We start from the raw sequence: 922,746 nt of genomic DNA, 5'->3' as shown, positions 1-922,746 counted from the left end.
CGTGCCTTCTACGATCCGGAAAACGAACTGACCGCCAGCATGCTGATCGATCTGCAGTCTGGGAATGAAGAGCGTGGGATCTGCGCCCTGCCGTTCACCCGTCAGTCTGACGAGCAGACCGTCTATATCCCGATGAACATCGTCGGCAACCTGTATGTGTCTAACGGTATGTCCGCCGGTAACACCCGCAATGAAGCGCGCGTGCAGGGTCTCTCTGAAGTCTTCGAGCGTCATATCAAAAACCGCATTATTGCCGAATCCATCAGCCTGCCTGAAATTCCGGCAGACGTGCTGGCGCGCTACCCGGGCGTGGTGGAATCCATCGCCAAACTGGAAGCGGAAGGTTTCCCAATCTTTGCGTATGACGGCTCGCTGGGCGGTAAATATCCGGTTATCTGCGTCGTGCTGTTTAACCCGACTAACGGAACCTGCTTCGCCTCCTTCGGCGCGCATCCTGACTTCGGCGTGGCGCTGGAGCGTACCGTGACCGAGCTGCTGCAGGGCCGTAGCCTGAAAGATCTCGACGTATTCACCCCGCCAACGTTTGACGATGAAGAAGTGGCCGAGCACACCAACCTCGAAACCCACTTCATCGACTCCAGCGGTTTGATCTCCTGGGATATGTTCAAGCAGGACGCGGACTATCCGTTCGTGGACTGGAGCTTTGCCGGTACCACCGAAGAAGAGTTCGCTATATTGATGGCAATCTTCGACGCCGAAGATCAGGAAGTCTACATTGCCGACTACGAACACCTGGGCGTTTACGCGTGCCGCATCATCGTACCTGGCATGTCCGATATCTACCCGGCGGAAGATCTGTGGCTCGCAAACAACAGCATGGGCGCGCACCTGCGTGAAACCCTACTCTCCCTGCCGGGCAGCGAGTGGGAAAAAGAAGATTATCTCAACCTGATAGCCCAGCTGGACGATGAAGGCCACGATGACTTTACCCGCGTGCGCGAGCTGCTGGGTCTGGCGACCGGGAAAGACAACGGCTGGTACACGCTGCGCATCGGTGAACTGAAAGCGATGCTGGCCCTCGCGGGCGGCGATCTGGATCAGGCTCTGGCCTGGACAGAATGGACCATGGAGTTTAACCAGTCGGTCTTCTCCGCCGAGCGCACCAACTATTACCGCTGCCTGCAAACCCTGCTATTACTTGCACAGGAAGACGATCGCGAGCCACTGCAGTACCTGAACGCTTTCGTACGTATGTACGGTGCTGAAGCGGTTGAAGCCGCCAGCGCGGCGCTGAGCGGTGAAGAGCCGTTCTACGGTCTGCAGGCGGTTGACAGCGATCTGAAAGCCTTCCCGGCGCATCAGTCTCTGCTGAAGGCCTATGAAAAGCTGCAGAAAGCAAAAGCCGCTTACTGGTCAAAATAAGCGCATATAACATTAACGGCAGTAGGCGTATTCAATCGTCTGGGCTATATTACGGGGCAATTTCATTGCCCCTTTTTTTATTCTCTTCGGCAATGATTGTTGATTGTAATAATAAAGTTAAACACGGGTAAATATAATAATATTTGCCTGGGCTTTATTGTTACTTTTTATGGTAAATACTCCATATTAATTAACTGTTTCGAAGGGGGCCGAACGAAAAAATTCAACTCTTTTCATAACTTTTAAAATTTATTTTTATACGGATAATCAAATACTTACTCCGCATTTGTTGTAAAACCATACATACTGCGGGCCTATAAGCCAGGCGAGATATGATCTATATCAATTTCTCTTCTATAATGCTTTGTTAGTATCTCGTCGCCGACTTAATAAAGAGAGAGTTAGTGTGAAAGCTGACAACCCTTTTGATCTTTTACTCCCCGCCGCGATGGCAAAAGTTGCCGAAGAAGCGGGTGTCTATAAAGCAACGAAACACCCGATGAAGACGTTCTATCTGGCGATCACCGCTGGTGTGTTCATCTCTATCGCTTTCGTCTTCTACATCACCGCCACCACCGGTACTGCCGGAATGCCTTTCGGCATGGCCAAACTGATTGGCGGCATTTGCTTCTCACTGGGTCTGATTCTCTGCGTCATTTGCGGCGCCGACCTCTTCACCTCAACGGTGCTGATTGTTGTGGCGAAAGCCAGCGGAAGAATTACCTGGGGTCAACTGGCGCGCAACTGGCTTAACGTCTACGTTGGTAACCTGATTGGCTGTCTGCTCTTTGTTCTGTTGATGTGGCTCTCTGGCGAGTATATGACCGCCAACGGTGGCTGGGGGCTTAATGTCCTGCAAACCGCTGACCACAAAATGCATCACACATTTATCGAAGCCGTTGCTCTCGGCATCCTCGCAAACCTGATGGTCTGCCTGGCGGTCTGGATGAGCTACTCTGGCCGTAGCCTGATGGATAAAGCCATGATTATGGTTCTGCCGGTTGCGATGTTTGTTGCCAGCGGCTTCGAGCACAGTATTGCGAATATGTTCATGATCCCGATGGGGATTGTTATCCGCAACTTTGCAAGCCCGGAGTTCTGGACCGCAGTTGGTTCATCCCCGGAAAGTTTCTCTCACCTGACTATTATGAATTTCATTACTGATAACCTGATCCCCGTCACTATCGGGAACATTATCGGTGGGGGTCTGTTAGTTGGGTTGACATACTGGGTCATTTACCTGCGTGGCGGCGACCATCATTAATGGTTGTCTCAGGCAGTAAATAAAAAATCCACTTAAGAAGGTAGGTGTTACATGTCCGAGCTTAATGAAAAGTTAGCCACAGCCTGGGAAGGTTTTGCGAAAGGTGACTGGCAGAATGAAGTCAACGTCCGTGACTTCATCCAGAAAAACTATACCCCGTATGAAGGTGACGAATCCTTCCTGGCTGGCGCAACTGACGCGACCACCAAGCTGTGGGACAGCGTAATGGAAGGCGTTAAACTGGAAAACCGCACTCACGCGCCAGTTGATTTTGACACCTCCGTTGCATCCACCATCACTTCTCACGATGCTGGCTACATCAACAAAGCCCTTGAGAAAATTGTTGGTCTGCAGACTGAAGCACCACTGAAACGCGCCATCATCCCGTTCGGTGGTATCAAAATGGTTGAAGGTTCCTGCAAAGCGTATAACCGCGAGCTGGACCCAATGCTGAAAAAAATCTTCACCGAATACCGCAAAACCCATAACCAGGGCGTATTCGATGTTTATACCAAAGACATTCTGAACTGCCGTAAATCTGGCGTTCTGACTGGTCTGCCAGATGCCTATGGCCGTGGCCGTATCATCGGTGACTACCGTCGCGTTGCGCTGTACGGTATCGACTTCCTGATGAAAGACAAATACGCGCAGTTCGTTTCCCTGCAGACTGACCTGGAAAACGGCGTAAACCTGGAAGCGACTATCCGTCTGCGTGAAGAAATTGCTGAACAGCACCGCGCGCTGGGTCAGATCAAAGAGATGGCGGCTAAATACGGCTGCGATATCTCTGGTCCTGCGACCAACGCTCAGGAAGCTATCCAGTGGACCTACTTCGGCTACCTGGCCGCTGTTAAGTCTCAGAACGGTGCAGCAATGTCCTTCGGCCGCGTATCCACCTTCCTGGATGCGTACATCGAACGTGACCTGAAAACAGGTAAAATCACCGAGCAAGACGCTCAGGAAATGATTGACCACCTGGTCATGAAACTGCGTATGGTTCGCTTCCTGCGTACCCCAGAATATGATGAACTGTTCTCTGGTGACCCAATCTGGGCAACCGAATCTATCGGCGGTATGGGCGTTGACGGCCGTACGCTGGTAACCAAAAACAGCTTCCGCTTCCTGAACACCCTGTACACCATGGGTCCTTCTCCGGAGCCAAACATCACCGTTCTGTGGTCTGAAAAACTGCCTCTGAACTTCAAGAAATTCGCCGCTAAAGTGTCCATCGACACCTCTTCTCTGCAGTACGAAAACGATGACCTGATGCGTCCGGACTTCAACAACGACGACTACGCTATCGCTTGCTGCGTAAGCCCAATGGTTGTTGGTAAACAAATGCAGTTCTTCGGTGCGCGTGCAAACCTGGCGAAAACCATGCTGTACGCTATCAACGGCGGCGTTGATGAAAAACTGAAAATGCAGGTTGGTCCTAAGTCTGAGCCAATCAAAGGCGACGTGCTGAACTATGACGAAGTCATGGAGCGCATGGACCACTTCATGGACTGGCTGGCTAAGCAGTACGTGACCGCGCTGAACGTTATCCACTACATGCACGACAAGTACAGCTACGAAGCCTCTCTGATGGCGCTGCACGACCGTGACGTTATCCGCACCATGGCGTGTGGTATCGCAGGTCTGTCCGTTGCGGCTGACTCCCTGTCTGCAATCAAATACGCGAAAGTTAAACCAATTCGTGACGAAGACGGCCTGGCCGTAGACTTCGAAATCGAAGGCGAATACCCGCAGTTTGGTAACAACGACGCTCGCGTTGATGACATGGCGGTTGACCTGGTAGAACGTTTCATGAAGAAAATTCAGAAACTCACTACCTACCGTAACGCTATCCCGACTCAGTCTGTTCTGACCATCACCTCTAACGTTGTGTATGGTAAGAAAACCGGTAACACCCCAGACGGTCGTCGTGCTGGCGCGCCATTTGGCCCAGGTGCTAACCCAATGCACGGTCGTGACCAGAAAGGTGCTGTAGCTTCTCTGACCTCCGTTGCTAAACTGCCGTTTGCTTACGCGAAAGATGGTATCTCTTACACCTTCTCTATCGTGCCAAACGCGCTGGGTAAAGACGACGAAGTGCGTAAAACTAACCTCGCGGGTCTGATGGATGGTTACTTCCACCACGAAGCGTCCATCGAAGGTGGTCAGCACCTGAACGTGAACGTAATGAACCGTGAAATGCTGCTCGACGCGATGGAACATCCTGAGAAATATCCTCAGCTGACCATCCGCGTATCTGGCTACGCAGTACGTTTTAACTCCCTGACGAAAGAACAGCAGCAGGACGTTATTACCCGTACTTTCACTCAGTCCATGTAAGTGGAATTGACTGAAATCACGCGTTAAAAAGCGTACAATAAAGGCTCCACGCAAGTGGGGCCTTTTTAACACCCTCGCTTCACCAGTCTCTTTTGTCCGCTATCTATACTTTATGGATAACAGCCAAAACAGACTCGACATAGCCTTTGAGCTGTGCAACTACACAGGCCCCCGGATGGGCCAAATTCGGAGATATCACCGCAATGTCAACTATTGGTCGCATTCACTCCTTTGAATCCTGTGGCACCGTCGATGGCCCGGGGATCCGCTTTATTACCTTTTTCCAGGGCTGCCTGATGCGCTGCCTGTACTGCCATAACCGCGACACCTGGGACACGCACGGCGGTAAAGAAGTCACCGTGGAAGATCTGATGAAAGAGGTGGTGACCTACCGCCACTTTATGAACGCATCCGGCGGTGGCGTGACCGCGTCCGGCGGTGAAGCTATTCTTCAGGCTGAGTTTGTCCGCGACTGGTTCCGCGCCTGCCATAAAGAAGGCATTCATACCTGTCTCGACACCAACGGCTTTGTGCGCCGCTACGATCCGGTCATTGATGAACTGCTCGACGTGACCGATCTGGTGATGCTCGATCTCAAACAGATGAACGATGAGATCCACCAGAATCTGGTTGGCGTTTCTAACCACCGTACGCTGGAGTTTGCCAAATACATCGCCGATAAAGGCATCAAAACCTGGATCCGCTACGTTGTTGTTCCCGGCTGGTCAGATGACGATGACTCCGCGCATCGCCTGGGTGAATTTACCCGCGACATGGGCAACGTCGAGAAAATTGAGCTTCTGCCCTATCACGAACTGGGTAAACATAAATGGGTGGCGATGGGCGAAGAGTACAAGCTTGATGGCGTGAAGCCGCCGAAAAAAGAGACGATGGAACGCGTGAAAGGTATTCTTGAGCAGTACGGCCACAAGGTCATGTATTAAAGAGAAGGCCCGGTAAGAACCGGGCCTTTTTATATTCTATTTAAAGACGCCGTTAATTACGGAGGTCACAATCGCCGTACTCAGCGCAATTAAGACCAGGTCGTCCCCGACCACGCGCCATTCATAGCCCGGGTAGGAAGGAAGCTGGCCGAGCATAGAGGCTGGTACGGTCTTCTTCGCAATGCCCGGAGGAAGCGGTTTACCGCGTGCGAGGTTTTTCGCAATCCCCGGAGGCAGAGACTCATAGCCCGTTAAGCCATAATTCAGTGCCAGGTGGCGGGCATGATCGAAGCTCACGCGAGCGTCGACGTCATTACCGACATCTTTGCTGTTTTTGAAGCTCTTATCCGATTTTCCAGGGTTTTCCTTTCCGCTATTTTGCTTATTACCATGGTTACCGGAATTACCAGAATTCCCGTTACCATGATTGCCGCCATTACCTTGTCCGCCACTGTTTCCATGACCACCGCCATTCCCGTTTCCAGGATTAGCCATGACCGGAGCCGTTGCAAACGTTAAAGACAACACTACGGCAAGTGCGGTAGTGGAAAAACGACGTATAGACATGATTGTTGCCTTTTGTGGTAGAACTCATTTGAATTATCGCCAGGCGGGGAAAACAAACAATGCGTAAAAGTCTTATATGTGACAGGGACAAAAAAGCCTGTCATCGACAGGCTTTTATTTAATCAGGCGTGCGCCACAGGGGTTGGATGCTCGCCCGCTTTGCGCAGCAGCATCAGGAGATAAATAAACGACACGCTGGCAATCATGATAAACAGCAAATTGTCGGAATAATTCTGCATCAGCATCGCGGTAAATGTCGGTCCCAGCAAGCTACCGATGGTATAGCTTAATAATAGCGCCTGGTTCATTGCCACGAGCTGGTGATGTTCTACTTTCTCACAGGCCCACGCCATCGCGACGGGGTAAAGCGTGAATCCTGCGGCCCCGAGAATAAACAGTGCAGGCGCCATCGCGGCGTTGCTGAGCATCGCAAGGCATCCCATGATCACCACGAAGACCTGAACGCGCAGCACCAGCAGACGACCAAAACGGTCCGCCAGGCGGCCAATCGGCCATTGCCCCACAATACCCGCACTGACCATCACCGCCATCCAGAAACCAATTCCGGAATCGCTGACGCCCTGATGATTCAGGTAGAGCGGCATCAGGCCATAGAGCGAGCCCAGTACAATTCCCGAGATAATACAGCCATTTACGCCCAGACGCGCCTGACGGAGTCTCAACATCGGCCAGACGTGGGTCGCTTCCTGATGTTCGCTGTTCTGGTTCACAATGCGCGTAAAGAGCAGCGGCAGGATCGCGGCCAGCACCATGCCGGTTACCCACGGCAGCACGCTCATCAGGTCGGTTGGCAGTTTGCTGACCATCAGTTGACCCAGAACGGTACCGACGTAGTAAACCATCATATAGGCCGCCAGCAGACGTCCGCGGTTGCGGGAGGTACCGCTACACATCAGCGCGCTTTCAACCACCACCCAAATCATCGCGCAGCCGACGCCGGCGATAAAGCGCCATGCCATCCAGCTCCAGAAGCCCACCATCAGACCCAGACCGGCGCACCCGGCAGCGAAAATCAGCGAGGCCAGATAATAGCTGCGATTAAAGCCAAAACGCTTAATCAGGCTACCGGTTAATAATGTGCCCAACAGGTTCCCGGTGAAAAAGGACGAGCTCACCATACCCACCTGCCAGGTCGGTAAGTTTTCATGGGCGAGCCACAGCGGGACGAGCGTGTTTAACACGGCGATCGCCAGGGTCAACAGAAGCAGGCCACAGAGCAACAGGAGCACTGGCCGGGTATAGGTGGTCATGGATTAAAAACCGTGAGGAAGTTCAGATTTCGTGCGCATCATGCCACTGGCAAAAACAAAGTCAATCCACAGATTTAGCCGGCTCGCACAATATGTTCCCTGTCGATTTAAAAAACTTATCCTGCTAATACAGCGCCTGCTATAGATATTAATTATGTATCTGTTTTTATTTATTAATGACCGAAATTAAAACAAAACGACAGTCGAAAAATTTCATGAATGAAAAAAAGAAAAGCCGGGCGCTATGTCCCGGCTTTTTATAACGAAAAATGAAATTAGCTGGCGATAGCCATACCGACCGTCATATGCAGGCCGTAAAACACACCGCGACCAATTAACTCCCCTACCAGCACCAGCACAAAAGCCAGTGACAGGAGCGGCAGTGCAGGCTGATAACCTTTAAGCTGAGGGGCGATCCAGCACACCAGCGCAGCTGCCAGCAACACCACGCGCCAGGCCATCAGCGAACCGTAGTCCGGCACCAGCGCAGAAGCCTGCTGGATAGAGCTGTGAATGGTTGCCAGCTCGGCCCCCTGCATCAGGGCGACCATCGCGCTCACCACCAGCGCCAGCAGCGAAACGGCTGGCAGCAGACGCATTGCCCAACCGTTTACCCCCGCCACGCGCAGCAGCAGGTAGCCCAGCAGCGGCCCGCCGATAAACATCGTCAGGAAGAAGCTCATCGGCGTCCAGACGCTGTACCAGGTTGGAACGGTATCGATGGTGTTATAGACGCGCACCATCATCCACACGAACACCACGCCCAGTACCATGGTGACGATCAGCCACAGGCTGCGCAGGCCCGCAGGCAATTTCTTCAACGCAGCCAGCAGCCACCCCAGCCCGCCGACGGCAAAGAAGATTGCCCCGCTGGCAATTTCGTTACTGAGCGACGACGCCCCCACGCGGTTCAGGGAGTTAAACGCGCGCATCGGTGAGCCCAGGTGCAGCGTAGAGGCGATAAATCCAATCCCCATCAGCACCCACAGGCCAAACATGCTCAACACCAAACGCTGCTGCTGTTCGGCATTGAGGTTCCCTTTTAACAGCGCCAGCGCCAGAACAATGAAGCCGCCCACTACGCACTGCCCAAAGACCGTGAAGATCATCAGCGGCCATTCATGCCATCCACTTCCCATCTCACACCTCCTTCGGATTTGCCAGGTAGCCGGTGGTGTCACCCGTCGGACGGCTGTTGGCGTTAGGTTTAATGACAATACTCGGCTTGGTGAAGTGCGCTGACGGCAGCGGTGCCACAGCGGCAAGCTGACCGTGTTTCTGACGCAGCTCTTCTATCGGACCAAAATCCAGCGCGCGCAGCGGGCAGGACTCGACGCAGATTGGCTTTTTGCCGTCCGCTACGCGGCTGTGGCAGCCGTCGCACTTGGTCATATGTCCTTTGGCGGCGTTGTACTGCGGCGCGCCGTACGGGCACGCCATATGGCAGTAGCGACAGCCGATGCAGACATCTTCATCCACCACCACAAAACCGTCCTCCCGCTTGTGCATCGCCCCGCTCGGGCACACCTTGGTGCAGGCCGGATCTTCACAGTGGTTACAGGCAATCGACAGGTAATAGGCAAAGACGTTCTGATGCCAGACGCCGTTATCTTCCTGCCAGTCGCCCCCGGCGTATTCGTAAATGCGGCGGAAACTCACGTCCGGGGTGAGATCTTTATAATCTTTACAGGCCAGCTCGCAGGTTTTGCACCCGGTGCAACGGCTGGAATCAATGAAAAATCCATACTGGGTTGTCATCGGTTACTCCTTAAACCTTTTCAACCTGGACAAGGTTTGTGTGAGACGGGTTGCCTTTCGCCAGCGGCGACGGACGCTGCGTGGTCAGGACGTTAATACTGCCTGCCTGGTCGATGCGGTTGGCATCCGGGCTGTACCAGGCCCCTTCCCCCAGTGCCACTACGCCAGGCATCATGCGCGGTGTCACTTTGGCTTCAATGTGTACCTCGCCGCGACCGTTAAAGATACGCACGCGATCCCCGTTACGGATACCACGTGCTTTGGCATCCATCGGGTTGATCCACATCTCCTGGCGGCAGGCGGCCTTCAGTACGTCAACGTTACCGTAGGTGGAGTGCACGCGCGCCTTGTAGTGGAAACCGGTCAGCTGCAGCGGGAATTTCGCCGTCAGCGGATCGTTATAGTTTTCGAACCCCGGCGTGTAGATCGGCAGCGGATCGATAACATCTCCTTCCGGCAGCTCCCAGGTAGACGCGATTTTTGCCAGCGCTTCGGAGTAGATTTCGATTTTGCCCGACGGCGTGGTCAGCGGATTCGCCTGCGGATCTTCACGGAACGCTTTATACGCCACGTGATGCCCTTCCGGGTCACGCTGCTTGTACATGCCCTGCTTGCGGAAGGTGTCGAAGTCCGGCAGGTCTGGAATGGCTTTACGAGAGAGCTCGTGCAGATGGCGCATCCACCCTTCCTGAGTACGCCCTTCGGTAAACTGCTGTTCGACGCCCAATCGCTTCGCCAGTTCGGAGGTCATCTCATAGATGGTTTTGCACTCGAAGCGCGGCTTGATGGCCTGGTCGGTAAAGATCACGTAGGACATGTTGCCGCAGGAAGCGTCCAGCGCGAAATCCATCTGCTCAGACGCGGTGCAGTCCGGCAGCAGAATATCGGCATATTTTGCCGAGGAGGTCATGTGGCAGTCGATCACCACAATCATCTCGCACTTCTTGTCGTCCTGCAGAATTTCATGGGTGCGGTTGATTTCCGAGTGCTGGTTGATAAGGCAGTTGCCGGCGTAGTTCCAGATCATCTTGATCGGCACATCCAGCTTGTCTTTGCCCCGAACGCCGTCGCGCAGCGCGGTCATTTCCGGACCGCGCTCGATTGCGTCAGTCCACATAAACATGGAGATACTGGTCTGTACCGGGTTATCCAGCGTCGGCATCCGCTCAAACGGCACTTCATAAGAACCTTCGCGCGCGCCGGTGTTACCGCCATGAACGCCGACGTTGCCGGTCAGAATTGAAAGCATTGAGATAGCGCGGGTGGCGATTTCACCGTTCGCATGACGCTGCGGTCCCCAGCCCTGGCTGATGTAGGCCGGTTTAGCTGAACCAATCTCACGCGCCAGCTGAACAATGCGCTCGACCGGAATACCGGTGATGGTGGAGGCCCACTCCGGCGTTTTCGCTACGCCGTCGCTGCCCTGGCCGAGAATATATGCCTTGTAGTGACCATTGGCAGGGGCACTGGCTGGCAGCGTTTTCTCGTCATAACCGACGCAGTATTTATCTAGGAACGGCTGATCGACGAGGTTTTCAGTAATCATCACCCACGCCAGCGCGGAAACCAGTGCCGCATCGGTACCGGGACGAATGGGGATCCACTCATCTTCGCGCCCGGCACCGGTGTCGGTATAGCGCGGATCGATAATGATCATGCGGGCATTAGATTTGGCGCGGGCCTGTTCGAGGTAGTACGTCACCCCGCCGCCGCTCATGCGGGTTTCGCCCGGGTTGTTACCGAACAGGACGACCAGCTTACTGTTTTCGATATCGGACGGGCTGTTGCCGTCGGCCCAGCCGCCGTAGGTGTAGTTCAGACCTGCGGCAATCTGTGCGGAAGAGTAGTCGCCGTAGTGGTTGAGATAACCGCCGCAGCAGTTCATCAGACGCGCGACCAGCGTTTTACCCGGTGGCCAGGAGCGGGTCAGCGTGCCGCCCAGCGTCCCGGTGCCATAGTTCAGGTAGATGGACTCGTTGCCGTACTCTTTGATCAGGCGCTGCAGGTTGGTGGCGATAATGTCGTAGGCTTCGTCCCAGCTAATGCGCTCAAACTTCCCTTCCCCACGCTTACCGACACGCTTCATTGGGTATTTCAGACGATCCGGGTTGTAGACGCGGCGACGCATGGAGCGACCGCGCAGGCAGGCGCGAACCTGGTGTAACCCTTCGTAGTTATCGTCCCCGGTGTTGTCGGTTTCGACATACTTAATTTCGCCATCCACCACATGCATACGCAGCGGACAACGGCTACCGCAGTTTACGGTACACGCACTCCACACCACTTTTTCCGGAGCTGCGGCTGCGGATAGTGCGTCCGCCGCCGACGCCAGCCGGGTAAAAGGGAGCGTGAAGGCGCTGCTGGCTACAGCCAGGCCGCCTATTGCCGTGGTTTTCATCAACCCACGGCGAGTGACCTCGGCAGCCATTAACGCTTCAGGCGCTTTGATTTTCATAGAGACTCACTTTGGTTGCTCACAAAGAAAAAAGAGGCGGCACGAACCGCTATATAGTTTTGTAAATAACGAATTTCTTCGTTATCAGCGTCTTATGCTGACTTTCATTCGGAGGAGTATTACTACTTTAGAGGGAGGGGGTATTGCGTCGTGTCAATTCAGAGGCATAAAAAAAGCGCCCGAAGGCGCTTTTTTGTTGTGAGGCAAAGAATTAGCCGATGTACTGCTGGCCTTTCATGTATGGACGCAGCACTTCAGGGATCTCGATGCGGCCATCTGCCTGCTGGTAGTTTTCCAGCACGGCAACCAGCGTACGGCCAACAGCCAGACCAGAACCGTTCAGGGTATGCACCAGACGGGTTTTCTTGTCAGATTTGCTGCGGCAGCGTGCCTGCATGCGGCGCGCCTGGAAATCCCAGACGTTAGAACAGGAGGAGATTTCACGGTAGGTATTCTGTGCAGGCACCCAGACTTCCAGGTCGAAGGTTTTGCAGGCACCAAAGCCCATGTCACCGGTGCACAGCGCCATGCGGCGATACGGCAGGCCCAGCAGCTCCAGCACTTTTTCCGCATGGCCAGTCATCTCTTCCAGCGCGTCCATGGATTCTTCCGGACGGACAATCTGCACCATCTCGACTTTGTCGAACTGGTGCATACGGATCAGACCACGGGTGTCGCGACCGTAAGAACCGGCTTCTGAACGGAAGCACGGAGAGTGTGCCGTCAGCTTGATTGGCAGATCGTCTTCGTCAATGATCTCATCACGCACGAGGTTGGTCAGCGGCACTTCCGCGGTTGGGATCAGCGCATAGTTGCTGCTGTCTGCTTCTTCATCCAGCGGACGAGTATGGAACAGATCGCCGGCAAATTTCGGCAGCTGGCCCGTACCGTACAGCGTATCGTGGTTAACCAGATACGGAACATAGGTTTCGCTGTAGCCGTGCTGCTCGGTGTGCAGATCCAGCATGAATTGCGCCAGGGCGCGGTGCAGATGGGCAATCTGACCTTTCATTACTACGAAGCGAGAGCCGGTCAGCTTAACCGCAGCGGCAAAGTCCAGGCCCGCGTGCATTTCGCCCAGCGTCACGTGATCGCGCACTTCGAAGTCAAACTCGCGAGGCGTACCCCAGCGCTTCACTTCAACGTTGTCGTTCTCGTCTTTGCCGACAGGCACGCTGTCGTCAGGAATGTTCGGGATAGCCAGAGCGATGTCACGAATTTCGGCCTGAAGAACGTCCAGCTCCGCTTTCGCCTGATCCAGCTCTTCACCCAGCTTGTTCACTTCCAGGCGTAATGGCTCAATATCTTCCCCGCGCGCTTTCGCCTGGCCAATGGATTTCGATCGAGAGTTACGCTCTGCCTGCAGATTTTCAGTTTGTACCTGCAGTACTTTACGACGCTCTTCAAGAGCGCGCAGCTTATCTACATCCAGCTTAAAGCCCCGGCGTGCCAGTTTTTCAGCGACTGCGTCTGGCTCATTACGCAGCAGATTGGGATCGAGCATGCTTATCCTGTGCTTATCGAATTAAAATAGGAAATGTGACCACAGCCTGCGGTCACAAGGATACAATTGCCAACATTACCGCAACGATTGAACTAACGGTAGCGTTTTATAGGGCTATTTTGATCCTGTCCGGCGAGCCAGGTGAGCTTTTCACCAATCTTGCCTTCAAGACCTCTGTTTGTGGGATGATAATAGCGCGTTTGTGCCATCTCCTGCGGGAAATATTCCTCTCCAGCGGCGTAGGCGTTAGGCTCATCATGGGCGTAGCGATACTCCTGCCCGTAACCCATCTCTTTCATCAGTTTGGTTGGCGCATTGCGCAGATGAACCGGCACATCATAGTCCGGGCGCTCGCGCGCATCCGACATCGCCGCTTTGAACGCGGTATAGACCGCATTGCTTTTCGGCGCGCAGGCCAGATAGACAATCGCCTGCGCAATGGCGCGTTCGCCTTCCGCCGGGCCTACGCGGGTGAAGCAGTCCCAGGCTGAAAGCGCAACCTGCATGGCGCGCGGGTCAGCATTGCCAACATCTTCTGACGCAATCGCCAGACAGCGGCGCGCAACGTATAGCGGATCGCCACCTGCGGTAATGATACGTGCGTACCAGTAGAGCGCCGCATCCGGCGCACTGCCGCGCACCGACTTATGCAGCGCCGAGATCAGGTCGTAGAAACGGTCGCCTTTATTATCGAAACGCGCGCTGCGCTCGCCGGCAATTTCGGTGAGCAGTTCAGGCTTCAATACGCGCTTGCCCGCATCGTCCACTTCGGCCATATCGGCCATCATTTCGAGCGTGTTCAGCGCGCGGCGCGCATCGCCGTTGACCAGCTCCGCAATCGCACGTCGCGTGTCGTCAGGCAGAACGATATCCTGCCCGCCGTAACCCCGCGCTTTGTCGTCCATTGCCTGGGTCAGAACCTTTTCGATATCTTCCGTGGTCAGGGATTTAAGCAGGTAGACGCGGGCGCGGGACAGCAGCGCCGAGTTGAGTTCAAACGACGGGTTTTCGGTGGTCGCACCAATGAAGAAGATCGTCCCGTCCTCAATGTGCGGCAGGAAAGCATCCTGCTGGCTCTTGTTGAAGCGGTGGACTTCATCGACAAAGAGAATGGTGCGGCGTCCGGCATTGCGGTTTTGACGCGCGCGCTCGATCGCCTCGCGGATCTCCTTCACGCCAGACGTTACCGCCGAGATACGCTCAACGTCCGCGTTGGCATAGCGGGCGATCACTTCAGCTAGCGTGGTTTTTCCGGTGCCGGGCGGCCCCCAGAGGATCATGGAGTGCAGATGCCCCGCCTCAATAGCGCGCGGCAAGGGTTTCCCCGCAGCCAGCAGATGCTGCTGACCGATGTACTGCGCTAAATTTTCTGGCCGCATACGGGCGGCCAGAGGTTGAAACGCATTATCTGAAAAATCGAGCGACAGGTTGCTCACTCACGCCTCTTACTTATTGCGTTGGTCGTCCACCGTTACGCCCTGCGGCGGGGTAAAGGTGAATTTCGATGCGTCAACGGCGCCGTTTTGCTGAGACTTAAGCTGGTAGCTGCTGCGCTGATCGTCCTGCTCAACCGCGCCGAACTGATTAATGGTACCGTTGGTGCTGACGTTTATGGTGAACTGCTTCAGATTGCCGTTGCTGCCTTTCGGCGTCAGGACAAATTCATCACCGTTCTGTTTAATGTTGTACTGCTGCCAGTCGCTGGTCTGGTTGCGGGCGATCAGCATAAACGGTGTATTGCTGGTAGCGTCTTTCAGCCAGGTCGCAGTGGCCTGCTCAACAAACGGGTTGAAGAACCACAGGGTTTTACCGTCAGAAACCAGGATGCTCTCATCCGGCTGGGTCATATGCCAGTTAAACAGATTGGGGCGTTTCACCCACAAATCACCCTGTCCTTCCTGCACCGCATTGCCGCTGCCGTCCGTCACTTTTTGCGTGAAGCTGGCGTGGAAGCTGCTTACTTTATCCAGTCGGCTTTTAAGGTCGCTGGCTGCATCAGCCCAGACGCTGCTGGCTACAAAACTGGTGAGTAATGCACAGGCGATGGCGATTTTTTTCATTGTTATTCCTTAAAATACGTCTTCCCGAAATGGGGTTTCCGTTTCTATTCTGGACCTGCCCGAAGGCAGGCGACAGAAGAATATGCTTAATTTTTGCTGATTTACCCTTCTTTGCAATCGCTGAAGGTTAATCAAACGGCGGCGGAGCCAGCACTTCACGGTTACCGTTGTGCCCCTGCTCGCTCACAATGCCCTGCGCTTCCATCTGCTCGATGATGCGCGCCGCGCGGTTATAGCCGATGCGGAACTGACGCTGCACGCCAGAGATGGACGCTTTGCGTTTTTCAGTAACGAAATTAACCGCCTGGTCGAATAACGGATCCAGCTCTTCGCCGCCGTCAAAGCCACCACCGCCGCCTTCGCTTTCGCTGTCGGAGGTAATGCCGTCAACGTACTGCGGACGTCCGCGCGCCTTCCAGTCCTGCACCACGGCGTGTACTTCCTGGTCGCGAACAAACGCGCCGTGTACGCGCACCGGAGAGGTGGAGTTCGGGCCGGAGTACAGCATGTCACCCATTCCCAGCAGCGACTCAGCGCCGCCCTGGTCGAGAATGGTACGGGAGTCGATTTTGCTCGAAACGGTAAACGCAATACGGGTCGGAATATTCGCCTTAATCAGACCGGTGATAACGTCCACGGACGGACGCTGGGTCGCCAGCACCAGGTGAATACCTGCCGCACGCGCTTTCTGTGCCAGACGCGCGATCAGCTCTTCCACTTTCTTCCCGACGGTCATCATCAGGTCGGCGAATTCATCCACCAGCACGACGATATAAGGCTGTTTCTCCAGCACAGGATGCTGGGCATCCATGCTGTCACCCGGCTTCCAGTATGGGTCCGGAATTGGACGACCCATGCGCGCCGCCTCGGCGATCTTCTCGTTATAACCGGCCAGGTTACGCACGCCCAGCGCAGACATCAGCTTGTAGCGACGCTCCATTTCATTGACGCTCCAGCGCAGGGCGTTGGCGGCGTCCTTCATGTCGGTGACCACTTCCGTCAGCAGGTGCGGAATGCCTTCGTAGACCGACAGTTCGAGCATTTTCGGGTCGATCATGATGAAACGCACGTCTTCAGGCTGCGCTTTGTAGAGCATGCTCAGGATCATGGCGTTCACGCCGACCGATTTACCGGAACCGGTGGTACCCGCTACCAGCAGGTGAGGCATTTTCGCGAGGTCTGCCACTACCGGGTCGCCGGCGATATCTTTACCCAACACCACGGTCAGCGGAGATGGGTTATCGCGGAACTTGGTGTTATCCAGCACTTCACGCAGGTAAACGGTCTGACGTTTCTTGTTCGGCAGCTCAAGGCCAACGTACGGTTTGCCCGGAATCACTTCCACCACACGTACCGCCACGGTCGACAGAGAACGCGCCAGGTCGCGGGAGAGGTTAGAAATACGCGCGGCTTTGACGCCCGGCGCCAGGTTCAGCTCGAAGCGGGTGATCACCGGGCCCGGTGAGTAGTTCACCACGTCCGCCTTGATGCGGAAGTCTGCCAGACGGGCTTCCACCAGACGGGCCATCTGCTCCAGGGCAAACGTATCAACCGGTTCGACTTCAGCCGGTGGCGGCGTCAGCAGATCCAGCGACGGCAGCGGCGTGCTCGGACGCTGCAGCGGACGGCTATCACCGTTACGCATCAGCAGCGGGTGAATCAGACTCTCCTGCGGCTGCGGTGCTGGCTGCTGGTACTGCGGCGGCTGCTGTTGTGGCTGCTGCGGTTGCGCATACGGCTGCTGAACAGGTTGCTGCGGCTGCGCGTAAGTCTGTGCCTGCGGCGCTGGCTGCTGGCGCACAGGCTCTGCTTCAGGCATCACGCTTGGGGTGAACAGAGGCTCGCTCGGGCCATCATCCACCAGATCTTTCATCGGCGAAAACTCGAAATCCGATAATGAGAACGGGTTCGCACCAGCTGGCTGTTCACCTGAGTAACGCTGCTGCTGGGTTGCCGCAAACTGACGCGCTAATTCGGCTTCAGCCGCGTCATCTTCGTCTTCCAGCATCGGTTCATCATGCTGATAGTCTTCACCGTAGCGCTGATTCTGCTGCGCGGCGAACTGGCGCGCCAGCTCGTCCTGCTGCATTTCATCAGCATCATCTTCGTAGTCCGTCCCACGCGCTTTCTCTTCGGCCATCCGCTGGGAAGGCAGCTTGATCCCATAGGAGGCAAGCTCACGACGGGTTGGAACGCGGACGCGGTTAGGGCGAGGCAGTTGCGGACCAATTCCCTCTTTCACCTGCGGACGCGGCGCACCGCCCGTTGCCAGGCTAAAGACAGGTGCCGCCGCCGCTGCGGCTGCGGTAGCCTGCTTCACGCTTTCCGCTATGGGGGCAACAGCAGGCGTCGGGTCGACCGGTGGAACCGAAACCGACGGGGCTTTTGGCGCAGGTTCCTGCACCGGTTCAGGCACAGGCTGATACCATGCCGCCAGCTGTTCGCGCTCACGAGCACGGCGTTCTTCAACTTCTTCAAAATAGTACATTGGCGGACGAGACGGTTTCACCTCTTCCACCACCTCAGGTTCAGGCTGAGGCTCGACATAAGGCTGCACAGGTTCAACCGGTTCAGGCACGTACTCCTGATAAGGCTGGGCCACAGGCTGCTCATAGTGCGGCTGTTCATACTCAGGTTGCGGCGGCTGATAAGGCTGCTGCCACTGCTCCTGCTGCACGGGGATATAGCTCTCTGGTTCCGGCGCGATAACAGGCTCCGGCGTGTGGACACCCGGCGCGGTCTGCCAGGCAACCTGAGGCTGCTGAATAGCGGATTCCGGAGGCGGAACCGGCGCGGATGGCATCACGGCTTCGACAGGCGCGGCATACGCCTGTGATGCTGTCGTTGCGGCTGCGGCCGCGGCAACCGGCGCGGTAACGGTATGGCCGTTAAGCAGCGGATCGTATTCATCGAAATCACCCGGCATCGCACGGTTGCCGGAGAAAAGCACATCATCAGGATCGACTGTACTACCCGCAGCGCGGTACTCCACCTGCTCGTCTTCATCCATACGCTTACCGGAGAAGAGCGCCGCGTCGGTTTTACGTCCAAGCGGGTTGGCAAATTTTTCAGCAACGCGCTGGCGACGCGCCAGGGCACCGCGCAGAATACGAGCACGACGAGATTCACGACGTTGCACCGGCGCATCGTCTTCCTCTTCGTATTCATCTTCATATTCTTCTTCATCGACCCACGTGTCGTCGCGGCGGGTACGGTTGCTCGCAAAGGTCAGGATCGTCAGAATAAAGCTGCCGATCTTTTCGGCAATGCTCACCCATGACCAGCCGGTAAACAGCGTCAGACCGGCCGCCCAGATGCAGAGCAGCGCCAGCGTACCGCCGCTGCTGTGAAGCATCGGCTGTAGCGCAGAGCTCAGCAAGCTACCAATCACCCCACCGGAGGCGAAGTACCAGATATCATCGGCATTAATCGCCGCCAGCCCGCAGGAGGTGAGGATCAGCGCCAGGGCGCCAATCAGGCGCAGGGAAACCGCAAAATAGTCGATGTAATCATCGTTCTGACGATGACGCCATGCAAACCAGCATCCGCCAATGATTATGACGGGAATGGTGTAGGCCATCACACCGAAAATGAAAAAGAGCGTGTCCGCAAGCCAGGCTCCGGGTACGCCACCTAAATTATGGATAGGCTCATGCCACGCGGTTTGCGACCAGCTGGGATCGGAGGGGTTGAAACTGAGTAAGGCTGCCATCAGCCAGACGGCAAAAAGGGCAATAACGATCAGCAAAGCCTCGAGGAGACGACGTCCGCTGCTTAGCTTCGATAGTGTGACTTCTTTGTCTTCAGTGTATTCCTGGCTCAAGAAAGGCTCTCCAGGTATCAGGCATATCCTGCCTGTTTGCTAAAACGGACAACAGCGCCGGGGCTCCCCGGCACTGTTGCTGTATGGATTAACAGGAGTGTAATCAAACTACGCTGATTTTGCACCTGTTCCGTGTTAGCGCGTCTTAATAACCAGACGATTGCTCTGTTTGACCTCTTCCATCACCACATAGGTACGGGTGTCGTTCACGCCTGGCAGACGCAGCAGGGTTTCCCCCAGCAGCTTACGGTAGGCGGACATATCAGGCACACGGGTTTTCAACAGGTAGTCGAAATCACCGGACACCAGATGACACTCTTGAATTTCTTCAAGTTTTTGTACAGCGGCGTTAAATTGCTCAAACACATCCGGCGCACCACGATTCAGAGTAATCTCAACAAATACCAGAAGTGAGGCATCCAGATAATGCGGGTTCAGCAGAGCCGTATAGCCCTGAATAAAACCCTGTCTTTCCAGTCGGCGCACACGCTCAAGGCACGGCGTCGGGGAAAGTCCCACACGTTTTGAAAGCTCGACGTTGGAAATACGCCCATCCTTTTGCAATTCATTAAGAATGTTACGATCGATACGGTCGAGATCTTTGCCAGGGCGCTTCTTGCTATCTACCATTATTATTGTCTCTCTGTATTCCTTCCCTACTCCTGCCTGGACCCTGTGCACATCACTGTTCAGAGCCTGTACCCGTTAGTCATCACATCGCCTGGTTATGTATTAGACGCGATGCGGATTCGGGTTCTGTTGGTAAGAAGACCGCTGCCCGAAGGCTGTCACCGACATCACGTATGGCGTCTGTCCACGCCATGCGTAGATTTCACTGACACGGTAAAAATGGCATTTACGTGCATGCCTATGCGGCATACGGTTAACGCGGTTTTTTTTCTTCCTTGAATGTTTTCGCAAATGCGCAGGGGATTGTCAAAGCAAAACATCGTTTTTTAGTACAAGATGCCGGATATTCATTACGGGGGGGTATTAATCCTCATTTTACTGCTTTATAAACGAGCGGTTTTCAGTAGAAAACGTGACGTAACGGCACGGGATTCATCGGGCGCAGCTATTGCATATATCGAAAGCAAAATCCCAGTGCTCTTTTTTTACGGCAACAAATTCCCTACAATCCAGCCCATTGCCTGCCAACAACAATGGGGATCTCATGGGCACGACCAAACACAGTAAGTTGTTAATCCTTGGTTCTGGACCTGCGGGATATACCGCGGCGGTCTATGCTGCACGCGCAAACCTGCAGCCGGTACTGATCACCGGCATGGAAAAAGGCGGTCAGTTGACCACCACCACGGAAGTGGAAAACTGGCCGGGCGACCCGAACGATCTGACCGGGCCGCTGCTGATGGAACGCATGCACGAGCATGCCGCCAAATTCGAAACCGAAATCCTGTTCGACCACATTAATAAAGTGGATTTGCAGAACCGTCCGTTCCGCCTGACGGGTGACAGCGGTGAATACACCTGCGATGCGCTAATCATTGCCACCGGCGCCTCTGCCCGTTATCTCGGCCTGCCATCTGAAGAAGCGTTCAAAGGCCGCGGCGTTTCTGCCTGTGCGACCTGCGACGGTTTCTTCTACCGTAACCAGAAAGTCGCGGTTATCGGCGGCGGTAACACCGCGGTGGAAGAAGCGCTGTACCTGGCGAACATTGCCTCTGAGGTGCATCTGATCCACCGTCGTGACACCTTCCGCGCCGAGAAGATCCTCATTAAGCGCCTGATGGATAAAGTGGCGAGCGGCAACATCGTGCTGCACACCAACCGTACCCTGGAAGAAGTCACCGGCGATCAGATGGGCGTTGCGGGTCTGCGCATTCGTGATACCCAGAACACCGATAACGTCGAAACGCTGGAAGTGGCGGGCCTGTTTGTGGCAATCGGCCACAGCCCGAACACCGCGATCTTCGAAGGCCAGCTGGAGCTGGAAAACGGCTATATCAAAGTGCAGTCCGGCATTCACGGTAACGCGACCCAGACCAGCATCCCGGGCGTATTCGCTGCCGGTGACGTGATGGACCATATTTATCGTCAGGCGATCACCTCTGCGGGCACCGGCTGTATGGCCGCGCTGGACGCTGAACGCTACCTCGACGGACTGGCTGAACAAGGTAAATAATCTTTACAAGTCAGTAACAAACGTAAATAAAGGCGGCCACAGGTCGCCTTTATTTTTGCTCGCGTGTAACATGCAGATGTCTAATTTCTTATAACGTCACCTGCAAAATACGCAATGGAAAAAACCCGTCAACAAGAGTTAACACGCTGGCTGAAACAGCAAAGCGTTATTTCCCGCCGCTGGCTTACGATCTCCCGTCTTCTGGGGTTCGTTAGCGGTCTGTTGATTGTTGCCCAGGCATGGCTGCTGGCCCGCATTCTTAATCACATGATCATGGAGAACATTCCCCGCGAAGCGCTCCTGCTGCCCTTTATTGTTCTGATCCTGGTTTTTGTCCTGCGCGCCTGGGTGGTGTGGCTGCGTGAACGTGTCGGCTTCCACGCCGGACAGCATATCCGCTACGAGATCCGTCGTCAGGTGCTCGACCGCCTGCAGGAAGCCGGGCCCGCATGGATCCAGGGTAAACCGGCCGGAAGCTGGGCGACGCTGATCCTTGAGCAGATCGACGATATGCACGATTACTACGCGCGCTATCTTCCGCAGATGGCGCTGGCGGTTTTTGTGCCGCTGTTGATTGTTATTGCCATCTTCCCGGTTAACTGGGTGGCGGCGCTGATCCTGCTGGGGACCGCCCCGCTGATCCCGCTGTTTATGGCGATGGTCGGCATGGGGGCGGCTGATGCCAACCGCCGCAACTTCCTGGCGCTGGGCCGGCTGAGCGGACATTTCCTCGATCGTCTGCGCGGGATGGAAACCCTGCGTATTTTTGGTCGCGGTGAAGCGGAAACCGAGAATATTCGCCTGGCATCACAGGACTTCCGCCAGCGCACGATGGAAGTGTTACGCCTGGCGTTCCTCTCGTCCGGCGTGCTGGAATTCTTTACCTCGCTGTCGATTGCCCTCGTGGCGGTTTATTTCGGTTTCTCCTATCTCGGCGCGCTGGATTTCGGCCACTACGGCACGGCGGTGACCCTCTCTGCCGGTTTCCTCGCGCTCATCCTGGCTCCGGAGTTTTTCCAGCCGCTTCGCGACCTGGGGACCTTCTATCATGCCAAAGCGCAGGCCGTTGGCGCGGCCGACAGCCTGAAAACCTTCCTGGAGACGCCGCTGGCGCACCCGGAGCGCGGTGACGTGGCGCTGAACGCTAAAGAGCCGGTAACCGTCGACGCGAGCGATTTCTGCATTCTCTCGCCGGAAGGAAAAGTGCTGGCTGGCCCGCTGAACTTTAGCCTGCCCGCTGGGAAACGCGTGGTGCTGGTCGGCACCAGCGGTTCAGGGAAGAGTTCTCTGCTGAATGCGTTATCCGGTTTTATGGCCTACACCGGTTCGCTGCGGATAAACAAAACTGAACTGCGTAATCTCGATCCCGACGCCTGGCGTAAGCAGCTCAGTTGGGTCGGACAAAACCCGCAGCTTCCTGCTTCCACGCTGCGCGAAAACGTGCTCCTGGCACGCCCGGATGCTCGTGAAGATGAACTCCAGTCCGTTCTCGACCGCGCGTGGGTCAGTGAATTTCTGCCGCTGCTCCCGCAGGGTGTCGATACCGTGGTAGGCGATCAGTCTGCCGGGCTGTCTGTCGGCCAGGCACAGCGCGTGGCCGTCGCCCGTGCGCTGCTTAACCCGTGCCAGCTGATGCTGCTGGATGAGCCTGCTGCCAGCCTGGATTCACACAGCGAGCAGCGCGTCATGGCGGCCCTGAGCGCCGCTTCCCTGCAGCAAACCACCCTTATGGTTACCCATCAGTTGGAAGGCATTGCTGACTGGGATGAGATCTGGGTGATGGAAAACGGTCATATTGTTGAGCAAGGCAATTACGCCGCTCTTGTTGCCGCGCAGGGGCCGTTCGCCGCTCTGCTGGCGAACCGTCAGGAGGACATCTGATGCGTGCTCTGCTGCCTTATCTTGCGCTCTATAAACGCCACAAGTGGATGCTGACGCTGGGGATCGTGCTGGCGATTGTCACGCTGCTTGCCAGCATCGGCCTGCTCACGCTTTCCGGCTGGTTCCTGTCGGCCTCCGCCGTAGCCGGGTTCGCCGGATTATACAGCTTCAACTATATGCTGCCGGCGGCAGGCGTGCGGGGTACCGCCATTACCCGTACTGCCGGACGCTATTTCGAGCGGCTGGTCAGCCACGACGCGACGTTCCGCGTCCTGCAGCATCTGCGCATTTACACCTTCAGCAAACTGCTTCCACTCTCCCCTGCCGGGCTGGCGCGTTTTCGCCAGGGCGAATTACTGAACCGTGTCGTTGCGGATGTCGACACGCTGGACCACCTTTACCTGCGGGTGATCTCCCCGATAGTGGGCGCGTTTGTGGTGATTGTGGTAGTTACGCTGGGGCTGTCCGTTCTGGATGTTCCCGTTGCGCTGACGCTGGGTGGAATTATGCTGCTGACGCTCATTATTCTGCCGCCGCTGTTTTATCGCGCCGGGAAATCCACCGGGGAAAACCTGACGCGGCTGCGCGGGGATTACCGCCAGCAGCTGACCTCCTGGCTTCAGGGCCAGGCGGAGCTGACCATTTTTGGTGCCAGCAAGCGCTACCGTGCCCGAATGGAAAGTACGGAGCTGAACTGGCATGAAGCCCAGCGCCGCCAGTCGGAACTGACGGCCTTCTCGCAGGCGCTGATGGTGTTAATCGGCGGCGTGGCGGTGATCGCCATGCTGTGGCTGGCTTCCGGCGGCATTGGCGGTAATACCCAGCCAGGCCCTCTTATTGCCCTCTTTGTTTTCTGCGCGCTGGCCGCATTTGAGGCACTGGCCCCGGTGACGGGCGCTTTCCAGCATCTTGGACAGGTGATCGCCTCTGCCCTGCGCATCACCCAGATTGCCGAACAGAAGCCTGAAGTCACGTTCAGTGCCGGGCAAACCACCGTGCCTGAGCAGGTGGCGCTGACGCTTGATAACGTGACCTTCGCCTATGACAAACAGGCGCAGAACGCGCTGGAGGGTATCAACCTTTCCGTTAATGCAGGGCAGCGGATTGCGATCCTCGGCCGTACCGGCTGCGGTAAGTCGACGCTGCTGCAGCTGCTGACGCGCGCCTGGGATCCACAGCACGGTCAGATTCGTTTTAACAACACGTTGCTGACTGATTTCAGCGAGCAGGCCCTGCGCAAGACCGTGAGCGTTGTTCCACAGCGCGTGCATCTGTTTAGCGCCACCCTGCGCGATAACCTGCTGCTGGCCGCGCCAGAGTCTTCGGACGATGATCTTCGCGCCGTACTGGAGCAGGTCGGACTGCAAAAGCTGCTTGAGGACGAAGGACTAAACAGCTGGCTGGGAGAAGGCGGTCGTCAGCTTTCCGGCGGAGAGCTGCGCCGTCTGGCCATTGCGCGCGCGCTGCTGCATGATGCACCTCTGATGCTGCTCGACGAACCTACAGAAGGGCTTGATGCGACAACCGAGAGTCAAATCCTTGATTTACTGGCAAACGTTATGGCAGGAAAAACCGTCCTGATGGTGACACACCGCCTGCGCGGGCTAGCAAGTTTTGATCGGATAATTGTGATGGACAACGGACACATTATTGAGCAAGGTAGTCACGCAGAGCTGTTGGCGAAACAGGGTCGCTACTACCAGTTCAAACAGCGTCTGTAGACTATATTTGTGTAGCGTCCTCACTCGCGTACTGGAGTTTTGCTGTCATGCGCCTGGTCCAGCTTTCTCGTCATAACATCGCGTTTCCTTCGCCGGAGGGAGCGCTGCGTGAGCCCAACGGGCTGCTGGCCCTTGGCGGTGACCTTAGCCCTGCGCGGCTATTAATGGCCTACCAGCGCGGCATCTTCCCGTGGTTTTCTCCCGGCGACCCGATTTTATGGTGGTCTCCCGACCCGCGCGCCGTGCTGTGGCCAGCGCAGTTCCATCTGAGCCGCAGCATGAAGCGTTTCCATGCTAAATCCCCGTATCGCGTCACGCTGAATCACGCCTTTGGGCAGGTGATCGAAGGCTGTGCCGAAGATCGCCATGAAGGGACGTGGATCACCCGCGATATCGTCAACGCCTACCACCAGCTCCATGAGCTTGGCTACGCCCACTCCATTGAGGTCTGGGAAAAGGGGGAACTGGTTGGCGGCATGTACGGCGTGGCGCAAGGGACGCTGTTTTGCGGCGAATCGATGTTCTCCCGTGCGGTCAACGCCTCGAAAACCGCGCTGCTGGTCTTCTGCGAGGCCTTTGCCCAGCGCGGCGGACGCCTGATCGATTGTCAGGTACTCAACGAGCACACGGCCTCTCTCGGTGCAGTTGACATCCCGCGACGACAGTATATCGAGCATCTGGACGCTTGCCGTCAGGAGAAGCTCCCGCGCGACTTCTGGATCCCCAGAACGCTCTTTATGCCCAATGCTTAAATGTTTTCCGCATATTTTTTGTGAGGGTGTTATAATTATGCCGCAGAGTAGCTTCTGCCTGTTGCCCCGCCGCCGTTTGGGACCCTCGCTTCAGATAACGTCCTGACGTTTATCCTGTCGTCTCCCCTTTACGAATGCGCTTCCTGTTCGGTTGTACCGTGACGCTTGGGCAATGCGCCGAAACTGTTTTGCTGCGTTTTAATCGCGCAATTCTTTACTTAATTGATGAATTTCGGCATTATCTTGCCGGTTCAAAACTTGGTAGTGATACCCCAGAGGATTAGATGGCCAAAGAAGACAATATTGAAATGCAGGGTACCGTACTTGATACGTTGCCTAATACCATGTTTCGCGTAGAGCTGGAAAACGGTCACGTGGTAACTGCGCACATCTCCGGTAAAATGCGCAAAAACTACATCCGCATTTTGACGGGCGACAAAGTGACTGTTGAACTGACCCCGTACGACCTGAGCAAAGGCCGCATTGTCTTCCGTAGTCGCTAATTTTTTCGCCTGTAATGGCAGATGAATATTAAATAAGGCCGGGATATTCCCGGCCTTATTTTTTAGTGGTGCTGTTGATTATTTGAACAATTAGTTGGCGGTTCGTTTGAGATTTGGGGCTGTCTGTTCGACAGTGTAGGAAGTAAAGGGTCTGAAGCTTTATTTTCTATTTTTATGAGCTGCATGTGCGACAGTGCACTTCATCCTGTGGTGATGGTTGTCCATTTCCCTTTTCTAAGCTGCCTGTACGGCAGTGCACATTATGCCTCTGCTTCAAAATCATAATGTTTCTTTCTAAGCTGCCTGTACGGCAGTGCACCCAAGAAACTCGGCGATCAGCTTCTCGCCGCGCGTTTCTAAGCTGCCTGTACGGCAGTGTACCTAGTAGAGCGCTGCAACATCCTGCTTGTCCCATTTCTAAGCTGCCTGTACGGCAGTGCACTTTGCTCAGGAAAACGCATTCCCTATAAATTGTTTCTAAGCTGCCTGTACGGCAGTGCACGTCTACTCTCTTGAAGATGCTTTCCAGCTATGTTTCTAAGCTGCCTGTACGGCAGTGCACTGCAGCTCTGCAATGAGTTCGTTTTTCACATTTTTCTAAGCTGCCTGTACGGCAGTGCACCTGCACCTGCACCTGCACCTGCACCTGACATCATCGCCGGTGTCTTTCTAAGCTGCCTGTACGGCAGTGCACGCGAAATGGGAACCCCGTATACGCGTCGACAATTTCTAAGCTGCCTGTACGGCAGTGCACCGTAAACTGCTGCAACCGGTGGGATGGCGTCATTTCTAAGCTGCCTGTACGGCAGTGCACGGTTTATCCCGCATTTCGGCGGGAATGAGGCCTTTCTAAGCTGCCTGTACGGCAGTGCACGGACCTGCATCCAGTAACGCAATAAGCCCAGGATTTCTAAGCTGCCTGTACGGCAGTGCACTCTGACAACCTTGCTGCTTTTAATCTTGCAAATTTCTAAGCTGCCTGTACGGCAGTGCACACCGCCCGGCACGGTCAGCGAGCTGCAGGTTCTTTTCTAAGCTGCCTGTACGGCAGTGCACCTTTTAATCTTGCAAATGCTGCAGCCGGAACTTTTCTAAGCTGCCTGTACGGCAGTGCACAATAGAAGCATCGATGGCGTAGAGCTCTTCCATTTCTAAGCTGCCTGTACGGCAGTGCACGGAAATTATCGGGCAGGGTTCTATCCCTGTAGTTTCTAAGCTGCCTGTACGGCAGTGCACCCGGACTCAAGCGAGACGGGGAGGGATATCCTTTTCTAAGCTGCCTGTACGGCAGTGCACTGGAATAATATCCTCACACAATCATGATTTTCATACAAAAAAAGCTAAAAACCTTTATCTGACCCTCTTTTTCACCCACTCAAAACTTTCATTTAAAATCAACCTATTACAAGAACGATAAAAATTAGGGTCAAAACATCGTTCTTCTCACAAACCACCCTGCACAAAAAATCCCCATTCCACTCCATCGGACAAATGGCTATACTTAACCATGACAAATGACATTAATCAGGAGGTAACATGAGAACCTGGATCCCCGCCAAGAAACCTGCTGATAACGCACTTTGGCGCTATGCCGGTTTACCCGCGAACAGAGGTATGCGGCTGATAGAATTTCTCAACCAGGGATTGCCCGTCAGCGTGCTCGACAATATTCATGAATGGACGGCCATGTCGAAAGCGGACATTTTGCGCGTTACCGGGATTAACGAACGTAACGTGGCCCGCCGCAAAAGCGCGGGACGGACGCTGACGCCGGATGAGAGCGAACGCGTAGCCCGTTTTGTTCGGGTGCTGGATGCGGCCGTCGACTATTTTGGCAGTAAAGAAGAAGCATGGAACTGGCTTCAGTCGCCGGTGCGCGGGCTTGGCAATGTTGCGCCTGTTGACCTGATCGCTACGGAAACCGGTGCACTGGAAGTCACCGATTTGATTGGTCGTCTGGAACACGGAGTGTTTGCATGATTTTTTATCGGCTGGTGACGGGACGCTATGCCAGCGAAGCGTGGAGTGGAAGCGGCGCAAATCAGTACGGCGGTCGCTGGAATCATAAAGGCCACCCAGCCGTGTATGTGTCCACCTCCATCTCGCTGGCCTCACTGGAGATTTTGGTGCACGTCAGAAAAGATACCGTGTTAAATCAGTACCAGCTTTTCAGCATTGATATCCCGGATGACCAGATTGATTACCTGGATAAAGCCTGGCTCCCCGAGGACTGGCAGGAAAATCCGGCACCGGTATCGACGATGGATCTGGGAACCGGGTGGTTGCAGGCTAGCAGTGCCCTCGCGCTTATCCTACCTTCCTGCATCATACCCTATGAAAACAATGCCATCCTTAACCCCTTACACCCGGCATTCCACACGGCGCTCGGTTCTGTTCAGCAACTGCCCTTTATTTTTGATACCCGTCTCGCAGAAAAAACCGCACCCTGAACGCTGATGCGGCTGTGTTTTCTCAGAACCAGGGAACTGTCGCTGTCGCGCTCATCCCGTAGGTTGAAAAGCGTCCATCCACGGGTGCGGGAAGCAACTCACCATGACGAATAAAAAGCCTGAAAGACTGACCTGTTGAGAGGCTACGTAAATTAAGCCAGGGCAAATCAGTCCGCGCCTCTTCCATTTTTAATAGGCGCTGCTGCGCCTCTTCCTCAGTGATCCATCCTTTTTTTACCGAACGGCGCATAAGCCGCTGCGCGCTGCTTTTCACCTGCACACGGGACACGCATCGCCATTGCTTTACCTCTGGAACGGGTTGTATCGCCGTGCACAGGCAGTAATCGCTTAGTCCCTTTCGCCATGCCAGGGAGTCGAGCTCGCTTAACGCCTGTTGCGAACCGTGCAGGCGTAACATCGCGCCGGGCTTTATGCCATGTGCAGGGAAGCTGATACCAATATCCCCCAGCCCCCGCTGTCCCAGCGCACGATGCAGTTTAGCCATCAGCGCGGCCATCAGCATCTCCTCGCTGAACTCCGGGTCGGGCAGGACGCGGATCTCAAGATAGTGATCCATAACCACTCCTTACTCGCCCTTCTCACCGAAGACGCCGCCGCGGATCAGGACGGCCATCACATAATGCTGCTGTTCAACGTCAGGCTTTTGGCCCTTCGTCACCCAGTTGTCCAGCAAGGTATAGAAGTCCATTTTCTCTTTCGGCTGACGACAAGCCACACCGCGACTGGTGACTGAGCCGTACGGCTCAACGGCAATAGCGCCCAGCGCATCTACCTGAGGGTGCCAGGTATCGATAGTTCGAATGGCATTACCGATTTTCTGCGAATGCATGCCCGCAACGCTGTCTACCTGATACAACAGGCGGCTCTTGCTGCTGTTGCTGTCCAGAACCAGCTCCTGCGACGGGAAGATCTCCTGTCCGGCACCGAGTAGCACCTGCGCTTCGACGTTCAACAGCACAAAATCTTCGCCGCTAAGCCCTTTTTCGATTTCCTGGGCCAGTGCGTTTAGGCTCTCGTCGCTGGCAGAAAAATCTCGCAGCGCATAACTGTACGCATCAAACGTCCACGACTTACTGCCCGTCACGGTCACGATAATTTTTTCTGCACCGACGCGGTTACGCCATAAAAAACGTCCGTTCGCCAGGTTAGTTGCGTAGCGGCGCGCCAGTTCGGCAAAACCGTGTTCACTGATATAGCCGTCGATAACCTGCTGAAGTTCATCCTGATAGGCGCGATCGTTACACACTGATGGCGTCGACAGGTTGCCCAGCACGCGTAGGGTAAACTTCACCTTCAGGGTGCCTGCATCGGCAGGAAGCGCCGCCACATCCACACGCTGCAGGTTCGCTTTCTGGATCTCGGCATCCAGTTTAGCCGGATCGTTGGTCAGGGCATTTTTCAGGCGGTTCGAAATCGTACCGCGGACCGCCTTTTCCTGTATACGGATCGGTTGCCACTGCTTGCCCTGCCAGCTTCCGGAATACATCACCGCATCCGAGGTTGCCAGCTTACGTTCAAATGCCAGTACGGATGCCGTTTTAACGGCCGTTGGAGCCTTTGCCATAGATAAGTCCTTTTTAATTAAGATGTTCAGTTGTCACCGGCGCGCCCGCGCCCTGACAGTAATAGCCCGTTTCCGTCGTCCGATAACGCCAGAAAATCTCGTCCAGTGACCGAATACGGTGCAGACCGCACCACTCGCCCACGCCATACACCGCTTCGGTAAATGCAAAGGGCGTTTCCGCATCGCGCGCGTTTGCCACGACGCCAGGGGCGTAGAGTTCAGAGATACGCTGGTAGCCGGTCATTAATGGCACCAGATAACCGGAATTGGGTTTGGGAACAACATGCCAGTTGGCCGGTTCACCTTCGCGTATGTTGCCGTCTTCCGGCGTTTCGGCCTGTATTTTTAGCGCAGCAAAATCCAGCCAGGCGTCAAGCAGCGTGGCGTTAGGATCGTTTTCAAGAAGCATTTGATGATGTTCGCCCAGCCAGCTACTTCGGTCGCGTAAAGCAAAGCCCGGCATCAGTTGCCACTGTAATCGGCCCATCTCCTGAGCGCTGGCAGGCATCGCCATAACGGAAATATTCTGGATATCCACGATGATTCCTCCGGCCAGCCGGAGCGTAGGGCACACCTGAGACAGAAACTCGGCCAGGTCGCGTTGCCCGTATTCACCGTTGGGGATTTCCCCGTGACACTCGAGCAGCAGCGAAACCGTCATGTGCATGCGCCCCTCTTCGTTAAAGGAGGCCGTTTTCGCGTCCCGTGTAAGCGGATTGCGGGTCAGGGCAAACTGATAATCGCGGCCAGACGTGTGAGCATGGATCTGTTGTTCGTGGCTGACCACGGCACAGCCATCAATGCGCAGCCCGTGCGTTTCGGTCAACCTGCGCGACAGCGCATGGGCAAATCCCAGGAAATGGGTAATGGCGGGGAAACCGTAAGTCAGGCCAGCAATCGCGTTGGCGTTTTCGACGCTGATACGGCGAAGCAGGATCAAGGAACTCATTTCAGCGCCTCCCGGATAATTTTTTCCATCTCACGCAGGTTATTGCGTAAACGCTCACGGGTTTGCCATTCACGCTGTTCCACATACCCCAGGTCCTTCAACGCCTTGCTCAGACGCGCGTTAAGCCACAGGGCAAAATCTGTCGCGACGCTAACCTGCCAGTCGTCTTTATCCCGCTCGAGCCGAAAAGCCTCATCGGTTTTGGTGCGCCAGGGATCGAGCCAGAGTTGTTGATGAGTGACTAATCGTTCGCACGAGAGCGTCCAGTTTTGCCACGTATCACGCTGTAGTTCTGACGCCACCACAAACAGCAGGTCGATAAGCGCATCAATGTATTCATCACGCGCTTCGCGAATACGGACGTTGGTGTAATCACCGGTTCTGGTCAGTAAAGACACAAGCAGCTGGACAGTGCTGTTTGCACGTCGATCAAACTGACCACCTGAAGTGAAAATAGAACGTAACGTCGTCGGCGGCTTGTCTGCTCTTTTCCACTGCGGCGGCTGACAGGAAAGCAGCCAGCTACGCCCGCCGCGGACGCTGTTGAGATAGGAAATGTTTTGCGGTTTGGTGCCACCAAAGTGTATTTCCGCTGAATGCGGGAAAAGCGTCAGCGGAGTGGGATGCCAGGTTTTCTCCCGGCGCGCTTTCCAGATGGCTTTAACATCGTCGCCAAAACGGAAGGCAATCATTTTCTGATGCATGGCGTGAACAAGCGAGGTGGCAAATAACGGGCTCAGCAGATGGTAATTTTCACCTACCGGGAAATAGCCCTGTTTAGCCAGCTTGTGTGAAGCGAGCTCTCCGGGCGTTAAGGCACGGGAAAATCCCGCAATCCATTCATCCAGTTGGTTTGCGTCATCGGTAAAAGCTGCCAGCGCAGCGCGATCTCCGCGTTTCAGGCTTGCCAGTAGAGAATCACCACCGTTAACCCGCGTTTGCAGTAATTTCGCGACGTCCAGCGCCGCGGCGTTTCCCACGGCATCCGGTTCCAGACCTGACAACGCAGCGGTGCTGAGATACCCTTCCAGCGCCACTGCCTCGCTGTAGATACTGCTGCTTTTTGAATCCCCGTGGGTAAATTTCGCCGCATGGGTCACGAGGTTAATTTGTCCGGCTCGCTTCGCGGCATCCGTCAGCCAGGCTCTCGGTTCATAGCGAAGCTCCAGTTCCCGGCGTTCTGCCGCAAGCGTTGCGCTATCTGTATCGCTACGCTTTGCGGCCTCTTTATCAAATGCTTCCAGCTTTGTTTGCCGTCGTCCGGCAATGTACTCAGCGATGAAAACGCTTAGTGCTTCAACTGACATACTCGCTCCTGGCTCCTTATCGATATTCCCTGAACACACCCAACACCGGGTGATATAGCCATTGCTCTGTCTCCTCCTCCCTGCTGATCCTCAATGTGATTTCGCCATACCGTAGCGATACCGCAGCCAGCTCCATCTGTCTTGTCTCGGCCAGCGCCTGTAATACCTCGCCATAATCAATCGCCATCCACGGCTCTACGCCGTGAGCCATCGATAAGGTCTTCTCGCAAAACCGTCCCGCAGGCTTTAACACCCCGTTTTCCTGCATCAGGCAAAACTCAGGTTGCTCACCTTCCTCCTCCATACTCAAAAAGAAAGTATCCTGCGGCGACGAGCGGCGAAACGGCGTCCGCCGCTGCAACTCACCGTTCCACGTCAACGGCAGCCGCCACCACGACGCGGCTACCGCATCTGACCGTTCGCCGCCGTCCAACAATGCGGCTCGCAACCGGGCATGCTCCAGCGCCGCCAGCGCATTGCCGGGCAGGTTTTCAACGATGCGCGGGATCGCATTCAGCGTGCGATAGCCCTCTTCGCTGAGTAGCTCATGGAGATCGTGGTGAGGCAGAAGATGATGTTCAGTTTCAAAACCGGGTCGGCAGTAGGCGACCTTTTCTCCGCGAAGCGCACGCACATTGCGTTCCAGAATCACAAGGTTTTCGCTCTCAGGCACGATCTGACGATGCCGCTGAATACGCCCTGCAAACTGAATAAGTGAACGCATCGAACTCGGCTCGATAATCCCCCAGTCGGCATCAAAATCGCGCCCGACTTCCAGAACGGATGTGCCGAGCACGACAAAGAGATGATGCTGTTCCGGTGACGTCAGCGCCTGCTTAACGTCAGGCAACTGCCAGACCTGCTGCGGTTTGTGCCGCGCGAACGCGGCATCGAGTCGTTTTTCAATCGCCGCACGCACAGCCAGCGGGTGCTGGCTGTGGTACACGCAATAATGAATGCGGTAATTCTCCGGAGAAGGTAATGCCATCAGCGCCTGCGCGACGGCAACCAGCGGGTTGATGTTCGCCATCCTCACCAGACCAAACGACACGGTTTTGCCGCTTTTGTGCGTGCTGCGATGATCGTCGTGCAGCGCGATAATTTGCTGGTGTAGCGTCTGTGCCAGCGCGGAGATGACATCTGCCGACCTTGAAGACTGTGTCTCCACGGCAGCCAGTTTCCCCAGACGAAGCCGCGGCTGTTCAGGCAGACGTTTGATTCGCTGGCGAACAAAGTCGTCATGCGCCCGGCGAAAATGCGCATCGTCGGTCACATCCTGCGACTGCGCGCCGTATTCATCAAACCAGGCGCAACAGATAGTCGTCGGTCTGTCCGACTGACCGCACGCCGCCTGCCAGGCTTTGCGCCCTTCCCGATAGGCTTCAAACAGCGCTTCCGTTAATGCAGGGGGCAGCGTTGCGGAGGAGAGCAACACGCGAGAGCCGAGCATGCCCGCCCAGTTCACTAGCCGACAAAGGGCGTGCAAATCATCAACGTCAAAATCATCAGGCTCGTCAAGCACCAGGTCGCTGGTCAGCAGGCGCAGCATGGCGGGGATCTGCCTGCCGCCGCGCACGCCTTCCGTGGCAGGCATCAGGTGATCGATGGTTGTCACCAGCACCGGGGCACTGACCAGACGGTTGAGCGCCGGTTCTTTCGCCAGCCATTGCTGCGCGATCCCGCTACTGGTCGCCCCTTCATAATGCACGTAATGATGGCTGGCGAAGAACGCTTCGTCGCTGGCGCTACTGATATCTTCGGTATCATTGCCCTGATACAACTCCTTCACGGCTGCGGCACCGGTCACCACGGCCAGCGTGTCGTCATCCAGCCCCAGGCGCGTCTGCAAAGCCTGCCCCGTTTGCAGCGTCAGCGTGCGTAACCCCAGCGCCACGCTGAAACGACATCCCGCCTGCTCATCTGCCAGCGCGTACATAATTCTGGCATTGGCGAAAGTTTTACCGCATCCGGTGGAGGCCATACTGATACCGAAGAAGCCCTGTTCTGCGCTCTTCTCACGCAGGGAAGAGGCGACATCCCAGGCCTTGTTCTGCCAGTCAAAACGCTCTTCTTTCGCCCTTTCCCGAAACGTTTTATGCCGGGCGATGGCGGGCAATGAACGGCGCAACGCAGGAAGAGAACGCCCCATCAATAGCGCCTGATGCGCGACACCGACATTGTGCTCATCCAGTTTTTGCTTAAGCTGCCCGGACTGGCGGTCGCTGTTGGCCCAGCACGGGATGGCATCGTCCTGCCATCCTGAATAAGCGGGTTGTGAGGAGTACACGTGATCGGCCAGCATCAGCGACAGGCGGGCAAGATGGAGGGTGAAGAGATTATCCAGCGATCCCGCGTGAAGCAGCGCAGGCAGGTTCCGGATGCGTTTACCAATTTGCCGGGCCTTCTCGCGCCAGGCTTGACTCTTTAGCGGCGTTCCGTGGGGGAATTTCCAAACATTTTTAAAATCACGCGCTTTCCACTGATGTTTTTCGGTAGATTTATGATTAAGCGCGTTCCAGTCCGCATTTAGCTGCCGCTCAAGCCAGCCTTCGCTGTACAGTAACGAGGAATTTGCCGGGTACGGTTGAGGTAAGCGGTGGTGCGATAGCATTAGCCACGCCACCACCCTCGCTAACGGGGGCAATTTTTCGAACGGGCTATTGCTCCACTCTGCGCTGTCCATCTTCAGCGCTTTCAGCATGGCTTTTTCGTCAGCGGCCTTAAGCTGCGTTAACGATGCCAGCCACTGTTCATCGCTACGCTCTCCTACAAACGCCTCGAACAGACGAACCGAAATCCACTCGTGGCGGTACGGCTGACAAACGTGCTGACTTTCCCCCTTGAGCGTCTGCTGGAAGCACATCCCCGCTTTGCCAAAATCATGAAATAGCCCGGCGATCGCCGCCAGCAGGGCGATGCTTTCCGCGCTTTGCCAGCGGTGTTCACCGTCGTTGCGAATAACTTGTAGCGTCGTGCGATTCGTTGGCACCCGCCCCTGCGCGTTAAAGCGACGCAAATTTCCGACTATCCACAGCAGTTCGGTTTGACCGTTTTTTTTCAGCCAGTGGCAGGCCACGGCGGTGTTACGACGGGCCGTTTTACGCAGCAGCTTGCGCAGCGTGACGACGCCTTCCATTGTAATCGTCGTCTGCCAAGCCGCGTCACCCGTGCGCTCAGCAAACTGATCGATAATCCGGCAGCTTTGCTCGCGCGCACGTTTGGTACATCGGGAGATAATCAGCACATTCATTTTTCAACGCCCACCAGAGAGTGCGAGGTTTCCTGCAAGGTAGCGATCATCACATCCAGCGCTTCTGCCTGTTGAAACGCGTTGATGCAGCGCTGACGAAACTGTTGATTATCCTCACCCTCCATCGCCGCAATAAAGGCCTGCGGCATAACGAGGGCGTCTTTGATTAAATCGGCAATATCAAAAACCAGCCCGCCGCGTCGGGTTTTTCCGTGCATGACGGCCAGACCATGAGGAATGCCCGTCACCCAGGCCGCGACGGCCGCCAGCCCGTAGGCCAGATAGTTGCCCTGATCGAGAAAACAGTTGGCCATATCCGTCCCGCCACCGCGTTTGGCGCGGGTAAAGCTGCCATAGCCCACCGTCTGGCTGGTAAGTTTGTAGAGCGATTTTGTGAGCTGCGCTTCCTGGAGCATCAGCGAGGTGTGATCCTGTGCGTTTTCCATACCCGTTCTGGCCCGCTCCAGAGTAGCCTCCAGCACGACCTTATCAGGCTGAAAAGGCGTTTCTCGCTGTATTCGCAGCCTCTCCCACTGTTTTTCAATTTGCTGTAAACGGATAAATTGAAACCGCTTTGCCGCCTGCAGACGTTTTTCTTCATCAAACCAAAATGAGACCCAGTTTTGTAAATATGCGGTCGGACGGTATTCGCTTTGCGGGCTGAGCCAGGAGACGTCAATGTCCACCTCGTTCGCAGAATACAGCGGTGTGCCATCCGTTCCACAGAAACCGACCATCACGCCAGCTCGGGCAAACTCCCGCATTGCCATTTGCGTAACGGATGTTCCCATTCCCAGCATCACTGCCGTGGTATTCGCGATGGGAATATTCCAGTAAAAAGACTCTTTCCCTTCCTGGGTGACATATTCAACACGCCCACCATTCACCTGGATGCGGCATTTCTCCAGGTAATAAATGTTGGCGCGTTTTGAATGCAGGATGGTTTTTAAATCTGTTGGGGTAACGCTGTTTGCAGGCATAGCAACGGCTTTTATTTCAAGGTAATGAATGCGGATATGTTATCGGAGATGAGAGAAATACAAATGTGATATATATCAAATGAATGGAAATTTCTGTGATAACTCAACAAAAATACAACCTTTTTTAAAAGTATTATTTTTACAAATAATATATACACGGAATATAATTAACCCCTGAATGGGATTTTTATTTAATCTGCAAATGGAAAGCGTGTGGATGATGGTATTTCGTTTTAAATAGACGAGATGAATATTTGTGAGGAATGGGTTTACTTGTACTGTCTATGGGACAGTAACGCTATTTCCACGGCATTAAAGCCCAGAGGGGCTTTCAAAGCTGACTGTACGGCAGTGAACAACGCCCCGTTTCCCTGTCCCTCTTCCGACACGTTTCTAAGCTGCCTGTACGGCAGTGAACGCGCCTCAGAAGTTGGTCCCCCCGCTCCGCAGTTTCTAAGCTGCCTGTACGGCAGTGAACACTGACTTGTGCCGGTGACCTGAATCGCGTCGTTTCTAAGCTGCCTGTACGGCAGTGAACACCCTCGATCAAATCCACGCAGAAGCAATGCATTTCTAAGCTGCCTGTACGGCAGTGAACAAATCCAAATCAACCCCAACGATGACGCTCGATTTCTAAGCTGCCTGTACGGCAGTGAACACGATGTCAGCGATATCGAACGCGATATTGAACTTTCTAAGCTGCCTGTACGGCAGTGAACCTGTTAGAAGTGCAGAGCGTCATCATCGGAGATTTCTAAGCTGCCTGTACGGCAGTGAACTAGCTCACCATCCTGGAACCATTGGGCTATCATTTCTAAGCTGCCTGTACGGCAGTGAACTTTTTATGCTCAATGTCGTGACGACACAACCGTTTCTAAGCTGCCTGTACGGCAGTGAACTGAAAGGAAACTACGCCATCTTATTGTTAGAAAAGAAAATAATCAACTTCCTGCATAAAACCCTTTTTTCTGGTACGTAAATTCGCATTATATAAATCAAAAGGTTACGTAATCATCAAAAAAAAAGGGTCTAGCCGGTGGCGTCAGGGGCCTACTTCGGACGTCACAAACTACATTCAGGAAATAATGTGAACTACCGTTTCTGCACGTTGAGGCGCAACGACATCTGCAACCATAGAATGCGTGATGTCATGGAGCAGTCCTGTAAGAAGCGGCAGCATGTCGCGGTCAAAATGCGACACCAGTAGCACATGATTCAACGCCCGGCAGTAATCACACTTCGTTTCTGTATCTTCAAGCAACCACTCTTTTTGTCGCGGTTGTTCCGCTTCTTCCTCAAATTCCACCACCTGAAAATCACGCATTGATTCTGTGAGGCCGGATTTCACCTCTTCCAGGTAGGCTCCGAGACAACGGCAAACGGGCTGCGTTTGCGGAAGTGATTTGCAATCCAGCAGGATTTCGGTGAGCAGTTGGCAGCGCTCTGCAAGGGTTGGGAGATCGGGGTTGAGGGAGAGTTCGGTGTAGAGTTGGGCGAAGCTATTAATATTAGTCATATGTGATCCTTTATGCACGCAAGATTATCTGTGCACACACTTTCAGGACGCCAATCCCGGCACCTGATTTTGCAGGTGCGCCGCCATTTTATTACTGTGGATTTATCCAGCAACTGACTTCGAAAGAAACTGGAAAGCGCCTCGCAAAATTCCTCTGCGGCCTGCTGCCCTCTCCCACGGGGATAGGGAGAAAAGCAGGCATAAAAAAACCGGGCTATAGCCCGGTTTTTAAGACCTACCTTACAACTCAGTGAGCCGCTTCCGGCTTGTGCTTCGCCGCACTCTGGAAATCGTACGTCAATTCGTTCTTCGCCTGGTCCAGCGCCACGGTCACCTGACCGCCGTCTACCAGCGAGCCAAACAGCAGCTCGTTCGCCAGCGGTTTCTTCAGGTTGTCCTGAATCACGCGCGCCATCGGACGGGCCCCCATCGCGCGGTCGTAGCCTTTCTCGGCCAGCCAGTTGCGGGCCTCCTGGCTCACTTCCAGCGAGACGCCTTTCTGATCTAGCTGAACCTGCAGTTCGACGATGAACTTATCCACCACCTGATGGATCACCTCGGTAGACAGGTGATCGAACCAGATAATGTTGTCCAGACGGTTACGGAACTCCGGCGTGAAGATCTTCTTGATCTCCTCCATCGCATCGGTGCTGTTATCCTGGTGGATCAGGCCGATGGATTTGCGCTCGGTTTCACGTACCCCGGCGTTAGTGGTCATCACCAGCACCACGTTGCGGAAGTCCGCCTTGCGCCCGTTGTTATCGGTCAGCGTCCCGTTGTCCATCACCTGCAACAGGATGTTGAACACGTCCGGGTGCGCTTTCTCGATTTCATCGAGCAGCAGGACCGCATGCGGATGCTTGATCACCGCGTCGGTGAGCAGGCCGCCCTGGTCAAAGCCGACGTAGCCCGGAGGTGCACCAATCAAACGGCTGACGGTGTGACGCTCCATATACTCGGACATATCAAAGCGCAGCAGCTCAATGCCCAGCGCTTTGGAGAGCTGAACCGTCACCTCGGTTTTCCCCACGCCGGTCGGGCCGGCAAACAGGAAGGAACCAACGGGCTTGTGGTCATGCCCCAGGCCGGCACGGGCCATCTTGATCGCTTCGGTTAAGGCCTCAATGGCTTTATCCTGACCAAAGACCAGCATTTTCAGGCGATTGCCGAGGGTGCGCAGCGTATCGCGATCGCTCTGAGAAACGCTCTTCTCAGGAATACGCGCGATGCGGGCGACCACGGACTCGATATCCGCCACGTTAACGGTTTTCTTACGCTTGCTGGCCGGCATCAGGCGCGCACGCGCCCCGGCCTCATCAATCACGTCAATCGCCTTATCCGGCAGGTGACGGTCGTTGATGTATTTCACCGCCAGCTCCACCGCCGCACGCACCGCTTTCGCGGTGTAACGCACGTCGTGGTGCGCTTCGTACTTCGTTTTCAGGCCGTTGATGATCTGCACCGTTTCGTCAACCGACGGCTCGGTGACGTCGATTTTCTGGAAACGACGCGCCAGCGCGCGATCTTTCTCAAAAATGTTGCTGAACTCCTGGTACGTCGTGGAGCCCATCACGCGGATCTTGCCGCTTGAAAGCAGCGGTTTGATCAGGTTTGCTGCATCCACCTGGCCACCGGAAGCCGCCCCTGCGCCGATGATGGTGTGGATCTCATCGATAAACAGGATGCTGTTGGTGTCCTGCTCCAGCTGTTTCAGCAGCGCCTTGAAGCGTTTTTCAAAATCACCGCGGTATTTAGTGCCCGCCAGCAGCGAGCCAATATCCAGCGAGTAGATGGTGCAGTCGGCAATCACTTCCGGCACGTCGCCCTGCACAATGCGCCAGGCAAGACCTTCGGCAATCGCCGTTTTACCCACGCCTGACTCGCCCACCAGCAGCGGGTTGTTCTTGCGGCGACGGCACAGCACCTGAATCGCGCGCTCCAGCTCTTTATCGCGGCCAATCAGCGGGTCGATGCCGCCAACGCGAGCAAGCTGATTAAGGTTGGTGGTGAAGTTTTCCATACGATCCTCCCCGCCTGCTTGCTCTTCATTGTTATTGACCTGATTGCTGGAATCCGATGCCTGGTTAGGCTCGTCTTTGCGCGTTCCGTGAGAAATAAAGTTAACCACGTCGAGGCGGCTGACTTCGTGTTTGCGCAGCAGGTAGGCAGCCTGTGACTCCTGCTCGCTGAAGATGGCGACTAAGACGTTTGCGCCAGTCACTTCGCTACGTCCGGAAGACTGGACGTGGAATACCGCGCGCTGCAGCACGCGCTGGAAGCTGAGCGTCGGCTGCGTGTCGCGCTCCTCTTCACTGGCTGGCAGCACCGGTGTGGTTTGTTCGATGAAGGCTTCGAGTTCCTGACGTAGCGCCACCAGATCCACGGAGCAGGCTTCCAGCGCTTCGCGGGCAGATGGGTTGCTAAGCAGTGCGAGCAGTAAATGCTCGACGGTCATAAACTCATGTCGGTGCTCACGCGCTCTGGCGAAAGCCATGTTTAAACTGAGTTCCAGTTCTTGATTGAGCATAGGCACCTCCCCCAATTTTATGCCTTATCAGGCCTTTTCCAGCGTACACAGCAACGGATGCTCGTTCTCCCTCGCATAGTCGTTCACCATCGCCACTTTGGTTTCCGCCACTTCGGCGGTAAAAATGCCGCAGATAGCTTTGCCACGATAATGAACGGTAAGCATCAGTTGCGTTGCACGTTCTACATCATAAGAAAAGAACTTTTGTAGCACGTCAATAACAAATTCCATCGGCGTGTAATCATCGTTCATTAACATAACTTTATACATAGATGGCGGTTTTAGCGCGTCGCGCACTTTATCTTCCGCCAGCTGGTCAAAATCCAGCCAGTCGTTGGTCTTACCCATTTTGCATAACCACTTTGAATCTACCTCAGATGTTAGATAACAATCATCTATTACTGTCATCCGCGATGTCTGTCACAAACTGTTGCAATAGCGTTAACTGCTTCAAACTTTGGTTGATTATTGTCCCAACTCCAGCGCCAAACGCTTGACGACGTCTTTCGTTTATCTAAATTGTACAAGCGTGAGATGGCGAGGTTTTGAACAGCCCCCACTCCACCACCGGTTCATTCCATCTTAATTTATAAGATTTACGAAGGATGTCGAAGCATGGAAATGGGTACTGTTAAGTGGTTCAACAACGCCAAGGGGTTTGGCTTCATCTGCCCCGAAGGCGGCGGCGAAGATATCTTCGCTCACTATTCCACCATTCAGATGGATGGTTACAGGACGCTCAAAGCCGGGCAGTCCGTCCGGTTCGATGTACACCAGGGACCAAAAGGCAATCATGCAAGCCTAATCGTACCCGTTGAAGCAGAAACGGTTGCATAGCTCTCTGTTTTATTGTGTACATCACGCAGTCAAAATGCCAGCCCGATCGGCTGGCATTTTTATTTTCGGGTTATTCCCGAGCCAGCGCGTCCACCGGATCCAGCCGCGCCGCGTTGCGCGCAGGCAGCCAGCCAAACAAAATCCCGGTAAAGGTGGAACACAAAAACGCGGTGAGTATCGCCATCGGCGAGAAGCCAATCTCCCAGCCGGGTAAAAAGAGCTGGAGCGCAAAGGCAATCATCATCGAGAGCGCAATGCCCATCGCGCCGCCCACCAGGCATACCAGCACCGCTTCAATTAAAAACTGCTGAAGCACGTCGCTGGCCCTGGCCCCAACCGCCATGCGGATGCCAATCTCCCGGGTGCGTTCAGTTACCGACACCAGCATGATATTCATCACCCCGATACCGCCAACGACCAGCGAGATCACCGCCACCAGCGTCAGGAACAACTGAAGAGTACGTGTGGTCTTTTCCGCCGTTTTCAAGAGGCCGTCCATATTCCAGGTGAAGAAATCCTTCTTCCCGTGGCGCAACGTTAACAGCCGTTCCAGCTGCTGTTCCGCCAGCGCGCTGTCGTAGCCCTCCTTCACGCGCACGGTGATGGAGTTAAGCCACGACTGGCCCATAATCCGCCCGGAGATGGTGGTATACGGCAGCCAGACGCGCAGGATCTTGCTGCTGCCGAACATCGACTGCTTCTCTTCCGCCACGCCAATGACCGTGGCAGGCATGTTGCCGACGAGGATCACTTCGCCCACCACGTTCGCTTTATTGGGGAAAAGCTGCCTGCGCGAGTTGGCGTCCAGCACCACCACCTGCGCCCTCCCCGCCAGCTGCTCGGCGTTGAAAGTGGCCCCTTCGCTGAAGGTCATGCCGTAGACGTTGAAGTAGTCGCCGCTCACGCCGTTGGCGCTGGCCGCCACGTCGATGTTGCCGTAGCGCAGACGCAGGTTTTGCGAGACCGCAGGCGTGGCGGAGTTCACCCACGGCTGCTTCTGAATCGCCGCCAGATCGTCATACTTGAGCGCCTGCTGATACTGCGGCTCGTCGTCGCCGAAGTCTTTGCCGGGATAGACGTCAATGGTGTTGGTCCCGATGGCGCGGATATCCGCCAGCACCAGCTGCTTGGCCGCGTCGCCCACCACCACAATCGACACCACCGAGGCAATACCGATAATGATGCCGAGCATGGTCAGCAGGGTGCGCATTTTGTTGGCCGCCATCGCCAGCCAGGCCATGGTCAGCGCTTCACGAAAGCCGCTGGAGAACTGCGCCCAGCCGGTCGACGCAGGCAGCGCTTCCTTCGGTGCCGCCGCGCGGGACTCACGCGGCGGCGGGTTGCTCACCAGCTCGCCGTCGTGGATCTCTATAATGCGTTCGGCCTGCTTTGCCACCTGCGGATCGTGGGTAACGATAATCACCGTGTGGCCCTGATCGCGCAGCTGGTGCAGGATCGCCATCACCTCTTCGCCGGAGTGGCTGTCGAGCGCCCCGGTCGGTTCATCCGCGAGGATCACCTGCCCGCCGTTCATCAGGGCGCGGGCAATACTCACGCGCTGCTGCTGGCCGCCGGACAGCTGCGAGGGCTGGTACTCCACCCGCTCCGCCAGCCCCAGACGCGTTAACAGCGCCTTCGCGCGCTCGAGGCGTTTCTTCCGCTCAACGCCCGCATACACCGCGGGAACCTCCACGTTCTGCGCCGCGCTCAGGTGAGAGAGCAAGTGGTAACGCTGGAAGATAAAGCCAAAGTGTTCCCGGCGCAGCTTCGCCAGCGCGTCGCCGTCCAGCGTGGAGATATCGGTTCCGGCCACGCGATAGGTACCGCTGGTGGGTTTATCCAGACAGCCGAGAATGTTCATCAACGTCGATTTACCGGAGCCCGATGCCCCGACAATCGCCACCATCTCGCCCGCCTCCACGCTCAGGGAGATGCCTTTCAGCACCTCCACCGGGCCGTCGCCGGACGGATAGCTGCGACGAATGTCCTTCAGCTCAAGCAGCGCGGTCATTTAGCGGCTCCGGGCAGGCTTTCACTGACAACAACCTCCTCGCCCTCTTCCAGCCCTTTCTCCACTACCACGTCGGTGTCGTTGCGCGCGCCAATCACCACCTCGCGCTCGCGCGTTTCACCGTTGCGCAGCACTTTCACCTTGTAGCGATTGTCCCCGGCGGATTCACCCAGCGCGGAGAGCGGAACGGTCAGCACGTTCTTCACGCCGGTCAGCTGGATGTGCACCTGCGCGGTCATGTCCAGGCGCAGCACGCCCTTCGGGTTTGGCACTTCAAAACGCGCATAGTAGAAAATGGCGTCGTTAACCTTTTCCGGCGTCGGCAGAATGTCTTTCAGCACGCCTTCGTAGCGGGTCTGAGGATCGCCGAGTACGGTAAACCAGGCATTCTGACCCGGCTTAAGATGGATCACGTCCGCCTCGGAGACCTGGGCCTTCACCAGCATGGTGCTCATGTCCGCCAGCGTCAGAATGTTTGGCGCCTGCTGGGCGGCAATCACCGTCTGGCCCTGCAGCGTGGTAATTTGCGTCACTTCCCCGGCCATCGGCGCGACGATTTTTGTGTAATCAAGATTGGTTTTCGCCGTATCCAGCGAGGCCTGATTACGCTTGATTTGCGCGTCGATCGTGCCAATCTGCGCCTGTTTCACCGCCAGTTCAGTCGCGGCGGTGTCTAAATCCTGTTTCGAGATAGCCTGGGTTTTCGCCAGCGCCTGCTGGCGGGTCAGCGTCACCTGCGCCAGGTTACGCTCTGCCTGCGCCTGCGCACGCTGTGCGCGCAGCTCCATCAGCGTCGCTTCTACTTCGCGGATCTGGTTCTCAGCCTGCTCGGGATCGATAACGCCAAGCAGCTGGCCTTTTTTCACCTTGTCGCCAATCTCTACCGACAGCGTTTTCAGCTGGCCGCTGACCTGAGCGCCGACGTCAACTTTGCGCAGCGCATCAAGTTTGCCCGTCGCAAGGACATTTTGCTGCAGTTCACCCGGACGAACGATCAGCGTCTGGTACTGCGGCACAGGCGCGTTAAGCACCTGCCATAACCAGAATCCACCGGCTACAATCACCAGCGCCAGCAGCAGAAACAGCGTTCTGCGTTTTCCCTTGAGGTTCATAAATATTCCAAATAAATGTTCTGGCAATAATAAACGTTGATTCTATCTAAACGACTCCTTAACGAAACCCCTGTTCTCCGAAATCACCTTAATTTGTTTACAAGACGTTGATATTTCCCCTGCTGAAATAGCGGTATTCCAAAAGACTCAGGATTTATCATGTCTTCTATCGTCGATACACCTCTTCCAAACCTGACGCAGCCGACATCCGGCTGGCAGCTCTTCAAAAATCTGGCGTTCGGCAAGATCGCGCCCGGCCTTGCATGGCAGAACCCCGCCTATCGCCGTAAGTTCATGCTGCGTTCTCTGGCGACGCCCGTGAGCACGTCTCGCCTGTTAACAAACCTCGCTAAGCAGCCGCGTCTGATGCAGATGCTGCAGGTGCAGCCCGGTCTGCCGTGTCGGCTTCATCGTCCCTGGCTGACGGTGAAGATGGATCGCCAGCACGCGCTGGAATCCCTGAACTGGCACTATCAGGCCATGAGCCGCCAGCTCCCGACCACGCTCCTGAAGGGCTATCTTTCGACGCAGGGGACTACGCTGCTGACCTTAACCGGCAAAGATGAACAGCAATTTACCGTCCGCCTGTGTGCCGATGCGTTCCTGGATAAAGAGGGAGAGGCCACCCTCACCTTCTGCGACGTTCAGAATACGGTGCTGGCGGAGCTAACCTTTACGCTCTGCCAGTTTGAAGGAAAATCGACGCTGTTCATCGGCGGTTTGCAGGGCGCGAAAGCGCATGTTCCCCATGAGCTGATCCAGAAAGCGACGAAGGCCTGCCACGGTCTGTTCCCGAAACGCCTGCTGGTTGAAGCCGCCATGACGTTCGGCGCCGCATTCCCGGTCGCGCAGATTGTTGCCGTCAGTAATGCCACCCATATTTATCGCAGCTGGCGCTACCGCAAGAAAAAAGAGGGAAAACTGCTGGCCGATTACGACGGCTTCTGGAGTTCCCTCGGTGGGGAAAAACAGGAGAGCGGCCACTTTATGCTGCCGCTTGCCATGCCGCGTAAACCCGTAGAAGAGATCGCGAGCAAAAAACGCGCCGAATACCGTCGCCGCTACGCGCTGCTGGATAGCCTGATTCAGCAGGTGAAACAGGCGACCGAACGTTAATCCGCCCTTCCGCGTGCCAGCCACAGCACGCGGGAGAACATTTTCCGCAGCAGGGTCGGAACCGCCTCTACGCCCCGCCTTCCCGCTTCCGTCGCCACTTCAATGGCTAAGTCCGGTTTCGACGAACGGTGAATAGCTTTGGCGATCACGCGCCGCATGTTCATCGGGACGTCGACCGGCACCATCGCAATGCGGTGGAATACGTCGTCAAAGCCCTGACGGTACATAAAATGCTCCATGTCCATCGCGGGCAGCATCGTTAAATGATCCCGTTCTTCTTCCCGCTCGTTGTTCAACAGGCTGCGCACGGTTGAGGCATATTTTTTCCCCGCCTCGTCGCCGTCCACCAGCACATGCCATTCAATTCCCATCCGGCGGGCAAATTTGATCAGCGGCTTGAGTCCCGACTGGGCGAATTCAATCACCTTGATGCCTTCCGCATCAAAATGGTGGCCGCACTGGCGCGCCAGTTCGTTGATGACCCAGGTCTCCGTTTCCCCTTCCACCAGCAGCCAGCAGCGGGCGAAGAGCGACGAGGCGCGATTAAAGCGTATATGAAACGCGATTCGCCGCCCGTCTTCGGCGTTCATCCCGCCGGGCCCGAGGCGGTATGCGGATACGCGGGAGGACTCGCGCACCAGACGGCAGATGTGCTCCACCGGCGTCAGCGATAGCAGCTCACCGGAGTTGGTGGTGGTAATCCGCTGGAGCGGCAGCAGATTCAGCAGGTGCCACGCCACGGAGAGCATGATGGGGTGCAGGCGCGTTTCCGGATCTTCCACCAGCAGCAGCGGGCGGGCATCCCGGTCAAGACGCACGGTGCCCTTCGCCTGCAGAAGCGTTGAAAACAGCCCCAGCAAAATCACCCGATGGGTACGCCCGCCGGGCCGGTCGATCATCCGGTTGATGATGTCGAGATAGCGCCAGCTGCGCTGTTCATCATGAGAACGGCGGCGCATCAAACGATGGCGCGACTCCGAGGTGCCCTGCTCGGAAAAATAGTGCTCCAGCAGTTGCACCATCGCCGACAGCCCCTGACGAATTTGACCATCGGTGAGGTTTTGCGGACGCGACACCAGCTCTCGCGCCAGGAAATCCAGCTCGCGGGCGGTGACTTCCACCTCCGGCATATTCGGTACGGTGCCGTTACGAATACGGCGCATAAAGCGCGCATCACGCAGGCGTAACACCGGCGTCAGGCGGATAAGGTGACGCGCCAGATCGTCGATATTCTCCAGCGGAATCGGGTTGGCTTTCTCATCGAGGAATTCACGCAGGGTCAGTACCCCCTCGTTTTCCGCCATCTCACCTTCCAGCCGATAGAAAATCCGGTGGAAACCGTCGTCGCAGGGCACCCAGCAGGGCGACAGCGGGCGGAAGCGACGCACGCGGTGACGGCCGGGTTCGGATTCACGGAACGTCAGGATGATATGCAGGTGCTTCTCGCGGCCCGCGATATCGCCGGGCGGGAACCAGAAATCATCGTGGACGAAGTGATACAGCTTGTCTTCGGGTGAAAGCAGCAGCGTCAGCGCATCCAGCAGGCTGGACTTACCCCACGCGTTCTCACCGATCAGGACGTTGTTCTGCTCCAGCTGCAGCGACAGGCGGTTAATACCGCGAAACCCGACAATTTCCACACGTTCGAGAAGCATAAATCCCCCGCGAAATGATCACTTTTTCCTTTAAGTTATCAGCAGTATAGCGGCAGGAACCCTGGCACGACAGCAGAACATTCCCCCTTGCGGGATTTGAACTATGCTCTATTTACCGCTGATTTGAACAAGGATTAACATCACATTGCCTTAAATCAAATTAACCGAATTTATTTAAGTGGCGAAGGGATGTTGTTGGTTTTTAAAATACGGGCTCTTTGAGTCGTCATCCCTTTATGGCGATATATCCCGCGCGCGGGAAAACGCGTGGAAAATTATTTTGAGGTGGTTATGTTTAGAAAATTGGCAGCAGAATGCTTTGGTACATTCTGGCTGGTATTTGGTGGCTGCGGTAGCGCCGTTCTGGCAGCAGCATTCCCGGAATTAGGTATTGGTTTTGTCGGCGTCGCGCTGGCATTTGGCTTAACCGTATTAACCATGGCTTTCGCCGTGGGGCATATTTCCGGCGGTCATTTTAACCCGGCGGTGACATTAGGCTTATGGGCGGGCGGGTGTTTCCCGGCGAAAGAGGTTATTGGCTACATCGTGGCGCAGGTGGTTGGCGGTATTATTGCGGCGGGCGTGCTGTACGTCATTGCCAGCGGTAAAGCAGGTTTTGACGCGGCGGCCAGCGGCTTCGCCTCTAACGGCTTCGGCGAACACTCTCCGGGCGGTTATTCCATGCTTTCTGCCATTGTAATTGAAATTGTACTGACCGCAGGCTTCCTGCTGGTGATCCACGGTGCAACCGACAAACACGCGCCTGCAGGCTTCGCGCCCATCGCTATTGGTCTGGCGCTGACGCTGATCCACCTGATCTCCATTCCGGTGACCAACACCTCCGTTAACCCGGCGCGCAGCACCGCCGTCGCCATTTTCCAGGGCGGCTGGGCGCTTGAACAGCTGTGGCTGTTCTGGGTGATGCCGATCGTCGGCGGTATTCTGGGCGGCGTGCTGTACCGCACTCTGCTGGAAAAACGCGATTAATCTTTCCCTCCCTCTCCCCGTGGGAGAGGGCCGGGGTGAGGGCAACAGGCCGCACCCCCACATAGACACAAGCCGGGTAAGGCGTAGCCGCCGCCCGGCTTTCTTTTGCCGCTTTACTGAGCAGCCTTTATTGGGTAGTGTCTCTGGCGCTTAACAGAAACTCAAAAGGACCGGCTGTTCATGTTTTCAGGACTCCTCATTATTCTGCTGCCCCTGATTGTGGGCTATCTTATTCCGCTGCGTCATGAATCGGCCTTAAAGCTTATTAACCGTTTTCTCAGCTGGATTGTTTACGTCATTCTGTTCTTTATGGGGATCAGCCTGGCCTTCCTGGATAATCTGGCGACAAATTTACTTTCCATCCTGCATTATTCTGCGGTCACCGTGGTGGTTATTTTGCTGTGCAATATTGCCGCCCTGCTGTGGCTGGAACGCACTATTCCGTGGAAAAATAATCACCACCAGGAAAAGCTTCCCTCCCGAATTGCAATGGCGCTGGAATCATTAAAGCTCTGCGGCGTCGTGGTGCTTGGATTTCTTCTGGGCCTTACCGGATGGACATTTTTGCAGCACGCGACGGACGCCAGCGAATATACCCTGATCTTCCTGCTGTTCCTGATTGGTATTCAGCTGCGAAATAACGGCATGACGCTGAAACAGATTGTCCTGAACCGTCGGGGAATGATCGTTGCCGTTATGGTTGTCGTCAGCTCAATGGTCGCGGGCGTGATTAATGCCTTTATTCTCGATCTGCCGCTAAAAACCGGCCTGGCGATGGCCTCCGGGTTTGGCTGGTACTCCCTCTCCGGTATTCTGCTGACCGAATCCTTCGGCCCGGTGATCGGCAGCGCCGCCTTCTTTAACGATCTGGCTCGAGAGCTGATTGCCATCATGCTGATCCCGGGTCTGGTTCGCCGCAGCCGCTCGACGGCACTGGGCCTGTGCGGCGCCACGTCGATGGACTTTACCCTGCCGGTCCTCCAGCGTTCGGGCGGGCTGGAGATGGTGCCCGCAGCCATCGTTCACGGCTTTATTTTGAGCCTGCTGGTTCCCGTCCTGATGGCGTTTTTCTCTGCCTGATACCTCTGTGGCGGTAGGGCTCCTGCCGCCAAAATTGCGCTAAATCAATCTCCCTCTATTTTGTCGCAGAAAGCTCTTTTCACCGTTCTGGCACAGGCATACCCTTAAAAATGTATATTAAATATAACTTTTACAGGTGTGATTATGTTTTGTGTGCAATGTGAACAAACCATCCGTACCCCGGCAGGCAACGGCTGCTCTTACGCGCAGGGTATGTGCGGTAAAACCGCAGAAACATCAGACCTTCAGGATCTGCTGATAGCCGCCCTGCATGGTCTTTCCGCCTGGGCCTTCAAAGCCCGTGAATACGGCATCGTCGACCATTACGTCGACAGCTTCGCGCCGCGCGCGTTTTTCTCCACGCTGACTAACGTCAACTTCGATTCTCCGCGCATCGTCGGTTATGCCCGCGAAGCGATTGCCCTGCGCGAAGCTTTGAAAGCGCAGTGCCTGAATGCCGATACCAGTGCCCGCGTGGACAACCCAATGGCGGAGCTTCAGCTGGTGAGCGACGACCTCGGCGAGCTACAGCGCCAGGCCGCAGAATTTACCCCTAATAAGGACAAAGCGGCGATTGGCGAGAACATCCTCGGCCTGCGTCTGCTGTGCCTGTACGGCCTGAAAGGTGCAGCGGCCTATATGGAACACGCGCACGTTCTCGGGAAGTCAGATAACGACATTTACGCCCAGTACCACAAAATTATGGCGTGGCTCGGCACCTGGCCTTCCGACATGAACGCCCTGCTCGAGTGCGCAATGGAAATCGGCCAGATGAACTTCAAGGTCATGACCATTCTGGATGCCGGTGAAACCAGCACTTACGGTCATCCGACCCCGACGCAGGTCAACGTCAAAGCGACCGAAGGCAAATGCATCCTGATCTCCGGGCACGACCTGAAAGATCTCTACAACCTGCTGAAGCAGACCGAAGGCACCGGCGTTAACGTCTATACCCACGGCGAAATGCTGCCCGCCCACGGCTACCCGGAACTGCGCAAGTTCAAGCATCTGGTGGGTAACTACGGCAGCGGCTGGCAGAATCAGCAGGTAGAGTTCGCCCGCTTCCCTGGCCCTATCGTGATGACCTCAAACTGCATCATCGACCCTACCGTGGGCGCGTATGACGACCGCATCTGGACCCGCAGCATCGTTGGCTGGCCGGGCGTGAGCCACCTTGAAGGCGACGATTTCGGTCCGGTTATCGAGCAGGCGCAGCAGATGGCGGGCTTCCCGTACAGCGAAATCGAACATCTGATAACCGTTGGCTTCGGTCGCGAAACGCTGCTGGGTGCGGCAGATTCTCTGATTGACCTCGTCAGCCGTGAAAAGCTGCGCCACATCTTCCTCGTTGGCGGATGCGACGGCGCGCGCGGCGAGCGTAACTACTTCACCGATTTCGCCACCAGCGTGCCGGATGATTGCCTGATCCTGACCCTGGCGTGCGGTAAATACCGTTTCAACAAGCTGGACTTCGGCAACATCGAAGGCCTGCCGCGCCTGATTGATGCAGGCCAGTGCAACGATGCTTACTCGGCCATCATTCTGGCGGTCACGCTGGCGGAAAAACTCGGCTGCGGCGTGAACGATCTGCCGCTGTCCCTGGTGCTCTCCTGGTTCGAGCAGAAAGCGATTGTCATCCTGCTCACCCTGCTCTCTCTCGGCGTGACCAACATCGTAACCGGCCCGACCGCGCCAGGCTTCCTGACGCCGGACCTGCTGGCGGTGCTGAACGAGAAATTCGGTCTGCGTTCCGTGACCAACGTTGAAGATGATATGAAGCAACTGCTGAGCGCGTAAGGAGCGATTCATGACCATGCCAACCTCACAATGTCCGTGGCGGATGCAGGTTCATCACATCCATCAGGAGACGCCGGATGTGTGGACGCTGTCGCTGCTCTGCCACGACTACTATCCGTACCGTGCGGGCCAGTATGCGCTGGTCAGCGTTCGCAACTCGGCGGACACGCTTCGCGCCTATACGATCTCCTCCACGCCGGGCGTGAGCGAGTACATTACGCTCACTATCCGCCGCATTGATGACGGTGCAGGCTCCCAGTGGCTGACCCGTGACGTGAAGCGCGGGGATTATATCTGGCTGTCTGACGCGCAGGGGGATTTCACCTGTGACGACAAGGCAGACGATAAATTCCTGCTGCTGGCGGCGGGCTGCGGCGTAACGCCGATCATGTCGATGCGCCGCTGGCTGGCGAAGAACCGCCCGCAGGCCGACGTGCAGACGATCTTCAGCGTGCGCTCTCCGGAAGATGTGATTTTTGCCGAGGAGTGGCGTGATTATCCGGTGACGCTGGTGGCGGAACACAACGCGACCCACGGTTTTGTGCCCGGTCGCCTGAGCCGCGAGCTGCTGCAAAGCGTGCCGGACATTGCGAACCGTACCGTGATGACCTGCGGCCCGGCGCCGTACATGGATATCGTGGAGAAAGAAGTTAGAGCGCTTGGCGTGACCCGCTTCTTCAAAGAGCAGTTCTTCACGCCGGTGGCGGAAGCGGCAACCAGCGGGATTCAGTTCACCAAACTGCAGCCCGCACAGACCTTCTTTGGCCGCGTGGGCACCACGCTGCTGGAAGCGCTGGAAAGCAACAAGGTGCCGGTAGTCGCGGCCTGCCGTGCGGGCGTGTGCGGCTGCTGTAAAACGAAAGTGGTTTCCGGGGAATATACCGTCACCAGCACCATGACGCTGTCCGACGCGGAAATTGCCGAGGGTTACGTGCTGGCGTGCTCGTGCCACCCGCAGGGGGATCTGGTCCTCGCATAAGCAATAAACGTTCGATCGTAGGCCCGGTAAGCGTCAGCGCCACCGGGCTTTTTGGCCGGGTGGCACTGCGTTTACCCGGCCTACGTTGTGCATGCTGCCTGTACGGCAGTGAACCCGAAACAAACAGGCGGGGCTACAGCGTATTGTTTCTAAGCTGCCTGTACGGCAGTAAACTTCCTGGGCAGATGATCGACAACGGGATATAATTTTCTAAGCTGCCTGTACGGCAGTAAACTAATGACTCACGCTCACGACGACATCAGGGTTTTTCTAAGCTGCCTGTACGGCAGTGAACTGGAACAATCTACACCTATCACCTTGTCAGATAAAGAATTCCCCTAAAAAATACCCCTTAAACCCTTTTTCATCACAAATAATTCCGCTTAATAAAATCAAAGACTTAAAAACCACCAATAAAAAAGGGTCCAGAGACCCTTATATTTTTAGCACCCAGCTTTATTGCCACGCAGGCGCTTTCCCTAACGCAAACCGCCCTGCCCCTAAACACGCCACCGCCAGCGAGCCAACAAAGAAGTACACCAGACTTTCAATCGCCCATGCCCCAACCTTATCGAGCGCGAACGTTTCACCCACTCCCACCATCAGCCATGCCACGATCATCGTAAACGCCAGCACCAGCGCGGCCGGGCGCGTAAAAAGCCCGACAATAATCAGGATCGGTGCCACCACTTCGCCAACCAACACGCCGTAGGCAATAAATCCCGGCAGCCCTTTCTCTACCAGCATGCCGCTGATAAATCCCACGCCGCCAAACAGCTTATGTAAACCGTGAAAAAGCATCAGCCCACCGACGGCAAGTCGTAACAAGAGTTTGCCGAGATCGTCGTACGATAGCTTTTCATTAACAGAAATTAACAATGATTTAACCATTTGAAATGATTCCTGTTTTCACTGAGACATCACCAGATTATGCCGAAGCGTGGCGCGTGAAAAGCACCTTTTAAATGGGGGGATTTGACGGGCAATACAGTGACTTTCTTCTAAGCTTGTAAGCGATATCACAAAAAGGAGACGGACAACCATGAAACAAACCGTGGCTGCATATATAGCGAAAACGCTCGAACAGGCTGGCGTAAAACGTATCTGGGGCGTGACCGGCGATTCCCTGAACGGGCTTAGCGACAGCCTGAACAAGATGAAAACCATCGAATGGATGCCGACCCGTCATGAGGAGGTCGCTGCCTTCGCCGCCGGTGCTGAAGCGCAGCTCACAGGAGAACTGGCCGTGTGTGCAGGCTCGTGCGGGCCCGGCAACCTGCATCTGATCAACGGCCTGTTCGACTGCCACCGTAACCACGTGCCGGTGCTGGCGATTGCCGCCCATATCCCCTCTTCCGAAATCGGCAGCGGCTATTTTCAGGAGACGCATCCGCAGGAGCTGTTCCGTGAATGCAGCCACTACTGTGAGCTGGTTTCATCCCCGGAGCAGATCCCGCAGGTGCTGGCGATCGCCATGCGCAAAGCCGTACTAAACCGTGGCGTTTCCGTGGTCGTTATCCCGGGAGACGTGGCGCTCAAGGCTGCGCCTGAAGGGGCCAGCACCCACTGGTATCACGCTCCGCAGCCGGTGGTAACGCCAGCCGAAGAGGAGCTGAAAAAGCTGGCGCAGCTGCTGCGCTACTCCAGCAATATCGCCCTGATGTGCGGCAGCGGCTGTGCGGGCGCGCATAAAGAGCTGCTGGAATTTGCCGGAAAGCTTAAAGCGCCGATCGTCCACGCCCTGCGCGGCAAAGAGCACGTCGAATACGATAACCCGTACGATGTGGGCATGACCGGGCTGATCGGTTTTTCTTCCGGCTTCCACACCATGATGAACGCCGACACGTTGATCCTGCTCGGCACCCAGTTCCCGTACCGCGCGTTCTATCCGACGGATGCCAAAATCATTCAGATTGATATCAACCCGGCCAGCATCGGCGCGCACAGCAAGGTCGATATGGCGCTGGTGGGCGATATTAAATCCACCCTTGCCGCCCTGCTGCCGCTGCTGGAAGAGAAAACCGACCGCAAATTCCTTGATAAGGCGTTGAGCGACTACCGCGACGCGCGCAAGGGGCTGGACGACCTCGCCAAACCGAGCGACAAAGCCATTCATCCGCAGTATCTGGCGCAGCAGATCAGCCATTTTGCGGACGACGACGCTATTTTTACCTGCGATGTCGGCACGCCAACCGTCTGGGCGGCGCGCTACCTGAAGATGAACGGCAAACGTCGCCTGCTCGGCTCGTTCAACCACGGCTCAATGGCCAACGCCATGCCGCAGGCGCTGGGGGCAAAAGCGACGGCACCGGAGCGTCAGGTCGTGGCGATGTGCGGCGACGGCGGGTTCAGTATGCTGATGGGGGATTTCCTGTCGGTGGTGCAGATGAAGCTTCCGCTGAAAATCGTGGTCTTTAACAACAGCGTGCTGGGCTTCGTGGCGATGGAGATGAAGGCCGGAGGCTATCTCACGGATGGCACCGAGTTGCACGACACCAACTTTGCCCGCATCGCCGAAGCGTGCGGCATCACCGGCATCCGCGTGGAGAAAGCCTCAGAGGTGGATGAAGCCCTGCAGCGCGCCTTCTCCATCGACGGTCCGGTACTGGTTGACGTCGTCGTCGCCAAAGAAGAGCTGGCGATCCCGCCGCAGATCAAGCTGGAACAGGCCAAAGGTTTTAGCCTCTACATGCTGCGCGCCATCATCAGCGGGCGCGGTGACGAAGTGATCGAACTGGCAAAAACCAACTGGCTCAGGTAAAACGTTTCGCATGACCTCTTAAAATAAAGGGATGTGAAATGATTGATTTGCGTAGTGATACCGTTACCCGCCCGAGCCGCGCCATGCTCGAAGAGATGATGGCCGCCCCGGTCGGGGACGACGTCTACGGCGATGACCCGACGGTCAACGAACTGCAGCGCTATGCGGCAGAGCTGAGCGGCAAGGAGGCCGCGCTGTTCCTGCCGACCGGCACGCAGGCTAACCTGGTGGCGCTGCTCAGCCATTGCGAGCGCGGCGAAGAGTATATCGTCGGCCAGGGTGCGCATAACTACCTGTACGAAGCTGGCGGCGCGGCGGTGCTCGGTAGCATCCAGCCGCAGCCGATTGACGCCGCGCCGGACGGCTCCCTGCCGCTGGATAAAGTCGCGGCAAAAATCAAAGCTGACGATATTCACTTCGCCCGCACCAGGCTGCTCAGCCTCGAAAACACCCACAACGGTAAAGTGCTGCCGCGCGAATACCTGAAAGCAGCGTGGGAATTCACTCGCGAGCGCAGGCTCGGCCTGCACGTCGATGGCGCACGCATTTTCAATGCCGTGGTGGAGTACGGCTGCGAGCTGAAAGAGATAACGCAATATTGCGACTCGTTCACCATTTGCCTCTCAAAAGGGCTGGGCACGCCGGTGGGTTCGCTGCTGGTCGGCAGCGCAGACTACATCAAGCGCGCCAACCGCTGGCGTAAAATGACCGGCGGCGGCATGCGTCAGGCGGGCATTCTGGCGGCTGCGGGACTGTACGCGTTAAAAAATAACGTGGCACGCCTCAAGGACGATCATGACAACGCCGCGTGGATGGCAACGCAGCTGCGCGAGATCGGCGCGGACGTGATGCGTCACGACACCAACATGCTTTTTGTGCGCGTGGGCGACGAGCACGCCGCTGCGCTGGGTGAATTTATGAAAGCGCGTGGCGTGCTGATCAACGCCTCCCCGGTCGTGCGCCTGGTGATGCATCTCGACGTGAGCCGCGAACAGCTGGCGGACGTGGTAAAACACTGGCAGGCGTTTTTACAGGGTTAAGGAGTATCACGTGCCGCAACGTATTCTGGTGCTTGGCGCCAGCGGATATATCGGTCAGCACCTCACTACTGCATTAAGCCAGCAGGGGCATCAGGTGCGGGCAGCGGCACGCAATACCGAGCGTCTGCAAAAGCTTGGTTTGCCTGGCGTGACCTGTCACAACGTCGATCTCAACTGGCCGAAGGAACTCCCCGCGCTGCTGGAAGGGGTCGACACGCTTTACTACCTGGTCCACAGCATGGGCGAAGGCGGGGATTTTATCGCCCACGAGCGTCAGGTGGCGATGAACGTCCGCGATGCCCTGCTGCAAACCCCGGTTAAGCAGGTGATTTTTTTAAGCTCGCTCCAGGCACCCGAACACGAGCAGTCCGACCATCTGCGCGCCCGCCAGCTGACGGCAGACACGCTGCGCGGGGCGAATATTCCCGTCACCGAACTGCGCGCCGGGATCATCGTCGGCGCGGGTTCCGCCGCCTTCGAAGTAATGCGCGATATGGTCTACAACCTACCGGTGCTGACCCCGCCGCGCTGGGTACGCTCGCGCACCACGCCCATTGCGCTGGAGAATTTGCTCCACTATCTGGTGGCCCTGCTGGATCACCCGGCAGAGCAACACCGCGTGCTGGAGGCGGCAGGCCCGGAAGTGCTGAGCTATCAGGAGCAGTTCGAACATTTCATGCGCGTCAGCGGACGCCGCCGCTGGCTGATCCCCATCCCCTTCCCGACCCGCTGGATTTCAGTGTGGTTTTTGAATGTCATCACCTCCGTGCCGCCAACGACCGCCAAAGCACTGATCCAGGGGCTAAAGCACGATCTGCTGGCGGACGATCGCGCGCTGCGCGCATTGATCCCCCAGGCGTTGATCCGCTTTGACGACGCGGTGCGCCATACGCTGAAAGAAGAAGAGAAGCTGGTGAACTCCAGCGACTGGGGCTACGACGCGCAGGCCTTTGCCCGCTGGCGCCCCGAGTACGGCTATTACCCGAAGCAGGCGGGCTGCACGGTAAAAACCTCTGCCAGCCTTCACGCGCTGTGGGAGGTGGTGAACCAGATCGGCGGCAAAGAGCGCTATTTCTTCGGCAATATCCTCTGGCAGACGCGCGGTGCGATGGATCTGCTGGTCGGTCACCGGCTGGCGAAAGGCCGCCCGGCGCATCCGTATCTTAAGCCAGGCGATGCGGTCGACAGCTGGAAGGTGATCGTCGTCGAGCCGGAAAAACAGCTGGCGCTACTGTTCGGCATGAAGGCGCCGGGGCTGGGGCGGCTCTGCTTTACGCTTAAGGACAAAGGCGAACATCGGGAACTGGACGTTCGCGCCTGGTGGCACCCACACGGGATGCCGGGTCTGTTCTACTGGCTGTTTATGATCCCCGCCCATCTGTTTATCTTCCGGGGAATGGCAAAACGCATTGCGCAACTGGCAGAACAAAAGACGAAAATAAGTTAATAAAACCCTCTTTCTTTCACCTTTCCCATTGCAACACATCGTAATTCACGAAAGAATGCGCACGAAATTCTTTTCAACACAGTGGATTGATATGAAGGTACTGGTTACCGGGGCGACCAGCGGCTTAGGCCGAAATGCGGTCGAATTTCTGCGCAACAAGGGCATCAGCGTCAGGGCCACCGGTCGCAACGAAGCGATGGGGAAACTGCTGCAAAAAATGGGCGCGGAGTTCGTCCATGCCGACCTGACGGAGCTGGTCTCCTCGCAGGCGAAGGTGATGCTCGCCGGTATCGACACGCTGTGGCACTGCTCCAGTTTTACCTCCCCGTGGGGAACCCAGGAAGCCTTCGATCTCGCCAACGTGCGCGCCACGCGTCGTCTGGGCGAATGGGCCGTCGCCTGGGGCGTGCGTAACTTTATCCATATCTCCTCCCCGTCGCTCTATTTTGATTATCACCACCATCGCGACGTGCAGGAAGACTTCCGCCCTGCTCGCTTTGCCTGCGAGTTTGCCCGCAGCAAGGCGGCCAGCGAAGAGGTGATCGACCTGCTGGCGCAGTCAAACCCGCATACCCGTTTTACCGTCCTGCGCCCGCAAAGCCTCTTCGGACCGCACGACAAAGTGTTTATTCCGCGTCTGGCGCAGATGATGCACCACTACGGCAGCGTGCTGCTGCCGCGCGGCGGCGATGCGCTGGTGGACATGACCTATTACGAAAATGCCGTCCACGCCATGTGGCTGGCAAGCCAGCCGGACTGCGATAAGCTTATCTCCGGTCGCGCCTATAACATCACCAACGGTGAACCGTGCACGTTGCGCAGCATCGTGCAGCGGCTGATTGATGAACTGCAGATCGACTGCCGTATCCGTTCCGTGCCCTACCCGATGCTGGACATGATCGCCCGCAGCATGGAGCGTTTTGGCAGTAAATCCGCCAAAGAGCCCGCGCTGACGCACTACGGCGTATCGAAGCTTAACTTTGATTTTACGCTGGATATCACGCGCGCGGAGACTGAGCTGGGGTATAAGCCGATTGTGACGCTGGATGAAGGCATTGTGCGCACGGCGGCGTGGTTACGGGATCACGGGAAGTTGCACCGCTAGCCTTTTTGCCCGGTGGCGGCTTCGCCTTACCGGGCCTACATCCCCTCGCCCCTCCGGGGAGAGGGTTAGGGTGAGGGGAAAGTGCAGATACTAAAACGGCAACCTTTCGGTTGCCGTTTGCTTTTACAGAGCCGTCCAGGCATCAGCCCATGCCAGACCTGCGCCTGGTTCATAGTATGCCGGGGAGTTGTTACACCAGCCGCTGTACGGGAACGGTTTGCACTGGAACAGTTTACCGTGGTTGTTCACGATATCACCTGCGTTGTACTTGCTGTTCGCGCTCCACGCCTGGTAAGCACCTTCGTCACCTGATGGCGTTGCCGCTTTCGCTTTCACGTTCAGCAGGTAAGTGGTGGTATTGCTCAGCTCGCCATCGCTGACGGTCAGGCTGATTTCAATCTGCTGCGCCGTTGCGGACTCAGGCGCCTTGAAGGTCACCACCGCTTTATCTTCGCCGGTCACAGTCTGGCCATCCTGAGAATGCCAGGTGTAGGTCAGCTTGTTGCCGTCCGCGTCGGTAGAGCCTTCCGCGCTCAGAGAAACCTGTGCGCCCGCTTCAACGGCACCGATTGGACCCGCAATCTGCGCAACCGGTGCGTGGTTCACCGCAACAGGTTCAGCCGGGGTTTCATCCGGCGTTGGCGCTGGAGCTGGTGCCGGCGTTTCATCTTCTGAAGGCGTTGGCGTTGGCGCTGGCGTTACCGGGGTTTCGTCCGGCGTTACGGCAGAGCCGTCATCGTTCACGATATTGACGTTATAGAACTTCTGCACGCACTTGGTATAGTCGCCGTCTTTGAACGCGCTGAACGGCGTCTGGTAGCCCACCAGCTGGCACGAGTAGGTCTTACCGTCTGGCGTATCCGCGCTCCATCCCCAGTCCTGCTCCCAGTAGATCTTCAAGGCGCCGGCACCGTATTCGTCGAACTGCTTCATGTTGGCGCAGCCCAGCACTTCATTGGCCGGAACAGGCACTTTCAGGTAGTTCGCGAACTCTTTGTAGTACTTGATACGGTTCTGAGACTGAGCAATTTCAGTCGGGCCGCCGCACTCTACGCCGCCGTTGATGATCTGGGTGGTCACACCGAAGCCAGGGACCAGACCGTTGGCTTTATCATGATCGTTCGGCTGCCACGTGCCGTCGATAACCTGCAGCATGCTTGGTTTTGGCGGCTGCGGGTAGGCGAAGAAGAAGATCGCGCTCGCCAGGTTCAGCCAGGTATCCGCCACCAGCTCAGGTTTATCCAGCAGGGTACGCACGTCGCCGTACATTGCTTCGGAGAACGGACCGTAGTTGTAGTTGTAGGACAGCTGCTTCGCGCCGCGACCGAAGTAGCTCAGGAAGTCGCCGTCTTTATCCTTACCGCACGGCCAGGTCTGGCCCTGCCATACTTTCGGGTCACATTCGCCGTTATAGCCGCCCTTCTGCCCTTCGCTCCAGCCCATTTCACGCACGTGGACCAGCGCCTGACGCCACTCGGCTTCCGGACGCCAGCTTTCGTGGCCGCCGGTTTCCTGGGCAAAGTGGGCAAACATGGTGGCCAGCTCTTTGCGGCAGATCGCATCGCTGTCGCGACCGTCGTTATAGGTCTTACACAGCGCCGGGAATTTACCTACGGCTTTCAGGAAGTTGCTGTAGGTATAGGCCTGAGCGCGCAGCGGGAAGAGATAATCCCAGTCGCTGGCCTTCACGATCCCTTCCACGCGCTTAACGTTGTCCGGGTTCGCCGCACGGCCTGGCTCAATCATTTCGACCTGCGCGTTATCAAGGGTCTGAATCGTCTCTTTAACGGAGGTCATCAGCGGGAAGTTAGTGAGCTCCTGCTCTTTCTTCGCCAGATCGCTGGCTTTCATGGTGTACGGCTCGCCGGTGGTCGCCTGCAAAGAGGCAGCCTGCGCCATAAAAGGTGCAACGCAAGCACCAGCAACAAGTACACTCAGTAACGTCCTTTTGTTCATTTCAATATTCCTGTTTCGTTAAGATTAAAAAAAGAATCCCGGTTTATGTATTAATCCATTAATAAATAAACCACAGACAGCTGTTTTCACTTTTCGAAGAACACCAAAAGGAATTCTTCAAAAATAAAAAACGTTAATAACGCGCTGCTAATTTCAATTCCTGATATTTTTTCCAGACTTTGTGGGCATACATCATACGCTGCGGATAATTCTCTTTTTTCAACCCGGCGTTATAAGCTCCCACCGCTTCCCAGTTATAGCCGTAGACCTTAATCATGTTTGAGAGAATTGACGCTCCCACCATAATTGAGGTACAGGGTTCGGCCATCAACTGATATTCATCAATGCCTTTGCTCTCAAGCTCCGTAAAGTGCGAGCTGTTTATTTGCATTAATCCCACATCGCGAGTGCCATCGTGGTTTTGCCCAACCGCATACGGGTTCATCCCGGATTCAACGTTAGCAATGGCGTAGAGCAAATAAGGATCGACATGATAATAATACGCAGCTCTGTCCCAACAATTTGCCAGTGCGCTTTGGCTTATTATCAATAACAACAATATTAACTTTTTCATTTTTACCTGCTGACATTTGCGGTTATTTCTCCTGGCCAACATCCTGTAAAATGAAGTTTGAATTGCTCCCCCCAATAAGGGGGGAGCATTTATTGGGCTAGATTATTTGCAGTCTGTTGCTGCGCCTTCTTTTACCCATACGTCGCTGTTAGCCGGGTTATCACCACGGGTCCACCATTTGGCACGGTAAACGCTGCCCTGGTAAGTGGTGGTATCACCGCCGTTGTAGACCAGGTCAGAACGCCAGTTCATCTTCACGTTGCTCACCAGTTCCCATGCATCCACACCGAAGCCAGGCTGGTTGCCCTGCGTCCAGTACTTCGCTTTCCACACCAGATGGTCGAAGCTTACGGTATCGCCATTGTTGTAGATTTTGCTGGCATCCCACGCAGCATATTTGCTGGCGTTAGCATCGACAGGCGCGTCGCAGCTACCGGTTGCAGAACCTTCGTCAGATGGCGGAGTCACATCATCAGCCGGAGGGGTCACATCGTCAGCTGGTGGGGTCACATCGTCAGCCGGAGGGGTCACCTCATCAGCCGGTGGCGTTACGTCAGCCGGTTTTGGATTCACAGTCACCTGCACGTTAGACTGCACGCTGGTTTTACCATCCGTCACAACAACGCTCAGCGTGTAAGAAGAGGTATTGTTCACCTCTGGCGCAGTGATGCGAACGTTAGCAGTATCGGTACCCGTTGCGTTCATATCAGCCGGTACGCTCCAGCTGTAGGTCAGCGCATCGCCATCAGGATCGGAGGCTTGTGCATGCAGAGAAATCGCTTCACCGGATTCAACGGTAACGGATTCCATGGCATTGATCACCGGAGCCTGGTTGGCCTTAGGCGCTTTGTTCACTACTTGTACGTCGATAGCGTTGCTCAACCCTTTCGCGTCGGTCACGGTCAGGCGGAACACCAGGTTCTGATCGCTGGTCACGGCCGGTACGCTGAAGCTGGCTTTCGCTTTGGTGCTGTTCGCCAGGGTCACGGTGGCGCCGGAAACCTGCGTCCATTTATAGGTCAGCGCATCGCCGTCCTGGTCGCTGGAGGCTGAGCCGTCGAGCGTGACAGTCGCCGGGCCCGTTACCGTCATGTCGGTTGCAGAAGCGACCGGCGCATGGTTGGTTACAACCGGCTCAACAGGCGTAGAGCTGCCGCCCAGCAGGCTTTCGTTCATGGCATTCAGGATATCGCCGTTATCGGATTCGATAGACCATGCGAACAAACCACCCAGGTTTTTGCTCAGCACGTATTTGCCTTTCGCATTGACGGAACGGGCGTTATCGTATGTCACCAGCTCACCGGTGGATTTGTTGAACACGTACGGCGCTTCTGCTGCTTCGTCGTATTTGTATTCCCAGCCTGGTTTGCCCAGCATCTGGTTTACAATCTGACGGTAGTCAACAATACCGTTTTCCCATGTCCCTTTGATTGGACCCGTCGCGGTACCGGTGAATGGATTGTCACCCGTGTAACCGTGAACGCCGGTCCAGCCGCGGCCATACATGCCCGCACCGACGACGATCTTGCCAGGCTGAACGCCCTGCGCCAGCATCTCTTTCACTGCGTTATCGGTGGTGTAGTTGGTATCTGGTTTCCAGGACGCACCGTACAGCGCGGTCTGGTGACCCAAATCGGTATTACTCCACGCACCGTAGAAGTCGTAGCTCATCAGGAAGATATGGTCGATGTACTGCTGTGCGGTGTTGTAGTCCACGTCTTCGATCTTATCTTTACCTGCACCGATTGCCGTGGTCAGCTCGTAGGTACGGCCAGTTTCCGCAGACAGCTCGTTCAGCATCTGACGCAGGTCATGCATCAGCGCGGTGTAAGTTGCTTTGTCGGTCTGCGGGTTACCCAGCTTGGCGTTCTCACCGCCGCCGCCCGGGAATTCCCAGTCGATATCCACACCGTCGAACACTTTCCAGGTGGTCAGGAAGTCTTTAACGGACGCAACGAAGCGGTCGCGCAGCACTTTGTTATCCATCTGATAGAACGGGTCAGACAGAGTCCAGCCGCCTACGGATGGCAGGATTTTCAGATCAGGATGGGCTTTTTTCATCGCCATCAGCTGGCCGTAGTTGCCTTTGTACGGGTCGTCCCAGTTGCTTACGCCCTGCTGAGGTTTTTGCAGCGCAGCCCACGGGTCGTGGATCGCCACGGTGTAGTCCTGGCGGCCCTGACAGGCGCGTTTCAGAGACTCCAGCGCGCCGGAGGATTTGGCGCTGTCGTTAATGCCGTCGCCGCCACAGATTGGAATGAAGCCGTACAGCAGGTGGTTAATGTTCGCGACAGGAATTTTGTCTGCCGAGAAGTTACGGTCGTACACGCCCCACTCAGGGAAGTAAGCGCCAACCACTTTATCGGTGTGCTGCGCGAACGCTTTGTTGTTTTCCAGCAGCGGGGTGTTCAGAGGAAGCAGGTGGCTACCGTCGGTATCCGCCACGATGATCAGCTTGCTGGCGCTCTTGGTGCAGCCGCTGTCGTTACACAGCTCAACCTGCTCCTGATAGCGTCCGCCTTTCTTCACTTTAAAGGTCGCAGAGCCTGCGGCACTACCCGCACCGGTCCAGACGGTCTTGCCGTCCAGCAAAACTTTTGCAGACGTTGGGGCATCGCCGCTCCAGACGTTCCACTCCACCTTCACGTCAACGCCATCTTTATGCACTTTGATGAGGTTGTTGTAGTCCTGTGCCGCCTGATCTACCTCTACCAGCGCAAACTTATCATTGCCTGATGTAATTGACGGTGTACCCGGCGCCGCTGCAAATACTGAGCTTGTTGCGGCTGCAACAAAAAGCGCCAGATATTTAGGCTTCATAAATTTCATTTTTTATTTCCTGATAAATTTATTCGTAACGTAATAATCCATGTCTTCCTTGAGAGCATGGAGTCTATTTGCGTAATGCGTATTTAACCAACCTGAAAACCGTGACAAAAAACGTCTTGCTGCGTTGTATTCCTCCATAAAAAGATACAAGCCCAAATTCCGTGTAGCTTATATCTTTTACGATACACTGAGCGCAAAGAGACATCCTTCTCTTCCACCGTCAAAAAAACTTATAAAAAAACTTGACCTGTATATTTAAAATATGAAAGCAAACTGCTGCCCAATAAACACGACTATTCCAGCAAATGACAGATAGGGTCCGAAAGAAATAGTGAGGTTATTTTTATTTAAATTATTTAACGCGAAATAGCCCGCGATACCGCTCAACGCTGCGGCAAGTTCAATTGAAGGCAGCGCCTGCCAGCCGCACCAGGCACCTAAGGCCGCCAGCAGCTTAAAATCGCCGTAGCCCAGTCCTTCCCGCCCGGTCAGCAGGCGAAAGGCCCAGTAAAGCAGCCAGAGCGACAGATAGCCCGCTACCGCACCGAACAGCGCGTCCTGCAACGGCAATCTGTGGTCAAATGCATGGAGTAAGAGACCTGCCCACAACAGCGGCTGGGTCAGGCAGTCCGGGAGAAGCTGATGCTGCCAGTCGATCATCGCCAGAGGCAGTAAAAACAGCGCGAGTAACCACAGCGAAAACACCCCCTGAACGTCCGGCATGCACCAGGCCGTAACGCCAAAAAACAGCGCCGAGAAAAATTCGATCAAAAATAACCGCAGCGGGATGGTCGTGCCGCACTGGTGGCAGCGTCCCCGTAACAACAGCCAGCTGACCAGGGGGATATTTTCCCATGCAGCAAGCGTGTGCTGGCACACCGGACAGTGCGAAGCAGGAAAGAGCAGATTGCCGCTTCCCTCTTCATCCATCACGATCCCCGGCAGGCGCTCGGCAACAACGCCAAGAAAACTGCCCATAATCCCGCCCAGGATCGCACTCATTATCGGAAAACTAACCGGGCAGGCCTCCCGGATCAGCGAGAAGGTATTCATGCGTTTTTTGCCCAGGTGAGCTGCACCTGCGCTTTTACATCGCTGAGATGGTCAACCGGCGTAAGGTTTATTTTTTGCAATCTGACGCCGGAGGTCTGATTAATTTCGCGCAGCCAGTTTTTTAATTCATAAACATTTACCCGATTAACCACGAACGATAAAGTTTGTCCTTCCTGGCGCACGTCCGTCAGCGACAGGTTAATTTCATTGGCGCTTTTCTCGACCACCGTGCGTGGATTATCCGTTTTGACTAACTGAACCTGAAGATGATTTTTATCAATTTCATTGCGCATCCAGTTAAGCGTCTCTTTTTGTCTTTTAAGCGTCGATTTACTATTTTGAATCATATTATCCAAAGGGATGACTCCTGCGTAATACACCGCAGCCCCAAGCAGGGCAACGATGCAGAGTTTTAAAATAACTTTCTCCCGGGCGCTGTAGTTCTGGTAGCGTGATTTCAGCTGCGCGATTCGCTCTTTCATTTATGTTTCCCTGCGATCATGGCGGTATAGGGTTCGGTGGTTGAAACAGGCTGTAAGGTAAAATCGAAATTCTCACGGGTCTGGTTAACAAACGCCTGCAACGCGGGCTGGTTTTGCGCGCTGACGCTCAGCGTCAGCGTGTTTTGCTGCGCATCGTATTCCAGCAGATCGATTTCCATCGCAGGCACTGACTGCCGGGCGGCCGCCAGCTCGTCCAGCTGAAGGAAGATCCCCTTACTCTGTTTTTTGACGTTCTGACCAAAGTGATATTTGATATTGGTCTGGTGACGCATGCTGGGGAAATGGTGCTTATACACCTGGAGGATCTCCTCCTGTATCTGGTTTTCCTGCTGCACCAGCATCCAGGCCATCGCAACGCGCGGCCCCAGCAGCAGACCAACGGACAGCAGGCCCGCAATCGCCACTGCGGCTTTCATGCTTTTCGCGACGCGCCCGTTACCGGCCTTAAGGCTGAATTCACCGTGAAGCAGATTCACGCGACACGCCTGCCACTGCGGCTGGATCAGCACCAACGGATGCTGCCAGGGCTGGGCAATGTCGACGTCCACACCAGCAGGCGCTTCGCCGTAACAGCACACCTCCCTCTCTCCGGCCTTCTGCATCAGAAGCGGCAGCAGGCTCGCTTCCATTTCGCTGGCAACATGCGGTGATAAACGTAGCCAGTAGCCGTCGTCCTGAGCGACAAGAGTACTTCCGCCAGCCGTCACGGGCAGCAGCCAGGCATCCGGCAGCACCTGGATCACTTTTAACCCCGCCTCCTGACAGCGGCTTAACCACCCGCGCAGCAGATCGGCGTCTATCGCCACCGCATCAACCTCAGCGCCTTTTTTGTTCAGCACCGTCCAGTGGAGATTATCCACCTCGCCAATCAGCGTCTCTTCCGCCATCCAGGAGAATGCCGTCGCCTGAGAGGCGACTTTCTTCGGCAGCGTAAAATGGCGGAAGATCATGCTGCTGGCGGGCAGCAGCAGACAAACACGGGCCGCCAGTGGGTGGTCCGCCAGCGCGTCCAGGCTCTCCAGCGTCTCAACCTGCTGGCTGCCGGAGACACACCCCATTATTTTCCCGCCCTCGCGGTTATCGGGACGAACAAAAAGTACCTGTTTCATAGCGATCTACTTTTCTTATTCAATCATTCGGTAACGACGTTGCCACGTCACGATCTCACCGGCTTCGTTATTCACCTGAAGCTGGCTAACCACGCGAAGCGTTAATTCATCGGTATTGCCGGTATAATTCACGCGGAAATACCGGCTGCTGATGGAGAGAAACTCAGCCACCTGCGGGAGGTCGTCTTTCAACTGCGGGAAGGTCTGCTCCAGCGCTTTGCTGAAGGTTTCCATATTTTCCCAGCCCGTTTCAGGACGCGAATCAATCAGGCGAACCGCGTCATCTTCCGTCAGTTTTCCCGGGAACAGGGCGGCCAGTAAGGCGGCCTGTTCCGGCTTCAGGGTGTTCACATCCACCTTGCTGGCGGTGTCTGGCAGCGCGCACAGCAGTTTGCTCACCTTCGGGTATGCCGCCGCCGGAAACGCGGGCAGCTGTTTGATCTCCGCAATGGTGCGCATCATCTGGTTCGCGGGCTGTCGGGCGGGCAAGACGCCCGCCCAGGCATCGCTCTCTGCACCGTCTTTGGCCGTCGTCGCGTCGCCATCGAGATAGTCCACCAGCTGTTGATACACCTCTTCTGCCGTAGTGTGGCTGATGCCGCTTTCCGTCAGGATCTGTTCAACAATCTGCTCGTTGCGCGGTTTTTCCGGCACGGCGGGCGCGTTTTGCCCCTGTGGTATTTTCTCTGCGGCCAGCAGGTTATTGACGTTAAAGCAGTCCTGCGCGTCTTCCACCTGGCTGACCACCGTGTAATCTTCGCCCCGCGTCTCCAGCGGCTGGTGCCAGTCGCCGTCAAGGTTCAGAGCCTTGTTTTCACCGGTGGCGTCGGTCTGCAGGCGGTCCTTCACCACCTTCTCCTGCGCCTGCATCGCCCAGCGCAACTGCTGCTGGCTGACCTGATAATGGGTTTTCTGCAGATTGCGACAGAACTGCTGGCTAATTTTGGCGGCCAGCGCCGACATCATGACCAGCAGGATCAGCACAACCAGCAGCGCTACCCCTTTCTGTTTACGTAATGCACTCATGATTTTGCTTCCGGTGCCGGCAACGGCGCAGGCGCGGTCTCTGGCGCAGCGGCGGGCGCTGGCGCCGCCGCTTCAGGCATATCGCCAGGAGTCGTAAAGACCCAGCGCCAGGTATCGCCGTTTTCCATGGTCAGCGTCAGCTCCACGCCGTCCGGCAGATGCGCCGGGTCGCTCCAGCTTTTCTGCCAGCCCTGACGGTAAAAACGCCACTGCAGCGATTTCACCTCACTGACAATCGGCACTTCATCGGGCTTCTCGTCCACCGGGCCATCAATCACCGGCCAGACGTCGCGATACAGACGCCCCTCTTCCAGGCGCCAGCGCACACGCTCCAGTTGGATCGTTCCGCTCACGCCATTCAGCGTGGTCAGCTCAAGCGCATCATCCACCTGACGAAACAGATCCGGCTCGTTACGCGGGGCGCGCGCCTGCAGCTGGTAGAAATCGCGCTCCATCAGATTCCAGGCCCGCTGCAGCTGATTGAGCTTCGCGGCGCTGGCGTCGGTTGCCGAACTGGTGCGCATTGCGCCGTCCAGAATTTGCCAGGCCAGGGTGCTGATCACCGCAAATATCGTCAGGGCAATCATGATCTCCAGCAGGGTAAACCCGCGCTGGCGTCGCGTTTTTTTCACTTGCTCTCTCCCGGCGGAACGATTTGCAAAGCGATAACCGGCTGGCTGTCGTCCCCTTCCGCGTAGACGCGAATGGCGTTCGCCCAGCCGTTGTCGGCGGTTTTCACCCGCTGCTTGCGCCAGTTCCAGCTGCGCCCGCCCATGATTTCCGTCCCCTGCGCCTCGGCGTCCGGGAAGTCGGTTTTCGTGAGCTGCGCTTCCGCCAGCTGATTTTCCGCCACCCAGCTGGCCTGCAGGGTATCGGCCAGGCCGTGAGTGAAACGCACGTTCAGGGAGACGGAGTTCATCAGCGCCAGCGCGGCGGTGGAGAAGATCACCAGCGCGACCATCACCTCCAGCAGCGTCATCCCCTTTTGCTTTTTGCCGTTAGCCATCGTTCTCTACCGATACAGGCGCAGCGCCTTGCGACACCACGCGGAAATGGTGCTGTTTGTCATAGCTTTGCAGCGTCAGCGTGAAGCGGCTGATTTCGCCGTCCGGTAAAAAGAGCACCTGCGGATCGGCGCTTACCGTGGCGGCAAGGCGCTGGGGCGAGAGCGAAACGTGCATCTCTTCCGGGAAATCGCCCTTGGTGGTAATACGCCCGGCGGATAACGGCACCCAGTGACGTTCGCCGTTTTTATCCTCGAGCGTCACCAGCTGATAATTATCCGTCGTGATGACCAGCCCGACGATATTTCCGTCCATCACCGCACGGTCTGAACCATAATCAACGAGGGCTTTTAATTGCTGGCCAAATATATCCGCACCGCTGCGTGAGGGTATGGTTGACACCACCATCATGGCGCAGCTGGCAAATATCACCAGCGCCAGAATAATTTCCAGCAACGTAAAGCCGCGTTGTTTATTCATTATTTCTCTTTCTTATCCAGAGACCAGTTCGTAATATCATCGGCGGTATTGGCTTCACCGTCCGGACCGGCGGAGAAGACGTCGACCGCGCCGTGTTCGCCCGGGCTAACCAGAATATAATCTCCGCCCCACGGGTCCTGCGGCAGGCGACGGATATAGCCATCAGCACGGTAGCCGTTCGGGATTGGCGCGATTTCAGGCTTGGTTACCAGCGCCTGTAAACCCTGCTCGGTTGTCGGGTAGCGGTGGTTATCCAGCTTATACATATCCAGCGAACCTTCGAGCGCGACAATATCGCTGGTTGCTTTTTGCGTATCTGCTTTTTCTTTATTGCCCATTAAGTTTGGCACCACCATGCTCGCCAGTACGCCGAGAATAACAATGACCACCATTAATTCGAGCAAGGTGAAACCCGCCTGACGCGCCAGGTTTTTACGTTTTAAAGCCATGATTTAACCTACCATATTATTAAGTTGCAGAAGCGGTTGTAATATTGACAGCACGATGAATAAAACAATCGTCGCCATGGATACCACCAGCGCCGGTTCAAATACCGACAGCGTTAATGTAATTCGATGCTGCAATGCCGATTCCTGATTTTCCGCCGCGCGGTCCATTAAATTGCCTAATTCTCCGCTCTCTTCGCCGGAGGCAATCATATACAGCATGGTTGGCGGGAATAATTTCGCCTGTTCCAGCGCGGCATAGAGCGATGCCCCCTGGCGCACGGTATCAGCGGCCTGCTCCAGCACCTGCCGGGCATAGAGGTTTTCGATACCGTCCATCGCGATGTACATCCCCTCCAGCAGCGGCACGCTGCTGGCCTGCAAAATGCTCAGGGTGCGGATATAGCGGGCGCTGTTGATGGCGCACACCAGCTTTTTGATCGGCGATCCGTTCACCAGCCAGCTGTGCCAGCGAAAACGGTTTTTGGCGTTTCTCAGCCAGGTCTTAAAGCCGACAAACCCGCCGCCGAGGATCGCCACGATGTAGATCCCATACGCCTGCAGAAAATCACTCACCGCAATCAGCGTGCGGGTGGTGATCGGCAGCTGCTGCTTCATGTGGGTGAACTGCTCGATCACCTGCGGCACCACCGCCACCAGCAGAATGCTGATGACCGCGATGGCGACCACGGTCAGGGTAATCGGGTAGACCATCGCCTGCGTCAGCTTGCTTTTCATCTTCTGGCGCTGCTCGTTGTACTCCGCCAGCTTCTCCAGCACGTCGCCCAGGTGGCCGGTTTTTTCGCTGGCCATCACCAGGGTGCAGTAGAGCTTGTCGAAGGTGCGCGGGAACTGGCTAAACGCGTCGAACAGCGTGTGGCCTTCCACTACTTTCTCGCGGATCTCCACCACCATCGCCGCCAGCTTTTTGTCCTCCGTCTGCTTCGAGATAGCCTTCAGGGCGCTTTCCAGCGGCAGCGCGGCGTTGACCAGCGTCGAAAGCTGGCGGGTAAACATCGACAGCACCGGCGTGGAGAGCTTTGCGCCGGTTTTCGCTTTACCGGACGCCGCCGCCTCGCGGGTTTCGTTGATGCTGACGGGCATCAGCTTTTGCTCGCGAAGCCACTGGCGAACCTGCTTTTGCCCCTCGGCCTGCAGCGTGCCGCGCTGGGTTTTCCCCGCGCCGTCCGTTGCGGTCCAGGCGTAGAAGGCCATTACGCATCCCCCCCACGCTCGGCGGTGACGCGCATCACCTCTTCCAGCGAGGTCACGCCGCTAATCACCTTCAGCAGCCCGTTTTCACGCAGGCTGTAAGCCTGCTTAAAGAGCTGCGTCTCGATGGACATTTCGTCCTTATCTTCATGAATGGCGCGGCGCATGGTGCTGTCCACCACCAGGAACTCATGAATACCGGCCCGGCCCTGATAGCCGCTCTGGCGGCAGTGTTCACAGCCCACCGCGCGGTAAATCGCTTTTGGCGGCGCGTCCATAAAGCTGAACAGCGCTTTTTCATTGGCATCCAGCGGACTGGTGGTCCGGCAGTGCGTACACAGCCGACGCACCAGACGCTGGGCAATGACACCGAGCAACGATGAACCGATTAAAAAGGATTCCAGCCCCATATCCCGCAGGCGGGTTATCGCCCCTGCGGCGCTGTTGGTGTGCAGCGTAGACATGACCAGGTGACCGGTAAGCGACGCCTGCACCGCAATTTGCGCGGTCTCACCGTCACGAATTTCCCCGATCATCACCACGTCCGGGTCCTGACGCAGAATGGCGCGCAGCCCGCGGGCAAAGGTCATGTCCACGCGCGGGTTAACCTGCGTCTGCCCCACCCCTTCCAGCTCGTATTCAATCGGGTCTTCTACGGTCAGAATGTTGCGTTCGTGACCGTTCAGCGCCGAAGAATGGCGTACAGGGTGGTACTTTTACCGGAGCCTGTCGGCCCGGTGACCAGGATAATGCCGTGCGGGCGGTCAATCAGCCCTTTCAGCTTCTCCAGCTCTTCATCAATCAGGCCCAGCTTGTTGATGTCGGGCTTGAGATTGCTTTTATCGAGCAGACGCATCACCACGCGCTCGCCGTACTGGGACGGAATGGTCGAGACGCGCACGTCGATCGCCTTGCGACCAATGCGCAGGGAGATACGGCCATCCTGCGGCAGGCGCTTCTCGGCGATGTCGAGTTTTGACATGACCTTGATGCGCGATACCAGCAGCGGCGCGAGCTTGCGCGCAGGCTGCAGCACCGGGCGCAGCACGCCGTCAACGCGGAAGCGAATGCTCAGCGTGCGCTCGAAGGTTTCGATATGAATATCCGACGCGCCGTCCTTCACCGCCTCGCCGAGAATGGCGTTGATCAGGCGGATTACCGGCGAGTTTTCGTCGTTATCGAGCAGATCTTCGTTATCCGGGATCTCCTCGGTTAACGCCATCAGGTCGATATCGGCGTCCATATCGTCCACCAGCTGCTGCGAGACGCCGCTGCTCTGCTGCCAGATTTTGGCCAGCATCTCGTCAAACGCTTCCGGCGTGAGGGTGACCGGGACGAACGCGCGTCCCAGCACCCGGCGCACTTCCAGCAGTGCAAATGCCGGGGTGTCATCACGGATATAGACGTCATTGTTATAAAATAAAACGCCGTTATCTTTTGCGTAGCTGCTGCTACACAGTGTTTTACTCAGTTCGTCCACGTTGCCCCTCCGCCTTACTCTTTAAACGGATTGCGTGTCGCGCTGGTTTTCACCGGTGCGGCATGGGTGGCCGTCTTAGTGTCGGCAGACGGAAACGCGGGCAGAATGGCGTTATCCGCTGGCTCAATAATGCCGAGCTTTTTCTCCTCCACGCGCTGCATCTGGCGAACGCGGATCTGATCATATTTCTCTTTCGACGCGGCGCTGTAGTTGTCGTCGTCACGCAGGACGGTGGTATGGATAAACACCATCAGGTTGCGTTTCGACGTGTCCTGCGAGGTGTAGCGGAACAGCTGGCCCACCAGCGGGATATCGCCGAGCAGCGGCACTTTGGAAACCGACTGCTTGGTAACGTTTTCCATCAGGCCGCCGAGCACCACCGTCTGGCCACTGTGGACCATCACTTCGTTATTAATGGTGCGAGTGTTGAAGGTTGGGCCGAGGCTGGCGTCTTCCGTCGCGCTGTTGTCAACGCTGGAAACTTCCTGCTCAATCTTCAGGTGGATCATGTCACCGTCGTTAATCTGCGGCACAATTTTCAGCTTGGTACCGACGGTCTTACGCTCAACGGAGTTAAAGACGTTGTCGCCGCTGGTGGTCTGCGAACCGGCAAGGACCGGCACGTCCTGGCCCACGTTAAACGACGCTTCTTTGTTATCCAGCGTGACCACGCTCGGCGTGGAGAGAATGTCGTTTTTACCGTCGGTGGAGAGCGCGGTCATCAGGGCGCCGAAGTCGCCGTTGAAGAAACCGGTCGCCAGGCCGGTGAAGCTTGCCCCCTTCATGGTGCCGTTTTTAATCTGGCTGATAGGCAGGCCGGTTGAGCCGAACTGCACGCCGCCGTGCTTGCTGGTCCACTGCACGCCGAGATCCAGGCCGTTACCGTCCTGCACTTCAGCAATGATCGCTTCCACCAGCACCTGTGGACGGCGAATGTCGAGCTTGTCGATCACCTTCTCCAGGGAGTTCATCACGTTAGGCTGCGCGGTGATCACCAGCGAGTTCGTTGACTCGTCGGCGCTAATATTCAGATCGCTGGCCGCCGTGGCGGTTTTCGACTTCGGCGCACCCGCCTTGTCTTTCAGCTGCTCGCCAATACCGGTCAGCACCGGAACCACTTTGGTGGCGCTGGCGTATTTGAGGTAGAAGACGCGGGTATTCCCCTCGTTGTTCTGCTCGCGATCCAGCTGATGGATCAGGGAACGGGTGCGCATGCGCGCATCTTCCGAACCGCTGATCACCAGGCTGTTGGTCTCGTCATCCGCTACCACCTTGGTGGCGAGCTGCGGCGCGTTCTGCCCCTTCTGCTCTTCGTTGTTGAGGTTGTTCAACATGTCGGAGAGCTCTTTGGCGGACGCAAAGCGCAGCGGCACGATTTCGCGACGCTGAATGCCGTCTCTGTCGACGCGCTGCACCAGATCCACCAGGCGGTTCACCACCGAGGCTTTCCCGGTTAACAGCAGGACGTTCGACGGCTCAAAATGCACCACGTTACCGATACCGGTGGCATCGTTCAGTTGGCGCAGCAGCGGTGCCAGCTCACGCACCGGCACGTTTTCCATGCGCACGACGCGGGTGATGATCTCATCGCCTTTGCCCGGATTTTTGCTGTCGGCCAGCGGGGCCCCGGCGGTGCGGGCTACGCTTGAGCGCACCACTTTCACCATGCCGTTGTCCATCGGGATCACCGACAGACCGTACAGGTCCAGCACGCTCAGGAAGAACTGGTAATACTCATCTTCCGTCAGCACGTTATAGGTTCTGACCGACACCGTGCCCTGAACGGACGGGTCGACGAGAATGGTTTTGTTAAGATTGCGGCCTACCGTATCGATAAACTCGCGGATATCGGTATTTTTAAAGCTCGCGCTAAAGTTGGCTGCAAGCAGCGAACTGGAATATAACGACAATGCGGTCAGCGCCACGCACGCCCAAGGAAATTTCTTCATGTCTGTACACTTGTTAATTGTTTAGAACATTAACCCGAATATTTTCAAGGTGAGCGTGACGTCTGACGACGACCTCCGCTTCTTTCATTTTCGACCAGTTGGCAATAATACTTTTTGCCTTTGCTTCATCGGTCATATCGACAGAGTTGACTTTCACAGCCACGTCGCCCTTTTCCAGCCCGGAATGGCTGAAGAACGCTGAGGCATTCCTTGGATTGATGTTGTAGCCTTCCAGTTGGCCTTTTTCGATTACCGGTTTTAACACCAGATAATCATCCAGATGCACGCTTTCCGCGCCTGCATCTTTCGTCGATTTGGTTACCGGGCCGCTGTCAACGCCGCCCTTAAAATAGTCAGGCTTATTTAACGCCAGTACCTGCGTAGCACCTTCGTAATTAACCACCACATTGTCTTTGTTAATTTCCTGAATAAAGGCATCGTTAAAACCGGTCAGCGGCTCGCCTTCGCGATAGCTGCGCTGGCCTGCCGGGGTTTTAATCACCGCAAAGGAGAGCCAGGCATCGTCACTGCTGACAATTCCTTCAATTTCCGCTGCCAGCGGGGCTTTCGCGGCAGCCGGTAAGTTATCCTGACGCACCGCAGCCGTGAACAGAGTAAATGTCTTTTCTTCACGACGATTTTTCAGCGGCTGTTCATCAGATTTAGCCAACTTATTCGTAACTTTTTTATAATCTTTAAACGTCAGATAGCCTTGCTGGCCGCAAAAAATTAACAGCACAAACATAATACAAGGCGTTATCCACCGTGACAGAAATGAGAACCTCATTTTTCATCTGGCCTTTAGCAAAGCGGAAATAAGCAGCGTCGGGCTGCGCCAATATGTGTGAAAAATAGTAATTAACTGCCGTAAATACGACCATCGACTTCGCCATTAACTTTAATAAAAAAAACTATTGACCAAATAAAATCGGGATGTTAGGTCATTGCAACTGGATATTTTTACCCTGTGCGCAAATTGACCACCCTGTGGCGTTGCTTTACTTTCTCGTCCTGTTGCTATTCCTAATCAGAGACGGTAAGTCGTTATGTATCAGAGCCACTTTAAATTTAAACAACCGCCATTCAGAACAATCACGGGTTTCTCCGGCGATTTTCTGGTGCCTTATCATCAGGACGTATTCAACCTGCTGAAAGAGAAAAGCCAGGTGGCGGGAATTATCGGGCTCTTTTGCAACGACGCACCGCTGCTGGGCCACTTCAGCGATGCGCTGAAGGCCAGCCTTCCTGGCGCCATTGCCATCAACGCGTTTCCTAAGCTGAGTGCCAGTAGCCTGCTGTACAAGCTCAACCCGGGAACGAAAGAGAGCAAGAGCCGCATTCAGGCGGTGGATGCCGTGCTGCATCAGTGGCAGGGCGGAAAAAACCGCAGCAAAACCCTGGTCATCCGTCACGCGGAAGCGATGAAGGAGACCTGCCGTGAGGTGCTGGGGATGTTGCTTACGCGTGCTCAGGAGCTGGAGTTCCGTCTGTCCATCGTGCTGATGGGCAGCGCGGATCAGGAAGCCGCCCTCTTACACCCATCTGAACTTCGCGAATATGCCCATACCCGTCATACATTGCGTCCCCTGACCTGCCGGGAATTTCTCAGCTATGTGCAGGCGCAGTGTGAAGAACACGGGTGCGAGAATTCGCCGCTAACCCCGGCGCGCGTGCGCAAGATGCACGCGCTGACCAAAGGCAACATCAGCAAACTGAATGAACTGGCGCACCTGTCAATGCTCGCGGCCTGGACCGAACGTGCAGCGCAGGTCAGCCCGCGTCATTTACGCCTGGCGGCAGGCGAGATCCTCCCGGCGAAAAAACACGGTAAGCGCCTGGCGACCGTGGGATTGTTCGCCTCGGTTCTGTTCGCCGCCTGCGGATGGTATTTAACCGCCTCAATCAATGCAAAACTGCCGATTCAGCTTCCCGTACCAGCGAGCTGGAAACAACAGAAGTCAAAAGCCGACGCGCCTGTCGTGCCGGTTATCGACAATGAAGTGGTTAATCAGCCGGATGCGATGCACCAGCTGTACCTGATGTGGGGGTATGACGCCTCCGCGGATGATGCGCTGTGTCAGAACGCCGGGAAGGTCAATCTGATGTGTAAACAGGGTAACGCGTCACCGGATACGCTGGCACAGGAGGGTTATCCGTGGGTCAGTGAACTCAAAACCGGTACCCATCTTAACTACGCTGTTGTCGCCCGCGTAGGCGATGACTCGATGGATCTGCTGATGAATAACCGCACCTGGCAGGTGAGCCGCAGCTGGTTTAACCAGCATGCCACCGGTAACTTTACCCAGCTGCATCGCCTGACGCCGGAAGGCAAAGATGCCATCAGCGCCGCCAGCGATGCGAAAGACATGGGCTGGCTGGATCAGGCGCTGAGTCTGGCTCTTGGCCAGCCTGAAACCCATGCTCAGACCTGGACGGCTGAGATGATGAAACGCACCCGCGAGTTCCAGCAAAAAATGCATCTGCATGTGGATGGTATTCCAGGGGAAGATACGCTGATGCAGTTAATGCGTGAAACCCATACCACGCCGAGCGTGTTGATTCAGGCCACGCATGCCACACCGGACGCCAACACGCAGGAGAAGCATTCCTAATGTCTACCATCTGTCTTGCGGCTCAGCGCAGCTACACCACCGGAGAGGCGGTCTGGTTTTCGTACCGCCTCCCCAGCCTGAGAAAAATTTGCGGTCATACTTTTTTATGGGTATTGGGTTTGTGCGCCCTGGTCATGGCGGGGCTGTACGCGCATATTTACTGGAATTTGCGCCACCCGGCCCCTGAACCGGTAAAAGCGAGCGTCGCTAAACCGGAAACGCAGCTTTCCGATATGCATTATGTGTACGTGAGTAAACCGTTCCCGCATCCGCATCCTAAACCGGCGCCGGTACGGGAAGAGATGCCGCCCATGCAGGATCTGCCGATAAGCACCGATGATGCTGACTGGCAACAGGCCCCTGATAGCACCGTGCCGCAGGATGTCGGGCACGATACGTCGCGTGATACCCTGCCGGGAACCGAGGCGCACGAAAACGCCACCGCGTCGTCGGGTAGTGAAGATGCTTCGTTAGCCGAATTGTTTAAGCAGGCGTTGAAAGAACAAGAGCAGGATTATTCTCAAGGCAAAATTCCCGCGCCGCCGGTTGACGAAACGCAGGATCAATCGCAAAGCAGTTTGTTGCATAACGATAACGTCCAGTCTCCTTTGAGTAAAAAAGGAGACCGGCTGGAGTAGTTAATATTTTTCAGGCAGCGTGGTGAGGTTAAGCAGACGACCTTTCTCCACCACAATATATTGACCTTTTTTCAGGTCGGAGAGGATTTTAATAATGGTACTGCGGGCCAGGTTGGTATATTCCTGAATATAGTCATAAATATTAATATCGCGCTGCTGGTGAACAATCAGCTCATTAATTTCGTAGAGGAATTCGCGGACCACAGAATAGGCGCTACGGGCGACCAGAACATCATCGCGTTTGCTCAGCAGGCAGATGTACCAGGAGAGCACTTTGGTCAATTCAGGCCACAGATTTTTCTCGGTCATAAGCTGCGCGAAGGCCTCTTTTTTGATGCTGCGTACCACGGTGTTTGCGCGGACCAGGCCGTACATATGGGCTGACTGATAGAAAATAGCGGACAGGCCAAACACGCACTGTCCGGTGACGGTAAACATGCAGAGTTCGTCTGATTCACGACGGAATTCGACTTCGCCGCTGACGATAATATGAATATACTGAGAGTCAGCCGTGGAAATTTTCTGCCATTTCTTTAAGGTTTTCTCTTCAAAACCTTCCGTGGCAGAAATAATGGCTTCCATTTCAGGTTGTGGACGTAATTTTTTACCGTAAATGCTTAACATTGTTATACCCATTTAAGATTAGATTTATTAGACATAGCATGGCCGCGGCATTAAAACCGAAAACCAACAATCTTTTCCTGATGAAAGGCTCAAGGAGAAAATAAGAACGCCTGCCGCCAGCAATATTTTTTTGATTTACTTAGCAAGCTATGTGTCTATCTTAAATCCGGATAATTTTAAGTCAATTTACTAAAAATGAATTGAGTTTGTACTTAAGATTAATCTCAAGCACAAATAAGGGGAAAACGTGCATTCGGGCGCAAACCGAAGGTTTACCCCTGCCCGTATTTCTCTAAAAGGGCTTCTGCAATGGCCATCGTTTCCACATCCGCGACGCCGTTCCATACCTGCGGGCGATAGTGCATCTGAAAGGCGGTGATAACGCGTTGCTGCTGCTGATCCGTGGCGTTGTCCGGCACCTCATAGCCATAGCGCATCAGCAGATCGAGCAGGGCTGCACGATCTACCTCCTGATAGCGCGGACGACCATTGATATAGAAGTTCACGCGCTCGGCATCGGGCCAGGCCCCAATCCCCTGCTTCGCCAGCGCCTGCCAGGGAAACAGCGGGCCGGGATCGTCCTTACGCTGGGGCGCGATATCAGCATGCGCCACCACGTTCTGCGGTTTAATGTCGTACCGGGCGATAATATCTTTCGCAAGCGGGATAAGCGCCGCGATTTGCGCGGGCTCAAACGGCGCGAAAACTTTCACACCGTCGCGCTTCTGCCAGCCGCGGTTCTCCAGTTCAATGCCGACAGACGTGTCGTTGATGCGGTTGGTGCCGCGCCAGAAGCTGATGCCCGCATGCCAGGCCAGCTCGCTCTCCGGCACCAGCTGCCAGATGCGCGGTTTGCCGTCGGGTGTGGGCGGTTTTGCGGGGATGAGATAATGCGAGCTGACGTTTTTGTCGGTTAAGGTCGCAAGCGAGGTGTCGAAGTCGTCGGCGGTGTAGTGGATCACCAGCACCTTTATGCGCGGGTAGGCCGCCTGCGCCTGATGGCGGGTATCCAGCTCGTAGGCACCTTTATCAACAATGCCTTTTTCCTGGGCGCATCCTGCCAGCAACATCGCCAGCAGGAGCGTTGAAAGCGAGCGCTTCATCGACGGGTTTTCACCGCCGTGCCGCTTACGCTCACCATCAGCATGCTCGAATCTTTGCCGACGGTTTCATAATCAATATCGATTCCTACAACGGCATCTGCGCCCAGCGCTTTGGCCTGCTCGCCCAGCTCCTTAAACGCAATTTCGCGCGCTTTACGCAGCTCTTTTTCGTACGCGCCGGAGCGTCCACCGACGATGTCACGAATCCCGGCAAAGAAATCCCGGAAAATGTTCGCGCCCAGAATCGCTTCGCCGGTGACCACGCCGCAATACTCGGTAATGGTCTGTCCTTCCAGGGTTGGCGTTGTTGAAAACTGCATACTTTCTCTCCTTCTTTAGCGTTCAATGCGTTAGCAACAGCATTATCGGTTCGTTACGCTATGATTGAAAGGATAGTTAATAAATAAGGAAATCAACATGCGCTACTCTGCTTTAACACTTTTAGTGCCCTGCGCGCTGGTGCTCAGCGCCTGTACTACCACGGTCACGCCAGCCTTTAAGGATATCGGTACCCGCAGCGGCCCCTGCATAGACGGCGGCCCGGATACCGTGGCGCAACAGTTCTATGATTACCGCATTCAGCATCGCGGAAATGATCTCACCGCCCTGCGCCCGTACCTGAGCGATAATCTTGCAAAACTGCTCAACGATGCCACTCGCGATCCGCAGCATAACGCCCTGCTGAAATCCGATCCGTTCTCCAGCCGCACCACGCTGCCGGACAGCGCCGAGGTGGCCAGCGCGTCAACCATCCCGAACACCGATGCGCGGAACATTCCGCTGCGCGTGAAGCTGACCCAGGGAACCCAAACCTGGCAGGACGAAGTGCTGATGATCCGTGAAGGCCAGTGCTGGGCGGTGGACGATGTGCGCTATATCGGCGGCAGCGTTCATGCCCCAGCCGGCACGCTGCGCCAGTCGATTGAGAACCGCTAGATCATTAGTGATAAAAATGTTACCCCCGTAAAATGTCCGGCATTTCACGCGGAATGCCGACATTTATACTCGCCGACCTTGCCGTTCGCTATTTTGTGCTATGTTTAAGAGGAAATGCGGGTTATATTTAACTTTTAACGCAGAAATATTGCATAACTATTCTGTCAACGGTACTATCTGCGGCCTCAATTGCTATAGATTGCCTGGATGAGTAAAGACTGCCCCGATGAGTATTAAACTAAACGGCATTAACTGCTTCTACGGCGCACACCAGGCGCTGTTTGACATCACGCTGAACTGCCCGGAAGGCGAAACGCTGGTTTTACTTGGCCCAAGCGGTGCAGGCAAAAGCTCCCTTCTGCGCGTCCTTAATCTGCTTGAAATGCCCCGTTCCGGTACGCTGGCTATCGCCGGTAACCATTTTGATTTCGCGAAAACCCCGTCAGATAAAGCTATACGCGAACTGCGTCAAAACGTCGGCATGGTCTTCCAGCAATACAATCTCTGGCCGCACCTGACGGTGCTGCAAAACCTGATTGAAGCCCCGTGCCGCGTGCTGGGGTTAAGCAAAGATCAGGCCATCGCGCGTGCTGAAAAGCTGCTGGAGCGTCTGCGCCTTAAGCCCTACAGCGACCGCTATCCGCTGCACCTCTCTGGGGGTCAGCAGCAGCGCGTGGCGATTGCCCGCGCGCTGATGATGGAGCCCGCGGTACTGCTGTTTGATGAACCGACCGCGGCGCTGGACCCGGAAATCACCGCTCAGATCGTCAGCATCATTCGCGAGCTGGCGGAAACCAATATTACGCAGGTCATTGTTACCCACGAAGTGGAAGTGGCGCGTAAAACCGCCAGCCGTGTGGTCTACATGGAAAACGGGTATATCGTTGAGCAAGGTGACGCGAGCTGCTTCGCGAACCCGCAAACCGATGCCTTCAAAAACTATTTATCTCATTGATTGTGTCAGGGGAAATATAATGAAAAAAGTATTACTTGCCGTGCTGCTTGCTGGCGTTACCCTTTCCGCTACCGCAGCCCAGACCATTCGTTTCGCCACGGAAGCCTCCTACCCTCCGTTTGAGTCCATTGATGCGAACAACAAAATTGTTGGCTTCGACGTAGACCTGGCAAACGCCCTGTGTAAAGAGATCGACGCAACCTGTACCTTCAGCAACCAGGCGTTCGACAGCCTGATCCCAAGCCTGAAGTTCCGCCGTATTGACGCCGTCATGGCCGGTATGGACATCACTCCTGAGCGCGAAAAGCAGGTGCTGTTCACCACCCCTTACTACGACAACTCCGCCCTGTTTATTGGTCAGAAAGGTAAATTCACCTCTGTCGATCAGCTGAAAGGCAAGAAAGTCGGCGTGCAGAACGGCACCACGCACCAGAAGTTCATCATGGATAAACATCCGGAAATCACCACCGTTCCGTACGACAGCTACCAGAACGCGAAGCTGGATCTGCAGAATGGCCGTATCGACGGCGTATTTGGTGATACCGCTGTCGTGACCGAGTGGCTGAAAGCCAACGACAAACTGGCGCCAGTGGGCGACAAAGTGACCGATAAAGATTACTTCGGTACCGGTCTGGGGATTGCCGTTCGTCAGGGCAACACCGAGCTGCAGCAGAAATTCAACGCTGCGCTGGAAAAAGTGAAGAAAGACGGCACCTACGAAACCATCTACAAAAAATGGTTCCAGAAGTAATTCCTGATGAATGAAATTTTTCCTTTAGCAAGCGCCGCCGGGATGACCGTCGGCCTTGCCGTTTGCGCACTGATTATCGGCCTGGTGCTGGCGATGTTCTTTGCGGTGTGGGAATCAGCAAAATGGTTCCCCGTCGCCTGGGCGGGCTCCGCGCTGGTCACCGTACTGCGTGGGCTACCGGAAATTCTGGTGGTCCTGTTCATCTATTTCGGCTCCTCACAGCTGCTGCTCACGCTGTCGGACGGCTTCACGATCAATCTCGGCTTTGCGCAGATACCGGTGCAGATGCAGATTGACAACTTTGACGTCAGCCCGTTCCTCTGCGGCGTGATTGCCCTCTCCCTGCTCTACTCCGCGTACGCGTCGCAAACCCTGCGCGGTGCGCTGAAAGCGGTACCGCAGGGGCAATGGGAATCCGGTCAGGCGCTGGGCATGTCGAAAGCAGCGATCTTCTTCCGTCTGGTGATGCCGCAGATGTGGCGCCACGCCCTGCCGGGCCTGGGCAACCAGTGGCTGGTATTGCTGAAAGATACCGCGCTGGTGAGTCTGATCAGCGTGAACGATTTGATGCTGCAAACCAAAAGCATCGCCACCCGTACTCAGGAGCCATTTACCTGGTACATCGTGGCGGCGGCTATCTACCTGGTAATCACGCTGCTCAGTCAGTACATCCTCAAGCGTATTGACCTGCGTGCGACGCGCTTTGAACGGAGACCAGGCTGATGCTTGAATATTTCCCGGAGTTGATGAAAGGGCTGCACACCAGCCTGACGCTGACCGTGGCGTCCATCATTGTGGCGCTGATCCTGGCGCTCATCTTCACCATCATCCTGACGCTGAAAACGCCGGTGCTGGTGTGGATCGTGCGCGGCTACATCACCCTGTTTACCGGTACGCCGCTGCTGGTGCAGATCTTCCTGATATACTACGGTCCGGGCCAGTTCCCGTCGCTGCAGGCGTATCCGGTTATCTGGCACCTGCTCTCTGAGCCGTGGCTCTGCGCTCTGATTGCCCTTTCTCTGAACAGCGCGGCCTATACCACCCAGCTGTTTTACGGGGCGATCCGTGCCATCCCGGAAGGACAATGGCAGTCCTGCGGGGCGCTGGGCATGAGCAAAAAAGACACGCTGGCGATCCTGCTGCCGTACGCCTTCAAGCGCGCGCTCTCCTCTTACTCCAACGAAGTGGTGCTGGTGTTTAAGAGTACTTCTCTGGCCTACACCATCACCCTGATGGAAGTGATGGGTCACGGGCAGCTGCTGTACGGGCGCACCTATGACGTGATGGTGTTCGGTGCGGCCGGCGTGGTCTATCTGGTGGTGAACGGTCTGCTGACGCTGATGATGCGACTGATTGAGCGTAAAGCGTTAGCGTTTGAGCGCAGAAATTAATCACGCGAGTGCATAAAACGTAATTACCAGAGCGGATAACCCGATGGCTTATCCGCTTTTTTTTATACCACATACAATATTTAATCATATTTATTGCATATAAATTCATTAACTGGCATTGTACATCCATGCCGCAGACACGGCGCATAATGACAAGATAGACAGACGGGAGCATTACAATGAAAAAGTTAGTTCTGGCCGCACTACTCGCCACCTTCGCCGCTGGCGCATCCGCTGCTGATAAAATCAATTTTGGCGTTTCGGCCACCTATCCGCCGTTTGAATCGCTGGACGCCAGCAATCAGATCGTCGGTTTCGATATCGACCTGGCGAAAGCCCTGTGCAAGCAGATGCAGGCCGACTGCACCTTTACCAACCATGCCTTCGACAGCCTGATCCCGTCGCTGAAATTCAAGAAATACGATGCGGTGATCTCCGGGATGGACATCACGCCGGAGCGCAGCAAGCAGGTGGCGTTCACCGACCCGTACTACGCCAACTCGGCGGTGGTGATTGCGAAGAAAGGGGCTTATAAGTCCTTTGACGAGCTGAAAGGCAAACGCATCGGGATGGAAAATGGCACCACGCACCAGAAATACCTGCAGGACAAACATCCTGAAGTGAAAACCGTGGCCTATGACAGCTACCAGAACGCGATTATCGACCTGAAAAACGGCCGTATCGACGGCGTATTCGGCGACACCGCCGTGGTAAACGAATGGCTGAAAACCAACCCGCAGCTGGGCACCGCAACGGAAAAAGTGACCGATCCGCAGTACTTCGGCACGGGCCTCGGCATCGCGGTACGCCCGGATAACAAAGCCCTGCTGGAAAAACTGAACGGCGCGCTGAAGGCGATTAAAGCAGACGGCACGTACCAGAAAATCAGCGAGCAGTGGTTCCCGCAGTAATCTCTTTTTGCCGGGTGGTCTGGCCTACGGGGGTGGTCTGTAGGCCGGGTAAGCGCAGCGCCACCCGGCAATTTCTCACAGCGGCACAAAGAACCTGAACCGCGCCCCGCTCACGGACTCCATCAGCCTGATCCCGCCGCCGTGCAGCTCCAGCATTCGCTTAACGATTAACAGCCCTAACCCGCCGCGGTTCTCCCGCGATGCCTGGGTATTCAGCGCCGAAGGCCGCTGGAACAGATCGTCGCGCAGCGAGGCATCCACACCCGTTCCGGAGTCTGCCACTTCGACCTGAAGCCGTTCATTCTCCTGCCAGACCGCCAGACGAATTTCCCCGCCAGTGGGCGTATGACGCATCGCGTTATCGAGCAGGTTGGTCACCACGCGCTCGATCATCGACACATCGGCATTGACCAGCGGCAAGGGGCCCGGCACGTCAATATGCAGATTCACCTCGCGCGTGCGGGCGGTAAGCTCAAACTTCTGCGCCACGTCGGAAATCAGCTCTCCCATCGCGAACCGTTCGCGCTGCGGCTTAATGCCGCCGTGCTCAAGGCGCGCCAGCTCGAAAAGCTGCTGGGAAAGATGTCGTACCTTTTGTCCCTGACGCAGCGCGGTGGCGAGATACTGCTGGTGCTCCTGCGGCGTCAGGATGGCGGATTTGAGCGACAGGGTTTCAAGATAGCCCAGCAGCGAGGTCAGCGGCGTGCGAAGATCGTGCGAAATGTTGGCGATAAACTCCCGGCGCTGGCGATCGCTGTCGGCCAGCTGGTCCCACTGGCGGGTAATTTTCCGCGCCAGCTCGATGAAACTGTTGCGCAGGAGCGCCACTTCGTCATTGGCCGCGGCATCCGGCGGCTGTGCTGCGAGCAGCCTGATTGCGCTAATGCTGTCCTGCTCCAGGCCGGTGACCTCTTCCGTCAGGCGCTTAACCGGACGCGTTACCCAGTACCAGACCAGCAGACCCGCCAGCAGGCCAAACAGCGCGACCCACAGCAATGACCAGAGCACCGTGCTCCAGAGCGCCTTATGCCAGGCCATTTCCGCCAGCGCGTTCGACTCCTCGCCCTGCAAAATAATGTACAGGTAGCCCTTAAGCTCGCCGTCCTGCCGCAGCGGCGTGGCGCTGAACACTTTTTTATTTTGACTGCGCGGGTCGTCGCCCAGTACCGGTATGGCGGTACCGCTCAGGAAGGTCTGAACCGGTGCCAGGTCGATTTTTTGCCGCTGAATATGGCCCGGCGGTGCGGCATCGGCCAGGATTTCGCCGTCCGGCGAGATAACGTACAGTTCAACGCTCGGGTTGAAGGTCATCAGCCGGTCGAACAGCGGCTTCAGCGCGGTGCGGTCAACCCTGCCCTGCGCGTCCAGAATCGGTTCCCGCTGGACGATCTGCTGCGCCAGGCCGCCCGACAACCGCTGCACCATCGCGTTGCCGTACTGCATACTGCTGTAGAGCTGTACCGCGCAGGCGACGGTAGCACAGAGCATCATCAGCAGGACAAACAGCAGCGTCAGACGCTGGCTCAGGCTAAAGCGGCGCATCATGGTTTGGCTCCGCAAATTTATAGCCCTTGCCCCAGACGGTGCGAATTATCTCCGGCTCGGCGGCGTCCTTTTCAATCTTGATGCGCAGGCGGTTGATATGGGTGTTGACGGTGTGCTCGTAGCCTTCGTGCTGATAGCCCCACACCTGCTCCAGCAGTGCCAGACGGGAAAACACCTCGCCAGGATGGCGGGCGAAGAAGTACAGCAGTTCGAATTCGCGCGGGGTGAGATCCACCACCTGGCCGTGAAGCAGCAGGCTGCGCGCCAGAGGATCGATCGTCAGGCCGTGGGCCTGAATTTGCCCGTCAGCCTGCGCCTGCCCCATTGCCTGCTGGCGGCGGAACAGCGCTTTGATGCGGGCAATCAGTTCCTGCACTGAAAAGGGTTTTGCCAGATAATCATCGGCGCCGGTTTCCAGCCCGGTGATGCGGTCGGTTTCGCTGCTGCGGGCGCTGATGATGATCACCGGCAGGTAGCGGGTCATCTGGCGGATGCGGCGGCAGATCTCCAGGCCGTCAACGTTGGGCAGCATCAGGTCGAGGATCACCGCATCCCACGGCTGTTTTTCAAGGCGCTGCAGGGCGTTGCCCCCGTCGGGCTCGTGGGTGATGGCGTAGCCTTCGTCTTCTAAGTTGAGCCGCAGAAGCGCCGCGATATCGTGGTCATCTTCCACCAGCAGGATCTGCTTCATGGGTAAGCCTTTATTCATCTCTTATGACGTAAGCTTACCTGATTTTATGGGCGGGCAGAGTTCACATTTTGTTTAAGATTTCACGAGCAACGTCAGGACTTCATAATGCGCGGTATGTGGGAACATATCGAAAAGTTGCACGCGTGCAATGCGGTAGCCCGGCAGATTAGCGATATCTTTCGCCATGGTCTGTGCGTTACAGCTTGAATAGACGATGTATTCCGGCGCCATCTGGCTCAGGTAGTCGCAGAGGGATTTGCCAATCCCACGACGCGGCGGATTAACCAGCACCAGCTCCGGCACGTTGCCCTGACCGGTCGCGAACTGCGTGGAGTCCAGCGCCTGAAAGTGCAGATTGGTTAACCCCAACTCGGCGGCGGACTGCTTTGCGCAGGCAATCGCTTCGGCGGAGATCTCAATGCCGGTGAGCTGCATCTCAGGCGTGGCGCAGTGCAGGCCAAAACCGCCCACGCCGCAGAACAGGTCCCACATATGATGGATGTTTAACGCGCGCACCCAGTCGCGGGCGGTGGCGTACAGGCTGCTTGCCACGGTCGGGTTGGTCTGGAAGAAGCTTTGCGGGCGGATCCACAGCGGCACGCCGTTGAAGCTCTCCGCCAGCGCGTGCTGGTCGGTGAAGAAAACCTCTTTCTCCCCTTCCATGATCGCCATATGCACCGGCTGAATGTTTGCGGTAATCACCTTTAACTGAGGAAGCTGTTCCTGCAGCCACGGCAGCGCCGCGCGCAGCTGCGCCAGCTTGGCTTCCGAGCGCAGCACGAAGCGCAGCATCATGCCGCCGTCGATCTGGCTTTCCGTCAGGAGAAGGTACTTCAGCTCGCCACGCCTGCGGGCAACGTTGTAAGGCGTTAACCCCGCGCGAGCGATAAACGGTTTTAGTGCGGCAAAGACCGGCTCAAACGAGGCGGGATAGAGCGGGCAGTCGGTTAAGTCTTCCGGCGTGCCGTCGCGGTGCAGCATCCCCAGCAGCGGTTTTTCAACGCTGTCGCTGACCACCATTTTGGCTTTGTTGCGAAAGCCCTGCTCCGGGCCGCTGACGGGTGCGCACCACTCGCCCACCGCGCGTGCTGCCAGCAGCTGTTGCAGGTCGGCCATTTTGGCGGTGAGTTGTTGAGAAACCGGCTGTTCTATCCACTGACAGGAGCGGCAGCGTCCGGCGTCATAGAGTGCGCACTGCATATGAAAACCTTAAGGAAAACGAGGGCTGCGATTATACACATTATTGCAGGCGGAAGAACCGCCGACTGGACGCCGGAATGAAAAGCAGGCAGAGCACCAGCATATCCGGCAGTTTTTGCATGACCAGCGCATGGAAAATCTCACGTCGCGACTCACCCGGAATGCTGAACAGCTCAGGATAGCCATAGCCCAGCGAGGCGGCCCACAGATAGCTGGCGGCGGTCACCTGCGTGAGCAGATAGACCCAGCGCGCCCAGTTGCGCCCTTTGACCAGCGAAAACGCGCAGTAGATCTCGATAAACACCAGCACCAGGCTGCTTAAAAAGACCAGCGTCAGATTCCACGTCTGCACGCTGCGGTGAATGAATTCCCCGATGCCGCGCACGCCCAGCGTATTCAAAATCATCAGCACGTCCAGGCAGCGGATCATAATAATGGCGAGCGCCGCCACCTGAACCAGCGCAGGAACGTTAGGACGGGCGTGCGTAATACGTGATTTTTTTACTAATCCCAATGTTTTACTTCCCTGAAAAACAGTGCCGCGTCATGCGCGGCACATCACCGGAAATTTTAAATCCTTCAGCCGCGTCTTGCACGCTGGATATCGCGCACGCGCTGTTTTTCCGCGCGCGCCATCAAATACCAGGCGATAAATCCGACAATTCCGACCACGCCGAGGATGATAGAGGCCAGAGCATTGATCTCCGGGTTCACCCCCATGCGCACGCTGGAGAAGACCAGCATCGGCAGCGTCGTCGCGCCCGGCCCCGAAACAAAGCTGGCGATAACCAGATCGTCGAGGGAGAGCGTGAACGCCAGCAGCCAGCCGGAGATCACCGCCGGCATAATCATCGGCAGGGTAATGATGAAAAAGACCTTTAGCGGCGTGGCGCCGAGATCCATCGCCGCCTCTTCAATGGAGCGGTCCAGCTCGCGCAGGCGCGAGGAGATCACCACCGCCACATACGCGGTACAGAAGGTGACGTGCGCCAGCCAGATGGTGAGCATGCCGCGATCCGCCGGCCAGCCGATGGCGTGCGCCAGGGCCACGAACAGCAGCAGGAGCGACAGGCCGGTAATGACGTCCGGCATCACCAGCGGGGCAGTGATCATAAAGGCGAAACCGTTTGAGCCGCGAAAACGCCCGAAGCGCACCATCACCAGCGCGGCGATGGTGCCCAGAACGCAGGCCATCGTGGCCGCCAGCGCGGCAATGGTCAGGCTCAGCCCCACCGCGCTCATCATTGCGTCGTCGTGGAACAGCTCGCTGTACCAGCGCGTCGACCAGCCCGCCCAGACCGTCACCAGTTTGGAACTGTTGAACGAGTAGATCACCAGCATCAGCATCGGCGCATACAGGAAGGTGAAGCCGATAACGAGGATCAGAATGCGCCACGGGGAGCGTACTACCGGTAAGTTGTTCATCCGCGATCTCCCATCTGTTTCTGCTGATGCTTATGGAACCACATGATCGGGACGATCAGCAGAAGGAGCATGATAATCGCCACCGCCGACGCCACCGGCCAGTCGCGGTTATTGAAGAACTCCTGCCACAGCACGCGGCCAATCATGATGCTGTCCGGCCCGCCGAGCAGTTCCGGGATCACAAACTCCCCGACCGCCGGAATAAACACCAGCATCGACCCGGCAATGATTCCGCCTTTAGTCAGCGGGACAATCACGCTGAAGAAGGTCTTCAGCGGACGCGCGCCGAGATCGAGCGAGGCTTCCACCAGCGAGTAGTCAATCCGCGTCAGGGCGGTGTAAATCGGCAACACCATGAACGGCAGATAGGCATAGACAATGCCGATATAGACCGCAAGGTTGGTGTGCAGGATGGTCAGCGGCTGATCGATAACCCCAAGCCACATCAGAAAATTATTCAGCACCCCGTTGTTTTTCAGGATCCCCATCCACGCGTAAACGCGTATCAGAAACGAGGTCCACGACGGCAGGATCACCAGCAGCAGCAGGATGTTACGCGTTGACGGCTTGCTGTGCGCCACGGCCCACGCCAGCGGGTAGCCCATCACCAGACAGCAGAGCGTCGAGATCGCCGCCACCTGCAGAGACTGCAGATAGGCTTCGAAATAGAGCGGATCCTCGGTGAGCTGGAGGAAGTTGCCCAGATTCAGCGTCAGCGTCAGCTGCCCGTCGGCCCACTCCCACAGATCGGTATATGGCGGGATCGCCCGCGCCATCTCCGCCAGGCTGATCTTAAAGACGATCAGGAACGGCAGCAGGAACAGCAGGATCAGCCACACGTAAGGCATGGCGATTACCAGCTTGCGCCCGTGGTTCATCTTAAGGCGCGTCAGCCAGTGGGCAAAGCCGCCCGGTTTTTTGACGCGGGCTGGAGGTTCAAGTGTGCTCATGATCGCTCCTTATACCGTCAGCACGACGCAGCTGTCCGCGTCCCAGCACAGGCGCACTTCGTCGCCCCAGGTCGGCTGCCCCTTGCGGTAGCGATGTTCGTTCTGTAGCTGCGCGCTGAGCATCTGTCCGCTTTTCAGGCGCACGTGGTAAATGGAGAGATCGCCCAGATAGGCAATGTGCACCACTTCCCCGACGGCAAAGTTATAGCCATCGGCAGGCGGATCGTCACAGAGCATGATCTTCTCCGGGCGCAGCGCCACGTAGACCGGCACGTTATCCACCACCGAGCTGTCAGGATCGACCTTAAGCGGATGCTGCAGCCCCGGCGATTCGATGACCAGACCATCCTCCTGACGATCCTTCAGCAGCCCTTCGAAGACATTAACCGAGCCGATGAACTCCGCGCTGTAGCGGGTGGTCGGATGCTCGTAAATCTCTTCCGGCTCGCCAATCTGCACGAACTTCCCGCGGTTCATGATCGCGATACGCCCGGCCATGGTCATGGCCTCTTCCTGGTCATGGGTGACCATCACGCAGGTCACCCCCACGCGCTCGAGGATATCGACCACTTCGAGCTGCATACGGTCGCGCAGCTTTTTATCCAGCGCGCCCATCGGCTCGTCGAGCAGCAGCAGTTTCGGGCGTTTCGCCAGGCTTCTCGCCAGCGCCACGCGCTGACGCTGACCGCCGGAAAGCTGGTGCGGCTTACGCTTCGCGAACTCCTGCATATGCACCAGGCTCAGCATTTCGGCCACGCGCGCGGTGATTTCGGCTTTCGGCAGCTTGTCCTGCTTCAGGCCAAAGGCGATGTTTTGCTCCACCGTCATGTGCGGAAACAGCGCGTAGGACTGGAACATCATGTTAATCGGGCGCTGATACGGCGGCACGCTGGAGAGATCCACGCCATCGAGCATGATTTGCCCGGCGGTGGGCTGTTCAAAACCGGCCAGCATACGCAGCAGGGTCGATTTACCGCAGCCCGATGCGCCCAGTAGCGCGAATATTTCGCCTTTATAGATAGTCAGGCTGACGTCGTCCACGGCATGCTGGCCATCGAAAGATTTGGTGAGGTTACGAATTTCAAGAAGCGGGGTCAGCGCTTTACGGACTTTCGCCTGCGGGCGGGGGATCGCGTCATTCACGGGGTGCTCTCCGGCATAGATCAATACTGGTGCAAACGCACCGTCTGGGTGCGCATCGCCGGGCGGCGCGAACGCTTGCCCGGCCTACGGGTTGTGTAGGCCCGGTAAGCGATAGCGCCACCGGGCAACATTACCAAACGCCGTTATTTACCGCTTTTCACCTTGGTCCACGCGCGGGTACGCACGCGGTCAATTTTTGGATCCTGAACCTTCAGGGTGAACAGCTTGGCGAACACGTCCGCTGGCGGATAGATTGCCGGATTACTGCGGATCGCTTCGCTCACCAGCGGCACGGAGGCCTTGTTACCGTTGGCGTAGTAAACGTGGTCGCTGATGTGGGCGATCACCTCAGGACGCATCAGGTAATTCAGGAACTGGTAGGCTTCGTCTTTGTTTTTCGCGTCAGCCGGCATGGCGAAGACGTCAAAGAAGGCCAGCGCCCCCTCTTTCGGAATGAAGTAAGACACATTCACGCCGTTTTTCGCCTCTTTCGCGCGGTTCGCCGCCTGCCACACGTCCCCTGCCCAGCCGATCGCCACGCAGATGTCGCCGTTCGCCAGGTCGTTGATGTACTGGGACGAGTGGAAGTAGCGAATGTTTGGACGCAGCTTCAGCAGCAGATCGGTCGCCGGGCCGGTGTAATCATCGGCTTTATTGCTGTTCGGGTCTTTGCCCAGGTAGTTCAGCACGGTGGCGAAGATCTCTTCCGGCGCATCGAGGAAGGAGACGCCGCAGCTTTTCAGCTTCTCAAGATTTTCCGGCTTCAGCACCACGTCCCAGCTGTCCAGCTTAACGTCCGGGCCCAGCGCGGCTTTGACTTTATCCACGTTGTAGCCGATACCGGTGGTCGCCCACAGGTAAGGCATGGCGTATTTGTTGTCCGGGTCGTGCTTCGCCACCAGCTTCAGCACTTCCGGATCGAGGTTTTTCCAGTTCGATAACTTGCTCTTGTCCAGCGGCTGGAAGACGCCCGCCGTCAGCTGACGCTCCAGGAAGCTTGCGGAAGGTACGACCAGGTCAAAACCGGTGCTGCCTGCCATCAGCTTTCCTTCCAGCACTTCGTTGGAATCGAAAACGTCATAGACCACTTTAATGCCGGTCTCTTTTTCAAAATTAGCGACCGTGTCCGGCGCAATATAGTCAGACCAGTTGTATACGTGCAGCGTTTTTTGTTCCGCAGCGAGCGTGCCGGCAGAGACGGCCATCAGAGCACCCGCAACCAGACCCGATAACCATTTTTTATTCAAGGCGATCATAGTGTTATTCCTTCTGAAAGCTCGTTAACAAACGAACTAAACTGTGCAATCTGGATATATGCAAAAATCATGCATAGTTTGTCGCTCTGCTCAAAATAAAAAGAAACCTCTTTACCCGGCAGGATCCGCTCGCTTTTTTAAGCATCGCAAGAATAACTGTAGCCCGTGTCTCCGGCTATAGCCCAGACGAAAAAACGCCTTTTATCAATTTTTTATGCAGGTTAAGTCTACGTGATAAGCCGAAATGGCCTTGAGGGAGGTGAAAAATTCTTTAAAGAAAGGTTAAAGGCAGCAGAAAAAATGGCCTTCTGCAGCCGCTATGGCAGCGACTGCGCAAAAGTCAGACAGGCTTAGTGAAGAAAATTGGGAGATGCATCATTATTCTCAGCATCGTCTTCCGCGCTATACAGCAGATGATGTGCATTGGCTTCCATCATAACCATGGAAATTTGCTCTTCGCTCAGGCGCATAAACCAGGCGAACTGCTTGAACGACAGCCCCGCCCCGGAGAATAAAGACTGGCAAACGACCAGTTTTGGCAGATTATCGTCCTGTATATCGAGAAATGCTTTCACCGTCAAAGAACTGGCGTTGATAGCCGAGAGATCGGAGGCCAGCGCCAGCAGCGCAGAAGGCTTCACTTCGGCCAGCGCGGAAAAAAGGATCACGTCGTTAATCAGATCGATTTTGGCATCGAAAATGCCGTCGAAATTCTGCATATGAGGCAGATGCAGCGCCTGGCAGGAATCACATTCGAAGAAGGTGATCCCGGCATCATCAAGCCATTGACGTAACGTATCCAGTGTAGGTACGACCTGTAAATCCATCGCTGTGCAGCCTCTTTAGTAAAAACTTCGCATAGGGTACTCAAAAAGCGCCCGGTAATCCATTTAACCGCCCGTTTTCAGACAGTAACCCGGCGTGGCATGACGCTCGATCCATGAGATCATTTTACCTGCAATATCGACCCCTGTGGTTTTTTCCACACCTTCCAGCCCCGGGGAGGCGTTCACCTCCATCACCAGCGGCCCGCGCGTCGCGCGCAGAAGGTCCACGCCCGCTACGTCCAGCCCCAGGGTTTGCGCCGCTTTCACGGCTATTTCCCGTTCGCGTTCGCTAATATCGGCTACCCGCGCAACGCCGCCGCGGTGAAGGTTAGAGCGGAAGTCGCCCTCTTTGGCCTGGCGCTCGATGGCCGCCACGACCTCGTTCCCCACCACGAAACAGCGAATGTCGCGCCCTTTCGCCTCTTCAATGTACTCCTGCACCAGAATGTGCGCATTCAGCCCGCGAAAGGCGTCGATCACGCTCTCCGCCGCCTGACGCGTTTCCGCTAACACCACGCCAATACCCTGCGTGCCTTCCACCAGCTTGATCACCAGCGGCGCGCCGCCCACCATATCGATCAGATCGCTGGTGTCGTCCGGTGAATGGGCAATGCCCGTGACGGGGAGATCGATCCCCTGTCGGGCGAGGAGCTGCAGGGAGCGCAGCTTATCGCGGGCGCGGGAAATGGCGACGGATTCGTTGAGCGGATAGCTGCCCAGCATCTCGAACTGGCGCAGCGCGGCGGTGCCGTAGTAGGTAATCTGGGAGCCGATGCGGGGGATCACCGCATCGAAGTGCGGCAGCTTGCGGCCTTTGTAGTGAATCGACGAGGCGGCGGGGTCGATGTTCATATAGCAGGACATCGGGTCGAGGATCTCAACCTGATGCCCGCGTTTCGCCGCCGCTTCTCGCAGGCGCTTACATGAATAGAGCGTTCCGTCCCGGGACAATATGGCAATTTTCACCCTGCACCTCTCTGAAGACATGGAAAAAGCCTGCATATCATATACGCAGGCAGGCGCAGGAGGAATGGACTATCGCGTTGCCCAGCCCTGCTTGTGCAGATACTCAAGAATAAACGGGCGGTTTTCTTTGATGATGGTGCGGCGAATATGGTCCGTCCAGGTGTCGCGACGGTTATTGCTGCCGCGCGTCATGTAGTAGTTCGCCAGCTCTTCGTCGTATTGATTCAGGACATCCTGATCGACCGGCTGGTAATGGTTTTCATGCACCAGCATCGCGGCAGGAATGCGCGGCTTGAGATCCGGGTTGTCCGCCGGCCAGCCGAGGCACAGGCCAAACAGCGGCAGCACGTGTTTTGGCAGCTTCAGCAGGTCGGTCACGCTTTGAATGTTGTTACGCAGCCCGCCGATATAGACACCGCCTAACCCCAGCGATTCCGCGGCCGTAAAGGCGTTTTGCGCCATCAGCGCGGTATCCACCACGCCCAGCAGTAGCTGTTCGGCCAGCCCAAGTTCCGCCTCAGGGCAGATCTGCAGGTGGCGGTTAAAGTCGGCGCAGAACACCCAGAACTCGGCTGCCTGAGCCACATGCTTCTGCCCGCCGGTGAGCGTCACCAGCTGTTCACGCATGGCCTTATCAGTAATACGGATAATCGAGCTGCACTGCAAAAAGCTGGAGCTGGAGGTGGCTCTTGCGCTGTCAATAATCGCATTACGCTGCGCCTCGGTAATCGGCTCATCGGTAAAGTGGCGAATGGAGCGGTGGGACTGGAGCAGGTCTATGGTTGGCGTCATCTTGTCTCTCTTTAGTCTTGCTTAATACGTATGGCAGCCAGTATAGGCAATGATGTGCGCGGTGTAATTGGCGAAACATAGCTCATAGATATTATAACGACAGGCGAAACCTTCTTTAATGACGGCGGGTTATGGGGCACTATACGAGTCATTCGCCGTCAGGCTTGTTTTTTGAGGAGAGAGAAATGTTTGCAGTAATTTTTGGTCGTCCAGGGTGCCCTTACTGTGTGCGCGCGAAAGAGCTGGCTGAGAAACTGACCGAAGAGCGCGATGACTTCAACTTCCGCTATGTGGACATCCACGCGGAAGGCATCACCAAAGCCGACCTGGAAAAAACCGTCGGTAAGCCGGTTGAAACCGTGCCGCAGATCTTCCTCGATCAGAAACACATCGGCGGTTGCACCGACTTTGAGGCCTACGCTAAAGAGCATCTGGGCCTGTTTGCCGAGCAGTAATGAAGAGACGCCCTCACCCTGAGGGCGTTTTTATTTGCGGTGCCGTCGGTGCTGAACCAGGCTGCGCACAAACAGGTAGCACAGCGCGCCAAGCGCGCACCAGAATACGCCGCTCAGCAACCACGCCAGCTCCTGCCAGAAACTCCGCGTTGAAATATACATCAGGCGCATCATCAGCAGACACAGCGGTGCAGCGAGCATGGCGCCCAGCAGCGGCTTCACCACCTCCCCTTGACGGGAGAGAAAACTGGCGGCAGCCCCCGGCAACGTGAAGAAGAGCAACCCTAGCTCAGGATGCCCGGACGCCCTGAACGCGCCCTTTACATTAAATGCGAGCGACATGCACACGACCGTGAACAGCAAAAAACAGCTGATCACCCCCGCCCAGTTTCGTTTCATATTCAAACTATCCTCCTGACTTATCTCTATCAAATACACATTCGTCGGGTAGACGCCCAGTCAGATAAAGCAGTGCGGCAATCCATGCCAAAGTACGCACAGGGTGATGCGATAATCAGTAGCTGTCAGTAGCTAATGCGATTAAACTACACGCCAGCTAATGTTTTAGGGAATAAAGCAGGAAACAGGGAGCGTTAGCGCTTTTCCCTGATCCAGAAAACAGTAGCCCAAAAAGTCCTTTCATTCAACAACTTACTGGTAAACAAGAAGTTAGCCTCCGTGAATATAAACGTCGCAGACTTGTTAAATGGGAATTACATCCTGTTATTATTTGTGGTACTGGCGCTGGGTCTTTGCCTGGGTAAATTGCGCCTGGGGTCGGTTCAACTCGGTAATTCCATTGGCGTTTTAGTCGTCTCCTTATTATTAGGCCAGCAGCACTTCAGCATTAACACGGACGCGCTGAACTTAGGTTTTATGCTGTTTATTTTTTGCGTTGGCGTAGAAGCGGGACCTAACTTTTTTTCAATTTTCTTCCGCGACGGCAAAAATTATCTGATGCTGGCGCTGGTGATGGTCGGCAGCGCGCTGCTGATCGCGTTAGGACTGGGCAAACTGTTTGGCTGGGATATCGGGCTTACGGCCGGTATGCTGGCCGGCTCCATGACCTCCACCCCCGTGCTCGTGGGCGCCGGTGATACGCTGCGGCATTCCGGCATGGCGGGCGCGCAGCTCTCTACCGCCCTCGACCATCTGAGCCTGGGCTATGCCCTGACCTATCTGATTGGTCTGGTGAGCCTGATCGTTGGCGCGCGCTACCTGCCAAAACTGCAGCACCAGGATCTGCAGACCAGCGCCCAGCAAATCGCCCGCGAGCGCGGTCTGGATACCGATTCCAAACGTAAAGTCTATCTCCCGGTTATCCGCGCCTACCGCGTCGGGCCGGAGCTGGTGGCATGGGCAGACGGCAAAAATCTTCGCGAACTGGGGATTTACCGCCAGACAGGTTGCTACATCGAACGTATCCGCCGCAACGGCATTCTGGCGAACCCGGACGGCGACGCGGTGCTGCAGATGGGCGACGACATCGCGCTGGTGGGTTACCCTGACGCCCACGCCCGTCTCGACCCGAGCTTCCGTAACGGCAAAGAGGTGTTCGACCGCGACCTGCTCGACATGCGTATCGTCACCGAAGAGATCGTGGTGAAAAACCATAACGCCGTGGGCCGCCGTCTGGCGCAGCTGAAGCTGACCGACCACGGCTGCTTCCTCAACCGCGTGATCCGCAGCCAGATTGAGATGCCTATCGACGACAACGTTGTGCTCAACAAAGGCGACGTGCTGCAGGTCAGCGGCGACGCGCGACGCGTAAAAACCGTTGCCGACCGCATCGGCTTTATCTCCATTCACAGCCAGGTCACCGACCTGCTGGCCTTCTGCGCCTTCTTCATTGTTGGCCTGATGATCGGGATGATCACCTTCCAGTTCAGCAACTTTAGCTTCGGCATCGGTAACGCCGCCGGTCTGCTGTTCGCCGGGATCATGCTAGGCTTCCTGCGAGCGAACCACCCGACCTTCGGCTACATTCCGCAGGGCGCGCTGAACATGGTGAAAGAGTTCGGTCTGATGGTGTTTATGGCGGGCGTCGGCCTGAGCGCGGGCAGCGGCATCGGCCACAGCCTGGGCGCCGTCGGCTGGCAGATGCTGGTTTCCGGACTTATTGTCAGCCTGGTACCGGTAGTGATCTGCTTCCTGTTCGGCGCCTACGTGCTGCGTATGAACCGCGCCCTGCTGTTCGGGGCAATGATGGGGGCCCGTACCTGCGCGCCGGCGATGGAAATCATCAGCGATACCGCGCGCAGCAACATCCCGGCGCTGGGGTATGCAGGCACCTATGCTATCGCGAACGTACTGCTGACGCTGGCGGGTACGCTGATTATCATCATCTGGCCGGGACTCGGATAACTCCTAAGTTTGCGCGTAATGAAAAAATTTTTGTAACGCGCAGAACTTTTTTAGCAGGGGGCAGTCATAACTAGTGCCACTGCTTTTCTTTGATGTCCCCAATTTGTGGAGCCCATCAACCCCGCCGTTTTGGTTCAAGGTTGATGGGTTTTTTGTTGCCTGAAAATAAAAATCATTAAATTCAAATGCTTGCAATAAAACGGTGATTGAGTTGGCGACAAAATGGCGACAGCGATAGTGCCCAATCATATTTGTTACAAATCTTGCTCGTCAGGTTCATATGCTAATTCCAGCTCCCCAAAATCCATCGACGTCGGACGCTCTATTACTTCCACATCTTCAACGGTCAAATCATCTATAGAACCTGACAAGTCTCCGGAGATTGTTATTAGTATTCTGGATGTATATGTTTCCTCGGCACGCTTGGTGATTGACCCCATGTAGACATGATCCTTATCGAATGAATCGTAAACTGATAGGGAGAAATCACCATCTGCGTAAAGTGAAATTTCTGCAAATGCTTCTAAAACAACCCAGTTTTCATCCTTGTCAATGACAGTGAAGTGATTATCTGTAAACTCAAAATCTTCAAATCCACCTGAGCATCCATCAGCCTCCCAGTACAAATATGAATCTGCCTCTTGTTCTGGTGCAAAACCGTCAAAGGTTGACTCAAGGTGTACAGCAACATCATGCAAGAATTTACCGGCCTGTCCTTCAGCAAGTGCTTTTTGTAAGTTATCAATTAGTTCATAAGGTGCGGTTTCTTCATTGAAGTGTGCTAAAGCCTTTGATAAGTCAGGTTCATAATGCAAATTCTCAGCATCAGCACAAAATCTCTGCCAATCGTCATCTCTTGCTACGGCAAGAACATTTTCACCATTCTCTTCAGCCCAAGCTTGGACGGCCATTAATGTGATCGCATCAGGAAACTCATTTTTTTTCTTCCCTGTATCTGCGAAAGGAGCTTCAGAAGAGAAATATCGTTCAAGTAGTTCAGGTACCGAAACGTAATCCCCAGTAGTCAAAACCTCCGCATCTGTTACGCCAACAAATCTGTCTAATCTACTCTTTCCTAATCCTTCAACTTCTCTGCCTTCAATCAATGTTCTTTTTGCGTCATTTAGTTCGCTTCCATCAAAAAAAAGATGATCGCCAGCCTCTTCGAAAGCTTTCTCAAGAGAGCCACGTGAAGTCCTGATTTTTCTTTCAAGATGATTTTTAACTTCGTTGTAAATTACATCCGGTATCAAAAACGTTGTCGGGGTTCGGCTGAACTGGGAAAGCTTACCCAGTAGTCCTTTCTCAAGCTTTAATCCGTACTGATCGTAGATACTTGTGTCTAACAAAATTGCGGTGAATTTTTCAGTCATATCGAATGCCTTAATGTAAGCTCTGCCAAGTAATCATCGGAAGAAAATCCACAACTAAAAAGCGACTACTAATGTGGCAAAAGTTTTCTTAAGTTCCAAGATTAAAATTAGATTTCGATGCAATTGTTAGTCGCTGGTTTTCATGAAATGCATGCAGTTTTTTTCAGTTTTCTATGTACCGCTCTGTTTTGCCTTGTACCGCCCCAGCTCTGGCTTCAGCTGCATCCCCACAGACCGAAGCGGAAGGCCAAAACGATCCTTTCGACACACAAAATTTAAAATAATTTTATTTTTCAATCACTTAAACCATTACCAAGATCCTTTCCAGATCCATAAATGTGAAAAACACTGAAATTCTTTTCAATCTTTTCAGTTCTGGTTTTCCGCAAAGCCGCCAGCGCTGGCGCGGTCTGGCGGTCTGGTTTGCAGAAAAATAAAACTGAAAAATTTTTATGATCCAAAAACCGCAGGCGGGTGCGGTGTAGTGCGATTTTGGTCTGCGAAAGATTTTTTTGTCCGTGCTGTGACTCGCCAGCGCACCGCTGTGGGCACGATCTGTTTTAAAGGTGGCTATGAGTGTGCGAAAAGGCTGAACGCGCCAGAGCGCCGCTGACAGCGCGTAGCGATAGCCGCTTACGAGATAAGAAAGGAAATATCCCCGCTAGGGGATGAATGGCATAAAAAACCCGCTTTCGCGGGTTATGTTCTGGACAGGTTTACTTGCCAATGACCGGGGAGTATTTGCCGTTCAGCGTGTCCGCTTTCGTTCCGGTGTTCCGGATGGCTCCCGCGTTGGTCGGTGCTCCCGTATTGCTGTGCGTGTGGCTTGCCGTTTGCTCTGCCAGCTCCTTAACCACGTCGAGCGTGTCCAGCATCAGCTGTGCCACGTTGATTGTGCCAGAGCCAATCCACACCACCGGGGCAATAATTTGCTGTTGCACGGCCGCCACGCTTTTACGTATCTGGCCAATTTTCTCGATCAGGTCTTTACCCGTAGTGACTGTCTGGCTCCCGGCTATGTCCGTTTCATCATTGCCGCCGATACTCGCCACGCGGTTATTGACGGCCTGACTGTAATCCCCCGTGCATACCTGCTGAATGGCTCCGGCCATCAGCGTGAACGTACCCAGCACGGTAATTTTATCCGTGGCTTTAACCGTGGTTTCGCGGCTGACCAGATCCCGCTGTTCTGTATCGGCCTTAACCACCCGCGCCATTGAGGTTTCACTGATCGTCTGGTCTGTCTGCCTCACCCAGTCACCCGCCTGGGTGACGCGCTGCGACACTTCTGCACGCTGCTGTTGCAGCTGTTCGCCTGGCTGGATATCCGGGAGGCTGGTTCCGTCCGGCACGGTCTGCCGCACAAAAGGCTTATCCGGCCGTCCGCCAGTAAAAGCGATTTCGACCAGCGTCCCTTCAGGCGGAAACTGGAACATCCCCGAATCATTACCCGCCATAGGAACCGGCAGCGGCACAGCTGAGTAAACAGGCGTGTCCTTATCCGGGTTGCCGTCCGCGTCTAACAGCTGCACGTCAACTGCATACCCTCTTCATCAATCAGATCAAACTTTTTGAAGAACTCCAGATTTCGTTTCTTCTGATCTATCCATTCGCCCAGGGTTTTACGTGATACGTAGGCGCTGGCAGATTTCTGCACCTGGCCAACGGCGATGGCCAGATGTTCACGTTGCAGATCACGGGCACGCTTCAGGCGCTGATACCACCATTCCGGTGCCATGAGACGCAAAATCCCGGACTCCGCTTTTCTGGTTTCCAGGTGGCCTTCATTTGCCTCGTACTCTGCCCAGTAAGGCGGCTGATTGTTCAGCATGAGGGAAAGCGAGCAAAGATTGCGGTAAGCCGCCAGCGTGCGCTGGCGCATTTCCCTCTCGTCTTTTGGCTTGCTCTTCAATGTGTCGGTGAAGTCATAGAACATCTGAGCCATCCAGCCAGAGACCTGGCCAGACAGCTTTTTGAGATCGGTACGGTCAAGCGATGGCAAGCGCTGCAATGATTTGCCGAAAGGGAGATCGCTTACATCAGCAGCCAGCTGGTAACGCGCAGCCACTTTCCGCAGACGTGGCAATACATTCTCACCGATAGTTTTGCGCAGAAATGTATTGGCACGGCGGCGGCCGTCACGGCCAGCAAACAGCTTTTCGTAACGGTTGCCAAAATACCCGGCTAACCAGTCGGGTATCTCGTGAAGAAACTGTGAACGCCATTCGTAGTCCTGTGGGTTAACTGCCCACAATCGGCGCTCTGTGATCGTCGCATTCGCTGGCGTTCCCGGCGCAAAAGTATCGCGCCGCCAGCTATCGACGGCGTGATGTTGGCCAGCAAGAGACATATCAGCCACGATTAACCCACTTTTTCCAGGCGTTAATCATGAAAGCAGCTGCGGTATAAAGCGGACTTTGCTGCCCACCCAATTTGAGAGGGGTTTTTACTGCCATGCTGCGCCGCCTTTGCTGCAAATGGCCGCAGCCTCTTCACGGATCAGTTCTACGATTTCGGCAGCGCTCAAGCCTTCATTGGCGGCAAAAGTGGCCAGCTTATCCAGACGTGTAGAACACAGGTCGGCGGATGCCGCTTTACCTTCCTCGGTAGCTTTGGCCAGCATGGCCAGCAGATCATGACCAGAGTGATTGACGGGTAAAACCATGTTTGTTTTTTGCATTTTGGGTTCCTCAAGGCAAAAGAATCCCCGGCCACCGCAGGGATGGCTAAAAATTCAAGCTGTGAATTAGTGGAAAGAGATGGTAAGGGGTGCGGCTGAGTAGCTCGGCGCTGGCACTTTGTGCAGCTCGTAGGTATTACGCCACCACTCCTGGATCAGCGCTTTGATTTCTCCCGCACCCAATGAACCTGCTACGAAATACATGGAACGAATACCGGCCAGCGCTTCAATCTGCTGCAACTGGCTTTCAGCCTCACGATAAACGCAGCACCAGTAGGCAACATTAACGGCCAGCCAATGACGTTTGTTTGTCATGTGCTCCGTGTCATTAAAGAAAAATGGGTGTAAAGCCACACGGTCATTTTTGATTGTGCTCTTCTCCAGAAACAGAACGGCATAATTATGAGGAACCCCCCATACAGCCAGCTCTTGCCCTAGCTCCTTAGCATTTACAGAGATAGTGGACATTAATGATTCTCCTGCTGTTGCATCTTATGAACGATATGAGGCGCGATAATCATCTGTACGCCATTACTGCTGTGGATCGGATGTGCCTTTTTCACCTGGCGGTTGGCGCTGCGCTTAGAAAAATCGCTATCGCTCAAACTCCCGAACCCTTCAAACGTCAAACGCGCCCTGGATATGCCCTGGCGCAGCTGAATCATTGCCCGGTAATCCAGGCGTTCGAATAACTCAGACCAGCAGCATTTACACAGGTGGGCTTTGAAAACGTCCATCCCGGAAGCAACTGCGGCCGCATGCAAAACAACCCCGCGCCATTCTGGTGTTAATTTGTCCCACCATTCGGCGGCTTCGCTTTTCTCGCTCCAGTATTTGCGGCGGATATTCCCCAGCCACTTAAGGCCGATCTCCTGTTGCTTTGAGCTAATGGCCATAACCCCCCCTGATAATCCCGAAGAAACGAAACCACCGCGGACGACGAGACGAGCGGGCATTAAATTTGTACTGATGCCCAGGGTTCCAGCGCTGGCCATTTGGCAGCTCAAGCCATCCGGTTGACCCGCTGGCGAGCTGCATTGCCGGAGATTCTTTTTTCAGATAGGTGACGAACGCTTTCATACTTATCCCTCACATCATGCTGCTGGCGCTGGTAGTCACGATATCGACGGCAGCAGCAAGAACCGGCGCAGACTGGAGGCGGCTTTCAACGGTGTAAGCCAGGACGGAAAGAGAACGGATAGCATCACGAGCACGATCGAGAATTTGTGTGCGGCGTGCTGCTGTCATGCGCTCAGTTGATACAGCTTCCCCAGCGATTGCCCCCACATTGGCGGTGGCACTCAACGCGCAAAACTGCATGTTGGCTTCACTGGCGTTATTGATAGGAACGGACGGGAGGCAGTTAATCTGCCCTAGCATCCCATCCAGTAAACGTGCATCTTCGGTGTAATCGGTAATAGCCAATAGCTCGTCACAGGTCAGACGATGCGGTTGAACTGGATTCAACTTATTGCGCAGGATCTGCGGACGCATACCAACGGCAGTGGCCACATCTTCAAGATTGTGAGAAAGCGCAAACGCTCGGCAAGCTGCATCAAAATGTGCATGTTTGGAAGTTTGGTAATCAAACATAGTAACCGCCCCCTAAAGATTCCAAAATCGAACTAAGAGATAACTACGTTGCTATTTGAGAGCGCGTCGACAGTCATTGCAGCGATGTTAATCATTACTTTTTCACGCTTTTTATCTTTGCGAAGACGATGTCTTATTAGGCGTCCATCAGCCAGCATGTCATTTATGGTTTCTACAGACAGCCCAGTAAGTTCGCTATAGCGTTCAATGGTCACATGAGGAGTTGCGATTGAGATTGAAATGTGTTGGTTCATGATGCATGATTCCATGTTGGCCAGCTTGTGGTGAGCAAGGTTAACGAGTGTTATCGGGTGAAGATTCCAAATGGAACCATCAAGTGCGAGGTTACGATCGCTTTTGGAATCAGTCAAGAAAAATCAGACTCCAAGGGGAATCAATGGATTTTAATAGTGGCGGGCGTAAAGCCATAGAAAGGTTGGTAGAAGCATATGGTTTTCATACAAGACAGGCTCTAGCTGATCATCTTGGGGTATCAAAAAGCACTTTGGCCACAAGATATATGAGGGATATTTTTCCATCTGACTGGGTGATTACATGTGCCCTGCAAACAGGCGCATCTCTAGCTTGGTTAGTTGAAGGGAAAGGGCCAATGTTCGATATTGGGAAAACGGATATTCTGAGGCTAAAAAAGGAAAAAGTAATTGATGGAAATTTACTAGATTCCGGAACTGTTTATTTTGATAAAACTATATTACCTCTAAACATAACTTCTCCAATTATTTTGGAAGAAGATAATAACTTATATGTTGCTGATAAATCATTCAATGAAATAGCAGATGGACAATGGCTTATTAGCATAGATGGTAAATACAGTATTCGAACTGTTTCTCGCATCCCTAACAATAACATTCGCGTAACAAAAGGCGAAATAACTTTTGACTGTCCAATCGATGATCTGAACTTCACCGCCATCATAAAAAAAACCTTTATATGAAAAAAGGCAATCAATAATGAAACCAGAAACCTATTCGCTTGTAGATACAGCATTGAAATATGCCTTATGGCCTTTCTTGTTAATTTTAATTATTGTTTTATTTCGCAAACAAATAAAAGAATTTATAAACACATTAAATTCCGCAAAAAAAGTTAAGCTAGGTGTTGATGGTTTTTCTTTTGAAACAAACACAGACAATCCACTTATAAACAATGAAGTTAATGATGAGAATGGGAAACTAGATCCGCCTCCCATTACTAAAGAAAAAGAGATAGAGAAAACTTACTGGTACTTATCTGTAAGCGACTTGTTAAAAGACAACAAGATCCAAGAGGCAAAAGCTGAGTTTGAAATATTCGTCCGAGAGCACAAGGACACTATTAATTATGATGCCGAACATGCTTTTTTTTCATATGTTTTATTCCAAACAACAAAAGATGAAAGCATACTGGATGATTTGTTACTGAACATAAAACAGTCCAAAGAGCCAAATATTAAAAAAGAATATGTAAACTCATACATATATTGTCTTAATCTTACGCTTCAATACTCTAAAGCAATTAGTTTTTTAAAAACAATAATATCTGAAACCGATGACTTGAAAATAAATTCAGCGTACATAATTTCACTTTCAAAAATCTACTTATTAAACCTTGATATAGACAAGGGGGAAAGTGAAATTATACAACTAATTAGAACTCTTTCCGGCAATGAAATAGAAAAATTCGAAGATGAACTTTTCCTTGCTTATCTTCAGCTAGCTGAAATTGAGAAAGCGAAAGATGACAAAATTAATTATGCCCTGTGTCTCGATAAGGCACTAGAGTTTAAGCCTTCAAACGAAAGCACTCTCTTTTCTGCAGCCTATGAATCAAGTCAGTTGAACTTTTTGGATTCATTGGCTATTTCTAATTATTCTCACCTTGAAAATCTCGCTCCGAAAAACGATGCTGTAATTAACAATCTAGGAGTTGCAGCCAATAAATTAGAACTAAAAATCATAGCGTGTGATTATTATAGAAAAGCTAAAGATTTAAACAGTTCAATATCATACTCGAACATTGGCTATAAATTATTGGAAGCTGGATGTGCAAAAGAAGCTGAAGAGCTTGCAAGAGTAGCGATCACATTTGCCAATCCCGATAAAAATAACTATGAATTATTAGCTAAAATAAAAAAAGATACTGAAGAAGAGCATATTAAATGGAAAAAACACAAAACAAAATCCAATGAAAAACAAAAATTCATTAGAAACTATGTTGGTAGAAAATATAATTCACCAAATCAATTTCCAACAAATGAATTTTGGATCGATGAAAAAGAAAGACAAGTTAAGATCGCAATTACAGAAACAAGCATAGCCATTACATGGCAAGATCCAATCAAAGATATAAAATTTTACGGCTCAATTAGCAATACAACCTTAAAAGGACTCTACATTTCATCACCGTTGCAATCGCAAACTCTATTAGGTGGTGGCGATAAAACGATAACCGCTCACTGCGTTGGATATTATGATGAGAAACAGTCTCATATAATTATATCAGCAACAGAGTCTGACAGTGACTTAAAAATAATACTCAAGAAAAATGACAATGTTTGAGTTGGTAATTAACATACATTGACACTGTATGCATATCCAGTAAAAATGTCCTACTGATGGAGGAGGACATTTTTATGACTGTGCGGAAACTTATCTCAGGTAAATGGATTTGTGAATGCTACCCCGCAGGGCGTAGCGGGAGACGTGTGCGTAAGCAGTTCTCCACAAAAGGTGAGGCTCTGGCTTTTGAAAGGCATGCTATGGCAGAGGCTGAACTGAAGCCTTGGCTAAGTGAATCGATAGATCGCAGGACTCTAAAAGACATAGTTGAACTCTGGTACAAACTACACGGTAAATCTCTTTCAGCTGGCAAGCATGTTTATGACAAGCTTCTCTTGATAGTTGATGCTCTAGGAAATCCACTCGCTACAGATCTCACTTCTAAAAGGTTCGCTCACTACAGAGATAAGCGCCTAACTGGCGAAATCTACTTTAGCGAGAAGTGGAAAAAAGGAGCCAGCCCGGTAACAATAAACCTCGAGCAGAGCTATCTAAGTGGTGTTTTTAGTGAGCTTACCCGACTCGGTGAATGGGCTGCGCCAAATCCACTTGAGAATATGCGTAAGTTCACAATCGCAGAAAAGGAAATGGCTTGGCTAACTCATGAGCAAATCACTGAACTTTTGCACGACTGTTATCGGCAATGCCCTCTGCTTGCATTGGTTGTTAAAATCTGCTTGAGCACAGGAGCTCGCTGGCGTGAGGCTGTGAACCTGACACGCTCTCAGGTCACCAAATATCGGATCACATTCGTTAGAACCAAAGGCAAAAAAAATCGTAGCATTCCAATAAGCAAAGAGCTGTATAACGAAATCATTGCTCTCGACGGTTTTAAGTTTTTTACAGACTGTTATTTCCAATTTCTGTCAGTCATGGAAAAAACTTCCATTGTTCTCCCTCGAGGGCAGTTAACACACGTTCTACGCCATACTTTTGCTGCACACTTCATGATGTCCGGAGGAAACATACTCGCCCTTCAGAAAATCTTGGGCCACCACGATATAAAGATGACCATGCGCTACGCTCACTTGGCCCCTGACCACCTTGAAACGGCCCTGCGTTTTAATCCCTTGGCTACGCTTCCAAATGGCGACAAAGTGGCGGCAGCTATTGGCATTTCTCCGTAATCACCACTCCTTCTCACTTACCTAACTGATTGATTAAATTACAAGCCCTTGTTTTTACTAACCCATTTACATAAATGGTTTTTTTGTTGCCTGAAATTCCCCCACTAGCAGAATCAATCGCTTACAGCCACGCTTTCTGATGTTGGGCGTAAGCTCCGGACAAAAAACCCTATCCCATTACTTTCTCCTTCCAGGCCTCATAAAACTATCGCTCCCTGACAGCAAAAGAATAAAATCAGGAAAAACGTCAGCAAGGAAAGCCGCATGTTCGATTTTTATCCCGACAAAACCTACAGCAGAACAGAAGTAATGAGCAAGCCATCGCCAGTTCCGCCAGTAAATGGCGTCTACTTCTGGTGGTTTAAGGAGATCCCTCCAGGTGTGCCGACAGAGGGCTGCATCACCTCAGACGGCTACACGCTGCTATACGTTGGTATTTCGCCCGACCAGAGAGGGAAACCTAGCAGCCGTTCGAACTTAAGGAAACGAATCAAAACGCATTACAGCGGCAATGCAGCTGGATCAACACTTAGGCGCACGCTGGGTGTGTTATTGAGTGGTGTAAGTGGCTTTCCCCTGCGGCGTGTGGGTTCTGGGTCCAGAATGACATTTACTCATCCTGGCGAGCAGTGGCTTGACGCCTGGATGGAAAAGAATGCCAAAGTTCACTGGCATCCTGTCGAAGCGCCCTGGGAACTTGAGGATATGCTGATTGCATCGCTTTCCTTACCACTAAACATTCAGGGAAATGCTCATGGCTTTAAAATGACGCTTTCAGGAATGCGTAGTCAGGCTGCTGCGGAGGCAAGATTGATGGAGATTGCTGATGAAAGGGGTTTCAGAAGAAGACTAATAGCGCAGTGATAAAAAACTACGCCTATGGTCTTTGATCAGTAAGCTAGTTGTTCCTGCAATCCTTTCGGATGAGGCGGCGCGGCGCTAATTTTTTGCGGACAGCACACGGATCACACAAATGTCTCATGTGTCACGAAAGTGTGCCCGCACTCAATATTTGTGCACTGGTTGTATCGTTCTTTGGTTTCGCTGGAAACCTGAAAGCTACTGCGGGTATGCGCGGCCTGACCGCACATCGGACAATTCATCATTTCGTTCAGCCCTCACCCTTAACCAGTTCGCAATAATGCGATATCATTATTCTCAGTTTGGAACTAATCATTCAATTTCGAACTCATCTATTTTCACTTCGAGATCCAGACTGGTCGTAAACCCGTTATCCGGGCTGACGGTGTGAGTCAGCGTCGTGATGGTCCACTCCGCATCATCAATCGGCTGCTTAAAGCCGCTAACCTTCACTGGCATTTCGGTGTAGAGATCTGCCCGGCCTTCTGCGAGCTGCAGAGAGAAAGACGCCACACCGCGCTGCAGACGCTCCCACTGCGTTTTTGCGGCACGCTCAGCATTAGCGCGGTTGGCATAGGTCCAGTTGAGAACCAGCACATTTTCATCGGTTCCCACCAGATAATCACCCTGCCTCGCTTCCGGCTCTTTGGGCGCAGCAGTTTTCTTGCGGCGACGCTTCACCTGCGTGGTCTCTTTCTTCTTAGGCTCCCGCGTATGCAACCAGCTGGCAATAACGCCAGTGTAGGCTCCACGATCCGCCAGGGTGAACCGGTGTCCATCTCCAGCTTTACAGCTGATGGTGATAACCGGCAACGGTTTACCGGTGGCCGTTCTCCCCTGCCCCTGGCGGATAAACAGCAGATGCCCGTCCTTCACTTAAGCAATAGCCCCGCACTGGCGCGCCAGTTTCATCAGAAAACTCGCATCGCTCTCGTTGGTCTGGTCCAGGTGATCCAGCGCTTTGTCCGTCAGGTCTTTGCCCACCGCCAGTTTCAGGTTGTGGCGGACGGCAATCTCTTTCACCACCTCGCCCACAGCGGTCTGGTGCTAGGACTTTTCACGCCGGGTGTTCAGGGTTTCCCGAAAATCCGCGCTGCGGGCGCGTATGGTCAGCCGGTCAGGCGCTGCGGAGTGCTCAATCTCATCCACGGTAAAGCCTCCTTTCGGGAACAGCGGCCGTCCTTTCCAGCCCAGCGCGAGGTGGATCACTGCCCCTCGACGCGGCAGCACAATCATCCCGTCCGCGTAATCCAACTCCAGATCGAGCAGGTCCGCTTCAAAGCCCCGGTTATCCGTCAGCGTCAGACTCATCAGGCGCGCGTCCATCACCGTCGTCACGTCTTTGCCTTCGATAGTGTGATGCTGAAGTCCGGGCTTTTGCTTTTCAGGTCCGGCAGAGCGCTGTTCAGATTCATGACAGAAGCCCTCCCGCCATATTTTTCACCTTGCCAATCGCCGAGGCCGCCGTGTCCTGCAGGTTGCTGAGCTGATCGCTCAGGCTGGCGAACATATCAGACAACGACTAATCTATCCGTTTAAGGGTCAGCATGAATTCAATTCGCCGCGGCATCCCACTTTCGAAAAACTCCGTTTTGGTCTGGCTCAGACTCTCGATCACAAACATGCCGTAGATTGAGGAATTTAATGATTGGCTAGGTGAGGATTTAATCACATTCAAAACATATAATTTCGCTTGAAATTAGGAATCAGCCCCGTGAAAATGCAAACCAATTTCAGTGGGGCCATCCTCATTTACTCAACTTCTTCATAATAAATTTCCCATTGGTCATTCATTCCAACAACTTGTTTTTCCTCGTAAGTATATTGAACTCTATCAATTTCAATTACTTTAGACGTCCCCTCTATAAACTCCATATCCGAAGGATTAAAAACAACCAAATTTTTGCCTTCACCGACTGTACTTGAAAACTGAATACCATCGTACCCTTCCTTTCTTATACAATCGGATATGAGTTGTGACACACTATATCTCCCTTCCAATGAAGGTGGGGTTGCAGTATTAAAAATACCCGCCATTTTAGCATATGGAACCATAGCTAACAGACTGTCATCGTCCTCAGTGAACCCTAAGAAATTCGGATGCGAAAAATCGAATACCTTTAATGCCCTTGCAACTCTAAAGGTTCCAATTGAAACAACATCAGTTGGATGCGGTCTAACTTCCGCAATCGCGGTATAGCTATCTGTCGCACAATAAAGATATGACACCCCTACTCTATTGGCCCTGCCAGACGTTGCTTTTAATGGAGGCACCGCTCCTATTTCCTTATCTTTAAATGGAACAAATATTTTCTTTCCTTCACGGCTGAACTCTTGAATGGCGACTTTATAGCCAGCAGTTCCAACTCTTGCCCTATAAACTACTGAGCTACCCTCAATAGTCTTAGCGAAGTTATTATCATAGCTGTTGATAATACTACTTAACTCATCTTCAAAATCGTGATAGTTTCTTTCTGAAAGCTTTTTCGATAACGACTCTAAAAATGGCTGATGTGAATTCTTAATAGACATATATGGCATGTTATACATCCCATCATCTCCATATCCTGCAAAGAGATTAATTTCATTATCTACATAAAAACCCATACCCCACAATTCGCCATCAAGGTCTCCAAAAGCATCATCTTGCGTCTGTATATCCTTAGCAAAGATGAAATCATCAGCCAATAGAAAACCCGTGAAATTATCACCACCAAAATGAGTATTATAATCAACTTCATCATAATTATATCTCACTATAGCCTTCAGCAAGTTATGTACTTCAAGTGATTCAGTATTTAAACAAATATGATCTGAACCACAAAAAGCGCAAGTACCATGAATGTTTTGTAAACGCATTAAGTTTTTAACATTTGATTCGATAATATGACTTTCGCAAATAAACATTGTTATCCCCTTAATCACCTCTTAGATACTCATTATTGCCGTTTAGGACTGCGCGCGCAATCGTATCCCCGCCACGTCTATCCGCTTTATGCAGTGGTTTTCATGCGCCTGCATGACATATGTAAGAGCCCCCCAGTTCCTTCGGGCATCAGCGAAAAAGAACTCCAAACTATCATGCGATCTCATGCGCCATATGAAGTTTTCCTGGCACAGCCTTGGATTGGGATAACACCTAGCTCAGGAAGATTTTTTGTGTGGTTGCAACCCATACCAAGAGTTTACCAATCCATGTTTGCGGCATTGTCCAACTCACGAGTTAAGTAATTAACAAATAAATCCATATCCCTTTCTGATTTCATCGCCTCCGCATAGGTTCCATTAATTACGTAAGATAGTATTAAAGGACATCCAGATTCAATATAAATTTTTGCTGGGGATAGGTCTCCCTGCCACAAACCTTCAAGGAAATCGGTAATTAATTGCATAGCTTCAGGTGCCAAAAAATGCACACCATTTCCAAACTTGAAACGTTCTTTATTTTCTCGATGCGGCAGTAATAGTGGCACAGCCCCTACACTTGAGTGAAATTCCAATGCTTGCCCATCCTTACCAAAGGCACCATGGGCTACAAAATTACGCACCTGTTTTCTGAGTTTAAGTAAACGATCATAGAATGATTTTAGACTGGAAGAGTTAATATCAATGGCTAATTTGAATTTCTCCCCCCATTCTTTTCCAACTTTATCAGCCACATCATTCCCATTTCTTATCTCACCTTTTAAGATTGCAATAAGAATGAAAACATGCTCGGTCCAATTGAAAAATGACTCAATTGCAGACATTGCTAACCACATAGCCTCTCTTCGAAGTTCAATTACCTTATTTGATTGTTCAAAAGAGGATTGTAACAGGGTGAAAAAATTATGAGAATTAAACTCACTATCAACTTCCAGTTTAGACTCTTGGCCAGCAGCAGCTTCATCAAGCTTCAGTTTATACAGACCTAAAAAATAGCAAAACCTATCATATAGGGAATTAGCATTGTTATTAACATTTAGATTTGAAGTCTTTGCAGCATTGTCTGCAAGCGAGTCAAAAAATTTCGTAGCAGCTTTAACCCCTGCGCAAATATGTCTCAAAACAGTTCTAGCTTGCTCTATATCATCCTCACTCTTGATAATTATATCTAAACCAAGTTTACGATGTTCTATAATTACGACAACCCCATCAATCCGGACTGGGATAGAAAAAGAAATCTTCTCATCAATCCCACGATTTTTAAATTTCAGTAAATCTACCAAAAGAAAATAAACGAGATAATAAGGAGGTAATGAGTCTCCCAAACCCGAGCGCTTACCCCAAAAATATTCATCACGCTTGGCAGACTCCATTGTCCCTATGACTCTTCGGACGCGCTCTTCAACTTTAGCCAGATCCATTCCCCACACCACCTTTCAATATCACTACGGGTATAAAGCCAATGAAATTGATTAAATACAGCGTAGATAATAGGCAATTTACTACTGTTTACAAGAGCTTTCTATTTCAATCCCTAGTTGACGTTACTGACGCTAAAATCAAGTTCTCACGCCAGCAACGTTCCTGCTGCTAACCGGGAAGTTCCATCAAGCGGTTGTATTCATGAGCACGAATCTTCGCCATCAGCTCATCCGTTAACTCAGAAACCCACTGGATAGCCAGCCGCTTTTCTTCGTCGTCACACTCACAAGCCACTACAAGCTTGATAAAAAAATCAATGCGCTGGAGCTTCAACGACTCCAAAAATAGTCCTGCATCTTCCCTCCTATCGATACAGCCGGATAAATAAACTGCGTATATATCCACTGTTAATACATACAGCATAGAAGAAATTCCCGGATGTAAAATGCTTTTTTGCTTTCAATGATATACCTCTGAGAGAATGCAATAACCACCTGCCCTGGAAGCTGCTCAGGAATACCAATGCCGCCATTTGTCATCTTCCTGCAGGCGCTGGTTGCGGTAGAAAAGACGTTACCCGCTGAACTCACTATATCTTTCGATCGTGACATGGGGAGTGATGAGATTAATTGAAATCTTAGGTCTCATAATGCAACATTCCTCGTTTAGCAATGATTAGTCAGGATGAATACTGATCGCTTGTATTTTGTGAACACGATAAACACACGATCACATCATGAAATCGTCAAGGTAAAAGTCCCCCTGGAGTGACCATGAATTTGGAAAAAGGCGGCAGTGGAGCCATAGAGCGTATGGTTGAAGCCTATAGTTTCAAGACAAGGCAAGCTTTATGTGATCATTTAGGACTTTCAAAGAGCACACTAGCAACACGCTACATGCGTGATTCATTGCCTGCAGAATGGGGGATTCAATGTGCACTTGAAACGGGTATCTCGCTTGAATGGTTGATGAAGGGGCACGGAATAAAAGAAAGTTCGCAAAATGTCAACCATATGAACATCGAGCTCTCAAGACTTGAGGACGCCGATTTACGCAGCGTCGGCTGGAAGTTATTTGATCCTACAATGTTCTCAAAAGCACTTGTAAATCCCATATTAGTTAAAGGAAAAGAAAATTTATTTTTATGTGATAAAAGCAACTCTGATATTAGGGATCGGCTTTGGCTTATTGAAATCGACCAGCCTGTCTCATTAAAAGAAATCACAATACTTCCTAATCAGCAAGTTCAAGTCCATTCATCGAATGGTGCATTTGAATGCGCCATAGCAGAGCTTAACTTTATTGACCAAGTTAAATTAAAAAATTCATCATACTAGGGTAGACTGATGGAAAACTCATACTTTGATAAACATGAAATAAAAAAAATCATCGGACAAGTTCGACGCAGTAGCATTTTAAGAGATTCAAATCAATATCAGGGAAGTCTTTATCGCGACCTTGTAAAGACATTCGAGAAATATCAAAAATTTATTCTTGAGTGTGAAGGTTACGGCCCTTTATCACAAAACTTAAAAAACAATCGCACTTTAGTATGTGAATTATGCAATGCATTATTAGAGGTTATGCAGGCTTTTTTAACAGGCGATGTACGTAGAGCATACAATATTTTCAGCGATATGCTTGATAGACAAGAAGTAATCGATTGTTTTAACTTTATATCTAAACCTCTTGGTGAATGGGCCAGGCCAGAAAGACCGCTATACCGCGTAAGGGCTAGTAGTAGACCATTAGAATACAGAGAGGATATTTTTCACATCCCCTTTAACATGAGACATTTGGTACAAACCCAGCGCTATTCTGTTGCAGGTTTGCCATGTTTATATTTAGGGACATCATTATATATATGCTGGCAAGAGGTAGGCAAACCTGATTTTGATAAACTATACGTTTCAGCATTATATGCAACCTCTGCAGCTAAAGAGTTAAACATTCTAAACTTTGCTTATAACTTAAATACTTTGGCAGATTATAGATTTCTTAATGCGTTGAATGATGAATATAAAAACGATGATGATATAAATAACATATTATTATCCCATCTAATTCTCTGGCCTTTAGTTGCATCATGTAGTTATATAAAAAACAATGAATCTGGGGCATTCAATCAAGAATATATTATTCCTAACCTACTGATGCAAAAAATTGCCTCAGAAAGATTAAACAACATATCAGGCATAGCATATCTTTCAACAAAATCAGTTAAAAATACGAATGCCAACCTAGGGGTAAACATAATAATACCCCCAAAATCCGACTTTGAAGAAATGCAAAATAATAAATACTGCTCAGTCTTATCTAATGGTTTTTTAATGACTACGCCTATTTCATGGCAACTATTAGAAGCATTAACCTACGATTATAAAGTTAATAATGGCTTATCCCTAACGAAGAAAATTGAAAATATTCATGAAACTTTGATGGATGATTATCATTTCACAACATTTTATAAACTTGAAGAAAAACTTAAGGATAAATTCCAGTTCAGAGCCTTAAATTCTTCTCGCATTGTTTAATGCTTGAAAAACATACATTAACCACTGTTCAAAAATACAGTAAATGTAGTCCTCAGACATGAGGTCTTTTTTATGACAGTACGAAAACTCGACACAGGAAAATGGATTGCGAATGCTACCCCACCGGACGTAGTGGGCGTCATGTGCGTAAGCAATTCTCCACCAAAGCGGAAGCGCTGGCATTTGAGCACCATACGATGAATGAGGCAGAGGCCAAGCCCTGGCTGGAAGAATTGGTAGACCGTCGGACTCTGAAAGATGTGGTTGAACTCTGGTTCAAAGTGCACGGCAAATCCCTGACTGCTGGCGAGCATGTTTACGACAAACTGCTCTTGATGGTCGATGCACTCAGAAACCCTCTCGCTACAGATCTCAGTTCAAAATTGTTCGCGCATTACCGTAATAAACGCTTAACGGGTGAAATTACTTTAGCGACAAGTGGAAGAAGGGTGCCAGCCCGGTAATTATCAACCTTGAGCAAAGCTACCTTAGCGGCGTTTTTAGCGAGCTGGCCCGGCTAGGTGAATGGACAGCGCCGAACCCGCTGGAGAAAATGCGCAAATTCACCATCGCAGAAAAGGAGATGGCCTGGCTCACGCATGAACAAATTACTGAGCTTTTGTACGACTGCAACCGCCAAAGTCCCCTGCTCGCACTGGTCGTTAAAATCTGTCTGAGCACCGGGGTACGCTGGCGTGAAGCTGTAAACCTCACACGATCTCAGGTCACTAAGTACCGAATTACGTTTGTCAGGACAAAAGACAAAAAGAACCATAGCATTCCGATCAGCAAAGAGCTGTATGCGGAAATCATTGCCCTTGACGGCTTCAGGTTCTTTACCGACTGTTATTTCCAGTTTTTACCTGTGATGGATAAGTCCTCTATCATACTGCCGCGCGGACAGCTTACCCACGTTCTACGCCATACGTTCGCAGCACATTTTATGATGTCCGGCGGAAACATACTTGCCCCGCAAAAAATCCTGGGGCACCACGACATAAAAAATGACCATGCGCTATGCTCACCTGTCCCCGGATCACTTGGAAACAGCACTGCGTTTCAACCCAAAAGCTATAATGGTTACATGAATTATTTTGTAGGGTAGTAAATTGTTACCAATAGAATCAGTACGTTAACATACTGAGCCATCTTGTAGATTAGCTGGTCGATTCTCTCGGGGAGGGTACTTCCATCCCAAGTTTGCAAGCTCCAACCGCCTCTTCCGATAGTGACTGTCAGCGCAATGTATGCTGAGGCTGCTTTAATGGTGTTCATCATTGAAAATTCGAACCGCCATAACGACCAAATCACAACCATTGCAGCGGCGAAAAACAAGAAATTAAATTTTGCAGCGGAACGTAGTTTTTTTCTTAAGTGACATGAGGATTCGATGAAGCTAGGGACAAGATACTCATCTGGGAAAAGTTTCCTGACGAACCATTCAAACCCCTTGCGGGAGGAAAATAGCATCAGTATTGAGGCAATAAAGAGTTTCATGGCTCATTCCAGTAGCCCTGTAATAGGAGAGCCATTATAAACTTCACCGAAAGCAATGGCTAAGTAACAAATGCCAAGTGGCGACAAAGTGGCGGCAGAGGTTGGCATTGCCCCGTAATCGCCACCCCTTACAACCAATCTAACTTATTGATTATCATGAAATAATTATTTTCACAAGCCCGTTTATAATTGGTTTTTTTGTTGCCTGAAATTCCCGTACCTCTCACCTCTGCTTCTCTGCTTCTCTGCTTCTCTGCTTCTCTGCTTCTCTGCTTCTCTGCTTCTCTGCTTCTCTGCTTCTCTGCTTCTCTGCTTCTCTGCTTCTCTGCAGCAACCAAAACATATATGATTAAACGCATATAAACTTTTAAACCTCAGGAACTCCCATGCTCCACCCACTCCACCTCTTCAAAACCCTCTCCGACGAAACGCGGCTCGCCATCGTCATGCTGCTCCGTGAAGCGGGCGAGCTGTGTGTCTGCGATCTCTGCTCCGCCACCAGCGAACCGCAGCCGAAAGTCTCCCGCCACATGGCCTTGCTGCGCGAGTCCGGGCTGGTTATCGATCGTCGCGAGGGCAAATGGATCCATTACCGTCTCTCTCCCAACATGCCGGCATGGGCGGCAGCCGTTATCGACACCAGCTGGAACTGCCTGCGGGAAGAGACGCGCATGAAGCTGAAAAACCGACTCCCGGGCTCATGCTAATCAAAACATATTCATAAAATCAGATATAACGGAGTAAGCGATGTTTCTGGCAGGGGCAATTTTTCTGTTTACGCTGGTACTGGTCATCTGGCAGCCCAAAGGGCTCAGTATCGGCTGGAGCGCGACCATTGGCGCCGTGCTGGCGCTGGCCAGCGGGGTAATTCACATTAACGATATACCTGTGGTCTGGAATATCGTCTGGAACGCCACGGCGACGTTTATCGCCGTCATCATTATCAGCCTGCTGCTGGATGAGTCCGGCTTTTTCGAATGGGCGGCGCTGCACGTTGCCCGCTGGGGAAACGGTCGCGGGCGATTGCTGTTTACTTATATCGTGCTGCTGGGTGCGGCCGTGGCGGCGCTGTTTGCCAATGACGGCGCGGCGCTGATCCTGACGCCTATCGTCATCGCCATGCTGCTGGCGCTGGGGTTCAGCAAGCAGGCCACGCTGGCGTTTGTGATGGCGGCAGGTTTTATCGCCGATACCGCCAGCCTGCCGCTGATTGTCTCCAACCTGGTCAACATCGTGTCGGCAGACTTCTTTAAGCTGGGGTTCAGCGAATACGCCTCGGTGATGATCCCCGTTGATATCGCCGCGATTGTCGCAACGCTGGTGATGCTGCATCTTTTCTTCCGCAAGGAGATTCCCCCGGAATATGACCTGGCGAAACTTCAGGAGCCCGCGCGGGCCATTCACGATCTCCCGACGTTCAGAACGGGCTGGATCGTGCTGCTGCTTCTGCTCGTTGGCTTCTTTGTGCTTGAACCTCTCGGCATTCCGGTCAGCGCCATCGCCACCGTCGGCGCGCTGATTTTATTCGCTGTCGCAAAACGGGGACATACAATAAACACCGGAAAAGTGCTGCGCGGCGCTCCGTGGCAAATTGTTATTTTCTCGCTCGGGATGTATCTGGTGGTGTATGGCCTGCGCAATGCCGGGCTGACGGATTATCTTACTGGCGTGCTGAATAGCCTGGCCGGACACGGACTGTGGGCCACCACGCTGGGGACCGGGTTCATCACCGCGTTTCTGTCATCCATAATGAACAATATGCCCACGGTGCTGATTGGCGCGCTCTCCATTGAGGGCAGCATGGCGACGGGATTGCTCAAGGACGCGATGATTTACGCCAACGTGATTGGCTGCGATCTGGGGCCGAAAATCACGCCTATCGGCAGCCTCGCCACCCTGCTCTGGCTCCACGTGCTGGCGCAGAAAAACATGACGATAACCTGGGGCTACTATTTCCGGACGGGCATCATCATGACGCTGCCGGTCCTGTTTGTGACGCTCGCCGCGCTGGCGCTACGTCTCTCCTTCACACTGTAATGAGCCACTGATATGAGCCACATCACCATTTACCACAACCCAGCCTGCGGCACCTCGCGCAATACGCTGGAGATGATCCGCAACAGCGGTACGGAGCCAGAGATTATTCTCTATCTGGAAACCCCGCCGTCGCGCGATAAGCTGACCACCCTGATTGCCGATATGGGGATTTCGGTGCGGGATCTGCTGCGCAAAAACGTGGAGCCCTATGAACAGCTCGGCCTGGCCGAAGGTATCTTCACCGACGACCAGCTTATCGACTTTATGCTGCAATACCCGATTCTGATTAACCGTCCGATTGTGGTCACGCCGCTGGGCACCCGCCTGTGCCGCCCGTCTGAAGTTGTCCTCGACATTCTGCCGAACGCGCAGAAAGGTGCGTTTACGAAAGAGGATGGCGAAGCCGTCGTGGACGCCAGCGGGAAAAAAATCGAACACAGGTAAAACAGGCAGGGCGAGTGATGCCTAAGGGTTCCCCTCGCCCGCAATTCTCCCCACCATCGCCCGAATTTCCTCCCGGCTTAATGGCTCTCGGTCAGTCACATAGTGCAGCGTCATCCCTTCGATAAACGCGTCTAGCGCGCGGGTGGTGACCGGGTCGAACCACTGCTCCAGCGTGGTCTGGCTCATTTTCATCCAGTCCTGCATCACCGTTTTGAGCGCCGCGCTTCGGTGCATAAAGGCGTAAAGCTGATACATCAGCGCCATGTTGTGCGGCGTGGTCACCTGCGAGCTGTGGATCAGGGTGGTAATGGATTCACACGCCATATCCGGCCCGGTGACGCCCGCGAAGAAATCCCGGTACTGCTGCGACATCTGCCGGGTAAACCACGTGAAGGCCTCCTCCAGCAGCGGCTCCATGCCGTCGAAATAGTAGGTCATCGACCCCAGCGGCACGCCCGCGCAGGTGGCGATTTTGCGGTGCGTGACGGCGTGAATACCGTGTTCGGCAATGGTGTCCAGCGTCGCCTGGAGAATTTTTTCACGTCGATGCGGATCGTTCGGTGGTCTGCTCATAAATCCCTCACCTGGTTTGTGTACAAATGTACACAAACTTGCTAGTGTTGTCGCTACTGTTGTACTTCTGGTGCTACCCCAATGACGCTGACCTCTTCCCGCAACGCCCTGCGACTACGCATGTGGGCATTGTTTATGTTCTTCTTTATTCCCGGTCTGCTGATGGCCTCCTGGGCCACACGTACGCCCGCCATTCGCGACATTTTGTCCGTCTCCACCGCGGAGATGGGCATCGTGCTGTTCGGCCTGTCGATAGGCTCCATGAGCGGCATTCTCTGCTCCGCGTGGCTGGTAAAGCGCTTTGGCACGCGGGCGGTGATCCGCACCACCATGTGCTTCGCGGTAATTGGGATGATCGTGCTAAGCGTCGCGCTGTGGTTTGCTTCGCCGGTGCTGTTTGCCCTGGGGCTGACGGTATTTGGCGGCAGCTTCGGCTCGGCAGAGGTTGCGATTAACGTTGAAGGGGCGGCGGTCGAGCGCGAGATGAACAAAACCGTGCTGCCCATGATGCACGGCTTTTATAGCCTCGGTACGCTCGCCGGCGCGGGCGTCGGGATGGCGCTGACGGCCTTTGGCATGAGCGCGAATCTGCATATCCTGCTGGCGGCGCTGGTATGCATCATTCCGATCCTGACCGGCATTCGGGCGATCCCGAACGGTACCGGCAAGAATTCCGCTGAAGAACAGCATTCGACGGAAAAAGGGCTGCCCTTCTACCGCGATTTCCAGCTGATGCTCATCGGCGTGGTGGTGCTGGCGATGGCCTTCGCGGAAGGTTCTGCCAACGACTGGCTGCCGCTGCTGATGGTGGACGGCCACGGCTTTAGTCCGACCTCCGGCTCGCTGATTTACGCCGGGTTTACGCTGGGGATGACCGTCGGGCGCTTCACCGGCGGCTGGTTTATCGACCGCTACAGCCGCGTGGCGGTAGTGCGCGCCAGCGCCCTGCTCGGCGGCCTGGGTATCGCGATGATCGTCTTTGTGGACGTGGACTGGATTGCCGGGGTCTCGGTGATCCTCTGGGGTCTGGGCGCGTCGCTCGGCTTCCCGCTGACTATTTCGGCCGCCAGCGACACCGGCCCGGATGCCCCGACCCGCGTCAGCGTTGTGGCGACCACAGGCTACCTCGCCTTCCTGGTCGGGCCGCCGCTGCTCGGTTTCCTCGGTGAGCACTACGGGTTGCGCAGCGCCATGCTGGTGGTGTTAGGGTTGGTGATTATCGCGGCGCTGGTGGCGCGCGCGGTGGCAAAGCCGGAAACGGAACAAACGTCAATGGAGAAGGGATATGAGCGTTAAACTGATCGCCGTCGACATGGATGGCACATTCCTGAGTGATGCCAAGACCTATAACCGCCCGCGCTTTCTGGCGCAGTATGCGCGCATGAAGGAGCAAGGCATTCGCTTTGTGGTCGCCAGCGGCAACCAGTATTACCAGCTGATCTCCTTCTTCCCGGAGATCGCGCATGAAATTGCCTTTGTTGCCGAAAACGGCGGCTGGGTGGTCGATGCCGGGGAAGATGTGTTCAACGGCGAGCTGACAAAAGCGCATTTCAGCACCGTGGCCACCGTCTTAAACGATGTTCCCGGCATTGAGATTATCGCCTGCGGGAAAGGCAGCGCCTACACGCTTAAAGCCTATGACGATGCCTTCATTGATATCGCGTCAAAATATTATCACCGTCTCGAAAGGGTGCAGGATTTCAACAGCCTGAACGACATCTTCTTCAAGTTCGGGCTCAACGTTTCCGATGACGAAATTCCGCGCATTCAGGCGCTGCTGCATGAAAAGCTAAGTGACATTATGGTGCCCGTCACCACCGGTCACGGCAGCATTGACCTGATTATCCCCGGCGTGCATAAAGCCAACGGCCTGCGGATCCTGCAAACGCGCTGGGGCATCGAGGACAGCGAAGTGGTGGCATTTGGTGACAGCGGCAACGACGTGGAGATGCTGCGTCAGTCCGGGTTCAGCTTTGCGATGGCAAATGCCAAACCGCATATTAAAGCGGAGGCGCGCTTTGAAGCACCGCATAATAACGAGGAAGGCGTTTTAAACGTGATTGAGAAGGTGTTGAACGGGGAGGCACCGTTTAATTGACCGCGTGCGGTCTGGCGGCCTCGCCCCTCACCCAGGCCCTCTCCCCAATGGGGAGAGGGAAAAAAGATTATGGTTGCAGGGCGTTTCCGACGCGTTTGTCCTTCAGGAACACCACCATCAGGCCAACCCACAGCGCGCCGTTGGCGAGGTTAAACAGGCTGAACAACCCGTTGCCGCCCAGCGCGTAAGCGTGCTTGCTCACCTCGATACCGACGGTAAAAATCAGCATCTGCAGCATGCCCATCGCCGCAGAGACCGTACCTTTACTCATCTCGCTCGCAAACAGGGTCAGGCGCACCAGGCCAGCGTTCGCCACGCCAATTCCGAAGGCATAAATGCTCAGCCCCGCCGTCATCCACAGGTAGGCGTGGGATGACGCGACGGTCGCTACCGCAGCCAGAATCAGCCCTGCCGCAATCGGCCAGCCGCCCATGATAATCAGTGAACGCACGGTGCGGCGAGACGTCAGACGGGCCAGCACCAGGTTACCGATAATCAACGCGCCAAAGATCGGCACCTGCAGCAGGCCGTACTCGTAGCTGCTGAGCTTTTCACCGCTGATGATAATAACCGGTGACTGCGCGATCCACGCCAGCAGAGGCAGGCTAACGAATCCGGTCGCCAGCGCCCCCGCCACAAAGCGGCCATTTTGCAACACTGCTTTGTAATCCCGGCCCAGCTCTTTCAACGAGAGTTTTTCGCCCAGACGGGTAGCCGTTTCTGGCATCGCGCGGTGCAGGCCGAAGAACGCGATGGCGGCGAGAACAGCAAAGAGCACAAACATCCCTTCCCACGGCGCAACGTGCACCCACGCGGCCCCCACCAGCGGCCCGAGTAAGGGGGCGATCAGCGCCACGTTAGCCATCAGCGCGGTAATTTTGATACACACCGCCTCCTCAAACGACTCCTGGATGGCGGCATACCCCACGGCACCGATAAAACACAGGCTCACCCCCTGCAGGAAACGCAACAGGGTAAATTGTTCAATGTTTTGCGCCAGCAGCGTGGCGAGGCAGGTAACGATAAACCACACCACGCCCGTCAGCATCACCGGACGGCGGCCAATACGATCCGACAGCGGGCCTAACAGCCACTGCAAAAACATGCCGCCAGCCAGATAGGCGGTCATGGAGGTCGGCACCCACTCGATTCCCGCGTTGTACTGCTCCACAACGGCCAGCATACCGGGCTGGATCATATCGTTGCCGATATAGGTAGAGAATTCGTAGAGCACCAGACACAGAGGGAAAAGCAACGCCTGACGACCCAGACGTGAACCAGAAGAAGAACGGTTTAACATGCAATCTCTTTATAATGACAAAATCGCGACGAGTTTAATGAAATGCCGTAATCCGAGATAGTGATTTATCGAGGAGAAACAGAAATAAAGCACATATCGTCTTCGTTTAAGGTTTCCTTAAGTTGACAGATTTATGATAGCGCGATTACTCGTCACTGATCCCTAATTATGGCACTCACTTCCAGCCGTTCAGAATTGTCTAACTTACAGACTAATAAGACAAAACAACTTTACCGCTTATCGTCCCGCTTTTATGGTTATCAGCTTTTGGTGCTAGTAGCGCTTGCCGTGGTGTTTACGTGGCTATCGCGCCATGAAGCGCTCGACAGATGGATCACCGGTTTTTGGTATGACGCGGCGACACAGACTTTCCCGCTGCAGAAAGACCACCTGCTGGATCTGCTGAACCATCGTCTGGCGAAGTACATTGCGATTGCCTTAGGCGCCGGGGCGCTGCTTTACGGCGCTTACAAACGTAACGCAAGGCTTGTCACAGCCGCGCTGCTGATGGGGCTTGGCGCGCTGGTGGTTGGCGTGCTGAAAAGCATCAGCCACCACAGCTGCCCGTGGGATCTGGTGGAATATGGCGGTAAGGCCGTGTCTTACCCCCTGTTCAGCGCCGTTCCGGCAGACAGCGGCCCGGGCCGCTGCTTCCCGGGTGGCCATTCTTCCAGCGGCTTTATGGTGATGGGGCTGTTTTTTGCCTTCTGGCGCGAGCGTCCGCGTCTCGCCTGGAGCTTTGTGGTCCTTGGCGCGGTTCTGGGTCTGGCGATGGGCTTCGGCCAGGTGATGCGCGGGGCACATTTTTTCTCTCACAACCTGTGGGCCGGGTGGTGGGTCTGGTTTTCCCAGGTGGCGGTCTACGGGCTGGTTTCCACCCGGTTTGCAAAAGAGTGATTACGCTATGCTAGAGAATCTGAATTATCAGCTGTTTTATCTGATCAACGCCACCCCGGCCTCGCCAGAGTGGATGATTGATTTTGCCACCTTTCTGGCGAAAGACCTTATCAGCATCGTGCCTGCGCTGGCTGCCATTCTCTGGCTGTGGGGGCCGCGCAGCCAGGTTAAGGCTCAGCGCCAGCTGGTGATCAAAGTCGCGATGGCGCTCGGGGTAAGCGTGCTGGTCAGCTATCTTCTCGGCCACGCGTTCCCGCACGATCGTCCTTTTGTCGATCACATTGGCTACACCTTCCTGCACCACGCGCCGGATGACTCTTTCCCGAGCGATCACGGTACGGTGATCTTCACCTTCGCGCTGGCTTTCCTGTTCTGGCATCGCCTGTGGTCGGGTGCGGTGCTGATGGTGGCCGCTGTGGCTATCGCCTGGTCGCGCGTCTATCTTGGCGTCCACTGGCCGCTGGATATGGTGGGCGGTTTCCTGGTGGGGCTGATTGGCTGCGTGAGCGCGGCTATCCTGTGGAGCCTCATCGGTGAGGCACTCTATCGTGGTCTCTCCACCCTCTATCGCGCCATTTTTGCCATCCCGATCCGCAAGGGCTGGATACGTGACTAACCCCAACCGGACAGGTTACACTGAGCCCCCGCCCTGCGGGGGCTCACTTTTTTATCCCGAGGAACTATGGAAACACGACGCGATGACCGCATTGCTCAGCTGCTGCAGGCGCTGAAGCGCAGCGATAAGCTGCATCTGAAGGAAGCCGCCAACCTCCTCGGCGTCTCAGAGATGACCATTCGTCGCGATCTGAACAGCGACAGCGCCCCCGTGGTACTGCTGGGCGGGTACATCGTCCTTGAGCCGCGCAGCGCCAGCCATTATCTGATCAGCGACCAGAAGACGCGTCTGGTTGAAGAGAAGCGCAAAGCCGCGCGTCTTGCGGCCACGCTGGTTCAGCCGCACCAGACGCTGTTTTTTGACTGCGGCACCACCACGCCGTGGATTATCGAAGCCATCGACAGCAGCATTCCCTTTACCGCCGTGTGCTACTCCCTGAACACCTTTCTGGCGCTTCAGGAGAAACCCGAGTGCCGGGTGATCCTCTGCGGCGGCGAGTTTCACGCCAGCAACGCCATCTTTAAACCGCTTAACCTGCAGGACACGCTTAGCAATTTATGCCCGGACATCGCGTTTTATTCTGCCGCAGGCGTGAACGTGCGCCAGGGTGCAACCTGCTTTAATCTGGAGGAGCTGCCGGTGAAGAACTGGGCGTTAAATGCCGCGCAGTATCATGTGCTGGTGGTCGATCACAGCAAGTTTGGCAAGGTGCGTTCGGCAAGAATGGGTGAGCTGGCGCAGTTTGACGCCATCGTCAGCGATTGCCGCCCCGATGACGAGATTGTGGCCCATGCAAAGGCACAGCAGGTGAAGTTGATGTATTGAGGTTATGCCGGGTAAGCGCAGCGCCACCCGGCATAAAACTTAACTAAACCAGCTGCCAAACCAGCTATGGAATTTCATCAACACGAAATCCCACATCCGGCTGAAGAAGCCGCCCTCTTCCACCGCTTCCATCACAATCAGCGGACGCTGTTCAATCGACTTACCGTTTAGCTGGAAATCAATCGTCCCGACTACCTGGCCTTTTTTCAGCGGCGCGGTGAGCTGCGGGTCGGTCAGGGTATAGCTTGCTTTCAGGTTTTTCAGCTGACCGCGTGGAATGGTCACGGAACCGGCCTCACCCGCCCCCAGATTCACCTCGCTCTTGTCACCAAACCAGACGCGCTGGCTGACGAACGTGGCATCCGGTTTAATCGGCGTCACGGTTTCATAGAAGCGGAAGCCCCAGGTCAGCAGTTTTTCTGACTCGTTAAAGCGGATGCGGTCAGTTTTGGTGCCCAGCACCACCGAGATCAGGCGCATGTCGCCCTGCGTCGCGGAGGCCACCAGGTTGTAGCCCGCGCCGGCCGTGGTGCCGGTCTTCATTCCGTCCACGTTAACGTTGCTGCTCCACAGCAGGCGGTTGCGGTTCGGCTGGCGAATTTTGTTGAAGGTAAACTCTTTCTCTTTGTGGATGGCGTATTCATCCGGCACGTCGTGGATCAGCGCTTTTCCCAGCAGCGCCATGTCGCGCGCGGTACTGAACTGTCCCGGCGCATCCAGGCCGTGGACCGTTTTGAAGGTGGTGTTGGTTAAGCCGAGCTTTTGCGCATAGCCATTCATCAAACCAATGAAAGAATCCTGACTGCCGGCAACGTAGTCGGCCAGCGCGATACACGCATCATTTCCCGACTGAATGATTACCCCTTTGTTCAGATCGGAGACGGAGACCTGATCGCCTGGCTTCAGGAACATCACCGACGAGCCCCGCAGCGCCGGGTTGCCGGTCGCCCAGGCATCCTTCCCGATGGTGACCATATCGTCCAGCTTGATCTTGCCCGCTTTTAACGCCTGCCCGACCACATAGCTGGTCATGATTTTGGTCAGGCTGGCCGGATCGAGTTTCTCATCCGCATTGCCTTCCGCCAGCACCTTACCGCTGGAATAGTCCATCAGGATCCAGGCGCGCGCGTCCACAGGCGGCGCTTCGGGCGCAGCCTGTTCAGCCGCGTAGAGTGTTGGTGCAAACAGGAAAAGGAGCGCAGAGCCTGCCGCCAGGCTGCGCAGAGAAGTCATTTTTCGCGTCATAAATGCCACCCGAGTGTCCATTCAAAAATTACGTCACATCACCGTGTCGCAAGAAGCGATGAGTAATAGCGCACTAAAACGGTTAAAGAAACCCAACGAGGGTAAAGTTATTAAAGTTTATGCAATAACATTCATTTACGCTTTGATTCAGGCGATTTTTTTGTCTTCTGTTGCGTAATTGTTAGGTTTATCTCACCATGGCAAAAAGCCGACCCGGATTCACACTCATCAGGAGTAAATATGATTACGCTGTGGGGCAGGAATAATTCAACCAACGTGAAGAAAGTGCTCTGGACGCTGGAGGAACTGGATTTACCGTTTAACCAAATCATGGCTGGCATGTCGTTCGGCGTGAACAAAGAGGCCGACTATCTGGCGATGAACCCGAACGGCCTGGTGCCGCTGCTGCGCGATGACGAAACAGACGCAACCCTTTGGGAGTCCAACACCATTGTGCGTTACCTCGCCGCCCAGTACGGTCTTGGCCGCCTGTGGGTCGAAAACCCGGCGCAGCGCGCGCAGGGTGAGAAGTGGATGGACTGGGCAAATCAGACGCTCTCTCCCGTTCACCGCGTGATCCTGATGGGGCTGGTGAGAACTCCTGAAGCCGAGCGCGACTACCCCGCCATTCATGCCGCGCAGGATGCCTGCGAAAACCTGTTTGCGATGATGGACGATGAGCTGGCGAAGCACGCCTGGTTCTCCGGCGATACGTTCGGCGTGGGGGACATTGCCGTAGCGCCGTTCGTCTGGAACCTGACCAACCTCGGTCTGAAATGGACGCCGCGTCCGAACCTTGACCGCTGGCTTAAGCAGCTTAGCGAGCGCCCGGCGTACCGTAACGTGGTGATGATCCCGGTCACCTGATTACGCACCGGACGGGCTGACTTTTAACAGCTGCCCGTCCGTTTCGTCAGTCAGGACATACAGATAGCCATCCGGCCCCACCCGCACGTCGCGAATACGTTGCTCCCGGTCGCCCAGGATCCGCCCGTCCTCCGTCACCTTATTGCCGTCCACGCTCAGCACGATAACGTCCTTTTCCTTCAGCGCCCCGATAAACAGCTTGTTTTTCCACTGCGGGAACACGTCGCTATTATAGAACGCCATGCCGCTGACCGCGGGCGACACTTTCCAGACAAACAGCGGCTTTTCGGCTCCCTCAACGTGCTCGCCTTTGGCTTCCGGGATTTTCAGCCCGCTGTAGTTAATGCCGTGCGTTGCCAGCGGCCAGCCATAATTTTTGCCCTTCTCCGGGATGTTGATTTCATCCCCGCCGCGCGGGCCGTGCTCGTTCAGCCACAGCGTGTCGCTCCACGGGTTCATCGCCATCCCCTGCGGGTTACGAATGCCGTAGGACCAAATTTCCGGCCGCGCGCCGGAGGTGTTCACAAAGGGGTTATCCGGCGGCACTTTACCGTCTTCGGTGAGGCGCACCACTTTACCCTGCAGCTTGTCCAGATCCTGCGCCGTCGGGCGCTGGTTGTTCTCGCCGAGTCCAATAAAGAGATACCCTTTGCCGTCGAACACCAGTCGCCCACCAAAATGGTTACCGGTAGAGAGTTTCGGCATCTGGCGGAACACCACCTGGAATCCCTCGATGCGGGAAAGATCGTCGCTCAGGCGACCATAGCCCACCGCCGTTCCGGCCTTGCCGTCACGCCCGGCTTCGGCGTAGCTCAGCCAGACGCGGCGCGACTTTTCAAAATCAGGCGCCAGCACAACGTCCAGCAGTCCTCCCTGGCCGTTCGCCCACACCTTCGGCACGCCGACAATGGGATCGGAAAGTCCTTTCCCGGCCTGCCAGCGCTTGAGCTGCCCGCCCTTAAGAGTGACCAGTAAACCGTCATTACCCGGCAGGAACGCCATCGACCAGGGGTGATCGAGTCGGTTTTGCAGCACCTCAACCTTTACCGCCTCTGGCGCAGCAAGAAGCGAAAACGGAATAAACAATGCAGGCAGGAAAATCAACGAGGATCGAGGCATAAAGCGCTCCTTTTTCGGCATATGGCATAAAGATTAGCCATTACCTCCGGGCGCGTTACCACTTTTACAAAAGCTTAATCAGAAGGGGGAGTTGCCTCCCCCCGAACTCAGTGCTGTGCAAGCGTCTCGTGCTTGTTAAGACACATGATGCAAAGAGAGAGCGTTGTCAGGCAGTTTTCAAGCTTCTCCGCGTTAACAGCGATAAAAGTCGGGCAGTCGTGGCGTCCGTTCATCAAACATACCCCTGCAATGGAGAGCACCTCAGCGGCGCGACGCAGCGCCATCAGCTCGCATTCATCGTATTCCGCCTTCAGGGTCGGTGCTTTTTCACGCATGAAATTACACAGTTCAAACAGATTATCACGCAGATGTTCGCTTTCGCTGACTGACATATAGCCCTTTGCCTTCCTGAGCTGCAGATAGGCGGCCAGGTCGATTCGGGCGTTGATCAGCTTGTTAAGCAGATCGCGTTTCAGTCTGTCAACGGACATGCTATTTCCTCCTCTGTCAGCCATGTTGCACATTCAGAATAAGGTCATTTTTTGTACAGTTTAATGCCTGAGATCAATTATTCTTAACTGATTAACATTATTTACAATGTTACAACCTCGGCCTGGCGCATCCGCCTTGCAAAGAGTGTATAAATCCCCCGCGATACGCTGTAAAATCCCGCCCTGATAACTCCATAATTGATGAATTTTTAACCTATGAGCAATGTTACGCACCAGCCGAAAATCGGCTTCGTCTCCCTGGGCTGCCCGAAAAACCTGGTGGATTCAGAACGCATCCTGACCGAACTGCGCACCGAGGGCTATGACGTGGTGCCAAGCTACGACAACGCCGATATGGTGATCGTTAACACCTGCGGGTTTATCGACAGCGCGGTCCAGGAGTCACTGGAAGCCATCGGTGAAGCGCTGACCGAAAACGGCAAAGTGATTGTTACCGGCTGCCTGGGCGCGAAAGTGGACCAAATCCGCGAAGTGCACCCAAAGGTGCTGGAGATCACCGGCCCGCACAGCTACGAGCAGGTGCTGGAACATGTTCATCACTACGTGCCAAAACCAAAGCACAACCCGTTCCTGAGCCTGGTGCCGGAACAGGGCGTGAAGCTGACGCCGCGTCACTACGCCTACCTGAAAATTTCTGAAGGCTGCAACCATCGCTGCACCTTCTGCATCATCCCGTCGATGCGAGGCGATCTGGTGAGCCGCCCGATTGGCGAAGTGCTGGCGGAAGCGAAACGTCTGGCCGATGCGGGCGTGAAGGAGCTGCTGGTCATCTCCCAGGACACCTCAGCTTATGGCGTGGACGTCAAACACCGCTCCGGTTTCCACAACGGCGAGCCGGTGAAAACCAGCATGGTGGGCCTGTGCGAGCAGCTGGCTAAGCTCGGTATCTGGACACGTCTGCACTACGTTTACCCGTACCCGCACGTTGACGACGTCATCCCGCTGATGGCGGAAGGCAAAATTCTGCCGTACCTGGACATCCCGCTGCAGCACGCCAGCCCGCGTATCCTGAAGCTGATGAAACGCCCTGGTTCCGTTGACCGCCAGCTGGCGCGCATCAAGCAGTGGCGTGAAATCTGTCCGGATCTGACCCTGCGCTCCACCTTTATCGTCGGCTTCCCGGGTGAAACCGAAGAAGACTTCCAGATGCTGCTCGACTTCCTGAAGGAAGCGCGCCTGGACCGCGTCGGCTGCTTCAAATACAGCCCGGTGGAAGGCGCTACCGCCAACGAGCTGGCGGATCAGGTGCCGGAAGAAGTTAAGGAAGAGCGCTGGAACCGCTTCATGCAGCTGCAGCAGCAGATTTCTGCTGAACGTCTGCAGGAGAAAGTGGGCCGCGAGATCATGGTTATCATCGACGAAGTAGACAAAGAAGGCGCGATTGGCCGCAGCATGGCGGACGCCCCTGAAATCGACGGCGCGGTGTACCTGAACGGCGAAACCAACGTTAAGCCGGGTGATATTATTCGCGTCAAAGTTGAAAACGCGGACGAGTATGACCTGTGGGGTAGCCGGGTTTAATCTACCCTCTGAATAACGACTGATGTCGTTGCGCTTATCGGGCATAACCCGGGCCCGATAAGCTCTTGCGGTCAGGGTAGTACAATGACCGCAAACGCGCTGGGAAAGTAGTGCAACGGCAGGTTGTCTATGCTTTTGTTGAGGCGTTTGCTGTAATAATTAGATTGCGCTTTTTTGGCTCAGCCTGCCAAAAAAGCGAAACAGGTCATAATCATTTCTCAAGCTAAATTTACGCATAATCAAATATTTATGAACTGTAACTGTTTTATAGGTGATATTCATTTTCGTCGCGACCTCCTGAAACGAATATCCCTCATTCAAACTGGTAATTATCTCAAGCTGGGTGAGAGATAACGAAACATGTTTACATCCGAGGCATGATTTATATCCTTGAAATTCCTGAATCTCTATCCATGTTTGCCAGGCAACATAAAGTTTTCGCGTGATTTCACGCAGCGGTTCGCGCCGCAGGATATAGACTATATCGGCAAAGCAGGATGGCGAAATTCTGGAATCATCTTCCTCATCTACTAAACCAATTATTATACCCTTTTGCCGCGCGCGGAGTTCCGGCAGACAGATGTAACGTTCACCCTTGTAAAGCGAAAGAATAATCACATCCGCGGTAGCAATATTATCCGATGTATAGTCGGTGGTAAATTCAACGTGACGATCAAACCGTTTACAGAAAAAATCGCTTAGAAAGTACTTCATACCTCTTCGAAACAGGAGGTCCGGATCATTTATCAAAATCTTTAGCATGTTCAAACCGGTGTATAGCTGATATAGAATTGTTCTTCAGGCCACATAAATCCCTGGAGAAAATGGCTTCCACTCTCCTCGGCTATTTCATAATGCTGGCTATTTTCCACTCCTTCCACGAGCACGAATTGAACGTATCGGGCGCAATCTGCAATCAGCGTGCTTAAGGATGAGGGCTCTTCCAGTACTACGCTTTTATCAATTTTGACGCCGTCGAATCGCGCCAGCTCATCGGCTAAATCGCTGAACTGATCCGGTTTGATATCATCCAGCCAAAGCTCTGCTCCCATTGATTTGATCATCCTGGCATGGGCGTTAAACGCCTGGCGTTCAGAGCAGGACAGCGATATAAATCCGTGCGGATCCTGGACTTCAAGAACAATCCCCTCCCGTAGCCAGGGCAGAAGGCATTGAACAGCCTGTAAAGAGCAAAGCAGTCTGGCAGGAACGTTTAAATAATAACGTTTTTTGTTTTTCATCTTATAAATAATCTGCAACTGCCAGCACAGGATATTCATACAGGTTTGATCCGATTGAGAAGCAAAGTACTGCTCATGATTAATCCCGGGCTGCAATAAACTTAATATCTCCCAGGCTTTAATTGCTTTTTCAGCCACGGAATAAATAGGTTGAAAACGTATTCCGCGTACCGCGTTTTCAAAGGATAAACGATAAGGCATAGTGCACCTTTAAATAAATATCAGAGGTTTATTGCCGGAAAGTGATCTACTGCCAGGTAAAATCGACGTTTATGACCGACTGGAATGTCCCAGCGGTGGCACTGCCCTGCGGGGTAAACATTCTGGCCGACAGGAGGAATGAGGCTGAACGCGTGCTGATGTTAACGTTCTGAGCCAGCGAATCGCCCGGTGCAACTGTCTGGCTACGATCGCGGCTGGCGATCCGAAGCGCCGTGTTGTCACTGGTGCCGCTGTTTTTCCATGCGGTGGCGTCCTGGGTATCGGGCGTGCCGCTAACTATAGCCGTCACTTTGGTCGTTCCGGCCGGACAATTGGTGAGCAGCAGGTCGAAGTCCTGCCACTCCCCGCCTTCTCCTGCGGTTTGCAGATCCCGGCGTTGCAGAGTACCTAAATCCACAGTTTTGTTAACCGTATCGGTATCCACCGTACAGGGGCTGGCAACCACGTTACCGGTCAGCGTCAGCGACGCATCAGCATAGGATAGCCATGGCAACATCATCATGAATGCGCTGGCAAGCCATTTACGTTTAAGCATGTGAAATCTCCGTTGCGCTCCAGCAGGCTGGAGCGCATTCAGGCTATTGATATTCAAAGGTTGCCGTAACCACCGAGCTAATACTGCCTGGCATCACGCCGCCGTTCTGGGTATAAGCACGTGCCCGCAGTTTGTAGGTATAGGCATTACTGGCGATAGTTCCGGAAATCGTTTTGGTATTACCCAGTTGATCCCCTGCCTGACTTTGTACCTGAACGGCCAGGTTGGTTGCGGTGCCGGTATTACGATACATATCAGCCGGATTATTGAGATCGGCGGTGCCATGCATGGTCATAATGGCCTTCGTCGTTCCTGCCGGACAGCTGTTCAGGTTGATATCAAAATTGACCCAATCGGTGGCCGCACCTGCGGTTTGCAGCGATGACGCCTGGATATTTTGTCCAAGATCGACCGATTTCGTAATACTGTCACTGCTTACCTGACAAGGAGAGGCAATGACGTTGCCGGTAATATTCAGGGTGACCGGGTCGCCTGCCTGAGCGGAGGTATTCATCAACAGAACTATTGTTGCAGCGGCTAATACACTTAACTTTTTCATTTTATTTTCTCCTTGCTATCATTGATAAGTGAGATCTAACGTTGCTGATGCATTTGCCTTACCGGTAGTAACGGCTGTTTTGGTCTGATAATAACGAGCGGTAAGAGGGAAGGTTTCCTGACCGCCTGACGATCTTTTCAGCACAATACGGTTATTTAATATAAATGGGCTGCCATTATATAAAAGCTGCACACCAACGCCTTTAGCCACATCAGCACTTCCCTGGTTTGTTAAAGCTAATATACTTGTTGTTCCAACGTCAGGATTTTGCGTTCCATTTAATGCTACGTTAATGTTTGCACCAGCATCACAATTCAAGCCGAGGTTCTGAATATTACTTGCATTAGCAGGTGTAGTCCCTATGCTGCTCCCAAAACTTGATGCAAGCACATCACCTATTGGAAATACTAAGTTTGGTGTTGTAATAGAACATGCCACTTGAGTAATACTACCTGAGCCTGCATAAATAGGTATATTGCTGACTTGAGAGCCACCGCCGTACTGGGCAGTATATGCAATAAAAGCTGCTATCTGCCCTGATAGCGCACCAGAGGTAATATTACCTGTTTTCCATAAACGTATAATTGGCTGGAACTTAAAGTTATCAACTTCGCCAGGGTTACTGGTCCATGAATAAATTTGAGTATCCGTTGTTTGAATATAATTATTCCCTGTGAATCCCGCTCCACCTGCAGTGGTTTGCTCATACCAGCCGAAGGATATACCTACGCCGGGAACATTTGTTTGATAAACCCTGACTCCACTGGAAGAAGTAAATTTATATGGGAGTATTACGCTTTTCATACCTGTACTTGAACCTTCTGAGCCACTAGTTTGACATATATAAGCTTGAGCTAATGTGCCATAAATTTCATTAGATATAGGTTGGCCTATTGCCAGGTCCCGCTGAACAACGATGTTGCCATAGTTAACAGTATAGGGTGAACCAATAAAACTATAGTTACAGCAGTATCCTGATACACCGGAAAACAAACCGATAACCAGCAAAAATAATTTAACAACTTGCATATAGCACCTTACCTTAAAGAGAAGTGACAGATTTTCAACGACATGTTTCATTTATTATTATCACCCCTCCTTCGGATTGGTTTTCGTCATTATAATTCACTTGACACTTGCTCTTTGCGTCATCGCCCCACACAACATTCAAGGTGAATTTCGGGGACAGCCCGGTCAAATAAACCTGCCCTTTATCACCAACGATGAAGGCTTTATTATTTTCTTCTTTTATTGTTGCAATAGCACCAAAGGGAATAGGTTGACCATTACTCAGAGTTAAATTCATGAGTACTCGCATTCCTATGTTTGCGTTATATTCTGCGCGAACAATGGCCCCTCGTGTTGGAATAACAGTTTTATTTGTCAATTCAAGCTCGACATCATCAGGCAGCGTATCGGTCATCAGCGCCACGTCGTTTTTGCGGTACGGCATCAGATTGCTGACAGCGGTGTAGCCACGCCAGTCGGTTTTCGCCCCGCTCTGGTTCTGGATTCCCACCCCTTTCGCCCCTGGCGCTTTCACCAGCACGTTGGTTTCCCCCAGCGGCTGTGAGAAGGTCACGCCATCGGCATGAGCAATGATCCCGCCCTGCAGACCGTAGTTCAGACGATCGCTGTCTTTGTCGTAGCCGTAGCCCGCCGTTACTTCACCATAGGTGCCTTTGTAATCCGCGTTAGCATTGCCGGTATACCCCACGCCGTCGGTGCCGTAACCCTGCTGCACGTTCCAGTTAAGGGCATTGTTCTCCAGTGCCGAACCGTTCAGGCCCACGTTGTGCGTAGTACCGTTGTTCTTGCTGTGGTTCATGCTGTAGTTGGCCCAGGTGCGCGGCAGGAATTTCTCCAGCGGCACGCTGACGTTCAGCGCTATTTGCTGATCCTTGTCATAGCTGTTCGTATGGCCGTAGCTATCGGTACTGCCGTTTTTGCTGTAGGTATAGGTGATCCCGTAGGTCACGCTGTTCCAGGCGTTGTTATACCCGGCGCTGTAGGACTCCATGGTCTTACCGGAATTCCAGTAATCCTCACGCACGGCGCTCAGCATCAGCGATCCGAGGTTCTGGCCGATGTTCTGGCTCATGGTCAGCTCGGCGCGGTTGCGACGGCGGTCCTGCAATGCGCTGTTGTCACCGTAGGAGTCCATCACTTCCTGCATGCCGTAATAGCCGCTGGTGGAGTAACGATAACCGGCGATGGCAAAGTTAGTGCCCGTCTCAACAAAGTTTTTGCTGTAGCGGATCCGCCAGGACTGGCCGCTGCTCTTCGGCATGCCTTCAGGGGTGCCCCACGACTGCGTCACGTCGGTGGAGAACGCGCCGAAGTCACCCATGTTTTTACCAATACCCGCCGCCAGGGACTGATACTTACTCGATTCCTGCACGCCGCCGTACAGCGTCAGACCATACGGCAGGCCATAAATGCCGGTGAGCTGAGCAAACGGGGTTTTCTCCACGTCGCTGTTGTACGAGCGATACTGGCCGCCTGTCACCGCATATTTAAAGCGCCCTTCACGCTGCAACACCGGCAGTGACGCAAAAGCCACGGTGAAGTGCTGCTCGCTGCCGTCGCTCTCTTTCACGGTGACGTCAAGATCCCCTGCGCCGCCGGTCGGGTACATATCGGTAATTTCAAACGCACCCGGCGCCACATAGCTCTGGTAAATCTGATAACCGTTCTGACGAATAACCACCTGCGCGTTGGTGCGCGCAATACCGCGCACTACAGGCGCATAGCCTTTCAGCGAATCCGGCATCATGTCGTCATCGGAGGCTAGCTGCGCCCCGCGGAACGGGATACTGTCGAACACGTCCGCCGGGGAGGAGCTGTCACCGGTGGTGAGTTGCGCCTTCAGAGGAATAATTGCCCGCTGGCCGTAGGTATAAACCGTATCCCACTTGTCGTTGCCCTTGCTGTCGCGGCTCCAGGTGGTGTAGTTACGCAGCCGCCAGGGGCCGATATTAATGCCCGGGCGCAGGTTGGCGTACTGGCTGTTGCTATCGCTGCCGTTGCCGTTACGTGCCCGGTTGTTAGATCCACTGAGGCTGTAGTTCAGCATCGCGGCGGTGATCCCTTCGTCCCACATTTCGGGCGGCACGTAGCCGCGCGCCTGTGGGGAGAGTGCCGCCTGCGGAATGCTGATCACCAGACGCTGGGCGCTGAACAGGAACTCCGCAGAGGCCTGCGGGATCGCGTTTAACTTCGCGCATTCGCCGCCGGAGGCCAGTTCCGGGAACAGCTCGGTCTTCACGCCCCAGCTTTTCAGCTGGGCGACGCTCAGACAGGGTTGCAGTGATGCCTCGCCATCGGCCCCCGTCACCGCGTCAAATTTAATATCTCGGGTATCGACAACCTGTTCGCCAAGAACGATATCGACGCGATAGGTGCCGGGTAACTGAGAACCGGACTCAAACGCTGACAGATCCGCCCCTTTCATGCCCGGGTTATCCAGCTCAATCAGTTCAGGGTTAAAATAATCGCGAGCATGAGCGGTCATTGAGACCGCTCCCAGGGCAAAAGCGATTAAAAACGCGAGACGTGCAGGTCTAAATAATATTTCCTGCTTATTGCTACTCATCGGTTATTTACTCCATCGGTACGAAACAGGTGTCCTTTACCCCAGCGCGAATTACATCGTGGCGTTATGTACGTTTCCGGTGCCGCCGTAATCGTTGATAATTTTGAAGGTCACTGCCCCACCGCTGACCCCTTTAGGCAGATCGAAGCGCGCGGTTGCGCCCGGCAGAACGTACGAAACGTCTTCCAGCTTTTTACCGTTAACGTTTATTTCATTGAAATTCATCACCACATTGGTGGGGTTGGTGACCTGAATCTGGTTACCGCTGCGCTGCCAGGTTAATTTATCCGCCAGTTCTTCCGGAATAACACCTTTTAACGCTGCCGGACGGTAGATGAGTTTAATGCGGGTTTTTACCGCAATTTGCAGAGTATTATCTTTACGTGGCGCGGCGGGAATGGCTTTAATATTCAGCCAGTAAAGCGATTCTTTATCCTGCGGCAGCGCACCGGCTAATACGATACGCTCGACGTTCTGCTGATCTTTATCCAGTCGATACAGCGGCGGGGTAATAATAAAAGGTGCTTTCTCAGCACCCCCATTTAACGTTTCAACCCACGACTGAATTAAATAGGGCGTCGTGTCGGGGTTATTGACGCTAATAGAGGATTCCTTTTTATTGCCGTCATAAATGACACGCGTCCCACCAATTACCACTCCGGCATTGGCCGCTGAAACGCCAGCAGAAAGCAGCGCACAGGCAATTAAAGATTTACTCAGAAAGTGCATTTTATACCTCGATAAAAAAGGGGCCTAGAAGCCGGCCCCTGTTGTTTTCCGACAAAGGAAATTAGTTGTAAACCACAGAGAAGTTGGCTACAGAGTTAGCTGGACCCGCAGTTACTGAAGCAACGGTAGATTCGTACTGAGCGTAGAAATCCAGAGTGTTGTCTGCAGTTGAAGAGAGCGCATAGCTGTAACCGTTAGAACCGTGCAGCGGCAGCTGAGCCTTATCAGCGGTCATCAGGTTGATAGCAACACCGGTCGCAGCGCCAGCTACAGAGCTGTCGATAGCCAGCAGAGTAGAGTCGGTAGCATCAGGCGTACCGTCGAAACGCACAGCAGCTGAAGTTACGGTTGCCGGGCAATCTTTCAGCACGATGCTGAATTTGGTTGCAGCTGTCTTGTCGCCAGCGGAGGTGAATTCAGACTTGTTGTATTTACCCAGCTCAACGGTCTGGTTCTGAGAACCAACGTCAACGGTGCAAGCTGCGTCCAGAATTTCACCGTTGAAGTTTACGGTGCCAGCAGCAGCGAATGCGTTAGACATAGACAGTGCAGCGGTAGCAACGATAGCAGCAGCGATAATATTCTTTTTCATAAATTTATTTCCTTAATAACCCTATAAGTTTCCGAAATTCAGGCAACAACATCCAGACAGTCTGATGACCGCATATTTTTTTGCGCCAGTTCTTTCATTTCTGATATGCAACAGGCGGAAAGCAAAGATATTCATCAAATAACTTTGTTTTCACACTCTCACTTGCTGATGCGAAATTTATAGAACTTAAACGGAGAGCACAAATAAAATTTAGGCCAACCGTAGACTTTAAATTTAACATTTAGCTAACACTGGAAATCGCTTTAAATAGCAAAACAATAATTTTTAAATAATTGTTAAAACTCCAGTCCACAATGGCACTAATACAATATGTATTTATAAGATCATCAGATCAATAATCCTCCATATATCTTTCCCTTTATAAATATCGTCTGGAGTTAAGATAATGAATACCAAAATCATAACCGGTGCCAACCCGGGGATAATATCTGCACTAGGGACGAAACCCGTCGCTGACATTGACAAAATAATTGAACAAATTTCTCCATTTGCGACAAGCTTCCGGGCTAAAAAAGGCGAAATTTTACGTTATTATTCAGGCAATAAAAGAACCTGTTATTTACTCCATCAGGGAAGCGTTACGCTGAACCGCAGAGGTGATGGTATGGTGTTAAATTCAGAGCAGGCCACATTTATTCTGGGCGTGAGCAATCAGTTTTCTCAGTCCGAAAACCTCTATATTCGGGTCAATGAGAATGCTCTAATGAGCCGCTTACCACTTGAGCGTTTCAACCTGTTGATTGAGAGTTTTGCCCTGTGGGAGAGCCTGTGCAAACTGTTGGTGTATACCGCTTCCCGTGTCTACGAGCACTGCACCCTGATTTCGCAGATGTCCTCCTATGAGATCATTCGCTTTCATCTCCAGGAGCTGATGAATGAATCAGAGCGGATCCGCACCAGCATAACGGCGGCCAACTACATCAAAAGCCGAACCTATCTCTCCCGCAGCGGCATCATGCGCATCATCGCCGAGCTTCGTGAGGCTGGTTATATCGAACTCAATCGTGGCATTCTGGTCGCCATTAACCATCTGCCGTTAAAGTATTAACTCCCAGCCAGTCCCTCAGGTGAGCAGGATCAAAAACCGCACTATACTTGCCATAACTACGCAATATGCTTTTGACAGGCAGAGTTATGGCAACTGGAACATCTGAATCAACGATTTTACGCAAATCAGATTATACTCACCTGCTGATTGATTACCTGAAGCGCGATGCCGAAGTAAAACATATTCTCCCCCGCCGCCGTTTAAGTATGCAGGTAGGTCATGAACGCTTTTGCTATTTAGTCCTGAATGGACGCGTAACCGTTCATCGCCGCAGTGACGATCTGGCGATGGCAACCGCAACGTCACCCGCCCTGGTTGGCATTGGCAATTTGCAGCAAATGCAGATGGATGGCTATATCAAAACGCTGGTCGCAAGCGACATTGCGATCCTCAAGATGGCAACAGTTCACGATATTATCAGCGCGAACCAGCTCTGGGAGCCGCTGGCAAAACATATGATGGTTATAGCCGGTAAGCTTTTTGAGTCCAGCGAGCAGCTTTCTGCCCCTTCTGCCTATGACATCGTCCGCGCGCAGCTTAATGAGTTGTTTAATGAGGATCCCAGCGTCAGAAATAATATTACCGTCGAGTCCTATATCCGTGAAAAAACGCATCTGTCCCGCAGCGGCGTGATGCGCATCCTGGCGGGGTTAAAAAAGGGGGGATACATTGAAATGCAGCGCGGCGTGCTTATAAACATCGTTAAACTGCCAGAGAAATACTGAAGCTCCTGGTGATCCCCGTACGCAGTGCCGCCCGGCGCTGTTGAGCAGCAGTAGTCAACTTTTAGACCTATAATGAATTGGTCAAAAATAAACAATCGGTAGTGTTTCCGCATCGAGAGGCGACTCGCAGGGATCTCTTCTCCGTCTGGTAAGAAACCCATTATCAATGGGGCGGCACCACGCACAATGTCGTGGACTGTTTCGCACTGATGCAGTACCTGTTTCGCGATGCAGCGCACCTGACATTACTCCGTACTACCAGAGAACAAATCCACAGAGGGGTGAAGGTTGAAGAATTTAGCCTGAAGACCGGGGATTTAGTGTTCTTCCAGACGGGCGAACACCTTCGCCATGTCGGCGTCTATATCGGTGACAACCAGTTTATCCATGCCTCGTCCAGTCAGGGGGTCACCGTTTCTGATCTGGGCAATGTCTACTGGCAATCGCACTTCATCACTGCCCGTCGGGTGACGGAGAATGTCTGCAGCGGCATGATGTCGATTTTTTGCGAGGCGCCTTCCGGGAATAATTTGCCCTGTTTGTCGACGCATACTCTCCGCAGTATCTTCCTGTTGCGCCTGCAAAATCAGGCGTCGGGATTGACCTCCTGGTATAAGTTACAGGCGACATGGTTTACTATGTCGTACGCACGGATACACTTCAATGGTGGGCCGGGCGGGGGCGTCGCAAGACGCGCCGGTTTCCTGTAACGCCGGTAAGGTCAACCTCGTCTGGTTCCGCCACCCGTGAGATTGACCTCTTCGATGGCGGATTTAAATACCGTTACAGGAGGCTGCCACTTTGGCTACTATCACTACCCATGCTCAGGCATTATTTACAGTTCCCTTCTCTCACAACACCGACTTCAATGATCTGGCGGACCACTGCGAGCATTTTGCCCATAACCTGCTGGAAACTGACGACCCGGCGGAGAAAATGGCACTCTGCGCCCGCCTTTCTGCATGTCTTGTACTTCTACAGCCAACACTCCACGAGCCCATCCCGCCACACCTGGTGGAGCGATTTACCCTGACCGATCTGCCGTCCCGTCTGCCCGTATTCGAACCGGAAAGCGAGCTGCTGGGGCTGTACTGCCAGACGCTTACGCAGCTGCTAATCAGCAACGCAATGCCACGGGATATGGCAAAGGTAATGGAAGGGCTATTGTATGAACTGGTGAGCTTCTACGCCGATACGCTGAACGCCCCGCGCTGGCTGCAAACGCCGGAGGGACGCGTGGCGATTGATGCATTGATTGACTAAACACCCAGGCCGGGCAAATGCAGTGCTGCCCGGCACTTAAAAGCAGGAATGTAGCATTGCTCGACATCGCTTCGCTTGCTCGGGCCTACAGGTTATGAGCCGTGGGTAGGTTTATCCACTACCCCTTTATCCTCGGATCCAGCGCGTCGCGCAGCCCATCCCCCAGCAAATTAAACGCCAGCACGGTCAGGAAAATCGCCAGGCTCGGGAAGATCGCCACGTGAGGCGCAATCACCATATCGGCCCTCGCCTCGTTCAGCATCGCGCCCCACTCCGGCGTCGGCGGCTGTGCCCCTAACCCCAGAAACGACAGGCTGGCCGCCGAAATAATCGACACGCCGATGCGCATGGTGAAATAGACCACGATGGACGACACCGTCCCGGGCAGAATATGGCTGAACAGAATGGTGGTATCGCTGGCTCCCATGCTGCGGGCGGATTCAATAAACGTCTGCTGCTTCAGCACCAGCGTGTTGCCGCGCACCAGGCGGGCAAAGGCCGGAATCGAAAACACCGCGACCGCAATGATGACGTTGGCCATACCGCTGCCCATAATGGCGACAACGGCAATCGCCAGCAGAATGCCGGGGAAAGCAAACAGCACGTCGCAGATGCGCATGATGATGCGGTCCCACCAGCCTTCATAATACCCGGCGACGAGCCCCAGCACGGTACCGATAGCCGCACCGATCAGCACCGCGACTACCCCGGCGGCGAGAGAAATTTGCGCCCCCACCAGCACGCGGCTGAAGATATCGCGGCCAAGCGAGTCCACGCCGAACCAGTGCAGCATTGAGGGGCCGTCGTTCAGGCGGTCGTAGTCAAAGTAGTTTTCCGCATCAAACGGCGCTACCCACGGCGCAACGATCGCCACCGCAATCAGCACCAGCACGAACAGCCCCGCCGCCATTGCGACCGGCTGACGGCGAAAACGTCGCCAGAATTCGGACCATGGGGTGCGGACATGCTCCGGTTTCAGCCCCGGCATCGCGTTCAAAACGGCCTGACGCCGCCAGTTCAACAATCGCATCTTACTTATACCTGATGGCCGGGTTAATGGCGGCGTAGAGCACGTCCACCACTAAGTTGATAAGAATAAACTCCAGCGAGAAAAGCAGGACTTCTGCCTGAATCACCGGGTAGTCGCGCATCTCGACGGAATCGACCAGCAGACGCCCCAGCCCCGGCCAGTTGAAGACCTTTTCCACGACGATAGAGCCACCCAGCAGGAAACCAAACTGCAGCCCCATCATCGTCACCACCGGGATCATCGCATTGCGGAACCCGTGCTTGAGAATGACCCACTTCTCGCTGACTCCTTTCGCCCGCGCGGTGCGAATATAATCTTCGCTCAGCACGTCAACGAACGAGGCACGGGTAAAGCGGGCCATCACCGCCGAAACGGCAGCGCCTAGCGTCATGGAGGGCAGAATGTAATGCTTCCAGGTATCGGCCCCGACGGTCGGCAGCCAGCCCAGTTCAACGGAGAAGATTTGCATCAGCAGCATCCCCAGCGCGAATGCCGGGAAGGAGATGCCGGTCACCGCCAGCGCCATGCCGAGCTTGTCCGGCCAACGGTTACGCCAGACGGCCGCCACAATCCCGGCGCCAAGTCCGAACACCACCGCCCAACTCATGCTGGCAATCGTTAGCCAGAACGTGGGCATAAAGCGGCTGGCAATCTCCTCCGACACCGGACGCCTCGACACCATCGAGATACCAAAGTCGCCCTGCAGAACGTTGCACATATAGTGCAGAAACTGCATATACAGCGGCTGGTCGAGGCCCAGCTGTTTACGCACCAGCTCAATGACGGTGGCATCCGCTTCGGGCCCGGCTACCAGACGCGCCGGATCGCCCGGCAGCATGTGGACAAACAAAAACACCAGCACCGCCACTATCAGCAGCGTCGGGATAAGCCCCAGCAGACGTTTACAAACATAATTCAGCATGAGATTTATTTTAAATCCGCATCGTCAAAGCTAAAGCCGGTGTCCGGCATGATGTAGAACCCGGTCAGCGCTTTGTTATGGGCTGAGACCAGTTTCTCCACCACCAGCGGTACCCACGGCGACTCTTTCCAGATAATGTCCTGCGCGTCCTTGTAGAGGCGGGCTTTCTCTTCCGGTTTGGTGGTTTTCAGGGCATCGGCCAGGTCTTTGTCCACCTGCGGATTGCTGTAAAACGCGGTGTTGAACAGGGTTGGCGGCCAGTTCTGCGAGGCGAACAGCGGCGACAGCGCCCAGTCGGCTTCACCGGTCGAGGCCGTCCAGCCGGTGTAGAACATCCGCACGCCGCTCTCTTTCTGCCCTTTCCCCTCGACCTCTGCCGCACGCTGTCCGGCATCCATCGCGGTCACCTGCGCCTTGATACCCACCTGCGCCAACTGCTGCTGGGTAAACTGCAGCACCTTCTGCGCGGTACTGTGGTTATGCGACGACCACAGCGTGGTGCTGAAGCCGTTCGGGAAACCCGCCTCTTTCAGCAGCTCGCGCGCTTTAGCCGGATCGTACGGCCACGGCTGATAGCTTTGCGCATATGCGATAGCCGGCGGCAGCACGCCGGTGGCCGGGGTGGCATAACCCGCAAAAGCGACCTTCACCAGCGCCTGACGGTTAATGGCATAGTTGATGGCTTCACGCACCTTCGGGTTATCGAACGGCTTCTGCGTGACGTTCATGCTGATGTAGCGCTGCATGATAGACGGGCTGGCAACCAGCTCCAGCTTGCTGTTTTTCTGCAGAATGGCGGCCTGCTCATACGGGATGGGGAAGGCAAACTGCGCCTCGCCGGTTTGCAGCATTGCCGCGCGGGTGTTGTTATCCACCACCGGACGCCAGGTGATGGTGTCCAGCTTCGGCAGACCCTGCTGCCAGTATCCCGCGAATTTTTTCACCTTCACAAAATCGGTCTGGTTCCAGGTGAGCAGCTCGTACGGACCGGTTCCCACCGGGTGGAAGCCGATCTCTTTACCGTACTTTTTCAGCGCGGCGGGCGAGATCATCGCCGTCGCCGGATGCGCCAGGATATTGATAAATGCGGAGAATGGCTCTTTCAGGGTGATTTTTACCGTTGCCGGGTCGACTACCTCGGTGCTGGCGATATTTTTATACAGGTTATAGCGCTTGAGGCTGTTTTCAGGATTGCTGGCACGGTCGAGGTTGACCTTTACCGCCTCCGCATTGAAATCAGTCCCGTCCTGGAACTTCACGCCGGAACGGAGCTTGATGGTATAGACCAGCCCGTCGTCGGATACGGTGTACCCCTCCGCCAGCACATTTTTCAGCTTCATCTCTCTGTCGAGACCAAACAGCCCCTGATAGAACGATTTCGCCACCGCCTGGGAGAGCGTGTCGTTGGCGTCGTACGGATCGAGCGTGGTGAAGTTGGAGCCGACGGCAACCACCACGTCTTTGGCGGCGAACGCGGGGGCAGCGGCCAGGGCTGCCGTCACGCTCGCGGCTAACAACCATTTACGCGCTACAAATGTAACCATTGTGTTCTCCTGCCTGTTGTAAGTTATAACCGTGAGAAGGCGTTGTCCTGGCGCGGCGGAGCCACGAAGTGGCCCGGACCAACCTCACGCAGCGTGACGCGCTCCACGGCTTCGCCGCGTTTACGAATGTTGCTCGGCATCTCATCCTGCAGCAGCACGCGCTGGCCGTGGCGGTGCGCGGGATCGGCAACCGGGACCGCCGCAATAAGCTTGCGGGTGTAGGGGTGCTGCGGATTCTCAAACACCGCCCTTCGCGGGCCAATCTCCACGATCTGCCCCATAAACATCACCGCCACGCGGTGGCTGATACGCTCTACCACCGCCATATCGTGCGAGATAAACAGGAAGGCAATCCCCATATCCCGCTGTAAATCCAGCAGTAAGTTGATAATTTGCGCCCGGATCGAGACATCCAGCGCCGAGACGGACTCATCCGCAATCACCACCTTCGGGTTCAGCGCCAGCGCGCGGGCGATGCAGATACGCTGCCGCTGCCCGCCGGAAAACTCGTGCGGATAACGCCAGGCGTGTTCCGGCTTCAGGCCAACGCGCTCCAGCAGCCAGGCCACGCGACGCTGCGCCGCCTCGCCGTCGAGCAGGTTATGCACCCGCAGCGGCTCCATAATTGAGTACCCTACCGTATGGCGCGGGTCGAGAGAGGCATACGGATCCTGGAAGATAAACTGAATATCTCGCCGTATCGCCTGTAATTTATTATCTGGCAGAGTGTCGATACGTTCACCGTTAAAGGTTATCGTCCCCTCCTGGGTCTCCACAAGCCTGAGCAGCGCCCGCCCGGTGGTGGATTTCCCGCAGCCGGACTCTCCTACCAGCGCCAGCGTTTCACCCGGCCAGAGATCGAAACTGACGTTTTCCACCGCATGCACTTCGCGCTTCAGGCGGTTGAAAATTCCGCTGCGCAGCGGAAAGCGGGTCACCAGATTGCGCACTTCGAGTATCGGTTTGCCCGACACCACGGTGTCCTGCTCGCCTTCATCCTCCTGCAGCTCTGTCGCCTCCAGGGAAATCAGCGGAAAACGGCGCGGCAAATCGCTGCCGTTCATTGCCCCAAGCCGCGGCACCGCCGCCAGCAGCGCTTTGGTGTAAGGATGCTCGGGGGCATGGAAAATCTGCTCGACCGCACCGGTTTCCACAGCATTGCCCTTGTGCATCACCAGCACCCGATCGGCAATGTCAGCCACTACGCCCATATCGTGGGTGATGAAAATCACCCCCATCTCCATCTCCTGCTGCAGCACTTTGATGAGCTGCAGGATCTGCGCCTGAATCGTCACGTCCAGCGCCGTCGTCGGCTCATCGGCGATCAGCACCGCCGGACGGCAGGAGAGCGCCATGGCAATCATCACCCGCTGGCGCATGCCGCCGGAAAGCTGATGCGGGTAGCGCCCCAGAATGGCCTGCGCCTCCGGAATGCGCACCAGCTCCAGCATGCGTCTCGCTTCCCTGAGCGCCTCATCGCCGCTCAGCCCCTGATGCAGCCGGATGGACTCGGCAATTTGCTCCCCGACCGGGAACACCGGGTTGAGCGAGGTCATCGGCTCCTGGAAGATCATCGCGATATCCGCCCCGCGCACGCCCTGCATCTGCGCGCCGCTCAGCTCGTTTAAATCGATGACCTGACGGTTACGGCGGCGCAGGAGCATTTTCTCGCTGCTGATTTGCCCGCCCGTCTTTTCCAGCAGGCGCATCAGCGCCAGCGCGGTGACCGATTTACCGGAGCCGGACTCGCCAACAATCGCCAGCGTCTCGCCGCGCCTGAGCGAGAACGATAAATTCTGTACTGCTGGGATGAACTGCCGCTCTTCCTGAAACGCAATATTCAGCTGATGGACAGCCAGCACCTCGCGGTTGTCCAGTTCTTCAGTGTGCGGCACGCGCTGCCCCCTTATTCACGATAGATGCCCGTGCTCGGCTCATCACCGGCATAACCCCAGGCGCGGTACATGCCTTCGCTGTTGAACGGCAGGGCCACGTTGCCCTCACGATCGACCGCAATCAGCCCGCCGACGCCGCCCAGGGCAGGTAATTTTTCCATCACCACGCGCTCGCAGGCCTCGCTCAGGCTTAAACCGCCGTAATCCATCAGCGCGGTGATGTCGTAGGCCGCGAGGGCGCGAATAAACACTTCCCCGGTGCCGGTACACGACACCGCCGCCGTGGCGTTATTGGCATAGCAGCCCGCGCCGGGCAGCGGGCTGTCGCCGACGCGTCCCGGCAGCTTGTTGGTCATGCCGCCCGTTGACGTCGCCGCCGCGAGGTTACCGGCTTTATCGAGCGCCACCGCGCCGACCGTGCCCATTTTGGTGGTTTCATCCAGCGGCGCAGTATGGTCAAGCTGCGTTATGCCCGCCGTACGGGCTTCCAGCAGCTGCTGATAGCGTTCTTCCGTGGAAAACAGATCCGGCGATACCGGTTCCATTCCGTGCTCAAAGGCAAATTTTTCCGCCCCGGCGCCCGCCAGCAGAACGTGCGGGCTCTCCTCCATCACCAGACGCGCCGCCAGCACCGGATTTCGCAGATGGCTCACGCCCGCCACGGCGCCCGCCTTCAGGGTGACGCCGTCCATCACGCAGGCGTCCAGCTCGTGGGTTTCATCCCGGGTAAAGACCGAACCTATTCCGGCATTAAAGAGCGGACACTCTTCCAGCAGGCGCACCGCCTCGGTGACCACATCCAGCGCGCTCTCGCCCGCTTCCAGCATTTTCTGGCCCGTTTCCACAATGGCGTACAGCGCGTCAATGTAGCGCTTTTCCTGCTCGGGACTGAGCTGTGCACGGGTGATTGCCCCTGCGCCGCCATGAATTGCGATTACCGCATTAACCATTCGCATCACCCGTTAGCCTGATTCGCGGCTTTTTCTATAAATATCATTATCGTCGATGAAACTTCAGATGATTTTTGAATATAGAAAGACGCAACAGTGATGTAAAGCGTACACCCATCGGGTCATACAGTTAGCCGCACTTTTCTGCCATAATGGGCGCTTTCGTTGTTACTCCGCAGGAGCCCACCATGGATTTTACCGCCGGACTGATGCCGCTTGAGACGGCACTCTCGCAGATGCTTGACCGTATTTCTCCGCTGCATGACGTTGAGACGCTGCCGCTTGTGCGCTGTTTTGGTCGTATTGCCGCGCGCGATATCGTCTCGCCGATGAACGTGCCGGGGTTCGATAACTCAGCGATGGACGGTTACGCGGTGCGCCTGGCGGATCTCCAGACGGGTAACGCCCTGCCGGTGGCGGGTAAAGCCTTTGCGGGCCAGCCGTTTAGCGGCGAATGGCCTGCTGGCACCTGCGTGCGCATCATGACCGGCGCGCCGGTTCCGCAGGGCTGCGATGCCGTGGTGATGCAGGAAGAGACCGAGCAGACCGGCGACGGGGTGCGTTTTACCGCGAACGTTAAAGCGGGCCAGAACATCCGCCGCACGGGCGAAGACATCACCCTCGGCGCGACCGTTTTTGCCGCCGGGCAGAAATTGACGGTAGGTGAACTACCGGTGCTGGCCTCGCTCGGCATCGCGGAAGTTGACGTTATCCGCAAGGTGCGCGTAGCGGTATTCTCCACCGGCGACGAGCTGCAGCTTCCGGGCCAGCCGCTGCAGGACGGCCAGATTTATGACACCAACCGCCTGGCGGTACACCTGATGCTGGAGCAGTTGGGCTGCGAGGTGATTAACCTCGGCATCATTCCAGACGACCCGGAAAAACTGCGCGCGGCGTTTATCGAGGCGGACAAATCCGCCGACGTGGTCATCAGCTCCGGCGGCGTCTCCGTGGGCGAAGCGGATTACACCAAAACCCTTCTTGAAGAGCTGGGCGAAATCGCCTTCTGGAAGCTGGCGATTAAGCCGGGCAAACCGTTCGCGTTTGGCAAGCTTCCGCACAGCTGGTTCTGCGGCCTGCCGGGTAACCCGGTCTCTGCGGCACTCACCTTCTACCAGCTGGCGATCCCGCTGCTGGCGAAGCTTTCCGGCAACAAAGCCAGCCCGCTGCCGGAACGCCTGCGCGTGCGTGCCGCTACGCGGCTGAAAAAATCGCCGGGTCGTCTCGATTTCCAGCGCGGCATTCTGGTCCGCGGCGCGGACGGTGAGCTCGAAGTGAGCACCACCGGACATCAGGGCTCGCACATTTTCAGCTCCTTCAGTCTGGGTAACTGCTTCATCGTGCTGGAGCGCGAGCGCGGCAACGTGGAAGCCGGCGAATGGGTTGAGGTTGAGCGCTTTAACCACCTGTTCGGAGGCTGACATGACGGTGGAGCTGAGCGACCAGGAGATGATGCGCTACAACCGCCAGATCGTGCTGCGCGGGTTTGACTTTGAGGGCCAGGAAGCGCTTAAGGCAGCCAATGTGCTGGTCGTCGGTCTCGGCGGGCTGGGCTGCGCCGCCGCGCAGTATCTTGCGGCGGCGGGCGTGGGCAGGATGACGCTGTTGGATTTCGATACCGTCTCGGTGTCCAACCTGCAGCGCCAGACGCTGCACAGCGACGCGACGGTTGGCCAGCCGAAAGTGGACTCTGCCCGCACGGCGCTGGCGCGCATCAACCCCAACGTTCAGTTCACCCTGATTGACGCGATGCTGGATGACGACGCGCTGTTCGCGCAGATTGCGCAGCACGATCTGGTGCTCGACTGCACCGATAACGTCGCCGTCCGTAACCAGCTGAACGCGGGCTGTTTTGCCCACAAAACCCCGCTGGTCTCCGGCGCGGCGATCCGCATGGAGGGGCAAATCAGCGTCTTCACGTACGCGGATGGTGAACCCTGCTACCGCTGCCTGAGCCGTCTGTTTGGCGAGAATGCGCTGACCTGCGTCGAGGCGGGCGTGATGGCGCCGCTCGTCGGCGTGATTGGCTCATTGCAGGCAATGGAAGCGATTAAAGTGCTGGCGCACTACGGCACGCCTGCCGCGGGGAAAATCGTGATGTATGACGCGATGACCTGTCAGTTCCGCGAGATGAAGCTGATGCGTAATCCGGGGTGTGAGGTGTGCGGAGGTTAAAGCAAACGGCAACCTTCAGGTTGCCGTTTTAGTGTTTGCTCCCTCTCCCTGTGGGTGTACAGTCCGGGGACATGGTAGACAGGTGTTCGGGGACATGGTGAACACTTTTTAACATCCTTTACCCATGGTGATCGACTTTTTCTTCAGGTCGATCACCCCCACTTTCGTGCTGTACCACCACACTTCATAGCAGCCGTCATCCTGTGTCTCCCTCAGCCCGACCCGTTCTCCCCTGAACGCCTTGCCTGCGCTCAGACTGACACCCTGTATGCTCAGCTTTCCGCTGACATCCACTTTCCTGACCTTCACCCCTTCATCGTATTCAGGTGGCGTTACGCTGCCGCTGTACTGCCGCGCTGACGGCTGATACCGCGAGGCCGGTACCGCCATATCCAGCGCCTCGTGCGGGCGTTCAAGGTTGTACACCGTGCGCCAGTGATCGAAAGCGCGCTGCAGCTCTCCGCTGTCCGCGAACCATTTTCCCTGCAGCACTTCCGCCTTCAGGCTGCGGTGAAAACGCTCCAGCTTGCCCTGCGTCTGCGGATGATAAGGCCGGGAGTGCCCCACCCGGATACCGTGGCGCATCAGCCACAGCTCCAGCGCCGTCCAGGTGCCGGTGGTGTCGCCCCACGGTGAGCCGTTGTCCATCGTCATCCTGTCCGGCAGGCCGTAGCGTTCAAACGCGCTGACCAGCTGCTGCTGCACGGTCTCGCGCCGTTCATCGGTACAGTGCGCCAGGCACAGGGAAAAACGGGAGTGGTCGTCCAGCAGGGTGAGCGGATGGCAGCGGCCACCGCCAAAGGGAAAGTGGCCCTTAAAATCCATCTGCCAGAGCCGGTTCGGCGCGTCATGTTCGAAGCGTCCCGTAGCCGGAACGCCCGGTGATGCGCCCGGCAGCAGACCGTGACGGGCCATCAGATTATGGACGGTGCTGAAGGCGGGCATACGGTGCCCCTGGTCTTCAAGCCAGCGCTTAATCTTGCGGGCGCCCCAGCGTTGATGACGGTCATGCGCCATGCGCAGCAGGGCCGTGATGTCGTCAGATGAGCGGTTCGGGGAATGATGAGGTGCGCGGGAGCGGTCCTGAAGACCGGAGGCACCTTCCTCAGCCCAGCGCTGAAGCCACTTGTAGCCGGTGGCAGGAGAAATGCCGAACTGACGGCAGAGGAAACGGATGTTCGCCCCGTCCTGCGAGGCGAACAGCACAAACTCGGTACGTAATGACATGGTATCTCTCGCATCCCAGGGCGTAAGCGACTCCATAAACGGGTTCTTATGCCTCAGTTGTAAGTGTCTACCATGTCCCCGAACAAGTGTTCACTATGTCCCCGGACCGTACAGTGGGAGAGGGTTGGGGTGAGGGCATCAGGCCGCACCCGTCAGATAGACGTCCGTCCAAACGCCCCCTGCCAGTCCTGCTCAAACTTCACGATCGCCGCATCCACCGCAGGGGAAGTAATAAACTGCTGCGCCACGTCCAGCGGCAGCGTGATGGACTCGCACCCTGCAAGCAGGCAGTCCAGCGCCTGACGCGGGGTTTTAAAGCTCGCGGCCAGCACCTTTGACTGCGGCGCGTGCAGCGCCAGCAGCTGCTGTAATTCCACAACGGTCTGGATCCCGTCCCCGCCCTGCGCGTCCACGCGGTTAACGTAAGGGGCCACATACTCTGCTCCGGCCAGGGCGGACAGCATCCCCTGCGCGGCGCCGTACACCGCCGTGCCCAGCGTCGGGATCCCTTCCGCTTTCAGCATCTTAATGGCTGCCAGCCCTTCTGCGGTCACCGGCACCTTCACCACCAGGTCGTTAATGATAGCGCGCAGCTTGCGCGCGTCTTCCACCATCCCTTCGGCGGTGGTTGCCATTACCTGCGCAAACAGACGGCCCTTACCGCCCAACGCGTCGTGCAGCGCGGGCAGCAGCTCGTCGAGCGGCGTTTTTCCTGCCGCCACAATGCTTGGGTTGGTGGTCACGCCCGCCAGCGGGAAGATACGCGCCAGCTTTTTGACTGCCGCAACGTCAGATGTGTCGAGATAAAGTTCCATGATGTCACCCTCAAAAATTAGCCTGCACTTACCCTATCACGATAAAACCTGCTCAAGAGTTGACCTGAATCAAGATAACTTTCATTCGAAAGTCATTTAATCTTCATATGCAACTTGAGGGCAAAGATATGATCTTCAATATTCAGCGTTATTCCACCCACGACGGCCCCGGTATTCGAACCGTGGTGTTCCTGAAAGGCTGCTCGCTGGGCTGTCGCTGGTGTCAGAACCCGGAAAGCCGCTCGCGCAGCCGGGACGTGCTGTTTGACGCGCGCCTGTGTCTGGAAGGCTGCGACCTGTGCCAGCTGGCGGCACCGGGCTGTATCGAACGCGCGCTCAATGGTCTGGTCATCCACCGCGAAAAGCTGAGTGGAGAGACGCTTAACGCCCTCACCGACTGCTGCCCGACGCAGGCGCTTACCGTCTGCGGTGAAGAGAAGCAGGTGGACGAGATCATGGCCACCGTGCTGCGCGACAAACCCTTTTATGACCGCAGCGGCGGCGGGATCACCCTCTCCGGCGGCGAGCCGTTTATGAACCCGGAGCTGGCGCACGCCCTGTTCAAGGCCAGCCACGAACAGGGTATCCACACCGCCGTCGAAACCTGCCTTCACGTGCCGTGGCACTATATCGAGCCGTCATTACCGTACGTCGATCTGTTCCTTGCCGACCTTAAGCACGTCGATGGAGCGGTGTTCAAACAGTGGACCGACGGTTCGGCCAAACGGATCCTGGACAACCTGAAGCGCCTCGCCGCTGCCGGGAAAAAGATCACCATCCGCGTGCCGCTGATCCAGGGCTTTAACGCCGATGAAGCGTCCATCACAGCCATTACCAACTTCGCCGCCGACGAACTCGGCGTCGATGATATTCATTTTTTGCCGTATCACACGCTGGGCATGAACAAATACACCCTGCTCGGCCAACCTTACTCTGCCCCTGACAAACCGCTGGATAACCCTGCCCTGCTGGATTTCGCGCAGCAGTACGCCTGCCAGAAAGGGTTAACCGCGACCTTACGAGGATAAACCTATGACCACCCTGAATCTCAACACCCTCAGCGAACGTATTAAAGCGCATAAAATGGCGCTGGTGCATATCGTCAAGCCGCCGGTCTGTACCGAGCGCGCGCAGCATTACACCGAAATGTACCAGCAGCACATGGACAAGCCGATCCCGGTGCGCCGCGCCCTGGCGCTGGCACATCACCTGGCGGAACGCACCATCTGGATCAAGCACGACGAGCTGATTATCGGCAACCAGGCAAGCGAAGTGCGCGCCGCGCCGATCTTCCCAGAATATACCGTCTCCTGGATTGAGAAAGAGATTGACGATCTGGCGGACCGTCCGGGTGCGGGCTTCGCGGTGAGCGAAGAGAACAAGCGTGTGCTGCATGAAATCTGCCCGTGGTGGCGCGGCCAGACGGTGCAGGATCGCTGCTATGGCATGTTCACCGACGAGCAGAAAGGCCTGCTGGAAACCGGCATCATCAAAGCCGAAGGCAACATGACCTCCGGCGACGCGCACCTGGCGGTAAACTTCCCGCTGGTGCTGGAGAAAGGTCTCGACGGCCTGCGCGCCAAAGTGGACGAGCGCCGCTCGCGCATCAACCTGACGGTGCTGGAAGACCTGCACGGCGATCAGTTCCTGAAGGCAATTGATATCGTGCTGGAAGCCGTCAGCCTGCACATCAAACGCTTCGCCGACCTGGCGCGTGAGATGGCGTCTACGGAAACCCGCGAAAGCCGCCGCGACGAGCTGCTGGCGATGGCGGAAAACTGCGACGTGATTGCCCACGAGCCGCCAAAAACCTTCTGGCAGGCGCTGCAGCTGTGCTACTTCATTCAGCTGATCCTGCAGATTGAGTCCAACGGCCACTCCGTCTCCTTCGCGCGTATGGACCAGTATCTCTATCCGTACTACCGCCGCGACGTGGAGCTGGACCAGAGCCTGGACCGCGAGCACGCCATCGAGCTGCTGCACAGCTGCTGGCTGAAGCTGCTGGAAGTGAACAAAATCCGCTCCGGCTCGCACTCCAAGGCCTCTGCCGGCAGCCCGCTGTACCAGAACGTCACCATTGGTGGTCAGAAGCTGGTCAACGGCGAGCCGATGGACGCGGTGAACCCGCTCTCCTACGCGATTCTGGAATCCTGCGGTCGCCTGCGCTCTACCCAACCGAACCTGAGCGTGCGCTATCACGCGGGCATGAGCAACGACTTCCTCGACGCCTGCGTGCAGGTGATCCGCTGCGGCTTCGGGATGCCTGCCTTTAACAACGACGAAATCGTGATCCCGGAATTCATCAAGCTTGGCGTTGAGCGCGATGATGCCTACGACTACGCGGCCATCGGCTGTATCGAAACCGCGGTAGGCGGCAAGTGGGGCTACCGCTGCACCGGCATGAGCTTTATCAACTTTGCCCGCGTGATGCTCGCCGCGCTGGAAGGCGGCCGCGACGCCACCAGCGGTAAGGTGTTCCTGCCGCAGGAGAAAGCGCTCTCTGCCGGCAACTTCGATAACTTCGACGAGGTGATGGCAGCGTGGGACAGCCAGATCCGCTACTACACCCGCAAATCCATTGAGATCGAGTACGTGGTGGATACCATGCTGGAGGAGAACGTCCACGATATTCTCTGCTCGGCGCTGGTGGACGACTGCATCGAACGCGCGAAAAGCATCAAGCAGGGCGGCGCGAAGTATGACTGGGTCTCCGGCCTGCAGGTGGGTATCGCCAACCTCGGCAACAGCCTGGCAGCGGTGAAAAAGCTGGTCTTTGAGCAGGGCGCTATCGGTCAGCAGCAGCTGGCGTCGGCGCTGGCGGATGACTTCGACGGGCTGACCCACGAGCAGTTGCGCCAGCGCCTGATCAACGGCGCGCCGAAGTACGGCAACGACGACGACAGCGTGGACATGTTGCTGACCCGAGCCTATCAGACCTACATTGAAGAGCTGAAGCAGTACCACAACCCGCGCTACGGCCGCGGCCCGATTGGCGGTAACTACTACGCGGGCACGTCGTCTATCTCCGCGAACGTGCCGTTCGGCGCGGCGACGATGGCGACGCCGGACGGACGTAAGGCACATACCCCACTGGCGGAAGGGGCCAGCCCGGCTTCCGGCACCGACCACCTTGGTCCAACGGCGGTCATCGGTTCCGTGGGTAAACTGCCTACCGAGGCGATCCTGGGCGGCGTGCTGCTTAACCAGAAGCTGAACCCGTCGACGCTGGAAAACGACAGCGATCGCCAGAAGCTGATGGTACTGCTGCGTACCTTCTTCGAGGTGCACAAGGGCTGGCATATTCAGTACAACATCGTCTCGCGCGAAACGCTGCTGGAAGCGAAGAAACACCCTGACCAGTATCGTGACCTGGTGGTACGCGTTGCGGGTTACTCGGCGTTCTTCACCGCCCTGTCGCCGGATGCGCAGGACGATATTATCGCCCGTACTGAGCATACGCTGTAGCGAAGTATTCCCTCTCCCCGTGGGAGAGGGAGAAAACACTAAAAACGGCAACCTCGGTTGCCGTTTTGCTTTTACTTTCGAATGAAATTAAATTTGTGCTCCCCGTCACCTTGTTATTAGAATGTTTCAAAACGCAGTGACCCAGGAGCACAGTATGACCGTTAAAGTTATCGTCACCGATATGGACGGAACTTTCCTTGATGATGCCAAGCAGTACGATCGTGACCGCTTCCAGGCACAGTTTGAGCAGCTTAAATCCCGCGATATTGAATTCGTTGTCGCCAGCGGCAACCAGTATTACCAGCTCATCTCCTTCTTCCCCGAGCTGAAAGAGCAGATCTCCTTCGTGGCGGAGAACGGCGCGCTGGTGTTTGACCACGGCGAACAGGTTTTCCACGGCGAGCTGACCCGCCATGAGTCGCAGATCGTTATTGGCGAACTGCTGAAAGACGAAGGGCTGAACTTTGTAGCCTGCGGTCTGGAGAGCGCCTACGTCAGCGACAACGCCCCAGACGCCTTCGTGGCGCTGATGTCAAAGCACTATCACCGCTTAAAACGCATCAGCGATTACCGCGAAATCGACGACGTGCTGTTTAAGTTCTCCCTGAACCTGCCGGACAGCGATATCCCGAACCTGGTCGATAAACTGCACGTCTCCCTGGACGGCATCATGAAGCCGGTCACCAGCGGTTTCGGTTTTGTCGATTTGATTATCCCCGGCCTGCACAAAGCCAACGGCATTAGCCGCCTGCTGAAACGCTGGAAAATCTCCCCGCAGGAGTGCGTCGGCATTGGCGACAGCGGCAACGATGCCGAGATGCTGAAGCTGGTGAAATACTCTTTTGCGATGGGCAACGCGGCGCAGAGCATTAAAGACATTAGCCGCTACAGCACCGACGATAACAACCATCAGGGCGCGCTGAACGTCATTCAGGCCGTGCTCGACAACCACTCTCCTTTCGACGTCTGATCCTTTCCTCGCCGGAGCCCCGCTCCGGCCTCTCACTCTTTTTCCGACCTGTGGCTTGCGTCAAGTTTTTAAACTTGCATTAACCTATTTTTAACTTAAAGTATCACTTGTAGACATTTTTACTTTCGAATGAAAGATACGAGGCAGTTATGACCTTTACCAGTGAAACCTTGCCAGCGGACCACAAAGCGGCAATCCGTCAGTTAAAACGTGAGTTACGCGCGCAGATCGGCGACGTGCAGGCGGTGTTCGACAAGCTCAGCGATAAAATCGCCACCCGCGTGGCGGAGATAAACGCCCTGAAAAATAAAGGCGAATCCGTCTGGCCGGTGATTCCGTTTGCAGATGTGCAAAACGGCACGATTACCGACGCTCAGCGCGAGGCCGTTAAGCGCCGCGGCTGCGCGGTGATTAAAGGTCACTTCCCCCGCGAGCAGGCGCTGGCGTGGGATCGGTCGATGCTCGACTACCTCGATCTGAACAAGTTTGACGAGGTATACAAAGGGCCGGGCGACAACTTCTTCGGCACCTTAACCGCCTCCCGTCCGGAGATTTACCCGATCTACTGGTCCCAGGCGCAAATGCAGGCGCGCCAGAGTGAAGCGATGGCGCAGGTGCAGTCGTTCCTGAACCGTTTATGGACATTCGAGAGCAACGGCAAGCAGTGGTTTAACCCTGACGTGAGCGTGATTTATCCGGACCGCATTCGCCGCCGCCCGCCGGGAACCACTTCAAAAGGGCTGGGGGCGCATACCGATTCCGGCGCGCTGGAGCGCTGGCTGCTGCCGGCTTACCAGCAGGTGTTTGCCCGCGTGTTTGACGGCAACGTTGAGAAATACGATCCGTGGAACGCCGCGCACCGTACTGAAGTGGAAGAATACACCGTGGATAACACCACCAAGTGCTCGGTGTTCCGCACCTTCCAGGGCTGGACGGCGCTGTCGGACATGATCCCCGGCCAGGGGCTGCTGCACGTGGTGCCGATCCCGGAAGCAATGGCCTACATTCTGCTGCGTCCGCTGCTGGACGACGTGCCGGAAGACGAACTCTGCGGCGTGGCGCCGGGGCGCGTGCTGCCGATTTCCGAGAAGTGGCACCCGCTGCTTGTCGAAGCATTGACCAGTATTCCGGCGCTGGAAGCCGGTGATTCCGTGTGGTGGCACTGCGACGTGATCCACTCCGTCGCGCCGGTGGAAAATCAGCAGGGCTGGGGCAATGTGATGTACATCCCCGCCGCGCCAATGTGCGAGAAGAACCTCGCCTACGCGAAGAAGGTCAAGGAAGCGCTGGAGACCGGCGCGTCGCCGGGAGACTTCCCGCGCGAGGATTATGAAAAAAGCTGGCAGGACCGTTTTACCGTGAACGATCTCAATATCCACGGCAAGCGCGCGCTGGGCATGGCTTAACTGTCGTACAGCCCTTCCCGCTCCACGGCGGTGCGTCGTTTCCCCTGACGTATCCGCCGTACCGATTCCCGCACGGCCAGCGTACCGTTCAGCAGCAATGTTCCTACCGGGGCATCCGGGCGCATCAGCCGCTGCTGGAGCATATGCACCGCTTCCGTTCCCAGCTCGTCGCGGGGAACATGCACCGCCGTTAAGGGCACATCCTGAATCGCCGCCAGATTAAAGCCGTCAATGCTCATCACCGAGACGTCCTGCGGCACGCGCAGACCGTGATTTTGCAGCGCGCTGATGGTGCCTGCCGCCATAAAGTCCCCGCCTACCAGGAACGCCGTCGGCAGGTCTTTTCCCTTCTGTTGGTTAAGCCACTCGCTCACCAGTTGCTCCGTCTCTCTGGCGCTGAAGCTTGGCACCACCAGCAGATCGCGCTTGTCCTTGAACGCCAGGTTGTGGGACTGCCACGCGTCGCGGATCCCCGCCAGGCGCAGCTCCATGGTGTAGCGACGCAGGCACAGCACGTTCATCACCTCGCGGTGCCCCATCTCGAACAGGTACTCCGCCGCCCGCTCGCCAATCGCACGGTGATCCGGGGCAACGGCAGGCAGGCGCATGCGGCGGTCCCGGCAGTTAATCAGCATGCAGGGTTTCCCCACATCCACCGCCAGATCGTGGATATGCGGATCGTCGATACCGAGCAGAATGGCCGCCTGGGTATCCGGCTCGTTCATGCGTGCCAGAAAAATCTGGGCGTCGCTGTCGTTCTCCTCCAGCGCGCAGTAGCGCAGCCGAACCTCGTGCGAGGCAAGCCCTTTGCTCACGCTCTGGATCACGCGGTAGTAAAAGATGTCGGACCGCTCGTCGAAGGCACGCTGAGGGGCAAAAACCACCAGGCTGTTAAGCAGCAGACGCCCCGCCGCCATGCCGTCCATTACCCCCAGCTCCCGCGCGCACGCCAGCACCTTAGCCCGCGCCTTTTCGCTGGTATTCGCTTTGCCTGCCAGCACACGGGAAACCGTACTGATGGAGAGCTGGGTACGGGCGGCGATTTCGGTGATTTTTAGCCTTTTGTCCATTTTGTGATCTGGCTCCACTTGCGAAATGAAAAAATTTTCATAGCGTGTTCATCAGGCAATAACTGACATAAAGACCATCATGCCAGAGGGTTTACGTCAGTTATGAGAAATTTTGCACAAAATCCACTTTTGCCCTTTCATTTTCTTCCCTAAGGTGAACTTGTCACACAGCTTCCATACTAGTTGTATAGCAACTTAAGCATTCTAAGCGGATAGAAATCAAAGGCATAACAATCTGTGTGACACCTGAACCTCCGTCCCCTTACCGTCCGTCTTGTGGAGAGTAAAATGAGTCAGGACATCAATAACACCGTTGCGACAAGCAAAAGCCGTCGCGTCATTAAGAATTTGCGCTGGTACGTGCTGGTGCTGTTTTTACTTGGCGTCACCGTTAACTACATCACCCGTAACTCACTGGGGATCCTCGCCCCGGAACTGAAAGAGAGCCTCGGGATCACCACCGAGCAGTACTCCTGGATAGTCGGCGCGTTTCAGATCGCCTACACCATTTTCCAGCCCCTGTGCGGCTGGCTGATCGACGTTATCGGCCTGAAGATTGGCTTTATGGTCTGCGCCGGGATCTGGGCGCTGATGTGTATCTTCCACGCGGGCGCCGGAAGCTGGCTGCACCTGGCGATTCTGCGCTTCTTTATGGGTGCTTCCGAAGCTGCCGCCACGCCAGCGAATGCCAAAACCATCGGCGAATGGTTCCCGAAATCAGAGCGTCCCGTTGCCGCCGGCTGGGCAGGCGTGGGCTTCTCCATCGGCGCGATGCTGGCCCCGCCTATCATCTACTTTGCTCACGCCTCGTTCGGCTGGCAGGGCGCGTTTATGTTTACCGGCGTGCTGGCGCTGCTGTGGGTGATCCTCTGGTGGGCGTTCTACCACAACCCGGAACAGCACCCGAACCTGAGCCGCGACGAGCTGGCGTTTATCAAGCAGGATAACGAACCGCCTGCTGTTAAGCTCCCCTTCCTGACCGCGCTGAAAACCGTCTCAAAAAACAAACGTTTCTACGGTATCGCCATCCCGGCCTTTATGGCAGAACCCGCCTGGGCGGTGCTGAGCTTCTGGGTACCCCTGTACCTCGCCAAAGAGCACGGCATGGATTTGAAGCAGATCGCGATGTTTGCCTGGCTGCCCTTCCTGGCCGCCGACCTCGGCAGCGTGGCAAGCGGCTACCTGACGCGCCTGTACACCCGCTGGTTCGGCTGCTCCCGCGTGAACTCGGTGGTGGCAAGCTCCGTCACCGGCGCGTTTCTGATGATTTCGCTGGCCGTCGTGGCCGTGACTCGCGACCCGTATATCACCATCGTGCTGATCTCCATCGGCGGCTTCGGGCACCAGATTATCTCCTGCATGCTGAGCGCGCTGGTGGTGGAGTCCTTCGACAAAGGCCAGATGGCGACCGTCAACGGCATGCGCGGCTCGGCGGCGTGGATCGCCAGCTTCCTGTTCTCGCTATTAATCGGGGTGACCGCCGACAAAATCGGCTTCAACCCGCTCTTTATTGCCATGGGCTTCTTTGACCTGATTGGCGCTCTCTTCCTGGTGGCATTTATTGCTGAACGTCGCGCCAAGCGCGCCTGATAGTGGATGTATTGCATATGAAAACCCTGAAAAACTGGACCGTTGATAAGCAGTCTGCAAATCATCTGGAGCTGCTGGTCGATAATCAGCACCGCCTGTGCCTGTACGTGCTGGAACAGAACCTGTTCCGCGTGCTGATTAAGCGCAAAGGCGAGCTGGCGCTGGACCGCACCTGGAGCATCGCGCCGGAACAAGACGTGCCATGGGAAGGCCGTCGTCGTGACGACTTGAGCGGTTTCTCCTGCCCGGCCTGGACCCTGACGCAGCAGGATGACGCAGTGACGGTGGCAACCGAGCAGCTGCGCGTCACCGTCCACCAGCCCCTGTGGCTGGAGTGGCACTACCGCAATGATGCGGGCGAATGGCAGCCGCTGGTCCAGGATCGCCCGACCAGCGCCTACCTGCTGAACGCCCACGGCGACGGCGTGGCGCACTATCTGAGCCGTCGCAAGGACGAGCGTTTCTACGGCCTGGGTGAGAAAGCGGGCGATCTGCAGCGCAACGGCAAACGTTACGAGATGCGCAACCTGGACGCCATGGGCTATAACGCCGCCAGCACCGATCCGCTTTATAAGCACATTCCGTTTACCCTCACCCGCCGCGATGACGTGAGCTACGGCCTGTTCTACGACAACCTGAGCAGCTGCTGGCTGGATCTGGGCAACGAGATCGACAACTATCACACCGCCTATCGCCGCTGGCAGGCGGAAGCGGGCGATATTGATTACTACCTCTTTACCGGCGCGCGCGCGCTGGACGTCACCAAAGCCTTCGTGCGCCTGACCGGGAAAACGCTGTTTGGGCCGAAGTGGAGCCTGGGCTACAGCGGCTCGACCATGCACTACACCGACGCACCGGACGCGCAAAACCAGCTGATGAACTTCATCCGCCTGTGCGAAGAGCACGCCATTCCGTGCGATTCGTTCCAGCTCTCGTCCGGCTATACCTCCATCAACGGCAAGCGCTACGTCTTCAACTGGAACTACGACAAAGTGCCGCAGCCGAAGGCGATGAGCCAGGCCTTCCACGACGCGGGATTGAAGCTTGCGGCCAATATCAAGCCGTGCCTGCTGCAGGATCATCCCCGCTATAACGAAGTGGCGGAGAGCGGCCTGTTCATCCGTGATTCAGAAACCGATGCGCCTGAACGTTCCAGCTTCTGGGATGACGAAGGCTCGCACCTCGACTTCACCAACCCGCAGACGGTGCAGTGGTGGCAGAACGGCGTGACCACGCAGCTGCTGGAGATGGGCATCGACTCCACCTGGAACGATAACAACGAGTATGAAGTGTGGGACGGTGAAGCCCGCTGCTTTGGCTTCGGCAAGGAGATCGCCATCAAGCACATTCGCCCGGTGATGCCGCTGCTGATGATGCGCGCCTCGCTGGAAGCGCAGCAGCGCTTTGCGCCGGAAAAACGCCCGTATCTCATCTCCCGCTCCGGCTGCGCCGGGATGCAGCGCTACGTTCAGACCTGGAGCGGCGACAACCGCACTAACTGGGACACCCTGCGCTATAACATCCGCATGGGGCTGGGCATGAGCCTGTCCGGATTATTCAACGTCGGTCACGACGTGGGCGGTTTCTCCGGCGACAAGCCGGACGCCGAGCTGTTCGTGCGCTGGGTGCAGAACGGCGTGATGCATCCGCGCTTTACCATTCACTCGTGGAACGATGACCATACGGTGAACGAGCCGTGGATGTATCCGGGCGTCACGCCTGCCATTCGCGGCGCGATTGAGCTGCGCTACCGCCTGCTGCCGTATCTCTACACCCTGCTCTGGCAGGCGCACGCCGACGACGAGCCGATGCTGCGTCCGACCTTCCTCGACCACGAGCACGACGCGCAGACCTTCGAAGAGTGCGATGACTTCCTGCTGGGCCGCGACCTGCTGGTGGCCAGCGTCGTCGAAGCCGGGCAGCGCGAGCGCCGCGTCTGGCTGCCAGATAACGAAACGGGCTGGTACGATTTTTACACCCATGCGTGGTTCGCCGGCGGCCAGTCGATCGTTCTCGACGCGCCGCTGGAAAAACTGCCGCTGCTGGTGCGCGCCGGAGCCGGTCTGCCGCTTAGCGAGCGCATCACGCATGTTAGTGCTGAAAAAGATACGACCCGCGAGCTGAAGCTGTTCCCGGTTAAAGGCGTCGGCACAACCACGGGGCTGCTATTTGAGGACGACGGTGAAAGCTGGGGCTATCAAAAAGGCAATGCGCTGTGGGTGGAATGGGAAATTGAGTGTGATGGCGCAACCATCAACCTGAAGGTCAACGCGCGCGGAGATTATCGTCCGGCGTGGAAGGCGCTGAAGGTGTCGTTACCGGCGGGGGAAAAACGTACGCTGCGGGTGAATGGGGTTGAAGGGAGCGAGTGGGTGGTGTAGTACGGCCTGATGCCCTCACCTAGCCCTCTCCCACAGGGAGAGGGGATAAAGGCACGACGCCTTTCCCTAAGTATTTCGCGCTGCAGGAAGGCGGCAAACCTGTGAATCCCCGGGAGCTTACATAAGTAAGTGACCGGGGTGAACAGGTGCAGCCAACGCATCTGCAGCGTGAAAGACGACGGGAAATTAGCCGTCGATACCTTTGCTGCGCAGGTAATCTTCGTAGTTACCGCTGAAGTCCACCACGCGCTCTGGCGTAATTTCGATCACGCGGGTCGCCAGGGAGCTGACGAACTCACGGTCGTGAGAGACGAAGATCAGGGTGCCCTGATACATCTCCAGCGCCATGTTCAGCGATTCGATAGATTCCATGTCCAGGTGGTTGGTCGGTTCGTCCATCACCAGAATGTTCGGTTTTTCCATCATCAGCTTGCCAAACAGCATGCGGCCTTTTTCACCACCGGAGAGCACTTTGGCCGGCTTTTTGATGTCGTCCTGGCTGAACAGCAGACGACCCAGAATGCTGCGCACCGCCTGCTCGTCGTCACCTTCCTGCTTCCACTGGCTCATCCAGTCGAAGACGGTCAGGTCATTTTCGAACTCGTACTCATGATCCTGCGCGTAGTAGCCAATCTGCGCGTTCTCGGACCACTTCACGGTGCCGTTGTCCGGCTGCAGTTCACCCACCAGGGTTTTCAGCAGGGTAGATTTACCCACGCCGTTGGCGCCCAGAATGGCAATCTTCTCACCCACTTCCAGCAAAAGGTTGAAGTTTTTAAACAGCGGGCCTTCATCAAAGCCTTTGGTAAGCGCCTCAACTTCCAGCGCGTTACGGAACAGCTTCTTGTCCTGCTCAAAGCGAATGAACGGGTTCTGACGGCTGGAGGCTTTAACCTCTTCCAGCTTGATTTTGTCGATCTGACGGGCACGCGATGTTGCCTGACGGGATTTAGAGGCGTTAGCGCTGAAGCGGCTCACGAAGGATTGCAGGTCCGCAATCTGAGCTTTCTTCTTAGCGTTGTCGGCAAGCAGACGTTCACGCGCCTGGGTGGCTGCCGTCATGTATTCGTCGTAGTTGCCCGGATATACGCGCAGCTCGCCGTAGTCCAGATCCGCCATGTGCGTACAGACCATGTTCAGGAAGTGACGGTCGTGCGAGATGATGATCATGGTGCTGTCGCGGTCGTTCAGCGTCTGCTCCAGCCAGCGGATGGTATCGATGTCCAGGTTGTTCGTTGGTTCGTCGAGCAGCAGGATGTCCGGGTTAGAGAACAGCGCCTGTGCCAGCAGCACGCGCAGCTTCCAGCCTGGCGCGACTTCGCTCATCGGGCCGTAATGCTGTTCAACCGGAATACCCACGCCCAGCAGCAGCTCGCCCGCACGCGCTTCCGCGGAGTAGCCGTCCATTTCGCCGTACTGGGTTTCCAGATCGGCCACTTTATAGCCGTCTTCTTCGCTCATTTCGGCGAGACCGTAGATACGATCGCGCTCCTGCTTCACTTCCCACAGCTCCGCGTGCCCCATGATCACGGTGTCGAGCACGGTGAACTCTTCGAAGGCGAACTGATCCTGACGCAGCTTACCGATACGCTCGTTCGGATCGAGCGACACGTTGCCCAGCGTCGGCTCTAAATCGCCGCCGAGGATCTTCATAAAGGTGGATTTTCCGCTACCGTTGGCACCAATCAGGCCGTAACGGTTGCCGCCGCCAAATTTGACGGAAATGTTTTCGAACAGCGGCTTACTGCCAAACTGCATAGTGACGTTGCTGGTAACTAACACGGAGAGATTCCTGCGAAAAGTGTGATAAACACGGCATTATGCCACAATTCCGAATTGAGATCCCGTGTTGCGGCAATCCACTAAACTTTAACAAAATCGAAAAAAATGTGATTTCGTACACATCTGAATTCCCTGTTAGCGGGAATGCACATATAATGCGCTCCCATCACAGATTCAGACTTATCAACTCATCGCCTGAATGGCTTAGATACCTCGCACAACATGAACATGAAATTAACAACGCTTTTTGCGGCGGCGTTAGCCGTAGTAGGTTTTTGTAAGACCGCGTCTGCGGTGACGTATCCCCTGCCGACAGACGGAAGCCGTCTGGTGGGTCAAAACCAGGTGGTGACGGTGCCTGAGGGTAACTCTCAGCCGCTGGAGTATTTCGCCGCGCAGTACCAGCTGGGCCTGTCCAACATGCTGGAAGCGAACCCGGGCGTTGACCCGTATCTGCCAAAAGCAGGTACCGTGCTGAATATTCCTCAGCAGCTGATCCTGCCGGATACCGTTCATGAAGGCATCGTGATTAACAGCGCCGAAATGCGTCTGTATTACTACCCGAAAGGCACCAACACCGTTATCGTGCTGCCAATCGGTATCGGCCAGCTGGGCAAAGACACCCCTCTGAACTGGACCACCAAAGTAGAGCGTAAGAAAGCGGGCCCAACCTGGACGCCGACGGCCAAAATGCACGCGGAATACATCGCTGCGGGCGAACCGCTGCCCGCCGTTGTGCCAGCCGGCCCGGATAACCCGATGGGCCTGTACGCGCTGTACATTGGTCGTCTGTACGCCATCCACGGCACCAACGCCAACTTCGGTATCGGCCTGCGCGTGAGCCACGGCTGCGTGCGCCTGCGTAACGACGACATCAAGTTCCTGTTCGAAAACGTGCCGGTCGGTACGCGCGTGCAGTTCATCAACGAACCGGTGAAAGCGACGTCTGAGCCAGACGGCAGCCGCTACATCGAAGTGCACAACCCGCTCTCCACCAGCGAAGACCAGATCAACAACAACGAGATCGTGCCGATTACGCTGAACAGCGCGGTGCAGTCAGTGACCTCTCAGCCAGACGTGGAAACCACCATCGTCGACCAGGCGATTCAGAACCGTTCCGGTATGCCGGTGCGTCTGAACTAACCACGCGCATCAAAAAAGCGGGCCTTGAGGCCCGCTTTTTTTTATCCGTTATTTACGATAACGATGCCGCCGTGGTCGTAGCGATAGTGGCAGTGGGCATACTCCAGCGGCGTGCCATCTTCCAGATAAATGACCTGCTCCACCTCCAGCACCGGATCGGTTTCCTCACAGACCAGATGCTCTCTGTCCAGCGCGCTGGGCTTTAGCGCCCGCACGACCCGGTATGACCCCATAATTTTCAGCCCCAGGGTTTCTTGAACGTACTGAAACACTGACCCTTCAAGATGGTTTTTCGTCAGGCCCGGCACCAGATTCATCGGCATCACCGTGGAATCCAGCGACATCGGTTCGCCGTTCAGTAAACGCAGGCGAATGAAGTCGTAGATCGGCGCATCGGCGTTAATCATCAGCGACGCCTGCTCTTTTTCGTTCGGGAAGCGCAGTTCGAAATGCACCACCTGGCTGGTAACCGTGCCCAGATGCGCCCAGGTTTTGGTCGCGCCAAAGTAGTCGCTGCCGGAGAGATCCCACTGCGAGAGCTGGAGGAAGTTTTTGCGGATGAACGTCCCCTGCCCCTGACGGGTGTAGACCAGCCCTTCGACGATCAGCTGGCGCATCGCCTGCTGAATAGTCATCCGGCTGGTGCTGAACTCCGCCGCCAGTGCAAACTGGTCCGGCAGGGGTTCGTTGGCGGCGTACTGCTGGCTGATAATGCGTTTCTTAATTTCCCGCGCTATGGTGATGTACTTCGCCGCCATCGTCCTTCCTTTCTGTTAGTTTTCTATCCCGCTGTTTTTCAAGGCCACTCGCTCGGCAATTTTGAGGAAAGGCAGGTAGAAGAATACACCAAATACGATGATTGCCAACTGGACCACCACGGCGCGCCAGTCCCCCGCCGTCGCCAGCCAGGCGCTGAGGATCGGCGGCGTGGTCCACGGGATCATCACCACGCAGCGGGACATTAACCCCAGCGTGGTGCAGAGCCAGGCGAAGTAAATGCCGATGGCGGGCAGCAGCACAAACGGGATCATCAGCGGCAGGTTAAAGACGATCGGCAGGCCGAAAATCACCGGCTCGTTGATGTTGAACAGGCCCGGCGCCAGCGACAGACGCGCCACCTGCTTCGCCGATTGTTGCCGCGAGAAGATAAAGATGGCGATCAGCAGCGAGATCGTGCTGCCCGTACCGCCCACCATGCCAAACGTCGGCACGAAAATGTTGTTGATGATGTGCGGGATCGGCTGACCGTTGGCGAAGGCCAGCATGTTCTCGTTGGTGTTGATCAGCAGAAACGGCTCCAGCACCACGCTGTTGACCACCGACTGATGAATACCGAGCGTGAACAGGAAGTTGCCGAAGCTGTAGATGAAAATCGTCCCCGGCAGGCTGGTGTTGATCAGCCGCAGCGGCTGCTGGATAAAGGTCGTAATGAGATGGATCAGATCCGTATGCAGCACGTTCGCCAGCAGCGCCGTCAGCACGGCGAACACCGACAAGGTAAGAATGGTTGGGATCAGCGCGGTAAAGGATTTGCTCACCGCCGGGGGCACGTTTTCCCCCAGCGAAATGTGCAGCGCCTTCAGCCGCGAAATGGCGATGAACAGCTCGGTTGAGAGCAGCCCAATCAGCACCCCGGCAAAAATCCCGGTGGAGCCGATATTGGCGAACGTCAGCACCTGCGTCACGCTGACCGCAGCGTCGCTGCCAACGGGCGTAACCTGTAAGCGCATCGGCATCATGATGATAAAGCTGCTGACGGCGATAACCACTGCCGAGACCGGATTGTCGAAATCTTTGTTGCGCGCCAGCGACCAGGCAATCATCGGCGCCAGCAGCAGCGCGGCGATGTTCAGCGTGCCGTTAATAATCGCCTCGCCCCACACCTTAAACTGTGTGAGCGTGTCGCCCTCAAAAATCCACGGGAACACCACGTTGTTCACCAGCACCGCCAGACCGGCGAGGATGAAAATCGGCATCACCGTGGCAAAGGCGTCGCGCAGGGATCGCAGGTGCACCTGGTTTGCCAGGCGCGCCGAGAACTCAACAAATTTGTCGACAAAAGACTGCATGTGCGGTGTTATTTTTGCTTCAGACATAGCGGAGTGTTCCCATCAATCAGTCACAAAAACGGCCCGGCAGCGTACGGCTTACATCTCGCGTCCGTTGGTATGGATAACCTGTTTTAACCACGCGTAGCTCTTCTTCGGCACGCGCTTAAGGTCTTTCAGGTCGTGATTCTCGCGGTTGACATAGACCACACCGTAGCGCTTACGCATGTCCCCCTGCGAGCTGAGAATGTCAATTAACCCCCAGCCGAGATAGCCAATGACCTCTGCGCCATCCTCGAACATGGCTTCCTTCATGGCCTCGATATGCGCCCGGTGGTAGTCGATGCGGTAGGTGTCCTCAATCGGGTTAACCCCGTCCCAGGACTCAATCACCCCAATACCGTTTTCAATCGGGAAGACCGGCATGCGCCAGTCGTTGGCATAACGCGTGATGATGGTGCGAAAACCGAGCGGGTCGATCTGCCAGTTCCACTCGGTGGCTTTCAGGTAGGGGTTATTTTTCTCACCGTGCAGCAGGTAATAGTTGACCGGCGTGCCTTCCGGGATCGCATCGCTGTCCAGCGTTTTGCTGGCGTAGTAGCTGAAGGCCATAAAGTCATTTTTCGTGCGGGCAAACAGAGCGAGATCGTCGGCGCGATAGATATCACCAAAGCCCTCCTGCTCCACCACCGCCATCACCGCCGGGCTGTAGCCCTGACCGGCAAAGACGCGCAGCAGGTTCTGGTTGAGGAATTCGTCATACTGCTGGGCGCAGAAGATATCGCGCGGCTTGCAGGTGGCCGGGTAGATCAGCTGGTGCGCCAGCATGCCGCCCATTAGCTGGCCTGGCTTAGTCTGGTGCAGGTATTCGGTCAGCGACATGTGCGCCACCATCGCATGATGCTGAAGCTCATACAGCTCTCGCAGGGTTTTCTCGCCTTTCATATAGCCGGAAATGCGGAACGCTTCCGGCATATGGAAGATGTTCTGCTCGTTAAAGGTCAGCCAGTACTTTACCCGGTCGCCGAAGCAGTCGATCATCTTTTTGCCATAGCGGATAAAAGCCTCCACCACGCGGCGATCGTTGAAGCCGTTGTACTCCTGCGCCAGCGCCAGCGGCATGTCGAAGTGGTAGAGGCAGACCATCGGCTCGATGCCGCGGGCGATGAGATCGTCAATAAAGCGGTCGTAAAAGGCGATGCCCTCGTCGTTGAACGCGCCGTCGCCCTGCGGGCAGACGCGGCTCCAGGAGATCTGGAAGCGGTAGCAGTTCATGCCCAGATCCTGCATCAGGTCGAAATCTTCCCGGTAGCGGTGGTAGGAGTCGGTCGCCACCTTCCAGTCGGAGACGTTTTCCCCGGCCTCACGAATGTCGTACACCGACATCCCCTTCCCACCCTCGTTCCAGGCCCCTTCCGTCTGCATGCTGGACACCGAGTTGCCCCATAAAAAGTTGGCCGGCAGTGAATTGTTCATGCTCTCTCCCTATATGACTAGTCATTTAAAATCTCATGACTAGTCATATAGGCGAAGATGAAATTTCGATCAAAGGGGAGGATCGTTTTTTGTGAGGAATGTCGGAAAGAAGCGCTGAGCAGGAAAAATGGATAACGAAATCCTGTTATTTAGGCCTGAGCATTAGCCTATGCAGAATCACATTTCCTGCTCGTGCCACTGGCTGGCCTCATAAAATCATTATTAACTTAATGCGCACCAACCACGGCTCCGGCCGGAACATAAAAATCTCAACCCTATCAAATGGAAAATGACGCTCATGAAGATATCTACTCGCCGTATCGCATTCGCTCTTAGCTTAGCGTTGCCCGGCTCAATGACTCACGCGGCAACGGTGTATACGGGTGATAAAGTGCAGGGAGTGCCGGTTATCTCTACGCTGGATGTATCAGACCTGCCAGCCGGACAACATCGCTTCATGTTCGAGGGGGTTGAGACAGGAACGGGACAGCGCTGGTATGTACCCATAATGGTGGCAAAAGGGAAAACGGACGGGAAGAAAGTCCTTTTGCAGGCGGGCGTCCACGGGGATGAGCTAAACGGTGTGCGCATCGTACAAAAAGTGATGGAACAACTGGACCCCGAAAAAATGAACGGCAGCGTTATTGGCATCATTGGCCCAAACCGTTCTGGCCTTGAGAGAGTCTCCCGGACATGGTCTGTTTCAACCGATGGGGGTGAAACGATCGACTACAACCGCGTCCATCCAGGAAAAGAAACGGGTAACCCTGCTGAGCGTCAAGCATGGATGATGTGGAACAAGGTTTACAAGGGGAATGTCGACCTGGCGATTGACTATCACACCCAGTCTACCGGAACGGCTTATCCGCTGTTCATTTATGCCGACTACCGCAATGCGGACGCCCGGACAATTGCGGAACTTTTTCCGGCAGATCAAATTAAGAAAGACCCCGGCGAAGCCGGCTCAATGGAAACCACCTTTATTCAAAATGGTATCCCGGCGATAACGGCCGAGACGGGAGAGCCAAGGATTTACCAGCAGGATATGATTGCCCGGGGTGTAGAGGGTGCCCTCAATGTACTGATCCATTACAAGGTGATTGAAGGCAAAATCGGCGCAACCGCCAGCAGCAATAAAACGTATATTGGTAATGCTATCAGTTCCATACGAGCAACTACGGGTGGGTTTGCGGAAGTTTTCGTTAAACCCGGCGACACGGTAAAAGCAGGACAAGAGGTCGCCCTGCAGCGAAATGCTTTCGGTGATGTTGTCGCGAAGTATTCAGCGGAAAGGGACGGCAAAGTACTGGCAATTGGAACAGATGTGGTCAGAGAGCCCCGAGCCCTGCTGGTAAGAGTCCTTGAGCAAAACCCAGCCGCAACCTGCAAAGACGGCTGCTGATTACCGCCACAGCCCATCGTTGAATCGGCAAAAGCAGCTTATCGCCATTTCTTCGATATCATCCCCGGCAGGCGAAGCGCCGCCGGGGATGAGGAGCGTTATTGTTGCGCAAGCTGATTGCGACGATACTCCCCCTGACGCTCCAGCATCCAGCCCGGATATTCACGCGGCAGCGCGCTGACGGCATCCAGCTGTTTAAGCTCGTCTTCGCTTAAGCGGATCCCGGTGGCAGCAATGTTATCGTCAAGCTGATCGACGCGCTTCGCGCCAATGATGACGCTGGTCACCGCTTTCTGGTGCAGCAGCCACGCCAGCGCGATTTGCGCCACGGAGGCGCCCTTGCTTTCGGCAATCACGCGCATCACGTCCACGCAGTCAAAGGCGCGATCTTTGTCCACCGGCGGGAAGTCGAACGCCAGACGGCGGCTACCGGCTTCGCTCTGCCCGTCGCGACCATATTTTCCGCTCAGCAGGCCGCCCGCCAGCGGGCTCCAGACCATCAGCCCGACACCTTCGCTCTGCATCATCGGCACCAGCTCGCGCTCAAGATCGCGCCCGGCGATGGTGTAATACGCCTGGAGGGATGCGAAACGCGCCAGCCCGAGTCGCTCGGAAATACCCAGCGCTTTGGCTATCTGCCACGCCGCCCAGTTCGAGACGCCGATGTAGCGCACGTGGCCGTGCTGCACCAGGTTATCCAGCGCATACAGCGTCTCCTCAATCGGCGTGGCCGGATCGAAACCGTGAAGCTGATAGAGATCGATATGATCGAGCTGCAGGCGGCGCAGGCTCTCCTTCACGCTGCTGATGATGTGATAGCGCGAGCTGCCGCGCGAGTTCACCCCCGCAGTGCCCGTTTCGCCGAACACCTTGGTGGCAACCACCACATTCTCGCGCGGGACGTTGAGATTTTTCAGCGCCTGCCCGAGGATCACCTCCGAGCGCCCTTCCGAGTAAACGTCCGCGGTATCGATAAAGTTGATCCCGGCATCCAGCGCACGGCCCACCAGCTGTTCTGCTTCGCTCTGCTGGAGCTGACCAATCTTGCCCCACATGCCGCCTTCTCCGCCGAAGGTCATGGTGCCGAGGCACAGTTCAGAAACGAACAGACCGGTGTTGCCCAGTTTTTGATAACGCATAAGATAATCCTCGCATGTCGATTGGGTACCCGATAGTTATACCCGCCCCTCAGCCATCGCGAATGTGGCGTTCCTGTCCGTTTCTTGCCCAATCCTCTGAATATTTATCCGCGCGGGGCGTCGCCAAAGACGCTGTAGTCCGGGAGCTGCACCTGCTGATACGGCTCCCAGCCGCCGCCGAGCGCCTTGTAGAGCGCCACCAGATCGAGAGCGCTTTGTACCTGCGCCTGCGCGCGCTGCTGCTCGGCCTGCGCCAGCTGCCGCTGGGCATCCAGCACGTCGATAAAGCTGGCGATCCCCTGGCGGTAGCTGTCGCTGGCAAGATCAAAGGCGTTTTGCAGTGCGTCGATGGTTTTCGCGAGGCCCGCCTCACGCTGCTGGTCGGTGCGATAGCTCACCAGGGCATTTTCGACATCGCCAAGCGCGGTGAGCACCGTTTGACGATAGTCCAGTACCGCAGCGCCCTGCTGCGCGCGCGCCACCTTGACGCTGGAGACCAGCCGACCGCCCTGGAAAATCGGAATGGAAACCTGCGGGCCGAAGCTGTAGAAGTGGCTGCTCCAGTCGGTCAGCCAGCCGGATTCGCTGTTGCGCAGGCCAAACTGTCCGGAGAGGGTGAAGCTCGGGAACAGTTCAGCCACCGAGACGCCAATCTGCGCCGTGGCGGCGTGGAGGTTGGCCTCCGCTTCGCGCACGTCCGGACGGCGGCGGGCCAGCGTGGACGGTATACCAGTCTGCACGATATCCGGCAGCGCGGGCATTGGCTGCGCGGATTGCAGCTCGCTATCCAGCGCCCCCGGCGGCTTGCCGAGCAGAATAGCCAGCCCGTTCATCGCCTGGCGTTCCTGGGCCTGATACTGCGGCAGCTGCGCTTCAAGATTGCCCAGCTGCGCCCGGGCGTTTTCCACGTCCATCTGCGGTGACAGCCCGCCGCGCTGGCGGCTTTCGGTCAGGTCCAGCGTCTGCTGCGCGCTTTTAATCTGTGTGTTCAGGGTAGCGATAATGCTCTGCGCCCCGCGCAGCTGGAGCCACGCGCGCGCCACTTCCGCTTCCAGCGACACCAGCGCATCGTTACGCTGTTCGATGGCGGCCTTCTGCTGCGCCTCGGCGGCTTCCACCTGACGGCGCACCTTGCCCCAGAGGTCGATTTCCCACTGGGCGTCGAAGCTGCCCTGATAAAGGTTAATCGGCTGCGTCAGCGGCCCCAGCGCGCCTCTGAGTTCAGGGTCGACATTATCCAGCTGGTCGTACACGCCGTGGGATTTTAGCTCCCCTTCCAGCCCGAGCTGCTGGCGCGTCGCCTGCAGATTGCCGTTCACCGACGGGAAAAATGCCCCGCCCGCCTGGTTAATCTGTTCACGCGCCCCGGCAATGCGTAGTACCGTTTGCTGCAGCGTCAGGTTTCCGGCGATGGCGCGTTCAATCAGACTGTCGAGCTGCGGCGAGCCGAAGGTTTTCCACCAGCGCGGATTGGTCGCGGCGGAGGTGGTTTGCGATTTTACCGCGCTGTCGCCCTTATCGTTCCAGTGCGTAACGGCGGGTGGCGCAGGCTGCTGGTAGTCCGGCCCGACGGCGCAGCCCACCAGCAGCATCATTATCATCAGGGGGTGTAAACGTCTGTGTATCATCAGTGTGCTCCTGCACTCCCCTCGCTCTTAACCGGCGAGAGCAACAAACAAAACGGAATCAATAGCAAGGCCACGGCGCTCAGAATGGTGAAGACGTCGATGTAGGCCAGGAAGCGGGACTGCTCGATCATCGTCTGGTACATCCGCCCGGTGGCAATCCCGGTCGGATCGCCCACCTGGGTGGTGAAGTTCTGGATCGCCTGGGCGCTTTCGCGAATCGCCAGCTGGAACTGCTCGTTAAACGGCGAGGCGTGGTAGGCAAGGTGTGCGCTGTGCGCCTGCGCGCGCTCGGTGATGGCCGCCGTCGAGAGAGAAATCCCGATGGATCCCGCCACGTTGCGGAACATGGTAAACAGCGCCGCCGCATCGGCGTTGAGCCGTCTCGGTATCGAGATGAAGGCGATGGTGGTGAGCGGCACAAACAGGAACCCCAGACCAATCGACTGGGCGCTGCGGAACAGCACCAGGGTTTCGAAGTCAATATCCGGCGTCAGCGTGCGCGACCAGAAGAACGACACCGCCAGGCAGGTAAAGCCAAAGGCGATGATCCAGCGCGTCTGCACCACCGGCATCAGCTTCAGCACCAGCGGGATGGTCAGCACGATCAGTACCGCGCCGGGCGAAAGCACCAGCCCGGACCAGGTGGCGGTATAGCCCAGATCCTGCTGCGCCAGCTGCGGGATCACCACCGAGCTGCCGTAGAGGATCATCGCCATCCCCGCCATCAGCAGGCTGGAGATCGCGAAGTTGCGGTCCTTCATGCAGTGCAGATCCACCACCGGCTTTTTGGCATACATCAGCCAGTAGATTGCGCCAATAATGCCAACCAGCGTCAGCACCGCGAAGGTGCGGATAAAGTTCGAGTAGAACCAGTCGTCATCCTCGCCCCGGTCGAGCATCACCTGCAAACAACCCAGACCGAGGGCGATCAGGCCGATCCCCGTCCAGTCGATGGTCAGCTTCTCTTTTGATTTGCTCTCCCACGGCGGATCTTCCAGCAGCTGGTAGATCGCCAGCACCGTCACAATCCCCACCGGGATGTTGATAAAGAACACCCAGCGCCAGGAGTAGTTGTCGGTGATCCAGCCCCCCAGCGTCGGGCCGAGCACCGGCGCGACGATAATCGCAATGGAGGAAAGCCCAAACGCTTTGCCCCTGTCCTCCGGCTTGAAGTAGTCGAGCAGCACCGACTGCTGGGTGGGCTGCAACCCGCCGCCAAAGAAGCCCTGCATCACGCGGAACAGGATGATTTGCCACAGCTCGGTGGCGATGCCGCACAGAAACGAGCAGATGGTGAACATCACGATGCAAATGAGGAAGAACTGCTTGCGGCCAAACAGCCGGCTCAGGAACGCCGAGATGGGCAGCACGATGCCGTTCGCCACCAGGTAGCTTGTCAGTACCCAGGTGGATTCGTCGTAGCTGGCCGAGAGCGACCCCGCCACGTGCGGCAGCGCGACGTTGACGATGGTGGTGTCCAGAATTTCCATGAACACCGCCAGGGTGACGACAATCGCCACCGCCCACGGGTTACTGGCGGGCTTCCAGTTATCGTGGCTATGATCCGTCATTCCACGGTGACCTTCGGTTCAACCGACAGCCCCAGCGGCAGCGGCTTGTTCGGATCCAGACCTTTATCAATGACGATTTTTACCGGCACGCGCTGAACAATCTTCACGAAGTTACCGGTGGCGTTTTCCGACGGGAAGGCGGAGAAGCGCGAGCCGCTGCCCTGCTGGATGCTGTCGATATGGCCTTCAAGCTCCATATCCGGCCAGGCATCCACGGAGACGCTAACCTTATCGCCGGGCTTCATGCGCTCAAGCTGGGACTCTTTAAAGTTCGCCACCACCCATACGTTCGGGGAGACCAGCGAGAACAGCGCGGTGCCCGCCTGAACCAGCGTGCCGGGCTGCACGTTGCGTTTGGTGACAAAGCCGTCGAACGGGGCGCGGACTTCGGTGTAAGAGAGGTTCAGGTTCGCGGTTTCCAGCTGCGCTTTGGCCTGTTCGACCTGACGCTCGCGGGCTTCGACGTTGGTCTCCTGCTGGCGGATTTGCAGCTGTACCTGCTCCGCCACTTCCAGCTGCGCCTGTGCGCTGGCAAGGCCAGCCTGAGCGCTGCGCAGCTGAGCGTTCGCAGAATCAATACTTTGCTGGGTGGTCGCGCGCGGGTCAACGCCGCGCTGGCGCCGGTACTCCGCCTGCGCGTTCGCCAGATCGGCCTGCGCTTTCAGCACCTGCGCTTTGGCTTCGTCACGCTGGGCGGGATACTGCACTTTTGAGAGCGCCAGCTGCGCCTGAGCCTGATGCAGCTGCGCGATAGCCAGCCCAAGCTGAGCCTGAGCCTGATCGCGCTGGGCGGTGGTATCGCGAGGATCGATCACCACCAGCACGTCCCCTTTCTTCACGCGCTGGTTATCCCGCACGCGAAGCTCGGTAACGTAGCCCGCCGTTTTGGGGGCAATGGTCACCACGTCGCCGTCGGTAAAGGCGTCGTCGGTGGTCTCTTCGTTGCGGGTTAAAAACCACCAGACCAGCGCCACGATCACCATCACGATGACCACGATGCCAAGGATAATTAACGGTTTTTTGCCCGGGCGTTTACGCTCGTTATTGTTTTTATCCTGCTCGTCAGCAGGTGGATTTTGTTCTTCTGCCATAATTCAGCAACGGTCCTGTCAGTGAGCGGCATCACACTATGCCGTTCACTAAAGCTAGGACGTTGCTATACATTTGCCAGGAAAAACTGACAAATTGCGCACTATATGAGAAGGAATAGTCCGAAACCGATCGCCGCAGCCCAGAGCAGCATCGGGATCGACCAGAGGTGGAAGCGCCACCAGATGCGACGGTCGTTGGCCATGCGCAGGGCGATCAGGTTTGCCAGGGAGCCGGGCAGCAGCCCAAACCCACCGATGTTCACCGCCCAGGCCAGCAGCGTGTCCGGCGGAACGTAGTTGAGCAGCAGAATGGTGGCAGGCACGTTGCTGATAAACTGCGACAGGCCAATCGCCGTCAGCCACAGCCCCGGCTGCGACAGCGTGCTGACGCTGTGCAGAACGTTTTGCAGCACCGGAAGCTGAATAAGCAGATGCACGTCGATGAACATCGCCATAAAGACCAGCAGCAGCGTCCAGTCCACGCTCACCAGCACGCGCCGCGCCAGCACGACAAAGCCCGCGGCGACGAGCAGGACGCCCGCCAGCTCATACCTCAGCTCCAGGGCGAACAGGAAGACGATATACAGCCCGAGGCAGCTCCAGACCAGCCGCGGCTGCCACTGCGGGCCCGTGGTCCCGCTATGGTATTGCAGCTTTTTATCCGGAAACGCGAACCAGCAGACCGCCAGCAGCGACAGCATCATCACCAGCGCCAGAGGCGCCATCTGCCAGGTAAAGGCGGCGAATGACAGACCGGAACGTCCCCAGAGAAGAATATTTTGCGGGTTGCCGATGGGCGTCAACAGAGAACCGGCGTTAACGGCGAGCGCTTCAAAGATGATCAGTCTGCTGACCGGGATCTCGCAAAGCTTACGCAGGGTGAGCGTGAGGGGCACGATGATAAACAGCGCCACATCGTTGGTCAGAAACGTCGACAGCACCGCGGCGGAGAACACCATAAACAGGGCCAGCCTGCGCTCGGTGGCAAAACGGCGCACCATTTTACGCCCCAGGACGTCAAAATAGCCGCTCAGCTCGACCCCTTTGGTCAGCATCATTAACCCGCTCAGGGTGATGATGGTGCGCCAGTCAATCGCCGCAGACCAGGCCTGTGGCGCAAACGGCACAAACAGGCTTAACCCGGCGCCAATGATTAATAAGAGATGGAAGAAACGATCGCGTGACAGGGCCTGCAGTCCAGGGATTTTCATTCAGCGGAGGGACCATATTTAAGGGTAAATTCGCGAAACTTCACCAGCGTCTCTTCGCTAACGTGGTGCTCCATTCCTTCCGCATCCCGACGGGCAATTTCCGGGCTGACGCCCAGCACCAGCAAAAAGTTCTCAACAAGCTGATGGCGCTCGCGGCTCTCCTGCGCAAGCTTCTCCCCTTCCGGCGTCAGAAACACGCCGCGCCAGGGGATCATTTCGATCAGGCCTACCGAGGCCAGACGTTTTAACATTTTAGCGACCGTCGGCTGCGAAACCCCGAGCCTGGCGGCCATATCGACCTGACGCGCTTCCCCAACCTCGCGGATCAGATCGGAAATCAGTTCAACATAATCATCAATCAGTTCACGCCGGTGCGCTTCACGGACCTGGCGAAAACCTTCGACATGTTCTTCAACATTCACCAGTTGCGTCGTTTTTTTAATGGTTGGCTTACCTGCGCGACGGTTCATTGTACTTCCTCATTGGGGTGACGCTTCCAGCGCCCGGTATCGAGAGCGCACATTGTAAACCATCCCTCCACAAGCACAAAAAATTAACGAAATAGCCATAGCTATACAATATAGCCTGTGCTATATCTGTATGTAATGCAGTCACCCTTCACGGATCGAAGGGATCAAACATCAGGAGGTCTCATGAACGAATTCAAGAGGTGCATGACCGTGTTTACCCACTCTCCTTTTAAAGTGCGCTTAATGCTGTTGAACATGCTGTGCGATATGTTTAACAACAAACCGCATCAGGACGACAAACCTTCCCACTAAGCGGCGTTGCGGTACGCCGCTTCATTTTTCTGTCACACTTCCGCTGTAAACTGACCAATTCCCGATAATTTTTGCGGATTTGTAGCCCCCTTCGCAAAACATCTGTTTAGCAACTGTTGACCTTAATTCACGCTCGCACTATCTTCTTGCAGCCCTGCACAATTTGCGGCTCGCTGAAGCGGACCTCTCATTCCCTTTCCACGCACTGTCCGGCAGGCTTTGACCCTTGGCGCCAGGGTGAGCACATGGCGTTTTTGTGATAGTGACCTATGAATGTAACCCTGATAGATACCATCGTTACCCGCAGCCGGGCCTTAAGCCCGTGGACGGGATTTTACTTTTTGCAGTCGCTGCTGATTAACTTTGCGCTCGGCTATCCCTTCAGCCTGCTTTATGCAGTGGCTTTCACCTGCATCCTGCATGTGCTGTGGCGAGCAGCCCCGCGCGTGCAGAAAGCGTTGGTAGGGGTCTGTTCGCTGATTGCTGCGATGTATTTCCCGTTTGGCCAGGCCTACGGCGCGCCAAACTTCAACACCCTGCTGGCGCTGCACTCCACCAATATGGAAGAGTCGACGGAGATCCTGACGATCTTCCCCTGGTACAGCTACGTCGTCGGCCTCTTTATCTTTGCGCTTGGCGTTATCGCGGTTCGTCGCAAAGCAGACGCGAAGAGATCATGGGGAAAAATGGAGTCTCTGTGCCTGGCGTTTAGCGTGGGGACGTTTTTCGTTGCGCCGGTGCAAAACCTGGCCTGGGGCGGCGTGTTCAAGCTGAAAGATACGGGCTATCCGGTGTTCCGTTTCGTTAAAGACGTCGTCGTGAACAATAAAGAGGTTCTCGACGAGCAGGCGCGCATGGCTGAACTTTCCAATATGAAAGACACCTGGAACGTGCTGGCGGTTAAGCCGAAATACCATACCTATGTGGTGGTGATTGGCGAGAGCGCACGTCGCGACGCGCTGGGCGCATTCGGCGGGCACTGGAATAACACACCGTTTGCCAGCTCTGTCAACGGCACCCTGTTTACCGATTATGTGGCGGCCAGCGGCTCGACGCAGAAATCGCTCGGCCTGACGCTGAACCGCGTGGTGGATGGCAAACCTCAGTTTCAGGATAATTTCGTCACGCTGGCCAACCGCGCCGGTTTTCAGACCTGGTGGTTCTCCAATCAGGGGCAAATTGGCGAATACGACACCGCCATCGCCAGTATTGCTAAGCGTGCTGACGAAGTGCAGTTCCTGAAGAGCGGCGATTTTGAAGCCGATAAAAACACCAAAGACGAGGCGCTGCTGAAGATGACGGCGCAGGTCTTTGCTACCCCGCGCACCCAGCCGCAGCTGATTGTTCTGCATCTGATGGGATCGCACCCGCAGGCCTGCGATCGCACTGGCGGTAAATACGCGGAGTTTGTGCAGTCGAAAGAGACCTCTTGCTATCTCTATACCATGACGCAAACCGACGAGCTGCTCAGCAAGCTTTACGATCAGCTGCGCAATACGGGCGAAAGCTTCTCTGTGGTCTATTTCTCTGATCACGGGCTGGCGTTTAAAGAGCGTGGCAAAGAAGTGCAGTATCTGGCGCACGACGACCAGTTCCAGCAAAATTTCCAGGTGCCGTTTATGGTGCTGTCGAGCGATGATAAAACGCATCGCATTATCAAAGCGCGGCGCTCAGCGAATGATTTCCTGCAGTTCTTCTCGCAGTGGACGGGGATTAAGGCCAAAGAGATAAAAAATGATTACCCGTTTATCTCCAACAAGAAAGCGCCCCCAGTGTTCGTTACCAACTTCAAGTTACAGAAAGTTGACTATAACCATCTGGGTACCGATATTTTTGATATTAAGAGTAAGTAAGCTGTGCGATCTCGTGCGGTCTGATGCCCTCACCCTGACCCTCTCCTTGTGGGAGAGGGAAAAAGCTAAAAAAAATCCGCCACATTGGGCGGATTTTTTATTAGCTCACCGAAGTGATTAGAAGCGGTAACCTACGCCCGCGATCCAGGTGCCAACGTCAACGTTGCGGATACGGCTCTGCTCATAGGAGAAGTCCAGAGCCACGTCCTGGATTGGGTTGAACTGCAGGCCTGCGCCATAGGAGAAGCCGTAGTCGCTGTTGCTTGCAGTGCGGTTCAGACCCTGGTTTTCGGTCTGCTGGAATTTACCGTAGCCAACACCTACAACACCGTAGATGCTCGCCCAGTCGTTCAGACGGTAAGCTGGACCAGCAGTGATACCGTAGTACTGGCCTTTGTTGTATGCGCCGTTTTCAGTACGATCTTTCTCGGTGTAGGTGAAAGAACCGATCACGCCCAGCGGGTTGTTATCCTGCTCGTAACGATACTTCAGGTTGAAACCGTTGGTTTTGTTCATCACGCCCTGCATATCGCTCTGAGCGTAACCACCAGTTACAGTAGAAGTAGCAGCTACAGCGGTACCTGCGGAAACAGCCAGTACAGCGGCCAGTGCTGAAAGACATGCAATTTTTTTCATAACCACCTCAAATGTGCTTCAAGTAAGTCCGTAAGTTTTAAATATATCAAAAAATTTTGCGAAACTCTTTGTGATTCGTGATGTCTAATGAGGCCTTTCCTGTAACAGAACGTTTCCAACCTCAGCTAACTCTTTCAAATCACATGCGATTTTTCCTACTAAACGCCCATATTGCGCGTCTGCGCCGTTACATTCATCCAGATTATTCCTAATCTTTCAGGTGATAAATCCACCAGCGCTTAACCATTTTACGGATTTCATGGGTCTTTTTTTTCAACGTAGTCTCAACCGTAGCTGTATATTTCCTTTACACTGCAACCTTTACTCCACTTGACATTAGCTGACAGGAGAAAGGATGCCTGGGTTATCCCGCACGTCGTCGGTCTGGTTGCCGGTAGCCGTCATACTTATTGCCATGTTGTCCATCCAAAGCGGTGCTTCGCTGGCAAAATCGCTTTTTCCACTGGTGGGTGCGCCCGGGGTAACAGCCCTGCGTATCGTGCTGGGAACGGCGATACTGGTCGTCATCTTCAAACCCTGGCGTCTGCGCTTCAAAAAAGAGCAACGTCTTCCCCTGCTTTTTTATGGTCTGTCCCTCGGGGCAATGAACTATATGTTCTACCTCTCCATCCAGACCATCCCGCTGGGGATTGCCGTCGCGCTGGAGTTTACCGGCCCGCTGGCGGTCGCGCTTTTCTCGTCACGTCGTCCGGTGGATTTTATCTGGGTCGTGCTGGCCGTTCTGGGCTTATGGTTCCTGCTGCCGCTCGGCCAGAATGTCTCTGAGATTGATCTCACGGGCGCAGCGCTGGCGCTGGGAGCAGGAGCCTGCTGGGCTGTCTATATACTCACCGGGCAGCGAGCGGGTGAAGAGCATGGCCCGGCAACGGTCGCCCTGGGTTCCGTGATTGCGGCTATCGTTTTTGTGCCGATCGGTATGGCGCAGGCCACGGAGTCTATCTGGCAATGGTCAGTCATGCCCATCGGGCTGGCGGTCGCTATTCTTTCAACGGCCCTCCCCTATTCTCTGGAGATGATTGCCCTGACGCGTCTGCCGACGCGCATATTTGGCACCCTGATGAGCATGGAGCCCGCCCTTGCGGCGATCTCCGGGATGGTGTTCCTGGGCGAAACGCTGACGTTTACCCAGACGCTGGCGCTCTGCTCAATTATCGCGGCGTCAATGGGGTCAACGCTCACCATGCGCCCTGAACCTAAAGTTGAGAAAATCGACATCGGCTAATGCCATATATTCTGCATGGCTTCACGGCCATGCAGAATAAAGGCCAGAACGCCATCCGTTATAATTTCTTACATAGTTTGTCATATTACCGAAATATCCTCCCCCACCCATTCTCCTCTATGCGAATTAAGATTGATCTGTATCAATTTTAAAATTATCTTTTAATTTCAATAAATTAAATTATCAATCTCCTTCTTGCTATTAAACCGATAGGCACAGCCAGACCGCAGAGAAAAAATCCGGTGCTATACTTAGTTCCGTAATTACCTGGGACATAAACATCAAGAGGATATGAGATTATGAGTACCGCTAAACTGGTGAAAACGAAAGCGTCTAATCTGCTTTATACCCGTAACGATGTATCGGATAGCGACAAAAAAGCGACCATTGAGTTGCTGAATCGCCAGGTGATCCAGTTCATCGATCTTTCGCTGATCACCAAACAGGCCCACTGGAATATGCGCGGTGCAAACTTCATTGCCGTCCATGAAATGCTGGATGGCTTCCGCACAGCACTGGTGACACACCTCGATACGATGGCTGAACGTGCCGTTCAGCTGGGTGGTGTTGCGCTTGGGACCACGCAGGTGATCAACAGCAAAACGCCGCTGAAAAGCTACCCGCTGGATATCCACACCGTTCAGGATCACCTGAAAGAGCTGGCGGACCGCTACGCGATTGTGGCCAATGACGTGCGCAAAGCGATTAGCGAAGCCAAGGATGAAGATACCGCAGACATCTTCACCGCCGCGTCCCGCGACCTGGATCAGTTCCTGTGGTTTATCGAATCTAACATCGAGTAATCCATAAGACTTTCCTGTCAAACCCTCGCCTCTGGTGAGGGTTTTGCACATTTATGGTGCACAGTTTTTGCCTGAGACGGTGCAAAAGTGAATAAATTGTAATAATCACCTCACACAACCGTTAATGGAAGATTGTTTTTTCGTCAGAATTTACGCTTAATATCTCCCCGTCAGTTGACCCAAACGAAGCGCACCAAAATGGTGCTCCATGCTGGTGCAACACGACATCATTGCCACGCTTTTTGTGCAATGGATGATTTCATCCCCTTTGTAAAACAACAGCTTGTAAAGTTGGCACGATTTTTTCATTGTGCCAGTCGTTCTCGCAGGGGATCGCCCCGTGGATATAAAAGGAAATGCTATGAAGTCTGTATTAAAAGTTTCACTGGCTGCACTTACCCTGGCTTTTGCGGTGTCCTCTCAGGCTGCCGACAAACTGGTTGTGGCGACCGACACGGCGTTCGTTCCGTTTGAATTCAAACAGGGTGACAAATACGTTGGTTTTGATGTTGATCTGTGGGCCGCTATCGCCAAAGAACTCAAACTGGACTACACCCTGAAGCCGATGGACTTCAGCGGCATCATCCCGGCGCTGCAAACCAAAAACGTCGATCTGGCGCTGGCGGGCATCACCATTACCGAAGAACGTAAAAAAGCGATCGACTTCTCTGACGGCTACTACAAAAGCGGCCTGCTGGTGATGGTCAAAGCGGATAATAACGACGTAAAAAGCGTGAAAGACCTCGACGGTAAAGTGGTGGCAGTGAAGAGCGGCACCGGTTCCGTGGATTACGCGAAAGCGAACATCAAAACCAAAGACCTGCGCCAGTTCCCGAACATTGACAACGCGTATATGGAACTCGGCACCAACCGTGCTGACGCTGTTCTGCACGACACGCCGAACATCCTGTACTTCATTAAAACGGCTGGTAACGGCAAGTTCAAAGCCGTGGGCGACTCTCTGGAAGCTCAGCAGTACGGTATCGCGTTCCCGAAAGGCAGCGACGATCTGCGCACGAAAGTTAACGGCGCACTGAAAACGCTGAAAGAGAACGGCACCTACAACGAAATCTATAAAAAATGGTTCGGTACTGAGCCTAAATAATTTTACCTGAATTCAGGTTTATAGCGCCCGGCGGCGCTCACGCTAGCCGGGCCTACATTTTTCGTTTTTCACCACGGTATACAGGAATACATCATGCAGTTTGACTGGAGCGCCATCTGGCCTGCCATTCCACTCTTGCTTGAAGGCGCTAAAATGACCCTGTGGATTTCGGTCCTGGGTCTGGTAGGTGGGTTGATTATCGGTCTTGTCGCCGGTTTCGCCCGCACCTACGGTGGCTGGATTGCAAACCACATCGCACTGGTTTTCATCGAAGTGATCCGCGGCACGCCGATTGTCGTGCAGGTCATGTTTATCTACTTCGCCCTGCCAATGGCATTTACCGACCTGCGCATCGATCCGTTCAGCGCGGCCGTCGTGACCATTATGATCAACTCGGGCGCCTACATCGCGGAAATCACCCGCGGGGCGGTGCTGTCGATTCATAAAGGTTTCAGCGAAGCCGGTCTGGCATTAGGTCTTTCTCGTCGCGAAACGATCCGCCACGTTATTCTCCCGCTGGCGCTGCGCCGCATGCTGCCGCCGCTGGGTAACCAGTGGATCATCAGCATTAAAGATACATCGCTGTTCATCGTTATCGGCGTGGCCGAACTGACCCGTCAGGGCCAGGAAATCATTGCGGGCAACTTCCGCGCGCTGGAAATCTGGAGTGCGGTCGCCGTTGTTTATCTGATCATTACGCTGGTACTGAGCTTCGTTCTGCGCCGTCTTGAAAGAAGGATGAAAATCCTGTGATTGAATTTAAAAACGTCTCCAAGCACTTTGGCCCAACCCAGGTGCTGCACAATATTGATCTGAATATCAAGCAGGGTGAAGTGGTGGTGATTATCGGGCCTTCCGGTTCCGGTAAATCGACCCTGCTGCGCTGCATCAACAAGCTGGAAGAAATCACCAGCGGCGATCTGATCGTTGACGGTCTGAAGGTAAACGACCCGAAAGTGGACGAGCGTCTGATTCGTCAGGAAGCGGGCATGGTGTTCCAGCAGTTCTACCTGTTCCCGCACCTGACGGCGCTGGAAAACGTGATGTTTGGCCCACTGCGCGTGCGCGGTGCCAACAAAGCGGCGGCGGAAGCGCTGGCAAAAGATCTGCTGGCGAAGGTTGGCCTGGCGGAGCGTGCGCACCACTACCCTTCCGAGCTCTCCGGTGGCCAGCAGCAGCGCGTGGCGATTGCGCGCGCGCTGGCGGTGAAACCGAAGATGATGCTGTTTGATGAGCCGACGTCTGCACTCGACCCGGAACTGCGCCACGAGGTGCTGAAAGTCATGCAGGATCTGGCGGAAGAAGGGATGACGATGGTGATCGTGACCCACGAAATCGGCTTTGCTGAGAAAGTGGCTTCCCGCCTGATCTTTATTGATAAAGGCCGCATCGCCGAAGACGGTAACCCGCAGGAATTGATCGCGAATCCGCCTAGCCAGCGTCTGCAGGAGTTCCTGCAGCACGTCTCCTGATCCCTCGCTACATACCGAGCCGGGCTTGCCCGGCTTTTTTACGCCAGATTGTTCCCAAAAACTCCCCTCCGCCTCTCGCCCTCTATACTTATCATTTTGCACGATATTTTTGTCGGAGGACGCCGTGCCGTGGATCTTGCTGCTGTTGATAAGCCTGTTTAGTGCGCCATCGCTCGCCGTGGCAATCCCCGGCGTCACCACCGGAGCAACTGCTACTCAGCAAAATACGCCGCCTCCGGAGCCGGATGCAGAACAAAAAAAAGCGGCCTATAGCGCACTTGCCGACGTCCTTGAGAATGACACCTCCCGGCAGGAGCTGATCGATCAGTTGAGGAAGGTGGCCGCCACGCCGCCTCAGGATCCGGTTCCGACCATTACGCCACCGCAGATCGAAGAGGAAAAGACGGTACTGGAAAACGTCACCGACATCAGCCGCCGCTACGGGGAAGCCCTGTCGTCGCGTTTTGCCCAGCTCTATCGAAATCTTGTTGGCACCTCGCATAAACCTTTTAATCCCCACACCTTCACCGCAGCCGCCACGCAGTTTGCAATTCTGGCGGGTGCCGTATTCATTTTTTACTGGCTGCTGCGCCTGTGCGCCTGGCCGCTCTACCGGAAGATGGGCCACTGGGGACGGAAAAAAAATCAGCATAAAAGCAGCTGGCTGCACCTCCCGGCCATGATTACCGGGGCGTTTATCATCGATTTACTGCTGCTGGCCCTGACGCTGTTTGTCGGTCAGGTGCTGGCGGACCGCCTCAATACGGGCAACAAAACCATTGCCTTCCAGCAGGCGCTCTTCCTGAATGCGTTTGCCCTCATCGAATTTTTTAAAGCGGTGCTGCGCGTCATCTTTTGCCCGCGCGTGCCTGAACTTCGCCCTTTCAACATCAACGACGACAGCGCGAAATACTGGGCCGTGCGGCTAAGCGTGCTCAGCGGGCTGATAGGCTATGGCCTGCTGGTTGCCGTGCCGATTATCTCCAACCAGGTCAACGTGCAGTTTGGCGCGCTGGCGAACGTGCTGATTATGCTCTGTATAACCGTCTGGTCTCTGTACCTTATCTTTCACAATAAAAGGGCGATCACCGAGAGTCTGCTGCATCTGGCCGACCGTTCCCTCTCTTTCTTCAGTCTGTTTATCCGCGCCTTCGCGCTGGTGTGGCACTGGCTGGCAAGCGCGTATTTTATTGTGCTGTGCTTCTTCTCGCTGTTCGACCCGGGAAACAGCCTGAAATTTATGATGGGGGCGACGTTTAAAAGCCTGGCGATTATCGGCATCGCGGCGTTTGTGTCCGGGCTGCTGTCCCGCTGGATCTCGAAAACCATCACCCTGTCGCCGCAGGTGCAGCGTAATTACCCGGAACTGCAAAAACGGGTGAACGGCTGGATGTCGGTATCGCTTAAGGTGGCGCGCATTCTGACCGTCTGCGTGGCGATCATGCTGCTGCTGAATGCGTGGAGCCTGTTTGATTTCTGGAACTGGCTGCATAACGGCGCAGGCGAGAAGACCGTCGATATTTTAATTCGTATCGCGCTGATTCTGTTCTTCTCCGCCGTCGGCTGGACGCTGCTGGCGAGCCTTATCGAGAACCGTCTGGTATCGGATATTCACGGCAGGCCCCTGCCCAGCGCACGGGCCCGCACATTGCTGACGCTGTTCCGCAACGCGCTGGCGGTGATCATCAGCACCATCACCATCATGATTGTGCTATCGGAAATCGGCGTGAATATCGCCCCGCTGCTGGCAGGTGCAGGCGCGCTGGGGCTGGCGATCTCTTTCGGCTCGCAAACGCTGGTGAAGGATATTATTACCGGCATCTTTATCCAGTTTGAGAACGGGATGAACACAGGGGATCTGGTGACCATCGGGCCGCTGACCGGTACCGTGGAGCGGATGTCGATTCGTTCGGTAGGCGTGCGTCAGGATACCGGGGCATATCACATCATTCCCTGGTCATCGATCACTACCTTCGCCAACTTTGTGCGCGGCATTGGCTCCGTTGTGGCCAACTACGATGTAGATCGTCATGAAGATGCCGACAAAGCGAAGCAGGCGCTGCGGGATGCGGTCAGTGAACTGATGGAAATGGAGGATATTCGCGGGCTAGTAATTGGCGAGCCATCGTTTGCCGGCATCGTTGGGCTGACCAACACGGCGTTCACCCTGCGCGTGTCGTTCACCACCCAGCCGCTGAAGCAGTGGACGGTGCGCTTTGCCCTCGACAGCATGGTGAAAAAGCACTTCGATCTGGCGAACGTGCGAACGCCGGTGCAGACGTATCAGGTATTGTCGCCGCCCGCCTCGCCGCTCCCTCCGCAGGAGCCGACGCTGTAACCGAGCCGGGTGGCGGCTTTGCCCTACCCGGCCTGGGGCGGGATACTATTTGCGACGTTTGTTATCGTCCATAAACGACCAGGCGATAAAGCGGCTCTGCTTCTGGCCCTGCGCCATTTCTTTTTTCACTACTTTTACGGCACCCGCTTCGCTCAGCGCGCGGTAGAGCGGCGGCAGGTTATCCCCGCGGGAAACCAGCGTCGTGAACCACTTCACCTGACGGCCAAACTGTTGGCTTTCCGCAATCATGCGCAGGATGAAGGCAACTTCACCGCCCTCGCACCACAGCTCCTGCTGCTGCCCGCCGAAGTTCAGCGCGGCGTCTTCCGCCTGACCGAGGTTGCGGCGTTTACGCTCGCTGCCCGCGCGAGCCGCTGCCGCCGAATCATGAAACGGCGGGTTGCACATCGTAGCGTCATAGCTTTCGTTTTTATGAATAATGCCGTTGAAGATGGAAGCCGCCTCTTTCTGACGACGCAGACGAATGGAACGGCTCAGGCCAGGGTTCGCGCTGATAATCGCCTGCGCGCTGGCAAAGGCCTCGGCGCCAATTTCGCTCCCGGTAAAGCGCCAGTGATATTCATGTACGCCAATCAGCGGGTAAATCAGGTTTGCCCCGGTGCCTATATCCAGGATGGAAGCCTGCTGCGGTACAGCGCCGTCACGATCTTCGGCAAGCAGATCGGCAAGGTGATGAACGTAATCAGCACGGCCCGGCACAGGGGGGCAGAGAAAGCCTTCCGGAATATCCCAGTGAGCCACACCGTAAAAATGCGCCAGCAGGGCTTTGTTCAGCGTTTTCACCGCCTGCGGATCGGCAAAGTTGACGGTCGGCTCACCCGCTGGGGTCTGGACAATATAGTCCTGCAGCGCAGGGCAGCTCTGGCACAGGGCGTTCATGTCGTAGCGGCTGCGGTGGCGATTTCGTGGGTGCAATCCCGGCTTTTGGGAAGTCATGGCGTTCTCCTTTAAACAGCGGCGTAAGATACCCTGTGCTGGCCCAGCGGTAAATCTTTCTCTGCGGCGCTTAAAAAAACACCGTAAATCAAACACCTCTACGTCTATGATCTGTCAGCGAATTGTCAGTTTTTATCGTTCAAAAAATAAGCAGATCATCATCAAATATTTGCGCTAAGTCACACTCGTCAGGCTTCTAAACTTAAAGGGAATCACCTGTTGTTTCCTCATGAGGATGTGATTATGAAAAAGTACCTGACCCTTGCTGTTATCGCCGGCGCCCTGGCAACGGCTTCATTTTCTGCGATGGCTGTTCAGTCACTGAATGAAAGTACCGATACTAGCCAGCTGCGTCCGGCGGGCACCGTCTCGGTAAGTCGCGCAAGTAACCTGGACGATCTGCAGAATAAACTGGCCGAAAAAGCCCGCCAGGAAGGTGCGAAAGGCTTTGTCGTGAACTCCGCTGGCGGAGATAACCATATGTACGGCACAGCAACCATCTATAAATAATTTTTTTCCTCCACAACAAGACTGCATCTGCCTGCCGGATGCAGTTCATTTCCGCTTTATCTTGATTGTTCATTTTTTAACCCCATATTAAAAGCAGGGTATAAACCGATTTCAGGAGGATGCCATGGCTTCCGGTTGGGCGAATGACGACGCCGTTAACGAACAGATCAACAGTACCATTGAAGATGCGGTTGCGCGCGCTCGCGGTGAGATTCCGCGCGGCGAAAGTTTGAAGGAGTGCGAAGAATGCGGAGAGCCGATCCCGGAGGCGCGGCGTAAAGCCATTCCAGGCGTAAGGTTATGTATTACCTGCCAGCAGGATAAAGATTCAAAAAATGCGTCACATTCAGGTTATAATCGCAGAGGATCGAAAGATAGCCAGTTACGCTGACTCTCCTTTACCTAAGTTAATCCTGCCTGCACTTACCTTTACGCTCACGGTTTTTAGCGAACCGCGTAGCAAAATGTGCCCTTCATCTTTCTTCTGTAAAGCGCATCCACAAGAAGTGTAAAGCGCTGGTTTGAATTTATTAATATTCAATAAGTTATTTGTCATTCAATTTTTTTGACTGATCACGTCAATTCTCTTCGATTTTATCCCTCAGGAAAAAACGTGATACTTATCACATCGACGGAACATCGTCCCCTTAACAGAAAACACCTGCGAGAGATTAATTATGAAAACCATCAAATATGCTGTAGCTGCTGTTGCCCTGTCCGCTCTGTCTTTCGGCGCATTCGCCGTAGAGCCTGTTTCATCCACTCAGGCCCAGAGCATGAATAAAATCGGTGTGGTAAGTGCAGAAGGCGCGACCACGCTGGACGGCCTGGAAGCCAAGCTGGCTGAGAAAGCCGCTGCTGCCGGTGCAAGCGGATACACCATCACCTCCGCTAACACCAATAACAAGCTGAGCGGTACTGCGGTTATCTACAAATAATCGCCTGAAATGAATGCTGTACCCTCGCCAAACCCTCTGGTGAGCTGCTCCAACCCTCATTGACCCTGTTGTTTGTTACCCTTGCTTGCCCGTCCGCCACTGGACGGGCTTTTTTTTTGCCTAAAACGACTGTGCCACCCGCTGTAACCCCGCTTCCACCGTCTCTACCTCCCCTGTCGCCAGCAAGCAGCAGGCCATTTGCAGCTTGATCGACTGTGGGACCGGCACATTTCCGGCCAGGCACTGCGTAATCCAGTGCGCGGTAACCTGCGGATCTTTTGACTCCGGCAGAATCACATCGCTGTTTTCTTCCCCGCGTTCAAGCACAACGCGCGTACCGACAGAATCGATCAGCATCAGCTGTGGGCAACGCTGCGGGTTGGCGTACACCTCCCCTTCTGTTCCGTGCATCAGCAGTGCGCGTCCACCGATTTCGGCAAAGAACTGACCGACGCGCGTCACGTACTCCGGATGAGAAACACTGGAAAGGCGCAGTGCGGCATCCTCAGCAAACGGCGTTGCCAGCTTCGCCAGGGTGTGCGCACTGTTACGCACGCCCATGCGCCAGCGCATGTCCAGCTGCTTTTCCAAAGGCGGGCAGAGCGCACGAACGGGAATATAGACCGGCTGGTTCCCCTCCAGCTTTGCCTGCGCCTGGCCAGCATGGAGAGTTGGTTCTATGCCCAGCAGTTCAAAGATGGTTTCTGTCAGCACGCGCGTGGGATCTTCGCTGACCCCATGTACCACCACCGGGAACCCCAGCTTATGTAACAATATCGCCAGCAGCGGCGTCAGGTTTGCCTGCTTGCGCGCCCCGTTATAGCTCGGGATCACAATCGGCATCGGTTTTGCCACTGGCGGCGTTAAGCGCAGCGTTTGCGCCTGCATCGCCTCGTAGAAACCACGCATCTCCGCTTCGCCTTCGCCTTTGATACGCAGCGCAATCAGGATGCCGCCCATTTCCAGGTCCGGTACCTCGCCGTTGAGCATACGGGTGTAAAGCGCGCGAGCGGTTTCATGGTCCAGGTCGCGGGCGTGGTTTTTCCCACGACCTACCTCTTTGATAATTTTGCGATAATCCACGACATTCCTCCTGACAGCCTATCTTGTTAACACTATAGCCCTGATGAATGGCTATCCGTTAGTTTTTTATCCCTTAAGACAACCTTCTGTTTTAATAGTAAAAAATAAACACAAGCTTTTTTTCAATTATTTGTGATTTCTATAGCAGATTCGTATTCATACATTTTTTGATTAAATAACAAGCGGAAAGTCATTAAGGGTCAACGGTGAAAACGTCCAGGCAACGCTCTCACCCGAAACATATCAGGATTTGCTATGAACAAGGTTGCTTTAGGTTTAATCATCGCCGCAGCGGTGGGATGTTCTGCATCCACGTTTGCGGCAACGAACGGTGAAGGGCAAATAAACTTCACCGGCGAAATTATCGATTCTGCTTGTCAGGTCGTAAATGGATTAAGTAATCCATTAAATGTACAGCTGGGGAAAGTGTCTAAAACGGTATTTACCGGTGCAGGCTCTACCAGCACCTTAACGAAGTTTGATATTCAGTTAACGAATTGTCCTGACACGGTCACCTCCGCCGCCATTAACTTCGGCGGAACACCGGATGCGAATAACAATTCAACGCTTGCCTTAACGCCAGATACCGATGCGGCGACAGGGGTGGCGATTCAGCTGGTGGATGCCTCGCAGCAGCCTGTCAGCCTGTATACGCCGTCTCAGCAGTATCAGTTAACCTCCGGCACGGCGGTTAACGATCTGGAGTTCGGCGCACGCTATATCCAAACCGGCCCGGCAATTACCGCAGGCCCTGCTAACTCCGTTTCAACCTTCACCGTTATTTATAACTGATCTTATCAATCCGGAGATATTAATGCTTTCGCGAGCATTAATATCTTCTCTATTCATTGAGAAATCTTTATGCGCCACGGTTATTTACTGAGCACGCTTTTACTGGTAGCAACTGCTTCACATGCTGGGGTCATTATTAACGGCACCCGACTGGTCTATCAGGGAGATAAAAAGGAATCTTCTCTTGGTCTTTCAAATCCAGATGCGACGGATTATCTGGTGCAGTCCTGGGTTGATTCCGGCGGTAAAAACCTGGCCAAAGCCCCGTTCCTGATCACCCCGCCGCTTTTCCGTCTGGATGCGCACGAAGATAACGTTCTGCGCGTGGTGCGTACGGGCGGAAATTTACCGGAAGACAGGGAATCCCTGTACTGGTTGAACATTAAAGCAATCCCTTCCTCAAAACACGTTGAGGGGGTAAATACGCTGCAAATCGCCATTAATACTCGAATCAAATTACTGTATCGCCCGTCTGCGGTAAAAGGCAGACCAGAAGATGTGGCGGATAAACTTGAATGGCGCCGCGAAGGGAACGATCTGGTGGTGAATAACCCCACGCCGTTCTATATGAATTTCCAGACCGTTACGCTGAATGGTCATAAAGTCGCGAAAGCCACCTGGGCTGTTCCGAAAACGGAAACGCATTTTGCCTTACCGGGTAATGTTGGGGGCGCGAACGTGACATATTCCATTATTACCGACTACGGCAGCATCAGCCATACCTGGTCGAAATCCGTTCATTAATATTTTTTCCCGGTAATAAAATAATTATGTACAGCCATAAAAAGCCGTTCACCTGCCGATTGTCTTCATTGCTGGTCATTCTCTGTGGCCTGGCAATGGCGATCTTTGCGCAGCAGGTTATGGCTGATGATTATTTTAACCCTGCCCTGCTGGATATTGATAATCCCCAGCAGGGTAAAACCGATCTGTCCATCTATGAAAAAGGGCCAGGTCAGGCACCGGGGAAATATGAGGTCGCGGTATTTATCAATAATAATAAAATTGATACCCGCAACGTGACCTTTACGCTTCAGAAAGATTCGCAGGGCAACAGCACGCTGCAGCCTTGCTTTAGCCTTGAGGAATTAAAAAGCCTCGGCATCAAAACCAAAAAATTTCCGCAGCTGATGGCCAAAGGCCAGTGTGCTGATTTACATGTCATTCCTGCTGCATCCGCCACCTTTCGCGTTCGCAACCAGCAGTTGCTGATGAGCATCCCTCAAACGGCGCTGGGCCAGGTACCTCGCGGTTACATTGACCCGAAAGAGTTTGATGAAGGGATCACTGCGGGCCTGCTTAATTACAGCGCCAATGCCAGCCACAGCCGCGCGCGACAGCACGGTGAGCAGGATAACAGCAGCCAGTACGTAAACCTGCGCCCAGGCCTGAACGTTGGCGCATGGCGCATTCGCAACTATTCCACCTGGAATCGCAGCACCACGGGCCATGAGGAGGAGCAGAAATTCACCTCCGTTTATACCTATGCGCAACGCGATATCGTGGCAATGAAAAGCGACATCACCGTCGGCCAGAGCTCATCCCCTGCCGACGTGTTTGACAGCGTTCCCTACACCGGGGTGGAGCTGAAATCCGACAGCGACATGCTGCCGGACAGCGAGAAAGGCTACGCGCCGATTATCCGCGGCACGGCCCACAGCAACGCGCTGGTAGTGGTTCGCCAGAACGGCTACGTCATTTATCAGAACACGGTCGCGCCGGGCGCCTTCGAAATTAACGATCTCTACCCCACCGGCAGCAGCGGCGACCTGCAGGTTACCGTGAAAGAGACCGACGGCAGCGAAAGCCATTTTGTCGTGCCGTTTGCCTCCGTGCCGGTCTTGCAGCGTGAAAAAAACCTGCGCTACAGCGTGACCGCCGGGCGTTATCGTTCCTATGACAACGATGTCGAAAAGACCCCGTTTGCCCAGGGCAGCGCCATCTACGGTTTACCCTACGGTATCACCGCCTACGGCGGCGTTCAGCAGAGCAGCCATTATCAGTCTCAGGCGGTGGGCGTCGGGAAAAACATGGGCGATTTAGGCGCCTTCTCCATTGACGTCACTCGCGCCAAAGCCCTGCTGAAAAAACAGCAGGCCAGCAAAGGCCAGTCGTGGCGCGTGCGCTACAGCAAAGATATCGCCCAGTCAGGCACCAACTTCTCGCTGGCCGGCTACCGCTATAACAGCAAAGGGTTTTACACCCTGGAAGACACCATGGAGTCGTATACCCGCTCTGACGACTGGTCTGAACCGCAGCAGCGCCGCGCCCGTACCGAAGCCACCGTCGACCAGACGCTGCCGGAAGGCTGGGGTTCCGTAACCCTGAGCCTGGTGAAAGAGACCTACTGGACCCAGAGCCAGGACATGACATCGGTGAGCGTCAGCTACAACAACAGCTGGCACGGCGTGAGCTACAGCCTCAGCTACAGCATGAACAAAAACACCCGCGACAGCGACGAAGACGGCAATGAGGTGACGAACGACAACCAGTTCGCGCTGAGCGTCTCGGTGCCGCTGGACCACTGGATGCATAACACCTGGGCCACCTACAACCTGAACAACACCAAAGATGGCACCACGCAGAATATCGGTCTGAACGGTACGGCGCTGAAAGAAGATAACCTCAACTGGAATATTCAGGAGGGGGTGAGCAGTACCGGCAGCGGCAACTCCACCAGCCTCAACGCCGATTACAAAGCAACGTACGGCGAACTCAGCGGCGGCGTCAGCCAGGACAAATATCAGCAGACCGTGAACGTCGGCCTGCAGGGCGGCGTGGTTGCCCATGCGAACGGCATCACCCTGAGCCAGCCGCTCGGTGAGACCATCGCGCTGGTGAAAGCGCCGGGCACGCACGGGACGCATATCACTAATCAGACCGGCGTTGAAACCGACTTCCGCGGCTACACCGTTGTCCCGTATGTGACCGCGTATCGCCACAACACCATTGCGCTGGATACCGAAACGCTGCCGGACAATGCCGACGTCACCCACGCCGCGCAGGTCGTCACCCCAACTCGCGGGGCCGTGGTGCGCGCCAGCTTTAACACCCGCGTGGGCAACCGCGTGCTGATGACGCTGACGCACAACGGCAAACCGCTGCCGTTCGGCGCGACGGTCACTACAGAGGATAAGGACAGCGAGTTTATTGTGGGTAATGACGGCCAGACCTATCTTTCGGGTCTGCCGCAGCAGGGGCATCTCGCCGTTTCCTGGGGACAGGACGCTAGCGAGCACTGCATCGCTGACTATGCGCTAACGGATGAGAAAGAGAAAACCAGCATCATTAACGCTGCCGCGCAGTGTCATTGATTCACCGTTCAGGCTAACGACTATGCAAATGATAAAACAATGCTTTTTCTTACTGATTCTGGGCACCGCGGCATTATTTATGCCGCATGCGAAGGCTGACTGCACTACGCCCGATATGCCGAAAATGATCAACGTTGCCACCATTTCGGTCCCGACGACGCTGGCAGTAGGCGCGACCATTCCCGGTACGGAGCAGACTGTACACGTCGCGGGTAACTGCAACCATCCTTACGAAAGCGGGATGGAAATCATCTCCTGCTATTACGGAAGTGGTTCGGAGATACCCGGGTTGACCGGCGTTTATGACACAGGCGTGCCTGGAGTCGGCATTGCCTTAAGGAACGACCAGGGCCAGCGCATTTCAGGCGGGGGAAAGGTCGCCTGCGATTCCCGCAGTACGCCCATCGGCTATGTCTCGACCGATGGATATCAGTCCTTTGATTTTAACGTCACACTTGAGCTGGTTAAAACCAGTGATGCAGTACAGTCCGGCACGCTGCTTCAGGCGCAAACAGAGTTCGGTATTGGCGTATATGGCAACGACGGCATTGGTTCACCCAATGTTATCTCCTACGCAGGAAACGTTAACTTCCAGAACGTCACCTGCTCCGTTTCCCCAAAAAACCTGACCATTAATCTGGGCGACTTCCCGGTCAGCGATTTTATTAGCGTGGGGATGTTATCAAGCCCGGCGCAAAACTTTGACGTGACGGTGAACTGCAACAGCAACGTGCAGCCTGAAGTGAAGGTCACCAGTTCAAATGGTTATGAACCGGGGTCAGCAGGGGTGATCAAACTCACCCGGCAGCCCGGCATGGCAACCGGCGTCGGGGTCAGAATGCTGGTTGATAACCAACTCGCCACCTTTGACACCTACGTGAACACCCAAAGCCAGGCAATCGCCAACCAGACGCTGGCGATCCCGTTTGAGGTTCGCTACGAACAAACCAGCAACGTCGTGACGCCTGGCCCCGCCAACACCGTTGCCACCGTTACCCTCGCTTATAAGTGACGATCATGAAAAAAACAGCTTTGATGCTGGCGCTGGGCCTGATAGCCCAGGCCCACGCCGATGATATTCAGATCCAGATGACGGGGAATATTTACGCCAACACCTGCGTCATTGACAGCGCCAGCCGCAACCTGACGGTAGATTTAGGCCAGGCAGTATCAGGCAATTTCAGGGACGTCGGGGATACCGGCGAGTGGAAAGATTTTTCGCTCTCGGTATCGCACTGTCCCGCCACGCTGGCGCTTGCCACGGCCTATTTCTACGGCCAGGCAGACAGCGTGCACCCGACAAAATTCGCCAACACCGGCAGCGCGAAGGGGCTGGCGCTGGAGCTGGCCGACCGACAGGACAAGATCCTGATCGCCCCGCAGGCGGCGTTTAACGTACCGATTAACCCGGCTGACCACACGGCCACGTTTCCGCTCTCCGCCCGCTATTACGCCACGTCTATGCCCGTCTCCGCAGGCACGTTCAGCAGCGTGATTCAGGTGACCTTTACTTACCAGTAGGACCGCGCCCCTTAGCACGGATGCTTTTCCTGCGCCCGGCGGCCAGTTTTGCCGGGCGTTTTTTTACTTCAGGCACCTCCGGCTGCTCAATCGGAAAGATCGGCAGTGCGTTCAGCAGCCGCTGACCGTAGTTTTTGGTGAGCAAACGCTTGTCGTAAATCACTACCTCACCCCAGCAGCCGTGGCTACGAATAAGACGCCCCACCTGCTGAATCAGGTTAAACGACGCCGCAGGCAGGCTCTGCACCTCAAACGGATAGCGGTTGAGGCTTTTCAGCCACTCGCCCTCGGTGATCACCACCGGGCTGTCGATAGGCGGAAAGGCGATCTTATGGATATGCACCTGCGTCAGGTAATCCCCCTTCAAATCCAGCCCTTCGGCAAAGGACTGTAGCCCCACCAGCACGCTGCGCTCGCCGTTATCAATACGTTTGCGGTGCGTTTCCACCAGCCGGTAACGGGGCTGGTCGCCCTGCACCAGCAGGAGTAAACGCAGGTCGGTGACGTGCTCCAGGAAGCGCTGCATCGCCCGCCCGCTGGCAAACAGCACCAGCATGCCGGGATATTTTTTACTTTCGACCTGCTCGCGGAAGTAGGCCGCCATCTCCGCAATGTGCTGCTCTTCGTTGTCGATAAGCGGCTCGTATTTCATGCGTGGAATGACCAGCTTGCCCTGCTCGCAGTGGTTGAACGGCGAGTCCAGCACCACAAAACGATCGCCCGCTTTCTCCTTCAGGCCGCTCATCTCCTGCAACCGTGAAAAGCTGTTCAGAGAGCGCAGCGTCGCAGAGGTAACGACCACGTGCGGCACGCTGCGCCAGATCAGCTTTTCCAGCTGATCGGCCACGCGAATGCCCACGCAGTGGAAAAAGAGATGCACCTGCCCGTCGCGTACTTCGCGGGTGGCCCATTTGGTGACCGGCGCGCCCGACGCCTGCGCCATCGAGGCCAGCCGCCAGAGCTTGCTCTGCGCCTCAAACATCCCCAGCGCGCGGTTCATTTGCAGCAGGATGCGGTGCAGCCGCACCACGTCGTGCGAGCCAGTTTTCTCGCTGAGGTCGTTCAGGAACATCTCCGCCAGCCCGCGCAGCTTTTCGAGATGCTTCGCCAGTTGCTGGCAGATCTCCATCACCTCTTCCGGCAACTCGCCCATCGCGAAGCGGTGTTCTGCCTCCTGGGCTGCCGGAAGATAAAGATTGAGGATGTTGTTCAGAGACGAGATAAGGCTGTAAACCTCTTCGCAGTGGTCGCTCAGACGCTCGGGTACCGCCAGCGGCGGCGTGGTTTTCGGGCGAAACTGCTCCATGCAGGTCGCCACCAGTTTGCAGAACAGATCCAGCTGAAGTCTGAACCACGGAGCGGTGATTTCCGCGCTCATCTCCAGCGCGTCCCGCGCCACGTCAGGCAGGTGGTGGCCTTCGTCGAGCACCAGCAGCAGGTTTTTCGGCTCCGGCAGCACCGCTTCGCTCTCCAGCGCCGCCATCACCAGCGCGTGGTTGGCGACAACCACCTCCGCCTCCTGGATCTCGCGCCGGGCGACGAAGAACGGGCATTCCCGGTAGTAGTGACAGTTGCGGTTCAGGCAGCTTGCTTTATCGGTACTGAGCCTGCGCCACAGGTCGTCGCTAATCGCCAGGCTGGTGTGATCCCGCAGGCCGTCCCACTTATAGCCGTCGAGCTCGGCTTTCAGCTTTGCGCACTGCTCCTGCTCGGCTTTGTTGTTTGGCGTCAGCTCGTCATCCAGAAAGGCGAGCAGATCCTGCTGCGAGGGCTCGCTGCTGGCCAGCGCCGCCAGGTTACGCGGACAGACGTAGCGCCCGCGCCCAAAGGCGGCGGTGAAGCGGAGATCGGGGATGATTTTGCGCAGCAGCGGCAAATCTTTGCTGAAGATCTGATCCTGCAAGGCCACGTTCGCAGTGCTGACCACCAGCGTTTTGTCCTCTTCCCGCGCAATAGCGATGCCGGGAATGAGATACGACAGGGTTTTCCCGACGCCGGTCGGGGCTTCAATCGCCAGATGTCGCCCGTCGTCCCCGGCGAGCGTTTTTGCCACGTCGGCAATCATCTGCCGCTGCGGTGCTCGGGGGATAAAATCGGGGATCTGCTGCTGAAGCGCCTTATACCAGGCGCCTATTTGCGCTTTCAGCGCCGCGGTTAAAGCCATTGGAAAACCTGAAATACTGTATAAACAGCCACTATTGTGGCACTTTCTCTTCGCCGTCGCAAAAAGAAAAGCCCGGCTTTACGACCGGGCTTCCAGATTACTGCGGGTTAGCAGGCTTGCGCGGGCGGCGTCGGCGCTGCCCCTCGCCTGCCGGTTTCCCTTCGCCGCTGCGCCACGGGCTTTCACCGGCCGGCTTGCCGTCGTTATTACGACGCGGCGGTTTGCCGGATGACTTCGGCGCGCCACCTTCAGCACGACGCGGCTGCTGGCCGCGACCACCACCCTGACGACCGTTCTGAATCGGCTCCGCTTTGATGGACGGGTCCACTTCATAGCCCGGGGTTTCGATGCGCGGGATCTCTTTCTTCAGCAGGCGTTCGATGTCGCGCAGCAGCTTGTGCTCGTCCACGCAGACCAGAGAGAGCGCCTCACCTGTTGCTGCCGCACGGCCGGTACGACCGATACGGTGAACGTAATCTTCCGGGACGTTTGGCAGCTCGTAGTTCACCACGTGCGGCAGCTCTTCAATATCGAGGCCACGGGCAGCGATGTCGGTCGCCACCAGTACGCGGATGTCGCCGGCCTTGAAGTCCGCCAGCGCGCGGGTACGCGCGCCCTGGCTCTTGTTACCGTGGATCGCCGCGCTGCGGATGCCGTCTTTATTCAGCTGTTCCGCCAGGTGGTTGGCACCGTGCTTGGTGCGGGTAAAGACCAGCACCTGCTGCCAGTTGCCCTGACCGATCATCTGGGAGAGCAGCTCCCGCTTGCGCTTTTTATCCACAAAGTGAACGTGCTGCGTCACCTGCTCGGAAGCGGTGTTGCGGCGCGCCACTTCCACTTCCAGCGGGTTATGCAGCAGCTTTTCCGCCAGCGCCTTGATCTCATCGGAGAAGGTCGCGGAGAAGAGCAGGTTCTGGCGACGCGGCGGCAGCTTCGCCAGCACGCGACGAATATCATGAATGAAGCCCATATCGAGCATGCGGTCGGCTTCGTCCAGCACCAGAATTTCAATGCTGTCGAGCTTCACCGCGTTCTGGTGTTCCAGATCCAGCAGACGGCCCGGCGTTGCCACCAGCACGTCCACGCCGCCGCGCAGCTTCATCATCTGCGGGTTAATGCTCACGCCACCGAAAACCACCAGCGAGCGAATGTTGAGATAGCGGCTGTACTCACGCACGTTCTCGCCAATCTGGGCTGCCAGCTCGCGGGTTGGGGTGAGGATCAGCGCGCGCACCGGACGACGGCCTTTGGCGTGCGGCTGGTTTTTTACCAGCAGCTCTAACAGCGGCAGGGTAAAGCCCGCGGTTTTACCGGTGCCGGTCTGGGCGCTGGCCATCAGGTCACGGCCCTGAAGCACGGCCGGAATAGCCTGCTGCTGGATAGGGGTTGGCTCAACGTAGCCCTGCTCTGCGATCGCGCGCAGAATTTCCGGGTTCAGGCCAAGGGAATCAAAAGACATAAAAACTCCGAACCGCCCCGACCATCACAGGTGTAGTTTTCAGGGAGATATCACGAATAGAAGGACAAAAACCACAATGTCGCGAAGGTGCGGAGTGTAGCAGCTTTTGTGACGTGGCGCATAAAATATCCCTGTCGTATCCCTCGACGATTTAGCGATTCAGGTATAATTTTAATCAATCGATTGATTAATTTTTAATGCCGACATGAATACGACACCGACGACAACCAAAGGTGAACAGGCCAAAAGCCAGCTTATCGCCGCCGCGCTGGCGCAGTTTGGCGAGTATGGCCTGCATGCCACCACGCGGGATATCGCCGCCCAGGCCGGGCAAAACATTGCGGCCATTACCTACTATTTTGGCTCAAAAGAGGATTTATACCTCGCCTGCGCCCAGTGGATTGCCGATTTTATTGGCAACAATTTTCGCCCGCACGTTGAGGAGGCCACCGCGCTGCTGAGCCAGCCGACGCCGGATCGTACCGCTATCAGGCAACTTATTCTCAATGCCTGCCACAATATGATCCGCCTGCTGACGCACGACGATACGCTCAACCTGAGCAAATTTATCTCCCGCGAGCAGCTCTCCCCCACTGCAGCTTATCAGCTGGTACACGATCAGGTGATTGCCCCGATGCACACCCATCTGACCCGGCTGATTGCCGCCTACACCGGGCGGGACGCCAGCGATACCGACACCATTTTGCATACCCACGCCCTGCTGGGCGAAATTCTCGCCTTCCGTCTGGGACGTGAAACCATCCTGTTACGCACGGGCTGGGCACAATTCGATGAGGATAAAGCCGCGCAGATTAGCCAGGTCATCACCTGTCATCTCGATCTGATCCTGCAAGGCTTAACGCAAAGGAGCCTGAAGTGATGAAAAAACCTGTCGCCATCGTTCTGGTGGTTGTTGTTTTGCTTGCCGCGGGAATCGGTGGCTGGCTGTGGTATCAGAGCCAGCAGGATCGGGGCCTGACGCTGTACGGTAACGTGGATATTCGCACGGTGAATATGAGCTTCCGCGTCGGCGGGCGTCTCGCCTCGCTGAGCGTTGACGAAGGCGACGCCATCAAAGCCGGGCAGACGCTGGGGATGCTGGACAAAGCCCCCTTTGAGAACGCGCTGATGCAGGCAAAAGCCGGCGTCTCCGTCGCCCAGGCGCAGTATGACCTGATGCTGGCGGGCTATCGCGATGAGGAGATTGCCCAGGCCGCTGCCGCCGTTAAGCAGGCCAAAGCCGCCTACGACTACGCGCAGAACTTCTATAACCGCCAGCAGGGGCTGTGGAAAAGCCGCACCATTTCCGCCAACGATCTGGAAAACGCGCGGTCATCCCGCGACCAGGCGCAGGCGACGCTGAAATCCGCGCAGGATAAATTAAGCCAGTACCGCTCCGGTAACCGCGAGCAGGACATCGCCCAGGCGAAGGCCAGCCTCGAGCAGGCGCAGGCGCAGCTGGCTCAGGCGGAGCTGGATCTGCACGACACTATCTTAACCGCCCCGTCTGACGGCACGCTGATGACCCGCGCGGTAGAGCCGGGCAGCATGCTCAGCGCGGGCAGCACCGTCTTGACGCTCTCCCTGACCCGTCCGGTATGGGTGCGGGCCTACATTGATGAGCCGAATCTCGGCCAGATGCAGCCGGGCCGCGAGCTGCTGCTCTATACCGACGGTCGCCCGGACAAGCCGTATCACGGCAAAGTGGGCTTTGTCTCCCCTACCGCCGAATTCACCCCAAAAACCGTTGAAACGCCGGATCTGCGTACCGACCTCGTGTACCGCCTGCGCATCATCGTCACCGACGCGGACGACGCGCTGCGTCAGGGCATGCCTGTTACCGTAACCTTAAACGACGGGGAACGACATGAATGATGCGGTTATCCAGCTCAATAATCTGGTCAAACGCTTCCCCGGAATGGATAAACCGGCGGTCGCGCCGCTGAACTGCACCATTCAGAAAGGCTACGTGACCGGACTGGTGGGCCCGGACGGCGCGGGCAAAACCACGCTGATGCGGATGCTGGCGGGGCTGCTGAAGCCGGATGAAGGCTCGGCCAGCGTGCTTGGCCTTGACCCGATAAAAGACGACGGCGCGCTCCACGCCATGCTCGGCTATATGCCGCAGAAGTTTGGCCTGTACGAAGATCTGACGGTGATGGAGAACCTCAATCTGTACGCCGACCTGCGCAGCGTCACCGGTGAAACCCGGCAGAAAACCTTCGCCCGACTGCTCGAATTTACCTCCCTCGGCCCGTTCACCGACCGGCTGGCGGGCAAGCTTTCCGGCGGGATGAAGCAGAAACTGGGGCTGGCCTGCACGCTGGTGGGCGAGCCGAAGGTGCTGTTGCTCGATGAACCCGGCGTCGGTGTAGACCCGATCTCCCGCCGCGAGCTGTGGCAGATGGTGCACGAGCTGGCGGGCGACGGGATGCTGATCCTCTGGAGCACCTCCTACCTCGACGAAGCGGAGCAGTGCCGTGACGTGCTGCTGATGAACGAGGGCGAACTGCTCTATCAGGGCGAACCGACCGAGCTGACGCACACCATGGCCGGGCGCAGTTTTCTGCTGCACAGCCCGCAGGAGTTCAACCGCAGGCTGCTGCAGCGGGTGCTGAAGCTGCCGCAGGTGAGCGACGGGATGATTCAGGGCCGCTCGGTGCGCGTGATCCTCAAAAAAGAGGCCACCGTCGACGATATTCGCCATGCGCCGGGCATGCCTGAGATTGAAATGGACGAGACCGCCCCGCGCTTTGAAGATGCGTTTATCGACCTGCTGGGCGGTGCAGGCACATCGGAATCGCCCCTTGGCGCGATCCTGCACACGGTGGAAGGCACGCCGGGCGAAACGGTGATCGAAGCAAAATCGCTCACCAAAAAATTCGGGGACTTCGCCGCCACCGACAACGTCAACTTTGCGGTGAAGCGCGGCGAGATATTTGGCCTGCTCGGGCCGAACGGGGCGGGAAAATCCACCACCTTTAAAATGATGTGCGGCCTGCTGGTGCCGACGTCCGGCAAGGCGCTGGTGCTGGACATGGATCTTAAAGTCAGCTCCGGCAAGGCGCGCCAGCATCTCGGCTATATGGCGCAGAAGTTCTCGCTGTACGGCAACCTGACGGTCGAGCAGAATCTGCGCTTTTTCTCCGGCGTGTACGGCCTGCGCGGGCGGGCGCAGAATGAAAAAATCCGCCGCATGAGCGACGCCTTCGGGTTAACGAATATTGCGTCCCACGCCACCGACGAGCTGCCGCTCGGCTTTAAGCAGCGGCTGGCGCTGGCCTGCTCGTTGATGCACGAGCCGGATATCCTGTTTCTTGATGAACCCACGTCAGGCGTGGACCCCCTCACCCGCCGTGAATTCTGGCTGCATATCAACAGCATGGTGGAAAAAGGCGTGACCGTGATGGTCACCACCCACTTTATGGATGAGGCGGAGTACTGCGACCGCATCGGGCTGGTCTATCGCGGCAAGCTGATTGCCCACGGCACGCCGGACGACCTGAAAGCGCAGGCCGCCGACGACGCACAGCCAGACCCGACCATGGAGCAGGCGTTTATCACCCTCATCCACGACTGGGATAAGGAGAATGCTCATGCGCAGTAACGGCCTTTCCTGGCGCCGGGTGCGTGCCCTGTGCATCAAAGAGACGCGGCAGATCGTGCGCGATCCCAGCAGCTGGCTGATTGCGGTGGTGATCCCCCTGCTGCTGCTGTTTATTTTTGGCTACGGCATTAACCTCGACTCCAGCAAGCTGCGGGTCGGTATTTTGCTGGAGCAGCAGAGCGAAGAGGCGCTGGACTTCACCCATGCCATGACCGGCTCACCCTACATAGACGCCACCGTCAGCGACAACCGGCAGGAACTGATCCAGAAAATGCAGGCCGGGAAAATTCGCGGCCTGATCGTCATCCCGGTGGATTTCGCCGCCAACATGGCGCGCCCGGGTGCCGATGCGCCGATTCAGGTGATTACCGACGGCAGCGAGCCGAACACCGCCAACTTCGTGCAGGGCTATGCGGAGGGGATCTGGCAGCTCTGGCAGATGCAGCGCGCCGAAGACCGGGGCGAGACGTTTGAACCGCTCATCGATGTGCAGACGCGCTACTGGTTTAACCCCGCCGCCATCAGCCAGCACTTTATTATTCCGGGGGCGGTGACCATCATTATGACGGTGATTGGCGCGATCCTCACCTCGCTGGTCATCGCCCGCGAGTGGGAGCGCGGCACTATGGAGGCGCTGCTCTCCACCGAGGTGACGCGGGTTGAGCTGCTGCTGTGCAAGCTCATCCCCTACTACTTCCTCGGCATGCTGGCGATGCTGCTCTGCATGCTGGTCGCGGTCTTTATTCTTGGCGTGCCGTACCGCGGCTCGCTGGTGGTACTGTTCTTTATCACCAGCCTGTTTTTGCTCAGCACGCTGGGCATGGGGCTGCTCATCTCCACCATCACCCGCAACCAGTTTAACGCCGCGCAGGTGGCGCTCAACGCCGCCTTCCTGCCATCGATTATGCTCTCCGGTTTTATCTTCCAGATAGACAGCATGCCGGCGGTGATCCGCGCTGTGACCTACATCATTCCGGCGCGCTACTTCGTGAGCACGCTGCAAAGCCTGTTCCTGGCGGGGAATATCCCGGTGGTGCTGATTATCAATACCCTGTTTTTGCTGGCGTCGGCGGTGATGTTTATCGGGTTGACGTGGCTGAAAACCAAACGGCGACTGGATTAAGGAGCGCACATGTTTCACCGCTTATGGACATTGATCCGCAAAGAGCTGCAGTCCCTGCTGCGCGAGCCGCAAACCCGCGCCATTCTGGTGCTGCCGGTGCTGCTTCAGGTTTTATTGTTCCCATTTGCCGCAACCCTTGAGGTAACTAACGCCACCATTGCCATTTATAATGAAGACAACGGCAAACACGCCGTCGAGCTGACGCAGCGTTTTGCCCGGGCGAAGGCCTTTACCCACATCCTGCTGCTGAAAAGCCCGCAGGAGATCCAGCCCACTATCGACACGCAAAAAGCGCTGCTGCTGGTGCGTTTTCCGGCGGATTTCTCCCGCAATCTGGATACCTTCCAGACCGCGCCGATGCAGCTGATCCTCGACGGGCGCAACTCCAACAGCGCCCAGATAGCGGCCAACTACCTGCAGCAGATAGTGAAGGAGTATCAGCAGGAGCTGATGGAGGGCAAACCGAAGCCCAATAACAGCGAACTGGTGGTGCGCAACTGGTACAACCCGAATCTGGACTACAAGTGGTTTGTGGTGCCGTCGCTGATCGCCATGATCACCACCATCGGGGTGATGATCGTGACCTCCCTGTCCGTGGCACGCGAGCGGGAACAGGGCACGCTGGATCAGCTGCTGGTTTCCCCGCTCGCCACCTGGCAGATTTTCGTCGGCAAAGCGGTGCCGGCGCTGATCGTCGCCACCTTCCAGGCCACCATCGTGCTGGGGGTGGGAATTTGGGCCTACGAAATCCCGTTCGCCGGATCGCTGGCGCTGTTTTACTTCACGATGGTGATTTACGGGCTGTCGCTGGTGGGGTTTGGGCTGCTGATTTCAGCGCTCTGCTCCACGCAGCAGCAGGCGTTTATCGGGGTATTCGTCTTTATGATGCCGGCGATTCTGCTCTCCGGGTACGTGTCGCCCGTCGAGAACATGCCGGTGTGGCTGCAGGATTTAACGTGGATAAACCCGATTCGACACTTTACGGATATCACCAAGCAGATCTATCTGAAGGATGCGAGTCTGGACATTGTCTGGGGAAGTTTGTGGCCGCTACTGGTCATAGCGGCCACGACGGGGTCAGTGGCCTATGCGATGTTTAGACGCAACATTGCGTAGCTTTTTCTCTTTAGTGAGCAGCGACACTACCGCTGGCCCTGCAAGGATTGCCAGACCCGCGAGGGCCAGCAGCAGGTTGTTTTGCAGCACGCGTGACAGCAGCCACAGCACGATCATCGCGGCACCAAAGTACCAGGTGGTGGTGAGCTCTTCGAGCACATCACCCACCTCGCGCCAGCGCGCGTCATGGTGGCGCTGTAAGAACAGCATCGACAGTACGGTGACGCCATAGAGGACGCATAGCCCTAAGCCAACACGCACCAGCGTGCCGCTCATCAAGCCCATCACCAGTACGGCCACGACCAGTAAATGCAACATTATCTGCCAGCAACTCAAACCCGTTGCGACACGAACACGTTGTTGCCACTTCATGGCTTCTCTCCTGAAGGATTTTTCTCTGCTTAATCAGACTACCGCACTTTACGGAAAATTCCGTAACGCCGCATCTTTTTGTGACGCCGACTACACTTTATTTTCATCGGGATAGTCACCCAGGAAGGTGTTTATGAGCAAAAAAACGCAGCATTTCTCGCTTAAGGTGCTGACGATAAACATTCATAAGGGCTTCACAGCATTTAACCGCCGCTTCATTTTACCGGAGCTGCGCGACGCGGTACGCACCGTCAGCGCGGACATTGTCTGCCTGCAGGAGGTGATGGGCGCGCACGAGGTACACCCCATGCATTTCGAAAACTGGCCCGATACGCCGCACTATGAATTCCTGGCCGACACCATGTGGAGCGATTACGCCTACGGCCGCAACGCGGTCTATCCGGAAGGCCATCACGGTAATGCGGTGCTGTCGCGTTTTCCTATAGAACATTATGAGAACCGGGACGTTTCCGTCGGGGAGAGCGAAAAACGCGGGCTGCTTTACTGCCGCATCACGCCGCCGGAACTTGACGTTCCGGTTCACGTGGGCTGCGTTCACCTCGGACTGCGTGAAGCCCACCGCCAGGCGCAGCTGCAGATGCTGGCGGACTGGACCAATGCGCTGCCGGAAGGCGAACCCGTGGTGGTCGCCGGGGATTTTAACGACTGGCGGCAGCGCGCCAACCATCCGCTGAAGGTCAAAGCGGGACTGGAGGAAATTTTCACCCGGGCACATGGTCGTCCCGCACGGACGTTTCCGGTGCGCTTCCCCCTGCTGCGCCTGGACCGCATCTACGTGAAAAATGCGCATGCCAGCAGCCCGACGGCGCTGGCGTTACTGAACTGGCGACATCTTTCCGACCATGCCCCGCTGAGCGCGGAGATCCACTTATGAAATGCACATGGCAGGAAGGTAACCGTATTACGCTGCTGGAAAACGGCGATAACTTCTATCCGGCGGTCTTTAAGGCGATTAGCCACGCACAGCAGAAAGTCTACCTTGAAACGTTTATCTGGTTTGAAGACGACGTTGGCAGGCAGCTGCACAGCGTACTGCTGCATGCCGCCCGGCGCGGGATAAAAATCGAGGCCCTGCTCGATGGATATGGCTCGCCGGATCTTAGCGATGAATTTGTTAACGAGCTCACCGCCGCCGGCGTGGTGTTCCGCTATTACGATCCCGGTCCGCGTCTGTTCGGCATGCGCACCAACCTGTTCCGCCGCATGCACCGCAAAATCGTCGTAGTGGACGAAACGGTGGCGTTCGTGGGCGGCATTAACTACTCCGCCGAGCATATGTCGGATTACGGCCCGGAGGCCAAGCAGGACTACGCGATCCGCATTGAGGGTCCGGTGGTTCAGGACATCCAGCTGTTCGTGCTGGAAAACTTGCCCGGTAAAGAGGCCGCTCGCCGCTGGTGGCGACGCCGTCATCGCCCGGAAGAGAACCGCAAGCCCGGCGAAGCGCAGGCGCTGTTTGTCTGGCGGGACAACGAGGAGCATCGGGACGATATTGAACGTCATTACCTGAAGATGCTGGCCAATGCGAAGCGTGAAGTGATTATCGCCAACGCCTATTTCTTCCCCGGCTACCGTATTCTGCACGCCATGCGCAACGCTGCCCGACGCGGCGTGAGCGTTAAACTGATTGTGCAGGGCGAGCCGGATATGCCGATTGTGAAGGTGGGCGCGCGCCTACTCTACCGCTACCTGGTGAAAAGCGGCGTGCAGATATATGAATATCGCCGCCGCCCGCTGCACGGCAAAGTGGCCGTCATGGATGACCACTGGGCAACCGTCGGCTCCAGTAACCTCGATCCGCTGAGCCTGTCGCTTAACCTGGAAGCGAACCTGATCATCCACGACCGTCAGTTTAACCAGACCCTGCGGGATAACCTTCAGGGACTTATCCATAAGGACTGTGTGCGGGTGGATGAGTCCATGGTGCCGAAACGGAGCTGGTGGAACGTTGGCATCGGCGTGGTGGTGTTCCACTTCCTGCGCCACTTCCCGGCGATGGTCGGCTGGCTGCCGGCGCATACGCCAAAGCTGGCGCAGGTTGATCCGCCGGTACAACCTGAAATGGAAACCCAGGACCGCGTTGAAGCGGAAGATGGAGGCAAACCCTGATGTCAAAATCTCATCCTCGCTGGCGGCTGGCGAAAAAAATCCTCACCTGGGTATTCTTTATTGCGGTCGCGGTACTGCTGGTGGTCTACGCGCAGAAAGTGGACTGGGAAGAGGTGTGGAAGGTTATCCGCAACTATAACCGGCTGGTGCTGCTGGGTGCCGTAGGGCTGGTTATCGTCAGCTACCTGATGTACGGCTGCTACGACCTGCTCGGTCGCGCCTACTGCGGCCACAAGCTGGCTAAACGTCAGGTGATGCTGGTGTCGTTTATCTGCTACGCCTTCAACCTGACGCTAAGCACCTGGGTGGGCGGCATCGGCATGCGCTATCGCCTGTACTCGCGTCTCGGATTACCGGGTGGCACCATCACCCGCATTTTCTCGCTGAGTATCACCACCAACTGGCTGGGGTACATTCTGCTGGGCGGGGTGATTTTCACCATCGGCGTGGTGCAGCTGCCCGCGCACTGGTATATCGACGAGGCCACGCTGCGCATTCTCGGCATCGTGCTGCTGCTGATCATCGCCGTGTATCTGTGGGCCTGCGCCTTTGCCAGACGTCGCCATATGACCATTAAAGGGCAGAAACTGGTACTGCCGTCGTGGAAGTTCGCGGTGCTGCAGATGGCGGTATCCAGCGCTAACTGGATGGCGATGGGGGCAATCATCTGGCTGTTGATTGGCGAGGACGTGAACTACTTCTTCGTGCTGGGCGTGCTGCTGGTGAGCAGTATCGCCGGGGTTATCGTGCATATTCCGGCGGGAATTGGGGTGCTGGAGGCGGTGTTTATCGCGCTGCTGGCCGGAGAACATGTTTCACAGGGGACGATTATTGCCGCCCTGCTCGCCTACCGCATGCTCTATTACTTCCTGCCGCTGGCGCTGGCAACGGTCTGTTATCTGGTGCTGGAGAGCCGGGCGAAAAAGTTACGGGCGAAAAATGAGAAGGCAATGGCGAAATAAAAGCAAAACGGCAACCTTGTTGCCGTTTTTAGTGTTTGTTCCCTCTCCCGTGGGAGAGGGTCAGGGTGAGGGCACCAGACCGCACCGCCACCCGGCAAAGCAACCTCAGCGACGGTTGCCGAAAATCCGCAGCAACATCAGGAACAGGTTGATGAAGTCCAGATAGAGCGTCAGCGCGCCCAGAATCGAGTATTTGCGCAGGTTTGAACTGTCGCGCACGTCGATCTGCTCGCCGATGTTTTTCAGCTTCTGAGTGTCATAGGCCGTCAAGCCAACGAAGACCACCACCCCGATATAAGTCACGGCCCACATCAGCGCGTCGCTCTTGAGCCACAGGTTCACCAGCGATGCCAGCACAATCCCGATCAGCCCCATAAACAGCATATTACCTAAGCCGCTCAGGTCACGTTTGGTGGTGTAACCGTAAAGGCTCATCACGCCGAACATCCCGCCGGTCACCACGAAGGTGCTGGCGATGGAGGAGTAGGTGTAGACGATGAAAATGCTGGAGAGCGTCAAACCGGTCAGCGCCGAATAGAGCATAAACAGCGTGGTCGCCATTCCGGCACTGAGTTTCTGCACCAGGCCGGAAAGCACAAACACCAGCGCCAGCTGCGCGATAATCAGCCCAAAGAAGGTGATTTTGCTGGAGAAGATAAACATCATCAGCTCAGGCGTATTCGCCGCATACCACGCGATGAACGCGGTAAGCAGCAGGCCGACCGTCATCCAGCCGTACACCTGCGCCATATACGTCTGCAGGCCGCTACGGGTCTGCTGTACTATTGAATCGGAACGCGGAAATCGGTCCATGATTCACTCCTGATTAAGGTTAAGAAGACACACACGTTAAGAGTAACACATCCACGTAAACCGACTACCAACGGCTGGCGGCCTGTTTATCGCTGTCGCGAGATTCCACCCAGCGATCACCTTCCGGCGTGGCTTCGCGCTTCCAGAACGGCGCTTTGGTTTTGAGGTAATCCATAATGAACTCCCCTGCCGCAAAGGCGCTACCGCGGTGCGCGCTGGTCACGCCGACAAAGACAATCTCTTCGCCGGGCCACATCTCGCCGATGCGGTGGATCACCGTGACCCGCCCGAGCGGCCAGCGGCCTCGCGCTTCATCCACAATTCCCGCCAGCGATTTCTCCGTCATGCCCGGATAGTGCTCCAGCGTCAGCGCTTTTACGCTGTCGCCGAGATTGTGGTTACGCACTTTACCGGTGAACGTAACGACCGCGCCGTCTTCATCGCGCTCCGCCAGCCAGTCATATTCTGTACCGACGTTAAAGCGCTCGGGACCGACCAGAATTCGGGTTTCAGCCATCTTAGCCCCCTGTGACCGGCGGGAAGAAGGCCACTTCATCCCCTTCAGTCAGCGGGTGGGTGAACTCCACCAGCGTCTGGTTAACGGCCGCCAGCAGCTTGCCTTCGTCGAGCGCCAGCGCCCAGCGGTCGCTTTGTGCCGCCAGGTGCGCGCGCAGGGCGGCGACGTTTTCAAAAGAGGCGTCCAGCGTCAGGCTGTCAGTATTGACCAGCTCACGCACCTGGGCGAAAAAGAGCACCTTAATCATGGCTGTCCACCTTAAAATCACCGGATTTGCCGCCGCTTTTTGCCAGCAGACGAACCGGGCCAATCACCATATCTTTCTGCACCGCTTTGCACATGTCGTAGATGGTCAGCGCGGCGACGGAGGCCGCCGTCAGGGCTTCCATCTCCACGCCGGTTTTGCCGGTTAAGCGGCAGAGGGACTCAATACGCACGCGGTTGTGCTCCGGCTGCGCCTGCAGGTTCACTTCCACCTTGCTCAGCATCAGTGGATGGCAGAGCGGGATGAGGTCCCAGGTCCGTTTTGCAGCCTGAATACCGGCGATGCGGGCGGTCGCAAAGACGTCGCCCTTATGGTGACTGCCGTCGATAATCATCGCCAGCGTCTCCGGCAGCATGGTGACGAATGCCTCAGCACGCGCCTCGCGCACCGTTTCGGCCTTGGCGGAGACATCCACCATATGCGCTTCGCCAGCGGCGTTAATGTGGGTCAGTTGTGACATAGTTTACTTCTTCAAATGGGGATGAAAATTACAAGGACGGGTACGGGCATCCAGCTGCGGGGCAATAATATTTTCCCATGCGGTGCGGCAGGCTTTGGTCGAGCCCGGCATGGCGAAAATCAGCGTGTTGTTTGCCACGCCGGCCACCGCGCGCGACTGCAGCGTGGAGGTACCAATCTCTTCAAAGGAGAGCATGCGGAACACTTCGCCGAAGCCTTCCACCTCGCGGTCAAACAGCGGGATCAGCGCCTCGGGGGCCTGATCGCCCGCGGTAAAGCCGGTGCCGCCGGTGATCAGTACCACCTGCACCTCAGCACTGGCGATCCACTGAGAGACCTGCGCGCGAATGGCGTAGCGGTTCTCTTTCACAATCGCTTTATCGACGATGGTATGCCCCGCGTCATGGGCCGCCTCACGCAGCCAGTGGCCGGAGGTATCATCCTCTTCGCCACGGCGGTCGGAAACGGTAAGAATAGCAATGCGTGTCGGGATAAATTCTGCGCTGACCTGACTCATCTTCTGGTTCCTTCTAAAGACTGATTACCCGCCGATATAGGACAGGTTCTGAGTAATGCCGGTGTTGCCCTGATGCAGGAAATGGGTCTGCTTTTTGTGCGTCAGCGCCTCGGAAATACGTGCTTGAAGTGCGCCCTGTTGGGCATCATCTTCCAGCAGATCGCGAAGATCCACGCCACCGTCGCCAAACAGGCAGAGATGGAGTTTGCCGACAGAAGAGACGCGCAGGCGGTTGCAGCTGGCGCAGAAGTCTTTCTCATAGGGCATGATAAGCCCAATCTCGCCTTCGTAATCCGGGTGACAAAAGACCTGTGCCGGGCCGTCGCTGCGCTGGCGGATCTGGTGGATCCAGCCGCGTTTCAGCAGCTCGTCGCGCAACACCATGCCGGAAATATGGTGGCGGCGGAACAGTTCGCTGCCCTCGCCCGTTTCCATCAGCTCGATAAAACGCAGTTGAATGGGACGGGACTTAATCCACGCCAGGAAGGTGTCCAGCTGATGGTGGTTTACGTCGCGCATCAGCACCGTGTTGACTTTGACTTTTTCGAACCCGGCGGTAAACGCCGCATCGATGCCGTCCATCACCTGGCGGAACTTGTCCTGACCGGTAATGGCGTGAAACTGCCGGGCATCAAGGCTGTCCACGCTGACGTTGATCGCGGTTAGGCCAGCGTCGCGCCAGGTGGCCACGTCACGCGCCATGCGGTAACCGTTGGTGGTCACCGCGATCTGGCGGATGCGTTCGTTTTCGCGTACGGCGGCAATGATGTCGGGGAAATCGCGGCGCAGGGAGGGTTCGCCACCGGTCAGACGGACTTTTTCGGTACCGAGCTCAGAGAACGCACGCGTGACGCGGCGCACTTCATCTACGGAGAGAAAGCCATTATTGGTGACGCTGCCCGGCTTGTAGCCATCGGGCAGGCAGTAGGTGCAACGGAAGTTGCACACATCGGTAATCGACAGACGCAAGTAGTAAAACTTACGCGCGAAAGCATCAGTAAGTTGTGAAGCCATGTACACCTTTCCAAATCGGGAGGCACAGTCATTTCTTTCTGTACCCTGGTGGCAAATCCGCCACGGCCAGGGCGCCATATCATTCGACACAGGCGCCAGGGCTAGAGTGTATGTTTTCAGTTTTGAAAACGTGGTTATGGCGATAGTAGCGTGGAAATCGACACTCCGCCATTGTCGCTTTTCGCTATATAATTATGTATATAGCGATTCAGTCCTGCATTTTCGCTACAGAATACCTAAAAACCGCATTTTCGCATTGATATACGTCATTTTGCATTGGGTGAGGCATCGTCTTTTGGGGGTAGTTAGGTTACTGTTACGCGATCGAACGTGATAAGGAATACGTATGCGCAATCGCACTTTTGCGGATCTTGACCGAGTGGTCGCTCTTGGCGGAGGCCACGGCCTGGGCCGCGTCATGTCCTCTTTGTCGTCACTGGGCTCACGGCTGACAGGGATAGTGACAACCACCGACAACGGCGGCTCAACCGGGCGGATCAGGCGGGCTGAAGGCGGCATTGCCTGGGGAGATATGCGCAACTGCCTGAACCAGTTAATTACCGAGCCGAGCGTCGCGTCGGCGATGTTTGAGTACCGTTTTGGCGGCAATGGCGAACTTTCCGGGCATAACCTCGGAAATCTGATGTTAAAGGCGCTGGATCACCTGAGCGTACGGCCTCTGGAAGCCATCAACTTAATCCGTAATCTGCTCAAGGTGGACGCATTCCTGATCCCCATGTCTGAACAACCGGTTGACTTGATGGCAATCGATGCCGAAGGGCATGAAGTTTACGGCGAGGTGAACATTGACCAGCTCCTCCTGCCGCCAACGGAGTTGATGACCTATCCGAGCGTACCCGCCACGCGGGAAGCGGTGGAGGCCATTGGTGAAGCGGATCTTATCCTGATCGGTCCAGGCAGTTTTTATACCAGCCTGATGCCCATTCTGCTGGTAAAAGAGCTGGCGCAGGCGCTGCGTCGCACCCCTGCCCCGATGGTCTATATCGGTAACCTGGGCCGTGAGCTGAGCCCGGCAGCGGCGAGCCTGTCGCTGGCGGACAAGCTGGACCTGATGGAGCAGTACGTCGGTAAGAAAATTATCGACGGTGTCGTGGTTGGGCCAAAAGTGGATGTGACAGGGATTGGCGATCGCGTAGTGGTGCAGGAGCCGCTGGAAGCCAGCGATATTAAATATCGTCACGACCGCCACCTGCTGCGCGAGGCGCTGGAGAAAGCGATTCAGGCGTTGGGTTAGGTTCGCTTTGTGCGGCCTGATGCCCTCACCCCAGCCCTCTCCCACGGGGAGAGGGGGAATACACGCCGCTTTACCTATGATGCCGCGATAAACAGATCCCGCAGCTGATGCAGCTGGTCGCGGATCTGTGCCGCCTCTTCGAACTCCAGGTTCTGGGCGTGCTGCATCATCTGCCCTTCCAGCTCGTGGATTTTCTGCTGCAGCGCCTTCGGCGTCAGTACGACGGTATCTTCTTCCACCACTGAACGTGCCTTGCCGCGGCCTTTCGCTTTGGTCTTCGCAATGTTCTGACCCAGCGCCAGAATATCCACCACCTTCTTGTTCAGCCCCTGCGGCGTAATGCCGTGCTCTTCGTTGTAGCGCTGCTGCTTCTCGCGTCGGCGTTCCGTTTCGCCAATCGCTTTCGCCATCGACGGGGTGATTTTGTCGCCGTACAGAATCGCTTTCCCGTTGACGTTACGCGCGGCGCGGCCAATGGTCTGGATCAGGGAGCGTTCAGAGCGCAGGAAGCCCTCTTTATCGGCGTCCAGAATCGCCACCAGCGAGACTTCCGGCATATCCAGACCTTCTCGCAACAGGTTGATCCCCACCAGCACGTCAAACTCGCCCAGACGCAGATCGCGGATAATCTCCATGCGCTCCACGGTGTCGATATCCGAGTGCAGATAGCGCACCTTCTCACCGTGTTCTTCAAGATACTCGGTCAGGTCTTCCGCCATGCGCTTGGTGAGCGTCGTCACCAGCACGCGCTCGTTGATGGCGGAACGGGCGCGGATCTCAGAGAGCAGATCGTCCACCTGGGTCGCCACCGGGCGCACTTCGATAATCGGATCCAGCAGCCCGGTCGGACGGACCACCTGGTCGATCACCTCATCGCCGGATTTCTCGAGCTCGTAGTTGCCCGGCGTGGCCGACACGTAGATGGTCTGCGGCGCCAGCGCCTCAAACTCTTCAAACTTCATCGGACGGTTATCCAGCGCTGACGGCAGGCGGAAGCCGTACTCCACCAGCGTCTCTTTACGCGCGCGGTCACCGCGGTACATCCCGCCGATCTGCGGGATCGTGACGTGGGATTCGTCGATCACCAGCAGACCGTCGGCCGGAAGGTAGTCAAACAGCGTCGGCGGTGGCTCGCCCGGCCCGCGCCCGGAGAGGAAGCGTGAGTAGTTTTCGATACCCGAGCAGTAGCCCAGCTCGTTCATCATCTCCAGATCGAACTGGGTGCGCTGGCTCAGGCGCTGCTCTTCCAGCAGCTTATTGTTAGCCAGAAGCACCTTACGGCGCTCTGCAAGCTCCTCTTTGATCTCTTCCATCGCCTGCACGATACGCTCTCGTGGCGTCACGTAGTGCGTTTTAGGGTAGATGGTAAAACGCTGTATCACCGACTCAACGTGGCCGGTCAGCGGGTCGAAAAGTGACAAACGCTCAACCTCTTCGTCAAACAGCTCGACGCGCAGCGCCATATCGTCCGATTCCGCCGGGAAGATGTCGATCACCTCACCGCGCACGCGGAACGTCCCGCGCTGGAAGGCCTGGTCATTTCGGGTGTACTGCAGCTCGGCCAGACGGCGCAAAATTGCGCGCTGATCGATGATCATCCCCTGCGTCAGGTGCAGCATCATCTTCAGATAGAGATCCGGATCGCCCAGGCCGTAAATCGCCGAAACAGACGCGACCACAACCACATCGCGTCGCTCAAGCAGCGCCTTGGTCGCCGACAGTCGCATCTGTTCGATGTGTTCGTTCACCGAAGCATCTTTCTCGATGAAGGTATCAGAGCTCGGCACATAGGCTTCCGGCTGGTAGTAATCGTAGTAGGAGACAAAATACTCCACCGCGTTTTCCGGGAAGAACTCTTTCATCTCGCCGTATAGCTGTGCCGCGAGGGTTTTATTGGGTGCAAGCACCATCGTGGGGCGCTGCAGGTCAGCGATCACGTTGGCGACAGTAAACGTTTTGCCCGAGCCGGTTACCCCCAGCAGCGTCTGGTGCGCCAGCCCGTCTTCCAGCCCCTCTTTAAGACGACGGATCGCCTCAGGCTGATCGCCAGAGGGGCGGAAAGCAGAATTCAGTTTGAACGGTTTACTCATGGGCGACGACCTGATGACGTTATAAGCGGCAGGTGAGTAATTTTACTCGTTGTTGCCAGGAATGCCAGTAAAAAACACTGGATGAAAAACCAGTAGCGTGTCAGGATATTTAGCGTAGCGGCGGAGTCATTAGCGCGTTAGCGGACAAAATTTAGGCTCTGACGAGATAAAAAACCAGCCAGGTTGGGTTATCCCCAGAACTTTTTCTTTTTTAACATTTGTCAAGCCAGGTAATGATAGTTTTATGGCAACGAGTGACACTTTCATTACGGTAATTGCTTTTATCTAAGCAATTAAATTTTAAACGATATTTTCTAAAGCCGCGTTTCGCGTCAATTTGGGCGAAAGCCGCGTCTTCTCTCGCTTATCGCGTGTTTTCTAACTCTAATGCACATGGTTATCCACAGGAATAGTGGATAACTGCTTCCAGCCCGTGTAGACCGCCGCTCAGCAAATTCCCGGATTTTCCCACGAGGCGGCAACAAAAAATTTTTATAGCTCTTTTTTGACGATAAACAGTTGAGTCATTCATAACCAACAGATGCGATCCTGCTCACATTTCAGCCATTTTTCGTCCTGCACCACAACTCACCATTCCCGGCACCGTCGATGTGCAAGCCACGCGTTTTTACCCTGCTCTCCTGTGGCTTATTCCTAAAAAAGTCGTTTTTTTAATCGATTTCAGGTTTCTGGCAAGCGTTTTGCAGCTTCACGTCAGGCCTATCCCTACGCATTTTTAAGGAGAGAAAGATGTTGAGTCTGCGTGCAGTGAATCAGTTTTACGGAAGCCAACATACGCTATGGAACGTGGATTTGGATTTTCCGCAAGGGATGTGTACAGGCGTCATAGGCCTGCCGGGGATGGGTAAAACCACCCTGATGAACTGTATTACCGGAAACATCCCCGTCGAAAGCGGCACGATTATCTGGCATGAAGCGGGCGCACCGCCGCGTGATTTGCTCAGCCCGGCACCGGAACAACGTTCAGAGCCGGGAATAGGCTATGTGCCGCAGGACAGGCGTATTTTCTCTCAACTGACGATTGAGGAGAATCTGCATATTGCCATGCGGGCGATGGGGAAACCCGACCCGGCGGCGAAAAGCGACGTATACGATCTGTTCCCGGAACTCTACGCGCGTCGTCAGACGCGGGGCAATGCCCTTTCGCCAGAGGATCAGTATCAGCTCGCTCTGGCGAATGCACTGGTCAACCGCCCACGGATGCTGATTCTGGATGAGCCTACGCATGGGGCAGGACACGGATTTGCCCAGAAGCTGGCGCAGCTGCTGGGGCGCTTAAACCGAGAGTTAGGCATGACGGTGCTGCTGGCGGAGCAACAGCTGTCGTTTATCCGCCGGGTGGCGGATCGGTTTTGCATGCTTTATCGCGGGCGTAACGTGGCTCAGGGCCACGTTAGCGAGCTGAACGATGAGCTCATTGCCCACTGGATGTCGCGGGAAGCAAGACGCTGAGGTCGAGATAACGCCCGGTTTCGGCCTGCTCAGCATCGCCAGCAATCCAGGGGATTTCCCCGAGGAACGGTGCCGGGAGCACGCGCTTGAGGGTCGCCAGATACTCCTGATGCCGCCTGCCCGGCGCAACCACGTCGTTGGCTATCCAGCCTGCCAGCGTCAGCCCTGCCTGCTGAACGGCCTGCGCCGTCAGCATGGCGTGATTGATGCAGCCCAGCTTCACGCCGACGACCAGAATGACCGGAAGCCGCTCGGCCTGCACCCAGTCAGCAAAAGTCTGCGTGTCCGAAAGCGGCGTAAACCAGCCTCCCGCGCCTTCCACCAGCACCCAGTCGGCCTGGCTTTCCAGCGTCCGTAACCCGGCAGACAGCACGGCGAAATCAATCGGACGGCCTTCGTCAGCGCTGATAATGTGCGGCGACGTCGGCTCGGCAAAGGTATAGGGATTCACCGCCGAATAGGCAAGCTCAAGGCTACTGTTATGCTGGAGCGCCAGCGCGTCGGTGTTGCGTAACCCTTCCGCCGTCATCTCGCTGCCGGAAGCCACGGGCTTATATCCGGCGGTGTTTTTTCCGAGCAGTCGTGCCGCCTGCAGCAGCGCAGCGCTGGCAACCGTTTTACCCACTTCCGTATCCGTGCCGGTAACAAAATAACGTTCAGTCACGTTCGATAATCCCATGAAAAAGTTGATAAGAGAGCGGGAAAAGGCCCCGCTGCTGCGGCCAGGCCAGCTCCAGGCGTTGCAACTGCCCCCGGGTCAGCGGTTTTTTCTCCCGCCCGGCGTGCAGGTGCGTGGCGCCGATGCCCTTCAGAGAGCGCATGGCGCTGAACGCGTCGCTAAAATTAAGCGTGATGGTTTGCACCGTGCTGCGACAGCGCCAGCCTGCCAGCGCCTGCGTCACCTGCTCATACGATAAAAAGCGGTTCGCGTGCGGCTGCTCATCCACCGCTTTCCACGCCTGATTCAGCTCCGGCAGCGAACTTTCCAGCAAGGTGGTAAAGGCCACCTTTCCGCCCGGTCGTGCGACGCGATAAAGCTCGCGTAACGCCTGCGGCAGGCTGCTGCACCACTGCACCGCCAGATGGCTCCAGACCAGATCGAACTGCGCGTCCGCCAGCGGGATCGCCTCGATATCCGCCACTACATAGTGGTGCGCCGCCTGCTGCTGGCGCGCCTCGTCCAGCATGGCGGGCGACAGGTCGATGGCCGTCACCTCGCTCCCCGCCTCGCGCCAGTAGCGGCTGTTGCTGCCGGGACCACAGCCGGCGTCCAGCACCTGCGGGAAGCGGTTCTCGCCAAGCGCGGCCAGAAGCCCCTGCGCGCTCTGGCGCTGGAGTTCATCGTGCTGCGAATAGCTCCGCGCGGCCCGGCCAAACGCCGCCGCAACGGCCTGCTTATTCACCGGCATCATGAAGCGCCTCCAGCAGCGTCTGGATATCCTGCGCCTCATGCGCCGCCGTCAGGGTTAAGCGCAGACGCGCGGTGCCCGGCGGAACGGTTGGCGGACGAATGGCCGTTACCCACATCCCCCGCTCGCGCAGCGCCTGGGCCAGCGCCAGAGCGCGGCCGTTTTCGCCGACAATCACGGGCTGGATGGCGCTCTGCGAATCGGGACTCTGGAAGGGAAGCGCCGCCAGTCCCTGACGGAAGCAGGAGATGTGCTCTGCCAGCTGCTGACGGCGTTCATCCCCTTCTGCGCTGCGGATCACCGCCAGCGACGCCGACAGCGCCACGGCCTGCGCCGGGGGCATGCTGGTGCTGTAGATGAGGTGACGGGCAAACTGCAGCAGATAGTCGGCGACAGATTCGCTGCACAGCACGGCGGCGCCGCTGACGCCAAAGCCTTTGCCGAAGGTAACCACCAGCAGTTCCGGCTTCACGTTTTGTTGATGGGCGCTGCCGCGTCCTTCATCGCCCATCACCCCAGCACCGTGAGCATCATCGACCAGTAGCCAGGCGTTTTGCCGCTTTGCGGCCTCGTGAAGCGCGGCAAGCGGCGCACTGTCGCCGTCCATGCTGAACACCCCTTCCGTGACCGCCAGCTGTTGCCCGTCGCAGGGTTTGTCCAGCAGCGAGGCGAGCTGTGACGCATCGTTATGGGCAAAACGCCGCAGCTGGGCGGGACTTAAGTTTGCCGCTTCCAGCAGCGAGGCGTGGCTTAAGCGGTCGGCGACAATGCGGTCCTCTTTCCCCATCATGGCCGTGATGACCGCCTGATTGGCGGCAAAGCCGGAGATAAACAGCAGCGCGCGCGGATAGCCCAGCCAGTCGGCCAGCTCTTCCTCCAGCGCCTGATGCGCCGTGGTGTATCCGCTGACGTGCCCCGAGCCACCGCTGCCCACGCCAAACCGCTCCGCGCCCTGCTGCCAGGCGCGGACGATGGCCGGATGCTGGCTCAGCCCGAGATAGTCATTGCTGGAGAAATTACAAAACTGCCGTCCCTCGCGGGTCAGAAAACGGCCCGCGCCGTTTTCCACCACTCTGCGAACGCGAAACGCCTCTGCCGCCCGGCGTTCTTCCAGCGCGGCATTAATCCGTACCTGCCAGGTCATACGGCTGCCGCGTTGTAGAAGTGGTCGGTATCGGCGTTGAGAATCTGCTGCTCCAGCTGCTGCTGTTGCTCGTTATCGCCCGTCAGCACCCCGGTCTGATGCGGGTTCAGCCCCAGCTTGCGGAACAGCTGAACGTCTTTGTCCTCTTCCGGGTTCGGCGTGGTCAGCAGCTTGCAGCCGTAGAAGATGGAGTTGGCGCCGGCCATAAAGCACATCGCCTGAGTCTGCTCGTTCATCTGCTCGCGGCCCGCAGAGAGGCGAACGTAAGACGTTGGCATCATGATGCGCGCCACCGCGATGGTGCGAATAAAATCAAACGCATCCACGTCCTCGTTATCCGCCAGCGGCGTGCCCTTGACCTTCACCAGCATGTTGATGGGCACGCTTTCCGGCGGGGTCGGCAGGTTCGCCAGCTGCAGCAGCAGGCCCGCGCGGTCTTTCACCGTTTCGCCTAAGCCCACGATGCCGCCGGAGCAGACCTTGATCCCCGCATCACGCACTTTATCCAGCGTGTCCAGGCGCTCCTGATAGGTGCGCGTGGTGATGATGTTGCCGTAAAATTCCGGCGAGGTATCAAGGTTGTGGTTGTAGTAGTCCAGCCCCGCGGCAGAGAGGCGCTGCGCCTGCTCCTCGTTCAGCGTACCGAGCGTCATACAGGCTTCGAGGCCCATCTCCTTCACGCCTTTCACCATCTGCTCCAGATAGGGCATGTCGCGGTCATGTGGATTCTTCCACGCGGCACCCATGCAGAAGCGGGTTGAACCGGCGTTTTTCGCCTTGCGCGCGGAGTCGAGGACCTGCTCGACCTCCATCAGGCGCTCTGACTCCAGGCCGGTTTTGTAGCGCGCGCTCTGCGGGCAGTATTTGCAGTCTTCGGGGCAGGCGCCGGTCTTGATCGACAGCAGCGTGCTGACCTGAACATGGCGAGGATCGAAGTGCTGACGATGCACCTGTTGCGCTTCAAACATCAGCTCAAGGAAAGGTTTATTGAATAATTCAGTAACTTGCGACATCGTCCAGCGTGCGTGGTGAGCCATTGGGCTTCTCCAAAGGGTTTTGTTAATTTTCGGTTCGGTTTATACTCGTAAACCTAAAACTTTTCAAAATGGTTTACAAGTCGATTATGACCCAGGACGATCTCGCCTTCGACAAGCAGCATATCTGGCACCCTTACACCTCCACCACCCGCCCCCTTCCCGTCTATCCGGTGGCCTCTGCCCACAGCTGCGAGCTGCATCTCGCCAGCGGCGAGCGGCTGGTTGACGGAATGTCCTCCTGGTGGGCGGCCATTCACGGATACAACCATCCGCGCCTGAACGCGGCGATGAAGGCCCAGATTGACCAGATGTCGCACGTGATGTTTGGCGGGATCACCCATCAGCCCGCGGTAGATTTATGCCGTCGCCTGGTGGCGATGACGCCTGAATCGCTGGAGTGCGTTTTCCTGGCCGATTCCGGCTCGGTGGCGGTGGAAGTGGCGATGAAGATGGCGCTGCAGTACTGGCATGCGAAGGGCGAAACGCGCCAGCGGTTCCTCACCTTCCGCAACGGCTATCACGGGGATACCTTCGGGGCGATGTCGGTCTGCGATCCGGACAACTCCATGCACAGCCTGTGGAAGGGGTATCTGCCGGAAAACCTGTTTGCCCCTGCGCCGCAAAGCCGATTCGACGGCGAGTGGAACGAGATGGACATGGTGGGCTTCGCGCGGCTGATGGCGGCCCATCGCCATGAGATAGCCGCCGTTATTCTTGAGCCGATCGTGCAGGGCGCAGGCGGAATGCGGATGTATCATCCGGAATGGCTGAGGCGCATTCGCAAGATGTGCGACCGCGAGGGCATTCTGCTGATTGCCGATGAAATTGCCACCGGCTTTGGCCGCACCGGCAAGCTGTTTGCCTGCGAACACGCGGGCATTGCGCCGGATATTCTGTGTCTGGGTAAAGCGCTGACTGGCGGCACCATGACGCTCTCCGCCACCCTCACCACTCGTCAGGTTGCCGACACCATCAGCGACGGCGAGGCGGGCTGCTTTATGCACGGCCCGACGTTTATGGGCAACCCGCTGGCCTGCGCCGTGGCAAGCGAAAGCCTCGCCATTCTGGAGAGCGGCGAGTGGCAGACGCAGGTCGCGGCGATTGAGGCACAGCTGAAAGGAGAGCTGAGCGCCGCCTCGGGGGCGAATTTTGTGGCGGACGTGCGCGTGCTCGGTGCCATCGGGGTAATTGAAACCACCCGCCCGGTGAACATGGCGGCGCTGCAGCGCTTCTTCGTTGAGCAGGGCGTCTGGGTGCGGCCTTTCGGCAAGCTTATCTACCTGATGCCGCCGTACAGCATCACGCCGGAGCAGCTGCGTAAATTAACCGACGCGGTCGTAACAGCCGTTAACATTCCCGCGCATTTCGCGATTTAATCCCATGCGTTACACTTCCTGAACGAGTGAATAACGAGGGTAAACCGTATGAAAATCATCAGTAAAGATCTGCGCGACGGTGAAAAACTCCCCGAACGCCACGTTTTCAACGGCATGGGCTATCAGGGGGATAATATCTCCCCGCACCTGGCGTGGGACGACGTTCCTGCAGGAACCAAAAGCTTTGTCGTGACCTGCTACGACCCGGACGCGCCGACCGGCTCGGGCTGGTGGCACTGGGTTGTGGCGAACCTGCCCGCCGACACGCGCGTGCTGCCGCAGGGTTCCGGTTCAGACCTGGTTGCCCTGCCTGAAGGTGCCATTGAGACGCGCACTGACTTTGGTAAAGCGGGCTACGGCGGCGCAGCGCCACCAAAAGGGGAAACCCACCGCTATATCTTCACGGTGCACGCGCTGGATGTGGAGAAGATTGAGATCGATGAAGGCGCGAGCGGCGCGATGGTCGGGTTTAACGTGCATTTCCATTCCCTGGGGAGCGCGTCGATTACGGCGATGTATTCCTGAAAAAAGCCGGGTGGCGGCTACGCCTTACCCGGCCTGGATTTCGCATTCGTAGGCCCGGTAAGCGCAGCGCCACCGGGCAAAACATCACAGCACCGAAGGTAGCAGTCCTACAAGGCGTCCCTCTTCCAGAAGCTGCATCGCCTTATCAATATCCGGCGCAAAGAAGCGGTCGTCATCGTAATGCGTGACGTGCTCGCGCAGCACATGGCGCGCCTGCTCCAGCAGCGGGCTGGATTTAAGCCCTTCGCGCAGATCGATACCCTGACACGCCGCCAGCCACTCCACCGCCAGCACGCCGCGGGTGTTGGAGGCCATTTCCCAGAGACGACGCCCGGCAGCGGGTGCCATCGAAACGTGATCTTCCTGGTTCGCCGAAGTTGGCAGGCTGTCCACGCTGTGCGGGTGCGACAGGGCTTTGTTCTCGCTTGCCAGCGCTGCGGCCGTCACCTGAGCGATCATAAAGCCTGAGTTAACCCCGCCGTTACGCACCAGGAACGGTGGCAGCTGGGACATGTGTTTATCCATCATCAGCGCGATGCGGCGCTCGGATAACGCCCCGACTTCGGCAATCGCCAGCGCGATATTATCCGCCGCCATCGCCACCGGCTCGGCGTGGAAATTGCCCCCGGAGACCACCTCGTTTTCCTCGGCGAATACCAGCGGGTTGTCGGAGACCGCGTTGGCCTCCACCAGCAGCACCTCTGCTGCCTGGCGCAGCTGCGTCAGGCACGCGCCCATCACCTGCGGCTGACAGCGCAGGGAATACGGATCCTGCACCTTCTCGCAGTTATGGTGTGAATCCGCAATCTCACTCGTGTCGGTGAGCACGTGGCGGTACATGGCGGCGGCATCAATCTGCCCGCGCTGGCCGCGCACCGCGTGAATACGCGCGTCAAACGGACGACGCGAGCCGAGCACCGCCTCGGTGGTCAGCGCACCGCACACCACCGCGGAGGCGAACAGATCTTCCGCTTCAAACAGGCCGCGCAGCGCAAAGGCCGTCGACGCCTGCGTGCCGTTGAGCAGCGCCAGCCCCTCTTTTGCCGCGAGAGTGATTGGCGTTAAGCCGGCTTTTGCCAGCGCTTCTTTCGCAGGGAGCCACTCGCCCTGCCAGCGCGCTTTGCCCTCACCCAGCAGCAGCAGCGACATGTGCGCCAGCGGGGCGAGATCGCCGGAGGCACCGACGGAACCTTTTGCCGGGATCCACGGATAGACTTCTGCATTCACCAGGGCCATCAGCGCCTGGATCACGCTCAGGCGAATGCCCGAGAAACCGCGCGCCAGGCTGTTGATTTTGAGCACCATCATCAAACGGACAATCTCATCATCCAGCGGCTGGCCGACGCCTGCCGCGTGCGACAGCACCAGCGAACGCTGTAAGTTTTCCAGATCGTGCGTGGCGATGCGGGTCTGCGCCAGCAGGCCAAAGCCGGTGTTAATCCCGTAGGCGGTGCGCCCTTCGGCAACAATCGCTTCTACGCAGGCGACGCTGTCGTTTATCGCGGCGTGGGCGCTTTCATCAAGTGAAAGGGTGACCGGCTGGCGCCAGACGTTACGCAGCTGTTTGAGCGTCAGCGAGCCGGGAGTGAGTGTTAACGCGTTCATGCATGCTTTCCTTGTGTGGCAGGGATCATCGGCAGGTTCAGTCCCTGCTCTTTGGCACAGTCAATGGCAATCTCGTAACCCGCATCCGCGTGACGCATCACGCCGGTTGCCGGGTCGTTGTGCAGCACGCGGGCGATGCGCGCGGCCGCTTCATCGGTTCCGTCACAGACAATGACCATACCTGAGTGCTGGGAGAAGCCCATCCCGACGCCGCCGCCGTGGTGCAGAGAGACCCAGGTGGCGCCGCTGGCGGTATTCAGCAAGGCATTAAGCAATGGCCAGTCGGAGACCGCGTCAGATCCGTCGCGCATGGCTTCGGTTTCACGGTTTGGGCTGGCGACGGAGCCGGAGTCCAGATGGTCGCGGCCAATGACGATAGGCGCGGAGACTTCACCGCTGCGCACCATTTCGTTGAAGGCCAGACCCAGCTTTTGCCGCCACTCCAGCCCTACCCAGCAGATGCGCGCCGGCAAGCCCTGGAAGCTGATGCGTTCGCGAGCCATATCCAGCCAGTGGTGCAGGTGTTCGTCGTCTGCGACGATCTCCTTCACTTTGGCGTCGGTTTTGTAGATATCCTGCGGATCGCCGGACAAGGCCACCCAGCGGAACGGGCCGATGCCGCGGCAGAACAGCGGACGGATATAGGCAGGCACGAAGCCGGGGAAGTCGAAGGCGTTATTCACGCCCATCTCTTTCGCCATCTGGCGGATGTTGTTGCCGTAGTCAAAGGTTGGAATACCCAACTGGCTGAAGGCCAGCATCGCGGAGACGTGTTCCGCCATCGAACGCTTAGCCGCCAGTACCGTGCCTTCAGGGTCGGTTTCCGCTTTTTGCTGGTAGTCTTCCCACGTCCAGCCTTTTGGCAGGTAACCGTGCAGCGGGTCATGGGCGCTGGTCTGGTCGGTAACGAGATCCGGACGCACGCCGCGGGCAACCAGCTCCGGCAGAATATCCGCCGCGTTGCCGCACAGGGAAATCGACACCGCTTTGCCTTCAGCGGTGTACTTTTTGATGCGCGCCAGCGCGTCATCAAGATTCTCGGCCTGTTCATCGACGTAACGGGTGCGCAGACGGAAATCAATGCGGCTCTGCTGGCATTCAATGTTCAGCGAGCACGCGCCGGCCAGCGTGGCGGCCAGCGGCTGCGCGCCACCCATCCCGCCCAGACCGGCGGTAAGCACCCAGCGGCCCTTCAGCGAGCCGTTATAGTGCTGACGCCCCGCTTCCACGAAGGTTTCGTAGGTGCCCTGCACAATCCCCTGGCTGCCGATGTAAATCCAGCTCCCGGCGGTCATCTGGCCATACATCGCCAGCCCTTTCGCGTCCAGCTCGTTGAAGTGTTCCCAGGTGGCCCAGTGCGGCACGAGGTTAGAGTTGGCGATCAGCACGCGCGGCGCGTTCTTATGGGTTTTAAATACGCCAACCGGCTTGCCGGACTGCACCAGCAGGGTTTCGTCGTGTTCGAGTTCGGTCAGGGATTTTACAATTGCGTCATAGCATTCCCAGTTGCGTGCGGCGCGGCCTATGCCGCCGTAGACCACCAGTTCGTGGGGGTTTTCCGCCACCTCAGGATCAAGGTTGTTCATCAACATGCGCAGCGGGGCTTCGGTGAGCCAGCTTTTGGCAGTAAGCGTGGTACCGCGCGCGGCGCGGACGTCCTGCTGGCGGTATTTACCTGACGACATTGTGTGCTCCTCATAAGGGACAGATGATGCATTTAGATATACTTGTATAGACAAGCACACACAAGGTCGGATTTAACAAAAAAGATACAATTTTGTTATATTGCGTTAGCGATCACGCTTATAAAACTTATGACATAAAGTGGCCCTGCAGCCGGTAACGGTTCCCCGGGAAAAGCAGTCGGGCATGCGACACGATATGTGACGATGACCAGGTACGACGGCGGATCAGCAGGCACGGATCGTGTTCTTTAATGCGCAACAGCTCGCACTCCTGCGGCGTCGCGCGTACGGCCTCTACAATGTGCTCCCCTTCCGTGAGCGGTGCGACGAGCGAGAGATACGCGTGCGGCGTGGTGTGGGTGTAATCCTGGTTCAGGTATTCCGGTATCCGCTCTGCGTTGACGCAGCGATCTTCAATCTGCACCGGAATGTCGTTTTCAAAATGCACCATCACAGAGTGGAAGATGCGGCTACCCTCTTTGACATTTAGCTCAACGGCCTGCTCGGCGCTGGCCTGGGTCTCTTCCAGCACCAGCACTTCGCAGCGGTGCTGATGATTACGCGAGGTTATCTCATCGGCAATGCTGCGGATTTCAAACAGGGCGGACTGCCCTTTCGGTTCCGCCACGAACGTCCCCACGCCCTGCAGGCGCACCAGAAGTCCTTCGTCGGTGAGCTCGCGCAGCGCCCGGTTGACAGTCATCCGGCTAAAACCGAACTGCGCCACCAGCTCGGCCTCCGACGGAATGCGATCGTGCGGGCGCCAGACGCCGGTAGCAATCTTTTCGCTGATCGCCTGTTTCACCTTTTCATAGAAAGGCGCGGGCGGGCTCGGTTGCGGCAGGGGTGAGCGTGAAAACATCGTGACTCCTTTAATAGTGTTATGCCCACCAGTGAGCAATTTGCCAGGCCAGACGGGCGGCGAGCTTTGCGCCCTGTCCGTCCCGATCGTACTGCGGGTTAAACTCTACCAGATCGGCGGCCTGCAGCTTACCGCTGCGGCAGATTTGTTCAATAACCGGCATTAGATCCATTGCCGGGACGCCTAACGCCGCAGGGGCGGAAACGGCAGGCATTTCGCCCGCGGGCAGGACATCCAGATCGATTGTCAGATAGACACGATCGGCCTGTGCCAGCACCTTTTCCAGCGCCGATAATGCCTCGCGTCTGAAATGAAGATCCTCCACCAGCGTGACGTTCAGGCGTTCGGCCTCATCCCACAGAGCCTGGGTGTTCGCCGCGCGGCTGACGCCAAAGCAGGCGTAGCGAAACTCGCGCCCGCATTCATCACAGTATTGAGCCAGCTGACGAAACGGCGTACCGGACGTCGCCCGGTCGGCCTTGCGCAGGTCGAGATGCGCATCCAGGTTTATCACCGCCACGCGCTCGCCGGGGAATGCATCCAGAACACCCCGTCCATGCGCCCAGGCAGTTTCATGCCCGCCGCCAAACACCAGCGTGCGCATCCCGGACTGCTGGCAGGCCGTCACGGCATCGCTTAACGCCCGCTGCGCGGGTTCAAGCTCATCGCCTTCAACGTACACCGAGCCCATATCCGCCAGCCGTTCGTGTCCCTGATGGCTTGCCATATTCGCCAGCGCTTTGCGCAGAATATCAGGGGCCTGCGCGGCGCCGGGCCTGCCCTGATTACGTTTAACCCCTGCATCGCATTCAAAGCCTATCAGCGCGATGCCGGATGAAAGCGGCGTGAACAGCGCCTGCTGTTGTATCGTCTGGAAAATGCGCGTTGCGTTGCTGGCTTCGGCGCTGTCGTCTCGCCCCTTCCAGACCGTTTCGGCGACGGGCCGCCATAACTTCATACTGCCTCCCCACGGAAAATACGTTGATGCAGCGGATTGCGTCCCGGCTCGTAGACCATCTCCACCGGGTGGTGAGCATCCCAGACGATAAAATCAGCGACAAACCCCGGCTGCAGCTGCCCGTGCGTTGCGCCGCGGCCCAGCGCCTGCGCCGCATGGCGCGTGACGCCAGCCCAGGCCTCTTCAGGGGTGAGGCCAAACTGGACGCAGGCCATATTCATCGCCAGGTGCAGGCTGGCAAACGGGCTGGTGCCGGGGTTATAGTCGGTGGCGACGGCCATCGGCACACCACGTTTTCGGAGCTGATCAACCGGCGGACGCTGGCGCTCCTGCAGAAAATAGAACGCGCCGGGGAGCAGTACCGCAACCGTACCGCTTTGCGCCATCGCCTGAACGCCCGCGTCGTCGAGATATTCGATATGATCGGCCGACAGTCCGTTATATTGGCTGACCAGCGCAGCTCCGCCCTGATTCGACAGCTGTTCAACATGCCCTTTCACCGGGATACCGAGCGCGGCGGCGGCCTGGAAGAGGCGCTCGGTTTGCGACGGGGTAAAGCCGACGTTTTCACAAAACACGTCTACTGCTTCATATAACTCTTTTTGCCACAGCGTGGGCAGGATCTGCTCGCAAACCAGCGTGAGGTACGCATCCGGATCCTGTCGGTATTCCGGCGGAACCGCATGAGCCGCCAGCAGCGTTGGGCTGATATCAACCGGGTTATTGAGGCTCAGCTGGCGGGCAACCTGCAGCATCTTCTCTTCGGCCTCGGCGTTGAGTCCGTATCCCGATTTGATTTCAACGGTCGTTATACCTTCATTCATCAGACGCTGGAGCCGCTGCTGCGCCAGTTTCAGCAGGGTTTCCAGGGAACTGCTGCGCGTTGCCGTCACAGTGGCGTTAATCCCGCCCCCCTGAGCGCTTATGGTCTGGTAAGAGACGCCGTTCAGACGCTGTTCCCACTCCGCCGCGCGGTCGCCGCCAAATACCAGATGGGTATGGCAGTCAATCAGGCCAGGCGTGACCAGACGTCCCTCAAGATCGATGACGTGACGGTGTCCGGAAGGAAGGTCAGATTCAGGGAGCACGCCAAGGATAGTTTGGCCGCGCACGACCAGCGCGTGCTGCTCTTTCAGGCCATAAGGCGCTGATGTATCGGGAACCATTGTTGCCAGGCGCGCATTTCGCCATATAACATCGTCAGGTTGAAGCTGCATGGGCATTCCACTTGTCATGGGTTGTATAGACATTTATTTGCATCCATCGTCTGCTGTCAACCGCCTTGAGGGAAAATGTTATTTATTTGTGATGACTTTCCCGTCACCTCCGGGCAAAAAATGCAACTTTTACCCTTTTTATCTTCCCGTTTCGCTCAACTTAGTATAAAAAAGCAGGCTATTTCGTCTATCCCGTAAAGACTTGCATACCCAGGAGCTTCACCTTGAACATTTCCAGGATTTCCCGTCTGGCGTTAGCGCTCGCCTTTGGCGTGACATTATCCGCATGCAGTTCTACACCACCGGATCAGCGTCCTTCTGAGCAGGTAGCGCCCGGTACCGCCTCCCGCCCGATTTTGTCCGCGGATGAAGCGAAGAATTTCGACCGCGCCCATTACTTCTCGGCGATGGATCCTAACGCCGCGCCGTGGACACCGGCTTCTATTAACCTGCCTAAACAGCCTGACTTCGTTGTTGGCCCGGCTGGCGCGCAGGGCGTAACGCATACCTCTATCCAGGCAGCGGTTGACGCGGCAATCACTAAACACAGCGCGTCTCGCCAGTACATCGCGATCCTGCCGGGTGAATACGAAGGCACCGTGTATGTTCCGGCGGCTCCTGGCAGCATTACGATTTATGGTCTGGGTGAAAAAGCCATCGACGTAAAAATTGGCCTGGCGATTGATTCCGAAATCGACAGCACCGCCTGGCGTCACCTGGTGAACCCGGCAGGCAAATATATGCCGGGCAAACCGGCGTGGTATATGTTTGATAACTGCCAGAGCAAGCGTTCCGCCACCGTTGGCGTGATGTGCTCGGCGGTATTCTGGTCGCAGAATAATGGCCTGCAACTGCAGAACCTGACCATTCAGAATACCCTGGGTGACAGCGTGGATGCCGGTAACCATCAGGCCGTGGCGCTGCGTAGCGACGGCGATAAGGTGCAGATTAACAACGTCAATATTCTGGGCCGTCAGAACACCTTCTTCGTGACCAACAGCGGCGTACAGAACACGCTGCAGAACAACCGTCTGACCCGTACGCTGGTGACCAACAGCTACGTTGAAGGTGACGTTGATCTGGTGTCCGGTCGCGGCGCGGTAGTGTTTGATAACACCGATTTCCGCGTGGTGAATTCCCGTACCCAGCAGGAAGGCTATGTGTTTGCTCCGGCAACCCAGTCTAACCTGTTTTACGGCTTCCTGGCCGTGAACAGCCGCTTTAACGCGGCCGGTGACGGCGTGGCGCAGCTGGGCCGCTCCCTGGACGTGGACTCTGCGACCAACGGCCAGGTCGTTATCCGCGACAGCGTGATCAACGAAGGCTTTAACGTGGCGAAGCCGTGGGCTGATGCGGCTGTCTCCAAACGTCCGTTCTCCGGCAACACCGGTGCGGTGGACGATAAAGGAAACGTGCAGCGCAACCTGAACGACGCGAACTTCAACCGCATGTGGGAATACAACAACCGCGGTCTGGGCAGCAACGTGGTTGCTGAGCCGAAGCAGTAACGAGATGAGAGTAAAAGGGGGAGTTTAATCCCCCTTTTTACTGCGACTGAATGCGTCAGGCTCCAAACTTAAGATACGCATCCAATAGTTGCATAATCGCAACCATGAGTTGCAGGAACAGAATTGCCCATTCCACACCGCTCATACGCCACTCCTTTGGTATAGAGCACTTCTCCTCTGGTTTACCTTTCCGCTGCCTGTCACCAGAGGTGTGTTGGTTATGTTTTGATGTGCTCCGCAGTTTAGGCACCGTCGGCACCACCCGACAGCCAGGACTTAAAAAGGATCCTGAATTGCGGAACTGCAACACATCGAACCAACGCACAGAATGATATCAAATCACTACTGTACATAAAAACAGTTAAAACCAATTTAGGAATTTATAAAGCAAAAGCACTTAAGTGACTGATTATTATTTATATACTATTCACTGATCATTCCGTGTTCTCCTTTGTTCGTTGACGATGAATTTACATCGCCTTGAGTCGACATTATGATGACCCTGTTGGTTACGTTTTGATGTGCTCACCCGGCTACCACCGGGCATAAAAAAACCTCGCATCCGCGAGGTTTTTTTGTTTTAAGCCGCTTAGTGAGCGTTAACCACCACCCACATTGGCCCCTGACCTACCGCATAGCGTCCTTTCTCTTCCAGCAGGCCCTGCTCGCCTGTGATTTCATACAGCGCGATGTGGTGGGATTTCTGCCCCGCCGCAATCAGGTATTTACCGCTGTGATCGATATTAAAGCCGCGCGGCTGGGTTTCCGTTGGCTGGAAGCCCTCAATAGCCAGCACGCTGCCATCTTCGGAGACGCTAAACACGGTAATCAGGCTGGAGGTGCGGTCGCAGGCGTACAGATGGCGACCATCCGGCGTGATGTGAATATCTGCCGCCCAGCGAGTGTCAGAGAAGTCAGACGGCATCATATCCAGTGTCTGCACGCACTCAATCTGGCCGTTTGGATCTTTCAGCTCCCATACGTCCACCGAGCTGTTAAGTTCGTTAACGACGTAGGCATACTGCTGGTTCGTGTGGAATACCATATGTCGAGGACCTGCGCCCTCAACGGTGGTGACTTCAGCAGGATTCTGCGCCACCAGGTGACCATCGTCGCTCAGGGTGAACAGGCAGATTCGATCCTGCTTCAGCGCAGGCACCCACAGCGTGCGGTTGTCCGGGGAGATATTCGCCGAATGGCAGCCTTCCAGCCCTTCCACCACGTCGACAGTTTCTACCGGAATACCATCGTCAAGACGGGTCACGCTGACGCAACCGGCATTGTAAGACCCGCTAAAAATGAAGCGGCCTTTACGATCGGTCGAGATGTGGGTTGGGCTGCCCGGCAGTGGCGCTTCAGCGGTGTAGGTCAGCGCGCCGTCGTCAGGAGAGATGCGGTAGGCCAGCACGCGAAACTCCGGGCGCACACCCACGTATAAGAAACGTTTATCCGGGCTGACGACCATCGGTTGCACCTGGCCCGGCACATCAACAACCTGAACCAGCGTGAGCGAACCTTCTGCATTCAAGCGCCAGACGTGGATCTGCTGACTTTCAGGACTGGCGGTATAAACGGTTTGTTTCATGAATACTCCTTTCCTCACTGCACGTGAAAGTGATTATTTTTAACGGTGAATGCTGAATTTTAGCCAGGAATTTTGCAGCGATTTACTCTCGGTGTAACATCCCCTGAGACCTAAAATTCAACATTAACCCGGAAGAACAAATGACCTCGCGTGTGATTGCACTGGATTTAGACGGAACATTACTTACCCCTCAGAAAACCCTGCTCCCCTCCTCCCTTGAAGCGCTTAAACGCGCGCAGGAAGTGGGATATCAACTCCTTATCGTAACGGGTCGACATCACGTTGCCATTCACCCTTTTTATCAGGCACTGGCGCTGGATACACCTGCAATTTGTTGTAATGGCACTTATTTGTATGATTATCAGGCAAAAAAGGTTTTAGCCTCCGACCCGCTGCCGGTTCCCCAGGCGCTGCAGCTGATCGATCTGCTGGATGAGCATAATGTTCACGGCCTGATGTATGTGGATAACGCGATGGTGTACGAGCGCCCAACCGGCCATGTGGTACGCACCAGCAACTGGGCATTGTCCCTGCCAGAAGCGCAGCGTCCGGTCTTTACCCAGGTTTCCTCTCTGCGTCAGGCGGCCCAGGACGTTGAGGCTATCTGGAAGTTTGCCCTGACGGATGAAGACACCACCAAACTGAATACCTTCGCGAAACACGTCGAGGACACGCTGGGGCTGGAGTGCGAATGGTCCTGGCACGATCAGGTGGATATTGCCCGCAAAGGCAACAGCAAAGGCAAGCGCCTGACGCAGTACGTGGAATCGCAGGGCTGGTCAATGCAGGACGCGATCGCCTTCGGCGACAACTACAACGACATCAGCATGCTGGAAGCCGTCGGTACGGGCGTGGCGATGGGCAATGCCGACGACGCGGTAAAAGCGCGCGCTAACGTGGTGATTGGCGACAACACCACCGACAGCATCGCGCAGTACATTTATACCCACCTGCTGTAATCAGGCGGTGATCGAAACGCTCTTGATTTGCGCGTAAAGCCACAGGCCGGGCTTGATTGCTAACTCATCCCTGGCCCACGGGCTGATGCGCGCCCAGAGCGTCCTGCTACCCACGTCGAGCTTCACCTCTACCTGCCCGTTATCATCAAAACACTCCGCAACTTTGGCGCGCAGAATATTTCGAATACTGGTTTGCAGCGGCGGCTGCAGCACCAGCGAGACGTCCGACGCCTGGATGCGGATCCGCAGCGCGGACTGCAACGGTTTGTCGATCTTATTGACCCAAAGATGCTGGTCGCCCAGCGCCAGGGCGGTCATCGCGTAGTGCGGATGATGCTCCAGAACGCTCACCTTCAGGATGCTGCTCTGCTGTTCCCTGGGTAACCAGGGGTGCATCACGCTACTGCCCCACACCTCTTCCAGGTTGCCGAAGGCCTTCACGCTGCCCTCTTCCAGCACCAGCACTTTATCGGCCAGATGGAGGATCTCATCCAGTGAATGGCTGACGTAGAGCATCGGAATATTAATTTCGCGGGTCAGACGCTGCAGGTACGGCAGGAGCTCACGCTTGCGCGGAATATCCAGCGAGGCCAGCGGCTCGTCGAGCAGCAGCAGTTCGGGGGCGGTCAGCAACGCGCGGCCTATAGCCACACGCTGTTTCTCCCCGCCGGAGAGCGAGGACGGCAGCCTGTCGAGCAGGGGTTCAATGCCTAAAAGCGTCACCAGCTTATCAAACTGCCCGGCCATGCTTTTCGCCATACCGTAGCGCAGGTTGCCGCGCACGCTGTAGTGCGGGAACAAGCGCGCGTCCTGAAAAACATAACCGATGCGGCGTTTATCCGGCGAAAGGAAAATCTTGTTCTCCACGTCATTTAGGACGCGGTTGTTCAGGACAATGCGCCCTGACTGCGGGCGCGTCAGGCCGCTGATGGCGTTAATCAGAGACGTTTTACCCGCGCCCGACACGCCGAAGACGGCGGTGATGCCGCTCGCAGGCAGCGTCTCGTTAAGCGTCAGAGTATGGTTTCCCAGCGTCTGGGTGAAATTCAGTTCCAGCATCGTTATTTCCCCATCCGTTCGCGGCTTAGCCGTGCCAGCCATTCAGAAACCAGCAGCGAAACCAGGGCTAATACGATAGAGATGATGCACAGCCGCGCTGCGGCACTCTCTCCCCCTGGCGTCTGAATCAGGGTATACATGGCCGATGGGATGGTCCGCGTCTCGCCGGGAATGTTCGACACAAAGGTGATGGTCGCACCAAACTCGCCCAGCGAGCGGGCGAACGCCAGCACCGTCCCGACAATGATGCCCGGCAGCGTAAGCGGAAGCGTGATGGTAAAAAAGACGCGCCAGCGCCCGGCACCGAGCGTGCGGGCTGCCTGTTCGAGCTTCATATCCACGCCTTCCAGCGCGAGGCGGATCGCTCTGACCATCAGCGGGAATGACATCACCGCCGCCGCCAGTACCGCACCGCGCCAGCTAAAGGCAAAGGTGATTCCGAACCAGTCGTAGAGCTTTTCGCCGATAAAACCGCGTCGCCCCATCGAAATCAACAGCAGATAACCGACCACCACGGGCGGTAAAACCAGGGGAAGATGAAGGACGCTGTCGAGCAGCGCTTTGCCGGGGAACCGGCAGCGAACCAGTAGCCAGGCAAAAAAGATCCCAAAGGGCAAACTCAGCGCAACCGCCAGGGAAGAGACTTTAAGGCTCAGCAGAACAGCCTGCCATTCAGGATCGGTCAGTATCATCAGTGAGTCGTAAATCCATAACGTTTAAAGATTGCGGACGCCTCCGGCCCCTTCAGATAATCGCGGAAGGCCGTTACGGTCGCATTTTTATGTCCATCAACAATCGCCACAGGATATTCCACTTTCTTGTGGGAGTCCTCCGGGAAGGTTCCAACCACTTTTACGCCCTTGCTGGCAACTGCATCGGAACCATACACAATGCCCAGCGGAGCTTCGTTACGCTCCACCAGCGCCAGCGCGCCGCGCACATCTTCCGCCGGGGCCAGTTTTGGTGACAGGGTCTCCCACGCGCCCAGCTTTTGCAGCGCTTCTTTGGCGTAAATCCCGGCCGGAACGTGTTCCGGGTCACCCACCGCCAGACGGGCACCGTTCAGCAGGCGGGTCCAGTTTGTCTCTTTATTGATGGTGATTTCACCCTGCGTGCTGGCCTTCGGTGCAACCACAACAAGGCTATTGCCCAGCAGCGTTTCGCGGGTCGCCGCATCAATCGATTTCTTCTCCACCGCGTAGTCCATCCACTTCTGGTCAGCAGAGATAAACAGATCTGCCGGAGCGCCCGCTTCTATCTGCCGTGCCAGCGTAGAGGAAGAGGCAAAAGAGGAGACTACCTCGACGTTTTTCTCTTTTTTATACGCCGCCGCAATATCCTGCAGCGCGTTGGTCAACGACGCCGCCGCAAAGACCGTAATTTTACCTTCGTCCGCCAGCGCGTGTCCGGTAAGTGAAAGCGTCAGCGTTGCCCCTGCGAAAAGGCGTACCCATGAACGTGCCATCTGTAACTCCTGTGAGTAGCGTTATATACATATTAATATAACGGTATCGTCAGGGAGATCCCAGCGGTAATTCGTACCGCTCAAGGGGTAACACGGTGTGTTACGTTAAATAATATCGGCGAAAGTAAGAAAAGCTTGAGAGCAAAACGCCCGGGCAAGCCGGGCGTTTTGTGGGAAATTAATGCTGCTTTTTCGCACGGTCTCGGTGACCGATATTCGAAAAGACGTTGAACACTTCACCCAGGCCGTAGATGGCACCGAGGATGATGGCCATCACTACTGGTACCATGATCACGGCGAATACCAGACTTTTCAACAACTCTAACATGGTTTTCTCCAGATTTTGTGAATGGGCTATTCTACCCTGAAAAGTAAGAAAAACATCCCCTTTTGTGCGGTGCACTTTGCGCCCTGCACCATTTGGGTCACAATATTCTTTTTGCCAGGACACTGTTATGCAGGCCGAAATTCTTCTTACTCTCCGACTTCAGCAAAAGCTTTTCGCCGATCCCCGACGTATTGCCCTGCTTAAACAGATAGAACAAACCGGCTCAATTAGCCAGGGCGCTAAGAACGCCGGGATTAGCTATAAAAGCGCCTGGGATGCCATCAATGACATGAACACCCTGAGCGAGCATCCGCTGGTGGACAGAGCCACAGGGGGCAAAGGCGGTGGAGGTGCTGTTGTCACACGCTACGGCCTGCGCCTGATTCAGCTCTACGATCTCCTGGGCCAGATTCAGCAAAAAGCGTTCGATGTATTGAGTGACGACGACAACGTTCCGCTGGACAGCTTGCTGGCCGCCATTTCCCGCTTCTCGTTGCAGACCAGCGCCCGCAACCAGTGGTTTGGTACGGTGACGGCGCGCGATAATCTCCAGGTACAGCAGCATGTTGAGATCCTGCTTGCCGATGGTGTCACCCGTCTGAAAGCGGCGATAACGGCCCAGAGCGCAGAGCGCCTTGACCTGGATGAAGGTAAAGAGGTGCTGGTGTTGCTGAAAGCACCCTGGGTCAATATCACACGCGACCCGGACAAAGCAAAGGCGGCTGATAACCAGCTGCGGGGCACCATCAGCCATATCGAACGCGGCAAGGAGCAGTGCGAAGTGCTGATGCCCCTGGCAGACGGACAGGCGCTTTGCGCCACGGTCCCGCTCAGCGAGGCGAACGATTTAGAAGAAGGTGCTGTCGTCACCGCATATTTCAACGCGGACCGGGTGATTATCGCCACATTGTGCTGAGCGCATTGACAATCGTGACGAAAGTGCGTATCCCTGATATCTATTGCTGCAAAAAATGGGATACATCATGTCATCATTGCATATTTCGCAAGGTACGTTTCGTCTTAGCGATACCCGAACGCTGACGATTGCCGATCTGACAATACGCGCGGGTGAAAGCTGGGCGTTTGTTGGCACTAACGGCAGCGGTAAATCCGCGCTGGCCCGCGCGCTGGCCGGAGAGCTTACCCTTATCAAAGGCGAATGCCGGCGCGATTTCACGCGCCTGACGCGCCTGTCCTTTGAACAGCTGCAGAAGCTGGTCAGCGACGAGTGGCAGCGCAACAATACCGATTTACTCAGTCCTGGCGAAGAAGATACCGGCCGCACGGCGGCGGAAATTATTCAGGATGAGGTGAAAGATCCCGTCCGCTGTCAGCATCTGGCGGAACAGTTTGGCATTTCCGCGCTGCTGAACCGGCGCTTTAAGTACCTTTCTACCGGCGAGACGCGGAAAACGCTGCTGTGCCAGGCGCTCATGAGCCAGCCGGAGCTGCTGATTCTGGATGAGCCCTTTGACGGGCTGGATGTCCACTCCCGCGCCCAGCTGGCTGCCCTGCTGGACTCTCTGAATCAGGAAGGCTATACGATCGTACTGGTGCTGAACCGCTTTGATGAAATTCCTGACTTCGTGCAGAACGCGGGCGTGCTGGCAGACTGTAGCCTGATCGAAACCGGAGAAAAGTCCGCGCTGCTCCGACAGGCGCTGATTGCCCAGCTTGCGCACAGCGAAAAGCTGGCGGGCATTGCGCTGCCGGATCCCGACGCGCCGGCAGCACGCCACGGTCTCGATCCCCGGCAGCCGCTTATCGTCCTGCGCGATGGCGTAGTCTCCTATGACGAACGACCGATCCTGAATCACCTCAGCTGGACGGTCAATCCTGGCGAACACTGGCAGATTGTCGGTCCCAACGGCGCGGGGAAATCCACGCTGCTGAGCCTGATAACCGGCGATCACCCGCAGGGCTACAGTAACGATCTGACGCTGTTTGGCCGCCGTCGCGGCAGCGGCGAAACCATCTGGGATATCAAAAAGCACATTGGCTACGTTAGCAGCAGCCTGCATCTGGATTACCGGGTCAGTACCACGGTACGCAACGTGATCCTTTCCGGCTATTTTGATTCCATCGGCATTTATCAGGCAGTGTCAGATAAACAGCACAAGCTGGCCCAGCAGTGGCTGGATATTTTGGGGATGGATAACCGGGTGGCTGACGCGCCGTTTCATAGCCTGTCGTGGGGGCAGCAGCGCCTGGCACTGATCGTTCGCGCGCTGGTAAAACACCCTACGCTCCTGATCCTCGACGAGCCGCTGCAGGGGCTGGATCCGCTTAACCGACAGCTGGTCCGCCGCTTTGTGGACGTGCTGATTAGCGAAGGTGAAACGCAGCTGCTGTTCGTTTCACACCATACCGAAGATGCCCCCTCCTGCATCACCCACCGCCTCGAGTTTGTCGCGGACGGTGAGGGTTATCGCTACCTTCTCAGCAACGTAGATTAACCGCGGAGGGCACCGCCCTCCTCTTTTCAGATAACTTGCATCAATACATCGCTATCTCTTTGATCTAGAATGCTCTACGTCATCGAAAAAGCGGGTGTGAAAACGAGTGTAAACGATTCCACTATTTTATCCCATGTCACACTTTTCGCGTCTCTGTTATGCTATGTTTATTACATACCATAGGCCCAATGGAGCGAATTATGCGAGTTCTGGTAACAGGTGGTAGCGGTTACATCGGAAGTCATACCTGTGTGCAACTGCTGCAAAATGGTCACGATGTGATCATCCTCGACAACCTGTGCAATAGTAAGCGCAGCGTGCTGCCGGTGATTGAACGTCTTGGCGGTAAACAGCCGACTTTCGTGGAAGGCGACATCCGCAACGAAGCGCTGATGACCGAGATCCTTCACGACCACGCCATCGAAGCGGTCATCCACTTCGCGGGGCTGAAAGCGGTCGGTGAATCCGTTGCGAAACCGCTTGAGTATTACGACAACAACGTCAACGGTACCCTGCGTCTGATCTCCGCCATGCGCGCGGCAAACGTCAAAAACTTTATCTTTAGCTCCTCCGCCACCGTCTATGGCGATCAGCCAAAAATTCCTTACGTTGAAAGCTTCCCGACCGGTACGCCGCAAAGCCCATACGGCAAAAGCAAGCTGATGGTAGAGCAGATCCTGACCGACCTGCAAAAAGCCCAGCCGGAGTGGAGCATCGCATTGCTGCGCTACTTCAACCCGGTCGGTGCCCATCCGTCTGGCGATATGGGTGAAGATCCGCAGGGTATCCCGAACAACCTGATGCCGTACATCGCCCAGGTGGCGGTAGGCCGTCGCGAGTCGCTGGCCATTTTTGGCAATGACTACCCCACCGAAGATGGCACCGGCGTGCGTGACTATATCCACGTGATGGATTTAGCAGACGGCCACGTTGCAGCCATGCAGCAGCTGGCTGACAAACCGGGCGTGCATATTTATAACCTCGGCGCCGGGGTCGGCAGCAGCGTGCTGGACGTGGTTAACGCCTTCAGCAAAGCCTGCGGTAAGCCGGTGAACTACCACTTCGCTCCGCGTCGTGATGGCGACCTGCCTGCTTACTGGGCCGATGCCACCAAAGCCGATAAAGAACTTAACTGGCGTGTCACCCGCACGCTTGATGAAATGGCACAGGATACCTGGCACTGGCAGTCACGCCACCCGCAGGGTTATCCGGACTAAGGATCCGTCATGACTTCGTTTAATCCCGTCGATCATCCGCATCGTCGTTTTAACCCGCTAAGCGGGCAATGGATTTTGGTCTCTCCGCATCGCGCCAAGCGTCCCTGGCAGGGGGCGCAGGAGACGCCTGCAAAACAGACCCTGCCGCAGCACGACCCGGATTGCTTCCTCTGTCCGGGCAACACGCGCGTGACCGGGGATAAAAACCCGGACTACAAAAGCACCTTCGTGTTTACCAACGATTTTGCCGCCCTGATGACCGACACCCCGGATGCCCCCGCGAGCCACGACCCGCTGATGCGCTGCGAAAGCGCGCGCGGTACCAGCCGCGTGATCTGCTTCTCGCCCGATCACAGCAAAACGCTGCCGGAGCTGAGCGTGGACGCGCTGAAAGAGGTGGTCAGCACCTGGCAGGAGCAAACCGCTGAGCTGGGGCAGAGCTATCCGTGGGTGCAGGTGTTCGAAAACAAAGGCGCGGCGATGGGCTGCTCCAACCCGCATCCGCACGGCCAGGTCTGGGCGAACAGCTTCCTGCCTAACGAAGCCGAGCGTGAAGACCGTCTCCAGAAGGACTATTTCGCAGAAAACGGCTCCCCCATGCTGGTGGACTACACCCAGCGCGAGCTGGCTGACGGCAGCCGTACCGTAGTGGAAACCGAACACTGGCTGGCGGTCGTGCCTTACTGGGCCGCCTGGCCGTTTGAGACGCTGCTGCTGCCGAAAGCGCACGTTCAGCGCATTACCGATCTCAGCGACGCGCAGCGCGACGACCTGGCGCTGGCGCTGAAAAAGCTGACCAGCCGTTACGACAACCTGTTCCAGTGCTCCTTCCCGTACTCCATGGGCTGGCACGGCGCGCCGTTTAACGGCGAAGATAATCAGCACTGGCAGCTGCACGCCCATTTCTATCCGCCGCTGCTGCGCTCTGCAACGGTGCGTAAATTTATGGTGGGCTATGAAATGCTGGCGGAAACCCAGCGTGACCTGACGGCGGAACAGGCGGCAGAGCGTCTGCGTGCCGTCAGCGACGTCCACTATCGCGAATCAGGAGTCTAAAAATGAGTCTGAAAGATAAAACACAATCCCTGTTTGCTGAGAAATTTGGCTACCCTGCCACCCACGTAATTCAGGCGCCTGGTCGCGTCAACCTGATCGGCGAGCACACCGACTACAACGACGGCTACGTTCTGCCGTGCGCCATCGATTACCAGACGGTTATCAGCTGTGCGAAGCGCGACGACCGTAAAGTCCGCGTCATTGCGGCGGATTACGGTAATGAGACGGACGAGTTTTCCCTTGATGCCCCGATTGTGACGCACGACAGCCAGCAGTGGTCTAACTACGTGCGCGGCGTAGTGAAGCATCTGCAGAAGCGCAACAAGAATTTCGGCGGTGCCGATTTAGTCATCAGCGGCAACGTGCCGCAGGGTGCGGGCTTAAGCTCGTCGGCCTCGCTCGAAGTGGCCGTGGGAACCGTCTTCCAGCAGCTGTATCATCTGCCGCTGGAGGGGGCGCAAATTGCCCTGAACGGTCAGGAAGCGGAAAACCAGTTCGTGGGCTGCAACTGCGGCATTATGGACCAGCTGATCTCCGCGCTGGGCAAAAAAGAGCATGCTTTACTGATCGACTGCCGCTCGCTTGGTACCAAAGCCGTTCCCCTGCCAAAAGGCGCGGCCGTCGTGATTATCAACAGTAACTTTAAACGCACGCTGGTGGGCAGCGAGTACAACACCCGCCGCGAACAGTGCGAAACCGGCGCGCGCTTCTTCCAGCAGCCTGCCCTGCGCGACGTGACGCTCGATGAATTTAACAAAGTGGCGCACGAGCTGGATCCTGTCGTCGCCAGACGCGTGCGTCACGTGCTGACCGAAAACGCCCGTACCGTTGAAGCCGCCTCCGCGCTGGCGAAAGGCGACCTGAAACGCATGGGTGAACTGATGGCAGAATCTCACGCCTCCATGCGGGATGATTTTGAGATCACCGTGCCGCAAATCGACACCCTGGTGGAAATCGTCAAAGCGGTTATTGGCGATAAAGGCGGCGTGCGCATGACGGGCGGCGGCTTTGGCGGCTGCATCGTCGCGCTGGTGCCGGAAGAGCTGGTCCCTGCCGTCCAGGACGCCGTGGCGAAGCAGTACGAAGCACAAACGGGCATCAAAGAAACGTTCTATGTATGTAAAGCATCACAAGGAGCCGGACAGTGCTAAACGAAACACCTACCCTCGCACCGGATGGTCTGCCGTATCGCCTGTTAACCCTGCGCAACAGCGCGGGGATGGTGGTTACGCTGATGGACTGGGGTGCGACCCTGCTTTCTGCCCGCGTACCGATGCCGGACGGCAGCGTGCGCGAAACCCTGCTGGGCTGCGCCTCACCCGAGCAGTACGTTAATCAGTCTGCCTATCTGGGCGCGTCCGTCGGGCGCTATGCCAACCGCATCGCGAAAAGCCGTTTTGAGCTCGACAGCGTGCAGTACTCCCTGCTGCCAAGCCAGGGCGAGAACCAGCTTCACGGCGGTCCGGACGGGTTTGATAAACGCCGCTGGAAAATTGTTCGTCAAAACGACGGCGAAGTGCTGTTGTCGCTGGATTCGCTTGATGGCGATCAGGGCTTCCCGGGGAACCTTACCGCGTCCGCGCGCTTTACGCTGACGGACGACAACCGTATCGCTATTGAATACCGTGCGACGGTCGACAAGCCGTGTCCGGTTAACCTGACTAACCATGCCTACTTCAATCTCGACGGCAACCAGTGCGACGTGCGTAACCACAAGCTGCAGATCCTGGCGGACGCGTATCTGCCGGTTGACGAGATGGGCATTCCGTATCAGGGCCTGAAAGAGGTGAGCGGGACCAGCTTTGACTTCCGCAGCGCGAAAGTTATCGCCCAGGATTTCCTGAGCGATGACGATCAGCGCAAGGTGAAAGGCTACGATCACGCATTCCTGCTGCACGCCAAAGGTGATGTGAAGCAGCCTGCCGCACAGGTCTGGTCCAGCGATGAGAAACTGCAGATGACGGTGTATACCACCGCCCCTGCCCTGCAATTCTACTCGGGCAACTACCTCGGCGGCACGACGGCGCGCGAACACAATGAGTACAGCGACTGGCAAGGACTTGCGCTTGAGAGCGAGTTCCTGCCGGACAGCCCCAATCATCCTGAATGGCCGCAGCCGGACTGCGTGCTGCGCCCCGGTGAAGAGTACATTAGCGTGACGGAATACCATTTTATTCCGAAATGATTTCCAGCCCTCCCATCGGAGGGCTTTTTTCTGCGCGTCTTGCTGAAAATAGCGCCGATCGCTGACAAAATCCTAACCCTGGATTCACAAGCATCTTACACTCAGAGACTATTTTCGCTATGGTTAGGGTTAAGCGTTGCTGCTGGCACGGCCACAGCAATATAATGAGAATTGTTATCATTCTAAAAATGCTTGAGGAGTAAGAGATGGCTATTACTAAGCTGGTCCTGGTGCGTCACGGCGAAAGCCAGTGGAACAACGAAAACCGCTTTACCGGTTGGTACGACGTTGATCTGTCCGAGAAAGGCGTAAGCGAAGCAAAAGCAGCAGGTAAACTGCTGAAGGAAGAAGGCTTCAGCTTTGATTTTGCTTACACCTCTGTGCTGAAACGTGCCATCCACACCCTGTGGAACGTGCTGGACGAACTGGATCAGGCCTGGCTGCCGGTTGAGAAATCCTGGAAACTGAACGAGCGTCACTACGGTGCGCTGCAGGGTCTGAACAAAGCGGAAACCGCTGAGAAATACGGTGACGAGCAGGTTAAACAGTGGCGTCGCGGCTTCGCGGTGACCCCACCAGAGCTGACCAAAGATGACGAGCGCTATCCGGGCCACGACCCGCGCTACGCGAAACTGACCGATGCTGAGCTGCCAACCACCGAGAGCCTGGCACTGACCATCGACCGCGTTGTGCCTTACTGGAACGAAACCATTCTGCCACGCCTGAAAAGCGGTGAGCGCGTGATCATCGCTGCTCACGGTAACTCCCTGCGCGCGCTGGTGAAATACCTGGACAACATGGGCGAAGACGAGATCCTCGAACTGAACATCCCAACTGGCGTACCGCTGGTATATGAGTTCGACGAAAACTTCAAGCCAATCAAACACTACTACCTGGGTAACGCGGACGAGATCGCAGCGAAAGCAGCGGCTGTCGCGAACCAGGGTAAAGCGAAGTAATTTTCGCCGGACATAAAAAAAGCGCGGAGCCTTCCGCGCTTTTTTATTTGTGCGTGAGGACTCAGCCGCGGCGCGCTTTTACCGCATTCGCCAGCTGACGCAGGATGGCATCGGTATCGTCCCAGCCAATGCAGGCATCGGTGACGCTTTTGCCATACACCAGCGGCTCGCTGCCTTCCAGGTTCTGGTTACCTTCAACCAGATGGCTTTCGATCATCACCCCAATTACCGCCTTCTCACCGTTAGCGATCTGCTGACAGACGTCTGCCCCCACTTCCATCTGCTTTTTGAACTGCTTGCTGGAGTTGGCGTGGCTGAAGTCGATCATTACCTGCGGTGGCAGCCCGGCTTTTTCCAGCCCGGCCTTCACCTCTGCCACGTGTTTTGCACTGTAGTTTGGCTCTTTACCGCCACGCAGAATGATGTGGCAATCACCGTTACCGCTGGTGTTGACGATGGCGGAGTGACCCCATTTGGTCACGGACAGGAAGCAGTGCGGCGCACCCGCGGCGTTGATGGCATCGATAGCCACTTTGATGGTGCCATCAGTACCGTTTTTGAAGCCCACCGGACATGAGAGACCGGAAGCCAGCTCGCGGTGAACCTGAGATTCAGTGGTACGGGCACCAATGGCACCCCAGCTCATCAGGTCTGCCAGGTATTGTGGCGTAATCATATCCAGGAACTCGCCGGCAGCAGGCAGGCCGCTGTCGTTGATCTCCAGCAGCAGCTTGCGCGCAATGCGCAGGCCGTCGTTGATCTGGAAGCTGTTATCCATGTGCGGATCGTTAATCAGCCCTTTCCAGCCCACGGTCGTGCGCGGTTTTTCAAAATAGACGCGCATGACGATTTCCAGCTCATCCTTTAACTCTTCACGCAGGGTGAGCAGACGCGCCGCATACTCTTTCGCAGCGGCAGGATCGTGAATGGAGCACGGGCCAATCACCACCAGAAGACGATCGTCGTTACCTTTCAGGATCTTGTGGATCGCTTTACGAGCATGAGAAACCGTATTTGCGGCATTTTCAGTGGCGGGGAATTTCTCAAGGAGTGCTACAGGAGGTAATAACTCATTGATCTCTTTAATGCGTAAATCGTCGTTCTGATAATTCATCTTCTTTCCAGCTCTGCCATATCTTTAGTAATGAAAGCAATCCTTTCAATCTATCTTGTCGACCAGGAAGTGTAAACACGGTTTTACACTTCACGCAGATAATTCCTGGAATTTGCCTAAAAATCGCCACAAAATAGCGAAAAATGAGATCTAACCTAAGCTTTTTAACTGTAACAACCATTTTTAAACGCTTAAACGCGATTCCCTACTGACGTAAGTCCGTAAGGCGGAATCTTTCGCCTCTAAAAAGATGCACTGTTGGAGAATGTTATCCAGCGTAACGACAAGAACAGGAGCACCATCATGAAAATGACAAAACTGACCACCCTCTTCCTGACTGCCACACTCACCCTTGCCAGCGGCAGCGTCCTGGCCGCAGAAACGGGGGCTTCAGACAGCAACGGTGATGCCAATGCGGCAGCAGCGGCAGGCCAGGTTGCGCCTGATGCGAAACAGAATATCGCCCCGAATAATGTCGATAACAGCCAGATCAATACCGGCAATACCAATACCGGCGGTACCATGCTGCATCCGAACGGTAGTGCTTCCGACACCATGAATCATGACAACATGAGCTCGGATGAGGTTCATAAGAACTCGATGTGCAAGGACGGCAAATGTCCCGATCCGAACGACAAAGTAGGTAACGACGCCAATACCAAAACTGATGGCACAACCCAGTAATTCTTGATGCTTCAAATGTGAAAGGAGAGCCCAGGCTCTCCTTTCTTTTTGGAGTAACCTGTTAAAAACGCTACACTAAAATAATAACGAATCAGGAAAGCAGACATGGCGCACACCCACTCACACCCATCTTCTCCCGGCAACGACAATGCAAAACGACTTATGCTGGCCTTTGGCGTTACGGCCACGTTTATGGTTATCGAGGTCATTGGCGGCCTGGTTTCCGGCTCGCTGGCGCTGCTGGCTGATGCCGGACATATGCTGACCGATGCCGCAGCGCTGCTTTTCGCCCTGCTGGCGGTGCAGTTTGCTCGCCGCCCACCCAACGCGCGTCATACCTTCGGCTGGCTGAGGCTGACCACCCTTGCCGCGTTTGTTAACGCCATCGCGCTGGTGGTTATTACTGTTCTTATCGTCTGGGAAGCCGTACAGCGTTTCAGGCACCCGCAGCCCATCGCCGGGACGACAATGATGGTGATTGCCGTGGCGGGGTTGTTGGCAAATATTCTGGCGTTCTGGATTTTGCATCGCGGCAGCGGGGAAAAGAACCTCAACGTTCGCGCTGCGGCTCTGCATGTGCTGGGGGATTTGCTCGGCTCAGTCGGGGCGATTGTCGCCGCGCTGGTGATCCTCTATACCGGCTGGACGCCTGTCGACCCCATTCTCTCCGTGCTGGTATCGTGTCTGGTCTTGCGCAGCGCCTGGCGGCTACTGAAGGAGAGCGTCAATGAACTGCTGGAAGGGGCGCCGGCATCAATGGACATTGACGAGCTGAAACGAAACCTGCGTCGTACTGTCCCGGAAGTGCGTAACGTTCATCACGTGCACGTCTGGCTGGTAGGCGAGAAGCCGGTCATGACGCTGCACGTCCAGGTCATCCCGCCCCATGACCACGACGCGCTGCTTGAACGCATCCAGCACTTTCTTGAACATCACTATGAGATAGGTCACGCCACCATCCAGATGGAGTATCAGCCCTGTAGCGGGCCGGACTGCCACCTTAACGAGGCGCAGCCCGACCATTCACATCATCACCACTAGCTTGAAAGCGCGTGTGAGCCACGCTCACGCGCGCTCTTGATCCACATCCGGCTGCCGTTCAGGGCAATGAAGGTCAGCAGCAGATACTCCAGCGACATGGCATAGACGCCCTGAAGGGCAAAAATCACCACGCTGATGACGTTGATGATGACCCACAGCAGCCAGTTCTCAACGTATTTACGGGTCATCAGGACCATCGCCGCGATCGACAGCACCATCATGCAGGAATCCCAGAACGGGAAGGCATCCGGCTGAAGCTCCGGCATCGTCACGTTGAGGCCAATCGCGGACATGACCGAAACGGCAACGCGGGTCAGGAACGCAAACACCGGGTTGATGTAGACGGTCATCAAACCAATGGCGACGACGCAGGCGACAAACCAGGCGATGGCTTTCGGTAAGGGCAGCCAGCGGATCTGCAGCTCAGCCTCCTGCTGGCTGTTCTGCCGGGACCAGGCGTACCAGCCGTAAATATTGGCGGCGAAGAAAAACAGCTGTAAAAGCAGGCTGGCGTACAGCTGGATCTGGAAGAAGATAATCGCAAACAGCGTGACGTTAATCAGCCCGAACGCGTAGTTGCTGATCTTCTCCAGGCTTGCCAGCCAGATACACAGCAACCCCGCCAGCGTGCCTACGGCTTCAATCCATGACAGGTCATAGCCACCTGCACCAATCGGTATATGAACCAGAATGTTTTGCGTGCTAAAAAAATCCATCTTTTCCCCAGGGCGTTTTTGAATTAAGTACGTAGTGTAGCCGCAAAATCCAGCATGCGGTTAAGCGGAATTAACGCACCTTCACGCAGAGCGGCATCCACATGAATTTCATGCGCTGCACCGCCTGTCTCGAGCCCTTCGGCAATGGCCTTCAGGCCGTTCATCGCCATCCACGGGCAATGCGCGCAGCTGCGGCACGTCGCGCCCTCACCTGCCGTTGGGGCTTCCAGCAGCTCTTTCTCCGGTACGGCCTGCTGCATCTTATAGAAGATACCGCGATCGGTCGCGACGATGAGCTGCTTGTGCGGCAGCATCCTGGCCGCGTTGATAAGCTGGCTGGTTGAGCCAACCGCATCGGCCATATCAACAATCGACTGCGGTGATTCAGGATGAACAAGAATGGCCGCGTCAGGATAAAGCGCCTTCATGCGCGCCAGCGCCTGGGTTTTGAATTCGTCGTGCACAATGCAGGCGCCCTGCCAGCAGAGGACGTCAGCGCCGGTCTGCTTCTGAACGTAATTGCCAAGATGGCGGTCCGGGGCCCAGATAATTTTCTCACCCAGGCTGTCCAGATGCTCAATCAGCTCAACGGCGATGCTCGACGTGACCACCCAGTCTGCGCGCGCTTTTACCGCCGCAGAGGTGTTGGCGTAAACAACCACGGTCCGGTCAGGATGGGCGTCGCAGAAGGCGTTGAATTCGTCAATCGGGCAGCCGAGATCGAGCGAACACTCCGCATTGAGCGTCGGCATCAGAATGGTTTTTTCCGGGCTGAGGATCTTTGCCGTTTCGCCCATAAAGCGCACGCCTGCAACCAGCAGCGTGGAAGCGGGATGTTTTGCACCGAAGCGGGCCATCTCCAGTGAATCAGAAATACAGCCCCCGGTCTCTTCCGCCAGCTGCTGGATTTCCGGATCGGTGTAGTAATGGGCCACCATCACCGCATCGCGCTCTTTGAGAAGCCGTTTGATCTTCTCGCGGTAGAATTGTTTTTCATCCTGGCTTAATGGCACAGGCTTTGGCGGAAACGGATAGATTGCGGCTTCAGGATCGAACATCACGCTCATTATGGCTTCTCGTTTTACTGGCTTAACAATATTGCCTTTCTTTTGCCTGACAAAGCAAAACGTAGGGCAATTGTGTTTTATATACTAAACAAGATAGCGAATCTGGAGTGAAAAGTCACCGGGAATAGATGGGCGGAGCATTTGTTGTACGGCAGATAGCAAAAAGGCGCCTTTAGGGCGCCTTTCTACACTGGTGGGTCGTGCAGGATGACTCGCTTCGCTCGCCCTTCGGGCCGTCGCCGTAAACGTCTCCGGTGCCTCACTACGTTCGGCTCGAACCTGCTGCAGGTTCGAATCATCCAGATCGCAGATAGCAAAAAAGCGCCTTTAGGGCGCTTTTTTACATTGGTGGGTCGTGCAGGATTCGAACCTGCGACCAATTGATTAAAAGTCAACTGCTCTACCAACTGAGCTAACGACCCCTTGCGGGATGTACTGCTAATTTATTCAGGCTGGTGGGTCGTGCAGGATTCGAACCTGCGACCAATTGATTAAAAGTCAACTGCTCTACCAACTGAGCTAACGACCCATTCGGGTGTTGCCTGAATTATCACTCGGCACCAATAAAATTGGTGGGTCGTGCAGGATTCGAACCTGCGACCAATTGATTAAAAGTCAACTGCTCTACCAACTGAGCTAACGACCCGAGTGGTGGGTGATGACGGGCTCGAACCGCCGACCCCCTCCGTGTAAAGGAGATGCTCTACCAACTGAGCTAATCACCCACTCTGTACTGCCGGAACTGCGTTAAGTGGTGGGTCGTGCAGGATGACTCGGCTTCGCCTCGCCCTACGGGCCGTTGCTGACGCAACGTTATCCTTCACGTTTTACTACTAATTCCACCTGACTTAGTGGTGGGTCGTGCAGGATTCGAACCTGCGACCAATTGATTAAAAGTCAACTGCTCTACCAACTGAGCTAACGACCCACTTTTATGCTGCTTTCACGTTGTTTGATATCCCGTGGCAACGGCGGCATATATTACTGATTTAAGAATTCTGCGCAACAAAAATTTCGATGAAGATCACTTAACTGCTTAGTAATCATGCTGCACGACCAGAAATAACGCGATTTCTGGTCATGCGATAATCATCCCATCGAATTCAGGCGTTTTTGCGCCTGCTTAGCACCTTCGGTGCCCGGGAATTTTGCGACCACCTGCTGATAAACCGCTTTGGCTTTCGCCGTGTCGCCTTTGTCCTGCATGATCACGCCAACCTTAAACATCGCATCTGGCGCTTTCGGCGATTTCGGGTAATTTTTTACCACGGAGGCAAAATAAAACGCCGCATCGTCCTTTTTACCCTTGTTGTAATTCAACTGACCGAGCCAGTAATTCGCATTTGGCTGATAGGTTGAGTCAGGGTATTTCTTGATAAAGTTCTGAAACGCAGCGAGCGCGTCATCCTGACGAGATTTATCCTGCACCAGGGCAATGGCCGCATTGTAATCCGTATTCGCGTCACCGCTCTGTACAGGCGCTCCTGTTGAGGCTGAAGCATCAGCAGACGGCGCAGGCGCTGAGGTTGCCGCGCCGCTTTGATCGCCCGCTGCGGGTTGTGCTGCTGCACCGCCGCTGCTCAGGCTATCTATCTGCAATAAAATTTGCTTCTGACGTTCCACAACCTGGTTAAGCTGATACTGACTTTCCTGAATCTGACCACGGAGAGAGTCAATATCGTTTTGGTTATCGGAAAGTTGCTGCTGGAGTTGGGTTAAAAGCTGACTGTGAGCGTTAGAAATACGCTCGAGCTGAGTGACCCGGTCTTCTACCGAGCCTGAGCCGACACTACTGATTGGTGCCTGAGCAAAAGCGGCCCAGGGGGCCGCTATTCCAACCAGTAACGACAGACTCAACAGATGATGTCTGAAGTTACTGCTCATGCAATTCTCTTAGTAAACCAGTACGGCACGACGGTTTTTGGAGTAAGCCGCTTCGTCGTGACCCAGTACTGCAGGTTTTTCTTTACCGTAAGAAACGATGGAGATCTGGTCAGCAGAAACGCCTTTACCCTGCAGGTACATCTTAACGGCGTTAGCACGACGTTCACCCAGGGAGATGTTGTACTCTGGAGTACCACGTTCGTCCGCGTGACCTTCTACGGTGACTTTGTAAGATGGGTTGCTACGCAGGAAGTTAGCGTGAGCATCCAGCATCGCAGCGAAGTCAGAACGGATGTCGTATTTATCCAGATCGAAGTAAACGATGTTGTTCTGCTGCAGCTGCTGCATCTGAAGACGCGCTTGCTCTTCAGAAGACATGTTGCCATTGCCGTTCGCGTCCATACCGGTACCGGCACCCATCATGCCTTCGCCGCTCTGGTCATTGCTGGCGTTCTTGTTAGAAGAACACGCTGCGATTGCCATTACAGGCAGAGCGATCATCAGCCCCTTCAGCACTTTGTTCAGTTGCATTTCTATGATTCCTTTAGTAATCAATTAATTATTATTTACAGATACGGCGACCAGGCAGGTGATTTTACCTGTCCATCAGTGGCCGGAATACGCGCTTTGAAACGCCCATCTGTAGAAACCAGATTCAGCACAGATCCCATCCCCTGAGAAGAGCTGTAGATTACCATAGTGCCGTTAGGTGCCAGACTTGGCGTTTCATCCAGGAACGTTGACGACAGAACTTGAACGCCACCCGCTACCAGATCTTGTTTGGCAATGTGCTGCTGCCCACCGTTGGAGCTGACCATTACCATGAATTTACCGTCGCTGCTCACGTCTGCGTTCTGGTTCTGAGAGCCTTCCCAGGTGATACGCTGCGGAGCACCGCCGTTAATGTTCACTTTATAGATTTGTGGACGGCCTGCCTGGTCAGAGGTAAATGCCAGGTTTTGGCTGTCCGGGAACCATGATGGTTCAGTATTGTTGCTGCGACCGTCGGTCACCTGACGGATCTGGCCAGAGCCAATGTCCATCACGTACAGATTCAGGCTACCGGTTTTAGAAAGCGCAAACGCCAGTTTAGACCCATCTGGAGAGAAGGAAGGCGCACCGTTGTGACGTGGGAACGACGCTACCTGACGCACCGCACCGTTAGCCAGCGTCTGGATAACCAGCGCAGAACGACCACTTTCGAAGGTCACGTAGGCCAGCTTAGACCCGTCCGGAGACCAGGCTGGAGACATTAGCGGCTGTGAAGAGCGTTTCACCAGGAACTGGTTGTAACCGTCGTAGTCAGAGACGCGCAGCTCGTACGGGAACTGACCGCCGTTGGTCTGTACCACATATGCGATACGGGTACGGAACGCACCTTTAATACCGGTCAGCTTTTCGAATACCGCGTCGCTGGCCGCGTGTGCCGCGTAGCGCAGGTACTGTTTAGTGACCTTGTAAGAGTTCTGTGCCAGAACGGTACCCGGTGCACCGCCGGTATCTACCAGCTGCCAGGCCACGTTGTAAGAACCGTCCGGGTTAGGCGTAACCTGCCCCACCACCACGGCATCGATACCCAGCGCAGACCATGCAGCAGGCTGGACTTCCTGCGCACTGCCCGGCTGCTGCGGCAGACGAGAACGATCTAACGGGTTGAATTTACCGCTGTTACGCAGGTCAGCCGCCACGATGCCACCGGCATCTTCAGGTGCAGCGCCAGGACCGGCCCACTGGAACGGAACAACACCGATTGGGCGTGCCGAGTCCACCCCCTGGGTGATCTCGATACGTACTTCTGCGTGCAGGACTGCTGCCCACAGCATTAAAAAACTAAATGCTACACGTAATGCCTGCTTCATCATATCTCCCTTATCCGGGTAACCTTACCCACGATAATTTAGCAGAATGTTAACAAACTCAAATAGACAAAACTACCCGAACCCTGTGACTAAACCTGGTCTATTTTTCCCCGTTTGCACGGGGAAAATGTAACTTAAGGTTTGAAGTCCAGCGGCGCATTTTTGAAGACTTCGTAGACTGCCTGAGAAGGCGGTTTAGGCATCTTCGCCTGACGCGCTGCAGCCAGAGCCGCAGTACATAAAGCCGGGTCGCCACCTTCAGACTTAATATCAAGCAGCATGCCGTCCGGAGCCAGTTTTATACGCAGCGTACACGTTTTACCGGCATAGGAAGACGCATCGTAGAACCGGCTTTCAATCGCCGATTTAATCTGCGCGGCATAGCCGTTGATTTCAGCCCCTGTCGCACCGTTACTCTTAGTGTTACCACTTCCGGTCGGCGCTGCGTTGTTTCCTTTCGCGCCACCGCCCGTTTTCGGTGCATTCTTACCGGAGCTTAAATCCCCCAGCAGATCGTCAACCCCTGCGGCGGCCGCGGCTTTTTCAGCGGCAGCAGCCTTTTTAGCAGCCGCTTTTTCAGCAGCTGCTTTCTTATCGGCAGCGGCCTTCTCAGCTGCAGCTTTTTTATCAGCAGCGGCTTTTTCAGCGGCGGCAGCTTTTTCTGCAGCAGCCTTCTCAGCCGCAGCGGCTTTCTTCGCAGCCTCGGCAGCCGCTTTCTTCTCTGCGTCCTGAGCGGCTTTCTTCGCGGCTTCGGCTTCAGCTTTCTTCTGTGCGTCAGCAGCGGCTTTCTTCGCAGCTTCCGCTTCGGCTTTCTTCTGGGCATCCGCAGCGGCTTTCTTCGCGGCTTCGGCCTCAGCTTTCTTCTGGGCATCGGCAGCCGCTTTCTTCGCCGCTTCTGCTGCTAATTTTGCCTGGGCATCAGCCTGCGCTTTGGCATCCGCTGCGGCTTTTGCTGCCGCCTCTTCCGCCTGCTTTTGCTGTTCCTGCGCTTTCTTCGCGGCCTCTTCGGCTTGCTTCTGCTGTTCCGCCTGCGCTTTCGCGGCTTCCTGCGCCTGCAAACGTTCTTTCTCAAGCTGCTTCAAACGCTCCTGCTCGGCGGCCTGCTTTTCACGCAGTTCTTCCGCCTGCTGTTGCGCCTGTTTTTCACGCTGCTCTTCAGCCCGTTTGGCACTCGCCTTCTGCTGTTGTTCGCGATTATAGTTTTGCACTACCGCACCGGGATCCACCATTACGGCGTCAATGGAAGACCCTCCACCGCCGCCTGCTGATGCATCAATATGCTCGTCGAACGAACTCCAGATCAGCGCTGCAAAAAGAATAACGTGCAGCACTGCGGAGACGATTATCGCTCGCTTAAGCTTGTCGTTCTGTTCGGTTGCCTTTGACACTATCGGTTCCCAAAAACTACGCGGATGATCAAATAGGTTGAGTCATTAAGCCAACTGACTTAACACCCGCACTATGTAGCAAGTTCAGCGCTTTAATAATTTCATCGTAGGGTACGTCTTTCGCGCCACCGATTAAGAAGACCGTTTTCGGATTTGACTCCAGGCGACGCTGCGCTTCGGCAATAACCTGCTCAGGTGGCAGCTGATCCATACGATCTTTCTCTACCACTACGCTGTACTGCCCTACGCCGGAAACTTCAATGATGACCGGAGGATCGTCATTGGTGCTCACCGCCTGTGATTCTGTCGCATCCGGCAGATCGACTTCCACACTCTGGGTAATGATGGGCGCTGTTGCCATGAAGATCAGCAGCAGTACCAGCAGAACGTCCAGCAGTGGCACGATATTGATTTCGGACTTGAGCTCGCGACGACCTCGTCCACGCGATCTGGCCATGGTTTACCCCTTGTTGCTCTCGGTGCTGGTAAACGCCTGACGGTGCAGAATCGCAGTGAACTCTTCCATAAAGTTGTCGTAGTTCAGTTCCAGTTTGTTCACGCGTTGGTTCAGACGGTTGTAAGCCATAACCGCCGGAATTGCCGCAAACAGACCGATAGCGGTCGCAATCAGTGCTTCAGCGATACCCGGTGCAACCATCTGCAACGTCGCCTGCTTCACCGCGCCCAGCGCGATAAAGGCGTGCATGATCCCCCACACGGTACCAAACAGACCGATATACGGGCTGATAGAACCCACGGTGCCGAGGAAAGGAATGTGCGTTTCAAGATTTTCCAGCTCGCGGTTCATAGAGATACGCATCGCACGCGATGCCCCTTCCACGACGGCTTCCGGCGCATGATTGTTTGCCCGATGCAGACGAGCGAACTCTTTGAATCCGCTATAGAAAATTTGTTCGGAGCCGGTCAGGTTTTCACGGCGTCCCTGGCTCTCCTGATACAGGCGAGAAAGTTCAATACCCGACCAGAACTTATCTTCAAATGCTTCCGCTTCACGGCCAGCTGCATTGAGGATACGCGTTCTCTGGATAATGATGGCCCAGGATGCGATTGAAAAACCAATCAAAATCAACATGATAAGTTTAACCAGAAGGCTTGCCTTCAGGAACAAATCAAGGATATTCATGTCAGTCACTGCTTAAACTCCGCGACAATAGACTTAGGAAGCGCACGAGGCTTCATTATGGTTGGATCAACACAAACAATCAGTACTTCAGCTGAGTTCAGTACGGTGTTCTCTGAGTTGACTATCCGCTGCGTGAAAACCAGTGAGGTCCCGCGCATTGATGTAATTTCTGTTTGGACTTCGAGCATATCGTCGAGTCTGGCAGGCGCAAAATACTCAAGCGTCATCTTGCGTACCACGAAGGCAACTCGCTCAGCCAACAGCACCTGTTGACTAAAGTGATGATGGCGCAGCATCTCTGTGCGTGCCCGTTCATAAAAAGCAACGTAGCTGGCGTGGTAAACCACACCACCGGCATCGGTATCTTCGTAATAGACACGAACCGGCCATCGAAACAGCGTTGTATTCACTTTACATCCCAGTAATGCAACAAAAGTTAGAGCTTTTAAACTTCGCTACTATACGCGCGGGAAAGATGGTTTGGAATGGGGGAAAGTAAACGGAGAGTAAATTTTTATGGGCTCGGGTAAGCCCATAACGTTAACGGACATTTCTTATTCAGAAGAAGAAGAAAATCAAACCGGCGAGAAGCACCAGATCGGCAATCAGCGGGCAAAAAATTCCCTGCCAGTGAACGGCTTTCGGACGAAAGCCCACGCCGTGGATCACCCCGGCACACACTGCCCACATGATGAGGAAGCCGTGCCAGATCTCAAGCTCGCTGGTCTTTGCCGCAAAGCGCGACGGGTCCCAGAAGATACAGCCTGCCAGCAGTAATGCCATCACTAAAGAAAGCGCCCGTAACGGGCGCTTATCCATTACCGCGTAAAGCTTCGCGATAATATTCATCAGTGTTTTTCTTCACCCGCTTTGGTCGCTTCGACGTGCTCAAGCGCCAGGGCAGTGATGACACCAAAAGCACAGGCAAGAAGCGTCCCTAAAATCCATGCGAAATACCACATATTCAGCTCCTTACTTAGTACATAGAGTGGGTGTTGCTTTCGATATGTTCTTTGGTGATACGACCGAACATTTTCCAGTAACACCAGATGGTGTATGCCAGAACAATCGGAACGAACACGCAAGCAACGTAAGTCATTAAGTTCAGCGTCATATGGCTGGAGGTTGCATCCCACATGGTCAGGCTAGCATTCAGCATGGTGCTGGATGGCATGACGAATGGGAACATGGCAATACCCGCCGTCAGGATGATGCATGCCAGCGTCAGTGAAGAGAACACGAATGCCAGAGCACCTTTCTCCAGACGAGACGTCAGCACGGTCAGCAGCGGCAGCAGCACGCCCAGAGCCGGGATCGCCCACAGCGCAGGGGTATTGTTGAAGTTCACCAGCCATGCACCAGCCTGACGCGCCACTTCTTTGGTCAGCGGGTTAGACGGTGCCGAGTGGTTAATCGCAGACGTCACCACGTAGCCATCAATACCGTACACCACCCACACGCCTGCCAGAGCGAAGCAAACCAGCGTCACCAGTGCCGCCACCTGAGCAGTAGCACGGGAACGCAGGTGCAGTTCACCCACAGTACGCATCTGCAGGTAAGTTGCGCCCTGAGTGATGATCATCGCCACGCTCACCACACCGGCCAACAGGCCAAACGGATTCAGCAGCTGGAAGAAGTTGCCGGTGTAGTAAAGACGCATGTATTCATCGAGGTGGAACGGTACGCCCTGCAGCAGGTTACCGAATGCCACGCCAATCACCAGCGGTGGAACGAAGCTACCAATGAAGATGCCCCAGTCCCACATGTTGCGCCAGCGGGTATCTTCAATCTTGGAACGGTAGTCGAAACCGACCGGACGGAAGAATAAAGAGGCCAGCACCAGAATCATCGCCACATAGAAGCCGGAGAACGCAGCCGCGTAGACCATCGGCCAGGCAGCGAACAGCGCGCCGCCTGCGGTGATCAGCCACACCTGGTTACCGTCCCAGTGAGGGGCGATGGAGTTAATCATGATTCGACGCTCGGTGTCATTACGACCGAGGAAACGGGTGAGCATCCCCACCCCCATGTCGAAACCATCCGTGACGGCGAAACCGATCAGCAGAACGCCAACCAGCAGCCACCAGATAAAACGCAATACTTCATAATCGATCATTTGATGACTCCTGTCTTAGCGTGCCGGCTGAGTAGTCGCAGTGGACTGCTCGTAGTGATAGCGACCGGTTTTCAGGCTGCTTGGGCCAAGGCGCGCGAACTTGAACATCAGGAACAGTTCAGCCACCAGGAACAGGGTGTACAGACCACAGATCAGCAGCATGGAGAAGATCAGGTCGCCTGCCGTCAGGGAAGAGTTCGCGACCGCCGTTGGCAGCACCTCACCAATCGCCCATGGCTGGCGGCCATACTCCGCTACAAACCAGCCGGATTCAATCGCGATCCACGGCAGTGGAATACCGTACAGCGCGGTGCGCAGCAGCCATTTTTTCTCGCCGATGCGGTTACGAATCACGGACCAGAAGGACGCCGCAATGATCAGCAGCATGATGATGCCGCAGCCCACCATGATACGGAATGCGAAGTACAGTGGCGCAACGCGTGGAATCGAGTCTTTGGTCGCCATCTGAATCTGTGCTTCCGTCGCATCAGAAACGTTCGGGGTATAACGTTTCAGCAACAAACCGTAGCCCAGGTCTTTCTTCACGTCGTTAAATTGATCGCGAACGGCCTGATCGGTAGAGCCGGCACGCAGCTGTTCCAGCAGCGAGTAAGCCTTCATACCGTTACGGATACGCTCTTCGTGCTGAACCATCAGCTCCTTCAGACCCGTTACCTGCTTATCGACAGAACGGGTTGCGATGATACCCAGCGCGTAAGGAATTTGGATGGCGAAGCGGTTTTCCTGCGCGTCCTGATCGGGAATACCGAACAGCGTAAAGGCAGCAGGCGCCGGTTGGGTTTCCCATTCGGCTTCGATAGCGGCCAGTTTGGTTTTCTGCACGTCACCCATTTCGTAACCGGATTCATCACCCAGAACGATAACGGAGAGGATTGCAGCCATACCGAAGCTTGCAGCGATAGCAAAGGAGCGCTTGGCAAACGCGAAGTCACGACCGCGCAGCATATAGTAGGAGCTGATACCCAACACGAACATCGCGCCGCACACGTAGCCAGATGCAACGGTGTGAACAAATTTAACCTGAGCAACCGGGTTCAGGACCAGCTCGGCAAAGCTGACCATCTCCATACGCATGGTTTCGAAGTTGAAGTCAGACGCGATCGGGTTTTGCATCCAGCCGTTCGCCACCAGGATCCACAGCGCGGACAGGTTCGAACCTAATGCCACCAGCCAGGTTACGGCCATGTGCTGGACTTTACCCAGACGGTCCCAACCGAAGAAGAACAGACCTACAAAGGTGGATTCGAGGAAGAAGGCCATCAGGCCTTCAATGGCCAGCGGCGCACCGAAGATATCCCCAACATAGTGGGAATAGTAAGACCAGTTAGTCCCGAACTGGAACTCCATGGTCAAACCGGTTGCCACGCCCAGCGCGAAGTTGATACCGAACAACTTGCCCCAGAACTTGGTCATATCTTTATAAATCTGTTTGCCGGAGAGGACGTAAACCGTTTCCATAATTGCCAGCAGGAACGCCATACCGAGCGTCAGCGGCACAAACAGGAAATGGTACATCGCGGTCAAGGCAAACTGTAAGCGCGACAGTTCGACTACGTCTAACATTATGACTCCTTGCTCATCGCATGAAGACTCCGAGAGTGAACCCCGTCAGAAAGAGATTCACACGCATGCCCCAATACAAATTATTCGCATCCTGGTCGTCGTTATTACCCTGGAGAAGGATAAAAACGATGACGACAGGTTACAAATAGGTTAATAAAAAACTCAAATTGATCCCGCAAATATAATACGCTGCAAAACCCTTACAATAAACAGGTTTTTATTGAATCACATTTACGTTTTTCGACGGCGATCAATTTATAGCAAAATTACCACTTTTCGGCCATTTTGATCGGGGACAATTTAGCGCTTTTCGGCATCTTTTTCCAAGCATTAAACTTTGATTTAAATCAAAAACCGGTCTTGATGTTAATCATGTTTAGCTGCGGTGAGAATGGTAAAAACCATGTTAATGATATGTGCATGCAAAGATGCGATTGGTTATCGAAGACCAAAAAAAATATAAACAGAAGTGATTTTAATTAACGCGAGAGAAAAATGCCCTATCGAAGCGGGACAAACAATAAGCGTAGCTGGGCCAGTTTATTTTTCCATTCTGTTTTTGCAACTCTTAGAAATTACATTTGATTTACTTTTATTATCCCGGAAGTTAACACCGAAGCGTGACTATCTAATGAAAAAAGGCCGCAAACTCTGCGGCCTTTTGATCGTGTCAGCGGTTTTCAGGCAAGAAGAATGCTGAAGGTTCGTGACTGTCCCGGTCTGAACGCCCCGACGATGCCCTCTTCTTCACGATTGTCTATTATCCTTTCATTCATGTCCGTTTCGCAGCACCGTTTCACGGTCGGACCCACGGATAACGTCGCGTCACATGCGCTGGACTCGGAAGGGTTGAACAGACGAAGAATGAGCTCGTCTCGATCTTCAGCCTTTTTGAGCGTACTGAGCACGCATCCCGTGGGCGAAAGCGCCAGCAGGCTGTAACTTTCCGGCGTGGTAAACGACGAGCGATTGAGCTTCATCGCGTCCCAGGGAATTTTGTTATAGCACTGCACCGGCGTTAACCACGATTTAGCCTGCTGCGCGACGCCCGCGTTTTCCGGCGTTCCACTGAAGCTGAAGAGGCTAAAGCGACTGCTTAACGAACCGCGCACCTGGGAGTCAGGAACAGGCATTTTGATTCCTGAAGGCCTACCGGGGCGCAACAGCAAATCTTCTTTGCCGAGTAACCCCACGCCGCGCAGCAGGGTCAGGGCAAAGGCTTTTTTATCCTCGCCTACTACTTCAAACTCGCGTAGTCCTTCGGTGAACAGCGCAAGCCCGTTTCGTTTTTCCTGCAGGACGGCATAGTTGAGTAAATTCCAGACGGGAACCGGCGCTTCTTTCCACCCCTCCTCCTGCCAGTTTTCCATCGCCGCGTCCTGCACCGGACGAGTGAGGGTGCCAAACTGGGTATCCGCTAACACGTCCTCTGTCATAAACGGCGTAGGAATCAGCACGCGGACGCGGTGGTCGTCAGCCTGATTATCCAGACGCACCGCCACATCAATACGCCTGCTGTGGTGGCTAAGCGTGATTTCAACCTCAGCGCCGAGAGACCCGTTTCGCTGACGCGCCGCGCGTTCGGCCAGATTAGCCGGTACCGCGATCTGATGGCGAATCACCGCCCTGCTCTGCCAGCCTTCGTGTATAACCTCGACCTGATGCTCGCCCTGCGCTGAAGTGAGTCTCCACTCTTCCCGCGAAGGCGAGTAGTCGTACTCATCGCCATCATCCGAACTCTCTTCGATTTCCAGCACCCGGTCATAAATCAGCCCGGTTTCTTTGTCGCGCAGGCGCAGCGTACCGTCGTTATTTAAATCAATCTGCCAGAAGGCGTTTTCGAGCAAGGATTCGGTGTTTATCACCGGAGAGACCACCTTCCCGGCCACGTTTGGCTCGATAAACAGCGTACGGTAGCCCATCGACGGCAGTATCTGGCTGAGCTGAATATCAAACTCCATAAACGGCTCATAATTACCGTAATGGACAATCTGCCGGTCAATGAGACCTGGGTCCAGCTCGCGCGCGCTGCGAATGAAATACGGGATCTCGTTTCCTTTATCATCCAACAGACGGAACTGGCTGGCGCGCAGTCGAATCGTGGTGTTCATCACCTCTTCACGCGGCCAGGGCATCAGGTTGAACATCACCAGTTTGTCGGCGTCGCTTTGCGACATGTTGTCGACAATCTTGCGCATATAGAAACGCACCAGGTTATCTGCCATGTCTTCAGCCAGTTCAAAACGAGAGACAATCTCACGATGCACCTTGTCGCTGCAGCAGCAGCCGATGCTGTCGTGAGCGTGGTTTTTAAGGATCTCTTTCCACATCTTCTCCAGCAGGCCGTGGTGATAATCGAAGCCCAGCGTCCATGCAAGCGTCGCCAACGGTTCGAGGATGTTGACAATTTTGTTCTCAATACGCGCATGGGCAATTTTGATATCCATGCGCGTGGAGCCGATTGTCCGGTGCACGCGCATGTATTTCCCATCGATAAACTCCCCTTTCAGGGTCGCCAGTTCATCGCGGCGTGCCTCAATGTGGTCAAACACCTCTTCAAAGCGGCTCATTACAAATTGACGCTGCGGATAGATTTCACGCAGCTTATCCATCACGGAGAAAATGTTCTGCTGCAGCGGCATCTGATCGTGACCGTTGGGCAGCAAAATCTCTTTGGTGACGGAGGCCTTTTCCAGAACGTCGAAATAGCTGTCGAGCCGTTTTCGCAGCCCGGCTTCGTCCTCCGGTAAGTACTTACCAATCGCGTAGCCCAGCGGCAGCACCTGCGCCGTGACTTCACTGCCGTCCTGGCTCTGCCAGAGAAATTCGGTTTTATCGGTCCCGTGTCGTTCCGAGCAGCCGCGCCAGAACATCGTCCGGGTAATGCCAAATCCGTTATAGATATGCGGAAGCTGGCCGGACATACCAAACGAATCCGGCAGATAGCCGATCTTCATCGGCTCGCCGAACGCCATACAGTCCCGGATGCCGTACATCAGGTTGCGGACAATCGACTCGCCGCTGACAATCGTGGTATCGGTCTGGGTATACCAGGGGCCGATAATCAGTTTTCCGCGCTCCACAAGCGCCTTTACCCGCGCGCGGTTTTCGGGCACGACGGCAAAATAATCTTCCAGCACCGCCGTCTGGCCATCAAGGACGTAATATTTATACTCGTCGTCCTGCTCCAGGCGGGTCAGGATCTCTTCCATATTATTGACCAGAAGAATGCGCGACTCTTCAGTGGTGAAGTACCACTCACGGTCCCAGTGCATATGCGGCGTGATATGAACGCGAGATACAGCTTTCATCTTCGTTTCCTGTTTTGTGAGTTTTTACGGTATGGCGTCTTCTGTGAGGTACTTGCCCTTTTTTACCGCCTGACGTCGCCAGAGCAGCAGAACAAACGTGGAGACAGCGGTCCCCGCCAGCGCCGCGCCAAACCAGCCCGCCGCCGCAACCACACCGCCCAACCCGGCATCGTGAAGTAAAAAGAGAGAGAAAATCCCGGCCCCCGGGGTAGACAACCCGATCCCCATCGCACCGACAGCCGCGCCTGTTACCATGGAGCCGAGCACAAATGAGCCAATGACGCGAAGCGGATCTTCAATCGCCATAGGGATCGCCCCTTCGGTAATGCCCGCCAGGCCGAGCAGCCACGTTGATTTACCGGTTTCAATTTCAAACGGTTTAAACAGCTTCGGCGCCAGCATCGTCGACGCCGTGACGGTGAAGGCTGAGACCATTTTGACGGAGGCAAAGATTGCGTAAGGACCATAAACGCCGTTCGCCATCGCCCCCAGGCAAAACGCGTAAGAGGCTTTGTTGACCGGGCCACCCAAATCGAATGAGCACATAAAACCGAGGATTGCCCCCAGAAGCAGCGCATTCGCGCCGGAGAGACCGTTAAGCCAGACGGTGAGCGTGTTATTGAGCCAGGCCACCGGTTCGCCAATCACAAACAGCATCAGGCTGCCCGCGCCCAGCACGCCAATCACCGGATAGAGATAAAAGGTCAGAAAGCCGTTGTAGCGGCTACTGAGCCGGATGTGGTTTTTCACCCAGCGCATTAGATAGCCCGCGATCAGCCCACCGACGATAGCGCCCAGAAAACCGGAGCCGATCATATTGGCAGCAAGACCGGCCGCAAAGCCCGGCGTCAGCGCGGGTTTATCCGCCAGCGAATACGCGGTATAGGCCGCCAGAACAGGTACCATCAGAATGCCGAGCATGCCGCCGCCAAGCTTGCGGTACATCCACAGCCACGAGTTTTCCTGGTCAAACAGGTGCTGCAGGCCCAGTATTTGCGCCAGCAGTACCGACACGGCCAGCACCGTACCGCCAGCGACGATCAGCGGCACCGCAAAAGAGATACCGCTGAGAAGTGCCTGCTTGAGTTCAGTTTTAACGCTCTTTTTCGTTTCGGTATCGACATGCGCAGGACGCGCATCGGATGCAGGCTGCAGCGCCAGCGCGCGCTCAATAAGCGCTTCAGCATGGCGCAGAGGCTCCGCGACGGGCACGGAGATGGCGGGGATCCCCTGAAAACGCTCGCTCTCTTTGATCGCCACTTCTGCGGCAAAAATGCACGCTTTGGCCTCACGAAGCTGCTGCGCGGTGATGCGCCCCTCAATGCCGTTTGCCCCCTGCTTTTCGACCACCACGTTGACGCCAAGCTTGCGTCCCGCTTTTTCCAGGTACTCTGCGGCCATATAGGTATGCGCGATCCCGGCCGGACAGGCGGTCACGCAGACGATTGTCGGGGCATTCAGCGCGACGGCTGCCTCTTCCGTGTCAGGGGCAGCTTCAAGCGCAGCAAGCACGTCTTCCGCCGTGGTAGCAGCCATCACGCGCGCCCTGAGATCGTCATCCGCCAGGCGAGACGTCAGCTCCGTCAGCACCTGAATATGAGTCGAACCCGCTTCTGCTGGCGGAATGGCGAGCAGAAAAACCAGCTCAACCTCTTCCGGCCCGTCCACGCCTTCCCATGCAAGCGGTTCTCGCAGAGTTGCCACGGCAAAAGCCGCCTCCTTCACGACGGCTGATTTACCGTGAGGAACGGCCAGTCCTTCACCCAGCGCGGTCGGCCCAAGCGATTCCCGATGAAACACCTCCTCCAGAAACGCATCGGCATCAGCGATTTTGCCCAGCGCCACCAGCCGCGCCGTAAGCTGACGGATTGCCTCATCCCGGCGGGTAAACTGCGCCTGAACGCAAACAGCACGCGGATCGGTCAGAGTCGTCAGATTCATAAAGATCCTCACCTATACAAAGTTATTGTCTGGGGAGGATTCTGGCAGACCTGATAATACATTTATGTGATCACTTTCACTAAAAGCCAAATTTGTATTTTAATTGTATTATTTACAAATCATCAGTTGAATGCATAATTCCCTGAAAAGGTATTAAGCAGGCGCGATAAAATGGGCAACAAACCGATGTACCGGCAGATAGCCGATGCGTTCCGCGAGAAAATCAACGCCGGGGAATTAAAACCCGGAGACGCGCTGCCGACGGAGTCCAGTCTTCAGGAGGCGTTTCGCGTCAGCCGCGTCACCGTGCGGCAGGCCCTGAAACTGCTCGCCGATGAGCAGATCATCGAAAGTATTCAGGGCAGCGGCTCTTATGTAAAAAAAGAGGAGCGCGTTAATTACGATATTTATCAGCTCACCGGCTTTTACGAAAAGCTGGCGGATCGTCATGTCGATACGCACAGTGATGTCAAAATCTTTGAAGTGGTGAAAGCCGATGCGCGGCTGGCGGCAACATTAGCGGTTGGCGTGGAAGATAAGGTCTGGCACGTTAAGCGCGTGCGTTTCATCAAGCAGAAGCCGGTGAACCTGGAGGAGACATGGATGCCGCTGGCCATGTTTCCCGACCTCACCTGGGAAGTGATGGAGAATTCGAAATATCACTACGTTGAGCAGATCAAAAAGCTGGTTATCGATCGCAGCGAGCAGGAGCTGATGCCGATCATGCCCTCAGAGGAGGCGATCGCCGCGCTGTCGCTCGATCCGGCAAAGCCGATCCTGGAAAAAGTCTCCCGTGGGTTCCTGAAGGACGGACGGGTGTTTGAATACAGCCGCAACGTGTTCAATACCGACGACTACAAGTTCACTCTCGTCGCCAGACGCAGGCAATAAAAAAGGCCGCTTTACAGCGGCCAACCATGTCGAAACGGACATTTTTATACTTCATCGCTCCCCGTTCGGGGAGCAGAGAGGACTTACTTAATGATGGATTTCAGTGCTTCGCCGATATCCGCCAGGCTGCGAACGGTCTTCACGCCTGCGGCTTCCAGCGCGGCAAACTTCTCATCAGCCGTACCTTTACCACCGGCGATGATCGCGCCCGCGTGACCCATACGCTTGCCTTTCGGCGCGGTCACGCCCGCGATGTAGCCCACGACTGGCTTGGTCACGTGTTCTTTGATATAAGCAGCCGCTTCTTCTTCCGCGCTACCGCCGATCTCACCGATCATCACGATCGCTTCGGTCTGCGGATCTTCCTGGAACAGCTTCAGGATGTCGATGAAGTTAGATCCCGGGATTGGGTCACCGCCGATGCCCACGCAGGTGGACTGGCCGAAGCCGTAGTCGGTGGTCTGCTTAACCGCTTCATAGGTCAGGGTACCGGAACGGGAAACGATGCCCACTTTGCCCGGCTTGTGAATGTGGCCAGGCATGATGCCGATTTTGCATTCGCCCGGAGTGATCACGCCTGGGCAGTTCGGGCCGATCATGCGCACGCCTGCTTCGTCCAGCTTCACCTTCACGGTCAGCATATCCAGGGTCGGGATGCCTTCGGTGATGGTGATGATCAGCTTGATGCCTGCGTCGATCGCTTCCAGAATGGAGTCTTTGCAGAACGGTGCCGGAACGTAGATCACGGTCGCGGTTGCGCCCGTCGCTTCTACCGCTTCACGCACGGTGTTGAACACCGGCAGGCCCAGGTGCGTGGTGCCGCCTTTACCTGGCGTTACGCCGCCAACCATCTGCGTGCCGTAGGCAATCGCCTGTTCGGAGTGGAAAGTCCCCTGGCTACCGGTGAAGCCCTGGCAGATAACCTTGGTATCTTTATTAATTAAAACTGACATTATTTCCCCTCCACTGCGGCAACAACCTGCTGAGCTGCATCCGTCAGACTTTTCGCTGCAATAATATTCAGGCCGCTGTCAGCCAGTTTTTTCGCGCCGAGTTCAGCGTTGTTACCTTCCAGACGCACAACCACCGGAACGTTAACACCCACTTCTTCTACCGCACCGATGATGCCGTCTGCAATCAGGTCGCAACGGACGATGCCGCCGAAGATGTTAACCAGTACCGCTTTAACGTTGTCGTCAGAGAGGATGATTTTGAACGCTTCGGTTACGCGCTCTTTGGTTGCGCCACCGCCCACGTCAAGGAAGTTCGCCGGCTCACCGCCGTGCAGCTTAACGATGTCCATGGTGCCCATCGCCAGGCCCGCACCGTTAACCATGCAGCCGATGTTGCCATCCAGCGCCACGTAGTTCAGCTCCCACTGAGCAGCCTGTGCTTCACGCGGATCTTCCTGAGACTGGTCGCGCATTTCGCGCAGATCCGGCTGGCGGAACAGCGCGTTGCCGTCAGCGCCCAGCTTGCCGTCGAGGCAGATCAGGTCGCCCTGGGTGGTGATCACCAGCGGGTTGATCTCGATCAGCGCCAGATCGCGCTCAAGGAAGATAGTCGCCAGGCCCATGAAGATCTTGGTGAACTGCTGAACCAGTTTGCCTTCCAGACCCAGCTTGAACGCCAGCTCGCGACCCTGATAAGGCATTGGGCCCGCCAGCGGATCGATAGCCACTTTGTGGATCAGGTGTGGGGTCTCTTCCGCCACTTTTTCAATTTCCACGCCGCCTTCGGTAGACGCCATGAACACCACGCGACGGGAGCTACGGTCAACCACCGCGCCCAGGTACAGCTCTTTCGCGATGTCGGTCGCCGCTTCGACCAGGATCTGGTTAACCGGCTGGCCGTTCGCATCTGTCTGGTAAGTCACCAGACGCTTGCCGAGCCAATGTTCAGCAAACGCACGAATCTCTTCTTTGCTCTTAACAACCTTCACACCGCCCGCTTTACCACGGCCACCAGCGTGAACCTGACATTTAACTACCCACGGGCCGGAACCGATTTTAGATGCGGCTTCTTCTGCTTCACGCGGGGTAGTACAGGCATAACCCACCGGAGCCGGTAAGCCATACCGGGCAAACAGCTGTTTGGCCTGATATTCATGTAAGTTCATGTGTTCTATCCATCCTTCAGGGTAATCGTTATCTTCAAACCTGTAGACCGGCGCAGCGTGTGCCGGTCCACGGGGCAGGTGATGCTAAATCGTTACTAGACGTCCAGCAGCAGACGCGTTGGATCTTCCAGCAGCTCTTTAATGGCTACCAGGAAGCCCACGGACTCGCGGCCGTCGATCAGGCGGTGGTCGTAAGAGAGCGCCAGGTACATCATCGGCAGGATCTCAACTTTACCGTCAACCGCCATCGGGCGATCTTTAATGGCATGCATACCCAGGATCGCGCTCTGCGGCGGGTTAATGATCGGGGTAGACATCAGCGAGCCGAATACGCCGCCGTTGGTAATGGTGAAGTTACCGCCGGTCAGGTCGTCTACGGTCAGCTTGCCGTCGCGGCCTTTCACGGCCAGCTCTTTAATGTTCTTCTCGATGTCAGCCATACCCAGGGTATCCACATCACGCAGAACCGGGGTCACCAGGCCGCGTGGGGTAGAAACCGCCATGCTGACGTCGAAGTAGTTGTGGTAAACCACGTCATCGCCATCGATAGACGCGTTCACTTCCGGGTAGCGTTTCAGCGCTTCAACCACCGCCTTCACGTAGAAGGACATGAAGCCCAGACGGATACCGTGACGTTTTTCAAACGCGTCACCGTACTGCTTACGCAGATCCATGATTGGCTTCATGTTCACTTCGTTGAAGGTGGTCAGCATCGCGGTGGAGTTTTTCGCTTCCAGCAGACGCTCGGCCACGCGCTTACGCAGGCGCGTCATCGGTACGCGTTTTTCGCTGCGGGCACCCAGAGCAGGCTGAGCTGCCGGCGCGGCCACAGGGGCTTTCGCTTCCGCCTGAGCAGGCGCTTTCGCCAGGTGCTTGTCGATGTCTTCGCGGGTCAGACGACCGCCCACACCGGTGCCTTTGATGGCTGCCGGGTCAAGGCTGTGTTCAGCCAGCAGGCGACGGATCGCCGGGCTGAGGGCGTCGTTAGACTGTTCTTCCAGAGAAGCCTGCTGGCGCTGAGCCGGCGTAGAAGCTTTCTCTTCAGACTTCGCGCTGGACTCTTTGCCCGCGCTGTTGCCTTCACGCAGGCGCCCCAGGATCTGACGAGAGGTGACGGTGGTGCCTTCATCTTCCAGCACCGCGTCCAGAACGCCATCCGCCGAAGCCGGTACTTCCAGTACCACTTTGTCAGTTTCGATTTCTACCAGCACTTCATCGCGCTTAACGGCATCGCCTGGTTTTTTGTGCCAGGTAGCGACGGTCGCATCTGCTACGGATTCAGGCAGGTCGGGAACAAGAATATCTACGCTACTCATTATGTATCCTTTAATTAATCGACGTTCAGCGCGTCATTGACCAGATCTTGTTGCTGCTTCTGGTGAACGGACATATACCCTACCGCCGGAGAGGCGGAGGCCGGGCGACCTGCATAGCGCAGGGCTGACCCAAATGGAATCACTTCACGGAAATGATGCTGGCTGCAGTACCATGCGCCCTGGTTGAGCGGCTCTTCCTGGCACCAGACAAAATCATGTACGTGAGCGTACTGTTTCAGCACTTCCTGCATCGCCTGATGCGGGAACGGATAAAGCTGTTCGATACGCACGATGGCGACATCTTTCTGATCGTTCTTGCGGCGCTGTTCCAGCAGGTCGTAATAAACCTTACCAGAACACATCACCACACGCTTCACGGCCTGCGGATCTAGCTCGTCAATTTCACCGATGGCCGGCAGGAAGGTACCGTTCGCCAGCTCTTCCAGGCTGGAGACCGCCAGCGGATGACGCAGCAGGGATTTCGGCGACATCACCACCAGCGGACGGCGCATACCGCGCAGCGCCTGACGACGCAGCATGTGGTACACCTGAGCCGGGGTGGACGGCACGCAGACCTGCATGTTCTGCTCGGCGCAGAGCTGCAGATAACGTTCCAGACGCGCGGAGGAGTGCTCCGGACCCTGGCCTTCATAACCGTGCGGCAGGAGCATTACCAGGCCACACATGCGGCCCCACTTCTGCTCGCCGGAGGAGATGAACTGGTCGATAACGACCTGCGCACCGTTGGCGAAGTCGCCGAACTGCGCTTCCCAGATGGTCAGGGTGCGCGGTTCCGCCGTGGCGTAGCCGTATTCGAATGCCAGGACCGCTTCTTCAGACAGCACGGAGTCCCAGACCTTGAACTGGCCCTGACCGTTATGCACGTGCTGCAGCGGAGTGTAGGTTGAACCGTTAGACTGGTTGTGAACCACTGCGTGACGGTGGAAGAAGGTCCCGCGGCCCGCATCTTCACCGGACAGACGAACAGGGATCCCTTCGTCAACCAGCGTTGCGTAGGCCAGCGTTTCCGCCCCGCCCCAGTCGAACAGCTTCTCGCCTGCCGCCATGGACTGACGGTCGGCGTAGATTTTCGCCACGCGAGACTGCATCTCGATAGCGTCCGGCACGGTGCTGATGCGTTTAGCCAGCTCCTGCAGGCGCTTCATCTCAACCTTGTTCGGGTAGCTCTCATCCCACTCGTGGTTGAGGTACGGCGACCAGGTAAAAGAGTGCATGTTCATCGGACGCAGCTCTTTCACCACGCATTCCCCCGCGTCCAGCGCGTCGCGGTAGAGGTTGACCATTTCGGTCGCATCTTCCAGCGTCGCCACCTTGTCGCTTTCCAGCTTGTCAGCATAGATTTTGCGCGGGGTCGGGTGTTTTTTGATTTTCTGGTACATCAGCGGCTGGGTTGCACTTGGCTCATCCGCTTCGTTGTGGCCGTGACGGCGGTAGCAGAAGAGGTCAATGAACACATCGCGCTTAAAGGTATTACGGAAGTCCAGCGCCAGACGGGTCACGAAAGCCACGGCTTCCGGGTCATCCGCATTAACGTGGAAGATCGGCGCCTGTACCATCTTACCGATGTCGGTGCAATATGGAGTAGAACGGGCATCCAGCGGGTTAGAGGTGGTGAAGCCCACCTGGTTGTTGATCACGATGCGAACGGTACCGCCCACTTCATAACCACGCGCTTTTGACATGTTCAGGGTTTCCTGAACCACGCCCTGCCCTGTGACCGCCGCATCACCGTGGATGGTGATTGGCAGCACTTTATTGCTGCTCGGCTCGTCCAGACGATCCAGACGCGCGCGCACGGAACCGATAACCACCGGGCTGACGATTTCCAGGTGTGACGGGTTAAACGCCAGCGCCAGGTGAACCAGACCGCCTTCGGTTTCGATATCTGACGAGAAGCCCATGTGGTACTTCACGTCACCGGTGCCGAGGTGTTCTTTGTGTTTGCCCGCGAATTCGTCGAACAGGTCCTGCGGTTTTTTACCCAGCACGTTGACCAGCACGTTCAGACGACCACGGTGCGCCATGCCGAGCACCACTTCACGGGTGCCGCTCTTGCCTGCGTGGCGAATCAGCTCTTTCAGCATCGGCACCAGCGCGTCACCGCCTTCCAGCGAGAAGCGTTTTGCGCCCGGGAACTTCGCGCCCAGATAGCGCTCAAGCCCTTCCGCTGCGGTCAGTTCGCTGAGGAAGCGTTTCTTCTCGTCGGCCGAGAAGGTCGCGTGGCCCGCTACGGATTCGATGCGCTGCTGGATCCAGCGTTTCTCTTCGGTAGAGGTAATGTGCATATATTCCGCGCCGATGGAGCCGCAGTAGGTTTGCTTGAGCGCGTCAATCAGATCGCCCAGCTTCATCGTGTCTTTGCCGATGGCAAAGGAACCTACGTTAAAGCTTTCCTGGAAATCGGCCTCGGTCAGATCGTGATACGCCGGATCGAGATCGGCCACACGTTCCTGCTGCCACAGTCCCAGCGGATCGAGATTCGCATGCTGGTGACCGCGGAAGCGATAAGCGTTGATAAGCTGCAGGACTTTAACCTGCTTCGCATTGGTGTCAGGGTCGGAAATCGCAGAAGAGTAACGTGAGGCATCCTTCGCCAGACGACGGAAATAATCACGTGTTTTGGAATGGAATTGATCCGGTTTGACCCCTGTACCAGGCAACTGCTGGAACATGGAACGCCAGTTTGCGTCCACTGAGTCAGGATCGGTTAAGAAGTCTTCATAGAGCTGTTCTATCCAGCTCTGGTTGGCACCAGAGAGGTAAGAAGAGTCCAGCCAGGCTTTCATTGCGCCGTTCTGCATCGTGATCCCTTAAGCATTTTTATGCTTACTTTCGCCGTAGAAACTACCACGCACACCGCGTGTACGTGCCGGGGTTCACCTGCGAGCTCTTTTCATTTGGCCCGCGAAGGAACCTTTAGAAACTGTCTAGACTTCAGGGCAGTTTTTAAAGGTTTCTGCAATTTATTCCCTCTCCCTTTGGGAGAGGGTTAGGGTGAGGGGAACAGCGCTCCCCTCTCACTACTTACGCACTGCGCTGCAGCAGCATCGACTTAATATGGCCGATGGCGCGCGTCGGGTTCAGCCCCTTCGGACACACACTGACGCAGTTCATGATGCTATGGCAGCGGAATACGCTGAAAGCGTCACTTAATCCTTCCAGACGGCTGTCGGTTTCGGTGTCGCGGCTGTCGATCAGGAAGCGATAGGCAGCCAGCAGACCCGCAGGGCCGATAAACTTGTCCGGATTCCACCAGAACGACGGGCAGGACGTTGAACAGCATGCGCAGAGAATACACTCGTACAGACCATCGAGTTTTTCACGCTGCTCAGGAGACTGTAAGTGCTCGCGAGCGGGTGGATTTTGCCCATTATTCAATAAGTAAGGCTTAATCTTCTCATATTGTGCATAGAATTGCCCCATGTCTACCACCAAATCACGCACGACCGGCAGGCCTGGCAGAGGACGGATAACAATTTTCTGACCAGGACGCTGCAGCGCTGAAATTGGCGTGATGCAGGCCAGGCCGTTTTTGCCGTTCATGTTCACACCGTCAGAGCCACATACCCCTTCACGGCAGGAGCGGCGGAACGACAGCGTAGGATCTTTTTCTTTCAGCTGGATTAAGGCATCCAGCAGCATCATGTCACGACCTTCTTCCGCTTCGAGGGTATAGTCCTGCATGCGCGGAGCGTCATCAACATCCGGGTTATAACGATAAACTGAGAATTCGAGTTTCATTATCCTGTCTCCGCATTAGTAAGTACGAATCTTCGGCGGGAACGCCGGACGCAGTTTCGGTTCCATGTTGACGTTACGACGCGTCATGGTTTCCGACTCTGGCAGATACAGGGAATGGCACAGCCAGTTTTCATCGTCACGATCCGGGAAGTCGAAGCGGCTATGGGCGCCACGGCTTTCGGTACGGAAGTTTGCCGACATCGCGGTTGCGAATGCGGTTTCCATCAAGTTATCCAGCTCCAGGCACTCAACGCGCTGGGTGTTGAACTCGCTGGAGGTGTCGTCCAGACGGGCATTTTTCAGACGCTCGCGGATCGCCTTCAGCTGCTCAAGGCCTTTGGCCATCGCATCGCCTTCGCGGAATACCGAGAAGTTGTGCTGCATGCACTCCTGCAGCGCTTTACGGATTTCCACCGGATCTTCGCCGTTACGGTTACCGTTCCAGCGGTTGAGGCGTTCAAGAGAGGCGTCGATTTCGTCGTCGGTTGCATCACGCAGCGCGCCCTGCTCGGCAATGGACTCCTGCAGATGCAGACCCACCGCACGACCAAATACCACTAGGTCCAGCAGGGAGTTGCCGCCCAGACGGTTGGCGCCGTGTACGGATACGCAGGCGATTTCGCCTACCGCGAACAGGCCAGGAATGACCACGTCTTCGCCCTGCTCGTTCACGGTCAGCGCCTGACCGGTCACTTTGGTCGGAATACCGCCCATCATGTAGTGGCAGGTTGGGATAACCGGGATCGGCTCTTTCACCGGATCGACGTGCGCGAAAGTACGGGACAGTTCCAGGATGCCCGGCAGACGGGATTCCAGCACTTCTTTACCCAGATGGTCGAGCTTCAGCTTCGCGTGTGGACCCCATGGGCCATCGCAGCCGCGGCCTTCACGGATTTCGATCATGATGGAACGCGCCACCACGTCACGACCCGCCAGGTCTTTCGCATTCGGGGCATAACGCTCCATGAAGCGCTCGCCGTGTTTGTTCAGCAGGTAGCCACCTTCACCGCGGCAGCCTTCGGTGACCAGCACGCCCGCACCGGCGATACCGGTTGGGTGGAACTGCCACATCTCCATGTCCTGCACCGGTACGCCGGCGCGAATAGCCATACCGACACCGTCACCGGTGTTGATGTGGGCGTTGGTGGTGGATTGGTAAATACGGCCTGCACCGCCGGTCGCCAGCACGGTCGCGCGGGCTTTGAAGTAAACCACTTCACCGGTTTCTATGCACAGCGCGGTACAGCCAACAATTGCGCCATCGGCGTTTTTCACCAGATCCAGCGCATACCACTCGGAGAAGATGGTGGTATGGTTTTTCAGGTTCTGCTGATACAGGGTGTGCAGCAGCGCGTGACCAGTACGGTCAGCCGCCGCCGCGGTGCGTGCCGCCTGCTCGCCGCCGAAGTTTTTCGACTGGCCGCCAAACGGACGCTGATAGATGGTGCCATTTTCCAGACGGGAGAACGGCAGACCCATGTGATCCAGCTCCAGAATCGCTTCCGGGCCGGTTTTACACATATACTCGATGGCATCCTGGTCGCCGATGTAATCGGAACCTTTTACCGTGTCGTACATGTGCCATTCCCAGTTATCTTCATGGGAGTTACCCAGCGCAACGGTAATACCGCCCTGCGCGGACACAGTGTGGGAACGGGTCGGGAATACTTTAGAGAGCAGCGCACAGGTCTGGCCGCTCTGGGAAATTTGCAGTGCGGCGCGCATACCTGCGCCACCCGCACCAATCACAACAGCATCAAATTCTCTGACTGGCAGTTTCATTACACACCCCACACCACAACAAATCCATAAATGACGTAAACCAGCAGCGCAACAACAATAATCAGTTGCAGCGGAAGGCGAATCGCCAGCGGTTTAACGTAATCGGTCAACACCTGCCACATGCCGATCCAGGCATGGATAAGGATGGAGAACAGGGCCAGCAGGGTGAACACTTTGGTGAAGGCCGATCCGAAGAAACCACTCCAGATTTCCCACGTCAGCGTGCCGCTGGTCGCGAAGAAACCGATCATATAGATGATGTAAAGCGTGAGGACGATGGCGGTAGCGCGGACCAGAATGAAGTCATGTACGCCGTTGCGTCCTAATGCGGAGGCGTTGCTTACCATACGAGAACTCCTGCGAGAAGTGAAAGCACGACAGTGATCACAAATGAAATGTTCGCGGTACGTTTCCCGGCCTCGAACGTCTCTTCCAGATAGCCAAAGTCCATCAGCATGTGGCGTACGCCGCCAACAACGTGATAGGCCAGCGCGGTGAGAATGCCCCACATGATAAATTTCACGAAGAAGCTATTCATGATGGCCGAGGCCTGGAGGAATCCTTCAGGGGAAGAGAGGCTGGTGCCCAGTAACCACAGCAAAATACCGACCGCCACAAACGTAATCACACCAGAAACACGGTGCAGAATGGACGCTATTGCTGTTACGGGGAACCGGATCGTTTTGAGATCCAGATTGACAGGTCTTTGTTTTTTCACATTTCTTATCATGAATAACGCCCACATGCTGTTCTTATTGTTTCCTTCCTCCGGACTGCGATGCGGGTCAAGCAGCGTTCCTTTTCTATAACTGCGCGTCATGCAAAACATTGCTTCCAAATGCTAAAACGACACGTTACAACGCTGGGTGGCTCGGGATTGCAGGGTGTTCCGGAGACCTGGCGGCAGTATAGGCCGTTCACAAAATCATTACAATTAACCTACATACAGTTTGTTGGGTTTTCTCTGGAACAGTGATCAGGGTCACGATAACAACATCTTTTTAATTTTTAATCATCTGATTTGACAAATGTTAAACAATATTGTTACAAACGTCATCAGAAAAGGCATATAATGCGCAAAAGTTATGAGGTCTCTCTTTCACCTGACAAATAGTTATGTAACAGTGTGATGGTATTGACCGAAGTTATCAGGACAGTTATTAGTGATATACAGGTTTGAATAATTCGGACTGCAAAAACGCTGATTTGCTGTTGTTTCACTGATATTTCATTCGTTTACCTGCAAGGCGCCATAGCTCTGTACCCTGGTTACTCCTCGTGAGCTGAGCGGTAAGCCAAATAACAATCTGGTAACGGTGATTAACAGCTGAAGGCAAATCCGGTAAAAGCAGTCTTAAGCATAAGGCGCTAAGGAGACCGTAAATGGCTGATACAAAGGCAAAACTCACCCTAAATGGTGATGATGCTATTGAACTGGATGTGCTAAAAGGCACGCTCGGTCAGGATGTTATTGATATCCGTACGCTGGGTTCCAAAGGAGTATTTACCTTTGACCCTGGATTTACCTCTACCGCATCTTGCGAATCCAAAATCACCTACATTGACGGTGACGAAGGTATCCTGCTCCATCGCGGCTTCCCCATCGATCAGTTAGCCACCGAATCCAACTACCTGGAAGTGTGCTACATCCTGCTGAACGGCGAAAAGCCGACGCAGGCGCAGTACGATGAATTCAAAACCACCGTAACCCGTCACACCATGATCCATGAGCAGATTACCCGTCTGTTCCATGCGTTCCGTCGTGACTCTCACCCAATGGCGGTGATGTGCGGGATTACCGGTGCGCTGGCGGCGTTCTACCACGACTCACTTGACGTGAATAACCCGCGTCACCGTGATATCGCGGCGTTCCGCCTGCTGTCCAAAATGCCGACCATGGCGGCGATGTGCTACAAATACTCCATCGGCCAGCCGTTTGTGTACCCACGTAACGACCTCTCCTACGCCGGCAACTTCCTGCGCATGATGTTCTCCACACCGTGCGAAGAGTATGAAGTGAATCCGGTGCTGGAACGTGCGATGGACCGTATTCTGATCCTGCACGCTGACCACGAGCAGAACGCCTCTACCTCTACCGTCCGTACCGCAGGCTCTTCAGGCGCGAACCCGTTCGCCTGTATCGCTGCGGGCATCGCCTCCCTGTGGGGACCGGCGCACGGCGGCGCGAACGAAGCGGCGCTGAAGATGCTGGAAGAGATCAGCACCGTTGAGCACATTCCAGAGTTCGTGCGTCGCGCGAAAGACAAGAATGACTCCTTCCGCCTGATGGGCTTCGGTCACCGTGTTTACAAAAACTACGACCCGCGCGCAACCGTTATGCGTGAGACCTGCCACGAAGTGCTGAAAGAGCTGGGCACCAAAGACGATCTGCTGGAAGTGGCGATGGAGCTGGAACACATCGCGCTGAACGACCCGTACTTCATTGAGAAGAAACTCTACCCGAACGTCGATTTCTACTCTGGCATTATTCTGAAAGCGATGGGCATTCCATCTTCCATGTTCACCGTGATCTTCGCCATGGCGCGTACCGTGGGCTGGATTGCGCACTGGAACGAAATGCACAGCGAAGGCATGAAAATCGCCCGTCCTCGTCAGCTGTACACCGGCTACGAGCAGCGTGATTTTAAGTCTGACCTGAAGCGCTAAAAAACGTTGGGTGCGGCCTGATGCCCTCACCCCGGCCCTCTCCCACTGTACAGTCCGGGGACATGGTAGACAGGTGTTCGGGGACATGGTGAACACTTTTTAACATCCTTTACCCATGGTGATCGACTTTTTCTTCAGGTCGATCACCCCCACTTTCGTGCTGTACCACCACACTTCATAGCAGCCGTCATCCTGTGTCTCCCTCAGCCCGACCCGTTCTCCCCTGAACGCCTTGCCTGCGCTCAGACTGACACCCTGTATGCTCAGCTTTCCGCTGACATCCACTTTCCTGACCTTCACCCCTTCATCGTATTCAGGTGGCGTTACGCTGCCGCTGTACTGCCGCGCTGACGGCTGATACCGCGAGGCCGGTACCGCCATATCCAGCGCCTCGTGCGGGCGTTCAAGGTTGTACACCGTGCGCCAGTGATCGAAAGCGCGCTGCAGCTCTCCGCTGTCCGCGAACCATTTTCCCTGCAGCACTTCCGCCTTCAGGCTGCGGTGAAAACGCTCCAGCTTGCCCTGCGTCTGCGGATGATAAGGCCGGGAGTGCCCCACCCGGATACCGTGGCGCATCAGCCACAGCTCCAGCGCCGTCCAGGTGCCGGTGGTGTCGCCCCACGGTGAGCCGTTGTCCATCGTCATCCTGTCCGGCAGGCCGTAGCGTTCAAACGCGCTGACCAGCTGCTGCTGCACGGTCTCGCGCCGTTCATCGGTACAGTGCGCCAGGCACAGGGAAAAACGGGAGTGGTCGTCCAGCAGGGTGAGCGGATGGCAGCGGCCACCGCCAAAGGGAAAGTGGCCCTTAAAATCCATCTGCCAGAGCCGGTTCGGCGCGTCATGTTCGAAGCGTCCCGTAGCCGGAACGCCCGGTGATGCGCCCGGCAGCAGACCGTGACGGGCCATCAGATTATGGACGGTGCTGAAGGCGGGCATACGGTGCCCCTGGTCTTCAAGCCAGCGCTTAATCTTGCGGGCGCCCCAGCGTTGATGACGGTCATGCGCCATGCGCAGCAGGGCCGTGATGTCGTCAGATGAGCGGTTCGGGGAATGATGAGGTGCGCGGGAGCGGTCCTGAAGACCGGAGGCACCTTCCTCAGCCCAGCGCTGAAGCCACTTGTAGCCGGTGGCAGGAGAAATGCCGAACTGACGGCAGAGGAAACGGATGTTCGCCCCGTCCTGCGAGGCGAACAGCACAAACTCGGTACGTAATGACATGGTATCTCTCGCATCCCAGGGCATAAGCGACTCCATAAACGGGTTCTTATGCCTCAGTTGTAAGTGTCTACCATGTCCCCGAACAAGTGTTCACTATGTCCCCGGACCGTACACCCACAGGGAGAGGGTGAAAACATTAAAAACGGCAACTTTCGTTGCCGTTTTGCTTTTACCTCCGCCACCCGGCTTTTTTACATCTGGCACCGGGGGCACCAGTAAAACGGTCTGGAAGAGATCGTAGCCTTCTCAATCCCCCCACCACAACGCTCGCACTTTTTCCCCGCCCGATGGAACACCTTAAACCGGAACAGCGCCCCGTGATGTTTGTTCTCATCCACCAGGCCGCGCGTGTTGTACGACAGCCGTGGAATGTCCAGCAGCGCGTGGGACAGCGCGTCCAGCTGTTCCTCGCTAAGCTGAGAGGCCTTGCGCTGCGGCGCCAGCCCCACTTGCCAAAGGATTTCCACCCGCAGATAGTTGCCTAATCCCGCCAGAAAAGCCTGATCGAGCAACAATCCGGAAAACTGGCGGTTGCGGAATTTGGGCGATAACAGTCGGGCCTTCACATCGCTCGCCGTCAGGCGCATGTCCAGCACGTCCGGCCCGACGCGCTGTAAGAACGGATGCGTCAGCAGCTGCTCCGGCGTTAACATTTCGATATCAGAGGCGCTGTAGAGCAGGATTGCCTTATCCGCCGTTTGTAACAGGACGCGCAGCACGCGCGTCGTTTGCGGCTTCTCGTCCGCATCGACTACGCGCCACACACCGTAGAGCTGGTTATGGCTATATAACGTCAGGTTATGGGAAAAATGCGTGAGCAACGCTTTGCCGCGCGTTTCAATATGGGTCACCGTCTGTCCCACCAGCTCTGTTTCAAACGGCTTAAGTTGAGGAAAGGCAAACCAGACATCGGTCAGCGGTTTGCCCTTTATCGCCGCCTCCAGGCTATCCGCCGCGCGGCGGATCTCCGGACCTTCAGGCATGTCATTGTCCTTTTATAATCAATCTGCGCTGACGAGAATGCCCTCTTCAGAGAACGCCGCCCGCAGGCGTCGCGCAAACTGGAGCGCATGCTCCCCGTCGCCGTGTAAACACACCGTATCGGCCTGAACATTTGCGGATGTTCCATCCACGGCGGTCACCCGCCCGGCGCGCACCATCTCCAGCGTCTGCGCCAGCGCTTTATTTTCGTCAGTAATCAGCGCACCGGCCTGCGTGCGCGGCACCAGGCTGCCGTCCGGCATATATCCCCGATCGGCAAAGACTTCCTGCCGCGTCGTCAGCCCCAGCCGTTCTCCGGCACGAATAAGCTCGCTACCCGCCAGGCCAACCAGAATCAGCTGCGGATTGCAGTCCCGCACCGCGCGGGCAATCGCCTCCGCCAGCGCCGAATCTTTCGCTGCCTGGTTATAGAGCATGCCGTGCGGTTTGACGTGACGCAGCACGCCATGCTCAGCGCGCGCTATCGCCTCCAGCGCGCCGATCTGGTAGAGCACCTGAGCGTAGACCGTCTCAGGGGGCAGATCCATCGCCGTGCGGCCAAAGTTGTCCCGGTCCGGGAAGCTCGGGTGAGCGCCAATCGCCACGCCGTTGTTAATGGCATTACGCACGCTCTCCAGCATGGTTTGCGCATCGCCCGCGTGAAAACCGCAGGCAATATTGACCGAGGAGACCAGGGTCATCAGTTCCGCATCGGCGCTGCTGCCCTCCCCCAGATCGGCGTTTAAATCAATCTTTACCATCAAGCCTCCACGCCAGCTGTTCGAGATAGCGCTGCCGATCCTGCCGCGCCTTTAGCGCCTCCTCCAGCGTACATTGCACAAAATGTATCGGCTGACCGAGAGGGATTTGCGCCAGATGGTAGCGATCCGCTTCGATAATGCAGGCAATACGCGGATAGCCGCCGGTAGTTTGCGCGTCGTTCATCAGTACGATGGGCTGCCCGTTGCCCGGCACCTGAATCACCCCCGGCAGCAGCCCGTGGGAAAGCAGCTCCCGGTCAGTCGTGCGGGTCAGCGGCTGCCCCTGAAGCCGGTAACCCATACGATTACTCTGCGGGCTGATTTTCCACGGCGAACGCCAGAAAGACTCTTTTGAGGCTTCATCAAACTCCTGATATTCCGGTCCCGGCAAGGCGCGGATCACGTTCCCCCAGAGCAGCTGCTTCACGCCCTGCGTGGTGGTGAAATGGCGCGCTGATGGCTTAATCGCAAGACGATCGCCGTCGCGCAGCAGCCGTCCTTCATGGCCGCCCATTCCCGCTTTCTGGTCGGTGCTGGACGACCCCAACACCTCCGGCACGTCGATGCCCCCCGCCACGGCAAGATAGCTGCGCACGCCGTGCAGAGGACGCTTAAGCGTCAGACGCTGCCCGGCTTTCGCCCGCAATCGCCAGCCGGTCCACACCGCTTTGCCGTCCAGCGTCGCGTCACAGCCCGCGCCGGTTAAGGCGAACCAGGTCTCCTCACCAAATTCAATAACGCACTGACCCAGCGTAATTTCTAACGCCGCCGTGCTGCCCGCGTTGCCTACCAGCAGGTTGGCAATCTCCAGCGAAGGACGATCGAGCGCACCGCAGTAGCTCACGCCGGACTGGCGCATGCCAAAGCGTCCGGCATCCTGAACGGAGGTATAAAGCCCCGCGCGAATAAGCGTTAACATACCCCCTCCTTCTGCGGGATAAAGCGCAGGGTATCACCCGGACGCAGGAGTATTGGCGCGTCATGGCCGGGTTCAAATAACGGCGTGGATGTGTGCCCGATAAGCTGCCAGCCGCCCGGTGAAGTAAGCGGATAAATTCCGGTTTGTTCACCGCCAATCGCCACCGTTCCTGCGGGAACGCTCAGGCGCGGCTCAGCCCGACGCGGGGTATGCAGCCGGGGAGATAATCCGCCCAGATACGGAAAGCCCGGCTGAAAACCCAGAAACCAGACGACGTAATCCACCGAGCTGTGCAGCTCCACAACCTGCTTTGCTGTTAATCCACAGTGTTCGGCCACCACGCCAAGGTCAGGGCCACCTTTGCCGCCATAGACAACCGGGATCTCAATCGCCCGCGATTCTGGCTCCAGCGCCTCGCTCTCTTCCCACCAGCGCTGCAGACGCTCAATGGCATCCAGCGCCCCGGTGTGCGGATCGCGTAGCACCACGGTGATATTATTCATACCCGGAATAGCTTCAACCACGCCGGGTAGCTCGGGCAGCCGCTGAGCCAGGCGCCAGATACGCTTTTGCGTGGCAAGCGTCACGGGAGGCTCAAGCTCCAGAACTACCGCGGTTTCACCCAGAAGATAACAACGCGCTCGCTGCACTTAACTACCTCTCATCAGGCCGGATTAGGGATATCAATAAAGGTCACATCCAGATCGGTATTTTCCGTCAGCCACTCGCTGAGGGCGCGAATACCGCCGCGCTCGGTAGCGTGGTGGCCTGCCGCGTAAAAATGCAGCCCCTGCTCGCGGGCAGAGTGAACCGTCTGTTCGGAGACTTCGCCGGTAATAAACGCATCAACACCAAAGCGCGCGGCGCTGTCGATAAAGCCCTGGCCGCCGCCGGTACACCACGCCACGCGCTTCACGGTATCCGGCCCGGTATCTCCGCACCACAGCGGACGACGCCCCAGCCGCGCTTCGATCCACGATGCCAGCTCCAGCCCCGGTACCGGCATCGACAGTTCGCCCCACGGCACCAGCGGCTCGATTTCACCCATCACGGTAATCCCTAACAGCTGCGCCAGCTGGACGTTATTTCCCAGTTCAGGATGCGCATCCAGCGGCAGATGGTAACCGTACAGGTTGATATCATTCGACAGCAGCGTTTTGAGGCGGTTGCGCTTCATGCCGCGGATAATCGGCGATTCGTTTTTCCAGAAGTAACCGTGATGGACAATCACCGCGTCGGCTTCCTGACGCACCGCCTCATCCAGCAGCGCCTGGCTTGCCGTCACGCCGGTGATGATTTTCTGCACCGTTTCGCGCCCTTCGACCTGCAGGCCATTCGGGCCATAGTCGCTAAAGGAGGCGGTATTAAGTTTTTCGTTAATCAGACGTTCCAGTTCACTGTTTTTCATCATCATTCTCTCAAACTTTTCGGGCGGCTTCGTACGCCGCCAGCGTGGCGACGCGCGCCTGTTTATGGTCGACAATCGGGCGGGGATAATCGAGCTTTACGCCCTGTTTATCCGCCCATGCCCACGGGTCATGGATCGCTTTTTCAGGAACGTTCCTGAGCGCGGGCAACCAGCGGCGAATAAAGTCGCCGTTGGCATCAAATTTTTGCCCCTGAGTGGTCGGATTAAAAATCCTGAAATAGGGAGCCGCATCGGTGCCGGTAGAGGCCGCCCACTGCCAGCCACCGTTATTCGCAGCCAGATCGCCATCGATCAGCTGAGAAATAAAATAGCGCTCTCCGATTCGCCAGTCGATAAGCAGATCTTTCACCAGGAAGCTCGCGGTAATCATTCGCAGACGATTGTGCATCCACCCGGTTTCATTTAGCTGGCGCATAGCGGCGTCCACAATCGGATAGCCCGTCTCCCCTTTTTGCCAGGCCTGTAAAAGTGCCTCATCGTGCTGCCATTTTACGCTGTCGGTCCACGGAATGAACGGACGATGCTTGCAGAGATTGGGATGGTACGTCATCAGATGGCGGTAGAATTCACGCCAGATAAGTTCGTTCAGCCACACCGAGCCTGCACCACCGTCCAGCGCCTGCGGCTGTTCGGCCAGAAGACGATGCAAACACTGGCGAGGAGAGAGCACGCCCAGCGCCAGGCAGGCCGATAACCGGCTTGTCCCTTCAATTGCCGGGAAATCCCTGCGCGCGTCATATTCTCCCGCGCCCTGCTTGCAAAACTGGCGCAGCTTCGCAATAGCGGCCTTCTCACTGGCAGGGAACAGAAGTTCATCAAATGCCCGTTGGGGATAGTTGAACGTTAATTCGGGGAGATCGGTTATAGCCTCTCCTCTGGCGGCGGGCGCGGGTACGCACTCCGGCAGCGCCTCTTTCAGGCGCTTAACAAAAGCATTTTTAAACGGCGTAAACACTTTATACATTTCGTGACCGCCGGTCATAACGCTGCCCGGAGCCAGCATCACGCTGTCATCAAATCCCTCACAAACCACCTCTCCCAGCATTTTCTCCAGCTGGCGGTCCCGCTGCTGTTCGTTCAGTTCGTACTGGTAGTTATAAAAAAGATGCGTGACGCCGTTCTGCTGGCATATCTCCTGCAGCATATGAAGCTGCGCGGTAAAATCGCTGACCTCTTTGTGGATCAGCGGAATGCCTTTCTCGGCAAGCGCGTGCTGCAGTTCGTTCAGGTGTGATTTGAGGTAAGCCGCCTGCCGCGGAGCCATATCATGCTGCTGCCACTGCTCAGGCGTGGCGATAAATAGCGCCAGCACGCTGGCGTCATCAGAGCGGCAGGCTGCCGCGAGAGCGATGTTGTCATGTACGCGCAAATCCGCGCGAAACCAAACCAGATGGGTGGGCATAAAACTCCAGGCTATTGTCCATTATGTCCATAAGGGCATGCCGTACAAGGAAAAAGCATGCATTGAACTACTTTGCCATGAAGTGTAGACGGGATGAAATAAAAAAGGCCGCCCGGGGCGGCCTTAACGCTACTTGTCCTGCGCTATCGTGGTTAAAGCGACAAACGCATTAGGTTCATCACTCTTTACAACGAGTACGCTGGCGACAATGAACGCGATGCATATATAGCGTTTCACTATGCGGTCCCTGCTGCTAACCGCTCCACCGTTCACCACCGGTGATAAATCGGTGGACACAAGCCCGGGTAGGCGGGCTGCTTTACGGCTGAAAATACACCTTTCCCAGGACCGATGCCCATTTGCGAGATGGCGGAAAGGGACGCAGCATCATAATTACTATCCGCTGCAAAGGTAAGATACCCGAATAAAATTAGGAATTTATAAAGACTTCGAGGGATTGCCATCTTCTTACAGAAGGGTATGATTAAAATCCCGGGTAGGGGCTGCAAGACCACCCAACGGACCGCGAATCCCGAGGGACAAAAAAACCGCCATATTGCTATTGGCGGTTTTTTTATGGCTACGTGTCCGCGTTGTATCAATAGAAATCGCAGGTCGCTTTCTCTGCCTGATCCATCCACACCGGCTTCTCGCTGGTTTTCGCCCAGACGCGGTGCAGATAGCTGTAAAAACGCGCGCGATCTTTCCAGAACAGCATCACCGGCAGGGCCAGCACGCCAGCCACTACGGCGAAAGTGCGACGCATGAACACGATATGAGCCGGATACTCTTTATAAAGATCCATTTTTTTCTCCCCTGTAGTTGGCCGGAAACCTTCTCCGGAAAATGTGAAATCTGTGACCTGGCTAAAATAATATCGCTTTGTTTGTAATTTTACTACTCATCCGACCACTTATTTTTATCCATTTAGTGAATATTTACATTCGCGCCGTAATTAAGTTACAAAAAAGTTAACAACTTACTTATCAATAGTTAAATTGTGGGCTTTGCCATTTTTATACTTTTTTTACACCCACCCTTCTGATTTTTGCGAAATCTTTGCGCCATAAATCCTACCGTTAGCACAACAACAAAAGTCACCCGGAGGTGGATTGTGAGTGCAGGTCTTATTGCCGGCATCGTGCTGGTGTTCCTGTTATTGGGTTATCTGGTCTATGCCCTGATTAACGCGGAGGCATTCTGATGGCTGCTCAGGCGTTTTTGCTTATTGCCAGCTTCTTAGTGGTATTGTTCGTTTTGGCAAGACCACTGGGCTCGGGACTGGCGCGATTGATCAACAACGTCCCCCTGCCCGGCACGGGAAGCGTTGAAAAAGGGATCTGGCGCGTACTGGGGATAGTCGATCGGGAGATGAACTGGCGTGAATATCTGATCGCCATTCTGCTGCTGAATATCGTTGGACTCATTGCGCTTTTTGCCATGCTGATGCTGCAGGGCATCCTGCCGCTGAATCCGCAACAGTTACCGGGCCTGTCCTGGCATCTTGCGCTGAACACGGCGGTCAGTTTTGTCACTAACACCAACTGGCAGTCCTATGCCGGTGAAACCACGCTGAGCTATTTCAGCCAGATGGCTGGATTAACCGTGCAGAACTTCCTCTCTGCCGCCAGCGGTATCGCGGTAATTTTCGCGCTGACGCGCGCGTTTGCACGTCAGAAAATCGGTACCCTGGGTAACGCCTGGGTGGATTTGACGCGCATTACTCTGTGGATCCTGCTGCCGATTGCGCTGCTTATCGCGCTGTTCTTTATTCAGCAGGGCACTCTGCAAAACCTGCTGCCTTACGCCCCGTATACCTCGCTTGAAGGAGCAAAACAGCTCCTGCCGATGGGGCCAGTGGCGTCGCAGGAAGCCATCAAGATGCTCGGCACCAACGGCGGCGGATTCTTCAACGCCAACTCGTCGCATCCGTTTGAAAACCCTACCGCCCTGACCAATTTTGTGCAGATGCTGGCGATCTTTCTGATCCCCGCCGCGCTCTGTTTCGCCTTTGGTGATGTGGTCAACGATCGCCGTCAGGGCCGCACTCTGCTCTGGACGATGTCGCTTATCTTTGTGGTCTGCGTAGCGCTGGTGATGTGGGCTGAATGGAGCGGCAACCCCCATTTCATGCAGCTTGGGGCGAACAGCACTATTAATATGGAAGGCAAAGAGAGCCGCTTCGGCATTCTTGCCAGTAGCCTTTATGCAGTCGTCACCACAGCAGCCTCGTGCGGGGCGGTAAACGCCATGCATGACTCTTTCACCGCGCTGGGCGGCATGATCCCGATGTGGCTGATGCAGATCGGCGAGGTGGTGTTTGGCGGCGTGGGCTCCGGTCTGTACGGCATGCTGCTGTTCGTACTGCTGGCGGTGTTTATTGCCGGTCTGATGATTGGCCGCACCCCGGAATACCTCGGTAAAAAAATCGACGTTCGCGAGATGAAATTAACCGCGCTGGCGATTCTGGTCACCCCGGCGCTTGTGCTGCTCGGCACCGCGCTGGCGCTGATGACCGAAGCAGGACGCAGCGGCATCTTTAACCCGGGCATTCACGGCTTTAGCGAAGTGCTGTATGCCGTCTCCTCGGCCGCCAACAACAACGGTAGCGCCTTTGCAGGCTTAAGCGCCAACTCTCCGTTCTGGAACTGTCTGCTGGCGTTCTGCATGTTCGTGGGCCGCTTCGGGATCATTGTGCCGGTTATGGCGATTGCCGGATCGCTGGTGAATAAAAAAATCCAACCGACCACCACCGGGACGTTACCGACCCACGGCGCGCTGTTTATCGGCCTGCTGACGGGCACCGTGTTGCTGGTCGGCGCCCTGACCTTTATCCCCGCCCTCGCGTTAGGCCCGGTCGCGGAAACTCTCTCTTTACGCTGATTTTGCGGAGTATTTGTCATGAGTCGTAAACAACTGGCCCTGCTCGAACCGACGTTAGTTCGTCAGGCGCTTATGGATGCGGTCAAAAAGCTGAGCCCGCGCGTGCAATGGCACAACCCGGTGATGTTTATCGTCTGGGCCGGCAGCGTCCTGACCACCGCACTGGCGATTGCCATGGGGACGGGTCACATGCCGGGAAACGCGATGTTTACCGGGGCCATCAGCCTGTGGCTGTGGTTTACCGTGCTATTCGCCAACTTTGCCGAAGCGCTGGCGGAAGGCCGGAGTAAAGCGCAGGCCAACAGCCTGAAAGGGGTGAAAAAAACGGCGTTTGCGCGGAAATTACGTGAACCGAAATACGGCGCGCAGATGGACCACGTTCCGGCGGATGAACTACGTAAAGGTGATGTGGTGCTGGTGGAAGCTGGCGACATCATCCCGTGCGACGGAGAAGTCATTGAAGGTGGCGCATCGGTAGATGAAAGCGCCATTACCGGGGAATCCGCACCTGTGATCCGTGAATCCGGCGGTGATTTTGCCTCCGTAACGGGTGGGACGCGCATTCTTTCCGACTGGCTGGTGATCCAGTGCAGCGTCAACCCGGGCGAAACCTTCCTCGACCGGATGATCGCCATGGTGGAAGGCGCTCAGCGCCGTAAAACACCGAACGAAATTGCCCTGACCATCCTGCTGATAGCTTTGACCATCGTCTTCCTGCTGGCAACCGCGACGCTGTGGCCATTTTCCGCCTATGGTGGCACTCCGGTCACCATCACCGTACTGGTGGCGCTGCTGGTCTGCCTGATCCCCACCACCATCGGCGGCCTGCTGTCGGCCATCGGCGTGGCCGGCATGAGCCGTATGCTCGGTGCTAACGTCATCGCCACCAGCGGGCGCGCGGTTGAAGCCGCCGGTGACGTGGATGTCTTGCTGCTGGATAAAACCGGGACCATTACCCTCGGTAACCGCCAGGCGTCCGAATTCTTACCCGCCCCGGGCGTGGATGAAAAAACGCTGGCGGATGCGGCACAGCTCTCCTCGCTTGCCGATGAAACCCCGGAAGGCCGAAGCATTGTTGTTCTCGCCAAGCAGCGCTTTAACCTGCGCCAGCGCGACGTTCAGAGCCTGCATGCCACCTTCGTGCCGTTTACGGCGCAAACCCGAATGAGCGGGATTAACATTCAGGATCGCATGATCCGTAAAGGCTCTGTTGACGCCATCCGTCGCCACATTGAGGCCAACAATGGCCACTTCCCGCCTGAAGTGGACAACCTGGTCGAAAGCGTAGCCCGTCAGGGGGCCACGCCGCTGGTGGTGGCAGAAGGCGCGAACGTGCTGGGCGTAATTGCCCTGAAAGATATCGTCAAAGGTGGCATTAAAGAGCGCTTTGCCCAGCTGCGTAAAATGGGCATTAAAACGGTGATGATCACCGGGGATAACCGTCTTACCGCCGCGGCGATTGCCGCCGAAGCGGGCGTGGATGATTTCCTTTCCGAAGCCACGCCGGAAGCGAAACTGGCGTTGATTCGTCAGTATCAGGCGGAAGGTCGTCTGGTGGCGATGACGGGCGACGGTACCAACGATGCCCCTGCCCTGGCGCAGGCCGACGTGGCGGTGGCGATGAACTCCGGTACCCAGGCGGCAAAAGAGGCGGGCAACATGGTCGACCTCGACTCTAACCCAACCAAGCTGATTGAGGTGGTGCACATCGGCAAGCAGATGCTGATGACGCGCGGTTCGCTGACCACCTTCAGTATCGCCAACGACGTGGCGAAGTATTTTGCCATTATCCCGGCGGCCTTTGCGGCCACCTATCCGCAGCTCAATGCGCTGAACGTGATGCACCTGCACTCTCCGGCATCAGCCATTCTGAGCGCGGTGATTTTCAACGCCCTGATCATTGTCTTTCTTATTCCGCTGGCGCTGAAGGGCGTGAGCTATAAGCCGCTGACCGCCGCCGCCATGCTGCGCCGCAACCTGTGGATTTACGGCCTGGGCGGGCTGGTGGTGCCTTTCATCGGTATCAAGGCTATCGACCTGCTGTTGACCCTGTTCGGGCTGGTTTAAAAGGTGAATCAAATGACGATGTTACGCCCCGCTATACTTTTGTTTATTCTGCTGTCTCTCATTACTGGCGGGCTGTACCCGCTGGTAACCACCGCGCTGGGCCAGTGGTGGTTTAAGGATCAGGCTAACGGCTCGCTGATTATACAAAACGGCGAAAACCGCGGTTCACGCCTGATTGGTCAGAACTTTACGGATGCTCGCTACTTCCAGGGACGCCCTTCCGCCACTGCCGAAAGCCCGTATAATCCGATGGCATCCGGCGGCAGTAACCTGGCGGGCAGCAACCCGGAGCTGGACAAAGCCGTCGCTGAACGCGTGGCAACCCTGCGTGCCGCCAATCCTCAGGCCAGCCGCGAGGTGCCCGTAGAGCTGGTGACCGCCTCGGCCAGCGGGCTGGACTACAGCCTGACGCCGGCAGCGGTGGCCTGGCAGATCCCGCGCGTCGCCGCCGCCCGTCAGTTGACCGTCGAACAGGTGAGCAAGCTGGTGGCAGAGCACACGCAAAAGCCGCTGGTCAGCTTCATCGGCATGCCCGTGGTAAATATTGTTGAGCTGAATCTGGCGCTGGACGCGCTAAGGAAAAACTAAATGACCGACGAGCCCATGCGCCCGGATCCGGACAGGCTGCTTGAACAGACGGCTGAAGCCCATCGCGGCAAACTGAAAATTTTCTTTGGCGCCTGCGCGGGCGTCGGGAAAACCTTCGCCATGTTGACGGAAGCCCAGCGGCTTCGAGCGCAGGGGCTCGATATTCTGATCGGCGTGGTTGAAACCCACGGACGTAAAGAGACAGCATCGCTGCTGAAGGGGCTGGCTACCCAGCCGCCCCGCCGCATCAGCCACCGTGGTCGGTTAGTTACGGAGTTTGATATTGATGCCGCCCTCGCGCGCCGCCCTGCCCTTATCCTGATGGACGAACTGGCGCACAGCAATGCGCCAGGCTCACGCCATCCCAAACGCTGGCAGGATGTTGAAGAGCTGCTCGAGGCCGGCATTGATGTGTTCACAACGGTTAACGTTCAGCATCTTGAAAGCCTGAACGATGTAGTCAGCGGCGTGACCGGCATTCAGGTGCGCGAGACGGTGCCCGACCCGTTCTTTGATTCTGCCGATGAGGTGGTACTGGTTGACCTGCCTCCTGACGATTTGCGCCAGCGCCTGCACGAAGGCAAGGTTTATATTGCCGGCCAGGCCGAGCGCGCCATCGAACATTTCTTCCGCAAAGGTAACCTGATTGCCCTGCGCGAGCTGGCCCTGCGGCGTACTGCCGACCGCGTTGACGATCAGATGCGCGCCTGGCGTGACCTGCAGGGACAGGAGCGAGTCTGGCATACGCGGGATGCCATTCTGCTGTGCGTGGGGCACGGCAGCGGCAATGAAAAGCTGGTCCGCACCGCTGCGCGCCTGGCGGCCAAATTTGGCAGCGTCTGGCATGCGGTGTATGTCGAAACGCCGCAGCTGCACGCTCTGCCCGAAAATCAGCGCCGCGCGATCCTGAGCTCGCTGCGCCTGGCGCAGGAGCTGGGTGCCGAAACCGCTACCCTTTCCGATCCGCAGGAAGATAAAGCCATTCTGCGCTACGCGCGCGAGCATAACCTGGGGAAAATTGTCATTGGCCGCCGCCAGCATCGCCGCTGGTTTAGCCGCGAATCCTTTGCCGACAAGCTGGCCCGCCGCGCGCCGGATCTGGACCTGGTGATCGTGGCGCTGGATGATAAACCTGCTCCCCTCCCCAGCCGCGCGCCGGACAGTCGGGCCTTCAGCGATAAATGGCGCATTCAACTCCGCGGCTGCCTTGTCGCCGTCGTGCTCTGCGCCCTGATCACTATAATCGCCAGCAAATGGCTGATTGCCTTCGACGCGGCCAACCTGGTGATGATCTACCTGCTGGGCGTGGTAGTGGTGGCGCTCTTTTACGGACGCTGGCCGTCAGTACTGGCGACGGTTATTAACGTCATCAGCTTCGATCTGTTCTTTATTGCCCCCCGCGGGACGCTCGCCGTCTCGGACGTACAGTACATCCTCACCTTCGCCGTGATGCTCACCGTCGGGCTGGTGATAGGTAACTTAACGGCTGGCGTGCGCTACCAGGCGCGTATCGCCCGCTATCGCGAACAGCGCACGCGGCATCTTTATGAGATGTCGAAATCGCTGGCGGTGGGCCGCACGCCGCTGGATATTGTGCAGACCAGCGAGCAGTTTATTCGCTCGACCTTTCACGCCAGCAACCTGATTTTACTCCCGGACGATCACGGCAAGCTGCGCCCGCTGACGTCGGCCTCGGGCATGACGCCCTGGGACGAAGCCATCGCCCGCTGGAGCTTTGATAAAGGGCTACCGGCGGGTGCAGGAACCGACACCCTGCCCGGCGTGCCCTATCAAATTCTGCCCCTGCGCAGCGCCGATAAAAATCTGGGGCTGGTTATCGTGGAGCCCTCTAATCTGCGCCAGCTGATGATCCCCGAACAGCAGCGACTGCTGGAGACCTTTACGCTGCTGGTTGCCAGCGCGCTGGAACGGCTGGCCCTCACCGCCAGCGAAGAGCAGGCCCGGCTGGCAAGCGAGCGCGAAAGCATTCGTAACTCGCTCCTGGCGGCGCTGTCTCACGACCTGCGCACACCTCTTACCGTCCTGTTTGGCCAGTCGGAAATCCTGACGCTGGACCTGGCAGCGGAAGGTTCAAAACACGCCATGCAGGCCAGCGAAATCCGTCAGCACGTGCTCAATACCACGCGCCTGGTGAATAACCTGCTCGATATGGCGCGGATCCAGTCGGGCGGTTTTAACCTCAAAAAAGAGTGGCTCACGCTTGAAGAGGTGGTGGGCAGCGCGCTGAAAATGCTAGAACCCGGCCTCGGTGGGCGGCATATTGCGCTGAACATGCCCGAGCCCCTGACGTTAATTCACGTCGACGGTCCGCTGTTTGAACGAGTGTTAATTAATCTGCTGGAAAACGCCGGCAAATATGCGGGTGCCAGCGCCCGGATTGGAGTGGATGCGACGGTGGTCGACGACACGCTTCGTCTTGACGTCTGGGATACCGGGCCGGGCATTCCTGCCGGACAGGAGATGGCTATTTTCGAAAAATTCGCACGCGGCAATAAAGAGTCTGCCATCCCGGGCGTGGGGCTGGGGCTGGCGATTTGTCAGGCAATAATTGATGTTCATGGCGGAACCATTTTCGCGGAGAATCGTCCGGAAGGCGGCGCGCGTTTTTGTGTTACACTTCCTCTGGAAACCCCGCCGGAACTGAATGAATTACCAGAGGATTTGTGATCAACGTTCTGATTGTTGAAGATGAGATCGCCATTAGCCGGTTTCTGCGCGCAGCGCTGGAAGGTGATGGTCTGCGCGTTCATGATGCGGGTACGCTTCAGCGGGGGCTAATTGAAGCCGCAACCCGCAAGCCGGACCTGGTGATCCTCGATCTTGGCCTGCCGGACGGTGACGGCATCGATTTTATCCGCGAGGTACGTCAGTGGAGCCAGATGCCGATTCTGGTGCTCTCCGCACGTACTGAAGAGACGGATAAAATCGCCGCGTTGGATGCCGGGGCGGACGACTATCTGATAAAACCTTTTGGTATCGGCGAGCTACAGGCTCGCCTGCGCGTGGCCCTGCGCCGCCACAGCGCAACCACGCCTGCTGACCCAACCTACACGTTTGGGGATATCCGGGTTGATCTGGCCGCGCGACGTATTGTGCGCGGTGAAGAAGAAATCCATCTCACGCCAATCGAGTTTCGCCTGCTCGCCGTGCTGCTTAATAATCACGGTAAAGTACTCACCCAGCGCCAGCTGTTAAGTCAGGTGTGGGGACCCAACGCGGTGGAGCATAGTCACTATTTACGCATATATATGGGACATCTTCGCCAGAAACTTGAAGTTGACCCCGCGCGCCCCCGTCATTTATTAACTGAAACCGGTATCGGTTATCGGTTTATGCTTTGAATAACTATTCAATTTATTTTTAAATAAAAACGAAACCCCTCAGAAAATATTTCACAAATATCCCAACCGTTATTTTTTTGATTATTTACGTTCATATCAAACATTCACAACACAATCTATTAACGTGATACTAACAATTCAGAATTTTGATCTGCATTATTCATCAAAAACGACTAATTATTTCTGAAATGATCGGTTAATAGTGATCTGCTTCACGGTTAATCGCCTTTGCCTGGATAAAATGACCATGCTTTCAATTACTGAAAGGAAAATGAAACATGGAAAACAACAATCGCTTAATGCCCCATATAAGGCGGACAACGCATATTATGATGTTTGCCCACCGAAACTGCTTTGACTTTCATCTCTTTAATGCCCGGTAGTCCTTCGACTTCTGGCGCACTCGCTTACAGCTTATCCTGAAACACCTTAACTTACAGGCAATTGCCTGTGAACTCGTGCGCTCATTCATCTTGATTCAGACTCATCCGCACCGGGCGGACTGAATTTCAATCATCAAAAAAGCAATTCACTGATTTTAATCAGCGGCTACCCATTGCTTTTTTTCCGGAAAATTATCGATTTCTTTCTTGCAAGAAATCGAGGGACGCTTATTACCTAAAATAAAGAGAGAAAGATGAAAAATTTAAAAATCGCAGCCAGCCGTGCATGTCCGGACTGCTTTACTACCCAGCGTGAAGTGGTGGATGTCCGCGCTTCTGATTATATTGATGTTGCCGCCATTGTTCTGGCGGTCACGGATATTGCCAGCGGTATCCTGGAAGAAATAGAAGCTACCGGTTTTGGCATTCCCGTATTTGTGGCGACGCACAAAGAAGAGATCATCCCGGCAGATTATTTATCGCGCATTCACGGCGTATTTGAGCATTCAGACACCAGCAAAGACTTTTATGGACGCCAGCTGGAAGCGGCCGCGCAGAAGTATGAAACCCAGCTGCGCCCGCCGTTTTTCCGCGCCCTTGTCGACTACGTGAAGCAGGGCAACAGCGCGTTTGACTGCCCGGGGCATCAGGGCGGGCAGTTTTTCCGCCGTCATCCTGCCGGCAATCAGTTTGTCGATTTCTTTGGCGAGACGTTGTTCCGCTCCGATCTGTGCAACGCCGACGTGGCGATGGGGGATCTGCTGATCCACGAAGGCGCGCCGTGCATTGCCCAGCAGCATGCGGCAAAAGTATTTAACGCCGATAAGACCTACTTCGTGCTGAATGGCACCTCGTCGTCCAACAAAGTGGTGTTGAACGCCCTGCTCACTCCGGGCGACCTGGTGCTGTTCGACCGTAACAACCACAAATCTAACCATCACGGTGCCCTCCTCCAGGCTGGCGCAACGCCGGTCTATCTGGAAACCGCGCGCAACCCGTACGGCTTTATCGGCGGCATTGACGCGCACTGCTTTGAGGAGAGCTACCTGCGTGAACAGGTGGCAGAGGTGGCGCCTGGCCGTGCACGCGATGAGCGTCCGTTCCGCCTGGCGGTGATCCAGCTGGGCACCTACGATGGCACCATCTACAACGCCCGTCAGGTGGTGGATAAGATTGGGCACCTGTGCGACTACATCCTGTTTGACTCGGCCTGGGTGGGTTACGAGCAGTTTATTCCGATGATGGCCGACTGCTCGCCGCTGCTGCTGGAGCTGAACGAAAACGATCCGGGGATTCTGGTCACCCAGTCCGTGCATAAACAGCAGGCTGGCTTCTCGCAGACCTCGCAAATTCACAAGAAGGACAGCCACATCAAAGGCCAGAAGCGCTATGTCCCACATAAGCGGCTCAACAATGCCTTTATGATGCACGCCTCCACCAGCCCGTTTTATCCGCTGTTTGCCGCGCTGGACATTAACGCCCGCATGCATGAGGGGCAAAGCGGCCGCAACATGTGGATGGACTGCGTGGTGACGGGCATTGAGGCGCGCAAGCTGATCCTGGAGAACTGCCGATTTATTCGTCCATTTGTGCCCGAGACGGTGGATGGCCGCGCGTGGGAAAGCTGGGACACGGCAGAGATTGCAACCGATCTGCGCTTCTTCCATTTCGTACCGGGTGAACGCTGGCACGCTTTTGAAGGCTACGCTGAGCATCAGTATTTTATCGACCCGTGCAAGCTACTGCTGACCACGCCGGGCATTAACGCCCGCACCGGGGAGTATGACGACTTCGGTGTGCCCGCCACCATTCTCGCCAACTTCCTGCGTGAAAACGGCATCGTGCCGGAAAAATGCGATCTCAACTCGATCCTGTTCCTGCTCACCCCTGCGGAGGACATGGGCAAGCTGCAGCAGCTGGTCGCCCAGCTGGTGCGCTTCGAAAAACTGCTTGAGAGCGATGTGCCGCTGAAAGACGTCCTGCCCTCCCTCTACAAACAGCATCCGGAACGTTACGCGGGTTACACCCTGCGCCAGATCTGCCAGGAGATGCACGACCTGTACGCCCGCCATAACGTGAAGCAGCTGCAAAAAGAGATGTTCCGCAAGTCTCACTTCCCGCGGGTGATGATGAACCCGCAGGACGCGAACTACGCCTACCTGCGCGGAGAAGTGGAGCTGGTCTCCCTGCGCGACGCGGAAGGCCGCATCGCCGCCGAAGGCGCTCTCCCTTACCCACCGGGGGTACTGTGCGTGGTTCCAGGGGAAGTCTGGGGCGGTTCCGTGCTGCGCTACTTTGCCGCGCTGGAAGAAGGCATCAACCTGCTGCCGGGCTTCGCGCCGGAGCTGCAGGGCGTGTACGTCGAGGAGTGTGACGGTCGCAAACAGGTTCGCTGCTACGTCATCAAACAATCCGCTGCTCAGCCATCGCTGCTGAAAGGAGAAAAATTATGAGCAAGTCCAATAAGATGGGCGTGGTGCAGCTGACTATCCTCACCATGGTGAACATGATGGGCTCCGGGATTATCATGCTGCCCACCAAGCTTGCCGAGGTGGGGACCATCTCTATCATCTCCTGGCTGGTGACGGCTGTCGGATCGATGGCGCTGGCGTGGGCGTTTGCCAAGTGCGGGATGTTCAGCCGCAAGTCAGGCGGCATGGGCGGCTATGCCGAGTACGCCTTCGGCAAGTCCGGCAACTTTATGGCGAACTATACCTATGGGGTGTCGCTGCTGATCGCCAACGTGGCGATTGCCATCTCCGCCGTGGGCTACGGTACGGAGCTGTTTGGCGCGACGCTCAGCCCGGTGCAAATTGGGCTGGCGACGATCGGCGTGCTGTGGATCTGTACCGTCGCCAACTTTGGCGGCGCGCGCATCACCGGACAGCTCAGCAGCATCACCGTCTGGGGCGTGATCATCCCGGTGGTCGGTCTGTGCATTATCGGCTGGTTCTGGTTTAGCCCGACGCTGTACGCCAACTCCTGGAACCCGCACCATGTGCCGTTCTTCACCGCCGTGGGCTCGTCTATCGCCATGACGCTCTGGGCTTTCCTGGGCCTGGAATCCGCCTGCGCAAATGCGGAAGTGGTGGAAAATCCGGAGAAGAACGTGCCGATTGCGGTTCTCGGCGGGACGCTGGGCGCGGCGGTGATCTATATCGTTTCAACCAACGTGATAGCGGGGATCGTGCCAAACATGGATCTGGCTAACTCCACGGCACCGTTCGGACTGGCCTTTGCGCAGATGTTCACCCCGGAAGTCGGGAAAGTGATCATGGGGCTGATGGTGATGTCCTGCTGCGGATCGCTGCTTGGCTGGCAGTTCACTATTGCACAGGTTTTTAAATCTTCGGCAGATGAAGGCTATTTCCCGAAAATCTTCTCCCGCGTGACCAAAGCCGATGCGCCGGTGCAGGGGATGCTGGCAATTGTCATCTTCCAGAGCGGATTATCGCTAATGACCATCAGCCCGTCGCTGAACAGCCAGTTCAACGTGCTGGTCAACCTGGCGGTGGTGACGAACATCATCCCGTATATTCTGTCGATGGCGGCGCTGGCGATCATTCAGAAGGTGGCGAAGGTGGATCCGCACAAAGCGCGAGTAGCGAATATCGTGGCGCTGGTTGGGGCGATATACAGCTTCTATGCGCTCTACTCGTCTGGCCAGGAGGCGATGCTGTACGGGGCGATAGTGACCTTTATGGGCTGGACGCTGTACGGTCTGGTGTCGCCGAGATTTGAATTGAAGAACAAACATAGCTAAAAAAAAGCCCGGTGGCGCTAACGCTTACCGGGCCTATGATCGCTGTTGTAGGCCGGGCAAACGCAGTGCCGCCCGGCAGACAAACCGCAGTTATGCGTTTTTCAGCACTTCGCTGACAATCTCTACCGCTTCTTTCTCAATCTGCTGGCGATGCTCAGCGCCGAGGAAGCTTTCGCAATAGATCTTGTACGCATCTTCCGTACCGGACGGACGCGCGGCGAACCAGCCATTTTCGGTCATCACTTTCAGGCCGCCGATAGAAGCACCGTTACCCGGTGCCGCCGTCAGACGCGCGGTGATCGGATCGCCTGCCAGGGTGCTTGCGCTGACCATCTCCGGAGAGAGTTTGGACAGAGCCGCTTTCTGGGCAGAGGTCGCGCCAGCCTGAATACGGTTATAGCTTGGTGCACCAAAGCGTGCAGCCAGCTCGTTGTAGTGTTCCTGCGGGTTTTTACCGGTGACCGCGGTGATTTCCGCCGCCAGCAGGCACATGATGATGCCGTCTTTATCGGTTGACCACGGGGTGCCGTCGAAACGCAGGAAGGACGCGCCTGCGCTCTCTTCGCCGCCGAAGCCAAAGCTGCCGTCGTGCAGACCGTCAACGAACCACTTGAAGCCTACCGGCACTTCCACCAGCTTGCGGCCCAGCGCGTCCACCACGCGGTCGATCATCGCAGAAGAGACCAGCGTTTTACCGACAGCCACCTCTTTGCCCCACTGCGGACGGTGCTGGAACAGGTAGTTGATCGCAACAGCCAGATAGTGGTTCGGGTTCATCAGCCCGGCAGGGGTGACGATGCCGTGACGGTCATAGTCCGGGTCGTTAGCAAACGCCAGGTCGAATTTATCGCGCAGCGCCAGCAGGCCCGCCATCGCGCATTCGGAGGAGCAGTCCATACGGATCGCGCCGTCTTTATCCAGGTGCATAAAGCGGAAGGTCTGATCGACGTGATCGTTCACGATGGTCAGATCCAGCTTGTAGTGCTCGGCGATGCGCTTCCAGTACTCAATACCGGAGCCGCCCAGCGGATCCACGCCCAGCTTCAGGCCAGCTTTCTGAATCGCCGCCATATCGACGATATCCGCCAGCCCTTCCACAAACGGCTGAACCAGATCCTGCTCTTTCACGTGACCGGAGGCCATCGCCTCATCAAGAGAAATACGTTTAACGCCTTTCAGACCGTCGGCCAGCAGCGCGTTTGCACGATCTTCCACCACTTTGGTGACGTTAGTGTCAGCCGGGCCGCCGTTAGGCGGGTTGTATTTGATACCACCGTCTTCCGGCGGGTTGTGGGATGGCGTAATGACGATACCGTCAGCCTGCGCGCCACCTTTTTTGTTGTGCACAAGGATCGCGTTTGATACCGCCGGTGTTGGAGTAAACCCATTGTTCTCCTGAACAATCACGTCCACACCGTTCGCCGCCAGCACTTCCAGCACGGAAATAAACGCCGGTTCAGACAGCGCATGGGTATCTTTGCCCACGTAGCACGGACCGGTAACGCCGTTTTTAGCGCGCTCTTCCGCAATGGCCTGAGCAATGGCCAGAATGTGCGGTTCGTTAAAGCTGTGGCGCGCCGCGCTGCCGCGGTGACCAGATGTACCAAACTTCACTGCGTGTTCTGCGTTGCCCACGACCGGTTTCAGCACGTAATACTGCGCGGTCAGCTGAGCGACGTTAATCAAATCGCTTTGTTGTGCAGGTTGGCCTGCACGGCTGTGATTTGCCATTACCGGGTCCTTATGATGCAAGGGTTAAATTGTACCGCAAACCTTTTCAATCAATTCCGCCGGGAACTGCATGGACTGCATGATGTGTTCAATCATGCTGCACTTGCGGCCCGTATTGGTATTGGTGATCACCCAGTACGGAGTGCCAGGGACATGTTTAGGTTTGGTTTGATTGCCATTTTGCAGCAGCGTCTGCTCGTCGCCCGCGAAATAGACGCGGGTACGGCCGTGCAGCGACTCGGTCGCTTCAGCAAACGCTTTGTTATCCAGGGAGTAAAGTGTAGACAGCACCAGCATAAAACGGTTAACCGCCTTTTTCTGCTCCGCATATTCGTCGGAGAGCAGCAGTTCGCGCATCGCGCGCACTTTATCTTTTACCGGCGTCACGGCAGGTTTTGCTTGTGCAGCAACGCTCGGCTGAGACACGACATCTTTGGTAACTGGTGTGGCAGGCTGTGAAGCGGCGGAAATTTTAAGCATGCGCCGTAAAATGTCGGACGCGCTCTCCCCGATATGCCGCGTCTGGCTGGCAATATACTGATAGAGTTCGTCATCAACTTCGATTGTTTTCATCTTAATCCAGTGCGATATCTTATCTGAATACAAGTCATTGGGATTATAAGGTCAAATCCCAACAGCGGATAGCGTCAAACCAGGTTGGCGGCAAAAGTCAGATTAAACTGGAACCTTGCAGCCGGGCGGCAGAATGGTCAACATGATACCCTAACCTGACATACGTAAAAAAAGAACTTTGCCATGAAATTGAATACCCGAGCGCAAACTGCACAATCGCCGAACAATTATTCCCCCATCGTGCTGGTTCATGGACTTTTTGGCAGCCTGGATAACCTGGGCGTGCTGGCCCGTGATTTGGTTACCGATCACGATATTTTGCAGGTCGATATGCGCAACCACGGGCTTTCCGGCCGCTCAGACGAGATGACCTATGCGGCAATGGCGCAGGATCTGCTGGATACGCTGGACGCGCACAACCTGCAGAAGGTGACCCTCATCGGGCATTCAATGGGCGGTAAAGCGGTTATGGCGCTCACCGCGCTGGCGCCAGAACGAATTTCCGGGCTTGTCGTGATTGACGTTGCGCCTGTGGATTACGACGTTCGCCGTCACGATGAGATTTTCGCGGCGATCAATGCCGTAACCGAAGCTGGCGTTTCCACTCGTCAGCAGGCTGCAGCGGTTATGCGTGAGCATCTTGATGAAGAAGGCGTGGTGCAGTTCCTTTTGAAGTCGTTTGTTGACGGGCAGTGGCGTTTTAACGTGCCGGTGCTGTGGGACCAGTACAACAATATCGTGGGCTGGGAAACCGTTCCCGCCTGGCCGCATCCTGCCCTCTTTATTCGCGGCGGTAACTCTCCTTATATTACCGACGCGTACCGCGACACGCTGCTGGCACAATTCCCGCAGGCGCGCGCCCACGTCATTGCCGGTGCCGGACACTGGGTGCATGCGGAAAAACCGGATGCTGTACTGCGCGCCATTCGCCGCTATCTCGCTGATACTGCAAATTGATTAAAAAGAGAGCGACTGGAAGATGACGGGCTTCCAGTCGTTGGCGTGCCGTTTTTGGTGATGTATGATGGCGCGCTTATCGCCCGGGCTTTAGCAGGGCGGCGTGTTTCCCCCGAAGTCTCATAATCATGGCCAAAGAACAAACGGACCGTACGACACTAGATCTGTTCGCGAATGAGCGTCGACCGGGACGACCGAAAACGAATCCGCTTTCGCGCGATGAACAGCTGCGTATCAATAAACGCAATCAGCTTAAACGCGATAAAAATCGTGGGCTTAAGCGTGTCGAACTGAAGCTCAACGCCGACGCGGTCGATGCGCTTAACGAGCTGGCAGAGGCGCGTAACATCAGCCGCAGCGAGCTTATTGAAGAGATGCTCATCGCCCAACTTGAGACGCTGCGCAGCCAGGCATAAGTCTGAAAAACCCCTTTATCGCCCTTTTCATGTAGCACAGAGTGCAGTCCTGCGCGATAGCGGTTTCCGCAGGGTTGCCAGTTCTGCTATTATTGCCCTTATCCGTGGCCGAATTGCGCCACCATACCATTAAGTTTCAAGAGGTTATTTTACTCATGGCAATCATCGGCATTTTCTTCGGCAGTGATACCGGCAATACCGAAAATATCGCAAAAAACATTCAGAAACAGCTCGGTAAAGACGTTGCTGATGTGCATGACATCGCCAAGAGCAGCAAAGAAGATCTCGAGGGCTATGACATTCTGCTGCTGGGTATTCCAACCTGGTACTATGGTGAAGCCCAGTGCGACTGGGACGATTTCTTCCCGACGCTGGAAGAGGTGGACTTCAACGGCAAGCTGGTTGCCCTGTTCGGTTGTGGCGATCAGGAAGATTACGCCGAGTACTTCTGTGATGCGCTGGGGACGATTCGCGACATCATTGAGCCTAATGGCGCGGTTATTGTGGGCCACTGGCCGACTGCCGGTTACCACTTCGAAGCTTCTAAAGGCCTGGCCGATGACGATCATTTTGTCGGACTTGCCATTGACGAAGACCGTCAGCCAGAACTGACCGCAGAGCGTGTAGAGAAGTGGGTTAAACAGATCCGCGAAGAACTGCATCTGGACGATATTCTCAACGCCTGATTTTTTACGGCGCAACGCGGGTTGCGCCCCTTTTCCAGGTAAAACCGATTAAATTAATTGCTACAAACTTTTAACTTTTTCGTCCAGACCTGTACAATGTCTCCCTGGCAAAATGTGGTTTCCATTGAGCAAGTTTGTAGGTGATACCACGTTTTTATAAGCATACTTTGCCTGAGACTTGCAGTTTTCATTTAGGCATGGCAGTTCTATAATGAGACGCATTATCCCAGGTGCATTTTCTGTCACTTCCCAGAGAAGTGAATCGTTTAGCAACAGGACAGATTCCGCATGACTGACAACAATACCGCATTAAAGAAGGCTGGCCTGAAAGTAACGCTTCCTCGGTTAAAAATCCTGGAAGTGCTTCAGGGTCCAGACAATCACCATGTCAGTGCGGAAGACCTTTATAAACGTCTTATCGACATGGGTGAAGAGATTGGGCTGGCCACCGTATATCGCGTGCTGAACCAGTTTGATGACGCGGGCATTGTTACCCGTCATAATTTCGAAGGCGGTAAATCTGTATTCGAACTGACCCAGCAGCATCACCACGATCACCTGATCTGCCTCGATTGCGGCAAGGTCATTGAATTTAGCGATGATTCCATCGAAGCGCGTCAGCGTGAAATCGCAGCTCGTCATGGCATTCGCCTGACCAACCACAGCCTGTACCTTTACGGTCACTGCGCTGAAGGGGATTGCCGCGAGAATGAACACGCTCACGACACAAAATAAGTTAGCGTTCATACTCTGAGCCAGCCGTAAGGTTGGCTTTTTTTTGCCTGAAAAAAGCCCGGTCAGCAAAGTGCCACCGGGCGTAGAGCAACTTATTTGTTGTTATTGCGTATCTCGTTCCAGATTTTATCGCAACGCTTCGCCACTTCCTGATCGTTACCGGTTTTACGTGCCTGGATGCAGGCCTGATAATCCATCACGCGAACATTCTCCTGCGTCGCGAACACCTCATGCGCTTTCTCTTTCTTTAACACATTTAGCACACTCTGGCAGGCTTCAATTTTCTCAGGCGATCCTTCCGCGGTATTAATACAGGCGCTATACGCCTCCTTCAGACGGGCGTCCTCTTTCGGCGCCTGAGTCTGAACACACGCCACCAGCCCTGATGCCATCAGCGCGACGATTACGATTTTTTTCATCATGTGCAGTCTCCAGACCGGCGGGACTCAGCCCGCCGGTGTGCTCATCAGAAGATGGTGAATGGGGCGATAACCATGAATTTGACGTCACGTTCATCCTGGAAGATGTTGCCGTAACCGCCCGCATAGCTTGGGATATCGGAGTGGTTGTCATACTGCGTGAAGTGCAGCTTGAACATCGTGCCTTTCGCGCGGCCATCCTGCAGGGTGTAGATAGCATCCAGGCTGTAGGAGGACTCTTTCAGGCGATAGTTTGGATCGTAGTACGCATCCGGCGTCGCCATGTCTGCTGGTTTTGCATCCCAGGCGTAAGCGTAAGAAGCGCCCACCGCCCAGCCCGGCAGGTTCCAGTTTTTCAGGTCATACATGGCGCCGAAGAAGACCGCTTTCTCGCCGTCGGCGTTGAAGTCTGAGCGGTTATCCCACCAGATATCCAGACGACCGTTGGATGAGGCATAGGTCGGCGTCATACGCTGCAGGAAGTAGCCCTGCTGCCCTTCCGCCTTCACCCACGTGCCTTCCAGACGCAAATCAACCTGACCGACCTTATAGCCGAAGGTTAACGCCTGCAGCCACGCGGTACCGTTATAAATGTCATTTACGCTGCCATCGCTGACCTTATCGCGCGTACCGTAGAACTGGTAGCTGGTGCTCAGCGGACTACCGGCGATATCAAATTTGTAGCTGGCTTTAGCAAAATACTGATCGATATAGCCTTCCGCCTGACCAAATGCGGCTTCCAGAACCAGATCGTTTTTGAAGTCGTACTTCGCGCCCAGCGAGTGGAGGTAATCGACTTTGGTTTTCTTATCGTTCTGGTAGAACTTGTCCATCTCAATGTGCCACGGCGCTTTGTACTCGTTGGTCCACATATAGGAGAAGCTCAACGCACCTGCATCACCGTAGTCAAAGTTAGCCCCGGCTTCTGCCCCCTGATAGGTACCAGGCATAAAGCTCCAGTGCGGCGCTAACAGCGTCTGGCCGGTTGGCTGAATATAGCCCCCACGCGCCCATACCGGGCCGTATTTGAATTTCGCTGCGGCCTTATAAAGGCTGATGCCGCTTTTATCCCCTGACCAGTCTTCGTCATAGGCTTTATTGCTGGAGGAGAAAGCAATTTCGTTCGGGTGGCCGCTGTCGCCATTTTCAGCCATTTCAATCGCCGTAAACGCGGCAATATCCAGACCGAATATATCGGCGGCGTAGCCTGACTGGAAGTCCAGGTTGGCGTTCCAGGTGGAGTGTGAGAGGTTGGTTTTGTATTTATCTTCTGTGACATCTTTACGGTCACGTTCACGCTGCCAGTAATAAATACCGCCAGTGAGGGTAGAATCTTCGATGAAACCTGCTGCTTTTGCCTCTGGTGTCACCACCAGGCCTGACATTGCTGTCACACCGGCAATAGCCAGCGCCAGCGCACTACGTTTGCCACTGAACGTACGCATAGATTATTCCTCTTTGACGAATTAAAACGCCTTAAACGGCGAAAATATAAAAGACCAAAAGGCCAGGGGTAGTTATAAATACCCTCGAATTAACTACCGTCTTTAGGTTATTTTTCGCGACGCGAATTATCAATGCTTTTCAGTGGGCAAAAGTCAGGATTATGACGAAGTGCACATAATTGGTAGTGCTTTGTAACATTTGGCCGGATGCAAGGTGTGGCGGGGGTAGAGCAGGTAATTTCGGCGTATTAGATCGTAATAAAACCCGTATTTGTCTTAATTCTCTTTTTTATGAAACAGACAAACTTTTTTTAGAAAAATAAGTAGCACCGCATTGACCAAAAATTTTAGCTGGCCTAATTACGGGCCTACTTTAACGATATGATCATTAAATAAAAAAACGCCGCTATAAGCGGCGTTTGTTTCTCATTGACCAGTGCAGCGTTATTATTCGCCGATCTTGGTCCAGGTATCACGCAGACCTACGGTACGGTTAAATACCGGTTTTTCTGCCGTGCTGTAACGGCTGTCCAGGCAGAAGTAACCTTCACGCTCGAACTGGAACGCTTTGCCCGCTTCAGCGGCTTTCAGCGATGGCTCCGCATAACCTTGCTTGATCACCAGAGATTCCGGGTTGATGGTCGCCAGGAAGTCTTCCGCCGCACCCGGGTTAGGTACGCTGAACAGACGATCGTACAGACGAATTTCTACAGGCAGCGCGTGGGAAGCGCTCACCCAGTGGATCACGCCTTTCACCTTGCGGCCGTCTGCCGGATCTTTGCTCAGCGTCTCAGCATCGTACGAACAGAAGATGGTGGTAATGTTACCTTCAGCATCCTTCTCTACGCGCTCGGCTTTGATGACGTAGGCGTTACGCAGACGAACTTCTTTGCCCAACACCAGACGCTTGTACTGCTTATTGGCTTCTTCACGGAAGTCAGCACGGTCGATCCAGATCTCACCGCTGAACGGCACGTCGCGGCTTCCCATTTCCGGTTTATTCGGATGGTTAGGCATAGAGACCAGCTCGCTTCCACCCTGCGGGTAATTTTCAATAACCAGTTTCACCGGATCGATAACAGCCATCGCGCGCGGGGCGTTTTCGTTAAGATCTTCACGAATGCAGGATTCCAGAGACGCCATTTCGATGGTGTTGTCCTGCTTGGTCACGCCGATACGTTTGCAGAACTCACGAATAGAAGCGGCAGTGTAACCACGACGACGCAGGCCGGAGATGGTCGGCATGCGCGGGTCGTCCCAGCCATCAACGTGCTTGTCGGTCACCAGCAGGTTCAGCTTACGCTTGGACATCACGGTGTATTCCAGATTCAGACGAGAGAACTCGTACTGACGCGGATGCACAGGAATGGTGATGTTATCGAGCACCCAGTCGTACAGACGACGGTTATCCTGGAACTCCAGCGTACACAGCGAGTGGGTAATGCCTTCCAGCGCATCGCTGATGCAGTGGGTGAAGTCGTACATCGGATAAATGCACCACTTGTTGCCGGTCTGGTGGTGTTCTGCGAACTTAATGCGGTACAGCACCGGATCGCGCATCACGATAAACGGCGACGCCATATCGATTTTGGCACGCAGGCACGCTTTACCTTCTTCGAAGCCACCGGCACGCATTTTTTCAAACAGCGCCAGGTTCTCTTCCACGCTGCGATCGCGGAACGGGCTGTTTTTGCCTGGTGCGGTCAGCGTACCGCGATACTCGCGGATTTCGTCCGCAGACAGCTCGTCGACGTAGGCCAGACCTTTGTTGATCAGCTCCACCGCGTAGGCATACAGCTGATCAAAATAGTCAGAGGAGTAGCAGATATCGCCAGACCAGTTGAAGCCCAGCCATTGCACGTCGTTTTTAATGGACTCAACGTATTCGATGTCTTCTTTTACTGGGTTGGTGTCATCGAAACGCAGGTTGCACTGCCCCTGGTAGTCTTGCGCAATGCCAAAGTTCAGGCAGATCGATTTCGCGTGACCAATGTGCAGGTAGCCGTTCGGCTCCGGCGGGAAACGTGTATGTACCGTGGTGTGCTTACCACTGGCCAGATCTTCATCGATGATCTGACGAATAAAGTTACTCGGGCGGGCTTCTGCCTCACTCATCGTGGATTCCTCAAAGCGTAAACAACGTATAACGGCGTATGATCTTATAAGCCGGACGTAGTGACAACCCTTAGTTACGGAAAATACGTATCAGATGAAAATAATGGGGGCGTTTGCTGCAAAAAAAAGCGGCGGAGGATATCCCCCGCCGCTTAAGGCATGACTCTACTCAGGAGCGATTACTTGCCTTTAATCTCATACAGCGGTGTCTGACCCGCAACCACCTGACCTTTAGCCTGGAGTACCAGACCGCTAAAGTCGTCGATGTTGCTGCACACGACCGGACTAATCATCGAGCGCGCGTTAGCGTTCAGGAAGTCCAGATCCATTTCCAGAATCGGCTGACCTGCCACCACTTCGGCCCCCTCTTCCACCAGGCGAGTAAAGCCCTGACCGTTCAGCGCAACGGTATCGATCCCCATATGGACAACGATCTCCGCGCCTTTTTCAGTTTCGAGGCAGAACGCGTGGTTGGTGTTGAAGATTTTCACGATGGTGCCTGCCGCCGGAGACACAACGGTTTTGTCCGTTGGTTTCACCGCCACGCCGTCACCGACCGCTTTGCTGGCGAACGCTTCATCAGGCACCTGCTCAAGGTCAACCACGTCACCCGTTACCGGAGAGACCAGCGCGGCCACCGTCACGGCGTTCGGCACGGCCTGCGGCTTCGCTACCGGGGCAGCCGTCGACGCAGGTGCGCTGTCGGCTGATGCCGCTGCGACCGGGCCACGGGCAACCACTTTCTTCATTTCGTCGCCAATGGATTCCGCTTTGGCGCCTACGATAACCTGGATAGTTTGTTTGTTCAGTTTAACCACGCCCGATGCACCAAGGCGTTTACACATTGCGTCGCTTACGCGCGCCGAGTCACCCACCGTCAGACGCAGACGGGTGATACAGGCATCAATCGCTTTCAGGTTGTCAGTCCCACCGACGGCAGCGATATAGCTGGTCGCCAGCTGAGTCAGACCCTCTTCGGTATTGCTGTTGGCTTCGTTGGTGACCACTTCGTCTTTGGTATCTTCGCGGCCCGGTGTTTTGAGGTTAAACATACGAATAACCGCAGTGAACAGCACGAAGTAGATGACGAAGAAGACCAGACCCATTACCACCAGCATCCAGACGTTCTTGCTTGCCGCCGGCAGGTTGTACATCAACACGTAGTCGATCGCGCCTGCAGAGAAGGAGAAGCCAGCATGGATGCCCAGCAGGGTCGCCACAAACAGGCTGATACCGGTCAGGACCGCATGCATGAGGTACAGCACCGGCGCCAGGAACATGAACAGGAATTCCAGCGGCTCGGTTACACCGGTCAGGAACGCGGTAATCGCAACGGACAGCAGCATGCCGCCAACCATTGGGCGACGCGCTTTTGGCGCAGCCAGGTACATTGCCAGTGCAGCGCCCGGCAGACCAAACATCATGATTGGGAAGAAGCCAGACATGAACATACCCGCGGTGCCGTCACCCGCATAGAAGCGGTTGATGTCGCCGTGGAATACAGTGCCCGCAGCATTGGTGAACTCACCAATCTGGAACCAGGCGATGGTGTTCAGCACCTGATGCAGACCGGTTGGGATCAGCAGACGGTTGATAAAACCAAAGATACCTGAGCCCACTGCACCCGCTGAAACAATCCACTCGCCGCCCGCATGGATAGCATGCTGCACCGGCGGCCAGACGTAGCCAAAGATAGCTGCCAGGATCAGGCAGAAAAAGCCCGTCGCAATTGGCACAAAACGTTTACCGCCGAAGAAGCTCAGGAAGTCAGGCAGTTTGATACCCGCCCAGCGGTTGTACACGGCACCACCGACCAGACCGGTAATGATACCCGCCAGTACACCCATGTTGATTTCCGGGTTGATGGTTACCATCGCTTTCGTGAGGATGAAGTAACCTACCGCCCCTGCCAGTGCTGCAGCACCGGCGCTGTCTTTTGACCAGCTTGACGCCACGCCGATGGCGAAAATCAGCGCAAGGTTGTCAAAAATGGCACCGCCTGCCTGGGCAATAAACGGCACGTTAAGAAGATCGGGTTGCCCGAATCGCAGCAGCAACGCTGCAACCGGTAGCACGGCGATAGGGAGCTGCAAAGCCCTACCGAGGCGCTGGAAAAAACCTAAAATATTCATCCTATTCCCCCTACGAGACCCATTATTAAGACTCGCGCATAAACTATGTTTTTATTGTGTCACGAACGATAGATACAGTTGATGATTCACTGGCAGTCTGAGTGTGTGAAAAATTAATTCGTATCGCAAATTAAACACCTATTTTTTGTGATTATTGTCACCAAATATCGTATTCCCTCCTCCCTTTCACTGGCTAACAGCCAAAACTTATTTTATCATTCAAAAAATCAAGACGGATTGATCCGGCCTGAAAGGTTCCAGGTTACGCTTAAGCATCAGGTTCCGATACCCATCCGCCCACTCTTCTACTTAAACTTTGAGGTGAACAATGAGACTGATTCCCCTGGCAACTGCTGAACAAGTCGGTAAATGGGCCGCTCGCCATATCGTTAACCGTATTAATGCCTTCAAGCCTACTGCCGATCGTCCCTTCGTTCTTGGCCTTCCAACCGGTGGTACCCCACTGACCGCGTACAAAGCGCTGGTTGAAATGCATAAAGCGGGCCAGGTTAGCTTTAAACACGTTGTGACCTTCAACATGGACGAATATGTCGGCCTGCCAAAGGAGCATCCTGAAAGCTACCATAGCTTCATGCACCGCAATTTCTTTGATCACGTTGATATCCCAGCTGAAAATATTAACCTGCTGAATGGAAATGCGCCTGATATTGACGCAGAATGCCGTCAGTACGAAGAAAAAATCCGTTCTTACGGTAAAATCCACCTGTTCATGGGTGGCGTGGGCAACGATGGTCATATCGCGTTCAACGAACCAGCCTCTTCTCTGGCTTCCCGTACCCGTATTAAAACGCTGACCCATGACACCCGCGTGGCAAACTCCCGCTTCTTTGACGGTGATGTGAACCAGGTTCCAAAATACGCCCTGACCGTTGGCGTAGGCACCCTGCTGGATGCCGAAGAGGTGATGATTCTGGTACTGGGCGGCGTGAAAGCGCAGGCGCTCCAGGCAGCCGTTGAAGGCAACGTTAACCACATGTGGACCATCAGCTGCCTGCAGCTGCATCCAAAATCAGTCATCGTCTGCGACGAACCGTCCACGATGGAGCTGAAGGTGAAAACGCTGAAATACTTCAACGAGTTAGAAGCTGAGAACATCAAAGGTCTGTAATTGAATAACCGCCTCTTCTGTCAGAGGCGGTCGCTTTTTTTAACCGGGGGTCGATATGTACGCTTTAACCCACGGTCGGATTTATACCGGCCATGAAATTCTGGATGACCATGCGATTGTTATCGCCAATGGCCTGATTGAACGTGTTTGCCCGCTGGCAGAACTGCCGCCGGAGATAGAACAGCGCTCACTCAATGGAGCAGTAATCTCCCCCGGTTTCATCGACGTACAGCTTAACGGCTGCGGCGGTGTGCAGTTCAATGACACCGCCGAGGCGGTGACGGTTGAAACGCTGGAAATCATGCAGAAAGCTAACGAGAAATCAGGCTGCACCAGCTATCTGCCGACGCTCATCACCAGCAGTGATGACCTGATGAAACAGGGTATCCGCGTGATGCGCGAATACCTCGCCAAACACCCGAACCAGGCGCTGGGTCTGCATCTGGAAGGGCCATGGCTGAACATAGTGAAAAAAGGCACGCATAACCCGGATTACGTGCGCAAGCCGGATGCTGAACTGGTCGACTACATGTGTGCCAATGCTGATGTGATCGCTAAAGTGACGCTGGCGCCTGAAATGACCGGTACTGAGGTCATCAGCAAACTGGCTGCCGCCGGGATTGTGGTTTCAGCAGGCCACTCAAACGCCACACTGAAAGAAGCCAAAGCGGGCTTCCGTGCCGGCATTACCTTTGCGACCCACCTTTACAACGCCATGCCGTATATTACCGGCCGTGAACCGGGTCTGGTCGGGGCGATTCTCGACGAACCAGACGTCTACTGCGGCATTATCGCAGATGGCATGCACGTTGATTACACCAACATTCGCAACGCCAAACGGCTGAAAGGTGACAAGCTCTGCCTGGTCACCGATGCCACCGCGCCAGCAGGTGCAAATATTGAGCAGTTCATTTTTGCTGGTAAAACAATATACTACCGCAATGGACTGTGTGTGGATGAAAACGGTACGCTGAGTGGCTCCTCTTTGACCATGATTGAAGGGGTGCGTAATCTGGTGGAGCATTGTGGGATTGCGCTTGATGAAGTCCTGCGTATGGCCACCCTTTATCCGGCTCGCGCCATCGGCGTGGATAAACAGCTCGGCGGAATTGCACCAGGTATGGTTGCAAACCTGACGGCATTCACACACGATTATAAAATTATTAAGACCATCGTTAATGGTAACGAGGTCGTCACTGAGTAAGTAAAAGTATGACACCAGGCGGACAAGCTCAAATCGGTAATGTCGATCTCGTTAAACAACTTAACAGTGCGGCGGTTTATCGCCTGATTGACCAACATGGTCCAATCTCGCGGATCCAGATAGCCGAACAAAGCCAGCTTGCTCCCGCCAGCGTGACAAAAATTACCCGCCAGCTCATTGAGCGCGGTTTGATCAAAGAAGTCGATCAGCAGGCCTCCACCGGGGGCCGCCGCGCCATCTCCATCATTACCGAAACCCGCAACTTTCAGGCCATTGGCGTCCGGCTTGGTCGTCATGACACCACGCTCACGCTGTACGATTTGAGCAGCAAAGCCATTGCGGAAGAGCACTACCCGCTGCCCGAGCGCACTCAGGAGACGCTGGAACACGCGCTGCTGAATACTATCGCGCACTTTATTGAAAGCTGTCAGCGCAAGATCCGCGAACTGATCGCCATCTCCGTCATTCTGCCGGGCCTGGTCGACCCGGAAAGCGGTGTGATCCGATACATGCCGCATATTCAGGTTGAGAACTGGGCGCTGGTCGACGCGCTGGAAAAACGCTTTAAGGTGACCTGCTTTGTCGGCCACGATATTCGATCTTTAGCGCTGGCTGAGCACTACTTTGGTGCGAGTCAGGACTGTGAAGACTCTATTCTGGTGCGCGTACACCGCGGTACGGGCGCAGGCATTATCTCCAATGGCCGTATTTTTATTGGTCGTAACGGTAACGTTGGCGAGATCGGCCACATCCAGGTTGAACCGCTCGGCGAACGCTGCCACTGCGGCAACTTCGGCTGCCTTGAAACCATCGCCGCCAACACGGCCATCGAGCAGCGCGTTCGCCACCTGCTTGAGCAGGGTTATCAAAGCCGCGTCACGCTGGACGAATGCAAGATAGGCACCATCTGCAAAGCCGCCAATAAAGGCGACGCGCTGGCCTGTGAGGTGATCGAGCAGGTAGGTCGCCATCTGGGGAAAACCATCGCCATCGCCATTAACCTGTTTAACCCGCAGAAAGTGGTGATCGCCGGAGAGATTGTTGAAGCGGAAAAGGTGCTGCTGCCCGCCATCGAAGGCTGTATCAACACCCAGGCGCTGAAAGCATTCCGACAGAACCTCCCGGTGGTTCGTTCGAAGCTTGACCATCGCTCGGCGATTGGCGCGTTTGCGCTGGTCAAGCGCGCCATGCTCAACGGGATCCTGCTCCAGCATTTGCTGGAATCCTGATCGGACCTTATAGTAACGCCTTCTTTTTTTGATGTCGGAATGTCCATGACCATTAAGAATGTAATTTGTGATATCGACGGCGTGCTGATGCACGACAACGTTGCCGTGCCGGGTGCTGCGGAGTTTCTTCACCGCATCATCGACAAAGGAATGCCACTGGTTCTACTCACGAACTACCCTTCCCAAACCGGTCAGGATCTGGCGAATCGCTTTGCCACCGCAGGCGTCGACGTGCCGGACAGCGTGTTTTATACCTCCGCAATGGCAACGGCGGATTTCCTGAAGCGTCAGGAAGGAAAAAAAGCCTACGTGGTCGGTGAAGGCGCGCTAATCCACGAGCTGTATAAAGCAGGTTTTACCATTACCGATGTGAACCCGGACTTTGTGATCGTGGGAGAAACGCGTTCCTTTAACTGGGAGATGATGCATAAAGCAGCCTACTTTGTCGCCAATGGTGCGCGCTTTATCGCCACCAACCCGGATACGCACGGCCGTGGTTTCTATCCGGCCTGCGGCGCGCTGTGCGCCGGTATTGAAAAAATCTCGGGCCGTAAGCCTTTTGTTGTCGGCAAACCGAGCCCGTGGATCATCCGCGCCGCGCTGAATACGATGCAGGCACACTCAGAAGAAACCGTCATTGTTGGCGACAACCTGCGCACCGATATTCTGGCTGGCTTCCAGGCAGGGCTTGAAACCATCCTGGTACTTTCTGGCGTCTCGCAGCTTGATGACATCGATACGATGCCCTTCCGACCAAGCTGGATTTACCCCTCTATCGACGAAATCGACGTTATTTGATTCTGAACCACGTCCCAGGGCGTGGTTTTTCATTTTCAGCTTATACAAACAAAACACCATCTAACAAAAAACCATTTTCATTGCATAATCATCAATAAAAGGATGTGTGTCGTACTCTTTTTTCACTATTCCGCAATCACTATTGCACTTTTTCCGTTTTGGCCCGTAAAACCCTTGCGCCCCTCCCCCCTTTTGCGGCATTTTCATAAGCAAGCAACATCACAATGCAACAGGGTTAACGGAGAAGGTTATGTGTTCAATTTTTGGCGTACTGGATATTAAAACTGACGCGGGCGAACTGCGTAAAAAAGCACTCGAATTGTCCCGCCTGATGCGCCATCGCGGCCCGGACTGGTCAGGCGTTTACGCCAGCGACAAAGCGATTCTGGCTCACGAACGCCTGTCGATTGTTGACGTCAACGCCGGTGCACAGCCGCTGTATAACGAGAAAAAAACGCACGCGCTGGCTGTCAACGGTGAAATTTATAACCATCAGGCGCTGCGCGCCGAGTACGGCGACCGCTACGCCTTCCAGACCGGCTCTGACTGTGAAGTGATCCTGGCGCTGTATCAGGAGAAAGGCCCGGAGTTCCTCGACGAGCTGCAAGGCATGTTTGCCTTCGCGCTGTACGACAGCGAAAAAGACGCTTACCTGATTGGCCGTGACCATATCGGTATTATCCCGCTGTACATGGGGCACGATGAACACGGCAACTTCTATGTCGCGTCCGAAATGAAAGCCCTGGTGCCGGTCTGCCGCACCATCAAAGAGTTCCCGGCGGGCAGCTATCTGTGGAGTAAAGACGGTGAAATCCGTTCGTACTACCAGCGCGACTGGTTTGACTATGACGCGGTGAAAGACAACGTGACGGATAAAGCCGAGCTGCGTCAGGCGCTGGAAGATTCCGTGAAAAGCCACCTGATGTCAGACGTGCCTTACGGCGTACTGCTCTCCGGCGGTCTGGACTCCTCCGTGATCTCCGCGATCACCAAGAAATTCGCGGCTCGTCGCGTGGAAGATCAGGAGCGCTCCGAGGCCTGGTGGCCGCAGCTGCACTCCTTTGCCGTGGGCCTGGAAGGGGCACCGGATCTGAAAGCCGCGCAGGAAGTGGCAAACCACCTCGGCACCGTGCACCATGAAATTCACTTCACCGTGCAGGAAGGTCTGGATGCGATCCGCGATGTGATCTATCACATTGAGACCTATGACGTGACCACCATTCGCGCCTCCACGCCGATGTACCTGATGTCGCGTAAGATCAAGGCGATGGGCATCAAGATGGTGCTCTCCGGTGAAGGTTCTGACGAAGTGTTTGGCGGCTACCTGTACTTCCACAAAGCGCCAAACGCCAAAGAGCTGCATGAAGAGACCGTGCGTAAGCTGCAGGCGCTGCATATGTTCGACTGTGCGCGTGCCAACAAAGCGATGTCGGCCTGGGGCGTGGAAGCGCGCGTGCCGTTCCTGGATAAGAAATTCCTCGACGTGGCGATGCGCATCAACCCGCAGGATAAAATGTGCGGCAACGGCAAAATGGAAAAACATATCCTGCGTGAATGTTTTGAATCTTACCTGCCGGCGAGCGTGGCATGGCGTCAGAAAGAGCAGTTCTCTGATGGCGTTGGCTACAGCTGGATCGACACCCTGAAAGAGGTGGCGGCGAAGCAGGTTTCTGACCAGCAGCTGGAAACCGCAAGCTTCCGCTTCCCGTACAACACGCCGGGCTCGAAAGAAGCGTACCTCTACCGTGAGATCTTTGAAGAACTGTTCCCGGTGCCGAGCGCTGCCGAGTGTGTTCCTGGCGGTCCGTCAGTGGCCTGTTCATCCGCAAAAGCCATTGAATGGGATGAATCTTTCAAGGCGATGAACGATCCATCGGGGCGTGCGGTAGGCGTTCACCAGTCCGCCTACAAATAATCACAACGATTTCAAACAGGCCCCTCAGGGGCCTGTTTTTTTTGCCTCACATTTCACCACCAAAAACCGATTAATAACCAATAATTGCCGAATATTCGGCCACGCTGTTCGCAACCTAACCAAACAGTCACATTCCGGCTATTTTCGTTGAAAAAGGTGTTGACGCTGCAAGGGTCTATACGCATAATGCGCCCCGCAACGCCGATAAGGTAACGCGAAAAAAAGATGGCTACGTAGCTCAGTTGGTTAGAGCACATCACTCATAATGATGGGGTCACAGGTTCGAATCCCGTCGTAGCCACCATCTTTTTGCGGGAGTGGCGAAATTGGTAGACGCACCAGATTTAGGTTCTGGCGCCGCAAGGTGTGCGAGTTCAAGTCTCGCCTCCCGCACCATTCCCGGGTAAGCGTTGCACGGATGGGGTATCGCCAAGCGGTAAGGCACCGGTTTTTGATACCGGCATTCCCTGGTTCGAATCCAGGTACCCCAGCCATATTTCTTCGATTTTGCGGTTCTCCGCGGTATTGGGGTATCGCCAAGCGGTAAGGCACCGGTTTTTGATACCGGCATTCCCTGGTTCGAATCCAGGTACCCCAGCCATCGAAGACTGCAGTACTGGCTACGTAGCTCAGTTGGTTAGAGCACATCACTCATAATGATGGGGTCACAGGTTCGAATCCCGTCGTAGCCACCAAATTAAGATTATCGATTTGTTTCGGTAATAAAAAATTGTTGGGGTATCGCCAAGCGGTAAGGCACCGGATTCTGATTCCGGCATTCCGAGGTTCGAATCCTCGTACCCCAGCCAATTTAAAAGTCGTTAAGCAGTCTGTTTAACGCAATTGGGGTGTCGCCAAGCGGTAAGGCTCTGGTTTCTGATACCAGCATTCCGGGGTTCGAATCCCTGCACCCCAGCCACTTAAAACAAACAAGCCCGCTCTGCGGGCTTTTTTGTTTTTGTTGCTCAGAATAGTGCGGCCTGATGCCCTCCCCCTACCCCTCTCCCACGGGGAGAGGGAATTAAGATTAGAGTCCGAGGGCGTATTTCAGCGCCTGACGCTTCAGCCCACCGGCACGCTCTGCCGCCATTAAGCCAATGTTACGCATAATGCGCACCGGGGCCAGGTCATTGCTGAAACCGGCATAGAACAGATCCATCCCTGACTGCATGATGAAGTTATCCGCCATACGGCGCGTCTGGTATCGCTTCAGTACCTGATGGCTGGCCCAGGCTTCCGCGTGAGCGCGTGCGTTGCCCAGCACGTCCAGTAACGCATCGACGTCACGGTATCCAAGATTGACTCCCTGCCCCGCCAGCGGGTGGATGGTGTGTGCCGCATCACCCACCAGCGCCAGCCCTTCTCGAGCATACTGTAAAGCATGACGGCGCGTGAGCGGGAATGCACCTGCGGTGACTGGCGTCACGTTGCCAAGGCGGCTCGGGAAGTGAAGCAGGATCTCGCGCTGCAGCTGCTCCATCGACAGCCCCTGCAGCTGGCGAATGCGCGCCGGTTTGTCGTACCACACCAGCGAAGCCCAGTTATCAAACAGCGGCAAGAATGCATGCGGGCCGTTCGGCGTAAAGTGCTGCCAAGTGCTTTCACCCGGCGCATTCTCACACTGAACGGTGATTAACATGCAGGATTGCTGATATTGCCAGGCATGAACCCCAATACCCGCCATCTCCCTGACCTGCGAGTTAGCGCCATCGGCCCCGACGACCAGCTTCACGGCCAGTTCATCGCCGCTGTCGAGCGTCAGCAAATAGCCGCTTTCATGAGGATGCAGTGCCTTAAGTGACGCAGGCATACGCAGCGTCACCTTCGGATGTGCCTCCAGCGCCTGCCAGAGCGCCAGCTGGAGCACGTTGTTTTCCACCATATAGCCCAGGCGCGGCAGCTTCAGCTCGGCGGCGTCAAACGACACGTGGGCATTTTCCCACTCCCAGGTTTCAAGACGGCTGTAAGGGTGTGCGCGCATCGCCTGCACCGCCTCCCAGACGCCCAGGCCGCGCAGCAGATCGACGGACGCCGCGCTGATGGCGGAAATGCGCACGTCCGGTTTGCTGGCGGGATCAAATGCCGGGGGAGCTGCCTGTTCAATAACGGTTACATCAAATCCCTGCTGCGCCAGCCCCAGCGCCAGCGCGCCGCCGACCATACCGCCGCCGACAACGGCAACTTCGGTGTGTTGGAGTGTCATGGTCAATTTTCCTTATTGGAGAATCCCTTAAGTTTACCGGATTTTTGCGGTCCTGAGACACACAACCTTCATACTGGTCACAACCCCACCAAAGCATTACAATACGCGGCTTGCAATCCTGAGCTGAGCAAGTCGATGACTAAAAAACTCCATATAAAAACCTGGGGCTGTCAGATGAACGAATACGATTCATCCAAGATGGCCGATCTGCTGGATACCACCCACGGATACCAGCTGACTGAAAATGCGAAAGAAGCCGATGTGCTGCTGCTGAACACCTGTTCAATTCGTGAAAAAGCACAGGAAAAAGTCTTTCATGTGTTAGGCCGCTGGAAGCTTCTCAAACGGAAAAATCCGGACCTGATCATTGGCGTCGGTGGCTGCGTCGCGTCGCAGGAAGGTAAGCTGATCCGTCAGAGAGCCCCGTATGTGGATATCGTCTTTGGTCCTCAGACCCTGCACCGCCTGCCGGAGATGATCAATCAGGTTCGCGGTAACCGTAGCCCGGTCGTTGACGTCAGCTTCCCGGAGATCGAGAAATTTGACCGTCTGCCAGAGCCGCGCGCCGATGGCCCGACCGCCTTCGTCTCGATCATGGAAGGCTGCAACAAATACTGTACCTACTGCGTGGTGCCTTACACCCGCGGTGAAGAGGTCAGCCGCCCGGCGGACGACATTCTGTTTGAAATTGCGCAGCTTGCCGCGCAGGGCGTTCGCGAAGTGAACCTGCTGGGCCAGAACGTTAACGCCTGGCGCGGCGAGAACTACGACGGCACCACCGGCAGCTTTGCCGAACTGCTGCGCCTGGTGGCCGCGATTGACGGCATCGACCGTATTCGCTTTACCACCAGCCATCCGATGGAGTTTACCGACGACATCATTGACGTCTATCGCGATACGCCAGAGCTGGTGAGCTTCCTGCACCTGCCGATTCAGTGCGGCTCTGACCGCGTGCTGAACCTGATGGGCCGCCCGCATACGGTGCTGGAGTACAAATCCACCATCCGCAAGCTGCGCGAAGCGCGCCCGGATATCCAGATTAGCTCTGACTTTATCGTCGGCTTCCCAGGCGAAACCGCTGATGACTTCGAGCGCACCATGAAGCTCATCGGTGAAGTGAACTTTGACGTCAGCTACAGCTTCATCTTCTCAGCGCGTCCTGGCACGCCTGCGGCTGACATGGTTGACGACGTGCCGGAAGAAGAGAAAAAGCAGCGTCTGTATATTCTTCAGGAACGCATCAACCAGCAGGCCAACGCCTGGAGCCGCCGCATGCTCGGCACCGTCCAGCGCATTCTGGTGGAAGGCACCTCCCGCAAGAGCATCATGGAGCTGTCCGGTCGTACCGAGAACAACCGCGTGGTGAACTTCGAAGGCACCCCGGACATGATCGGTAAATTTGTGGACGTCGAAATTGTCGAAGTGCTGACCAACTCGCTGCGCGCGAAGGTGGTACGCACCGAGGACGAAATGGGCCTGCGTATTGCCGAGTCACCGGAATCCGTTATTTCTCGTACCCGCAAAGAAAACGATTCTGGCGTTGGGATTTACCAGCCTTGATCCTTCAGGCCTGCCTCTTCGGCAGGCCTTGTATTTCCTCTCATCACCCCCAATATCTACCGCAACGCTTGCGCCTTTATTCTGTGGCGTGAATAATTTCGGTAATGACCGTTCTATTGCGCCGTGTGGCAGCGGGTCAGTTAACCAATTAAAGAGGAACAGTTTGAACATAGATACGCGTGAAATTAGCCTTGAGCCCGCAGACAACGCTCGCCTGCTGAGCCTGTGCGGGCCGTTTGATGACAACATCAAACAACTGGAGCGACGTCTGGGTATCGAAATCAATCGTCGCGATAACCATTTCAAACTCACCGGACGCCCTATCTGCGTCAACGCGGCAGCAGATATTCTACGCAGCCTGTATGTCGATACCGCCCCGATGCGCGGCGAAATTCAGGATATCGAGCCGGAACAGATCCACCTCGCCATTAAAGAGGCGCGCGTGCTTGAGCAGAGCGCGGAAAGCGTGCCGGACTACGGCAAGGCGATCAATATCAAGACCAAGCGTGGCGTCATCAAGCCGCGTACGCCGAACCAGGCGCAGTACATCGCCAACATTCTTGACCATGACATCACCTTCGGCGTGGGTCCCGCGGGTACAGGTAAAACCTATCTGGCGGTTGCCGCTGCGGTGGATGCGCTGGAGCGTCAGGAGATCCGTCGTATCCTGCTGACCCGTCCTGCCGTTGAAGCGGGTGAAAAACTCGGCTTCCTGCCGGGCGATTTGAGTCAGAAAGTGGACCCCTATTTGCGCCCGCTGTACGACGCGCTGTTTGAAATGCTCGGCTTCGAGAAAGTGGAGAAGCTGATCGAACGTAACGTGATCGAAGTGGCCCCGCTCGCCTACATGCGCGGCCGCACGCTCAACGACGCGTTCATCATTCTCGATGAAAGCCAGAACACCACCATCGAACAGATGAAAATGTTCCTGACGCGTATCGGCTTCAACTCGAAAGCGGTGATCACCGGTGACGTCACCCAGATCGACCTGCCGCGCAGCACTAAATCAGGCCTGCGCCACGCCATTGAGGTGCTGTCAGAGGTAGACGAAATTAGCTTTAACTTCTTCCACAGTGAAGACGTCGTTCGCCACCCGGTGGTCGCGCGCATCGTTAACGCCTATGAAGCCTGGGAAGAGGCGGATCAAAAACGCAGGGCCGAACAGGCCGCGGAACGTAAGCGCGAAGCGCAGGAGCAAGAACAGAAATGAGTCAGGTGATCCTCGATTTACAGCTGGCATGTGAAGACAATTCCGGCATGCCAGAAGAGGCACAGTTTCAGAAATGGCTGGATGCGGTAATCCCCCAGTTTCAGGAAGAATCAGAAGTCACGATTCGCCTGGTGGATGAAGCGGAAAGCCATGAGCTTAACCTGACCTACCGCGGGAAAGATAAGCCAACCAACGTGCTCTCTTTCCCGTTCGAAGCGCCGCCGGGTATTGAGATGCCGCTGCTGGGCGATCTGATCATCTGCCGTCAGGTGGTTGAGCAGGAAGCCAAAGAGCAGCAGAAACCGCTGGAAGCCCACTGGGCGCATATGGTGGTACACGGCAGCCTGCACCTGCTGGGCTACGACCACATTGAAGATGACGAAGCGGAAGAGATGGAGTCCCTTGAGACAGAGATAATGCTTGCTCTGGGCTATGAGGATCCGTACATTGCCGAGAAAGAATAGTCAGTTACTGACTACCATGCCGCCGCGCAGGGACATAGCGCGGCGGTTAACATTGAACTAACAAGAGAACCCTTAACAAACGCCATGAGCGACGACAATTCACACAGTAGCGACACGACAACCAGTAAAAAGGGATTTTTCTCCCTCATTCTGAACCAGCTTTTCCACGGCGAGCCGAAAAACCGTGATGAACTGCTGGAGCTGATTCGTGATTCCGGGCAGAACGACCTTATCGACGAAGATACGCGCGAAATGCTCGAAGGGGTCATGGACATTGCCGACCAGCGCGTCCGCGACATCATGATCCCCCGCTCGCAGATGATCACCCTGAAACGTAACCAGACGCTGGACGAGTGCCTCGATGTGATCATCGAATCCGCCCACTCGCGTTTCCCGGTCATCAGCGAAGATAAAGATCACATCGAAGGGATTTTGATGGCCAAAGATCTGCTGCCGTTTATGCGCAGCGATGCCGAAGCCTTCAGCATGGAAAAAGTGTTACGCCAGGCCGTGGTCGTGCCGGAAAGTAAACGTGTGGATCGGATGCTGAAAGAGTTTCGCTCTCAGCGTTACCACATGGCGATTGTTATTGATGAATTCGGCGGTGTCTCAGGTCTTGTCACGATCGAAGATATTCTTGAGCTGATCGTGGGCGAAATCGAAGACGAGTACGACGAAGAAGAAGATATCGACTTCCGTCAGCTTAGTCGCCACACCTGGACCGTGCGCGCGCTGGCCTCGATTGAAGATTTCAACGACGCCTTCGGTACCCACTTCAGCGATGAAGAGGTCGATACCATTGGCGGGCTGGTGATGCAGGCCTTTGGCCATCTTCCGGCGCGCGGTGAGACCGTTGACATCGACGGTTACCAGTTCAAAGTGGCAATGGCCGACAGCCGACGTATTATACAGGTTCACGTCAGAACGCCGGACGATTCACCGGTGCCAAAACTGGAAGATTAATGTAAATGGCATTTGCCCCATTGCTTGAACGCCAGCGCGTCCGTTTGCTGCTGGCGCTGTTACTCGGAGCCAGCGGTACGCTGGCTTTTTCTCCTTACGATATCTGGCCCGCGGCTATTCTCTCCCTGATGGGGCTTCAGGGGTTAACCCTGAATCGTCGTCCGGTACAGGCCGCTGCGATCGGCTACTTCTGGGGGCTGGGGCTATTTGGCTCCGGCATTAACTGGGTCTACGTCAGCATCGCACAGTTTGGCGGGATGCCGGGGCCGGTTAACGTCTTCCTGGTCGTCCTGCTCGCCGCCTATCTCTCGCTCTATACCGGTCTGTTCGCCGGAATTCTCTCTCGCCTGTGGCCTAAAACCACCTGGCTTCGTGTCGCCATTGCCGCGCCGGTGGTCTGGCAGATTACCGAGTTCCTCCGCGGCTGGGTGCTGACCGGCTTCCCGTGGCTGCAGTTCGGCTACAGCCAGATTGACGGCCCGCTGAAAGGTCTGGCACCGGTAATGGGCGTTGAAGCCATTAACTTCCTGCTGATGGTGGTGAGCGGCCTGCTGGTACTGGCGCTGGTCACGCGCGGCTGGAAGCCGCTGGCTGTGGCGCTGGTGCTGTTCGCCCTGCCCTTCCCGCTGCGCTATATCCAGTGGTTCACGCCCGAGCCCGAGCGCGCCATGCAGGTTTCCATGGTGCAGGGGAATATCCCGCAGTCCATGAAGTGGGACGAAAAAGAGCTGCTGAACACGCTGAAGATCTACGCCAACGCCACCGAAGAGGTGATGGGCAAATCGCAGCTGATTATCTGGCCAGAATCCGCTATTCCCGATCTGGAAATTAACCAGCAGCCGTTCCTCAACATGATGAACGATCTGCTGGTGGCGCGTGGCAGCACCCTGATTACCGGCATTGTTGATGCGCGCCTGAATCAGCAGAACCGCTACGACACCTACAACACCATTATTACGCTCGGCAAAGACAGCGAATACAGCTACCACTCCACCGACCGGTACAACAAGAACCACCTCGTGCCGTTCGGTGAATTTGTGCCGCTGGAGTCTATTTTGCGTCCGCTGGCACCGTTCTTTGACCTGCCGATGTCCTCCTTCAGCCGCGGTCCGTACGTTCAGCCCCAGCTTCACGCGCACGGTCTGGCCCTGACGGCCGCCATCTGCTACGAAATCATCCTCGGCGAGCAGGTGCGCGATAACTTCCGCCCGGACACCGACTATCTGCTGACCATCTCCAATGATGCGTGGTTCGGTAAATCAATCGGCCCGTGGCAGCACTTCCAGATGGCACGCATGCGTTCTTTGGAGCTGGCGCGTCCGCTGCTGCGTAGCACCAATAACGGCATCACCGCCGTGATTGGCCCGCAGGGCGAAATCCAGGCCATGATCCCGCAGTTCACCCGTGAAGTGCTGACAACCAAAGTCACGCCAACCACGGGCCTGACGCCGTACGCCCGCACCGGCAACTGGCCGCTGTGGATCCTGACCGCGCTGTTCGGCTTTGGCGCCGTGCTGATGAGCCTGCGTCAGCGTCATAAATAATCTTGCCTTCTGATGCCGGGTGGCGGCTGCGCCTTACCCGGCAATTTCCTCCCAATCTTCAATTCTGGCACGCCTGTTGCTTTATTTATTCACGTAAACGCTGTCTGGCTTAACGTGCAACCTTGTCGCACCAGTGTAGATCGTCGCTAGCACCGAAACGGTGCAACGGGAGATTATTGCCTCTGAATGGTGCGGCGCGCTTCGCAAAAATAAACAATAACGCAGCAAAATCTTTACATTAAGCCAGACTAAATGTTAACAAGCTTGCATAACACTGCACTCGCATTGCGCGAGATATAACAACATCACAATGGGTATCTATGCGTCACTGGCGCTGATAAGAAAGGAGTTGGGTATGCAATTACGTAAACTGGCCACAGCAATGCTGGTTATGGGAATGTCCGCAGGCGTGGTTCACGCTGAAGACGCTCCGGCAGCAGGCAGCACTCTCGACAAGATTGCCAAAAACGGCGTCATCGTGGTCGGCCACCGTGAATCTTCCGTCCCGTTCTCTTACTACGACAACACGCAAAAAGTCGTAGGCTATTCACAGGATTACTCCAACGCTATCGTTGAAGCTGTGAAGAAAAAGCTGAACAAACCTGACCTGCAGGTGAAGCTGATCCCAATCACTTCACAGAACCGTATTCCGCTGCTGCAAAACGGCACCTTTGACTTCGAGTGTGGTTCCACCACCAACAATCTGGAGCGTCAAAAACAGGCGGCCTTCTCTGACACCATCTTTGTCGTGGGCACCCGTCTGCTGACCAAGAAGGGCGGCGCAATCAAAGATTTTGCGGACCTGAAAGGCAAAGCGGTCGTTGTGACCTCCGGTACCACTTCTGAAGTCCTGCTGCACAAGCTGAACGACGAGAAGAAAATGGATATGCGCATCATCAGCGCGAAAGACCATGGCGACTCCTTCCGTACGCTGGAAAGCGGTCGTGCCGTCGCGTTTATGATGGATGACGCCCTGCTGGCGGGCGAACGTGCGAAGGCGAAGAAACCAGACAACTGGGATATCGTCGGTACCGCGCAGTCCAAAGAAGCCTACGGCTGCATGCTGCGTAAAGACGATCCGCAGTTCAAAAAGCTGATCGATGACACTATCGCCCAGGTGCAGACCTCCGGCGAAGCGGAAAAATGGTTCGACAAGTGGTTTAAGAACCCGATTCCACCAAAAAATCTCAATATGAACTTTGAACTGTCTGACGACATGAAAGCGCTGTTCAAATCTCCAAATGACAAGGCTCTTAACTAATTAGAACAACAGGGGCGGGATCTCCTGCCCTCTCGATTGTCGGGAAGCATGGACAGACATATACGCTGAGTGGTCGTTCCCCACTCAGCGCGAAAAAAGAGCTTCTCACCAATCTTCGAGGGTAGCGCTGCTACCCTCTTTTTTCTGGAGTTTATTATGTCAATAGACTGGAACTGGGGCATCTTCCTGCAACAAGCCCCGTTCGGCAACACCACCTATCTTGGCTGGCTGTGGAGCGGCTTTCAGGTTACCGTGGCATTATCGATAACGGCGTGGATCATCGCGTTTCTTGTCGGTTCGCTGTTCGGTATTCTGCGAACCGTCCCTAACCGTTTTCTTTCAACAATTGGCACACTGTATGTGGAGCTGTTCCGTAACGTTCCGCTCATCGTGCAGTTCTTTACCTGGTATCTGGTCATCCCGGAACTGCTGCCGGAAAATATTGGCATGTGGTTCAAGTCGGAGCTGGATCCGAACGTGCAGTTCTTTGTCTCCTCCATGATGTGTCTGGGGCTGTTTACCGCTGCGCGCGTTTGCGAGCAGGTGCGTGCCGCCATTCAGTCATTGCCACGCGGACAAAAAAATGCGGGCCTGGCGATGGGCCTGACCCTGCCACAAACCTACCGCTACGTGCTGCTGCCTAACGCCTACCGCGTTATCGTTCCACCGATGACCTCTGAGATGATGAACCTGGTGAAAAACTCGGCCATCGCCTCAACCATCGGCCTGGTGGATATGGCTGCACAGGCGGGCAAGCTGCTGGATTACTCCGCTCATGCGTGGGAATCCTTCACCGCGATCACGCTCGCGTATGTTCTGATTAACGCTTTCATCATGCTGGTGATGAACCTGGTTGAACGCAAAGTACGCCTGCCGGGCAATCTGGGAGGCAAATAATGTACGAATTTGACTGGAGTTCTATTGTTCCATCCATGCCTTACCTGCTCGATGGCCTGGTGATTACCCTAAAGATCACCGCGATCGCTATCGTCGTGGGTATCGTCTGGGGTACCCTGCTGGCCGTCATGCGCCTGTCGAGCTTTAAGCCGCTCGCCTGGTTTGCGACTGCCTACGTTAACGTCTTCCGCTCCATCCCGCTGGTGATGGTGCTGCTGTGGTTTTACCTGATTGTTCCAGGCTTCTTACAGAATGTGCTGGGACTGTCGCCGAAAACCGACATCCGCCTGATCTCTGCGATGGTGGCGTTCTCGATGTTTGAGGCCGCTTACTATTCAGAGATTATCCGTGCGGGTATCCAGAGTATCTCCCGTGGGCAGTCCAGCGCCGCGCTGGCGCTGGGAATGACGCACTGGCAGTCCATGCAGCTCATCATTCTGCCTCAGGCGTTTCGCGCCATGGTTCCGCTCCTGCTGACCCAGGGTATCGTGCTGTTCCAGGATACCTCTCTGGTTTACGTTCTGAGTCTGGCGGACTTCTTCCGTACCGCGTCGACCATAGGTGAACGTGATGGTACGCAGGTCGAGATGGTGCTCTTCGCGGGTGCGGTCTATTTTGTGATTAGTTTAAGCGCGTCGCTGCTGGTCAGCTGGCTGAAGAAAAGGACGGTATAATGATTTCCCTGAAAAATGTTTCTAAATGGTATGGGCACTTTCAGGTGCTGACCGACTGCTCCACCGAAGTCAAAAAAGGCGATGTGGTGGTGGTGTGCGGGCCGTCCGGTTCCGGTAAGTCTACGCTGATCAAAACGGTTAATGGTCTGGAGCCTGTGCAGCAGGGCGAAATTGTTGTTAACGGCACGAAAGTGAACGACAAGAAAACCAACCTGGCCCAGCTTCGCTCTCACGTCGGCATGGTGTTCCAGCATTTTGAGCTATTCCCTCATCTGTCCATTATTGAGAACCTGACGCTGGCTCAGGTCAAAGTGCTCAAGCGTGATAAAAAAGCGTCGCGCGAAAAGGGGCTCAAGCTTCTGGAGCGCGTGGGGCTTTCTGCACATGCCGATAAGTTCCCGGCACAGCTTTCCGGCGGCCAGCAGCAGCGTGTGGCGATTGCGCGCGCGCTGTGCATGGATCCGGTGGCGATGCTGTTCGATGAGCCCACATCAGCGCTCGATCCTGAAATGATCAACGAAGTGCTGGACGTGATGGTCGAGCTGGCGCACGAAGGGATGACCATGATGGTGGTGACGCACGAAATGGGCTTCGCCCGTAAAGTGGCCAACCGCGTGATCTTCATGGACGAAGGTAAAATTGTCGAAGACTCACCGAAAGAAGAGTTCTTCGCCAACCCGAAATCCGAACGCGCGAAAGATTTCCTCGCGAAAATCCTGCACTAATCTTCTCGGTGCGCAATCTGCGGATTGCGCACTGCTTCACGCTTTAGATCTCTTTTTCTATTCGGCGTCACATCGCAGCGTTAACCTTGTCACAAAATAATGCTAAGAATGGAGAACGCTATGGCACACCCTATAATTCTCGACTGCGATCCGGGTCATGATGACGCGATCGCGCTCGTCCTCGCGCTTGCCTCCCCTGAACTGGACGTGAAAGCGGTCACCTCGTCCGCCGGAAATCAGACGCCGGACAAAACCCTGCGCAACGTTTTACGAATGCTGACGCTGCTGAAACGCACCGATATTCCTGTCGCAGGCGGCGCCGTTAAGCCGCTGATGCGCGAGCTGATCATTGCCGACAACGTTCACGGTGAAAGCGGGCTGGATGGCCCGGCGCTGCCGGAGCCAGGTTTCACACCGCAAGACTGCACCGCCGTCGAGCTAATGGCGAAGGTGCTGCGTGAAAGCGCAGAGCCCGTGACGCTGGTGGCTACCGGCCCGCAGACCAACGTTGCGCTTCTGCTGAACAGCCATCCGGAACTGCGCAGTAAAATCGCCCGTATTGTGATTATGGGTGGGGCTATGGGGCTAGGGAACTGGACGCCTGCGGCCGAATTCAACATCTTTGTTGATCCGGAGGCTGCGGAGATCGTCTTCCAGTCGGGCCTGCCGATTGTGATGGCGGGGCTGGACGTGACGCATCGGGCACAGATTATGGCAGACGATATTGAGCGCTTCCGCGCCGTGGGCAACCCGGTTGCGACAACCGTAGCCGAGCTGCTCGACTTCTTTATGGAGTATCACAAAGCCGAGAAATGGGGCTTTCACGGCGCGCCGCTGCATGACCCGTGCACCATCGCCTGGCTGCTGAAGCCTGAAATGTTTACCACGGTGGACAGATGGGTTGGCGTGGAGACGCAGGGGAAATATACCCAGGGGATGACGGTGGTGGATTACTATTCGCTGACGGGAAATAAACCGAATACGACGCTGATGGTGGATATCGACCGGGAGGCGTTTGTGGATTTGCTGGCGGAAAGACTTGCTTACTATTGTGCGGCCTGACGCCCTCACCCTGGCCCTCTCCCTGTACAGTCCGGGGACATGGTAGACAGGTGTTCGGGGACATGGTGAACACTTTTTAACATCCTTTACCCATGGTGATCGACTTTTTCTTCAGGTCGATCACCCCCACTTTCGTGCTGTACCACCACACTTCATAGCAGCCGTCATCCTGTGTCTCCCTCAGCCCGACCCGTTCTCCCCTGAACGCCTTGCCTGCGCTCAGACTGACACCCTGTATGCTCAGCTTTCCGCTGACATCCACTTTCCTGACCTTCACCCCTTCATCGTATTCAGGTGGCGTTACGCTGCCGCTGTACTGCCGCGCTGACGGCTGATACCGCGAGGCCGGTACCGCCATATCCAGCGCCTCGTGCGGGCGTTCAAGGTTGTACACCGTGCGCCAGTGATCGAAAGCGCGCTGCAGCTCTCCGCTGTCCGCGAACCATTTTCCCTGCAGCACTTCCGCCTTCAGGCTGCGGTGAAAACGCTCCAGCTTGCCCTGCGTCTGCGGATGATAAGGCCGGGAGTGCCCCACCCGGATACCGTGGCGCATCAGCCACAGCTCCAGCGCCGTCCAGGTGCCGGTGGTGTCGCCCCACGGTGAGCCGTTGTCCATCGTCATCCTGTCCGGCAGGCCGTAGCGTTCAAACGCGCTGACCAGCTGCTGCTGCACGGTCTCGCGCCGTTCATCGGTACAGTGCGCCAGGCACAGGGAAAAACGGGAGTGGTCGTCCAGCAGGGTGAGCGGATGGCAGCGGCCACCGCCAAAGGGAAAGTGGCCCTTAAAATCCATCTGCCAGAGCCGGTTCGGCGCGTCATGTTCGAAGCGTCCCGTAGCCGGAACGCCCGGTGATGCGCCCGGCAGCAGACCGTGACGGGCCATCAGATTATGGACGGTGCTGAAGGCGGGCATACGGTGCCCCTGGTCTTCAAGCCAGCGCTTAATCTTGCGGGCGCCCCAGCGTTGATGACGGTCATGCGCCATGCGCAGCAGGGCCGTGATGTCGTCAGATGAGCGGTTCGGGGAATGATGAGGTGCGCGGGAGCGGTCCTGAAGACCGGAGGCACCTTCCTCAGCCCAGCGCTGAAGCCACTTGTAGCCGGTGGCAGGAGAAATGCCGAACTGACGGCAGAGGAAACGGATGTTCGCCCCGTCCTGCGAGGCGAACAGCACAAACTCGGTACGTAATGACATGGTATCTCTCGCATCCCAGGGCATAAGCGACTCCATAAACGGGTTCTTATGCCTCAGTTGTAAGTGTCTACCATGTCCCCGAACAAGTGTTCACTATGTCCCCGGACTGTACACTCCCACGGGGAGAGGGAACAAAACTACGCTTTTACTTATGGCTCAAACGGGCGACGCTGGAACTGATCGTGCCCGCACTTCGGGCACAGCGGCAACACATCCGGCGTATATACCGCAATATGGTGATGGCACTTCTCGCACACCAGATTCCCCAGCCCCACCACTTCACCGCTCTGGTACACGCCGTGATGATTTAAATCCTGGAACACCTCGCGCCACTCCAGCTGGGTTTTATCGGTAATATCCGCCAGCTCCTGCCACAGGCTCTCTTTGATCACCCGCATAAAGACGCTGTCGGCGATCTCATCCTGGCTCTCTTCGTAGCTGCGCGCGAACTCTTCCAGATCGCGGCGTACGGCGCGCGTCACCTCTTCCACTTCGGTTCGCGTTAACTCACCCGTTTGCGTCACCCGCTCACGCGCCTGTTCGACCAGCGCGTCAATATCGCGCTCGCCGTTACGCAGCCGTTCCGTCAGTGTCGCCACCAGTTCGCGGTAAAATTGAGCAACCTTGTTCATCATTTTGCCTCCCGGGTAAGTAACTATTTCTAATAATAGACCTTATTTCGCCGCCGCTTTGTCAGGTGAAGCACAGACCCGGTAAATTCCTGCAAAGTGCAATTGCGCGAAAGGCTGTTTTGACGCGGGCGTTTGGGCTATGCTATGCGGATCTGAATTACCACATCCATTGGCTACATTTTTGTAGCTGTATTGAACACAGGACCACTGGCTGCCATGCAAGAGCAATACCGCCCGGAAGAGATAGAATCAAAAGTCCAGCAACACTGGGACGAGAAGCGCACCTTTGAAGTAACCGAAGACGAGAGCAAAGAGAAGTATTACTGCCTGTCGATGCTTCCCTATCCTTCTGGTCGACTACACATGGGCCACGTGCGTAACTACACCATCGGTGATGTGATCGCCCGTTACCAGCGCATGCTCGGCAAAAACGTTCTGCAGCCAATCGGCTGGGATGCGTTCGGCCTGCCTGCAGAAGGCGCAGCGGTAAAAAACAATACCGCTCCAGCACCGTGGACGTACGACAACATCGCGTACATGAAAAACCAGCTCAAAATGCTGGGCTTCGGCTATGACTGGAGCCGCGAGCTGGCGACCTGTACCCCGGAATACTACCGCTGGGAGCAGAAGTTCTTCACCGAGCTGTACAAAAAAGGCCTGGTGTACAAGAAGACCTCTGCCGTTAACTGGTGCCCGAATGACCAGACCGTTCTGGCGAACGAGCAGGTTATCGACGGCTGCTGCTGGCGCTGCGACACCAAAGTTGAGCGTAAAGAGATCCCACAGTGGTTTATCAAAATCACCGCTTACGCTGACGAACTGCTGAACGATCTGGATACACTGGATCACTGGCCTGACACCGTTAAGACCATGCAGCGCAACTGGATTGGCCGTTCTGAAGGCGTGGAAATTACCTTCAACGTTGAGAACTACGACCAGACCCTGACCGTCTACACCACCCGTCCGGACACATTCATGGGTGCGACCTATCTGGCCGTGGCCGCAGGTCACCCGCTGGCGCAGAAAGCGGCAGAGAACAACCCGGAACTGGCGACCTTCATCGACGAATGCCGCAACACGAAAGTGGCCGAAGCCGACATGGCGACGATGGAGAAAAAAGGCGTTGCGACGGGCTTCTATGCTAAGCACCCGCTGACGGGCGAAGCGATCCCGGTCTGGGCAGCAAACTTCGTTCTGATGGAGTACGGTACAGGTGCAGTCATGGCCGTTCCGGGTCACGATCAGCGCGACTACGAGTTTGCCACCAAATACAACCTGCCGATTAAAGCCGTTATTCTGGCCGCCGATGGTTCTGAACCTGACCTGTCCGAGCAGGCGTTGACCGAAAAAGGCACCCTGTTTAACTCCGGTGAGTTCAGCGGCCTCAGCTTCGAAGAGGGCTTCAACGCCATCGCCGATAAGCTGGCCTCACTGGGCGTGGGCGAGCGTAAAGTGAACTTCCGTCTGCGCGACTGGGGCGTGTCCCGTCAGCGTTACTGGGGTGCGCCAATTCCAATGGTGACCCTGGAAGACGGCACCGTCATGCCAACGCCTGAAGATCAGCTGCCCGTGATCCTGCCGGAAGACGTGGTCATGGACGGCATCACCAGCCCGATCAAAGCCGATCCTGAGTGGGCCAAAACCACCGTCAACGGCCAGCCTGCGCTGCGTGAAACCGACACCTTCGATACCTTTATGGAGTCCTCCTGGTACTACGCGCGCTACACCTGCCCGCAGTACAAAGAAGGCATGCTGGATTCTGACGCCGCCAACTACTGGCTGCCGGTAGATATCTATATTGGTGGTATCGAACACGCCATCATGCACCTGCTCTACTTCCGCTTTTTCCATAAGCTGATGCGCGATGCCGGCATGGTGAACTCTGACGAGCCTGCTAAACAGCTGCTGTGCCAGGGTATGGTGCTGGCAGACGCCTTCTACTACGTTGGCGCGAACGGAGAGCGTAACTGGGTTTCTCCGGTTGATGCGATCGTTGAGCGCGACGAGAAAGGCCGTATCGTGAAGGCGACAGACGCTGAAGGCCATGAACTGGTTTATACCGGCATGAGCAAGATGTCCAAGTCTAAAAACAACGGTATCGACCCGCAGGTGATGGTTGAGCGTTACGGCGCGGACACCGTACGTCTGTTCATGATGTTTGCTTCTCCGGCTGATATGACCCTTGAGTGGCAGGAATCCGGCGTAGAAGGCGCGAACCGCTTCCTGAAACGCGTCTGGAAGCTGGTGTACGAACATACCGCACAGGGTGATGCTCCGGCACTGAACGCCGCTGCGCTGAGCGAAGATCAGCAGGCGCTGCGTCGTGATGTTCATAAAACGATCGCGAAAGTGACCGATGATATTGGTCGTCGTCAGACCTTCAATACCGCAATTGCGGCTATTATGGAACTGATGAACAAGCTGGCGAAAGCCCCGCAGGACGGCGAGCAGGATCGTGCCATCATGCGTGAAGCGCTGCTGGCCGTGGTTCGCATGCTTAACCCGTTCACGCCACACGTCAGCTTCACCCTGTGGCAGGAGCTGAAAGGCGAAGGCGATATCGACAACGCGCCGTGGCCGGTGGCTGACGAAGCAGCGATGGTGGAAAACACCACGCTGGTGGTGGTCCAGGTCAACGGCAAAGTCCGTGGTAAAATTACCGTGGCGGTCGATGCAACTGAAGATCAGGTTCGCGAGCGCGCGGGCCAGGAACCTCTGGTTGCGAAATATCTTGAGGGCGTTACCTTACGTAAAGCGATCTACGTACCGGGTAAACTGCTCAATCTGGTCGTTGGCTAAGCGCGGGAGGAAACGTGCGACAACTGGCAACAATATTCTTATCTCTGGCGGTGCTTGTCACCGCTGGCTGTGGCTGGCATCTGCGCAATACCACGGCGGTGCCTGCTGAGATGAAAACAATGATCTTTGATTCCGGGGATCCAAACGGACCGCTCAGCCGGGCCATTCGTAATCAGCTGCGCCTGAACGGCGTTGAGCTTATTGAGAAAGGTACGCTGCGCCAGGATGTACCGTCTCTGCGCGTACTGGGAATGACGCTGGGCCAGGATACGGCGTCCATCTTCCAGGACGGCCGCACGGCTGAATATCAGATGGTGCTGTCGGTCAACGCGGCTGTGCTGATCCCGGGTAAAGACATCTATCCGATCAGCGCAAAAGTGTATCGTTCGTTCTTTGATAACCCGCAAACCGCGCTGGCAAAAGATGCCGAACAGCAGATTATCATCAACGAAATGTACGACAAGGCGGCGGAACAGCTGATCCGCAAACTGCCGGGTATTGCAGCGTCTAACCGAGAAGGCTCTGACATTATTGAAAAACCGGATGCCAGTACGCCTCCTGTTTCTACCTCTCTGGGTAAATGATGATCAGGCTGTATCCTGAACAACTCCGCGCGCAGCTCAATGAAGGGCTGCGCGCGGCGTATCTGCTGCTCGGAAACGACCCGTTACTACTTCAGGAAAGCCTGGATGCCGTGCGGCATGCGGCCGCGGCTCAGGGCTTTGATGAACACCATACCTTTCAGGTGGATAACGCCACCGACTGGAACGCCCTCTTCTCACTCTGTCAGGCGATGAGCCTTTTTGCGTCGCGCCAGACAATCCAGATCCTGCTGCCGGAGAACGGCCCTAACGCGGCCATCAATGAGCAACTCGCCACGCTGGTCAGCCTGTTACATAGCGATCTGCTGTTAATTGTGCGCGGCAGCAAGCTCACCAAAGCGCAGGAAAACGCGGCATGGTTCACCCAACTCGCGCCCCACGCGGTGCTGGTCACCTGCCAGACGCCTGAGCAGGCGCACCTGCCTAAATGGGTCGCCGCGAGAGCGAAGCAGCACAACCTTCAACTGGACGATGCGGCGAACCAACTGCTCTGCTACTGCTATGAAGGCAACCTGCTGGCCCTGGCACAGGCGCTGGACAGGCTCTCCCTGCTCTGGCCGGACGGCAAGCTGACCTTACCGCGCGTTGAGCAGGCCGTTAACGATGCCGCACACTTCACGCCGTTCCACTGGGTGGATGCTCTGTTGTCGGCGAAAAGCAAACGCGCCCTGCATATTCTCCAGCAGTTGCGCCTGGAGGGCAGTGAACCCGTCATTCTGCTGCGCACGCTGCAGCGCGAGCTGTTGCTGCTGATAACGCTCAAGCGCCAGTCGGCCCATACGCCGTTACGCTCCCTGTTTGATAAACACCGGGTGTGGCAAAACCGGCGGGCAATGACCACCGAGGCCATCAACCGCCTGAGCCATGAACAGCTGCGCCAGGCGGTGCAGCTTCTGATGCGCGCCGAGCTCACCCTAAAACAAGATTACGGCCAGTCGGTGTGGGCGGAGCTGGAAAGCCTTTCCCTGCTGCTTTGCCACAAGGCGCTGGCTGACGTATTTATTGATGGATAGTATGCACTCTTTACAGGCCCTGTATGGCGGCACCTTTGACCCGGTACACTACGGGCATCTGAAGCCGGTAGAAATTCTGGCAAATCTGATCGGCCTGCAGCGCGTTACCATCATGCCCAATAATGTTCCGCCGCACCGCCCCCAGCCTGAAGCAACCAGCGAGCAGCGCAAAGAGATGCTCGCTCTGGCTATCGCGGATAAGCCGCTCTTCAGGCTGGATGAACGGGAATTGCGTCGCGACACCCCCTCATGGACGTCGCAAACGCTGCAGGAGTGGCGGGCCGAGCAAGGGCCTGACCAGCCGCTCGCCTTTATCATCGGTCAGGATTCCCTGCTCAATTTCCCCACGTGGCACAAGTATGAAACCATTCTGGGGAATAGCCACCTGCTCGTCTGCCGCCGTCCGGGCTACCCGCTGACCATGCGCGAAGCGCAATATCAGCAGTGGCTTGAAGACCATCTCACCGATAACGTTGAAGATCTTCACAACCAGCCCGCCGGGAAGATTTATCTGGCGGAGACGCCGTGGTTCGACATCTCTGCGACCGTTATTCGCGAACGTTTACAGCAGGGTTTAGCCTGTGACGATCTGCTGCCTGCCCCGGTGCTGGCGTATATTCATACGCACGGGTTGTATCAGAAAACCGCAGATAAATAGCCGGAGGGCATAAAAAGCAGCATATTGATTATCCTGCCTTGACAGGTTAAGCCATACTGTTATCCTCCGCTGCCAGACTTTCCCGCCGATCGTTGCTTTACAGAAATTGTTTTACAAAAATGGCGATGCAATCTCAGGCGGAGGGTGGGATGATACCCGCCTTCAAAAGCCCGGACGGTGACATTTGTCCCGACAGGGGCGTCAGTTCAGGTATACTGTCTGGCCACGAATTCATAGTTGTACAATCTCATTCACCCAGGGGGAAAACTTGCAGGGTAAAGCACTCCAGGATTTTGTTATCGACAAAATTGATGACCTGAAAGGTCAGGACATCATTGCTATCGACGTTAAGGGTAAATCCAGTATTACCGACTGCATGATTATCTGCACCGGTACCTCTACGCGTCATGTTGTTTCGATTGCCGACCATGTGGTTCAGGAATCGCGCGCAGCAGGACTCTTACCGCTTGGCGTTGAAGGTGAAGCGACCGCTGACTGGGTGGTTGTTGACCTCGGCGATGTGATTGTCCACGTCATGCAGGAAGAGAGCCGTCGCCTGTATGAGCTGGAAAAACTCTGGGGTTAATGCGTGAAGTTGCAGCTGGTCGCCGTCGGCACCAAAATGCCGGACTGGGTACAAACCGGTTTTACTGAATATCTGCGTCGTTTTCCCAAAGATATGCCGTTCGAACTGGTGGAGATCCCCGCCGGGAAGCGCGGTAAGAACGCGGATATCAAACGTATTCTCGACAAAGAGGGTGAACTGATGCTTGCTGCCGCAGGCAAGAACCGCATCGTCACCCTTGATATTCCAGGTAAACCCTGGGATACGCCGCAGCTGGCGCATGAACTGGAGCGCTGGAAGCAGGATGGCCGCGACGTCAGTCTGTTGATTGGCGGACCTGAAGGGTTATCCCCCGCCTGCAAAGCGGCAGCAGAACAAAGTTGGTCTCTCTCTGCGCTGACGCTGCCCCACCCGCTCGTACGGGTCCTGGTGGCGGAAAGCTTGTATCGCGCGTGGAGCATTACTACCAACCACCCCTATCACCGCGAGTAATGACTGACCAGGGTAGATTAAGCAGCGGATGAAACTACAGAATTCTTTTCGCGACTATACGGCTGAGTCCGCGCTGTTTGTGCGCCGGGCGCTGGTCGCCTTTACGGGGATTTTGCTGCTTACCGGCGTGCTGATCGCCAACCTTTATAATCTGCAAATTGTCCGCTTTACCGATTACCAGACGCGTTCTAACGAAAACCGCATTAAGCTGGTGCCTATCGCACCCAGCCGCGGCATTATCTACGACCGTAACGGCACCCCTCTGGCGTTAAACCGCACCATCTATCAAGTCGAGATGATGCCGGAGAAGGTCGATAACGTGCAGAATACGCTGGAAGCGCTAAGGAGCGTTGTCGATCTTAACGATGATGATATCGCGGCCTTCAAAAAAGAGCGCGCCCGCTCTCACCGTTTCACCTCCATTCCGGTTAAAACCAATCTGACGGAAGTCCAGGTCGCCCGTTTTGCGGTGAACCAGTACCGCTTCCCCGGTGTGGAAGTGAAGGGTTACAAGCGTCGCTACTATCCTTACGGATCCGCGCTGACGCATGTGATTGGCTACGTTTCCAAGATTAACGATAAAGACGTCGAGCGCCTCGATAAAGACGGCAAGCTGGCGAACTACGCCGCGACGCATGATATCGGCAAGCTGGGGATCGAGCGCTACTACGAAGATGTCCTGCACGGGCAGACCGGCTATGAAGAAGTTGAGGTTAACAACCGTGGCCGCGTCATCCGCCAGCTTAAAGAAGTGCCGCCTCAGGCGGGGCACGACGTCTATCTGACGCTCGATCTCAAACTGCAACAGTATATTGAAACCCTGCTGGCGGGCAGCCGCGCCGCCGTGGTGGTCACCGACCCGCGCACCGGCGGCATTCTGGCCATGGTTTCTATGCCAAGCTATGACCCGAACCTCTTTGTTGACGGCATCTCCAGCAAAGACTACTCCGGCCTGCTAAATGACCCTAACACCCCGCTGGTGAACCGCGCCACGCAAGGCGTTTACCCACCGGCATCAACGGTTAAACCGTACGTGGCGGTCTCAGCGCTGAGCGCGGGCGTCATCAACCGCAATACCAGCCTGTTTGACCCGGGCTGGTGGCAGCTACCGGGCTCTGAAAAACGCTATCGCGACTGGAAGAAATGGGGCCACGGCCATCTGAACGTTACGAAATCTCTGGAAGAATCTGCGGATACCTTCTTCTATCAGGTGGCGTATGACATGGGCATTGACCGCCTGTCTGAGTGGATGAGCAAATTCGGCTACGGGCACTACACCGGCGTGGATCTGGCTGAAGAGCGCTCCGGCAACATGCCAACCCGCGAGTGGAAGCTGAAGCGCTTTAAGAAGCCGTGGTATCAGGGTGATACCATACCGGTGGGTATCGGCCAGGGTTACTGGACGGCCACCCCGCTTCAGATGAACAAAGCGATGATGATCCTCATTAACGACGGCGTGGTGAAAGTTCCGCATCTGCTGCAAAGCACCGTTGAAGATGGCAAAAAAGTGCCGTGGGTGCAGCCCCATGAAGCGCCGGTAGGCGACATCCATTCCGGCTTCTGGGAAATAGCGAAAGACGGTATGTACGGTGTGGCAAACCGTCCAAACGGAACCGCGCACAAGTATTTCGCCGGTACGCCATATAAAGTGGCCGCGAAATCCGGTACGGCGCAGGTCTTTGGCCTGAAAGCCAATGAAACCTATAACGCACACCGCATTGCCGAACGTCTGCGTGACCATAAGCTAATGACGGCGTTTGCCCCTTATGATAACCCGCAGGTGGCGGTGGCAATGATTCTGGAGAACGGCGGCGCTGGCCCGGCAGTAGGGACCATCATGCGCCAGATCCTGGACCACATTATGCTGGGTGATAACAACACCGAACTGCCGGCTGAAAATCCGGCCGCCGCTGCGGCGGAGGACCAATAATCATGACGGATAATCCAAATAAAAAATCGCTGTGGGATAAAATTCACATCGACCCAGCCATGCTGCTGATCCTGCTGGCCCTGCTGGTTTACAGCGCCCTGGTTATCTGGAGCGCCAGCGGCCAGGACATCGGCATGATGGAACGCAAGATCGGCCAGATCGCGATGGGTCTGGTCATTATGGTGGTGATGGCGCAGATCCCGCCGCGCGTCTATGAAGGCTGGGCGCCCTATCTCTACATCTTCTGTATTATTTTGCTGGTGGCGGTAGATGCGTTCGGTGCCATCTCAAAAGGGGCACAGCGCTGGCTGGATCTGGGCGTTGTTCGTTTCCAGCCCTCGGAGATTGCCAAAATCGCAGTTCCGCTGATGGTGGCGCGCTTTATTAACCGCGACGTCTGTCCGCCGTCGCTGAAAAATACCGCTATCGCCCTGGTGCTGATATTCCTGCCGACACTGCTGGTTGCGGCGCAGCCTGACCTCGGCACCTCGATCCTTATCGCCCTCTCCGGCCTGTTTGTCCTGTTCCTGTCGGGCTTAAGCTGGCGTCTGATTGGTATAGCGGTAGTGCTGGTTGCAGCGTTTATCCCTATCCTGTGGTTCTTCCTGATGCATGACTACCAGCGCCAGCGCGTCATGATGCTTCTCGATCCGGAAACCGATCCGCTCGGTGCGGGCTATCATATTATTCAGTCCAAGATTGCGATTGGCTCCGGCGGCCTGCGCGGTAAAGGCTGGCTGCACGGTACCCAGTCGCAGCTGGAGTTTTTACCGGAGCGCCACACCGACTTTATCTTTGCGGTACTGGCGGAAGAGCTGGGACTGGTTGGCATCCTGATCCTGCTGGCGCTCTACGTGCTGCTCATCATGCGAGGTTTGTGGATTGCGGCCCGCGCGCAGACCACCTTCGGCCGCGTCATGGCAGGCGGACTGATGTTGATTTTATTCGTTTATGTCTTCGTAAATATTGGTATGGTGAGTGGTATTCTGCCGGTGGTAGGCGTACCGCTGCCGCTGGTGAGTTACGGAGGCTCGGCACTGATCGTGTTGATGGCCGGGTTTGGTATCGTGATGTCGATCCACACCCACAGAAAAATGTTGTCAAAAAGCGTATAAAAATAAGGGGATCGGAATGCGTAAGCAGTGGCTGGGTATCTGCATTGCGGCAAGTTTACTTGCGGCCTGTACAAGTGATGATGGTCAGCAACAGGCAACCGTCGCGCCGCCGCAGCCTGCGGTGTGTAATGGCCCAATCGTTGAAATTAGCGGTGCCGATCCCGTTTATGAACCGCTGAATGCCAGCGCGAATCAGGATTACGAGCGCGACGGCAAAAGCTACAAAATTGTGCAGGATCCGTCCCGCTTTAGCCAGGCTGGCTTTGCCGCCATTTATGATGCTGAGCCGGGCAGTAACCTGACGGCATCGGGTGAAACATTTGACCCAATGCAGCTGACTGCGGCGCACCCGACGCTACCTATCCCTAGCTACGCCCGTATCACCAACCTGGCGAACGGCCGTATGATCGTCGTGCGTATTAACGACCGCGGCCCGTACGGTAATGACCGGGTGATTTCCCTGTCCCGCGCGTCTGCCGATCGCCTGAATACCTCGAACAACACCAAAGTTCGCATTGACCCAATTATCGTAGCGCAGGATGGTTCGCTCTCCGGGCCGGGAACCGCGTGTACCACGGTGGCGAAACAGACCTATGCTCTCCCCGACCGCCCAAATCTGGACGGCGGCATGGGAAGCGTCTCCTCGCCGGCAGAGCCTTCTCAGCCGGCGGGAGAAATACGCCCAATCAGCAATGACACCCTGCAAAGCGATGATGCCACTGGCGCACCGGTAAAAAGCAGCGGCTTCCTTGGCGCACCAACGAACTTAGCCTCGGGCGTGCTGGAGAGCAGTGAGCCGACGCCAGCCCCAGTTGCCGCCCCCGTCGTGCAGCAGCCTGCCCCGGTAACGGCTCCGGTCACGACCCAGAGCGCAGCCGTTGCCGCTCCCGCAGCAGCCAGCGGCGGCTTTGTCGTTCAGGTGGGCGCAGTGAGCGATCGGGCCCGTGCCCAGCAGTATCAGCAGCGTTTAAGCCAGCAGTTTGGCGTGCCAGGACGCGTTGAGCAAAACGGTGCGGTCTGGCGTATTCAGATGGGGCCGTTTGCCAGCAAGTCGCAGGCGGCATCCCTGCAGCAGCGTTTGCAGAGCGAGGCACAGCTGCAGTCCTTTATCGCTGTTACGAAGTAATTAATCGGCGGTATCCGAAATGTCAGTTTGTGTAAAACACATTCACAAACTCATGCTTAAAGTCGGATGCCTGCCTGAATAGCATTTGCTATAGTAAGGCACTTTTTTTAATTCCATCACGGATGTCGTAGTTCTGACCATGAAGACCACTTTTTCTGCTCGTTTTGTGCAGCGCATGGCGCTGACCACGGCCCTTTGCGCGGCTGCACTCTCTGCAGCTCATGCTGATGACCTGAATATCAAGACCATGATCCCTGGCGTTCCGCAAATCGACGCGGAATCCTACATCCTGATCGATTACAACTCTGGCAAAGTGCTGGCAGAACAGAATGCCGATGCCCGCCGTGACCCGGCCAGCCTGACCAAAATGATGACCAGCTATGTCATCGGCCAGGCAATGAAAGCCGGTAAGTTCAAAGAGACGGATCTGGTCACCATCGGCAACGATGCGTGGGCTACCGGGAACCCGGTTTTCAAAGGTTCTTCGCTGATGTTCCTGAAACCAGGAATGCAGGTTCCGGTTTCTCAGTTAATTCGTGGCATTAACCTGCAGTCCGGTAACGATGCCTGCGTGGCCATGGCCGATTTCGCCGCCGGTAGTCAGGACGCGTTCGTGGGCCTGATGAACAGCTACGTAAATGCCCTGGGTCTGAAGAACAGCCACTTCCAGACCGTACACGGTCTCGATGCAGACGGTCAGTACAGCTCCGCGCGTGATATGGCGCTGATTGGTCAGGCGCTGATCCGCGACGTACCTAACGAGTACTCTATCTACAAAGAGAAAGAGTTCACCTTCAACGGCATTCGTCAGACCAACCGTAACGGCCTGCTGTGGGACAACAGCCTGAACGTTGACGGCATCAAAACCGGCCACACCGACAAAGCCGGTTACAACCTGGTAGCCTCTGCCACTGAAGGCCAGATGCGCCTGATCTCTGCCGTGATGGGCGGTCGCACCTTTAAAGGTCGCGAAACCGAAAGTAAGAAGCTGCTGACCTGGGGCTTCCGTTTCTTCGAAACCGTGAACCCGCTGAAAGCAGGCAAAGAATTTGCTTCTGAACCCGTCTGGTTCGGCGATAACGATCGTGCTTCTCTGGGCGTGGATAAAGACCTCTACCTGACCATTCCACGCGGTCGTATGAAGGATCTGAAAGCAAGCTATGTGCTCAACACCACCGAACTGCATGCCCCGCTGCATAAAAACCAGGTGGTGGGTACCATCAACTTCCAGCTGGACGGTAAAACGATCGACCAGCGTCCACTCGTGGTATTGGAAGAAATTCCTGAAGGCAATTTCTTCGGCAAAATCATTGATTACATTAAACTGATGTTCCATCACTGGTTTGGCTAAAAATCGAACACTTGAAAGTGTGATTTTGATCCCCATATACTAAGTATCCTGATAACTCCCACCTGACGTGGGAGTTATTCTTTTTGACGTTACGCCGGAGCTGACATGAAAACCAAACTTAACGAACTGCTTGAATTCCCTACCCCGTTTACCTATAAAGTAATGGGTCTGGCGAAACCTGAGCTGGTTGATCAGGTGGTTGAAGTGGTACAGCGCCATGCGCCGGGTGACTACTCTCCGTCAGTAAAACCAAGCAGCAAGGGCAACTACCACTCGGTTTCTATTACCATCACTGCCACACATATCGAGCAGGTTGAGACGCTGTACGAAGAGCTCGGCAATATCGAAATCGTTCGTATGGTGCTGTAGTCCCTTTGCGGTTACCCGGTTTACCGGGTAACCCCTCTTCCCCGCTGTGATATACTCCCCCTCATCTTTTGTTTCTCGTCTTCGGAGACGCATTTTGTATCAGGATAAAATTCTGGTCCGTCATCTCGGGCTGCAACCTTATGAGCCTGTCTCTCAGGCTATGCACGAGTTCACCGATTCACGCGATGACACAACCCCTGATGAGATTTGGCTGGTCGAACATCTGCCGGTATTTACGCAAGGCCAGGCGGGAAAAGCGGAACACTTATTAATGACGGGCGATATCCCGGTGATCCAGAGCGATCGTGGCGGTCAGGTGACTTACCACGGTCCGGGTCAGCAGGTCATGTACGTCCTGCTTAATCTGAAGCGCAGAAAGCTTGGCGTACGTGAGCTGGTGACGTTACTGGAACAGACCGTCGTCAACACGCTGGCGGAGTATGGGATTGACGCGCATCCGCGTGCCGATGCGCCGGGCGTCTACGTTGGCGAAATGAAGATCTGCTCTCTGGGGCTACGTATTCGTAAAGGTTGTTCCTTCCACGGTCTGGCATTGAATATTAATATGGATCTTACGCCTTTCCAGCGCATAAACCCCTGCGGCTACGCCGGCATGGAAATGACGCAAATGCGCCAGTGGGTCGATACCGCTACGCCAGAAAATATACGTCCCGTGCTTCTGAAGAATGTGTTAGCGCTACTTAACAATCCCCCGCACGAATATATCCCTGCTTAATATATCATCCAGAATGGCTCGATAATTTGACGGGCCACTGTTTATTTACCGCTTTTACGCTTTACAATAATCCGCAGATTCTATATTTTCGAAGCGCCCGAATATTGCCCTTACATATTATTTAGCCTCCGGACAGCACGGCATACACAGGCTAAGTAACTTGAGTGATAATCACACAACTGTTTGTTTTTGATAAACAAGTGGAACAAAAGCAACACTTTACGAATCTCTACAAGCATAATAAATAAATTGAACTATCATTCATGTTGTGAATGTATACGGAGTGAAAGCGTGGAGTATAATAATTTACCAGCCAAACGCCTGAATGACCCTGGTGGCGAAGATAAGCCGCAAATTTTTCGGACTTTACGTAATATTGATCTCAATTTACTGACTATTTTTGAGGCAGTATATGTCCATAAGGGTATCGTTAATGCTGCGAAAATTCTTAATCTCACGCCATCGGCAATAAGTCAGTCAATTCAAAAGCTACGGGCTATATTTCCCGACCCCTTATTTATCCGTAAGGGCCAGGGCGTCACGCCAACGGCCTATGCAACACATCTCCACGAATACATCAGCCAGGGGCTGGAGTCGATTCTGGGTGCGCTGGATTTAACCGGAAGCTATGACAAACAGAGAACCATCACCATCGGCTGCTCCCCTTCTGTCGGCGTACTGGTGATGCCCGCGATCTTCCAGGCCGTGAAAGAGCATGCGCCTCAGCTTCTGCTTCGCAATGTGCCTCTTAACGAACCTGACGTTCAGCTTGCTCAGTTCCAGACGGACCTGGTCATCGAAAGCGGCAGCTTTAGCGCCCGAGCGCTGGGGCAAAATGTGCTTTACGCGGATAACCTGGTGCTGGTTTGCCGCAAGCAGCACCCCGTCCTCAGCGAGCCGTTATCCATTGAAAACCTGCGCAACTACGACCACTCGTCTTTCATGACCGAAGGGCAGTCTAACCACGCTCTGCGTCAGCGTATTGACGAAATTTTCCCGGAACGTCAGATCAGTTTCAGCAGTTACAATATGTTCACCACCGCATCCCTGATTGGCAGCAGCGATATGCTGTGCATCATGCCTTCACGCCTGTATAACCTGCTGCGGAAATGCTGGCCGCTGGAGAGTATTCCGCTAAGCCAGCTCAATGCAGAATCTATCGAGATTTCACTGCATTACAACAAGCTCAGCTTGCGCGATCCGGTACTGGAAAACGTCATCCGCATTATCCGTCAGGCCTTCTGACAGAGCGTACCCGTACACGTCCCTGCCGCTCGCAGGGCAAAAGGCACAAAACAACAACTATTTTACAAATTGGCGACCTGGCAGGCTGCTTTAACGCCCCTATAAATGATATACTGCCTGTCGTTCGTTCAAAAATAGTTGATAAATACAACATTCCCTTGAATTGAAACGCTTTCCTTCGATATTCGCAACTGGAACACGCACGCTATGAGTAAACCCATTGTGATGGAACGCGGTGTTAAATACCGCGATGCCGATAAAATGGCCCTTATCCCGGTTAAAAACGTGGCTACAGAGCGCGAGGCGCTGTTAAGAAAACCGGAATGGATGAAAATCAAACTTCCGGCAGACTCTTCGCGTATCCAGGGGATCAAAGCGGCGATGCGTAAGAATGGCCTTCACTCTGTTTGTGAAGAAGCCTCTTGCCCGAACCTTGCTGAATGTTTCAATCACGGCACCGCGACGTTTATGATTCTGGGTGCCATCTGTACCCGCCGCTGCCCATTCTGCGACGTGGCGCATGGCCGCCCGGTGGCTCCCGATGCCAACGAGCCGCAAAAACTGGCGCAAACCATCGCCGACATGGCGCTGCGTTATGTGGTTATCACCTCCGTTGACCGCGACGATCTGCGTGATGGCGGTGCTCAGCACTTCGCTGACTGCATTACTGCCATTCGCGAAAAAAGCCCGAACATCAAAATCGAGACGCTGGTTCCTGACTTCCGCGGCCGTATGGACCGCGCGCTGGATATCCTGACCGCGACGCCGCCAGATGTGTTTAACCACAACCTGGAGAACGTTCCGCGTCTTTACCGTCAGGTGCGTCCGGGAGCCGACTATAACTGGTCTCTGAAGCTGCTGGAGCGCTTTAAAGAAGCACATCCGCATATCCCGACCAAGTCAGGTCTGATGGTTGGTCTGGGTGAAACCAATGACGAAATCATCGACGTCATGCGCGATCTGCGCCGCCACGGTGTGACCATGTTGACGCTCGGCCAGTATCTGCAGCCAAGCCGTCACCACCTGCCGGTACAGCGCTACGTGAGCCCGGATGAATTTGACGAGATGAAAGCCGAAGCGCTGGCGATGGGCTTTACCCACGCGGCTTGTGGTCCGTTTGTTCGTTCTTCTTACCATGCGGATATGCAGGCGAAAGGCGAAGAAGTCAAATAACACCGTAATATTCATTTACAGTAATGCAAAAAAACCGGCCTCATGAGCCGGTTTTTTTTCGCAAGCCCTCAGGCATTGCCGTTACTCTTTGTGGGAAAGCTTCTCTGCCGGGATGTCGTCAGCGCTTTTCTTCGCGGCTGCGTCATCGTCGTTCATCGCTTTCTTAAAGCCTTTGATGGCAGCCCCCAGGTCACCACCCAGCGTGCGTAACTTCTTGGTACCAAACAGCAGGACGACCAGTGCGGCAACCACCAGCAGTTTGGTAATACTAATCTCACCCATAGATACCTTCTTTACTTAAAACAGGCTGCATTCAGCGCCAAAACCCGATCGTATTAACGGTCATTTGGCGCGTGCACACAATAGCAATCTGTAACAAGGTGAATCAAGCATTGTTGAAAAAAACATCACAATAATTGCGGTGGCGCAAAGCGACGGTTGCGAAGAACAGGTAATTGCTGACGCGCAAGCGCAACTCTTTCTAAAATTATCTCCGCCATCAGCATAACCGGCGCTTCCGCTGCGGCGGCAATCGTCACTCCCAGGGGATCAACCACCCTGCTCTGCCCGATGTTTTTATTGCCGCACTCCCCGGCGGCAACAACATAACAGGTCGTGTCCAGCGCGCGTGCCGCAAGCAGCGTAGCCCAGTGTTGCTCTTTTAGCGGCCCCTTAACCCATGCGGCGGGCAATACCAGCACCTCCGCCCCCTGCAGCGCCAGATGCACCGCCAGCTCAGGGAAACGCAGATCATAGCAGGTCATCAACCCCACCTTAAACCCGTCGATATCAATGAGCGGTGGGACGACATCTCCCGGATCAACGCGTCGCGACTCCTGAATGCTGAACGCATCATAGAGATGAAGCTTGGCGTAGCGCGCAACAATGGCACCGTCACGGATAGCCACCAGCGTATTCACTGCGCGACCCGGCGTTGAGGGAACGTGCACGGTTAAGACGGTGGTCATCGTACTGCCTACGCTCTGGGCGAGCAGCTGTTGTAAAAATTCGCCGTCAAGGGCCTGTGCGGACTTCACGGACAAATCCGGGTCATTATCATCCCTTGCCAGCAACGCCTCAGGAAGCACCAGCAGCGACGCGCCTTTCTGTCGGGCCTGTATCATCAGGTTAACGCACTGCACTGCGTTAACCCGCCAGTCAGGCGTGACCGCAAACTGCCCTACCGCAACATACATATTTGTCCCCTCATTATAAACAGCGTTAAACTCGCTACTCTTACACATCAAATAGCAGGTATTTAGCGTGTTACAACTCCTTTTAGCTGTTTTTATTGGTGGAGGCACGGGGAGCGTTGCGAGGTGGTTACTGAGTATGCGGTTTAATCCCCTGCACCAGGCGATTCCATTAGGAACGCTGGCCGCCAACCTGATTGGTGCTTTTATTATTGGTATGGGGCTGGCCTGGTTTAACCGGATGACGCACATCGATCCTATGTGGAAAGTCTTGATTACCACCGGCTTCTGCGGCGGTTTGACCACCTTTTCAACCTTTTCCGCGGAAACGGTTTTTCTCTTTCAGGAAGGACGTATCGGCTGGGCGCTGGTGAATATCGCGATCAACATGATCGGATCTTTCGCGATGACGGGGATCGCATTTTGGTTTTTTTCCTCTGTAAGCACGCATTAACTGCCGGAGCGTTAATGTTGGCTTAATTTTTCTCTGTCACTCTGAAGGCAATACTGAACGAGGGTGACAAATGAAACAGAGTCTGATGAGCGCAGGCATGGTGTTGTTGAGCGTACTGATCGTGGCCAGCTTCCTGAAAATTTACCTGCTTGGCTGATTCATAACGAAAAAAACCCGCTCAATGAGCGGGTTTTGAAATTCTTGCTGACGCGTCTGAATTACAGAGCGATTACGTTAGCAGCAGAAGGGCCTTTGGCACCGTTAGTGATTTCGAACTCTACACGCTGACCTTCAGCCAGAGTTTTGAAACCATTAGACTGGATTGCAGAGAAGTGTACGAACACGTCTTTGCTGCCATCTTCAGGAGTAATGAAACCGAATCCTTTGGACTCATTAAACCACTTAACGTTACCTTTAATCTTAGACATCAAAATTACCTTTACATTAAAAAACGACACAAATGCTGTGTCGGTTACCAGTACATCAATTGTGGGACCTTTTGTCCAGCGGATCTTTGACAAAAAGTGACTAAAGTCGCGTTAATTTTCACTGACAGATTTTTATCGCTTACGAATCAACGGCTGCACGTTTTTTCACCACCAGGTAATGTTTTGTCAGTTAAAACTGAAAACGCATCCAGGCGAAGTAAACGTTACCGTTGTTATACGTTCCCGGAATGTAGGTCATCTGGAACGTTGCAGGGCCGTAACCAACAGAGGCCAGAGGCAGCAATACGGGGATCGGAATGTACTTCCAGTTGTCGCGCGCGGTCACTCCGGCGGTATAGCCCAGACCAACGTGGAAGTTCTCATCCGCCAGCGGGCGCCAGGTTTTTTCCCAGCCGTAGCCGCCAATCGGTTCCCACTTGTTAAAGGAGTCTTTGAAGGCCATCAGGTAGATGCCATGCCAGTTTCCTTTTTCATCCCAGCGCGACTGACCAAAACCCGCTCCCCAGGGACGCTCGTTGTATTTATCCGTTTTCTCTTTGTCGTAAGCAAAGCGCGCATGCCACGTTATTGCCGGGACATAGAGATCATAATGTTCAGGCGCTGACCAGGTCTGCGAAACATTATCCGTAAAAGTAGAGAACCAACCTTTATCCGTCGCGTTGTTCTCTGCCTGTGCAACAGAAGAAAACGTTAACTGGCCAATAATAAACAATAAAATAGAGAAAAAAGTATTACGTACAATCACAATGCAATTACCATTCTTGATATTCGAGGCAAAGTTTAACATAGAATAATTGAACCAAGCCTTAACGGCATCACCCCTACTCTTAAATATCAGGACGCTTTTCGGGAATATTCTTAAAGCTGCGTTCTCCTTATCACGAATAAACCCACATCATGTACGCCTAATGTCTGTTAACCGTCTCCAGTACTAACAGGCCAGACCACACAAAAGTTTAACATTTTGTTATCATTACATAGACATGTTACGCTGTCTTTGCCGGTCAAGATCCTTATGACATAAATGCCTTAGCCATGGCAAAAACGCTGTTATGCTGTTCGTTAGTCGTCTGTTTATTGATTTTAATCAGCAAGGGCGGGCCATTAATTCGGCACATTTTCATCCTTCATTTTTATATTAATTTTTTATATCTCAGGGCAGAAAGACACAGGGGAAATCATGCTTACGTTTATCGAACTCCTAATTGGGGTCGTCGTCATTGTGGGTGTAGCTCGCTACATCATTAAAGGATACTCAGCCACGGGCGTTTTATTTGTCGGTGGTTTAACGCTGCTGATAATCAGCGCAGTAATGGGTCATCAGGTTTTACCTGCCAGCGCAGCCAGCACGGGCTACACCGCCACGGATATTGTTGAATATATTAAAATCCTGCTCATGAGCCGCGGTGGCGATCTGGGTATGATGATCATGATGCTGTGCGGTTTTGCAGCCTATATGACCCATATCGGCGCGAACGACATGGTTGTGAAGCTTGCCTCGAAACCCCTGCAGTACATTAACTCGCCGTATCTGTTGATGGTTGCCGCCTATTTCCTCGCCTGCCTGATGTCGCTGGCCGTTTCATCGGCAACCGGGCTTGGCGTACTGTTAATGGCCACGCTGTTCCCGGTGATGGTGAACGTGGGCATCAGCCGTGGGGCAGCGGCGGCAATTTGCGCCTCCCCGGCGGCCATTATTCTCTCCCCGACGTCAGGTGACGTTGTGCTGGCGGCGAAAGCAGCCGAAATGTCGCTTATCGACTTCGCCTTTAAAACCACGCTGCCGATCTCGATTGTCGCCATTGTGGGAATGGGTATCGCGCATTTCTTCTGGCAGCGCTATCTTGATAAGAAAGAGAACATCAGCCATGAAATGATGGATGTAAGCGAAATCACCACCACCGCGCCGGCGTTCTATGCCATTTTGCCGTTCACGCCGATTATCGGCGTGCTCATTTTTGACGGGAAATGGGGCCCGCAGCTGCACATTATTACTATCCTGGTTATCTGTATGCTGTTAGCCGCTGTGCTGGAGTTCGTGCGCGGTTTCAACACCCAAAAAGTCTTCTCCGGCCTTGAGGTCGCGTATCGCGGTATGGCAGATGCGTTTGCTGGCGTGGTGATGCTGTTGGTTGCAGCAGGTGTCTTTGCCCAGGGTCTGAGCACGATCGGCTTTATCCAGAGCCTGATCTCCATCGCCACATCGTTTGGCTCGGCCAGTATTATCCTGATGCTGGTCCTGGTGGTACTGACCATGCTGGCGGCAATGACCACCGGTTCCGGGAATGCGCCATTTTACGCCTTCGTTGAGATGATCCCTAAGCTGGCTCACTCGTCCGGTATCAACCCGGCTTATCTTTCCATTCCCATGCTCCAGGCCTCAAACCTGGGTCGTACCATCTCGCCTGTCTCAGGCGTGGTGGTGGCGGTTGCCGGGATGGCCAAAATCTCGCCGTTTGAAGTGGTGAAACGCACGTCAGTGCCGGTGCTGGTTGGGCTAATCATCGTCATTATTGCTACCGAAGTGCTGGTTCCCGGCGCCGCCTAAGTGAAATTCCTGATTACCTAAAAGCGCCTGCGGGCGCTTTTTGTGCTTTAATAACCCACAAAAATGAATTGCGCACAACCAATCAGGAAATCACATGTTCAGGAAGGATATCGTTATCCCGTCTGGCGCAGTAGCGCTTGCACTCAGTCTCTTCTCAGCACAGGCCGAACCCCTCAGGGCCACGCAGTACGGCGATTTCGATCGCTATGTGCTGGCTTTATCCTGGCAAACGGGATTTTGTCAAAGCATGGTCGAGCGTAACCGCAATGAACCGGATGAATGTCGTCTGCAAAAAGAGCGCGACAATAAAACCGATTTTCTGACCGTTCACGGGCTATGGCCCGGCCTGCCGAAATCCATTGCCGCACGCGGCGTGGATGAACGTCGATGGATGCGGTTTGGCTGCGCCACGCGCCCTATCCCGAACATGCCGGAAGTGAAGGCCAGCCGCAAATGCGCAGCAGCCGAAACCGGGCTGTCGCTTTCCGGCGCGGCTAAGCTGAACGAGGTCATGCCGGGCGCGGGTGGAAACTCCTGTCTGGAACGTTACGAATATGCCAAACATGGCGTCTGCTTTGGTTTTGATCCCGATGCCTATTTCGGCACCATGGTGAGAATGAATCAGGAAATGAAAAACAGCGCCGTCGGTCATTTCCTTGCGGAAAATTACGGTAAAACCGTCAGCCGGAGTGATTTTGACAACGCCGTTGCCAAAACCTGGGGCAAGGAAAATATCAAAGCCTTCAAGCTGACCTGCAACGGTAATCCGGCGTATCTGACCGAGATGCAAATTTCACTCAAAGCAGACACCATTAACGCCCCGCTTTCTGCGACATCCTTTGTTCCGCAGCCGCATCCAGGCAACTGCGGAAAACAATTTGTCATTGATAAGGCCGGTTACTGATCGCCCACCACCGGCCGCACCATGTCAAACCGGTGTTCGTCACTGATGCCATAGTAAGCCGTCGGCCCACCCGCACGCAGGATGGGCTGCGCTTTCGCCGTCTGGTATATCCCCTCTTCCAGCAGCGTTTCGGCAATATGGATCCCGACCACTTCTCCCAGCACCAGCCAGGTATCCACCGGCGTACCGTCGGCGCCGGTAAGCTGAATGCACTGAGACAGGCGGCACTCAAAGTTGACCGGGCTTTCCGCCACGCGGGGGGCGCTCACCAGCTGGCTTGCCGCAGGCGTTAATCCGGAAAAGGTAAATTCGTCCTGGTCGTGAGGCAGCATGGCAGAGGTCTGATTCATCGCTTCCGCAAGATCGCGCGTTGCCAGATTCCAGACAAACTCCTTTGTTTCAACAATATTACGCACGCTGTCCTTCCAGCCGTTGCTGGAAAAGCCAATGATCGGCGGGCGATAGTTAAAGCAGTTAAAGAAGCTATACGGCGCAAGGTTGAGCTGACCGGCCTGGTCGCAAGAGGAGATCCAGCCAATCGGACGGGGGCCGACAATAGCGTTCAGCGGGTCATGCGGCAGGCCATGCCCCTGAGACGGTTTGTAGAAGTACATAGCGCTCTCTCGTTGGTAAGGGCTGCGGCGAATGATGTTTCGCGCAGCGCCCGGGTTCAGAGCATACAGCGTAACGCAATCCGCCAGGAATGAAGACTGAATAAATTTCAGTGAAAATTCATATGGCACATGAATGTGACCTTCATCACTTCAAACTTGCGCGTTCAGCCAGTATCATCGGGAGAGTTAAACCCTCGCTGCCAGACGGCGAGGGTTTTCTTTTGGAATGGTTTCTGCGTTAGACGCAGCATTAACGACATGGAGTAAAAAATGTCCAGACCTACAATCATCATCAACGAGCTCGACGCAGAACGTATCGACAGGCTGCTGGAAAAAGCAGAATTCGCCTCACTTCCGGTGGCCGATGCCCTGAATGAGGAACTCGACCGGGCGCAGATGTGCACGCCTGAGACGATGCCGCATAACGTGGTCACCATGAACAGCCAGGTGAAATTCCGCAACCTGACCACCGGTGAAGAGCTGACACGCACGCTGGTTTACCCAGCCCAGATGACTGACAGCAGCGCGCAACTTTCGGTTCTTGCGCCGGTGGGGGCCGCACTGCTGGGGCTGCGCACGGGCGATACCATCCACTGGGAATTGCCGGGCGGTGCCTCCACCCATCTGGAAGTGCTGGAGCTGCTCTACCAGCCAGAAGCCGCGGGCGATTACCTGCGTTAATGTCATTCTGAACAAACGCGACCCGCGTTGCACAGAGGATGCGCCTGCATCCTCTTTCCGCAAATTCACCCGATTTTCCTGTATCGCGCTAAAAGGCCTTAATCCACGCTTAATCTGTTGTGATGCTGCGAGGATGGACATGTGTGAGATACTGGTTATCACACTTATTTTTCTGATTATTGTGGCGATCATCGTCACGGCCGTGCTCTACCTTGAACGCCACAAGTAAGCGCGTATTCTTACACCACTCCGCCCGGGAACGCATTCACCAGGCCCTTAACTTTTTGCTCAGCGGCCTCAGGCGTTTCCGCGCCGGGCACCAGAATCACCTTCCGGCACTCCTCCTCCCGTTTTTCGAAAATCTTATAGGCACGTTCCGCATCCGTCAGGGGGAGATAATGCGTCACAATCTCTTCCGGCGTCAGCAGCCCTTTTTCGATCAGCGGTAACAGTTCGCCCAGCCAGGCGTGGACGTGCGTCTGGCCCATCTTAAACGTCAGCCCTTTGTCGAAGGCATCCCCAAACAGGAAGCCATGAATAAACCCGGCATACACGCCAGGTACGCTGACCACCCCGCCGCGCCGGACGGCAGCAATACACTGACGCAGCGCTTTGCCGCTGCTGCCCTCAATTTTAAGGTTGCTGAGGATCGTCTCCGTGGTGCTACCCTTGGCTTCGAACCCGACGGCATCAATGACGGCATCGACACCCCGCTGCCCGGCGGTTTGCTCGATTATCTTTTCCGCCGCGTCGTTATCATCATCAAAATTGATGGGGATAGCACCGTAGCGCGCCTCGGCAAACCGCAGCCGATAGGGGTGATGGTCGATAACAAAAATCTGCTCAGCCCCTAACAGCCGTGCGCAGGCAATCGTCAACAACCCCACCGGACCGGCACCGAAAACGGCGACGCTGGAGCCTTTTTCAATCTGCGCATTTTTTGCCGCCTGCCAGGCGGTGGGTAAAATATCAGAAAGAAACAGGGCCTTATCATCGGAGAGCAGCTGCGGCACCTTAAACGGTCCGACGTTGCCTTTCGGGACGCGCACATATTCCGCCTGTCCTCCCGGCACGCCGCCGTAGAGATGGCTATAGCCAAACAGCGCTGCCGGCGCGGGAATTTGCTTTTTGTTCAGCGCAGCGCCCTGCCCGGCATTGGTATTCTCACAGGCAGCGTACTGCTGCAGACGGCAAAAGAAGCAGTCACCGCAGGCGATGACAAAGGGGATCACCACGCGATCGCCTTTTTGCAGGTTCTTTACCTCTCGTCCGCACTCGACGATCTCGCCCATAAATTCATGTCCAAAAATGTCGCCGTGCTGCACCTTTGGGATCTTTCCACGATAGAGATGCAGGTCGGAGCCGCAAATCGCCGTGGCCGTGACGCGCAGGATGATATCGTCGGGCTGTTCAATGATGGGATCGGGGACATTCTCAACGCGAACATGGTGCGGACCGTGGTACGTGAGTGCTTTCATGCGACCTCCGAAAGGTTTCAGGTAAGTTTATAAAGGGTAGCTACCCCTGAAAGTCTGCCGGGAAATACGCGCCTTTTGAGATTTATCCTGGCGAGAGAGGAAAAGTGCCGAAGCGCTTACAGAAACCATTCATATTTTGTGGTTGAATGTATCCAGCGTTTATAAACAAGGAGAAACGGTTATGTATAAGACAATCATTATGCCGGTTGATGTTTTCGAAATGGAACTGAGCGACAAAGCTGTTCGCCACGCGGAATTCCTCGCGCAGCAGGACGGAATTATTCATCTTTTACACGTCTTACCGGGCTCTGCCAGCCTGAGCCTGCACCGCTTTGCCGCCGACGTGCGTCGCTTTGAGGAGCACTTACAGCACGAAGCCGAAACGCGGCTGCAGACCATGGTCGGGCATTTCAGCATCGACCCTTCCCGCATCAAAACCCACGTCCGGTTCGGTAGCGTGCGCGATGCCGTCAATGAACTGGCCGCGGAGCTGAATGCAGACGTGGTGGTGATCGGTTCACGTAATCCTTCCATTACCACTCACCTGCTGGGATCGAACGCCTCCAACGTGATCCGCCACACCCATATTCCGGTGATGGTGGTCCGGTAAATACCCACAAAAAACCCCGCTTTCGCGGGGTTTTGTTTATCAGTACAGGTGACCAATATTGACGATGGTGCTGACGGTATCGCCGAAGAAGGTCAGGCGGCTGAGCACCACGCCCACCAGCAGGAGCGCAAACACCGCTTTCTGCATCGGCTGGCGCTTCAGCGATAACGCGCCACCCACAACGCAGCACAGCAGACTGCCCAGATAGAGCGGCGAGCTTAACCAGGCGTGAGCGGTCATTTTCATGATAGTACCGCCGCTGAGCCACATCACCGGCGCGGCAATCAGCAGCGTCATCAGGGCGATAATCCCCTGGCGCAGCGCGGCGTTTGATCCTTTCAGCCCGAGCAGCGGCGTTGCGGCACAGCCCATCACCCAGACCGTCGCAAAGAACAGCATCATGGTGATGCCGTTGGCAATGGCCTGCATCGCCGGTGCCGCGTAGGTCATTCCCTGCACCACCACCAGCAGGATCCCGAACAGGGACGCCAGCAGCGCTGCGCCTTTGTTTCCCTTACTCAGGAAGGCCAGCCCAATCATGGCGCCGTACAGGGTCGCGCCCAGAATTTCGCGGCTCAGCCAGGCATGTTTCAGGTTAATCAACGCGTTGTATGCGTGTTCCGGGTGCGCCAGATGCAGCACCGCGGCAATGGAGGCTACGCCCAGAATCAGCCCGGTAATCAGCCAGTGAAGGCGGGTGCCATGCACTTCACCACGCAGCGTGCGCCAGGTCAGGAGCAGCGTCATCCCGACGGAAATCTGGCTTAGCACGGTAAAGATAACGAGCGGTAATTCGTACTTTTCCATTATTTATCCCTCGGCTGTTTTGGCTGACGGGCCAGAATGAAGCGCGTACCCGGATTAAGCTGAGGCATCTTCGGGAAGCCCGGCGGATACTGCACGGCATTGTTCGGCAGCGGATCGGCATCCAGATCGATAATCGACAGGGCACCGACCGGACACGCGTTCACACAGGCCGGAGCCATACCGATATCCAGACGTTCATAGCACATGCTGCACTTCTCCGCCTTTTGCGTCTCTTCATTGAAGCGCGGCGCGCCGTACGGGCAGTTACGGATGCAGTTTTTACAGCCGATACAGCGTTCAGGGTTATGGACCACCACGCCGTCATCACGTTTGGTGTAGGCTTCCACCGGGCATGCCGCCAGACAGGCCGGGTTTTCACAGTGGTTACAGGCCAGCGAGAAAAACGCACGCTCCTCATGCGGATAAATTTCTTTATCCAGCGGATAGACATAGCGCCAGTAGCGATCCGGCTCAAGCTGGTTAAAGCTCTTGCAGGCCATGGCGCATCCGCGGCAGCCAATACATTTATCACTGTTCACTAAAAATGCGCGTCTCATGCGTCTGCTCCTTCATTCGCGATAAGGGCAATGTCGACAAACTGGCTGTGGATCGCCGCGCCAGGCGCGCCGGTTGCCATCTTGCCCATATCGGCTGGCGTATCTTTCACGACGTTCTGCACGTTGTACTTAAGCTTGTTAAACCAGGACTCATACATCACCAGGAAATCTTCCGGCACGTTGGTGGTGATCTTCGCCCGCAGCTCCACTTCGCCCACGTCGTTAAACACGCGGACTTTCGCCAGCTCGCGAATCCCCTTCTTGTGCGCGGCGGCTGGGTGGATATAGACAAACGGCTCCGGCCAGAAGACCTGCATCCAGTCGAGGTTGACGAACTGAGAGTGGAGGCCGTACTGCAAATGCGGGGTAAACAGATGGAACGGCAGCTTGCCCTCCGCGGCAGGCAGATACTCCGGCAGCGCTTTATGGCCGTTCTTTTCACACAGCTCGGAGAGGAACTCATACTTGCCCGATGGCGTTTTAAACTTGCGGTCGTGCCAGGCCGCCGAGCTGACCATTTTGGCTTTCACCGGCCCATCCAGCAGATCGTCCCAGGAGCGGATACCGAACTGCTTCGCCATGCCCTCATTGAACTCAAGGTCGAGCCATTTTTTCTGGTCAATGTCCTGCGGGAAGGTACAGGAGCCCGGCTCCATTTTGTTGATGGTACGCGAGAGCAGCACGGCAATATCCAAATCGCTCTTGCACTCGTACATCGGTTTAATGGCCGGTTCATTCACCGAAAGCCAGTAATGCCAGTAAGAGGACGAGAGGTTCCAGTGCTCAAAGGTGGTGGTCACCGGCAGCACAATATCGGCATGCTGCACCGTCTCGTTGAAGAACTGATCGACGCAGACCACCATCTCCAGCTTGCTGAAGGCTTTTTCCATTTTGTTGCGGTCAAAGTCCTGCGCGAACGGGTTCTTGCACGCCACCCACAGCATACGAATGGGCGGATCGTTGGCATCAAGAATGCTCTGTGCGGTCTGGTTCAGGTTCAGCGCGCGGTCGGAATAGTGGCTCTTTTCGCCACTGTCGCTGACGAACTCCCCTACCGGGCCGCTTTCTCCCACCATGCCAACAGATCCGACCGGTGGCTTCTGCGTCATCGCATGATAGTTGTAGCCCCAGGTCTGCAGATGGCCGTAGCGGGCACCGCCGCCTTCCACACCGATGTTGCCAGTCATGGCAACAAAAGCGTCAATGGCGCGCACGTTCGCCCCACCGTTGACGTGGCGCTGCATCCCGTAGCCGATCCAGACGGTGGCAGGTTTTACCGCGGTGAACTCTTCCGCCAGCTGGCGAATCACCTCTGCCGACAGGCCACAGATTTCAGATGCCCACTCCACGGTGATATTGCTGCGCAGATACTGTTCAAATTCCGGGAAGCCGTGCGCGAAGTTGTTCACAAACTCCTGGTCGACGCGGCCAATATCCAGCAGGTGCCGCGCCATTCCCAGCGCCAATGCGCCGTCCGATCCCGGGCGCACGCGCAGATACAAATCGGCTTTCGCGGCGGTTTGCGAGAACAGCGGATCAATGACCACCACTTTCGCCCCTTTCTCACGCGCCTGATAGATGTACTTCATGGTATGCATGGAGCACCAGGCCGGGTTTGCGCCCCAGATAATGATGTATTTGGCTTTCACCAAATCTTCCGGGTCGTTACACCACATGTCGCCCATGTCGTAGTGCTGGGCATCGATCCCTGCTGGCCAGCATGGCGTACCGGCGAACCGCGTGGTGTAACCGAGAGAAGACATCATCCCCTCCACGGCATAACTCATCACGCCCAGGTTGCCGGAGTATTTCGACAGCGCCAGGCCGAGCATAGACCCGTCTTTCTTTTTAATCTCCAGCATCTTGCTGGCAATGCGCTGCATGGCCTCATCCCAGGAGATGCGACGCCATTTACCGCTGCCGCGCCCATCCTGGATCATCGGGTATTTAATACGGTCCGGGGAGTAGACCCGGCGCGGGTAGGTCAGCCCTTTCACACACGGGGCACCGTGTGTAAACGTGGACTCGCTTGCCCCGTCAACGAAGGTGATGACGTCATCTTTGACCCAGGTTTTTAAGCTGCAGGTGTCGTAGCAGTTACGCGGGCAAGCGTTACGGAAAATTTTGTAGGTTTTTGGGTTAAACGGAATGGGGGGCTGTGCCATGGCACATCGGGATGATAATAGTCCGCCGGGTAATGCGGCAACGGTACCCAGCGCAATCAGTCCTTTTAAAAAGGAGCGCCGGTTTAGCTGCCCTTTATCAATACTCATAATATTACTCTCGTCTTTAATTCATCAAACCAATTAGTCATCTGCAACGCGAGACATTTAATTGCGGTTGTTTTCGCGCAATCCTTTATTTTTGCGATAAATGCGGGGAGCCATAATTCAAGATGCCCCTTCACAAAGCGGGCGAGTGCGTCATGATATTGCGGCGAATGTCTGGCATGCGCGGAGAGCATCACCACCAGCTCCATTTCATAGCTGACGTGATCGTCGGGAACGCTATTTTCCCCGGTCACAAAAAGCCCGATGCTGCGCAGGAACTCGCGTACGCTCAGCGTTGTAGCGCCCATCAGCAGAGGCTCTTCGTCCAGATACACCGAGGCATAAGGCGGCGCCAATAGCGTTGCAGGGCCGACAAACAGGGCGTTGAAATCATACTCAACCTCTAACGCCTCATCCTGCTGCCAGGTTTCATTTTCCGGGAATAAAGGATGTAACGAAGCGCATCGCGATGCCATGTCCGCCGCGTTAAAGAAATCACGAAACATCAATCCCTTTATTTCAAATGGGGTTAACGCCTCATATATTGAAGAAGTGGATGTATCTTTGTCATTCATACTAAATATAAATATTTATCGCTATAAAAAACGACAAGATATTATCAGCAGGCTTATTATTTTCTTTGATCGAAGCAGGTAATTAACGCATGAAGGGGTTAATAACGAGGATAATTGAGGGTAAAAAAATCTAAAAAAAAGCCACCTCATAAAGAGGTGGCTACTGCAGGTATGTCTTACTTTCTTTTATTATGCGGTTTTGGTGCGGATCAGGTAGTCAAACGCGCTCAGGGACGCTTTTGCACCTTCGCCAGTCGCGATGATGATCTGCTTGTACGGCACGGTGGTGCAGTCGCCCGCGGCAAACACGCCCTTCACGCTGGTTTCACATTTCGCATCGATGATAATCTCGCCCATGCGGTTGCGCTCAATCGCACCTTCCAGCCAGGTGGTGTTCGGCAGCAGGCCAATTTGTACGAAGATCCCCGAAAGCTGAACGCTATGAACGTCGCCGCTTACGCGGTCACGGTACTCCAGACCGGTCACTTTGCTGCCGTCGCCCTTCACTTCCGTGGTCTGCGCGTTCAGCACGATGTCAACGTTTTTCAGGCTGCGAACTTTATCCTGCAGCACCTGGTCGGCCTTCATCTCAGGTGCGAACTCCAGCAGCGTCACGTGTTCAACAATCCCCGCCAGGTCGATAGCCGCTTCCACACCGGAGTTACCACCGCCGATCACCGCCACCCGTTTGCCTTTAAACAGCGGGCCGTCACAGTGCGGGCAATAGGTCACGCCTTTGGTACGGTATTGATCTTCGCCCGGCACATTCATGTTGCGCCATTTTGCCCCGGTGGCAACGATCACGCTGCGAGCTTTCAGCACCGCGCCAGAGGCGGTTTCAATCTGGTGTAAGCCCCCTTCCACCGCCGCCGGAATCAGCTTGCTGGCGCTCTGGCTGTCGATTACATCTACCTCGTAATCGCTGACATGAGCCTTCAGCGCACCGGCCAGCTTCTGACCTTCGGTTTTTGGTACGGAAATGTAGTTTTCAATATCCACGGTATCCAGCACCTGTCCGCCAAAGCGTTCGCCCATAAGACCGGTACGAATACCTTTACGTGCAGAGTAAACCGCTGCCGCCGCGCCCGCAGGGCCAGAACCGACAATCAGCACATCGTACGCATCGCGTTTGTTCAGCTCTTCCGCCGCGCGTTTTTCCGCGCCGGTATCCACTTTCGCGACGATTTCCGTCAGCGTCATGCGGCCCTGGCCGAACTCCTGACCGTTCAGATACACCGCCGGAACGCCCATCACGTTGCGATCGGTGATTTCATTCTGGAACGTACCGCCGTCAATCGCCGTATGCTTGATGCGCGGGTTCAGAACCGACATCAGGTTCAGCGCCTGCACCACGTCCGGACAGTTGTGGCAGGAGAGCGAGTAATAGGTTTCAAACTCAAAATCACCGTCGATATCGCGGATCTGCTCCAGCAGCGCCTGCGCTTCTTTTGACGGATGACCGCCGGTCCACAGCAGCGCCAGCACCAGTGAGGTAAATTCATGCCCCAGCGGAGAGCCGGCAAAACGCGGTCCCTTGTCCGAGCCCGGGTTAGTAATCAGGAAAGAGGGTTTACGAACCGCAAGCGAATTGTCTTCTTTGAAGGTCACTTTCGGCGACAGTTCAGCGATCTCTGCCAGCAGCTCTTTGATTTCTGCCGATTTCGCGCTGTCGTCCAGCGTGGCAATCAGCTCAACGGGTTTAGTCAGTTTCTCAAGGTAGGCCTTGAGCTGGGTTTTCATATTGGTGTCGAGCATAGTTCTTCCCTCTCTTAAGACGTCATCATGCAAGCTGCCTTTGCGGGCGGCCTGAATGCAACTTGCATCATGGTGCTGGAATGAAATGGGCGCGGGGGCGCCCATTGATTGCCGGATGGTGAAAACTTAGATTTTACCGACCAGGTCCAGGGATGGAGCCAGGGTCGCTTCGCCTTCTTTCCATTTAGCCGGGCACACTTCACCTGGGTGAGAAGCCACGTACTGAGCCGCTTTCACTTTACGCAGCAGGTCAGAAGCATCACGGCCGATACCTTCAGCGGTAACTTCGATAGCCTGGATAATGCCCTGCGGGTCAACCACGAAGGTTGCACGGTCGGCCAGGCCTTCATCTTCACGCATGTTGTCGAAGTTACGGGTCAGGGCGCCAGTCGGGTCGCCGATCATCGCGTATTTGATTTTCGCGATGGTTTCAGAGCTGCTGTGCCACGCTTTGTGGGTGAAGTGGGTATCGGTAGACACAGAGTAAACGTCTACGCCCAGCTTCTGCAGTTCGTCGTAATGGTCAGCCACGTCGCCCAGTTCGGTCGGGCAAACGAAGGTGAAGTCAGCCGGATAGAAGAAGAAGACGCTCCAGCGACCTTCGGTATCTTTCTCGGTTACTTCAATGAACTCACCGTTTTTGAACGCCTGGTTTTTGAAAGGTTTAATTTTAGTGTTAATCAAAGACATCTGTACTTCCTCCGTGTTTTCGTTGAGAGCTAAGGTAACCAACTTTGCTCATCGGGGCTAATGCGTATGCTTTATCAAATCAATCAGCCAAACCTTACAACTTCAACAAGACAGCAAGGTGAACCTGCTGCGGTACTCCAGAAAGTATAAAGGCCGCCTCAACGGGCGGCCCTGATACCTGAATTCCCCGCAGGTACATTCAGTGCCAGCCGAGGCTGGCGTTGCGTTGCGCTCTACATACCTTGTATCAAGGTCGTAACAGCAGGTTGATTACACCACCAGCACCCATCGAGAGCAATCCATCAAAAGCGCGTTCCTGCCTATGGCTGTGATAGGTTTTGACTGAGAAATACATTACGCTCGTAAATTAACTTTACGTAATCAATTTACGGCAATATATAAATGTCAACATTTATTAAATTGAACCCAGCCCATTCAAAGATAAAATTATCTTAATCTCACATGTAATTCTATTTCAATAATCCGATGGCGTGATATATTAAGATAACTTAAATAACACTTTAAGTTAGTTAACCACAAGGATTGTAAATGGTTAACTTTAATCTATAGTTATCATCAATATGTTAACAACAGACTCACGGCAAACAGGATGACACATGGCAAATCTTTATGACCTTAAAAAATTCGACCTTAATTTACTGGTCATTTTTGAGTGTATCTATCAACATCTTAGCATCAGCAAGGCCGCTGAAACGCTTTACATCACTCCTTCAGCCGTCAGTCAGTCTTTGCAACGCCTGCGTGGCCAGCTTAACGATCCGCTGTTTATCCGTTCCGGCAAAGGGATCACCCCCACGACCGTCGGAACTAACCTGCACCTGCATCTTGAGCAAAACCTCAATCAGATTGAGCAGACCATCAACCTGATGCACCACACCGACATCAAGAAAAATTTTGTCATTTATTGTTCTCAGATGGTGACGCCAGGCTATCTTCTCGACCCCATTCAACTGTTAATGTCTCAGGAAAATTGTGAGGTAGAACAACGCGATATGCTTGTCTCTGCGGAGTCAGCAGAGGATTTACTGGCCTACCGTAAAGCCGATCTCATTTTTACCGTTGCGCCCGTGAATAACCGGTCCGTTGTCTGCTCGCATTTCACCACCATTCCCACCGTGATGATCTGCCGCGAAGACCATCCGAGAATAGGTACAGAAGTCTCCGTCGAGCAGTTATACAATGAGAAATTCACGATGTATCAAAGCACGAATACGGGCGTGAAGGAGTATCAGGTTCGAGCTAACGAAGCGTTCCCGGAGAGAAACATCGCGTTCCGTTCGGACTCTCTCAGTTCGCTCCTCTCTATGATCAGCATGTCTGATTTAGTCGGCTATATTCCTCTTTCCATTTTTGAAACCTATAAACACGCTTTAAAATTAAAGTCCGTAGCCGCGCCCTTCAAATTGCCCGAAGCGCAAATCTATATGGTCTACAACCGCGCGTCGTTAAACAGCAGTGTATTCGCCAGCTTTATTGAAAAATTGCATAAGTTGGCTCAATAGAATGGACGCGTCATCGCGAAGGTATTTCCAGCAAGAATAGAGTGAAGGCGTAAAATAATTAGTTGAGAATGAAAACATATAATAACATGATGGCAGTTTAATAGCATTAACGGTATTCCATACGCAGGATGCGACTCATCATGTCTATCTATAAATACCCTCTTCAGGAAAACGTTCTGGAGGCTGCTTCAGAACGCATAAACTGGACGCTGCAAAATTTTACCCGCGTGTGCGTCTCTTTTTCTGGCGGAAAAGATTCAACGGTGATGCTTCATCTTGCTGCGCAACGGGCGCGGCAGCTGAACAGAAAAATAGATGTCCTCTTTCTGGACTGGGAAGCACAGTTCTCCTGCACCATTGAGCATATTGAGAACATGAGGACCCAATATCGTGACGTCATCAATCAGTTCTGGTGGGTGGCGCTGCCGATCACCACGCAAAATGCCCTCTCTCAGTACCAGCCGGAATGGCAGTGCTGGGAACCTGGCATAAGCTGGGTCAGACAGCCTCCGCCTGATGCCATCACCAGTACGTGTTATTTTGATTTTTATCAGCAGGGAATGACCTTCGAGGCCTTCGTCAGGGACTTTGCCGAATGGTATGCGCGAAGGCGCCCCGCCGCAGTGATGGTGGGCATCCGCGCCGACGAATCCTATAACCGCTTCCTGGCAATCGCCTGCGCACGCAAGCAGCGCTTTTCCGACGACAAACCCTGGACGACCGTCGCGCCCGGCGGTCATGCCTGGTATATCTATCCTCTCTACGACTGGAAAACCGCCGACATCTGGACCTGGTTTGCCAAAACGGGCTGCGCCTATAACCCCCTCTACAATCTGATGTACCAGGCCGGCGTGCCGCCGCGCTACATGCGCATCTGTGAACCCTTTGGCCCGGAGCAGCGACAGGGTTTATGGCTCTATCATGTCGTTGAACCTGAACGCTGGGCCGCCATGTGCGCACGCGTCAGCGGTGTGCGCAGCGGCGGAATTTACGCGGGGCACGACAACCACTTCTACGGTCACAGAAAGATCCTCAAGCCCGACCACCTCAGCTGGCAAGAGTACGCCATGCTGCTCCTCGACAGCATGCCGCAACAGACGGCTGAACATTATCGCAATAAAGTCGCGGTGTACCTGCACTGGTATCAGAAGCGCGGGATGTCCGATCTTCCCGATACGCAGGAGGGTGATATCGGCTCAAAGGATATCCCGTCCTGGCGGCGAATATGCAAGGTTCTGCTCAACAACGATTACTGGTGTCGGGCCCTCTCCTTTAGCCCGAACAAACCAAAGCACTATCAGCGCTATAGCGAACGGATGAAATCAAAACGCAATGAGTGGGGGATCTTATGCAGCAACGACTGATTACCGAACTGGAAACCTATTTGCAGACGCTCACCGACGAGCAACGTATAGATGCCATCAATGCTTTTCGCCAGGCCATGCATCATCTCAGCCCGTTCAGCGACCAGCCCGTCGACTGCGTGCTGTGGATAAAGCAGGACGCTATCGTTGCCAACGACTACAACCCGAATAACGTGGCGCCGCCGGAAAAGCGTCTGCTGAGTCAATCGCTCGAGCTCGACGGGTTTACGCAGCCCATCGTGGTGACGGAAAGCGAGCCAGCGCATTACGAAATTGTCGACGGCTTCCATCGTCACGAAATCGGTAAAAGCAGGGCCGCGCTGAAGCGCCAGCTTCGGGGCTATTTGCCCGTCACCTGCCTGCGCAAAGATCGCCAGCAAAAGCTTGACCGGATGGCCGCCACCATCCGCCACAACCGTGCGCGGGGACGCCACCAGATCAACGCCATGTCCGACATCGTCCGGGAGCTGGCCCAGCTTGGCTGGAACGATGAGAAAATTGGTAAGGAACTGGGGATGGACAGCGACGAGGTGCTGCGCCTGAAGCAGATCAACGGCCTGCTGGAGCTGTTTGCAGACCGTCGCTATTCCGAAGCCTGGACGGTGAAATAGTCAGAGCGTCGCCAGACGCTCCGCCGCCGCCAGCAGCGTCGATTCCTGTTTCGCAAAGCACAGGCGAATCAGCTTATGCGGGAAGGGATCGGCGCAGAACACCGACAGCGGAATAGCCGCCACGCCCACCTCCTCCGTCAGCCACCGGCAAAAGCTGACGTCGTCCAGATCGGAAATCGCGCTGTAGTCCGCCAGCAGGAAGTATGTCCCTTCACACGGCAGAATTTCCAGACGGCTTTTGCTCAGCGCATTTACAAACATATCCCGACGCGCGCGGTAAAAATCCGGCAGCTCGCGATAGTGCTGCGGTTCGCTGCGCAGCATGTCCGCCAGCGCCAGCTGGGCGGGCGTATTGACCGCAAAGGTCAGGTACTGGTGCACCTTACGCAGCTCCGCGCTGATGGCCGCCGGGGCCACGCAGTACCCTACCTTCCAGCCGGTCATATGGTAGGTCTTGCCAAATGACGACACCGCTACCGCGCGCTCGCGAAGCTGCGGATGGGCCAGCACGCTGGCGTGCCCTTCCTCCGCAAAGCAGATGTGTTCGTAGACTTCATCGCTCAGGACGTAAATTTCCCGCTCGGCGATAGCCTGCCACAGCGCGGCAAAATCGGCCTTTTGCCACACCGTCGCCGACGGGTTGTGCGGGGTATTCAGGATCACCAGGCGCGTTTTATCACTCAGCAGCGCGGCGAACGCCTGCCAGTCCGGGCGGAAATGCGGCGGCTGGAGCGCCACACGCTTCACCACGCCACCGGAGAGTTCAACCGCAGGCGCATAGCTGTCGTAGCTTGGGTCAAAGCAGATGACTTCATCCCCCGCGCGCACCAGCGCGGTGATGGCCGCATACAGCGCTTCGGTCGCCCCTGCCGTCACCGTGATATCGCTGTTCGCATCGGGCTTATGGCCATACAGCGCCGCCGTTTTGTCGGCAATGGCTTCCCGCAGCGCCTGCACGCCGGTCATCGGCGCATACTGATTCGCACCCTGCGCCACGTGGTGCGCCAGACGTTCCTGCAAATATTTCGGACCATCGAAATCGGGGAACCCCTGCGAGAGGTTAATGGCATTGTGCTGCTGCGCCAGGGCGCTCATCTGCGTAAAGATGGTGGTACCGAGATTAGGAAGTTTACTCTGCGGGATCAATACGTTATTGCTCATGTTGTCGTGCCTGCTTGTAATACTTATGTTGCTGCCACTATAACACGATGTTAGTCTTTGGCAATCAAGACGCTTAGACGTCTAAACCATATCAATATTCCTGGCCGAGGGGTAAAAGGAAATGACAGACAACCTGCTGCTCACACACCTGGTCGACGCCTGCCGCTGGATAGGCGCCAAAGGCTGGGCACCCGCCACCGGCGGTAATATGTCGGTGCGTCAGGACGAACACCTCTGCTGGCTCAGCGAATCCGGCAAGGACAAAGGCAGCCTGACCACCGACGATTTTCTACAGGTTGAGATCGCCACTAACCGGGCGCCGTCCGGTCGAAAACCGTCGGCGGAGACCGGGCTACACACCCTTATCTATCGCCTGTTCCCGGAGGCTAACGCCGTCCTGCACGTTCATACCGTTAACGCCACGGTGCTGTCGCGTCTGGTCAAAGAAGCCGAACTGAATATCAGCGGTTTCGAGATGCAGAAATCGCTTACCGGGCAGACTACCCATTTGAATACCGTCGCCATCCCGGTGTTTGATAACGACCAGGACATCGACGCCCTCGCCTCGCGCATCGCCCATTACGCCCAGGAGCGTCCGCTTAATTATGGTTTTCTTCTGCGCGGCCATGGCTTAACCTGCTGGGGACGCGACGTGGCCGAAGCCCGCCGTCATCTGGAAGGATTAGAATTCTTATTTGAATGCGAAATGCGTTTACGACAACTGGAGAGAGTATGATTCGCGCGATTGTGACGGATATTGAAGGAACCACCAGCGATATTCGTTTTGTCCATGACGTTTTGTTCCCCTACGCGCGTGAGCGGCTGGCGGCCTTCGTGACCGCCCAGCAGTACGCCGAGCCGGTCAAATCGATTCTGGAGAACCTGCGCGATGAAATCAGCGATCCGCATGCCGGCGTCGGCGATCTCATCAACGTGCTGTTTAGCTTTATGGATGAAGACCGCAAATCGACGGCGCTCAAAGCCCTGCAAGGCATCATCTGGCAGGAGGGCTACATCAACGGTGACTTTACCGGCCATCTCTACCCTGACGTTCTGCCCGCGCTGGAAAAATGGAAGGCGCAAGGGATTGATCTCTATGTTTATTCCTCTGGCTCCGTTGCTGCGCAGAAACTGTTATTTGGCTACAGCGACGAAGGTGATATTACTCATCTGTTCAGCGGCTATTTTGATACCCACATCGGCGCCAAGCGCGAGGTGCAGTCTTACAAGAACATAGCGGCGCAAACGGGCATCGCCCCGTCGCAGATCCTGTTCCTGTCGGATATTCATCAGGAGCTGGACGCGGCTGAACAGGCGGGTTTTCGCACCCTGCAACTGATTCGCGGTGAAGATGACGGCGCGAGCCATCACCATCAAATCCACCAGTTTGACGAGATTAATCCGGAGCAGATCCCTTCATGAGCGCATTGACCATTTTTTCCGATAAAGACGCCAGCCAGCACCAGTGGCACAGCACCGACGCCGCCGAGATCGCTCAACAGCTGAACGCTAAAGGCGTGCGCTTTGAGCGCTGGGCGGCAGACCGTGATTTAGAGCAGGATCCTGCGCCCGAAGCCGTGATCGAAGCGTATCAACACGCGATCGACAAGCTGGTGGCAGAGAAAGGCTATCAGAGCTGGGATGTCATCAGCCTGCGCGCCGACAATCCGCAGAAAGAGGCGCTGCGCGCGAAGTTCCTGAACGAACACACCCACGGCGAGGACGAAGTACGCTTTTTCGTGGAAGGTGCCGGGCTGTTCTGCCTGCACATTGGCGATGAGGTTTATCAGGTGCTGTGCGAGAAAAACGACCTGATTTCCGTGCCGGCAGGCACGCCGCACTGGTTTGATATGGGTTCAGAGCCGAACTTTACGGCCATTCGTATTTTCGACAATCCGGAAGGCTGGGTTGCCCAGTTTACGGGCGATGCAATCGCGGATGCCTATCCACGCCTGGCCTGATCTTTTCTCCCTCTCCCACAGGGAGAGGGTCGGGGTGAGGACACCAGCGCGCACTAAGCGTTAAGCCCTTTCACATACCCCACCAGCTGATCCAGCACTATCCCCCACCCTTCGTGGAAGCCCATCTGTTCATGCTGCTCGCGGATTTCCTTCGTCGGATGGCGCGCAATCGCCGTGTAGCGGGTTTTGCCCTCTCCTACGTCTTCCAGCAACAAAATTGCCGTCATAAACGGCTTCTCGGCCGGTTTCCAGCCTTCGGTATAGCCGTCGGTAAACACCAGCTTTTTCCCCGGGTCGATTTCCAGGAAGACACCCCGGTTATCCATCCGCTGCCCGTCCACCTCAAACACGGTGTTGAACCGCCCGCCCACGCGCAGGTCGAGGTCACATTCGGTCACCTTGTGCGGAGCAGGAATGAAGAAGTTTTTGATGTGCTCGGGCGTGGTCCAGCAGAGCCAGAGCAGGTCGCGCGGTGCGTCCACCACGCGCTCCAGTTTTAAGTCTGTTTCAGGATCGAGCGTCACGATGTTGTCCTCTCAGGGAACCCACTTAAAGGATAGCCGGACTCAGGCAAATGTCCCTTCCGCCACCTCATCCGGCGTGACCACACCCGTATCCAGCACCCAGCCGCTAATCAGCGAGGCAGGCGTGACGTCAAACGCCGGGTTATAGACCTGCGCGTCTTCCGGCGCCCACTGCACCGCGCCAAAGCTTCCGGCAACGCCCGTCACTTCGCTGGCGGCGCGCTGCTCGATGGGGATCGCATCCCCGTTCGGGCAGGCCGGGTCGAGCGTCGTTTGTGGGGCGGCGACGTAAAATGGAATACCGTGGAATTTCGCCAGCACCGCCAGCGAATAAGTGCCGATCTTGTTCGCCACGTCACCGTTAGCGGCGATGCGATCGGCCCCCACCCACACGGCGTCCACCTGCCCTTTCGCCATCAGGCTGGCAGCCATGGAGTCGGTAATCAGCTGATACGGCACCCCCAGCTCGCCCAGCTCCCATGCGGTCAGCCTGCCGCCCTGCAACAGCGGACGGGTTTCATCCACCCAGACGCTGCTGACGTTACCCTCCTGATGCGCGCGGGCAATCACGCCCAGCGCCGTACCGACGCCCGCGGTTGCCAGCCCGCCGGTGTTGCAGTGGGTCAGCAGACGGCTGCCGGGCTTCACCAGCGCGCTGCCCGCTTTTGCAATCGCGTCGCAAAGCCGTTTGTCTTCGTCAATCAGGCGCAGCGCCTCCGCCACCAGCGCCGGAACGAAATCCTCTTCCCACAGCGCAAGCTTCATGCGGTCGAGGTTGTTCATCAGGTTTACCGCCGTCGGGCGTGCGGCGCGAAGCGTTTCCAGCGCCACCGCCAGCTCATCGCGGCTTTTGCCGTTTTCCGCCAGCAGCGCCAGCAGCAGGCTTGCAGAGAGACCAATCAACGGTGCGCCACGCACGCGCAGAGCGTGGATATGCCCAACCAGCGCCTCCACCGTTGAGGCATCCAGCCAGCGTTTCTCCTGCGGAAGCGCCTGCTGGTCGAGAATAAAGAGCTGATTATCCGCCACCCGCAGGCTGGTCGTCTGTAATGTCTGCATGTCGTTAATTCCCTGTTGCGTTGTTGTAGCACATTGTGTCAGGATGAAATCCAGATGTATAGACGTCTACATGTCTTAATTAGTTAACTCGTGAGGAGCAGGCCATGTCGCAATACCGTACCTTTACCGCTCAGGACGCCGTGGAGTATGCCAGGCAGTTTGGTGGGCTTGACGATCCGTCATCGCTGGTAGAGGCGCAGGAAGTGGGCGACGGCAACCTCAATCTGGTTTTTAAAATTTACGACAGCGCGGGCGTGAGCCGCATTATCGTCAAACAGGCGCTGCCCTACGTGCGCTGCGTCGGCGAGTCCTGGCCGCTGACGCTGGATCGCGCACGCCTCGAGGCGCAAACCCTGGTCGAGCATTACCAGCACAGCCCGCAGCACACCGTGAAAATCCACCACTTTGACCCGGAACTGGCGGTGATGGTGATGGAAGATCTCTCCAGCCATCGCATCTGGCGCGGCGAGCTGATCAAAAACATTTACTACCCGCAGGCGGCGCGCCAGCTGGGTGAATACCTCGCACACGCACTGTTCCACACCAGCGATTTCTACCTGCACCCGCACGAGAAAAAAGCGCAGGTGGCGAAATTCATCAACCCGGAGATGTGTGAGATCACCGAAGATCTGTTCTTCAACGATCCGTACCAGGTTCATGAGCGCAATAACTACCCTGCCGAGCTGGAAAATGACGTCGCCGCGCTGCGCGACGACGCCCAGCTGAAAATTGCCGTGGCCGCCCTGAAGCACCGCTTCTTCTCGCATGCCGAAGCGCTGCTGCACGGGGATATTCACAGCGGCTCGATTTTTGTGGCCGACGGCAGCCTGAAGGCCATCGACGCCGAGTTCGGCTATTTCGGGCCGATTGGCTTTGACGTCGGCACCGCCATCGGCAACCTGCTGCTCAACTTCTGCGGCCTGCCGGGCCATCTGGGCATTCGCGATGCCGCCGCCGCGCGCGAGCAGCGCCTGACCGATATTCAGGAGCTGTGGAACACCTTCGCGGAACGCTTCCAGGCGCTGGCACACGAGAAAACGCGCGACGCCGCGCTCAGCGCGCCAGGCTATGCCTCCGCGTTCCTGAAAAAGGTCTGGCATGACGCCATCGGCTTCTGCGGCACCGAACTCATTCGCCGCAGCGTCGGGCTTTCCCACGTCGCGGATATCGACAGCATCCAGGACGAGGCCATGCGCCACGAGTGCCTGCGCCACGCGATCGCGCTCGGCAAAGCGCTGATTGTCATTGCCGATCGTATCGACAACGCGGAAGATCTGGTGGCGCGGGTGCGGCAGTACAGTTGATTTTCTCCCTCTCCCTGTGGGTGAGGGCATCAAACCGCACTCACCCCAGATACTCAATCACCGACAGCCCGCCGTTATAGTCCGTGCTGTAAATAATTCCCTGCGCATCCACAAACACGTCACAGGACTGGATCACCTGCGGGCGATTCGGGCGCGTGTCCATCATCCTCTCCGGTGCCGCGGGCACCAGCGCACCGGTTTCTACCGGGCGATACGGATTGGAGATGTCATACGCGCGCACGCCAGCATTCTGATAGGTGGCAAAAATCAGCGTTGAGCTGACAAAGCTCCCCGGCCGGTTCTCGTGCAGGTTGTGCGGCCCAAAATGCGCCCCTTTCGCCACGTAGTCGATTTCATTCGGCTGCGGGAAGGTCGAGATGCTCACCGGGTTCGACGGCTCGCGGATATCAAACAGCCAGATCAGCTTCTCGCCGTCTTCCTGGTTATCGAGCACCGCTTCGTCCAGCACCACCAGCAGATCCCGGTCCGGCAGCGGCAGCGCGGTGTGCGTCCCGCCGCCAAACGGCGGACTCCAGTTACGGTGGCTAATAAGCTTAGGCTGGGTACGATCCTTCACGTCCAGCAGCGTCAGGCCGCCGTCGCGCCAGCTGCCGTACGCCGTATCGCCGGCAATAATCGCGTGGTGCAGCGCGTAGCGTTTCCCTTCCGGCCAGTTCGGCTGTTCGCCTTCGGCCTGGTTCATGCCCGGCAGCCACCAGCGCCCTGCCACCTCAGGCTTACGCGGGTCGGCCAGGTCGATCGTCAGAAAGATGTAGTCGGTAAAACCGTCGATCAGCGCCGACACGTACGCCCAGCGGCCACCGACGTACCAGATGCGGTGAATGCCGATGCCGCTCAGCGAGAGAAAGCCAATTTCGCGCGGCGCGTCCGGCGTGGAGATATCAAAAACGCGAAGCCCGGCGCTCCAGCCCCTGTCCTGCACGTCGCTGACGGTCTCTCCTACCTGACGGGTATAGTAGACCTTCTCGTCGGCGAAGCGGGCATCGGCAAACAGATCCCGGGCGTTGATCACCAGCAGCAGGTCGTCATGCGCCTGGAGGTGCACGTTCCAGGTGCCCGGCGGCGCAGGCACATAGCCCGCGGGTTTCGGGTTTTTCGGGTCGCGCACGTCTACTATCGAAAAGCCCTGCGACACCATATGGCCGATATAGGCGAAACCGCGGTGCACCATCAGCTGCACGCCGTCCGGGCGACCGCCCTGATCGCTATGGCCGATCAGCCGCATATTGCGGCTGTATTCTGGCGTGGGGAGGATGCTCATTTATTTTTCGCTTCCAGCGTCGCAAACCACGGCGCGATAAAATCTTCCGTCTGGCCCCAGCCCGGAATGATTTTGCCCAGCGACGCTACGTTCACCGCCCCCGGCTGCGCGGTCAGCAGCGCCTGCGGAATAGCCGCGGCTTTAAAATCGTAGGTGGCCGGGGTCGCTTCTCCGGCTATCTTATTGGCCACCAGACGCACGTTGGTCGCCCCAATCAGCTTCGGATCCACCGCCACGCTCACCTTCCACGGGCTGCCCGGCTCGCGCATCAGCTGCAGATCCTGGTTGGAGATGTCGATGCTGTAGAGTTTAATCTCGGTACGGCCGTTCTCCTTCAGCGCCTTATACGCGCCCTGGCTGAAGGCATCCCAGGTTCCCCAGATGGCGTCGATTTTGCCTTTCGGGTATTTCGCCAGGATCGCACCCACCTTGTTGGCGGTGTCGCCCTGCACGTCAGAAGAGACCGCGCCGATGGACTCCAGCTCTTTAATCTCCGGGTACTGCTTTTGCAATTCTTTATAGGCTGCCTGACGGCGCTCCATCGGCGGGAAGCCCGCTACCCACAGCTTGACGATATTCGCCTTGCCGTTGAAATCTTTCGCCAGTTGGCCGAAGGAGAGATTCGTCAGGGAGGCGTCGTCCTGCTGGGTGACGGTCACGCCCGGGATCTCGCCGTTAACGGCGGTATCAAAAACGGCGACCTTGATCCCAGCATCCACCGCCTTCTTCACCAGCGCGGTGGAGTACGGATCGCGGCCCTGTGACAGGATGATCCCGTCATATTTCTGGCTGATGGCCTGGTTAACGAAGTCCTGGAATTTAGCGTCATCCCCGTTGCTCAAAAAGGTGCTGACCTTAAAGCCGAGCTTTTTCCCTTCCTGAATGGCCCCGGCAACAAACTGCGTGGTGTTGTCGTCCGAGCCGAGGTTACGGATCACCGCGATGCGGATCGGTCCGTCGTGGTTCGCAATGGCGGCCGGAACCGGCGCGGGCGTGGCCGCGAATCCCGGCAGAGAAGTGAGTAACCCCAGTGCCACCAAAGAGAGCGCAATCTTTTTCATTTTTTATCCCGTTGTGTTGTCAGCGTTTTTGTATGTAGGTAATCGCCAGCGCTACCGCGAGCACCAGCCCTTTTATTATGTCCATGGCGTAATACGGCACGGAGAGCATGACCAGCCCGTTCGACAGCACGCCGAGGATCACCGCCCCCACCAGCGTGCCCAGCGCGTTCGGCTTGCCGGACCCGGCCAGCGAGAAGCCGATCCACGCCGCGGCCACCGCATCCATGAGATAGCCGCCACCCGCATTGACCTGCGACGATCCGATGCGGGAGGCCAGCAGAATGCCGCCCAGCCCCGCCAGCAGCGAGGCAATCACATAGGCCGCCACCTTGTAGCGCGTGGTGCGAATGCCCGAGAGGCGCGCCGCTTCCGGGTTGCCGCCAATGGCGTACATCCGGCGTCCGTGAGTGGTCAGCGACAGCCCCAGCTGCGCCAGAAGGGTCACCGCCAGCATGATGATGACGATGGTCGGCACCTGCCCCAGCAGGCTGAACGCCGCCGGAATGGTCCCTTCCGCCATGTCGCCGCTCGGCAGCACCATATTCTCGGTAATCGACCCGCCGTAGCTGTAGGTCATCGCCACGCCCTGGATGACAAACAAGCTGGCGAGCGTCGCGAGCATGTCCGGAATACGCAGGATGACGATCAGGAAAGCGTTAAACAGGCCGACCAGCGTGCAGAGCGCGAGAGTGATTACAATCGACTCGGTGGTGCCGAAGCCGTGCCAGACGAAAAGCGAAATGACCAGCGCGTTCGCCAGCGACGCCGTGGAGCCCACGGAGAGATCGAACCCGCCGACGGTCAATGAAATCGACACGCCAACGGCAATCACCGTCACGATGGCAATCGAGCGCAGAATATTGATGATGTTGTTCGGGTCGAGGAAACTGTCCGACGCCAGGCCAAAGACGGCCACCAGCGCGACGACGGTGAGCAGCATGCCCCATTTATAGAGAAAATCAAAAAGTTGCTGACGGCCTGACGCCGCCGCGGTCACTGAAAGGGCCTTGCTCACGACGCCGTTCCTCCGGTTGAATAATAAAGTAGTGTCTCTTCACGGGCCTCTTCCCCGGCGATTTCCGCCACGATGCGCCCGTCCCACAGGACGCAGATGCGGTCGCACAGTCCCACCAGCTCGGCAAACTCGCCGGAGGCGTAAATCACCCCTTTGCCCTCGCGAGCCAGGCCGTCAATCAGCTGGAACAGATCGGTTTTGGCCTTCACGTCCACGCCTTTGGTCGGCTCGTCGAAGATCAGCACGCTGGCGTCATTACGCAGCCACTTGCCGATGGCTACCTTCTGCTGGTTACCGCCGGAGAGACGTCGCAAAACCTGTCCGGGACCGCGGGCGCGAACGCCGACGCGGGCGATCACCTCCTCCGCCCAGCGCCACGCCTGGCGATGGCCGAACAGGCTCCAGCGCGAGAAGCTGTTATCGGCGCACACGGCAAGGTTCATGCTTACCGGCTCGTCGATAAAAATGCCCTCCTTGCGCCGCTCCTCCGGCACCAGCGCCAGCCCGCGCAGCACCGAGTCCGCCGGGTCGCGCGGCTGCCAGCGCTGTTGATTCAGCTCACCGCGCGCCACGCGGCTTTTGCTGGCGCCAAACAGCGCCTTGCAAAGTTCGGTTTTGCCCGCCCCCGCCAGCCCGGCAATCCCGAGAATTTCGCCTTTGCGCAGGTGCAGGGAGATATCCTTCAGCAGCGCGTCGTCGTGCAGTCCTTCCACGCGCAGCAGCGTTTCGTCGCCGTGCGGCGGTCGCGCGGGCGGGTAGATATCGCTCAGCACGTGGCCGAGCATCTTCTCAACGATCGCTTCACCGCTGAGATCGGCCATCGGGCCAGACTCAATCAGCTTGCCGTCGCGCAGCACCGTCAGGGTGTCGCAGATAGCTTTTAGCTCGTGAATGCGGTGGGAGATAAACACCACGCCGATGCCCTGCTGTTGCAGACGCCTTACCACCGCAAACAGACGCTCGCTCTCGTGCGCGTCCAGCGGCGCGGTGGGCTCGTCAAGAATCAAAAAACGGCAGTGGTGGGACAAAGCGCGTGCCAGCAAAATCTGCTGCTTTTCGGCCAACGAACAGCCGTCGATAGAGCGGCGAACGTCCAGCGTAACGTCGAGCTGCGCCAGCGCCTGCCGCGCCTGCTGACGAACGGTGCGCCAGCGGTAGCGGTGCCCAGGCTGCGCCAGCTGGTCGAGCATGATGTTTTCAGCAATGCTTAACCCCGGGATTAGCGCCACGTCCACCTCCTGCTGCACGAGGTGGATGCCCAGCCGTTTGGCGTCCAGCGGCTCGCGAATGTTTACCGGCTGGTTGTTAATGGAGATTTCGCCCTCATAGTGGTCGTGCGTCCCGCACAGCACCGCCATCAGCGTTGATTTCCCCGCACCGTTGGCGCCCGTCAGCGCATGCACCGACCCGCCGTTCAGCGTGAAGTCCACGCGCGTCAGCGCCTGAAAGCCGGAAAAGGCCAGGCTGATACCGCGCATTTCAAGACGACTGGAAACCATCCGCGTAAATCCTTCATAACTCTTCTGATTTAGCGAATTTTTCACAGCTCCGGTTGACTGACAACGACGGAAAAGGCATAAGATAAAGCGAAATATTATTAGCCATCCGGATGTCCAGACATAACATCGGGTTAGCGCTTGCGAAAAAAGGACAACACCATGAGCAACACCGACATCCGCGTCGTGCCCGGCCCGGCGAACTACTTCTCCCATTCCGGAAGCCTTGCGCATCTGAATGACTTCTTTACCCCGGATCAGCTTTCCCGCGCGGTGTGGATTTACGGCGAGCGCGCAATAGAGGGCGCGCGCCCATTCCTGCCGGAGAGCTTTAACGCGCCGGGGGCGAAGCACCTGCTGTTTAAAGGCCATTGCAGCGAGCGCGACGTCACCCGTCTGGTGAACGAATCCGGCAGCGATGCCAGCGTGGTGATTGGCGTGGGCGGCGGCGCGGTGATGGACACCGTCAAGGCCGTGGCGCGCCGCTTAGGCGTGCCGTTCGTGGGCATTCCCACCATCGCCGCCACCTGCGCAGCGTGGACGCCGCTCTCCGTCTGGTACAACGATGCCGGTCAGGCGCTGCAGTTTGAGATTTTTGACGACGCTAACTTTCTGGTGCTGATGGAGCCGCGGATCGTTCTGAACGCCCCGGCGGAATATTTGCTGGCGGGCATCGGCGATACGCTGGCGAAGTGGTACGAAGCGGTGGTTCTCGCCCCACAGCCGGAAATCCTGCCGCTGACCGTGCGCCTTGGCCTTAACGGCGCGCTGGCGATCCGCGACGTGCTGCTGGAACACAGTGAGCAAGCGCTTGCCGACCAGCAGCGCGGCGAGCTAACGCAGGCGTTTCGGGACGTGGTGGACGCTATTATTGCCGGCGGCGGGATGGTCGGCGGCCTGGGGGAGCGCTACACCCGCGTGGCGGCGGCGCACGCGGTGCACAACGGCTTAACCGTGCTGCCGCAGACGGAAAAATACCTGCACGGCACCAAGGTGGCCTACGGCATTCTGGTGCAGAGCGCCCTGCTCGGCCAGGACGACGTGCTGGCGCAGCTGGTGGCGGCATACCGGCGCTTTAACCTGCCGACCACACTTCGCGAGCTGGACGTCGACATCAATAACCGCGACGATCTCGACAAGGTCATCGCCCACACGCTGCGCCCGGTGGAGTCGATTCACTATCTGCCGGTGACGTTAACGCCTCAGGCTCTGCGCGCCGCGTTTGAGAAAGTAGAATCCTTCCGCCGTTAATTGCGCCGACGGGCTATACCTAATGATGGTTCTCACCACTCTCGTAACGAGGTCATCATGCAGATCGATTTAACAGGTAAAAAGGCGCTGGTTACCGGCGCCAGCCGCGGGCTGGGTCGTGCGATTGCCCTGTCGCTGGCGCGCGCCGGTGCCGATGTGGTCATCACCTATGAAAAATCCGCCGATAAAGCCCAGGCGGTCGCGGATGAAATTAAGGCGCTGGGGCGGCACGGCGAGGCCATTCAGGCGGACAGCGCCAGCGCGCAGGCGATTCAGGATGCCGTCACCCATGCGGCACGCTCTCTCGGCGGGCTGGACATCCTGGTCAATAACGCCGGTATCGCGCGCGGCGGCCCGCTGGAGTCCATGACGCTGGCGGACATCGACGCACTGATCAACGTCAACATCCGCGGCGTGGTGATCGCTATTCAGGAAGCGCTGGTGCATATGTCTGACGGCGGGCGCATCATCAACATCGGCAGCTGTCTGGCGAACCGCGTGGCACAGCCGGGGATTGCCGTCTACTCAATGACCAAATCTGCACTGAACTCCCTCACCCGCGGTCTGGCCCGCGATCTTGGCCCGCGCGGCATTACCGTTAACCTGGTGCACCCCGGACCGACCAACAGCGATATGAATCCGGAGGACGGTGAACAGGCTGACTCACAGCGTCAGCTTATTGCCCTGGGCCATTACGGCCAGCCGGAAGACGTCGCGGCGGCGGTCACCTTCCTCGCCAGCCCGGCAGCCGGGCAGATCTCAGGCACCGGTCTGGACGTGGACGGCGGTTTGAACGCCTGATCGCATTTTTCCTGCAAGCCTCTGTCGCCCGGCAGAGGCCTTTTCGAGCCGCCTCGACGGTTTGCGTTTTGCCTCTTACCTGCGCTTTTTTTCCGCTCTACAGTACCCCATAAGAAATTCGGAATTTATCTAATAGTCTTATTATTTCCTTATATTTTGTGTGGGCGTACAGTGGAGGTACGGATGAAGATCGTGTGGTCAAAAACAGCAGAGAAGCAATTTTCTAAAATCGATACGCGATATCAGAACCGCATTAAATTCAGGCTGGAGAAGATGGATGATAAAACATCACCTGTCGCGGATATCAAGAAATTTTCTTCTCCCGAAAACCACTACAGGTTGCGATTAGGTGATTACAGGGTCATTTACACCTTCGGAGACCCGCCGGGTGATACCTGTTACGTAGTGGCGGTAAAACGCCGGACAACCACCACCTACCTTCATGAGGAGCATACGGAATATGACTATTCAGTTCATCAAGGATGAAGAAGGAAAAAAACAGTATGTTGTCATTCCCTACGATGAATATTTTCGCATGCGTTTAGCCATGCTTGAGTATGATGACGATGATGAAAACGACTGGGAAGACATCCCTTACGAATCAGATATCTACGATAACGTAGGTTTACCGGGTGAAGTGTGCGACATCATGCATAGCGAGAACGTCAGCCTGCAGGCCGCATGGCGCATTCTGCGCGGCATGTCGCAGCAGGAAGTGGCGGAAAAACTCGGCATCAGCCAGTCCGCCGTATCACAGCTGGAAGCGCTGGACTCCCGTCCGCAAAAGCGCACACGCGAAAAGCTGGCGGCAATTTATGGCTGCAAGCAGGAGCAAATCAGCCTCTATTTACCGAAAGAGGGTTAACAGCACTTCGCCCCGCCCTTGCCGCCGTAGCGGGCGTCCTGGCGGTCGCGGAAAAACTCTTCGTAGGTCATCGGCGTCTGGTCCGGGTGGTTGACGCGCATATGCTCGACGTAGTTATCGTAATCCGGCACGCCAATCATCATTTTGGCGGCCTGGCCCAGGTACTTACCTGCTTTAGAGAGGGTGTCGAACATCATTCTGGTCTCACTGGAAATGTAGGCCGGGTAAGCGCTAGCGCCACCCGGCACACAGGTTAATGCGCCCCTTTCGCCTGGGTCACAATCTCGTCCAGGTTTTCAGGCATCGGCTCGTACGGCGTCTCTTTCGCCGTCGGCGTGTCGACCTTCAGCGCCGCCAGCGCGGTTTTCAGAGAATACAACGCCAGCACCACAACCACCACCATAAAGAAGATGGTCAGTCCGGCATCCAGACGGTTGTTGAACACCAACTGCGACAGCTGTGACTCGGTGTACTGCGCCGGGATCTTACCGCTGTCGATCATCGCCTGGAACTTGTTGGCGATGGCCAGGAAGCCCACCTTATTGTCCGGGCTGAAGGCTTTTTGCCAGCCCGCCGTCAGGGTACAGATTAGCAGCCAGGCGGTTGGCACCAGCGCCACCCACGCGTAACGCTGGCGCTTCATCTTGAACAGCACCACCGCGCAGAGCATCAGCGCCATGCCTGCCAGCATCTGGTTGGCGATACCGAACAGCGGCCACAAGGTGTTGATCCCGCCCAGCGGATCGACCACGCCCTGATGCAGGAAGTAGCCCCACGCCAGCACGCACAGCGCCGTCGCCAGCAGGTTAGCCGGGAGCGAATCGGTCCGCTTCAGGTTCGGGGAGATCACCCCCAGCAGATCCTGTAGCATAAAGCGCGCCGCACGCGTACCCGCATCCACCGCCGTCAAAATAAACAGCGCCTCGAACAGGATGGCGAAGTGATACCAGAACGACACGTCCATCAGCCCGCCCAGCGCGCCGTGGAGAATGTAGGCCATGCCCACCGCCAGCGTCGGTGCCCCGCCCGCGCGGGAGATAATTGACTGCTCGCCCACCTCATTAGCGATATGCGTCAGCGTTTCCGGGGTAATGGCAAAGCCCCAGCCGCTCACCACTTGCGCGGCAGAGGCGACCACGTCAACGGTGCCGGCCGGGGCCAGTACCGCCATCGGGCTGTTCATCGCGAAGTAAACGCCCGGGTCAATAATGCAGGCGGAGACCAGCGCCATAATCGCCACGAAGGACTCCATCAGCATGCCGCCGTAGCCAATCAGGCAGGCCTGATTCTCGTTGGCCAGCATCTTCGGCGTCGTCCCGGAGGCAATCAGCGCGTGGAAGCCGGACACCGCACCGCAGGCGATGGTAATAAACAGGAACGGGAACAGGTTACCAGTCCAGACCGGGCCGGTACCGTCGATGAATTTGGTCAGCGCAGGCATGGTCAGGGTCGGGCGCATAATCAGAATGCCGATGGCCAGCCCGACGATGGTGCCGATTTTCAGGAAGGTTGAGAGATAATCGCGCGGGGCCAGCAGCAGCCACACCGGCAGCACCGCCGCCACAAAGCCGTAGCCCACCAGCATCCAGGTCAGCTGCACGCCGGTAAAGTCGAAGAATGGTGCCCAGGTCGGGCTTTCCGCCACCCAGCCGCCGGAGATAATCGCGAATACCAGAAACACCAGGCCAATCACCGACACTTCACCGATGCGCCCCGGGCGCAGGTAGCGAATGTAAATCCCCATAAACAGCGCCAGCGGAATGGTAAAGGCGACCGTGTAGGTTCCCCACGGGCTGTGGGTCAGCGCTTTCACCACGATCATCGCCAGCACCGCGAGGATGATCACCATGATCATAAAGGTCGCCACCAGCGCAATCACCCCGGCGGTTGCCCCCATCTCCTCTTTCACCAGCTCACCCAGAGAACGGCCGTCGCGACGGGTGGAGACGAACAGCACCATAAAGTCCTGCACCGCGCCCGCGAGCACCACCCCCGCGAGGATCCAGATCATCCCCGGCAGGTAGCCCATCTGCGCCGCCAGCACCGGCCCCACCAGCGGGCCTGCACCGGCAATCGCCGCGAAATGGTGACCGAACAGCACTTTTTTGTCGGTCGGCACGTAGTCCAGCCCGTCGTTGTGGCGCACGGCTGGCGTCATGCGTGTGCCGTCTACGCCCAGTACCGTCTTTGCGATATAGCGGCCATAAAAACGGTACGCGATCAGATAAATGCAGACGGAGGCGACGACGATCCAGAGCGCATTGATCTGCTCCCCCCGGTTGAGGGCGATATAGCCCAGGGCAAAGGCTCCCACAACGGAGAGCACCGCCCACGTAAGGTATTTCCCTGAGTTGTTCATAGTTGTTGTCCGTTGTTGTGAAACAGTGAGATGTTACATTTTGTTTCTAGAACAACGGATAAAATTTAACAACTTTGAAACGCAATAATGCGTGGTCAAACCAGAGATTTACACCACAGTGTTAAGCCGATCACTTTCAGCTGAATGGCCTACCCCAGCACCATCGTGCTCAACCGACAGGTACAGCACCGCCGCCCCTGCTCGTCGAATACCACGATCTCCCAGCTCTGGCTCGAACGCCCCAGATGCAGCGGCTGACACACGCCGCGCACCTTGCCGTGAGAGACCGCACGATGGTGCGTGGCGTTCAGCTCTGTGCCGACCACGTTCTGCCCGTCGCGGGTCATCAGAAAACCGGCCATTGAGCCCAGCGTTTCCGCCAGCGCCGCCGAGGCGCCGCCGTGCAGCAGGCCAAACGGCTGATGGGTACGGGCATCCACCGGCATCTCCGCTTCCAGCGTGTCGTCTCCGAGGCGGGTATAGACAATGCCCAGATGCGCCACCAGGGTATTCACGCTGGTGGCGTTCAGTTCTTCAAGCGATAAATGACGTTTCCAGATCATTACGCCCCCAGCGTGGAGCCGCCGTCCACCACGATATCCTGCAGGGTAATATGGCTGGCGGCATCGGACGCAAGGAACAGCACGGTGGCGGCAATTTCCCGCGGGCGGGCGATTTTGCCGAGCGGAATGCCGAGCTTGAACTGCTCGCCAAAGCCGCGAATGCGCTGCTGCTCCGCATCGTCGCTTTTCCACAGGGTGCGCTGCATGTCGGTGTCCGTTGAGCCCGGCGACACCAGGTTACAGCGCACGCCGCTGCCCGCCAGCTCCAGCCCGACGGTCAGCGCCAGGCTTTTCAGCGCTGCCTTCGACGCGCCGTAGGCACTCATGCCGATGCGCGGGGTGTGCGCCGCGTCGGAGGCCACGGTCACTATCGCCCCGCCCTGCTGACGGCGGAACTGGCCCATCGTCTGCTGAAACAGGTTAAACGCACCGCCGACGTTAACTGCAAAGGTCTGCTGCCAGTCTTCCTGCGAAAGCTCGTCCGTCGCGCCCATGCGCAGAATGCCCGCCGCGTTAACCAGCACGTCGAGGCGCTCAAGGGTGCCGAGTAAACGCCCGCAGACGTCGCCCACCTGCGCCGCGTCCGCCACGTCCAGCGTTTCGGTGGCAAACGGATAATCGTCCTGCGGGAAGGCCAGATCGAACCCGGTCACCCGCGCGCCCGCCTCCACAAAGGCCAGCGCGGTCGCATAGCCAATACCTTTACCCGCGCCCGTTACCCAAACCGTTTTACCGGTAAAATCGAACCCCGCCATCACTTCACCTCGCGGGAGAGCAGCGCCCACCAGGCGTCGAGGGTCGGATTTTTCGCCAGCATCACGAAGTCGATGTCGCCGTGCACCTTCCGCCAGCGGGCGGCCAGCGCCATCATGCGCACCGAGTCCAGACCGTAGTCGATCAGGTTTTCGTCATCCATCGGCTCGTCGGACTCGTCCAGCAGCGGCAGGATCAGCGCGCGCAGCGCGGCTTTCGTTGCCGGAACGGACGGCAGCAGCTCGTCGGTCATCACCACGCGGCCCGAACGTCCGGCCACGTATTTCAGCGACATCAGGTGCTCGTCACGGGTGAAGTCCGCCAGCGCGTCGGCGATAAAGAACGGCTTGATGTCGCGCATAAAGGCGTCGGTGGCGGTGGTCATGCAGCCGATGTGGGCATACACGCCGGTAATCAGCAGCTGGTTGCGGCCGGTCTCTTTCAGCATCTGCTCCAGCGGTGAGCGGTGAAACGCACTGTAGCGCCACTTCACCAGCACGGTGTCCGCTTCGTCCGGCGTCAGTTCAGCCACGATGCGCTGCTGCTCCGGCGAGCGGGTCAGGCCCGGCCCCCATATGTCGTTCAGCAGGGCGCGGTCTTCATCGCTCTGCTCTTTCGGCTGCGCGGTGTAGTACACCGGGATATTGTGTTCTTTGCAGTAAGCGCGCAGTTTAGCGATGTTCGCCACCACCTGCTGCATCATGTCGCTATTTTCGCCCCAGAAGTTCAGGAAATACTCCTGCATATCGTGGATCAGCAGCGCGGCGCGCTCCGGCTCAAACGCCCAGTTCACCTTGTTGGTCGGCAGCTCTGCAGCGGTTGGCAGCGCGTAAGCGGTTAATTTTGGAATGGCCATACTCTGTTCCTCAGCCCCGGGCGCGTTCAGCAAGCCACAGGCGCAACTGTTTCTTATCAACTTTGCCGACCGGCGTGAGCGGAAGCGCATCCACGCTCTCCAGGCGGTCCGGCAGCTTAAATTCGGCAACGCCCTGCTCGCGCAGGAAGCGACGCACCTCAACCGCACGCAGGGGCTGTTTCACCACCAGATACGCACAGCTTTTTTCGCCCAGCAGGGTGTCCTCCATGCTCACCAGCGCGGCGTGGATCACCGCCTCGTGGCGCAGCAGCAGGTTTTCGATCTCTTCGGCGGCAATCTTTTCGCCACCGCGGTTGATCTGATCTTTCTCGCGCCCCTGCACGGTGATGTAGCCCTGCTCATCGATGGCGATCAGATCGCCGGAGCAGTAGAAACCGTTGGCATCAAAGGCGCTGGCGTTGTGCTCCGGGCTGTTGAAATAGCCGCGGAAGGTGTATGGGCCGCGCGTCATCAAACGTCCGACTTCCCCGCGCGGGAGCGGGTTGCCGTCCTCGTCCGCCACCCACACCTCGTCGTCCGGACACATTGGGCGGCCCTGGGTGTTGATGATGCGTTCCGGTGCGTCGTCGAGGGCGGTGTAGTTCACCAGCCCTTCCGCCATGCCGAATACCTGTTGCAGCTGGCAGCCGATTTCCGCCGGAATACGCGCCGCGAGCGTGGCGGAGAGACGTGCGCCGCCCACCTGGAGCAGCTTGAGGGATTTCAGCTGCGCGTCCCCCGCGCCGTCGGCAATCGCCTGCAGCCAGAGGCTCACCGCCGGAGGGACCAGCGACGTCACGTTGATCTGATGCTGCTCAATCAGCGGGAAGCAGAGCGTGGCGCTCGGATCGTTCGCCAGCACCACGCAGCCGCCCGCCGTGAACACGCCTAACGATCCCGGCGAGCTCATGGCGTAGTTATGCGCCGCGGGAAGCGCGTTCAGATAGCAGGTCTGGGCAGTGATACCGCAGATTTCATTGCTGCGGCGGATGCTGTAGTCGTAGTCGTTGTGCGTACGCGGGATCAGCTTCGGCGTGCCGGTGCTGCCGCCGGAGAGCTGGAAGAACGCCACCTCGTCTGCGGGCGTCGGGTTCGGGATGAAGTTGTCCGCCGGGCGCGCAATCGCCGCTTCCAGCGCATGTTCACCCTTATCGCCGCGCAGCAGCACGGCGCGAACCGAGCGGTGTTCATTCACAAAGGTATTGAGAAAATCATCCCCCGCGAACAGGGCATGTTGGCGATCGGCGATCAGCACGGCGGGTTTTATCTGCACCGCGTAGGCGTTCAGTTCGCTGCGTTGATGGCTAAAGAGCGCGTTGACCGGCGCGACGCCAATTTGCAGCAGCGCAAAGAAAGTGATGTAAAACTCGGCCACGTTGCCGAGCTGCACCAGCGCGGTCTCACCGCGGTGCAGCCCCTGCGCCTGGAGGGCAGACGCGAGGTTATTCACCGCCTCATTAAACGCGCGGTAGGTGATGTGCCGTTCGCCGTCGATAATCGCGACCGCATCGCTTTGCGCATGGTCCGTCAGGATGTGGGTCAGCGGCAGATCCTGCCAGTAGCCTTTTTCACGGTAGCGGCGGGCAAAATCCTCAGGCCAGCGGGTAAAGGGAATAGTCATAAACGTTCCTTAGTGCAGGCCAAACACGTTAAGCATGGTGGAGAGCTTCACGCCCGTCTCGCGCCACTCGCCCACCGGGGAGGAGGCAGGCACAATGCCCGCGCCGGCAAACAGGCGAACGGTATTTTCGTAAAGACGCGCGCAGCGGATGGTCACCACCCACTCGCCGTTGCCTTCGCTGTCGCACCAGCCGACGATGCCGCCGAACAGCTCGCGGTCGAACGGCTCCAGCTCGGCAATCAGTTCTTTAGCCGCCTGATGCGGGAAGCCGCTCAGGGCCGGGGTCGGATGCAGCAGGCAGGCCAGCGTCAGGGCGTTTTCGTTCTCGCGCGCGTCACCTTCAACCGGCGTCGCCAGATGCCACAGCGTCGGCGTGGTGATGAGCTGCGGGGAAGACGGCATGCTCAGGTGATGGCTGCGCGGCGCCAGAATGGCCTTCATCGCCTGGGTCACCAGGTCGTGTTCGTGGCGGTCCTTTTCGGAGGCCAGCAGCTTATTGCCCGCCTCGCGATCCAGCACGTCGTCCGGCTGGCGGCGCGCGGAGCCTGCCAGCGGCAGCGAGCTAAAGTGCCTGCCCTCTTTGCGCAGCAGCAGTTCCGGGCTGGCGCCGAGCAGCACGCCGCCGTCTTCCAGCGGCACGTGGAAGTTAAAACTCGCCGGGTTCTGAGCGATCAGACGCTCCATCAGCGCGCCGCTGTCCATTTTTTTGTCGGTGGCGATATCAATCAGGCGCGACAGCACTACCTTATTCACCTGCGGCGTGGCGGTGAGCGAAGCGGCGCGCGCGACCATCTCTTCAAAAACGGGCTGAGCGGGGATCTCGGTGCGCTGTTCCACCTTCAGCGCCTGCGCGCCGGAGAAATAGCGTGCGGACTGCTGACGCGCGGGGCGGGAAAACGTCTCCCAGCGTTGCGGAATAAACAGCGAAGACGGCTTGCGGGTATCGAACGGGATGGCCCCTACCATGACGGGATGGGCGATGCCGCTGGCTTTCGCATCCCGGAAAGCCTGGGCTAATTTCTGCTGGAACTGCCCCGCCGGATCGTCGCCGCCGACGGCAGGTTCAGAGAATCGGGCAAAACAGCCTGAGGTGGTAAAACTGCGGTAAGGCGACATAAAGAAAAAGCTGTCTGATTGCAGCGTGGTCGCGGTGTGCTGAACTTCCTCAGCCAGGGACGTGTCCATATCATCCTCCTCAAAATGATAAAAGAAGCAATAATGATTATCATTTATATTTTCGTCGGCTAACCTAATCCCACAGCGCGCCGCTGTCAACCGTCGGGCCATTAACTTCTGCGACAAACGCTTGCATCCCTTCCCGGCAACCATGAAAATGAGAAGCATTATCTTCAATAAAAACAGGATGCCGCTCTGTGAAAATCGCTGCCGTTTGCCGCAATGCCCTTCTTCTGACAGGACTTTTTGTTTTAGGACTAACCTCAGCCACCGCCGCAGACTGGCCACGCCAGGTCAACGACAGCCGCGGCGTGCATACGCTTGAGAGCAAACCGACGCGCATTGTCTCCACCAGCGTGACCTTAACCGGCTCCCTGCTGGCGATTGACGCGCCGGTCATTGCCAGCGGCGCAACCACGCCGAACAATCGCGTGGCGGACGCGCAGGGTTTCCTGCGCCAGTGGGGGGATATTGCAAAACAGCGTAAGGTTGCACGGCTGTACATCGGCGAGCCAAGCGCCGAAGCGGTGGCCGCCCAGATGCCGGATCTGATTTTGATCAGCGCCACCGGCGGGGATTCCGCGCTGGCGCTGTACGATCAGCTCTCCGCCATCGCCCCGACGCTTATCATCAATTACGACGACAAAAGCTGGCAGGAATTGCTGACCCAGCTGGGCACGATGACCGGGCACGAGAAACAGGCCGCTGAACGCATCGCCGCGTTCGATAAACAGCTCGCGCAGGTGAAACAGCAGATGAAACTGCCGCCGCAGCCGGTGAATGCCATCGTCTACACCGCCGCCGCGCACACGGCGAACCTGTGGACGACAGAATCGGCGCAGGGCAAGCTGTTACACCAGCTGGGCTTTACGCTGGCGGCGTTACCCGATGGGCTGCACACCTCAAAAAGCCAGGGCAAGCGTCACGACATTATTCAGCTGGGTGGAGAAAATCTGGCGACGGGGCTGAAAGGCGAAGGGCTGTTCGTGTTTGCCGGCGACAAGAAAGACGTGAATGCGATTTACGCCAACCCGCTGCTGGCGCATTTACCGTCGGTGAAAAACAAGCGCGTCTGGGCGCTGGGAACGGAGACGTTCCGCCTGGATTATTACAGCGCAATGCTGGTGTTAGACAGATTGAATGCGTTGTTTATGTAGGCATTTTCCCTCCCTCTCCCCGTGGGAGAGGGCCGGGGTGAGGGCATCAGGCCGCACCGTCGTTCAACACGACCTCCTGCCTGAACCGCCGCAATTCCACCAGCGTCACCAGTAAGATCGCGCCAACCATTGCTAACACAAACCCGCTGCTGCTCGCCGACGCCACCGGGGTCATTATCGCCCCCAGCCCGCCGAGGATCGCCGCGCCAATTGCATCGCCCGTCACGTTCTGCGCGGTCCACAGGCCGTTGATACGCCCCAGCATCCCTTCCGGCGTCTGGGTCTGGATCAGGGTGTACTGTAAAAGTGAGCTGACCGCACTCAGCCAGCCGAAAATCACCAGACACATCACCCCCAGCGCCCAAACCGGCATCAGGCTGAAGAAGCCTATGGCGATAAACGAGGCCAGCGTCGCCACCAGCATAATCAAGCCCGGACGCGCGCTTTGGGCCAGGTTACCACTGGTCAGCGCCCCGCAGGCCGCACCGAGCGGAATGGCGGCGTACAGCACGCCAATCTCTGAGGCGCTCATCTGCCACTCGCCCGCCAGCGCCGGGTAAAGCACGCGCACGGCGCTCGCCATCGTCAGCAGGCCGCCGAGCAGCGCAATGCCGCCAATCAGCGGGTTGCTGAACAGAAAACGAATAGCGGCCATCAGCGATTTCAGCGGGTGCTCGCGCGGCTGCGGTGGCGGTGGCAGGAGCGGCAGACGCAGCAGCGTCAGGGTGGTGATAAAGGTGCCCGCCGCGGCAAGGCCGTAGTTCCAGGCCACGTTGCCCGTTGCCAGCAGCAGGCCGCCGACCATCGGCGAAATCACCGAGCCGAGGCGCACGGTGAGCATGGTGATCGCCCCCGCCTGCATCAGGTTCTCGCGGCCCACCAGCGCGGGCGTTGCCGCCAGCAGCGCCGTCACGCCGAGCGAGGCGAAAAAACCGTCCCACAGGCCAAGGGCATAAATCGCCATCAGCGACGGCTCCGGCAGCATGGCGTTCAGACACAGCCCGATAAAGCCCACCCCGCAGGTGCCGCGCGCCAGCAGGATCAGCTTCTTACGCTCGTAGCGATCCGCCAGCACGCCGCCGACCATCAGCCCGATAAACATCGCCCCGCCGGTTAAGGTGACGGATAGCCCCACCAGCCAACTGGAGTGCGTCATGGTCTGGATCTGTACCGGCACGGCGACGCCGAGCAGGCCGAGGGACAAAATGGAGATAAAGCGAGCGATAAAAACGGCGCGATACGCCGGATGCGTTTTCAACAGGCTGAGGTTAAGCAGCCAGGATTTTTGATTCATGACAAAGCCTTGAGTCTATTTCTACCCATTCCATGGGCGCACATGCTAACATAGCCAAATAAGATAGATAACGATAATCACTATCATTATCAAATCATGGATGTTGCTATGTCGTTTTCCTCTTCTGCGGTGCGCGCCATTGCCGTGCCCGTATTATTGCTACTGCTAATCCTTGCGATTGCACTCAGCCTGCTGGTCGGCGCGAAGCCGCTACCCGCCTACGTTATCGTTGATGCACTCTCCGGCACCTGTCAGAGCGCCGACTGCACCATCGTGCTCGACGCCCGCCTGCCCCGCACTCTTGCCGGACTGCTGGCCGGTGGCGCGCTTGGCCTTGCGGGTGCCCTGATGCAAACCCTTACCCGTAACCCGCTGGCGGACCCCGGCATTCTCGGCGTCAACTCCGGGGCCAGCTTTGCCATCGTGCTCGGCGCAGCGCTGTTCGGGTTGACGTCACCCTCTGAACAGCTGGTAATGGCCTTCTGCGGCGCGCTGGCCGCCTCGCTGGTGGTCGCGTTTACCGGAAGTCAGGGCGGCGGGCAACTGAGCCCGGTTCGCCTGACGCTTGCGGGCGTAGCGCTCGCGGCAGTGCTGGAAGGCTTGTCCAGCGGTATCGCCCTGCTCAACCCGGACGTCTACGACCAGCTGCGCTTCTGGCAGGCCGGCTCGCTGGATATCCGCACCCTTGAAACTTTAAACGTGGTGGCAATCCCGGTCATTATCGCCGCCGTCGTGGCGCTGTGTTTAAGCCGGTCGCTGAACAGCCTGAGCCTCGGCAGCGACACCGCGACCGCCCTCGGCAACCGCGTGGCGCGCACGCAGCTGACTGGCCTGCTCGCTATCACCGTGCTAAGCGGCAGCGCAACCGCCGTGGTCGGTCCGATCGCCTTTATCGGCCTGATGATGCCGCACATGGCGCGCTGGCTGGTGGGGTCGGACCACCGCTGGTCGCTGCCGGTCACGCTGCTGGCCACCCCTGCCCTGCTGCTGTTTGCCGACGTGCTGGGCCGCCTGCTGGTGCCCGGCGAGCTGCGCGTCTCGGTGGTGAGCGCGTTTATCGGCGCGCCGGTGCTGATCTTCCTGGTACGTCGCAGACGCGGAGGTGGCGCATGATGGCTCCTTCCCGTCGTTTACTCACCAGCGTCTTCCTGCTGGCTATCGCCATTACTCTGCTGGCGGTCTGGAGCCTGCAAAGCGGTGCCGTAACGCTTGATTTCGCGCAGGTCTTTCACGCCCTCACCGGCAGCGCGCCGCGTAACATCATCATGGTGGTCACCGAATGGCGGCTGCCGCGCGTGGCGATGGCGATCCTGGTAGGCGCGGCGCTCGGCGTCAGCGGCGCGATTTTCCAGTCGCTGATGCGTAACCCCCTCGGCAGCCCGGACGTGATGGGCCTGAATACCGGCGCGTGGAGCGGCGTGCTGGTGGCGATGGTGCTGTTCGGGCAACATCTGACGGCCATTACCTTTACGGCGATGGCGGGCGGCATTCTGACCTCGCTGCTTATCTGGGCCCTGGCCTGGCGCAACGGCATCGACACCTTCCGGCTGATCATTATCGGGATCGGCATCCGCGCGATGCTGATGGCGTTTAACACCTGGCTTTTGTTGCAGGCGTCTCTGGAAACCGCGCTCTCCGCCGGGCTGTGGTACGCCGGCTCCCTCAACGGCCTGACGTGGGGCAAAACCTGGCCCGCCGCGCCGCTAATTTTGCTGATGTTTATCGGCGCCCTGCTGCTGGTACGCCGGATGCGCCTGCTGGAGATGGGCGACGACAGCGCCTGCGCGCTGGGCGTGAGCGTTGAGCGCTCGCGTCTGATGCTGATGCTGGTGGCGGTACTGCTGACCGCCGCCTCCACCGCCATCGCCGGGCCGATCTCGTTTATTGCCCTTGTCGCGCCGCATATCGCGCGGCGTCTTAGCGGCACCGCGCGCTGGGGCTTGACCCAGGCTGCCCTGTGCGGTGCGATGCTGCTGCTGGCCGCCGATCTCTGCGCCCAGCGGCTGTTTATGCCTTATCAACTTCCGGTGGGCGTGGTGACCGTCAGCCTCGGCGGGATTTACCTCATCGTCTTGCTCGTTCAGGAGTCACGCAAGAAATGACAGATTCAACAACCCGCTTGCGCGGCGAAAATTTGACCCTCGGCTATGGCAAAAAAATCATTGCCTGTGATTTAACCGTCGCCATTCCGGACGGCCACTTCACCGCGATTATCGGTCCGAACGGCTGCGGCAAATCAACCCTGCTGCGCACCCTGAGCCGCCTGATGTCGCCGACAGAGGGCAGCGTATTCCTCGACGGAGAGCAGATCCAGCGCTTCGCCAGCAAAGAGGTGGCCAGGCGCATCGGGCTGCTGGCGCAAAACGCCACCACGCCGGGAGATATCACGGTGCAGGAGCTGGTCTCGCGCGGACGCTACCCACACCAACCGCTGTTTACCCGCTGGCGCAAAGAGGACGACGAGGCCGTGAAGCGCGCGATGCAGGCAACGGGCATCACCGATCTGGCTCAGCAAAGCGTGGATACCCTCTCTGGCGGACAGCGACAGCGGGCGTGGATCGCGATGGTGCTGGCGCAGGAAACCGCCATTATGCTGCTGGACGAGCCGACGACCTGGCTGGACATCAGCCATCAGATTGACCTGCTGGAGCTGCTGAGCGAGCTGAACCGCACGCAGGGGTATACCCTGGCGGCGGTGCTGCATGATTTAAACCAGGCGTGCCGCTACGCCACGCATCTGATTGCGCTGCGCGACGGCGAGATTGTGGCGCAGGGCGCGCCGAAGGAGATTGTGACGCCAGAGCTGATCGAGCGGATCTACGGCATGCGCTGCATGATTATTGACGATCCGGTGGCGGGTACGCCGCTGGTGGTGCCGTTAGGTCGGCGGTAATTGCCGGACCCGGCCTACAGTCAGCTCCCGTAGGCCGGGTAAGGCGTAGCCGCCACCCGGCGCTGTTGACGTTACTCCAATATTTCCTTCAACACCGGTCCTATCTTCTCGAACGCCTGCGGTGAAATGATATCCACGTGGGCGCAGTCCTGGCTGTAGACCTCCAGCTCGCCCACCCACGGTGCCCAGGCCGTATGCGGATCCATCGTTCGCGTGCGTTCGGCAACAAACAGCGTCGCTTTACCGTCAAAGAATGAACTGTGCGCGGTGGTGAGCAACCGCACCGCGTCCGCGTAGTTGCCTTCAATGGTGTTAAACAATTCGCTGGAGCCCTGTCCCTGCTGGGCGGCGATAAACGCCTGACGCTCGCGCTCGATCTCCGCCAGCACTTCCGGGTCAAGGCCGTTTGCCTCTTTCTCCGCCCAGTTCTGGGTTTCCGGCGGCCAGGTATCCAGCAGGCCGAGGAACGAAACCTCTTCACCCTGCTGGCGCAGGCGGGCCGCAATGCCCTGCGCCAGCGTGCCGCCGAGCGAATAGCCGAACAGATAATACGGTCCGTGCGGCTGCTGCTTACGCAACGTTTTCAGGTGATGTTCGATCACCCCATCGAGATCCTCGCACTGCTGCATCGGGCCGTTTGGCCGCGGCGACTGAATGCCGGTAATCGACCAGCGCGGGCTGAGGTAGCGCGCCAGGACGCTGAACTGCCAGGCAAAGCCGGACGCCGGATGGAAGCAGAACAGCGTCGGGCCGTTGCTTTCACGCAGCGGCAGCAGGGTTTCATACCCCAGACGCTGCGCCTGTTCGTCGCTCATCTGCGAGTCCAGCAGCGCGCTGAGCTTGCCGACCGTCGAGGCGACCATAATCTGCCCCGGCGTGACCTTGCGGCTGAACGCACGACCGAGCTGAGCCGCGAGGCGCATCGCCAGCAGCGAATGACCGCCGAGGGCAAAGAAGTCGGCATCGATATCGTTTACTTCGCAGCCCAGCAGCGCAGAAAACGCCTGCGCCACGGCGGCTTCGGTTTGCGTCTCGGGTGCGCGACCGGAGGTTTTACTGGTCAGCTCCGGCAGCGGCAGCGCCTTGCGATCCAGCTTGCCGTTGGCGCTTAGCGGCAGCGCGCTGATTTGCAGCAGCACCACCGGCACCATATGCGGCGGCAGCTGTGCCCTGAGCGAGTCCAGCAGCGCGTCGCGATCCAGCGGTAAACCGGATTCGGAAACCACATACCCTACCAGCTGGCGGGCATCGCCGCCCGTTGCCGCTGCCTGGTTGAATACACACGCATGCGCCACGGCCTGAGCCACGTCAGGCAATGACAGCATCGCCCGGTCGATTTCGCCCAGCTCAATGCGCTGACCGCGGATTTTCAGCTGGTCATCGCTGCGGCCCAGATATTCCACCGCCCCGTTGTCCAGCCAGCGGGCGACGTCTCCGGTGCGATACATCCGCTCGCCTGGGGCAAACGGATCGGCAATAAAGCGGCTGGCGGTGAGGTCGGGCCGTCCCAGATACCCCTGTGCCAGCTGAATGCCGGTGAGATACAGATCGCCCGCCACGCCGAACGGCACCGGGCGCATCATCGCGTCCAGAATGCGCAGCCCCGTATTCCACACCGGGAAGCCGATCGGCACGCTGTTGCCCTCCACCGCCGCCAGCTCCGGGCCGTACGCCGGATACCAGCTCACGTCCACCGCCGCTTCGGTTGGGCCGTAGAGGTTGTGCAGCGGTACATGAGTGAGCTGCTCCCACTCGCGGCACAGCGCCGTTGGCAGCGCCTCGCCGCTACAGAACACCTGCTTCAGCGTCCTGCAACAGTCGACGTTTTCCGGCGTCAGCGAGGCAACAAATGCCGCCAGCATCGAGGGCACGAAGTGGGTGGTGGTTACGCCATATTCTGCGAAGAAGCTCTGCATCGCCTGCGGATCGCGGTGCGCGTCCGGCTCGGCCATCACCAGCTTTGCCCCGGCGATAAACGGCCACCAGAACTCCCACACCGACACGTCAAAGCTGCACGGCGTTTTCTGCGCCACGACGTCATGCGCCGCCAGTGGATAATGATCCTGCATCCACTTCAGGCGGTTAACGATGGCGGTATGGCCTACCATCACCCCTTTCGGGCGTCCCGTTGAACCCGAGGTAAAGATGATGTACGCGGTCTGCTCCGGCTTCGCCAGACGCAGAGGTTCAGCGCCTGTGGTCGGCAATAGCATGTTGTAACTAAGCGAAGGTATCGGCAGATCGTTAAAGCGCGGAAGCTGCGCGTCGGTGGTAATGAGGAGCGACGGTTTCGCGTCCTCCAGCATCATCCGCAGACGATCGTCCGGGTAGCCGGTATCCAGCGGCAGCCAGGCGGCGCCGGCTTCAACAATGCCGTGCAGCGCCAGGGTGAGGAACACCGAACGCGGAAGCGCCACCGCCACGCTGTCGCCCGGCTTCACGCCGCGCGCGCGCAGCAGGTTTGCCAGCGCGACCACCTGCTCGCGCATCTGGCGGTAGTTCAGCTCAATATGGGCATCCGCCAGCGCGGGGGCGTCCGGCGTTTTGCTCGCCTGCTCCGCCACCAGATCCGCCAGCGTGGTGGAGGGCAGCGCCAGGCCGGTATCGTTGATGCGCGCCAGCCGGGCGTATTCCTGCTCTGATACGGTTTCCACGTCGCCACAGCGCAGGTCCGGGTTCGCGGCAAACTGCGCCAGCATCGCGTTCAGGCGCGAAACGTGGCGCTTCAGCGTCGCGTCGTCGTAACGCTGCCTGTTGGCGAGGATCTCAATGCTTAATCCGCCCTGCTCGTCCGGGAACAGCGCCAGCTCCAGATCGTTCACCGGGCCGGTCGCCAGCGTGTGGGTGATGGCCTCCACGCCGTCAATATCCAGCTGATAATCAAACACCTTCACGTTCAGCACCGGCCCAAACAAGGGTTCGTCCCCTGCGGCCCGCCCGCTGTCGCGCACGATCTGCTCGGCGTCGTAGCGCTGATGGCGGCGCATCTTTTTCAGCTGGTTCGCCAGGCGCAGCGCCAGCTCCGGCAGGCTCTCAAGCGGATTAATATTCACCGCCAGCGGCAGGACGTTAAGCACCGGGCCGGTTGCGGTCAGCGCGGCGGACCCCATGCGGCGCATAAAGATAAACCCGGCGGCGTAGTCCAGCCGTCCGGTGAGGCGGCCCAGCCACAGCGCCACCAGCGCAAGCGCCAGATCGGTACGCTGTGCCTGCCCGGCTGCCTGCGCCAGCTGGCTAAAGGCGCGAGCGTCCATTGCCATTTTCAGATGCAGAATGTCGGTAGTGGCGGCGCGTCCCGGTAGCGGCGCGGAGGAGAGCGAGACCGGAGGAGGAAGCTGTTTGCGCTGCTCCTCCCAGAAGGCACCGTCGCGCTGATACGCCTCGCTGTCTCGGTAGCGCTGATACTCGTCAACGACATCAGCGAACGGGGTAAACGGTGAGGCTGGGGTAGGTTCACCTTTCTTCCAGGCGGCGTAAATCGCGGCGATCTGGCGGGTAATTGCCGGGAAACTGAAGCCATCCACCACCAGATGGTGATAGCGCTGATACCAGTACCAGCGGTTGTCACCGACCTGAATCAGCTGATGAAAAGCGAGCGGCTGACCGCTGTCCACGCGCAGATCCTGGCTGAGATCGGCCTCCATCAGCGCCACGGCGGCGTCGTGAGAATCAACGCGAACGATGGACGGCTCCGGCAGGATCAGGGTCTCATCGACCCACTGCCAGACCTCGCCGTTATCTTCAGCGAAACGCGTGCGCAGAGTATCGGCCTGCATCATGCCCTCAGCGATGGCTTTAGCCAACAGCGGCGCGTCGATATTTCCTTTCAGCTCGGTGTAGTGCGCCACGCTCCAGGCGTTTGACAGCGAGGAAAGCTGCTCTGCCATCCAGATACCCGGCTGGGCGGCGACGAGAGGGAGACGGTTCATGCGCGCTCCCCCGCAAAAGAGGACGGCTTAAGCGTCTGCCAGCGTTGCGCCAGCCACTGCTGGCACGCCTCCTGAGAGTGCGGTTCGCAGACCACGCGCCAGCCCGCGGGCAATTCGCACTGCTGCGGCCACAGGCTGTACTGCCCCTGGTCATTTTGCAAAATGGCGAACTGTCCCTGCGGATTATCGAAAGGATTGCTGAATTCCATACAGACTCCGTTATTGAATGAGCGGCTGCCAGAGGGTCATCAGCCCCTGCGTCAGCCCACCGCGCCAGCAAAGCGCATCGTGTCCGCCGTCAACCTGACGCCAGATAACCGGTTGCTGAGTGTGTAGTTCGGCGAGGATCGCCTGGTTTGCGCGCAAGATAAGCGGCTCATTGCGCCCGGCTTCAAGAAGGATGCGTAACCCGCGAGGGGATATTTCGCCGGTTTTAAGTTGTTCGATTAACAGCCCGTCCTGCTGCCCGCCGCGGTGCGGCCACCAGTAGGAGCCGGACTGGCTGAGCACGCAGCCAAAACGCTGCGGCCAGTGCAGTGCGGCATAAAGGGAGGAGAGACCGCCAAAGCTTTGCCCTGCGACCACCGTACGGTCGGCGCGGTCGCTAAGCGGCGCGCGTTGTTGGACCAGGGGGAGAAGTTCTTCCTGCACCGCCAGCCAGAAGTCGGGATTGCACGGTAGCTCGCGGTTACGGTGCTCCATATTAATAACATCGATTAAGACGTAGACCGCAGGCGGCAGGTTGCGCTCGGCGGTGAGCGACGCCAGCGCAGGCCAGACGGGCATGCTTTCGGCCCAGAACTGTCCGTCAAGCAGCACCGCCAGCGGGCGCTCGGGGCTTTCATCCCCGGTGGTAAAAATCCACACGCGGCGACGGTTCTTCAGGCGCGCGCTGTCCCACGTAATGCAGACGGGCTTTTTGTAAGGCGTATCAGGATGGTTCCAGCCGGGCTGTACGGGCGCCTCCGGCATCTCAAGCGCCGAGACGGCGTGCCCGCGCCCGCCGCGCCAGCTCTGCGCATTCAGCGGGTCAGAAATTGCGTGAGGCAGCAGCTTGCGCCAGCCTTCGCGCAGCGCCATGCGGTCCGGCTGCTCGCCTTCAAATACTGCATCGGCAAAATCGTTTTCGTTATCGGAGGGGATGAAACAGTAGCTGCCGCGCCATTCGGGGCTGAACTCCCCCTGCCACTGCCAGACGTCGGTATCGGGAATGCGTTCAAGCGATTGCGGGCGGGCATTCTGATGGTGGTCGGTCACGCCGGTAACGTAGAGCCAGACGCGTTTAACCGTCGAGGTCTGCTGGGTTCCTGCCGGGTCCCGCCACCAGAATGTGACGCGATAGTTTTCCTCATGACGTTGCCATTCCGGCCCGTTTTTCGACTGCCACCACGCTTCACTTCCGGTTGTTAACGCCGTCACCCTTATAACCCCATGTATAGCAATATTTTTTGTTTCAGAGCAAATTTTATTGATAATATTATTGATAACTATTTGCATTTGCAATAGCGTATTGCCCGCGCTGTGGGAAGCGCGTTCATAAATAACCATAAAAGCGGGACGTACAATGAATAAGAAGATTCACTCTCTGGCCTTGCTGGTCAATTTAGGGATTTATGGCGTCGCGCTGCCCGCCATGGCAGACGACAACGCCGCCTCTGCGCAGCACGAAGACACGATGGTGATCACCGCCGCCGAGCAGAATTTGCAGGCGCCTGGCGTGTCGACCATCACCGCCGATGAGATCCGCAAAAACCCGCCTGCGCGGGACGTGGCGGAAATCATCCGCACCATGCCGGGCGTTAACCTGACCGGGAACTCCACCAGCGGCCAGCGCGGGAACAACCGTCAGATCGACATTCGCGGCATGGGCCCGGAAAACACCCTGATCCTGATCGACGGCAAGCCCGTCACCAGCCGCAACTCCATCCGCCTGGGCTGGCGCGGCGAGCGTGATACCCGCGGCGATACCGGCTGGGTACCGCCGGAGATGATCGAGCGTATTGAAGTGATCCGCGGTCCGGCCGCCGCGCGCTACGGCAACGGCGCGGCGGGCGGCGTGGTGAATATCATCACCAAAAAGTTCGACGACCAGTGGCACGGCTCCTGGAACACCTACCTGAATGCGCCTGAACACAAGGATGAAGGTTCTACCAAGCGCACCAACTTCAGCCTGAGCGGCCCGCTGGGCGGCGACTTCAGCTTCCGCATGTTCGGTAACCTGGATAAGACTCAGGCCGACGCGTGGGACATCAACCAGGGCCACCAGTCTGAGCGTACCGGAGCCTACGCCAACACCCTGCCCGCGGGCCGCGAGGGTGTAGAGAACAAAGACATCAACGGCGTGGTGCGCTGGGACTTCGCGCCGATGCAGTCGCTGGAGTTTGAAGCGGGCTACAGCCGCCAGAACAACCTCTATGCGGGTGACACGCAAAACACCAACAACGACAACGCGCTGGTGAAGAAGAACTACGGCAAAGAGACGAACCGTATTTATCGCCAGAACTTCGCCGTGACCTGGAACGGCGGCTGGGACAACGGCATTACCACCAGCAACTGGGCGCAGTACGAACACACCCGCAACTCCCGCCTGGGCGAAGGGCTGGCGGGCGGTACGGAAGGCCTGTTCAACAGCAATAAATTCACCGACACCGATCTGGCCGACGTGATGCTGCACAGCGAAATCAACCTGCCGATTGATTTCATTGTGAACCAGAACCTGACGCTCGGCACCGAGTGGAACCAGCAGCGCATGAAGGATTCGACCTCCTTCTCGCAAACCCAACAGGGTGGCACCATCCCGGGCATGAGCGAAGACCGTAGCCCGTACACGTCAGCGGAGATCTTCTCCCTGTTCGCTGAGAACAACATGGAGCTGACCGACAGCACCATGCTGACCCCTGCCCTGCGCTTCGACCACCACACCATCGTGGGCAATAACTGGAGCCCGTCCCTGAACCTGTCGCAGGGTCTGGGGGATGACTTCACCCTGAAGATGGGCATCGCGCGCGCCTATAAAGCGCCAAGCCTGTATCAGACCAACCCGAACTACCTGTTGTACAGTAAAGGCCAGGGCTGCTACGCAAGTTCCGACGGCGTGGGCTGCTACATGATGGGTAACGACGATCTGAAAGCGGAAACCAGCATCAACAAAGAGATTGGCCTGGAGTGGAAACGCGATGGCTGGCTGGCGGGCGTGACCTGGTTCCGCAACGACTACCGCAACAAGATTGAAGCGGGCTACGCGCCGATTGGCCAGACCTCCACCGGTAAAGTCACCACCGATATCTACCAGTGGGAAAACGTGCCGAAGGCGGTGGTGGAAGGACTGGAAGGCTCCCTGAACGTGCCGGTCAGCGACACCATCAACTGGACCAACAACATCACCTATATGCTGCAGAGCAAGAACAAGGAGACCGGCGACCGTCTGTCGATCATTCCTGAGTACACGCTGAACTCAACCCTGAGCTGGCAGGTGCACCAGGATGTGTCATTGCAGTCGACCTTCACCTGGTACGGCAAGCAGCAGCCGAAGAAGTACAACTACAAAGGCCAGCCGGTGACCGGGTCTGAGAAAGACGAGGTCAGCCCGTACAGCATCGTTGGCCTGAGCGCCACCTGGGACGTGACGAAAAACGTCAGCCTGACCGGCGGCGTGGACAACGTCTTCGACAAGCGCCAGTGGCGCGCGGGTAATGCCCAGACCACGGGGAACGCGACAACCGGCGCGTATATGTACGGTGCGGGTGCGTATACGTATAATGAACCGGGTCGCACCTGGTACATGAGCGTAAATACAAGATTCTGATACAGGCAGTGACTTCCCCCTCTCCCTGTGGGAGAGGGTTGGGGAGAGGGCATCAGTCCGCACAATTCAGAGGGAAAAACCATGCACACCACCCACAGCACATTTTCTCTCGCCGGCCTCACCCTCCACCGCATCACCTTCGACCCCGCCACCTTCACCGACGCCGATCTCCTCTGGCTCCCCCATCACGCCCAGCTCGCTGACGCCGGACGTAAACGCAAGGCTGACCATCTGGCAGGACGCATCGCGGCCGCGCACGCCTTACCTGACCACACCGTTCCCGCCATCGGCCCCAGCGGGGAACCGCTCTGGCCGGACGGAATTTCCGGCAGCATCACCCACAGCGGCACGGAGGCGATGGCTGCCATCGCGCCATACCCTGCGCTTATCGGTATCGATAGTGAAGCGATCCTCGCCGAAAATGAAGCAAGGGAAATCAAAGATGGCATTATAGATGCCCAGGAAGAGCGTGTGCTTTCCTGCTCGGGTTACCCGTTCGCCCTCGCCCTGACGCTGGTCTTCAGCGCCAAAGAGAGCCTGTTTAAGGCCCTCTTTCCGCGGGTGCAGGCTTACATGGGGTTTGACAGCGCGCGCGTCACCCTGCTCGACGATAACACGCTTACGCTGGCGTTGACCCGTGCGCTGACAGGATACGCCGAGGGCACCGCCTTCCCCCTTCACTGGCAGCAGCAAGGCGAACAGACGATTACCCTGCTGTCACACGCTCCTGCCGACGCGCCTTCACGCTGGTCACCACAAACGTCACGATAAACACCACCGCGAACAGCACCACGATGGTCGGCGCGGGCGCGCTGTCGAGATAAAACGACGCATACACGCCGCTGACCGATACCAGTACTGATACCGCCACTGCCACCAGCAGCGCCATGTGAAAGCGTCGGGCGATCAGCACCGCCACCGCGCCGGGGGCAATCAGCAGCGAAATCGACAGAATAATTCCCACCGCCTTCAGCGTCGCCACGATGGTCAGCGCGACCATGCACAGCAGGCCATAGTGCAGCCAGCGGGCGCGCAGGCCGCTCGCCTGGGCCTGCTGATAGTCAAAGCTGAAGAGCAGGAAGTCGCGCCACTTGAGGCCAATCACCAGCGCAATCAGGCCCGCCACGAGGCCGCTTTGCAGAATATCCATCCCGTTAATGCCCAGCATATCGCCGAACAGAATGTGGTCGAGATGCACCTCGGGTTTGACGGCGATATAGAGGATCAGCCCGGCGGCGAACATCCCGGAAAAGACGATCCCCATCACCGTATCCTGCTTGATCCGGCTATTGTCCTTGAGGTAGCCGGTGGCGACCGCGCAAAACAGACCGGCAACGAACGCGCCCAGCGCCAGCGGCAGGCCCATCACCCACGCCAGCACCACGCCGGGAAACACCGCGTGGCTCATGGCATCGCCCATCAGCGCCCAACCTTTGAGCACCAGAAAAACCGACAGCAGCGCGCAGGGCACGGCTACCAGAAGTGAAATCAGCAGCGCGTTGTTCATGAACGCAAACTGGAAGGGTTCAAGGAGCAGCGCCATCATGGGTGTGCCTCCTTCGCGCGACGACGGCTGGCGAGCAGCCCGTGCTTCGGCGCAAAGACGAACGCCAGCAGGAACAGCAGCGTCTGGGCGACCACAATAATGCCGCCGGTGGCGCCGTCCAGGTAATAGCTAGCCCACGCGCCGAGGAAGCTGGTGAGGCTGCCAATGGCGACGGCAATCATCAGCAGACGCGGGAAACGGTCGGTCAGCAGCCACGCGGTCGCGCCGGGTGTGACCACCAGACAGATCACCAGAAATGCGCCGACGGTTTGCAGCGCCGCCACGGTAGAGACCGCCAGCAGCGTGAAGAACAGGATCTTCAGGCGCTCCGGGCGCAGGCCGATGGCGCGGGCGTGGTTCTCATCAAAAAAGGTCACCATCAGATCTTTCCATTTGAACAGCAGGATAACCATCGACACCACGCCGATAATCGCCAGCTGGACGATATCCTCTGGGGCGATAGCCAGAATATTGCCGAGCACGATGGTCTGAATATTTACCGAGGTCGGGTTAAGCGAGACCATAAACAGCCCCAGCCCGAAAAAGGAGGAGAAGATCAGCCCGATAATGGCATCCTCCTTCAGGCGGCTGCGCTGGTTGAGAAACAGCATGCTGCCCGCCGCCAGCCCGCCCGATAAAAACGCCCCCAGCGAGAACGGCAGCCCGAGCATGTAAGCCCCCGCCACGCCCGGCACGATGGAGTGCGAGAGCGCATCGCCGATCAGCGACCAGCCTTTGAGCATCAGGTAGCAGGAGAGAAACGCGCACAGCCCACCCACCATCGCCGAGACCCACATCGCGTTAAGCATGTACTCATAGCCGAAGGGTTCGAGAAGCGCGTTCATTTAGCCTCCTGCCGGTGCGTCACGAAGGGTCGCTCATCGTCGGTAATGATGCGATCTTCCGAGCCGCTGAGCACCACGTGGCGCAGCACGCCGCTGAAGGCGCGCTCAAGGTTTTCGGCGGTGAAGGTGGTTTCCGTCGGACCGCTCGCCAGCACGGTGCCTTTGACCATCACCGTGTAATCACAAAACTCCGTGACCGAGCCCAAATTGTGGGTCGAGACCAGCATGGTTTTGCCCTCGTCGCGCAACTCGCGCAGCAGGCTGATGATTCTGGCTTCGGTTTTAACGTCCACGCCGGTAAACGGCTCGTCGAGCAGGATCACCTCGCCCTGCTGGGCAATCGCCCGCGCCAGGAAGACGCGCTTCTTTTGCCCGCCGGAGAGCTCGCCAATCTGCCGATGGCGCAGCTCGAGCATATCCACGCGCTTCAGGGCGTCGGTCACGATCTGCCGATCCTGCGCTTTAGGCCGCCGCAGAAACCCCATATGCCCGTAGCGCCCCATCATCACTACGTCCTCGACCAGCACCGGAAACGACCAGTCGACCTCTTCCGACTGCGGAACGTAGGCGACCAGGTTCTGGCGCAGCGCCCGGTGAGGCGGCAGCCCATGGAGGGTGATAGTGCCGCTCGCCGCCCGCACAAAGCCCATCACCGCCTTAAACAGCGTGGACTTGCCGGAGCCGTTCACCCCCACCAGCGCGGCAATCGATCCGCCGGGCACGCTGAACGACGCATTGCGCAGCGCCGTGTGGCCGTTGCGGTAGGTCACGATCACGTCCGTGACGACAATCCCCTTCTGCATGGTCACTCCTTCATGCCGTCGCGAATGCCCTGCACCAGCGTGCGGGTGGTCACGTTCAGCAGGTCGATATAGGTCGGCACGGGGCCGTTTTCCGCACTCAGGGAGTCAACATACAGCACACCGCCGTAGTGGGCGCCGGTTTCCCGCGCCACCTGACGCGCCGGCTTATCGGAGACCGTGCTTTCGCTGAATACCGCCGGGATGCGATATTTCTTCACCAGATCGATCACCTTGCGCACCTGCTGCGGCGTGCCCTGCCGATCGGCGTTGATCGGCCACAGGTAAAGTTCCTTCATGCCCAGATCCCGCGCAAGATAGGAGAAGGCGCCCTCGCTGGTCACCATCCAGCGTTTGTCTTCCGGGATCTCCGCCACCTGCTTGCGCAGCGGTTCGAGGGTCGCGACGATCTTCTGCTTGTAGGCCTCAGCGTTGCGTTGGTAGACCTGCGCGTTGGCCGGGTCGTACTTCACCAGCGCGTCGCGGATGTTATCAACGTAAATCAGCGCGTTGTCCGGCGACATCCACGCGTGCGGGTTAGGCTTGCCGTCGTACGGCCCCTCGCTGATGCCCATCGGGGTGATGCCCTGGGTGACAATCACCTCCGGCACGCCGTTCAGATGCTGATAAAAACGCTGGAACCACAGCTCCAGGTTCATGCCGTTCGCCAGGATCAGCTGCGCCTTTTGCGCGCGCTTGATATCCCCCGGCGTCGGCTGGTACTCGTGGATTTCAGCGCCCGGTTTGGTGATGGAGGTGACTTCTGCGGCATCCCCCGCCACGTTTTTCGCCATATCCGCGATGACGGTAAAGGTGGTGATGACCTGGAACTTTTCAGCCGCCAGCGCGCCCGTGCTGGTCGTAGCCGTGAGCAGCGCGCCGAGCAACAGACGCTTTAATCCTTTCAGTGGGTGCATCGCAGAAGTCTCCTGAGGTGGTGAAATTCAAAGCAAAATTAGCCCGTGCTATAAGGTATAGCACAGGCTATATTTAAATGAAAATAGTTATCATTAAAGTTATGTCAATGAAGGGCGGGCCTGACGGCGCTTCGCTTATCAGGCCTACGGAAAAGCAGTTTTGAAGGCCGGGTAAGCGCAGCGCCACCCGGCATAAGGGCGACTCACAGCCCGGCAAGTGCCTTGTAAAATGCAGGATTCTCCCGAATCACATTAAGTACCTTCGCCGCCAGCCCGGTTGGATTGCGGCGTTTGGACTCCCAGCTCTTTATCGTATCGACGCTCGTGCCAAGCGCCTTCGCCATTTCGCTTTGCGTGATATTGAGCTGCTCTCTGATGGCACGCACATCAGCAACTTCATAGCGGGTTACTCGGGAAGCGGCTTTTCTTCCGTTATGGATCTCAACGGCCTCTTCAAGCGAAGATTTTAATTCATTAAAAATACTCATTATTAGCCTCCACCTGCCTGATTAGGGTACATAGTACACCTCTCATTTACGGCACTGGAAGCAGTATTTTTCAGAATGGAAGTCAGCTTTTTAAGTTCTGCTTTCTCTGCCTCTGTCAGGCTGTCCTTTATGCATTTTGGATAGGCCATAATGAAATAGATCACCTCCTCCGTGGCCAGAAAGTAAATCACTCTGATACCCCCTCTCTTTCCCTTTGAGGCTGCCGCCATCCTTATTTTACGTAAACCACCCGTCTGCTGGATCAGGTCACCTTTATCAGGCCACGCAATAAGTTCCTTTTGCAGATCCTTTAATTCATCATCCGTAGCAATGCTTTTAATCTGTCGGGTAAAGAGTGATGTTTCGATAAACTCTATCGCATGACTCATCCATAGTTCCTTCCCTAAACGCAGCAAAAGCCCGAATGCTTCAACACCAGGCTCATGCTGCATGGTTACTCTTCCTTGAGTAATGCTGCGCCAAATAACTGTATTTATATACAGATTAAAGGTATTTTAAGAATCCGTTTAGACATCCGGGAACATCACGCTATTCCCCGGCGCTTCCCTGTGCAGGTGGATAAAGTTCAGGTGCCGTTCATACTGGTCCAGAATATCCGTAATCACCTGCTCCTTGCTGTAGTCCATCAAATCATTCCCCTGGCTACCCTCCAGTAAGAAGGTTTCCAGCCGGTAGTAGGTTGATTTCCCGCTGCGCGCCCGGTAGGTAAAGCCGGGTACCGAGTACTGCTGCGGCCAGATCTGATAGACAAAGTTCTGCTCGTCGCCCATGTGCACCAGCAGATCCAGATGCCCCAGGGTTTCGCCCTCCTCCGGCGGCAGGTTTTTCAGCTCCACGTAGGCGCCGCGCAGCCTCAGTTCCTGCGCCACCTCTTCCATCGCCGGGTAGCAGACCGTCTCCATCATCTGTTTGGTGTAGCGCGTGCCCGGGTAGTTCATCAGGCGCGACAGGCGTTTCTTCCAGCTCAGCCTGTCCTGAGCGCCCATTGGCCGCGGCGCGGTGTCGCGGCTGGCGCTGACGCGCCGATAGTCTTCCACCTTGAGCGATTTATACAGCCCGGCCATCACGAAGAAGATCACAAAGCTGAACGGCAGGCCCATGATCACCGTGGTGTTCTGCAGCGCCGAAATGCCGTTGGTCATCAGCATGCCGAGCGTCAGCAGGCCGATGGCGACCGACCAGAAGATGCGCAGCCAGTTCGGCGCATCGCTGTTGATGTCCTTCAGCTTTGAGGTGAAGTTCCCCAGCACCAGCGCGCCGGAATCCGCTGAAGTGACGTAAAACAGCAGGCCGGTGATGGTCGCCACGGAGGCGCTAAAGGTGAACGCCGGATACTGCGCCAGCAGGCTGTAGAAGCCGCGCTCCGGGTGCGCCATCGCTTCCTGGGCAAAGGTCGCGTTGCCGTGGATGATCTCGTGCAGCGCGCTGTTGCCGAAAATCGACAGCCACAGCAGGGTAAAGGTGAACGGGATGATCAGGGTGCCCATCACAAACTGACGAATGGTGCGCCCGCGCGAAATACGCGCCAGGAACAGGCCAACAAATGGCGACCATGCGACCCACCACGCCCAGAAGAACAGGGTCCAGTTGTTCATCCACTCCACCGGGCGGTCAAAGGCGAAGCTGTTCAGCGTCATGCCCATGAAGCGGTTCACGTAGTCGCCCACGTTCAGCACCAGGGCGTTGAGCAAGAACGACGTGTCGCCCATAAACAGCACGAACAGTATCAGGCCCAGGGCCAGCGCCACGTTCAGCTCAGAGAGCACGCGGATCCCCTTATCCACGCCGGAGGTCACCGAAATGGTGGCGATAATCACCGAGAGCGCAATCAGCGCCGCTTTCGCCGCCATCGAATCCGGGATATCAAACAGCACGCTCAGCCCGTAGTTGAGCTGCACCACGCCAATGCCGAGCGTCGTCGCGATGCCGAAGATGGTGCCAATTACCGCCGCAATATCGACGCTGTGGCCAATCGGGCCATTAATTCTTTTCCCGAAAATCGGGTACAGCGCGGAGCGGATGGTGAGGGGCAAATTATAACGATAGCTAAAGTATCCGAGCGCCATCCCCATCAGGGCATACATCGACCAGCCTGTCAGGCCGTAGTGGAACAGCGTCCAGACCATCGCCTGGCGCGCGGCCTCCATCGTCTGCCCTGCCCCTTCCGGCGGCTGCATATACTGCGTGACCGGTTCGGCTACCGAGAAGAACATCAGGTCGATGCCGATGCCCGCGGCAAACAGCATCGCCGCCCAGCTCAGCAGGCTGAACTCGGGCTTGGACTGCTCTGGCCCGAGCTTCACCGAGCCGAAGCGCGAGCAGGCAATGCAGACCACGAAGACGATATAGAGCGTCGCCGCCAGCAGGTAGTACCAGCCGAAGGTCTTCGACACCCAGTTCAGGGTGCGGCCAATCCACTCGGCAGAAAAATCGTTAAAGAAAATGGTCGTCAGGGAAAACAACAAAATCAGCCCGGCGGACGTATAAAAAACGACCGGGTTGATTTTGTCTTTTTCTCTGTCTTGTGAAAGGTCTGTCATCCAGTATCCCCACTGTTTTTGTAACTATTGAAATCCAAAATCGCAACAATTAAGACACATTTTATATTGAACGTCCAATCAAAAACCGCTTTAATAGATTACCAACGCTGATGAATGGAGTGGCAAAAATGCCCAAAGTGGGGATGCAGCCGATCCGGCGCAGGCAACTTATCGACGCCACGCTGGAAGCAATTAATGAAGTGGGCATGCATGACGCAACCATTGCGCAGATCGCCCGTCGGGCGGGCGTGTCCACGGGGATCATCAGCCACTATTTCAAAGATAAAAACGGCCTGCTGGAAGCGACCATGCGCGACATCACCGGCCAGCTGCGCGATGCGGTATTAAGCCGCTTACGCGCCCTGCCGAACGGCAGCGCGGAGCAGCGTTTGCAGGCGATTGTCGGCGGCAATTTTGATGAAACCCAGGTCAGCGGCGCGGCGATGAAGGCCTGGCTGGCCTTCTGGGCGAGCAGCATGCATCAGCCGATGCTCTATCGTTTGCAGCAGGTCAGCAGCCGCCGGTTGCTCTCAAACCTGGTGTACGAGTTCCGTCGCGAGCTGCCGCGTGAACAGGCTGAAGAGGCGGGCTACGGGCTCGCCGCGCTGATTGACGGGCTGTGGCTGCGCGCCGCGCTGAGCGGCAAACCGCTGGACAAAACCCTCGCACAATCGCTCACCAGCCACTTTATCAGCCAGCATTTACCGACCGAATAACCGAGGAGGAAGCATGTCCCGAATGGCAGAACAGCAGCTTTATATCAATGGTGGTTATACATCCGCCACCAGCGGTCGCACCTTCGAGACCATCAACCCGGCCAACGGTGAAGTTCTGGCGAGCGTGCAGGCCGCCGGGCGTGAAGACGTGGACCGCGCCGTAGAGAGCGCAAAGCGCGGGCAAAAAATCTGGGCGGCGATGACTGCCATGGAGCGCTCGCGCATCCTGCGTCGCGCCGTCGACATCCTGCGCGAGCGCAACGACGAGCTGGCAAAGCTGGAAACCCTCGACACCGGTAAGGCGTTTTCTGAAACCTCGACCGTCGACATCGTCACCGGCGCGGACGTGCTGGAGTACTACGCGGGGCTGATCCCGGCGCTGGAAGGCAGCCAGATCCCATTGCGCGACACTTCATTCGTCTACACGCGCCGCGAGCCGCTGGGCGTGGTGGCGGGCATCGGCGCGTGGAACTACCCGATCCAGATCGCCCTGTGGAAATCCGCCCCGGCGCTGGCGGCGGGCAACGCGATGATCTTCAAGCCGAGCGAGGTCACCCCGCTCACCGCCCTGAAGCTGGCGGAAATCTACACCGAGGCGGGCCTGCCGGACGGCGTGTTTAACGTCCTGCCGGGCGTGGGCGCGGAGACCGGCCAGTACCTGACCGAGCATCCGGGCATTGCCAAAGTCTCCTTTACCGGCGGCGTCGCCAGCGGCAAAAAGGTGATGGCGAACGCCGCAGCCTCGTCCCTGAAGGAGGTAACGATGGAGCTGGGCGGCAAATCCCCGCTGATTGTGTTTGACGATGCGGATCTGGATCTCGCCGCAGACATCGCCATGATGGCCAACTTCTTCAGTTCCGGACAGGTGTGCACCAACGGCACCCGCGTGTTCGTGCCTGCAAAATCTAAGGCCGCGTTTGAGCAGAAAATCGTTGAGCGCGTGGGCCGCATCCGCGCGGGCGATCTGTTCGATCAAAGCACCAACTTTGGCCCGATGGTCAGCTTCCCGCATCGCGACAGCGTGATGCGCTACATCGCCAAAGGCAAAGAAGAAGGCGCGCGCGTGCTGTGCGGCGGCGACGTGCTGAAGGGCGACGGGTTTGATAACGGCGCGTGGGTGGCCCCGACCGTGTTCACCGACTGCACCGACGAGATGACCATCGTGCGCGAAGAGATCTTCGGCCCGGTGATGTCCATCCTCACCTATGAAAGCGATGAAGAAGCCATTCGCCGCGCCAACGACACCAACTACGGTCTGGCGGCGGGCATCGTCACCGCCGATCTGAACCGCGCGCACGGCGCCATTCATCAGCTCGAAGCGGGCATCTGCTGGATCAACACCTGGGGTGAATCCGCTGCGGAGATGCCGGTTGGCGGCTACAAGCACTCCGGCATTGGTCGCGAGAACGGCGTGATGACGCTTCAGAGCTACACCCAGGTGAAGTCCATCCAGGTTGAGATGGGTAAATTCCAGTCCATATTTTAACCGGGAGGTTTATTTGCAATTTGACTACATCATTATCGGGGCCGGCTCTGCCGGCAACGTACTGGCTACACGACTGACTGAAGATCCGAACACCACCGTCCTGCTGCTTGAAGCGGGCGGGCCGGACTACCGCTTTGATTTCCGCACCCAGATGCCTGCCGCGCTGGCCTTCCCGCTGCAGGGCAAGCGCTACAACTGGGCGTACGAAACCGAGCCAGAGCCCTTCATGAACAACCGCCGCATGGAGTGCGGACGCGGCAAAGGGCTGGGCGGCTCGTCATTGATCAACGGCATGTGCTACATCCGCGGTAACGCGATGGACCTCGACCACTGGGCGAAAGAGCCGGGCCTGGAGCACTGGAGCTACCTCAACTGCCTGCCCTACTACCGCAAGGCAGAGACCCGCGACGTGGGTCCGAACGACTACCACGGCGGCGACGGTCCGGTGAGCGTCACCACCTCTAAGCCGGGCGTAAACCCGCTGTTTGAAGCAATGGTGGAAGCAGGCGTGCAGGCGGGCTATCCGCGCACCGACGATCTCAACGGCTACCAGCAAGAAGGCTTTGGCCCGATGGACCGCACGGTTACGCCGCAGGGCCGACGCGCCAGCACCGCGCGCGGCTATCTGGACCAGGCAAAACCGCGTCCTAACCTGACCATCCGCACCCACGCAATGACCGATCGCATTATTTTTGACGGCAAGCGCGCGGCGGGCGTTGAGTGGCTGGAAGGCGAAAGCACCATTCCGTCAAAAGCGACGGCGAATAAAGAAGTCCTCCTGTGCGCAGGCGCCATTGCGTCACCGCAGATCCTCCAGCGTTCCGGCGTAGGCAATGCTGAATTGCTGAAGCAGTTCGATATCCCGCTGGTGCATGATTTACCCGGCGTGGGAGAAAACTTGCAGGATCATCTGGAGATGTACCTCCAGTATGAATGTAAGGAGCCGGTTTCCCTCTACCCTGCCCTGCAGTGGTGGAACCAGCCGAAGATTGGCGCGGAGTGGCTGTTTGGCGGCACCGGCGTGGGTGCGAGCAACCACTTCGAAGCAGGCGGATTTATCCGCAGCCGCGAGGAGTTCGAATGGCCGAACATTCAGTACCACTTCCTGCCGGTAGCGATTAACTACAATGGCTCAAACGCGGTGAAGGAACACGGCTTCCAGTGCCACGTCGGCTCCATGCGCTCCCCGAGCCGTGGACACGTGCGCATTCAGTCGCGCGATCCGCACCAGCATCCGGCGATCCTGTTCAACTATATGTCCCACGAGCAGGACTGGCAGGAGTTCCGCGACGCGATCCGCATCACCCGCGAGATCATGCACCAGCCCGCGCTGGACAAGTACCGCGGCCGCGAAATCAGTCCGGGTATTGACTGCCAGACCGATGAGCAGCTGGACGAATTCGTGCGCAACCACGCCGAAACCGCCTTCCACCCGTGCGGCACCTGCAAGATGGGCTATGACGAGATGGCGGTGGTCGACGGCGAAGGCCGCGTTCACGGGCTGGAAGGAATACGCGTGGTGGATGCGTCGATTATGCCGCAGATTATTACCGGCAACCTGAACGCCACCACGATTATGATCGGTGAGAAAATTGCTGATGCGATTCGCGGACGCGAGCCGCTGGCAAAAAGTACGGCCGCGTATTATGTGGCCAACGGGGCGCCGGTCAGGCGCTGAGGATATTTCCCCTCCCCCTGGCCCTCTTCCATACGGGAGAGGGCTTCCCACCCAAAATTTATTTTTATTTTCCTGCATCCAGTTCACCCCCTCCCCTCGTATATGCATATGTGAGCAATCCCTTTGCTCCCCAAACCGAGGAAAGATGATGAAAAAGCTAACCCGTGTTGCACTCGTCACCAGCGCTTTACTCTTCTGTGCAGGCACATCAGCCGCCATGACGTCAGGCTCCGTGATGGTAGGCGGAGCCGAAATGTTCCCGAGCAAAAATATCGTTGAAAACGCCGTGAACTCGAAAGATCACACCACGCTGGTGGCCGCCGTCAAAGCGGCTGGACTGGTGGAGACGCTTCAGAGCAAAGGGCCCTTCACCGTATTTGCGCCGACCAATGCGGCGTTTGCGAAATTGCCTGCCGGCACGGTCGAGAACCTGGTCAAACCCGAAAACAAAGCCACGCTCACCAGCATCCTCACCTATCACGTGGTCGCCGGTAATTACGATATGAAGGCGCTGGAGCAGAAAATTAAACAGGGCGGCGGACACGCGGAGCTGAAGACCGTTAACGGTCAGCCGCTGTGGATCATGAGCAACGGCCCGCACAACATTCAGCTTAAGGACGGTAAAGGCAATGTGGCGAACATTAGCACCTATGACGTTCATCAAAAAAACGGCGTGATCGATGTGATTGATACCGTCCTGATGCCTAAGTAGTTGTCTATACTTCGGAAGTGTGACGTTACCTTCCGGGAAAAACATGGATAACGCGCTGACAGAACAGCAGCAGAAATTAATGCAGGCGGTCGCAAACGGCGATCGCCGCGCATTTGAACAACTCTATCGACTCACTTCGCCACACCTGTTTGCCGTCGCGCTGCGCATGCTGCGCGACCGCGCGTGGGCAGAAGAGATCCTTCACGACTGTTTTATCACCGTCTGGAGTAAAGCCGAAACCTACAACGCTGCACTGAGCACCCCGATGACCTGGCTTACGCATATTGTTCGCAATCGCTGTATTGACTGGCTGCGCAGCGGGCAAACCCGCGCTGCCGACCGCGAGTCGCCGTATAACGAAGCGCTTTTGCCCGGCGAGAACGATGAGCAGAATAACTGGCACGACGATGCGCAGGCAGAGCGGCTCAGGCATTGTCTCGAACATTTGAGCAGCGAGCAGCGCCAGAGCATTACGCTCGCCTACTATCAGGGAATGTCTCACAGCGACATTGCCGACTGGCTCCAGCAGCCTGTAGGCTCGGTGAAAAGCTGGATACGTCGGGCAATGGACCATCTTCGGGAGTGCGTGGGGCTATGAATGACGCAGAAAAACGCGACGACATGCTGGCAGCAGAGTATGCCCTCGGCACGCTGCGGGGAGGAGCACGGCTTCAGTTCCAGAAAAGGGTCCTCCGTGAACCGGCTCTGGCCGCCCGCGTGGCGTACTGGCAGGACATGTTCAGCACGCTGGATAGTCATCTTGTGCCCGTCCCTCCACCCGAGACGGTGTGGAAAAGAATCGCCCTCGACCTGCCGCCCAAAAAGCCTTTACGCCAAAGTCGGCCTTATCTCGGCTGGATGGTTGCGGCCTCACTCGCCGCCCTGACGGTCGTTGCCTGGTATGCCACCCGAGCCCCGGAACTCGCTCCGCTGATGGTACTCAACGATGCCCAACAGCACGGGCAGTGGGTCGTCAGCGCGGACGCCAGCCGCCAGCACCTGAGCATTGCCCCGCTTCGACCGACAGCTGTCGCCGCGCAACACAGCCTGCAGCTTTGGCTGATCCCAGGCGGGCAGGCGCCGGTATCCATGGGGCTGCTGCATAACGACATCCCCACACGCGTCACCCTCAGGAACGCAACGCTCCCTGCTGACGCCACGATAGCCATAAGCCTTGAACCAGAGGGCGGATCGCCCACCGGCCTCCCCACAGGCCCGGTGCTTTACAGTGGCAAACTGTAATCCTCAGGCCCTGTTTGCAGGGCCGTCATCGTCCCCCCTTTTATTTATATAATATTCTCGGTTACCTATAAGAATTAAATATTAGGCCTGCAATTAATTTAATTATTAAAAAACGACATTGACAGACGCTTCCGTACTCCATTAAGTTTTAAACGAACATCATTTTATTCCCGATACAGAATATATCAAAAACCGCATTAATGAATTTGTCATTATTCATTAACGCTTCTCTGCCTTTTATTTTTTGCATCACTCAATAGCGAGATAAGATCATGAATATTAGTGCAAACAAGGTGGTTGTCATCACCGGTGCCAGCAGCGGTATTGGTCAGGCCATTGCCCTCCATTTAGCGAATAACGCGTTTTCGCTGGTGCTGGTGGCGCGCCGTCTGGACAGAATTAATGCCCTGGTGGATCAGATTATTCAACAGGGCGGCAAGGCGATTGCCGTAAAGGCTGACGTGACCCGTCAGGAAGAGGTGCAGCGCGCGATTGACGCTGCCGTTGCCGCATACCAGCGCGTGGATGTGGTGATCAATAACGCGGGCTTTATGGCCATCGCCCCCCTCAGCGAGCTGAAAACCGACGAATGGGACAAGATGATTGATACCAATCTGAAGGGCGTGCTGTACGGCATCGCTGCCGCGCTCCCGGTGTTCCAGCGTCAGGGCAGCGGGCATTTTATTAACGTTGCCTCCGTTGCGGGCATCAAGGTGCTGGCCCCTGGCGGCGTGGTGTATAGCGCCACGAAATTCGCCGTCCGCGCGCTGAGCGAAGGCTTACGTCAGGAGGCAGGTAAAACTATCCGCACGACGCTTATTTCGCCCGGTGCCGTCGAAAGCGAACTGCAATTCGGCAGCTCTGACGAAGAGAGTAAAAAATTTCTCCATGAGTTTTATAAGCAGGCTATTCCGGCTGACGCAGTTGCCCGCGCGGTTTTATTTGCCATAGAACAGCCTGGCGACGTTGATATTAATGAAATTGTTGTGCGTCCAACGCAGGAAGAATTTTAGCCTGCGTTAAATAATGCTGAATGAGGTGTCATTATGATTAAATCATTAACGTCCTTATCAGATCTCAATATGCGAACGGGTGCCGATATTCTTCTTGAAGTGCTGGAGAGTGAAGGCGTGGAATATATTTTTGGCAACCCCGGCACCACCGAACTTCCGCTCATTGATGCCCTGCTTCGCCATGAAAATATTCACTATATTCTGGCGCTTCAGGAGAGCACCGTGGTGGCGATTGCCGACGGCTATGCGAAAGCCTCCGGCAAAACGGGCTTTATCAATTTGCATACCGCCAGCGGCCTTGGGCACGGTATGGGGAATCTCATTAATTCGCGGATTATGAAAACCCCGCTGGTGGTGACCGTTGGACAGCAGGATACGCGACACTACGTCCGCGACCCGCTTCTGTATGATGATATTGTTTCCATCGGCTCTCCGATCATGAAGTGGGCGCAGGAGGTCACCAGCGCCGACCAGCTCCCGGTGCTGGTGCGCCGCGCGTTTCACGCTGCCAGCTATCCTCCTGGCGGCCCGGTGCTGCTCTCCCTGCCGATGAACGTGATGGAAGAGCTGAGCGACGCCGGGATACAGACGGCGTCGAGAGTAAACTACCACACCGTTGCGGGCTCGCTGGACGAGCTGGCGGAGGCGCTCAGCGAGATCGCGCCGGGCAGGATCATGATTGTGGCGGGCGACGAGGTGCACTCCAGCGGCTCGACGCAGGAAATTGTCCAGCTGGCGGAAGCGCTCGGCGCCCACGTCTACGGCTCCTCCTGGCCGCTGAATTTGCCATTTCCCACCCAGCACGCGCTCTGGCGGGGCAATATGCCCACCACCGCCAGCGAAATCGCCAGCATCGTCAATGCCTATGACGCCGTGTTTATCATCGGCGGCAGAAGCCTGATCACCATTCTCTACAGCGAAGGGGACGCGATTCCGGGCTCGTGCGCTGTCTACCAGCTCTCCGCCGACATGAACGAGCTGGGTCGCACCTATGCCACCCGACTCTCGGTGATGGGGGATATCAAACTTTCCCTGAAGGCGCTCTTACCGCTGCTTGAGCAACGTCTGGTGGCAGGCAAACTGATCCATCAGCAGTTGCTTAAAACGGCACTCAGCGAACGTGAAAAAGAGTGGCAGCAGCAGGAAGAACGTCTGTCGGCAGAGCGGCTGCGCCCGCATATTTCGCCGATGGTCGCAGCCTTTGAAGTCATTAAATCCATTCCGCCGGGTATCACCATCGTTGATGAGGCGATAGCGACCGCCAGGCATGTCCGCCGGTTCATCTCTGACCAGCAGCATCAGCGCTACTACTTTATGCGCGGCGGCGGACTGGGCTGGGGGATGCCTGCCTCCGTGGGGCATTCGCTGGGACGCGGACAGGAGCCGGTGGTCTGCCTGATCGGCGACGGGGCCTCCCTGTACTCGCCGCAGGCACTCTGGACGGCAGCACACGAAAATCTGCCGGTCACCTTTATCGTCATGAATAACAGGGAGTACAACATCCTGAAAAACTTTATGAAGAGCCAGGCCGACTACAGCTCAACGCGGCTGGGCCGTTTTATCGGGATGGACCTCGTGAACCCGCATATCGATTTTCAGTCGCTGGCCACCGCCATGGGCGTCCACTGCTGCCGGGTGACCGAGGCGGCGGATATCGCCGAAGCGGTAACGCGCGGCCTGCAGTCCGGAAAAACCAACCTGATTGAAATCGCGATTTCCGCGGATTAGCCGCGTGGTTGGGCTGTACCCTACATAAAAACTTATAACCGAAACGCCTCAAGCCGCTTTATTTGCCGTCCTTCCTCGTCAAAATTCGCCGCCGCCAGCCAGGCGCGCAGCTCCGCGTCTCTTTGCGGCCATTCGCCGTCAATAATAGAAAGCATATCGCTGTCACGGTTGCGGCCTTTCCGCACCAGCCGCTGGCGTAAGCGCCCTTCCCAGACGAATCCAAGCCGCTCCGCGGCGCTGCGCGATGCGGTATTCATCGAGTCGCACTTCCACTCCAGCCGTCGGTATTTGTGGTCAAAGGCGTTTTTCAGCAGCAGCCACACCGCCTCGGTGCCGATGCGGGTGCCTTTCATCCTGCGCGACCAGGTGACGTGGCCGATCTCCACCGAGCCCTGAAAGCGCTCGATCGCCATATAGCTCACCAGCCCGACCGCCTTTTCAGTGCGTAAATCCATCACGGCGAAGGGCACCAGATCATCATCCATCACCTTTCCGGACACCCAGTGTGCGGTGGCTTCCACGCTTTCAGGCCGGTTGCTGGCAAGCCACGTCCAGTCGCTGTCGTCGCCCAGCGCGTAGGCTTCAAAGAGATCCGCCGCGTGACGCCCGGCGTCCAGCGGCTCAAGACGGCAATACTGGCCGGTCAGCGCCGTGCGGGTTAATACCTGCGCGCACTTCCAGTCCGGGACAAGATCGTTAACGGTTTGACCATATTGATTGATTTCGGGCACGGGGGTGACTCCCTGAAAGGTAAGGATTTTGTTATAGCAGGTTAAAAGGGCGGCGAAAAGAGAGGCGTTTAATAACCAGGCCGCATGCGATATATCCGCATGGCATAAGCAAAGCAGAATTTCGACTTTGAAGAAATGTGGAGTCGACCTAACGTAGCGGAGCATAAAACAATCACAATATATTCTTCTCAGGGATCGCTATGACAAAAAAACTGTTGCCGTTACTGATGCTGGCTGCGCTCTCAGGCGCGACCCATGCCGCTACGCCGCCGACGACGCTGGTGGTTGCTCAGGGTCTTGATGACATCGTGAGCCTCGACCCGGCCGAAGCCAACGAGCTCTCCAGCATCCAGACCGTGCCGAGCCTGTACCAGCGTCTGGTGCAGCCGGACCGCGATAATCCGGAAAAAATCACGCCGGTTCTGGCAGAAAGCTGGGACGCGGATGCGGCAGCAAAAACCCTGACCATCAAGCTTAAACCCGATGCAAAATTCGCCTCCGGCAACCCGCTGCGCCCGGAAGACGTGATTTTCTCTTATACCCGCGCCGTGACGCTGAACAAATCCCCGGCCTTTATCCTCAACGTGCTGGGCTGGGACGCGAGCAACATCGCCAGCCAGCTGAAAAAGGTGGACGATCATACTCTCCAGCTTCACTGGACGGCGGACGTTAGCCCCTCGGTGGCGCTGAATATCCTCTCCACGCCGATAGCCTCCATCGTCGATGAAAAGCAGGTCGCGGCAAACGTCAAGGATAACGACTTCGGCAACGCCTGGCTGAAAATACACTCGGCGGGCAGCGGCGCGTTCAAAATGCGCGTCTATCAGCCGCATCAGGCCATCGTGCTGGAAGCCAACGATTCCGCTCCCGGCGGCGCGCCGAAGCTCAAAAGCATCATCATTAAAAACGTTCCCGATCCGGCTTCACGCCGCCTGCTGATCCAGCAGGGGGATGCGGATGTCGCGCGCGATCTGGGTGCAGACCAGATTAGCGCTCTGGACGGCAAGCCGGGCGTGAAGGTGCTGAGCATTCCGTCCGCCGAGCAGAATTACCTGGTGTTTAACACCGGCAACAGCGCCAATCCGCTGCTGAACAACCCGGCGTTCTGGGAAGCGTCGCGCTGGCTGGTCGACTATGACGGCATCACTAAAAACCTGCTGAAAGGCCAGTATTTTGTTCACCAGAGCTTCCTGCCGGTCGGCCTGCCGGGCGCGCTGGAAGACAATCCGTTTAAATTTGATCCGGCAAAAGCGAAGGCAATCCTCGCCAAAGCGGGCATTAAGGACGCGCACTTCACGCTGGACGTGGAGAACAAGCCGCCGTTTATCACTATTGCCCAGTCGATGCAGGCGACCTTTGCTCAGGGTGGCGTGAAGGTGGATCTGCTGCCTGCCGCCGGGAGCCAGGTCTATGCCCGCGTGCGTGCTAAGCAGCATCAGGCGGCGATTCGTCTGTGGATCCCGGACTACTTCGATGCGCACTCAAACGCCAGCGCCTTCGCGTGGAACGACGGGAAGTCCAGCACCGTGGCCGGTCTGAACGGCTGGAAAATCCCGGAGCTGAACAAGGCCACGCTGGCGGCGGTTGCCGAACCGGATCCGGCGAAGCGTCTGGATCTGTACAAGAAGATGCAGGAACAGCTGCAGCAGAGCTCGCCGTACGTGTTCGTCGATCAGGGCAAAACCCAGATCGCGGTGCGCGATAACGTGAAGGGATATCAGCAGGGGCTGAACGCGGATATGGTCTGGTACGATCGCGTCACGAAGTAGCCCTTGTCCTTCTCCCTCTCCCGTGGGAGAGGGGTCGTCCGTGCATATTTTCTGGATAACGATTTCCCATGCCGCATCTTTCCACCCGCGTGCTTCAGGGTCTGCTGACCCTGCTGCTGACGCTCTTCGGGCTGCTGCTCATCACGTTTGCGCTTTCGGCGTTTTCCCCGGTCGATCGCGTGCTGCAGATCGTCGGGGATCACGCCAGCCAGTCAACGTACGATCAGGTTCGCCACCAGCTCGGGCTGGATCGTCCCCTGCCCGTACAGTTCTGGCACTACCTGCAAAATCTCGCCCAAGGTGATTTAGGCACCGCCAGCGCCACCGGGCAGCCGGTGCTGCAGGATCTGCTGCACGCCTTTCCCGCGACGCTGGAGCTGGCGACGTTGGCGTTAATCATTGGGTCCGTGCTCGGCGTGACGGCCGGTGTGCTGTGCGCCCGCTACGCCGGTTCGCCGCTCGATGTCGCGATCAGAACGCTCACCCTGCTCGGCAACTCGGTGCCGATTTTCTGGCTTGGCCTGCTGATGCTGGCCCTGTTCTACGCGAAGCTGCAGTGGAGCGTAGGCCCCGGCAGGCTGGACGATATCTGGCAGTTCACCGTCGAGCCGCGCACCGGCTTTGCGCTGATAGACACCTGGCTTTCCGGCGATCGCGAGGCATTCCGCAACGCCATCAGCCACCTGGTGCTGCCGGTGCTGCTGCTGGCCTATTACTCGCTGGCAAGCATTACCCGTCTGACCCGCTCGGCCTGCCTCAGCGAAATGAACAAGGAGTACATCCTGCTTGCCCGCGCCAAGGGTGCCGGGGAGATGGCCATTCTGCTGCGCCACGTGCTGCCGAACATTCGCAGCACCCTGCTGACGGTGATCGCCCTGGCCTATACCAGCATGCTGGAAGGTGCGGTATTAACCGAAACCGTGTTCTCGTGGCCGGGCATCGGACGCTATCTCACCACCGCCCTGTTCGCCGGAGACACGACCGCGGTTATGGGCGGTACGCTGCTGATTGGCGTCTGCTTTGTACTGATCAATAACCTTACCGACCTGCTTGTGCGGGCGACCGATCCCAGGGTGCGCTGATGCCGTTTTATCTCTTCTTACGCCGCCTGCGCCGCTCCCCTGCCGCCGTTTGCGGACTGATTGGCCTCGCGCTGCTGGTGTTTATTGCCCTGTTCGCGCCCTGGCTGGCGCCGGTAGATCCGAACTGGCAGGACGCTGCCGCGCGCCTGGAGGCACCTGGCGCCCAGCACTGGCTGGGCACCGATAGCTACGGGCGCGATCTGCTCTCGCGCCTGATTTACGGCACCCGTCCGGCGCTCGGGCTGGTGGCCCTGGTGACGGTCATTACCCTGCCCGCCGGGCTGCTGGTGGGCATTTTGTCCGGCTACTACGGCGGCTGGGTGGAGCGTATCCTGATGCGCTTTACCGACGTGGTGATGTCGATGCCGCGCCTGATCCTCGCCTTCGCGTTTGTGGCGATGCTTGGCCCGGGGCTGGTCAACGGCGCGCTGGCGCTGGCCTTAACCACCTGGCCTGCCTACGCGCGTCAGGCGCGGAGCGAGATTCAGCGTCTGCGCCACAGCGATTATCTGGCCGCCGCGGAGATGATGGGGATCCGCGGCCTGCGCCTGTTGGTCGGCCATATTCTGCCCCTGTGCCTGCCGTCCGCGATTGTGCGGCTGGCGCTGGATCTGGCGGGGATTATTCTGGCCGCCGCCGGTCTCGGCTTCCTCGGCCTTGGCGCGCGTCCGCCCATGGCCGAATGGGGGGCGATGATTGCCGACGGCATGCAGGTGATTTTCGACCAGTGGTGGATTGCCGCCATTCCGGGCGGCGCCATCCTGTTTGCCAGCCTGGCGTTTAACCTGCTGGGCGATGGCCTGCGCGACGTACTGGAGCCACAGCATGACTGAACACCGCGTTATCGTCGATGCGCTGAATATCGACTACCCCGCCGCGCGCGTGGTCAACAACCTGAGCTTTCGGCTTGGCAACGAGCGGCTGGCGCTGGTGGGAGAATCCGGCTCCGGTAAGTCGATGTCCGCCCGCGCCCTGATGGGTCTGGTGCGTAAACCCGGTATCGTGAGCGCGAACCGGCTTAACGTGCTTGGCAACGATCTGCTGACCCTGAACGCCCGCCGCTGGCAGGCGCTGCGCGGCAACGGGATTGCGATGGTCCTGCAGGACCCGCGCTACGCCCTAAACCCCGTGAAAAGCGTCGCCGCCCAGCTTGATGAGGCGCTCACGCTGCATCAGCGCCTGACGCGCCCGGAGCGTGCGGCGCGCATTCACGACATCATCCGCGCCGTCGGGCTGAACGAGAACGTGCTGTCACGCTATCCCGGCGAGCTTTCCGGGGGCATGGGCCAGCGGGTGATGATTGCGATTGCGCTGATCAACAATCCGCAGGTGCTGATTGCCGACGAACCGACCTCCGCGCTGGACGCCCGCCTGCGCAATCAGATCCTCGAGCTGCTGGTGCAGCAGTGCGAAGAACGCCAGATGGCGATGCTGTTAATCAGCCACGATCTGCCGCTGGTGGCGGAGCACTGCGACCGCGTGCTGGTGATGTATCAGGGTGAAAAGGTCGATGAGATGGCGGCGAACCGGCTCCCGCAGGCGACGCATCCGTACACGCGCACCCTGTGGACCTGTCGTCCAGACGCCCATACTTATGGACAGATGCTGCCGACGCTCGATCGTTCGCAGCCGTGGAAGGAGGCCAGCGATGGCGCTCGTTGAGGTTAACCAGGTGCAGGTCACCTTCGGGGAAAAAACGGCGGTCTCTGCCGCCAGCTTTAGCATAGAGAGAGGCGAGACGTTCAGCCTGATTGGCGAATCCGGCTGCGGCAAATCGACCCTTCTGCGCGTGCTGGCAGGGCTACAGCGCGAGTGGCGCGGCAGTATTGCCCTGCTGGGGGAAACGTTAACGCCAGGGCGCCGCTTTGAAGGCAAGCTTCGCCGCAACGTGCAGATGGTGTTTCAGGATCCGTGGGCCTCGCTGCATCCAAACCACACCATTGCGCGCACCCTGTCGGAGCCGTTAAGCCTACACGGCGAAACGCAGGTTGCGGAAAAGGTGGCGGATGCGCTGCAGCAGGTGGGACTTTCCGCCGACGCGGGCAGGCGCTACCCGCACCAGCTTTCCGGCGGCCAGCGCCAGCGCGTTGCCATTGCCCGGGCGCTGCTGCTGCGCCCGCAGCTTCTGCTGCTGGATGAACCGACCTCGGCGCTGGATATGTCGGTGCAGGCGGAAATCCTGAACCTGCTTAACCGCCTGAAGGCCGAGCATGAGATGACCTATCTGCTGGTGAGCCACGACGCGGACGTGATTGCCCATATGTCCGACCGGGCAGCGTTTATGGCGCACGGGGCGATTCAGAAGGTGTTTGACCGTGAGGCGATGTTACGGGGCGAGCACAGAATGGGTTAAGTTTTGCAGGCCGGGTAAGGCATCGCCGCCACCCGGCAAACCATCACTTCAGCAGCTTCACCGTGGCATCAATGTCGATTTCATCTTCGGTAAAGATCATCGTCGTGTTCTGGAAGGTGGTGATCGCCAGCTTCTTCACCGTGCGCATTTCGCCCGGCTTCTTGTCGGATTTTGGTTTGATGCTGTTCATCAGTAGCCCCACCGACAGCACCGCGTTCTCTTTGTCGATTTTGGTCTCAACGGGCTCTTCTTCGCTGAATACCACGAAGGATTTGATCGAGGTGAGCTTCACGCGCTCGCCCGCGATATAGAGATGCTTGCTCTCCGGGATCACCTTCACCGCGTAGGCGGAGAGGCCTTTGTTGTTGGTGGTTGGCTCGAAGGTCACCGCAGCGTCTTTTTTAATCAGATCGGGGTTCGCGACCTTAATCACATGAAAATAGCGGTTGTCGCCGTTTTCATCTTTGATAAATCCGAAGCCTTTATCTTTAAACCACGTTGTGATTGTACCGTTCATCGCTGTTACCGCCTGTCAGATCGTAATGACTAAAGTTTTGCAGCGCGCAGTGTAATGCACAATGGCGGAGGAGACAAAAAAAAGCCCCTGCTCGGAGGCAGGGGAAAACTCATGTCAGAGCTTATTAGAATTTAGTTGAACACCATCCCACCATCGATGAGCAGAGACTGGCCGGTCATATAGTCAGAGTCTGGCCCGGCAAGATATGAAACGCAGGCGGCAACATCTTCCGGTTCGGACAGGCGGCCAAGCGTAATGCGTTTGGCAAAGGTCTCGGTCCCGTAGCCGAGCGGTTTACCCGCCGCCTCGGAGACCTGACGGTCGATCTCCGCCCACATCGGCGTTTTAACGATGCCCGGGCAGTAGGCGTTAACGGTGATCCCCAGCGGAGCAAGATCCCGTGCGGCGGTCTGGGTTAAGCCGCGCACCGCAAATTTACTGGAACTGTAGACGGCCAGCTCCGGGTTGCCGGTATGCCCCGCCTGTGAGCAGGCGTTGATGATTTTGCCGCCGTGTCCCTCTTTGCGGAACGCGTCAATCGCGGCCTGAATGCCCCAGATCACCCCTTTCACGTTGATGTTGTAGACCTTGTCGACAATCTCCGGCGTGATGGATTCGATCGGCGTGGACGGCGCCACCCCGGCGTTGTTGACGATAACGTTGAAGCCGCCCAGTTCGGTGCGGGCTTTCTCCACGGCCGCAAACACCTGCTCGCGGTCAGAGACGTCCACCTTCACGGCGACAGCCTTCCCGCCGCTGCGGGTGATTTCATCGGCAACCGCTTTCGCCGTCTCTTCGTTGTAATCGGCGATAGCGACGGCAAAACCATCCTTCACCAGACGAAGCGCGATCGCTTTGCCAATCCCCTGGCCGGAGCCGGTTACGAGAGCCACTTTTTGCATTTCTCTGTCCTTATGTTGATTCACAAAATCTGGCTGAGATGGAGCTGGCCCATCAGCAGCGGGTTATCGCTGTAGTCGACGGGAATGGCCACCACTGCCGGGCCATCGACATCCATTGCGGCACGCAGCGTCGGTTCGAGCGCGTCGGCACTCTCGACGGCAAAACCTTTTGCGCCGAACGCGTCGGCATAGGCTTTGAAATCGACCGGGCCGAACTCCACGCCGGAAAGACGCTGGTATTTTTTCTCTTCCTGAATGGCAACCATGTTGTAGGCGTTATCCACCCAGATGATGTGCAGCACGTTGGCGTTGAGGCGTACGGCGGTTTCCAGCTCCATGCTCGACTGCAAAAAGCCGCCGTCCCCGGAGACCGACACCACCTTGCGCCCCGGATTGACCAGCCACGCGCCAATCGCCCACGGCAGCGCCACGCCCATGGTCTGCTGACCGTTGGAGATCATCACCTGACGCGCGCGGAAGCTGTAGAGGTAGCGGGCGATCCAGATGTGGAAGCTGCCCATATCGACGGTAAGCGTCACGTCGTTGTTCACGATGTCCTGCATGGCGCGCACGATGCGCAGCGGATGCAGGGCAAACTGGTTAAGCGATGCGCCGCGACGGTCGAGGAGGTCCCGCTGATGCTGGCGATCGACCAGAATTTCCGAGGCGCGCTGGCTCAGTTCAAGCTTGTGCTCAATGCGGCTGGCGAGCAGGTTCAGCGTGGCGGCGATATCCCCCACCAGCTCCAGATCGGGAACATACTTGCGCTCCTCATAGGCGGGCAGCACGTCAATGTGCACCAGCGTGGCGTCGCCGCTGTTCCACATGGACGGCTCGTATTCCACCGGGCTGTAGCCGATGCAGATAATCAGATCCGCCAGATGCAGCAGCCGGTCGCCCGCCTGGTTGTTAAACAGGCCGACGCGTCCGGCGAAGCGGGTGAAGTGCTCCTGATTGACCGCCCCGGCGGCCTGATAGGTGCTGGTGACCGGAATGCGGCTTTTCTCCAGCAGCTTGCGCAGCGCGGCGCTGTTGGCGGGCTGGCTGGCCATCAGGCCGAGTAAGATGACCGGGTTTTTGGCCTTTTCGATAAGCTTCGCCACGTCGTTAATCGCTGACTCCGGTGCCGGGCCCATCAGCGCAGGACCGCTGGCGGGCAAAATCGCCCCCGTGGTGGGCTGGTCGACAATATCCTGCGGCAGGCTGACAAACGCCCCGCCCGGTCTGCCGTGCTCGGCGGCGCGAAACGCGTTGGACACCACCTCGGCAATCGCGTCCGGGGAGTTCACTTCCACGGCGTATTTCGTCACCGGGCTGAACATTGCGACAGTGTCCATGCTCTGATGCACCAGCTTGGCTTTATCCGCCCGCTTCACCGCCCCGCCCAGCGCTACCACCGGGTCGCCTTCGCTGTTGGCGGTGGCAATACCGGTGATCAGGTTTGAACAGCCCGGTCCGGAGGTCACCAGTGCCACCCCGGCTTTGCCGGTCAGACGCCCCACTGCCGCCGCCATAAATGCCGCGTTGGCCTCGTGGCGTACGGGAATGATCTCGATGGAGGAGTCCAGCAGGGAGTCAAAAACCTTGTCGATTTTTGCGCCCGGGATCCCGAACACCTGCTTCACGCCCTGCGCTTCCAGCTGGCCGACAACCATATCGGCGCCGTGCGCCCACTGACGTGACTGTTTCTCACTGTTCACGGTAGTACTCCTGTTAGTTTTCAACGGCGCGGATAGCCGCATCAAGGTTGCTGGGGTGCAGATTGGCCTCTAAAAACGCGCTGTCGGCGGGCAGGTCGATCATCAGCTTGTGAATTTCACCGAAGGTGAGCACGCCGCTTTCCAGCTGGTAATCGAGCAGATGGCCGCCGCCCTGTCGATCGTCGGTGATGAAGTGTTCGTGATAGCCCGCCACGTTTATCCCCTGCATATGCTGCGGGGTACGGAACCCCACCAGCACGCCCTCGCGCTGGTTAAAGCGGAACACCGGCTGGTCGTCCAGCACGTCGGTCATCGCCCGATACGGCGGCGTCTGGCGCGGAACGGTGCGGGTGTGGGCATGGCGGAAGTTGCCGTCGATGCGCAGCGCGCAGAACAGGTTATCGGAGGGGATCTGCTGGTCGATCACGTCGTGGATCTGCTGACGGCTGACCGGCCCGTCGAAAGTTTTGCGGTACTGGGGCTGGAACCAGGTCATTACCGCGAACGGCGTTTTCTGCTCCGGCTTCGCGGCGCGGGCGCTGCCGTCGGCGCGCAGCTGGTATACCTGGCTGCTGAAGGCAATCATTTCGCCGTCCAGCTCGTTAAAGGTGCCGAGACCAAAATCGCCGTGTGCCAGCAGGTCAGCGATGGTGGTCTCCCCTTCGTAGACGCCGCTTAGCAGGGCGCTCATTAGCGATGTCTGATAGATCACGCTGTCAGGGTGTTGAGCCGAAAACCCGCGCAGGGTCTCGCATAAACTCGCCTCACAGTCGCATGCAGATGAATGCATCATCATGCTCGTCCTCTTCAACTTTATTTATAAAGGTTAAATAAATGTTGACCCGATTCAGCAGAGAGTTCCAATATAGAATCCATGCTGGTTTGAGACGTTTTTGATATGGAACTTCGTTATCTGCGCTATTTTGTCGCGGTAGCACGCGAGCGACACTTCACCAGGGCGGCCAACGCGCTGGGTATTTCACAACCTCCTCTGAGCCAGCAGATCAAACGGCTTGAGGAGGAAGTGGGCACGCCGCTGTTCAGGCGCCTGACGCGGGGCGTGGAGCTGACCGAGGCGGGAGAAGCCTTCTATGAGGACGCCTGTAAAATCCTGGCGCTGAGCGACGCCGCGCTGGAGAAAGCCCGGGGCATCGCGCGCGGGCTGAACGGCAATCTGTCGATTGGCATCACCAGCTCCGACGCTTTCCATCCCAAAATCTTCGCCCTGATTCGCCAGTTTCAGGTGCAGAACATGGCAGTGCAGGTTCACCAGGTGGAAGCCAACATGTCCTCGCTGACCACGATGCTGGCGGAGGGGGAGCTGGATATCGCCTTTGTGCGCCTGCCGTGCGAGAGCAGCAAGGTGTTCGAATTAAAAATCCTCGACCGGGAGCCAATGGTGGTGGCGCTGCATCGCGATCATCCCCTGGCGACGTGCGGCGATCTGGCGCTGGAGGAACTTCGGGATACGCCGGTGGTGCTGTTCCCGCAGGAGGTCGCACCGGGGCTGTACGACCGCGTTTACGGCAGCTGCGAGCGCGCCGGAATCGATATGCAGCACATGCTGCAATCTTCACAACTTTCCTCTTCCCTGAGCATGGTCTCCGCCGGCGGCGGGTTCGCGCTGGTGCCGAAATCCATGGCCGCTATTTCGCCGCCGAATGTCACCTACCATGCACTGCGCTCGCCAGAGCTTTATACCGATATCGCGCTCTGCTGGCGGCGCTTTGAGCGTTCGCGGACGGTGAAGCGGTTTCTGGCGATGATGAGCGAAGGGTAAGCGGGCCTACGGTTCGTGTCGCGGGTGGTTTTTTTTGTAGGCCGGGTCAGGCGTAGCCGCCACCCGGCAATGCCGTTCTGGAAGCCGCCTCGCAAACCTGCAAGCAACCTTATGTAATTCAGGGTTATCCCTTTTCATCCCTTCTTCGCAGTTTTAAAGTGCCTGCGTTGCGGCACATCCGCAGCCGGGCGTAGGAACCCGTTAGCATAAAGCGATATTTTTTGTCGCGGCAGCGCATATCCCGTTAGAATCACGGTGGCGCTGGCGGAGCAGCCGAAAGGCTGGCCGTTTTTCTTTATGCACGGTATTCCTACCTCCGTCAGCGCTACCCCCTCTGAGCGTAGGAACTCATCGGGCGGTTAATATTTTTTGCATAAAGAGGATGCCTTATGGCTACTATCCCTGGATTTTCTTACGCGCTTACTGAAGAAAGCGCTCTTCATCACCTTCTCCACCTGCAACTGCCTGAGTCTGCGGATCTCTTTGAACTCGCTGATGCCTGCACTGCATATGTGAGCGTGCTGGTTGAAACGGACGACGCGGTGACTTTTGCCACCCTTTGCGAGCGACTGCTGGCTGCGCTGAAACGGCTGCGCAAGAGTTGTGACTCAGAACTTCCGCCGTATTTGGTTGAACGGCTCATTGCGGGGGAAAAGATCGCCTCCTGCGTGCCGGAATGCTGGCAAGAAACGGCGCTACAGGTGGATTATGCCGTGGCGTTAACGCTGGCGGTAATGGGCGGGACGTTGTCTGCGAGCGTGGCGAAAGAACTGACCGGGCTGCTGCATGATATGGTCTGGCTGTTGGCGGAGTTTGTGAAAGAGCCTTATATAACGGCGCACTAAGGCGGGTGATGGGAGGCCGGAATACTGCTAGTCAGAAGCAGGATTTCGGCCTTGTGCAAAATACAATTTTGTTTGTTGAATATCCTTTAAGAGCTAAGAGCAGACCTTTCTTTTCAAATATCAAATACGCTATTCGCGTGGGCACGCTTAGTATCGGATTGAAACACTGCGCGATCTTTTTATATGACAAGCCTCCACATGACCAATAGCTGAAACATTTTTATATATTATCTATTAAACAGTGGATGAATGATAAATGTCCTTTTCATATCGGTTATATCTAAGTTTGGCTTATCAAAAGATGAGTATATAATCAGCGAGCTTGTTTTTTTGATTCCGATTACTCCAACAGTGAACCAAACCTTAAGTAGCTCCTCAAAGTTCATTATTATCTTCATATGATGTTCATCTTCTTGATTGTTTGCCAGCCTATCAAAGATATGCTGCGATATTTTCTCTTTATCTACTAGAGGAAGTATGGGTAAGTCAAACTCTGATATTGATAACAACGATAAAGCATCCAAATATTCCTCTATAAACGGATAAATACTTTTCCATTCGGTCACCAAAGCTCTTTTCCTTGAAGAATAATATTTTTCTTCGGCAACCATAATTATGTCCTCATTTAAATTAACTATACCATCGCACTCCGAAAGACATATGTTTACAAAATTTATAGCATCACGTGGCCTCAACATAGTTCTGTCTAGGATATAATCATCCGCTCCTATTCCATTGACGTGAAATCCAAATATATCTTTCATTGTTACAAGCTTCGAAGCTTGATATCTATTTTTTACTAAGTAATTAATTCTAGCGTCAATAATCTCTCTTATTTCTGTTTTATTCCATGAAATGGAATATATTAGAGATTGATCTTTTTCATCTTGCCTCAAACTACTCCTATAAATTCCCATAAGAATATCAGTCCTGATGGAAATAAGAACTTTAACTGACTTTATATCTAATAATTCTCTGAATGCCTCAAGAAGGGCATTGATAAAATCATATCTTATAACACTCGTACTTAACCAAGATTTATCTAAATCATCTATACTTATAACTATTCTAACTTGCTGCGAATCTGCAAACTCTTCCTTGAGGATTTTAATTAATTCTTTTTGTTTAAAGAGCAGCTCTCTACTTACGTAACTTGATGTTTCAGATTGAATTTTCGTTGCATCCGCATTACTGAGCTTACCACCTATATTTAATCCAGAACCTCCAATTTTTAAAGATAAATCGCTTTCCAGCTTATTACTTATTTCAACCAACGATTTGTCATTAAAAAAGTTCTCACGAAACTGTTCAATGTATTCATTAGCCACTTCTGGTTTATAAGGTCTTTTCTTCCCTCCAATTAAAGCTTTTACTTCATCAAAAAAGCTTTGATATGATGACCTATAGACTGCTGGGATAACCTTCATAAGCAAAACATGCAACCAAAGTGATTTATAAAAGCCTCTTAAATCTATCCCTTTTAATATTAAATCGGAAATAAAAACATTATTATTAATATGTTCAAAAATTGTATTTTCCGCTTCAATTGTATCATGAATCTTTATATTCCCTTTACTTAGTATTTTTTTTAGCAATGCAGATTTACCACTTCCCGTACGACCTACAATTATTCTTCTTGTGAAGTCTGGATTTTTTTCTGAAGAATCAAAATTAATTATTCCTTTAAACACATTTGATTCATAAAAGCATGAGTCAAGATAAGAATCTGTTTCAGCTTCTAACTTGCCAATCTCATCATTATTTCTGAATTTGTAGGAGTTCATATTTTGTTAGCTCCAAGTATTTTAGTTAAGGTGTAATTTTTCTTAAAACATTACATAAAGTGCTTTTAGATACTGATCACTATGGTCTAACTAGGTCTAATCATCTAATTTAATCATAAAAAAAATAACGTATGTTTTAGTCCACTTTACTTTATTGGTAGTTTGTCTTTACTTCCCCCATTAACAAACATAGTACAACTTCCGTTTCTAGCACGGTTGCCGCCCCCACCAATCACACTTTTCTATACTGTATTGATAACAATACAATCATCCACCATGCACACTATGTGTGATAGCAATTCCTGAATTCACCACGCAAATCAAACAAATCCCCCAAACCAAGCCATACCAGGCACCTTAATCTCTCACCACCATCACCTAAAAGTTCTGCACTCAATAAACGAGTTTCATTGTGACAAGCATGTAGAGAATTCACTCCCATCTCAGTTTCCAAATCGTCAACACACCATCCACCAACTATAATGTTTCCAGTCTAGAAACAAGGACAGCGATGCACGTAATCTCAAGAGCGCCTTTCGACACGGTCACCGGACAATTTCCTAATCAAGTACTCGCCCTGCACGATCTTTAGTGGGTATTAAAAAAGTAACACTACCCATCACCAGACGACATGCGAAAGCGCTTCCCCAGTCCGGACAGGATGAAATACCGGGAAAAATGGTGGGTCATTAATGTGGGAGGCGGGCATTTAAGAGTGATGTTTTTTGCTGATTTTGAGCGGGGAAAGATCTTCATCAAACACATCAGCACTCACGCAAACTATGACAAGCTCACGGATTACTACCGGAGAACGAAAGAATGAATTATGCAGCAGCCATCAAAGCGGCAAACGCTCTGACAAACGAGCTCCCTTTCCTGGGTTCAAGCCCGTCGCGACAAGACTACGAGGATGCGCTGGCACTGGTGGAGTATCTGATCGAGCACGACCCCGATAATCCGCTGGTAGACATGCTCACCGCCAAAATCGATAAATACGAAAATGAATCCCCGGAGTTTGCCGAATTTAACGCGCGTATTGCCAGCATTCCGTCAGGCGTTGCGTTATTGCGAACGCTGATGGATCAGTACCAACTCACTCAGAGCGATTTCGAGAACGAGATTGGTAAGAAGTCTCTGGTGAGTCGGATCCTGAACGGACAGCGCACGTTGACTCTGGATCATATGCGGGCGCTGGCGAAGCGTTTTGGTTTGCCAGTGAGTGCGTTTGTGGGGAATTGAGCGAGAACAGACTCTTTGTTCCCTATCCGTGATCTGTTTGATATCTGCTATTAAAAAATTTTAACAAATCAACAGGGGCAATATTTGCAGTCCACGGTTGAAAATTCCGGCTTTCATAATCCGCATCAACAAAAATGTATCTATTTCATATACCTGTTGCGACAACATTGACGGGATTTTTTATAAACGATAACGTCCCCCTGTCATTTAACTTTCTGTAATAGAAGAATTTATTAGGATTTTCTTAAATGGAGTTTAAGCAAATGTCTATAACCGTTTATATATGGTGCAAAAACGATGTCGGCGAGCGGGGAATAGCGCGATGAAATACTCAATCGTTCTGTTGCTATCGGCTCTCACCGTCCCAGCCATTGCAGCCAGCACTGACTGGCCATCAGCACTAAATGGAATCGCCTCTGGTGATGTAAACTGGATAGCGCAAGCCCCAACGCTGGCTGCCACGGCAGACGTCAAACAGGCGCAACAGCTGGAGGACGCCTTAGCCGCAGCGCTCATAACAAACACGAACGCAACGCTGAAAGCGCTCCGCACCATTGACGCTGGAAAGTGGCCGCACATGGTAGGCAGCGATATTGTCTGCACGCCGCCTTTAGAGAAATCCCCCGAAGAAATCGACGCGTTCTATCAGCGTACCCGCCAGGCGCTGCTGGAAACGTTTGACGGTGCTCAGTGCCTCTGGATTCTGGAGGCAACCATGGAAGAGGTGAAAGCAGAGAAAGCCCGTCAGGCTAAGTAGAGACGCTACCCGGCGCACAACGGCCGGGTCTTTTCTTCACTCCAGACCCAGGCTCACCCCGGCCCCTCACTCCCCGCCTCCAACAGCGGCACCACTACATCGCTGATGGGCACCGCAATGCCGTGCCTGCGGCCGTAGCGCTGGATGACGCCGTTACGGATATCCCACTCCATCGGGCGATCCGCCTGACGGTCAGCGAGAATCGACGTACCCAAATCCACGGGCGCGCGTTGGAAGTTCGCCAGAATCTCCTGCGCCACGTCATCGTTCAGCTTCGCCCCTTCAGCGCGGGCGACGGTCAGCCCTTCGCGCAGGTAGGCCAGCGCCAGCTCGCTGACATTCTCGCGCCTGAACATCCCGGCGCGGCGGTTGGCCAGCACCATCAGCCCGGCGACCGCGTTTTGCAGCAGCTTGCGCCAGGCGACGGTGGCGAAATCTTCCGAGAGCTCAACCGCGCAGCGCGTATCACGAAGCGCTTCGACCACCCGCTGCGCCTGGTGCACGTCCGGCAGCGTCAGGCGCGGTTTGGCGCGCAGCCAGACGGAGGCATCCGGCTCGCGCTGCGCCGGGAACCAGACCACCGACGGCAGCACCGTTGCGCCATTGACCAAAGGCTCAAGCTGCGCCTTCTGCTCTACGCCGTTTTGCAGCGCGCAGACCACGGTATTTTCATCGCACAGCGCGCGCAGCCACCCGGCGCTGTCGGAATTTTGCGTCGTTTTTACCGCCACAAAAACAAGATCTGCGGGGCGAGTAATGACGGACGGTTCGGTGAATACCGGACCGGGCACAACCGTTTCCCCCTCGTCGTAACGCAGGCGTAATTCCGGATGCGCGGTGCGTCCGCAGAGCAGCGGCGTGCGGCCAGCGTCATGCAACACCGCGGCAATGGTGGTGCCAATCGCACCGGGACCAATCAGCGCAATCACTGGATTCTCAGACATGGTTAACCCCTCTTTTCGCTAAGCCTGCTAACAGTTATACCACCCTGAAAAGTGAGCGCCACGTCGTTGTCTATACTCAACACACAACAGACAACGGAGTGCGCCATGCCTTTACCTGATTTCAAATCCTCTGAACCCTACACCCTCGGCATCGAGCTTGAACTCCAGGTGGTTAATCCGCCTGGATACGACCTGAGTCAGGACTCTTCCGCGCTTATCGCTGCCGTCAAAGACGACATCAAAGGCGGTGAAGTCAAACACGACATCACCGAAAGCATGCTCGAAATCGCCACCGGCGTGTGTGAGACCATCGACCAGGCGGCGGCGCAGTTCTCGGTGATGCAGCAGAGCATCCTGCGCGCGGCGGCAGAGCATCACATCCAGATCTGCGGCGGCGGAACGCACCCCTTCCAGAAGTGGCAGCGTCAGGAAGTTTGCGCCGATGAGCGCTATAACGTCACGCTGGAGCGCTTTGGCTATCTGATTTTACAGGCGACGGTGTTTGGCCAGCACGTGCACGTCGGCTGCCGGACCGGGGATGACGCCATTTACCTGCTGCACGGCCTGTCGCGCTTCGTGCCGCACTTTATCGCCCTGGCGGCCGCCTCGCCCTATATGCAGGGCACCGACACGAAGTTCTCCTCGTCGCGGCTCAATATCTTTTCGGGGTTCCCGGATAACGGCCAGATGCCGTGGGTTAACAGCTGGCAGGAGTTCGAGGGGCTGTTCCGACGCCTGAGCGCTACCAGCATGATCGACAGCATTAAAGATCTGCACTGGGACATTCGCCCCAGCCCGCACTTTGGCACCGTCGAGGTACGGGTGATGGATACCCCGCTGACGCTCGGCCACGCGATTAACATCGCCGGGCTGATCCAGGCGACGTCCCACTGGCTGCTGACCACGCGGCCCTATAAGCATCAGGAACGGGATTTTCTGCTGTACCGCTTTAACCGTTTTCAGGCGTGTCGCTATGGGCTGGAGGGGGTTCTGACGGACGTGCATACCGGCGAGCACAAAACCGTGGCGGACGATATCGCCTGGCTGCTGGAGCAGGTTGCGCCGTCGGCCGAGAAGCTCGGCGCAACGAGCGCCATCAAGGAAATTGCCCTGCTGTTAAAGCAGGGCAAGAGCGAGGCGCAGCGCATGCGGGACTTCATCGCCGACGGCGGCTCGCTTATTTCTCTGGTTCAGAAGCACTGCGAGCTGTGGGCGACGAGTCCGTAAGGCCGTGGCCCCACTCGCGCAGGCGCTGGAACAGCACGAACAGCGCGGGGATAAACACAATCCCTACCACGGTTGCCACCAGCATGCCGCTGAACACCGTGGTGCCAATGATTCGGCGGCTCTGGGCACCCGCCCCGGTCGCCAGCATCATCGGCAGGACGCCGATGATGAACGACACGGCGGTCATCATCACCGCGCGGAAGCGGCGCGATGCCCCTTCCCGCGCGGCATCGACAATCGCCATCCCGTCCATCCGCCGCGCGCGGGCGAACTCCACGATAAGAATCGCGTTTTTCGCCGCTAACGCGATCAGCAAGACCAGACCGATCTGCACGTACACGTCGTTGGCGTAGCCCGCCAGCCACAGCCAGACCAGCGCCCCGCCGATGGCGAACAGCACCGAGAGCATCACGCTCGCCGGGAGCGTCCAGCTCTCGTACTGCGCGACGAGGAACAGCCACGCCATCACCACCGCCGCCAGCACAATCCATACCGCCTGGTTGCCGGTCTGCTGCTCCTGATACGACATGCCGCTCCAGGCGTAGTCGTACCCGGCAGGCAGGCTCTGCGCCAGAATTTCGCCCATCGCCGCCATCGCGGTGCTGCTGCTTACCCCTTCCGCTGCCGAACCGCTTACCGATACCGACGGGAACTGGTTGTACTGCTGAATAAATGGCGCGCCGACGGTCGGCGTGATGGTGACGAGGTTGCTCAGACGCACCCGCTCGCCGCTGTTGCTGCGCACGAACAGCTCGCTGATTTGCTCCGCGCGCTCGCGCCACTGCATCTCGTTCTGCATCACCACGTGGTAAACACGGTTGTTGACGCTGAAATCCCCGGCGCGGGTGCCGCCGAAGGCGGTTTGCAGACTGCTGAAGATGCGCGACACCGGCACGTCGAGGCGGGCCGCACGCTCGCGGTCAACGGTCAGCGTCAGCTGCGGCACGTTGCTGCTCCAGGTGGTGAACACGCGGCTCAGCTGCGGATGCTGGTTGGCTTTCGCCAGCACCTCACGCGTGACGCGCTCCAGCTCCGCCGGGCTCTGCCCCGCCTGCGCCTGAATGCGCAGGTCGAAACCGGAGGCATTACCCAGCCCCGGCAGCGTCGGCGGCGCGAAGGTCATGATGGTCGCTTCCGGCAGGGCCAGCAGCTGGCGCTGAAGGGTGCCCATCACCTCGTCCAGCGGCGGGCGCTCGCTCCAGTCCTTCAGCATGATGGAGATAAACCCGCCGTTGGAGGCGCTGGTGCCGTTAAGGATGTTAAACCCGGAGACCTGAATCACGTCTTCTACCGCCGGGTTTTTAGCGATCAGCGCGCGCGCGGTGGTCATTACCGCTTCGGTGCGCTCCAGCGAGGCCGCTTCCGGCAGCTGGACGCTAGCGAAGAAGTAGCCCTGATCTTCCTGCGGAAGGAAGCCCTTTGGCATCGACATAAAGCTGAACACCACCACCGCCGCCGCGCCTGCGGTGGCCAGCAGCGCCAGCCACGGACGCCGGTTGAATACGCTCACTATCCGGGTGTAAAGCGTGCGCGTGGCGTCCAGCCCACGGTTGAACCCACGGAAAATGGCGGCAGGCTTCGCCGGGCGCGGGCGCAGCAGCATCGCGCAGAGCGCGGGCGTCAGGGTCAGCGCCACCAGGCTTGAGAGCGTGACGGCGGTGGAGAGCGTCACCGCGAACTGGCGGTACAGCTCGCCCACAATTCCCGGCAGGAGCGCAACCGGCACAAACACCGCCAGCAGCACCAGCGTGGTAGCAATCACCGGCCCGGCAATCTGGCGCAGTGCCAGCGCGGTCGCCGCCGTGCGGCTCTGCCCTTCCGCCATCAGGGTTTCGACGCTTTCCACCACCACGATGGCATCATCCACCACCATGGTCAGCGCCAGAATAATGGCGAACAGGCTCAGCGTGTTAGCGGAGTAACCGAGCGCGTAGAGCACCGCAAAGGTGCCCACCAGCGACACCGGAATGGCGAGCGCGACAATCAGCGTCGCGCGCCAGCTTTGCAGGAACAGGGACACCACGACCACAACGGCCAGCATGGTCAGCGCCAGCGAGACGCCAATCTCTTTAATGGTGGCGGCAACGAAGGTGGTGGTGTCGAATTTTACCTCGTAGACCAGGTCGTCCGGGAAGCGCGTCGAGAGACGCTCCAGCTCCGCGCGCACCGCGTCGGCCACGCGCAGGGCGTTGGCGGACGGCGTTGGGTAGATGCCAAGGTAAGCAGAGTCATGCCCGTTCAGCTGGGCGCCCGAGCTGTAGCTGCGCGAACCGAGCTCGATGGTGGCGACGTCCTTCAGGCGCACCAGCTGGCCCATCTCCCCGGCGCGAATAATGATGTCGGCAAAGTCTTCGGCCTGGCTTAAGCGCCCCAGCCCGTTGATGGTCAGCGTCTGCTGCTGGCCGTTGAATACCGGTGGCGTACCGATCTGGCCCGCCGCCCCCTGCACGTTCTGCTCGCGCAGCGCCTGCGCCACGTCATCGGTGGTCACGTTCAGGGCGTTCATGCGGTCCGGACGCAGCCAGATGCGCATGCTGTAGTCGCGCGCGCCGAACATCTGCACCTGCCCCACGCCGGGCAGACGCGACAGCGCCTCGCGCACCTGGGTGCTGGCGTAGTTGCTGACAAACAGCGGCGTGTGGGTGTTGTTCGGTGAGTAAAGACTTACTCCCATCATCAGGTTGGTGGCGCGCTTGCGCACCTGCACGCCGTTTTGCTGTGCTTCGGTCGGCAGCTGCGCCACGGCCTGCGCCACGCGGTTTTGCACGTCGATGGCAGCAAGGTCCGGATCGGTCCCCGCCGCAAAAGTGATGTTCAGGCTGTAGCTACCTTCATCCGAACTGGTGGACTCCATATAGAGCATGTGATCCACCCCGTTAAGCTGCGTCTCCAGCGGCGTGGCGATGGCCTCCGCCACGTCAGCCGAGCTGGCGCCCGGCCAGCTGGCAGAAACATTCACCACCGGCGGGGTGATCTGCGGATACTGCTCCACCGGAATGATCCTCAGCGCGATAGCCCCCAGCAGGGTGATGACCAGCGCAATCACCATCGCGAAGCGCGGGCGTTTGATGAAAAACGTCAGCATGATGGCTCCTTAATTGAGTATCTGGACGGCAGCGCCGGGCTGCACGCGCTGCGCGCCGTCGGTAATCGCTCGCTCACCGGGCTTCACGCCGAAGGCAATCTGAAACTGCTGGCCGATCTGCCCGGCCACGTTCAGCGGGCGCCTTTCGGCTTTGCCGTCGGCGTTAACCACCCAGGCGAAGAACCCGTCGCCGTTCTGCTGGACCGCGGCGGCGGGCAGCGTCAGCACCGGCTGCTCGCTCGCCGGACGCAGATAGACATTCACGTTGCCGCCGGGCAGCAGCTGGTGGCGCGGGTTAGCGAACTCGGCGCGCAGCATCACGCTGGCGGTGCGCGGATCGATGCGGTTGTCCACGGACGTCAGTTCCCCGCCGACGCGCTGACCGTTGCTGTCGATCAGCGCCTGCCAGGCCTGCTTCATGGCGCTGATATCCGCGTGCTGTCCGGCTTTGGTGGCAAACGCCCCCTCTTCCAGCGCAAAGGCGATGCGGATGGGATCGAGCTGGACCACCTCCACCAGCACGCCGCTGGCAGGATTCACCAGGCTGCCCACATGGAACTGGCTGTGGCCCACGCGACCGTCAATCGGTGAGGTGATGCGGGTGTAGTTCAGGGTGACGCTGCGGGTGTCGAGCCGGGCTTTCGCCTGCTCCAGCGCGGCGCTCGCCACGTCGCGCTGCATGCGGGCGTTGTCCACGTCGTGACGGCTGATAGCGTTGCTGCTGCCCAGACTTTCGAAGCGGGAAAGCTGCTGCTGCGCCTGACGCAGCGTGGCTTCGGCGCTTCTCACTTCGGCCTGCGCCAGACGCAGGGCGGCACGCGGCTCGGCGTCGTCCAGCTCGAACAGCACGTCGCCTTTTTTCACGTACTGCCCGTCGCGGAAGTTGATTTTCGTTATCACGCCTTCCGTGCGTGCGCGCAGTTCAACGGTGTGAATGGCTTCGATGCGGCCCGGGATCTGGCGCTCGGCGGCGTGGGCGGTCTGCTCCACGGTGGCGACGCGAACGGGGACCGCGGCGGCGAAGACGGGTTGCAGGGTACTGACAAGAAGTGCGAACAGGAGTGGAAGTTTCATGGGAGTACCTCAGCGTTGTTTCTCCCCTCACCCCGGCCCTCTCCCCAAAGGGGCGAGGGTTAGGGTGAGGAGTAAGATTTTCGTTATGCAGCCTTACGGAAACTGCGGGTCAGTCGCTTCTCGATTTCGACGACGAAGAACATCACCCCAGCCACCGCCAGCGTCACGAACCAGTAGCGCAGCGGCAGCGCTTCGGTGCCGAACAGCATCTGCATAAACGGCAGGTAGATAATGGCCGCCTGGAGCAGGAACAGTACGCCCGTCACCAGCCAGATCCCTTTGTTCGCCAGCAGGCCGCGGTTGAGGGAGAACCCTTCGGTGTTGCGGCAGTTAATCATGTACACCCACTGGGCGCAGACCAGCATCTGCAGCAGCACGGTGCGGATGAACTCCGCGCTGTGCCCGCGCGGGGCCAGCCAGGCTTCAAGCGCAAAGGCGGCGATGGCAATCATGGTGCCGACGAAGGCCACGCGCCATACGGCGTAGGCATCCATCACGTGCTGCCCGGTCTGGCGCGGCGGGCGGCGCATGATGTTGCGCTCGGCGGCCTCAAAGGCCAGGCCGAAGGAGAGCGTGGCGGAGGTCGCCATGTTCATCCACAGAATCAGCACCGGCGTTAGCGGAATGATATTCCCCGCCAGCAGCGCAATCACGATCAGCAGCCCCTGCGCCAGGTTGGTCGGCATAATGAACAGGATGGTTTTCTTCAGGTTGTCGTAAACGCGACGCCCCTCTTTCACCGCGCTGGCGATGGTGGCGAAGTTATCGTCCGTCAGGACCATGTCCGCCGCCTCTTTGGTGACTTCCGTGCCTTTGATGCCCATCGCGATGCCGACGTCCGCCTGGCGCAGCGCCGGGGCATCGTTTACGCCGTCGCCGGTCATGCCGACGATTTCGCCTTTATCCTGCAACGCTTTCACCAGGCGCAGCTTATGCTCCGGGCTGGTACGGGCGAAGATGTCATACTTCACCGCCGCTTCCGCCAGCTCGGCATCGTCCATTTTCTCCAGCTGATAGCCGGTGACCGCCTGCTCGCTGTTGCTGATCCCCAGCATCTGGCCGATGCTCATCGCCGTCTGCGGGTGATCGCCGGTGATCATCTTGACGCGGATCCCCGCCTGCTGGCAGGCGTTAATCGCATCAATCGCTTCCGGGCGCGGCGGATCCATCATTCCGGCGATGCCGAGGAAGATCAGGCCGTGGCTCAGGTCGTCGTGCGTCAGCTCCTGCCCACCGTTCGCCGGCTTGAACGCCGCGGCGACCATGCGCAGCCCCTGACGCGCATAGCGCTCCATCTCCGTTTCCCAGTACGCACGGTTGAACGCTTGCGCACCGTTACGCGTCTGCTGCTGGTTGCACAGGGCGAAAATGACGTCTGGCGCGCCGGTAATCAAAATCTGCTCCTCACCGCCAATCTGGTAGTGGGTGCTCATGTACTTGTACTGAGAATCGAACGGGATCTTGTTAACCAGCGTGGTCGCCACCGGCTCAAGGCTGGCCTTCGCCGCCAGCACCTTCAGCGCGCCCTCGGTCGGCCCACCGGTAATGCCCCACAGGCCGCGCTCGTCCTGAATCAGCTGGCTGTCGTTGCACAGGTCAACGGTGCGCAGGTACTGCTCCAGGACGGTGCCCGGCTGGATCTGCACCGGCTCGTCGCTGCCTTCCAGGTAGATATTGCCTACCGGCTCGTAGCTGTTGCCGTCCACGCGGTAGCAGACGTCGGCGGTGATGATGGCTTTTACCGTCATCTCGTTCATGGTCAGGGTCCCGGTTTTATCCGAGCAGACCACGGTCATCGCGCCCAGGGTTTCAACCGTCGGCAGCTTGCGGATAATCGCCCGCTTGCGCGCCATCGCCTGTACGCCCAGGGAGAGGATGATGGAGATAATCGCCGGCAGACCTTCCGGTACGGAGGCGACCGCCAGGCTAATCAGGGAGAGCAGCAGCTCGCCCATCGGGATCTCGCGGAACATCAGGCTGAAGACGAACAGCGCGGCCATCATCGCCAGAATAATGACGAAGATGGCTTTACCCAGCTTGTCCATCTGCACCAGCAGCGGGGTGCGGTGCTTTTCAATGCCCGCCATCATCTGGTTGATGTGGCCGAGCTCCGTATCCTGGCCGGTGGCAATGACCACGCCCACGCCGCCGCCCGCGCTTACCGTCGTACCGGAAAAGACCATATTGGTGCGGTCGCCCAGCGGTAATTCGCCGCTCAGCGGATTCGTGTGTTTATCCACCACGGTGGACTCACCGGTGAGAATCGCCTCCTCCACGCGTAAATTATGCGCCTCGATTAAACGCATATCCGCCGGAATACGATCCCCCGCGCGCAATACAATAATATCGCCCGGAACTATTTCCGTCGTTGGTATGGTTTCATGGTTGCCGTTGCGAATAACGCGCGCCTCGCTGGAAAGCATATTGCGAATACTCTTCAGCGATTTTTCCGCGTTGCTTTCCTGAATGTGGCCAATTAGCGCATTGATGACCGCCACGCCCAAAATTACCAGCGTATCGACCCAGTGTCCCATTACCGCCGTTAATACCGCGGCGGCCAGCAGAACGTAAATCAGCACATCGTTAAAATGGGCCAAAAAACGCAGCCAGGCGGGTTTGCCTTTTTTCTCCGGCAGCGCGTTCGGACCCTGTTTTTGCAGACGCGCCTGCGCCTCTGCACGATCCAGACCGCTGGCCTGGCTCTGCACGTGGGTAAGCACCTGCTCTGCGGTCTGCTGGTATGCCAGCCCGCCGGAAGGCGGCACGTTTGGGGAGTATTTTTTTTCAGTCATCATATTTTTCCTTCAATTTCCGGTGAACAGAAGCCTGAATTCCTTTCTGGCTTAAATAAATTGATTTTAAAGTCTTGCGGGTAAAATTGATCTACCGCAATATATTTACCACTGGGTTATTCAAAATTGATTAAAATTATTTCGACGAGCTGATTTTTACAAAATATTTCTAAACCAATCCTAAACGAGGGGGAACCATGTTTGGTATTTATCGCGGACGGCGCCTGGCGTTATACATTGTCGCAGCCATTGTTATTGCGACGTTAATTGGATATAGTACCTATATGTTTGTAAAATTATTTTCGTGATGTAGACATTTATTTACATAGCGCGATATTAATTTAATCATCAGGATTAAATTATTCTCCTTCCGCGCATTATTCTTCGGGGGAAGGAATTATTTAATTTAAAAAGGGCCGCCGGGTTGATATTGCTTTACGTTAAAGGATGCCGGACAATGACATTTTTAACTGACGATTAACATTACGATGAAACACCCGTTGGAATCGCTGCTGACTGCGGGGGGCATTTTATTGATGGCCCTGATCTCTTGCTTACTGCTACCCGCGCCGTCGCTGGGTCTGGTGCTGGCGCAGAAGCTGGTTCAAACCTTTCATATGGTCGATCTGAACCAGCTCTACACCATTTTGTTCTGCGTGTGGTTTTTACTGCTCGGCGCTATCGAATTCTTCATCCTGCGTTTCGTCTGGCGCCGCTGGTTTTCACTGGCGTCGTAGGCCAATAAAAAAGCCGGGTAGCAGCGATGCCTTACCCGGCCTTTGTTTCGTCAATTTCAATGCGCCCGACTATGGTTCTCTTTGCGGTAAGCCCCGGGCGGCTGATGGAAGGTGCGGGTAAAGATGCGCGTAAAGGTCTGCTGCGATTCAAAGCCGTAGCGCAGGCAGATTTCGTACACGCGCTCGTCAGATTCACGCAGATCCCGCGCCGCCAGCAGCAGCTTGCGCTCGCGGATGTAGCGCCCCAGGCTTTCGCCTTTGTACTGCATAAACAGCCGCTGTAAATGCCACTTGGAGTAACCCGCGTGGCGGGCGATCTCTTCGATGCGTAGCGGCTGGTGTAGGTTGTCATCGATCCATTCGACAATCGTATCAATGACCTGAGCGGAAATCGTCATGCTGCTCTCCCCCTCTGTTTCTTGGTTCAACATTATTCCCACCACTCACGAAATTGTTGCGTGCTATCGCTCACCCGGACCGGCTCGCCCAGCTCCGGCGTCAGCAGCCGATAATTTTTGTCCTTGCTGGCCCGCGCCAGCTGGATCAGCGGATCGTTCCAGGTGTGTTTCGCCAGCACGAAGCGTCCGTTATGCCCCGGCACCACCGCTTTCGCATTGAGGTCCGCCGAGGCCTGCGCCGTTTCATCCGGCAGCATGTGGATGTACTTCCAGTCCTGGTCGTACTGGCCGTTTTCCATGATGGCTAAATCCACTTCGCCAAACTGCTCGCCGATGGCCTTAAAGTGCGGGCCATAACCGGAATCGCCGCTGTAGTAGACCTTTTGCTCTGGCGTGACAAACATAAAGCTGCCCCACAGGGTCTGGTCACGCTTAATGCCGCGCCCCGAGAAGTGGCGCGCGGGCAGGACATGAACCGTCAGCGCATCGCTGATGTGCACCGACTGGTTCCAGTCCCGTTCGTCGATAATTTCAGGCTTCATTCCCCAGTAGCGCAGGTGGGATCCCACGCCGAGCGGCGTAACGACGCGCTTCACCTTCGGCAGCAGCGCCCGGATGGTGGCGTAGTCCAGATGGTCGTAGTGATCGTGCGAGATGATCAGCAGGTCGATTTCCGGCATGCTCTCCGCGCGCCACGGATACTCTCCCGCAAACGCTTTATTGAGGAACGAGAACGGCGCGGCGTAGTTGCCGAGGACCGGGTCGATCAGAATGCGTTTTCCCGCCAGCTGCATATACCACGAGGAGTGGCCGAGCCACACCAGCGTATCCTGCTCCAGAGGCAGGCTCGCCAGATCGGTTTTCACCAGCGGCAGCGGCTGCGCCGGACGAGCGTTTTCGGTTTTACGGGTCAGGAACTGCCACCACGCCACCAGCATGTTTTGCTGCCCGGTAAAGCCAGGCGTCGGGAGCGCGTTGTGAAACTTCCCGTCGCGATAGTGCGGAGAAGCCTCCACTTCCGTGAGCTGCGCACCCTGCGGCGGCTGGCCAAATCCGGCATTCAGAACAAACGGTAAACTCGCAGCTGAAGCAATAATCATGAGGAACACCACGCAGATGAAGAGAGGCTTTTTCATATCCTGACCCGATAACGCGCGCCATCCGATGGTTTACGCGAGGGAAACTTGATTATGAGTGAGTAAGCACTCATTATAGATATGATGATAAAGTCGTCAAGACGTTTTCGATCTTTGACATTCCGCGTTGCAGCGTGTCAAAGCACGTGTTTCAATCAGGGTTTTTATAATTGAAAGGGGGAAAAATTTAGTGGCACGTCCGAAGAGTGAAGATAAAAAACAGGCCTTACTGGAAGCCGCGACGGTGGCATTTGCACAGTCAGGTATTGCCGCCTCAACGGCGTTAATTGCCCGTAATGCGGGCGTCGCTGAAGGCACGCTGTTTCGCTACTTTGCTACCAAAGACGATCTGCTGAATGCCCTTTACCTGCACCTCAAGCAGGATCTTTGCCAGACCATGCTGGCGAACCTCGATCGCACCCTCACGCTTCCTAAAGAGCATACCCGCAATATCTGGAACAGCTACGTGGACTGGGGGATTCGTAACCCCGTTGCGCATGCGGCGATCCGCCAGATTGGCGTGAGTGAAAAGCTAAGCGCTGAAACGGAACAGGCGGTGAAAGAGATGTTCCCGGAACTTCACGAGCTATGCCGCCGTTCGGTGCGCCCGGTGTTTATGTCCGATGAATTCAAAACGTTTGGCGATGCGCTTTTCTTATCGCTGGCGGAAACCACCATGGAGTTTGCCACCCGCGATCCGTCCCGCGCCACCGATTTTAAAGCGCTGGGTTTCGAAGCCATGTGGCGCGGGCTGGCTCAGGAGGATAACGATGGACAGTAAATCCCTGCAGGCGCACGCAAAACGCGTCGCACTGGAGATGCCTTTCACCGAACACTGCTGGCCGTTTGGCCCCGAGTACGACGTGTTTAAGGTGGGCGGGAAAATTTTTATGCTGATGGCCACCGCGCACGGACGCCCCCACGTTAGCCTGAAATCCGACCCGGAAAAATCCCTGTTAAATCAGCAGATTTACCGTGGCGTTGAGCCGGGCTACCACCTCAATAAAAAACACTGGATTTCGCTCTACGGCACCGAGGACATCACGCCAGAACTGGTCGCCGACCTGATCGAGGATTCGTGGAACCTGGTCGTCGATAAGCTGCCGAAAAAAGACCAGAAATGGATACGCCCTGCCTGATTGTTCGTCTGTGCCGAACAGTATAACCGCTCGAATCGCACTTATCTTTTGCCGCTTCGCGCGGTAATCTGCTCTCCTTTCGCGCCCGCGCACGGGCGAATTTCATTACCAGGAGTAGTTATGGATATCATTTCTGTCGCCCTGAAACGCCACTCTACCAAGGCGTTCGACCCAACCAAAAAACTGACCGCTGAAGAAGCAGAGAAAATCAAAACCCTGCTGCAGTACAGCCCGTCCAGCACCAACTCCCAGCCGTGGCACTTCATTGTGGCCAGCACCGAGGAAGGAAAAGCCCGCGTGGCGAAATCCGCCGCGGGCACTTACGTGTTCAACGAACGCAAAATGCTGGACGCCTCTCACGTGGTGGTGTTCTGCGCGAAAACCGCGATGGACGACGCCTGGCTGGAACGCGTTGTCGACCAGGAAGAGGCCGATGGCCGTTTCAACACGCCGGAAGCTAAAGCCGCGAACCATAAGGGCCGCACCTACTTCGCCGATATGCACCGCGTGGATCTGAAAGATGACGACCAGTGGATGGCGAAACAGGTTTACCTGAACGTCGGTAACTTCCTGCTGGGCGTGGCCGCGATGGGTCTGGACGCGGTGCCGATTGAAGGCTTTGACGCGGCGATTCTGGATGAAGAGTTTGGCCTGAAAGAGAAAGGCTTCACCAGCCTGGTGGTGGTCCCGGTCGGGCACCACAGCGTGGAAGATTTTAACGCCACGCTGCCGAAGTCTCGTCTGCCGCTGAGCACGATTGTGACTGAGTGCTGATCGTTTCGGGCACGCCCGCTTGAGGCGTGCCCGTTTTCAATAAAGCGTAATCTGCGGATGCTTTATCCCGCACACCAGCGCATAACGCGTTAATGTATCGAGACTCGCCCGGGTAATATTCGCTTCCATTCTTGAAACCGTTGGTGCGCTGACGCCCATCCGCTCCGCCACCTGGGCGCGCGTCAGGCCAGCATGATTGCGCCATTGCGCCAGCATCTCCCGCAAACGCTCCTTGCGCTCTTCTGCATCAAAGGAAGCCTGAACCTCTGAATCGCTTAACAGTTCAGCCCTGAGTTCATCCCAGTCAATAATCTTCTTGCTCATCCAACATCTCCTGTTGTCGCTTCAGTGCCAGACGAAGTTCAGCAGAGGGCGTTTTTTGCGTCTTCTTAACAAACACGCGCAAAAGAAAAATCGTCTTTTCCCGCTGGTAAACATAGATACCTCGGGTATGGATCAGCCCAACGGTCCTTATTTCAAACAGGCCATGCGGCAATGGTTTGCTGTCAGGTTCCCGAAGAGCCGTCGGGTTTAAACGCAATTTATCAAGCTGGCGAATCAGCTTCGCCTTCACCCCAGCAGGTAGTAAGAGAATCTCTTCCCTTACCGCCTCATGAACGATAAGTCTGAACACGATATTTCATCCCTGATGATATTAGCATATAAGGCAATTTGCATTAAAGGCTAATTTAGCTTTTCGTGTCCCACCTTACCCATTTTTAACAGGAAGAACCGGAGCCGCTTTGATTACCTGAAAGCGCCTCTCAAAAAACTTACTTCCCCTGCGCCGCCAGCCATTCCATCGCCCTTTCCCCCGCCTCATCCACCGGGAGATACACCAGTAGCCGCGATCCGTTTCGCGGCGCGGAGTACCAGTACATCTGCTGCAGCGTAAAATCTCCCAGTTCTGGATGGGTAAACAGCTTGAGCTGGTTCTCCACGCCGCGCACGTCGTTGCGCTGGTGCCACAGGGTTTTGAACTCTTCGGACACCGCGAAGAAGCGCGCCAGTTTGGCCTCCCACAGCGGGTCGCCCCGGTGTTCGGCCATCGCCGCGCGGAAATAGGAGACGAAAATCGGCAGCACGTCGTCGCGTCTGCCGAGACGAGCGCGCCACGCCGGATGGGTAAGGAACAGGTAAATACAGTTGCGGTCTTCCGGCGGGATGGCGTTGAAATCGACGCCCATGAGATGCCCGAAGCTGTCATTCCACGCGACGATGTCGAAGTTGGGCTTCTGAATGCTGGCGGGTTTAGGCATCAGGGTATCGAGCAGGCGGCGCGTGCCTTCGCTGATGCCCTCGCAGCAGACCGCCTGCGGGGCTTCACCCGGCGGCAAGCCGGCGAGCACGAAAAGATGCCGGGCCTCGGTCGGGGTGCACTGCAGCGCTTTTGCGATGGCGGCCATCACTGCGCTGGAGGGGTTGACGTCCCTGCCCTGCTCAAGCCAGGTGTACCAGGTCACGCCCACGTCAGCGAGCATCGCCACCTCTTCCCGGCGCAGGCCCGGCGTGCGCCGCCGACCGCTGCGCGGCAGGCCGAGACGCTGGGGATCGAGGCTTTCCCGCCGGGCGCGTAAAAATGCCCCCAGCTGTTTTCGGGTGTCATCCTGAAGTGAGGTGACGGGTTCAGACATCAAGGCCATAAATCCCCCTGCATGGTAGTGCCAGTACCAGTATAAGCAAGAACTGGTACCCGTTTATCAGATGGTTGATGCTACGACCATCTGATGAATGACGCAATGGAGTTACCATGAATACGTCAGTTGTTTCACCGGGTCGCGCAGGCCTGATATTGCTGTTAACCGGCCAGATGCTGCCGATGATTGATACCTCAATTACCAACGTGGCGCTGGACGCCATCACCCACTCGCTGCATGCCACCGCCACCGAGCTGGAGCTCATTGTCGCTCTCTACGGCGTGGCCTTTGCCGTCTGCCTTGCGCTCGGCAGCAAGCTGGGGGATAACCTTGGCCGCCGTCGCCTGTTTATGTGGGGCGTGGCAGTTTTTGGGCTGGCCTCGCTGCTGTGCGGGATGGCGGGAAATATTGAACAACTGCTGGCCGCACGCATCGTTCAGGGCGCGGGGGCAGCGCTCATCATGCCGCAGATCCTCGCCACGCTGCACGTCACGCTAAAAGGTAGCGCCCACGCGAAAGCCATTAGCCTGTTTGGCGGCATTGGCGGGATTGCGTTTATCGTCGGGCAGATGGGCGGCGGCTGGCTGGTGTCGGCGGATATCGCCGGGCTGGGCTGGCGTAACGCCTTCTTTATCAACGTGCCGATTTGTCTGGTGGTGCTGGCGTTAAGCCGCCGCTACGTGCCGGAAACCCGTCGTGAAACACCGTCGCGCATCGACTGGACAGGCACCGTGCTGCTGGCCCTCATTCTTTGCTGCCTGCTGTTCCCGATGGCGCTCGGTCCCCAGTGGCACTGGCCGTGGTCGCTGAAGGTTATGCTTCTTGCCATTATTCCGCTGGCCTGGCTGATGGCGCGGAACGCGCGCAAAAAGGAGAGAGAGAATGCCCATCCGCTGATCCCGCCACGCCTGCTTCAGCTTCGCAGCGTTCGCTTTGGCATCGTGATTGCGCTGCTCTTTTCAGCGTCTGGTCCGGGTTTATGTTCTGTATGGCGCTGACCATGCAGACCGGTCTGGGGATGGCGCCGTGGCAGTCCGGGAACAGCTTTATCGCCCTGGGCGTGACCTATTTTATCTCTGCCTGGTTCGCGCCACGGTTGATTGCCCGCTACAGTACCAGCACGATTCTGCTGACGGGTCTGGCAATTCAGATAATCGGCCTGCTGGCGCTCATCGCGACGTTCCGGATTTGGGGCGTAAACAACACCGCGCTGACGCTGGCCCCTGCCACCGGGCTGGTGGGCTACGGCCAGGCGCTGATTGTAAACAGCTTCTACCGCATCGGGATGCGCGACATCCAGCCTGACGACGCAGGGGCCGCAAGCGCCATTCTCAGCACGCTGCAGCAGGCCGCGCTGGGTCTGGGACCGGCCATTTTCGGGGCGATTTTGCTGCACGGGCTGCAGCATTACCACGGGGATTACGCGCAGGCGATTACCCTTTTCCTGGCGGTGGAAACCGGCCTGATGGTTATCCTGGCGCTGGCGACGCTGCGCATGCGTCATCGTCTCTGCCTGCCGGTAGTGAAGGTCTGTGAGGCCGCCAAATAACCCTGTGAATTTGCATAATAGATCCGCAGCCGCCATTATGGGGCTGCAACAATACAGGAGACGTTATGCAGGAATTAATTGCTCAGGTTGAAGAGTTAGGGATTGAAATTAATCACACCACCTCTTTAGTGATTATCTTTGGTATTATTTTTCTCACCGCCATCATTGTTCATTTTATTTTGCACAAACTGGTGCTGCGCGCATTCGAGAAACGCGCGCAGGCCAGTAGCCATTTATGGCTGCAAATCATTACCCAGAATAAATTATTTCACCGTCTGGCCTTTACCCTGCAGGGGATAATCGTCAACGTTCAGGCGGTACTGTGGTTGCAAAAAGGCAGCGAAGCGGCGGAAATACTCACCACCTGCGCGAAGCTGTGGGTGATGGTGTATGCCCTGCTCTCCTTCTTCTCGCTGCTGGACGTGATATTTAATCTGTCGCAAAAGATGGCGACCGCCTCGCAGTTGCCGCTGAAGGGGATCTTCCAGGGCATCAAGCTGGTGAGCGCTATCCTGGTGGGGATATTGATTATCTCCCTGCTGATCGGCCAGTCCCCGGCGATTCTGATCAGCGGTCTGGGTGCGATGGCCGCCGTCCTGATGCTGGTGTTTAAAGACCCGATACTCGGCCTTGTGGCGGGTATTCAGCTTTCCGCCAACGACATGCTCAAGCTCGGCGACTGGCTGGAGATGCCGAAGTACGGCGCTAATGGTACGGTGACGGACATCGGCCTGACGACCGTTAAAGTACGCAACTTCGATAACACCATCACCACCATTCCGACGTGGGCGCTGGTCTCCGACGCCTTTATCAACTGGAGTGGGATGTCCGCCTCCGGCGGGCGACGCATCAAGCGAAGCCTGAATATCGATACCACCAGCATTCATTTTCTCGACGAGCAGGAGCAGCAGAAGCTGATTCAGGCAAAACTGCTGAAGCCTTATCTGGCCGCGCGCCATGAGGAAATTAGCCTGTGGAATCAGCAGAACGGCGAAGGGGAATCGGTATTAAACCTGCGCAAGATGACCAATATCGGCACCTTCCGCGCCTACCTGAATGAATATCTGCGTAACCATCCGCGTATTCGTAAAGATATGACGCTGATGGTGCGCCAGCTGGCGCCGGATGCCAACGGGCTGCCGATTGAAATATATGCCTTTACCAATACGGTAATCTGGGCGGAATACGAAGATATTCAGGCCGATATCTTCGACCATATTTTCGCGGTAGTGGATGAGTTTGGCCTGCGTATTCACCAGTCGCCGACCGGGAACGATATTCGCTCCCTGGCAGGCGTTATTGCCAGATAATCAGGTGCTGGCGCGGGAAATAAAGCGCCAGTCCATCATCACCCTTTCCGTGGGCGCATCCGGGTTGTCGATTTTGTTTAAGAGAAGATTGACCGCCTTGCGCCCGATATCGCGCGACGGCTGTTCGATGGTGGTAAGTGAAATCATGTCCGCCAGCTCCGTACCGTCAAAGCCGACCACGGCAATATCCTCTGGCACCCGCAGACCTGCCTGCTGAATGGCGCGCAGCGCGCCCGCCGCCAGCGTATCGGAAACGGCAAATACCGCATCCGGCGGATTATCTTTTAACAGGTTTTGCATCGCCGCCATGCCCGCCCCGGAGCTGAGATCGCTGGCATACTCCACCGCCTGATAGTCCAGATCCCGCAGGTGGAGCACACTCTTGTAGCCGCGTTCGCGCAGGCGGGCATATTTGTAGCTGAGATCGTGGTTGATCATCGCGATACGCTTGCGGCCGCCGTCGGCCAGCTGGCTGACGGCATGCTGTGAAGCGTCCACATCATTGATGCCGACGCAGGAGACCGCGCCCGCATCGGCGTATTCGGCGCACTGCACCCACGGTGCAGAACCAATCAGCGCGGCAAGTTCCGGCAGCTTCGAGAAGGCGTCCATGGTGATAATGCCGTCGACGATTTTGCCGGAGAGCAGGCTCAAGCCCGAGCGGGAGCGCTCGATGTCCGAGCCGGAGTTACACAGCAGAATGCGGTAGCCGTTTTTCTCCGCCTCGGCTTCGATGCCCTTCACCACTTCGGCGCAGAACGGGTTGGCGATGTTGGACACCATCACCAGGATCATATAGCTGCGAGCGGTGCGCAGCTGACGGGCGAGCAGGTTTGGCTGGTAGTTGCTCTCCTGAATCGCCTGCAGAACGCGCTCGCGGTTTTTCGCCTTCACGGTGTCGCTGTTATTCAGCACGCGAGAGACCGTTGCCACGGAAACCCCGGCCAGCTGAGCGATTTTCTGAATTGACATAGCGACGATACATCCTGCGGTTAGCGTTTTGTGCAGGCTACCATAAATTTGTTGCCCGGCGAACCGGGCAACGCGTTATTGTTCCACGCGCACCCAGCGCTGCAGCTGATGGCTTTTCACAATGGCATCAATGATATACATCACGTTTGCGCCATCGTGAAACGTCGCAAACTGCGGCGTCTCCGACATTGAGCCCGCCTGCACGGCACGGTAAAACTGCGCCATCATATTTTTAAAAGCATCCGGCCAGCCTTCAATGTGCCCGCCGGGGAAGTGGGCGCTGTCAGCCACGTCAGGGTTCATCAGGCCTGGATCGTCGGTGAGCGTCTGGTTTGCCCGGTCGCGATGGCCGATCCACAGCTGCTGCGGGATCTCCTGATCCCATGCCACCGACCGTTCGCTGCCGTTGATCTCAAACGTCAGGCGGTTTTTACGCCCGGCGCTCACCTGCGAGACGCTAAAGCAGCCCTTGCTGCCGTCGTCAAAGCGGAACAGCACCGAGCCGAAGTCTTCGGTCGTGACTGGTTTGTCTTCATACTCCGCCTGTTCGTCATGGGAGAAGGTTTGATTCCCGCCCTTGCTGGCCCTGCGCGTCGGCCAGACGATGGATAAATCAGCCATCACCTCGGTAATGCGCCGCCCGGTGACGAACTGCACCGTGTCGCACCAGTGGGAGCCGATATCCGCCACCGCGCGCGATGCGCCGCCGAGCGCGGCATCCACCCGCCAGTTGTAGTCGGTTTCCAGCAGCATCCAGTCCTGTAGGTAGCTGCCGTGTGAGGCAAAAATCCGCCCGAGGCTGCCCGCGCGCAACATGCTCGCCGCCTGACGCACCATCGCAAACTGGCGATAGACGAAGCTCACGCCATGCACCACGCCCGCCTGCTCCGCCAGCGCCACCAGCTCGCGCGCCTCCTCAGGCGTCATGCACAACGGCTTTTCGGAAAACACGTGTTTGCCCGCGCGCAGGATCTGGCGGTTAATCTGTGCGTGCAGGTGGTTCGGCGTGCAGTTGTGCACCACGTGCAAATCAGGGTGCGCGAGCAGCTCCTCAACGCTGCCGTACGCGTGCGGTACGTTTAGCAGGCGCGCCTTTTCCTGCGCCTTAACGAGCGAGCCGTCGCACAGCGCGACCACCTGAACAAACCCGAGGCGCCTGAGCGCCTCGATATGTGCCGGGCCAATAAACCCGCTGCCGACGATCCCGACGTTAATCATGACTGCCCCCTGCGGCGAAATCATCAAACGCCCGTCCGGAAACGGGAATGATATGGCGGCGGATAAATTCGCTGCCTTCGCGCGCGCCGGTATCGCCGTCCTTCAGGCAGCACTCCCACTCCAGCACCGCCCAGCCGTCGTAGTCGTACTGGGTCAGCTTGCTGAAAATGCCCTTAAAGTCGATCTGCCCGTCGCCGGGCGAACGGAAGCGACCGGCGCGGTTGATCCACGGCTGGTAGCCGCCGTAGACGCCGCTGCGCCCGCCGGGGCGAAACTCGGCATCCTTCACGTGGAACGCTTTAATACGCGCATGGAAGATGTCGATAAAGGCCAGATAGTCCATCTGCTGGAGCAGCATATGGCTCGGATCAAAGAGGATGTTGCAGCGCGGATGGTTATCCACCAGCGCCAGAAAACGCTCGAAGGTCACGCCGTCGTGCAGATCTTCCCCGGGATGCAGCTCAAAGCAGACGTCCACCCCCTGCTCGCCAAAGGTATCCAGTATTGGCCGCCAGCGGGTTGCCAGCTCCTCGAACGCTTCCTGAAAACGCTGCTCGTTATGCGGCGGCCACGGATAGAAAAACGGCCACGCCAGCGAGCCGGAGAAGGTGGCGTGCGCTTTCAGACCTAATCTTGCCGAGGCGACCGCCGCCTGCTTCAGCTTCTCCGTGGCCCACGCCCGACGGGCAGCATCGTTACCGCGCACTGATGCGGGCGCGAAGTGGTCAAACGCGTCGCTGTAGACGGGGTTCACCGCCACGAGCTGCCCTTCCAGATGGGTCGACAGTTCGCTGATAACCAGCCCGTGCGCGGCCAGCTTTGCGGTGATGTCGTCGCAGTAGGCCTGGCTCTCTGCGGCTTTCTCGACGTCAAAGATGTGCGGATGGTTGCAGGGGATCTGTACCGCCTTATAACCTTTACCTGCCGCCCATTCAGCCAGCCCGTCGAGCGAATTAAACGGCGCTTCTGCGCCAATAAACTGAGACAGAAAAATGCCGGGTCCTTTCATCGTCTTCATACCACCTCCTGAACGTTACGCCTTGTCATCGTCATACTTAAACGTGAGAAGGAAAATCAGCGCGATCGCCGCGGCCGCTACCGCCGGGATCCACCAGAATGTCACCCACGCCTGCGGCACGGTCTGCCCTGCCACCAGGCGGTTATAGAGCGCGCCGGAAATCTGCGAGCCAAGCAGCATGCCGATGCCGTAGGTGAACATCACAATCATGCTCTGCGCCTGGCCTTTGACCTTTTCGCCCGCCACCCGGTCGGTGTAGATAAAGCCGACGACAAAGAAGAAATCGTAGCAGACGCCGTGGAGCAGAATGCCGAGATACAGCAGAATGCGCCCCTCCTCGCTGACGCCCAGCGCGAACATGGCGTAGCGCACGAACCACGCCAGCATGCCGATCAGTAGCATGACCTTCACGCCCAGACGGCGGAACAGCAGCGGAATGACCAGCATGAAGAAGATCTCGGACATCTGCCCGAAGGACATGGCGGTGCTGACGTCGGCAATTCCTGCATCCGCCAGATACGAGGCGGTGTAGGCGTAATAGGTGCCGAGCGGGACGGAGATCAGCATCGCGCAGACGGAGAAGACGAAAAAGTGGCGGGTTTTGAGCAACGCAAAGGCATCCGCGCAGAAGAGATCGCGCACCTTCACCGGCAGGCCTTTCGCGGGCGCAGGCGTGTGCGGCAGCGTCAGGCTGTAAAGCGCCAGCAGCACGGAGCTGGCCGCCGCTACCTTAAAGATGGTAACGCTGGACGCCACGCCGGTGACGCCGATGAAAATGCCCGCCACGATCCAGCCGATGGTGCCGAACACGCGCACCACCGGGAAGGTTTTATCCACGTTCGCCAGGCTATGGAACGCAATGTTGTTGGTCAGCGCCAGCGTCGGCATGTAGCAGAGCGTGTAGCCAAACAGCAGGCCAATCAGCAGCGCGCCGTTCTCGGCCATCAGCGCCCCCGGCACGAACCAGAGGATCGCCGCGCCCGCGAGGTGCATCACCGCCATCACCTTCTGCGAGGCGAAGAAGCGGTCCACCAGCATCCCGAGCACGAACGGCGAGAGAATCGAGGCGATGGGCCCGGCGGAGAACGCATCGCCAATCAGCAGAGACATGTTGTGCTGGGTCATCACCAGGCCGAGCGTGACCGACCAGCTACCCCAGATAAAAAATTGCAGAAACATCATCAGCGACAGCCGCGGCACCAGTAGCCGGTGCTGCACTATCGCCTTTTCACTACTTTCAGTTGACACCATGATAAGCCTCACCCGGAAAAAGTAATCGATTACAAAACAGTACAAATGAAAAGTAATCGATTACAAAATAAAGATCCTGTGGATCGTAGAAGATTTGGGAGGGGGGTCACGATAAAGATGAAGCAGTGTTTTGTAGGCCCGGTAAGCGCAGCGCCACCGGGCGTGAAGGCAGGTGCGGTCTGTTGCCCTCACCCCGGCCCTCTCCCACAGGGAGAGGGAGAAAAACGGGTTACTTTTTGCGTGAAAGCTTAAACGCGATAAACAGGAACACCACCCATACCGGCAGCAGCATTGCTGAAAGCCGCATCTCATCCATGGTGCACATCAGCACCAGAATCAACGCCAGGAACGCGATACAGAGGTAGTTCCCCGCCGGATAGAGCAGCGCTTTGAACTGCGTCTCGCGCCCCTTGCGGCGCATCGCCGCGCGGAAACGCAGGTGCGCCAGGCAGATCATGATCCAGTTCAGCAGCAGCGTGGCGACAACCAGCGCCATCAGCAGGCCGAAGGCCTGTTTCGGCAGCAGGTAGTTAATTAGCACTACCAGAGACGTAATCGCGCCGGAAAGGAACAGCGAATTCACCGGCACGCCGCGGCGGCTGACGCGGGTGAGGAACTTCGGTGCGTTACCCTGTACGGAGAGGCCAAACAGCATACGGCTGTTGGAGTAGACCCCGCTGTTGTACACCGACAAAGAGGCCACCAGAATGACGAAGTTCAGTGCCGAAGCCACCACGTTGCTGTTCAGATCGTGGAAAATCATCACGAACGGGCTACTGTCGGACTTCACTTCCACCCACGGGTAAAGCGCCAGCAGCACCACCAGCGAGCCGATATAGAACAGCAGAATACGGTACACCACCTGGTTGACCGCTTTAGGAATGCTTTTGTGCGGATCGCGCGCTTCGGCCGCGGTAATGCCAATCAGCTCCAGACCGCCGAAGGAGAACATAATCACCGCCAGCGAGAGGATGAGCCCTTTCCAGCCGGTCGCCAGGAAGCCGCCGTGCTGCCACAGGTTGTCGATAGTGGCACGCTCGCCGCCGTGGCCGGAGAACAGCAGCCACAGGCCAAAGCCGATCATGCCGATAATCGCCAGCACCTTGATCAGCGCAAACCAGAACTCGGTTTCACCATACAGGCGCACGTTGACGAGGTTAACGGCGTTAATGATGATGAAGAAGGCCGCCGCCCAGATCCACGTGGGCACGTCCGGCAGCCAGTACTGCATGTAGATGCCGGCGGCGGTCAGCTCCGCCATCCCCACCAGCACGAACATCACCCAGTAGTTCCAGCCGGAGAGGAAGCCTGCGAACGGGCCCCAGTATTTATAGGCAAAGTGCGCGAAGGAGCCTGACACCGGCTCTTCAACGACCATCTCGCCGAGCTGGCGCATGATCAGGAAGGCGATAATCCCGGCGATAGCGTAACCCAGCAGAACCGCCGGGCCGGCCATCTGAATGGCGGGGCCGATGCCGAGAAACAGCCCGGTACCGATTGCGCCACCAAGGGCAATTAACTGAATATGTCGATTTTGCAAACCACGTTGCAGCGTCGGATTCTGATCCGACGAGGCTTCAGCGCGACCATGGCCTGAAGCGGATGACGCGTCTTTCACGCCCTACCCCTGTCTCTTTTTTAGAAGGGGCACGTTTTAACACTTCATGCTGGTGGTAGCAAGCTTAACGCCGGGCCAGCGCGTGCGCCCGGCGGATAAACGTCACGACCCGATAATTCCGCCGTCCGCTTTCACGATCACCACCGTGGACGATCGCGGGCGTCCGTTCGGACTGGCGTCCGGCCAGTTAGAGACGGCGCGCGGATTGGCCGGGTCGGTAATATCATCCCCGCCCTCCCCTGGGTGCTGAATGTTGATAAACAGCGTGCGGTTGTCCGGCGTAAACGCAATGCCGGTGATCTCACACCCGCGCGGCCCGGTCAGGAAACGGCGATACTCGTTGGTGCCCGGAATGGTCGCCACCATCTGGTTATTGCCCATCCCCTCATACGCTTTCTTATTGATGGTGCTGGAGGAGACGTCGGTCTGGATCCACAGGACGCCCTGATGATCGAAAGAGAGTCCATCAGGACTGCCGAATGCCGCGCCCTGCATGGAGCCTTTGGCCTTCGGATCGTCGCCGTCGGTGCGTCCGGCCATGACCAGAATATCCCACTTAAAGCGTGCGGCAGCAGGATCGGCCCCGTCTTCGTGCCAGTGCATGATATGCCCAAACACGTTGTTGGCGCGCGGGTTGGCGGCATCCACCGGCGCTTTCCCCGCTTTCCCGCGATCGCTGTTGTTGGTGAGCGTACAGTAGACGCTGCCGCTGGCGTGCGGATCGACGGCTATCCATTCGGGGCGATCCATTTTGGTCGCCCCCACCGCGTCGGCCGCCAGGCGGGTTTTAATCAGCAGATCGCCCTGGCTTTCAAACCCTTTACTCTTATCCAGGCCATTTTGCCCGAAGATCAGCGGCAGCCAGTCTCCGCTCCCGTCCTCGTTGAACCTCGCGACGTACAGCGTGCCGGAGGTCAGCAGCTGCATATTGGCTTCACGGTTCGCGGGATCGTATTTTTTGTCCGAGACAAACTTATAGATGTACTCAAACTTCTGATCGTCCCCCATGTAGACCACCACGCGGTTATCGGCGGCGAGCGTGACGGCTGCCCCCTCATGCTTGAAGCGGCCCAGGGCGGTGTGCTTGCGCGGTGTGGAGGTGGGGTCGTAGGGATCGATCTCCACGACCCAGCCGAAACGGTTGGGTTCGTTAGGAGTTTTATCGACGCTGAACCGCTCGTCCACCTCGTTCCAGCGGTAGGATTCATCGCTGTCGCTGATGCCGTAGCGTTTTTCCAGCGGATTGAGATCGGCTTTTTTGACAAAAATATCCGACCAGTTTTCCTCGCAGGTGAGATAGGTGCCCCACGGCGTGTGGCCGTTAGCGCAGTTTTGCATGGTGCCCAGCACGTGCTCCCCCTGCGGGTCGGCGGCGGTTTTCATTAAGTCCTGATGCCGCGCCGGGCCGGTCAGCTGCATCGGCGTATTGACGGTGATGCGGCGGGCATATGAAGACGGGCGTACCACCTGCCAGTCGCTGCCCGCTTTTTTCACTTCCACCACCGAGACGCCCATCGCGTTCTGCCCCTTGCGGGCCTTGTCGAGGCTCCAGTTCGCCGTACCGTCGGTAAACAGCATCCCGTTGTCGATGTATTCATGGTTCATCGCCAGCAGGCCATGCTCCGGGTTTTGCTCCCCCTGCGGCAGGCTAAACCACGCCATGCCGTCGTGGTGCATGCCCGCCTGCACGGCCTGTTCGTCCGTGGTGTTGCTGGCGTCCGGCTTAAAGGCCGGCATGTTGTTTTTGATCCCCGTCGGGTCACCCCAGCGATAGAACGGGCGGGCAATATAGCCTTCCGGCACCCTGACCGTATCTTCGGTGGAGACGTCGATGCTGGTAAAGCCCAGGGAAACCGCTTTTGCCAGCGCGGAAGGCTTCGATACCGCGGCAATGGCGTTCTCAGGTTTGATCAGAAACGGGAATGATACGGCGGCCCCCGCAACGGCCCCCATCTGGAGAAAACGGCGGCGGGAGAGGAACACCTCCGCCACCTCGGAGAATACCGGGTTTGCGCTGCGGTTAGCGATGTCGTCGCGATGTTCTTTTTTAAAAACGGATTTGAGGGGTCTGCCCATAGCGGCTTCCTGTCATTGGCCAAGAGGTAAAGTGTTGGCGACCAGTGTAAGAAGCTTTTATTACAATTTTATAACACGATGAAGGAAGGATGGGGGCATCCGTGCCCCGGATAACGAGGTGGAACGCTTAGAACTCGTAGCCAACCGAGACCTTAAAGGTTCGCGGTTCGCCCTGAGTGATGTAGGTACCGGAATCGTCCACGCTGGCCCAGTAGTTCTCATTGGTCACGTTGTCGATGCCCGCGCGCACGGTCATCTGGTTTGCGTTGTGGTTCACCGCGAAGCGATAGCGCATGCCCAGATCCAGCGTGGTGTAGCTGTCGAGCTTTTTGGTGTTCGCGAGGTCGGCATACTGCGTGCCGGAGTGGTTCACACGCGCGGTCGCTGTCAGACCGTCAACCGGCTTGATGTCGTACTCCGCGCCCAGCACGGCGTAGAAGTTCGGAATACCGATCGCATCGTTGCCCTGGTTCACGCCGTTTTTGGTTTTGGTTAGCTCCGCCTGCAGCCAGGTGGCACTGGCGTTCAGACGCATCCCGAGCATCGGCTCGCCGAAGACGTTCAGCTCCACGCCACGGTTACGCTGCTCCGCATCCAGGCCGTAGTGATTGTTAGCATCGAGGATCGCCGAGGGCATTTTAATCTCAAACAGCGCCAGAGAGCCGCCCACGCGCCCGAAGTCCGCCTTCACGCCCACTTCGTTCTGCTTAGAGTGAACGATGCCGGTGCTCTGGCCGTAGTTGGTGGCGGTGTTAGGTGCGGTTTTGCCCGGCTGCAGCGCTTCGGTGTGGTTGGCGTAGAGGGAAATTTCTTCCCACGGTTTGTAAACCACGCCGTAGGTTGGCATCCAGCGGCTGCCGTCGAAACCGTCCGCGTCGTTCTCTGCGCCGGTAATTTTGTTATACCCGCGAACGACCACTTTCTGATGGCGCGCGCCTGCGGTGAACAGCAGCTTGTCATCAAGCACGCCCAGGGTATCGCTCAGCAGCCAGCCCTGGGTGCGGGTGCGCCCGCTGGTCAGCGGATCGCTGTATTTACCGCCGGAGCCGTTGAAGTTGGTGCTGTCCGGCATCGCGACGCCGGTGTTGTGGTAAATGTTGGTGGTCGGGTTATCCTTCGTCGCCGACATTTTCCACGCGATCTTTTCATTTTTGGTCATCGCAGAATAGCCAACGTTGACCTTGTGCGAGACGAAGCCGGTGTTGAAGTTGCCGCGAATGCCCGCCATCCCGCTGACGGAATCGCTGATGCGGTTGGTATCCAGTCGGCTGACCGTCGCCTTGCCGCTCTTGTCCACCAGCTTCGGCGCGCTGTAGATCCCCTCTTCATGAGCGTGCTGCGCGCCGAGGCCGGTATAGGCGGTCCAGCTGTCGGTGATGTCATACTCGCTGCGCCACATCCCGAACTCGTTTTCGATATCGCTGTAGGCCCACTTCTGCGAGAAGTTACGATCGTTTTTCGGCGGTTCAGGCACAAAATCCACCGCCGAGATGTTGACGCTGGTCGGGCTGCCGTGGAAGGTTTTTTTCTGATAGCCCAGATCCAGCGAGGTGCGGAAGCGGTCGCCTTTGTAGTCCAGGCCGGTGGAGAGCAGCGTGGTGCGGCGGCGATCGTTCGGTACGCCGGTTTCCCCTTCACGATGCACGAGGTTCACGCGTGCGCCGAACTGGTCGTTATCGCCAAAGCGACGCCCCGCATCCAGCGTGGTGCCAATCTGGGAATCAGAGGTGTAGTCCACGCCCACTTTCGCCTGCGGCGTTTCCCCGGCATGCTTTGGCTCAAGGTTAATCATCCCGCCCACGCCCGAGCTTGCCGCGCCGTTCATCAGGGAGTTGGCCCCTTTGAAGATCTCAATGCGGTCAACCATCTGGGCATCCACCACCTGACGCGGCAGCACGCCGGAGAGGCCACCGAAGGTCATGTCGTCGCCGTCAAACTTCAGGCCGCGAATGCGGAAGGTTTCTGCGCTGTTGCCGTAACCCTGCACAAACTGCACGCCCGCGTCGTTCGCGACTACGTCAGCAATGGTTTTTGCCTGCTGATCTTCCACCAGCTTCGAGGTGTAGCTGATGATGTTGAACGGCACGTCCATGGCGTTCTGCTGGCCGAGCATCCCCATTCGCCCGCCGTTCGCCACCTGTCCGTCAAGGAAGGCCGGCACCAGCTGGTCGCCACCGGGTTTAAAGTCGCCGGCTGGTGCAGACTGCACAACGATGGTGTCTTCTTTTTTATCCTCTGCCGCCCAGGCGGAATGTGTAACCGCGCCAATGGCGAGCGCCAGCAGCGTTTTGTGCATTTTGGTGTTGTTCATCGTTAACTCGTTTGAAAGTGCGCGCAAAAATAGCCCGTGGACGGGCCTTAGAATATATTGGTTGCAATGCAAATGAGAACTATACGCATTATCCATGCTTTGGCAAGCGCAAATCTCTGCAGGATCCTGCTCAAATTAATGCGTGATAAAAGGGGATGCTCACCTTGCGATGAACCCTTTGAGATCACACGCACGGAAAATGAGGCCATTTTGGCAACCATGACGCAAATACGACACAAGGAGAAAATCAGGATGGTTTGAAACTGGCGTAAGTGCCTGTTTCTAAATGGCACGCCCTGTAGGATTCGAACCTACGACCTACGGCTTAGAAGGCCGTTGCTCTATCCAACTGAGCTAAGGGCGCACTGAGAAGAGTGAACTTCGCGGTGGTGAAACGCGAAGAATTATACGGTCAATGTCAGGTGAGTCAATGCCTTTTCCGTTTTCGGGGGCAATTACCGCTAGCCGATTGTAAATACGGCTATTTTCTCAACATTTCTCGCTGTTTCACCGTAAAATTTAGCGCTGCGAAAAGGCTTAGTTGTATTTAAGTAACGCCTGCTGTTTTCCTGCTCGTCGGCTCGTCACACTAGAGCGAGGTTTCCCGGCCGCCTGGAGGCTGACAGACAACAGGACAATGGAGTGACAGCGCAAAACCCGTTCGATACGCCCCCCCGATTACAGTTTATTTCTCAGGACATCGTCGGCATCAAACTGGAGCCTGTCGTCGCCCTCACCTCTCAGCGTCAGGTTGGCGTGGAGGTGCTTAGCATTCTGTCCGAAACGCAGCACAGCGAGGATTTTTTCCGCCATCAGTCGGCAGGCTGGTCAATGACGCTGCTTGAAGCGCAGCTTGCTGCACTAAAAAAGACGCCGCACGGTAATAACCTTTTTATTAATCTGCCGATAACCGTTATGACAGAGCCAGCGTCTTTTCAGCGGCTCATCAATCTGAAAAACACGCCGCTGAATATCGAGATTGTTGACCTCTCTGCCTTTCTGGCGTTCTCTGCCGCACAGAAACAGCGCGTCATTCAAAACCTGTCGAAACTCCGGGAACAGGGGCACAGTATATGGATGGATGACATCGACGAAACGGTCATTCAGCCGTTTTTATTTTGTCGATTACCGTTGAACGGCATCAAAATTGATAAGGGCGCATTCTGGCGTTTACGCGCCACACCCGCGCTGAGGCAGCTGGTTTCACGTTGCTTTCAGCTGGCCGGGAGCGTGCTCATCGAAGGTATTGAGACTGAACGCGATCGCACCTGGGCACTGCAGGCAGGCGCAGATCTCGGCCAGGGATATTACTGGCCGTCCTGGACATGGCCGGAGGATTAAAGAGCCATTTCCAGGAGGGAGACCATGCGAATGACAGTGCGCCGTTACCGGCGGCGGCGTACAGGAAGTGATGCACTGGGATTTACGCGCTCACCTTTTGCTCCCCCCTTTTTCGACCGGCTCGAGTTTTTGAGCCAGTCCATCAGCCAGCCCCGAAAAACCGACGCTCCGTTTATCATTCTGGTCACGGAGGATCATTTTCTGCGCACCGGTTTTCTCAATGGGCAGTTTCCCCTGAGCAGCTGTTGCGACTATATCTCGCTGGATGATGCGCTCGGCGCTCAGGCACAATGGCCTTCAGCGCGTCTGGTGGTGGATGTAGAAAGCCGTTCCACCGGGCTAATTGATCAACTGGATCAGTTAAGAAGGCATAGCCTGTATCCCCCCTTCCTGACGCCGTGGCTACTGGTCCGGGCAGATAATTATGATACCCGCCTCTTCTGCAAAGCGGCGGGGCCTTTTCACGTGCTGGAACGTCAGATGAACGCGGCAGGGCTTCAACACAGCCTGATGGATGCCCGCCCGCCGCAGGGGTCCGATAAAGACTGGTTTTCCCGCAATGAATGGCCCATTTTGCAGGAGCTTGCCCGCGGTAAGACGCTGCGTCAGATTGCCCTTCTGCAGAATCGCCCCTATAGCCGCATTATCTATCGTCTCAGCTGCATCCTGCTTAAGCTGGGGCTGAGCCATCGCCAGGAATTGTTACACCTTCTTAATAACCTCTCTGACTGCACGTTTTAACTTACGCACTAACTTCTTATTTCCTAAAGCGCTTTAGGAATTTACTTACCACGCATGTTATGAAATGGTTAAATTTTAACAATGTATTCGATTTTATAACTATTCCTAATTTATGGTTCGGAACCATGTGAAATGTCACAGAATGAACCAAAGGCAGCACTTTCCTCCATCCGTTAAGTGAATGCAGAAGGCGTTAATAAGATGATAATGATGTAAAAACAAGCAGCTTCGCTTCACTCTCCAGGAGCGGAAAGCAAAGTGAATAGCATGTTCTCCTGCGCGATGATGGCGTGACGTTGATGCGCCTTAAGCACTTTCAGATGAAGGTTTGACACCTTGCGAGGGCACTTTTTCGCCTCTTTGACCCTGGGTCACCCGCCGAATCGACGGTCTTTTTTATTAACAATTACGCAACATAAAGTGACATCTGTTATTTTTTGTTATTACATAAAGATGAAAAGATGCGGTAAATGGGATAACAGGATATTTCCGCTAAATTTAAAAACATAGCCATTAAGATCCAGAAGATAATACAAACCAATAAGCGGAGACTAATTTACAGGGTTTTCGGAAAAAACTTACTCTGTATAATAAGATGCGTACCAAATCTGAATAAGAAAAATCTTTTTGCCAACACCAGCCAAATGAGATGACCGCGCTGAGGCACTGTTCTTTTCATTACGTAAACAAGGATGCTTTCGCTCTTTCCAGGGAAATACTACGGTATAGGGATCTGCACTTTATATCCTTCCGGCATTTCGAGAGTTTTACAAAACTCTGCATAACGCTTTTAACAATCTGAGGCATTAAAAATGAAACCGGCATCCGTTATCATTATGGACGAACATCCTATCGTCAGAATGTCGATAGAGGTCCTGCTACAGAAAAATAAAAATATCACAGTCAAGCTTAAGTCTGGCGATAGCCATGAAGTTCTTGACTGTATTCGTAATCATCCTATCGATTTGGTGATCCTTGACATCGAACTTACGGGCACAGACGCCTTCGCTTTACTGAAGAGAATCAGAAACTTAAACAAAGACATCAAGATTCTGTTCCTCTCCTCTAAATCAGAGTTATTTTACGCGGGTCGTGCGATTCGCGCCGGGGCCAACGGCTTCGTCAGTAAACGAAAAGATTTGGGTGAGATCTACAACGCCGTAGAGATGATTCTGATGGGTTATTCTTTTTTCCCGTCGGAAACGCTGAATTTTATAAACCATATGGGTTCGGGAAAAGGGATGGCAGCGGATATGCCATTATCGAATCGCGAGGTCACGGTATTACGTTATCTGGCGAATGGATTATCCAATAAGGAGATTGCTGAACAGTTACTGTTAAGCAATAAGACCATCAGTGCGCACAAATCCAATATTTATTCCAAGCTTGGCGTACAAAGCATCGTGGAATTAATAGATTACGCCAAAGCACACGAGCTGCTATAACCTGAATTCACTCCCTGCAGTTTATCCGAGCTGCAGGGAGTGCGGTCAGTGCTAATTATAATTAATCATGAAGGTAGCATCCGCATCAGCCCGTCCGGGCTGAGGGTTATCGGCCGTGGCAATATAATTGGCATAAAATGATAGGGTCGCATTCCCCTGTGCATCAACCGTGACCGGCTGGCTGGCCTGCTGAAGCGCCAGACGCGTTTTATCCGCATCCCTGATCTCGACGGCGACGTGGCTCGCTGTACTGGCATCATTCAGCGCCAGCAACCCGCTATTGCTCCCGTCAGCCTTACCCGAGAACGTAATGGACGCCGCCCCGGGCGGACAGCCGGTCAGCTTCAGCGTGAATGGCATAGGCTGCGTGCGGCTCCCCGTGGTGTTGAGCTGCTTCGTGGGCCAGGTGCCCAGCGTGACCGTTTTGTCGCTATCGTTACCCTCTGCCACGCAGGTGAAATCGACAATATTGCCGTAGAGCCGAATATTAATTTCGCCCAATGCGGTTTCCGCCTGAGCCTGGGTGCAAAGCGCAAAGAGCGCCACGGTGATAAAACGGATCCCGTTTCGCATGTCTGCTCCTTAGTCGTAATCCACACGCAAATATCCGCGCGAGGTAAAGCGCCCTTCCGCTGGCTTGTTGCCCGTCACGCTCACCGGCCAGACCCGGATCCCCACCTGCGTCTGCGCGCTGTCGTCCAGGCGGAACGGAATTTTGCTCGTCAGGTTGTTAGGCGTGAGCGGCGCACCGCTCTCGTTGGCAATGATAAACCCCACATCCGGGTTATCCGACACCACCACATTATTGGAGACCTTTTCAGCCTCGACGCGCATCGTCAGCATAGCGTTTGCCTCCACGTTGGTGCATTTAATCGCGATGGTTTTGCTTTGCGATGAGACGCCCTCCGGCTTGTTACCCACGCCCGCCTTGCTGAACAGGGAGGCGCCAATGTCGCCGAAATCAAATTCAACCACATTGCCGGCGTTGATGGCGCAGCTCTGCGGCACCTGAATGGTTCCGCTGTAGCTGATGGTGTAGACCGGCGTGGTCAACGGATCGGAGGAGGTGGTGGTGACGTAAACGCGGAACATGGTGGCACGCGGGATCACCACCATATTGATAAAGCGTCGGGTCACCTTAAGACGGAAAATAAGGCTGGAATCCTGCACGCCAAACGGTTTGTTTTTTGAAACGTTCGGATGGCTCCCCATCTGGATATAGCTTTTGGGTGGATAAAACGCGCCAGCATAGCTGTCCGTGATCTTCATCGCCCCGTCCAGATAGTCGTTAAGCTTCAGATACTGATAGCCATCGCTGGTCCCGGTGATCGGGTAATCCGTCACGTAGCTGCGCTTGGTGGTATTCCCGACGGTGCCCTTCGGGCAGACGGCGTTTACCCCCACCCACTGCGATTTCTCGCTGAGGGTGACAACCTGCCCAACCTGGTTATTCGAGCTGTTGAATTTATCCGTCAGGTCGTAATGCACCTCCGTCGGCACGCCCTTTTCATTGACGCACACGGTGGCTAACGCGTTTGTCGCGGGCAGGAGTGCCAGAAGCGACAAGGCAAAGATATGGATTTTAATCACAGCGGATCCCCTTAAGTGTGATCGCCTGTTGCAGGCTCTTTTCAGGCAAGCTGTAAGGCGCACGGCACTGGGACTGCGCCCCGTTACCCCACTGGACCAGCAGTTCGCCTTCCAGCGGCAGCCCACTCAGGTAAATTTGCCCGTCATCCCCCACCATGCTGGTCACGCCGCTCTGGGTTTCGCGCACCACGGCGCCGAACGGCACCGGCTGGTTGCCGCGCGTTACCGTCAGCAGGGCGCGCACGCCAATGCGGGTATCAAAGCTGGCGCGGACCAGCGCGCCTTTGGTCGGCACCACGCTGCTCACGTTGTTTTCGATGTCGGTATTGTTGCTCATGGTATTGGTATCCAGCGCCACGCGGTTGTAGCGGTAGACGGTGGCATACGGCATGACCGCGTAGCCTCGCCAGTCGGTCTTCACGCCGGTCTGGTTTTCCACGCTGACGCCTGAAGCCCCCGGCGCCTTAATCAGCACGTTGGTATCGCCCAGCGGCTGGCTGAAGGTCACGCCGTCTGAATGGCCAACCACCCCACCGGAGAGCTGCCAGTTGAGATCGTGCTGATCGCGGGAATAGTTGTAGCCCACGCCCAGCGTGCCGTAGGTTGCCTGCCAGTTGGCGCTGGCGCTTCCGCTTGAGCCGTTGGTGCTGGCGTGTCCCTGGGTCACGCTGTAGTTCAGGTTGCGGTCCTCAAGCAGCGTGCCGCTGACGCCGGTTTGCCAGCTCGTGTCGCCATCGCTGTTTCGGCTGGCGGATGCGGTGGCATAGGCGCGATCGATCGCGCTGTCCCGGCGATAGCCCTGGCGGGTAAAGAGGCTAAACGGCACGGAGACGTTAAACGACGCGATCCGGTCGGTACCGTCGATCCCGACGGATTTGTTCCACGACCATGACAGGGAGTAGTTGATCCCCTTCACGCCCCCCGCGTAGCCCAGCTGATACCAGAGGTTCGTTTCGTCCGTCCCCCAGTAGGTTTGCTCACTCCCGGAGATATAGACCGAGCCGTAATCCCCCAGCGACTGGGAAATGTTGAGCTGGAAGCGGCCTTTTTTATTCCACGTCAGGTTGTGATAGCTCTGCACGTCCGGCACATCGTTATCGTCCTGGCTATCGGCATACTGGTAGCCCTCCATTGAGCGCCAGGCCACGTCGTCCAGGGTGTAAAACCCCTTCGTTGAGTAGCGGTAGCCCAGCAGCTGGAAGTTGGTGCCAAACCCGTTCAGCGATTTTGCATACAGAAAACGCAGGGACTGACCTTCATGTTTGCTGTCGTCCGCGAGCTGGCTGCGGGCGTGGGTGATATCGACGGAGACTGCGCCCCAGTCACCGAGGTTTTTCCCGGCACCGACGGCCACTGCGGTATAGCGTGACGCCAGCTGGGTACCGCCATAGAGCGTAAAGCCGTTAGCAAGGCCGGTAATCAGGGTGCCCTGGGCGAAGAACGGTGTATCCTGGTCGCTGTTACCGCTGCGGTAATCCCCCGCCACGAGGTCATATTTCCAGCGCCCTTCACGCTGCAGGAGCGGCACGGTGGAGTACGGCACGGTGTAGCGCTGCTGGCTGCCGTCTTTCTCTTCCACCGTGACGTCAAGGTCACCGCTGGAGGAGGTCGGGTTAAGATCGGTAATGGCGAACGCGCCAGGCTGGACGTAGCTTTGATAGATAACGTAGCCGTTCTGGCGAACCACCACTTTGGCAGGCGTACGGGCAATACCGCGTACGGTCGGCGCATAACCCTGCAGGCTGTCGGGGTACATGCTGTCAGACGAATAGAGCCGCCCGCCGCGAAAACCGACGCTGTCGAAAACGTCATTCCCGGTGTTGCTGTCGCCCAGCACCAGCTCACTTTTCAGTGGGATAACGGTGCGCTGCGCCCAGGTGCCAATATTCTGCCACTCGCTGCGCCGCTTCCCATTATTTTGCGTGTAGCGCCATGCGCCGTTGTTACGTAAACGCCAGGCACCATAGTTCAGCCCGCTCTGCAGGTTCAGGTAATAGCTGTCGTCTTCGCTTCCCCGGTTGCCCGTAAAGCTGTAGTTCACCAGCGCGGCGGGAATGCCTTCATCCCACTGTTCAGGCGGAATATAGCCGCGCGCGCTGTTTTGCATTGCCACCTGCGGCAGGCTGACGTTCAGGCGCTGTGAAGCAAAGTTAAATACCGTTTCGCTGCCGGGAATGGCCGTGGTCAATGGAACGCACGTTTCACCCTGCACCTTCGCCAGCTCGGGAAATGCGGCAACGTTGACGCCAAAGCGATCGAGCATCGCGCGCGTAATGCACGGCGACAGGCCGCCCGCCACCGGCGGCGTGTTCTCGGCCTGTTCAAAACGCACGTCCTGGGTGCCGATAAACTCATCGTTACGCCAGATATCCACGCGATAGATGCCGGGTGCCTGCTGGTGCCCCTGTTCAAAACGCGACAAATCCGCCACGCTGGCGGTGTCGTCGGATAAGAAGGCCGGGTTGAAGTAGCTTTCGCTCCAGCCAGCCTGCGGCCAGAGCGCGGCCATCAGTGCCAGTGCAACCGGGCAGTAACGTCCCTGGTGGTTTTTCATCGCCCTGACTCTGCTCACAGGTTGACGCTGCGCGCCGGTGTAATGGCGCCGTAGTCATTCACGCTCTGCCAGGAGAGCGTACCGCCGGCCCCGGCGGGCAGCACCTGCTGAGCCGAGTTTTTCGGCGCGACCATCAGGTTTTCCAGCGTCTGACCGCCCAGCTTCAGGTTGACCAGAGTGATGTAATACGGCGAGGCGTTGCTGACTTTGAGATGGTTCCCCACGCGCTCAAAGCGCAGCTGGGAAAGCGCCTCATCCGGCTGCATCGCCAGGTTATTCGGGCGCACAAACAGCTTGATGCGCGAAAGGATCGCCAGCTGCAGCACGTTATTGTTTTCTGTTTTCGCTTTGTTCACTGACGGGATCGCCTTCACGTTCATGTAAAAGAGCGATTCGCGATCGGCGGGCAGCGCGGGCCCGGCGTAAATAATACGCAGCGTGTTTTCGCTGTCCGGCTCGCTAACGAACAGCGGCGGCGTGACGGCAAAGGTTTTTTCCTTTTGCCCGCTGGCATTTTCGATCCACGCGTTAATTAAGTAGCGTTCTTGTTTATTGCTGTTGGTGATCGCCAGCGACGTTTGCTTCGCATCCGCCGGATAAATAACGCGCGTGGCCCCCAGCGCAATACCGCCGGAAGCATTCGCGCAAGCAGAAACCATCATTAAAATAAACGATAAAAGCAGTCCTGGTTTAATTAGCATATTCATCAAAACCGTACCTTTAATAATGTGTTCGCAGGTGTTATGGATAAATCAACGTAAACCAGACATCCGACTGAATATTGCCTGGCACGAGGTGTTCGGAAATAGCGCGATAGCGGGCGCTAAAATGAAATGCGAGCTCGCTGGTATTCACGGGCAACCAGCTGACGGCCGTCGCATTCGGGATAATCTGACGCTGCTGCTCATCAAAAAGCGCCAGCCCCACGCCGCTGCTGACAGGCGTTTCACCTGGCCGCGATGTCGCCAGAAAAACCTGCGGATCTTCCGCGGGCGTCACGCCCTGAAACTGGATCCCCACGATGCGGGAGACATCCACGCTGCAGTCCAGCAGCCGCACGGTGAACGGCACATTAACCGTTGAAAAGCTGCCCACACCGGAAAATGAATTGGTTCGGTACTGCCCCATGTCGATGCGCATATTCTGGCTGTCGGGCGCCACGGCACAGCCGCCGTTTACCAGCTCCCCACGAAGATGCACCTTGCCGCCTTCGATCACCACGGTATGCGCCGATGCCGGGCAGGCCATCGCAAGGGTTAACAGCAGTAGTGTTCCAGTCCTTGTCATCCTTCGTTCCTGGCAGTAGCGTATGACGGGCCTCGTCCCTGAGGCCTGAACATCCCTGTGCGAGGGTATTATTCGTATTTCATTACGAAGGTGGCGTCAGCGTTCGCCTGGCCTGGCTCGGTGGTTGCAGCCGTTGATTTGTAGCGCGCGGTGAATTGCAGGGTGTTAGTCCCTTTAATCAGGTCTTTCGCGGCAGAGAAGGTGGCACCGTCCGGGGTCAGCACGCTGGATTTGCTGTCGAGGATCTCGATACCCACGCCTTTCGCGGTGTTGTCGTTGTTACCGGACGTCACGGCCAGCAGGGTTTTGTCGGTCGCGTCGATCTGGCCGGTGAAAGCAACGGCAGCGGTTTTCGCAACCAGCGGATCGCAGTCATTCAGTTCAATGTTGAACGGAATATTAGAGGTGGTGTCGCCCACTTTGGTGAATTTCGCGGTACGATACTGACCGAGATTAACCGTCTGCTCGGAAGAATCGGTATTTACTGAACAAGCAGCATTAACCAGTTCACCTTTAAAATGCACGGTACCGCCATTTACGGTAACCGGCGTAACGGGATCGGCTGCATTAGCGGCACCCGCGACCAGGGCCAGTGTTGCAATAACAGAAGAAGCAATGTTGCTGAGTTTCATGTCTATTCCTTTAAAATGTAAATAACCCTTCCCGCGAAAAATCGGGAATAAGAAATACGTTCAATTGCATAATTGAAAACTTATTTCGGAGGAGACAAAGTAGCTCAGGATGTAATTTTTAAATATGTCAAAACACTGCCATTTCGCCAGGTCACATCCTAATCCCGTCTAAGAAATTGACCATCACTTAAGAAGGGTTTTTGCGCCTCACGGATGAAAACTCGTAAAGGGTGACTGACAGCGGCGCTCGCTTCTGACAAAATACAGGCAATCCCCCCTTTCAAACGTTACAGACGGAATCTTCTCTCTGATGGCAGCAAAGATTATTGACGGTAAAACGATTGCGCAGCAGGTGCGCTCTGAGGTCGCGGAAAAAGTGAAGGCGCGTAAAGCCGCCGGAAAACGCGCTCCCGGGCTGGCCGTTGTGCTGGTTGGCAGCAACCCGGCATCACAGATTTATGTCGGCAGCAAACGCAAAGCGTGTGAAGAGGTGGGGTTCGTCTCCCGCTCTTACGATTTGCCGGAAACCACCAGCGAAGCGGAACTGCTGGAACTTATTGACACCCTGAATGCCGATAAAGAGATCGACGGCATTCTGGTTCAGCTGCCGCTGCCTGCGGGCATCGACAACGTGAAGGTGCTGGAGCGTATCGCGCCGGATAAAGACGTCGACGGTTTCCATCCGTACAACGTGGGCCGCCTGTGCCAGCGCGCGCCGCGTCTGCGCCCGTGCACCCCGCGCGGCATCGTGACGCTGCTGGAGCGTTATAACATCGACACCTACGGTCTGAACGCCGTGGTCATCGGCGCGTCCAATATCGTGGGCCGTCCGATGAGCATGGAGCTGCTGCTGGCCGGCTGCACCACCACCGTGACCCACCGCTTTACCAAAAACTTGCGTCACCACGTTGAAAACGCCGATCTGCTGATCGTCGCGGTCGGCAAGCCGGGCTTTATTCCGGGCGAGTGGATCAAAGAGGGCGCGATTGTCGTGGACGTCGGGATTAACCGTCTGGAAAACGGCAAAGTAGTCGGCGACGTGGTGTACGAAGATGCAGCGGCTCGCGCCTCTTACATTACACCAGTACCGGGCGGCGTTGGCCCGATGACTGTAGCAACGCTGATTCAGAATACTTTGCAGGCATGCGAAGAGTACCACGATGTAGAGGAAGCATAAGATGGCCACATTTTCATTAGGCAAACACCCGCACGTTGAGCTGTGCGATCTGCTCAAGCTGGAAGGCTGGAGCGAAAGCGGCGCGCAGGCGAAAATCGTTATCGCCGACGGGCAGGTGAAAGTAGACGGCGTGGTGGAAACCCGCAAGCGCTGCAAGATTGTCGCCGGCCAGACCGTGAGCTTTGAAGGGCAGAGCGTGACCGTGACGGCCTGAGCCCTCCTCACCCTCTCCCCAAAGGGGAGAGGGGATCAAAAATCCCCCCATACCCATCGCGGTTAATTATCGATCAACTTCAAATAATCACGATTCCCTCTGGGTGAAACGTGAAAATTATGTTGCACGTTTTTCAGACTTTCCCCACGATAAGTAGAACGTTCTACTAAAACGTTCTACTTACAATAACAGCGCTTAAAAAGCGCTACTCGGGGGAAATCAGCATGAGTCTGATATCAGGGTTTGTTAAATCGCTGTCTAAGTTATCGATGATTGGTCGCGCCTTAATGCTGCCAATTTCACTGCTTCCCGCTGCGGGCCTGCTGCTGGCCTTCGGCGATAAGTTCCACCTGCCGCTGATGATGAACGCCGGCGGGGTTATCTTTGATAACCTGCCGATGCTGTTTGCCATCGGCTCTGCTGTCGGTCTGGCCTCGGAATCCGGTATCGCGGCGCTGTCCGCGGCGGTGTCGGTGTTTGTCACTAACATCACCATCAGTACCGTATTAAGCATTACGCCGGAAATGGCCTCACAGGGCGGAAAATATGCCATGGTGGTCGGCATCCCGACGCTGCAGATGGGTGTCTTCGGCGGGCTTATCTGCGGCATTCTCGCAGCCTGGTGCTACAACCGCTTCCACACCATGCAGCTGCCGGAGTTCCTCGGCTTCTTCTCCGGGAAGCGCTTTGTGGCGATCGCCACGGCGTTCCTCTCTTTCCTGATGGGGCTGCTGCTACCGTACGTCTGGCAGCATATTCAGGCCGGTATCGACGCGCTCTCCGTGATCGTAAACGGTGATAACCAGGCGGCATCAACCTTTATCTTCGGGCTGGTGGAGCGCGCGCTGATCCCGCTCGGCCTGCACCACATCTGGTATCCGTCCTTCTGGTATTCGTTCGGGGATTACACCACCCAGGCGGGCCAGGTGATCCACGGTGACCAGACCATCTGGTTCAAGATGCTCGAAGAGGGGGTGAAATCCTTCAGCAGCGACACCTACCAGAACGCCGGTAAGTTCATGCAGGGCGAGTTCCCGCTGATGCTGTTCGCGCTGCCTGCTGCATGCCTGGCGATGTACCACGAAGCGCATACGAAGAATAAGAAAATCGCGGCCGGTATTCTCTTCTCCGCTGCCCTCACCTGCTTCCTGACGGGGATCACCGAGCCGGTAGAGTTCACCTTTATCTTCGTGGCGCCGATTCTGTACGTCTTCAACGCCATCATGGCGGGCCTGGCGTACATGACCATGTACCTGCTGCACGCGCATATCGCCAAATCGTTCTCGGCGGGCTTTATCGACTACCTGTCGTTCGGGATCCTGCCGTCGTTTAACGGCTATCAGACCAACTTCCTGAGTGCCATTATCATCGGCATTCCGATGGCGCTGATTTACTACTTCACGTTCCGCTTCGTGATCCGTCGTTTCGACGTGAAAACGCCGGGCCGTACGGAGGTGACCGCCAGCGCGAATGACAAGTCCGATTCCGAACTTGCCACCGAAATCATCGGCCTGCTGGGCGGCGCTCAGAACATTGACTCCGTCGGCTCCTGCATCACCCGCCTGCGTCTGGAAGTGGCGAAGAGCGATGCGGTAGACAGGGACGGACTGAACGGGCTCGGCGCGCGCGGCGTGGTCTTCGTCGGCGACAACGGGATCCAGGTGATTTTCGGTGCCAGAGCACAGTTTATCGCCCAGACCATGTCCACCATGATCGGCAAATAATAAGATGCCTGAACGACACGTCTCCTGTACGCTGGGAGACGTGTCTTATCCGGCTGATAATCGGTAAATTTCAGGGAGCGGTTTTGAAGAAAGTCAGCATCATTGATGTCGCAAAGCACGCGGGCGTCTCGGTCTCTACCGTGTCGCTGGTGCTACGTCAGAAAGGGAAAATCTCAGAGGCGACGATCGAGAAGGTCAATGCCGCCATCACGACGCTGGGCTATGTTCATAACGTTGCCGCTGCCAACCTCCGCGCCAACACCTCCAATCTTATCGGCCTGATCCTGCGCGACTTCAGCGACAGCTTTTCCATCAAGGTGATGGCGAGCATCGTTCAGGAGCTGGAGAAACAGGGTTATATGGTGTTTCTCGGCCAGCCGCTGAACGACCAGGAACATCTGGAACGGACCCTGCTGTCGTTTAAGCAGCAGGGCGTCGCGGGCGTTATTTATCTGGCGTCTGACACCCGTAACGCCGCTTTACCGGAGCAGATCCGCCAGTGCCCGCTGCCGCTGGTGGCGGTCTCGCAGTCTCTGCTGGACGAAAAATGCAATCTGGTCATGCGCGATAATCGCCAGGCGGCGAACCTGGCCGCACGCTATCTTATCGAACGCGGACACCGCACGATCGCCTACATTGGCGGGCGCGAGGGCTGTCTTATCCGCGAGCAGCGCCTGCTCGGCTTTCGCAGCGCGATGACGCAAAACGGGCTGGTCTGGCGCGATGATTATTCACCGGCCTGCAGCGACGACACCCAGGCCGCCGCGATGGCAACGCGCCAGCTGCTGGAGAAAAACAGCTCCATCACCGCCCTGCTTTGCCACTCCCCGGATGCGATGATCGGCTCCATTTCCGGCATTCATCAGGTGGGCCGCACCGTGGGGAAAGACGTGTTCCTGACCCAGCAGGTGGCGCTGATCGGTTTTGAAGATATGCTCCACGTCAACCTCACCTCCCCTTCCTTCACCTACGTCTCTTCGGCCAGCGATGAAACCGGACGACAGGCGGCGGGGCTGATTATCCGCAAGCTGAAGGAGCCGGATCTGCAAACCCAGCGCATTACGCTGTCCGGGCAGCTTATCGCCCGCGAGTCGGCGTAAAATCAGAATTTGACACAGGTTTGCTGCAGCGGATTCGCTGCTATATTGCTGTGATTTGCCATGGATAATTGCAATGCCTACCGTTATCACTCACGCTGCTGTTCCCCTTTGCCTGGGCTTAGGTCTGGGAACGAAAGTCATCCCTCCCCGCCTGCTGTTTGCCGGGATCGTGCTCGCCATGCTGCCGGACGCCGACGTGCTGGCGTTCAAATTCGGCGTCGCCTACGGGAATATTTTCGGCCACCGCGGCTTTACCCATTCGCTGCTGTTTGCCTTTGCGGTACCGATACTCTGCGTGCTGATTGGCCGACGATGGTTCCGGGCCAGCCTGACGCGCTGCTGGCTGTTCTTAACCGTTTCACTGCTGTCGCACAGCCTGCTGGATTCCGTTACCACCGGCGGAAAAGGCGTCGGCTGGCTGTGGCCGTGGTCAGACGAGCGCTTCTTTGCGCCGTGGCAGGTGATTAAGGTCGCGCCGTTTGCGCTGTCGCGCTACGCCACGCCGTACGGGCATGAGGTCATTATCTCGGAACTGCTGTGGGTGTGGCTGCCGGGGGTGGTGCTGATGGGGATGTTGTGGTGGAAAAGAAGGTAAAAGTAGGCCCGGTAAGCGTTAGCGCCACCGGGCGTTACAGACTTACTTACGACGCCAGGTCGTCCCCTGCGGGCCGTCTTCCAGAATAATGCCCATCTCGGTCAGACGGTTACGCGCCGCATCCGCCGCCGCCCAGTCTTTGGCCTGACGCGCTTCCAGACGCGCCTTGATCAACGCTTCAATCTCCGCCACTTCACCGTCATCCGCCTGCGCGCCGCTCTGCAGGAACGCGTCCGGCTCCTGCTCCAGCAGGCCAAGCACGGAAGAGAGCTTACGCAGATGAGATGCCAGCGCATTCGCCGCTGCCATGTCCTCTGACTTCAGGCGGTTCACTTCGCGCGCCATGTCGAACAGTACGGAGTAGGCTTCCGGGGTGTTGAAGTCATCGTTCATCACCTCAACAAAGCGCGCTTCGAACGCTTCGCCCCCCGCCGCAGGCACAGATTTGTCGGTGCCGCGCAGCGCGGTGTACAGACGCTCCAGCGCCGAGCGCGCCTGCTTCAGGTTCTCTTCGCTGTAGTTCAACTGGCTACGATAGTGGCCAGACATCAGGAAGTAGCGCACGGTTTCCGCGTCGTAATACTTCAGTACGTCGCGCACGGTGAAGAAGTTGCCCAGCGATTTCGACATCTTCTCGCGGTCAACCATCACCATCCCGGAGTGCATCCAGTAGTTAACGTACTCGCCGCCGTGGGCGCAGGTAGACTGTGCGATTTCGTTTTCGTGGTGCGGGAACATCAGATCCGAACCGCCGCCGTGAATGTCGAAGTGGTTGCCCAGCTGCTTGCAGTTCATCGCGGAACATTCAATGTGCCAGCCCGGACGGCCTTCGCCCCACGGGGATGGCCAGCTTGGTTCACCCTCTTTGGACATCTTCCACAGCACGAAGTCCATCGGGTTACGCTTCACGTCAACCACGTCCACGCGCGCGCCGGCCTGCAGCTGGTCCAGGTCCTGACGGGAAAGCGCGCCGTAGGTTGGGTCCGTCGGGACGGAGAACATCACGTCGCCGTTGTCTGCCACATAGGCGTGACCGCGTTCGATCAGCTTTTCGGTGATCTCGATAATTTCGTGGATATGGTGGGTCGCACGCGGCTCGCTGTCCGGACGCAGAATATTGAGGGCATCAAAATCTTTGTGCATCTCAACAATCATGCGATCCACCAGCGCAACAAAGCTTTCGCCGTTTTCATTAGCGCGCTTGATGATTTTGTCGTCGATGTCGGTGATGTTACGCACGTACTTCAGGTTATAGCCCAGGAAGCGCAGGTAGCGAGAGACCACGTCGAACGCGACAAAGGTACGGCCATGGCCGATATGACAGAGATCGTAAACCGTAATACCACACACGTACATGCCGACTTCCCCGGCATGGATAGGTTTAAATTCCTCTTTCTGGCGCGTCATTGTATTAAAGATTTTTAACATCGAAGATTCCATGTAAACACGTGTGTGAGTTGTTTGTTCCATATAATACCCATAATTCGGAATAGGATCAGCACACAATGCAAGGTGATCGCGTCCTGTGGTTATGCTATAACAAGCCCCTATATATGACCCGAAGGCGGGTCGACGTACCACAATAACGGAACAGGATGCAAAAATGGTTACTTTCCACACTAATCATGGCGATATCGTAATCAAGACCTTTGATGACAAAGCGCCTGAAACAGTTAAAAACTTCCTGGACTACTGCCGCGAAGGTTTCTACAACAACACTATTTTCCACCGCGTGATCAACGGCTTTATGATCCAGGGCGGCGGTTTCGAGCCTGGCATGCGCCAGAAAGAGACCAAAGAGGCGATCAAAAACGAAGCGAACAACGGCCTGAAAAACACCCGCGGTACGCTGGCAATGGCCCGTACTCAGGCACCACACTCTGCCACCGCGCAGTTCTTCATCAACGTAGCGGACAACGACTTCCTGAACTTCTCCGGCGAAAGCCTGCAGGGTTGGGGCTACTGCGTGTTCGCAGAAGTGGTTGAAGGTATGGACGTGGTTGACAAGATCAAAGCCGTCTCTACCGGCCGCAGCGGCATGCACCAGGACGTTCCTAAAGAAGACGTTGTGATTACAAGCGTGACCGTCAGCGAGTAATTCGTGGCGACACTCTTTATTGCGGATCTGCATCTGCAAACAGAAGAACCGGCGATAACCGCCGGTTTTCTGCGTTTTTTACGCGGTGAAGCGAAAAGCGCCGATGCGCTGTACATCCTGGGCGATCTGTTTGAAGCCTGGATTGGCGACGACGATCCTAACCCGCTGCATCGTGAAATGGCTGCCGCCATTAAAACGCTGGTAGATTCCGGCGTCCCCTGCTACTTCATTCACGGCAACCGTGATTTCCTGCTCGGCAAGCGCTATGCCCGCGAAAGCGGTATGACGCTGCTGCCGGAAGAGCAGGTGCTCGATCTCTATGGCCGCAAGGTACTGATCATGCACGGCGACACGCTCTGCACTGACGATACCGGCTACCTGGCGTTTCGCGCTAAGGTCCACACCCCGTGGATCCAGAAGGTGTTCCTTGCCCTGCCGCTGTTTATCCGCAACCGCATCGCCGCCAGAATGCGTGCGGGCAGCAAAGCCGCCAATAGCAGCAAATCCCTGACCATCATGGACGTCAACCCGCAAGCTGTGGTGAGCGTGATGGAAAAGCATGGCGTTCAGTGGCTGATCCACGGTCATACTCATCGCCCTGACGTGCATTCTCTGAGCGCCAACGGTGAACCGGCCCATCGCGTGGTATTGGGCGCATGGCACACTGAGGGTTCGATGGTCAAAGTCACCCCGGAAGGTGTCGAACTGATCGCTTTTCCGTTTTAACGTTTTCTCGTCGTTTCGCTTGTTTCTCAGCCACGCAACCGTTTTCCTTGCCCGTATAACATGCTATTCTCTGTGCCCTCGAAAGCAGTGTGTTTCGCACCACAGGAGTTTTAAGACGCATGTCTTCCCGCAATAATCCGGCGCGTGTCGCCATCGTGATGGGGTCCAAAAGCGACTGGGCTACCATGCAGTTCGCCGCCGAAATCTTTGAAATCCTGAATGTTCCGCACCACGTTGAAGTGGTTTCCGCACACCGTACGCCGGACAAACTGTTCAGCTTCGCCGAAAGCGCCGAAGAGAACGGGTATGAGGTGATTATTGCCGGTGCGGGCGGCGCAGCACATCTGCCGGGCATGATTGCCGCCAAAACGCTGGTGCCGGTTCTGGGCGTCCCGGTACAAAGCGCCGCGTTAAGCGGTGTCGATAGCCTCTACTCCATCGTCCAGATGCCGCGCGGTATTCCTGTCGGCACGCTGGCAATTGGCAAAGCGGGCGCGGCGAACGCCGCCCTGCTGGCCGCGCAAATTCTTGCAACGCACGACAAAGATTTACACCAGCGCCTGGCGGAGTGGCGTAAAGCCCAGACCGACGAGGTGCTGGATAACCCGGACCCGCGGGGTGCGGCATGAAGCAGGTTTGCGTCCTCGGCAACGGCCAGCTGGGCCGCATGCTGCGTCAGGCTGGCGAACCGTTGGGGATTGCCGTCTGGCCCGTCGGGCTGGACGCCGAGCCGGAAGCGGTGCCGTTCCATCAGAGCGTAATCACCGCCGAAATTGAACGCTGGCCGGAAACCGCCCTGACCCGCGAGCTGGCGCGCCATAACGCCTTTGTGAACCGCGACGTGTTCCCGATCATTGCCGACCGTCTGACGCAGAAGCAGCTGTTCGACAAGCTGGGCCTCGCAACCGCCCCGTGGCAGCTGTTGTCTGATAAAAGCGAGTGGAATGACGTCTTCGCCATGCTGGGCGAACTGGCGATCGTGAAGCGCCGCGTGGGTGGCTACGACGGCCGCGGCCAGTGGCGCCTGCGCGCAGGCGACACCGCCGAGCTGCCGGACGACTGCTACGGCGAGTGCATCGTTGAGCAGGGCATCAACTTTAGCGGCGAAGTGTCGCTGGTAGGCGCCCGCGGGCACGATGGCCGCACGGTGTTTTACCCGCTGACGCATAACCTGCATCAGGACGGCATTCTGCGCACCAGCGTCGCCTTCCCGCACGCCAATGCCGACCAGCAGGCGCAGGCGGAAGAGATGCTTTCTGCCATCATGCACGAGCTGGACTACGTGGGCGTGATGGCGATGGAGTGCTTCGTCACACCGTCTGGCCTGCTGATCAACGAGCTGGCGCCGCGCGTGCACAACAGCGGCCACTGGACGCAAAACGGCGCCTCTATCAGCCAGTTCGAACTGCACCTGCGCGCCATCACCGACCTGCCGCTGCCACAGCCCGTCGTTAACAGCCCGTCGGTGATGATCAACCTGATCGGGACCGATCTGAACTACGACTGGCTGAAGCTGCCGCTGGTGCATCTGCACTGGTATGACAAAGAGGTTCGCGCGGGTCGTAAAGTGGGTCATCTCAACCTGAACGACAGCGATACCGACCGCCTGAGTGCCACCCTGGAGGCGATCGTTCCTCTCCTGCCGCCAGAATACGCGAGCGGAATTGTCTGGGCACAGTCAAAGCTCAAGTAAGACATCTGCGCCGGGGAGTTGACCTTCCCCTTCCCCGGCGTACAATCCCCGCCCATTGCTGCTGAGTTTTCTTCTGGAATCACCATGAACGATGGAACGGACTATCGCGCGATCCTCGCGTCTGATACCCCTTTAATCGACGTTCGCGCGCCGATCGAATTTGCCCAGGGTGCGATGCCCGCCGCACTCAACCTGCCCTTAATGAACGACGACGAGCGTGCCGCCGTCGGTACCTGCTATAAGCGCCAGGGACCCGACGCCGCGCTGGCGCTCGGCCATAGTCTGGTGAGCGGCGAGACGCGGGAAGCGCGCATTAACGCCTGGCGCGAAGCCAGCCTTGCGCACCCCGAGGGCTATCTCTGCTGCGCCCGCGGCGGGCAGCGCTCGCATATCTCCCAGGCCTGGCTGAAAGAGGCTGGCATCGACTACCCGCTGATCCGCGGCGGCTATAAGGCCCTGCGCCAGACGGCGATTCAGGTCACCATTGAGCAGTCGCAAAAGCCGATGGTGCTTATTGGCGGCTGTACCGGCAACGGTAAAACGCTGCTGGTGAAGCAGCACGCGCAGGGCATCGATCTGGAAGGGCTGGCGCACCATCGCGGCTCGTCGTTTGGCCGCACGCTTACGCCGCAGCTTTCCCAGGCGAGCTTCGAGAATCACCTTGCGGTTGAGCTATTGAAAAAAGACGCCGCGCGCTGGGTGCTGGAGGACGAGGGCCGGATGATTGGCTCCAACCACCTGCCGGAGTGCCTGCGCGACCGCATGGTTGACGCCCCTATCGTTGTCGTCGAAGACCCGTTTGAAACCCGACTTGAGCGCCTGCGCGAAGAGTATTTTGACCACATGTGGGCGGATTTTTCTGCCGCGTACGGTGAGGAGGCGGGCTGGAAGGAGTACAGCGAGTACCTGCACCACGGCCTGTTTGCCATTCGCCGTCGGCTTGGGCTACAGCGTTTTGCGGAATTTACGGCGCTGCTGGACGCGGCCCTTGCCGAACAACAGCGAACGGGCAGCACCGACGCGCACTTCAGCTGGCTTGTACCGCTGCTGAAGGACTATTACGACCCGATGTACGGCTATCAGCTGGAGAAGAAAGCGGAGAAGATTGTCTATCGCGGGACGTTCGCAGAAATTGCCGAGTGGCTTAATCGCTAAAAAAAGCCGGGTGGCGAGGTAAAAGCAAAACGGCAACCTGGGTTGCCGTTTTTAATGTTTTTTCCCTCTCCCCGTGGGAGAGGGTCAGGGTGAGGGCATCAGGCCGCACCCTACATGACATCTTAGAAGTCGTAACGCAGACGCACCAGGTTCATGTCGCCCAGGTTGTCGGTGCTGGAGGTGAACACGTGTTCGTAATCCACGCGGAAACCGTAATCCAGCTGGAAGCTGATACCCACGCCGTTGTCGATGCGCTGGTAGTTACGGCCGTTCACGTACTCGATGCGGTCACCCATGAAGTAAGGCTGGATGGATTTCACCGCGTACTGACCGATTGGGAATTTGTACCCTGCGAAGTATTCAATACCCCACGCGTCGCCCGCAAAGTAGTCGTTAACAGACACTTTTTTGGTGGTCAGGAAGTTCTGGTACCAGCCGCCGCCAGCGGAGAAGGTCCAGTTGTCCGGCGTCCAGCTCAGCGCGGTACCGACAATATTCTGGTCGTAGGATTTGCTGTCGCCGTTGTCCGGGTTACGCATGTCCGCGCGGGTGTAGTTCCACGCAGCGCCCCAGGTCAGATCGGTGGTCAGGTGGTAATCGATACCCAGTGAGCCGCCGCCTTTACGCTTGTAGCGCAGGCCGTTGCCCGGCAGGTATTCGCTGTCTTCAAACAGGTAGGATGCATAGATGTCCGCATCGCCCACGGTTTTCTTATATTTCAGCATCTGGCGTGAACGGTAAGAGCCGTCGTAGTCGCCATTGATCCCGTTACCCGGCGCCTGGCCGATCATGTCGTAGTCCCAGATATCGGTTTTCGCGCCCACCACATCGTAGTACACGCTGTTCTGCTGGCCGAAGGTCAGCGTACCCCAGGTATCGCTCTTCAGGCCGGTGTAGAGCATACGGCGTGAGGTGTCGTGCGCGCCGTCGGCGTAGTGGTTATCCCAGTTAAACTGCGCCGGAATGTTCACCCCAAGCTCGTAGTAGCTGATCCAGCTGATGTCATCGAACAGGTAGTAGTCTGCCGCGAAACGGAAGCGGGTACCGCCGTCAAAGCCGTTACGCTTGTAGCCGTTTTTGCCGTCATCGCCGGTCATGTTCTGGAACTGAGGACGAATGCTGCCGCCAACGGTGAAGTTCAGGCGGCTCAGCGGGTTACCCGCCTGAGGATCCTGCTTAAGTACGGTGATTTCTGCCTGAGATGCAAAAGTAGTCAATGCCACTGCCGCGCCGATCGTTGCCGCCAGCGCTGATTTTTTTATAGTCATTATTTTTCCTTAATAGACACGCTGCTAAATATTTAGCTGGTGAATATTAACCGGAAATTTTCGGGCTGTGTGGGCGGGTTTTTAATGTTTTGTGCTACTAAATGCGTTGGCATTATCACTTTGTGCTATTTAAGCATTACGCACCGGCATAAAAACCGGTACGTAATGATTACCATGCCAAATCAATTCACAAACTGCCGGAACAGGGCCTTGCCCTTTAACAAGCGCGCGCCGAGCGAGGCCCCGCAGAGGGAGAGCAGCACCGCGCCGCAGAGAGGGAGTACTAGCCAGAGACGCCAGTCAGGCTCCCACGGGAAGTCGAAGACCTTTGTCTGCAGCACCGCCAGCGCCGTCTCCGCGCCAATCGCCGCGACCAGACCCGCCACCAGCCCAAGCAGCGCAAACTCGCTCCAGAGCGTCGCCCGCAGCAGCCGCTTACCCGCGCCGAGCGTGCGGTAGACTATCAGTTCCTGATGACGCTGGCGCATGCCCACCTGCACCTGCGCCAGCAGCAGCAATATGCCGCAGATTGTCACCAGCACCACCATCACCTCCAGCGCGCGGCTCACCTGCTCCAGCACCTGCCCGACCTGTTTGAGGATCGCGCCAATATCCAGCAGGCTCACCGTCGGGAACTCCCGGTTAAGCTGCGTCAGCATGCCGTTGCCGTTTTCCCAGCGGAAGCTGGTCAGCCAGCTCTGCGGCTGCCCGTCCAGCGCGCCCGGCGGGAAGATGAAGAAGAAGTTTGGCCGCAGGCTTTCCCAGTCCACTTTACGGAGGCTGGTGACTTTGGCGGTAAAATCCTGGGTATCACCGGTGAAGGTCACGCTGTCCCCGAGCTTCACGTTCAGGCGCGTCGCCAGCCCCTCTTCCATCGACACCTCTCCCGCTTTCGGCGGCCAGGAACCGGCGGTAATGGGGTTATGGTCGGGACGTTTCTCCTGCCAGGTCAGGTTGAGTTCGCGGTTAAGCGACTCGTCCTTGTTCCCCTCGGTTGACTGACCGTTGATCTGCGTCAGACGCGCGCGGACGATGGGATAGAACGACTCGGGAATAATGTGATGCTCCGACAGGAAGCCCTTCAGCGGCGTCACCTGTTCCGGTGCGATGTTGATCAGGAAATAGTTCGGGCTTTCCGGCGGAAGCTGCTGCTGCCAGCGATCCAGCAGATCCCCGCGAAGCACGAGAAGCAGCGCCAGCAGCATAAACGACAGCGAAAAGGCCGACAGCTGGCTGAGCGTTGACCAGGGCTGATGCAGCAGGCGGTTGACCGCCAGCCGCACAGGCAGGGATTTTACCGTCAGCCTTTTCAGGACGTTGAGCAGTATCCAGCCCAGCACGCCGCACAGCAGCGCCAGTACCACCGCGCCAGCCAGCACGGCCCACAGCAGGGTGCTGCCGCCCATCAGCCAGGCCAGCAGCCCGACCGCAACAGCAATAATCGCCGGAAGATAGAACTTCAGCGGCCAGACGTTCGCCACCACATCATTGCGCAGCACCCGCAGCGGCTGCGTCGCGAGCAGCAGGCGGTACGGGCGCAGCCCCACCAGCACCGAGATCACCGTCATCGCGCCCATCGCCCACAGCCACGGCCAGAGGCTTGCCGGGGGCAAGGCGGCCGGCAGCACCGGTTTCAGCATCACCATCAGCAGTTTTTCAAACAGCAGGCCTATTATTCCGCCGGTAAGCGCAGAGAGGGCCAGCAGCATCAGCCACTGGCCGACGATCAGCTTGCGCAGCTGCGCCCGCCCCGCGCCGAGGGTTTTAAGGATCGCCACCAGGTCGTAGCGGCTGCGGCAGTAGTGCCCCATCGCCACGGCAACCGCCGCCACCGCCAGCAGCAGGGTTAACAGCGCCGACAGCAGCAGGAACTGTTGGGAACGTTCGAGGGATTTGCCGAGCGCCCCTTCGTCCTGCTCCAGCCCGTACCAGCGGTGTTCCGGCTTGAGCTGCGGCAGAAGCCATTTTTCATACGCCTCCAGCTGCGCGGGCGTGCCGCCAAACTTGTAGCGCCAGGTGACGCGGCTTCCCGGCTGGACGGCGTTGGTTTTCGCGACATCGGCGGTGTTCATCAGCAGGCGAGGCGCGAGCTGGAACGGGTTAAAGCCGGAGTCGGGCTCCTGCACCACTTCCCCGGCGATTTTCAGCGTGGCATCGCCAACGTCAATACTGTCGCCGGGTTTCAGGTTGAGAAGTGCCATCAGGCGCGATGCCAGCAGCACCGTGCCGGGCGTCGGCTTTAGCCCCGGCGGGCTGGTTTGTAATTCCCCGTACATCGGGTAGATGTCGTCCACGGCCTTCACGCTGGCGAGCTGCGGGGTGTCCCCCGCGAAGGTCATGGTCTGGAAGGTGAGCTGCTCCCCCACCTTTAGCCCTTCCTTGCGCGCTTCCTCAATCCAGCCAGGCGGCACAGGACGCGAGCTTTGCAGCGCCCGGTCCCCGGCCATAAATTCGCGGCTCTGCTGGCTGAGCCCTTTTTCCATACGGTCGCTGACGCTGCCGAGCGCCAGCACACAGGCCACCGCCAGGCTTAACGCCAGCCAGACAATCAGCAGCGAGGGCGAGCGCCATTCGCGCCAGAACCAGCGGGCGATCATGCTTCCTCCTGAAGAATACCGTTCACCAGCCGCAGGCGGCGGTCGCAGCGGGCGGCCAGCTGCGGATCGTGGGTCACGAGGATCAGCGTGGTGCCATGTTCGCGGTTAAGCGAAAACAGCAGGTCAGCAATTTTGTCGCCGGTTTTACGGTCAAGGTTGCCGGTGGGTTCATCGGCAAACAGCACTTCCGGGCGGCCGTTAAACGCCCGCGCCAGTGCCACGCGCTGCTGCTCGCCGCCGGAAAGCTGTGCCGGAAGATGGTCGAGGCGCTTGCCCAGGCCGAGCTGTTCCAGCAGCGCTTTGGCGTGATCGCGGCTTTCGCGACTCTTTTCGCCGCGCAGCAGCGCCGGGAGCTCGACGTTTTCCAGCGCGTTCAGGGTCGGGATCAGCATAAAGGACTGAAAGACAAAACCGATATGCCGCGCGCGCAGCGCGGCTCGCGCCTCTTCATCAAGCTGGTGCAGCGGTTGCCCGACCAGGTGGACTTCGCCGCTGCTGCCGTCGTCCAGACCGGCCAGAATCGCCAGCAGCGTAGACTTGCCGGAACCGGATTCGCCAATCAGCGCGATGGTTTCGGCGCGTTTGACAACGAGTTCAACTCCGGTAAGGATTGAAAGCTCCTGCTCCCCCTGACCGACGGACTTCTTAAGACGATGAACTTCAACACTGTTTTCCGCTGGCATTTGCCCTTCCTGTTTTTGATGCTGATGACCTTCCGCGCGGCGGCAGCGGACACGTTACTGATTCTTGGCGACAGCCTGAGCGCGGGCTACCGCATGGCGGCCAGCGCGGCCTGGCCGGCTCTGCTCAATGACAAATGGCAAAGCAAGACGACCGTTATCAACGGCAGCATCAGCGGCGATACCTCGCAGCAGGGTCTGTCGCGCCTGCCTGCGCTGCTCAAGCAGCATCAGCCGCGCTGGGTGCTGGTTGAGCTTGGCGGTAATGACGGCCTGCGTGGCTTCCAGCCTCAGCAAACCGAGCAAACGCTGCGCACCATTTTACGGGACATCAAGGCGGCAAACGCCCAGCCGCTGCTGATGCAAATTCGCCTGCCCGCCAACTACGGTCGTCGGTATAATGAGGCCTTTAGCGCGATCTACCCTAAGCTTGCCAAAGAGTTTGATATTCCGCTCCTGCCATTTTTCATGGAAGAGGTCTATCTCAAACCTCAGTGGATGCAGGACGACGGTATCCACCCCAATCGCGATGCGCAGCCGTTTATTGCCGACTGGATGGCAACGCGGCTGGCTCCTTTAGTTAAACATGACTCGTAATTCAGCGGAGTTCCTGACAGGTAAAGTTATGCAAAAATCGGTCTTAATTACAGGATGTTCCAGCGGAATCGGCCTTGAAAGCGCGCTTGAACTAAAACGCCAGGGATTTAGGGTGCTGGCAGCGTGCCGCAAGCCTGACGATGTCGAGCGCATGAACGGGCTGGGCTTTACCGGCATACAGCTGGATATGGACTCGCCGGAGAGCGTTGAACGCGCCGCCGACGAGGTGATAGCCCTGACCGAAGGCCGTCTGTACGGTCTCTTTAATAATGCCGGTTACGGCGTGTATGGCCCGCTGGATACGCTCTCGCGCGAAACGCTGGAGAAGCAGTTTTCAACCAATTTCTTTGGCGTCCATCAGCTCACCATGCGTCTGCTCCCGGCCATGCTGCCGCACGGCGAAGGGCGCATCGTGATGACATCGTCAGTGATGGGGCTGATTTCCACCCCGGGCCGCGGCGCCTACGCCGCCAGCAAATATGCGCTGGAAGCCTGGTCCGATGCCCTGCGCATGGAGCTGCGCCACAGCGGCATCAAGGTCAGCCTGATTGAACCCGGCCCGATCCGCACCCGCTTTACCGAAAACGTGAACCAGACCCAGGCGGACAAGCCGGTCGAAAACCCCGGCATCGCCGCACGTTTTACCCTCGGGCCAGAGGCGGTGGTTGCCAAAGTGCGCCATGCTTTTGAGAGCGAGCATCCCAAAATGCGCTATCCGGTGACGCTGGTCACCCATGCCATCGGCTGGTTAAAGCGCCTGCTGCCGGGCAGGATAATGGACAAAATTTTGCACGGCTGAGTTGAAGCGACGACGCTCATCCCCATGTAAAGAGTAAACCGACAAAAGAGAAAGCCGCATGTCCGTACAGAATATCGTCAATATTACAGAAGCAAACCTGCAACAGGTCCTCGAACAGTCGATGGCTAAACCGGTGCTGTTCTACTTCTGGTCTGAGCGCAGCCAGCACTGTCTGCAGCTGACGCCGGTGCTGGAAAGCCTTGCCGCGCAGTACAACGGTCAGTTCATTCTGGCGAAACTGGATTGTGACGCCGAACCGATGGTGGCATCGCAGTTTGGTCTGCGCGCCATTCCAACCGTTTATCTGTTCCAGAACGGCCAGCCTGTCGATGGCTTCCAGGGCCCTCAGCCGGAAGAGGCGATTCGCGCCCTGCTGGATAAAGTGCTGCCGCGCGAAGAAGAGCTGAAAGCGCAGGAAGCGATGGCGCTGATGCAGGAAGGCAAGTACGACGAGGCGCTGCCGCTGCTGAAAGAGGCGTGGCAGCTGTCGAACCAGAACAGCCAGATCGGCCTGCTGCTGGCGGAAACGCAGATCGCCCTGCACCGTTCAGAAGACGCGGAAGCCGTGCTCAAGACGGTTCCAATGCAGGATCAGGACACCCGCTATCAGGGGCTGGTGGCGCAGATTGAGCTGCTGAAGCAGGCGGCGGACACCCCGGAAATTCAGCAGCTGCAACAGCAGGTGGCCGACAACCCGGCGGATGCCGCGCTGGCAAGCCAGCTGGCGCTCCAGCTGCATCAGGTGGGACGTAACGAAGAGGCGCTGGAGTTGCTGTTTAGCCACCTGCAGAAAGATCTGGCTGCCGCAGACGGTCAGGCGCGCAAGATGTTCCAGGAGATCCTGGCCGCGCTGGGCACCGGAGACGCGCTGGCGTCGAAGTATCGTCGTCAGTTGTACGCGCTGCTCTATTAACAAAAAATGCCCGGTGGCGCTAACGCTTACCGGGCCTACAAAAACCGATATTACCCCGTCTTTTTCAACGGCGTCACCACCAGCTGGTGGCGCGGGTTGTAGAACTTCCGATAGGTCAGGTAGCAGGCAATGATGGTGGACAGGCTCGCCGTGGAAAGCAGCATAAACGTCACCATGATCTGATACTTAATCGCTTTTACCGGATCGATACCGGCAAAGATCAGCCCCGACATCATGCCCGGCAGGCTCACCAGCCCCACCGTTTTGGCAGAATCCACGGTCGGGATCAGCGATGAGCGAATGCTCTCACGAATCAGCCGCGCTGAAGCCACTTTTGGCGTCGCCCCCAGGCTTAACTTCTCCTGCAGCTGCTGCTGTTCACTGCTGAAACGCTGGCCGAGGTTGTTGTAGCACAGGCCAACGGCCACCATAGCGTTTCCCGCAATCATCCCGGAGATAGGGATCACCTGCATCGGCGTAAACTCAATCGAGCCAGAGAGCACCAGCACCGCCAGGGTGAGCGCCGTCCCGGTGGTAATCGCGATAAATGACGAGATAAACGCCTTATCAATATATTTACTGCGTTTCTGCGCGTTCCACGCCGCGTTAAAGCAGATGAAGAGCACCATCAGCAGCGTCAGCACCGCGTGGTTGACGTTGAAAATATACTTCAGCACATAGCCGACGATGATGAGCTGAACCACCGCGCGGCAGATACTCCAGACAATATCTTTTTCCAGGCTCAGCTTTTCCCGGTAGCTGACGACGATAGCAATCAGCACCAGCACCATCGAAAACGCCAGAGATTCATTGGTAATGTTATGCTCACCCACGGTTGGCCTCCTGCATTTTCCCGCCGTGCGGCTGGAGCGTAATCACGTCATCCGCATGGGTAATTTCGTTTGAGTCGTGCGTCACCCACAGCACGGCAATATTCTGCTCGCGGGCGTAACGATGAATAATCTCGTTGACGTTGCGTTTGTTGGCATCATCGAGCGCGCTGGTGATCTCATCCAGCAGCAATACCTTCGGTAAGAACTGCAGATTTCGGATCAGCGAGACGCGCTGCTTTTCTCCGCCCGAGAGCTCACTGATGGATTTGGTCAGCGTCTCCTCCGCCAGGCCAAAACGGGCCAGATCGTCGATGAATTTTTCCGGCTCCGGCGTTTTATTGCGGATTTGCCACGGAAAAATCAGGTTATCAAAAACCGTGTCGCCAAAAAGCACGGGCGTTTGGACGCAATAAGAGATCTGCTGGCGATAGCTTTCCGGGGAAAGTGACGCAATATCCTGCCCTTCAAACAGAATGGTTCCCTCCGTTGGGCTCAGCAGTGAGGCCACGATCTTCAGTAAGGTGCTTTTACCGCAGCCTGACGGCCCCGTTATCAGCTTGAACTCTCCGGGAAAAAGGTTAAACCCGACGTGCTGAAGGATCGTGTTATTTGCGACACGAAAGCCGACGTCCTTTATCTGCAAAACTGCATTTTCGTTGTTCATATTTTTTCCAGTAACTCCTGAGCGTTATTAGCATAATCCGTGCCGCACGTTCGTCACAACGCGTTTTAACGCCCCCTTTCGCTGCCAAGACTTCCGATTGTGTTTACTGTGCATTCATTAGACGTGCTTTACACTTTCGCTTTACAGTTTACGCCGTGACCTTAGCGACACTTCCATATCCCTGGTTTAGAACATTCGTTAAAGTGGTGTTAAGCTCTGCCCGCAACACAATAAGGAAGTACAAGAATGTCTAATATTCACACTTTTTATGAGTTTTCTGAACTTGAACCCGGCGTGAAAACCATCGATCAGCTTCTTGCCGCCATTGCTTCAGAATCCGTTACGGCTTATGTGTTCGGGGGAGAGCTTGTCCGGTTCGTTAAGGGCCTGCTGAAGATGAAGCCGGTCATTCAGCTGAAGAATTGCCGCTTTGCGTTTGATAACGGCACTCGCTTCGTTGAAATCGACGGCAGAGGGAATGTCAAAGAGTTCGAGCCGGGCAAGGTTCCGGCCTGGTTCCAGTCTCCCGGTGAGTTTGCCCGCGGCCAGTGGCTGGTCAACCATGACTTTGCGGACCTGATGACGCCGGAATTTATCCGCGCGTTTATTGAGCGCTTCCCGGACGTAAGCAAACGACGCGAACACGCGAACCTGCTGTTCGATCTGCAGCTCAATAAGCTGGCGCCCGCGCAGCCCGCGGCGAAAAAGACAGGCAACGTTCAGGGCAAAACGACCAAACCCAAAGTCACCGATCTGCAGTCTTTCGAACTCTTCAGCCAGTTTTATGCGCGTATGAAAACGGCAGTCTGTTCAGACCAGTTCCCGACGCTGCAAATTCTGACGGGACACGACGCCGTCAACGACGCGCCCACCTCACTGAAGGGCGCGGTTCGCACCTGGTTCAAAGGGATCACCGGTCAGCTTCCGCCGAACAACAAGCGCGTGGGCGCGGGCAATGCGGAACTGTTCTGCGCGCCGATCCGCGAGCAGCTGCGCCAGGTTGAAGAGATTGGGCTGGAGACCTTTTATCACGGCCTGTCGAAAGCCATTGCCGATGCGGGTGACGATGCGCTGATCGCTGACTTTACCTACAGCTACCACTAACGCTCTGCCCCGCCCGTCGGACGGGGCGAATTTTAGCCCATTAGCCGATATACTTACGAATAGCAAACACGCGCTTTTTCTCATCAAAGCATGCAAAACAGGAGGTTTTTATGCTCATCGTTGTTCCCGTCCTTATATTCGTCGCGCTGGTTATCGTGGGCGCAGGTGTCAAAATTGTCCCTCAGGGTTACCAGTGGACCGTAGAGCGCTTCGGCCGCTATACCAACACGCTGCAGCCCGGCCTAAGCCTGATTGTGCCGTTCATGGACCGAATTGGTCGCAAGATCAACATGATGGAGCAGGTGCTGGATATCCCCTCTCAGGAAGTGATCTCCAAAGATAACGCCAACGTTACCATTGATGCCGTCTGCTTTATTCAGGTGATTGATGCGCCGAAAGCGGCCTATGAGGTGAGCAACCTGGAGCTGGCGATCGTCAACCTGACGATGACCAACATCCGTACCGTGCTCGGCTCGATGGAGCTGGACGAAATGCTCTCCCAGCGCGACAGCATCAATACCCGCCTGCTGCACATTGTTGATGAGGCAACGAACCCGTGGGGGATCAAAGTCACCCGTATTGAGATCCGCGACGTGCGCCCACCGGCAGAGCTGATCGCCTCCATGAACGCGCAGATGAAGGCCGAGCGTACCAAGCGTGCCTATATTCTGGAAGCCGAAGGGGTCCGTCAGGCGGAGATCCTCAAAGCGGAAGGGGAAAAACAGTCGCAGATCCTGAAAGCCGAAGGCGACCGTCAGTCCGCGTTCTTACAGGCGGAAGCGCGTGAACGTTCCGCTGAAGCGGAAGCCCGCGCGACACAGATGGTCTCCGAGGCGATTGCCGCCGGTGATATCCAGGCCGTGAACTACTTCGTGGCGCAAAAATATACCGATGCGCTGAAAGAGATCGGCTCCGCGAACAACAGCAAAGTGGTGATGATGCCCCTGGACGCCAGCAGCCTGATGGGCTCTATCGCGGGGATCGCCGAACTGATCAAAGACAGCGGAAACGAGCGTAAAAAATGATTGAGCTCATCGTTGCACATCCTCATGCCTTCTGGCTAAGCCTCGGTGGCTTATTGCTGGCGGCGGAGATGCTTGGCGGCAACGGCTACCTGCTCTGGAGCGGTGTTGCCGCAGTCATTACGGGCCTGCTGGTCTGGATCCTTCCTCTGGGCTGGGCGTGGCAGGGCGCGCTGTTTGCCGTGCTGACGCTGGTTGCCGCCTGGCTGTGGTGGCGCTGGCTTAACCGTCAGGTCAAAGAGCAGAAACCGCTGGACGCGCATCTCAACCAGCGCGGACAGCAGATTGTCGGCAAGCGCTTTACGCTCGACGCCGCGCTGGTGAACGGGCGCGGGCACATGCGCGTGGGCGACAGCTCGTGGCCGGTGGTGGCCGACGACGACCTCAGTGCCGGAACGCAGGTTGAGGTCATTGCGGTGGAAGGGATTACGCTGCGGGTAAAAGCCTGCTAGACGTGGGTTTTGCGATGGCAGCAGCCGGCAAGATTATCAATAATCGGGCAGTCGGCGCTGTCATCACCCGGACAGGATTCCGCCAGCTGCAGCAGCTGTTCGCGCATCGCCTGTAGCTCGATGATGTGGCGCTCGATCTCCGCCACTTTTTCCAGCGTGCGTTTTTTCACGTCCGCGCTGTGGCGCTTCGGATCGTTAAACAGGTTAACCAGCTCGCCGCACTCTTCCAGGTTAAACCCCACCTGTCTTGCCTGGCGCAGCAGCGTCAGCTCATCGAGATGCAGCTGCGTGTAGCTGCGGTAGCCGTTTTCACTGCGCAGCGGTGGCGTTACCAGCCCCTTCTCTTCATAAAAGCGGATCGCCTTGCTGGTTAAGCCGGTTTTTTTTGCCACGTCACTGATATTCACATTTCCCCCTTGACCTTCCCCTTGATGGAAGGTTTAACCTTCATAACAGTTAGCGAAAAGCGTTACTCCGGTCAACAACTGACCAATATATTATACGGGAGTTTTGTTATGTCTCACACTATCGACCTGACGCTGGACGGCCTCTCCTGCGGCCACTGCGTCAAACGCGTTAAAGAAAGCCTGGAACAGCGTCCTGACGTTGAAAGCGCTGAAGTGACTATCGACCATGCCGCCGTGACCGGCAGCGCCAGCGCGGACGCGCTGATTGATACCATTAAACAGGCCGGTTATGGGGCGGAATTAAGCCACCCAAAGGCTAACCCGCTGGCAGAGTCATCATCCCCGTCGGAAGCACTGACAGCGGCCACTCCTGAGCTTCCGGCAGCGGATGATATTGATGACAGCCAACAGCTGCTGATCAACGGCATGAGCTGCGCCAGCTGCGTCTCCCGCGTGCAGAACGCCCTGCAGGCGGTACCGGGCGTCGCACAGGCACGGGTCAACCTTGCGGAGCGTACTGCGCTGGTGATGGGCAGTGCTTCCGCCGCAGATTTAGTGCAGGCCGTGGAAAAAGCGGGCTACGGGGCGGAGGCCATCGAAGATGATGCCGAGCGCCGCGAACGCCAGCAGGAAACGGCTATTGCCACCATGAAGCGCTTCCGCTGGCAGGCGATCGTCGCCCTGCTGGTCGGTATTCCGGTGATGGTGTGGGGCATGATGGGTGACAACATGATGGTCACCGCAGACAACCGCACGCTGTGGCTGGTGATTGGTTTAATTACCCTTGCGGTCATGGTCTTTGCAGGTGGGCATTTTTATACCAGCGCCTGGAAGAGCCTGAAAAACCGCACGGCGACGATGGATACGCTGGTTGCGCTCGGTACCGGCGCGGCGTGGCTGTACTCCATGAGCGTGAACGTCTGGCCCCAGTGGTTCCCGATGGAAGCCCGCCATCTCTATTATGAAGCCAGCGCCATGATTATCGGCCTGATTAACCTGGGCCACATGCTGGAAGCGCGTGCCCGTCAGCGCTCCTCGAAAGCGCTGGAACGCTTGCTCGATTTAACCCCGCCGACGGCCCGCGTGGTCACGGACGATGGGGAAAAAAGCGTCCCGCTGGCGGAGGTACAGCCGGGCATGACGCTGCGCCTGACCACCGGCGACCGGGTGCCCGTCGACGGTGAAATCACCCAGGGCGACGCCTGGCTGGATGAAGCGATGTTGACCGGGGAGCCGATCCCCCAACAAAAATCACAGGGCGATGCGGTTCATGCCGGTACGGTAGTGCAGGACGGCAGCGTGCTGTTCCGCGCCAGTGCCGTCGGTAGCCACACCACGCTGTCGCGTATTATCCGCATGGTCCGCCAGGCCCAGAGCAGCAAGCCGGAGATTGGCCAGCTTGCTGACAAAATCTCGGCCATTTTTGTGCCGGTAGTGGTCGGCATTGCTCTGCTGAGCGCGGCAATCTGGTATTTCTTCGGCCCGGCACCGCAGATTGTCTACACCCTGGTCATCGCCACTACGGTGCTGATCATCGCCTGTCCGTGCGCTCTTGGCCTGGCGACGCCGATGTCAATTATCTCCGGCGTGGGCCGTGCCGCCGAGTTTGGCGTGCTGGTCCGTGATGCGGATGCCCTGCAGCGGGCAAGCATCCTGGATACGATTGTCTTTGATAAAACCGGCACGCTGACCGAGGGCAAACCGCAGGTAGTGGCCGTGAGCACCGCTGGCATTGCGCAAGAGGACGCGCTGCGCCTTGCCGCCGCGCTGGAGCAGGGTTCCAGCCACCCGCTGGCCCGCGCCATTCTCGATAAGGCGAATGCTTCTGCCCTGCCGCAGGTCAGCAATTTCCGTACTCTGCGCGGGCTTGGCGTCAGCGGTGAAGCCGACGGCCACGCGCTGCTGCTGGGTAACCAGGCATTGCTGAATGAAAACGGTGTTGATACGTCCGCGCTGGAAGAAGAGCTGAAAGCACAGGCGTCTCGGGGCGCCACCCCGGTTCTGCTGGCGGTGGATGGCAAAGCCGCCGCGCTGCTGGCCGTGCGCGATCCGCTTCGCCAGGACAGCGTGGATGCCTTACAGCGCCTGCACCGCTCGGGCTATCGCCTGGTGATGCTGACCGGGGATAACCCGACCACCGCCAACGCCATCGCGAAAGAGGCCGGTATTGATGAGGTCATTGCGGGCGTGCTGCCGGACGGCAAAGCGGACGCCATCAAGAACCTGCAAAGTCAGGGTCGCCAGGTGGCGATGGTGGGCGACGGCATCAACGACGCCCCGGCGCTGGCCCAGGCGGACGTAGGGATAGCCATGGGTGGCGGGAGCGATGTCGCCATTGAAACCGCCGCCATCACGCTGATGCGCCACAGCCTGATGGGCGTTGCAGACGCCCTGGCCATTTCGAAAGCTACGTTGCGCAACATGAAGCAGAACCTGCTGGGGGCGTTCGTCTATAACTCGCTCGGTATTCCGGTTGCTGCGGGCATTTTGTGGCCGCTGACCGGTACCCTGCTGAACCCGGTGGTTGCGGGTGCGGCGATGGCACTCTCCTCCATTACCGTGGTGAGCAACGCCAACCGTCTGCTGCGGTTTAAACCGAAGGATTGAACCTTGTTCTCGTACGCGCTAGCATGACCCTTTCCGGTCATGGAGCGCGTATGAGTCTGTTTAATCGTATAAAAGCATCGTTTCGCGCCCTCTTCCCCCGCCGCTATGCCTGGCCCGGCCTGGATATCTCGCTTCCCGGCGGGCAACACCTGCACCTGGTCGGCAGCATCCATATGGGCACGCAGGGAATGTCTCCTCTGCCATCCGGTCTGATAAAACGCCTGAAGCGCGCCGACGCGCTGGTCGTCGAGGCGGACATTTCCGGCCACGAGTCGCCGTTTGCCGGGCTTGAAAGCGATCTCCCGCTGGCGGAGCGCCTGAACGACGACCAGCTCGCGGAGCTGAGGCGCGTGGCGGCAGAAACCGGCGTGTCGCTCTCCATGATTGACAACCTGCCGCTGTGGCAAATTGCGATGGTGCTGCAGGCCACGCAGGCGCAGCGTCTGGGCCTGCGCGGTGACTACGGCATTGATTACCAGCTGCTGAACGTGGCGCGGGCGCGCCGTATGCCCATCATCGAGCTGGAAGGGACGGACAGCCAGATTGCGCTCCTGCGCCAGCTTCCTGACGACGGTCTGATGCTGCTGGATGATACCCTGACCCACTGGCACACCAACGCGCGTCTGCTGCAAACCATGATTGGCTGGTGGCTGGATGCGCCGCCCGCGGACGGTAAGCTGGCGCTACCGTCGACGTTCAGTGAATCGCTTTATGATGTGCTGATGAATGCGCGCAACAAAGCGTGGCGAGATACGCTGCATGCTTTACCTGCGGGGGAGTACGTGGTCGCGGTCGGGGCGCTGCATTTATACGGCGAAGGGAATTTGCCGTCGCTGTTGAAATAAAAAAATGGCCAATATCTCTATTGGCCCGTCAAAGAGGAATTTCATCGTTTTTATTATACCGAAGTGACCTTCGGCTGAGCCGATTGTCGCTCAAAGTGACCATCACTGCCAACACTATTGCGCAAGATGGTGCTATTTTTTAGACAAACGTCAGGCGTATGCTGGCTGCATGAATTGTCTGTCGTAAGAAGGATAGCTATGACTCCCGCCGTTAAATTACTCGAAAAAAACAATATTTCTTTCCGGATCCATACCTACGATCATGATCCGAACGAAACCAACTTTGGTGATGAAGTGGTGCGCAAGCTGGGGCTGAATGCTGACCAGGTCTATAAAACGCTGCTGGTCGCAGTGAATGGCGATATGAAGCACCTCGCCGTGGCGGTAACGCCCGTTGCCGGACAGCTCGATCTCAAAAAGGTAGCGAAAGCGCTGGGGGCGAAAAAGGTCGATATGGCGGACCCGATGGTTGCGCAACGCACCACGGGCTATCTGGTGGGCGGGATCAGCCCGCTCGGACAGAAAAAACGCCTGCCGACGCTGATCGATGCGCCTTCGCAGCAATTTGAGACGATCTATATTTCGGGCGGTAAACGCGGGCTGGATATTGAACTGGCCGCGGGCGATCTGGCGAAAATGCTGGACGCGAAGTTTGCGGATATTGCCCGCCGGGAGTAAAAAAAGCCGGGTGGCGGCTACGAGGTAAAAGCAAAACGGTAACAGGCGTTACCGTTTTTTGTGTTCGCGCCCTCTCCCGGTGGGAGAGGGTTGGAGTGAGGGCATCAGGCCGCACAACACTACTGCCAGCTCACCTCACCTTTCGGCTCATAGGCATTCACGTCAATCGGCGAATTCTGCTCGATGTACTGCTTCAGCACTTCCGCATCAATAAAACCGGTGTTTACGTAGCCCGGTTTATTATCGATGTGCGGATAGCCGTCGCCGCCGGTGGCGTTAAAGCTTAACGTCGCCAGACGGTAGGTTTTCGCAGGGTCTACCGGCTCGCCTTTGATTTTAAGATCGTTGAGCTTGCCGTCCTTCGCCACAAAGCTGACGTTAGCAAACTGCGGATAGGCACCCGAGTCCGGCTTCATCTGCGCTACGGCGGTCAGGTAGTCAACGACCTCTTTCCCGCTCATATCCGCATACACCACCACGTTGCCGAACGGCTGCACCTTCAGCACGTCTTTATAGGTGATGTTTCCGCCTTCGATGGAGTCACGAATGCCGCCGCCGCTCATCACGCCGAAGTCCGCATTCGTGCGCGCCATCTGCGCCGCCAGCACCAGATGGCCCATGTTGGTCTGCACGAAGCGGACTTTACTGCGGTCCCCTTCCAGACGACCGTTCAGCGTGCCGATTTTCACGTCCAGCTGCGCCTTGCCTTTGTTCTGGAACGGCGTCAGCAGGGAGAGCATCTGCTGGTTTTCAGCAATCTCTGGCGTGTAAAGTACGCGCTCGCTTTTCCCGTCCGGGTAGGTGACTTTCTTCTTCAGGTTTACCGGGATGAGCTGATAGCGCACCAGCTTCATCTCACCGTTACGAAACTCAAAGTCCGCCCGCCCCACGTATTTACCCCACTCGTGGGCCTGCACAATCCAGATCCCGTTCTGACGATCTGGCGCACACGGCGTGCCCGGCACGTAGTCCACCTGCTTTTTGTTCTCCGACGCCATGCACACCGGATCCTGCGAGTGACCGCCCACAATCATCGCCAGCGAGCCCGCTGGCAGGCTGCGCGCCATCTCCACGTCGCCGGGCGCATTGGAGCCATGCTCGCCGTTATCGTAGTGTCCCATGTGGGTAGTGGCGATAATCACGTCCGGCTTTTCGTTCTGCTGCAGCTCCTGAATCACCAGCTTCGCTTCGTCTGCCGGTTTGCGGAATTCGATATCGGTGAAGAACTCAGGGTTACCGATTTTTGCCGTATCGTCGGTGGTTAAGCCGATGACCGCGATTTTGAGATCCTGACGCTTAAACAGCGCCCACGGTTTAAACAGACGTTCTCCGGTGCTTTTCTGGTAAATATTGGCGGAGAGGAACGGGAATTTGGACCATTTCTCCTGCTGGCGCAGCACGCTCAGCGGATTGTCAAACTCGTGGTTGCCGACGGCCATCGCGTCGTAACCGATTAAATTCATGCCGCGGAAATCGGGTTCAGCATCCTGTAAATCCGATTCCGGCACGCCGGTATTAATATCCCCGCCCGACAGCAGCAACACGCTACCGCCCTGGGCCGCCACCTCTTTGCGAATGCCGTCCACCAGCGTTTTTTGCGCCGACAGACCATACTCGCCATATTCACTGCGCCAGAAATGACCGTGATGATCGTTGGTATGCAGAATGGTGATTTTATAGGTTTTATCTTTTTCATACGCCTGCGCGGGCAGGCTTGCCAGGCCCCATGCGGCAATAAGCGCCAGCGCGACGCCCCGCTTCATTAACTTCATCTTCTCTCTCCCTGACCAATAGACAAAGGCAAAAATTACAGTGACTAACAAGAATAGACAAATAAGTTTTCAGAATTGCGACTTTCTTCAAATGTCACGGACGAGTATGTTAGTCGGATAATAATTACTCCCTGCATCTCTAATAACAAATTGACGTGGTATTTATGGCAATCAGTGAATCAACCCAGCCCGCTCCGGGCGCGCCGGCGTCGCGCACCTCTTTTAAAGTTTTAGGCGCAATCAGCCTCTCGCATCTGCTCAACGACATGATCCAGTCGTTGATTCTGGCGATCTACCCGCTGCTGCAGTCCGAGTTTTCGTTAACCTTCGTACAGATCGGGATGATCACCCTGACCTTCCAGCTGGCCTCGTCGCTGCTGCAGCCGGTGGTGGGCTACTGGACGGATAAATACCCGATGCCGTGGTCGCTGCCGATAGGCATGTGCTTTACCTTAAGCGGGCTGGTGCTGCTGGCCATGGCAGGCAGTTTTGAAGCGGTTCTGCTCGCCGCCGCGCTGGTGGGAACCGGCTCGTCCGTCTTCCATCCGGAATCGTCCCGCGTGGCGCGTATGGCCTCCGGTGGCCGTCACGGGCTGGCGCAGTCACTCTTCCAGGTAGGGGGCAACTTCGGTAGCTCCCTCGGCCCGCTGCTGGCGGCGGTGATTATCGCCCCGTATGGCAAAGGCAATGTGGCCTGGTTTGTGCTGGCCGCCCTGCTCGCCATTGTCGTGCTGGCACAGATCAGCCGCTGGTACGCCGCCCAGCATCGCGTGAACAAGGGGAAACCTAAAGCGAAGGTTATCAATCCCCTGCCTCGTAATAAGGTCATTCTTGCGGTCTCCGTGCTGCTGGTGCTGATTTTCTCGAAATACTTCTATATGGCGAGCATTAGCAGCTATTACACCTTTTATCTGATGCAAAAATTCGGATTATCGGTACAAAACGCACAGTTCCACCTGTTTGCTTTCCTCTTCGCGGTGGCCGCAGGAACGGTCATTGGCGGGCCGGTGGGGGATAAAATTGGCCGTAAATATGTCATTTGGGGCTCTATCCTCGGGGTGGCACCGTTTACCCTTATTTTGCCGTACGCAAGCCTCGAATGGACCGGGATTTTAACCGTGATAATCGGTTTTATCCTCGCCTCCGCGTTTTCCGCCATCCTGGTCTATGCTCAGGAGCTGCTGCCGGGCCGTATTGGTATGGTTTCCGGGCTCTTTTTCGGTTTCGCCTTTGGGATGGGCGGCCTTGGCGCAGCCGTATTAGGGATGGTTGCGGATCACACCAGCATCTTCCTGGTTTACAAAATCTGCGCTTTCCTGCCGCTTCTTGGGATGTTGACCATATTCCTGCCTGATAATCGTCATAAAGCGTGATTTACGGGTAGCTAAAGTTATGCTTTGGCTACCCTTCCCCCTTATGCGATAAGGGTTTCCTCTTCATCCCCACTCTGAATTTATCAATATGCGCCTTTTTAATCGCATATTGCCGTTTTATTCAAACTTCAACAATTATTCATAAACATAAGGGCAAAAATTGTCATAAACTATTACCTGGCTTTTTGGTATTCACGCCAAAAATGGAACACTCACCACGAAAGGAGACGGAATGCACCACGCCACACCGCTTATTACCACCATTGTTGGTGGACTTGTGCTCGCTTTTATCCTTGGCATGATTGCCAATAAGCTGCGTATTTCTCCTCTTGTCGGCTATTTGTTAGCGGGTGTACTGGCGGGGCCTTTCACGCCAGGCTTCGTGGCGGATACCAAACTGGCGCCAGAACTGGCGGAACTGGGCGTGATCCTGCTGATGTTTGGCGTCGGTCTGCATTTTTCGCTGAAGGACCTGATGGCGGTAAAGTCGATCGCCATACCCGGAGCGATCGCCCAGATAGGGGTGGCGACGCTGCTGGGCATGGCGCTTTCGGCAGTGCTGGGCTGGTCGCTGATGACCGGCATCGTCTTTGGGCTGTGCCTCTCCACCGCCAGTACCGTGGTGCTGCTGCGCGCGCTTGAAGAGAGGCAGCTGATAGACAGCCAGCGCGGGCAAATCGCGATCGGCTGGCTGATTGTAGAAGATCTGGTGATGGTGTTGACGCTGGTGCTGCTGCCCGCCGTCGCCGGGATGATGGAAAAAGAGAACATCGGCTTCGCCTCGCTGGCGCTGGATATGAGCATCACCATCGGTAAGGTGGTGGCCTTTATCGCCATCATGATGCTGGTGGGCCGCCGTCTGGTGCCTTGGATCATGTCCCGCAGCGCGGCAACCGGCTCCCGCGAGCTGTTTACCCTCTCCGTCCTTGCGCTGGCGCTGGGCATCGCCTTCGGTGCCGTTGAGCTGTTTGATGTCTCCTTTGCCCTGGGGGCGTTCTTCGCCGGGATGGTGCTGAACGAATCCGAGCTGAGCCACCGTGCGGCGCACGACACGCTGCCGCTGCGCGATGCGTTTGCCGTGTTGTTCTTCGTCTCCGTCGGGATGCTGTTCGATCCGCTGGTGCTGATCCAGCAGCCGCTGGCCGTGCTGGGCACGCTGGCGATCATTATTTTTGGTAAGTCGCTCGCGGCTTTCTTCCTGGTGCGAATGTTCGGCCACTCCCCGCGCACGGCGCTGACCATTGCCGCCAGCCTGGCGCAGATTGGCGAGTTCGCCTTTATTCTGGCCGGTCTGGGCATGGCCCTGAACCTGCTGCCGCAGGCGGGGCAAAATCTGGTGCTGGCGGGGGCAATCCTCTCCATCATGCTAAACCCGGTATTGTTTGCCCTGCTGGAAAAATACCTCGAGAAGACCGAAACCCTCGAAGAGCAGACGCTGGAAGAGGCAACGGAAGAAGAGAAGCAGATCCCGGTGGATATTTGTAATCACGCCCTGCTGGTGGGCTTTGGCCGCGTGGGTAGCCTGCTCGGCGAGAAGCTGATGGCGCAGGGCATTCCGCTAGTGGTGATTGAGACGTCACGCACCCGCGTGGATGAGCTTCGCGAGCGCGGGATTCGTGCGGTGCTGGGCAATGCGGCAAACGAAGAGATCATGGAGCTGGCGCATCTGGACTGTGCCCGCTGGCTGCTGCTGACCATTCCAAACGGTTATGAAGCGGGTGAGATTGTGGCCTCCGCGCGTGAGAAGTGCCCCGGTATTGAGATCATTGCCCGAGCGCACTATGACGACGAAGTAGAGTACATTACCGAGCGCGGCGCGAATCAGGTGGTGATGGGCGAGCGTGAGATTGCGAACACCATGCTGACGCTGCTGACGAAGCCGCCAGTTGAAGAGGCGGTTACGGGGTAAGTTTGCTGCGGCCTGATGCCCTCACCCTGGCCCTCTCCCACAGGGAGAGGGAACAAATACTAAAAACGGCAACCACAGGTTGCCGTTTTGCTTTTACCTGTCCCAGTACGCCTCTTCGAGGCTGTCTTCTCGTTCCGGCAGACCGCGCGTTAAGCGCGGCGAATGCTGGTTCAGTACCTGGTAGCTCACGCGGTTGGCGTACTTACACACCTGCGCCAGCGAGGAATAGGTCAGCCAGCTGAACTTGTGCTTGCTGGAGTTCGGCACGTTAGTTTTGTGATAGGCGTTCGCGGTAATGTCATGCAGCAGCGCGGCAAGCGCGCCGTCGCCCGCGCCGTTAGTGTTCATGATCTTCTCCGGCCCGCCCATATACGGCGCAATGTGGGAGTAGATACGCAGCGGATTCACGCAGTCTTTGTGGCGCATGCCGCGGCTGAACTCGTACTGGTTGAACTCGGCAATCGCCCCCGGCAGCAGCGGGTGCTGGGTTTTGCGCTTGCTCTCTTCTTCGGTGAAGCCCGCCATATACAGCCCAACCGGACCCGCGGTGCAGAGCACCAGATCCACCCAGTCCAGCGCTTTGTCGGACGCCAGCAGCGGATCGCTTTCACCGGTCAGCGCCTCGGCCTCTTCTTCGTTCATCGCCAGAATCGAGACGTGCTCTTTCAGGAAGGTCTGCCACCACTCCGGGTTATCGGCAATCACGAATTTGGTGCCCAGGGTTAACACTACCGGCACATCGTACTTTTTGGCGTACTCAATCGCCTTCATGGTCGCTTCCGGCATCGGCTCGCCCGGCTTGCAGCGCACCAGGTAGGAGGTCAGCACCAGCGCAGACGCGCCCGCGATCACCTCTTCGGGAATGCTTTCCGCGCGCAGCTTGTTCATGTGGCCCGGGCTGATGGCAAAGGTACGCTCGCCGGATTCGCCGATCAGCGTAAAGCAGCGGCCAATCGGCCCGTCTACGCCCTGGAGATAGTTCAGATCGGTGCGGCTGGAGGTGTTGCACAGGTAGCGGTAGGCGTAGCCACCGATTTCGATATTGCTGCACATCACACCGAGCAGAACCGAGCGGTCATCTGCCAGCACCGAGTAGTTGTGCATGGTGTTGCCGATGGTGCCGCCAGCGAACTGATGGGTAATCAGATTTTCGCGCACCAGCTCCTGGTACAGCGCTTCGGCAACGTCGTCCTCAATCACCAGCGAGTGACCGGCGCTCAGACCGTAACGGGCGACAAACTCATCATCCACTTTCGCTTCAATGTCCACCAGCGTCTGGTCGATACCGACAACCCAGGCCGCGCTGGTTTCATTTTCAGGCTGGATTTGCTGCAGGAGCGGATCGCGGGCATCGACGGGAAAGTAGTGTTTGGATTTGCGTTTACCGGGAAATTTCATGGTCTGAACTGTACGAAGAATATGGGCCGGGAATGGTAGCACAAACCCGGCCCGGAGTGCGATCAGCGGCTGTTCGTCACCAGCGAGACCATCATGTCGATATGCTCAGGTGAGTCGTTAAGCGCCGGAATGTACTCATACTTTTCGCCGCCGGCCTCAAGGAAAAATTCCCGGTTTTGCACCGCGATCTCCTCCAGCGTTTCAAGGCAGTCCGCCGAGAAGCCCGGCGACATCACCTGAATGTGCTTCACGCCCTTCTCGCCGAGCATTTTGAGGGTTTCATCGGTGTACGGCGTCAGCCACGGCTCGCGGCCAAAACGCGACTGGAAGGTCATCATCACCTTCTCCGGCGGCAGGCCAAGGGCGGAGACCAGCTCGCGGGTGGTATCGCGGCAGCGCTGGGGGTAATCATCCCCTTCATTGGCGAAACGCTGCGGAATACCGTGATAGGAGAGCAGCAGCAGATCCGGTTCGCCGTGCTTTTCAAACGATGCTCGGGCGCTGTTGGCAAGCGCCTTAATGTAGAGCTCGTTATCCGCATAATCGCGAATAAAGGTCACGCCCGGAATGCGGCGGCGCGTCTTCAGAATACGCGCCAGCTCGTCCCAGACGGCGGCCACCGTCGAGCAGGAGTACTGCGGATACAAGGCCAGCACGACGATATGATCCACGCCCTGTGCCAGCAGCGCATCGACGGCACTTTCCAGCGAAGGTTTACCGTAGCTCATGCCGAGTGCGACGGGCATATCCGGCAGACGGGCGGCCAGCGCTTTTTCCTGACGACGGCTGTACACCATCAGCGGCGAGCCCTCCTCCATCCAGACGGACTGATAAAGTTTGGCGACGCGCGGAGAGCGAATCGGCAGAATGACGCCACGCAGCAGCGGCCACCACAGCAGTCTCGGAAAATCCACGACGCGCGTGTCGCTTAAAAATTGTCGCAGGTAGCGTTTTACCGCCGCTGGAGTGGGTGCTTCTGGGGTGCCCAGATTGGCAAGCAGGATGCCGGTTTTCGCCTGACTCATTCACGCCTCTTAACCATTTGATAGGTTGTCAATTGTAGCGGAAATGCGTTTAAACGAAACCCATTGCTGTAATAGGTAAGATGAGAATATTTCTCACCCGGAAACCCGGGTGAGAGGAGCGTGATTAGCCGAGGATTTTTTCCAGCTCTGCACGTACGTCAGCCACGGCTTTGGTGCCGTCAACTTTGGCGTATTTGGTGTTACCCGCCTGCGCTTCTTTGGTGTAGTAGCCAATCAGCGGTGCGGTCATCTGATGGTATTCCACCAGGCGTTTACGCACGGTCTCTTCCTGATCGTCTTTACGGGTGGTCAGCTCTTCGCCGGTCACGTCGTCTTTGCCTTCAACCTTAGGCGGGTTGAATTTGATGTGGTAAACGCGGCCAGAGGCAGCGTGCACGCGACGGCCAACGATACGGTCAACGATCAGCTCGTCCGGTACGTCGAACTCCAGAACGTAGTCCACGTTGATGCCCGCTTCTTTCATGGCGTCAGCCTGAGGAATGGTGCGCGGGAAGCCGTCCAGCAGGAAACCGTTACGGCAGTCTTCCTGCGCAATGCGCTCTTTAACCAGCGCGATAACCAGCTCGTCGGTTACCAGCTTGCCTGCGTCCATGATGTCTTTCGCTTGTTTACCCAGCTCGGAGCCAGATTTTACAGCGGCGCGCAGCATGTCACCGGTGGAGATTTGCGGAATACCGTATTTCTCCATGATGAACTGAGCCTGAGTTCCTTTACCCGCGCCCGGAGCGCCAAGCAGAATAATACGCATTGCGAAAATCCCCTCAAATGTCGTTTCAATTTTTCAAAAGCGCTAAACAATACCACCAGAACGGGCGTGGCTCAAGGAAGGCGGGAAGGCTGAAACGGTTAATGGGGGGAGATAATTTGGGAGAGTGCGGTCTGGTGCCCTCACCCCGGCCCTCTCCCACGGGGAGAGGGAGAAGACCAGGGGAGACGTGGTCAGTTACGCCAGCAGCAGCGCATTCACACGTTTAATGAACAGGTTAGGATCTTCCAGGGTGCCGCGCTCGGCCAGCAGAGACTGATCCAGCAGCAGTTCAACCCACTCGGCAAAGCGAGCTTCATCCTGGGTATCCGCCGCGCGTTTCACCAGCGGATGATCCGGATTAAGCTCAAAGATATATTTCACTTCCGGCACGGCCTGGCCCGCCGCGGCGAACAGCTTCGCCATCTGGGTGCTCATTTCGTCCGCATCGGTGGTGACAATCGCCGGAGTATCGGTCAGACGGTGCGTGAAGCGTACCTCTTTCACGCGGTCGCCCAGCAGGGTTTTGACACGCTCAACGAACGGCTCCAGCGCCTTCTCGGCTTCTTTCGCGCTTTCGTCCACTTCATCCGCCAGCTTGTCGATGGACTCGTCGGCTTTGGCAACGGACTGGAACGCCTTACCGTCGAACTCGGTCAGGTAGTTCATCATCCACTCGTCGATGCGGTCAGAAAGCAACAGCACTTCGATGCCTTTCTTACGCAGCAGCTCCAGGTGCGGGCTGCTCTTCGCTGCCGCATAGCTGTCAGCGGTGATGTAGTAGATCTTCTCCTGCCCTTCTTTCATGCGGGAGACGTACTCTTCCAGCGACACGGTCTGGGCGGAGGAGTCGGTGTGCGTAGAGGCGAAGCGCAGCAGTTTAGCGATGGTTTCAACGTTCGCCATGTCTTCCGCCGGACCTTCTTTCAGCACCAGGCCGAACTGTTTCCAGAAGGTCTGGTATTTTTCCGCGTCGTCTTTCGCCAGTTTTTCCAGCATCTGCAACGCACGTTTGGTCAGGGCGTTACGCAGATTACGGGTGACGGTGCTGTCCTGGAGGATTTCACGGGAGACGTTCAGCGGCAGATCGTTGGAGTCTATCAGGCCACGAACAAAGCGTAGGTAGTTCGGCATGAACTGCTCGGCGTCGTCCATGATGAAGACGCGCTGCACGTACAGCTTCAGGCCGTGCTTGTGATCGCGGTTCCACATGTCCCACGGTGCCTGTGCCGGGATATACAGCAGGCTGGTGTACTCCTGCTTACCTTCCACGCGGTTGTGGCTCCAGGTCAGCGGGTCTGTAAAGTCGTGGGCGATGTGCTTATAAAACTCGTTGTACTCGTCGTCTTTGATTTCCGCCTTGTTACGCGTCCACAGCGCCTGCGCCTTGTTGATTTTCTCCCAGGAAACAACGGTTTCACCGTCTTTCTCTTCCTGTTTTTCAATCTCTACCGGCAGCGCGATGTGGTCGGAATATTTGCTGATGATGGAGCGTACGCGCCAGTCGTTCAGGAAATCGTCTTCCCCTTCGCGCAGGTGGAGGGTGATTTCGGTCCCGCGATCCGCTTTGGTGATGTCATCAACGGTGTATTCGCCTTCCCCTTTGGATTCCCACAGCACGCCGTTCTCGGCGCTGTCGCCCGCCGCGCGGGTGCGCACGGTGACTTTGTCCGCCACGATGAACGCCGAGTAGAAGCCTACGCCGAACTGGCCAATCAGCTGGCTGTCTTTCGCCTGGTCAGAGCCCATGGACTCCAGGAACGCTTTGGTGCCGGATTTAGCGATGGTGCCAAGGTGGTCGATCACCTCGTCGCGGTTCATCCCGATGCCGTTATCAGCGATGGTCAGGGTGCGGTTCTCTTTGTTGAAAGAGACGCGCACGCGCAGTTCGCCGTCGCCTTCATACAGATCCGGGTTGGACAGCGCGCGGAAGCGCAGCTTGTCCGCCGCATCGGAGGCGTTGGAAATCAGCTCACGCAGGAAAATTTCTTTGTTGGAATACAGGGAATGGATCATCAGGTGCAGAAGCTGTTTTACTTCTGACTGGAAACCACGGGTTTCTTGTCCTTTCATCTAAGTCGACCTCAACAATGCCATTTAATGGGGTTGTAAAACGTTGAGTGAGAGATGGGGATAAGGGGGGAAATTTTCAAGCGGAGGCCGCGCGCGCAGCCTCCGTTTGGTCAGAAAATAATCTTGTGTCGTCCGGCCAGCGAGTGCGACAGCGTGGTGCCATCGACCATCTCCAGCTCGCCGCCGACCGGCACGCCGTGGGCGATGCGGCTGGCGTCAACGCCGTACTGCGCGCACAGCTCGGCGATATAGTTGGCGGTTGCCTCCCCTTCCACCGTCGGGTTGGTGGCGAGGATCACCTCTTTGATGGTTTCGGACTCAAGACGCTGTTCAAGGCGATCGAGACCGATATCGTCCGGGCCAATGCCGTCCAGCGGGGAGAGATGCCCCATCAGCACAAAATAGCGGCCGGAAAACTGCCCGGTTTGTTCGATGGCGTAGATGTCCGCCGGACTCTCCACCACGCAAATCTGACCGTTTTCCTGACGACGCGGGTTCGTACAGATGTTACACACGTCCTGCTCGGTAAAGGTCCGGCAATCCGCACAGTGACCAATTTCTGACATGGCGCGGGTTAAAGCCTGCGCCAGGCGCATCCCGCCGCTGCGGTCGCGCTGCAATAGCGTAAACGCCATGCGCTGCGCCGACTTCGGGCCAACGCCCGGCAGGCAGCGCAGTGCTTCCATTAACTGCGTGAGCAGCGGACTGGTTTGCATCAGAACGGCATCTTAAAGCCCGGCGGCAGCTGCATACCGCTGGAAACAGAGGCCATTTTCTCTTTCTGGGTTTCGTCGATACGGCGAGCGGCATCGTTAAACGCGGCTGCAACCAGATCTTCCAGCATCTCTTTGTCGTCTTCGAGCAGGCTCGGGTCGATTTCAACGCGACGGCAGTTGTGCGCACCGTTAATGGTCACCTTGACCAGACCGGCACCGGATTCACCCGTGACTTCCAGCTGAGCGATCTCTTCCTGCATCTTCTGCATTTTTTCCTGCATCTGCTGAGCCTGCTTCATCAGGCCACCCAGACCGCCTTTTCCACCAAACATAGGCTTCTCTCTTCTTTCACGTTTAAGGATTACAACCGTAAGTCAGACTCACGATCAAATGGGGCGAATACTCTCTTCATCCAGATCGGCGTCGAAGAACCGGCGCAGGGTCTGGATGTTGTTATCCGCAATAATTGCCTCGCGCGCCTGCGCGAGCTTCTCTTCATAAATGGCCTGGCGCCACTCGAGCGGCGTTTTCACTGCCGGATTATCATCTTCAATGATAGTCAATTCAACCGGTGAACCCTGTAAAGCAGCAAGCGCCTCGGCCAGCGCCTTTTGCGCGCCAGGGGAATTGAGATGCCGCTGGCCCGGACGCAGATGCAGACGCACCTGATTGCCGTCCTGCTCTTTCCAGGCGTTTAGCGCGACCTGCTCCACCAGCTTCGGCAGCTGGAGTTGGCTGACCTCAGCGGCCCAGGCGTCGCGCGCGATGGACTCTTCGGCGAGCTTAGCGGAAAGCTCCGGCGTTTTTTCATGCTCCAGCGCCTTTTTCAGCGCTTTCGGCGTGGCGACCACTTCCTTGACCGTTTCAACAACGGTGGTCGCCTTCCAGCGGTAAGCCTCTTCTTTCACCGGGGCTTTCTGCTCGAGCGCGGACGGTGCCGGACGCGACTGTACACGCTCCGTTACCGAGGCCAGTCGTTCAAGCGCGGCGTTGTTCACCGGCCGCGCTCTTCCTGGCGCTGCCGGTTCACTCTTTTTTGGTTTGGTTACTCCCTGCGCACGCTGCAGCTGGCTGCGTGCGGCAAGCACCGAACTGGTGGCATCCGACAGCGGTACGTTTTGCTGTGGCGGCGGCGTCGGCTGCGGTGGCACCTGCTGCGGTGACATTACCGCCGTAGGGGCGACCGGGGCAAAAGACTGCCGCGGCGCTTCCGGTTCCGGCAACGGCATGCGCGGGTGGAACGCCAGCGCGCGCAGCAGCGTCATTTCGACGCCCATCCTGGGGTCCGGCGCGAACGGTAACTCTTTGCGGCCAATCAGCAGCGTCTGGTAATACAGCTGCACGTCGGCAGGCGGCACGGTGCGGGCAAGTTCACGCATCCGCTGTTCAATAGCGGCCATATCCGCACCGATGGCCGACGGAGACAGCTGCAGCATCGCCACGCGGTGCAGCAGGCTGAGCATCTCGACCAGCAGCGCTTCCCACTCAATACCGCGGGCAGCGGCCGCGTTCACCAGCGACATCACGCGCTCGCCGTTGGCGGCAATCATCGCTTCGATGAGCGACAGCGCCTGATCGTCATCCAGCGTGCCGAGCATGGTGCTGACCGCTTCGGTCGAGAGCTTGCCGTCACCGCTGGCAATCGCCTGGTCGGTCAGGCTTAGCGCATCACGCAGGCTGCCGTCAGCCGCGCGGGCCAGCAACTGCAGGGCGCGCGGCTCGTGAACGATCTTCTCTTCATCAAGGATGTGCTCAAGCTGAGCGCGGATCTGCTCAACGTCCAGCGCCTTCAGGTGGAACTGCAGGCAGCGCGACAGGATGGTGACCGGCAACTTTTGCGGATCGGTGGTCGCCAGCAGGAATTTAACGTGCGCGGGCGGCTCTTCCAGCGTTTTCAGCAGGGCGTTAAAGCTGTGGCGCGACAGCATGTGCACTTCATCGATCAGGTAGACCTTGAAGCGGCCGCGCGCAGGGGCGTACTGGACGTTGTCGAGCAGATCGCGAGTGTCTTCCACCTTGGTACGCGAGGCGGCGTCGATCTCGATCAGATCGACAAAACGCCCCTGCTCGATCTCGCGGCAGTTGTCACACACGCCGCACGGGGTGGCGGTGATCCCGGTTTCGCAGTTCAGACCTTTCGCCAGCAGACGGGCAATAGAAGTCTTACCGACGCCGCGGGTGCCGGAAAAAAGATAGGCGTGATGGATGCGACCTAGCGACAAGCCGTTCGCCAGGGCCGTCAGCACATGTTCCTGACCGACAACGTCAGCAAAGGTTTGTGGTCGCCATTTACGGGCTAACACCTGATAACTCATGGGCAGGCTCTGCAACGCTGGAAGGTGAATTTATGGAGGGGAATGCTATCACAACCTCACCCATTGAGCGAGGTTGTGAAAACCGGGATTAATGACCCGGGAAAGGCACCAGGCTGTAGCTGGTAATGCCCTGTTTTTCCAGGCGCTGTTCACCGCCAAGATCGAACAGGTTGATGATGAAGGCCGCGTCGGTCACTTCACCACCCAGACGGCGGATCAGCTTGACGGTCGCTTCAATGGTGCCGCCGGTTGCCAGCAGATCGTCCACCACCAGCACTTTGTCGCCGGGCTTGATCGCGTCAACGTGGATTTCCAGCTGATCGGTGCCGTACTCCAGCTCGTAGCTCTCCGCGATGGTTTCACGCGGCAGTTTGCGCGGCTTACGCACCGGCACAAAACCCACGCCCATCGCCAGCGCAACCGGTGCGCCAAACAGGAAGCCGCGGGCTTCGGTACCTACTACTTTGGTGATCCCGGCGTTTTTATAACGCTCGACCAGCAGTTCAATGCTGAGCGCGTACGCTTTCGGGTCTTCCAGCAAGCTGGTGACATCACGGAAAAGAATGCCAGGCTTTGGATAGTCCTGGATGCTTTTGATGCTATTTTTCAGATATTCAAGCTGCTGTGCAGTTGCGGTCATCGGTTTGTGCCTAAATGAAACAGTGTTACTCACGGCGCGCGACGAGTCGGTCAAAGTAACAGTTGTTTAACCTTTGACCAGGCGCACCTGTGCTCGAAAACGGTCGAATTTACTGGCTGCGCGCCATAATTGCAACCGCCATGATGAGGCTTCAGTGCTTTTGTTGCTTTTCATCAACCACGGGGATCCGCCACATGAAGATCAGCAGGCAGGCCAGGATCGTCAGCAGCAGAATACGCACCCACATCATGTTCACCAGCCATAACGAAACGGCGAAGGTGATCAGGATAAAGGCAATGGCGCGCGGCTTGGCCCCGGGCGGCATGGCCCGGTGTTTTTGCCAGTACCGCAGGTAGCCGCCAAACCACGAGCGGTACAGGAGCCAGTGGTGAAAACGCGGCGACGAGCGGGCGAAGCACCAGGCGGCCAGCAGGATAAACGGCGTGGTCGGCAGCAAGGGCAAAACCACACCCAGCGTACCCAGCACTACCGCGAGCCAGCCAATGATGATTAAAATAGTACGCTGCATAATGCGAATCGTTATCAAACTGAACGGCTACTTTACCACTGGAGAGCGCATTGAAAACAGCACTGCTTCTTGAGAAGCTGCAAAATCAGCTGATCGCTCTGCGGGCGCAGGCCACGCCGCTGATGGGACACGCCACGCTGAAACCGCGCTTTGACCGGCAGCTTTTCCGCACCCGCAGCACCGTCATTCAGGATTACCTTGCTGAGATGCAGACCAACCTCGATGAGCTTCGCCACGCGGTTGAGAGTGAACAGCAGGAACAGGTGGTGTGGCTTGCGGAGCATCTTACCGAGCAGATCACCGCCCTGCACCGCGAAATCGCCGCCTGGCCGCTACGGGCGTGGGACAGCGCCTCGCCTGGGCTGGGAAAATGGCAGCGCAAGCGGCTGGAGAACCAGGAGTTTGAGCGGCGTCTGTTTGAGATGAAGCGCGAGCGCGAAGCCCGCCTGAACAATAGCGAAACGCTGGAAGAGCAGCAGCTATTGATGCGCGAGATTAGCGCGCTGGAAGGCCGCATCGTCCGCTGCCGTCAGGCGCTGGATGAGATTGAACGCGTGATTGAACGCCTGACCCGTTAACTGGAGCCACATCTATGTCACTGGAAAATGCACCCGACGAGGTCAAGCTGGCCGTCGATTTGATTATGTTGCTGGAGAATCATGAGATCCCGGCCGAGACGGTGCTTAAAGCGCTGGAGATTGTGCGGCGGGATTTTGAGGGGAAACTTCCCCCTCACCCTAACCCTCTCCCTGTGGGAGAGGGAAAATAGATTAAGCCGGAGTCGGGTCGTCGCCCTTAATGTCGCGCTTCACTTCCGTATGCTCATCACCTTTCTCATTATGCAGGTGAACCTCAAGCTGGTTGAAGGCGATGTTAATGTTGTTTTCACGGCACAGGCGGTCGATCGCGCGGTTCAGTTCATCAACGGTGTAGCTGCGATCGCGAAGTTCACGCACGTATAAACGCAGCTCGTGATCCAGCGTGCTTGGCCCGAAGGTGGTGAAGAAGACGTCTGGCGCAGGATCGTGCATGACTTTTGGATGCGATTTAGCGGCTTTAAGCAATACCTCTTTCACTTTATCCAGATCGGAACCGTAGGCCACGCCGAGGCGAATCACCACGCGCGTGGTGGTATCCGAGAGCGACCAGTTGATCAGACGCTCGGTCACGAACGCTTTGTTCGGGATGATCACCTCTTTACGATCGAAGTCAGTGATGGTGGTCGCACGAATTCGGATCTTGCTGACGGTCCCGGAGAACGTACCGATGGTGACGGTATCGCCGATACGCACCGGACGTTCGAAGAGGATAATCAGGCCGGAGACAAAGTTACCGAAGATCTCCTGCAGGCCAAAACCAAGACCAACCGAGAGGGCCGCCGCCAGCCACTGCAGTTTATCCCACGAGACGCCCAGCGAGCCGAATACCGTCATCGCCCCGACGATAATGATGACGTAATTCAGGATGGTGGTGATGGCGTAAGACGCCCCCTGGCGCAGGTTCAGCCTTGAGAGCACCAGCACTTCCAGCAGACCCGGCAGGTTACGAATCAGCGCCCAGGCCACCACCGACGACACCAGCGCAAACAGCAGGCTGCCCATGGTGACGCTTTTCATCACCGCCGCGCCGGCTTCGGTACCGTTGTACTGCCAGAGGGTAATACTGTCGAGATAGGCGAAGACGGTAATTAAATCAGACCAGATCGCCCAGAACATCACCGCAAACAGCGCGATCATCACCAGCATGGTGATACGCAGCGTCTGCTGGTTAACCTGCTCCAGCGCGATGGTCGGCTCTTCCTGCGGCTCCGCGCCTTCAGCCCCCTCTTTCACCTGATGCTGACGACGCGCAATGGCACGACGGTAAGCAATGCGGCGGGCCGCGACGCTTAAGCCGCGCAGCACGGTCTGATAGAGCAGGTTCCAGACGATCACCAGATAGACCGTCTCGATCCAGCGCCCGGACAGGCGCAGCGTGGTGTAGAAGTAGCCCGTTGCCGTAAGCACCATCAGCGCCAGCGGAATGATCGCCAGCACCGTCACGGTGGCCAGACGGATATTGTGGGACTCTTTATCACGCCAGCTGTCGCGGCACATCGGCCACATCAGGATCGCAATCAGCAGCAGGTTGAGCAGAATGACCAGTTGACCCAGCACATCATCCATCAGATGCAGCGGGGAAAGCTCGGAGACTACCGACCAGAAGTGCAGCGGCAGGAGCGCCAGGCTGACGCGCACAATCTGGCGCCGCCAGTGGCTGGTCAGCTGCGCAGGCATGTTGAAGTGACGCACCGCCACGCCGTCTTTTTCGAGCACCTTCCAGCACACGCCAAATACCAGCCAGAACAGCGCCAGTTTTTTACTGAACGCCCAGAGCAGATCGCTGACGTTAAGCTGCATCGTGAGCAGGATCAGGCCCACGGCCAGAATAATCAGGCACACCGGCAGCGCGCGAATGAGATCGATCAGAATCGCTTTTGGCGTATGGAGCTGGCTGTCGTTACGCAGTTGCCCCACTTCCGAGGCCAGCTTCGCCTGGTACTGTTTCAGCCATTTCAAACGCCAGCGGATCAGACCGGCAATCAGCAGCAGCGGTAAGCCCGCCAGGAAAGCAATCATTACCGCAGGCCAGGCTTTCTCCCAGTTCACGGTGATTTTCATGCTCTTAATCTGCGTTTTCAGCGTCTCCGGGAAGGACTTAATCCAGTCCCAGTCCATCGGCTTGTTGCTGTTCACCCAGAAAATCTGCTGCGTCAAAATCTCCTGCAGGCTTTTTGACACGCTGACCAGCTGCTGCTGGTTGATCTGCAGGTTAATTGCCATCATCAACTGGTTGCCCAGCTGTTTATTGAGCTGGTCCAGCAGTTCACGGCGCATATCCACCACCTGGAGCAGCGCGTCATGCACTTCCGGGTTTACGTCACTGGAGTGCCCCTCTTCAATTTTGGCGACGAAAGCATCACTCTGGAAAAGGGCATCGCGCTGCTGGTTGACGTCAAACTGCTCCAGACGTAAATCCGCAATGCGGTTGGTCATGTCCTCCAGCTCGTCGGCAGACGGCAGCGTCTGCTGCTGCTGGTAGAGAATACGCGACAGCAGGAGGCTGCCCTTCAAGACCGCGATCTGCTCTTTGATGTTGCGTTCCGCCTGCAGCGCGCGATCCAGCCAGTTCTTCACTTTGATATTTTGCTGAACCAGCGAGTTGCCGCTTTCCGTCGCCAGTATCAGGCGCTGGCTGAGTTGGTGGTTAGCCTCAAGCTCCTGTTTCACCAGCGGGTTGGCCTGAATGCGGGCAGTTTCGTCCGGCGAGACGGCTTCCTGAGCGGTTTTTTCCGTCAGGGTCAGGCGTTTGCTGTTTACCGCCTCCTGCAACAGCTGAAGCTGATGCTCCAGACGATTAATATTCGCCGTCACGTAATCACGCTGTTTCTGGAGCGTGTCCTGCAGCACCGTATTCCCTTCCAGGCTTTTACGCTGCTGTTCGATTTGCGCATTGAGCAGCGACTGCTGAACCAGCAGCAGGGTTTGCTGGGTCGGGCGCAGCGTGCCCTCCCCTACCGTCGTGCCGTTCAGGCGGTTGCGGATCTGCTGCAGCTGCTGAGACGCGGCGTACATCGCGTTTTGCACGCGCTCGGGCTGGGTTTGCAGGGAGACGAGCTGACTGTTGTAGGTCGCGAGGTCAGACTGTGCGGTTTGCAGATCGTCGAGCAATTGCGCGACGCGCGATTCCAGCTGGCGTAAGGAGAGCGTGGAGAGCGTTTTGCGCGTTTCATCGTCGTTATCGACGTCGCTTAGCGCGCTTAGCGCTTCCGTGGCCTTACGCATGTTCTCCGGCGCCTGCGCCACCTTCTGACGAAGCTGGGTGGTTTCAGCCTTAACGCGTTCAATTTTATCCAGCGTTTCCAGCGTTTCCGTCAGATCCTGCTGCGTCAGTTTTTCCTGAGGAGAGAGTTCTTTTTGTTTATTCAGCGTGTCGAGCTGCGACTGAACATCAGCGCGCGTGGGGATATCGTTACTGTTGTCGGCGCGGGCCCAGGTCAGCGGCGCCGTGGCGAAGAAAAACAGCATAGCAAAGAGCAATGCAAATACAGGATGTTGCGAGCGATTGATGGGCAGCATAGTTGTGAATGATGTCAGCAGATGACCGAAAATAGTCCGGCGTGAAGAATATCACGCTCGTCAGAAGCAGAATAGCGAGAACGTAAGCCTCTGAGATAAATCCTGGAAGGACTCAGGCCGTGAGCGAAAGCGCGTCGCTGCGCAGCGTCGGGCAGAGCTGTAGCATTTCCAGTAAAACCGCCACGTAGCTGCGGGCTTCCTCTTTGAGGTCAAAGGATTGCGGCGCAAAAAGCCAGTTTTCCATCAGACCTGAAATGTAGCTGCGCATCAGGATGGCCGCCCGGCGGGTGAGTAAATTGGCCGGTAACAGCTTTGCCTGCATACACAGGTTCAGGTTCTGTTCGATACGATCGTAGCTCTCCAGGCTGAGGCTGCGCTGCGCTTGTTGCACCACCGCCATCTCGCCCACGAACTCACATTTATGAAAGATAATTTCCATCATTAATCTGCGACGCTCTTCAACTACCGTTGCTTCAAGGATATATACTAATATTTCTCTTAATACTGAGAGTGGATCGTCAGGGAATTTTGCCCGATACTCACTCTCGAGATCGCTAATGCTGGACTCTGAAAGCTCCCAGATTTCACTGAACAGATCTGACTTGTCTTTAAAATGCCAGTAAATCGCTCCCCGCGTCACACCGGCAGCCTGAGCAATTTGCGCCAGCGAGGTAGAAGAAACACCCTGCTGAGAGAACAAACGTATTGCCACATCCAGAATGTGTTGTCGGGTTTCCAGCGCTTGTTGTTTAGTTTTTCGTGCCATAGGTGGGTGAATTTACAGGAGTCAGATTTACATACATTTGTGAATGTATGTACCATAGCATGACGATAATATAAACGCAGCAATGGGTTTTTAGACTCAGGACCCTTGATCAATTTGAAATCGGACACTCGAGGTTTACATATGAACAAAAACAGAGGGTTAACGCCTCTGGCGGTCGTTCTGATGCTCTCAGGCAGCTTAGCGCTTACAGGATGTGACGACAAACCGGCTCAACAAGGAGCTCAGCAGGCGCCAGAAGTCGGCGTTGTGACACTCAAATCTGAACCTCTGCAGATCACCACAGAATTACCAGGCCGTACAAACGCTTACCGCATTGCGGAAGTGCGTCCTCAGGTTAGCGGCATTATCCTGAAACGTAACTTTACCGAAGGCGGCGATGTGAAGGCCGGTGAGTCTCTGTATCAGATTGATCCCGCAACCTATCAGGCTTCTTATGAAAGCGCGAAAGGTGACCTGGCTAAAGCACAAGCGGCGGCAAAAATCGCTCAGCTGACGCTGAACCGCTATCAGAAACTGCTCGGCACGAAGTACATCAGCCAACAGGATTACGATACCGCGCTGGCAGATGCCCAGCAGGCTAACGCGGCCGTGGTAGCAGCCAAAGCGGCTGTCGAAACTGCACGCATTAACCTGGCCTATACCAAAGTGACCTCCCCTATCAGCGGTCGTATTGGTAAATCTGCCGTGACGGAAGGGGCGCTGGTGCAGAACGGGCAGACCACTGCGCTGGCTACCGTGCAGCAGCTTGATCCGATCTACGTTGACGTGACGCAGTCCAGCAACGATTTCCTGCGCCTGAAACAGGAGCTGGCTAACGGCACCCTGAAACAGGAAAACGGCAAAGCCAAAGTGGAGCTGGTTACCAACGACGGTATCAAGTTCCCGCAGGAAGGTACTCTGGAATTCTCTGATGTGACGGTCGACCAGACCACCGGTTCCATCACCTTACGTGCGATTTTCCCGAACCCTGACAAAAATCTGCTGCCAGGTATGTTCGTTCGCGCGCGTCTGGAAGAAGGAACGAATCCAACCGCACTTCTTGTTCCACAGCAGGGTGTGACCCGTACGCCACGCGGCGATGCGAGCGCACTGGTTGTTGGGGCAGATAACAAAGTCGAAACGCGCAATATCACCGCCACGCAGGCGATTGGCGATAAATGGCTGGTGACGGAAGGTCTGAAAGATGGCGATCGCGTGATTGTTACTGGTTTGCAAAAAGTACGTCCTGGCGCGCAGGTAAAAGCACAGGAAGTGACATCTGACGATAAACAACAAGCTTCGGCCGCTGGCCAGTCAGAACAAACCAAGTCTTAACTTAAACAGGAGCCGTTAAGACATGCCTAATTTCTTTATCGATCGCCCCATATTTGCGTGGGTGATCGCCATTATCATCATGCTGGCCGGGGGACTTGCGATCCTGAAGCTGCCTGTCGCGCAATATCCAACGATTGCGCCACCGGCGGTAACGATCTCCGCAACCTACCCGGGGGCTGATGCGAAAACGGTGCAAGATACCGTGACTCAGGTTATCGAACAGAACATGAACGGTATCGATAACCTGATGTACATGTCCTCAAACAGTGACTCCACCGGTACGGTTCAGATCACCCTGACCTTTGAATCCGGTACGGATGCGGACATTGCGCAGGTTCAGGTGCAGAACAAACTGCAGCTGGCAATGCCTCTTCTGCCGCAGGAAGTGCAACAGCAGGGTGTGAGCGTCGAGAAATCGTCCAGCAGCTTCCTGATGGTTGTCGGCGTTATTAACACCAACGGCACCATGACGCAGGAGGATATTTCCGACTACGTGGGCGCCAACATGAAGGACGCCATCAGCCGTACGTCCGGTGTGGGTGACGTTCAGCTGTTCGGTTCCCAGTACGCGATGCGTATCTGGATGGATCCGAACAAACTGAACAACTTCCAGCTGACGCCGGTTGACGTGATTAACGCGATTAAAGCGCAGAACGCCCAGGTGGCAGCCGGTCAGTTAGGCGGTACGCCGCCGGTGAAAGGCCAGCAGCTTAACGCGTCCATTATCGCGCAAACCCGTCTGACCTCCGCCGATGAGTTCAGCAAAATTCTGCTGAAGGTGAACCAGGACGGTTCGCAGGTTCGTCTGCGCGACGTGGCCAGGGTTGAGCTGGGTGGTGAGAACTACGACATCATCGCGAAGTTTAACGGTAAACCGGCGTCCGGTCTGGGTATCAAACTGGCGACAGGCGCGAACGCCCTGGACACCGCGACGGCGATCCGTGCGGAACTGAAGAAGATGGAACCGTTCTTCCCGTCAGGCCTGAAAATCGTTTATCCGTATGACACTACGCCGTTCGTTAAAATTTCGATTCACGAAGTGGTTAAAACGCTGGTAGAAGCGATCATCCTGGTGTTCCTGGTGATGTATCTGTTCCTGCAAAACTTCCGCGCGACGCTGATCCCAACCATCGCCGTGCCGGTCGTTCTGCTGGGGACCTTTGCCATCCTTGCAGCCTTTGGGTTCTCGATAAACACCCTGACGATGTTCGGGATGGTGCTCGCCATCGGCCTGCTGGTGGATGACGCCATCGTGGTGGTAGAGAACGTCGAGCGCGTGATGGCGGAAGAAGGTTTGCCGCCGAAGGAAGCCACCCGTAAATCTATGGGCCAGATCCAGGGCGCGCTGGTCGGTATTGCGATGGTGCTGTCCGCGGTATTTATCCCGATGGCCTTCTTCGGGGGCTCTACGGGTGCGATTTACCGCCAGTTCTCCATTACCATCGTCTCCGCGATGGCGCTGTCGGTACTGGTAGCGTTAATCCTGACGCCAGCGCTGTGTGCCACCATGCTGAAGCCGGTTCAGAAAGGCGGTCACGGCGAGCATAAAGGGTTCTTCGGCTGGTTTAACCGCATGTTTGATAAGAGCGCGCACCACTACACCGACAGCGTGGGCAATATCCTGCGCAGCACCGGTCGTTATCTGCTGCTCTATATCATTATCGTAGTGGGGATGGCGTTCCTGTTCGTTCGTCTGCCAAGCTCGTTCCTGCCAGATGAAGACCAGGGCGTGTTCCTGACGATGGCACAGCTTCCGGCAGGGGCGTCGCAAGAGCGTACCCAGAAGGTGCTGGACGAAGTGACGGACTACTATCTCACCAAAGAGAAAGCGAACGTTGAATCCGTGTTTGCGGTTAACGGCTTTGGCTTTGCGGGTCGTGGTCAGAACACCGGTATCGCCTTCGTTTCTCTGAAAGACTGGGCGGATCGTCCGGGCGATGAGAATAAAGTTGAAGCGATCACGGGCCGTGCCATGGGCACCTTCTCGCAGATTAAAGATGCGATGGTCTTCGCCTTTAACCTGCCAGCGATTGTTGAACTGGGTACGGCGACCGGCTTCGACTTCCAGCTGATCGACCAGGGCGGTCTGGGTCACGAGAAACTGACGCAGGCGCGTAACCAGCTGTTCGGCGAAGTGGCTAAACACCCTGACCTGCTGGTCGGCGTACGTCCAAACGGACTGGAAGATACGCCGCAGTATAAGATCAACATCGATCAGGAAAAAGCGCAGGCGCTGGGCGTGTCCATCAGCGACATCAATACCACGCTGGGCGCGGCCTGGGGCGGTAGCTACGTCAACGACTTCATCGACCGTGGTCGTGTGAAGAAAGTGTACGTCATGTCCGAAGCGCAGTACCGTATGTTGCCGAACGATATTAACAACTGGTACGTTCGCGGCAGCAACGGTCAGATGGTGCCGTTCTCATCCTTCTCAACGTCACACTGGGAATACGGCTCTCCGCGTCTGGAACGTTACAACGGTCTGCCGTCGATGGAAATCCTGGGTCAGGCCGCACCGGGCCGAAGCACCGGTGAAGCCATGAACCTGATGGAAGAGCTGGCCAGCAAACTGCCTGCGGGTATCGGCTATGACTGGACCGGTATGTCCTATCAGGAACGTCTGTCCGGAAACCAGGCCCCTGCCCTGTACGCCATTTCACTGATTGTGGTCTTCCTGTGTCTGGCGGCGCTGTACGAGAGCTGGTCAATTCCGTTCTCCGTTATGCTGGTGGTTCCACTCGGGGTTATTGGTGCGCTGCTTGCGGCAACGTTCCGTGGATTGACCAACGACGTGTACTTCCAGGTAGGCCTGCTGACAACCATTGGCTTGTCGGCGAAGAACGCGATACTTATCGTTGAATTCGCCAAAGATCTGATGGAGAAAGAGGGTAAAGGCCTTATTGAGGCGACGCTGGAAGCGGTGCGTATGCGTCTGCGTCCAATCCTGATGACCTCTCTGGCGTTCATCCTCGGCGTAATGCCGCTGGTTATTAGCTCCGGTGCAGGCTCCGGTGCGCAGAACGCGGTCGGTACAGGTGTAATGGGCGGTATGATCACCGCGACCGTACTGGCTATCTTCTTCGTCCCGGTGTTCTTCGTGGTGGTGCGCCGCCGCTTCAGCCGGAAGAATGAAGATGTTGAGCACAGTCATTCGGTAGAACCTCACTGATACCGGTTTCATATAATAAAAAGGCCGCATTTGCGGCCTTTTTCATTTTCAGAAAAAATCATAAAATAAGCTTATTGAGGTCCTATTTATTTTCTGTCATCTTAAACAGACATATCATATTTAACTGATAACTTAATAGGTGAACTCAGGATTTTTTTAAATCTATTTCCCTGCTTAAGTTGTTAGGAATATTCCTAATTAAAAGTTAAGACAAACGGAACTCCGGATGTGAACTTTTCTTATGGCTGTAAGCTAAGCCAATGAAATGCAAGGAAGCGAAAAAACTATCGTTAATCCTGATAAAAAAGTTCAGTTTCGGATGAACATTTGCGTAGACGCTCGCAGCCTGCGGTTTTATTTGTAATTTTTCGTAATAGCGCGGTGAAATCCAGGAAGGAGTGGCTTATAGTTAGGTTATCAGGAACACAGCGCTCATGTAGCTAAGTCAGATGTATCCATCCCGACAATGATGTTCGGTGAGTAAGAAATCACTCAGAAGGGGATGCGCTATGGACGAGTACTCGCCAAAAAGGCATGATATCGCGCAGTTGAAATTTCTCTGCGAATCCTTGTACCATGACTGCCTTGCCAATCTTGATGAAAGCAACCATGGCTGGGTAAATGACCCAACGTCTGCCATCAATTTACAGTTGAATGAGCTGATAGAGCATATCGCTACCTTCGCACTTAATTATAAAATTAAGTACAATGAAGATAATAAGCTCATTGAGCAAATTGATGAATACCTGGACGACACCTTTATGTTGTTCAGCAGTTACGGCATTAACACTCAGGATTTGCAAAAATGGCGTAAATCGGGAAACCGGCTATTCCGCTGTTTCGTTAACGTGAGCAGAGCTAACCCGGTTAGTCTTTCCTGTTAAAATTATTACAATTACTAAGGTGAATTTATGTCTGATAAACCACTCACAAAAATCGATTATTTGATGCGCTTACGACGTTGTCAGTCAATTGACACCCTTGAACGCGTCATTGAAAAGAATAAATACGAGCTTTCTGATAATGAACTGGCGGTATTTTATTCAGCCGCTGACCATCGCCTTGCAGAGCTAACGATGAATAAGCTGTATGACAAAATCCCTACTTCTGTATGGAAATTTGTCCGTTAATCTTTGAAGTGTGTCTGTAGAGGTTCTACGCCACGTTATAAGCTGTATTCACCTGTCCCGTTATGCTCCCTGCGCGAAAGCCAGGTCTCCGTGTTAAACGCGCTCATCAGCAACAATGTTGTGACTGTGGTCACATCGGCCTTCCGGGAACGTTCCCCTTAACGCCTGTTGCGATTACCCTTCAGGAATAACATCCAGAGAGGTTTCCGATGAGCATAGAAAAACAGAAGATGATTTCAGGTGAACATTACCGCCCTGGTGATGAGACGTTACGCGCCGACCGGCTTCGGGCGCGCCATCTGCTTCACCGCTATAACCACACCGCGCCTGACGAAAAAACAGAACGCCAGAACATTCTGGCGGAACTGCTGGGACAAAGCGAAGGGGCGTATATTGAGCCGAGCTTCCGCTGTGACTATGGATATAACATTTATCTGGGCAAAGACTTTTACGCCAACTTCGATTGCGTAATGCTGGATGTCTGCCCTGTACATATTGGCGACAACTGCATGCTCGCGCCGGGCGTTCATATTTATACGGCCACCCATCCGCTGGATGCGCAAGAACGTAACAGCGGAGTGGAGTTTGGTAAGCCCGTCACCATTGGCAATAATGTCTGGATTGGTGGACGTGCGGTCATTAACCCAGGCGTCACCATCGGGGATAATGTGGTTGTGGCTTCCGGTGCCGTCGTGACGAAAGACGTGCCGGCTAACGTCGTCGTGGGCGGCAACCCGGCGAAAATCATCAAAACGCTGTAACGATCCGGGGAGCCAACTGTTATGGTCTTTTAGCGCCCGACTGTTACTTTTTTCAGCCGGATGGCTCCCCTAAAATTGGCAGATACCCTGTATTGTCAACTCTCAAAAGGCCAAAAATGACCGAGATACAGCGCCTGCTTACCGCCACCATCGACGATCTTAACCACCGCGAAAAGCGAGACAATCGCCCGCGCTTTAGCATTAGCTTTATCCGCAAACATCCCGGGCTGTTTGTTGCCATGTATGCCGCCTGGCTGGCGACGCTGATTGTCATGCTGAAGTCCGAAACGCTGGTGGACTCCGTCTGGCTGCTGGTGGTGCTGTTTGTCGTGTTTAACGCCTTTTTCTTTTTCGACGTGAATCCCCGCTACCGTTACGAAGATATCGACGTCCTCGATTTCCGGGTCTGCTACAACGGCGAATGGTACAACACGCGTTTTGTGCCGAATGAGCTTATCGACAGCATCCTGCACTCTCCGGCTGTCGAAACCGTGCACAAAGAGAAGCTGCAGAAAATGGTCGCAACGAAAGGCCAGCTCTCTTTTTATGATGTTTTTACCCTTTCCCGCCCTGCTGCTGCGTAATTAACGCCTGCAGGCGCCGGATACCCGGCGCAAACTGCGAAGCAGAGGTGTTGCCGTAACCTAAAACCAGGCCGGTTTGCCCCTGCTTCGTCTCCAGGTAATAGCCGCTCAGCGCAGCGGGTGCCAGCTGAAATGCCCTCGCTTTCTCCACCAGCCGCTGGTCGTCGATACCGTCAATCGCCAATGTCAGGTGCATTCCCCCTTCACCGGCAAGAACACGGTGCGGAGTATAAAGCTCTGCGCTCAGCACCTCCCGCAGCTGGCGGTAACGCTTACGATACAGGCGACACATGGCGGCAAGATGACGGGCATAGTGCCCCTCCTCGATAAACAGCGCCAGGGTGCGCTGTTCTGCGCGATGCCCGCCGCGCAGCAGCGAGCCGATAGCAGGACGCGCTGCTTTCGCCAGCGCTGGCGGTAACACCATGAACCCCATTCGGAGCGACGGAAACAGCGTTTTACTGAACGTCCCCAGATACACAACGGGCGCGTTGTTGACCATGCCCAGCATCGCCGGTACGGGCTCGCCGGCATAGCGGAACTCGCTGTCATAATCGTCCTCAATGATCCACGCCTTGTGCTGGCGGGCCAGTTCCAGCAGCGCCAGACGCCGCCGCGCGCTGAGCACGCTCCCGTAAGGAAACTGATGCGACGGCGAAGTGAAAATGAGCGCAGGTGAAGGCGCATGCAGCCCTTCCCAGCACATTCCCTCGTCATCCACCGGTATGCCGATCATCGCAAGGCCGGTTTTGACAAAGGCGCTTTTGGCCCCGCTGTAGCCGGGATTTTCCACCCAGGCGACATCCCCCGGCTCGCTTAACAGCATCGTGCACAGATTGACGCCCTCCAGCGCCCCTTCGGTTATCACAATCTGGCTGGCGTCGCAGTCAATGCCGCGAGAAAGCGCAAGGTGACGGGCGATGGCTGCCCGCAGCGACGACTCACCGGCCGGGTCGCCATAGCCCAGCAGAGCGCTCCCCTCCTCCCGCAGGACACGATCGTACAATCGCCGCCACAGCGGCAAGGGGAAATAGTTGATGGCGGGCGTTCCCGGCGTAAAGGCCATGACCGGGGTGTCGCGCGACACAGGCGCAGGCAGCTGGACGACACGTTTTGCCAGCCTGACCTCAGGATCGGTCAGAACCCGCGGGCTGGCACGATGGGCGAATTGCGCCACCCGCGTCCCCTGACGGTTACGCAGCAAATAGCCTTCGAGCGTGAGCTGGTCCAGCGCCGCATTGACGGTGTTCCGTGAAACGGAAAGCTGCTGCGCCAGCGTTCGCGAGCCGGACAGCTGGCTGCCGGACCGAAGCCTTCCGCCCAGTATGGCCTCCCGCAAAGCGAGATAGAGCGCGCGCTGAAGCGTCTCTTCCCCACGCGTTTTAAGCGCAGCATGGAGCAAGGTATAAAGTTCATCGCCCGGTATGTTCATCTCATCTCCTTGTGGTACCACCAAAACATAGCTGAGTGGTTCTTTTTAAGGAACCAGTAATTTTCTAATCTGGAACTCTTCTCAACGTCACGGAAATAAAGATGAAGACATTCAATGAGTTTGGACAACCTGTGGGCGAAGCCCTTACCGACTGGCAGCCTCGCCCTCATCCGTCCCGGGTAGTACTGCAGGGGCATTATTGTCGGCTTGAACCGCTGCGCGTGGAGCATGCCGGGGCGCTGTTCTCCGCCTATGCTCTGGCCGGAGACACCCGGAGCTGGACGTGGCTACTGCGTGAACCCGATGCCACGGCCGCTGAGTTTGCCGAATGGGTGGCAAGCGTGTGTGAGTTATCTGACCCGATGCACTTTACCGTTATCGATAATCAGACCCAGGCCCCGGTCGGGACGCTGGCCCTGATGCGGATCGATCCTAAAAACGGCGTTGTGGAAGTGGGACACGTTCACTTCTCCGTGCTGTTAAGCCGCACGCCCATGTCAACAGAAGCGCAATATCTGCTGATGCGGTACGCGTTCGATACCCTGGGCTACCGTCGATATGAATGGAAATGCAACAGCCTGAACGAACCATCACGCAAAGCGGCACTGCGTCTGGGCTTTCAGTTTGAAGGCCGTTTTCGCCAGGCGCTGGTCATAAAAGGCCGTAACCGGGATACCGACTGGTTTTCGATTCTCGACAAAGAGTGGCCGGCGCTGGCGAGCGCCTTTGAAGGCTGGCTTGCCACCGACAATTTTACTGCCGATGGCAAACAGAAAAGATCCCTGGAAAGCTGGCGAGAAACGCGCGTCTAGCGTCTTTTTTTACGTCCCTGCACCGCCTTAAAACGCGGATTGGATTTGCAAATCACGTATAAGCGTCCCTTGCGTTTGACTATCTGGCAATCCGGGTGACGCTGTTTTGCGCTGCGCAATGAGTTAAGCACCTGCATGGTTAGCCCCGCTTCGCAATAAGAAAACCGCCAAAACGCTTGCGGAAGCGCGCTGCGCTGCCATCCGTGGAAAACGTTTTTTGCTTACCGGTATAAAACGGATGCGATTTTGAAGAAACCTCGATAGTGATGTACGGATACGTTTCACCGTCGAGCTCAATTTCGCGGTCGGTTTTAATGGTTGAACCCACTTTAAAGTATTCATTGGCACTGGTGTCGTGGAATACCACGGTGCGATACGCTGGATGGATGTTTGGTTTCATCATAAACCCTTTGTGTTTTGTTATAACATAACAAAATAATAGCCAGGCGAGGTTGAAAAAACAACCCTCTCTCTCCTGAGGATATTTTCTAATTTGCTTTAGATAACATGAAAACCCTGCCCCCACGTGCTATAACTATTTCATTTCGCGGTAAAATCTTTCTCTTCAGGCAGGAAACTCAGCGTCCGGATTCGGGCATATGAGAAAGGAAACGACAGCATGAAAACCCGACATCTGGTCAGTCTGGTGACTGGCGTACTTATCTTTTCCGTGCTGGTTCCCATTTGCCTCAGCATCTGGCTTGCCCATCGCCAGGCAGAAGAGAAATTTGTTGATGCGCTGGATAGCTATGCTTCTCGGGTGCTGATGCGCACCGACAGGGTCGTGGATCAGGCTAAAGAAGCGTTAAATCACCTGCAGGGATTTAAGGGCGTTCCCTGTAGTCCGCTGCATTTGAGGGAAATACGTCGGGTCGCGTTCTCGTGGCGCTATATCCAGGAGGTGATCTATATCGACAACCTCAAACCCCTCTGCTCTTCGCTTGAGCAGGCCAGTAAATCCGCCGCTTATCCTCCCCCCATGCGTATCACCGAAGATGGCTACAGCGCGTGGCTTACCGCACAGAACGATCTTGGCTTTCACCGCTATATGGCCGTGCTCGGGAAGGGCCATTACCTTGTTCTGGTCGATCCTGCCTCGCTTGTGGATGTGATCCCTTTCGGGGCGATTGCCATTGATGCCGCTCTGGTGGGAAGCGCAACGCATCTTATTTTCGCCAGCAGTAACACGCTTGATCCGCATATCCGCGATCGGATCAACGATCGAGGCGTCTCCAGCGTTCAGTACAAGGGCTCCATGTACGTCATGAAGCCGGTACCTGAGCTTGGATTTAGTGTCGTCACGTGGGCAGCGCTCACACCCCTGGCTGAAAGCTGGCACCGACAGCTGCTTTTCTGGCTGCCGTTTGGCGTCCTGATAAGCCTGCTGGCGGCACTGTTTGTCCTGCGGATCCTGCGACGTATCCAGTCGCCGCGCAATCGCCTGCTGGACGCCATTAACAGCCGCGATTTTGTGGTTCACTATCAGCCCATCGTGGCGCTGTGCAGTGGAAAAATCGTGGGTGCGGAAGCGCTTGCGCGCTGGCCCCAGCCAGACGGAAGCAGTCTCTCGCCTGATATATTTGTGCCGCTTGCCGAGCAAACCGGCCTCATCTCGCAGCTGACGCAGTTAGTTATGGAAAAAGTGTTTGAAGATATGGGCCACTGGCTGCAGCTCCACCCCGATCAGCATATCTCCATCAACCTCGCCCCGGCCGATTTGACCTCCGGTAATCTGCCGCCTTTACTGAGTCAACTCCTGAATAAGTGGCAGATTCATCCCCGACAAATCGCCCTTGAGTTAACCGAGCGTGGCTTTACCGACCCCAAAATCAGCGCGCCGGCTATCGCCGCGTTTCGCCGTTCGGGCCACCCTGTCTACATTGATGATTTTGGCACGGGCTATTCCAGTCTCAGCTATCTGCAGCATCTCGATGTCGACACGCTAAAAATTGACAAATCGTTCGTGGATGCACTGGAGTACAAAAACGTAACGCCGCACATTATCGAAATGGCGAAGTCGCTGCAGCTGGCAATGGTGGCGGAAGGCGTGGAGACCGAAGGGCAGCTTACCTGGCTGCACCGCCACGGCGTGCAGTATGGGCAGGGGTGGTTCTACAGTAAGGCGCTGCCCAAGACGGAATTTATCCTTTGGGCAGAGAACAACCTCGCCACGCGCTCTACTTAAGATAGGATTTGATCACCTGCAGCACGACGCCAAGATCGGCTTCACGCTGCGCCTCTTCGGGCTCTTTCACGACATGATCGGTAAGATGCCCTTCAATCACCTGCATCATCATGCCATTGACCGCGCCACGGATCGCCGCCAGCTGCTGTAACACCTCGGCACATTCGTGATCGCTGTTGAGCATTTTCTCCAGCGCGGTGCTCTGCCCCTGAATTTTCTTCAGGCGAGTCAATAACATCTTTTTATCGCGAACGGTATGTGACATCTCTGTCTCCCTCATTTTTGGCTTTTAAAGCATATCACGCTCTACTCCCCCTGAGTATTTTTCTACTGGGGGGTAGTATTAAGCTACTGGGGGGGAGTACTATTTGCGCACGCTTTCCATACTGGAAATTTCAATGAACGATTTTGCTTCACTCCTGCAGCAGGGTAATGCCTGGCTGTTTGTTCCCAGCGCTATCCTGCTCGGTGCGCTGCATGGCCTGGAGCCGGGCCACTCAAAAACAATGATGGCTGCCTTTATCGTGGCTATCCGCGGCACGCTGAAGCAGGCGGTGTTGCTTGGTCTGGCGGCTACGCTTTCCCATACGGCGGTAGTCTGGATCATTGCCATGGCAGGACTATGGTTTGGCCGCGGCTGGGACGCACATACGTCCGAACCCTGGTTCCAGCTGATCTCCGGGGTGTTGATCGTTGCAATCGCCCTGTGGATGGCGTGGCGAACCTGGAAAGAGAGCCGGCCACACGATCATCATCACGATTGCCGCCACCATCATGACCATGACCACCACCATGATCATCACCATGATCATCACCATCACCACGAACACCCGCTGGTTGAAGAGGAGTGGCAGGACGCCCACCAGCGCGCGCACGCGCAGGATATCAACCGGCGCTTTAACGGACAAAACGTGACGACAGGACAGATCGCGATGTTTGGCCTGACCGGCGGGCTTATCCCCTGCCCGGCGTCCATCACCGTTCTGCTGATCTGCCTGCAGCTGAAGCATTTTGCGCTCGGCGCGACGCTGGTATTCAGCTTCAGCATCGGTCTGGCGTTAACGCTGGTCGCTTCCGGCGCGATTGCCGCCTTAAGCCTCAAGCACGCGACAAAACGCTGGCCCGGATTTAGCGAACTTTCCCGCAAAGCGCCGTGGATCTCCGCCGCGCTGATTATCGTGGTAGGGATTTACATGAGCCTGCATGGCCTGAGCGGCATTCTGGCGTAAGCAGGCGGCCACGCCCGGTGGCAGCCTCTCTGGTCAGGTAAGAGTCTGCTGCCAGCTAAAGGTATAACGAAGCTGGCGCGTCTGCAGGATAAATTCCGGCGAAACGCTGGGGCTCCAGGAGTCATCGCCGCCCACCCCCATATGAAACGCATCGAGGTTGAGCCAGCACCCCGGCTCTTCCCGCAGCAGATGATGATGGGTTGTCTCACGCAGCTGCTGCTGGCTATAGCGGCCCACTGAGAAATGGAACGCGCCATTCAGCTGATGCGCACCCAGCACAAGTTTGCGGGTATCGCAGCGCAAACCATTTTCCGTCGGGAAGATATACGGCGTGTGCATGTCTGTCAGGGGCAGTGTCCAGCGCCCCTGCTGCGCCGCCAGCTTTCTGTCCGGGTAGTTTTCATGCGGACCCAGCCCCAGCCAGTCAACCTTTTCTGGCGTTTCAGCGAGATGAACGCTCAGGCCAATGCGCGCGGGCTCCGGGATATCAGACGCAATATCGACCTGAATGTCGCCATGCAGAACACCCTGCTCGTCCACCCGCCAGATTTTACGGCTCAGGAACAGCGCCCTGCCGCGATGCTCCAGGACATTAAGCGTGGTAACCACCACCTCACGCGCATGCTGCTCTGCCTCACAGTGCAGCATGCGCGAGGTGAGATCGTACATGCCCGCCGCTTTCCAGCGTTCAACCCACGCATTTGGATCGATGCGCGTCGCTTCGCTCACCCCAATGTCGTTGTCCAGCGGCGCGCGGCTGACGTTATCCGTCACGGGTGAAAGCAGCGTTTCAACGCCATTTCGCCACCATTGAGTCAGGTATCCGGATGCGCGATCGAACTGCCAGCGCTGTTGACGATGCGTGACCTCCAGGATGCGATCGTTTTGCGTTAAAACCGGCGGCTCGCCCGTAGAGGCTGGCGGTGCAATAAAGAGTGGAGCGGGAAGCGTCCACTGCTCCCACGCGCAGCGATGGCCTGCCGGTGACCACGGCGTTGCCAGCGGCTGGCGAACCTCAACGTTCAGCCAGATTTCACCCGGCCCGGCTTTCAATTCCGGCAGAGCGATCTCCAGACGCTGAACGCCTTCAGGGGCTATCGCCAGCGTGACCTCGCCCGAAGCCAGTACCTTCCCATCCCGGGCAACCGTCCAGCTCAGCACTTCGTTATCGGTAGGGCGGAACAGGTAGCCGCTTTGCACCTCAATCACCAGCGGAGAGGTACTGACTAGCGTAAAGGTAAAGAACTGCTGGGCGCGCTGCGCTTCGTACAGCGCCGGGTGCGGCGTGCGATCGGGGAAGACCAGGCCATTGAGGCAGAACTGGCGATCGTTCGGCGTATCGCCAAAGTCCCCGCCGTAGGCCCAGAACGCGTTGCCCTTTTCGTCTTTCTTCGTCAACGCCTGATCGACCCAGTCCCAGACAAACCCACCCTGCAGGCGAGGATGGCTGCGAAACGCCTGCCAGTATTTCGCAAACCCGCCGAAGCTGTTTCCCATCGCGTGGGCGTATTCACAGAGGATCAGCGGACGCGTTTCGTCGGGCATACCGATCCATTTTTTGATTGACCATTTAGGCACCGCCGGGAAAGGCTGATCCCAATCGACCCGGGCGTACATCGGACAAACAATATCGGTCGCCGCCGTATTCGCCCCGCCGCCTTCGTACTGCACCGGGCGCGTGGGATCGGTGGTTTTCAGCCAGCGGTACAGCGCATCATGATTCGCGCCGTGGCCGGACTCGTTACCCAGCGACCAGATGATAATTGAGGGATGATTGCGATCGCGATGCACCATGCGGGTTACGCGCTCGCTCATGGCGGGCAGCCAGCGCGGATCGTCAGCGAGGCGGCTCATTGGCACCATGCCGTGGGTTTCAATATTGGCTTCGTCAACGACGTACAGTCCGTAGCGATCGCAAAGCCGGTACCACAGCGGATGGTTCGGGTAGTGCGAGCAACGAACGGCGTTGAAGTTATGCTGCTTCATGATTTCGATGTCGCGACGCATGGTCGCCTCGTCCATCACCTGACCGTTTTCCGGGTGATGCTCGTGACGGTTAACCCCGCGGATCAGCAGCGGCTTACCGTTAAGCTTCAGCAGGCCGTTGCTGATGTCAACGCGGCGGAAGCCCACATCGCACGCCTCAACCTCCAGCACCTCACCCTGCGGGCCGAGAAGCGCCATCGTCAGACGATACAGTTCCGGCGTTTCAGCACTCCAGAGCGCGGGGCGGTCAATGGGGATCGCCACCGTTAAGCGTTCGTCCCAACTGCCGCGCTCGTCCACAACGGCAGACCCCGGACGCCGGGAAACGCTGGCGCATTTTTCACCCTTGCGCCACAGGGTAAAGACCACCTCGCAGTCTGCAAAGCCCACCCCTGCCAGCGCGACATCTGCCTTAAGCACTGCGCGGTCCAGCTCCGCATTCAGGTCCGTCACCACGCGATAATCGGCAATCTGCGTTTCGGGTTTATGCAGTAGCGTCACATCTCGGAAAATTCCGCTCATGCGCCACATGTCCTGATCTTCCAGATAGCTGCCGTCGCACCAGCGCAACACCATGACCGCCAGGCGGTTCTCACCGGGCCGCAGGACCGTCGAGAGATCGAATTCGGCAGGCAGCCTGCTGTCCTGGGAATAGCCCATCCACCGCCCGTTGCACCACAGATGAAACGCAGAGTTCACGCCGTCAAAGATGATGCGGGTCTGCCCGCTCTGAAGCCACGCGTCATCCACATCAAATGTGAGCGAGTAACAGCCGGTTGGGTTTTCCTGCGGCACAAAAGGCGGATTAACGGGGATAGGATAGGTGACGTTGGTGTAGATGGGCGTGTCAAACCCCTGCATCTGCCAGTTCGACGGCACGGGCATCGCAACGGCATCCGCACAGTCTTCGGTTACCCACGCCTCCGGGATTTGCTCGGGTGCAGGAAAGTAGTTAAATCGCCACACCCCATTGAGAGAGCGTCTGCTGGCGGATGCAGCATCATCCAGGGCAGGCTGTTCAAGACGCCAGCTGTTTAACGGCGCATGTGCCTCCAGACGGTTCCACTGGGTGACACCCGGGTTTTCCCAGTCCCGCCGGGCCAGAATGGCGCTGAGAGTCAGCGATAAAGTATTGGGCATATTAACCTCTTTGCGAAGCGCTCACAATTTTGGTTAACATGCCCTGGCACCCGGCGACGGTAAAGCACGCAATCGCGGGGTAGCGAGTCCGATCACAAAGTTTTATTTGCGGGCAAGCTGCCCGGCAAGGAGGGCCAGGCTTCTGAGCTGCTGCGCCAGATCCTCGCGTTCGGCCTGCTGCGGGGTACGGCGCGCGCTGGAATGGCGGGTCACCAGCGTTACCGGCAGCTGAACCTGCCAGCATTCCTCCCCCCCGCTGGGGGACAGAAGCCACTCCACGCTGCGCTCGCCCGCCTCGCGAAACGCCTGACGAATGGTCGTCAGCGGCGGAGAAAACCAGGCGCTGTCGGCCGTATCGTCAAACCCGACCACCGATATCTGGCCAGGAACAGCTATCCCTTTTTCCGCACAGGCGCGCATTACCCCAAGCGCCATCTGATCGTTCGCCACCAGAATGGCATCCGGCAGTACCGCCCCCGAGAGCAGCACATATCCCTTCTCATAGCCGCTGGCCGCGCTCCAGTCGCCGTAGGCCACCGCAGCCGCGTCAAGACCCGCCTGCGCCAGCGTCGCTTTCCATCCCGCCAGACGCGCGCGCGCAGAGACAGAGCTTTCCGGCCCGCTCAGCAGGGCAATATGCTGATGCCCCAGCGAAAGCAGATGCTCAACGCCCAGGCGTGCCCCCTCCTCGGCGTTAAACACGAGGCTATTTACCTGCGCTGACGGTGACACGTCGAGGAACAGCACCGGGACGGGCGTCGCCAGCGACCTGAGCGCTTCGGCGTGCGGATCGTCAAGCGGCACATTGACCAGCAGCGCGTCTACCCGCTGCGCCAGCAGCGCCTGAAGCGCCGCCTGACACTGCTGCGGCTGCTCCACCATGGAAATCAGGACGCTCGCCCCGTGCCCTGCAGCCCGGGATTTTACCGCCGAGACAATTTGCGAAGGCGCGTGCAGCGCCAGATCGGTGGTGATGAGCCCCAGCGTACGGGTGCGTTTCCCCGCCAGCTGCTGCGCCCGCAGATTGGGAACGTAATGCAGCTCCGCCATTGCCTGCTGCACCTTTTCCCGCGTGCGGGCAGAGACGTGCTCCGCGTCGTTAATCACGCGGGAAACGGTCTGATAAGAAACCCCCGCAAGGAGGGCGACATCATAAAGAGTGATTGCTTTCATGCGTTCTGGCATCGCGATTTTCGAAGTGTCTATTCTGGCACAGCGACGCCATTAAAACATGTGAGCGCTTCGCAAATTAAACAACCCGCTCCGGCTGCGTCATTTTCTCACCGCGCGGCTTCTGGCGGAACCAGGGCAAACAGAGCTGGATAAGCGGGCCAATGGTCAGAGCATACGCCACGGTTCCCACCCCAAACGAGCCACCCAGCACGCACCCAATCAGCAGGACGGACACTTCGATGGAGGTACGCACGCTGCGAATGGACCACCCCAGCCGGGCGTGAATGCCGGTCATCAGGCCGTCGCGCGGACCAGGCCCGAAACCGGCCCCGATGTACATGCTGGTGGCGATCGCGTTCATCACGATGCCCGACACCAGGAAAGCGATGCGCACGGATAACGAACTCAGTTCGGGGATAAGCGCCATGCTGGCGTCCGCCGCCAGACCGATACAAATCACGTTGCTGATCGTGCCAAGACCGGGCATCTGACGCAGCGGGATCCACAGTAAGAGCACCGCAGCCCCGGTCAAAATGATCACCGTTCCGATGCTCATCCCCAGCTGTATTCCCACGCCAAGGTGAAACACATCCCACGGATCGACTCCCAGATCCGCACGAATAAACATCGCGGTGGAAAGCCCATACAGCCCTAAACCGACATAAAGTTGTAGCAGACGACGTACCATTTTTATCTTCTCCAGTGAACCCGACTTTCATCCTGACCCAAAATGGCACTAAGATTAATGTCCAGTTTTTAAATAGTGGACTGCACATGTCATCACGCCGCTTCGGAAGCCAGTCTTTGGTACGCCTTTTAGGGCACTGGCAGCAAACTTCATCCCGCACTCCGCTCTGGCGCCAGCTGGCCGACGCGCTGCGCTTATTAATCCTTGATGGCCGGCTGGCACTGCATACGCGCCTGCCGGGTGAGCGTGAGCTGGCGACGGCGCTGAACGTCAGCCGAACCACCGTCAGTAGCGCCCTCGCCCACCTGCGTGAAGAGGGTTATCTTGAAAGCCGCCACGGCAGCGGGTCGCGCGTCATCCTCCCGGATGCACGCGCCGTTCCCACCCTTTCCGCAGCGAGCGTCGCCCTGGATCTTTCCACTGCCGCCCTCAGCGCCGGGCCGGAGATCCACCAGGCTTACACCCATGCACTTACGGCTATTACTCAACACCTCTCGCTGACGGGCTACGAGCAGCTTGGGCTGCCGTCGCTACGGGAGGCCATCGCTGCGCGCTATACCGCGCGAGGTCTTCCCACCCGGGCAGACGAGGTGATGGTGGTCAACGGTGCCGTCAGCGGGTTCGCGCTGGTGCTGCGGATGATGGCCGGACCGGGGGATCGCGTCGTGGTCGATCACCCCACCTATCCGCTGGCGATTGCCGCTATTCAGGGAGCACAGTGTCGGCCAGTAGGAGTGTCGTTGCCGGAAACGGGCTGGGATACGGATGGCTTTGCGGCTACGCTTGCCCAGACCGCGCCGCGCCTGGCTTACCTGATGCCCGATTTTCACAACCCAACCGGTCGATGCATGGATATCGCCACCCGTCAGGCAATCGCTGATATAGCAGCCCAGACCCGCACGGCGCTGGTCGTGGATGAAACGATGGTCGATCTCTGGTTTGATTCGCCACCGCCGCCACCGCTGGCATCGTTTAACCCGCAGGCCAGCGTGATCACGCTAGGCTCTGCCGGAAAAAGCTTCTGGGGCGGGCTGCGTCTCGGCTGGATCCGCGCCTCCTCGCGGACTATCGCCACGCTCGCCCAGACGCGCGATACGCTGGATTTAGGCTCGCCGCTGCTAGAGCAGCTGGCAACGCTGTGGCTTATCGACAATAGCGAGCGTTTTCTGCCCGCTCGCCGCAAGATGCTGGCGGAACGGCGCGATCGATGCAGTAACCTGCTGCGAGAACATTTCCCGGAGTGGGCGTTTCATGAGGCGGAGGGTGGGCTCTCTTACTGGATCGAACTTCCTGGCATGCTGGCGACACAGCTTGCCGCACGGGCAGAAATCATCGGGATTAACCTGGGAACCGGGACGCGGTTTGGTTTATCGGGGGCGTTTGACCGCTTTTTACGTATGCCCTTTTCGCTGGAGCCAGCGGAGCTGGAAGCGGCATTGCTGCGGATTAAACCGTTATGGCTCGCGCTAAATTCAAATACGCCAGCAGTCAAACGCCGCCTGGTTTAATATTAAAATTTTGAACTGGGTCATAAAATAAAAACTGCTGACTGTAATATATGCAGTCAGCAGTTTTCACTGGTCAGGATTTAGTGCTGAGGAGGAATGGGGAAACCTTTCAGGGAAATAACGAAATTATCACCGTCTTTCTTTATTTTTGCACCGGTATCACACCAGTCAGACGCAATACGAAAGAACTCATCGCTTCCAACATTCCAGCCAAGACGTACATGCTTCACGTAGCCTGAACGCAACAGAGCGCAGGCCTCGTTGTAGTCACTGGCAGTTGACAGTTGTTGTTTCATTTTCTCTTCTTCAGAAGTTTACGTAGAGCCTTGATTTCTTTAGGAGTAAAAGGAGAAACACTCTCTTCTTCCGTATGCTGATTATCAATATCCTCTTCCGATACTCCCGCCTCTTCTACTGCTTCAAACGCCAGCAGCAGCAGTTTCTCTGTGGTCACGCTTAAATTTTCGTTATTTACTTCCGCATAGTGGCGGAGTCTTTCTTTTAGCGCTTCGTCAATTTTAACATTTAAAACTGCAGTAGCCATGTTTGTCACTTCCCTTCGGAATAAGTACTTTATTTAATACACGAAGTTATCACTGTTATCCAGATCTATATTTTTTTGAATTTTGACGAAAATAGACGTCCAATTATAAAATGCCAGTCTATTATTACAGGTTTATGACAGTAATATTTCAGAGCGATGAAATATATATTACACGGTATAGGCATTATATTATTGTGGAATAAAGGCTAAAAAGAGATGGGAACAGGAAAGATGGATGAGGCCACAAATGGGTGGGGGCCCTGCCAGCTACATCCCGGCACCCACGTCGTCTGCCCTGGCTGCTTCCTTCCGGACCTGACCTGGTGAACAGAGTAGCGTTGCGGGAGAACCAACAGAGCCCCCATTGAGAGCGTTGATAACCAACGCGCTGGCGCATTATCCCTGTGCGAAGAGCCAATTGCAAGCGACCAGGAACCGGATGCTGGTTTCTTGCGCAAACAGGCGCAGCAATCAGGGCGATCTTCGTTTACCATGACGGTCCAAACATCCCCACAGGTGAAGGTATGGACGAAAACGACTCCTTTCCCCAGCGCGTATGGCAAATCGTGGCCTCGATTCCGGAAGGCTATGTCACCACCTACGGTGATGTGGCAAGGCTGGCAGGCTCTCCACGCGCGGCGCGACAGGTCGGTGGCGTCCTGAAGCGGCTGCCGGAGGGAAGTACGCTGCCCTGGCATCGGGTGGTAAACCGTCATGGCGCTATCTCGCTGACCGGGCCGGATCTCCAGCGTCAGCGTCAGGCATTGCTTTCAGAGGGTGTGCAGGTGTCGGGCGCAGGACAGATTGATTTGCAGAAATACCGCTGGGTGTACTAAACCCTCCCCCGTGTACGGTCCGGGGACATAGTGAACACTTGTTCGGGGACATGGTAGACACTTACAACTGAGGCATAAGAACCCGTTTATGGAGTCGCTTACGCCCTGGGATGCGAGAGATACCATGTCATTACGTACCGAGTTTGTGCTGTTCGCCTCGCAGGACGGGGCGAACATCCGTTTCCTCTGCCGTCAGTTCGGCATTTCTCCTGCCACCGGCTACAAGTGGCTTCAGCGCTGGGCTGAGGAAGGTGCCTCCGGTCTTCAGGACCGCTCCCGCGCACCTCATCATTCCCCGAACCGCTCATCTGACGACATCACGGCCCTGCTGCGCATGGCGCATGACCGTCATCAACGCTGGGGCGCCCGCAAGATTAAGCGCTGGCTTGAAGACCAGGGGCACCGTATGCCCGCCTTCAGCACCGTCCATAATCTGATGGCCCGTCACGGTCTGCTGCCGGGCGCATCACCGGGCGTTCCGGCTACGGGACGCTTCGAACATGACGCGCCGAACCGGCTCTGGCAGATGGATTTTAAGGGCCACTTTCCCTTTGGCGGTGGCCGCTGCCATCCGCTCACCCTGCTGGACGACCACTCCCGTTTTTCCCTGTGCCTGGCGCACTGTACCGATGAACGGCGCGAGACCGTGCAGCAGCAGCTGGTCAGCGCGTTTGAACGCTACGGCCTGCCGGACAGGATGACGATGGACAACGGCTCACCGTGGGGCGACACCACCGGCACCTGGACGGCGCTGGAGCTGTGGCTGATGCGCCACGGTATCCGGGTGGGGCACTCCCGGCCTTATCATCCGCAGACGCAGGGCAAGCTGGAGCGTTTTCACCGCAGCCTGAAGGCGGAAGTGCTGCAGGGAAAATGGTTCGCGGACAGCGGAGAGCTGCAGCGCGCTTTCGATCACTGGCGCACGGTGTACAACCTTGAACGCCCGCACGAGGCGCTGGATATGGCGGTACCGGCCTCGCGGTATCAGCCGTCAGCGCGGCAGTACAGCGGCAGCGTAACGCCACCTGAATACGATGAAGGGGTGAAGGTCAGGAAAGTGGATGTCAGCGGAAAGCTGAGCATACAGGGTGTCAGTCTGAGCGCAGGCAAGGCGTTCAGGGGAGAACGGGTCGGGCTGAGGGAGACACAGGATGACGGCTGCTATGAAGTGTGGTGGTACAGCACGAAAGTGGGGGTGATCGACCTGAAGAAAAAGTCGATCACCATGGGTAAAGGATGTTAAAAAGTGTTCACCATGTCCCCGAACACCTGTCTACCATGTCCCCGGACTGTACACCCGAAGGAGAGGGTAAGAGCAACAGTTACATCTGGGTCGGTGGGGTTGGCAGGGACGGCTGATTGGTCTGTGGAGCAACCGGGACTTCGGTTTGCTGCACCGGCACCAGATTCAGGTCGATTTTGGTTCCACCGTGGTTAATCGCTTCCTGGACCGTATCGGTGATAAAGACCAGCTTGCCGTTGATGGTTACCGCTGCGCTCAGCAGAATACGGGCATTCGGCTGCACGTCTGACGGGTTATACGGCAACACGAAGCTAAACGGAGCCTGCTTACCTTCAGTACGGACCGCGCGCTGAGCCAGCACCTTCGACGGCGCGTCCGCCAGGGAAGCATCAGACAGCGTGACCGTTAATACCGCATCCGGCGGCAGAGCGACTCTCTGTTTAATCCAGATTGTACCGGAAACGTTAGGCTGCTGAATGGATTGCTGTGAAAGGGTATTAATCCCGTTCGGATCTGCAGCTGGTACCGGCACCTGGGCGCTCTTACCGGCACAGGCGGACAACGCCACCGCAATAGCTACACCACTTAGCATGGGCACGAGTTTCATTGAAGTCTCCTTATCATCAATGCACCAGCGGGATCGATCCCATCCGATGTCGTTTCAATCACATAACGTTTTTAAGTGTGGCACAGATCACCGATTAATGCCTAAAAACGTGCCGACATTCAGATTATTCTACCCATCGGACCACTTTCATTTCTGCGTTATACTCTGCCTATCTTTCGCTACGGCGTTTATTGAGGATAATTATGAGTCAGGCACTGAACAATCTGCTGACATTACTGAATCTGGAAAAAATTGAGGAAGGACTCTATCGCGGGCAGAGCGAAGACCTCGGCTTACGTCAGGTTTTCGGCGGCCAGGTCGTTGGACAAGCGCTCTACGCTGCAAAGGAGACCGTCCCTGCAGACCGCCTGGTGCACTCATTCCACAGCTATTTCTTACGCCCTGGCGACAGCGCAAAACCGATTGTGTATGACGTTGAAGTCCTGAGAGACGGCAACAGCTTCAGCGCACGCCGCGTGGCGGCCGTTCAGAACGGTAAGCCTATCTTTTATATGACCGCCTCTTTCCAGGCGCCGGAACCGGGGTATGAACATCAGAAAGTGATGCCGCCAGCACCGTCGCCGGACGAACTCAAATCAGAGACCGATATCGCCCGCGCGCTGGCGCATCTGCTTCCCCCGCAGGTCAAAGAGAAGTTTCTCTGCGATAAACCGCTGGAGATCCGCCCGGTTGAGTTCCACAACCCCATGAAAGGCCACACCGCCGAGCCGAAACGTCAGGTCTGGATCCGCGCCAATGGCACCGTGCCGGAAGATTTCCGCGTGCATCAGTATCTGCTGGGCTACGCGTCGGACTTTAACTTTCTGCCGGTTGCGCTACAGCCGCACGGCGTTGGTTTCCTTGAAAAAGGGATGCAGGTCGCAACCATCGATCACTCCATGTGGTTCCACCGTCCGTTCAATATGAATGAGTGGCTGCTTTACAGCGTGGAGAGTACGTCAGCGTCGAGCGCTCGCGGGTTTGTGCGTGGAGAGTTTTATACCCAGGACGGCGTGCTGGTCGCTTCTACGGTGCAGGAAGGGGTAATGCGTAATCGCGGGTAATGGTGTGCGGCCTGATGCCCTCACCCTGACCCTCTCGCATGGGAGAGGGAATACACATTAAAAACGGCAACCGAAGTTGCCGTTTTGCTTTTTATTAGGCGTTATACGCATTCTCGCCGTGGCTGTTGACGTCCAGACCTTCGCGCTCCTGCTCTTCCGGTACGCGCAGCCCAACGGTCATATCCGCCAGCTTATAGCCAATGAAGGCGACAACGGCAGACCACACCACGGTGATAGCGATACTTTCCAGCTGCACCAGCACCTGATGAACCATGGTGACACCTTCTGCGTAGCCCACGCCACCCAGTGATTTCGCGGCGAAGATGCCGGTCATGATACAGCCGACGATGCCGCACACGCCGTGGACGCCGAACACATCGCAAGGGTCATCCACGCGCAGCACGCGTTTCAGTGCGGTGACGCCCCACAGACCTGCCAGGCCCGCGACCAGTCCCACCAGCAGCGCACCACCGACACCCACATAGCCACACGCCGGGGTGATACCAACCAGACCGGCAATCGCCCCCGAACAGGCACCCAGCAGAGAAGGTTTACCGCGTACCGCCCACTCGCCGAATACCCAGGAGAGAATTGCACCCGCCGTCGCCACAACGGTGTTTACGAAGGCCAGCGCGGCGATTTCGTTCGCGGCACTTGCGGAGCCGGCGTTGAAGCCGAACCAGCCAAAGTAGAGGATAGCCGTACCGGTAAACACCATCGGCAGGTTATGCGGTTTGAACGCCTCTTTACCGAAGCCCACGCGTTTGCCAATCAGGTATGCGCCCACCAGACCCGCTACCGCGGCGTTGATATGTACAACGGTACCGCCCGCAAAGTCCAGCGCGCCGTGCGTTGCCAGCAGACCACCGCCCCAGACCATGTGCGCAATCGGCACATAGGAGAGGGTCAGCCAGACCACCACGAAGATCAGAACGGCAGAGAAACGGATGCGCTCCGCCAGCGCGCCCACAATCAGCCCGACGGTAATGCAGGCGAACGAGCCCTGGAACGCGACGTGGATGTACTGGTAGAAGCTGCCCATCAGCGCGGTCAGCTCAATATTTTTCAGCATTACCCAGTCGAAGTTACCAAAGAAGGCGTTGCCGGTTCCGAAGGCCAGCGAGTAACCGTAAACCACCCACAGCACGCAGACCAGCGCGAACGTCACGGCAACCTGCGTCAGCATGGAGAGAACGTTTTTGCCGCGGATCAGGCCGCCGTAGAACAGCGCAATGCCCGGGATAGACATGAACAGCACCAGCGCGGTGCTGATCATCATAAAGGCGTTATCGGCTTTGTCTGCCACGGCAGGAGCAGCCAGCGCCAGGCCCGGCAGCAGTGCCAGCGAACCCAGACCCGTTTTAAGTGTTGCTATCTTCATTTTCTCGATCCCTATCACTGTGTGCCAGGCGTTATTTACAGTGCCGCTTCGTCAGATTCGCCGGTACGAATGCGAATGACGCGCTGCAGTTCGGCAACGAAAATTTTGCCGTCGCCAATTTTGCCGGTGTAGGCCGCTTTGCTAATCACATCAATCACTTCATCAAGCTGATCGTCAGCAATCGCGACATCAATTTTTACTTTTGGCAGAAAGTTAACGCTGTATTCCGCCCCGCGATAAAGCTCGGCATGACCCTTCTGACGACCAAAGCCTTTCACTTCGGTGACAGTCAGTCCCTGAATACCCATTGAGGACAATGCTTCACGCACGTCTTCCAGTTTGAATGGTTTGATTACCACCGTAACCAGCTTCATAGATCCCCTCCAGTCAGAATTCGGTAATGGCCGCAGCTCACGCAGAAGGTATTGCAAGGGGTGTGCCAGAAATGAAATGGAGGGAGAAAAGCGGTGCGACGAGCGTTATGCCGTCTTCCTTAATGAACCGGCGAAAAAAAACGCACCATGTCGGTGCACGGTGCGTTTCAGTATTGCACCAACAGGAATGACTGTTAGCGCGTTGCTTTGTTTTGGTGCATCAGGCGCTGAGCGACTCTTCCTCGCGCACGCTGGCCGCGAGCTCTTCGCCCGCCAGCTGAAGCTGATACATCTGCCAGTAACGCCCTTTGGCTTCCAGCAGCTCACGGTGCGTCCCGCGCTCCACGGCTTGTCCACGATGCAGCACCAGAATGGTATCGGCATCGACAATGGTGGAAAGGCGATGGGCAATCACCACCAGCGTCGTATGGTCGCGTACCGCGGCCAGCGCCTGCTGGATAGCCTGCTCGGTGCCGGAGTCAATGCTGGCCGTCGCTTCATCCAGAATCAGCACCTGCGGGGTTTCAATCAGCACCCGCGCCAGCGCGAGAAGCTGCTTTTGCCCAACGGAGAGGTTGTTTCCCTGCTCGCCCAGCCGGGTATTAATCCCGTCGCTAAACCCGCGCGCAAGGTCTGCCAACTGCACTTTTTCCAGCACCTCCCATACCTGCTCCTGAGAGTAGTCTCGCCCCAGGGTCACGTTGGCGTAGAAGGTATCGGCCAGGACGACCGGATCCTGCTGCACCATCGCGACGCCTTTACGCAACACGTTGTGGCTGAGAGACGCGAGCGGGCGTCCGTCGAGGCGGATTTCGCCTTGCGTGACCGGGTAGTAGCCCATCAACAGGCTGGCGAGCGTGCTCTTGCCGCTTCCCGTATGTCCCACCAGCGCCACGAAACCGCGCGAAGGGACATCCAGCGTAATGTCCTGCAACACCAGCCGGTCTTCGCGATAGGCAAACGAGACGTTATCAAAGGCAATGGCGCCGCTTTGCAGAGGTCGCTCGTCATGACCGTAGGCCTGGCGCGGCCTGTCCATCAGCTCAAACACGCGCTCGCCGGCGACGACCGCCTGCTGCAGCATCGATTGCTGGGTCGTGAGCTCGATCAGCGGCTCGTTAAGGCGACCCAGATAGCTAATAAAAGCGTACAGCACGCCCACTTCAATCGTACCGCTTGAGCTCAGGCCAAAGAGCATCAGTAAACCGCAAAGCACCAGCGCAGAGAAAAGGCTGAGCAGCGGACGCAGCAGGAAGCCGTCGAGGCGCAGCGTCTGCATACGCGCCATATAGTGCGATCGGCTGGCTTCGCCCATCCGCTCGCCAAAGCGCGCCTGCTGGCGGAACTGCTGGATGACGCTCATGCCGTTAATCACTTCGTTGAAGCCATCGTTAATGTCGGCCAGATAGGCGCGCACCCGACGCACGATTGGCGTGCTGTAGCGCTGGTAGATGATCATCACGATCAGCACCGCCGGGAAGATGGTAATCGCCACCAGCGCCATGCGCCAGTCGAGGCTGAACATCGCCACCAGCATCGCGCCGATCAGCGCCGCACTGCGTAACACCGTCGCGACCACGGTGACGTACAGGTCGCGGATCACTTCGGTATCGTTGGTCACGCGCGAAATCACCTGCCCGACCGGCTGGATATCAAACTCGCTGAGCGGCTGGCGAAGCGCCGCGTCCATTACATCCGTGCGCAGCTGCTGAACCACGCCCACGGCGGCACGGTTAAACAGCAGCGACTGCGCATAGTGCAGCCCTGCCGCCGCCAGCTGCAACCCAACGTAGGACACGCCTAAGCCCGCCACCAGCCCCAGCGGCAGGTAGCTTTTGGCGACCATATTGTCGATGAAGTAGCTGATGAGCAGCGGCCCGCTCACTTCAGCAATCGCCGCTATCCAGAGTAAAAGCACGGCCACGGAGAGCGGTTTGCGCCACGGCGAGCCGTAGGCCAGCAGACGTTTGAGCGTCGGCCACATCGTTCCGAGCTTACGCATTGGTGGCCTCCTGATCCTGTTCCGGCGCATCGTCCAGCGCCGCCTCAAGCTGTTGATAGCGGTACATATCGCGATACCAGCCCGGCTGCTCGGCAAGCGTTTCATGCTGCCCGCGCTGGGCAATGTGTCCGTGCTGTAAGACCAGAATTTCGCTGGCCTCGGTGAGCGCTGACAAACGGTGGGCGCTGATAATCACCGTGCGTCCGTCGCCCCACTGGCGCAGGTTATGCAGAATCTGATGCTCGGTACGACCATCCACGGCGGAGAGCGCATCATCCAGAATGAGGATTTCAGCATTCAGCAGCAGCGCGCGGGCAATCGAGATTCGCTGTTTCTGCCCGCCGGACAGCATGACGCCACGTTCCCCGACTTCCGTTTCGTAGCCCTGCGGCAGACGCAAAATATCGTCATGTACGCTGGCTAAGCGCGCCACGTGTTCGATCTCTTCCTGCGTCGCCGACGGGTGACCAAGCGCAATGTTATTCGCCACGGTGTCCGAAAATAAAAACGGCGTCTGGCTGACTACCGCCAGTCGGCCACGCCACTCGTCCAGCAGCAGGTTCGCCAGGGGGATATCATGGAAACGGATATCGCCCTCGGTGACGTCAAAGTGGCGCTGAAGCAGAGAGAGCACGGTACTTTTTCCGGACCCCGTCGGGCCGCAGATGCCCAGCATCTGGCCCGGCCGCAGCGTAAAGCTAACGTTCTCCAGCACCGGATGTTCCGTTTGCGGATAGACAAATTTGCGAACGTCGACGTTCATAACGCCGCGCCCTTCCGGCACCGCTTCGCTGCCGTCATTGACCACCGGCGCTTCGGCCAGCATGGCGCGGATGCGGCTGTAGGCGGCGCTGCCGCGCTCTACGATATTAAACATCCAGGCCAGCGCCAGCATCGGCCAGATCATCAGCCCCAGATACATCGCAAAGCTGGTCAATTGCCCCAGGGTCAATGTGCCCTGCACCACCATCCAGCTCCCGCCGCCAATCGCAAGCAGGTTTGCCATGCCGATTGCGACATAAATCGTTGGATCAAATCGCGCATCAATACGCGCGACGCGCATGTTTTTCGCCCCCGTGTCTGCCGCATCGGCCGCAAACAGCACGGACTGCCGATCTTCCAGGCCAAACGCTTTGATCATGCGGATGCTGGTCATGCTCTCCTGGGTGCGATCGTTCAAAGAAGAAAATGCCGCCTGCGCCAGCTTGAAGCGCTCGTGCAGCTGTTCGCCGTAGCGATTGATCGCCAGCGCCATGATAGGCATCGGCAGCAGGGCGAGCAGGGTCAATTGCCAGCTGATCTGCGTGGACATGACGATCAGCACCGCACAGCCCATCACCAGCGAGTCCACCAGCGTCAGCACCCCTTCCCCGGCGGCAAAGACCACGCGATCGACGTCGTTCGTCGCACGGGCAATGAGATCCCCGGTGCGATGACGCAGATAAAATTCGGGATGCTGTCGGCTCAGTTGGCGGTAAAAATCTTCACGCAGCTCAACGGCCAACTGATAGGACGCACCAAACAGCAGCACGCGCCAGACGTAGCGCAGGAGATAAACAATGACCGCCGTCAGCACCAGCGTGCCGACCCACATCAACACCCGTGCGGTGGTGTAATGCTGTTCAGTGACGCCATCCACGACGTAGCCCACCACCTTCGGCGGGATCAGCTGCAAAATGGCAATGATAATAAGCAGGGCGACTGCACCGAGGTAGCGTTGCCACTCCCGACGAAAGTACCAGCTTAATTGGGCAAATAATCGCACGCGGTTTGTTCCTGAAGGTATTTTACGAAGTTATTCAATAGGTAAGGCTGTGGTGTACTTAATCTGTTCCATGGCGAAGCTTGAGGTGACGTCCGACAAGCCCGGGACGCTGTTCACCAGCCGCTTGTAGAAATCATCATAGCGCTTCATGTCAGCCACCTGGACGCGCATCAGGTAGTCGTACTCGCCGGCCATACGCCAGAAGCCGAGCACCTCGGGCATCTCAGACACCTGAGTGACGAAGCGGCAATACCACTCGCTGCTGTGGTGTTGGGTTTTTATCAGCACAAATGCCGTCAGCCCAAGCCCCAGTTTTTCGGGATCGAGTAATGCGACGCGCCCCAGAAGAATGCCGTCATCTTCCAGCTTTTTTAGGCGCTTCCAGCACGGTGTGGTGGTCAGATTAACGGCATCTGCCAGCGCCTGCAAAGAGAGGGTACAGTCACTTTGCAGCAATGAAAGGAGCTTGCGGTCAATTTTATCTAGCATACCCACCTCATAGAGAAAATTTTTCTCCCTTCATTCTATTTTAAAGGCCAGATAGCAACAATTTTTTCTGTGCTTTTCGCTATGCTGGGCACAAAATGACAAACGGATAACTACGATGAATAGCACCTGGGTTAAACATGCCATCAGCGAAATCAATGCCGACTACCAGCGCTCGGCGGATACCCACCTGATTCGCCTCCCCCTGCCGGGATTTGACGGTATTCAGCTCTACCTGAAGGATGAAAGCACCCATCCTACCGGTAGCCTGAAGCATCGCCTGGCGCGCTCTCTGTTTTTATACGGTTTGTGCAACGGCTGGATCAAAGAAGGCACGACCATTATTGAATCCTCATCCGGTTCAACGGCGGTGTCTGAAGCCTATTTCGCTCGTCTGCTGGGCCTGCCGTTTATCGCCGTGATGCCCTCCTGCACCGCAAAACGCAAAATCGAGCAGATCGAATTTTACGGCGGACGCTGCCATTTTGTGGAAAGCGCCTGCGAGATCTACGCCGCCTCTGAAATGCTCGCCCGCGAGCTAAACGGCCACTATATGGACCAGTTCACCTTTGCCGAGCGCGCAACGGACTGGCGCGGCAATAACAACATTGCCGACAGTATTTTCCGCCAGATGACCCACGAACCGCATCCGGTTCCGTCGTACATTGTGATGAGCGCCGGTACGGGCGGCACGTCAGCTACTATCGGACGCTACATTCGCTGTCAGGGCTACGATACCCAACTGATGGTGGTTGACCCCCAGAACTCCGTGTTCCTCGACTACTGGCAAAGCCGCGATGCCGGCCTGCGCAGTCCGGTGGGCAGTAAAATTGAAGGAATTGGCCGCCCGCGCGTGGAACCGTCGTTCATTCCTGACGTTGTCGACGAAATGCTCCGCGTGCCGGACGCCGCCAGCGTCGCCACCGCGCACTGGCTGGAGACGCAGCTCGGCCGCAAGGTGGGCGCATCAACGGGCACCAACATGTGGGGCGCACTGCAGCTTGCGGCACGCATGCGCGAGGAAGGCCGTACCGGCTCTATCGTCACGCTGCTGTGCGACAGCGGCGAGCGCTACCTTGAGACCTACTACAATGCGGAGTGGGTACAGGCCAACATCGGCGACATCACTCCGTGGAAAGCGCAGATTGCGCAGCTGCTGAAATAAAAAAAAGCCAGACCGAAGTCTGGCTTGCTGGAAGGGTCTCACTATTCGGGGGAATATGGGAGGTTGTTGTTGTCCAGCCAATGCGTCAAAAAATGGGACACCGCTTCGTTGCCGCAGTGTCCGATAACCGGCAGATGAGGAAGCTCTGCGATCAGCTGCGGCATCGCATTCCCCATAATCAGGCCGCGCCCCACGCTGCCCAGCATTTCGCGGTCATTCATGGCGTCGCCAAACGCCATACACTCCTGCAGCGTTAAGCCCAGGTGGTCGCTGAGCACCGCCAGAGCTGAACCTTTGTTACAGCCCACCGGCAGGACTTCAAGACAATCCACCGCCGAGAAGGTCAGGTGCGCCCGGTCGCCCAGCGCCTCATTTAACTGAATGCGTAAGCGGCAAAGATCGTCGTGATCGCCACAGAAGCAAATCTTGGTCACCGCGTGGGCGGGGATCCTGCGCAGATCGATAAGCTGGTATTTGAAGCCGCTATAAACATGCGCGTGCAACAATTCGGGGATTTCGCTTCCGGTAAACCAGCCTTGATCGTTGAATACGTGGATACTGGCCTGCGTGTCCCACGTGCTGTGCAGAACAATATCCGCCACTGCCGGGTTGAGATCCTGGCGGTGCAGCACCTCTCCTTCAACGGTGTGAATGCGCGTTCCGTTACCCGTGATTAAAAACGCATCCAGGGAAAACGTGCCCAGCAGATGACGCATCTCCAGCACGTGGCGGCCAGTGGCAAACGTCAGGGTGACATCACGCTCGCGCAGACGCTTCAGGGTACTCAGCGTTTTCTCCCCCAGACGGTGATCCGGCATTAACAACGTACCGTCCATATCAAATGCAGCGAGGCGGGCCATGATTACTCCTGAAATGTGATGCGATTAACTTGTGCATCAGTATCGTGTGAGATATACGGAAGTAATAGTGAATAGATGAAAATTATTGTTCCGGGTTTCTTATGCGCCAGCTTAACCGTCTTAACCAGTATCAACGCCTGTGGCAACCTTCCGCTGGCGCTCCACAGCAGGTCACCATAAGTGAGCTTGCCAGCCGCTGTTTTTGTAGCGAGCGGCATGTCCGCACCCTGCTGCGTCAGGCTCAGGAAGCGGGCTGGCTCAGCTGGCACGCGCGGTCTGGTCGCGGCAAACGCGGTGAGCTGACGTTCCATGCCAGCCCGGAGTCACTGCGCAATGCGATGATGGAAGAGGCGCTGAAGAGCGGGCAGCAGCATAACGCGCTGGAGCTGGCCCAGCTTGCTCCTGAAGCGCTGAGATCGTTGCTGCATCCGTTTTTAGGCGGGCAGTGGCAAAACGACACGCCGACGCTGCGCATCCCCTACTATCGCTCGCTGGAGCCGCTTCAGCCGGGCTTTTTGCCTGGCCGGGCGGAGCAGCATCTGGCAGGACAGGTATTTTCAGGCTTGACGCGTTTTAACGGTAACAGCAGTGAACCCACGGGCGATCTCGCGCATCACTGGGAGGTCTCTGCTGACGGGCTGCGCTGGCATTTCTACATTCGCTCCACCCTGCACTGGCATAACGGCGATAAAATAGAAACGGCGCAGCTCCAGCGAAGCCTGACGGCACTGTTGACGCTTCCCGCCCTGCGCACTCTGTTCAGGAGCGTTTTACGTATCGAAACAACGCATCCACAGTGTCTGACATTTATGCTGCATCAACCGGACTATTGGCTGGCGCACAGGCTGGCAACCTACTGCAGCCGTCTGGCGCATCCCGACTATCCTGAACTTGGCTGCGGCCCCTTCCGGCTGGCCGCCTTTGAGCCCGACCTGGTTCGTCTGGAAAGCCATGAGCAATACCACCTGAGCCATCCGCTGCTCAAAGCCATCGAATACTGGATCACCCCCCAGCTGTTTGATTACAGGCTGGGCACCAGCTGTCGTCACCCGGTGCAAATCGCGATTGGCGAGGCCGATGAGCTTGAAACCCTGAGGCTGGTCAGCAGCAGCACCAGCCTGGGCTTCTGTTACCTCACGCTGAAACAGAGCGCGCGTCTGAGTGAAATCCAGGCGAAGCGGCTTATCAATATCATCCATCTCTCCAGGCTTCTGCACACGCTTCCGCTCAACGAAGGACTCATTACGCCCACCGGGGAACTGCTTCCCGGCTGGACAATCCCCGAATGGCCTGACTTAACGGAAGTTGCCCTGCCTGAGGCGCTGACGCTGGTTTACCATCTTCCCGTTGAGCTTCACACCATGGCCAGCCAGTTAAAGGCGTACCTGGCGCGACAGGGTTGTGACCTGACCGTCATCTTCCACGACGCCAAGACGTGGGACGGATGCCAACAGCTTGCCGATGCAGACATCATGATGGGGGACAGGCTGATAGGCGAAGCGCCAGCGTATACGCTTGAGCAGTGGCTGCGCTGCGATGCCCTGTGGCCGCACGTGTTAAGCGCACCGGCCTACGCCCATCTGCAAGCCACGCTGGATGCGGTGCAGTCTCAGGCCGAAGCTCGGGACCGACACGCCGGTCTGCAAGCCATTTTCAACCGCCTGATGGAGAATGCGGTGCTGACGCCGCTTTTTAACTATCAATATCAAATCAGCGCCCCGCCGGGAGTCAACGGCATACGCCTCAACACCCGCGGCTGGTTTGATTTTACCGAAGCCTGGCTTCCCGCTCCCAAATCGTGAAGAAGCTGGTCGCCGCCGTAGCCAGACGGTAACATAACGTTTTTACCGTAACAGTCGAGATGATTTATGAAACGTGCCGTCGTCGTGTTCAGCGGAGGACAAGACTCTACAACCTGCCTGGTTCAGGCCCTTCATCAGTATGATGAAGTTCACTGTGTGACTTTCGATTATGGCCAGCGTCACCGCGCTGAAATCGACGTTGCCCGTGAACTGGCCCTTAAACTGGGGGCACGCGCGCACAAGGTGCTGGACGTTACGCTGTTAAATGAACTGGCCGTCAGCAGCCTCACCCGGGACAGTATTCCTGTACCGGACTACGAACCCGATGCCAGCGGCATTCCGAACACGTTTGTGCCGGGGCGTAATATTCTGTTCCTGACCCTGACGGCGATTTATGCCTATCAGGTAAAAGCCGAAGCGGTAATTACGGGCGTATGCGAGACTGACTTCTCAGGATACCCGGACTGCCGCGATGAGTTTGTCAAAGCGCTCAACCACACCGTCAATCTGGGGATGGCGAAAGAGACGCGCTTTGAAACCCCGCTCATGTGGCTGGATAAAGCCGAAACCTGGGCGCTGGCCGACTACTGGGGCAAGCTGGATTTGGTTCGCAGCGAAACCCTCACCTGCTATAACGGTATCAAAGGCGACGGTTGCGGCCAGTGCGCCGCCTGTAATCTGCGCGCTAACGGGCTTAACCACTATCTTGCCGATAAAGCCGGCGTGATGGCCGCGATGCAGAAAAAGACCGGGCTTAAATAGGGCTACTTAACCGTGCTGTCGAACAGTTTCACACCGGCAGCACGGGTGACTTTCATCAGCGTTGTCAGCGTTGGGTTGCCGTTGTCTGATAAGGTTCGGTATAGCTGCTGACGAGAGAGGCCTGATTTAGCAGAAATTTCTCCGATGCCACCGCGTGCTTCGATAACCTGGCGGAGTGCAATGAGATAGGCAGGGATCCCCTGGTCTTCATAGATTTCTTCCAGGGCTGTTTGCAAATAACGCTGAGCGTAGGAAGGATTCTCTCGTAGCATTTTCACAACAGCATCATGATGGCTAACAGAACTCGAATATTTTCGTTCAGTGGCGCTCATTCGATTGTCCTTTAATTTGATGATCTTTCCAGTAATCTATTGCCAGTTTGATATCCGCTTTTTGGCTCTTTTTGTCACCACCGATAAGTAACAATAAAACCTGCCGATTCTTTACTGCAAAATAGATTCTGTAGCCGGGGCCACTGTCGACTCGCATCTCCCAAACACCTTCCCTGAGGTATCTGTAATCGCCAAAATTACGTTTTATTGCGCGGTTGATCCGCATAAGGATCCGGAAAACCGTATCCGGATCCCTTCGATTAATTCTGGCTACCCACTCCTCAAACGGCACTTTCCCGTCACGGGTCCGGTAACGTTCAACAACGTAGTCCCTGTCCATTATTCTATCCCTGAAAAATCCTTTTGTCTTTTATAAAAGACAAAATCCTACGCGATCATCAACTCCAGCTTTTCCCGCAATTCCCCTTCCAGCGGCAGCGCTTTCTGAGTTTTCAGATCGATACAGACAAAGGTGATCAGTGCATCAGCCACCACCTGCCCTTCTGGATCGAGCGTCACCACCTGGCTTAACACGCCGCTCTTGCCGTTTAGCTGTTGTACCTGGCTGGTCACGGTGAGCACATCGCCCAGCACGGCCGGACGGCGATAGTTGATGTTGATATTGACGACCACGAACGCGATGTTGTGCGCGGTCAGCCACTGAAAGCTTTCGCTGTTTTCCAGCCCGTCCCAGCGCGCTTCTTCAAGAAACTCGAGATAGCGAGCGTTATTGACGTGCTGATAAACATCAAGATGGAAACCGCGAACTTTGATTTTTGTCTGCATAGCGCAATAGCCTTTCATTGTTATAGGATCAGAGGTCATAACTGGTATGACCTCTTTATCCTGGCAAACTTTTGCCGCAGTGCAAGAAATTGCTTTATTACAGTGTCAGGTGTGAGAGGTTGCGCTCAACCAGCGCGCTGCCCATGCCCGGAACCTGTTTGAGATCGTCGACCGTTTTGAATGGGCCGTACTCTTCACGATAGCTGACGATAGCCTGCGCTTTTTTCAGGCCCACGCCATTCATTGCGCGGGCGAGATCCTCTGCCGAGGCCGAGTTAATGCTGACCCGCGTACCGTCATCATCCGCATTTTTACCGGCGTCAGCCGCTTTGGTCTGCCCTTGTACCGGCGCGGCCGCGTCAGACTTGCTCTGCGTAGCCTGTGGTTTGGCGGCGGGCGTCGCCGCCTGCGCGCCCGCGCTCATCCCGGTGGTGGCAATAGCCAGCGTAATTAACAGTGCTTTGATTCCACATTTCATGCTGTTATCTCCTTGTTTGTTGACAGCCACGCAACGATAGCCGCCTGTGAAAACAGGCACAAACAGCAGATTGCAGAAATGGAAAAGGCCGCGAAAGCGGCCTTTAGTTTTTGCACAGCGTTACGAAAATCTGCGAGCAGACACGTAATTACTGCTGCTGAGTCATGACATCGCCCAGCTTGATTTTGGCGTCTTTACGCAGGTTGCTCATCATGGCTTCGAAAGCAATCTGAGCATTGTTCTGAGTAATGCCCTGAACCATCGCCTTCTTCTGCGCTTCTGGCAGAGTGCCGGCTTTCACGTCGTCCAGCGCCAGCAGAACAACGTTACCCTGCATATCGGTGGTGGTACCGAAGCTTGGCTTGTCTTTTGCCGGCAGCGTCAGGCTAAACGCGGCCTGACTGATTGGGTCCTGACCGGTACGGCTCAGCGTTTTCGCCTCACCGAAGCTCAGACCTGCCGCTTTAAGCGCGTCCTGTTTACCCGCTTTCAGATCGGCCAGAATCTTCTCAGCGTCCAGTTTAGCCTGCTGTTCTGCTTTGTTGTGCTTAACCTGAGCGACGACCTGATCCTTCACTTCCGCCAGCGGTTTGACCGCTTCTGGCTTGTGCTCGCTGACGCGCAGAACAAAGGCGCGATCGCCGTCAACGGTAATGATGTCAGAGTTGCTGCCCGGCGTGCCGTTCTCGCCCACCAGACCACCGTTAAAGATGGCATCAGAAACCGGTTTGAAGTTCAGCTCTTCCGGCAGGTTGTCGCGACCAAACCAGCCGGTCTCAACCGCTTTCACACCCGCCGCCTGCTCTGCACCTGCCAGAGATTCGTTGTCGTTGCTGGCAGCATCGCTCACCTTCTGCTGCAGCGCGTAGTAGGCATCCAGGGCTTTTTCCTGTTTCACTTTCGCGGCAATATCATCACGAACCTCAGCCAGCGGCTTGGTTTTCGCCGGGGTGATGTCGTCCAGACGCACGACCAGGAAACCAACGGATGATTTAATCACACCAGACAGCTGGCCTTTCTCTTTCAGGCCGGCATTTTTCAGCTCATCGGGCGTGGTTGCATCTTCCAGCCAGCCCATATCACCGCCGTTTTTCGCAGAGATAATGTCGGTGGATTTCGCTTTCGCAAGGGTGGCGAAATCAGCGCCTTTGTTCAGCTCATCCAGTACCGCCTTAGCATCTGCTTCAGTTTTGGTCTGAATCACGCTGTAGCGGTTACGCTGCGGCTGAGTGAATTGATCCTGATGCTGGTCGTAGTAAGACTGGATCTCGGCATCAGACGCGCTTTCCTGCAGCGCAGCTGCATCCAGCTTGATGTAGCTGACGCGGAACTGCTCCGGAGAAACAAAGGCGTTTTTATTCTGCTCGTAGTAAGCATTAACGTCTGCGTCGCTCACCTGCTGTTTCGCCGCCAGGGCGTTCACATCAATGGTCGCTTCACGGACCACGCGCTGCTGTGCCACCAGCGCGGCCAGTTCGTCGGTTTCACCTTTAAGCATGAAATCGGTACCCACGACAGCGTTAATGAGCTGCTGGGTTGTCAGCTGGTTACGCAGCGCCTGCGCGTACTGATCCGCCGTCATGCCCATCTGGTTAACGATACTGTTGTAACGCGCGTTGTCGAATTTACCGTTAGACTGGAATGCCTGAGTGGCGAAGATCGCTTTTTTGACCTGCTCGTCGCTGATGCCAAGGCCCAGCTTTTTGGCATACTGATCCAGCAGCGCTTCGTCGATAAGACGGTTCAGTGTCTGTTGGCGCAGGGTTTTCATGTACCCTTCATTCGCCGCCAGTTCAGAGAATTGGTCGCCCAGCTGTTGCTGCATACGGTTACGCTCACCGGCAAAAGCATTCTCGAACTGACCACGGCTGATTTCCTGGCCATTCACTTTTGCGGCATAGTTCGCGCCACCGCCAATAAGGTAACTGCTCACGCCGGTCAATATGAACGACACGATAATGATACCGAAAATAATCTTGAGCACGAGACTGTTAGCAGCCGTGCGTAAGCTGTCCATCATGGTGTAACAACACTCCGCTGTAGGTGACTGGTTACCTGACGCTGACGGAAAATCCTGCCCGTCGCGCGTGAAGGCGTATTGTGACAAGAAAACGGGGCGATTGTCAGCCCACAACTCGCATAAACTCGCACAAATCAGGTCTGGACAAACAAAAAAGGCACATCAAACGATGCGCCCTTGTACTATCCGGCTTCCCTGAAACGGGAAAGCAATCAGTTTACTGCGTCTTTCAGCGCTTTACCTGCACGGAAACCCGGCACTTTAGCAGCAGCAATGGTGATCTCTTTACCGGTCTGAGGGTTGCGGCCAGTACGGGCAGCACGCTCTTTAACAGCAAAAGTACCGAAGCCTACCAGTGCAACGTCGTCCCCAGCCTGCAGAGATTCAGTAACAGAAGCAATTAATGCATCTAACGCACGTCCAGCTGCAGCTTTAGAAATATCAGCACCAGCAGCAATTTTGTCAATCAGTTGAGATTTATTCACTGTTCTCTTCCTCTCTTTATAATTTATATCGCGCCTGAGTCCTTCACAACGCGACCGCGCAGCAGTTATATCAGGCCTGCCATGACCTTACAACACCCGTTGTTGATGGCTGACCTAATCAGCAATCTAAATTAGCTATACAAAAAAAGGCTGGCAAGTGCGAAATGACTTACCAGCCTTGTTTTTATTGACGCTCTTTGCGCGAGGTCACTATTTTGCGGTTACAACCTGCATTCCGGAGGGTTCATTCTGCAGTGCGAGACTGAGAACTTCCTCAATTCGCTTAACAGGATGGATCTGCAGATCGGCAATCACGTTGTCCGGAATCTCTTCCAGATCGCGTTTATTTTCGTAAGGGATCAATACGGTTTTGATCCCACCGCGGTGTGCCGCCAGCAGTTTTTCTTTTAATCCGCCGATTGGCAGGACCTGACCGCGCAGCGTAATTTCACCAGTCATTGCCACATCGGCACGTACCGGGTTGCCCGTCAGACAGGAAACCAGAGCGGTACACATGGCAATACCCGCGCTTGGGCCATCTTTCGGCGTCGCCCCTTCAGGAACGTGAACGTGAATGTCGCGTTTTTCGTAGAAATCAGGGTTGATACCCAGTTTTTCCGCGCGCGCGCGCACCACGGTCAGCGCAGCCTGGATGGACTCCTGCATCACTTCACCCAGCGAGCCGGTGTAGGTCAGCTTGCCTTTGCCCGGCACACAGGCGGTTTCGATGGTCAGCAGATCGCCGCCCACTTCCGTCCATGCCAGACCGGTCACCTGACCCACGCGGTTTTCGTTATCCGCGCGGCCGTAGTCGAAGCGCTGAACGCCCAGGTAGGCATGCAGATTGTCACCGTTAATCACGATGTGCTTCAGACTCTTATCCAGCAGCAGCTGTTTTACCGCCTTACGGCACAGCTTAGATATTTCGCGCTCAAGGCTACGCACGCCCGCTTCACGGGTGTAGTAGCGAATGATGCCGATAATCGCGCTGTCCTCGACGGTCAGCTCGTTGGCTTTCAGCGCGTTACGCTCAATCTGCTTCGGCAGCAGGTGCTGTTTAGCAATGTTCAGCTTTTCGTCTTCGGTATAACCGGAGAGGCGGATCACTTCCATACGGTCCAGCAGCGGTGCCGGTATGTTCATGGAGTTGGACGTTGCCACGAACATTACATCGCTGAGGTCGTAGTCCACTTCCAGGTAGTGATCGCTGAACGCCACGTTCTGTTCTGGATCAAGCACTTCCAGCAGAGCAGACGCCGGGTCGCCGCGCATGTCCGACGACATTTTGTCGATCTCATCAAGCAGGAACAGCGGGTTTTTAACGCCCACTTTCGCCATTTTCTGGATCAGTTTACCCGGCATAGAACCGATGTAGGTACGGCGGTGACCGCGGATTTCTGCTTCATCACGCACGCCGCCCAGCGCCATACGGATGTACTTACGTCCGGTCGCTTTGGCGATGGACTGACCCAGAGAGGTTTTACCCACCCCTGGCGGTCCTACCAGGCACAGAATTGGGCCTTTAATTTTGTTTACTCGGCTTTGTACCGCGAGGTACTCAAGGATGCGGTCTTTCACGCGTTCCAGGCCGTAGTGGTCAGTATCGAGGATCTCCTGGGCCTGACGCAGGTCTTTCTTGACCTTGCTGCGGGCGTTCCACGGAACCTGCACCATCCACTCAATGTAGCCGCGCACGACGGTTGCTTCAGCCGACATCGGAGACATCATTTTCAGCTTCTGCAGTTCTGCTTCGGCTTTCTCTTTCGCCTCTTTCGGCATCTTCGCCGCGTCGATTTTACGCTTCAGCGCTTCGTTTTCGTCCGGTGCGTCGTCCATCTCGCCCAGCTCTTTCTGAATGGCCTTCATTTGCTCATTCAGATAGTACTCACGCTGAGATTTTTCCATCTGCTTTTTCACGCGGTTACGAATGCGCTTCTCAACCTGCAGCAGATCGATTTCAGACTCCATCATCGCCATCAGATATTCCAGACGTTCGTTAACGTCGGACATCTCCAGCACGGACTGTTTGTCAGCCAGCTTCAGCGGCATGTGTGCAGCGATGGTGTCCGCCAGACGCGCAGGATCGTCGATGCTGTTCAGCGACGTCAGCACTTCTGGTGGGATTTTCTTGTTCAGCTTGATATAGCCTTCGAACTGGCTAATCGCGGTACGTACCAGCACTTCCTGCTCGCGCTCATCAAGTTCAGGCGAATCAAGGTACTCTGCCTTGGCAGAGAAGTGTTCGCCATCGTCTGACAGCGTGGTAATACGCGCACGCTGCAGGCCTTCGACCAACACCTTCACGGTGCCGTCCGGCAGCTTCAGCATTTGTAAAATAGAGGCCACGGTCCCGACGGTGAAAAGATCGTTTACACCCGGCTCATCCGTTGATGCTTCTTTCTGGGCCACCAGCATGATTTTTTTATCATGATCCATGGCGGCTTCGAGGCAACGGATAGATTTTTCCCGCCCTACAAATAAGGGTATGACCATGTGCGGATAAACCACCACATCGCGCAACGGCAATACGGGGATTTCAATGCGTTCAGAACGCTCAGGATTCATAGAGCTCTCTCTTAGTTTAGTGTCCGCCAGGTAAGCTGGTCATGTCACAGTGCTTCACATAACCATTAACATGTATCCAGTATATGGGGATGTTTCCCACACATTCAACGCTATGAATACGGAAAAAGTAAAGGGGAGATAAAATCCCCCCTTTTTGATTAACTGCTTGTATGATTTGGTGAATTATTCGCCAGATGCCTGCTGGGCTTCCGGTTTACCGTAAATCAGCAGCGGCTTGGATTGGCCGCCGATCACGGACTCGTCGATAACCACTTTTTCGACGTCTTCCATCGATGGCAGATCGTACATGGTGTCGAGCAATGCCGCTTCAACGATAGAGCGCAAACCACGCGCACCGGTTTTACGGGCCATCGCTTTCTTGGCAATCGCATCCAGCGCTTCGTCACGGAATTCCAGCTCAACGCCTTCCAGATTGAACAGCGCCTGATACTGCTTGGTCAGCGCATTTTTCGGCTCTTTCAGGATCTGAATCAGCGCGTCTTCGCTCAGCTCATTCAGCGTTGCCACAACCGGCAGACGGCCAATGAATTCAGGGATCAGACCAAATTTGATCAGATCTTCGGGCTCAACCTGCGAAAGCAGTTCACCTTCGTTGGCTTTCTCGGACTTCGCCTTCACCGTTGCGCCAAAACCGATGCCGGAGCCGGTTTCAACACGGTGGGAAATGACTTTATCCAGACCAGCAAACGCGCCGCCGCAAATGAACAGGATCTTGGAGGTATCGACCTGCAGGAACTCCTGCTGCGGATGTTTGCGTCCACCCTGCGGCGGAACGGCCGCAACCGTACCTTCGATCAGCTTCAGCAGGGCCTGCTGCACGCCTTCACCCGACACGTCACGGGTGATGGACGGGTTGTCTGATTTACGGGAGATCTTGTCGATCTCATCAATATAAACAATCCCGCGCTGTGCTTTCTGAACGTCGTAATCGCACTTCTGCAGCAGCTTCTGAATGATGTTCTCAACGTCTTCACCCACATAACCGGCTTCGGTCAGGGTGGTGGCATCCGCCATGGTAAACGGAACATCCAGCAGGCGCGCCAGGGTTTCCGCCAGCAGCGTTTTACCGGAGCCGGTTGGCCCGATCAGCAGAATGTTACTTTTGCCCAGTTCTACGCCATTGCTGGTGTCGCCGTTACGCAGACGTTTGTAGTGGTTATATACCGCCACCGCCAGCACTTTCTTGGCCTGCTCCTGACCGATGACATAGTCGTCAAGGTGATGACGAATCTCATGCGGCGTTGGCAATGCGCTACGCTCACGGTGCGGCGCAACTTCTTTAATCTCTTCGCGAATGATGTCGTTACATAAATCGACGCATTCGTCGCAGATATACACGGACGGCCCGGCAATCAGTTTACGCACTTCATGCTGGCTTTTGCCGCAAAAAGAGCAGTACAGCAGTTTGCCCGAACCATCTTTGCGTTTATCTGTCATGAGTCCAAACCTCTTTTTAAGTTCTTTGTGCCGCACATGACGACGCAAATGCCATTCTAAGACGCGTGTGCTTTAAGCAGCGTGCCGCCCTACCTTAGTATAGCGGCACACTCGCGTCGCGGGCATCAATTACGATGGGTCAATACGGAGTCGACTAAGCCGTACTCAACTGCCTCTGGAGCAGAGAGGAAGCGATCGCGCTCGGTATCGCGCTCGATCTGCTCGAGAGGTTGACCCGTATGCTGCGCCATAAGTTCATTCATGCGCGCTTTTACTTTCAGAATTTCGCGGGCGTGGATTTCGATATCCGTCGCCTGCCCCTGGTAACCCCCCAGCGGCTGGTGAATCATCACGCGGGAGTTAGGCAGGCAGAAACGCTTACCTTTCGCCCCTGCGGTTAACAGGAAGGCCCCCATGGATGCAGCCTGCCCCATACAGATAGTGCTGACATCTGGCTTGATGAACTGCATGGTGTCATAAATGGACATGCCCGCCGTAATCACACCGCCAGGCGAGTTGATGTACAGGTAAATGTCTTTTTCCGGGTTTTCCGCTTCCAGGAACAGCATCTGCGCCACGATCAGGTTAGCCATATGGTCTTCTACCTGGCCGGTCAGAAAGATAACGCGTTCCTTGAGCAGACGGGAATAGATATCGAAAGAACGCTCACCGCGTGAGGTCTGTTCAATAACCATTGGCACCAGCGCCATATGGGGTGCAAAGTTATCTCGTTCGCCACTGTATGACATTTCCGTCTCCTGGTTCAAAATTGAAAACACCTGCTGTACTGATTGTAACCTTATGGACGGATTATCAGCCAGTCTCAATCATCGTGATTACATACTTATGGGGTTCGCCACGCCCTATTTCAAGCATAACAACCTTTTGTTGTAACGCTAACACTGAAAGGGCGTTTTAGCACCCTTCCAGAACCCATGCCGCGATAAAAAAAACCCGTCGCCGGAAGGCAACGGGTTTTTTGTTCAAACTTTAAACCGTTAGAGCGAAATTACGCCTGCTGGTTCATCAGTTCGTTGAAAGAGGTCGCTTTTTCGGTCACTTTCGCTTTCGCCAGTACCGCTTCAACAGCCTGCTCTTCCAGTGCGACGTTGCGCATGTTGTCCATCAGCTCTTTGTTCTTACCGTAGAACTCGATCACTTCTGATGGATCTTCGTATGCAGACGCCATCTCTTCGATCAGGCCCTTCACACGCTCTTCGTCAGCTTTCAGCTCGTGGGTACGAATCACTTCGCCCAGCAGCAGGCCAACAACAACGCGGCGTTTCGCTTGCTCTTCGAACAGCTCGCGCGGCAGTTCCATCGCTTGCTGCTGGTTGCCACCGAAGCGCTGTGCAGCCTGACGGCGCAGCACGTCGATTTCGCTGTCGATCAGGGCAGCAGGAACGTCGATTTCGTTCGCTTTTACCAGACCTTCAATCGCCTGAGATTTCACGCGGTTACGCACAGCACCGTTCAGCTCGCGCTCCATGTTCTTACGCACTTCGGTACGCAGGCCTGCAACAGAACCATCTTCCACGCCGAAACGCTTGATGAACTCTTCAGTCAGTTCTGGCAGTTCGCGCTCTTCAACTTTCTTCAGGTTGATGACGAACTTCGCTGCTTTACCTTTCAGGTTTTCAGCGTGGTACTCTTCAGGGAAGGTCACGTCGATGGTGAACTCTTCGCCCGCTTTGTGGCCTTTGATGCCGTCTTCGAAGCCTGGGATCATACGACCCTGGCCCATTGCCAGTACGAAATCAGACGCTTTGCCGCCTTCGAACTCTTCGCCGTCTACAGAACCGGTGAAGTCGATGGTTACGCGGTCTTCCGCGTCAACAGCGCCTTCTTTCTCTTTCCAGTTCGCCTGCTGCTTACGCAGGGTGTCCAGCATGCCGTCAACGTCTTCGTCAGTCACGGAAACGATCGGTTTTTCAACTTCGATAGATTCCAGGCCTTTCAGCTCAACTTCCGGGTACACTTCAAACTCTACGGAGTAGGTGAAGTCTTCGCCCAGTTTGTATTCGCCTGGCACGTAGTTTGGCGCGCCGGCTGGATTGATTTTTTCTTTGATGATCGCGTCGATAAAGTTGCGGCTCATCAGTTCACCCAGCACATCCTGACGCACGGATGCGCCATAACGCTGAGCAACAACATTCATTGGTACTTTGCCCTTACGGAAGCCGTCAATACGTACTTTTTTTGCTACGTTGACCAGCTCGCTTTTCACAGCAGTTTCGATGCTGTCAGCAGCGATAGTAATCGTTACACGGCGGCCAAGGCCTTGAGTGGTTTCAACTGAAACTTGCATCTTGTTACCTCAAAAAAATCACAGTGCTCGGTCAACTCTGAATCTGTCTGTTATACCGGGATGCTCTCTTAGTGCAGATTCACATTCCCTGTCGCCAGAATCATCCCGAAGACATTCAATAAGACGCGGCATTATAGCGGCATCACTTAGGTGAGTCGAGAACGGTTGGAGCATGTTGCTGCGGCTTTTTTCACACTTTAAGGCTATTTTTAGCCTTAAAATCGCACCATCCGCTCAAAACTCAGACAAAACAAAACGGCCCGGAGGCCGTTTTGAGGAAATCTGTAAGCAACATACTGGAAAAGCTCCAGCCGTTGCAAATCCGATTTATCAGGCGATGGTGCCTGCACCGCGACACGGCGGCGACGCAAAAACCGTATCCTGCAAGCCTTCCCATTCCTTAATGGTGTAGGTATGCAGTGCCAGCGCATGCACGGTCGTGGAGAGTTCTTCCGTCAAGGTGCTGTAGATCAGGCGATGTCGGTTCAGGAAACGTTCTCCCGTGAAGCGATCGCTAACCAGAACCACTTTAAAGTGGCTTTCAGAACCTGCCGGCACGTTATGACGATAGCTTTCGTCGACGACTTCGAGGAACACAGGGTTGAACGCTGCCCTTAATTTTTCTTCTATCTGTTCACGTATCATCATGAAATTACTCCTCCGACAACGCTAAGATGTCACCCATCCCTTTAAATGTTAGCCGCTTTTACCGTTTCCATTACACCTTGACAACAAATATTTAGCTTTCGTCTGATTTTCTCATTCAAATGCATGAAGTTCACTGTGACACTCATACCTGTCGTCTCTGGCGGGAGGAGAAAAAGGATGAGCTGGTCAGTTTTCAGACAAGACGATGAATTTACATGCGTTGACCACTTCCCCTGGCCGTAGTCGATGATATGATGGCGGCAATTTTTCTCTCTTTAATGCTTACGATTCGTTGAGAACCTGAAAATGTTTAAAAAACTCTTCTTTCCGTTGGTAGCCCTTTTTATGCTGGCAGGCTGTGCGACTCCGCCTACCACTATTGATGTCTCACCAAAAATCACCCTGCCTCAGCAGGACCCAAGCCTGATGGGCGTCACCGTGAGCATTAACGGTGCCGATCAGCGTCAGGACCAGGCGCTGGCAAAAGTGACCCGCGACAACCAGCAGGTGACGCTGACCGCGTCCCGCGACCTGCGCTTCCTGCTGCAGGAAGTGCTTGAGAAGCAAATGACCGCTCGCGGTTACATGATTGGCCCAAGCGGCGCGGTTGATCTGCAGATTATCGTCAACAACCTGTACGCAGACGTCTCTCAGGGCAACGTGCGCTACAACATTGCAACCAAAGCGGATATCGCCATCATTGCCACCGCGAAGAACGGCAACAAGATGACCAAAAACTACCGCGCCAGCTACTCTGTTGAAGGCGCGTTCCAGGCCTCTAACAAGAATATTGCTAACGCCGTTAACAGCGTGCTGACGGATACCATCGCCGATATGGCGCAGGACACCAGCATTCACGACTTTATCAAGCAGAACGCACGTTAATCCTGCTCACTGACCCGGTGCTTCACCGGGTCAGTTCATAAGAACATGTCCAGTCACTACTTACGCATTTTCCAGCAACCGAAATCAGCGATTCTGCTGATCCTCGGCTTTGCCTCCGGTTTACCCCTCGCGCTCACCTCCGGCACGCTTCAGGCGTGGATGACGGTTGAGAACATCGATCTCAAAACCATTGGTTTCTTCTCGCTTGTCGGTCAGGCGTATGTCTTTAAGTTCCTGTGGTCGCCGGTGATGGATCGCTATACGCCGCCGTTTCTGGGGCGTCGTCGCGGCTGGTTAGTGATGACACAGGTCCTGCTGCTGCTGGCGATTGCGGCGATGGGCTTTCTTGAGCCGACCACACAGCTCCGCTGGATGGCCGCGCTTGCGGTGGTGATAGCCTTCTGTTCCGCCTCTCAGGATATCGTATTCGACGCCTGGAAGACGGACGTGTTACCTGCGGAAGAGCGCGGTGCCGGTGCGGCGATCAGCGTGCTGGGCTATCGCCTCGGAATGCTGGTCTCCGGCGGGCTGGCGTTGTGGCTGGCCGACCGTTATCTCGGCTGGCAGGGTATGTACTGGCTGATGGCTGCCCTGCTCATCCCCTGCATTATCGCTACGCTATTTGCGCCCGAACCGAGCGACGTCATTCCGGTTCCCCGCTCGCTGGAACAGGCCGTGGCCGAACCGCTGCGTGACTTTTTTGGCCGCAACAATGCCTGGCTGATCCTGCTGCTCATCGTCCTTTATAAGCTGGGCGATGCCTTTGCCATGAGCCTGACCACCACCTTCCTGATCCGCGGCGTCGGTTTTGATGCCGGTGAAGTGGGCGTGGTGAATAAAACGCTGGGGCTGTTTGCGACCATCGTCGGTGCGCTTTATGGCGGCGCATTGATGCAGCGCCTGACGCTGTTCCGCGCGCTGCTGATCTTCGGCATCCTGCAGGGCGCATCTAACGCGGGCTACTGGCTCCTGTCGGTGACTGACAAGCATATGTTCAGCATGGCCGCGGCGGTGTTCTTTGAAAATCTCTGTGGCGGCATGGGGACGGCGGCGTTTGTCGCCCTGCTGATGACCCTGTGCAATAAATCGTTTTCCGCCACGCAGTTTGCGCTACTCTCGGCACTCTCGGCCGTTGGCCGCGTGTACGTAGGTCCGATTGCCGGCTGGTTTGTAGAAGCCCACGGCTGGCCAACGTTTTATCTCTTCTCGGTCGCGGCTGCCGTGCCGGGGATTTTATTATTGCTGGTGTGTCGCCAGACCCTGGAATATACCCAGCGGACCGAACACTTTATGCCGCGTACTGAATATCACCGCGCCTACCGATTTGCGTTACGTCTGCTAATGGCGGGCTGCGGCGCGCTGGCGCTATGGCTTGTGGTACTTATCGTTAACGCCAGTACGTCTCTGGCGCTCCCCCTCGAAGCCCTTCTGCTGGACGCAGGAGCCCTGCTGGCCATCGCCGGGATCCTGACGGGCGGTCTGCTCGATTTTATGGCCTTGCGTAAAACGCAGATGACCTGAAGAAAAAGTGAAAGGTTATTTCCCGTTGTAATCACTAACCGAAATTATAACGGTGAAATAGCCAACAGCCGCTAAAAAAATATTTGTTGTTTTGTGCGGGATAGGATTTGGAAATTATTGGAGCCAATCCCAAAACGCTATTTTTCATTAAACGATTCAGCATTGGAAAGTTTGATTTTTCGTTTTTTAGATGTCTTTTTATTGATAATTAATTGTTAATTTTTTGTATATTTTTAACAATGGTTATACCAATTGCCCCTTTTAGGGTATGCTTGGGGGTCCTTTCGTTATAAAGCCCATATCATGCGGCTTCGGTCATAAAAACCGACATAATCTGCAACACTTGTGACACGTGCGGCAGAACCCGGTAACACCTTCCTGACACAGGCCTAATGATGTTTACAGTAATGTAACCTTCCCGTAAAATGCCCGCACACTTTAAACGCCACCAGACTCCCGTGGAATTGAGGTCGTTAAATGAGACTCAGGAAATACAATAAAAGTTTGGGATGGTTGTCATTATTCGCAGGTACTGTATTACTCAGTGGCTGTGATTCTGCACTACTAGACCCCAAAGGACAGATTGGACTGGAACAACGTTCACTGATATTGACGGCTTTTGGCCTGATGTTGATTGTGGTTATTCCTGCCATTTTGATGGCTGTTGGTTTCGCCTGGAAGTATCGTGCGAGCAATAAAGATGCGAAGTATAGCCCGAACTGGTCACACTCCAACAAAGTTGAAGCTGTGGTCTGGACGGTACCTATCCTGATCATCCTGTTCCTTGCCGTACTGACCTGGAAAACCACTCACGCACTTGAGCCAAGCAAGCCGCTGGTTCACGATGAAAAACCTATTACCATTGAAGTGGTCTCCATGGACTGGAAATGGTTCTTCATCTATCCAGAGCAGGGCATTGCTACCGTGAATGAAATCGCCTTCCCGGCGAACACTCCGGTTCAGTTCAAAGTGACCTCCAACTCCGTAATGAACTCCTTCTTCATCCCGCGTCTGGGTAGCCAGATTTACGCGATGGCCGGTATGCAGACGAACCTGCATCTGATCGCGAATGAAGCAGGCACCTACGATGGTATCTCCGCCAGCTATAGCGGCCCGGGCTTCTCAGGTATGAAGTTCAAAGCTATTGCGACGCCGGACCGTGCCGCTTTCGACCAGTGGGTTGAAAAAGCGAAGCAGTCTCCAAACACCATGTCTGACATGGCGGCGTTCGAAAAAGTGGCTGCACCTAGCGAATACAACAAGGTGGAGTACTTCTCTAACGTGAAACCAGATTTGTTCAAAGATGTTATTGGCAAATTTATGGATCACGGCAAGAGCATGGACATGACCCAGCCAGAAGGCGAGCACAGCGCGCACGAAGGTATGGAAGGCATGGACATGAGCCACGCGGAAACCGCTCACTAAGGGGCCGAGGAAGAAAATGTTCGGAAAATTGACACTGGATGCAGTGCCCTACCATGAACCGATTATCATGGTTACGGTGGCTGCAATTATCATTGGTGGCGCGGCCTTAGTTGGCCTGATCACTTACTTCGGTAAGTGGAGCTACCTGTGGAATGAGTGGCTGACTTCGGTTGACCACAAAAAACTCGGTATCATGTACTGCATCGTCGGTATCGTCATGTTAATTCGTGGCTTTGCGGATGCAATCATGATGCGTAGCCAGCAGGCACTCGCGTCTGCGGGCGAAGCCGGCTTCCTGCCACCGCACCACTACGATCAGATCTTTACCGCCCACGGCGTTATCATGATCTTCTTCGTGGCGATGCCGCTGGTAATCGGTCTGATGAACGTTGTCGTTCCGCTGCAGATTGGCGCGCGCGACGTAGCGTTCCCGTTCCTGAACAACCTGAGCTTCTGGTTCACGGTTGTCGGCGTTATCCTGGTTAACCTGTCACTGGGCGTGGGCGAATTTGCACAGACCGGCTGGCTGGCTTACCCACCACTTTCGGGAATTGAGTACAGTCCGGGTGTAGGCGTTGACTACTGGATTTGGGCGCTTCAGCTCTCCGGTGTCGGTACCACCCTGACCGGTATCAACTTCTTCGTGACCATCCTGAAGATGCGTGCACCAGGTATGACGATGTTCAAGATGCCAGTATTTACCTGGGCATCTCTGTGCGCCAACGTACTGATTATCGCGTCGTTCCCAATTCTGACCGTCACCATCGCGCTGCTGACCCTGGACCGCTACCTGGGCACCCATTTCTTCACGAATGATATGGGTGGCAACATGATGATGTACATCAACCTGATTTGGGCCTGGGGTCACCCGGAAGTGTACATTCTGGTTCTGCCTGTCTTCGGTGTGTTCTCCGAAATCGCGGCAACCTTCTCGCGTAAGCGTCTGTTTGGTTACACCTCTCTGGTGTGGGCAACCGTGTGTATTACCGTTCTGTCGTTCATCGTTTGGCTGCACCACTTCTTTACCATGGGTGCGGGCGCGAACGTAAACGCCTTCTTCGGTATCACCACCATGATTATCGCCATCCCTACCGGGGTGAAGATCTTCAACTGGCTGTTCACCATGTACCAGGGCCGTATCGTGTTCCACTCAGCAATGCTGTGGACCATCGGCTTCATCGTGACCTTCTCCGTAGGTGGGATGACCGGCGTACTGCTGGCGGTGCCAGGTGCTGACTTCGTTCTGCACAACAGCCTGTTCCTGATTGCGCACTTCCATAACGTTATCATCGGCGGCGTGGTCTTCGGCTGCTTCGCAGGTGTGACTTACTGGTGGCCTAAGGCGTTTGGCTTCACGCTGAACGAAACCTGGGGTAAACGCGCGTTCTGGTTCTGGATCATTGGCTTCTTCGTGGCGTTTATGCCGCTGTACGTGCTGGGCTTCATGGGTATGACCCGTCGTCTGAGCCAGCAGATCGATCCGCAGTTCCACCCAATGCTGATGGTTGCAGCGGGCGGTGCAGCGCTGATTGCCTGCGGTATTCTGTGCCAGCTGATTCAGTACTACGTGTCCATCCGCGACCGTAACCTGAACCGCGACCTGACCGGTGACCCATGGGGTGGCCGTACGCTGGAGTGGGCAACCTCTTCTCCACCACCGTTCTATAACTTTGCCGTAGTGCCGCACATTCACGAGCGTGACGCATTCTGGGAAATGAAAGAAAAAGGTGAAGCGTACAAGCAACCTGAGCATTACGAAGAGATCCATATGCCGAAAAACAGCGCTGCGGGCATCGTGATTGCCGCTTTCGCAACGGTATTTGGTTTCGCAATGATCTGGCACATCTGGTGGATGGCGATTGTTGGCTTCGCTGGCATCGTAATCAGCTGGATTGTGAAGAGCTTTGACGAGGACGTGGACTACTACGTACCAGTCCGTGAAGTTGAAAAGCTGGAAAATCAGCATTTCGACGAGATTTCTAAAGCGGGGCTGAAAAATGGCAACTGATACTCTGGCGCACTCAACTGCCCACGCGCATGAACATGCGCACCATGATACAGGACCGACCAAAGTCTTCGGTTTCTGGATCTACCTGATGAGCGACTGCATTCTGTTCTGCTGTCTGTTCGCGACCTATGCCGTTCTGGTGAACGGCACAGCGGGCGGCCCGACCGGCAAGGACATTTTTGAACTGCCGTTCGTTCTGGTTGAAACCGCACTGCTGTTATTCAGCTCCATCACCTACGGCATGGCGGCTATCGCCATGTACAAAAACAACAAGAGCCAGGTTGTCTCCTGGCTGGCGTTGACCTGGCTGTTTGGTGCTGGCTTTATCGGGATGGAAATCTATGAATTCCACCACCTGATTATGGAAGGCTTCGGACCGGATCGCAGTGGCTTCCTGTCCGCGTTCTTCGCGCTGGTGGGTACCCACGGTCTGCACGTGACCTCGGGTCTGATCTGGATGGCAGTACTGATGTTCCAGATCTCCCGCCGCGGCCTGACCAGCACTAACCGTACCCGTATCATGTGCCTGAGCCTGTTCTGGCACTTCCTGGACGTGGTATGGATCTGCGTGTTCTCTGTTGTCTATCTGATGGGGGCGATGTAATGAGTCATTCTAACGATCATGGCGCTTCCCACGGCAGCGTAAAAACCTACATGACAGGTTTCATCCTGTCGATCATCCTGACGGTGATCCCGTTCTGGATGGTGATGAGCGGTTCTGCGTCCAAGCCGGTTATCCTGGGAGCAATCCTGGTGACCGCGGTGATTCAGATTCTGGTGCATCTGGTTTGCTTCCTGCACATGAACACCAAGTCCGATGAAGGCTGGAATATGACTGCCTTTATCTTTACCGTGATTATCATCGCTATCCTGGTAGTCGGTTCCATCTGGATTATGTGGAACCTCAACTACAATATGATGGTTCACTAAGAGCGGCGAGTATGTTTAAGCAATACCTGCAAGTCACGAAACCAGGCATCATCTTTGGCAACCTGATCTCCGTAATCGGAGGGTTCCTGCTGGCCTCTAAAGGCAGCATTGATTACACCCTCTTTATTTACACGCTGGTCGGTGTGTCACTGGTGGTTGCGTCCGGTTGTGTATTTAACAACTACATCGACATGGATATCGACAAGAAGATGGAAAGGACCAAGAATCGGGTGCTGGTTAAAGGCCTGATTGCCCCTTCCGTCTCGCTGGTGTACGCCACCTTGCTGGGTATTGCTGGCTTTATGCTGCTGTGGTTTGGTGCTAACCCGCTGGCCTGCTGGCTGGGGGTGATGGGGTTCGTGGTGTATGTAGGCGTCTACAGCCTGTATATGAAGCGTCACTCCGTCTACGGCACGCTGATTGGTTCTCTCTCCGGCGCTGCGCCGCCGGTGATTGGCTACTGCGCCGTCACGAACGAGTTCGACAGCGGTGCGCTCATCCTGCTGGCTATCTTTAGCCTGTGGCAGATGCCGCACTCCTATGCCATCGCGATTTTCCGCTTCAAGGATTATCAGGCGGCGAACATTCCGGTTCTGCCGGTCGTGAAGGGCATTTCAGTTGCCAAGAACCACATCACGCTGTACATCATCGCTTTTGCCGTGGCAACGCTGATGCTTTCTCTGGGCGGTTACGCCGGATATAAATATCTGGTGGTAGCGGCCGCGGTGAGCGTCTGGTGGCTCGGCATGGCCCTGCGCGGCTACAAGGTGGAAGATGACAAAGTCTGGGCACGCAAGCTGTTTGTGTTCTCGATTGTCGCCATCACCTCCCTGTCCGTGATGATGTCCGTAGACTTCATGGTGCCGGACTCGCAAAACCTGCTGACTTACGTCTGGTAAGTTTATGTGATGATGAAAAGGGTGCTTCGGCACCCTTTTTTATTTACGAAATCTATTAATTACGCATGTAATATTTGTTAAATAAGCCTTTATTTACCCCGCCCCTTCCCCGCACTACACTATGGCCTGCTTTTGAACTGAGGTGGTAATGAACGATTATAAAATGACGCCGGGCGAGCTGCGTGCGACCTGGGGTTTAGGGACTGTTTTCTCGCTGCGGATGCTTGGCATGTTTATGGTCCTGCCCGTTCTGACCACGTACGGCATGGCGTTACAGGGTGCCAGCGAAGCGCTGATTGGTCTGGCGATCGGTATCTACGGCCTGGCGCAGGCAATTTTCCAGATCCCCTTTGGCCTGCTCTCTGATCGGGTGGGCCGCAAGCCGCTGATTGTCGGCGGGCTGCTGGTCTTTGTGCTCGGGAGCGTTATTGCCGCCCTCTCCCACTCCATCTGGGGCATTATTCTTGGCCGCGCCCTGCAAGGGTCCGGGGCGATTGCCGCCGCGGTGATGGCGCTGCTTTCTGACCTGACACGCGAGCAAAACCGTACCAAAGCGATGGCGTTCATCGGCGTGAGCTTTGGCGTGACGTTTGCGATTGCGATGGTGCTCGGTCCCATCATTACGCACAAACTGGGTCTGCACGCCCTGTTCTGGATGATTGCGGTGCTGGCGACTATCGGGATCGCACTCACCCTGTGGGTTGTGCCAGACAGTAAAAATCATGTCCTTAACCGTGAATCCGGGATGGTTAAAGGCTGCTTTAGCAAAGTCATCGCCGAGCCGCGTCTGCTAAAACTTAACTTCGGCATTATGTGCCTGCATATTCTGCTGATGTCCACCTTCGTCGCCCTGCCCGGCCAGCTTGCCGCAGCAGGTTTCCCGGCGGCAGAGCACTGGAAAATTTATCTGGTCACGATGCTGATTTCGTTTGTCTCTGTCGTGCCGTTCATCATCTACGCCGAAGTGAAGCGCAAAATGAAGCGCGTCTTCGTGGGCTGCGTGGCGTTACTGCTGATTGCCGAGATTGTGCTCTGGGGTGCCGGCCCGCACTTCTGGGAGCTGATCGCAGGCGTGCAGCTCTTCTTCCTGGCGTTTAATCTGATGGAAGCGCTGCTGCCGTCGCTGATCAGCAAAGAGTCTCCGGCAGGATACAAAGGCACCGCGATGGGCATTTACTCCACCAGCCAGTTCCTCGGCGTGGCAATCGGCGGCTCGCTTGGCGGCTGGGTCGACGGCCTGTTTGATTCACAAACCGTGTTTCTCGCGGGCGCGCTGCTGGCAACAGTCTGGCTGCTGGTCGCCAGCACCATGAAAGAGCCACGCTACGTGAGCAGCCTGCGGGTAGAAATCCCGGATGACGTGGAGATTAGCGACGCGCTGAAGCAGCGTCTGGAAGGAAAAGAAGGGGTCACAGAGGTGCTGATTGTTCCCGAAGAGCGCAGCGCTTATGTCAAAATTGACAGCAAAGTGACGAACCGCTTTGAGGTGGAGCAGGCGCTTAGAGCGTGAAAAAAGCCCGGTTGAACCGGGCTTTTTTGTCTTAATCGCGGAAGTTTTTAAACTGGAACGGCTGTCCCAAATCCCCACCGCGCACCAGCGCCATCACGGACTGCAGGTCGTCGCGAGATTTTCCGGTTACGCGAATTTCTTCGCCCTGGATCTGCGCCTGCACCTTCAGCTTGCTGTCTTTGATAAGCTTAACGATCTTCTTCTGCACCGCGCTCTCGATGCCCTGCTTCAGTTTGGCTTCTACAAACCAGTTCTTACCGCTGTGGACAAACTCGTCCGGCACGTCCAGAGACGTTCCTTCGATGCCACGTTTTAACAGCTTGGCGCGCAGAATGTCGAGCAGCTGATTCACCTGGAAATCAGACTCGCTCAGCACCTTAATAGTCTTATTTGCGTCGTTCAGCTCAAACGACGCCTCAACGCCGCGAAAATCGAAACGTGACTCAACTTCGCGGGTTGCGTTCTCAACGCCGTTGCGAACTTCCTGGATATCAACTTCGGAAACAATATCGAAAGATGGCATCTTTTCTTCTCCCTTCACTTTTGTTGCGTTGAATAATACCCGCTACGAGGCATAACTCAACAGAAGCTTAGCTGTATAATTAAGCTGTAACACCTGGCGCAGTTGCAGGTGAGGAGGAACAATGAAAATTACGGTGCTCGGATGCGGAGCGCTCGGCCAGCTGTGGCTGACCGCGCTGTGCAAGCACGGACATGAGGTTCAGGGCTGGCTGCGCGTGCCCCAGCCCTATTGCAGTGTCAACCTGATTGGTGAAGACGGAAGCATTTTTAACGAATCCCTCACCGCGAACGATCCTGATTTCCTGGCGCAAAGCGACCTGTTGCTGGTGACGCTCAAGGCGTGGCAGGTCTCAGATGCGGTTAAGACTCTGGCCGCGCAGCTCCCCTCCACGTCCCCCATTCTGCTGCTGCATAACGGTATGGGAACCCTTGATGAGCTGAAAAGCGTCCCGCAGCCTCTGCTAATGGCGACCACCACCCACGCTGCGCGTCGCGACGGGACTATTATCGTGCATGTCGCCAGCGGCGTGACGCACATCGGCCCGGCCAGAACACAGGATGGCGACTACAGCTATCTGGCCGATGTTCTGCAAAAGGTCTTGCCGGACGTCGCCTGGCACAACAACATCCGCCCTCAGCTGTGGCGCAAGCTGGCCGTAAACTGCGTGATCAATCCGCTGACGGCGCTGTGGAACTGCCCGAACGGGGAGCTGAAAAACCATCCGCAGGAGGTGGCGTCCCTGTGTGCAGAAGTCGCGTCGGTCATTGAGCGAGAAGGCCTGCACACCTCAGCAGAGGATTTACGCTGTTATGTCGAGCAGGTTATTGAGAGTACGGCTGATAACATCTCCTCGATGCTGCAGGACGTTCGGGCATTACGCCATACGGAGATAGATTACATTACCGGCTATCTGCTAAAGCGCGCCCGCTCACACGGCATCGCCGTGCCGGAAAACGCCCGTCTGTATGACCTAGTTAAACGTAAGGAGAGTGAATATGAGCGCGTCGGCACTGATTTGCCTCGCCCCTGGTAGCGAAGAGATGGAAGCGGTCACCACCATTGATTTACTGGTACGTGGCGGCATTAAGGTAACAACCGCCAGCGTAGCCAGCGACGGCAATCTGGCAATCACCTGTTCACGAGGGGTGAAAATCCTGGCAGACGCACCGCTTGTCCAGGTTGCTGACGGCGATTACGACATCATCGTCCTACCCGGCGGCTTAAAAGGCGCGGAATGTTTCCGCGACAGCCCGCTGTTGGTTGAAACCGTGCGTCAGTTTCATCTGTCGGGTCGTATCGTCGCGGCAATCTGTGCCGCCGCTGGAACGGTTCTGATTCCGCACGATATCTTCCCTATCGGCAATATGACCGGCTTCCCGGGGCTTAAGGATACGATCCCGGAAGAGCATTGGGTGGATAAACGCGTCGTCTGGGATCCGCGCGTCAACCTGCTGACCAGCCAGGGCCCCGGCACCGCGATTGATTTTGGCTTAAAGATTATTGATCTGCTGGTCGGGCGGGAGAAGGCCTACGAAGTGGCGTCGTCGCTGGTGATGCCGGCGGGGATTTATAATTACTATGAAGAGTAGTGCATAAAAAAAGCCGGGTGGCGAGAGGTAAAAGCAAAACGGCAACCTTTGGTTGCCGTTTTTAATGTGAGGGCACCAGGCCGCACGCTACGGACGATACACCTTCACATTCGCGAATCCCTGCTCGCGCAGGTACAGCGCCTGCAGGCGGCTCATCACCCCGCGCTCACACCACAGCAGATACGTTTTGCTCTGATCGAGGTCGCCAAACTTAGTGCTCAGCTTGTAGAACGGCAGAGAAACCACCTCTACGCCTTCCACCTGGAGCGGCTTGTCATCCTGCTCGTCAATGGAGCGGATATCAAGAATCGCATCGTTCGCACCGAAACCGCTCACGGTTTCCACTTCAACCACTTCCTGCTCGGTCTGCTGGGCAATCTCGCGGATGTCGATGTTGGACGCTTCTGCCACCACTCTTTCCAGGATGCTGAAATCGAAGTTCTCTTCTTCCGCTTCGATCTTCGCCTTCACTGCCTTGACGGTCGGGCTTTTTGAGATCACGCCGCAGTATTCCGGCATGGTGCGGGCAAAGTCTTCGGTGCCGATTTCGCGCGCCAGGTCGATGATGTGCTCTTTATCGTGGGAGATCAGCGGACGCAGGATCAGCGTATCTGATACGTTGTCGATCAGACGCAGGTTAGTCAGCGTCTGGCTGGAGACCTGGCCCAGCGCTTCGCCGGTGACCAGCGCCTGCACGCCGTAACGTTCGGCGACTTTGGACGCCGCGCGAACCATCATACGTTTGAGGATCACGCCCATCTGGCCGTCATCCACTTTTTCAAGGATTTCGCCCACTACCGGCTCAAGGTTGATCGCCACAAAACGCACGCGGTGGGAGCTGCCGAAGCGGTTCCACAGGTAATGCGCCACCTGACGAACGCCAATTTCATGCGCCGCGCCGCCCAGGTTGAAGAAGCAGTAGTGCACGCGGCAGCCGCGACGCATCAGCATGTAGCTGGAGACGCCGGAGTCGAAGCCGCCCGAGATCAGCGACAGCACATCTTCCTGCGTGCCGATCGGGAAACCGCCAATACCTTCATAACGGCCCTTAACCAGCAGCAGACGATCGTTCTCGATCTCAAGGTTAACGGTGACGTCCGGGTTAGTCAGGCGCACGCGCGCCGTCTCAACGTGCTGGTTCAGACCGCCGCCAACGTAGCGCTCGACTTCAATCGAGCTGAACTCGTGCTTACCGCGACGCTTCACGCGCACGCAGAAGGTTTTGCCTTCGATCTGATCGCGGTACTGTACCAGCGCCTTTTCGAAGATATCGTGCATATCGCTGAACGGAACGTCTTCCACTTCCAGAATATGGTGAATACCTGGAATACGGGTCAGCGCGTCGCGAATATCAAGGCGTTTGCTTTCGTCTTTCGCGCGGACTTCAACGTGGTCCCAGTGACGCACCACGGCGAGCGTTTCGTCGTAGTGTTTTAATACGTTACGAATGTTCCCGGTGAGAATTTTAATAAAGCGCAAACGCACAGATTGGCTTTTGATGGTGATTTCAGGGAACAATTTAATGATAAACTTCATGGCGGCAATGTTTCTTAGGCAAGCTTATAAAGGCTTGTAGTGGAAAATGATACAGCAGCCCACACCCGTGGCTGCATCCAGGCGCGCAAGTATACCACCATCGCGCCACTCGCGTTATTTGATAATTGCCCCGAGTCCGTTACCATGTTGGGGCGAAGAATATAAGAGTTAATTCACTATGCCGAAGAAGAACGACGCACCGGCCAGTTTTGAAACTGCGCTGAGTGAGCTTGAGCAGATTGTTACCCGCCTCGAGAGCGGCGATTTACCGCTGGAAGACGCCCTCAACGAATTTGAGCGCGGTGTGCAGCTTGCGCGCCAGGGGCAGGTAAAACTCCAGCAGGCCGAGCAGCGTGTGCAGATCCTGCTTTCCGACAGCGAAGACGCTAAAACCACGCCATTCACACCGGACGCCGAGTAAATGGATTTTACCAACGCGCTTCAGGCGCGCGTCGTTCGCGCCAACGACGCCCTACGCCGTTTTATTGAGCCGCAGCCTTTTCAGAACACTCCACTGGTTGAAGCCATGCACTATGGCGCACTCTTAGGGGGAAAACGCCTGCGTCCGTTCCTGGTGTATGCCACGGGCAACATGTTTGGCATCAGCGATAATACGCTGGACGCCCCGGCTGCCGCCGTGGAGTGCATCCATGCCTACTCGCTGATCCACGACGATCTCCCGGCGATGGACGACGACGATCTGCGCCGGGGTCAGCCAACCTGCCACATTAAGTTTGGCGAGGCGAATGCCATTCTGGCGGGCGATGCTCTGCAAACCCTGGCGTTCTCGATTCTGAGCGATGCGCCGATGGCGGAAGTGGCCGACCGCGACCGCCTGGCGATGATCTCCGAACTGGCAATGGCCAGCGGCGTGGCCGGCATGTGCGGCGGTCAGGCGCTGGATCTTGAAGCGGAAGGACGTCAGGTTAATCTGGAACAGCTGGAGCGTATTCATCGCCATAAGACGGGCGCGCTTATTCGTTCCGCCGTTCGCCTGGGCGCGCTGAGCGCGGGTGAGCAAGGGCGCAAAGCCCTGCCGATTCTGGACAGATACGCAGAAAGTATCGGTCTGGCATTCCAGGTTCAGGATGACATTCTGGATGTGGTGGGCGATACTGCAACATTGGGTAAACGTCAGGGTGCGGATCAGCAGCTTGGCAAAAGTACCTATCCCGCCCTGCTGGGTCTTGAGCAAGCCCAACGTAAAGCCCGGGATCTGATTGACGATGCCCGCCAGTCGCTGAATGAGCTGGCCGCGCAATCGCTGGATACCTCGGCACTGGAAGCGCTAGCGGACTATATAATCCAGCGTGATAAATAAACTATATATCTCGATGAGCCTTTGATGAGTTTTGATATTGCCAAATACCCGACACTGGCGTTAGTTGACTCCACCCAGGAGTTACGTCTGTTGCCGAAAGAGAGTCTGCCGAAGCTGTGTGACGAGCTGCGTCGTTACCTGCTCGACAGCGTTAGCCGCTCCAGCGGCCACTTCGCCTCCGGGCTTGGCACGGTTGAGCTGACCGTGGCGTTGCATTACGTCTATAACACGCCGTTCGATCAGCTTATCTGGGACGTGGGCCACCAGGCTTATCCGCACAAAATTCTGACCGGACGTCGCGATAAAATTGGCACCATTCGTCAGAAAGGCGGCCTGCACCCGTTCCCGTGGCGCGGTGAGAGCGAGTATGACGTGCTGAGCGTCGGCCACTCATCGACCTCCATTTCCGCGGGCATCGGTATTGCCGTTGCTGCCGAGAAAGAGAACAAGCAGCGCCGCACCGTCTGCGTGATTGGCGACGGGGCCATCACCGCCGGGATGGCTTTTGAAGCCATGAACCACGCGGGCGATATCAAGCCGGACATGCTGGTTATCCTCAACGATAACGAAATGTCGATCTCCGAGAACGTCGGCGCGCTGAACAACCATCTGGCGCAGCTGCTTTCCGGCAAGCTTTACTCCTCCCTGCGGGAAGGCGGGAAAAAAGTTTTCTCCGGCGTGCCGCCGATCAAAGAGCTGCTCAAGCGTACCGAAGAACACATCAAAGGCATGGTCGTGCCGGGCACGCTGTTCGAAGAGCTGGGCTTTAACTATATCGGCCCGGTGGACGGGCACGATGTGCTGGGTCTGGTGACCACGCTTAAAAACATGCGCGATCTGAAAGGCCCGCAGTTCCTGCATATCATGACCAAAAAAGGGCGTGGCTACGAACCGGCGGAGAAAGATCCGATCACCTTCCACGCGGTGCCAAAGTTCGACCATACCAGCGGCTGCCTGCCGAAAAGCAGCGGCGGAATGCCAAGCTACTCAAAAATCTTTGGCGACTGGCTGTGCGAAACGGCGGCAAAAGATAACAAGCTGATGGCGGTCACGCCTGCCATGCGTGAAGGCTCCGGCATGGTCGAGTTCTCCAAAAAATACCCGGACCAGTATTTCGACGTCGCCATTGCCGAGCAGCACGCGGTCACCTTTGCGGCAGGGCTGGCGATTGGCGGCTACAAGCCGGTGGTGGCGATTTATTCCACCTTCCTGCAGCGCGCCTACGACCAGGTGATCCATGACGTTGCCATCCAGAAGCTGCCGGTGCTGTTTGCTATCGATCGCGCGGGCATCGTGGGGGCCGACGGCCAGACGCACCAGGGGGCGTTTGACCTCTCCTTCCTGCGCTGCATCCCGGACATGGTCATCATGACGCCAAGCGACGAAAACGAGTGTCGTCAGATGCTGTATACCGGCTACCACTATCAGGACGGCCCCTGCGCGGTACGTTATCCACGCGGCAATGCCCTTGGCGTTGAACTACAGCCGCTGGAAAAACTGGAGATCGGTAAAGGTCTGGTGAAACGTCGCGGCGAAAAAGTGGCGATCCTGAACTTTGGTACGCTGATGCCGGAAGCGGCAAAAGTCGCTGAAACCCTGAACGCGACGCTGGTGGATATGCGCTTTGTGAAGCCGCTCGATGAGTCTCTGATTCTGAGCATGGCGGAAAGCCACGACGTGCTGGTCACGCTGGAAGAGAACGCCATCATGGGTGGCGCGGGTAGCGGCGTTAACGAGGTACTGATGGCGAACCGTAAATTGGTTCCGGTGCTGAACCTCGGCCTGCCGGACCACTTCATCCCGCAAGGCACTCAGGACGAGGCGCGTGCCGATATCGGCCTGGACGCCGCCGGTATCGAAGCCAGAATCCGCAGCTGGCTGGCCTGATCCCTCCCCTTTTCTGCTCCTGCTATGCTTAAACGTATTGTTTAAACAGCAGGAGCGGAACCATGCAATACACGACATTAGGAAAAACGGACCTCAGGGTGTCCCGGCTTTGCCTGGGCTGCATGACCTTTGGCGAGCCTGACCGGGGAAATCACGCCTGGACGCTGCCGGAAGAGAGCAGCCGCCCTATCATCAAGCGCGCCATAGACGGCGGCATCAACTTCTTCGATACCGCCAACAGCTACTCTGACGGCAGCAGCGAAGAGATTGTAGGCCGCGCTCTGCGTGATTTTGCCCGTCGGGATGAGATAGTGGTCGCCACCAAGGTGTATTACCCGTCAGGCGATCTGGCTGAAGGCCTCTCTCGCGCGCAGATCCTGCGCTCCATTGATGACAGCCTCAGACGCCTGAACATGGATTACGTCGACCTGCTGCAAATTCACCGCTGGGATTACAACACGCCGATTGAAGAAACCCTTGAAGCGCTGAACGATGTCGTGAAAGCGGGTAAAGCGCGCTATATCGGCGCGTCGTCAATGCACGCATCTCAATTTGCTCAGGCGCTCGATCTCCAGGCGCAGCACGGCTGGGCACGCTTTGTCACCATGCAGGATCACTACAACCTGATTTACCGGGAAGAAGAACGCGAGATGCTGCCGCTCTGCTACCAGGAAGGCGTGGCGGTGATCCCGTGGAGCCCGCTGGCGCGCGGACGCTTAACCCGTCCGTGGGGAGAAACCACGGCGCGGCTGGTATCAGATGAAGTGGGTAAAAATCTTTATTCCGGTACCGAAGCCAGCGATGCGCTGATTGCCGAACGTTTAGCCGGGATCGCCGACGATATCGGCGCAACGCGCGCGCAGGTGGCGCTGGCGTGGCTGCTGGGCAAGCGGGGTGTCGCCGCACCGATTATTGGTACATCGCGGGAAGAACAGCTGGACGAGTTGTTAAGCGCGGTGGATTTATCGCTGACGCCGGAGCAGGTTGCCGAGCTGGAGACGCCGTATCAGCAGCATCCGGTGGTTGGGTTTAAGTAAACACTTGCCGGGTGGCGTGTGCTTACCCGGCAATGCTGAGCGCACAAACTTACCCGAAGTGATCGTACCCTTTCCAGTCCAGCGTAACGGGCGCACCGTCTTTCACAAACTTCAGCCCTTCACTCTCCGGCATGATCTGACCGATGCAGGTAAACTTTGCGCCAAGATGGGCCAATGCCACGTCCAGCGTTCCACGGTTCAGCTCTGGCACCGTGAAGCACAGCTCGTAGTCTTCCCCACCGGAGAGCGCCCAGCGCAGCGCCTGCTCAGGCTCCACATGGCGAAGCAGTTGCTCCGACAGCGGGAACAGATCCAGGTCAACGCGCGCGCCCACCCCGCTGGCCTTCAGGATATGTCCGAGGTCCGAGATGAGACCGTCAGAGAGATCGATAGCCGAACTGGCCCGCTCGCGCAGCGCCTGACCGTGCAGAATACGCGGTGTCGGGCGCAGATGGCGCTTCACCAGATACGCCGCATCGTCAGCGTCCTTCACGTTTAAGCGATCCTGAAGGATCGCCAGCCCTGCCGCGCTGTCTCCCGGCGTACCGGTCACGTAGATCCAGTCGCCCGGTTTAGCGCCCGAGCGCTTCAGCGCGCGACCGAGCGGCACATAGCCGTGGATCGCCAGCGTCATCGACAGCGGCCCGGCAGTCGTATCGCCGCCAATCAGCTGCATATCGTAGTAGTTCAGCTGTTCAAACAGCGCATCGCTGAACGCTTCAAGCCAGGCTTCATCCACCTCCGGCAGCGTCAGGGCCAGCGTCAGCCAGGCCGGATCGGCGCCCATTGCCGCCAGATCGCTGACGTTGACCGCCAGCGCTTTATACGCCAGATCGGCAGGATCGATATCCGGTAAGAAATGACGTCCGCACACTAAGGTGTCGGTGCTGATTGCCAGCGTCTGCTTTTCAGGAATATTGAGAAGTGCACAGTCATCGCCAATGCCGGTTTCAACATCAAGACGAGAGGTTCTGACACGGTCGAAATAACGGGCAATCAGGGAGAATTCGCCGCATGCCATACGTTATGCCTCAGCAAATAAAAGAAAAAACCGGAGCCGCACTGCCCGTCAGGCAATGCAGAACTCCGGTTTGCGGATCACTTTTTGTGGGGACGGATCGCAGGTGCGGCTTTATCAAGTACGCCGTTAACGAACTTGTGGCTGTCTTCAGCGCCGAAGGTTTTCGCCAGTTCGATCGCTTCGTTGATGGCCACTTTGTACGGCACATCATCACGTTTAGACAGCTCAAACAGCGCGATACGCAACACTGCTTTTTCCACCTGACCCAGCTCTTCGAGCAGACGGGACAGGTATGGCTTCATCAGGCCATCGAGATACGCGCTATTAGTCGCCACTCCCGACAGCAGTTCACGGAAGTACAGAACGTCAACGTCTTTCACGTCCTGTTCTGACAGGAACTGGTATTCAACATCAGCGATGTCGTTCTGGGACAACTGCCAGGAGTAAAGTGCCTGGACGGCACATTCACGGGCGCGGCGACGAGCAGCAGGTTTCACGGAATTCCCCTTACAAAAAAATCAGGCCTTAATGGCTTTCAATACATTGATCATTTCAAGCGCGGTCAGTGCAGCTTCTGCACCTTTGTTACCGGCTTTGGTGCCAGCACGTTCGATGGCTTGTTCAATACTTTCGGTGGTCAGCACGCCGAACGCGACAGGAATTTCAGCATCCTGCGCAACGTGTGCCAGACCGTTGCTTGCACCGCCCGCAACGTATTCGAAGTGCGCAGTGCCGCCACGAATAACGGTACCCAGCGCAATCACCGCGTCGTATTTACCGGTTTTCGCCAGCGCGCCCGCCGCCAGTGGCAGTTCATAAGCGCCTGGAACCCAAACAACGGTAATGTTGTCATCTTTAACCTGGCCGATACGTTTCAGGGCGTCAATCGCACCTTCCAGCAGGCTATCGTTGATGAAGTTGTTGAAACGCGCAATGGTGATGGCGACGCGAGCGTCCGGGGTAGCTACAGCAGCTTCAATAATGTTCATACTCTTCCTTTACGGGTTCATTTGGCCCCGCAGGGGGGCGGATTTTATCATAATACTTTGCGCACTGCTTCCCTATTTCGGGAGCAATTACGCTGTCGTTAAATGGAGGCAGACATCCGGACCCACCGGACGAATCTCGCTGAATGTGAGTTGCGGTGCGTCGGCCAGTTTTTCAAGGCCAGGCAGCACAAACAGGCCGCGCGCATCATGACCTAACAGTTTAGGCGCAACGTAGACGAGCAGTTCATCCACCAGCCCCGCCTGGAGCAGCGCGCCGGCGAGCGTCGGACCGGCTTCGACCCAGATGCTGTTCACCTGCTGCTTGCCGAGCAACATCATCAGCACCACGAGATCCAGATGTCCGTTATGCTCCGGCACCATAATGCTGCGCACGCCTTCCGGCCATTCGCGCGTATCTTCTTTGGTGCGCGCAATCCAGGTTTCACCCGGCTGATGCACGATGCGGTGCGCCGGGGTCACGCGGTTCTGGCTATCAATAATAATACGCAGCGGCTGGCGCAGGTTCTCCTGCGGATAAAGCGCCTGGGTATCGGCATTCAGCTCATCCCAGCGCACGGTCATGGCCGGATCGTCAGCCAGAACGGTTTCACTGCTGGTGAGGATAGCATGGCTTTGCGCGCGCAGACGTTGCACATCGCGCCTTGCCTGCGGCGAGGTGATCCACTGGCTTTCACCGTTCGCCATTGCCGTACGGCCGTCCAGCGAGGCGCCCAGCTTAAGCTGGATATACGGAAAACCGGTGCGCATGCGCTTCAGGAAGCCTTTGTTGATGGCTTCCGCATCTTTCATCATCAGGCCGTGGCTGACGTCGATCCCTTCCTGTTGCAGACGATACAAGCCGCGGCCCGCCACCTGCGGGTTAGGATCCTGCATAGCGGCGACCACGCGCGAAATCCCTGCCGCAATCAGCGCTTCACAGCACGGCGGCGTGCGCCCGTGGTGGCTGCAGGGCTCCAGCGTCACGTAGGCCGTCGCGCCTCGCGCTTTCTCCCCCGCCATACGCAGGGCATGCACTTCAGCATGCGGCTCGCCTGCGCGATAGTGAAACCCTTCCCCCACGATCTCGCCATCTTTCACGATAACGCACCCGACGTTGGGGTTAGGATGGGTGGTAAAACGACCGCGCTGCGCCAGCTTCATGGCTCGCGCCATGTACTTCTCATCCTGCATGGGCTTAATCCTGTAAGCGGGCGATCTCTTCGCCAAACTCTTTGATATCTTCGAAACTGCGGTAGACAGAGGCGAAGCGGATATAGGCGACCTTATCGAGCTTTTTCAGCTGCTCCATCACCAGGTTGCCGATCATTTTGCTCGGCACTTCACGCTCGCCCAGGCCACGCAGGTAAGATTTAATGTGGTTTAACGCCATTTCGACATCATCCGCGCTGACGGGCCGTTTTTCGAGGGCCTTCAGCATTCCGCTGCGCAGTTTCTCTTCGTTAAACGGCTCGCGCACGTCGTTACTTTTTACCACGCGCGGCATTACCAGCTCTGCAACCTCAAAGGTCGTGAAACGCTCGTTGCACACCAGACACTGCCGACGACGGCGCACAGAAGACCCTTCGCCCACAAGGCGAGAGTCGATGACTTTGGTATCCACAGCGGAGCAGAATGGGCAATGCATACGGTATCCCTGTTATCTGGTTAACTGATTTTCATTTTACCCTGATCTGGCCTGACAACAAAGGAGGAGCTTTTTTGAGACAAAGGATCTATGTCCGGCGGTACGTTGCTGGCTACCATTATGGGGATCCGTCATTTCAAGGAATAAACGCTATGACAAGACGTTACCTGAAAATTTTACTGGTGGGGAGCCTCTTCACCCTTAGTGCCTGTGCACAGCAAACCGAAGTCCGCCAGATGAAACAAAGCGTGAATACGCTCAACACGGCGATGGACAAACTGAACAAAGAAACGGTGAAGATCACCCAGCAAAACGCGCTGAACGCTAAATCCACCAGCGGAGTATATCTGCTGCCAGGAGCGAATACGCCTGCCCTGCTTAATAGCCAGATTGGCACGCTGAAGATGTCTCTGGTGAATGTGGCGGCGAATGCGGATGGTACGCGCGCAACATTACGTATTCACGGTGAGTCCAACGATCCGCTGCCCGCCTTCAGCGGCACCGTAGAGTGGGGCCAGATCCAGGGCACCACGGAGAGCTACCAGGAGGTGAACGTGAAGAACCAGCTGTTCACCGCTCCGGCCAGCGTGTTAGCGCCCAGCGATGTGGATATTCCACTTCAGCTAAGCGGACTTACGCCTGAGCAGTTAGGCTTTATCCGCATTCACGACATCCAACCTGCCGCGCAGTAATCCCTTCCTTTTGAGCGGAGTGAAATGTCACTCCGCTAACATTTACATTTCGTATGGATTGGCAACAGAAATGATTGCCGCTACAATCCCGGCCGTTTAAAGTACGCAAACGTGAACGCAATCGATTACGCGTGTGAGAGATATGTGAAACAACACATATTTTTGTGAGCAGGGATTCCTATAATAGGCACCGCAGAAACACGAAATATTTAGAAACGCAATTCGCGCATTTTTCACTCCCGGAAGGGAATTTCAATCAGTGGCATGATTATGAAAAAAACATTACTCGCAGCCGGTGCAGTTCTGGCACTGTCCTCCTCTTTCACTGTTAACGCAGCGGAAAACGAGAAACCACAATACCTCTCCGACTGGTGGCACCAGAGCGTTAACGTGGTAGGCAGCTACCACACCCGTTTCGGACCGCAGATCCGCAACGATACCTACCTGGAATATGAAGCGTTCGCCAAGAAAGACTGGTTTGATTTCTACGGCTATATGGATGCGCCTGTGTTCTTCGGTGGTAACACCGATGCGAAAGGTATCTGGAACCACGGTTCCCCACTGTTCATGGAGATTGAACCGCGCTTCTCCATCGACAAACTGACCGGTACCAGCCTGGCGTTTGGTCCGTTCAAAGAGTGGTACTTCGCGAACAACTACATCTACGACATGGGCCGCAATAAGTCCGGTCGTCAGAGCACCTGGTATATGGGTCTGGGTACTGACATTGACACCGGCCTGCCAATGAGCCTATCCCTGAACGTGTATGCAAAATACCAGTGGCAGAACTACGGCGCAGCGAATGAAAACGAGTGGGACGGCTACCGTTTCAAAGTGAAATACTTCGTGCCAATTACCCAGCTGTGGGGCGGTAATCTGAGCTACATCGGTTTCACTAACTTTGACTGGGGCTCAGACCTGGGCGACGACGATTTCCGTGACCTGAACGGCAAGAAAGCGCGTACCAACGATTCCATCGCCTCCAGCCACATCCTGGCGCTGAACTACGATCACTGGCACTACTCTGTTGTTGCGCGTTACTGGCACAACGGTGGCCAGTGGAACGACGATGCGAGCCTGAACTTCGGTAACGGCGACTTTAGCGTCCGCTCTACCGGCTGGGGTGGTTACCTGGTCGTGGGTTACAACTTCTAATCCGTGCGGGATTGTGCGGGCTGGTGCCCTCACCCCTTCCCTCTCCCATGGGAGAGGGTGCAAACACAAAAAACGGCAACATCGTTGCCGTTTTGCTTTTACCTCGCCACCCGGCTTTTTACTGCTTCACCTTGCGCAAAAAATCCGCCAAAGACCTGTCCGCACTCTCACTGAACCGCCTCTCCGTCATTACAACATTGAGACACCGGTCGAGCCGGAAACAGCGGTAGTCATCGCGCCGTTCACACCATGCCGCCAGCAGCCAGCGCTCCCCCCAGAAGAATAACCCCAGCGGCTGTACCTCACGTTTTGAGAGTAGCCCGGCTTCATCACGATAATGCAGCGCCAATACGCGCTGAGCGGAAATCGCCTGGTGAATCATGTCAAAATCGCTGCGGGAGTGGCTTTGCATGCAAAAATCCGGGGCGTAGATCCGCGTCTGCTCCGCCTTTCTGCGGCTCTCCTCGGGCAGAATAGCCAGCACCTTCTCCTGGGCCGACTCCAGCTCGCGCGACAGCGATTCACCTCCCCAGGTTTTGAGCAGGCGAATCGCGACCATCAGCGCTTCGGATTCCTTATTTGTCAGCATCAGCGGCGGCAGGTCAAAACCCGACATCAGCCGATATCCGCTTCCCGCCTCGCCTTCCACCGGCACGCCGGAAAGCGACAGGTCGCGGATATCGCGGTAGACCGTGCGCTCGGACACGCCAAGCCGGTCCGCCAGATGCGCTGCCGTTGTCAGACGCCTGCCCCGCAGGATCTGCACAATCTGAAACAAACGGTCAGCGCGTCGGGTCATAACGTCATTCGCTCTCAGGCAGGTTGATGAAGGCCGACGCGGTTACCCTCGCTGTCGGTAAACAGTGCGATAGTGCCGATACCATGCGGCAGCTCCAGCGGGCCAAACACGCACTCGCCGCCCGCAGAGGCGATGCGATCGAGCGTGGCCGCCAGATTGTCAGTATGCAGGTAAATAATAGCGCCCTGCAAAGAGGGCGTAACGCCGTCAAATTTTGCCAGCGCTCCTCCGGTGGCGGGATCCTCATGCGGGAAAACCGCCAGCTCGGCAATGTCCATTTTCTCGCGACGCAGCGCGAGCTGCATCACCGGCTCATAAAATTTGATGGCACGATCCATATCCGAAACCGGAATTTCAAACCAGTTAATTACGCTTTTCATACATCCTCCTGCCTGTTGTTTGGGTTCAGAAGGAGTCTACGGCAGGGCTCCTGACAGCATACTGTCAGGAGTGTTTGTCAGGAGCAGATAAAAAAAATCCCGGTCAACAGACCGGGATTCAGATAACGCGCTAAACGTCGCCTTACGGCAGAATGGACGGCTGATCCGCCCCTTCTTTCTCAACCTTCTGCTGGAGCAGGTGCTCACGCTTCATGCCAAGTTTCAGTGCCAGAGCGGACGCCACGTAAATAGACGACGCCGTACCGATGGAGACACCGATCAGCATGGTCAGCGAGAAGCCTTCCAGCACCGGGCCACCGAAGAGGAACAGCATCAGGATCACCATCAGGGTAGTACCAGAGGTGATCAAGGTACGATGCAGCGTCTGGGTCAACGACACGTTAAAGATTTCGTACGGCGTGCCGCGACGGATCTTACGGAAGTTTTCACGGATACGGTCAGATACCACGATACTGTCGTTCAGTGAGTAACCGATTACGGACATCAGGGATGCCACGATGGTCAGGTCAATCTCAATGTGGAACAGAGACAGTATGCCCATGGTGATCACCACGTCGTGCGCCAGGGCGATAACCACACCGGCCGCCAGTCGCCACTCGAAGCGGAAACCGACGTACACCAGGATGGAGATCAGCGCCACCAGCAGCGCCATGGCGCCGGTTTGCGCCAGGTCCGCACCCACGCTCGGGCCGACGAACTCAATACGCTTGACCGCCGCGCTCTGGCTGGTGGTCTCGTTAATGACCTGTACGACCTTGCTACCCAGCTCCTGGCTGCCGTTGGCATCGTGCACCGGCGGCATACGCACCATGATGTCGCGGCTGCTGCCGAAGTTCTGCAGCAGCGGCTCTTCAAAGCCCGCTTTCTGCAGCGATTCGCGCATCTGGTCCATATCGACCGGTTTTTCCAGGGAGATCTCGATGACCGTACCACCGGTGAAATCGAGACCCCAGTTAAAGCCCTTCACGCCCATAATGACGATGGACAAAATCAGCAGTAAACCTGAAATGCCGAAGGCCCAGTAGTCCCAGCGCATAAAGTCCCAGACTTTACGGCCATGGTTCAATTGTTCAACAGTATATTCCTGTGCCACAACGCACTCCTCAGATAGACAGCTTTTTGACGCGCTTGCCGCCGTACAGCAGGTTCACGATGGCACGGGTGCCGACAATAGCGGTAAACATTGACGTTGCGACACCGATACCGGTGGTAATCGCAAAGCCTTTGATCGCGCCAGTACCCACTGCATACAGGATAAGAACCTTGATCAGTGTTGTTACGTTCGCATCGAAGATAGAGCTGAACGCGCCTTTATAACCTTCGTCAATCGCCTGCTGGACAGAGCGACCGTTGCTCAACTCTTCTTTGATACGTTCGTTAATCAGTACGTTGGCGTCGACCGCCACCGCAAGGGTCAGAACGATACCCGCAATCCCCGGCATGGTCAGCGTCGCCCCCGGCAGCAGGGACATAATGCCGATGATCAGCACCAGGTTTGCGATCAGCGCGGAGGTCGCAATCAGACCGAACTTCTTATAGAAGAAGATCATGAAGAGGATAGAGACCGCCAGACCGGCCAGACACGCTTCCAGACCCTGCTGGATGTTTTGCATACCCAGAGTTGGACCAATGGTACGTTCTTCAACAATCTGAATTGGCGCAATCAGCGCACCGGCACGCAGCAGCAGCGAGAGCTGACGCGCTTCGTTCGGGTTACTAATACCGGTAATACGGAAGCTGTTACCCAGACGAGACTGGATGTTGGCGATGTTAATCACCTCTTCCTCTTTCACCAGCACCGCACGGCCGTTTGCATCTTTCTTACCGCTGTCTTTGTACTCCACGAACAGGGTCGCCATCGGTTTGCCGATGTTGTCCTTGGTGAAGTTAGACATGATGTTACCACCCGCGCTATCCAGCGAGATGTTAACCTGCGGCTGGTTGTACTCATCCTGGCTTGAAGTGGAGTCGGTGATGTGGTCACCGGTCAGGATCACGCGCTTGTACAGCACAACCGGCTGACCTTCACGGGTCTGTTTCACTTCGGAGTCACCCGGAATACGGCCAGACGCCGCGGCAGACTGATCGACATTGGAGTTCACCAGACGGAATTCCAGCGTCGCGGTCGCACCGAGGATCTCTTTCGCACGCGCGGTATCCTGGATACCCGGCAGTTCAACCACGATACGGTCAGCACCCTGACGCTGTACCAGCGGCTCAGCCACGCCCAGCTGGTTTACACGGTTACGCAGAATGTTGATGTTCTGCTGAACGGCATATTCACGCGCTTCTTTCAGACGCGCATCGGTCATCACCGCGCGCAGCTGGTTGCTGCCCTGAGAGGTGATCACCAGGTCACGGTGACGTTGGGTCAGGTAATCTACAGCCTGATCGCGCGCCGCGCTGTCGCGGAACGTGATGCTCATGCCGTAGTTATCTTCTTTACGCACGGTAGTGTATGGGATGCCTTTGTTGCGCAGATCGCTGCGCAGGCTGTCGATATTCTGTTCCTGCAGCTTGCCGAGCGCGGTATCCATATCCACTTCCATCAGGAAGTGAACGCCGCCACGCAGGTCAAGACCCAGCTTCATTGGCTCTGCGTTCAGCGCAGCCAGCCAGCGAGGGGTTGCAGGAGCAAGGTTAAGCGCCACGACATATTTGTCACCCAGCACGCCCATCAGCGCTTCGCGAGCGCGGAGCTGCGTGTCGGTGGTGTCGAAGCGAGCAAGAATTGCACCCTCTTCCAGAGCCACAGACTTAGCGGTAATTTTTTCTTCTTGTAACGTTTTCTGGACCTGGATCAGCGTTTGCTCACTGGCGGCGACACCGCGCGCGCCAGTGATTTGAACGGCCGGATCCTCACCATACAGGTTGGGAAGCGCGTACAGCAGGCCGACGATAATCACGACGACCAGCATGATGTACTTCCACAAAGGATAACGGTTTAACACGGCAGTTCCCTTTGGGAAAAGTTGGGATTACAGCGCCTTCATGGTGCCTTTCGGCAGAACGGCAGCTACGAAGTCACGTTTGATAACCACTTCAGTGGTGTCGTTCAGGGCGATAGCAATGTAGCCGCTTTCAGCCACTTTGGTTACGCGGCCGACCAGACCACCGTTGGTCAGCACTTCATCGCCTTTCGCGATGGAGTCCATCAGCTTTTTGTGCTCTTTGGTACGCTTCTGCTGTGGGCGCAGGATCATGAAGTAGAAGATCAGACCGAACACAACCAGCATCAGGATCAGAGACATCGGGCTGCCCTGCGCCGGAGCACCTGTTGCCGCTACCGCATCAGAAATAAAAAAGATCATTCAAATTCCCTCATTATTAATATTAATCAACGTTCAACGGTGGAACATCCCGCCCCTGACGTTGGTAAAAATCGGTCACGAAGCTCTCTAATTTACCCTCTTCGATAGCCTTGCGTAAACCAGACATTAAGCGCTGATAGTAGCGAAGATTATGAATCGTATTGAGACGCGCGCCCAAAATCTCATTACAACGATCGAGATGATGCAGATACGCGCGAGAATAATTGCGACAGGTATAGCAATCGCACTCGGAATCGAGCGGGCTGGTGTCACTCTTATGCTTCGCGTTACGGATTTTCACCACGCCATCGGTAACGAACAGATGACCGTTACGCGCGTTGCGGGTTGGCATCACGCAGTCGAACATATCAATGCCGCGACGTACGCCTTCCACCAGATCTTCGGGTTTACCCACCCCCATCAGGTATCGTGGTTTATCCGCCGGGATTTGCGGGCAGACGTGCTCCAGAATGCGGTGCATGTCTTCCTTCGGCTCACCCACAGCCAAACCGCCGACAGCGTAGCCATCAAAACCTATCTCTACCAGACCTTTAACAGAGATATCGCGTAAATCTTCGTAAACGCTGCCCTGAATGATGCCGAACAGCGCATTTTTGTTCTGCAGGGAGTCAAAACGGTCGCGGCTGCGCTTCGCCCAGCGCAGAGACATCTCCATAGAGCGTTTCGCGTAGTCCCAGTCTGCCGGGTACGGCGTACATTCGTCGAAGATCATCACGATGTCGGAGCCGAGATCGTACTGAATCTCCATCGACTTTTCCGGATCGAGGAAAATCGGGTCGCCGTTGATCGGGTTACGGAAGTGTACGCCCTGCTCGGTGATCTTGCGGATATCGCCCAGGCTGAAGACCTGGAAGCCGCCGGAGTCGGTCAGGATCGGGCCTTTCCACTGCATAAAATCGTGCAGATCGCCGTGGAGCTTCATGATCTCCTGACCTGGACGCAGCCACAGGTGGAAGGTATTGCCGAGGATAATCTGTGCGCCCGTGGCTTCAACTTCTTCCGGCGTCATCCCTTTTACGGTGCCGTACGTGCCCACAGGCATAAACGCGGGGGTTTCCACCACGCCGCGATCAAACACCAGGCGACCGCGACGCGCGCGGCCATCGGTGGTATCGAGTTCAAATTTCATTTTTTCTCCGACGTCAGAAAAACAGTCCAACGTTGTCATACGGTGCCGCGGACTTATTCCCCGACACGCTCATTCAAAGCCAGCGGATTGTACGTGATAAACATCGCGTCCCCGTAGCTAAAAAAGCGATATTTTTGTTCTACCGCAGACTTGTACGCATTCATCGTATGCTGATAACCCGCAAACGCAGAGACCAGCATAATCAGCGTCGATTCAGGCAGATGGAAGTTGGTCACCAGCGCGTCAATCACTTTGTACTGATAGCCCGGGTAGATAAAGATCTGCGTATCGCCAAAGAACGGCTCGATAAGATCGCGCTTTGCAGCCTGCGCGGCGCTTTCCAGTGAACGCACGGACGTCGTACCGACGGCCACGACGCGGCTACCGCGCGCTTTCGCCGCCAGCACCGCGTCCACCACATCCTGCGGCACTTCGGCATACTCGGAGTGCATGATGTGGTCTTCAATGCTGTCCACGCGCACCGGCTGGAAGGTGCCCGCGCCAACGTGCAGCGTCACAAACGCCATCTCAACGCCCTTCGCGCGCAGCTTTTCCAGCAGCGGTTCATCAAAGTGCAGACCTGCGGTTGGCGCCGCGACCGCGCCAGGCTTCTGGCTGTAGACGGTCTGGTACAGCTCGCGGTCGGCCTCTTCGTCCGGGCGCTCAATGTACGGCGGCAGCGGCATATGGCCGATGGCGTTCAGGATATCGAGCACCGTGCGCTCGTCGTCGAACGCCACCTCGAACAGCGCGTCGTGGCGCGCGGTCATGGTCGCCTTGATGCTTTCGTCATCACCCAGCAGCAGCTCCGCGCCCGGCTTCGGCGCTTTGGAAGCGCGAATATGTGCCAGAATACGTTTATCATCGAGCATACGTTCGACCAGCACTTCAATCTTGCCGCCGCTGGCCTTACGGCCAAACAGGCGCGCCGGGATCACGCGGGTATTGTTAAAGACCAGCAGATCGCCAGGGTTGAGCTTGTCGAGCAAATCGGTGAAAGTACCGTGCGTCAGCTCGCCCGTTGGCCCATCCAGTGACAGTAAGCGACAGCTGCTGCGCTCAGGCATGGGATAGTGAGCAATCAGGGATTCAGGTAGTTCAAAGGAGAAATCGGCGACGCGCATGACGTATACTCGTGACTTAAAAACAGGCGGCATAGTCTAGTGCTCACACCCTTTTGCTGCAACAACTAGCCGCCACTGGACAAATAAAACGCATGAATTTTCTCGCTCACCTGCATCTCGCTCACCTCGCTGACAGCTCCCTTTCCGGCAATTTGCTGGCCGATTTCGTGCGCGGCAACCCCGCTGAAGCGTATTCTCCCGAGGTTGTCGACGGGATTTTTATGCACCGCCGCATTGATGTCATCACTGATAATCTGCCCGAGGTGACGGAAGCGAAAGCGTGGTTTCGCCCTGAAACGCGCCGCGTTGCGCCGATCACGCTCGACGTGATGTGGGACCATTTCCTGTCTCGCCACTGGGAACAGCTCTCGCCGGAGATGCCGTTGCCGGCGTTTGTGCGCTACGCCCACCAGCAGGTGTCGATCATTCTGCCCGACTCGCCGCCGCGCTTTGTGAATCTGAATAACTACCTGTGGTCGGAACGCTGGCTGGAGCGCTATCGCGAGATGGACTTTATCCAGAATGTCTTGAATGGCATGGCGAGCCGTCGCCCGCGGCTGGATGCGCTGCGGGACTCCTGGTACGACCTGGATGAGCATTACGATGCGCTGGAGAGCCAATTCTGGCAGTTTTATCCGCGCATGATGGCGCAGGCGAAAAACAAGCAGCTCTGACAGCACGATCATTGATAGGTAAAAGCTGGCGGAACGATTGTCACCACCTCTTTGTCTTATCCACGAACACTCTCTATACTGGCTCGCGTTGCGTTCCAAATAACCTTAGTATCTACAGGAGAATCATATGGTTCTGGTAACTCGTCCGGCTCCGGATTTTACAGCTGCAGCAGTTCTGGGCAACGGTGAAATCGTTGAAAACTTCAACTTCAAACAGCACACCAACGGTAAAGCGACCGTTCTGTTCTTCTGGCCAATGGACTTCACTTTCGTTTGCCCGTCTGAGCTGATCGCGTTCGACAAACGTTATGAAGAATTCCAGAAGCGTGGCGTGGAAGTGGTTGGCGTCTCCTTCGACTCTGAATTTGTACACAACGCATGGCGTAACACCCCTGTCGAAAACGGCGGCATCGGTGCGGTGAAATACGCAATGGTTGCGGACATCAAACGCGAAATCCAGCAGGCTTACGGTATCGAACATCCGGACGCTGGCGTTGCGCTGCGCGGTTCCTTCCTGATCGACGCAAACGGCATCGTTCGTCACCAGGTTGTGAACGATCTGCCGCTGGGTCGTAACATCGACGAAATGCTGCGCATGGTTGACGCGCTGCAGTTCCACGAAGAGCACGGCGAAGTGTGCCCGGCTCAGTGGGAAAAAGGTAAAGAAGGTATGGCTGCGTCCCCAGACGGCGTTGCTAAATACCTGTCTGAGAACGTATCCAGCCTGTAATCGGCACGGTTTACGAAGAAGGCCCGCTTATGCGGGCCTTTTTTTATGCCTTACGCTGCGTCTCTCGCCAGATGCGCCAGGCCATTCCCGCCAGCAGAATTACGCCCGCAATTAGCACGCCCCACACCAGCAGCGCGTTCATCCGGCTCTCCCGCTCGGACGCAGAGGTAGCGGTCAGACGCCCCTCGCCGCCTAACGCGACATCATCCAGAATGTCGGCCTGCGGCAGGCGCTCCATATCATAGGTTTTGCGCAGATCGGCTGGGATCAGCATGTCAGGCTCCACGCTGGCAGGCTTTGCAGCGCCATTACCCCAGGCAAGCACGTACGGCGCTTTTCCCTGCGCGTTGAACACCAGATCATAGCGGTCACGATGCCCGGTGACGCCCGGCAGATATTCCGGCAGGCGCGCATTCAGCGTCGTGATTTTCACCGCCTGCACCAGGCCTCCGCTAAGCGAAACCGGTGGAGACGTTTTGCCCTCCAGACGGTAAAGCACCTCTTTTTTCAGGGGGTGCCATGTGTCTTTATCCGTACTCCGCCACGCTATCTCGACGGGAAGGACGCCGTCGCCATTCAGTAAAATGCTGATAGCACTCAGCGGCTGCGGCTGCGCCCAGTGCCACTGCGCTTCGCTTGTCGATAGCTGCTCCCCTACCCCCTCAAGAGCGATCGCGTCCGGCGTCGCCCGCGCAGGGGCGCTAATCGCGTTAACGCCGGTTAAGGTCACCCCCTGGCTCTGAGCATTCAGCACAACCAGGAGATAGCGATTCGTATCGGGAGACAAAACGATATCGGTATCGATCCGATCGAGCTTAAGACGATCCTGCCCGCTCATCACGTCCAGCAGCGGCATATCCTCGCGCAGGGTATACCAGCGCTTAAGATCCTCGCTGTAATAGACCGACGCCGTTCCCTGCCACGGCGCCTGAGGGGTATTCCAGAGCAGCTGCAGCTGGGACAGGGCAATCTCACCCGTAACCTGCTCCGGCAGGGTCAGCAGATAATGCTGCCCGGCTGCGGCGGCTTTTTGCCCCTCCAGCACAATCTCTACGCCGTTTCCGGAACGGAGCAGGATCTTATCGCTGCCCTCATCCCCACGCGCAGGCGCAAGCGGTGAGGCGTCCAGAGGAAAGAGGCGCAGCGCCGTGGATTGCGCTGCCACCTGCGGACGCGTCGCGGTGACCAGGCTGAAAGGAACCGGCTCGCCCGACTGGTTAAAGACGCGAACGTCATGCAGATCCGGCGACGTGCTCTGCGTATAGACAGCGAGCGGCAGCGTCACCCGATACCACTGGGAAGGAGCAGACGTATCCAGCGAGCGGCCAAAGGCATAGTCCCGGGGCGATTCCGTTTGTACCTCGTCGCAGAACGCCGGGCCTGCAAGCGCCAGCAGAGCGGTACAAGCTACCGCTTTCATCCATTTCATTTTTCATCTCCTGTTTTGGGCGGTAGCGGCGAGAAATACCCCACGATCAGCACCAGTATTGCCACGCCGATAAACGCCACCGCACGCGACAGACCGCCTCCACCCGCGCTGTCCACCAGCATCAGTTTAACCATCACCACGCCCAGCAGCGCGGCACCGCCAAGCCACTCCTGACGGGAAGCTCTACGGGTGGCGTGGACCATGATAACCAGCGCGCTCAGCATCCAGAACAGGGCAAACGAGGTCTGGATCAGCCGCGAATCCCACAGCGACGCCATATTCCAGGCCACGTCGCCGTACCAGGCCAGGGCGCGCATCAGCGCACCGTTAAGCCACCAGAAGCCAAACGCCATAATCGCGACGGCAGGCCACGGACGGGCCTGCAAGAGCTGCGTCGGGTAGTAGCGATCCACCGCCCGGTAAAAGACCACCAGCCCCAGCAGCGCGAACGCCGCGCCTTCTTCAAGCGGGTTCACCAGCGGCAGCCAGGTCTGACGATAAACCACGCCGTCCTGGAAATTGGTCACCACCAGCAATACCAGCAGCGCCGCGAGCACGGGGATCGGTGCTATGCACGCGTAGAGCGCGGGCCACTCCCGGAACGGCCACCCGCGACGGCGCACCGCCGCAGAGAGCGCCATAATCACCCCGCCGCCTGCGGCCATCGCCAGCCCGCTGCCCCAGGCCGCCATGCCCCACGGCAGCGACCGGGCAAACCAGTAAAGCTCCGCCGCCAGCGCCAGTAATATCATCCAGAACAGCGCCAGATGCAGCCCCATAGAGATGCGCGGCGCTAAACGGGCGCCGTCGCGCCGCAGCAGCATCAGCGCGGCGGGAAGCGCAATACCCCAGGCCAGATTTGACCAGCCGGCGGCGAACATCTGCTGGTGCGAGAGCTGATAGCCCACCATCACCAGCATCAGCGGCCACAGCAGCCATTTGCTGGCATCCAGCTCCCGCCACGCCAGACGAACGGCAGCCTGCCGCCAGCCCCAGACCGACGCCGCCGTCAGCGCCAGCACGCCTGCCAGAACAGGCAGTTCCTGCTTCAACACCAGCCGCGACGCGCCAAATAGCGCCACGAGCCAGAACAGCAGCCCGCCTGCCAGCAGCGCCCAGCTAACCGGCAGAAAGAGGTTCCGCCACAGCCAGGCCGCAGCCAGCCAGCAAAGGCTAAGGATGGCGAAGATAAGCAGCAGGCTCAGCGGCGTAACGCCGTTCATCTGCGCCCACAGCGCGCTGCCGAGCGCCAGCCCCAGCAGCGCCGTCCCGCTATAGCTCATGCGCCGCTGGTGCTGCTGCACGCCCAGCCAGAGGATGCCCAGCCCCTCCAGCGCCCAGGCCATCGCCGTCCACCGCGCGGAGAGCGCGAGCGGAATCGCAAGCGTGGCAAACCCGCCGCCGATCGCCAGCGCCGCCATCACCAGCGGTCGCCCGATGGACGGATAACGGCGCAGGGCAAGGAAAGCGAGGGCCAGATAAAATGCGCCGTATCCCAAAGCGCTCAGGGCCGGACCATATTCCCAGTGCCGGGTCATACCGTACTGCATCCCAAAGCCTATCAGCGGCGGGGCAAACAGCAGCACGCCGTCAATAATCTGCTTTCCTTTCTCCTGCGCCCGCAGCGACAGTGCCACGCTCAGCACGCCGAATATCAGCGTATTGGCAATCAGGAACAGCTGGCAGATCCAATAGTCTTCAGGCTGGTACTCCCTCAGCCCCCACAGGCCGCCCACGCCAAAGGTAAAGAGCAGCCCGAGCAGGTTGAGCTCGCGCCAGTGCTGCCAGATGCTGATGGCGAGAATGCCGATGGAAAGCAGGAGATAGAAGGAAAACAGCGCCACAAAGCTGCCGCCCCCGGTAGATAGCAGCAGCGGCGCAAGATACCCGCCGAGGCTCGCCAGCATGGCAAGGCTCAGCGCTTTCTGCAGCACGGCCAGCCCAACGCTCGCGGCGCAAATCACCACCAGTAGCGCAAAGGCCAGCGTCATCGGCAGCATCTGCCAGAGCCGGAAGGCGCCGAAGACCGTCAGGTAGAGAATGCCCGTCGCCCCGCCCTGTAAGATAAGCGCGTAGATCGGCTGCTTGTGCCGCAGCCGCCACCCAACCGCCAGCAGCACGATGGCAAACAGCGCCGTCGCCACCAGGCGCAGCTCAAGTGGGAACAGGGAGTGTTCAACGGTATAGCGCAGCAGGAAAGAGAGGCCGAGGAAGAGCAGCAGAATGCCAAGCTTCGCCAGGGGATTACCCTGCATAAACCAGCGCGTCAGCGACGTCACAATGCCGCCAAAGGCAGATGGCTGTTTAGCCGCAGGCGCAGGGGCCGGAGCGGGTTTTGCCTCGGCTGTAGGAATGTCGGGACGCCAGGGATCGACAGGCGCGGGCGCGTCCTCAGCCACCGGCGCGGTCACGACAGCCGGAGTGACCGCATGCACCTGTTCTGTCTCCGGCGCTACCTGAGCTGCGCCGCGCTGCTCAAGCACCTCAATGCGCTGGCGTAGCCGGGCGATCTCCTGCTGCGCCGCCGTGCTTCGATTAAACCCGATAACCGCAAGCACGGGGGCAACCAGCAGCGCAAAAACCAGGAATAAACAGCCAAGGATGTAAAGCTCGTCCATGTTTCCACCTTCACCGTAAACGATCCGTTAAGATTGACACAAATCGTTGCATTTGCGCCATCTTAAAAGGGGAAACTTTAGCGCATTAGCTGCCGAGCCAGACCGTCGCGGATACCGCAGGCAGCGCGAGCACGCCATCCTGTATCGTCGCCTTGCCCTCTTTGTTCGTCCACGTCGCCACCTTAAGCAGCGGCGAATCATCCAGCACTACTTCGCAGGCCTCGCCCCGGTTAATCGCCACCAGTACGCGCTGCTGATTATAGACGCGGACAAAGACCACCACATTATCGTGGGCGTACGCCACCTGACAGCCGCCGTAGCGCAGGGCGAGACTCTGTTTGCGCAGCTTCGCCAGCCGCTGATACAGGCTGAACAGCACCTTATCCTGTTTCTCTGCCTCCCACGGGAAGGTTTTGCGGCAGAACGGATCGTTGTTGCCGTCCAGCCCCACTTCGTCTCCGTAGTAAATGCACGGTACGCCCGGCCAGGTGAAGAGCCAGGTGACCGCCAGCGGCAGACGCGCCACATCCTTGCCGAGCAGGGATTTAAAGCGCGCGGTATCGTGGCTATCGAGCTGGTTAAACATCCGCAGCTGCTGCTGATGCGACAGGCCAGCGCGATAGTTATCCATCCACGCGGCGCAGGTTTCGGCGTCGATATGGTTCGGATCGTAGGAGATATCGGTGTTAGCCAGGAATCCCCACAGCGGGAAGGTAAAGCCGCGATAGTTCATCGCCGCATCTTCGGCATCGTTTTGCAGCCACTGGCGCGCGTCGCCAAAGTGTTCGCCAAAGACAAACGCCTCCGGCTGAGCCGCTTTCGCCGAACGCGCGATCCCGGCCACGTGCTGAAGGTTATTTCGCGCCCCGCCCGCTTCACCGAGCATATGCACCACGTCCAGACGCCAGCCGTCCATATTCCACGGCGCCTTCAGCCAGTGACGCACGATGCTGTCTTCCCCGCCGTAAATCTCGTTCACCAGTGACGGCGACTGGAAGTCCAGCTTCGGCAGGCTCGCGTAGCCCAGCCAGTCCAGCGCGCGGCCCTCCTCGCTAAAGCTGTACCAGTCGCGCTGCGGCGAATCCGGGTTATGACATGCTCCGCCCATCGACTGGTTATGACGGTCAAACCACGCGTGCGAATCTCCGCTGTGGTTGAACACGCCGTCCAGGATCAGGCGCATCCCCTCCTTTTGCGTATTCTCACGCAGGCGCAGCAGCGCCTCGTCACCGCCAAACTGCTCGTCAACGTAGCGATAATCTTCGGTATCGTATTTGTGTACGCTCGGGGCTTTAAACACCGGGTTGAGGTACAGCGCCGTCACGCCGAGTTTTTTCAGGTACGGCAGCTTTTCGCTGATGCCGTCGAGATCGCCGCCGTAGAACGTCGAGCCGCCCGCCTGCGCCGTCACCGGTTCATCCCATTTTTTCAGAATGATGTCGTGACCCGCGGCATGATGGTAATAGACCTTGTCCTGGCCGGCGGTGCGTTTTTCGCTGCGCGCAAAGCGGTCCGGGAAAATCTGATAAAAGACCTGATCGTTAACCCACTGCGGGCCGTTATCCGGGTAATCGACGGCGAACTGCTCCAGCCGGGCCGGTGGGAAACGGCTAAACCCCTGCGGGGTAAACCACAGCTGACGGTTGTTCCACAAAAGCTTAAAGCTATAGCGACGGCGCGGCTGCCCGGTGCGCAAATCGATATTCGCCCGCCACGCCGTAATCCCCGGCTGCGGCTGGCTGCGCAGCTTGTGCATTTTCAGCCCGGTCTCTTCGTTATCAATTTCAGCGCGGAGCGTCACGCGTTCCGGCTGATTTTCCCCCGCCAGCCAGAGCGTAATCACAAGGTTGTCTTTGTTTTGCTTAACAAATGGGGCAACCGGAAGGTGCCAGGCATTTAACATCACGAATCCCCTCTGATGAAATTGACGTCACCTTGCCACAGGGTGGTTAAGGATAGCTCACCATGACGAGATTTATTGGGGGAGGAGGACGGGGGAGGAGGCAAAAATCCCCTCTCCCGCGAGGGAGGGGGGATAAAAATATTACTGTGCTTCTGCCAATTGACGGTCACGGCGGCACTTAAACACCCAGCCGATCAGCAGCAGAACGATCCACGCACAGCCCACGTACAGGGAAATGCGGGTATCCGGATGGTAGCCAATCAGGCCAATGATAAACACCAGGAAGATCAGCCCGACCACGGTCGTCGCCACCCCGCCCGGCACCTTAAACTTCAGCGCTTTCGCCTCATCCGGCGACAGACGGCGGCGGAAGGCAATCTGCGACAGCAGGATCATGATCCACACCCACACGGTCGCGAAGGTCGCCAGGGACGCAATCACCAGGAAGACGTTCTCCGGCATGATGTAGTTCAGGTAAACCGAGAACAGCAGCGCTACGGTCATCACCACCACCGTCACCCACGGCGTGCCGCGGCGTGAAGTTTTGGCGAATACCTTCGGTGCGCTGCCCTGCTCCGCCATGCCGTGCAGCATGCGGCCCACGCCAAAGACGTCACTGTTGATGGCCGAAAGCGACGCGGTCAGCACCACAAAGTTCAGAATGCTGGCAGCAAAGGCAATGCCCATATGCTGGAAGGTCAGGACAAACGGGCTACCATTAGTGCCTACCTGGTTCCACGGGTAGATGGACATAATCACGAACAGCGTACCCACGTAGAACACCAGAATACGCATCGGTACCGAGTTGATGGCGCGCGGAATGGATTTCTCCGGATCTTTCGCTTCCCCGGCGGTGATGCCGATAATCTCGATGCCGCCGTAGGCGAACATTACCATCTGTAGCGACATCACCATCCCGAGCCAGCCGTTGCTGAAGAAGCCGCCATTGCTCCAGAGGTTATGGATGCCGGTCGGCTGGCCGCCGTTGCCAATCCCCCAGATGATGATCCCGAATCCCGCCACAATCATGATGATGATAGTCGCGACCTTGAAGAAGGAGAACCAGAACTCCAGCTCGCCGAACACCTTCACGCTCATCAGATTGACGGCGCAAATGAGCAACACCACGCTCAGCACCCAGATCCAGTGCGGCACCGCCGGGAACCAGACGCCCATGTAGATGCCAAACGCCGTTACGTCGGCAATCGCCACAATCAAAATTTCGAAGCAGTAGGTCCAGCCGGTGATAAACCCGGCCAGCGGGCCGAGGTTTTCCTGCGCGTAGCGGGAGAAGGAGCTGGCAGACGGGTTGTGAACCGACATTTCGCCGAGGGCGCGCATGATGATATACGCCGCCACGCCGCCGATGATATAGGCCAGCAGAACGCTTGGACCGGCCATTTTGATGGCATCTGCCGAGCCATAAAAAAGACCGGTGCCGATAGCAGAGCCCAGCGCCATAAAGCGGATGTGGCGCGTGCTCAATCCACGTTTAAGTTTGTTAGTGCTTTCCATTTAAATCTTGCCATTCAACACGAAAAAAACAAAAAACCACGGGGCCTTAAGCCCCGTGGTTAAACAGTTTGTTGCCGTTGATTAATGAGCGTTCGATGTGACCTGACGCCCTGCAGCACGGTCCCAGATAACCGCCAGAACCAGTGCAACAACGGTAGGCATCAGCCAGGCCAGGCCCTGCTCGGACAGCGGCAGACGCTGTGTCCAGGCTGGCAGAATTTCAGCGAACGCTGATGCTTTAATCCCGTCAAGGATACCAAAAATCAGGCTGATAAACATGGCTGGCGCAATAATTCGTGAGGAGTTATGCCACCACGGACGGGTGAAGCTCAGCACCACCAGCACGATGCATGGCGGATAGATCGCCGTCAGCACCGGAATAGAGACCTGAATCAGGTGGCTCAGACCGAGGTTAGACACCGCCATCGAGAAGATACCGAGGATAAACACCAGGGTACGGTAAGAGAGCGACAGATACTGCGCAAAGAACTCTGCGCAGGCGCAGGTCAGGCCAACCGCGGTTACCAGACACGCCAGGAAGATCAGCGCCGCCAGCAGCATGCTGCCCGCCCCACCGAAGGTGTGCTGAACGTAAGCGTGCAGGATAGCCGCACCGTTCGCGTTCTGATCAACCAGCATCGCGCTGTCAGAGCCCAGGCGGAACAGCGCCAGATACAGCAGCGTCAGGCCCACACCGGCCATCAGGCCAGCCCAGATGGTATAACGGGTCAGCAAACGCGCTTCGGTCACGCCGCGGGAACGCGCGGCGTTAACGATAACGATACCAAACACCATCGCGCCCAGCGTATCCATCGTCAGGTAGCCGTTCACAAAGCCGTTAGAGAACGCGGCGTTTTTATAGGCATCCATCGCGTCGCTAATCGGGCCGGCTGGCCAGATGATGGCCGCCACGGCCAGCACGATCAGCGCTACAATTTTCAGCGGCGCCAGGAAGTTACCTACCGTGTCCAGCAGCTTGCCCGGATAGAGGGAAACCAGAATCACGATGGCGAAATAAATCAGGCTGTAGATGAACAGCGGCATCGCGCCGTCGCCGGTCAGCGGGGCGATGCCCACTTCGAAGGAAACGGTCGCGGTACGCGGGGTGGCAAACAGCGGACCAACGGCCAGATAGCAGACGGTAGCCAGCAGAACGCCAGCCACTTTGCCAATCGGGGTGCTAAGGCTATCCACGCCGCCACCGACTTTCGCCAGTGCGATAACGGTCAGTACCGGCAGACCCACGGCCGTAATCAGGAAACCGAACGCGGCGGTCCAGACGTGTTCACCCGCCTGTAAGCCAACCATTGGAGGGAAAATGATGTTGCCTGCGCCAACGAACAGCGCAAATGTCATAAAGCCCAGCGCGATAATGTCACGCGATTTTAAGTGATGGGTCATAAAACCTTACTGCCTGTGGATGTGGTGTTGAAAACGTTGAGATTTTTCGATTTCCCTGACGGGACGATACAGCCGAAAATTTGCTCAATTTCAGCGGGAAATGCTCCCGTCCTGGCGTGGAGAAGAATAGTTTTTCGATTTACCACGCAAATACAGTCGGTCTGACAGTATCTGGGGGGCAATTTAAACGCTTATAACGTTTAAAGGCAAGGAGGGATCGCAAAACCAGAACAATATGCCAGTATGAAAACGCACACCAGAACAATGCGCTAATTATAGGAAAAACCCATGGCTAATCATGCGAACAAAAAATAGCCAACCGTATAAAATTCACACGCGTTTCGCTTGACTGCAAAGCAAACGGGCCAGCGATGGCTGACCCGTGGAAAGGTAAAATAACACGCCTGCCGTCAGGCGCTCTTTTTGGCAATTAATCGTTCCGGAATAACGAAACTAAAGCGGGTTCCCTTACCCAGGGTACTCTGGATATCAAGACGGCTTTCATGGTGATTCACCGCGTGTTTCACAATCGCCAGCCCCAGGCCGCTCCCCCCCGTCTGCCGCGATCGCGCTTTATCCACCCGGTAGAAGCGCTCGGTCAGGCGCGGAATATGCTCCGGGGCGATCCCCGGCCCGTTATCCTCAACGCTAAACTCGGCGCCTGCCGGCGTATGCTGCCAGCGCACCACGATATCCGTTCCTTCCGGCGTATGGTTTACCGCGTTGTACACCAGGTTGGAGATGGCGCTACGCAGTTCATCCTCGCTGCCCAGCACCTTCAGCGTGTTGTCGACGTCAAAGGTCAGCTGATGTTTTTTATGGCTTAACGTCTGCGCTTCACGCTCGACGACGCGCAGCATCATTGGCACATCAATGGTGTCATTCAGCGCAAGAGAAGGCGCCGCTTCAATCTTTGACAGCGTCAGCAGCTGCTTCACCAGCCCTTCCATACGGTGCGTTTGCTCGCGCATCGTATGCAGCGCTTTTTCACGCGGCGCGCCTTCCAGGGTTTGCTCCTGCATCATCTCCAGGTAGCCCTGCAGCACGGTCAACGGGGTGCGTAGTTCGTGGCTGACGTTGGCGAAGAAGTTACGACGCGCCCCTTCCAGCTGGTGCATCTGGGTGACGTCGCGCGCCACCATCAGCCACTGGCGATCGCTGTAGGGCATCACGCGGATTTCCAGATGGCGACCGTTATTCAGCTTCAGATTGTGGGGACGGGTGAAATCACGCTTTTTCAGATACAGCGTGAACTCGGGATAACGCAGAAGGTTAAGGATATTCTGACCATTGTCGTCCGGCCAGCGCAGGCCCAGCAGCTGTTGCGCAAGCCCGTTACACCAGAAAATAGTTCCTTCTTCTGTCGTCAGGATCACCGCATCCGGCAGCGACTCTGCGCCGCTGCGAAAGCGTTTGATCAGGCTTCCCAGCTCGCGGCGACGCTTTTTATTACGCATCTGCATCTGGTGCAGGCCGTACAGCAGCGGCTCCCAGCTGCCGCTTCCCGGCGGCGGGGTCATACTGCGGTCCACCCACAGCCACCAGGAGAGACGCAGCAGGTTCCAGAAATGCCAGGCTAACAGCCCGGTGACCGCCGCCAGCAGAAACCACGGCAGATGCCCAAGTAAGGCCCCCAGAAGAAGGGCCGGAATACAGCATAAGATCAGTTCAAAGACGAGCCTTTTCCATGACAGACGTTCCAGCACGCGTCACACTCCTGTCATTATTCAGAAACGGGTCGAGAAACGATAACCCGTGCCGCGGACCGTCTGTACCATGCGATCGTGGCCGCTCAGTTCCAGCGCTTTTCGCAGGCGGCGGATATGTACGTCAACCGTCCGGTCTTCGACATACACGTTAGTTCCCCAGACGTTATTCAGCAACTGCTCGCGGCTGTAAACGCGTTCCGGATGGGTCATAAAGAAGTGCAGGAGTTTAAATTCGGTAGGCCCCATGTCGAGGGGATTTTCGCCGGTCATCACGCGGTGTGACGTTGGGTCAAGGCTGAGGCCCTGCATCTCGATCACCTCTTCCACCGCCATCGGGGAAATACGGCGCATGACGGCCTTAATGCGGGCAACCAGCTCTTTCGGGGAGAAAGGCTTGGTAATGTAATCGTCCGCGCCGGTCTCCAGACCGCGCACGCGATCCTCTTCCTCTCCGCGCGCCGTGAGCATCACCACCGGGATGTCGCGGGTCAGCGCTTCACGCTTCAGATGTTTGATAAACTGCAGTCCGGAGCCGCCGGGCAACATCCAGTCAAGCAGAATCAGATCGGGCCAGGGTTCATTCAGCTGGTTCACCGCGCTGTCATAATCTTCCGCTTCAACCGGCTGGAAGCCATTTTGCTCGAGCACGAAGCACACCATTTCACGAATTGGAGCTTCATCTTCTACGACCAGAATACGTCTCGCCATACTTTGCCCTGTCTTATCTTATTTAAGTTACAAGTTTGTAATGCGGCGCCATTATGCGTCAGATTTATGACAGATTTATGAAAAACAGTACCACTATAAATGGCAAACTGTTGTTTTATTACAGCGGTTATTTTCCTTTCCCTGACAGTTTATAATCGCCCGCATCGTTTTTCGCCACGGATCTCCTATGCGCATACTTCACACCTCGGACTGGCATCTGGGTCAAAATTTTTACAGCAAAAGCCGTGCGGCTGAACATGAAGCGTTCCTGAACTGGCTTCTGGAAACGGCCCAGGCGCACGAGGTGGATGCCATTATTGTGGCGGGTGACATCTTTGATACCGGTTCGCCGCCGAGCTATGCGCGTGAACTGTATAACCGCTTCGTGGTGAACCTGCAGCAGACCGGCTGTCATCTGGTGATTGTCGCCGGAAACCATGACTCCGTCGCCACGCTCAATGAATCCCGCGACATCCTGGCGTTTCTCAATACCACCGTGGTCGCCAGCGCCGGGCACGCGCCGCAGATCCTGAAAAAACGCGACGGGTCGCCGGGCGCGGTACTTTGCCCGATTCCCTTTTTACGTCCACGCGACATCGTGCACAGCCAGGCGGGACTGTCGGGCGCGGAAAAGCAGCAGCATTTATTGCAGGCCATCACCGACTACTATCACCAGCAGCACGCGGAAGCCTGTGCCCTGCGCGGTGAACAGGCCATTCCGGTCATTGCCACCGGGCACCTCACTACCGTCGGGGCCAGCAAAAGTGACGCGGTCCGCGAGATCTATATCGGTACGCTGGACGCCTTTCCGGCGCAAAACTTCCCGCCCGCGGACTACATCGCGCTCGGGCACATTCACCGCGCCCAGGTCATCGGCGGCTGCGAGCATATCCGCTATTGTGGCTCCCCTATTTCGCTCAGCTTCGATGAAACCGGAAAAGCCAAATCCGTGCATCTGGTGAGCTTTGATGAGGGCAAACTCAGCGCCGTCGAGACGCTGGAAGTGCCGGTCACCCAGCCGCTGGCGGTGCTGAAGGGCGATCTGGCTGCCATCACCGCCCAGCTTGAGCAGTGGCGCGGCGCTGAGCTTAACCCGCCCGTCTGGCTGGGTATTGAAATCACCACCGATGACTACCTGCACGCTATGCAGCGGAAAATTCAGTCGCTGACCGAAGAGTTGCCGGTTGAGGTGCTGCTGGTGCGCCGCAGCCGCGAGCAGCGCGAGAAAATTCTGCTCGGCGCCCAGCGCGAAACGCTTAGCGAACTGCGCGTAGAAGAGGTGTTCGAGCGCCGACTGTCGCAGGAAGAGATCGATGATGCAAAGCGCGTCAGGCTCAACGAGCTGTTCAGCCATACTCTGCACGCCCTCAATGACGAGGAAGAAAACGCATGAAAATTCTGAGCCTGCGCCTGAAAAATCTCAACTCCCTCAAGGGCGAGTGGAAAATTGACTTCACCGCGGAGCCTTTTGCCAGCAACGGCCTGTTTGCCATCACTGGCGCAACCGGCGCGGGTAAAACCACCCTGCTCGATGCCATCTGCCTGGCGCTCTACCACGAAACCCCGCGCCTGAATAAGGTCTCTCAGGCGCAAAACGATCTGATGACGCGCGATACCGCCGAGTGCCTGGCGGAAGTGGAATTTGAGGTGAAAGGCGTTGCCTATCGCGCATTCTGGAGCCAGAACCGGGCGCGCAACCAGCCGGACGGGAACTTGCAGGCACCGCGCGTGGAGCTGGCCCGCTGCGAGGATGGCAAGATTCTGGCCGATAAGGTGTCGGATAAACTGGAGCAAACCGCGGCGCTCACCGGGCTGGACTACGGCCGTTTTACCCGTTCAATGCTGCTCTCGCAGGGGCAATTTGCCGCCTTCCTGAATGCCAAACCGGCCGATCGCGCAGAACTGCTGGAAGAACTCACCGGCACCGAAATCTACGGCCAGATTTCCGCGATGGTGTTTGAGAAACACAAAGCCGCCCGCAGCGTGCTGGAAAAATGCGAGGCGCAGGCGGCGGGCGTCGTGCTGCTCAGCGAAGAACAACAGCAGCAGTTGCAGCAAAGTTTGCAGGCACTTACTGACGAAGAGAAAACCCTGCTGGCCCAGCAGCAAAGCCAACAGAAAGATTTTCAGTGGCTTACGCGTCATGACGAGCTCGTGCGGGAGCAGCAGCGCGTTGCCGCCCTGCAGCAGCAGGCGCAACAGGCGCAGGCGAACGCGGCGCCGGAACTGGCAAAACTCCAGCTTGCCCAGCCCGCCGCCCAGCTTCGTCCGCTCTGGGAGCATCAGCAGGAGCAAACCGCACGTCTGACGCAAACCCAGCAGCGAATTAACGAAGTAAATACTCGCTTACAGACCAAAACCGCACTGCGCGCGCGGATCCGCAATACTGCCCTGCGTACCCATGAGCGGCTACAGGCCGAACTGACGGCGCTGGGACAGTGGCTGGCGGAGAATGAGCGTTATCGCCTGCTGGGCCAGGAAATTGCCGGCTGGCGCGCCCAGTTCTCACAGCTAAACCGTGACAAAAGTCAGCTCGTCGCGCTTGCTGCGCGGATGACTGAGCTACGTCAGAAGCTGGCTGAGATGCCGGAAAATACGCTGACGCTGACGGCGGATGAGGTCAGCGCGGCCATGGAGCAGCAGTCCCGGTCCCGCACGCTACGCCAGCAGCTGACGTCGCTGCATGCCCGCTATCAGCCGCTGCAAAAGCGCCTGAGCCAGAACGGTGAAAGCGTGCAGAAAGCCCAGGCGGAGCAGAGCAAGCTCAATGAAATCCTGGCGCTGCGCCGCCAGCAGTACAAAGAGAAACAGCAGCACTATCTGGACCTGAAAGCCCTGTGCGAACGCGAAGCGACGATTAAAAATCTGGAAAGCTATCGCTCACGGCTTGAGGCAGGCAAACCCTGCCCGCTGTGCGGCTCCCACGAGCATCCTGCCGTGGAGACCTACCGGTCGCTTGAGCTGACGGATAACCAGCGTCGCCGTGATGCGCTCGAAAAAGAGGTCGCCGCGCTTAAGGAGGAAGGCCTGCTGGTACTGGGACAGGTTAATGCCCTGGCTCAACAGATCCAGCGTGAGACAGACGAAGCGCAGATGCTTTCTCAGGAAGAGCAAGCGCTCACTAAAGCGTGGCTGGAGGCGTGCGCGTCTTTGAATATCGCTTTGAATATTCAGGAGGATATCGCGCCATGGATGAACGAGCAGGAACACTACGAGCGCCAGCTTTACCAGCTCAGCCAGCGTCTGAACCTGCAAAACCAGCTGAACGAGCAGGAAGCGCAGGAACGCCAGTATCAGCAGCAGCGCACCGCAACGCGCCAGGCGCTGGAACATACCCTTCTCGCGCTCTCGCTTAGCGTTCCCGAAGAGGGTAATGAAGCCGACTGGCTGCATGCCCGCGAAGCGGAATTTGCCCACTGGCAGGAGAAGCAAACGCAGCACGGCGTGCTTCAGGAACGCATGAGCGCGCTGAAGCCGCTGCTCGACACGCTTCCGGCAACACACGGCGAAGAGGCTGAGCCGGCCATTCCTGATGACTGGCGCGACATCCATAATGAATGCGTGTCGCTGCAAAGCCAGCTCGCCGCCCTGCAGCAGCAGGAGGCGCTGGAGCGCGAGCGCCTGCAGCAATCGCAGACGCAGTTCACCGCGGCGCTCTCCGCAAGCTGTTTTGCCGATCGGGATGCGTTCCTTGCCGCGCTGCTGGATGACGATGCTATTCGCCGCCTCGAACAGCTGAAACAGTCGCTGGAAAACCAGATACAGCAGGCCGCGGCCCTTTCCGGCCAGGCTAATCAGCAGCTGCAGGCGCACCTTGCGCTGCGCCCGGAAGAACTTGACGCGGATGCGTCTACCCTGCAAAGCCAGCTGCAGCAGCTGGCGCAACGGCTTCGTGAGAACACCACGCATCAGGGCGAGATCCGCCAGCAGCTTAAGCAGGACAGCGATAACCGCCAGCATCAGCAGGCGTTAATGCTGCAAATTGAAGAGGCCGCGCGCCAGGCCGACGACTGGGGCTATCTCAACGCGCTGATCGGCTCCAGCACCGGCGACAAGTTCCGCAAGTTCGCTCAGGGGCTGACGCTGGATAACCTGGTCTGGCTCGCAAACCAGCAGCTTAACCGCCTGCACGGCCGTTATCTCCTACAGCGTAAGGCCAGCGAGGCGCTGGAGCTGGAAGTGGTCGACACCTGGCAGGCCGATGCGGTGCGCGATACGCGCACGCTCTCCGGCGGCGAGAGCTTCCTGGTCAGCCTTGCGCTGGCGTTAGCGCTTTCTGACCTGGTCAGTCACAAAACGCGGATTGATTCCCTGTTCCTGGATGAGGGATTCGGCACGCTCGACAGTGAAACGCTGGATACCGCGCTGGATGCGCTCGACGCGCTGAACGCCACCGGGAAAACCATCGGGGTGATTAGCCACGTCGAGGCGATGAAAGAGCGCATTCCGGTGCAGATCAAGGTGAAGAAGATCAACGGACTGGGGTATAGCAGGCTGGACAGGGAGTTTGCGGTGGGGTGAGTGTTGGGTCGATTCGGTCTGGTGCCCTCTCCCTGGCCCTCTAAACATCAAAAACGGCAACGCAAGTTGCCGTTTTGCGTTTACTCCGGCCATAACCACGCCGCGCCGCGCACGCCACTGGAATCGCCGTGGACGGCTTTGCGGATCGGGGTTTCGCACTCGCCGCCGAAGACCCACTGTTTCACCAGATTTGGTACCGTGGCGTACAGCCGGTCAACGTTGCTCATGCCACCGCCGAGCACAATCACGTCCGGATCGAGAATGTTCACTACGTGCGCCAGCGATTTCGCCAGACGCATTTCGTAGCGGCTGAGTGCCAGTTCGGCCACCGGATCCTGTTCTTCCACCAAACGCATTATCTCGTTCCCCTTGAGCGGCTGGCCGCTCAGGCGGTGGTAGTCGGTTGCAAAACCGGTGCCGGAGATAAAGGTCTCGATACAGCCCTGCTTGCCGCAGTAGCACGGGACTTCAGCGCGGTATTTAAGCTCGTCTTCATCCATCCACGGCAGCGGGTTGTGCCCCCACTCACCCGCCGTGCCGTTGCCGCCGATATGTGAACGTCCGCCAAAGGCCACGCCCGCGCCGCAGCCGGTACCGATAATCACCGCAAACACGGTCTGCGCTCCTGCGGCTGCACCATCAACGGCCTCTGAGACCGCCAGGCAGTTAGCGTCATTCGCCAGGCGCACTTCCCGGTTCAGACGCTGGCTCAAATCCTTATCAAACGGCTGACCGTTGAGCCAGGTAGAGTTGGCGTTTTTCACCACTCCCGTATAAGGCGAAATGGAGCCGGGGATCCCCATCCCGACCGTGCCCCTCTCGCCCGTCGCCTGCTCGGCCATATCAACCAGCCGGGCAATCGTCTCGATCGTCTGGTGATAATCATCGCGCGGCGTCGGCAGACGGTGGCGGAACAGCTGTTCCCCCTGCTCGCTTAATGCGATGACTTCTGTTTTGGTGCCGCCCAAATCAATCCCAATACGCACAAGACTCTCCTCATTATTTTGATTATCAACAGAGTAGAAGCACGCTTCCCGATTAGCAATGCAAGCGATGCGACAATTCGTTATCATGCCCGCTGATTTAACGACAAGGCCGTGGAAATTATCATGCTGTGGTTCAAAAATTTGATGGTTTACCGTCTTAGCCGCGACGTTTCGCTGCGCGCAGAAGAGATGGAAAAACAGTTAGCCGCTTATAGCTTTTCCCCTTGCGGTAGCCAGGATATGGCGAAAACCGGTTGGGTTCCGCCAATGGGTTCACAAAGCGATGCACTGACCCACGCCAGCAGCACGGGTCAAATCATCGTCTGTGCCCGCAAAGAAGAGAAAATTCTGCCCACGCCGGTAGTTAAGCAGGCGCTTGAAGCAAAAATTTTCAAGCTGGAAGCCGAGCAGGGCCGCAAGCTGAAGAAAACCGAAAAAGATTCGCTGAAAGATGAAGTGCTGCACTCTCTGCTGCCGCGCGCCTTCAGCCGCTTCAGCCAGACGATGATGTGGATCGATACCGTTAACGGGCTGATCATGGTGGACTGCGCCAGCGCCAAAAAAGCGGAAGATACGCTGGCCCTGCTGCGTAAAAGCATCGGCTCTTTACCGGTCGTACCGCTGGCGCTGGAAACGCCGATTGAGCTGACCCTGACCGAGTGGGTCCGCAGCGGTACCGCGGCGCAAGGTTTCCAGATTCTGGACGAAGCCGAGCTGAAAGCCCTGCTGGAAGATGGCGGCGTGATCCGCGCGAAAAAGCAGGATCTGGTGAGCGACGAGATCGCCGTACACATTGAAGCGGGCAAAGTGGTCACCAAACTGGCGCTCGACTGGCAGCAGCGCATTCAGTTCGTGATGTGCGACGACGGTTCCGTGAAGCGTCTGAAGTTCTGCGACGAGCTGCGCGATCACAACGAAGATATCGACCGGGAAGATTACGCCCAGCGCTTTGACGCGGACTTTATCCTGATGACCGGCGAACTGGCCGCGTTAATTCAGAATCTGGTGGAAGGTCTCGGCGGCGAAGCGCAGAGATAATTTCCCCTCACCCTGATCCTCTCCCCAAAGGGGAGAGGAAAGAAGATTATTTCAGGTAGCGGCACAGATAAGAGGTCGGTTCAGCGACCTGCAAATGAAATTCGCTGTGGCCAGGGACGTTGAAAACTTGCCCGGCAGCGTAAACTTTCCATTCCGTTTCACCCGGCAGTAAGACGTTCAGCGCGCCGCTGACCACCGTCATCTCTTCCGCTTCCGCCGTGCCAAAGGTGTATTCCCCTTCAGCCATAACGCCCACACTGGCGCGGCCAGTGCTGCTGCTGGTAAAACCGATGGATTTCACTTTACCGGAAAAGTATTCGTTACTTTGAAGCATGAACTGGCCCTTATATTCAGAGATAAAAATTCACTATAGGGGCCATGCTCATCACCTGTCACGCAAAATCATTACGTCAGAAGTTCTGAGGCCAGGCGAGCCATCAGAACGTTGGATAACAGCACCGGCACGTCCAGCGCCTTTTGCAGTAAATCCCGGTGATGCTGGTGAAAACCAAGACAGTCCAGAATCAATACATCCGCCCCTCTCTCCAGCAGCTCCTTCCCGGCAGCAATGAGTTTAGCCTCGCTGTCCCAGAAGGGGTTTGCCAGCGCATACAGGGGCGTTTTTTCGAGCACGTGCCACTTTGCTTCCTGGTTGTCCATAAGCTCCTCGATGGGCACAATGACCCCCACCTGATGCCCGTCAACAATGGAGGCTACCAGCGGAGGAATAATGCGCATCGGCTCAAGCAAAATCGCATTGCGCGCGATGAGTCCCTTAATGGGGGCGGTGCTCATCAGCAAAATAACGTCATATTGCTGATTATCGAGTACTTCTATTACTGCCTGCAGCGAACGCTCAATTTTCTGCCGAGAAACATGCGCCAGTTTACCGTCGCTTAATAACGTCGCCAGGGGATCCTCCCCCGCCTCTACAGCGTAGTCTTCCATGACCTCTTCCCGGCTCATCTTACCCAGCAGGCTGAGATGCGTGATCTGTTGTTCAGATACATGCTCGGTTAAGAGCGGTAACACTTCGCTTACAGGGACCACACCAATGGTGAGGATCGCCAACGTTGCCTTCATCTTCTTCGCCTTCCATCACTACAAAAACGTAAACACAGGTACAGGCTCTCTACGCTGTACAGTTCGTTTTTTCAACAAAACAGCACCAAGCGTAGCAGGCGATCTCTGCCCCGAAATGTAAAGATCGCCTGCCGGTAACGGAGCTACCTGTAATAACTAAATATTAACTCCTGCTTAACATTTGCGATGAGTAAAAAGTGTGATTCAGGCACGGTATTGGAGCGTTTAGGAAAACATTCACGACTTTTCGGGATCTTCGTAGCGCCGCTTGGCATCCAGCGCTTCCTGTTCAGTCTCATGTTCACTGATCAGCGAGTCCGGTTTGGGGTGATCGGCACGCAGCTGGTACCAGGTGACGGTCTGGTCGCCATTGCCTTTTTCAACGGTAACAATACGTGCTTCGCGCGGATAGGGAGGTCTGGTTGGCATAGCTCATCCTTTTTTTATGTCTGAGCTATCAGTATAGACGGCGGTTAGCTGGCACACGCCAGACGCAGGGCGGTAATAATCTGAATTACCACATCTTCCGGGGCCGCAGAGGCATCCACGACATGGTGTGCCGCTTCACGGTAGAGGGCATCACGCTCGGCCAGCACTTCGCTCACCTCTTCGCTGAGCGGTCGTGACGTCAGCGCCGGGCGTTGTCCCTCTTCAGGAAATGCTTCAAGTCGCCCTACCAGAGCCGCCACCGGCGCGCAGAGATAGATCACAATGCCTTTTTCGCGCATAAAGTGACGATTACATTCGGCCAGAACAATACCGCCTCCCGTCGCAATGACGGCTGACGGCGTGGTGACCGCTTTCAGCGCGGCCGTTTCGCGGGCGCGAAAGCTTTCCCATCCCTCTTGCTCCACGATGTCTGCGATGGTTTTGCCGGCCTCGGTCTGCAGCCAGTGGTCGGTATCAACAAACTGACGATGACATGCGCGTGCCAGTTCCACGCCAACGGTGGTTTTCCCACAGCCGCGGGGGCCAACTAAAAAGATGGGTTGGGTCATAGCCAGGTGTTCCCCTTGATGCCGAATGGCTGAAGAGTGTAAAGAAATAATTGCAGAAGATGTGTCGAATACTTTACTGCAAAGCGGTACGGGATGACAACCCTGTGGAGGCCACACTGTACCACATATTGACAATAATTATCATTACGCCGTACGGCGCTTCACTTCCAGCAGCCATTTATCCAGTTCGGCAGCAAACTGCTGGCGATCGCGCTGGGACAGGCTGTCCGGTCCACCGGTCTGCACGCCGCTGGCCCGCATCGTATCCATAAAATCACGCATAGTGAGTTTTTCCCGGATGGTTGAAGGCGAATAACGCTCGCCGCGCGGATTGAGCGCCGCCGCCCCTTTCTCCAGCACTTCCGCCGCCAGCGGAATATCGGCGGTGATGACCAGATCTTTCGCGCTGCACAGACGAACAATTTCATTATCTGCCACGTCGAACCCGGCCGGCACGCGGAGGGAGCGAATGAACCGCGAAGGCGGGACGCGAATATTCTGGTTCGCTACCAGCGTCAGCGGCATCTGAACGCGCTCGGCGGCGCGGAATAAAATCTCTTTAATCACATTCGGACACGCGTCCGCATCAACCCAAATCGCCATGTTGTCTCCCCATAATGACTCTGCCGACTATTGTCGCCTGCATTTCGTTGTTAAGCTATCAATCAGAGAAAACAACGCATAATGACGGAGAATCATGATGGACAAGAAAATCGGGTTTATCGGCTGCGGTAACATGGGCAAAGCCATCCTGGGCGGCCTGATCGCCAGCGGGCAGGTTCTGCCGGGTCAGATTTGGGTTTATACACCGTCACCGGATAACGTCGCCGCGTTGCGCGATCAATACGGGATCAACGCCGCCGAAAGCGCGCAGGAGGTGGCCCAGGTTGCCGATATCGTCTTTGGTGCCGTTAAGCCGAACATCATGATCAAAGTGTTAAGCGACATCACCTCCAGCCTGAATAAAGAGACGCTGGTCGTGTCGATCGCCGCAGGCGTGACGCTCGATCAACTGGCGCGCGCGCTGGGCCACGATCGTAAAATCGTCCGCGCGATGCCGAATACCCCCTCACTGGTCAACGCCGGTATGACCTCCGTCACCCCTAACGCGCTGGTGACTTCAGAAGAGGTGGCGGACGTGCTAAACATTTTCCGCTGCTTCGGCGAGGCGGAAGTGATTGCAGAATCCATGATCCATCCGGTGGTCGGCGTGAGCGGTTCAGCCCCCGCGTACGTTTTCATGTTTTTAGAAGCGATGGCGGACGCCGCCGTGCTTGGCGGTATGCCGCGCGCGCAGGCGTATAAATTCGCCGCGCAGGCAGTGATGGGCTCCGCCAAAATGGTGCTGGAGACCGGTAAACACCCGGGTGAACTGAAGGATATGGTCTGCTCCCCGGCCGGTACCACCATCGAAGCGGTGCGGGTGCTGGAAGAACGCGGGTTCCGTTCTGCGGTTATCGAAGCGATGGCAAAATGCATGGAAAAGTCAGAGAAGCTGAGTAAATCCTGATGTCTGGCCGGGCGTCAGGCGGCCACTTCGGTGCGGCCGCGCCCGGCATTTTTCGCCTTATACAGCGCCACATCTGCCGCCTTCAACCATTCCCGATAGTGTACAAACTGCGGCCCCCATGGGGCCACGCCCACGCTGATGCGCAGAGGCTCCTTCGGCGCACACGGTAACGACAGCGTTTCCAGCCGCGCGTGAACCCGCGACATGACGGCGATGGCGCTTTCAGCGGCCGTCTGGGACATAATCACCGCGAACTCATCCCCGCCAAACCGGCCTATCGCATCGCCTGACCGTACCGACATCTGAAGCTGGCGGGTAATGGCAACGATGGCCTTGTCGCCTGCGTCGTGCCCCCAGGTATCGTTGATGTTTTTAAAGTGGTCGATATCAATCAGCAATATCGTGGCGGTGCAGTGGTTCCGGCGACAGTGCTCAAATTCATTGCGCAGCAGCATTTCCCAATGTCGGCGGTTAAACACCCCGGTCATCCCGTCACGGGTGCTCATCATTTCCAGCCGCCGCTTATGTTCCGCCAGCCTGACGGCCGTTCGATGGCTAAGCCAGGCAAACAGCATGGGATAAAGCATTAGGACAGGAAGCGTTAAGCCCCACTCCAGCGCCCCCGGATTAAAGGGCTGCGCTCTGCCAGCAAGCGGTAACGTAAGCAGCGCAGTAAGCAGGGTGAGCACGATCCCCGCGATAAAAAGGCGGCAGCCGCCAGAGCCCATCATGTTCATCCCCACCATCATCACCAGCGCCGCAGTGGGTAATACATACATCCCCATCACGCCGATCCAGACCCCGGCGATAACGGCATCCATCTTGAGGTTAAAAATTTCCTGCTGATGAGGTGAAGCGGCGCGGCAGGATAACTGCCAGGCAAAGTGCGGCCAGATGAATGCCCACCCCACCAGCAACAACCACCAGCCGCCGGGTAAAAAATGGCTGACCAGAATTTCCGCCACCGGGACAAACATCGCCGCCAGCCCGACAACGCGCGCCAGCCGGGCTCGCCTGGCAAACTGGATGCCGGTACGGTGAGGGTCATCCTGAGAAAGGGTTAAACTCCACTCTTCCCGAATGCGCTTTTTGTAGTAATAAATGTCATCATTCATCATTTTTGGGAATATTCTGAAACATTTTCCCAAATTATAGAGAGGGGGTCTGCGGGGAAAGTATGAAATTTCGGGTGAGCCGCCGGAGCCGCTCACCCGTTAGAACTACACTTTTTTCTTCAGGCAGGCACTCATGAACTTGCTGCGATCGTCGCCCTTGAGAGACTGTTCGGTTGCTTTCGCATTACACTCGCGCATTTTTTGCTGCTGCGGCGTCAGGCTTTTTTCGCCGGGTTTCGCGGCGCCGTTTTTCAGGCAGTCGCTCATGTAGGTTTTACGTGCATCCCCCTTCAGACTCTGGGACGTCGCCTGTTGATTACAGGTGGTCATGCGTTGCTGTTGCGGCGTTAATGTTTTTTCTTCCGCGTTCGCCGAGGAGATCAGGAACAGGCCGGAGAGCAGAGTAACCAGTAATGTTGTTTTCATTGCACCATCCTTTTGTGAACATTCTCTGTAAGTCTGGTTCGTGACAGGAAAAAAACCACCCGGCAGATGTGATTTCCGCCGGGAATTTATCATTTCAGTTCCAGCGCGCAGGAATTGACGGTATCAGCATAACTGGCAGAGGTAATTAACAGGGAATGTAACGCGCTAAAAAGCGCGCTCTGTTTCAATTTATTTTCTTCATGTACAAATACAAAAATAAAACAGAGCGACTCCAGGCATCCTGCATGACAATCCTATGACATGTCAGTAACGGCTTAACTGCGCGGATGCCTCAACAGCTTCTTTACGTATTGCTGCAGCAACTCGGCATCTTGTGGCGGAACCTGCGTATCGGGCCGCGCCTTATCCAGCGCTCCTTCAATACTTTCAATTAACGCCTGCTGATCCGATGTTGCCATCTGCCGCAGCAGCGCGGTGACAACTATTTCCAGCGCTTCGACCTGGGCGACCAGCTCTTTCGACTCCTCTTCCTTTTGTGCAAGCTTAACCAGCAACTCAGCAATGAGATTTTTCATCGTGCTATTTCCTTATGGGATTTCCTCTGAAATTAACACCAGGAATGAAATATGCAAAGCGGAGAAAAGTATTATCTTATGCAAAAGTGACATTGCCGCCAAATTAGCGCAGCGATCTTTTCAGCGAAACGTTTTCCTATAAAAAAACGCCGCATTTTGTTATATAAAAATGCGGCTACCATAAGAATATATAATACATCTTCGAAAAGGTTATTTCGCTGATTTCGCCTCCGCTAATTGCCTGCGGCGACGCAGGGCAATAGCCAGCTGGATAATATTGATTAAAACGACAATCGCCGTCGCGGCAAATACCCAGCGAAAACCCGCCATTGCAGAAACGGACGCACCAATAAGCGGACCGGCGACGTTGCCTAAATACATAAACGACTGGTTATAGCCAAAAATACGCCCCGTGACCTGGTCGCTGGAATATTTGACCAGCAATGTCTGTACGGCGGGCAACATAGCGCCATCCGCAAAGCCGAGTAAAAACCGCAGCACGCCCAGCTGAAGCGGAGAGGTAACAAACGACATGGCGAAAAAGAGCACCACCGCAAATATCAGCGTCGCCATCAGGATGCGCGCCGTGCCGATCCTGTCGCCCAGTTTTCCCAGACGCGGGGCAGAGATCAGCGCGGAGACGCCCGGCACGGCGGCAATCATGCCGCTGAGAAAGGCGATATTGTTGCTGTCCGGCTCCATCGACTTGATAAACAGCGCCAGAATCGGGCCGACCGAACCGTTGCAGAGCTGGATCACCATGGTGGTGACAAACAGGCTAATCACAAGTCCCGGGTATGGCAGCGAGGCGAAGACGGCCTTGCCGCTCAGGCGCTCAGATTTACTGATAACGGGGCGGCCCCCCTCTTTGATAAGAAAGAGCGTAACCAGAAAGCTGATCACCAGCAGGATTGCGGTGATGATGAATACCGCGCGCAGACCGACATGGTCAGCCAAAAAGCCTCCCAGCAGCGGGCCGCCGATAACGCCGCTGATCTGGGCGGTGGAGAGCGTACTCAGCGCCCAGCCGCTGCGCTCGCGCGGCACCTGAGAGGCAACCAGCGCCATGGCGTTGGGAATATACCCGGACGTCAGCCCCATCACCGCCCGCAGGAAAAACAGCTGCCAGACGTTGGTGGCGAAAGCCTGGAGCAGAATAGCAATCGCCATCCCGAGGGAGGCGCGCAGCAGCATCAGCTTGCGCCCTTTCCGATCCGCCAGGCTGCCCCACATCGGTGACACAATGGCGGAGACCAGAAACGTGACGCTGAACGTCAGCCCGGACCACATGGACAGCGCTTCGTGAGAGCTGACCCCCAGCTGTGACACGTACAGCGGCAGGAACGGCAGGATCTGGCTGATGGCAAGCCCGGTGAAGAAGCAGCCGAACCAGACCGAGATGAGATTAACTTTCCAGGATTCCATACAGAAATAGTCTTCATTTTTAGGCGAATTCGCCGTCAGATTAGCAAGTTACGCGCCTTAACGTCGCACCAGAGATGCGGCCTCGCTGACTTTGGTGTTTTATCTTCCCAGTCATCATATTTGTGAAATAAGTCACAATTCATCCATTTTCTGGCGGAAGATTATGCTTCAGCGGCAGAGACCAAAGCCGCGCATTCCCAGATGAAAATGGCTGGCGTGCGCCGCGTTATATTCCGGCCCAAGACCGTTTCCGTAGTAACCGCAGCTTGCCGCCAGCAGAGCCTTCAGCCAGGGCTGCGTTTTTGCCGATTTCCAGCCGTTAAGTACCGTAACGCGCTCTCCGTTCGCCAGCCGAAAAGCGGCGATATCCAGCGCCTCTGCCGTGGCATGCTCGCTGCGCCGCGCATCGGGCCGGTGGTAGATATTGCGGCAGGCAAAGCTGCCGAGGTGCTCAATGCGCGTCAGTTCACTGCCGGTAAAGCGTTTAGTCAGGGGCCGGGCCTGCTGGCTGACAAACAGGGCTGAGCTGAGCGCCAGCGGACAGCTGGCAAGAAAACTGCCGTTCAGGCTCACCGGGCCAAAGTCACGCACGCGCACGACGTTGTTCAGCGGGCATTCCCCGCCGCTGTCAGCGACCGCCAGGGTGCGGATCAGGTTTTTTTGATTAGCCTGCGCTAACAGACTCGCGCAGGCTTCGGGCGTTAAGCGCCGCAGCTTATACTGGGTAATGCGGCCAGGCGGGTCGTCCAGGTTCAGCGGCGTGAAAGGGTTGTAGTAAGACGGCAGCCAGCGATAGCCCGCCGTTGCGATTGCCCCAAGGATGAAAATGGTCAGCAGCGTTTTTCCTTTCACTCTCCCCCCTCACTGTTCCCCAAAACATTATGGCAGAAGGCCGCGAAACCCGCAGGGCATCGTGGTATGTTATTGGCTTTTCGTCAGACTGGAAGAGAGTGAGATGGCAAAGCAGCGCGTAGGTATTGTCTTTGGGGGAAAATCAGCGGAGCACGAGGTGTCATTGCAATCGGCTAAAAATATCGTTGATGCGATCGATAAAAGCCGTTTCGACGTGGTGCTGTTGGGCATTGATAAACAGGGCCAGTGGCATGTTAACGATGCCAGCCAGTATCTGCTGAATGCACACGATCCGGCACACATCGCCCTTAATCCTTCGGAAATTAGCGTCGCCACCGTACCCGGCGTCGTGAAGGGTCAGCTCATCGACGCAGGCAACGCGCAGGCTCTCGCCCAGATCGACGTGGTCTTCCCCATCGTGCACGGCACCCTCGGCGAAGACGGTTCCCTGCAGGGAATGTTACGCATGGCCAACCTGCCGTTCGTGGGCTCGGATGTGCTGGGCTCCGCCGCCTGCATGGACAAAGACGTCACCAAACGCCTGCTGCGCGATGCCGGGCTGAATATCGCGCCGTTCGTGACGCTCACCCGCGCCAACCGCGACAAGCACAGCTTCGCGCAAATTAGCGCTGAACTGGGTCTGCCGCTGTTTGTGAAGCCAGCCAACCAGGGCTCCTCCGTGGGCGTCAGCAAAGTCACCACCGAAACAGAGTTCACGCAAGCCGTCCGTCTGGCGTTTGAGTTCGACCATAAAGTGGTGGTTGAGCAGGGGATCAAAGGCCGCGAAATTGAGTGCGCGGTGCTGGGCAACGATTTCCCACAGGCCAGCACCTGCGGTGAAGTGGTCTTAAACAGCGACTTCTACTCGTACGACACCAAATATATTGATGATAAAGGCGCCCAGGTTGTTGTTCCTGCGGATATCGATCCGGCCATTAACGATAAGATCCGGGCGATCGCCATTGAGGCCTATCAGACGCTCGGCTGCAGCGGCATGGCGCGCGTGGACGTGTTCCTGACGCCGGAGAACGAGGTGGTGATCAATGAAATCAACACGCTGCCGGGTTTCACCAATATCAGCATGTATCCAAAACTGTGGCAGGCCAGCGGGCTTGGCTACTCTGAGCTGATCACCCGCCTGATCGAGCTGGCGCTGGAGCGTCATGCCGCCGACAGCGCCCTGAAAAGTTCCGTTAACGGCTAATCGGTACCCTTAGCCGTCTCCTCCGCTGTCGTCTCTTCCGGACGGCGGCGGATTATCAGCCCTGCCAGCCAGAAACTGATTACCCAGGTCACCAGGCCCACGGCATAGGTTTGCCAGCCTTTTGCTTCAAATCCCAACAGCCCCACGACGCCGTTAAGAATAAAGATCAGCCCGATAGCAAAGGCGTAGTAGTGCCAGTCACGGCGAAGTTTGGACGAGAGCTTCATAACAACTCCGGCAGGAAAAAAAGACATCCTCTCACAGTTTCACCGCCAGGTCTGTGGCAGATGCGGAAATTCTGAAATGCGGTGCAGTTTCATTTAAGTTAACAAATTGTGACATGCTGCAGAAATCAACAATCCAGGAGAAATCCTGAGCGAAAATTACCACGATTCTGATATTGACAAATGCGATGACCTGTCAAACTCACCCCGTAAGACGCGTATTAAAACAGAGTGATATTTCGGGAGGTCAACATGGCTGACTTTACATTGTCGAAACCGATTTTTGGCGGCAAACCAAAAACCTCCACGGCGGGTAATATCGCGTATGCCCTGTTTGTCCTGTTCTGCTTCTGGGCTGGCTCCCAGCTGCTTAATATGCTGGTGCACGCGCCGGGCGTTTATGAACACCTGATGCAGGTGCAGGATAACGGACGCCCGCGGGTTGAAATCGGGTTTGGCGTGAGCACGCTGTTTGGCCTCGTTCCCTTCCTCGCGGGGTGTATGATTTTAGGCGTTGTCGCGCTCGTCCTGCGCTTTCGTCGTCGCCATTAAAGCCCCATACAGCGAGCCCGGCGATCGTCCACGCGTTTTGCGAACCATGCGGTGGTCAGGTTACGCGTGATCTTCGGGCTTTCCAGCTGAATCCCCGGCAGAATTGCCCTCGGCAACGTTTTCCCACTCTTCTTATCGGCAAGCGCAAACACTTTCTTGTAGAGATCCGTTTTCTCAAATGCCAGGCTGTCGCCTTTCTCAAGCTGACGGCGAATGTCGCTGTTGCTCATATCAAGCGTTGTCGATAATTTCCGGATCGCCCGCTCGGTGCTTCCCGCCTCGCTGCTGCCGTAGGCGATAAGATCGCCGTCCAGCGCCAGCTTGACGCCGCTTGCGCGGCTAACCGCGCTCTGAAACGCCGCGTTACGGCTGGCATACCAGCCCGCGTTAAAGTCTGCGAAGCGGTACAAGGGCTCGCTGTAGTTCGCCGGATAGTTCAGCAGATGATACGTGCCGAACCATAGCCCGCCGCGCAGGGAGAAGACCTCCTGACGCACCGTACCGTCAATTTCCCACGGGTAGCCGTCGGTATGCTTCTCGGCAAACGCAATGCTCACCTGCATCGGGCCGCCGGTGTGAACCGGGTTCAGTGAGCCAAACAGTTTCTGCCCCATCGGCACCATGTTAATGAAATCATCAAAGATGGCGCTGAGCTGTTTTTCGGTTTTCACCGTGTCCAGCCGCTCGCTGTAGCTTTTGCCGCTTGGCGAAGTGATTTTCAGCGCGGTATGCACGAGGAATACCGGGATATGCATCGATTCCGCGCGGCGGTCGATCTCTTTCCAGGCAATTTTGTTGAGACCCGGCACCACCGGGTCTGACTGGTACATCGACTCCTGCTGCGCCACCGCCAGCACCGAGCAGATATTCTCCTCGGTTGGGGCAATCTTCTGGCTTTCAAAGGTTTTTGCCAGCGCATCCGCCCACGCATTGCGATCCTTCACGCTGGCGGGCATTTTTTGCCGCACAACGCTTGCGACATCCACGGGCTTCTCGCCCTTTTTAAGCGGAGCAGCCCCTTTTTCGGCACAGCCCGCCAGAACGAGGGCAGCCAGCAAGGACAGCGGTAACGCACGCGGTACGGCAAAAGACATAGCAACTCCCTGTATTAGCTAAATGTGTTGGTGACTTCCTGCAGGTCCCGATCGTCCAGCTCATGTTCAAAGCTGCGCAGACGTTTGTAGATGGACATCAGCTCCACCAGCGTGGTCCAGGAGTTGATCAGATATTGGAACGAGTTTCTGACCTGATCGAACACGTTGGTAATCTGGGTCAGTAAGCCCAGCGTGATTGTTCCCGCAACAATAGACGGGAACAACAGGAATAGTCCAAAAACAGTATCGACCTGCAGATAGAAAATACGGGCAATATTGAAATACATGTAGTGGAAATAGAGCCGGAAATAGTTGAAACGGACGTTGCGGAACAGCTCTTTTATCGTCGGGGGCGCAGCGCGCGTTGGGTCGTCCTCTCCGTAGACCAGCTCCTTACGATAGGCCGCTTCCACACGCTGATTCTTAAACTCTAAGCCCGGCAGCTTAATCCCGACGACGGCAAGCAGGCCTGTGCCCATAAGCGACCAAATCAGCGCCGGGATGAGCAGGCCGTACGGTAAATGTCCGACAATCGGCAATGCTGAAATATGGGGAGAAAGCGCGACCAGAATCGGTAAGAACGCAAACAGTTTCAGGATGGCATTAAGCAGGCTGACGCCCATATCCTCAAGCGTTGACGCAAAACGCATGGTGTCTTCCTGAACACGCTGAGCAGCACCTTCAATATGGCGCAGACGCTCCCAGTGAGTCATGTAGAATTCGTTCATCGCCGTACGCCAGCGGAAGACGTAATGGCTGACGAAGAAATTATTCAGCACCGCCACGGTGACAGCGATCATCGCAATGCCCATAAAAATTTTTAACTGATTATAAAGCTCGCCAATTGGCACCCTGTTAGGGGCGCTAAGCGCTTTCTGGATGAGATCGTAGAACGGGGCATACCACGCGTTAATGGCTACGCTCACTTCGACCAGAAACCAGGTGACAAAAATAATCAGCGACGTTCCGAGAATGGACCACGTCTGCCAGCGATGAGGGGAATAATTAAACCAGAACAGCGCAAACAGCCCGACGCACAGCGCGTAATAGGCATAAAACAGCAGATAGCTGAACGACCAGAAGCGCGCCGCGCTAATCGGCACCTCGCCTGTCGCCCCCACGATGCGTGTCAGCCATGCACCGCCGCCCGCCAGCCAGAACACGACTGCGATCAGTGCCCAAATAAATGCCGACAGGAAAAAAGGCCCCGGCTTTGGGAAAAAAGACTTAAACATGATACTTCCTTCTTGTTGTTATGGTTGTTGCTGTGCTCAACACATTACCACACGAATACCTTGCCCGAGCCGGACCCCGGCTCGGGCAAAAAGGTCAGACCCGTGGGTTGATTATTAGTTCGCTTTCCAGTTTTCGAGAATTGTTTCGGTGCGTTTCACCGCGACAGGGTTCGCTGGCGCAATGAAGTTTCGCCAGACGTCGTTGTGGTGGTGAATCAGGATCTGTGCTTCGGCAGCCGGGCGGTTGGCGGTGGTGTGGGCATCTTCCGCCACGGTAATGTGGTAACCCCGGCTGACGCCATTCTTGACCGTGGCGTCAACGCAGTAATCGGTGGCGCAGCCGCAGATGACAAACTCGCGAATGCCCTGCTCGCGTAACAGCGCCTCAAGCCCGGTGTTATAGAAGGCATCGCAGGCGGTTTTGGTCACGTACAGCGCGCCAGCAGGTTGATGGAGTTCAGGCAGCAACGCAAACCCGTCACTTCCCTCTTCCAGCCCCCCGGCCTCGGCATGCTGAATAAAAATCACCGTGTCGGCAGCCTGCGTAAGCTGGTTGATCAGAGAGACACACGTCTCGCGCTGATGACGCGGAGTTTCAAACACCCCGTTCTGCATATCAACCACCATTACCACACGCTTTTCAGACATACCGTTCTCCGCAAGATTGAGTAACACTGGTGCCTATCATAAGCCCGATGTCACAAAATGGGAGAGCGCTCGCAGGGAAATTCTTCATATTTACCCATGGTTACGTTTTTCTCGCTATGGTTATGCTATTCGGGGCATTGCACGGTGCCGATTAGTAGTATAAATACCCATTACTTTCCTCATTCACTTCATGGATGCTTTTCGTTGAAACGTTGTCTGCTCTCTTTTGCCGCGCTGTGTGCGGTGAGCTTCTCCACCGCCCAGGCAGCCCAGCCGCTGACGGCGCCCGTTTTGGCTTCCGATATTGCCGATCGCTACGCGAACCTTATCTATTACGGCAGCGGCGCGACAGGGATGGCAATGGTGGTCATCGACGGCAACCAGCGCGTTTTCCGCAGCTTTGGTGAAACGCGTCCAGGTAATAACGTTCGTCCGCAGCTGGATTCCGTTGTGCGCGTCGCGTCCTTAACCAAGCTGATGACCAGCGAAATGCTGGTGAAGCTGCTCGACCAGGGCGTGGTAAAGCTCGACGATCCGCTCAGCAAATACGCCCCGCCGGGTGCCCGCGTGCCGACGTATCAGGGCACGCCAATTCGCCTGGTGAACCTCGCGACGCACACCAGCGCTCTGCCGCGCGAGCAGCCGGGCGGCGCGGCGCACCGCGACGTTTTTGTCTGGCCAACGCGCCAACAGCGCTGGAACTACCTGAGCACCGCCACGCTGAAATCCGCCCCGGGCTCGCAGGCCTCTTACTCGAACCTGGCGTTCGATCTGCTGGCGGATGCGCTTTCAACGGCGGCGGGCAAACCTTACCCGCAGCTTTTTGAAGAGCAGATCACGCGTCCGCTGGGCATGAAAGACACCACCTTTACCCCTTCCCCGGACCAGTGCAAACGTCTGATGGTGGCAGAGAAAGGCGCAAGCCCCTGTAACAACACGCTGGCGGCCGTGGGCAGCGGCGGGGTCTATTCCACCCCTGGCGACATGATGCGCTGGATGCAGCAGTTCCTTTCTTCGGATTTTTACTCCCGCAGCAGCCAGGCCGATCGTATGCAGACCCTTATCTATCAGCGTACTCAGCTGCATCGCGTCATCGGGATGGACGTGCCGGGTAAAGCCGATGCGCTCGGCCTGGGCTGGGTCTATATGGCACCGAAAAATGGTCGTCCGGGCATCATTCAGAAAACCGGCGGCGGCGGCGGATTCATTACCTACATGGCAATGATTCCGCAGTCCAACGTGGGCGCGTTTGTGGTGGTCACCCGTTCTCCGAACACGCGCTTCGTTAATATGAGTGACGGCATCAATAACCTGGTGGCCGAACTGAGCGCCAATAAAGCCCAGGTGCTTACTGCGTCTAACTGATCTTAATATTCCGTGGGCAAGCGGTTGATGCTGACCAGCTTGCCCCGGCTCATATTGATGTAGTTCCCCTGACGCAGCGCAGCCAGGACTTCTGCAACGACCGAACGTGAAATACGTGTGCTACGCTGAATATGATTCATAACGCCAATTTTTGAGCGCAGCGAGTCATCCCACTCGGCCATATTGATCAACATCGCCCGGATCTGACTATAAGAGTTATTTCCCACCAGCTGCAGGTCACGCTTGCCCAGAATATGGTTAATCCATGACACCCAGCAGAAAGCATCCTGCCAGAGATGATTTTGCTGAATAAGTTGACGCGTGGCAGAGACCGGTAAATAAAACCCAGAACAGGTTGTGTGTGTCATCATGGAATATTCCAGATAACTATCATTTATCCATGCATTCAAACCATAGATAAAAGGTGCCTGCGCAATGCCCATCAGAAGTTCATCAGATTTACGATGGATAGCGGTAAGACCAGACTGTATTATAAAAGTAAATGGCTCATCATCATTATTGCCGGTTGTTATTAATTGCTGTGGTTCGATCTTAAAGGGGGTACCGGCGACTTCCAGACATTTTGCGAGCCGGCTTAATTCAGAAAGTGGTTTCGCATTAACGTTCATGCATACCTCAAAGCATCTGTATCTGTCGGTTCTTTATTATTTTTAAACCATATAAAAAAGCGGGGGAAAATATCCCCCGCGCTTTCTATTTACCAGGTATATTTCACACCCAGGTTTGCTCCCCAGTTCTGGTCAACGTCGCCGCCGCCCAGATAAGTCGCATCGGTGTAAGCACTGAAGTTTTTGGTGAAGCTGAACTGGGTGCCCAGCCCAACGCGAACCGCAGAGCCTTCGACGCCGTTATCAATGCTGTCAGAGTTGATATCAGCATTATTGTCAGCATCGTCATAGACGTAAGCCAGCTTGAAGTACGGGGTCAGCGCCTGTTCGCCGCCGTAGTTGAAGGTATAACCCGCATCCAGGCCAAGTTCATAACGCATGCTGTCGTAAGACTGACCATCGATACGCATGTCGTTGCTCAGCTGGTAGTCGTCGCCTGACTGGAACAGGCCGGAAATCGCCGCATAAGGGGTGATATAGCCTGAGAGGTTTGGTTTCCAGTCATAGCCCAGCTTCATCCCGAAGCCGACAGCGTCAGAGGTGGTATCACCGTCAACATACTGACCGTTGCTCATGGTTGCAGAGAGGTCATTGTTAAAGCGAGTGTAGTTCAGTGAGCTGTCGAGGAAGACGTTGTTCGCAAACGTCGCAGACGCGTAGATCATCGCAGTTTGACTGTCCTGATCGACCTGACCCGTACGATCGCTGATATCGCCTTTCGCAAAACCAGCTGCACCACCGACGATCCACTTCGCATTATTACCGTCAATCTGCGTGTCCAGACCGACCATAATGCCGCTTACGTCCTGATCGTAGCTGACGGTGCCGTTATCCGCGTCAAAATTGCCGCCGAAATAGCTCACCCACGCTCCGCCGTTGTCTGCCAGGCCATGACGGCTGTTGGTCAGACGCGTACCCACGGTATCCTGCTGGAGATTCCAGATATTGGTGTTGGCAGAAGGAATGCTCAGCGCCATGTTGGCGTAGTCAGTCAGCTCTTTCTGCTGGAGAACAACGGTGTCACCCTCCTGCTGCGCCTGATAGGTGTAAGCACCTAAATCAGCTTTGTTTGCAGCAGTAAAGCTGGCTGCGGTATCTGCGTTATTGTCGTAGACGCGAACGATCTCTTTGTTTTTGTAGTCGGCAACTGAACCAGCGCCGGTTGCATCGTCGATGCGCACCTTGTAGTTACCGGCAACGTCACCGTTCACCGCCAGATGGCCGTCGGAGTTCAGCGCGACAACACCGTAGTCATACTCCGCGTTGTAGCGATCGTTGGTGATATAGCGTGCGTTGTTCAGATCACTGTTCAGCACATAATCGCGGCTGGCAACGTTGAGCACGCCGCCATCGGTCAGTACCATATTGTGCGTATCAACCTGACCCAGACCCAGCGCCAGCTCGGCACCGTTGTCTACGGTAATGGTGTTGGCATACAGCTCTGCTGTCTCTTCAGTCAGTGCCGCACGGCTATAGCTGTCCAGATACAGGCTGTCGGTTGCCACGGCTCCGCTGTCGCCAATATTCATGGTTGAAGCATTGGTCAGGGTGATTGAATCCGCCAGCAGGCCGGAGTTTTCAACATTGACCTGAGACTGGTTGTTCACCGTCAGCGCATCAATGTTGGAGACCTTGCGGGTATCCCACTCGGAACCGTTATCCAGCGCCACATTGAACAGGCCGCTTTGGTACACCTCTTCACCGGCAACGTGACCGTTGCTGTCGAAGGTAGAATCAGGCCAGATGCTGTTCGGGGACAGAGCGTGCCAGTCAACGTTGCTGTAGCCCTGGCCATACATCTGCGCAGTGCCGATAGCTTCAACGCTGGACTGCGCTGCACCGACCCACTTGCTGCCGTTAGTCAGCGTAACATCCAGTGTATCGGTACCGTCCCAGCCGTTGGTGGTTGGGTTATAGACACCATCTTCAGTGGTATCCGTTGCCGGATCGCCATTCTCGTAGAAGTTGTTATCAAAGGTGCTGGAGAAAAGAATGTCACCCGTTACGGTAGAGTGATCGAAGGTAGCGGTGGTCTGCATGGCGTTGTCAGACGCGCCGGCCGCAACGATCAGCGCCGCATCATCCGCAGCCGAGGCGTTGGTTTCACCGTAGTCGCTCGGCTTCGCCGTTTGACCGTAGAACCCGTTGGTGCCCAGATCGCTGTACGCACCAGAGGTCAGCACGGAGTCTTTCACCACCAGCGTATCGGTAAAGACATTGCTGCTGTTAGCAACGCCTTCAACGCCGTCGTATGGTGTGTTATCCAGCTCCTGATAACCCTGCGTCAGCGTGATACCCGCGACGTGGGAGTTGTTCTGAATAACGATATCAGATTCAACGTCCAGGGTAATTGCGTTACCCAGACCATAGGTGTCCAGATAATGCGTTTCAGTATTCTCGCCATTGACGACATCATACGCGTAATGCTCGTAGGCATCGTTGATGGTGGAGTTATCAACGGTCAGGCTAAAACGATCGTACTGGGTATGACTGGTGCCGTCAGTATCCACGCCATCTGCACACGTCGTGGTCATACACTCTGACGTGATCATGCCGTTAATGGTGCTGTTAGAAATACTCAACGCGTTCGCACGGCCATTGACCCCATCATCCAGATAGTAAGTCGAAATAACACCGTTTACGGTTGATTTATTGATGACCGGATAAATGTCACCATCATGGGTGGCATCTGAGTAATCCCAATCTGCGTAGCCATAATACCACGGCGTAGATGCGGTATTATCATATCCAAAAGTATTATATGTCGTACCGGAAATATCTTTCGCATTAGCCTGAGAAGCGATAGCCAGCGTACAAGCTAATGCAAGTTGAGATACAACCAGTTTCTTTTTCCATGTTTGCATTGGGTCATCCCTCCTCAGGGACGTAAGCATGTTTGTCCGTAAATCAATTAGCAATGTTTAATTGCGGAGTGAATTATGCAGTTTCATTCAGAAAAGGTTCAATGAATGATTCGTTTAAGTCCGTATCCAGACAATCAGCAGATGTAAAACGAGAGAAAAAGAGCGCTAAATATAAATACTATAAAGAAAAAGTCAAAATAAACTAAACAAGCAAAGGTGATATAAGCTTTATAAACAGATCATTTTTATTTATACATTCCCTTCGTAATAGAATTAACATCAATAATTCGAACCGACATTCCGCAGGATTAGTTAATTATATATAATTCACTGGCAATCATAGACAGGCCGCATTAATCGGTATCAAAATGCCCACTTTAGTAAAACACCTCACTTCACTTTGAGGTACACTAACCTTCTTTGTTCCACAAACATCAGGCATACCATGACCGATTTAATTGCACGTCCCCGCCGCCTGCGTAAGTCACCCGCACTGCGCGCCATGTTTGAAGAGACAACACTGAGCTTAAACGATCTGGTGTTGCCGATTTTTGTTGAAGAAGAGATTGATGACTACAAAGCCATCGAAGCCATGCCGGGCGTGATGCGCATTCCTGAAAAATACCTGGCGCGTGAGATCGAACGCATTGCCAACGCGGGGATCCGCTCGGTGATGACCTTCGGCATCTCCCACCATACCGACGCCACCGGCAGCGATGCATGGAAAGAAGATGGCCTTGTGGCCCGCATGTCCCGCATCTGCAAAGATACCGTGCCAGAAATGGTGGTCATGTCCGACACCTGCTTCTGCGAATACACCTCCCACGGGCACTGCGGCGTGCTGTGCGATCACGGCGTGGACAACGATGCCACCCTGCTGAACCTCGGCAAGCAGGCGGTCGTGGCTGCCGCTGCGGGTGCGGACTTCATCGCGCCGTCTGCGGCGATGGACGGACAGGTTCAGGCTATCCGTCAGGCACTGGATGCGGCAGGCTTTACCGACACCGCCATCATGTCCTACTCCACCAAGTTTGCCTCCTCCTTCTACGGTCCGTTCCGTGAAGCGGCGGGTACGGCGCTGAAGGGCGATCGTAAGACCTACCAGATGAACCCGCTTAACCGCCGGGAAGCGATTCGTGAATCCCTGCTTGATGAAGCCCAGGGCGCAGACTGCCTGATGGTGAAACCTGCTGGCGCCTATCTCGATATTCTGCGCGACATTCGCGAGCGCACCGAACTGCCGCTGGGGGCATACCAGGTGAGCGGTGAATACGCGATGATCAAATTCGCCGCGCTGGCCGGTGCCATCGACGAAGAGAAAGTGATCCTCGAAAGCCTGGGCGCGATCAAACGCGCGGGCGCGGATCTGATCTTCAGCTACTTCGCGCTGGATCTGGCCGAGAAAAAAATCCTCCGCTAATCTTCACCAAACTGCAATACAACCGACATCTGCTCCTTCTACTGTCTTCGCAAGACGGCAGGAGGAGTAATCATGTTTAGCCTCAATAGCGTTCTCGACGATCTTTGGCCTCAGGCGAGGCCTGCACCCTGGCAAAAAAGTCTGTTAAAAAGGCTGTTTTACGAAGAAGAATTCCAGCAGTTTGCCGCCGCTCACCGCCACCTGAAAGGACTGGATATGGTGGAGCAAGTTCTGGAGCACCTTGATATTCTCTGCACCGTTTCCGCCCGCGATCTCGAACAAATCCCCGAACATGGCCCACTGGTTATTATTGCCAACCACCCGACAGGCACGCTGGACGGGCTGGCGCTGATGTACGCTGTCTCCCGCGTGCGGCGCGACGTTAAAGTCGTGACCAACCGGATGCTGACCCACCTTGAGCCTCTCAGTTCGCTGTTTATTCCGGTGGACAATATGGGCGGCAGGACGGCGAAATCGTCTCTGGTTCAGATGGAGCAGCATCTGCAAAACGCGGGCGTGCTGATCTTCTTCCCGGCGGGTGAAGTTTCACGTCCCACGCGCAAAGGCATTCGCGATAAAAAATGGCACTCCGGCTTTATCAAACTCGCCAGCAAGCTGCGCGCCCCGCTGCTGCCGGTGCATATTCAGGCGCATAACAGCCTGCTCTTTTATGCCAGTACGCTGGTGTCGCCGACATTGTCGATGCTGCTGCTAATGCAGCAGATGTTCCGCCGCCGCCACAGCCAGCTGCCGATTAAAATCGGCCAGCAAATCGCCTGGCATCACTGGCATAGCGCCACTCTTTCGTCACGTGAGATGGCCGAGCAGTGCCGTCAGCACGTGATGCGTCTTGGCAAGGGATTGCCTGGCGTCTTCAAAACCCAGTGCGCCATTGCTCGTCCGGAAGACCGGGCCACCCTGAAACGCGAGCTGGCGCAGGCGGAGTGTCTGGGTAAAACCAGCGACGGTAAAACCATCTACCTGTGGCAGCGCAACGGGCAGGAAGAGGCGCCTCTTCTGCGCGAACTGGGCCGCCTGCGCGAGATTGCGTTTCGCGCGGTGGAGGAAGGGAGCGGTAAACGCCGGGACACCGACAGCTACGATGACGATTATCTGCACCTGATCCTCTGGGATGAAGAGGATCTGGAGATCGTCGGGGCGTATCGCTTTATGCCGACGGCCATGCAGATCGAAAAACGCGGCGTTGAAGGTCTGTACAGCTACAGCCTGTTCCACTACGACGACAAAATGCAGGACGTGCTTGAGCACGGCATTGAGCTCGGGCGCAGCTTTATTCAGCCGCGCTACTGGGGGCGTCGCGGTCTGGACTATTTATGGTCCGGCATCGGGGCTTACCTGGCGCGTTACCCACATTATCGCTACCTGTTTGGCCCCGTCTCCATCTCCGGCGGCTTACCGCCTGCGGCACGGGATCTGCTGGTCGCCTTTTACCGCCTGTGGTTCCCCGCGACGCATCCGCTAGCCGCGTCACGTCAGCCGTATCCGGCATCCTTACCGGACGTGCTGGCACAGTTTGGCGGCGTGGATTACGTGGACGATTTGACGAAGCTGAAATCCCTGCTCGGCAATCTGGGCTGCGGCATACCGCCGCTGTATAAACAGTATTCCGAGCTATGCGAGCCCGGCGGCGTGCAGTTTATTGATTTTGGCAGCGACCCGGCGTTCAACAACTGCGTAGACGGTCTGGTGCTGGTGGATTTGTGCTACCTGAAGGCGAACCGCTATCAGCGGTATATTGAGGCGCACCTTTAATTGGCCGGCAATTGTGCACCGTTTACGCCGGGTGGCGCTGCGCTTACCCGGCCTACGGGTACTCCAGGATCAGGGGCGGTAAAACGGCTTATCGCCCAAAATCGTCGCCCGCTGCATAATCCGGCGCTGCGGCAGATAGTCCGCGTTGGCGTAGTGCTGCGTCACGCGGTTATCCCAGATCGCCAGGTCGTTCTCCTGCCAGCGCCAGCGCACCTGAAATTCCGGTTTAGTGATATGTGCGAACAGGAAACCTAACAGCGCGTCGCTCTCTTTTTCCGTCACGTCCACAATGCGCGTCGTGAATCCTTCGTTCACGAACAGCGCCTGCTTGCCCGTGACCGGATGGGTGCGCACCACCGGGTGCAGCAGCGGCGGATGCTTCGCCACCGCCTCCAGCCAGCGCTGATGCTCCTCTTCGCTTTTACGGTACTTGTATTCCGGGAACGATTTTTTGAAGTCGTGCTCCGCCCGCAGGCCGCTCAGCAGCGTCCGGAACGGCGCAGAGAGCGCCTCAAACGCCGCAATCCCGCTCGCCCACAGCGTATCGCCGCCGGTCTCTGGCAGTAATTTTGCTGCCAGAATTGCCCCTGCGGGCGGCGTCTCGATAAAGGTGACGTCCGTGTGCCAGTTGTCGTTGTCCGGCGGGTTATCGTTGTGGGTATCCAGAACGATAATCTCCTCTACCCCTTCCGCATGCGGATAGACCGGGTGAATATGCAGGTCGCCAAAACGCAACGCCAGCGCGCGCTGCTGCTGCGGGGTGATCGCCTGCTCGCGAAGGAACACCACCTGATGGCGCAGCACCGCGTGGTACAGCTGCTCAAACTGGTTATCGCTCAGCGGGCGGGACACATCCAGGCCCGACACCTGCGCACCAATGTACGGCCCCAGCGGGGTGATGGTCAGTCGTTCACTCATTGTATTTCTCCATGCCAGGGCGTCAGGCGGCGCTGTAGCGCGCGCAGCCCCAGTTCTAATCCGAAGGCGATCGCGGCAATCACCGCGATCCCTGCCAGCACCACGTCAGTCGCCAGGAACTCTCCCGCCGACTGAACCATAAACCCTAATCCTCGCGTGGCGGCGATCAGCTCTGCCGCCACCAGCGTGGACCAGCCCACGCCGAGGCCGATGCGCAGCCCGGTTAAAATCTCCGGCAGCGCGCCGGGTAGAATCACGAACAGCAGCACCTGCGTACGGCTGGCCCCCAGCGACTGCGCCGCACGAATGCGCACCTGCTGGGCACTCTTCACGCCCGCCAGCGCCGACATGGCAACCGGCGCGAAAATCGCCAGATAAATCAGCAGAATTTTCGACGTTTCGCCGATACCGAACCAGATCACCATCAGCGGCAAATAGGCCAGCGGCGGCACCGGGCGGTAAAGCTCAATCAGCGGGTCAAGGATGCCACGCACAGTCGGGCTTAGGCCCATCGCGATCCCGACCGGGATACCGATAACCACCGCCGCCAGCAGCGCCACCAGAATGCGCGTCAGGCTTGCGCCGAGATGCTGCCAGAGCGTAGCGTCCATAAAGCCCTGCGGCCCGGCGATGGAGATGAGTTTCGCCAGCACCTGTCCCGGCGGTGGCAGAAACAGCGGGCTGACCCACTGCTGGGCCGCAACCGCCCACCACGCTGCCAGCAGCACCAGCAGCGTGCCGACACTCAACGTGAGCGGGCGCGAGAACGGCCAGCGCAGCGCCGGACGCGTGCGGCGCGTTTTTTCACTAAAGACGATGCTCATGAGAAGGCCTCCCGCTGTTCGAACACGCGGCTTAAGACGTATTCACGCTGCTCAATAAACCGCGGATCGGATTTGATGCTGCGCACCGGCTCCCCCGCGACGTAGCGACGGGCAAATTCAAGCGGCAGCCGCTCCAGCACGCGCCCCGGCCCCGGCGACAGCAGCACCAGCTCGGTCGCCATAAACACCGCCTCTTCGATATCGTGGGTAATTAACAGCACCTGCTTGCCCGTCTCATGCCACAGGCGCAGCAGCAGGGTTTGCATCTGCTCGCGGGTAAAGGCGTCCAGCGCCCCGAACGGCTCGTCCAGCAGCAACAGCTGCGGATTCGCCGCCAGCGCGCGGGCGATCCCGACGCGCTGACGCTGGCCACCGGAAAGCTGCCAGATAAAGCGTTTTTCCGCCCCTTCCAGCCCCACTTTTTTCAGCATCGCCCGCGCGGTTGCCAGCCGCTGTTCACGGTTCACGCCCGCAAGCTGGAGCCCAAACGCCACGTTCTCCTGCACGTTGCGCCACGGAAGCAATCCTTCGTTCTGAAAGACCACGCCGCGCTCGGCGCCAGGGCCATCCACCTTTTTGCCTTCCAGCTGAATGGTGCCGTGCTGATACGGTACAAACCCGGCGATCAGATTCAGCAGCGTGGTTTTTCCGCAGCCGGACGGGCCGAGCACCACCAGCAGTTCACCGCTGCCCAGCGTCAGGTTGATGTCCTCCAGTGCGGGTTTACCACCGTAATCGGCATACAGGTTCGTAATGTTCAGCATGGCGGACTCCTTATTTCACAAAGCGGTCGGTGACGTACTGACTGTAATCCGCCGCGACCGCAGGCACTTTGCCCTGCTCTTTCAGGAAGGTGGCGGTATCTACAATCGCTTTGCTCACCGGCCCGTTTAACTGCTGCACCTGCTGCGCGGGGGTCAGATAGGTATTGCCCCTCACCAGCCCCGGCACGTCCGCTTCCGGCACGCCGCTCAGGCGGGAGAGTTTTTCCAGATTGGCGGGCTGCTTCAGCCACTCATCCGGGTTGCTGATGTACGGCTGCTGAGCGGCAATCGCGCTTTTCGCGAAGGCTTTGACTACCTCAGGATGTTTCTCGGCGAAGTCTTTACGCACCACCCACACGTCGAGGGTTGGCGCGCCCCACTGGCCCACTTTTTCGGAGTCGGTCAGCACGGTGCCGTCTTTTTCCAGCTCGTTTACTGCCGGTGCCCACACGTAGGCCCCGTCAATATCCCCGCGCTGCCAGGCGGCGATTATCGCCGGCGGCTGAAGATTGATGATTTGCACCTGCCCCGGCTTGATGCCCCAGTGTTTGAGCGCCGCCAGCAGGCTGTAGTGGGTGGTGGAGATAAACGGCACGGCGATGCGTTTGCCGATCAGGTCTTCCGGTTTGGTGATGTTTTTCTTCACCACCAGCGCTTCGGAATTACCGAGCTGAGAGGCGAGGAGGAAAACCTCAATCGGTACCTGCTGGCTGGCCGCGACCGCCAGCGGGCTGGAGCCGATATTGCCAATCTGCACGTCGCCGGACGCTAACGCACGCACGACGGACGCGCCGCTGTCGAACTTGCGCCAGTCGACTTTCGCGCCGCTCTCCTTCGCAAAGGTATTGTCCGCCTGCGCAACCTTCGCCGGCTCAGCCGAGGTTTGATACGCGACGGTAACGTCCACCGCCTGCGCCTGAAATGTCCACAGCGCCAGCGCGCCGAGAAGTGTGATTCGCGATGAAATTGCCATAGTGCCTGCTCCCCTGTTGTTATGAGGGCAGTATTTCCGGCGCGGGAATTTTGATAAAGGAATAAAAAAGAATCGCTAATGACGATTCGTTTTTAGAAAAAAAGCGGGAAAGGATAGTTGATTTTGTGCGGTTGGTTTGTGCCGGGTGGCGCCTGCGCCTTACCCGGCACAAACTCAGCGCTGCGCGTTCAGCTCTGCAATATCCTTCGGCGTGGTGCGACAACATCCGCCGATTAACTTCGCTCCCGCCGCCAGCCACTGCGGCAGATACCCCGCCAGCGTCTCGCACGCTTCGCCGTGGTGGTGCCAGGTTTTGGTTACCGCATCATAATGCTCGCCCGAGTTCGGGTAGACCACCAGCGGCAGCGGCGTCAGGCTTTGCAACTGCTTCAGCGCCGCCGTGGTGTTTTCCAGCGCGATACAGTTGATGCCCAGCGCGACGACCTGCGGATAGTCCTCCAGAGAAGAAACCACCTCCCGCAGCGGCGTACCGTCGCTCAGGTGCTCGCTATCGCGCAGGGTGAAGGAGAACCACGCCCGCGCGCGGGGATATGCCGTCAGCAACGCGGCCAGCGCCTTTATTTCCGTGAACGACGGCAGCGTTTCGCAGGCCAGCAGGTCTGCCCCCGCGTCCAGCAGCGCTTCCACGCGCGGGCGATGGAATTCTGTGAATTCTTCGGCACTGCGCACGTAGTCGCCGCGATACTCTGAGCCGTCTGCCAGATACGCGCCGTACGGCCCAACGGAGCCCGCTACCAGCAGCGTGCCCGCGTGCGGGTTTTCGGCCAGGTACGCTTCGCGCGCCTTACGCGCCAGCTCCACGCTTTTGCCAATCAGCGCGCGGGACTGCGCCTCATCCAGACCGCGTGCCGCAAAGCCCGCAGGCGTGGCCTGGTAGCTGGCGGTGATCGCCACCTGCGCGCCCGCGCGGTAGTAATCAAGATGCACTTCACGGATAAGATCCGGGTTTTCCACCAGCACTTTGGCCGACCAGAGGCTGTCTGCAAGGTTACAGCCGCGCGCTTCCAGCTCCGTTGCCATTGCGCCATCCAGCACCACAAACGGCTGTTTTTCAAGGATGGCGGTAAGCGGATTATTCTGCGACATGTTCAGGCTCCTGCGATGTCATATTTCGGGTCAGGTAGTAGGCACCATAACACAGGGCGACGAACGGAAGCCCGCAATAAAGGGCAATGCGCTGGCTGGGGTCAAACCACAGGCCGACGCAGGCCACCACGCAGAGGATAAAACCGAGCACCGGCACCAGAGGATACCACGGCGCGCGGTACTGCAGCGCAGAGAGCGGCTGACCGGACTGCAGATGACGGCGACGGAAAACGAGGTGCGACGCGCAGATGCTGATCCACACCGCCACCACCGCAAAGCCAGAAATGGCCGAGAGTGCGACAAACACCGTGTCCGGGGCCACCACGCTTGAGAACAGCGCCAGCACGCCGCCGAGCATGGAAACCGAGAGCGCCGTCAGCGGCACGCCGTTTTTGTTCACGCGGGCAAAGCAGCGCGGGAGCGTTTTCTCATTCGAGAGCGACCACAGCATGCGCCCGGAGGCGTACAGCCCGGAGTTCGCCGCCGAGAGGATCGCCGTCAGGATCACGAAGTTAAAAATATCAGCGGCATAAGGAATACCGACCTTTTCAAACACCAGCACGAACGGGCTTTTTTCCACGCCCGCCTGCTGCATCGGGATCAGCGCCGCCAGCACAAACACGGTGCCGATAAAGAAGATGATCAGCCGCGCGATGGTGGTGCGGATCGCAACCGGAATGACCTTGTGCGGATTTTCCGTTTCACCCGCCGCGATGCCGATAAGCTCGGTCCCGGAGAAGGCAAAATTCACCGCCACCATGGTCATCAGGATCGGCAGACCGCCGTGCGGGAACCAGCCCTCGGCGGTGAGGTTGCTTAAGCCCGGCGCGGGTGAACCGTCCTGCATCGGGATGAAACCAAAGACCGCCGCCCCGCCGAGGATGATAAAGGCGATGATGGTGATGACCTTCACCAGCGAGAACCAGAATTCCCCTTCGGCAAAGAAGCGCGTGGAGATGACATTAAGGCCGAAAATCACCACGCAAAAGACTACGCACCACGCCCAGACGGGCACCTGCGGGAACCAGTACTGCATGCAGAACCCGGCGGCGGTAAAGCTCGAGCCGAGCGCCACCGTCCAGGTGAGCCAGTAGAGCCACGCCACGGTATAGCCCGTCGCCGGGCCGAGATAGCGGGCGGCATAGACGTGGAACGCGCCGGTTTCCGGCATCGCCACGGAGAGCTCGCCCAGACACTGCATCACCAGCCAGACCACCAGCGCGCCGATCAGGTACGCCAGCAGCGTGCCCGCCGCACCGGTGGTGGAAATGATGTATCCGGTATTAAAGAATAACCCTGTCCCAATCACGCCGCCCAGTGAGAGCATAATCAGGTGGCGTGTTTTCATGGTGCGCTTAAGCTGTCCATTTTCTTGTTGTGTTTGCATATTACCTTCTATACGTATGGACATCTAAACATCCAAAGAAGGTGTTATACCGCGATTGTTAATAAAAAGCTAGATGACCAGACGTAAACGGGCACGCCGCGCGCTGAGTCTGGGGTGGGTTGTGAGGATCACATAAAGAATGGGACGCCAGGCCATAAGCACCTCCGCAAGCAGATACTAACAGCATGGTGCGGAACCTGCGATCTTCGGTCAGTCGAAAGTGCTATCCGTGAAGCGCAAATTCATACTGCGATATTGCTGAACTGACCGCCGGGTTGGTAATTCTCGCAATCGGTTCTATAGTCGTCACAGTTTCTTAGTAACCAGGACTGACTGATGCGCTTTAACGGACTGACCAAAGGTTTCTTTATTTTCATTCTCGCCCTTGTGACCTGGGCCTTCTTCGACGTGCTGTCGCCCTATTTCTCCGCGATACTGTGGGCCGCTATTCTGACCGTCATTTTCAACCCGGTAAAAAACAAATTGCGCGCCGCGCTGGGGGATCGCAACGGGCTGGCCTCGCTGCTGACGATTGGCATTATCTGCCTGATCGTCTTTATCCCGCTGATGGTGATCCTCTCCTCGCTCGCCATTGAGCTGAACGTGGTTTACACGAAGCTTCAGGAGAACAACACCCAATTCCCGGAGGTGGTGGCGAGCATCTTCAACCACTTGCCGGACTGGGCCAGCGGCTTCCTGGCGGATCACAACCTGACCAACGCGGCGCAGATCCAGAAAAAACTCTCCGACGTTGCGCTGCAGGGCGGGCAGTATCTGGCAGGCAGCGCGTTCCTGATCGGCAAAGGCACGTTTGGCTTTGCGATTAGCTTCGGCATCATGCTTTATCTGCTGTTCTTCCTGCTGAAGGATGGACCGTATCTGGTACGCCAGATCCTCGACTCCCTGCCGCTGTCTGATTTTGTTAAACAGCACCTGTTCGCCAAGTTCGTCGGCGTCTCCCGGGCGACGGTGAAAGGGACGGCAGTGGTGGCCGTCGTTCAGGGCACGCTCGGCGGGATCGCGTTTGCCATCGTGGGCATCGACGGCAGCGTGCTCTGGGGTGCGCTGATGGCGTTCCTCTCGCTGGTCCCCGCCGTCGGCTCGGCGATTGTCTGGGTGCCAGCCGCCATTTACCTGTTCGCCACGCACCAGATCTGGCAGGGGCTGTTTATTGTTGGCTTCTTCGTGATTATTGTCGGGCTGGTGGACAATATCCTGCGCCCGCTGCTGGTGGGGAAAGACACCAAAATGCCGGACTACCTGATTTTGATCACTACCCTCGGCGGCATGGAGCTGTACGGCATTAACGGCTTTGTGATTGGGCCGCTCATCGCCGCGCTGTTTATCGCCTGCTGGAACCTCTTCTCCGGCCGCGATCACGCGGGGAATGCCGAAGAGCTGGACGCCGAGTTCATCGAAGAGGGAAAAAACTCTCCAGATTTGTAGGGACGTGACGATAACGACCACATCAGGCGGCGCTGTGCCGCCTTTTTTTCGCCTTAAATCATACGTTTTCTATAATTTGAAGAACGCCATCCTCTTTATGCGGTAAAAGGATCTCCAGGTGCGAATCGCGACAATAACCAACTGGGCCTACGGTGCCACGGTCTGCCTGACTATCGCCTCCGGCATTATCATGCTGATGGCCTCCGGTGCGGACACCGCCGAACGTCAGGCCATTGAACTACGTCAAAATTTTGATGAGCTTACAGAAAATATTGAAACCGACGCCTGGAAACAGTCCGATTTAGCGCGCCTGTATGTCATCAAAAAAAATCCGCAAATCCTGGATGAGTACAATGCGTCAGAGAAAAAACTGAAGAGCATCGAGCTGAAGCTGGAGAAACTGCAGGACACCGGCGCTTCAGATGACGAGCTGGCCCTGCTGCATGATGGTTTAAAAATCATTGATGCACTGCAGGATGAGCAGCAGGCGGCACTGACGAGCGCGGCCCGGGGTGAAGATGCGCAGGCCGTTGCCCTGCTCTATGGCATGCCCTACGAGCAGGAGCTTGAGCGCGCACAAACCCAAATCGATCGCTTTCGCCAGATACTCGACAAACGTGTCATCGCCTCCGTGCGGGAGGCGACGAAAAAATCGAAAGCGCTGCGCACGGCTTCTGAAGTGATGGTTGGCCTGACCGCCCTGCTGTTCTTGTTTGTGCTCGGCTTTATATTAAAACGCCGCGTGCTGCGACCGGTGGTACGCCTGAGCGACGTGGTTCACCGTCTGGCCTCTCAGGACTTCGCGGTCGAAACGCCCAACTTTAACCAGATTGATGAGATTGGCGATATGGCCCAGGCCATCCGCATCTTTCGTGAAAACGGCCTTGCGCGACAGCGTCTGGAAAAAGAGCGTGACGCCGACTGGGCCATCCGCGAGCTGCTGGCGCGCATGACGCAGCGGCTGCAGGGGTGTGAAAACTTTGACGATGTGATCAACGTGGCGGAGCTGTTTGCGCCCAATATCGCGCCGGGGATAGCGGGCCGGCTCTACGTTTTTGACCGCGATCCGTGGCAAATGCGCTGCGTCGCCCAGTGGCTTTCACCGGCAGATGATGAGGCCACGTTCCACCCCGATGCGTGCTGGGCCGTGCGTCGCGGTCAGAGCCATCCGCCGGTTAACGGTGAACCGGATGTCGCCTGCTATCATCTCCCGGAATCACAGGCGGAAAGCGCGCTGTGCGTACCGCTTATCGCCCAGGGCGAGGCCATTGGGTTGCTCTCGTTCCAGAACATCACCCCGGAAAATGCTCCTGCACGCGCGTATCTGGAACTGATGGCCGAGGCGCTCGGACTGGCGCTGGCGAATCAGCGCCTGCGCGACGCGCTGCTGGAAAAAGCCTTGTTTGACCCGCTTACCGGCCTGCGTAATCGTCATCATCTGGAAGACACCCTGCACACGCAAATGACGCAGGCCATGCGCAACGGCGAGCCGTTAAGCTGCATGATGATCGACATCGATCACTTTAAAAGCATTAACGACCGCTTCGGTCACGAGGCCGGCGATCAGGTAATCAAAAACGTGGCGACGATTGTTCAGCGGGCCGCGCACGACGGCGGGCTGGCATTCCGCTACGGGGGCGAGGAGTTTCTGGTTCTGCTTCCCGGGGCCGGTGAAGCAGAAGCGCACGCCTGCGCGCAGAAGATTTACAACGGCGTGCATGCGCTATCGCTTCGCTACGGGCTGACCGAGATTGGGCCGGTGGATGTGTCGATTGGTATCGCCAGCTATCCAGAGCATGCTCAAAGTGACAACCTGCTGCGCGCCGCGGACGTGGCACTGTACCGGGCGAAAGAGCTGGGACGCTCGCGAATTGTGAGTTTTGGGATGCTGGAGGCGGGCTAGACCGCCCGCCGGGTGGCGAACGCGAAAATATCTGGCATCAAAAAATTATAAACTTTTCGTGATATTCTTTTTTAATAAAGTTTACCTTATATACTCTTCTCAGAGCGTAAAACGCACGTTATAAAAATAGTGGCTTTTCAGTCTATTATTCTTTAGCGCGTCTATAATCGCCTCATCATAAAAATATCCTCTGGCATATTACCGCGATTATAAAAAAATAATCGCCTCAACTTTATCCCTGTATTAATGCGTGGCTCGCAGATGTTCGTGCGCGTGTCAGGCATTATTCTTTCACACTGGAAAAACGTCTATGTCTAATGTGGATTTACGATCCAAAAAATCCTGGGTAGCGCTGGCCATCATCGCCGCGATCGTGGGCGCGATAGCATCCGCATTTGCGTGGACGGCGGGTTGGATCGGTTCTCGCACCACCAGTCAGGCATTAGTCTCGGAAACACCAACGCCGTTTCCTCCCGGATTTCGCCGGGCACATGGCAAAGGAATGTGTTTTACGGGAAACTTCATTCCAGCCGGTTCAGCAACGTCTTTGTCAACCGCGCGCCTTTTTTCCCAGCAGCACACCCCTGTTGTCGGACGGTTTTCCATCGGCACTGGCGACCCCCACGCGGCGGATAGCTCAACGAAAACCCTGAGCATGGCCCTGATGTTCAGAACAGACGATAACCAGCAGTGGCGTATGGCGATGAACAACGAACCCTTCTTTGCGACCCGGGACCCTGAAGGATTTCTGGCGCTGCACCAGGCAACCGCGCCAGACCCGGCCACCGGCAAGCCGAATCCACAGCGCCTCGCGGCATTCTTAAAAGCCTATCCGGAAGCAGAGAAATACCTCAAATGGGCGGCACAAAAGCCCGCCCCCGGGAGCTTTGCCGGCGCAACGTTCTACAGCATTAACGCCTTTTACCTCGTGGACGGTCTCGGAAATCGCCAGGCGGTACGCTGGATGATGCGCCCGCACGATCCTTTTGTGTCGCTGAGCGAGGAGCAGCGCCAGAAGGCCGATCGCAACATCATGTTCGAGGGCGTCAGCCAGAGGCTTGCTCAGAAGCCTCTCTACTGGGATTTTGTTCTGCAACTCGCCCAGCCGGGCGATCCGGTGGATGACCCTTCCCGGCCGTGGCCTAACGATCGCAGGCAGATCGTGGCCGGTACGCTGGAAGTGGTGCGCGTCGAAGCCCAGGCTGACGGTCCGTGCCGCGACGTTAACTTCGACCCCTCGACGGTTCCTTCGGGTGTGAACGTGTCTGACGATCCGGTGTTAAACGCGCGTTCTGCCGCGTATTCACACTCCTTTAGTCGCCGGGAACGGGAAATTGGTTACGGCAAAGCCACCGAAGCTGTTGAAAAGCAGGAGGTAAAATGAACCCGAATCAAGAACACGGAAAAGCGCCGCAGCATTTCAACGCCCTGGCAAGAGGACTACACTGGCTAATGGCGGCGATGATTCTGGCCATGCTGTTTATTGGTACCGCAATGATGACGACGCTTCATCACCGGATTGCGCTTATCGACCTGCATCGCCCTCTGGGGATTGCCATATTACTGCTGGCGCTGCTCCGTCTGGTGAACCGACTTCGTAGCAAGACGCCCCGGCTGCCTGCTGATTTACCCTTCTGGCAAGTGCTTGCGGCTAAAGCGTCGCACTGGCTGCTGTATGCGCTCATGCTGGCAATGCCATTTTTGGGCTGGGCGCAGCTGTCGGCAGCAGGCTTGCCCGTCGTCATGTTCGAGGGATTTAATCTCCCACCGATTTTGCCAGTAAGCCCAACCCTTTTCGCCTGGTGCCACGATGCGCATAGCCTTCTGGCAAAACTCCTTTTTGCCGTGGTGCTATTACATATTTCTGCTGCATTAGTACATGCCTGGATCTACCGGGATAGCGTTTTTGCCAGCATGACGAAAAGCGGCAACCAGAAAAATTAAATAAAAAAAGGCCTTTTTATCCGCTCTCGAATAAAAAATCGCCGGAGTGTGATAATTAAACGGCACAATTAGCGCGACATATAAATTGGCGAAAAATAACCAGGCGTCGTTGTCCCGGTAACCTGCAGTCTGGGGCATCCGACGTTATGGTTAGCAACGCTGCCCGGGCTATGCCTCGTGCGCGTCAATAAAAAACGATCGTTTTTTAGCCGAAAGCGACTTTATTCACATAATGGTCGCGTACTTAAAAAAAGAAGCACTCCCAGTGCTGTAAAACCCGCTCGCACCAAACCACTTCAACTCGATGATTTTAAAACATTTTCCTGCAACGCATATCCAAAAACGGTAGCGTCTCAACAAAATACATAAACTAGTAGGATAACTAAATTATAATTCATATACTTCTGTGCAAAAGTGGAGGCCATAATGCGATTAATCCTAATGCTGGTATGCTGTCTGGTTCAGAGTTTAGCCTGGGCGGGTGAACTGCCGAAACCCGCCGGAAAACCCATTTTGACGATTTACGGGAATATAGAAAATACTAACGAAGATGGAAAAGCAGTGTTTGATCTCGCAAGCCTTGAAAAACTCGGCATGGTGAGTTTCGAGACGACATCTCCCTGGTATACGGGCAGGACAAAGTTTGAGGGTGTTCCAATGAACAAACTCATGGATTATGTTGGAGCAAAGGGTTCTGTCGTTAATGTTATTGCCCTTAATGATTACGCTACCGCTATTCCTCTCAGCGATTTTAAGAAATATAATGCTATTCTTGCCTTAAAGATTAATGGCGAATATATGCGTATCCGCGATAAAGGCCCATCATTCATTGTATACCCTTATGACAGTCTTCCTGAGTTGAATAATCAAATTTATTACTCGCGTTCAGCATGGCAGGTTAGCAAAATGAAGATTGAATAGCAGTTCAGGAGAACATAATGAACAGGATACTGGTTGGTATCATTTTTTCTCTTTTTATCACGACGGGATATATTGCATTTCTTGTTTACGATCGTCAGCAAGAGCTGCAAAAACTGACTCACTACACTGAGTCCTGGTCCGTGGCTCAACTGGTATCAGAGTATTACCGATTTGAATCATGGCTTGGTCTATACGCAACCGATACCGATGACGTTACGATAGACCAGGCCCGCATGCGTCTCGAAATTATGCTCAGCCAGGGCGAGTTACTGAACGGGGGAGACTTAGGCCGCTATATTGAGAGCGATAAAACGCATCAAGAGATCGCTGCACGCCTGAAAGAAATACTGGCGTATCTGGACAGTAACCTGGAAAAAATGAGCCATGAAGAATTAAAAAAGTTCCTGGCAAATATGCACCTGCTCGACGCGCCGCTCAGTCAACTGTCTTCAAGCGCATTAACCAAAGATATTAACACAATTAATGAATCCAACCATAAAATACAGATCCTATATTATATTTACTCTGTACTTTCGTTACTTCTGGTGATATTAAGCTTTATTCTGGGGTTCTTAATGATCTATCAGAATAAAAATATTCTTAAAGCCCACATGCAGGTTAAAACCCTCGCTGACGAACTTCAGCGGTCAAAAGAAACGCTGCAAATACAGAATTCGAAGCTGGAATATGATGTGTATCATGACTCCCTTACCGGCATGAAAAACCGTCTGTTCTTCTGGGACGATCTCAATAAAATTACCCTTCAGGCAGATAAAAACCATACCCCTGTCACGGTGATGTTATTTGATTTAGATCGGTTCAAAGAGGTCAACGATACCTATGGCCATGACGCTGGCGATTTACTGTTGAATCAGGTATCCCGACGGCTTACCTCAATGAGTAACGCGACGGATACGTTTTACCGCCTGGGCGGTGACGAATTTGCACTTCTCTCCAGCGGCCTGACCGAGAACGCAGCGGTTTCGCGCGCCAAAGAGATCAGCGCTCACATCAGTCTGCCCTATACGATCAATAACCAGCTGATAAAAATTGCCACCTGTGTAGGTATCGTTTTATCTGATAATGAGCGGCGCTCGGATTATCTCTATAAATTTGCCGATCTGGCCCTCTACGAAGCCAAAAAAGAGGGCTCACAGCAGATAAAAGTCTTCCGTCAGTGGATGCTGCAGAAGCTGCAGGAAAGCAGAACCCTTGAGCATGATATGGCTCTCGCGATCAGCAACCATGAATTCGTTGTTTATTACCAGCCTATTGTCGATTCATTCAGCAATGAAATTTACGGCTATGAAGCGCTTATTCGCTGGATACACCCGGTAAAGGGGATTTTGTCGCCTGATTACTTTATTTCTGTTGCTGAAAAAACAGGGATGATCAATGAGATTGGCAAAAATGTGCTTGAACTTGCCTGCCGGGAGGCGGTTTCCTGGGCGGTTCCGGCCAGAATCTCGGTAAACGTCTCACCTGTTCAGCTGGGGACTAAATCATTTACTGCAATGGTTCAGTCCATCCTGAAAGAGACAGGCCTGCCGGCCAGCCGACTTGAGCTGGAAGTTACGGAGTCATCGCTCTTCAGTGACAGCAACACGCCGCTCACTATTCTCAAAAAACTCAGATCGCTGGGGGTAAAAATCTCCATTGATGATTTCGGAACGGGTTATTCCTCGCTCTCGAGGCTGAGTGAACTCAATTTTGATAAAATTAAAATTGATAAATCCTTTGTGAATCCGATATCCACCCAAGACGATGCGCTTAATATCGTTAAACTGATAACCGGCATGGCGAAGAGCCTCAATATGCGGGTCATTGCAGAAGGTGTGGAAACTGAAGCGCAGCTTGAACGGCTTCAGGCGCTGGGCTGCGATCTCGTGCAGGGCTATCTGTTCGGAAAGCCACAGGCTGAAATCGATAAAAATATAAAAAACGGTACAGTGTGATCTTACCGGGATCACACTTTTCAACCCTGGGTATACACATACAATGACCGGGTGTTATCATTCACCCCGTAAATACCTTTCAACTCAATCCGAGGCTTTGATGCTGGAGAATGTAATCATCCGATAATCAGCTCCCCGACCTTTTCAGGCCGGACTGATTATCAATGCGCCGAAATCGAATGCGGACACCGCTGTGTGTTTGCACGTTTTGCACATGATGATTAAACAGGTTTTCCAGTATGAATTTATCCCGTCAGGAACAGCGTACCTTACACGTTCTCGCCAAAGGTGGCCGTATTGTGCACGTCCGCGATACGTCCGGCCGCGTCACCGCCGTTGAATGCTACAGCCGCGAAGGGCTATTGCTCAGCGACTGCACGCTCGCCGTCTTCAAAAAGCTCAAAACCAAAAAGCTGATCAAATCCGTTAACGGTCAGCCCTACCGCATCAATACTACCGGGCTGAACAACGTCCGTGCCCAGCCTGATAATCGTTAAGGAGAGGATGATGGATATCCCACGCATATTTACTGTTAGCGAAAGCGAACACCGCATTCATAACCCCTTCACGCCAGAAAAGTACGCCACGCTCGGGCGCGTGTTACGCATGAAGCCAGGCGCGCGCCTTCTCGATCTCGGCAGCGGTTCGGGAGAGATGCTCTGCACCTGGGCACGCGATCACGGGATTACCGGTACCGGCATCGACATGAGCCCGCTCTTTACCGCGCAGGCAACGCGGCGCGCAGAGGCGCTCGGCGTCAGCGAACGCGTCCATTTTGTGCATAACGACGCGGCTGGCTACGTGGCTGATGAACAATGCGACGTGGCGGCCTGTGTTGGCGCCACATGGATTGCTGGCGGCGTTGCCGGGACGATGGACCTGCTGGCACAAAGCCTTAAGCCCGGGGGAATCATGCTCATCGGTGAACCTTACTGGCGACAGGTTCCCGCAACGGAGGAGACGGCTCGGGCTTGCGGCGTCTCCTCCACCGCAGACTTTCTCACCCTGCCCGACCTTGTCGCGTCTTTCGATCGCCAGGGCTATGACCTGGTCGAAATGGTGCTGGCAGATCAGGAAGGCTGGGACAGATACGAAGCTGCGAAATGGATGACCCTGCGCCGCTGGCTGGATCAAAACCCCGACGATGATTTTGCACAGGAGGTGCGCGCGGAGCTGACGGTAGCGCCTAAGCGCCATGTAGCTTACACAAGGGAATATATTGGCTGGGGCGTGTTTGCGTTAATTGAACGATAGGAGGGAGTGGCGGTATAGCCTTTTGGGGCTATACCGGCCTTAAGCATGAAGCGCTCAGCATTGTGAACGCTGCGCTACGCCTGGCATGAAAAAACTTCTATCATTGCTTTTTCTGTTACCGCATTCACAGGCGCTTTATGGACACCCCTTCTTTTCTCTATTTATTGCTCTTCCCGGCCAAAAAGATGATGAAAGTGGGTAAAGCCAATAATATCTATAACCGCATTCAGTCGCTAAAACGGGTCTGGGGCGATGTGGATTATGCCCATTCTTACCGCATTGCGTTACCGCAGTCCGAGGTCTTTAAGCTGGAAAAAATGCTGCATTTTCTTTTGGCCAAATATCAAACGGGCATTGATGCCGGCGACGGCTATACCGAGCTGTTTTCCATTGAGGCGCTGGAGCCCGCCATTAAGCATATTCATTACGTCATTGAGCATGGGGTCATTGATGCTCAGCTCCTTCAGGGAATCGAAAAGCCACAGCTTCGGCCCGGCAAAAGCGCGGCGCATCGCCACGCGAAAATGAAAAAGCGGTCAGATACTATGATTAACAACGTTGTCAGGGTGACGGAACAGTTCAGCAGGATAAATCGTTTACTGCTTATCTTGCTATTTAAGCAGCACCGCCTTCGTTATCAATATGACATTGAAGGTAATACCATACTGTTTCGGATAGCAGACAACCGTACTGACCAACGCGATGCTCACAAAATAATGCGCATGTTCAGCTTTTTTATTGAAGACTTCAGATACTTGGGAGGGACCAACTACTGCTCGGGGGTCTTTGGTGAAGGCACGGTCACGCAATACAACGTGGAGTTGATTTCAGGCGACCCTGACGCACATCCTCTGGTGGCCTATCTCGCCTCGCAAACAGAGCGCTTGTTTAATAAATTGCCATCGCGATCGGCGTTATTAATGGAAGATCTGCCGATACTGGAATCGAGCCGAATCCTGCGTAGGGTATTACAGAGTGATGACGAGGATTAAGTTGCTTATGCGGCGACACTTAATGCTATTCAAGGGCAAGACGACGTACTGTCATCAAGACAGATGACCTCTGGTGAATCCTGTATCGCGCTGTGGGAAGTCATGGATAATCGGTACGCCAGTTCTATCTGGTGCTAGAAATCGCCGCTGAGGGCTTCTGGTGAAGCGTAGAAGGGATTGATGGGACTGCATGCGCTGGTGTGGAAAAAGATACGCATCTATGACCGCCAGGACGGGAGAATTTCGCCAGGTGAGGGTAGACCTTCTACCCGTTGTGGTAACGTCGCCGTAGTGGCTTTGTATCTGCTGGTGAATAGAAAAATATGCTTTTATGGCGTTTAATGCTCTGGCAGAATCAAAGGCCTGAAACCTGAAGTTGTGGGGTGACCAGACAAACTCATCCAAAATCCTTGGACAAGTAAACTCACCTCAAATCCTCCCGAATGCTATCCTTCTGTTGATCAAATCGCTGTTGTATACCCCGCTTCACGCCAACGCGCCGAAAAGCAATACCTGACCAAAAAAGCCAATTTGGCGAAGAAAAGCGCTTTTCACCGAGGGCCTGGGCTGACGGCCTAGCAGCGGTCCAACAGAGGCGGGGATATTTTCAGCAGGAGAATGTAAACTGGAAGGATAAAACAACGGGACACCCACGGGGGCGGGTTATGAAAGCATTTCCTGTTGTCTTCGACCTTATTGCACGTAAAATGACCAGACACATTTTGGGAAGGAGTCTTTAATGGATATTGCGCTGCTCAACAGGGGCTGGAACAGAACATGGTCAGATACCATGGTGAATCTTGAAGCCCGGAAACTCGTCGAAACAGCAAACCGACTGTCAGCATTCTATTTGCAAGATGGTCTTACACGAATCAAGTTTGTCGAAGAGATAAAACAGGTTGTAGATAAAGAATTTGAAACAGCACGACGAGCTAAAACCGATGAAGAATGCATTGCATGCATCAAAAATCTTCGTGCTGAAACAGACAATCTGCTTGAACAAGAGCGTCTGTTAAAAACCAAGTCCGCACAGCTTTACGCGAAGGTTGAGTTTGTTAAAGAAAATAATAAAATCGTCGGATACGTGATATCAGCTATTCACATTGTGGTTTCTGGAATGGCAATTGCTGGCGGTGCGTTGATGGTCGCAACGATGACACCTTTAGGTATGCTGGCAGGGGCTATCCTTGTAACAGATGGCATTAACGGTCTGTCAAAAGAAATCATTCCCGGTATATATGGAAAACAATATAAAACAGAGGGATTTGTGGCTGATGGCACTATGGAAGCGGCCCAGTTTATGGGTTTCAAGCCTGAAACAGGACTTGCGATTTATAACGCTATTACGTTAACTGCAAATGTATATAGCATCTTTGGATTAGCCAGAAGACCCGAAGCATGGAGGCTATTTAAATGGATGCCCCGTGATTTCTATCGCAAGGTCGATACGATGAGCCGCCCAAAATTAACAATGAAAATAGTAGGTTATGGACTTAAGGCCAAAGTAATATTTGACCTGCTTTCTACTGACACATCGAACCATTAACCTCTGAATTTTCTCCAGAACCGCCAGGATTTGTAAGAAAGGACTGGCGGCTGAATAAATGCAACGATGACTATTGCGATCAGAATTGATATACCACCACCCACGACGGTTTCTTTCGCAGAAAACAACACTAAAATGATAAAAACCATCAGACATGCCGATGTTATCCATAAAACAACCCTGAATCGATTAGCCAGATCCTGAATCGCTTCCCCCAAGGTTCCGCCGTAGCTTTCAACGTTGTTTTTTATCTTCTGCAAATCCGATGGTGTAAACCCTGAACGTAACAAAGCCTCATCAGTCACTTTCATATCGTCTCGTCCCTTATCTTCCAGAAGTGTTTTCCCAATCGCTGATTGTGCAAGCAATCATACTGATGAACTTTACAGCAATCCACATGATGTTTGTGCAATGTATCAGATTTCAGACAATAGCATCCATAAAGCCCCGTTAGTGGTACAAGCAACAAGCGGAGCGTAGCGACTTCATCAGGCCAACCTAGTTGGTTTCGCTTTGCGAAAGTCACCAGTGACCAAATCAGATTGTCAGAGGGATCACACCTTATCAGGGTGCTCGTGTACCTTTCGGAGCGTGAGCGAAGCGCTGGCAGAGCCTGCATGTCGTGTGCAGGTACGTTTACCACTATTCACCTGTTTACGTGGCTCATACGGCCACACATCGGGCTTAAATGCATGTGATCAATCTGTTTTGGGAGGTTTTAGAGACGTTGGCAGCGTCATCAGCTTCGAGTTGATAGCGGTTCGTGGGGACTGTTCACGCTTTGTACCTGTTCGAGCTTTACAACTACAGGCCGCTACGTGCTAACTTCCCTGAATAGCCACTGTTAACCATAGCGGCAACTGTTGGTCATAGAATCCCTTAAAAAAAGATTGTACCTTGAGAGTGACAATCGTCTTAATTGATTGTTTTTAAAGGATTTTGTTGTGTGAGTGCGATAATAGGAACAAATATTAACAATCAACTAATTGTTTTTTATCATATTTATTAAATCTAAAAAAATACCTATACACATAGCTATACACATCGCCGTATGCGTTCAAAATTCAAACACCTACCCTCCCCACAAATAGTTTTTCTTAAGAAAACAGTACACACTGTTCACCAATCAATTTAGCTAAATTTAATCAACAAGATACGCGTTAACCCTTAGGTGATGAGTGAACGGTAAACTCTACATTTTTGAATATAAAAAAACCCGGCCTAAGCCGGGTCATTAGCAATTATTTGATTGTTGGCTCATCACACTTTGGTAGCCAGTCTGCATTACTCTCTTCTTTTAAAGTGAGGTTAGTCTGCATTCCCTGATTAGTTCGCCGCTTCTCATAATGTAGCCCGTACTCCTTCAGCATAACTGGCAGCCCTTTGCCAAACATTGTCAGGCTGAGGGTATTTTTATAGCCATTAGCCTCCATGTATATGAGATAGGCATGGTAAAGGTATGTACGTGGCTGGCGCGGGACAATATTGGCGTTCCCCATAAACATGCCGTTGGTGTCGGGTAATGCCTCAAGATACCCACAAAAATCAAATGCTGGATCAGCATCACGCTTGATGGTGAGAGCCTCATCAGAATTCTGCTGCGACTGAAGCAATGTTCTGGCGCTCATCGGATCGCTGAAACGCTGCATGAGCTGGCGAACAATCACAGCAAGCTCTTGAGCAATTTTATCTTTCAGCTGCGGATCGCGTTCTTCCGGTGCTATCTGCTCAGGAAAATGCAGAATAACTCTCCGGCGGGACACACCACCACTGCGATCAGTGAAGCGCATAGGATTATTATTTACGGCCAGGATAACCGCCGGAATATGTGTTGAATAAGCATTTTGATATTTGGGGTCCACAGATACTGCATCGCCACCGGTTATAGCCTTAAGCCCGGCGCCATCGCCGCTCCACTTCTCCTGATCAGGCAGGCGAATAAGAGAAAAACCGATCAGAGCCGCACGTTCTCGCGGGGACTCCAGAGTTTCAATTGTCGCTGAGGTGGCGTTATCCTCTCCTGCAAGCATCGTTGCAATTTCAGCAAGGATACTTTTGCCACTTCCGCCAGGGCCAGTCACTTCCAGAAAGAGCTGCCAGTCATAGCGGTTCGCCAGCACCATAAACAGCGCTGCGAGAATAATGTCGCGTTTTGCTGGCTTGCGCCCGGCTGCCCTGTCCAGCCAGCGCCAGAATGCCGGGGCATGAGTTTCAAGCGTTTCCCCATTTACCGGTGGCGTGAAATCAACTTCACACAGGGTACGCAGCCAGTTCTCTTTACAGTGCGGATTAAACAGCCCTGTTCGCGTATCGAGGACGCCATTACGAAAACCGATCAGATGACGTGCCGGATTTTGCTGCTGCGGAACAATTAACTTTAATGTTTCCACCAGTGAGGCAATTTTTCCTGAGGAAAACGGCGCACCGAGGCGCTGGAAAAGGGCTGCGACATCTCGGGCAAAATCAGACTGAGAAATCACTTTCCACGCTCCAGACTCATAGCGGGATAAAAGCTGACCGTTCGGATCAACCGCCAGTTCATCCCTGTAATGCTCCCGAACCCTCTGAGCTTTTTCGCTGACACTCATCGCTGTGAATTCTGCTTCACTCATCGTGTCGAAAGGACTGGCGTTATGTGGCTTCAAAGCCTCAAGAATTGCCTTCCGGGTGGATTCCTCTCCGTAATGGGCAAGCGCATCATTCCAGTCACCAAAAACCGGTGGCAGCACAATGTCACATTGACACGCTTTTGCAGCAGCTTCAGCCCTGTTCTGGCCTGAACCATTCAGATCGCGGTCCGCTGCAATAATTAACTGATATCCTGGATACTTGTTATGGGCAACGCTGGCCAGGGAAAGGAAGTTGACCGCCGAAAATGCCACCATGACGGCTTCTCCTGTCAGATGATGAATGGTAAGCGCCGTGGCGTAGCCTTCCGCAATCCACATCCTTCTTACTGAACTCCCGCTTCCTTCTATCAGATGATAGGCCTCCTTAACCTGACCTCCTTTAAGAAAACACTTGCTACCATTGCCACTGATAAGCTGAATATTCACCAGCTCCCCGTCAGCGTTATAGAGCGGGACGATCAAATCACCGGGGCGGAACATCACCCCACCGGTTTTATGAGCTGAAGTCAGCTCATGACAAATATGCTCCGGGAAACCTTTATGTGTAAGATAAGTGTTTCCGGCAGATTCACGCGAGGCTTGCAGCAGTCGCGCGGCAAGTGCTGCCGCTGCATCTTTCCCGCTATCGGTATCAGCGGTTAACGTCCTGACTTCGGAATTAGCTATAGACAGACCATGTGTCAGTCCATGTATCCTGTCAGCTGCTTCACTGATATCCACATTAAGTGCCCTGGTGACAAGCGCTAAACCATCTCCGGCTCCGCACTGATTGCAGAACCATGTTCCGCGTCCTTCCTGATCGTCGAAGCGAAAACGATCTTTACCGCCACAGACCGGACAAGGCTGATGGCGATTTTTCAATATATTCACGCCCAGCGCTGGCAGAATCTGAGCCCAGTGACCGCGGGCAACCTTCACGGCCTGACTGACTTTCATTCCTGACATGATGCAGTTCTCCCTCAGTGTAAAACCGGCTTTTTGATGTGACGGACGCATAACTCATCCATTACGGCCATTCCGAGCTGGGAGAGTGCGGGACAGGACATTAGAGGGCCGGATTCCATCAGGTCTGAAAGCAGGGCGCAGGCGATTTCCATGCCTTTTGTTTGCCCGTGCTGTCGCAGATAAAATCCTTCAAGCTCACGGGCAATAGCGGTTTCAATTTCATCCAGAGTGAGCTGCAGGTGGCGGTTTTGCTGATAGCAGGCACTCAACCAAGCGCAGGCTACCGCGCGGCGATACAACGCTACCCGAAGTGAAAGGGAAAGAGTGCGTGATTTCATTGCACCACCTCCATGTTCATCAGGTCATCCTGGCAACGCTGTACCACGCCATCAAGCTGCTCTGTCATCAGATAAATCAGGGAAACCAGTTGCTCACATTGAGCACCGGCAGGTTTTTCGTAGCAATCCTGAAGAACAGCCATTCCGGTGACAAACTCCCCCACGTTACGAAGATGCTTCAGGCGGACAATATCGTCATAAGAGATTGCGGCGTGATTCATTAGATCACCTCCCGGACAGGCAGGCGAGCAGCAAGGCAAAGCACATACTCATGGACCAGTGAAAGACGTGCATGATGCTCATTGCTGGCGACGATACGCAGCATACTGATACGTGGTTTACGTTCTGCACGACGAACGGCGGCAAAAACAAATATAAATTGAGGATGTGATGGGGCGAGGATCGTAGCCATAAGGGCAAACTCCAATAAGTAGCGGTTATTGCCACCACCAGAGCTGCAAATCTCATGGGTGATGGCCCGGACGGGGTTTGCAGTACCGGCCTTATTGGAAACCGGCCAGCCCGAAGGCTGCCCCGCCCGGACCACCATTATCTGACAGGAGCCACGGTGTAAGCACCACAGCCCGAAAAATAGGTGTGCCTGAGCAACGACATAAAAAAACACGCTCGACGCGTGCTGTGTCGCCAATAAGTTACACGGGCTGCAAATCCCGGCTGCCGATTTTGCGGCAGCGGAAAAACTATAACTGGAAAGGTTGCCAGGACGCAAGCCACAAAAAAAGAGATGAGACTGCAAAGCCAGATTCACGCATGGTCTCCTTGTTCGCGGGCTGCAATTCGCGCCGCCATCCATGCACTGACCTCCGACTGTACCCAGGCAACATTTTTTCCCCCCAGGGAGATCTGCTGCGGGAAGGCATCACGGCTGATAAGGTCGTAGATGGTTGAACGGGATAGCCCGCAAAGGTGCATCACTTCAGGTAATCGTATGAAGCGCTCCTGCTGAGTCGGAACCGGGAGCACCGGAGCGGCTGGTGCCGGGGTGTAAACGGAAATAGTATGCATCTCGCTACCTCTCTAATATGTTTTCAGTAGTCCGGACAATTCCATCCGGATTCAGGTAGTTCCTTATTATGTTTATATAAGCGGCTCGCGCATGCTTTATTTAATTAGAGTGAAATATTGCTTTCTCAAAAAATAAAACAGCTAAAAACCGGATAAAACGGACAAAAACAAATTATTCGTTCATGGAATATAATAAGGAGCATCAAGAATAAAAAAGTCTATTCCACCAGACAAGATCGCAACTCAAGTCTGGACCAGACCATATCATTCCGGGCGTTACATCATAAGGACGAAGACAGCACCGGAATAATAAAAGGGCCAAAAAACATCCATAAAAAACAGTTCATCATATGTATTAATTAAGTTAATGACTAAAAAAAATTACATTACCCGCATCCTTCCGCATTTATCCGGATGTGTTTAATGAGCATCGGACAGATTCATTTTTATGGATAGCTTCCTGAAATGCAACCGAGTGTAGGGAAGTTAAGCCTGAATTCGCAAGCAGACATAAGACACTTTTTATACTGTATATTGAATAGTGTTGAATACGTGTGAATATTGGTGAGGAGGAAAAATCCAGTAATAAACTGAAATAAAGATCGCGACTTATATGAAAAACAAATATAAGTTTGAATTTATCTCTGTGAACAGTCATGAACAGTGGATGACCACTTTTATTTAAACACTACACTCCTTAACTTCATGTATTTACTATACTTTTATAAAAGTGAACAGTAGTGAATAGTATGTATTAAAGGAAGGGTGAAGATAAGACATGACACCTTTCTCTGGCTAGCCAGAACAAGGTCATTGTTCAGTCACTGGCACAATCCCCATCGGTAGTGCGCTTGTATGGGCACCGGCACAATTGACACAACAACAAAACACTACCGGAGCAGCCATGACAACTGTTAACCAGATCCCTGATGCAAACATTACCCCCTCCCTCCCAACGAAAATTCGCGAAGCGGTAGAAAAAGTTAAAGCAGCAAAAGCTGTCTGGCAGGAAGAACGGCGAAAACAAACTGAAGCCGCTGCAATGACTGAAACTATCCGTAAACGTCAGGAAGATACAAAAACGGAAACGCAGGCGCTTAATGAAGAATGGCGAAACCTGTTTCGTGAGAATCAGGGGAATATGACGCCACGAATGAAAAAACTGCGGGCAGAAATCGCCCTGGGACGCGAAACGCTGGATGAGTTCGAAGATTTGCTTGCAGCTCACGCCGCAGAAAATGAATTCCTGCCCTGGAAAACTGCGGATGCTGCAAACCGCTACATTAGCGAACATAACCGGCTGATTGAAACTCATGCAGTGTGGCTCTGGAATGAGTTTATGAAAGATCACGGCCAGAAACTTATTCAGATCCTTGGATTGCTGAAAATGACTCTGGGGCGAAGCGCTTCTTCCGTTATCGGCGTAGTTCATACCGTTAACGATCCCGAAAGCGTGCTTAAGCAATTTATCAGCGAGCATCTCACCACACCGGCACTGTCCTGTAACGTATCTTCAAGGGAAGATATTGCCCTGCCAGGAATCAGCATTTATGCGGACGATAAAGCCCTCCAGGATTCCAGACAATCCCCCAGCCCTGCAGCGCGTTCCCGGATGCTTAAACAGCGTGACATGGTTAAAGGGGGCGAGAAGGAATGAATACTCCTGTAAGTCCAGCAGCATATAAGAGCATTATCGACGAAACCGGATTAACGGTGGATGCATCAATGCGTGCTAATGCATCAGCCAGTTTCACCCCGGCAAAACATAAAGTTTTCCTGGCTCGCCTCAACAGACTTAATGCAAAAGGAGGGTACTGATATGGCCCTGAAATGTCCTGAATGTGGCACGGTCGCTCATGCCAGAACCAGCGCCTATGAAGCTCCATCGGTTAAGCGCTCATGGTATCAGTGCCAGAATCTCGAATGTTCGTGCACATTTACTGCCCTTGAAAGTGTCGACACGATAATTATGAAACCCCATAAACCAGCTGCGTCGGAGCCTGAATCGAGGAGCGATTCCCTCGAGCGTCAGCCACAGACCCTGGGCCGCTACGGTTCAGCCTGCACTCTTAAAGACCGTCATGCACAATAAAATGAGGAGGAACAATGATATGGCAGAACAACACTTGACTGAAAACCAGATTCAGGCCGCAACCGGACACGTAGTAACACTCCTCGCGAGGGCAAAAAAACCACTTCAGGATGCGGATTGGCTCATGAATTTGCCTGCAAATGAAATAGCCCGCGAGACGGAAAAACTGACAAAAAGCCTTTCCTCCGACTGGCAGTCCCGAATTATCGACCTTTACCAAAAAATGCAGGCCTGGGTGGAGGCCAGACAGGCCGAAGAAGCAGCCATTGAGAACCTTCGGGCTCTGCGCCAGCATCAGACCGAAACTGAGCAGACCAGCAAAGACAATCGGGCGCAGTTCAGGGAATTGCTTAACCAGAGCGGCGGCATCGTAACGCCGAAGATGAAAGCTCTTCGGGCTGAGTATCTGGAACAACAGGAAACAGCCACAGAACTGGCCGGGCTGATTACTGAAAAAGAAGAGCAGCTGCCGGTACTGGCTCAAGCGACCGCGCGTAAGGCAAACGTCTATATAAACTTCCATCATGGCATCACTGAGGAGCGTATCGATGAGCTTTTACGAGACTTTTTTATTTTCCACGGTGCTGAATTGAGCAGCCTACTCAGGATGAAGTACAGGCAATTCGAGCGGAATAGCTCAGTGCATATACCGGGCATTATTGAAGGTACAAATGATGCAGATACGTTGTATCGTGAATTTATCCTGAATCTAATGCTGAAGTGGACGAATGAAATATTGCCGTTGAGATTCCGGGACGACGTGATGAGTCTGACCGGTTCAGCACCGGTATCAGGATCACATGAAGACAGAAAAAAAAGAAAGCTGTTCTGACCTGAACAGCTCACTTAAGCCCGGCCAGTGCCGGGTTTTTTGATGTCTGTAGCCTGAGTGCATGTCTATACTGCATGAAATCGCATGACTTTATGCACTTGCATTTTTACTTCCCAGGCCAGATAAGGCGCGGTTAAGAGCCTATCATGCAACTGCATGAAAACCACTCCATAAAGCGGGCAGGCGTGGCGGGGCTACGAGCGCGCGCTGTGGGGTTAAATGATGTCGAACGTACACATCTCAAGAAGCAGGCTGGGTCAAGACAGGAGGAAATCACGCCTCTTTGATGCGCTGTTGAAACGCAAGGCATGAGGGAGAAGAGTAGCAGGTCAGAGTAGAACAACGCGGTAGACAGCATTACAGGCTTGATGCTGTTTAGTGGGTGAATAATTTTGAAAAATTCATTGCTCAAGAGTGTAATTTACCTCTGTCAACGCGCTGAACATGCCTTGGGTAGTCGGTCAAAATACCACTTAAATCCCATTGTTTTTCCGCGTTAAAGCATGCATCCAAAAGGAGCATCGTTTTGCACGCACTTTCTAGTTCCTGTACTACCTACCAGGGCCAGTTCCAGCGGGTTGTAAGTCCACCTTTGCACAAGCATTAGAAGCGCCTTCTAAACGAGCGGGTGTGGCGGGGAGAGCATTACGCGCTGAAGCTAAGAATAAAGTTTCATGTTATTTTTATATGATAATCTGGATTTATTAGTGAGCAAAGATATTTAGAGAGAAATTCACTTTGAATTAATAATCACGTAAAAAACCAATCCTTTTGTTCTTTATGTTATCTTTTTAAAAGACCGCCACAATGAACCATAGCGGTCTATTATGACATCTAACGTTGCATTTCAGTTTCTATGAAGTTTTCCTCTGTAATAGAATTCATTATTTCAAAATACAACTCCTCCGGTTGAATAAATGCTAACTCTTTGCAAAGATTGACAATGGAGTCACTGTATATAATACCCATTCGAGGATTGAAAAGCTCAAAACTGGTGATGCCTCTTTTATTTTTTGAGTAAAAATTCAAAGTAAAATAAATGAGTATTTGCCTTAAGTCGTATACACTAAATTTCCTATCTCCAGATTTAATTTCAACAAGAATATTTGAATAACAAATATCACCATATGAATTATTTATTACACCACACCCATCAAAATTTGGAGATACTTCAACTTGATTTTTCTCACCATATCGAGAAAATATACTTTTAGCTATTTCCCTGATAGTATTGTATTCGACCATACTTAAAGGAAGTTTGAAGTTAGAACCGTAACTGAACCTCTTTAAATACTCTTTCGTCTGCTCAAAAATAGTTTGAAAATCTGCGCTATGAAATAAGCCTGGCACTGAAAGTATATTTCTATCAATTGAGCCATTTTGTATGGCTTTGTACAAGTTAAATGCACATTCATTGACAAAGACGTTATTTGCTCTGTTGGCGCTTTCATCTAGGGGAGGATAGACATCCTCAATGAGACTACCGTTAATGATACGTATAAAGTTATTAGCATTTGGAAGTAATTGATTCCAAAATGAAGTGAACTTTCTAGAGAATGTTAATTCCGAGATCATAGTGCGTCCTCAAGATTTCTTGCAGTTTGTCTTTGACCTGCCCAATCTTTATATATATTTTCTATGAAATTGAATGATTTTTTATTATGCTCTCTCCAGTGTTTGCCTTCATCTCCTAAAAAATAGCTGGAGACAATTAATAACCTTCTCTGTAACGGATGCATTCCTGCAAAGTTCTTTTTGATATCAGAAAGCCACGCATAAGAATTAATTTTTGCCATTGACTGCGTAACGATGTTTTTAACTAAGATGCTTTCTGGGTTTTTATTATAAATTTCACAAAGGATTAGAGTGGATTCTTCAGTATTTTCTTTAGAAAGCATCCGAGCTACATATGCTAAATTAAGCTCAGTGCTTAAGATATATGAATTTTCTTGAATTAGTGTATTTATTTTTTCAAGAATAATCCCTTTAGTTTCTAAGCTTAATCTTTGCCAGTTAGAATTTGCCACCTGAATTATAGTTGTAAAAATCGGATAAAGCTCGTGCAGATTATTGAACATCACTTTGAAAGCACTACTTATTATTTCATCAGACGTTGCAGAGAATGCCTTTATCAAATGCTTGCTAAAAGATTGATTTATTTTTGACTTTTGCAATTCGCTACTCAGCATAGCTAGCAAGTCGAAATCTTTCAAAGACTCCTTAATTTCCTCATATTCTTCGATTGCGTTTGCTGAATAAGGGTCAAATCTAATAGGCAAGCTCATAAATTTGGCCTTCATAGGAGACTCTTCATCTTCATCATTGCCATGCAATTTAGCTTTAGTCACTGAAAGGAACTCTTCTTTAGTAACAATGTTGGTTTTATGTTTCTGTAAAGTTAGCCCTTCATTTTCCATTAATTTTTTACTAAGTAAAGTTAAAGTCTTATGAGCATCCTCTCTTGAGTTACAAAATATAATAAAATCGTCAACATAACGCTTGTAGTTAACCCTATTCATAGACAATAGCTTATCAATGGAATCAAGGGCTAGCTCTGCTAATATTCTTGATGAAGGACACCCAACTGGTACTCCATATGATTTTGTTTCACTAAATGTCTGTAGCAATTTCTTAATTTTACCAGAGTATTTTTTATTAGGATCTATTCTGTCTAGTGCATTTTCTAAACGATGGTGATATATGCGTGGATAGAAATCTGCTATATCGCATGTAAGTACATACTTAATTTCATCTTTAGCACATTCGGCAATGCTGTCTTCTTGATATTTTCTCCATGTAATATCCTTATCAAAAAGTGAGCCCGCAGCAAGGTTTGGATTGAAACGATATGAATAAACAGACGTATTAGTAGATCTTATTTTCTCTATATCTTCAGCGATCTTCAAAACTAGACCAAGAAAAAAAGCATTCCAGAATGGATCAATTTGTGTTGCCCACCTGTAACCATAATAGCCGATGCTAGAAAAGCTATTAATCATGTTTGGTGGAACCTCTGTCCGTTTATTCTCAAAGTCATCAAATGTTTGCATTAAGGCAGTTTTTACGATTTCCTTACGGTCTTCAAATAACCGACTTTCAAATGGATATGGAAAAATATCTGTATCGCCGTGTCTAATAATATTTTCTAGCGCGAGATCGAAACAATTCTCTAGCTTACTACTATCAAATTCATTGCTCATTACCATCTCCTTGAGTTAATTATTTCTTATCCCACTATTGCAATAAGTGAGTGCATGATTATGAATATAGCACATGACAACATGCTATATATACTTAATTTTTACCTGTTTGAGAAAAGCAACTTATATTTCGCAAAAATACAACTTCCATTCATTAAACGTGGAGCTTGGGATAGCTCAAAGTCTATATTCAACCAACACGTAACAATATAATAAAAATAATGATAAGAACAATTTAATACATTAATAAAGGTTTTATAGAGGTTATGGGAATAACATTTATTTGAATGTGTAGCGCTGTACATAATATTCTCACTCACCCCTTAATCGAAACGTAACTTGAATACCACTGCATCATATCCCGCCGCTGTTCAATATATTGAGCATGATTATAAGTACCTCTGATATTATTTTTATCTGTGTGAGCAAGCTGCATTTCAATCCAAGCCGAATCATATCCTTTTTCATGGAGGATGGTAGATAAAGAATGTCTAAAACCATGACCGGTTACTTTCCCACCATAGCCAATACGTTTGATAACCTGATTTATACTCGCCTCACTCATAGGCTTATTCGGATCGTTCCGTCCAGGAAAAACATAACGATAGTTCCCTGTCATGATCTTGAGTTCATTAAGTAAATCTAACGCTTGAGTCGACAACGGCACAAGATGCGCCCTACGCATTTTCATCCTTTCTGCAGGAATTATCCAAAGAGCGTTATCTAGATCAAATTCTGACCATGACGCCGCACGTAATTCGATGGTTCTAACACCTGTAATCATGAGTAATTTTGTGGCTATTTGGACAAGCTTACTCCCGGTATAACCCTCTAAGGCACGCAGAAAATCAGGTATCTCATCAGCTTTTAGGAATGGGAAATGATTTGATTGGTGTACTTCGAGAGCGCTGGAGAGATCAGCCGCAGGATTGTACTCCGCCCTACCCGTCGCAATTGCGTAGCGAAACACTTCGGAGCAACGCTGTCGCACTTTGCGCATTTTCTCCAACGCACCACGTTTCTCAATTTTACGCAGAACGTTCAGCAGCTCCAGCGGCTTAATCTCTCCAACAGGCCTTGTTCCGACAAAAGGAAAAATGTCGTTCTTAAAAGCTTCCATTATGTCTGATGCATATCCCGCCGACCATTTTGTAGATTTAAGTTGATGCCACTCTTTGGCTATCTTTTCGAAGGCATTCTCTGATTCTGTTTGCAGAGCCAGCTTTTGCTCTTTTCGAACCTCACTAGGGTTCTTTCCTTCTGCCACAAGTTTTCGAGCTTCATCACGACGGGAGCGAGCATCGGCAAGGGTTATCGTTGGGTAAACACCAAGCGAGATCATTTTGGGTTTACCAGCATAGCGATAGCGGAACCGCCAGCTCTTGCTTCCATTAGGTTCTATAAGCAATGACAGGCCTTGCCCATCCCCAAGCGTATAGGGTTTATCTTCAGGCTTAGCGCGGCGAATCTGCATATCGTTTAAAGGCATGTGTATAGGAATCCAAGACCGAACAGGAACATATACACAATCCTATACACATTCCGTATCGGATTCTACTGGATGGTCACGGACAATGATGGACTAAAAAGGCGGTAAAAGTGTTATAAATCAGGGTTTTTACGGATGAATACGGACGTTTGAGGAAATTTAGATGGTGCCGATAATAGGAGTCGAACCTACGACCTTCGCATTACGAATGCGCTGCTCTACCAACTGAGCTATATCGGCCCTGAGAGGTCGGTTACGAGTGTAACCACGGGGCAAAAGGTTAGATCTAACCGGGTGATGCGTCAATGCCCTTTTGAATCAAACGGCTATTTTTGCATCACCCGTGACTATTTACGCACGAATCGTATCGTCACCGAAGCCGATCCACTTATAGGTGGTCAGCGCTTCAAGGCCCATCGGACCGCGCGCGTGCAGTTTCTGCGTGCTGACCGCCACTTCTGCGCCAAGTCCGAACTGGCCGCCGTCCGTGAAGCGGGTGGAGGCGTTCACATATACCGCAGAGGAATCCACTTCATTCACAAAGCGATCGGCATTGCGCAGCGTACGCGTCAGGATCGCGTCAGAATGCTGCGTGCCGTGTTCACGAATGTGCGCAATAGCGTCGTCGAGATCCGCAACCACCTTCACGTTCAGATCCAGCGACAGGAACTCGTCGTCGTACTGCTCCGCTTTTACGGGAACCACGCTAGCCGGGCCACCCTGGAGCAGCGCGAGGGCATTGGTATCAGCGTGCAGCGTCACCCCGCTCTCCGCCATCTGTTTGCTCAGAGCAGGCAAGAAGGCGCTCGCAATCCCCTGATGCACCAGCAGCGTTTCTACGGTGTTACAGGTGCTTGGGCGCTGGGTTTTGGCGTTGACGATAATCTTCAGCGCTGGCTCAATTTCGGCGCTGTCGTCTACCACGATATGGCATACGCCGATGCCGCCCGTGATGACCGGAATGGTCGACTGCTCGCGGCACAGCTTGTGCAGGCCCGCGCCACCGCGTGGGATCAGCATGTCGATGTATTTGTCCATGCGCAGCATCTCGTTGACCAGCGCGCGGTCAGGGCTCTCAATCGCCTGCACGGCACCCGCCGGCAAACCGCACTCTTCCAGCGCCTGCTGGATGACTTTCACCGTCGCGGCGTTGGTGCGCCAGGTCTCTTTCCCACCGCGCAAAATGGCGGCATTACCTGTTTTCAGGCACAGGGAAGCGACGTCAACCGTCACGTTTGGACGGGCTTCATAAATCACGCCGATGACGCCGAGCGGCACGCGGCGACGCTCCAGACGCAAACCGCTGTCGAGCAGCCCACCGTCAATCACCTGTCCTACCGGGTCGGCCAGGTTACAAACCTGACGAACATCGTCGGCGATACTTTTAAGACGCGCCGGGTTCAGCGCCAGGCGGTCTAGCATCGCTTCGCTCAGGCCGTTTCGACGCGCTTCCAGCAGATCCTGCTCGTTGGCAAGCAAAATGTCCTGAGACTGTGCTTCCAGATAATCAGCGATTTTTTCCAGCACGCGGTTTTTCTCGCGGCTGGAAAGGAGCGCCAGTTTGTAAGAGGCGGCCTTCGCGGCTGCGCCCATTTGTTCCAGCATGTTCTGGCTCCTTAACGAATAATCATGTCATCGCGATGCACGGCAACCGGGCCATATTCATAGCCCAGAATAGCGTCGATCTGCTGCGAGTGGTGGCCCGCAATGCGGCGCAGGGCATCGCTGTTATAGCGGCTTACGCCATGCGCGATGTCGCGACCTTCCAGGTTACGGATGCGGATCACTTCACCACGGGAGAAGTTGCCTGTCACGCTTTTAATTCCTTTAGGAAGCAATGAACTCCCTCGTTCCAGAATCGCCGCGGTTGCCCCTTCATCAACGGTGAGTTCACCGGCAGGCGGCGCGCCAAAGATCCAGCGCTTGCGGTTCTCCAGCGGGGATTCCTGGGCGTGGAAGCGGGTGCCGACGGAAATGCCTTCCATCACGTCGCCAATCACGCCAGGGCGGCTGCCCGCGGCAATGATGGTATCGATACCGGCGCGGCACGCCACGTCGGCGGCCTGCAGCTTGGTCCCCATCCCGCCCGTTCCGAGGCCGGACACGCTGTCACCGGCGATGGCGCGCAGCGCATCGTCGATACCATGAACATCGGTAATCAGCTCGGCTTCCGGGTTGGAGCGCGGGTCGGCGGTGAACAGCCCCTGCTGATCGGTCAGAAGCAGGAGTTTATCGGCCCCGGCCAGAATGGCGGCCAGCGCAGAGAGGTTATCGTTATCGCCCACTTTTATTTCAGCGGTGGCAACGGCATCGTTTTCGTTGATAACGGGAACAATATTGTTGTCCAGCAGCGCGCGCAGGGTATCGCGGGCGTTCAGGAAGCGCTCCCGGTCTTCCATATCCGCACGCGTCAGCAGCATCTGCCCGACGTGAATACCGTAGATAGAGAACAGCTGTTCCCAGAGTTGAATGAGTCGGCTTTGTCCCACGGCGGCCAGCAGCTGTTTAGAGGCGATCGTCGCGGGGAGTTCGGGATAACCCAGGTGTTCACGCCCGGCGGCAATCGCCCCGGAGGTCACAATCACAATACGGTGCCCTGCGGCATGCAGCTGAGCGCATTGACGTACAAGCTCAACAATGTGGGCGCGATTTAGGCGGCGCGATCCGCCTGTTAACACACTGGTACCGAGTTTTACCACCAGCGTCTGGCTGTCACTCATGATTCTCTGCCGTTCAACGATAAGGGAAAGTAATGTCGAACGAACGTTTTAACAGGAGTCAGCCCGGTTGCCAACTGCCTTAGTGCATCACCAGGCACTTTGTTGCGCGGGATCAGGAAGCGTAGCGGCAGAATTTGACAAATTTATTACCGTAATAATAAATCACAGTTTTTTAAAATTATTCTTAGTTTGTCATAAAAGTTTCATTCCAGAACGATAAAACCCTTCCTGTTTTTTCACGGGACTTAAGCATCAGCTTATCGTCCAGCGAATTTTTAAAGCGCGTTTATAAGACAGGATCGAAAATGAAAAAGAGCACTCTGGCATTAGTGGTTATGGGCGTGGTGGCTTCCGCATCTGTTCACGCAGCAGAAGTTTATAATAAAAACGGTAATAAACTGGACGTGTACGGCAAAGTGAAAGCTATGCACTATATCAGTGATGATGACACCAAAGATGGTGACCAGACTTACGTTCGTTTCGGTTTTAAAGGCGAAACCCAGATTAACGATCAGCTGACGGGCTACGGCCGTTGGGAAGCTGAATTCGCAGGTAACAAAGCTGAAAGCGACTCCTCGCAGAAAACACGTCTGGCGTTCGCCGGTATTAAACTGAAAGACTTTGGTTCACTGGATTACGGCCGTAACCTGGGCGCGCTTTATGACGTCGCGGCATACACCGATATGTTCCCTGAGTTCGGCGGTGACGGCCTGGCACAGACCGACAACTTCATGACGAAACGTGCCTCCGGACTGGCCACCTACCGCAATACCGACTTCTTTGGCATGGTAGACGGTCTTGATATGACCCTGCAGTACCAGGGCAAAAACGAAAACCGCGACGTGAAAAAGCAGAACGGTGACGGCTTTGGTACGTCTCTGGCCTATGACTTCGGCGGCAGCGATTTCTCCGTCATTGGTGCTTATGCCAGCTCCGATCGCACCAACGCGCAGAACCTGCAGGCGCGCGGTGAAGGTAAAAAAGCCGAGGGCTGGGCAACCGGTCTGAAATACGACGCGAACGATATTTACCTGGCCACTATTTATTCTGAAACCCGCAATATGGCCCCTATCTCCGGTGGTTTTGCAAATAAAGCGCAAAACTTCGAAGTGGTTGCACAATATCAGTTTGACTTTGGTCTGCGCCCATCCGTGGGTTATGTACAGTCCAAAGGTAAAGATATCGAAGGCATTGGCGACGAAGATATCGTGAAATATATTGACGTGGGCGCCACGTATTACTTCAACAAAAACATGTCCGCGTTTGTTGATTATAAAATCAACCAGATTGACGACGATAATAAGCTGGGCGTGAGCAGCGATGATATCGTTGCGCTGGGTGTGACGTATCAGTTCTAAGATTATCCAGATAAGAAAATCCCGGCATACAAGCCGGGATTTTTTTGCCCAGGGTAAATGCGGTCTGCTGCCCTCACCCCGGCCCTCTTCCACAGGAAGAGGGAAAAACCATTACGCGGTCAGCTTAACCGCTTCGCTGGAAAAATCATCCGCTGGCTCTAACTTAAGGTCCAGGGTGGCCAGCAGCGCGCTCGCTTTGTCGTGGAACTCTTTCAGGGTGTATTCCAGGCGATCGATCACTTCCTGATCTTTGATGGTAGTAGCCTGCCAGTTGCCGTCTTTGTTAAACAGGCCAAACTGGTAGCTATACGTAAAACGTTTCTCCTCTGCTTCCATTTCCATCCACCAGCCCCAGAATTCACGTTTTTCGGGTGCAGGCTTCACGTTGACGCATACAGCCAGGCAGTCGAAAAAAAAGCGATTCTCTTCACACTGCTCTTCTCGAATATACGGGCCGAGAGCCATAAATTTCTTAATCAGCCTACTTTTCGGGTGTCCACTCGGTAACGTCATTGCGATCTCCTTTTGTGAAGCCACTGTTTTACCAAACCAGCGAAATTTAGCAATCTATTAACACACTCTCTGGGCGATCCAGCGCGTGATCTCTTTCAAGGCTTTGTCAAAATTCTGATACACCGGGCTGAACGGCACCTCAAGCAATTTGCCATCCGCAGATGACGAAGTGATTAAGCGCGACTCTTCTTCCGGGCTGAACGGATCGTTTTTCCAGAAACCGGACAGCATCGGCGTCGGGCAGCGGCGTCCAAGCAACCCTTGCGTTTTTAACGAGTAGCGATTGAGTTCGACGCGCAGCGCTTCGTCTGAGGCATCATGCATGCCAAGTCGACTGGCAAGGACGTCCAGATACATCTCCGGCACGCTGCCCTGACGGGCAGGATCGCTGAGCAGGGCGTGAACCACCGGGCCCAGGCAGGCGACGGCCTTCAGACGTGAAGATTCAAGGTAAGCCAGACGCACCGCAACGTTGGCACCAAAACGGAAGCCGAACGCCGCGACGCGGGTGTGGTCAACCCACGGAACATTTTCCAGCGCTTTAAGCGCATGCTGGTGCAGCAGGCTCGAATCCTGCGTTAACTTCCACTTCGATGAAAATCCAATAGAAGGCATATCGAGCGTCAGCATCGCGATCCCTTTTGGTGCGAAGTAGCGCTCATACAGGCTGTAATAGTCGATTTGCAGGGAGTCCAGCCCGCCGCACATTAGCACGGTCGGGAACGGGCCGTCGCCTTCAGGCATGTGCAGGAACCCGGTGACGGGCGCTCCGCCCGGAACGGCGAACTCAAGCTCGCGCATCTGACCCGGCAGACGTTGAGCAGCCTCCTCATAGGCACGATTCGCCAGCGCCTGAGCCTGCTCGGCCAGCTCATCCCCTTTCAAATGCGGATAGGCGGCGATGGCGTAGAGGTTGGCCGCATGCAGCCAGTGCTTGCCGCTTCGCGTGGCATCCTCTTCCTGGCTGGCTTTTTGCTGCCAGAGCATCGCCTGTTTAGACCATTCGTAGATCCAGTTCCCGCCCCGGTAGCCGACCACCGTGTCGTAGAGCTCGCTGTCGGTACGCTCCGACTCGCTCATTACGATACGCGCCTGCACGTCGAGGATTTCACGGGGATCGATACCGCGCCAGATCCACATCAGGCGGTTAATCATGCGATACCAGTGGGGCACGTTTTTACCGTCTAACGCAGACTGGACGGCAGGCATGGTTCCCGGATTAAACCGACGGACCAGCGTCGACGTTTCAGGGTGTTTGAAACGGGGTTTGAAGAGAGTCTCGGTGAGATTCGCCTGCGTCATTGCGTTGCCTCCATGGATACGTCATATAGTACCCATTGTAACGCGTGGCAGGCCAAAAAGAACAACGCCCGGCACAGCCGGGCGTGTAAAGTTACGTACTGAAATTAACGGCCTGAGATAGGCGGCACGAAGACCACGCCCATATCCCATGGCTGTTCAATCCAGGTATCCTGCGGGATATCAATGACGTAATCGTCAACCAGTGGGCGACCCGCTGGCTTAGCGAAGATCGTCACGAAGTGCGCTTTTGGATACATTTCGCGAATAGCGACCGCAGTACCGCCGGTGTCCACCAGATCGTCGATAACGATGAAGCCTTCACCGTCGCCTTCAGCGCGTTTCAGCACTTTCAGCTCACGCTGGTTATCATGGTCATAGCTGGAGATGCAGACGGTATCGACATGACGAATACCCAGCTCACGTGCCAGCAGCGCCCCCGGTACCAGACCGCCACGGCTGACGGCAATAATGCCTTTCCACTGTTCGGAAGGCATCAGACGCGCAGCCAGTTTGCGTGCGTGAATCTGCAACATGTCCCAGGTGACGACGTATTTTTCGCTCATGTGAAGTGTCCCAGCCTGTTTTTATACGGCTTAAAAAGTGTTCGAGGGGGAAATAGGTTGCGCGAGATTATAGAGATCTGGCGCACTAAAAACCAGTGTTTAGCGCTTCCTGCCTGAGTTTTTACATGCTTTATGCTACCAGCCAGCAGAGAAAGTGGTATTCTCAGTTGCATCTCGCAAGCCTGTCTTGTGGTAACTATTAACCTGCTAACCCTGTGGCCTGCAACCCTGTTTGCAGCGCCTCGACAAGGAGACTTATCGTGTCTGAACTGTCTCAATTATCTCCGCAGCCGCTGTGGGATATTTTTGCCAAAATTTGCTCCATTCCACACCCTTCCTACCATGAAGAACAGCTTGCCGAACATATTATGGGTTGGGCGAAGGAAAAAGGTCTGCACGCAGAGCGCGACCAGGTTGGCAACATTCTGATCCGCAAACCGGCTACCGCAGGCATGGAAAACCGTAAACCGGTTGTACTGCAGGCGCACCTGGACATGGTGCCACAGAAAAACAACGACACCGTTCACGACTTCACTAAAGACCCAATCCAGCCGTACATCGATGGCGACTGGGTAAAAGCGCGCGGCACCACCCTGGGCGCGGACAACGGCATCGGTATGGCCTCTGCGCTGGCGGTGCTGGCTGACGACAGCGTTGAACACGGTCCGCTGGAAGTGCTGCTGACCATGACCGAAGAAGCGGGCATGGACGGCGCGTTCGGTCTGCAGGCGAACTGGCTGCAGGCAGATATCCTGATCAACACCGACTCCGAAGAAGAAGGCGAGATCTACATGGGCTGCGCGGGCGGGATTGATTTCATCTCTACCCTGCCGCTGTCACGCGAAGCGATTCCTGCGGGCTTCCAGACCTTCAAGCTGACGCTGAAAGGGCTGAAAGGCGGCCATTCCGGCGGTGATATTCACCTGGGCCTGGGTAACGCCAACAAACTGCTGGCGCGCTTCCTGGCGGGCCACGCGGCCGAGCTGGACCTGCGTCTGGTGGACTTCAACGGCGGCACCCTGCGCAACGCGATCCCACGCGAAGCCTTTGCCACCGTGGCGGTGCCAGCGGCGAAAGCGGACGAGCTGAAAAAACTCTCCAGCGTCTACCTGGATATCCTGAAAAACGAACTGTCGGCGAAAGAGAAGAACCTGACCGTGGTGCTTGAATCCGTGTCTACGGATAAAGCCGCCCTGACCGCGCAGTCTCGCGACAGCTTCGTTCAGCTGCTGAACGCGACGCCAAACGGCGTGATTCGCAACTCTGACGTGGCGAAAGGCGTGGTGGAAACCTCTCTGAACGTGGGCGTGGTGACCATGAGCGACGACAGCGCGGAAATTATCTGCCTGATCCGCTCCCTGATCGACAGCGGTAAAGAGTATGTAGTAAGCATGCTGGAATCTCTGGGTGCGCTGGCGGGCGCGAAAACCTCCGCCAAAGGCAGCTACCCTGGCTGGCAGCCGGATGCAAGCTCTCCGGTGATGGCGCTGGTGCGTGAAACTTATCAGCGTCTGTTCAACAGCACCCCGAACATCCAGGTGATCCACGCGGGTCTGGAATGTGGTCTGTTTAAGAAGCCGTATCCGGACATGGACATGGTTTCCATCGGGCCAACCATTACCGGTCCACACTCGCCGGATGAGCAGGTTCATATTGAAAGCGTCGGTCATTACTGGACGCTGTTGACGGAACTGCTGAAGGCGATCCCTGCGAAGTAATTTGTCGTCTGTTGCCCGGCGGCGCTACGCTTGCCGGGCCTACGATGAGTGCAATCTACAATCCCAAAACCAGCTGACGCTCCAGCTGCGGATCCAGCAGCGTGACGTGCAGTCCCACCAGCCTCACCCCTCGTCCGCCTCGTCGTTCTTCCCACGCCTTTTTCGCTGTTGCGATAAGATCTTCTTTGTTCAGGCGCGGCCAGACGTGCTCCTGCGTCGTCTGCTGAAAGTCGTTAAATTTCAGCTTGATGCCCTGTCGGGCAATCAGTAAATCAGGCTTTACTTTGATCAGGCGTCGCTCCAGCTCTGGATAGAGCTGTTCCGTAATAATGGTTTCGCATTCCGACCAGTCATGGATGTCTTCGCTCAGCGTGCGCTCAACCCCGACCGATTTACGAAGCCGTTCGTTGTTTACATCACGATCGTCAATGCCCTGACTGCGCTCCCACAGCACGCGGCCAAACTTCCCAAAGCGCTTGAGCAGCATAGCCAGGTCGCTTCGCTGCACGTCTTCGCAGGTGCGTAACCCCATACTTTCCAGCTTCGCGGCGGAGACTTTGCCTACGCCGGGGATTTTGCCAAGCGGCAGCGTTTTTAAAAACGCCGGGACCTCTTCAGGGGTGATGACGTACTGGCCGTTGGGTTTATTTAAATCGGAAGCAATTTTGGCGAGAAATTTTACCGGCGCGACGCCTGCCGACGCGGTGAGATTCAGCTCGTTGAAAATGGTCTGGCGGATCTCCTGCGCCATCAGGGTAGCGGAGCCGTGACAGTGCAGGCTGTCGGTGACGTCCAGATAGGCTTCGTCCAGCGAAAGCGGTTCAATCAGTGAGGTGTAGCGGGAGAAGATTTCGCGTATATGGTTTGAGGCTTCTTTATAGGCGTCAAAGCGCCCGGGCAAAAGAGTAAGGTGCGGACACAGTTTCAGCGCCATCGCCGTCGGCATGGCGCTGCGCACGCCAAATTTGCGTGCAGGATAGTTGGCGGTGCTGATCACACCGCGCTGAACGCGGCTGCCGCCAATGGCGATGGGAATATCCCGCAGCGCCGGATTGTCACGCATCTCCACTGCGGCAAAAAAGCAGTCCATATCGACATGGATTATTTTGCGCATCGGTCATACCACACATGTATTTATATACAGTATAACAAAAGGCAAAAAATGCGTCAGCTATTTTCCTTACTCACGGTTGTCATATAAACGTGTTACAAAAATTCGTAATAAAGCCTTTATATACATACATTTATAAAATCAATGGAGCGTAATTATTCATGAAGAAAATTCTCCCGATTTCGTTACTGTTTCTGGCGAGTGCTGCATCTGCTAGCCCTGCGATCGTTGCCCACCGGGGCGGGACTGCCGATGCACCTGAAAATACCCTGCCAGCCATTAAGCTCGCACTCGAAAACAAAGCAGATATCGTCTGGATAACCGTGCAGTTAAGTCGGGATGGCGTACCGGTTCTCTATCGACCTGCCGATCTGAAAGCGATAACCAATCTGCAGGGAAAGGTGTCACAGTATACCGCTGAAGAACTGGCAAAGGCGGATGCCAGCGTGAAGTGGAAAGATAAGGACCTGCCGGAAAACCTGCTTAATTCCCCGATACCGACGCTGAAGTCGGTGCTGAGCGCCTGGCCAGATACGCGTTTTTTCATTGACATCAAATCGCCGGATGCCGATCCGTCGACCATGGGCAACGCGCTGCTTAACGTATTGAAAGAGACCAACAGCCTGAATCGCGTTCGCGTTTATTCAACCGAAGATCGCTATATGAAAGCATTGCCTGTCGAAATCCCCCGCTTTGTCACGCGCAGCGAAACCCGTACGCGTCTGGCCACGATTTCGTTGAGCCATGAATGTCTGCCTCCTTCACAAAAAATGGACGATTACTGGTATGGGCTTGAGTTAAACCGAAAAGTAGAAGTGGTCGAGAAATTCACCTTAGGCGAAGGTGTCTCTCCTGCAACATTAACGTGGGACAAAGAGGCCGTTGACTGCTTCCGCTCTCAGGGCAATGCCCATCTGATTTTTATCGGCGTGAACTCTGAAGAGGATTACCAGAAGGCGAAAACACTGGGTGCCGAAGGGGTTCTTGTAGACTCACCAGCCAAAGCCAAAAGCTGGGCAAAATAAATGATAAAGGCCGCACGAAGCGGCCTTTTCCTAGATGATCCTCTGCTGGTCCCGGGCCATGCGCTTTTTACGCGCATCGCACGGTTCGGGGCAGTCGCACACCTTTTCCATTCCGATGGAAGAGATACCTCCACAGCTGCCCTGAATGCTTTTACGCTTGATGATCCAGCCTAAAGACATACCGAACACCACCAGCAAAAACACCGCAAAGGTTGCCAGAAAGGTCAACATAATCAGCCTCCGAAATCATCAAGGAGGATGTTTTCATCTTCCACGCCGAGATCTTTGAGCATCTTGATCACGGCGGCGTTCATCATTGGCGGACCACACATATAGAACTCGCAGTCTTCCGGTGCCGGGTGCTGTTTGAGGTAGTTTTCATACAGCACGTTGTGAATGAATCCCGTATAGCCCGTCCAGTTATCTTCCGGCTGCGGATCGGAGAGCGCCACGTGGAAGGTAAAGTTCGGATTCTCACGCGCCAGCTGTTCAAACTCATCGTCGTAGAACATTTCGCGCAGCGAGCGCGCACCGTACCAGAAGCTGATTTTACGCTTGCTGCCGAGACGCTTGAGCTGGTCAAAGATGTGCGAGCGCATAGGGGCCATACCCGCACCGCCGCCGATAAAGACCATTTCGGCGTCGGTATCTTTAGCAAAAAACTCGCCGAACGGACCGGAGATCGTCACCTTGTCGCCTGGCTTAAGGGACCAGATATACGACGACATCACGCCCGGCGGCGCGTCAGGCACGTTTGGCGGCGGCGTTGCGATACGCACGTTGAGCATGATAATGCCCTTCTCTTCCGGGTAGTTAGCCATGGAATAGGCGCGCAGCGCGGGCTCTTTTACCTCGGAAACAAAGCGGAAAAGATTAAATTTATCCCAGTCGGCCCGGTACTCATCGGGCACGTCGAAGTCCGCATAGGCCACGGTGTGCGCCGGACAATCAATCTGGATATACCCGCCTGCACGGAACGGGACGCTCTCCCCTTCAGGGACACGTAGCTTAAGCTCTTTAATGAACGTGGCTTTGTTATCGTTCGAGATAACCTCGCACTCCCATTTTTTCACGCCGAAGATCTCTTCCGGCAGCTCAATCTTCATGTTCTGACGCACCGCGACCTGGCACGCCAGGCGGCACCCCTCTTTCGCTTCACGCTTCGTAATATGCGACAGTTCAGTAGGCAGAATATCACCGCCCCCCTCTTTCACCGTCACACGACACTGCCCGCATGAGCCGCCTCCACCGCAGGCTGACGAGACAAAAATCCCGTTCCCGGAGAGCGTATTAAGCAGCTTGTCCCCTGCCGGAGTGCGGATCTGGTTCTGCGGATCGTCATTGATATCAATGATCACATCCCCGGAATTAACCAGCTTTGCGCGCGCCGCCAGAATCAGCCCTGACAGCACCAGTACTATCAGCGTGAACATCACCACGCCAAGAATAATTTCCATCTGTTAGCCCTTATAGCTGCACACCGGAGAAGGACATAAAGCCCAACGCCATCAGGCCGGTGGTGATAAAGGTGATCCCTAAGCCACGCAGCCCCGCAGGCACGTTGGCATATTTCATTTTTTCACGGATCCCCGCCATGGTGACAATCGCCAGCATCCAGCCGATACCGGAACCGAAGCCGTACACCACCGATTCACTGAAGTTGTAATCGCGCTGAACCATAAACGAGACGCCACCGAAGATGGCGCAGTTCACCGCGATCAGCGGCAGGAAGATCCCCAGAGCGTTGTACAGCGACGGGAAATACTTATCGAGGATCATCTCCAGGATTTGTACCAGCGCCGCAATCACCCCGATGAAGGTGATGAAGTTCAGGAAGCTAAGATCGACGCCTTCCACCAGCGCGCCGTCCCGCAGCACGAAGTTGAACACCAGGTTGTTAATCGGAACCGAAAGCCCCAGCACAACGGTGACCGCCACGCCCAGGCCAAATGCCGTCGAGACCTTTTTAGAGACGGCAAGGAACGTACACATGCCCAGGAAGAAGGCGAGCGCCATGTTTTCAACAAACACCGCGCGCACAAATAAACTCAGGTAATGAGCCATTGTCGGTTACTCCTTTTCCTGCTGTTCAGGCTTCAACGTACGAATCAGCCAGATCAGCAAACCGATAATGAAAAACGCGCTTGGGGCCAGCAGGAACAGGCCGTTCGGCAGATACCAGCCGCCGTTCTGTACCGTATCCAGCACCTGAACGCCAAACAGCTTGCCGCTGCCAATCAGCTCGCGCAGGAAACCGACCGTCAGGAGGATCACGCCGTAGCCCAGGCCGTTGCCGATACCGTCCATAAAGCTCGCCAGCGGCGGCATTTTCATGGCGTAGGCTTCAGCGCGCCCCATCACGATGCAGTTGGTGATAATCAGGCCGACAAACACCGAAAGCTGCTTCGAGGTTTCGTAGGCGAACGCGCGCAGCAGCTGATCGACCACGATCACCAGCGAGGCGATGATCGCCATCTGCACGATGATCCTCACGCTGTTGGGGATGTGGTGGCGGATCATCGAGATAAACATGCTGGAAAACGCCGTCACCAGCGTTACCGCCAGCGTCATCACCACCGCCGTTTCCAGCTTAGTGGTCACCGCCAGAGCCGAGCACACACCCAGCACCTGCAGGGTTATCGGGTTATTGGCTAAAAGTGGGCCAATCAGCACTTTTTTAACTTCTTTCAGTTCACCCGTATCAGCCATTGTTCAGCGCTCCTTCACGTACGTTCTTCAGGAAGGGACCAAAGCCCAGTTCACCCATCCAGAAATCAAAACTGTGCTGCACCCCGTTAGAGGTGAGTGTGGCGCCGGAAAGACCGTCAACAGCGAATTCATCCCCAGGACGCGCGCCTCCTTTCACCACCTTCAGCGCAGGCTGACCGTTATCATTGAGCACTTTTTTACCGATAAACTGCGCACGCCAGTTAGGGTTTTCCACTTCGCCACCCAGCCCCGGCGTTTCGCCCTGGTCGTAATAAGTAATACCTTTGACCGTGCGGCCATCGGTATCCAGTGCCACAAACGCATACATCATTGACCATAAGCCGTTGCCGTAGATGGGCAACACGATTTCCTGTATGCGCTTCTGCTCGTCACGAACGAGGTAAATTTCCGCGACATTGCTGCGGCGCTTAATGCCAGCCGGATCCTGCGAGGCGTCAAGCACGGTGCTCATCTGCGGATCCTTTAATGCCAGCGCCTGGTTATATTTCGCCGGGTCTTTATCCATCAGCTCGCCGGTTTTTAAATCCACCAGCCGTGCGGTAATGCGTTCAGCAAACACGGCCGCGACGTCGTCCTTCGTCATGCCTTCCTGCATCAGCCCGGCCACGGCCAGGATGTTGCGCTGTTTATCCAGCGCGCGCTGTTCCTGCTGCAGCGGTTTCAACCCTACGGCGGAACCGGCAACCACGATGGAACAGACCAGACACAGCACCAAAACCACCAGCAGCGTTTTGCTGATGCTGTCGTTATTTTTAACCTCAGCCACGCGCCTTCCTCCGCTTAATGTTGGCGCGCACGACCAGGTAGTCGAACAGCGGCGCAAACAGGTTGGCAAACAGAATGGCCAACATCATCCCTTCCGGATAGGCCGGGTTGACCACGCGAATAAGTACACACATCACGCCAATGAGCGCGCCGTAACACCATTTCCCCCTGTCGGTAAAGGAAGCCGAGACGGGATCGGTGGCCATGAACATCATGCCAAACGCAAAGCCTCCCAGCACCAGGTGCCAGTACCACGGCATGGAGAACATCGGGTTCGTGTCTGAACCAATGAGGTTGAACAGCGTGGCGGTAAGCACCATGCCGAGCATAACGCCCGCGACGATGCGCCAGGACGCCACGCGGCCAAAGAGGATGATGGCCCCGCCGATCAAAATCATCAGGGTAGATACTTCGCCAATGGAGCCCGGAATGTTGCCAAGAAACGCGTCAAACCAGGTCACGGGCTGGCCGGTAGCATTGTTGACCAGCGTTTCGCCGCCACCTGCCGCCCACTGAGAAAGCGGCGTCGCGCCGGAGAAACCGTCCGCAGCCGTCCACACCAGGTCGCCCGAAATCTGCGCCGGGTAAGCAAAGAACAGGAACGCACGCCCCGCCAGCGCCGGGTTGAGGAAGTTACGACCGGTGCCGCCGAAAATCTCTTTGGCAATCACCACGCCAAAGCTGATCCCCATCGCCGCCTGCCAGAGCGGCAGAGTCGGCGGAACAATCAGCGCAAACAGAATGGAGGTCACGAAGAAGCCTTCGTTGATCTCGTGTTTGCGGATGATGGCGAACAGCACTTCCCAGAAGCCGCCCACGATAAAAACGGTCATGTAGATCGGCAGGAAGAAGACGGCCCCCAGCGTCATCATGCTGACCCAGCCTGCATCAGCCGCAAAGCTCACGCCCAGCGACTGCGCCAGACGATAGTGCCAGTCAGACTGGATCACCTGCGCCAGCTGCTGAGCGTCGTACATATGATGCAGCGCCGGAATGGTTTGCAGACCAACGTTGTACATGCCCCAGAACATGGCCGGGAAAACCGCAAACCACACCAGGATCATCATGCGTTTCAGGTCGATGGCATCGCGAACGTGCGCTGCCCCTTTCGTCACCAGACCCGGAGTGTAGAAAATAGTCGTCGTCGCTTCATACAGCGGGTAGTACTTTTTGAGCTTCCCTTCGGTAAAGTGCGGCTCAATTTTTTCAAAGAGGTGTTTTAATCCCATGGTTATCCTTCCTGCTCAATGCGGGTTAACACCTCGCGCAATACGGGTCCATATTCGTATTTACCCGGACACACATAGGTACAGAGCGCCAGATCTTCTTCATCCAGTTCCAGACAACCGAGCGCCTGCGCGCCGTCGGTATCGCCTGCCAGAAGATCGCGCAGCAGCACGGTAGGCAGAATATCCAGCGGCATTACACGTTCGTAGTTGCCAATCGGAACCATCGCGCGCTCGCCGCCGTTCGTGCTGGTCGAGAAGTTAAAGAGCTTATGACGCAGGAAGTGGCCAAGCGTGGTGCGGGTGACAGAGTATTTTTCTGCGCCAGGCAGAACCCAGCCGAACAGCTCTTTCTCACGCCCTTCCAGAACGACGCTCACCTGAAGATGGAAACGTCCCAGGTACGCGTGCGCATTGACAGCGCGGCGGCCGCTGAGTACCGAACCGGAAATGAGGCGGTTTTCACCCTCTTTCGTTTCCCCTGCCAGCAGTTCATTAATGTCTGCTCCCAGAAGCGTCTTAACCAGACGCGGGTTTGCGGCCTGCGGCCCGCCGATAGCGATAATCCGTTCAGCGCAGAGTTCACCCGTCGTAAAGAGCTTACCGATGGCAATGACATCCTGATAATTAAGGTGCCAGACCTGTTTTTTAAGGCTCACCGGCTCAAGGAAGTGGATATGGGTCCCGACCAGACCCGCCGGATGCGGGCCGGAAAATTCATTAAACGTAACCTGTCCCTGCGAATGGCCGCCAAGCTTGCCGCCGCTGGCCTGGCAAACGTGCACTTTTCCGGGCGTCAGGCGAGTCAGAACGGTCAGCCCGGCATCAAAGGCTTTACGCTGCGCCAGGATAATGGGCTGCGGGTCTGCGCTGAGCGGGTTGGTGTCGATGGCCGTCACGAAAATGGCAGCCGGGGCGGTATCAGGAACGGGTGATTTGCTGAAAGGACGCGTACGCAGCGCCGTCCACAGGCCGGACGCGAGCAGCTGAGCCTGCACATCTTCGCGGCTAAGCGTCGCGAGATCTGCCGCATCATAACGAGCAAACTCACGCTGTTCATCGCCTTCAATGCGGATTACCACCGACTGCAGCACGCGACGCTCGCCGCGGTTGATCGCTACCACGGTGCCGCTGGCGGGGGCCGTGAACATGACGCCGGGATTTTTTTTGTCTTCAAAGAGCGCCTGCCCTTTGATCACGCGATCGCCCTCCTGCACCAGCATTGAAGGACGCATGCCCAGATAATCGTCACCTAAAATTGCGACATGACGGACGCTTGCGCCACCCGAGACGTGCTGCTCAGGCACGCCTGCAATCGGCAAATTAAGTCCTTTTTTTATTTTAAACATGTGGTTAGCAGGTTTCCATAAACAACGATCCAGTGGGCGCAAAGTGTAACATTTTCCCCTTCTCTCGGGCAGGGGATCCACCGTCGGGCGCGCCAAAATGCGAGCTATTACGCAAAGTTCCTGGAGCCAGCGCGTTTTTGATGGTTTATAAAGTAAAACTAATTTGTAAACTCACCGCCCGGCTCTTGCGAAAATCTATAGCGGTGCTAATGTGAGCGCACCTAACAGAATAATCTGATTTCGGGTCTCTTTTGCCGTCCTGGCAAGTTAGTCCAGGTTTTATCAAGGAATTTGTAGTATGCGTAAAATCGCATTGTTCATTGCGATGCTTCTGATTCCGTGCATGTCGTTTGCCGGGCTGCTCAGCAGCAACAGCTCCACCACGCCGATCAGCAAAGAATATAAACAGCAGTTAATGGGATCCCCGGTTTATATTCAGATCTTCAAGGAAGAGCGCACGCTCGATCTGTTTGTAAAAATGGGCGAAACATATCAGCTGCTTGATAGCTACAAAATTTGTAACTATTCCGGCGGGCTGGGCCCGAAACAGCGTCAGGGCGATTTCAAAAGCCCGGAAGGTTTTTACAACGTTCAGCGTAACCAGCTAAAGCCGGATAGCCGCTTCTATAAAGCCATCAACATCGGTTTCCCGAACGCCTATGACCGTGCTCACGGTTATGAAGGGAAATACCTGATGATCCACGGTGCCTGCGTGTCTGTCGGCTGCTACGCGATGACCGACTCCGGCATTGATGAGATTTTCCAGTTCGTAACCGGCGCACTGGTCTTTGGGCAGCCTAACGTTCAGGTCAGCATCTATCCGTTCCGCATGACCGATGCCAATATGGCGCGCCATAAGTACTCTTACTACGCCGATTTCTGGAAACAGCTGAAGCCGGGTTATGACTACTTTGAGCAGACCCACAAGCCGCCGGTAGTCTCTATCGTCGATGGCCGTTACGTGGTCAGCAAACCGCTGAGCCACGAAGTCGTCCACCCGCAGCTGGCGTCAAATTACACGGTCCCCGAGACAAAATAGCACCCACTCGCCTGGCATAATCTTTTGCCAGGTTTCGTTGCCCGTCAGCGGCTGCGTTGCAATAACAGTGACCACATCGTTCGGTGTGGTCTCTTTCTGAAAATCTATCTCCACATCCTGATCGAGCAGCGTAGCAACGCCAAACGGCGCACGGCGCGTGATCCAGAAGAGATTCGTCGAGCAGAACGCCATCACGTAGCGTCCGTCAGACAACAGCATGTTAAATACGCCTTTTTCACGCAATTCAGCTGCCAGCGTCGCGATGTATTTGAATACAGCGGCCATATTGCCGGGCGTGCGCGGATAACGTTCCGTCAGCTTATGCAGCAGCCAGCAGAAGGCCTTCTCGCTGTCCGTTTCGCCCACCGGGCGGAAGTTGCCCGTTTCCAGAGATTTATAGCCCGTAAGCTGCCCGTTGTGCGCGTAGGTCCAGTTACGGCCCCACAGCTCGCGGGTAAAGGGATGGGTATTTTCCAGCGCAACTTCGCCGCGGTTTGCCTGGCGAATATGCGCGATCACCGAACAGGATTTAATGGGATAGTCCTGCACCAGTTTGGCAATCGGTGAGTTAAAGCTGGGCTGTGGATCTTTGAACGTGCGACACCCTTTGCCTTCATAGAAGGTGATGCCCCAGCCGTCTTTATGCGGCCCGGTTCCCCCACCGCGCTGAACCAGCCCGGTGAAGCTAAAGCAGATATCGGTTGGCACATTGGCGCTCATCCCGAGCAGTTCGCACATACATCACCTCCACAACAGCGGGGGGCACCGGTGCCCCCCAGCGAAGCCTTACTTAACCATCTCTTTTTCGATCAGCTGGATCAGGATGTGGATCACTTTGATGTGAATTTCCTGAACGCGATCTGCATAGCCGAAGTGCGGAACGCGAATTTCGATATCCGCCGTACCGTCCATCTTACCGCCATCTTTCCCGGTCAGGGTGATCACCTTCATCCCTTTTTCACGCGCGGCGGCGATCGCTTTGATCACGTTCGCGGAGTTACCGGAGGTAGAGATACCCAGCAGCACGTCGCCTTCACGGCCTACTGCCTCAACGTAGCGGGAAAAGATGTGGTCGTAACCGAAGTCGTTGCCTACGCAGGAGATGTGGCTCACGTCGGAAATCGCAATCGCCGGGTAGCCCGGACGGTTTTCGCGATAGCGTCCGGTCAGCTCTTCGGCGAAGTGCATGGCGTCACAGTGGGAACCGCCGTTACCGCAGGAGAGCACTTTGCCACCGGCCTTAAAACTGTCGGCCAGCAGGACCGCCGCGCGCTGAATAGCGTGAATATTGGCATCATCTTTCAGAAAGTTCGCCAGCGTTTCCGCCGCTTCGTTCAGTTCGTTACGAATAAGATCCTGGTACATGAGGATAATCCTTCAGTATTGATGAAATAACACAGTGGAGTGTACCGGATAGCGGGAAAAGCGAGAAGCTAAAGCCATGCGAATCGTCCGGCGTTTTGATTTTTTGTGCCGGCGAAAACGCGAACAATGTGAACCAGGTTGTAATTATTTTGTAAACACATTGCTAAAGGAATTCACATCAACTACAACCATATCATCACAAGTGGTCAGACCTCCTACAAGCAAGGGAGCTTTTCTTTATGATGATTTTGAGCATTCTCGCAACCGTTGTACTGCTCGGTGTGTTGTTCTATCACCGCGTCAGTTTATTCCTGAGCAGCCTGATTCTTCTGGCCTGGACGGCTGCGCTTGGCGTCGCAGGTCTCTGGAATATCTGGATTTTGGTCCCTCTTGCCATCATTCTCCTGCCGTTTAACCTGGCCCCGATGCGTAAGTCGATGATCTCCGCGCCGGTATTTAAAGGCTTCCGCAAAGTGATGCCGCCGATGTCGCGCACCGAGAAAGAAGCGATTGATGCGGGCACCACCTGGTGGGAAGGCGACCTGTTCCAGGGTAACCCGGACTGGAAAAAGCTGCACAACTATCCGCAGCCGCGCCTGACCGCCGAAGAACAGGCCTTTATTGACGGCCCGGTGGAAGAAGCGTGCCGCATGGCGAACGACTTTGCTATTACCCACGAAATGGCCGACCTGCCGCCGGAGCTGTGGGCGTACCTGAAAGAGCATCGCTTCTTCGCGATGATCATTAAGAAAGAGTACGGCGGTCTTGAGTTCTCCGCTTACGCGCAGGCTCGCGTGCTGCAAAAGCTGGCGGGCGTCTCCGGGATCCTGGCGATTACCGTCGGCGTACCGAACTCCTTAGGCCCGGGCGAACTGCTGCAGCATTACGGTACGGAAGAGCAGAAAGATCACTATCTGCCGCGACTGGCGCGCGGTCAGGAAATCCCGTGCTTCGCGCTGACCAGCCCGGAAGCAGGCTCCGATGCAGGCGCAATCCCGGATACCGGCGTGGTCTGTATGGGCGAGTGGCAGGGCCAGCAGGTGCTGGGCATGCGCCTGACCTGGAACAAACGCTATATCACCCTGGCACCTATCGCCACCGTGCTGGGCCTGGCCTTTAAGCTCTCCGACCCGGAAAAACTACTGGGCGGTGAAGAGGATCTGGGCATTACCTGTGCGCTGATCCCAACCTCGACGCCGGGTGTGGAAATTGGTCGTCGTCACTTCCCGCTGAACGTGCCGTTCCAGAACGGTCCGACCCGCGGCCAGGATATCTTTGTGCCGATTGACTACATCATCGGCGGCCCGAAAATGGCCGGTCAGGGCTGGCGCATGCTGGTGGAATGTCTGTCGGTGGGTCGCGGTATTACCCTGCCGTCGAACTCAACCGGCGGCCTGAAGTCCGTCGCGATGGGAATTGGCGCTTATGCCCACATTCGCCGTCAGTTCAAAATCTCCATCGGCAAGATGGAAGGTATCGAAGAGCCGCTGGCACGCATCGCGGGCAACGCCTACGTGATGGACGCCGCTGCATCCCTGATTACCTACGGCATTATGCTGGGCGAAAAACCGGCCGTGCTGTCCGCGATTGTGAAGTACCACTGTACCCACCGCGCGCAGCAGTCGATCATTGACGCGATGGATATCGCGGGCGGTAAAGGTATTATGCTCGGCGAAGGCAACTTCCTGGCGCGCGGCTATCAGGGCGCACCGATTGCCATCACCGTGGAAGGGGCTAACATCCTGACCCGCAGCATGATGATCTTCGGCCAGGGTGCGATTCGCTGCCATCCGTACGTGCTTGAAGAGATGGCCGCTGCGCAGAATAACGACGTGGACGCCTTCGACAAGCTGCTGTTCAAACATATCGGTCACGTGGGCAGTAACAAGGTGCGGAGCTTCTGGCTGGGCCTGACGCGCGGCCTGACCAGCGCGACGCCAACCGGCGATGCGACCAAACGTTACTACCAGCATCTGAACCGTCTGAGCGCCAACCTGGCTCTGCTGTCCGACGTTTCCATGGCGGTGCTGGGCGGTAGCCTGAAGCGTCGCGAGCGTATCTCCGCCCGTCTGGGCGACGTGCTGAGCCAGATCTTCCTGGCCTCTGCGGTGCTGAAACGCTACGACGACGAAGGCCGTCAGGAAGCGGATCTGCCGCTGGTGCACTGGGGCGTGCAGGATGCGATGTATCAGGCGGAACAGGCGATTGACGACCTGCTGGCGAACTTCCCGAACCGCTTCGTGGCTGGCGCTCTGCGCGTGGTGATCTTCCCGACCGGTCGTCATCACCTGGCGCCGTCCGACAAGCTGGACCACAAAGTGGCGAAGATCCTGCAGGTTCCGAGCGCCACCCGCTCCCGCATTGGCCGCGGTCAGTATCTGGCACCAACGCCGCATAACCCGGTGGGCCTGCTGGAAGAGGCGCTGCTGGACGTGATGGCCGCCGACCCGATTCACCAGAAAATCTGCAAACAGCTGGGTAAAAACCTGCCGTTTACCCGTCTGGACGAACTGGCGAAACAGGCGCTGGCCGGTGGCATTATCAATAACGACGAAGCTGCGCTGCTGGTGAAAGCCGAAGAGAGCCGTCTGCGCAGTATTAACGTGGATGATTTCGAACCGGAAGAGCTGGCGACGCAGCCGGTAAAGCTGCCGGAGAAGCATCGCAAACCTGAAGCGGCATAACCCGCTTCGCTCTGACAAACCCCGCCCGGTGCGGGGTTTTTTATTGCCACATTTTCTCGTAATGACGTGCTACAGTGTCAAAAAGGGGTCGTTTGAGGAGTCTGTATCGTGCCTGGTTTGAAGATTTCGATTTTGCAGCAGCCTTTAGTGTGGATGGATGGCCCTGCCAACCTGCGCCACTTTGATCGTCAACTGGAAGAGATTACCGGGCGAGATGTGATTGTCCTGCCGGAGATGTTTACCACCGGCTTCGCGATGGAAGCGGCGAAACAGTCGATGCCCCAGGAAGAGGTGGTCGCCTGGATGCATGCCAAAGCGCAGCAAACCAACGCGCTGATCGCCGGGAGCGCCGCACTGCAGACGGAACGCGGCCCGGTGAACCGCTTCCTGCTGGTTGAGCCGGAAGGAAAGGTGCATTTTTACGATAAACGCCACCTGTTCCGCATGGCCGATGAACATCATCATTATGAAGCCGGTAACGAACGCGTGGTGTTCGAGTGGCGCGGCTGGCGTATTCTGCCGCTGGTCTGCTACGACCTGCGCTTCCCGGTATGGTCGCGCAACCGCAACGATTACGACCTGGCGCTGTACGTCGCCAACTGGCCCGCGCCGCGCTCGCTGCATTGGCAGGCGCTGCTGGTGGCTCGCGCGATTGAAAACCAGGCGTACGTGGTGGGCTGTAACCGCGTGGGGACGGACGGCAACGGCCACCACTACCGCGGCGACAGCCGGGTGGTGAACCCTCAGGGCGAGATTATTGCCACCGCCGAACCGCATCAGGCGACGCGCATTGATGCTGAATTATCGTTAACGGCGCTGAAGGAGTATCGGGAGAAGTTTCCGGCGTGGCAGGATGCGGATCCGTTTAGCATTGGGTGAAAAAATGCCGGGTGGCGGCTACGCCTTACCCGGCCTACCAATGTTGCTCGCTTCTTTTAACTCACTAACGCCTGCCCGTCTTTGCGGCTCTCCGTCGCGGCCACGTAGTGCCCCTCCGGCATACGATAGATCACCTGCGCACCGCCGAAGTTGTAATCCTGGAGCGGATCTTCCACCACGATCTGATGCCCGCGCTCGCGCAGCGCGGCAATGGTGTTGCGATCAAACGTCGATTCAACAATCACTTCCCTGCCCTGCACCACGCGCCAGCGCGGCGCGTCGATGGCCGCCTGCGGGTTTTGCCCGTGCAGCATGATGCGCAGCGCCATCTGCATATGCCCCTGCGCCTGCATCGGGCCGCCCATCACGCCGAAGGACATCAGCGGCTGGCCGTTGCCGTCCATCGCAAAGCCCGGAATGATGGTGTGGAAAGGACGCTTGCTGCCCGCCAGCGCGTTCGGGTGTTTGGGATCGAGCACAAAGCCGCAGCCGCGGTTTTGCAGGCTGATTCCGGTATCCGGCACCACAATGCCTGAACCGAAGCCCATAAAGTTGGACTGGATAAACGAAACCATCATCCCGCTGGCGTCCGCGGTGCTGATGTAGACCGTGCCGCTCTGCGTCGGTGATCCGTACACAAAGTCAGAGGCGTTATCGCGATCGATAAGCGCCGCACGCGACTTCAGATAGTGGTCGCTCAGCAGCTCTTTTGCTGCGAACTCCATATGTTCTTCATCCGCCACGTAGCGGTCGAGATCCGCCAGCGCCAGCTTCATGGCTTCAATGGATAAGTGCAGAGACTGCACGGAGTCCGGATGATGTTTCTCAATGCCGCACTGCTCCAGAATACCGAGCGCAATCAGCGTGGCGATCCCCTGGCCGTTTGGCGGCAGCTCCTGTACCGAGCCGCCCGCGAAGTCGCGCGACAGCAGGTCAACCCAGTCCACGCGATGGTTTGCCAGATCTTCCGCTGACAGGTGCGCGCCGTGCTCCTGGGCGAAGGCGGCAATTTTCTGCGCCAGCTCGCCGCGGTAAAAGGCTTCACCGTTGGTTTTGGCAATCAGCTCCAGCGAATGAGCCTGCGCTGGATTACGGAAGATCTCCCCCACGCGCGGGGCGCGGCCTTCCGGCGCGAAGCAGGCGCTAAAGCCCGGCTGATCTTTCAGCTTGTTATAGCCGCGCTGCCAGAGATGACCAATCAGCGGCGAGACCGGGAAGCCGTTGCGCGCGTAGTCAATCGCAGGCTGCGCCAGCGTGGTCAGCGGCAGCGTGCCGAAGCGTTCCGCCAGGGCCACCCAGCCCGACACCGCACCCGGCACCGTCACCGCGTCCCAGCCGATTTCCGGCACTGCGCTTTTACCGGCAAACAGATCCGCATGCCAGCTGGCCGGCGAGCGCCCGGACGCGTTGAGGCCGTGAAGTTTTTCACCGTCCCAGACGATGGCAAAGGCGTCGCTGCCGATGCCGTTGCCGGTCGGCTCGACAACGGTCAGCGCCATGGCGGTGGCAATGGCCGCATCGACGGCGTTGCCACCCAGCTGCAGCATTTTCATTCCCGCCTGCGCCGCCAGCGGCTGCGAAGTGGCAACGGCGTTGTGGCCCATCATCGGCGGGCGGCGTGAAGCGTAACCGGATGTAAAATCAAGCGCTTTGGTCATCATGACTCCTTAGTCGTGGCGCGGATCGAGCGCATCGCGCAGCCCGTCGCCAAGTAAATTAAAGCCCTGCACGGCAAGGAAAATCGCCACGCCGGGGAAAACGGACATCCACGGCGCCTGCTCAAGGAAACCTTTCGCGGTATTAAGCATGGACCCCCAGGACGGATTGGGCGGCTGCTGCCCCAGCCCTAAAAACGACAGGCTGGCTTCGGCAATAATCGCCGAGGCAATGGCCAGCGTGGCCTGAACCAGGATCGGCGACATCACGTTTGGCAGAACGTATTTAATGATGATCCAGCGATCCGGCAGGCCTATCGCCCGCGCGCCGTCGATGTACTCTTCGTTGCGAATGGCGATCACCTGCCCGCGCGTCAGGCGGGCGAAGATCGGCATCGCCGAAAGACCGATGGCGATCATCGCATTGGTCAGGCTCGGGCCTAAAAATGCCCCCAGCGCGATCGCCATGATCAGGAACGGACAGGCCAGCAGCGCCTCGATAAAGCGCGAGATGACGCCGTCCCACATCTTCTGGAAGTAGCCCGCCACCAGCCCCAGCGGCACGCCGATGACCACCGCGATAACCACCGACATACAGCCCGCCATCAGCGAGGTTCGCGCTCCCCAGATAATGCGGGACAAAATGTCACGCCCCAGCTCGTCGGTGCCGAACCAGTACATCGCTGACGGCGCTTTGCGCACCGCGAGGAAGTTGGCTTTAACCGGGTCAAACGGGGCGATCCACGGCGCCAGCAGCGCCACCAGCACAAAGAAACCCACCACAAGCGCGCCAATCACCGCGCTTTTATTGGCGAGGAATTTCTTCAGCACCCGGTTCTGCGCGCGCGGCAGCGCGGGGGCTACGGTTTGCGTCGTCAGTTCCGCCATCGTTAACCTCGCATTTTCGGGTTGATAAGGACGTAAAGCACGTCGGCCAGCAGGTTGAGCAGCAGGAAGCCGATCGCCACGATCAGCACCACGCCCTGCACCACCGCGTAGTCACGGTTGAACACCGAGTCGACGATCATCTTGCCAAAGCCCGGAATGGTGAACACCTGCTCGGTCAGCACCGCGCCGCCCAGCAGCTCGCCGAACAGCAGCGTGGTGAGGGTGATCACCGGCACCAGCGCGTTGCGAAACGCGTGCTTTAGAATGACCGCCTTCGGCAGCAGCCCCTTGGCGCGTGCGGTACGGATATAATCCGCTTTCAGCACCGCAATCATCGACGCGCGGGTATGGCGCATCAGCGTCGCCGCCAGCCCGGTTCCGAGCACGGACGCGGGCAGCAGCAGCGTGCGCAGGTTCTGAAGCGGATCTTCACTGAACGGCACGTAGCCGGACGCGGGCAGCCACTGCAGGTTCACCGAGAAGACCAGAATCAGCAGGATCCCCAGCCAGAAGTGGGGAATAGAGATCCCTGAGATCGCCACGAAGTTCGCCCCGTGATCGACCCAGCTGTTTTTGTTCACCGCCGCAAGGATCCCCATGCTGATGCCAAACACCAGCGCAATAATCATCGCCAGCAGCGACAGCTCTAGCGTAACCGGCAGCTTGCTGGCGATAAGCTCGGTCACCGGCTCGTGCGTGCGCAAGGAGACGCCCAGATCGCCCTGCAGCGCCCGCGTCAGCCAGTGGAAATACTGAACCGGGATCGGCGCATCCAGGTTCAGCTCCGCGCGCAGCTGGGCGATCACCGCCGGATCGCGTTCCTCACCGGCCATCGCAATCAGTGGGTCGCCGGGCAGCAGCTTTTGCAGCCCGAACACCATCATGCTCACCAGCAATAGCGTCGGGACGGCCAGCAGCAGACGTTTGCAAATCAGTTCCAGCATGGGTTCTCCTCAGGACGTTTATTTGGCCAGCGTCAAACCCGCCAGACGCACGATGCCGTCCGGGTAAGGCTTAAAGCCCTGCACGCGCTTGTTCAGGCCAAAAATGCGCGGCTCGAAGTAGAGATAGGCAATCGGCATGTCGGTTTGCAGCTGCTTCACCACCTTGTCATACAGCGGCTGGCGGGCGGCCTGGTCGGTGCTCTGGCGCGCCTGCGTCAGCCACTCATCGACCTGCGCGTTGCTGTAACGGCCATCGTTAAGCGTGCCGTTGCTGTGGATAAAGCCGTAGATGCTGCCGTCCGGATCCGGGCGACCCGACCAGCCGGAGAAGCTCAGCTGATAATCACCGCTCTGCTGGCGATCCAGCAGCGTGGCAAATTCGGTCATCTGCAGGTTCAGCGTGAACCCGGCCTCGGCGACCATCGCCTGCAATACCTGACCCACCTGCTGCGAGGTTGGGTTGTTCGGCACCAGCAGGTTGACGGTCAGCGGCGCGGTGACGCCTGCCGCTTTGAGCAGCGCTTTGGCTTTATCAACGTCGCGCGGCGGAACCGGCAGATTCACGTGATACGGGCTGACCGTCGAAAACGCCTGGTTTGCCGGGGTGTAGAGGCCTTCGAAGACCACCTGGTTTAACGCATCGCGGTCGATGGCCTGAGAAAACGCCTCGCGCACGCGGGCATCTTTGAACGGATCGTTCGCCGGGACCTTGCCGTTGTTAATATTGAAGGTGATCCCCTGATAGCCCAGGCCGGTGACCTTAGCCAGCGCCAGCTTGCTGTCGGCTTCGACGGTTTTGACGTCGCTGGCGGCGATGCCTTCGGTCAGATCCAGATCGCCCGCGCGCAGGTTCGCCAGACGCACGGAGGCATCCGGGATCGGCAGATAGATAATTTTGTCGAAGTGGTAGGCGCCTTTGTTCCAGTAGTTGTCGAAGCGGGTCAGAACGATGCGGTCCTGCGACACGCGGCTGTCGAACTTGTACGGGCCGGAACAGACCGGATGGGCGGCAAAGTCAGGCTTTTTCGCAGCCTCGGGCGCCATCATCGCGCCCGCGCGGTCGGTAAGCTGCATCAGCAGCGCGGCGTCCGGCGTTTTCAGGTGCAGCGCTATCTGCATCGGGCCGGTGACCTCTACCGATTCCACGGAGGAGATCTCGCTTTTCCGCAGGGAGCCTTTGAGGGTTAGGGCGCGGTCGAGGTTGTATTTCGCGGCGGCGGCATCGAATTTCTCTCCGTCATGGAAGGTCACGCCTTCGCGCAGATCCATGGTCAGCGTTTTGCCGTCGGCGCTCCAGGCCCACGATTTCGCGAGACCTGGCACGACCTTCAGATGCTCGTCGACGTCCACCAGCCTGTCGCACAGGGAGGCAAACACGAAGCGGCCATAGTAGGTGCGCGCCAGGTGCGGGTCGAGCATGTCCGGGTCTGCCCCCAGGCCGATTCGCAGCACGCTTTCAGAATGGGCGGGCAGCGCCGCGCCAAGCAACATAACACTTCCCAGTACGGTCAAAAGAGAATTACGCATTGTCATTATCATGAGTTCCTTGAAGGAAGGGAGGAGTGAGTGGCCGCGTGTTCAAACAGCGCGCGGCGGCGCAGAAAGGCTGCGGATGGCGGTGCGATCTGGATAACGCTGCGATCGCGGTTAATTTCCTGCCAGCGGTGGCAGGCAACCTGACGCCCGCCGTCGAACACCTGATTAATCGGCTCGACCTGGCGGCATTCGTCAGTGACGTACGGGCAGCGGGTGTGGAAGCGACAGCCCGACGGCGGGTTCGCCGGGTTCGGCAGATCCCCCTGCAGCAGCGGCGCGTCGCGCTCAATACCCGGCTGCATCTGCGGCGCCGAGGCGATCAGCGCCTGGGTGTAAGGGTGCAGCGGTGCGTCAAAGATCTCGTCGACGGTGGCAAGCTCAACGATCTGCCCAAGGTACATCACTGCCACGCGGTCGCTCATGTGGCGGATCACCGCCAGACCGTGGGCGACGATCACCATCGTCAGCCCCAGCTGGTGCTTCAGGCTCTCCAGCAGATTAACCACCTGCGCCTGCACCGACACATCCAGCGCGGAAACCGGCTCGTCGCCCAGCAGCAGCTTTGGCCCCGAAGCCAGCGCGCGGGCAATGCCGATACGCTGGCGCTGCCCGCCGGAAAACTCGTGCGGATAGCGCCCGGCCCAGGCGGCAGGCAGGCCAACGGTCTTGAGCAGCTCCGCGACGCGGTACTGACGGTCCGCTTTCTTCATGTTCTGGTGCAGCCACAGCGGCTCACCGACGATCTGCTCCACCGTCATGCGCGGGTTCAGCGAGGCAAAAGGATCCTGAAAAATAATCTGCAGCTCGCGCCGGAGCTGGTTCAGACGTGCGCCTGTAGCGTGGGTAATCTCCTCCCCTTGATAAAACACGCGTCCTTCGCTGGCGGCCAGCAGACGCAGCAGCAGACGGCCGAGGGTGGATTTCCCGGAACCGGACTCGCCGACAATCGCCAGCGTTTCGCCCGGCATCACGGCAAGCGAAACGCGATCGACCGCCGTGACAAACCGGGCCGGGGAAAAGAGTTTTTTCGGACCGGGGAAAAGCTTGCTGAGGTCCCGGGCTTCAAGAATGGGCGTGGTCATGCGGTCTCTCCCAGGGCAATGTGGTGTTCGAGCGGCACGCGGAAGCAGGCGACCTGATGGCCCGCGCCGAGCGTAGTGAGTTGCGGTTTTTCATCATGACAGCGCGACTGCGCAAACGGGCAGCGCGTCGCGAAACGGCAGCCTTGCGGCATGGATTCCGGTAGCGGGACCGATCCGGGAATGGTGGAGAGCTGGCCTTTGCGTGCGCCCAGCGAAGGGATCGAGCCCATCAGGCCGATGGTGTACGGGTGCTGCGGGTCAGCGAATATTGCCTCAACGCTCCCCTGCTCCACCACCTGCCCGGCGTACATCACTGCCACCTGCTGGGCGACTTCGGCAACCACGCCCAAATCGTGGGTGATCATCAGCACCGCCGTGCCGGTTTCCTCTTTTAGAGTGTTCAGCAGGGTCAGGATTTGCGCCTGGATGGTGACGTCGAGCGCGGTGGTGGGTTCGTCGGCAATCAGCAGTTTAGGGTGGTTGATCAGGGCCATGGCAATCATCACGCGCTGGCGCATGCCGCCGGAAAGCTGGTGCGGATACGCCTTGAGGCGCATCTCCGCCGCCGGGATCTGCACCTTCTCAAGGATCTGCAGCGCGACCTTCATCGCCTCCGGGCGCGTAACGTTCTGGTGACGCATGACCGCTTCACTGAGCTGATCGCCTAACGTGAAGGCCGGATTGAGCGAGGTCATCGGCTCCTGGAAAATCATCGCCAGCTCGCTCCCGCGCAGGTCGGCATACTCCCGCGGCGAAAGCTTGCGCAGGTCGTGGCGGCGAAACTGCATCTCGCCGCTGACAATCTGCGCGCTGGCGGGCAGTAAACCCATCAGCGCCAGTGAGGTGATACTTTTCCCGCAGCCGGACTCCCCCACCAGCGCCAGCGTTTCGCCCGCTTTGACCGTCAGGGAAATGCCGTCCAGGACGCTGACCGGCGAGCCGGAAAACTTAACGTTGAGATTATTCAGCCGGAGTACAGGCGTGGAGTCCTTAAACGGGATCGTCGTCATAGCGTGAAATCGTCCTCAAGGTGGATCGCCTGAATCAGGGCGTTTTGCAGGCTGAGCAGGTGTTCGCGCATGGCGGCCGCTGCTTCATTAGGCTGGCGATGGATAATCGCGGACATGATCTTGTGATGGTGGTCGTTGTAGCTGTCGACACGTTCGGGCGTGCGGGCTAATTCACGCAGATGCTGCCAGCCGGGTTCGCGCCGCACGGCGTCAATGGCGTCAAACAGGCCGAGCATCAGGCGATTGCCCGCCGCCTCGGCAATGGCGCGGTGAAAGGCGCTATCCCAGAGTTCATTGAGATCGCGGTCATCCGGGCTGACCTTGTCGATGCGTTCCAGCATGCGCTGCATGAGCGCGAGGTTTTCCCTGGTGGCACGCAGTGCCGCAAGCCGGGCTAAGCCGGGTTCGATCTGTATACGAGCTTCCATCACTTCCAGCAGATTGGTCTGCTGAACCAATCCTTGAAGGGCCAGCGGTTCAACAGGGGCAGCCGGACCAATAAAGGTGCCTTTGCCCTGTTTACGCCAGATCCGCCCTTCTTCTTCCAGCACGTCCAGCGCGCGACGCACTTCGCGTCGTCCTACGCCGAGTGTTTCCGACAGCTCACGTTCCGTGGGCAGCGGAGTGCCTGGTGTTGACTCATGCTGGTTGATTAGCCCGCGCAGTTGCTCAAGCGCGGTGCTGGAATTGGCCAGAAACCGTGACGGTTTTTCCATATTGGTTCGCTCACTATCATCGTTATTTTCTTTTTATGAACGATAAGTTATTGATATGACGTGCTACTTATCGTGCTAATGATTAAGCAATAAACGAACCAATTTTTTAATGGTTCAAAAGAGATTTAAAAAAGCGATATTAAATGAAGGGGTTACAGCAACGTATTGTTACAGATGCAAGCGGCATCCTGAGACGATAAAGGCCAGAAAAGAACATGAAACGCACAAAAACAGTGCAAATATCGCACTACAATAGTGCCATTGTTAATTTTTTGCACTATAAATGATAACAATAAGTTAACAAAAAGTAATAAATAAGGCGTGCTTACGCCTGAAAATGGCCCCCTTGCGAGGGCCGCGAAAGATTAAGGAACAGGCTGCCAAAGCGTCGCAGCCGCAGTCGGCGCCCAGTCGGACTGAGACGTGTGCCCCTGCACGCAGCGATACTGTGTGCCGTTATACGTGACAATTTCTCCAGTCTTATAGCGCGTACCGACTTTCCACTCGCCTTCCGGCTCAGGCGTCACAGACCCCTCTTTCGTCGTGGCTTTAAGCGGTGTACTGGCGAGAGACTGATGACCTTTGGCATTTTCGGCGATCACCTGGTAGCTGTAGGTTGTTCCCGCGCGCAGGCCGCTGTCGAAGATCTGCGTTCCGCTTACGGTGAGTAACTCCGCCCCATCGCGTAGTACGTGGTATTTCACCGCGTTGTCTACCGCATTCCATTTCACCGTCAGGCTGTTTTCCGTCGAAGAAACCAGGGCCAGGCCGCCTGGCGCGTCAGGACGTCCCTCTTCGACCTGTACGGTTTCTACCTTAACCACGTTGCTGCTTTCAGAGATATTGTTCGCTGCATCACGTGCTTTCACGCTGTAGTGGTACACCACACCGCCGGTCTCTACTGCATTATCGGTCCACTGGGTGTCCGTTGAAGACCCGACTTTGATGTCATTACGGTAGATGTCATATCCCACTACGCCACGGTCATCGGTGGAGGGCTGCCAGGCAAGGGTGATAGTCAAGCCATTGTTCAGCACCTTCAGTCCTGCTGGCGCAGTTGGCGCGACGGTATCCTGCGGGCGTTCAGGCGACATCAGGTCCGCGCGCTCTTTCATTTCATTGAAATAGTCAACCTGCTGCGGGATGGACAGCTGCTGATCGTTTGAACCCAACGTCCAGATAAAGAACCCACCATAGCCGTTTTCCGCCTGCCAGCCCGCACGGTTTACGTTGTTCTGTCGGTTTTCAACAAAGCGACCTTCTGGCCCCCACTGGGAGTTGATGGTCTGACCGAGAACGATTTTGCTCTTATCACCCACCGCCCGGGCGTAGTTAGCCATCGCCACGTCATACTTAAAGCGTGGGCCGGCGTCATAGGCCATGACGTTGAAGAAATCGAAAACGTTTTTCCCCTGCGTCAGCAGCGGCAGAACTTCGCCATGGTGTGAAGAGCGAGCCGCCTCAACGAAGGAACAATTCTCGGTTACCGCGCTGTTGGTGCAGTTCTTCGGGTCAGCACCAACGTGATAGGTGGTCAGGCTCAGCAGCTTTTTGCTGCCGGACGCATTGAGCTTGCTACGAACCCGTTCAGCCAGATCCAGCAGGTTTGCGTTTTCCTCTGGCGTGACGCGATCGGGCTTTTCAAAGTCAAAATCGATGCCGTCAAGCTGAACGGTACCCGCCTTCTGGTAGTTCGCCATATTACATTTGCCTTGCCAGTCGGCGCTCAGGCATTCCCCAACCATCTCTTCCGGCTTCAGGTTCTTTTTATATACCGGGAAGTTGGTATTCAGCAGATTCACCAGATTCTGCGCCAGCGTTTCTCGCGTTTGCGCGTTATTCAGATAAGACCACATCGCGGAATACGTCTCGCCGCCGAGCGCCAGCATCATTTTTTTCTCCGGGTGCGCCAGCTTCAGCTGACTCCACACGACATAGGCTGGCGCATTAATGTACCAGGGATCATATTGTGGTACTGCAACAATATTATCGGAACTGGACAGCTTACCGCTTGCATCCCAGCCACCAAATGAAAGCAGGAACGTATCCGCTTTCACCTCTTTCATATCCTCAACGGACTCGACCGGAACACCCCAGGAGGTCAGATAGGTGACCGCTCGCGGTGCTTGCGCCGCGAAAGCCGACTGCGCCATTAGTGCGCTACCAATTAACAGAGATAATGTAAGTTTTTTCATCAAAGTTCCTTATTGCTTTGTGATGATAGTCCTGTGGATTACCTCGCAAATTGTCTTTTTTTTTAGCGCCGAGATCGTTGGGGATAATAGAGTGGTGAATCAGGAAATCCTCCGCATTAAATAAGAAATATCTCTCGCATTTATAATAAATACTTCAACGACAGCGCGGGAGAATTCTCGCATCCTGTAAGACGCTTCTTTATTTAATTTTCCCATCTTCACCAATTAAAAAAGATGGCATACCTGTGTTCCCGCTCTTTTATCAGGGAAAATTCAGGAATTAATCACAACTATTATCCAACTAGGGACGCTCTCAATGAAATATGCAACAAACGTGATGCGAAAACAGGGTGGTTTCACCCTGCTTGAACTGCTGGTCGTGCTGATGATTATTGCGCTGCTGGCAGGATTTGTCGGGCCAAAAGTCTTCTCAAATGTCGACTCGGCTAAGGAGAAAACCGCCATGCGCCAGATGCGCTCGCTTGCTGAGGCACTCGGGCAATATCGCCTCGACACCGGCAGTTATCCAACTGAAACACAAGGTCTGAAAGCGCTGACTGAAAAGCCTTCCAACGCGCAAAACTGGAATGGCCCTTATCTTAGCCAGCATGTGCCGTTAGACCCCTGGGGCAATCCGTACCAGTGGCATAACCCCGCCCGGACAAAAGACGCCATTAATGAAGTCGAAATAACCTCCGGCGGTAAAGACGGTAAGCCTGTCACTTACGGGTTCTGACTATGCTGCGCCTGTCCATATATTCGCTGTTTATCTTCAGCGTATTTTCCTGCCGGGCCGATTGCTGGCAGTTGGCGGGAGAACGTTACGGCATTGAGCCAGAGCTATTACAGGCGATAGCGATAGTGGAATCCAACGGTAATACCCGGGCCATCAACAAAAATCGTGATGGCTCAATGGATGTCGGTCTGATGCAGATCAATAGCATTCACTTCGATGCGCTGCGTAAATTTCGTATTAGTCAAAAAGATCTGCTAACCGACCCTTGCCAAAGTGTCATGACCGGCGCCTGGATCCTGGCAGGTCAAATCCAGCGCTTTGGTTATACCTGGGACGCGGTGGGAGCGTATAACGCCGGAACGGCAAATACCCCCCAGCGCCGCGCGCTTCGTCAACAATACATAAAAAAAGTGGCTCCGCATTATGCCCGCCTTAAAAGGCAGAGCCATACACTGTCGCCAAAATGAAACCATATACCGTCACCATCCTCCAGGGGGGGAAACGCGTCAGTCAGACCGTACTTGCCGCGTCGCCTGATGATGCCAGCGCCCGCATTATTGCTGGCGGCGGCATCGTTTTGCAGGTACAGGAACGCCCCGTCCGCAAGGAGAAACGCTTTCCACTGAATCTGTTCTTGCAGGAGCTTATCGCTCTGCTGGAAGCCGGGCTGGTCGTGGTTGAGGCCGTCGAAGCGCTGCGCGAAAGCAGCCGCGACGGTGGCACCTCGCTGGTTCTGGATACGCTGGTTAAAAAGCTCTACGAAGGAGCGCAACTCTCCCAGGCGATGATGGCGTTACCAGCACTGTTTCCGCCTCTGCTGATTAACACCGTTGCCTCTTCTGAGCAAACCGGACACTTACCCGAGGCGCTAAAGCGTTTTCAGTTTTACGAATCAAGAATGGAAATTCTGCGCAAGCGGATTAAATCAACCCTGCTCTATCCGACGATTGTCATTGCCGCTGGCGGGATAATTCTGTTCTTTCTGCTCGGCTTTATTATTCCGCGTTTTTCCGTGGTGTTTGACGGGATGAAGAACCCGTCCGCCAGCGCACAGCTTATCCTCTGGTGGGGACGCCTGACGCAAACCCATGGCTCGCTGCTGCTGGCCGGTTGCGCGGCAGCGGTTGCAGGCATCGTGATGGCGGTGCGCAGCCCGCGCCTGCGCCAGCGTGCGCTCGGTTTGTTGCTGCGCATTCCCGCCTTACGCCAGCAGCATCAGCTTTCTGTGCTGGTGCGTTTTTACCGCACGCTGGGCCTGCTGTTACAGGGCGGCCTTCCCGCGCCAGATGCGTTAATGCTGAGCCGGGAGATCCTGCCCGCCACGCATCGTCAGCAGGTTGAACAGGTTATCCGCGACGTCGCCGCCGGCGAGTCGCTCTCCCGCATGCTGGAAGCGCAACAGATGACGACTCCTGTCGCCAGCCGCCTGCTGCAGGTCGGCGAACGCAGCGGCGAACTACCTGCCATGTGCGAGCGGATCGCCGCTTTTTATGATGAATCGCTGGAACGCGCGATTGAAACCTTTAGCAAAATTTTTGAACCGATTCTGATGATGGTCGTTGGCGGCATCGTTGGGCTCGTCGTGTTTTTACTGTACATGCCCATTTTTGAACTGGCAGGAGGATTGCAATAATGTCTCACTCACCGTCTGTAGAACCCCTTTTCGACCTGCCAGACGAGCAGCGCTGTCAGGCGCTGGCGGAACTGCTGGACAGTTTCCCCGGCGCGTTAGAAGAAGCCGCCGGTTCCCTGGGGCTCACGCCGCTCTCACCCACACAGCTCGCCGACAGCGAAGAGGATTTCGAAGCCGTGCCGCTGACCGAATCGCTCAGCCAGCGAGCATTGCCGCTGCGCGTTAACGGTCAGCTCCACGTTGCGCTGGGCGATCCGTTTTCACTGGCGCTGCGCCAGTGGGCTTATAACGTGAATGCGCTCCCCGCGCTCGCCCCGCTCTCTCAGCTTAATGCCCGCCTTGATGAACTGGCAAAACAGCAGCGCACGCTCGATCAGCTGGAGCAGCAGCAGAGTGAAGAGAATAAAGAGGCCCGGTGGCTGGAGATCACCCCAGCAGCCATCGCCAGTGAACCCCACGCCGTCATTAAGCTGGTTAACGCCACGCTGTTTGATGCCCTGCAGAGCCGCGCCAGCGATATTCATCTTTGCGCCGTCGCGGATGGGTTGATGGTGAAGTACCGCATCGATGGCGTCCTGCACAGCATTCGCCACTGCGCCGGGCTTCAGCAGGCGGAGCAGGTGATCTCCCGTCTCAAAGTATTAAGCTGCATGGACATTTCCGAACGACGCACGCCACAGGACGGGCGCTTTAAGGCGTTGATTCTCCAGCGTCCCGTCGATTTTCGCGTGTCCATCATGCCGGGCGTCTATGGCGAGGATGCCGTACTGCGCGTGCTGGATAAATCTCACGATCAAAACCTGCGCCTGGAGACGCTCGGCTTTGATGAGCACACGCTGGGTGCGATTCGCCAGTTAACCCATCTGCCCCACGGTATGGTACTCGTCACCGGGCCAACGGGGAGCGGGAAATCCACCACCCTCTATTCAGCACTCAGCGAACTCAACAGCGGTGAATGCAAAATTATCACCATTGAAGATCCCGTGGAGTACCAGCTCAACAGCGTGCTGCAAATTCCGGTCAACGATAAAAAAGGGCTCACCTTCGCCCGCGGCCTGCGCGCCATTTTGCGTCACGACCCGGACATCATCCTGGTGGGTGAGATCCGCGACGGTGAAACCGCCGGCATTGCCGTGCAGGCGGCGCTCACCGGCCACGTGGTGCTCTCCTCGGTTCACGCCAATGACGTCTTTAGCGTACTGGAACGTTTTTTATATATGCAGGTGGAGCCCGCCAGCCTGATCACCGCCCTTAACGGCGTCGTGGCGCAACGGCTGGTGCGCCAGATTTGCCCGGACTGTATTGATGACACCACGCCCACAGATGACCTTCTCGCGGCGTGGCAATCCGGACCGCTGCAGCAGCTCACGCCCCGCTGGCGTCGAGGGCGAGGCTGCGATACCTGCCGCGACAGCGGTTTTCGCGGCAGGCTGGCGCTGGCGGAAGTGCTGCATTTCAGCGATGCGATGAAAGAGGCAATGCTGGCGCGATCGCCCCGGCGCAAGCTAAAGGAAGTAGCGCTGAATGACGGTTTTGTTCCGCTCTCGACCATCGCGCTGCGCGCCGTGGTCGAAGGCAAAACCACCTGGGAGGAGGTGAACCGTGTTATCACTCACTAACACCTGGCAGTGCGACATCTGGCCTCATGCCGTGCGGTTGCGCCGCAACAATGTGGTACTTGCCACGCATGAACGCCAGCCCGATCAGCCTCTGGAGGCCGCGCTCGAAACGCTGCTGCGCCTGCGCCCCGCCGCCTTACCGTGGCGTGACGCGGTGGAGTTTCACCTCGATACCGACGATCTGACGTTTTTAATCCAGCCCTGGCATGACGGCGTGACCACACCGCAGGAGCTGCTCCAGCTCGCCCGTCAGCAGGCGGTTCATCGCGCGAGTCCGCCCGTCGACTGGCTGGTCCGCTTCGAGACCCTGAACTGGCAGCAGTCGGCGCTGGCCGCGTGCCTGAAGCAACCTTGCTGGCATCTGCTTGGCGCGCTGGCGCGTCGGGAGCGGCTGCGTTTTCGCGGGGTTGTCACGCCGTTTCAAAAGCTGTTAAGCCACTTCGCCCGCGCCCTGCCGGAAAACGGCCTGTTTGTGGCGATGAGTCCCCACCATAGCCGGATTGCCAGCCGTCAGCACCACAGCTGGCGCGACGTCTGGACACTCACCCTGCCACAGCAGGAGATGGACGCCCAGCTGCGGGTTATCGCCCGGCTAAGCGGAATGCAGGACTGTCCTGGCTACGTCATTCATACCGACGGTGAGCATCACCAGGAAGTCGCGCTACAGGAGAGTCCTCATGACGCCGCTGTTTACGCGTAGTTCCCCGTGGGCCGCACGCACGCTGCTGTTAACCGGACTCCTCTGCTTACCGCTCACCGGTGCCGTGATGTATGGCCTGTTTGAGCACCAGCGCCTTGAGCTGGAGACGTCGCAGGTACAGCAGCAGCTCGCCCAACGGCAGCAGGTGCTGCGCCAGCTGCGTGAAGCGGAGCAGCGCCGGTTGCGCCAGGCTCAGCAACTGCAGGCCGTCCCGCCGGCCATCAAGCTGCTGGACAACATCAGCAGCGTACTGACGCCTGATATTGCGCTCCTGAATATTGACGTCATTGCCAGTAAAGGCGATGCGCGGCTTACGGTAAATGCAGGCAATCTTGACGCCCTGCTCGCCTTTAGCGAGCGGCTACAGCAGTTGCCGGCGCATGTGGTGCTTGAGAACCATCGCCAGTCGGCGCAGGGCGATCCTGCCTGGCCGATTAACGCGGTACTCGACGTCAAGGTGACGACGGAGGCGCACCATGCGGCTTCAGAATAAACCCGCCGTGCTGCGCTGGCAGGCGGCGTTATTTGCCGGGCGCATCGGAACGGTTCCGCTCGTGCTCGCCGGGCTGCCCGCAGGACTGCTGCTGTTATGGCTTGGCGGCGTGCGGCCGCACACCATCCATTTGCAGGAGAACCTTGCCCGGATCCAGGCGCAGCTACAAACCGCGCTGCCGCTGGATAAACAGCAGCCGGAACTGCAAAGCCGCATCAGCCTCGGAGAATATCAGCAGGTCAGGCTCATTTTTGAGCAGTTCAGGAGCCGAGGAATGAAGGTCGACGCCAGCCGCTATCAGCTGGAAAACGACGACGGCAAAACCGCGCTACGGCTGGATATTCCGCTGCGCGGTGAATATCTGCCGCTGATGGACGCCCTGGAAACGCTAAGCCGCACTTTGCCGTTACGCATTGAGCAGCTAAGCCTGCGGCGCGCCGGGCCATCGGAAAGCCAGCTCAGCGCCACCGTGCAGCTTCGCCTGTTGAAGGAGTCGCCATGAAACTGCCGCGCTATTTACAGCTGGCGCTGGTGCTGACCGCCGGTGCTGTTTTCTGGAGCCAGTTTGCCGATGACGAGATATCGCAAGCGCCGCTTGAGGCGCAGCCGGTCTCACGCCCGCGCCCCGCGCCAGCAAAGCCGGAGACGGCTCACGCAACGCGCATCGATCTCTTTTCAACGCCACATAGCAGGGCGCAAGACGCAGCAGAACAGCCGCCGGAAAACGATCGGCCTGAAGAGGCGACACCAACCACACCGCCGCTACCGCTTCAGCTCCTCGGTGCCTGGTGGGAAAACCGTCAGAGGATCGTTGTGCTGACGGATGGCAAAGAGACCTGGCCGGTCTGCGAGCACTGCAGGGCGGACGGCAGGATCTGGATCGGCAGTTCGCCGGTCAACAACTGGATTTTAAAAGCGGTGGCGAACGACCACCTCCTGTTTGAATGGCAGCCCACCCATAGCCAGCAGCGGCTGGAACTGGATGAGCTGCAATCGGAACCGACACATTAATCATGAAAAAAACAATTGCTCTCACTTTTTTGTTGTCATGCGCGCTACTGAGCGGCTGTGCACAACGTGCGGCGCCTCCGGTCCGGGAATCAGTGACCGCCTCGCCGCAGGTGCTGGTTAAGCGGCTTAAGGAGATAGACCAACAGCGCATCGCCAGCCCACAGGATATTGCGCTTCGCGCCGAGCAGGCTGACATCAGCAAAAAGCTGGTAAATGACTATCTGAAAAACGCCGATCTCGCGGTGCGTCAGAACAACTACACCCTGGCGACGCAAATGTGGCGCGATGCGCTTACCTATGAGCCCGGCAACCTGCGCGCCCTGCAGGGCTTACGCAAACTCGATGCCCGTAGAGCGCTGGACGCATTGTATAAGGAGGCGGTGGCTAACAGCACCCGCGACCCGGCACGTGCGCTGCACAAAATCCAGCAGGTACTGGAAGAAGATCCCAACTGGCCCCAGGCGCGCGCGCTGCGCGATCACCTGATGCGTGAGGTGTCGCGGATCAACCAGCCGGAGCAGCGTCTGAACCGGGAACTGCAAAAAACGATAGCGCTTAATTTTCGCGAGCACAGCCTGATGGCCATCTTTAACACCATCAGCCAGATGACCGGGGTCAATATCATTTTTGACAAAGATATTTCCTCCAGCACAACCGGCAGCCTGATAGCCAAACGCACCACTGCGGAAGATGCTATCAACGTGCTGCTGTTGTCGAATAACCTGCGGAAGAAGGTGCTGAACAGCAATACGTTGCTGATCTACCCCGCCACCGCGCAAAAAGAGAAGATCTATCGCGACGTGGTCGTCAAAACCATCTTCCTGGGTTATGCGAAAGCAAAAGAGGTCAACGTCGCCCTGCGCAATATGGTCAAGCTGAAGGATGTGCACGTTGATGAGCGAACCAACTCCGTCACCCTGCGTGGGCCAAAAGAGAACGTAGAAAAAGCGGAGCGCCTGTTAGTGACGCTCGACCGGCCTGAAGCGGAGGTCACGCTGGCCGTTGAGGTGCTGGAAGTAAATACCAACGATCTCGAAGCGCTTGGCGTGAAGCTGCCGCAAACCATCAGTGCGGGTTTTGCGAAAAGTAAAGAAGGTGATTTAAAGGGAAGCGGGATCCCGCTGGGCGACCTGAGCGCCAAAAATATCATGGTCGATATCGACAATATGACCATTGACATGAAAAAGGTGTTGAGCAACGCCAGAGTGCTGGCCAACCCGCGGATCCGGGTGAAAAACAATAAAAAAGCGCTGGTTGATATTGGTCAAACGATCCCGGTACTGACCACAACCGTCAATGACGGGATTTCGCAACAGAAAGTGGATTATCAGGACGTTGGCCTGAAGCTGGAAGTCACCCCGGAAGTCAGTATGGATGACAATATCTCAATGGAGGTGAAGTTCACGCTCAGTGCCCTGGGCGCCGAAGAACCCGGTGAGAACGGAGCAAAGTATTACCGCACCACGAAACGCGAAGCCAATACCACGCTCAGCAGTATGAACGGCGAGACCCAGATGCTGGCAGGGCTGATCAAGCAGGATGAAACCACGACCCAAAAAGGAACGCCGTTATTAAGTGACATCCCGGGGCTGGGCCGCCTGTTTAGCAGCAATTCCGACAACAAAGAGCGCACGGAGGTGGTGCTGTTAATTACGCCGACCATTGAGCGCAACCTCGATTTACCGGGAAGCCACGTCAGTACCATTGAGATGGGCAGCGACGATTTAACGGGCGACAGCATTCAACTGCGCGACCTGCAGCGCGACGAGCCGGGAAGCGGGTTTACCGCACCGGCGCTTGCGCCGCCAGCCCATTTCCCTGACCGGGCGGCCACGCTGCCGCCACCGATCCTCGATGAGTCAGAGACGGAAAACGGAGCATCGTAATGCAGCGCCAGCGCGGTTTTACCTTGATTGAGATGATCGTCACGCTGGCGCTACTCGCCACGCTTGCCGCTGCCGCTGCGCCGCTGATGCGTAACTACCATCAGCGGCAGCAGGAGACGCAGCTACGTGAGTCGCTGCGCACGCTACGCGATGCCATTGACCGTTATCACCAGGCAAGCGTGGACGGCATCATTGAGAAAAAAACCAGCGAATCGGGATATCCGCCGACACTAAAAAGCCTGGTGGAAGGCGTCCGGGATAAGACATCGCCCACTGGCGCGATGATCTACTTCCTGCGCCATATACCGCGCGATCCGATGTGCGATTGCGAGGGAAAAAATGATGAAGAGACCTGGCGGTTACGCGCATCCACGCAGCCACCCGGCGATTTCAGCGGCGGCGGGAAAGACGTGTTTGATGTCAGTAGTACCAGTACGGCCAGCGGTCTGAATGGAGTGCCCTATGCGCAATGGTGAAAAAGGTTTTACGCTCATCGAGCTGCTGGTGGTGATGGCGATCATCGCGACATTGATGACCCTGGTCGCTCCACGTTTTTTCCAGCACGCGGACAGAGCCAAAGAGGTGGTGCGCGAGCATAACCTGCATGCGCTGCGCAGCGCGATCGATCACTACCGCCGCGATCGCCTGGCGGGGCCATACAGCCTGGAGGATCTGATCGAGGCCGGTTATCTGCGCCAGATGCCGCTGGATCCCATCACCAACCGCCGCGATATCTGGGAGGCGAAGACCGATGACGAAGGGCAAATTATTGACGTCGAGACGCCGCCTAAACCCGGTCAGGATCATCGCGATGCGTTCGATTAAACGACAGGGAGGTTTTACCTATCTGCTGCTGCTGATTGCGCTCTCCACGCTGGCGTTGTCGCTGCTGAAAAGCCGCGATGAGGTGCAGATGCGTTATCAGGCGCAACAGGAGGCTGAGCTTTTATTTCGCGGGGATCAAATCCGCGCGGCGATACAGGCCTACCGCGGCAACGGTGATGGCTGTTTTCCCGTGCGTTTCGAACAGCTGCTTATTGATAAACGCGGGCGAAAACCGCTTTATCACCTGCGCCAGCACTACGCCGACCCGCTAACCGGGAGTAAAAACTGGGGGATGATCCTCGATCCTCAGGGGCGCTGGATTGGCGTGCGCAGTCTCGGAAAAGGTACGCCACGGAAAAAAGTCGGCTTTCGTCACGATCCAAAACAGTTTGCCAAAGCGAAAACGTATTACGACTGGAAATTTCAGGTAGAGAGCGATCCGCAGGCCCCGCTGCCTGCGGCCTGTGGTCGCTAATGCAATGATGTGGCGAGACCTGATGTCCCTGTCACGCAGTCTGGTCTGCCCGGCGTAACGGCACGAATAGGGCAGGCAACAGGCTCTGTAAAACGTTGCCTGCCCGCTTCGCTAATAGATGGCCTTTTTACTGCGCGACGGGGATAGTCACTTTGCTAACCACTAAGGTAATGGTCGTCTTTGCGTCCCCTGCTTTCAGCGGGATTTTATATTCATCCGGCTGGGTAAAGAGCGCCATGTATTTGTCATCTGGCATATCTATGATGACGTCATCGTCTGCGGCGGTGGCTTCAATCCGTTGCAGCAGCTCTGCTTTGGTCAGAGGTTTGTTCCATCCGGCAACAATACGATCGTTTTTAATGTGAATCTCATTACTCTCAAGGACGCAGATCGCATTTTGCTCACCGCCCTGAAGGCGATAAAGTCGGTTTTCCGTTAAGGTGTCAAGAGACGGGCAGACGACCTCTTTTTGCGAACCCGACTCTGCAAGCGTGTAGCTAAATTTCACTTTCAGGTTATCCCCGTGGCGAACGCCCTGTTTTTTCCAGTCGCCACTGTCCCCGGTGAACATGCGGATCCCGTTGGGGATGATCGCGCTGGCGGCAGCAAAAAAGTCATTCCCGTTAACGGAAAAATAGGGGCGAAGCGTTAAAGATGAATCATTAATAATGGTGATCACCGGAGAGTTAATGGAACGGTAACTCTTTTTCTTATAACGACAGTTTTTCCCGTTTGCCTGTAAGTTGACGCCGTTGTCTTTACTGACAATCATGGCATAGTTGCAGTTAAGGCCGTTTTCAATAGATTCGTTCAGCACCGCACCATTATCGACAATGATATTCATCACGCCGTTATCTTCGTTACCAAACCAGACATGAGGAATAAAATCGCTATCGTAACCCTCTTCATAAATAGCATTCTGAACCCTGATTTTAAGATGGTCAGGGTTTTCAATGTTAATCATACGCGCATAATCACTGGCAAATACTGATGCCGTTGAAAAAGCGCTAAGCATGGCTAATGCTACGACGGTCTTTGTCATGAAAATGTCCTCTTTGAGAAATATAAAAAAGTACAAATTTGCACAACAGTGACCATATCTTAATGTATCAGACAGTAAAACATGACTCTGAATAAAATCATCGTTTATTTGTTTTTAACTCACGGATGCAGAGACAATTCTTATTAGTCGCATAACTCGTTCTGCCTTATTTTATTCTGAGGAATGAATATACTGCCTTGCCAGCATTCAGACTGGAAGAGTAGGCTTGAAAGCCATCTCATACTTTGTGCCATAATAAGCGAGACAAAAGATGGATCAATCAATTAAACAGACTCCTGAAAAAATTCGGGTTTGTGTGCGGACGAACTCTTTTTTATTCGAAAAGGGCCTTGCGGAATTAGCACGCTATTACTTTATCGCCCGAGACAAAATGCTCTGCATTATTGATGCAGACACATTTGGTACGAAGACGCATCTGGTGAAGTATCTGGAGTTCATCAGGAGAATAAAACCCGACATGCTTGTTTTGATCACCGGTCATCTCCCCCGGAGCGAACAGCATGCATGGTATGTAAAAGCAAATGAATCCCTGGCGGGCTGGCGTGACACGATTGATGCCATGAACTTTATGCTCCCCAATCTCGACAATATTATTGACCATTATAAAAGGAGGAAGGCAGGTGAAATTAAGTTTTTGTATCAGGACGAATATGATGGCAAAGATGGCCGACGTGAGTGAGGCTGAATTAGTTTATGCACTGATGACAACAGGAAAGCTGTTCGGCGTGAAAATACCGGCACCGTTACCCGGCAGACATAACGCAAAGACACGTCGTTTTGATTACAAAGAGGCTCTGGATTTTGCTGAAGAAGTGAAAATTTCACGAGGCAACAAAAGGCAGGACTGATAATGCAATAATACGCCATGCTTTTAAGCGACAGGTTTATCGCGACACGCCTCATCGTTATAACAGAACCGTTCGGCTGGCCTGGCGTTTTCCTTCAACATTGCAAGTGCAATACCAATCACCTCAGCATACAAGCAATCATCAATACGCCTGGCATACTCAAGTTTTTTACTCAGGTAATGCCTGAGCGAAACATGATCAATTTTTATACCCTGCAAAGATAACTGCGTGGCGGCATCACCAATGAGTAGTGATGCTTGCTTTTCAGGATAAGCATTTTTCATGCATGCGAGCCTCTTTTTCGTTAAGAACCAGCTAACAGGATCATAGAAAAACCCATACCCCAGCTTACAACATTACCTTAGACTGAATTAACGAACCCACCTGTCAAAATGCTGAATCCAGCATTACTTTTAATTCCCGTATTTATTAGCATCACGCTAACACAGGCATTACCCCCCATTAAGCCGTCGGATTATTTAACCATGATACAGAACAGTTTGCCAAAGCGGAAAGGGCCTGTGATGGGACCTTCCGGGGGAAAAACGAACCGCAGGTCCCGTTTCCGGGAGCCTGCGAGAGGTGAATTACGCTACACTGATATAAGTGTTAATGGTTAACACTGGTAGCGTTTATTTGACGATATTAACCGGGTCGGAATAGGCTGTACCGCCTGTTCTTTGCGACCCCAGAGTACCGCGTGGGGTAACACTTACCCGGATATCTTTCAAAAATCCATAGGCTTCTTTTATGTATAACGTTTTACCGGTCTCTCCGTCTAAATTCCGATAACGGCCGCTAAATTCATCCCATGAAGCCCACTGATATAACGAGTTATCCTCACCACTGCCATTAGCATTGAAGATATAACTGGCCTCAATTGTATTACCCACCCGGGCTTCATTCTCAATATGAAGTTGGCTGACAGAAGGTGTACCCGCATCTGTAACCCTGAAATACCCGTCGTTAAATACCTTAGTACCTGAGCCGCCAGCACTGCCCCTTGGCGTGACCGAGACATAAAGATATAACCCGTACTGACCGCGATCGGTCTTCAGCGTTCTTCCGGTTGCACCAGGAATAGGTGTCGGAGATTTATCGTAACTGTTCTGAGACCAGTACCATTGATACTGAGTTCCGCTCTCATCGCCTCCGCCGTTGGCTTGATAAACGTAGTCCACCGAGATTTGGTTTCCATATACTGGATCGCCCTTAATCTTCACATCGCTCGCGGAAGGTGTACCCCGAATCGTGACCGAATCTGATTCAAGCCGCACTGATGGGTTATGACTATCGATAATTTCTACGCTCACCTTTTGGTTTATCAGCGTGGTGTCTGTCAACTCAAGTGATGCGCTGTCCACCGTGGTATTGGCGCTCGAACGGTAGATTGTGCCATTAACCTTCCAGTTGACTGTTGCCGTACTAAACCCGGAACCTTTGCCTATCGTGAGGGTGTAGCCTATTTGTGGCGTACCCGCGATCCAGGGTTTTTGCGCCATCACCTTAACGGTCGCTTTAAGCGCGCTTAACTCAACTCGGTCTACAACAGGCGTGACAGTATAGGTATCAGCACGTGTTCCTTTTACATTGAACGGATAGTTTCCTTTTTCAGTCTCAACAATTCCCCCGCTGTTAGTATGGATCAATCCTCCATTGTTTCTCCCCTGACTATCGGCCAGCACGGCGCCGATTCGTCCCGTCAGGCCACTGACAGGGTTACCAAACTTATCCTTCATCGCTATCAGCATGGATAACTGATTGCCAACGACCATCGTGTCACTGACGGGGGTCAGACTCGACTTCGCGTAATCAATTTGCCCTACACTGAGCTGTAACGTTTTCGAATCCTTCACTGACTCGCTGACTTTCGCTGTGAGGGTATAGCCTCCCATTGCACCAAACCCTTTTTCCGGTCTGATGGTAGCCACAGCGGTGGCAACACCGTTGCTGCCCGTTGTTGCGCTTTCTGGCGTTATCACCATCCAGTCCGGATGGTTGCTACTAAACGTGACCACAGCGCCAGGCATCAGTACTCCGCCTTTATCCTTTGCAGTTACCGTGAGCGTGACAGGTTCGTCCACGCGTGCAGTCGATACCATCGTAAGTTCAACGCTACCAGCAACCGGCGGCAGGGCAATCGAGGAGGAATCCTCAACGTTGTTTTCCGATTTCGCGGTCACGACCAGATTTTCCGCTTTTACTGTACCCATTTGCAGCGTCAGCTTAGCCACCCCAGAGTTGTTGGTCATTGTATCGCTCTGGCTGTCGATTTTTGTCGCCAGTGCCCCTGGGAAAATCCAGTTTATAGCCGTATTTGGCACTGGATTGTTAAAGCTGTCGAACATCGCTATCTGCCAGGTGGCATGAGTGACACCGTCCGCCTGAACACTTTCCGGCTCGTCGACAAAAGTCACCCGGTTGACCTTTCCTGGCACAAAGTTAACCAGAACAGATTTTGCGTGTAACCAGTTATCGCCAATGGTCGCGTTTACCTGAAACTCCCCGGCTTTCTGGCTGGTCTGACTGACGGTGACGGTGCCGTCCTTCTCTGTCGTTGCCGTTGCCGGAATGATGACGCCGGTTCCGGCATCAAAACTCACTGCCTGTCCTGCAACCGGGTTCTCGTGGGCGTCTTTCACCGTCACCCTGACGCGCGTGGTGTCCGTCCCGTCTGCCACAGCGTTATTGTCGATCACCTCCAGCGCGCTGACTTTTGCCGTGCTGCTGTCAGCCGTGAACGTCACCTGGCCAGACTTCGCCTGCGTCCAGTTATCGCCGGTGGTGGCCTCCACCCGGAACTCCCCGGCCTTCAGGCTGGTCTGGCTGACGGTGACGGTGCCGTCCTTCTCCGTCGTTGCCGTTGCCGGAAGGATAACCCCCTCGCCGGCCCTGAAATTCACCACCTGCCCGGCAACCGGGTTCTCGTGGGCGTCTTTCACCGTCACCCTGACGCGCGTGGTGTCCGTCCCGTCTGCCACGGCGTTATTGTCGATCACCTCCAGCGCGCTGACTTTTGCCGTGCTGCTGTCAGCCGTGAACGTCACCAGAACAGATTTTGCGTGTAACCAGTTATCGCCAATGGTCGCGTTTACCTGAAACTCCCCGGCTTTCTGGCTGGTCTGGCTGACGGTGACGGTGCCGTCCTTCTCCGTCGTTGCCGTTGCCGGAAGGATAACCCCCTCGCCGGCCCTGAAATTCACCACCTGCCCGGCAACCGGGTTCTCATGAGCGTCTTTCACCGTCACCCTGACGCGCGTGGTGTCCGTCCCGTCTGCCACGGCGTTATTGTCGATCACCTCCAGCGCGCTGACTTTTGCCGTGCTGCTGTCAGCCGTGAACGTCACCAGAACAGATTTTGCGTGTAACCAGTTATCGCCAATGGTCGCGTTTACCTGAAACTCCCCGGCTTTCTGGCTGGTCTGACTGACGGTGACGGTACCATCCTTCCCGGTCTCTGCCGTTGCCGGAATGATGACGCCGGTTCCGGCATCAAAACTCACCACCAGCCCGACAACCGGGTTCTCATGGGCGTCTTTCACCGTCACCCTGACGCGCGTCGTGTCCGTCCCGTCTGCCACGGCGTTATTGTCGATCACCTCCAGCGCGCTGACTTTTGCCGTGCTGCTGTCAGCCGTGAACGTCACCAGAACAGATTTTGCGTGTAACCAGTTATCGCCAATGGTCGCGTTTACCTGAAACTCCCCGGCCTTCAGGCTGGTCTGACTGACGGTGACGGTACCATCCTTCCCGGTCTCTGCCGTTGCCGGAATGATGACGCCGGTTCCGGCATCAAAACTCACTGCCTGTCCTGCAACCGGGTTCTCGTGGGCGTCTTTCACCGTCACCCTGACGCGCGTGGTGTCCGTCCCGTCTGCCACAGCGTTATTGTCGATCACCTCCAGCGCGCTGACTTTTGCCGTGCTGCTGTCAGCCGTGAACGTCACCTGGCCAGACTTCGCCTGCGTCCAGTTATCGCCGGTGGTGGCCTCCACCCGGAACTCCCCGGCCTTCAGGCTGGTCTGGCTGACGGTGACGGTGCCGTCCTTATCCGTCGTTGCCGTTGCCGGAAGGATAACCCCCTCGCCGGCCCTGAAATTCACCACCTGCCCTGCAACCGGGTTCTCGTGGGCGTCTTTCACCGTCACCCTGACGCGCGTGGTGTCCGTCCCGTCTGCCACAGCGTTATTGTCGATCACCTCCAGCGCGCTGACTTTTGCCGTGCTGCTGTCAGCCGTGAACGTCACCAGGCCAGACTTCGCCTGCGTCCAGTTATCGCCGGTAGTGGCCTCCACCCGGAACTCCCCGGCCTTCAGGCTGGTCTGGCTGACGGTGACGGTGCCGTCCTTATCCGTCGTTGCCGTTGCCGGAAGGATAACCCCCTCTCCGGCCCTGAAATTCACCACCTGTCCTGCAACCGGGTTCTCATGGGCGTCTTTCACTGTCACCCTGACGCGCGTCGTGTCCGTCCCGTCTGCTGCGGCGTTATTGTCGATCACCTCCAGCGCGCTGACTTTTGCCGTGCTGCTGTCAGCCGTGAACGTCACCTGGCCTGACTTTGCCTGCGTCCAGTTATCGCCGGTGGTGGCCTCCACCCGGAACTCCCCGGCCTTCAGGCTGGTCTGGCTGACGGTGACGGTGCCGTCCTTCTCCGTCGTTGCCGTTTCCGGAAGGATAACCCCCTCGCCGGCCCTGAAATTCACCATCTGCCCGGCAACCGGGTTCTCATGGGCGTCTTTCACTGTCACCCTGACGCGCGTCGTGTCCGTCCCGTCTGCTGCGGCGTTATTGTCGATCACCTCCAGCGCGCTGACTTTTGCCGTGCTGCTGTCAGCCGTAAACGTCACCTGGCCTGACTTCGCCTGCGTCCAGTTATCGCCGGTAGTGGCCTCCACCCGGAACTCCCCGGCCTTCAGGCTGGTCTGGCTGACGGTGACGGAGCCGTCCTTCTCCGTCGTTGCCGTTGCCGGAAGGATAACCCCCTCGCCGGCCCTGAAATTCACCACCTGCCCGGCAACCGGGTTCTCGTGGGCGTCCTTCACCGTCACCCTGACGCGCGTCGTGTCCGTCCCGTCTGCTGCGGCGTTATTGTCGATTACCTCCAGCGCGCTGACTTTTGCCGTTGCAACATCGGCCACCAGGGGAATTTTTACCGTCACAGGGTTGCCGCCTTCTACGGTAGCGGTTACCTCCCAGTCTGTCCCTACCAGCGTTGGAGCTGTCAGCGTAATACTTGCTTCGCCCCGATCATTGGTATGGCTCAGCTGGTCTGTCGGATGACCGTTGCTTTGCCAGGCGATATCAACACTCGTTTTAAAGTCTTCGCCATCCTGATCGGTGAGTTTCACCGTAAATGGCTGGGCTGCGCCCACCATTACGTGCTCAGGAGGCTGAATAAAGGTCAGTCTGTTGGCTTTGGCAAAATTGACGTTCAGTTTCATATGGCTGTGTCTGCCATTATCTTCAGTAACGTTGCCGCTATAGCCTGCTACCAGCGGGGAGAGCGAGGCCGTGATCTGATCCTGACCGCTGCTCATAATCTCTTCCACACTCACCGACGTTTGGCCTTTAGGGTCGGTGTGCGTTACGTGTTGTGACAAATGACCCAACGCATTCTGGCTTGTCCAGTAAACCGTCAGCCCTTCCACCGCCTCCTCTTTAGCGTTTTTTACTTCGGTGAGTAGTTGCAGAGCGCCATTGCTCTGAACATAAAACTTCACACTGCCGTCCGGGCGGACTTCGCCCGGCGTCATCAAGCCAATATGCAGTGCGCCTAGCTTCGCGCTACCCTTAACCGTTGCCGAGACACTGTTACCCGCGATCCCTTTTTTGTTAACCGGGGTGACTTCGAAGATCACGGAGCGGGCCATGTCGCGCGTTTGTACTTCATACGTGGCACTGCCTTCCTTGAGCAGTTCGCCTGAATCTGCGTCATACCAACGCATCCGGGTTTGCTCGGGGTCTTCATCCTCCCCTTCATTGCTTTTATAGAGATAACTCCCCTCCAGGATCTGGCCCGGCGACATGTCCCCCTTAATGGCAACGCCCTCGACGGAAGGGGCAAAATCGCCCGGCGTCACGGTCAGGTGATAGCTGGCGGAACTTAATACGTGCTCCGGATCGACAGGTGACGTTTCCGTCGCGGTGATGGTGACATCGCCCCGATGCGTTGGGTTCACCAGACCGCTGCCCGGCTCCACGGTCGCGATCGCCGTGCTGGAGGAGGTGTAGCGAATGACGCCCCCCTGCCCACCTTTCACCGCGTGCAGCAAAGGCACGCCAGCCTGCGTGGTTTTTTCCGTCGGGCTGAAATAGAGACGTCTGTCTTTTTCTTCCTGCTTATAGGCGAGAACGATGTTGTTATTACGGGTAACGAACTCCGTGCGGGACTGCATGAGCGATGGCAAAGCCGCCGCATTTTCACTTGCCAGCATCTCGGAAAGTTTTCGGCCAAACTCCCAGTGGAAATTCAGACCCACAGAGAAGTTATCCCGCTGCCCGCTAATCATGCTCTGCTCCGCGCTGACCCCTACCAGCGGCACAGGTTGCCACTTAAGCCCGAGGTTAAGCCCGTGAGGATTGTGGCTGGCTTCGCTGCGGCTGCCGTTAACGTCCACTTTGTCGCCATACCACTGGAACCAGCCCAATTTAAGCGCGACGTGCTGTGAAAGGGCCGTCTCCAGATTGAGATCCCAGCCGCGGGCGGCACGTTCATACAGTTCATAGCGGTCGGGATCGTCATTAAACATGCTGTCGTCAGAATGACGCCAGCCGCTCAGGGGCAGGTAGTAGTTCGCGGACGCACGAATCCCATCGCTCCACAGCTCGGCGCCGGCCCCCATTCGGTTATGGTGCCGCGTGACATCCTGATCGAAAAAGAGGTTTCCACCCGCCATCAGATGCGGGTTAAAGGTATGTCGCCAGCCCAGGCCAACGTTAAGGATATCGCGCTCGTTCCAGCGGTGTGCGCTCATCTGAGTGAACAGAATGTCGTGTTGCCAGATTTTAACCGGCCACAGATAGTCCAGCCCGAAATCGCGGCTATCGCTCCCGCCTATACCGACGTCTGCCGTAACGCGGGCTTTCCCGCCGATATTGTTTAACCACGCTTCCACTTCCTGGGTTAACGCGGCATTCACCTCGCTATTTGCCGCACCGCGCAGGGCATCACCCGCGCCGTTTTGTTGGGCGCTTCCCCACATGCCGGCCATTTTATCCCGCAGGGGCTGATTGCTTTCGCTTTCAATGGTTGCGTGAGTTTCAGTTTGCGCCCGCGCGACGGGGGGAACCGTGAGCAAAAAGATGGAAAATAAATAATGTAAAAGGATTATCCACACGGATAATTTTTGACGTAAAGAACAGTACGAAACACTGGGCATTGTGACGCATCCCTAATTAATTAAACTCCCTGGTTAGCGATATTAAGATCCAGATAATTCCTAAACTCCATACAGTAATCAGGAGATGATCATGAGATTTTCCGTCCCTCATTAAATTCAATGCTTAGGCGTTGATGTTTAACAACTCTTTCAGCCTGCTTCATAAATTTCTCAGCCCAACTTCAGCCGTATATTTTCCGGAGCAGGTAATTCTTAACTTGGAACAGACACCTCGCAATTTTATTGCTGACCGTCTTCTTATGCAGGTTTTCCCCTAATGGCAGGATGATCCCAGCAATACTCTGGATGTCATTTAATAAGGAAGATCGTTGACATGAATAAAACTGGACTGGCCCTGCTTATTTGTGCACTATTGAGTGCCCCCGCTTTTGCGCAAAATTCCGTCACGCTCGAGCAAGCCTGGGAAGGCACTTCGTATCTCTCCGTTATCGTGAAATTAAAACCCGGTACAACGCTTAATAAGTCTTCACCCTTTTCATTACGCGACAGTACCCTCGCCGTGAGTCCGTTATTTACGGCAAATCATTTGCGCAGCAGTGAATTAAGCGAGATGGATGCGCTTAATGAACGCTACGGCTTTAACCGTTATTTACGTATAGCCCTGCCAGCCGATAAGCAACACGACGCGGCATATATCAATGACGTAATTAATGAACTGGCGGCGCGACAAGATATTGAGCTGGCTTACCCGGAATCTATGCCGGTGTCGCTGGAAAAGGGGGTCACTGTTCCCGACCTGCCGCCCTATTCCGGGCTGAGCTATGCCCTGAATAGTACCAGCCAGGCCACCGTCCCGGATTTTCGTGGATTGCAGGATTACACCAAATCGCCTGATGAAAAACGGCCCGGCTACTATATGGGTGGCGTTAATCGCGACAGCGTAAGTCAGTATTCAGGGCACGATGGTAGCGGCATTTCGCTGGTCTCAATGGAAAACAACGCATGGAATACCAGCCATGTGAATTTGCCGCCGATCGATTTCCATGAAGGTGATAAGCGCTATACGCCAGGCGAAGATCACGACACCAGCTCCGTCGGGATTATGGCGGCGAAAGATATCAATGCGGGCATCAAAGGCCTGACGTGGAACGCCCGTATGGGATACGTCAAATGGCAGGCCAATAATCTCTACAATATGATCCCCAGACTCCAGGCAGGTGATGTGGTGCAAATAGGTATGCAGACCGGCGGAGGAGATGTGACAGGTTGCACCTCCTCTTGCTATGTCCCCCAGGAAAACGCTCCAGCCTATTATGACGTGATAAAAGCGCTGACGGATAAGGGCGTGCACGTGATTCAGGCGGCAGGTAATGGCAATATCAACCTCGATCACGCCGGATTTAATGGAAAATTTGACGTTAAAAAGCGGGATTCCGGCGCGATCATTGCGGGCGCGTTTTGTGCAAACAATGGCAAAAAAGCCTCTTTCAGCACCTATGGCTCACGTGTGACCAGCGCCAGCTGGGGCTGCTGGGATGTGGTTACTACGGGTTACGGCGGTTTGCATAGCATAAAAAATGCGGAATACACCTCAAGTTTCTCCGGCACGTCCTCCGCGAACCCGATTATCGCAGGCGTGGTCGCCAGCCTGTCGGCCATTGCAAAAGCGCACAATATCACCGTCACGCCTCAACAGATGCGCTCCATTCTCCAGGAAACCGGTACACCTTTAGCTGCGGGGGATTCAGCGAAAGTAGGTACTCACCCCAATATGGCAAAAGCGGTAGCCAGGATTCTGGAACTCAAAGAGGAAGAGCAGGAGGAGGTAAAGGCAGTGCCGGGAGAAAGCTTTACCGTTACCGGCACGACCGATTCTTCCCGTGCGTATCAGTTAGACGGGAGCGCCAGCAAGAATGCCGTCTCCTGGAAATGGACTATCGACAAAAACAGTACTGGCACATTCTGGCTACAGGAGAAACATGCCGGAGGCTGGGTACGTGAAGTTTCAGGGCCTACCGCCCGGGCACTCATTCCTGCCAATACAGACGGAGAAGCAACCTACTGGTTAACCGTCACGGGCAAAGACGGAAGCGTGAGCGCTGAGAAGATCACCGTAACGGTGAAAAAACCGCAGTTACCTGATATTCCTGATGACAGCTCAGAAGCGTATAACCCGCGGATCGCCTACCCGGTGAAATGTACCCGCGTATCGCATAACGGCAAAATCTGGCTGAATCAGTGGTATGTCAACGCAGGTCAAGAAGAGCCAGGAAGCGGCGGTGAGTGGGGGGCATGGCGAACGTCGGATGCAGCTAATAATAGCTGCCCTTAAAAACCCTTTTGGTTAACATAATAGTAAAGCCTGGATATAAGCCAGGCTTTATTTTATTAATTCAACACTCAGGACAACCGTAAAAACGTCATTTTTAAACTCCGTACTCGCTCAGATTTTATTAATGCGCATCAAGGACTGAAATGGGCAGTACTATTTCATACTCTGTCGCGCTCCGCCCTCTTTACAGCACGAACGGTCGCTCTTCTCTGCCGAAACTCCCCGACTCTTAATTGCTCAGAGAAGTCTCTTATTCAAGCCGGTTGTCTCCTCCCGTTACTATTTGTCCCTGTTATCACACGGTAATAACGCCTTTTTACCTGCGCCGCAGGTGAGATTAACTTTTCGTTATTGTTCAGTAATAAATAAGGGAACTTATGAAATTAACAGGATCTGCTTTTGTCCTTGCCGCTTTACTGGCAGGGGCGGGCGTCAGCGTTTCAGCCAACGCCGCCACGACCTCGCCATCGGCAAACTGCGAACAGGGTCACCAGAACTGCATGAAAGAACTAGGCACGCTGGAACGCGCCGTCAACGGTGAGAAAGTGAAGGTCGTTGAAGGGCAAACGATTCGTGCGCGCTTCTTTAACGACGGAACCGAACTGCCAAATCTGGAAACGCGCGTCACCATTCTTGCTGGCGAAGAGGCCCACTGGTCCTACGCCCTCGCCCAGGCTATCAACCAGCAGCACCCCGAACTGCGTGCCGGTTTCAGGCACAGCAACGGCGAGATTACACCCGATGAGTCAGAGCCAAATAAGGTGTATGCCAAACAGAACAACCCTCTCAGTCACGTAGAAGTGTCCTTCAATTAATTCAGGGAAGATTATTTTGAAACTACTCAAGATGAATAATATTACGTCGGCTTTAGCCGTGGCATTGATTGGTATGTATTCCACGGGCGCACTGGCGCATGGCTATGTTTTTGAACCAAAATCCCGTTCGGTGATTCATTTCCCGCCGATGAACGATAAGGGTGAGCATAGTAACGTCTGGCCTGCTGATGCCGTGGAAGCGCCGAAGCTCCCGGCTGGCAACGATATGAGCCCAACCCCGATCGCCAACGAACAGCTATTCCAGTTCCCGCCGGATGGAAAACTGGCAAGCGGTGGTTCAACGGCAACTCCCGCCTTCAGCAAGCTCGATGACGAAAAGCAGAATACCTACAACAACCCGATGTCTGCGGGTCCGCACCAGTTTAAATGGCATTTACCGGCTAAGCACCGCACCACCTATTTTACCTACTACATCACTAAGCCGGACTGGCAGTCTGTTCCGGGTGCGGATTCGCGCCTGACCAGGGCGATGTTTGAAGATAAGCCATTCTGCCATAAGGTTTATACCTATGCGCCAGGCAACCCGTCGGCCGATATTTCTCTCCCGACAGGCTTCGAAACCCACACCTGCGACGTACCGGAGCGTGAAGGTAAGCAGAAAATTTATGCCGTCTGGCGCGTGCGCGATACCGATAACGCATTTTATCAGATGATTGACGTCGATTTTGGCGGTGAAGTCATTACCAAACCGGTGGCCAACGTCACGCCATCCAGTCATAACCTGTCAACCAGCATGCTGTCGCTGGACGGTAGCGCCTCAACGGGGAAAGAGCTGAAGTACAGCTGGGCCGTCACCAGCAATGCCGATAAGGTCATTCTGGAAAACAGTACCAGTGCTAAAGCCAGCATTCGCCTGAAGGCTAAACCTGAGAGCGATTTTACCGTCAACGTGAAGCTGACCGTCACCAATGATAAAAACGTGAGTGATTCAAAAACCGTCACCCTGAATGCCAAAGCTGAAGCGGATAGCACGGCACCGGAGGCGAAGGCAGGCAGTGACTTCACCGTTCACAGCAACAGTGAATCACGTGGTTATGACCTTAACGGTTCCGCAAGCGTCAATGCTGAAAAATACCAATGGACTATCGTTTCAGGACAGGACATTGGTGCGTTGCAGGTCGCTAACGGTGGCGAATGGGTTTCAACCGTCCACGCGGCAAAAGCCCGCGCGCTGATTAAGCCCGGCAAAATCGGTAAAGTGACCTATCGCCTGACCGTGACGGCCAAAAATGGCAAAACCAGCACCGACGATATCACCGTGACCGTGAAGGAAGCGCAGCAGGCTTCTGATGTGCAGATCAATACGGGCAACAACCAGGACACCATCGTTGGCAGTGACGTTATTGCTGCCGCCGTCGTGTCCAAAAATAATGACTCGTTAAAAGGGGCAAAAATTGAATGGTCCGCACTGAATCACGCCGATAAGATTCAGATCTCGTCACCAAATAACTTCAGCACCAACCTCATGGGTAAACATCCGTATACCGACAATGTGGACGTGACGCTGCAGGTGAAAGTGACGGCGCCTGACACCGGTAAAGTCTCCACGGCAACGAAGGTGATCAAGCTGCGCCCGGCGCAAACCGATGTAAAAGCCTGGGATCACAGCAAGACTTACAAGACACCTTGTGAAAAAGTGAGCTATGAGGGCAACATCTGGCTGAACAGCTGGGAAACCCGAGGCGTTAAGCCTGGTTCCGATGGCGAGTGGGGCGTCTGGAAGAAAGAAGGTGCTGCCAACATGCCTAAAGAGTGCAAATAATACTGTAAGTTAACTCTGGCCGGGTCTTCACTGACCCGCGCCTCACATTATCATTCCCTGCCTACACTTTCGTTATCATTTTTGCGCCGGAAATCGCCCCTTCGTTCCGGCGCTTTTTTATCGGTATAAGATCACCCACCCTATCGCGGCAATAATCGGATACGGGCCGAAAGGAAACGGTTGACCGGGCTTGATCCGCAACAGAATCAGCGCCGTGATCAGCGCCAGCAGGGTCGAGGCAACAAAAACATCCAGCAGCGCCAGCGGGCCAAGCCACGCCCCGATCGCCGCCAGCAGTTTCATATCCCCCATCCCCATCCCTTCATGGCCGCGCAATAAACGGAACAGCAAAGAGAGCGTCCAGGGCACGCCAAATCCCAGCAGAGCGGCGATTAATGCCTGCGTTGGCTCCACCCGGCTATAGCCGCTGACGGCAAACGTCAGAGACATCGCCAGCAGCGGGAGCGTCAGACGGTCGGGCAGGAGCATGGTGCGCAGGTCGATAAACAACAGCGGCAGCAAAAACGTCACCGCCAGCAGGTCAAACAGGCTCTGCGGCGTGACGCCCTGCTGCCAGATAATCACCCCGTACAGCAGCGCCATAAGCCCTTCAACCAGCGGATAGCGCCACGATATCGCCTGACCACAGCTGGCGCAGCGCCCGCGCAGCAGCAGCCAGCCCATCAGAGGAACATTGTGGCGAAATTTAATGGGGTGTTTACAGCGTGGGCAGTGGGAAGCAGGCCACGATAAAGAGAGTGCTTCACCGTGGAGAATCAAGGGGAGCCGATAAATGATGACATTGCAAAAACTGCCGATAATGGCGCCCAGAAAAACGCTAAAAACGAGTATTACACTCTCAACCATGGTTCCACACTCTGAGGGACATGCAATCTCCGATAATAGCAGAGACTACTCGTTATATTTAGGCAGCCTGTTTGCACGTAAAGTACAAAAGTCTCCGCGCAAGTTCGCCCATTCAATATTCAGATGCGCTTTTGCATATTGTGCCGCTTCTTTCCACAATAATGCCGCGATATGCCACTCCTTTCCCTGTTCATGTTCTGCCGCTCGTGAAGAAAGTGAAAACCACAGGGTAGCAGGATCGCGTTTGTCGCTTTGCCAGTCCATCGTTAAGCCCTTTAGAAAAAATCCCAGCGTATCAATAGCGACGATAAAATAATTGAGCTTAAAATGATAAATACCTGAATAACGCTGAATGCCTCAGTGGGAGAACAACGCTGATTACCAATATTATCCGCTGGCTGGCCTTTTCGGGTCTCTATATCCTGCTGGCATTGCTGAGCTTTCATACGCGGGATAGCTGGAGCCTCTCCACCACGCTCTGGCTCCCGGCGCCGCTGCTTTTCGCCGCGTTATGGCTGACGGCCCCGCGAGAGTGGCCGCTGTGGCTGGCTACCGCGGGCTTGCTGCATGTTTTTGCTGGCGTCTGGATAGGCCGCCCGCTCACGCTGGCGTGCCTGTTCGCCCTCTTCGACATCGCGATATTTCCGCTGTGCGTCGCCGTCTTTCGTCTGAATGCGCAACTGCCTGCGCTGCGTTTTGCGCGCAGGCCGATTATTGGTGAACTGATCTACCCCCTGCAGTTAATCTTCAGCATTTTTTGCGGCAGCCTGCTGCTTAATCTGGCGCTGTTACTCTCAGGGTATCCGATTGCGCCTCTGCATTTTTTTTCCTGGGTGCTGGCGGCATTAACCGGCATTCTCGCCATTCTGCCGCTGCTGCGTGAGAGCAAAATGCCGTCGCACCCGCAGTTTAACGGGCGGGAAGCTCTGCTCCTTGCCGCGAATACCCTGGTGCTGATAACGGGGTACTTTTTCCTGCCACCGCTCTGGCAGGGGCTAAACCTGCTGCTGGTGCAAACGACGGTGGTTTTACTGAGCGTGTTTGCGCTCTCCGGACGCGGCGTTGGCGCTCTGCTGCTTATTCAATACCTGATTGTGGTGCTGGCGACCCAGCAGCGGGAAGGGATTTTTTACACGCTAACGCCCGATCTCATCCCCGCAATCTGGCAGGCGCAGTGGTACCTGGTATTTTCGGCGATTTTTGCCAACTGTTTATATCAGTACCGCCGCTGGATCCAACAGCAACAGGCGCTCGCGGCCAGCACCAGTGCCATCATTATTCGCCTGTCGCAGACGGGTTCTTGCGTCGTGTTTCGCCTCTCGATGCCAGAGGAGGAGATCCACTGGCAAGGCAGTACGGAAGCGCTGTTCCCTGATGAGGAAAAGACGCTGAGCACCCTGACGCTACTGGACGCACACTGCGATACGCCGTTCCTGCCCGGTTTTCGCGCCTGGTACTCACAGCAACGTGAAAGCAGCTTTGCCCGGGAAGTTGTTCTGCAAACGCTGCACGGAAGGCAGATGCGCGGGATGGTGCTGTTTCACAGGATCGGCAACACCGCGCATCTGATGGGGGGAGTGAGCCTCTTTCTCACAGCATCCGCTGCAGAATCTCCCGCTGCCCGCTAAAGGTGTACTTCAACACCGCCGCGACATGCCCAAGCAGAATCACACCCAGCAGAATGCAGCTATAGCGATGCACCTGGAAGAAAAACGCATTCACTTCGGCAATGGCAATCGGGCGGGAAACCGGCACCAGACCAAACAGGTTGTAGTCTTTTTGCAGCATCAGAAAACCGCTAACCAGCACCACCATAATGGTCAGATAAAACAGCTCATGAATAAATACCACCAGCTGTTTTTTACGTCCGGCTACCGTTGCCGGATAGGGCACCGAAGGGCGGAAGAAACGCCAGACGAAGCGCACCATCATGACAGGCGTGGCGATGGTACCCAGCGACATATTCAGCACGGAGAAGAAGGTAAACCAGCGGGTTCCTTCCAGCGCGTGCAGAATATAGCCCATGCACATCGCGTAGATAATGACGGCTGCGACCACCCAGTGCAGAAGGCGAGAAAACCGATCGTAACGTTTGGCAATAACCAGAGAAGTTTGCATAGTCGTTGTCCTGTAAAACAAACAGCACGGCTCCCTGCGAAGCCATGCTGTTTAAGAAAGAGGTTATTCAGCTACCCACAAGTTGCGGGCCCGATCCGGCGACCAATGGCTGGCACCTGTATGGCCAATCTGACAACGATAAACGTTGCCCTCATAGAGCACTTTATCCCCTACGGCATAGAGTTTGCCCGGCGTGAATGGGGTAACGTCGCCGCCCTGGCCGCCCTCTTCGCCTCCGCCATCGTCATTATCGGGCACGGTAACGTTGACCGGCTGGCTCGGCGTAGCGAAGTTGTTGGCTGCATCATAGGCGATGACCGTATAGCGATAGCTCATGCCAGGCTGGGTTTGGGTGTCGGTAAAGTTGAGTTCATGGGTATCACCGATCTTTTCCAGACCGCGCCAGATGGCATACCCCGCCACGCCCGTATTATCCTTAGCTGGCAGCCAGCTGAGCGAAACATCCTGCCCCTTCAGCGTGGCCTGCACGCCCTGCACCTGTGTTGGCGCCTGAGTATCCGTTTCGTCGCCCCCATCCGGCAGACTGCCGTCAAGGATGCTCTGGTAGCGGTTCAGAAATTCATAGCCGTAATGTTGACCATTTTTAGTGTTGCCATTGTCCCAGTTCACTGACCAGGTCATGAGCCCTTTTACCGCTTCATTTTTCGCTTCCAGTCGCGAAAGTGCGTTAAAGACACTCTGCGCGTCTCGCACATAGCCGGTTCCTGCCGCATCCGGGTTGGCCGGAAGACCAATCACCAGCTTGTTCGCCGGGATCTTCACATAACCACGCGTCCCGTTTGCCAGGCTGTCGGTGAGATAGTAAAGGAAAAGCTCTTTTTGACGGTCGCTATAGCCCTTCCCCCATTCCTGCGGCAGCCACCATTCACCGACTTCGTCCTTCTCCTCCTGCGTCATCATATTCACGCCGTCGCCCGCCTGGTTGTAATACTGTGGAGCGATAAAGTCATACACGCCCTCAAGATTTTGCAGGTAGGCTTTGTAGTTCACCCCGCGATCGGACTGAAGATAAGGGAACTCTGGCGCCATGCTGATGATGAAGTGTTTGCCCTGCTGCTGATAATGGTCGCGCACCATTTTCAGCGCTGCCGGGATCACCGTACTGTTGTCAGCAGCGGTAATGGCCGTCTGCTCCAGATCGATATCAAGACCATCAAAACCATAGCGATCGGTCAGGCGAATAATCTCCGCTGCAAGCGCTTCAGTCTGGTCTTTGTTCAGTGCAATGTGCGCGTCAGCGCCGCCCAGTGAAATCAACACCGCGCGCCCCTGCTCGTTCAGCTCTGCAACCTGAGCGCGGAACTCCTCATCGCTCGCGTTGTAGGGTTTGAAGGTGGGGATATTCCCGCTCTGCCCATCCATAACTTTCATGAAGGAGACGTTGACGACGTTGTAGCCTCTCGGCACTTCACGCAGCGACATATCAGAAGGTAAGCCTCCCTGATAGCCGCGCGCTTTGTCTATCTCTTCCGGGTTAATTCCCCAGTTGTGCCAATAACCTACGAGAATTTTTTTCTGACTGATATCCGGCATCTGTGAGGCGGCGTCGGTTGCGGCCGCATGGCTAAACGTGCTGACCAGCATTCCGCTTAACGCCAGCCCTGCGGCGATAGCGCTCAGAGATATTTTATTTTTCTTTAACATGGGAGATATCCTGCTCCAGGTTTAATAATGAAATCCTGTCCCACAAGATAGGATATTCATCTTCCTGAAAACAGGAGAACAGCTCACTGCAGCAGCAGATTTAAAACTCGCCAGCCTGGATATGTCTTATAATAAAATTATCGTGAGATTATTTATACTCACACATTGCTACCCAGTTATCATTAATTTTCATCAGCCAGCTATCTTTATTAATCGGCTTGAATAACAGGTTAATATACTGACCATCCTCACTTATCAGAAAGGTCTTCTCCGGCAGCTGATCGCCAACGGCAATTTTTAATTCTGCCACCCGGCCATTGATGACATTTCCCTTCTGTGTCACCGATTTTAACTGCAGGGTTCGGTTGAATACCCGGTTACCGGCCTCATCGGTTTTTACACCAAATAGCGTTAGCCTGTGGAGTTTAGGCCACCAGGTGATCACACCATTAAACTGGTAATGCTGCAGGCTTTCATCAATAAATTTGCCATTACGTATGACGCTACTGCAGGGCTCGGCGGGCACTTTTCTGCTCTCCAGGTAGTTGCTGGTCAGGTAAGCCAGCGCGCCACCCAGCGAAACGCTGATGCAAACCATCAATATGACGAATAGTATTCGTAACCGCATTTTCCCTCCTGAGATAGTTCGCCTTCACATTGCGCAACGAACACTTTTGGACCGTTCGACGCGATGTATACGTTATTGATGCCCGCCGGCAGGGCATGCCGCTTTCTCGCCAGCGCCTGCCGATCGACACTGCGCAGCGAAGAGAGATGAAACATGACGCCATCTACGTAGAGATTTTCCTGAAACGCCTGCGGCGTGTCGGCCGTGCAGACCACCACCAGCGTTGGAAGGATAATCAACAAGCTGCACAGCGCCGCCAGCAGAGTCCCGTATTGACGTGAGGGAGTTTTCATTGACTCCGCCGTGATAGCAGGCAACGACGGGCAATCGACGGGAGTGGGACAAGACGCGTTATCAGGCTCTTCTGGCGGCGGGCAAGCGACCTCATTGTCCTGCGTTTCGCAGGGTGCCAGTACTACACCATAACGGGGAATGGTTTTAATGATCGAGCCCGGCAGGCCGGCATTTTGCAGCTTGCGGCGGAGCATTTTTATAAGCTGGTGATAGCTGGATTCGCTAACAATCATGCCCTGGTTAAGCCAGATCTCTTCAAATATGGTCTCTTTTTTACATTTGCCGCTGAGAATCAACTCCAGCAAACGACGTTCGTTGGGCGTCAGATGTATATCACCATGATCCACGGTTGCCAGAGATGATTTTTCCGGTACGAACGTTACTGACGCTGAAAGAGAGATTTCTTCGTTATTCACGGGTAGGTCCTGGATAATAAAATTACAGCGTTTACATTGTTATGACGAAAAAGCGCAGGTATTAACAATTACATGTCTGTTATCTAATTCAGGCACAAATTAACAACATATCCTTATAAATGATAGTACCTTCGCTCTTTGCGCTATTTCCCGTCCTGATTTTTCCACAACCAATTCATGATTTCAGAAAGTTTATTCTGAGTAACGCCTGAGTAATACCTGATATCCAACCTGAACAATAAGGAATTCCTTTCCGTACCTGAGAAATATCGCCCTCCATGCCGCTATTTCGCGATAAATAACAAACCATTCAGCTGCTCCGGAAAAAATCTCTATCATAGAATGTGAAAACGTCGTTACTTTACCTTTCGGTTTTCCATCAGGATCGGCTGATGCCCCCCAGCAACTATACAGCCCACCACTTTTTAGCTACTCTTTTTCACCTCACTCTGCTCTACACTGTAAGAGTGATGCTAAAGCGCCATTCGCTAAGATGTGCGGTGAACACCTGTCTTTTCCTTGCCGGATCGGATGTCATGCTAAAAACAGTTCTGATTGCCGACGACCACCCTGTCTATTTATTAGGCTTGCGCACATTGCTGCAGACGCGCCCGGACCTTTATCGGGTCGTTCACGAAGCTCTCAGTGCTGATGAACTCATGAATAAACTGGCGAGCGAGCCTGTCGATATCATCATCACCGACCTGAGTATGCCCGGCACGCGCAGCCCGGACGGACTAACCATGATCCGCTCGCTGATTCGCCATTATCCGCAGAGCATGATTGTGGTGGTCACCATGATCACCAATCCTGAGCTTCTGGACTCGCTGCGGCGCAGCGGGGTGCATGCCGTTCTCAACAAAGCCAGTTTGTCCAACAATCTGCTGCAGACGCTGCGCAGCACCCTGCGGGGGCAAATCGAACCGGTGAAGCCTCAGGCGCAGTTGACCGAACGGGAAACAGAAGTGCTGCGCCTGCTGGTGCGCGGTTTCACCGTAAACGAGATCAGCGCCCAGCTTAACCGGACGAAGCAGACCATCAGTACGCAAAAAAAGAGTGCCATGAGCAAACTCAACGCCAGGAATGATTTCGAGCTGCTCCAGTGCGCGCAAAGTCTGGGGCTGGTTAGCTGAGCATGCGCAGAGGCTGGCTGGCGACATTATTTATCCTCATGCTGATAAGCGGGCACGCGGCGGCTGGCACGCTGCGCGTGGGCCTGCTGAGCGCCGCGCCGCCTTTTCTCGTAATCGATCGGCCGCCGGGCATTCTGGATGATGAACTCAGCATATTGTTTAGCAATACGACGCTGCCGGACGTCCAGCGTTTTAGCGACCCGGCAACGGCGCTGGATGCGTTGAAGCGAAAGCGCATCGATGTGTTAATTGCCGCCCGGCGTCCTGCAGCCGATCTGGTCGCCAGCGAGCCAATGTTCGCTTTCCCGCTGGCGTCCCTGAGCATAAAAGAGGGACGCGGCGGTACACTCTGCTTTCCGGAATTACCGTCAGAGGTCGCGACCCGCTGCTCTGCGACGGGTTCAGCCTCACCGGGAGAAAACGTCAGGCAGCTGGCAGCAGGGAAAGCGCGGGAATTCATCGCCCCGGAGTTTGTTTTACGTAACTGGCTGACCCACTCCCCCGCCACCACGCTGACCCTGACGCCGCTGGACGATACTCCCCCGCTACATTTTCGTGCCTGGGCTCTGCCTGAGCAGGCAAACACGCTGGAAATCTTCAACGAGCGTATTCACACCCTTAACCCGGAAGACGCTGAATGGCTGGAACAAAAGTGGCTTTTGCCGGACGGCAGCGTCTTTGACGCCCGCCATTCCCCCGTGAAGGAAAATGCGCCTAAAATCACGCTGCACGTTTTGCTTCCCGCTATTTCGCCGCCAATGGTCACACTCACGGCTGACGGGCATATTCAGGGGGTATGGCGCGATCTGCTGCTCAATCTGTTTCCGTCCAACCTTTATAGCCTGACCTTCAACCTTGATGCGCCCCCGCTTCAGTATGCGGAGAACACGTTGCGCATAGTCGCCAGCGCGACGCCACCGTCAAAGAGTGCCATCACGTTTGACTCACTGAGCTGGGCCTTGCTCAGTGAGGACAGCAACCCGCTTTCCGGCTCCTTGCCCGCATTACAGCATAAGCGGATTGCCGTCATACGCATCTCTCCGCTCGTCACGTTACTGCGTCAGGCGTTACCTGCGGATAACCTGGTGCTGGTTAACTCGCTCGATCAGGGTTTTGAATTGCTCAAAGCCGGAGGCGCGGACGGGCTTGCGGGCGATGCGTTTATACTCCATCACCTGCTGCGCCAGCATAACGCCAGCAATCTGTCGCTGACGCCGCTGGCGCTGCCGGAAGTGCCGCTATGGTTTGTACCAAATATTTCTGACCCGGCGGATGCCAAAAGGGTGAATGCGGTCATGGCGTCCGTAACGCAGGCTGATATCTACGCGAGCCTTAACCTGTCGCAGGCCGTACAGACGACAACCACCGCCCCGGTGCAATCGCTATGGCTGGTCATGCTCGCCGTGGTGGCGATTTGCGCGGCATTCGTCGCCCTGCTGACCTTTAGCGCCGCGCAGAGCCAGCGACGCCAGCGCGAGCGGGACACGGCAGAGCTGCACAACGCGCTCTCACTCTGGCAAACTCTGATGAACAATGTCCCGGTGCCGCTGTTTGTCTGCGATCCGACCGGGCGGCTGACGCGCTATAACGACTCCTTTATTCACTCACCGTTACTCACGGCACTGCCCGAAGAGGGCGCCCCCTTTTCCAGCCTGCCTTTGGGCGAGCTTGCCCAACAGTTTACGTTGCCGCATCGCCTCTCGCTGCTCCATGCCGCGTCGCCGTTAACGGGTGAAACCACTCAGAACAATTCCACCCTTTACTGGTGGCTTTGCCGCTATACCGATACGCGGGGGCGGCCTCAGGGCGTGGTCGGAGGCTGGATCGATATCACTGAAAAAGCCGCGCTGACCGCTGCACTCAATCAGGCGCTGGCGCAGGCGGAGCAGGCCAGCACTGAAAAATCGAACTTCCTCGCCCGCATGAGCCATGACATTCGTACCCCGCTCAACGCCATGCTGGGCCTGCTTGAGATGGAGCGCGACAAAAGCGAGTCCCTCAACATCGCCTGGCAGGCAGCCGGGTCATTGCGCGACGTGATTGGCGGCGTACTGGATTTGTCGCGCATTGAAGCAGGCGAGTTAAGGCTGGAGCCACAGGCCTGGCCCCTGTGGCAGACACTTAACGCCAGCGCGGAGATTTTTGCCAGCAGCGCCAACGCTAAAGGTCTCCACTGGCGCAGCGAGTTGAACGTGCCGCACGACGGCTGGTTCCTGTTCGATAAAGCACGGCTGAATCAGGTCATCGCCAATCTGTTGGGCAACGCCATTAAATATACGCCGCAGGGAGAAATTGTTTTTCACGCCGAGCTCAACGGTGAACATTTGCAGCTGTTGATTCGCGACACTGGCATCGGTATCCCGGCCGATGCCCTTCCACACCTCGGCCAGCCGTGGTTTCAGACTGACAGCAGCACGCCGCAAAGCAGCGGGCTGGGGCTGGCGATCTGTTACCAGTTAGTCGAGCTGATGGGAGGCGTGCTGACGATAGCCAGCGAAGCGGGGAGCGGTACGCAGGTGACGGTGAGCATACCGCTTCATGTCGCCAGCCCGGCGGCAACGGCCGATGAGACACCTGTAATAACCCCGCTGCCACCGCATCGCATCATGATCGTTGACGATTTTCCGGCAAACCTGACGGTGTTAGCGCTCCAGTTGCAGGAACTGGGTCAGGAGGTTATTCCTTGCGCCAGCGCTGGCGAAGCGCTTGCGCGCCTGGAAAACGAGCCGGTGGATATTCTGATAACCGACTGCCAGATGGCCCTCATGGACGGCTATCAACTTACATCGTTAATACTCCTGCGCGATATTGCCGGCAGTATCACCGCGCCGGCCGCGATTCTCGGTTACACCGCCAGCGCGCTGCAGAGTGAGGACGATCGGGCAAAACATGCCGGAATGGACGCGTTATTGCGAAAACCGCTCTCCCTCAATGCCCTGCATCAGGCGCTGACGCAGCAATACAGCCTGCGCAATCAGGGGCCTGACCTCAGCGAACTCCGGCGTCTGGCCAACGGTCAACCGGAGATCATGACCCTGATGCGCCAGCAAATGCGCGAAGCCATTACCCTTGATATTCGACAGCTACGGGAAAACACCCCGTCACCGCAAACGCTAAGCCAGCTCGCGCATCGTCTGAAGGCCTCCTGGAGCCTCTTTGCCATGCGCAACGCCACCCGCACCTGCCAGGCGATTGAAGTGTTGCCGGAGATGCTGGCGGCAGGGATCATAACGGCTGAAGCCCTGCCTGCGCTGACATCGCGTTTCTGCGCGCGCATGGAAGCCAATCTGCAGCAACTTGATACCGCACTGAAGGAATTATCTGACAAGTACTAAAGAATGCTCTGCATAGGATCTGTATCTTTCTGGTCATCCGGCGGCGTTATCCCTACCGTCGCCCACATTTTCGAAGGAGAAACCATGAAAGTCCGTATCGCTATTGCCGATGAGCACACCATTATCCGTCGTGGCGTCTTATCCATGATCACCAATATGCACTCTCTTTTCAGCGACGGCTCACCCCGCCCGGAGTTTTGCATTCAGGGCGATACCGCAACGCCATCTGAGCTGCTTTCACTGCTATCCCAACAGCCTGTCGACATTCTGTTCCTTGGCTTTTCTCTTGCCACCAGCCAAACCGTTAACCCGCTCAACGGAATGGACGGCGTATTGCTGATTAAATGGCTCAGCCGTAAATATCCGCAGCTTAAAATCATTGTGCTTTCACCCTACAAGAACACGCAGCTTATCCGCATGTCGCTGGAGGCAGGCGCCAAAGCCTATATTAGTCGGGACACCTGTGAGAAAACCCTGAGCAGAACGCTGACGTCAGTGATCAATGGGGAAGTTTATATTGAGCGCGAGCTGATGCATTCCCTGTTCCAGACCGGCGCACAAACGGAGCAAGAGCTCTCGCCCCGTGAAATTGATGTGTTGCGTATGCTCTGCAAAGGGATGAGTCTGACAGAGATCGCCAGACAGCTGCATTTGAGTAATAAAACCGTCAGCGCCCATAAACTGCGCGCGATGGAAAAACTGGGGGTAAACAGCGACTGTCAGCTCTATTGCCTGCTGGCGAAAACGCAAATGTTCGATATTGCTATCTGAAATAAAAAAACCGCCTGTAAACAGGCGGTAGAGGCAAACGTACGCCTCAACGGTCGCTCTCAGCAATGACGCTCAGGATCAAAAATGGTATGTCATCGCCAGCCACCAGACGCGCCCCGGTTCAGGGATTTGCTGATTTGCGGCGTATCCGAACTGGCTGGCGCCCGCCAGGTTGAGGTGCTCGCTGTAGTATTTATTGAACAGATTCTCAATACCCACGCGGGACTCAAAATGGTCGTTAAATGTGTAGCCCGCGCTCCACGAAAGCACACCAAACCCCGCGCTCGGGCCGAGATCCTGGCCGGTGACGTTACCTTTGTTTTGCGCCACGCGATGCTGCGGCGCAACCACACGCCACAGTAATCCGGTGCGCCACTGTTGCCCGGTATAGTCCAGCGCCAGCCGCCCTTCGAGCGGCGGCATCTGCGGCAGCGGCTGTTTATCGCTACGATTCTCGCCCCAGGCGTAGCTCAGGCTTCCCGTCAGTGCCCAGTTGGGCGTCAGGCTCCAGCTTGCGCCCGTCTCCGCGCCCATTACGGCGGCATTGATGTTGCTGGCCTGCGACGGCGTGCGGCTATAATCAAACAAAATGTAATCGGTAGTTCGCCCGACATAGGCCGATGCCCAGGCGCTAACCTTGTCGCCGTGTAACTGCACGCCACTATCCCATTGCAGGGTCTTTTCTGTTTTCAGCTGACGAAAGCTTTGTTCTCCAGCCTTGCCGGAAAATAGCTCCCAGTAATCAGGAAAACGTTCGGTATAACCGATGCCGCTATAAAGCATGACGGGTGCGTCAGGTACGCGATACTCATAGCGCGTGAATGCGCCGGGCAGGAGGTCGTGCCGGGAGCTATTTTGCGCGCTGCGCCGATCGTCCGCGCGAATGCTATCCAGTCTCGCACCCACGATGACCGTATCGTCCGCCGTGACGGACTGGCGCCATTCGCTAAACAGCCCCGCCTGGGTAAAACGGGCATCGTCACGCCACGATCCCGCGTTTTTTTTACGGTGACTTTTACGCATTACGTCCGCGCCGGCGGTAAGCGTGGTGGTTTCATCTTCCCACACGCCGGCAAGGCGGCTGCCCATCACCACGCCGCCAACTTCAGACTTACGCTTCGGTCCAACGGGCTGACGCAGGCTGTAGTTATCCATAATGTGGTCAGTATCATTGGCATAGAGCTGCCAGCTAAGTTTGCTGACGTGCTCGCTCAGGTGGTATTTCTCCAGTTTTAGCGCCGCGCTTTTACGGGCAAAACGGCTACCATCCATCATCCGACCCGCATAGCGGGCTTTACCGTCACTGGCTCCCACGCTTAGCTCCGCCAGCGTGTCCTCATCAGGCGTGAGCCCAACCGTGACGCCGCTGTTCCATCTGCGCCACAGGCCCGGCACGCGGTTGCCATGACCATCCCGGTAGTCATCCGCCTCCGAATGATTACCGTCCAGGCGGACGTAGCCGCGCGGGTCGCCAAACGCGAGATTAAGGTTTTGATCCGCGCGTCCGTTAGCGCCCCGCAGCAGCTCAGCGCTGCCTTTTAGCTCAGGTACGCTGAAATAGTCCGGCTGGCGTTCAAAAAGCAATGTTCCGGCGGACCCCATTGGCCCCCAGAGCACGCTTTGTGGGCCTTTGATGACGGTTATCGTGTCGTAACTTTGCGGAGTGATATAGGCCGTTGGGGTATCCATGCGCGAGCCGCAGCCCCCCTGAGTGCTGACGCCGTCTGCAAGCAACGTCAGTCGGGAACCGAACATCCCGCGCAACACCGGATCGCCGTTACTCCCGCCGCTGCGCAGCACGGAAAAACCCGGGATGTTTTTTAGCGCGCCCGCACCGTCGCTGGCAGGCAATTGTTTTGCTGGAGTATGAGCCGGAGCGATAAATGACGCGGGATCGCGATAATACCCCTCAACGGTCATCGACTCTTCAGCGTATGCCGGCAAAGCGGTGGCACAGCAGAGAACCAACAAGAGTGGACGGGTGGCGAGCAGGGAACGAATACCGCTCGCGGTGATACCAGACATAGCACAATTCCGTTTCGGTAAAGAAAATAAGCAAGGCGCTTATTGTCTTCATCCCCAGCAGCGGAATACACGACCTGCGGGCAAGAAGGCCCTCAGGGAAATCAGGAAATATCTGGCGGATAACGGAAATCTCAGGGACGCAGTTCAGCGCGCTTCGCCCAGACGTGCCGTTTGTTGTCGTAAAAAATCCATCAACCGCAAACAGGCCGGCGAAAGCGGCTGCCCGACGTTTTTGACGATGCCCACATCCATATAGGTAATGCAGTCGTCAATGGTGCGCCGGATCACGCGCTGACCGCCGAGCGCCCACGGGCGATAGACCAGATCGGATAAAATCGTCACCCCCTTTCCCTGCGCGACCAGACTTCGAATCGCCTCAAAGGAGTTGGTACGAAAATGAATGTCAGGATGGCAGCCCCTGCTTTGCCAGTAGTCGGATATCACATCGGGATAATCGTCCGTCATCAGCAACAGAAATGGCGCCTTTTCCACATCCTTTAACCGAAGCTCCGGCACGCTGAGAAGAGGATGGCCGATGGCGGTCCATAACCGGCGCGGCGAACGGATCCACGTTTCGACCTCAAGCGTACTATCGTGGCTGATATTGGAGGTCAGCAAAAGACAAAAATCGAGATCTCCCTGACGCAAGGCCTGAAGCAGCTGCGATGCGGGCGCCTCATGAAATGCCGTCTCCAGCAGCGGAAAACGCTGCGCGATATCGCCCCAGAGATTGGGCAGCAGATAAGCGGAAAGGGTTTCGGCAATGCCGATGCGCACGACGCCGTTAATCGCCTCAGGCTGCTGATGGAGATCCTCCACCGCCGCGCGGCTATCGTGGAGGATCTTGCGGGCATGATTGAGAAATCGCTCGCCGACGGGAGTTAACTGGATCCCTTTTGCATGACGGATAAAGAGAGGGGCATTCACCGCCTCCTCCAGGTTGCGCATAGAGACCGTCATGGAAGATTGCGATATATGACAACGGCTGGCCGCTTTGGAAATTTGTAATGTTTCCGCTAACGCAATGTAGAACTCAAGTTGCCTGAGAGTAAACTTCATAGTTTCAGCCAATACCGTGAGATGAAAATATTATATTAGCATTTAATTCTGCACCGGCAGTACTCTAAAGGCAGACAAAATGTTTATTATCAGGAGCCTCTATGCCCTATTTTTTACTCAGTCTCGCGGCCTGTTTTTGGGGGGGTAATTATGTCGTCGGTCATTTACTGGTGGCGCATGCAGACCCGATTATATTATCCGCCGCACGCTGGATAATTACGGCTCTTCTTTTATCGATGCTTTATATCAGACAGATTCGCGCCCAGTGGCCGATGATGAAAAAGGCGAAAGGTACGATCATATTTCTTGCGCTGTGCGGACAGGTTATGTTCCCACTCACGCTGTATATCGGTCTGCAATATACTTCATCTCTTAATGCAGCTATTTATTTATCTACAACGCCTGTCCTGGTTTTATTGATAAATAAGCTGGTCTTTAAAGAGAAAATATCAGTACAGAATATTGCTGGCGTTGTTCTCAGTTCATTGGGCGTCGTCTGGCTGGTCATGCAGGGCGATCTGCTGCATCTGGATACGCTTAAAAATCTGAATCGCGGCGATATCTGGACCATGGGCTCTGCCGCCAGCTGGGCCGTTTATTGTGCTTTCTTGCGGATGAAGCCGAAAAGCGTCGGTGGGAATGCCTTTGTGGCCGTGAGCGCGGTCCTCGGTGCCCTGGTGTTGTTACCGGTACTGGCGATATCGTTGATAAAGACCGGCTTACCTGACTGGACGGCCTATACCGCACCGGGCTTTTTAAGCGGGCTGATGTACCTGGTGGTCTTTCCTTCCTGGCTCTCTTACCTGCTGTGGAATAAAGGCATTGCGGCTATCGGTGCAACCCGCGGGGAGATTTATTCCCACCTTATTCCGCTGAGCGGCGGTCTGTTCAGCGTGATGTTCCTGCACGTTACGTTGCATTCGTATCATCTGGTCAGCACGGTACTAATTCTGTTTGGCATTGCCCTCTGCTCTCGCGCCTCGCAAAGGAAAGTCGCGAAGAGCGAACGCGCAGACGAAAAAGTACAGATATGAAAAAGGCCCACGTTATAAATAACGTGGGCCTGAATAGTGGCGGAACGGACGGGACTCGAACCCGCGACCCCCTGCGTGACAGGCAGGTATTCTAACCGACTGAACTACCGCTCCACTGTTCCCGCTTGGGGAACGAGGCGCATATTACGGTGTGCCTCCGATCTCGTCAACGCTTTTTCTCACGTTTTGAATCGTTTGCTGCAAAATTCACCCAACCGATGATTTTACAGGCATTGTGGCGTTTTTTCAGGCGCGCCACATACAGCTTCCGCCCTTCTTCTGAACCAGGTCGAGACGGGATTCATGGTTAAGTAGCTCTTCATCACTGGCTAAAACAACCCGCAAGCGGCTTGCCTGACGGACAACGCGCTGAATGCCCGCTTCGCCCTGCGTCTGCTGTGACTCATTTTCCATACTGAACTTCATCGACGTTTGTCCGCCGGTCATTGCCAGATAGACGTCGGCCAGGATCTGGGCATCGAGCAATGCCCCGTGCAGCGTTCGCTTGGTGTTGTCTATTTCGTAACGTGAACAGAGCGCATCGAGGCTGTTACGCTTGCCGGGAAACATCTTCCTCGCCAGCGCCAGGCTATCGGTCACTTTGCAAAAGGTGTTTGTTTTCGGAATATCGCGATGGAGCTTACTAAACTCATAGTCCATAAAGCCGATATCGAACGAGGCGTTATGGATAATGAGTTCGGCGCCTTTGATGTACTCCAGAAACTCGTCTGCCACCTCTCCAAAGGTCGGTTTATCCAGCAAGAACTCATCGGCAATACCGTGAACGCCGAACGCCTCTGGATCCACCAGCCGATCGGGTTTGAGATACACATGGAAGTTGTTCCCCGTGAGACGACGGTTCACCACTTCAACGGCACCGATCTCAATGATCTTATGCCCTTCGTAGTGCGCGCCGATCTGGTTCATACCGGTGGTTTCGGTATCGAGGACAATCTGGCGAGTAATTGCAGTGCTCATAGCGGTCATTTATGTCAGACTTATCGTTTAACTGAACGTTTCAAATACAGGAAGTCTACCAGAGATGCGTAAACAGGTAGAAATTTTCACCGATGGATCTTGTCTCGGCAACCCAGGGCCCGGCGGCTACGGCGCGATTATGCGCTATCGCCAGCATGAAAAAACTTTTAGCGAAGGCTATTTCCTGACCACCAACAACCGTATGGAGTTGATGGCGGCCATTGTGGCGCTGGAAGCCTTAAAAGAACACTGCGACGTGGTGCTCAGTACCGACAGCCAGTACGTGCGCCAGGGTATCACCCAGTGGATCCACAACTGGAAAAAACGCGGCTGGAAAACTGCGGATAAAAAGCCGGTTAAAAATGTCGATCTCTGGAAGCGGCTGGATGCGGCATTAGGTCAGCACCAAATAAAATGGGAATGGGTAAAAGGGCATGCTGGTCACCCTGAGAACGAACGCTGCGACGAACTGGCGCGCGCGGCGGCTTTAAACCCGGCCCATGAGGATGCAGGCTACCAGCCTGAATCCTGATCAGGGCTTTCTGTACTGCCGCGTTGCGCCAACGGTCTGCCGGATAGGCGTTTTCGATTTGCTCTGCTTCATCGGGTTAAGCGTAAGGGGGATGGTTCGCTTACGCGCGACGATAAACTGCATGCAGCCTAAGGCGGGCAAATGCGTGCTTAACAACACTCCCCCCTTCCGCGCCCACGGCAGTACCTGAAAACCGCCGTAGCAAAGCACTTCAAAGTTCAGCAGTGAAAGCCAGTCGAGCTGGCGCATCATGGTGAACATTCGGCTGTTATAGGGTGGCGTTCGGCGCAGCACGGGCACCAGCTTGCGCAGCCCCATCAGGCTCAGCGGATTGAATCCGCTGAGGATCAGCCAGCCGTCATCAATCAGAACGCGATCGGCTTCACGCAGCATACGGTGAGGATCGCTGCACCAGGGCAACGCGTGTGCAAGAAGGCATGCATCAACGGATTTCTCTGCAAATGGCAGATGCAACGGGTCTGCCTTCACCTGAACCGGCGATCCGCCGAGAGAGACGTTAACCTGATGTGAGATAGCGCAGCTTTCGGTATTGATTTCCGCGCTGAGATTGCCAATCTTAAGCAGGTGAAAGCCATACATTTTCGCGAGCCAGGGCTTCAGCTGCTGCTCCAGTGCTTCGCGATAGTATTCACCCCAGGGCAATTCCGCCCAACGTTCCGGTGCTGCGACAGTCTGAGGTATCCTTGCCGGTTTCATCAAAACACCCGCCACGCTATAAGAGGTAATGTATGAATCTTATCAGTATTCCCGCTTTTGAGGACAATTACATCTGGGTTTTGATCGATGACGATCGTCGATGCGTCATTGTCGATCCCGGCGAATCCGCCCCTGCACTGCGCGCCATAAATGATAACGGCTGGCAGCCTGACGCCATTCTGTTGACGCATCATCATAACGATCATACTGGCGGCGTGCAGGAACTGCGCGCCCAATTTCCGCATCTTGTGGTGTACGGACCGGCTGAGACACAAAATAAGGGAACGACGCAAGTAGTCGAAGAAGGCGAAAATATCCTCATCCACGAGTGGGAGTTTTCCGTATTTGCTACACCGGGTCACACTTTGGGACATCTGTGTTTCTACAGCAAACCTTATCTTTTTTGTGGCGACACCTTGTTCTCTGGCGGCTGCGGAAGACTGTTTGAAGGCACGCCGGAACAGATGTATCAGTCTTTACAAAAGATTAGTGCGTTACCGGATGACACTCTTATTTGTTGCGCCCATGAGTATACATTAGGAAATATGAAGTTTGCTGCAAGCCTCTTACCTGAGGATCGGGCGATTCAGGATTATTATCACAAAGTGAAGGAGTTACGTGCAAAAAACCAAAATACACTGCCCGTAATTCTGAAAAATGAGCGCCAGATTAATTTATTTTTACGAACAGATGATATTGATTTAATTAATAAAATTAACCAAGAAACAAATTTGCAACAACCTGAACAGCGATTTGCATGGTTAAGGTCAAAGAAAGATAACTTCAGATAAATGCGGGTTGCCTTTTCAAAATTTCGCCGTTATCATCGCTCGTCTTTTAAGCAACTATTGACACACACATGAAGGCAAAAGCGATATTACTCGCCTCTGTCCTGCTTGTAGGTTGCCAGTCGCAGAACGGCAGCAACGTACAACAGCACGCACAGAGCCTTTCTGCAGCTGGTCAAGGGGAAGCAGGGAAGTTTACAAGTTCGGCGCGCTGGATGGACGATGGGACATCTTTCGCGCAGGAGCAAGACTTGTGGACCTCTATTGGCGACGAGCTAAAGATGGGAATTCCGGAAAACAGCCGGATTCGCGAACAGAAACAGAAGTATTTAAGAAATAAGAGCTATCTCCACGATGTAACGTTACGGGCAGAGCCGTATATGTACTGGATAGCCGGGCAAGTTAAAAAACGTAACATGCCTATGGAGCTGGTACTCCTACCCATAGTGGAGAGCGCTTTTGACCCACACGCGACGTCTGGCGCCAATGCCGCAGGCATTTGGCAGATCATTCCGAGCACCGGGCGAAACTATGGTCTGAAACAGACCCGCAACTATGATGCGCGTCGCGATGTTGTCGCTTCAACGACAGCCGCTCTCGACATGATGCAACGTCTGAACAAGATGTTTGACGGCGACTGGCTGTTAACGGTCGCAGCGTATAACAGTGGCGAAGGTCGTGTACTGAAGGCAATGAAAGCGAATAAAGCACGGGGTAAATCCACCGATTTTTGGTCGCTCTCACTGCCACAGGAAACGAAGATTTACGTACCGAAGATGCTGGCCTTGAGCGATATTCTCAAGAACAGCAAGCGTTACGGTGTACAACTGCCAACACCAGACGAAAGTCGTGCACTGGCGCGCGTGCGCCTCAGCAATCCGGTTGATATTCAACAAGTTGCTGATATGACGGGTATGTCGGTAAGTAAATTGAAAACCTTTAATGCAGGCGTTAAAGGCTCGACGCTGGGGGCAAGCGGCCCGCAGTATGTGATGGTTCCGCAGAAACATGCGGCGCAGTTACGTGAGTCTTTAGCATCGGGTGAAATTGCCGCCGTTCAGTCAACGCTGATCGCCGATGCTTCATCCGTTAGCAGCCGCAGCTATAAGGTGCGTTCAGGGGATACCCTTTCAGGCATTGCCTCACGTCTTGGCGTGACGGCGAAAGATCTGCAGCAGTGGAATAATCTGCGCAGCTCTGGGCTGAAGGTGGGTCAGACACTGACGGTGGGTGCAGGTAACAGCGCACAGCGTCTCGCCAGCAACAGCGATAGCATCACCTATCGCGTGCGCAAAGGCGATTCACTGTCCAGTATCGCAAAACGACACGGCGTGAACATCAAAGATGTGATGCGCTGGAATAATGATACTGACAATCTGAAACCGGGCGACCAGCTGACGCTGTTTGTGAAGAACAGCGCCACGCCAGACTCCTGATAACACGATCGAAAGATAAAAAGGCACCGATTCCCCTCGGTGCCTTTTTTGTTTATCCCGCTTTTTGCGCTTCAGCCATGATGGTATCGCTCGTAAATGAGCCATCCGCCTGCAGTTCAAAGTACGCCTTCACCTCTGCGGACGCACTCTCCTGGTAAAGCCTAATTGCCTGGCTTAACGCCTCCGGGGTACGCATACGGGCTATCCAGGAGCTGAACTCCAGCGGTAAACGGTCTGTTATTAACGAGCGCGCAATCAGCCCGGCTTCAGTGATAAACGATAACCACTCCCCGCTGGCGTAGTTTTGCACGTGCGAGGTGTCGCGCAGCGCTTCGACCGTCTGCAGCCAGATATTACGCACCGGATGTCCGGGAGACATCACGTCCATAATGATGAAGGTGCCACCCGGCTTCAGAACACGTCTGACTTCGCGCAATGCCTGGCCGACGTCATGCCAGTGGTGTGCGGAATACCGGCTGATCGCGACATCAAACGACGCGTCATCAAACGGTAAAGACTCCGCATAGCCCTGCCGCGTATCAATATTGTTCAGCCCTTTCGCTTTCGCCGCCTCAGCAACGACGTCCAGCATTTGGCTCGATAAATCATATGCGGTAACGTGGGCTACCTGCTGCGCAGCCGTAAAGCTGGCGTGCCCTGCCCCACATCCCAGGTCCAGCACGTGCGCCTGCGGGAATGCCGCCAGACGTTCACCGAGACGCACCAGATCGCGACCTGAAGCATGCACGGCGCTGCTCAGATAAGCACTTGCCTGAGAACCAAACTGTTTTTCTACGTTGTCATGATGGGAGTGTGTTGTTGTCATCGTACTGTCCTTTGTTGGTTAAAAAATAAAAGGGCAGCACCCGCGCGGCCTGCCCCACGGCAGACCTGACACACCATTATTTATCAGGTTTGCCGGGACTGAATTCAACGAGTAGAGGGTTGTGATCCGAAGCGCGCGTCACCAGAACGGAGGCGTCGTGCACGCTCAAACCGCGATAGAAGACAAAGTCGAGAGGACGACCAAAAGCTTTTTTACGCTGATCATCACTGAAGCGAACTTCACGCAGCGACATTTCGCGCGCAAAGCGATACAGCGCATTCATGCGCGGACGGCTCCAGGCATTAAAATCGCCGGCCATGATGATGGGCCCGCTGTGATGCGCAATCTGATCGCCAATAGGAAGTAACTGCTTACTATACACATCCACGCCGAGGCTAAAGTTTACCGCGTGGATATTGACGACCATCAGCATACGGGTATCCGGCAGAGGATAGACCGTCACCAGCGCTGATTTCGCCAGGCGCAGGATAGGTTCGCGCTCGCGGAGCGGGCAACAGTAGACCGGATGGGCAGCAGAAAGCGTCATTACGCCAGAGGGATGCTGCGGCAGGACAAATGCCGGCACCTGGTCGGCGGCAAGGTAATTCGTGGTGGCAAACCGTACCAGTTCAGGGGTAGTTTGCGCCTCCTGGAGCAGAACCAGGTGGGCATCTTTTCCAAAATTTTTGAGTACCGATAACCACTCCGCGCGCTGCTGCTTGAAGATATTCCAGACCAGAACCCGGATTTTATCATCGCTGCTTAACGGTGTGCCGGCGGGTAATGCCTGGCTTATGCTCGCAAACGACCCCGGAGGTAAGATCCTCTCCGCGGGCATTCCGGCAACATAACGCATGGCATAGGTATTTTTTCGCACTTTTGGAAACAGCCCCTGTAACATGAACCAGCCCTGAAAACGGACTGGTTCTAATGTTATAGGGACTTTAGGTCACACTTTCAACGCAATTTCTGAGAAACCGCTTTCCAGTTTTGTAAGCAAGCACTTACTGATGTTATCCCAGCGCTACGCGGGCTGGCTTATCGAGGCGTCCACTCAGGCCGATCAGCAGGAAGGCGACCAGGACAATCACCGCGCCAATCCATGGGGTCTGGGTTAATCCGAAGTGTTCGACGGTTTGTCCGCCAATAATGGAGCCCAGCGCGATACCAATATTAAAAGCGGCAATATTCAGACCGGATGCCACATCCACCGCATTCGGCGTATAGAGCTCGGCTTTCTGGACAACGTAAACCTGAAGCCCTGGCACATTACCGAAGGCGAAGATCCCCATCACCAGTACCGTGACCAGCGCGGCGTATTGCATTGAAGCCGTGAACTGGAAAATCATCAGCAGAACCACCAGGGCGGCGAAGATAAATTTCAGCGCCGGTACCGCACCATGCTTATCCGCAAGCTTACCGCCCCAGATATTGCCAATGGCCACAGAAATACCGTATCCCAGCAAAATCCAGCTCACGGCATTCGGGGAGAAGCCCGCCAGGTCCTGCATCATCGGTGCCAGGAAGGTGAAGGCAGTGAATACGCCGCCATAGCCCAGAGCCGTAACCGCATAGATGATAAGCAAACGCGGATGGGTAAGCACTTTCAGCTGATCGCGCAGGCTGGCGCTCGCCCGGCCCGGGATATTCGACGGTACCAGCAGCAGGCTAGTCACCAGAGCGATAACGCCCAGTAAGGAGACGGCCAGAAACGTTTCACGCCAGCCGAAATGCTGTCCGATAAACGTTCCCAACGGTACGCCTGTGACCAGTGCGACGGTCAACCCACCGAACATGATCGCGATCGCTGAAGCCGCTTTCTCTTTGGGGACCAGGCTGGTTGCAATGGTGGAACCAATTGAGAAGAACACGCCGTGTGCCAGACCGGTCAGCAGGCGGGCAATCACCAGCGTGGTGTAGTCCGGTGCCTGCCAGGCCAGAATGTTCCCGGCGGTAAACAGCACCATCAGCGCGACTAACAGCTGCTTACGCGGAAAACGTCCGGTCAGGGCCGTCAGCACCGGCGCGCCGACGGCAACGCCCAGGGCGTAGATGGACACCAGCAACCCGGCTGAGGGCAGCGAGATGGCAAGCTGGTTAGCGATGGTGGGAACCAGTCCCACGATAACAAATTCGGCCGTGCCAATTGCAAAGGCACTGATCGTCAGGGCAAGTAGCGCCAGTGGCATAAAATACTCCGTATCATCAGGATTAAGATGACAGGCAGTATGCGCCAGTGCTTAAATAACAAAAATGGTCAAAATATCAATAGAATTTTGCAGGTGGTGCAACAATGAAAGCTACGTCTGAAGAGCTGACAATCTTTGTCGCCGTCGTCGAAAGCGGCAGCTTTAGCCGCGCAGCCGAGCAGCTGGGACAGGCTAACTCGGCCATTAGCCGTTCGGTGAAAAAGCTGGAGATGAAGCTCGGGGTGAGTCTGCTCAACCGAACGACGCGGCAGCTCAGCCTGACGGAAGAAGGGGAACGTTATTTCCGCCGCGTGCAGTCGGTGCTGCAGGAGATGGCCGCAGCGGAGACGGAGATTATGGAAACCCGCAGCACGCCGCGCGGGTTGCTGCGCATTGATGCTGCCACGCCGGTTGTGCTTCATTTTCTGATGCCGTTCATCAAACCTTTCCGTGAACGCTATCCGGAGATGACGCTCTCTCTGGTCTCGTCCGAGACGTTTATTAACCTCATCGAGCGGAAAGTGGATGTGGCTATTCGGGCGGGAACCCTGACGGATTCCAGCCTGCGGGCCCGCCCGCTGTTTGCCAGCTACCGTAAAATTATCGCGTCGCCACAGTATATTGCTGAACATGGTAAACCGGAGACGGTTGAAGAACTGAAGCAGCATCTGTGCCTGGGCTTTACGGAGCCGGTGTCGCTGAACACCTGGCCTGTTGCCTGTCATGATGGCCAGCTTCATGAAATTACCTGCGGATTATCGTCTAACAGCGGAGAAACGCTGAAGCAGCTTTGCCTGGAAGGGAATGGGATCGCCTGCTTGTCAGACTATATGATTGATAAAGAGATAGCGCGGGGTGAACTGGTAGAGCTAATGGCCGATAAACGTTTGCCGGTCGAGATGCCTTTCAGCGCGGTGTATTACAGCGACAGAGCGGTAAGCACGCGCATACGCGCCTTTATCGACTTCCTGAGCGAGCATATAAAAACAGCTCCCGGAGGAGCTGTGTGAGGGTTCGGGTTACAGAGGGAGGGTCTTATTAATCCCAGTCAGGGGCTAAACCTTCCGGGCTCACCAGGCGGTCGTTGCACTCCAGTGCTGCGATCGCTTTTTTATCATCGTCATCCAGATCAAGATCCAGCGCTAGCAGGTTGCTGGCCAGGTTTTCGCGCTTGGTTGATGATGGGATCACGGCATAGCCTTCACCCATTGCCCATGCCAGAATAACCTGCGCAGCAGTCGCGTTATGTTTCTCTGCGATACGGATAATTACCTCGTCTTTCAGAGCCTTACCGTAGGCCAGCGTCATGTAAGAGGTGATGTGGATCCCGTGCTGTTTTGCCCAGTCCACGACTTTGCGGTTTTGCAGGTATGGAGACAGCTCGATCTGGTTGGTCGCAATATTCTCTGCGCCAACTGCGGCAATGGCTTTTTCCATCAGCGGGATGGTGAAGTTGGAAATACCAATTTCACGGGTCAGGCCCTGCTTTTTCGCTTCCAACAGCGCCTGCATGAACTCTTCCACAGAAACGGCATCGTTCGGTGACGGCCAGTGGATCAGCGTCAGATCGACATAGTCGGTACGCAGTTTCTTCAGGCTCTCTTTCAGGCTTGGAATGAGCTTGTCTTTGCTGAGGTTTTCGATCCAGATTTTGGTGGTGATGAACAGTTCATTACGCGGTACACCGCTCTCTTCAAGAGCCTGTCCAACGGCAGCTTCGTTTTCATAGATCTGTGCCGTATCAATTGCGCGATAGCCAAGTTCAAGAGCGGTTTTAACTGATGCGATAACTACGTCGTCTTTCAGGCGGAAAGTGCCAAGACCGAATGCAGGGAGAGTCATAATATTCCTCAATCGTTATGTTCGTTAACTGAGGACGATTATCGCTGGCGGTGTTATAGAGAAAAAGATCGTAAAACGCAGAGGATTTTTGCTAATATCGCAATAATTAATCGTCAGATATGAAAAAAGCCCTGAGCGTTAACTCAGGGCTTTTAATAAGTGGCGGAACGGACGGGACTCGAACCCGCGACCCCCTGCGTGACAGGCAGGTATTCTAACCGACTGAACTACCGCTCCACCGAAGACTGCTTGTAACCACCGGATTTATGCACCGGCTTACTACTTAATTTGATGCCTGGCAGTTCCCTACTCTCACATGGGGAGACCCCACACTACCATCGGCGCTACGGCGTTTCACTTCTGAGTTCGGCATGGGGTCAGGTGGGACCACCGCGCTAAAGCCGCCAGGCAAATTCTGTTAATCTGTATCAGGCTGAAACTTGATTGTTCTGTCTCTCACCGCCAAAACATCTTCGGCGTTGTAAGGTTAAGCCTCACGGTTCATTAGTACCGGTTAGCTCAACGCATCGCTGCGCTTACACACCCGGCCTATCAACGTCGTCGTCTTCAACGTTCCTTCAGGAGACTTAAAGTCTCAGGGAGAACTCATCTCGGGGCAAGTTTCGTGCTTAGATGCTTTCAGCACTTATCTCTTCCGCATTTAGCTACCGGGCAGTGCCATTGGCATGACAACCCGAACACCAGTGATGCGTCCACTCCGGTCCTCTCGTACTAGGAGCAGCCCCCCTCAATTCTCCAGCGCCCACGGCAGATAGGGACCGAACTGTCTCACGACGTTCTAAACCCAGCTCGCGTACCACTTTAAATGGCGAACAGCCATACCCTTGGGACCTACTTCAGCCCCAGGATGTGATGAGCCGACATCGAGGTGCCAAACACCGCCGTCGATATGAACTCTTGGGCGGTATCAGCCTGTTATCCCCGGAGTACCTTTTATCCGTTGAGCGATGGCCCTTCCATTCAGAACCACCGGATCACTATGACCTGCTTTCGCACCTGCTCGAGCCGTCACTCTCGCAGTCAAGCTAGCTTATGCCATTGCACTAACCTCCTGATGTCCGACCAGGATTAGCTAACCTTCGTGCTCCTCCGTTACTCTTTGGGAGGAGACCGCCCCAGTCAAACTACCCACCAGACACTGTCCGCAACCCGGATCACGGGTCCACGTTAGAACACCAGCCATTAAAGGGTGGTATTTCAAGGACGGCTCCACGCAGACTGGCGTCCACGCTTCAAAGCCTCCCACCTATCCTACACATCAAGGACCAGTGTTCAGTGTCAAGCTATAGTAAAGGTTCACGGGGTCTTTCCGTCTTGCCGCGGGTACACTGCATCTTCACAGCGAGTTCAATTTCACTGAGTCTCGGGTGGAGACAGCCTGGCCATCATTACGCCATTCGTGCAGGTCGGAACTTACCCGACAAGGAATTTCGCTACCTTAGGACCGTTATAGTTACGGCCGCCGTTTACCGGGGCTTCGATCAAGAGCTTCGCGTTGCCGCTAACCCCATCAATTAACCTTCCGGCACCGGGCAGGCGTCACACCGTATACGTCCACTTTCGTGTTTGCACAGTGCTGTGTTTTTAATAAACAGTTGCAGCCAGCTGGTATCTTCGACTGATTTCAGCTCCGTCCGCAGGGACTTCACCTACATATCAGCGTGCCTTCTCCCGAAGTTACGGCACCATTTTGCCTAGTTCCTTCACCCGAGTTCTCTCAAGCGCCTTGGTATTCTCTACCTGACCACCTGTGTCGGTTTGGGGTACGATTTCGTGTTACCTGATGCTTAGAGGCTTTTCCTGGAAGCAGGGCATTTATCACTTCAGCACCGTAGTGCCTCGTCATCACGCCTCAGTGTTAAAGTGAACCGGATTTGCCTGGAACACACACCTACACGCTTAAACCGGGAAAACCGTCGCCCGGCTGACATAGCCTTCTCCGTCCCCCCTTCGCAGTAACACCAAGTACAGGAATATTAACCTGTTTCCCATCGACTACGCCTTTCGGCCTCGCCTTAGGGGTCGACTCACCCTGCCCCGATTAACGTTGGACAGGAACCCTTGGTCTTCCGGCGAGCGGGCTTTTCACCCGCTTTATCGTTACTTATGTCAGCATTCGCACTTCTGATACCTCCAGCATGCCTCACAGCACACCTTCAACGGCTTACAGAACGCTCCCCTACCCAACAACACATAGTGTCGCTGCCGCAGCTTCGGTGCATGGTTTAGCCCCGTTACATCTTCCGCGCAGGCCGACTCGACCAGTGAGCTATTACGCTTTCTTTAAATGATGGCTGCTTCTAAGCCAACATCCTGGCTGTCTGTGCCTTCCCACATCGTTTCCCACTTAACCATGACTTTGGGACCTTAGCTGGCGGTCTGGGTTGTTTCCCTCTTCACGACGGACGTTAGCACCCGCCGTGTGTCTCCCGTGATAACATTCTTCGGTATTCGTAGTTTGCATCGGGTTGGTAAGCCGGGATGGCCCCCTAGCCGAAACAGTGCTCTACCCCCGAAGATGAGTTCACGAGGCGCTACCTAAATAGCTTTCGGGGAGAACCAGCTATCTCCCGGTTTGATTGGCCTTTCACCCCCAGCCACAGGTCATCCGCTAATTTTTCAACATTAGTCGGTTCGGTCCTCCAGTTAGTGTTACCCAACCTTCAACCTGCCCATGGCTAGATCACCGGATTTCGGGTCTATACCCTGCAACTTAACGCCCAGTTAAGACTCGGTTTCCCTGCGGCTCCCCTATACGGTTAACCTTGCTACAGAATATAAGTCGCTGACCCATTATACAAAAGGTACGCAGTCACACCCGAAGGTGCTCCCACTGCTTGTACGTACACGGTTTCAGGTTCTTTTTCACTCCCCTCGCCGGGGTTCTTTTCGCCTTTCCCTCACGGTACTGGTTCACTATCGGTCAGTCAGGAGTATTTAGCCTTGGAGGATGGTCCCCCCATATTCAGACAGGATACCACGTGTCCCGCCCTACTCTTCGAGTTCACAACCTGTGCATTTTCGTGTACGGGACTGTCACCCTGTACCGTGCGACTTTCCAGACGCTTCCACTAACACACAAGCTGATTCAGACTCCGGGCTGCTCCCCGTTCGCTCGCCGCTACTGGGGGAATCTCGGTTGATTTCTTTTCCTCGGGGTACTTAGATGTTTCAGTTCCCCCGGTTCGCCTCGTTAACCTATGTATTCAGTTAACGATAGTGTGTCGAAACACACTGGGTTTCCCCATTCGGACATCGACGGGTCAAAGGTTCATATCACCTCGCCGTCGCTTTTCGCAGATTAGCACGTCCTTCATCGCCTCTGACTGCCAGGGCATCCACCGTGTACGCTTAGTCGCTTAACCTCACAACCCGAAGATGTTTCACTTCATGATTGCGAAAATTTGAGAGACTCGAACACACCTTAAAGATGTGTCGTTTCAATTTTCAGCTTGATCCAGATTTTTAAAGAGCAAAACTTCGCAGTGCACCTTTTCAGGTTCACTCTGAAGTTTTCTTGTGTTCGCAGTAAAAGATGGTGGAGCTATGCGGGATCGAACCGCAGACCTCCTGCGTGCAAAGCAGGCGCTCTCCCAGCTGAGCTATAGCCCCATCGTTTTGCCAACCTCTTCAAATTTGCTTCGCAAATTTGGTAGGCCTGAGTGGACTTGAACCACCGACCTCACCCTTATCAGGGGTGCGCTCTAACCACCTGAGCTACAAGCCTGTAGAGGTTTTTTACTGCTGTTTTTCATCAGACAATCTGTGTGAGCACTGCAAAGGCAGGTTCTTTAAGGTAAGGAGGTGATCCAACCGCAGGTTCCCCTACGGTTACCTTGTTACGACTTCACCCCAGTCATGAATCACAAAGTGGTAAGCGCCCTCCCGAAGGTTAAGCTACCTACTTCTTTTGCAACCCACTCCCATGGTGTGACGGGCGGTGTGTACAAGGCCCGGGAACGTATTCACCGTGGCATTCTGATCCACGATTACTAGCGATTCCGACTTCATGGAGTCGAGTTGCAGACTCCAATCCGGACTACGACGCACTTTATGAGGTCCGCTTGCTCTCGCGAGGTCGCTTCTCTTTGTATGCGCCATTGTAGCACGTGTGTAGCCCTACTCGTAAGGGCCATGATGACTTGACGTCATCCCCACCTTCCTCCAGTTTATCACTGGCAGTCTCCTTTGAGTTCCCGGCCTAACCGCTGGCAACAAAGGATAAGGGTTGCGCTCGTTGCGGGACTTAACCCAACATTTCACAACACGAGCTGACGACAGCCATGCAGCACCTGTCTCAGAGTTCCCGAAGGCACCAATCCATCTCTGGAAAGTTCTCTGGATGTCAAGAGTAGGTAAGGTTCTTCGCGTTGCATCGAATTAAACCACATGCTCCACCGCTTGTGCGGGCCCCCGTCAATTCATTTGAGTTTTAACCTTGCGGCCGTACTCCCCAGGCGGTCGACTTAACGCGTTAGCTCCGGAAGCCACGCCTCAAGGGCACAACCTCCAAGTCGACATCGTTTACGGCGTGGACTACCAGGGTATCTAATCCTGTTTGCTCCCCACGCTTTCGCACCTGAGCGTCAGTCTTTGTCCAGGGGGCCGCCTTCGCCACCGGTATTCCTCCAGATCTCTACGCATTTCACCGCTACACCTGGAATTCTACCCCCCTCTACAAGACTCTAGCCTGCCAGTTTCGAATGCAGTTCCCAGGTTGAGCCCGGGGATTTCACATCCGACTTGACAGACCGCCTGCGTGCGCTTTACGCCCAGTAATTCCGATTAACGCTTGCACCCTCCGTATTACCGCGGCTGCTGGCACGGAGTTAGCCGGTGCTTCTTCTGCGGGTAACGTCAATTGCTGAGGTTATTAACCTCAGCACCTTCCTCCCCGCTGAAAGTACTTTACAACCCGAAGGCCTTCTTCATACACGCGGCATGGCTGCATCAGGCTTGCGCCCATTGTGCAATATTCCCCACTGCTGCCTCCCGTAGGAGTCTGGACCGTGTCTCAGTTCCAGTGTGGCTGGTCATCCTCTCAGACCAGCTAGGGATCGTCGCCTAGGTGAGCCGTTACCCCACCTACTAGCTAATCCCATCTGGGCACATCTGATGGCAAGAGGCCCGAAGGTCCCCCTCTTTGGTCTTGCGACGTTATGCGGTATTAGCTACCGTTTCCAGTAGTTATCCCCCTCCATCAGGCAGTTTCCCAGACATTACTCACCCGTCCGCCACTCGTCACCCGAGAGCAAGCTCTCTGTGCTACCGTTCGACTTGCATGTGTTAGGCCTGCCGCCAGCGTTCAATCTGAGCCATGATCAAACTCTTCAATTTAAGTTTGATGCTCGTGAATTAAACTTCGTAATGAATTACGTATGTTCACTCAGAGACTTGGTATTCATTTTTCGTCTTGCGACGTTAAGAATCCATGTCACTTTGAGTGCCCACACAGATTGTCTGATAAATTGTTAAAGAGCAGTTGCAACGCGGCTTTCGCTCACCGTTGCGAGGTGGCGTATATTACGCTTTCCTCTTTCAGAGTCAACCCGTTATTTCAGGATTTTTTCTCTTCAACCGACCGGGTTAACTGTGAAGTGATTCACATCCGCCGTGTCGATGGAGGCGCATTATAGGGAGCTGCCGAGGAATGACAAGCGGAAATATGCATTTTTATTTCGACCGCTCACCTTTTCGCCAAAAAGGCTATTTCTGATGCTTTTTTATCTCTTTTGGCAGCTCTGCCAGACTATTAATCACCCAATCCGCTGCACTTTCTGCTTCTGGTGTTACGGGCTTACCGGTACGCACTAATATTTTGGTACCCACTCCCGCCGCTGCGGCCGCCTGCATATCTTCCAGCTTATCGCCCACCATATAAGAAGCAGCCATATCAATGTGCAAGAACTCCTGCGCAGAGTTAAACATGCCCGGATGCGGTTTACGGCAGTCGCAGGTCTGACGATACTCTTCTACCGTTCCCTGCGGGTGGTGCGGGCAGTAGTAAATGCCATCAAGATCGACCCCGCGATCGGCCAGCGACCAGTCCATCCACTCCGTCAGCGTCTCAAACTGCGCTTCGGTGAACTTACCACGCGCGATGCCGGACTGGTTCGTTACGACCACCAGCGCATAGCCCATCTCTTTTAGCTGGCGCATTGCCTCTATAACGCCGTCGATAAATTCGAATTCATCGATCTCATGCACATAACCGTGATCCACATTAATAGTGCCATCACGGTCGAGAAAAATTGCGGGTACTGATTTTGCCACCGGTTTGCTCCTGAAAAAGGCCTGTTGAGCTAGTATCTCATGAATCGCAGCGCAATAAAGTGCTCATCGTACAGAGTTGGATTGATTTAGACGTCTGGATGCCTTAACATCCGTTTTGTTTACGGTCATCACCCGTATCTGGCAGAAGAAAATGCCACGGCTAACTTACATACGATAAAAATAATCTAATGATTAAACTTTCCAATATCACCAAAGTGTTCCAGCAGGGGAACCGAACCATTCAGGCGCTGAACAACGTCAGCCTGCATGTTCCTGCTGGTCAAATTTATGGCGTCATTGGCGCATCGGGTGCGGGTAAAAGCACGCTGATCCGTTGTGTTAACCTGCTTGAGCGCCCAACCCAGGGCAGCGTAGAAGTTGGCGGTCAGGAACTTACCGCCCTTTCAGAAAAAGAACTCACCAAAGCGCGCCGTCAAATTGGCATGATCTTCCAGCACTTTAACCTGCTGGCTTCCCGCACGGTGTTCGGCAACGTCGCCTTACCGCTGGAGCTGGATAACACGCCGAAAGAAGAAGTGAAGCGTCGCGTTACCGAACTGCTCGACCTCGTGGGTCTGGGTGATAAGCATGATAGCTACCCGGCAAATCTGTCCGGTGGGCAGAAGCAGCGTGTTGCTATTGCCCGCGCGCTGGCCAGCAACCCAAAAGTACTGCTGTGCGACGAAGCTACCAGCGCACTGGATCCGGCCACCACGCGTTCTATTCTGGAACTGCTGAAGGACATTAACCGTCGCCTGGGCCTGACGATCCTCCTTATTACGCACGAGATGGACGTGGTGAAACGCATCTGCGACTGCGTGGCGGTCATTAGCAACGGTGAACTGATCGAGCAGGACACGGTAAGCGAAGTATTTTCCCATCCGAAAACGCCGCTGGCGCAGCAGTTTATTCAGTCCACGCTGCATCTGGATATTCCAGAAGATTATCTGGAGCGTTTGAAAACCGAGGCAACGGCGGATAGCGTCCCGATGTTGCGTATGGAATTCACCGGTCAGTCCGTTGATGCCCCTCTGCTTTCCGAAACCGCGCGTCGCTTTAACGTGAACAACAACATTATTAGCGCGCAGATGGATTACGCCGGTGGCGTGAAGTTCGGCATCATGCTGACGGAAATGCACGGCACTCAAGAAGAAACCCAGGCCGCAATCGCCTGGCTGCAAGAACATCATGTAAAAGTAGAGGTACTGGGTTATGTCTGAGCCGATGATGTGGCTACTGGTTCGCGGCGTTTGGGAAACGCTGGCAATGACCTTTGTATCGGGTTTCTTTGGTTTTGTGATTGGCCTGCCGGTAGGCGTACTGCTGTACGTGACGCGTCCGGGTCAAATCATTGAGAACGCGAAGCTCTACCGTACGCTCTCCGCGCTGGTGAATATCTTCCGTTCCATCCCGTTTATTATTCTGCTGGTGTGGATGATTCCGTTTACCCGCGTGATCGTCGGCACATCGATTGGTCTGCAGGCGGCTATCGTTCCGCTGACCGTAGGCGCTGCGCCGTTTATCGCCCGTATGGTGGAGAACGCCCTACTGGAGATTCCAACCGGTTTGATTGAAGCTTCTCGTGCAATGGGGGCAACACCTATGCAGATCGTCCGCAAGGTTCTGCTGCCTGAAGCACTGCCGGGCCTGGTGAACGCGGCAACGATTACGCTTATTACTCTGGTAGGGTATTCCGCGATGGGCGGTGCCGTAGGCGCTGGCGGTTTAGGACAGATTGGTTATCAGTACGGCTATATTGGATATAACGCTACCGTGATGAATACCGTTCTGGTATTGCTGGTTGTTCTGGTTTACTTAATCCAGTTCTCTGGCGATCGCATCGTCCGGGCTGTTACTCACAAATAACGTTACACACAACACAAACTCGACGAGTTAAGGATAAAACATGGCGTTTAAATTAAAGACCTTTGCAGCAGTAGGCGCGCTGATTGGATCTCTGGCACTGGTGGGTTGCGGTCAGGACGAAAAAGATCCAAACCATATTAAAGTGGGCGTTATCGTAGGTGCAGAACAGCAGGTTGCTGAAGTTGCTCAGAAAGTGGCGAAAGAAAAATACGGTCTGGACGTTGAGCTCGTAACCTTCAACGATTACGTTCTGCCGAACGAAGCGCTGAGCAAAGGCGATATCGACGCCAACGCCTTCCAGCATAAGCCATACCTGGATCAGCAGATCAAAGATCGCGGCTATAAGCTGGTTGGCGTGGGTAACACCTTCGTCTACCCGATTGCAGGCTACTCCAAGAAAATTAAATCGCTGGACGAACTGCAGCCGGGTTCTCAGGTAGCCGTGCCTAACGATCCAACCAACCTCGGACGCTCCCTGCTGCTGCTGCAGAAAGTGGGCCTGATCAAACTGAAAGACGGCGTTGGCCTGCTGCCAACCGTTCTGGATGTCACCGAGAACCCGAAAAATCTGAAAATTGTTGAACTGGAAGCACCGCAGCTGCCGCGTTCTCTGGACGATGCGCAGATTGCCCTGGCCGTTATCAACACCACTTACGCCAGCCAGATTGGCCTGACGCCAGCGAAAGACGGTATCTTCGTTGAAGATAAAGACTCTCCGTACGTTAACCTGATCGTGACTCGCGAAGATAACAAAGACGCGGAAAACGTGAAGAAGTTCGTCCAGGCCTATCAGTCAGACGAAGTTTACCAGGAAGCCAACAAAGTGTTTAACGGCGGCGCTGTTAAAGGCTGGTAATCTCACCTCAGTGTAATATCATCAGGACGGGCTTATGCCCGTCTTGTCATTTGTGCAGTCACCTGATTCAATATCTGACGTTTTGATTATCCATTGAGGAATTATTATGCGTGCTTTACCGATCTGTCTTTTAGCACTCATGCTGAGCGGCTGTTCTATGCTAAGCAGATCTCCTGTTGAACCCGTTCAAAGCACGGCAACCCCGCCAAAAACAGAGCCTGCAAAACCGAAAGTGGTTCGCCCTGCGCCGGTTCGCATTATCACCAAGGCTGACGAACTGGTCGGCAAACCGTTCCGTGAACTGGGTGAAGTGAGCGGTGAATCCTGTCAGGCAACCAATCAGGACTCTCCACCGAATATCCCGACTGCGCGTAAACGCATGCAGATTAACGCCGCAAAAATGAAAGCTAACGCGGTGCTGCTGCACAGCTGCGAAGTCACCAGCGGCACGCCGGGCTGCTACCGTCAGGCGGTTTGCATCGGTTCTGCGCTGAACATTACGGCGAAATGAGTGCATTTCAGTTTGAGCAAATAGGCGTTATCCACTCTCCGTATAAAGAGAAGTTCGCCGTGCCCCGCCAGCCCGGTCTGGTCACCAGCGGCAGCGGCGAGCTTCATCTTCAGGCACCTTATAACCAGGCCGATGCGGTACGCGGGCTCGAGTCTTTCAGTCACTTATGGGTGGTATTTGTTTTTCACCAGACAATGGAAGGCGGCTGGCGTCCCACCGTGCGTCCCCCGCGCCTGGGCGGAAATGCGAGAATGGGCGTGTTTGCGACTCGTTCAACCTTCCGCCCAAATCCGATCGGGATGTCGCTGGTTGAACTGAAAGGCATACGTTGCCAGAAGGATCAGGTCATCCTTGAGCTGGGCAGCCTGGACCTGGTTGACGGCACGCCGGTTATCGACATTAAACCCTATTTGCCTTTCGCCGAATCCCTCCCGAATGCGCGTGCAAGCTACGCTCAGGACGCACCGCAGGCGGATATGCCAGTCTCGTTTACGCCTGAGATAGCCTTACAGCTGAGTCAGCTGGAGAAACGCTATCCTCGCTTACGGCATTTCATCACTGAAGTTCTGGCACAGGACCCCCGTCCGGCCTACCGTAAAGAAGAGGAAGCAGGAAAGACGTACGCCGTCTGGCTGCTGGATTTTAACGTGCGCTGGCGCGTCACTGGGGCAGGTTTCGAAGTGTTTGCCCTAGAACCCAGGTAATTTTGTTCTCCTCTCTTTTGGCATCTTTGCCACACTGGTAAACTAAACCACTTTTTTTGTGTCAGGCTGGCGTTTCAGCCTGTTCCAATCGTCGAAATGGAACCGTAACAACATGCGTACTAGCCAATATCTGCTCTCCACTCTGAAGGAGACACCTGCCGACGCCGAAGTGATCAGCCATCAGCTGATGCTGCGCGCCGGGATGATCCGCAAGCTGGCCTCCGGGTTATACACCTGGCTGCCGACCGGCGTGCGCGTCCTGAAAAAAGTCGAAAACATCGTGCGTGAGGAGATGAACAACGCCGGTGCTATCGAGGTGTCCATGCCCGTGGTTCAGCCCGCTGACCTGTGGCAGGAGAGCGGTCGTTGGGAGCAATATGGCCCAGAACTGCTGCGCTTCGTCGATCGCGGCGAGCGTCCATTCGTTCTCGGTCCAACGCATGAAGAAGTCATTACCGATCTGATTCGTAATGAGCTGAGCTCTTACAAACAGCTGCCGCTGAACTTCTTCCAGATCCAGACCAAGTTCCGTGACGAAGTGCGCCCACGTTTCGGCGTGATGCGCTCTCGCGAATTCCTGATGAAAGATGCCTACTCTTTCCATACGTCACAAGAATCGCTGCAAGAGACCTACGACAAAATGTACGAGGCTTACAGCAAAATCTTCTCCCGCATGGGTCTGGATTTCCGCGCTGTGCAGGCTGATACCGGCTCCATCGGCGGTAGCGCGTCCCATGAGTTCCAGGTTCTGGCGCAGAGCGGTGAAGACGATGTGATCTTCTCTGACTCTTCAGACTACGCGGCGAACATCGAATTTGCAGAAGCGCTGGCACCAAAAGAACCTCGCGGCGCGGCAACGCAAGAGATGACGCTGGTTGATACGCCAAATGCGAAAACCATCGCCGAGCTGGTTGAGCAGTTCAGTCTGCCAGTCGAAAAAACCGTGAAAACGCTGCTGGTGAAATCCACCGAAGGCAGCGCTTACCCGCTGGTTGCCCTGCTGGTGCGTGGCGATCATGAACTGAACGAAGTGAAAGCCGAAAAGCTGCCGCAGGTCGCCAGCCCGCTGACGTTCGCCACGGAAGCGGAAATCCGCGCCGTCGTGAATGCCGGCCCAGGCTCTCTCGGTCCGGTGAATATGCCGGTTCCTGTCGTTATTGACCGCACGGTTGCTGCAATGAGCGACTTCTCCGCGGGTGCTAACATCGACGGTAAACATTACTTCGGCATTAACTGGGATCGCGACGTGGCGACGCCAGAAGTGGCAGACATCCGTAACGTGGTTGCAGGCGACCCAAGCCCGGACGGCCAGGGTACGCTGATGATCAAGCGCGGTATCGAAGTGGGCCACATCTTCCAGCTGGGTGATAAATACTCTCGTGCGCTGAACGCCGCCGTTCAGGGTGAAGATGGCCGTAACCAGATCCTGACCATGGGCTGCTACGGTATCGGGGTAACGCGCGTGGTGGCTGCGGCCATCGAGCAGAACTACGACGAGCGCGGCATCGTCTGGCCGGACAACATCGCGCCGTTCCAGGTGGCCATTCTGCCAATGAACATGCACAAGTCTTACCGCGTGCAGGAGCTGGCCGAGAAGCTGTACGCCGAGCTGCGCGCTCAGGGTATCGAAGTGCTGATGGATGACCGTAAAGAGCGTCCGGGCGTGATGTTTGCCGATATGGAACTGATCGGTATCCCGCACACCGTCGTCATCGGCGACCGTAACCTCGACAGCGATGAGATTGAATACAAATACCGTCGCAGCGGCGAAAAACAGATGATCAAGACCGGCGATATTCTTGATTACCTGGTGAAAGCCATCAAAGGCTAAACAAAAAACCCCGCTCTGGCGGGGTTTTTTAATGGCTCAACGTCAATTTATTTACTGTTACAGTCTTTACCCGCGACAAACTTCGCGTCTTTATCTGCCACCAGCGTTTTCACCATCTCCCCGCTATCCGGGTTTGGCTCCAGCGTAAAGTGGCCATCAACCGTCAGCAATACCGGCTTGCTGTCATTGCCGCGCGCCACGGCGTAATCACGTTCAAGCTGCGCATTGTTTGCCACGCTGACTTTCTTACCGGTAGCGCAGTCGGTAAAGATCGCCGCATCCGCCATATAGAAATACATCCCCCGCATCGCCATTGGCGTGGCTGGCAGCGACGCTTTCACCGGCGTCAGCGTGTAGTTGAGCTGGGATTCAATCGGATTGCCTTCCCGGTCGAGCATTTCCATGTTCTCACCTTTAGGGCGGAACCAGGTTTTGTCACCGGAGGTATCCGTCAGGACCAGCTTCTCCGCCGTACGCGCCCATGTCCCGTAGGTGGCAAATGAAGAGGGTTCTTTCGCGCCCTGGTAGCGCTGGTTCATCACCCAGGTACCGTCTTTTTGCAGGAACAGTGACGTTTCAATGCCTTCGCAGTCCGCGCAAGGCAATACGCCGCGCCAGCTCTGCTGCATTGGCTTTAACTCTTCATTCTGCGCTGGCTGCAAAACCTGCGTTTCAGAACGGTTGTTACACCCGAAAAGCGCAAACAATGTACTCACTGCCAGCGCTGAAAATAATGCTTTTTTCACAATGAATTCCTTATGAAAATTGTGTTCCCTTTCGTCACTCCATCGGGCGACGAACTTTACCGCGTAATGCTTTCACTGTGGATTTTTGGGCTTTCGAGGACAGCCGACGCTCTTTCGATGCGCGGGTTGGCCGCGTTGCCCGGCGGCTTTTTTGTACTGCCGTTAACTCTTTGATGACCGCCACCAGCCTGGCTAGCGCCGCTTCCCGGTTTAATTCCTGGCTGCGGTACTCCTGGGCTTTGATCACAATCACGCCATCGCTGGTGATCAGGTGATGGCTGGCAGCAAGCAGACTTTCTTTATAATACTCTGGCAGGCTTGAGGCCCGAATGTCAAAACGCAAATGGATAGCCGTCGACGCCTTGTTGACGTGCTGCCCGCCCGCGCCCTGAGCACGGATGGCGGCGATCTGCAGCTCGCTATCAGGGATACTGACGCTTCGGGACAAGACGATCATGGCGCAGGCTGCCAGGCTGCCAGATGAATTTCCAGATTATTCTGAGAATCAGAAAGCCAGATGGCTCCGTCCTGGATCGTTGCCTGCAGCGCCATCGTCCGGCTGGCGAACTCGCTCAGCTGCGCCAGCTGTTCATCATCCAGATACCAGACGGCGAGATTTTTAAACTGCGCGCATTTATTCTTATTTTGCTGCCACCAAATCTCCGCCGCGCGCTGGTTATAGGCGAATAACGCCACTTCCGCAGACTGAGTACACGCCTTTTTAATCCTGCGCTCGTCCGGCAGACCGAGTTCAATCCATAAATCGATCCCCAGATGGTCGTTGCGCAGCCAGGCTTCAGGCTCGTCTTCCGCGCTTAACCCACGGGTAAACTGCAGACGTTCATCAGCAAACTTAATCCACGCCAGCAGGCGCAGCATCATACGCTCCTGTGTTTCGGAGGGGTGGCGTGCCAGCGTAAGCGACGCGTCCAGAAACTGGTTGCGATCAAGATCGGCCACGTTGACCACTGCTTTATAAATTGTCGCTTTCAGCGCCATGAGAGAACTCCATTCGAATCAGCCGCACATTGTAGCGAAAACGGAGGCAAAAGGCTGTTACGGAGTAATAAATACACCGCTATCAAGGCGCTGATATTGCTTAAATGAGTATGGTATAGTCACCTTGCTAAACCGAGTTTATCTTCGTAGGCTTAATGATATCTCACAGTAAGTCAGTGCGCTGGCGGGAGGGGATGTGAATAATTATTGTGAGTTAATTCGCAAACGGTATGCGGAAATCGCCAGCGGAGATCTGGGGTATGTCCCGGACGCGTTGGGCTGTGTATTGAAGGTGCTTAATGAAGTGGCCTCTGATGAGAGCCTTTCAGAGTCGGTCAGGGAAAAAGCAGCGTATGCTGCGGCGAATTTACTGGTGAGCGATTATGTCGATGAATGATACTTATCAACCCATCAATTGTGATGACTATGACAACCTCGAACTCGCCTGCCAGCATCATTTAATACTGACGCTGGAGCTAAAAGATGGCGAAGTGTTGAAGGCGAAGGCCAGCGATCTACTTTCACGCAAGAATGTGGAATACCTGGTCGTGGAAGATGCCGGTGCGACGCGCGAGCTGCGTCTGGACAAAATAGCCAGCTTCAGCCACCCGCAAATCGGCACCGTCGTGGTGAGCGAATCCTGATGACATTAACGGGCAGCCGGGCTGCCCGTTACGCTTTCCGCCACTCGAAGCTGGCACCCTCTTCTGTCCACCCCTCTTCCGTGATGAACACCCCTGCAGCAGCAATCAGCGTTTCACCGTAGAACAGCAGCGGCGTGGTGTCGCGCAACCACGGCGGCACGTTGTACTCTTGCCATATCTTTTTCAGCTTCCGTCCCCCGTTGCGTCCGACGATATGCAGCAAGCCGCCAGCCTTAAAGCGCACGCTGACGGATTCTCCGGGCTTTGGCAGACGCACATGGCCAGTCGGCATCAGAGAGACACTCCCCGTGTCCTGGGGCAAAATCAGCGGTGCCTCTGGTGAGGTCCAGTGGAGCACCACATCGGTCAGCGAGGGGGAGTATTTTACCCACCAGAGCTTGCCTTTATAGCGTCTGACCTCATATCCACTCAGGTGTACGCAGGGGGAAGCATCTTCCCGCGCCTGCGCGACTTCGTCCCAGATACGGCTCAGCATTGCCCGCGACGGCATCGCAGCATGATGAGTGGCGAGCCAGCGACGTAACAGCGCGGCCCGACGCGCCGGGCTTATCGCCTCCAGAGGCGCAATTGCCAGCGCACCGTCTTCTGAAATCAGGTCAGACAGCTCCTCGCTGAGTAACTCATCCAGCAGGCTTTCCTGTTCGGCACACAGCATGGCGCTTCTTGCCGTCGCGTCGGCGAAATGCGGCCAGCGCTCACTTAAAAGCGGGAGGACGCGCAGACGCAGGAAGTTACGATCGTAGCTGTCGTCCTGGTTGCTCTCATCTTCGATCCAGCTCAGCTGATGTTCCCGCGCCCAGGCTTCCAGCGACGCGCGTGTCTCGCCAAGCAGCGGCCGTAATAATTGCGTCCCGGCAAACTCTGAACGCGCCGGCATGGCGGAAAGCCCCGCGGGTCCGCTGCCCCGCTTAAGTGCCAACAAAAAGGTTTCGCACTGATCGTCCAGATGCTGCGCCGTGACCAGCGCTTCGCCGGGCAGCAATACGCCGGCAAAAGCGGTATAGCGGGCTTTACGCGCCTGCGCCTCAATACCCAATCCTTCATCAGCAAGCGTGACGCGCTCAACGATGAGCGGGATAGCCCACGCATCACACAAGGCTTCACAGTGTGCCACCCACTCCTCTGCATGACGGCTTAGTCCGTGGTGGATATGTATAGCCCGAAGCTGGACGCCAGGGTCCCGGTCGCGCCAGAGCTTAAGGCGATGCAGCAACACGGTGGAATCCAGGCCACCGCTAAACCCCACCAGCAGCTGGCGGTACGGTGAAACGGCTTGTGCGATAGCGGGTAAGGTCATAGGAAATTACACATAAAAAATGCCCGAACTGAGCGGGCATTATCACACAGGACAAACATTACTGCTGGTAAAGCTCCAGGGGCAGGCCGTCCGGGTCGTTAAAAAAGGTAAACCGCTTGTTGGTAAACGGATCGACGCGAATCGCCTCGCACGTCACGCCGTGCGCTTCCAGGTGTTTTACTGCGCTATCAAGGTCATCAACGCTGAAAGCCAGATGACGCAGGCCGCAGGCTTCCGGGCGGGACGGACGCGAAGGCGGGAAAGGAAAAGAGAACAGCTCAATCACATACTGCCCGTTTAGCGCGAGATCGCCCTTCCAGGAGTCACGCTCCTCGCGGTAGGCCTCGCTCATGAGCGTAAAGCCAAGAATGTCGCAGTAGAAGGCCTTACTTTTCGCATAATCGGTGGCGATGATCGCAATATGGTGAACCGCTTTTAAACCCAGCATAGCTTCTCCTTTTTATGATGCCTGAACGTTACAACCGAAAACCCGCACCATGCAAGCGGTCACCCTTATTTTAGGACTCGCACCCAGTACACGCCGTTTTCATCGCGTTTCGCGCCGTGGATATCCGTTTCAAAGCCTGGATAGTGACGTCCTACCGAACAGAGCATCAGCAGAAAATCGAGCACCGCCCGGCTCTCCTCGGTGATCATCTCACCCGGCATCAGCAGCGGCACGCCCGGCGGATACGGCAGGATCATGTTGGCCGATACCCGCCCGACCAGATTTTCCAGTTCAACGGTTTCGACTTCGCCTTTCACCTGCCGCTGCCAGGCCTTGTGCGGCGTCAGCTTCATATCAGGCAGGACGTCAAACGCCTGGAGCATCAGGCGCGGCAGATCGTGCTGGCGGATCAGACGGTGGATCCCCTGGGCCAGATCCTGAATGCGCATGTTGCGGTAAAAGTCAGGATCTTCCGCGTAGAGATCCGGCAGCATGTTCTTCACCCGCAGGTTGAGATCATAGGCGCGCTTGAACTCCATCAGCCCGCGGAGCAACCCCATCGCCCGTGTTTTATCGATCCCGATGCTGAACAGGAACAGCAGATTGTAAGGACCGGTCTTCTCCACCACCACGCCGCGTTCGTCAAGGAACTTCGCCACCAGCGCGGCGGGGATCCCCTCCTCGCCCATCACGCCCTGTTCGTCCATCCCCGGCGTCAGGATCGTCACCTTAACCGGATCGAGGAACATATGGTCCGCATCAGCATCCCGGAAGCCGTGCCAGCTCTCTCCCGGCGCGACGGGCCAGCACTCCGCCTCGTCGATCTCTTCCGGCTGCCAGATATCGAAGAACCAGCCGTCGGCCTCATCCTTCAGCCGCTGAACCTCTTTACGGAAATGCAGCGCCCGTTCCACCGAGCGGTTAATCAGGCGTTTACCCGGATTGCCGCGCAGCATCGCCGCCGCCGTCTCGATAGAGGCCACTAGCGGATAGCTCGGTGAGGTGGTGGTGTGCATCATAAAGGCTTCGTTAAACGTATCCTCGTCGTACTCGCCTTTAATATGGATTAACGAAGCCTGCGAAAACGCGGCCAGCATTTTGTGCGTCGACTGCGTTTCGAAAAATACCTTGCCCGGCACGCGCTCGCCGCTCATCCCGCTTTTGCCCGAGTAAATCGGGTGGAAGTTGGTATAGGGCACCCACGCGGAATCGAAGTGGATCGACGGTACGTCCAGCGTCTGCTTGATCCAGTTCGTGTTATACAGCAGACCGTCATAGGTGGAGTTGGTGATTACCGCATGGACAGGCCAGCTTGCGTCGGGGATCGCCGCAACCTTACTTTCGATGGCCTGGTGCGTGAACTCCCGGCGCGGAATGCCGCCGAGGATACCGAGCGCGTTACGCGTGGGTGACAGCCAGATCGGAACGACGTCGCTCATCATCAGCAGGTGCGCCAGCGATTTATGGCAGTTACGGTCAATCAGCAACGTGCTTCCGGTTGGCGCGGCGTACATCCCGACGATTTTGTTCGAGGTCGAGGTGCCGTTGGTCACCATATAGCTCTGCTCGGCACCAAAGGTGCGGGCGATATACTCTTCGGCTTCCAGATGCGGGCCGGTGTGATCCAGCAGAGAACCCAGTTCTGTCACTGAAATCGACACGTCTGCTTTCAGGGTGTTGCCGCCGAAGAAATCATAGAACAGACACCCCACCGGGCTTTTTTGATAGGCCGTTCCGGCCATGTGTCCCGGCGTACAGAAGGTGTATTTCCCCTCTTTCACATAGGTGAACAGCGCGCGCGTAAACGGCGGCGTGATGTTATCCAGGTATTCACCGGTGTACTGCTGAATGCGGGTCGCAATGTCCTCGGCCACGCCGAGCGCGTATTCGAAGAACCACAGCGCCATGCGCATATCGTGCGCGCTCACGTCCATGGTCGAGTGAGTGTTGATAAAGGCGTAGAGCGGAAGGTATTCATTCAGCCTGTTGATCTCGCTGCACAGCTCCATGTCGTATTCGTCCCAGTCGAATATCACGCCACAGATGCGCGGATTATGTTCGATGAATTTCAGCAGATCGGCGCTGTTTTGCGGCCAGATCAGCTGATAACCGCGTGCTTTAAGAGCTTGCTCCAGCTCCTTGATGGGCTCGTCTTTATAAAAGACGCCATGTGGCCCCATGATGGCAATGATGTTCATGGTTTACCTCCTTGAAAAACATCAGATAAGCATAGTTAAGGTAAACGGCAGGTATAAAAAAAGCCGCAACAATGTGCGGCTTTTCAGATAATTGTGAAGCTTACGCGTAACCGTAGGTCATCAGACGCTGGTAACGACGGTTGAGCAGGTCTTCTTTGCTCAGGACGTCCAGATCGGCCAGGTCGGCCAGCAGCTGTGCTTTCAGGGAAGCAGCCATCACTTCCGGCTTACGATGCGCGCCGCCCAGAGGCTCCGGGATAACGGTGTCGATCAGCTTCAGCTCTTTCAGACGCGGCGCAATGATGCCCATCGCTTCAGCGGCCAGCGGCGCTTTGTCGGCGCTTTTCCACAGAATGGACGCACAGCCTTCCGGGGAGATAACGGAATAGGTGCTGTACTGCAGCATATTCACTTTATCGCCCACGCCAATCGCCAGCGCACCGCCGGAACCACCCTCACCGATAACGGTGCAGATGACCGGAACCTTCAGGCGAGACATCTCGCGCAGGTTGCGTGCGATAGCTTCAGACTGGCCGCGCTCTTCCGCGCCTACGCCTGGGTATGCACCCGGCGTGTCGATGAAGGTGATGATTGGCATATTGAAACGCTCAGCCATCTCCATCAGACGCAGGGCCTTACGGTAGCCTTCTGGTGCTGGCATACCGAAGTTACGACGGATCTTCTCTTTGGTTTCACGGCCTTTCTGGTGACCAATGATCATCACCGGACGTCCATCCAGACGCGCGATGCCGCCAACGATAGCTTTATCGTCAGCGTATGCGCGGTCGCCTGCCAGTTCGTCAAATTCGTCAAACGCCAGGCGGACATAATCCAGGGTGTACGGACGCTGTGGATGACGCGCCAGCTGCGCGATCTGCCATGCGCCGAGATCGGCAAAGATTTTGCGCGTCAGTTCTACGCTTTTTTCGCGCAGACGATGCACTTCTTCGTCGATGTTAATATCCAGTTTTTCATCCTGACGGCTTACCGCTGTCAGAGAATCGATTTTCGCTTCCAGCTCAGCAATCGGCTGTTCGAAATCAAGGAAATTCAGACTCATAGTATTCCTGTATTAGTCAAACTCCAGTTCCACCTGCTCCGAACCAATGAGGCCACGGAGATCGTTCAGTAAACGATCGCTCGGAGAGACACGCCACGTTGCACCAAAGCGCAACCGCGCACGTGCATCCGCCCTCTGATAGTAGAGATGTACTGGAATGGTCCCCGAGCGGTGGGGTTCCAGAGACTGACGGAGTCGGTTTAAAAGCTGGTCATCAATTTGCCTGTCCGTCAGCGAGATAGCAAGCCCGCGAGCATATTTTTCCCGGGCTTCGTCAATGTCCATCACTTCGCGGGCGGTCATTTTAAGCCCCCCGCTGAAGTCATCAAAGCTGACCTGTCCGCTGACGATAAGTATGCGGTCTTTTTCCAGCAATTGCTGGTATTTATCCAGCGCGTCGGTGAACAACATCACCTCCAGACGCCCGGAACGGTCATCTAACGTACAGATGCCGATACGATTGCCGCGCTTGGTGACCATTACCCTTGCAGCAATCACGAGCCCCGCAGCCGTGGTGATTTTACCACGTTCTGTCGGATGCATGTCTTTGAGCCTGTGGCCGCCGACATAGCGCTCAATTTCTTTAAGATACTGGTTGATCGGGTGCCCCGTCAGGTACAGACCTAACGTTTCCCGCTCTCCATCCAGTACCACCTGTTCTGGCCACGGCTGGCAGTTGGAATAGGACTGCTCGATCTGCTCTGGCTCTTCCGCCAGCACGCCGAACATATCCGCCTGACCAATGGCTTCCGCTTTCGCATGCTGATCGGCCGCCTTCAACGCATCGCCGAGCGAGTTCATCAGCGCGGCACGGTGTGGCCCCAGCCTGTCAAACGCGCCGGACATGATCAGTTTTTCCAGCACGCGGCGGTTCAGTTTTTTGGTATCGGTACGGGCGCACAGATCGAACAGCTCACGGAAATAGCCGCCGTTATTACGCGCTTCGATGATCGCCTCGATCGGCCCCTCACCCACGCCTTTAATCGCGCCGATCCCGTAGACGATTTCCCCGTCATCGTTAACGTGGAAATGGTACAGACCCGAGTTAATATCCGGCGGCAGGATCTTCAGCCCCATGCGCCAGCACTCGTCCACCAGGCCAACCACCTTCTCAGTGTTGTCCATATCTGCGGTCATTACCGCCGCCATAAACTCAGCGGGATAGTGGGCCTTGAGCCACAGCGTTTGATAAGAAACCAAAGCATAGGCGGCGGAGTGAGATTTGTTAAATCCGTACCCGGCGAATTTCTCCACCAGGTCGAAGATTTTCATCGCCAGTTCGCCATCGACGCCATTTTTCTTCGCCCCATCTTCAAAGATGGAGCGCTGCTTGGCCATCTCTTCCGGCTTTTTCTTACCCATCGCACGACGCAGCATGTCCGCGCCGCCAAGGGTATAGCCGGAAAGCACCTGGGCGATCTGCATGACCTGTTCCTGATACAGGATGATGCCGTAGGTCGGCTCCAGCACCGGTTTCAGGCTTTCATGCTGCCACTGCACGTCCGGGTAGGAAATCTCTTCGCGCCCGTGTTTACGGTCGATAAAGTTATCCACCATCCCTGACTGCAGCGGGCCCGGACGGAACAGGGCCACCAGCGCGATCATATCTTCGAAGCAGTCGGGCTGCAGGCGTTTAATCAGATCTTTCATGCCGCGGGATTCAAGCTGGAAGACGGCTGTCGTCTCCGAGCGCTGCAGCATGTCGAAACTTTTCTTGTCATCCAGCGGGATGGCCGCGATATCCAGCGGCGGCTCGCCGTTCTTCTCGCGGCGGGCGTTGATCATCTCCAGCGCCCAGTTGATGATGGTCAGCGTGCGCAGGCCGAGGAAGTCGAACTTCACCAGCCCGGCGTATTCCACGTCGTTTTTATCGAACTGGGTGACCGGGTGCTGGCCCGCTTCGTCGCAGTAGAGCGGCGCAAAGTCGGTGATTTTGGTCGGGGCGATAACCACGCCCCCCGCATGCTTACCGGCGTTACGCGTCACGCCTTCCAGCTTGCGCGCCATGTCGATCAGCGCTTTTACCTCTTCATCAGCTTCGTAGATTTCCGGCAGCTGAGGTTCGGCTTCAAAGGCTTTTGCCAGCGTCATGCCCGGATCGGGCGGCACCAGCTTTGAAATACGATCGACAAAACCGTACGGGTGGCCCAGCACGCGGCCCACGTCGCGGATAACCGCTTTCGCCGCCATGGTACCGAAGGTAATGATCTGCGAAACCGCGTCACGACCGTACATATCGGCCACGTGCTCAATCACCTGGTCGCGTTTTTCCATGCAGAAGTCGACGTCGAAGTCGGGCATGGAAACACGTTCCGGGTTAAGGAAACGTTCGAACAGCAGGTCAAACTCCAGCGGATCGAGGTCGGTAATTTTCAGCGCATACGCCACCAGCGAGCCCGCACCCGAGCCACGGCCCGGACCTACCGGCACGCCGTTATCCTTCGACCACTGGATAAACTCCATTACAATCAGGAAGTAGCCCGGGAAGCCCATCTGGTTAATCACCTGGAGTTCAATATCCAGGCGTTCGTCATACTCCGGACGACGTTTTTTACGCTCTTCTTCATCCGGGAACAGGAATTCGAGACGCTCTTCCAGACCTTCTTTCGATTTCATGACCAGGAAATCTTCCGTGGTCATGTCCCCGGTCGGGAACTGCGGCAGGAAGTATTCGCCGAGGCGCACGGTCACGTTACAGCGCTTGGCAATCTCTACGCTGTTTTCCAGCGCTTCCGGAATGTCGGAGAAGAGCTCGCACATCTCCTCTTCGCTGCGCATATACTGCTGCGATGAGTAGTTCCGCGGACGCTTTGGATCGTCGAGGGTGAAGCCGTCGTGGATAGCGACGCGAATTTCATGCGCGTCAAAATCACCGGACTCCAGGAAACGCACGTCATTCGTTGCCACCACGGGCAAGCCGCGCTCTTCTGCCAGCGCGACAGCAGCGTGCAGATAGTTCTCTTCATCCTGGCGGCCGGTGCGAATCAGCTCCAGATAGTAACGATTCGGGAAGTACTCTTCATAGAACGAGACGCACTGATCCACCAGCGCGCTGTTACCGCGCAGCAGTGATTTACCGACATCGCCCATGCGGCCGCCGGAGATCAGCAGCAGCCCTTCGTTCAGCTCAGCCAGCCATTCCCTGTCAATCCACGGACCCAGCGCCCCATAACCGCGCTGATAGGCTTTTGAGATAAGCAGAGTGAGGTTTTGGTAACCCGTATTGTTCATCGCCAACACGGAGATTTGCGTCAGTTCATCGCCGATGAGATCGCTCTGCACATGGAAATCCGCACCGACGATAGGCTTCATCCCCGCGCCATGCGCCGTCCCGTAGAACTTAACCAGGCCGCACAGGTTGGTAAAATCGGTGATCGCCAGCGCAGGCATGCCAAGCGAGGCCGCCTTTTTTACCAGCGGCCCGGTCTTTGCCAGCCCATCGATCATGGAGTAGTCGCTATGCACCCGCAGGTGTACGAAACGTGGTTCAGCCATCTTCAGATCCCGCGTTACTTAATTGCTTGCGTCTTGATTCAGGACACCAGTCCCAGCGCGCGCTTCACCGGGCCAAAGCTGCGCCGATGATGTTCAGTTGCGCCATGTTCAGCCAGCTTTTCCAGATGGAAAGCCGTTGGATATCCCTTATGCTGGGCGAAACCATACGCGGGATAAGTGAGGTCCAGCGCGGCCATTTCGGCGTCGCGCGTCACTTTGGCAATAATAGAAGCTGCACTGATCTCTGCGACGCGGCTGTCGCCTTTAACGACGGCCATCGAAGGCATCGGCAGCGCCGGGCAACGGTTACCGTCGATCAGTACATATTCAGGCACAACCTTCAGGCCAGCAACGGCTCGCTGCATTGCCAGCATCGTGGCGTGCAGAATATTCAGATCGTCGATTTCATTCGGCTCTGCGCGCCCTACGCTCCACGCCAGCGCCTTCTCTTTAATTTCATCGAACAGCGCCAGACGGCGCTTCTCACTGAGTTTTTTTGAGTCGTTCAGACCAATAATCGGGCGCGTTGGATCGAGGATCACCGCCGCGGTCACCACGGCACCGACCAACGGGCCGCGCCCGACTTCATCCACTCCGGCAACGAGGTGCGTGTGGGGATAAGTAAATTCCATCATTTTGCTAACTCCAGCACTGCATCAGCCGCCTGCTCATCAGCATTACAGCGGATCTGCTGATGCAGTTCACGGAAAGTATCGTGCATCTGGTGGCTGGTCTTGCCGTTGGCCAGCAGCGGCAGCAGGGCATCCGCAAGCGCCTGCGGCTGGCACTCATCCTGCAACAGCTCTTTAACCAGCTCGCGCCCGGCAAGCAGGTTTGGCAGGGAGACATAATCCGTTTTCACCAGACGTTTTGCCAGCCAGAAGGTAAACGGCTTCATGCGATAACCGACCACCATCGGGCATTTCGCCAGCATACACTCCAGCGCTGCCGTGCCGGAAGCCAGCAGTGCGGCATCGCTTGCATACATGGCTTCCCGCCCTTTCCCGTCGAGAAGACGAACGTGAAGATCCGGGGCAACGTCGGCTTTGATACGCTCGAACTGCTCGCGGCGTTTGGCATTCACCAGCGGCACAACCACTTCAAGATCGGGATAGGTCTGGCGAAGAATCTGCGCGGTCTTCAGGAAATCAGCGCTCAGCATCTCGACCTCTGCGCCACGGCTGCCCGGCAGCAACGCCAGACAGTGCACATCATGCGGGATACCCAGCACGTCTCGCGCCGCGTTTTTATCCGGATCCAGCGGCATCGCATCCGCCATGGTATGACCGATAAAACGGCACGGAACATTAAATCTGTCGTAAAACGCTTTTTCGAAAGGCAGAAAAGCCAGCACCAGATTGGTGGACCGTCCGATTTTGAAAACGCGTTTCTGTCGCCACGCCCAGACGGACGGACTGACATAGTGAATGGTTTTGATGCCCTGCTTTTTCAGATTACCTTCGAGGGTAATGTTGAAATCAGGTGCATCGATACCGACAAACACATCGGGTTTGAGTTCGGTAAAGCGGCGGGTGAGAGCGGCACGAATATGCAGCAGGCGTCGCAGGCGCCCCAGCACCTCGACGATGCCCATCACGGCCAGCTCTTCCATTTCATACCAGGCTTCACAGCCTTCGGCCTGCATCAGCGGGCCAGCCACGCCAACAAAGCGAGCATTGGGTACGCGCGCCTTAAGCGCCCGGATGAGACCTGCACCAAGAATATCGCCGGAGGTTTCTCCGGCGACCAGGGCTATCGTAAGCGGACGACTGTCGACCATTAACGAATCAGACCCCTCGTGGAACGGTCAAAGAACACCATGAACGCGTTCACTTCAGGATGCTTATTCGCCAGCTCGGCAATTTCCGGCTTCGCCTCTTCCAGCGTTTTACCGCTACGGTACAGCAGCTTGTACGCGTTGCGGATAGCAGTAATCGCTTCGCGGCTAAAGCCACGACGCTTGAGGCCTTCGATGTTCACGCCAAACGGCGTGGCATGGTTGCCCTGCGCAATCACATACGGCGGGACGTCCTGCGCCACACCGGAGCATCCGCCGACCATCACGTGTGCACCAATGATGCAGAACTGATGGACTGCGGTCATGCCGCCAATAATTGCGAAGTCATCAACCGATACGTGTCCTGCCAGCGTTGCGTTGTTGGCAAGAATACAGCGATCGCCCACGGCACAGTCGTGCGCAATGTGCGCATTCACCATGAACAGGTTGTCGCTGCCCACCTTCGTCAACCCACCACCCTGCACTGTTCCACGATGAATGGTGACGCTTTCGCGAATACGGTTACGATCGCCAATTTCCAGACGGGTCGACTCACCAGCATATTTCAGATCCTGGTTAACTTCGCCGATGGAAGCGAACTGATAGATCTCGTTATTGCAGCCAATGGTCGTGTGACCATTCACGACAACGTGAGATTTCAGTACTGTACCCTCACCAATTTCGACATGGGGTCCAACAATACAAAACGGGCCAATGTGGACGTTTGCGCCAATAATGGCACCGGTTTCCACAATAGCGGTAGGATGAATAAAGGCGGATTTATCAATCACGTATCAGGACTCCCGGCTACGAGCACACATCATCGTCGCTTCGCAAACAACTTTGCCGTCAACCAGCGCTACGCCTTTGAAGCGAGTCAGGCCACGACGCGTTTTTTCAAAAGTGACTTCCATGATCATCTGATCACCAGGCACGACAGGACGCTTGAAGCGTGCTTCATCAATACCTGCGAAGTAATACAGTTCACCCGGCTCCAGCTTACCGACGCTTTTAAACGCCAGAATACCGGTAGCCTGAGCCATCGCTTCCAGAATCAACACACCCGGGAAGATAGGCTTACCCGGGAAGTGTCCCTGGAAGAACGGCTCGTTCACGGAAACATTTTTCACTGCGCGCAGAAAACGACCTTCTTCAAAATCCAGCACACGGTCTACCAGCAAAAACGGGTAGCGGTGCGGCAGAAGTTCTAAAATCTCTTCAATATGCAGAGTATGAGTGTCAGTAGTCAAAATACTCTTCCTGTCAAAATGTACTGATAACAATAATAACACGGCCTGCCGGTTTATTAGAAAGCCGACAGGCCGGGAAAGATAGCGTTAAACGGGTGACGTTTAGTCTTGTTGATCGATCTTACGCTCAAGAGACTTGAGTCGCTTGCTCATATCATCAATGTTCATCACCAGAGCTGCTGTTTTACGCCATACCTTGTTGGGTTGCAGCGGAATACCGGAGGAATAGACGCCAGGTTCAGTGATAGGACGCATTACCATGCCCATGCCCGTCACCGTCACCTTGTCGCATATTTCCATATGGCCATTAATCACGCTCGCGCCGCCAATCATGCAGTAACGACCAATTTTCAGGCTGCCCGCCATGATGACGCCCCCCGCAACCGCGGTATTGTCGCCAATCACAACGTTATGCGCAATCTGGCACTGGTTATCGATGATAACACCATTGCCAATGATAGTGTCGTCGAGTGCACCACGATCGATCGTGGTACAGGCTCCGATCTCCACGCGATCGCCAATAATAACGCGACCAAGCTGCGGGATCTTAACCCAGTTACCGCGATCGTTCGCGTAACCAAAGCCATCAGAACCAATCACGGTACTGGACTGGACGAGGCAATTTTCGCCGATTTCAACTTCATGATAAACGGACACATTGGCCCATAAACGGGTGCCAGCGCCGATTTTCGTATTTTTCCCAACGAAGCATCCAGGGCCAATGACGACGTTATCTCCCAGCTCAACGCCAGATTCAATAACCGCATTCGCGCCAACGGCCACGTTGTTACCCAGCTTAGCCGTCGGATCAATCGCTGCACTGGCAGCAATGTTCTGCGCCGGCTGCGGCGTGGTATCAAGAATTTGAGCCATGCGTGCATACGTCAGGTAGGGATTTTTCACTACCAGCGCGCTTCCAGTGGCAAAAGGAAGATCGTCCTGCGTCAGAACAACAGCTGACGCCTGGCATTGAGCCAGTTGTTCACGGTACTTAGGGCTTACCATGAAGGTAATCGTGCCAGCTTTAGCAGATTGCATGGACGCAACAGCGGTGATGACGATATCGCCATCACCGTGTAATTCTGCATCCAACTGCTGAGCTAAATCAGCCAGTCGAATTGAAGGCATTACTTATTTAACCTGTTTCAGAACATCAGCGGTGATGTCTTTAACATCGCTGCTGTTGAAAGCAACGGCGTTCGCATCAACAACCAGATCGATGCTCTGATCGGCAGCAACTGCTTTAACAGCAGTCTGAATGCGAGTCACCAGCTTGCCACGCTCTTCGTTAGAACGACGCTGACGATCCTGCTCGAAAGCCTGCGCTTTCTGGGAGAAGGTCTGGCGCTGAGCCATAACGTCTTTTTCCAGTTTGCTGCGATCGCTTGCTTTCATGGTAGAACCATCACGCTGCAGACGCTGCATTTTGGACTGAAGATCGCCTTCCATACGCTGCAGTTCGCTCGCACGGCCTTTGAATTCGTTTTCCAGAGTCGCAGAAACACCTGTTTTCTGAGCGACCTGCTGGAACAAATTACCCATGTTGACGATTGCGATTTTGTCTGCTGCCTGAGCAGAAGTTGCCATCGCTAAACCGAGACCTGCAGCTAATAACCACTTTTTCACAATTAACTCCTTACCATCCCATTGGCACCAGAAGGTACCGTTCTTTGCGTGGCAAGGCGACCGTTTTACCGATCGCCGGTTGTCAGCGCTACACTGCCAACGCATTCCATTGCAGCGGATTATTACCAGGTTTTACCAATGTTAAACTGGAATTGCTCCGCTTTGTCTCCATCGTATTTCTTAAACGGCTGGGCGTAGGAGAAGACCAACGGCCCCAGCGGTGACATCCATTGTAATGCGATACCGGCAGACATGCGAATATTGCCCGGATCGCTATAGTCTGGAACGCCAGCCGCGCGCATCTGGGCAGTATTCTCCCAGTTGGTATCCCACACCGTACCCGCATCCCAGAAGAAGGACGTACGTACGGAGTTCGCGTATTTATCACTGATAAATGGCGTTGGGGTGATGAACTCCAGGCTGGCCACGGCCATGGCGTTACCGCCTACCGCATCATCAGAGCTACATACTTGTTTTGGATCACGGCTTGCGCAGTTATCTTCATCATTACCGCCGTAATAAACCGCTTTCGGACCAATGTTGTTAGACTGGAAGCCACGCACGGTGCTTGAACCACCCGCGTAGAAGTTCTCATAGAACGGCAACTCTTTACTGCCGATACCGTCACCATAGCCCCAACGGGTACGACCCAGCACCACCCACTTGTGATCGTCATCAATCGGGAAGTAGGACGCGGTATCCAGCGTCACCTTGTAGAACTCGTTATCGGAACCAGGAATGGTCACCTTACCGTTCAGGTTAACGCGAGAGCCTTCTGTTGGGAAGAAACCGCGGTCAAGACGGTTGTAGGTCCAGCCATAGTTGAAGGTGAAGTCATCTGCAGCAAAACCGTTGTCATCGCTGGAGGTACTCGCCGACTGGCCGATAGAATCCAGATAACGCCACATCGCCACCTGCGGCTGCATGTTGGACAGGTCGTTATGCACGTAACCTAAGCCCGCTCGCAGGGTGTTGTATTCGTTAACCGGGAAGCCAAGCGTTCCGTCCACACCGTAACTTTTGTTGGTGTAGGAAGACAGATCTGCATCATCCGCTTTAAAGTCGTTATAGAAGATACGACCGCCCAGGCTCACACCGTCAACGGTGAAGTATGGGTTGGTAACGGAGAACTCAGAGTAGGTCTGGTAGTCGTTTTTGGTACCGTTAATACCAACAGAGTAACCCGTACCCAGCCAGTTATCCTGCTGGACGCCTACCTGGAAACTCACGCCGCTTTCCGTGCCGTAGCCCACGCCGAAGTTAAAGCTACCGGTGTTACGCTCTTTCACTTTATAAACGACATCAACCTGATCCGGGCTGCCCGGTACACGCTGAGTTTCAGTATCTACGGTTTCAAAATAGCCCAGACGGTTCAGACGCTCTTTACCCTGGTCGACCAGGTCGCTGCCCAGCCACGCCCCTTCCATCTGACGCATTTCACGACGCAGAACGGAGTCTTTAGAGGTGTCATTACCGACGAAGCGGATCTTACGCACGTAGAAACGGTTACCCGCATCAACGTTAACGTGCAGCTTAACGGTTTTATCCGCATCGTTGATTTCCGGCTGAGTTTGTACGCGCGGATAGGCATAACCATAGCGGCCGAGCAGCTTCTTAATGCTGTCTTCCATTTTGGTGACTTTGGATCCGCTGTACAGATCGCCCGGCTGAATTTTGGTCAGCGATTCGATCTCAGCAGAATGCCCCGCCAGGTTACCACTCACTTCAACACCAGAAAGCTTGTACTGATCGCCTTCAGTAATGTTAACCGTAATGTAGATACCTTTCTTGTCCGGAGTCAGACTGACCTGAGTCGAGTCGATGTTGAAGCGGGCATAACCGCGATCCAGATAGTAGCTGCGCAGGGTTTCAAGGTCGCCCGCCAGCTTCTGTTTCTGGTATTTACGATCGCCAACCACGTTCCACCACGGCACTTCATCGCGCAGCTGGAAGGTCGAGATCAGTTCGTCGGTGCTGAACGCGTGGTTACCCACGATGTTGATCTGCTGGATCTTCGCAGAAACACCTTCCTGGAAGACCAGCTTCAGGTCAACACGGTTACGCGGGAGCGGAGTGACAACCGCTTTCACGCTGGCGCTGTATTTACCGACGCTGTAGTAGAAGTCTTCCAGACCTTTTTCAATGTCTGAAAGGGTTGTGCGGTCCAGAGATTCACCCACACGAACACCCGATGCTTCAAGGTTTTGCTTGAGCATGTCATCTTTCACCGACTTGTTGCCGGAGAAAGTGATACTGGCGATCGTTGGACGTTCTTTTACCTGTACCAGCAGCGTATCACCATCGCGCAGGACGCGGACGTCCTCGAAGTTGCCGGTGGCAAACAGAGCACGGATGGTGTTACTGATATCTTCATCATTAACCGTATCGCCGGGGCGCACAGGCATACTGAGGAGGGCCGCACCAACGGCGACACGCTGAAGGCCTTCGAAATGAATATCTTTCACTACGAACCCGTCAGCACCGTATACGGTGGCGCTGCTAAACAGCAGCGACGCTATGAGCAACTTTTTCATCGCCATCGTTATTATGCGTTCTTCCTAACTAACTCTCTTACAACCGAGAGAAATCATTGAAAAGTGCAAGCCCCATTAACAGCACCAGCAAAATCGAGCCAATGCGATAACTAAAGTCTTGAACTCGCTCGGATACCGGCCCGCCTTTTAGCTTTTCAATCGCTAAAAACAGCAGATGACCCCCGTCTAAAACGGGAAGCGGGAACAGGTTGATAATCCCAAGGTTCACGCTAATAAGCGCGAGGAACATGAGATAGTAAATCACCCCGAACTCCGCTGACATCCCAGCCCCCTGAGCAATCGAGATTGGCCCACTGAGGTTGTTCAGTTTCACATCACCGGTTATCAATTTCCCCAACATGTTGACCGTCAGCTTCATCAGTTGCCATGTTTTATCCGTGGCTTCAAGAATGGCGCTGAACGGCCCATACTGGCGTATTGTCTTGTACTCATCTGGCAGCGGGATCACTTTTGGCACAACGCCTGCAAACCCTTCTGCCTTTTTGCCGACCGACTTCGTATCCGGGATCAGCGTCAGCGAAAGCGGACTGCCTTGCCTTTCAACTTCCAGCGCGAGGGACGTCCCCGGATTATCGCGCACCAGAGTAACAAAGGTCATCCACTCTGTTAATGGTTGACCATCGACTTTAACGATCCTGTCGCCAGCTTGCAAACCCGCTTTGCTCGCCGCCGAATTTGCCTGTACTTCGGCTAATACCGGCTCAATCTGCGCGCCGCGGGGACGAATGCCCAGTGCAGCGACGGGATCCTCTTTGTCTGGCTCGAAACGCCAGTGGCGTAAATCCAGTACTTTGTCCTGACGCGCGTCTGACCCAAACGGCGATACGCTGATAGTTGTCTGCGGATCGCCAATTTTGGCTACCAGCTGCAGTCGCACGGCATCCCAATCAGGGGTTTCGATGCCATCAATCGCTTTAAGTTCCATCCCGGAGGTAATTTGCGCACTCGCCGCGATGGAGTCAGGGGCAATATCCCCCACTACCGGACGCACGCCAGGTACGCCGATGATAAACACCAGCCAGTAAGCGAAAATCGCAAAGATGAAGTTGGCTACCGGTCCGGCAGCGATGATAGCGGCGCGTTGTCCAACGGTTTTGTTGTTAAACGCACTGTGTCGCAGTTCGGGAGCGACAGGCTCAACACGTTCGTCGAGCATTTTGACGTAGCCGCCAAGCGGGATAAGAGCGATGACAAATTCCGTGCCGTGACGGTCGGTGCGCGTCCAGAGTGATTTGCCAAAACCAATGGAGAATCGCTCTACCCGCACACCACAACGGCGAGCAACCCAGAAATGGCCAAATTCATGCACGGTAATCAGTACACCCAGTGCAACAATGAACGCCGCCAGATTCCAGAGAATGCTCAGCATAAAACCTTCCGTTAAATCGTCCCGAATACCAGTAAAAGCAGGCAAGCAAATACTGGAACAGCCGCTGTCAGGCTGTCAATGCGATCCAGTATACCGCCATGCCCTGGAATAAGATGTCCGCTGTCCTTAATCCCTGCTTCACGCTTAAACATACTTTCGGTTAAATCACCGAGCACTGAGGCAAGTGCAGCAAAAATCGAGCACACCAGCAGTATTGATGGTGCCACGGCCAGATCTGCCCAGACGCCATAGCCCCAGGAAATGATCGCTGCCGTAAACAAGCCGCCGATGAAGCCTTGCCAGGTTTTCCCCGGCGAAACTTTTGGTGCCAGCTTATGTTTGCCAAACAGTTTACCAAACATATAGGCCCCGGAGTCAGCCCCCCAGACGAGAATCATCACATAAAGCAGCCAGATCGCACCGCTGTAGTGGTTTTCGTCATAATGCCAGGCGCGCAGCGCGACCATGCCCCAGAAAAACGGAACAATGGTGAGCAAACCAAAAATCAGTCGCAGCACTTTTGAATGACGCCAGATTGCGGCCGAACCTGGATAAAAAAGCACCAGCAACAGCGCAACAACCCACCAGGCCAACGACATCCACAAGGAGCCGGCAACCAGCGGTTGATGAATATCATGGTGATATTCAGGCAACGTAAACAGCATTATGGCCAGGATAAAGCCACAGAGTACCGCAAGCCATACTCGCTGGCTGCGCGAGGTAAAGCCGCTAAACTGTCCCCACTCCCACGCGGCAAGCATGCACACTACCAGCGTGACAATGGCGAATCCCACCGGGGGCAGTAAAAACAGCGCCGCAATGACAATGGGTATTAAAACAAAAGCGGAAATCAGGCGATACTTCAGCAAAAGCTACCCCCATCAGGCTTTGTCGCCACCTGGCTCGGTGCCGCCGAAACGACGCTCTCGATTGGCAAAGGCATGCAGCGCACCTTCAAAGTCTTGTTCATCAAAATCGGGCCAGAGAACATCCGTAAAGTAAAGTTCAGCATAGGCAATTTGCCATATCAGAAAGTTACTTATGCGATGTTCCCCCCCTGTCCTAATTACCAAATCCACAGGTGCCAGTTCATTCATGCAGATTTGCTTGCTCAGCGCCTCTTCATCAATCTGGTCGGGTCTCAACAGCCCTTCCTGAACCTGTTCGGCCAGATGCCGAACGCCCTGGATAATATCCCAGCGTCCACCGTAATTCGCCGCAACGTTGAGCGTCAGACCGGTATTATTTTCCGTCAGCGCTTCTGCTTTACGAATCCGCTCCTGCAAACGTGAGTTAAAACGACTGGTATCGCCAATGATGCGCAGGCGAACGTTGTGGCGGTGCAGGCTTTTTACTTCGCTGTCTAGCGCCCACACGAACAATTCCATCAACGCAGTCACTTCCTGCGGAGGTCGATTCCAGTTTTCACTGCTAAAAGCATAGAGCGTTAACGCATCAATGCCGTTATTGGCGGCAAAAGAGACGGCGCGGCGAACAGATTTCGCTCCCGCTTTATGCCCAAAGGCTCGTATTTTCCCTTGTCTTTTCGCCCAGCGCCCGTTGCCATCCATAATGATTGCTACATGACGGCAGCCATGAGCTGGCAAGTTTTCGCTTATTGGTTGATTCGCAGACAACATAACGCGTTTTTTGTCCCTGAAAGGATTTAACGGTACTCAGGAATACTTAAGCCTGTACATAAAAAAGCCGTGTCAAACCACGGCTTACCTGACCACATAAAGTCAAATTCCTGCGATCAGGTGGCGCAGACTATATCACTGAAGCCCAACGCTAACAAATAGCACGACCACTAGTGCTTGCTTTATCACCAGCTTGCGAGACGTGTCACCTGTTTACGCGCAATATCACGAGCAGCTGTATCCACCGCCAGCACCTCTTCCACGCTTTGTGGCTCGCGCAAATCCATCATTTCCAGTACCGATAAATTTAAGGACGCGATATCGGTAAAACGGATCTGCTGATTCAGAAATGCGTCAACGGTAATTTCATTGGCTGCATTCAGTGCCGTCGTCGCCGCCTGCCCCTGGTCAAAGGCGTTCATTGCAAGCTTCAGACAAGGATAACGATCGTAGTCTGGTTCACTGAACGTCAGAGAACTGAGCTTACAGAAATCAAGCGGCTTCACGCCGGATTTCACCCGGTTCGGCCATGCCATTGAATGAGCAATAGGCGTACGCATATCCGGCTCGCCGAGCTGTGCCAGCACGCTGCCATCCTGATAGCGCACCATCGAGTGAATCACCGACTGCGGGTGGATCAGTACTTCCATCTGTTTCGCCGACGCATTAAACAGCCAGCGCGCTTCAATGTATTCCAGACCTTTGTTCATCATGGTGGCAGAATCCACGGAGATTTTACGCCCCATTGACCAGTTCGGATGACGGCACGCCTGATCCGGCGTCATTGCGCGCAGTTCAGACAGTGGCGTTTCACGGAACGGGCCACCAGACCCGGTAAGCAGAATCGACACAACGCCATTCTGCTCCAGGTCAGCGTACCCCAGGTTCTGTTGAAAAGGTTGCGGTAAACTCTGAAAAATGGCGTTGTGCTCGCTGTCGACCGGTAAAAGACGCGCCCCGCGCTGTTTTACCGCGTCCATGAACAGACGTCCGCAGGTCACCAGCGACTCTTTATTGGCGAGCAAAACATCTTTACCGGCATCGATCGCAGCAAGTGTCGGCAGCAGCCCGGCTGCGCCGACAATGGCCGCCATAACCTGGTCAACCTCATCCAGCGCCGCCATCTCGCAGGCCGCCTGCTGGCCACTCAGCACCTCGGTTCGGCTGCCCTTCTCACGCAGTTGGGCTTTTAGCAGGCGTGCGCTCTCTTCGTCATCCATCACCGCATAGCGGGGCATAAACTCCAGGCACTGCTCGACCATACGCTGCACATTCTTACCGGCCACCAGCGCTGTCACGGTGTAAAGTTCAGGATTATGGCGGACGACGTCGAGAGTACTGCAACCAATGGAACCGGTTGAGCCGAGGAGTGTTAAATGCTTCATGAGATGCCCGAAAAAAGTTAGACCAGATAAAAGCAAAACGCCGCCAGCAAGACCCGAAGTCCCTCTGAACGGCGTTTATCAGTGTACGACAGAAATCAGAACTGCATCAGTTCCGCTTCTTTTTCTGCCAGCGCCGCATCAATTTTCTTGATGGCAGCGTCGGTCATTTTCTGAATGTCGTCCTGAGAACGACGATCGTCATCTTCGCTGATCTCTTTTTCTTTCAGCAGTGCTTTCACTTTATCGTTCGCATCGCGACGCACGTTACGCACGGAAACACGACCCTGCTCAGCTTCACCGCGAACCACTTTGATGAGATCTTTACGACGCTCTTCCGTCAGCGGAGGCAGCGGAACGCGGATGTCAGCACCCGCTGAGCTTGGGTTCAGACCCAGGTCAGAAGCCATGATCGCTTTCTCAACGGCCGGGCTCATAGAGCGATCGAAGACGTTGATTTTCAGCGTACGGGTATCTTCAACCGTCACGCTCGCGAGCTGACGCAGAGGGGTTGGCGTACCGTAGTATTCTACGATGATGCCATCCAGCAGGCTTGGGGAAGCACGGCCAGTACGGATTTTGCTGATTTGGTTTTTGAACGCTTCTACGCATTTGTCCATGCGTACTTCAGCATCTTTTCTGATGTCGTTAATCACGTTACGAATCCTTGAAAACTTGTCTCAGGCAGACTATCCGCCAGCACAGCGCTACAGGTGTGCTAAGTATAGTCGCGTTTAATTCATGACAACGCCAAAGGCGCGTCCAGGTAAGATACCACTACAAAGTAAAGCGGAATCTTACCTGTATTTATCGTCGACGGAAATTATTCCGTGATCAAAGTGCCTTCTTTTTCGCCCATGACCACGCGACGCAGTGCGCCAGGCTTGTTCATGTTGAAGACACGGATCGGCAGTTTGTGGTCGCGAGCCAGCGTGAAGGCGGCAAGATCCATCACTTTCAGCTCTTTATCCAGCACTTCGCTGTAGCTCAGCTGATCGTACATGGTCGCAGAAGGATCTTTTGCCGGGTCGGCAGTAAACACGCCGTCTACTTTGGTCGCTTTCAGCACCACGTCGGCTTCAATTTCGATACCGCGCAGGCAGGCAGCGGAATCGGTGGTAAAGAACGGGTTACCCGTACCGGCGGAGAGGATCACCACGCGGTTGTTGCGCAGCAGGCTGATGGCCTCTGCCCAGCTGTAATTATCGCATACGCCATTCAGGGGAATCGCGGACATCAGGCGGGCATTCACGTAGGCGCGATGGAGCGCATCACGCATTGCCAGGCCATTCATCACGGTTGCCAGCATACCCATGTGGTCGCCCACTACGCGGTTCATCCCCGCTTTCGCCAGACCAGCACCACGGAAAAGGTTGCCACCGCCAATGACCACGCCAACCTGGATACCCAGTTCGACCAGTTCTTTGATTTCCTGTGCCATGCGATCAAGGATGCTTGCGTCAATACCGAAGCCTTCCGATCCCTGCAGCGCTTCGCCACTCAGCTTAAGCAGAATGCGTTTGTACACGGGTTTTGCATTGGTAGCCATGTTTCTTTCCTGAGACTGTCAACGATTAAGATGGGAGTTAATTCTGGCGACATAATATGCCGCAAATCAGCACGGCGATACTGGAGCCTGTCTGATTTCCTGTGACGGGTGACAAAAAGAAGCCGCCCTCAGGCGGCTCCTTTTCAATCATTAAGACTGCTTGGACATTGCAGCAACTTCTGCTGCGAAGTCAGTCTCAACTTTCTCGATGCCTTCGCCCACTTCGAAGCGGATGAAGCCAGTTACGTCAGCGTTGTGCTCTTTCAGCAGCTGAGCAACAGACTTGCTTGGATCCATAACGAAAGGCTGGCCAGTCAGAGAAACTTCGCCGGTGAATTTCTTCATGCGGCCTTCAACCATTTTCTCTGCGATTTCTTTTGGCTTACCAGACTGCATCGCGATGTCCAGCTGAACCTGGTACTCTTTCTCTACCACTTCAGCAGACACGTCTTCTGGCTTAACGAATTCTGGTTTGCTTGCAGCGATGTGCATTGCCAGCTGTTTAACCAGCTCTTCGTCAGCGCCTTTAGCCGCAACCAGAACACCGATACGTGCGCCGTGCTGGTAAGAACCCAGTACTTCGCCTTCCAGGGAAGATACGCGACGGATGTTGATGTTCTCACCGATTTTAGCAACCAGCGCAACACGTTCTTCTTCGAACTGTGCTTTCAGAACTTCAACGTCAGTGATTTTGCCAGCAACAGCTGCGTCCAGAACTTTGTTCGCAAATGCCTGGAAACCGCCATCTTTAGCAACGAAGTCAGTCTGGCAGTTAACTTCCAGAATGATGCCGTAGGTGCCGTCGATTTTAGTGATGATCACGCCGTCAGCAGCAACGTTGCCTGCTTTCTTAGCTGCTTTGATCGCACCGGATTTACGCATGTTTTCGATTGCCAGCTCGATGTCGCCGTTCGCTTCAGTCAGCGCTTTTTTGCAATCCATCATGCCTGCGCCAGTACGCTCGCGCAGCTCTTTTACCAGGGATGCGGTAATTTCAGCCATTCTTAAATCCTCGGGAGATGTGAACTGCCCGGCCGGAGGCCAAACAGTGTAAATTGAAAAAAGGGGCCGATAATGGGCCCCTATTCATACACGGTACTAATAAGGGGTAAAACCTTATTATTCAGCTTCTACGAAGCTTTCTTCCGCCTGAGAAGCCAGATCCTGGGAACGGCCTTCACGAACGGTAGCAGCTACAGCGCTCAGGTACAGGCTAACAGCACGGATTGCGTCGTCGTTACCCGGGATAACGAAGTCAACACCGTCCGGATCGGAGTTGGTATCAACGATAGCGAATACCGGGATACCCAGGTTGTTAGCTTCTTTGATAGCGATGTGCTCGTGGTCTGCATCGATTACGAACAGCGCGTCTGGCAGGCCGCCCATATCTTTGATACCGCCCAGGCTGTTTTCCAGCTTGTCCAGTTCACGAGTGCGCATCAGCGCTTCTTTCTTAGTCAGCTTGTCGAAAGTACCGTCCTGAGACTGGGTTTCCAGATCTTTCAGGCGCTTGATGGACTGACGAACAGTTTTCCAGTTGGTCAGCATGCCGCCCAACCAGCGATGGTTCACGAAGAACTGGTCGCAGCTGTTAGCAGCATCTTTCACAGCTTCGCTTGCAGCGCGCTTAGTACCAACGAACAGAATCTTACCTTTACGGGAAGAGATCTTGTTCAGCTCAGCCAGGGCTTCGTTGAACATTGGTACAGTTTTCTCAAGGTTGATGATGTGAACTTTGTTACGCGCGCCGAAGATGAAAGGCTTCATTTTCGGGTTCCAGTAACGGGTCTGGTGACCAAAGTGAACACCAGCCTTGAGCATGTCGCGCATGGAAACAGTTGCCATGTTTTAAAACCTCTATATTGAAAGTTGGGGTTATGCCTCCACGTATCCCATATTACCGACCCCGAAGGGCACCCCGGAATATGTGCCGATACGTGTGTGTTGTTACACAAAGTGAGATTTGTCGCTTCCGTCCAGCCTGTGTATCTGAGATGGATCGGAAGTCCGGCGCGCTTTATACCACAAAACACGACCAGAAACCAACAGTTGTTGGCGGAGTGTGCTGTTAATGATTCTCAATTTGGCACGGGGCGTGCCTGACTGATACCATTGACGACACTTAGACTAGTATTGTCGAAAAAATCGACACCGATGGACAGATTACATGGCTATCTCTATTAAGACACCTGAAGAAATTGAAAAGATGCGCGTCGCCGGTCGTCTGGCCGCGGAAGTGCTGGAAATGATCGAGCCGTTCGTGAAGCCGGGCGTCAGCACCGGGGAACTGGATCGCATCTGTAATGACTATATCGTTAACGAGCAGCACGCGGTTTCCGCCTGTCTCGGCTACCACGGTTTCCCGAAATCCGTCTGCATCTCTATTAATGAAGTGGTTTGCCACGGTATTCCGGACGACGAAAAACTGTTGAAAGATGGCGACATCGTCAACATCGACGTGACCGTTATTAAAGACGAGTACCACGGTGACACCTCGAAGATGTTCATCGTTGGTAAACCAACGATTCTGGGCGAGCGTCTGTGCAAAGTGACGCAAGAGAGCCTGTACCTGGCGCTGAAAATGGTTAAGCCGGGCATCCGCCTGCGCACTCTCGGTGCCGCAATTCAGAAATTCGTGGAAGCGGAAGGTTTCTCCGTGGTGCGCGAATACTGCGGTCACGGCATTGGCCGCGTCTTCCATGAAGAACCGCAGGTTCTGCACTATGATGCCGATGACGGCGGCGTGGTGCTGCAAAAAGGGATGACCTTCACCATCGAACCGATGGTCAACGCCGGTGACTACCGCATCCGCACTATGAAAGACGGCTGGACGGTGAAAACCAAAGACAGAAGCTTGTCTGCCCAGTACGAGCATACTATTGTGGTAACGGACAACGGCTGCGAAATTATGACGTTGCGCAAGGATGACACCATCCCGGCGATACTGACGAACATTGAGTGATAAGAAGCCGGCAAATGCCGGCTTTTTTAATGGCGATAGCTTTTTCTTATGGGTGGCGCACGATGAGTAATCTATTACCCGAACAGTATGCTAACACAGCACTTCCCACCCTCCCCGACCAGCCCGATAACCCGGGCGTCTGGCCGCCGCACGAGCTGACCTGCGCGCATATAAAAGCCCATATGGATGTTTTCCACCGCTGGCTGGGCAGCGCGTTCGACGCGGGCGTCTCTGCCGAGCAGCTCATCGAAGCGCGCACCGAATTTATCGATCAGCTCCTGCAGCGTCTGTGGATCGACTACGGTTTCGGGCAGGTGAGCGACGTCGCGCTGGTTGCCGTCGGGGGCTATGGCCGCGGGGAGCTGCATCCGCTTTCCGATATCGACCTGCTGATCCTGAGCCGCAAAAAGCTGCCGGACGAACAGGCGCAGAAAATAGGCGAGCTGCTGACTCTGCTGTGGGACGTCAAGCTTGAAGTGGGCCACAGCGTGCGCACCCTGGAAGAGTGTCTGCTGGAGGGGCTCTCGGACCTGACCGTCGCCACCAACCTGATTGAAACCCGCCTACTGATTGGCGACGTCGCGCTGTTCCTGGAGCTGCAAAAGCATATTTTCAGCGACGGCTTCTGGCCATCTGAGAAATTCTTCGCCGCCAAGGTCGAGGAGCAAAACCAGCGCCACCAGCGCTACCACGGCACCAGCTATAATCTTGAACCCGATATTAAAAGCAGCCCCGGCGGCCTGCGCGACATCCACACGTTACAGTGGGTCGCCCGTCGCCACTTTGGCGCCACCTCGATGGACGAGATGGTCGGCTTTGGCTTCCTGACCGAGGCCGAGCGTAACGAGCTAAACGAGTGTCTGCACCTGCTGTGGCGCATCCGTTTTGCCCTGCATCTGGAAGTTACCCGCTACGATAACCGCCTGCTGTTTGACCGTCAGCTCAGCGTAGCGCAGCGGCTGAACTATCAGGGCGAAGGCAACGAGCCGGTTGAGCAGATGATGAAGGATTTCTTCCGCGTCACCCGCCGGGTCACCGAGCTGAACCAGATGCTGTTGCAGCTGTTCGACGAGGCCATTCTGGCCCTGACTGCCGACGAAAAGCCGCGCCCGATTGACGATGAATTCCAGCTGCGCGGCACGCTTATCGATCTGCGCGACGAAACGCTGTTTATCCGTGAGCCGGAAGCGATTCTGCGGATGTTCTACACCATGGTGCGCAACAGCACCATCACCGGGATCTACTCCACCACCCTGCGCCATCTGCGCCACGCGCGCCGCCATCTGACGCAGCCTTTGTGTTACATCCCGGAAGCGCGCTCACTGTTCCTGAGTATGCTCCGCCATCCGGGTGCCGTCAGCCGCGGGCTGCTGCCGATGCACCGTCACAGCGTGCTGTGGGCCTATATGCCGCAGTGGTCGCACATCGTTGGGCAGATGCAATTCGATCTGTTCCACGCCTACACAGTGGATGAACACACCATCCGCGTGATGCTCAAGCTGGAAAGCTTTGCCAAAGAAGAGACGCGCTCCCGCCACCCGCTGTGCGTGGAGCTGTGGCCGCGCCTGACCCATCCGGAACTGATCCTGATTGCCGCCCTGTTCCACGACATCGCCAAGGGCCGCGGCGGCGATCACTCGGTGCTGGGCGCACAGGACGTGCTGAAATTTGCCGAACTGCACGGTCTCAACTCGCGCGAAACGCAGCTGGTCGCCTGGCTGGTGCGCCATCACCTGCTGATGTCGGTCACCGCCCAGCGTCGCGATATTCAGGACCCTGAGGTTATTAAGCAGTTCGCCGAAGAAGTTCAAACGGAAAACCGTCTGCGCTATCTGGTCTGCCTGACGGTGGCCGATATTTGCGCCACCAACGAGACCCTGTGGAACAGCTGGAAGCAGAGCCTGCTGCGCGAGCTGTACTTCGCCACCGAAAAACAGCTGCGACGCGGGATGCAAAACACCCCGGACATGCGCGAGCGCGTGCGTCATCACCAGCTGCAGGCGCTGGCGCTGCTGCGGATGGATAACATTGATGAAGAGGCGCTGCATCAGATTTGGGCCCGCTGCCGTGCCAACTATTTTGTGCGCCACAGCCCAAACCAGCTTGCCTGGCACGCGCGGCACCTGCTGAAGCACGATCTGTCTCAACCGATGATCCTGCTGAGCCCGCAGGCCACGCGCGGTGGAACGGAGATATTCATCTGGAGCCCGGACCGGCCTTATCTGTTTGCTGCCGTCTGCGCCGAGCTGGACAGACGTAACCTTAGCGTTCACGACGCGCAGATTTTTACCACCCGCGACGGCATGGCGATGGATACCTTTATTGTGCTGGAGCCGGACGGCAGCCCGCTGTCCTCGGACAGGCATGAAGGGATTCGCTTCGGTCTGGAGCAAGCGATCACGCAGCGCAGCTGGCAGCCCCCGCAGCCGCGCCGTCAGCCGGCGAAACTGCGTCATTTTACTGTCGATACCGAGGTCAACTTCCTGCCGACCCACACCGACCGTAAATCGTTCCTGGAGCTGATCGCGCTCGACCAGCCAGGGCTGCTTGCCCGCGTCGGCCAGGTTTTTGCCGATCTGGGAATTTCGCTCCATGGGGCCCGAATTACAACCATTGGCGAGCGAGTAGAAGATTTATTTATAATCGCCACCGCCGACCGGCGTGCCCTTAATAATGACCTGCAGCTTGAAGTGCAACAACGGTTGACAGCAGCCCTCAATCCAAACGATAAAGGGTGACGTGTTTTTTAGTGAAATGGAAAGAGTAAACAATGCAGCAGTTACAGAACGTTATTGAGTCCGCTTTTGAGCGTCGCGCCGAGATCACTCCGGCAAATGTGGATACCGTGACCCGTGAAGCGGTAAACCAGGTTATTTCCCTGCTGGATTCCGGCGCCCTGCGCGTGGCAGAAAAAATCGACGGTCAGTGGGTTACTCATCAATGGCTGAAGAAGGCCGTGCTGCTCTCTTTCCGCATCAACGATAACCAGGTTATCGACGGAGCAGAAAGCCGCTACTTCGATAAAGTGCCAATGAAATTCGCGGATTACGACGAAGCGCGTTTCCAGAAAGAAGGCTTCCGCGTAGTCCCACCAGCGGCAGTTCGTCAGGGCGCATTCATCGCACGTAACACCGTGCTGATGCCATCCTATGTGAACATCGGTGCGTACGTTGACGAAGGCACCATGGTCGATACCTGGGCAACCGTCGGTTCCTGCGCGCAGATCGGTAAAAACGTTCACCTGTCCGGCGGCGTCGGCATCGGTGGCGTTCTGGAGCCACTGCAGGCTAACCCGACCATCATCGAAGACAACTGCTTCATCGGCGCGCGTTCAGAAGTGGTTGAAGGCGTGATCGTGGAAGAAGGCTCCGTGATCTCCATGGGCGTTTACATCGGCCAGAGCACCCGCATTTACGATCGCGAAACCGGCGAAGTGCACTACGGTCGCGTTCCGGCGGGCTCAGTGGTCGTTTCCGGTAACCTGCCGTCAAAAGACGGTAAATACAGCCTGTACTGTGCCGTTATCGTGAAGAAAGTGGATGCGAAAACCCGCGGTAAAGTGGGCATCAACGAACTGCTGCGCACCATCGACTAATCCCCGACGCGTTGATAAACCGGGACGCGCCTGTGCGTCCCGGTATAATCATCAAAAACGTCCGTTTCCGCAGTCGCGATTGCCATTCCCTTTTTTCTCAACCCTGCGATATCCGCCGCCATACGCTGGCTCCCCAGCCAGAAAAGCCCGTCGAGAGCCGTCACGGCCAGACCCGACTCCAGCGCCAGCTTCAGTCGCTCACGCGGCGCTTTTACCTCTTTGGCGATCTGCCGGAAGGGCTCTGCAGTAAGCCCGGTGGGATCGATCCGCCGAATGCGGGTACTCATGCGGTACTGAAAAGCCTCAGGAATCGCATTGAGATCGGCTTTCAGGCTGTAGACGCAGCCAAAGCGCTTGCCGTTAAAGATGACGTTCTTCTGGCTTAGCTGAAACTCATCGCGCAGCCCGGCGATAAGCTGAGGGGCGCGGGTCAGCACCAGCCGGAACGGCAGTTCGAAGCTGGTGACATAATCCACGTTCAGTAAGGCAATACGTAAACGCTCTTCCGCACCCGCCTTTAGCTGGCGGCACTCTGCGGCGACTTCTGCCCACTGGTGCGTGAGCCTTGGGCTCTCATCTGCGGCGCCAAAGCTGTATTTTTCGATCTGATAATCAATGCGTCCTGACATGTCATTATCCCCGCGGGCTACGCTTTTGTGCGATAACTTTGCCTCATTTCCCCGCTTTTGAATACCCGTCTCGCTCGCCTTTTCTCAGCTGAAGTAACAATGATGAATCTCTTTACAAGCAAGTTCACCTCGTTACTTAATGCAAATTTTTTCTTTTAAAACATAGCTTTGTTGAAAAACAGGATTAACGATATTATTCGTGAACAGCAAATAATAATCTGGCCTTGAGGGCAATAAACGGGAATCGTGCAATGAGTCATTACGGCAAAATAATTGGTGCGGGGATCGCAGGTCTGGTCACTCTGGCCGGGACGTATTTATGGGGAAAAAATAACGGCAAAGACGAAGGGATTGCTGAAGGGCAGCAGATCGCAAAAGCTGAATACGCCGAAAAGATCAAAAAACTCCAGACTGAACTGGCGGACAAGATGCGCGATATCAGTAAACGGGATGACTTTATCCTCGCGGCGTATGCGCTGGGGACATGCTGCATCAAGGCTAATGGCAAGACCCCAGCGGAAAATATTGCCCTGCTGGATGATGCAGTGTCTGGTCTTGTTCCGCGGGAAAAGTTACCTCAAGCCGTTCAGCAGAAAATCGTCGAGATGGTCGAAACACCGCCCAATCTGCCAACGGTTTGGTCACTTATAAATGAATATCAGCTTAACGATGCGAAAAGCCTGGAGAGGTTTAGCCTCATTGTTGGCATGATGGCAAGTCAGGATGAGCTAAGAACACAAAGCGAAAGTGATTTTATGGCCTCCTGGAACTTACTGGTTGCGGCCTGAGGACGACGGATGACAAATCTTAATGCACATCTCGCCAGAATGAAAAAGCTGCAACAGGTACGGAATGCCCCTGCGCTAAAATCCGTGGCGACGGCGTCCGCCATCGAAGCTCATCTGACCGGAGAAGTCGATGCTGCATTTATAAAGGGGTGCGATACCGGCAGCATTTACCGCGAAGCGATCATGGGGGCCAACCTGACGGTCAGCAACGACGACGTTATGGCCCGCCTGGACGTAATCTCAACGGGCAGCGCCATCGACAATATCCTCGAACCCGTGTTTCTCAGCCTGCTCGACGGCACAATGCGCGCCTGCAATATCGGCACCCGACAAGGTGTTACCCCGTCCCGCCTGTACCAGGAGTGCCGGGCGTTCAGTTACGAAGCGCCCGAAAGAAATGCCTTTATGCTGGATAGCTACAGCGAGCACTTGAACGAGCGTCAAAACATTGACCGTTTTTCTGAACAATCGTCGTTTAACGGCGGCGAAATGACGCGCAACAACGACTCTCTGAACATGCGCGATGGTGCAAAAATGAAGGCCCGTAAAGAGAACCATTTCTCCGGTAATCTGCGCGCTGAGGATGAATATGGTAACGGCACGATCTACCAGTACAAAAAACATGCGAAAAGCGAGGGAGAGCAGAAGCAGGCTGCCGAAGTCGATCATGTCGTCTCCTGCGCCGAAGTATGCAACAACCTCAAAAGCAACAAGGCTCTGAAGCTTGATGACATCAAAAATATTCTCAATATTGACGAAAATTATGCTGTTACCAGCATGCAAAATAACCGTGGCGAGAAAACCGGTAAGTTCGCTAAAACCCGCGAAGAACTCCAGCAGGAGATCGATCAGGGCTTTGTAGTTGTCAAAAAAGGGAAAAAAGATGTCGCGCATCCGCTGACAGAAGAGGAAATCAAAACGCGGCAGGTGATGGTCGAGAAAATGGACATCGCGCAGCAAACGATGGATACCAAAACCAATGAAACCGTATTTGATAATATCCGCAAGGATCGCGACGTCCAAAAAGTTCTGGCGAAAGATGCGGCCCAGGCATCAGGTCATCAGTCGCTGGGCGATCTCATTCTCTTCATTATCAAGCCTCTTTACTATGAGCTGCGCAGCTGTTTAACGCACGGTATTGAAGCTGGCGTAGGTGCGAGCGATTTTTCGCAGGCTCTGTCGATTCGTCTTGGTCGCATGAAAGATCACATTCTCAAAAACGCTGTCGTTTTATTAAAAGATGTTGCCGTCGGCTTTATTAAAAATTTCGTGTCGATGCTGCTGGAAGGGATTGTTAACTGCTTCGTTGGCGTGTTCAAAAACATCATGCGGATGGTAAAAGAAGGCTTTAAGGTCCTGATGCCGACGGTACCGATCCTCAGGGATAAACACAGCAGTATGGCCCAAAAAGGCGATGCCATTCTTAAGCTTGTAGCAGGTTCTCTTTCCGTCTTTGCGGCTATTGGCCTTGAGTCATGGCTCAGCGGCCTTGGTCTACCAGGACCGCTTCCCATTTTACTCTCATCGGTCCTGACCGCCGTGATTACGGCGCTGGTGATGTTCCTGCTGGATAAGCTCGATCTGTTCGGCGTCAATCAGGCAATCAAAAAACAGCGGATCGACGAACTGTTGGAACAGGAAATTACCACCACGGAAAGCGAAATGCTGGCCTCCCTCGCCTTACTGCGCTAGCGCTCAGATCGTCAGGTTTTGGTATTAAATTGATTTCCACTTGACGTAGTCGTTAAAAACAACAATAAACGAGTGGGGGCAATGCACCTTCCCTGCCCGGTAATTTCAGTGAAATGTAATCAGGATCGACCCCGCTTTTTTTGTATATGAGGGTGGCAAAAAGGAATTTTTTCATTAATTATTCAAAGGTTATGTTGAGATAAGGGTACCGCTATGTACGATAATCTGAAAAGTCTGGGCATTACCAATCCTGATGAAATCGATCGTTACAGCCTTCGCCAGGAAGCCAACAACGACATTTTAAAAATCTATTTTCACAAGGATAAAGGAGAGTTTTTCGCCAAGAGCGTGAAGTTTAAATATCCACGCCAGCGTAAGACCGTCGTCGCTGACGGCGTAGGACAAGGGTACAAAGAGGTGCAGGAAATCAGCCCTAACCTGCGCTATGTGATCGATGAACTCGATCAGATTTGCCAGCGCGATCGCACCGAAGTCGATCTCAAGCGTAAGATCCTCGACGATTTGCGTCACCTTGAAAGCGTTGTCACCAACAAGATCAGCGAGATTGAAGCGGATCTTGAGAAATTAACGCGGAAATAAAAGCAAAACGGCAATCCCTGATTGCCGTTTTTAGTGTTTGCGCCCTCTCCCCGTGGGAGAGGGATGGGGTGAGGGCACCAGACCGCACTCAGTCATCTCTGTTCGTCCAGCTGCAACGCGACATAGAGCAGCAGCCTGTCGTCAAAGTTCCCCAAATCCAGCCCCGTCAGCTCCGAGATCCGGTTTAGCCGGTACTCAAGCGTATTGCGGTGAATAAACAGCGCTTTTGAGGTCGCCAGCGGTTGCACGTTATGGCGAAACCACGCCTGCAGCGTCCGGCGCAGCAACCCATTGTTGTCCATCGCCTTCAGGCGCGCTAATGGCCGCGCCAGCTCATTGGCCTGCCAGCCGCCGCGCAGGCTGTCGAGCAGCACCGGCAGCATCAGATCCTGATAGAAATAACTGCGGCTCTCCGGCATCCGCTGCTTGCCCACCATCATGGTGGTGCGCGCGGTACGCCAGGACCGGGCGATGCTGCCCGGCCCGGTAAAGTAATTGCCCAGGGCAACGCGAAAACGCAACTGGCCGTTCTCCTGCATACGTGAAATCAGCAGTTCCACGCGACGACGATGATCTTCCGCATCCCAGCGGCCGAACGCATTGAGCGCGGGTTTGAGTACCACCATTTCCGTCAGCGAGACGATCGCAACCAGGTTGTCGCGCTCCGGCGTCGCCAGCGCATTTTGCAGCTGCTGCAGCTCGGCCATCGCGCTGTCTACGCCAAGCTGTCCGCTATCGACCTCAATCACCGCCACCACGCGCGGCTGGTTCAGATCGATCCCCAGACGCTGCGCCCATTCGCTGAGTGCAGGCGTATGTTCTTCCGCCTGAATCAGGTTCATCACCAGCTCTTCACGTAAGCGGCTGTCCTGAGCAAGCAGATGCATCAGACGCGACTGCTCCAGCATCATTTCCGCCGTCATACAGACCAGCTCGCCGTATTTACGCAGGGATTCCGGTTCGCCCGTCAGGCCGATGACGCCAACAATTTCCCCTTCCAGACGCAGCGGCAGGTTGATCCCCTGACGCACGCCGTGCAGGTGTTTCGCTACCGCATCATCGATATCAACCACGCGGCCCTGAGAGAGCACCAGCAGGGCTCCTTCGTGCAATTCCCCAATACGCTCGCGATCGCCGCTGCCAATAATGCGCCCGCGGGCATCCATTACGTTGATATTGGTATCAATGATGCGCATGGTGCGCGCCACGATATCCTGCGCCATTTTGGTATCAAGATGCCAGCCAGCCATGTAACCCTCCTGTGAGCAGAGCTCAAGCATAGGGAAGTTCAGCAGCGACTGCATTGTGCGAATGCACAAAGTGAGAGGGGGAAGTATGGAGTTGCGGTAGGCGTCACAGAAACGAGAAAGCCCCTGCGTACAGGGGCTTAAGAGAATTACTGCATCAGCAGGTAAATTGAGGTGTCACCGCGCTGGATATTCAGCGCCAGCACGGACGGTTTGCTGTCGAGAATTTTGCGCAGTTCAGCGATGTTTTTCACCGGTTGCTGGTTAGCCCCCATGATCACATCGCCTTTTTTCAGGCCGATACGGGCAGCAGGTGAATTTGCTTTCACGTTGTTCACCACCACGCCTTTGTCCTGGCCCTTGTTACTCATCTCTGCGCCTTCAATTCCGCTGAAGATGGTGCTGGAGTCCACCTGATTCTGGCTGCTCTGCTGCAGCTCCAGGCTCACGTTAACCGGTTTGCCGTCACGCAGCAGGCCAAGGGTCACTTTGCTGCCAATTGGCATCGAGCCCACTTCCGCACGCAGGGCGGCAAAGCTACTGATCGGTTTACCGTTCAGAGAGGTGATCACATCACCCGCTTTAATGCCCGCCTTCGCTGCAGAGGAGTTCGGCATAACCTGGCTGACGAACGCACCGCGCTGCGCATCCACCTTCATCGCTTTCGCCAGCTCGGAGTTCAGCTCGGTACCCATAATACCCAGTTCACCGCGTTTCACCTGGCCGTACTGCACCATCTGAGCAGTCAGGTTTTTCACCATGTTGCTCGGGATAGCAAAGCCGATCCCGATGTTGCCGCCGTCCGGCGCCAGAATAGCGGTGTTGATACCGATCAGCTCGCCGTTCAGGTTCACCAGCGCACCGCCGGAGTTACCGCGGTTGATTGCCGCGTCCGTCTGGATGAAGTTTTCATAGTTTTCCGCATTCAGGCCGCTACGGCCCAGCGCAGAAACAATACCGGAGGTCACGGTTTCACCCAGACCGAACGGGTTACCGATAGCGACGGTGTAATCGCCCACGCGCAGCGCATCGGAGTCGGCAATTTTAATCGCCGTCAGGTTCTTCGGATCCTGAATCTGGATCAGCGCGATGTCGGAGCGCGGATCTTTACCCACCACTTTAGCATCGAATTTACGACCATCGCTCAGTTGAACTTTAATGGTGCTGGCGTTATCCACAACGTGGTTGTTGGTGACCACGTAGCCTTTTGCGGCATCAATAATCACACCGGAACCAAGCGCCATGAATTTCTGTTGCTGGCCGCCGCCCTGGCCGTCATCCCCTGCGCCACCGCCCTGACAGAACGGAGAACTCTGGAATGGCGAACCGTCCTGGCAGAACGGTGAATTGTCACCGAAGAACTGCTGGAAGTTACGCGGCATGCGCGGCGTATTGACGGTCGTGCTGCCCTCAACGTTAATACTCACCACCGATGGCATCACTTTTTCGAGCATCGGTGCCAGGCTTGGCATCTGCTGCGCGGTTGCTGCCGACGACGCGGTCTCGGCTGCAGTAGCAGTCAGAGGAGACAGCGCTAAACCTAAACTCAGAGCCAGTGCACTCATTGCTAATGTGGTTTTTTTCATGTTTCTCAATCTCGATTTACAGGTAACGCAAAATTGCTGTGTAACTCAGATTCATTTTATACCGCTTAGTTCCGGCCATAAGTTTATGGAAAAGGTAAAAATTTATTGGCCTTCTTTACAAAACTCCGGAATTATTCCACGGCCATGAGCTTGCGGTATTCATCCCAGGCATACAAATCGGTCATGCCGCTGATATAGTCCTGGATTAGACGGCAGCGATAATAATATTCCATCACCGGCCATTCCAGAGCGTGGCGATCCAGCTTACCCATCGCTTCGACATACGCCAGTCGATGGCGGGTAGAAAGTTTCTGATAAAGCCGGGATTCGATAGGAATTCGCCGCACGCGTTCTTTTTCCACCAGCTCGCTAAACTCCTCGACGGAGAGCTGAAGCAACGGGGAATAAATTTCCAGTAATCCACTGATTACACGGTATCCCTGCAGTTCCAGCTGCTCGACATCAGGATGGCTGAACACATGCCGCATTGCCACATGTTTATAAAGCTCAAGGAGTTGGCTGAAACTGCTGTCATCTTCCAATAGCGCATGATTGAATTCCCCGCTAAAGATTTGCGGCAAATTATCAATAAAGCGCGAGGCGGCATACGGCACCAGTTTATTTAATGTATTGACCCGCAAATACATAAAGAACTGATCTTCCGTACTGCGGCTCAACGTATTTGAGCGCGATTTTTCCCAGGCATTTTCGACAACCTGCGCAAACAGCGATCCTTTTTCATGGGTTCCCCATGCCGCATAAAGATGCTGATAAAGCTCCTCGACGCTGAATATTCTTTTCTCAACGGCATCTTCCAGGTCAGCCACGCAATAGGAAATATCGTCGGCGGCTTCCATAATCCACGTCAATGGGAATCGGCCGTTTGGCGTCAGGGAAAGTTCTTTACGCAGCCGTTCTATATAGGCCTCTTCGGAAAGGTAATAGCCCGGTTTTTTCATTAAATAGCTGTGGGATGCGGGCGTCTCCCCCATCCACCACGCGGGACGCGTATATTTCAAAATGCAGCCAACCTGCGCCCAGGTCAGGTTCATGCGCATCAGGGAGTGCACCAGCCGGATCCCCTGCGCGTTGCCCTCAAAGTGACAGAGATCCTGGCGCACTTTGCGGCGCAGATCGTTCAGCCCTTCTTCGCCTTCACGCAGGCGTAAATCGCGCACGATGCAGCGGTCATCGCTGAGTGGCTGGCTTGCCGCATCCGACGGATAAAGCCGTTGTTTAAACCAGTCATTAATAGCCGCCTCGCCAAAATGGCCAAAAGGCGGGTTGCCGATGTCATGCATCAGGCAGGCCATCTCAACGATGCTCTCGAAAGGCCCCGTCAGCTCATCCAGGCCATAGGTTTCCAGTAAACGCTGCTCTTTGAGGCGGCTTAAAATCTCTTTGGCAATATAACGCCCGACCTGCTGCACTTCCATGGAGTGGGTTAAGCGCGTGCGCACCGCGGCGTTACGCTCCAGCGGGAATACCTGGGTCTTTTGCTGCAGACGCCGGATGGCGGGCGAGTTAATAATCCTGCCGCGATCGCTTTCGAAGATACGCAGGATCTCATGTTCGCTCTTTTCGCCCTGCGGCGAACGGAAACGTCGGTGCCAGTTAATTTTGGTACGAAAATCGATTGGTGACATGTGCTCCCCCGCGTGAGAATGCGTTTCCCCTTAACCGCATGATAGACTATGCCTCTTAACAAGGCACATCGCGAGTAAATCTATGAAAATCGGCATTATTGGTGCAATGGAAGAAGAAGTTACGCTCCTGCGTGACAAAATTGAGAACCGTCAGACCCTCTCTCTCGGGGGTTGTGAGATCTACACCGGACAGCTGAACGGTGTTGAGGTGGCTCTGCTGAAATCAGGCATCGGTAAAGTGGCTGCTGCGCTGGGTGCGACCCTGCTGCTTGAGCGCTGCAAGCCGGACGTCATCATTAACACGGGCTCAGCAGGCGGTCTGGCACCGACGCTGAAAGTGGGCGATATCGTTGTCTCCGACGAAGCGCGTTACCACGATGCTGACGTCACCGCGTTCGGCTACGAGTATGGCCAGCTTCCGGGCTGCCCGGCAGGGTTTAAAGCTGACGATAAATTGATTGCGGCGGCTGAAGCCTGCATTGCTGAGCTCAATCTCAACGCGGTACGCGGCCTGATTGTCAGCGGTGATGCGTTCATCAATGGCTCGGTCGGTCTGGCGAAAATCCGTCATAACTTCCCGCAGGCGGTTGCCGTAGAGATGGAAGCGACCGCGATTGCGCACGTTTGCCACAATTTCAGCGTACCGTTCGTGGTGGTTCGCGCCATCTCTGACGTGGCAGACCAGCAGTCTCACATCAGCTTCGACGAGTTCCTGGCCGTTGCGGCAAAACAGTCCACCGTGATGGTGGAACGCCTGGTGCAGAACCTGGCGCGTGGCTAAACGGTCTATCAGGGCGCTGGCCGCCCTGCTGCTGCTTGCACCGGCGTGGCTGTTCGCCGCGCCGCGTGTGATTACCCTCTCTCCCGCTAACACCGAACTGGCGTTTGCCGCCGGGATCACCCCCGTTGGCGTCAGCAGCTTTTCAGATTACCCCCCACAGGCGGCCGGCATTGAACAAGTGGCAACCTGGCAAGGGATGAACCTTGAGCGCATTGTGGCGCTTAAGCCGGATCTCGTGCTGGCCTGGCGCGGCGGTAACGCCGAGCGGCAGGTGAACCAGCTCACCTCGCTTGGCATCAAGGTCATGTGGGTTGACGCGGTAAGTATTGAGCAGGTCGCTCAGGCTCTGCGCGCCCTGGCCCCTTATAGCCCTGCGCCTCAAAAAGCCGAGAGTGCGGCGAACCAGATGCTCAGCGACTATGCCGCGCTGAAAGCCCAATACGATACGCCTGTTAAAAAGCGCATCTTCCTGCAGTTCGGCAGCCAGCCGCTGTTTACCACCGGAAAAGGCTCGATTCAGAACCAGGTGCTGGAAGTGTGCGGCGGTGAAAATATCTTTGCTGCCAGCCGGGTACCGTGGCCTCAGGTGAGCCGTGAGCAGGTTCTGGCGCGCCAGCCGCAGGCCATCGTCGTGGTCGGAAATGCGAGCGAGATTCCTAAAATTAAACAATTCTGGCAGAGCCAGCTAAAAATTCCGGTGATCCCACTCAACGGTGACTGGTTTGAACGCGCCAGCCCGCGTATTATCCTCGCCGCAAAACAGCTCTGTGCCGCCCTGGCAGAGGGTCATTAACATTTGTTCGAGGATTTAACGATGCTCGTTTATTGGCTGGATATTCTTGGTACAGCCGTTTTTGCTATCTCCGGCGTCCTGCTCGCCGGAAAACTACGCATGGATCCGTTTGGCGTGCTGGTGCTTGGCGTGGTGACCGCCGTTGGCGGCGGGACAATCCGCGATATGGCGCTGGCAAATGGCCCGGTGTTTTGGGTGAAAGATCCTACCGATCTTGTGGTCGCGATGGTCACCTGTCTGTTAACCATTGTGCTGGTTCGCCAGCCCCGCCGATTACCCAAATGGATATTGCCGGTGCTGGATGCCGTCGGTCTGGCCGTGTTTGTCGGTATTGGCGTCAATAAGGCGTTTAATGCGGGCACCGGCCCGATGGTGGCGATCTGCATGGGCGTGTTAACCGGCGTGGGCGGCGGCATCATTCGCGACATTCTGGCGCGTGAGGTGCCGATGATCCTGCGTACTGAAATTTACGCAACGGCCTGTATTGCGGGCGGCATTGTCCACGCGACCGCGTACTACACGTTTGCACTTCCGCTGGAAAACGCCGCGATGCTGGGGATGGTCGTGACGCTGGTGATACGTTTAGCGGCGATACGCTGGCACCTGAAGCTGCCGACGTTTGCGCTGGATGAAACTTCAAGATAGGCGTCGTTTATAAGCCCGGTGGCGCTTCGCTTACCGGGCCTACAATCCGCATTCAGGATTAAATGCTGAATGAAGAACCACACCCGCAGGTGCTTGTTGCGTTCGGGTTGGTCACCACAAAACGCGAACCTTCCAGACCTTCGGTGTAATCCACCGAACCGCCCACCAGATACTGCAGGCTCATCGGGTCAACTACCAGCGCGACGCCTTGCTTCTCGATGGTCATATCGCCGTCGTTCACCTGATCGTCAAAGGTAAAACCGTACTGGAAGCCGCTGCAGCCACCACCGGTAATATAGACACGCAGTTTCAGATCCGGATTGTCTTCGTCGGCAATCAGGGTTTTCACTTTGTTGGCTGCTGCTTCGGTAAACTCCAGCGGCACAGCTACGTCATCACTCATCTTATGCTCCCATGAATACTGCTATTGGGTAAAATTCACCCAATTCTTTTCGTCATTATCTAATACCCTGGTAATTCATTCAAGTATTCTACGTGGCGGCCCGCTCCGCCTCTTGTTTTGCCAGGGTACGCGCGAGGATGGTGGAGTATAGCGGTTTTCCACCCAGGAATTGGGCTAATAGTGTCGCGCCGAGACAGGTAATGATCATTGGCAAAATGAGCTGGTAATTATCCGTCATCTCCAGCACCAGCACGATGCCGGTTAACGGCGCGCGCAGAGACGCGGCCAGCAGCGCCCCCATCCCGGCCACTGCAAAGGTGCCGGCGTCAAGGTGGTAAGCGGGGAAACCAGCCTCAGCCGCCATACCAAACGCGGTGCCGAGCAGCGTTCCCAACGCCAGCATCGGGGCAAAAATCCCGCCGGGCGCGCCGGAGGAGAAGCACAGTACCGTCGTAATGACCCTTGAGAAAAACATAAACAGCAGCAAATCCACGCTGAAATTCCCGGCTGCGGCAATGGGAATCAGCCCGAAACCGCCGCCCGCGGCATTCGGTTCGATAAAGCCGAGCACGCCACAAATGCCGCCCAGCAGGCCGCCCATCAGCACCCATTTCGTGGTATTGCCGCCGTGAACGCGCTGGAACATATCCTGAGCGCGTAAGATAAAGGTGTTAAACAGCGGGCCCACCACACCAAAAATCATGCCGAGGATGAGGTATAGCCACAGGGTGTTAACCGGTGCGTTGGTCAGTTTACCGACTTCAATCACCGCCCCTTCGCCATTAAAGATGCGAAAGACGATGCTCGACATAATGACGCCGGTAAACACCGCTTTAATGGAGATCAGGTTGTAGCGGAACTGCGCGCGCATCTCTTCGATGATGAACAAAATACCGGCCAGCGGCGCGTTAAACGCCGCAGAAAGCCCCGCCGCTGCACCGGTGGCCAGCAGCGTATGGCGCGCCTCGGCGCTGCGCATGCGGAACAGATCGCCCACCATGCGGCCGACGTTCCCCCCCAGCTGCACCGTTGGCCCTTCCCGGCCGAGCACCATCCCTGCGCCCAGCGTCCCCATGCCGCCAATAAACTTAACCGGGATCACCCGCCACCAGCGCACCGGGCGCAGCTCCTCCAGCGCGCCTTCAATTTCCGGGATGCCAGACCCGCCCGCCTCCGGGGCGAATTTACGCACCAGAAAATACCCCACCATGGCAAACAGCGCAGACAGGCCGAATGCCGCTACCCAGACCAGCCATTCACGATCGGCAAAACCGGCTACGGTACCCACTCGCCAGTTGAGTACGGCGTTAACCGCTTTTTCAAACGCCACGCCAACCAGCCCTGCAAGGGTACCCACCACGGCAGCGGCCAGCAGGATCGCCAGCGGCGTTTTATCGCGATTGAGCAGCCGCCGAATGCTGATTCGGTGCTGGGCGCGCGTAAACTGTTGTTCTTCAAAAGACGGGGAATCTGATTTCATGTCCTGTTCTTATTCGTCATACAAAAAGCCGCGAAGATTTTACCAGAGACCTTCCCTGCGACGCCTGAAAAATACTTAACAAATCTTAAAGCATTAACAGGCTAAAAATTTCATAACCTTCTGCGGATCACTTAGAATAGTGTGCTTAATCATTTTATACGAACCAGGAACGACGCCATGAGCAAGTCTGAAAACCTCTACAGTGCAGCCCGCGAGCTAATCCCCGGTGGCGTGAACTCGCCAGTACGCGCCTTTACCGGCGTGGGCGGCACGCCGCTGTTTATTGAACGTGCTGACGGCGCGTATCTGTATGATGTCGATGGCAAAGCCTATATCGATTACGTCGGTTCCTGGGGGCCGATGGTTCTCGGACATAACCATCCCGCCATTCGTAACGCGGTCATCGAAGCCGCGCAGCGCGGCCTGAGCTTCGGTGCGCCGACCGAGATGGAAGTGAAAATGGCGGAGCTGGTTACCGAACTGGTGCCGACCATGGACATGGTGCGTATGGTGAACTCCGGTACCGAAGCCACCATGAGCGCCATCCGTCTGGCGCGCGGCTTTACCGGTCGCGACAAAATCATCAAATTCGAAGGCTGCTACCACGGCCATGCAGACTGCCTGCTGGTGAAAGCGGGCTCCGGCGCGCTGACCCTCGGCCAGCCAAACTCGCCTGGTGTACCTGCTGATTTCGCGAAGCACACCCTGACCTGCACCTACAACGATCTGAACACCGTTCGCGCGGCGTTCGAGCAGTATCCGCAGGAGATCGCCTGCATTATCGTTGAACCGGTTGCGGGCAATATGAACTGCATCCCGCCGCAGCCTGACTTCCTGCCGGGCCTGCGCGCTCTGTGCGATGAGTTCGGCGCGCTGCTGATCATCGATGAAGTGATGACCGGCTTCCGCGTGGCACTGGCGGGCGCCCAGTCTTATTATGAGGTTGAGCCGGACCTGACCTGCCTCGGCAAAATCATCGGCGGCGGCATGCCGGTCGGTGCTTTCGGCGGTCGTAAGGACGTGATGGAAGCCCTGGCACCAACCGGCCCGGTTTACCAGGCGGGCACTCTCTCCGGTAACCCAATTGCCATGGCTGCAGGCTTCGCCTGTCTGACCGAAGTGGCGCAGCCGGGTATTCATGAAACCCTGACGGACCGTACCACGCAGCTGGCAAACGGTCTGCTGGAAGCCGCAGAAGAAGCGGGAATTCCGCTGGTTGTTAACCACGTGGGCGGCATGTTCGGGATTTTCTTCACCGATGCGAAAACCGTGACCCGCTATCAGGACGTGGTGAAGTGCGACGTTGAGCGCTTCAAGCGGTTCTTCCACCTGATGCTGGAAGAAGGCGTGTACCTGGCACCGTCCGCGTTCGAAGCGGGCTTTATGTCCGTGGCGCACAGCGAAGAAGATATTAATAACACCATCGACGCGGCGCGTAAGGTGTTTGCGAAGCTCTAAGGGCATTTCTAAAACGGCAATCTAAGGATTGCCGTTTATTTTTATTACCGGCTCTGCTTTCTCAACAGATAAATAAAATACGGCGCGCCGATAAAGGTCGACAGCAGTCCTGCCGGGATCTGATACGGGAACAGCACCATCCTTCCACACCAGTCGGCAAACACCAGAATGACCCCGCCCGTCAGGGCCGACATCACAATATGTGGCATCGTCCGTCGGAAACCCATCATTCTGGCGATATGCGGCGCCATCAACCCTACAAAGCTTAGTGGACCGATGGTCATGGTGGCGGTTGCCGTCAGACACGCCGCCAGCAGAAGAAGCGCGACGCGCGTTGGCGTCAGCGCTAAGCCAACCGCACGCGCGGTTTCGCCCCCCAGCGGCAGAATGGTCATCCAGCGACGGCACAGCGGTACCATCGCCAGCAGCACTATCATAACGCTTCCGGACCAGGCAACCTGGCTGGCGGTGGCGTTGTACGTTGAGCCGGAAATCCAGGTCAGGATCTTCGCCATGCGCGGATCGCCGCTCGCCTGCAGCATCATCAGCAGCATAGTAAAGGCGGTGCTGAGCGCCATACCGGCCAGCAGCATGCGGTGCGGAGAAAATCCGCCGCGGCCAGAGGCAACCAGAATAATCATCAGCGTGGCCGCCGCACCGATACTCCCGGCAGGCATCAGCCAGCCAAACGCATTGCCCGGCACCAGGAAGAGCATCAGCACCACGCCAAAGGCCGCGCCGGAGCTGATCCCCAGCACTTCAGGGCTTGCCATCGGGTTGCCGGTCAGACGCTGAATAATACAGCCCGCCACCGCCAGCATCACCCCGGCAATCAGCGCGGAGAGAATACGCGGCCAGCGCCACTGCAGCAGTTCGTTGAGTAAGTCACCCGTTGCCCAGTGCCAGCCTGCGGCATCGCGCCCAAACGCGAGGGCGGCAAACGAGGCGATAAGCAACACCGCCAGACCAGCAAGGCTGAACCACAGCACCGACTGACGTTCAGCGTAGACCTTATCGCCCGCGTCCATCGCTGGGGCGCTAATGCTGCGCAGACGCGGGAGCAGCCACAGCAGCAGCGGCGCCCCAATAAGCGCCGTTGCCGACCCGGTAGACACTTCCATCCAGACGCGCGCCAGCCAGAGAATGATCTGATCGGAAAGCCAGAGGATCAACGCCCCGATCAGCGGCGCCAGCAGCAGACGTGCCAGAAGGCGACGCGCCCCGAGCATTTTCGCCAGCAGCGGCGCAAAGAGGCCGATAAACCCGATGATGCCAACCGCGTTAACCAGCAGAGCGCTTAACACAATCGCCAGCGTGAGCGCCGCCAGACGAGCCAGCGACAGCGCCAGCCCCAGGTTGCGCGCCACGCCATCATCCAGCCCCATCAGCGTCAGCGGGCGCAGCAGCAGCAGCGTGAGCACCACGCCGCCAAACAATTGTGGCCACAGGCGCTGGACGATACTCCAGTCGGTCTGGGTGAGCGTGCCGGTGCTCCACATAAACATGCTTTGCAGCTGATCGTGGTGAAACAGCACCAGCAGCTGGTTGATCGCACCGCAGTAGAGGCTGACGACCAGCCCGGCGAGGATCAGCGTGACCGGCGAGAGACGTTTTCCCCAGGCCACGCCAAAGACCAGCGCGCCCACGACGCAGGCGCCTGCCAGCGCGGCAAACTGAGAGGTTAATGCCCCCGGCAGCGTCCAGAGGGTGGTGATGGTGATCCCCAGCTGTGCCCCCGTCGCCACGCCCAGCGTGGTTGGCTCCGCCAGCGGGTTACGTAGCACCTGCTGGAACAGCACGCCCACCAGTCCCAGCCCCGCCCCGACCAGCAGGGAGATACTAAGACGCGGCAGCAGGCTGTAGTGGAACAACATCTGCTGAATATTGTCGATATCCGGAGCGGCAAACGCGGCCGCCCACTGCTCGCGCGGCAGTGCCGTGGAGAGGTTGAACCCGGTTAGCGCCAGCGCCGCCAGAAAAATCAGCCCCAGCAGCAGCGCCGGGAAACGGGCAATACGCGTACTCATGCTTTGCCCCCCATCACGTTGTCCAGCACGCGGGCAAAGTGCATTGCCGACAGCGTCGCGCCGTAAAACCATACCGCAGGGGCGCGCAGGAAGCGCTGCTCGCGCACGAACGGCATCGCCTGCCAGAGCGGGGTCGCCATCAGGGTTTGCATTTCACGCTCGTTGCCGTGGTCAAAGCACAGCACGTCGACGTCGCGAAACGCCGCCAGGCGGTCGATGCCCACGGCGGTGCTTCCCCAGAAAGTCATCTCGCCTTCCCAGGCGTTGCGAATGCCGAAGTTGTCGAGCACTTCCTGGAACAGGCAGTTCTTTCCAAAGACCAGCATATGGCGGGCATCCAGCAGCGTCACCATCAGCAAAGGCCGATCGCCACGGCGGGCAAAGCGCGGCTTAAGAGACTCAATCAGCGCGTCAAACTCATCGAGATGCTGTTTTGCTTCCGCTTCCCGGTTGAGGAACTGGGCCATCTCATGGATGGAATTTTTTGCCATGGTCAGCGGCTTTTTACCGTCGCTAAAGGAAAAGCCTCGTCCCGGCGCAATCTTCGCCATGATCTCTTCCGACGGGCCATACCCCGCAGACCAGAATAAATAAGACGGTTTCATCTGCGTGAGAAGCTCAAGGTTTGGCTCCGTGCGCAGACCGATGTCGATGACCGAGTCCGGCAGTTTTGGCTCATTCACCCACAGGGTGTAGTTGGGAATGTCGGCCACGCCGTAGGGCGTGATACCCAGGGCCATCATCAGCTCGACGGGTAACCACTCCAGCGCCACGATGCGGTGCGGATCGATAGCGGCGGCGCGGGCCGGGGCCATCTTCAACAGCAGCGGCGAGAGCGCCATGGCCGTCAGCAGGCGACGGCGGCTAATGTATGTTGAATCCAGCATCAGTAGACAAAGCTCACGGGAGCAGCCCCGGCAGGGTGAGGCAAAATACCCATCGGAATACCGTAAATATGTTCCAGCGTTTCGCTGCGCATCAGCTCAGACGGCGTGCCCTGAGCGATCATTTCACCGCCGCGCAGCGCGACGAGGTAGTCACAGTAGCGTGCCGCCATGTTGATATCGTGCAGGACAGCGATCACCGTCAGGCCGCGCTGCTGGCTTAAGCGATGCACCAGCGCCAGCACGTCGACCTGATGGGCGATATCCAGCGCAGAGGTCGGTTCATCCAGCAGCAGGCAGCGGCTGTCCTGCGCCACCAGCATCGCAATCCACGCCCGCTGACGTTCACCGCCGGACAGACTATCCACCAGGCGATGCGCCAGCGGTTTTAGCCCTACCAGCGCAATCGCCTCTTCTACTTTCTCCCGGTCGGCGACGCCGAAGCGGCCAAGCGCCCCGTGCCACGGATAGCGGCCAATCGCTACCAGCTCACGCACCGTCATCCCTTCCGCCTGCGGCAGCTGCTGCGGCAAGTAGGCCACCTTGCGGGCAAAGGCTTTACTGCTCCAGCCCTCCAGCGGCCGATCGTCCAGCAGAATATCCCCTTCAGAAGGTGGCTGGTGGCGTCCCAGCATCTTGAGCAGCGTGGATTTACCGGAACCGTTGTGGCCAATCAGGCCCGTCACTTTACCGGCAGGGAACGTCAGAGAGAGCGGATGCAACAGGGTGCGCCCGGGTACGCGAAAGGAGAGATTATTGAGCGTAAAGGTGGTGTCGGATTGCGTTTTATTATCCTGCATGTCAGCCAACTTAAATAAAAAGGGCACGGCGAACCGTGCCCATAAAGAGGTTAGAAGCGGAAGGTCGCGGTGGCGACAACCTGGCGTTCAGCACCCCAGAAGCAACCGTAGGTGTTGAAGCAGCTGGCAACGTACTCACGATCGAACAGGTTGTTCACGTGAAGCGCGACGTTTGATCCGGCCATGCCTACACGCGCCAGATCGTATCTGACCAGTGCATCAACCAGTGTATAGCTTCCAACAGTGAAGCTATTCGCCGGGTCACCTTTGCTGGAGCCGGTATAACGCACACCGGTACCCAGCGTCAGGCCAGACAGTGGGCCGTCAAACATCGTGTAATCACCCCACAGGGATGCCATATGTTTTGGTACCTGCGCCGGCGTGTTGCCTTTGTAGTTGGTGTCGGTGGTGTATTCCGCATCGGTATAGGTATAAGAACCGACAACGTTCACGCTGGCAGAGAGCGCCGCTTTCGCTTCCAGCTCTACGCCACGGGCGCGGATCTCGCCGCCTTCAACGGAGAAGGGTGAGCCAGTTGGGTCAGCCATCAGGTTGTTGGTTTTGGTCAGCTGATACACTGCACCGGTGATCACGATCGGACGATCGTTAGGCACGTATTTCACGCCCGCTTCGTACTGTTTGCCTTTAGACGGTGAGAATGGTTTACCTTGAGCGTCGGTCAGGGAAGCCGGTTCAAAGGATTCGCTGTAGCTGAAATAAGGAGTTACCCCGTTGTCGAACAGGTAGTTAACGCCGCCACGCCAGGTGAACTGAGTATCATCACGCTTGGCGGTGGTATTTAATACGCGGTTGTAGGACTCCTGATCGGCCCAATCGTAACGGCCGCCCAGTGTCACCAGCACTTTATCCCATTCGATCTGATCCTGAGCGTAAACGCCGGTCTGCTTCTGCTTGTTCAGCACCTGGTAAGCACCAGATGGTCCAGGGTGTGAACCGAAATCGAAATCGCCACGATCGAGATCGTAAATATCGGATGGCGCAACGGAGCCGGCGTAGCCGAACCAGGAGTTAATGTCATTACGCATGCGCATGAAATCAACGCCTGTCAACAGAGTATGGTCGAGAGCCCCCGTCGCGAACTTGCTCTGAAGCTGCGTATCAACGGTGAAGTTTTGCAGCTTCTCGTCATCGATCACATACTGGCGAGTCAGCGTATGCCCCCATTGTGACTGAGGAATGCTCGCGCAAGGGCTGGATGCCGGATTACTCGAATAGAGCGGATCGGAACACATGCCGTAGCCGTAAACGCTGTTTTGCGAGGTTTTGTTCTCGGCAAAGCGCAGATTCTGACGCACGGTGAAAGTATCGTTGAATTCGTGGTCGAAGCTGTATCCCACCATTTTCTGGTTACGGGAATAGGTGTTGTTCTTCGCGCCTTCATTGAAGTTAGTCGGCAGACGATCGCCGTTTGGCAGCGGGTCAACCGTCCCCTCTTTTGGCAGCCAGCCGTAGTAGCCCGTTTCAGGCTCGTTCTGGAAGTAGGAGAGGAACGTGAAGGTGGTTTTGTCATCCGGACGCCAGGAGAAGGATGGCGCGATGGCATAACGCTGCTCGCCCTTATCTTCCTGCTGCGAATTGTTCGAGCGCGCAACGCCCGTCAGGCGGTATGAATAGACACCGTCATCGTCGATCGCATCGCTGAAGTCAAAGCCTGTCTGGAACAGGCTGTCGGTACCCACTTTAAACTGGATCTCTTTCAGCGGCTCGGTTGTTGGGCGCTTACTTACCATGTTCAGCAGGCCGCCTGGGCTGCTTTTACCGTACAGAACGGAAACCGGACCGCGCATGATTTCGGCGCGCTCCAGCATGTACGGGTCAATTACCGCGTCGTTGTAGAAGTTCCCCTGCATTTTCATGCCGTCGAGGTAGTTGTTTTGGCTCTGGCCATCGGCCGCGAAACCGCGAATAACCAGGTAGTCGTAAGTATTGGAAGCACCACGGGTGCCTACTGCAACGCCCGGGGTATAGCTCAGGGCTTCTTTAACCGAACGCGGCTGGTGCAGCGCCATCTCTTCGGCCGTCACCACAGAAATAGACTGTGGAACCTTTTGAATTGGGGTGTCTGTTTTGGTACCGGTCGCAGATTGGCGGGCGGCGATAGTCGCAGCAGGTCCCCAGGCACTTTCCTGTGCAGCAGGTGCAGCGGTAACGGTAATAGTATCTTCTTTTTTCGGGGTTTCGGCAGCGTGAGCAAATGCAGACATGCCAGCAACCGCTGTGGCTACGACAACCGCGACTTTACGCAGCGACGTGTTAATTGGCTGAGCAGTATTGGAAAGCGCCATGTTTATCTCTGATGGAAAAGTGAATGATAACGTAAACGAGAATTATTATTATGACCGCAGAATAATATGCGAAACGCTGGTTGCATAGCAAGCAGTAAGCGGCCCTACAAGATTTAAGGGTTTAAGAATTAACCAGATGAAAAGAGAGGGTTAACGAAGTTAGTGAAATGATCCTTAGCCCGCCAGAGCGGGCAGGATGAATCAACGGTAAAAGAGCTCGAACGTCGCGACAGAATCGACTTTGCCGGCTTTTATCTCCCCCGTCCTGACGTAGCGAGCCTTGAGTGGGATCTCGACAGGAACGTTGTCCTGCGTGCCGGTTATCGCCGTATAGTTCCGATCGAACTGCAGTACAGTATCATTCTGGTCAAGGATCTGAATGCCGACGCCTTCAGCGGCGGAATCTCCGGAGGCGATCCCCAAAATATTGCCGTTCGTGACGCCCGTTGATCCCGCGCTGGTAAACTGATAATCCACCTTTGTGCCTGCCGCGCAGTCGGTGATCTCAATCTTAAAGCTGCCGTCCGTGAGGATGTCAGAGTATTGGCCGCTAAAGTCCTGGGTATTGACCGTTTTCAGCGGCACATAGATGTTGCGATTGACCAGGTTACAGGTGTTTGTGGTGATGCGAATAGTGGTGGGAGAGAAGCGCATTTCACCGATCGGCGCGTTGCCCATGATATCCATTGAGGTTAACCGTGAGGTATCAAGATCACCCTCCTGGATAGCGCCCGTGACGACCAGCTGGGCAGCGGCGCGAAATACAGATGTACTTGTCGAAGAGCCGTGGATCGATCCCAGAAATTGCATGGGCCGGACTAAATCCTGTTCAGTGTAACCGGGAAGCCGTTCGGTCGATGACGCCGCACGGATGCCAATACCCGGCACGTTGGTCTGATAAACCCCGCTCATCACACCTTCGCGCGCATCCGCATCCGTGAGGTACAAATACCCGCGTCGAATTTGCGCGTCACCGCTACAATCCACCGTCACCGCTTTACTCTCGACGCTGGCGTCATAAAGCACGGTGCCGACGGGCGTGTCGGGGGCGACAATAATGACCGGGGGAAGCTGAAACGTCACCACGGCATCCGCGTCAGCGCTGCCGTTGAAGGTACAATCTGCCCGGGCTGAATGGCAAAATGCCCCCGCCAGCACAAGCAGTACCGGTGGCAGGTATGTGTTAACGATACGACGTAGATTCATGAAATACCTCAGTTAAGGCAGTTGACCGTGGTTTTTACGATCCCTGCCGGGCTGTGCGAGGGAAGATCCAGCGTCCCGTGACACTGCCGATCGCGCTCTTCTCCCCACTGCACGCTAAACGTTGTTTTGCCGGACAGCCCTGTCAGGTAAACCTCCCCGTCATCACCCACGATGGCCGTGGTGTTGTCCAGCGCCACCAGGGCACCAAACGGCACGGGCTTACCCGCGTAAAGCAAGGTCACCAGCGCGCGTCGTCCCACGCGCGCGTCGAACGTGGCCGGCACTGCCGCCCCTTTCGTCGGCACGAGATCCAGCGTTGCCGCGTCGATATCAATATCTTCTCGATCCTGCGTATTCACGGTGATGACGTTGTGCCGATAGGCCGTCAGAGAAGGAACAATCGCGTTACCAAAACGGTCCGTCGTGATGCCGCGCCCGTTTTGCACTTTGACGTTATCACCATCTTTAATGTGCACAATGGCGAAGGCGTCGCGTACGGGTTGACCCAGCGTCACGCCATGCTCGTGAGCAACGATTGACCCCTGAGCGCTGTAGTTCCACTGCCGATTGTTACCACCGTAGCTGTACCCCATCCCTACCTCACCGGAAGCCCCGCGATAACGCCCGGACAGGCTGCCGCCGTAACCCGTATCCTGGTTGGCATAGGTCTGCTGGAGGTTGTAGCTCAGCTTATTGTCCTCCAGCGCGGTACCGCCAAGCCCAACCTGATGCGAGACAAATCCGCCACTGGAGGTATTGGCACTGTAGGTTGCCCAGGAATTCGGCAGCCACTTTGATAACGGAATGTTGACCGTCAACGCCATTTGCCGGTCGGTATCGGCATCTGGCGTGCGGGTCAGGTTGTAACTTATCGACCAGGTGATGTCGCGCCAGCTGGAGCTGAACCCCGCGCTGACGCTACGCTCATGGCCGTCCATATCCCAGTAGTCCTGCTGATAGCCGTTGAGATAGGCCGAGCCCCAGTCAGAAACCCGCTGGGAAAGGTTGAGCTGCATGCGGCTACGGCGGTTATTAGTTCTGCGGTAGGTATAAATGCCGTCATCGATTTCGCTGTCACGCTGATCGATAGCTTCCTGAAAGGTATAGAACCCCGATGTGGAGTAGCGATAGCTGGCAAGCGTGATGGTGGTATCCGTATCGGGAATATCTTTTGAATACTGCGCCCGCCAGGATAAACCGCTGGCATCGTCACGCCCGTCATCAAACGCGGTACGCGCGGCCGTGAGGTCGACAGAGGCGGAGCCGAAATGCCCCAGATCGGCACCGAGCCCCAGCAGCAGCGCGTGATACAGTGATGAACCCAGCGCGCCGGTATACGCCGTGACGCCGTAAGGCAGACCATAGATGGCCGTGCCTTGCGCAAAGGTGGGTTCGTCTTCACCTTCATTACCGCGATAGCGCCCTGCGGCCAGCGAATACTTAAAGCCGCCTTCCCGCTGTAACACCGGCACCGACGCGCTGGCCTGGATGAAGCTATGCTCGCTGCCGTCCGCCTCTTCGACGGTCACTTCCAGATCGGCTCCGGATGTTACCTGACTTAAATCGCGGATCTCGAACGGCCCCGGTGAGACGTTTGTCTGATAGATGGTGTAGCCGTTTTGCTTGATAGTGACTTTCGCATCGCTATTGGCAATACCGCGCACGACGGGCGCAAAGCCCTGCTGACTAACAGGCAGCATAGAAGTATCCGTTTCCAGCTTCACGCCGGTCATCTGGACGCTGTCAAAAAGTTCACCATTGGTATATGTCTGACCAATCTCAAGCTGACTTTTCAGCGTTTTGATGTCGCGTTGTAACGTGCTGGCAATGCCCTCCCAGCCGGAAGCGTCGCTCCAGGTGCTGTTATTCCGCAGCCGCCACGCCCCAAGGTTAATCCCCGACTCCAGGCCAAGCCAGGTCGAAGAGGTTTTGCCCGAACTGTAGTGCTGCTGAGAACCGCTGAGTTGATAGCTTGTCCAGGCGGCAGGCGCGCCGTCATCCCAGAATTTTGGATGTATCGCGCCAGCGGCAGCATGGTCGCGATACGCCTGCGGGATGACCAGCTTCAGGGTCTGATCATCCTGATTGTATTCGTAACGGGCATTTTCAATGAAATGGGAGATATCGCGGACATAAGCGCCGTCATCCAGATCTTTTAAGTCCGGGATCGTGTCGACTTTCACGCCGTAATCGCGCAGATCCGCTTTCGTCAGCTCCGGCAGCAGGCGCTGTTTATCGTCAGACAGCACGAAAGCGATGGGACGTTTATCCACTACATCCCGATCCCACATAACAGTCGTAAGGTAGCTTCCGGCAAGTAGCCCGTTATCGTTAATGAAGTTTTTTAATGTAGAGGTATTTTCGAGGGGCGTATCCAGCTCAAGGATCCGCAGGTTAAATTCGTCATCAGCACTTGCAGGCTGGATCGCGGCGAGCAGCGTCAGCGCGATCCCGTACAGTACCTGTTTGTGAAGCAGAGATGACGACATAAAATACCAACATGATGATTTAAAGAGCCTGCTTGCGCTGTGGGGTTTGCCCACCGAAATCATTGATTGCCGTCCAGGTCACCGCGCCCTTTGCTGAATTCGGTAGCGCGAAACGCTGCTCGCTGAACGGAGCCACCATCATTGAAATGGCGCCTGGCGTGGTTTTGGTCTCTTTCACCGGAACACTTTTCCCACCAACGGCCAGCTCGCCAAACGAGACGTAAAACGGGGTCGGGTTGTTTGCAATTAGCGTGTCGCCCTGACGCTGGAATGTGATTTTTGCGTAGGCTTCCAGGGCATCGCTTTCCTTCAGCTGAGCCGGACGCCAGAAAAGCTTCAGGCGCGTTTTCATCGCAAATTGCAGCGTGTTTTTCTCTTTCAGCTCCGGCGAGAGTGCCGATACGGATTTAACGTTTGCCAGAAACAGAGATTCCCGGTCTGCGGGCAGGCTTTTTTTATCGCCGGTAAAAATAACGTGCAAAAGGGTTTGACGATTTTCCTGCAATTTGTAAACAGGAGGAGTAATAATAAATGGCGCTTTCGCATCATTGGGGTAACTGACCCAGCTTTGCACCAGATAACGTGTATGCGGATCTTTATTTTTAAGTGCTATCTGAACTTCTGATTTATTCGATGGATAAATAATTCGCGTACCACCGAGAACAACACTTGCCTGTACTGAACAGCAGGAAATAATTAAACAACCACATAACAATTTAAATAAAGTCTTCATACAATGTTCCAAAAAGGCAGCCGTTCAGGCTGCCCGTCATTGCTTAGCGATAGACAACCTCGAATGTTGCAGAGGAGGAGTAATGGCCCGCGGTTGGCGCGGTATCCCCCACCTGAATCACTTTCGCGGTGTAGTTAAAGACAGAAGCCGTTGCCCCGGTCGCATCGTTATTCACATCGGTACCCGTATCCGGTACTGAACCGTCGAAAACAACATCGCCTTTAGCGCCGTTCTCATTGCTTACGATGATGCCAACGTTGGTCGCATTGCCTGCGCCAGTCAGATCGTTCTTCAAGCGCTTGTTAGCGGCGTCTGTTGTTGTGCCGCTAAACTTGAGGTTCAGTTTAGCGACCAGCGGATCACATTTTTTCACTTCAATCTTAAAGGCTTTTGAGGTGCCAACCGTACCGTCAGCGCCAAAATCCGAAGGATAGGTATCTGCGAAAGTGACGGTGGAAGCGTTAGTCCCTGTGCCATCAACGTTAATTTCACAGGTATCGGCAACAATTTTTCCGGCGAAGTTCACCGTACCGGAATCGTTTGATGCAAATACAGGCAGAGACAGCGCGGCCATAACGCTTCCGGCTAAAAATGTAGCGACAACTTTTTTGTTCATGAAAAATATCCTTATATTTGACAATTGTGGCATCCATTCGCACTACAAATATTTTGAGTCGAAATGTTATCCAGCATGTTACACATGACTGACTAAATAGGAATATCCTTTGAGCCAGTGAATTTCTTATGGCGATTACATCAGATTATTCTTCATTGTGTCCAGAGAGGATAAAGTTACGCAACATGTAGAAGATTTCAAATGCATGTTTTAGATGAAAAAAATGAGAACTTAAAAATTCTAAATTAGATATTTAATTTTTTTAAAAATTGCAGAATGTAAAAAACAAAAAAGCCGCTTTATATTAAAGCGGCTTTTTATTCAGGGAATTAATTAATTCCCACCAAACATATCCTTGATCCAGCCGGCCACGCCATCACTGTCTTTCTTCTCGTTCTGCTGCTGGGCCGGTTGTTGCTGCGGCTGCTGCGGCTGAGAAGATTGATCGAACGGGTTGCCCGTTGGCTGTTCAGGCTGGCTCTGCTGGCACAGTGAGTCCGGGTTGGTCGTCCAGACCGGCAGGGTACGCATCCCGCCGCCGCAGATAAAGTTCCCGGAACCATCCACGCCCATATCGACGATATCTTCCGGCGCGACCAGGTTCAGCGGCACAGGTGACTGGTTCGCCAGGTAGCGCTGGTAAATCGACATCGCCCCGCTCGCCCCGTAAAGTTTGGTCGGCTGGTTGTTGTCACGGCCTACCCAGGTGATCACCACTTCACGGCCATCAATACCGGCAAACCAGGTATCGACGTTGTTGTTGGTGGTCCCGGTTTTACCCGCCAGATGCAGACCAGGATACTTCGCCCCCAGCTGACGACCGGTACCGCGCTGCACAACCTGCTGCATCGTCCACAGCGTCATGTAGGCCGCCTGCGCAGGAACGGCACGTTCAGCCTGCGGGAAGCTCTGATACAGCACGGAGCCATCTTCGGCAATCACCGAACGCAGGGCAGAGAGCGGTGCGCGGTTACCCCCGCTGGCAATGGTCTGGAACGCCTGCGCCACTTCGATCGGCGTCAGGTTAAGCGCCCCCAGAATCATCGCCGGAACAGGGTGCAGCTGATCTTTCGGTACGCCCAGCTTCTGCCAGGTGTCGACAATGGCCGGCAGGCCCAGCGCCATACCGAGGTTAACCGTAGGTACGTTCATGGAGCGGGTTAACGCATCCACCAGCATCACCTGGCCGCTGAACTGTTTATCATCGTTCTGCGGTGACCAGACCTGGCCGTTAGGCTGACGCAGGGAGATTGGCGCATCGGCGATCCAGGTGTTCAGGCGATACAAATTCGGCTGGCTCAGCGCGGTGAGATAGGTCGCCGGTTTAGCCAGAGAGCCAATCGAACGACGCGCCTGCATCGCGCGGTTGTAGCCCGCATACTGCGGCTCTGCGCCGCCCACCATCGCGCGCACTTCGCCGGTGTTACGGTCAACCACCACCATCGCGGTTTCCAGATCGCTCAGCTTGCGCTGTTTCTTCAGCACCGGAATGCCTTCCACCGCCGCTTTTTCTGCCGCGTCCTGGGCTACCGAGTCAAAGGTTGTGAAGATCTTCACGCCGGAGAGATCTTTGACCTTATCACCGAGCTTGCTTTGCAGCTCCTGGCGCACCATCTGCATGAAAGCAGGCTGCGGAGAGATCACCCCACCGCGCGGCTGCACGCCCAGCGGACGTGCGCTAAGCATGTCGTATAATTCCTGGTCAATCACCTGCTGCTGTTGCAGCAGACGCAGTACCAGGTTACGACGCTCCAGCGCCAGTTTCGGGTTGCGCCACGGGTTATAAATGGACGCCCCTTTCACCATGCCCACCAGCAGCGCCTGCTGGTCAAGGCTGAGCTCTTCCACCGGACGGCCAAAGTAGTACAGGCTCGCCAGTGGGAAGCCGCGGATCTCGTTATCGCCGCTCTGGCCGAGGTACACCTCGTTCATGTACAGCTCAAGGATACGATCCTTGCTGTAGCGCGCATCCATCAGCACGGCCATATACGCTTCGTTGGCTTTACGCCAGTAAGAACGCTCGCTGGAGAGGAACAGGTTCTTCACCAGCTGCTGGGTAAGCGTACTCGCCCCCTGCACGGTACGACCCGCAGTCAGGTTCGCCAGCACCGCACGGCCGATGGAGTAGAGACTGATACCGTCGTGCTCGTAGAAATGGCGGTCTTCGGTTGCCAGCAGGGTATCCACCAGCAGATCCGGGAAGCCGTTACGCGCCACGAACAGGCGCTGTTCGCCATTGGCGGACGAGAGCATGGTGATCAGACGCGGATCAAGACGGAAGAAACCGAACTGGCGGTTATTGTCCATGTTCTCAATGGTTTCCAGCCGATCGCCGTCAAAAGTCAGACGCGCGCGCACCTGCCCCTCTTTGCTGTCCGGGAAGTCGAACGGGCGGCGGATCATCTCAATGCTCTTCGCCTGGACGGTAAATTCGCCCGGGCGGGTCATTTTCGTGACCTGACGATACTGCGTAGCTTGCAGCAGTTTCACCATCTCGTTCTTGCTAATGGACATGTCCGGCTCAAGGTTCACCATGCGACCATACACTGCCGCCGGCAATTGCCAGACTTTCCCGTCGATACGGCTGCGGATCTTCTGATCCAGATAAACGCCGTAAATCGCGATCAGCACAACAAAAACAATGAAAAGCTTCAGCAGCAGCCAGAACCAGCCGCGCTTCCCACGAGGCTTACGCCCTTTGCCTTTTCCTTTACGCGGCATGGGTTCTTCATCCTCATAATCGTCTTCATAGTCATCGTCATACTCCTCATCTCTGAGGCGACGACGGCTTACCTTTTCTTTCGCCGGACGCGCGGGTTTTCCCTTACGTCCTATTGGCTCGCGGTCATTCCCCGCCATGCTTTTTCTCCGCAACTTTCAGGCGCAAAGGCCAGATTTTCCTTTCTTTCACAGGTCTGTGGAAGAAGAAATCTCTCAAAATAAACAGCAAGACTTTCCTGTCAGGAATACTTCTTCGTCCGCCGCGTCGGCGCCGTATTCGCCGGATCGTCCGGCCAGACGTGTTTGGGATACCGTCCCTTCATCTCTTTCTGCACGTCACGGTAGCTCCCGGCCCAGAACGCCCCCAGATCGCGAGTGATCTGCAGGGGGCGATGCGCAGGCGAGAGCAGCTCAAGCACCAACGGCACCCGCCCTTCCGCAATAGACGGCGTGGTTGCCTCACCAAACATCTCCTGCATCCGAACCGCCAGCGCCGGAGGATTATCCTCATGATAACGAATGGCAATCCGGCTCCCGGTGGGCACAGTGTAATGCCCAGGAAGCTCACTATCCAGACGTTGACGTAATGACCAGTCCAGTAAATTCTGTAACGCGGTCTTAACATCAAGCGCCTTAAGGGCGCGCAGAGAGTGCACGCCGCTCATTTGCGGCAGCAGCCACTGCTCAAGCGTCGCGAGCAGCTTCTCATCATCCACCGCGGGCCAGCCGTATTCCGGTAGCCACTTCGCGGCGCAGTGCAGACGAATGCGATACTGTTCAGCTTCCGGCGTCCAGTTCAGAACGTTAAGGCCCTTTTCCCGAATGCCGTTCAGCATTGCCTGGTGTAACTCTTCTTCCGACGGCTTCGCCAGCGGTTTCGTCCCGAGGATCAGTTTGCCAATCTGACTACGCCGAAACGCCTTTAGCGTCCCCTGAGCGTCATCCCATTCCACGATGTCCGATTGCTGGAGCAGCTGCGGGCAGGTACGCGTCAGGGCATCTATGTCCACGGCAATCGCCTGTAAAATACGGGCATCAGGAGACTGGCTGCCCTGAAGCAGGAGCGGCGCGATCAGCCATTCATGTCGCGTCAGGGCATCATCGCTGTCCAGCATCGCCCCCATGCCGTTTGCCAGCTGGTAGCGTCCATCCAGCCCGCGGCGGCGCGCAATCCTGTCCGGGAAGGCCAGCGCCAGAAGGGAGGCAATCTTATCGCCGTCAGGTGAACCGCCCCGGCAGTTCAGGCGTTTGCACAGCTGCTGCGCCCGCTGCTGCCAGTTTCCCTGATTGCGCGAAAACGCCTGCCCCAGATCGCTGCTGCCTCCGCGCGGCGGCTCCTCAAGAATAGCCACCAGTTTCGCCGCTGTGGCAATTTCATCTTCGCCCTGAGCGGCCACCAGCATCGCCGCCAGACGCGGATCGTTGCCCAGCGCCGCCATTTTCTGACCGCGCGCCGTCAGACGTTCCCCTTCCAGCGCGCCAAGCTGGGTGAGCAGGCTGCGCGCGGCGGCGAGATTCACGACAGGCGGTGGATTAAGCCAGGTGAGCTGTTCAGGATCCGGGCAGCCCCACAGCAGGAGATCCATCACCAGCCCGGAGAGATCGCTTTGTAAAATCTCCGGCGTGCTTTGCTGTGCCACGCGTTCAGCCTGCTCCGCGCTGGTCAAATGCAGGCAAATACCCGGCTCTAGACGCCCCGCACGGCCCGCGCGCTGCACCATTGACGCCTGACTGATGCGTTGTGTCAGCAATTTAGTCAGCCCGGTGCGCGGATCAAAGCTCGCCACCCTCTCCTGCGCGCTATCCACCACCAGGCGAATGCCTTCGATGGTTAAACTGGTTTCGGCAATGTTGGTTGCCAGCACGACTTTACGCTGCCCCGCCGGGGCGGGAAGGATGGCTTTACGCTGCTCGGTCAACGACAGGGCGCCATAGAGCGGGCAAAGCAGTACGTCACTGCCCACCCTGGAGGCCAGCCGCTCCTGCACGCGCTGAATCTCCCCCACGCCGGGCAAAAACAGCAGCAGCGAGCCGGGCGTCTGGCGAAGCAGGTCAGCAGTGGCAATAGCTACCGCTTCGTCAAAGCGCTGATGGGCAGGAAGCGGCTGATAGCGACGCTCAACAGGAAATGCCCGTCCTTCTGAGCTGATGACCGGCGCATCGGGTAATGTCTGTCGTAGCCGCTCGTTATCCAGCGTCGCCGACATAATCAGCAGCCGCAGATCGTCGCGCAGCCCCTGCTGAACGTCGAGCAACAGCGCGAGGGCCAGATCGGCCTGCAGGCTGCGCTCGTGGAATTCATCCAGGATCACCAGCCCGACGCCGTTCAACTCCGGGTCGTTTTGCAGCATGCGGGTAAGAATGCCCTCGGTGACCACCTCAAGCCGCGTGGACGGGCCGACGCAGGTTTCGGCGCGCATCCGGTAGCCTACCGTTTCACCCGGTTTTTCATTCAGCAGTTCCGCCAGGCGCTGCGCCACGTTGCGCGCGGCTAGCCTGCGCGGCTCCAGCAGGATAATTTTCCCGGCAATCTTCCCCTCTTTAAGGATCTGCAGCGGCAGCCAGGTAGATTTACCCGCCCCCGTAGGCGCGTTAAGCAAAACCTGCGGGGCATGTTGTAAGGCAGCGAGAAGCTCAGGAAGAACGACGGCGACCGGCAATGAGGACACTAACAGCTCCAGAGGGTTAACATTAGTCGGCGTACATTGTAGCATCGGCGCATATCATTACCGAGTCCCCCGTATGTCTGATTCGAAACGGCTGTTTTTTGCCATTGAATTGCCCACCACCCTACAGCGGCAAATCGTTCGCTGGCGCGCGGAACATTTTCCACCGGAGGCGGGCCGACCCGTTGCGGCGGCAAACCTGCACCTGACGCTGGCCTTTTTGGGTGACGTGAGCGCCGAAAAACAGCGGGCATTAGCCGCCATGGCCGGGCGTATTGCCCAGCCGGCGTTTACGCTGCACCTTGACGATGCGGGTCAGTGGCTGCGTTCGCGCGTGGTCTGGCTGGGTACGCGCCAGCCGCCGCGCGGGTTGTTACAGCTCGCCAATATGTTGCGCGCGCAGGCAGCGCGTAGTGGCTGTTACCAGAGCCCGCAGCCGTTTCATCCGCACGTCACGCTCCTGCGCGATGCCGGGCAGGCCGTTGCCATTCCGCCGCCGGGTTTTCACTGGGCTTTTCCGGTTAATGAATTCGCGCTTTATGAATCCGTCTTTGCACGGGGACGCACCCGCTACAGGCCGCTACAGCGCTGGACGTTGGGCGACACCACAAGGAATTCCGATGAAGTTTAGTCCTGCACTCCAGTCCGCCACGCTGATCCAACGCTATAAACGCTTCCTCGCCGACGTAGTGACGCCGGAAGGCGAAGAGCTCACCCTGCACTGCCCCAACACCGGCGCCATGACCGGTTGCGCCGCGCCGGGTGACACGGTCTGGTATTCCACTTCAGAAAATACTAAACGCAAATATCCCCATACCTGGGAAATAACCGAAACGCAAAACGGGGCGTTTATTTGTGTTAATACTCTGCGTGCAAATCAGCTGGTTAAGGAAGCGCTGACGAATGGCGCCATTCCCGAACTGGTGGGTTACGGTACGCATAAAACAGAAGTGAAATACGGCGATGAAGGCAGCAGAATTGACTTCATGTTACAGGCGGAAGGCCGTCCTGAGTGCTATATTGAAGTAAAATCAGTGACGTTAGCGGAACAGGAAAACGGCTTCTTTCCGGATGCGGTAACGCTACGCGGGCAGAAGCATCTGCGAGAGCTAATGAGTGTTGCGGCGGCGGGCAAACGCGCCGTATTGCTGTTTGCGGTGTTGCATACAGCGATTGAACGGTTTTCCCCTGCCCGCCATATCGATCCTAAATACGCACAACTGTTGAATGAGGCACAAAAGCAGGGGGTAGAGGTTTTAGCTTATAAAGCGGAACTTTCTGCCGATAATATGACTCTGAGATCGTCTCTTCCCATTGTCTTATAAGGGATTAGACGATTGATGAATAAGTGTTCTGGCCGCGTGCGCAAATACGCTTTTCCTCACAGGCTTGTCAAGTGTTACGTTTAGATAATTGCCATACGGAAAAGCATCTGCTATTTATAGCGACCTGATTTTTCCCCCAACACGGGGATCGATAGTGCGTGTTAAGGAGAAGCAACATGCAAGAAGGGCAAAACCGTAAAACATCGTCCCTGAGTATTCTCGCCATCGCTGGGGTGGAGCCGTATCAAGAGAAGCCGGGCGAAGAGTATATGAACGAAGCCCAGCTGTCGCACTTCAAGCGTATTCTTGAAGCATGGCGTAATCAACTCAGGGATGAAGTGGATCGCACCGTTTCGCATATGCAGGATGAAGCTGCTAACTTCCCGGATCCGGTAGACCGTGCCGCTCAGGAAGAAGAGTTCAGCCTCGAACTGCGTAACCGTGACCGCGAACGCAAGCTGATCAAAAAGATCGAGAAAACGCTGAAAAAAGTCGAAGACGAAGATTTTGGCTACTGCGAATCCTGCGGTGTTGAAATCGGTATTCGTCGCCTGGAAGCGCGTCCAACCGCCGATCTGTGCATCGACTGTAAAACGCTGGCCGAAATCCGCGAAAAACAGATGGCCGGCTAACGCCAGCGCTGTTTATACACTTCAAAGGCGGGAGTCTCTCCCGCCTTGTTACTGTTGATATGTCTGAATCACACTATATCGGGCGCTTTGCGCCATCTCCTTCCGGTGAATTACACTTCGGCTCATTAATTGCCGCGCTTGGCAGCTACCTGCAGGCTCGCGCCAGTCAGGGTAAATGGCTCGTCCGCATCGAAGATATTGACCCTCCGCGTGAAGTTCCCGGTGCTGCAGACACCATTCTGCGTCAGCTGGAACATTACGGTCTTCACTGGGACGGCGACGTTCTGTGGCAGTCACAACGTCATGAGGCTTATCGGGAACGTCTGGCCTGGCTCAGCGCTCAGGGGCTCTCCTATAACTGCACCTGCACCCGCGCGCGTATCCAGAGCGTGGGAGGTGTGTATGACGGCCACTGCCGCACGCTGAATCTTCCCCCGGAAAATGCCGCCGTACGCTTGCTACAGCGCGCGCCCGTCACCCGCTTCCACGATCGGCTCTCCGGTGAGATTAGGGCGGATGAACGTCTGGCATGTGAAGATTTTATTATTCACCGTCGTGATGGTCTGTTTGCGTATAACCTGGCGGTGGTCGTCGACGATCATTTCCAGGGCGTGACGGAAATTGTGCGCGGGGCGGACCTGGTCGAACCGACCGTACGGCAAATCTCGCTTTATCATCAGTTTGGCTGGACGGCGCCGGATTACATTCATCTGCCGCTGGCGGTCAATGCGCAGGGCGTTAAGCTCTCCAAGCAAAACCACGCCCCGGCCCTGCCAGACGGCGATCCGCGTCCTGTTTTGATCGACGCGCTGCGATTTCTCAACCAGAATGTAACCAACGAATGGCAGGATCTGCGCATTGACGAATTGCTGAAAATAGCCATTGCCAACTGGACGCTCGCGGCAGTGCCAAAAATCCAGCATTCTCAAATGCGTTGCGCTGAGCTATGATTAGCCGCTTTTTTCATAACAAAACACACTACGAGGTGTACCATTTTTACCCGAGTCGCTAATTTTTGCCGTAAAGTGCTAAGCCGCGAAGAGAGCATGGCGAACGACGCTATTGCACAGCCACACATGTCGGTTATTCCGCGTGAGCAGCACAATATTTCCCGCAAAGATATCAGTGAAAATGCCCTCAAGGTACTCTATCGTCTGAATAAAGCGGGCTACGAGGCCTATCTCGTTGGCGGTGGGGTGCGTGATTTACTGCTGGGCAAAAAACCTAAAGATTTCGACGTGACGACCAGCGCCACGCCCGAGCAGGTGCGTAAATTATTCCGCAACTGCCGTCTCGTTGGCCGCCGTTTCCGTCTGGCTCACGTGATGTTTGGGCCGGAAATCATCGAAGTGGCGACCTTCCGCGGCCACCACGAAGCGGGTGCATCCGACCGCACCACGTCACAGCGCGGCCAGAACGGTATGCTGCTGCGCGACAATATCTTCGGCTCTATCGAAGAAGATGCCCAGCGTCGCGACTTCACCATCAATAGCCTTTATTACAGCGTGGCGGATTTCACCGTGCGTGATTACGTCGGCGGCATGCAGGACCTGAAAGAGGGTCTGATCCGCCTGATCGGCACGCCGGAAACGCGCTATCGTGAAGATCCGGTGCGCATGCTGCGCGCCGTGCGTTTTGCCGCCAAGCTGAACATGCGCATCAGTCCGGAAACCGCAGAGCCGATCCCGCGTCTGGCGACGCTGATTAACGACGTGCCGCCTGCCCGCCTGTTTGAAGAGGCGCTGAAGCTGCTGCAGGCCGGCTACGGGTTCGAAACCTACAAACTTCTGCGCGAATACAACCTGTTCCAGCCGCTGTTCCCGACCATTACCCGTTACTTCACCGAAAACGGTGACAGCCCAATGGAGCGGATGATTGCGCAGGTACTGAAAAATACCGACACCCGCATCCATAACGATATGCGCGTGAACCCGGCATTCCTGTTTGCGGCAATGTTCTGGTACCCGCTGCTGGAAACGGCTCAAAGAATCACCCAGGAGAGCGGCCTCGCCTATTACGATGCCTTCGCGCTGGCCGCGAACGATGTATTGGACGAAGGGTGCCGCACGCTGGCTATCCCAAAACGTATTACCACGCTGGTGCGCGACATCTGGCAGCTTCAGCTGCGCATGTCCCGCCGTCAGGGCAAACGTGCCTGGAAGCTGATGGAGCATCCAAAGTTCCGCGCCGCCTTCGACCTGCTGTCGCTGCGTGCGGAAACTGAACGCAATCAGGAGCTGCAGCGCCTGGCGCAGTGGTGGGCCGAATTCCAGGTTTCCGCCCCGCCGGAGCAGAAAGATATGCTGACCGGGCTGGATGAAGAACCTGCCCCGCGTCGCCGTCATCGTCGTCCGCGCAAACGCGCACCGCGTCGTGAAGGGACAGCATGACCCTCGCGTATATCGCCATCGGCAGCAATTTAGCCTCTCCGCTGGAGCAGGTGAATGCTGCCGTACAGGCGCTGGGTGAGATCCCGCAAAGCCGTATCGTGGCGGTCTCCTCCTTTTACCGCACGCCGCCGCTAGGCCCGCAGGATCAGCCTGATTATCTGAACGCCGCCGTGGTGCTGGAAACATCCCTCGATGCCGAAACGCTGCTGGACAACACTCAGCGCATCGAACTGCAGCAGGGGCGCGTACGCAAAGCCGAACGCTGGGGGCCGCGCACGCTTGATCTCGATATTATGCTGTTCGGCCATGAGGTGATTAACACTGAACGCCTCACCGTACCGCATTACGACATGAAAAATCGTGGCTTTATGCTCTGGCCGCTCTTTGAAGTGGCGCCCGATCTCACCTTCCCGGAAGGCATCCCGCTCAAGGCCGTTCTGGACAACCTGAACGCGGAAAGACCCGCTCGCTGGTGATCCTCTTCCCTCACCGGTTGACCACAAAATAATTGTGGTTAATCGGTTGCCTAAAATCATTGTTCCCTCGAATGTTACTGTTAGAATGCGCAAAGATTCGCTTTTGGGCTATCAGGAAACAGTATGAAACCAACCACCATCTCCTTACTGCAGAAATGCAAACAGGAAAAAAAACGCTTCGCCACCATCACCGCGTATGACTACAGCTTCGCCAAACTGTTTGCCGAAGAGGGGATCAACGTCATGCTGGTCGGAGATTCGTTAGGGATGACGGTACAAGGACATGATTCCACCCTGCCGGTCACGGTCGAAGATATTGCATATCACACCCGTGCGGTACGCCGCGGTGCGCCAGGCTGCCTTCTGCTTTCCGACCTGCCGTTTATGGCCTATGCCACGCCAGAGCAGGCATTTGAAAACGCGGCGGCAGTGATGCGCGCTGGTGCTAACATGGTCAAAATTGAAGGCGGCGCCTGGCTGGTGGAGACGGTGAAAATGCTCACCGAACGCGCCGTGCCGGTGTGTGGTCATTTGGGCCTGACCCCGCAGTCCGTCAACATCTTTGGCGGGTATAAGGTGCAGGGCCGCGGCGACGCAGCGCATACGCTGTTTGAGGATGCCCTGGCGCTGGAAGCCGCAGGCGCCCAGCTGCTGGTGCTGGAGTGCGTGCCGGTTGAGCTGGCGAAACGCATCACCGACGCACTCTCCATTCCGGTGATTGGTATTGGTGCAGGCAACGTGACCGACGGTCAGATTCTGGTGATGCACGACGCCTTTGGTATTACTGGTGGGCATATCCCGAAATTTGCCAAAAATTTCCTCACTGAAGCGGGCGACATGCGCGCTGCGGTCAGGCAGTATATTGCCGACGTTGAATCCGGTGTTTACCCGGGTGAAGAACACAGTTTCCATTAAGGAGTCTCGTTGTGCTAATCATTGAAACCCTGCCGCTGCTTCGCCAGCATATCCGCCGCGCGCGTCAGGAAGGTAAACGTATCGCACTGGTCCCGACCATGGGCAACCTGCATGACGGCCACATGAAGCTCGTCGACGAAGCCCGTGCGCGAGCAGATATCGTGGTGGTCAGTATCTTCGTGAACCCCATGCAGTTCGACCGCGCCGACGATCTGGCACGCTATCCGCGCACTCTGCAGGAAGATTGCGAGAAGCTCAAAAAACGCCACGCGGATATCGTCTTCTCACCTGCACCGGCGGACGTTTACCCGCAGGGTACCGAAGAGGCGACCTACGTTGACGTCCCGGGCATTTCTACCATGCTGGAAGGAGCAAGCCGTCCGGGCCACTTCCGCGGCGTCTCCACCATCGTCAGCAAGCTATTTAACCTGGTGCAGCCGGACGTTGCCTGCTTCGGTGAGAAAGATTTCCAGCAGCTGGCGCTGATCCGCAAGATGGTTGCTGACATGGGTTACGATATTGAGATCGTCGGCGTACCGATTGTGCGTGCGAAAGACGGTCTGGCACTCAGCTCGCGGAATGGTTACCTGACCGCCGAACAGCGTAAAATCGCGCCGGGCCTGAGCAAGGTTATGAACACCATGGCAGAGCAGATGCTGGCAAAAGAGTTAACAGCAGAAGAGATTATTGCCCTTGCCGAGCAGGCGCTTAACGATAAGGGCCTTCGTGCTGACGACGTACAAATTCGTGATGCTGATACGCTGCTGGAATTAACCCAGAACAGCAAGCGCGCAGTCATCCTGGTGGCGGCATGGCTCGGCCAGGCACGCCTGATTGACAATAAAGTGGTTGAGCTGGCGTAGTTCTTCACCCTTGATAATTAAAGGTAAACGTAATGATTCGCAAAATGCTGCAAGGTAAGCTTCACCGTGTGAAAGTCACGCAGGCCGACCTGCACTATGAAGGCTCCTGCGCCATTGACCAGGATTTTCTCGACGCGGCGGGTATCCTTGAAAACGAAGCGATTGATATCTGGAACGTGAACAACGGTAAACGCTTCTCTACTTATGCGATTGCCGCCGAGCGCGGTTCTAAAATCATCTCCGTTAACGGCGCTGCGGCGCACTGTGCGGACGTGGGCGACATTGTGATCATCGCCAGCTTCGTGATGATGTCTGACGAAGAAGCCCGCCGCTGGCAGCCTAAAGTGGCCTACTTCGAAGGCGACAATGAAATGAAGCGCACCGCAAAGGCGATTCCGGTTCAGGTTGCCTGATTCTAACAAGGAGCGGAACCCTCTGGATCCGCTCCTTAACAGGAAAAAACACATCATTGTGAATTATGTAAATAGCATCTCTTTACTCATTTCTCTTATTTTCACCTCTCTTTTCGCGTCTTCTTTCTTCAATAAACATTCCCCTCAGTTATATACGAAGGGAAAATGATCAATGTCATTAATAATCCAAGCCTGCCAATAGCATATCAACGCAATAAAAAATAACCCCCAGTGTTTTTTTTGAGATCATTTTCAAGATCTTTTTCAATGACTTATCAATCTTTAATTTTTTCTAATTATAACTTTTAGTAATTCTAAATACCCAACGTATACAGAGATCCCTATCATCATTTTGCTTGTATTAAATCATTACAATGTTTTTTAAATGGAATTTCAATTATGTTAAAAAAAACGTTATTAGCTTCAGCTGTAGCTTTGTTTGCAGTAGGTTCTTTTTCAGCAATCGCAGATACGGATCTTGGTTTAATCACCTTTGATGGTGCGGTAACAGACACAACATGTAATATTTCCACCTCTAATGGTGAATCACAAAGCAATATTACTATTACCTTACCCGTCGTTAAAAAATCTGAAGTTGAATCCACAACTATTGATACTGGCGTCGGTTCCAAAAACTTTGAACTGCTGCTCACCAATTGCCCTGAGACATTAAAGAATGCTTCTGCAAGCTTCATGTCAAAAAATATGGGCGCTATTGCGAACGGTACTATTGAACCCGATGCTAACGTACAAGGCTCTGCAACCAACGTTGCACTTGCCCTGTTTAACAATGCCCCAACCATTTCATCTCGTATTATGGTAGGCCAGCCTGACAATAATACGCAGAAAACAGACCTGAAAGCCGGCTCCGGTAAACTGTTCTACCGTGTTGCTTATGTCCCTGGCTCCAACTGGGTGAAAGATACTAGCCCTGTACAGTCAGGTAAAGTCAGCGCCAACGCTTACTTCACCATGAGCTACGAATAATTTTATTCGTCCTGTTAATGTGCCCAGCCGGGCACATTTTTTCGTATTATTTGAGAGTAGACATGTACTTACTGAATATTAAGAGCGGATTAAAAGCCCTGCTGCTGGCCTCGGTGAGCGTTTTTGCTCTTAACGCCAGTGCAGATATTGTGATTTCCGGCACCCGTGTCATTTATCCAGAATCGGCAAAAGACGTAACGGTGTCTATGGATAACCGTGGCACCAGACCTTTACTGGTACAAACCTGGCTCGATGACGGAAGAGATACCACTAATCCTCAAGAGCTGAAACTTCCCTTTATTGTCACGCCTCCTGTATCGCGTGTAGAACCGCAAAAAGGGCAAACGGTCAGAATCACCTGGCTTGGTCAGTCATTGCCAAAAGATAAAGAATCCCTGTTCTGGTTTAACGTTCTGGAAGTTCCGCCAAAGGCAAAGGAAAGCGATACGCAAAGCATGCTTCAGCTGGCATTCCGTACCCGCATAAAACTCTTTTTCCGGCCTACAGGTTTGAAAGGAGAACCGACAGATGCGGCTAAAAATCTTAAATGGACTGAAACCCGGCAAGGTCAAAATATCGTTTTAAGTGCGAAGAATGATTCACCTTATTATGTATCACTGGCGGGGGCAACGCTTATTGCTGGTGCTAAAAGTTACGATATTGAAACGCATTATATTGAGCCATTCTCAAGCCAGACTATGAACGTAAAAAATCATAACACCCTGGGGTATAACAAAATCACCTGGCAAGCCATCAATGATTTCGGTGGAATTGATAAGTATGAATCCATACAGAATTGATTATTTATCCGCCTCGTATCATTCGGAATGACTATAATTAGCTTAACTCTGGGACAGAGTACATCATGCGGTTTAAACGTTCACTACTATGTTTATCGATAAGTGCGGTATTGCCGTTTTGTGCATTTGCTGCTGAAAATAATAAAGAAGAAGACGTGCAGTTTAACGATCAGTTTCTTTATAACACCGGTACATCAATTGATGTCAGCCGTTTTTCAAAAGGCAACCCTGTTCTTGCCGGGACGTATAAGGTGAAGGTGGTTATTAACGGAAAACCTTCCATTACCACGGATCTTGTGTTTAAGGAGAATGGTACACCGCGCGCCACGCCCTGCATCACGCGTAAACTGCTCACCCAGACAAATGTAGCAACCGAGCAACTTAAACCAGCAGGGGATGATTCCGAAGATACGTGCATCTCTGTGTCAGACGCCTATCCCGGCTCACGTGTGGCTTACGATCCTTCCACACAGGAGTTGGACCTTTCTATTCCCCAGGCTTTCGTCATTCAGCGCCCGACGGGATTTGTCGATCCTTCACTTTGGGAAGACGGGATCCCGGCGGCGATGCTCTCCTGGGATCTTAACGGCTGGCACGCTGACACGTCTGATTACAGCACCGATACGGCCTACGCAGGGTTGCGCTATGGAGCAAACCTGGGCCCGTGGCGGCTCCGGGCACGAGGTAATCTGAACTGGGATCGGGATTCCGGTACCCATTACGCCAGCCAGGACATTTATCTCCAGCGTGATATCACGCCGCTGAAAGCACAGTTTATCGCGGGAGATTCCTACACCCGTGGAGATGCTTTCGATTCCATTAGTCTGCGCGGGGCGCGTTTATATAACGATGATCGTATGCTTCCTAATGGCATATCGACTTATGCGCCGGTGATTCGGGGTGTGGCAAACAGCAACGCCAAAGTCACGATCGCACAGAGCGGAAACACGATTTACGAAACCTCCGTCCCGCCGGGGCCCTTTGAAATCTCAGATCTCAGTACGACGGGTTATGGCAGCGATCTTATCGTCACTGTAGAAGAAGCGGATGGCAGCAAACGTTCCTTCTCGGTCGCGTATTCCTCGGTCGCGCAAATGCTGCGCCCGGGCTACTCCCGATGGGATGTCGGCGTGGGCGAACTGCGTGACGATAACCTACGTGACAAGCCAAAGGTAGGTTACGCCACGGGTTATTATGGATTAACCAATACCTTCACAGGTTATGCGGGTCTGGAGTACACCGATAGCGATTTTTACGCCGCATTGGTGGGTTTGGCTATGAACACCCGCATTGGCGCATTCGCCTTTGATGTCACGCATTCTGATGCCCGGATCGACGGCTTACGGCATCTTAAGGGTGAGAGTTATCGTATCTCCTACAGCAAACTCATGGAAGCCACGAATACCTCTTTCAACGTAGCAGCATACCGGTTTTCGACATCTGACTATCTCAGCCTGAGCGATGCAGCTTCCTTGACCAACGAGATCAAATACCGTGACAGGGAACTTAACCCTGACCGTGATAACAGCGATGTGTACCAGACTTTCCAGCGCATGAAGAACCAGATCCAGGTGAACATCAGCCAGCCGTTGGCCTTTAACGGCCTTGATTTGGGATCGCTGTATGTCAACTCCACCTGGCAGGACTACTGGAATGAAAGCAGCTCATCAGCGCAGTACTCGGTTGGCCACAGTCAATCGTTAAGCTGGGGAAGTTACAGCCTCTCCGTGCAGCGCACCTACAACGAGTTCGGGGAAAAAGATGATAGTGTCTATCTGAGCCTCACAATTCCTTTCGACACGCTGATGGGTAACGGCAAGCGTGCAGGCGGGTTCTCATCCCTCACCACGGGCATCGGCAGCGATCTAAAAGGCGGTGGAAGTTTTAACGCCAGCGCCAACGGCAACACCGAAGATAACCGGTTCAGTTACAGCATCACCGAAAGCACCACGCGTAACGACGATACGTTAAATCAGCTAAGCGGTTACGGGAGTTATAACGGCCCGCATGGACCGGTGAGTCTTTCCGTCTCCGCATCCGATGATGATAGCCGACAATATTCCGCCAGCTATAGCGGCGGGATGATTCTGCACTCTGGTGGCATAACACTCGCCCCTGGCAGCATTAGCGAAAGCGATACGCTTGCGCTGATTAAAGCTGAGGGAGCAGAAGGTGCCCGAGTCTCCATCGGTAACGGTGAAATTGGCTCTTCAGGCTATGCCCTTATGCCCTATCTGTCTGCCTACCGTGAAAACAACGTCGGTCTTGATATCAGCGATATGCGCTCTGACGTTGAAGTGAAAAATACCCGTTCCACTACTGTCCCTCGTAGCGGTGCCGTTGTGCTGGTTAATTTTGAGACCGATCAAGGGCGTTCAGTGTTAATGGAACTAACGCGTGACGACGGTGGGTTTATTCCGCTTGGTGCCGATGTTCAAACTGAGCAAGGCGTATCCGTAGGTAGCGTAGGCCAGGCCGGCCAAGCCTGGATTCGCGGAATTGAAGATAAAGGGTTGTTAAAAATCATCTGGGGAAGTGAGTCCGGCACATCCTGTACTGTCTCCTATCAGATTCCGCCCAACGCGAAAAAGATTGGACCAACAACGCTGCTGACAGGCCAGACCTGCCACATCACAGTATTATAAAAGGAGTTAGAGCATGCTTTTTAAACCTGGGAAAAAAACAGGATTATGGGTATTAAGTTCGAGTCTGATGGCGCTGTCGCTCGGAACATACGCCGATAATCTCGATATTACCTTTACCGCTAATATCCGTGACACCACCTGCGATATGAAAATTGAAGGTGGCAGCGGTGATGGCTCCAGCAACGTTATTCCCATTGGCACCGACGGCAAGGTACGCCTGGATTACATCATCCTCAAAAATGCCAAAGCAACAACAAATTTTAAACTCAAAATGGTCTCATGCCCTTCGAGTCTGACAAAGCTGAACACGACCATTAGTGGTAGTGCCAGCCCACTGAATACGGCAATTAAAAATTCACTCTCCGGTGAGGGCAGCGCAGAAAATATTGGCGTGGCGATTTCCCGCACCGCCACTCCGGATGCCCCTTTTGTCATTAATTCATCCACTGATACTCAGCGCCTCGTCTGGTCGAGCGGAGAAATAAGTGCTGGCGAAGTTCAACTCCTGGCGACGCTGGTGGAAACTGCAAGCGGGCAAGGCATGACCGGCAACTTTAGCGGTATCGCTACGTTTAATTTCACCTATGAATAACTGGCGCAATACGGAGCGTTAATATGAAAAAGAAAATGACATCACTGGTGTTTGCGATGACTGCCATCCTGCCTTCCGTTTGTTTAAGCGCCATTACGGGTACGACGAGCGTTCAGGCCACCTTTACGTCCACCATTGAAGCCGGAACCTGTAATGCCGAGATTCAGGATGCGAGCGGGGCTCCCATTAGCATCTTGCCGTTTGGCGATGTATTTAAGTCCGATCTGGTGAGCCAGAACCGAACAGGGGCATTCAAAATCGCGTTCACTAACTGTGCCGGGGTCAAAAATGCCTCCGTTCAAGCCACGCCGGGTGCTGGCGGGTCCTGTACTGGCAATGCCAAAAATGGGAACTCATATGCAGCCGGGCATAACGTTGGTTTTGAAATCTGGAAAGGTTCTGTCGACTCAGGTTCCCTGCTGAACTGCGCCACGGCCCCAACTTCTATCGTCAACCTGTCTAACGGGGCGGGAAAATTTGAAATGGATGCGCGCATCGTTATTGCTAAAGATAAAACCATTTCTGACGTGACCACTGGTTCGGTCAGCGCCCCTGTGACTTTTATCGTGACCTATCAATAATGTTTATTAAGACTGATAGCTTAAACAGGATGTTCCACTCCCGCTTAAACTTTAGAAGTGCGATGTTATGGCTCGCCTGCTGTCTGGGGTTTCCCGCAGCAGGTTTTGCCTCGAGCCTGGAGATGGATATGACGGCAAACATCATCAACAATACGTGTCAGGTAAGTATTCCGAATGATGGCAAAGTTATTTTACCGATCGTTGGCAAAGGTTGGTTTTATAACTCCGACGGCAGCCCACGGCTACAACCCGGTGACGCAGCTGGGGGAACGCGCTTCGAAATTCAGCTGAAAAGCTGTGCGGAAAGTGAATCTGGACTGGCAAAAACCCTGCATTTTGAGTTTAAACCTCAAAGTGGGATAGTTATCGGAAGCTCTCAACAGGTGTTCGCCAATGAAATTCCCGCCTCCGGGGGAGGAGCAGAGAACGTCGGCGTTGTGATTTTCTCAGAAAAAGACAATACCAATGTGGTCAATGCGTCAGGAACGTCAGATGTTATTTTTGATGTATCTAACCAAACCGAAAGCCAGTATTTAACAAATTATAATTTCTATGCCCGTTATCAAGACACAGGGATTGTCAGCGCGGGGAAAGTTACCACAAGCGTGCTGGTCAGCGTTACTTACAATTAAAATATACCAAGCATCGGATATAAGGAATTTTTGAATGTGTTATATAGCAGGAGCCGGAACAAGTCATTTCTTCATAAAAGGTGCAGGCCTTGCTTTGTCAATTCTTGCAATAAGTTTTTCTGCATCGGCCGATTTGTATGAATGCAAATTTAATGGTTACAGTGTTCAGCCTATTTCGGATGTCAAAGGTGCAAAGCCCAAGATCGTTCCCCTGGAGAGCGTCAGCGCGCCAACAAAAATAAGCGGCCTTATTGATTTGCAGGTGACTCCGGGCCTCTACTCCTGGTGCTCAATGGGTAGAGATGGCGAGCGCGTCTATCAGAAAACGGACAGTACACTGGTCGTCGGTGGCGTGGACGGAAAAGCACTCTTTAAAACTAACGTAACGGGGATCGCCTATACGCTGGCCATGTACCCGACCAACAACGCTTTTAATGCCTTTTTCCCTTCGACTACAGGAAGTTATGTAGAAACGGCCAATCAGGGGGATAATTCGGATCTGGTTAAAGCAGTATGGTGGTATGCCCGTATGGAATTTTATCAATTACCCTCATATGCTGGCGTGCCCGCAAGCGTCACACAGATTGGTCCAGTGGCCGGGAATATTGGCAATATTGTCGTAGGTAACCCCTGGAGCTCAGATGAAAGTGACCATCCACGTCCGTTAATCACGATACCCGATATGGCCTTCAATGTTCCTGTTGAAAAACCGACCTGCACTCTTACGGCTCCTAAAAGCGTAGATCTGGGGGAGTATGATGTTTCCGATGTCGAGAACGATAACACGCAAAAAGTCTCTGCTACCGTGTCAGGGAATTGCACCAACACACGCAAAATTACGATGAAGTTGACCACCAGCAAGACAACCGGGACTGATGGCTCTTTACTCGCGAACACCGCATCGTCGAATGCGGCAAAAGGCGTGGGCGTGTTGCTGAAGTGGCCGGACAACAGCCTGGCGGTGCCTAATTCAACTAACAACTATGCGACAAAAGGGAACACCATCATCCCGTCATTTAGCGAGTCTCTCACGGCTCAGTTGGTTAAATCTGGTACAGAAAAAGTCACTTCAGGAACGTTCAGCGCCATCGGCACTTTGCAGGTCACCTACGAATAGCTTATCCCTGCGGCTGATTGCTGATCAGCCGCGACATCGTCTCCAGCGAATCCGTTCTTAAAATATAGAGTCGTTTGAGTAAGAACGGATTATCCCCCGGCTTCACCTTCCCCTTCACCGTGGTCACGGCCAGATGGAAACCGGCATCATTCGCCGCCTTGATCGCCTTATTGTCATAGCCGCCAAAGGGATAAGAAAGGTAGAGCACACGCGGGTTGAACTGTGACAGCGCGCGACGAGAACGCTCAAAATCAAACAGGATCACGTGATAGCTGCGGCTCAGTAAGATCGGGTGTTTATACCCGTCCACGCGGTGCAGGAAGTGAGTGTGCGACTGAATGTCGAACACATCCTGAATGCCCTTAATTTCCTGAACGCTCATAAACTGCAGCGATTTAGGATCCCACTTCTGCGGATGGCCTTTAATACGTGACGAAATGATAAACGCCGTCGCGTTGAAGCCATACTCTTTCAGCACAGGATACGCGTAACGGCTCACCGACTTCAGGCCGTCGTCAAAGGTAATCACCACCGCCTTCGCGGGCAGGTTCATCTTGTTGCGCACGTAGCCTTCCAGCTGATACATCGTCAGCGTGGTGTACCCCTGGTCGCGAAGCCAGGTCATCTGGTTGCTGAACGCGCGCACGCTGGTGGTGGTGGAGGTATGGCGAAAACGGGTGTTCTCCTCATCGCGCAGGATATGGTGATAGGTCAGAACCGGAATGCCGTTATCTTCCTGCGCATCCAGGCTGCTTATCCACGCCAGGCGGTTGCCGATGCGGATCTGATACCAGGTCTGGTTCAGGCGGTCTTTGAGTTTATTCAGAATGGGATAGCGCAGGTTGGCGCTCAGGGTGCCAAAGGGCGCGCTTCCGCTATTGGGCGCGTTATAGACGGGCGTATCTTTCCAGGTGATGAGGTTCTGGTTACTGAGCGGCTTGTTCAGGTCGCCCAGGCTGTCCTCAACGCGTTGCTTACCCTGCACTTTCTCAAGGTGGTCTTTATCAATAAAGCCGGTACCGAACCCGAAGCGAAATTCGTAATAATCCGCCGCCGCGGGAAAGACCGCGATGATCTGCCCTGCGCGAATATTGCCCACATTAACCACGGAGTTACCTACCTGAGCCCAGATGGCAGCATCCTCAGTGGTTTGCATATATTGAGCAGGAAGCCCTTGCTGACTTATCAGGCTGGCAGACGCCCCGCCGGAAACCAGCAGCAAAAGGAGAAAGAACACGCGCATGAACATAGGATATAAATCGACACGGGAAATCAGTCGCCATTGTAGCAAAAGCGACATCAATACCAATGTTTAATGCTTATACAGATCGTGAAGCAGAACGAAAGGCGGGTTTTTCTGCTGCTGGTGCCACAGGCTGCTCACCTCCGGCTGGCCCTCCGCCACGATAGCGTGCCGAAACTCTGCGCTGCTCAATGAGGCGCGAAGCGGATAGAGGGCTTCGAGTAAAGGCAGGCTGATACCGGAGATCACTTCACAATTATCATGCTTGTGGCTCAGCAAAGCGGCCGCGCGGTAAGGCGCCGCGCCGGATTTATCGGTAAGAAAAATCACCCCATCACCGGTATCCGTTTCATGCAGGGCATCGCACATCATCCGGCTGAGCATGTTGGTGCTCAACCCGCGCCAGTAATTAACCACCCGGCATTGCGCCAGCGGGCCAAATTTGGCCTCAAGCTTATCCAGCATGTCCTGCGCTCGTTCATCGTGGCAGGTGATCACCCATCCCAGCATAACTCTCTCCTTAGCAGGCAAGTAGTTTAGCGGAGTGAAGGTTTGCTTACGGTGATAACCGTCAAAGAAAGTGCCCGGCAACCAGAGCGTCGCCGGGCAGAGGGTTAACTACGCAGACCGCGCCCGCGCTGGATCAGATACCAGCACAGCAGGTAGAAGGCGATGATGAATACCACCAGCACCGCCACCGTGGTAAACAGCGGAACATCGGTAATGCCGAGGAAGCCAAAGCGGAAGCCGCTGATCATGTAGACGATCGGGTTCAGATGCGACAGTGTCTGCCAGAACGGCGGCAGCAGCGTCAGGGAGTAGAACACCCCGCCGAGATAGGTCAGCGGCGTCAGCACAAAGGTCGGGATCAGGCTGATGTCGTCAAACGTTTTAGCGAACACCGCATTCAGCAGACCGGCCAGCGAGAACAGAATTGCCGTCAGCAGCAGAGTCAGCGCCACGAACAGCCACGAGTGCACCTGGAACGGCACGAAGAACAGCGAAATCGCCGTCACCAGGATGCCCACGCACAGCCCGCGCGCCACGCCGCCGCCCACGTAACCGGCTATGATGACGTGCGTTGGCACCGGCGCCACCAGCAGCTCTTCAATATTGCGTTGAAACTTAGCGCTGAAGAACGACGAGGCCACGTTTGCATAGGCGTTGGTGATCACCGCCATCATAATCAGGCCCGGCACGATAAACTGCATATAGGTAAAACCGTGCATCTCACCAATGCGGGAACCAATCAGGTTGCCGAAGATAATGAAATAGAGCGTCATAGTGATGACCGGCGGTACCAGGGTTTGCACCCAGATACGCATAAAGCGGTTAATCTCTTTCGCCCAGATACTTTTCAGCGCGACCCAATAAAGATGCGTCATGCCTTGTCTCCTTGTTTATCCTGCACCAGAGAGACAAACAGCTCTTCCAGTCGGTTCGCTTTGTTACGCATACTTAAAACCTGAATCCCCTGCGCGCTCAGCTGGGAGAACACGCTGTTGATCCCCTGCTCGCGCAGCACTTCCACTTCCAGCGTTGAGGTATCCACCAGGCGATACTGGTATCCTTCAAGCTTCGGTAGCGGGCTTTTTGCCGCCAGATCGAGAATAAACGTTTCGGATTTCAGCTTGGAGAGCAGATCCTTCATCGAGGTGTTCTCCACCAGCTCGCCGTGCTGAATGATGCCGATGTTGCGGCATAGCATCTCTGCTTCTTCAAGGTAGTGGGTGGTCAAAATGATGGTGGTGCCTTTGTCATTAAGATCCTTGAGGAAACCCCACATAGAACGACGCAGTTCGATATCCACGCCTGCGGTGGGTTCATCAAGGATCAGCAGCTTCGGCTCGTGCATCAGCGCGCGGGCAATCATCAGGCGGCGCTTCATCCCCCCGGACAACATCCGCGCACGTTCGTTACGCTTTTCCCACAGATCGAGCTGTTTCAGGTACTTTTCGCTACGCTCAAGCGCCTCTTTACGCTCAACGCCGTAATAACCCGCCTGGTTAACGACAATCTGCTGCACCGTCTCAAACGGGTTGAAGTTGAACTCCTGCGGTACCAGCCCCAGCTGGCGCTTGGCGTTTACCACATCTTTTTGCAGGTCGTAACCAAAGACGCTCACCCGTCCGGACGTTTTATTCACCAGCGAGCTGATGATCCCGATGGTGGTGGATTTCCCCGCCCCGTTCGGCCCCAGAAGCGCGTAAAAATCCCCGGCCTCTACTTTTAGGTCTATCCCGCGTAGCGCCTGAACGCCACCCGGATAGGTTTTTTTAAGCTGCTCAAGCTCCAGTGCAATTGCCATGAATTTAACTTACCTTCAGTTCTTACACACGTTGTGTGGTTTCATTAAAAGTCGGGTTACCCTATAGTAGCGCAACGCAATTACTCGGTTACAGGTCGCTAACCTCCATGAACGACATAGATACACTCATTAGCAACAATGCACTATGGTCAAAAATGCTGGTGGAGGAAGACCCCGGATTTTTTGGAAAACTCGCACAAGCTCAGAACCCGCGCTTTCTCTGGATTGGCTGTTCAGACAGCCGCGTACCTGCCGAGCGCCTGACCGGCCTTGAGCCCGGCGAACTGTTTGTTCACCGCAACGTCGCCAACCTGGTGATTCATACCGATCTCAACTGCCTTTCCGTGGTTCAGTATGCCGTTGACGTCCTGGAAGTCGAGCACATCATTATTTGCGGCCACTACGGCTGCGGCGGCGTGCAGGCGGCGGTTGAAAACCCGGAACTGGGTTTAATTGATAACTGGCTGCTGCACATCCGCGATATCTGGTTCAAACATAGTTCACTGCTCGGCGAAATGCCGCAGGAGCGACGCATGGACACGCTATGCGAGCTGAACGTGATGGAGCAGGTATATAACCTTGGGCATTCGACCATCATGCAGTCGGCGTGGAAACGTGGGCAGAAGGTATCAATCCACGGCTGGGCGTACGGTATTCACGATGGCCTGCTGCGCAATCTGGAAGTCACCGCCACCAACCGCGAAACGCTGGAGCAGCGTTACCGTTCGGGGATTGCCAACCTCAAGCTTAAGCATGTGAACCATAAATAAAGCCGGGGGTTTTCGCCCTCTCCCCGTGGGAGAGGGTCGGAGTGAGGGCATCAGCCCGCAATTACTCGTCCAGCAATACCACTTTCCCAACATACGGCAGATGGCGATAACGCTGCGCGTAATCAATACCGTAACCCACCACGAACTCGTCCGGGATGGAGAAACCGACAAACTCTACCGGCACCTGCACTTCACGACGCTCCGGTTTATCCAGCAGCGTACAAATCGCCAGCGATTTCGGCTCGCGCAGGCTCAGGATCTCGCGCACCTTTGAAAGGGTGTTGCCGGAGTCGATAATGTCCTCAACGATCAACACATCTTTGCCACGAATATCTTCATCCAGATCTTTCAGGATTTTCACATCACGGGTTGTGGACATGCCGCTGCCGTAGCTGGAAGCGGTCATAAAATCGACCTCGTGCGGTACCTGCACTTCACGGCACAGGTCTGCCATGAACATGAAAGAACCGCGCAGCAGACCAACCAGCACCATTTCGCTGCCGCTGTCCTTGTAATGCTCGGTGATTTGACGACCCAGTTCGGCGATACGCGCTTTGATCTCGGCTTCCGGGATCATCACTTCAACAGTATGTTTCATATTACTAACCAAATGATTTTGATGAAAATCTTTCAATGCGGATGAATCTTGCTCCGGCATCGATACGCAAGCCAGCCATTATATCAGTAAATGGATAAGCCTGGCGTATGAGTTATAAAAAGCAAATATTGTGATTCCGATCACACTTGTTAACACCTATAATTAGTTGCTAGCAAATTATTAACAAAAACTGACGAGTACACTTTCTATGGCTGAAACAAACACTAAACAGCCGCGTCTACTGGTGACACTAACAGCGCTATTCGCCGCCTTCTGCGGCCTGTACCTGTTAATCGGTGGCGTCTGGCTGGTCGCGATCGGCGGCTCCTGGTACTACCCGATTGCGGGCCTGGTTATGCTTGGCGTAACCGTCCTGCTCTGGCGTAGAAAACAATCCGCACTGTGGCTGTATGCCGCCCTCCTTCTTGCCACCATGATCTGGGGCGTCTGGGAAGTCGGTTTCGATTTCTGGGCCCTGACGCCGCGCAGCGACATCCTGGTCTTCTTCGGTATCTGGCTGATCCTGCCGTTTGTCTGGCGCCGCCTGATTGTCCCTTCCAGCGGTGCCGTTGCAGCCCTGCTGGTGGCTCTGTTAATCAGCGGCGGCATTCTCACCTGGGCTGGCTTTAACGACCCGCAGGAGATCAACGGTACGCTGAACGCGGAGTCCACGCCTGCGGCAGCTATCTCGCAGGTCGCTGACGGTGACTGGCCTGCTTATGGCCGTAACCAGGAAGGTCAACGTTACTCCCCGCTGAAGCAGATCAACGCGGACAACGTTAAGAACCTGAAGGAAGCCTGGGTATTCCGTACCGGCGACCTGAAAATGCCGAACGATCCGGGCGAGCTGACCAACGAAGTGACCCCGATTAAAGTGGGCAACATGCTCTACCTGTGTACGGCGCACCAGCGTCTGTTCGCGCTCGACGCGGCCACCGGTAAAGAGAAATGGCACTTTGATCCACAGCTGAACTCCAATCCGTCGTTCCAGCACGTGACCTGTCGCGGCGTCTCTTACCACGAAGCGCGCGCCGATAATGCCAGCCCGGAAGTCATTGCCGACTGTCCTCGCCGCATTATGCTGCCGGTGAACGATGGCCGTCTGTTTGCCATCAACGCTGAGACCGGCAAGCTGTGCGAAACCTTCGCCAACAAAGGCATTCTGAACCTGCAGACCAACATGCCGGACACCACGCCGGGTCTGTATGAGCCAACCTCCCCGCCAATCATCACCGATAAAACCATCGTGATTGCCGGTTCGGTAACGGATAACTTCTCTACACGTGAAACCTCCGGCGTTATCCGTGGTTTCGACGTGAACACCGGTAAACTGCTGTGGGCTTTCGACCCGGGCGCGAAAGATCCAAACGCGATCCCGTCTGACGAGCACACCTTTACCTTCAACTCGCCGAACTCCTGGGCACCAGCCGCGTATGACGCGAAGCTGGACCTGGTCTACCTGCCGATGGGCGTATCCACGCCGGATATCTGGGGCGGTAACCGCACGCCGGAGCAGGAACGTTATGCGAGCGCTATCCTGGCGCTGAATGCAACCACCGGTAAGCTGGCGTGGAGCTATCAGACCGTTCACCACGATCTGTGGGATATGGATATGCCGTCCCAGCCGACGCTGGCGGACATTACCGTTAACGGCAAAACCGTACCGGTCATTTACGCTCCGGCTAAAACCGGCAACATCTTCGTGCTGGATCGCAGCAACGGTAAGCTGGTTGTGCCTGCCCCGGAAAAACCGGTTCCGCAGGGTGCGGCCAAAGGCGACTACGTCAGCAAAACCCAGCCGTTCTCTGACCTGAGCTTCCGTCCGAAGAAAGACCTCAGCGGTGCAGACATGTGGGGTGCCACGATGTTTGACCAGCTGGTGTGCCGCGTGATGTTCCATCAGCTGCGCTATGAAGGCATCTTCACACCGCCGTCTGAGCAGGGCACGCTGGTCTTCCCGGGCAACCTGGGAATGTTCGAGTGGGGCGGTATTTCCGTCGACCCTAACCGTCAGGTGGCGATTGCCAACCCAATGGCGCTGCCGTTCGTTTCCCGTCTGATCCCACGCGGTCCGGGTAACCCGATGGAGCAGCCGAAAGACGCGAAAGGCAGCGGGACCGAAGCCGGTATCCAGCCGCAGTATGGCGTACCGTTTGGCGTTACCCTGAACCCGTTCCTGTCTCCGTTTGGTCTGCCGTGTAAACAGCCTGCCTGGGGTTACATCTCCGGTCTGGATCTGAAAACCAACCAGATCGTCTGGAAAAAACGTATTGGTACCCCGCAGGACAGCATGCCGTTCCCGATGCCGGTTCCGGTGCCGTTCAATATGGGTATGCCAATGCTGGGTGGCCCAATCTCCACCGCCGGTAACGTGCTGTTCATCGCGGCAACCGCAGATAACTACCTGCGCGCGTACAACATGACCAACGGTGAAAAACTGTGGCAAGGCCGTCTGCCGGCCGGTGGACAGGCAACGCCGATGACCTATGAAGTGAATGGCAAGCAGTACGTCGTCATTTCTGCGGGTGGTCACGGTTCGTTTGGTACGAAGATGGGCGACTATATTGTCGCGTATGCATTGCCGGACGAAGGCAAATAAAAGCAAAACGGCAACGAAAGTTGCCGTTTTTAGCAATGCAGGCCGGGTAAGGCGAAGCCGCCACCCGGCTTTTTTTATACGGTAAAACCGAGCATCATCCCCGTATCTTCATGCTCCAGCAGATGACAGTGCGCCATATAGGCAAACTCTTCAGGCGCTTCGTGGTCGAACTTCACCAGCACCTCGCTGACGCCGCCTTCCACTCTCACCGTATCTTTCCAGCCTGCTCGATGCGCTTCCGGCGCTTTACCGTTCTCAGACAGAATACGGAACTGCGTGCCGTGGATATGGAACGGGTGCAGCATCATGTCCCCTTCACCTGAAACCACCCAGCGCTCAAACTGCCCCTTCGTGGCGGCAAACATCGGCGTGTTCATATCGAACGCTTTGCCGTTGATCTTGTTGGCGTTGTGGAAATCGAACCCGTGACCGCCGTGATCCATACCGCCCATTTTGCCGTGGTCCATATTCATGTGGCCCATCATCTGGCCGTGGTGCATTCCCGCCATGGCCTGATTGCCATACTTTTTCATCAGCGCCTGCATGCCCATCATGTCGAGCATCGGGTCCATGGAGAGCTGAAGCTTACGCTGCGTGAGCCCATCCAGCGACGGGAGAGCTGGCAGCGTGGCTAAGGTGTCCGGCAGCATACCGGAGGCCGTGACCTGTAGCGGCTGAATGCGCAGCACCGGATGCGGTTTATCAAACGGCGCCACTGCCATCCCCATCTGGCTGACAGGCAGCGTTACCAGGTCAAACGGCTTGCCGTCGCTGATGTCCACCAGCACTTCGAAGCGTTCGCCCATCAGCATCGGCAGCTCGCTCACTTTTACCGGTTCCGGCAGCAGGCCGCCGTCGCTTGCCACCACGTAAAGCGGGCGCTTATCGCTGGTGGCGAAGTTCAACGAGCGGGCGTTACAGCCGTTAAGCAAGCGCAGGCGCAGCCAGCCTTTCGGGGCGGCGTGCTGCGGATAGATCGCACCGTTGGCCAGCAGCGTATCGCCAAACCAGCCGACCGCCGCGCTCATCACGTCCAGCTGGTAGTCAATCTGCCCGTCCGCGCTGAATTTTTTGTCCTGCACAATCACCGGCACATCGTCGATACCCCACTGTTTCGGCAGGCGCAGGAGACGGCTTTCGTCATCCTCAATCAACACCAGTCCGGCCAGCCCCATTGCCACCTGATGGCCCGTTTTGCCGTGCTGATGCGGGTGGAACCAGCAGGTTGCCGCCCGCTGGTCAGGGGTAAAGGTTACGCTGCGTTTACCCCCAGACTTGATAAAACCCTGGGGACCACCATCCACTTCGCCCGGAACTTCCAGCCCGTGCCAGTGCAGCGTGGTCTCCTCGGCAAGCGTATTATGGATATCCACCGTCACCGCTTTCCCTTTGCGTAACTGAAGCGCCGGGCCGAGCAGATTGCCGTTGTAGCCCCAGGTTGTGGCGCTGTGCCCACCGAAGGAGGTTTTACCGGCCTGAACCACGAGCTGAATACGGCTACGGGCGTCTGCGGTCAGTAAGTCAGGAATGGGTAAGGCAGGCCTTTCAGCCGCAAAAACCGCGCGGCTCCAGAGTGGTAATGCGCTGGTAACCCCCAGCACAGCGGAATATTTTAAAAAATCACGACGTTGCATGTTCATTTCCTTATTTCCAGCAGGCGATCTTTTGAGCATAAACCCTCCCCTTACCGGAAGGTCAAGTAAAGCGGCAATAATAAAGATCGTCGCACTGGCATCAAGTGTGCTAACGTTAATTTTCCGTGAAGAAGTGGTAGAAGCAATGAAGACGTTTTTCAGGACAATTTTGTTCGGAAGCCTGATGGCAATGTGTGCGAACAGCTATGCGCTCAGTGAAAATGAAGCGGAAGATATGGCCGATTTAACGGCGGTTTTTGTATTCCTGAAAAATGATTGTGGCTACCAGAATTTACCCAACGGGCAAATTCGCCGCGCGCTGGTCTTTTTCGCCCAGCAGAACCAGTGGGATCTCAGCAATTACGACAGCTTTGACATGAAGGCGCTCGGTGAAGACAGCTACCGTGACTTGAGCGGTATTGGCATTCCCACGGCTAAAAAATGCAAAGCGCTGGCCCGCGATTCGCTCAGCCTGCTCGCCTACGTGAAATAACCTTCCCGACGCCCCCTGTTCAACCTATACCCGTGCAACCACGGTTATAGTTAGCTATCATGTTTCGCTCATTTTTTGTGAGCGTTACGGATGTTAACAAAGGAGGAGTCCGCGTATGGCCGACCACACGTTGTGGCATGAAACACTGCATGACCAGTTTGGTCAGTACTTTGCCGTTGATAACGTGCTCTATCATGAGAAAACGGATCACCAGGATCTGATCATCTTCGAAAACGCCGCCTTTGGCCGCGTGATGGCCCTGGATGGCGTTGTGCAAACGACCGAGCGCGACGAGTTTATCTATCATGAGATGATGACCCACGTTCCGCTGCTGGCCCACGGACACGCGAAGCATGTTCTGATTATCGGCGGCGGCGACGGCGCAATGCTGCGCGAGGTTTCACGTCATCGTTCCATTGAAACCATCACCATGGTTGAGATCGATGCGGGCGTGGTCTCTTTCTGCCGCCAGTACCTGCCCAACCATAATGCCGGCAGCTATGACGATCCGCGCTTTAATCTGGTTATCGACGACGGCGTTAACTTTGTTAACCAGACCACGCAGACCTTCGACGTGATTATCTCTGACTGTACCGACCCCATCGGCCCTGGCGCGTCGCTGTTTACTTCCTCGTTCTACGAAGGCTGCAAGCGCTGCCTGAACCCGGGCGGGATCTTCGTCGCACAAAACGGTGTCTGCTTCCTGCAGCAGGACGAAGCGCTCGACAGCCATCGCAAGCTCAGCACCTATTTCGGTGACGTCAGCTTCTATCAGGCGGCAATTCCGACGTACTACGGCGGGATCATGACCTTTGCATGGGCAACGGATAACGACGTGCTGCGTCATCTCTCTACCGAAATTATCCAGGCCCGCTTCCATCAGGCCGGGCTCACGTGCCGCTACTACAATCCGGCTATTCATACCGCAGCGTTTGCTCTGCCGCAGTACCTGCAAGACGCATTATCCACTAAGGGGGTGAGCTAATTGAAAAAGCTTAAACTACATGGCTTTAACAACCTGACTAAAAGCCTGAGTTTTTGTATTTACGATATCTGCTATGCCAAAACAGCGGAAGAACGCGATGGTTACATCGCCTATATCGATGAACTCTACAACGCCAACCGTCTGACCGAGATCCTGTCAGAAACCTGCTCGATCATCGGTGCCAATATTCTGAACATCGCACGACAGGATTATGAGCCCCAGGGTGCCAGCGTCACCATTCTGGTCAGCGAAGAGCCGGTCGACCCGCAGCTTATCGACAAAACTGAACACCCGGGTCCGCTGCCGGAAGTGGTCGTCGCCCACCTCGACAAAAGCCATATCTGCGTTCACACCTACCCGGAAAGCCACCCGGAAGGCGGGCTGTGCACTTTCCGCGCGGATATTGAAGTGTCGACCTGCGGCGTGATTTCCCCGCTGAACGCGCTGAACTATTTAATCCACCAGCTGGAATCGGACATCGTCACGATTGATTATCGCGTGCGCGGTTTTACCCGTGATATCAACGGCATGAAGCACTTCATCGACCACGAGATCAACTCCATTCAGAACTTTATGTCCGAGGACATGAAATCGCTGTATGACATGATGGACGTGAACGTGTACCAGGAAAACATCTTCCATACCAAGATGATGCTTAAGGAGTTCGACCTTAAGCACTACATGTTCCACACGAAGCCGGAAGATTTAAGTGAAGAAGAGCGCAAGGTCATCACCGACCTGCTCTGGAAAGAGATGCGCGAAATCTACTACGGCCGCAATATTCCGGCCGTGTAAGTGTTGCCCGGAGCAGGGACGCTTCGGGGAGTTACTTCTGTTTCATAAACTCACGGTAGGCATTCACTACCTGCAGGAAGTCTTCCACGCCGCACAGCGACAGGCTCTCTTCGTCGTAGTAGCTCATCCCCTCTTCCATCTCATCCCCTGAAAACTCAAGCTGGTTGGCGCGCACCATCACCTCTTCGCCGTCCATCCACAGGGTGTATTCATGTCCGGCGCGTTGCCAGGAGCGCTCGCTGCCTTTCACCGTATTTGCCGCCTGTTCGACTTCATCAAGAAGGGCGAGATTTTCTTTCACCTCTTCGTTAAACCAGTGTCCAACGGCTTCGTGCCCCATCGACATGCGCACTTTCACCACACCGGTGATGTCGCGCAAAAATTCGTAATCCATAGCGTTTTCCTCAGCAAAGCCATTAGGGTAATTATCGCAGCAGAGGGAAAGAAAAAAAGCGGGAGAGGTGGGAGGAATGAAAATAAAAAGGTGAGAGCAAGACCCTGCGGCCTGATGCCCTCACCCCGTCCCTCTCCCACGGGAGAGGGTGCAAACACTAAAAACCGTCTCGTAGAGACGGTTTTGCTGTTTATACCGCCGTCTGGAAGATCACCCCGTCAGCCTTCTCGGTGTACTGAGAAAGCTGATCGAAGTTCAGATAGCGATAGGTATCCACCGCCGTCTTATCCACCTGCGCCACGAAGGTCTGGTACTCTTCCGGCGTTGGCAGTTTGCCAATCAGCGCCGCAACCGCCGCCAGCTCCGCAGAGGCCAGGTAGACGTTCGCACCAGTACCTAAACGGTTCGGGAAGTTACGGGTAGAGGTGGAAACCACCGTCGCACCGTCGGCCACACGCGCCTGGTTACCCATACACAGGGAGCAGCCAGGGATTTCGATACGCGCCCCGCTCTTACCGAACACGCTGTAGTAACCCTCTTCGGTCAACTGAGCCGCGTCCATACGGGTTGGCGGTGCCACCCACAAGCGGGTCGGCAGCTGGCCTTTGTGGGTATCCAGCAGCTTACCGGCAGCACGGAAGTGGCCGATGTTGGTCATGCAGGAGCCGATGAACACTTCGTCGATCTTATCGCCCTGCACGTCAGAGAGCAGACGCGCATCGTCCGGATCGTTCGGCGCACAGAGGATTGGCTCTTTAATATCCGCCAGATCGATGTCGATCACCGCCGCGTACTCTGCGTCTGCGTCAGCTTCCAGCAGCTGCGGATCCGCCAGCCATTTCTCCATGCCCTGAATACGACGCTCCAGCGTACGACGATCGCCGTAGCCTTCTGCAATCATCCACTTCAGCAGCACGATGTTGGAGGTCAGATACTCAATGATCGGCTCTTTGTTCAGCTTGATGGTACAGCCAGCCGCAGAACGCTCGGCGGATGCATCGGTCAGCTCGAACGCCTGCTCAACTTTCAGATCCGGCAGACCTTCAATTTCCAGAATGCGGCCAGAGAAGATGTTTTTCTTGCCTTTCTTCTCAACGGTCAGCAGGCCCTGTTTGATGGCATACAGCGGGATCGCGTGAACCAGGTCGCGCAGGGTGATGCCCGGCTGCATTTTGCCCTTGAAGCGCACCAGCACAGATTCAGGCATGTCCAGCGGCATTACGCCGGTCGCTGCAGCAAACGCCACCAGGCCGGAGCCCGCCGGGAAGGAGATACCGATTGGGAAACGGGTATGGGAGTCACCGCCGGTACCCACGGTATCCGGCAGCAGCATACGGTTCAGCCAGGAGTGGATGACGCCGTCACCCGGACGCAGAGAAACACCGCCGCGGTTCATGATGAAGTCTGGCAGCGTGTGGTGCGTGGTCACGTCAACCGGCTTCGGATAGGCCGCCGTGTGGCAGAAGGACTGCATCACCAGGTCAGAAGAGAAGCCCAGGCACGCCAGGTCTTTCAGTTCGTCACGGGTCATTGGGCCAGTGGTGTCCTGAGAGCCCACGGAGGTCATCTTCGGCTCGCAGTATGCGCCAGGGCGAATACCAGCTACGCCGCACGCGCGACCCACCATTTTCTGTGCCAGCGAGAAGCCGCGGTTGCTTTCTGCCACGTCTTTCGCGTGACGGAAAACGTCGGAGTGCGGCAGACCCAGCGCTTCACGCGCTTTGGTGGTCAGGCCGCGCCCGATGATCAGCGGAATACGGCCACCGGCACGCACTTCGTCAATCAGCACGTCGGTTTTCAGTTCGAAGCTTGCCAGCAGCTCGTTGGTTTCATGGTTGCGCACTTCGCCTTTATACGGGTAGACGTCAATCACGTCGCCCATGTTCAGGTTGCTCACATCTACTTCAATTGGCAGCGCACCCGCATCTTCCATGGTGTTGAAGAAGATTGGCGCAATTTTGCCGCCGAGGCACAGACCGCCGCCGCGCTTGTTCGGCACGTGCGGAATATCGTCGCCCATGAACCACAGTACGGAGTTGGTGGCGGACTTACGGGAAGAGCCGGTACCCACAACGTCACCGACGTAGGCCAGCGGGAAACCTTTTTGTTGCAGCGCTTCGATCTGTTTGATCGGGCCCACCACGCCCGGCTGATCCGGCTCAATGCCTTCACGGGCGTTTTTCAGCATCGCCAGGGCGTGCAGCGGGATATCAGGACGAGACCACGCGTCCGGTGCCGGAGACAGGTCATCGGTGTTGGTTTCACCGGTCACCTTAAAGACGGTCACGGTAATTTTTTCCGCCAGCGCAGGGCGGTTCAGGAACCATTCGGCATCGGCCCAGGACTGCATCACCTGCTTCGCATAGACGTTGCCCGCTTTGGCTTTTTCTTCTACGTCGTAGAAGTTATCGAACATCAGCAGCGTGGAAGAGAGCGCTTTAGCGGCAATCGGTGCCAGCTTGTCGTTATCCAGCGCGTCAATCAGCGGATGAATGTTGTAACCACCCTGCATGGTGCCGAGCAGTTCAATGGCTTTTTCAGGAGTAACCAGTGGGGAGGTGGCTTCGCCTTTGGCGATAGCAGCAAGGAATCCGGCTTTTACGTAGGCAGCTTCATCTACGCCAGGCGGTACGCGGTTGATCAACAGATCTAACAGGAATTCTTCTTCGCCCTTAGGCGGGTTCTTCAGCAGCTCGACGAGCGCGGCCATTTGGGTTGCATCTAAAGGTTTGGGTACAATTCCCTCGGCGGCACGTTCTGCTACGTGCTTACGGTATTCTTCTAGCACGACGGTTCTCCTCGCTCTCATTGTCATATGCGGCGGGCGTTCTCTTCACGCTCCTGTGAGACAGCAGTTTGTAGGGTAAATGCCCGATACCGCGTCGGGCAGCATAGCAGGATTTCTGCACAGTGTTAATCCGTTTACAAAAAAGCAACATTAAAAAGTTTGCTGAATCGTTAAGCATGGTGTAGCGGGGAGGCGAGGTGAATTTTGGGGACAAAAAAACCGCCTGGTAGCGGTTATTTTGTTGCCTTGCGGTGGTAGCACACCGGGTTGGCAGATTTGCGGCAATGCACTCGGCATGAATAATGCTCCTGAGTATGCAGATCCGCAAGCACATGTTTTGTGTTTACGAGCCGCCATCCAGTTTCGAATGTAAAAGGATGAAACTGCATTTCACCTCTTTTCAGTCCATTTCGGCTGTAATACTGTTGCCCCCGGCCTGCTTCGCTGGTGTAGCAACCAGTCACCGGGCCCGGAAGCAGTTCCGTAACCTACGCGGCAATGTACTCATTTGCCTGGTTCTGCCTTTTCCGGTGAAGAAGGAACCCGCGTAGCCTGTACAGGAACGCACGCAATGGAGATGCGAATCACTGCGCTGATCGTTGCAATTGGTTTACTGCTTACCGCGCTGCACGGTGGCTGGAACATATCCGACATCACGGTGCTGTTTGTCGTCAACCTCGGCAACTAGCTGCTGGCCGCTCGTAAGAACGGCCTTCTGAATTCCCGGCGCCTTTTCCCGCATCGCATATAATTGTGTAATAAATACTCACACTCTTTATCCGGACGTACCGGACGCTTCCCAATAAAAGTCAAAACAGTAAAAGACGGGTGAATAATACTCACGCCAACCGTAACGCCTCACGGCACAGCGCCTGTCTCGTTGGAGTCATTTTATGAAGTTGCCCTTTAAGCCACATCTGCTTGTCCTTCTGTGCAGTGCCGGGCTGTTTGCCGCCTCAGGCGTCATGTTTGTCAAAAGTCGTGCAACGGAACCCGTTGCGCCAGCCCCCGTCGCGCAACCACCGTCAGCGCCTACCGCAGCCCAGCCGGCCCCTGTTGTCGCGCCAACCTACACCGCCGCGCAAATCGATCAGTGGGTTGCCCCCATCGCGCTCTACCCGGATGCTCTGCTGTCACAAATCTTGATGGCCTCGACCTACCCGGCCAACGTGATTCAAGCGGCGCAGTGGTCCAAAGACAACCCCAAAATGGAAGGGGACGCCGCGATTCAGGCCGTTGCCAGCCAGCCCTGGGATCCCAGCGTAAAATCCCTGGTCGCGTTTCCTCAGCTTATGTCGCTGATGGGAGAGAATCCGCCGTGGGTACAAAATCTGGGCGATGCGTTTCTCGCGCAGCCGAAAGATGTGATGGATTCGGTGCAACGGTTGCGCCTGCTGGCGCAACAAGCGGGTGCACTACAATCCACGCCGCAGCAGACGGTCACTACCGTCACGAAGCCCGCACCGGCAAAAACAGCATCAACTACGGCAACGGAAACAACCACCAGCCCGACCGTTATTAAGATCGAGTCCGCCGATCCGCAGGTAGTTTACGTTCCCACCTATGACCCAAATACGGTTTATGGTACATGGCCTAACACCACTTACCCGCCGGTATATCTCCCACCCTCCCCCGGCGAGCAATTCACCGACAGCCTGGTTAAAGGTTTAGGTTTCAGCCTCGGGGTCGCAACAACCTACGCCATCTTCAGCAATATCGACTGGGATGATGACGATGACTGGGATCATCACCATGACGACTGGGATAATCACGGCGGCTATAACCACAACGGAGATAACAACATCAATATTAACGTTGAGAACTTCAATAAAATCAGCGGACAACGCCTGACGGACGCCAACCGTATCTGGCAGCACAACCCGGCCTATCGGGAAGGTGTCCCCTACCCGACAAACCAGCTCAACACGCGTTTCCACTCCACCAACACGGCCACAGGGCTAAGTGCAACGCAACAACCGGTTAATCGCGATAGCCAGCGTCAGGCGGCGCTGAGCCAGATGGAGAAATCGACAGGTAAAACCTTCCCACAGACTGCTCGCCCGGGCACGAAAGCGGCGCAGCGACAGGCCTCAAGTGAACAGCTGAAACAGATTTCTCAGCGCAATAACTACCGTGGCTATGACACCAAACCGCAGACGGCGAAGCGGGCCACCACGCAGCAGCGAGAAAACCGACAGACCACCGCGCAGAGACAAGAGAAACGGATTCAGCCCTCTCAGCAACGTCCCTTCCAGCAGCGAAACAGTCAGCTCCGGGCCAATGCACTGAGCGGCAACGACAGCCGTTCCGCCAACTGGCAGGCGCAGCAGCAGCGTGGGGCGCAAAGCAGACACCTCGCCGCTCGTCAGCAGCAGCTACGCCCGGCAGCGGCTGGACGTGCTGAACACCGTGAATTCCGTCATCGCTAAGGGAGCCGACATGAAACGTAAATTACTCAGTGGAATGGTGTTGTTCATGGTCTCGGCGACCGTCATGGCGCAGCAATCCTTCAGCTCACCAGAACAGGCTACCAATGCGCTGGAAAGCGCCATCCGCGATCAAAACGAAAGCGCGATGAGCAACCTGCTCGGTGAGAACTGGCGCGACTTCCTGCCCCCTGAAGGCGTTGATCCTGACGCAGTCGATCGCTTTCTGCGCGACTGGAAAGTCCGTCATAACACCATTGTCGAAGGCGATAAAGCGCATCTGGTTGTCGGAGACAGCGGCTGGCAACTTCCCATTCCGGTGATCAAAACCGCCTCCGGCTGGCAGTTTGACATCAAAGAAGGCGCCGAGGAGATCCTGACCCGCGAAATTGGGCGCAACGAACTTGCCACCATCGAAGCCCTGCATGCTTACGTGGCCGCTCAGCAGAGCTATTTTGCGATGAATCAGAAATACGCGCAGAAGATTGTCAGTTCTGAAGGGAAGAAGGACGGTCTGTACTGGCCCGTTTCGCCTGGTGAAGCGCCAAGCCCGCTTGGTCCGGCATTTAGCCCTAAAGAGCCAGGCGCGGGTTACCATGGCTATCGCTTCCGCATCCTGCCAGATAAAAATGGCTTTGCCATGGTTGCCTGGCCTGTGAGCTACGGTCAGACGGGGATAATGAGCTTTTTAATTAACCAGGACGATCGAGTCTATCAGCGAGATCTTGGAAAGGAAACGGAAGATGCAGTGCAGGCAATCGGGCAGTTTACATCAGAAAATCCTTGGCAAAAGGTAACGCCTTAATCACTGCCCGGCGAAAGTGCTGGGCAGCGGTCACTTTTAATTCAAATTTTATTTAACGAAGCTATAGGTGATATTGCCTTGTAAATTTGCCGGCATTTTTGAAATGTCGGTTCTTGCCTCTACGCCCCACTCAAAGACTTGATCATCATCACGCAACGCGATAAAGCGATAGCCACACGAATAGATAGCGCGAATGTTGTATAATTCATGAGCTACCGGGGTAGTATCTCCGCCTTCGTATTTATCTCCCCAGGCTAATACAGTGCCATCACGACGAAGCGCCGCAAATGCATTCCAGGCACCGCCTGTCAGAGAAACTACATTTGTTACATTTTGGGGCATACGATTAGCGACATGCCCCCAGCAGTATACGTCTCCATCTGATGTTAAAAATGCATAGCTGCCATTAATAGCAGCCTGAACATCGATAATATTAGTCAGACACGCAATTTCTTGTGGCAGCTCGCTTAAGTAATACGATTGTCCCCAAAAAACCACACTACCATTTTTTCTCAAAGCAATGAAAGTTGTATCAGTGCTATGTATAGAAACAATGTCCGACAGGTTTGCTATATTGTCTGGTATATCAGCACCGTATTTAGCACTTCCCCATGCAAAAATATTGCCTGTAGCCCTGAGCGCCACAAATGTACCAGTATTACTGTGTAATGCGATAACATCGTTAACTTCTTTTAAATGAATCGGCAACTCGCCTCCGTATGCACCATCCCCCCATGCGATCACGTGACCATTTTGGGTGATTCCTGCAAAGGCATATTCCGTAGTCTGGATAGCGACGAAATCCTTGCGTTCAGCAATATCTTTCGGAAAATCGTCACGAGGCGCACCGTCTGTCCACTGTACTACCTGATTGTTAGCCCGCAACGCAAGATAAGAATTGCTTCCGCTATCATACCCATATTCAGCTACTTTAATAGCTACTATGTCGGTCAGTGCTGCAATGTGATCCGGCAGAGGATTATTACCATCAACAGACCAGGTAAAAACCTGTCCATTAGAGTTAATGGCGGCAGAAATTTCTCGCCCACCGTAAATAGCCCTAACATTATGATTACGATCGCTGGTCGGGGAAGTACCACCGCTTTCTGGCACACCCCACGCTTCAACAACACCATCATTTTTAATAGCAGCCAATGCGCCACCTGAACCACCAAAATTGCTGATATTAATAACGTCACCCAGGCGATAGATATCAGAGTTTGCCAGCAGTCGCACGTCGGGACGTGTATCGGTAAAAATGGGGCCAGTATGGCGAGGTGTGGATTCATCCTCATACCACCAGTCAACGCTCACGGGCAGTAGAGTCTCTTTATCAAGCGCAATCAGTTTGTGTGTTGAACTTGCCCAGGCATTTCCTAATTGCGTTCTGGCTCCCATAACTTTTAAATCACGAATATCAGATATTGAAACATAACTATTCATAATACATCCTTTTATTGAAAATATACCTCCGAAATAGTTATATACCCTTTAAATATTATGTCAAACCGGCAAATCAATTTTTAGAATATTTTTCCAAACGATATTGATATGAATTTTATATACTAATAATCAATGGAGAACTCTAAAATATTTACCTAATAAATAACCGTTTAATGAAGGCTGAATATTTAATTATATATTAATAACTAAGAATAGAATTAAAAAAAACGCCTCCGAAGGAGGCGCTTAGCAATCACAACAAAACTTATTTCTTCTTCGCTTTCGCGTTTGGCAGGTCAGTAATGCTACCTTCAAACACTTCAGCCGCCAGGCCCACGGACTCGTGCAGCGTCGGGTGCGCGTGGATGGTCAGCGCGATGTCTTCCGCGTCACAGCCCATTTCGATAGCCAGACCGATTTCACCCAGCAGCTCACCGCCGTTGGTGCCGACAATTGCACCACCGATAACGCGGTGAGTCTCTTTGTCGAAGATCAGTTTGGTCATACCGTCTGCGCAGTCGGACGCGATAGCACGGCCAGAAGCAGCCCACGGGAAGGTGGCGGTTTCGTAGCTGATGCCTTTCTCTTTCGCTTCTTTCTCGGTCAGACCGACCCATGCAACTTCTGGCTCGGTGTACGCGATAGATGGGATCACTTTCGGATCGAAGTAGTGCTTCATGCCGGCGATAACTTCAGCGGCAACGTGACCTTCGTGAACGCCTTTGTGCGCCAGCATTGGCTGACCGACGATGTCGCCGATAGCAAAGATGTGCGGCACGTTGGTGCGCAGCTGTTTGTCAACGCGGATGAAGCCACGGTCGTCCACTTCCACGCCAGCTTTGCCCGCGTCGAGGTTTTTACCGTTCGGTACACGACCGATAGCCACCAGCACGGCGTCGTAACGCTGCGGTTCGGATGGGGCTTTTTTGCCTTCCATGGAAACGTAAATACCGTCTTCTTTCGCTTCAACGGCAGTCACTTTGGTTTCCAGCATCAGGTTAAACTTCTTGCTGATGCGCTTGGTAAAGACTTTAACGATGTCTTTGTCAGCAGCCGGGATGACCTGGTCGAACATTTCAACCACGTCAATGTCTGAACCCAGCGCATGGTACACGGTACCCATTTCCAGACCGATGATACCGCCGCCCATAACCAGCAGACGCTTAGGAACGGTTTTCAGCTCCAGGGCATCGGTGGAATCCCACACGCGTGGATCTTCATGTGGAATGAATGGCAGTTCGATTGGGCGAGAGCCTGCCGCGATGATCGCGTTGTCGAAGTTGATAACGGTTTTGCCGTTTTCGCCTTCCACTTCCAGGGTGTTCGCACCGGTGAATTTACCCAGACCGTTTACCACTTTCACTTTACGGCCTTTGGCCATACCCGCCAGACCGCCGGTCAGCTGAGTGATAACTTTCTCTTTCCAGGTACGGATTTTGTCGATATCGGTTTTTGGCTCGCCAAAGACGATACCGTGTTCAGCCAGCGCTTTGGCTTCTTCGATAACTTTCGCTACGTGCAGCAGCGCTTTAGAAGGGATACAGCCGACGTTCAGACAAACACCGCCGAGGGTGCTGTAACGCTCTACGATGACGGTTTCCAGACCTAAATCCGCTGCACGAAATGCTGCGGAGTAACCTGCCGGGCCTGCCCCAAGTACTACGACCTGAGTTTTGATTTCTGTGCTCATCATGACCTCTTAGTTTATACCCGTCGTCCACCGGGTCGTTCTATCCGCCCGCAGTTTACAAAATTGTTAACAATTTTGAAACAACAAACGGCTCACGAATTGTCGCTTTCACCAATAACCTCATAAACACCATGAGATTATCAGAAAAAAGCCGGCCGACTGGCCGGCTTTTCGATTACATCACCAGGCGGCGAATGTCGCTCAGCATGTTGTTGATGATGGTGATGAAACGCGCACCATCAGCCCCGTCGATCACGCGGTGGTCGAAGGACAGAGAGATTGGCATCATCAGACGCGGCACGAACTCTTTGCCATTCCACACCGGCTCCATCGCGGACTTGGACACACCGAGGATAGCCACTTCCGGCGCGTTCACAATCGGCGCGAAGTGGGTGGTACCCAGCCCGCCGATGCTGGAGATAGTGAAGCAGCCGCCCTGCATTTCGCCGGCAGTCAGCTTACCATCACGCGCTTTCTTGGAGATGGTGGTCAGTTCACGGGACAGCTCAGTGATGCTCTTCTTGTTCACGTCTTTGAATACCGGAACAACCAGACCATTTGGCGTATCTACCGCAACACCGATGTTGATGTATTTCTTCAGCGTCAGCTTCTGGCCGTCTTCGGACAGGGAGCTGTTGAAGCGTGGCATCTGCTCCAGAGCAGCGGCAACGGCTTTCATGATGAAGACCACTGGGGTGAATTTCACGTCCAGCTTACGCTTCTCGGCTTCGGCGTTCTGCTGTTTACGGAACGCTTCCAGATCGGTGATATCGGTTTTGTCGAAGTGGGTAACGTGCGGGATCATCACCCAGTTACGGCTCAGGTTCGCACCAGAGATTTTCTGAATACGGCCCAGTTCCACTTCTTCGATTTCGCCGAACTTGCTGAAGTCCACTTTCGGCCATGGCAGCATGCCCGGGATACCGCCGCCAGCGGCTGCCGCAGGTGCAGCTTCGGCGCGTTTCACCGCGTCTTTCACGTAAGCCTGAACGTCTTCGCGCAGGATACGACCCTTACGGCCGGTCCCTTTCACTTTCGCCAGGTTCACACCGAATTCGCGCGCCAGGCGACGAATCAGCGGAGTCGCGTGGACGTAAGCGTCGTTTTCAGCGAACTCTGATTTTTCTGCTTTTGCAGCAGGGGCAGCGGCTGGTTTAGCAGCCTGAGCCGGTGCAGCAGCCGGTGCTGGAGCAGCCGCGGCAGCCGGAGCTGCGGCAGGCGCAGCGCCTTCCACTTCGAAGACCATGATCAGGGAGCCGGTAGACACTTTGTCGCCAGTGCTGATTTTGATCTCTTTAACGGTACCGGCGAACGGCGCAGGTACTTCCATGGAAGCCTTGTCGCCTTCAACGGTGATCAGTGACTGTTCAGCGGCAACTTTGTCGCCCACTTTTACCATCACTTCGGTGACTTCAACTTCGTCACCGCCGATGTCCGGTACGTTAACGTCTTTCGCACCGCCAGCAGCGGCTGGTGCAGCGGCCGGAGCCGGAGCAGCGGCCTGTGCAGGCGCGGCAGCAGGTGCAGCACCCGCCACTTCGAAGATCATGATAAGCGACCCGGTAGACACTTTATCGCCGGTGTTGATCTTGATCTCTTTTACGGTACCGGCGAATGGCGCTGGTACTTCCATAGAGGCTTTGTCGCCTTCTACGGTGATCAGTGACTGCTCGGCCGCAACGGTATCGCCCACTTTCACCAGGATTTCAGTGACTTCAACTTCGTCACCGCCGATGTCAGGCACGTTCACTTCTTTCGCTGCCGCGGCAGCTGCCGGAGCAGCGGCGGCCGGAGCGGCTTCTTTCTTCTCTTCCTGCGCAGGTGCAGCTGCTGCTGCACCGTCGGCGGAATCGAAAATCATGATCAGTTTGCCAGTCTCGGTTTTATCGCCAACAGAGACTTTGATCTCTTTAACGATGCCAGCCTGAGGAGACGGGACTTCCATAGAGGCTTTATCGCCTTCTACGGTGATCAGCGACTGTTCAGCTTCAACTTTGTCGCCCACTTTGACCAGGATCTCGGTGATTTCAACTTCATCAGCCCCGATGTCCGGTACATTGATTTCGATAGCCATTATTCTTTTACCTCTTACGCCAGACGCGGGTTAACTTTATCTGCATCGATGTTGAATTTGGTAATTGCGTCCGCAACCACTTTCTTATCGATTTCGCCACGTTTAGCCAGTTCGCCCAGTGCTGCTACTACCACGTAAGAAGCATCTACTTCGAAGTGGTGACGCAGGTTTTCGCGGCTGTCAGAACGACCGAAGCCGTCAGTACCCAGAACGCGATAATCATCAGCTGGAACGTATGTACGAACCTGCTCAGCGAACAGTTTCATATAGTCAGTGGACGCCACCGCTGGCGCGTCGTTCATCACCTGAGCGATGTACGGAACGCGTGGGGTTTCCATTGGGTGCAGCATGTTCCAGCGCTCACAATCCTGGCCATCACGCGCCAGTTCGGTGAAGGAAGTCACAGAGTACACGTCGGAACCCACGCCGTAGTCTTTCGCCAGGATCTGCGCTGCTTCACGCACGTGACGCAGGATAGAGCCGGAGCCCAGCAACTGAACTTTACCTTTGCTACCTTCAATGGTTTCGAGTTTGTAGATACCTTTACGGATACCTTCCTCGGCACCTGCTGGCATTGCCGGCATGTGGTAGTTTTCGTTCAGGGTGGTGATGTAGTAGTAAATGTTCTCTTGCGCTTCACCGTACATGCGCTGCAGGCCGTCATGCATGATGACAGCAACTTCGTACGCGTAGGACGGGTCGTAAGAGATACAGTTCGGGATAGTCAGAGACTGAATGTGGCTGTGGCCATCTTCGTGCTGCAGACCTTCACCGTTCAGAGTCGTACGACCAGAAGTACCACCGATCAGGAAGCCGCGAGCCTGCTGGTCGCCTGCCTGCCAGCACAGGTCACCAATACGCTGGAACCCGAACATGGAGTAGTAAATGTAGAACGGAATCATCGGCAGGTTGTTGGTGCTGTATGAAGTCGCAGCAGCCAGCCAGGATGCGCCTGCGCCCAGCTCGTTGATACCTTCCTGCAGAATCTGACCTTTCTCGTCTTCTTTGTAGTATGCAACCTGCTCACGGTCCTGCGGGGTGTACTGCTGGCCGTTCGGGCTGTAGATACCGATCTGACGGAACAGACCTTCCATACCGAAAGTACGCGCTTCGTCGGCGATGATTGGCACCAGGCGATCTTTGATCGACTTGTTCTTCAGCATCACGTTCAGGGCACGAACGAAAGCGATAGTGGTAGAGATCTCTTTGTTCTGCTCTTCCAGCAGCTGAGAGAAGTCTTCCAGCGCTGGCAGTTCCAGCTTCTCGGTGAAGTTAGGCTGACGAGCTGGCAGGTAGCCTTTCAGCGCCTGGCGACGTTCGTGCAGGTACTTGTGCTCTTCAGAGCCTTCCGGGAAGGTGATGTAAGACAGGTTTTCTACCTGCTCATCGGTCACTGGAACGTTGAAACGGTCGCGGATATAGCGCACGCCGTCCATGTTCATTTTCTTAACCTGGTGAGCGATGTTTTTACCTTCTGCGGTATCACCCATGCCGTAACCTTTGATGGTGTGGGCCAGGATTACAGTCGCTTTACCTTTGGTTTCACGCGCTTTTTTCAGTGCAGCGTAAATTTTCTTCGGATCGTGACCACCGCGGTTCAGGGCCCAGATCTGCTCATCAGTCCAGTCGGCAACCAGCGCTGCGGTTTCAGGGTATTTACCGAAGAAGTGCTCACGCACGTAGGCACCGTCTTTGGATTTGAAGGTCTGGTAGTCGCCGTCAACGGTTTCGTTCATCAGTTGGATCAGTTTACCGCTGGTGTCTTTACGCAGCAGTTCGTCCCAACGGGAACCCCACATGACTTTGATCACGTTCCAGCCAGCACCTGCGAAGATGCCTTCCAGTTCGTTGATGATCTTGCCGTTACCGGTTACCGGACCATCCAGACGCTGCAGGTTACAGTTGATGATGAAGCACAGGTTGTCCAGCTTCTCACGGGTTGCGATGGTGATCGCACCTTTAGATTCTGGCTCATCCATTTCGCCGTCGCCCAGGAAGGCGTAAACGGTCTGCTCAGAGGTGTCTTTCAGACCACGGTGTTCCAGATACTTCAGGAATTTAGCCTGGTAGATCGCACCGATTGGGCCCAGACCCATAGATACGGTCGGGAACTGCCAGAATTCAGGCATCAGTTTAGGGTGCGGATAAGAAGACAGACCTTTACCGTGAACTTCCTGACGGAAGTTGTTCATCTGCTCTTCAGTCAGACGACCTTCCAGGAATGCACGTGCATAGATGCCCGGAGAGATGTGGCCCTGGAAGTACACCAGATCGCCGCCGTCTTTCTCGTTCGCTGCACGGAAGAAGTGGTTGAAGCACACTTCGTAAACGGTCGCAGAAGACTGGAAGGACGCCATGTGGCCACCCAGTTCCAGGTCTTTCTTGGACGCGCGCAGAACGGTCATGATGGCGTTCCAGCGGATTGCAGAACGGATACGACGTTCCAGATCCAGATTGCCCGGGTATTCCGGTTCGTCTTCAACGGCAATCGTGTTTACGTAGTTGCTAGCCCCTGCACCTGAAGCAACCTTCACGCCGCCTTTGCGGGCTTCAGAAAGCAGCTGATCAATCAGATACTGAGCGCGCTCAACACCTTCTTCACGGATGACCGATTCGATCGCCTGTAGCCAGTCGCGAGTTTCGATCGGATCCACGTCATTTTGGAGACGTTCTGACATGGGGGTATTCCTTATCTATCTAATACGTTGATTTGTCTGGAACCTGTCCCATTGTGCTCTTGGGCAAGAACACAATAAGACAGGTTCTGCGTTTAGTTGACGCGCTCTAAAAGTACCTGGCGCTTAATCCTTTCGTTGCTGTATGCGGCGTAATGAACGTTCGCGACGCGATTGTTCACGGCTGCGGTCCAGCAAGATTTCCTCAATGAAAGCCAGGTGACGGTGCGACGCTTCGCGCGCCTGCTCCGGCTCCCCGGCCATTATCGCCTCGAATACTCGGGTGCGATGGTTGCTTACCAGCGGGAGCATCTCCCGACGGGCATACAACAATTCAAAATTCTGACGAACGTTCTGGGCCAGCATCGGCTCCATGCAGCGTAGCAGATGGAGGAGCACCACGTTGTGCGCCGCTTCGGTGACGGCGATTTGATACTGGACAACGGCGCTGGACTCGGCGTCTAAATCGCCGGACTGCTGTGCCCGTTCAATGGCCTGATGCAGTTCGCGGATACGCACGCGATCTTCATCAGTGCTGCGAAGGGCGGCGTAATAGGCCGCAATACCTTCAAGCGCGTGACGGGTCTCAAGCAGGTCAAACTGGGATTCTGGGTGGTCAGAGAGAAGTTCTACCAGCGGATCGCTGAAGCTCTGCCACAGGCTGTTTTGCACAAAGGTTCCGCCGCCCTGGCGACGAAGCAGCAAGCCCTTTGCTTCGAGGCGTTGAATCGCCTCACGCAGAGAGGGACGTGAAACGTCGAACTGTTTTGCCAGCTCGCGTTCTGGCGGAAGTTTCTCACCCGGGCGCAGAGTCCCTTCGAGGATTAAAAACTCCAGCTGCTGCTCAATCACATCAGATAGTTTTGGTTGGCGAATTTTGCTGTAGGCCATATTCCCTGTCTTACGCCTTTTTGCCCGGAGTCAATTGGTCTTACCAATTTCTAGTTCGTATCGCTAAAGTAACAAAGTATTCACCTTCTGTCCATATTGGTTTTGATTGAAATCAGTAAACCCTGCACATTTTAACAACCTTACAGAAATAACGTTTCAGAAATGTAACTTTGCACAAATGAGTTGATTACTCCCAAAGAGGGAGTTTTAACCATAATGAAACGAGGGGTTTTGCAATCTGAAGCGATTCAACATGGCAAATAATGAAAATTCGCCCACTTAAGAAGCATTTCTATTCTATAGGTTGGGTTAGGAAGAATAAGCGGGCCGATTTACAAATGCTTTCTTTTTATTCAAGTCGTCAGCATCCCTTCATAAAGCAGGTGCATTCGCAGGCGCTTACCACTATTCTGGCGCTTACGGAAGTCATCTCCGCTTTTTTCGGTTTGTTTAACCGTAAAGAAAAAAATACAGAATATGGACTTTCATAATTACACACGCACAGCGTGAACATAACAACCACACACGAGGTTTCAAATGGAAGCTCAACAGCACGGCGATCAGCTAAAGCGCGGACTTAAAAACCGCCATATACAGCTCATCGCACTGGGCGGTGCGATTGGTACCGGCCTGTTTCTGGGCAGCGCATCCGTTATCCAGTCAGCCGGTCCGGGTATTATTTTGGGTTACGCGATTGCGGGTTTCATCGCTTTTCTGATCATGCGCCAGCTTGGCGAAATGGTCGTTGAAGAGCCGGTCGCAGGCTCGTTCAGCCACTTTGCCTATAAATACTGGGGCAGCTTTGCGGGCTTCGCCTCCGGCTGGAACTACTGGGTGCTGTACGTTCTGGTTGCTATGGCCGAGCTGACCGCCGTCGGGAAGTACATTCAGTTCTGGTATCCGGAGATCCCAACATGGGCGTCTGCTGCAGCCTTCTTCGTGATTATCAACGCCATTAACCTGACCAACGTAAAAGTGTTCGGCGAGATGGAGTTCTGGTTTGCCATTATCAAAGTCATTGCCGTTGTGGCGATGATCATCTTCGGTGGCTGGCTGCTGTTCAGCGGCAACGGCGGCCCGCAGGCTACCGTGCGTAACCTCTGGGAACAGGGCGGCTTCCTGCCTCACGGCATGACCGGTCTGGTGATGATGATGGCGATCATTATGTTCTCCTTCGGCGGCCTGGAGCTGGTGGGTATTACCGCCGCCGAAGCCGATAACCCGGAGCAAAGCATCCCGAAAGCCACAAATCAGGTTATCTACCGTATTCTGATCTTCTATGTGGGCTCACTGGCCGTGCTGCTCTCCCTGCTGCCGTGGACGCGCGTGACCGCTGACACCAGCCCGTTTGTTCTCATCTTCCACGAGCTGGGCGATACCTTTGTCGCCAACGCCCTGAACATCGTGGTGCTGACCGCAGCGCTCTCCGTTTACAACAGCTGCGTATACTGCAACAGCCGTATGCTGTTCGGCCTGGCCCAGCAGGGCAACGCGCCGAAGATGCTGCTCAACGTGGATAAACGCGGCGTGCCGGTGAATACCATCATTGTTTCAGCCATCGTGACCGCGCTGTGCGTGCTGATTAACTACATGGCACCGGAATCGGCGTTTGGCCTGCTGATGGCGCTGGTAGTCTCTGCTCTGGTTATCAACTGGGCGATGATCAGCCTGGCGCACATGAAGTTCCGCCGCGCGAAACAGCAGCAGGGCGTCACCACGCGCTTCCCTGCCCTGCTCTATCCGCTGGGTAACTGGATTTGCCTGCTGTTTATGGCGGCCGTGCTGGTGATCATGCTGATCACGCCGGGCATGGCGATTTCCGTCTACCTGATCCCGGTCTGGATTGCGATCCTTGGCGTTGGCTATCTCTTCAGCCAGAAAAGCCGTAATGCCATGAAGGCGCACTAAACCTCTCGCCGCGGCACCTGTTTTTGAGGGTGCCGCGCGTTGTTACCTCCTTCACACTTTCACGCCAACAGCACATTTATCCATATCACCGCCCTGATACTGCAACGCATATATTCCTTTGCCAGCGAATAATTCTCCCCATACCGTAAACCGGAGAGCTGTCGATGGATAACAACAAACTGTCAGTAAAAGAAAAGATCGGCTATGGGATGGGCGACGCGGGATGCAACATCATCTTCGGCGCCATCATGCTGTTTGTTAACTATTTCTATACGGATATTTTTGGCCTGGCGCCTGCGCTGGTCGGCGTGCTGCTGCTGTCCGTCCGCGTAATTGACGCCGTAACGGACCCGATTATGGGGGCGATTGCCGACCGTACCCGCAGTAAATATGGCCGGTTTCGTCCATGGCTGCTGTGGATTGCGTTCCCCTACGCGCTGTTCAGCATTCTGATGTTCACCACCCCGGAGTGGAGCTATAACAGCAAAGTTATCTATGCGTTTGTCACCTACTTCCTGCTCTCGTTAACCTATACGGCCATCAACATCCCATACTGCTCGTTAGGTGGAGTGATCACCAACGATCCAAAAGAGCGCGTGGCCTGCCAGTCGTATCGCTTCGTGCTGGTCGGCATCGCCACGCTGCTGCTCTCCTTAACGCTGCTGCCGATGGCCGACTGGTTTGGCGGGGATAACAAAGCCAAAGGCTACCAGATGGCGATGACCGTCCTGGCGCTGATTGGTACCTGTATGTTCCTGTTCTGCTTCGCCACCGTGCGCGAGCGCGTGCGTCCGGCAGTGCAAACCAACGACGAACTGAAAAACGACCTGAAAGACGTGTGGAAAAACGACCAGTGGGTGCGCATTTTGCTGCTCACGCTGTGCAACGTCTGCCCGGGCTTTATCCGCATGGCGGCGACCATGTATTACGTCACCTGGGTGATGGGCCAGAGCACCCACTTCGCCACGCTGTTTATCAGCCTGGGCGTTGTCGGCATGATGCTTGGCAGCGTGCTGGCGAAAGTGCTGACCGACCGCTGGTGTAAGCTGAAGGTCTTCTTCTGGACCAATATTGTGCTGGCGGCATTCTCCTGCGCCTTCTATTTCTTCGACCCGAAAGCCACCGTTACCATCGTGGTGCTCTACGTCCTGCTGAACATCCTGCACCAGATCCCGTCTCCGCTGCACTGGTCGCTGATGGCCGATGTGGACGACTACGGCGAGTGGAAAACCGGGAAACGCATCACCGGGATCAGCTTCTCAGGTAACATCTTCTTCCTGAAACTGGGCCTGGCGATTGCCGGTGCGATGGTCGGCTTCCTGCTCTCCTGGTACGGTTATGACGCGGGCGCAAAAGCGCAAAGCGCGGACGCCATTAACGGGATCGTGCTGCTCTTTACCGTCATTCCGGGCATTGGATACTTAATTACCGCTGGGGTGGTACGTCTGCTGAAAGTGGACCGTGAGACCATGAAGCAGATCCAGTCCGATCTGGAAAAACGCCGCAACAATTACCGCGAGCTGAATGACTATCAGGAACTCAAAGCCGCTGAGACTAAATAAGGAAAGCCGCATGCATAACTGGCCAAACCCGTTTATCGAACAACGCGCCGACCCGTACATTTTACGCCATGAGGGACAGTACTATTTTATTGCCTCCGTGCCGCAGTACGACAGGCTGGCGATCCGCCGCGCGGACTCGCTGGAAGGACTACGCGGCGCTGAAGAAGTGGTGGTCTGGCGTAAACCCGAGACCGGCCCGATGAGCCAGCTAATCTGGGCGCCAGAACTGCACCACGTTGACGGAAAGTGGTACATCTATTTTGCCGCGACGCACACCCAGGCGCTCGACGCGCTCGGGATGTTCCAGCACCGCATGTTTGCGATTGAGTGTGCGGACCGCGATCCGCTCAGCGGTACCTGGATCGAGAAAGGGCAAATCAACACCCCGTTCGACACCTTCGCCCTGGACGCCACCACCTTTGTTCATCAGGGCAAACGCTGGTACCTGTGGGCGCAAAAAGCCCCGGATATTTCCGGTAACTCTAACCTCTATCTGTGTGAAATGGAGAACCCGTGGACGCTGAAAGGCGAGCCGGTGATGCTCAGCAAGCCAGAATACGACTGGGAATGCCGTGGTTTCTGGGTCAACGAAGGTCCGGCGGTGCTGGTTCACGGCGATAAGCTGTTTATCAGCTACTCCGCCAGCGCCACCGATGAGAACTACTGCATGGGGTTACTGTGGATAGACCTGAACGCCGATCCGCAAAACCCGGCGAACTGGCACAAATCCCCTCGCCCGGTTTTCGTCACCAGCTACGAGAACCGCCAGTACGGGCCAGGCCACAACAGCTTTACGCAAACGCCGGAAGGGGAAGATGTATTGGTGTACCACGCAAGAAATTACACCGAAATTGAAGGCGATCCGCTTTACGATCCGAACCGTCATACCCGCCTGAAGCTTGTCCGCTGGGACGAAAACGGGATGCCTGATTTCGGCATCCCGCCTGCGGATACGTTATAGCGTCTGCGGCGCGCTGGGTTACACCAGCGTGCCGTAAATCGTCAGCAGCGCCACAATCACCACCACCACAAACGAGGTTTTCTTCGCCATTGAAACGGCGGCTTTTGGCGTTTCGATCTTGTCGGTATGCGGTTCGCGCGCCAGCGAGAACTGCGCCAGGCGCGTCAACACCTGGTACTGGGACGTATGGCGGTCCCCAAGAGAAGCGAACCATGCGGGCAGCGCTTTTTCACCGTGGCCAATTAAGGCGTACACCACGCCCACCAGACGCACCGGAAGCCAGTCGAGCACGTGCAGGATGGCATCAATGCCGGACAGCAAACGCTCATGCGGCGTCAGATAACGGGCAAGCCAGGTCTGCCAGGCGCGCAGGAACGAATAGCCCATCAGCAGTACCGGCCCCCACGGGCCGCCCACCACAAACCAGAACAGCGGAGCAAGGTAGTAGCGGAAGTTAATCCACAGCAGCGCGTTTTGCAGCTCGCGCAGGAACTCGCGCTCGTCGCAGTCCGGCGGCACGCCGTGGATCATCGTCAGCTCGCTCGCCATCGCGCCGCGCGCGTGGGCATCGTCACGGGAGGCGGCTTTCAGGTAGGCGTGATAGTGCAAACGCACCTTGCCCGCACCGATGCACAGCACGCCGAGCAGGAGCCACACCACCAGCAGCGGCACGTTAAAAAAGAGTCCGTACAGCGAGCGCAGCAGCAGGAAGGTAATCAGCATGACGCCCGCCATCATCAGCAGCGTGCGCAGCATGGAAAAGTGCTTGATGCGGCGGAATAACACCTCCAGCCGGTGATCCAGTTGCCAGTGCTCGCCGAGCTTGAACAGGCGTTCAGCGATGATAACCAGCAGCATGGTAAACAACGTCATGGTATCTCCTTATTCTGACGACGCGGCAAGCATGGCGCGAAACCGCGACCAGTCAAATGCCGGGCCGGGATCGGTTTTTCTCGCCGGAGCGATATCGCTGTGCCCGGTAATATTGTCGGCGATTGCCGGGTAGAGTCCGATAAGCGTGTGGGTAATAGCAACCAGCTGCTGATACTGGGCATCGGTGTAGGGGGTAGTATCCGTGCCTTCCAGCTCAATCCCAATCGAGAAATCGTTGCACCGTTCGCGCCCGTGATACATCGATACCCCGGCATGCCAGGCGCGCTTATCAAAAGGAACATACTGAACCACCTCACCATCACGGCGAATCAGGCAGTGAGCCGACACGCGCAGATGCGCAATCTCAGCGAAGAAGGGATGTGCATTGGGATCTATCGTTCCCGTGAATAACGCATCGATCCACGGGCCGCCAAACTCACCCGGCGGGAGGCTAATATTATGAACCACCAGCAGTGTGGGCTTTTCATCCTCCGGGCGGCAGTCGTGGTGCGGCGAGGGCACATGCCGCGCATCCACCAGCCATCCGTTTTCTAACAACATGCTGGAACTCCTTCTGTATGGTGCAATGACTCGGTTCAGAGTAGCATGTTTCAATATTATGATTCGTTACCAATTTGGAGTTTTATCATGCCGCCTCGCCGCTACAACCCCGACCACCGACGTGAAGCGCTTCTGGAACGTATTAATATGGATATTCCGGCAAGCGTCGCCCATGCGTTGAAAGAAGACCTGGGGGGTGACGTTAACGCCGATAAAGATATTACCGCACAATTGTTGCCAAAAGAGACACGCTCGCACGCGGTCATTATCACCCGTGAGGAGGGCGTTTTTTGCGGCAAGCGTTGGGTTGAAGAGGTCTTTACTCAGCTGGCGGGTGACGATGTACAGGTGACATGGCACGTTGATGATGGTGATGCAGTGACCGCCAATCAGCCGCTGTTCGAGCTGGACGGTCCTTCCCGCGTATTACTGACCGGCGAGCGTACCGCGCTCAATTTTGTCCAAACGCTCTCTGGCGTCGCCAGTGAAGTGCGCCGCTACGTTGACCTGCTGGCCGGCACCCGTACCCAGCTGCTTGATACCCGCAAAACGCTGCCGGGCCTGCGCACTGCGCTGAAGTACGCGGTGCTCTGCGGCGGCGGCGCAAACCATCGTCTGGGCTTATCCGATGCTTTCCTGATTAAAGAGAACCACATTATTGCTTCTGGCTCCGTGCGTCAGGCGGTGGAAAAGGCCTTCTGGCTGCATCCGGATGTGCCGGTTGAGGTGGAGGTCGAAAGCCTGGAAGAGCTGGAACAGGCGATCAAGGCCGGGGCCGATATCATCATGCTCGATAACTTCGAGACGGAGCAGATGCGCGAGGCGGTGAAACTGACCAACGGCCGGGCCCAGCTTGAAGTGTCCGGAAACGTCACTTTCGACACGATCCGTGAGTTCGCCGAAACCGGCGTGGATTACATCTCCGTTGGCGCGCTGACCAAGCACGTGCGCGCCCTCGATCTCTCAATGCGCTTCAAATAACGCATGCTCCCCTCTCTGCCCGGAGAGGGGAATTTCAGCCTCGCTCGCAAATCCATTGTCCTTCTCTGCAACACGGAATGAATTCTCTGAAGCTCCTTTCTCGTTCTCTTTTTTGCCCCTCGTTTCTGCCCTGTCCCGCTGACAAAGTAGAGCCACTTTGCATAAGGAGCAGATATGGACAGACAACAAGGATTCACACTCATTGAGCTGATGGTGGTCATTGGCATCATTGCGATTCTGAGCGCCATCGGCGTTCCCGCCTATCAGAACTACCTGCGTAAAGCAGCCCTCACCGATATGCTGCAAACTTTCGTTCCCTATCGCACTGCCATTGAGCTTTGCGCGCTCGATCGCGGCGGCGTGGAAAGCTGCGATGCCGGCAGTAACGGTATTCCCTCTCCTGCCACGACGCGTTACGTTTCAGGAATGAGCGTGGCGAAAGGGATCGTGACCTTAACAGGCCAGGAGAGCCTGAACGGGCTGACGGTAACCATGACGCCGCAGTGGAGCAACGGCAACGGTATGACGGGCTGGACGCGTGACTGCAATATCAGTGCTGACAGCGCGCTTAAGCAGGCCTGCGAAGACGTCTTCCGCTTCGACACTAACTAAGGAGCGGATAATGAACACCGATCAACTCGTGGCGCTTTGTCTTCGCCACCATGCCCTGCTGCTCACCAGTGACAGCGACATGATTAGCATCGCCGTCGTGGGAACCCCCGCGCCTGAACTGATGGAGGCCCTGCACTTCGCGACCCAGAAGCGGATTGATATCGAATGCTGGAGCGCTGAACGCATGGAAAAGCACCGGCAGTTAACCGCGCAATCGCATCTGCCCGTCGTTTCGCAACCCCACTCCGCGGTGGATATCCTCAACTACACGCTGCAGCAGGCAATAAACCAGCGCGCGTCTGACATCCATATCGAACCAATGGAGCACGCGTGCCAGATCCGTTTACGTATCGACGGGGTACTTTATCCGCAGCCTCCCGTTTCCGCCGCGCTGGCGACGATGCTCAGCGCCCGGTTAAAAGTGCTGGGTAATCTGGATATTGCGGAACGACGCTTGCCGCAGGACGGTCAGTTTACGATTGAGCTGACAAACGAGCCGGTCTCGTTTCGTATCGCCACGCTTCCCTGCAACGGCGGTGAGAAAATTGTGCTGCGTTTGCTACATCAGGTTCAGCAGGCGCTGGAGCCGAACGCGCTTGGCATGAGCGCTAAACAGCTGGCCTGTTTTAATGAGGTACTCCACCAGCCTCAGGGGCTAATTCTGGTCACCGGCCCGACGGGCAGCGGCAAAACCGTAACGCTCTACAGCGCGCTGCAGGCGCGTAACACCCCTGACGTCAACATCTGCAGCGTGGAGGATCCCATCGAGATCCCGCTTGCGGGGTTAAATCAGACGCAGGTTAACCCCCGCGCGGGCTTAACATTCCAGAGCGTACTGAGAGCGCTGCTCCGTCAGGATCCGGACATCATTATGGTCGGGGAAATTCGCGATGGTGAAACGGCAGAAATTGCCATTAAAGCCGCGCAGACCGGGCATCTGGTATTGTCGACGCTGCACACCAACTCGACGACGGAAACCCTCATTCGTCTGGAGCAGATGGGCGTGGCGCGCTGGATGATCTCTTCCGCGCTTTCGATGGTGATTGCCCAGCGGCTGGTTCGGCGCCTTTGCCCGCACTGCCGACAGAAAACAGGGGAGCATACGGACCTGCCGCGCTCGGTTTGGCCGCGGCAACTTCCTCGCTGGCAACCTGCAGGCTGCGATCGTTGTTATCACGGTTTTTACGGGCGCGTGGCCATTTTTGAAGTACTTGCGATCGATAATCCCCTGCGCCAGGCTATTGCCAGCGGGGCAGGCACCGAGGTGATTGAAGCCAGCGCCCGACAGGCTGGACTCATCTCGCTGTTTGAACACGGCTGCATGGCCGTTGAACAAGGGATGACCACGCTTGAAGAGTTAGTGCGTGTTCTGGGTATGCCCGATGGCTGCTAATCAACTCTGGCGCTGGCGAGCACTCTCCGCTGAAGGAGAACCCCGAAACGGGGTACTCTGGGCCACCGACCGCAACGCAGCCTTCACCAGGCTGATGCGTAACGACCTCCATCCTCTGGCCCTGACCCGATGCGCTCAAAGGCACCGCTGGCGTCCACATCACTGCTACGAGATGTTTCGTCAGCTCGCAACGCTCCTGCAGGCCGGGCTGACGCTCGCGCATAGTCTGCAAATGCTGGCAGACCAACATCCAGTAGAACCGTGGCGGGGGCTACTGCAAAACGTTGCCGATGAACTCAGTGAAGGCTGTCCTTTTTCTGAGGCGCTCAAACGGTGGCCAGCAGTCTTTAGCCCACTGCATATCTCAATGGTGAAAACCGGAGAGCTAACGGGGAAGCTTGAAGCGTGCTGCCGAGAGCTTGCAGAGCAGCAAAAAGCGCAGCAGCAGCTCAGCGCGAAGGTGAAAAAAGCGCTGCGCTACCCGGCGATCGTCCTGACGCTGGCCGTGCTCGTCGTGCTGGCAATGGTCACCCTGGTTTTGCCCGAATTTGCCGCGATCTACAAAACCTTTAATACCCCGCTTCCGGCGCTGACGCGAATTGTTATGGGGATAGCCGCGTTTATGCAGTCATATGCCCTTGCGCTGTTCGCGATGCTGCTTGTTCCCGTAACCGCAGCCTGGCCTCTGCGACACCATCCTCGCTGGCAGCGTATTCTGCTGAGTTTTCCCGTAATGGGCGCGCTGGCGAAAGGGCAAAAACTGGGGCAGATCTTCACCGTGCTGTCGCTCACGCAGCAGGCGGGCATTGCATTCTTACAGGGGCTTGAAAGTGCAGAAGAGACTGTTGAAAGCCGGTACTGGCAGGGAATACTCCGCAGCATACGCGAGAACATTGAAAAAGGTCTCCCCGTCTGGTCGTCCTTTCAGAAGGCGGCAATGTTTACTCCGCTCTGTATTCAGCTTTTACGAACCGGTGAGATGTCAGGTTCGCTGGACGTCATGCTGGCAAACCTTGCTCGCCATCACACGGAACAGACTTTTCAACGGGCAGACAACCTGGCGGCGCTTCTGGAGCCACTGCTCCTGGTTGTTACGGGGGTTATCATCGGCACGCTGGTGGTGGCAATGTATCTGCCGATTTTCCATCTGGGTGATGCGATGAGCGCGGGGTAGTGCAGCAGCGCTGGCGCACAAGCATGCGCCAGCGAAAGCCATTACAGGCTATTGAAAACGCGGTTTTCCTGCTCCTGAACGCGAATAAACGTTGTGCGTTTCGTCAGCTCTTTCAGGCGGGATGCACCCACGTAGGTACAGGCTGAGCGCAGGCCGCCCAGGATGTCGCGCGCGGTGTTTTCAACCGGGCCGCGCAGAGGCAGCTTCACGGTTTTGCCTTCTGCCGCACGGTATTTAGCCACGCCACCGACGTGGCGGGTCATCGCGGATTCAGAGCTCATACCGTAGAACAGCATGAATTTCTCGCCGTTCTCTTCCACCACGGTGCCGCCGCTCTCTTCGTGGCCTGCCAGCATACCGCCGAGCATGACGAAGTCCGCGCCGCCGCCAAAGGCCTTTGCGACATCGCCCGGCATGGTGCAACCGCCGTCGCTGATGATCTGGCCGCCCAGGCCGTGCGCCGCGTCGGCACATTCAATGACCGCGGAAAGCTGCGGATAACCAACTCCGGTCTTCACGCGCGTGGTGCATACGGAGCCCGGGCCAATGCCTACTTTCACGATGTCGGCACCGGAAAGGATCAGCTCTTCACACATTTCACCGGTCACCACGTTACCCGCGATGATAGTTTTGGTCGGCCAGGCTTCGCGCGCCTTGCTGACGAACTGCACGAAGTGCTCGGAGTAACCGTTCGCCACATCAATACAAACGAAGCTAAGCGCCGGGTTAGCATTCAGGATCTGTTTGGTTTTCTCGAAATCGGCGTCGGAAGTACCGGTGGAAACCATCACGTGCTTCACCACGTCAGCAGAGGCGGACGCAACAAACGCATTCCACTCTTCAGGAGTGTAGTGCTTGTGGACTGCAGTAAGAATATCGAACTGAGCCAGCGCCGTTGCCATCTCAAAGGTACCGACTGTATCCATGTTGGCGGCAATGATTGGCACGCCAGACCACGTCTGACCGGAATGCTTAAAGGTGAATTGACGTTCGAGTTCAACGTCTGAGCGACTTTTCAGTGTAGAGCGTTTAGGGCGGATAAGAACGTCTTTGAAACCTAACTTCAGATCTTCTTCGATACGCATGTGCGGATTCCTGGGGTTAGAGGCAAATATGTTAAAAGCACAACTCCAGTGACGCTATCATACGCACTAATACCTGCTCCGCAAGACTGCGAAATTCTCTTTTTTTACGCTACAATCCTATAAATTTACCTGGTAAAAAGCCGGTAAAGAGAATCAAACAATTACTGTCGCACGTTTGTTTTTTAAGCAACTGATTTCCATAATGAATAATTCCCAGGATTTGATTTAATGGGGTATATCGTCGCAGTAACCGGCGGCATCGGTAGTGGCAAAAGTACCGTTGCGGACGCGTTTTCTCGTCTCGGCATCGCGATTATTGATGCTGATATTATTGCCCGTCAGGTGGTAGAGCCCAATACACCCGCGCTAAAGGCCATCGCCGACCATTTCGGTCAGGCAATCATCAATGCCGATGGCACACTGAACCGCCGTCAGCTTCGCGAATATATTTTTTCCGATTCTGCGGAAAAAGCCTGGCTTAATGCCCTGCTCCACCCCATTATCCACCAGGAAACTCAGCGTCAGATAGCCGCAGCCCGCTCGCCCTATGTCCTGTGGGTGGTTCCGCTCCTGGTAGAAAATCAGCTGCATAAGAAAGCCAATCGGGTATTGGTGATTGATGTCACACCCGAGACGCAAATCCAGCGAACCATGACGCGCGACCACGTCTCGCGTGAACATGCTGAACAAATTCTTGCCGCTCAGGCCACTCGCGCTCAGCGCCTTGCCGTTGCGGATGATGTTATTGATAATAACGGCGCACCAGATGCCATTGCATCGGATGTTGCCCGCCTGCACGAGCAGTATCTAACCTTCGCCGCGCAGGCCGTTGCACAGGAAAAACCATAATGTCGACTCACATCCTTTTTGAGCACCCGCTTAATGAAAAAATGCGTACCTGGCTGCGCATTGAATTTCTCATCCAACAGCTTTCACAACATCTGCCTGTTAACGATCATGCCACGGCGTTGCACTTCTTTCGCAACGTAGGCGATCTGCTGGATGTGATTGAACGTGGCGATGTCCGCACGGAGCTGTTGAAAGAGCTGGAGCGCCAGCAGCGTAAATTACAGGCCTGGGCCGAAGTACCGGGCGTGGATCAAAGTCGAATTGACGCCTTACGCCAGCAGTTGAAAAACAGCAGCACGACGCTGATGGCCGCGCCGCGCGTTGGGCAATATTTACGAGAAGACCGTTTGATAGCGCTGGTGCGCCAGCGCCTGAGCATACCGGGCGGTTGCTGTAGCTTTGATCTGCCAACGCTGCATATGTGGCTGCATATGCCGCAGGAACAGCGCGATCGCCAGGTAAACAGCTGGCTGGGTAGCCTGGAGCCGATGAATCAGACGCTATCGCTGATCCTCGATCTTGTGCGTAACTCTGCCCCGTTCCGCAAGCAAACCAGTCTCAACGGTTTTTATCAGGACAACGGCGACGACGCCGATCTTCTGCGTCTAAATTTGTCTCTTAGCGAGCAGCTTTATCCACAAATTTCCGGGCATAAAAGCCGTTTCGCGATCCGCTTTATGCCGCTGGACAGTGAAAATGGCACCGTGCCGGAACGCCTCGATTTTGAACTGGCCTGTTGTTAAGGAGTGCCAATGTCTGACGTCACCACCGTAAACTGCCCAACCTGTGGGAAAACTGTCGTCTGGGGAGAAGTGAGTCCGTTTCGCCCGTTCTGCTGCAAGCGCTGTCAGCTCATTGATCTGGGCGAATGGGCGGCGGAAGAGAAACGAATTCCGAGCGAAGGCGACCTCTCGGATAGCGATGACTGGAGCGAAAGCCAGCAGTAACGTTCAAAGCCTGCTGGCGATTCGTTCGGCAGGCCTACATGTTTGTCGCTAAGCGGCGGATCACAGGCTCATTGGCTGGCGGGAATTTGTCGGCATCACTGACCTGAAGTTCCACCCAGTTACCCGGCTGTCCCTCTTTTCCCCAGGGTTCACCTTCCCAGCTTTCCACCAGCCAGAACCACAGCGTGATGTGCCTGTCGGGAAACTGATACTCCAGCTTATCGAACAGCGTGGCGCCAAGCGGGGTAATCCCCACCTCTTCCTGCAGCTCACGCACCAGCGCCTCTTCCGGTGTTTCTCCTGATTCGATTTTCCCGCCAGGAAACTCCCACTTGTTCGCCATATGGGCGTCAGCAGCGCGCTGGGTGATGAAGATTTGGTTTTGCGGGTTGCGAATAATCCCGACGGCAATTTGCAGTATTTTCATAGCGTCACTTCCATAAAAAAGGCGCAGATATCTGCGCCTTTTCAGTTAGTTATGTTCTTAGCTCAGGCGGCCGTGGCACGCCTTGTATTTTTTACCGGAACCACACGGGCACGGATCGTTACGACCGACTTTACGATCGCCGGTCTGCGCGGCGATCGCTGCTGCGGCTTCGCTTTCGTCAGTCTGGTGGCTCAGCTGCTGCATCTGCGCCAGACGCTCAGCTTCTTCACGACGCTGCTGCTCCATCGCTTCCACTTCTTCCGGCATGCGCACCTGAACCTTGCTCAGGGTGCTGATCACTTCGTACTTCAGTGACTCCAGCATAGAGGCAAACATGGAGAAGGATTCACGCTTGTACTCCTGCTTCGGATCTTTCTGCGCATAGCCGCGCAGGTGGATACCCTGACGCAGGTAGTCCATCGCCGCCAGGTGCTCTTTCCACAGGGAGTCCAGCGTCTGCAGCATCACGCCTTTTTCGAAGTGACGCATCATCTCAGCGCCAACCACTTCTTCCTTACGCTTATAAACCTCCAGCGCGGTTTCAAAGATACGTTCGCGCAGGGTCTCTTCATGCAGCTCAGGCTCTTTATCCAGCCACTCTTTGATTGGCAGATCGAGATCGAAGTCGTTTTTCAGACGTTCCTGCAGGCCTTCAACGTCCCACATCTCTTCCAGAGACTGCGGTGGAATATGCGCGTCGATGGTGGCTTTGAACACATCTTCGCGGATGCTGTTGATGGTTTCGCTCACGTCGGACACGTCCAGCAGTTCGTTACGCTGGGTGTAGATCGCGCGACGCTGATCGTTGGCCACGTCATCATATTCCAGCAGCTGCTTACGAATATCGAAGTTGCGGCTTTCCACTTTACGCTGGGCGTTAGCGATCGCTTTAGTCACCCATGGGTGCTCAATGGCTTCACCAGGCTTCATGCCCAGCTTACGCATCATGCCGGACACGCGGTCGGAGGCAAAAATACGCATCAGCGCATCTTCCATAGACAGGTAGAAGCGGGAAGAACCGGCATCACCCTGACGGCCCGCACGGCCACGCAGCTGGTTGTCGATACGACGAGATTCGTGACGCTCGGTACCGATGATGTGCAGACCACCGGATGCCAGCACCGCGTCGTGACGCACCTGCCAGTCGGCTTTGATCTGCTCGATCTGCTCTGGCGTTGGGTTTTCCAGTTCAGCGACTTCAGCCTGCCAGCTACCGCCGAGCATAATATCGGTACCACGACCCGCCATGTTGGTGGCGATGGTCACGGCTCCCGGATAGCCCGCCTGAGCAACAATGTCCGCTTCTTTAGCGTGGAACTTGGCGTTCAGAACGTTGTGCTTGATGCCTGCTTTGGTCAGCTCATTGGAAACCACCTCGGATTTCTCGATGGAGATGGTCCCCACCAGAACCGGCTGACCATTGGCAGTACGGTCGCGAATATCTTCGATGATCGCCTGAATTTTTTCCGCTTCGGTCATGTACACCAGGTCCGGCATATCCTTACGGATCATCGGACGGTTGGTTGGCACAACCACGGTATCCAGCTTGTAGATGGAGCTGAATTCAAACGCTTCGGTATCTGCGGTACCGGTCATCCCCGCCAGCTTCTCATACAGACGGAAGTAGTTCTGGAAGGTGATGGATGCCAGCGTCTGGTTTTCGTTCTGGATATCCACGCCTTCTTTCGCTTCAACGGCCTGATGCAGACCATCAGACCAGCGACGACCCTGCATGGTACGGCCGGTGTGTTCATCGACAATGATGACTTCGCCGTCTTTCACGATGTAGTCAACGTCGCGGGTGAACAGCGCGTGGGCGCGCAGCGCGGCGGTCACGTGGTGCATCAGCATGATGTTGCTCGGGGAATACAGGGACTCGCCCTCTTCCATAATGCCTTCAGCCACCAGCAGCTCTTCGATTTTCACCAGACCGCGTTCGGTCAGGTTCACCTGGCGCGCTTTTTCATCTACGGAGAAGTGGCCTTCACCCTGGAAGGTATCGGAGTCTTCTTTCTCCTGACGCAGCAGGTGTGGAATGATTTTGTCGACTTTACGGTACATGTCAGAGCTGTCTTCGGCCGGGCCGGAGATGATCAGCGGGGTACGCGCTTCATCGATCAGAATGGAGTCAACCTCATCCACCAGCGCATAGTGCAGCTTACGCTGGACGCGCTCTTCCGGGCTGAACGCCATGTTGTCGCGCAGGTAGTCGAAGCCGTATTCGTTGTTGGTGCCGTAGGTGATGTCCGCGTTGTAGGCTTCGCGCTTGGCGGGTGCCGGCAGTCCGGACATGTTGATGCCGACGGTCATGCCGAGGAATTCGAACAGCGGACGGTTGTTTTCGGCATCACGCTGGGCCAGATAGTCGTTGACGGTAACGACGTGAACGCCCTTACCGGTCAGTGCATTCAGGTAAGCCGGCAGCGTTGCGGTCAGGGTTTTACCTTCACCGGTACGCATTTCCGCGATGCAGCGTTCGTTAAGCACCATACCGCCCAGCAATTGAACGTCGAAGTGACGCATGCCGAACACACGTTTACTCGCTTCACGCACAACGGCGAAAGCTTCCGGGATCAGGCTTTCTAAGGTTTCACCTTTTTCCAGACGCGCACGGAATTCCGCCGTTTTCGCTTTCAGCTCATCATCAGAGAGCTTCTCCATCGCCGGTTCCATACCGTTGATGATGTTTACAGCTTTGCGCATACGGCGCAGGGTACGATCGTTACGACTACCAAAAACTTTGGTTAATAATTTGATTAGCATAATAAATTCTCAAACGCCCCAGACGGGCAGATAAATTAAGGTATTGAAAAAGGTTAATTTAGCTGAGGCGTTGAGGCCCGGCACGGATGCCGTGAACCTGGCTAATCCATGTCGAAACGGAGAATGATACAGGAGGAACAAACCAGGTTTGCGCCGTCTGACTCACAGTCACGGGCGGCTGGTTATCCTGCGTCAGAAGCGCATTAAGCGTATCGAGCAGGGCAAGATGCTGAGCCTGAACCGGCAGCGACTCTTCAGCAACAGGCATCGTCTGCGGCGCCATCGCGAACGACAGATGACGAATAACCGTGCGGATGGCGTGCTGCTGCCAGTAATCAACGGAGAAATTAGGACGACGGCTGGCTTCAAGCCACGCGAGATTAGTAAAGTTAACCCGCGTCGAGAGATCGTGTTTAGTTGTCGTGGAACGTGCTGGCGTCGCCGCTTCCGCACTGTTGCTGAGCGCAGGCAAGCCGAAACTCGCCGCGACCATCCCTAATAAGAGATGCGGCCAGAAGTAACGTCTGCCAAATTGTCGCCAGCGCGTCAGTATTCCGCTCACTTGCTCCACCACAATCGCCCGCCAGTGCAGGCTGAGTTCAATTATTCTTTTTTAGCGCCCAGATATTACCACTAAAGCCAATACGCAGCAGCAGGAATGACACCTTGCAGCAGGTAAAAACGGTCAATAATGCAGCGAACACACCGTTATTCGGCACCCGACAATGGCCAGGGAGTAGAGGGGCAAATCAAAGAAGGGCAGAAATAAAAACGACTGGCTTCCCTGGTCGGAGAGAGTACCAGGTGAACCAGTCGCTTTTCTTACGAAACGGCGTTAACCGTTACGCCAGGACCATAGTCGGTGCTTTGAACGCCAGCGGCAGTTCCGCTTCGTCTTCAAAGGTCACATATTCCCAGGCTTCCTGTTTTGCCAGGACGGCCTGCAACAATTTGTTGTTCAGTGCATGACCGGATTTGAACGCGGTAAATGCACCAATGATGTTGTGACCACACATGAACAGGTCGCCGATCGCATCCAGCATTTTGTGACGAACGAATTCATCTTCAAAACGCAGGCCGTCTTCGTTCAGTACGCGATAATCGTCAACAACGATGGCACAATCGAAGCTGCCGCCCAGGCACAGGCCGCGGGACTGCAGATATTCGATATCACGCATGAAGCCAAACGTACGTGCGCGGCTGATCTGGCGCATAAACGCATCAGCAGAGAAGTTCATCGCGTAGCGCTGAGTGCTGGAGTCAATCGCCGGATGGTTAAAGTCGATGGTAAAGTCCAACGAGAAACCATTGTACGGTTTGAATTCAGCCCACTTGTCGCCATCTTCGACGCGAACGGTCTCTTTGATGCGAACAAATTTCTTCGCACAGTTCAGTTCTTCGATGCCGGCATCCAGCAACAGATAAACGAACGGCGCAGCACTACCATCCATAATCGGGATTTCTGGCGCATCGACTTCAACAATGATGTTGTCGATACCCAGACCCGCCAGGGCGGCGTTCAGGTGCTCTACGGTAGAAATCCGCACGTCATGCTCGTTCACCAGACAAGTACAGAGCATTGTATCACGCACAGATTTGGCATCGGCCGGAAAATCTACCGGTGGATTCAAGTCGGTGCGACGATAGATGACCCCGGTATTGGCCGGCGCAGGGCGTAACGTCAGTGTGACTTTCTTGCCGGTATGTAAACCGACACCCGTCGCCTGAACGATACGTTTAAGTGTCCTTTGTTTGATCATCGTATAATCTCGCCAAATTAACTATCCAACCGAGAGTGTATATCACTAACGGTGGGCCAGTTTAGCACAAAGAGCGCAAATCCCCAAATTCCAGCCAATTCTTAGTCAGCTTGCTTACGCAGGAACGCCGGGATGTCCAGATAATCTGGCTCTTTTGCCGTTTGCGGCGTTGGGTCGTTCACCACTTTCGCGGCCGGTTTTTGCTCCTGAGTCAGAGGAGACATACCGTGCTGCTGGTAACGATCCATTACCGGTTGCTGAGTCTGCTTGTTGGTCACGAGGGTGATCTCAGGACGCTTGTCCATACCGATACCGGTCGCAACAACGGTAACACGCAGCTCGTCGTTCATTTCCGGGTCAAGGGAAGTACCGATTACCACGGTCGCGTTGTCAGAGGCGAACGCGCGGATGGTATTACCCACGGTTTCGAACTCATCCAGACGCAGGTCAAAGCCAGCGGTAATGTTGACCAGCACGCCGCGCGCACCGGACAGATCGATATCTTCCAGCAGTGGAGAAGAGATAGCCATTTCAGCCGCTTCTTCCGCACGGTCTTCGCCGCTCGCCACACCAGAGCCCATCATCGCGTAGCCCATTTCGGACATCACGGTGCGAACGTCTGCAAAGTCAACGTTCATCAGGCCAGGACGGGTAATCAGTTCTGCGATACCCTGGACCGCGCCTTTCAGCACGTCGTTTGCTGCGCCGAAGGCGTCCAGCAGGGAGATACCACGACCCAGAACTTTCAGCAGCTTGTCGTTCGGGATGGTGATCAGCGAGTCCACATGCTTGGACAGCTCGGTGATACCCTGTTCCGCGAAGGCCATACGCTTCTTGCCTTCAAAATTGAAAGGCTTGGTCACGACAGCAACGGTCAGGATACCTAAATCTTTAGCTACTTCAGCGACAACAGGTGCTGCACCGGTACCGGTACCGCCGCCCATGCCTGCTGCGATGAAGACCATGTCCGCACCTTCCAGTGCAGCACGCAAGGCTTCACGATCTTCTTCAGCCGCGTTGCGACCGACTTCCGGGTTAGCCCCAGCGCCCAGCCCTTTGGTGATGCCACCGCCGATCTGGATAGTCTGGCCAACTGCCGTTTTACGCAGTGCCTGCGCATCGGTGTTAACTGCGAAGAATTCAACACCTTCAATGCGTTCACGCACCATATGCTCTACGGCGTTACCGCCGCCGCCACCGACGCCGATGACTTTAATCACCGCGTCGTTGGTCAGTTCCATAGGTTCAAACATAATTTCTCTCTCCGTTGTGCCTGTCGCCCGAGACCGCTAATTCTCTCCGGTCTCTTTAAAAAATTAAAACTCTTTTCGCAGCCAGTTGTTCAGTCGTTTGACCCACGACCCCACTGAGACGCGTTTTTCCACTTCTGCTTCACCACTGAGATGAGATTCCTTCCCGTAGTGGAGCAGGCCCACAGCCGTTGAATAGTACGGCTCCTGAGCATAATCCGTTAAACCGGTAATATTCAGCGGCGCACCAATACGCACCTGCGTATGGAACACGCGCTGAGCGCAGGCCGCAAGACCTTCAATTTGCGCTGCACCGCCGGTTAATACAATCCCCGCCGCAAGATGATGCTTAACACCCTGCTGACGAAGCTGTTCCTGAAGCTGTAAAATCTCTTCGTTGACCAGGTTGAGCAGCTCGGTATAGCGCGGCTCAATTACCTCTGCCAACGTCTGGCGCTGCAGGCTACGCGGCGGACGGCCGCCCACGCTCGGCACCTCAACGCTCTCATCTTTACCAACGATAGACCCCAGCGCACAGCCGTGGCGTACTTTAATCGCTTCTGCATCGCTCGGTGGCGTACCAAAAGCGTAAGCAATATCGCTGGTCACAACGTTCCCTGCGTAAGGGATCACTTTGGTGTGGCGCAGCGCACCGCCGGTATACACGGCCATGTCCATTGTACCACCACCGATATCCACCACACAGACACCCAGTTCACGTTCGTCTTCGGTCAGCACGGAATAACTTGCCGCCAGACCGGCGAAAATAAGTTGGTCAACTTTCAGGCCACAACGTTCAACGGCTTTTACGATGTTCTTCGCCATATCGTTGTGACATGTGATCAGGTGCACTTTTGCCTGCATACGAACGCCAGACAGACCAACCGGGTTCTTGATCCCTTCCTGGTAGTCAATCGCATATTCCTGCGGGATCACGTGCAGCACGCGATGCTCATCGCGAACGCGCACGGACTTCGCCGTATGCACAACGTTTTCAACGTCTTCCTGCGTCACTTCTTCTTCAGAAATCGGCACCATACCGATTTCGTTCTGGCAGCTAATGTGCTTGCCAGAAAGGGCCAGATAGACAGAAGAAATCTGGCAATCTGCCATTAATTCAGCCTGGTCGATGGCGCGCTGTACGCATTTCACCACCGACTCAAGGTCGTTTACCCCACCTTTATCCATACCACGGGACGGGCAACTGCCCACGCCAATGATATTGACCATACCGTCGGGCAGAACTTCCCCTACTAAAGCGGCAACCTTCGCGGTGCCAATCTCCAGTCCAACTACCAGTTTTCTGTCCGTCGCCTTGATCATTGTTGTTCTGCCTGTACCTGTGCCTGATTCTGTTGCTGATTAGGTTCCTCGACCGGAGCCGGCTCCCAACCGACTGCTGCGCCTGAGTCATAGCGCAAATCAACGTAGCTTATCCGTTTGCCGTCCGCCTGCGCCTGCTGTTGTAAAACCGGGTAAAGTTCTACAAAACGCGCAAGACGTTTCATTGTGTCGCCGCGTCCCAGGTTGAGCTTAATGCCGTTCGTCAACGTCAGCTGCCAGGAGCGGCGCGCCGTCATCGCAGCATCTTTTAACGTAAACCTGTCCTTCGCCAGCACCTGCCCCATTTCACGAAAACCCTGCAATACTTCGTTTTCGCTGCCTTCAGGGCCATACAACATCGGTAAATTTTGCTTGTTGACACGATCGCTCGGGACGCTGAAGGAATTTCCATCTACGTCAACCATGTGCTGATCATTCCAACGCGCAATGGGCACATATTCAACCAGATGAATCTTCAATTCATCAGGCCATTGTTTTCTGACACTCGCCTGTTTTATCCAGGGCAGACGTTCAATCTGGCTCTGGATAATATTGACGTCCTGCGTCATAAAGGTGCCGGGCGATCCCAGCGCCAGAATTGACTGGCGAATATCATCGTTACGCGTGTAGTGACGCTCGCCGGTCACCACCAGCTTTGACAGCGGCAACCGCTGTGCGTCTTCCATCCAGCCCAGCACCATCCAGCCGCTGATAAACACGGTGCACAGCACCCCGAGCAGGAAGATTATCCCTGCAAGACGCGTTCCATTACTCCGGCGTGAAGAAGTGTATTCTTCTTCGTCATCGCGGTTGCGCGTGTTCAATGCAGCCTGAGACATATCAGCCCGCCTGGTCCAGAATACGTACGACTAACTGCGAGAAGCTCATTCCCGCCTGACGCGCCGCCATCGGCACAAGGCTGTGGCTGGTCATTCCCGGTGACGTATTGGCTTCCAGCAGATAAAACTGCCCGTCATTGTCTTGCATCACATCAATGCGTCCCCAGCCGCTGCAGCCCAAAACATTCCAGGCTTTAAGCACCAGGGACTGTAATTCGGCTTCGCGCTCTGCTTCAAGACCACAAGGGCAGAAATATTGCGTCTCATCAGACAGATACTTCGCCTCATAATCATAGAAGACTCCGGCGGGTTGGATGCGAATTGACGGTAAAATTTCTTCACCAAGCATCGCGACGGTAAATTCCGGCCCGCTGAGCCATTTTTCAATCAGAACTTCTTCATCATGTTGAAATGCCAGCGCTAAAGCAGATGTTAAATCTGCAGCTTTATCGACCTTTGACATTCCGACGCTCGACCCTTCCCTGCTCGGCTTTACAATAACCGGTAAGCCCAGTGCCGCAATGCGTGTATTAACGCTGTCCGACAGGCCCAATTCAAATTCGCCGCGCGTCAGCGCCACCCACGGCGCAACGGGTAAACCCGCTCCCTGCCAGAGTAACTTACTGCGCAGTTTATCCATAGAGATGGCGGATGCCATCACGCCGCTGCCGGTGTAAGGCAGGCCGATCAACTCCAGAAGCCCTTGCAGGGTTCCGTCTTCACCGCCACGACCATGTAACGCGATAAAGACCTTATCGAAGCCCATCGCTTTTAATTGCGTCACGTCGACCTCTTTTGGATCGACAATATGTGCGTTTACGCCGCCTTCACGCAGGCCCGCCAGCACGGCAGCGCCGGAATTCAGAGAAACCTCGCGCTCGGCGGAGTTGCCGCCAGAGAGGACTGCAATCTTATCAGCCATGATGCTCATCCTCCTGGGTTTGCGGCTTCAGTTTGATTTCAGCTAAGGTACGGGCGATCTTGCCGATATTTCCCGCACCCTGAATCAGGATGAGATCGTTACCGGTCAGGACCGGTGCCAGAATTTCCGCCACCTGTGCCGGGTCAGAAACCAGAATAGGGTCAACTTTACCGCGCCCGCGGATGGTACGACACAGGGAACGGCTGTCTGCGCCTGGAATTGGCGTTTCGCCAGCGGCGTAAACATCCAGCATCAGCAGGGTATCCACCTGTGACAGCACGCTGGCGAAATCGTCATAAAGATCGCGGGTACGCGTGAAGCGGTGCGGCTGGAAGATCATCACCAGATTCTTCTCCGGCCAGCCCGCGCGTGCGGCTTTGATGGTCGCGTCCACTTCCGTCGGATGGTGACCGTAGTCGTCCACCAGCATCGCGGTACCTGGCTTACCATTCACCGCATCCAGCGGGAACTCGCCGAGGAAGTCGAAGCGACGCCCCGTCCCCTGGAAGCTTTCCAGCGCACGCAGGATCGCCTCATCATCAATGCCTTCTTCCGTCGCAACAGCCACTGCCGCTGCGGCGTTAAGTGCGTTATGGCGCCCTGGCGCATTCAGCGTGACGTGCAGCAGCTCTTTGTCCTGACGCGCCAGAGTGAAATGCCCCTGCGCACCAATCTGTTTGTACTCTTCCACGCGGACGTCAGCGTCTTCGCTGAAGCCGTAGGTGGTGATTTGACGACCGACGCGCGGCAGCAGCTCGCGGATCACCGGGTCGTCCACGCACATCACCGCGCGGCCATAAAACGGCAGGTTGTGCAGGAAGTTGATGAAGGTCTGCTTTAAGTTTTCGAAGTCGCCCTGGTAGGTATCCATATGGTCAGCTTCGATATTGGTGACAATCGCCACCATCGGCTGCAGGTGCAGGAACGACGCGTCGCTCTCATCCGCTTCCGCAATCAGATAACGGCTGTGGCCCAGACGCGCATGGACGCCTGCGGCTTTCACCAGACCGCCGTTGACAAACGTCGGATCGAGACCCGCTTCCGCATAAATGCTGGAAACCATCGCCGTGGTCGTGGTTTTACCGTGGGTACCGGCAATCGCAATGCCGTGACGGAACCGCATCAGTTCCGCCAGCATTTCTGCGCGGCGGATCACTGGAATGCGCGCTTCGTGCGCGGCAACGATTTCCGGATTGTCAGAGGAGATGGCGCTCGATACCACCACCACGCTTGCATCGCGCACGTTTTCCGGGCGATGGTTGAAATAGATAGTCGCCCCAAGCGACGCCAGCTGCTGCGTAACAGGGTTTGGCGCCAGGTCAGACCCGCTGATCTGATAACCTTCGTTAGCTAACACTTCGGCAATACCGCCCATGCCAGCACCACCGATGCCAACAAAGTGAATGTGCCGGACGCGACGCATCTCGGGCACGATTGAACGCAGTTTTGCCAGTTGTTGTGTATTCATTCTATAAACGCCATCGACTACTTAAAATTCGTGCAGCGCAACACGCGCTGCGAGGGTTAAGCCTGGGCTGCCAGACTCACTTCTTTTGCCACCCGTTCTGTCGCATCCGGGATAGCGGCAGCGCGCGCGCGCTGTGCCATCTCCAGCAGTGCGTCTCTGTTCCATCCCGCCAGGGTGGTGGCGACCGCATCGGCGGTAAAGTGTGGCTGCTCAAAAATTTTCGCCGCGCCGGCTTTCTCAAGCGGCAGCGCGTTCCAGTACTGCTGTCGGTCTTTGTGCTGGAACGGCACGAACAGCGCTGGCAAGCCGGCGGCGGCGATTTCGCTCACCGTCAGCGCGCCAGAGCGGCAGACCACGACATCGGCCCAGGCATAGGCTGCGGCCATATCGTCAATAAATTCCGTCACTTTATGCTGCGGCTGGCCTTCATCAGCGTACGCCTGCTCAACGGTCTGCTGAGCGCCTTTACCGCTTTGGTGCCAGATAGTCACGGCATCACCCAGCTTTGCCGCCACCTGCGGCATTGTCTGATTCAGAATGCGCGCACCCTGAGAACCACCAACGACCAAAACACGAACCGGGCCTTCACGTCCCGCCAGGCGGGCATCCGGTAGAGGCAGCGCCAGCACGTCGACGCGCACCGGGTTACCCACCACGTCCGCTTTCGGAAACGCACCGGGAAACGCCTGCATCACTTTGGTGGCGATTTTCGCCAGCCACTTGTTGGTCAGACCGGCAATACCGTTCTGCTCGTGCAGAACAACGGGAATGCCTAACGACCACGCGGCCAGCCCGCCGGGACCAGAAACATAGCCGCCCATACCCAGCACCACATCGGGCTTAAAGCGCTTCATGATGGTGCGCGCCTGACGCCAGGCGTTAAAAATACGCACCGGCGCCAGCAGCATGGCCTTGAGGCCTTTGCCTCGCAGGCCGGAAATACGAATAAAGTCGATCTCAATACCGTGCTTCGGTACCAGGTCGGCTTCCATGCGGTCTGCGGTTCCCAGCCAGCGTACCTGCCAGCCCTGCTCCATTAAATGGTGCGCAACCGCCAGCCCCGGGAACACGTGTCCACCGGTACCGCCTGCCATCACCATTAACCGCTTCGGTTGATTCATCGTGAACCTCGTGTAAACGCCTGGGCTTTCTCCAGACGCGTCTCATAATCTATGCGTAACAAAAACATAATGGCCGTCGACATGATCAACAGGCTCGAACCACCATAGCTGATCAGCGGCAACGTCAGACCTTTGGTCGGCAGCATACCCGCTGCGGCCCCGACGTTAACCAGCGCCTGGAAGCTAAACCAGATACCAATTGAGCAGGCTAAGAAGCCTGAGAAGCGGTGATCGATCTCCAGCGCTTTTCGGCCAATCGACATGGCGCGGAAAGCGACGAAGAATACCATTAAAAGCGCTAATACCACACCGATATAACCCAGTTCTTCCCCAATAATGGAGAAGATGAAGTCGGTGTGCGCCTCCGGTAAATACTCCAGTTTCTGTACCGAGTTGCCCAGACCTTGCCCCCAAACTTCACCGCGGCCAAACGCCATCAGCGACTGCGTCAGCTGGTAACCGCTACCGAACGGATCTTCCCACGGGTTCCAGAACGAGGTCACGCGGCGGATACGGTAAGGCTCGGCGAGGATCAGCAGCACCACCGCTGAAATCCCCATCCCGATGATGGCGATGAACTGCCACAGCTTGGCCCCTGCCAGGAACAGCATCGCCAGCGTGGTGACAAACAGTACGACAACGGTCCCGAGGTCAGGCTGCGCCAGCAGCAGGATCGCCAACACCAGAATGACGCCCATCGGCTTTAAGAAGCCGCGAAGGTTGTTACGCACCTCATCGACTTTTCGCACCAGGTAGTTTGCCAGGTAGCAGAATAACGAAAGCTTGGTGAACTCCGCAGGCTGAATACGCAGCGGGCCGAAGGCGATCCAGCGTGATGCCCCGTTAACGGAGCTCCCGACAACCAGCACGATCAGCAGCATGATAATGGAGGCGATCAGCATCGCGGTACTGTGGCGCTGCCAGAACGCCATCGGCAGACGAAGCGTTACCAGCGCCAGGCAGAACGCCAGTATGATGTAAAGCCCGTCACGCTTGGCGAACAGGAAGGGATCGTTCGCCAGACGCTGTCCAACGGGCATAGAGGCCGACGTCACCATGATAAAGCCGATCGCCGCCAGCCCCAGCGTCAGCCAGAACAGGGTGCGGTCGTACATAATCAGGCTATCGGAATCTTTATCCCGTGAAGCCATCACCCAGCCTTTCAGCGCCGCAAACAGCCACACCAGAATTCCAAATCCTGGCAGGCGCGGCATTTTCAGGCGAGGGAGAGATAAACGCATCAGCCTAACTCCTTCGCAAGGCGGGTAAAGACATCGCCACGCTGTTCGAAATTCTTAAACTGATCGAGGCTGGCGCACGCCGGGGAGAGCAGAACCATGTCGCCAGGCTGCACGCGCGGGGCAATCAGGCGCATCGCCTGTTCCATCGTTTCAGTTTGCTCAGCAACTTCCGGGCGTAGTTCAGCCAGCTCGCTGCCGTCACGGCCAAAGCAGTACAGGCGGATGTTATCGCCGGTGAGGTACTGTTTCAGGGAGGAGAAATCAGCAGATTTGCCGTCGCCACCCAACAGAAGATGCAGGGTGCCGTCAACGTGCAGACCGTTCAGCGCGGCCTCCGTGCTTCCCACGTTGGTCGCTTTGGAGTCGTTAATCCAGCGCACGCCGTTATGCTCCAGCGCCAGCTGGAAACGGTGTGCCAGGCCGGAAAACGTGGTCAACGCTTTCAGGCTGGAAGAGCGCGGCAGCCCTACGGCATCTGCCAGCGCCAGCGCCGCCAGGGCATTGGTATAGTTGTGCTGGCCGGAAAGCTTCATCTCCTTCACGTTCAGCACTTTTTCACCTTTCACGCGCAGCCAGGTTTCGCCCAGCTGGCGGTTCAGATGATAATCACCCATGGTGATACCAAAGCTGATGCAGCGCTCGTCCGCGCCGCGCACCGGCATGGTCAGCGCGTCGTCGGCGTTAACCACGCAAACTTTGGCATTTTCGTAAACACGCAGCTTGGCCGCGCGATACTGCTGCAGACCAAATGGATATCGATCCATATGATCTTCCGTCACGTTGAGGATCGTTGCCGCCGCCGCATGCAGGCTGGAGGTGGTTTCAAGCTGGAAGCTGGAAAGTTCCAGAACGTACAGCTCGCAGCCTTTGTCCAACAGCATCAGCGCAGGCAGACCGATATTGCCGCCTACCCCTACGTTCATGCCCGCGGCTTTCGCCATTTCACCCACCAGGGTAGTGACGGTGCTTTTGCCGTTAGAACCGGTGATCGCGATAACCGGCGCCTGCGCTTCGCGGCAGAACAGTTCAATATCGCCGACAATCTCAACGCCCGCATCCGCAGCAGCGCTCAGTGAAGGGTGCGCCAGCGCCATACCCGGGCTGGCGACAATCAGATCGGCTGCCAGCAGCCAGTCATCATTCAGACCACCAAGGTGGCGTTCAACCTGTTCCGGCAGCTTGTCCAGACCCGGCGGAGAGACACGCGTATCCATCACGCGCGGCGTCACACCGCGCGCAAGGAAAAAGTCCACGCAGGAGAGGCCAGTGAGGCCTAACCCAATGATAACGACTTTTTTACCCTGGTAATCTGCCATGATTAACGTACCTTCAGCGTTGCCAAGCCAATCAGCACCAGCATCAGCGAAATAATCCAGAAGCGCACAATCACGCGCGGCTCCGGCCAGCCTTTCAGTTCATAGTGGTGGTGGATCGGCGCCATACGGAAGATGCGCTGACCGCGCAGCTTGAAGGAGCCGACCTGCAAAATCACCGACAGGGTTTCAACCACAAACACGCCGCCCATGATCACCAGCAGGAACTCCTGACGCAGCAGCACGGCGATAATGCCGAGCGCGCCGCCCAGCGCCAGAGAACCGACGTCACCCATAAAGACCTGCGCCGGATAGGTGTTGAACCAGAGGAAGCCCAGCCCCGCGCCGACAATCGCCGTACAGACGATCACCAGCTCACCCGCATGACGCAGATAAGGGATGTGCAGGTAGTTCGCAAAGTTCATGTTACCGGTCGCCCACGCCACCAGCGCAAAACCGGCCGCCACGAAGACGGTAGGCATGATTGCCAGGCCATCCAGACCGTCGGTCAGGTTAACGGCGTTACCGGTACCAACAATTACAAAGTAGGCCAGCAGGATGTAGAACAGCCCCAGCTGCGGCATCACGTCTTTAAAGAACGGCACCACCAGTTCGGTGGCGGGCGTATCTTTTCCTGCCAGATACAGCGCGAAGGCGACGCCCAGCGCAATCACTGACATCCAGAAATACTTCCAGCGGGCAATCAGGCCCTTCGTGTCTTTGCGGACGACTTTACGGTAATCATCCACAAACCCGATAATGCCGTAGCCCACCAGTACGGTTAGCACGCACCAGACGTACGGGTTAGACGGATAGGCCCACAGCAGTACGGAAACGACGATCGCGGTCAGGATCATGATCCCGCCCATCGTCGGCGTACCGCGCTTGCTGAAGTGCGACTCCGGACCGTCGTTACGTACGACCTGGCCGAAAGAGAGTTTTTGCAGACGGGCAATCATGCGCGGGCCCATCCACAACGAGATGAACAGCGCAGTCAGCAGGCTGACGATGGCGCGAAACGTCAGATACGAAAAGACGTTAAAGCCTGAATAATATTTGACCAAATGTTCGGCCAGCCAAACTAACATGTCCCGTTCTCCTGTAATGCGTGCACAACCTCTTCCATGGCGGCACTACGTGAACCTTTCACTAACACTGTCACAATTTGTTTTTCTGTAATTAATGCCTTAAGGCGCTCAATCAACGCGGCTTTGTCGGCAAAATGTTCGCCAACGCCGCTGGCATGGCTAATCGCCTGGCTCAGTTTTCCTGCGCTCAGCACGCAGTCCAGTCCCGCCGCTTTCGCCGCTTCACCCACCTGGGTATGACAGGCTTCGCTTTCATCGCCCAGCTCCGCCATGTCGCCAACCACCATGACGCGGTAGCCCGGCATTTCAGATAGCACCTGCACCGCCGCCGTCATTGAGCCGACGTTCGCGTTGTAGGAGTCATCAAGCAGCAATTTGTTTTCTGCAAGCGGGATCGGGTACAGGCGTCCCGGCACGGCTTTCAAATTCGCCAGCCCGGTTTTAATCGCCTCGTGTGACGCTCCCACCGCCGTCGACAAGGCCGCTGCCGCCAGCGCATTGGCGATGTTATGGCGTCCCGGCAGCGGTAACAGCACGTCTACGTCACCCGTTGGGGTAGCAAGCGTGAATTCCGTACCGTGCGACGTCACATGGATATTGGTCGCGGTAAAGTCACTGTTGGCCGCGTTCGGCGAGAAGCGCCAGGTTTTACGCGAGCCAATGATGCTCTGCCAGTTCAGCCAGTCGTTGTTGTCGGCATTGAGAATGGCAATGCCGTCAGCAGGCAGACCGGTGTAGATTTCGCCTTTCGCTTTTGCCACGCCTTCCAGCGAGCCAAAACCTTCCAGATGCGCTGCCGCGAGGTTATTCACCAGCGCCGCTTCCGGGCGAGTCAGGCTCACGGTCCAGGCGATTTCGCCCTGGTGGTTTGCCCCTAACTCGATCACCGCAAACTCATGCTCTTTGGTCAGGCGAAGTAATGTCATCGGCACGCCGATGTCATTATTGAGGTTGCCTGCGGTATAAAGCGTATTACCGCACTGGCTGAGGATGGCCGCCGTCATCTCTTTCACTGACGTTTTGCCCGATGACCCGGTCAGCGCGACAACGCGAGCAGGCACCTGCTGACGAACCCAGGCGGCCAGTTCACCGAATGCGAGACGCGTATCGTTCACGACAATCTGCGGCAAATCGATATCCAGCCTGCGGCTGACCAGCAGCGCGCCAGCGCCGTTTTCTTTGGCCTGTCCGGCAAAATCATGCGCGTCAAAACGTTCGCCTTTCAGCGCCACAAACAGACAGCCCGCGGTCACTTTACGGGTGTCGGTGGTGACCGCGTCAATGGTCAGATCCTGCCCCAGCAGCTCTCCGTGCAGTACCGCAGCGGCCTGGCTTAAGGTGATGCTAATCATGCGACGACTCCCAGCAGACGCGCTGCCGTTACGCGGTCGGAGTAGTCCAGACGACGATTGCCAACAATCTGATAGTCTTCATGACCTTTACCGGCCAGCAGAACGACATCATTTTCTTTTGCCTGCATGATGGTGTTTGTCACGGCTTCCGCGCGGCCTTCCACCACACGGGCGCGACCGGCGTCCAGCATACCCGCCAGAATGTCGTTGATGATGGCGCGCGGCTCTTCGGTACGCGGATTGTCATCGGTGACCACAGGAATGTCCGCGAACTGCTCCGCAATGGCGCCCATCAGGGGACGTTTACCTTTGTCGCGATCGCCACCGCAGCCGAAGACGCACCAGAGTTTACCGGTGCAGTGCAGGCGTGCCGCTTCCAGCGCTTTTTCCAGCGCATCCGGCGTGTGGGCATAATCGACAACCACGGTCGGTTTGCCCGGCGCGCTAAACACTTCCATACGGCCGCAAACCGGCTGGAGACGCGCTGACGTTTTCAGCAGTTCCGCCATCGGATAACCCAGCGCCAGCAGCGTTGCCAGCGCCAGCAGCAGGTTGCTGACGTTGAACGCCCCCATCAGGCGGCTTTCAATTTCACCTTCACCCCAGGAAGAGGCAAAGCGGATCGTCGCGCCACTGTCGTGATAGTTAACGTCAACGGCCTTCAGCCAGCGGCCGTGGCAGTTCGGATTGATATGGTCTTCCATCGACACCGCTACCGCGTCTGGCAGCTTCGCAAGCCAGCGGCGGCCCACTTCGTCGTCGGCGTTGATGATGGCCTGGCCGTAATGGTGAGTAGAGAACAACAGCCATTTGGCGGCTTCGTAGTGTTCCATATCACCATGATAATCAAGGTGATCGCGGCTCAGGTTGGTGAACACTGAAGCAGCAAACTTCAGTGCCGCGACGCGGTGCTGTACCAGGCCGTGCGAAGAAACTTCCATCGCGGCAAAGGTTGCCCCCTGCCCTGCCAGACCGGCAAGCACGTGCTGTACGTCAACCGCAGAACCGGTGGTGTTTTCCGTCGGGCTCACTTTGCCCAGCAGGCCGTTACCAACGGTCCCCATCACCGCGCCGGTTTCACCCAGCAACTGAGCCCACTGCGCCATCAGCTGCGTGGTGGTGGTTTTTCCGTTCGTGCCCGTCACGCCAACCAGACGCAGCTGGTCGGAAGGTTCGTGATAAAAACGTCCTGCCAGTGCAGAGAGACGCTCATTCAACTGGCTGAGATAGATAACCGGCACCCCGTGCATTTCACGGATCTCACCGTCGGTTGCCTCGTCTTTAGCCTCAGCAATAATGGCAGCCACACCTTGCGCAATCGCCTGCGGGATATAACGACGCCCGTCCGCCTGATGACCAACCACCGCCACAAAAAGATCGCCAGAAGCAGCCACGCGGCTGTCCAGTACCATCTCTCGCAGTGCTCGCTCCGGTGCATTTGGCACCCACGGAGCGAGAAGGTCGCGCAAATTACGATCTGCCACCTGTACCCTCGCCTTGATTAATTACAAATTCACTTTTTTCGCCCGTCGCCAGCGCATCTGGTTCAACGTTCATGGTGCGTAACACGCCGCCCATGATGGCGCCAAACACAGGCGCGGAAACGGCGCCGCCGTAGTATTTACCCGCCTGTGGATCGTTAATCACAACCACCAGCGCAAAACGCGGATTGCTAGCAGGCGCAACGCCTGCGGTATAGGCAATGTATTTGTTGATGTAGCGGCCGTCTGGCCCCACCTTTTTCGCCGTACCGGTTTTAATGGCGATGCGATAGCCTTTGATGGCCGCCTTCACGCCGCCGCCGCCCGGCAGCGCCACGCTTTCCATCATGTGCACAACGGTACGAACGATGGATTCCGGGAAGATACGCTCGCCCGGAACCGGTGGATCAACTTTGGTGATGGACAGCGGGCGATAGACGCCGTAGCTGCCAATCGTTGCGTAGACTCGCGCTAACTGTAACGGGGTTACCATTAGCCCGTAGCCGAAAGAGAAGGTGGCCCTCTCTATGTCAGACCACCGTTGTTTTTGAGGATATAAGCCACTGCGTTCTCCGACCAACCCCAAATTGGTCGCCTTTCCAAGTCCAAAACGTGAGTAAGTCTCTACTAACGCTGAGGACGGCATCGCTAACGCCAGCTTTGAAACACCGACGTTACTCGACTTCTGTAACACCCCGGTCAGGGTCAATTCGCTGTAGCGCGCCACGTCTTTAATCTCGTGGCCGTTAATACGGTAAGGGATCGTGTTCAGGACCGTGTTTTCATTGACGATACCGCGCTGAAGCGCCGTCATCACCACCATCGGTTTCACCGTGGAGCCGGGTTCGAACACGTCGGTAATCGCCCGGTTACGCATCGCATCTTTTGCGGTGCCGGTAAAGTTGTTCGGGTTGTAGGAAGGACTGTTGGCCATGGCCAGCACTTCTCCGGTGCTGACATCCACCAGCACGGCGCTGCCGGATTCTGCCTTGTTAAACGCCACGGCGTTGTTCAGCTCGCGGTAGACCAGCGCCTGCAGGCGCTCGTCAATACTCAGAGCCAGGTTGTGCGCCGCCTGGCTGTCTGTAGAGGAGATATCTTCGATGACGCGCCCGTAGCGGTCCTTACGCACAATTCGCTCGCCAGGCTGGCCGGTGAGCCACTTATCGAAGCTTTTTTCAACGCCTTCAATCCCCTGGCTGTCGACGTTGGTGAAGCCGATGAGGTGAGCGGTTACTTCGCCGGACGGATAGTAACGACGGGATTCTTCGCGCAGATGAATGCCCGGCAGCTTCAGTTTTCGAATGTAGTCCGCCATGTCGGGGTTAACCTGGCGCGCCAGATAGATAAAACGCCCTTTCGGGTTCGCGTTGACGCGGGAGGCTAGCTGATCCAGCGGCATTTTGAGCGCATCTGAAAGCGCTTTCCAGCGGTTATCAAGCGTGATGCCACCGGCGTCGTGCAGCTCTTTCGGGTCGGCCCAAATCGCTTTCACCGGCACGCTCACCGCCAGCGGGCGACCTGAACGGTCAGTGATCATTCCGCGAGAAGTCGACACTTCCTGAACGCGAAGGGAGCGCATATCGCCCTGGCGTACCAGCATGTCAGGGGCGATGATTTGCAACCACGCCACGCGTCCCAGCAGGAAACCCAGCGCCAGTAAAATGCAGCCGCAAAGCAACGCAAAACGCCAACTGATGAAGTTGGCCTGTTCTTCCTGACGTTTTGGTTTAAGCGTTTTTGCCGCTGCTTTCATGCGTCGCGTGTTCCCTTATTTTTGTACTACGATATTTTCCTGGGAAGGATCAACATGCTGCAGTTGCAGCTTTTCCGTTGCGATCCGTTCAACCCGGCTGTGATCGCCGAGCGCGTTTTCTTCAAGGATCAGATTTCGCCATTCAATATCCAGCGCATCGCGTTCCAGCACCAGCTGCTCGCGTTGCGCAGTCAATAAACGTGTATGGTGAGCTGTGGTCACCACCGTAACTGCCGTAACAATGATGCAAATGAACAGGCAGAGTGGCAGTTTCCCGAATCGCAAAAGATCGTCGCCGATCACGCCAGGCAAGGCATGGCGCTCGTTGCTTCCTAACGATCCCTTAACTTTGCTTAGGGTTTCTGTCACTCTGCCGATCATGCGTTCGTCCTCTCTGCAACTCGCAGCACTGAACTACGGGCACGTGGATTCTCTGCCACCTCTTCTTCGCCCGGCATCAACTTGCCTAATGCTCGCAACTGACGGCCCCCCAGCTTCCTGAGTTGTTCTTCCGTCATCGGCAGCCCCGCTGGAACCTGAGGACCGCGGCTCTGTTCACGCATGAAGCGTTTTACAATGCGGTCTTCCAGCGAATGGAAGCTGATGATGGATAACCGCCCACCCGGGGCCAGCACGTCGAGCGAGCTTTTTAGCGCCAGCTCTATTTCCTCCAGTTCACTGTTTACCCAGATGCGAACCGCCTGGAAGGTACGGGTCGCGGGATGTTTGTGCTTATCCTTCACCGGCGTCGCCGCCGCAATCACTTCGGCCAGCTCTTTGGTGCGGGTCATTGGCTCAACGCGGTTACGCTCAACGATGGCGCGCGCAATGCGCTTGCCAAAACGTTCTTCGCCGAAGGTTTTGATCACCCAGGCAATATCTGCTTCGTCAGCGGTCTGCAGCCATTCGGCGGCAGACTGGCCGCGCGTCGGGTCCATACGCATGTCCAGCGGACCGTCGCGCATAAAGGAGAAGCCGCGTTCTGCATCATCAAGCTGGGGTGAAGATACGCCAAGATCGAGAAGAATCCCGTCGATCTTGCCCGTGAGATCGCGCTCGGCCACGTAATCCGCGAGCGCAGAAAAAGGTCCATGCACGATGGAAAAGCGTGGGTCATTGATGGTCTGTGCCACGGCAATCGCCTGCGGATCGCGATCGATTGCCAGCAGTCGCCCTTCCTCTCCAAGCTGGGAAAGGATCAACCGCGAGTGACCACCGCGACCAAACGTGCCATCAATGTAGATGCCATCCGGACGAATATTCAGGCCGTTCACGGCCTCGTCCAGTAACACCGTTTTATGTTTATAATTTTCCATCATATTTATAGAGACAAGTCCTGCAGCCGTTCCGATAAAGTTGCGGAATCAGACTGCTCAGCGTCGATATCTTCCTTGACCTGTTGATACCAGGTCGTTTCGTCCCACAGTTCAAACTTGTTGAACTGCCCGACCAGCATCACTTCTTTGGTCAGACCGGCATGTTGCCGCAGCACGGGCGCAATCAGTAATCGCCCGGCGCTATCCATCTGACACTCACTGGCATGTCCCAATAACAGCCGCTGCACGCGGCGCTCTTGCGGGTTCATGCTCGACAGTCGCGACAGCTTTTGCTCAATGATTTCCCATTCAGGTAAGGGGTAAAGCAGCAGGCAGGGGGAGTTGATGTCAATGGTGCAAACCATTTGACCCGAAGCATTCTCAATCAGCTGGTCGCGGTATCGGGTTGGGACCGATAAACGCCCTTTGCTGTCGAGATTGACTAACGTAGCTCCACGGAACATGCCAGTCTCACCCCTCCTCACCACTTTAACCCACAAATTCCCACCTAAAGGAGTTTACGGAGCGAGGGAAAAGCTTGTCAAGCCAGGACTCTCCCTGCAGAGACCCGAAAGCCCTCTATTTACAGAGATAAACAGTCCTGGTTAATAACTGCACAACTGGCGAGGCAAATTAACGTTATGAATATTTGTAAGAAAAAAACCGAATATGCACACTAGCGTTAAGGCTCACTCAATATCATCGCAGATAAATATAAAGTGTCAGTTTGCGACGCGGGCAGCATTTTATGACAGATTGTCAGGGGATAACAGCGCCAGATTCACTCAATCGGTCGGTGGAAGCGGCGGTTGCGTTGCTGGCCGGTCGGGGGGAAGGAAAAACGTCTGAATATTCATCGACCGAAGAGGGTTTGTAACAAAGTAATACAAAGAGAGGCTTTTAAAAATCGCTTCATGATTCTTTATGGACCATTTTAAACGGCAAAATGAATTAAGAAAAATAGTAGATTAGGATCTCTCAAGAATTATCCTAATTTCACTGCGGGAATTAACTCGGCGAATTATTCCAGTAAAAAGGGGCGGTTTTTCGCCGCCCCGTCATTTCATTTATGGCGGCTCAAAATTCCGCGATGATAGAGATTACGTTTGATACGCGTCAGACCCGGCTTCGGTTTGCGCGGCTCATCCAGGCTCGCCAGAACAATCTCCAGGACGCGTTCCGCTACATCTCGGTGACGCTGGGCCACCGCCAGCACCGGGCACTGAAGGAAATCGAGAAGCTCGTTATCCCCAAACGTGGCGATCGCCAGGTCAGAGGGAAGCTTGCCTTCACGACGCAAGGTGACATCCATTACCCCCTGCAGAAGGGCAAATGACGTGGTGAACAGCGCCTGGGGCATCGGGTGCGTCTCCAGCCATTTTTCGAACAGTTGCGCAGCGGCTTCGCGTTCATAGCTGTTGGCATAGAGATAGTGGACTTCACGCGGATCGTCTTTCCAGGCGGTTCTGAACCCTTGCTCACGGAGGAAGCTTACGGAAAGCTCGGGCAGCGCGCCAAGATACAGCACCGTTTCAGCGGGGAAGGTTCTCAGCTCAGCGGCCAGCATTTCCGCGTCATCCTGATCGGCACCCACTACGCTTGTGAAATGCTCACGATCGAGCGCGCGGTCCAGCGCCACGATGGGGAACGGATCGTTCGCCCAGCGCTGGTAAAACGGATGCTCCGGCGGTAAGGAGGTCGAGACGATGATGGCATCGACCTGACGCTGGAGCAGATGTTCAATGCAGCGCATCTCGTTATCGGGCTGGTCTTCAGAACAGGCTATCAGCAGCTGGTAACCGCGCTGGCGGGCCTGACGTTCGAGATAGTTGGCGATACGGGTATAGCTGGTGTTTTCCAGATCCGGGATCACCAGACCAATAGAGCGGGTGCGCCCGGCACGCAGGCCGGCAGCGACAGCATTCGGATGGTAGTTATGCTCACGAACCACCGCCATAACTTTTTCAACGGTCTTATCGCTGACGCGGTACTGCTTTGCTTTGCCGTTAATCACATAACTGGCCGTTGTTCGTGACACGCCGGCTAGCCGGGCGATTTCATCCAGTTTCACAATTGCCCCTTAAAAAAAGAAAAGAGTCCATGGCCCTGTCAAGGTTATGGTTAAATCTTTTAACATCTAAACGCAGAAAAGCCTTCGCGGCAACCGCTTTTATCTGCGTTGTCGGCTGATTACGCAAAAAAAAGCCCGGCTTTGGTGACCGGGCTGAAAGAGGCGAACCTTTTTAACAACTACCGCATGATTTTCTCGCCGCGTGACAGACCAACGATCCCCGATCTCGCCACCTCAACAATTTTTGCTACATCCCGCACGGATGCCAGGAAAGCATCCAGCTTGTCACTGGTTCCGACCAGTTGAACCGTATAAAGAGAAGGCGTGACGTCGATGATCTGTCCGCGGAAAATATCCGCATTGCGTTTGACCTCTTCGCGCCCGTAACCGCTGGCCTGTATTTTTACCAGCATGACCTCACGCTCAACGTAAGCGCCCTGCCCCAGCTCGCTTACGCGCAGCACATCGACCAGCTTATGCAGCTGTTTCTCGATCTGCTCAATTACCTTGGCATCGCCAACGGTCTGAATCGTCATACGCGACAGCGTCGGATCGTCCGTTGGCGCCACGGTCAGGCTTTCAATGTTATAGCCACGCTGCGCAAAAAGCCCAATGACGCGCGACAGTGCGCCAGACTCGTTTTCCAGTAATACCGATAATATCCGGCGCATATCAGGTTCTCTCCGTTTTGCTTAACCACATCTCGTCCATACCGCCGCCGCGAATATGCATCGGATAAACGTGCTCGGTTCCATCAACGATGACATCCATAAAGACGAGGCGGTTGTTTTTAACGTGCTCAAGCGCTTCGGCGAGCTTCGTTTCCAGCTCAGCCGGATCGGTCACCCGCATCCCTATATGACCGTAAGCTTCAGCAAGACGAACAAAATCCGGCAGCGATTTCATATATGACTGAGAGTGGCGGCCCGAGTAGATCATATCCTGCCACTGCTTCACCATACCGAGATAGCCGTTATTGAGGTTGAGCACCAGTACCGGCAGCTCATATTGCAGCGCGGTGGAAAGTTCCTGAATGTTCATCTGAATACTGCCGTCTCCGGTCACGCAGACGACGGTTTCATTTGGCAGCGCCAGCTTCACGCCCAGCGCGGCAGGCAGGCCAAAGCCCATCGTGCCTAAACCTCCCGAGTTGATCCAGTGACGCGGTTTATCAAACGGATAATAGAGGGCGGCAAACATTTGATGCTGGCCCACGTCAGAGGTCACATACGCGTCGCCTTTCGTCAGTCGCCATACCGTTTCGATGACCGCCTGCGGCTTAATATGCTCGCTTTGGGTGTCATATTTCAGACACTGCCGCGCGCGCCATTGCTCAATTTGCTGCCACCAGTCACGGATTTCATCCAGCGGTTGCGCTGTGTTTTCCAGCGCCAGCAGATCCAGCATTTGTTCAAGGACCTGTCGCGCGTCGCCGACGATAGGTACATCAGCCGACACCGTTTTTGAAATTGACGTCGGATCGATATCAATGTGCAGCACGGTGGCGTTCGGGCAATACTTCGCCAGGTTGTTGGTCGTACGATCGTCAAAACGCACGCCGACGGCAAAGATGACGTCAGAATGATGCATCGTCATGTTGGCTTCATAGGTACCGTGCATACCCAACATGCCGAGCGCCTGACGGTGGGTGGCGGGAAACGCTCCGAGTCCCATCAGCGATGACGCAACAGGAAGATTGAGCTTTTCAACCAGTTCACGAAGCTGTGCCTCACACGCTGAATTGACGGCCCCGCCACCGACATAGACCACCGGTTTTTTAGCGGCCAGCAGCGTTTGCAGCGCGCGTTTGATCTGACCTTTGTGACCCTGCGTTGTTGGGTTGTAAGAGCGCATGCTCACCGATTCCGGCCAGACATAAGGCAGCTTGTTTGCCGGGTTCAGGATATCTTTAGGGAGATCGACCACCACCGGCCCCGGGCGCCCGCTTGCCGCCAGCCAGAACGCCTTCTTCAGAATGCCAGGAATGTCTTCGGTTTGCTTGACCAGGAAGCTGTGCTTCACGACGGGACGCGAAATCCCGACCATGTCGCACTCCTGAAACGCATCATAGCCAATCAGTGATGTCGCGACCTGTCCGGAAAGGATCACCAGCGGAATAGAGTCCATGTACGCGGTCGCAATGCCGGTAATGGCGTTTGTCGCACCGGGCCCCGACGTGACCAGGACCACGCCCACTTCACCCGTCGCACGCGCCAGGCCATCGGCCATATGTACCGCCGCCTGCTCATGGCGTACCAGCACATGGTCAATACCCCCTACCGTATGCAGTGCGTCATAAATATCGAGGACCGCGCCGCCAGGATAGCCGAACACTTGCTTTACGCCCTGATCGATCAGCGACCGGACGACCATTTCCGCGCCAGACAACATCTCCATGCTTTGCCTCCAGGCATTTTGTTATAGACGGACCGCCGAATTCATTTCCGCACCGTCTTGCGATCGGGATGAACCCGTCTTCTATTTTGCAGAGTGATACTTACCTTAACCGCTCGTTATGAGGCAGGCAATTCGCAAACCAGGAGAGAGAAGAGGCCGTGAAAGCAGAAAAAACAGACATTGTCAGAGGATATGGTTAATTCATCTGAAATTAGGGGATGAGATGATAAATCATCGCTGAAAAGCGCGGCGATGTAGAAAATCATCTATTTTTACGGGCCTGGCAGCCGCCAGATAAAATACGCAACAGAACAAAATATTAATAAAAGAAACAAAACCAGGATAAATCACATGCAAAGATGCAATTTATCCTGACTCGATTACCGACGGCAGATGCTAATAAGTAGCTCTTCCATCCACTGATGTCCTTTATCCCGTCCAGCAGCTTCATGCCAGGAGAGATAGCAGGTGCGGCTATTTAGCTTGAGCGGCAGAGGCAAAATTTGCAGATTTAACGCGCCAGAGAACTCTTCTGCCAGCCAGCGTGGGGCAATTGCCACCAGCTGCGTCTGGGAAACGACGTTTAATACGCTGACCATGGCCATCCCCTGATAAGCCACGCTCGCCTGTTTCTCCGCAGTGTCGTACCAGGGCAGGCTAAAGGAGGCATATCTGTCGAGCGCAACAACGGCATGCTGTTCGCTATAAACGTCACTTTCACGTAACGGCGCATTCAGTCGTGGATGTTTTTTGCTGGCAACCAGCACCATTTCATCTTTAAACAGCGGTACACAGGAAAATTCAGGACGGCGGAATTCTTCATAACCCAGGACGAATTCGATTTCCTGGTAACGTAACTGGTGTTCGGTGTTTTGATTTAAGGACGATTTAAAGACGAGATTAATATTAGGTGCGATCTCTTCAACTTTATTATAAATAATTGATGTCAGATAATTATCTAATGGACTGCAGACGCAGAGATGGAATACTCGCTCACTGCTTAAGGGTTCAAAGCCCGAGCCCGGCAGCTCATTTTGCACCAGCTGCAGCGCCTGGCGGATGGAGCCGAAAAGCTGGAAAGCCCGCGCTGTAGGCTGGATCCCTCTTCCATAACGAACAAACAATTCGTCGTTGAACATAACCTTAAGCCTGGCAACGGCATTACTTACGGCAGGCTGTGACATCCCCAGGGCTTGTGCCGCACGCGTGATATTCTGCTCCTGCATGACAGCATCAAACACCGTCAGTAGATTAAGATCCACCGTGCGTAACTGTGGTTTAATTCCATCAGTAATCTGTGGTTGTTTAATATTATTTTCTGGCACTTCTGACTCCACTGTCACGCTACACTCCCTTCGCCAACGCACTGTAATAATTTCGAAAAATATGATTTACCATGCAGATACGACCAGCGAAAGAAAATTGTTTAAAAATCGGAATATATAAAGATTATCTAATAATGCTATAATACAAAACGGCACAAAGGATATGCTTAACTTTAGTGTTTGAATGAAACCATAAACCAAATCAATATACAATAACCATCCAGTTAAGGATGACTTAAGTATAATTAAACTGTTATCGACATTGAGCAGAATTAAGTTAACAATCTGTTATCAATGATTCTGTTTGAAGGGAGAAAAAGCTCTCTAAAAAAAAGATAACTCGATGATAGTAAAACGGTTTAAAGAGAAAGCACTTGTGAGGACTGCGTCACCTGAAAAATACCCGTTATGTTTATTCGTTTCTGCAAATGTTTTTTAAGTCCAAAAATAGACAATTAGTTAAGTTAAAAATCAAAAACCCAGCACAATAAGCTAAACAACACACCCTCTCTGTTTAGCCTTCTGGGGCCGTTTTTACCATCAGGGGTTGACATGCACAGCTGTATCCAGTACCACTAAAAGCATATTGAATTTAACGGAGCACGATTCATGACACGCACCATTCGTTTCATCGGTCTACTACTACTAAACGCATCCACTGTGCGCGGTAGACTGGCGGGCGAAATTCAGCGTTGAATCGTCACCAGTAAGACTAAAAACCCGCGCCACTGCGCGGGTTTTTTTATGCTCGTAGCAAGGCGCCCTAAGACTGACAAGGACCTAACCCATGAGCCAGCAAGTCATTATTTTCGATACTACTTTACGTGACGGTGAACAGGCATTACAGGCAAGCCTGAGTGTAAAAGAAAAACTGCAGATTGCGCTGGCTCTCGAGCGTATGGGCGTCGACGTGATGGAGGTCGGTTTCCCCGTCTCCTCTCCGGGTGATTTTGAATCCGTACAGACTATCGCCCGCACCATTAAAAACAGCCGCGTGTGCGGTCTGGCGCGCTGCGTAGAGAAAGACATCGACGTTGCGGCTGAGTCGCTGAAGGTGGCCGAAGCCTTCCGTATTCATACCTTTATTGCAACCTCACCAATGCACATCGCAACCAAGTTGCGCAGCACGCTGGATGAGGTCATTGAACGCGCGGTATACATGGTTAAGCGCGCACGCAACTACACCGATGACGTTGAATTCTCCTGTGAAGATGCGGGCCGTACGCCGATTGAAGACCTGGCGCGCGTAGTCGAAGCCGCCATCAACGCGGGCGCTAAAACCATCAACATCCCGGACACCGTCGGCTATACCATGCCGTTTGAGTTCTCCAACATCATTACCGGCCTGTATGAGCGCGTACCTAACATTGATAAAGCAATCATCTCAGTACATACCCATGATGATTTGGGCCTGGCCGTAGGCAATGCCATCGCTGCGGTGCACGCGGGTGCACGTCAGGTAGAAGGTGCAATGAACGGTATCGGTGAACGCGCGGGCAACTGTTCACTGGAAGAAGTGATCATGGCGATCAAGGTGCGCAAAGACATCATGAACGTGCACACCCGCATCAATCACAATGAAATCTGGCGCACCAGTCAGACCGTCAGCCAGATTTGCAACATGCCGATCCCGGCTAACAAGGCGATTGTTGGAACCGGCGCTTTCGCCCACTCCTCCGGTATTCACCAGGACGGCGTGCTGAAAAACCGTGAAAACTACGAAATCATGACTCCGGAATCCATCGGCCTGAACCAGGTTCAGCTGAACCTGACCTCCCGTTCCGGTCGTGCGGCAGTGAAACACCGGATGGAAGAGATGGGCTATCAGGACAGCGATTACGACATGGATCAGCTGTACGACGCGTTCCTGAAGCTGGCCGACAAGAAAGGCCAGGTATTCGATTACGACCTGGAAGCGCTGGCCTTCATCAACAAACAGCAGGAAGAGCCAGAGCACTTCCGTCTGGACTATTTCAACGTGCAGTCCGGCTCCAGCGATATCGCTACCGCCTCGGTCAAGTTGGCCTGCGGTGATGAAATCAAAGCGGAAGCCGCCAACGGTAACGGCCCTGTGGATGCCATCTATCAGGCGATCAACCGCGTTACCGAGTACGACGTAGAGCTGGTGAAATACGACCTGACGGCGAAAGGGCACGGTAAAGACGCGCTGGGTCAGGTGGATATCGTCGTCAACTATAATGGCCGCCGTTTCCACGGTGTGGGCCTGGCGACGGATATTGTCGAATCCTCCGCGAAAGCGATGGTGCACGTCCTGAACAACATCTGGCGCGCCGCTGAAGTCGAAAAAGAGTTGCAACGCAAAGCTCAGAATAAAGAGAACAACAAGGAAACCGTGTAATGTCGAAGAACTACCATATTGCTGTGTTGCCGGGTGACGGTATTGGTCCGGAAGTGATGGCACAGGCGCTGAAAGTACTGGAAGCCGTTCGCTCGCGTTTTGCGATGAAAATTACCACCAGCCACTACGACGTGGGCGGTATTGCGATTGATAATCACGGAACGCCATTGCCGAAAGCCACCGTTGAAGGCTGCGAAAATGCCGATGCCGTGCTGTTTGGCTCCGTCGGTGGTCCAAAATGGGAACACCTGCCGCCGGCAGAGCAGCCAGAGCGCGGCGCGCTGCTGCCGCTGCGTAAACATTTTAAGCTGTTCAGTAACCTGCGTCCGGCTAAGCTGTATCAGGGGCTGGAAGAGTTTTGTCCGCTGCGCGCGGATATCGCGGCCAACGGTTTCGACATCCTGTGCGTGCGTGAGCTGACGGGCGGGATCTACTTCGGTCAGCCAAAAGGTCGCGAAGGCAGCGGTCAGCACGAGAAAGCGTTTGATACCGAGGTGTACCACCGTTTCGAAATTGAACGTATCGCCCATATCGCCTTTGAATCTGCACGCAAGCGCCGCCATAAGGTGACCTCCATTGATAAAGCGAACGTGCTGCAGTCGTCCATTTTGTGGCGCGAGATCGTCAGTGAAGTCGCTAAGCAGTACCCGGACGTTGAGCTGTCGCATATGTACATCGACAACGCGACCATGCAGCTGATTAAGGATCCGTCCCAGTTTGACGTGCTGCTCTGCTCCAACCTGTTCGGCGATATTTTGTCTGACGAGTGCGCGATGATCACCGGCTCTATGGGCATGCTGCCATCGGCCAGCCTGAATGAAGAAGGCTTTGGCCTGTACGAACCGGCGGGCGGTTCCGCGCCGGATATCGCAGGCAAGAACATTGCGAACCCGATTGCGCAGATCCTCTCCCTGGCCCTGCTGCTGCGCTACAGCCTCGATGCAGGTGACGCAGCAACCGCAATTGAAAACGCCATTAACCGGGCGTTAGAAGAAGGCGTCCGTACCAGTGACTTAGCGCGCGGCACGGCAGCAGTCAGTACTGATGAAATGGGCGACATCATTGCCCGCTATGTCGCTGAAGGGGTGTAATCATGGCCAAGACGTTATATGAAAAATTGTTTGATGCGCACGTTGTCTACGAGGCGCCAAACGAAACCCCGCTGCTGTACATTGACCGCCACCTGGTGCACGAAGTGACCTCTCCACAGGCCTTCGACGGCCTGCGCGCGCACAAGCGTCCGGTGCGCCAGCCGGGTAAAACCTTTGCCACGATGGATCACAACGTCTCCACCCAGACCAAAGACATCAATGCTTCCGGCGAGATGGCGCGCATCCAGATGCAGGAGCTGATCAAGAACTGCAACGAATTTGGCGTGGAGCTGTACGATCTGAACCACCCGTATCAGGGTATCGTCCACGTGATGGGACCTGAGCAGGGTATTACGCTGCCGGGCATGACCATCGTCTGCGGCGACTCCCATACCGCGACCCACGGCGCGTTTGGCGCGCTGGCGTTCGGCATCGGCACATCGGAAGTTGAGCACGTTCTGGCGACGCAAACTCTGAAACAGGGCCGCGCCAAAACCATGAAGATTGAGGTGAAGGGCAAAGCCGCGCCGGGTATCACCGCGAAAGATATCGTGCTGGCGATTATCGGCAAAACCGGCAGCGCAGGCGGTACCGGTCACGTGGTGGAATTCTGCGGCGACGCGATTCAAGCGCTGAGCATGGAAGGCCGTATGACCCTGTGCAACATGGCGATTGAGATGGGTGCTAAAGCAGGCCTGGTCGCACCGGACGAAACCACCTTCAACTATGTGAAAGGCCGTCTGCACGCGCCGAAAGGTCAGGATTTTGACGACGCGGTCGCGTACTGGAAAACCCTGAAAACTGACGACGGTGCCACCTTTGATACCGTTGTCACGCTGCAGGCGGAAGAGATTGCGCCGCAAGTCACCTGGGGTACCAATCCTGGCCAGGTCATCTCTGTCAACGACAGCATTCCTGACCCGGCTTCCTTCGCCGATCCGGTCGAACGCGCCAGCGCGGAAAAAGCGCTGGCCTATATGGGGCTGACACCCGGCGTACCGCTGACCGACGTGAACATTGATAAGGTGTTCATCGGCTCCTGCACCAACTCCCGTATCGAGGATTTACGCGCGGCGGCAGAGATTGCCAAAGGTCGCAAAGTGGCGCCGGGCGTGCAGGCGCTGGTGGTTCCTGGCTCCGGTCCGGTGAAAGCCCAGGCGGAAGCGGAAGGACTGGATAAGATCTTTATCGAAGCAGGCTTCGAATGGCGCCTGCCGGGCTGCTCCATGTGTCTGGCGATGAACAACGACCGCCTGAATCCGGGCGAGCGCTGCGCCTCCACCAGCAACCGTAACTTTGAAGGCCGTCAGGGCCGGGGTGGACGCACCCACCTGGTCAGCCCGGCAATGGCCGCCGCTGCGGCAGTCACCGGCCATTTCGCCGATATTCGCAGCCTGAAATAAGGAGACAATCATGGCAGAGAAATTTACCCAACATACGGGCCGTGTTGTCCCGCTGGACGCCGCTAACGTCGATACGGACGCGATCATTCCGAAACAGTTTTTGCAGAAAGTGACCCGCACCGGTTTTGGCGCACACTTGTTCAACGACTGGCGTTTTCTGGACGACAAAGGCGAAGTGCCAAACCCGGAGTTCGTCCTGAACTTCCCGGAATACAAAGGTGCATCCATTCTTCTGGCGCGGGAAAACTTCGGCTGCGGCTCCTCGCGTGAGCATGCGCCCTGGGCGCTGACCGACTACGGCTTTAAAGTGGTTATCGCCCCGAGCTTCGCGGATATCTTCTACGGCAACAGCTTCAACAACCAGTTGCTGCCGGTGACGCTGAGCGACGAGCAGGTCGATGAACTGTTCGCGCTGGTTAAGGCAAATCCGGGGATGGCATTTGAGGTGGATCTGGAAGCGGAAGTGGTGAAAGCCGGGGATAAGACCTACAGCTTCAGCATTGATGCCTTCCGTCGCCACTGCATGTTGAACGGTCTGGACAGCATTGGCCTGACGCTCCAGCACGAGGATGCCATCTCAGCGTACGAGAAAAAACAGCCTGCGTTTATGGGCTAAAGGCAATGGCCCACAGGGCGCGGGCCATTGATAAGGGTGCGTTGAGGCTCAACCACTCTGGAGAGGCGGGGACACTTCCCCCGCCAATACCGCTAACGTTTCGCTTCGTAAGCCAACACTGCCGCCAGCTCTGTTTTCTCCTGTCTGAAGTGCAACTCACACAGCGAATCACGCACCATCCAGGTGAAGATCAATAGCGTCGTACAGATCAGAAACAAACCTAACAGCAGAGTACGTTTTGGCATTCCAGCCTCCTTATTGCTTTTCGGCAATGAAGAGACTAACCTCGCAATGTTGGTTGTGAAGTTGGTCTCCCCATCAGTTTTTTGATGTGGGAATCTCCACTGTTTGCCTCTTGCGAAAGCCTGAGGCAAACAGCCTCAAGCACCCGTCACGCACTCTATGCGCCTTCTCTGTATCTGTCAGAAAATCGTTTCATTTCGTGAAGCCGCCTTCCAGAATCAAACATCCTTGACCCGGCAGGTCAGCCCAAGCGTTACCACCGAAATCGCCGCAATCATCCAGTAAACCGAGGCATGACCATAACTTTGCGCCAGCGCGCCCTGAATCACTCCCGCCAGAATAACGCCCGTCGAAATACTGTTGGTAAAAAGCGTAGTCGCAGAGCCGGCGCGGCCGGGCATGAGATCCTGGAACCAGAGCATGCCGATCCCGGCAACGATGCCAATGAACACGGCATTAAACAGCTGCAGCGCCAGCAACGCTTCACGCGAATGGAAAAGGAGCAGCCCCGCGTAGAACAGCACCCCAGCCGCCACGGCAACGATCATCATCCGACGCTTTCCGAAGCGCTTAACGTAATACCCCGCCAGAATCATCGCCGGAATTTCCAGCCCGGCGGCGGTCCCCATTAAGATCCCCGCAAGCTTGTCCGGTAGGTCTAGATCGCTGCTGATCCACAGCGGCATATCAATAATGTACATGGTGTTGCAGGTCCACATCAGCGTGGAGGCGATAAACAGCATCCGCACGTTTTTATCCTGCCAGCCGCTCACCTGAGTGATGGGCTTATCCGTCGTCTGCTCAACCCGGGCGACAGACGGCAGCGCAAAGGCAATCAGAGCCAGACTGATAATAAAAATGCCTGCCGCGATAGAAAACATGACCGTAAAGCCATAGTTCAGCGCCAGCATGAAGGCCAGCGGCGGGCCGATGACCCACGCCAGCGAGAGCTGTGCGCGCATCACCGAGCTGAACATCACTACCTCTCGCGCCGAGCTGTCGGCGTATTCACGGGCCAGCGCGAACAGCTGCGGCATGGCGGTGTTCGCCAGAGAGGCCAGCAGCACGCCGCAGGTGATGAGCGTCAGGTAATGACGGTTAAAGGCAAAAAGCAGCGCGTTGCCCACGGCCATGGCGCAGCAAAAGAGGATCAGCCTGCGGCGATCGCCCTGGCTGTCGGATCGTTTCGCCAGCCCCAGGCTAACGAGGATCCCGGCAATCGCGTTAACGGTATAAAACAGGCCCACCCAAAACGGCTGCGCCCCCACCTCGCGGCTGAGAAACAGGCTCAGCGTCGGTGCCTGTAGCGCACCGGCCACGCCCATCATGAAGGCCACCAGCATAAAAGCAGCGTACACGCCATTCAGGCGGCGCCCCATCGTCATCAACCACAGCATGCGCAAGTCCTTGTGAAAGCGAATCGAAATTGGGTGAAAGAATAAACGAAAAAAGCCAGCAAAAACATTTTGCTGGCGGGTGATAAACACCAATACTCAGTCACACATGATCGAGGCGAGTTAGCGAGAAGAGGTCGGTTTCGTAACGTCCCACTGCATCAGATCTTCCAGGATTCTCAGCCGTTGCTCTGCACACTGGCGGGCCAGCCAGGACACTCCCTTTGTCGCTGAAAAGTACTGCTGATAAAACTGACGTGCGGTAGACCTCTTCATAATTTACCTCCTCACTTCATCGGGAAGCATTATTGGCTTAATATAGGGATTAATAAATTGCTGATTTTTTGTCAGGAGTTCCTCTTTTATGCCCTCCGGTCGACTGCAACAACAATTCATCCGCCTGTGGCAGTGCTGCGAGGGACAATCGCAGGAGACCACGCTTAACGAGCTGGCAGAACTCCTCAACTGCTCTCGCCGCCATATGCGCACGTTACTCAACACTATGCAGCAGCAGGGCTGGCTAAGCTGGGAGGCCGAGGCGGGACGCGGCAAGCGCTCACGCTTGACCTTCCTGTATACCGGCCTGGCGCTGCAGCAGCAGCGGGCGGAGGATCTGCTGGAGCAGGACCGTATCGATCAGCTGGTACAGCTGGTGGGCGACAAAGCCGCCGTGCGCCAGATGCTGGTCTCACACCTGGGACGCAGCTTTCGCCAGGGACGCCACATTCTGCGGGTGCTTTACTATCGTCCGATGAAAAATCTGTTGCCCGGTACGGCATTGCGACGTTCTGAAACCCACATGGCCCGGCAGATATTCAGCGGTCTGACGAAAATAAATGAGGAAAACGGGGAACTGGAAGCGGATATCGCGCACCACTGGCAGCAGCTTTCCCCCCTGCACTGGCGTTTCTTTTTACGCCCGGGCATTCACTTCCACCATGGACGCGAGCTGGAGATGCGTGACGTCATCGCCTCTTTAGAGCGCGCCCGCACGCTGCCGCTCTATTCGCATATCACGCGGATCCACTCCCCAACGGCCTGGACGCTGGATATTGAGCTGTCCCAGCCAGACAACTGGCTGCCGTGGCTTCTGGGCTACGTGCCCTCGATGATCCTGCCTGCCGAGTGGCGATCCCTGAACAATTTTTCCAGCCAGCCGATCGGTACAGGCCCCTACTCCGTTACGCGCAATAACAGCAATCAGCTGAAGATCCGCGCCTTTGATGACTATTTTGGCTATCGGGCGCTGATCGACGAAGTGAACGTCTGGGTGTTACCGGACCTCAACGAAGAACTGAGCGCAGGCCTCACCCTTGAGGGGCCCACAACCAGCGAAAAGGCGTTCGAGAGTCGCCTGGAGGAGGGCTGCTACTATCTTCTTTTTGACAGCCGCAGCCACCGCGGAGCAAACCACGATGTCCGCAAGTGGATCAGCCATATTCTGGCCCCGGCTAACCTGATTTATCACGCTGAAGAGCAATACCAGACCTGGTGGTTTCCGGCCTATGGCCTGCTTCCGCGCTGGCACCATGCTCAGCCGGTGCGCAGTGAAAAACCCGCCGGGCTGGAGACCATCACCCTCAGCTACTATCGCGATCACATTGAGCACCGGTTTATCGCGAGGATCATGAGCAAGCTGCTCGCGGCCGAAGGCGTGACGCTGGCGATACAGGAAGTCGATTATGATGAATGGCACCGGGGGGATGTCGTCAGCGATATCTGGCTCAACAGCGCCAACTTTACGCTGCCGCTGGATTTCTCGCTCTTTTCACACCTGTATGAAGTGCCTCTCATTCAGCACTGCATCAGCCGGGACTGGCAGCAGGACGCCGCGAAGTGGCGGGCAGGAGAGATGGATCTGGCCGCGTGGTGCCAGGAGCTCCTGGCCGGGCAGACGATCGTACCGTTGATCCACCACTGGCTGCTGATCCAGGGACAGCGCAGCATGCGCGGCCTGCGGATGAACACCCTGGGCTGGTTTGATTTTAAATCCGCCTGGTTTGCGCCGCCGGAGCCATAACGCTTTCGTAATATTCACCAAATCATTACAATAGCGCCGTTCTCAACGGGGTGCTGCATCACAGATGTGCGCTGAGATAATACCCGTCGAACCTGATCCGGATAACGCCGGCGAAGGGATTTGAGGCTGTTTCTCAAAATCCTTTGCCACTCAACCCTGAGGTGCAAAGTGTTAAAAAACGTTCTTCCTCTGCTGGCGCTGGTTGCGCTGCCTGTTTTTGCTAAGCCTGTTCTGACGGTCTATACCTACGACTCCTTCTCCGCCGACTGGGGCCCCGGCCCGGTGGTTAAAAAAGCCTTTGAAGCCGACTGCAACTGCGAGCTGAAGTTCGTGGCGCTGGAAGATGGCGTGTCGCTGCTTAACCGCCTGCGCATGGAAGGGAAAAACAGCAAGGCCGACGTGGTGCTCGGGCTGGATAACAACCTGCTGGAAGCCGCCACGCAAACCAGACTGTTTGCCAAAAGCGGCGTAGCGGCAGATGCCGTCAACGTGCCGGGCGGCTGGAAAAACGACACCTTCGTTCCCTTCGATTACGGCTACTTTGCGTTCGTCTACGATAAAAACAAGCTGAAGAACCCGCCGAAGAGCCTGAAAGAGCTGGTCGAAAGCGACCAGAAATGGCGCGTGATTTATGAAGATCCGCGCACCAGCACGCCGGGCCTGGGGCTGCTGCTGTGGATGCAGAAAGTCTACGGCGACAAAACGCCGGAGGCGTGGCAGAAGCTGGCTGCGAAAACCGTTACGGTCACTAAAGGCTGGAGCGAAGCCTATGGCCTGTTCCTGAAAGGCGAAAGCGATCTGGTGCTGAGCTACACCACCTCTCCGGCATATCATATTATTGCCGAGAAGAAAGACAACTACGCGGCTGCGAATTTCGCTGAAGGTCACTACCTGCAGGTTGAAGTGGCTGCCCGCACCGCCGCCAGCAAACAGCCGGAACTGGCCGAGAAGTTCCTGAAATTTATGGTCTCCCCGGCATTCCAGAACGCCATTCCGACGGGCAACTGGATGTACCCGGTTACCGACGCGACGCTGCCGGCAGGCTTTGAGCAGCTGAACAAACCGCAGACCGCGCTGGAATTTACGCCGCAGCAGGTTGCCGCGCAGCGCGCCGCATGGATAAGCGAATGGCAACGCGCCGTCAGCCGCTGATCCCCGGCTGGTTAGTTCCCGGACTGATTGCCGCCATACTGATGGTGGTCGTCAGTCTGGGAGCGTTCCTGGCGCTGTGGTTTAACGCGCCAGAGAGCGATCTGCCCGCGCTCTGGCACGATAGCTATCTCTGGCACGTTATCCGTTTCTCCTTCTGGCAGGCGTTTCTCTCCGCGCTGCTGTCAGTCATCCCGGCCATTTTTCTTGCGCGTGCCCTCTATCGCAGACGTTTCCCCGGCAGGCTGGCCCTGCTGCGCCTGTGCGCCATGACGCTGATCCTGCCCGTGCTGGTGGCCGTTTTTGGCATTCTGAGCGTATACGGTCGCCAGGGCTGGCTGGCCTCGCTCTTCGCGTCTTTAGGCCTGGAATGGACCTTCTCTCCCTACGGGCTGAAGGGCATCCTGCTGGCACACATTTTCTTCAATATGCCGATGGCGACGCGCCTCTTTTTGCAGGCGCTGGAGAACATACCCGGCGAGCAGCGCCAGATTGCGGCCCAGCTCGGCATGCGCGGATGGTCATTCTTCCGCTTTGTCGAATGGCCGTGGCTGCGACGCCAGATTGCCCCGGTGGCCGCGCTGATCTTTATGCTCTGTTTCGCCAGCTTTGCGACCGTGCTTTCTCTCGGCGGCGGCCCGCAGGCCACCACCATTGAGCTGGCGATCTATCAGGCATTAAGCTACGACTACGATCCGGGCCGCGCCGCGTTGCTGGCGATCGTACAGATGGTGTGCTGCCTGGCGCTGGTGTTACTCAGCCAGCGGCTGAGCAAAGCGATCCCCGCAGGAAGCAATAATCTTTCTGGCTGGCGCGATCCGCAGGACAGCCTGCACAGCCGCATCTCGGACGTGATGCTGATCGCGCTGGCGCTCCTGCTTCTGCTGCCGCCGCTGCTGGCCGTGATCGCCGATGGCCTCAACAGGAATGTGGTATCGGTACTTCAACAGCCGGTCCTGTGGCAAGCCACATGGACCTCATTGCGTATCGCGCTGGCAGCCGGGCTAATCTGCGTGACGCTCACCATGATGCTGCTCTGGAGCAGCCGCGAGCTGTACGCGCGACATGCCCGTAAAGCCGGACACGCGCTGGAACTGACGGGCATGCTGATCCTGGCGATGCCGGGCATTGTGCTGGCGACCGGCTTCTTTTTACTGTTTAACAGCACCATCGGCCTGCCGGAAAGCGCCGACGGCATCGTCATTTTTACCAACGCCTTAATGGCCATACCGTACGCGCTGAAGGTGCTGGAAAACCCGATGCGGGATATTAACAGCCGGTACAGCGCCCTGTGCCAGTCCCTTGGCATTATGGGCTGGCGGCGGCTGAAAGTGGTCGAACTACGTGCCCTGAAGCGGCCGCTCGCCCAGGCGATGGCCTTCGCCTGCGTGCTGTCGATTGGGGATTTTGGCGTGGTGGCCCTCTTTGGCAACGAGGATTTCCGCACGCTGCCTTTCTGGCTTTATCAGCAAATTGGCTCCTATCGCAGCCAGGACGGCGCGGTCACGGCACTTTTACTGCTGGTGCTGTGCTTTGCGTTATTTACCGTTATCGAAAAACTCCCGGGGCGTGATGTTAAAACTGACTGATGTAACCTGGCTTTACCAGCATCTGCCGATGCGTTTTACCCTCTCTGTTCGTCAGGGAGAGCGAATTGCGGTGCTTGGCCCAAGCGGGGCCGGTAAAAGTACCCTGCTCAATTTGATTGCCGGTTTTTTGCAGCCTGTCAGCGGGTCGATAGTCATTGATAATGGCGAGTATACCTACGCTCCGCCGTCTAAGCGCCCGGTGTCGATGCTGTTTCAGGAAAACAATCTGTTTAATCACCTTACGGTGTGGCAGAACATCGCGCTGGGAATCGATCCGGGGTTAAAACTCAATGCTGCGCAGCGTCAGAAGCTGGAGGCGATTGCCGAACAAATGGGCCTGTCCGCGTTGATTTCAAGACTGCCCGGTGAGCTTTCCGGCGGCCAGCGTCAGCGCGTGGCGCTGGCACGTTGTCTGGTGCGCGAACAGCCACTGCTGCTGCTCGACGAACCCTTCTCGGCACTCGACCCGGCCCTGCGCCAGGACATGCTCTCGCTGGTGGAAGAGGTTTGCCAGCGCCAGCAGATCACGATGCTGATGGTTTCGCACAGCATTGAAGATGCCGCACGCATTGCGCCGCGATCGGTAGTGATCGCGGAGGGACGGATTTTGTGGGATGGAGAAACAGAAGAACTTCTGAGTGGTAACGCGGAGGCGTCTTCATTGTTAGGCATTCGTGCGGTCTGACGCCCTCACCCTGGCCCTCTCCCACGGGGCTGAGGGTTCCCCAGAAAAATGAAAAGCACGATGAAGTGTGATCTACTGGTTGCGCTAACAAATCAGAAGAGACCTCATCGTGCCTTTACAGACAGTCTGCCAGAAATTTTTCTCCGCGTCTTTATCTGACATTCACAGCTTCCGGGTTAATGTCCTTGTTTCCATGGCCGTCGCGCTCACCCACGGCGCATCCCTGACCCTGACCAGCCTGGGGCGAACCCTTCCCGGCAGGGCGCACGTCAAAAATAAAATTAAACGTGTTGACCGTGCCCTGGGTAATGCCGCCCTTCACCGTGATATTCCCCGCATTCAGCACCTGCTCACACATACCATCACCTCCCTGATGCCCTTCTGCGTTATCGCTGTCGACTGGACCGGCTGGCATGACAGGAACTGGCATCTTCTGCGGGCAAGCCTGGTCTGTAATGGTCGTTCACTTCCGCTTATGAGTGAGGTTGTCCCCGCAGAGCTGGCGCAGAACAGTGATGTCCAGTGCCGCTTCCTTGACCGCCTGCATGCTGCCATCCCGAAAGATAAAGCCATTACCATCCTTACGGATGCCGGCTTTCGGACAGACTGGTTCCGGCATGTAAGTCAGCTGGGCTGGAGCTTCACTGGCAGAGTCAGGGGCTGTATCAGCTTCCGGCTGGACGGAGATAAAAAGTGGATGAAAATCAGCGAGCTTGAGGCTACCGGGCAACCGGTCTGCGTGGGTTACGGTGTCCTGTCCCGTAAACACCGTATCCCCTGTTACGGCCGGTTTTATCTGCACAAACGCCCGGAGGCAGGGCGTCGCGGAAAGGGAGGCATGCCAAAAACACAGCGGGAACACCGCAGCAGTGCGCGGGAGCCCTGGCTGCTGTTCAGTAATGCAGAAGGGCTGGAACCGCACCAGATAATGGCCCTGTACAGCCGACGAATGCAGATAGAACAAAACTTCCGGGACGACAAAAGCCCACGCTTCGGGTTCGGTCTGAGGCTGAGCCGGAGCCAGGGAAAAGGGCGACTGGAAGTGCTGAATATGGTCGCGGCGATGGCAAGTCTGGTGATGTGGCTGGCAGGTTACAGGGCAGAAAGGCAGTGTTTACACTGGCATTATCAGGCAAGCAGTATCAGGCACAGGCGGGTGCTGTCTTACCTGAGTCTGGCAGAAGAAGTGCTCCGGCATGAACCTGGAAAAGTGAGGCGGCTGAATATAGGTAACGAGATGAAAAAGCTGGGAAAAGAGTACAGTAATATGGTCATGGAGGCATGACCATATTACTGGGGATCCCTCAGCCCACGGGGAGAGGGAAAACACCTTAACGGCTCACCACCTTCAGCAGGATCTCGCCGTACACCGGCATCAGCGGGTGACGAATCAGCGCGACCAGCGCCACCACCGCCACGCCCAGCGTCAGCGGGGCCAGCCAGAGCAGGCGCGTGCGCGGGAGATAGTGCGTCAGGCGATTGACACTGGCTTTCGCGCTGCGCCATAGCCGCCAGCAGAGCCAGACCGCCAGCCACAGCAGCACCGCCGTTCCCAGCAGCAGCCACTTGAACTCACCGCTTTGCATACCGTCAGGGATATCAATGGCCGCACCCGCGAGGATCCCCGGCAGGAAGTAAAACGGCGGCCAGAATACGCAGCCGATAATGTTCGGCACCACGAATTTTGCGACGGGCAGATCCAGCATCCCCGCCACCATCGGCACCAGCGGACGCGTTGGCCCGACAAAGCGGCCTACCAGAATGGTGAACATGCTGTGCTGGTGCAGCGCATGTTCGGTTTTATCCAGCAGCGCTTTGTTCTTTTTCATGAACGACCAGCGGTGCAGCGGCTTCTTAAAGCGCCAGCCCAGCCAGAAGGAGATCCAGTCCCCCAGCAGGCAGCCGATAATCCCGGCCAGCCACGCCTGCCAGAAATTGACCTCACCGCTGCCAATAAGCGCCCCAAGCCCCGCCATCATCACGGTGCCGGGCAGGATCAGCCCAACCAGCGCCAGCGATTCCAGAAACGCCACCAGCGCCACGGCGATGAGCGAGTACATAACGGACTGGGTAATAAAGTGTTCCAGCAATGCCTGCATAACTATTCCGGTCAGAAAACGAATCAGCGATTCTGCTTAGCGCCCCGCACCGCGTCAAGGCATCAATTGTCTGAATAGTTTACAGGATGCTCCTGAAGTTCACCTGAATGTTTACCGTTTATTCACATCCCGCGCGGAATTCACTGGGACTGGCGCCGGTGCACTTCTTAAACACGCGAGAGAAATAGAGCTGATCTTCAAAGCCCACGTTGCGTCCGACGGTCGCGATAGGCATCCGGGTGGTGCTGAGCAACAGCTTTGCCTGGCTGATGCGCTGATCCTCACGCCAGCTCAGCACGCTCACGCCAAGCTGCTGGCGGAACAGGTGTGACAGGCGGGACGGCGAAAGACAGACGTGCTGGGCAACGCTGGCGATATCAAACTGGCTGTCGGCCAGATGGTCGCTGATGTACTGGCAGGCGTCGCGGACGCGGTTATCCAGCGGCGGGTTAAGCGACTCGTTGATCGCCTCCATGCGGCGCAGCAGCACCTGCTCAAGCAGGTTGATCGCCAGCAGTTCGGCATAGCGCCCGCCCGCCTGCCCCGCCTCAATAATTTGTGCGAACAGTTCACGAAACTGCGCCAGATGCGCCTCATCCGGACGATAAAAACCCGTTTGCGCGAAAATAGCCGGCCATGAGAGCCACTCCTGCCAGTAGGCGCGCGGACGGAAATAGACCCACTGGTGATACCACTCTTTGGCGTCCGGGTGACGCCCGTAGTGGTGGATCTCCCCCGGCGGGAACAGCAGCATATCGCCCGGTCGGCAAACAAACTGCCGATCGCCGTTTTTTATCACCCCTTCCCCGCGTACGGTCAGGTTCAGAATATACCCTTTCATGCCGAGCGGCCGGTCGACGTAAAAATCGAGATACCCCTCGGCCTCAATTGGCGTCAGCCCCGCCACCAGATGGGCGTTAAATGAGTATCCCGGCAGCAGGGGATCGTTTTGCGGTTCGGCCATAGATTCAGTTCTCCCAAGGGTCCTGAAGGAAACCATTTGTCCATATCGATAAAAGCAGTATAAAAATGGCCTGCGAAAAGATCCAAAAAGCATCACGCCTCTTTTACGTCCGCCATGTTTCAGCCTTTTCCCCTGATTTTTCTGCCGGCACGGGCAGAGAAGCAGTAACAAAAGTGTCTATAAGTGCGGCAGAAATGTCCACATTGAATATTTGCACGGCGTCACACTTTCCGTCGTAACAGCAATTTAGTCCATAAGATTAGCGGATCCTGCCTGACGATTTTTGTCCCCAGTCTCTAATGTTCTTCCATACCTGTTTCGGATGGAGCAACACCATGGCAATTGCAATTGGCCTCGATTTTGGCAGCGACTCGGTTCGCGCGCTGGCAGTGGACTGTACGACTGGCCAGGAGATAGCAACCAGCGTTGAGTGGTATCCGCGCTGGCAAGAGGGGCGCTACTGCGACGCGCCAAACAACCAGTTCCGTCACCACCCGCGCGATTACATTGAATCGATGGAAGCGGCGATCAAAACCGTGCTGGCTGAACTGACTGACGCCCAGCGGGCCGACGTCGTGGGGATTGGCGTCGACAGCACCGGTTCAACGCCAGCTCCGATGGACGCTGAAGGCCGCGTGCTGGCGCTGCGCCCGGAGTTTGCCGACAACCCGAACGCCATGTTCGTGCTTTGGAAAGACCATACCGCCGTGGAAGAGGCGGAAGCCATCACCCGCTTATGCCATCAGCCGGGCAAAACCGACTACTCGCGCTACATCGGCGGCATCTACTCCAGCGAATGGTTCTGGGCCAAAATCCTGCACGTTACCCGCGCGGACGCTTCGGTCGCCCAGGCCGCGGCATCATGGATTGAGCTGTGCGACTGGGTTCCCGCCCTGCTCTCCGGCACCACTCGCCCGCAGGATATCCGCCGCGGCCGCTGCAGCGCCGGGCATAAATCCCTGTGGCATGAAGGCTGGGGCGGTCTTCCTCCGGCAGCGTTCTTCGATGAACTTGACCCGATCATCAACAAAAATCTGAAATACCCGCTCTTTACCGACACCTTCACCGCCGATATTCCGGTCGGCACGCTCTGCGAAGAGTGGGCGACGCGTCTCGGCCTGCCGCAAAACGTGACCATTTCCGGCGGCGCGTTCGACTGCCACATGGGTGCCGTGGGCGCGGGTGCGCAGCCTAACACGCTGGTGAAAGTAATCGGCACCTCCACCTGCGACATTCTGACGGCAGATAAAGCCAGCGTCGGCGACCGCGCGGTGAAAGGGATCTGCGGCCAGGTTGACGGCAGCGTGGTGCCAGATTTTATCGGCCTCGAAGCCGGTCAGTCCGCGTTTGGCGATATCTACGCCTGGTTTGGCCGGGTGCTCGGCTGGCCGCTGGATCAGCTGGCTGCCGCGCATCCTGAGCTGAAAACGCAGATTACCGCGAGCAAAAAACAGCTCCTGCCGCAGCTCACCGAAGCCTGGGCAAAAAATCCGTCTCTCGACCACCTGCCGGTGGTGCTGGACTGGTTTAACGGTCGCCGCACGCCGTTTGCCAACCAGCGCCTGAAAGGGGTGATTACCGATCTCAACCTGGCGACCGATGCCCCGGCGCTGTTCGGCGGTCTTATTGCCGCCACCGCGTTCGGCGCGCGCGCCATTATGGAGTGCTTCACCGAACAGGGCATCGACGTGAACAACGTGATGGCGCTGGGCGGTATCGCCCGTAAAAACCCGGTGATTATGCAGGCCTGCTGCGACGTGCTGAACCGTCCGCTGCAGATTGTGGCCTCCGATCAGTGCTGCGCGCTGGGCGCCGCGATTTTCGCTGCCGTGGCCGCAGGCGTTCATGCGGATATCCCGACCGCGCAGCAGCACATGGCAAGCGCCGTCGAAAACACGCTCCAGCCGCGTGTCCAGCAGGCACAACGCTTTGAACAGCTTTATCAGCGCTACCAGCAATGGGCAAAAAGCGCCGAGCTTCACTATCTCCCTGTCGCCGCCCCGGCCAAAAGCACCGCGGACACTACGGCAACCCTGACCCATTAAGGACACGATGATGACCATTTTTAATAATTATGAAGTGTGGTTTGTGATTGGCAGCCAGCATCTGTACGGACCGGAAGCGCTGCAGCAGGTAACGAAACACGCGGAGCACGTGGTTAACGCGCTGAACGCGGAAGCCAAACTGCCATGCAAACTGGTGCTGAAGCCGCTGGGTACGACGCCGGACGAAATCACCAATATCTGCCGTGACGCCAACTACGACGACAAATGCGCCGGCCTGGTCGTGTGGCTGCACACTTTCTCACCGGCCAAAATGTGGATCAACGGCCTGGCAATCCTCAACAAACCGCTGCTGCAGTTCCACACTCAGTTCAATGCCTCCCTGCCGTGGGACAGCATCGACATGGACTTCATGAACCTGAACCAGACCGCGCACGGCGGCCGCGAGTTCGGCTTCATCGGCGCGCGCATGCGCCAGCAGCACGCTGTGGTCACCGGCCACTGGCAGGACGGCAAGGCGCAACAGCGTATCGGCTCCTGGATGCGTCAGGCGGTCTCTAAGCAGGATACCCGTCACCTGAAAGTGGTGCGTTTCGGCGACAACATGCGTGAAGTGGCGGTGACCGACGGCGATAAAGTCGCGGCGCAGATCAAGTTCGGCTTCTCCGTGAATACCTGGGCGGTGGGCGACCTGGTGCAGGTGGTGAATGACATCAGCGACAGCGACGTGAGCGCGCTGGTGGACGAGTACGAAAGCAGCTACCGCCTGACGCCTGCGGCGCAAATCAACGGCGACAAGCGCCAGAACGTGCTGGATGCCGCACGCATTGAGCTGGGCATGAAGCGTTTTCTGGAACAGGGCGGCTTCCACGCCTTTACCACTACATTTGAAGACCTGCACGGCCTTAAACAGCTGCCGGGTCTGGCCGTACAACGTCTGATGCAGCAGGGCTACGGCTTTGCGGGTGAAGGCGACTGGAAAACTGCCGCTCTGCTTCGCATCATGAAGGTGATGTCGACCGGTCTGCAGGGCGGCACCTCCTTTATGGAGGACTACACCTACCACTTCGAGAACGGCAACGATCTGGTGCTCGGTTCGCACATGCTGGAAGTGTGTCCCTCCATCGCGGTTGAAGAGAAACCGATCCTTGACGTGCAGTACCTCGGCATCGGCGGCAAAGCGGATCCGGCCCGTCTGATTTTCAACACCCGTACCGGTCCGGCCATCAACGCCAGCCTGATCGACCTCGGCGACCGCTTCCGCCTGCTGGTGAACTGCGTCGATGCGGTTGAAACCCCGCACTCTCTGCCGAAGCTGCCGGTCGCCAATGCCCTGTGGAAAGCGCAGCCGGACCTGCCAACCGCGTCAGAGGCGTGGATCCTGGCGGGTGGCGCGCACCACACCGTCTTCAGCCACGCGCTGGACCTGAACGATATGCGCCAGTTTGCCGAGCTGCACGATATCGAGCTGACCGTGATTGATAACGACACCCGTCTGCCAGCCTTTAAAGACGCGCTGCGCTGGAACGAAGTCTATTACGGTTCAAAACGCTAAGTACGTAATGCCCGGTGGCGCTGCGCTCGCCGGGCAGGGAGACAACGATGTTAGAAGATCTCAAACGTCAGGTACTTGAAGCCAACCTGGCGCTGCCAAAACATAACCTGGTGACCCTGACCTGGGGCAACGTCAGCGCCGTTGACCGGGATAAAGGGGTATTCGTGATCAAGCCTTCGGGCGTGGATTACACGGTGATGACCGCAGAGGATATGGTCGTGGTCAGCATCGAAACGGGTGAAGTGGTGGAAGGTAACAAAAAACCGTCATCCGATACGCCCACCCACCGTCTGCTGTATCAGTCCTTCCCGACTATCGGCGGCATCGTGCATACCCACTCGCGTCACGCGACCATCTGGGCGCAGGCGGGCCAGTCCATTCCGGCCACCGGCACCACCCACGCGGACTACTTTTACGGCACCATTCCCTGCACGCGTCTGATGACCGATGCGGAGATTAACGGTGAGTACGAATGGGAAACCGGGAACGTGATCGTCGAAACCTTTGAAAAACAGGGGATCGACGCGGCGCAAATGCCCGGCGTACTGGTGCATTCCCACGGCCCGTTTGCCTGGGGTAAAAACGCGCAAGACGCGGTGCATAACGCAATAGTGCTGGAGGAAATCGCCTACATGGGGATCTTCTGCCGCCAGCTGGCACCGCAGTTGCCGGATATGCAGCAAACCCTGCTGGATAAACACTACCTGCGCAAGCACGGCGCGAAGGCCTATTACGGACAATAAACTGTATATATCCCCAGCATAAAACATTCAACCAGGCTATAATCAGGCCTGGTTTTGTTTTTGGGATAACGGCGTGGCACAGGCGCAAGAAGGCTTTTTACTGACCCGACACTGGCGGGATACCCCTCAGGGCACCGAGGTTGCGTTCTGGCTGGCGACAGATAACGGCCCGCTGCACGTTACGCTTCCTCCTCAGGAATCCGTGGCGTTTATCCCTGAACATTACGTCGAGAAGGTAAAACAACTGCTGCGCGATGAGAACGGCTGGCGCCTCACGCCTCTTGAGCTAAAAGATTTCCATCGTCAGCCGGTGTATGGCCTTTACTGCCGCGCCCACCGCCAGCTGATGCGCTACGAAAAACTGCTGCGCGAAGCGGGCGTGACGCTCTACGAAGCGGACATTCGTCCGCCGGAACGCTTTCTGATGGAGCGGTTTATTACCGCCCCCGTCTGGGTTGACGGCGCTGAGCAAAACGGCACCCTTATCAACGCTCGCCTGAAGCCTAATCCGCATTATCGCCCCCCGCTAAAGTGGGTTTCCCTGGATATCGAAACCACCCGCCACGGCGAACTGTACTGCATCGGCCTGGAAGGCTGCGGGCAGCGGGTTGTCTATATGCTCGGACCGCCGAACGGCGATGCGTCCGCGCTCGATTTTCAGCTTGAGTACGTCAACAGCCGACCGCAGCTGCTGGAGAAGCTTAACCAGTGGTTTGCCGAGCACGACCCGGACGTGCTGATCGGCTGGAACGTGGTGCAGTTTGACCTGCGCGTACTGCAAAAACACGCAGAGCGGTATCGCATCCCACTGATGCTCGGGCGCGGAAATACGGAGCTGGAGTGGCGTGAGCACGGCTTTAAGAACGGCGTGTTCTTTGCGCAGGCCAACGGCCGCCTGATTATCGACGGCATCGAGGCGCTGAAATCCGCGTTCTGGAATTTCTCCTCCTTCTCTCTGGAAGCGGTAGCGCAGGAATTGCTCGGTGAAGGCAAATCCATCGACAATCCGTGGGACCGCATGGACGAGATTGACCGGCGCTTCAACGAAGACAAACCGGCGCTCGCCACCTATAACCTGAAAGACTGCGAGTTGGTGACGCAGATATTCCACAAAACCGAGATCATGCCGTTCCTGCTGGAGCGCGCGACGGTAAATGGCCTCGCGGCTGACAGGCACGGCGGCTCGGTAGCCGCCTTTAGCCACCTCTATTTCCCACGAATGCACCGTGCGGGCTATGTTGCGCCCAACCTCGGGGACGTACCGCCGCAGGCCAGCCCCGGCGGCTACGTGATGGACTCCCGCCCAGGACTGTATGATTCGGTTCTGGTGCTGGACTACAAAAGCCTCTACCCGTCAATTATCCGCACTTTCCTTATTGACCCGGTGGGGCTGGTGGAGGGGATGGCGCAGCCAGACGACGCGCACAGCACCGAAGGTTTTCTCGGAGCACGCTTCTCGCGCGAAAAACACTGTCTGCCGGAGATTGTGGGAAACATCTGGCACGGCCGCGACGAGGCGAAACGTCATGGCAACAAGCCGCTCTCGCAGGCCCTGAAAATTATTATGAACGCTTTCTACGGCGTGCTGGGTACCAGCGCCTGCCGCTTCTTCGATCCGCGTCTGGCGTCGTCCATCACCATGCGCGGACACGACATCATGCGTCAGACCAAAGCGCTGATTGAATCCCGGGGCTATGACGTTATCTACGGCGACACGGATTCAACCTTTGTGTGGCTTAAGGGCGCACATTCAGAAGACGACGCCTCACGAATCGGCAAAGAACTGGTGGCCTTCGTAAACGACTGGTGGCAGGAACATTTGCAAAAAGAGCGGTTAACCAGCGCATTAGAACTGGAATTTGAAACCCATTTTGCCCGCTTTTTAATGCCCACCATCCGCGGTACTGACCAGGGCAGCAAGAAGCGCTACGCCGGGCTGATCCAGGAGGGTGAAAAGCAGAGAATGGTGTTTAAGGGGCTGGAGACGGTGCGCACTGACTGGACGCCGCTGGCCCAGCAGTTCCAGAAGACGCTCTATCTGCGGATCTTCCGCAACGAGCCCTATCAGGACTACATCCGCGAAACCATCGCCAGCCTGATGGCCGGCGAGCTGGATGACCAGCTGGTGTATCGCAAGCGCCTGCGCCGCCCGCTGGCGGAGTACCAGCGCAACGTCCCGCCCCACGTGCGCGCCGCGCGCCTGGCGGACGAAGAGAATGTACGCCGGGGCCGCGCGCCGCAGTATCAGAACCGGGGGACGATAAAATACGTCTGGACAACGAACGGGCCGGAGCCCGTTGATTACCAGCAGTCGCCTCTCGATTACGATCACTACCTGACCCGCCAGCTTCAGCCGGTTGCGGAGGGAATTTTACCGTTCATCGACGACGATTTTGCTACACTTGTGACAGGGCAACTTGGCCTATTTTGACGCGTGACGAAATGGCTGCCATCCAGTACCATAGCGCCCTTTCCATTCCCGGACCCATTTTTCGATGACCGTCTTTTTTGACGGGGGTCGAACTATTGCCTGCAATTAAAGATTAGAGCCGAACAACTATGCCTTTTACACTTGGTCAACGCTGGATCAGCGATACAGAAAGCGAACTTGGATTAGGAACCGTCGTTGCCGTTGATGCGCGCATGGTTACCCTCCTCTTCCCTGCTACCGGTGAAAACCGCCTGTACGCTCGCAATGACTCCCCTGTGACCCGCGTAATGTTCAATCCGGGCGACACCGTGACCAGCCACGAAGGCTGGCAGCTAAAGGTTGAAGACGTAAAAGAAGAGAATGGACTGCTCGCCTACATCGGAACGCGTCTTGATACCGACGAGACGAACGTCATCCTGCGTGAAGTACTGCTCGACAGCAAACTGGTGTTCAGCAAGCCGCAGGACCGCCTGTTTGCCGGGCAAATCGACCGTATGGATCGCTTCTCCCTGCGCTACCGCGCGCGTAAGTTCCAGAGCGAACAGTACCGCATGCCGTGGAGTGGCCTGCGCGGTCAGCGCACCAGCCTGATCCCCCACCAACTGAATATCGCCCATGACGTGGGCCGTCGCCATGCGCCCCGCGTACTGCTTGCCGACGAAGTGGGCCTGGGCAAAACCATCGAAGCAGGCATGATCCTGCACCAGCAATTGCTCTCTGGCGCTGCCGAGCGCGTGCTGATTGTCGTGCCTGAAACCCTCCAGCACCAGTGGCTGGTGGAGATGCTGCGCCGCTTTAACCTGCGCTTCTCCCTGTTCGACGACGAGCGCTATGCCGAAGCGCAGCACGACGCGGACAACCCGTTTGAAACCGAACAGCTGGTGATCTGCTCGCTGGATTTCGTGCGCCGCAGCAAGCAGCGCCTTGAGCATCTGTGCGATGCCGAATGGGACCTGATGGTCGTCGACGAAGCGCACCACCTGGTGTGGAGCGAAGATGCCCCAAGCCGCGAATATATGGCGATTGAACAGCTTGCCGAGCGCGTGCCCGGCGTCCTGCTGCTGACCGCTACGCCGGAACAGCTGGGTCTGGAAAGCCACTTCGCCCGTCTGCGCCTGCTCGATCCAAACCGTTTCCACGATTTCGAGCAGTTTGTGGAAGAACAGAATAACTACCGTCCGGTCGCGGATGCCGTCGCCCTGCTGCTGGCGGGCAAGCGTCTTTCTAATGACGAACTCAACACCCTGAGCGATCTGATCGGCGAGCAGGATATCGAGCCGCTTTTGCAGGCCGCGAACAGCGACGGCGACAACGCGGAATCCGCGCGTAAAGAGCTGATCGACATGCTGATGGACCGTCACGGCACCAGCCGCGTGCTGTTCCGCAACACCCGTAACGGCGTGAAAGGGTTCCCGAAACGCGAACTGCACACCATCAAGCTCCCGCTGCCGACGCAGTATCAGACGGCGATTAAAGTCTCCGGCATTATGGGCGCGCGCAAAACTCAGGAAGAGCGCGCGCGTGACATGCTCTATCCGGAACAGATTTATCAGGAATTTGAAGGCGATACCGGCACCTGGTGGAACTTCGACCCGCGCGTGGAGTGGCTGATGGGCTACCTGACCGCGCACCGCTCCCAGAAAGTGCTGGTGATCTGCGCCAAAGCTGCCACCGCGCTGCAGCTGGAACAGGTTCTGCGCGAGCGCGAAGGCATTCGTGCCGCCGTGTTCCACGAAGGCATGTCCATCGTCGAGCGCGACCGCGCGGCGGCGTGGTTCAGTGAAGAGGACAGCGGCGCGCAGGTGATGCTGTGCTCCGAAATCGGTTCTGAAGGGCGTAACTTCCAGTTCGCCAGCAATCTGGTGATGTTCGATCTGCCGTTCAACCCGGATCTGCTGGAGCAGCGTATCGGCCGTCTGGATCGTATCGGCCAGGCGCATGATATTCAGATCCACGTGCCGTACCTGGAAAAAACCGCTCAGTCGGTACTGGTGCGCTGGTTCCACGAAGGTCTGGATGCGTTTGAGCATACCTGCCCAACGGGCCGCACCATTTATGACCAGGTGCATGGCGATCTGATCGGTTACCTGGCCGCGCCGGAAAATACCGACGGTTTTGACGATCTGATTAAATCCTGCCGCGAGAAACATGAAGCGCTGAAGGCGCAGCTTGAACAGGGGCGCGACCGCCTGCTGGAGATCCACTCCAACGGTGGCGAAAAAGCGCAGGCGCTTGCCGAGAGCATTGAAGAACAAGATGACGACACCAGCCTGATCGGCTTTTCCATGAACCTGTTCGACATTGTCGGGATTAACCAGGACGATCGTGGCGAGAACCTGATCGTGTTAACCCCGTCAGACCACATGCTGGTGCCCGATTTCCCGGGCCTGCCGGAAGATGGCTGTACCATCACCTTCGAGCGTGACGTGGCGCTGTCCCGCGAAGATGCTCAGTTCATCACCTGGGAACACCCGCTGATCCGCAACGGGCTGGATCTGATCCTCTCCGGTGATACCGGCAGCAGCACCATCTCCCTGTTGAAAAACAAGGCGCTGCCCGTAGGCACGCTGCTACTGGAGCTGATCTATGTTGTGGAAGCGCAGGCGCCGAAACAGCTGCAGCTCAACCGCTTCCTGCCGCCAACGCCGGTGCGTTTGCTGCTGGATAAAAACGGTACGAACCTGGCAGGACAGGTGGAGTTCGAAAGCTTCAACCGCCAGCTGAGCGCGGTGAACCGCCATACCGGCAGCAAGCTGGTGAACGCGGTCCAGCAGGACGTGCACGCCATTCTCCAGCAGGGCGAAATCCAGATCGAAAAAGCGGCCCGAGACCTGATTGACGCCGCGCGCAATGAAGCCGACGAGAAACTGTCTGCCGAGCTGTCCCGTCTGGAAGCGTTAAAAGCGGTCAACCCGAACATCCGCGACGACGAACTGGCGGCAATTGAAAGCAACCGTCAGCAGGTGCTGGAAAGCCTGAATCAGGCGGGATGGCGTCTCGATGCCCTGCGTCTTATCGTTGTGACGCATCAGTAAACGGAGCGCAAGATGGTGATGGAGCCGTATAATCCGCCGCAGGATCCCTGGCTGGTCATTCTGTATCAGGATGAACACATTATGGTGGTCAACAAGCCCAGCGGCCTGTTGTCCGTGCCGGGCCGTCTGGATGAGCACAAGGACAGCGTGATGACGCGCATTCAGCGCGATTATCCGCAGGCCGAGTCCGTACATCGCCTGGACATGGCCACCAGCGGCGTGATTGTGATGGCGCTGAATAAAGCGGCGGAGCGCGAGCTGAAGCGTCAGTTCCGCGAGCGCGAGCCGAAGAAGCAGTATGTTGCCCGCGTCTGGGGCCACCCGGCGCAGGCGGAAGGGCTGGTGGATTTACCGCTGATTTGCGACTGGCCGAACAGGCCAAAGCAGAAGGTGTGTTATGAAACCGGCAAGGCCGCGCAAACCGAATATGAAGTGCTGGAGTACGCACCGGATAATACTGCGCGCGTCCTGCTTAAGCCGATTACCGGACGTTCACACCAGCTGCGCGTGCATATGCTTGCGCTGGGTCACCCGATTCTGGGTGACCGCTTCTACGCCCCGCCAGAGGCCCTGGCGTTAGCGCCACGCCTGCAGCTCCATGCGCAGACGCTCACCATCACCCACCCTACTTTCGGTAACGCGATGACGTTTAAAGCCCCGGTGGACTTCTGAAAAAAAAGCCCGACATTGTCGGGCTTTTTCTTATTTGAAACCTTTCTTCTCTTTAATGAGCTCGTACGCCTTCTGGATTTCCTGCGCTTTTTGCTTCGCCATCTCCATCATTTCCGGCGGTAAACCTTTCGCCACCAGCTTGTCAGGATGATGCTCGCTCATCAGCTTACGGTAGGCACGTTTAATCGTGGTTTGATCGTCCGTGGGCTTCACGCCAAGCACGTTGCAGGCATCTTCCAGCGTCGGGCCACGCTGCGCCTGCTGCCATGCACCGCCGGAAGACTGCTGGTGATAGCCGCCGCCAAACTGGGCGCCGCCCTGCATCATGCGCAGGAACTGGTCAAACTGCATACGGGAGATACCCAGCTCTTCCGCAATAACGTACAGGACATCGCGTTCATTGGGGTGAAGCGAGCCGTCGGCAAACGCCGCCTGGATTTGGATTTCCAGAAACATCCGAATTAAATCAAAACGTCCGAAGCAAATGCTGCGGAACTGGCGCATCTTTTCACGCAGCGGATAGTTATCCGATTTACCGATGCGAAACGCATTCTGCGCCGCCAGGCGGGACTCACCATGCAGGTTCATGCGATCCATAAAAACGCTGGCAATCTGAATATCCGCTTCGGTCACGCGGCCTTTGGATTTGGTTAAGTGCCCCATGACCTCAAAGGTGGTGGAGAAAAAGAGCGACTGGCGCTCGCGCTGATTGGCAAACCAGGCCATTTTGCGGCTGCGTGCCTTATCAAACATATGGCCAATGATAAGCCCAAGCACAATTCCCCAGAACCCGGCACCCATGATGATGGCGAACGCAACGCCGATTATTTTACCCCAATACTGCATATACTCCCCGGATAGTCATATTCCCTGCCGACGCAACGTCATCATCACAGTGTTCAAGCCACGGTCAATTGAAGGACATCGCCTATAATTTGCTTTATCATACTCGTCATTCGATAGCGAGCCTAACACTCTGGCGCGCAAACGGGCAGGATTAACGCTGGTACTGCGCTGATGAGTAAGATAGTCTCTGAGCGTTTGTAAGCCGTAGCCACTGATGACGGAACAATAAAATATAACGTATGAAAAAACGTATCCCCACCCTCCTGGCCACAATGATTGGCTCCGCCCTGTACAGTCAACAGGGGCTGGCGGCCGATCTCGCCTCGCAGTGTATGCTTGGCGTCCCAAGTTATAATCGCCCACTGGTGGAGGGCGATACAAATAGCTTGCCGGTAACCATTACTGCCGATAGCTCCAAAGGTACTTATCCTGACAATGCCACGTTTACGGGCAATGTGGATATTAACCAGGGCAATAGCCGCCTGCAGGCTGATGAAGTGCAGTTGCACCAGAAGCAGCCGCAAGGCGCGGTCGAGCCGGTACGAACGGTGGATGCGCTGGGTAATGTGCACTATGACGACAATCAGGTCATCCTGAAAGGTCCGAAAGCCTGGTCAAACCTGAATACCAAAGATACTAACGTCTGGGAAGGTGATTACCAGATGGTGGGTCGCCAGGGACGCGGTAAAGCGGACCTGATGAAACAGCGCGGTGAAAACCGCTATACGATTCTGGAGAATGGCTCCTTTACATCATGTCTGCCGGGTTCAAATACCTGGAGCGTGGTCGGGAGCGAAGTTATCCATGACCGTGAAGAGCAGGTCGCAGAGATCTGGAACGCACGCTTTAAGCTGGGTCCGGTGCCGGTATTCTACAGCCCTTATCTCCAGCTTCCCGTGGGTGACAAGCGTCGCTCGGGCTTCCTGATCCCGAATGCCAAATACAGCACCTCGAACTACTTTGAGTTCTACCTGCCGTATTACTGGAACATCGCGCCCAACATGGACGCCACGATCACGCCGCACTATATTCACAAGCGCGGCAACATCATGTGGGAAAACGAGTTCCGCTATCTGACTCAGGCCGGTGCTGGCCTGATGGAGCTGGATTATCTGCCGTCGGATAAGGTCTTCCAGGATGAGCATCCTACAGAAGGCGATAAACACCGCTGGCTATTCTACTGGCAGCATGCCGGAGTGATGGATCAGGTGTGGCGCTTTAACGTTGACTATACCAAAGTCAGCGACTCATCTTATTTTAACGACTTCTCGTCTAAATACGGTTCGAGCACGGATGGCTATGCCACGCAGAAGTTCAGCGTAGGCTATGCGGTGCAGAACTTTGATGCAACCGTCTCAACCAAACAGTTCCAGGTATTCTCTGACCAGTCCACGCCTACCTATGGTGCAGAGCCGCAGCTGGACGTTAACTGGTATCAGAATAATGTAGGTCCATTCGACACCCGGGTTTACGCTCAGGCGGTACATTTCGTGAACACGGATTCGGACATGCCGGAAGCTACGCGTGTTCACCTGGAGCCGACGATCAATCTGCCGTGGTCTAACGACTGGGCAAGCCTGAATACCGAAGCCAAGCTGATGGCGACCCACTATCAGCAAAAAAATGTTGATAATTACAACACCACGAACAATGCGCATCTGGAAGAGTCGGTTAACCGAACGCTCCCGCAGTTCAAAATGGACGGGAAGCTGATCTTCGAGCGTGATATGGGCCTGCTCGCGGATGGTTATACCCAGACGCTTGAACCGCGTATGCAGTATTTGTACGTGCCGTATCGCGATCAGAGCAATATTCAAAACTACGACTCGTCTTTGCTGCAGTCTGACTACAGCGGCCTATTCCGCGATCGTACTTACGGCGGTCTGGACCGTATCGCATCCGCTAACCAGTTAACGACCGGCGTCACAACACGCGTTTATGATGATGCCGCCGTTGAACGTTTTAACGTTTCTGTTGGTCAAATCTACTATTTCACCGAGTCTCGCACCGGCGATGACAACATTCAGTGGGAGAAAGACAACAAAACGGGATCGCTGGTATGGGCGGGAGATACCTACTGGCGTATGACGGATCGCTGGGGTCTGCGTGGCGGAGTGCAATATGATACTCGTCTCGACAATATTGCTAATAGTAGTGCGGCTATAGAGTATCGTCGTGATGAAGATCGTATGATTCAACTAAGCTATCGCTACGCTAGCCCGGAATACATTCAGGCGACGCTTCCGAAGAGTAACGATCAGAACAGCATTAATTACTGGAAACTACCGCAATATTCAGACGGAATTTCTCAGGTTGGTGCGGTAGCTAGCTGGCCTATCGCCGACCGCTGGTCAATCGTAGGCGCTTACTACTTTGACACCAACGCGAATAAGCCAGCGGACCAGATGGTAGGTCTGCAATATAACTCCTGCTGTTACGCGCTGCGCGTCGGTTACGAGCGTAAGCTTAACGGCTGGGACACTGTAAACAATCAGAGCAAATACGATAACGTGATTGGCTTTAATGTCGAACTGCGCGGCCTGAGCTCCAACTACGGCTTAGGCACGCATCAGATGCTGCGTTCGAACATTCTGCCGTACAGTAGTTCTTTGTAATGTGCTTGATTTACAACGTAATCCGCTTTGCGGTTAATTGAAATGGAAAAAGTATGAAGAACTGGAAAACGCTGCTGCTTGGTGTCGCTATGGTTGCGAATACCAGCTTCGCGGCCCCCCAGGTTGTTGATAAGGTCGCCGCTGTCGTTAACAACGGCGTCGTGCTCGAAAGTGACGTTGATGGTCTGATGAAATCCGTGAAGCTCAATTCGGGCGAAGCGGGTCAGCAACTTCCGGATGACGCCACGCTGCGCCACCAAATCCTGGAGCGTCTGATCATGGATCAGATTATCCTGCAGATGGGTCAGAAAATGGGCGTGAAGGTGACCGACGAGCAGCTCGATCAGGCTATCGCTAACATTGCAAAGCAGAACAACATGTCGCCGGACCAGATGCGCAGCCGTCTGGCCTATGACGGCATCAGCTACGCTACCTACCGTAACCAGATCCGTAAAGAGATGCTGATCTCGGAAGTGCGTAATAATGAAGTCCGTCGCCGCGTCACCATCCTGCCTCAGGAAGTGGATGCGCTGGCAAAACAGGTGGGCAACCAGAACGATGCGAGCACAGAGCTGAACCTGAGCCACATTCTGATCCCACTGCCAGAGAACCCAACGTCAGATCAAGCTGCTGAAGCAGAAAGTCAGGCACGTTCAATTGTCGACCAGGCGCGTAACGGCGGCGACTTTGGCAAGCTGGCTATCACCTACTCTGCTGACCAACAGGCCCTGAAAGGCGGCCAGATGGGCTGGGGACGTATCCAGGAGCTGCCATCTATCTTTGCTCAGGCGCTGAGCACGGCGAAGAAAGGCGATATTGTCGGTCCAATCCGTTCAGGGGTGGGCTTCCACATTCTGAAAGTGAACGATCTGCGCGGTCAGAGCCAGAATATCTCCGTGACTGAAGTTCACGCTCGCCACATTCTGCTGAAGCCGTCACCGATCATGACTGACGATCAGGCGCGTGCGAAGCTGGAGCAAATTGCCGCAGATATTAAGAGCGGTAAAACGTCGTTTGCCAATGCAGCGAAAGAGTTCTCTCAGGATCCTGGCTCTGCGAACCAGGGAGGCGATCTGGGCTGGGCGGCTGCGGACATTTACGATCCTGCCTTCCGCGATGCGCTGATGAAGCTGAATAAAGGCCAGATCAGTGCCCCGGTTCACTCTTCATTTGGCTGGCATCTGATCGAGCTGATGGACACCCGCAACGTGGACAAAACGGATGCGGCGCAGAAAGACAGAGCCTATCGTATGCTGTTTAACCGTAAGTTCTCCGAAGAAGCGGCAACCTGGATGCAGGAACAGCGCGCCAGTGCTTACGTGAAAGTCCTGAGCAACTAATGAAACAGCATCGTGTTGTTATCACTCCCGGCGAACCCGCCGGGATTGGGCCTGACCTCGTTGTCCAGCTCGCCCAGCGCAGCTGGCCAGTAGAACTGGTTGTCTGCGCGGATGCAACACTGTTACAAGACCGGGCGAATCTGCTCGGTCTGCCCTTAACGCTCATCCCTTACGTTGAAGGCCAACAGCCCGCACCACAGCAGGCCGGTACGCTCACTCTTCTTTCTGTTCCCCTTCGTACACCCGTTATTCCAGGCCAGCTCAGCACGGAAAATGGCCACTACGTCGTGGAAACCCTTGCCCGCGCCTGCGACGGTTGCCTGAAGGGGGAATTTGCCGCTCTGATCACCGGCCCCGTGCATAAGGGCGTCATCAACGAAGCGGGCATCCCTTTTACAGGGCATACGGAATTCTTCGAAGAGCGCTCGCACAGCCCGAAAGTGGTGATGATGCTGGCGACGGAAGCGATGCGCGTTGCTCTCGTGACCACCCATCTACCGATCAAGGCCATTCCTGATGCCATCACCCCGGAACTGCTGCGGGAGATCATCGGGATCCTGCATCACGACCTGCAAACGAAGTTCGGCATCAAGCGGCCGCACGTTCTGGTCTGCGGCCTGAATCCGCACGCGGGTGAAGGGGGTCACATGGGCACCGAAGAGATCGACACCATTATTCCGGTGCTTGAAGAAATGCGCGCCAAAGGGATGAATCTCAGCGGGCCGCTGCCTGCGGACACCCTTTTCCAGCCAAAATACCTGGATAATGCCGACGCCGTCCTCGCGATGTACCACGATCAGGGTCTGCCCGTGCTAAAATACCAGGGCTTTGGCCGCGGGGTGAATATCACCCTCGGTTTACCCTTTATTCGAACGTCCGTTGACCACGGCACTGCGCTGGATCTGGCAGGCCAGGGGAAAGCGGATGTCGGCAGTTTTATTACGGCGCTTAATCTCGCCATCAAAATGATTGTTAATACTC

General features: G+C 55.8%; 826 protein-coding genes, 18 tRNA genes, 3 rRNA genes, 2 other RNA genes, 13 pseudogenes, 2 CRISPR repeat arrays, 2 riboswitches and 1 other annotated feature (2 of these 867 only partly in view). Of the genes and pseudogenes, 387 read left to right on the top strand and 475 right to left on the bottom strand.

From position 1 onward, the window contains the following. The 4 genes from ycaO to pflA form a co-directional block, all read left to right on the top strand. On the top strand, window positions 1-1,383 hold the 3' portion of the coding sequence (ycaO, locus tag OKF39_RS08705) for a 30S ribosomal protein S12 methylthiotransferase accessory factor YcaO (RefSeq protein WP_333061332.1). The gene continues 378 nt to the left of window position 1, outside the view; 1,383 of the gene's 1,761 nt are visible here — the last part of the coding sequence; its start codon lies beyond the left edge, outside the window; its stop codon occupies window positions 1,381-1,383. A gap of 406 nt (window positions 1,384-1,789) precedes the next feature. Then, window positions 1,790-2,647: a formate transporter FocA gene (gene focA / locus OKF39_RS08700; RefSeq protein WP_028012564.1), complete on the top strand. Its 858-nt coding sequence runs from the start codon at window positions 1,790-1,792 to the stop codon at window positions 2,645-2,647. Window positions 2,648-2,698: 51 nt separating this feature from the next. Continuing rightward, window positions 2,699-4,981: a formate C-acetyltransferase gene (gene pflB, locus OKF39_RS08695; RefSeq protein ID WP_479983682.1), complete on the top strand. Its 2,283-nt coding sequence runs from the start codon at window positions 2,699-2,701 to the stop codon at window positions 4,979-4,981. A 203-nt stretch (window positions 4,982-5,184) separates the two neighbouring features. Further along, a complete protein-coding gene (gene pflA / locus OKF39_RS08690; protein WP_028012563.1) occupies window positions 5,185-5,925 on the top strand; it encodes a pyruvate formate lyase 1-activating protein in 741 nt (246 codons plus the stop codon). 36 nt (window positions 5,926-5,961) lie between these two features. On the opposite strand, the gene OKF39_RS08685 is transcribed toward pflA, so the two are convergent. From OKF39_RS08685 to lrp, 10 genes are all read right to left on the bottom strand, one after another. Continuing rightward, entirely contained in the window at window positions 5,962-6,492 is a 531-nt protein-coding gene (locus OKF39_RS08685) for an anti-virulence regulator CigR family protein (RefSeq protein WP_047368209.1), read from the bottom strand. Between the two features lie 122 nt (window positions 6,493-6,614). Then, window positions 6,615-7,763, bottom strand: coding sequence for an MFS transporter (locus OKF39_RS08680; protein ID WP_045261768.1), 1,149 nt, complete (start codon window positions 7,761-7,763; stop codon window positions 6,615-6,617). Window positions 7,764-8,038: 275 nt separating this feature from the next. Next, a complete protein-coding gene (locus tag OKF39_RS08675) occupies window positions 8,039-8,902 on the bottom strand; it encodes a dimethyl sulfoxide reductase anchor subunit family protein (RefSeq protein ID WP_402740388.1) in 864 nt (287 codons plus the stop codon). 1 nt (window position 8,903) lies between these two features. Then, window positions 8,904-9,521, bottom strand: a complete 618-nt coding sequence (locus OKF39_RS08670; protein ID WP_014883208.1) for a DMSO/selenate family reductase complex B subunit — start codon at window positions 9,519-9,521, stop codon at window positions 8,904-8,906. Window positions 9,522-9,531: 10 nt separating this feature from the next. Continuing rightward, window positions 9,532-11,976: a dimethylsulfoxide reductase subunit A gene (gene dmsA / locus OKF39_RS08665; protein WP_063154573.1), complete on the bottom strand. Its 2,445-nt coding sequence runs from the start codon at window positions 11,974-11,976 to the stop codon at window positions 9,532-9,534. A 211-nt stretch (window positions 11,977-12,187) separates the two neighbouring features. Then, the gene (gene serS, locus OKF39_RS08660) at window positions 12,188-13,480 is read right to left on the bottom strand and encodes a serine--tRNA ligase (protein ID WP_008499983.1); all 1,293 of its coding nucleotides are present in this window, start codon (window positions 13,478-13,480) and stop codon (window positions 12,188-12,190) included. Window positions 13,481-13,572: 92 nt separating this feature from the next. Beyond that, complete coding sequence (gene rarA / locus OKF39_RS08655) at window positions 13,573-14,916, bottom strand: replication-associated recombination protein RarA (RefSeq protein WP_028012558.1); 1,344 nt, start codon at window positions 14,914-14,916, stop codon at window positions 13,573-13,575. Between the two features lie 9 nt (window positions 14,917-14,925). Continuing rightward, entirely contained in the window at window positions 14,926-15,540 is a 615-nt protein-coding gene (gene lolA / locus OKF39_RS08650; protein ID WP_028012557.1) for an outer membrane lipoprotein periplasmic chaperone LolA, read from the bottom strand. Window positions 15,541-15,667: 127 nt separating this feature from the next. Next, window positions 15,668-19,363, bottom strand: coding sequence for a DNA translocase FtsK 4TM domain-containing protein (locus OKF39_RS08645; RefSeq protein ID WP_479983681.1), 3,696 nt, complete (start codon window positions 19,361-19,363; stop codon window positions 15,668-15,670). Window positions 19,364-19,498: 135 nt separating this feature from the next. Further along, complete coding sequence (gene lrp / locus OKF39_RS08640) at window positions 19,499-19,993, bottom strand: leucine-responsive transcriptional regulator Lrp (RefSeq protein WP_000228469.1); 495 nt, start codon at window positions 19,991-19,993, stop codon at window positions 19,499-19,501. 544 nt (window positions 19,994-20,537) lie between these two features. Between lrp and trxB the strand changes: the two genes are divergently transcribed. From trxB to OKF39_RS08605, 7 genes are all read left to right on the top strand, one after another. Continuing rightward, the gene (trxB, locus tag OKF39_RS08635; protein WP_028012555.1) at window positions 20,538-21,506 is read left to right on the top strand and encodes a thioredoxin-disulfide reductase; all 969 of its coding nucleotides are present in this window, start codon (window positions 20,538-20,540) and stop codon (window positions 21,504-21,506) included. A gap of 114 nt (window positions 21,507-21,620) precedes the next feature. Further along, window positions 21,621-23,387, top strand: a complete 1,767-nt coding sequence (gene cydD / locus OKF39_RS08630) for a heme ABC transporter permease/ATP-binding protein CydD (protein ID WP_028012554.1) — start codon at window positions 21,621-21,623, stop codon at window positions 23,385-23,387. Next, window positions 23,387-25,108, top strand: a complete 1,722-nt coding sequence (gene cydC, locus OKF39_RS08625) for a heme ABC transporter ATP-binding protein/permease CydC (protein ID WP_479983680.1) — start codon at window positions 23,387-23,389, stop codon at window positions 25,106-25,108. The genes cydD and cydC overlap by 1 nt, the downstream gene beginning before the upstream one ends. 47 nt (window positions 25,109-25,155) lie before the next feature. Then, window positions 25,156-25,860 carry a leucyl/phenylalanyl-tRNA--protein transferase gene (gene aat, locus OKF39_RS08620; protein ID WP_041910636.1) on the top strand — a complete coding sequence of 235 codons (705 nt, stop codon included), beginning with the start codon at window positions 25,156-25,158 and terminating at the stop codon, window positions 25,858-25,860. Window positions 25,861-26,144: 284 nt separating this feature from the next. Beyond that, entirely contained in the window at window positions 26,145-26,363 is a 219-nt protein-coding gene (infA, locus tag OKF39_RS08615) for a translation initiation factor IF-1 (RefSeq protein WP_002211347.1), read from the top strand. Between the two features lie 171 nt (window positions 26,364-26,534). Continuing rightward, window positions 26,535-27,659: direct repeats of the CRISPR family, unit length 28 nt; unit sequence TTTCTAAGCTGCCTGTACGGCAGTGCAC. A gap of 240 nt (window positions 27,660-27,899) precedes the next feature. Beyond that, window positions 27,900-28,343, top strand: a complete 444-nt coding sequence (parS, locus tag OKF39_RS08610; RefSeq protein ID WP_045261776.1) for a type II RES/Xre toxin-antitoxin system antitoxin — start codon at window positions 27,900-27,902, stop codon at window positions 28,341-28,343. Next, window positions 28,340-28,813, top strand: a complete 474-nt coding sequence (locus OKF39_RS08605) for an RES family NAD+ phosphorylase (protein WP_126817675.1) — start codon at window positions 28,340-28,342, stop codon at window positions 28,811-28,813. The genes parS and OKF39_RS08605 overlap by 4 nt, the downstream gene beginning before the upstream one ends. 22 nt (window positions 28,814-28,835) lie before the next feature. On the opposite strand, the gene cas6f is transcribed toward OKF39_RS08605, so the two are convergent. The 9 genes from cas6f to clpS form a co-directional block, all read right to left on the bottom strand. Continuing rightward, window positions 28,836-29,390, bottom strand: coding sequence for a type I-F CRISPR-associated endoribonuclease Cas6/Csy4 (cas6f, locus tag OKF39_RS08600; protein WP_045261778.1), 555 nt, complete (start codon window positions 29,388-29,390; stop codon window positions 28,836-28,838). A 9-nt stretch (window positions 29,391-29,399) separates the two neighbouring features. After that, window positions 29,400-30,398: a type I-F CRISPR-associated protein Csy3 gene (gene csy3, locus OKF39_RS08595; RefSeq protein ID WP_479983679.1), complete on the bottom strand. Its 999-nt coding sequence runs from the start codon at window positions 30,396-30,398 to the stop codon at window positions 29,400-29,402. Between the two features lie 13 nt (window positions 30,399-30,411). Then, window positions 30,412-31,347 carry a type I-F CRISPR-associated protein Csy2 gene (gene csy2, locus OKF39_RS08590; protein ID WP_049136595.1) on the bottom strand — a complete coding sequence of 312 codons (936 nt, stop codon included), beginning with the start codon at window positions 31,345-31,347 and terminating at the stop codon, window positions 30,412-30,414. Continuing rightward, the gene (csy1, locus tag OKF39_RS08585; RefSeq protein WP_333021159.1) at window positions 31,344-32,654 is read right to left on the bottom strand and encodes a type I-F CRISPR-associated protein Csy1; all 1,311 of its coding nucleotides are present in this window, start codon (window positions 32,652-32,654) and stop codon (window positions 31,344-31,346) included. The genes csy2 and csy1 overlap by 4 nt, the downstream gene beginning before the upstream one ends. Window positions 32,655-32,670: 16 nt before the next feature. Further along, window positions 32,671-35,904 (bottom strand): type I-F CRISPR-associated helicase Cas3f, encoded by a 3,234-nt coding sequence (gene cas3f, locus OKF39_RS08580; RefSeq protein WP_479983678.1) that lies wholly within the window; start codon window positions 35,902-35,904, stop codon window positions 32,671-32,673. Then, complete coding sequence (gene cas1f / locus OKF39_RS08575; RefSeq protein WP_479983677.1) at window positions 35,901-36,884, bottom strand: type I-F CRISPR-associated endonuclease Cas1f; 984 nt, start codon at window positions 36,882-36,884, stop codon at window positions 35,901-35,903. The genes cas3f and cas1f overlap by 4 nt, the downstream gene beginning before the upstream one ends. A 329-nt stretch (window positions 36,885-37,213) precedes the next feature. After that, window positions 37,214-37,783: direct repeats of the CRISPR family, unit length 28 nt; unit sequence TTTCTAAGCTGCCTGTACGGCAGTGAAC. A gap of 176 nt (window positions 37,784-37,959) precedes the next feature. Continuing rightward, window positions 37,960-38,400, bottom strand: a complete 441-nt coding sequence (locus OKF39_RS08570; protein ID WP_049136603.1) for a hypothetical protein — start codon at window positions 38,398-38,400, stop codon at window positions 37,960-37,962. A 247-nt stretch (window positions 38,401-38,647) separates the two neighbouring features. Then, complete coding sequence (gene clpA, locus OKF39_RS08565) at window positions 38,648-40,927, bottom strand: ATP-dependent Clp protease ATP-binding subunit ClpA (RefSeq protein ID WP_028012550.1); 2,280 nt, start codon at window positions 40,925-40,927, stop codon at window positions 38,648-38,650. A 27-nt stretch (window positions 40,928-40,954) separates the two neighbouring features. Then, window positions 40,955-41,275: an ATP-dependent Clp protease adapter ClpS gene (gene clpS, locus OKF39_RS08560; protein ID WP_006174393.1), complete on the bottom strand. Its 321-nt coding sequence runs from the start codon at window positions 41,273-41,275 to the stop codon at window positions 40,955-40,957. Window positions 41,276-41,542: 267 nt separating this feature from the next. Here clpS and cspD point away from each other — a divergent pair, with 267 nt between their 5' ends. Beyond that, on the top strand, window positions 41,543-41,764 hold the full coding sequence (gene cspD / locus OKF39_RS08555) for a cold shock-like protein CspD (RefSeq protein ID WP_006809408.1): 222 nt from the start codon (window positions 41,543-41,545) through the stop codon (window positions 41,762-41,764). A gap of 70 nt (window positions 41,765-41,834) precedes the next feature. On the opposite strand, the gene macB is transcribed toward cspD, so the two are convergent. Beyond that, entirely contained in the window at window positions 41,835-43,775 is a 1,941-nt protein-coding gene (macB, locus tag OKF39_RS08550) for a macrolide ABC transporter ATP-binding protein/permease MacB (RefSeq protein ID WP_049136608.1), read from the bottom strand. Further along, the gene (gene macA / locus OKF39_RS08545; RefSeq protein ID WP_041910641.1) at window positions 43,772-44,887 is read right to left on the bottom strand and encodes a macrolide transporter subunit MacA; all 1,116 of its coding nucleotides are present in this window, start codon (window positions 44,885-44,887) and stop codon (window positions 43,772-43,774) included. The genes macB and macA overlap by 4 nt, the downstream gene beginning before the upstream one ends. A gap of 159 nt (window positions 44,888-45,046) precedes the next feature. Here macA and OKF39_RS08540 point away from each other — a divergent pair, with 159 nt between their 5' ends. After that, complete coding sequence (locus OKF39_RS08540) at window positions 45,047-46,003, top strand: VirK/YbjX family protein (protein WP_028012547.1); 957 nt, start codon at window positions 45,047-45,049, stop codon at window positions 46,001-46,003. Here the strand turns inward: OKF39_RS08540 and OKF39_RS08535 are convergent. After that, entirely contained in the window at window positions 46,000-47,658 is a 1,659-nt protein-coding gene (locus OKF39_RS08535; RefSeq protein ID WP_041910643.1) for an ATP-dependent endonuclease, read from the bottom strand. The two genes, OKF39_RS08540 and OKF39_RS08535, sit on opposite strands and share 4 nt — an antisense overlap. Window positions 47,659-47,949: 291 nt before the next feature. Here OKF39_RS08535 and aqpZ point away from each other — a divergent pair, with 291 nt between their 5' ends. The 4 genes from aqpZ to hcr all read left to right on the top strand — a co-directional run bounded on the left by aqpZ (window position 47,950) and on the right by hcr (window position 52,501). Continuing rightward, window positions 47,950-48,645 carry an aquaporin Z gene (gene aqpZ, locus OKF39_RS08530; protein ID WP_479983676.1) on the top strand — a complete coding sequence of 232 codons (696 nt, stop codon included), beginning with the start codon at window positions 47,950-47,952 and terminating at the stop codon, window positions 48,643-48,645. A gap of 180 nt (window positions 48,646-48,825) precedes the next feature. Next, window positions 48,826-49,725: a LysO family transporter gene (locus OKF39_RS08525; RefSeq protein WP_028012543.1), complete on the top strand. Its 900-nt coding sequence runs from the start codon at window positions 48,826-48,828 to the stop codon at window positions 49,723-49,725. Between the two features lie 144 nt (window positions 49,726-49,869). Then, window positions 49,870-51,522: a hydroxylamine reductase gene (gene hcp / locus OKF39_RS08520; protein WP_479983675.1), complete on the top strand. Its 1,653-nt coding sequence runs from the start codon at window positions 49,870-49,872 to the stop codon at window positions 51,520-51,522. 10 nt (window positions 51,523-51,532) lie between these two features. Continuing rightward, entirely contained in the window at window positions 51,533-52,501 is a 969-nt protein-coding gene (gene hcr, locus OKF39_RS08515) for an NADH oxidoreductase (RefSeq protein WP_028012541.1), read from the top strand. A 456-nt stretch (window positions 52,502-52,957) separates the two neighbouring features. Here the strand turns inward: hcr and OKF39_RS08510 are convergent, their stop codons facing one another. Then, window positions 52,958-53,392, bottom strand: coding sequence for a DoxX family protein (locus OKF39_RS08510; protein ID WP_479983674.1), 435 nt, complete (start codon window positions 53,390-53,392; stop codon window positions 52,958-52,960). Window positions 53,393-53,543: 151 nt separating this feature from the next. Here OKF39_RS08510 and poxB point away from each other — a divergent pair, with 151 nt between their 5' ends. The 4 genes from poxB (at window position 53,544) to OKF39_RS08490 (ending at window position 58,854) form a co-directional block, all read left to right on the top strand. Next, window positions 53,544-55,262, top strand: coding sequence for a ubiquinone-dependent pyruvate dehydrogenase (poxB, locus tag OKF39_RS08505; protein WP_041910648.1), 1,719 nt, complete (start codon window positions 53,544-53,546; stop codon window positions 55,260-55,262). 38 nt (window positions 55,263-55,300) lie between these two features. Continuing rightward, window positions 55,301-56,302, top strand: a complete 1,002-nt coding sequence (gene ltaE / locus OKF39_RS08500) for a low-specificity L-threonine aldolase (protein ID WP_479983673.1) — start codon at window positions 55,301-55,303, stop codon at window positions 56,300-56,302. A 10-nt stretch (window positions 56,303-56,312) separates the two neighbouring features. Next, the gene (locus OKF39_RS08495) at window positions 56,313-57,749 is read left to right on the top strand and encodes an SDR family oxidoreductase (protein ID WP_479983672.1); all 1,437 of its coding nucleotides are present in this window, start codon (window positions 56,313-56,315) and stop codon (window positions 57,747-57,749) included. A 91-nt stretch (window positions 57,750-57,840) separates the two neighbouring features. Then, the gene (locus OKF39_RS08490; RefSeq protein WP_028012536.1) at window positions 57,841-58,854 is read left to right on the top strand and encodes an NAD-dependent epimerase/dehydratase family protein; all 1,014 of its coding nucleotides are present in this window, start codon (window positions 57,841-57,843) and stop codon (window positions 58,852-58,854) included. Window positions 58,855-58,977: 123 nt separating this feature from the next. On the opposite strand, the gene OKF39_RS08485 is transcribed toward OKF39_RS08490, so the two are convergent. The 15 genes and pseudogenes from OKF39_RS08485 to gspC all read right to left on the bottom strand — a co-directional run bounded on the left by OKF39_RS08485 (window position 58,978) and on the right by gspC (window position 75,220). Continuing rightward, window positions 58,978-60,810: a chitinase gene (locus OKF39_RS08485; RefSeq protein ID WP_150143180.1), complete on the bottom strand. Its 1,833-nt coding sequence runs from the start codon at window positions 60,808-60,810 to the stop codon at window positions 58,978-58,980. Window positions 60,811-60,943: 133 nt separating this feature from the next. Beyond that, complete coding sequence (iagB, locus tag OKF39_RS08480; protein WP_479983671.1) at window positions 60,944-61,384, bottom strand: type III secretion system invasion protein IagB; 441 nt, start codon at window positions 61,382-61,384, stop codon at window positions 60,944-60,946. Window positions 61,385-61,486: 102 nt separating this feature from the next. Further along, on the bottom strand, window positions 61,487-64,213 hold the full coding sequence (locus tag OKF39_RS08475) for a glycosyl hydrolase family 18 protein (RefSeq protein WP_047368191.1): 2,727 nt from the start codon (window positions 64,211-64,213) through the stop codon (window positions 61,487-61,489). Window positions 64,214-64,468: 255 nt separating this feature from the next. Then, window positions 64,469-65,266, bottom strand: a complete 798-nt coding sequence (locus OKF39_RS08470) for a prepilin peptidase (protein ID WP_047368190.1) — start codon at window positions 65,264-65,266, stop codon at window positions 64,469-64,471. After that, window positions 65,263-65,748, bottom strand: a complete 486-nt coding sequence (gene gspM, locus OKF39_RS08465; protein ID WP_045261799.1) for a type II secretion system protein GspM — start codon at window positions 65,746-65,748, stop codon at window positions 65,263-65,265. The genes OKF39_RS08470 and gspM overlap by 4 nt, the downstream gene beginning before the upstream one ends. Beyond that, on the bottom strand, window positions 65,745-66,878 hold the full coding sequence (gene gspL, locus OKF39_RS08460) for a type II secretion system protein GspL (protein WP_479983670.1): 1,134 nt from the start codon (window positions 66,876-66,878) through the stop codon (window positions 65,745-65,747). Before gspL ends, gspM begins: the two co-directional genes overlap by 4 nt. A gap of 15 nt (window positions 66,879-66,893) precedes the next feature. Continuing rightward, window positions 66,894-67,904, bottom strand: coding sequence for a type II secretion system minor pseudopilin GspK (gene gspK / locus OKF39_RS08455; RefSeq protein ID WP_069732566.1), 1,011 nt, complete (start codon window positions 67,902-67,904; stop codon window positions 66,894-66,896). Beyond that, a complete protein-coding gene (gene gspJ / locus OKF39_RS08450) occupies window positions 67,901-68,536 on the bottom strand; it encodes a type II secretion system minor pseudopilin GspJ (RefSeq protein WP_479983669.1) in 636 nt (211 codons plus the stop codon). The genes gspK and gspJ overlap by 4 nt, the downstream gene beginning before the upstream one ends. Then, on the bottom strand, window positions 68,533-68,910 hold the full coding sequence (gene gspI / locus OKF39_RS08445) for a type II secretion system minor pseudopilin GspI (RefSeq protein ID WP_028012527.1): 378 nt from the start codon (window positions 68,908-68,910) through the stop codon (window positions 68,533-68,535). Before gspI ends, gspJ begins: the two co-directional genes overlap by 4 nt. Beyond that, window positions 68,903-69,388: a type II secretion system minor pseudopilin GspH gene (gspH, locus tag OKF39_RS08440; protein WP_028012526.1), complete on the bottom strand. Its 486-nt coding sequence runs from the start codon at window positions 69,386-69,388 to the stop codon at window positions 68,903-68,905. Before gspH ends, gspI begins: the two co-directional genes overlap by 8 nt. Beyond that, the gene (gene gspG / locus OKF39_RS08435; protein ID WP_028012525.1) at window positions 69,388-69,837 is read right to left on the bottom strand and encodes a type II secretion system major pseudopilin GspG; all 450 of its coding nucleotides are present in this window, start codon (window positions 69,835-69,837) and stop codon (window positions 69,388-69,390) included. Before gspG (OKF39_RS08435) ends, gspH begins: the two co-directional genes overlap by 1 nt. Window positions 69,838-69,840: 3 nt before the next feature. Then, the gene (gene gspF / locus OKF39_RS08430) at window positions 69,841-71,049 is read right to left on the bottom strand and encodes a type II secretion system inner membrane protein GspF (RefSeq protein WP_479983668.1); all 1,209 of its coding nucleotides are present in this window, start codon (window positions 71,047-71,049) and stop codon (window positions 69,841-69,843) included. After that, a pseudogene (gene gspE / locus OKF39_RS08425) lies at window positions 71,049-72,526 on the bottom strand (type II secretion system ATPase GspE). The gene gspF and the pseudogene gspE (OKF39_RS08425) overlap by 1 nt, the downstream one beginning before the upstream one ends. Window positions 72,527-72,540: 14 nt before the next feature. Further along, window positions 72,541-74,475 carry a type II secretion system secretin GspD gene (gene gspD, locus OKF39_RS08420; protein WP_048959671.1) on the bottom strand — a complete coding sequence of 645 codons (1,935 nt, stop codon included), beginning with the start codon at window positions 74,473-74,475 and terminating at the stop codon, window positions 72,541-72,543. 13 nt (window positions 74,476-74,488) lie between these two features. After that, a complete protein-coding gene (gene gspC, locus OKF39_RS08415) occupies window positions 74,489-75,220 on the bottom strand; it encodes a type II secretion system protein GspC (protein ID WP_041910664.1) in 732 nt (243 codons plus the stop codon). A gap of 301 nt (window positions 75,221-75,521) precedes the next feature. Between gspC and OKF39_RS08410 the strand changes: the two genes are divergently transcribed. Then, window positions 75,522-77,087, top strand: a complete 1,566-nt coding sequence (locus OKF39_RS08410) for an ExeA family protein (RefSeq protein WP_479983667.1) — start codon at window positions 75,522-75,524, stop codon at window positions 77,085-77,087. Further along, window positions 77,087-77,725: a hypothetical protein gene (locus OKF39_RS08405; protein ID WP_049136635.1), complete on the top strand. Its 639-nt coding sequence runs from the start codon at window positions 77,087-77,089 to the stop codon at window positions 77,723-77,725. Before OKF39_RS08410 ends, OKF39_RS08405 begins: the two co-directional genes overlap by 1 nt. Here OKF39_RS08405 and OKF39_RS08400 read toward each other — a convergent pair whose 3' ends face one another. The 3 genes from OKF39_RS08400 to OKF39_RS08390 all read right to left on the bottom strand — a co-directional run bounded on the left by OKF39_RS08400 (window position 77,726) and on the right by OKF39_RS08390 (window position 79,772). Next, window positions 77,726-78,349, bottom strand: coding sequence for a helix-turn-helix domain-containing protein (locus tag OKF39_RS08400; RefSeq protein WP_028012518.1), 624 nt, complete (start codon window positions 78,347-78,349; stop codon window positions 77,726-77,728). It lies immediately after the preceding gene. A gap of 272 nt (window positions 78,350-78,621) precedes the next feature. Then, a complete protein-coding gene (locus tag OKF39_RS08395; RefSeq protein ID WP_048999349.1) occupies window positions 78,622-79,452 on the bottom strand; it encodes an N-acetylmuramoyl-L-alanine amidase in 831 nt (276 codons plus the stop codon). Next, on the bottom strand, window positions 79,449-79,772 hold the full coding sequence (locus OKF39_RS08390) for a heavy metal-binding domain-containing protein (RefSeq protein WP_028012516.1): 324 nt from the start codon (window positions 79,770-79,772) through the stop codon (window positions 79,449-79,451). Before OKF39_RS08390 ends, OKF39_RS08395 begins: the two co-directional genes overlap by 4 nt. A gap of 97 nt (window positions 79,773-79,869) precedes the next feature. Here OKF39_RS08390 and OKF39_RS08385 point away from each other — a divergent pair, with 97 nt between their 5' ends. From OKF39_RS08385 to artJ, 6 genes are all read left to right on the top strand, one after another. Next, window positions 79,870-80,388: a lipoprotein gene (locus OKF39_RS08385; protein WP_028012515.1), complete on the top strand. Its 519-nt coding sequence runs from the start codon at window positions 79,870-79,872 to the stop codon at window positions 80,386-80,388. A 226-nt stretch (window positions 80,389-80,614) separates the two neighbouring features. Then, the gene (artP, locus tag OKF39_RS08380) at window positions 80,615-81,343 is read left to right on the top strand and encodes an arginine ABC transporter ATP-binding protein ArtP (protein ID WP_008500030.1); all 729 of its coding nucleotides are present in this window, start codon (window positions 80,615-80,617) and stop codon (window positions 81,341-81,343) included. 19 nt (window positions 81,344-81,362) lie between these two features. Then, complete coding sequence (artI, locus tag OKF39_RS08375; RefSeq protein WP_008500032.1) at window positions 81,363-82,094, top strand: arginine ABC transporter substrate-binding protein ArtI; 732 nt, start codon at window positions 81,363-81,365, stop codon at window positions 82,092-82,094. 6 nt (window positions 82,095-82,100) lie between these two features. Further along, window positions 82,101-82,817 carry an arginine ABC transporter permease ArtQ gene (gene artQ / locus OKF39_RS08370; RefSeq protein ID WP_028012514.1) on the top strand — a complete coding sequence of 239 codons (717 nt, stop codon included), beginning with the start codon at window positions 82,101-82,103 and terminating at the stop codon, window positions 82,815-82,817. Next, window positions 82,817-83,485, top strand: a complete 669-nt coding sequence (gene artM, locus OKF39_RS08365) for an arginine ABC transporter permease ArtM (RefSeq protein WP_028012513.1) — start codon at window positions 82,817-82,819, stop codon at window positions 83,483-83,485. Before artQ ends, artM begins: the two co-directional genes overlap by 1 nt. Before the next feature lie 179 nt (window positions 83,486-83,664). Next, on the top strand, window positions 83,665-84,396 hold the full coding sequence (artJ, locus tag OKF39_RS08360; RefSeq protein WP_015571008.1) for an arginine ABC transporter substrate-binding protein ArtJ: 732 nt from the start codon (window positions 83,665-83,667) through the stop codon (window positions 84,394-84,396). Window positions 84,397-84,471: 75 nt separating this feature from the next. On the opposite strand, the gene OKF39_RS08355 is transcribed toward artJ, so the two are convergent. The 11 genes from OKF39_RS08355 to nfsA form a co-directional block, all read right to left on the bottom strand. Further along, on the bottom strand, window positions 84,472-85,941 hold the full coding sequence (locus tag OKF39_RS08355) for a sensor histidine kinase (protein WP_136486267.1): 1,470 nt from the start codon (window positions 85,939-85,941) through the stop codon (window positions 84,472-84,474). Then, window positions 85,925-86,632 carry a response regulator transcription factor gene (locus tag OKF39_RS08350; RefSeq protein WP_479983666.1) on the bottom strand — a complete coding sequence of 236 codons (708 nt, stop codon included), beginning with the start codon at window positions 86,630-86,632 and terminating at the stop codon, window positions 85,925-85,927. Before OKF39_RS08350 ends, OKF39_RS08355 begins: the two co-directional genes overlap by 17 nt. 72 nt (window positions 86,633-86,704) lie before the next feature. Then, window positions 86,705-87,832, bottom strand: coding sequence for a 23S rRNA (uracil(747)-C(5))-methyltransferase RlmC (gene rlmC / locus OKF39_RS08345; RefSeq protein WP_479983665.1), 1,128 nt, complete (start codon window positions 87,830-87,832; stop codon window positions 86,705-86,707). 40 nt (window positions 87,833-87,872) lie between these two features. Further along, complete coding sequence (locus OKF39_RS08340; RefSeq protein WP_479983664.1) at window positions 87,873-88,346, bottom strand: YbjO family protein; 474 nt, start codon at window positions 88,344-88,346, stop codon at window positions 87,873-87,875. 65 nt (window positions 88,347-88,411) lie between these two features. After that, the gene (potI, locus tag OKF39_RS08335) at window positions 88,412-89,257 is read right to left on the bottom strand and encodes a putrescine ABC transporter permease PotI (RefSeq protein ID WP_028012508.1); all 846 of its coding nucleotides are present in this window, start codon (window positions 89,255-89,257) and stop codon (window positions 88,412-88,414) included. Further along, window positions 89,254-90,207 (bottom strand): putrescine ABC transporter permease PotH, encoded by a 954-nt coding sequence (gene potH / locus OKF39_RS08330; RefSeq protein ID WP_041910674.1) that lies wholly within the window; start codon window positions 90,205-90,207, stop codon window positions 89,254-89,256. The genes potI and potH overlap by 4 nt, the downstream gene beginning before the upstream one ends. Before the next feature lie 9 nt (window positions 90,208-90,216). Beyond that, complete coding sequence (potG, locus tag OKF39_RS08325; protein WP_045630953.1) at window positions 90,217-91,350, bottom strand: putrescine ABC transporter ATP-binding subunit PotG; 1,134 nt, start codon at window positions 91,348-91,350, stop codon at window positions 90,217-90,219. 143 nt (window positions 91,351-91,493) lie between these two features. Further along, a complete protein-coding gene (gene potF / locus OKF39_RS08320; RefSeq protein WP_041910676.1) occupies window positions 91,494-92,606 on the bottom strand; it encodes a spermidine/putrescine ABC transporter substrate-binding protein PotF in 1,113 nt (370 codons plus the stop codon). Window positions 92,607-92,956: 350 nt separating this feature from the next. Further along, window positions 92,957-93,433, bottom strand: a complete 477-nt coding sequence (locus OKF39_RS08315) for a YbjN domain-containing protein (RefSeq protein WP_003858385.1) — start codon at window positions 93,431-93,433, stop codon at window positions 92,957-92,959. A 63-nt stretch (window positions 93,434-93,496) separates the two neighbouring features. Beyond that, window positions 93,497-94,399 carry a 30S ribosomal protein S6--L-glutamate ligase gene (gene rimK / locus OKF39_RS08310; protein WP_028012504.1) on the bottom strand — a complete coding sequence of 301 codons (903 nt, stop codon included), beginning with the start codon at window positions 94,397-94,399 and terminating at the stop codon, window positions 93,497-93,499. A gap of 69 nt (window positions 94,400-94,468) precedes the next feature. Further along, window positions 94,469-95,191 carry a nitroreductase NfsA gene (gene nfsA, locus OKF39_RS08305; protein ID WP_028012503.1) on the bottom strand — a complete coding sequence of 241 codons (723 nt, stop codon included), beginning with the start codon at window positions 95,189-95,191 and terminating at the stop codon, window positions 94,469-94,471. A 185-nt stretch (window positions 95,192-95,376) separates the two neighbouring features. Between nfsA and OKF39_RS08300 the strand changes: the two genes are divergently transcribed. Beyond that, on the top strand, window positions 95,377-95,646 hold the full coding sequence (locus tag OKF39_RS08300) for a GrxA family glutaredoxin (RefSeq protein ID WP_028012502.1): 270 nt from the start codon (window positions 95,377-95,379) through the stop codon (window positions 95,644-95,646). Window positions 95,647-95,676: 30 nt separating this feature from the next. On the opposite strand, the gene OKF39_RS08295 is transcribed toward OKF39_RS08300, so the two are convergent. Continuing rightward, complete coding sequence (locus OKF39_RS08295) at window positions 95,677-96,045, bottom strand: inner membrane protein YbjM (protein WP_080339193.1); 369 nt, start codon at window positions 96,043-96,045, stop codon at window positions 95,677-95,679. Window positions 96,046-96,324: 279 nt separating this feature from the next. On the opposite strand from OKF39_RS08295, the gene OKF39_RS08290 reads away from it, so the two are divergent. Next, entirely contained in the window at window positions 96,325-98,010 is a 1,686-nt protein-coding gene (locus OKF39_RS08290; RefSeq protein ID WP_014169303.1) for an aspartate:alanine antiporter, read from the top strand. A gap of 254 nt (window positions 98,011-98,264) precedes the next feature. On the opposite strand, the gene OKF39_RS08285 is transcribed toward OKF39_RS08290, so the two are convergent. From OKF39_RS08285 to OKF39_RS08245, 9 genes and pseudogenes are all read right to left on the bottom strand, one after another. Next, window positions 98,265-99,383 (bottom strand): PIN domain-containing protein, encoded by a 1,119-nt coding sequence (locus OKF39_RS08285; protein WP_063410160.1) that lies wholly within the window; start codon window positions 99,381-99,383, stop codon window positions 98,265-98,267. 716 nt (window positions 99,384-100,099) lie between these two features. Next, window positions 100,100-100,927: pseudogene (locus tag OKF39_RS08280) on the bottom strand (hypothetical protein); the annotation flags it as partial. Continuing rightward, window positions 100,918-101,733, bottom strand: a pseudogene (locus OKF39_RS08275) (replication endonuclease); the annotation flags it as partial. The pseudogenes OKF39_RS08275 and OKF39_RS08280, both read right to left, overlap by 10 nt. A gap of 96 nt (window positions 101,734-101,829) precedes the next feature. After that, window positions 101,830-102,063 (bottom strand): DUF2732 family protein, encoded by a 234-nt coding sequence (locus OKF39_RS08270; protein WP_213841737.1) that lies wholly within the window; start codon window positions 102,061-102,063, stop codon window positions 101,830-101,832. 66 nt (window positions 102,064-102,129) lie between these two features. Then, window positions 102,130-102,531, bottom strand: coding sequence for a hypothetical protein (locus tag OKF39_RS08265; protein ID WP_447628401.1), 402 nt, complete (start codon window positions 102,529-102,531; stop codon window positions 102,130-102,132). After that, window positions 102,531-102,959 carry a hypothetical protein gene (locus OKF39_RS08260; RefSeq protein WP_045142904.1) on the bottom strand — a complete coding sequence of 143 codons (429 nt, stop codon included), beginning with the start codon at window positions 102,957-102,959 and terminating at the stop codon, window positions 102,531-102,533. Before OKF39_RS08260 ends, OKF39_RS08265 begins: the two co-directional genes overlap by 1 nt. Beyond that, the gene (locus OKF39_RS08255; protein WP_447628402.1) at window positions 102,949-103,143 is read right to left on the bottom strand and encodes a phage filamentation protein Fil family protein; all 195 of its coding nucleotides are present in this window, start codon (window positions 103,141-103,143) and stop codon (window positions 102,949-102,951) included. The genes OKF39_RS08260 and OKF39_RS08255 overlap by 11 nt, the downstream gene beginning before the upstream one ends. Window positions 103,144-103,152: 9 nt before the next feature. Next, window positions 103,153-103,656, bottom strand: coding sequence for a phage regulatory CII family protein (locus OKF39_RS08250; RefSeq protein ID WP_447628403.1), 504 nt, complete (start codon window positions 103,654-103,656; stop codon window positions 103,153-103,155). Window positions 103,657-103,688: 32 nt separating this feature from the next. Further along, entirely contained in the window at window positions 103,689-103,910 is a 222-nt protein-coding gene (locus OKF39_RS08245; RefSeq protein ID WP_155009353.1) for a regulator, read from the bottom strand. A gap of 143 nt (window positions 103,911-104,053) precedes the next feature. Here OKF39_RS08245 and OKF39_RS08240 point away from each other — a divergent pair, with 143 nt between their 5' ends. From OKF39_RS08240 to OKF39_RS08225, 4 genes are all read left to right on the top strand, one after another. Then, complete coding sequence (locus OKF39_RS08240; protein ID WP_447628404.1) at window positions 104,054-104,611, top strand: phage repressor protein CI; 558 nt, start codon at window positions 104,054-104,056, stop codon at window positions 104,609-104,611. 16 nt (window positions 104,612-104,627) lie between these two features. Beyond that, window positions 104,628-106,214 carry a tetratricopeptide repeat protein gene (locus tag OKF39_RS08235; RefSeq protein WP_447628406.1) on the top strand — a complete coding sequence of 529 codons (1,587 nt, stop codon included), beginning with the start codon at window positions 104,628-104,630 and terminating at the stop codon, window positions 106,212-106,214. 74 nt (window positions 106,215-106,288) lie between these two features. Continuing rightward, window positions 106,289-107,341 (top strand): phage integrase, encoded by a 1,053-nt coding sequence (locus tag OKF39_RS08230; protein WP_447628407.1) that lies wholly within the window; start codon window positions 106,289-106,291, stop codon window positions 107,339-107,341. A 264-nt stretch (window positions 107,342-107,605) separates the two neighbouring features. Then, window positions 107,606-108,205, top strand: a complete 600-nt coding sequence (locus tag OKF39_RS08225; protein ID WP_479983663.1) for a GIY-YIG nuclease family protein — start codon at window positions 107,606-107,608, stop codon at window positions 108,203-108,205. Window positions 108,206-108,309: 104 nt separating this feature from the next. Here OKF39_RS08225 and OKF39_RS08220 read toward each other — a convergent pair. The 6 genes and pseudogenes from OKF39_RS08220 to OKF39_RS08195 form a co-directional block, all read right to left on the bottom strand. Beyond that, a pseudogene (locus tag OKF39_RS08220) lies at window positions 108,310-108,447 on the bottom strand (ogr/Delta-like zinc finger family protein); the annotation flags it as partial. A gap of 67 nt (window positions 108,448-108,514) precedes the next feature. After that, a pseudogene (locus OKF39_RS08215) lies at window positions 108,515-109,617 on the bottom strand (phage late control D family protein). After that, window positions 109,614-109,838: pseudogene (locus tag OKF39_RS08210) on the bottom strand (phage tail protein); the annotation flags it as partial. The pseudogenes OKF39_RS08210 and OKF39_RS08215, both read right to left, overlap by 4 nt. Window positions 109,839-109,954: 116 nt before the next feature. Continuing rightward, window positions 109,955-111,109 carry an RES family NAD+ phosphorylase gene (locus tag OKF39_RS08205; protein WP_248036676.1) on the bottom strand — a complete coding sequence of 385 codons (1,155 nt, stop codon included), beginning with the start codon at window positions 111,107-111,109 and terminating at the stop codon, window positions 109,955-109,957. A gap of 278 nt (window positions 111,110-111,387) precedes the next feature. Next, window positions 111,388-112,548: a hypothetical protein gene (locus tag OKF39_RS08200; protein WP_479983662.1), complete on the bottom strand. Its 1,161-nt coding sequence runs from the start codon at window positions 112,546-112,548 to the stop codon at window positions 111,388-111,390. 169 nt (window positions 112,549-112,717) lie between these two features. Beyond that, window positions 112,718-112,905: pseudogene (locus tag OKF39_RS08195) on the bottom strand (hypothetical protein). 417 nt (window positions 112,906-113,322) lie between these two features. Here OKF39_RS08195 and OKF39_RS08190 point away from each other — a divergent pair. From OKF39_RS08190 to OKF39_RS08180, 3 genes and pseudogenes are all read left to right on the top strand, one after another. Next, on the top strand, window positions 113,323-113,886 hold the full coding sequence (locus OKF39_RS08190) for a phage repressor protein CI (RefSeq protein ID WP_473711655.1): 564 nt from the start codon (window positions 113,323-113,325) through the stop codon (window positions 113,884-113,886). 9 nt (window positions 113,887-113,895) lie between these two features. Continuing rightward, complete coding sequence (locus OKF39_RS08185) at window positions 113,896-115,083, top strand: hypothetical protein (RefSeq protein WP_252051440.1); 1,188 nt, start codon at window positions 113,896-113,898, stop codon at window positions 115,081-115,083. Between the two features lie 72 nt (window positions 115,084-115,155). Beyond that, window positions 115,156-116,171: pseudogene (locus OKF39_RS08180) on the top strand (phage integrase). A 1-nt stretch (window position 116,172) separates the two neighbouring features. Here the strand turns inward: OKF39_RS08180 and OKF39_RS08175 are convergent. Together OKF39_RS08175 and OKF39_RS08170 are read right to left on the bottom strand one after the other, a co-directional pair. Next, window positions 116,173-116,580, bottom strand: coding sequence for a hypothetical protein (locus tag OKF39_RS08175; protein ID WP_248036685.1), 408 nt, complete (start codon window positions 116,578-116,580; stop codon window positions 116,173-116,175). A 128-nt stretch (window positions 116,581-116,708) separates the two neighbouring features. Beyond that, window positions 116,709-116,939 carry a hypothetical protein gene (locus OKF39_RS08170; protein ID WP_479983661.1) on the bottom strand — a complete coding sequence of 77 codons (231 nt, stop codon included), beginning with the start codon at window positions 116,937-116,939 and terminating at the stop codon, window positions 116,709-116,711. Window positions 116,940-116,966: 27 nt separating this feature from the next. On the opposite strand from OKF39_RS08170, the gene OKF39_RS08165 reads away from it, so the two are divergent. Genes OKF39_RS08165 through arsC form a run of 3 tightly spaced genes read left to right on the top strand, consistent with a single transcriptional unit; the run spans window position 116,967 to window position 119,061 of the window. Next, complete coding sequence (locus OKF39_RS08165; RefSeq protein ID WP_252051442.1) at window positions 116,967-117,287, top strand: metalloregulator ArsR/SmtB family transcription factor; 321 nt, start codon at window positions 116,967-116,969, stop codon at window positions 117,285-117,287. A gap of 40 nt (window positions 117,288-117,327) precedes the next feature. Further along, a complete protein-coding gene (locus OKF39_RS08160) occupies window positions 117,328-118,617 on the top strand; it encodes an arsenic transporter (protein ID WP_182035379.1) in 1,290 nt (429 codons plus the stop codon). Between the two features lie 12 nt (window positions 118,618-118,629). Beyond that, window positions 118,630-119,061, top strand: coding sequence for a glutaredoxin-dependent arsenate reductase (gene arsC, locus OKF39_RS08155; protein ID WP_028012493.1), 432 nt, complete (start codon window positions 118,630-118,632; stop codon window positions 119,059-119,061). Window positions 119,062-119,082: 21 nt separating this feature from the next. Here arsC and OKF39_RS08150 read toward each other — a convergent pair whose 3' ends face one another. After that, the gene (locus OKF39_RS08150) at window positions 119,083-119,634 is read right to left on the bottom strand and encodes a TetR/AcrR family transcriptional regulator (protein WP_479983660.1); all 552 of its coding nucleotides are present in this window, start codon (window positions 119,632-119,634) and stop codon (window positions 119,083-119,085) included. Window positions 119,635-119,715: 81 nt separating this feature from the next. Between OKF39_RS08150 and OKF39_RS08145 the strand changes: the two genes are divergently transcribed. Both OKF39_RS08145 and OKF39_RS08140 read left to right on the top strand, forming a co-directional pair. After that, window positions 119,716-120,930: an MFS transporter gene (locus OKF39_RS08145; protein WP_041910681.1), complete on the top strand. Its 1,215-nt coding sequence runs from the start codon at window positions 119,716-119,718 to the stop codon at window positions 120,928-120,930. Next, on the top strand, window positions 120,920-121,732 hold the full coding sequence (locus OKF39_RS08140; protein WP_059355492.1) for a Cof-type HAD-IIB family hydrolase: 813 nt from the start codon (window positions 120,920-120,922) through the stop codon (window positions 121,730-121,732). Before OKF39_RS08145 ends, OKF39_RS08140 begins: the two co-directional genes overlap by 11 nt. A 67-nt stretch (window positions 121,733-121,799) precedes the next feature. Here OKF39_RS08140 and OKF39_RS08135 read toward each other — a convergent pair whose 3' ends face one another. Next, on the bottom strand, window positions 121,800-123,032 hold the full coding sequence (locus OKF39_RS08135) for an MFS transporter (protein WP_047362755.1): 1,233 nt from the start codon (window positions 123,030-123,032) through the stop codon (window positions 121,800-121,802). A gap of 168 nt (window positions 123,033-123,200) precedes the next feature. Between OKF39_RS08135 and OKF39_RS08130 the strand changes: the two genes are divergently transcribed. The 3 genes from OKF39_RS08130 (at window position 123,201) to deoR (ending at window position 125,370) form a co-directional block, all read left to right on the top strand. Next, complete coding sequence (locus OKF39_RS08130; protein WP_063942870.1) at window positions 123,201-123,929, top strand: phosphatase PAP2 family protein; 729 nt, start codon at window positions 123,201-123,203, stop codon at window positions 123,927-123,929. Window positions 123,930-123,936: 7 nt separating this feature from the next. Next, window positions 123,937-124,545: an undecaprenyl-diphosphate phosphatase gene (gene ybjG, locus OKF39_RS08125; protein ID WP_063942869.1), complete on the top strand. Its 609-nt coding sequence runs from the start codon at window positions 123,937-123,939 to the stop codon at window positions 124,543-124,545. 66 nt (window positions 124,546-124,611) lie between these two features. Then, window positions 124,612-125,370, top strand: coding sequence for a DNA-binding transcriptional repressor DeoR (gene deoR / locus OKF39_RS08120; protein ID WP_041910685.1), 759 nt, complete (start codon window positions 124,612-124,614; stop codon window positions 125,368-125,370). A gap of 39 nt (window positions 125,371-125,409) precedes the next feature. Here deoR and dacC read toward each other — a convergent pair whose 3' ends face one another. Continuing rightward, entirely contained in the window at window positions 125,410-126,615 is a 1,206-nt protein-coding gene (gene dacC, locus OKF39_RS08115; protein ID WP_045260004.1) for a serine-type D-Ala-D-Ala carboxypeptidase, read from the bottom strand. A gap of 240 nt (window positions 126,616-126,855) precedes the next feature. Between dacC and OKF39_RS08110 the strand changes: the two genes are divergently transcribed. Then, a complete protein-coding gene (locus tag OKF39_RS08110; protein ID WP_045259989.1) occupies window positions 126,856-127,482 on the top strand; it encodes a glutathione S-transferase family protein in 627 nt (208 codons plus the stop codon). Here the strand turns inward: OKF39_RS08110 and OKF39_RS08105 are convergent, their stop codons facing one another. Next, window positions 127,483-128,601: a PQQ-dependent sugar dehydrogenase gene (locus OKF39_RS08105; RefSeq protein WP_048957049.1), complete on the bottom strand. Its 1,119-nt coding sequence runs from the start codon at window positions 128,599-128,601 to the stop codon at window positions 127,483-127,485. Between the two features lie 107 nt (window positions 128,602-128,708). Beyond that, window positions 128,709-129,092, bottom strand: coding sequence for a biofilm formation regulator BssR (gene bssR / locus OKF39_RS08100; protein ID WP_048960862.1), 384 nt, complete (start codon window positions 129,090-129,092; stop codon window positions 128,709-128,711). Window positions 129,093-129,308: 216 nt separating this feature from the next. On the opposite strand from bssR, the gene rimO reads away from it, so the two are divergent. Next, window positions 129,309-130,634, top strand: coding sequence for a 30S ribosomal protein S12 methylthiotransferase RimO (gene rimO, locus OKF39_RS08095; protein ID WP_479983659.1), 1,326 nt, complete (start codon window positions 129,309-129,311; stop codon window positions 130,632-130,634). Window positions 130,635-130,793: 159 nt separating this feature from the next. Here the strand turns inward: rimO and OKF39_RS08090 are convergent, their stop codons facing one another. The 8 genes from OKF39_RS08090 to OKF39_RS08055 all read right to left on the bottom strand — a co-directional run bounded on the left by OKF39_RS08090 (window position 130,794) and on the right by OKF39_RS08055 (window position 138,107). Continuing rightward, on the bottom strand, window positions 130,794-131,348 hold the full coding sequence (locus tag OKF39_RS08090; protein ID WP_326432565.1) for a helix-turn-helix transcriptional regulator: 555 nt from the start codon (window positions 131,346-131,348) through the stop codon (window positions 130,794-130,796). Between the two features lie 50 nt (window positions 131,349-131,398). Further along, a complete protein-coding gene (locus OKF39_RS08085; RefSeq protein ID WP_219258723.1) occupies window positions 131,399-132,076 on the bottom strand; it encodes an EAL domain-containing protein in 678 nt (225 codons plus the stop codon). A gap of 46 nt (window positions 132,077-132,122) precedes the next feature. Continuing rightward, complete coding sequence (locus OKF39_RS08080; RefSeq protein ID WP_052685721.1) at window positions 132,123-132,632, bottom strand: fimbrial protein; 510 nt, start codon at window positions 132,630-132,632, stop codon at window positions 132,123-132,125. A gap of 43 nt (window positions 132,633-132,675) precedes the next feature. Further along, window positions 132,676-133,191, bottom strand: a complete 516-nt coding sequence (locus OKF39_RS08075; protein WP_248037762.1) for a fimbrial protein — start codon at window positions 133,189-133,191, stop codon at window positions 132,676-132,678. Between the two features lie 18 nt (window positions 133,192-133,209). Beyond that, on the bottom strand, window positions 133,210-134,220 hold the full coding sequence (locus OKF39_RS08070) for a fimbrial protein (RefSeq protein WP_072051100.1): 1,011 nt from the start codon (window positions 134,218-134,220) through the stop codon (window positions 133,210-133,212). A 34-nt stretch (window positions 134,221-134,254) separates the two neighbouring features. After that, complete coding sequence (locus OKF39_RS08065; protein ID WP_479983658.1) at window positions 134,255-136,786, bottom strand: fimbria/pilus outer membrane usher protein; 2,532 nt, start codon at window positions 136,784-136,786, stop codon at window positions 134,255-134,257. 51 nt (window positions 136,787-136,837) lie between these two features. Continuing rightward, on the bottom strand, window positions 136,838-137,515 hold the full coding sequence (locus tag OKF39_RS08060; RefSeq protein ID WP_060579558.1) for a fimbrial biogenesis chaperone: 678 nt from the start codon (window positions 137,513-137,515) through the stop codon (window positions 136,838-136,840). 61 nt (window positions 137,516-137,576) lie between these two features. Further along, complete coding sequence (locus OKF39_RS08055) at window positions 137,577-138,107, bottom strand: fimbrial protein (RefSeq protein WP_060579557.1); 531 nt, start codon at window positions 138,105-138,107, stop codon at window positions 137,577-137,579. 406 nt (window positions 138,108-138,513) lie between these two features. On the opposite strand from OKF39_RS08055, the gene OKF39_RS08050 reads away from it, so the two are divergent. The 4 genes and pseudogenes from OKF39_RS08050 to OKF39_RS08035 all read left to right on the top strand — a co-directional run bounded on the left by OKF39_RS08050 (window position 138,514) and on the right by OKF39_RS08035 (window position 141,164). Continuing rightward, window positions 138,514-139,176, top strand: a complete 663-nt coding sequence (locus OKF39_RS08050) for a winged helix-turn-helix transcriptional regulator (protein ID WP_045332520.1) — start codon at window positions 138,514-138,516, stop codon at window positions 139,174-139,176. A 65-nt stretch (window positions 139,177-139,241) separates the two neighbouring features. Next, window positions 139,242-139,901 carry a winged helix-turn-helix transcriptional regulator gene (locus OKF39_RS08045; protein ID WP_080336079.1) on the top strand — a complete coding sequence of 220 codons (660 nt, stop codon included), beginning with the start codon at window positions 139,242-139,244 and terminating at the stop codon, window positions 139,899-139,901. A gap of 155 nt (window positions 139,902-140,056) precedes the next feature. Further along, window positions 140,057-140,371: pseudogene (locus tag OKF39_RS08040) on the top strand (C40 family peptidase); the annotation flags it as partial. A 331-nt stretch (window positions 140,372-140,702) separates the two neighbouring features. Then, window positions 140,703-141,164: a hypothetical protein gene (locus OKF39_RS08035; protein ID WP_045332519.1), complete on the top strand. Its 462-nt coding sequence runs from the start codon at window positions 140,703-140,705 to the stop codon at window positions 141,162-141,164. A 118-nt stretch (window positions 141,165-141,282) separates the two neighbouring features. On the opposite strand, the gene gsiD is transcribed toward OKF39_RS08035, so the two are convergent. From gsiD to iaaA, 5 genes are read right to left on the bottom strand one after another with little or no spacing between them, the layout of a single operon-like run. Beyond that, window positions 141,283-142,194, bottom strand: a complete 912-nt coding sequence (gene gsiD / locus OKF39_RS08030; protein WP_028012480.1) for a glutathione ABC transporter permease GsiD — start codon at window positions 142,192-142,194, stop codon at window positions 141,283-141,285. Between the two features lies 1 nt (window position 142,195). Beyond that, window positions 142,196-143,116: a glutathione ABC transporter permease GsiC gene (gene gsiC, locus OKF39_RS08025; RefSeq protein ID WP_028012479.1), complete on the bottom strand. Its 921-nt coding sequence runs from the start codon at window positions 143,114-143,116 to the stop codon at window positions 142,196-142,198. A 5-nt stretch (window positions 143,117-143,121) separates the two neighbouring features. Further along, window positions 143,122-144,660: a glutathione ABC transporter substrate-binding protein GsiB gene (gene gsiB / locus OKF39_RS08020; protein WP_232948019.1), complete on the bottom strand. Its 1,539-nt coding sequence runs from the start codon at window positions 144,658-144,660 to the stop codon at window positions 143,122-143,124. Window positions 144,661-144,683: 23 nt separating this feature from the next. Then, complete coding sequence (gene gsiA, locus OKF39_RS08015) at window positions 144,684-146,555, bottom strand: glutathione ABC transporter ATP-binding protein GsiA (RefSeq protein WP_479983657.1); 1,872 nt, start codon at window positions 146,553-146,555, stop codon at window positions 144,684-144,686. Window positions 146,556-146,566: 11 nt separating this feature from the next. Then, entirely contained in the window at window positions 146,567-147,505 is a 939-nt protein-coding gene (iaaA, locus tag OKF39_RS08010) for a beta-aspartyl-peptidase (protein ID WP_045260003.1), read from the bottom strand. A gap of 188 nt (window positions 147,506-147,693) precedes the next feature. On the opposite strand from iaaA, the gene moeA reads away from it, so the two are divergent. Together moeA and moeB are read left to right on the top strand one after the other, a co-directional pair. Continuing rightward, complete coding sequence (moeA, locus tag OKF39_RS08005; RefSeq protein ID WP_232928725.1) at window positions 147,694-148,926, top strand: molybdopterin molybdotransferase MoeA; 1,233 nt, start codon at window positions 147,694-147,696, stop codon at window positions 148,924-148,926. Between the two features lies 1 nt (window position 148,927). Then, window positions 148,928-149,680: a molybdopterin-synthase adenylyltransferase MoeB gene (gene moeB, locus OKF39_RS08000; protein WP_100170559.1), complete on the top strand. Its 753-nt coding sequence runs from the start codon at window positions 148,928-148,930 to the stop codon at window positions 149,678-149,680. A 108-nt stretch (window positions 149,681-149,788) separates the two neighbouring features. Here the strand turns inward: moeB and OKF39_RS07995 are convergent, their stop codons facing one another. Together OKF39_RS07995 and fsa are read right to left on the bottom strand one after the other, a co-directional pair. Next, window positions 149,789-150,943, bottom strand: coding sequence for an IS481 family transposase (locus tag OKF39_RS07995; RefSeq protein ID WP_479983582.1), 1,155 nt, complete (start codon window positions 150,941-150,943; stop codon window positions 149,789-149,791). Window positions 150,944-151,059: 116 nt separating this feature from the next. Next, window positions 151,060-151,722: a fructose-6-phosphate aldolase gene (fsa, locus tag OKF39_RS07990; RefSeq protein WP_214581321.1), complete on the bottom strand. Its 663-nt coding sequence runs from the start codon at window positions 151,720-151,722 to the stop codon at window positions 151,060-151,062. Window positions 151,723-151,850: 128 nt separating this feature from the next. Between fsa and OKF39_RS07985 the strand changes: the two genes are divergently transcribed. From OKF39_RS07985 to OKF39_RS07970, 4 genes are all read left to right on the top strand, one after another. After that, complete coding sequence (locus tag OKF39_RS07985; RefSeq protein ID WP_479983656.1) at window positions 151,851-152,750, top strand: glycyl-radical enzyme activating protein; 900 nt, start codon at window positions 151,851-151,853, stop codon at window positions 152,748-152,750. A gap of 4 nt (window positions 152,751-152,754) precedes the next feature. Beyond that, entirely contained in the window at window positions 152,755-155,187 is a 2,433-nt protein-coding gene (locus OKF39_RS07980; protein ID WP_479983655.1) for a formate C-acetyltransferase/glycerol dehydratase family glycyl radical enzyme, read from the top strand. Between the two features lie 154 nt (window positions 155,188-155,341). Further along, window positions 155,342-156,157 carry a Cof-type HAD-IIB family hydrolase gene (locus OKF39_RS07975; RefSeq protein WP_479983654.1) on the top strand — a complete coding sequence of 272 codons (816 nt, stop codon included), beginning with the start codon at window positions 155,342-155,344 and terminating at the stop codon, window positions 156,155-156,157. Window positions 156,158-156,306: 149 nt separating this feature from the next. Next, window positions 156,307-157,563: a DUF1479 domain-containing protein gene (locus OKF39_RS07970; protein ID WP_479983653.1), complete on the top strand. Its 1,257-nt coding sequence runs from the start codon at window positions 156,307-156,309 to the stop codon at window positions 157,561-157,563. On the opposite strand, the gene OKF39_RS07965 is transcribed toward OKF39_RS07970, so the two are convergent. Beyond that, window positions 157,560-158,633: a LacI family DNA-binding transcriptional regulator gene (locus OKF39_RS07965; RefSeq protein WP_045259976.1), complete on the bottom strand. Its 1,074-nt coding sequence runs from the start codon at window positions 158,631-158,633 to the stop codon at window positions 157,560-157,562. The two genes, OKF39_RS07970 and OKF39_RS07965, sit on opposite strands and share 4 nt — an antisense overlap. A 288-nt stretch (window positions 158,634-158,921) precedes the next feature. Here OKF39_RS07965 and OKF39_RS07960 point away from each other — a divergent pair, with 288 nt between their 5' ends. Next, a complete protein-coding gene (locus tag OKF39_RS07960) occupies window positions 158,922-160,223 on the top strand; it encodes an MFS transporter (protein ID WP_045259975.1) in 1,302 nt (433 codons plus the stop codon). Window positions 160,224-160,240: 17 nt separating this feature from the next. Beyond that, window positions 160,241-162,604 (top strand): glycoside hydrolase family 31 protein, encoded by a 2,364-nt coding sequence (locus tag OKF39_RS07955; RefSeq protein ID WP_479983652.1) that lies wholly within the window; start codon window positions 160,241-160,243, stop codon window positions 162,602-162,604. A 186-nt stretch (window positions 162,605-162,790) separates the two neighbouring features. Here the strand turns inward: OKF39_RS07955 and OKF39_RS07950 are convergent, their stop codons facing one another. Next, complete coding sequence (locus OKF39_RS07950; RefSeq protein ID WP_047368156.1) at window positions 162,791-164,386, bottom strand: ABC-F family ATPase; 1,596 nt, start codon at window positions 164,384-164,386, stop codon at window positions 162,791-162,793. Window positions 164,387-164,608: 222 nt separating this feature from the next. Between OKF39_RS07950 and ldtB the strand changes: the two genes are divergently transcribed. Continuing rightward, window positions 164,609-165,529 (top strand): L,D-transpeptidase, encoded by a 921-nt coding sequence (ldtB, locus tag OKF39_RS07945; RefSeq protein WP_008501186.1) that lies wholly within the window; start codon window positions 164,609-164,611, stop codon window positions 165,527-165,529. 41 nt (window positions 165,530-165,570) lie between these two features. Here the strand turns inward: ldtB and OKF39_RS07940 are convergent, their stop codons facing one another. Genes OKF39_RS07940 through OKF39_RS07930 form a run of 3 tightly spaced genes read right to left on the bottom strand, consistent with a single transcriptional unit; the run spans window position 165,571 to window position 169,053 of the window. Then, entirely contained in the window at window positions 165,571-166,287 is a 717-nt protein-coding gene (locus OKF39_RS07940; RefSeq protein ID WP_025912880.1) for a GntR family transcriptional regulator, read from the bottom strand. 15 nt (window positions 166,288-166,302) lie between these two features. Further along, window positions 166,303-167,625 carry a PTS sugar transporter subunit IIC gene (locus OKF39_RS07935; protein WP_479983651.1) on the bottom strand — a complete coding sequence of 441 codons (1,323 nt, stop codon included), beginning with the start codon at window positions 167,623-167,625 and terminating at the stop codon, window positions 166,303-166,305. 51 nt (window positions 167,626-167,676) lie between these two features. Beyond that, window positions 167,677-169,053: a glycoside hydrolase family 1 protein gene (locus tag OKF39_RS07930; protein ID WP_049136955.1), complete on the bottom strand. Its 1,377-nt coding sequence runs from the start codon at window positions 169,051-169,053 to the stop codon at window positions 167,677-167,679. Between the two features lie 298 nt (window positions 169,054-169,351). On the opposite strand from OKF39_RS07930, the gene OKF39_RS07925 reads away from it, so the two are divergent. Beyond that, entirely contained in the window at window positions 169,352-170,455 is a 1,104-nt protein-coding gene (locus OKF39_RS07925; protein WP_080472188.1) for a succinylglutamate desuccinylase/aspartoacylase family protein, read from the top strand. 98 nt (window positions 170,456-170,553) lie between these two features. Here the strand turns inward: OKF39_RS07925 and OKF39_RS07920 are convergent, their stop codons facing one another. The 6 genes from OKF39_RS07920 to mntR form a co-directional block, all read right to left on the bottom strand. Further along, window positions 170,554-171,594 (bottom strand): aldo/keto reductase, encoded by a 1,041-nt coding sequence (locus OKF39_RS07920; RefSeq protein WP_479983650.1) that lies wholly within the window; start codon window positions 171,592-171,594, stop codon window positions 170,554-170,556. 104 nt (window positions 171,595-171,698) lie between these two features. Further along, complete coding sequence (locus tag OKF39_RS07915; RefSeq protein ID WP_049136959.1) at window positions 171,699-173,222, bottom strand: efflux transporter outer membrane subunit; 1,524 nt, start codon at window positions 173,220-173,222, stop codon at window positions 171,699-171,701. Continuing rightward, window positions 173,222-174,793: a DHA2 family efflux MFS transporter permease subunit gene (locus tag OKF39_RS07910; protein ID WP_028012453.1), complete on the bottom strand. Its 1,572-nt coding sequence runs from the start codon at window positions 174,791-174,793 to the stop codon at window positions 173,222-173,224. The genes OKF39_RS07915 and OKF39_RS07910 overlap by 1 nt, the downstream gene beginning before the upstream one ends. Further along, window positions 174,790-175,884 (bottom strand): HlyD family secretion protein, encoded by a 1,095-nt coding sequence (locus OKF39_RS07905; RefSeq protein ID WP_041910714.1) that lies wholly within the window; start codon window positions 175,882-175,884, stop codon window positions 174,790-174,792. The genes OKF39_RS07910 and OKF39_RS07905 overlap by 4 nt, the downstream gene beginning before the upstream one ends. 101 nt (window positions 175,885-175,985) lie before the next feature. Beyond that, window positions 175,986-177,095, bottom strand: coding sequence for an anion transporter (locus tag OKF39_RS07900; RefSeq protein WP_028012451.1), 1,110 nt, complete (start codon window positions 177,093-177,095; stop codon window positions 175,986-175,988). Beyond that, on the bottom strand, window positions 177,092-177,565 hold the full coding sequence (mntR, locus tag OKF39_RS07895) for a manganese-binding transcriptional regulator MntR (RefSeq protein WP_008501176.1): 474 nt from the start codon (window positions 177,563-177,565) through the stop codon (window positions 177,092-177,094). The genes OKF39_RS07900 and mntR overlap by 4 nt, the downstream gene beginning before the upstream one ends. A 183-nt stretch (window positions 177,566-177,748) precedes the next feature. On the opposite strand from mntR, the gene mntS reads away from it, so the two are divergent. Continuing rightward, window positions 177,749-177,877, top strand: coding sequence for a manganase accumulation protein MntS (mntS, locus tag OKF39_RS07890; RefSeq protein ID WP_014831181.1), 129 nt, complete (start codon window positions 177,749-177,751; stop codon window positions 177,875-177,877). Window positions 177,878-178,146: 269 nt separating this feature from the next. Continuing rightward, window positions 178,147-179,730, top strand: coding sequence for a phosphoethanolamine transferase (locus OKF39_RS07885; protein WP_479983649.1), 1,584 nt, complete (start codon window positions 178,147-178,149; stop codon window positions 179,728-179,730). Window positions 179,731-179,847: 117 nt separating this feature from the next. Here OKF39_RS07885 and ompX read toward each other — a convergent pair whose 3' ends face one another. After that, a complete protein-coding gene (ompX, locus tag OKF39_RS07880; RefSeq protein WP_028012448.1) occupies window positions 179,848-180,366 on the bottom strand; it encodes an outer membrane protein OmpX in 519 nt (172 codons plus the stop codon). A 355-nt stretch (window positions 180,367-180,721) separates the two neighbouring features. On the opposite strand from ompX, the gene rhtA reads away from it, so the two are divergent. From rhtA to ybiO, 6 genes are all read left to right on the top strand, one after another. Next, a complete protein-coding gene (gene rhtA, locus OKF39_RS07875; protein WP_041910716.1) occupies window positions 180,722-181,609 on the top strand; it encodes a threonine/homoserine exporter RhtA in 888 nt (295 codons plus the stop codon). Window positions 181,610-181,908: 299 nt separating this feature from the next. Next, complete coding sequence (gene dps, locus OKF39_RS07870; protein ID WP_008501171.1) at window positions 181,909-182,412, top strand: DNA starvation/stationary phase protection protein Dps; 504 nt, start codon at window positions 181,909-181,911, stop codon at window positions 182,410-182,412. A 361-nt stretch (window positions 182,413-182,773) separates the two neighbouring features. Then, entirely contained in the window at window positions 182,774-183,517 is a 744-nt protein-coding gene (glnH, locus tag OKF39_RS07865; protein ID WP_014831177.1) for a glutamine ABC transporter substrate-binding protein GlnH, read from the top strand. Between the two features lie 93 nt (window positions 183,518-183,610). Further along, complete coding sequence (gene glnP / locus OKF39_RS07860) at window positions 183,611-184,270, top strand: glutamine ABC transporter permease GlnP (protein WP_003858462.1); 660 nt, start codon at window positions 183,611-183,613, stop codon at window positions 184,268-184,270. Continuing rightward, window positions 184,267-184,989: a glutamine ABC transporter ATP-binding protein GlnQ gene (gene glnQ / locus OKF39_RS07855; protein WP_028012446.1), complete on the top strand. Its 723-nt coding sequence runs from the start codon at window positions 184,267-184,269 to the stop codon at window positions 184,987-184,989. The genes glnP and glnQ overlap by 4 nt, the downstream gene beginning before the upstream one ends. Window positions 184,990-185,113: 124 nt before the next feature. Further along, window positions 185,114-187,327, top strand: a complete 2,214-nt coding sequence (gene ybiO / locus OKF39_RS07850) for a mechanosensitive channel protein (RefSeq protein WP_048999190.1) — start codon at window positions 185,114-185,116, stop codon at window positions 187,325-187,327. Between the two features lie 45 nt (window positions 187,328-187,372). On the opposite strand, the gene rlmF is transcribed toward ybiO, so the two are convergent. Further along, window positions 187,373-188,284, bottom strand: a complete 912-nt coding sequence (gene rlmF / locus OKF39_RS07845) for a 23S rRNA (adenine(1618)-N(6))-methyltransferase RlmF (protein ID WP_041910718.1) — start codon at window positions 188,282-188,284, stop codon at window positions 187,373-187,375. A 243-nt stretch (window positions 188,285-188,527) separates the two neighbouring features. Between rlmF and mcbA the strand changes: the two genes are divergently transcribed. The 3 genes from mcbA to ybiJ all read left to right on the top strand — a co-directional run bounded on the left by mcbA (window position 188,528) and on the right by ybiJ (window position 189,732). Beyond that, window positions 188,528-188,794, top strand: coding sequence for a DUF1471 family periplasmic protein McbA (mcbA, locus tag OKF39_RS07840; RefSeq protein ID WP_028012443.1), 267 nt, complete (start codon window positions 188,528-188,530; stop codon window positions 188,792-188,794). A 124-nt stretch (window positions 188,795-188,918) separates the two neighbouring features. Further along, a complete protein-coding gene (locus tag OKF39_RS07835; protein WP_028012442.1) occupies window positions 188,919-189,185 on the top strand; it encodes a DksA/TraR family C4-type zinc finger protein in 267 nt (88 codons plus the stop codon). Between the two features lie 286 nt (window positions 189,186-189,471). Beyond that, on the top strand, window positions 189,472-189,732 hold the full coding sequence (ybiJ, locus tag OKF39_RS07830) for a DUF1471 family protein YbiJ (protein WP_014883102.1): 261 nt from the start codon (window positions 189,472-189,474) through the stop codon (window positions 189,730-189,732). A 120-nt stretch (window positions 189,733-189,852) separates the two neighbouring features. Here ybiJ and ybiB read toward each other — a convergent pair whose 3' ends face one another. Beyond that, the gene (gene ybiB, locus OKF39_RS07825; RefSeq protein ID WP_047368145.1) at window positions 189,853-190,815 is read right to left on the bottom strand and encodes a DNA-binding protein YbiB; all 963 of its coding nucleotides are present in this window, start codon (window positions 190,813-190,815) and stop codon (window positions 189,853-189,855) included. A 255-nt stretch (window positions 190,816-191,070) separates the two neighbouring features. On the opposite strand from ybiB, the gene OKF39_RS07820 reads away from it, so the two are divergent. The 5 genes from OKF39_RS07820 to OKF39_RS07800 all read left to right on the top strand — a co-directional run bounded on the left by OKF39_RS07820 (window position 191,071) and on the right by OKF39_RS07800 (window position 196,442). Further along, window positions 191,071-191,607 (top strand): fimbrial protein, encoded by a 537-nt coding sequence (locus tag OKF39_RS07820; RefSeq protein WP_028012440.1) that lies wholly within the window; start codon window positions 191,071-191,073, stop codon window positions 191,605-191,607. 69 nt (window positions 191,608-191,676) lie between these two features. After that, window positions 191,677-192,351: a fimbrial biogenesis chaperone gene (locus OKF39_RS07815; protein WP_045259963.1), complete on the top strand. Its 675-nt coding sequence runs from the start codon at window positions 191,677-191,679 to the stop codon at window positions 192,349-192,351. Between the two features lie 26 nt (window positions 192,352-192,377). Then, complete coding sequence (locus OKF39_RS07810; protein WP_139128217.1) at window positions 192,378-194,921, top strand: fimbria/pilus outer membrane usher protein; 2,544 nt, start codon at window positions 192,378-192,380, stop codon at window positions 194,919-194,921. 22 nt (window positions 194,922-194,943) lie between these two features. Next, a complete protein-coding gene (locus OKF39_RS07805; protein WP_048960241.1) occupies window positions 194,944-195,933 on the top strand; it encodes a fimbrial protein in 990 nt (329 codons plus the stop codon). Window positions 195,934-195,938: 5 nt separating this feature from the next. Further along, window positions 195,939-196,442: a fimbrial protein gene (locus OKF39_RS07800; RefSeq protein ID WP_028012436.1), complete on the top strand. Its 504-nt coding sequence runs from the start codon at window positions 195,939-195,941 to the stop codon at window positions 196,440-196,442. On the opposite strand, the gene dinG is transcribed toward OKF39_RS07800, so the two are convergent. Next, the gene (dinG, locus tag OKF39_RS07795; protein ID WP_479983648.1) at window positions 196,429-198,606 is read right to left on the bottom strand and encodes an ATP-dependent DNA helicase DinG; all 2,178 of its coding nucleotides are present in this window, start codon (window positions 198,604-198,606) and stop codon (window positions 196,429-196,431) included. The genes OKF39_RS07800 and dinG overlap by 14 nt on opposite strands. A gap of 97 nt (window positions 198,607-198,703) precedes the next feature. Beyond that, window positions 198,704-200,065: an ATP-dependent RNA helicase RhlE gene (gene rhlE, locus OKF39_RS07790; protein WP_479983647.1), complete on the bottom strand. Its 1,362-nt coding sequence runs from the start codon at window positions 200,063-200,065 to the stop codon at window positions 198,704-198,706. Between the two features lie 205 nt (window positions 200,066-200,270). Between rhlE and cecR the strand changes: the two genes are divergently transcribed. The 5 genes from cecR to OKF39_RS07765 are packed head-to-tail and all read left to right on the top strand — an operon-like array spanning window position 200,271 to window position 205,911. Continuing rightward, on the top strand, window positions 200,271-200,945 hold the full coding sequence (cecR, locus tag OKF39_RS07785) for a transcriptional regulator CecR (protein ID WP_028012433.1): 675 nt from the start codon (window positions 200,271-200,273) through the stop codon (window positions 200,943-200,945). Then, a complete protein-coding gene (gene hlyD / locus OKF39_RS07780) occupies window positions 200,945-201,940 on the top strand; it encodes a secretion protein HlyD (protein ID WP_063154673.1) in 996 nt (331 codons plus the stop codon). Before cecR ends, hlyD begins: the two co-directional genes overlap by 1 nt. Continuing rightward, a complete protein-coding gene (locus OKF39_RS07775) occupies window positions 201,933-203,672 on the top strand; it encodes an ATP-binding cassette domain-containing protein (RefSeq protein WP_479983646.1) in 1,740 nt (579 codons plus the stop codon). Before hlyD ends, OKF39_RS07775 begins: the two co-directional genes overlap by 8 nt. Beyond that, the gene (locus OKF39_RS07770; RefSeq protein WP_479983645.1) at window positions 203,662-204,795 is read left to right on the top strand and encodes an ABC transporter permease; all 1,134 of its coding nucleotides are present in this window, start codon (window positions 203,662-203,664) and stop codon (window positions 204,793-204,795) included. The genes OKF39_RS07775 and OKF39_RS07770 overlap by 11 nt, the downstream gene beginning before the upstream one ends. A gap of 9 nt (window positions 204,796-204,804) precedes the next feature. Further along, window positions 204,805-205,911 carry an ABC transporter permease gene (locus tag OKF39_RS07765; RefSeq protein WP_041910726.1) on the top strand — a complete coding sequence of 369 codons (1,107 nt, stop codon included), beginning with the start codon at window positions 204,805-204,807 and terminating at the stop codon, window positions 205,909-205,911. On the opposite strand, the gene OKF39_RS07760 is transcribed toward OKF39_RS07765, so the two are convergent. Next, window positions 205,873-206,283, bottom strand: a complete 411-nt coding sequence (locus OKF39_RS07760; protein ID WP_028012428.1) for a YbhQ family protein — start codon at window positions 206,281-206,283, stop codon at window positions 205,873-205,875. The two genes, OKF39_RS07765 and OKF39_RS07760, sit on opposite strands and share 39 nt — an antisense overlap. 133 nt (window positions 206,284-206,416) lie before the next feature. Between OKF39_RS07760 and OKF39_RS07755 the strand changes: the two genes are divergently transcribed. The 3 genes from OKF39_RS07755 to OKF39_RS07745 are packed head-to-tail and all read left to right on the top strand — an operon-like array spanning window position 206,417 to window position 209,375. Further along, entirely contained in the window at window positions 206,417-207,178 is a 762-nt protein-coding gene (locus OKF39_RS07755; protein WP_041910727.1) for an endonuclease/exonuclease/phosphatase family protein, read from the top strand. Then, window positions 207,175-208,413, top strand: a complete 1,239-nt coding sequence (gene clsB, locus OKF39_RS07750) for a cardiolipin synthase ClsB (protein WP_479983644.1) — start codon at window positions 207,175-207,177, stop codon at window positions 208,411-208,413. The genes OKF39_RS07755 and clsB overlap by 4 nt, the downstream gene beginning before the upstream one ends. Beyond that, window positions 208,413-209,375, top strand: coding sequence for a lysylphosphatidylglycerol synthase domain-containing protein (locus OKF39_RS07745; protein WP_048959982.1), 963 nt, complete (start codon window positions 208,413-208,415; stop codon window positions 209,373-209,375). The genes clsB and OKF39_RS07745 overlap by 1 nt, the downstream gene beginning before the upstream one ends. Window positions 209,376-209,480: 105 nt before the next feature. Here the strand turns inward: OKF39_RS07745 and OKF39_RS07740 are convergent, their stop codons facing one another. From OKF39_RS07740 to moaA, 6 genes are all read right to left on the bottom strand, one after another. Next, a complete protein-coding gene (locus OKF39_RS07740; RefSeq protein ID WP_010428846.1) occupies window positions 209,481-210,188 on the bottom strand; it encodes a Bax inhibitor-1/YccA family protein in 708 nt (235 codons plus the stop codon). Window positions 210,189-210,252: 64 nt separating this feature from the next. Next, a complete protein-coding gene (gene moaE / locus OKF39_RS07735; protein WP_136343012.1) occupies window positions 210,253-210,705 on the bottom strand; it encodes a molybdopterin synthase catalytic subunit MoaE in 453 nt (150 codons plus the stop codon). A gap of 1 nt (window position 210,706) precedes the next feature. Beyond that, window positions 210,707-210,952 (bottom strand): molybdopterin synthase sulfur carrier subunit, encoded by a 246-nt coding sequence (moaD, locus tag OKF39_RS07730; RefSeq protein WP_045259953.1) that lies wholly within the window; start codon window positions 210,950-210,952, stop codon window positions 210,707-210,709. Then, the gene (gene moaC / locus OKF39_RS07725) at window positions 210,945-211,430 is read right to left on the bottom strand and encodes a cyclic pyranopterin monophosphate synthase MoaC (protein ID WP_008501142.1); all 486 of its coding nucleotides are present in this window, start codon (window positions 211,428-211,430) and stop codon (window positions 210,945-210,947) included. Before moaC ends, moaD begins: the two co-directional genes overlap by 8 nt. A gap of 3 nt (window positions 211,431-211,433) precedes the next feature. Then, on the bottom strand, window positions 211,434-211,946 hold the full coding sequence (gene moaB / locus OKF39_RS07720; protein ID WP_028012422.1) for a molybdenum cofactor biosynthesis protein B: 513 nt from the start codon (window positions 211,944-211,946) through the stop codon (window positions 211,434-211,436). A gap of 24 nt (window positions 211,947-211,970) precedes the next feature. Continuing rightward, on the bottom strand, window positions 211,971-212,960 hold the full coding sequence (moaA, locus tag OKF39_RS07715) for a GTP 3',8-cyclase MoaA (RefSeq protein ID WP_047362731.1): 990 nt from the start codon (window positions 212,958-212,960) through the stop codon (window positions 211,971-211,973). Next, a riboswitch (molybdenum cofactor riboswitch) is annotated at window positions 212,948-213,081 on the bottom strand. Its footprint overlaps the gene before it by 13 nt. A 225-nt stretch (window positions 213,082-213,306) precedes the next feature. Between moaA and yvcK the strand changes: the two genes are divergently transcribed. Then, window positions 213,307-214,215: a uridine diphosphate-N-acetylglucosamine-binding protein YvcK gene (gene yvcK, locus OKF39_RS07710; protein WP_028012420.1), complete on the top strand. Its 909-nt coding sequence runs from the start codon at window positions 213,307-213,309 to the stop codon at window positions 214,213-214,215. 74 nt (window positions 214,216-214,289) lie between these two features. Here the strand turns inward: yvcK and uvrB are convergent, their stop codons facing one another. Next, window positions 214,290-216,305: an excinuclease ABC subunit UvrB gene (uvrB, locus tag OKF39_RS07705; RefSeq protein WP_028012419.1), complete on the bottom strand. Its 2,016-nt coding sequence runs from the start codon at window positions 216,303-216,305 to the stop codon at window positions 214,290-214,292. Window positions 216,306-217,055: 750 nt separating this feature from the next. Between uvrB and OKF39_RS07700 the strand changes: the two genes are divergently transcribed. Further along, complete coding sequence (locus OKF39_RS07700; protein WP_049136983.1) at window positions 217,056-217,778, top strand: ABC transporter ATP-binding protein; 723 nt, start codon at window positions 217,056-217,058, stop codon at window positions 217,776-217,778. On the opposite strand, the gene bioD is transcribed toward OKF39_RS07700, so the two are convergent. Genes bioD through bioB form a run of 4 tightly spaced genes read right to left on the bottom strand, consistent with a single transcriptional unit; the run spans window position 217,741 to window position 221,368 of the window. Next, window positions 217,741-218,442, bottom strand: coding sequence for a dethiobiotin synthase (gene bioD / locus OKF39_RS07695; protein WP_333021090.1), 702 nt, complete (start codon window positions 218,440-218,442; stop codon window positions 217,741-217,743). The genes OKF39_RS07700 and bioD overlap by 38 nt on opposite strands. Continuing rightward, window positions 218,435-219,190 (bottom strand): malonyl-ACP O-methyltransferase BioC, encoded by a 756-nt coding sequence (gene bioC, locus OKF39_RS07690; RefSeq protein WP_045259949.1) that lies wholly within the window; start codon window positions 219,188-219,190, stop codon window positions 218,435-218,437. Before bioC ends, bioD begins: the two co-directional genes overlap by 8 nt. Next, entirely contained in the window at window positions 219,174-220,331 is a 1,158-nt protein-coding gene (gene bioF / locus OKF39_RS07685; RefSeq protein WP_479983643.1) for an 8-amino-7-oxononanoate synthase, read from the bottom strand. Before bioF ends, bioC begins: the two co-directional genes overlap by 17 nt. Further along, window positions 220,328-221,368, bottom strand: a complete 1,041-nt coding sequence (gene bioB / locus OKF39_RS07680; RefSeq protein ID WP_063154681.1) for a biotin synthase BioB — start codon at window positions 221,366-221,368, stop codon at window positions 220,328-220,330. Before bioB ends, bioF begins: the two co-directional genes overlap by 4 nt. Window positions 221,369-221,454: 86 nt before the next feature. On the opposite strand from bioB, the gene bioA reads away from it, so the two are divergent. Continuing rightward, complete coding sequence (bioA, locus tag OKF39_RS07675) at window positions 221,455-222,744, top strand: adenosylmethionine--8-amino-7-oxononanoate transaminase (RefSeq protein ID WP_436835842.1); 1,290 nt, start codon at window positions 221,455-221,457, stop codon at window positions 222,742-222,744. Between the two features lie 48 nt (window positions 222,745-222,792). Beyond that, a complete protein-coding gene (locus OKF39_RS07670; protein ID WP_063154683.1) occupies window positions 222,793-223,269 on the top strand; it encodes a kinase inhibitor in 477 nt (158 codons plus the stop codon). Window positions 223,270-223,353: 84 nt separating this feature from the next. Here the strand turns inward: OKF39_RS07670 and hutH are convergent, their stop codons facing one another. The 5 genes from hutH to hutI form a co-directional block, all read right to left on the bottom strand. Continuing rightward, window positions 223,354-224,874 carry a histidine ammonia-lyase gene (gene hutH, locus OKF39_RS07665; protein ID WP_047367760.1) on the bottom strand — a complete coding sequence of 507 codons (1,521 nt, stop codon included), beginning with the start codon at window positions 224,872-224,874 and terminating at the stop codon, window positions 223,354-223,356. Next, complete coding sequence (hutU, locus tag OKF39_RS07660; RefSeq protein WP_234105913.1) at window positions 224,871-226,559, bottom strand: urocanate hydratase; 1,689 nt, start codon at window positions 226,557-226,559, stop codon at window positions 224,871-224,873. Before hutU ends, hutH begins: the two co-directional genes overlap by 4 nt. Before the next feature lie 127 nt (window positions 226,560-226,686). Next, window positions 226,687-227,421: a histidine utilization repressor gene (locus OKF39_RS07655; RefSeq protein WP_047367758.1), complete on the bottom strand. Its 735-nt coding sequence runs from the start codon at window positions 227,419-227,421 to the stop codon at window positions 226,687-226,689. A gap of 19 nt (window positions 227,422-227,440) precedes the next feature. Continuing rightward, entirely contained in the window at window positions 227,441-228,379 is a 939-nt protein-coding gene (gene hutG / locus OKF39_RS07650) for a formimidoylglutamase (protein ID WP_234105914.1), read from the bottom strand. Then, on the bottom strand, window positions 228,376-229,596 hold the full coding sequence (gene hutI / locus OKF39_RS07645) for an imidazolonepropionase (RefSeq protein ID WP_234105915.1): 1,221 nt from the start codon (window positions 229,594-229,596) through the stop codon (window positions 228,376-228,378). Before hutI ends, hutG begins: the two co-directional genes overlap by 4 nt. A 224-nt stretch (window positions 229,597-229,820) precedes the next feature. Here hutI and OKF39_RS07640 point away from each other — a divergent pair, with 224 nt between their 5' ends. Beyond that, window positions 229,821-231,104, top strand: coding sequence for a putative acyl-CoA thioester hydrolase (locus OKF39_RS07640; protein WP_028012406.1), 1,284 nt, complete (start codon window positions 229,821-229,823; stop codon window positions 231,102-231,104). A gap of 55 nt (window positions 231,105-231,159) precedes the next feature. Here the strand turns inward: OKF39_RS07640 and tisB are convergent, their stop codons facing one another. Then, on the bottom strand, window positions 231,160-231,249 hold the full coding sequence (gene tisB, locus OKF39_RS07635; protein WP_023332440.1) for a type I toxin-antitoxin system toxin TisB: 90 nt from the start codon (window positions 231,247-231,249) through the stop codon (window positions 231,160-231,162). Window positions 231,250-231,693: 444 nt separating this feature from the next. Then, entirely contained in the window at window positions 231,694-232,689 is a 996-nt protein-coding gene (gene pgl / locus OKF39_RS07630; protein WP_479983642.1) for a 6-phosphogluconolactonase, read from the bottom strand. 140 nt (window positions 232,690-232,829) lie between these two features. Between pgl and OKF39_RS07625 the strand changes: the two genes are divergently transcribed. Continuing rightward, on the top strand, window positions 232,830-233,648 hold the full coding sequence (locus OKF39_RS07625) for a pyridoxal phosphatase (protein WP_045259940.1): 819 nt from the start codon (window positions 232,830-232,832) through the stop codon (window positions 233,646-233,648). On the opposite strand, the gene modC is transcribed toward OKF39_RS07625, so the two are convergent. From modC to OKF39_RS07605, 4 genes are all read right to left on the bottom strand, one after another. Beyond that, window positions 233,649-234,707, bottom strand: a complete 1,059-nt coding sequence (gene modC, locus OKF39_RS07620; RefSeq protein WP_126817774.1) for a molybdenum ABC transporter ATP-binding protein ModC — start codon at window positions 234,705-234,707, stop codon at window positions 233,649-233,651. Window positions 234,708-234,709: 2 nt separating this feature from the next. Beyond that, window positions 234,710-235,399: a molybdate ABC transporter permease subunit gene (modB, locus tag OKF39_RS07615; RefSeq protein ID WP_041910749.1), complete on the bottom strand. Its 690-nt coding sequence runs from the start codon at window positions 235,397-235,399 to the stop codon at window positions 234,710-234,712. After that, on the bottom strand, window positions 235,399-236,172 hold the full coding sequence (gene modA / locus OKF39_RS07610; protein ID WP_045259938.1) for a molybdate ABC transporter substrate-binding protein: 774 nt from the start codon (window positions 236,170-236,172) through the stop codon (window positions 235,399-235,401). The genes modB and modA overlap by 1 nt, the downstream gene beginning before the upstream one ends. 178 nt (window positions 236,173-236,350) lie before the next feature. After that, a complete protein-coding gene (locus OKF39_RS07605) occupies window positions 236,351-236,500 on the bottom strand; it encodes an AcrZ family multidrug efflux pump-associated protein (RefSeq protein ID WP_013097516.1) in 150 nt (49 codons plus the stop codon). A 127-nt stretch (window positions 236,501-236,627) separates the two neighbouring features. On the opposite strand from OKF39_RS07605, the gene modE reads away from it, so the two are divergent. From modE to gpmA, 7 genes are all read left to right on the top strand, one after another. Continuing rightward, window positions 236,628-237,416: a molybdenum-dependent transcriptional regulator gene (modE, locus tag OKF39_RS07600; protein ID WP_047367754.1), complete on the top strand. Its 789-nt coding sequence runs from the start codon at window positions 236,628-236,630 to the stop codon at window positions 237,414-237,416. Between the two features lie 67 nt (window positions 237,417-237,483). Continuing rightward, a complete protein-coding gene (gene modF, locus OKF39_RS07595; RefSeq protein ID WP_199886740.1) occupies window positions 237,484-238,956 on the top strand; it encodes a molybdate ABC transporter ATP-binding protein ModF in 1,473 nt (490 codons plus the stop codon). Between the two features lie 200 nt (window positions 238,957-239,156). Beyond that, window positions 239,157-240,173 (top strand): UDP-glucose 4-epimerase GalE, encoded by a 1,017-nt coding sequence (gene galE, locus OKF39_RS07590; RefSeq protein WP_041910754.1) that lies wholly within the window; start codon window positions 239,157-239,159, stop codon window positions 240,171-240,173. Between the two features lie 9 nt (window positions 240,174-240,182). Continuing rightward, window positions 240,183-241,229, top strand: a complete 1,047-nt coding sequence (gene galT, locus OKF39_RS07585; protein WP_479983641.1) for a galactose-1-phosphate uridylyltransferase — start codon at window positions 240,183-240,185, stop codon at window positions 241,227-241,229. A 2-nt stretch (window positions 241,230-241,231) separates the two neighbouring features. Beyond that, entirely contained in the window at window positions 241,232-242,380 is a 1,149-nt protein-coding gene (galK, locus tag OKF39_RS07580; RefSeq protein ID WP_479983640.1) for a galactokinase, read from the top strand. Beyond that, complete coding sequence (gene galM / locus OKF39_RS07575; protein ID WP_479983639.1) at window positions 242,374-243,414, top strand: galactose-1-epimerase; 1,041 nt, start codon at window positions 242,374-242,376, stop codon at window positions 243,412-243,414. The genes galK and galM overlap by 7 nt, the downstream gene beginning before the upstream one ends. Window positions 243,415-243,620: 206 nt before the next feature. Then, a complete protein-coding gene (gene gpmA, locus OKF39_RS07570) occupies window positions 243,621-244,373 on the top strand; it encodes a 2,3-diphosphoglycerate-dependent phosphoglycerate mutase (protein ID WP_008501111.1) in 753 nt (250 codons plus the stop codon). Between the two features lie 61 nt (window positions 244,374-244,434). Here gpmA and aroG read toward each other — a convergent pair whose 3' ends face one another. After that, window positions 244,435-245,487, bottom strand: coding sequence for a 3-deoxy-7-phosphoheptulonate synthase AroG (gene aroG / locus OKF39_RS07565; RefSeq protein ID WP_028012394.1), 1,053 nt, complete (start codon window positions 245,485-245,487; stop codon window positions 244,435-244,437). Window positions 245,488-245,790: 303 nt separating this feature from the next. Here aroG and OKF39_RS07560 point away from each other — a divergent pair, with 303 nt between their 5' ends. Next, window positions 245,791-246,171: a protein YbgS gene (locus OKF39_RS07560; protein WP_045259933.1), complete on the top strand. Its 381-nt coding sequence runs from the start codon at window positions 245,791-245,793 to the stop codon at window positions 246,169-246,171. A gap of 105 nt (window positions 246,172-246,276) precedes the next feature. After that, window positions 246,277-247,212: a CDF family zinc transporter ZitB gene (gene zitB, locus OKF39_RS07555; RefSeq protein ID WP_028012392.1), complete on the top strand. Its 936-nt coding sequence runs from the start codon at window positions 246,277-246,279 to the stop codon at window positions 247,210-247,212. Here the strand turns inward: zitB and pnuC are convergent. The 21 genes from pnuC to mngA form a co-directional block, all read right to left on the bottom strand. Further along, window positions 247,209-247,928 (bottom strand): nicotinamide riboside transporter PnuC, encoded by a 720-nt coding sequence (pnuC, locus tag OKF39_RS07550; protein WP_028012391.1) that lies wholly within the window; start codon window positions 247,926-247,928, stop codon window positions 247,209-247,211. The two genes, zitB and pnuC, sit on opposite strands and share 4 nt — an antisense overlap. Window positions 247,929-247,951: 23 nt before the next feature. Beyond that, window positions 247,952-248,995: a quinolinate synthase NadA gene (nadA, locus tag OKF39_RS07545; protein ID WP_479983638.1), complete on the bottom strand. Its 1,044-nt coding sequence runs from the start codon at window positions 248,993-248,995 to the stop codon at window positions 247,952-247,954. A gap of 191 nt (window positions 248,996-249,186) precedes the next feature. Then, window positions 249,187-249,315: non-coding RNA, RtT sRNA (locus OKF39_RS07540), on the bottom strand. Between the two features lie 26 nt (window positions 249,316-249,341). Then, window positions 249,342-249,417 (bottom strand) — tRNA-Lys (locus OKF39_RS07535). 31 nt (window positions 249,418-249,448) lie between these two features. Then, window positions 249,449-249,524, bottom strand: a tRNA-Lys gene (locus tag OKF39_RS07530). Window positions 249,525-249,565: 41 nt separating this feature from the next. Next, a tRNA-Lys gene (locus OKF39_RS07525) sits at window positions 249,566-249,641 on the bottom strand. 3 nt (window positions 249,642-249,644) lie between these two features. Then, window positions 249,645-249,720 (bottom strand) — tRNA-Val (locus OKF39_RS07520). Window positions 249,721-249,847: 127 nt separating this feature from the next. Then, window positions 249,848-249,923, bottom strand: a tRNA-Lys gene (locus OKF39_RS07515). Window positions 249,924-250,084: 161 nt separating this feature from the next. After that, on the bottom strand, window positions 250,085-250,879 hold the full coding sequence (gene cpoB / locus OKF39_RS07510) for a cell division protein CpoB (protein WP_028012389.1): 795 nt from the start codon (window positions 250,877-250,879) through the stop codon (window positions 250,085-250,087). Window positions 250,880-250,888: 9 nt separating this feature from the next. Next, window positions 250,889-251,410 (bottom strand): peptidoglycan-associated lipoprotein Pal, encoded by a 522-nt coding sequence (gene pal, locus OKF39_RS07505; RefSeq protein WP_003858578.1) that lies wholly within the window; start codon window positions 251,408-251,410, stop codon window positions 250,889-250,891. Between the two features lie 35 nt (window positions 251,411-251,445). Further along, the gene (tolB, locus tag OKF39_RS07500; RefSeq protein WP_013097529.1) at window positions 251,446-252,738 is read right to left on the bottom strand and encodes a Tol-Pal system beta propeller repeat protein TolB; all 1,293 of its coding nucleotides are present in this window, start codon (window positions 252,736-252,738) and stop codon (window positions 251,446-251,448) included. 134 nt (window positions 252,739-252,872) lie between these two features. After that, window positions 252,873-254,126, bottom strand: a complete 1,254-nt coding sequence (gene tolA, locus OKF39_RS07495; protein WP_028012388.1) for a cell envelope integrity protein TolA — start codon at window positions 254,124-254,126, stop codon at window positions 252,873-252,875. 28 nt (window positions 254,127-254,154) lie between these two features. After that, complete coding sequence (gene tolR / locus OKF39_RS07490) at window positions 254,155-254,583, bottom strand: colicin uptake protein TolR (protein WP_003858589.1); 429 nt, start codon at window positions 254,581-254,583, stop codon at window positions 254,155-254,157. A gap of 3 nt (window positions 254,584-254,586) precedes the next feature. Next, on the bottom strand, window positions 254,587-255,279 hold the full coding sequence (gene tolQ, locus OKF39_RS07485; protein WP_008501101.1) for a Tol-Pal system protein TolQ: 693 nt from the start codon (window positions 255,277-255,279) through the stop codon (window positions 254,587-254,589). Continuing rightward, window positions 255,276-255,680, bottom strand: coding sequence for a tol-pal system-associated acyl-CoA thioesterase (gene ybgC, locus OKF39_RS07480; protein ID WP_028012387.1), 405 nt, complete (start codon window positions 255,678-255,680; stop codon window positions 255,276-255,278). The genes tolQ and ybgC overlap by 4 nt, the downstream gene beginning before the upstream one ends. Before the next feature lie 148 nt (window positions 255,681-255,828). Beyond that, window positions 255,829-256,119 (bottom strand): cyd operon protein YbgE, encoded by a 291-nt coding sequence (gene ybgE, locus OKF39_RS07475; RefSeq protein ID WP_008501100.1) that lies wholly within the window; start codon window positions 256,117-256,119, stop codon window positions 255,829-255,831. Next, the gene (cydX, locus tag OKF39_RS07470) at window positions 256,119-256,232 is read right to left on the bottom strand and encodes a cytochrome bd-I oxidase subunit CydX (RefSeq protein WP_003858598.1); all 114 of its coding nucleotides are present in this window, start codon (window positions 256,230-256,232) and stop codon (window positions 256,119-256,121) included. The genes ybgE and cydX overlap by 1 nt, the downstream gene beginning before the upstream one ends. 14 nt (window positions 256,233-256,246) lie before the next feature. Next, window positions 256,247-257,386: a cytochrome d ubiquinol oxidase subunit II gene (gene cydB, locus OKF39_RS07465; protein WP_028012386.1), complete on the bottom strand. Its 1,140-nt coding sequence runs from the start codon at window positions 257,384-257,386 to the stop codon at window positions 256,247-256,249. A 15-nt stretch (window positions 257,387-257,401) separates the two neighbouring features. After that, window positions 257,402-258,970 (bottom strand): cytochrome ubiquinol oxidase subunit I, encoded by a 1,569-nt coding sequence (gene cydA, locus OKF39_RS07460; RefSeq protein WP_045261075.1) that lies wholly within the window; start codon window positions 258,968-258,970, stop codon window positions 257,402-257,404. A 680-nt stretch (window positions 258,971-259,650) separates the two neighbouring features. Further along, window positions 259,651-262,281, bottom strand: coding sequence for a mannosylglycerate hydrolase (mngB, locus tag OKF39_RS07455; protein ID WP_479983637.1), 2,631 nt, complete (start codon window positions 262,279-262,281; stop codon window positions 259,651-259,653). Window positions 262,282-262,305: 24 nt separating this feature from the next. Continuing rightward, the gene (gene mngA, locus OKF39_RS07450; RefSeq protein ID WP_048957822.1) at window positions 262,306-264,222 is read right to left on the bottom strand and encodes a PTS 2-O-a-mannosyl-D-glycerate transporter subunit IIABC; all 1,917 of its coding nucleotides are present in this window, start codon (window positions 264,220-264,222) and stop codon (window positions 262,306-262,308) included. 171 nt (window positions 264,223-264,393) lie between these two features. Between mngA and OKF39_RS07445 the strand changes: the two genes are divergently transcribed. Further along, window positions 264,394-265,113: a GntR family transcriptional regulator gene (locus OKF39_RS07445; protein ID WP_028012382.1), complete on the top strand. Its 720-nt coding sequence runs from the start codon at window positions 264,394-264,396 to the stop codon at window positions 265,111-265,113. A gap of 83 nt (window positions 265,114-265,196) precedes the next feature. Here the strand turns inward: OKF39_RS07445 and sucD are convergent, their stop codons facing one another. From sucD to sdhC, 8 genes are all read right to left on the bottom strand, one after another. Further along, complete coding sequence (sucD, locus tag OKF39_RS07440) at window positions 265,197-266,066, bottom strand: succinate--CoA ligase subunit alpha (RefSeq protein ID WP_008501094.1); 870 nt, start codon at window positions 266,064-266,066, stop codon at window positions 265,197-265,199. Then, the gene (gene sucC / locus OKF39_RS07435; RefSeq protein WP_006809579.1) at window positions 266,066-267,232 is read right to left on the bottom strand and encodes an ADP-forming succinate--CoA ligase subunit beta; all 1,167 of its coding nucleotides are present in this window, start codon (window positions 267,230-267,232) and stop codon (window positions 266,066-266,068) included. The genes sucD and sucC overlap by 1 nt, the downstream gene beginning before the upstream one ends. Window positions 267,233-267,327: 95 nt before the next feature. Further along, window positions 267,328-268,548 carry a 2-oxoglutarate dehydrogenase complex dihydrolipoyllysine-residue succinyltransferase gene (odhB, locus tag OKF39_RS07430; RefSeq protein WP_041910762.1) on the bottom strand — a complete coding sequence of 407 codons (1,221 nt, stop codon included), beginning with the start codon at window positions 268,546-268,548 and terminating at the stop codon, window positions 267,328-267,330. A 14-nt stretch (window positions 268,549-268,562) separates the two neighbouring features. After that, window positions 268,563-271,370, bottom strand: a complete 2,808-nt coding sequence (gene sucA / locus OKF39_RS07425) for a 2-oxoglutarate dehydrogenase E1 component (protein WP_045261080.1) — start codon at window positions 271,368-271,370, stop codon at window positions 268,563-268,565. A 223-nt stretch (window positions 271,371-271,593) separates the two neighbouring features. Further along, window positions 271,594-272,310 carry a succinate dehydrogenase iron-sulfur subunit SdhB gene (sdhB, locus tag OKF39_RS07420; protein ID WP_008501090.1) on the bottom strand — a complete coding sequence of 239 codons (717 nt, stop codon included), beginning with the start codon at window positions 272,308-272,310 and terminating at the stop codon, window positions 271,594-271,596. 15 nt (window positions 272,311-272,325) lie between these two features. Continuing rightward, window positions 272,326-274,092, bottom strand: a complete 1,767-nt coding sequence (sdhA, locus tag OKF39_RS07415; RefSeq protein WP_041910764.1) for a succinate dehydrogenase flavoprotein subunit — start codon at window positions 274,090-274,092, stop codon at window positions 272,326-272,328. Next, window positions 274,092-274,439, bottom strand: a complete 348-nt coding sequence (gene sdhD, locus OKF39_RS07410) for a succinate dehydrogenase membrane anchor subunit (RefSeq protein ID WP_003858621.1) — start codon at window positions 274,437-274,439, stop codon at window positions 274,092-274,094. Before sdhD ends, sdhA begins: the two co-directional genes overlap by 1 nt. Then, window positions 274,433-274,837 carry a succinate dehydrogenase cytochrome b556 subunit gene (gene sdhC / locus OKF39_RS07405; RefSeq protein ID WP_026080740.1) on the bottom strand — a complete coding sequence of 135 codons (405 nt, stop codon included), beginning with the start codon at window positions 274,835-274,837 and terminating at the stop codon, window positions 274,433-274,435. Before sdhC ends, sdhD begins: the two co-directional genes overlap by 7 nt. A gap of 638 nt (window positions 274,838-275,475) precedes the next feature. Here sdhC and OKF39_RS07400 point away from each other — a divergent pair. Next, entirely contained in the window at window positions 275,476-276,759 is a 1,284-nt protein-coding gene (locus tag OKF39_RS07400) for a citrate synthase (protein WP_028012378.1), read from the top strand. 99 nt (window positions 276,760-276,858) lie between these two features. Here OKF39_RS07400 and OKF39_RS07395 read toward each other — a convergent pair whose 3' ends face one another. From OKF39_RS07395 to OKF39_RS07360, 8 genes are all read right to left on the bottom strand, one after another. Then, window positions 276,859-278,001, bottom strand: coding sequence for an IS481 family transposase (locus OKF39_RS07395; RefSeq protein ID WP_028013617.1), 1,143 nt, complete (start codon window positions 277,999-278,001; stop codon window positions 276,859-276,861). Window positions 278,002-278,168: 167 nt separating this feature from the next. Next, complete coding sequence (nei, locus tag OKF39_RS07390; RefSeq protein ID WP_248071285.1) at window positions 278,169-278,960, bottom strand: endonuclease VIII; 792 nt, start codon at window positions 278,958-278,960, stop codon at window positions 278,169-278,171. Between the two features lie 18 nt (window positions 278,961-278,978). Further along, window positions 278,979-279,719: a 5-oxoprolinase subunit PxpA gene (gene pxpA / locus OKF39_RS07385; protein WP_479983636.1), complete on the bottom strand. Its 741-nt coding sequence runs from the start codon at window positions 279,717-279,719 to the stop codon at window positions 278,979-278,981. Beyond that, window positions 279,706-280,638: a 5-oxoprolinase subunit PxpC gene (pxpC, locus tag OKF39_RS07380; RefSeq protein WP_028012375.1), complete on the bottom strand. Its 933-nt coding sequence runs from the start codon at window positions 280,636-280,638 to the stop codon at window positions 279,706-279,708. The genes pxpA and pxpC overlap by 14 nt, the downstream gene beginning before the upstream one ends. Continuing rightward, entirely contained in the window at window positions 280,632-281,288 is a 657-nt protein-coding gene (gene pxpB / locus OKF39_RS07375) for a 5-oxoprolinase subunit PxpB (protein WP_063942827.1), read from the bottom strand. Before pxpB ends, pxpC begins: the two co-directional genes overlap by 7 nt. 14 nt (window positions 281,289-281,302) lie before the next feature. After that, entirely contained in the window at window positions 281,303-282,046 is a 744-nt protein-coding gene (locus OKF39_RS07370; RefSeq protein ID WP_028012373.1) for a type 2 GTP cyclohydrolase I, read from the bottom strand. Window positions 282,047-282,056: 10 nt separating this feature from the next. Next, the gene (gene phrB, locus OKF39_RS07365) at window positions 282,057-283,469 is read right to left on the bottom strand and encodes a deoxyribodipyrimidine photo-lyase (protein ID WP_479983635.1); all 1,413 of its coding nucleotides are present in this window, start codon (window positions 283,467-283,469) and stop codon (window positions 282,057-282,059) included. Between the two features lie 598 nt (window positions 283,470-284,067). Further along, entirely contained in the window at window positions 284,068-284,274 is a 207-nt protein-coding gene (locus OKF39_RS07360; RefSeq protein ID WP_014069366.1) for a YbfA family protein, read from the bottom strand. Between the two features lie 309 nt (window positions 284,275-284,583). Between OKF39_RS07360 and kdpF the strand changes: the two genes are divergently transcribed. From kdpF to potE, 9 genes are all read left to right on the top strand, one after another. Then, window positions 284,584-284,673, top strand: a complete 90-nt coding sequence (gene kdpF, locus OKF39_RS07355) for a K(+)-transporting ATPase subunit F (protein WP_014069365.1) — start codon at window positions 284,584-284,586, stop codon at window positions 284,671-284,673. Next, on the top strand, window positions 284,673-286,352 hold the full coding sequence (gene kdpA / locus OKF39_RS07350) for a potassium-transporting ATPase subunit KdpA (protein ID WP_100170596.1): 1,680 nt from the start codon (window positions 284,673-284,675) through the stop codon (window positions 286,350-286,352). The genes kdpF and kdpA overlap by 1 nt, the downstream gene beginning before the upstream one ends. A gap of 18 nt (window positions 286,353-286,370) precedes the next feature. Next, complete coding sequence (gene kdpB, locus OKF39_RS07345) at window positions 286,371-288,419, top strand: potassium-transporting ATPase subunit KdpB (RefSeq protein ID WP_028012370.1); 2,049 nt, start codon at window positions 286,371-286,373, stop codon at window positions 288,417-288,419. A 12-nt stretch (window positions 288,420-288,431) separates the two neighbouring features. Next, window positions 288,432-289,007: a potassium-transporting ATPase subunit KdpC gene (gene kdpC / locus OKF39_RS07340; RefSeq protein ID WP_045261086.1), complete on the top strand. Its 576-nt coding sequence runs from the start codon at window positions 288,432-288,434 to the stop codon at window positions 289,005-289,007. Beyond that, window positions 289,008-291,695 carry a two-component system sensor histidine kinase KdpD gene (gene kdpD / locus OKF39_RS07335; RefSeq protein ID WP_248109748.1) on the top strand — a complete coding sequence of 896 codons (2,688 nt, stop codon included), beginning with the start codon at window positions 289,008-289,010 and terminating at the stop codon, window positions 291,693-291,695. After that, window positions 291,692-292,369 carry a two-component system response regulator KdpE gene (gene kdpE / locus OKF39_RS07330; protein ID WP_008501074.1) on the top strand — a complete coding sequence of 226 codons (678 nt, stop codon included), beginning with the start codon at window positions 291,692-291,694 and terminating at the stop codon, window positions 292,367-292,369. Before kdpD ends, kdpE begins: the two co-directional genes overlap by 4 nt. 278 nt (window positions 292,370-292,647) lie before the next feature. After that, the gene (gene speFL, locus OKF39_RS07325) at window positions 292,648-292,752 is read left to right on the top strand and encodes a leader peptide SpeFL (protein WP_003858645.1); all 105 of its coding nucleotides are present in this window, start codon (window positions 292,648-292,650) and stop codon (window positions 292,750-292,752) included. 254 nt (window positions 292,753-293,006) lie between these two features. Continuing rightward, window positions 293,007-295,205, top strand: a complete 2,199-nt coding sequence (gene speF, locus OKF39_RS07320; RefSeq protein ID WP_479983634.1) for an ornithine decarboxylase SpeF — start codon at window positions 293,007-293,009, stop codon at window positions 295,203-295,205. Beyond that, window positions 295,202-296,515: a putrescine-ornithine antiporter gene (potE, locus tag OKF39_RS07315; RefSeq protein WP_045630860.1), complete on the top strand. Its 1,314-nt coding sequence runs from the start codon at window positions 295,202-295,204 to the stop codon at window positions 296,513-296,515. The genes speF and potE overlap by 4 nt, the downstream gene beginning before the upstream one ends. A 90-nt stretch (window positions 296,516-296,605) precedes the next feature. Here the strand turns inward: potE and pgm are convergent, their stop codons facing one another. Beyond that, the gene (gene pgm / locus OKF39_RS07310) at window positions 296,606-298,246 is read right to left on the bottom strand and encodes a phosphoglucomutase (alpha-D-glucose-1,6-bisphosphate-dependent) (RefSeq protein WP_028012364.1); all 1,641 of its coding nucleotides are present in this window, start codon (window positions 298,244-298,246) and stop codon (window positions 296,606-296,608) included. Window positions 298,247-298,270: 24 nt separating this feature from the next. Next, window positions 298,271-298,819 (bottom strand): replication initiation negative regulator SeqA, encoded by a 549-nt coding sequence (gene seqA, locus OKF39_RS07305; protein WP_028012363.1) that lies wholly within the window; start codon window positions 298,817-298,819, stop codon window positions 298,271-298,273. Between the two features lie 183 nt (window positions 298,820-299,002). Here seqA and ybfF point away from each other — a divergent pair, with 183 nt between their 5' ends. The 4 genes from ybfF to fur all read left to right on the top strand — a co-directional run bounded on the left by ybfF (window position 299,003) and on the right by fur (window position 301,613). Continuing rightward, window positions 299,003-299,776 (top strand): esterase, encoded by a 774-nt coding sequence (ybfF, locus tag OKF39_RS07300; protein WP_479983633.1) that lies wholly within the window; start codon window positions 299,003-299,005, stop codon window positions 299,774-299,776. Between the two features lie 128 nt (window positions 299,777-299,904). Continuing rightward, a complete protein-coding gene (gene ybfE / locus OKF39_RS07295; RefSeq protein ID WP_014883017.1) occupies window positions 299,905-300,192 on the top strand; it encodes a LexA regulated protein in 288 nt (95 codons plus the stop codon). Between the two features lie 155 nt (window positions 300,193-300,347). Further along, window positions 300,348-300,878 (top strand): flavodoxin FldA, encoded by a 531-nt coding sequence (gene fldA / locus OKF39_RS07290; protein WP_008501067.1) that lies wholly within the window; start codon window positions 300,348-300,350, stop codon window positions 300,876-300,878. 288 nt (window positions 300,879-301,166) lie between these two features. Continuing rightward, window positions 301,167-301,613 (top strand): ferric iron uptake transcriptional regulator, encoded by a 447-nt coding sequence (fur, locus tag OKF39_RS07285; protein ID WP_028012361.1) that lies wholly within the window; start codon window positions 301,167-301,169, stop codon window positions 301,611-301,613. Window positions 301,614-301,705: 92 nt separating this feature from the next. Here fur and chiQ read toward each other — a convergent pair whose 3' ends face one another. From chiQ to nagE, 4 genes are all read right to left on the bottom strand, one after another. Next, window positions 301,706-302,032: a ChiQ/YbfN family lipoprotein gene (chiQ, locus tag OKF39_RS07280; RefSeq protein WP_328728996.1), complete on the bottom strand. Its 327-nt coding sequence runs from the start codon at window positions 302,030-302,032 to the stop codon at window positions 301,706-301,708. Between the two features lie 47 nt (window positions 302,033-302,079). Further along, on the bottom strand, window positions 302,080-303,477 hold the full coding sequence (gene chiP / locus OKF39_RS07275; RefSeq protein ID WP_328728909.1) for a chitoporin ChiP: 1,398 nt from the start codon (window positions 303,475-303,477) through the stop codon (window positions 302,080-302,082). 447 nt (window positions 303,478-303,924) lie between these two features. Beyond that, window positions 303,925-305,592 carry a glutamine--tRNA ligase gene (gene glnS, locus OKF39_RS07270; protein ID WP_479983632.1) on the bottom strand — a complete coding sequence of 556 codons (1,668 nt, stop codon included), beginning with the start codon at window positions 305,590-305,592 and terminating at the stop codon, window positions 303,925-303,927. Between the two features lie 179 nt (window positions 305,593-305,771). Beyond that, entirely contained in the window at window positions 305,772-307,724 is a 1,953-nt protein-coding gene (nagE, locus tag OKF39_RS07265; protein WP_028012357.1) for a PTS N-acetyl glucosamine transporter subunit IIABC, read from the bottom strand. Between the two features lie 328 nt (window positions 307,725-308,052). Between nagE and nagB the strand changes: the two genes are divergently transcribed. The 12 genes from nagB (at window position 308,053) to OKF39_RS07205 (ending at window position 314,918) form a co-directional block, all read left to right on the top strand. Further along, window positions 308,053-308,853 (top strand): glucosamine-6-phosphate deaminase, encoded by an 801-nt coding sequence (nagB, locus tag OKF39_RS07260; protein ID WP_028012356.1) that lies wholly within the window; start codon window positions 308,053-308,055, stop codon window positions 308,851-308,853. A gap of 55 nt (window positions 308,854-308,908) precedes the next feature. Beyond that, entirely contained in the window at window positions 308,909-310,057 is a 1,149-nt protein-coding gene (gene nagA, locus OKF39_RS07255) for an N-acetylglucosamine-6-phosphate deacetylase (RefSeq protein ID WP_028012355.1), read from the top strand. 8 nt (window positions 310,058-310,065) lie between these two features. Further along, window positions 310,066-311,286: a DNA-binding transcriptional regulator NagC gene (nagC, locus tag OKF39_RS07250; RefSeq protein WP_048961127.1), complete on the top strand. Its 1,221-nt coding sequence runs from the start codon at window positions 310,066-310,068 to the stop codon at window positions 311,284-311,286. A gap of 45 nt (window positions 311,287-311,331) precedes the next feature. After that, window positions 311,332-312,084, top strand: a complete 753-nt coding sequence (gene nagD, locus OKF39_RS07245; protein ID WP_479983631.1) for a ribonucleotide monophosphatase NagD — start codon at window positions 311,332-311,334, stop codon at window positions 312,082-312,084. A gap of 250 nt (window positions 312,085-312,334) precedes the next feature. Further along, entirely contained in the window at window positions 312,335-313,999 is a 1,665-nt protein-coding gene (gene asnB, locus OKF39_RS07240; RefSeq protein WP_193031746.1) for an asparagine synthase B, read from the top strand. A 227-nt stretch (window positions 314,000-314,226) separates the two neighbouring features. After that, window positions 314,227-314,303 (top strand) — tRNA-Met (locus OKF39_RS07235). 7 nt (window positions 314,304-314,310) lie between these two features. Beyond that, window positions 314,311-314,395 (top strand) — tRNA-Leu (locus OKF39_RS07230). A gap of 23 nt (window positions 314,396-314,418) precedes the next feature. Next, window positions 314,419-314,493: transfer RNA gene (locus tag OKF39_RS07225), tRNA-Gln, on the top strand. Between the two features lie 32 nt (window positions 314,494-314,525). Further along, window positions 314,526-314,600 (top strand) — tRNA-Gln (locus OKF39_RS07220). A 17-nt stretch (window positions 314,601-314,617) separates the two neighbouring features. Continuing rightward, window positions 314,618-314,694 (top strand) — tRNA-Met (locus OKF39_RS07215). 39 nt (window positions 314,695-314,733) lie between these two features. Continuing rightward, a tRNA-Gln gene (locus OKF39_RS07210) sits at window positions 314,734-314,808 on the top strand. A gap of 35 nt (window positions 314,809-314,843) precedes the next feature. After that, window positions 314,844-314,918: transfer RNA gene (locus OKF39_RS07205), tRNA-Gln, on the top strand. Window positions 314,919-315,026: 108 nt separating this feature from the next. On the opposite strand, the gene ubiF is transcribed toward OKF39_RS07205, so the two are convergent. Further along, on the bottom strand, window positions 315,027-316,202 hold the full coding sequence (gene ubiF / locus OKF39_RS07200; RefSeq protein ID WP_248188279.1) for a 3-demethoxyubiquinol 3-hydroxylase: 1,176 nt from the start codon (window positions 316,200-316,202) through the stop codon (window positions 315,027-315,029). Window positions 316,203-316,337: 135 nt separating this feature from the next. On the opposite strand from ubiF, the gene miaB reads away from it, so the two are divergent. The 10 genes from miaB to rihA all read left to right on the top strand — a co-directional run bounded on the left by miaB (window position 316,338) and on the right by rihA (window position 326,562). Further along, a complete protein-coding gene (miaB, locus tag OKF39_RS07195) occupies window positions 316,338-317,762 on the top strand; it encodes a tRNA (N6-isopentenyl adenosine(37)-C2)-methylthiotransferase MiaB (protein ID WP_028012350.1) in 1,425 nt (474 codons plus the stop codon). 163 nt (window positions 317,763-317,925) lie between these two features. Beyond that, window positions 317,926-318,972 (top strand): PhoH family protein, encoded by a 1,047-nt coding sequence (locus OKF39_RS07190; RefSeq protein ID WP_028012349.1) that lies wholly within the window; start codon window positions 317,926-317,928, stop codon window positions 318,970-318,972. Continuing rightward, window positions 318,969-319,436 carry an rRNA maturation RNase YbeY gene (ybeY, locus tag OKF39_RS07185; protein ID WP_003858677.1) on the top strand — a complete coding sequence of 156 codons (468 nt, stop codon included), beginning with the start codon at window positions 318,969-318,971 and terminating at the stop codon, window positions 319,434-319,436. The genes OKF39_RS07190 and ybeY overlap by 4 nt, the downstream gene beginning before the upstream one ends. An 84-nt stretch (window positions 319,437-319,520) precedes the next feature. Next, complete coding sequence (gene corC / locus OKF39_RS07180) at window positions 319,521-320,399, top strand: CNNM family magnesium/cobalt transport protein CorC (protein ID WP_021242574.1); 879 nt, start codon at window positions 319,521-319,523, stop codon at window positions 320,397-320,399. 5 nt (window positions 320,400-320,404) lie between these two features. Then, complete coding sequence (gene lnt, locus OKF39_RS07175) at window positions 320,405-321,943, top strand: apolipoprotein N-acyltransferase (RefSeq protein ID WP_045630864.1); 1,539 nt, start codon at window positions 320,405-320,407, stop codon at window positions 321,941-321,943. Window positions 321,944-322,298: 355 nt separating this feature from the next. Next, the gene (locus OKF39_RS07170; RefSeq protein WP_014831086.1) at window positions 322,299-323,204 is read left to right on the top strand and encodes an amino acid ABC transporter substrate-binding protein; all 906 of its coding nucleotides are present in this window, start codon (window positions 322,299-322,301) and stop codon (window positions 323,202-323,204) included. A 156-nt stretch (window positions 323,205-323,360) separates the two neighbouring features. Continuing rightward, on the top strand, window positions 323,361-324,101 hold the full coding sequence (locus tag OKF39_RS07165) for an amino acid ABC transporter permease (protein ID WP_028012347.1): 741 nt from the start codon (window positions 323,361-323,363) through the stop codon (window positions 324,099-324,101). Continuing rightward, entirely contained in the window at window positions 324,101-324,775 is a 675-nt protein-coding gene (gltK, locus tag OKF39_RS07160; protein WP_028012346.1) for a glutamate/aspartate ABC transporter permease GltK, read from the top strand. Before OKF39_RS07165 ends, gltK begins: the two co-directional genes overlap by 1 nt. Continuing rightward, window positions 324,775-325,500, top strand: coding sequence for an amino acid ABC transporter ATP-binding protein (locus tag OKF39_RS07155; RefSeq protein WP_014883001.1), 726 nt, complete (start codon window positions 324,775-324,777; stop codon window positions 325,498-325,500). Before gltK ends, OKF39_RS07155 begins: the two co-directional genes overlap by 1 nt. A gap of 120 nt (window positions 325,501-325,620) precedes the next feature. Next, window positions 325,621-326,562, top strand: a complete 942-nt coding sequence (gene rihA / locus OKF39_RS07150) for a pyrimidine-specific ribonucleoside hydrolase RihA (protein WP_479983630.1) — start codon at window positions 325,621-325,623, stop codon at window positions 326,560-326,562. A gap of 76 nt (window positions 326,563-326,638) precedes the next feature. Here rihA and OKF39_RS07145 read toward each other — a convergent pair whose 3' ends face one another. Together OKF39_RS07145 and OKF39_RS07140 are read right to left on the bottom strand one after the other, a co-directional pair. Continuing rightward, window positions 326,639-327,781: an IS481 family transposase gene (locus tag OKF39_RS07145; RefSeq protein WP_028013617.1), complete on the bottom strand. Its 1,143-nt coding sequence runs from the start codon at window positions 327,779-327,781 to the stop codon at window positions 326,639-326,641. 125 nt (window positions 327,782-327,906) lie between these two features. Continuing rightward, window positions 327,907-328,389, bottom strand: coding sequence for a zinc ribbon-containing protein (locus tag OKF39_RS07140; protein ID WP_028012343.1), 483 nt, complete (start codon window positions 328,387-328,389; stop codon window positions 327,907-327,909). 216 nt (window positions 328,390-328,605) lie between these two features. On the opposite strand from OKF39_RS07140, the gene leuS reads away from it, so the two are divergent. The 14 genes from leuS (at window position 328,606) to lipA (ending at window position 343,563) form a co-directional block, all read left to right on the top strand. After that, a complete protein-coding gene (gene leuS / locus OKF39_RS07135; protein WP_048338851.1) occupies window positions 328,606-331,188 on the top strand; it encodes a leucine--tRNA ligase in 2,583 nt (860 codons plus the stop codon). A gap of 14 nt (window positions 331,189-331,202) precedes the next feature. Further along, on the top strand, window positions 331,203-331,772 hold the full coding sequence (gene lptE / locus OKF39_RS07130; RefSeq protein WP_248097473.1) for an LPS assembly lipoprotein LptE: 570 nt from the start codon (window positions 331,203-331,205) through the stop codon (window positions 331,770-331,772). Then, window positions 331,772-332,803, top strand: a complete 1,032-nt coding sequence (gene holA / locus OKF39_RS07125; RefSeq protein ID WP_479983800.1) for a DNA polymerase III subunit delta — start codon at window positions 331,772-331,774, stop codon at window positions 332,801-332,803. The genes lptE and holA overlap by 1 nt, the downstream gene beginning before the upstream one ends. Next, entirely contained in the window at window positions 332,796-333,461 is a 666-nt protein-coding gene (gene nadD / locus OKF39_RS07120) for a nicotinate-nucleotide adenylyltransferase (RefSeq protein WP_028012339.1), read from the top strand. Before holA ends, nadD begins: the two co-directional genes overlap by 8 nt. A 268-nt stretch (window positions 333,462-333,729) precedes the next feature. Next, window positions 333,730-334,047 carry a ribosome silencing factor gene (gene rsfS, locus OKF39_RS07115; protein WP_003858696.1) on the top strand — a complete coding sequence of 106 codons (318 nt, stop codon included), beginning with the start codon at window positions 333,730-333,732 and terminating at the stop codon, window positions 334,045-334,047. A gap of 3 nt (window positions 334,048-334,050) precedes the next feature. Beyond that, window positions 334,051-334,518: a 23S rRNA (pseudouridine(1915)-N(3))-methyltransferase RlmH gene (gene rlmH, locus OKF39_RS07110; protein WP_003858701.1), complete on the top strand. Its 468-nt coding sequence runs from the start codon at window positions 334,051-334,053 to the stop codon at window positions 334,516-334,518. 28 nt (window positions 334,519-334,546) lie between these two features. Next, the gene (gene mrdA / locus OKF39_RS07105) at window positions 334,547-336,448 is read left to right on the top strand and encodes a peptidoglycan DD-transpeptidase MrdA (RefSeq protein WP_028012338.1); all 1,902 of its coding nucleotides are present in this window, start codon (window positions 334,547-334,549) and stop codon (window positions 336,446-336,448) included. Window positions 336,449-336,450: 2 nt separating this feature from the next. Further along, a complete protein-coding gene (mrdB, locus tag OKF39_RS07100; protein ID WP_013097590.1) occupies window positions 336,451-337,563 on the top strand; it encodes a peptidoglycan glycosyltransferase MrdB in 1,113 nt (370 codons plus the stop codon). A 16-nt stretch (window positions 337,564-337,579) separates the two neighbouring features. Then, window positions 337,580-338,689, top strand: coding sequence for an endolytic peptidoglycan transglycosylase RlpA (gene rlpA, locus OKF39_RS07095; RefSeq protein ID WP_028012337.1), 1,110 nt, complete (start codon window positions 337,580-337,582; stop codon window positions 338,687-338,689). A 139-nt stretch (window positions 338,690-338,828) separates the two neighbouring features. Next, a complete protein-coding gene (gene dacA, locus OKF39_RS07090; RefSeq protein ID WP_028012336.1) occupies window positions 338,829-340,040 on the top strand; it encodes a D-alanyl-D-alanine carboxypeptidase DacA in 1,212 nt (403 codons plus the stop codon). A gap of 105 nt (window positions 340,041-340,145) precedes the next feature. Then, the gene (gene ybeD, locus OKF39_RS07085; protein ID WP_003858718.1) at window positions 340,146-340,409 is read left to right on the top strand and encodes a DUF493 family protein YbeD; all 264 of its coding nucleotides are present in this window, start codon (window positions 340,146-340,148) and stop codon (window positions 340,407-340,409) included. Window positions 340,410-340,503: 94 nt separating this feature from the next. Next, complete coding sequence (gene lipB, locus OKF39_RS07080; RefSeq protein WP_028012335.1) at window positions 340,504-341,145, top strand: lipoyl(octanoyl) transferase LipB; 642 nt, start codon at window positions 340,504-340,506, stop codon at window positions 341,143-341,145. A 291-nt stretch (window positions 341,146-341,436) separates the two neighbouring features. Further along, window positions 341,437-342,390, top strand: a complete 954-nt coding sequence (locus tag OKF39_RS07075) for a YbeF family transcriptional regulator (protein ID WP_041910920.1) — start codon at window positions 341,437-341,439, stop codon at window positions 342,388-342,390. 207 nt (window positions 342,391-342,597) lie between these two features. Beyond that, the gene (gene lipA / locus OKF39_RS07070) at window positions 342,598-343,563 is read left to right on the top strand and encodes a lipoyl synthase (RefSeq protein ID WP_028012333.1); all 966 of its coding nucleotides are present in this window, start codon (window positions 342,598-342,600) and stop codon (window positions 343,561-343,563) included. Between the two features lie 81 nt (window positions 343,564-343,644). Here lipA and tatE read toward each other — a convergent pair whose 3' ends face one another. Together tatE and OKF39_RS07060 are read right to left on the bottom strand one after the other, a co-directional pair. Further along, window positions 343,645-343,845, bottom strand: coding sequence for a twin-arginine translocase subunit TatE (tatE, locus tag OKF39_RS07065; protein ID WP_028012332.1), 201 nt, complete (start codon window positions 343,843-343,845; stop codon window positions 343,645-343,647). A gap of 125 nt (window positions 343,846-343,970) precedes the next feature. Further along, window positions 343,971-344,759 carry a deaminated glutathione amidase gene (locus OKF39_RS07060; protein ID WP_100170604.1) on the bottom strand — a complete coding sequence of 263 codons (789 nt, stop codon included), beginning with the start codon at window positions 344,757-344,759 and terminating at the stop codon, window positions 343,971-343,973. Between the two features lie 67 nt (window positions 344,760-344,826). On the opposite strand from OKF39_RS07060, the gene crcB reads away from it, so the two are divergent. Next, entirely contained in the window at window positions 344,827-345,210 is a 384-nt protein-coding gene (crcB, locus tag OKF39_RS07055) for a fluoride efflux transporter CrcB (protein WP_063438239.1), read from the top strand. 218 nt (window positions 345,211-345,428) lie between these two features. Here the strand turns inward: crcB and cspE are convergent, their stop codons facing one another. Continuing rightward, complete coding sequence (gene cspE / locus OKF39_RS07050) at window positions 345,429-345,638, bottom strand: transcription antiterminator/RNA stability regulator CspE (RefSeq protein WP_002439184.1); 210 nt, start codon at window positions 345,636-345,638, stop codon at window positions 345,429-345,431. A gap of 190 nt (window positions 345,639-345,828) precedes the next feature. After that, window positions 345,829-346,446: a lipid IV(A) palmitoyltransferase PagP gene (pagP, locus tag OKF39_RS07045; protein ID WP_047363730.1), complete on the bottom strand. Its 618-nt coding sequence runs from the start codon at window positions 346,444-346,446 to the stop codon at window positions 345,829-345,831. Between the two features lie 393 nt (window positions 346,447-346,839). On the opposite strand from pagP, the gene dcuC reads away from it, so the two are divergent. Then, window positions 346,840-348,207 (top strand): anaerobic C4-dicarboxylate transporter DcuC, encoded by a 1,368-nt coding sequence (dcuC, locus tag OKF39_RS07040; protein WP_028012328.1) that lies wholly within the window; start codon window positions 346,840-346,842, stop codon window positions 348,205-348,207. Between the two features lie 94 nt (window positions 348,208-348,301). Next, window positions 348,302-349,111, top strand: coding sequence for a ribonuclease I (gene rna, locus OKF39_RS07035; protein ID WP_479983629.1), 810 nt, complete (start codon window positions 348,302-348,304; stop codon window positions 349,109-349,111). Here the strand turns inward: rna and OKF39_RS07030 are convergent. Beyond that, entirely contained in the window at window positions 349,105-349,725 is a 621-nt protein-coding gene (locus OKF39_RS07030; protein WP_333034764.1) for a flavin reductase family protein, read from the bottom strand. The two genes, rna and OKF39_RS07030, sit on opposite strands and share 7 nt — an antisense overlap. A gap of 270 nt (window positions 349,726-349,995) precedes the next feature. Here OKF39_RS07030 and rnk point away from each other — a divergent pair, with 270 nt between their 5' ends. Then, the gene (rnk, locus tag OKF39_RS07025; RefSeq protein ID WP_045261020.1) at window positions 349,996-350,406 is read left to right on the top strand and encodes a nucleoside diphosphate kinase regulator; all 411 of its coding nucleotides are present in this window, start codon (window positions 349,996-349,998) and stop codon (window positions 350,404-350,406) included. Between the two features lie 139 nt (window positions 350,407-350,545). Beyond that, window positions 350,546-350,635 carry a small membrane protein YldA gene (yldA, locus tag OKF39_RS07020; RefSeq protein WP_274620971.1) on the top strand — a complete coding sequence of 30 codons (90 nt, stop codon included), beginning with the start codon at window positions 350,546-350,548 and terminating at the stop codon, window positions 350,633-350,635. A 10-nt stretch (window positions 350,636-350,645) separates the two neighbouring features. Here yldA and OKF39_RS07015 read toward each other — a convergent pair whose 3' ends face one another. Further along, the gene (locus tag OKF39_RS07015) at window positions 350,646-351,884 is read right to left on the bottom strand and encodes a zinc-dependent alcohol dehydrogenase (RefSeq protein ID WP_479983628.1); all 1,239 of its coding nucleotides are present in this window, start codon (window positions 351,882-351,884) and stop codon (window positions 350,646-350,648) included. Between the two features lie 181 nt (window positions 351,885-352,065). On the opposite strand from OKF39_RS07015, the gene uspG reads away from it, so the two are divergent. Further along, the gene (uspG, locus tag OKF39_RS07010) at window positions 352,066-352,494 is read left to right on the top strand and encodes a universal stress protein UspG (RefSeq protein WP_479983627.1); all 429 of its coding nucleotides are present in this window, start codon (window positions 352,066-352,068) and stop codon (window positions 352,492-352,494) included. 39 nt (window positions 352,495-352,533) lie between these two features. Here uspG and OKF39_RS07005 read toward each other — a convergent pair whose 3' ends face one another. The 6 genes from OKF39_RS07005 to ahpC all read right to left on the bottom strand — a co-directional run bounded on the left by OKF39_RS07005 (window position 352,534) and on the right by ahpC (window position 359,148). Then, complete coding sequence (locus OKF39_RS07005; RefSeq protein WP_479983626.1) at window positions 352,534-353,301, bottom strand: dimethyl sulfoxide reductase anchor subunit family protein; 768 nt, start codon at window positions 353,299-353,301, stop codon at window positions 352,534-352,536. Continuing rightward, complete coding sequence (locus tag OKF39_RS07000; protein WP_479983625.1) at window positions 353,301-353,858, bottom strand: 4Fe-4S dicluster domain-containing protein; 558 nt, start codon at window positions 353,856-353,858, stop codon at window positions 353,301-353,303. Before OKF39_RS07000 ends, OKF39_RS07005 begins: the two co-directional genes overlap by 1 nt. After that, window positions 353,855-356,131, bottom strand: a complete 2,277-nt coding sequence (locus tag OKF39_RS06995) for a molybdopterin-dependent oxidoreductase (RefSeq protein WP_063154718.1) — start codon at window positions 356,129-356,131, stop codon at window positions 353,855-353,857. The genes OKF39_RS07000 and OKF39_RS06995 overlap by 4 nt, the downstream gene beginning before the upstream one ends. Beyond that, complete coding sequence (locus OKF39_RS06990; RefSeq protein ID WP_479983624.1) at window positions 356,128-356,703, bottom strand: TorD/DmsD family molecular chaperone; 576 nt, start codon at window positions 356,701-356,703, stop codon at window positions 356,128-356,130. The genes OKF39_RS06995 and OKF39_RS06990 overlap by 4 nt, the downstream gene beginning before the upstream one ends. 189 nt (window positions 356,704-356,892) lie before the next feature. After that, entirely contained in the window at window positions 356,893-358,458 is a 1,566-nt protein-coding gene (gene ahpF / locus OKF39_RS06985) for an alkyl hydroperoxide reductase subunit F (RefSeq protein ID WP_028012318.1), read from the bottom strand. A gap of 126 nt (window positions 358,459-358,584) precedes the next feature. Then, complete coding sequence (gene ahpC / locus OKF39_RS06980) at window positions 358,585-359,148, bottom strand: alkyl hydroperoxide reductase subunit C (protein WP_008501015.1); 564 nt, start codon at window positions 359,146-359,148, stop codon at window positions 358,585-358,587. Window positions 359,149-359,765: 617 nt separating this feature from the next. Here ahpC and citR point away from each other — a divergent pair. The 3 genes from citR (at window position 359,766) to OKF39_RS06965 (ending at window position 362,646) form a co-directional block, all read left to right on the top strand. Continuing rightward, complete coding sequence (gene citR / locus OKF39_RS06975) at window positions 359,766-360,671, top strand: DNA-binding transcriptional repressor CitR (protein ID WP_048961264.1); 906 nt, start codon at window positions 359,766-359,768, stop codon at window positions 360,669-360,671. Between the two features lie 140 nt (window positions 360,672-360,811). Continuing rightward, window positions 360,812-362,035, top strand: a complete 1,224-nt coding sequence (locus OKF39_RS06970; protein WP_047367717.1) for a phosphoadenosine phosphosulfate reductase — start codon at window positions 360,812-360,814, stop codon at window positions 362,033-362,035. Next, window positions 362,020-362,646: an IbrB-like domain-containing protein gene (locus OKF39_RS06965; RefSeq protein ID WP_028012316.1), complete on the top strand. Its 627-nt coding sequence runs from the start codon at window positions 362,020-362,022 to the stop codon at window positions 362,644-362,646. The genes OKF39_RS06970 and OKF39_RS06965 overlap by 16 nt, the downstream gene beginning before the upstream one ends. Here the strand turns inward: OKF39_RS06965 and OKF39_RS06960 are convergent, their stop codons facing one another. After that, on the bottom strand, window positions 362,647-363,807 hold the full coding sequence (locus OKF39_RS06960; RefSeq protein ID WP_479983623.1) for a pyridoxal phosphate-dependent aminotransferase: 1,161 nt from the start codon (window positions 363,805-363,807) through the stop codon (window positions 362,647-362,649). Window positions 363,808-363,928: 121 nt separating this feature from the next. On the opposite strand from OKF39_RS06960, the gene OKF39_RS06955 reads away from it, so the two are divergent. From OKF39_RS06955 to OKF39_RS06945, 3 genes are read left to right on the top strand one after another with little or no spacing between them, the layout of a single operon-like run. Then, window positions 363,929-364,543 (top strand): methylthioribulose 1-phosphate dehydratase, encoded by a 615-nt coding sequence (locus tag OKF39_RS06955; RefSeq protein WP_479983622.1) that lies wholly within the window; start codon window positions 363,929-363,931, stop codon window positions 364,541-364,543. Then, window positions 364,540-365,229, top strand: a complete 690-nt coding sequence (mtnC, locus tag OKF39_RS06950) for an acireductone synthase (protein ID WP_232928979.1) — start codon at window positions 364,540-364,542, stop codon at window positions 365,227-365,229. The genes OKF39_RS06955 and mtnC overlap by 4 nt, the downstream gene beginning before the upstream one ends. Then, window positions 365,226-365,768, top strand: coding sequence for a 1,2-dihydroxy-3-keto-5-methylthiopentene dioxygenase (locus OKF39_RS06945; protein WP_479983621.1), 543 nt, complete (start codon window positions 365,226-365,228; stop codon window positions 365,766-365,768). Before mtnC ends, OKF39_RS06945 begins: the two co-directional genes overlap by 4 nt. Before the next feature lie 53 nt (window positions 365,769-365,821). Here the strand turns inward: OKF39_RS06945 and OKF39_RS06940 are convergent, their stop codons facing one another. Then, window positions 365,822-366,292 (bottom strand): SRPBCC family protein, encoded by a 471-nt coding sequence (locus tag OKF39_RS06940; protein WP_023343575.1) that lies wholly within the window; start codon window positions 366,290-366,292, stop codon window positions 365,822-365,824. Between the two features lie 42 nt (window positions 366,293-366,334). Continuing rightward, entirely contained in the window at window positions 366,335-367,351 is a 1,017-nt protein-coding gene (gene mtnA, locus OKF39_RS06935) for an S-methyl-5-thioribose-1-phosphate isomerase (RefSeq protein ID WP_479983620.1), read from the bottom strand. Window positions 367,352-367,455: 104 nt separating this feature from the next. Here mtnA and mtnK point away from each other — a divergent pair, with 104 nt between their 5' ends. Further along, on the top strand, window positions 367,456-368,655 hold the full coding sequence (mtnK, locus tag OKF39_RS06930) for an S-methyl-5-thioribose kinase (protein ID WP_479983619.1): 1,200 nt from the start codon (window positions 367,456-367,458) through the stop codon (window positions 368,653-368,655). A gap of 40 nt (window positions 368,656-368,695) precedes the next feature. Here the strand turns inward: mtnK and OKF39_RS06925 are convergent, their stop codons facing one another. The 4 genes from OKF39_RS06925 to OKF39_RS06910 are packed head-to-tail and all read right to left on the bottom strand — an operon-like array spanning window position 368,696 to window position 373,512. After that, a complete protein-coding gene (locus tag OKF39_RS06925; protein ID WP_028012308.1) occupies window positions 368,696-369,937 on the bottom strand; it encodes an LVIVD repeat-containing protein in 1,242 nt (413 codons plus the stop codon). Then, window positions 369,934-370,998, bottom strand: coding sequence for a sugar ABC transporter substrate-binding protein (locus tag OKF39_RS06920; protein WP_041910939.1), 1,065 nt, complete (start codon window positions 370,996-370,998; stop codon window positions 369,934-369,936). Before OKF39_RS06920 ends, OKF39_RS06925 begins: the two co-directional genes overlap by 4 nt. Window positions 370,999-371,017: 19 nt before the next feature. Next, entirely contained in the window at window positions 371,018-372,013 is a 996-nt protein-coding gene (locus tag OKF39_RS06915; RefSeq protein ID WP_045261034.1) for an ABC transporter permease, read from the bottom strand. Continuing rightward, the gene (locus OKF39_RS06910; RefSeq protein WP_479983618.1) at window positions 372,010-373,512 is read right to left on the bottom strand and encodes a sugar ABC transporter ATP-binding protein; all 1,503 of its coding nucleotides are present in this window, start codon (window positions 373,510-373,512) and stop codon (window positions 372,010-372,012) included. Before OKF39_RS06910 ends, OKF39_RS06915 begins: the two co-directional genes overlap by 4 nt. Before the next feature lie 159 nt (window positions 373,513-373,671). Between OKF39_RS06910 and OKF39_RS06905 the strand changes: the two genes are divergently transcribed. The 4 genes from OKF39_RS06905 to OKF39_RS06890 all read left to right on the top strand — a co-directional run bounded on the left by OKF39_RS06905 (window position 373,672) and on the right by OKF39_RS06890 (window position 376,426). Further along, a complete protein-coding gene (locus OKF39_RS06905; RefSeq protein WP_479983617.1) occupies window positions 373,672-374,760 on the top strand; it encodes an oxidoreductase in 1,089 nt (362 codons plus the stop codon). A 57-nt stretch (window positions 374,761-374,817) separates the two neighbouring features. Next, window positions 374,818-375,561 (top strand): SDR family NAD(P)-dependent oxidoreductase, encoded by a 744-nt coding sequence (locus OKF39_RS06900; protein ID WP_028012303.1) that lies wholly within the window; start codon window positions 374,818-374,820, stop codon window positions 375,559-375,561. 183 nt (window positions 375,562-375,744) lie between these two features. Next, the gene (locus tag OKF39_RS06895; protein WP_063942797.1) at window positions 375,745-376,047 is read left to right on the top strand and encodes a type II toxin-antitoxin system RelE family toxin; all 303 of its coding nucleotides are present in this window, start codon (window positions 375,745-375,747) and stop codon (window positions 376,045-376,047) included. Next, the gene (locus tag OKF39_RS06890; RefSeq protein ID WP_063942796.1) at window positions 376,022-376,426 is read left to right on the top strand and encodes a helix-turn-helix domain-containing protein; all 405 of its coding nucleotides are present in this window, start codon (window positions 376,022-376,024) and stop codon (window positions 376,424-376,426) included. The genes OKF39_RS06895 and OKF39_RS06890 overlap by 26 nt, the downstream gene beginning before the upstream one ends. Here OKF39_RS06890 and OKF39_RS06885 read toward each other — a convergent pair. The 7 genes from OKF39_RS06885 to entC all read right to left on the bottom strand — a co-directional run bounded on the left by OKF39_RS06885 (window position 376,423) and on the right by entC (window position 383,763). After that, a complete protein-coding gene (locus tag OKF39_RS06885) occupies window positions 376,423-376,620 on the bottom strand; it encodes a YbdD/YjiX family protein (RefSeq protein WP_006809671.1) in 198 nt (65 codons plus the stop codon). The genes OKF39_RS06890 and OKF39_RS06885 overlap by 4 nt on opposite strands. 59 nt (window positions 376,621-376,679) lie before the next feature. After that, on the bottom strand, window positions 376,680-378,785 hold the full coding sequence (gene cstA / locus OKF39_RS06880; protein ID WP_017694336.1) for a pyruvate/proton symporter CstA: 2,106 nt from the start codon (window positions 378,783-378,785) through the stop codon (window positions 376,680-376,682). 149 nt (window positions 378,786-378,934) lie between these two features. Then, window positions 378,935-379,348 (bottom strand): proofreading thioesterase EntH, encoded by a 414-nt coding sequence (gene entH / locus OKF39_RS06875; RefSeq protein ID WP_069733602.1) that lies wholly within the window; start codon window positions 379,346-379,348, stop codon window positions 378,935-378,937. Continuing rightward, window positions 379,348-380,103 carry a 2,3-dihydro-2,3-dihydroxybenzoate dehydrogenase EntA gene (entA, locus tag OKF39_RS06870; RefSeq protein ID WP_236307755.1) on the bottom strand — a complete coding sequence of 252 codons (756 nt, stop codon included), beginning with the start codon at window positions 380,101-380,103 and terminating at the stop codon, window positions 379,348-379,350. The genes entH and entA overlap by 1 nt, the downstream gene beginning before the upstream one ends. Beyond that, complete coding sequence (locus OKF39_RS06865) at window positions 380,103-380,957, bottom strand: isochorismatase (RefSeq protein ID WP_479983616.1); 855 nt, start codon at window positions 380,955-380,957, stop codon at window positions 380,103-380,105. The genes entA and OKF39_RS06865 overlap by 1 nt, the downstream gene beginning before the upstream one ends. A gap of 10 nt (window positions 380,958-380,967) precedes the next feature. Continuing rightward, a complete protein-coding gene (entE, locus tag OKF39_RS06860; protein ID WP_479983615.1) occupies window positions 380,968-382,578 on the bottom strand; it encodes a (2,3-dihydroxybenzoyl)adenylate synthase EntE in 1,611 nt (536 codons plus the stop codon). Window positions 382,579-382,587: 9 nt separating this feature from the next. Further along, window positions 382,588-383,763 carry an isochorismate synthase EntC gene (gene entC, locus OKF39_RS06855; protein WP_207119407.1) on the bottom strand — a complete coding sequence of 392 codons (1,176 nt, stop codon included), beginning with the start codon at window positions 383,761-383,763 and terminating at the stop codon, window positions 382,588-382,590. A 188-nt stretch (window positions 383,764-383,951) separates the two neighbouring features. On the opposite strand from entC, the gene fepB reads away from it, so the two are divergent. Then, window positions 383,952-384,911 carry a Fe2+-enterobactin ABC transporter substrate-binding protein gene (fepB, locus tag OKF39_RS06850; protein ID WP_479983614.1) on the top strand — a complete coding sequence of 320 codons (960 nt, stop codon included), beginning with the start codon at window positions 383,952-383,954 and terminating at the stop codon, window positions 384,909-384,911. A gap of 46 nt (window positions 384,912-384,957) precedes the next feature. Here the strand turns inward: fepB and entS are convergent, their stop codons facing one another. After that, window positions 384,958-386,205 (bottom strand): enterobactin transporter EntS, encoded by a 1,248-nt coding sequence (gene entS, locus OKF39_RS06845; protein ID WP_248055758.1) that lies wholly within the window; start codon window positions 386,203-386,205, stop codon window positions 384,958-384,960. 108 nt (window positions 386,206-386,313) lie between these two features. On the opposite strand from entS, the gene fepD reads away from it, so the two are divergent. From fepD to fepC, 3 genes are read left to right on the top strand one after another with little or no spacing between them, the layout of a single operon-like run. Then, on the top strand, window positions 386,314-387,318 hold the full coding sequence (fepD, locus tag OKF39_RS06840) for a Fe(3+)-siderophore ABC transporter permease (protein ID WP_182034463.1): 1,005 nt from the start codon (window positions 386,314-386,316) through the stop codon (window positions 387,316-387,318). Next, complete coding sequence (gene fepG, locus OKF39_RS06835; RefSeq protein ID WP_479983799.1) at window positions 387,318-388,307, top strand: iron-enterobactin ABC transporter permease; 990 nt, start codon at window positions 387,318-387,320, stop codon at window positions 388,305-388,307. The genes fepD and fepG overlap by 1 nt, the downstream gene beginning before the upstream one ends. Continuing rightward, window positions 388,304-389,098, top strand: coding sequence for an iron-enterobactin ABC transporter ATP-binding protein (fepC, locus tag OKF39_RS06830; RefSeq protein WP_063942788.1), 795 nt, complete (start codon window positions 388,304-388,306; stop codon window positions 389,096-389,098). The genes fepG and fepC overlap by 4 nt, the downstream gene beginning before the upstream one ends. 71 nt (window positions 389,099-389,169) lie before the next feature. Here fepC and entF read toward each other — a convergent pair whose 3' ends face one another. The 3 genes from entF to fes are packed head-to-tail and all read right to left on the bottom strand — an operon-like array spanning window position 389,170 to window position 394,446. Further along, window positions 389,170-393,027, bottom strand: a complete 3,858-nt coding sequence (gene entF, locus OKF39_RS06825; protein ID WP_479983613.1) for an enterobactin non-ribosomal peptide synthetase EntF — start codon at window positions 393,025-393,027, stop codon at window positions 389,170-389,172. After that, the gene (locus OKF39_RS06820) at window positions 393,024-393,236 is read right to left on the bottom strand and encodes an MbtH family protein (RefSeq protein ID WP_048958938.1); all 213 of its coding nucleotides are present in this window, start codon (window positions 393,234-393,236) and stop codon (window positions 393,024-393,026) included. The genes entF and OKF39_RS06820 overlap by 4 nt, the downstream gene beginning before the upstream one ends. A gap of 10 nt (window positions 393,237-393,246) precedes the next feature. Continuing rightward, window positions 393,247-394,446, bottom strand: coding sequence for an enterochelin esterase (gene fes / locus OKF39_RS06815; RefSeq protein ID WP_479983612.1), 1,200 nt, complete (start codon window positions 394,444-394,446; stop codon window positions 393,247-393,249). A 145-nt stretch (window positions 394,447-394,591) separates the two neighbouring features. On the opposite strand from fes, the gene OKF39_RS06810 reads away from it, so the two are divergent. Then, complete coding sequence (locus OKF39_RS06810) at window positions 394,592-396,832, top strand: TonB-dependent siderophore receptor (protein WP_045631298.1); 2,241 nt, start codon at window positions 394,592-394,594, stop codon at window positions 396,830-396,832. An 81-nt stretch (window positions 396,833-396,913) separates the two neighbouring features. Continuing rightward, entirely contained in the window at window positions 396,914-397,603 is a 690-nt protein-coding gene (gene entD / locus OKF39_RS06805; RefSeq protein WP_479983611.1) for an enterobactin synthase subunit EntD, read from the top strand. On the opposite strand, the gene OKF39_RS06800 is transcribed toward entD, so the two are convergent. From OKF39_RS06800 to betT, 7 genes are all read right to left on the bottom strand, one after another. Next, window positions 397,539-398,378 carry a metal ABC transporter permease gene (locus tag OKF39_RS06800; RefSeq protein ID WP_193532203.1) on the bottom strand — a complete coding sequence of 280 codons (840 nt, stop codon included), beginning with the start codon at window positions 398,376-398,378 and terminating at the stop codon, window positions 397,539-397,541. The genes entD and OKF39_RS06800 overlap by 65 nt on opposite strands. Then, window positions 398,375-399,223 (bottom strand): iron/manganese ABC transporter permease subunit SitC, encoded by an 849-nt coding sequence (gene sitC / locus OKF39_RS06795; RefSeq protein WP_048959550.1) that lies wholly within the window; start codon window positions 399,221-399,223, stop codon window positions 398,375-398,377. The genes OKF39_RS06800 and sitC overlap by 4 nt, the downstream gene beginning before the upstream one ends. Then, a complete protein-coding gene (locus OKF39_RS06790) occupies window positions 399,220-400,026 on the bottom strand; it encodes a manganese/iron ABC transporter ATP-binding protein (RefSeq protein ID WP_479983610.1) in 807 nt (268 codons plus the stop codon). Before OKF39_RS06790 ends, sitC begins: the two co-directional genes overlap by 4 nt. A gap of 2 nt (window positions 400,027-400,028) precedes the next feature. Further along, the gene (locus OKF39_RS06785) at window positions 400,029-400,940 is read right to left on the bottom strand and encodes a metal ABC transporter substrate-binding protein (RefSeq protein ID WP_479983609.1); all 912 of its coding nucleotides are present in this window, start codon (window positions 400,938-400,940) and stop codon (window positions 400,029-400,031) included. 203 nt (window positions 400,941-401,143) lie between these two features. Continuing rightward, entirely contained in the window at window positions 401,144-401,428 is a 285-nt protein-coding gene (gene nadS, locus OKF39_RS06780) for a NadS family protein (RefSeq protein WP_041910964.1), read from the bottom strand. A 2-nt stretch (window positions 401,429-401,430) separates the two neighbouring features. Further along, window positions 401,431-401,817, bottom strand: coding sequence for a type II toxin-antitoxin system RelE/ParE family toxin (locus OKF39_RS06775; protein WP_041912044.1), 387 nt, complete (start codon window positions 401,815-401,817; stop codon window positions 401,431-401,433). 138 nt (window positions 401,818-401,955) lie between these two features. Then, on the bottom strand, window positions 401,956-403,989 hold the full coding sequence (betT, locus tag OKF39_RS06770) for a choline BCCT transporter BetT (RefSeq protein WP_479983608.1): 2,034 nt from the start codon (window positions 403,987-403,989) through the stop codon (window positions 401,956-401,958). Window positions 403,990-404,117: 128 nt separating this feature from the next. On the opposite strand from betT, the gene betI reads away from it, so the two are divergent. The 8 genes from betI (at window position 404,118) to OKF39_RS06730 (ending at window position 412,564) form a co-directional block, all read left to right on the top strand. Beyond that, complete coding sequence (gene betI / locus OKF39_RS06765) at window positions 404,118-404,705, top strand: transcriptional regulator BetI (RefSeq protein ID WP_023334836.1); 588 nt, start codon at window positions 404,118-404,120, stop codon at window positions 404,703-404,705. A 13-nt stretch (window positions 404,706-404,718) separates the two neighbouring features. Continuing rightward, window positions 404,719-406,191, top strand: a complete 1,473-nt coding sequence (betB, locus tag OKF39_RS06760; RefSeq protein WP_479983607.1) for a betaine-aldehyde dehydrogenase — start codon at window positions 404,719-404,721, stop codon at window positions 406,189-406,191. Window positions 406,192-406,204: 13 nt separating this feature from the next. Continuing rightward, the gene (gene betA, locus OKF39_RS06755; RefSeq protein WP_479983606.1) at window positions 406,205-407,869 is read left to right on the top strand and encodes a choline dehydrogenase; all 1,665 of its coding nucleotides are present in this window, start codon (window positions 406,205-406,207) and stop codon (window positions 407,867-407,869) included. A gap of 148 nt (window positions 407,870-408,017) precedes the next feature. Next, window positions 408,018-408,581, top strand: coding sequence for a fasciclin domain-containing protein (locus OKF39_RS06750; RefSeq protein ID WP_028012276.1), 564 nt, complete (start codon window positions 408,018-408,020; stop codon window positions 408,579-408,581). A 43-nt stretch (window positions 408,582-408,624) separates the two neighbouring features. After that, window positions 408,625-409,179, top strand: a complete 555-nt coding sequence (locus tag OKF39_RS06745) for an RNA polymerase sigma factor (RefSeq protein ID WP_219258558.1) — start codon at window positions 408,625-408,627, stop codon at window positions 409,177-409,179. Further along, the gene (locus OKF39_RS06740; protein WP_028012274.1) at window positions 409,176-409,823 is read left to right on the top strand and encodes an anti-sigma factor; all 648 of its coding nucleotides are present in this window, start codon (window positions 409,176-409,178) and stop codon (window positions 409,821-409,823) included. The genes OKF39_RS06745 and OKF39_RS06740 overlap by 4 nt, the downstream gene beginning before the upstream one ends. 272 nt (window positions 409,824-410,095) lie before the next feature. Further along, window positions 410,096-410,836: an SDR family oxidoreductase gene (locus OKF39_RS06735; protein WP_063154746.1), complete on the top strand. Its 741-nt coding sequence runs from the start codon at window positions 410,096-410,098 to the stop codon at window positions 410,834-410,836. 33 nt (window positions 410,837-410,869) lie between these two features. Beyond that, window positions 410,870-412,564, top strand: coding sequence for a thiamine pyrophosphate-binding protein (locus OKF39_RS06730; protein WP_479983605.1), 1,695 nt, complete (start codon window positions 410,870-410,872; stop codon window positions 412,562-412,564). Between the two features lie 32 nt (window positions 412,565-412,596). Here OKF39_RS06730 and OKF39_RS06725 read toward each other — a convergent pair whose 3' ends face one another. Continuing rightward, the gene (locus OKF39_RS06725; RefSeq protein ID WP_100170638.1) at window positions 412,597-413,295 is read right to left on the bottom strand and encodes a GNAT family N-acetyltransferase; all 699 of its coding nucleotides are present in this window, start codon (window positions 413,293-413,295) and stop codon (window positions 412,597-412,599) included. 200 nt (window positions 413,296-413,495) lie between these two features. On the opposite strand from OKF39_RS06725, the gene OKF39_RS06720 reads away from it, so the two are divergent. The 5 genes from OKF39_RS06720 (at window position 413,496) to OKF39_RS06700 (ending at window position 418,499) form a co-directional block, all read left to right on the top strand. After that, the gene (locus tag OKF39_RS06720; protein ID WP_479983604.1) at window positions 413,496-415,064 is read left to right on the top strand and encodes an ABC transporter substrate-binding protein; all 1,569 of its coding nucleotides are present in this window, start codon (window positions 413,496-413,498) and stop codon (window positions 415,062-415,064) included. 68 nt (window positions 415,065-415,132) lie between these two features. Beyond that, window positions 415,133-416,146 carry an ABC transporter permease gene (locus OKF39_RS06715; protein ID WP_479983603.1) on the top strand — a complete coding sequence of 338 codons (1,014 nt, stop codon included), beginning with the start codon at window positions 415,133-415,135 and terminating at the stop codon, window positions 416,144-416,146. Further along, complete coding sequence (locus OKF39_RS06710) at window positions 416,146-416,979, top strand: ABC transporter permease (RefSeq protein WP_048998938.1); 834 nt, start codon at window positions 416,146-416,148, stop codon at window positions 416,977-416,979. Before OKF39_RS06715 ends, OKF39_RS06710 begins: the two co-directional genes overlap by 1 nt. Further along, window positions 416,972-417,808, top strand: coding sequence for an ABC transporter ATP-binding protein (locus OKF39_RS06705; RefSeq protein ID WP_047367679.1), 837 nt, complete (start codon window positions 416,972-416,974; stop codon window positions 417,806-417,808). The genes OKF39_RS06710 and OKF39_RS06705 overlap by 8 nt, the downstream gene beginning before the upstream one ends. Beyond that, a complete protein-coding gene (locus OKF39_RS06700) occupies window positions 417,795-418,499 on the top strand; it encodes an ABC transporter ATP-binding protein (RefSeq protein ID WP_047367678.1) in 705 nt (234 codons plus the stop codon). Before OKF39_RS06705 ends, OKF39_RS06700 begins: the two co-directional genes overlap by 14 nt. 43 nt (window positions 418,500-418,542) lie before the next feature. On the opposite strand, the gene OKF39_RS06695 is transcribed toward OKF39_RS06700, so the two are convergent. The 4 genes from OKF39_RS06695 to budA form a co-directional block, all read right to left on the bottom strand. Beyond that, window positions 418,543-419,016: a cold-shock protein gene (locus tag OKF39_RS06695; RefSeq protein WP_028012266.1), complete on the bottom strand. Its 474-nt coding sequence runs from the start codon at window positions 419,014-419,016 to the stop codon at window positions 418,543-418,545. Window positions 419,017-419,147: 131 nt separating this feature from the next. Next, entirely contained in the window at window positions 419,148-419,918 is a 771-nt protein-coding gene (locus OKF39_RS06690; protein WP_045631532.1) for a (S)-acetoin forming diacetyl reductase, read from the bottom strand. A 20-nt stretch (window positions 419,919-419,938) separates the two neighbouring features. Further along, window positions 419,939-421,573, bottom strand: a complete 1,635-nt coding sequence (alsS, locus tag OKF39_RS06685) for an acetolactate synthase AlsS (RefSeq protein WP_226837420.1) — start codon at window positions 421,571-421,573, stop codon at window positions 419,939-419,941. Window positions 421,574-421,631: 58 nt separating this feature from the next. Beyond that, window positions 421,632-422,411 carry an acetolactate decarboxylase gene (budA, locus tag OKF39_RS06680; RefSeq protein ID WP_479983798.1) on the bottom strand — a complete coding sequence of 260 codons (780 nt, stop codon included), beginning with the start codon at window positions 422,409-422,411 and terminating at the stop codon, window positions 421,632-421,634. A 105-nt stretch (window positions 422,412-422,516) separates the two neighbouring features. Between budA and OKF39_RS06675 the strand changes: the two genes are divergently transcribed. The 3 genes from OKF39_RS06675 to OKF39_RS06665 all read left to right on the top strand — a co-directional run bounded on the left by OKF39_RS06675 (window position 422,517) and on the right by OKF39_RS06665 (window position 424,243). Then, a complete protein-coding gene (locus OKF39_RS06675) occupies window positions 422,517-423,398 on the top strand; it encodes a LysR family transcriptional regulator (protein ID WP_063449439.1) in 882 nt (293 codons plus the stop codon). Between the two features lie 297 nt (window positions 423,399-423,695). Beyond that, window positions 423,696-423,761, top strand: a complete 66-nt coding sequence (locus tag OKF39_RS06670) for a hypothetical protein (protein ID WP_230122858.1) — start codon at window positions 423,696-423,698, stop codon at window positions 423,759-423,761. Window positions 423,762-423,787: 26 nt separating this feature from the next. After that, a complete protein-coding gene (locus OKF39_RS06665; protein ID WP_479425642.1) occupies window positions 423,788-424,243 on the top strand; it encodes a hypothetical protein in 456 nt (151 codons plus the stop codon). A gap of 227 nt (window positions 424,244-424,470) precedes the next feature. Here the strand turns inward: OKF39_RS06665 and OKF39_RS06660 are convergent, their stop codons facing one another. Further along, window positions 424,471-426,027: a P-loop ATPase, Sll1717 family gene (locus OKF39_RS06660; protein WP_479983602.1), complete on the bottom strand. Its 1,557-nt coding sequence runs from the start codon at window positions 426,025-426,027 to the stop codon at window positions 424,471-424,473. Window positions 426,028-426,538: 511 nt separating this feature from the next. Here OKF39_RS06660 and OKF39_RS06655 point away from each other — a divergent pair. The 3 genes and pseudogenes from OKF39_RS06655 (at window position 426,539) to OKF39_RS06645 (ending at window position 428,023) form a co-directional block, all read left to right on the top strand. Continuing rightward, window positions 426,539-426,850: pseudogene (locus OKF39_RS06655) on the top strand (type II toxin-antitoxin system HigB family toxin). After that, window positions 426,847-427,266: a helix-turn-helix domain-containing protein gene (locus OKF39_RS06650; protein WP_063942770.1), complete on the top strand. Its 420-nt coding sequence runs from the start codon at window positions 426,847-426,849 to the stop codon at window positions 427,264-427,266. The pseudogene OKF39_RS06655 and the gene OKF39_RS06650 overlap by 4 nt, the downstream one beginning before the upstream one ends. Before the next feature lie 322 nt (window positions 427,267-427,588). Continuing rightward, complete coding sequence (locus tag OKF39_RS06645) at window positions 427,589-428,023, top strand: hypothetical protein (RefSeq protein WP_479983601.1); 435 nt, start codon at window positions 427,589-427,591, stop codon at window positions 428,021-428,023. A gap of 53 nt (window positions 428,024-428,076) precedes the next feature. Here OKF39_RS06645 and OKF39_RS06640 read toward each other — a convergent pair whose 3' ends face one another. Continuing rightward, window positions 428,077-428,967 (bottom strand): oxidoreductase, encoded by an 891-nt coding sequence (locus tag OKF39_RS06640; RefSeq protein WP_479983600.1) that lies wholly within the window; start codon window positions 428,965-428,967, stop codon window positions 428,077-428,079. 105 nt (window positions 428,968-429,072) lie between these two features. Between OKF39_RS06640 and OKF39_RS06635 the strand changes: the two genes are divergently transcribed. Beyond that, window positions 429,073-430,194 (top strand): YbdK family carboxylate-amine ligase, encoded by a 1,122-nt coding sequence (locus OKF39_RS06635; protein ID WP_102749852.1) that lies wholly within the window; start codon window positions 429,073-429,075, stop codon window positions 430,192-430,194. Here OKF39_RS06635 and OKF39_RS06630 read toward each other — a convergent pair. The 3 genes from OKF39_RS06630 to OKF39_RS06620 all read right to left on the bottom strand — a co-directional run bounded on the left by OKF39_RS06630 (window position 430,145) and on the right by OKF39_RS06620 (window position 437,145). Further along, window positions 430,145-433,279, bottom strand: a complete 3,135-nt coding sequence (locus OKF39_RS06630; protein ID WP_479983599.1) for an efflux RND transporter permease subunit — start codon at window positions 433,277-433,279, stop codon at window positions 430,145-430,147. The genes OKF39_RS06635 and OKF39_RS06630 overlap by 50 nt on opposite strands. Before the next feature lie 9 nt (window positions 433,280-433,288). Next, window positions 433,289-434,353, bottom strand: coding sequence for an efflux RND transporter periplasmic adaptor subunit (locus OKF39_RS06625; RefSeq protein ID WP_479983598.1), 1,065 nt, complete (start codon window positions 434,351-434,353; stop codon window positions 433,289-433,291). An 83-nt stretch (window positions 434,354-434,436) separates the two neighbouring features. Then, entirely contained in the window at window positions 434,437-437,145 is a 2,709-nt protein-coding gene (locus OKF39_RS06620; protein ID WP_479983797.1) for a cation-transporting P-type ATPase, read from the bottom strand. Between the two features lie 488 nt (window positions 437,146-437,633). On the opposite strand from OKF39_RS06620, the gene OKF39_RS06615 reads away from it, so the two are divergent. Continuing rightward, window positions 437,634-437,882, top strand: coding sequence for a DUF1158 domain-containing protein (locus tag OKF39_RS06615; RefSeq protein WP_041910998.1), 249 nt, complete (start codon window positions 437,634-437,636; stop codon window positions 437,880-437,882). Window positions 437,883-437,938: 56 nt separating this feature from the next. On the opposite strand, the gene OKF39_RS06610 is transcribed toward OKF39_RS06615, so the two are convergent. Both OKF39_RS06610 and OKF39_RS06605 read right to left on the bottom strand, forming a co-directional pair. Next, on the bottom strand, window positions 437,939-438,280 hold the full coding sequence (locus OKF39_RS06610; RefSeq protein ID WP_028012253.1) for a RamA family antibiotic efflux transcriptional regulator: 342 nt from the start codon (window positions 438,278-438,280) through the stop codon (window positions 437,939-437,941). Between the two features lie 32 nt (window positions 438,281-438,312). Then, window positions 438,313-439,416, bottom strand: coding sequence for a RomA family MBL fold metallo-hydrolase (locus OKF39_RS06605; protein ID WP_048960930.1), 1,104 nt, complete (start codon window positions 439,414-439,416; stop codon window positions 438,313-438,315). Between the two features lie 190 nt (window positions 439,417-439,606). Between OKF39_RS06605 and OKF39_RS06600 the strand changes: the two genes are divergently transcribed. From OKF39_RS06600 to nfsB, 3 genes are all read left to right on the top strand, one after another. Next, window positions 439,607-440,197, top strand: coding sequence for a TetR/AcrR family transcriptional regulator (locus OKF39_RS06600; protein WP_028012251.1), 591 nt, complete (start codon window positions 439,607-439,609; stop codon window positions 440,195-440,197). After that, window positions 440,187-440,555, top strand: a complete 369-nt coding sequence (locus tag OKF39_RS06595) for an MmcQ/YjbR family DNA-binding protein (protein ID WP_028012250.1) — start codon at window positions 440,187-440,189, stop codon at window positions 440,553-440,555. The genes OKF39_RS06600 and OKF39_RS06595 overlap by 11 nt, the downstream gene beginning before the upstream one ends. 120 nt (window positions 440,556-440,675) lie before the next feature. Next, on the top strand, window positions 440,676-441,329 hold the full coding sequence (nfsB, locus tag OKF39_RS06590; RefSeq protein WP_041911001.1) for an oxygen-insensitive NAD(P)H nitroreductase: 654 nt from the start codon (window positions 440,676-440,678) through the stop codon (window positions 441,327-441,329). Window positions 441,330-441,365: 36 nt separating this feature from the next. Here nfsB and OKF39_RS06585 read toward each other — a convergent pair whose 3' ends face one another. From OKF39_RS06585 to OKF39_RS06575, 3 genes are all read right to left on the bottom strand, one after another. Next, window positions 441,366-441,653: a helix-turn-helix domain-containing protein gene (locus OKF39_RS06585; protein WP_028012247.1), complete on the bottom strand. Its 288-nt coding sequence runs from the start codon at window positions 441,651-441,653 to the stop codon at window positions 441,366-441,368. Further along, complete coding sequence (locus OKF39_RS06580) at window positions 441,634-441,963, bottom strand: type II toxin-antitoxin system RelE/ParE family toxin (RefSeq protein ID WP_028012246.1); 330 nt, start codon at window positions 441,961-441,963, stop codon at window positions 441,634-441,636. Before OKF39_RS06580 ends, OKF39_RS06585 begins: the two co-directional genes overlap by 20 nt. Window positions 441,964-442,102: 139 nt before the next feature. Next, the gene (locus OKF39_RS06575) at window positions 442,103-442,972 is read right to left on the bottom strand and encodes a helix-turn-helix transcriptional regulator (RefSeq protein WP_047367648.1); all 870 of its coding nucleotides are present in this window, start codon (window positions 442,970-442,972) and stop codon (window positions 442,103-442,105) included. A 107-nt stretch (window positions 442,973-443,079) separates the two neighbouring features. Between OKF39_RS06575 and OKF39_RS06570 the strand changes: the two are divergent. Together OKF39_RS06570 and OKF39_RS06565 are read left to right on the top strand one after the other, a co-directional pair. After that, window positions 443,080-444,515: pseudogene (locus tag OKF39_RS06570) on the top strand (MFS transporter). A gap of 65 nt (window positions 444,516-444,580) precedes the next feature. Next, window positions 444,581-445,825, top strand: coding sequence for a mechanosensitive ion channel family protein (locus tag OKF39_RS06565; RefSeq protein ID WP_041911005.1), 1,245 nt, complete (start codon window positions 444,581-444,583; stop codon window positions 445,823-445,825). Here OKF39_RS06565 and OKF39_RS06560 read toward each other — a convergent pair whose 3' ends face one another. From OKF39_RS06560 to OKF39_RS06525, 8 genes are all read right to left on the bottom strand, one after another. Next, the gene (locus tag OKF39_RS06560) at window positions 445,826-446,797 is read right to left on the bottom strand and encodes a LacI family DNA-binding transcriptional regulator (RefSeq protein WP_047367645.1); all 972 of its coding nucleotides are present in this window, start codon (window positions 446,795-446,797) and stop codon (window positions 445,826-445,828) included. A gap of 75 nt (window positions 446,798-446,872) precedes the next feature. Then, on the bottom strand, window positions 446,873-448,015 hold the full coding sequence (locus OKF39_RS06555) for a Gfo/Idh/MocA family protein (RefSeq protein ID WP_479983597.1): 1,143 nt from the start codon (window positions 448,013-448,015) through the stop codon (window positions 446,873-446,875). After that, window positions 448,008-449,033, bottom strand: a complete 1,026-nt coding sequence (locus OKF39_RS06550) for a sugar phosphate isomerase/epimerase family protein (RefSeq protein ID WP_479983596.1) — start codon at window positions 449,031-449,033, stop codon at window positions 448,008-448,010. The genes OKF39_RS06555 and OKF39_RS06550 overlap by 8 nt, the downstream gene beginning before the upstream one ends. Window positions 449,034-449,048: 15 nt before the next feature. After that, entirely contained in the window at window positions 449,049-450,284 is a 1,236-nt protein-coding gene (locus OKF39_RS06545) for an MFS transporter (RefSeq protein WP_063154767.1), read from the bottom strand. 229 nt (window positions 450,285-450,513) lie between these two features. After that, a complete protein-coding gene (pheP, locus tag OKF39_RS06540) occupies window positions 450,514-451,902 on the bottom strand; it encodes a phenylalanine transporter (RefSeq protein ID WP_047367642.1) in 1,389 nt (462 codons plus the stop codon). Between the two features lie 102 nt (window positions 451,903-452,004). Next, entirely contained in the window at window positions 452,005-453,978 is a 1,974-nt protein-coding gene (locus tag OKF39_RS06535; protein ID WP_479983595.1) for a PhoX family protein, read from the bottom strand. A 127-nt stretch (window positions 453,979-454,105) separates the two neighbouring features. Then, a complete protein-coding gene (locus tag OKF39_RS06530; RefSeq protein ID WP_248206020.1) occupies window positions 454,106-456,289 on the bottom strand; it encodes a TonB-dependent receptor in 2,184 nt (727 codons plus the stop codon). A gap of 287 nt (window positions 456,290-456,576) precedes the next feature. Next, a tRNA-Arg gene (locus OKF39_RS06525) sits at window positions 456,577-456,653 on the bottom strand. 278 nt (window positions 456,654-456,931) lie between these two features. Between OKF39_RS06525 and OKF39_RS06520 the strand changes: the two genes are divergently transcribed. The 3 genes from OKF39_RS06520 (at window position 456,932) to fimZ (ending at window position 459,816) form a co-directional block, all read left to right on the top strand. Beyond that, complete coding sequence (locus tag OKF39_RS06520) at window positions 456,932-457,630, top strand: EAL domain-containing protein (RefSeq protein ID WP_479983594.1); 699 nt, start codon at window positions 456,932-456,934, stop codon at window positions 457,628-457,630. 24 nt (window positions 457,631-457,654) lie between these two features. After that, window positions 457,655-458,371 carry a helix-turn-helix transcriptional regulator gene (locus OKF39_RS06515; RefSeq protein ID WP_028012233.1) on the top strand — a complete coding sequence of 239 codons (717 nt, stop codon included), beginning with the start codon at window positions 457,655-457,657 and terminating at the stop codon, window positions 458,369-458,371. Between the two features lie 812 nt (window positions 458,372-459,183). After that, window positions 459,184-459,816 carry a fimbria biosynthesis transcriptional regulator FimZ gene (gene fimZ, locus OKF39_RS06510; protein WP_028012232.1) on the top strand — a complete coding sequence of 211 codons (633 nt, stop codon included), beginning with the start codon at window positions 459,184-459,186 and terminating at the stop codon, window positions 459,814-459,816. A 51-nt stretch (window positions 459,817-459,867) separates the two neighbouring features. Here fimZ and sfmF read toward each other — a convergent pair whose 3' ends face one another. From sfmF to fimA, 6 genes are all read right to left on the bottom strand, one after another. Continuing rightward, the gene (gene sfmF / locus OKF39_RS06505) at window positions 459,868-460,389 is read right to left on the bottom strand and encodes a fimbria assembly protein (RefSeq protein ID WP_028012231.1); all 522 of its coding nucleotides are present in this window, start codon (window positions 460,387-460,389) and stop codon (window positions 459,868-459,870) included. A 9-nt stretch (window positions 460,390-460,398) separates the two neighbouring features. Beyond that, the gene (gene fimH, locus OKF39_RS06500) at window positions 460,399-461,406 is read right to left on the bottom strand and encodes a type 1 fimbria D-mannose specific adhesin FimH (protein ID WP_479983593.1); all 1,008 of its coding nucleotides are present in this window, start codon (window positions 461,404-461,406) and stop codon (window positions 460,399-460,401) included. Beyond that, entirely contained in the window at window positions 461,399-463,960 is a 2,562-nt protein-coding gene (locus tag OKF39_RS06495; protein WP_041911034.1) for a fimbrial biogenesis usher protein, read from the bottom strand. Before OKF39_RS06495 ends, fimH begins: the two co-directional genes overlap by 8 nt. 14 nt (window positions 463,961-463,974) lie before the next feature. Next, complete coding sequence (gene fimC, locus OKF39_RS06490; protein WP_028012228.1) at window positions 463,975-464,667, bottom strand: type 1 fimbria chaperone FimC; 693 nt, start codon at window positions 464,665-464,667, stop codon at window positions 463,975-463,977. A gap of 34 nt (window positions 464,668-464,701) precedes the next feature. Continuing rightward, on the bottom strand, window positions 464,702-465,247 hold the full coding sequence (gene fimI / locus OKF39_RS06485; protein WP_028012227.1) for a type 1 fimbrial protein subunit FimI: 546 nt from the start codon (window positions 465,245-465,247) through the stop codon (window positions 464,702-464,704). Between the two features lie 68 nt (window positions 465,248-465,315). Further along, on the bottom strand, window positions 465,316-465,879 hold the full coding sequence (gene fimA, locus OKF39_RS06480) for a type 1 fimbrial major subunit FimA (protein WP_028012226.1): 564 nt from the start codon (window positions 465,877-465,879) through the stop codon (window positions 465,316-465,318). 310 nt (window positions 465,880-466,189) lie between these two features. Here fimA and folD point away from each other — a divergent pair, with 310 nt between their 5' ends. The 5 genes from folD to OKF39_RS06455 all read left to right on the top strand — a co-directional run bounded on the left by folD (window position 466,190) and on the right by OKF39_RS06455 (window position 470,689). Beyond that, window positions 466,190-467,056, top strand: coding sequence for a bifunctional methylenetetrahydrofolate dehydrogenase/methenyltetrahydrofolate cyclohydrolase FolD (folD, locus tag OKF39_RS06475; RefSeq protein ID WP_028012225.1), 867 nt, complete (start codon window positions 466,190-466,192; stop codon window positions 467,054-467,056). A gap of 1 nt (window position 467,057) precedes the next feature. Next, window positions 467,058-467,270, top strand: a complete 213-nt coding sequence (ybcJ, locus tag OKF39_RS06470; RefSeq protein WP_028012224.1) for a ribosome-associated protein YbcJ — start codon at window positions 467,058-467,060, stop codon at window positions 467,268-467,270. A gap of 224 nt (window positions 467,271-467,494) precedes the next feature. Next, window positions 467,495-468,994, top strand: coding sequence for a PTS transporter subunit EIIC (locus OKF39_RS06465; protein WP_028012223.1), 1,500 nt, complete (start codon window positions 467,495-467,497; stop codon window positions 468,992-468,994). A gap of 83 nt (window positions 468,995-469,077) precedes the next feature. Continuing rightward, the gene (malI, locus tag OKF39_RS06460; protein WP_028012222.1) at window positions 469,078-470,094 is read left to right on the top strand and encodes a Mal regulon transcriptional regulator MalI; all 1,017 of its coding nucleotides are present in this window, start codon (window positions 469,078-469,080) and stop codon (window positions 470,092-470,094) included. Window positions 470,095-470,167: 73 nt separating this feature from the next. Next, window positions 470,168-470,689, top strand: coding sequence for a metal-dependent hydrolase (locus OKF39_RS06455; RefSeq protein ID WP_028012221.1), 522 nt, complete (start codon window positions 470,168-470,170; stop codon window positions 470,687-470,689). A 42-nt stretch (window positions 470,690-470,731) separates the two neighbouring features. Here the strand turns inward: OKF39_RS06455 and cysS are convergent, their stop codons facing one another. After that, a complete protein-coding gene (gene cysS, locus OKF39_RS06450) occupies window positions 470,732-472,117 on the bottom strand; it encodes a cysteine--tRNA ligase (RefSeq protein WP_045260709.1) in 1,386 nt (461 codons plus the stop codon). Between the two features lie 175 nt (window positions 472,118-472,292). Here cysS and ppiB point away from each other — a divergent pair, with 175 nt between their 5' ends. The 5 genes from ppiB (at window position 472,293) to mnmH (ending at window position 476,361) form a co-directional block, all read left to right on the top strand. Beyond that, complete coding sequence (gene ppiB, locus OKF39_RS06445; protein WP_000256009.1) at window positions 472,293-472,787, top strand: peptidylprolyl isomerase B; 495 nt, start codon at window positions 472,293-472,295, stop codon at window positions 472,785-472,787. 3 nt (window positions 472,788-472,790) lie between these two features. Then, entirely contained in the window at window positions 472,791-473,513 is a 723-nt protein-coding gene (lpxH, locus tag OKF39_RS06440) for a UDP-2,3-diacylglucosamine diphosphatase (protein WP_045260708.1), read from the top strand. 119 nt (window positions 473,514-473,632) lie between these two features. Continuing rightward, window positions 473,633-474,142 carry a 5-(carboxyamino)imidazole ribonucleotide mutase gene (gene purE / locus OKF39_RS06435; protein WP_006809824.1) on the top strand — a complete coding sequence of 170 codons (510 nt, stop codon included), beginning with the start codon at window positions 473,633-473,635 and terminating at the stop codon, window positions 474,140-474,142. Then, window positions 474,139-475,206: a 5-(carboxyamino)imidazole ribonucleotide synthase gene (gene purK, locus OKF39_RS06430; RefSeq protein ID WP_041911039.1), complete on the top strand. Its 1,068-nt coding sequence runs from the start codon at window positions 474,139-474,141 to the stop codon at window positions 475,204-475,206. The genes purE and purK overlap by 4 nt, the downstream gene beginning before the upstream one ends. A gap of 84 nt (window positions 475,207-475,290) precedes the next feature. Beyond that, a complete protein-coding gene (mnmH, locus tag OKF39_RS06425; protein WP_045260707.1) occupies window positions 475,291-476,361 on the top strand; it encodes a tRNA 2-selenouridine(34) synthase MnmH in 1,071 nt (356 codons plus the stop codon). 122 nt (window positions 476,362-476,483) lie between these two features. Here mnmH and OKF39_RS06420 read toward each other — a convergent pair whose 3' ends face one another. The 3 genes from OKF39_RS06420 to ybbA all read right to left on the bottom strand — a co-directional run bounded on the left by OKF39_RS06420 (window position 476,484) and on the right by ybbA (window position 480,909). After that, a complete protein-coding gene (locus OKF39_RS06420) occupies window positions 476,484-477,629 on the bottom strand; it encodes a porin (RefSeq protein ID WP_047367634.1) in 1,146 nt (381 codons plus the stop codon). A gap of 182 nt (window positions 477,630-477,811) precedes the next feature. After that, window positions 477,812-480,226 (bottom strand): putative ABC transporter permease subunit YbbP, encoded by a 2,415-nt coding sequence (gene ybbP / locus OKF39_RS06415; protein ID WP_479983592.1) that lies wholly within the window; start codon window positions 480,224-480,226, stop codon window positions 477,812-477,814. Beyond that, a complete protein-coding gene (gene ybbA, locus OKF39_RS06410) occupies window positions 480,223-480,909 on the bottom strand; it encodes a putative ABC transporter ATP-binding protein YbbA (protein WP_047367632.1) in 687 nt (228 codons plus the stop codon). The genes ybbP and ybbA overlap by 4 nt, the downstream gene beginning before the upstream one ends. Between ybbA and tesA the strand changes: the two genes are divergently transcribed. The 3 genes from tesA to OKF39_RS06395 are packed head-to-tail and all read left to right on the top strand — an operon-like array spanning window position 480,880 to window position 483,215. After that, a complete protein-coding gene (gene tesA, locus OKF39_RS06405) occupies window positions 480,880-481,503 on the top strand; it encodes a multifunctional acyl-CoA thioesterase I/protease I/lysophospholipase L1 (RefSeq protein ID WP_028012213.1) in 624 nt (207 codons plus the stop codon). The genes ybbA and tesA overlap by 30 nt on opposite strands. Next, window positions 481,493-482,302 (top strand): SDR family oxidoreductase, encoded by an 810-nt coding sequence (locus OKF39_RS06400; protein ID WP_479983591.1) that lies wholly within the window; start codon window positions 481,493-481,495, stop codon window positions 482,300-482,302. The genes tesA and OKF39_RS06400 overlap by 11 nt, the downstream gene beginning before the upstream one ends. A gap of 58 nt (window positions 482,303-482,360) precedes the next feature. Then, complete coding sequence (locus OKF39_RS06395; protein ID WP_028012211.1) at window positions 482,361-483,215, top strand: co-chaperone YbbN; 855 nt, start codon at window positions 482,361-482,363, stop codon at window positions 483,213-483,215. A 50-nt stretch (window positions 483,216-483,265) separates the two neighbouring features. On the opposite strand, the gene fetB is transcribed toward OKF39_RS06395, so the two are convergent. After that, window positions 483,266-484,048 carry an iron efflux ABC transporter permease subunit FetB gene (fetB, locus tag OKF39_RS06390; RefSeq protein ID WP_248071331.1) on the bottom strand — a complete coding sequence of 261 codons (783 nt, stop codon included), beginning with the start codon at window positions 484,046-484,048 and terminating at the stop codon, window positions 483,266-483,268. Next, window positions 484,041-484,712: an iron efflux ABC transporter ATP-binding subunit FetA gene (fetA, locus tag OKF39_RS06385; RefSeq protein WP_479983590.1), complete on the bottom strand. Its 672-nt coding sequence runs from the start codon at window positions 484,710-484,712 to the stop codon at window positions 484,041-484,043. Before fetA ends, fetB begins: the two co-directional genes overlap by 8 nt. A gap of 246 nt (window positions 484,713-484,958) precedes the next feature. Here fetA and OKF39_RS06380 point away from each other — a divergent pair, with 246 nt between their 5' ends. The 3 genes from OKF39_RS06380 to OKF39_RS06370 all read left to right on the top strand — a co-directional run bounded on the left by OKF39_RS06380 (window position 484,959) and on the right by OKF39_RS06370 (window position 487,290). After that, window positions 484,959-485,816, top strand: coding sequence for a hypothetical protein (locus OKF39_RS06380; protein WP_234106092.1), 858 nt, complete (start codon window positions 484,959-484,961; stop codon window positions 485,814-485,816). Between the two features lie 110 nt (window positions 485,817-485,926). Next, window positions 485,927-486,841, top strand: a complete 915-nt coding sequence (locus tag OKF39_RS06375) for an SPFH domain-containing protein (RefSeq protein WP_008499312.1) — start codon at window positions 485,927-485,929, stop codon at window positions 486,839-486,841. Continuing rightward, window positions 486,838-487,290 (top strand): NfeD family protein, encoded by a 453-nt coding sequence (locus OKF39_RS06370; protein ID WP_028012207.1) that lies wholly within the window; start codon window positions 486,838-486,840, stop codon window positions 487,288-487,290. The genes OKF39_RS06375 and OKF39_RS06370 overlap by 4 nt, the downstream gene beginning before the upstream one ends. Here OKF39_RS06370 and cueR read toward each other — a convergent pair. Then, entirely contained in the window at window positions 487,287-487,697 is a 411-nt protein-coding gene (gene cueR / locus OKF39_RS06365; RefSeq protein WP_028012206.1) for a Cu(I)-responsive transcriptional regulator, read from the bottom strand. The genes OKF39_RS06370 and cueR overlap by 4 nt on opposite strands. A gap of 108 nt (window positions 487,698-487,805) precedes the next feature. Between cueR and copA the strand changes: the two genes are divergently transcribed. The 3 genes from copA to ybaK all read left to right on the top strand — a co-directional run bounded on the left by copA (window position 487,806) and on the right by ybaK (window position 491,827). Further along, window positions 487,806-490,304, top strand: coding sequence for a copper-exporting P-type ATPase CopA (gene copA / locus OKF39_RS06360; RefSeq protein WP_479983589.1), 2,499 nt, complete (start codon window positions 487,806-487,808; stop codon window positions 490,302-490,304). Between the two features lie 50 nt (window positions 490,305-490,354). Further along, window positions 490,355-491,149 (top strand): TraB/GumN family protein, encoded by a 795-nt coding sequence (locus tag OKF39_RS06355; RefSeq protein WP_479983588.1) that lies wholly within the window; start codon window positions 490,355-490,357, stop codon window positions 491,147-491,149. A gap of 198 nt (window positions 491,150-491,347) precedes the next feature. After that, a complete protein-coding gene (gene ybaK, locus OKF39_RS06350; RefSeq protein WP_193532885.1) occupies window positions 491,348-491,827 on the top strand; it encodes a Cys-tRNA(Pro)/Cys-tRNA(Cys) deacylase YbaK in 480 nt (159 codons plus the stop codon). Window positions 491,828-491,946: 119 nt separating this feature from the next. Here ybaK and ushA read toward each other — a convergent pair whose 3' ends face one another. Then, a complete protein-coding gene (ushA, locus tag OKF39_RS06345) occupies window positions 491,947-493,599 on the bottom strand; it encodes a bifunctional UDP-sugar hydrolase/5'-nucleotidase UshA (protein WP_028012202.1) in 1,653 nt (550 codons plus the stop codon). A 164-nt stretch (window positions 493,600-493,763) separates the two neighbouring features. Between ushA and OKF39_RS06340 the strand changes: the two genes are divergently transcribed. Together OKF39_RS06340 and ybaL are read left to right on the top strand one after the other, a co-directional pair. Beyond that, window positions 493,764-494,972, top strand: a complete 1,209-nt coding sequence (locus OKF39_RS06340; protein WP_028012201.1) for an MFS transporter — start codon at window positions 493,764-493,766, stop codon at window positions 494,970-494,972. Between the two features lie 232 nt (window positions 494,973-495,204). After that, window positions 495,205-496,881, top strand: a complete 1,677-nt coding sequence (gene ybaL, locus OKF39_RS06335; RefSeq protein WP_041911052.1) for a YbaL family putative K(+) efflux transporter — start codon at window positions 495,205-495,207, stop codon at window positions 496,879-496,881. Between the two features lie 93 nt (window positions 496,882-496,974). On the opposite strand, the gene OKF39_RS06330 is transcribed toward ybaL, so the two are convergent. The 9 genes from OKF39_RS06330 to OKF39_RS06290 form a co-directional block, all read right to left on the bottom strand. Then, window positions 496,975-498,279, bottom strand: coding sequence for an inosine/guanosine kinase (locus OKF39_RS06330; RefSeq protein ID WP_045260696.1), 1,305 nt, complete (start codon window positions 498,277-498,279; stop codon window positions 496,975-496,977). A gap of 62 nt (window positions 498,280-498,341) precedes the next feature. Then, window positions 498,342-499,304: a ferrochelatase gene (hemH, locus tag OKF39_RS06325; RefSeq protein WP_126818312.1), complete on the bottom strand. Its 963-nt coding sequence runs from the start codon at window positions 499,302-499,304 to the stop codon at window positions 498,342-498,344. 124 nt (window positions 499,305-499,428) lie between these two features. Continuing rightward, window positions 499,429-500,073, bottom strand: a complete 645-nt coding sequence (gene adk, locus OKF39_RS06320) for an adenylate kinase (RefSeq protein ID WP_006809841.1) — start codon at window positions 500,071-500,073, stop codon at window positions 499,429-499,431. Window positions 500,074-500,268: 195 nt separating this feature from the next. Beyond that, window positions 500,269-502,143, bottom strand: coding sequence for a molecular chaperone HtpG (gene htpG / locus OKF39_RS06315; RefSeq protein WP_045259919.1), 1,875 nt, complete (start codon window positions 502,141-502,143; stop codon window positions 500,269-500,271). A gap of 110 nt (window positions 502,144-502,253) precedes the next feature. Continuing rightward, window positions 502,254-502,859: a recombination mediator RecR gene (gene recR, locus OKF39_RS06310; protein ID WP_006809843.1), complete on the bottom strand. Its 606-nt coding sequence runs from the start codon at window positions 502,857-502,859 to the stop codon at window positions 502,254-502,256. Then, entirely contained in the window at window positions 502,859-503,191 is a 333-nt protein-coding gene (locus OKF39_RS06305) for a YbaB/EbfC family nucleoid-associated protein (RefSeq protein WP_003858972.1), read from the bottom strand. Before OKF39_RS06305 ends, recR begins: the two co-directional genes overlap by 1 nt. Window positions 503,192-503,245: 54 nt before the next feature. Further along, entirely contained in the window at window positions 503,246-505,174 is a 1,929-nt protein-coding gene (dnaX, locus tag OKF39_RS06300; RefSeq protein WP_047367624.1) for a DNA polymerase III subunit gamma/tau, read from the bottom strand. Continuing rightward, window positions 503,852-503,916: a sequence feature (DnaX frameshifting element), on the bottom strand. It overlaps the preceding gene by 65 nt. Window positions 505,175-505,262: 88 nt before the next feature. Then, entirely contained in the window at window positions 505,263-505,814 is a 552-nt protein-coding gene (gene apt / locus OKF39_RS06295; RefSeq protein ID WP_000127359.1) for an adenine phosphoribosyltransferase, read from the bottom strand. Between the two features lie 151 nt (window positions 505,815-505,965). After that, window positions 505,966-506,343 (bottom strand): DUF454 family protein, encoded by a 378-nt coding sequence (locus tag OKF39_RS06290; protein WP_192979451.1) that lies wholly within the window; start codon window positions 506,341-506,343, stop codon window positions 505,966-505,968. 50 nt (window positions 506,344-506,393) lie between these two features. Here OKF39_RS06290 and priC point away from each other — a divergent pair, with 50 nt between their 5' ends. Further along, entirely contained in the window at window positions 506,394-506,921 is a 528-nt protein-coding gene (gene priC / locus OKF39_RS06285) for a primosomal replication protein N'' (RefSeq protein WP_047367622.1), read from the top strand. Window positions 506,922-506,935: 14 nt separating this feature from the next. Continuing rightward, entirely contained in the window at window positions 506,936-507,112 is a 177-nt protein-coding gene (gene rsmS, locus OKF39_RS06280; protein WP_045631461.1) for a pleiotropic regulatory protein RsmS, read from the top strand. Window position 507,113: 1 nt separating this feature from the next. Here rsmS and mscK read toward each other — a convergent pair whose 3' ends face one another. Together mscK and acrR are read right to left on the bottom strand one after the other, a co-directional pair. Next, complete coding sequence (gene mscK, locus OKF39_RS06275) at window positions 507,114-510,461, bottom strand: mechanosensitive channel MscK (protein ID WP_479983587.1); 3,348 nt, start codon at window positions 510,459-510,461, stop codon at window positions 507,114-507,116. Between the two features lie 112 nt (window positions 510,462-510,573). Next, complete coding sequence (acrR, locus tag OKF39_RS06270) at window positions 510,574-511,227, bottom strand: multidrug efflux transporter transcriptional repressor AcrR (protein ID WP_063942740.1); 654 nt, start codon at window positions 511,225-511,227, stop codon at window positions 510,574-510,576. 141 nt (window positions 511,228-511,368) lie between these two features. Here acrR and acrA point away from each other — a divergent pair, with 141 nt between their 5' ends. The 6 genes from acrA to OKF39_RS06240 all read left to right on the top strand — a co-directional run bounded on the left by acrA (window position 511,369) and on the right by OKF39_RS06240 (window position 518,206). Then, window positions 511,369-512,562: a multidrug efflux RND transporter periplasmic adaptor subunit AcrA gene (gene acrA, locus OKF39_RS06265; protein ID WP_028012190.1), complete on the top strand. Its 1,194-nt coding sequence runs from the start codon at window positions 511,369-511,371 to the stop codon at window positions 512,560-512,562. Window positions 512,563-512,584: 22 nt separating this feature from the next. Then, window positions 512,585-515,731 (top strand): multidrug efflux RND transporter permease subunit AcrB, encoded by a 3,147-nt coding sequence (acrB, locus tag OKF39_RS06260; protein ID WP_047367620.1) that lies wholly within the window; start codon window positions 512,585-512,587, stop codon window positions 515,729-515,731. A gap of 509 nt (window positions 515,732-516,240) precedes the next feature. Further along, window positions 516,241-516,615, top strand: a complete 375-nt coding sequence (gene tomB / locus OKF39_RS06255; protein ID WP_028012188.1) for an Hha toxicity modulator TomB — start codon at window positions 516,241-516,243, stop codon at window positions 516,613-516,615. Window positions 516,616-516,642: 27 nt separating this feature from the next. Beyond that, complete coding sequence (locus OKF39_RS06250) at window positions 516,643-516,861, top strand: HHA domain-containing protein (RefSeq protein ID WP_008499287.1); 219 nt, start codon at window positions 516,643-516,645, stop codon at window positions 516,859-516,861. A 209-nt stretch (window positions 516,862-517,070) separates the two neighbouring features. After that, the gene (gene maa / locus OKF39_RS06245) at window positions 517,071-517,622 is read left to right on the top strand and encodes a maltose O-acetyltransferase (protein WP_028012187.1); all 552 of its coding nucleotides are present in this window, start codon (window positions 517,071-517,073) and stop codon (window positions 517,620-517,622) included. Window positions 517,623-517,738: 116 nt separating this feature from the next. Beyond that, window positions 517,739-518,206 (top strand): YlaC family protein, encoded by a 468-nt coding sequence (locus OKF39_RS06240; RefSeq protein ID WP_028012186.1) that lies wholly within the window; start codon window positions 517,739-517,741, stop codon window positions 518,204-518,206. Here OKF39_RS06240 and pdxR read toward each other — a convergent pair. After that, window positions 518,178-519,638, bottom strand: a complete 1,461-nt coding sequence (gene pdxR / locus OKF39_RS06235) for a MocR-like pyridoxine biosynthesis transcription factor PdxR (RefSeq protein WP_479983586.1) — start codon at window positions 519,636-519,638, stop codon at window positions 518,178-518,180. The two genes, OKF39_RS06240 and pdxR, sit on opposite strands and share 29 nt — an antisense overlap. Before the next feature lie 101 nt (window positions 519,639-519,739). On the opposite strand from pdxR, the gene OKF39_RS06230 reads away from it, so the two are divergent. Then, a complete protein-coding gene (locus OKF39_RS06230; protein WP_045259912.1) occupies window positions 519,740-520,450 on the top strand; it encodes a GNAT family N-acetyltransferase in 711 nt (236 codons plus the stop codon). Here OKF39_RS06230 and ykgO read toward each other — a convergent pair. Both ykgO and OKF39_RS06220 read right to left on the bottom strand, forming a co-directional pair. Further along, window positions 520,447-520,587 (bottom strand): type B 50S ribosomal protein L36, encoded by a 141-nt coding sequence (ykgO, locus tag OKF39_RS06225; protein WP_003859006.1) that lies wholly within the window; start codon window positions 520,585-520,587, stop codon window positions 520,447-520,449. The genes OKF39_RS06230 and ykgO overlap by 4 nt on opposite strands. A 2-nt stretch (window positions 520,588-520,589) precedes the next feature. Further along, window positions 520,590-520,850, bottom strand: coding sequence for a type B 50S ribosomal protein L31 (locus tag OKF39_RS06220; RefSeq protein ID WP_100122746.1), 261 nt, complete (start codon window positions 520,848-520,850; stop codon window positions 520,590-520,592). A 219-nt stretch (window positions 520,851-521,069) separates the two neighbouring features. Between OKF39_RS06220 and OKF39_RS06215 the strand changes: the two genes are divergently transcribed. Next, entirely contained in the window at window positions 521,070-522,635 is a 1,566-nt protein-coding gene (locus tag OKF39_RS06215) for an EAL domain-containing protein (protein ID WP_309264754.1), read from the top strand. Here OKF39_RS06215 and OKF39_RS06210 read toward each other — a convergent pair. Then, window positions 522,628-522,900, bottom strand: a complete 273-nt coding sequence (locus tag OKF39_RS06210; RefSeq protein WP_028012182.1) for a metal/formaldehyde-sensitive transcriptional repressor — start codon at window positions 522,898-522,900, stop codon at window positions 522,628-522,630. The genes OKF39_RS06215 and OKF39_RS06210 overlap by 8 nt on opposite strands. A 133-nt stretch (window positions 522,901-523,033) precedes the next feature. Between OKF39_RS06210 and OKF39_RS06205 the strand changes: the two genes are divergently transcribed. Continuing rightward, on the top strand, window positions 523,034-523,864 hold the full coding sequence (locus tag OKF39_RS06205) for a nickel/cobalt efflux protein RcnA (protein ID WP_326432314.1): 831 nt from the start codon (window positions 523,034-523,036) through the stop codon (window positions 523,862-523,864). 33 nt (window positions 523,865-523,897) lie between these two features. Here OKF39_RS06205 and OKF39_RS06200 read toward each other — a convergent pair whose 3' ends face one another. From OKF39_RS06200 to yczE, 3 genes are all read right to left on the bottom strand, one after another. Continuing rightward, entirely contained in the window at window positions 523,898-526,990 is a 3,093-nt protein-coding gene (locus OKF39_RS06200) for a beta-galactosidase (protein WP_479983585.1), read from the bottom strand. A gap of 102 nt (window positions 526,991-527,092) precedes the next feature. Then, window positions 527,093-528,163: a LacI family DNA-binding transcriptional regulator gene (locus OKF39_RS06195; protein ID WP_479983584.1), complete on the bottom strand. Its 1,071-nt coding sequence runs from the start codon at window positions 528,161-528,163 to the stop codon at window positions 527,093-527,095. A gap of 76 nt (window positions 528,164-528,239) precedes the next feature. Beyond that, the gene (yczE, locus tag OKF39_RS06190) at window positions 528,240-528,851 is read right to left on the bottom strand and encodes a membrane protein YczE (RefSeq protein ID WP_028012178.1); all 612 of its coding nucleotides are present in this window, start codon (window positions 528,849-528,851) and stop codon (window positions 528,240-528,242) included. An 86-nt stretch (window positions 528,852-528,937) separates the two neighbouring features. Between yczE and yczR the strand changes: the two genes are divergently transcribed. After that, entirely contained in the window at window positions 528,938-530,359 is a 1,422-nt protein-coding gene (gene yczR / locus OKF39_RS06185; RefSeq protein ID WP_479983583.1) for a MocR-like transcription factor YczR, read from the top strand. Between the two features lie 80 nt (window positions 530,360-530,439). On the opposite strand, the gene OKF39_RS06180 is transcribed toward yczR, so the two are convergent. The 3 genes from OKF39_RS06180 to ffs all read right to left on the bottom strand — a co-directional run bounded on the left by OKF39_RS06180 (window position 530,440) and on the right by ffs (window position 531,258). Then, entirely contained in the window at window positions 530,440-530,655 is a 216-nt protein-coding gene (locus OKF39_RS06180) for a hypothetical protein (protein ID WP_028012176.1), read from the bottom strand. After that, complete coding sequence (locus OKF39_RS06175; protein ID WP_006176926.1) at window positions 530,652-530,903, bottom strand: hypothetical protein; 252 nt, start codon at window positions 530,901-530,903, stop codon at window positions 530,652-530,654. Before OKF39_RS06175 ends, OKF39_RS06180 begins: the two co-directional genes overlap by 4 nt. 258 nt (window positions 530,904-531,161) lie before the next feature. Then, window positions 531,162-531,258, bottom strand: an RNA gene (gene ffs, locus OKF39_RS06170) — signal recognition particle sRNA small type. An 84-nt stretch (window positions 531,259-531,342) separates the two neighbouring features. On the opposite strand from ffs, the pseudogene OKF39_RS06165 reads away from it, so the two are divergent. Both OKF39_RS06165 and OKF39_RS06160 read left to right on the top strand, forming a co-directional pair. Beyond that, window positions 531,343-531,739: pseudogene (locus tag OKF39_RS06165) on the top strand (MGMT family protein). An 88-nt stretch (window positions 531,740-531,827) separates the two neighbouring features. Beyond that, on the top strand, window positions 531,828-532,982 hold the full coding sequence (locus tag OKF39_RS06160) for an IS481 family transposase (protein WP_479983582.1): 1,155 nt from the start codon (window positions 531,828-531,830) through the stop codon (window positions 532,980-532,982). A 79-nt stretch (window positions 532,983-533,061) separates the two neighbouring features. On the opposite strand, the gene OKF39_RS06155 is transcribed toward OKF39_RS06160, so the two are convergent. Continuing rightward, window positions 533,062-533,589, bottom strand: a complete 528-nt coding sequence (locus OKF39_RS06155; RefSeq protein ID WP_028012173.1) for a YbaY family lipoprotein — start codon at window positions 533,587-533,589, stop codon at window positions 533,062-533,064. A 203-nt stretch (window positions 533,590-533,792) separates the two neighbouring features. Here OKF39_RS06155 and tesB point away from each other — a divergent pair, with 203 nt between their 5' ends. Next, window positions 533,793-534,653: an acyl-CoA thioesterase II gene (gene tesB / locus OKF39_RS06150; protein WP_028012172.1), complete on the top strand. Its 861-nt coding sequence runs from the start codon at window positions 533,793-533,795 to the stop codon at window positions 534,651-534,653. A 94-nt stretch (window positions 534,654-534,747) separates the two neighbouring features. Here tesB and amtB read toward each other — a convergent pair whose 3' ends face one another. From amtB to OKF39_RS06125, 5 genes are all read right to left on the bottom strand, one after another. Further along, entirely contained in the window at window positions 534,748-536,034 is a 1,287-nt protein-coding gene (gene amtB / locus OKF39_RS06145) for an ammonium transporter AmtB (protein ID WP_014882787.1), read from the bottom strand. Window positions 536,035-536,069: 35 nt separating this feature from the next. Next, window positions 536,070-536,408: a P-II family nitrogen regulator gene (glnK, locus tag OKF39_RS06140; protein WP_008503304.1), complete on the bottom strand. Its 339-nt coding sequence runs from the start codon at window positions 536,406-536,408 to the stop codon at window positions 536,070-536,072. 220 nt (window positions 536,409-536,628) lie between these two features. Continuing rightward, window positions 536,629-538,410 (bottom strand): SmdB family multidrug efflux ABC transporter permease/ATP-binding protein, encoded by a 1,782-nt coding sequence (locus OKF39_RS06135; RefSeq protein WP_062936107.1) that lies wholly within the window; start codon window positions 538,408-538,410, stop codon window positions 536,629-536,631. Then, on the bottom strand, window positions 538,403-540,175 hold the full coding sequence (locus tag OKF39_RS06130) for a SmdA family multidrug ABC transporter permease/ATP-binding protein (RefSeq protein ID WP_479983581.1): 1,773 nt from the start codon (window positions 540,173-540,175) through the stop codon (window positions 538,403-538,405). The genes OKF39_RS06135 and OKF39_RS06130 overlap by 8 nt, the downstream gene beginning before the upstream one ends. Before the next feature lie 30 nt (window positions 540,176-540,205). Beyond that, the gene (locus OKF39_RS06125; protein ID WP_008503307.1) at window positions 540,206-540,664 is read right to left on the bottom strand and encodes an Lrp/AsnC family transcriptional regulator; all 459 of its coding nucleotides are present in this window, start codon (window positions 540,662-540,664) and stop codon (window positions 540,206-540,208) included. Between the two features lie 115 nt (window positions 540,665-540,779). Here OKF39_RS06125 and OKF39_RS06120 point away from each other — a divergent pair, with 115 nt between their 5' ends. Continuing rightward, entirely contained in the window at window positions 540,780-541,826 is a 1,047-nt protein-coding gene (locus OKF39_RS06120) for a PLP-dependent cysteine synthase family protein (RefSeq protein ID WP_049137517.1), read from the top strand. 41 nt (window positions 541,827-541,867) lie between these two features. Here OKF39_RS06120 and cof read toward each other — a convergent pair whose 3' ends face one another. Continuing rightward, window positions 541,868-542,686 carry an HMP-PP phosphatase gene (cof, locus tag OKF39_RS06115; protein ID WP_479983580.1) on the bottom strand — a complete coding sequence of 273 codons (819 nt, stop codon included), beginning with the start codon at window positions 542,684-542,686 and terminating at the stop codon, window positions 541,868-541,870. Window positions 542,687-542,787: 101 nt separating this feature from the next. Between cof and OKF39_RS06110 the strand changes: the two genes are divergently transcribed. Together OKF39_RS06110 and queC are read left to right on the top strand one after the other, a co-directional pair. After that, on the top strand, window positions 542,788-544,488 hold the full coding sequence (locus OKF39_RS06110; protein ID WP_193050704.1) for an SgrR family transcriptional regulator: 1,701 nt from the start codon (window positions 542,788-542,790) through the stop codon (window positions 544,486-544,488). Window positions 544,489-544,554: 66 nt separating this feature from the next. Then, window positions 544,555-545,250, top strand: a complete 696-nt coding sequence (gene queC / locus OKF39_RS06105) for a 7-cyano-7-deazaguanine synthase QueC (RefSeq protein WP_479983579.1) — start codon at window positions 544,555-544,557, stop codon at window positions 545,248-545,250. Window positions 545,251-545,252: 2 nt separating this feature from the next. On the opposite strand, the gene OKF39_RS06100 is transcribed toward queC, so the two are convergent. The 11 genes from OKF39_RS06100 to bolA form a co-directional block, all read right to left on the bottom strand. Next, complete coding sequence (locus OKF39_RS06100; RefSeq protein WP_028012165.1) at window positions 545,253-545,582, bottom strand: addiction module antidote protein; 330 nt, start codon at window positions 545,580-545,582, stop codon at window positions 545,253-545,255. Beyond that, on the bottom strand, window positions 545,569-545,922 hold the full coding sequence (locus OKF39_RS06095; RefSeq protein WP_309264747.1) for a type II toxin-antitoxin system RelE/ParE family toxin: 354 nt from the start codon (window positions 545,920-545,922) through the stop codon (window positions 545,569-545,571). The genes OKF39_RS06100 and OKF39_RS06095 overlap by 14 nt, the downstream gene beginning before the upstream one ends. A gap of 47 nt (window positions 545,923-545,969) precedes the next feature. After that, complete coding sequence (locus OKF39_RS06090; protein ID WP_025756175.1) at window positions 545,970-546,368, bottom strand: YbgC/FadM family acyl-CoA thioesterase; 399 nt, start codon at window positions 546,366-546,368, stop codon at window positions 545,970-545,972. A gap of 97 nt (window positions 546,369-546,465) precedes the next feature. Continuing rightward, a complete protein-coding gene (locus OKF39_RS06085; protein WP_028012163.1) occupies window positions 546,466-546,846 on the bottom strand; it encodes a helix-hairpin-helix domain-containing protein in 381 nt (126 codons plus the stop codon). Window positions 546,847-546,994: 148 nt separating this feature from the next. Further along, window positions 546,995-548,866, bottom strand: coding sequence for a peptidylprolyl isomerase (gene ppiD, locus OKF39_RS06080; RefSeq protein ID WP_028012162.1), 1,872 nt, complete (start codon window positions 548,864-548,866; stop codon window positions 546,995-546,997). A 212-nt stretch (window positions 548,867-549,078) separates the two neighbouring features. Continuing rightward, window positions 549,079-549,351, bottom strand: coding sequence for a nucleoid-associated protein HU-beta (gene hupB, locus OKF39_RS06075; RefSeq protein ID WP_002444653.1), 273 nt, complete (start codon window positions 549,349-549,351; stop codon window positions 549,079-549,081). Between the two features lie 210 nt (window positions 549,352-549,561). After that, window positions 549,562-551,916 carry an endopeptidase La gene (lon, locus tag OKF39_RS06070; RefSeq protein WP_023334706.1) on the bottom strand — a complete coding sequence of 785 codons (2,355 nt, stop codon included), beginning with the start codon at window positions 551,914-551,916 and terminating at the stop codon, window positions 549,562-549,564. A gap of 183 nt (window positions 551,917-552,099) precedes the next feature. Further along, window positions 552,100-553,374 carry an ATP-dependent protease ATP-binding subunit ClpX gene (gene clpX / locus OKF39_RS06065; RefSeq protein WP_028012161.1) on the bottom strand — a complete coding sequence of 425 codons (1,275 nt, stop codon included), beginning with the start codon at window positions 553,372-553,374 and terminating at the stop codon, window positions 552,100-552,102. 125 nt (window positions 553,375-553,499) lie between these two features. Beyond that, window positions 553,500-554,123, bottom strand: a complete 624-nt coding sequence (clpP, locus tag OKF39_RS06060) for an ATP-dependent Clp endopeptidase proteolytic subunit ClpP (protein WP_010428105.1) — start codon at window positions 554,121-554,123, stop codon at window positions 553,500-553,502. 260 nt (window positions 554,124-554,383) lie between these two features. Then, entirely contained in the window at window positions 554,384-555,682 is a 1,299-nt protein-coding gene (gene tig / locus OKF39_RS06055) for a trigger factor (RefSeq protein WP_008503318.1), read from the bottom strand. Window positions 555,683-556,012: 330 nt separating this feature from the next. Next, window positions 556,013-556,330, bottom strand: coding sequence for a transcriptional regulator BolA (gene bolA / locus OKF39_RS06050; RefSeq protein ID WP_003859051.1), 318 nt, complete (start codon window positions 556,328-556,330; stop codon window positions 556,013-556,015). Window positions 556,331-556,636: 306 nt separating this feature from the next. Between bolA and OKF39_RS06045 the strand changes: the two genes are divergently transcribed. The 8 genes from OKF39_RS06045 (at window position 556,637) to OKF39_RS06010 (ending at window position 565,508) form a co-directional block, all read left to right on the top strand. After that, window positions 556,637-557,215 carry a lipoprotein gene (locus tag OKF39_RS06045; protein WP_028012160.1) on the top strand — a complete coding sequence of 193 codons (579 nt, stop codon included), beginning with the start codon at window positions 556,637-556,639 and terminating at the stop codon, window positions 557,213-557,215. A gap of 45 nt (window positions 557,216-557,260) precedes the next feature. Next, entirely contained in the window at window positions 557,261-558,736 is a 1,476-nt protein-coding gene (gene ampG / locus OKF39_RS06040) for a muropeptide MFS transporter AmpG (protein WP_192978584.1), read from the top strand. A 477-nt stretch (window positions 558,737-559,213) separates the two neighbouring features. Further along, complete coding sequence (gene cyoA / locus OKF39_RS06035) at window positions 559,214-560,161, top strand: cytochrome o ubiquinol oxidase subunit II (protein WP_008503322.1); 948 nt, start codon at window positions 559,214-559,216, stop codon at window positions 560,159-560,161. 16 nt (window positions 560,162-560,177) lie between these two features. Further along, the gene (gene cyoB, locus OKF39_RS06030; protein ID WP_028012157.1) at window positions 560,178-562,169 is read left to right on the top strand and encodes a cytochrome o ubiquinol oxidase subunit I; all 1,992 of its coding nucleotides are present in this window, start codon (window positions 560,178-560,180) and stop codon (window positions 562,167-562,169) included. Then, on the top strand, window positions 562,159-562,773 hold the full coding sequence (locus OKF39_RS06025) for a cytochrome o ubiquinol oxidase subunit III (protein WP_003859057.1): 615 nt from the start codon (window positions 562,159-562,161) through the stop codon (window positions 562,771-562,773). The genes cyoB and OKF39_RS06025 overlap by 11 nt, the downstream gene beginning before the upstream one ends. After that, window positions 562,773-563,099, top strand: a complete 327-nt coding sequence (locus tag OKF39_RS06020) for a cytochrome o ubiquinol oxidase subunit IV (protein WP_006176899.1) — start codon at window positions 562,773-562,775, stop codon at window positions 563,097-563,099. Before OKF39_RS06025 ends, OKF39_RS06020 begins: the two co-directional genes overlap by 1 nt. Before the next feature lie 11 nt (window positions 563,100-563,110). Continuing rightward, complete coding sequence (gene cyoE, locus OKF39_RS06015; protein ID WP_003859062.1) at window positions 563,111-563,998, top strand: heme o synthase; 888 nt, start codon at window positions 563,111-563,113, stop codon at window positions 563,996-563,998. Window positions 563,999-564,146: 148 nt separating this feature from the next. After that, a complete protein-coding gene (locus OKF39_RS06010) occupies window positions 564,147-565,508 on the top strand; it encodes an MFS transporter (RefSeq protein ID WP_248214896.1) in 1,362 nt (453 codons plus the stop codon). 31 nt (window positions 565,509-565,539) lie between these two features. On the opposite strand, the gene OKF39_RS06005 is transcribed toward OKF39_RS06010, so the two are convergent. Continuing rightward, window positions 565,540-566,031: a YajQ family cyclic di-GMP-binding protein gene (locus tag OKF39_RS06005; RefSeq protein ID WP_023293165.1), complete on the bottom strand. Its 492-nt coding sequence runs from the start codon at window positions 566,029-566,031 to the stop codon at window positions 565,540-565,542. A gap of 121 nt (window positions 566,032-566,152) precedes the next feature. On the opposite strand from OKF39_RS06005, the gene panE reads away from it, so the two are divergent. Together panE and yajL are read left to right on the top strand one after the other, a co-directional pair. Continuing rightward, window positions 566,153-567,064 (top strand): 2-dehydropantoate 2-reductase, encoded by a 912-nt coding sequence (panE, locus tag OKF39_RS06000; RefSeq protein ID WP_324662815.1) that lies wholly within the window; start codon window positions 566,153-566,155, stop codon window positions 567,062-567,064. Continuing rightward, window positions 567,027-567,620 carry a protein deglycase YajL gene (gene yajL / locus OKF39_RS05995; RefSeq protein ID WP_045259897.1) on the top strand — a complete coding sequence of 198 codons (594 nt, stop codon included), beginning with the start codon at window positions 567,027-567,029 and terminating at the stop codon, window positions 567,618-567,620. The genes panE and yajL overlap by 38 nt, the downstream gene beginning before the upstream one ends. Window positions 567,621-567,707: 87 nt before the next feature. Here yajL and thiI read toward each other — a convergent pair whose 3' ends face one another. Further along, window positions 567,708-569,156 carry a tRNA uracil 4-sulfurtransferase ThiI gene (gene thiI / locus OKF39_RS05990; RefSeq protein ID WP_479983578.1) on the bottom strand — a complete coding sequence of 483 codons (1,449 nt, stop codon included), beginning with the start codon at window positions 569,154-569,156 and terminating at the stop codon, window positions 567,708-567,710. Window positions 569,157-569,334: 178 nt separating this feature from the next. Here thiI and xseB point away from each other — a divergent pair, with 178 nt between their 5' ends. The 4 genes from xseB to OKF39_RS05970 all read left to right on the top strand — a co-directional run bounded on the left by xseB (window position 569,335) and on the right by OKF39_RS05970 (window position 573,401). Continuing rightward, window positions 569,335-569,577: an exodeoxyribonuclease VII small subunit gene (gene xseB, locus OKF39_RS05985; RefSeq protein ID WP_003859094.1), complete on the top strand. Its 243-nt coding sequence runs from the start codon at window positions 569,335-569,337 to the stop codon at window positions 569,575-569,577. Then, entirely contained in the window at window positions 569,578-570,477 is a 900-nt protein-coding gene (ispA, locus tag OKF39_RS05980) for a (2E,6E)-farnesyl diphosphate synthase (RefSeq protein WP_028012152.1), read from the top strand. Between the two features lie 24 nt (window positions 570,478-570,501). Next, window positions 570,502-572,364, top strand: coding sequence for a 1-deoxy-D-xylulose-5-phosphate synthase (gene dxs / locus OKF39_RS05975; RefSeq protein ID WP_047367605.1), 1,863 nt, complete (start codon window positions 570,502-570,504; stop codon window positions 572,362-572,364). A gap of 62 nt (window positions 572,365-572,426) precedes the next feature. Further along, window positions 572,427-573,401: an aldo/keto reductase gene (locus OKF39_RS05970; RefSeq protein ID WP_028012150.1), complete on the top strand. Its 975-nt coding sequence runs from the start codon at window positions 572,427-572,429 to the stop codon at window positions 573,399-573,401. A 49-nt stretch (window positions 573,402-573,450) separates the two neighbouring features. Here the strand turns inward: OKF39_RS05970 and thiL are convergent, their stop codons facing one another. The 5 genes from thiL to nrdR all read right to left on the bottom strand — a co-directional run bounded on the left by thiL (window position 573,451) and on the right by nrdR (window position 577,056). Then, window positions 573,451-574,422, bottom strand: a complete 972-nt coding sequence (thiL, locus tag OKF39_RS05965; protein ID WP_041911088.1) for a thiamine-phosphate kinase — start codon at window positions 574,420-574,422, stop codon at window positions 573,451-573,453. Between the two features lie 77 nt (window positions 574,423-574,499). After that, on the bottom strand, window positions 574,500-574,919 hold the full coding sequence (gene nusB / locus OKF39_RS05960; protein WP_006809908.1) for a transcription antitermination factor NusB: 420 nt from the start codon (window positions 574,917-574,919) through the stop codon (window positions 574,500-574,502). Between the two features lie 21 nt (window positions 574,920-574,940). Further along, window positions 574,941-575,411, bottom strand: coding sequence for a 6,7-dimethyl-8-ribityllumazine synthase (gene ribH, locus OKF39_RS05955; RefSeq protein WP_006176874.1), 471 nt, complete (start codon window positions 575,409-575,411; stop codon window positions 574,941-574,943). Between the two features lie 87 nt (window positions 575,412-575,498). Continuing rightward, window positions 575,499-576,602 carry a bifunctional diaminohydroxyphosphoribosylaminopyrimidine deaminase/5-amino-6-(5-phosphoribosylamino)uracil reductase RibD gene (gene ribD, locus OKF39_RS05950; protein WP_047367603.1) on the bottom strand — a complete coding sequence of 368 codons (1,104 nt, stop codon included), beginning with the start codon at window positions 576,600-576,602 and terminating at the stop codon, window positions 575,499-575,501. 4 nt (window positions 576,603-576,606) lie between these two features. Then, window positions 576,607-577,056, bottom strand: a complete 450-nt coding sequence (gene nrdR / locus OKF39_RS05945) for a transcriptional regulator NrdR (protein ID WP_008503337.1) — start codon at window positions 577,054-577,056, stop codon at window positions 576,607-576,609. Window positions 577,057-577,208: 152 nt separating this feature from the next. Between nrdR and OKF39_RS05940 the strand changes: the two genes are divergently transcribed. Both OKF39_RS05940 and OKF39_RS05935 read left to right on the top strand, forming a co-directional pair. Then, the gene (locus tag OKF39_RS05940) at window positions 577,209-577,748 is read left to right on the top strand and encodes a SadB/YajI family lipoprotein (protein ID WP_028012147.1); all 540 of its coding nucleotides are present in this window, start codon (window positions 577,209-577,211) and stop codon (window positions 577,746-577,748) included. 270 nt (window positions 577,749-578,018) lie between these two features. Further along, on the top strand, window positions 578,019-578,903 hold the full coding sequence (locus OKF39_RS05935) for a nucleoside-specific channel-forming protein Tsx (protein WP_028012146.1): 885 nt from the start codon (window positions 578,019-578,021) through the stop codon (window positions 578,901-578,903). A gap of 118 nt (window positions 578,904-579,021) precedes the next feature. Here OKF39_RS05935 and OKF39_RS05930 read toward each other — a convergent pair whose 3' ends face one another. The 7 genes from OKF39_RS05930 to queA form a co-directional block, all read right to left on the bottom strand. After that, window positions 579,022-579,702 (bottom strand): helix-turn-helix transcriptional regulator, encoded by a 681-nt coding sequence (locus OKF39_RS05930; protein ID WP_028012145.1) that lies wholly within the window; start codon window positions 579,700-579,702, stop codon window positions 579,022-579,024. A 14-nt stretch (window positions 579,703-579,716) separates the two neighbouring features. Continuing rightward, window positions 579,717-580,082 (bottom strand): VOC family protein, encoded by a 366-nt coding sequence (locus tag OKF39_RS05925; RefSeq protein ID WP_045259891.1) that lies wholly within the window; start codon window positions 580,080-580,082, stop codon window positions 579,717-579,719. A gap of 142 nt (window positions 580,083-580,224) precedes the next feature. Then, window positions 580,225-581,196 (bottom strand): protein translocase subunit SecF, encoded by a 972-nt coding sequence (gene secF / locus OKF39_RS05920; protein ID WP_047367602.1) that lies wholly within the window; start codon window positions 581,194-581,196, stop codon window positions 580,225-580,227. Window positions 581,197-581,206: 10 nt separating this feature from the next. Then, window positions 581,207-583,054 (bottom strand): protein translocase subunit SecD, encoded by a 1,848-nt coding sequence (secD, locus tag OKF39_RS05915; RefSeq protein ID WP_479983577.1) that lies wholly within the window; start codon window positions 583,052-583,054, stop codon window positions 581,207-581,209. Between the two features lie 27 nt (window positions 583,055-583,081). Further along, window positions 583,082-583,414 (bottom strand): preprotein translocase subunit YajC, encoded by a 333-nt coding sequence (yajC, locus tag OKF39_RS05910; protein WP_479983576.1) that lies wholly within the window; start codon window positions 583,412-583,414, stop codon window positions 583,082-583,084. 22 nt (window positions 583,415-583,436) lie between these two features. Next, on the bottom strand, window positions 583,437-584,564 hold the full coding sequence (gene tgt / locus OKF39_RS05905) for a tRNA guanosine(34) transglycosylase Tgt (RefSeq protein ID WP_045259930.1): 1,128 nt from the start codon (window positions 584,562-584,564) through the stop codon (window positions 583,437-583,439). A gap of 53 nt (window positions 584,565-584,617) precedes the next feature. Next, the gene (queA, locus tag OKF39_RS05900; RefSeq protein ID WP_047367601.1) at window positions 584,618-585,688 is read right to left on the bottom strand and encodes a tRNA preQ1(34) S-adenosylmethionine ribosyltransferase-isomerase QueA; all 1,071 of its coding nucleotides are present in this window, start codon (window positions 585,686-585,688) and stop codon (window positions 584,618-584,620) included. Window positions 585,689-585,780: 92 nt separating this feature from the next. On the opposite strand from queA, the gene acpH reads away from it, so the two are divergent. Together acpH and OKF39_RS05890 are read left to right on the top strand one after the other, a co-directional pair. Then, window positions 585,781-586,362: an ACP phosphodiesterase gene (gene acpH / locus OKF39_RS05895; protein WP_041911095.1), complete on the top strand. Its 582-nt coding sequence runs from the start codon at window positions 585,781-585,783 to the stop codon at window positions 586,360-586,362. Between the two features lie 127 nt (window positions 586,363-586,489). Further along, complete coding sequence (locus tag OKF39_RS05890; protein WP_003859113.1) at window positions 586,490-587,092, top strand: peroxiredoxin C; 603 nt, start codon at window positions 586,490-586,492, stop codon at window positions 587,090-587,092. Between the two features lie 43 nt (window positions 587,093-587,135). Here the strand turns inward: OKF39_RS05890 and OKF39_RS05885 are convergent, their stop codons facing one another. The 7 genes from OKF39_RS05885 to phoB all read right to left on the bottom strand — a co-directional run bounded on the left by OKF39_RS05885 (window position 587,136) and on the right by phoB (window position 598,375). After that, window positions 587,136-588,521: a DUF3999 domain-containing protein gene (locus tag OKF39_RS05885; protein ID WP_479983575.1), complete on the bottom strand. Its 1,386-nt coding sequence runs from the start codon at window positions 588,519-588,521 to the stop codon at window positions 587,136-587,138. Further along, window positions 588,518-591,139 carry a DUF2339 domain-containing protein gene (locus OKF39_RS05880; protein WP_479983574.1) on the bottom strand — a complete coding sequence of 874 codons (2,622 nt, stop codon included), beginning with the start codon at window positions 591,137-591,139 and terminating at the stop codon, window positions 588,518-588,520. Before OKF39_RS05880 ends, OKF39_RS05885 begins: the two co-directional genes overlap by 4 nt. An 85-nt stretch (window positions 591,140-591,224) precedes the next feature. Beyond that, window positions 591,225-593,042, bottom strand: a complete 1,818-nt coding sequence (gene malZ / locus OKF39_RS05875; RefSeq protein ID WP_479983573.1) for a maltodextrin glucosidase — start codon at window positions 593,040-593,042, stop codon at window positions 591,225-591,227. Window positions 593,043-593,183: 141 nt separating this feature from the next. Then, on the bottom strand, window positions 593,184-594,557 hold the full coding sequence (proY, locus tag OKF39_RS05870) for a proline-specific permease ProY (protein WP_028012135.1): 1,374 nt from the start codon (window positions 594,555-594,557) through the stop codon (window positions 593,184-593,186). 81 nt (window positions 594,558-594,638) lie between these two features. Next, window positions 594,639-595,958 carry a branched-chain amino acid transporter carrier protein BrnQ gene (gene brnQ / locus OKF39_RS05865; RefSeq protein ID WP_479983572.1) on the bottom strand — a complete coding sequence of 440 codons (1,320 nt, stop codon included), beginning with the start codon at window positions 595,956-595,958 and terminating at the stop codon, window positions 594,639-594,641. Window positions 595,959-596,368: 410 nt separating this feature from the next. Beyond that, window positions 596,369-597,664 (bottom strand): phosphate regulon sensor histidine kinase PhoR, encoded by a 1,296-nt coding sequence (phoR, locus tag OKF39_RS05860; protein WP_047363942.1) that lies wholly within the window; start codon window positions 597,662-597,664, stop codon window positions 596,369-596,371. Window positions 597,665-597,685: 21 nt separating this feature from the next. Then, the gene (gene phoB, locus OKF39_RS05855) at window positions 597,686-598,375 is read right to left on the bottom strand and encodes a phosphate response regulator transcription factor PhoB (protein ID WP_008503265.1); all 690 of its coding nucleotides are present in this window, start codon (window positions 598,373-598,375) and stop codon (window positions 597,686-597,688) included. 187 nt (window positions 598,376-598,562) lie between these two features. On the opposite strand from phoB, the gene sbcD reads away from it, so the two are divergent. Both sbcD and sbcC read left to right on the top strand, forming a co-directional pair. Then, the gene (gene sbcD / locus OKF39_RS05850; protein WP_479983571.1) at window positions 598,563-599,768 is read left to right on the top strand and encodes an exonuclease subunit SbcD; all 1,206 of its coding nucleotides are present in this window, start codon (window positions 598,563-598,565) and stop codon (window positions 599,766-599,768) included. Then, entirely contained in the window at window positions 599,765-602,896 is a 3,132-nt protein-coding gene (sbcC, locus tag OKF39_RS05845) for an exonuclease subunit SbcC (protein WP_479983570.1), read from the top strand. The genes sbcD and sbcC overlap by 4 nt, the downstream gene beginning before the upstream one ends. Before the next feature lie 80 nt (window positions 602,897-602,976). On the opposite strand, the gene mak is transcribed toward sbcC, so the two are convergent. Then, entirely contained in the window at window positions 602,977-603,882 is a 906-nt protein-coding gene (gene mak, locus OKF39_RS05840; RefSeq protein WP_045259882.1) for a fructokinase, read from the bottom strand. Window positions 603,883-604,005: 123 nt separating this feature from the next. Here mak and rdgC point away from each other — a divergent pair, with 123 nt between their 5' ends. Further along, window positions 604,006-604,920, top strand: coding sequence for a recombination-associated protein RdgC (gene rdgC / locus OKF39_RS05835; RefSeq protein WP_479983569.1), 915 nt, complete (start codon window positions 604,006-604,008; stop codon window positions 604,918-604,920). Window positions 604,921-604,966: 46 nt separating this feature from the next. Here rdgC and ppnP read toward each other — a convergent pair whose 3' ends face one another. The 5 genes from ppnP to OKF39_RS05810 form a co-directional block, all read right to left on the bottom strand. Continuing rightward, on the bottom strand, window positions 604,967-605,254 hold the full coding sequence (ppnP, locus tag OKF39_RS05830) for a pyrimidine/purine nucleoside phosphorylase (RefSeq protein WP_008503270.1): 288 nt from the start codon (window positions 605,252-605,254) through the stop codon (window positions 604,967-604,969). 71 nt (window positions 605,255-605,325) lie between these two features. Further along, window positions 605,326-606,003, bottom strand: a complete 678-nt coding sequence (locus OKF39_RS05825) for an AroM family protein (protein WP_028012129.1) — start codon at window positions 606,001-606,003, stop codon at window positions 605,326-605,328. Window positions 606,004-606,240: 237 nt separating this feature from the next. Next, window positions 606,241-606,432 (bottom strand): protein YaiA, encoded by a 192-nt coding sequence (yaiA, locus tag OKF39_RS05820; RefSeq protein ID WP_003859135.1) that lies wholly within the window; start codon window positions 606,430-606,432, stop codon window positions 606,241-606,243. Window positions 606,433-606,476: 44 nt separating this feature from the next. Beyond that, the gene (gene aroL, locus OKF39_RS05815) at window positions 606,477-607,001 is read right to left on the bottom strand and encodes a shikimate kinase AroL (RefSeq protein WP_028012127.1); all 525 of its coding nucleotides are present in this window, start codon (window positions 606,999-607,001) and stop codon (window positions 606,477-606,479) included. A gap of 144 nt (window positions 607,002-607,145) precedes the next feature. Then, on the bottom strand, window positions 607,146-607,604 hold the full coding sequence (locus tag OKF39_RS05810) for a YaiI/YqxD family protein (RefSeq protein WP_236307326.1): 459 nt from the start codon (window positions 607,602-607,604) through the stop codon (window positions 607,146-607,148). A 97-nt stretch (window positions 607,605-607,701) separates the two neighbouring features. Between OKF39_RS05810 and proC the strand changes: the two genes are divergently transcribed. Continuing rightward, window positions 607,702-608,511, top strand: a complete 810-nt coding sequence (gene proC / locus OKF39_RS05805; RefSeq protein ID WP_041911103.1) for a pyrroline-5-carboxylate reductase — start codon at window positions 607,702-607,704, stop codon at window positions 608,509-608,511. A gap of 14 nt (window positions 608,512-608,525) precedes the next feature. Here proC and adrA read toward each other — a convergent pair whose 3' ends face one another. From adrA to OKF39_RS05780, 5 genes are all read right to left on the bottom strand, one after another. Beyond that, window positions 608,526-609,629, bottom strand: coding sequence for a diguanylate cyclase AdrA (gene adrA / locus OKF39_RS05800; RefSeq protein ID WP_479983568.1), 1,104 nt, complete (start codon window positions 609,627-609,629; stop codon window positions 608,526-608,528). Between the two features lie 102 nt (window positions 609,630-609,731). After that, on the bottom strand, window positions 609,732-610,052 hold the full coding sequence (gene psiF, locus OKF39_RS05795; protein WP_041911105.1) for a phosphate starvation-inducible protein PsiF: 321 nt from the start codon (window positions 610,050-610,052) through the stop codon (window positions 609,732-609,734). 275 nt (window positions 610,053-610,327) lie between these two features. Further along, window positions 610,328-610,588, bottom strand: coding sequence for an anti-adapter protein IraP (gene iraP / locus OKF39_RS05790; protein ID WP_049001853.1), 261 nt, complete (start codon window positions 610,586-610,588; stop codon window positions 610,328-610,330). Between the two features lie 210 nt (window positions 610,589-610,798). Beyond that, window positions 610,799-612,013, bottom strand: coding sequence for a multidrug efflux MFS transporter (locus OKF39_RS05785; protein WP_028012122.1), 1,215 nt, complete (start codon window positions 612,011-612,013; stop codon window positions 610,799-610,801). A gap of 168 nt (window positions 612,014-612,181) precedes the next feature. Continuing rightward, a complete protein-coding gene (locus tag OKF39_RS05780; RefSeq protein WP_479983567.1) occupies window positions 612,182-612,865 on the bottom strand; it encodes an extensin-like domain-containing protein in 684 nt (227 codons plus the stop codon). 103 nt (window positions 612,866-612,968) lie between these two features. Between OKF39_RS05780 and ddlA the strand changes: the two genes are divergently transcribed. After that, a complete protein-coding gene (ddlA, locus tag OKF39_RS05775; protein ID WP_049001847.1) occupies window positions 612,969-614,069 on the top strand; it encodes a D-alanine--D-alanine ligase in 1,101 nt (366 codons plus the stop codon). Here ddlA and OKF39_RS05770 read toward each other — a convergent pair. Beyond that, window positions 614,066-614,296, bottom strand: coding sequence for a DUF2754 domain-containing protein (locus OKF39_RS05770; RefSeq protein WP_479983566.1), 231 nt, complete (start codon window positions 614,294-614,296; stop codon window positions 614,066-614,068). The two genes, ddlA and OKF39_RS05770, sit on opposite strands and share 4 nt — an antisense overlap. Before the next feature lie 249 nt (window positions 614,297-614,545). On the opposite strand from OKF39_RS05770, the gene OKF39_RS05765 reads away from it, so the two are divergent. Then, a complete protein-coding gene (locus OKF39_RS05765; RefSeq protein WP_014882725.1) occupies window positions 614,546-614,845 on the top strand; it encodes a DUF2755 family protein in 300 nt (99 codons plus the stop codon). On the opposite strand, the gene OKF39_RS05760 is transcribed toward OKF39_RS05765, so the two are convergent. The 3 genes from OKF39_RS05760 to OKF39_RS05750 form a co-directional block, all read right to left on the bottom strand. Continuing rightward, entirely contained in the window at window positions 614,842-615,939 is a 1,098-nt protein-coding gene (locus OKF39_RS05760; RefSeq protein WP_479983565.1) for a DUF1615 domain-containing protein, read from the bottom strand. The genes OKF39_RS05765 and OKF39_RS05760 overlap by 4 nt on opposite strands. Window positions 615,940-615,953: 14 nt before the next feature. Further along, a complete protein-coding gene (sbmA, locus tag OKF39_RS05755; protein WP_028012117.1) occupies window positions 615,954-617,174 on the bottom strand; it encodes a peptide antibiotic transporter SbmA in 1,221 nt (406 codons plus the stop codon). A gap of 114 nt (window positions 617,175-617,288) precedes the next feature. Beyond that, window positions 617,289-617,822, bottom strand: a complete 534-nt coding sequence (locus OKF39_RS05750) for an isochorismatase family protein (protein ID WP_041911110.1) — start codon at window positions 617,820-617,822, stop codon at window positions 617,289-617,291. Window positions 617,823-618,026: 204 nt separating this feature from the next. On the opposite strand from OKF39_RS05750, the gene ampH reads away from it, so the two are divergent. Beyond that, window positions 618,027-619,187: a D-alanyl-D-alanine-carboxypeptidase/endopeptidase AmpH gene (gene ampH, locus OKF39_RS05745; protein ID WP_041911111.1), complete on the top strand. Its 1,161-nt coding sequence runs from the start codon at window positions 618,027-618,029 to the stop codon at window positions 619,185-619,187. A 2-nt stretch (window positions 619,188-619,189) separates the two neighbouring features. On the opposite strand, the gene OKF39_RS05740 is transcribed toward ampH, so the two are convergent. Together OKF39_RS05740 and OKF39_RS05735 are read right to left on the bottom strand one after the other, a co-directional pair. Next, window positions 619,190-619,816, bottom strand: a complete 627-nt coding sequence (locus tag OKF39_RS05740; protein WP_048959626.1) for a helix-turn-helix domain-containing protein — start codon at window positions 619,814-619,816, stop codon at window positions 619,190-619,192. Window positions 619,817-619,905: 89 nt separating this feature from the next. Next, the gene (locus OKF39_RS05735; RefSeq protein ID WP_248214878.1) at window positions 619,906-622,680 is read right to left on the bottom strand and encodes an autotransporter outer membrane beta-barrel domain-containing protein; all 2,775 of its coding nucleotides are present in this window, start codon (window positions 622,678-622,680) and stop codon (window positions 619,906-619,908) included. Window positions 622,681-623,125: 445 nt separating this feature from the next. Between OKF39_RS05735 and hemB the strand changes: the two genes are divergently transcribed. Further along, on the top strand, window positions 623,126-624,100 hold the full coding sequence (gene hemB, locus OKF39_RS05730; protein ID WP_045259875.1) for a porphobilinogen synthase: 975 nt from the start codon (window positions 623,126-623,128) through the stop codon (window positions 624,098-624,100). Between the two features lie 72 nt (window positions 624,101-624,172). Further along, the gene (olsF, locus tag OKF39_RS05725; protein WP_479983564.1) at window positions 624,173-625,873 is read left to right on the top strand and encodes a bifunctional ornithine lipid synthase OlsF; all 1,701 of its coding nucleotides are present in this window, start codon (window positions 624,173-624,175) and stop codon (window positions 625,871-625,873) included. Between the two features lie 69 nt (window positions 625,874-625,942). Here the strand turns inward: olsF and tauD are convergent, their stop codons facing one another. The 6 genes from tauD to mmuP form a co-directional block, all read right to left on the bottom strand. After that, window positions 625,943-626,791, bottom strand: coding sequence for a taurine dioxygenase (gene tauD, locus OKF39_RS05720; RefSeq protein ID WP_041911116.1), 849 nt, complete (start codon window positions 626,789-626,791; stop codon window positions 625,943-625,945). Continuing rightward, window positions 626,788-627,615: a taurine ABC transporter permease TauC gene (gene tauC / locus OKF39_RS05715; protein WP_047367586.1), complete on the bottom strand. Its 828-nt coding sequence runs from the start codon at window positions 627,613-627,615 to the stop codon at window positions 626,788-626,790. The genes tauD and tauC overlap by 4 nt, the downstream gene beginning before the upstream one ends. Further along, window positions 627,612-628,379, bottom strand: a complete 768-nt coding sequence (gene tauB, locus OKF39_RS05710; protein WP_045259872.1) for a taurine ABC transporter ATP-binding subunit — start codon at window positions 628,377-628,379, stop codon at window positions 627,612-627,614. The genes tauC and tauB overlap by 4 nt, the downstream gene beginning before the upstream one ends. A 10-nt stretch (window positions 628,380-628,389) precedes the next feature. Beyond that, on the bottom strand, window positions 628,390-629,352 hold the full coding sequence (gene tauA / locus OKF39_RS05705; protein ID WP_479983563.1) for a taurine ABC transporter substrate-binding protein: 963 nt from the start codon (window positions 629,350-629,352) through the stop codon (window positions 628,390-628,392). 174 nt (window positions 629,353-629,526) lie between these two features. After that, a complete protein-coding gene (gene mmuM, locus OKF39_RS05700) occupies window positions 629,527-630,459 on the bottom strand; it encodes a homocysteine S-methyltransferase (protein WP_048959544.1) in 933 nt (310 codons plus the stop codon). After that, entirely contained in the window at window positions 630,446-631,846 is a 1,401-nt protein-coding gene (gene mmuP / locus OKF39_RS05695) for an S-methylmethionine permease (RefSeq protein WP_182034008.1), read from the bottom strand. The genes mmuM and mmuP overlap by 14 nt, the downstream gene beginning before the upstream one ends. 336 nt (window positions 631,847-632,182) lie before the next feature. Here mmuP and OKF39_RS05690 point away from each other — a divergent pair, with 336 nt between their 5' ends. The 10 genes from OKF39_RS05690 to OKF39_RS05645 all read left to right on the top strand — a co-directional run bounded on the left by OKF39_RS05690 (window position 632,183) and on the right by OKF39_RS05645 (window position 643,807). Continuing rightward, entirely contained in the window at window positions 632,183-633,292 is a 1,110-nt protein-coding gene (locus tag OKF39_RS05690; protein ID WP_395274825.1) for an AI-2E family transporter, read from the top strand. Between the two features lie 118 nt (window positions 633,293-633,410). Beyond that, a complete protein-coding gene (locus tag OKF39_RS05685) occupies window positions 633,411-635,195 on the top strand; it encodes a diguanylate cyclase (RefSeq protein WP_088205249.1) in 1,785 nt (594 codons plus the stop codon). 310 nt (window positions 635,196-635,505) lie between these two features. After that, on the top strand, window positions 635,506-636,579 hold the full coding sequence (locus OKF39_RS05680; RefSeq protein WP_063437830.1) for a catalase family peroxidase: 1,074 nt from the start codon (window positions 635,506-635,508) through the stop codon (window positions 636,577-636,579). Further along, complete coding sequence (locus OKF39_RS05675; RefSeq protein WP_041911125.1) at window positions 636,576-637,139, top strand: cytochrome b; 564 nt, start codon at window positions 636,576-636,578, stop codon at window positions 637,137-637,139. The genes OKF39_RS05680 and OKF39_RS05675 overlap by 4 nt, the downstream gene beginning before the upstream one ends. Before the next feature lie 426 nt (window positions 637,140-637,565). Next, the gene (locus tag OKF39_RS05670) at window positions 637,566-638,060 is read left to right on the top strand and encodes a putative pterin-binding protein (RefSeq protein ID WP_028012099.1); all 495 of its coding nucleotides are present in this window, start codon (window positions 637,566-637,568) and stop codon (window positions 638,058-638,060) included. A 17-nt stretch (window positions 638,061-638,077) separates the two neighbouring features. Further along, on the top strand, window positions 638,078-640,015 hold the full coding sequence (locus OKF39_RS05665; RefSeq protein ID WP_193532782.1) for a putative bifunctional diguanylate cyclase/phosphodiesterase: 1,938 nt from the start codon (window positions 638,078-638,080) through the stop codon (window positions 640,013-640,015). Window positions 640,016-640,254: 239 nt separating this feature from the next. After that, complete coding sequence (locus tag OKF39_RS05660; RefSeq protein WP_028012097.1) at window positions 640,255-640,512, top strand: YjhX family toxin; 258 nt, start codon at window positions 640,255-640,257, stop codon at window positions 640,510-640,512. Between the two features lie 10 nt (window positions 640,513-640,522). Then, the gene (locus OKF39_RS05655; RefSeq protein ID WP_479983796.1) at window positions 640,523-641,269 is read left to right on the top strand and encodes an SAM-dependent methyltransferase; all 747 of its coding nucleotides are present in this window, start codon (window positions 640,523-640,525) and stop codon (window positions 641,267-641,269) included. A gap of 137 nt (window positions 641,270-641,406) precedes the next feature. Then, on the top strand, window positions 641,407-642,261 hold the full coding sequence (locus OKF39_RS05650) for a GIY-YIG nuclease family protein (RefSeq protein ID WP_193050748.1): 855 nt from the start codon (window positions 641,407-641,409) through the stop codon (window positions 642,259-642,261). Window positions 642,262-643,000: 739 nt separating this feature from the next. After that, entirely contained in the window at window positions 643,001-643,807 is an 807-nt protein-coding gene (locus OKF39_RS05645) for a DUF4225 domain-containing protein (protein ID WP_193357443.1), read from the top strand. Here OKF39_RS05645 and OKF39_RS05640 read toward each other — a convergent pair. From OKF39_RS05640 to OKF39_RS05615, 6 genes are all read right to left on the bottom strand, one after another. Continuing rightward, window positions 643,804-644,118, bottom strand: a complete 315-nt coding sequence (locus OKF39_RS05640; protein WP_041911130.1) for a hypothetical protein — start codon at window positions 644,116-644,118, stop codon at window positions 643,804-643,806. The genes OKF39_RS05645 and OKF39_RS05640 overlap by 4 nt on opposite strands. Before the next feature lie 930 nt (window positions 644,119-645,048). After that, window positions 645,049-647,382 (bottom strand): primase-helicase zinc-binding domain-containing protein, encoded by a 2,334-nt coding sequence (locus OKF39_RS05635; protein WP_479983562.1) that lies wholly within the window; start codon window positions 647,380-647,382, stop codon window positions 645,049-645,051. A gap of 14 nt (window positions 647,383-647,396) precedes the next feature. Continuing rightward, window positions 647,397-647,720: a DUF5375 family protein gene (locus tag OKF39_RS05630; RefSeq protein WP_074518515.1), complete on the bottom strand. Its 324-nt coding sequence runs from the start codon at window positions 647,718-647,720 to the stop codon at window positions 647,397-647,399. Then, entirely contained in the window at window positions 647,717-647,941 is a 225-nt protein-coding gene (locus tag OKF39_RS05625) for a hypothetical protein (RefSeq protein ID WP_021546758.1), read from the bottom strand. Before OKF39_RS05625 ends, OKF39_RS05630 begins: the two co-directional genes overlap by 4 nt. Beyond that, window positions 647,941-648,489, bottom strand: a complete 549-nt coding sequence (locus tag OKF39_RS05620) for a host cell division inhibitor Icd-like protein (protein ID WP_089722513.1) — start codon at window positions 648,487-648,489, stop codon at window positions 647,941-647,943. Before OKF39_RS05620 ends, OKF39_RS05625 begins: the two co-directional genes overlap by 1 nt. Next, window positions 648,486-648,746: a helix-turn-helix transcriptional regulator gene (locus OKF39_RS05615; protein WP_252062513.1), complete on the bottom strand. Its 261-nt coding sequence runs from the start codon at window positions 648,744-648,746 to the stop codon at window positions 648,486-648,488. The genes OKF39_RS05620 and OKF39_RS05615 overlap by 4 nt, the downstream gene beginning before the upstream one ends. A 904-nt stretch (window positions 648,747-649,650) precedes the next feature. Here OKF39_RS05615 and OKF39_RS05610 point away from each other — a divergent pair. The 4 genes and pseudogenes from OKF39_RS05610 (at window position 649,651) to OKF39_RS05595 (ending at window position 651,670) form a co-directional block, all read left to right on the top strand. Continuing rightward, the gene (locus OKF39_RS05610; RefSeq protein WP_115865937.1) at window positions 649,651-650,403 is read left to right on the top strand and encodes a phage polarity suppression protein; all 753 of its coding nucleotides are present in this window, start codon (window positions 649,651-649,653) and stop codon (window positions 650,401-650,403) included. Further along, a pseudogene (locus OKF39_RS05605) lies at window positions 650,400-650,564 on the top strand (phage polarity suppression protein); the annotation flags it as partial. The gene OKF39_RS05610 and the pseudogene OKF39_RS05605, both read left to right, overlap by 4 nt. A 1-nt stretch (window position 650,565) precedes the next feature. After that, a complete protein-coding gene (locus OKF39_RS05600; protein ID WP_115865936.1) occupies window positions 650,566-650,838 on the top strand; it encodes an ogr/Delta-like zinc finger family protein in 273 nt (90 codons plus the stop codon). Between the two features lie 19 nt (window positions 650,839-650,857). Next, a complete protein-coding gene (locus tag OKF39_RS05595) occupies window positions 650,858-651,670 on the top strand; it encodes a hypothetical protein (RefSeq protein ID WP_115865935.1) in 813 nt (270 codons plus the stop codon). 834 nt (window positions 651,671-652,504) lie between these two features. Here OKF39_RS05595 and OKF39_RS05590 read toward each other — a convergent pair. The 6 genes from OKF39_RS05590 to proB all read right to left on the bottom strand — a co-directional run bounded on the left by OKF39_RS05590 (window position 652,505) and on the right by proB (window position 659,079). Then, window positions 652,505-653,245: a hypothetical protein gene (locus OKF39_RS05590; protein WP_252062515.1), complete on the bottom strand. Its 741-nt coding sequence runs from the start codon at window positions 653,243-653,245 to the stop codon at window positions 652,505-652,507. After that, window positions 653,242-654,870, bottom strand: a complete 1,629-nt coding sequence (locus OKF39_RS05585) for an RNA-directed DNA polymerase (protein WP_123894217.1) — start codon at window positions 654,868-654,870, stop codon at window positions 653,242-653,244. Before OKF39_RS05585 ends, OKF39_RS05590 begins: the two co-directional genes overlap by 4 nt. 316 nt (window positions 654,871-655,186) lie before the next feature. After that, window positions 655,187-656,359, bottom strand: a complete 1,173-nt coding sequence (locus OKF39_RS05580; RefSeq protein ID WP_105596557.1) for a tyrosine-type recombinase/integrase — start codon at window positions 656,357-656,359, stop codon at window positions 655,187-655,189. A gap of 164 nt (window positions 656,360-656,523) precedes the next feature. Next, window positions 656,524-656,599 (bottom strand) — tRNA-Thr (locus tag OKF39_RS05575). 111 nt (window positions 656,600-656,710) lie between these two features. Next, window positions 656,711-657,964, bottom strand: coding sequence for a glutamate-5-semialdehyde dehydrogenase (proA, locus tag OKF39_RS05570; RefSeq protein WP_059357359.1), 1,254 nt, complete (start codon window positions 657,962-657,964; stop codon window positions 656,711-656,713). A gap of 11 nt (window positions 657,965-657,975) precedes the next feature. Next, the gene (proB, locus tag OKF39_RS05565) at window positions 657,976-659,079 is read right to left on the bottom strand and encodes a glutamate 5-kinase (RefSeq protein WP_014882684.1); all 1,104 of its coding nucleotides are present in this window, start codon (window positions 659,077-659,079) and stop codon (window positions 657,976-657,978) included. 305 nt (window positions 659,080-659,384) lie between these two features. Here proB and phoE point away from each other — a divergent pair, with 305 nt between their 5' ends. Continuing rightward, window positions 659,385-660,437, top strand: a complete 1,053-nt coding sequence (gene phoE, locus OKF39_RS05560) for a phosphoporin PhoE (protein WP_028012086.1) — start codon at window positions 659,385-659,387, stop codon at window positions 660,435-660,437. A 111-nt stretch (window positions 660,438-660,548) separates the two neighbouring features. Here phoE and crl read toward each other — a convergent pair whose 3' ends face one another. From crl to gpt, 3 genes are all read right to left on the bottom strand, one after another. After that, complete coding sequence (crl, locus tag OKF39_RS05555; protein WP_063942701.1) at window positions 660,549-660,950, bottom strand: sigma factor-binding protein Crl; 402 nt, start codon at window positions 660,948-660,950, stop codon at window positions 660,549-660,551. Between the two features lie 57 nt (window positions 660,951-661,007). Further along, entirely contained in the window at window positions 661,008-662,252 is a 1,245-nt protein-coding gene (gene frsA, locus OKF39_RS05550; RefSeq protein ID WP_028012084.1) for an esterase FrsA, read from the bottom strand. Window positions 662,253-662,356: 104 nt separating this feature from the next. Next, window positions 662,357-662,815 (bottom strand): xanthine phosphoribosyltransferase, encoded by a 459-nt coding sequence (gene gpt / locus OKF39_RS05545; RefSeq protein WP_003863205.1) that lies wholly within the window; start codon window positions 662,813-662,815, stop codon window positions 662,357-662,359. A gap of 260 nt (window positions 662,816-663,075) precedes the next feature. Between gpt and pepD the strand changes: the two genes are divergently transcribed. Further along, window positions 663,076-664,533 (top strand): cytosol nonspecific dipeptidase, encoded by a 1,458-nt coding sequence (gene pepD / locus OKF39_RS05540; RefSeq protein WP_045630671.1) that lies wholly within the window; start codon window positions 663,076-663,078, stop codon window positions 664,531-664,533. A gap of 55 nt (window positions 664,534-664,588) precedes the next feature. Here pepD and dinB read toward each other — a convergent pair whose 3' ends face one another. Beyond that, the gene (dinB, locus tag OKF39_RS05535; RefSeq protein ID WP_041911133.1) at window positions 664,589-665,647 is read right to left on the bottom strand and encodes a DNA polymerase IV; all 1,059 of its coding nucleotides are present in this window, start codon (window positions 665,645-665,647) and stop codon (window positions 664,589-664,591) included. 158 nt (window positions 665,648-665,805) lie between these two features. Here dinB and OKF39_RS05530 point away from each other — a divergent pair, with 158 nt between their 5' ends. After that, window positions 665,806-666,669 (top strand): glycerophosphodiester phosphodiesterase family protein, encoded by an 864-nt coding sequence (locus OKF39_RS05530; RefSeq protein ID WP_479983561.1) that lies wholly within the window; start codon window positions 665,806-665,808, stop codon window positions 666,667-666,669. 30 nt (window positions 666,670-666,699) lie between these two features. Here OKF39_RS05530 and nqrM read toward each other — a convergent pair whose 3' ends face one another. Genes nqrM through OKF39_RS05495 form a run of 7 tightly spaced genes read right to left on the bottom strand, consistent with a single transcriptional unit; the run spans window position 666,700 to window position 672,739 of the window. Further along, entirely contained in the window at window positions 666,700-666,900 is a 201-nt protein-coding gene (gene nqrM / locus OKF39_RS05525; protein ID WP_041911135.1) for a (Na+)-NQR maturation NqrM, read from the bottom strand. 2 nt (window positions 666,901-666,902) lie between these two features. Continuing rightward, window positions 666,903-668,126: an NADH:ubiquinone reductase (Na(+)-transporting) subunit F gene (gene nqrF / locus OKF39_RS05520; RefSeq protein WP_045630674.1), complete on the bottom strand. Its 1,224-nt coding sequence runs from the start codon at window positions 668,124-668,126 to the stop codon at window positions 666,903-666,905. 10 nt (window positions 668,127-668,136) lie between these two features. Next, complete coding sequence (gene nqrE / locus OKF39_RS05515) at window positions 668,137-668,733, bottom strand: NADH:ubiquinone reductase (Na(+)-transporting) subunit E (protein WP_003863217.1); 597 nt, start codon at window positions 668,731-668,733, stop codon at window positions 668,137-668,139. A 6-nt stretch (window positions 668,734-668,739) separates the two neighbouring features. Then, on the bottom strand, window positions 668,740-669,378 hold the full coding sequence (locus OKF39_RS05510) for an NADH:ubiquinone reductase (Na(+)-transporting) subunit D (RefSeq protein ID WP_028012078.1): 639 nt from the start codon (window positions 669,376-669,378) through the stop codon (window positions 668,740-668,742). After that, complete coding sequence (locus tag OKF39_RS05505; RefSeq protein WP_041911137.1) at window positions 669,371-670,165, bottom strand: Na(+)-translocating NADH-quinone reductase subunit C; 795 nt, start codon at window positions 670,163-670,165, stop codon at window positions 669,371-669,373. The genes OKF39_RS05510 and OKF39_RS05505 overlap by 8 nt, the downstream gene beginning before the upstream one ends. Further along, entirely contained in the window at window positions 670,158-671,393 is a 1,236-nt protein-coding gene (locus OKF39_RS05500) for an NADH:ubiquinone reductase (Na(+)-transporting) subunit B (protein ID WP_028012076.1), read from the bottom strand. Before OKF39_RS05500 ends, OKF39_RS05505 begins: the two co-directional genes overlap by 8 nt. Before the next feature lie 2 nt (window positions 671,394-671,395). Further along, window positions 671,396-672,739: a Na(+)-translocating NADH-quinone reductase subunit A gene (locus tag OKF39_RS05495; RefSeq protein ID WP_479983560.1), complete on the bottom strand. Its 1,344-nt coding sequence runs from the start codon at window positions 672,737-672,739 to the stop codon at window positions 671,396-671,398. A 298-nt stretch (window positions 672,740-673,037) separates the two neighbouring features. Between OKF39_RS05495 and dpaA the strand changes: the two genes are divergently transcribed. Continuing rightward, a complete protein-coding gene (dpaA, locus tag OKF39_RS05490) occupies window positions 673,038-673,778 on the top strand; it encodes a peptidoglycan meso-diaminopimelic acid protein amidase (RefSeq protein ID WP_041911140.1) in 741 nt (246 codons plus the stop codon). Here the strand turns inward: dpaA and OKF39_RS05485 are convergent. Together OKF39_RS05485 and lpcA are read right to left on the bottom strand one after the other, a co-directional pair. Beyond that, a complete protein-coding gene (locus OKF39_RS05485) occupies window positions 673,749-674,516 on the bottom strand; it encodes a class II glutamine amidotransferase (RefSeq protein ID WP_028012073.1) in 768 nt (255 codons plus the stop codon). The genes dpaA and OKF39_RS05485 overlap by 30 nt on opposite strands. Before the next feature lie 48 nt (window positions 674,517-674,564). Then, a complete protein-coding gene (gene lpcA / locus OKF39_RS05480) occupies window positions 674,565-675,143 on the bottom strand; it encodes a D-sedoheptulose 7-phosphate isomerase (RefSeq protein WP_003863232.1) in 579 nt (192 codons plus the stop codon). A 239-nt stretch (window positions 675,144-675,382) separates the two neighbouring features. Between lpcA and fadE the strand changes: the two genes are divergently transcribed. Continuing rightward, window positions 675,383-677,827 (top strand): acyl-CoA dehydrogenase FadE, encoded by a 2,445-nt coding sequence (gene fadE / locus OKF39_RS05475; protein WP_028012072.1) that lies wholly within the window; start codon window positions 675,383-675,385, stop codon window positions 677,825-677,827. Window positions 677,828-677,935: 108 nt separating this feature from the next. Continuing rightward, on the top strand, window positions 677,936-678,706 hold the full coding sequence (locus OKF39_RS05470) for an amidohydrolase (RefSeq protein ID WP_041911141.1): 771 nt from the start codon (window positions 677,936-677,938) through the stop codon (window positions 678,704-678,706). Window positions 678,707-678,762: 56 nt separating this feature from the next. Here the strand turns inward: OKF39_RS05470 and OKF39_RS05465 are convergent, their stop codons facing one another. From OKF39_RS05465 to OKF39_RS05430, 8 genes are all read right to left on the bottom strand, one after another. Beyond that, window positions 678,763-680,364, bottom strand: a complete 1,602-nt coding sequence (locus tag OKF39_RS05465) for a gamma-glutamyltransferase family protein (RefSeq protein ID WP_047367565.1) — start codon at window positions 680,362-680,364, stop codon at window positions 678,763-678,765. Window positions 680,365-680,373: 9 nt separating this feature from the next. Then, the gene (locus OKF39_RS05460; RefSeq protein ID WP_028012069.1) at window positions 680,374-681,249 is read right to left on the bottom strand and encodes an ABC transporter permease; all 876 of its coding nucleotides are present in this window, start codon (window positions 681,247-681,249) and stop codon (window positions 680,374-680,376) included. A gap of 2 nt (window positions 681,250-681,251) precedes the next feature. Further along, window positions 681,252-682,193: an ABC transporter permease gene (locus tag OKF39_RS05455; protein ID WP_028012068.1), complete on the bottom strand. Its 942-nt coding sequence runs from the start codon at window positions 682,191-682,193 to the stop codon at window positions 681,252-681,254. Between the two features lie 18 nt (window positions 682,194-682,211). Next, complete coding sequence (locus OKF39_RS05450; protein WP_028012067.1) at window positions 682,212-683,726, bottom strand: ABC transporter substrate-binding protein; 1,515 nt, start codon at window positions 683,724-683,726, stop codon at window positions 682,212-682,214. 2 nt (window positions 683,727-683,728) lie between these two features. Beyond that, complete coding sequence (locus tag OKF39_RS05445; RefSeq protein ID WP_063155395.1) at window positions 683,729-684,811, bottom strand: ABC transporter ATP-binding protein; 1,083 nt, start codon at window positions 684,809-684,811, stop codon at window positions 683,729-683,731. Then, window positions 684,808-685,821: an ABC transporter ATP-binding protein gene (locus OKF39_RS05440; RefSeq protein ID WP_045259781.1), complete on the bottom strand. Its 1,014-nt coding sequence runs from the start codon at window positions 685,819-685,821 to the stop codon at window positions 684,808-684,810. The genes OKF39_RS05445 and OKF39_RS05440 overlap by 4 nt, the downstream gene beginning before the upstream one ends. After that, on the bottom strand, window positions 685,818-686,537 hold the full coding sequence (locus tag OKF39_RS05435; protein ID WP_028012064.1) for a FadR/GntR family transcriptional regulator: 720 nt from the start codon (window positions 686,535-686,537) through the stop codon (window positions 685,818-685,820). Before OKF39_RS05435 ends, OKF39_RS05440 begins: the two co-directional genes overlap by 4 nt. A 365-nt stretch (window positions 686,538-686,902) precedes the next feature. After that, window positions 686,903-688,732 carry a glycosyl hydrolase family 18 protein gene (locus OKF39_RS05430; protein ID WP_479983559.1) on the bottom strand — a complete coding sequence of 610 codons (1,830 nt, stop codon included), beginning with the start codon at window positions 688,730-688,732 and terminating at the stop codon, window positions 686,903-686,905. Window positions 688,733-689,048: 316 nt separating this feature from the next. Between OKF39_RS05430 and gspG (OKF39_RS05425) the strand changes: the two genes are divergently transcribed. The 12 genes from gspG (OKF39_RS05425) to OKF39_RS05370 are packed head-to-tail and all read left to right on the top strand — an operon-like array spanning window position 689,049 to window position 698,110. Continuing rightward, window positions 689,049-689,468, top strand: a complete 420-nt coding sequence (gspG, locus tag OKF39_RS05425; RefSeq protein WP_045630682.1) for a type II secretion system major pseudopilin GspG — start codon at window positions 689,049-689,051, stop codon at window positions 689,466-689,468. A 2-nt stretch (window positions 689,469-689,470) separates the two neighbouring features. Next, window positions 689,471-689,935, top strand: coding sequence for a lytic transglycosylase domain-containing protein (locus OKF39_RS05420; RefSeq protein WP_032644836.1), 465 nt, complete (start codon window positions 689,471-689,473; stop codon window positions 689,933-689,935). Beyond that, window positions 689,932-691,101: a type II secretion system F family protein gene (locus OKF39_RS05415; RefSeq protein ID WP_479983558.1), complete on the top strand. Its 1,170-nt coding sequence runs from the start codon at window positions 689,932-689,934 to the stop codon at window positions 691,099-691,101. Before OKF39_RS05420 ends, OKF39_RS05415 begins: the two co-directional genes overlap by 4 nt. Beyond that, window positions 691,101-692,720: a GspE/PulE family protein gene (locus OKF39_RS05410; RefSeq protein WP_028012059.1), complete on the top strand. Its 1,620-nt coding sequence runs from the start codon at window positions 691,101-691,103 to the stop codon at window positions 692,718-692,720. The genes OKF39_RS05415 and OKF39_RS05410 overlap by 1 nt, the downstream gene beginning before the upstream one ends. Then, the gene (locus tag OKF39_RS05405; protein WP_219258389.1) at window positions 692,704-693,420 is read left to right on the top strand and encodes a hypothetical protein; all 717 of its coding nucleotides are present in this window, start codon (window positions 692,704-692,706) and stop codon (window positions 693,418-693,420) included. The genes OKF39_RS05410 and OKF39_RS05405 overlap by 17 nt, the downstream gene beginning before the upstream one ends. Further along, on the top strand, window positions 693,398-693,913 hold the full coding sequence (locus OKF39_RS05400) for a hypothetical protein (protein WP_479983557.1): 516 nt from the start codon (window positions 693,398-693,400) through the stop codon (window positions 693,911-693,913). The genes OKF39_RS05405 and OKF39_RS05400 overlap by 23 nt, the downstream gene beginning before the upstream one ends. Further along, entirely contained in the window at window positions 693,897-694,415 is a 519-nt protein-coding gene (locus OKF39_RS05395; RefSeq protein ID WP_028012056.1) for a hypothetical protein, read from the top strand. The genes OKF39_RS05400 and OKF39_RS05395 overlap by 17 nt, the downstream gene beginning before the upstream one ends. Beyond that, entirely contained in the window at window positions 694,412-694,924 is a 513-nt protein-coding gene (locus OKF39_RS05390) for a hypothetical protein (RefSeq protein ID WP_479983556.1), read from the top strand. The genes OKF39_RS05395 and OKF39_RS05390 overlap by 4 nt, the downstream gene beginning before the upstream one ends. Before the next feature lie 2 nt (window positions 694,925-694,926). Next, on the top strand, window positions 694,927-696,810 hold the full coding sequence (locus tag OKF39_RS05385; RefSeq protein ID WP_047367556.1) for a secretin N-terminal domain-containing protein: 1,884 nt from the start codon (window positions 694,927-694,929) through the stop codon (window positions 696,808-696,810). After that, window positions 696,810-697,286 (top strand): type II secretion system protein, encoded by a 477-nt coding sequence (locus OKF39_RS05380; RefSeq protein WP_028012053.1) that lies wholly within the window; start codon window positions 696,810-696,812, stop codon window positions 697,284-697,286. The genes OKF39_RS05385 and OKF39_RS05380 overlap by 1 nt, the downstream gene beginning before the upstream one ends. Continuing rightward, window positions 697,273-697,635 carry a type II secretion system protein gene (locus OKF39_RS05375; RefSeq protein ID WP_080339181.1) on the top strand — a complete coding sequence of 121 codons (363 nt, stop codon included), beginning with the start codon at window positions 697,273-697,275 and terminating at the stop codon, window positions 697,633-697,635. Before OKF39_RS05380 ends, OKF39_RS05375 begins: the two co-directional genes overlap by 14 nt. Beyond that, complete coding sequence (locus OKF39_RS05370) at window positions 697,622-698,110, top strand: type II secretion system protein (RefSeq protein WP_100170723.1); 489 nt, start codon at window positions 697,622-697,624, stop codon at window positions 698,108-698,110. The genes OKF39_RS05375 and OKF39_RS05370 overlap by 14 nt, the downstream gene beginning before the upstream one ends. A gap of 127 nt (window positions 698,111-698,237) precedes the next feature. On the opposite strand, the gene OKF39_RS05365 is transcribed toward OKF39_RS05370, so the two are convergent. After that, on the bottom strand, window positions 698,238-699,152 hold the full coding sequence (locus tag OKF39_RS05365; protein ID WP_479983555.1) for a hypothetical protein: 915 nt from the start codon (window positions 699,150-699,152) through the stop codon (window positions 698,238-698,240). A gap of 271 nt (window positions 699,153-699,423) precedes the next feature. On the opposite strand from OKF39_RS05365, the gene OKF39_RS05360 reads away from it, so the two are divergent. Both OKF39_RS05360 and OKF39_RS05355 read left to right on the top strand, forming a co-directional pair. Beyond that, window positions 699,424-699,852 carry a hypothetical protein gene (locus OKF39_RS05360; protein WP_126326872.1) on the top strand — a complete coding sequence of 143 codons (429 nt, stop codon included), beginning with the start codon at window positions 699,424-699,426 and terminating at the stop codon, window positions 699,850-699,852. Continuing rightward, window positions 699,824-700,021, top strand: coding sequence for a hypothetical protein (locus OKF39_RS05355; protein ID WP_047367552.1), 198 nt, complete (start codon window positions 699,824-699,826; stop codon window positions 700,019-700,021). The genes OKF39_RS05360 and OKF39_RS05355 overlap by 29 nt, the downstream gene beginning before the upstream one ends. 23 nt (window positions 700,022-700,044) lie before the next feature. On the opposite strand, the gene OKF39_RS05350 is transcribed toward OKF39_RS05355, so the two are convergent. Together OKF39_RS05350 and OKF39_RS05345 are read right to left on the bottom strand one after the other, a co-directional pair. Beyond that, entirely contained in the window at window positions 700,045-700,305 is a 261-nt protein-coding gene (locus tag OKF39_RS05350) for a hypothetical protein (protein ID WP_479983554.1), read from the bottom strand. A 348-nt stretch (window positions 700,306-700,653) separates the two neighbouring features. After that, window positions 700,654-707,232, bottom strand: coding sequence for an Ig-like domain-containing protein (locus tag OKF39_RS05345; protein ID WP_479983553.1), 6,579 nt, complete (start codon window positions 707,230-707,232; stop codon window positions 700,654-700,656). A gap of 715 nt (window positions 707,233-707,947) precedes the next feature. On the opposite strand from OKF39_RS05345, the gene OKF39_RS05340 reads away from it, so the two are divergent. From OKF39_RS05340 to OKF39_RS05330, 3 genes are all read left to right on the top strand, one after another. After that, window positions 707,948-709,693 carry a S8 family serine peptidase gene (locus OKF39_RS05340; RefSeq protein ID WP_226840262.1) on the top strand — a complete coding sequence of 582 codons (1,746 nt, stop codon included), beginning with the start codon at window positions 707,948-707,950 and terminating at the stop codon, window positions 709,691-709,693. A 377-nt stretch (window positions 709,694-710,070) separates the two neighbouring features. Next, window positions 710,071-710,508, top strand: coding sequence for a hypothetical protein (locus tag OKF39_RS05335; protein ID WP_041911163.1), 438 nt, complete (start codon window positions 710,071-710,073; stop codon window positions 710,506-710,508). Between the two features lie 31 nt (window positions 710,509-710,539). Next, window positions 710,540-712,291: a lytic polysaccharide monooxygenase gene (locus OKF39_RS05330; protein WP_479983552.1), complete on the top strand. Its 1,752-nt coding sequence runs from the start codon at window positions 710,540-710,542 to the stop codon at window positions 712,289-712,291. Window positions 712,292-712,408: 117 nt separating this feature from the next. On the opposite strand, the gene OKF39_RS05325 is transcribed toward OKF39_RS05330, so the two are convergent. Both OKF39_RS05325 and OKF39_RS05320 read right to left on the bottom strand, forming a co-directional pair. Then, on the bottom strand, window positions 712,409-713,158 hold the full coding sequence (locus tag OKF39_RS05325) for a prepilin peptidase (protein ID WP_192986369.1): 750 nt from the start codon (window positions 713,156-713,158) through the stop codon (window positions 712,409-712,411). A 45-nt stretch (window positions 713,159-713,203) separates the two neighbouring features. Further along, window positions 713,204-713,422 (bottom strand): ANR family transcriptional regulator, encoded by a 219-nt coding sequence (locus tag OKF39_RS05320; RefSeq protein WP_120247323.1) that lies wholly within the window; start codon window positions 713,420-713,422, stop codon window positions 713,204-713,206. Between the two features lie 167 nt (window positions 713,423-713,589). Between OKF39_RS05320 and OKF39_RS05315 the strand changes: the two genes are divergently transcribed. After that, a complete protein-coding gene (locus OKF39_RS05315; RefSeq protein WP_248223311.1) occupies window positions 713,590-714,786 on the top strand; it encodes a hypothetical protein in 1,197 nt (398 codons plus the stop codon). Here the strand turns inward: OKF39_RS05315 and OKF39_RS05310 are convergent. The 4 genes from OKF39_RS05310 to OKF39_RS05295 all read right to left on the bottom strand — a co-directional run bounded on the left by OKF39_RS05310 (window position 714,749) and on the right by OKF39_RS05295 (window position 718,279). Continuing rightward, window positions 714,749-715,276, bottom strand: a complete 528-nt coding sequence (locus tag OKF39_RS05310; protein WP_041911166.1) for a cytochrome b — start codon at window positions 715,274-715,276, stop codon at window positions 714,749-714,751. The two genes, OKF39_RS05315 and OKF39_RS05310, sit on opposite strands and share 38 nt — an antisense overlap. Before the next feature lie 63 nt (window positions 715,277-715,339). Next, window positions 715,340-716,941 carry a glycosyl hydrolase family 18 protein gene (locus OKF39_RS05305; RefSeq protein ID WP_479983551.1) on the bottom strand — a complete coding sequence of 534 codons (1,602 nt, stop codon included), beginning with the start codon at window positions 716,939-716,941 and terminating at the stop codon, window positions 715,340-715,342. A 148-nt stretch (window positions 716,942-717,089) separates the two neighbouring features. Continuing rightward, entirely contained in the window at window positions 717,090-717,569 is a 480-nt protein-coding gene (locus OKF39_RS05300; RefSeq protein WP_126296587.1) for a hypothetical protein, read from the bottom strand. Next, complete coding sequence (locus tag OKF39_RS05295) at window positions 717,539-718,279, bottom strand: winged helix-turn-helix domain-containing protein (protein ID WP_479983550.1); 741 nt, start codon at window positions 718,277-718,279, stop codon at window positions 717,539-717,541. The genes OKF39_RS05300 and OKF39_RS05295 overlap by 31 nt, the downstream gene beginning before the upstream one ends. A 536-nt stretch (window positions 718,280-718,815) precedes the next feature. On the opposite strand from OKF39_RS05295, the gene OKF39_RS05290 reads away from it, so the two are divergent. From OKF39_RS05290 to OKF39_RS05280, 3 genes are all read left to right on the top strand, one after another. Next, window positions 718,816-719,412, top strand: a complete 597-nt coding sequence (locus OKF39_RS05290) for a response regulator (protein WP_028015617.1) — start codon at window positions 718,816-718,818, stop codon at window positions 719,410-719,412. 2 nt (window positions 719,413-719,414) lie between these two features. Continuing rightward, window positions 719,415-722,747 carry an ATP-binding protein gene (locus tag OKF39_RS05285; protein WP_479983549.1) on the top strand — a complete coding sequence of 1,111 codons (3,333 nt, stop codon included), beginning with the start codon at window positions 719,415-719,417 and terminating at the stop codon, window positions 722,745-722,747. Between the two features lie 84 nt (window positions 722,748-722,831). Next, complete coding sequence (locus OKF39_RS05280) at window positions 722,832-723,518, top strand: LuxR C-terminal-related transcriptional regulator (RefSeq protein ID WP_479983548.1); 687 nt, start codon at window positions 722,832-722,834, stop codon at window positions 723,516-723,518. 78 nt (window positions 723,519-723,596) lie between these two features. Here the strand turns inward: OKF39_RS05280 and OKF39_RS05275 are convergent, their stop codons facing one another. Beyond that, a complete protein-coding gene (locus OKF39_RS05275) occupies window positions 723,597-725,543 on the bottom strand; it encodes a TonB-dependent copper receptor (RefSeq protein ID WP_479983547.1) in 1,947 nt (648 codons plus the stop codon). A gap of 144 nt (window positions 725,544-725,687) precedes the next feature. After that, complete coding sequence (locus tag OKF39_RS05270) at window positions 725,688-726,602, bottom strand: LysR family transcriptional regulator (RefSeq protein WP_336223080.1); 915 nt, start codon at window positions 726,600-726,602, stop codon at window positions 725,688-725,690. 101 nt (window positions 726,603-726,703) lie between these two features. Here OKF39_RS05270 and OKF39_RS05265 point away from each other — a divergent pair, with 101 nt between their 5' ends. Beyond that, on the top strand, window positions 726,704-727,636 hold the full coding sequence (locus OKF39_RS05265; RefSeq protein ID WP_479983546.1) for a DMT family transporter: 933 nt from the start codon (window positions 726,704-726,706) through the stop codon (window positions 727,634-727,636). Between the two features lie 37 nt (window positions 727,637-727,673). On the opposite strand, the gene OKF39_RS05260 is transcribed toward OKF39_RS05265, so the two are convergent. Further along, window positions 727,674-727,750, bottom strand: a tRNA-Asp gene (locus OKF39_RS05260). 132 nt (window positions 727,751-727,882) lie between these two features. Then, complete coding sequence (gene dnaQ / locus OKF39_RS05255; RefSeq protein WP_028015611.1) at window positions 727,883-728,614, bottom strand: DNA polymerase III subunit epsilon; 732 nt, start codon at window positions 728,612-728,614, stop codon at window positions 727,883-727,885. 64 nt (window positions 728,615-728,678) lie between these two features. Here dnaQ and rnhA point away from each other — a divergent pair, with 64 nt between their 5' ends. Further along, a complete protein-coding gene (gene rnhA / locus OKF39_RS05250; protein ID WP_028015610.1) occupies window positions 728,679-729,146 on the top strand; it encodes a ribonuclease HI in 468 nt (155 codons plus the stop codon). On the opposite strand, the gene OKF39_RS05245 is transcribed toward rnhA, so the two are convergent. Continuing rightward, window positions 729,147-729,863, bottom strand: coding sequence for a class I SAM-dependent methyltransferase (locus tag OKF39_RS05245; protein ID WP_028015609.1), 717 nt, complete (start codon window positions 729,861-729,863; stop codon window positions 729,147-729,149). 32 nt (window positions 729,864-729,895) lie between these two features. Between OKF39_RS05245 and gloB the strand changes: the two genes are divergently transcribed. Then, window positions 729,896-730,654 (top strand): hydroxyacylglutathione hydrolase, encoded by a 759-nt coding sequence (gene gloB, locus OKF39_RS05240; protein ID WP_479983545.1) that lies wholly within the window; start codon window positions 729,896-729,898, stop codon window positions 730,652-730,654. A gap of 68 nt (window positions 730,655-730,722) precedes the next feature. Further along, window positions 730,723-732,087 carry a murein transglycosylase D gene (mltD, locus tag OKF39_RS05235; protein ID WP_041911175.1) on the top strand — a complete coding sequence of 455 codons (1,365 nt, stop codon included), beginning with the start codon at window positions 730,723-730,725 and terminating at the stop codon, window positions 732,085-732,087. A gap of 52 nt (window positions 732,088-732,139) precedes the next feature. Here mltD and OKF39_RS05230 read toward each other — a convergent pair whose 3' ends face one another. The 3 genes from OKF39_RS05230 to OKF39_RS05220 form a co-directional block, all read right to left on the bottom strand. Further along, entirely contained in the window at window positions 732,140-732,913 is a 774-nt protein-coding gene (locus OKF39_RS05230) for a class I SAM-dependent methyltransferase (RefSeq protein WP_028015606.1), read from the bottom strand. A gap of 76 nt (window positions 732,914-732,989) precedes the next feature. Further along, window positions 732,990-733,790: an endonuclease/exonuclease/phosphatase family protein gene (locus tag OKF39_RS05225; protein ID WP_028015605.1), complete on the bottom strand. Its 801-nt coding sequence runs from the start codon at window positions 733,788-733,790 to the stop codon at window positions 732,990-732,992. A gap of 136 nt (window positions 733,791-733,926) precedes the next feature. After that, complete coding sequence (locus tag OKF39_RS05220; RefSeq protein ID WP_479983544.1) at window positions 733,927-735,102, bottom strand: MFS transporter; 1,176 nt, start codon at window positions 735,100-735,102, stop codon at window positions 733,927-733,929. Window positions 735,103-735,206: 104 nt separating this feature from the next. On the opposite strand from OKF39_RS05220, the gene yafC reads away from it, so the two are divergent. After that, window positions 735,207-736,112 (top strand): DNA-binding transcriptional regulator YafC, encoded by a 906-nt coding sequence (gene yafC, locus OKF39_RS05215; RefSeq protein ID WP_479983543.1) that lies wholly within the window; start codon window positions 735,207-735,209, stop codon window positions 736,110-736,112. 28 nt (window positions 736,113-736,140) lie between these two features. Here the strand turns inward: yafC and dkgB are convergent, their stop codons facing one another. The 8 genes from dkgB to gmhB all read right to left on the bottom strand — a co-directional run bounded on the left by dkgB (window position 736,141) and on the right by gmhB (window position 743,238). Beyond that, window positions 736,141-736,944, bottom strand: coding sequence for a 2,5-didehydrogluconate reductase DkgB (gene dkgB, locus OKF39_RS05210; RefSeq protein ID WP_193532806.1), 804 nt, complete (start codon window positions 736,942-736,944; stop codon window positions 736,141-736,143). 160 nt (window positions 736,945-737,104) lie between these two features. Next, window positions 737,105-737,181 (bottom strand) — tRNA-Asp (locus tag OKF39_RS05205). Window positions 737,182-737,237: 56 nt separating this feature from the next. Then, window positions 737,238-737,353, bottom strand: a 5S ribosomal RNA gene (gene rrf / locus OKF39_RS05200). Window positions 737,354-737,427: 74 nt separating this feature from the next. Next, a 23S ribosomal RNA gene (locus OKF39_RS05195) occupies window positions 737,428-740,330 on the bottom strand. Window positions 740,331-740,501: 171 nt separating this feature from the next. Beyond that, window positions 740,502-740,577 (bottom strand) — tRNA-Ala (locus OKF39_RS05190). 38 nt (window positions 740,578-740,615) lie between these two features. Beyond that, window positions 740,616-740,692 (bottom strand) — tRNA-Ile (locus OKF39_RS05185). A gap of 70 nt (window positions 740,693-740,762) precedes the next feature. Beyond that, window positions 740,763-742,302 (bottom strand): 16S ribosomal RNA (locus OKF39_RS05180). The 16S, 23S and 5S rRNA genes sit together here with 3 tRNA genes alongside, the layout of an rRNA operon. Before the next feature lie 369 nt (window positions 742,303-742,671). Beyond that, window positions 742,672-743,238, bottom strand: a complete 567-nt coding sequence (gene gmhB / locus OKF39_RS05175) for a D-glycero-beta-D-manno-heptose 1,7-bisphosphate 7-phosphatase (protein WP_028015601.1) — start codon at window positions 743,236-743,238, stop codon at window positions 742,672-742,674. Between the two features lie 188 nt (window positions 743,239-743,426). Here gmhB and metN point away from each other — a divergent pair, with 188 nt between their 5' ends. The 6 genes from metN (at window position 743,427) to proS (ending at window position 749,006) form a co-directional block, all read left to right on the top strand. After that, on the top strand, window positions 743,427-744,458 hold the full coding sequence (gene metN / locus OKF39_RS05170) for a methionine ABC transporter ATP-binding protein MetN (RefSeq protein ID WP_028015600.1): 1,032 nt from the start codon (window positions 743,427-743,429) through the stop codon (window positions 744,456-744,458). Next, window positions 744,451-745,104, top strand: a complete 654-nt coding sequence (locus OKF39_RS05165; RefSeq protein WP_003856130.1) for a methionine ABC transporter permease MetI — start codon at window positions 744,451-744,453, stop codon at window positions 745,102-745,104. Before metN ends, OKF39_RS05165 begins: the two co-directional genes overlap by 8 nt. Before the next feature lie 40 nt (window positions 745,105-745,144). Then, window positions 745,145-745,960: a methionine ABC transporter substrate-binding lipoprotein MetQ gene (metQ, locus tag OKF39_RS05160; protein ID WP_014168729.1), complete on the top strand. Its 816-nt coding sequence runs from the start codon at window positions 745,145-745,147 to the stop codon at window positions 745,958-745,960. A gap of 106 nt (window positions 745,961-746,066) precedes the next feature. Beyond that, complete coding sequence (rcsF, locus tag OKF39_RS05155) at window positions 746,067-746,471, top strand: Rcs stress response system protein RcsF (RefSeq protein ID WP_008501883.1); 405 nt, start codon at window positions 746,067-746,069, stop codon at window positions 746,469-746,471. Then, entirely contained in the window at window positions 746,468-747,175 is a 708-nt protein-coding gene (tsaA, locus tag OKF39_RS05150; protein WP_041911179.1) for a tRNA (N6-threonylcarbamoyladenosine(37)-N6)-methyltransferase TrmO, read from the top strand. The genes rcsF and tsaA overlap by 4 nt, the downstream gene beginning before the upstream one ends. A 112-nt stretch (window positions 747,176-747,287) precedes the next feature. After that, a complete protein-coding gene (gene proS, locus OKF39_RS05145; protein WP_028015597.1) occupies window positions 747,288-749,006 on the top strand; it encodes a proline--tRNA ligase in 1,719 nt (572 codons plus the stop codon). Between the two features lie 47 nt (window positions 749,007-749,053). Here proS and nlpE read toward each other — a convergent pair whose 3' ends face one another. The 3 genes from nlpE to OKF39_RS05130 are packed head-to-tail and all read right to left on the bottom strand — an operon-like array spanning window position 749,054 to window position 750,751. Next, a complete protein-coding gene (gene nlpE, locus OKF39_RS05140; protein WP_045259503.1) occupies window positions 749,054-749,752 on the bottom strand; it encodes an envelope stress response activation lipoprotein NlpE in 699 nt (232 codons plus the stop codon). Window positions 749,753-749,786: 34 nt separating this feature from the next. Continuing rightward, entirely contained in the window at window positions 749,787-750,209 is a 423-nt protein-coding gene (gene arfB, locus OKF39_RS05135; protein WP_479983542.1) for an alternative ribosome rescue aminoacyl-tRNA hydrolase ArfB, read from the bottom strand. Further along, the gene (locus OKF39_RS05130) at window positions 750,206-750,751 is read right to left on the bottom strand and encodes a YaeQ family protein (protein ID WP_479983541.1); all 546 of its coding nucleotides are present in this window, start codon (window positions 750,749-750,751) and stop codon (window positions 750,206-750,208) included. Before OKF39_RS05130 ends, arfB begins: the two co-directional genes overlap by 4 nt. 196 nt (window positions 750,752-750,947) lie before the next feature. On the opposite strand from OKF39_RS05130, the gene OKF39_RS05125 reads away from it, so the two are divergent. Together OKF39_RS05125 and rof are read left to right on the top strand one after the other, a co-directional pair. Continuing rightward, the gene (locus tag OKF39_RS05125; protein ID WP_008501889.1) at window positions 750,948-751,148 is read left to right on the top strand and encodes a YaeP family protein; all 201 of its coding nucleotides are present in this window, start codon (window positions 750,948-750,950) and stop codon (window positions 751,146-751,148) included. Continuing rightward, entirely contained in the window at window positions 751,135-751,395 is a 261-nt protein-coding gene (gene rof / locus OKF39_RS05120) for a Rho-binding antiterminator (RefSeq protein WP_028015593.1), read from the top strand. The genes OKF39_RS05125 and rof overlap by 14 nt, the downstream gene beginning before the upstream one ends. 28 nt (window positions 751,396-751,423) lie before the next feature. Here the strand turns inward: rof and tilS are convergent, their stop codons facing one another. From tilS to rpsB, 20 genes are all read right to left on the bottom strand, one after another. Continuing rightward, window positions 751,424-752,713, bottom strand: a complete 1,290-nt coding sequence (gene tilS, locus OKF39_RS05115; protein WP_479983540.1) for a tRNA lysidine(34) synthetase TilS — start codon at window positions 752,711-752,713, stop codon at window positions 751,424-751,426. Between the two features lie 58 nt (window positions 752,714-752,771). Beyond that, on the bottom strand, window positions 752,772-753,161 hold the full coding sequence (locus OKF39_RS05110; protein ID WP_049000570.1) for a VOC family protein: 390 nt from the start codon (window positions 753,159-753,161) through the stop codon (window positions 752,772-752,774). Window positions 753,162-753,226: 65 nt separating this feature from the next. Beyond that, window positions 753,227-755,359 carry a lysine decarboxylase LdcC gene (locus OKF39_RS05105; protein WP_048960343.1) on the bottom strand — a complete coding sequence of 711 codons (2,133 nt, stop codon included), beginning with the start codon at window positions 755,357-755,359 and terminating at the stop codon, window positions 753,227-753,229. A 100-nt stretch (window positions 755,360-755,459) separates the two neighbouring features. Next, the gene (gene accA / locus OKF39_RS05100) at window positions 755,460-756,419 is read right to left on the bottom strand and encodes an acetyl-CoA carboxylase carboxyl transferase subunit alpha (protein ID WP_013095666.1); all 960 of its coding nucleotides are present in this window, start codon (window positions 756,417-756,419) and stop codon (window positions 755,460-755,462) included. Window positions 756,420-756,431: 12 nt separating this feature from the next. Further along, a complete protein-coding gene (gene dnaE, locus OKF39_RS05095; protein ID WP_041911187.1) occupies window positions 756,432-759,914 on the bottom strand; it encodes a DNA polymerase III subunit alpha in 3,483 nt (1,160 codons plus the stop codon). Window positions 759,915-759,952: 38 nt separating this feature from the next. Beyond that, window positions 759,953-760,549, bottom strand: a complete 597-nt coding sequence (gene rnhB, locus OKF39_RS05090) for a ribonuclease HII (protein ID WP_059357904.1) — start codon at window positions 760,547-760,549, stop codon at window positions 759,953-759,955. Further along, window positions 760,546-761,694 carry a lipid-A-disaccharide synthase gene (gene lpxB / locus OKF39_RS05085; protein ID WP_479983539.1) on the bottom strand — a complete coding sequence of 383 codons (1,149 nt, stop codon included), beginning with the start codon at window positions 761,692-761,694 and terminating at the stop codon, window positions 760,546-760,548. Before lpxB ends, rnhB begins: the two co-directional genes overlap by 4 nt. Next, window positions 761,694-762,482: an acyl-ACP--UDP-N-acetylglucosamine O-acyltransferase gene (gene lpxA / locus OKF39_RS05080; RefSeq protein ID WP_479983538.1), complete on the bottom strand. Its 789-nt coding sequence runs from the start codon at window positions 762,480-762,482 to the stop codon at window positions 761,694-761,696. The genes lpxB and lpxA overlap by 1 nt, the downstream gene beginning before the upstream one ends. A gap of 3 nt (window positions 762,483-762,485) precedes the next feature. After that, on the bottom strand, window positions 762,486-762,941 hold the full coding sequence (fabZ, locus tag OKF39_RS05075) for a 3-hydroxyacyl-ACP dehydratase FabZ (protein ID WP_010426706.1): 456 nt from the start codon (window positions 762,939-762,941) through the stop codon (window positions 762,486-762,488). Between the two features lie 102 nt (window positions 762,942-763,043). Then, window positions 763,044-764,069 carry a UDP-3-O-(3-hydroxymyristoyl)glucosamine N-acyltransferase gene (gene lpxD / locus OKF39_RS05070; RefSeq protein WP_041911190.1) on the bottom strand — a complete coding sequence of 342 codons (1,026 nt, stop codon included), beginning with the start codon at window positions 764,067-764,069 and terminating at the stop codon, window positions 763,044-763,046. Between the two features lie 3 nt (window positions 764,070-764,072). Beyond that, window positions 764,073-764,567 carry a molecular chaperone Skp gene (gene skp, locus OKF39_RS05065; protein WP_014882635.1) on the bottom strand — a complete coding sequence of 165 codons (495 nt, stop codon included), beginning with the start codon at window positions 764,565-764,567 and terminating at the stop codon, window positions 764,073-764,075. 122 nt (window positions 764,568-764,689) lie between these two features. Further along, window positions 764,690-767,107: an outer membrane protein assembly factor BamA gene (bamA, locus tag OKF39_RS05060; protein ID WP_028015584.1), complete on the bottom strand. Its 2,418-nt coding sequence runs from the start codon at window positions 767,105-767,107 to the stop codon at window positions 764,690-764,692. A 31-nt stretch (window positions 767,108-767,138) separates the two neighbouring features. After that, window positions 767,139-768,491: a sigma E protease regulator RseP gene (rseP, locus tag OKF39_RS05055; protein WP_041911192.1), complete on the bottom strand. Its 1,353-nt coding sequence runs from the start codon at window positions 768,489-768,491 to the stop codon at window positions 767,139-767,141. Between the two features lie 11 nt (window positions 768,492-768,502). Beyond that, the gene (gene cdsA / locus OKF39_RS05050) at window positions 768,503-769,360 is read right to left on the bottom strand and encodes a phosphatidate cytidylyltransferase (RefSeq protein ID WP_041911193.1); all 858 of its coding nucleotides are present in this window, start codon (window positions 769,358-769,360) and stop codon (window positions 768,503-768,505) included. A gap of 12 nt (window positions 769,361-769,372) precedes the next feature. Continuing rightward, window positions 769,373-770,131 (bottom strand): (2E,6E)-farnesyl-diphosphate-specific ditrans,polycis-undecaprenyl-diphosphate synthase, encoded by a 759-nt coding sequence (ispU, locus tag OKF39_RS05045; RefSeq protein ID WP_028015581.1) that lies wholly within the window; start codon window positions 770,129-770,131, stop codon window positions 769,373-769,375. Between the two features lie 185 nt (window positions 770,132-770,316). Then, entirely contained in the window at window positions 770,317-771,516 is a 1,200-nt protein-coding gene (gene ispC / locus OKF39_RS05040; RefSeq protein WP_041911195.1) for a 1-deoxy-D-xylulose-5-phosphate reductoisomerase, read from the bottom strand. Between the two features lie 95 nt (window positions 771,517-771,611). After that, the gene (frr, locus tag OKF39_RS05035; protein ID WP_003856180.1) at window positions 771,612-772,169 is read right to left on the bottom strand and encodes a ribosome recycling factor; all 558 of its coding nucleotides are present in this window, start codon (window positions 772,167-772,169) and stop codon (window positions 771,612-771,614) included. 167 nt (window positions 772,170-772,336) lie between these two features. Continuing rightward, complete coding sequence (gene pyrH, locus OKF39_RS05030) at window positions 772,337-773,062, bottom strand: UMP kinase (RefSeq protein WP_008501910.1); 726 nt, start codon at window positions 773,060-773,062, stop codon at window positions 772,337-772,339. Between the two features lie 150 nt (window positions 773,063-773,212). Then, the gene (gene tsf, locus OKF39_RS05025) at window positions 773,213-774,064 is read right to left on the bottom strand and encodes a translation elongation factor Ts (protein WP_028015579.1); all 852 of its coding nucleotides are present in this window, start codon (window positions 774,062-774,064) and stop codon (window positions 773,213-773,215) included. Between the two features lie 117 nt (window positions 774,065-774,181). After that, window positions 774,182-774,907 (bottom strand): 30S ribosomal protein S2, encoded by a 726-nt coding sequence (gene rpsB, locus OKF39_RS05020; RefSeq protein ID WP_003856207.1) that lies wholly within the window; start codon window positions 774,905-774,907, stop codon window positions 774,182-774,184. Between the two features lie 322 nt (window positions 774,908-775,229). Between rpsB and map the strand changes: the two genes are divergently transcribed. From map to dapD, 3 genes are all read left to right on the top strand, one after another. After that, window positions 775,230-776,024, top strand: coding sequence for a type I methionyl aminopeptidase (map, locus tag OKF39_RS05015; protein ID WP_028015578.1), 795 nt, complete (start codon window positions 775,230-775,232; stop codon window positions 776,022-776,024). Window positions 776,025-776,086: 62 nt separating this feature from the next. Beyond that, the gene (gene glnD, locus OKF39_RS05010) at window positions 776,087-778,762 is read left to right on the top strand and encodes a bifunctional uridylyltransferase/uridylyl-removing protein GlnD (protein WP_008501914.1); all 2,676 of its coding nucleotides are present in this window, start codon (window positions 776,087-776,089) and stop codon (window positions 778,760-778,762) included. Between the two features lie 32 nt (window positions 778,763-778,794). Then, window positions 778,795-779,619 carry a 2,3,4,5-tetrahydropyridine-2,6-dicarboxylate N-succinyltransferase gene (dapD, locus tag OKF39_RS05005; RefSeq protein WP_008501915.1) on the top strand — a complete coding sequence of 275 codons (825 nt, stop codon included), beginning with the start codon at window positions 778,795-778,797 and terminating at the stop codon, window positions 779,617-779,619. Here the strand turns inward: dapD and OKF39_RS05000 are convergent. Next, a complete protein-coding gene (locus tag OKF39_RS05000; RefSeq protein ID WP_041911197.1) occupies window positions 779,616-780,248 on the bottom strand; it encodes an ECs1377 family protein in 633 nt (210 codons plus the stop codon). The two genes, dapD and OKF39_RS05000, sit on opposite strands and share 4 nt — an antisense overlap. Window positions 780,249-780,499: 251 nt before the next feature. Between OKF39_RS05000 and OKF39_RS04995 the strand changes: the two genes are divergently transcribed. The 3 genes from OKF39_RS04995 to OKF39_RS04985 all read left to right on the top strand — a co-directional run bounded on the left by OKF39_RS04995 (window position 780,500) and on the right by OKF39_RS04985 (window position 783,328). Then, window positions 780,500-781,036, top strand: a complete 537-nt coding sequence (locus tag OKF39_RS04995) for a hypothetical protein (protein WP_047363662.1) — start codon at window positions 780,500-780,502, stop codon at window positions 781,034-781,036. A 39-nt stretch (window positions 781,037-781,075) separates the two neighbouring features. After that, a complete protein-coding gene (locus OKF39_RS04990; RefSeq protein ID WP_479983537.1) occupies window positions 781,076-782,728 on the top strand; it encodes a hypothetical protein in 1,653 nt (550 codons plus the stop codon). Between the two features lie 213 nt (window positions 782,729-782,941). After that, window positions 782,942-783,328, top strand: a complete 387-nt coding sequence (locus OKF39_RS04985) for a DUF3461 family protein (RefSeq protein WP_014168696.1) — start codon at window positions 782,942-782,944, stop codon at window positions 783,326-783,328. 92 nt (window positions 783,329-783,420) lie between these two features. Here OKF39_RS04985 and cdaR read toward each other — a convergent pair whose 3' ends face one another. From cdaR to dgt, 3 genes are all read right to left on the bottom strand, one after another. Next, window positions 783,421-784,578: a DNA-binding transcriptional regulator CdaR gene (gene cdaR, locus OKF39_RS04980; protein ID WP_032644978.1), complete on the bottom strand. Its 1,158-nt coding sequence runs from the start codon at window positions 784,576-784,578 to the stop codon at window positions 783,421-783,423. Window positions 784,579-784,724: 146 nt separating this feature from the next. Beyond that, window positions 784,725-786,161 (bottom strand): serine endoprotease DegP, encoded by a 1,437-nt coding sequence (gene degP, locus OKF39_RS04975; protein WP_028015572.1) that lies wholly within the window; start codon window positions 786,159-786,161, stop codon window positions 784,725-784,727. Between the two features lie 131 nt (window positions 786,162-786,292). After that, entirely contained in the window at window positions 786,293-787,807 is a 1,515-nt protein-coding gene (dgt, locus tag OKF39_RS04970) for a dGTPase (protein ID WP_028015571.1), read from the bottom strand. Between the two features lie 82 nt (window positions 787,808-787,889). Here dgt and mtnN point away from each other — a divergent pair, with 82 nt between their 5' ends. Genes mtnN through OKF39_RS04955 form a run of 3 tightly spaced genes read left to right on the top strand, consistent with a single transcriptional unit; the run spans window position 787,890 to window position 790,026 of the window. Then, a complete protein-coding gene (gene mtnN, locus OKF39_RS04965; RefSeq protein ID WP_028015570.1) occupies window positions 787,890-788,588 on the top strand; it encodes a 5'-methylthioadenosine/S-adenosylhomocysteine nucleosidase in 699 nt (232 codons plus the stop codon). Further along, window positions 788,581-789,381 carry a vitamin B12 ABC transporter substrate-binding protein BtuF gene (btuF, locus tag OKF39_RS04960; RefSeq protein ID WP_045631184.1) on the top strand — a complete coding sequence of 267 codons (801 nt, stop codon included), beginning with the start codon at window positions 788,581-788,583 and terminating at the stop codon, window positions 789,379-789,381. Before mtnN ends, btuF begins: the two co-directional genes overlap by 8 nt. A gap of 21 nt (window positions 789,382-789,402) precedes the next feature. Continuing rightward, window positions 789,403-790,026 (top strand): TRIC cation channel family protein, encoded by a 624-nt coding sequence (locus OKF39_RS04955; protein ID WP_028015568.1) that lies wholly within the window; start codon window positions 789,403-789,405, stop codon window positions 790,024-790,026. 58 nt (window positions 790,027-790,084) lie between these two features. Here the strand turns inward: OKF39_RS04955 and erpA are convergent, their stop codons facing one another. Then, window positions 790,085-790,429 carry an iron-sulfur cluster insertion protein ErpA gene (erpA, locus tag OKF39_RS04950; RefSeq protein ID WP_008501923.1) on the bottom strand — a complete coding sequence of 115 codons (345 nt, stop codon included), beginning with the start codon at window positions 790,427-790,429 and terminating at the stop codon, window positions 790,085-790,087. Between the two features lie 88 nt (window positions 790,430-790,517). After that, on the bottom strand, window positions 790,518-791,909 hold the full coding sequence (clcA, locus tag OKF39_RS04945; protein ID WP_479983536.1) for a H(+)/Cl(-) exchange transporter ClcA: 1,392 nt from the start codon (window positions 791,907-791,909) through the stop codon (window positions 790,518-790,520). Between the two features lie 177 nt (window positions 791,910-792,086). Here clcA and hemL point away from each other — a divergent pair, with 177 nt between their 5' ends. Further along, window positions 792,087-793,367 (top strand): glutamate-1-semialdehyde 2,1-aminomutase, encoded by a 1,281-nt coding sequence (gene hemL / locus OKF39_RS04940; protein WP_041911201.1) that lies wholly within the window; start codon window positions 792,087-792,089, stop codon window positions 793,365-793,367. Window positions 793,368-793,411: 44 nt separating this feature from the next. Here the strand turns inward: hemL and fhuB are convergent, their stop codons facing one another. The 10 genes from fhuB to hrpB all read right to left on the bottom strand — a co-directional run bounded on the left by fhuB (window position 793,412) and on the right by hrpB (window position 809,818). After that, complete coding sequence (gene fhuB, locus OKF39_RS04935; RefSeq protein ID WP_047367358.1) at window positions 793,412-795,394, bottom strand: Fe(3+)-hydroxamate ABC transporter permease FhuB; 1,983 nt, start codon at window positions 795,392-795,394, stop codon at window positions 793,412-793,414. Continuing rightward, on the bottom strand, window positions 795,391-796,281 hold the full coding sequence (fhuD, locus tag OKF39_RS04930) for a Fe(3+)-hydroxamate ABC transporter substrate-binding protein FhuD (RefSeq protein ID WP_028015564.1): 891 nt from the start codon (window positions 796,279-796,281) through the stop codon (window positions 795,391-795,393). Before fhuD ends, fhuB begins: the two co-directional genes overlap by 4 nt. Further along, the gene (gene fhuC, locus OKF39_RS04925) at window positions 796,281-797,078 is read right to left on the bottom strand and encodes a Fe3+-hydroxamate ABC transporter ATP-binding protein FhuC (RefSeq protein ID WP_028015563.1); all 798 of its coding nucleotides are present in this window, start codon (window positions 797,076-797,078) and stop codon (window positions 796,281-796,283) included. Before fhuC ends, fhuD begins: the two co-directional genes overlap by 1 nt. Window positions 797,079-797,128: 50 nt before the next feature. Further along, window positions 797,129-799,384 carry a ferrichrome porin FhuA gene (gene fhuA / locus OKF39_RS04920; RefSeq protein ID WP_045259489.1) on the bottom strand — a complete coding sequence of 752 codons (2,256 nt, stop codon included), beginning with the start codon at window positions 799,382-799,384 and terminating at the stop codon, window positions 797,129-797,131. Window positions 799,385-799,585: 201 nt separating this feature from the next. After that, window positions 799,586-800,590, bottom strand: a complete 1,005-nt coding sequence (locus OKF39_RS04915; RefSeq protein ID WP_479983535.1) for a fimbrial protein — start codon at window positions 800,588-800,590, stop codon at window positions 799,586-799,588. Between the two features lie 8 nt (window positions 800,591-800,598). After that, a complete protein-coding gene (locus tag OKF39_RS04910) occupies window positions 800,599-803,079 on the bottom strand; it encodes a fimbria/pilus outer membrane usher protein (protein ID WP_479983534.1) in 2,481 nt (826 codons plus the stop codon). Between the two features lie 19 nt (window positions 803,080-803,098). After that, window positions 803,099-803,812, bottom strand: a complete 714-nt coding sequence (locus tag OKF39_RS04905) for a fimbrial biogenesis chaperone (protein ID WP_041911205.1) — start codon at window positions 803,810-803,812, stop codon at window positions 803,099-803,101. A gap of 43 nt (window positions 803,813-803,855) precedes the next feature. Then, a complete protein-coding gene (locus OKF39_RS04900; RefSeq protein ID WP_047367355.1) occupies window positions 803,856-804,428 on the bottom strand; it encodes a fimbrial protein in 573 nt (190 codons plus the stop codon). A gap of 333 nt (window positions 804,429-804,761) precedes the next feature. Then, the gene (gene mrcB, locus OKF39_RS04895) at window positions 804,762-807,287 is read right to left on the bottom strand and encodes a bifunctional glycosyl transferase/transpeptidase (RefSeq protein ID WP_063943790.1); all 2,526 of its coding nucleotides are present in this window, start codon (window positions 807,285-807,287) and stop codon (window positions 804,762-804,764) included. Window positions 807,288-807,388: 101 nt separating this feature from the next. Beyond that, on the bottom strand, window positions 807,389-809,818 hold the full coding sequence (hrpB, locus tag OKF39_RS04890) for an ATP-dependent helicase HrpB (RefSeq protein WP_479983533.1): 2,430 nt from the start codon (window positions 809,816-809,818) through the stop codon (window positions 807,389-807,391). A 73-nt stretch (window positions 809,819-809,891) separates the two neighbouring features. On the opposite strand from hrpB, the gene thpR reads away from it, so the two are divergent. The 16 genes from thpR to OKF39_RS04810 all read left to right on the top strand — a co-directional run bounded on the left by thpR (window position 809,892) and on the right by OKF39_RS04810 (window position 824,183). After that, complete coding sequence (gene thpR, locus OKF39_RS04885) at window positions 809,892-810,446, top strand: RNA 2',3'-cyclic phosphodiesterase (protein ID WP_047367352.1); 555 nt, start codon at window positions 809,892-809,894, stop codon at window positions 810,444-810,446. Then, complete coding sequence (gene sfsA, locus OKF39_RS04880; RefSeq protein ID WP_041911210.1) at window positions 810,436-811,140, top strand: DNA/RNA nuclease SfsA; 705 nt, start codon at window positions 810,436-810,438, stop codon at window positions 811,138-811,140. Before thpR ends, sfsA begins: the two co-directional genes overlap by 11 nt. A gap of 176 nt (window positions 811,141-811,316) precedes the next feature. Further along, on the top strand, window positions 811,317-811,772 hold the full coding sequence (gene dksA / locus OKF39_RS04875; protein WP_013095632.1) for an RNA polymerase-binding protein DksA: 456 nt from the start codon (window positions 811,317-811,319) through the stop codon (window positions 811,770-811,772). A gap of 59 nt (window positions 811,773-811,831) precedes the next feature. Then, on the top strand, window positions 811,832-812,722 hold the full coding sequence (gluQRS, locus tag OKF39_RS04870; RefSeq protein WP_063943794.1) for a tRNA glutamyl-Q(34) synthetase GluQRS: 891 nt from the start codon (window positions 811,832-811,834) through the stop codon (window positions 812,720-812,722). Window positions 812,723-812,764: 42 nt separating this feature from the next. Further along, window positions 812,765-814,162: a polynucleotide adenylyltransferase PcnB gene (gene pcnB / locus OKF39_RS04865; RefSeq protein WP_072252701.1), complete on the top strand. Its 1,398-nt coding sequence runs from the start codon at window positions 812,765-812,767 to the stop codon at window positions 814,160-814,162. Continuing rightward, window positions 814,159-814,638: a 2-amino-4-hydroxy-6-hydroxymethyldihydropteridine diphosphokinase gene (gene folK / locus OKF39_RS04860; RefSeq protein WP_047367349.1), complete on the top strand. Its 480-nt coding sequence runs from the start codon at window positions 814,159-814,161 to the stop codon at window positions 814,636-814,638. Before pcnB ends, folK begins: the two co-directional genes overlap by 4 nt. A gap of 123 nt (window positions 814,639-814,761) precedes the next feature. Continuing rightward, window positions 814,762-815,553: a 3-methyl-2-oxobutanoate hydroxymethyltransferase gene (panB, locus tag OKF39_RS04855; RefSeq protein ID WP_324663023.1), complete on the top strand. Its 792-nt coding sequence runs from the start codon at window positions 814,762-814,764 to the stop codon at window positions 815,551-815,553. Between the two features lie 11 nt (window positions 815,554-815,564). Next, window positions 815,565-816,416, top strand: coding sequence for a pantoate--beta-alanine ligase (gene panC / locus OKF39_RS04850; protein WP_008501942.1), 852 nt, complete (start codon window positions 815,565-815,567; stop codon window positions 816,414-816,416). A gap of 32 nt (window positions 816,417-816,448) precedes the next feature. Then, window positions 816,449-816,829 (top strand): aspartate 1-decarboxylase, encoded by a 381-nt coding sequence (gene panD / locus OKF39_RS04845; RefSeq protein WP_003856284.1) that lies wholly within the window; start codon window positions 816,449-816,451, stop codon window positions 816,827-816,829. 399 nt (window positions 816,830-817,228) lie between these two features. Beyond that, on the top strand, window positions 817,229-817,816 hold the full coding sequence (locus OKF39_RS04840) for a fimbrial protein (protein ID WP_047367348.1): 588 nt from the start codon (window positions 817,229-817,231) through the stop codon (window positions 817,814-817,816). A 62-nt stretch (window positions 817,817-817,878) separates the two neighbouring features. After that, window positions 817,879-818,616: a fimbrial chaperone gene (locus OKF39_RS04835; protein WP_047367347.1), complete on the top strand. Its 738-nt coding sequence runs from the start codon at window positions 817,879-817,881 to the stop codon at window positions 818,614-818,616. Window positions 818,617-818,681: 65 nt separating this feature from the next. Then, window positions 818,682-821,261 carry an outer membrane usher protein gene (locus OKF39_RS04830; RefSeq protein ID WP_479983532.1) on the top strand — a complete coding sequence of 860 codons (2,580 nt, stop codon included), beginning with the start codon at window positions 818,682-818,684 and terminating at the stop codon, window positions 821,259-821,261. A gap of 13 nt (window positions 821,262-821,274) precedes the next feature. Then, entirely contained in the window at window positions 821,275-821,853 is a 579-nt protein-coding gene (locus OKF39_RS04825) for a fimbrial protein (RefSeq protein WP_047367345.1), read from the top strand. A 23-nt stretch (window positions 821,854-821,876) separates the two neighbouring features. Beyond that, window positions 821,877-822,434 carry a fimbrial protein gene (locus tag OKF39_RS04820; RefSeq protein ID WP_047367344.1) on the top strand — a complete coding sequence of 186 codons (558 nt, stop codon included), beginning with the start codon at window positions 821,877-821,879 and terminating at the stop codon, window positions 822,432-822,434. Then, on the top strand, window positions 822,434-823,066 hold the full coding sequence (locus tag OKF39_RS04815; RefSeq protein WP_309264704.1) for a fimbrial-like protein: 633 nt from the start codon (window positions 822,434-822,436) through the stop codon (window positions 823,064-823,066). The genes OKF39_RS04820 and OKF39_RS04815 overlap by 1 nt, the downstream gene beginning before the upstream one ends. A gap of 34 nt (window positions 823,067-823,100) precedes the next feature. Next, window positions 823,101-824,183, top strand: coding sequence for a fimbrial protein StkG (locus tag OKF39_RS04810; protein WP_479983531.1), 1,083 nt, complete (start codon window positions 823,101-823,103; stop codon window positions 824,181-824,183). Window position 824,184: 1 nt separating this feature from the next. Here the strand turns inward: OKF39_RS04810 and OKF39_RS04805 are convergent, their stop codons facing one another. The 4 genes from OKF39_RS04805 to OKF39_RS04790 all read right to left on the bottom strand — a co-directional run bounded on the left by OKF39_RS04805 (window position 824,185) and on the right by OKF39_RS04790 (window position 827,734). Further along, window positions 824,185-825,432, bottom strand: coding sequence for a polysaccharide deacetylase family protein (locus tag OKF39_RS04805; protein ID WP_049137768.1), 1,248 nt, complete (start codon window positions 825,430-825,432; stop codon window positions 824,185-824,187). A 63-nt stretch (window positions 825,433-825,495) separates the two neighbouring features. After that, window positions 825,496-825,936, bottom strand: coding sequence for a PTS sugar transporter subunit IIA (locus tag OKF39_RS04800; RefSeq protein ID WP_047367340.1), 441 nt, complete (start codon window positions 825,934-825,936; stop codon window positions 825,496-825,498). A 104-nt stretch (window positions 825,937-826,040) separates the two neighbouring features. Beyond that, window positions 826,041-826,811 carry an ABC transporter permease gene (locus OKF39_RS04795; RefSeq protein WP_479983530.1) on the bottom strand — a complete coding sequence of 257 codons (771 nt, stop codon included), beginning with the start codon at window positions 826,809-826,811 and terminating at the stop codon, window positions 826,041-826,043. Further along, window positions 826,808-827,734, bottom strand: coding sequence for an ABC transporter ATP-binding protein (locus OKF39_RS04790; RefSeq protein WP_028015540.1), 927 nt, complete (start codon window positions 827,732-827,734; stop codon window positions 826,808-826,810). The genes OKF39_RS04795 and OKF39_RS04790 overlap by 4 nt, the downstream gene beginning before the upstream one ends. A 107-nt stretch (window positions 827,735-827,841) precedes the next feature. On the opposite strand from OKF39_RS04790, the gene can reads away from it, so the two are divergent. Next, window positions 827,842-828,504 (top strand): carbonate dehydratase, encoded by a 663-nt coding sequence (gene can, locus OKF39_RS04785; protein ID WP_014882586.1) that lies wholly within the window; start codon window positions 827,842-827,844, stop codon window positions 828,502-828,504. A gap of 61 nt (window positions 828,505-828,565) precedes the next feature. Here the strand turns inward: can and hpt are convergent, their stop codons facing one another. Beyond that, entirely contained in the window at window positions 828,566-829,102 is a 537-nt protein-coding gene (gene hpt / locus OKF39_RS04780; RefSeq protein ID WP_032644976.1) for a hypoxanthine phosphoribosyltransferase, read from the bottom strand. A 208-nt stretch (window positions 829,103-829,310) separates the two neighbouring features. On the opposite strand from hpt, the gene OKF39_RS04775 reads away from it, so the two are divergent. Then, window positions 829,311-831,701, top strand: a complete 2,391-nt coding sequence (locus tag OKF39_RS04775; RefSeq protein WP_049000524.1) for a glucose/quinate/shikimate family membrane-bound PQQ-dependent dehydrogenase — start codon at window positions 829,311-829,313, stop codon at window positions 831,699-831,701. A gap of 74 nt (window positions 831,702-831,775) precedes the next feature. On the opposite strand, the gene cueO is transcribed toward OKF39_RS04775, so the two are convergent. After that, a complete protein-coding gene (gene cueO, locus OKF39_RS04770) occupies window positions 831,776-833,335 on the bottom strand; it encodes a multicopper oxidase CueO (protein WP_479983529.1) in 1,560 nt (519 codons plus the stop codon). Window positions 833,336-833,480: 145 nt separating this feature from the next. On the opposite strand from cueO, the gene OKF39_RS04765 reads away from it, so the two are divergent. From OKF39_RS04765 to speD, 3 genes are all read left to right on the top strand, one after another. Continuing rightward, entirely contained in the window at window positions 833,481-833,828 is a 348-nt protein-coding gene (locus tag OKF39_RS04765; protein WP_014882582.1) for a YacC family pilotin-like protein, read from the top strand. Window positions 833,829-833,943: 115 nt separating this feature from the next. Next, complete coding sequence (gene speE / locus OKF39_RS04760; protein WP_028015536.1) at window positions 833,944-834,813, top strand: polyamine aminopropyltransferase; 870 nt, start codon at window positions 833,944-833,946, stop codon at window positions 834,811-834,813. Next, window positions 834,814-835,608 (top strand): adenosylmethionine decarboxylase, encoded by a 795-nt coding sequence (gene speD, locus OKF39_RS04755; protein ID WP_028015535.1) that lies wholly within the window; start codon window positions 834,814-834,816, stop codon window positions 835,606-835,608. A 31-nt stretch (window positions 835,609-835,639) separates the two neighbouring features. On the opposite strand, the gene yacL is transcribed toward speD, so the two are convergent. Continuing rightward, entirely contained in the window at window positions 835,640-836,002 is a 363-nt protein-coding gene (gene yacL / locus OKF39_RS04750; RefSeq protein ID WP_041911228.1) for a protein YacL, read from the bottom strand. 190 nt (window positions 836,003-836,192) lie between these two features. Continuing rightward, window positions 836,193-838,790: a bifunctional aconitate hydratase 2/2-methylisocitrate dehydratase gene (gene acnB, locus OKF39_RS04745; RefSeq protein ID WP_048338844.1), complete on the bottom strand. Its 2,598-nt coding sequence runs from the start codon at window positions 838,788-838,790 to the stop codon at window positions 836,193-836,195. A gap of 893 nt (window positions 838,791-839,683) precedes the next feature. Between acnB and OKF39_RS04740 the strand changes: the two genes are divergently transcribed. Next, window positions 839,684-841,219 (top strand): DUF3300 domain-containing protein, encoded by a 1,536-nt coding sequence (locus tag OKF39_RS04740; protein WP_479983528.1) that lies wholly within the window; start codon window positions 839,684-839,686, stop codon window positions 841,217-841,219. Between the two features lie 10 nt (window positions 841,220-841,229). Next, a complete protein-coding gene (locus OKF39_RS04735; protein WP_479983527.1) occupies window positions 841,230-842,021 on the top strand; it encodes a DUF2950 family protein in 792 nt (263 codons plus the stop codon). 48 nt (window positions 842,022-842,069) lie between these two features. Here the strand turns inward: OKF39_RS04735 and OKF39_RS04730 are convergent, their stop codons facing one another. The 5 genes from OKF39_RS04730 to pdhR all read right to left on the bottom strand — a co-directional run bounded on the left by OKF39_RS04730 (window position 842,070) and on the right by pdhR (window position 850,794). Beyond that, window positions 842,070-843,464 carry an RCC1 domain-containing protein gene (locus OKF39_RS04730; protein WP_479983526.1) on the bottom strand — a complete coding sequence of 465 codons (1,395 nt, stop codon included), beginning with the start codon at window positions 843,462-843,464 and terminating at the stop codon, window positions 842,070-842,072. A gap of 265 nt (window positions 843,465-843,729) precedes the next feature. Next, window positions 843,730-845,154, bottom strand: coding sequence for a dihydrolipoyl dehydrogenase (gene lpdA / locus OKF39_RS04725; RefSeq protein WP_023332094.1), 1,425 nt, complete (start codon window positions 845,152-845,154; stop codon window positions 843,730-843,732). Window positions 845,155-845,329: 175 nt separating this feature from the next. Further along, window positions 845,330-847,228, bottom strand: coding sequence for a pyruvate dehydrogenase complex dihydrolipoyllysine-residue acetyltransferase (gene aceF / locus OKF39_RS04720; protein WP_045259471.1), 1,899 nt, complete (start codon window positions 847,226-847,228; stop codon window positions 845,330-845,332). Window positions 847,229-847,242: 14 nt separating this feature from the next. Next, window positions 847,243-849,906, bottom strand: coding sequence for a pyruvate dehydrogenase (acetyl-transferring), homodimeric type (aceE, locus tag OKF39_RS04715; RefSeq protein ID WP_180253645.1), 2,664 nt, complete (start codon window positions 849,904-849,906; stop codon window positions 847,243-847,245). A 123-nt stretch (window positions 849,907-850,029) separates the two neighbouring features. Then, the gene (gene pdhR / locus OKF39_RS04710; protein ID WP_006173806.1) at window positions 850,030-850,794 is read right to left on the bottom strand and encodes a pyruvate dehydrogenase complex transcriptional repressor PdhR; all 765 of its coding nucleotides are present in this window, start codon (window positions 850,792-850,794) and stop codon (window positions 850,030-850,032) included. Between the two features lie 263 nt (window positions 850,795-851,057). Between pdhR and OKF39_RS04705 the strand changes: the two genes are divergently transcribed. From OKF39_RS04705 to OKF39_RS04690, 4 genes are all read left to right on the top strand, one after another. Then, a complete protein-coding gene (locus OKF39_RS04705; protein ID WP_080472201.1) occupies window positions 851,058-851,285 on the top strand; it encodes a hypothetical protein in 228 nt (75 codons plus the stop codon). Window positions 851,286-851,331: 46 nt separating this feature from the next. Further along, window positions 851,332-852,702, top strand: coding sequence for an aromatic amino acid transporter AroP (aroP, locus tag OKF39_RS04700; RefSeq protein WP_028015528.1), 1,371 nt, complete (start codon window positions 851,332-851,334; stop codon window positions 852,700-852,702). A 164-nt stretch (window positions 852,703-852,866) separates the two neighbouring features. Beyond that, window positions 852,867-854,264, top strand: coding sequence for a glycoside-pentoside-hexuronide (GPH):cation symporter (locus tag OKF39_RS04695; protein ID WP_207119519.1), 1,398 nt, complete (start codon window positions 852,867-852,869; stop codon window positions 854,262-854,264). Window positions 854,265-854,274: 10 nt separating this feature from the next. After that, on the top strand, window positions 854,275-855,225 hold the full coding sequence (locus OKF39_RS04690) for a glycoside hydrolase family 43 protein (protein WP_326432126.1): 951 nt from the start codon (window positions 854,275-854,277) through the stop codon (window positions 855,223-855,225). Window positions 855,226-855,243: 18 nt separating this feature from the next. Here OKF39_RS04690 and ampE read toward each other — a convergent pair whose 3' ends face one another. Next, window positions 855,244-856,098, bottom strand: a complete 855-nt coding sequence (ampE, locus tag OKF39_RS04685) for a beta-lactamase regulator AmpE (RefSeq protein ID WP_479983525.1) — start codon at window positions 856,096-856,098, stop codon at window positions 855,244-855,246. A gap of 9 nt (window positions 856,099-856,107) precedes the next feature. Continuing rightward, window positions 856,108-856,659 carry a 1,6-anhydro-N-acetylmuramyl-L-alanine amidase AmpD gene (ampD, locus tag OKF39_RS04680; protein WP_116342530.1) on the bottom strand — a complete coding sequence of 184 codons (552 nt, stop codon included), beginning with the start codon at window positions 856,657-856,659 and terminating at the stop codon, window positions 856,108-856,110. A gap of 87 nt (window positions 856,660-856,746) precedes the next feature. On the opposite strand from ampD, the gene nadC reads away from it, so the two are divergent. The 4 genes from nadC to hofC all read left to right on the top strand — a co-directional run bounded on the left by nadC (window position 856,747) and on the right by hofC (window position 860,819). After that, entirely contained in the window at window positions 856,747-857,640 is an 894-nt protein-coding gene (gene nadC, locus OKF39_RS04675; protein ID WP_028015523.1) for a carboxylating nicotinate-nucleotide diphosphorylase, read from the top strand. A 174-nt stretch (window positions 857,641-857,814) separates the two neighbouring features. Further along, window positions 857,815-858,252 (top strand): prepilin peptidase-dependent pilin, encoded by a 438-nt coding sequence (gene ppdD, locus OKF39_RS04670; RefSeq protein ID WP_045259464.1) that lies wholly within the window; start codon window positions 857,815-857,817, stop codon window positions 858,250-858,252. Between the two features lie 10 nt (window positions 858,253-858,262). Further along, window positions 858,263-859,645, top strand: a complete 1,383-nt coding sequence (gspE, locus tag OKF39_RS04665) for a type II secretion system protein GspE (protein ID WP_328730117.1) — start codon at window positions 858,263-858,265, stop codon at window positions 859,643-859,645. After that, entirely contained in the window at window positions 859,635-860,819 is a 1,185-nt protein-coding gene (gene hofC / locus OKF39_RS04660; protein ID WP_063943824.1) for a protein transport protein HofC, read from the top strand. The genes gspE (OKF39_RS04665) and hofC overlap by 11 nt, the downstream gene beginning before the upstream one ends. A gap of 41 nt (window positions 860,820-860,860) precedes the next feature. Here hofC and OKF39_RS04655 read toward each other — a convergent pair whose 3' ends face one another. Continuing rightward, on the bottom strand, window positions 860,861-861,904 hold the full coding sequence (locus tag OKF39_RS04655) for a GMP reductase (RefSeq protein ID WP_028015519.1): 1,044 nt from the start codon (window positions 861,902-861,904) through the stop codon (window positions 860,861-860,863). A 228-nt stretch (window positions 861,905-862,132) separates the two neighbouring features. Between OKF39_RS04655 and coaE the strand changes: the two genes are divergently transcribed. From coaE to yacG, 3 genes are read left to right on the top strand one after another with little or no spacing between them, the layout of a single operon-like run. Beyond that, on the top strand, window positions 862,133-862,753 hold the full coding sequence (gene coaE / locus OKF39_RS04650) for a dephospho-CoA kinase (protein WP_028015518.1): 621 nt from the start codon (window positions 862,133-862,135) through the stop codon (window positions 862,751-862,753). Next, complete coding sequence (gene zapD / locus OKF39_RS04645) at window positions 862,753-863,496, top strand: cell division protein ZapD (protein WP_063154804.1); 744 nt, start codon at window positions 862,753-862,755, stop codon at window positions 863,494-863,496. The genes coaE and zapD overlap by 1 nt, the downstream gene beginning before the upstream one ends. A gap of 9 nt (window positions 863,497-863,505) precedes the next feature. After that, a complete protein-coding gene (gene yacG, locus OKF39_RS04640; RefSeq protein ID WP_028015516.1) occupies window positions 863,506-863,700 on the top strand; it encodes a DNA gyrase inhibitor YacG in 195 nt (64 codons plus the stop codon). 34 nt (window positions 863,701-863,734) lie between these two features. On the opposite strand, the gene mutT is transcribed toward yacG, so the two are convergent. The 23 genes from mutT to leuO form a co-directional block, all read right to left on the bottom strand. Continuing rightward, complete coding sequence (gene mutT, locus OKF39_RS04635; RefSeq protein ID WP_028015515.1) at window positions 863,735-864,127, bottom strand: 8-oxo-dGTP diphosphatase MutT; 393 nt, start codon at window positions 864,125-864,127, stop codon at window positions 863,735-863,737. A 57-nt stretch (window positions 864,128-864,184) separates the two neighbouring features. Continuing rightward, window positions 864,185-866,890, bottom strand: a complete 2,706-nt coding sequence (gene secA, locus OKF39_RS04630) for a preprotein translocase subunit SecA (RefSeq protein WP_049137746.1) — start codon at window positions 866,888-866,890, stop codon at window positions 864,185-864,187. 58 nt (window positions 866,891-866,948) lie between these two features. Next, window positions 866,949-867,452, bottom strand: coding sequence for a secA translation cis-regulator SecM (secM, locus tag OKF39_RS04625; protein WP_028015513.1), 504 nt, complete (start codon window positions 867,450-867,452; stop codon window positions 866,949-866,951). Window positions 867,453-867,732: 280 nt separating this feature from the next. Next, window positions 867,733-868,650: a UDP-3-O-acyl-N-acetylglucosamine deacetylase gene (gene lpxC, locus OKF39_RS04620; RefSeq protein ID WP_006810110.1), complete on the bottom strand. Its 918-nt coding sequence runs from the start codon at window positions 868,648-868,650 to the stop codon at window positions 867,733-867,735. Between the two features lie 101 nt (window positions 868,651-868,751). Continuing rightward, window positions 868,752-869,903: a cell division protein FtsZ gene (gene ftsZ, locus OKF39_RS04615; RefSeq protein WP_008501978.1), complete on the bottom strand. Its 1,152-nt coding sequence runs from the start codon at window positions 869,901-869,903 to the stop codon at window positions 868,752-868,754. Window positions 869,904-869,966: 63 nt separating this feature from the next. Next, window positions 869,967-871,223, bottom strand: a complete 1,257-nt coding sequence (gene ftsA, locus OKF39_RS04610) for a cell division protein FtsA (protein ID WP_006173845.1) — start codon at window positions 871,221-871,223, stop codon at window positions 869,967-869,969. Further along, on the bottom strand, window positions 871,220-872,062 hold the full coding sequence (gene ftsQ / locus OKF39_RS04605; RefSeq protein ID WP_045259458.1) for a cell division protein FtsQ: 843 nt from the start codon (window positions 872,060-872,062) through the stop codon (window positions 871,220-871,222). Before ftsQ ends, ftsA begins: the two co-directional genes overlap by 4 nt. 1 nt (window position 872,063) lies before the next feature. Next, window positions 872,064-872,984, bottom strand: coding sequence for a D-alanine--D-alanine ligase (locus tag OKF39_RS04600; protein ID WP_479983524.1), 921 nt, complete (start codon window positions 872,982-872,984; stop codon window positions 872,064-872,066). Beyond that, the gene (gene murC / locus OKF39_RS04595; protein ID WP_028015510.1) at window positions 872,977-874,452 is read right to left on the bottom strand and encodes a UDP-N-acetylmuramate--L-alanine ligase; all 1,476 of its coding nucleotides are present in this window, start codon (window positions 874,450-874,452) and stop codon (window positions 872,977-872,979) included. The genes OKF39_RS04600 and murC overlap by 8 nt, the downstream gene beginning before the upstream one ends. Window positions 874,453-874,508: 56 nt before the next feature. Further along, entirely contained in the window at window positions 874,509-875,573 is a 1,065-nt protein-coding gene (gene murG / locus OKF39_RS04590) for an undecaprenyldiphospho-muramoylpentapeptide beta-N-acetylglucosaminyltransferase (protein ID WP_028015509.1), read from the bottom strand. Then, a complete protein-coding gene (gene ftsW, locus OKF39_RS04585; RefSeq protein ID WP_028015508.1) occupies window positions 875,570-876,814 on the bottom strand; it encodes a cell division protein FtsW in 1,245 nt (414 codons plus the stop codon). Before ftsW ends, murG begins: the two co-directional genes overlap by 4 nt. Then, window positions 876,814-878,130, bottom strand: a complete 1,317-nt coding sequence (gene murD / locus OKF39_RS04580) for a UDP-N-acetylmuramoyl-L-alanine--D-glutamate ligase (RefSeq protein ID WP_028015507.1) — start codon at window positions 878,128-878,130, stop codon at window positions 876,814-876,816. The genes ftsW and murD overlap by 1 nt, the downstream gene beginning before the upstream one ends. A gap of 2 nt (window positions 878,131-878,132) precedes the next feature. Further along, a complete protein-coding gene (gene mraY, locus OKF39_RS04575; RefSeq protein ID WP_008501985.1) occupies window positions 878,133-879,215 on the bottom strand; it encodes a phospho-N-acetylmuramoyl-pentapeptide-transferase in 1,083 nt (360 codons plus the stop codon). Continuing rightward, on the bottom strand, window positions 879,209-880,567 hold the full coding sequence (murF, locus tag OKF39_RS04570) for a UDP-N-acetylmuramoyl-tripeptide--D-alanyl-D-alanine ligase (RefSeq protein ID WP_028015506.1): 1,359 nt from the start codon (window positions 880,565-880,567) through the stop codon (window positions 879,209-879,211). The genes mraY and murF overlap by 7 nt, the downstream gene beginning before the upstream one ends. Then, entirely contained in the window at window positions 880,564-882,051 is a 1,488-nt protein-coding gene (murE, locus tag OKF39_RS04565; RefSeq protein ID WP_014882540.1) for a UDP-N-acetylmuramoyl-L-alanyl-D-glutamate--2,6-diaminopimelate ligase, read from the bottom strand. The genes murF and murE overlap by 4 nt, the downstream gene beginning before the upstream one ends. Continuing rightward, window positions 882,038-883,804, bottom strand: coding sequence for a peptidoglycan glycosyltransferase FtsI (locus tag OKF39_RS04560; RefSeq protein ID WP_028015504.1), 1,767 nt, complete (start codon window positions 883,802-883,804; stop codon window positions 882,038-882,040). Before OKF39_RS04560 ends, murE begins: the two co-directional genes overlap by 14 nt. Window positions 883,805-883,819: 15 nt before the next feature. Then, window positions 883,820-884,185 (bottom strand): cell division protein FtsL, encoded by a 366-nt coding sequence (ftsL, locus tag OKF39_RS04555; protein WP_006173860.1) that lies wholly within the window; start codon window positions 884,183-884,185, stop codon window positions 883,820-883,822. Continuing rightward, window positions 884,182-885,123: a 16S rRNA (cytosine(1402)-N(4))-methyltransferase RsmH gene (gene rsmH / locus OKF39_RS04550; protein WP_028015503.1), complete on the bottom strand. Its 942-nt coding sequence runs from the start codon at window positions 885,121-885,123 to the stop codon at window positions 884,182-884,184. The genes ftsL and rsmH overlap by 4 nt, the downstream gene beginning before the upstream one ends. Window positions 885,124-885,125: 2 nt before the next feature. Continuing rightward, window positions 885,126-885,584, bottom strand: coding sequence for a division/cell wall cluster transcriptional repressor MraZ (gene mraZ, locus OKF39_RS04545; protein WP_014882537.1), 459 nt, complete (start codon window positions 885,582-885,584; stop codon window positions 885,126-885,128). 599 nt (window positions 885,585-886,183) lie between these two features. Next, window positions 886,184-887,191: a catabolite repressor/activator gene (gene cra, locus OKF39_RS04540; RefSeq protein ID WP_014168621.1), complete on the bottom strand. Its 1,008-nt coding sequence runs from the start codon at window positions 887,189-887,191 to the stop codon at window positions 886,184-886,186. A gap of 179 nt (window positions 887,192-887,370) precedes the next feature. Beyond that, on the bottom strand, window positions 887,371-887,862 hold the full coding sequence (gene ilvN / locus OKF39_RS04535; RefSeq protein WP_045259452.1) for an acetolactate synthase small subunit: 492 nt from the start codon (window positions 887,860-887,862) through the stop codon (window positions 887,371-887,373). 1 nt (window position 887,863) lies between these two features. Then, on the bottom strand, window positions 887,864-889,588 hold the full coding sequence (gene ilvI, locus OKF39_RS04530) for an acetolactate synthase 3 large subunit (protein WP_028015500.1): 1,725 nt from the start codon (window positions 889,586-889,588) through the stop codon (window positions 887,864-887,866). 380 nt (window positions 889,589-889,968) lie between these two features. Continuing rightward, entirely contained in the window at window positions 889,969-890,913 is a 945-nt protein-coding gene (leuO, locus tag OKF39_RS04525; RefSeq protein WP_041911249.1) for a transcriptional regulator LeuO, read from the bottom strand. Window positions 890,914-891,522: 609 nt separating this feature from the next. On the opposite strand from leuO, the gene leuL reads away from it, so the two are divergent. The 5 genes from leuL (at window position 891,523) to leuD (ending at window position 896,382) form a co-directional block, all read left to right on the top strand. Beyond that, the gene (gene leuL, locus OKF39_RS04520) at window positions 891,523-891,609 is read left to right on the top strand and encodes a leu operon leader peptide (protein ID WP_071993742.1); all 87 of its coding nucleotides are present in this window, start codon (window positions 891,523-891,525) and stop codon (window positions 891,607-891,609) included. A gap of 91 nt (window positions 891,610-891,700) precedes the next feature. Continuing rightward, window positions 891,701-893,272 (top strand): 2-isopropylmalate synthase, encoded by a 1,572-nt coding sequence (gene leuA / locus OKF39_RS04515; RefSeq protein ID WP_479983523.1) that lies wholly within the window; start codon window positions 891,701-891,703, stop codon window positions 893,270-893,272. Then, window positions 893,272-894,363: a 3-isopropylmalate dehydrogenase gene (leuB, locus tag OKF39_RS04510; RefSeq protein ID WP_232948621.1), complete on the top strand. Its 1,092-nt coding sequence runs from the start codon at window positions 893,272-893,274 to the stop codon at window positions 894,361-894,363. The genes leuA and leuB overlap by 1 nt, the downstream gene beginning before the upstream one ends. A 2-nt stretch (window positions 894,364-894,365) precedes the next feature. Next, complete coding sequence (gene leuC / locus OKF39_RS04505; protein ID WP_232948622.1) at window positions 894,366-895,766, top strand: 3-isopropylmalate dehydratase large subunit; 1,401 nt, start codon at window positions 894,366-894,368, stop codon at window positions 895,764-895,766. A 10-nt stretch (window positions 895,767-895,776) separates the two neighbouring features. Beyond that, complete coding sequence (gene leuD, locus OKF39_RS04500; RefSeq protein ID WP_028015497.1) at window positions 895,777-896,382, top strand: 3-isopropylmalate dehydratase small subunit; 606 nt, start codon at window positions 895,777-895,779, stop codon at window positions 896,380-896,382. Window positions 896,383-896,474: 92 nt separating this feature from the next. Here the strand turns inward: leuD and OKF39_RS04495 are convergent, their stop codons facing one another. The 3 genes from OKF39_RS04495 to sgrT form a co-directional block, all read right to left on the bottom strand. Then, window positions 896,475-896,627 carry a Hok/Gef family protein gene (locus tag OKF39_RS04495; RefSeq protein ID WP_010427008.1) on the bottom strand — a complete coding sequence of 51 codons (153 nt, stop codon included), beginning with the start codon at window positions 896,625-896,627 and terminating at the stop codon, window positions 896,475-896,477. A gap of 216 nt (window positions 896,628-896,843) precedes the next feature. Continuing rightward, window positions 896,844-898,022 carry a sugar efflux transporter gene (locus tag OKF39_RS04490; protein WP_126345442.1) on the bottom strand — a complete coding sequence of 393 codons (1,179 nt, stop codon included), beginning with the start codon at window positions 898,020-898,022 and terminating at the stop codon, window positions 896,844-896,846. A 120-nt stretch (window positions 898,023-898,142) separates the two neighbouring features. Next, entirely contained in the window at window positions 898,143-898,295 is a 153-nt protein-coding gene (gene sgrT / locus OKF39_RS04485; protein WP_045631150.1) for a glucose uptake inhibitor SgrT, read from the bottom strand. Between the two features lie 88 nt (window positions 898,296-898,383). Between sgrT and sgrR the strand changes: the two genes are divergently transcribed. From sgrR to OKF39_RS04460, 5 genes are all read left to right on the top strand, one after another. Beyond that, window positions 898,384-900,039 (top strand): HTH-type transcriptional regulator SgrR, encoded by a 1,656-nt coding sequence (gene sgrR, locus OKF39_RS04480; RefSeq protein ID WP_048957875.1) that lies wholly within the window; start codon window positions 898,384-898,386, stop codon window positions 900,037-900,039. 36 nt (window positions 900,040-900,075) lie between these two features. Continuing rightward, window positions 900,076-900,176, top strand: a riboswitch (TPP riboswitch). Between the two features lie 31 nt (window positions 900,177-900,207). Then, window positions 900,208-901,191, top strand: coding sequence for a thiamine ABC transporter substrate binding subunit (thiB, locus tag OKF39_RS04475; protein WP_126326304.1), 984 nt, complete (start codon window positions 900,208-900,210; stop codon window positions 901,189-901,191). After that, complete coding sequence (gene thiP / locus OKF39_RS04470) at window positions 901,167-902,777, top strand: thiamine/thiamine pyrophosphate ABC transporter permease ThiP (protein WP_479983522.1); 1,611 nt, start codon at window positions 901,167-901,169, stop codon at window positions 902,775-902,777. Before thiB ends, thiP begins: the two co-directional genes overlap by 25 nt. Continuing rightward, window positions 902,761-903,462: a thiamine ABC transporter ATP-binding protein ThiQ gene (gene thiQ / locus OKF39_RS04465; RefSeq protein WP_479983521.1), complete on the top strand. Its 702-nt coding sequence runs from the start codon at window positions 902,761-902,763 to the stop codon at window positions 903,460-903,462. Before thiP ends, thiQ begins: the two co-directional genes overlap by 17 nt. 109 nt (window positions 903,463-903,571) lie before the next feature. Further along, entirely contained in the window at window positions 903,572-904,747 is a 1,176-nt protein-coding gene (locus OKF39_RS04460) for an IS4 family transposase (protein WP_232929599.1), read from the top strand. Between the two features lie 46 nt (window positions 904,748-904,793). Here OKF39_RS04460 and OKF39_RS04455 read toward each other — a convergent pair whose 3' ends face one another. Beyond that, window positions 904,794-905,561: a DedA family protein gene (locus tag OKF39_RS04455; protein ID WP_479983520.1), complete on the bottom strand. Its 768-nt coding sequence runs from the start codon at window positions 905,559-905,561 to the stop codon at window positions 904,794-904,796. Window positions 905,562-905,679: 118 nt separating this feature from the next. Beyond that, window positions 905,680-906,525, bottom strand: coding sequence for an arabinose operon transcriptional regulator AraC (gene araC, locus OKF39_RS04450; RefSeq protein ID WP_028015490.1), 846 nt, complete (start codon window positions 906,523-906,525; stop codon window positions 905,680-905,682). A gap of 335 nt (window positions 906,526-906,860) precedes the next feature. Between araC and araB the strand changes: the two genes are divergently transcribed. From araB to rluA, 6 genes are all read left to right on the top strand, one after another. After that, window positions 906,861-908,570 (top strand): ribulokinase, encoded by a 1,710-nt coding sequence (gene araB / locus OKF39_RS04445; protein ID WP_479983519.1) that lies wholly within the window; start codon window positions 906,861-906,863, stop codon window positions 908,568-908,570. Between the two features lie 10 nt (window positions 908,571-908,580). Further along, complete coding sequence (gene araA / locus OKF39_RS04440) at window positions 908,581-910,083, top strand: L-arabinose isomerase (RefSeq protein ID WP_479983795.1); 1,503 nt, start codon at window positions 908,581-908,583, stop codon at window positions 910,081-910,083. Between the two features lie 47 nt (window positions 910,084-910,130). Then, window positions 910,131-910,826 carry an L-ribulose-5-phosphate 4-epimerase gene (gene araD / locus OKF39_RS04435; RefSeq protein ID WP_047367313.1) on the top strand — a complete coding sequence of 232 codons (696 nt, stop codon included), beginning with the start codon at window positions 910,131-910,133 and terminating at the stop codon, window positions 910,824-910,826. A 73-nt stretch (window positions 910,827-910,899) separates the two neighbouring features. Then, window positions 910,900-913,257 (top strand): DNA polymerase II, encoded by a 2,358-nt coding sequence (gene polB, locus OKF39_RS04430; RefSeq protein ID WP_088204581.1) that lies wholly within the window; start codon window positions 910,900-910,902, stop codon window positions 913,255-913,257. Between the two features lie 128 nt (window positions 913,258-913,385). Beyond that, a complete protein-coding gene (gene rapA / locus OKF39_RS04425; RefSeq protein WP_136343949.1) occupies window positions 913,386-916,292 on the top strand; it encodes an RNA polymerase-associated protein RapA in 2,907 nt (968 codons plus the stop codon). Between the two features lie 12 nt (window positions 916,293-916,304). Next, the gene (rluA, locus tag OKF39_RS04420; RefSeq protein ID WP_479983518.1) at window positions 916,305-916,964 is read left to right on the top strand and encodes a bifunctional tRNA pseudouridine(32) synthase/23S rRNA pseudouridine(746) synthase RluA; all 660 of its coding nucleotides are present in this window, start codon (window positions 916,305-916,307) and stop codon (window positions 916,962-916,964) included. Window positions 916,965-916,994: 30 nt separating this feature from the next. Here rluA and djlA read toward each other — a convergent pair whose 3' ends face one another. Then, a complete protein-coding gene (gene djlA, locus OKF39_RS04415) occupies window positions 916,995-917,810 on the bottom strand; it encodes a co-chaperone DjlA (protein WP_028015483.1) in 816 nt (271 codons plus the stop codon). Between the two features lie 239 nt (window positions 917,811-918,049). On the opposite strand from djlA, the gene lptD reads away from it, so the two are divergent. The 3 genes in view from lptD to pdxA are tightly spaced (at most 53 nt apart) and all read left to right on the top strand, a layout consistent with a single transcriptional unit that may run on beyond the window. Then, on the top strand, window positions 918,050-920,425 hold the full coding sequence (gene lptD / locus OKF39_RS04410) for an LPS assembly protein LptD (RefSeq protein ID WP_479983517.1): 2,376 nt from the start codon (window positions 918,050-918,052) through the stop codon (window positions 920,423-920,425). A gap of 53 nt (window positions 920,426-920,478) precedes the next feature. After that, complete coding sequence (gene surA, locus OKF39_RS04405) at window positions 920,479-921,765, top strand: peptidylprolyl isomerase SurA (RefSeq protein WP_028015481.1); 1,287 nt, start codon at window positions 920,479-920,481, stop codon at window positions 921,763-921,765. Continuing rightward, window positions 921,765-922,746, top strand: the 5' portion of a protein-coding gene (gene pdxA / locus OKF39_RS04400; RefSeq protein WP_059357859.1) for a 4-hydroxythreonine-4-phosphate dehydrogenase PdxA. The gene runs 5 nt beyond the window's last position; the window shows 982 of its 987 coding nt (coding positions 1-982); its start codon is at window positions 921,765-921,767; its stop codon lies beyond the right edge, outside the window. Before surA ends, pdxA begins: the two co-directional genes overlap by 1 nt.

It is taken from the genome of Enterobacter cloacae complex sp. HYC042_NIDB (assembly GCF_056673315.1).
Note: the sequence above shows the minus strand (reverse complement) of the source record. Positions and strands in the feature narration are given on the sequence as shown.

Excerpts from the sequence above, each read along its gene's own strand:
- infA (WP_002211347.1), top strand. The coding sequence starts at position 26,145 with ATGGCCAAAGAAGACAATATTGAAATGCAGGGTACCGTACTTGATACG.
- galT (WP_479983641.1), top strand. The coding sequence starts at position 240,183 with ATGACTTCGTTTAATCCCGTCGATCATCCGCATCGTCGTTTTAACCCG.
- OKF39_RS05750 (WP_041911110.1), bottom strand. The coding sequence starts at position 617,822 with ATGTCTGAAAAGCGTGTGGTAATGGTGGTTGATATGCAGAACGGGGTG.
- lpxC (WP_006810110.1), bottom strand. The coding sequence starts at position 868,650 with ATGATCAAACAAAGGACACTTAAACGTATCGTTCAGGCGACGGGTGTC.
- dgt (WP_028015571.1), bottom strand. The coding sequence starts at position 787,807 with ATGTCACCAATCGATTTTCGTACCAAAATTAACTGGCACCGACGTTTC.
- OKF39_RS05245 (WP_028015609.1), bottom strand. The coding sequence starts at position 729,863 with ATGAAACCGGCAAGGATACCTCAGACTGTCGCAGCACCGGAACGTTGG.
- rnk (WP_045261020.1), top strand. The coding sequence starts at position 349,996 with ATGTCCAGACCTACAATCATCATCAACGAGCTCGACGCAGAACGTATC.
- gpmA (WP_008501111.1), top strand. The coding sequence starts at position 243,621 with ATGGCTATTACTAAGCTGGTCCTGGTGCGTCACGGCGAAAGCCAGTGG.
- OKF39_RS05970 (WP_028012150.1), top strand. The coding sequence starts at position 572,427 with ATGCAATACACGACATTAGGAAAAACGGACCTCAGGGTGTCCCGGCTT.
- cyoA (WP_008503322.1), top strand. The coding sequence starts at position 559,214 with ATGAGACTCAGGAAATACAATAAAAGTTTGGGATGGTTGTCATTATTC.
- OKF39_RS04900 (WP_047367355.1), bottom strand. The coding sequence starts at position 804,428 with ATGAACAAAAAAGTTGTCGCTACATTTTTAGCCGGAAGCGTTATGGCC.
- OKF39_RS08300 (WP_028012502.1), top strand. The coding sequence starts at position 95,377 with ATGTTTGCAGTAATTTTTGGTCGTCCAGGGTGCCCTTACTGTGTGCGC.
- murC (WP_028015510.1), bottom strand. The coding sequence starts at position 874,452 with ATGAATACACAACAACTGGCAAAACTGCGTTCAATCGTGCCCGAGATG.
- mrdB (WP_013097590.1), top strand. The coding sequence starts at position 336,451 with ATGACGGATAATCCAAATAAAAAATCGCTGTGGGATAAAATTCACATC.
- potF (WP_041910676.1), bottom strand. The coding sequence starts at position 92,606 with ATGATCGCCTTGAATAAAAAATGGTTATCGGGTCTGGTTGCGGGTGCT.
- OKF39_RS06010 (WP_248214896.1), top strand. The coding sequence starts at position 564,147 with ATGAACGATTATAAAATGACGCCGGGCGAGCTGCGTGCGACCTGGGGT.
- OKF39_RS05365 (WP_479983555.1), bottom strand. The coding sequence starts at position 699,152 with ATGACAAAGACCGTCGTAGCATTAGCCATGCTTAGCGCTTTTTCAACG.
- panD (WP_003856284.1), top strand. The coding sequence starts at position 816,449 with ATGATTCGCAAAATGCTGCAAGGTAAGCTTCACCGTGTGAAAGTCACG.
- entE (WP_479983615.1), bottom strand. The coding sequence starts at position 382,578 with ATGACTATTCCCTTTACCCGCTGGCCTGAGGATTTTGCCCGCCGCTAC.
- kdpB (WP_028012370.1), top strand. The coding sequence starts at position 286,371 with ATGAGTCGTAAACAACTGGCCCTGCTCGAACCGACGTTAGTTCGTCAG.
- cydD (WP_028012554.1), top strand. The coding sequence starts at position 21,621 with ATGGAAAAAACCCGTCAACAAGAGTTAACACGCTGGCTGAAACAGCAA.
- OKF39_RS07445 (WP_028012382.1), top strand. The coding sequence starts at position 264,394 with ATGGGCAACAAACCGATGTACCGGCAGATAGCCGATGCGTTCCGCGAG.
- fepD (WP_182034463.1), top strand. The coding sequence starts at position 386,314 with ATGTCGTTTTCCTCTTCTGCGGTGCGCGCCATTGCCGTGCCCGTATTA.
- OKF39_RS05670 (WP_028012099.1), top strand. The coding sequence starts at position 637,566 with ATGCGATTAATCCTAATGCTGGTATGCTGTCTGGTTCAGAGTTTAGCC.
- rnhB (WP_059357904.1), bottom strand. The coding sequence starts at position 760,549 with ATGATGGAATTTACTTATCCCCACACGCACCTCGTTGCCGGAGTGGAT.
- OKF39_RS06750 (WP_028012276.1), top strand. The coding sequence starts at position 408,018 with ATGAAAAAGCTAACCCGTGTTGCACTCGTCACCAGCGCTTTACTCTTC.
- adrA (WP_479983568.1), bottom strand. The coding sequence starts at position 609,629 with ATGATGAATGATGACATTTATTACTACAAAAAGCGCATTCGGGAAGAG.
- serS (WP_008499983.1), bottom strand. The coding sequence starts at position 13,480 with ATGCTCGATCCCAATCTGCTGCGTAATGAGCCAGACGCAGTCGCTGAA.
- OKF39_RS05450 (WP_028012067.1), bottom strand. The coding sequence starts at position 683,726 with ATGACAATGCGTAATTCTCTTTTGACCGTACTGGGAAGTGTTATGTTG.
- mngA (WP_048957822.1), bottom strand. The coding sequence starts at position 264,222 with ATGAATCTGACGACTCTGACCGATCCGCGTGCTGTTTGCGTTCAGGCG.
- galE (WP_041910754.1), top strand. The coding sequence starts at position 239,157 with ATGCGAGTTCTGGTAACAGGTGGTAGCGGTTACATCGGAAGTCATACC.
- dnaE (WP_041911187.1), bottom strand. The coding sequence starts at position 759,914 with ATGGCTGAACCACGTTTCGTACACCTGCGGGTGCATAGCGACTACTCC.
- OKF39_RS05165 (WP_003856130.1), top strand. The coding sequence starts at position 744,451 with ATGTCTGAGCCGATGATGTGGCTACTGGTTCGCGGCGTTTGGGAAACG.
- OKF39_RS06395 (WP_028012211.1), top strand. The coding sequence starts at position 482,361 with ATGTCCGTACAGAATATCGTCAATATTACAGAAGCAAACCTGCAACAG.
- OKF39_RS05645 (WP_193357443.1), top strand. The coding sequence starts at position 643,001 with ATGGATATTGCGCTGCTCAACAGGGGCTGGAACAGAACATGGTCAGAT.
- OKF39_RS06610 (WP_028012253.1), bottom strand. The coding sequence starts at position 438,280 with ATGACGATTTCCGCTCAGGTCATTGATACGATTGTCGAATGGATCGAT.
- OKF39_RS06155 (WP_028012173.1), bottom strand. The coding sequence starts at position 533,589 with ATGAAACTCGTGCCCATGCTAAGTGGTGTAGCTATTGCGGTGGCGTTG.
- OKF39_RS06340 (WP_028012201.1), top strand. The coding sequence starts at position 493,764 with ATGGCAATCAGTGAATCAACCCAGCCCGCTCCGGGCGCGCCGGCGTCG.
- fldA (WP_008501067.1), top strand. The coding sequence starts at position 300,348 with ATGGCAATCATCGGCATTTTCTTCGGCAGTGATACCGGCAATACCGAA.
- aroL (WP_028012127.1), bottom strand. The coding sequence starts at position 607,001 with ATGACCCAACCCATCTTTTTAGTTGGCCCCCGCGGCTGTGGGAAAACC.
- lpdA (WP_023332094.1), bottom strand. The coding sequence starts at position 845,154 with ATGAGCACAGAAATCAAAACTCAGGTCGTAGTACTTGGGGCAGGCCCG.
- acrR (WP_063942740.1), bottom strand. The coding sequence starts at position 511,227 with ATGGCACGAAAAACTAAACAACAAGCGCTGGAAACCCGACAACACATT.
- asnB (WP_193031746.1), top strand. The coding sequence starts at position 312,335 with ATGTGTTCAATTTTTGGCGTACTGGATATTAAAACTGACGCGGGCGAA.
- OKF39_RS06895 (WP_063942797.1), top strand. The coding sequence starts at position 375,745 with ATGAAGATCGTGTGGTCAAAAACAGCAGAGAAGCAATTTTCTAAAATC.
- ubiF (WP_248188279.1), bottom strand. The coding sequence starts at position 316,202 with ATGACACTCCAACACACCGAAGTTGCCGTTGTCGGCGGCGGTATGGTC.
- trxB (WP_028012555.1), top strand. The coding sequence starts at position 20,538 with ATGGGCACGACCAAACACAGTAAGTTGTTAATCCTTGGTTCTGGACCT.
- dksA (WP_013095632.1), top strand. The coding sequence starts at position 811,317 with ATGCAAGAAGGGCAAAACCGTAAAACATCGTCCCTGAGTATTCTCGCC.
- OKF39_RS06800 (WP_193532203.1), bottom strand. The coding sequence starts at position 398,378 with ATGATGGCGCTGCTCCTTGAACCCTTCCAGTTTGCGTTCATGAACAAC.
- ampG (WP_192978584.1), top strand. The coding sequence starts at position 557,261 with ATGTCCAGTCACTACTTACGCATTTTCCAGCAACCGAAATCAGCGATT.
- OKF39_RS06090 (WP_025756175.1), bottom strand. The coding sequence starts at position 546,368 with ATGCAGACAAAAATCAAAGTTCGCGGTTTCCATCTTGATGTTTATCAG.
- lpcA (WP_003863232.1), bottom strand. The coding sequence starts at position 675,143 with ATGTACCAGGATCTTATTCGTAACGAACTGAACGAAGCGGCGGAAACG.
- glnS (WP_479983632.1), bottom strand. The coding sequence starts at position 305,592 with ATGAGTGAGGCAGAAGCCCGCCCGAGTAACTTTATTCGTCAGATCATC.
- OKF39_RS08200 (WP_479983662.1), bottom strand. The coding sequence starts at position 112,548 with ATGGATCTGGCTAAAGTTGAAGAGCGCGTCCGAAGAGTCATAGGGACA.
- cas3f (WP_479983678.1), bottom strand. The coding sequence starts at position 35,904 with ATGAATGTGCTGATTATCTCCCGATGTACCAAACGTGCGCGCGAGCAA.
- tsf (WP_028015579.1), bottom strand. The coding sequence starts at position 774,064 with ATGGCTGAAATTACCGCATCCCTGGTAAAAGAGCTGCGCGAGCGTACT.
- OKF39_RS04995 (WP_047363662.1), top strand. The coding sequence starts at position 780,500 with ATGAGTCATTACGGCAAAATAATTGGTGCGGGGATCGCAGGTCTGGTC.
- hemH (WP_126818312.1), bottom strand. The coding sequence starts at position 499,304 with ATGAGTCAGGCGAAAACCGGCATCCTGCTTGCCAATCTGGGCACCCCA.
- gspE (WP_328730117.1), top strand. The coding sequence starts at position 858,263 with ATGAACACCGATCAACTCGTGGCGCTTTGTCTTCGCCACCATGCCCTG.
- modC (WP_126817774.1), bottom strand. The coding sequence starts at position 234,707 with ATGCTGGAACTGAATTTCACCCAGACGCTGGGAAACCATACTCTGACG.
- copA (WP_479983589.1), top strand. The coding sequence starts at position 487,806 with ATGTCTCACACTATCGACCTGACGCTGGACGGCCTCTCCTGCGGCCAC.
- sbcC (WP_479983570.1), top strand. The coding sequence starts at position 599,765 with ATGAAAATTCTGAGCCTGCGCCTGAAAAATCTCAACTCCCTCAAGGGC.
- mntR (WP_008501176.1), bottom strand. The coding sequence starts at position 177,565 with ATGAACCGTCGCGCAGGTAAGCCAACCATTAAAAAAACGACGCAACTG.
- OKF39_RS05325 (WP_192986369.1), bottom strand. The coding sequence starts at position 713,158 with ATGGTTGAGAGTGTAATACTCGTTTTTAGCGTTTTTCTGGGCGCCATT.
- OKF39_RS06100 (WP_028012165.1), bottom strand. The coding sequence starts at position 545,582 with ATGAGCGCCACTGAACGAAAATATTCGAGTTCTGTTAGCCATCATGAT.
- nqrE (WP_003863217.1), bottom strand. The coding sequence starts at position 668,733 with ATGGCTCATTACCTGAGTTTATTTGTGCGCGCGGTGTTTGTTGAAAAC.
- mntS (WP_014831181.1), top strand. The coding sequence starts at position 177,749 with ATGAACGAATTCAAGAGGTGCATGACCGTGTTTACCCACTCTCCTTTT.
- OKF39_RS04825 (WP_047367345.1), top strand. The coding sequence starts at position 821,275 with ATGCTTTTTAAACCTGGGAAAAAAACAGGATTATGGGTATTAAGTTCG.
- OKF39_RS06710 (WP_048998938.1), top strand. The coding sequence starts at position 416,146 with ATGCCGTTTTATCTCTTCTTACGCCGCCTGCGCCGCTCCCCTGCCGCC.
- tisB (WP_023332440.1), bottom strand. The coding sequence starts at position 231,249 with ATGAGCGGTGTGGAATGGGCAATTCTGTTCCTGCAACTCATGGTTGCG.
- OKF39_RS05415 (WP_479983558.1), top strand. The coding sequence starts at position 689,932 with ATGAAACCATATACCGTCACCATCCTCCAGGGGGGGAAACGCGTCAGT.
- OKF39_RS04840 (WP_047367348.1), top strand. The coding sequence starts at position 817,229 with ATGTTAAAAAAAACGTTATTAGCTTCAGCTGTAGCTTTGTTTGCAGTA.
- OKF39_RS04705 (WP_080472201.1), top strand. The coding sequence starts at position 851,058 with ATGAAAATTCGCCCACTTAAGAAGCATTTCTATTCTATAGGTTGGGTT.
- proS (WP_028015597.1), top strand. The coding sequence starts at position 747,288 with ATGCGTACTAGCCAATATCTGCTCTCCACTCTGAAGGAGACACCTGCC.
- tomB (WP_028012188.1), top strand. The coding sequence starts at position 516,241 with ATGGACGAGTACTCGCCAAAAAGGCATGATATCGCGCAGTTGAAATTT.
- OKF39_RS04830 (WP_479983532.1), top strand. The coding sequence starts at position 818,682 with ATGCGGTTTAAACGTTCACTACTATGTTTATCGATAAGTGCGGTATTG.
- OKF39_RS08110 (WP_045259989.1), top strand. The coding sequence starts at position 126,856 with ATGATTACGCTGTGGGGCAGGAATAATTCAACCAACGTGAAGAAAGTG.
- hlyD (WP_063154673.1), top strand. The coding sequence starts at position 200,945 with ATGAAAAAACCTGTCGCCATCGTTCTGGTGGTTGTTGTTTTGCTTGCC.
- OKF39_RS06195 (WP_479983584.1), bottom strand. The coding sequence starts at position 528,163 with ATGAAAGCAATCACTCTTTATGATGTCGCCCTCCTTGCGGGGGTTTCT.
- pyrH (WP_008501910.1), bottom strand. The coding sequence starts at position 773,062 with ATGGCTACCAATGCAAAACCCGTGTACAAACGCATTCTGCTTAAGCTG.
- gsiD (WP_028012480.1), bottom strand. The coding sequence starts at position 142,194 with ATGCGATTGTTGAACTGGCGGCGTCAGGCCGTTTTGAACGCGATGCCG.
- cydB (WP_028012386.1), bottom strand. The coding sequence starts at position 257,386 with ATGATCGATTATGAAGTATTGCGTTTTATCTGGTGGCTGCTGGTTGGC.
- entC (WP_207119407.1), bottom strand. The coding sequence starts at position 383,763 with ATGGACACGTCCCTGGCTGAGGAAGTTCAGCACACCGCGACCACGCTG.
- OKF39_RS05420 (WP_032644836.1), top strand. The coding sequence starts at position 689,471 with ATGCTGCGCCTGTCCATATATTCGCTGTTTATCTTCAGCGTATTTTCC.
- folK (WP_047367349.1), top strand. The coding sequence starts at position 814,159 with ATGACCCTCGCGTATATCGCCATCGGCAGCAATTTAGCCTCTCCGCTG.
- corC (WP_021242574.1), top strand. The coding sequence starts at position 319,521 with ATGAGCGACGACAATTCACACAGTAGCGACACGACAACCAGTAAAAAG.
- OKF39_RS06705 (WP_047367679.1), top strand. The coding sequence starts at position 416,972 with ATGACTGAACACCGCGTTATCGTCGATGCGCTGAATATCGACTACCCC.
- rcsF (WP_008501883.1), top strand. The coding sequence starts at position 746,067 with ATGCGTGCTTTACCGATCTGTCTTTTAGCACTCATGCTGAGCGGCTGT.
- ppdD (WP_045259464.1), top strand. The coding sequence starts at position 857,815 with ATGGACAGACAACAAGGATTCACACTCATTGAGCTGATGGTGGTCATT.
- OKF39_RS06625 (WP_479983598.1), bottom strand. The coding sequence starts at position 434,353 with ATGAAACTTCCACTCCTGTTCGCACTTCTTGTCAGTACCCTGCAACCC.
- pflB (WP_479983682.1), top strand. The coding sequence starts at position 2,699 with ATGTCCGAGCTTAATGAAAAGTTAGCCACAGCCTGGGAAGGTTTTGCG.
- dnaX (WP_047367624.1), bottom strand. The coding sequence starts at position 505,174 with ATGAGTTATCAGGTGTTAGCCCGTAAATGGCGACCACAAACCTTTGCT.
- OKF39_RS06370 (WP_028012207.1), top strand. The coding sequence starts at position 486,838 with ATGATTGAGCTCATCGTTGCACATCCTCATGCCTTCTGGCTAAGCCTC.
- cueO (WP_479983529.1), bottom strand. The coding sequence starts at position 833,335 with ATGCAACGTCGTGATTTTTTAAAATATTCCGCTGTGCTGGGGGTTACC.
- betT (WP_479983608.1), bottom strand. The coding sequence starts at position 403,989 with ATGACAGACCTTTCACAAGACAGAGAAAAAGACAAAATCAACCCGGTC.
- OKF39_RS05320 (WP_120247323.1), bottom strand. The coding sequence starts at position 713,422 with ATGGACTGGCAAAGCGACAAACGCGATCCTGCTACCCTGTGGTTTTCA.
- OKF39_RS05785 (WP_028012122.1), bottom strand. The coding sequence starts at position 612,013 with ATGGAATCCTGGAAAGTTAATCTCATCTCGGTCTGGTTCGGCTGCTTC.
- OKF39_RS06720 (WP_479983604.1), top strand. The coding sequence starts at position 413,496 with ATGACAAAAAAACTGTTGCCGTTACTGATGCTGGCTGCGCTCTCAGGC.
- ybfE (WP_014883017.1), top strand. The coding sequence starts at position 299,905 with ATGGCCAAAGAACAAACGGACCGTACGACACTAGATCTGTTCGCGAAT.
- OKF39_RS04790 (WP_028015540.1), bottom strand. The coding sequence starts at position 827,734 with ATGGCAATTGCACTGGAGCTTGAGCAGCTTAAAAAAACCTATCCGGGT.
- OKF39_RS05445 (WP_063155395.1), bottom strand. The coding sequence starts at position 684,811 with ATGACCACGCCCATTCTTGAAGCCCGGGACCTCAGCAAGCTTTTCCCC.
- hemB (WP_045259875.1), top strand. The coding sequence starts at position 623,126 with ATGACCGATTTAATTGCACGTCCCCGCCGCCTGCGTAAGTCACCCGCA.
- cydX (WP_003858598.1), bottom strand. The coding sequence starts at position 256,232 with ATGTGGTATTTCGCATGGATTTTAGGGACGCTTCTTGCCTGTGCTTTT.
- OKF39_RS06910 (WP_479983618.1), bottom strand. The coding sequence starts at position 373,512 with ATGGTTTCCAGTCGTCTTGAAATGCGCGGTATCAGCCTGGCCTTTTCC.
- alsS (WP_226837420.1), bottom strand. The coding sequence starts at position 421,573 with ATGGTTGTCGGCCAGCTGGAAGCGCAGGGCGTGAAGCAGGTGTTCGGG.
- nagE (WP_028012357.1), bottom strand. The coding sequence starts at position 307,724 with ATGAATATTTTAGGTTTTTTCCAGCGCCTCGGTAGGGCTTTGCAGCTC.
- OKF39_RS07835 (WP_028012442.1), top strand. The coding sequence starts at position 188,919 with ATGGCTTCCGGTTGGGCGAATGACGACGCCGTTAACGAACAGATCAAC.
- ybbP (WP_479983592.1), bottom strand. The coding sequence starts at position 480,226 with ATGATCGCCCGCTGGTTCTGGCGCGAATGGCGCTCGCCCTCGCTGCTG.
- OKF39_RS04765 (WP_014882582.1), top strand. The coding sequence starts at position 833,481 with ATGAAGACGTTTTTCAGGACAATTTTGTTCGGAAGCCTGATGGCAATG.
- OKF39_RS04810 (WP_479983531.1), top strand. The coding sequence starts at position 823,101 with ATGTGTTATATAGCAGGAGCCGGAACAAGTCATTTCTTCATAAAAGGT.
- OKF39_RS04690 (WP_326432126.1), top strand. The coding sequence starts at position 854,275 with ATGCATAACTGGCCAAACCCGTTTATCGAACAACGCGCCGACCCGTAC.
- OKF39_RS07670 (WP_063154683.1), top strand. The coding sequence starts at position 222,793 with ATGAAAATCATCAGTAAAGATCTGCGCGACGGTGAAAAACTCCCCGAA.
- lnt (WP_045630864.1), top strand. The coding sequence starts at position 320,405 with ATGGCATTTGCCCCATTGCTTGAACGCCAGCGCGTCCGTTTGCTGCTG.
- djlA (WP_028015483.1), bottom strand. The coding sequence starts at position 917,810 with ATGCAGTATTGGGGTAAAATAATCGGCGTTGCGTTCGCCATCATCATG.
- hutH (WP_047367760.1), bottom strand. The coding sequence starts at position 224,874 with ATGAACGCGTTAACACTCACTCCCGGCTCGCTGACGCTCAAACAGCTG.
- OKF39_RS07165 (WP_028012347.1), top strand. The coding sequence starts at position 323,361 with ATGTCAATAGACTGGAACTGGGGCATCTTCCTGCAACAAGCCCCGTTC.
- clpX (WP_028012161.1), bottom strand. The coding sequence starts at position 553,374 with ATGACAGATAAACGCAAAGATGGTTCGGGCAAACTGCTGTACTGCTCT.
- tauD (WP_041911116.1), bottom strand. The coding sequence starts at position 626,791 with ATGAGTGAACGACTGACCATCACCCCGCTGGGGCCGTACATTGGTGCG.
- OKF39_RS05435 (WP_028012064.1), bottom strand. The coding sequence starts at position 686,537 with ATGGAAAAACCGTCACGGTTTCTGGCCAATTCCAGCACCGCGCTTGAG.
- mtnK (WP_479983619.1), top strand. The coding sequence starts at position 367,456 with ATGTCGCAATACCGTACCTTTACCGCTCAGGACGCCGTGGAGTATGCC.
- clpA (WP_028012550.1), bottom strand. The coding sequence starts at position 40,927 with ATGCTCAATCAAGAACTGGAACTCAGTTTAAACATGGCTTTCGCCAGA.
- maa (WP_028012187.1), top strand. The coding sequence starts at position 517,071 with ATGAGCATAGAAAAACAGAAGATGATTTCAGGTGAACATTACCGCCCT.
- OKF39_RS06695 (WP_028012266.1), bottom strand. The coding sequence starts at position 419,016 with ATGAACGGTACAATCACAACGTGGTTTAAAGATAAAGGCTTCGGATTT.
- phoB (WP_008503265.1), bottom strand. The coding sequence starts at position 598,375 with ATGGCGAGACGTATTCTGGTCGTAGAAGATGAAGCTCCAATTCGTGAA.
- dapD (WP_008501915.1), top strand. The coding sequence starts at position 778,795 with ATGCAGCAGTTACAGAACGTTATTGAGTCCGCTTTTGAGCGTCGCGCC.
- OKF39_RS05400 (WP_479983557.1), top strand. The coding sequence starts at position 693,398 with ATGACGCCGCTGTTTACGCGTAGTTCCCCGTGGGCCGCACGCACGCTG.
- OKF39_RS06545 (WP_063154767.1), bottom strand. The coding sequence starts at position 450,284 with ATGGTGTCAACTGAAAGTAGTGAAAAGGCGATAGTGCAGCACCGGCTA.
- aat (WP_041910636.1), top strand. The coding sequence starts at position 25,156 with ATGCGCCTGGTCCAGCTTTCTCGTCATAACATCGCGTTTCCTTCGCCG.
- nqrF (WP_045630674.1), bottom strand. The coding sequence starts at position 668,126 with ATGGAAATTATTCTTGGCGTGGTGATGTTCACGCTGATAGTACTGGTG.
- gspC (WP_041910664.1), bottom strand. The coding sequence starts at position 75,220 with ATGTTTGTGCTGTTAATTTTTTGCGGCCAGCAAGGCTATCTGACGTTT.
- phoE (WP_028012086.1), top strand. The coding sequence starts at position 659,385 with ATGAAAAAGAGCACTCTGGCATTAGTGGTTATGGGCGTGGTGGCTTCC.
- rpsB (WP_003856207.1), bottom strand. The coding sequence starts at position 774,907 with ATGGCAACTGTTTCCATGCGCGACATGCTCAAGGCTGGTGTTCACTTT.
- OKF39_RS08235 (WP_447628406.1), top strand. The coding sequence starts at position 104,628 with ATGAAACCAGAAACCTATTCGCTTGTAGATACAGCATTGAAATATGCC.
- leuC (WP_232948622.1), top strand. The coding sequence starts at position 894,366 with ATGGCCAAGACGTTATATGAAAAATTGTTTGATGCGCACGTTGTCTAC.
- OKF39_RS07930 (WP_049136955.1), bottom strand. The coding sequence starts at position 169,053 with ATGAACAATTCACTGCCGGCCAACTTTTTATGGGGCAACTCGGTGTCC.
- bioF (WP_479983643.1), bottom strand. The coding sequence starts at position 220,331 with ATGACCTGGCAGGTACGGATTAATGCCGCGCTGGAAGAACGCCGGGCG.
- OKF39_RS05390 (WP_479983556.1), top strand. The coding sequence starts at position 694,412 with ATGAAACTGCCGCGCTATTTACAGCTGGCGCTGGTGCTGACCGCCGGT.
- OKF39_RS08045 (WP_080336079.1), top strand. The coding sequence starts at position 139,242 with ATGCTTTTGACAGGCAGAGTTATGGCAACTGGAACATCTGAATCAACG.
- OKF39_RS06620 (WP_479983797.1), bottom strand. The coding sequence starts at position 437,145 with ATGACTGAAAAAAAATACTCCCCAAACGTGCCGCCTTCCGGCGGGCTG.
- cdaR (WP_032644978.1), bottom strand. The coding sequence starts at position 784,578 with ATGGCTGGCTGGCATCTTGATACCAAAATGGCGCAGGATATCGTGGCG.
- dps (WP_008501171.1), top strand. The coding sequence starts at position 181,909 with ATGAGTACCGCTAAACTGGTGAAAACGAAAGCGTCTAATCTGCTTTAT.
- OKF39_RS07900 (WP_028012451.1), bottom strand. The coding sequence starts at position 177,095 with ATGAAAATCCCTGGACTGCAGGCCCTGTCACGCGATCGTTTCTTCCAT.
- OKF39_RS08090 (WP_326432565.1), bottom strand. The coding sequence starts at position 131,348 with ATGAAGTACTTTCTAAGCGATTTTTTCTGTAAACGGTTTGATCGTCAC.
- OKF39_RS06110 (WP_193050704.1), top strand. The coding sequence starts at position 542,788 with ATGCGCCAGCTTAACCGTCTTAACCAGTATCAACGCCTGTGGCAACCT.
- OKF39_RS07935 (WP_479983651.1), bottom strand. The coding sequence starts at position 167,625 with ATGTCTGAAGCAAAAATAACACCGCACATGCAGTCTTTTGTCGACAAA.
- OKF39_RS05925 (WP_045259891.1), bottom strand. The coding sequence starts at position 580,082 with ATGAAAAGCGTAATTAACTGGTTTGAAATTCCGGTTTCGGATATGGAT.
- OKF39_RS06555 (WP_479983597.1), bottom strand. The coding sequence starts at position 448,015 with ATGATTAACGTCGGGATCGTCGGCAGCGGGTTTATTGGCCCGGCACAT.
- OKF39_RS08075 (WP_248037762.1), bottom strand. The coding sequence starts at position 133,191 with ATGAAAAAGTTAAGTGTATTAGCCGCTGCAACAATAGTTCTGTTGATG.
- mrdA (WP_028012338.1), top strand. The coding sequence starts at position 334,547 with ATGAAACTACAGAATTCTTTTCGCGACTATACGGCTGAGTCCGCGCTG.
- OKF39_RS06920 (WP_041910939.1), bottom strand. The coding sequence starts at position 370,998 with ATGAAAAAGATTGCGCTCTCTTTGGTGGCACTGGGGTTACTCACTTCT.
- gspG (WP_028012525.1), bottom strand. The coding sequence starts at position 69,837 with ATGGCTTTAAAACGTAAAAACCTGGCGCGTCAGGCGGGTTTCACCTTG.
- dxs (WP_047367605.1), top strand. The coding sequence starts at position 570,502 with ATGAGTTTTGATATTGCCAAATACCCGACACTGGCGTTAGTTGACTCC.
- ppnP (WP_008503270.1), bottom strand. The coding sequence starts at position 605,254 with ATGCTTCAAAGTAACGAATACTTTTCCGGTAAAGTGAAATCCATCGGT.
- acrB (WP_047367620.1), top strand. The coding sequence starts at position 512,585 with ATGCCTAATTTCTTTATCGATCGCCCCATATTTGCGTGGGTGATCGCC.
- cspE (WP_002439184.1), bottom strand. The coding sequence starts at position 345,638 with ATGTCTAAGATTAAAGGTAACGTTAAGTGGTTTAATGAGTCCAAAGGA.
- OKF39_RS06495 (WP_041911034.1), bottom strand. The coding sequence starts at position 463,960 with ATGAAAAACCACCAGGGACGTTACTGCCCGGTTGCACTGGCACTGATG.
- OKF39_RS08540 (WP_028012547.1), top strand. The coding sequence starts at position 45,047 with ATGTCTTCTATCGTCGATACACCTCTTCCAAACCTGACGCAGCCGACA.
- nadS (WP_041910964.1), bottom strand. The coding sequence starts at position 401,428 with ATGAGTATTTTTAATGAATTAAAATCTTCGCTTGAAGAGGCCGTTGAG.
- bioC (WP_045259949.1), bottom strand. The coding sequence starts at position 219,190 with ATGATGCCGGTGAATAAGCAGGCCGTTGCGGCGGCGTTTGGCCGGGCC.
- OKF39_RS05310 (WP_041911166.1), bottom strand. The coding sequence starts at position 715,276 with ATGCAAACTTCTCTGGTTATTGCCAAACGTTACGATCGGTTTTCTCGC.
- OKF39_RS06560 (WP_047367645.1), bottom strand. The coding sequence starts at position 446,797 with ATGTCAATTCAGAAAATCGCTCAGCTGGCCGGGGTTTCCGTGGCAACG.
- aroP (WP_028015528.1), top strand. The coding sequence starts at position 851,332 with ATGGAAGCTCAACAGCACGGCGATCAGCTAAAGCGCGGACTTAAAAAC.
- yacG (WP_028015516.1), top strand. The coding sequence starts at position 863,506 with ATGTCTGACGTCACCACCGTAAACTGCCCAACCTGTGGGAAAACTGTC.
- OKF39_RS05105 (WP_048960343.1), bottom strand. The coding sequence starts at position 755,359 with ATGAACATCATTGCCATCATGGGGCCACATGGCGTCTTTTATAAAGAC.
- OKF39_RS04795 (WP_479983530.1), bottom strand. The coding sequence starts at position 826,811 with ATGACGCATCTTTATTGGGTCGCGCTGAAAAGTATCTGGGCGAAAGAG.
- cyoE (WP_003859062.1), top strand. The coding sequence starts at position 563,111 with ATGTTTAAGCAATACCTGCAAGTCACGAAACCAGGCATCATCTTTGGC.
- rluA (WP_479983518.1), top strand. The coding sequence starts at position 916,305 with ATGGTGATGGAGCCGTATAATCCGCCGCAGGATCCCTGGCTGGTCATT.
- ftsL (WP_006173860.1), bottom strand. The coding sequence starts at position 884,185 with ATGATCGGCAGAGTGACAGAAACCCTAAGCAAAGTTAAGGGATCGTTA.
- OKF39_RS05640 (WP_041911130.1), bottom strand. The coding sequence starts at position 644,118 with ATGAAAGTGACTGATGAGGCTTTGTTACGTTCAGGGTTTACACCATCG.
- glnK (WP_008503304.1), bottom strand. The coding sequence starts at position 536,408 with ATGAAGCTGGTTACGGTGGTAATCAAACCATTCAAACTGGAAGACGTG.
- frsA (WP_028012084.1), bottom strand. The coding sequence starts at position 662,252 with ATGACGCAGGCGAATCTCACCGAGACTCTCTTCAAACCCCGTTTCAAA.
- ltaE (WP_479983673.1), top strand. The coding sequence starts at position 55,301 with ATGATTGATTTGCGTAGTGATACCGTTACCCGCCCGAGCCGCGCCATG.
- entF (WP_479983613.1), bottom strand. The coding sequence starts at position 393,027 with ATGAACCGTCTCCCTCTCGTCGCCGCCCAGCCGGGTATCTGGATGGCA.
- rapA (WP_136343949.1), top strand. The coding sequence starts at position 913,386 with ATGCCTTTTACACTTGGTCAACGCTGGATCAGCGATACAGAAAGCGAA.
- moaB (WP_028012422.1), bottom strand. The coding sequence starts at position 211,946 with ATGAGTCAGGTCAGCGCAGAATTTATCCCGACACGCATTGCTATTCTT.
- speF (WP_479983634.1), top strand. The coding sequence starts at position 293,007 with ATGAAAAATTTAAAAATCGCAGCCAGCCGTGCATGTCCGGACTGCTTT.
- OKF39_RS04955 (WP_028015568.1), top strand. The coding sequence starts at position 789,403 with ATGCTCGTTTATTGGCTGGATATTCTTGGTACAGCCGTTTTTGCTATC.
- thiI (WP_479983578.1), bottom strand. The coding sequence starts at position 569,156 with ATGAAGTTTATCATTAAATTGTTCCCTGAAATCACCATCAAAAGCCAA.
- OKF39_RS06785 (WP_479983609.1), bottom strand. The coding sequence starts at position 400,940 with ATGCACCCACTGAAAGGATTAAAGCGTCTGTTGCTCGGCGCGCTGCTC.
- OKF39_RS05300 (WP_126296587.1), bottom strand. The coding sequence starts at position 717,569 with ATGCGGTTACGAATACTATTCGTCATATTGATGGTTTGCATCAGCGTT.
- ybgE (WP_008501100.1), bottom strand. The coding sequence starts at position 256,119 with ATGAATATTATCGCGAAGCTTTACGCGGTAATGGATAAGCGCCCGTTA.
- OKF39_RS08605 (WP_126817675.1), top strand. The coding sequence starts at position 28,340 with ATGATTTTTTATCGGCTGGTGACGGGACGCTATGCCAGCGAAGCGTGG.
- OKF39_RS08065 (WP_479983658.1), bottom strand. The coding sequence starts at position 136,786 with ATGAGTAGCAATAAGCAGGAAATATTATTTAGACCTGCACGTCTCGCG.
- ybaL (WP_041911052.1), top strand. The coding sequence starts at position 495,205 with ATGCACCACGCCACACCGCTTATTACCACCATTGTTGGTGGACTTGTG.
- panE (WP_324662815.1), top strand. The coding sequence starts at position 566,153 with ATGAAAATTACGGTGCTCGGATGCGGAGCGCTCGGCCAGCTGTGGCTG.
- cecR (WP_028012433.1), top strand. The coding sequence starts at position 200,271 with ATGAATACGACACCGACGACAACCAAAGGTGAACAGGCCAAAAGCCAG.
- OKF39_RS06210 (WP_028012182.1), bottom strand. The coding sequence starts at position 522,900 with ATGTCACATACCGTTCGCGATAAAAAGATGTTATTGACTCGCCTGAAG.
- OKF39_RS06045 (WP_028012160.1), top strand. The coding sequence starts at position 556,637 with ATGTTTAAAAAACTCTTCTTTCCGTTGGTAGCCCTTTTTATGCTGGCA.
- OKF39_RS06095 (WP_309264747.1), bottom strand. The coding sequence starts at position 545,922 with ATGGACAGGGACTACGTTGTTGAACGTTACCGGACCCGTGACGGGAAA.
- OKF39_RS08135 (WP_047362755.1), bottom strand. The coding sequence starts at position 123,032 with ATGTTAAACCGTTCTTCTTCTGGTTCACGTCTGGGTCGTCAGGCGTTG.
- tauC (WP_047367586.1), bottom strand. The coding sequence starts at position 627,615 with ATGAGCATCGTCTTTAGTGAAAAAACGCGCCGCACGCGTCCGGCGCTG.
- OKF39_RS06290 (WP_192979451.1), bottom strand. The coding sequence starts at position 506,343 with ATGCAGCGTACTATTTTAATCATCATTGGCTGGCTCGCGGTAGTGCTG.
- OKF39_RS04820 (WP_047367344.1), top strand. The coding sequence starts at position 821,877 with ATGAAAAAGAAAATGACATCACTGGTGTTTGCGATGACTGCCATCCTG.
- tsaA (WP_041911179.1), top strand. The coding sequence starts at position 746,468 with ATGAGTGCATTTCAGTTTGAGCAAATAGGCGTTATCCACTCTCCGTAT.
- fepG (WP_479983799.1), top strand. The coding sequence starts at position 387,318 with ATGGCTCCTTCCCGTCGTTTACTCACCAGCGTCTTCCTGCTGGCTATC.
- tatE (WP_028012332.1), bottom strand. The coding sequence starts at position 343,845 with ATGGGTGAGATTAGTATTACCAAACTGCTGGTGGTTGCCGCACTGGTC.
- murG (WP_028015509.1), bottom strand. The coding sequence starts at position 875,573 with ATGAATCAACCGAAGCGGTTAATGGTGATGGCAGGCGGTACCGGTGGA.
- OKF39_RS05930 (WP_028012145.1), bottom strand. The coding sequence starts at position 579,702 with ATGACCCGACGCGCTGACCGTTTGTTTCAGATTGTGCAGATCCTGCGG.
- OKF39_RS07975 (WP_479983654.1), top strand. The coding sequence starts at position 155,342 with ATGACCGTTAAAGTTATCGTCACCGATATGGACGGAACTTTCCTTGAT.
- rseP (WP_041911192.1), bottom strand. The coding sequence starts at position 768,491 with ATGCTGAGCATTCTCTGGAATCTGGCGGCGTTCATTGTTGCACTGGGT.
- OKF39_RS08160 (WP_182035379.1), top strand. The coding sequence starts at position 117,328 with ATGTTTCTGGCAGGGGCAATTTTTCTGTTTACGCTGGTACTGGTCATC.
- OKF39_RS07815 (WP_045259963.1), top strand. The coding sequence starts at position 191,677 with ATGCGCCACGGTTATTTACTGAGCACGCTTTTACTGGTAGCAACTGCT.
- moaC (WP_008501142.1), bottom strand. The coding sequence starts at position 211,430 with ATGTCACAACTGACCCACATTAACGCCGCTGGCGAAGCGCATATGGTG.
- OKF39_RS05230 (WP_028015606.1), bottom strand. The coding sequence starts at position 732,913 with ATGACAACAACACACTCCCATCATGACAACGTAGAAAAACAGTTTGGT.
- phrB (WP_479983635.1), bottom strand. The coding sequence starts at position 283,469 with ATGCCCACCCATCTGGTTTGGTTTCGCGCGGATTTGCGCGTACATGAC.
- iagB (WP_479983671.1), bottom strand. The coding sequence starts at position 61,384 with ATGAAAAAGTTAATATTGTTGTTATTGATAATAAGCCAAAGCGCACTG.
- OKF39_RS04805 (WP_049137768.1), bottom strand. The coding sequence starts at position 825,432 with ATGTTCATGCGCGTGTTCTTTCTCCTTTTGCTGCTGGTTTCCGGCGGG.
- OKF39_RS07820 (WP_028012440.1), top strand. The coding sequence starts at position 191,071 with ATGAACAAGGTTGCTTTAGGTTTAATCATCGCCGCAGCGGTGGGATGT.
- OKF39_RS06025 (WP_003859057.1), top strand. The coding sequence starts at position 562,159 with ATGGCAACTGATACTCTGGCGCACTCAACTGCCCACGCGCATGAACAT.
- OKF39_RS08685 (WP_047368209.1), bottom strand. The coding sequence starts at position 6,492 with ATGTCTATACGTCGTTTTTCCACTACCGCACTTGCCGTAGTGTTGTCT.
- ybfF (WP_479983633.1), top strand. The coding sequence starts at position 299,003 with ATGAAATTGAATACCCGAGCGCAAACTGCACAATCGCCGAACAATTAT.
- artP (WP_008500030.1), top strand. The coding sequence starts at position 80,615 with ATGAGTATTAAACTAAACGGCATTAACTGCTTCTACGGCGCACACCAG.
- OKF39_RS06945 (WP_479983621.1), top strand. The coding sequence starts at position 365,226 with ATGAGCGCATTGACCATTTTTTCCGATAAAGACGCCAGCCAGCACCAG.
- lptD (WP_479983517.1), top strand. The coding sequence starts at position 918,050 with ATGAAAAAACGTATCCCCACCCTCCTGGCCACAATGATTGGCTCCGCC.
- speFL (WP_003858645.1), top strand. The coding sequence starts at position 292,648 with ATGGAAAACAACAATCGCTTAATGCCCCATATAAGGCGGACAACGCAT.
- OKF39_RS05615 (WP_252062513.1), bottom strand. The coding sequence starts at position 648,746 with ATGCATACTATTTCCGTTTACACCCCGGCACCAGCCGCTCCGGTGCTC.
- ftsQ (WP_045259458.1), bottom strand. The coding sequence starts at position 872,062 with ATGTCTCAGGCTGCATTGAACACGCGCAACCGCGATGACGAAGAAGAA.
- OKF39_RS08140 (WP_059355492.1), top strand. The coding sequence starts at position 120,920 with ATGAGCGTTAAACTGATCGCCGTCGACATGGATGGCACATTCCTGAGT.
- recR (WP_006809843.1), bottom strand. The coding sequence starts at position 502,859 with ATGCAAACCAGTCCGCTGCTCACGCAGTTAATGGAAGCACTGCGCTGC.
- lpxB (WP_479983539.1), bottom strand. The coding sequence starts at position 761,694 with ATGGTCGACAGTCGTCCGCTTACGATAGCCCTGGTCGCCGGAGAAACC.
- tesB (WP_028012172.1), top strand. The coding sequence starts at position 533,793 with ATGAGTCAGGCACTGAACAATCTGCTGACATTACTGAATCTGGAAAAA.
- OKF39_RS06995 (WP_063154718.1), bottom strand. The coding sequence starts at position 356,131 with ATGAGTATTGATAAAGGGCAGCTAAACCGGCGCTCCTTTTTAAAAGGA.
- macA (WP_041910641.1), bottom strand. The coding sequence starts at position 44,887 with ATGAACCTCAAGGGAAAACGCAGAACGCTGTTTCTGCTGCTGGCGCTG.
- ddlA (WP_049001847.1), top strand. The coding sequence starts at position 612,969 with ATGGCAAAGCAGCGCGTAGGTATTGTCTTTGGGGGAAAATCAGCGGAG.
- OKF39_RS05530 (WP_479983561.1), top strand. The coding sequence starts at position 665,806 with ATGAAGAAAATTCTCCCGATTTCGTTACTGTTTCTGGCGAGTGCTGCA.
- betB (WP_479983607.1), top strand. The coding sequence starts at position 404,719 with ATGTCCCGAATGGCAGAACAGCAGCTTTATATCAATGGTGGTTATACA.
- OKF39_RS07655 (WP_047367758.1), bottom strand. The coding sequence starts at position 227,421 with ATGTTTTCACGCTCACCCCTGCCGCAACCGAGCCCGCCCGCGCCTTTC.
- OKF39_RS06160 (WP_479983582.1), top strand. The coding sequence starts at position 531,828 with ATGGAGTCGCTTACGCCCTGGGATGCGAGAGATACCATGTCATTACGT.
- seqA (WP_028012363.1), bottom strand. The coding sequence starts at position 298,819 with ATGAAAACAATCGAAGTTGATGACGAACTCTATCAGTATATTGCCAGC.
- ahpF (WP_028012318.1), bottom strand. The coding sequence starts at position 358,458 with ATGCTCGACACCAATATGAAAACCCAGCTCAAGGCCTACCTTGAGAAA.
- murD (WP_028015507.1), bottom strand. The coding sequence starts at position 878,130 with ATGGCAGATTACCAGGGTAAAAAAGTCGTTATCATTGGGTTAGGCCTC.
- OKF39_RS08130 (WP_063942870.1), top strand. The coding sequence starts at position 123,201 with ATGGCACTCACTTCCAGCCGTTCAGAATTGTCTAACTTACAGACTAAT.
- sbcD (WP_479983571.1), top strand. The coding sequence starts at position 598,563 with ATGCGCATACTTCACACCTCGGACTGGCATCTGGGTCAAAATTTTTAC.
- yajC (WP_479983576.1), bottom strand. The coding sequence starts at position 583,414 with ATGATCTTTTTTATTTCTGATGCGGTAGCGGCAACAGGTGCTCCGGCG.
- iaaA (WP_045260003.1), bottom strand. The coding sequence starts at position 147,505 with ATGGTTAATGCGGTAATCGCAATTCATGGCGGCGCAGGGGCAATCACC.
- ybcJ (WP_028012224.1), top strand. The coding sequence starts at position 467,058 with ATGGCCACATTTTCATTAGGCAAACACCCGCACGTTGAGCTGTGCGAT.
- macB (WP_049136608.1), bottom strand. The coding sequence starts at position 43,775 with ATGACCGCGCTGCTTGAGCTGAAGGACATTCGTCGCAGCTATCCGTCC.
- queC (WP_479983579.1), top strand. The coding sequence starts at position 544,555 with ATGAAACGTGCCGTCGTCGTGTTCAGCGGAGGACAAGACTCTACAACC.
- glnD (WP_008501914.1), top strand. The coding sequence starts at position 776,087 with ATGAGTAATCTATTACCCGAACAGTATGCTAACACAGCACTTCCCACC.
- OKF39_RS04735 (WP_479983527.1), top strand. The coding sequence starts at position 841,230 with ATGAAACGTAAATTACTCAGTGGAATGGTGTTGTTCATGGTCTCGGCG.
- OKF39_RS07940 (WP_025912880.1), bottom strand. The coding sequence starts at position 166,287 with ATGGCGGCGAAGTACATCACCATAGCGCGGGAAATTAAGAAACGCATT.
- folD (WP_028012225.1), top strand. The coding sequence starts at position 466,190 with ATGGCAGCAAAGATTATTGACGGTAAAACGATTGCGCAGCAGGTGCGC.
- coaE (WP_028015518.1), top strand. The coding sequence starts at position 862,133 with ATGGGGTATATCGTCGCAGTAACCGGCGGCATCGGTAGTGGCAAAAGT.
- csy1 (WP_333021159.1), bottom strand. The coding sequence starts at position 32,654 with ATGTCAGTTGAAGCACTAAGCGTTTTCATCGCTGAGTACATTGCCGGA.
- rimO (WP_479983659.1), top strand. The coding sequence starts at position 129,309 with ATGAGCAATGTTACGCACCAGCCGAAAATCGGCTTCGTCTCCCTGGGC.
- OKF39_RS06990 (WP_479983624.1), bottom strand. The coding sequence starts at position 356,703 with ATGAATGACAAAGATACATCCACTTCTTCAATATATGAGGCGTTAACC.
- araC (WP_028015490.1), bottom strand. The coding sequence starts at position 906,525 with ATGGCCGAACCGCAAAACGATCCCCTGCTGCCGGGATACTCATTTAAC.
- OKF39_RS04495 (WP_010427008.1), bottom strand. The coding sequence starts at position 896,627 with ATGCCAAAACGTACTCTGCTGTTAGGTTTGTTTCTGATCTGTACGACG.
- OKF39_RS08535 (WP_041910643.1), bottom strand. The coding sequence starts at position 47,658 with ATGCTTCTCGAACGTGTGGAAATTGTCGGGTTTCGCGGTATTAACCGC.
- mnmH (WP_045260707.1), top strand. The coding sequence starts at position 475,291 with ATGAACGATGGAACGGACTATCGCGCGATCCTCGCGTCTGATACCCCT.
- OKF39_RS08170 (WP_479983661.1), bottom strand. The coding sequence starts at position 116,939 with ATGCGTTTAATCATATATGTTTTGGTTGCTGCAGAGAAGCAGAGAAGC.
- OKF39_RS05270 (WP_336223080.1), bottom strand. The coding sequence starts at position 726,602 with ATGAAGTTTACTCTCAGGCAACTTGAGTTCTACATTGCGTTAGCGGAA.
- dpaA (WP_041911140.1), top strand. The coding sequence starts at position 673,038 with ATGCGTAAAATCGCATTGTTCATTGCGATGCTTCTGATTCCGTGCATG.
- OKF39_RS06965 (WP_028012316.1), top strand. The coding sequence starts at position 362,020 with ATGCAGCAACGACTGATTACCGAACTGGAAACCTATTTGCAGACGCTC.
- OKF39_RS07805 (WP_048960241.1), top strand. The coding sequence starts at position 194,944 with ATGCAAATGATAAAACAATGCTTTTTCTTACTGATTCTGGGCACCGCG.
- OKF39_RS07170 (WP_014831086.1), top strand. The coding sequence starts at position 322,299 with ATGCAATTACGTAAACTGGCCACAGCAATGCTGGTTATGGGAATGTCC.
- nadC (WP_028015523.1), top strand. The coding sequence starts at position 856,747 with ATGCCGCCTCGCCGCTACAACCCCGACCACCGACGTGAAGCGCTTCTG.
- cas6f (WP_045261778.1), bottom strand. The coding sequence starts at position 29,390 with ATGGATCACTATCTTGAGATCCGCGTCCTGCCCGACCCGGAGTTCAGC.
- pgm (WP_028012364.1), bottom strand. The coding sequence starts at position 298,246 with ATGGCAAATCACAGCCGTGCAGGCCAACCTGCACAACAAAGCGATTTG.
- OKF39_RS07395 (WP_028013617.1), bottom strand. The coding sequence starts at position 278,001 with ATGCCCTGGGATGCGAGAGATACCATGTCATTACGTACCGAGTTTGTG.
- brnQ (WP_479983572.1), bottom strand. The coding sequence starts at position 595,958 with ATGACCCATCACTTAAAATCGCGTGACATTATCGCGCTGGGCTTTATG.
- nfsB (WP_041911001.1), top strand. The coding sequence starts at position 440,676 with ATGGATATCATTTCTGTCGCCCTGAAACGCCACTCTACCAAGGCGTTC.
- ispC (WP_041911195.1), bottom strand. The coding sequence starts at position 771,516 with ATGAAGCATTTAACACTCCTCGGCTCAACCGGTTCCATTGGTTGCAGT.
- modF (WP_199886740.1), top strand. The coding sequence starts at position 237,484 with ATGTCATCATTGCATATTTCGCAAGGTACGTTTCGTCTTAGCGATACC.
- nadA (WP_479983638.1), bottom strand. The coding sequence starts at position 248,995 with ATGAGCGTGATGTTCGATCCTGAAGCCGCAATCTATCCGTTTCCGCCA.
- OKF39_RS05345 (WP_479983553.1), bottom strand. The coding sequence starts at position 707,232 with ATGGCCGGCATGTGGGGAAGCGCCCAACAAAACGGCGCGGGTGATGCC.
- map (WP_028015578.1), top strand. The coding sequence starts at position 775,230 with ATGGCTATCTCTATTAAGACACCTGAAGAAATTGAAAAGATGCGCGTC.
- OKF39_RS05350 (WP_479983554.1), bottom strand. The coding sequence starts at position 700,305 with ATGAAAAATGCTTATCCTGAAAAGCAAGCATCACTACTCATTGGTGAT.
- OKF39_RS08510 (WP_479983674.1), bottom strand. The coding sequence starts at position 53,392 with ATGGTTAAATCATTGTTAATTTCTGTTAATGAAAAGCTATCGTACGAC.
- OKF39_RS07015 (WP_479983628.1), bottom strand. The coding sequence starts at position 351,884 with ATGAAAGCACTCACGTACCACGGTCCGCACCATGTTCGCGTTGAGAAT.
- entA (WP_236307755.1), bottom strand. The coding sequence starts at position 380,103 with ATGGCGGGGTTCGATTTTACCGGTAAAACGGTTTGGGTAACGGGCGCG.
- pflA (WP_028012563.1), top strand. The coding sequence starts at position 5,185 with ATGTCAACTATTGGTCGCATTCACTCCTTTGAATCCTGTGGCACCGTC.
- OKF39_RS08175 (WP_248036685.1), bottom strand. The coding sequence starts at position 116,580 with ATGAAACTCTTTATTGCCTCAATACTGATGCTATTTTCCTCCCGCAAG.
- cysS (WP_045260709.1), bottom strand. The coding sequence starts at position 472,117 with ATGTTAAAAATCTTTAATACAATGACGCGCCAGAAAGAGGAATTTAAA.
- tolB (WP_013097529.1), bottom strand. The coding sequence starts at position 252,738 with ATGAAGCAGGCATTACGTGTAGCATTTAGTTTTTTAATGCTGTGGGCA.
- OKF39_RS06230 (WP_045259912.1), top strand. The coding sequence starts at position 519,740 with ATGAAGACATTCAATGAGTTTGGACAACCTGTGGGCGAAGCCCTTACC.
- OKF39_RS05660 (WP_028012097.1), top strand. The coding sequence starts at position 640,255 with ATGAATTTATCCCGTCAGGAACAGCGTACCTTACACGTTCTCGCCAAA.
- OKF39_RS08675 (WP_402740388.1), bottom strand. The coding sequence starts at position 8,902 with ATGGGAAGTGGATGGCATGAATGGCCGCTGATGATCTTCACGGTCTTT.
- aqpZ (WP_479983676.1), top strand. The coding sequence starts at position 47,950 with ATGTTTAGAAAATTGGCAGCAGAATGCTTTGGTACATTCTGGCTGGTA.
- hutG (WP_234105914.1), bottom strand. The coding sequence starts at position 228,379 with ATGAAGTTATGGCGGCCCGTCGCCGAAACGGTCTGGAAGGGGCGAGAC.
- OKF39_RS06745 (WP_219258558.1), top strand. The coding sequence starts at position 408,625 with ATGGATAACGCGCTGACAGAACAGCAGCAGAAATTAATGCAGGCGGTC.
- OKF39_RS06735 (WP_063154746.1), top strand. The coding sequence starts at position 410,096 with ATGAATATTAGTGCAAACAAGGTGGTTGTCATCACCGGTGCCAGCAGC.
- OKF39_RS06575 (WP_047367648.1), bottom strand. The coding sequence starts at position 442,972 with ATGGCCTTGATGTCTGAACCCGTCACCTCACTTCAGGATGACACCCGA.
- ppiB (WP_000256009.1), top strand. The coding sequence starts at position 472,293 with ATGGTTACTTTCCACACTAATCATGGCGATATCGTAATCAAGACCTTT.
- ybbA (WP_047367632.1), bottom strand. The coding sequence starts at position 480,909 with ATGCCAGCGGAAAACAGTGTTGAAGTTCATCGTCTTAAGAAGTCCGTC.
- nfsA (WP_028012503.1), bottom strand. The coding sequence starts at position 95,191 with ATGACGCCAACCATAGACCTGCTCCAGTCCCACCGCTCCATTCGCCAC.
- can (WP_014882586.1), top strand. The coding sequence starts at position 827,842 with ATGAACGACATAGATACACTCATTAGCAACAATGCACTATGGTCAAAA.
- OKF39_RS06375 (WP_008499312.1), top strand. The coding sequence starts at position 485,927 with ATGCTCATCGTTGTTCCCGTCCTTATATTCGTCGCGCTGGTTATCGTG.
- sfsA (WP_041911210.1), top strand. The coding sequence starts at position 810,436 with ATGAAGTTTAGTCCTGCACTCCAGTCCGCCACGCTGATCCAACGCTAT.
- OKF39_RS06125 (WP_008503307.1), bottom strand. The coding sequence starts at position 540,664 with ATGCTAGATAAAATTGACCGCAAGCTCCTTTCATTGCTGCAAAGTGAC.
- clsB (WP_479983644.1), top strand. The coding sequence starts at position 207,175 with ATGAAATGCACATGGCAGGAAGGTAACCGTATTACGCTGCTGGAAAAC.
- dnaQ (WP_028015611.1), bottom strand. The coding sequence starts at position 728,614 with ATGAGCACTGCAATTACTCGCCAGATTGTCCTCGATACCGAAACCACC.
- yczR (WP_479983583.1), top strand. The coding sequence starts at position 528,938 with ATGTCATCACGCCGCTTCGGAAGCCAGTCTTTGGTACGCCTTTTAGGG.
- yczE (WP_028012178.1), bottom strand. The coding sequence starts at position 528,851 with ATGGTACGTCGTCTGCTACAACTTTATGTCGGTTTAGGGCTGTATGGG.
- OKF39_RS07770 (WP_479983645.1), top strand. The coding sequence starts at position 203,662 with ATGCGCAGTAACGGCCTTTCCTGGCGCCGGGTGCGTGCCCTGTGCATC.
- sgrT (WP_045631150.1), bottom strand. The coding sequence starts at position 898,295 with ATGAAGAGGTCTACCGCACGTCAGTTTTATCAGCAGTACTTTTCAGCG.
- OKF39_RS08680 (WP_045261768.1), bottom strand. The coding sequence starts at position 7,763 with ATGACCACCTATACCCGGCCAGTGCTCCTGTTGCTCTGTGGCCTGCTT.
- OKF39_RS07700 (WP_049136983.1), top strand. The coding sequence starts at position 217,056 with ATGTTGAGTCTGCGTGCAGTGAATCAGTTTTACGGAAGCCAACATACG.
- htpG (WP_045259919.1), bottom strand. The coding sequence starts at position 502,143 with ATGAAAGGACAAGAAACCCGTGGTTTCCAGTCAGAAGTAAAACAGCTT.
- OKF39_RS08270 (WP_213841737.1), bottom strand. The coding sequence starts at position 102,063 with ATGCAAAAAACAAACATGGTTTTACCCGTCAATCACTCTGGTCATGAT.
- dacA (WP_028012336.1), top strand. The coding sequence starts at position 338,829 with ATGAAGACCACTTTTTCTGCTCGTTTTGTGCAGCGCATGGCGCTGACC.
- murF (WP_028015506.1), bottom strand. The coding sequence starts at position 880,567 with ATGATTAGCATCACCTTAAGCCAGGCCGCTGCGGTACTGCACGGAGAG.
- yldA (WP_274620971.1), top strand. The coding sequence starts at position 350,546 with ATGTGTGAGATACTGGTTATCACACTTATTTTTCTGATTATTGTGGCG.
- tilS (WP_479983540.1), bottom strand. The coding sequence starts at position 752,713 with ATGACCTTACCCGCTATCGCACAAGCCGTTTCACCGTACCGCCAGCTG.
- pdxR (WP_479983586.1), bottom strand. The coding sequence starts at position 519,638 with ATGAACATACCGGGCGATGAACTTTATACCTTGCTCCATGCTGCGCTT.
- cyoB (WP_028012157.1), top strand. The coding sequence starts at position 560,178 with ATGTTCGGAAAATTGACACTGGATGCAGTGCCCTACCATGAACCGATT.
- OKF39_RS07925 (WP_080472188.1), top strand. The coding sequence starts at position 169,352 with ATGAAGATATCTACTCGCCGTATCGCATTCGCTCTTAGCTTAGCGTTG.
- OKF39_RS06585 (WP_028012247.1), bottom strand. The coding sequence starts at position 441,653 with ATGAGCAAGAAGATTATTGACTGGGATGAACTCAGGGCTGAACTGTTA.
- OKF39_RS05770 (WP_479983566.1), bottom strand. The coding sequence starts at position 614,296 with ATGAAGCTCTCGTCCAAACTTCGCCGTGACTGGCACTACTACGCCTTT.
- OKF39_RS04815 (WP_309264704.1), top strand. The coding sequence starts at position 822,434 with ATGTTTATTAAGACTGATAGCTTAAACAGGATGTTCCACTCCCGCTTA.
- ribD (WP_047367603.1), bottom strand. The coding sequence starts at position 576,602 with ATGCAGGATGAGAAGTACATGGCGCGAGCCATGAAGCTGGCGCAGCGC.
- nrdR (WP_008503337.1), bottom strand. The coding sequence starts at position 577,056 with ATGCATTGCCCATTCTGCTCCGCTGTGGATACCAAAGTCATCGACTCT.
- nagB (WP_028012356.1), top strand. The coding sequence starts at position 308,053 with ATGAGACTGATTCCCCTGGCAACTGCTGAACAAGTCGGTAAATGGGCC.
- OKF39_RS07745 (WP_048959982.1), top strand. The coding sequence starts at position 208,413 with ATGTCAAAATCTCATCCTCGCTGGCGGCTGGCGAAAAAAATCCTCACC.
- OKF39_RS08295 (WP_080339193.1), bottom strand. The coding sequence starts at position 96,045 with ATGAAACGAAACTGGGCGGGGGTGATCAGCTGTTTTTTGCTGTTCACG.
- OKF39_RS06250 (WP_008499287.1), top strand. The coding sequence starts at position 516,643 with ATGTCTGATAAACCACTCACAAAAATCGATTATTTGATGCGCTTACGA.
- moaA (WP_047362731.1), bottom strand. The coding sequence starts at position 212,960 with ATGGCTTCACAACTTACTGATGCTTTCGCGCGTAAGTTTTACTACTTG.
- aroG (WP_028012394.1), bottom strand. The coding sequence starts at position 245,487 with ATGAATTATCAGAACGACGATTTACGCATTAAAGAGATCAATGAGTTA.
- gluQRS (WP_063943794.1), top strand. The coding sequence starts at position 811,832 with ATGTCTGAATCACACTATATCGGGCGCTTTGCGCCATCTCCTTCCGGT.
- tig (WP_008503318.1), bottom strand. The coding sequence starts at position 555,682 with ATGCAAGTTTCAGTTGAAACCACTCAAGGCCTTGGCCGCCGTGTAACG.
- OKF39_RS06650 (WP_063942770.1), top strand. The coding sequence starts at position 426,847 with ATGAATTATGCAGCAGCCATCAAAGCGGCAAACGCTCTGACAAACGAG.
- OKF39_RS05585 (WP_123894217.1), bottom strand. The coding sequence starts at position 654,870 with ATGAGCAATGAATTTGATAGTAGTAAGCTAGAGAATTGTTTCGATCTC.
- fimC (WP_028012228.1), bottom strand. The coding sequence starts at position 464,667 with ATGAATATGCTAATTAAACCAGGACTGCTTTTATCGTTTATTTTAATG.
- ilvN (WP_045259452.1), bottom strand. The coding sequence starts at position 887,862 with ATGCGCCGGATATTATCGGTATTACTGGAAAACGAGTCTGGCGCACTG.
- dacC (WP_045260004.1), bottom strand. The coding sequence starts at position 126,615 with ATGACGCGAAAAATGACTTCTCTGCGCAGCCTGGCGGCAGGCTCTGCG.
- OKF39_RS08395 (WP_048999349.1), bottom strand. The coding sequence starts at position 79,452 with ATGAAGCGCTCGCTTTCAACGCTCCTGCTGGCGATGTTGCTGGCAGGA.
- OKF39_RS05495 (WP_479983560.1), bottom strand. The coding sequence starts at position 672,739 with ATGTTTAAAATAAAAAAAGGACTTAATTTGCCGATTGCAGGCGTGCCT.
- ispU (WP_028015581.1), bottom strand. The coding sequence starts at position 770,131 with ATGTTGTCTGCGAATCAACCAATAAGCGAAAACTTGCCAGCTCATGGC.
- fhuB (WP_047367358.1), bottom strand. The coding sequence starts at position 795,394 with ATGAGTACGCGTATTGCCCGTTTCCCGGCGCTGCTGCTGGGGCTGATT.
- OKF39_RS05630 (WP_074518515.1), bottom strand. The coding sequence starts at position 647,720 with ATGAAATCACGCACTCTTTCCCTTTCACTTCGGGTAGCGTTGTATCGC.
- rlpA (WP_028012337.1), top strand. The coding sequence starts at position 337,580 with ATGCGTAAGCAGTGGCTGGGTATCTGCATTGCGGCAAGTTTACTTGCG.
- OKF39_RS05305 (WP_479983551.1), bottom strand. The coding sequence starts at position 716,941 with ATGTTAAAGAAAAATAAAATATCTCTGAGCGCTATCGCCGCAGGGCTG.
- artJ (WP_015571008.1), top strand. The coding sequence starts at position 83,665 with ATGAAAAAGTTAGTTCTGGCCGCACTACTCGCCACCTTCGCCGCTGGC.
- gsiC (WP_028012479.1), bottom strand. The coding sequence starts at position 143,116 with ATGCTGAATTATGTTTGTAAACGTCTGCTGGGGCTTATCCCGACGCTG.
- OKF39_RS06200 (WP_479983585.1), bottom strand. The coding sequence starts at position 526,990 with ATGCCCAATACTTTATCGCTGACTCTCAGCGCCATTCTGGCCCGGCGG.
- OKF39_RS06615 (WP_041910998.1), top strand. The coding sequence starts at position 437,634 with ATGAAACACCCGTTGGAATCGCTGCTGACTGCGGGGGGCATTTTATTG.
- ampD (WP_116342530.1), bottom strand. The coding sequence starts at position 856,659 with ATGTTGTTAGAAAACGGATGGCTGGTGGATGCGCGGCATGTGCCCTCG.
- OKF39_RS05330 (WP_479983552.1), top strand. The coding sequence starts at position 710,540 with ATGAATAATATTACGTCGGCTTTAGCCGTGGCATTGATTGGTATGTAT.
- mngB (WP_479983637.1), bottom strand. The coding sequence starts at position 262,281 with ATGAAAGCTGTATCTCGCGTTCATATCACGCCGCATATGCACTGGGAC.
- modB (WP_041910749.1), bottom strand. The coding sequence starts at position 235,399 with ATGATACTGACCGATCCTGAATGGCAGGCTGTTCTGCTGAGCCTTAAA.
- OKF39_RS06380 (WP_234106092.1), top strand. The coding sequence starts at position 484,959 with ATGTCTAATATTCACACTTTTTATGAGTTTTCTGAACTTGAACCCGGC.
- kdpD (WP_248109748.1), top strand. The coding sequence starts at position 289,008 with ATGACCGACGAGCCCATGCGCCCGGATCCGGACAGGCTGCTTGAACAG.
- OKF39_RS05455 (WP_028012068.1), bottom strand. The coding sequence starts at position 682,193 with ATGCTGGAACTGATTTGCAAACGTCTGCTGCTGGCCGTCCCGACGCTA.
- ybjG (WP_063942869.1), top strand. The coding sequence starts at position 123,937 with ATGCTAGAGAATCTGAATTATCAGCTGTTTTATCTGATCAACGCCACC.
- OKF39_RS05680 (WP_063437830.1), top strand. The coding sequence starts at position 635,506 with ATGTCTAATGTGGATTTACGATCCAAAAAATCCTGGGTAGCGCTGGCC.
- lpxD (WP_041911190.1), bottom strand. The coding sequence starts at position 764,069 with ATGCCTTCAATTCGACTGGCTGATTTAGCTCAGCAGTTGGATGCAGAA.
- sdhB (WP_008501090.1), bottom strand. The coding sequence starts at position 272,310 with ATGAAACTCGAATTCTCAGTTTATCGTTATAACCCGGATGTTGATGAC.
- OKF39_RS06205 (WP_326432314.1), top strand. The coding sequence starts at position 523,034 with ATGAACGATTTTGCTTCACTCCTGCAGCAGGGTAATGCCTGGCTGTTT.
- OKF39_RS05935 (WP_028012146.1), top strand. The coding sequence starts at position 578,019 with ATGAAAAAAACATTACTCGCAGCCGGTGCAGTTCTGGCACTGTCCTCC.
- OKF39_RS05635 (WP_479983562.1), bottom strand. The coding sequence starts at position 647,382 with ATGTCAGGAATGAAAGTCAGTCAGGCCGTGAAGGTTGCCCGCGGTCAC.
- OKF39_RS07145 (WP_028013617.1), bottom strand. The coding sequence starts at position 327,781 with ATGCCCTGGGATGCGAGAGATACCATGTCATTACGTACCGAGTTTGTG.
- potE (WP_045630860.1), top strand. The coding sequence starts at position 295,202 with ATGAGCAAGTCCAATAAGATGGGCGTGGTGCAGCTGACTATCCTCACC.
- OKF39_RS04915 (WP_479983535.1), bottom strand. The coding sequence starts at position 800,590 with ATGAATCTACGTCGTATCGTTAACACATACCTGCCACCGGTACTGCTT.
- OKF39_RS05825 (WP_028012129.1), bottom strand. The coding sequence starts at position 606,003 with ATGAAGGCAACGTTGGCGATCCTCACCATTGGTGTGGTCCCTGTAAGC.
- OKF39_RS06595 (WP_028012250.1), top strand. The coding sequence starts at position 440,187 with ATGGACAGTAAATCCCTGCAGGCGCACGCAAAACGCGTCGCACTGGAG.
- fadE (WP_028012072.1), top strand. The coding sequence starts at position 675,383 with ATGATGATTTTGAGCATTCTCGCAACCGTTGTACTGCTCGGTGTGTTG.
- OKF39_RS07740 (WP_010428846.1), bottom strand. The coding sequence starts at position 210,188 with ATGGACCGATTTCCGCGTTCCGATTCAATAGTACAGCAGACCCGTAGC.
- leuA (WP_479983523.1), top strand. The coding sequence starts at position 891,701 with ATGAGCCAGCAAGTCATTATTTTCGATACTACTTTACGTGACGGTGAA.
- rhtA (WP_041910716.1), top strand. The coding sequence starts at position 180,722 with ATGCCTGGGTTATCCCGCACGTCGTCGGTCTGGTTGCCGGTAGCCGTC.
- OKF39_RS05810 (WP_236307326.1), bottom strand. The coding sequence starts at position 607,604 with ATGGCGATTTGGGTTGATGCGGACGCGTGTCCGAATGTGATTAAAGAG.
- hofC (WP_063943824.1), top strand. The coding sequence starts at position 859,635 with ATGGCTGCTAATCAACTCTGGCGCTGGCGAGCACTCTCCGCTGAAGGA.
- OKF39_RS07965 (WP_045259976.1), bottom strand. The coding sequence starts at position 158,633 with ATGGACAAAAGGCTAAAAATCACCGAAATCGCCGCCCGTACCCAGCTC.
- araB (WP_479983519.1), top strand. The coding sequence starts at position 906,861 with ATGGCAATTGCAATTGGCCTCGATTTTGGCAGCGACTCGGTTCGCGCG.
- OKF39_RS07060 (WP_100170604.1), bottom strand. The coding sequence starts at position 344,759 with ATGTATGTTGCGGTAGGGCAGTTTGCGGTCACGCCTGACTGGCGGGTT.
- metN (WP_028015600.1), top strand. The coding sequence starts at position 743,427 with ATGATTAAACTTTCCAATATCACCAAAGTGTTCCAGCAGGGGAACCGA.
- OKF39_RS06420 (WP_047367634.1), bottom strand. The coding sequence starts at position 477,629 with ATGACTATAAAAAAATCAGCGCTGGCGGCAACGATCGGCGCGGCAGTG.
- rof (WP_028015593.1), top strand. The coding sequence starts at position 751,135 with ATGTCGATGAATGATACTTATCAACCCATCAATTGTGATGACTATGAC.
- OKF39_RS08265 (WP_447628401.1), bottom strand. The coding sequence starts at position 102,531 with ATGTCCACTATCTCTGTAAATGCTAAGGAGCTAGGGCAAGAGCTGGCT.
- clpS (WP_006174393.1), bottom strand. The coding sequence starts at position 41,275 with ATGGGTAAGACCAACGACTGGCTGGATTTTGACCAGCTGGCGGAAGAT.
- pxpC (WP_028012375.1), bottom strand. The coding sequence starts at position 280,638 with ATGTTAACGCTTATTCGCGCGGGGCTTTATACCTCCGTTCAGGATGCC.
- cydC (WP_479983680.1), top strand. The coding sequence starts at position 23,387 with ATGCGTGCTCTGCTGCCTTATCTTGCGCTCTATAAACGCCACAAGTGG.
- ispA (WP_028012152.1), top strand. The coding sequence starts at position 569,578 with ATGGATTTTACCAACGCGCTTCAGGCGCGCGTCGTTCGCGCCAACGAC.
- hutU (WP_234105913.1), bottom strand. The coding sequence starts at position 226,559 with ATGTCGTCAGGTAAATACCGCCAGCAGGACGTCCGCGCCGCGCGCGGT.
- fimI (WP_028012227.1), bottom strand. The coding sequence starts at position 465,247 with ATGACAAGGACTGGAACACTACTGCTGTTAACCCTTGCGATGGCCTGC.
- OKF39_RS06550 (WP_479983596.1), bottom strand. The coding sequence starts at position 449,033 with ATGAAGACGATGAAAGGACCCGGCATTTTTCTGTCTCAGTTTATTGGC.
- OKF39_RS07765 (WP_041910726.1), top strand. The coding sequence starts at position 204,805 with ATGTTTCACCGCTTATGGACATTGATCCGCAAAGAGCTGCAGTCCCTG.
- OKF39_RS04835 (WP_047367347.1), top strand. The coding sequence starts at position 817,879 with ATGTACTTACTGAATATTAAGAGCGGATTAAAAGCCCTGCTGCTGGCC.
- secA (WP_049137746.1), bottom strand. The coding sequence starts at position 866,890 with ATGCTAATCAAATTATTAACCAAAGTTTTTGGTAGTCGTAACGATCGT.
- OKF39_RS08185 (WP_252051440.1), top strand. The coding sequence starts at position 113,896 with ATGGAAAACTCATACTTTGATAAACATGAAATAAAAAAAATCATCGGA.
- mltD (WP_041911175.1), top strand. The coding sequence starts at position 730,723 with ATGAAGGCAAAAGCGATATTACTCGCCTCTGTCCTGCTTGTAGGTTGC.
- potI (WP_028012508.1), bottom strand. The coding sequence starts at position 89,257 with ATGAACAACTTACCGGTAGTACGCTCCCCGTGGCGCATTCTGATCCTC.
- OKF39_RS08670 (WP_014883208.1), bottom strand. The coding sequence starts at position 9,521 with ATGACAACCCAGTATGGATTTTTCATTGATTCCAGCCGTTGCACCGGG.
- galK (WP_479983640.1), top strand. The coding sequence starts at position 241,232 with ATGAGTCTGAAAGATAAAACACAATCCCTGTTTGCTGAGAAATTTGGC.
- hcr (WP_028012541.1), top strand. The coding sequence starts at position 51,533 with ATGACCATGCCAACCTCACAATGTCCGTGGCGGATGCAGGTTCATCAC.
- OKF39_RS05275 (WP_479983547.1), bottom strand. The coding sequence starts at position 725,543 with ATGTCTGGTATCACCGCGAGCGGTATTCGTTCCCTGCTCGCCACCCGT.
- dinG (WP_479983648.1), bottom strand. The coding sequence starts at position 198,606 with ATGGCTTTAACCGCGGCGCTGAAAGCGCAAATAGGCGCCTGGTATAAG.
- mraZ (WP_014882537.1), bottom strand. The coding sequence starts at position 885,584 with ATGTTCCGTGGAGCTACGTTAGTCAATCTCGACAGCAAAGGGCGTTTA.
- deoR (WP_041910685.1), top strand. The coding sequence starts at position 124,612 with ATGGAAACACGACGCGATGACCGCATTGCTCAGCTGCTGCAGGCGCTG.
- degP (WP_028015572.1), bottom strand. The coding sequence starts at position 786,161 with ATGAAAAAAACCACATTAGCAATGAGTGCACTGGCTCTGAGTTTAGGT.
- OKF39_RS06120 (WP_049137517.1), top strand. The coding sequence starts at position 540,780 with ATGAATAGCACCTGGGTTAAACATGCCATCAGCGAAATCAATGCCGAC.
- OKF39_RS05335 (WP_041911163.1), top strand. The coding sequence starts at position 710,071 with ATGAAATTAACAGGATCTGCTTTTGTCCTTGCCGCTTTACTGGCAGGG.
- OKF39_RS07560 (WP_045259933.1), top strand. The coding sequence starts at position 245,791 with ATGAAAATGACAAAACTGACCACCCTCTTCCTGACTGCCACACTCACC.
- OKF39_RS06175 (WP_006176926.1), bottom strand. The coding sequence starts at position 530,903 with ATGGCTACTGCAGTTTTAAATGTTAAAATTGACGAAGCGCTAAAAGAA.
- OKF39_RS06005 (WP_023293165.1), bottom strand. The coding sequence starts at position 566,031 with ATGCCATCTTTCGATATTGTTTCCGAAGTTGATATCCAGGAAGTTCGC.
- OKF39_RS05880 (WP_479983574.1), bottom strand. The coding sequence starts at position 591,139 with ATGGACGAGCTTTACATCCTTGGCTGTTTATTCCTGGTTTTTGCGCTG.
- OKF39_RS07000 (WP_479983625.1), bottom strand. The coding sequence starts at position 353,858 with ATGAGACGCGCATTTTTAGTGAACAGTGATAAATGTATTGGCTGCCGC.
- OKF39_RS05510 (WP_028012078.1), bottom strand. The coding sequence starts at position 669,378 with ATGGCTGATACGGGTGAACTGAAAGAAGTTAAAAAAGTGCTGATTGGC.
- apt (WP_000127359.1), bottom strand. The coding sequence starts at position 505,814 with ATGACCGCAACTGCACAGCAGCTTGAATATCTGAAAAATAGCATCAAA.
- OKF39_RS05655 (WP_479983796.1), top strand. The coding sequence starts at position 640,523 with ATGGATATCCCACGCATATTTACTGTTAGCGAAAGCGAACACCGCATT.
- OKF39_RS05380 (WP_028012053.1), top strand. The coding sequence starts at position 696,810 with ATGCAGCGCCAGCGCGGTTTTACCTTGATTGAGATGATCGTCACGCTG.
- OKF39_RS07995 (WP_479983582.1), bottom strand. The coding sequence starts at position 150,943 with ATGGAGTCGCTTACGCCCTGGGATGCGAGAGATACCATGTCATTACGT.
- ribH (WP_006176874.1), bottom strand. The coding sequence starts at position 575,411 with ATGAACATTATTGAAGCTGCTGTAGCTACCCCGGACGCTCGCGTCGCC.
- aceE (WP_180253645.1), bottom strand. The coding sequence starts at position 849,906 with ATGTCAGAACGTCTCCAAAATGACGTGGATCCGATCGAAACTCGCGAC.
- OKF39_RS06640 (WP_479983600.1), bottom strand. The coding sequence starts at position 428,967 with ATGTCTGAGAATCCAGTGATTGCGCTGATTGGTCCCGGTGCGATTGGC.
- gpt (WP_003863205.1), bottom strand. The coding sequence starts at position 662,815 with ATGAGCGAAAAATACGTCGTCACCTGGGACATGTTGCAGATTCACGCA.
- hemL (WP_041911201.1), top strand. The coding sequence starts at position 792,087 with ATGAGCAAGTCTGAAAACCTCTACAGTGCAGCCCGCGAGCTAATCCCC.
- proA (WP_059357359.1), bottom strand. The coding sequence starts at position 657,964 with ATGCTGGAACAAATGGGCGCAGCCGCGAAGGCCGCCTCTTACAAACTG.
- OKF39_RS08255 (WP_447628402.1), bottom strand. The coding sequence starts at position 103,143 with ATGAAAGCGTTCGTCACCTATCTGAAAAAAGAATCTCCGGCAATGCAG.
- entS (WP_248055758.1), bottom strand. The coding sequence starts at position 386,205 with ATGAATCAAAAATCCTGGCTGCTTAACCTCAGCCTGTTGAAAACGCAT.
- cas1f (WP_479983677.1), bottom strand. The coding sequence starts at position 36,884 with ATGCCTGCAAACAGCGTTACCCCAACAGATTTAAAAACCATCCTGCAT.
- xseB (WP_003859094.1), top strand. The coding sequence starts at position 569,335 with ATGCCGAAGAAGAACGACGCACCGGCCAGTTTTGAAACTGCGCTGAGT.
- OKF39_RS08060 (WP_060579558.1), bottom strand. The coding sequence starts at position 137,515 with ATGCACTTTCTGAGTAAATCTTTAATTGCCTGTGCGCTGCTTTCTGCT.
- OKF39_RS05370 (WP_100170723.1), top strand. The coding sequence starts at position 697,622 with ATGCGTTCGATTAAACGACAGGGAGGTTTTACCTATCTGCTGCTGCTG.
- OKF39_RS08570 (WP_049136603.1), bottom strand. The coding sequence starts at position 38,400 with ATGACTAATATTAATAGCTTCGCCCAACTCTACACCGAACTCTCCCTC.
- OKF39_RS07960 (WP_045259975.1), top strand. The coding sequence starts at position 158,922 with ATGAGTCAGGACATCAATAACACCGTTGCGACAAGCAAAAGCCGTCGC.
- OKF39_RS06865 (WP_479983616.1), bottom strand. The coding sequence starts at position 380,957 with ATGGCCATTCCAAAATTAACCGCTTACGCGCTGCCAACCGCTGCAGAG.
- OKF39_RS06635 (WP_102749852.1), top strand. The coding sequence starts at position 429,073 with ATGCCTTTACCTGATTTCAAATCCTCTGAACCCTACACCCTCGGCATC.
- ykgO (WP_003859006.1), bottom strand. The coding sequence starts at position 520,587 with ATGCAGGTGCTTAACTCATTGCGCAGCGCAAAACAGCGTCACCCGGAT.
- chiP (WP_328728909.1), bottom strand. The coding sequence starts at position 303,477 with ATGCGTACGTTCAGTGGCAAACGTAGTGCGCTGGCGCTGGCTATTGCC.
- arfB (WP_479983542.1), bottom strand. The coding sequence starts at position 750,209 with ATGATCGTCTTGTCCCGAAGCGTCAGTATCCCTGATAGCGAGCTGCAG.
- gspM (WP_045261799.1), bottom strand. The coding sequence starts at position 65,748 with ATGAAAGAGCGAATCGCGCAGCTGAAATCACGCTACCAGAACTACAGC.
- rna (WP_479983629.1), top strand. The coding sequence starts at position 348,302 with ATGTTCAGGAAGGATATCGTTATCCCGTCTGGCGCAGTAGCGCTTGCA.
- mrcB (WP_063943790.1), bottom strand. The coding sequence starts at position 807,287 with ATGGCGGGGAATGACCGCGAGCCAATAGGACGTAAGGGAAAACCCGCG.
- olsF (WP_479983564.1), top strand. The coding sequence starts at position 624,173 with ATGTTTAGCCTCAATAGCGTTCTCGACGATCTTTGGCCTCAGGCGAGG.
- mmuP (WP_182034008.1), bottom strand. The coding sequence starts at position 631,846 with ATGCAAACACAACAAGAAAATGGACAGCTTAAGCGCACCATGAAAACA.
- gspD (WP_048959671.1), bottom strand. The coding sequence starts at position 74,475 with ATGAAGAAATTTCCTTGGGCGTGCGTGGCGCTGACCGCATTGTCGTTA.
- moaD (WP_045259953.1), bottom strand. The coding sequence starts at position 210,952 with ATGATTAAGGTGCTCTTTTTCGCCCAGGTGCGTGAGCTGGTCAATACT.
- OKF39_RS08250 (WP_447628403.1), bottom strand. The coding sequence starts at position 103,656 with ATGTTTGATTACCAAACTTCCAAACATGCACATTTTGATGCAGCTTGC.
- OKF39_RS07140 (WP_028012343.1), bottom strand. The coding sequence starts at position 328,389 with ATGAACAAGGTTGCTCAATTTTACCGCGAACTGGTGGCGACACTGACG.
- citR (WP_048961264.1), top strand. The coding sequence starts at position 359,766 with ATGGCAAATCTTTATGACCTTAAAAAATTCGACCTTAATTTACTGGTC.
- OKF39_RS08150 (WP_479983660.1), bottom strand. The coding sequence starts at position 119,634 with ATGAGCAGACCACCGAACGATCCGCATCGACGTGAAAAAATTCTCCAG.
- OKF39_RS05430 (WP_479983559.1), bottom strand. The coding sequence starts at position 688,732 with ATGAAAAAACTTACATTATCTCTGTTAATTGGTAGCGCACTAATGGCG.
- bioA (WP_436835842.1), top strand. The coding sequence starts at position 221,455 with ATGACCCAGGACGATCTCGCCTTCGACAAGCAGCATATCTGGCACCCT.
- proY (WP_028012135.1), bottom strand. The coding sequence starts at position 594,557 with ATGGAAAGCACTAACAAACTTAAACGTGGATTGAGCACGCGCCACATC.
- dcuC (WP_028012328.1), top strand. The coding sequence starts at position 346,840 with ATGCTTACGTTTATCGAACTCCTAATTGGGGTCGTCGTCATTGTGGGT.
- dmsA (WP_063154573.1), bottom strand. The coding sequence starts at position 11,976 with ATGAAAATCAAAGCGCCTGAAGCGTTAATGGCTGCCGAGGTCACTCGC.
- ybeD (WP_003858718.1), top strand. The coding sequence starts at position 340,146 with ATGAAAACCAAACTTAACGAACTGCTTGAATTCCCTACCCCGTTTACC.
- OKF39_RS06730 (WP_479983605.1), top strand. The coding sequence starts at position 410,870 with ATGATTAAATCATTAACGTCCTTATCAGATCTCAATATGCGAACGGGT.
- bioB (WP_063154681.1), bottom strand. The coding sequence starts at position 221,368 with ATGGCTCACCACGCACGCTGGACGATGTCGCAAGTTACTGAATTATTC.
- moeA (WP_232928725.1), top strand. The coding sequence starts at position 147,694 with ATGGATTTTACCGCCGGACTGATGCCGCTTGAGACGGCACTCTCGCAG.
- lrp (WP_000228469.1), bottom strand. The coding sequence starts at position 19,993 with ATGGTAGATAGCAAGAAGCGCCCTGGCAAAGATCTCGACCGTATCGAT.
- OKF39_RS07915 (WP_049136959.1), bottom strand. The coding sequence starts at position 173,222 with ATGATACACAGACGTTTACACCCCCTGATGATAATGATGCTGCTGGTG.
- OKF39_RS08055 (WP_060579557.1), bottom strand. The coding sequence starts at position 138,107 with ATGAAAAAGAATATTATCGCTGCTGCTATCGTTGCTACCGCTGCACTG.
- OKF39_RS05610 (WP_115865937.1), top strand. The coding sequence starts at position 649,651 with ATGACAACTGTTAACCAGATCCCTGATGCAAACATTACCCCCTCCCTC.
- fur (WP_028012361.1), top strand. The coding sequence starts at position 301,167 with ATGACTGACAACAATACCGCATTAAAGAAGGCTGGCCTGAAAGTAACG.
- OKF39_RS05395 (WP_028012056.1), top strand. The coding sequence starts at position 693,897 with ATGCGGCTTCAGAATAAACCCGCCGTGCTGCGCTGGCAGGCGGCGTTA.
- OKF39_RS06715 (WP_479983603.1), top strand. The coding sequence starts at position 415,133 with ATGCCGCATCTTTCCACCCGCGTGCTTCAGGGTCTGCTGACCCTGCTG.
- glnP (WP_003858462.1), top strand. The coding sequence starts at position 183,611 with ATGCAGTTTGACTGGAGCGCCATCTGGCCTGCCATTCCACTCTTGCTT.
- gspI (WP_028012527.1), bottom strand. The coding sequence starts at position 68,910 with ATGGCTAACGGCAAAAAGCAAAAGGGGATGACGCTGCTGGAGGTGATG.
- hutI (WP_234105915.1), bottom strand. The coding sequence starts at position 229,596 with ATGCAGCTTCAACCTGACGATGTTATATGGCGAAATGCGCGCCTGGCA.
- ahpC (WP_008501015.1), bottom strand. The coding sequence starts at position 359,148 with ATGTCTTTGATTAACACTAAAATTAAACCTTTCAAAAACCAGGCGTTC.
- artI (WP_008500032.1), top strand. The coding sequence starts at position 81,363 with ATGAAAAAAGTATTACTTGCCGTGCTGCTTGCTGGCGTTACCCTTTCC.
- mmuM (WP_048959544.1), bottom strand. The coding sequence starts at position 630,459 with ATGTCGCAGAATAATCCGCTTACCGCCATCCTTGAAAAACAGCCGTTT.
- OKF39_RS06890 (WP_063942796.1), top strand. The coding sequence starts at position 376,022 with ATGACTATTCAGTTCATCAAGGATGAAGAAGGAAAAAAACAGTATGTT.
- OKF39_RS08260 (WP_045142904.1), bottom strand. The coding sequence starts at position 102,959 with ATGGCCATTAGCTCAAAGCAACAGGAGATCGGCCTTAAGTGGCTGGGG.
- OKF39_RS05650 (WP_193050748.1), top strand. The coding sequence starts at position 641,407 with ATGGACACCCCTTCTTTTCTCTATTTATTGCTCTTCCCGGCCAAAAAG.
- fimA (WP_028012226.1), bottom strand. The coding sequence starts at position 465,879 with ATGAAACTCAGCAACATTGCTTCTTCTGTTATTGCAACACTGGCCCTG.
- kdpA (WP_100170596.1), top strand. The coding sequence starts at position 284,673 with ATGGCTGCTCAGGCGTTTTTGCTTATTGCCAGCTTCTTAGTGGTATTG.
- erpA (WP_008501923.1), bottom strand. The coding sequence starts at position 790,429 with ATGAGTGATGACGTAGCTGTGCCGCTGGAGTTTACCGAAGCAGCAGCC.
- OKF39_RS07760 (WP_028012428.1), bottom strand. The coding sequence starts at position 206,283 with ATGAAGTGGCAACAACGTGTTCGTGTCGCAACGGGTTTGAGTTGCTGG.
- OKF39_RS06885 (WP_006809671.1), bottom strand. The coding sequence starts at position 376,620 with ATGTTCGACACCCTCTCTAAAGCAGGTAAGTACCTGGGCCAGGCCGCC.
- nqrM (WP_041911135.1), bottom strand. The coding sequence starts at position 666,900 with ATGTTGACCTTTCTGGCAACCTTTGCGGTGTTTTTGCTGGTGGTGTTC.
- OKF39_RS06960 (WP_479983623.1), bottom strand. The coding sequence starts at position 363,807 with ATGAGCAATAACGTATTGATCCCGCAGAGTAAACTTCCTAATCTCGGT.
- thiQ (WP_479983521.1), top strand. The coding sequence starts at position 902,761 with ATGTTAAAACTGACTGATGTAACCTGGCTTTACCAGCATCTGCCGATG.
- OKF39_RS05440 (WP_045259781.1), bottom strand. The coding sequence starts at position 685,821 with ATGACGACGATCCCGTTTAAGGACTCCACGCCTGTACTCCGGCTGAAT.
- speE (WP_028015536.1), top strand. The coding sequence starts at position 833,944 with ATGGCCGACCACACGTTGTGGCATGAAACACTGCATGACCAGTTTGGT.
- rhlE (WP_479983647.1), bottom strand. The coding sequence starts at position 200,065 with ATGTCTTTTGATTCCCTTGGCCTGAACCCGGAAATTCTGCGCGCGATC.
- cpoB (WP_028012389.1), bottom strand. The coding sequence starts at position 250,879 with ATGAGCAGTAACTTCAGACATCATCTGTTGAGTCTGTCGTTACTGGTT.
- nadD (WP_028012339.1), top strand. The coding sequence starts at position 332,796 with ATGGATAGTATGCACTCTTTACAGGCCCTGTATGGCGGCACCTTTGAC.
- acrA (WP_028012190.1), top strand. The coding sequence starts at position 511,369 with ATGAACAAAAACAGAGGGTTAACGCCTCTGGCGGTCGTTCTGATGCTC.
- OKF39_RS05760 (WP_479983565.1), bottom strand. The coding sequence starts at position 615,939 with ATGTCTTTTGCCGTACCGCGTGCGTTACCGCTGTCCTTGCTGGCTGCC.
- OKF39_RS07885 (WP_479983649.1), top strand. The coding sequence starts at position 178,147 with ATGAATGTAACCCTGATAGATACCATCGTTACCCGCAGCCGGGCCTTA.
- rnhA (WP_028015610.1), top strand. The coding sequence starts at position 728,679 with ATGCGTAAACAGGTAGAAATTTTCACCGATGGATCTTGTCTCGGCAAC.
- OKF39_RS07360 (WP_014069366.1), bottom strand. The coding sequence starts at position 284,274 with ATGGATCTTTATAAAGAGTATCCGGCTCATATCGTGTTCATGCGTCGC.
- OKF39_RS05385 (WP_047367556.1), top strand. The coding sequence starts at position 694,927 with ATGAAAAAAACAATTGCTCTCACTTTTTTGTTGTCATGCGCGCTACTG.
- OKF39_RS05740 (WP_048959626.1), bottom strand. The coding sequence starts at position 619,816 with ATGAACGTTAATGCGAAACCACTTTCTGAATTAAGCCGGCTCGCAAAA.
- hcp (WP_479983675.1), top strand. The coding sequence starts at position 49,870 with ATGTTTTGTGTGCAATGTGAACAAACCATCCGTACCCCGGCAGGCAAC.
- queA (WP_047367601.1), bottom strand. The coding sequence starts at position 585,688 with ATGCGCGTCGCCGATTTCTCCTTTGAACTACCTGAATCCCTGATTGCT.
- OKF39_RS05890 (WP_003859113.1), top strand. The coding sequence starts at position 586,490 with ATGGTTCTGGTAACTCGTCCGGCTCCGGATTTTACAGCTGCAGCAGTT.
- artQ (WP_028012514.1), top strand. The coding sequence starts at position 82,101 with ATGAATGAAATTTTTCCTTTAGCAAGCGCCGCCGGGATGACCGTCGGC.
- dinB (WP_041911133.1), bottom strand. The coding sequence starts at position 665,647 with ATGCGCAAAATAATCCATGTCGATATGGACTGCTTTTTTGCCGCAGTG.
- clcA (WP_479983536.1), bottom strand. The coding sequence starts at position 791,909 with ATGAAATCAGATTCCCCGTCTTTTGAAGAACAACAGTTTACGCGCGCC.
- OKF39_RS08390 (WP_028012516.1), bottom strand. The coding sequence starts at position 79,772 with ATGCAGTTTTCAACAACGCCAACCCTGGAAGGACAGACCATTACCGAG.
- moeB (WP_100170559.1), top strand. The coding sequence starts at position 148,928 with ATGACGGTGGAGCTGAGCGACCAGGAGATGATGCGCTACAACCGCCAG.
- araA (WP_479983795.1), top strand. The coding sequence starts at position 908,581 with ATGACCATTTTTAATAATTATGAAGTGTGGTTTGTGATTGGCAGCCAG.
- OKF39_RS06465 (WP_028012223.1), top strand. The coding sequence starts at position 467,495 with ATGAGTCTGATATCAGGGTTTGTTAAATCGCTGTCTAAGTTATCGATG.
- OKF39_RS07775 (WP_479983646.1), top strand. The coding sequence starts at position 201,933 with ATGAATGATGCGGTTATCCAGCTCAATAATCTGGTCAAACGCTTCCCC.
- panB (WP_324663023.1), top strand. The coding sequence starts at position 814,762 with ATGAAACCAACCACCATCTCCTTACTGCAGAAATGCAAACAGGAAAAA.
- OKF39_RS08230 (WP_447628407.1), top strand. The coding sequence starts at position 106,289 with ATGACTGTGCGGAAACTTATCTCAGGTAAATGGATTTGTGAATGCTAC.
- clpP (WP_010428105.1), bottom strand. The coding sequence starts at position 554,123 with ATGTCATACAGTGGCGAACGAGATAACTTTGCACCCCATATGGCGCTG.
- OKF39_RS05765 (WP_014882725.1), top strand. The coding sequence starts at position 614,546 with ATGGCTGACTTTACATTGTCGAAACCGATTTTTGGCGGCAAACCAAAA.
- OKF39_RS05110 (WP_049000570.1), bottom strand. The coding sequence starts at position 753,161 with ATGCTGGGTTTAAAAGCGGTTCACCATATTGCGATCATCGCCACCGAT.
- cspD (WP_006809408.1), top strand. The coding sequence starts at position 41,543 with ATGGAAATGGGTACTGTTAAGTGGTTCAACAACGCCAAGGGGTTTGGC.
- thiL (WP_041911088.1), bottom strand. The coding sequence starts at position 574,422 with ATGGCATGCGGCGAATTCTCCCTGATTGCCCGTTATTTCGACCGTGTC.
- leuS (WP_048338851.1), top strand. The coding sequence starts at position 328,606 with ATGCAAGAGCAATACCGCCCGGAAGAGATAGAATCAAAAGTCCAGCAA.
- OKF39_RS08145 (WP_041910681.1), top strand. The coding sequence starts at position 119,716 with ATGACGCTGACCTCTTCCCGCAACGCCCTGCGACTACGCATGTGGGCA.
- sucD (WP_008501094.1), bottom strand. The coding sequence starts at position 266,066 with ATGTCAGTTTTAATTAATAAAGATACCAAGGTTATCTGCCAGGGCTTC.
- nagA (WP_028012355.1), top strand. The coding sequence starts at position 308,909 with ATGTACGCTTTAACCCACGGTCGGATTTATACCGGCCATGAAATTCTG.
- OKF39_RS05130 (WP_479983541.1), bottom strand. The coding sequence starts at position 750,751 with ATGGCGCTGAAAGCGACAATTTATAAAGCAGTGGTCAACGTGGCCGAT.
- sfmF (WP_028012231.1), bottom strand. The coding sequence starts at position 460,389 with ATGCGAAACGGGATCCGTTTTATCACCGTGGCGCTCTTTGCGCTTTGC.
- adk (WP_006809841.1), bottom strand. The coding sequence starts at position 500,073 with ATGCGTATTATTCTGCTTGGCGCTCCGGGCGCGGGTAAAGGAACTCAG.
- mcbA (WP_028012443.1), top strand. The coding sequence starts at position 188,528 with ATGAAAAAGTACCTGACCCTTGCTGTTATCGCCGGCGCCCTGGCAACG.
- OKF39_RS06905 (WP_479983617.1), top strand. The coding sequence starts at position 373,672 with ATGAGCAACACCGACATCCGCGTCGTGCCCGGCCCGGCGAACTACTTC.
- OKF39_RS07985 (WP_479983656.1), top strand. The coding sequence starts at position 151,851 with ATGATCTTCAATATTCAGCGTTATTCCACCCACGACGGCCCCGGTATT.
- OKF39_RS04560 (WP_028015504.1), bottom strand. The coding sequence starts at position 883,804 with ATGAAAGCAGCGGCAAAAACGCTTAAACCAAAACGTCAGGAAGAACAG.
- rihA (WP_479983630.1), top strand. The coding sequence starts at position 325,621 with ATGGCACACCCTATAATTCTCGACTGCGATCCGGGTCATGATGACGCG.
- rdgC (WP_479983569.1), top strand. The coding sequence starts at position 604,006 with ATGCTGTGGTTCAAAAATTTGATGGTTTACCGTCTTAGCCGCGACGTT.
- OKF39_RS04775 (WP_049000524.1), top strand. The coding sequence starts at position 829,311 with ATGGCTGAAACAAACACTAAACAGCCGCGTCTACTGGTGACACTAACA.
- psiF (WP_041911105.1), bottom strand. The coding sequence starts at position 610,052 with ATGAAAACAACATTACTGGTTACTCTGCTCTCCGGCCTGTTCCTGATC.
- OKF39_RS04655 (WP_028015519.1), bottom strand. The coding sequence starts at position 861,904 with ATGCGTATCGAAGAAGATCTGAAGTTAGGTTTCAAAGACGTTCTTATC.
- OKF39_RS07955 (WP_479983652.1), top strand. The coding sequence starts at position 160,241 with ATGAAAACCCTGAAAAACTGGACCGTTGATAAGCAGTCTGCAAATCAT.
- OKF39_RS08385 (WP_028012515.1), top strand. The coding sequence starts at position 79,870 with ATGCGCTACTCTGCTTTAACACTTTTAGTGCCCTGCGCGCTGGTGCTC.
- tauA (WP_479983563.1), bottom strand. The coding sequence starts at position 629,352 with ATGGCAATTTCATCGCGAATCACACTTCTCGGCGCGCTGGCGCTGTGG.
- OKF39_RS06355 (WP_479983588.1), top strand. The coding sequence starts at position 490,355 with ATGAGTCTGTTTAATCGTATAAAAGCATCGTTTCGCGCCCTCTTCCCC.
- OKF39_RS06810 (WP_045631298.1), top strand. The coding sequence starts at position 394,592 with ATGAATAAGAAGATTCACTCTCTGGCCTTGCTGGTCAATTTAGGGATT.
- amtB (WP_014882787.1), bottom strand. The coding sequence starts at position 536,034 with ATGAAGATAGCAACACTTAAAACGGGTCTGGGTTCGCTGGCACTGCTG.
- OKF39_RS05360 (WP_126326872.1), top strand. The coding sequence starts at position 699,424 with ATGGATCAATCAATTAAACAGACTCCTGAAAAAATTCGGGTTTGTGTG.
- OKF39_RS06665 (WP_479425642.1), top strand. The coding sequence starts at position 423,788 with ATGGCTACTATCCCTGGATTTTCTTACGCGCTTACTGAAGAAAGCGCT.
- bssR (WP_048960862.1), bottom strand. The coding sequence starts at position 129,092 with ATGTCCGTTGACAGACTGAAACGCGATCTGCTTAACAAGCTGATCAAC.
- OKF39_RS05940 (WP_028012147.1), top strand. The coding sequence starts at position 577,209 with ATGACAAGACGTTACCTGAAAATTTTACTGGTGGGGAGCCTCTTCACC.
- OKF39_RS06775 (WP_041912044.1), bottom strand. The coding sequence starts at position 401,817 with ATGAGTCATGCGATAGAGTTTATCGAAACATCACTCTTTACCCGACAG.
- OKF39_RS06820 (WP_048958938.1), bottom strand. The coding sequence starts at position 393,236 with ATGGAATTCAGCAATCCTTTCGATAATCCGCAGGGACAGTTCGCCATT.
- OKF39_RS06135 (WP_062936107.1), bottom strand. The coding sequence starts at position 538,410 with ATGCGTAAGCTCGGAACGATGTGGCCGACGCTCAAACGTCTGCTGGCC.
- sbmA (WP_028012117.1), bottom strand. The coding sequence starts at position 617,174 with ATGTTTAAGTCTTTTTTCCCAAAGCCGGGGCCTTTTTTCCTGTCGGCA.
- mtnC (WP_232928979.1), top strand. The coding sequence starts at position 364,540 with ATGATTCGCGCGATTGTGACGGATATTGAAGGAACCACCAGCGATATT.
- OKF39_RS04455 (WP_479983520.1), bottom strand. The coding sequence starts at position 905,561 with ATGCAGGCATTGCTGGAACACTTTATTACCCAGTCCGTTATGTACTCG.
- metQ (WP_014168729.1), top strand. The coding sequence starts at position 745,145 with ATGGCGTTTAAATTAAAGACCTTTGCAGCAGTAGGCGCGCTGATTGGA.
- OKF39_RS05375 (WP_080339181.1), top strand. The coding sequence starts at position 697,273 with ATGCGCAATGGTGAAAAAGGTTTTACGCTCATCGAGCTGCTGGTGGTG.
- OKF39_RS08405 (WP_049136635.1), top strand. The coding sequence starts at position 77,087 with ATGTCTACCATCTGTCTTGCGGCTCAGCGCAGCTACACCACCGGAGAG.
- chiQ (WP_328728996.1), bottom strand. The coding sequence starts at position 302,032 with ATGAAAAAAATCGTAATCGTCGCGCTGATGGCATCAGGGCTGGTGGCG.
- OKF39_RS07625 (WP_045259940.1), top strand. The coding sequence starts at position 232,830 with ATGACCTCGCGTGTGATTGCACTGGATTTAGACGGAACATTACTTACC.
- hpt (WP_032644976.1), bottom strand. The coding sequence starts at position 829,102 with ATGAAACATACTGTTGAAGTGATGATCCCGGAAGCCGAGATCAAAGCG.
- cof (WP_479983580.1), bottom strand. The coding sequence starts at position 542,686 with ATGGCCCGCCTCGCTGCATTTGATATGGACGGTACGTTGTTAATGCCG.
- tauB (WP_045259872.1), bottom strand. The coding sequence starts at position 628,379 with ATGCTGAACATTACGAACCTGTATGCCGATTACGGTGGTAAACCCGCA.
- OKF39_RS08080 (WP_052685721.1), bottom strand. The coding sequence starts at position 132,632 with ATGCTTAAACGTAAATGGCTTGCCAGCGCATTCATGATGATGTTGCCA.
- OKF39_RS06240 (WP_028012186.1), top strand. The coding sequence starts at position 517,739 with ATGACCGAGATACAGCGCCTGCTTACCGCCACCATCGACGATCTTAAC.
- ybiJ (WP_014883102.1), top strand. The coding sequence starts at position 189,472 with ATGAAAACCATCAAATATGCTGTAGCTGCTGTTGCCCTGTCCGCTCTG.
- leuL (WP_071993742.1), top strand. The coding sequence starts at position 891,523 with ATGACACGCACCATTCGTTTCATCGGTCTACTACTACTAAACGCATCC.
- OKF39_RS08240 (WP_447628404.1), top strand. The coding sequence starts at position 104,054 with ATGGATTTTAATAGTGGCGGGCGTAAAGCCATAGAAAGGTTGGTAGAA.
- betI (WP_023334836.1), top strand. The coding sequence starts at position 404,118 with ATGCCCAAAGTGGGGATGCAGCCGATCCGGCGCAGGCAACTTATCGAC.
- pagP (WP_047363730.1), bottom strand. The coding sequence starts at position 346,446 with ATGTTAAACTTTGCCTCGAATATCAAGAATGGTAATTGCATTGTGATT.
- sdhD (WP_003858621.1), bottom strand. The coding sequence starts at position 274,439 with ATGGTAAGCAACGCCTCCGCATTAGGACGCAACGGCGTACATGACTTC.
- leuB (WP_232948621.1), top strand. The coding sequence starts at position 893,272 with ATGTCGAAGAACTACCATATTGCTGTGTTGCCGGGTGACGGTATTGGT.
- fhuD (WP_028015564.1), bottom strand. The coding sequence starts at position 796,281 with ATGCTGGATTCAACATACATTAGCCGCCGTCGCCTGCTGACGGCCATG.
- OKF39_RS07755 (WP_041910727.1), top strand. The coding sequence starts at position 206,417 with ATGAGCAAAAAAACGCAGCATTTCTCGCTTAAGGTGCTGACGATAAAC.
- parS (WP_045261776.1), top strand. The coding sequence starts at position 27,900 with ATGAGAACCTGGATCCCCGCCAAGAAACCTGCTGATAACGCACTTTGG.
- OKF39_RS04985 (WP_014168696.1), top strand. The coding sequence starts at position 782,942 with ATGTACGATAATCTGAAAAGTCTGGGCATTACCAATCCTGATGAAATC.
- dkgB (WP_193532806.1), bottom strand. The coding sequence starts at position 736,944 with ATGACTCTCCCTGCATTCGGTCTTGGCACTTTCCGCCTGAAAGACGAC.
- purE (WP_006809824.1), top strand. The coding sequence starts at position 473,633 with ATGTCTTCCCGCAATAATCCGGCGCGTGTCGCCATCGTGATGGGGTCC.
- fsa (WP_214581321.1), bottom strand. The coding sequence starts at position 151,722 with ATGGAACTTTATCTCGACACATCTGACGTTGCGGCAGTCAAAAAGCTG.
- OKF39_RS05220 (WP_479983544.1), bottom strand. The coding sequence starts at position 735,102 with ATGCCACTGGCGCTACTTGCCCTGACGATCAGTGCCTTTGCAATTGGC.
- mraY (WP_008501985.1), bottom strand. The coding sequence starts at position 879,215 with ATGTTAGTTTGGCTGGCCGAACATTTGGTCAAATATTATTCAGGCTTT.
- fhuA (WP_045259489.1), bottom strand. The coding sequence starts at position 799,384 with ATGGCGCTTTCCAATACTGCTCAGCCAATTAACACGTCGCTGCGTAAA.
- OKF39_RS07980 (WP_479983655.1), top strand. The coding sequence starts at position 152,755 with ATGACCACCCTGAATCTCAACACCCTCAGCGAACGTATTAAAGCGCAT.
- lolA (WP_028012557.1), bottom strand. The coding sequence starts at position 15,540 with ATGAAAAAAATCGCCATCGCCTGTGCATTACTCACCAGTTTTGTAGCC.
- rsmS (WP_045631461.1), top strand. The coding sequence starts at position 506,936 with ATGTCACTGGAAAATGCACCCGACGAGGTCAAGCTGGCCGTCGATTTG.
- ftsZ (WP_008501978.1), bottom strand. The coding sequence starts at position 869,903 with ATGTTTGAACCTATGGAACTGACCAACGACGCGGTGATTAAAGTCATC.
- OKF39_RS05290 (WP_028015617.1), top strand. The coding sequence starts at position 718,816 with ATGCTAAAAACAGTTCTGATTGCCGACGACCACCCTGTCTATTTATTA.
- OKF39_RS04990 (WP_479983537.1), top strand. The coding sequence starts at position 781,076 with ATGAAAAAGCTGCAACAGGTACGGAATGCCCCTGCGCTAAAATCCGTG.
- OKF39_RS05675 (WP_041911125.1), top strand. The coding sequence starts at position 636,576 with ATGAACCCGAATCAAGAACACGGAAAAGCGCCGCAGCATTTCAACGCC.
- OKF39_RS06740 (WP_028012274.1), top strand. The coding sequence starts at position 409,176 with ATGAATGACGCAGAAAAACGCGACGACATGCTGGCAGCAGAGTATGCC.
- OKF39_RS05590 (WP_252062515.1), bottom strand. The coding sequence starts at position 653,245 with ATGATCTCGGAATTAACATTCTCTAGAAAGTTCACTTCATTTTGGAAT.
- ftsA (WP_006173845.1), bottom strand. The coding sequence starts at position 871,223 with ATGATCAAGGCGACGGACAGAAAACTGGTAGTTGGACTGGAGATTGGC.
- OKF39_RS07800 (WP_028012436.1), top strand. The coding sequence starts at position 195,939 with ATGAAAAAAACAGCTTTGATGCTGGCGCTGGGCCTGATAGCCCAGGCC.
- OKF39_RS06020 (WP_006176899.1), top strand. The coding sequence starts at position 562,773 with ATGAGTCATTCTAACGATCATGGCGCTTCCCACGGCAGCGTAAAAACC.
- acpH (WP_041911095.1), top strand. The coding sequence starts at position 585,781 with ATGAATTTTCTCGCTCACCTGCATCTCGCTCACCTCGCTGACAGCTCC.
- mscK (WP_479983587.1), bottom strand. The coding sequence starts at position 510,461 with ATGCTGCCCATCAATCGCTCGCAACATCCTGTATTTGCATTGCTCTTT.
- OKF39_RS06455 (WP_028012221.1), top strand. The coding sequence starts at position 470,168 with ATGCCTACCGTTATCACTCACGCTGCTGTTCCCCTTTGCCTGGGCTTA.
- OKF39_RS06535 (WP_479983595.1), bottom strand. The coding sequence starts at position 453,978 with ATGGGCAGACCCCTCAAATCCGTTTTTAAAAAAGAACATCGCGACGAC.
- bolA (WP_003859051.1), bottom strand. The coding sequence starts at position 556,330 with ATGATGATACGTGAACAGATAGAAGAAAAATTAAGGGCAGCGTTCAAC.
- pgl (WP_479983642.1), bottom strand. The coding sequence starts at position 232,689 with ATGAAACAAACCGTTTATACCGCCAGTCCTGAAAGTCAGCAGATCCAC.
- OKF39_RS05465 (WP_047367565.1), bottom strand. The coding sequence starts at position 680,364 with ATGACCAAAGCGCTTGATTTTACATCCGGTTACGCTTCACGCCGCCCG.
- OKF39_RS08050 (WP_045332520.1), top strand. The coding sequence starts at position 138,514 with ATGAATACCAAAATCATAACCGGTGCCAACCCGGGGATAATATCTGCA.
- OKF39_RS08085 (WP_219258723.1), bottom strand. The coding sequence starts at position 132,076 with ATGCCTTATCGTTTATCCTTTGAAAACGCGGTACGCGGAATACGTTTT.
- OKF39_RS06955 (WP_479983622.1), top strand. The coding sequence starts at position 363,929 with ATGACAGACAACCTGCTGCTCACACACCTGGTCGACGCCTGCCGCTGG.
- csy2 (WP_049136595.1), bottom strand. The coding sequence starts at position 31,347 with ATGAGTTCCTTGATCCTGCTTCGCCGTATCAGCGTCGAAAACGCCAAC.
- OKF39_RS04600 (WP_479983524.1), bottom strand. The coding sequence starts at position 872,984 with ATGGCTGATAAGATTGCAGTCCTCTCTGGCGGCAACTCCGCCGAGCGC.
- pxpA (WP_479983636.1), bottom strand. The coding sequence starts at position 279,719 with ATGGTAAAGATTGATTTAAACGCCGATCTGGGGGAGGGCAGCAGCGCC.
- OKF39_RS05410 (WP_028012059.1), top strand. The coding sequence starts at position 691,101 with ATGTCTCACTCACCGTCTGTAGAACCCCTTTTCGACCTGCCAGACGAG.
- OKF39_RS04490 (WP_126345442.1), bottom strand. The coding sequence starts at position 898,022 with ATGCTGTGGTTGATGACGATGGGGCGCCGCCTGAATGGCGTGTACGCT.
- OKF39_RS08165 (WP_252051442.1), top strand. The coding sequence starts at position 116,967 with ATGCTCCACCCACTCCACCTCTTCAAAACCCTCTCCGACGAAACGCGG.
- OKF39_RS07400 (WP_028012378.1), top strand. The coding sequence starts at position 275,476 with ATGGCTGATACAAAGGCAAAACTCACCCTAAATGGTGATGATGCTATT.
- OKF39_RS05600 (WP_115865936.1), top strand. The coding sequence starts at position 650,566 with ATGGCCCTGAAATGTCCTGAATGTGGCACGGTCGCTCATGCCAGAACC.
- proC (WP_041911103.1), top strand. The coding sequence starts at position 607,702 with ATGGACAAGAAAATCGGGTTTATCGGCTGCGGTAACATGGGCAAAGCC.
- mtnA (WP_479983620.1), bottom strand. The coding sequence starts at position 367,351 with ATGCAGACATTACAGACGACCAGCCTGCGGGTGGCGGATAATCAGCTC.
- OKF39_RS04695 (WP_207119519.1), top strand. The coding sequence starts at position 852,867 with ATGGATAACAACAAACTGTCAGTAAAAGAAAAGATCGGCTATGGGATG.
- OKF39_RS08400 (WP_028012518.1), bottom strand. The coding sequence starts at position 78,349 with ATGTTAAGCATTTACGGTAAAAAATTACGTCCACAACCTGAAATGGAA.
- OKF39_RS06690 (WP_045631532.1), bottom strand. The coding sequence starts at position 419,918 with ATGCAAAAAGTGGCTCTCGTAACCGGCTCCGGCCAGGGGATTGGCAAA.
- ftsW (WP_028015508.1), bottom strand. The coding sequence starts at position 876,814 with ATGCGTTTATCTCTCCCTCGCCTGAAAATGCCGCGCCTGCCAGGATTT.
- nagC (WP_048961127.1), top strand. The coding sequence starts at position 310,066 with ATGACACCAGGCGGACAAGCTCAAATCGGTAATGTCGATCTCGTTAAA.
- OKF39_RS06630 (WP_479983599.1), bottom strand. The coding sequence starts at position 433,279 with ATGCTGACGTTTTTCATCAAACGCCCGCGCTTCGCGATGGTGATTGCG.
- OKF39_RS06605 (WP_048960930.1), bottom strand. The coding sequence starts at position 439,416 with ATGAAAAAGCCTCTCTTCATCTGCGTGGTGTTCCTCATGATTATTGCT.
- OKF39_RS05500 (WP_028012076.1), bottom strand. The coding sequence starts at position 671,393 with ATGGGATTAAAACACCTCTTTGAAAAAATTGAGCCGCACTTTACCGAA.
- nei (WP_248071285.1), bottom strand. The coding sequence starts at position 278,960 with ATGCCTGAAGGTCCGGAGATCCGCCGCGCGGCGGATAGCCTGGAGGCG.
- tesA (WP_028012213.1), top strand. The coding sequence starts at position 480,880 with ATGAACTTCAACACTGTTTTCCGCTGGCATTTGCCCTTCCTGTTTTTG.
- glnH (WP_014831177.1), top strand. The coding sequence starts at position 182,774 with ATGAAGTCTGTATTAAAAGTTTCACTGGCTGCACTTACCCTGGCTTTT.
- fepC (WP_063942788.1), top strand. The coding sequence starts at position 388,304 with ATGACAGATTCAACAACCCGCTTGCGCGGCGAAAATTTGACCCTCGGC.
- OKF39_RS06645 (WP_479983601.1), top strand. The coding sequence starts at position 427,589 with ATGAAATACTCAATCGTTCTGTTGCTATCGGCTCTCACCGTCCCAGCC.
- gltK (WP_028012346.1), top strand. The coding sequence starts at position 324,101 with ATGTACGAATTTGACTGGAGTTCTATTGTTCCATCCATGCCTTACCTG.
- modE (WP_047367754.1), top strand. The coding sequence starts at position 236,628 with ATGCAGGCCGAAATTCTTCTTACTCTCCGACTTCAGCAAAAGCTTTTC.
- OKF39_RS08485 (WP_150143180.1), bottom strand. The coding sequence starts at position 60,810 with ATGAACAAAAGGACGTTACTGAGTGTACTTGTTGCTGGTGCTTGCGTT.
- OKF39_RS05625 (WP_021546758.1), bottom strand. The coding sequence starts at position 647,941 with ATGAATCACGCCGCAATCTCTTATGACGATATTGTCCGCCTGAAGCAT.
- proB (WP_014882684.1), bottom strand. The coding sequence starts at position 659,079 with ATGAGTGACAGCCAGACGCTGGTGGTAAAACTCGGTACCAGTGTGTTA.
- kdpC (WP_045261086.1), top strand. The coding sequence starts at position 288,432 with ATGACGATGTTACGCCCCGCTATACTTTTGTTTATTCTGCTGTCTCTC.
- yaiA (WP_003859135.1), bottom strand. The coding sequence starts at position 606,432 with ATGCCAACCAGACCTCCCTATCCGCGCGAAGCACGTATTGTTACCGTT.
- ampE (WP_479983525.1), bottom strand. The coding sequence starts at position 856,098 with ATGACGTTGTTTACCATGCTGCTGGTTATCATCGCTGAACGCCTGTTC.
- iraP (WP_049001853.1), bottom strand. The coding sequence starts at position 610,588 with ATGAAAAATCTCATTGCTGAGTTGCTGGTTAAGCTTGCACAAAAGGAA.
- entH (WP_069733602.1), bottom strand. The coding sequence starts at position 379,348 with ATGATCTGGAAACGTCATTTATCGCTTGAAGAACTGAACGCCACCAGC.
- OKF39_RS08525 (WP_028012543.1), top strand. The coding sequence starts at position 48,826 with ATGTTTTCAGGACTCCTCATTATTCTGCTGCCCCTGATTGTGGGCTAT.
- gspH (WP_028012526.1), bottom strand. The coding sequence starts at position 69,388 with ATGAATAAACAACGCGGCTTTACGTTGCTGGAAATTATTCTGGCGCTG.
- OKF39_RS04730 (WP_479983526.1), bottom strand. The coding sequence starts at position 843,464 with ATGAATAGTTATGTTTCAATATCTGATATTCGTGATTTAAAAGTTATG.
- OKF39_RS04740 (WP_479983528.1), top strand. The coding sequence starts at position 839,684 with ATGAAGTTGCCCTTTAAGCCACATCTGCTTGTCCTTCTGTGCAGTGCC.
- mtnN (WP_028015570.1), top strand. The coding sequence starts at position 787,890 with ATGAAAATCGGCATTATTGGTGCAATGGAAGAAGAAGTTACGCTCCTG.
- OKF39_RS06565 (WP_041911005.1), top strand. The coding sequence starts at position 444,581 with ATGCAGGAATTAATTGCTCAGGTTGAAGAGTTAGGGATTGAAATTAAT.
- gloB (WP_479983545.1), top strand. The coding sequence starts at position 729,896 with ATGAATCTTATCAGTATTCCCGCTTTTGAGGACAATTACATCTGGGTT.
- OKF39_RS06530 (WP_248206020.1), bottom strand. The coding sequence starts at position 456,289 with ATGAACAACACCAAAATGCACAAAACGCTGCTGGCGCTCGCCATTGGC.
- thpR (WP_047367352.1), top strand. The coding sequence starts at position 809,892 with ATGTCTGATTCGAAACGGCTGTTTTTTGCCATTGAATTGCCCACCACC.
- OKF39_RS06660 (WP_479983602.1), bottom strand. The coding sequence starts at position 426,027 with ATGAACTCCTACAAATTCAGAAATAATGATGAGATTGGCAAGTTAGAA.
- ldtB (WP_008501186.1), top strand. The coding sequence starts at position 164,609 with ATGAACATGAAATTAACAACGCTTTTTGCGGCGGCGTTAGCCGTAGTA.
- cstA (WP_017694336.1), bottom strand. The coding sequence starts at position 378,785 with ATGAACAACTCAGGGAAATACCTTACGTGGGCGGTGCTCTCCGTTGTG.
- ompX (WP_028012448.1), bottom strand. The coding sequence starts at position 180,366 with ATGAAAAAAATTGCATGTCTTTCAGCACTGGCCGCTGTACTGGCTGTT.
- yvcK (WP_028012420.1), top strand. The coding sequence starts at position 213,307 with ATGCGCAATCGCACTTTTGCGGATCTTGACCGAGTGGTCGCTCTTGGC.
- tgt (WP_045259930.1), bottom strand. The coding sequence starts at position 584,564 with ATGAAATTTGAACTCGATACCACCGATGGCCGCGCGCGTCGCGGTCGC.
- sucA (WP_045261080.1), bottom strand. The coding sequence starts at position 271,370 with ATGCAGAACGGCGCAATGAAAGCCTGGCTGGACTCTTCTTACCTCTCT.
- OKF39_RS06700 (WP_047367678.1), top strand. The coding sequence starts at position 417,795 with ATGGCGCTCGTTGAGGTTAACCAGGTGCAGGTCACCTTCGGGGAAAAA.
- OKF39_RS08315 (WP_003858385.1), bottom strand. The coding sequence starts at position 93,433 with ATGGATTTACAGGTCGTACCTACACTGGATACGTTACGTCAATGGCTT.
- purK (WP_041911039.1), top strand. The coding sequence starts at position 474,139 with ATGAAGCAGGTTTGCGTCCTCGGCAACGGCCAGCTGGGCCGCATGCTG.
- OKF39_RS07810 (WP_139128217.1), top strand. The coding sequence starts at position 192,378 with ATGTACAGCCATAAAAAGCCGTTCACCTGCCGATTGTCTTCATTGCTG.
- ybaK (WP_193532885.1), top strand. The coding sequence starts at position 491,348 with ATGACTCCCGCCGTTAAATTACTCGAAAAAAACAATATTTCTTTCCGG.
- OKF39_RS06330 (WP_045260696.1), bottom strand. The coding sequence starts at position 498,279 with ATGAAATTTCCCGGTAAACGCAAATCCAAACACTACTTTCCCGTCGAT.
- moaE (WP_136343012.1), bottom strand. The coding sequence starts at position 210,705 with ATGGCTGAAACCCGAATTCTGGTCGGTCCCGAGCGCTTTAACGTCGGT.
- OKF39_RS05580 (WP_105596557.1), bottom strand. The coding sequence starts at position 656,359 with ATGCCTTTAAACGATATGCAGATTCGCCGCGCTAAGCCTGAAGATAAA.
- cydA (WP_045261075.1), bottom strand. The coding sequence starts at position 258,970 with ATGTTAGACGTAGTCGAACTGTCGCGCTTACAGTTTGCCTTGACCGCG.
- tolR (WP_003858589.1), bottom strand. The coding sequence starts at position 254,583 with ATGGCCAGATCGCGTGGACGAGGTCGTCGCGAGCTCAAGTCCGAAATC.
- OKF39_RS06900 (WP_028012303.1), top strand. The coding sequence starts at position 374,818 with ATGCAGATCGATTTAACAGGTAAAAAGGCGCTGGTTACCGGCGCCAGC.
- OKF39_RS06400 (WP_479983591.1), top strand. The coding sequence starts at position 481,493 with ATGACTCGTAATTCAGCGGAGTTCCTGACAGGTAAAGTTATGCAAAAA.
- uvrB (WP_028012419.1), bottom strand. The coding sequence starts at position 216,305 with ATGAGTAAACCGTTCAAACTGAATTCTGCTTTCCGCCCCTCTGGCGAT.
- potH (WP_041910674.1), bottom strand. The coding sequence starts at position 90,207 with ATGAGCACACTTGAACCTCCAGCCCGCGTCAAAAAACCGGGCGGCTTT.
- OKF39_RS05355 (WP_047367552.1), top strand. The coding sequence starts at position 699,824 with ATGATGGCAAAGATGGCCGACGTGAGTGAGGCTGAATTAGTTTATGCA.
- OKF39_RS04910 (WP_479983534.1), bottom strand. The coding sequence starts at position 803,079 with ATGTCGTCATCTCTGCTTCACAAACAGGTACTGTACGGGATCGCGCTG.
- OKF39_RS07920 (WP_479983650.1), bottom strand. The coding sequence starts at position 171,594 with ATGCGTTATCAAAAACTGGGCAACACCGGTCTGTTCGTTTCTGAACTG.
- OKF39_RS08285 (WP_063410160.1), bottom strand. The coding sequence starts at position 99,383 with ATGACTGAAAAATTCACCGCAATTTTGTTAGACACAAGTATCTACGAT.
- OKF39_RS07005 (WP_479983626.1), bottom strand. The coding sequence starts at position 353,301 with ATGGAAAAGTACGAATTACCGCTCGTTATCTTTACCGTGCTAAGCCAG.
- OKF39_RS08410 (WP_479983667.1), top strand. The coding sequence starts at position 75,522 with ATGTATCAGAGCCACTTTAAATTTAAACAACCGCCATTCAGAACAATC.
- OKF39_RS08190 (WP_473711655.1), top strand. The coding sequence starts at position 113,323 with ATGAATTTGGAAAAAGGCGGCAGTGGAGCCATAGAGCGTATGGTTGAA.
- OKF39_RS07910 (WP_028012453.1), bottom strand. The coding sequence starts at position 174,793 with ATGACGGATCATAGCCACGATAACTGGAAGCCCGCCAGTAACCCGTGG.
- rlmC (WP_479983665.1), bottom strand. The coding sequence starts at position 87,832 with ATGCAGTGCGCACTCTATGACGCCGGACGCTGCCGCTCCTGTCAGTGG.
- OKF39_RS06515 (WP_028012233.1), top strand. The coding sequence starts at position 457,655 with ATGCGAATGACAGTGCGCCGTTACCGGCGGCGGCGTACAGGAAGTGAT.
- artM (WP_028012513.1), top strand. The coding sequence starts at position 82,817 with ATGCTTGAATATTTCCCGGAGTTGATGAAAGGGCTGCACACCAGCCTG.
- budA (WP_479983798.1), bottom strand. The coding sequence starts at position 422,411 with ATGATGCATTCATCTGCATGCGACTGTGAGGCGAGTTTATGCGAGACC.
- OKF39_RS07155 (WP_014883001.1), top strand. The coding sequence starts at position 324,775 with ATGATTTCCCTGAAAAATGTTTCTAAATGGTATGGGCACTTTCAGGTG.
- gsiB (WP_232948019.1), bottom strand. The coding sequence starts at position 144,660 with ATGGTTACATTTGTAGCGCGTAAATGGTTGTTAGCCGCGAGCGTGACG.
- poxB (WP_041910648.1), top strand. The coding sequence starts at position 53,544 with ATGAAACAAACCGTGGCTGCATATATAGCGAAAACGCTCGAACAGGCT.
- OKF39_RS08470 (WP_047368190.1), bottom strand. The coding sequence starts at position 65,266 with ATGAATACCTTCTCGCTGATCCGGGAGGCCTGCCCGGTTAGTTTTCCG.
- OKF39_RS05460 (WP_028012069.1), bottom strand. The coding sequence starts at position 681,249 with ATGGCGGAACTGACGACGCAAACCGTAGCCCCCGCGCTGCCGCGCGCG.
- sdhA (WP_041910764.1), bottom strand. The coding sequence starts at position 274,092 with ATGAAACTGCCAGTCAGAGAATTTGATGCTGTTGTGATTGGTGCGGGT.
- gspK (WP_069732566.1), bottom strand. The coding sequence starts at position 67,904 with ATGAGTGCATTACGTAAACAGAAAGGGGTAGCGCTGCTGGTTGTGCTG.
- ilvI (WP_028015500.1), bottom strand. The coding sequence starts at position 889,588 with ATGGAGATGTTGTCTGGCGCGGAAATGGTCGTCCGGTCGCTGATCGAT.
- nagD (WP_479983631.1), top strand. The coding sequence starts at position 311,332 with ATGACCATTAAGAATGTAATTTGTGATATCGACGGCGTGCTGATGCAC.
- OKF39_RS06085 (WP_028012163.1), bottom strand. The coding sequence starts at position 546,846 with ATGAAATGTGGAATCAAAGCACTGTTAATTACGCTGGCTATTGCCACC.
- holA (WP_479983800.1), top strand. The coding sequence starts at position 331,772 with ATGATCAGGCTGTATCCTGAACAACTCCGCGCGCAGCTCAATGAAGGG.
- OKF39_RS05665 (WP_193532782.1), top strand. The coding sequence starts at position 638,078 with ATGAACAGGATACTGGTTGGTATCATTTTTTCTCTTTTTATCACGACG.
- gspF (WP_479983668.1), bottom strand. The coding sequence starts at position 71,049 with ATGGCCTTCTACGCCTGGACCGCAACGGACGGCGCGGGGAAAACCCAG.
- OKF39_RS08475 (WP_047368191.1), bottom strand. The coding sequence starts at position 64,213 with ATGAAATTTATGAAGCCTAAATATCTGGCGCTTTTTGTTGCAGCCGCA.
- yacL (WP_041911228.1), bottom strand. The coding sequence starts at position 836,002 with ATGGATTACGAATTTTTGCGCGACATCACCGGTGTGGTGAAAGTGCGC.
- OKF39_RS06675 (WP_063449439.1), top strand. The coding sequence starts at position 422,517 with ATGGAACTTCGTTATCTGCGCTATTTTGTCGCGGTAGCACGCGAGCGA.
- lon (WP_023334706.1), bottom strand. The coding sequence starts at position 551,916 with ATGAATCCTGAGCGTTCTGAACGCATTGAAATCCCCGTATTGCCGTTG.
- OKF39_RS05690 (WP_395274825.1), top strand. The coding sequence starts at position 632,183 with ATGCGCTTTAACGGACTGACCAAAGGTTTCTTTATTTTCATTCTCGCC.
- OKF39_RS07030 (WP_333034764.1), bottom strand. The coding sequence starts at position 349,725 with ATGTACTTCTACAAACCGTCTCAGGGGCATGGCCTGCCGCATGACCCG.
- OKF39_RS07370 (WP_028012373.1), bottom strand. The coding sequence starts at position 282,046 with ATGAAAAACAGTGAACTGGAACGTCTGATTAACGAAAAACTTAATACC.
- OKF39_RS05885 (WP_479983575.1), bottom strand. The coding sequence starts at position 588,521 with ATGAAATGGATGAAAGCGGTAGCTTGTACCGCTCTGCTGGCGCTTGCA.
- OKF39_RS06220 (WP_100122746.1), bottom strand. The coding sequence starts at position 520,850 with ATGAAACCAAACATCCATCCAGCGTATCGCACCGTGGTATTCCACGAC.
- entD (WP_479983611.1), top strand. The coding sequence starts at position 396,914 with ATGCACACCACCCACAGCACATTTTCTCTCGCCGGCCTCACCCTCCAC.
- bamA (WP_028015584.1), bottom strand. The coding sequence starts at position 767,107 with ATGGCGATGAAAAAGTTGCTCATAGCGTCGCTGCTGTTTAGCAGCGCC.
- OKF39_RS06790 (WP_479983610.1), bottom strand. The coding sequence starts at position 400,026 with ATGCAGAAGGGGATTGTCGTCACGGACGTGATCGTGACCTACCGCAAC.
- OKF39_RS06925 (WP_028012308.1), bottom strand. The coding sequence starts at position 369,937 with ATGAGCATCCTCCCCACGCCAGAATACAGCCGCAATATGCGGCTGATC.
- OKF39_RS04800 (WP_047367340.1), bottom strand. The coding sequence starts at position 825,936 with ATGCTGGGATGGGTGATCACCTGCCACGATGAACGAGCGCAGGACATG.
- mutT (WP_028015515.1), bottom strand. The coding sequence starts at position 864,127 with ATGAAAATACTGCAAATTGCCGTCGGGATTATTCGCAACCCGCAAAAC.
- rsmH (WP_028015503.1), bottom strand. The coding sequence starts at position 885,123 with ATGATGGAAAATTATAAACATAAAACGGTGTTACTGGACGAGGCCGTG.
- ppiD (WP_028012162.1), bottom strand. The coding sequence starts at position 548,866 with ATGATGGACAGCTTACGCACGGCTGCTAACAGTCTCGTGCTCAAGATT.
- odhB (WP_041910762.1), bottom strand. The coding sequence starts at position 268,548 with ATGAGTAGCGTAGATATTCTTGTTCCCGACCTGCCTGAATCCGTAGCA.
- OKF39_RS06305 (WP_003858972.1), bottom strand. The coding sequence starts at position 503,191 with ATGTTTGGTGGAAAAGGCGGTCTGGGTGGCCTGATGAAGCAGGCTCAG.
- zapD (WP_063154804.1), top strand. The coding sequence starts at position 862,753 with ATGTCGACTCACATCCTTTTTGAGCACCCGCTTAATGAAAAAATGCGT.
- gspL (WP_479983670.1), bottom strand. The coding sequence starts at position 66,878 with ATGAAACAGGTACTTTTTGTTCGTCCCGATAACCGCGAGGGCGGGAAA.
- OKF39_RS05280 (WP_479983548.1), top strand. The coding sequence starts at position 722,832 with ATGAAAGTCCGTATCGCTATTGCCGATGAGCACACCATTATCCGTCGT.
- OKF39_RS06215 (WP_309264754.1), top strand. The coding sequence starts at position 521,070 with ATGAAAACCCGACATCTGGTCAGTCTGGTGACTGGCGTACTTATCTTT.
- ushA (WP_028012202.1), bottom strand. The coding sequence starts at position 493,599 with ATGAAGTTAATGAAGCGGGGCGTCGCGCTGGCGCTTATTGCCGCATGG.
- OKF39_RS06970 (WP_047367717.1), top strand. The coding sequence starts at position 360,812 with ATGTCTATCTATAAATACCCTCTTCAGGAAAACGTTCTGGAGGCTGCT.
- pnuC (WP_028012391.1), bottom strand. The coding sequence starts at position 247,928 with ATGGATTTTTTTAGCACGCAAAACATTCTGGTTCATATACCGATTGGT.
- pdhR (WP_006173806.1), bottom strand. The coding sequence starts at position 850,794 with ATGGCCTACAGCAAAATTCGCCAACCAAAACTATCTGATGTGATTGAG.
- thiP (WP_479983522.1), top strand. The coding sequence starts at position 901,167 with ATGGCAACGCGCCGTCAGCCGCTGATCCCCGGCTGGTTAGTTCCCGGA.
- fhuC (WP_028015563.1), bottom strand. The coding sequence starts at position 797,078 with ATGCAGGATAATAAAACGCAATCCGACACCACCTTTACGCTCAATAAT.
- fimZ (WP_028012232.1), top strand. The coding sequence starts at position 459,184 with ATGAAACCGGCATCCGTTATCATTATGGACGAACATCCTATCGTCAGA.
- ybeY (WP_003858677.1), top strand. The coding sequence starts at position 318,969 with ATGAGTCAGGTGATCCTCGATTTACAGCTGGCATGTGAAGACAATTCC.
- OKF39_RS08105 (WP_048957049.1), bottom strand. The coding sequence starts at position 128,601 with ATGCCTCGATCCTCGTTGATTTTCCTGCCTGCATTGTTTATTCCGTTT.
- OKF39_RS07605 (WP_013097516.1), bottom strand. The coding sequence starts at position 236,500 with ATGTTAGAGTTGTTGAAAAGTCTGGTATTCGCCGTGATCATGGTACCA.
- OKF39_RS04905 (WP_041911205.1), bottom strand. The coding sequence starts at position 803,812 with ATGAAGACTTTATTTAAATTGTTATGTGGTTGTTTAATTATTTCCTGC.
- accA (WP_013095666.1), bottom strand. The coding sequence starts at position 756,419 with ATGAGTCTGAATTTCCTTGATTTCGAACAGCCGATTGCTGAGCTGGAA.
- crl (WP_063942701.1), bottom strand. The coding sequence starts at position 660,950 with ATGACGTTACCGAGTGGACACCCGAAAAGTAGGCTGATTAAGAAATTT.
- fetA (WP_479983590.1), bottom strand. The coding sequence starts at position 484,712 with ATGAACAACGAAAATGCAGTTTTGCAGATAAAGGACGTCGGCTTTCGT.
- OKF39_RS05285 (WP_479983549.1), top strand. The coding sequence starts at position 719,415 with ATGCGCAGAGGCTGGCTGGCGACATTATTTATCCTCATGCTGATAAGC.
- lipA (WP_028012333.1), top strand. The coding sequence starts at position 342,598 with ATGAGTAAACCCATTGTGATGGAACGCGGTGTTAAATACCGCGATGCC.
- OKF39_RS08355 (WP_136486267.1), bottom strand. The coding sequence starts at position 85,941 with ATGATGCGCCGCTTTAGCCTGAGCCAGCGTCTGACGCTGCTGTTTGTC.
- modA (WP_045259938.1), bottom strand. The coding sequence starts at position 236,172 with ATGGCACGTTCATGGGTACGCCTTTTCGCAGGGGCAACGCTGACGCTT.
- OKF39_RS08350 (WP_479983666.1), bottom strand. The coding sequence starts at position 86,632 with ATGAAGCAGATCCTGCTGGTGGAAGATGACCACGATATCGCGGCGCTT.
- sucC (WP_006809579.1), bottom strand. The coding sequence starts at position 267,232 with ATGAACTTACATGAATATCAGGCCAAACAGCTGTTTGCCCGGTATGGC.
- rlmF (WP_041910718.1), bottom strand. The coding sequence starts at position 188,284 with ATGACTTCCCAAAAGCCGGGATTGCACCCACGAAATCGCCACCGCAGC.
- OKF39_RS05735 (WP_248214878.1), bottom strand. The coding sequence starts at position 622,680 with ATGCAAACATGGAAAAAGAAACTGGTTGTATCTCAACTTGCATTAGCT.
- OKF39_RS05265 (WP_479983546.1), top strand. The coding sequence starts at position 726,704 with ATGCCCTATTTTTTACTCAGTCTCGCGGCCTGTTTTTGGGGGGGTAAT.
- uspG (WP_479983627.1), top strand. The coding sequence starts at position 352,066 with ATGTATAAGACAATCATTATGCCGGTTGATGTTTTCGAAATGGAACTG.
- OKF39_RS07905 (WP_041910714.1), bottom strand. The coding sequence starts at position 175,884 with ATGGCAGAAGAACAAAATCCACCTGCTGACGAGCAGGATAAAAACAAT.
- surA (WP_028015481.1), top strand. The coding sequence starts at position 920,479 with ATGAAGAACTGGAAAACGCTGCTGCTTGGTGTCGCTATGGTTGCGAAT.
- sdhC (WP_026080740.1), bottom strand. The coding sequence starts at position 274,837 with ATGTGGGCGTTATTCATGATAAGAAATGTGAAAAAACAAAGACCTGTC.
- OKF39_RS08245 (WP_155009353.1), bottom strand. The coding sequence starts at position 103,910 with ATGAACCAACACATTTCAATCTCAATCGCAACTCCTCATGTGACCATT.
- leuD (WP_028015497.1), top strand. The coding sequence starts at position 895,777 with ATGGCAGAGAAATTTACCCAACATACGGGCCGTGTTGTCCCGCTGGAC.
- OKF39_RS08490 (WP_028012536.1), top strand. The coding sequence starts at position 57,841 with ATGAAGGTACTGGTTACCGGGGCGACCAGCGGCTTAGGCCGAAATGCG.
- pal (WP_003858578.1), bottom strand. The coding sequence starts at position 251,410 with ATGCAACTGAACAAAGTGCTGAAGGGGCTGATGATCGCTCTGCCTGTA.
- miaB (WP_028012350.1), top strand. The coding sequence starts at position 316,338 with ATGACTAAAAAACTCCATATAAAAACCTGGGGCTGTCAGATGAACGAA.
- OKF39_RS05000 (WP_041911197.1), bottom strand. The coding sequence starts at position 780,248 with ATGTCAGGACGCATTGATTATCAGATCGAAAAATACAGCTTTGGCGCC.
- zitB (WP_028012392.1), top strand. The coding sequence starts at position 246,277 with ATGGCGCACACCCACTCACACCCATCTTCTCCCGGCAACGACAATGCA.
- araD (WP_047367313.1), top strand. The coding sequence starts at position 910,131 with ATGTTAGAAGATCTCAAACGTCAGGTACTTGAAGCCAACCTGGCGCTG.
- OKF39_RS08070 (WP_072051100.1), bottom strand. The coding sequence starts at position 134,220 with ATGCAAGTTGTTAAATTATTTTTGCTGGTTATCGGTTTGTTTTCCGGT.
- OKF39_RS05485 (WP_028012073.1), bottom strand. The coding sequence starts at position 674,516 with ATGTGCGAACTGCTCGGGATGAGCGCCAATGTGCCAACCGATATCTGC.
- OKF39_RS08225 (WP_479983663.1), top strand. The coding sequence starts at position 107,606 with ATGTTCGATTTTTATCCCGACAAAACCTACAGCAGAACAGAAGTAATG.
- gspG (WP_045630682.1), top strand. The coding sequence starts at position 689,049 with ATGAAATATGCAACAAACGTGATGCGAAAACAGGGTGGTTTCACCCTG.
- OKF39_RS07970 (WP_479983653.1), top strand. The coding sequence starts at position 156,307 with ATGACCTTTACCAGTGAAACCTTGCCAGCGGACCACAAAGCGGCAATC.
- yajL (WP_045259897.1), top strand. The coding sequence starts at position 567,027 with ATGAGCGCGTCGGCACTGATTTGCCTCGCCCCTGGTAGCGAAGAGATG.
- csy3 (WP_479983679.1), bottom strand. The coding sequence starts at position 30,398 with ATGGCAAAGGCTCCAACGGCCGTTAAAACGGCATCCGTACTGGCATTT.
- aceF (WP_045259471.1), bottom strand. The coding sequence starts at position 847,228 with ATGGCTATCGAAATCAATGTACCGGACATCGGGGCTGATGAAGTTGAA.
- sitC (WP_048959550.1), bottom strand. The coding sequence starts at position 399,223 with ATGAACGCGCTTCTCGAACCCTTCGGCTATGAGTACATGCTTAACGCG.
- yafC (WP_479983543.1), top strand. The coding sequence starts at position 735,207 with ATGAAAGCTACGTCTGAAGAGCTGACAATCTTTGTCGCCGTCGTCGAA.
- sgrR (WP_048957875.1), top strand. The coding sequence starts at position 898,384 with ATGCCCTCCGGTCGACTGCAACAACAATTCATCCGCCTGTGGCAGTGC.
- OKF39_RS05595 (WP_115865935.1), top strand. The coding sequence starts at position 650,858 with ATGGCAGAACAACACTTGACTGAAAACCAGATTCAGGCCGCAACCGGA.
- OKF39_RS06180 (WP_028012176.1), bottom strand. The coding sequence starts at position 530,655 with ATGAAACAACAACTGTCAACTGCCAGTGACTACAACGAGGCCTGCGCT.
- arsC (WP_028012493.1), top strand. The coding sequence starts at position 118,630 with ATGAGCCACATCACCATTTACCACAACCCAGCCTGCGGCACCTCGCGC.
- malZ (WP_479983573.1), bottom strand. The coding sequence starts at position 593,042 with ATGTTAAATGCCTGGCACCTTCCGGTTGCCCCATTTGTTAAGCAAAAC.
- OKF39_RS08205 (WP_248036676.1), bottom strand. The coding sequence starts at position 111,109 with ATGTTTATTTGCGAAAGTCATATTATCGAATCAAATGTTAAAAACTTA.